The sequence below is a fragment of the Curtobacterium sp. TC1 genome (genome assembly GCF_019844075.1).
GTDB lineage: Bacteria > Actinomycetota > Actinomycetes > Actinomycetales > Microbacteriaceae > Curtobacterium.
In genome coordinates this window covers 2,450,811-3,366,581 of sequence record NZ_CP081964.1, presented here as the reverse complement: position 1 = coordinate 3,366,581, position 915,771 = coordinate 2,450,811, and the positions used below count along the sequence as shown (strand labels likewise).

The 915,771-nt window shown below is 70.8% G+C and carries 875 protein-coding genes, 15 tRNA genes, 3 rRNA genes, 2 other RNA genes, 4 pseudogenes and 1 riboswitch (1 of these 900 cut by a window edge); of the genes and pseudogenes, 526 read left to right on the top strand and 373 right to left on the bottom strand.

Annotation, left to right across the window (positions count from 1 at the left end; all coding sequences use genetic code 11):
• Positions 1–199, bottom strand: partial view of an SDR family NAD(P)-dependent oxidoreductase gene (locus tag KZI27_RS17135; protein WP_222658567.1) — the beginning only. The gene continues 548 nt to the left of window position 1, outside the view; only the first 199 of its 747 coding nucleotides appear in the window; its start codon is at positions 197–199; its stop codon lies off the left edge, out of view.
• A gap of 91 nt (positions 200–290) precedes the next feature.
• On the opposite strand from KZI27_RS17135, the gene KZI27_RS17130 reads away from it, so the two are divergent.
• On the top strand, positions 291–920 hold the full coding sequence (locus KZI27_RS17130) for a TetR/AcrR family transcriptional regulator (protein ID WP_222658566.1): 630 nt from the start codon (positions 291–293) through the stop codon (positions 918–920).
• Between the two features lie 264 nt (positions 921–1,184).
• On the opposite strand, the gene KZI27_RS17125 is transcribed toward KZI27_RS17130, so the two are convergent.
• Positions 1,185–1,871, bottom strand: a complete 687-nt coding sequence (locus KZI27_RS17125; RefSeq protein ID WP_222658565.1) for a FadR/GntR family transcriptional regulator — start codon at positions 1,869–1,871, stop codon at positions 1,185–1,187.
• Positions 1,872–2,031: 160 nt separating this feature from the next.
• Here KZI27_RS17125 and KZI27_RS17120 point away from each other — a divergent pair, with 160 nt between their 5' ends.
• The 4 genes from KZI27_RS17120 (at position 2,032) to KZI27_RS17105 (ending at position 6,490) form a co-directional block, all read left to right on the top strand.
• Positions 2,032–3,276 carry an aminotransferase class V-fold PLP-dependent enzyme gene (locus KZI27_RS17120; protein ID WP_222658564.1) on the top strand — a complete coding sequence of 415 codons (1,245 nt, stop codon included), beginning with the start codon at positions 2,032–2,034 and terminating at the stop codon, positions 3,274–3,276.
• A gap of 66 nt (positions 3,277–3,342) precedes the next feature.
• Positions 3,343–4,641, top strand: a complete 1,299-nt coding sequence (locus KZI27_RS17115) for an ABC transporter substrate-binding protein (protein WP_259362713.1) — start codon at positions 3,343–3,345, stop codon at positions 4,639–4,641.
• Between the two features lie 170 nt (positions 4,642–4,811).
• Entirely contained in the window at positions 4,812–5,657 is an 846-nt protein-coding gene (locus KZI27_RS17110) for a carbohydrate ABC transporter permease (protein ID WP_222658563.1), read from the top strand.
• Complete coding sequence (locus KZI27_RS17105; protein WP_071262777.1) at positions 5,654–6,490, top strand: carbohydrate ABC transporter permease; 837 nt, start codon at positions 5,654–5,656, stop codon at positions 6,488–6,490. The genes KZI27_RS17110 and KZI27_RS17105 overlap by 4 nt, the downstream gene beginning before the upstream one ends.
• A 75-nt stretch (positions 6,491–6,565) precedes the next feature.
• Here the strand turns inward: KZI27_RS17105 and KZI27_RS17100 are convergent, their stop codons facing one another.
• Positions 6,566–6,991: a hypothetical protein gene (locus KZI27_RS17100; RefSeq protein ID WP_222658562.1), complete on the bottom strand. Its 426-nt coding sequence runs from the start codon at positions 6,989–6,991 to the stop codon at positions 6,566–6,568.
• A gap of 122 nt (positions 6,992–7,113) precedes the next feature.
• Between KZI27_RS17100 and KZI27_RS17095 the strand changes: the two genes are divergently transcribed.
• A complete protein-coding gene (locus KZI27_RS17095) occupies positions 7,114–7,611 on the top strand; it encodes a hypothetical protein (protein ID WP_222658561.1) in 498 nt (165 codons plus the stop codon).
• Between the two features lie 129 nt (positions 7,612–7,740).
• Here KZI27_RS17095 and KZI27_RS17090 read toward each other — a convergent pair.
• A pseudogene (locus KZI27_RS17090) lies at positions 7,741–8,281 on the bottom strand (methionine synthase); the annotation flags it as partial.
• Between the two features lie 155 nt (positions 8,282–8,436).
• On the opposite strand from KZI27_RS17090, the gene KZI27_RS17085 reads away from it, so the two are divergent.
• The 4 genes from KZI27_RS17085 to KZI27_RS20485 are packed head-to-tail and all read left to right on the top strand — an operon-like array spanning position 8,437 to position 10,781.
• Positions 8,437–9,186, top strand: a complete 750-nt coding sequence (locus KZI27_RS17085; RefSeq protein ID WP_222658560.1) for a hypothetical protein — start codon at positions 8,437–8,439, stop codon at positions 9,184–9,186.
• A 31-nt stretch (positions 9,187–9,217) separates the two neighbouring features.
• Positions 9,218–9,457: a PLD nuclease N-terminal domain-containing protein gene (locus KZI27_RS17080; protein ID WP_222658559.1), complete on the top strand. Its 240-nt coding sequence runs from the start codon at positions 9,218–9,220 to the stop codon at positions 9,455–9,457.
• Complete coding sequence (locus KZI27_RS17075) at positions 9,349–10,320, top strand: serine hydrolase domain-containing protein (RefSeq protein WP_261783952.1); 972 nt, start codon at positions 9,349–9,351, stop codon at positions 10,318–10,320. The genes KZI27_RS17080 and KZI27_RS17075 overlap by 109 nt, the downstream gene beginning before the upstream one ends.
• Positions 10,305–10,781, top strand: a complete 477-nt coding sequence (locus KZI27_RS20485) for a DUF1648 domain-containing protein (protein ID WP_410004009.1) — start codon at positions 10,305–10,307, stop codon at positions 10,779–10,781. Before KZI27_RS17075 ends, KZI27_RS20485 begins: the two co-directional genes overlap by 16 nt.
• 164 nt (positions 10,782–10,945) lie before the next feature.
• Here KZI27_RS20485 and KZI27_RS17065 read toward each other — a convergent pair whose 3' ends face one another.
• Together KZI27_RS17065 and KZI27_RS17060 are read right to left on the bottom strand one after the other, a co-directional pair.
• Positions 10,946–11,995 carry a methionine synthase gene (locus KZI27_RS17065; RefSeq protein ID WP_222658556.1) on the bottom strand — a complete coding sequence of 350 codons (1,050 nt, stop codon included), beginning with the start codon at positions 11,993–11,995 and terminating at the stop codon, positions 10,946–10,948.
• A 20-nt stretch (positions 11,996–12,015) separates the two neighbouring features.
• Entirely contained in the window at positions 12,016–12,975 is a 960-nt protein-coding gene (locus KZI27_RS17060; protein ID WP_222658555.1) for a putative oxygenase MesX, read from the bottom strand.
• 120 nt (positions 12,976–13,095) lie between these two features.
• On the opposite strand from KZI27_RS17060, the gene KZI27_RS17055 reads away from it, so the two are divergent.
• A complete protein-coding gene (locus KZI27_RS17055) occupies positions 13,096–14,037 on the top strand; it encodes a LysR family transcriptional regulator (RefSeq protein ID WP_222658554.1) in 942 nt (313 codons plus the stop codon).
• Between the two features lie 91 nt (positions 14,038–14,128).
• On the opposite strand, the gene KZI27_RS17050 is transcribed toward KZI27_RS17055, so the two are convergent.
• Positions 14,129–15,460: a family 20 glycosylhydrolase gene (locus KZI27_RS17050; RefSeq protein ID WP_222658553.1), complete on the bottom strand. Its 1,332-nt coding sequence runs from the start codon at positions 15,458–15,460 to the stop codon at positions 14,129–14,131.
• A gap of 346 nt (positions 15,461–15,806) precedes the next feature.
• Between KZI27_RS17050 and KZI27_RS17045 the strand changes: the two genes are divergently transcribed.
• From KZI27_RS17045 to KZI27_RS17025, 5 genes are all read left to right on the top strand, one after another.
• Positions 15,807–16,868: a LacI family DNA-binding transcriptional regulator gene (locus tag KZI27_RS17045; protein ID WP_222658552.1), complete on the top strand. Its 1,062-nt coding sequence runs from the start codon at positions 15,807–15,809 to the stop codon at positions 16,866–16,868.
• 149 nt (positions 16,869–17,017) lie between these two features.
• Positions 17,018–18,361: an ABC transporter substrate-binding protein gene (locus KZI27_RS17040; protein WP_222658551.1), complete on the top strand. Its 1,344-nt coding sequence runs from the start codon at positions 17,018–17,020 to the stop codon at positions 18,359–18,361.
• 12 nt (positions 18,362–18,373) lie between these two features.
• Positions 18,374–19,321 carry a carbohydrate ABC transporter permease gene (locus KZI27_RS17035; RefSeq protein ID WP_110892195.1) on the top strand — a complete coding sequence of 316 codons (948 nt, stop codon included), beginning with the start codon at positions 18,374–18,376 and terminating at the stop codon, positions 19,319–19,321.
• Positions 19,318–20,226 (top strand): carbohydrate ABC transporter permease, encoded by a 909-nt coding sequence (locus KZI27_RS17030; protein WP_222658550.1) that lies wholly within the window; start codon positions 19,318–19,320, stop codon positions 20,224–20,226. The genes KZI27_RS17035 and KZI27_RS17030 overlap by 4 nt, the downstream gene beginning before the upstream one ends.
• Positions 20,223–22,376, top strand: coding sequence for a beta-galactosidase (locus KZI27_RS17025; RefSeq protein ID WP_261783951.1), 2,154 nt, complete (start codon positions 20,223–20,225; stop codon positions 22,374–22,376). Before KZI27_RS17030 ends, KZI27_RS17025 begins: the two co-directional genes overlap by 4 nt.
• 60 nt (positions 22,377–22,436) lie before the next feature.
• On the opposite strand, the gene KZI27_RS17020 is transcribed toward KZI27_RS17025, so the two are convergent.
• From KZI27_RS17020 to KZI27_RS17010, 3 genes are all read right to left on the bottom strand, one after another.
• Entirely contained in the window at positions 22,437–22,697 is a 261-nt protein-coding gene (locus tag KZI27_RS17020) for a hypothetical protein (protein ID WP_222658549.1), read from the bottom strand.
• 14 nt (positions 22,698–22,711) lie between these two features.
• Positions 22,712–23,140 carry an Hsp20/alpha crystallin family protein gene (locus KZI27_RS17015; RefSeq protein WP_222661462.1) on the bottom strand — a complete coding sequence of 143 codons (429 nt, stop codon included), beginning with the start codon at positions 23,138–23,140 and terminating at the stop codon, positions 22,712–22,714.
• Between the two features lie 192 nt (positions 23,141–23,332).
• On the bottom strand, positions 23,333–24,079 hold the full coding sequence (locus tag KZI27_RS17010) for an SDR family NAD(P)-dependent oxidoreductase (protein WP_222658548.1): 747 nt from the start codon (positions 24,077–24,079) through the stop codon (positions 23,333–23,335).
• Between the two features lie 86 nt (positions 24,080–24,165).
• On the opposite strand from KZI27_RS17010, the gene KZI27_RS17005 reads away from it, so the two are divergent.
• The gene (locus tag KZI27_RS17005) at positions 24,166–24,795 is read left to right on the top strand and encodes a TetR/AcrR family transcriptional regulator (RefSeq protein WP_222658547.1); all 630 of its coding nucleotides are present in this window, start codon (positions 24,166–24,168) and stop codon (positions 24,793–24,795) included.
• A gap of 106 nt (positions 24,796–24,901) precedes the next feature.
• Here KZI27_RS17005 and KZI27_RS17000 read toward each other — a convergent pair.
• The 4 genes and pseudogenes from KZI27_RS17000 to KZI27_RS16985 all read right to left on the bottom strand — a co-directional run.
• Positions 24,902–25,342 (bottom strand): annotated as a pseudogene (locus tag KZI27_RS17000) (alpha/beta fold hydrolase); the annotation flags it as partial.
• 49 nt (positions 25,343–25,391) lie between these two features.
• On the bottom strand, positions 25,392–25,898 hold the full coding sequence (locus KZI27_RS16995) for a hypothetical protein (RefSeq protein WP_222658546.1): 507 nt from the start codon (positions 25,896–25,898) through the stop codon (positions 25,392–25,394).
• Complete coding sequence (locus KZI27_RS16990; protein ID WP_222658545.1) at positions 25,895–27,856, bottom strand: alpha/beta hydrolase; 1,962 nt, start codon at positions 27,854–27,856, stop codon at positions 25,895–25,897. Before KZI27_RS16990 ends, KZI27_RS16995 begins: the two co-directional genes overlap by 4 nt.
• A gap of 145 nt (positions 27,857–28,001) precedes the next feature.
• Positions 28,002–29,468 (bottom strand): SDR family NAD(P)-dependent oxidoreductase, encoded by a 1,467-nt coding sequence (locus tag KZI27_RS16985; protein WP_222658544.1) that lies wholly within the window; start codon positions 29,466–29,468, stop codon positions 28,002–28,004.
• Between the two features lie 144 nt (positions 29,469–29,612).
• Between KZI27_RS16985 and KZI27_RS16980 the strand changes: the two genes are divergently transcribed.
• Both KZI27_RS16980 and KZI27_RS16975 read left to right on the top strand, forming a co-directional pair.
• The gene (locus KZI27_RS16980) at positions 29,613–30,128 is read left to right on the top strand and encodes a hypothetical protein (RefSeq protein ID WP_222658543.1); all 516 of its coding nucleotides are present in this window, start codon (positions 29,613–29,615) and stop codon (positions 30,126–30,128) included.
• Positions 30,129–30,184: 56 nt separating this feature from the next.
• Positions 30,185–30,628: a barstar family protein gene (locus tag KZI27_RS16975; RefSeq protein ID WP_222658542.1), complete on the top strand. Its 444-nt coding sequence runs from the start codon at positions 30,185–30,187 to the stop codon at positions 30,626–30,628.
• Between the two features lie 14 nt (positions 30,629–30,642).
• Here KZI27_RS16975 and KZI27_RS16970 read toward each other — a convergent pair whose 3' ends face one another.
• The 4 genes from KZI27_RS16970 to KZI27_RS16955 all read right to left on the bottom strand — a co-directional run bounded on the left by KZI27_RS16970 (position 30,643) and on the right by KZI27_RS16955 (position 34,228).
• Complete coding sequence (locus KZI27_RS16970) at positions 30,643–31,716, bottom strand: threonine aldolase family protein (protein ID WP_222658541.1); 1,074 nt, start codon at positions 31,714–31,716, stop codon at positions 30,643–30,645.
• A 4-nt stretch (positions 31,717–31,720) separates the two neighbouring features.
• Positions 31,721–32,392, bottom strand: coding sequence for an SDR family oxidoreductase (locus tag KZI27_RS16965; protein ID WP_261783950.1), 672 nt, complete (start codon positions 32,390–32,392; stop codon positions 31,721–31,723).
• Positions 32,389–33,870 carry a DUF6421 family protein gene (locus tag KZI27_RS16960; RefSeq protein ID WP_222658540.1) on the bottom strand — a complete coding sequence of 494 codons (1,482 nt, stop codon included), beginning with the start codon at positions 33,868–33,870 and terminating at the stop codon, positions 32,389–32,391. Before KZI27_RS16960 ends, KZI27_RS16965 begins: the two co-directional genes overlap by 4 nt.
• Positions 33,871–34,036: 166 nt before the next feature.
• Positions 34,037–34,228, bottom strand: a complete 192-nt coding sequence (locus KZI27_RS16955; protein WP_222658539.1) for a hypothetical protein — start codon at positions 34,226–34,228, stop codon at positions 34,037–34,039.
• Between KZI27_RS16955 and KZI27_RS16950 the strand changes: the two genes are divergently transcribed.
• The 3 genes from KZI27_RS16950 to KZI27_RS16940 all read left to right on the top strand — a co-directional run bounded on the left by KZI27_RS16950 (position 34,227) and on the right by KZI27_RS16940 (position 35,738).
• Positions 34,227–34,847 carry a hypothetical protein gene (locus KZI27_RS16950; RefSeq protein WP_222658538.1) on the top strand — a complete coding sequence of 207 codons (621 nt, stop codon included), beginning with the start codon at positions 34,227–34,229 and terminating at the stop codon, positions 34,845–34,847. The two genes, KZI27_RS16955 and KZI27_RS16950, sit on opposite strands and share 2 nt — an antisense overlap.
• A 61-nt stretch (positions 34,848–34,908) precedes the next feature.
• A complete protein-coding gene (locus KZI27_RS16945; RefSeq protein WP_222658537.1) occupies positions 34,909–35,484 on the top strand; it encodes a TetR family transcriptional regulator in 576 nt (191 codons plus the stop codon).
• Positions 35,485–35,516: 32 nt separating this feature from the next.
• Positions 35,517–35,738 carry a hypothetical protein gene (locus tag KZI27_RS16940; protein WP_222658536.1) on the top strand — a complete coding sequence of 74 codons (222 nt, stop codon included), beginning with the start codon at positions 35,517–35,519 and terminating at the stop codon, positions 35,736–35,738.
• 46 nt (positions 35,739–35,784) lie between these two features.
• Here the strand turns inward: KZI27_RS16940 and KZI27_RS16935 are convergent, their stop codons facing one another.
• Positions 35,785–36,429, bottom strand: a complete 645-nt coding sequence (locus tag KZI27_RS16935) for a GntR family transcriptional regulator (RefSeq protein WP_222658535.1) — start codon at positions 36,427–36,429, stop codon at positions 35,785–35,787.
• 120 nt (positions 36,430–36,549) lie between these two features.
• Here KZI27_RS16935 and KZI27_RS16930 point away from each other — a divergent pair, with 120 nt between their 5' ends.
• From KZI27_RS16930 to KZI27_RS16910, 5 genes are all read left to right on the top strand, one after another.
• Positions 36,550–37,257, top strand: a complete 708-nt coding sequence (locus tag KZI27_RS16930) for a DUF969 domain-containing protein (RefSeq protein ID WP_123291728.1) — start codon at positions 36,550–36,552, stop codon at positions 37,255–37,257.
• Positions 37,254–38,324: a DUF979 domain-containing protein gene (locus KZI27_RS16925; RefSeq protein ID WP_222658534.1), complete on the top strand. Its 1,071-nt coding sequence runs from the start codon at positions 37,254–37,256 to the stop codon at positions 38,322–38,324. Before KZI27_RS16930 ends, KZI27_RS16925 begins: the two co-directional genes overlap by 4 nt.
• The gene (locus KZI27_RS16920) at positions 38,311–39,210 is read left to right on the top strand and encodes a DUF2891 family protein (RefSeq protein ID WP_222658533.1); all 900 of its coding nucleotides are present in this window, start codon (positions 38,311–38,313) and stop codon (positions 39,208–39,210) included. The genes KZI27_RS16925 and KZI27_RS16920 overlap by 14 nt, the downstream gene beginning before the upstream one ends.
• Positions 39,137–39,370, top strand: a complete 234-nt coding sequence (locus KZI27_RS16915; RefSeq protein WP_222658532.1) for a DUF2891 family protein — start codon at positions 39,137–39,139, stop codon at positions 39,368–39,370. Before KZI27_RS16920 ends, KZI27_RS16915 begins: the two co-directional genes overlap by 74 nt.
• 150 nt (positions 39,371–39,520) lie before the next feature.
• Positions 39,521–40,279, top strand: a complete 759-nt coding sequence (locus KZI27_RS16910; RefSeq protein ID WP_222658531.1) for a glycoside hydrolase family 16 protein — start codon at positions 39,521–39,523, stop codon at positions 40,277–40,279.
• Between the two features lie 11 nt (positions 40,280–40,290).
• Here KZI27_RS16910 and KZI27_RS16905 read toward each other — a convergent pair whose 3' ends face one another.
• The 4 genes from KZI27_RS16905 to KZI27_RS16890 form a co-directional block, all read right to left on the bottom strand.
• Positions 40,291–40,593, bottom strand: a complete 303-nt coding sequence (locus tag KZI27_RS16905) for a putative quinol monooxygenase (protein WP_222658530.1) — start codon at positions 40,591–40,593, stop codon at positions 40,291–40,293.
• Between the two features lie 101 nt (positions 40,594–40,694).
• Positions 40,695–41,579 carry a biotin-dependent carboxyltransferase family protein gene (locus KZI27_RS16900; protein WP_222658529.1) on the bottom strand — a complete coding sequence of 295 codons (885 nt, stop codon included), beginning with the start codon at positions 41,577–41,579 and terminating at the stop codon, positions 40,695–40,697.
• Positions 41,576–42,199, bottom strand: a complete 624-nt coding sequence (locus KZI27_RS16895) for a 5-oxoprolinase subunit B family protein (RefSeq protein WP_261783949.1) — start codon at positions 42,197–42,199, stop codon at positions 41,576–41,578. The genes KZI27_RS16900 and KZI27_RS16895 overlap by 4 nt, the downstream gene beginning before the upstream one ends.
• 5 nt (positions 42,200–42,204) lie before the next feature.
• A complete protein-coding gene (locus KZI27_RS16890; protein ID WP_222658527.1) occupies positions 42,205–42,975 on the bottom strand; it encodes a LamB/YcsF family protein in 771 nt (256 codons plus the stop codon).
• Between the two features lie 147 nt (positions 42,976–43,122).
• On the opposite strand from KZI27_RS16890, the gene KZI27_RS16885 reads away from it, so the two are divergent.
• Entirely contained in the window at positions 43,123–43,305 is a 183-nt protein-coding gene (locus KZI27_RS16885) for a hypothetical protein (RefSeq protein ID WP_222658526.1), read from the top strand.
• A gap of 110 nt (positions 43,306–43,415) precedes the next feature.
• Here the strand turns inward: KZI27_RS16885 and KZI27_RS16880 are convergent, their stop codons facing one another.
• Entirely contained in the window at positions 43,416–43,760 is a 345-nt protein-coding gene (locus tag KZI27_RS16880; RefSeq protein ID WP_222658525.1) for a hypothetical protein, read from the bottom strand.
• Between the two features lie 146 nt (positions 43,761–43,906).
• Complete coding sequence (locus KZI27_RS16875; protein ID WP_222658524.1) at positions 43,907–44,722, bottom strand: alpha/beta hydrolase; 816 nt, start codon at positions 44,720–44,722, stop codon at positions 43,907–43,909.
• Between the two features lie 64 nt (positions 44,723–44,786).
• Here KZI27_RS16875 and KZI27_RS16870 point away from each other — a divergent pair, with 64 nt between their 5' ends.
• The gene (locus KZI27_RS16870) at positions 44,787–45,398 is read left to right on the top strand and encodes an LppP/LprE family lipoprotein (protein WP_222658523.1); all 612 of its coding nucleotides are present in this window, start codon (positions 44,787–44,789) and stop codon (positions 45,396–45,398) included.
• On the opposite strand, the gene KZI27_RS16865 is transcribed toward KZI27_RS16870, so the two are convergent.
• Positions 45,389–45,634, bottom strand: a complete 246-nt coding sequence (locus KZI27_RS16865) for a hypothetical protein (RefSeq protein ID WP_222658522.1) — start codon at positions 45,632–45,634, stop codon at positions 45,389–45,391. The genes KZI27_RS16870 and KZI27_RS16865 overlap by 10 nt on opposite strands.
• A gap of 127 nt (positions 45,635–45,761) precedes the next feature.
• Between KZI27_RS16865 and KZI27_RS16860 the strand changes: the two genes are divergently transcribed.
• Together KZI27_RS16860 and KZI27_RS16855 are read left to right on the top strand one after the other, a co-directional pair.
• Positions 45,762–46,793: a YeiH family protein gene (locus KZI27_RS16860; RefSeq protein WP_222658521.1), complete on the top strand. Its 1,032-nt coding sequence runs from the start codon at positions 45,762–45,764 to the stop codon at positions 46,791–46,793.
• Between the two features lie 43 nt (positions 46,794–46,836).
• Entirely contained in the window at positions 46,837–47,016 is a 180-nt protein-coding gene (locus KZI27_RS16855; protein ID WP_222661458.1) for a helix-turn-helix domain-containing protein, read from the top strand.
• Positions 47,017–47,094: 78 nt separating this feature from the next.
• Here the strand turns inward: KZI27_RS16855 and KZI27_RS16850 are convergent, their stop codons facing one another.
• The 6 genes from KZI27_RS16850 to KZI27_RS16825 all read right to left on the bottom strand — a co-directional run bounded on the left by KZI27_RS16850 (position 47,095) and on the right by KZI27_RS16825 (position 52,106).
• Positions 47,095–48,171, bottom strand: a complete 1,077-nt coding sequence (locus KZI27_RS16850) for an ABC transporter permease (RefSeq protein WP_222658520.1) — start codon at positions 48,169–48,171, stop codon at positions 47,095–47,097.
• Positions 48,168–49,049: an ABC transporter ATP-binding protein gene (locus KZI27_RS16845; RefSeq protein WP_222658519.1), complete on the bottom strand. Its 882-nt coding sequence runs from the start codon at positions 49,047–49,049 to the stop codon at positions 48,168–48,170. Before KZI27_RS16845 ends, KZI27_RS16850 begins: the two co-directional genes overlap by 4 nt.
• 321 nt (positions 49,050–49,370) lie before the next feature.
• Complete coding sequence (locus tag KZI27_RS16840) at positions 49,371–50,078, bottom strand: response regulator (RefSeq protein WP_222658518.1); 708 nt, start codon at positions 50,076–50,078, stop codon at positions 49,371–49,373.
• Positions 50,060–51,334, bottom strand: coding sequence for a sensor histidine kinase (locus tag KZI27_RS16835; RefSeq protein ID WP_222658517.1), 1,275 nt, complete (start codon positions 51,332–51,334; stop codon positions 50,060–50,062). The genes KZI27_RS16840 and KZI27_RS16835 overlap by 19 nt, the downstream gene beginning before the upstream one ends.
• A gap of 56 nt (positions 51,335–51,390) precedes the next feature.
• Positions 51,391–51,699 (bottom strand): transcriptional regulator, encoded by a 309-nt coding sequence (locus tag KZI27_RS16830; protein WP_222658516.1) that lies wholly within the window; start codon positions 51,697–51,699, stop codon positions 51,391–51,393.
• Positions 51,696–52,106 (bottom strand): hypothetical protein, encoded by a 411-nt coding sequence (locus KZI27_RS16825; protein WP_222658515.1) that lies wholly within the window; start codon positions 52,104–52,106, stop codon positions 51,696–51,698. Before KZI27_RS16825 ends, KZI27_RS16830 begins: the two co-directional genes overlap by 4 nt.
• A gap of 130 nt (positions 52,107–52,236) precedes the next feature.
• On the opposite strand from KZI27_RS16825, the gene KZI27_RS16820 reads away from it, so the two are divergent.
• A complete protein-coding gene (locus KZI27_RS16820; RefSeq protein WP_222658514.1) occupies positions 52,237–52,575 on the top strand; it encodes a YciI family protein in 339 nt (112 codons plus the stop codon).
• Here the strand turns inward: KZI27_RS16820 and KZI27_RS16815 are convergent.
• A complete protein-coding gene (locus KZI27_RS16815) occupies positions 52,481–53,707 on the bottom strand; it encodes an MFS transporter (protein ID WP_222658513.1) in 1,227 nt (408 codons plus the stop codon). The two genes, KZI27_RS16820 and KZI27_RS16815, sit on opposite strands and share 95 nt — an antisense overlap.
• 53 nt (positions 53,708–53,760) lie before the next feature.
• Here KZI27_RS16815 and KZI27_RS16810 point away from each other — a divergent pair, with 53 nt between their 5' ends.
• A complete protein-coding gene (locus KZI27_RS16810) occupies positions 53,761–54,321 on the top strand; it encodes a TetR/AcrR family transcriptional regulator (protein WP_222658512.1) in 561 nt (186 codons plus the stop codon).
• A gap of 117 nt (positions 54,322–54,438) precedes the next feature.
• Positions 54,439–55,332, top strand: a complete 894-nt coding sequence (locus KZI27_RS16805) for an alpha/beta hydrolase (protein WP_222658511.1) — start codon at positions 54,439–54,441, stop codon at positions 55,330–55,332.
• 118 nt (positions 55,333–55,450) lie between these two features.
• Here KZI27_RS16805 and KZI27_RS16800 read toward each other — a convergent pair whose 3' ends face one another.
• Positions 55,451–55,933, bottom strand: a complete 483-nt coding sequence (locus KZI27_RS16800; protein WP_123314290.1) for an ATP-dependent zinc protease — start codon at positions 55,931–55,933, stop codon at positions 55,451–55,453.
• A gap of 87 nt (positions 55,934–56,020) precedes the next feature.
• On the opposite strand from KZI27_RS16800, the gene rimK reads away from it, so the two are divergent.
• The 4 genes from rimK to KZI27_RS16780 are packed head-to-tail and all read left to right on the top strand — an operon-like array spanning position 56,021 to position 62,128.
• Positions 56,021–57,199: a 30S ribosomal protein S6--L-glutamate ligase gene (rimK, locus tag KZI27_RS16795; RefSeq protein ID WP_222658510.1), complete on the top strand. Its 1,179-nt coding sequence runs from the start codon at positions 56,021–56,023 to the stop codon at positions 57,197–57,199.
• Positions 57,200–57,252: 53 nt separating this feature from the next.
• Positions 57,253–58,359: a 3-oxoacyl-ACP synthase III gene (locus tag KZI27_RS16790; RefSeq protein ID WP_123314289.1), complete on the top strand. Its 1,107-nt coding sequence runs from the start codon at positions 57,253–57,255 to the stop codon at positions 58,357–58,359.
• A gap of 8 nt (positions 58,360–58,367) precedes the next feature.
• Positions 58,368–61,145: an alpha/beta fold hydrolase gene (locus tag KZI27_RS16785; RefSeq protein ID WP_410004036.1), complete on the top strand. Its 2,778-nt coding sequence runs from the start codon at positions 58,368–58,370 to the stop codon at positions 61,143–61,145.
• Complete coding sequence (locus KZI27_RS16780; RefSeq protein WP_222658509.1) at positions 61,142–62,128, top strand: NAD-dependent epimerase/dehydratase family protein; 987 nt, start codon at positions 61,142–61,144, stop codon at positions 62,126–62,128. Before KZI27_RS16785 ends, KZI27_RS16780 begins: the two co-directional genes overlap by 4 nt.
• Here KZI27_RS16780 and KZI27_RS20310 read toward each other — a convergent pair.
• The 11 genes from KZI27_RS20310 to KZI27_RS16725 all read right to left on the bottom strand — a co-directional run bounded on the left by KZI27_RS20310 (position 62,104) and on the right by KZI27_RS16725 (position 68,312).
• On the bottom strand, positions 62,104–62,679 hold the full coding sequence (locus KZI27_RS20310) for a gamma-glutamylcyclotransferase family protein (RefSeq protein ID WP_261783947.1): 576 nt from the start codon (positions 62,677–62,679) through the stop codon (positions 62,104–62,106). The two genes, KZI27_RS16780 and KZI27_RS20310, sit on opposite strands and share 25 nt — an antisense overlap.
• A gap of 73 nt (positions 62,680–62,752) precedes the next feature.
• The gene (locus tag KZI27_RS16770) at positions 62,753–62,944 is read right to left on the bottom strand and encodes a hypothetical protein (protein WP_123314286.1); all 192 of its coding nucleotides are present in this window, start codon (positions 62,942–62,944) and stop codon (positions 62,753–62,755) included.
• Positions 62,945–62,982: 38 nt separating this feature from the next.
• Entirely contained in the window at positions 62,983–63,399 is a 417-nt protein-coding gene (locus KZI27_RS16765; RefSeq protein WP_222658508.1) for an MFS transporter permease, read from the bottom strand.
• Positions 63,396–64,481: an Asp23/Gls24 family envelope stress response protein gene (locus tag KZI27_RS16760; protein ID WP_222658507.1), complete on the bottom strand. Its 1,086-nt coding sequence runs from the start codon at positions 64,479–64,481 to the stop codon at positions 63,396–63,398. Before KZI27_RS16760 ends, KZI27_RS16765 begins: the two co-directional genes overlap by 4 nt.
• Before the next feature lie 76 nt (positions 64,482–64,557).
• Positions 64,558–64,731 (bottom strand): CsbD family protein, encoded by a 174-nt coding sequence (locus KZI27_RS16755; RefSeq protein ID WP_123291762.1) that lies wholly within the window; start codon positions 64,729–64,731, stop codon positions 64,558–64,560.
• A 98-nt stretch (positions 64,732–64,829) separates the two neighbouring features.
• On the bottom strand, positions 64,830–65,393 hold the full coding sequence (locus KZI27_RS16750; RefSeq protein ID WP_111084758.1) for a hypothetical protein: 564 nt from the start codon (positions 65,391–65,393) through the stop codon (positions 64,830–64,832).
• A complete protein-coding gene (locus KZI27_RS16745; protein ID WP_111084757.1) occupies positions 65,390–65,965 on the bottom strand; it encodes a DUF6286 domain-containing protein in 576 nt (191 codons plus the stop codon). Before KZI27_RS16745 ends, KZI27_RS16750 begins: the two co-directional genes overlap by 4 nt.
• A 9-nt stretch (positions 65,966–65,974) precedes the next feature.
• Positions 65,975–66,292: a hypothetical protein gene (locus tag KZI27_RS16740; protein WP_123291765.1), complete on the bottom strand. Its 318-nt coding sequence runs from the start codon at positions 66,290–66,292 to the stop codon at positions 65,975–65,977.
• Positions 66,289–66,480, bottom strand: a complete 192-nt coding sequence (locus KZI27_RS16735) for a DUF2273 domain-containing protein (RefSeq protein ID WP_123291766.1) — start codon at positions 66,478–66,480, stop codon at positions 66,289–66,291. The genes KZI27_RS16740 and KZI27_RS16735 overlap by 4 nt, the downstream gene beginning before the upstream one ends.
• Positions 66,477–66,941, bottom strand: a complete 465-nt coding sequence (locus KZI27_RS16730; protein WP_222658506.1) for an Asp23/Gls24 family envelope stress response protein — start codon at positions 66,939–66,941, stop codon at positions 66,477–66,479. Before KZI27_RS16730 ends, KZI27_RS16735 begins: the two co-directional genes overlap by 4 nt.
• 162 nt (positions 66,942–67,103) lie before the next feature.
• Positions 67,104–68,312, bottom strand: a complete 1,209-nt coding sequence (locus KZI27_RS16725) for an AraC family transcriptional regulator (RefSeq protein WP_222658505.1) — start codon at positions 68,310–68,312, stop codon at positions 67,104–67,106.
• A 115-nt stretch (positions 68,313–68,427) separates the two neighbouring features.
• On the opposite strand from KZI27_RS16725, the gene KZI27_RS16720 reads away from it, so the two are divergent.
• The 4 genes from KZI27_RS16720 to pgi all read left to right on the top strand — a co-directional run bounded on the left by KZI27_RS16720 (position 68,428) and on the right by pgi (position 73,098).
• Positions 68,428–68,718 carry a metal-sensitive transcriptional regulator gene (locus KZI27_RS16720; RefSeq protein WP_111084793.1) on the top strand — a complete coding sequence of 97 codons (291 nt, stop codon included), beginning with the start codon at positions 68,428–68,430 and terminating at the stop codon, positions 68,716–68,718.
• Between the two features lie 35 nt (positions 68,719–68,753).
• Positions 68,754–68,972: a heavy-metal-associated domain-containing protein gene (locus tag KZI27_RS16715; protein ID WP_260233163.1), complete on the top strand. Its 219-nt coding sequence runs from the start codon at positions 68,754–68,756 to the stop codon at positions 68,970–68,972.
• Entirely contained in the window at positions 68,969–71,209 is a 2,241-nt protein-coding gene (locus KZI27_RS16710; RefSeq protein WP_222658504.1) for a heavy metal translocating P-type ATPase, read from the top strand. The genes KZI27_RS16715 and KZI27_RS16710 overlap by 4 nt, the downstream gene beginning before the upstream one ends.
• 167 nt (positions 71,210–71,376) lie before the next feature.
• The gene (pgi, locus tag KZI27_RS16705; RefSeq protein ID WP_222658503.1) at positions 71,377–73,098 is read left to right on the top strand and encodes a glucose-6-phosphate isomerase; all 1,722 of its coding nucleotides are present in this window, start codon (positions 71,377–71,379) and stop codon (positions 73,096–73,098) included.
• A gap of 189 nt (positions 73,099–73,287) precedes the next feature.
• Here pgi and KZI27_RS16700 read toward each other — a convergent pair whose 3' ends face one another.
• Positions 73,288–74,187 carry a LysM peptidoglycan-binding domain-containing protein gene (locus KZI27_RS16700; protein ID WP_222658502.1) on the bottom strand — a complete coding sequence of 300 codons (900 nt, stop codon included), beginning with the start codon at positions 74,185–74,187 and terminating at the stop codon, positions 73,288–73,290.
• Positions 74,188–74,267: 80 nt separating this feature from the next.
• On the opposite strand from KZI27_RS16700, the gene KZI27_RS16695 reads away from it, so the two are divergent.
• Together KZI27_RS16695 and KZI27_RS16690 are read left to right on the top strand one after the other, a co-directional pair.
• Positions 74,268–74,801 carry a hypothetical protein gene (locus KZI27_RS16695; protein WP_222658501.1) on the top strand — a complete coding sequence of 178 codons (534 nt, stop codon included), beginning with the start codon at positions 74,268–74,270 and terminating at the stop codon, positions 74,799–74,801.
• Between the two features lie 158 nt (positions 74,802–74,959).
• Positions 74,960–76,417 carry a sugar porter family MFS transporter gene (locus tag KZI27_RS16690; protein WP_222658500.1) on the top strand — a complete coding sequence of 486 codons (1,458 nt, stop codon included), beginning with the start codon at positions 74,960–74,962 and terminating at the stop codon, positions 76,415–76,417.
• Positions 76,418–76,487: 70 nt separating this feature from the next.
• Here KZI27_RS16690 and KZI27_RS16685 read toward each other — a convergent pair whose 3' ends face one another.
• From KZI27_RS16685 to KZI27_RS16675, 3 genes are read right to left on the bottom strand one after another with little or no spacing between them, the layout of a single operon-like run.
• Positions 76,488–77,462, bottom strand: coding sequence for a zinc-binding dehydrogenase (locus KZI27_RS16685; protein WP_222661452.1), 975 nt, complete (start codon positions 77,460–77,462; stop codon positions 76,488–76,490).
• 24 nt (positions 77,463–77,486) lie between these two features.
• Positions 77,487–77,909, bottom strand: coding sequence for an organic hydroperoxide resistance protein (locus KZI27_RS16680; protein ID WP_071406102.1), 423 nt, complete (start codon positions 77,907–77,909; stop codon positions 77,487–77,489).
• A gap of 21 nt (positions 77,910–77,930) precedes the next feature.
• The gene (locus tag KZI27_RS16675; protein WP_222658499.1) at positions 77,931–78,389 is read right to left on the bottom strand and encodes a MarR family winged helix-turn-helix transcriptional regulator; all 459 of its coding nucleotides are present in this window, start codon (positions 78,387–78,389) and stop codon (positions 77,931–77,933) included.
• Between the two features lie 107 nt (positions 78,390–78,496).
• On the opposite strand from KZI27_RS16675, the gene mvk reads away from it, so the two are divergent.
• The 5 genes from mvk to KZI27_RS16650 are packed head-to-tail and all read left to right on the top strand — an operon-like array spanning position 78,497 to position 83,840.
• Positions 78,497–79,492: a mevalonate kinase gene (gene mvk / locus KZI27_RS16670; RefSeq protein WP_222658498.1), complete on the top strand. Its 996-nt coding sequence runs from the start codon at positions 78,497–78,499 to the stop codon at positions 79,490–79,492.
• The gene (gene mvaD, locus KZI27_RS16665; protein WP_261783946.1) at positions 79,492–80,532 is read left to right on the top strand and encodes a diphosphomevalonate decarboxylase; all 1,041 of its coding nucleotides are present in this window, start codon (positions 79,492–79,494) and stop codon (positions 80,530–80,532) included. Before mvk ends, mvaD begins: the two co-directional genes overlap by 1 nt.
• A complete protein-coding gene (locus tag KZI27_RS16660) occupies positions 80,529–81,611 on the top strand; it encodes a phosphomevalonate kinase (protein WP_222658496.1) in 1,083 nt (360 codons plus the stop codon). The genes mvaD and KZI27_RS16660 overlap by 4 nt, the downstream gene beginning before the upstream one ends.
• Positions 81,604–82,668 carry a hydroxymethylglutaryl-CoA reductase gene (locus tag KZI27_RS16655; RefSeq protein WP_222658495.1) on the top strand — a complete coding sequence of 355 codons (1,065 nt, stop codon included), beginning with the start codon at positions 81,604–81,606 and terminating at the stop codon, positions 82,666–82,668. Before KZI27_RS16660 ends, KZI27_RS16655 begins: the two co-directional genes overlap by 8 nt.
• The gene (locus tag KZI27_RS16650) at positions 82,665–83,840 is read left to right on the top strand and encodes a hydroxymethylglutaryl-CoA synthase (RefSeq protein ID WP_222658494.1); all 1,176 of its coding nucleotides are present in this window, start codon (positions 82,665–82,667) and stop codon (positions 83,838–83,840) included. The genes KZI27_RS16655 and KZI27_RS16650 overlap by 4 nt, the downstream gene beginning before the upstream one ends.
• Positions 83,841–83,963: 123 nt before the next feature.
• Here the strand turns inward: KZI27_RS16650 and KZI27_RS16645 are convergent, their stop codons facing one another.
• A complete protein-coding gene (locus KZI27_RS16645) occupies positions 83,964–84,947 on the bottom strand; it encodes an SRPBCC family protein (protein WP_222658493.1) in 984 nt (327 codons plus the stop codon).
• 126 nt (positions 84,948–85,073) lie between these two features.
• Here KZI27_RS16645 and KZI27_RS16640 point away from each other — a divergent pair, with 126 nt between their 5' ends.
• From KZI27_RS16640 to KZI27_RS16625, 4 genes are read left to right on the top strand one after another with little or no spacing between them, the layout of a single operon-like run.
• Entirely contained in the window at positions 85,074–85,535 is a 462-nt protein-coding gene (locus tag KZI27_RS16640) for a hypothetical protein (protein WP_123314268.1), read from the top strand.
• Complete coding sequence (locus KZI27_RS16635; protein ID WP_222658492.1) at positions 85,535–86,440, top strand: hypothetical protein; 906 nt, start codon at positions 85,535–85,537, stop codon at positions 86,438–86,440. The genes KZI27_RS16640 and KZI27_RS16635 overlap by 1 nt, the downstream gene beginning before the upstream one ends.
• Positions 86,441–86,444: 4 nt before the next feature.
• Entirely contained in the window at positions 86,445–87,635 is a 1,191-nt protein-coding gene (locus KZI27_RS16630) for an alpha/beta hydrolase family protein (protein ID WP_222658491.1), read from the top strand.
• A gap of 8 nt (positions 87,636–87,643) precedes the next feature.
• Complete coding sequence (locus KZI27_RS16625) at positions 87,644–88,039, top strand: ATP-dependent DNA ligase (RefSeq protein ID WP_111084738.1); 396 nt, start codon at positions 87,644–87,646, stop codon at positions 88,037–88,039.
• 405 nt (positions 88,040–88,444) lie between these two features.
• Here the strand turns inward: KZI27_RS16625 and KZI27_RS16620 are convergent, their stop codons facing one another.
• The 3 genes from KZI27_RS16620 to KZI27_RS16610 all read right to left on the bottom strand — a co-directional run bounded on the left by KZI27_RS16620 (position 88,445) and on the right by KZI27_RS16610 (position 97,422).
• A complete protein-coding gene (locus KZI27_RS16620) occupies positions 88,445–90,235 on the bottom strand; it encodes a sulfite reductase subunit alpha (RefSeq protein ID WP_222658490.1) in 1,791 nt (596 codons plus the stop codon).
• Complete coding sequence (locus tag KZI27_RS16615; RefSeq protein WP_222658489.1) at positions 90,232–95,799, bottom strand: glutamate synthase-related protein; 5,568 nt, start codon at positions 95,797–95,799, stop codon at positions 90,232–90,234. Before KZI27_RS16615 ends, KZI27_RS16620 begins: the two co-directional genes overlap by 4 nt.
• A gap of 327 nt (positions 95,800–96,126) precedes the next feature.
• A complete protein-coding gene (locus tag KZI27_RS16610; protein ID WP_222658488.1) occupies positions 96,127–97,422 on the bottom strand; it encodes a bifunctional glycosyltransferase family 2/GtrA family protein in 1,296 nt (431 codons plus the stop codon).
• A gap of 113 nt (positions 97,423–97,535) precedes the next feature.
• On the opposite strand from KZI27_RS16610, the gene KZI27_RS16605 reads away from it, so the two are divergent.
• The gene (locus KZI27_RS16605) at positions 97,536–98,351 is read left to right on the top strand and encodes a helix-turn-helix transcriptional regulator (protein WP_222658487.1); all 816 of its coding nucleotides are present in this window, start codon (positions 97,536–97,538) and stop codon (positions 98,349–98,351) included.
• A gap of 39 nt (positions 98,352–98,390) precedes the next feature.
• Here KZI27_RS16605 and KZI27_RS16600 read toward each other — a convergent pair whose 3' ends face one another.
• The 8 genes from KZI27_RS16600 to KZI27_RS16565 form a co-directional block, all read right to left on the bottom strand.
• Complete coding sequence (locus tag KZI27_RS16600) at positions 98,391–98,879, bottom strand: hypothetical protein (protein WP_194646936.1); 489 nt, start codon at positions 98,877–98,879, stop codon at positions 98,391–98,393.
• Positions 98,880–99,099: 220 nt separating this feature from the next.
• A complete protein-coding gene (locus tag KZI27_RS16595) occupies positions 99,100–100,680 on the bottom strand; it encodes a sensor histidine kinase (RefSeq protein WP_222658486.1) in 1,581 nt (526 codons plus the stop codon).
• Positions 100,677–101,399 (bottom strand): response regulator transcription factor, encoded by a 723-nt coding sequence (locus KZI27_RS16590; protein WP_315971200.1) that lies wholly within the window; start codon positions 101,397–101,399, stop codon positions 100,677–100,679. The genes KZI27_RS16595 and KZI27_RS16590 overlap by 4 nt, the downstream gene beginning before the upstream one ends.
• Before the next feature lie 35 nt (positions 101,400–101,434).
• A complete protein-coding gene (locus KZI27_RS16585; protein WP_261783944.1) occupies positions 101,435–103,594 on the bottom strand; it encodes an ArnT family glycosyltransferase in 2,160 nt (719 codons plus the stop codon).
• Positions 103,595–103,902: 308 nt separating this feature from the next.
• Positions 103,903–104,715, bottom strand: a complete 813-nt coding sequence (locus tag KZI27_RS16580) for a fructosamine kinase family protein (protein WP_222658484.1) — start codon at positions 104,713–104,715, stop codon at positions 103,903–103,905.
• A 45-nt stretch (positions 104,716–104,760) separates the two neighbouring features.
• Positions 104,761–105,327, bottom strand: coding sequence for a putative toxin-antitoxin system toxin component, PIN family (locus KZI27_RS16575; protein WP_261783943.1), 567 nt, complete (start codon positions 105,325–105,327; stop codon positions 104,761–104,763).
• Positions 105,328–105,355: 28 nt separating this feature from the next.
• Positions 105,356–105,790, bottom strand: a complete 435-nt coding sequence (locus tag KZI27_RS16570) for an excisionase family DNA-binding protein (RefSeq protein WP_222658482.1) — start codon at positions 105,788–105,790, stop codon at positions 105,356–105,358.
• A 74-nt stretch (positions 105,791–105,864) separates the two neighbouring features.
• Complete coding sequence (locus tag KZI27_RS16565; protein ID WP_222658481.1) at positions 105,865–106,713, bottom strand: LysR family transcriptional regulator; 849 nt, start codon at positions 106,711–106,713, stop codon at positions 105,865–105,867.
• Between the two features lie 71 nt (positions 106,714–106,784).
• Between KZI27_RS16565 and KZI27_RS16560 the strand changes: the two genes are divergently transcribed.
• Complete coding sequence (locus tag KZI27_RS16560) at positions 106,785–107,708, top strand: DMT family transporter (protein ID WP_222658480.1); 924 nt, start codon at positions 106,785–106,787, stop codon at positions 107,706–107,708.
• On the top strand, positions 107,705–108,574 hold the full coding sequence (locus KZI27_RS16555) for a UbiA family prenyltransferase (protein ID WP_261783942.1): 870 nt from the start codon (positions 107,705–107,707) through the stop codon (positions 108,572–108,574). Before KZI27_RS16560 ends, KZI27_RS16555 begins: the two co-directional genes overlap by 4 nt.
• 111 nt (positions 108,575–108,685) lie before the next feature.
• Here the strand turns inward: KZI27_RS16555 and KZI27_RS16550 are convergent, their stop codons facing one another.
• The 3 genes from KZI27_RS16550 to KZI27_RS16540 all read right to left on the bottom strand — a co-directional run bounded on the left by KZI27_RS16550 (position 108,686) and on the right by KZI27_RS16540 (position 111,757).
• Positions 108,686–109,867: an FAD-dependent oxidoreductase gene (locus KZI27_RS16550; RefSeq protein WP_222658479.1), complete on the bottom strand. Its 1,182-nt coding sequence runs from the start codon at positions 109,865–109,867 to the stop codon at positions 108,686–108,688.
• Positions 109,868–109,877: 10 nt separating this feature from the next.
• The gene (locus KZI27_RS16545; protein ID WP_222658478.1) at positions 109,878–111,095 is read right to left on the bottom strand and encodes an acyltransferase family protein; all 1,218 of its coding nucleotides are present in this window, start codon (positions 111,093–111,095) and stop codon (positions 109,878–109,880) included.
• An 89-nt stretch (positions 111,096–111,184) separates the two neighbouring features.
• Positions 111,185–111,757: a TetR/AcrR family transcriptional regulator gene (locus tag KZI27_RS16540; protein ID WP_222658477.1), complete on the bottom strand. Its 573-nt coding sequence runs from the start codon at positions 111,755–111,757 to the stop codon at positions 111,185–111,187.
• 109 nt (positions 111,758–111,866) lie between these two features.
• On the opposite strand from KZI27_RS16540, the gene KZI27_RS16535 reads away from it, so the two are divergent.
• Positions 111,867–112,772, top strand: coding sequence for an SDR family oxidoreductase (locus KZI27_RS16535; RefSeq protein ID WP_222658476.1), 906 nt, complete (start codon positions 111,867–111,869; stop codon positions 112,770–112,772).
• Between the two features lie 78 nt (positions 112,773–112,850).
• Here KZI27_RS16535 and KZI27_RS16530 read toward each other — a convergent pair whose 3' ends face one another.
• The 3 genes from KZI27_RS16530 to KZI27_RS16520 all read right to left on the bottom strand — a co-directional run bounded on the left by KZI27_RS16530 (position 112,851) and on the right by KZI27_RS16520 (position 115,351).
• The gene (locus KZI27_RS16530) at positions 112,851–114,149 is read right to left on the bottom strand and encodes an NAD(P)/FAD-dependent oxidoreductase (protein ID WP_222658475.1); all 1,299 of its coding nucleotides are present in this window, start codon (positions 114,147–114,149) and stop codon (positions 112,851–112,853) included.
• A gap of 103 nt (positions 114,150–114,252) precedes the next feature.
• A complete protein-coding gene (locus KZI27_RS16525; RefSeq protein ID WP_222658474.1) occupies positions 114,253–114,801 on the bottom strand; it encodes a dihydrofolate reductase family protein in 549 nt (182 codons plus the stop codon).
• 19 nt (positions 114,802–114,820) lie between these two features.
• Complete coding sequence (locus KZI27_RS16520) at positions 114,821–115,351, bottom strand: hypothetical protein (RefSeq protein ID WP_222658473.1); 531 nt, start codon at positions 115,349–115,351, stop codon at positions 114,821–114,823.
• 83 nt (positions 115,352–115,434) lie between these two features.
• Between KZI27_RS16520 and KZI27_RS16515 the strand changes: the two genes are divergently transcribed.
• A complete protein-coding gene (locus tag KZI27_RS16515; protein WP_222658472.1) occupies positions 115,435–116,208 on the top strand; it encodes an alpha/beta fold hydrolase in 774 nt (257 codons plus the stop codon).
• Entirely contained in the window at positions 116,205–116,936 is a 732-nt protein-coding gene (locus KZI27_RS16510; RefSeq protein WP_315971199.1) for an alpha/beta hydrolase, read from the top strand. The genes KZI27_RS16515 and KZI27_RS16510 overlap by 4 nt, the downstream gene beginning before the upstream one ends.
• A gap of 175 nt (positions 116,937–117,111) precedes the next feature.
• On the opposite strand, the gene KZI27_RS16505 is transcribed toward KZI27_RS16510, so the two are convergent.
• Together KZI27_RS16505 and KZI27_RS16500 are read right to left on the bottom strand one after the other, a co-directional pair.
• Positions 117,112–117,498 (bottom strand): VOC family protein, encoded by a 387-nt coding sequence (locus KZI27_RS16505; protein WP_261783940.1) that lies wholly within the window; start codon positions 117,496–117,498, stop codon positions 117,112–117,114.
• Positions 117,499–117,551: 53 nt separating this feature from the next.
• Positions 117,552–118,559 carry a LacI family DNA-binding transcriptional regulator gene (locus KZI27_RS16500; RefSeq protein WP_222658471.1) on the bottom strand — a complete coding sequence of 336 codons (1,008 nt, stop codon included), beginning with the start codon at positions 118,557–118,559 and terminating at the stop codon, positions 117,552–117,554.
• 164 nt (positions 118,560–118,723) lie between these two features.
• Here KZI27_RS16500 and KZI27_RS16495 point away from each other — a divergent pair, with 164 nt between their 5' ends.
• The 3 genes from KZI27_RS16495 to KZI27_RS16485 are packed head-to-tail and all read left to right on the top strand — an operon-like array spanning position 118,724 to position 122,275.
• Positions 118,724–119,713 carry an ABC transporter permease gene (locus KZI27_RS16495; protein ID WP_261783939.1) on the top strand — a complete coding sequence of 330 codons (990 nt, stop codon included), beginning with the start codon at positions 118,724–118,726 and terminating at the stop codon, positions 119,711–119,713.
• A complete protein-coding gene (locus KZI27_RS16490) occupies positions 119,710–120,636 on the top strand; it encodes a carbohydrate ABC transporter permease (protein ID WP_111084721.1) in 927 nt (308 codons plus the stop codon). The genes KZI27_RS16495 and KZI27_RS16490 overlap by 4 nt, the downstream gene beginning before the upstream one ends.
• A 4-nt stretch (positions 120,637–120,640) precedes the next feature.
• Positions 120,641–122,275, top strand: coding sequence for an extracellular solute-binding protein (locus KZI27_RS16485; protein WP_222658470.1), 1,635 nt, complete (start codon positions 120,641–120,643; stop codon positions 122,273–122,275).
• A gap of 84 nt (positions 122,276–122,359) precedes the next feature.
• Here KZI27_RS16485 and KZI27_RS16480 read toward each other — a convergent pair whose 3' ends face one another.
• Entirely contained in the window at positions 122,360–123,013 is a 654-nt protein-coding gene (locus tag KZI27_RS16480; RefSeq protein WP_222658469.1) for a CatA-like O-acetyltransferase, read from the bottom strand.
• Between the two features lie 42 nt (positions 123,014–123,055).
• Here KZI27_RS16480 and KZI27_RS16475 point away from each other — a divergent pair, with 42 nt between their 5' ends.
• Positions 123,056–123,595, top strand: a complete 540-nt coding sequence (locus KZI27_RS16475; RefSeq protein ID WP_222658468.1) for a YbaK/EbsC family protein — start codon at positions 123,056–123,058, stop codon at positions 123,593–123,595.
• Here the strand turns inward: KZI27_RS16475 and KZI27_RS16470 are convergent, their stop codons facing one another.
• From KZI27_RS16470 to KZI27_RS16440, 7 genes are all read right to left on the bottom strand, one after another.
• The gene (locus KZI27_RS16470) at positions 123,596–123,964 is read right to left on the bottom strand and encodes a VOC family protein (RefSeq protein ID WP_123314247.1); all 369 of its coding nucleotides are present in this window, start codon (positions 123,962–123,964) and stop codon (positions 123,596–123,598) included. It abuts the gene before it with no gap.
• 19 nt (positions 123,965–123,983) lie between these two features.
• Positions 123,984–127,841, bottom strand: a complete 3,858-nt coding sequence (gene hrpA, locus KZI27_RS16465; RefSeq protein WP_222658467.1) for an ATP-dependent RNA helicase HrpA — start codon at positions 127,839–127,841, stop codon at positions 123,984–123,986.
• Positions 127,842–127,859: 18 nt separating this feature from the next.
• Positions 127,860–129,704 (bottom strand): thioredoxin domain-containing protein, encoded by a 1,845-nt coding sequence (locus KZI27_RS16460; protein WP_222658466.1) that lies wholly within the window; start codon positions 129,702–129,704, stop codon positions 127,860–127,862.
• Positions 129,705–129,795: 91 nt separating this feature from the next.
• Complete coding sequence (locus tag KZI27_RS16455; RefSeq protein ID WP_222658465.1) at positions 129,796–130,326, bottom strand: ATPase; 531 nt, start codon at positions 130,324–130,326, stop codon at positions 129,796–129,798.
• 11 nt (positions 130,327–130,337) lie between these two features.
• Positions 130,338–131,405: an NAD-dependent epimerase/dehydratase family protein gene (locus KZI27_RS16450; RefSeq protein WP_222658464.1), complete on the bottom strand. Its 1,068-nt coding sequence runs from the start codon at positions 131,403–131,405 to the stop codon at positions 130,338–130,340.
• A gap of 31 nt (positions 131,406–131,436) precedes the next feature.
• Positions 131,437–132,309, bottom strand: coding sequence for a sulfurtransferase (locus KZI27_RS16445; protein ID WP_222658463.1), 873 nt, complete (start codon positions 132,307–132,309; stop codon positions 131,437–131,439).
• A gap of 161 nt (positions 132,310–132,470) precedes the next feature.
• Complete coding sequence (locus KZI27_RS16440) at positions 132,471–134,012, bottom strand: MFS transporter (protein ID WP_222658462.1); 1,542 nt, start codon at positions 134,010–134,012, stop codon at positions 132,471–132,473.
• 169 nt (positions 134,013–134,181) lie between these two features.
• Here KZI27_RS16440 and KZI27_RS16435 point away from each other — a divergent pair, with 169 nt between their 5' ends.
• Positions 134,182–134,850: a TetR/AcrR family transcriptional regulator gene (locus KZI27_RS16435; RefSeq protein WP_222658461.1), complete on the top strand. Its 669-nt coding sequence runs from the start codon at positions 134,182–134,184 to the stop codon at positions 134,848–134,850.
• 132 nt (positions 134,851–134,982) lie between these two features.
• Here the strand turns inward: KZI27_RS16435 and KZI27_RS16430 are convergent, their stop codons facing one another.
• Positions 134,983–136,614, bottom strand: a complete 1,632-nt coding sequence (locus tag KZI27_RS16430; RefSeq protein ID WP_222658460.1) for a dolichyl-phosphate-mannose--protein mannosyltransferase — start codon at positions 136,612–136,614, stop codon at positions 134,983–134,985.
• Between the two features lie 65 nt (positions 136,615–136,679).
• Here KZI27_RS16430 and rsmI point away from each other — a divergent pair, with 65 nt between their 5' ends.
• From rsmI to KZI27_RS16405, 5 genes are all read left to right on the top strand, one after another.
• Entirely contained in the window at positions 136,680–137,501 is an 822-nt protein-coding gene (rsmI, locus tag KZI27_RS16425) for a 16S rRNA (cytidine(1402)-2'-O)-methyltransferase (RefSeq protein ID WP_222658459.1), read from the top strand.
• Between the two features lie 122 nt (positions 137,502–137,623).
• Positions 137,624–139,201, top strand: coding sequence for a methionine--tRNA ligase (gene metG / locus KZI27_RS16420; protein WP_222658458.1), 1,578 nt, complete (start codon positions 137,624–137,626; stop codon positions 139,199–139,201).
• Positions 139,198–140,106 carry a TatD family hydrolase gene (locus KZI27_RS16415; RefSeq protein ID WP_222658457.1) on the top strand — a complete coding sequence of 303 codons (909 nt, stop codon included), beginning with the start codon at positions 139,198–139,200 and terminating at the stop codon, positions 140,104–140,106. The genes metG and KZI27_RS16415 overlap by 4 nt, the downstream gene beginning before the upstream one ends.
• On the top strand, positions 140,106–140,957 hold the full coding sequence (gene rsmA / locus KZI27_RS16410) for a 16S rRNA (adenine(1518)-N(6)/adenine(1519)-N(6))-dimethyltransferase RsmA (protein ID WP_222658456.1): 852 nt from the start codon (positions 140,106–140,108) through the stop codon (positions 140,955–140,957). The genes KZI27_RS16415 and rsmA overlap by 1 nt, the downstream gene beginning before the upstream one ends.
• A gap of 111 nt (positions 140,958–141,068) precedes the next feature.
• Positions 141,069–141,500 carry a hypothetical protein gene (locus KZI27_RS16405; protein ID WP_222658455.1) on the top strand — a complete coding sequence of 144 codons (432 nt, stop codon included), beginning with the start codon at positions 141,069–141,071 and terminating at the stop codon, positions 141,498–141,500.
• Positions 141,501–141,534: 34 nt separating this feature from the next.
• Here the strand turns inward: KZI27_RS16405 and KZI27_RS16400 are convergent, their stop codons facing one another.
• Positions 141,535–142,275: an SDR family oxidoreductase gene (locus tag KZI27_RS16400; protein WP_222658454.1), complete on the bottom strand. Its 741-nt coding sequence runs from the start codon at positions 142,273–142,275 to the stop codon at positions 141,535–141,537.
• Positions 142,276–142,377: 102 nt separating this feature from the next.
• Here KZI27_RS16400 and KZI27_RS16395 point away from each other — a divergent pair, with 102 nt between their 5' ends.
• From KZI27_RS16395 to KZI27_RS16375, 5 genes are all read left to right on the top strand, one after another.
• On the top strand, positions 142,378–143,220 hold the full coding sequence (locus KZI27_RS16395; RefSeq protein WP_222658453.1) for a helix-turn-helix transcriptional regulator: 843 nt from the start codon (positions 142,378–142,380) through the stop codon (positions 143,218–143,220).
• Between the two features lie 234 nt (positions 143,221–143,454).
• Positions 143,455–144,444 carry a RimK family alpha-L-glutamate ligase gene (locus KZI27_RS16390; RefSeq protein WP_222658452.1) on the top strand — a complete coding sequence of 330 codons (990 nt, stop codon included), beginning with the start codon at positions 143,455–143,457 and terminating at the stop codon, positions 144,442–144,444.
• Between the two features lie 90 nt (positions 144,445–144,534).
• Positions 144,535–145,587 carry an LLM class flavin-dependent oxidoreductase gene (locus KZI27_RS16385; protein WP_222658451.1) on the top strand — a complete coding sequence of 351 codons (1,053 nt, stop codon included), beginning with the start codon at positions 144,535–144,537 and terminating at the stop codon, positions 145,585–145,587.
• Positions 145,587–146,906, top strand: coding sequence for an O-acetylhomoserine aminocarboxypropyltransferase/cysteine synthase family protein (locus KZI27_RS16380; RefSeq protein ID WP_222658450.1), 1,320 nt, complete (start codon positions 145,587–145,589; stop codon positions 146,904–146,906). Before KZI27_RS16385 ends, KZI27_RS16380 begins: the two co-directional genes overlap by 1 nt.
• 10 nt (positions 146,907–146,916) lie before the next feature.
• Complete coding sequence (locus tag KZI27_RS16375; protein ID WP_123314233.1) at positions 146,917–147,849, top strand: 4-(cytidine 5'-diphospho)-2-C-methyl-D-erythritol kinase; 933 nt, start codon at positions 146,917–146,919, stop codon at positions 147,847–147,849.
• Between the two features lie 12 nt (positions 147,850–147,861).
• Here KZI27_RS16375 and KZI27_RS16370 read toward each other — a convergent pair whose 3' ends face one another.
• Entirely contained in the window at positions 147,862–149,514 is a 1,653-nt protein-coding gene (locus KZI27_RS16370) for a glycosyltransferase family 39 protein (RefSeq protein ID WP_222658449.1), read from the bottom strand.
• A gap of 95 nt (positions 149,515–149,609) precedes the next feature.
• Here KZI27_RS16370 and KZI27_RS16365 point away from each other — a divergent pair, with 95 nt between their 5' ends.
• The 6 genes from KZI27_RS16365 to KZI27_RS16340 are packed head-to-tail and all read left to right on the top strand — an operon-like array spanning position 149,610 to position 154,895.
• Positions 149,610–150,680: a HesA/MoeB/ThiF family protein gene (locus tag KZI27_RS16365; protein ID WP_222658448.1), complete on the top strand. Its 1,071-nt coding sequence runs from the start codon at positions 149,610–149,612 to the stop codon at positions 150,678–150,680.
• A 53-nt stretch (positions 150,681–150,733) separates the two neighbouring features.
• Positions 150,734–151,150 (top strand): molybdopterin-binding protein, encoded by a 417-nt coding sequence (locus tag KZI27_RS16360; protein ID WP_222658447.1) that lies wholly within the window; start codon positions 150,734–150,736, stop codon positions 151,148–151,150.
• Entirely contained in the window at positions 151,147–151,956 is an 810-nt protein-coding gene (gene modA, locus KZI27_RS16355; protein ID WP_222658446.1) for a molybdate ABC transporter substrate-binding protein, read from the top strand. Before KZI27_RS16360 ends, modA begins: the two co-directional genes overlap by 4 nt.
• Before the next feature lie 3 nt (positions 151,957–151,959).
• On the top strand, positions 151,960–152,760 hold the full coding sequence (locus KZI27_RS16350; protein WP_222658445.1) for an ABC transporter permease: 801 nt from the start codon (positions 151,960–151,962) through the stop codon (positions 152,758–152,760).
• Complete coding sequence (locus KZI27_RS16345) at positions 152,757–153,782, top strand: sulfate/molybdate ABC transporter ATP-binding protein (protein ID WP_222658444.1); 1,026 nt, start codon at positions 152,757–152,759, stop codon at positions 153,780–153,782. Before KZI27_RS16350 ends, KZI27_RS16345 begins: the two co-directional genes overlap by 4 nt.
• A 12-nt stretch (positions 153,783–153,794) precedes the next feature.
• Complete coding sequence (locus KZI27_RS16340; RefSeq protein ID WP_222658443.1) at positions 153,795–154,895, top strand: calcium:proton antiporter; 1,101 nt, start codon at positions 153,795–153,797, stop codon at positions 154,893–154,895.
• A 133-nt stretch (positions 154,896–155,028) separates the two neighbouring features.
• On the opposite strand, the gene KZI27_RS16335 is transcribed toward KZI27_RS16340, so the two are convergent.
• The 3 genes from KZI27_RS16335 to KZI27_RS16325 are packed head-to-tail and all read right to left on the bottom strand — an operon-like array spanning position 155,029 to position 157,763.
• Positions 155,029–155,268, bottom strand: coding sequence for a MoaD/ThiS family protein (locus KZI27_RS16335; protein ID WP_222658442.1), 240 nt, complete (start codon positions 155,266–155,268; stop codon positions 155,029–155,031).
• 3 nt (positions 155,269–155,271) lie between these two features.
• Positions 155,272–156,318: a GTP 3',8-cyclase MoaA gene (gene moaA / locus KZI27_RS16330; protein ID WP_222658441.1), complete on the bottom strand. Its 1,047-nt coding sequence runs from the start codon at positions 156,316–156,318 to the stop codon at positions 155,272–155,274.
• 5 nt (positions 156,319–156,323) lie between these two features.
• Complete coding sequence (locus KZI27_RS16325) at positions 156,324–157,763, bottom strand: glycosyltransferase family 87 protein (RefSeq protein WP_222658440.1); 1,440 nt, start codon at positions 157,761–157,763, stop codon at positions 156,324–156,326.
• A 21-nt stretch (positions 157,764–157,784) separates the two neighbouring features.
• On the opposite strand from KZI27_RS16325, the gene KZI27_RS16320 reads away from it, so the two are divergent.
• The 4 genes from KZI27_RS16320 (at position 157,785) to pheA (ending at position 161,220) form a co-directional block, all read left to right on the top strand.
• Positions 157,785–159,158 (top strand): molybdopterin-dependent oxidoreductase, encoded by a 1,374-nt coding sequence (locus KZI27_RS16320; protein ID WP_222658439.1) that lies wholly within the window; start codon positions 157,785–157,787, stop codon positions 159,156–159,158.
• Positions 159,155–159,604: a hypothetical protein gene (locus tag KZI27_RS16315; protein ID WP_222658438.1), complete on the top strand. Its 450-nt coding sequence runs from the start codon at positions 159,155–159,157 to the stop codon at positions 159,602–159,604. The genes KZI27_RS16320 and KZI27_RS16315 overlap by 4 nt, the downstream gene beginning before the upstream one ends.
• A 28-nt stretch (positions 159,605–159,632) precedes the next feature.
• A complete protein-coding gene (locus KZI27_RS16310; RefSeq protein WP_222658437.1) occupies positions 159,633–160,178 on the top strand; it encodes a MarR family winged helix-turn-helix transcriptional regulator in 546 nt (181 codons plus the stop codon).
• An 85-nt stretch (positions 160,179–160,263) separates the two neighbouring features.
• Complete coding sequence (gene pheA, locus KZI27_RS16305; protein WP_222658436.1) at positions 160,264–161,220, top strand: prephenate dehydratase; 957 nt, start codon at positions 160,264–160,266, stop codon at positions 161,218–161,220.
• Between the two features lie 255 nt (positions 161,221–161,475).
• Here pheA and KZI27_RS16300 read toward each other — a convergent pair whose 3' ends face one another.
• Positions 161,476–162,552 carry a diacylglycerol/lipid kinase family protein gene (locus KZI27_RS16300; protein ID WP_222658435.1) on the bottom strand — a complete coding sequence of 359 codons (1,077 nt, stop codon included), beginning with the start codon at positions 162,550–162,552 and terminating at the stop codon, positions 161,476–161,478.
• Positions 162,553–162,638: 86 nt separating this feature from the next.
• On the opposite strand from KZI27_RS16300, the gene serS reads away from it, so the two are divergent.
• The 3 genes from serS (at position 162,639) to KZI27_RS16285 (ending at position 164,937) form a co-directional block, all read left to right on the top strand.
• Positions 162,639–163,901, top strand: a complete 1,263-nt coding sequence (gene serS / locus KZI27_RS16295; RefSeq protein WP_111084682.1) for a serine--tRNA ligase — start codon at positions 162,639–162,641, stop codon at positions 163,899–163,901.
• Complete coding sequence (locus KZI27_RS16290) at positions 163,898–164,761, top strand: HAD-IIB family hydrolase (RefSeq protein WP_222658434.1); 864 nt, start codon at positions 163,898–163,900, stop codon at positions 164,759–164,761. Before serS ends, KZI27_RS16290 begins: the two co-directional genes overlap by 4 nt.
• An 88-nt stretch (positions 164,762–164,849) precedes the next feature.
• Positions 164,850–164,937 (top strand) — tRNA-Ser (locus KZI27_RS16285).
• Between the two features lie 156 nt (positions 164,938–165,093).
• Here KZI27_RS16285 and KZI27_RS20305 read toward each other — a convergent pair.
• Both KZI27_RS20305 and KZI27_RS20300 read right to left on the bottom strand, forming a co-directional pair.
• Positions 165,094–165,489 carry a tyrosine-type recombinase/integrase gene (locus KZI27_RS20305; RefSeq protein ID WP_261784249.1) on the bottom strand — a complete coding sequence of 132 codons (396 nt, stop codon included), beginning with the start codon at positions 165,487–165,489 and terminating at the stop codon, positions 165,094–165,096.
• A 47-nt stretch (positions 165,490–165,536) separates the two neighbouring features.
• A complete protein-coding gene (locus KZI27_RS20300) occupies positions 165,537–165,800 on the bottom strand; it encodes a hypothetical protein (protein ID WP_261784265.1) in 264 nt (87 codons plus the stop codon).
• A 13-nt stretch (positions 165,801–165,813) separates the two neighbouring features.
• Between KZI27_RS20300 and KZI27_RS20295 the strand changes: the two genes are divergently transcribed.
• Both KZI27_RS20295 and KZI27_RS16275 read left to right on the top strand, forming a co-directional pair.
• Positions 165,814–165,948 carry a hypothetical protein gene (locus tag KZI27_RS20295; RefSeq protein WP_261783936.1) on the top strand — a complete coding sequence of 45 codons (135 nt, stop codon included), beginning with the start codon at positions 165,814–165,816 and terminating at the stop codon, positions 165,946–165,948.
• Positions 165,949–165,967: 19 nt separating this feature from the next.
• On the top strand, positions 165,968–166,195 hold the full coding sequence (locus tag KZI27_RS16275; protein ID WP_222658433.1) for a hypothetical protein: 228 nt from the start codon (positions 165,968–165,970) through the stop codon (positions 166,193–166,195).
• Between the two features lie 63 nt (positions 166,196–166,258).
• Here the strand turns inward: KZI27_RS16275 and KZI27_RS16270 are convergent, their stop codons facing one another.
• Positions 166,259–166,648, bottom strand: coding sequence for a hypothetical protein (locus tag KZI27_RS16270; protein WP_222658432.1), 390 nt, complete (start codon positions 166,646–166,648; stop codon positions 166,259–166,261).
• A gap of 905 nt (positions 166,649–167,553) precedes the next feature.
• Between KZI27_RS16270 and KZI27_RS16265 the strand changes: the two genes are divergently transcribed.
• The gene (locus KZI27_RS16265) at positions 167,554–168,054 is read left to right on the top strand and encodes a DUF6932 family protein (RefSeq protein WP_410004008.1); all 501 of its coding nucleotides are present in this window, start codon (positions 167,554–167,556) and stop codon (positions 168,052–168,054) included.
• A gap of 1,070 nt (positions 168,055–169,124) precedes the next feature.
• On the opposite strand, the gene KZI27_RS16260 is transcribed toward KZI27_RS16265, so the two are convergent.
• Entirely contained in the window at positions 169,125–169,391 is a 267-nt protein-coding gene (locus KZI27_RS16260; RefSeq protein ID WP_222658430.1) for a hypothetical protein, read from the bottom strand.
• Between the two features lie 165 nt (positions 169,392–169,556).
• Here KZI27_RS16260 and KZI27_RS16255 point away from each other — a divergent pair, with 165 nt between their 5' ends.
• Both KZI27_RS16255 and KZI27_RS16250 read left to right on the top strand, forming a co-directional pair.
• Positions 169,557–170,099 carry a GNAT family N-acetyltransferase gene (locus KZI27_RS16255; RefSeq protein ID WP_222658429.1) on the top strand — a complete coding sequence of 181 codons (543 nt, stop codon included), beginning with the start codon at positions 169,557–169,559 and terminating at the stop codon, positions 170,097–170,099.
• The gene (locus tag KZI27_RS16250) at positions 170,096–170,659 is read left to right on the top strand and encodes a GrpB family protein (RefSeq protein WP_222658428.1); all 564 of its coding nucleotides are present in this window, start codon (positions 170,096–170,098) and stop codon (positions 170,657–170,659) included. The genes KZI27_RS16255 and KZI27_RS16250 overlap by 4 nt, the downstream gene beginning before the upstream one ends.
• A gap of 10 nt (positions 170,660–170,669) precedes the next feature.
• Here the strand turns inward: KZI27_RS16250 and KZI27_RS16245 are convergent, their stop codons facing one another.
• Both KZI27_RS16245 and KZI27_RS16240 read right to left on the bottom strand, forming a co-directional pair.
• Positions 170,670–171,071 carry a hypothetical protein gene (locus KZI27_RS16245; RefSeq protein WP_222658427.1) on the bottom strand — a complete coding sequence of 134 codons (402 nt, stop codon included), beginning with the start codon at positions 171,069–171,071 and terminating at the stop codon, positions 170,670–170,672.
• A gap of 43 nt (positions 171,072–171,114) precedes the next feature.
• Positions 171,115–171,810: an SDR family oxidoreductase gene (locus tag KZI27_RS16240; RefSeq protein ID WP_222658426.1), complete on the bottom strand. Its 696-nt coding sequence runs from the start codon at positions 171,808–171,810 to the stop codon at positions 171,115–171,117.
• 84 nt (positions 171,811–171,894) lie between these two features.
• On the opposite strand from KZI27_RS16240, the gene KZI27_RS16235 reads away from it, so the two are divergent.
• Positions 171,895–172,350 (top strand): winged helix-turn-helix transcriptional regulator, encoded by a 456-nt coding sequence (locus tag KZI27_RS16235; RefSeq protein WP_222658425.1) that lies wholly within the window; start codon positions 171,895–171,897, stop codon positions 172,348–172,350.
• Positions 172,351–172,407: 57 nt separating this feature from the next.
• On the opposite strand, the gene KZI27_RS16230 is transcribed toward KZI27_RS16235, so the two are convergent.
• Entirely contained in the window at positions 172,408–173,421 is a 1,014-nt protein-coding gene (locus KZI27_RS16230) for a LacI family DNA-binding transcriptional regulator (protein WP_261783934.1), read from the bottom strand.
• A gap of 74 nt (positions 173,422–173,495) precedes the next feature.
• A complete protein-coding gene (locus KZI27_RS16225; protein WP_410004007.1) occupies positions 173,496–174,728 on the bottom strand; it encodes a Gfo/Idh/MocA family protein in 1,233 nt (410 codons plus the stop codon).
• A 231-nt stretch (positions 174,729–174,959) separates the two neighbouring features.
• Between KZI27_RS16225 and KZI27_RS16220 the strand changes: the two genes are divergently transcribed.
• The 4 genes from KZI27_RS16220 to KZI27_RS16205 all read left to right on the top strand — a co-directional run bounded on the left by KZI27_RS16220 (position 174,960) and on the right by KZI27_RS16205 (position 178,994).
• Complete coding sequence (locus KZI27_RS16220; protein WP_123314369.1) at positions 174,960–175,907, top strand: carbohydrate ABC transporter permease; 948 nt, start codon at positions 174,960–174,962, stop codon at positions 175,905–175,907.
• A gap of 15 nt (positions 175,908–175,922) precedes the next feature.
• Entirely contained in the window at positions 175,923–176,864 is a 942-nt protein-coding gene (locus KZI27_RS16215; RefSeq protein ID WP_222658424.1) for a carbohydrate ABC transporter permease, read from the top strand.
• 27 nt (positions 176,865–176,891) lie between these two features.
• On the top strand, positions 176,892–178,265 hold the full coding sequence (locus tag KZI27_RS16210) for an ABC transporter substrate-binding protein (RefSeq protein WP_222658423.1): 1,374 nt from the start codon (positions 176,892–176,894) through the stop codon (positions 178,263–178,265).
• 96 nt (positions 178,266–178,361) lie between these two features.
• Positions 178,362–178,994, top strand: a complete 633-nt coding sequence (locus KZI27_RS16205) for a ScbR family autoregulator-binding transcription factor (RefSeq protein ID WP_222658422.1) — start codon at positions 178,362–178,364, stop codon at positions 178,992–178,994.
• On the opposite strand, the gene KZI27_RS16200 is transcribed toward KZI27_RS16205, so the two are convergent.
• From KZI27_RS16200 to KZI27_RS16185, 4 genes are all read right to left on the bottom strand, one after another.
• Positions 178,957–179,385, bottom strand: a complete 429-nt coding sequence (locus KZI27_RS16200) for a BLUF domain-containing protein (protein WP_222658421.1) — start codon at positions 179,383–179,385, stop codon at positions 178,957–178,959. The genes KZI27_RS16205 and KZI27_RS16200 overlap by 38 nt on opposite strands.
• A gap of 63 nt (positions 179,386–179,448) precedes the next feature.
• Positions 179,449–180,594 carry an AI-2E family transporter gene (locus KZI27_RS16195; protein WP_222658420.1) on the bottom strand — a complete coding sequence of 382 codons (1,146 nt, stop codon included), beginning with the start codon at positions 180,592–180,594 and terminating at the stop codon, positions 179,449–179,451.
• A 71-nt stretch (positions 180,595–180,665) separates the two neighbouring features.
• Positions 180,666–181,871 (bottom strand): MFS transporter, encoded by a 1,206-nt coding sequence (locus KZI27_RS16190; RefSeq protein WP_222658419.1) that lies wholly within the window; start codon positions 181,869–181,871, stop codon positions 180,666–180,668.
• A gap of 107 nt (positions 181,872–181,978) precedes the next feature.
• On the bottom strand, positions 181,979–182,932 hold the full coding sequence (locus KZI27_RS16185; protein ID WP_222658418.1) for a nuclear transport factor 2 family protein: 954 nt from the start codon (positions 182,930–182,932) through the stop codon (positions 181,979–181,981).
• Positions 182,933–183,026: 94 nt separating this feature from the next.
• Here KZI27_RS16185 and KZI27_RS16180 point away from each other — a divergent pair, with 94 nt between their 5' ends.
• The 4 genes from KZI27_RS16180 to KZI27_RS16165 are packed head-to-tail and all read left to right on the top strand — an operon-like array spanning position 183,027 to position 185,492.
• The gene (locus KZI27_RS16180; RefSeq protein ID WP_222658417.1) at positions 183,027–183,407 is read left to right on the top strand and encodes a winged helix-turn-helix transcriptional regulator; all 381 of its coding nucleotides are present in this window, start codon (positions 183,027–183,029) and stop codon (positions 183,405–183,407) included.
• Positions 183,408–183,453: 46 nt separating this feature from the next.
• Entirely contained in the window at positions 183,454–184,176 is a 723-nt protein-coding gene (locus KZI27_RS16175; protein ID WP_222658416.1) for a histidine phosphatase family protein, read from the top strand.
• A 33-nt stretch (positions 184,177–184,209) separates the two neighbouring features.
• Positions 184,210–184,737, top strand: coding sequence for a DUF3090 domain-containing protein (locus tag KZI27_RS16170; protein ID WP_123314178.1), 528 nt, complete (start codon positions 184,210–184,212; stop codon positions 184,735–184,737).
• Entirely contained in the window at positions 184,734–185,492 is a 759-nt protein-coding gene (locus KZI27_RS16165) for an SCO1664 family protein (RefSeq protein WP_222658415.1), read from the top strand. Before KZI27_RS16170 ends, KZI27_RS16165 begins: the two co-directional genes overlap by 4 nt.
• A 323-nt stretch (positions 185,493–185,815) precedes the next feature.
• On the opposite strand, the gene KZI27_RS16160 is transcribed toward KZI27_RS16165, so the two are convergent.
• Together KZI27_RS16160 and KZI27_RS16155 are read right to left on the bottom strand one after the other, a co-directional pair.
• Positions 185,816–187,816, bottom strand: a complete 2,001-nt coding sequence (locus KZI27_RS16160) for a vWA domain-containing protein (RefSeq protein ID WP_222658414.1) — start codon at positions 187,814–187,816, stop codon at positions 185,816–185,818.
• On the bottom strand, positions 187,809–189,194 hold the full coding sequence (locus KZI27_RS16155; RefSeq protein WP_222658413.1) for an AAA family ATPase: 1,386 nt from the start codon (positions 189,192–189,194) through the stop codon (positions 187,809–187,811). Before KZI27_RS16155 ends, KZI27_RS16160 begins: the two co-directional genes overlap by 8 nt.
• A 203-nt stretch (positions 189,195–189,397) precedes the next feature.
• Here KZI27_RS16155 and KZI27_RS16150 point away from each other — a divergent pair, with 203 nt between their 5' ends.
• The 6 genes from KZI27_RS16150 to KZI27_RS16125 all read left to right on the top strand — a co-directional run bounded on the left by KZI27_RS16150 (position 189,398) and on the right by KZI27_RS16125 (position 195,719).
• A complete protein-coding gene (locus KZI27_RS16150) occupies positions 189,398–190,852 on the top strand; it encodes an MFS transporter (RefSeq protein WP_315971198.1) in 1,455 nt (484 codons plus the stop codon).
• Positions 190,853–191,022: 170 nt separating this feature from the next.
• Positions 191,023–191,703, top strand: a complete 681-nt coding sequence (locus KZI27_RS16145; RefSeq protein ID WP_222658412.1) for a GntR family transcriptional regulator — start codon at positions 191,023–191,025, stop codon at positions 191,701–191,703.
• Positions 191,704–191,996: 293 nt separating this feature from the next.
• The gene (locus tag KZI27_RS16140) at positions 191,997–193,211 is read left to right on the top strand and encodes an LCP family protein (RefSeq protein ID WP_261783932.1); all 1,215 of its coding nucleotides are present in this window, start codon (positions 191,997–191,999) and stop codon (positions 193,209–193,211) included.
• Positions 193,212–193,697: 486 nt separating this feature from the next.
• Positions 193,698–193,786 (top strand) — tRNA-Ser (locus KZI27_RS16135).
• A gap of 138 nt (positions 193,787–193,924) precedes the next feature.
• Positions 193,925–194,914: a type IV toxin-antitoxin system AbiEi family antitoxin gene (locus tag KZI27_RS16130; RefSeq protein WP_222658410.1), complete on the top strand. Its 990-nt coding sequence runs from the start codon at positions 193,925–193,927 to the stop codon at positions 194,912–194,914.
• Positions 194,907–195,719 (top strand): hypothetical protein, encoded by an 813-nt coding sequence (locus tag KZI27_RS16125; RefSeq protein ID WP_222658409.1) that lies wholly within the window; start codon positions 194,907–194,909, stop codon positions 195,717–195,719. Before KZI27_RS16130 ends, KZI27_RS16125 begins: the two co-directional genes overlap by 8 nt.
• Before the next feature lie 15 nt (positions 195,720–195,734).
• Here the strand turns inward: KZI27_RS16125 and KZI27_RS16120 are convergent, their stop codons facing one another.
• A complete protein-coding gene (locus tag KZI27_RS16120; protein ID WP_222658408.1) occupies positions 195,735–196,931 on the bottom strand; it encodes an MFS transporter in 1,197 nt (398 codons plus the stop codon).
• A gap of 157 nt (positions 196,932–197,088) precedes the next feature.
• On the opposite strand from KZI27_RS16120, the gene KZI27_RS16115 reads away from it, so the two are divergent.
• On the top strand, positions 197,089–197,538 hold the full coding sequence (locus KZI27_RS16115; RefSeq protein WP_222658407.1) for a MarR family winged helix-turn-helix transcriptional regulator: 450 nt from the start codon (positions 197,089–197,091) through the stop codon (positions 197,536–197,538).
• Between the two features lie 73 nt (positions 197,539–197,611).
• Here KZI27_RS16115 and KZI27_RS16110 read toward each other — a convergent pair whose 3' ends face one another.
• A complete protein-coding gene (locus KZI27_RS16110; protein ID WP_222658406.1) occupies positions 197,612–198,613 on the bottom strand; it encodes a LacI family DNA-binding transcriptional regulator in 1,002 nt (333 codons plus the stop codon).
• Positions 198,614–198,710: 97 nt separating this feature from the next.
• Here KZI27_RS16110 and KZI27_RS16105 point away from each other — a divergent pair, with 97 nt between their 5' ends.
• The 5 genes from KZI27_RS16105 (at position 198,711) to KZI27_RS16085 (ending at position 205,669) form a co-directional block, all read left to right on the top strand.
• Positions 198,711–199,931, top strand: coding sequence for a Gfo/Idh/MocA family protein (locus KZI27_RS16105; protein WP_222658405.1), 1,221 nt, complete (start codon positions 198,711–198,713; stop codon positions 199,929–199,931).
• Positions 199,928–200,932, top strand: coding sequence for a sugar phosphate isomerase/epimerase family protein (locus tag KZI27_RS16100; protein WP_222658404.1), 1,005 nt, complete (start codon positions 199,928–199,930; stop codon positions 200,930–200,932). The genes KZI27_RS16105 and KZI27_RS16100 overlap by 4 nt, the downstream gene beginning before the upstream one ends.
• Positions 200,933–201,003: 71 nt before the next feature.
• Positions 201,004–201,996: an AAA family ATPase gene (locus tag KZI27_RS16095; protein ID WP_261783931.1), complete on the top strand. Its 993-nt coding sequence runs from the start codon at positions 201,004–201,006 to the stop codon at positions 201,994–201,996.
• Positions 201,996–203,327: a DUF58 domain-containing protein gene (locus tag KZI27_RS16090; RefSeq protein WP_222658403.1), complete on the top strand. Its 1,332-nt coding sequence runs from the start codon at positions 201,996–201,998 to the stop codon at positions 203,325–203,327. The genes KZI27_RS16095 and KZI27_RS16090 overlap by 1 nt, the downstream gene beginning before the upstream one ends.
• Positions 203,324–205,669 (top strand): transglutaminaseTgpA domain-containing protein, encoded by a 2,346-nt coding sequence (locus KZI27_RS16085; protein WP_222658402.1) that lies wholly within the window; start codon positions 203,324–203,326, stop codon positions 205,667–205,669. Before KZI27_RS16090 ends, KZI27_RS16085 begins: the two co-directional genes overlap by 4 nt.
• 263 nt (positions 205,670–205,932) lie before the next feature.
• Here KZI27_RS16085 and KZI27_RS16080 read toward each other — a convergent pair whose 3' ends face one another.
• The gene (locus tag KZI27_RS16080; protein WP_222658401.1) at positions 205,933–206,538 is read right to left on the bottom strand and encodes a TetR/AcrR family transcriptional regulator; all 606 of its coding nucleotides are present in this window, start codon (positions 206,536–206,538) and stop codon (positions 205,933–205,935) included.
• 231 nt (positions 206,539–206,769) lie between these two features.
• On the bottom strand, positions 206,770–207,555 hold the full coding sequence (locus KZI27_RS16075) for a trimeric intracellular cation channel family protein (protein ID WP_222658400.1): 786 nt from the start codon (positions 207,553–207,555) through the stop codon (positions 206,770–206,772).
• Positions 207,556–207,624: 69 nt separating this feature from the next.
• On the opposite strand from KZI27_RS16075, the gene efeU reads away from it, so the two are divergent.
• The 3 genes from efeU to efeB are packed head-to-tail and all read left to right on the top strand — an operon-like array spanning position 207,625 to position 211,728.
• The gene (gene efeU, locus KZI27_RS16070; protein ID WP_222658399.1) at positions 207,625–209,220 is read left to right on the top strand and encodes an iron uptake transporter permease EfeU; all 1,596 of its coding nucleotides are present in this window, start codon (positions 207,625–207,627) and stop codon (positions 209,218–209,220) included.
• Positions 209,207–210,430 carry an iron uptake system protein EfeO gene (gene efeO, locus KZI27_RS16065; RefSeq protein WP_222658398.1) on the top strand — a complete coding sequence of 408 codons (1,224 nt, stop codon included), beginning with the start codon at positions 209,207–209,209 and terminating at the stop codon, positions 210,428–210,430. Before efeU ends, efeO begins: the two co-directional genes overlap by 14 nt.
• A complete protein-coding gene (efeB, locus tag KZI27_RS16060; RefSeq protein WP_222658397.1) occupies positions 210,427–211,728 on the top strand; it encodes an iron uptake transporter deferrochelatase/peroxidase subunit in 1,302 nt (433 codons plus the stop codon). Before efeO ends, efeB begins: the two co-directional genes overlap by 4 nt.
• Positions 211,729–212,057: 329 nt before the next feature.
• On the opposite strand, the gene KZI27_RS16055 is transcribed toward efeB, so the two are convergent.
• From KZI27_RS16055 to KZI27_RS16045, 3 genes are all read right to left on the bottom strand, one after another.
• The gene (locus KZI27_RS16055; protein WP_222658396.1) at positions 212,058–214,400 is read right to left on the bottom strand and encodes a bifunctional metallophosphatase/5'-nucleotidase; all 2,343 of its coding nucleotides are present in this window, start codon (positions 214,398–214,400) and stop codon (positions 212,058–212,060) included.
• Between the two features lie 66 nt (positions 214,401–214,466).
• Entirely contained in the window at positions 214,467–215,402 is a 936-nt protein-coding gene (locus KZI27_RS16050; RefSeq protein ID WP_222658395.1) for a sugar phosphate isomerase/epimerase family protein, read from the bottom strand.
• Positions 215,399–216,556 carry a Gfo/Idh/MocA family protein gene (locus KZI27_RS16045; protein WP_261783930.1) on the bottom strand — a complete coding sequence of 386 codons (1,158 nt, stop codon included), beginning with the start codon at positions 216,554–216,556 and terminating at the stop codon, positions 215,399–215,401. Before KZI27_RS16045 ends, KZI27_RS16050 begins: the two co-directional genes overlap by 4 nt.
• A 76-nt stretch (positions 216,557–216,632) precedes the next feature.
• On the opposite strand from KZI27_RS16045, the gene KZI27_RS16040 reads away from it, so the two are divergent.
• The 3 genes from KZI27_RS16040 (at position 216,633) to KZI27_RS16030 (ending at position 219,051) form a co-directional block, all read left to right on the top strand.
• The gene (locus KZI27_RS16040; protein WP_222658394.1) at positions 216,633–218,054 is read left to right on the top strand and encodes a glucose-6-phosphate dehydrogenase; all 1,422 of its coding nucleotides are present in this window, start codon (positions 216,633–216,635) and stop codon (positions 218,052–218,054) included.
• 28 nt (positions 218,055–218,082) lie between these two features.
• Positions 218,083–218,868 carry a dienelactone hydrolase family protein gene (locus tag KZI27_RS16035; protein WP_222658393.1) on the top strand — a complete coding sequence of 262 codons (786 nt, stop codon included), beginning with the start codon at positions 218,083–218,085 and terminating at the stop codon, positions 218,866–218,868.
• Between the two features lie 110 nt (positions 218,869–218,978).
• Positions 218,979–219,051 (top strand) — tRNA-Arg (locus KZI27_RS16030).
• A gap of 65 nt (positions 219,052–219,116) precedes the next feature.
• Here KZI27_RS16030 and KZI27_RS16025 read toward each other — a convergent pair.
• Positions 219,117–219,560 (bottom strand): hypothetical protein, encoded by a 444-nt coding sequence (locus KZI27_RS16025; protein ID WP_222658392.1) that lies wholly within the window; start codon positions 219,558–219,560, stop codon positions 219,117–219,119.
• Positions 219,561–219,624: 64 nt separating this feature from the next.
• On the opposite strand from KZI27_RS16025, the gene KZI27_RS16020 reads away from it, so the two are divergent.
• Positions 219,625–220,056: a hypothetical protein gene (locus KZI27_RS16020; protein WP_123314151.1), complete on the top strand. Its 432-nt coding sequence runs from the start codon at positions 219,625–219,627 to the stop codon at positions 220,054–220,056.
• A gap of 11 nt (positions 220,057–220,067) precedes the next feature.
• On the opposite strand, the gene KZI27_RS16015 is transcribed toward KZI27_RS16020, so the two are convergent.
• The gene (locus KZI27_RS16015; protein WP_222658391.1) at positions 220,068–220,226 is read right to left on the bottom strand and encodes a hypothetical protein; all 159 of its coding nucleotides are present in this window, start codon (positions 220,224–220,226) and stop codon (positions 220,068–220,070) included.
• A gap of 36 nt (positions 220,227–220,262) precedes the next feature.
• Between KZI27_RS16015 and KZI27_RS16010 the strand changes: the two genes are divergently transcribed.
• A complete protein-coding gene (locus tag KZI27_RS16010) occupies positions 220,263–220,637 on the top strand; it encodes an HIT family protein (RefSeq protein ID WP_261783929.1) in 375 nt (124 codons plus the stop codon).
• 47 nt (positions 220,638–220,684) lie between these two features.
• On the opposite strand, the gene KZI27_RS16005 is transcribed toward KZI27_RS16010, so the two are convergent.
• The 8 genes from KZI27_RS16005 to KZI27_RS15970 form a co-directional block, all read right to left on the bottom strand.
• On the bottom strand, positions 220,685–221,008 hold the full coding sequence (locus KZI27_RS16005) for a DUF4190 domain-containing protein (RefSeq protein WP_222658389.1): 324 nt from the start codon (positions 221,006–221,008) through the stop codon (positions 220,685–220,687).
• Between the two features lie 105 nt (positions 221,009–221,113).
• A complete protein-coding gene (locus tag KZI27_RS16000; RefSeq protein WP_222658388.1) occupies positions 221,114–221,374 on the bottom strand; it encodes a hypothetical protein in 261 nt (86 codons plus the stop codon).
• 22 nt (positions 221,375–221,396) lie between these two features.
• On the bottom strand, positions 221,397–223,523 hold the full coding sequence (locus tag KZI27_RS15995) for an acyltransferase family protein (RefSeq protein ID WP_222658387.1): 2,127 nt from the start codon (positions 223,521–223,523) through the stop codon (positions 221,397–221,399).
• 252 nt (positions 223,524–223,775) lie between these two features.
• Positions 223,776–224,867 carry an alkene reductase gene (locus KZI27_RS15990; RefSeq protein WP_222658386.1) on the bottom strand — a complete coding sequence of 364 codons (1,092 nt, stop codon included), beginning with the start codon at positions 224,865–224,867 and terminating at the stop codon, positions 223,776–223,778.
• Between the two features lie 40 nt (positions 224,868–224,907).
• Entirely contained in the window at positions 224,908–225,120 is a 213-nt protein-coding gene (locus tag KZI27_RS15985; protein WP_173169183.1) for a hypothetical protein, read from the bottom strand.
• A gap of 51 nt (positions 225,121–225,171) precedes the next feature.
• Positions 225,172–225,612 (bottom strand): MarR family winged helix-turn-helix transcriptional regulator, encoded by a 441-nt coding sequence (locus KZI27_RS15980; RefSeq protein WP_222658385.1) that lies wholly within the window; start codon positions 225,610–225,612, stop codon positions 225,172–225,174.
• A 284-nt stretch (positions 225,613–225,896) separates the two neighbouring features.
• Positions 225,897–228,611 carry an MMPL family transporter gene (locus KZI27_RS15975; protein ID WP_222658384.1) on the bottom strand — a complete coding sequence of 905 codons (2,715 nt, stop codon included), beginning with the start codon at positions 228,609–228,611 and terminating at the stop codon, positions 225,897–225,899.
• Between the two features lie 75 nt (positions 228,612–228,686).
• A complete protein-coding gene (locus KZI27_RS15970) occupies positions 228,687–229,325 on the bottom strand; it encodes a TetR/AcrR family transcriptional regulator (RefSeq protein ID WP_222658383.1) in 639 nt (212 codons plus the stop codon).
• Between the two features lie 184 nt (positions 229,326–229,509).
• On the opposite strand from KZI27_RS15970, the gene KZI27_RS15965 reads away from it, so the two are divergent.
• The 4 genes from KZI27_RS15965 (at position 229,510) to KZI27_RS15950 (ending at position 232,759) form a co-directional block, all read left to right on the top strand.
• Positions 229,510–230,991 (top strand): mannitol dehydrogenase family protein, encoded by a 1,482-nt coding sequence (locus tag KZI27_RS15965; protein ID WP_222661433.1) that lies wholly within the window; start codon positions 229,510–229,512, stop codon positions 230,989–230,991.
• A 96-nt stretch (positions 230,992–231,087) separates the two neighbouring features.
• The gene (locus KZI27_RS15960) at positions 231,088–231,588 is read left to right on the top strand and encodes an AAA family ATPase (RefSeq protein ID WP_222658382.1); all 501 of its coding nucleotides are present in this window, start codon (positions 231,088–231,090) and stop codon (positions 231,586–231,588) included.
• Entirely contained in the window at positions 231,585–232,280 is a 696-nt protein-coding gene (locus KZI27_RS15955; protein WP_222658381.1) for a helix-turn-helix transcriptional regulator, read from the top strand. The genes KZI27_RS15960 and KZI27_RS15955 overlap by 4 nt, the downstream gene beginning before the upstream one ends.
• Positions 232,281–232,387: 107 nt before the next feature.
• Positions 232,388–232,759 (top strand): VOC family protein, encoded by a 372-nt coding sequence (locus tag KZI27_RS15950; protein WP_222658380.1) that lies wholly within the window; start codon positions 232,388–232,390, stop codon positions 232,757–232,759.
• A gap of 177 nt (positions 232,760–232,936) precedes the next feature.
• Here KZI27_RS15950 and KZI27_RS15945 read toward each other — a convergent pair whose 3' ends face one another.
• Positions 232,937–233,503 carry a GNAT family N-acetyltransferase gene (locus tag KZI27_RS15945; protein WP_222658379.1) on the bottom strand — a complete coding sequence of 189 codons (567 nt, stop codon included), beginning with the start codon at positions 233,501–233,503 and terminating at the stop codon, positions 232,937–232,939.
• A 9-nt stretch (positions 233,504–233,512) separates the two neighbouring features.
• Positions 233,513–234,508 (bottom strand): alpha/beta hydrolase, encoded by a 996-nt coding sequence (locus KZI27_RS15940; protein WP_222658378.1) that lies wholly within the window; start codon positions 234,506–234,508, stop codon positions 233,513–233,515.
• Between the two features lie 113 nt (positions 234,509–234,621).
• Here KZI27_RS15940 and KZI27_RS15935 point away from each other — a divergent pair, with 113 nt between their 5' ends.
• Genes KZI27_RS15935 through KZI27_RS15920 form a run of 4 tightly spaced genes read left to right on the top strand, consistent with a single transcriptional unit; the run spans position 234,622 to position 238,350 of the window.
• Positions 234,622–235,533 carry an ABC transporter ATP-binding protein gene (locus tag KZI27_RS15935; protein ID WP_222658377.1) on the top strand — a complete coding sequence of 304 codons (912 nt, stop codon included), beginning with the start codon at positions 234,622–234,624 and terminating at the stop codon, positions 235,531–235,533.
• The gene (locus KZI27_RS15930) at positions 235,530–236,411 is read left to right on the top strand and encodes an ABC transporter permease subunit (RefSeq protein WP_222658376.1); all 882 of its coding nucleotides are present in this window, start codon (positions 235,530–235,532) and stop codon (positions 236,409–236,411) included. Before KZI27_RS15935 ends, KZI27_RS15930 begins: the two co-directional genes overlap by 4 nt.
• Complete coding sequence (locus KZI27_RS15925; RefSeq protein ID WP_222658375.1) at positions 236,408–237,697, top strand: sensor histidine kinase; 1,290 nt, start codon at positions 236,408–236,410, stop codon at positions 237,695–237,697. Before KZI27_RS15930 ends, KZI27_RS15925 begins: the two co-directional genes overlap by 4 nt.
• Positions 237,694–238,350, top strand: coding sequence for a response regulator (locus KZI27_RS15920; protein WP_111086225.1), 657 nt, complete (start codon positions 237,694–237,696; stop codon positions 238,348–238,350). Before KZI27_RS15925 ends, KZI27_RS15920 begins: the two co-directional genes overlap by 4 nt.
• Before the next feature lie 27 nt (positions 238,351–238,377).
• On the opposite strand, the gene KZI27_RS15915 is transcribed toward KZI27_RS15920, so the two are convergent.
• Entirely contained in the window at positions 238,378–238,569 is a 192-nt protein-coding gene (locus tag KZI27_RS15915) for a hypothetical protein (RefSeq protein WP_146249808.1), read from the bottom strand.
• A 56-nt stretch (positions 238,570–238,625) separates the two neighbouring features.
• The gene (locus KZI27_RS15910) at positions 238,626–239,996 is read right to left on the bottom strand and encodes an NtaA/DmoA family FMN-dependent monooxygenase (RefSeq protein ID WP_222658374.1); all 1,371 of its coding nucleotides are present in this window, start codon (positions 239,994–239,996) and stop codon (positions 238,626–238,628) included.
• A 174-nt stretch (positions 239,997–240,170) separates the two neighbouring features.
• On the opposite strand from KZI27_RS15910, the gene KZI27_RS15905 reads away from it, so the two are divergent.
• The 6 genes from KZI27_RS15905 (at position 240,171) to KZI27_RS15880 (ending at position 247,664) form a co-directional block, all read left to right on the top strand.
• Positions 240,171–241,832, top strand: coding sequence for an ABC transporter substrate-binding protein (locus tag KZI27_RS15905; protein WP_222658373.1), 1,662 nt, complete (start codon positions 240,171–240,173; stop codon positions 241,830–241,832).
• Positions 241,832–242,770, top strand: a complete 939-nt coding sequence (locus tag KZI27_RS15900; protein ID WP_111086228.1) for an ABC transporter permease — start codon at positions 241,832–241,834, stop codon at positions 242,768–242,770. Before KZI27_RS15905 ends, KZI27_RS15900 begins: the two co-directional genes overlap by 1 nt.
• A complete protein-coding gene (locus KZI27_RS15895; RefSeq protein WP_222658372.1) occupies positions 242,767–243,675 on the top strand; it encodes an ABC transporter permease in 909 nt (302 codons plus the stop codon). The genes KZI27_RS15900 and KZI27_RS15895 overlap by 4 nt, the downstream gene beginning before the upstream one ends.
• Entirely contained in the window at positions 243,672–245,390 is a 1,719-nt protein-coding gene (locus tag KZI27_RS15890; protein ID WP_222658371.1) for a dipeptide ABC transporter ATP-binding protein, read from the top strand. Before KZI27_RS15895 ends, KZI27_RS15890 begins: the two co-directional genes overlap by 4 nt.
• Positions 245,387–246,592 carry an acyl-CoA dehydrogenase family protein gene (locus KZI27_RS15885; RefSeq protein ID WP_222658370.1) on the top strand — a complete coding sequence of 402 codons (1,206 nt, stop codon included), beginning with the start codon at positions 245,387–245,389 and terminating at the stop codon, positions 246,590–246,592. Before KZI27_RS15890 ends, KZI27_RS15885 begins: the two co-directional genes overlap by 4 nt.
• A 202-nt stretch (positions 246,593–246,794) precedes the next feature.
• Entirely contained in the window at positions 246,795–247,664 is an 870-nt protein-coding gene (locus tag KZI27_RS15880; RefSeq protein WP_222658369.1) for a pentapeptide repeat-containing protein, read from the top strand.
• 14 nt (positions 247,665–247,678) lie between these two features.
• Here KZI27_RS15880 and KZI27_RS15875 read toward each other — a convergent pair whose 3' ends face one another.
• Positions 247,679–248,608, bottom strand: coding sequence for an NADP-dependent oxidoreductase (locus tag KZI27_RS15875; RefSeq protein WP_222658368.1), 930 nt, complete (start codon positions 248,606–248,608; stop codon positions 247,679–247,681).
• A 92-nt stretch (positions 248,609–248,700) separates the two neighbouring features.
• Between KZI27_RS15875 and KZI27_RS15870 the strand changes: the two genes are divergently transcribed.
• The 4 genes from KZI27_RS15870 (at position 248,701) to KZI27_RS15855 (ending at position 250,915) form a co-directional block, all read left to right on the top strand.
• The gene (locus KZI27_RS15870) at positions 248,701–249,207 is read left to right on the top strand and encodes a MarR family winged helix-turn-helix transcriptional regulator (protein WP_222658367.1); all 507 of its coding nucleotides are present in this window, start codon (positions 248,701–248,703) and stop codon (positions 249,205–249,207) included.
• Positions 249,204–249,452, top strand: a complete 249-nt coding sequence (locus tag KZI27_RS15865) for a hypothetical protein (protein WP_222658366.1) — start codon at positions 249,204–249,206, stop codon at positions 249,450–249,452. Before KZI27_RS15870 ends, KZI27_RS15865 begins: the two co-directional genes overlap by 4 nt.
• 97 nt (positions 249,453–249,549) lie before the next feature.
• The gene (locus KZI27_RS15860) at positions 249,550–250,506 is read left to right on the top strand and encodes a phosphotransferase (protein WP_222658365.1); all 957 of its coding nucleotides are present in this window, start codon (positions 249,550–249,552) and stop codon (positions 250,504–250,506) included.
• Positions 250,507–250,774: 268 nt separating this feature from the next.
• Positions 250,775–250,915, top strand: coding sequence for a hypothetical protein (locus tag KZI27_RS15855; protein WP_222658364.1), 141 nt, complete (start codon positions 250,775–250,777; stop codon positions 250,913–250,915).
• 150 nt (positions 250,916–251,065) lie between these two features.
• Here KZI27_RS15855 and KZI27_RS15850 read toward each other — a convergent pair whose 3' ends face one another.
• From KZI27_RS15850 to KZI27_RS15820, 7 genes are all read right to left on the bottom strand, one after another.
• The gene (locus KZI27_RS15850) at positions 251,066–251,236 is read right to left on the bottom strand and encodes a CsbD family protein (protein WP_111085188.1); all 171 of its coding nucleotides are present in this window, start codon (positions 251,234–251,236) and stop codon (positions 251,066–251,068) included.
• Positions 251,237–251,409: 173 nt separating this feature from the next.
• On the bottom strand, positions 251,410–252,249 hold the full coding sequence (locus KZI27_RS15845; RefSeq protein ID WP_222658363.1) for a DUF2382 domain-containing protein: 840 nt from the start codon (positions 252,247–252,249) through the stop codon (positions 251,410–251,412).
• 51 nt (positions 252,250–252,300) lie between these two features.
• A complete protein-coding gene (locus KZI27_RS15840; protein WP_222658362.1) occupies positions 252,301–253,014 on the bottom strand; it encodes a hypothetical protein in 714 nt (237 codons plus the stop codon).
• Between the two features lie 231 nt (positions 253,015–253,245).
• Positions 253,246–253,812, bottom strand: a complete 567-nt coding sequence (locus tag KZI27_RS20480) for a recombinase family protein (RefSeq protein WP_222658361.1) — start codon at positions 253,810–253,812, stop codon at positions 253,246–253,248.
• Positions 253,813–254,097: 285 nt separating this feature from the next.
• Entirely contained in the window at positions 254,098–254,631 is a 534-nt protein-coding gene (locus KZI27_RS15830; protein ID WP_222658360.1) for a helix-turn-helix domain-containing protein, read from the bottom strand.
• 37 nt (positions 254,632–254,668) lie between these two features.
• Complete coding sequence (locus tag KZI27_RS15825; RefSeq protein ID WP_222658359.1) at positions 254,669–255,400, bottom strand: GAF and ANTAR domain-containing protein; 732 nt, start codon at positions 255,398–255,400, stop codon at positions 254,669–254,671.
• A gap of 14 nt (positions 255,401–255,414) precedes the next feature.
• Entirely contained in the window at positions 255,415–256,119 is a 705-nt protein-coding gene (locus tag KZI27_RS15820; RefSeq protein ID WP_222658358.1) for an ANTAR domain-containing protein, read from the bottom strand.
• Between the two features lie 544 nt (positions 256,120–256,663).
• Between KZI27_RS15820 and KZI27_RS15815 the strand changes: the two genes are divergently transcribed.
• A complete protein-coding gene (locus KZI27_RS15815; protein WP_222658357.1) occupies positions 256,664–257,041 on the top strand; it encodes a helix-turn-helix domain-containing protein in 378 nt (125 codons plus the stop codon).
• Between the two features lie 664 nt (positions 257,042–257,705).
• Positions 257,706–258,656 carry a helix-turn-helix transcriptional regulator gene (locus KZI27_RS15810; protein ID WP_222658356.1) on the top strand — a complete coding sequence of 317 codons (951 nt, stop codon included), beginning with the start codon at positions 257,706–257,708 and terminating at the stop codon, positions 258,654–258,656.
• A 91-nt stretch (positions 258,657–258,747) separates the two neighbouring features.
• Here KZI27_RS15810 and KZI27_RS15805 read toward each other — a convergent pair whose 3' ends face one another.
• The 4 genes from KZI27_RS15805 to KZI27_RS15790 all read right to left on the bottom strand — a co-directional run bounded on the left by KZI27_RS15805 (position 258,748) and on the right by KZI27_RS15790 (position 260,085).
• Positions 258,748–259,014 carry a hypothetical protein gene (locus KZI27_RS15805; RefSeq protein ID WP_222658355.1) on the bottom strand — a complete coding sequence of 89 codons (267 nt, stop codon included), beginning with the start codon at positions 259,012–259,014 and terminating at the stop codon, positions 258,748–258,750.
• Complete coding sequence (locus KZI27_RS15800; RefSeq protein WP_111085174.1) at positions 259,011–259,289, bottom strand: hypothetical protein; 279 nt, start codon at positions 259,287–259,289, stop codon at positions 259,011–259,013. The genes KZI27_RS15805 and KZI27_RS15800 overlap by 4 nt, the downstream gene beginning before the upstream one ends.
• Positions 259,286–259,498 (bottom strand): hypothetical protein, encoded by a 213-nt coding sequence (locus KZI27_RS15795; protein WP_222658354.1) that lies wholly within the window; start codon positions 259,496–259,498, stop codon positions 259,286–259,288. Before KZI27_RS15795 ends, KZI27_RS15800 begins: the two co-directional genes overlap by 4 nt.
• 179 nt (positions 259,499–259,677) lie before the next feature.
• Positions 259,678–260,085 (bottom strand): MarR family winged helix-turn-helix transcriptional regulator, encoded by a 408-nt coding sequence (locus KZI27_RS15790; protein WP_186322139.1) that lies wholly within the window; start codon positions 260,083–260,085, stop codon positions 259,678–259,680.
• Positions 260,086–260,593: 508 nt separating this feature from the next.
• On the opposite strand from KZI27_RS15790, the gene KZI27_RS15785 reads away from it, so the two are divergent.
• Positions 260,594–261,073 carry a MarR family winged helix-turn-helix transcriptional regulator gene (locus KZI27_RS15785; protein ID WP_222658353.1) on the top strand — a complete coding sequence of 160 codons (480 nt, stop codon included), beginning with the start codon at positions 260,594–260,596 and terminating at the stop codon, positions 261,071–261,073.
• Positions 261,070–261,282, top strand: coding sequence for a hypothetical protein (locus KZI27_RS15780; protein WP_144757316.1), 213 nt, complete (start codon positions 261,070–261,072; stop codon positions 261,280–261,282). Before KZI27_RS15785 ends, KZI27_RS15780 begins: the two co-directional genes overlap by 4 nt.
• Positions 261,283–261,710: 428 nt before the next feature.
• Here the strand turns inward: KZI27_RS15780 and KZI27_RS15775 are convergent, their stop codons facing one another.
• Positions 261,711–262,802: a BLUF domain-containing protein gene (locus tag KZI27_RS15775; protein WP_131847353.1), complete on the bottom strand. Its 1,092-nt coding sequence runs from the start codon at positions 262,800–262,802 to the stop codon at positions 261,711–261,713.
• Between the two features lie 317 nt (positions 262,803–263,119).
• Here KZI27_RS15775 and KZI27_RS15770 point away from each other — a divergent pair, with 317 nt between their 5' ends.
• From KZI27_RS15770 to KZI27_RS15760, 3 genes are all read left to right on the top strand, one after another.
• A complete protein-coding gene (locus KZI27_RS15770) occupies positions 263,120–263,920 on the top strand; it encodes a PP2C family protein-serine/threonine phosphatase (protein ID WP_222658352.1) in 801 nt (266 codons plus the stop codon).
• A gap of 223 nt (positions 263,921–264,143) precedes the next feature.
• A complete protein-coding gene (locus KZI27_RS15765) occupies positions 264,144–264,674 on the top strand; it encodes a sigma-70 family RNA polymerase sigma factor (protein WP_222658351.1) in 531 nt (176 codons plus the stop codon).
• Between the two features lie 47 nt (positions 264,675–264,721).
• Complete coding sequence (locus KZI27_RS15760; protein ID WP_222658350.1) at positions 264,722–265,183, top strand: DUF4383 domain-containing protein; 462 nt, start codon at positions 264,722–264,724, stop codon at positions 265,181–265,183.
• A 459-nt stretch (positions 265,184–265,642) separates the two neighbouring features.
• Here KZI27_RS15760 and KZI27_RS15755 read toward each other — a convergent pair whose 3' ends face one another.
• On the bottom strand, positions 265,643–265,873 hold the full coding sequence (locus KZI27_RS15755) for a hypothetical protein (protein WP_222658349.1): 231 nt from the start codon (positions 265,871–265,873) through the stop codon (positions 265,643–265,645).
• 197 nt (positions 265,874–266,070) lie between these two features.
• Here KZI27_RS15755 and KZI27_RS15750 point away from each other — a divergent pair, with 197 nt between their 5' ends.
• Positions 266,071–268,125 carry a transglycosylase domain-containing protein gene (locus KZI27_RS15750; protein ID WP_261783928.1) on the top strand — a complete coding sequence of 685 codons (2,055 nt, stop codon included), beginning with the start codon at positions 266,071–266,073 and terminating at the stop codon, positions 268,123–268,125.
• A 99-nt stretch (positions 268,126–268,224) separates the two neighbouring features.
• Here the strand turns inward: KZI27_RS15750 and KZI27_RS15745 are convergent, their stop codons facing one another.
• From KZI27_RS15745 to KZI27_RS15730, 4 genes are read right to left on the bottom strand one after another with little or no spacing between them, the layout of a single operon-like run.
• Positions 268,225–269,235 (bottom strand): ABC transporter substrate-binding protein, encoded by a 1,011-nt coding sequence (locus tag KZI27_RS15745; protein ID WP_222658348.1) that lies wholly within the window; start codon positions 269,233–269,235, stop codon positions 268,225–268,227.
• A gap of 11 nt (positions 269,236–269,246) precedes the next feature.
• Positions 269,247–270,107, bottom strand: coding sequence for an ABC transporter ATP-binding protein (locus KZI27_RS15740; protein ID WP_222658347.1), 861 nt, complete (start codon positions 270,105–270,107; stop codon positions 269,247–269,249).
• Positions 270,104–271,180: a FecCD family ABC transporter permease gene (locus tag KZI27_RS15735; RefSeq protein WP_261783927.1), complete on the bottom strand. Its 1,077-nt coding sequence runs from the start codon at positions 271,178–271,180 to the stop codon at positions 270,104–270,106. The genes KZI27_RS15740 and KZI27_RS15735 overlap by 4 nt, the downstream gene beginning before the upstream one ends.
• Entirely contained in the window at positions 271,177–272,256 is a 1,080-nt protein-coding gene (locus KZI27_RS15730) for a FecCD family ABC transporter permease (protein ID WP_261783926.1), read from the bottom strand. The genes KZI27_RS15735 and KZI27_RS15730 overlap by 4 nt, the downstream gene beginning before the upstream one ends.
• Positions 272,257–272,284: 28 nt before the next feature.
• On the opposite strand from KZI27_RS15730, the gene KZI27_RS15725 reads away from it, so the two are divergent.
• Positions 272,285–273,124 carry a siderophore-interacting protein gene (locus KZI27_RS15725; protein WP_222658345.1) on the top strand — a complete coding sequence of 280 codons (840 nt, stop codon included), beginning with the start codon at positions 272,285–272,287 and terminating at the stop codon, positions 273,122–273,124.
• Between the two features lie 183 nt (positions 273,125–273,307).
• On the opposite strand, the gene KZI27_RS15720 is transcribed toward KZI27_RS15725, so the two are convergent.
• The 3 genes from KZI27_RS15720 to KZI27_RS15710 form a co-directional block, all read right to left on the bottom strand.
• The gene (locus tag KZI27_RS15720; RefSeq protein WP_123314121.1) at positions 273,308–274,222 is read right to left on the bottom strand and encodes a carbohydrate ABC transporter permease; all 915 of its coding nucleotides are present in this window, start codon (positions 274,220–274,222) and stop codon (positions 273,308–273,310) included.
• 1 nt (position 274,223) lies between these two features.
• Entirely contained in the window at positions 274,224–275,195 is a 972-nt protein-coding gene (locus tag KZI27_RS15715) for a carbohydrate ABC transporter permease (RefSeq protein WP_222658344.1), read from the bottom strand.
• 75 nt (positions 275,196–275,270) lie between these two features.
• The gene (locus tag KZI27_RS15710) at positions 275,271–276,626 is read right to left on the bottom strand and encodes an extracellular solute-binding protein (RefSeq protein WP_222658343.1); all 1,356 of its coding nucleotides are present in this window, start codon (positions 276,624–276,626) and stop codon (positions 275,271–275,273) included.
• A gap of 284 nt (positions 276,627–276,910) precedes the next feature.
• On the opposite strand from KZI27_RS15710, the gene KZI27_RS15705 reads away from it, so the two are divergent.
• The gene (locus KZI27_RS15705) at positions 276,911–278,416 is read left to right on the top strand and encodes an alpha-N-arabinofuranosidase (RefSeq protein WP_222658342.1); all 1,506 of its coding nucleotides are present in this window, start codon (positions 276,911–276,913) and stop codon (positions 278,414–278,416) included.
• Positions 278,417–278,778: 362 nt separating this feature from the next.
• On the opposite strand, the gene KZI27_RS15700 is transcribed toward KZI27_RS15705, so the two are convergent.
• On the bottom strand, positions 278,779–279,810 hold the full coding sequence (locus KZI27_RS15700; RefSeq protein WP_222658341.1) for a LacI family DNA-binding transcriptional regulator: 1,032 nt from the start codon (positions 279,808–279,810) through the stop codon (positions 278,779–278,781).
• Between the two features lie 188 nt (positions 279,811–279,998).
• On the opposite strand from KZI27_RS15700, the gene KZI27_RS15695 reads away from it, so the two are divergent.
• The 4 genes from KZI27_RS15695 (at position 279,999) to KZI27_RS15680 (ending at position 285,214) form a co-directional block, all read left to right on the top strand.
• Complete coding sequence (locus KZI27_RS15695) at positions 279,999–280,946, top strand: carbohydrate ABC transporter permease (protein WP_123314116.1); 948 nt, start codon at positions 279,999–280,001, stop codon at positions 280,944–280,946.
• Positions 280,943–281,914 (top strand): carbohydrate ABC transporter permease, encoded by a 972-nt coding sequence (locus KZI27_RS15690; protein WP_222658340.1) that lies wholly within the window; start codon positions 280,943–280,945, stop codon positions 281,912–281,914. Before KZI27_RS15695 ends, KZI27_RS15690 begins: the two co-directional genes overlap by 4 nt.
• Positions 281,915–281,963: 49 nt before the next feature.
• A complete protein-coding gene (locus KZI27_RS15685) occupies positions 281,964–283,298 on the top strand; it encodes an ABC transporter substrate-binding protein (protein WP_185021482.1) in 1,335 nt (444 codons plus the stop codon).
• An 86-nt stretch (positions 283,299–283,384) separates the two neighbouring features.
• On the top strand, positions 283,385–285,214 hold the full coding sequence (locus KZI27_RS15680) for a glycoside hydrolase family 35 protein (RefSeq protein WP_222658339.1): 1,830 nt from the start codon (positions 283,385–283,387) through the stop codon (positions 285,212–285,214).
• A gap of 81 nt (positions 285,215–285,295) precedes the next feature.
• Here the strand turns inward: KZI27_RS15680 and KZI27_RS15675 are convergent, their stop codons facing one another.
• Positions 285,296–285,760 carry a hypothetical protein gene (locus KZI27_RS15675; protein ID WP_222658338.1) on the bottom strand — a complete coding sequence of 155 codons (465 nt, stop codon included), beginning with the start codon at positions 285,758–285,760 and terminating at the stop codon, positions 285,296–285,298.
• Positions 285,757–286,056 (bottom strand): biopolymer transporter Tol, encoded by a 300-nt coding sequence (locus KZI27_RS15670; RefSeq protein ID WP_222658337.1) that lies wholly within the window; start codon positions 286,054–286,056, stop codon positions 285,757–285,759. Before KZI27_RS15670 ends, KZI27_RS15675 begins: the two co-directional genes overlap by 4 nt.
• A 44-nt stretch (positions 286,057–286,100) precedes the next feature.
• Between KZI27_RS15670 and KZI27_RS15665 the strand changes: the two genes are divergently transcribed.
• Positions 286,101–287,174 (top strand): spore photoproduct lyase family protein, encoded by a 1,074-nt coding sequence (locus KZI27_RS15665; RefSeq protein ID WP_222658336.1) that lies wholly within the window; start codon positions 286,101–286,103, stop codon positions 287,172–287,174.
• A 60-nt stretch (positions 287,175–287,234) separates the two neighbouring features.
• Here KZI27_RS15665 and KZI27_RS15660 read toward each other — a convergent pair whose 3' ends face one another.
• The 3 genes from KZI27_RS15660 to KZI27_RS15650 form a co-directional block, all read right to left on the bottom strand.
• Positions 287,235–287,411, bottom strand: coding sequence for a CsbD family protein (locus tag KZI27_RS15660; RefSeq protein ID WP_123314111.1), 177 nt, complete (start codon positions 287,409–287,411; stop codon positions 287,235–287,237).
• 106 nt (positions 287,412–287,517) lie between these two features.
• On the bottom strand, positions 287,518–288,618 hold the full coding sequence (locus KZI27_RS15655) for an SDR family oxidoreductase (protein ID WP_222658335.1): 1,101 nt from the start codon (positions 288,616–288,618) through the stop codon (positions 287,518–287,520).
• Between the two features lie 37 nt (positions 288,619–288,655).
• Positions 288,656–289,054, bottom strand: a complete 399-nt coding sequence (locus KZI27_RS15650) for a DUF3253 domain-containing protein (protein ID WP_222658334.1) — start codon at positions 289,052–289,054, stop codon at positions 288,656–288,658.
• 81 nt (positions 289,055–289,135) lie between these two features.
• Here KZI27_RS15650 and KZI27_RS15645 point away from each other — a divergent pair, with 81 nt between their 5' ends.
• Positions 289,136–290,473 carry an alpha-amylase family glycosyl hydrolase gene (locus tag KZI27_RS15645; RefSeq protein WP_261783925.1) on the top strand — a complete coding sequence of 446 codons (1,338 nt, stop codon included), beginning with the start codon at positions 289,136–289,138 and terminating at the stop codon, positions 290,471–290,473.
• A 90-nt stretch (positions 290,474–290,563) separates the two neighbouring features.
• Here KZI27_RS15645 and mmsB read toward each other — a convergent pair whose 3' ends face one another.
• The 3 genes from mmsB to chvE form a co-directional block, all read right to left on the bottom strand.
• Positions 290,564–291,745, bottom strand: coding sequence for a multiple monosaccharide ABC transporter permease (mmsB, locus tag KZI27_RS15640; RefSeq protein WP_111086259.1), 1,182 nt, complete (start codon positions 291,743–291,745; stop codon positions 290,564–290,566).
• Positions 291,732–293,282: a multiple monosaccharide ABC transporter ATP-binding protein gene (gene mmsA, locus KZI27_RS15635; protein ID WP_222658333.1), complete on the bottom strand. Its 1,551-nt coding sequence runs from the start codon at positions 293,280–293,282 to the stop codon at positions 291,732–291,734. Before mmsA ends, mmsB begins: the two co-directional genes overlap by 14 nt.
• A 102-nt stretch (positions 293,283–293,384) precedes the next feature.
• Positions 293,385–294,512, bottom strand: a complete 1,128-nt coding sequence (chvE, locus tag KZI27_RS15630; RefSeq protein WP_222658332.1) for a multiple monosaccharide ABC transporter substrate-binding protein — start codon at positions 294,510–294,512, stop codon at positions 293,385–293,387.
• Between the two features lie 181 nt (positions 294,513–294,693).
• Here chvE and KZI27_RS15625 point away from each other — a divergent pair, with 181 nt between their 5' ends.
• Positions 294,694–295,743, top strand: coding sequence for a substrate-binding domain-containing protein (locus KZI27_RS15625; protein ID WP_222658331.1), 1,050 nt, complete (start codon positions 294,694–294,696; stop codon positions 295,741–295,743).
• A gap of 131 nt (positions 295,744–295,874) precedes the next feature.
• Here the strand turns inward: KZI27_RS15625 and KZI27_RS15620 are convergent, their stop codons facing one another.
• From KZI27_RS15620 to KZI27_RS15605, 4 genes are all read right to left on the bottom strand, one after another.
• Positions 295,875–296,828: a carbohydrate ABC transporter permease gene (locus KZI27_RS15620; protein ID WP_222658330.1), complete on the bottom strand. Its 954-nt coding sequence runs from the start codon at positions 296,826–296,828 to the stop codon at positions 295,875–295,877.
• A 3-nt stretch (positions 296,829–296,831) separates the two neighbouring features.
• Complete coding sequence (locus KZI27_RS15615; protein WP_222658329.1) at positions 296,832–297,791, bottom strand: carbohydrate ABC transporter permease; 960 nt, start codon at positions 297,789–297,791, stop codon at positions 296,832–296,834.
• 75 nt (positions 297,792–297,866) lie between these two features.
• The gene (locus tag KZI27_RS15610) at positions 297,867–299,174 is read right to left on the bottom strand and encodes an ABC transporter substrate-binding protein (protein WP_222658328.1); all 1,308 of its coding nucleotides are present in this window, start codon (positions 299,172–299,174) and stop codon (positions 297,867–297,869) included.
• Positions 299,175–299,178: 4 nt separating this feature from the next.
• Positions 299,179–301,176 carry a glycoside hydrolase family 127 protein gene (locus KZI27_RS15605; protein WP_222658327.1) on the bottom strand — a complete coding sequence of 666 codons (1,998 nt, stop codon included), beginning with the start codon at positions 301,174–301,176 and terminating at the stop codon, positions 299,179–299,181.
• 171 nt (positions 301,177–301,347) lie between these two features.
• On the opposite strand from KZI27_RS15605, the gene KZI27_RS15600 reads away from it, so the two are divergent.
• The 10 genes from KZI27_RS15600 to KZI27_RS15555 all read left to right on the top strand — a co-directional run bounded on the left by KZI27_RS15600 (position 301,348) and on the right by KZI27_RS15555 (position 314,758).
• Positions 301,348–302,361: a LacI family DNA-binding transcriptional regulator gene (locus tag KZI27_RS15600; protein ID WP_222658326.1), complete on the top strand. Its 1,014-nt coding sequence runs from the start codon at positions 301,348–301,350 to the stop codon at positions 302,359–302,361.
• Between the two features lie 491 nt (positions 302,362–302,852).
• Positions 302,853–304,583, top strand: coding sequence for a xylulokinase (locus KZI27_RS15595; RefSeq protein WP_222658325.1), 1,731 nt, complete (start codon positions 302,853–302,855; stop codon positions 304,581–304,583).
• Positions 304,580–305,290 (top strand): L-ribulose-5-phosphate 4-epimerase, encoded by a 711-nt coding sequence (locus KZI27_RS15590; protein WP_222658324.1) that lies wholly within the window; start codon positions 304,580–304,582, stop codon positions 305,288–305,290. The genes KZI27_RS15595 and KZI27_RS15590 overlap by 4 nt, the downstream gene beginning before the upstream one ends.
• Positions 305,287–306,897, top strand: coding sequence for an L-arabinose isomerase (araA, locus tag KZI27_RS15585; RefSeq protein WP_261783924.1), 1,611 nt, complete (start codon positions 305,287–305,289; stop codon positions 306,895–306,897). The genes KZI27_RS15590 and araA overlap by 4 nt, the downstream gene beginning before the upstream one ends.
• Before the next feature lie 17 nt (positions 306,898–306,914).
• Positions 306,915–308,189, top strand: a complete 1,275-nt coding sequence (locus KZI27_RS15580; protein ID WP_222658323.1) for an FAD-binding protein — start codon at positions 306,915–306,917, stop codon at positions 308,187–308,189.
• A gap of 103 nt (positions 308,190–308,292) precedes the next feature.
• Positions 308,293–309,207: a cation-transporting ATPase gene (locus KZI27_RS15575; RefSeq protein WP_222658322.1), complete on the top strand. Its 915-nt coding sequence runs from the start codon at positions 308,293–308,295 to the stop codon at positions 309,205–309,207.
• A gap of 217 nt (positions 309,208–309,424) precedes the next feature.
• The gene (locus KZI27_RS15570) at positions 309,425–311,092 is read left to right on the top strand and encodes an ABC transporter substrate-binding protein (protein ID WP_222658321.1); all 1,668 of its coding nucleotides are present in this window, start codon (positions 309,425–309,427) and stop codon (positions 311,090–311,092) included.
• Positions 311,089–312,831: a dipeptide ABC transporter ATP-binding protein gene (locus KZI27_RS15565; protein WP_222658320.1), complete on the top strand. Its 1,743-nt coding sequence runs from the start codon at positions 311,089–311,091 to the stop codon at positions 312,829–312,831. The genes KZI27_RS15570 and KZI27_RS15565 overlap by 4 nt, the downstream gene beginning before the upstream one ends.
• Positions 312,828–313,763, top strand: coding sequence for an ABC transporter permease (locus KZI27_RS15560; protein WP_123314051.1), 936 nt, complete (start codon positions 312,828–312,830; stop codon positions 313,761–313,763). Before KZI27_RS15565 ends, KZI27_RS15560 begins: the two co-directional genes overlap by 4 nt.
• Positions 313,760–314,758, top strand: coding sequence for an ABC transporter permease (locus KZI27_RS15555; RefSeq protein ID WP_123314050.1), 999 nt, complete (start codon positions 313,760–313,762; stop codon positions 314,756–314,758). Before KZI27_RS15560 ends, KZI27_RS15555 begins: the two co-directional genes overlap by 4 nt.
• A 1-nt stretch (position 314,759) precedes the next feature.
• On the opposite strand, the gene KZI27_RS15550 is transcribed toward KZI27_RS15555, so the two are convergent.
• From KZI27_RS15550 to KZI27_RS15515, 8 genes are all read right to left on the bottom strand, one after another.
• A complete protein-coding gene (locus KZI27_RS15550) occupies positions 314,760–315,737 on the bottom strand; it encodes a squalene cyclase (RefSeq protein ID WP_222658319.1) in 978 nt (325 codons plus the stop codon).
• A gap of 10 nt (positions 315,738–315,747) precedes the next feature.
• On the bottom strand, positions 315,748–316,113 hold the full coding sequence (locus KZI27_RS15545) for a DUF2087 domain-containing protein (protein ID WP_222658318.1): 366 nt from the start codon (positions 316,111–316,113) through the stop codon (positions 315,748–315,750).
• Between the two features lie 107 nt (positions 316,114–316,220).
• Complete coding sequence (locus KZI27_RS15540) at positions 316,221–316,547, bottom strand: MazG nucleotide pyrophosphohydrolase domain-containing protein (RefSeq protein ID WP_131845820.1); 327 nt, start codon at positions 316,545–316,547, stop codon at positions 316,221–316,223.
• Positions 316,547–317,866: a GNAT family N-acetyltransferase gene (locus KZI27_RS15535; RefSeq protein WP_222658317.1), complete on the bottom strand. Its 1,320-nt coding sequence runs from the start codon at positions 317,864–317,866 to the stop codon at positions 316,547–316,549. Before KZI27_RS15535 ends, KZI27_RS15540 begins: the two co-directional genes overlap by 1 nt.
• Positions 317,867–317,895: 29 nt before the next feature.
• Entirely contained in the window at positions 317,896–319,371 is a 1,476-nt protein-coding gene (locus KZI27_RS15530; protein WP_222658316.1) for a cryptochrome/photolyase family protein, read from the bottom strand.
• 61 nt (positions 319,372–319,432) lie between these two features.
• Complete coding sequence (locus tag KZI27_RS15525) at positions 319,433–319,795, bottom strand: hypothetical protein (protein ID WP_222658315.1); 363 nt, start codon at positions 319,793–319,795, stop codon at positions 319,433–319,435.
• Positions 319,796–319,897: 102 nt separating this feature from the next.
• Positions 319,898–320,437 carry a hypothetical protein gene (locus KZI27_RS15520; protein WP_222658314.1) on the bottom strand — a complete coding sequence of 180 codons (540 nt, stop codon included), beginning with the start codon at positions 320,435–320,437 and terminating at the stop codon, positions 319,898–319,900.
• 389 nt (positions 320,438–320,826) lie between these two features.
• Positions 320,827–321,786, bottom strand: coding sequence for an NAD-dependent epimerase/dehydratase family protein (locus tag KZI27_RS15515; RefSeq protein ID WP_222658313.1), 960 nt, complete (start codon positions 321,784–321,786; stop codon positions 320,827–320,829).
• A 201-nt stretch (positions 321,787–321,987) separates the two neighbouring features.
• Between KZI27_RS15515 and KZI27_RS15510 the strand changes: the two genes are divergently transcribed.
• Positions 321,988–322,503 (top strand): GNAT family N-acetyltransferase, encoded by a 516-nt coding sequence (locus KZI27_RS15510; protein ID WP_222658312.1) that lies wholly within the window; start codon positions 321,988–321,990, stop codon positions 322,501–322,503.
• Positions 322,504–322,566: 63 nt separating this feature from the next.
• Positions 322,567–323,208, top strand: coding sequence for a GNAT family N-acetyltransferase (locus KZI27_RS15505; RefSeq protein WP_222658311.1), 642 nt, complete (start codon positions 322,567–322,569; stop codon positions 323,206–323,208).
• 434 nt (positions 323,209–323,642) lie between these two features.
• Here the strand turns inward: KZI27_RS15505 and KZI27_RS15500 are convergent, their stop codons facing one another.
• Positions 323,643–323,894, bottom strand: coding sequence for a hypothetical protein (locus tag KZI27_RS15500; protein ID WP_222658310.1), 252 nt, complete (start codon positions 323,892–323,894; stop codon positions 323,643–323,645).
• Positions 323,895–324,071: 177 nt separating this feature from the next.
• Here KZI27_RS15500 and KZI27_RS20290 point away from each other — a divergent pair, with 177 nt between their 5' ends.
• Positions 324,072–324,197: a hypothetical protein gene (locus KZI27_RS20290; RefSeq protein WP_261783923.1), complete on the top strand. Its 126-nt coding sequence runs from the start codon at positions 324,072–324,074 to the stop codon at positions 324,195–324,197.
• Between the two features lie 448 nt (positions 324,198–324,645).
• Entirely contained in the window at positions 324,646–325,173 is a 528-nt protein-coding gene (locus tag KZI27_RS15495) for a hypothetical protein (RefSeq protein ID WP_222658309.1), read from the top strand.
• Positions 325,174–325,332: 159 nt separating this feature from the next.
• On the opposite strand, the gene KZI27_RS15490 is transcribed toward KZI27_RS15495, so the two are convergent.
• The gene (locus KZI27_RS15490; RefSeq protein ID WP_261783922.1) at positions 325,333–326,007 is read right to left on the bottom strand and encodes a flavin reductase family protein; all 675 of its coding nucleotides are present in this window, start codon (positions 326,005–326,007) and stop codon (positions 325,333–325,335) included.
• On the opposite strand from KZI27_RS15490, the pseudogene KZI27_RS20475 reads away from it, so the two are divergent.
• From KZI27_RS20475 to KZI27_RS15470, 4 genes and pseudogenes are all read left to right on the top strand, one after another.
• Positions 325,952–326,491, top strand: a pseudogene (locus KZI27_RS20475) (NAD-dependent epimerase/dehydratase family protein); the annotation flags it as partial. The gene KZI27_RS15490 and the pseudogene KZI27_RS20475 sit on opposite strands and share 56 nt — an antisense overlap.
• 56 nt (positions 326,492–326,547) lie before the next feature.
• Complete coding sequence (locus KZI27_RS20285) at positions 326,548–326,955, top strand: hypothetical protein (protein WP_261783921.1); 408 nt, start codon at positions 326,548–326,550, stop codon at positions 326,953–326,955.
• Positions 326,956–327,026: 71 nt separating this feature from the next.
• Positions 327,027–327,560: a GNAT family N-acetyltransferase gene (locus KZI27_RS15475; RefSeq protein ID WP_222658305.1), complete on the top strand. Its 534-nt coding sequence runs from the start codon at positions 327,027–327,029 to the stop codon at positions 327,558–327,560.
• A gap of 16 nt (positions 327,561–327,576) precedes the next feature.
• Positions 327,577–328,356, top strand: coding sequence for an alpha/beta fold hydrolase (locus KZI27_RS15470; protein ID WP_222658304.1), 780 nt, complete (start codon positions 327,577–327,579; stop codon positions 328,354–328,356).
• 221 nt (positions 328,357–328,577) lie between these two features.
• Here the strand turns inward: KZI27_RS15470 and KZI27_RS15465 are convergent, their stop codons facing one another.
• The 3 genes from KZI27_RS15465 to KZI27_RS15455 all read right to left on the bottom strand — a co-directional run bounded on the left by KZI27_RS15465 (position 328,578) and on the right by KZI27_RS15455 (position 330,528).
• On the bottom strand, positions 328,578–328,796 hold the full coding sequence (locus KZI27_RS15465; RefSeq protein ID WP_222658303.1) for a hypothetical protein: 219 nt from the start codon (positions 328,794–328,796) through the stop codon (positions 328,578–328,580).
• A 124-nt stretch (positions 328,797–328,920) separates the two neighbouring features.
• Positions 328,921–329,433 (bottom strand): hypothetical protein, encoded by a 513-nt coding sequence (locus KZI27_RS15460; protein WP_222658302.1) that lies wholly within the window; start codon positions 329,431–329,433, stop codon positions 328,921–328,923.
• A gap of 441 nt (positions 329,434–329,874) precedes the next feature.
• Positions 329,875–330,528, bottom strand: coding sequence for a hypothetical protein (locus tag KZI27_RS15455; RefSeq protein WP_222658301.1), 654 nt, complete (start codon positions 330,526–330,528; stop codon positions 329,875–329,877).
• 134 nt (positions 330,529–330,662) lie between these two features.
• Here KZI27_RS15455 and KZI27_RS15450 point away from each other — a divergent pair, with 134 nt between their 5' ends.
• Complete coding sequence (locus tag KZI27_RS15450; protein ID WP_222658300.1) at positions 330,663–330,887, top strand: hypothetical protein; 225 nt, start codon at positions 330,663–330,665, stop codon at positions 330,885–330,887.
• On the opposite strand, the gene KZI27_RS15445 is transcribed toward KZI27_RS15450, so the two are convergent.
• The 6 genes from KZI27_RS15445 to KZI27_RS15420 all read right to left on the bottom strand — a co-directional run bounded on the left by KZI27_RS15445 (position 330,881) and on the right by KZI27_RS15420 (position 334,379).
• Complete coding sequence (locus KZI27_RS15445; RefSeq protein WP_165901085.1) at positions 330,881–331,021, bottom strand: hypothetical protein; 141 nt, start codon at positions 331,019–331,021, stop codon at positions 330,881–330,883. The two genes, KZI27_RS15450 and KZI27_RS15445, sit on opposite strands and share 7 nt — an antisense overlap.
• 17 nt (positions 331,022–331,038) lie before the next feature.
• Positions 331,039–331,566: a hypothetical protein gene (locus KZI27_RS15440; protein ID WP_222658299.1), complete on the bottom strand. Its 528-nt coding sequence runs from the start codon at positions 331,564–331,566 to the stop codon at positions 331,039–331,041.
• An 11-nt stretch (positions 331,567–331,577) separates the two neighbouring features.
• Positions 331,578–332,246 (bottom strand): signal peptidase I, encoded by a 669-nt coding sequence (locus tag KZI27_RS15435; RefSeq protein ID WP_222658298.1) that lies wholly within the window; start codon positions 332,244–332,246, stop codon positions 331,578–331,580.
• Positions 332,243–333,139 (bottom strand): hypothetical protein, encoded by an 897-nt coding sequence (locus tag KZI27_RS15430; protein ID WP_222658297.1) that lies wholly within the window; start codon positions 333,137–333,139, stop codon positions 332,243–332,245. Before KZI27_RS15430 ends, KZI27_RS15435 begins: the two co-directional genes overlap by 4 nt.
• Positions 333,136–333,732, bottom strand: a complete 597-nt coding sequence (locus tag KZI27_RS15425) for a TasA family protein (protein WP_222658296.1) — start codon at positions 333,730–333,732, stop codon at positions 333,136–333,138. The genes KZI27_RS15430 and KZI27_RS15425 overlap by 4 nt, the downstream gene beginning before the upstream one ends.
• 92 nt (positions 333,733–333,824) lie before the next feature.
• Positions 333,825–334,379, bottom strand: coding sequence for an alternate-type signal peptide domain-containing protein (locus KZI27_RS15420; RefSeq protein WP_111084438.1), 555 nt, complete (start codon positions 334,377–334,379; stop codon positions 333,825–333,827).
• 356 nt (positions 334,380–334,735) lie between these two features.
• Here KZI27_RS15420 and pnuC point away from each other — a divergent pair, with 356 nt between their 5' ends.
• On the top strand, positions 334,736–335,401 hold the full coding sequence (pnuC, locus tag KZI27_RS15415; protein WP_222658295.1) for a nicotinamide riboside transporter PnuC: 666 nt from the start codon (positions 334,736–334,738) through the stop codon (positions 335,399–335,401).
• A 103-nt stretch (positions 335,402–335,504) separates the two neighbouring features.
• Positions 335,505–336,215, top strand: a complete 711-nt coding sequence (locus KZI27_RS15410; RefSeq protein WP_222658294.1) for a hypothetical protein — start codon at positions 335,505–335,507, stop codon at positions 336,213–336,215.
• On the opposite strand, the gene KZI27_RS15405 is transcribed toward KZI27_RS15410, so the two are convergent.
• The 6 genes from KZI27_RS15405 to KZI27_RS15380 all read right to left on the bottom strand — a co-directional run bounded on the left by KZI27_RS15405 (position 336,212) and on the right by KZI27_RS15380 (position 343,439).
• Complete coding sequence (locus KZI27_RS15405) at positions 336,212–337,435, bottom strand: ABC transporter permease (RefSeq protein ID WP_222658293.1); 1,224 nt, start codon at positions 337,433–337,435, stop codon at positions 336,212–336,214. The two genes, KZI27_RS15410 and KZI27_RS15405, sit on opposite strands and share 4 nt — an antisense overlap.
• Positions 337,432–338,358 carry an ABC transporter ATP-binding protein gene (locus tag KZI27_RS15400; protein ID WP_123338726.1) on the bottom strand — a complete coding sequence of 309 codons (927 nt, stop codon included), beginning with the start codon at positions 338,356–338,358 and terminating at the stop codon, positions 337,432–337,434. Before KZI27_RS15400 ends, KZI27_RS15405 begins: the two co-directional genes overlap by 4 nt.
• Positions 338,359–338,564: 206 nt before the next feature.
• Positions 338,565–340,226 carry a glycoside hydrolase family 13 protein gene (locus KZI27_RS15395; RefSeq protein ID WP_222658292.1) on the bottom strand — a complete coding sequence of 554 codons (1,662 nt, stop codon included), beginning with the start codon at positions 340,224–340,226 and terminating at the stop codon, positions 338,565–338,567.
• A gap of 50 nt (positions 340,227–340,276) precedes the next feature.
• A complete protein-coding gene (locus KZI27_RS15390) occupies positions 340,277–341,182 on the bottom strand; it encodes a carbohydrate ABC transporter permease (protein ID WP_222658291.1) in 906 nt (301 codons plus the stop codon).
• Positions 341,182–342,129, bottom strand: a complete 948-nt coding sequence (locus KZI27_RS15385) for a carbohydrate ABC transporter permease (protein WP_222658290.1) — start codon at positions 342,127–342,129, stop codon at positions 341,182–341,184. Before KZI27_RS15385 ends, KZI27_RS15390 begins: the two co-directional genes overlap by 1 nt.
• Positions 342,130–342,140: 11 nt before the next feature.
• The gene (locus tag KZI27_RS15380; RefSeq protein ID WP_222658289.1) at positions 342,141–343,439 is read right to left on the bottom strand and encodes an ABC transporter substrate-binding protein; all 1,299 of its coding nucleotides are present in this window, start codon (positions 343,437–343,439) and stop codon (positions 342,141–342,143) included.
• A gap of 132 nt (positions 343,440–343,571) precedes the next feature.
• Between KZI27_RS15380 and KZI27_RS15375 the strand changes: the two genes are divergently transcribed.
• Positions 343,572–344,828: an ROK family protein gene (locus tag KZI27_RS15375; protein ID WP_222658288.1), complete on the top strand. Its 1,257-nt coding sequence runs from the start codon at positions 343,572–343,574 to the stop codon at positions 344,826–344,828.
• On the opposite strand, the gene KZI27_RS15370 is transcribed toward KZI27_RS15375, so the two are convergent.
• Positions 344,734–345,447 (bottom strand): NUDIX hydrolase, encoded by a 714-nt coding sequence (locus tag KZI27_RS15370; RefSeq protein WP_222658287.1) that lies wholly within the window; start codon positions 345,445–345,447, stop codon positions 344,734–344,736. The genes KZI27_RS15375 and KZI27_RS15370 overlap by 95 nt on opposite strands.
• Positions 345,448–345,504: 57 nt before the next feature.
• Between KZI27_RS15370 and KZI27_RS15365 the strand changes: the two genes are divergently transcribed.
• From KZI27_RS15365 to KZI27_RS15350, 4 genes are all read left to right on the top strand, one after another.
• Complete coding sequence (locus KZI27_RS15365; protein ID WP_222658286.1) at positions 345,505–346,038, top strand: hypothetical protein; 534 nt, start codon at positions 345,505–345,507, stop codon at positions 346,036–346,038.
• Between the two features lie 67 nt (positions 346,039–346,105).
• Complete coding sequence (locus tag KZI27_RS15360) at positions 346,106–346,591, top strand: hypothetical protein (RefSeq protein ID WP_222658285.1); 486 nt, start codon at positions 346,106–346,108, stop codon at positions 346,589–346,591.
• A gap of 690 nt (positions 346,592–347,281) precedes the next feature.
• A complete protein-coding gene (locus KZI27_RS15355; RefSeq protein ID WP_222658284.1) occupies positions 347,282–347,836 on the top strand; it encodes a hypothetical protein in 555 nt (184 codons plus the stop codon).
• Positions 347,837–347,853: 17 nt separating this feature from the next.
• Entirely contained in the window at positions 347,854–348,054 is a 201-nt protein-coding gene (locus tag KZI27_RS15350) for a hypothetical protein (RefSeq protein ID WP_222658283.1), read from the top strand.
• A 246-nt stretch (positions 348,055–348,300) separates the two neighbouring features.
• Here KZI27_RS15350 and KZI27_RS15345 read toward each other — a convergent pair whose 3' ends face one another.
• The 11 genes from KZI27_RS15345 to KZI27_RS15295 form a co-directional block, all read right to left on the bottom strand.
• A complete protein-coding gene (locus tag KZI27_RS15345; protein WP_222658282.1) occupies positions 348,301–349,290 on the bottom strand; it encodes a glycoside hydrolase family 16 protein in 990 nt (329 codons plus the stop codon).
• 284 nt (positions 349,291–349,574) lie between these two features.
• On the bottom strand, positions 349,575–350,768 hold the full coding sequence (locus KZI27_RS15340; RefSeq protein ID WP_261784246.1) for an alpha-hydroxy acid oxidase: 1,194 nt from the start codon (positions 350,766–350,768) through the stop codon (positions 349,575–349,577).
• 128 nt (positions 350,769–350,896) lie between these two features.
• Positions 350,897–352,372, bottom strand: a complete 1,476-nt coding sequence (locus KZI27_RS15335) for a rhamnulokinase (RefSeq protein ID WP_222658280.1) — start codon at positions 352,370–352,372, stop codon at positions 350,897–350,899.
• 4 nt (positions 352,373–352,376) lie between these two features.
• Complete coding sequence (locus tag KZI27_RS15330; RefSeq protein ID WP_222658279.1) at positions 352,377–354,461, bottom strand: bifunctional aldolase/short-chain dehydrogenase; 2,085 nt, start codon at positions 354,459–354,461, stop codon at positions 352,377–352,379.
• 4 nt (positions 354,462–354,465) lie between these two features.
• Positions 354,466–355,638: an L-rhamnose isomerase gene (rhaI, locus tag KZI27_RS15325; protein ID WP_222658278.1), complete on the bottom strand. Its 1,173-nt coding sequence runs from the start codon at positions 355,636–355,638 to the stop codon at positions 354,466–354,468.
• Positions 355,639–355,992: 354 nt separating this feature from the next.
• On the bottom strand, positions 355,993–358,299 hold the full coding sequence (locus tag KZI27_RS15320) for an alpha-L-rhamnosidase (protein WP_222658277.1): 2,307 nt from the start codon (positions 358,297–358,299) through the stop codon (positions 355,993–355,995).
• Between the two features lie 54 nt (positions 358,300–358,353).
• On the bottom strand, positions 358,354–359,226 hold the full coding sequence (locus tag KZI27_RS15315) for a carbohydrate ABC transporter permease (RefSeq protein WP_261784244.1): 873 nt from the start codon (positions 359,224–359,226) through the stop codon (positions 358,354–358,356).
• A gap of 5 nt (positions 359,227–359,231) precedes the next feature.
• Entirely contained in the window at positions 359,232–360,167 is a 936-nt protein-coding gene (locus tag KZI27_RS15310; protein ID WP_261783920.1) for a carbohydrate ABC transporter permease, read from the bottom strand.
• A gap of 4 nt (positions 360,168–360,171) precedes the next feature.
• On the bottom strand, positions 360,172–361,506 hold the full coding sequence (locus tag KZI27_RS15305; RefSeq protein ID WP_222658276.1) for an ABC transporter substrate-binding protein: 1,335 nt from the start codon (positions 361,504–361,506) through the stop codon (positions 360,172–360,174).
• A gap of 279 nt (positions 361,507–361,785) precedes the next feature.
• Positions 361,786–362,871 carry a LacI family DNA-binding transcriptional regulator gene (locus tag KZI27_RS15300; protein WP_222658275.1) on the bottom strand — a complete coding sequence of 362 codons (1,086 nt, stop codon included), beginning with the start codon at positions 362,869–362,871 and terminating at the stop codon, positions 361,786–361,788.
• A 46-nt stretch (positions 362,872–362,917) separates the two neighbouring features.
• Positions 362,918–363,928: a LacI family DNA-binding transcriptional regulator gene (locus tag KZI27_RS15295; RefSeq protein WP_222658274.1), complete on the bottom strand. Its 1,011-nt coding sequence runs from the start codon at positions 363,926–363,928 to the stop codon at positions 362,918–362,920.
• Between the two features lie 390 nt (positions 363,929–364,318).
• On the opposite strand from KZI27_RS15295, the gene KZI27_RS15290 reads away from it, so the two are divergent.
• The 4 genes from KZI27_RS15290 to KZI27_RS15275 all read left to right on the top strand — a co-directional run bounded on the left by KZI27_RS15290 (position 364,319) and on the right by KZI27_RS15275 (position 368,395).
• The gene (locus KZI27_RS15290; protein ID WP_222658273.1) at positions 364,319–365,674 is read left to right on the top strand and encodes an MFS transporter; all 1,356 of its coding nucleotides are present in this window, start codon (positions 364,319–364,321) and stop codon (positions 365,672–365,674) included.
• A complete protein-coding gene (locus tag KZI27_RS15285) occupies positions 365,671–366,012 on the top strand; it encodes an L-rhamnose mutarotase (protein WP_222658272.1) in 342 nt (113 codons plus the stop codon). The genes KZI27_RS15290 and KZI27_RS15285 overlap by 4 nt, the downstream gene beginning before the upstream one ends.
• 222 nt (positions 366,013–366,234) lie before the next feature.
• The gene (locus tag KZI27_RS15280) at positions 366,235–367,149 is read left to right on the top strand and encodes a metallophosphoesterase (RefSeq protein ID WP_222658271.1); all 915 of its coding nucleotides are present in this window, start codon (positions 366,235–366,237) and stop codon (positions 367,147–367,149) included.
• Positions 367,150–367,333: 184 nt separating this feature from the next.
• Entirely contained in the window at positions 367,334–368,395 is a 1,062-nt protein-coding gene (locus KZI27_RS15275) for an NADP-dependent oxidoreductase (protein WP_222658270.1), read from the top strand.
• A gap of 64 nt (positions 368,396–368,459) precedes the next feature.
• Here the strand turns inward: KZI27_RS15275 and KZI27_RS15270 are convergent, their stop codons facing one another.
• Genes KZI27_RS15270 through KZI27_RS15260 form a run of 3 tightly spaced genes read right to left on the bottom strand, consistent with a single transcriptional unit; the run spans position 368,460 to position 371,417 of the window.
• Positions 368,460–369,353, bottom strand: a complete 894-nt coding sequence (locus KZI27_RS15270) for an ABC transporter permease (protein ID WP_261783919.1) — start codon at positions 369,351–369,353, stop codon at positions 368,460–368,462.
• The gene (locus tag KZI27_RS15265; RefSeq protein ID WP_222658269.1) at positions 369,340–370,302 is read right to left on the bottom strand and encodes an ABC transporter ATP-binding protein; all 963 of its coding nucleotides are present in this window, start codon (positions 370,300–370,302) and stop codon (positions 369,340–369,342) included. The genes KZI27_RS15270 and KZI27_RS15265 overlap by 14 nt, the downstream gene beginning before the upstream one ends.
• 38 nt (positions 370,303–370,340) lie before the next feature.
• A complete protein-coding gene (locus KZI27_RS15260; RefSeq protein WP_222658268.1) occupies positions 370,341–371,417 on the bottom strand; it encodes a LolA family protein in 1,077 nt (358 codons plus the stop codon).
• A 204-nt stretch (positions 371,418–371,621) separates the two neighbouring features.
• Here KZI27_RS15260 and KZI27_RS15255 point away from each other — a divergent pair, with 204 nt between their 5' ends.
• Together KZI27_RS15255 and KZI27_RS15250 are read left to right on the top strand one after the other, a co-directional pair.
• On the top strand, positions 371,622–372,155 hold the full coding sequence (locus tag KZI27_RS15255; protein ID WP_222658267.1) for a hypothetical protein: 534 nt from the start codon (positions 371,622–371,624) through the stop codon (positions 372,153–372,155).
• 80 nt (positions 372,156–372,235) lie between these two features.
• Positions 372,236–373,705 carry an FGGY-family carbohydrate kinase gene (locus tag KZI27_RS15250; protein WP_222658266.1) on the top strand — a complete coding sequence of 490 codons (1,470 nt, stop codon included), beginning with the start codon at positions 372,236–372,238 and terminating at the stop codon, positions 373,703–373,705.
• 95 nt (positions 373,706–373,800) lie between these two features.
• Here the strand turns inward: KZI27_RS15250 and KZI27_RS15245 are convergent, their stop codons facing one another.
• From KZI27_RS15245 to KZI27_RS15230, 4 genes are read right to left on the bottom strand one after another with little or no spacing between them, the layout of a single operon-like run.
• Entirely contained in the window at positions 373,801–374,283 is a 483-nt protein-coding gene (locus KZI27_RS15245; RefSeq protein WP_222658265.1) for a ribose-5-phosphate isomerase, read from the bottom strand.
• On the bottom strand, positions 374,280–376,019 hold the full coding sequence (locus KZI27_RS15240; protein ID WP_222658264.1) for a dihydroxyacetone kinase family protein: 1,740 nt from the start codon (positions 376,017–376,019) through the stop codon (positions 374,280–374,282). The genes KZI27_RS15245 and KZI27_RS15240 overlap by 4 nt, the downstream gene beginning before the upstream one ends.
• An 11-nt stretch (positions 376,020–376,030) precedes the next feature.
• Positions 376,031–377,347 (bottom strand): MFS transporter, encoded by a 1,317-nt coding sequence (locus KZI27_RS15235; RefSeq protein WP_222658263.1) that lies wholly within the window; start codon positions 377,345–377,347, stop codon positions 376,031–376,033.
• A gap of 27 nt (positions 377,348–377,374) precedes the next feature.
• Positions 377,375–378,505 (bottom strand): zinc-binding dehydrogenase, encoded by a 1,131-nt coding sequence (locus KZI27_RS15230; RefSeq protein WP_222658262.1) that lies wholly within the window; start codon positions 378,503–378,505, stop codon positions 377,375–377,377.
• A 106-nt stretch (positions 378,506–378,611) separates the two neighbouring features.
• Here KZI27_RS15230 and KZI27_RS15225 point away from each other — a divergent pair, with 106 nt between their 5' ends.
• Positions 378,612–379,466, top strand: a complete 855-nt coding sequence (locus tag KZI27_RS15225) for a GolD/DthD family dehydrogenase (RefSeq protein ID WP_222658261.1) — start codon at positions 378,612–378,614, stop codon at positions 379,464–379,466.
• Positions 379,467–379,491: 25 nt separating this feature from the next.
• The gene (locus KZI27_RS15220) at positions 379,492–380,454 is read left to right on the top strand and encodes a sugar-binding transcriptional regulator (RefSeq protein WP_222658260.1); all 963 of its coding nucleotides are present in this window, start codon (positions 379,492–379,494) and stop codon (positions 380,452–380,454) included.
• A gap of 78 nt (positions 380,455–380,532) precedes the next feature.
• Here the strand turns inward: KZI27_RS15220 and KZI27_RS15215 are convergent, their stop codons facing one another.
• Positions 380,533–381,057: a DinB family protein gene (locus KZI27_RS15215; RefSeq protein WP_222658259.1), complete on the bottom strand. Its 525-nt coding sequence runs from the start codon at positions 381,055–381,057 to the stop codon at positions 380,533–380,535.
• Positions 381,058–381,248: 191 nt separating this feature from the next.
• Between KZI27_RS15215 and KZI27_RS15210 the strand changes: the two genes are divergently transcribed.
• Entirely contained in the window at positions 381,249–382,772 is a 1,524-nt protein-coding gene (locus tag KZI27_RS15210; RefSeq protein WP_222658258.1) for an MFS transporter, read from the top strand.
• A 166-nt stretch (positions 382,773–382,938) separates the two neighbouring features.
• Here the strand turns inward: KZI27_RS15210 and KZI27_RS15205 are convergent, their stop codons facing one another.
• Positions 382,939–383,967, bottom strand: coding sequence for a GTP-binding protein (locus KZI27_RS15205; RefSeq protein WP_222658257.1), 1,029 nt, complete (start codon positions 383,965–383,967; stop codon positions 382,939–382,941).
• 57 nt (positions 383,968–384,024) lie between these two features.
• Here KZI27_RS15205 and ykgO point away from each other — a divergent pair, with 57 nt between their 5' ends.
• The gene (gene ykgO / locus KZI27_RS15200; RefSeq protein ID WP_222658256.1) at positions 384,025–384,147 is read left to right on the top strand and encodes a type B 50S ribosomal protein L36; all 123 of its coding nucleotides are present in this window, start codon (positions 384,025–384,027) and stop codon (positions 384,145–384,147) included.
• A 28-nt stretch (positions 384,148–384,175) separates the two neighbouring features.
• Positions 384,176–384,832, top strand: a complete 657-nt coding sequence (locus KZI27_RS15195; RefSeq protein WP_222658255.1) for a histidine phosphatase family protein — start codon at positions 384,176–384,178, stop codon at positions 384,830–384,832.
• A 134-nt stretch (positions 384,833–384,966) separates the two neighbouring features.
• Here KZI27_RS15195 and KZI27_RS15190 read toward each other — a convergent pair whose 3' ends face one another.
• Positions 384,967–386,709 carry a glycerol-3-phosphate dehydrogenase/oxidase gene (locus KZI27_RS15190; RefSeq protein WP_222658254.1) on the bottom strand — a complete coding sequence of 581 codons (1,743 nt, stop codon included), beginning with the start codon at positions 386,707–386,709 and terminating at the stop codon, positions 384,967–384,969.
• Between the two features lie 191 nt (positions 386,710–386,900).
• On the opposite strand from KZI27_RS15190, the gene KZI27_RS15185 reads away from it, so the two are divergent.
• The 4 genes from KZI27_RS15185 (at position 386,901) to ald (ending at position 391,542) form a co-directional block, all read left to right on the top strand.
• Positions 386,901–387,863 carry a sugar-binding transcriptional regulator gene (locus KZI27_RS15185; RefSeq protein ID WP_165901120.1) on the top strand — a complete coding sequence of 321 codons (963 nt, stop codon included), beginning with the start codon at positions 386,901–386,903 and terminating at the stop codon, positions 387,861–387,863.
• Between the two features lie 49 nt (positions 387,864–387,912).
• Positions 387,913–388,872 carry an AraC family transcriptional regulator gene (locus KZI27_RS15180; protein ID WP_222658253.1) on the top strand — a complete coding sequence of 320 codons (960 nt, stop codon included), beginning with the start codon at positions 387,913–387,915 and terminating at the stop codon, positions 388,870–388,872.
• Positions 388,873–388,925: 53 nt separating this feature from the next.
• Positions 388,926–390,314, top strand: a complete 1,389-nt coding sequence (locus KZI27_RS15175; protein WP_222658252.1) for an FAD-binding oxidoreductase — start codon at positions 388,926–388,928, stop codon at positions 390,312–390,314.
• Positions 390,315–390,441: 127 nt separating this feature from the next.
• A complete protein-coding gene (gene ald / locus KZI27_RS15170) occupies positions 390,442–391,542 on the top strand; it encodes an alanine dehydrogenase (RefSeq protein WP_222658251.1) in 1,101 nt (366 codons plus the stop codon).
• 64 nt (positions 391,543–391,606) lie between these two features.
• Here the strand turns inward: ald and KZI27_RS15165 are convergent, their stop codons facing one another.
• The gene (locus KZI27_RS15165; protein ID WP_222658250.1) at positions 391,607–392,407 is read right to left on the bottom strand and encodes a tryptophan-rich sensory protein; all 801 of its coding nucleotides are present in this window, start codon (positions 392,405–392,407) and stop codon (positions 391,607–391,609) included.
• A 124-nt stretch (positions 392,408–392,531) separates the two neighbouring features.
• Here KZI27_RS15165 and KZI27_RS15160 point away from each other — a divergent pair, with 124 nt between their 5' ends.
• From KZI27_RS15160 to KZI27_RS15130, 7 genes are all read left to right on the top strand, one after another.
• Positions 392,532–392,882, top strand: coding sequence for a hypothetical protein (locus tag KZI27_RS15160; protein WP_222658249.1), 351 nt, complete (start codon positions 392,532–392,534; stop codon positions 392,880–392,882).
• 16 nt (positions 392,883–392,898) lie between these two features.
• Complete coding sequence (locus KZI27_RS15155; RefSeq protein ID WP_260233135.1) at positions 392,899–393,882, top strand: magnesium and cobalt transport protein CorA; 984 nt, start codon at positions 392,899–392,901, stop codon at positions 393,880–393,882.
• A 60-nt stretch (positions 393,883–393,942) separates the two neighbouring features.
• Positions 393,943–395,226, top strand: a complete 1,284-nt coding sequence (locus KZI27_RS15150) for a chloride channel protein (protein ID WP_222658248.1) — start codon at positions 393,943–393,945, stop codon at positions 395,224–395,226.
• A gap of 54 nt (positions 395,227–395,280) precedes the next feature.
• Positions 395,281–395,535: an antitoxin gene (locus KZI27_RS15145; RefSeq protein ID WP_410004006.1), complete on the top strand. Its 255-nt coding sequence runs from the start codon at positions 395,281–395,283 to the stop codon at positions 395,533–395,535.
• Between the two features lie 135 nt (positions 395,536–395,670).
• Positions 395,671–396,963: an aminotransferase class V-fold PLP-dependent enzyme gene (locus KZI27_RS15140; protein ID WP_222661418.1), complete on the top strand. Its 1,293-nt coding sequence runs from the start codon at positions 395,671–395,673 to the stop codon at positions 396,961–396,963.
• Entirely contained in the window at positions 396,960–397,409 is a 450-nt protein-coding gene (gene sufU, locus KZI27_RS15135; protein ID WP_222658247.1) for a Fe-S cluster assembly sulfur transfer protein SufU, read from the top strand. The genes KZI27_RS15140 and sufU overlap by 4 nt, the downstream gene beginning before the upstream one ends.
• A 140-nt stretch (positions 397,410–397,549) precedes the next feature.
• The gene (locus tag KZI27_RS15130) at positions 397,550–398,020 is read left to right on the top strand and encodes a GNAT family N-acetyltransferase (RefSeq protein ID WP_222658246.1); all 471 of its coding nucleotides are present in this window, start codon (positions 397,550–397,552) and stop codon (positions 398,018–398,020) included.
• On the opposite strand, the gene KZI27_RS15125 is transcribed toward KZI27_RS15130, so the two are convergent.
• Both KZI27_RS15125 and KZI27_RS15120 read right to left on the bottom strand, forming a co-directional pair.
• Positions 398,013–398,828 (bottom strand): hypothetical protein, encoded by an 816-nt coding sequence (locus KZI27_RS15125; RefSeq protein WP_222658245.1) that lies wholly within the window; start codon positions 398,826–398,828, stop codon positions 398,013–398,015. The genes KZI27_RS15130 and KZI27_RS15125 overlap by 8 nt on opposite strands.
• An 18-nt stretch (positions 398,829–398,846) precedes the next feature.
• Positions 398,847–399,899 (bottom strand): zinc-binding alcohol dehydrogenase family protein, encoded by a 1,053-nt coding sequence (locus KZI27_RS15120; protein WP_222658244.1) that lies wholly within the window; start codon positions 399,897–399,899, stop codon positions 398,847–398,849.
• Between the two features lie 95 nt (positions 399,900–399,994).
• Here KZI27_RS15120 and KZI27_RS15115 point away from each other — a divergent pair, with 95 nt between their 5' ends.
• Positions 399,995–400,570, top strand: a complete 576-nt coding sequence (locus KZI27_RS15115; RefSeq protein WP_222658243.1) for a TetR family transcriptional regulator — start codon at positions 399,995–399,997, stop codon at positions 400,568–400,570.
• Here the strand turns inward: KZI27_RS15115 and KZI27_RS15110 are convergent.
• From KZI27_RS15110 to KZI27_RS15100, 3 genes are read right to left on the bottom strand one after another with little or no spacing between them, the layout of a single operon-like run.
• The gene (locus KZI27_RS15110) at positions 400,524–400,979 is read right to left on the bottom strand and encodes a GNAT family N-acetyltransferase (RefSeq protein ID WP_222658242.1); all 456 of its coding nucleotides are present in this window, start codon (positions 400,977–400,979) and stop codon (positions 400,524–400,526) included. The genes KZI27_RS15115 and KZI27_RS15110 overlap by 47 nt on opposite strands.
• A gap of 23 nt (positions 400,980–401,002) precedes the next feature.
• Positions 401,003–401,578: an HdeD family acid-resistance protein gene (locus tag KZI27_RS15105; RefSeq protein ID WP_222658241.1), complete on the bottom strand. Its 576-nt coding sequence runs from the start codon at positions 401,576–401,578 to the stop codon at positions 401,003–401,005.
• A gap of 52 nt (positions 401,579–401,630) precedes the next feature.
• Positions 401,631–402,188, bottom strand: a complete 558-nt coding sequence (locus KZI27_RS15100) for a MarR family winged helix-turn-helix transcriptional regulator (protein ID WP_222658240.1) — start codon at positions 402,186–402,188, stop codon at positions 401,631–401,633.
• Between the two features lie 62 nt (positions 402,189–402,250).
• Here KZI27_RS15100 and KZI27_RS15095 point away from each other — a divergent pair, with 62 nt between their 5' ends.
• The 3 genes from KZI27_RS15095 to KZI27_RS15085 all read left to right on the top strand — a co-directional run bounded on the left by KZI27_RS15095 (position 402,251) and on the right by KZI27_RS15085 (position 404,734).
• On the top strand, positions 402,251–402,619 hold the full coding sequence (locus KZI27_RS15095; protein WP_222658239.1) for a VOC family protein: 369 nt from the start codon (positions 402,251–402,253) through the stop codon (positions 402,617–402,619).
• A gap of 203 nt (positions 402,620–402,822) precedes the next feature.
• Complete coding sequence (locus tag KZI27_RS15090) at positions 402,823–404,226, top strand: LLM class flavin-dependent oxidoreductase (protein WP_222658238.1); 1,404 nt, start codon at positions 402,823–402,825, stop codon at positions 404,224–404,226.
• A gap of 4 nt (positions 404,227–404,230) precedes the next feature.
• Positions 404,231–404,734 carry a GNAT family N-acetyltransferase gene (locus tag KZI27_RS15085; RefSeq protein WP_222658237.1) on the top strand — a complete coding sequence of 168 codons (504 nt, stop codon included), beginning with the start codon at positions 404,231–404,233 and terminating at the stop codon, positions 404,732–404,734.
• A 3-nt stretch (positions 404,735–404,737) separates the two neighbouring features.
• Here KZI27_RS15085 and KZI27_RS15080 read toward each other — a convergent pair whose 3' ends face one another.
• On the bottom strand, positions 404,738–405,325 hold the full coding sequence (locus KZI27_RS15080) for a VOC family protein (RefSeq protein WP_123313958.1): 588 nt from the start codon (positions 405,323–405,325) through the stop codon (positions 404,738–404,740).
• 116 nt (positions 405,326–405,441) lie between these two features.
• Entirely contained in the window at positions 405,442–406,197 is a 756-nt protein-coding gene (locus KZI27_RS15075) for an SGNH/GDSL hydrolase family protein (RefSeq protein ID WP_261783918.1), read from the bottom strand.
• Positions 406,198–406,370: 173 nt separating this feature from the next.
• On the opposite strand from KZI27_RS15075, the gene KZI27_RS15070 reads away from it, so the two are divergent.
• From KZI27_RS15070 to KZI27_RS15045, 6 genes are read left to right on the top strand one after another with little or no spacing between them, the layout of a single operon-like run.
• Positions 406,371–407,930 (top strand): NCS1 family nucleobase:cation symporter-1, encoded by a 1,560-nt coding sequence (locus KZI27_RS15070; protein ID WP_123313957.1) that lies wholly within the window; start codon positions 406,371–406,373, stop codon positions 407,928–407,930.
• 55 nt (positions 407,931–407,985) lie between these two features.
• Positions 407,986–408,750, top strand: coding sequence for an aspartate/glutamate racemase family protein (locus tag KZI27_RS15065; RefSeq protein ID WP_222658236.1), 765 nt, complete (start codon positions 407,986–407,988; stop codon positions 408,748–408,750).
• Positions 408,747–410,201, top strand: coding sequence for an allantoinase AllB (allB, locus tag KZI27_RS15060; RefSeq protein WP_261783917.1), 1,455 nt, complete (start codon positions 408,747–408,749; stop codon positions 410,199–410,201). The genes KZI27_RS15065 and allB overlap by 4 nt, the downstream gene beginning before the upstream one ends.
• Positions 410,202–410,244: 43 nt before the next feature.
• On the top strand, positions 410,245–411,492 hold the full coding sequence (locus tag KZI27_RS15055) for a pyridoxal-phosphate-dependent aminotransferase family protein (RefSeq protein WP_222658235.1): 1,248 nt from the start codon (positions 410,245–410,247) through the stop codon (positions 411,490–411,492).
• The gene (locus KZI27_RS15050) at positions 411,489–412,748 is read left to right on the top strand and encodes an allantoate amidohydrolase (protein ID WP_222658234.1); all 1,260 of its coding nucleotides are present in this window, start codon (positions 411,489–411,491) and stop codon (positions 412,746–412,748) included. The genes KZI27_RS15055 and KZI27_RS15050 overlap by 4 nt, the downstream gene beginning before the upstream one ends.
• Positions 412,745–413,578 (top strand): MurR/RpiR family transcriptional regulator, encoded by an 834-nt coding sequence (locus KZI27_RS15045; RefSeq protein WP_111084374.1) that lies wholly within the window; start codon positions 412,745–412,747, stop codon positions 413,576–413,578. The genes KZI27_RS15050 and KZI27_RS15045 overlap by 4 nt, the downstream gene beginning before the upstream one ends.
• Here KZI27_RS15045 and KZI27_RS15040 read toward each other — a convergent pair.
• Entirely contained in the window at positions 413,545–414,042 is a 498-nt protein-coding gene (locus tag KZI27_RS15040; RefSeq protein ID WP_222658233.1) for an SRPBCC family protein, read from the bottom strand. The two genes, KZI27_RS15045 and KZI27_RS15040, sit on opposite strands and share 34 nt — an antisense overlap.
• Positions 414,039–414,614 carry a GNAT family N-acetyltransferase gene (locus KZI27_RS15035; RefSeq protein WP_222658232.1) on the bottom strand — a complete coding sequence of 192 codons (576 nt, stop codon included), beginning with the start codon at positions 414,612–414,614 and terminating at the stop codon, positions 414,039–414,041. The genes KZI27_RS15040 and KZI27_RS15035 overlap by 4 nt, the downstream gene beginning before the upstream one ends.
• Positions 414,615–414,658: 44 nt before the next feature.
• Between KZI27_RS15035 and KZI27_RS15030 the strand changes: the two genes are divergently transcribed.
• From KZI27_RS15030 to epsC, 3 genes are all read left to right on the top strand, one after another.
• A complete protein-coding gene (locus KZI27_RS15030; protein ID WP_222658231.1) occupies positions 414,659–415,696 on the top strand; it encodes a dipeptidase in 1,038 nt (345 codons plus the stop codon).
• A gap of 238 nt (positions 415,697–415,934) precedes the next feature.
• Entirely contained in the window at positions 415,935–416,873 is a 939-nt protein-coding gene (gene cysK / locus KZI27_RS15025) for a cysteine synthase A (protein WP_222658230.1), read from the top strand.
• Entirely contained in the window at positions 416,870–417,454 is a 585-nt protein-coding gene (gene epsC / locus KZI27_RS15020) for a serine O-acetyltransferase EpsC (RefSeq protein WP_261783916.1), read from the top strand. The genes cysK and epsC overlap by 4 nt, the downstream gene beginning before the upstream one ends.
• A gap of 56 nt (positions 417,455–417,510) precedes the next feature.
• On the opposite strand, the gene KZI27_RS15015 is transcribed toward epsC, so the two are convergent.
• Positions 417,511–417,810 (bottom strand): excalibur calcium-binding domain-containing protein, encoded by a 300-nt coding sequence (locus KZI27_RS15015; RefSeq protein WP_235035941.1) that lies wholly within the window; start codon positions 417,808–417,810, stop codon positions 417,511–417,513.
• A 155-nt stretch (positions 417,811–417,965) separates the two neighbouring features.
• Here KZI27_RS15015 and KZI27_RS15010 point away from each other — a divergent pair, with 155 nt between their 5' ends.
• Complete coding sequence (locus KZI27_RS15010; protein WP_222658229.1) at positions 417,966–418,340, top strand: MmcQ/YjbR family DNA-binding protein; 375 nt, start codon at positions 417,966–417,968, stop codon at positions 418,338–418,340.
• A 16-nt stretch (positions 418,341–418,356) separates the two neighbouring features.
• Here the strand turns inward: KZI27_RS15010 and KZI27_RS15005 are convergent, their stop codons facing one another.
• Positions 418,357–418,986 carry an MOSC domain-containing protein gene (locus KZI27_RS15005; protein WP_222658228.1) on the bottom strand — a complete coding sequence of 210 codons (630 nt, stop codon included), beginning with the start codon at positions 418,984–418,986 and terminating at the stop codon, positions 418,357–418,359.
• 154 nt (positions 418,987–419,140) lie between these two features.
• Between KZI27_RS15005 and KZI27_RS15000 the strand changes: the two genes are divergently transcribed.
• From KZI27_RS15000 to KZI27_RS14990, 3 genes are read left to right on the top strand one after another with little or no spacing between them, the layout of a single operon-like run.
• Positions 419,141–419,695 carry an RNA polymerase sigma factor gene (locus KZI27_RS15000; protein WP_222658227.1) on the top strand — a complete coding sequence of 185 codons (555 nt, stop codon included), beginning with the start codon at positions 419,141–419,143 and terminating at the stop codon, positions 419,693–419,695.
• Entirely contained in the window at positions 419,692–420,333 is a 642-nt protein-coding gene (locus tag KZI27_RS14995; RefSeq protein ID WP_222658226.1) for a hypothetical protein, read from the top strand. Before KZI27_RS15000 ends, KZI27_RS14995 begins: the two co-directional genes overlap by 4 nt.
• Complete coding sequence (locus tag KZI27_RS14990) at positions 420,330–420,638, top strand: hypothetical protein (RefSeq protein ID WP_222658225.1); 309 nt, start codon at positions 420,330–420,332, stop codon at positions 420,636–420,638. The genes KZI27_RS14995 and KZI27_RS14990 overlap by 4 nt, the downstream gene beginning before the upstream one ends.
• A gap of 74 nt (positions 420,639–420,712) precedes the next feature.
• On the opposite strand, the gene KZI27_RS14985 is transcribed toward KZI27_RS14990, so the two are convergent.
• The 8 genes from KZI27_RS14985 to KZI27_RS14950 form a co-directional block, all read right to left on the bottom strand.
• Positions 420,713–421,879 carry a low temperature requirement protein A gene (locus KZI27_RS14985; protein WP_261783915.1) on the bottom strand — a complete coding sequence of 389 codons (1,167 nt, stop codon included), beginning with the start codon at positions 421,877–421,879 and terminating at the stop codon, positions 420,713–420,715.
• 74 nt (positions 421,880–421,953) lie between these two features.
• Positions 421,954–422,844, bottom strand: coding sequence for a phospholipase (locus KZI27_RS14980; protein WP_222658224.1), 891 nt, complete (start codon positions 422,842–422,844; stop codon positions 421,954–421,956).
• 291 nt (positions 422,845–423,135) lie between these two features.
• Entirely contained in the window at positions 423,136–423,591 is a 456-nt protein-coding gene (locus tag KZI27_RS14975) for a MarR family winged helix-turn-helix transcriptional regulator (protein WP_123314088.1), read from the bottom strand.
• A 186-nt stretch (positions 423,592–423,777) separates the two neighbouring features.
• Entirely contained in the window at positions 423,778–424,428 is a 651-nt protein-coding gene (locus tag KZI27_RS14970) for a GntR family transcriptional regulator (protein WP_123313926.1), read from the bottom strand.
• Positions 424,429–424,508: 80 nt separating this feature from the next.
• A complete protein-coding gene (locus KZI27_RS14965; RefSeq protein ID WP_261783914.1) occupies positions 424,509–424,982 on the bottom strand; it encodes a DUF1810 domain-containing protein in 474 nt (157 codons plus the stop codon).
• Entirely contained in the window at positions 424,979–425,770 is a 792-nt protein-coding gene (locus KZI27_RS14960) for a YqjF family protein (RefSeq protein ID WP_222658223.1), read from the bottom strand. Before KZI27_RS14960 ends, KZI27_RS14965 begins: the two co-directional genes overlap by 4 nt.
• A complete protein-coding gene (locus KZI27_RS14955) occupies positions 425,767–426,165 on the bottom strand; it encodes a hypothetical protein (RefSeq protein ID WP_123313923.1) in 399 nt (132 codons plus the stop codon). Before KZI27_RS14955 ends, KZI27_RS14960 begins: the two co-directional genes overlap by 4 nt.
• A 29-nt stretch (positions 426,166–426,194) precedes the next feature.
• Positions 426,195–427,463: a bifunctional phosphopantothenoylcysteine decarboxylase/phosphopantothenate synthase gene (locus KZI27_RS14950; RefSeq protein WP_222661407.1), complete on the bottom strand. Its 1,269-nt coding sequence runs from the start codon at positions 427,461–427,463 to the stop codon at positions 426,195–426,197.
• A gap of 64 nt (positions 427,464–427,527) precedes the next feature.
• On the opposite strand from KZI27_RS14950, the gene KZI27_RS14945 reads away from it, so the two are divergent.
• Positions 427,528–428,319, top strand: coding sequence for an NRDE family protein (locus KZI27_RS14945; RefSeq protein ID WP_222658222.1), 792 nt, complete (start codon positions 427,528–427,530; stop codon positions 428,317–428,319).
• A gap of 78 nt (positions 428,320–428,397) precedes the next feature.
• Here the strand turns inward: KZI27_RS14945 and KZI27_RS14940 are convergent, their stop codons facing one another.
• The gene (locus tag KZI27_RS14940) at positions 428,398–429,306 is read right to left on the bottom strand and encodes an SDR family oxidoreductase (protein WP_222658221.1); all 909 of its coding nucleotides are present in this window, start codon (positions 429,304–429,306) and stop codon (positions 428,398–428,400) included.
• A 124-nt stretch (positions 429,307–429,430) separates the two neighbouring features.
• Between KZI27_RS14940 and KZI27_RS14935 the strand changes: the two genes are divergently transcribed.
• From KZI27_RS14935 to KZI27_RS14925, 3 genes are all read left to right on the top strand, one after another.
• A complete protein-coding gene (locus tag KZI27_RS14935; protein WP_123313920.1) occupies positions 429,431–430,540 on the top strand; it encodes an LLM class flavin-dependent oxidoreductase in 1,110 nt (369 codons plus the stop codon).
• A gap of 79 nt (positions 430,541–430,619) precedes the next feature.
• Positions 430,620–431,249: a hypothetical protein gene (locus tag KZI27_RS14930; RefSeq protein WP_222658220.1), complete on the top strand. Its 630-nt coding sequence runs from the start codon at positions 430,620–430,622 to the stop codon at positions 431,247–431,249.
• A gap of 360 nt (positions 431,250–431,609) precedes the next feature.
• Entirely contained in the window at positions 431,610–432,101 is a 492-nt protein-coding gene (locus tag KZI27_RS14925) for a pyridoxamine 5'-phosphate oxidase family protein (protein WP_123313918.1), read from the top strand.
• A 126-nt stretch (positions 432,102–432,227) separates the two neighbouring features.
• Here KZI27_RS14925 and KZI27_RS14920 read toward each other — a convergent pair whose 3' ends face one another.
• Positions 432,228–433,469, bottom strand: a complete 1,242-nt coding sequence (locus KZI27_RS14920) for a hypothetical protein (RefSeq protein ID WP_222658219.1) — start codon at positions 433,467–433,469, stop codon at positions 432,228–432,230.
• A 206-nt stretch (positions 433,470–433,675) separates the two neighbouring features.
• On the opposite strand from KZI27_RS14920, the gene KZI27_RS14915 reads away from it, so the two are divergent.
• Positions 433,676–434,077: a RidA family protein gene (locus tag KZI27_RS14915; RefSeq protein ID WP_123313916.1), complete on the top strand. Its 402-nt coding sequence runs from the start codon at positions 433,676–433,678 to the stop codon at positions 434,075–434,077.
• Positions 434,078–434,101: 24 nt separating this feature from the next.
• On the opposite strand, the gene KZI27_RS14910 is transcribed toward KZI27_RS14915, so the two are convergent.
• From KZI27_RS14910 to KZI27_RS14890, 5 genes are read right to left on the bottom strand one after another with little or no spacing between them, the layout of a single operon-like run.
• On the bottom strand, positions 434,102–435,736 hold the full coding sequence (locus tag KZI27_RS14910) for an N-acyl-D-amino-acid deacylase family protein (protein WP_222658218.1): 1,635 nt from the start codon (positions 435,734–435,736) through the stop codon (positions 434,102–434,104).
• Entirely contained in the window at positions 435,733–436,392 is a 660-nt protein-coding gene (locus tag KZI27_RS14905; RefSeq protein ID WP_222658217.1) for a bifunctional 4-hydroxy-2-oxoglutarate aldolase/2-dehydro-3-deoxy-phosphogluconate aldolase, read from the bottom strand. The genes KZI27_RS14910 and KZI27_RS14905 overlap by 4 nt, the downstream gene beginning before the upstream one ends.
• Before the next feature lie 40 nt (positions 436,393–436,432).
• Positions 436,433–437,416: a sugar kinase gene (locus tag KZI27_RS14900; RefSeq protein WP_222658216.1), complete on the bottom strand. Its 984-nt coding sequence runs from the start codon at positions 437,414–437,416 to the stop codon at positions 436,433–436,435.
• The gene (locus KZI27_RS14895) at positions 437,413–438,258 is read right to left on the bottom strand and encodes an IclR family transcriptional regulator (protein WP_222658215.1); all 846 of its coding nucleotides are present in this window, start codon (positions 438,256–438,258) and stop codon (positions 437,413–437,415) included. The genes KZI27_RS14900 and KZI27_RS14895 overlap by 4 nt, the downstream gene beginning before the upstream one ends.
• Entirely contained in the window at positions 438,258–439,469 is a 1,212-nt protein-coding gene (locus KZI27_RS14890) for an alanine racemase (protein ID WP_222658214.1), read from the bottom strand. The genes KZI27_RS14895 and KZI27_RS14890 overlap by 1 nt, the downstream gene beginning before the upstream one ends.
• Positions 439,470–439,629: 160 nt before the next feature.
• On the opposite strand from KZI27_RS14890, the gene KZI27_RS14885 reads away from it, so the two are divergent.
• A complete protein-coding gene (locus tag KZI27_RS14885) occupies positions 439,630–441,039 on the top strand; it encodes an MFS transporter (protein WP_222658213.1) in 1,410 nt (469 codons plus the stop codon).
• A gap of 185 nt (positions 441,040–441,224) precedes the next feature.
• Positions 441,225–442,001, top strand: coding sequence for an endonuclease/exonuclease/phosphatase family protein (locus KZI27_RS14880; RefSeq protein ID WP_123313909.1), 777 nt, complete (start codon positions 441,225–441,227; stop codon positions 441,999–442,001).
• Between the two features lie 598 nt (positions 442,002–442,599).
• On the opposite strand, the gene KZI27_RS14875 is transcribed toward KZI27_RS14880, so the two are convergent.
• Genes KZI27_RS14875 through KZI27_RS14865 form a run of 3 tightly spaced genes read right to left on the bottom strand, consistent with a single transcriptional unit; the run spans position 442,600 to position 445,285 of the window.
• Complete coding sequence (locus KZI27_RS14875) at positions 442,600–443,217, bottom strand: methionine ABC transporter permease (protein ID WP_222661405.1); 618 nt, start codon at positions 443,215–443,217, stop codon at positions 442,600–442,602.
• A 50-nt stretch (positions 443,218–443,267) separates the two neighbouring features.
• Positions 443,268–444,332: a methionine ABC transporter ATP-binding protein gene (locus KZI27_RS14870; protein WP_222658212.1), complete on the bottom strand. Its 1,065-nt coding sequence runs from the start codon at positions 444,330–444,332 to the stop codon at positions 443,268–443,270.
• Complete coding sequence (locus tag KZI27_RS14865) at positions 444,332–445,285, bottom strand: MetQ/NlpA family ABC transporter substrate-binding protein (RefSeq protein WP_222658211.1); 954 nt, start codon at positions 445,283–445,285, stop codon at positions 444,332–444,334. The genes KZI27_RS14870 and KZI27_RS14865 overlap by 1 nt, the downstream gene beginning before the upstream one ends.
• Before the next feature lie 146 nt (positions 445,286–445,431).
• Here KZI27_RS14865 and KZI27_RS14860 point away from each other — a divergent pair, with 146 nt between their 5' ends.
• On the top strand, positions 445,432–445,926 hold the full coding sequence (locus tag KZI27_RS14860) for a 2'-5' RNA ligase family protein (RefSeq protein ID WP_222658210.1): 495 nt from the start codon (positions 445,432–445,434) through the stop codon (positions 445,924–445,926).
• A gap of 85 nt (positions 445,927–446,011) precedes the next feature.
• On the opposite strand, the gene KZI27_RS14855 is transcribed toward KZI27_RS14860, so the two are convergent.
• From KZI27_RS14855 to KZI27_RS14845, 3 genes are all read right to left on the bottom strand, one after another.
• Positions 446,012–447,259 (bottom strand): FAD-binding protein, encoded by a 1,248-nt coding sequence (locus KZI27_RS14855; protein ID WP_222658209.1) that lies wholly within the window; start codon positions 447,257–447,259, stop codon positions 446,012–446,014.
• Positions 447,260–447,300: 41 nt separating this feature from the next.
• A complete protein-coding gene (locus KZI27_RS14850; protein ID WP_222658208.1) occupies positions 447,301–448,782 on the bottom strand; it encodes an MDR family MFS transporter in 1,482 nt (493 codons plus the stop codon).
• A gap of 132 nt (positions 448,783–448,914) precedes the next feature.
• Positions 448,915–449,196 (bottom strand): acylphosphatase, encoded by a 282-nt coding sequence (locus tag KZI27_RS14845; RefSeq protein WP_261783913.1) that lies wholly within the window; start codon positions 449,194–449,196, stop codon positions 448,915–448,917.
• A 166-nt stretch (positions 449,197–449,362) separates the two neighbouring features.
• On the opposite strand from KZI27_RS14845, the gene KZI27_RS14840 reads away from it, so the two are divergent.
• The 7 genes from KZI27_RS14840 to KZI27_RS14810 all read left to right on the top strand — a co-directional run bounded on the left by KZI27_RS14840 (position 449,363) and on the right by KZI27_RS14810 (position 455,832).
• Positions 449,363–450,097: an NUDIX hydrolase gene (locus KZI27_RS14840; protein ID WP_222658207.1), complete on the top strand. Its 735-nt coding sequence runs from the start codon at positions 449,363–449,365 to the stop codon at positions 450,095–450,097.
• Positions 450,070–451,341 carry a quinolinate synthase NadA gene (gene nadA / locus KZI27_RS14835; protein WP_222658206.1) on the top strand — a complete coding sequence of 424 codons (1,272 nt, stop codon included), beginning with the start codon at positions 450,070–450,072 and terminating at the stop codon, positions 451,339–451,341. Before KZI27_RS14840 ends, nadA begins: the two co-directional genes overlap by 28 nt.
• A gap of 45 nt (positions 451,342–451,386) precedes the next feature.
• Positions 451,387–453,018, top strand: a complete 1,632-nt coding sequence (nadB, locus tag KZI27_RS14830; protein WP_222658205.1) for an L-aspartate oxidase — start codon at positions 451,387–451,389, stop codon at positions 453,016–453,018.
• On the top strand, positions 453,015–453,893 hold the full coding sequence (gene nadC / locus KZI27_RS14825; protein ID WP_222658204.1) for a carboxylating nicotinate-nucleotide diphosphorylase: 879 nt from the start codon (positions 453,015–453,017) through the stop codon (positions 453,891–453,893). Before nadB ends, nadC begins: the two co-directional genes overlap by 4 nt.
• Positions 453,894–453,895: 2 nt before the next feature.
• The gene (locus KZI27_RS14820) at positions 453,896–455,071 is read left to right on the top strand and encodes a cysteine desulfurase family protein (protein ID WP_222658203.1); all 1,176 of its coding nucleotides are present in this window, start codon (positions 453,896–453,898) and stop codon (positions 455,069–455,071) included.
• A gap of 92 nt (positions 455,072–455,163) precedes the next feature.
• Positions 455,164–455,427 carry a hypothetical protein gene (locus KZI27_RS14815; RefSeq protein WP_222658202.1) on the top strand — a complete coding sequence of 88 codons (264 nt, stop codon included), beginning with the start codon at positions 455,164–455,166 and terminating at the stop codon, positions 455,425–455,427.
• Between the two features lie 323 nt (positions 455,428–455,750).
• A tRNA-Ser gene (locus tag KZI27_RS14810) sits at positions 455,751–455,832 on the top strand.
• A 69-nt stretch (positions 455,833–455,901) separates the two neighbouring features.
• Here the strand turns inward: KZI27_RS14810 and KZI27_RS14805 are convergent.
• On the bottom strand, positions 455,902–456,474 hold the full coding sequence (locus tag KZI27_RS14805; protein WP_261783912.1) for an MSMEG_6728 family protein: 573 nt from the start codon (positions 456,472–456,474) through the stop codon (positions 455,902–455,904).
• Between the two features lie 88 nt (positions 456,475–456,562).
• On the opposite strand from KZI27_RS14805, the gene KZI27_RS14800 reads away from it, so the two are divergent.
• Positions 456,563–457,159 (top strand): NAD(P)H-dependent oxidoreductase, encoded by a 597-nt coding sequence (locus KZI27_RS14800; protein ID WP_261783911.1) that lies wholly within the window; start codon positions 456,563–456,565, stop codon positions 457,157–457,159.
• 370 nt (positions 457,160–457,529) lie between these two features.
• Here KZI27_RS14800 and aroQ read toward each other — a convergent pair whose 3' ends face one another.
• Positions 457,530–457,973 (bottom strand): type II 3-dehydroquinate dehydratase, encoded by a 444-nt coding sequence (aroQ, locus tag KZI27_RS14795; protein ID WP_123313893.1) that lies wholly within the window; start codon positions 457,971–457,973, stop codon positions 457,530–457,532.
• Positions 457,974–458,115: 142 nt separating this feature from the next.
• On the opposite strand from aroQ, the gene KZI27_RS14790 reads away from it, so the two are divergent.
• Both KZI27_RS14790 and KZI27_RS14785 read left to right on the top strand, forming a co-directional pair.
• The gene (locus KZI27_RS14790) at positions 458,116–459,786 is read left to right on the top strand and encodes a sodium:solute symporter family protein (protein WP_222658200.1); all 1,671 of its coding nucleotides are present in this window, start codon (positions 458,116–458,118) and stop codon (positions 459,784–459,786) included.
• A gap of 30 nt (positions 459,787–459,816) precedes the next feature.
• The gene (locus KZI27_RS14785) at positions 459,817–460,146 is read left to right on the top strand and encodes a hypothetical protein (protein WP_222658199.1); all 330 of its coding nucleotides are present in this window, start codon (positions 459,817–459,819) and stop codon (positions 460,144–460,146) included.
• 217 nt (positions 460,147–460,363) lie between these two features.
• Here the strand turns inward: KZI27_RS14785 and KZI27_RS14780 are convergent, their stop codons facing one another.
• Positions 460,364–460,888: a DUF3800 domain-containing protein gene (locus KZI27_RS14780; protein ID WP_222658198.1), complete on the bottom strand. Its 525-nt coding sequence runs from the start codon at positions 460,886–460,888 to the stop codon at positions 460,364–460,366.
• A gap of 105 nt (positions 460,889–460,993) precedes the next feature.
• On the opposite strand from KZI27_RS14780, the gene KZI27_RS14775 reads away from it, so the two are divergent.
• The 3 genes from KZI27_RS14775 to KZI27_RS14765 all read left to right on the top strand — a co-directional run bounded on the left by KZI27_RS14775 (position 460,994) and on the right by KZI27_RS14765 (position 462,964).
• Positions 460,994–461,401, top strand: coding sequence for a VOC family protein (locus KZI27_RS14775; protein ID WP_315971216.1), 408 nt, complete (start codon positions 460,994–460,996; stop codon positions 461,399–461,401).
• Positions 461,402–461,450: 49 nt separating this feature from the next.
• Entirely contained in the window at positions 461,451–462,068 is a 618-nt protein-coding gene (locus tag KZI27_RS14770; protein ID WP_222658196.1) for a DNA-3-methyladenine glycosylase I, read from the top strand.
• A gap of 71 nt (positions 462,069–462,139) precedes the next feature.
• The gene (locus tag KZI27_RS14765; protein ID WP_222658195.1) at positions 462,140–462,964 is read left to right on the top strand and encodes a DJ-1/PfpI family protein; all 825 of its coding nucleotides are present in this window, start codon (positions 462,140–462,142) and stop codon (positions 462,962–462,964) included.
• 50 nt (positions 462,965–463,014) lie between these two features.
• On the opposite strand, the gene KZI27_RS14760 is transcribed toward KZI27_RS14765, so the two are convergent.
• Positions 463,015–463,485, bottom strand: coding sequence for a GNAT family N-acetyltransferase (locus KZI27_RS14760; protein WP_222658194.1), 471 nt, complete (start codon positions 463,483–463,485; stop codon positions 463,015–463,017).
• Positions 463,482–464,276, bottom strand: a complete 795-nt coding sequence (locus KZI27_RS14755) for a LysR family transcriptional regulator substrate-binding protein (protein WP_222658193.1) — start codon at positions 464,274–464,276, stop codon at positions 463,482–463,484. The genes KZI27_RS14760 and KZI27_RS14755 overlap by 4 nt, the downstream gene beginning before the upstream one ends.
• Before the next feature lie 33 nt (positions 464,277–464,309).
• On the opposite strand from KZI27_RS14755, the gene KZI27_RS14750 reads away from it, so the two are divergent.
• Together KZI27_RS14750 and KZI27_RS14745 are read left to right on the top strand one after the other, a co-directional pair.
• Entirely contained in the window at positions 464,310–464,699 is a 390-nt protein-coding gene (locus KZI27_RS14750; RefSeq protein ID WP_123313886.1) for a DUF5997 family protein, read from the top strand.
• Between the two features lie 39 nt (positions 464,700–464,738).
• Positions 464,739–465,245, top strand: a complete 507-nt coding sequence (locus KZI27_RS14745; RefSeq protein ID WP_222658192.1) for a hypothetical protein — start codon at positions 464,739–464,741, stop codon at positions 465,243–465,245.
• 20 nt (positions 465,246–465,265) lie between these two features.
• Here KZI27_RS14745 and KZI27_RS14740 read toward each other — a convergent pair whose 3' ends face one another.
• Entirely contained in the window at positions 465,266–465,706 is a 441-nt protein-coding gene (locus KZI27_RS14740) for a phage holin family protein (RefSeq protein ID WP_222658191.1), read from the bottom strand.
• A gap of 195 nt (positions 465,707–465,901) precedes the next feature.
• On the bottom strand, positions 465,902–467,377 hold the full coding sequence (locus tag KZI27_RS14735) for an MFS transporter (RefSeq protein ID WP_222658190.1): 1,476 nt from the start codon (positions 467,375–467,377) through the stop codon (positions 465,902–465,904).
• A 111-nt stretch (positions 467,378–467,488) separates the two neighbouring features.
• On the opposite strand from KZI27_RS14735, the gene KZI27_RS14730 reads away from it, so the two are divergent.
• Both KZI27_RS14730 and KZI27_RS14725 read left to right on the top strand, forming a co-directional pair.
• Positions 467,489–468,055 (top strand): TetR/AcrR family transcriptional regulator, encoded by a 567-nt coding sequence (locus KZI27_RS14730; protein WP_222658189.1) that lies wholly within the window; start codon positions 467,489–467,491, stop codon positions 468,053–468,055.
• Between the two features lie 9 nt (positions 468,056–468,064).
• On the top strand, positions 468,065–468,592 hold the full coding sequence (locus KZI27_RS14725; protein WP_222658188.1) for an Lrp/AsnC family transcriptional regulator: 528 nt from the start codon (positions 468,065–468,067) through the stop codon (positions 468,590–468,592).
• Positions 468,593–468,627: 35 nt separating this feature from the next.
• On the opposite strand, the gene KZI27_RS14720 is transcribed toward KZI27_RS14725, so the two are convergent.
• On the bottom strand, positions 468,628–469,059 hold the full coding sequence (locus tag KZI27_RS14720; RefSeq protein ID WP_222658187.1) for a GNAT family N-acetyltransferase: 432 nt from the start codon (positions 469,057–469,059) through the stop codon (positions 468,628–468,630).
• A gap of 111 nt (positions 469,060–469,170) precedes the next feature.
• On the opposite strand from KZI27_RS14720, the gene KZI27_RS14715 reads away from it, so the two are divergent.
• From KZI27_RS14715 to ribH, 6 genes are all read left to right on the top strand, one after another.
• The gene (locus KZI27_RS14715) at positions 469,171–470,424 is read left to right on the top strand and encodes a hypothetical protein (RefSeq protein WP_222658186.1); all 1,254 of its coding nucleotides are present in this window, start codon (positions 469,171–469,173) and stop codon (positions 470,422–470,424) included.
• A gap of 88 nt (positions 470,425–470,512) precedes the next feature.
• The gene (locus KZI27_RS14710) at positions 470,513–472,114 is read left to right on the top strand and encodes a hypothetical protein (RefSeq protein ID WP_222658185.1); all 1,602 of its coding nucleotides are present in this window, start codon (positions 470,513–470,515) and stop codon (positions 472,112–472,114) included.
• 91 nt (positions 472,115–472,205) lie between these two features.
• Entirely contained in the window at positions 472,206–474,599 is a 2,394-nt protein-coding gene (locus KZI27_RS14705; RefSeq protein ID WP_222658184.1) for a bifunctional lysylphosphatidylglycerol flippase/synthetase MprF, read from the top strand.
• Positions 474,600–474,667: 68 nt separating this feature from the next.
• Positions 474,668–474,802, top strand: a riboswitch (FMN riboswitch).
• Positions 474,803–474,892: 90 nt separating this feature from the next.
• Positions 474,893–475,546, top strand: a complete 654-nt coding sequence (locus KZI27_RS14700; protein ID WP_222658183.1) for a riboflavin synthase — start codon at positions 474,893–474,895, stop codon at positions 475,544–475,546.
• Positions 475,547–475,557: 11 nt separating this feature from the next.
• Positions 475,558–476,226 (top strand): 3,4-dihydroxy-2-butanone-4-phosphate synthase, encoded by a 669-nt coding sequence (gene ribB / locus KZI27_RS14695; RefSeq protein WP_410004005.1) that lies wholly within the window; start codon positions 475,558–475,560, stop codon positions 476,224–476,226.
• Positions 476,223–476,702 (top strand): 6,7-dimethyl-8-ribityllumazine synthase, encoded by a 480-nt coding sequence (gene ribH, locus KZI27_RS14690; protein ID WP_222658181.1) that lies wholly within the window; start codon positions 476,223–476,225, stop codon positions 476,700–476,702. Before ribB ends, ribH begins: the two co-directional genes overlap by 4 nt.
• A 149-nt stretch (positions 476,703–476,851) precedes the next feature.
• Here the strand turns inward: ribH and KZI27_RS14685 are convergent, their stop codons facing one another.
• On the bottom strand, positions 476,852–477,022 hold the full coding sequence (locus KZI27_RS14685; RefSeq protein WP_185021456.1) for a hypothetical protein: 171 nt from the start codon (positions 477,020–477,022) through the stop codon (positions 476,852–476,854).
• A 66-nt stretch (positions 477,023–477,088) separates the two neighbouring features.
• Complete coding sequence (locus tag KZI27_RS14680) at positions 477,089–477,637, bottom strand: TetR/AcrR family transcriptional regulator (protein WP_123313875.1); 549 nt, start codon at positions 477,635–477,637, stop codon at positions 477,089–477,091.
• Between the two features lie 191 nt (positions 477,638–477,828).
• On the opposite strand from KZI27_RS14680, the gene KZI27_RS14675 reads away from it, so the two are divergent.
• The 5 genes from KZI27_RS14675 to KZI27_RS14655 all read left to right on the top strand — a co-directional run bounded on the left by KZI27_RS14675 (position 477,829) and on the right by KZI27_RS14655 (position 484,315).
• Positions 477,829–479,865, top strand: a complete 2,037-nt coding sequence (locus KZI27_RS14675; RefSeq protein WP_222658180.1) for an aldo/keto reductase — start codon at positions 477,829–477,831, stop codon at positions 479,863–479,865.
• Entirely contained in the window at positions 479,844–480,875 is a 1,032-nt protein-coding gene (locus KZI27_RS14670) for a LacI family DNA-binding transcriptional regulator (protein ID WP_222658179.1), read from the top strand. The genes KZI27_RS14675 and KZI27_RS14670 overlap by 22 nt, the downstream gene beginning before the upstream one ends.
• A gap of 510 nt (positions 480,876–481,385) precedes the next feature.
• Entirely contained in the window at positions 481,386–482,909 is a 1,524-nt protein-coding gene (locus KZI27_RS14665) for an MFS transporter (protein WP_222658178.1), read from the top strand.
• Between the two features lie 237 nt (positions 482,910–483,146).
• A complete protein-coding gene (locus tag KZI27_RS14660) occupies positions 483,147–483,656 on the top strand; it encodes a flavin reductase family protein (protein ID WP_222658177.1) in 510 nt (169 codons plus the stop codon).
• 44 nt (positions 483,657–483,700) lie between these two features.
• Positions 483,701–484,315: a superoxide dismutase gene (locus KZI27_RS14655; protein ID WP_111084300.1), complete on the top strand. Its 615-nt coding sequence runs from the start codon at positions 483,701–483,703 to the stop codon at positions 484,313–484,315.
• A gap of 84 nt (positions 484,316–484,399) precedes the next feature.
• On the opposite strand, the gene KZI27_RS14650 is transcribed toward KZI27_RS14655, so the two are convergent.
• Positions 484,400–484,975, bottom strand: coding sequence for a hypothetical protein (locus KZI27_RS14650; RefSeq protein WP_222658176.1), 576 nt, complete (start codon positions 484,973–484,975; stop codon positions 484,400–484,402).
• A 153-nt stretch (positions 484,976–485,128) separates the two neighbouring features.
• Here KZI27_RS14650 and KZI27_RS14645 point away from each other — a divergent pair, with 153 nt between their 5' ends.
• On the top strand, positions 485,129–486,100 hold the full coding sequence (locus KZI27_RS14645; RefSeq protein ID WP_222658175.1) for a carbohydrate kinase family protein: 972 nt from the start codon (positions 485,129–485,131) through the stop codon (positions 486,098–486,100).
• 55 nt (positions 486,101–486,155) lie between these two features.
• Here KZI27_RS14645 and KZI27_RS14640 read toward each other — a convergent pair whose 3' ends face one another.
• The 5 genes from KZI27_RS14640 to upp all read right to left on the bottom strand — a co-directional run bounded on the left by KZI27_RS14640 (position 486,156) and on the right by upp (position 491,675).
• On the bottom strand, positions 486,156–487,622 hold the full coding sequence (locus KZI27_RS14640) for a serine hydrolase domain-containing protein (RefSeq protein ID WP_222658174.1): 1,467 nt from the start codon (positions 487,620–487,622) through the stop codon (positions 486,156–486,158).
• Positions 487,619–488,968: a cryptochrome/photolyase family protein gene (locus KZI27_RS14635; protein ID WP_222658173.1), complete on the bottom strand. Its 1,350-nt coding sequence runs from the start codon at positions 488,966–488,968 to the stop codon at positions 487,619–487,621. Before KZI27_RS14635 ends, KZI27_RS14640 begins: the two co-directional genes overlap by 4 nt.
• Positions 488,965–489,477: a MarR family winged helix-turn-helix transcriptional regulator gene (locus tag KZI27_RS14630; RefSeq protein WP_261783909.1), complete on the bottom strand. Its 513-nt coding sequence runs from the start codon at positions 489,475–489,477 to the stop codon at positions 488,965–488,967. Before KZI27_RS14630 ends, KZI27_RS14635 begins: the two co-directional genes overlap by 4 nt.
• Positions 489,478–489,771: 294 nt before the next feature.
• Positions 489,772–490,542 (bottom strand): winged helix-turn-helix domain-containing protein, encoded by a 771-nt coding sequence (locus KZI27_RS14625; RefSeq protein ID WP_222658172.1) that lies wholly within the window; start codon positions 490,540–490,542, stop codon positions 489,772–489,774.
• Between the two features lie 497 nt (positions 490,543–491,039).
• Positions 491,040–491,675 (bottom strand): uracil phosphoribosyltransferase, encoded by a 636-nt coding sequence (upp, locus tag KZI27_RS14620; RefSeq protein WP_071290729.1) that lies wholly within the window; start codon positions 491,673–491,675, stop codon positions 491,040–491,042.
• A 76-nt stretch (positions 491,676–491,751) separates the two neighbouring features.
• Here upp and KZI27_RS14615 point away from each other — a divergent pair, with 76 nt between their 5' ends.
• Positions 491,752–492,186 (top strand): nucleoside deaminase, encoded by a 435-nt coding sequence (locus tag KZI27_RS14615; RefSeq protein ID WP_123314085.1) that lies wholly within the window; start codon positions 491,752–491,754, stop codon positions 492,184–492,186.
• Here the strand turns inward: KZI27_RS14615 and KZI27_RS14610 are convergent.
• Positions 492,167–493,123 carry a cation diffusion facilitator family transporter gene (locus tag KZI27_RS14610; protein ID WP_222658171.1) on the bottom strand — a complete coding sequence of 319 codons (957 nt, stop codon included), beginning with the start codon at positions 493,121–493,123 and terminating at the stop codon, positions 492,167–492,169. The two genes, KZI27_RS14615 and KZI27_RS14610, sit on opposite strands and share 20 nt — an antisense overlap.
• A 64-nt stretch (positions 493,124–493,187) precedes the next feature.
• Here KZI27_RS14610 and proC point away from each other — a divergent pair, with 64 nt between their 5' ends.
• Positions 493,188–494,018, top strand: a complete 831-nt coding sequence (proC, locus tag KZI27_RS14605) for a pyrroline-5-carboxylate reductase (protein WP_222658170.1) — start codon at positions 493,188–493,190, stop codon at positions 494,016–494,018.
• 14 nt (positions 494,019–494,032) lie between these two features.
• Here proC and KZI27_RS14600 read toward each other — a convergent pair whose 3' ends face one another.
• Positions 494,033–494,698, bottom strand: coding sequence for a potassium channel family protein (locus KZI27_RS14600; protein ID WP_123313863.1), 666 nt, complete (start codon positions 494,696–494,698; stop codon positions 494,033–494,035).
• Positions 494,699–494,720: 22 nt separating this feature from the next.
• Positions 494,721–496,154 (bottom strand): TrkH family potassium uptake protein, encoded by a 1,434-nt coding sequence (locus KZI27_RS14595; protein WP_222658169.1) that lies wholly within the window; start codon positions 496,152–496,154, stop codon positions 494,721–494,723.
• 74 nt (positions 496,155–496,228) lie between these two features.
• On the opposite strand from KZI27_RS14595, the gene KZI27_RS14590 reads away from it, so the two are divergent.
• The 5 genes from KZI27_RS14590 (at position 496,229) to KZI27_RS14570 (ending at position 497,895) form a co-directional block, all read left to right on the top strand.
• A complete protein-coding gene (locus tag KZI27_RS14590; protein ID WP_123313861.1) occupies positions 496,229–496,744 on the top strand; it encodes an ArsR/SmtB family transcription factor in 516 nt (171 codons plus the stop codon).
• 100 nt (positions 496,745–496,844) lie between these two features.
• Positions 496,845–497,039 (top strand): helix-turn-helix domain-containing protein, encoded by a 195-nt coding sequence (locus KZI27_RS14585; RefSeq protein WP_022902482.1) that lies wholly within the window; start codon positions 496,845–496,847, stop codon positions 497,037–497,039.
• 128 nt (positions 497,040–497,167) lie between these two features.
• Positions 497,168–497,266: a 30S ribosomal protein bS22 gene (locus KZI27_RS14580; RefSeq protein WP_003792170.1), complete on the top strand. Its 99-nt coding sequence runs from the start codon at positions 497,168–497,170 to the stop codon at positions 497,264–497,266.
• An 84-nt stretch (positions 497,267–497,350) separates the two neighbouring features.
• Positions 497,351–497,605: a glutaredoxin family protein gene (locus tag KZI27_RS14575; protein WP_111084287.1), complete on the top strand. Its 255-nt coding sequence runs from the start codon at positions 497,351–497,353 to the stop codon at positions 497,603–497,605.
• Positions 497,602–497,895, top strand: a complete 294-nt coding sequence (locus tag KZI27_RS14570; protein ID WP_123313860.1) for a Dabb family protein — start codon at positions 497,602–497,604, stop codon at positions 497,893–497,895. The genes KZI27_RS14575 and KZI27_RS14570 overlap by 4 nt, the downstream gene beginning before the upstream one ends.
• A gap of 98 nt (positions 497,896–497,993) precedes the next feature.
• Here KZI27_RS14570 and aspS read toward each other — a convergent pair whose 3' ends face one another.
• Positions 497,994–499,334, bottom strand: coding sequence for an aspartate--tRNA(Asn) ligase (aspS, locus tag KZI27_RS14565; protein ID WP_123313859.1), 1,341 nt, complete (start codon positions 499,332–499,334; stop codon positions 497,994–497,996).
• A gap of 184 nt (positions 499,335–499,518) precedes the next feature.
• On the opposite strand from aspS, the gene KZI27_RS14560 reads away from it, so the two are divergent.
• Both KZI27_RS14560 and KZI27_RS14555 read left to right on the top strand, forming a co-directional pair.
• Entirely contained in the window at positions 499,519–499,860 is a 342-nt protein-coding gene (locus KZI27_RS14560) for a hypothetical protein (RefSeq protein ID WP_222658168.1), read from the top strand.
• Positions 499,850–500,053 carry a hypothetical protein gene (locus tag KZI27_RS14555; protein WP_027466339.1) on the top strand — a complete coding sequence of 68 codons (204 nt, stop codon included), beginning with the start codon at positions 499,850–499,852 and terminating at the stop codon, positions 500,051–500,053. Before KZI27_RS14560 ends, KZI27_RS14555 begins: the two co-directional genes overlap by 11 nt.
• On the opposite strand, the gene KZI27_RS14550 is transcribed toward KZI27_RS14555, so the two are convergent.
• On the bottom strand, positions 500,030–500,404 hold the full coding sequence (locus KZI27_RS14550) for a MerR family transcriptional regulator (RefSeq protein ID WP_111084475.1): 375 nt from the start codon (positions 500,402–500,404) through the stop codon (positions 500,030–500,032). The genes KZI27_RS14555 and KZI27_RS14550 overlap by 24 nt on opposite strands.
• A gap of 69 nt (positions 500,405–500,473) precedes the next feature.
• Here KZI27_RS14550 and KZI27_RS14545 point away from each other — a divergent pair, with 69 nt between their 5' ends.
• From KZI27_RS14545 to ccsB, 6 genes are all read left to right on the top strand, one after another.
• Entirely contained in the window at positions 500,474–501,964 is a 1,491-nt protein-coding gene (locus tag KZI27_RS14545) for a SulP family inorganic anion transporter (RefSeq protein WP_222658167.1), read from the top strand.
• A 68-nt stretch (positions 501,965–502,032) separates the two neighbouring features.
• Positions 502,033–502,689: a histidine phosphatase family protein gene (locus tag KZI27_RS14540; RefSeq protein ID WP_222658166.1), complete on the top strand. Its 657-nt coding sequence runs from the start codon at positions 502,033–502,035 to the stop codon at positions 502,687–502,689.
• On the top strand, positions 502,686–503,306 hold the full coding sequence (locus KZI27_RS14535; protein WP_123313854.1) for a TlpA family protein disulfide reductase: 621 nt from the start codon (positions 502,686–502,688) through the stop codon (positions 503,304–503,306). The genes KZI27_RS14540 and KZI27_RS14535 overlap by 4 nt, the downstream gene beginning before the upstream one ends.
• Before the next feature lie 45 nt (positions 503,307–503,351).
• Positions 503,352–504,050: a cytochrome c biogenesis CcdA family protein gene (locus KZI27_RS14530; protein WP_123314083.1), complete on the top strand. Its 699-nt coding sequence runs from the start codon at positions 503,352–503,354 to the stop codon at positions 504,048–504,050.
• Positions 504,034–505,743 carry a cytochrome c biogenesis protein ResB gene (locus tag KZI27_RS14525; RefSeq protein WP_261783908.1) on the top strand — a complete coding sequence of 570 codons (1,710 nt, stop codon included), beginning with the start codon at positions 504,034–504,036 and terminating at the stop codon, positions 505,741–505,743. Before KZI27_RS14530 ends, KZI27_RS14525 begins: the two co-directional genes overlap by 17 nt.
• Before the next feature lie 5 nt (positions 505,744–505,748).
• A complete protein-coding gene (gene ccsB / locus KZI27_RS14520; protein WP_222661398.1) occupies positions 505,749–506,777 on the top strand; it encodes a c-type cytochrome biogenesis protein CcsB in 1,029 nt (342 codons plus the stop codon).
• Positions 506,778–506,872: 95 nt separating this feature from the next.
• On the opposite strand, the gene KZI27_RS14515 is transcribed toward ccsB, so the two are convergent.
• On the bottom strand, positions 506,873–507,862 hold the full coding sequence (locus KZI27_RS14515; protein ID WP_222658165.1) for an o-succinylbenzoate synthase: 990 nt from the start codon (positions 507,860–507,862) through the stop codon (positions 506,873–506,875).
• 133 nt (positions 507,863–507,995) lie between these two features.
• Between KZI27_RS14515 and KZI27_RS14510 the strand changes: the two genes are divergently transcribed.
• The 4 genes from KZI27_RS14510 to KZI27_RS14495 are packed head-to-tail and all read left to right on the top strand — an operon-like array spanning position 507,996 to position 511,585.
• The gene (locus KZI27_RS14510) at positions 507,996–508,409 is read left to right on the top strand and encodes a hypothetical protein (RefSeq protein WP_222658164.1); all 414 of its coding nucleotides are present in this window, start codon (positions 507,996–507,998) and stop codon (positions 508,407–508,409) included.
• Positions 508,410–508,430: 21 nt separating this feature from the next.
• Entirely contained in the window at positions 508,431–509,360 is a 930-nt protein-coding gene (locus KZI27_RS14505) for a 1,4-dihydroxy-2-naphthoyl-CoA synthase (protein ID WP_111084280.1), read from the top strand.
• A 52-nt stretch (positions 509,361–509,412) separates the two neighbouring features.
• Positions 509,413–510,543, top strand: a complete 1,131-nt coding sequence (locus KZI27_RS14500; protein WP_222658163.1) for an AMP-binding protein — start codon at positions 509,413–509,415, stop codon at positions 510,541–510,543.
• A 40-nt stretch (positions 510,544–510,583) separates the two neighbouring features.
• On the top strand, positions 510,584–511,585 hold the full coding sequence (locus KZI27_RS14495; RefSeq protein ID WP_222658162.1) for a 1,4-dihydroxy-2-naphthoate polyprenyltransferase: 1,002 nt from the start codon (positions 510,584–510,586) through the stop codon (positions 511,583–511,585).
• A gap of 2 nt (positions 511,586–511,587) precedes the next feature.
• On the opposite strand, the gene KZI27_RS14490 is transcribed toward KZI27_RS14495, so the two are convergent.
• Positions 511,588–511,923, bottom strand: coding sequence for a DUF4229 domain-containing protein (locus KZI27_RS14490; RefSeq protein ID WP_222658161.1), 336 nt, complete (start codon positions 511,921–511,923; stop codon positions 511,588–511,590).
• Positions 511,924–511,987: 64 nt separating this feature from the next.
• Here KZI27_RS14490 and KZI27_RS14485 point away from each other — a divergent pair, with 64 nt between their 5' ends.
• Positions 511,988–512,344, top strand: coding sequence for a PLD nuclease N-terminal domain-containing protein (locus KZI27_RS14485; RefSeq protein ID WP_123313848.1), 357 nt, complete (start codon positions 511,988–511,990; stop codon positions 512,342–512,344).
• Positions 512,337–514,142: a 2-succinyl-5-enolpyruvyl-6-hydroxy-3-cyclohexene-1-carboxylic-acid synthase gene (gene menD, locus KZI27_RS14480; RefSeq protein ID WP_222661396.1), complete on the top strand. Its 1,806-nt coding sequence runs from the start codon at positions 512,337–512,339 to the stop codon at positions 514,140–514,142. Before KZI27_RS14485 ends, menD begins: the two co-directional genes overlap by 8 nt.
• Before the next feature lie 50 nt (positions 514,143–514,192).
• On the opposite strand, the gene KZI27_RS14475 is transcribed toward menD, so the two are convergent.
• Positions 514,193–515,452 (bottom strand): isochorismate synthase MenF, encoded by a 1,260-nt coding sequence (locus KZI27_RS14475; RefSeq protein ID WP_222658160.1) that lies wholly within the window; start codon positions 515,450–515,452, stop codon positions 514,193–514,195.
• Between the two features lie 108 nt (positions 515,453–515,560).
• Between KZI27_RS14475 and KZI27_RS14470 the strand changes: the two genes are divergently transcribed.
• The 4 genes from KZI27_RS14470 to KZI27_RS14455 all read left to right on the top strand — a co-directional run bounded on the left by KZI27_RS14470 (position 515,561) and on the right by KZI27_RS14455 (position 520,102).
• Entirely contained in the window at positions 515,561–516,352 is a 792-nt protein-coding gene (locus tag KZI27_RS14470) for a demethylmenaquinone methyltransferase (protein WP_123313846.1), read from the top strand.
• Between the two features lie 32 nt (positions 516,353–516,384).
• Complete coding sequence (locus tag KZI27_RS14465; RefSeq protein ID WP_123313845.1) at positions 516,385–517,461, top strand: polyprenyl synthetase family protein; 1,077 nt, start codon at positions 516,385–516,387, stop codon at positions 517,459–517,461.
• A gap of 86 nt (positions 517,462–517,547) precedes the next feature.
• Entirely contained in the window at positions 517,548–518,921 is a 1,374-nt protein-coding gene (locus tag KZI27_RS14460; protein WP_222658159.1) for an FAD-dependent oxidoreductase, read from the top strand.
• A gap of 5 nt (positions 518,922–518,926) precedes the next feature.
• Positions 518,927–520,102, top strand: a complete 1,176-nt coding sequence (locus tag KZI27_RS14455) for a heparan-alpha-glucosaminide N-acetyltransferase domain-containing protein (protein WP_222658158.1) — start codon at positions 518,927–518,929, stop codon at positions 520,100–520,102.
• Between the two features lie 276 nt (positions 520,103–520,378).
• Here KZI27_RS14455 and cls read toward each other — a convergent pair whose 3' ends face one another.
• A complete protein-coding gene (gene cls / locus KZI27_RS14450) occupies positions 520,379–521,839 on the bottom strand; it encodes a cardiolipin synthase (RefSeq protein WP_222658157.1) in 1,461 nt (486 codons plus the stop codon).
• Positions 521,840–521,881: 42 nt separating this feature from the next.
• A complete protein-coding gene (locus tag KZI27_RS14445) occupies positions 521,882–522,370 on the bottom strand; it encodes a YajQ family cyclic di-GMP-binding protein (RefSeq protein WP_123313841.1) in 489 nt (162 codons plus the stop codon).
• Between the two features lie 137 nt (positions 522,371–522,507).
• On the opposite strand from KZI27_RS14445, the gene KZI27_RS14440 reads away from it, so the two are divergent.
• The 5 genes from KZI27_RS14440 to KZI27_RS14420 all read left to right on the top strand — a co-directional run bounded on the left by KZI27_RS14440 (position 522,508) and on the right by KZI27_RS14420 (position 525,109).
• A tRNA-Tyr gene (locus KZI27_RS14440) sits at positions 522,508–522,592 on the top strand.
• A gap of 57 nt (positions 522,593–522,649) precedes the next feature.
• Positions 522,650–523,471, top strand: coding sequence for an inositol monophosphatase family protein (locus KZI27_RS14435; protein ID WP_222658156.1), 822 nt, complete (start codon positions 522,650–522,652; stop codon positions 523,469–523,471).
• 149 nt (positions 523,472–523,620) lie between these two features.
• On the top strand, positions 523,621–524,838 hold the full coding sequence (locus KZI27_RS14430) for a M23 family metallopeptidase (RefSeq protein ID WP_222658155.1): 1,218 nt from the start codon (positions 523,621–523,623) through the stop codon (positions 524,836–524,838).
• A 93-nt stretch (positions 524,839–524,931) separates the two neighbouring features.
• Positions 524,932–525,003 (top strand) — tRNA-Thr (locus KZI27_RS14425).
• A gap of 32 nt (positions 525,004–525,035) precedes the next feature.
• Positions 525,036–525,109, top strand: a tRNA-Met gene (locus KZI27_RS14420).
• Positions 525,110–525,179: 70 nt separating this feature from the next.
• Here KZI27_RS14420 and KZI27_RS14415 read toward each other — a convergent pair.
• Positions 525,180–525,578, bottom strand: a complete 399-nt coding sequence (locus tag KZI27_RS14415) for a hypothetical protein (protein WP_222658154.1) — start codon at positions 525,576–525,578, stop codon at positions 525,180–525,182.
• 130 nt (positions 525,579–525,708) lie between these two features.
• Between KZI27_RS14415 and KZI27_RS14410 the strand changes: the two genes are divergently transcribed.
• The 3 genes from KZI27_RS14410 to KZI27_RS14400 are packed head-to-tail and all read left to right on the top strand — an operon-like array spanning position 525,709 to position 527,611.
• A complete protein-coding gene (locus KZI27_RS14410; RefSeq protein WP_111084265.1) occupies positions 525,709–526,158 on the top strand; it encodes a MaoC family dehydratase N-terminal domain-containing protein in 450 nt (149 codons plus the stop codon).
• Positions 526,155–526,580 carry a MaoC/PaaZ C-terminal domain-containing protein gene (locus tag KZI27_RS14405; protein ID WP_222658153.1) on the top strand — a complete coding sequence of 142 codons (426 nt, stop codon included), beginning with the start codon at positions 526,155–526,157 and terminating at the stop codon, positions 526,578–526,580. Before KZI27_RS14410 ends, KZI27_RS14405 begins: the two co-directional genes overlap by 4 nt.
• Before the next feature lie 14 nt (positions 526,581–526,594).
• Positions 526,595–527,611 (top strand): UDP-N-acetylmuramate dehydrogenase, encoded by a 1,017-nt coding sequence (locus KZI27_RS14400; protein ID WP_261783907.1) that lies wholly within the window; start codon positions 526,595–526,597, stop codon positions 527,609–527,611.
• Positions 527,612–527,696: 85 nt separating this feature from the next.
• Here the strand turns inward: KZI27_RS14400 and KZI27_RS14395 are convergent, their stop codons facing one another.
• Positions 527,697–528,878 carry a pyridoxal phosphate-dependent aminotransferase gene (locus KZI27_RS14395; protein WP_222661394.1) on the bottom strand — a complete coding sequence of 394 codons (1,182 nt, stop codon included), beginning with the start codon at positions 528,876–528,878 and terminating at the stop codon, positions 527,697–527,699.
• A gap of 180 nt (positions 528,879–529,058) precedes the next feature.
• Between KZI27_RS14395 and KZI27_RS14390 the strand changes: the two genes are divergently transcribed.
• The 6 genes from KZI27_RS14390 to KZI27_RS14365 all read left to right on the top strand — a co-directional run bounded on the left by KZI27_RS14390 (position 529,059) and on the right by KZI27_RS14365 (position 532,627).
• Positions 529,059–529,131: transfer RNA gene (locus tag KZI27_RS14390), tRNA-Trp, on the top strand.
• Positions 529,132–529,166: 35 nt separating this feature from the next.
• Entirely contained in the window at positions 529,167–529,430 is a 264-nt protein-coding gene (secE, locus tag KZI27_RS14385; protein ID WP_228504884.1) for a preprotein translocase subunit SecE, read from the top strand.
• Positions 529,431–529,549: 119 nt separating this feature from the next.
• Positions 529,550–530,563: a transcription termination/antitermination protein NusG gene (gene nusG / locus KZI27_RS14380; protein WP_222658151.1), complete on the top strand. Its 1,014-nt coding sequence runs from the start codon at positions 529,550–529,552 to the stop codon at positions 530,561–530,563.
• A gap of 144 nt (positions 530,564–530,707) precedes the next feature.
• Positions 530,708–531,139, top strand: a complete 432-nt coding sequence (gene rplK, locus KZI27_RS14375) for a 50S ribosomal protein L11 (RefSeq protein ID WP_022906459.1) — start codon at positions 530,708–530,710, stop codon at positions 531,137–531,139.
• 90 nt (positions 531,140–531,229) lie between these two features.
• Positions 531,230–531,919: a 50S ribosomal protein L1 gene (gene rplA / locus KZI27_RS14370; protein ID WP_111084260.1), complete on the top strand. Its 690-nt coding sequence runs from the start codon at positions 531,230–531,232 to the stop codon at positions 531,917–531,919.
• Positions 531,920–532,018: 99 nt separating this feature from the next.
• Complete coding sequence (locus tag KZI27_RS14365; protein WP_222658150.1) at positions 532,019–532,627, top strand: Pr6Pr family membrane protein; 609 nt, start codon at positions 532,019–532,021, stop codon at positions 532,625–532,627.
• Positions 532,628–532,636: 9 nt separating this feature from the next.
• Here the strand turns inward: KZI27_RS14365 and KZI27_RS14360 are convergent, their stop codons facing one another.
• Entirely contained in the window at positions 532,637–533,320 is a 684-nt protein-coding gene (locus KZI27_RS14360) for a YqaJ viral recombinase family protein (protein WP_131845696.1), read from the bottom strand.
• A gap of 66 nt (positions 533,321–533,386) precedes the next feature.
• Entirely contained in the window at positions 533,387–534,598 is a 1,212-nt protein-coding gene (locus KZI27_RS14355) for an ROK family protein (protein WP_222658149.1), read from the bottom strand.
• Positions 534,599–534,742: 144 nt separating this feature from the next.
• Here KZI27_RS14355 and KZI27_RS14350 point away from each other — a divergent pair, with 144 nt between their 5' ends.
• The 6 genes from KZI27_RS14350 to KZI27_RS14325 all read left to right on the top strand — a co-directional run bounded on the left by KZI27_RS14350 (position 534,743) and on the right by KZI27_RS14325 (position 541,135).
• Positions 534,743–535,489 carry a sugar phosphate isomerase/epimerase family protein gene (locus KZI27_RS14350; RefSeq protein WP_222658148.1) on the top strand — a complete coding sequence of 249 codons (747 nt, stop codon included), beginning with the start codon at positions 534,743–534,745 and terminating at the stop codon, positions 535,487–535,489.
• Positions 535,486–536,631: a Gfo/Idh/MocA family protein gene (locus tag KZI27_RS14345; protein ID WP_123313832.1), complete on the top strand. Its 1,146-nt coding sequence runs from the start codon at positions 535,486–535,488 to the stop codon at positions 536,629–536,631. The genes KZI27_RS14350 and KZI27_RS14345 overlap by 4 nt, the downstream gene beginning before the upstream one ends.
• 93 nt (positions 536,632–536,724) lie before the next feature.
• The gene (locus KZI27_RS14340) at positions 536,725–538,026 is read left to right on the top strand and encodes an ABC transporter substrate-binding protein (protein ID WP_222658147.1); all 1,302 of its coding nucleotides are present in this window, start codon (positions 536,725–536,727) and stop codon (positions 538,024–538,026) included.
• Between the two features lie 224 nt (positions 538,027–538,250).
• Positions 538,251–539,246 (top strand): carbohydrate ABC transporter permease, encoded by a 996-nt coding sequence (locus KZI27_RS14335; protein ID WP_222658146.1) that lies wholly within the window; start codon positions 538,251–538,253, stop codon positions 539,244–539,246.
• Entirely contained in the window at positions 539,239–540,078 is an 840-nt protein-coding gene (locus KZI27_RS14330) for a carbohydrate ABC transporter permease (RefSeq protein ID WP_222658145.1), read from the top strand. The genes KZI27_RS14335 and KZI27_RS14330 overlap by 8 nt, the downstream gene beginning before the upstream one ends.
• 109 nt (positions 540,079–540,187) lie before the next feature.
• Positions 540,188–541,135, top strand: coding sequence for a TolB family protein (locus KZI27_RS14325; RefSeq protein WP_222658144.1), 948 nt, complete (start codon positions 540,188–540,190; stop codon positions 541,133–541,135).
• 60 nt (positions 541,136–541,195) lie between these two features.
• Here the strand turns inward: KZI27_RS14325 and KZI27_RS14320 are convergent, their stop codons facing one another.
• Together KZI27_RS14320 and KZI27_RS14315 are read right to left on the bottom strand one after the other, a co-directional pair.
• Positions 541,196–541,873, bottom strand: a complete 678-nt coding sequence (locus tag KZI27_RS14320) for an ABC transporter ATP-binding protein (protein ID WP_123314077.1) — start codon at positions 541,871–541,873, stop codon at positions 541,196–541,198.
• A 146-nt stretch (positions 541,874–542,019) separates the two neighbouring features.
• Positions 542,020–543,579, bottom strand: coding sequence for an ABC transporter permease (locus KZI27_RS14315; RefSeq protein ID WP_222658143.1), 1,560 nt, complete (start codon positions 543,577–543,579; stop codon positions 542,020–542,022).
• A 161-nt stretch (positions 543,580–543,740) separates the two neighbouring features.
• On the opposite strand from KZI27_RS14315, the gene KZI27_RS14310 reads away from it, so the two are divergent.
• Entirely contained in the window at positions 543,741–545,177 is a 1,437-nt protein-coding gene (locus KZI27_RS14310; RefSeq protein ID WP_222658142.1) for an oligosaccharide flippase family protein, read from the top strand.
• Positions 545,174–546,061, top strand: coding sequence for a glycosyltransferase (locus tag KZI27_RS14305; protein WP_222658141.1), 888 nt, complete (start codon positions 545,174–545,176; stop codon positions 546,059–546,061). Before KZI27_RS14310 ends, KZI27_RS14305 begins: the two co-directional genes overlap by 4 nt.
• A gap of 9 nt (positions 546,062–546,070) precedes the next feature.
• Here KZI27_RS14305 and KZI27_RS14300 read toward each other — a convergent pair whose 3' ends face one another.
• From KZI27_RS14300 to KZI27_RS14290, 3 genes are read right to left on the bottom strand one after another with little or no spacing between them, the layout of a single operon-like run.
• Entirely contained in the window at positions 546,071–546,775 is a 705-nt protein-coding gene (locus tag KZI27_RS14300; protein ID WP_222658140.1) for a glycosyltransferase, read from the bottom strand.
• On the bottom strand, positions 546,772–548,127 hold the full coding sequence (locus KZI27_RS14295; RefSeq protein WP_261783906.1) for a bifunctional PIG-L family deacetylase/class I SAM-dependent methyltransferase: 1,356 nt from the start codon (positions 548,125–548,127) through the stop codon (positions 546,772–546,774). Before KZI27_RS14295 ends, KZI27_RS14300 begins: the two co-directional genes overlap by 4 nt.
• A complete protein-coding gene (locus KZI27_RS14290; RefSeq protein WP_261783905.1) occupies positions 548,124–549,083 on the bottom strand; it encodes an acyl-CoA dehydrogenase in 960 nt (319 codons plus the stop codon). Before KZI27_RS14290 ends, KZI27_RS14295 begins: the two co-directional genes overlap by 4 nt.
• A 180-nt stretch (positions 549,084–549,263) precedes the next feature.
• Here KZI27_RS14290 and KZI27_RS14285 point away from each other — a divergent pair, with 180 nt between their 5' ends.
• The 6 genes from KZI27_RS14285 (at position 549,264) to KZI27_RS14260 (ending at position 555,438) form a co-directional block, all read left to right on the top strand.
• Positions 549,264–550,709, top strand: coding sequence for an oligosaccharide flippase family protein (locus KZI27_RS14285; RefSeq protein ID WP_261783904.1), 1,446 nt, complete (start codon positions 549,264–549,266; stop codon positions 550,707–550,709).
• Positions 550,710–550,778: 69 nt separating this feature from the next.
• Positions 550,779–551,519: a response regulator transcription factor gene (locus KZI27_RS14280; protein WP_017888661.1), complete on the top strand. Its 741-nt coding sequence runs from the start codon at positions 550,779–550,781 to the stop codon at positions 551,517–551,519.
• Complete coding sequence (locus KZI27_RS14275) at positions 551,516–553,009, top strand: sensor histidine kinase (RefSeq protein WP_222658136.1); 1,494 nt, start codon at positions 551,516–551,518, stop codon at positions 553,007–553,009. The genes KZI27_RS14280 and KZI27_RS14275 overlap by 4 nt, the downstream gene beginning before the upstream one ends.
• A gap of 283 nt (positions 553,010–553,292) precedes the next feature.
• A complete protein-coding gene (gene rplJ / locus KZI27_RS14270) occupies positions 553,293–553,808 on the top strand; it encodes a 50S ribosomal protein L10 (RefSeq protein WP_111084245.1) in 516 nt (171 codons plus the stop codon).
• Positions 553,809–553,859: 51 nt separating this feature from the next.
• On the top strand, positions 553,860–554,240 hold the full coding sequence (rplL, locus tag KZI27_RS14265) for a 50S ribosomal protein L7/L12 (RefSeq protein ID WP_222658135.1): 381 nt from the start codon (positions 553,860–553,862) through the stop codon (positions 554,238–554,240).
• Between the two features lie 280 nt (positions 554,241–554,520).
• On the top strand, positions 554,521–555,438 hold the full coding sequence (locus KZI27_RS14260) for a type IV toxin-antitoxin system AbiEi family antitoxin domain-containing protein (protein WP_222658134.1): 918 nt from the start codon (positions 554,521–554,523) through the stop codon (positions 555,436–555,438).
• A gap of 168 nt (positions 555,439–555,606) precedes the next feature.
• Here KZI27_RS14260 and KZI27_RS14255 read toward each other — a convergent pair whose 3' ends face one another.
• The gene (locus tag KZI27_RS14255; protein ID WP_222658133.1) at positions 555,607–557,031 is read right to left on the bottom strand and encodes an amino acid permease; all 1,425 of its coding nucleotides are present in this window, start codon (positions 557,029–557,031) and stop codon (positions 555,607–555,609) included.
• A gap of 141 nt (positions 557,032–557,172) precedes the next feature.
• Here KZI27_RS14255 and KZI27_RS14250 point away from each other — a divergent pair, with 141 nt between their 5' ends.
• The 5 genes from KZI27_RS14250 (at position 557,173) to KZI27_RS14230 (ending at position 563,890) form a co-directional block, all read left to right on the top strand.
• On the top strand, positions 557,173–559,056 hold the full coding sequence (locus KZI27_RS14250) for an ABC transporter ATP-binding protein (RefSeq protein WP_261783903.1): 1,884 nt from the start codon (positions 557,173–557,175) through the stop codon (positions 559,054–559,056).
• A gap of 181 nt (positions 559,057–559,237) precedes the next feature.
• Complete coding sequence (locus KZI27_RS14245; RefSeq protein WP_222658132.1) at positions 559,238–560,602, top strand: cystathionine beta-synthase; 1,365 nt, start codon at positions 559,238–559,240, stop codon at positions 560,600–560,602.
• 14 nt (positions 560,603–560,616) lie between these two features.
• Positions 560,617–561,762 (top strand): cystathionine gamma-synthase, encoded by a 1,146-nt coding sequence (locus tag KZI27_RS14240; RefSeq protein ID WP_222658131.1) that lies wholly within the window; start codon positions 560,617–560,619, stop codon positions 561,760–561,762.
• Between the two features lie 123 nt (positions 561,763–561,885).
• A complete protein-coding gene (locus KZI27_RS14235; protein ID WP_222658130.1) occupies positions 561,886–563,286 on the top strand; it encodes an MFS transporter in 1,401 nt (466 codons plus the stop codon).
• A 1-nt stretch (position 563,287) separates the two neighbouring features.
• The gene (locus KZI27_RS14230; protein WP_222658129.1) at positions 563,288–563,890 is read left to right on the top strand and encodes a substrate-binding domain-containing protein; all 603 of its coding nucleotides are present in this window, start codon (positions 563,288–563,290) and stop codon (positions 563,888–563,890) included.
• 61 nt (positions 563,891–563,951) lie between these two features.
• On the opposite strand, the gene KZI27_RS14225 is transcribed toward KZI27_RS14230, so the two are convergent.
• Positions 563,952–564,533, bottom strand: a complete 582-nt coding sequence (locus KZI27_RS14225; RefSeq protein WP_222658128.1) for a TetR/AcrR family transcriptional regulator — start codon at positions 564,531–564,533, stop codon at positions 563,952–563,954.
• A gap of 226 nt (positions 564,534–564,759) precedes the next feature.
• Here KZI27_RS14225 and KZI27_RS14220 point away from each other — a divergent pair, with 226 nt between their 5' ends.
• Together KZI27_RS14220 and KZI27_RS14215 are read left to right on the top strand one after the other, a co-directional pair.
• Entirely contained in the window at positions 564,760–566,016 is a 1,257-nt protein-coding gene (locus KZI27_RS14220; protein ID WP_123313816.1) for a multidrug effflux MFS transporter, read from the top strand.
• 119 nt (positions 566,017–566,135) lie between these two features.
• Positions 566,136–568,142 carry a helicase HerA-like domain-containing protein gene (locus tag KZI27_RS14215; RefSeq protein ID WP_222658127.1) on the top strand — a complete coding sequence of 669 codons (2,007 nt, stop codon included), beginning with the start codon at positions 566,136–566,138 and terminating at the stop codon, positions 568,140–568,142.
• Positions 568,143–568,161: 19 nt separating this feature from the next.
• On the opposite strand, the gene KZI27_RS14210 is transcribed toward KZI27_RS14215, so the two are convergent.
• Complete coding sequence (locus KZI27_RS14210) at positions 568,162–568,806, bottom strand: hypothetical protein (protein WP_222658126.1); 645 nt, start codon at positions 568,804–568,806, stop codon at positions 568,162–568,164.
• 753 nt (positions 568,807–569,559) lie between these two features.
• On the opposite strand from KZI27_RS14210, the gene KZI27_RS14205 reads away from it, so the two are divergent.
• Positions 569,560–571,341 carry an AIPR family protein gene (locus KZI27_RS14205; RefSeq protein WP_222658125.1) on the top strand — a complete coding sequence of 594 codons (1,782 nt, stop codon included), beginning with the start codon at positions 569,560–569,562 and terminating at the stop codon, positions 571,339–571,341.
• 49 nt (positions 571,342–571,390) lie between these two features.
• Positions 571,391–572,038, top strand: coding sequence for a hypothetical protein (locus tag KZI27_RS14200; protein WP_222658124.1), 648 nt, complete (start codon positions 571,391–571,393; stop codon positions 572,036–572,038).
• 41 nt (positions 572,039–572,079) lie between these two features.
• Here KZI27_RS14200 and KZI27_RS14195 read toward each other — a convergent pair whose 3' ends face one another.
• Positions 572,080–573,231 (bottom strand): hypothetical protein, encoded by a 1,152-nt coding sequence (locus tag KZI27_RS14195; protein ID WP_222658123.1) that lies wholly within the window; start codon positions 573,229–573,231, stop codon positions 572,080–572,082.
• Positions 573,232–573,311: 80 nt separating this feature from the next.
• Between KZI27_RS14195 and KZI27_RS14190 the strand changes: the two genes are divergently transcribed.
• Positions 573,312–574,661 carry a ParB N-terminal domain-containing protein gene (locus KZI27_RS14190; protein ID WP_222658122.1) on the top strand — a complete coding sequence of 450 codons (1,350 nt, stop codon included), beginning with the start codon at positions 573,312–573,314 and terminating at the stop codon, positions 574,659–574,661.
• A gap of 19 nt (positions 574,662–574,680) precedes the next feature.
• Here KZI27_RS14190 and KZI27_RS14185 read toward each other — a convergent pair whose 3' ends face one another.
• From KZI27_RS14185 to KZI27_RS14160, 6 genes are all read right to left on the bottom strand, one after another.
• Positions 574,681–574,845 carry a hypothetical protein gene (locus KZI27_RS14185; protein WP_222658121.1) on the bottom strand — a complete coding sequence of 55 codons (165 nt, stop codon included), beginning with the start codon at positions 574,843–574,845 and terminating at the stop codon, positions 574,681–574,683.
• 68 nt (positions 574,846–574,913) lie between these two features.
• Entirely contained in the window at positions 574,914–575,165 is a 252-nt protein-coding gene (locus KZI27_RS14180) for a hypothetical protein (protein WP_222658120.1), read from the bottom strand.
• Positions 575,166–575,790: 625 nt separating this feature from the next.
• Positions 575,791–576,243 (bottom strand): prepilin-type N-terminal cleavage/methylation domain-containing protein, encoded by a 453-nt coding sequence (locus KZI27_RS20375; protein WP_222658119.1) that lies wholly within the window; start codon positions 576,241–576,243, stop codon positions 575,791–575,793.
• Positions 576,236–576,808 (bottom strand): prepilin-type N-terminal cleavage/methylation domain-containing protein, encoded by a 573-nt coding sequence (locus KZI27_RS14170; protein ID WP_222658118.1) that lies wholly within the window; start codon positions 576,806–576,808, stop codon positions 576,236–576,238. The genes KZI27_RS20375 and KZI27_RS14170 overlap by 8 nt, the downstream gene beginning before the upstream one ends.
• A 53-nt stretch (positions 576,809–576,861) precedes the next feature.
• Positions 576,862–577,236 (bottom strand): signal peptidase I, encoded by a 375-nt coding sequence (locus KZI27_RS14165; RefSeq protein ID WP_222658117.1) that lies wholly within the window; start codon positions 577,234–577,236, stop codon positions 576,862–576,864.
• Positions 577,237–577,244: 8 nt separating this feature from the next.
• A complete protein-coding gene (locus KZI27_RS14160) occupies positions 577,245–577,946 on the bottom strand; it encodes a recombinase family protein (protein ID WP_222658116.1) in 702 nt (233 codons plus the stop codon).
• A gap of 238 nt (positions 577,947–578,184) precedes the next feature.
• On the opposite strand from KZI27_RS14160, the gene KZI27_RS14155 reads away from it, so the two are divergent.
• Positions 578,185–578,733, top strand: a complete 549-nt coding sequence (locus KZI27_RS14155; protein WP_222658115.1) for a hypothetical protein — start codon at positions 578,185–578,187, stop codon at positions 578,731–578,733.
• Positions 578,734–579,555: 822 nt separating this feature from the next.
• Here the strand turns inward: KZI27_RS14155 and KZI27_RS14150 are convergent.
• Complete coding sequence (locus KZI27_RS14150) at positions 579,556–579,795, bottom strand: hypothetical protein (RefSeq protein ID WP_222658114.1); 240 nt, start codon at positions 579,793–579,795, stop codon at positions 579,556–579,558.
• 125 nt (positions 579,796–579,920) lie between these two features.
• Here KZI27_RS14150 and KZI27_RS14145 point away from each other — a divergent pair, with 125 nt between their 5' ends.
• From KZI27_RS14145 to KZI27_RS14130, 4 genes are all read left to right on the top strand, one after another.
• On the top strand, positions 579,921–581,852 hold the full coding sequence (locus KZI27_RS14145) for an AAA family ATPase (protein WP_222658113.1): 1,932 nt from the start codon (positions 579,921–579,923) through the stop codon (positions 581,850–581,852).
• Positions 581,807–583,222, top strand: coding sequence for a hypothetical protein (locus tag KZI27_RS14140; protein ID WP_222658112.1), 1,416 nt, complete (start codon positions 581,807–581,809; stop codon positions 583,220–583,222). Before KZI27_RS14145 ends, KZI27_RS14140 begins: the two co-directional genes overlap by 46 nt.
• A 662-nt stretch (positions 583,223–583,884) precedes the next feature.
• On the top strand, positions 583,885–585,183 hold the full coding sequence (locus KZI27_RS14135; protein WP_222658111.1) for a hypothetical protein: 1,299 nt from the start codon (positions 583,885–583,887) through the stop codon (positions 585,181–585,183).
• 22 nt (positions 585,184–585,205) lie between these two features.
• Positions 585,206–585,571, top strand: coding sequence for a hypothetical protein (locus KZI27_RS14130; RefSeq protein WP_222658110.1), 366 nt, complete (start codon positions 585,206–585,208; stop codon positions 585,569–585,571).
• Positions 585,572–585,675: 104 nt separating this feature from the next.
• On the opposite strand, the gene KZI27_RS14125 is transcribed toward KZI27_RS14130, so the two are convergent.
• The 3 genes from KZI27_RS14125 to KZI27_RS14115 form a co-directional block, all read right to left on the bottom strand.
• A complete protein-coding gene (locus KZI27_RS14125) occupies positions 585,676–586,173 on the bottom strand; it encodes a hypothetical protein (protein ID WP_222658109.1) in 498 nt (165 codons plus the stop codon).
• A gap of 267 nt (positions 586,174–586,440) precedes the next feature.
• The gene (locus tag KZI27_RS14120) at positions 586,441–588,036 is read right to left on the bottom strand and encodes a tyrosine-type recombinase/integrase (protein ID WP_222658108.1); all 1,596 of its coding nucleotides are present in this window, start codon (positions 588,034–588,036) and stop codon (positions 586,441–586,443) included.
• A 132-nt stretch (positions 588,037–588,168) separates the two neighbouring features.
• Positions 588,169–588,253 (bottom strand) — tRNA-Ser (locus KZI27_RS14115).
• 121 nt (positions 588,254–588,374) lie between these two features.
• Between KZI27_RS14115 and pta the strand changes: the two genes are divergently transcribed.
• Both pta and KZI27_RS14105 read left to right on the top strand, forming a co-directional pair.
• Positions 588,375–590,483 (top strand): phosphate acetyltransferase, encoded by a 2,109-nt coding sequence (gene pta / locus KZI27_RS14110; protein ID WP_222658107.1) that lies wholly within the window; start codon positions 588,375–588,377, stop codon positions 590,481–590,483.
• 52 nt (positions 590,484–590,535) lie between these two features.
• Entirely contained in the window at positions 590,536–591,732 is a 1,197-nt protein-coding gene (locus KZI27_RS14105; protein WP_123313812.1) for an acetate/propionate family kinase, read from the top strand.
• A gap of 306 nt (positions 591,733–592,038) precedes the next feature.
• Here KZI27_RS14105 and KZI27_RS14100 read toward each other — a convergent pair whose 3' ends face one another.
• Positions 592,039–592,713 carry an SDR family oxidoreductase gene (locus KZI27_RS14100; RefSeq protein ID WP_222658106.1) on the bottom strand — a complete coding sequence of 225 codons (675 nt, stop codon included), beginning with the start codon at positions 592,711–592,713 and terminating at the stop codon, positions 592,039–592,041.
• A 37-nt stretch (positions 592,714–592,750) separates the two neighbouring features.
• Between KZI27_RS14100 and ffs the strand changes: the two genes are divergently transcribed.
• The 12 genes from ffs to KZI27_RS14040 all read left to right on the top strand — a co-directional run bounded on the left by ffs (position 592,751) and on the right by KZI27_RS14040 (position 607,008).
• An RNA gene (gene ffs / locus KZI27_RS14095) (signal recognition particle sRNA small type) lies at positions 592,751–592,847 on the top strand.
• A 521-nt stretch (positions 592,848–593,368) separates the two neighbouring features.
• Positions 593,369–596,119, top strand: a complete 2,751-nt coding sequence (locus KZI27_RS14090; RefSeq protein WP_222658105.1) for a DNA polymerase III subunit gamma and tau — start codon at positions 593,369–593,371, stop codon at positions 596,117–596,119.
• Complete coding sequence (recR, locus tag KZI27_RS14085; RefSeq protein WP_111084231.1) at positions 596,119–596,718, top strand: recombination mediator RecR; 600 nt, start codon at positions 596,119–596,121, stop codon at positions 596,716–596,718. Before KZI27_RS14090 ends, recR begins: the two co-directional genes overlap by 1 nt.
• Before the next feature lie 116 nt (positions 596,719–596,834).
• Entirely contained in the window at positions 596,835–598,100 is a 1,266-nt protein-coding gene (locus tag KZI27_RS14080) for an aspartate kinase (RefSeq protein WP_222658104.1), read from the top strand.
• 34 nt (positions 598,101–598,134) lie between these two features.
• Positions 598,135–599,187, top strand: coding sequence for an aspartate-semialdehyde dehydrogenase (locus tag KZI27_RS14075; RefSeq protein ID WP_222658103.1), 1,053 nt, complete (start codon positions 598,135–598,137; stop codon positions 599,185–599,187).
• A gap of 77 nt (positions 599,188–599,264) precedes the next feature.
• Positions 599,265–600,752, top strand: a complete 1,488-nt coding sequence (locus KZI27_RS14070; RefSeq protein ID WP_222658102.1) for a malate:quinone oxidoreductase — start codon at positions 599,265–599,267, stop codon at positions 600,750–600,752.
• A 47-nt stretch (positions 600,753–600,799) separates the two neighbouring features.
• Positions 600,800–601,906, top strand: coding sequence for an Rv2578c family radical SAM protein (locus KZI27_RS14065; RefSeq protein ID WP_222658101.1), 1,107 nt, complete (start codon positions 600,800–600,802; stop codon positions 601,904–601,906).
• A gap of 153 nt (positions 601,907–602,059) precedes the next feature.
• Positions 602,060–603,310 carry a sensor histidine kinase gene (locus KZI27_RS14060; protein ID WP_222658100.1) on the top strand — a complete coding sequence of 417 codons (1,251 nt, stop codon included), beginning with the start codon at positions 602,060–602,062 and terminating at the stop codon, positions 603,308–603,310.
• Positions 603,307–604,497: a hypothetical protein gene (locus KZI27_RS14055; protein WP_222658099.1), complete on the top strand. Its 1,191-nt coding sequence runs from the start codon at positions 603,307–603,309 to the stop codon at positions 604,495–604,497. Before KZI27_RS14060 ends, KZI27_RS14055 begins: the two co-directional genes overlap by 4 nt.
• Positions 604,484–605,185, top strand: a complete 702-nt coding sequence (locus KZI27_RS14050; protein ID WP_261783902.1) for a response regulator transcription factor — start codon at positions 604,484–604,486, stop codon at positions 605,183–605,185. Before KZI27_RS14055 ends, KZI27_RS14050 begins: the two co-directional genes overlap by 14 nt.
• Positions 605,185–605,811 (top strand): thymidine kinase, encoded by a 627-nt coding sequence (locus KZI27_RS14045; RefSeq protein WP_222658098.1) that lies wholly within the window; start codon positions 605,185–605,187, stop codon positions 605,809–605,811. Before KZI27_RS14050 ends, KZI27_RS14045 begins: the two co-directional genes overlap by 1 nt.
• A gap of 147 nt (positions 605,812–605,958) precedes the next feature.
• Positions 605,959–607,008, top strand: a complete 1,050-nt coding sequence (locus KZI27_RS14040; protein ID WP_222658097.1) for an LLM class flavin-dependent oxidoreductase — start codon at positions 605,959–605,961, stop codon at positions 607,006–607,008.
• A gap of 95 nt (positions 607,009–607,103) precedes the next feature.
• Here the strand turns inward: KZI27_RS14040 and KZI27_RS14035 are convergent, their stop codons facing one another.
• The 7 genes from KZI27_RS14035 to KZI27_RS14005 all read right to left on the bottom strand — a co-directional run bounded on the left by KZI27_RS14035 (position 607,104) and on the right by KZI27_RS14005 (position 613,759).
• On the bottom strand, positions 607,104–607,721 hold the full coding sequence (locus tag KZI27_RS14035; protein WP_222658096.1) for a response regulator: 618 nt from the start codon (positions 607,719–607,721) through the stop codon (positions 607,104–607,106).
• Entirely contained in the window at positions 607,718–608,803 is a 1,086-nt protein-coding gene (locus KZI27_RS14030) for a sensor histidine kinase (RefSeq protein ID WP_222658095.1), read from the bottom strand. Before KZI27_RS14030 ends, KZI27_RS14035 begins: the two co-directional genes overlap by 4 nt.
• 58 nt (positions 608,804–608,861) lie before the next feature.
• Positions 608,862–609,392 carry a hypothetical protein gene (locus KZI27_RS14025; RefSeq protein ID WP_222658094.1) on the bottom strand — a complete coding sequence of 177 codons (531 nt, stop codon included), beginning with the start codon at positions 609,390–609,392 and terminating at the stop codon, positions 608,862–608,864.
• Between the two features lie 95 nt (positions 609,393–609,487).
• Positions 609,488–609,991 carry a hypothetical protein gene (locus tag KZI27_RS14020; RefSeq protein WP_222658093.1) on the bottom strand — a complete coding sequence of 168 codons (504 nt, stop codon included), beginning with the start codon at positions 609,989–609,991 and terminating at the stop codon, positions 609,488–609,490.
• Between the two features lie 82 nt (positions 609,992–610,073).
• Positions 610,074–610,147: transfer RNA gene (locus KZI27_RS14015), tRNA-Pro, on the bottom strand.
• A 91-nt stretch (positions 610,148–610,238) separates the two neighbouring features.
• Positions 610,239–611,195 carry a metallophosphoesterase gene (locus KZI27_RS14010; RefSeq protein ID WP_123313800.1) on the bottom strand — a complete coding sequence of 319 codons (957 nt, stop codon included), beginning with the start codon at positions 611,193–611,195 and terminating at the stop codon, positions 610,239–610,241.
• Positions 611,192–613,759, bottom strand: coding sequence for a transglycosylase domain-containing protein (locus tag KZI27_RS14005; RefSeq protein WP_222658092.1), 2,568 nt, complete (start codon positions 613,757–613,759; stop codon positions 611,192–611,194). Before KZI27_RS14005 ends, KZI27_RS14010 begins: the two co-directional genes overlap by 4 nt.
• 50 nt (positions 613,760–613,809) lie before the next feature.
• Here KZI27_RS14005 and KZI27_RS14000 point away from each other — a divergent pair, with 50 nt between their 5' ends.
• Together KZI27_RS14000 and KZI27_RS13995 are read left to right on the top strand one after the other, a co-directional pair.
• Positions 613,810–613,968: a DUF4177 domain-containing protein gene (locus KZI27_RS14000; protein WP_017888699.1), complete on the top strand. Its 159-nt coding sequence runs from the start codon at positions 613,810–613,812 to the stop codon at positions 613,966–613,968.
• A complete protein-coding gene (locus KZI27_RS13995) occupies positions 613,965–614,426 on the top strand; it encodes a RidA family protein (RefSeq protein WP_222658091.1) in 462 nt (153 codons plus the stop codon). The genes KZI27_RS14000 and KZI27_RS13995 overlap by 4 nt, the downstream gene beginning before the upstream one ends.
• A gap of 78 nt (positions 614,427–614,504) precedes the next feature.
• On the opposite strand, the gene acs is transcribed toward KZI27_RS13995, so the two are convergent.
• The gene (gene acs / locus KZI27_RS13990) at positions 614,505–616,457 is read right to left on the bottom strand and encodes an acetate--CoA ligase (RefSeq protein WP_222658090.1); all 1,953 of its coding nucleotides are present in this window, start codon (positions 616,455–616,457) and stop codon (positions 614,505–614,507) included.
• A gap of 623 nt (positions 616,458–617,080) precedes the next feature.
• Here acs and KZI27_RS13985 point away from each other — a divergent pair.
• From KZI27_RS13985 to KZI27_RS13930, 12 genes are all read left to right on the top strand, one after another.
• Entirely contained in the window at positions 617,081–618,097 is a 1,017-nt protein-coding gene (locus tag KZI27_RS13985) for a TadA family conjugal transfer-associated ATPase (protein ID WP_222658089.1), read from the top strand.
• Positions 618,098–618,159: 62 nt separating this feature from the next.
• The gene (locus KZI27_RS13980) at positions 618,160–618,960 is read left to right on the top strand and encodes a type II secretion system F family protein (protein ID WP_222658088.1); all 801 of its coding nucleotides are present in this window, start codon (positions 618,160–618,162) and stop codon (positions 618,958–618,960) included.
• 85 nt (positions 618,961–619,045) lie between these two features.
• Entirely contained in the window at positions 619,046–619,258 is a 213-nt protein-coding gene (locus KZI27_RS13975; protein ID WP_222658087.1) for a DUF4244 domain-containing protein, read from the top strand.
• Entirely contained in the window at positions 619,242–619,592 is a 351-nt protein-coding gene (locus KZI27_RS13970; RefSeq protein WP_222658086.1) for a TadE family type IV pilus minor pilin, read from the top strand. The genes KZI27_RS13975 and KZI27_RS13970 overlap by 17 nt, the downstream gene beginning before the upstream one ends.
• A gap of 16 nt (positions 619,593–619,608) precedes the next feature.
• Positions 619,609–620,058, top strand: coding sequence for a hypothetical protein (locus tag KZI27_RS13965; protein WP_222658085.1), 450 nt, complete (start codon positions 619,609–619,611; stop codon positions 620,056–620,058).
• Positions 620,034–622,838: a type I DNA topoisomerase gene (topA, locus tag KZI27_RS13960; RefSeq protein ID WP_222658084.1), complete on the top strand. Its 2,805-nt coding sequence runs from the start codon at positions 620,034–620,036 to the stop codon at positions 622,836–622,838. Before KZI27_RS13965 ends, topA begins: the two co-directional genes overlap by 25 nt.
• Positions 622,835–623,470, top strand: a complete 636-nt coding sequence (gene tmk / locus KZI27_RS13955) for a dTMP kinase (protein WP_222658083.1) — start codon at positions 622,835–622,837, stop codon at positions 623,468–623,470. The genes topA and tmk overlap by 4 nt, the downstream gene beginning before the upstream one ends.
• Positions 623,471–623,531: 61 nt before the next feature.
• Positions 623,532–624,674 (top strand): DNA polymerase III subunit delta', encoded by a 1,143-nt coding sequence (locus KZI27_RS13950; protein WP_222658082.1) that lies wholly within the window; start codon positions 623,532–623,534, stop codon positions 624,672–624,674.
• Positions 624,675–624,722: 48 nt separating this feature from the next.
• Entirely contained in the window at positions 624,723–625,358 is a 636-nt protein-coding gene (locus KZI27_RS13945) for a TetR/AcrR family transcriptional regulator (RefSeq protein WP_222658081.1), read from the top strand.
• A 46-nt stretch (positions 625,359–625,404) separates the two neighbouring features.
• A tRNA-Thr gene (locus KZI27_RS13940) sits at positions 625,405–625,477 on the top strand.
• 195 nt (positions 625,478–625,672) lie between these two features.
• On the top strand, positions 625,673–626,476 hold the full coding sequence (locus tag KZI27_RS13935) for a glycoside hydrolase family 16 protein (protein WP_222658080.1): 804 nt from the start codon (positions 625,673–625,675) through the stop codon (positions 626,474–626,476).
• 44 nt (positions 626,477–626,520) lie between these two features.
• Positions 626,521–627,009 (top strand): BLUF domain-containing protein, encoded by a 489-nt coding sequence (locus KZI27_RS13930; RefSeq protein ID WP_261783901.1) that lies wholly within the window; start codon positions 626,521–626,523, stop codon positions 627,007–627,009.
• 78 nt (positions 627,010–627,087) lie between these two features.
• Here KZI27_RS13930 and KZI27_RS13925 read toward each other — a convergent pair whose 3' ends face one another.
• The gene (locus tag KZI27_RS13925) at positions 627,088–628,767 is read right to left on the bottom strand and encodes an HAD family acid phosphatase (RefSeq protein ID WP_222658079.1); all 1,680 of its coding nucleotides are present in this window, start codon (positions 628,765–628,767) and stop codon (positions 627,088–627,090) included.
• A 129-nt stretch (positions 628,768–628,896) separates the two neighbouring features.
• On the opposite strand from KZI27_RS13925, the gene KZI27_RS13920 reads away from it, so the two are divergent.
• The 4 genes from KZI27_RS13920 (at position 628,897) to KZI27_RS13905 (ending at position 633,641) form a co-directional block, all read left to right on the top strand.
• A complete protein-coding gene (locus tag KZI27_RS13920; RefSeq protein WP_222658078.1) occupies positions 628,897–629,892 on the top strand; it encodes a Gfo/Idh/MocA family protein in 996 nt (331 codons plus the stop codon).
• 73 nt (positions 629,893–629,965) lie between these two features.
• Positions 629,966–631,474 carry a D-alanyl-D-alanine carboxypeptidase/D-alanyl-D-alanine-endopeptidase gene (gene dacB, locus KZI27_RS13915; RefSeq protein ID WP_222658077.1) on the top strand — a complete coding sequence of 503 codons (1,509 nt, stop codon included), beginning with the start codon at positions 629,966–629,968 and terminating at the stop codon, positions 631,472–631,474.
• 23 nt (positions 631,475–631,497) lie between these two features.
• Positions 631,498–632,118 carry an isochorismatase family protein gene (locus KZI27_RS13910; RefSeq protein WP_222658076.1) on the top strand — a complete coding sequence of 207 codons (621 nt, stop codon included), beginning with the start codon at positions 631,498–631,500 and terminating at the stop codon, positions 632,116–632,118.
• A 53-nt stretch (positions 632,119–632,171) separates the two neighbouring features.
• Complete coding sequence (locus KZI27_RS13905) at positions 632,172–633,641, top strand: NAD-dependent succinate-semialdehyde dehydrogenase (RefSeq protein ID WP_261784242.1); 1,470 nt, start codon at positions 632,172–632,174, stop codon at positions 633,639–633,641.
• A gap of 19 nt (positions 633,642–633,660) precedes the next feature.
• On the opposite strand, the gene KZI27_RS13900 is transcribed toward KZI27_RS13905, so the two are convergent.
• The 10 genes and pseudogenes from KZI27_RS13900 to KZI27_RS13855 all read right to left on the bottom strand — a co-directional run bounded on the left by KZI27_RS13900 (position 633,661) and on the right by KZI27_RS13855 (position 643,181).
• Positions 633,661–635,514 (bottom strand): ABC transporter ATP-binding protein, encoded by a 1,854-nt coding sequence (locus tag KZI27_RS13900; RefSeq protein WP_222658074.1) that lies wholly within the window; start codon positions 635,512–635,514, stop codon positions 633,661–633,663.
• A 7-nt stretch (positions 635,515–635,521) separates the two neighbouring features.
• Complete coding sequence (locus KZI27_RS13895) at positions 635,522–635,737, bottom strand: hypothetical protein (protein ID WP_111084200.1); 216 nt, start codon at positions 635,735–635,737, stop codon at positions 635,522–635,524.
• A 159-nt stretch (positions 635,738–635,896) separates the two neighbouring features.
• A complete protein-coding gene (locus tag KZI27_RS13890) occupies positions 635,897–637,276 on the bottom strand; it encodes an MFS transporter (RefSeq protein ID WP_222658073.1) in 1,380 nt (459 codons plus the stop codon).
• 188 nt (positions 637,277–637,464) lie between these two features.
• Positions 637,465–638,088: pseudogene (gene ribA, locus KZI27_RS13885) on the bottom strand (GTP cyclohydrolase II); the annotation flags it as partial.
• Between the two features lie 29 nt (positions 638,089–638,117).
• Positions 638,118–639,209 carry a bifunctional diaminohydroxyphosphoribosylaminopyrimidine deaminase/5-amino-6-(5-phosphoribosylamino)uracil reductase RibD gene (gene ribD / locus KZI27_RS13880; protein WP_261784241.1) on the bottom strand — a complete coding sequence of 364 codons (1,092 nt, stop codon included), beginning with the start codon at positions 639,207–639,209 and terminating at the stop codon, positions 638,118–638,120.
• Positions 639,210–639,329: 120 nt separating this feature from the next.
• Positions 639,330–639,887, bottom strand: coding sequence for a GNAT family N-acetyltransferase (locus KZI27_RS13875; protein ID WP_222658070.1), 558 nt, complete (start codon positions 639,885–639,887; stop codon positions 639,330–639,332).
• 2 nt (positions 639,888–639,889) lie between these two features.
• Positions 639,890–640,900: a tryptophan--tRNA ligase gene (gene trpS, locus KZI27_RS13870; protein WP_123313778.1), complete on the bottom strand. Its 1,011-nt coding sequence runs from the start codon at positions 640,898–640,900 to the stop codon at positions 639,890–639,892.
• 42 nt (positions 640,901–640,942) lie between these two features.
• Positions 640,943–641,785 carry an exodeoxyribonuclease III gene (locus KZI27_RS13865; RefSeq protein ID WP_222658069.1) on the bottom strand — a complete coding sequence of 281 codons (843 nt, stop codon included), beginning with the start codon at positions 641,783–641,785 and terminating at the stop codon, positions 640,943–640,945.
• Between the two features lie 283 nt (positions 641,786–642,068).
• Positions 642,069–642,341, bottom strand: coding sequence for an HPr family phosphocarrier protein (locus tag KZI27_RS13860; protein WP_222658068.1), 273 nt, complete (start codon positions 642,339–642,341; stop codon positions 642,069–642,071).
• Between the two features lie 69 nt (positions 642,342–642,410).
• A complete protein-coding gene (locus tag KZI27_RS13855; protein WP_222658067.1) occupies positions 642,411–643,181 on the bottom strand; it encodes a DeoR/GlpR family DNA-binding transcription regulator in 771 nt (256 codons plus the stop codon).
• Between the two features lie 252 nt (positions 643,182–643,433).
• Here KZI27_RS13855 and ptsP point away from each other — a divergent pair, with 252 nt between their 5' ends.
• The 4 genes from ptsP to KZI27_RS13835 all read left to right on the top strand — a co-directional run bounded on the left by ptsP (position 643,434) and on the right by KZI27_RS13835 (position 648,386).
• Positions 643,434–645,089 (top strand): phosphoenolpyruvate--protein phosphotransferase, encoded by a 1,656-nt coding sequence (ptsP, locus tag KZI27_RS13850; RefSeq protein ID WP_123313774.1) that lies wholly within the window; start codon positions 643,434–643,436, stop codon positions 645,087–645,089.
• A 68-nt stretch (positions 645,090–645,157) separates the two neighbouring features.
• Positions 645,158–646,696 carry a PTS mannitol transporter subunit IICB gene (locus KZI27_RS13845; protein WP_222658066.1) on the top strand — a complete coding sequence of 513 codons (1,539 nt, stop codon included), beginning with the start codon at positions 645,158–645,160 and terminating at the stop codon, positions 646,694–646,696.
• Between the two features lie 89 nt (positions 646,697–646,785).
• Complete coding sequence (locus KZI27_RS13840) at positions 646,786–647,223, top strand: PTS sugar transporter subunit IIA (RefSeq protein ID WP_222658065.1); 438 nt, start codon at positions 646,786–646,788, stop codon at positions 647,221–647,223.
• Complete coding sequence (locus KZI27_RS13835; RefSeq protein ID WP_222658064.1) at positions 647,220–648,386, top strand: mannitol-1-phosphate 5-dehydrogenase; 1,167 nt, start codon at positions 647,220–647,222, stop codon at positions 648,384–648,386. The genes KZI27_RS13840 and KZI27_RS13835 overlap by 4 nt, the downstream gene beginning before the upstream one ends.
• Positions 648,387–648,458: 72 nt before the next feature.
• Here the strand turns inward: KZI27_RS13835 and KZI27_RS13830 are convergent, their stop codons facing one another.
• On the bottom strand, positions 648,459–649,418 hold the full coding sequence (locus KZI27_RS13830) for a diacylglycerol/lipid kinase family protein (RefSeq protein WP_222658063.1): 960 nt from the start codon (positions 649,416–649,418) through the stop codon (positions 648,459–648,461).
• A gap of 186 nt (positions 649,419–649,604) precedes the next feature.
• On the opposite strand from KZI27_RS13830, the gene KZI27_RS13825 reads away from it, so the two are divergent.
• The 5 genes from KZI27_RS13825 to KZI27_RS13805 all read left to right on the top strand — a co-directional run bounded on the left by KZI27_RS13825 (position 649,605) and on the right by KZI27_RS13805 (position 653,872).
• A complete protein-coding gene (locus KZI27_RS13825; protein ID WP_222658062.1) occupies positions 649,605–650,891 on the top strand; it encodes an ice-binding family protein in 1,287 nt (428 codons plus the stop codon).
• A 73-nt stretch (positions 650,892–650,964) separates the two neighbouring features.
• On the top strand, positions 650,965–651,897 hold the full coding sequence (locus tag KZI27_RS13820) for an NADP-dependent oxidoreductase (protein WP_222658061.1): 933 nt from the start codon (positions 650,965–650,967) through the stop codon (positions 651,895–651,897).
• 109 nt (positions 651,898–652,006) lie between these two features.
• The gene (locus KZI27_RS13815) at positions 652,007–652,531 is read left to right on the top strand and encodes a DUF805 domain-containing protein (protein ID WP_222658060.1); all 525 of its coding nucleotides are present in this window, start codon (positions 652,007–652,009) and stop codon (positions 652,529–652,531) included.
• A 70-nt stretch (positions 652,532–652,601) separates the two neighbouring features.
• On the top strand, positions 652,602–653,180 hold the full coding sequence (locus KZI27_RS13810) for a DUF805 domain-containing protein (RefSeq protein ID WP_222658059.1): 579 nt from the start codon (positions 652,602–652,604) through the stop codon (positions 653,178–653,180).
• On the top strand, positions 653,177–653,872 hold the full coding sequence (locus KZI27_RS13805; protein ID WP_222658058.1) for a DUF805 domain-containing protein: 696 nt from the start codon (positions 653,177–653,179) through the stop codon (positions 653,870–653,872). Before KZI27_RS13810 ends, KZI27_RS13805 begins: the two co-directional genes overlap by 4 nt.
• 70 nt (positions 653,873–653,942) lie before the next feature.
• Here KZI27_RS13805 and KZI27_RS13800 read toward each other — a convergent pair whose 3' ends face one another.
• From KZI27_RS13800 to KZI27_RS13775, 6 genes are all read right to left on the bottom strand, one after another.
• Complete coding sequence (locus KZI27_RS13800; RefSeq protein ID WP_222658057.1) at positions 653,943–654,587, bottom strand: TNT domain-containing protein; 645 nt, start codon at positions 654,585–654,587, stop codon at positions 653,943–653,945.
• A 52-nt stretch (positions 654,588–654,639) separates the two neighbouring features.
• Positions 654,640–655,410 (bottom strand): succinate dehydrogenase iron-sulfur subunit, encoded by a 771-nt coding sequence (locus KZI27_RS13795; protein WP_222658056.1) that lies wholly within the window; start codon positions 655,408–655,410, stop codon positions 654,640–654,642.
• Between the two features lies 1 nt (position 655,411).
• The gene (gene sdhA / locus KZI27_RS13790; RefSeq protein ID WP_111086629.1) at positions 655,412–657,205 is read right to left on the bottom strand and encodes a succinate dehydrogenase flavoprotein subunit; all 1,794 of its coding nucleotides are present in this window, start codon (positions 657,203–657,205) and stop codon (positions 655,412–655,414) included.
• A 49-nt stretch (positions 657,206–657,254) separates the two neighbouring features.
• On the bottom strand, positions 657,255–657,701 hold the full coding sequence (sdhD, locus tag KZI27_RS13785; RefSeq protein ID WP_111086628.1) for a succinate dehydrogenase, hydrophobic membrane anchor protein: 447 nt from the start codon (positions 657,699–657,701) through the stop codon (positions 657,255–657,257).
• 11 nt (positions 657,702–657,712) lie between these two features.
• Positions 657,713–658,162: a succinate dehydrogenase, cytochrome b556 subunit gene (gene sdhC, locus KZI27_RS13780; protein ID WP_222658055.1), complete on the bottom strand. Its 450-nt coding sequence runs from the start codon at positions 658,160–658,162 to the stop codon at positions 657,713–657,715.
• A 78-nt stretch (positions 658,163–658,240) separates the two neighbouring features.
• The gene (locus KZI27_RS13775) at positions 658,241–659,476 is read right to left on the bottom strand and encodes a glycosyltransferase family 4 protein (RefSeq protein ID WP_261783900.1); all 1,236 of its coding nucleotides are present in this window, start codon (positions 659,474–659,476) and stop codon (positions 658,241–658,243) included.
• A 188-nt stretch (positions 659,477–659,664) separates the two neighbouring features.
• On the opposite strand from KZI27_RS13775, the gene KZI27_RS13770 reads away from it, so the two are divergent.
• The 13 genes from KZI27_RS13770 to KZI27_RS13710 all read left to right on the top strand — a co-directional run bounded on the left by KZI27_RS13770 (position 659,665) and on the right by KZI27_RS13710 (position 673,754).
• The gene (locus KZI27_RS13770; protein WP_123313761.1) at positions 659,665–660,780 is read left to right on the top strand and encodes a mannose-1-phosphate guanylyltransferase; all 1,116 of its coding nucleotides are present in this window, start codon (positions 659,665–659,667) and stop codon (positions 660,778–660,780) included.
• Between the two features lie 198 nt (positions 660,781–660,978).
• Complete coding sequence (locus KZI27_RS13765) at positions 660,979–662,043, top strand: BMP family protein (RefSeq protein WP_222658053.1); 1,065 nt, start codon at positions 660,979–660,981, stop codon at positions 662,041–662,043.
• 113 nt (positions 662,044–662,156) lie between these two features.
• Positions 662,157–663,677, top strand: coding sequence for an ABC transporter ATP-binding protein (locus KZI27_RS13760; protein ID WP_123313759.1), 1,521 nt, complete (start codon positions 662,157–662,159; stop codon positions 663,675–663,677).
• Between the two features lie 55 nt (positions 663,678–663,732).
• Positions 663,733–665,094, top strand: a complete 1,362-nt coding sequence (locus tag KZI27_RS13755) for an ABC transporter permease (protein WP_222658052.1) — start codon at positions 663,733–663,735, stop codon at positions 665,092–665,094.
• Complete coding sequence (locus tag KZI27_RS13750; protein WP_222658051.1) at positions 665,091–666,380, top strand: ABC transporter permease; 1,290 nt, start codon at positions 665,091–665,093, stop codon at positions 666,378–666,380. The genes KZI27_RS13755 and KZI27_RS13750 overlap by 4 nt, the downstream gene beginning before the upstream one ends.
• Positions 666,381–666,399: 19 nt before the next feature.
• The gene (locus tag KZI27_RS13745) at positions 666,400–666,882 is read left to right on the top strand and encodes a cytidine deaminase (RefSeq protein WP_222658050.1); all 483 of its coding nucleotides are present in this window, start codon (positions 666,400–666,402) and stop codon (positions 666,880–666,882) included.
• A 4-nt stretch (positions 666,883–666,886) separates the two neighbouring features.
• Positions 666,887–668,185: a thymidine phosphorylase gene (locus KZI27_RS13740; protein ID WP_123313757.1), complete on the top strand. Its 1,299-nt coding sequence runs from the start codon at positions 666,887–666,889 to the stop codon at positions 668,183–668,185.
• 121 nt (positions 668,186–668,306) lie between these two features.
• The gene (locus KZI27_RS13735; protein WP_222658049.1) at positions 668,307–669,419 is read left to right on the top strand and encodes an adenosine deaminase; all 1,113 of its coding nucleotides are present in this window, start codon (positions 668,307–668,309) and stop codon (positions 669,417–669,419) included.
• 3 nt (positions 669,420–669,422) lie between these two features.
• On the top strand, positions 669,423–669,869 hold the full coding sequence (locus KZI27_RS13730) for a PTS sugar transporter subunit IIA (RefSeq protein WP_222658048.1): 447 nt from the start codon (positions 669,423–669,425) through the stop codon (positions 669,867–669,869).
• Positions 669,866–670,144 (top strand): PTS sugar transporter subunit IIB, encoded by a 279-nt coding sequence (locus KZI27_RS13725; RefSeq protein WP_222658047.1) that lies wholly within the window; start codon positions 669,866–669,868, stop codon positions 670,142–670,144. The genes KZI27_RS13730 and KZI27_RS13725 overlap by 4 nt, the downstream gene beginning before the upstream one ends.
• A 52-nt stretch (positions 670,145–670,196) precedes the next feature.
• Entirely contained in the window at positions 670,197–671,039 is an 843-nt protein-coding gene (locus KZI27_RS13720; RefSeq protein ID WP_222658046.1) for a purine-nucleoside phosphorylase, read from the top strand.
• Positions 671,036–672,700, top strand: coding sequence for a phospho-sugar mutase (locus KZI27_RS13715; protein WP_222658045.1), 1,665 nt, complete (start codon positions 671,036–671,038; stop codon positions 672,698–672,700). Before KZI27_RS13720 ends, KZI27_RS13715 begins: the two co-directional genes overlap by 4 nt.
• A gap of 100 nt (positions 672,701–672,800) precedes the next feature.
• On the top strand, positions 672,801–673,754 hold the full coding sequence (locus tag KZI27_RS13710; RefSeq protein WP_222658044.1) for a hypothetical protein: 954 nt from the start codon (positions 672,801–672,803) through the stop codon (positions 673,752–673,754).
• A 100-nt stretch (positions 673,755–673,854) separates the two neighbouring features.
• Here KZI27_RS13710 and KZI27_RS13705 read toward each other — a convergent pair whose 3' ends face one another.
• A complete protein-coding gene (locus tag KZI27_RS13705) occupies positions 673,855–675,633 on the bottom strand; it encodes an acetyl/propionyl/methylcrotonyl-CoA carboxylase subunit alpha (RefSeq protein WP_222658043.1) in 1,779 nt (592 codons plus the stop codon).
• Between the two features lie 79 nt (positions 675,634–675,712).
• On the bottom strand, positions 675,713–676,492 hold the full coding sequence (locus KZI27_RS13700) for a Maf family protein (RefSeq protein WP_222658042.1): 780 nt from the start codon (positions 676,490–676,492) through the stop codon (positions 675,713–675,715).
• 14 nt (positions 676,493–676,506) lie between these two features.
• Between KZI27_RS13700 and KZI27_RS13695 the strand changes: the two genes are divergently transcribed.
• The 4 genes from KZI27_RS13695 (at position 676,507) to KZI27_RS13680 (ending at position 681,021) form a co-directional block, all read left to right on the top strand.
• Positions 676,507–677,766: a class I SAM-dependent RNA methyltransferase gene (locus KZI27_RS13695; RefSeq protein WP_222658041.1), complete on the top strand. Its 1,260-nt coding sequence runs from the start codon at positions 676,507–676,509 to the stop codon at positions 677,764–677,766.
• Positions 677,767–677,897: 131 nt separating this feature from the next.
• Positions 677,898–678,614, top strand: coding sequence for a response regulator transcription factor (locus tag KZI27_RS13690; RefSeq protein ID WP_123313748.1), 717 nt, complete (start codon positions 677,898–677,900; stop codon positions 678,612–678,614).
• 5 nt (positions 678,615–678,619) lie between these two features.
• Positions 678,620–679,975, top strand: coding sequence for a sensor histidine kinase (locus KZI27_RS13685; protein ID WP_222658040.1), 1,356 nt, complete (start codon positions 678,620–678,622; stop codon positions 679,973–679,975).
• Positions 679,972–681,021, top strand: a complete 1,050-nt coding sequence (locus KZI27_RS13680) for a hypothetical protein (protein ID WP_222658039.1) — start codon at positions 679,972–679,974, stop codon at positions 681,019–681,021. The genes KZI27_RS13685 and KZI27_RS13680 overlap by 4 nt, the downstream gene beginning before the upstream one ends.
• Positions 681,022–681,805: 784 nt before the next feature.
• Here KZI27_RS13680 and KZI27_RS13675 read toward each other — a convergent pair.
• Both KZI27_RS13675 and KZI27_RS13670 read right to left on the bottom strand, forming a co-directional pair.
• Complete coding sequence (locus tag KZI27_RS13675; RefSeq protein WP_222658038.1) at positions 681,806–682,060, bottom strand: acyl-CoA carboxylase subunit epsilon; 255 nt, start codon at positions 682,058–682,060, stop codon at positions 681,806–681,808.
• On the bottom strand, positions 682,060–683,655 hold the full coding sequence (locus tag KZI27_RS13670; protein ID WP_123313744.1) for an acyl-CoA carboxylase subunit beta: 1,596 nt from the start codon (positions 683,653–683,655) through the stop codon (positions 682,060–682,062). Before KZI27_RS13670 ends, KZI27_RS13675 begins: the two co-directional genes overlap by 1 nt.
• 74 nt (positions 683,656–683,729) lie before the next feature.
• Between KZI27_RS13670 and KZI27_RS13665 the strand changes: the two genes are divergently transcribed.
• From KZI27_RS13665 to KZI27_RS13650, 4 genes are all read left to right on the top strand, one after another.
• Positions 683,730–684,530: a biotin--[acetyl-CoA-carboxylase] ligase gene (locus KZI27_RS13665; protein ID WP_222658037.1), complete on the top strand. Its 801-nt coding sequence runs from the start codon at positions 683,730–683,732 to the stop codon at positions 684,528–684,530.
• A 4-nt stretch (positions 684,531–684,534) separates the two neighbouring features.
• A complete protein-coding gene (locus KZI27_RS13660; protein ID WP_222658036.1) occupies positions 684,535–685,083 on the top strand; it encodes a PH domain-containing protein in 549 nt (182 codons plus the stop codon).
• A 66-nt stretch (positions 685,084–685,149) separates the two neighbouring features.
• The gene (locus KZI27_RS13655) at positions 685,150–686,457 is read left to right on the top strand and encodes a UDP-glucose dehydrogenase family protein (RefSeq protein ID WP_222658035.1); all 1,308 of its coding nucleotides are present in this window, start codon (positions 685,150–685,152) and stop codon (positions 686,455–686,457) included.
• Positions 686,458–686,468: 11 nt separating this feature from the next.
• Positions 686,469–687,884 carry a hypothetical protein gene (locus tag KZI27_RS13650; RefSeq protein ID WP_222658034.1) on the top strand — a complete coding sequence of 472 codons (1,416 nt, stop codon included), beginning with the start codon at positions 686,469–686,471 and terminating at the stop codon, positions 687,882–687,884.
• Here KZI27_RS13650 and KZI27_RS13645 read toward each other — a convergent pair.
• The gene (locus KZI27_RS13645; RefSeq protein ID WP_222658033.1) at positions 687,851–689,038 is read right to left on the bottom strand and encodes a glycosyltransferase; all 1,188 of its coding nucleotides are present in this window, start codon (positions 689,036–689,038) and stop codon (positions 687,851–687,853) included. The genes KZI27_RS13650 and KZI27_RS13645 overlap by 34 nt on opposite strands.
• Before the next feature lie 48 nt (positions 689,039–689,086).
• On the opposite strand from KZI27_RS13645, the gene KZI27_RS13640 reads away from it, so the two are divergent.
• Entirely contained in the window at positions 689,087–690,310 is a 1,224-nt protein-coding gene (locus tag KZI27_RS13640) for a polysaccharide pyruvyl transferase family protein (RefSeq protein ID WP_222658032.1), read from the top strand.
• A gap of 435 nt (positions 690,311–690,745) precedes the next feature.
• Here the strand turns inward: KZI27_RS13640 and KZI27_RS13635 are convergent, their stop codons facing one another.
• Positions 690,746–691,720 carry a GH25 family lysozyme gene (locus KZI27_RS13635; protein ID WP_222658031.1) on the bottom strand — a complete coding sequence of 325 codons (975 nt, stop codon included), beginning with the start codon at positions 691,718–691,720 and terminating at the stop codon, positions 690,746–690,748.
• Between the two features lie 146 nt (positions 691,721–691,866).
• Complete coding sequence (locus KZI27_RS13630) at positions 691,867–693,159, bottom strand: acyltransferase family protein (RefSeq protein ID WP_222658030.1); 1,293 nt, start codon at positions 693,157–693,159, stop codon at positions 691,867–691,869.
• A gap of 116 nt (positions 693,160–693,275) precedes the next feature.
• Between KZI27_RS13630 and KZI27_RS13625 the strand changes: the two genes are divergently transcribed.
• Entirely contained in the window at positions 693,276–695,144 is a 1,869-nt protein-coding gene (locus KZI27_RS13625; protein WP_222658029.1) for a hypothetical protein, read from the top strand.
• Positions 695,145–695,216: 72 nt separating this feature from the next.
• On the top strand, positions 695,217–696,248 hold the full coding sequence (locus KZI27_RS13620) for a lysylphosphatidylglycerol synthase domain-containing protein (protein WP_222658028.1): 1,032 nt from the start codon (positions 695,217–695,219) through the stop codon (positions 696,246–696,248).
• A gap of 91 nt (positions 696,249–696,339) precedes the next feature.
• Here KZI27_RS13620 and KZI27_RS13615 read toward each other — a convergent pair whose 3' ends face one another.
• Both KZI27_RS13615 and KZI27_RS13610 read right to left on the bottom strand, forming a co-directional pair.
• The gene (locus KZI27_RS13615) at positions 696,340–697,893 is read right to left on the bottom strand and encodes a DUF2142 domain-containing protein (protein ID WP_222658027.1); all 1,554 of its coding nucleotides are present in this window, start codon (positions 697,891–697,893) and stop codon (positions 696,340–696,342) included.
• Complete coding sequence (locus KZI27_RS13610) at positions 697,890–698,375, bottom strand: GtrA family protein (protein WP_222658026.1); 486 nt, start codon at positions 698,373–698,375, stop codon at positions 697,890–697,892. The genes KZI27_RS13615 and KZI27_RS13610 overlap by 4 nt, the downstream gene beginning before the upstream one ends.
• Before the next feature lie 113 nt (positions 698,376–698,488).
• Between KZI27_RS13610 and KZI27_RS13605 the strand changes: the two genes are divergently transcribed.
• From KZI27_RS13605 to KZI27_RS13580, 6 genes are all read left to right on the top strand, one after another.
• Entirely contained in the window at positions 698,489–699,625 is a 1,137-nt protein-coding gene (locus KZI27_RS13605; protein WP_222658025.1) for a 5-(carboxyamino)imidazole ribonucleotide synthase, read from the top strand.
• Positions 699,626–699,841: 216 nt separating this feature from the next.
• Entirely contained in the window at positions 699,842–701,512 is a 1,671-nt protein-coding gene (locus KZI27_RS13600) for a glycoside hydrolase family 6 protein (RefSeq protein ID WP_222658024.1), read from the top strand.
• Between the two features lie 212 nt (positions 701,513–701,724).
• Entirely contained in the window at positions 701,725–702,822 is a 1,098-nt protein-coding gene (locus KZI27_RS13595; protein ID WP_222658023.1) for a hypothetical protein, read from the top strand.
• A 54-nt stretch (positions 702,823–702,876) separates the two neighbouring features.
• On the top strand, positions 702,877–703,344 hold the full coding sequence (gene purE / locus KZI27_RS13590) for a 5-(carboxyamino)imidazole ribonucleotide mutase (RefSeq protein ID WP_222661385.1): 468 nt from the start codon (positions 702,877–702,879) through the stop codon (positions 703,342–703,344).
• 8 nt (positions 703,345–703,352) lie between these two features.
• Positions 703,353–703,646: a hypothetical protein gene (locus tag KZI27_RS13585; RefSeq protein ID WP_222658022.1), complete on the top strand. Its 294-nt coding sequence runs from the start codon at positions 703,353–703,355 to the stop codon at positions 703,644–703,646.
• A 250-nt stretch (positions 703,647–703,896) separates the two neighbouring features.
• Positions 703,897–704,652, top strand: a complete 756-nt coding sequence (locus KZI27_RS13580; RefSeq protein ID WP_222658021.1) for a glycoside hydrolase family 16 protein — start codon at positions 703,897–703,899, stop codon at positions 704,650–704,652.
• A gap of 12 nt (positions 704,653–704,664) precedes the next feature.
• Here KZI27_RS13580 and KZI27_RS13575 read toward each other — a convergent pair whose 3' ends face one another.
• The 6 genes from KZI27_RS13575 to KZI27_RS13550 form a co-directional block, all read right to left on the bottom strand.
• On the bottom strand, positions 704,665–705,807 hold the full coding sequence (locus KZI27_RS13575; protein WP_222658020.1) for a glycosyltransferase family 4 protein: 1,143 nt from the start codon (positions 705,805–705,807) through the stop codon (positions 704,665–704,667).
• 179 nt (positions 705,808–705,986) lie between these two features.
• Complete coding sequence (rfbD, locus tag KZI27_RS13570) at positions 705,987–706,838, bottom strand: dTDP-4-dehydrorhamnose reductase (RefSeq protein ID WP_222658019.1); 852 nt, start codon at positions 706,836–706,838, stop codon at positions 705,987–705,989.
• A gap of 10 nt (positions 706,839–706,848) precedes the next feature.
• Positions 706,849–707,835: a dTDP-glucose 4,6-dehydratase gene (gene rfbB / locus KZI27_RS13565; protein ID WP_123681455.1), complete on the bottom strand. Its 987-nt coding sequence runs from the start codon at positions 707,833–707,835 to the stop codon at positions 706,849–706,851.
• Positions 707,832–709,481: a glycosyltransferase family 39 protein gene (locus tag KZI27_RS13560; RefSeq protein ID WP_222658018.1), complete on the bottom strand. Its 1,650-nt coding sequence runs from the start codon at positions 709,479–709,481 to the stop codon at positions 707,832–707,834. Before KZI27_RS13560 ends, rfbB begins: the two co-directional genes overlap by 4 nt.
• Positions 709,478–711,037 carry a glycosyltransferase family 39 protein gene (locus KZI27_RS13555; RefSeq protein ID WP_222658017.1) on the bottom strand — a complete coding sequence of 520 codons (1,560 nt, stop codon included), beginning with the start codon at positions 711,035–711,037 and terminating at the stop codon, positions 709,478–709,480. The genes KZI27_RS13560 and KZI27_RS13555 overlap by 4 nt, the downstream gene beginning before the upstream one ends.
• On the bottom strand, positions 711,027–711,968 hold the full coding sequence (locus tag KZI27_RS13550; protein WP_222658016.1) for a glycosyltransferase family 2 protein: 942 nt from the start codon (positions 711,966–711,968) through the stop codon (positions 711,027–711,029). The genes KZI27_RS13555 and KZI27_RS13550 overlap by 11 nt, the downstream gene beginning before the upstream one ends.
• Before the next feature lie 98 nt (positions 711,969–712,066).
• Between KZI27_RS13550 and KZI27_RS13545 the strand changes: the two genes are divergently transcribed.
• Genes KZI27_RS13545 through KZI27_RS13535 form a run of 3 tightly spaced genes read left to right on the top strand, consistent with a single transcriptional unit; the run spans position 712,067 to position 715,416 of the window.
• Positions 712,067–712,675, top strand: coding sequence for a dTDP-4-dehydrorhamnose 3,5-epimerase family protein (locus tag KZI27_RS13545; protein WP_222658015.1), 609 nt, complete (start codon positions 712,067–712,069; stop codon positions 712,673–712,675).
• A gap of 21 nt (positions 712,676–712,696) precedes the next feature.
• Positions 712,697–713,560 carry a glucose-1-phosphate thymidylyltransferase RfbA gene (rfbA, locus tag KZI27_RS13540; protein WP_111085998.1) on the top strand — a complete coding sequence of 288 codons (864 nt, stop codon included), beginning with the start codon at positions 712,697–712,699 and terminating at the stop codon, positions 713,558–713,560.
• Between the two features lie 8 nt (positions 713,561–713,568).
• On the top strand, positions 713,569–715,416 hold the full coding sequence (locus tag KZI27_RS13535) for a glycosyltransferase (RefSeq protein ID WP_222658014.1): 1,848 nt from the start codon (positions 713,569–713,571) through the stop codon (positions 715,414–715,416).
• 121 nt (positions 715,417–715,537) lie between these two features.
• Here the strand turns inward: KZI27_RS13535 and KZI27_RS13530 are convergent, their stop codons facing one another.
• The 6 genes from KZI27_RS13530 to KZI27_RS13505 form a co-directional block, all read right to left on the bottom strand.
• A complete protein-coding gene (locus KZI27_RS13530) occupies positions 715,538–716,083 on the bottom strand; it encodes a DUF805 domain-containing protein (RefSeq protein ID WP_222658013.1) in 546 nt (181 codons plus the stop codon).
• A gap of 50 nt (positions 716,084–716,133) precedes the next feature.
• Positions 716,134–716,988, bottom strand: coding sequence for a glycosyltransferase family 2 protein (locus tag KZI27_RS13525; protein ID WP_222658012.1), 855 nt, complete (start codon positions 716,986–716,988; stop codon positions 716,134–716,136).
• Positions 716,985–718,136: a glycosyltransferase family 4 protein gene (locus KZI27_RS13520; RefSeq protein WP_222658011.1), complete on the bottom strand. Its 1,152-nt coding sequence runs from the start codon at positions 718,134–718,136 to the stop codon at positions 716,985–716,987. The genes KZI27_RS13525 and KZI27_RS13520 overlap by 4 nt, the downstream gene beginning before the upstream one ends.
• Positions 718,137–718,222: 86 nt before the next feature.
• Positions 718,223–719,338 (bottom strand): glycosyltransferase family 2 protein, encoded by a 1,116-nt coding sequence (locus KZI27_RS13515; RefSeq protein WP_222658010.1) that lies wholly within the window; start codon positions 719,336–719,338, stop codon positions 718,223–718,225.
• Positions 719,257–720,486: an ABC transporter ATP-binding protein gene (locus tag KZI27_RS13510; protein ID WP_222658009.1), complete on the bottom strand. Its 1,230-nt coding sequence runs from the start codon at positions 720,484–720,486 to the stop codon at positions 719,257–719,259. The genes KZI27_RS13515 and KZI27_RS13510 overlap by 82 nt, the downstream gene beginning before the upstream one ends.
• A gap of 3 nt (positions 720,487–720,489) precedes the next feature.
• Positions 720,490–721,392 carry an ABC transporter permease gene (locus KZI27_RS13505; protein ID WP_222658008.1) on the bottom strand — a complete coding sequence of 301 codons (903 nt, stop codon included), beginning with the start codon at positions 721,390–721,392 and terminating at the stop codon, positions 720,490–720,492.
• 190 nt (positions 721,393–721,582) lie between these two features.
• Here KZI27_RS13505 and KZI27_RS13500 point away from each other — a divergent pair, with 190 nt between their 5' ends.
• Both KZI27_RS13500 and KZI27_RS13495 read left to right on the top strand, forming a co-directional pair.
• Positions 721,583–722,176, top strand: a complete 594-nt coding sequence (locus KZI27_RS13500; RefSeq protein WP_222658007.1) for a hypothetical protein — start codon at positions 721,583–721,585, stop codon at positions 722,174–722,176.
• Positions 722,176–724,725 carry a hypothetical protein gene (locus KZI27_RS13495; protein WP_222658006.1) on the top strand — a complete coding sequence of 850 codons (2,550 nt, stop codon included), beginning with the start codon at positions 722,176–722,178 and terminating at the stop codon, positions 724,723–724,725. Before KZI27_RS13500 ends, KZI27_RS13495 begins: the two co-directional genes overlap by 1 nt.
• Before the next feature lie 91 nt (positions 724,726–724,816).
• Here the strand turns inward: KZI27_RS13495 and KZI27_RS13490 are convergent, their stop codons facing one another.
• Entirely contained in the window at positions 724,817–726,133 is a 1,317-nt protein-coding gene (locus tag KZI27_RS13490; protein ID WP_222658005.1) for a glycosyltransferase, read from the bottom strand.
• A 138-nt stretch (positions 726,134–726,271) separates the two neighbouring features.
• On the opposite strand from KZI27_RS13490, the gene KZI27_RS13485 reads away from it, so the two are divergent.
• Both KZI27_RS13485 and KZI27_RS13480 read left to right on the top strand, forming a co-directional pair.
• Positions 726,272–728,761 carry a glycosyltransferase gene (locus KZI27_RS13485; protein ID WP_222658004.1) on the top strand — a complete coding sequence of 830 codons (2,490 nt, stop codon included), beginning with the start codon at positions 726,272–726,274 and terminating at the stop codon, positions 728,759–728,761.
• The gene (locus KZI27_RS13480; protein ID WP_222658003.1) at positions 728,758–729,504 is read left to right on the top strand and encodes a polyprenol monophosphomannose synthase; all 747 of its coding nucleotides are present in this window, start codon (positions 728,758–728,760) and stop codon (positions 729,502–729,504) included. The genes KZI27_RS13485 and KZI27_RS13480 overlap by 4 nt, the downstream gene beginning before the upstream one ends.
• A gap of 414 nt (positions 729,505–729,918) precedes the next feature.
• On the opposite strand, the gene KZI27_RS13475 is transcribed toward KZI27_RS13480, so the two are convergent.
• Positions 729,919–731,205, bottom strand: coding sequence for an O-antigen ligase family protein (locus tag KZI27_RS13475; protein WP_148061793.1), 1,287 nt, complete (start codon positions 731,203–731,205; stop codon positions 729,919–729,921).
• 131 nt (positions 731,206–731,336) lie between these two features.
• Between KZI27_RS13475 and KZI27_RS13470 the strand changes: the two genes are divergently transcribed.
• A complete protein-coding gene (locus KZI27_RS13470; protein ID WP_222658002.1) occupies positions 731,337–732,695 on the top strand; it encodes a hypothetical protein in 1,359 nt (452 codons plus the stop codon).
• A gap of 53 nt (positions 732,696–732,748) precedes the next feature.
• Here KZI27_RS13470 and KZI27_RS13465 read toward each other — a convergent pair whose 3' ends face one another.
• Complete coding sequence (locus tag KZI27_RS13465) at positions 732,749–734,128, bottom strand: O-antigen ligase family protein (RefSeq protein ID WP_222658001.1); 1,380 nt, start codon at positions 734,126–734,128, stop codon at positions 732,749–732,751.
• 64 nt (positions 734,129–734,192) lie between these two features.
• Here KZI27_RS13465 and manA point away from each other — a divergent pair, with 64 nt between their 5' ends.
• From manA to KZI27_RS13440, 5 genes are all read left to right on the top strand, one after another.
• On the top strand, positions 734,193–735,401 hold the full coding sequence (gene manA / locus KZI27_RS13460; protein ID WP_222658000.1) for a mannose-6-phosphate isomerase, class I: 1,209 nt from the start codon (positions 734,193–734,195) through the stop codon (positions 735,399–735,401).
• Between the two features lie 95 nt (positions 735,402–735,496).
• Positions 735,497–736,459 carry a UDP-glucose 4-epimerase GalE gene (galE, locus tag KZI27_RS13455; RefSeq protein ID WP_222657999.1) on the top strand — a complete coding sequence of 321 codons (963 nt, stop codon included), beginning with the start codon at positions 735,497–735,499 and terminating at the stop codon, positions 736,457–736,459.
• Between the two features lie 188 nt (positions 736,460–736,647).
• Complete coding sequence (locus tag KZI27_RS13450; protein WP_374114433.1) at positions 736,648–736,980, top strand: WhiB family transcriptional regulator; 333 nt, start codon at positions 736,648–736,650, stop codon at positions 736,978–736,980.
• A gap of 177 nt (positions 736,981–737,157) precedes the next feature.
• Positions 737,158–739,995: a glycosyltransferase gene (locus KZI27_RS13445; protein ID WP_222657998.1), complete on the top strand. Its 2,838-nt coding sequence runs from the start codon at positions 737,158–737,160 to the stop codon at positions 739,993–739,995.
• Positions 739,992–741,395: a DUF5719 family protein gene (locus tag KZI27_RS13440; protein WP_222657997.1), complete on the top strand. Its 1,404-nt coding sequence runs from the start codon at positions 739,992–739,994 to the stop codon at positions 741,393–741,395. Before KZI27_RS13445 ends, KZI27_RS13440 begins: the two co-directional genes overlap by 4 nt.
• Before the next feature lie 37 nt (positions 741,396–741,432).
• Here the strand turns inward: KZI27_RS13440 and KZI27_RS13435 are convergent, their stop codons facing one another.
• Entirely contained in the window at positions 741,433–741,873 is a 441-nt protein-coding gene (locus KZI27_RS13435) for a metallopeptidase family protein (RefSeq protein ID WP_111085978.1), read from the bottom strand.
• 78 nt (positions 741,874–741,951) lie between these two features.
• Here KZI27_RS13435 and KZI27_RS13430 point away from each other — a divergent pair, with 78 nt between their 5' ends.
• Together KZI27_RS13430 and ahcY are read left to right on the top strand one after the other, a co-directional pair.
• Positions 741,952–742,167, top strand: a complete 216-nt coding sequence (locus KZI27_RS13430) for a DUF3499 family protein (RefSeq protein WP_123313702.1) — start codon at positions 741,952–741,954, stop codon at positions 742,165–742,167.
• 106 nt (positions 742,168–742,273) lie between these two features.
• A complete protein-coding gene (gene ahcY, locus KZI27_RS13425; protein WP_222657996.1) occupies positions 742,274–743,752 on the top strand; it encodes an adenosylhomocysteinase in 1,479 nt (492 codons plus the stop codon).
• 28 nt (positions 743,753–743,780) lie between these two features.
• On the opposite strand, the gene KZI27_RS13420 is transcribed toward ahcY, so the two are convergent.
• Positions 743,781–744,650 carry an RDD family protein gene (locus tag KZI27_RS13420; protein WP_222657995.1) on the bottom strand — a complete coding sequence of 290 codons (870 nt, stop codon included), beginning with the start codon at positions 744,648–744,650 and terminating at the stop codon, positions 743,781–743,783.
• 42 nt (positions 744,651–744,692) lie between these two features.
• Between KZI27_RS13420 and KZI27_RS13415 the strand changes: the two genes are divergently transcribed.
• Positions 744,693–745,691, top strand: coding sequence for a stage II sporulation protein M (locus KZI27_RS13415; protein ID WP_222657994.1), 999 nt, complete (start codon positions 744,693–744,695; stop codon positions 745,689–745,691).
• 12 nt (positions 745,692–745,703) lie between these two features.
• On the opposite strand, the gene KZI27_RS13410 is transcribed toward KZI27_RS13415, so the two are convergent.
• The 5 genes from KZI27_RS13410 to KZI27_RS13390 are packed head-to-tail and all read right to left on the bottom strand — an operon-like array spanning position 745,704 to position 751,210.
• Positions 745,704–747,125 carry a DUF58 domain-containing protein gene (locus KZI27_RS13410; protein WP_222657993.1) on the bottom strand — a complete coding sequence of 474 codons (1,422 nt, stop codon included), beginning with the start codon at positions 747,123–747,125 and terminating at the stop codon, positions 745,704–745,706.
• On the bottom strand, positions 747,125–748,129 hold the full coding sequence (locus KZI27_RS13405; RefSeq protein ID WP_410004035.1) for an AAA family ATPase: 1,005 nt from the start codon (positions 748,127–748,129) through the stop codon (positions 747,125–747,127). Before KZI27_RS13405 ends, KZI27_RS13410 begins: the two co-directional genes overlap by 1 nt.
• A gap of 5 nt (positions 748,130–748,134) precedes the next feature.
• Positions 748,135–749,370, bottom strand: a complete 1,236-nt coding sequence (locus KZI27_RS13400) for a DUF4350 domain-containing protein (RefSeq protein WP_222657992.1) — start codon at positions 749,368–749,370, stop codon at positions 748,135–748,137.
• Positions 749,367–750,008, bottom strand: coding sequence for a DUF4129 domain-containing protein (locus tag KZI27_RS13395; protein ID WP_222657991.1), 642 nt, complete (start codon positions 750,006–750,008; stop codon positions 749,367–749,369). Before KZI27_RS13395 ends, KZI27_RS13400 begins: the two co-directional genes overlap by 4 nt.
• Positions 750,005–751,210: a glycerophosphoryl diester phosphodiesterase membrane domain-containing protein gene (locus KZI27_RS13390; RefSeq protein ID WP_222657990.1), complete on the bottom strand. Its 1,206-nt coding sequence runs from the start codon at positions 751,208–751,210 to the stop codon at positions 750,005–750,007. Before KZI27_RS13390 ends, KZI27_RS13395 begins: the two co-directional genes overlap by 4 nt.
• A 319-nt stretch (positions 751,211–751,529) precedes the next feature.
• Between KZI27_RS13390 and mtrA the strand changes: the two genes are divergently transcribed.
• The 6 genes from mtrA to secA all read left to right on the top strand — a co-directional run bounded on the left by mtrA (position 751,530) and on the right by secA (position 760,273).
• Positions 751,530–752,204, top strand: a complete 675-nt coding sequence (mtrA, locus tag KZI27_RS13385; RefSeq protein ID WP_123292246.1) for an MtrAB system response regulator MtrA — start codon at positions 751,530–751,532, stop codon at positions 752,202–752,204.
• Positions 752,205–752,209: 5 nt separating this feature from the next.
• Positions 752,210–753,931 carry an MtrAB system histidine kinase MtrB gene (gene mtrB / locus KZI27_RS13380; RefSeq protein ID WP_260233125.1) on the top strand — a complete coding sequence of 574 codons (1,722 nt, stop codon included), beginning with the start codon at positions 752,210–752,212 and terminating at the stop codon, positions 753,929–753,931.
• Entirely contained in the window at positions 753,931–755,625 is a 1,695-nt protein-coding gene (locus KZI27_RS13375) for a GerMN domain-containing protein (protein ID WP_222657989.1), read from the top strand. Before mtrB ends, KZI27_RS13375 begins: the two co-directional genes overlap by 1 nt.
• A gap of 100 nt (positions 755,626–755,725) precedes the next feature.
• Positions 755,726–756,454 (top strand): ComF family protein, encoded by a 729-nt coding sequence (locus tag KZI27_RS13370; RefSeq protein ID WP_222657988.1) that lies wholly within the window; start codon positions 755,726–755,728, stop codon positions 756,452–756,454.
• 160 nt (positions 756,455–756,614) lie between these two features.
• The gene (gene hpf / locus KZI27_RS13365; protein WP_222657987.1) at positions 756,615–757,316 is read left to right on the top strand and encodes a ribosome hibernation-promoting factor, HPF/YfiA family; all 702 of its coding nucleotides are present in this window, start codon (positions 756,615–756,617) and stop codon (positions 757,314–757,316) included.
• Positions 757,317–757,486: 170 nt separating this feature from the next.
• Positions 757,487–760,273 carry a preprotein translocase subunit SecA gene (gene secA / locus KZI27_RS13360; RefSeq protein ID WP_222657986.1) on the top strand — a complete coding sequence of 929 codons (2,787 nt, stop codon included), beginning with the start codon at positions 757,487–757,489 and terminating at the stop codon, positions 760,271–760,273.
• A 69-nt stretch (positions 760,274–760,342) separates the two neighbouring features.
• Here secA and KZI27_RS13355 read toward each other — a convergent pair whose 3' ends face one another.
• The gene (locus KZI27_RS13355) at positions 760,343–760,780 is read right to left on the bottom strand and encodes an Rv3235 family protein (RefSeq protein ID WP_222657985.1); all 438 of its coding nucleotides are present in this window, start codon (positions 760,778–760,780) and stop codon (positions 760,343–760,345) included.
• Positions 760,781–760,898: 118 nt separating this feature from the next.
• Between KZI27_RS13355 and KZI27_RS13350 the strand changes: the two genes are divergently transcribed.
• Positions 760,899–762,398 carry a sensor histidine kinase gene (locus tag KZI27_RS13350; RefSeq protein WP_123313690.1) on the top strand — a complete coding sequence of 500 codons (1,500 nt, stop codon included), beginning with the start codon at positions 760,899–760,901 and terminating at the stop codon, positions 762,396–762,398.
• 423 nt (positions 762,399–762,821) lie between these two features.
• Here KZI27_RS13350 and KZI27_RS13345 read toward each other — a convergent pair whose 3' ends face one another.
• A complete protein-coding gene (locus KZI27_RS13345) occupies positions 762,822–763,070 on the bottom strand; it encodes a WhiB family transcriptional regulator (protein ID WP_017888820.1) in 249 nt (82 codons plus the stop codon).
• A gap of 260 nt (positions 763,071–763,330) precedes the next feature.
• Here KZI27_RS13345 and KZI27_RS13340 point away from each other — a divergent pair, with 260 nt between their 5' ends.
• Positions 763,331–763,753: a hypothetical protein gene (locus tag KZI27_RS13340; RefSeq protein WP_123313689.1), complete on the top strand. Its 423-nt coding sequence runs from the start codon at positions 763,331–763,333 to the stop codon at positions 763,751–763,753.
• Between the two features lie 202 nt (positions 763,754–763,955).
• Here KZI27_RS13340 and bcp read toward each other — a convergent pair whose 3' ends face one another.
• Complete coding sequence (gene bcp, locus KZI27_RS13335) at positions 763,956–764,426, bottom strand: thioredoxin-dependent thiol peroxidase (RefSeq protein WP_111085961.1); 471 nt, start codon at positions 764,424–764,426, stop codon at positions 763,956–763,958.
• A 93-nt stretch (positions 764,427–764,519) separates the two neighbouring features.
• Between bcp and KZI27_RS13330 the strand changes: the two genes are divergently transcribed.
• Positions 764,520–764,592 (top strand) — tRNA-Lys (locus tag KZI27_RS13330).
• A 106-nt stretch (positions 764,593–764,698) separates the two neighbouring features.
• Here KZI27_RS13330 and KZI27_RS13325 read toward each other — a convergent pair.
• Positions 764,699–765,349, bottom strand: coding sequence for a YigZ family protein (locus tag KZI27_RS13325; protein ID WP_222657984.1), 651 nt, complete (start codon positions 765,347–765,349; stop codon positions 764,699–764,701).
• A gap of 75 nt (positions 765,350–765,424) precedes the next feature.
• On the opposite strand from KZI27_RS13325, the gene KZI27_RS13320 reads away from it, so the two are divergent.
• The 7 genes from KZI27_RS13320 to KZI27_RS13290 all read left to right on the top strand — a co-directional run bounded on the left by KZI27_RS13320 (position 765,425) and on the right by KZI27_RS13290 (position 770,383).
• Positions 765,425–765,865, top strand: a complete 441-nt coding sequence (locus tag KZI27_RS13320) for a hypothetical protein (protein WP_222657983.1) — start codon at positions 765,425–765,427, stop codon at positions 765,863–765,865.
• A complete protein-coding gene (locus tag KZI27_RS13315; RefSeq protein WP_123313686.1) occupies positions 765,862–766,323 on the top strand; it encodes an ImmA/IrrE family metallo-endopeptidase in 462 nt (153 codons plus the stop codon). The genes KZI27_RS13320 and KZI27_RS13315 overlap by 4 nt, the downstream gene beginning before the upstream one ends.
• A complete protein-coding gene (locus tag KZI27_RS13310; protein WP_123313685.1) occupies positions 766,320–767,246 on the top strand; it encodes a hypothetical protein in 927 nt (308 codons plus the stop codon). The genes KZI27_RS13315 and KZI27_RS13310 overlap by 4 nt, the downstream gene beginning before the upstream one ends.
• A gap of 141 nt (positions 767,247–767,387) precedes the next feature.
• Positions 767,388–767,600 carry an SCO4848 family membrane protein gene (locus tag KZI27_RS13305; protein WP_111085956.1) on the top strand — a complete coding sequence of 71 codons (213 nt, stop codon included), beginning with the start codon at positions 767,388–767,390 and terminating at the stop codon, positions 767,598–767,600.
• A gap of 61 nt (positions 767,601–767,661) precedes the next feature.
• A complete protein-coding gene (locus KZI27_RS13300) occupies positions 767,662–768,339 on the top strand; it encodes a response regulator transcription factor (RefSeq protein WP_123313684.1) in 678 nt (225 codons plus the stop codon).
• The gene (locus KZI27_RS13295; RefSeq protein ID WP_222657982.1) at positions 768,332–769,690 is read left to right on the top strand and encodes a sensor histidine kinase; all 1,359 of its coding nucleotides are present in this window, start codon (positions 768,332–768,334) and stop codon (positions 769,688–769,690) included. Before KZI27_RS13300 ends, KZI27_RS13295 begins: the two co-directional genes overlap by 8 nt.
• 48 nt (positions 769,691–769,738) lie before the next feature.
• Complete coding sequence (locus tag KZI27_RS13290) at positions 769,739–770,383, top strand: PepSY domain-containing protein (RefSeq protein ID WP_222657981.1); 645 nt, start codon at positions 769,739–769,741, stop codon at positions 770,381–770,383.
• 8 nt (positions 770,384–770,391) lie between these two features.
• Here KZI27_RS13290 and KZI27_RS13285 read toward each other — a convergent pair whose 3' ends face one another.
• Together KZI27_RS13285 and KZI27_RS13280 are read right to left on the bottom strand one after the other, a co-directional pair.
• Complete coding sequence (locus KZI27_RS13285; RefSeq protein WP_222657980.1) at positions 770,392–770,706, bottom strand: hypothetical protein; 315 nt, start codon at positions 770,704–770,706, stop codon at positions 770,392–770,394.
• Positions 770,707–770,776: 70 nt separating this feature from the next.
• The gene (locus KZI27_RS13280; RefSeq protein WP_222657979.1) at positions 770,777–772,330 is read right to left on the bottom strand and encodes an amino acid permease; all 1,554 of its coding nucleotides are present in this window, start codon (positions 772,328–772,330) and stop codon (positions 770,777–770,779) included.
• Between the two features lie 432 nt (positions 772,331–772,762).
• Between KZI27_RS13280 and KZI27_RS13275 the strand changes: the two genes are divergently transcribed.
• The 4 genes from KZI27_RS13275 (at position 772,763) to KZI27_RS13260 (ending at position 777,316) form a co-directional block, all read left to right on the top strand.
• Complete coding sequence (locus KZI27_RS13275) at positions 772,763–774,145, top strand: glycine betaine/L-proline ABC transporter ATP-binding protein (protein ID WP_410004004.1); 1,383 nt, start codon at positions 772,763–772,765, stop codon at positions 774,143–774,145.
• Complete coding sequence (locus KZI27_RS13270; protein ID WP_222657978.1) at positions 774,142–775,116, top strand: ABC transporter permease; 975 nt, start codon at positions 774,142–774,144, stop codon at positions 775,114–775,116. Before KZI27_RS13275 ends, KZI27_RS13270 begins: the two co-directional genes overlap by 4 nt.
• Positions 775,117–775,130: 14 nt before the next feature.
• Positions 775,131–776,045, top strand: coding sequence for a glycine betaine ABC transporter substrate-binding protein (locus tag KZI27_RS13265; RefSeq protein WP_222657977.1), 915 nt, complete (start codon positions 775,131–775,133; stop codon positions 776,043–776,045).
• A gap of 107 nt (positions 776,046–776,152) precedes the next feature.
• Positions 776,153–777,316 (top strand): mechanosensitive ion channel family protein, encoded by a 1,164-nt coding sequence (locus KZI27_RS13260; protein ID WP_123313677.1) that lies wholly within the window; start codon positions 776,153–776,155, stop codon positions 777,314–777,316.
• A gap of 108 nt (positions 777,317–777,424) precedes the next feature.
• Here KZI27_RS13260 and KZI27_RS13255 read toward each other — a convergent pair whose 3' ends face one another.
• Complete coding sequence (locus KZI27_RS13255) at positions 777,425–777,616, bottom strand: hypothetical protein (protein WP_111085947.1); 192 nt, start codon at positions 777,614–777,616, stop codon at positions 777,425–777,427.
• Positions 777,617–777,709: 93 nt separating this feature from the next.
• On the opposite strand from KZI27_RS13255, the gene KZI27_RS13250 reads away from it, so the two are divergent.
• Positions 777,710–778,861 carry an SLC13 family permease gene (locus tag KZI27_RS13250; protein WP_222657976.1) on the top strand — a complete coding sequence of 384 codons (1,152 nt, stop codon included), beginning with the start codon at positions 777,710–777,712 and terminating at the stop codon, positions 778,859–778,861.
• Between the two features lie 230 nt (positions 778,862–779,091).
• On the opposite strand, the gene KZI27_RS13245 is transcribed toward KZI27_RS13250, so the two are convergent.
• Together KZI27_RS13245 and KZI27_RS13240 are read right to left on the bottom strand one after the other, a co-directional pair.
• Complete coding sequence (locus KZI27_RS13245) at positions 779,092–780,060, bottom strand: magnesium transporter CorA family protein (RefSeq protein WP_222657975.1); 969 nt, start codon at positions 780,058–780,060, stop codon at positions 779,092–779,094.
• Between the two features lie 62 nt (positions 780,061–780,122).
• Positions 780,123–782,771 (bottom strand): hypothetical protein, encoded by a 2,649-nt coding sequence (locus KZI27_RS13240; protein WP_222661528.1) that lies wholly within the window; start codon positions 782,769–782,771, stop codon positions 780,123–780,125.
• Positions 782,772–782,906: 135 nt separating this feature from the next.
• Between KZI27_RS13240 and otsA the strand changes: the two genes are divergently transcribed.
• The 25 genes from otsA to KZI27_RS13115 all read left to right on the top strand — a co-directional run bounded on the left by otsA (position 782,907) and on the right by KZI27_RS13115 (position 818,068).
• Complete coding sequence (gene otsA / locus KZI27_RS13235; RefSeq protein ID WP_222657974.1) at positions 782,907–784,499, top strand: alpha,alpha-trehalose-phosphate synthase (UDP-forming); 1,593 nt, start codon at positions 782,907–782,909, stop codon at positions 784,497–784,499.
• A complete protein-coding gene (gene otsB / locus KZI27_RS13230; RefSeq protein ID WP_222657973.1) occupies positions 784,492–785,289 on the top strand; it encodes a trehalose-phosphatase in 798 nt (265 codons plus the stop codon). The genes otsA and otsB overlap by 8 nt, the downstream gene beginning before the upstream one ends.
• 161 nt (positions 785,290–785,450) lie before the next feature.
• A complete protein-coding gene (gene ilvD, locus KZI27_RS13225) occupies positions 785,451–787,145 on the top strand; it encodes a dihydroxy-acid dehydratase (RefSeq protein ID WP_222657972.1) in 1,695 nt (564 codons plus the stop codon).
• Positions 787,146–787,192: 47 nt separating this feature from the next.
• The gene (locus KZI27_RS13220) at positions 787,193–789,016 is read left to right on the top strand and encodes an acetolactate synthase large subunit (RefSeq protein ID WP_222657971.1); all 1,824 of its coding nucleotides are present in this window, start codon (positions 787,193–787,195) and stop codon (positions 789,014–789,016) included.
• Complete coding sequence (gene ilvN / locus KZI27_RS13215; RefSeq protein WP_022907763.1) at positions 789,013–789,513, top strand: acetolactate synthase small subunit; 501 nt, start codon at positions 789,013–789,015, stop codon at positions 789,511–789,513. Before KZI27_RS13220 ends, ilvN begins: the two co-directional genes overlap by 4 nt.
• A 51-nt stretch (positions 789,514–789,564) precedes the next feature.
• Positions 789,565–790,590, top strand: a complete 1,026-nt coding sequence (gene ilvC / locus KZI27_RS13210) for a ketol-acid reductoisomerase (protein WP_123313670.1) — start codon at positions 789,565–789,567, stop codon at positions 790,588–790,590.
• A gap of 212 nt (positions 790,591–790,802) precedes the next feature.
• Positions 790,803–791,993 (top strand): mannitol-1-phosphate 5-dehydrogenase, encoded by a 1,191-nt coding sequence (locus KZI27_RS13205; RefSeq protein ID WP_123313669.1) that lies wholly within the window; start codon positions 790,803–790,805, stop codon positions 791,991–791,993.
• 61 nt (positions 791,994–792,054) lie between these two features.
• Positions 792,055–792,519 carry a hypothetical protein gene (locus KZI27_RS13200; protein WP_111085937.1) on the top strand — a complete coding sequence of 155 codons (465 nt, stop codon included), beginning with the start codon at positions 792,055–792,057 and terminating at the stop codon, positions 792,517–792,519.
• Complete coding sequence (locus tag KZI27_RS13195) at positions 792,516–792,896, top strand: hypothetical protein (protein WP_222657970.1); 381 nt, start codon at positions 792,516–792,518, stop codon at positions 792,894–792,896. Before KZI27_RS13200 ends, KZI27_RS13195 begins: the two co-directional genes overlap by 4 nt.
• Before the next feature lie 78 nt (positions 792,897–792,974).
• Complete coding sequence (serA, locus tag KZI27_RS13190; RefSeq protein WP_222657969.1) at positions 792,975–794,564, top strand: phosphoglycerate dehydrogenase; 1,590 nt, start codon at positions 792,975–792,977, stop codon at positions 794,562–794,564.
• On the top strand, positions 794,564–795,634 hold the full coding sequence (locus KZI27_RS13185) for a 3-isopropylmalate dehydrogenase (RefSeq protein WP_222657968.1): 1,071 nt from the start codon (positions 794,564–794,566) through the stop codon (positions 795,632–795,634). The genes serA and KZI27_RS13185 overlap by 1 nt, the downstream gene beginning before the upstream one ends.
• Before the next feature lie 15 nt (positions 795,635–795,649).
• Entirely contained in the window at positions 795,650–796,759 is a 1,110-nt protein-coding gene (locus tag KZI27_RS13180; RefSeq protein WP_222657967.1) for a branched-chain amino acid aminotransferase, read from the top strand.
• Positions 796,760–796,789: 30 nt separating this feature from the next.
• Positions 796,790–797,560, top strand: a complete 771-nt coding sequence (locus tag KZI27_RS13175) for a fumarylacetoacetate hydrolase family protein (protein WP_222657966.1) — start codon at positions 796,790–796,792, stop codon at positions 797,558–797,560.
• Between the two features lie 463 nt (positions 797,561–798,023).
• A 16S ribosomal RNA gene (locus KZI27_RS13170) occupies positions 798,024–799,545 on the top strand.
• 452 nt (positions 799,546–799,997) lie between these two features.
• Positions 799,998–803,126 (top strand): 23S ribosomal RNA (locus KZI27_RS13165).
• 136 nt (positions 803,127–803,262) lie between these two features.
• Positions 803,263–803,379, top strand: a 5S ribosomal RNA gene (rrf, locus tag KZI27_RS13160).
• Together the 16S, 23S and 5S rRNA genes form the textbook arrangement of a ribosomal RNA operon.
• Positions 803,380–803,481: 102 nt before the next feature.
• On the top strand, positions 803,482–804,969 hold the full coding sequence (gene gltX, locus KZI27_RS13155) for a glutamate--tRNA ligase (RefSeq protein WP_222657965.1): 1,488 nt from the start codon (positions 803,482–803,484) through the stop codon (positions 804,967–804,969).
• A gap of 10 nt (positions 804,970–804,979) precedes the next feature.
• Positions 804,980–806,008 carry an NAD(P)/FAD-dependent oxidoreductase gene (locus KZI27_RS13150; RefSeq protein WP_222657964.1) on the top strand — a complete coding sequence of 343 codons (1,029 nt, stop codon included), beginning with the start codon at positions 804,980–804,982 and terminating at the stop codon, positions 806,006–806,008.
• Between the two features lie 45 nt (positions 806,009–806,053).
• A tRNA-Gln gene (locus tag KZI27_RS13145) sits at positions 806,054–806,125 on the top strand.
• Positions 806,126–806,439: 314 nt separating this feature from the next.
• A complete protein-coding gene (locus KZI27_RS13140; protein WP_222657963.1) occupies positions 806,440–809,307 on the top strand; it encodes a non-ribosomal peptide synthetase in 2,868 nt (955 codons plus the stop codon).
• Positions 809,308–809,676: 369 nt separating this feature from the next.
• On the top strand, positions 809,677–810,606 hold the full coding sequence (locus tag KZI27_RS13135) for a glycosyltransferase family 2 protein (RefSeq protein WP_222657962.1): 930 nt from the start codon (positions 809,677–809,679) through the stop codon (positions 810,604–810,606).
• Positions 810,603–811,565 carry a glycosyltransferase family 2 protein gene (locus tag KZI27_RS13130; RefSeq protein WP_123312247.1) on the top strand — a complete coding sequence of 321 codons (963 nt, stop codon included), beginning with the start codon at positions 810,603–810,605 and terminating at the stop codon, positions 811,563–811,565. Before KZI27_RS13135 ends, KZI27_RS13130 begins: the two co-directional genes overlap by 4 nt.
• The gene (locus tag KZI27_RS13125; protein ID WP_222657961.1) at positions 811,562–815,116 is read left to right on the top strand and encodes a glycosyltransferase; all 3,555 of its coding nucleotides are present in this window, start codon (positions 811,562–811,564) and stop codon (positions 815,114–815,116) included. The genes KZI27_RS13130 and KZI27_RS13125 overlap by 4 nt, the downstream gene beginning before the upstream one ends.
• Positions 815,103–817,064, top strand: coding sequence for a PIG-L family deacetylase (locus KZI27_RS13120; RefSeq protein ID WP_222657960.1), 1,962 nt, complete (start codon positions 815,103–815,105; stop codon positions 817,062–817,064). Before KZI27_RS13125 ends, KZI27_RS13120 begins: the two co-directional genes overlap by 14 nt.
• Positions 817,049–818,068, top strand: coding sequence for a glycoside hydrolase family 16 protein (locus tag KZI27_RS13115; protein WP_222657959.1), 1,020 nt, complete (start codon positions 817,049–817,051; stop codon positions 818,066–818,068). The genes KZI27_RS13120 and KZI27_RS13115 overlap by 16 nt, the downstream gene beginning before the upstream one ends.
• 63 nt (positions 818,069–818,131) lie before the next feature.
• On the opposite strand, the gene KZI27_RS13110 is transcribed toward KZI27_RS13115, so the two are convergent.
• The 4 genes from KZI27_RS13110 to KZI27_RS13095 all read right to left on the bottom strand — a co-directional run bounded on the left by KZI27_RS13110 (position 818,132) and on the right by KZI27_RS13095 (position 822,095).
• Positions 818,132–819,313 (bottom strand): glycosyltransferase family 4 protein, encoded by a 1,182-nt coding sequence (locus KZI27_RS13110; protein WP_222657958.1) that lies wholly within the window; start codon positions 819,311–819,313, stop codon positions 818,132–818,134.
• Positions 819,310–820,854: a lipopolysaccharide biosynthesis protein gene (locus KZI27_RS13105; RefSeq protein ID WP_182067069.1), complete on the bottom strand. Its 1,545-nt coding sequence runs from the start codon at positions 820,852–820,854 to the stop codon at positions 819,310–819,312. The genes KZI27_RS13110 and KZI27_RS13105 overlap by 4 nt, the downstream gene beginning before the upstream one ends.
• Positions 820,851–821,765 carry a beta-1,6-N-acetylglucosaminyltransferase gene (locus tag KZI27_RS13100; RefSeq protein ID WP_222657957.1) on the bottom strand — a complete coding sequence of 305 codons (915 nt, stop codon included), beginning with the start codon at positions 821,763–821,765 and terminating at the stop codon, positions 820,851–820,853. Before KZI27_RS13100 ends, KZI27_RS13105 begins: the two co-directional genes overlap by 4 nt.
• Before the next feature lie 105 nt (positions 821,766–821,870).
• Positions 821,871–822,095 (bottom strand): hypothetical protein, encoded by a 225-nt coding sequence (locus tag KZI27_RS13095; RefSeq protein WP_159572594.1) that lies wholly within the window; start codon positions 822,093–822,095, stop codon positions 821,871–821,873.
• 182 nt (positions 822,096–822,277) lie between these two features.
• Between KZI27_RS13095 and KZI27_RS13090 the strand changes: the two genes are divergently transcribed.
• Complete coding sequence (locus KZI27_RS13090) at positions 822,278–823,570, top strand: glycosyltransferase family 2 protein (protein ID WP_222657956.1); 1,293 nt, start codon at positions 822,278–822,280, stop codon at positions 823,568–823,570.
• Positions 823,571–823,808: 238 nt separating this feature from the next.
• On the opposite strand, the gene KZI27_RS13085 is transcribed toward KZI27_RS13090, so the two are convergent.
• Positions 823,809–825,128: a glycosyltransferase gene (locus tag KZI27_RS13085; RefSeq protein WP_222657955.1), complete on the bottom strand. Its 1,320-nt coding sequence runs from the start codon at positions 825,126–825,128 to the stop codon at positions 823,809–823,811.
• A gap of 295 nt (positions 825,129–825,423) precedes the next feature.
• Between KZI27_RS13085 and KZI27_RS13080 the strand changes: the two genes are divergently transcribed.
• From KZI27_RS13080 to KZI27_RS13025, 12 genes are all read left to right on the top strand, one after another.
• Positions 825,424–826,707 (top strand): ABC transporter substrate-binding protein, encoded by a 1,284-nt coding sequence (locus KZI27_RS13080; RefSeq protein WP_222657954.1) that lies wholly within the window; start codon positions 825,424–825,426, stop codon positions 826,705–826,707.
• A gap of 108 nt (positions 826,708–826,815) precedes the next feature.
• Positions 826,816–827,841 carry a carbohydrate ABC transporter permease gene (locus tag KZI27_RS13075; RefSeq protein ID WP_222657953.1) on the top strand — a complete coding sequence of 342 codons (1,026 nt, stop codon included), beginning with the start codon at positions 826,816–826,818 and terminating at the stop codon, positions 827,839–827,841.
• Positions 827,838–828,749 (top strand): carbohydrate ABC transporter permease, encoded by a 912-nt coding sequence (locus tag KZI27_RS13070; protein ID WP_222657952.1) that lies wholly within the window; start codon positions 827,838–827,840, stop codon positions 828,747–828,749. The genes KZI27_RS13075 and KZI27_RS13070 overlap by 4 nt, the downstream gene beginning before the upstream one ends.
• A 5-nt stretch (positions 828,750–828,754) precedes the next feature.
• Entirely contained in the window at positions 828,755–829,213 is a 459-nt protein-coding gene (locus KZI27_RS13065; RefSeq protein ID WP_222657951.1) for a hypothetical protein, read from the top strand.
• Between the two features lie 21 nt (positions 829,214–829,234).
• Positions 829,235–830,266, top strand: coding sequence for a LacI family DNA-binding transcriptional regulator (locus KZI27_RS13060; protein ID WP_222657950.1), 1,032 nt, complete (start codon positions 829,235–829,237; stop codon positions 830,264–830,266).
• Positions 830,267–830,400: 134 nt separating this feature from the next.
• Entirely contained in the window at positions 830,401–831,036 is a 636-nt protein-coding gene (locus KZI27_RS13055; RefSeq protein WP_222657949.1) for an MBL fold metallo-hydrolase, read from the top strand.
• A gap of 231 nt (positions 831,037–831,267) precedes the next feature.
• Positions 831,268–831,343 (top strand) — tRNA-Glu (locus tag KZI27_RS13050).
• Between the two features lie 33 nt (positions 831,344–831,376).
• A tRNA-Glu gene (locus tag KZI27_RS13045) sits at positions 831,377–831,452 on the top strand.
• 66 nt (positions 831,453–831,518) lie between these two features.
• On the top strand, positions 831,519–831,926 hold the full coding sequence (locus KZI27_RS13040; protein ID WP_222657948.1) for a RidA family protein: 408 nt from the start codon (positions 831,519–831,521) through the stop codon (positions 831,924–831,926).
• Positions 831,927–832,062: 136 nt separating this feature from the next.
• Complete coding sequence (locus tag KZI27_RS13035) at positions 832,063–832,506, top strand: fluoride efflux transporter FluC (RefSeq protein ID WP_222657947.1); 444 nt, start codon at positions 832,063–832,065, stop codon at positions 832,504–832,506.
• The gene (crcB, locus tag KZI27_RS13030) at positions 832,503–832,892 is read left to right on the top strand and encodes a fluoride efflux transporter CrcB (protein WP_222657946.1); all 390 of its coding nucleotides are present in this window, start codon (positions 832,503–832,505) and stop codon (positions 832,890–832,892) included. Before KZI27_RS13035 ends, crcB begins: the two co-directional genes overlap by 4 nt.
• On the top strand, positions 832,889–833,494 hold the full coding sequence (locus KZI27_RS13025; RefSeq protein WP_123312265.1) for a histidine phosphatase family protein: 606 nt from the start codon (positions 832,889–832,891) through the stop codon (positions 833,492–833,494). The genes crcB and KZI27_RS13025 overlap by 4 nt, the downstream gene beginning before the upstream one ends.
• Before the next feature lie 112 nt (positions 833,495–833,606).
• Here KZI27_RS13025 and KZI27_RS13020 read toward each other — a convergent pair whose 3' ends face one another.
• Entirely contained in the window at positions 833,607–834,674 is a 1,068-nt protein-coding gene (locus tag KZI27_RS13020) for an FUSC family protein (RefSeq protein ID WP_222657945.1), read from the bottom strand.
• 193 nt (positions 834,675–834,867) lie between these two features.
• Here KZI27_RS13020 and leuC point away from each other — a divergent pair, with 193 nt between their 5' ends.
• The 6 genes from leuC (at position 834,868) to KZI27_RS12990 (ending at position 841,449) form a co-directional block, all read left to right on the top strand.
• Entirely contained in the window at positions 834,868–836,337 is a 1,470-nt protein-coding gene (leuC, locus tag KZI27_RS13015) for a 3-isopropylmalate dehydratase large subunit (RefSeq protein WP_123312267.1), read from the top strand.
• Positions 836,337–836,933, top strand: coding sequence for a 3-isopropylmalate dehydratase small subunit (leuD, locus tag KZI27_RS13010; protein WP_123312268.1), 597 nt, complete (start codon positions 836,337–836,339; stop codon positions 836,931–836,933). Before leuC ends, leuD begins: the two co-directional genes overlap by 1 nt.
• Positions 836,933–838,300, top strand: coding sequence for a UDP-N-acetylglucosamine 1-carboxyvinyltransferase (gene murA / locus KZI27_RS13005; RefSeq protein WP_123312269.1), 1,368 nt, complete (start codon positions 836,933–836,935; stop codon positions 838,298–838,300). The genes leuD and murA overlap by 1 nt, the downstream gene beginning before the upstream one ends.
• Positions 838,301–838,305: 5 nt before the next feature.
• The gene (locus KZI27_RS13000; RefSeq protein ID WP_261783898.1) at positions 838,306–839,214 is read left to right on the top strand and encodes a lysophospholipid acyltransferase family protein; all 909 of its coding nucleotides are present in this window, start codon (positions 838,306–838,308) and stop codon (positions 839,212–839,214) included.
• A gap of 79 nt (positions 839,215–839,293) precedes the next feature.
• Complete coding sequence (locus KZI27_RS12995) at positions 839,294–840,307, top strand: NAD(P)H-dependent glycerol-3-phosphate dehydrogenase (protein WP_111086095.1); 1,014 nt, start codon at positions 839,294–839,296, stop codon at positions 840,305–840,307.
• Positions 840,308–840,339: 32 nt separating this feature from the next.
• Positions 840,340–841,449: a D-alanine--D-alanine ligase family protein gene (locus tag KZI27_RS12990; RefSeq protein WP_315971197.1), complete on the top strand. Its 1,110-nt coding sequence runs from the start codon at positions 840,340–840,342 to the stop codon at positions 841,447–841,449.
• A 13-nt stretch (positions 841,450–841,462) separates the two neighbouring features.
• Here the strand turns inward: KZI27_RS12990 and KZI27_RS12985 are convergent, their stop codons facing one another.
• Positions 841,463–841,948: a DUF3515 family protein gene (locus tag KZI27_RS12985; protein ID WP_222657944.1), complete on the bottom strand. Its 486-nt coding sequence runs from the start codon at positions 841,946–841,948 to the stop codon at positions 841,463–841,465.
• A gap of 24 nt (positions 841,949–841,972) precedes the next feature.
• Here KZI27_RS12985 and thiL point away from each other — a divergent pair, with 24 nt between their 5' ends.
• Positions 841,973–842,962: a thiamine-phosphate kinase gene (gene thiL, locus KZI27_RS12980; RefSeq protein ID WP_222657943.1), complete on the top strand. Its 990-nt coding sequence runs from the start codon at positions 841,973–841,975 to the stop codon at positions 842,960–842,962.
• Positions 842,963–843,037: 75 nt separating this feature from the next.
• Here thiL and KZI27_RS12975 read toward each other — a convergent pair whose 3' ends face one another.
• A complete protein-coding gene (locus KZI27_RS12975) occupies positions 843,038–843,601 on the bottom strand; it encodes an RsmD family RNA methyltransferase (RefSeq protein ID WP_222657942.1) in 564 nt (187 codons plus the stop codon).
• Positions 843,602–843,687: 86 nt separating this feature from the next.
• Here KZI27_RS12975 and KZI27_RS12970 point away from each other — a divergent pair, with 86 nt between their 5' ends.
• The 7 genes from KZI27_RS12970 to KZI27_RS12940 all read left to right on the top strand — a co-directional run bounded on the left by KZI27_RS12970 (position 843,688) and on the right by KZI27_RS12940 (position 852,984).
• The gene (locus KZI27_RS12970) at positions 843,688–845,916 is read left to right on the top strand and encodes an ATP-dependent DNA helicase RecG (protein WP_222657941.1); all 2,229 of its coding nucleotides are present in this window, start codon (positions 843,688–843,690) and stop codon (positions 845,914–845,916) included.
• Between the two features lie 43 nt (positions 845,917–845,959).
• Positions 845,960–846,445, top strand: a complete 486-nt coding sequence (coaD, locus tag KZI27_RS12965; RefSeq protein WP_222657940.1) for a pantetheine-phosphate adenylyltransferase — start codon at positions 845,960–845,962, stop codon at positions 846,443–846,445.
• A 126-nt stretch (positions 846,446–846,571) separates the two neighbouring features.
• The gene (locus KZI27_RS12960) at positions 846,572–847,153 is read left to right on the top strand and encodes a YceD family protein (protein ID WP_222661379.1); all 582 of its coding nucleotides are present in this window, start codon (positions 846,572–846,574) and stop codon (positions 847,151–847,153) included.
• 55 nt (positions 847,154–847,208) lie between these two features.
• Entirely contained in the window at positions 847,209–847,412 is a 204-nt protein-coding gene (rpmF, locus tag KZI27_RS12955) for a 50S ribosomal protein L32 (protein WP_017888273.1), read from the top strand.
• 13 nt (positions 847,413–847,425) lie between these two features.
• Positions 847,426–848,151 (top strand): ribonuclease III, encoded by a 726-nt coding sequence (gene rnc, locus KZI27_RS12950; RefSeq protein ID WP_260233002.1) that lies wholly within the window; start codon positions 847,426–847,428, stop codon positions 848,149–848,151.
• Positions 848,152–848,155: 4 nt separating this feature from the next.
• Positions 848,156–849,127 (top strand): bifunctional DNA-formamidopyrimidine glycosylase/DNA-(apurinic or apyrimidinic site) lyase, encoded by a 972-nt coding sequence (gene mutM, locus KZI27_RS12945; RefSeq protein WP_222657939.1) that lies wholly within the window; start codon positions 848,156–848,158, stop codon positions 849,125–849,127.
• A 68-nt stretch (positions 849,128–849,195) separates the two neighbouring features.
• Positions 849,196–852,984 carry an AAA family ATPase gene (locus KZI27_RS12940; protein ID WP_222657938.1) on the top strand — a complete coding sequence of 1,263 codons (3,789 nt, stop codon included), beginning with the start codon at positions 849,196–849,198 and terminating at the stop codon, positions 852,982–852,984.
• Positions 852,985–853,087: 103 nt separating this feature from the next.
• Here KZI27_RS12940 and KZI27_RS12935 read toward each other — a convergent pair whose 3' ends face one another.
• Complete coding sequence (locus tag KZI27_RS12935) at positions 853,088–854,116, bottom strand: TerC family protein (RefSeq protein ID WP_222657937.1); 1,029 nt, start codon at positions 854,114–854,116, stop codon at positions 853,088–853,090.
• Positions 854,117–854,333: 217 nt separating this feature from the next.
• On the opposite strand from KZI27_RS12935, the gene ftsY reads away from it, so the two are divergent.
• Positions 854,334–855,203 carry a signal recognition particle-docking protein FtsY gene (ftsY, locus tag KZI27_RS12930; RefSeq protein WP_222657936.1) on the top strand — a complete coding sequence of 290 codons (870 nt, stop codon included), beginning with the start codon at positions 854,334–854,336 and terminating at the stop codon, positions 855,201–855,203.
• Positions 855,204–855,262: 59 nt separating this feature from the next.
• Complete coding sequence (locus KZI27_RS12925; RefSeq protein WP_139199230.1) at positions 855,263–855,421, top strand: DUF4175 domain-containing protein; 159 nt, start codon at positions 855,263–855,265, stop codon at positions 855,419–855,421.
• A 99-nt stretch (positions 855,422–855,520) separates the two neighbouring features.
• Here the strand turns inward: KZI27_RS12925 and lipA are convergent, their stop codons facing one another.
• Positions 855,521–856,504, bottom strand: a complete 984-nt coding sequence (gene lipA / locus KZI27_RS12920) for a lipoyl synthase (RefSeq protein ID WP_222657935.1) — start codon at positions 856,502–856,504, stop codon at positions 855,521–855,523.
• Complete coding sequence (gene lipB, locus KZI27_RS12915) at positions 856,501–857,175, bottom strand: lipoyl(octanoyl) transferase LipB (RefSeq protein ID WP_222657934.1); 675 nt, start codon at positions 857,173–857,175, stop codon at positions 856,501–856,503. Before lipB ends, lipA begins: the two co-directional genes overlap by 4 nt.
• A gap of 89 nt (positions 857,176–857,264) precedes the next feature.
• On the opposite strand from lipB, the gene KZI27_RS12910 reads away from it, so the two are divergent.
• Together KZI27_RS12910 and ffh are read left to right on the top strand one after the other, a co-directional pair.
• Positions 857,265–857,915 carry a hypothetical protein gene (locus KZI27_RS12910; RefSeq protein ID WP_222657933.1) on the top strand — a complete coding sequence of 217 codons (651 nt, stop codon included), beginning with the start codon at positions 857,265–857,267 and terminating at the stop codon, positions 857,913–857,915.
• Between the two features lie 43 nt (positions 857,916–857,958).
• Positions 857,959–859,512 carry a signal recognition particle protein gene (gene ffh, locus KZI27_RS12905; RefSeq protein WP_222657932.1) on the top strand — a complete coding sequence of 518 codons (1,554 nt, stop codon included), beginning with the start codon at positions 857,959–857,961 and terminating at the stop codon, positions 859,510–859,512.
• Positions 859,513–859,620: 108 nt separating this feature from the next.
• On the opposite strand, the gene KZI27_RS12900 is transcribed toward ffh, so the two are convergent.
• Complete coding sequence (locus KZI27_RS12900) at positions 859,621–860,760, bottom strand: glutamate--cysteine ligase (protein WP_185021391.1); 1,140 nt, start codon at positions 860,758–860,760, stop codon at positions 859,621–859,623.
• 118 nt (positions 860,761–860,878) lie between these two features.
• On the opposite strand from KZI27_RS12900, the gene aroA reads away from it, so the two are divergent.
• The 8 genes from aroA to trmD all read left to right on the top strand — a co-directional run bounded on the left by aroA (position 860,879) and on the right by trmD (position 870,428).
• Positions 860,879–864,103: a 3-phosphoshikimate 1-carboxyvinyltransferase gene (gene aroA / locus KZI27_RS12895; RefSeq protein WP_222657931.1), complete on the top strand. Its 3,225-nt coding sequence runs from the start codon at positions 860,879–860,881 to the stop codon at positions 864,101–864,103.
• Positions 864,100–865,278, top strand: a complete 1,179-nt coding sequence (locus KZI27_RS12890) for an acyl-CoA dehydrogenase family protein (RefSeq protein ID WP_222657930.1) — start codon at positions 864,100–864,102, stop codon at positions 865,276–865,278. Before aroA ends, KZI27_RS12890 begins: the two co-directional genes overlap by 4 nt.
• A gap of 83 nt (positions 865,279–865,361) precedes the next feature.
• Positions 865,362–866,207 (top strand): SDR family oxidoreductase, encoded by an 846-nt coding sequence (locus KZI27_RS12885; protein ID WP_123312285.1) that lies wholly within the window; start codon positions 865,362–865,364, stop codon positions 866,205–866,207.
• A gap of 4 nt (positions 866,208–866,211) precedes the next feature.
• The gene (locus tag KZI27_RS12880) at positions 866,212–868,347 is read left to right on the top strand and encodes an FAD-dependent oxidoreductase (protein WP_222657929.1); all 2,136 of its coding nucleotides are present in this window, start codon (positions 866,212–866,214) and stop codon (positions 868,345–868,347) included.
• A 164-nt stretch (positions 868,348–868,511) separates the two neighbouring features.
• Complete coding sequence (gene rpsP / locus KZI27_RS12875) at positions 868,512–868,925, top strand: 30S ribosomal protein S16 (protein ID WP_222657928.1); 414 nt, start codon at positions 868,512–868,514, stop codon at positions 868,923–868,925.
• Between the two features lie 3 nt (positions 868,926–868,928).
• Positions 868,929–869,165: an RNA-binding protein gene (locus KZI27_RS12870; protein WP_111086067.1), complete on the top strand. Its 237-nt coding sequence runs from the start codon at positions 868,929–868,931 to the stop codon at positions 869,163–869,165.
• A 19-nt stretch (positions 869,166–869,184) separates the two neighbouring features.
• Positions 869,185–869,730 (top strand): ribosome maturation factor RimM, encoded by a 546-nt coding sequence (gene rimM / locus KZI27_RS12865; protein ID WP_311316880.1) that lies wholly within the window; start codon positions 869,185–869,187, stop codon positions 869,728–869,730.
• A gap of 5 nt (positions 869,731–869,735) precedes the next feature.
• Positions 869,736–870,428: a tRNA (guanosine(37)-N1)-methyltransferase TrmD gene (trmD, locus tag KZI27_RS12860; RefSeq protein ID WP_222657927.1), complete on the top strand. Its 693-nt coding sequence runs from the start codon at positions 869,736–869,738 to the stop codon at positions 870,426–870,428.
• 145 nt (positions 870,429–870,573) lie between these two features.
• On the opposite strand, the gene map is transcribed toward trmD, so the two are convergent.
• The gene (map, locus tag KZI27_RS12855; protein WP_222657926.1) at positions 870,574–871,365 is read right to left on the bottom strand and encodes a type I methionyl aminopeptidase; all 792 of its coding nucleotides are present in this window, start codon (positions 871,363–871,365) and stop codon (positions 870,574–870,576) included.
• Positions 871,366–871,532: 167 nt separating this feature from the next.
• On the opposite strand from map, the gene rplS reads away from it, so the two are divergent.
• The 9 genes from rplS to KZI27_RS12810 all read left to right on the top strand — a co-directional run bounded on the left by rplS (position 871,533) and on the right by KZI27_RS12810 (position 878,724).
• Entirely contained in the window at positions 871,533–871,889 is a 357-nt protein-coding gene (gene rplS / locus KZI27_RS12850) for a 50S ribosomal protein L19 (RefSeq protein ID WP_123312290.1), read from the top strand.
• 133 nt (positions 871,890–872,022) lie between these two features.
• The gene (lepB, locus tag KZI27_RS12845) at positions 872,023–872,766 is read left to right on the top strand and encodes a signal peptidase I (protein ID WP_123312291.1); all 744 of its coding nucleotides are present in this window, start codon (positions 872,023–872,025) and stop codon (positions 872,764–872,766) included.
• Positions 872,763–873,461, top strand: coding sequence for a ribonuclease HII (locus KZI27_RS12840; protein ID WP_222657925.1), 699 nt, complete (start codon positions 872,763–872,765; stop codon positions 873,459–873,461). The genes lepB and KZI27_RS12840 overlap by 4 nt, the downstream gene beginning before the upstream one ends.
• Before the next feature lie 216 nt (positions 873,462–873,677).
• Complete coding sequence (locus KZI27_RS12835; RefSeq protein ID WP_111086072.1) at positions 873,678–874,001, top strand: DUF2469 family protein; 324 nt, start codon at positions 873,678–873,680, stop codon at positions 873,999–874,001.
• Between the two features lie 105 nt (positions 874,002–874,106).
• A complete protein-coding gene (locus KZI27_RS12830; protein ID WP_123312293.1) occupies positions 874,107–874,454 on the top strand; it encodes a histone-like nucleoid-structuring protein Lsr2 in 348 nt (115 codons plus the stop codon).
• 107 nt (positions 874,455–874,561) lie between these two features.
• Positions 874,562–874,996 carry a YraN family protein gene (locus KZI27_RS12825; RefSeq protein WP_261783895.1) on the top strand — a complete coding sequence of 145 codons (435 nt, stop codon included), beginning with the start codon at positions 874,562–874,564 and terminating at the stop codon, positions 874,994–874,996.
• On the top strand, positions 874,993–876,516 hold the full coding sequence (locus KZI27_RS12820) for a YifB family Mg chelatase-like AAA ATPase (protein ID WP_222657924.1): 1,524 nt from the start codon (positions 874,993–874,995) through the stop codon (positions 876,514–876,516). Before KZI27_RS12825 ends, KZI27_RS12820 begins: the two co-directional genes overlap by 4 nt.
• Positions 876,513–877,760, top strand: a complete 1,248-nt coding sequence (gene dprA, locus KZI27_RS12815; protein WP_261783894.1) for a DNA-processing protein DprA — start codon at positions 876,513–876,515, stop codon at positions 877,758–877,760. The genes KZI27_RS12820 and dprA overlap by 4 nt, the downstream gene beginning before the upstream one ends.
• A gap of 25 nt (positions 877,761–877,785) precedes the next feature.
• Positions 877,786–878,724, top strand: a complete 939-nt coding sequence (locus KZI27_RS12810) for a tyrosine recombinase XerC (RefSeq protein ID WP_410004003.1) — start codon at positions 877,786–877,788, stop codon at positions 878,722–878,724.
• A gap of 239 nt (positions 878,725–878,963) precedes the next feature.
• Here the strand turns inward: KZI27_RS12810 and KZI27_RS12805 are convergent, their stop codons facing one another.
• A complete protein-coding gene (locus KZI27_RS12805) occupies positions 878,964–879,593 on the bottom strand; it encodes a murein hydrolase activator EnvC family protein (RefSeq protein WP_222657922.1) in 630 nt (209 codons plus the stop codon).
• A gap of 367 nt (positions 879,594–879,960) precedes the next feature.
• Here KZI27_RS12805 and KZI27_RS12800 point away from each other — a divergent pair, with 367 nt between their 5' ends.
• The 10 genes from KZI27_RS12800 to KZI27_RS12755 all read left to right on the top strand — a co-directional run bounded on the left by KZI27_RS12800 (position 879,961) and on the right by KZI27_RS12755 (position 888,737).
• Positions 879,961–881,403 (top strand): sugar porter family MFS transporter, encoded by a 1,443-nt coding sequence (locus KZI27_RS12800; protein ID WP_222657921.1) that lies wholly within the window; start codon positions 879,961–879,963, stop codon positions 881,401–881,403.
• A 311-nt stretch (positions 881,404–881,714) separates the two neighbouring features.
• Positions 881,715–882,641 (top strand): 30S ribosomal protein S2, encoded by a 927-nt coding sequence (rpsB, locus tag KZI27_RS12795; RefSeq protein WP_111086086.1) that lies wholly within the window; start codon positions 881,715–881,717, stop codon positions 882,639–882,641.
• An 85-nt stretch (positions 882,642–882,726) separates the two neighbouring features.
• Positions 882,727–883,554 (top strand): translation elongation factor Ts, encoded by an 828-nt coding sequence (tsf, locus tag KZI27_RS12790; RefSeq protein WP_123312301.1) that lies wholly within the window; start codon positions 882,727–882,729, stop codon positions 883,552–883,554.
• Between the two features lie 126 nt (positions 883,555–883,680).
• Positions 883,681–884,400: a UMP kinase gene (pyrH, locus tag KZI27_RS12785; protein ID WP_071406376.1), complete on the top strand. Its 720-nt coding sequence runs from the start codon at positions 883,681–883,683 to the stop codon at positions 884,398–884,400.
• Positions 884,401–884,447: 47 nt separating this feature from the next.
• The gene (gene frr, locus KZI27_RS12780; protein WP_123312302.1) at positions 884,448–885,002 is read left to right on the top strand and encodes a ribosome recycling factor; all 555 of its coding nucleotides are present in this window, start codon (positions 884,448–884,450) and stop codon (positions 885,000–885,002) included.
• Positions 885,003–885,067: 65 nt separating this feature from the next.
• Positions 885,068–886,012 carry a phosphatidate cytidylyltransferase gene (locus tag KZI27_RS12775; protein ID WP_222657920.1) on the top strand — a complete coding sequence of 315 codons (945 nt, stop codon included), beginning with the start codon at positions 885,068–885,070 and terminating at the stop codon, positions 886,010–886,012.
• 89 nt (positions 886,013–886,101) lie between these two features.
• Positions 886,102–886,650: a DivIVA domain-containing protein gene (locus tag KZI27_RS12770; protein WP_123312303.1), complete on the top strand. Its 549-nt coding sequence runs from the start codon at positions 886,102–886,104 to the stop codon at positions 886,648–886,650.
• Positions 886,651–886,710: 60 nt separating this feature from the next.
• On the top strand, positions 886,711–887,688 hold the full coding sequence (locus KZI27_RS12765; protein ID WP_410004002.1) for a transglycosylase SLT domain-containing protein: 978 nt from the start codon (positions 886,711–886,713) through the stop codon (positions 887,686–887,688).
• A 12-nt stretch (positions 887,689–887,700) separates the two neighbouring features.
• Positions 887,701–888,003 (top strand): hypothetical protein, encoded by a 303-nt coding sequence (locus KZI27_RS12760; RefSeq protein WP_261783893.1) that lies wholly within the window; start codon positions 887,701–887,703, stop codon positions 888,001–888,003.
• On the top strand, positions 888,000–888,737 hold the full coding sequence (locus KZI27_RS12755) for an alpha/beta hydrolase (RefSeq protein ID WP_222657919.1): 738 nt from the start codon (positions 888,000–888,002) through the stop codon (positions 888,735–888,737). Before KZI27_RS12760 ends, KZI27_RS12755 begins: the two co-directional genes overlap by 4 nt.
• Before the next feature lie 4 nt (positions 888,738–888,741).
• Here the strand turns inward: KZI27_RS12755 and KZI27_RS12750 are convergent, their stop codons facing one another.
• Positions 888,742–890,577, bottom strand: a complete 1,836-nt coding sequence (locus KZI27_RS12750) for a hypothetical protein (protein WP_222657918.1) — start codon at positions 890,575–890,577, stop codon at positions 888,742–888,744.
• A gap of 184 nt (positions 890,578–890,761) precedes the next feature.
• On the opposite strand from KZI27_RS12750, the gene KZI27_RS12745 reads away from it, so the two are divergent.
• Positions 890,762–892,504 (top strand): hypothetical protein, encoded by a 1,743-nt coding sequence (locus KZI27_RS12745; RefSeq protein ID WP_222657917.1) that lies wholly within the window; start codon positions 890,762–890,764, stop codon positions 892,502–892,504.
• On the top strand, positions 892,501–893,508 hold the full coding sequence (locus tag KZI27_RS12740) for a tetratricopeptide repeat protein (protein WP_222657916.1): 1,008 nt from the start codon (positions 892,501–892,503) through the stop codon (positions 893,506–893,508). Before KZI27_RS12745 ends, KZI27_RS12740 begins: the two co-directional genes overlap by 4 nt.
• An 89-nt stretch (positions 893,509–893,597) precedes the next feature.
• Here the strand turns inward: KZI27_RS12740 and glgB are convergent, their stop codons facing one another.
• From glgB to KZI27_RS12725, 3 genes are all read right to left on the bottom strand, one after another.
• On the bottom strand, positions 893,598–896,135 hold the full coding sequence (gene glgB / locus KZI27_RS12735; protein WP_222657915.1) for a 1,4-alpha-glucan branching protein GlgB: 2,538 nt from the start codon (positions 896,133–896,135) through the stop codon (positions 893,598–893,600).
• Positions 896,132–898,132 carry a maltotransferase domain-containing protein gene (locus KZI27_RS12730; RefSeq protein ID WP_222657914.1) on the bottom strand — a complete coding sequence of 667 codons (2,001 nt, stop codon included), beginning with the start codon at positions 898,130–898,132 and terminating at the stop codon, positions 896,132–896,134. Before KZI27_RS12730 ends, glgB begins: the two co-directional genes overlap by 4 nt.
• A 249-nt stretch (positions 898,133–898,381) precedes the next feature.
• Positions 898,382–900,502 (bottom strand): glycogen debranching protein, encoded by a 2,121-nt coding sequence (locus KZI27_RS12725; RefSeq protein WP_222657913.1) that lies wholly within the window; start codon positions 900,500–900,502, stop codon positions 898,382–898,384.
• A 59-nt stretch (positions 900,503–900,561) separates the two neighbouring features.
• On the opposite strand from KZI27_RS12725, the gene KZI27_RS12720 reads away from it, so the two are divergent.
• The 7 genes from KZI27_RS12720 (at position 900,562) to KZI27_RS12690 (ending at position 906,677) form a co-directional block, all read left to right on the top strand.
• Positions 900,562–901,743: a cysteine desulfurase family protein gene (locus tag KZI27_RS12720; RefSeq protein WP_222657912.1), complete on the top strand. Its 1,182-nt coding sequence runs from the start codon at positions 900,562–900,564 to the stop codon at positions 901,741–901,743.
• A 59-nt stretch (positions 901,744–901,802) separates the two neighbouring features.
• Positions 901,803–902,912, top strand: coding sequence for a peptide chain release factor 2 (gene prfB, locus KZI27_RS12715; protein WP_111086442.1), 1,110 nt, complete (start codon positions 901,803–901,805; stop codon positions 902,910–902,912).
• 61 nt (positions 902,913–902,973) lie between these two features.
• A complete protein-coding gene (gene ftsE, locus KZI27_RS12710; RefSeq protein WP_111086441.1) occupies positions 902,974–903,729 on the top strand; it encodes a cell division ATP-binding protein FtsE in 756 nt (251 codons plus the stop codon).
• Positions 903,726–904,640, top strand: a complete 915-nt coding sequence (ftsX, locus tag KZI27_RS12705; protein WP_222657911.1) for a permease-like cell division protein FtsX — start codon at positions 903,726–903,728, stop codon at positions 904,638–904,640. Before ftsE ends, ftsX begins: the two co-directional genes overlap by 4 nt.
• Before the next feature lie 89 nt (positions 904,641–904,729).
• Complete coding sequence (gene smpB, locus KZI27_RS12700) at positions 904,730–905,206, top strand: SsrA-binding protein SmpB (protein ID WP_123312316.1); 477 nt, start codon at positions 904,730–904,732, stop codon at positions 905,204–905,206.
• A gap of 101 nt (positions 905,207–905,307) precedes the next feature.
• Positions 905,308–905,684, top strand: a transfer-messenger RNA (tmRNA) gene (gene ssrA / locus KZI27_RS12695).
• 156 nt (positions 905,685–905,840) lie between these two features.
• Entirely contained in the window at positions 905,841–906,677 is an 837-nt protein-coding gene (locus tag KZI27_RS12690; RefSeq protein ID WP_222657910.1) for a hypothetical protein, read from the top strand.
• Positions 906,678–906,697: 20 nt separating this feature from the next.
• Here KZI27_RS12690 and KZI27_RS12685 read toward each other — a convergent pair whose 3' ends face one another.
• From KZI27_RS12685 to KZI27_RS12665, 6 genes are all read right to left on the bottom strand, one after another.
• Positions 906,698–908,005: an LLM class flavin-dependent oxidoreductase gene (locus KZI27_RS12685; RefSeq protein WP_222657909.1), complete on the bottom strand. Its 1,308-nt coding sequence runs from the start codon at positions 908,003–908,005 to the stop codon at positions 906,698–906,700.
• Positions 908,006–908,008: 3 nt separating this feature from the next.
• The gene (locus KZI27_RS12680; protein ID WP_222657908.1) at positions 908,009–909,406 is read right to left on the bottom strand and encodes an O-acetylhomoserine aminocarboxypropyltransferase/cysteine synthase family protein; all 1,398 of its coding nucleotides are present in this window, start codon (positions 909,404–909,406) and stop codon (positions 908,009–908,011) included.
• 192 nt (positions 909,407–909,598) lie between these two features.
• Positions 909,599–910,312, bottom strand: coding sequence for a M50 family metallopeptidase (locus KZI27_RS12675; protein ID WP_165900965.1), 714 nt, complete (start codon positions 910,310–910,312; stop codon positions 909,599–909,601).
• Positions 910,313–910,461: 149 nt separating this feature from the next.
• Positions 910,462–910,575, bottom strand: a complete 114-nt coding sequence (locus KZI27_RS20275; RefSeq protein ID WP_261783892.1) for a Rax2 family protein — start codon at positions 910,573–910,575, stop codon at positions 910,462–910,464.
• The gene (gene glmS / locus KZI27_RS12670; protein WP_222657907.1) at positions 910,575–912,389 is read right to left on the bottom strand and encodes a glutamine--fructose-6-phosphate transaminase (isomerizing); all 1,815 of its coding nucleotides are present in this window, start codon (positions 912,387–912,389) and stop codon (positions 910,575–910,577) included. The genes KZI27_RS20275 and glmS overlap by 1 nt, the downstream gene beginning before the upstream one ends.
• Positions 912,390–912,814: 425 nt before the next feature.
• Complete coding sequence (locus tag KZI27_RS12665) at positions 912,815–915,511, bottom strand: helix-turn-helix transcriptional regulator (protein WP_222657906.1); 2,697 nt, start codon at positions 915,509–915,511, stop codon at positions 912,815–912,817.
• Between the last annotated feature and the right edge of the window lie 260 nt (positions 915,512–915,771).

Sequence of the window (915,771 nt, the reverse complement as noted above, 5' to 3'; positions counted from 1 at the left end):
CCTCCGCTCGGGCGGCATCGGCGCGGATCGTCGTGACCGCGTCGCCGAGCTCGTCGCGCACGGCGTCGAGCGCCTCCTGCCGTCGCCCGGTGACGAAGACGTGTGCCCCCTCGGCGACGAAGCGGCGCACGACGGCGAGCCCGATACCCGAGGTACCGCCCGTGACGAGTGCGGTCTTGTCCTGCAGTGCTCCGACCATGAAGTCCTCCTGGAGTTGTTGTTGACTGCTTGGTCCAGAACAGTACGTCGTGCTTGACTGATCAGTCAACAATGACTTCCGAGGAGCCCACATGCCCCGACCGCGCAAGTTCGACGAGGCCGACGTCGTCGAGCGCGCCCGGCGCACGTTCGCGGAGTCCGGGTTCGACGGCACCTCCCTCGACGACCTGCTCGCGGCGACGGGACTCGGGCGGCAGAGCCTCTACAACACGTTCGGCGGCAAGAAGGAGCTCTTCATGCGCGCGTTCCTCAGCGACACCGCCGAGGCCGTCGAGGTCGTGCAGGCGGTTCTGCGGAGTGCGGAGTCGCCGATCGCACGGATCCGGACGCAGTTGGTGTCCGTGGCCGTGGAGCACGGTGCAGCGCAGGGGGCACCCTCGCTGCTGCTCCGCGCGGCGGTGGAGCTGTCGGCCCGTGACCCGGAGGTCGCCGCGACCGTCACGGAGACCTTCGACACCATCCGCGCCGGCTACACGGCTTGCATCGTCGACGCGCAGGCGGCCGGCGAGGTCGAGGCCGATGCCGACGCGGAGGCGCTCGGCACCTACTTCTGCGCGGTGATCGAGGGGATGGGGGCGATCGGGCGCGTCGGGACCTCGCGAGCGGCGCTCCTGCAAGTGGGGATCGCGAGCCTCGCGGCCCTGCCGATCACGTCGCTCGGCAAGGAACACCTCGGCACCGCGGACGGTCCCTGGGACTGAAGGTCGGCGCGTGTCAGGGTGACGTCACGGCGACGTGACCGGCGGGGCGGGGCGTTGCCGCGCCTCCTGCCCGGGTCTGGAGGCGCGCATCCAGCGGGCGCGACGGCGCGGGTTCCAGAAGCGCTCACCCAGGTGGCGTCGTCCGCGCACCCTCGGTGTCGTCTGCGCCCGCCGGGCCGGTGCCGACCTGGTCGAGGTCCTCGTTCGTGCCGCCCACCTCCCGGCCGCTCCGCTGGTTGCAGACAAGCCGTTCCGCCGTGCGTGTCAGCCCGTCGGGTCGGGACGGTAGTGCCGCAGCCACTGCTCCGTCTGTGCGACGTGGCTCGCCGCCGCCGTGGCTGCGGCGACCGGATCGCGCTGCCGGATGGCCCGTGCGATGGCCCGGTGCGCCTGGTCGCTGGTGTGCTTGATGGTCTGCCCGTCCGGCATGTCGAACATCTGGTACGCGCGACTGCGGCTCCGGAACACGCCGAGCAGCGCGACCATGGTCGGGTTGCCTCCGGCCCGGGCGATCGCCTCGTGGAAGTCGGAGTCGAGCTGCGCGGACTCCTCGACGTCCGTGGTGGCCTCGAGTGCGTCGAGCACGCCGTCGAGCTCGTCGAGCAGGTCGGTGCTGGCGCGCGCGGCGGCCTGGGCCGCGGCGTGGCTCTCGAGCACCCGGCGCAACTCGTACACGTCGAGGAGTCCGGACAGTGGCAGCAGGCCGACGGTGAGGGCGAGGCTGCCGATGATGTCCTCGGGGCGGAGCGCCGACACGTAGACGCCGGATCCGTGGCGGGACTCGACGGCACCGAGGGCGGAGAGCATGCGGACAGCCTCGCGCAACGACCCGCGCGAGACCCCGAGCTCCTGACAGAGGTCCGCCTCGGGCGGGAACCGCTGCCCGGCGCCGAGGCGCCCTGAGCTGATCATGTGACGCAGGCCGTGGAAGGCATCGTCGACCGCGGACATCGCGCCCCTCTCGTCGGGGCGAGCCTACCGGCACGAAGTCGGGCCATCAACATGCTTCGACGGGTGACTCATCGGATGTCCTTGCAGTTGATCGGGCTTTTGACACGTTCGTAACGCAGTCGAAACCGTAGTCATCTGATGACTTCCTAGTGTTGCCGGCATGGCATTCGCGACCACCACCGACGCCGCTCGAACTGATCCCGCGGTCGGCCCCGAGCCGCTGACGCTCCAGGACGGGCGGCCGGCGGCTGCTGCGTTCACGCTCGACCCGCACCTCGGCCACCTCAACCACGGCTCGTTCGGCGCTGTGCCCCGCGCCACGCAGGCCGAGCAGCAGCGCCTCCGTGACGTGATGGAAGCAGCCCCGGTCGCCTGGTTCCCGCCGCTGCCCGGGCTCGTCGCGCAGGCTCGCGGCCGCGTCGCCGAGTTCCTCGGCACCGACGTCCGGGACACGGCGTTCGTCGCGAACGCGAGTGCCGGCGCGAGCGTCGTCTACTCGAGCCTGCCGGTGGGCCGCCGTGTCGAGATCCTCGTCACCGACCACGGCTACGGAGCGGTCACGATGGGTGCCGAGCGACTTGCCCGGCGCTGGAACGGCCGCGTCCGCACCGTCTCGGTCCCGCTCGACGCCGACCACGACACGGCAGCCCAGATCATCACGGACAGCATCACCGACGCGACGTCCCTCGTCGTCATCGACCAAGTGACGTCCCCCACGGCGCGGCGCCTCCCGGCCGGGGCGGTGGCACGGCACGCCGCGCAGCTCGGAGTGCCCGTCCTCGTCGACGGTGCGCACGCGCCCGGACTGCTCGCCGATCCGCTCGCCGACCTCGAGTGCGACTTCTGGGTCGGCAACCTGCACAAGTTCACCTGTGCGCCCCGCGGGACCGGCGTCCTGGTCGCCCGCGGCCCCCTCGTCCAGGAGCTCAACCCGTCGATCGACTCCTGGGGTGCGACCGACCCCTTCCCGGAGCGCTTCGACACCCAGGGCACCCTCGACCTCACCGGTTGGCTCGCGGCATCGACGTCGCTCGACCTGATCGGCGACACGTGGGGATGGGACACAGCTCGCCGCTACATGTCCGACTTGGCCGACCACGCCGTCGACGTCGTGGCGGGAGCCTTCTCGGCGATCACCGGCGAGGACCACCGCGTCGACGTCGGCATGCCCGTCGGCGCGCTCCGCCTCGTGCGGCTGCCCGGAGCGCTCGCCGCCGGACACGGCGAGGGCAACGCGCTCCGCGACCGCGTCCTGGACGAGCTCGGCGTCGAGTGCGCGTTCACGGCCTTCGCGGGCGTGGGCTACCTGCGGCTGTCGACCCACGTCTACAACACCGCTGCCGACTACGAGTCGTTCGCCGAACGCTGCGTGCCCGTCCTCGCGGACTGGGCCCGCACCGCCTGAGGACCTCCGACCGCACCACCCGTCCGACCCTGACGACACGTGCTCCACCTGACACGAAGGACAACCGTGAAAAGCACCAAGATGATCGCGGCGCTCAGCCTGGGCCTCGCCACCGCGCTGCTGGCAGGAGGCTGCTCCGCCCCGAGCAGCAGCGACGGCACCGTCACCCTGCAGATGGTCGAGAGCCTGACGAACCCGACGCGCACGACGCTCCTCAAGGAGCTCCTCGCCGACTTCGAGGACGAGAACCCCGACATCCGGGTCGAGCTCATCTCGCCGCCGACCGACCAGGCCGACCAGAAGATCCAGCAGATGCTGCAGTCCGGCAACGGTGTCGACGTGCTCGAGGTCCGTGACACGACGGTCGGGCCCTTCAGCGCGAACGGCTGGATCAGCGACATGTCGACCGAACTCGACGACTGGTCCGGCTGGGACGACCTGACCGAGAACGCCGTCGACTACGCCAAGAACGACGACGGCACCGTCTACTACATCCCCTACGGCTTCTACGGCCTGAGCCTGTTCTACCGCACGGACCTCACGAAGGACGCCGGGTTCGACGCCCCGCCCGCCTCGTGGGACGACCTGCTCGAGCAGGCCACGGCGGTGCAGGAGTCGGGCGACGGCGACTACGGCTACGCCTTCCGCGGTGGCATGAACGGCAACTCCAACCTCGTCACCGCCATCGAGGCCTACGTGGCCGACGACCTCGACACCGAGAACGCGTTCCGACTGGAGAACGGCGACACGATCTTCTCGGCACCGGAAGCCCAGGACGCCGCCGACATGTACTTCGACCTCTTCGAGAAGGCCTCGCCGCCGTCGAGCGTCGCGTGGGGCTACCCGGAGATGGTCGAGGGCTTCTCGAACGGCTCGACCGCGTTCCTCCTGCAGGACCCCGAGGTCATCAGCGCGATCGGGACCTCGACGGCCATCGAGGCCGACCAGTGGACCACGGCACCCCTGCTGACCGGGCCGACCGGGAAAGCCGCCCAGGCCGTCGCCACGTCGGGCTGGGGCACCGCTGAGTCGAGTGAGCACAAGGCCGAGGCAGCGAAGCTGATCGAGTTCCTGTCGTCGGGCGACGCCTCCACGCGCTTCACCAAGGAGAACAGCCTCGTCCCGATCCTGACCAGCGCCACCGAGGACCCGTTCTACAGCGAGGGCGCCTGGGCGAGCTACGTCACGATGACCGACGCACCGGAGACCTACATCCCCGTCGTGCAGCCGCGCACCGTCGCATGGTGGACCGAGTGGACCCAGAAGGCCGACTCTGAGCTGCAGCGGGTCCTCGTCGGCGACATGACGAGCAAGCAACTGCTCGCCAGCTGGGACGAGTACTGGACCGAGAAGGACGCGAAGTGACGGTCCAGGACGCGTCCACCGCGCCGTCCGCGGTGTCGGGGGCCGGCGCCGGCACCACTCCTCCGGCCCCGGGTGGTCGAAGCGGTGGCAACGACCCGAGGAGGCGCGGCTCCTCACCCGCAGGTCGCCGCACCTTCACGAAGCGGAAGGGACTCAGTCTCCTCGGGTTCATGGCACCCGCACTCGTCTTCGTGGCGGTGTTCGTCTACTACCCGTTGTTCGCGGGCGGCCAGATGGCGTTCCGCAACTGGAACCTCAACAACCTCAGCGACACGTCGTGGGTGGGACTCGGCAACTTCCGCGACATCCTCACCGACCCCGTCTTCTACACGGTGCTCCGGAACTCGGTCGTCTGGGTCGTCGCCTCGCTCGTGCCGCAGTTCGTGATCGGCTTCGCACTCGCCCTGTGGCTGCGACGCAGGTTCCGGTTCCGCGGGTTGTACCAGGCGCTCGTGTTCTTCCCGTGGGCGGTGTCCGGGTTCCTCATCGGGATCCTGTTCCGCTGGATGTTCAACAGCGAGTTCGGCGTCGTCAACGACCTGCTCGCCAAGGTCGGACTGATCGACGAGCCGATCAACTGGCTCGCCGACCCGGCGACCGCCATGGTCGCCGTGCTCATCGCGAACATCTGGTACGGGGTCACGTTCTTCGCGATCATGATCCTCGCGGCGTTGCAGTCGGTGCCCGACGAGATGCTCGAAGCCGCCGCGCTCGACGGGGCCGGCAAGGTCCGCACGCTCTTCTCGATCGTGATCCCGTACATCCGCGTCACGCTCGCCCTCACGGTGCTCCTGCGGGTCATCTGGATCTTCAACTTCCCCGACATCATCTACGGCATGACGGGCGGCGGCCCCGCCGACCGCACCCACATCATCACCACGTGGATGATCCAGACCACCCAGCGCGGCGACTACGGCCGGGCCTCGGCGCTCGGGCTCATCGTCATCGCCGTGCTGCTCGTGTTCTCCGTGTTCTACCTGCTCGCGATGCGGGAGAAGGGACCCAAGACCCGATGATCGACCACGAGACCCGCTCAGCCCGGTTCGTCCGTTTCGGATTCCTCGGGCTGTGGCTCCTCATCACGCTGTTCCCGCTGTACTGGATCACCATCACGTCCCTGAAGGCGCCCGGCTCGATTTTCAGCCGGCCGCTCACGTACTGGCCGACGGAGTTCTCGCTGCAGAACTACATCGGGTTGTTCGCCAAGTCGCAGTTCGGCGTCTACGTGGTCAACAGCCTGGTCGTCAGCCTGGCGGCCGCGGTCACCGCGACGGTGATCTCGTTGCTGTCCGGCTACGTGCTCTCCCGCTTCGAGTTCCGGACGAAGGGCGCGCTGCTGACGGCGTTCTTCGTGACCCAGATGATCCCGTCGTTCATCGCGCTGGGGCCGTTGTACCTGCTCATGACGCGCCTCGAGCTGGTCGACAACCGGGTCGGGCTCGTCCTCATCTACATCGCCGTGTGCATCCCGTTCAGCACGGTCATGCTCCGCGGGTTCTTCGCGAACGTGCCCGCCGCACTCGAGGAAGCGGCCATGATCGACGGCTGCTCGCGGTTCGGCGCGCTCTTCCGCGTGATCGTACCCGTGATGAAGCCGGGGATCGTCGCAGCGTTCATCTTCAACTTCGTCAACTGCTGGAACGAGCTGTTCCTGTCGACGACCCTGATGAACAGCGACGCGAACAAGACCCTGCCGACCGCGATCAACGGCTTCATCAGCAGCTTCAACATCGACTGGGGACCCATGTCGGCGGCCGCGGTCCTGACCGTCATCCCGACGATGGTGCTGTTCGCGTTCGCGAGTCGGTGGATCGTGCAGGGGCTCACGGCGGGCGCGGTCAAGGGCTGACGCGGCGGGGCACCTCGGCCTGTCGTCCACCCCGAGGTGCCCCGTCCAGCGTGAGAGCGTCCGCGCTCCGCACGATCACGCCGGCGGGGTCGTCCCTGCGCCCTCGGTGTCGTCCGCGCCAGCGGGACCGGTGCCTGCTTGATCGAGGTTCTCGTGCGGGTCGCCCATGTCGCCGGTCGCCTTGCCAGCGGGGGACAGCCCGAAGTGCTTGCGGGCGGCGTTCGCCTCAGCAAGGGACAAGGTGCTCCCGGCTCCGGCGGACGGCGCGCCCTTGATCGCGCTCTTCGCGTACCCGACGCGCAGGTCCGTGCCGTCGAAGGTGGCGTCCTCGACTGGGACGAGCGCGTGGTGACTCCCGAGCAGCCCGGTCGCGACGCTGACGAACGCGGCGCTGCCGTCCTCGTCGGAGGGAAACACTTGTGCCACTTTGCCGACCGTCGCGCCGTCGCGGTCCCGGACGGTTGCGCTCTCGACCTCGTGGATCTTGCTCTTGACAATCATGGGCGTAGTCAACGCCCCTGGCCTGACCCGCTTGTGTCAGTGCACGCGCGACAAGCCCGACAGCTTCACGAGATGATCGTGGAGATGCTGCTGAAGCCCAGCGGTCTGGAAGGAGTCTCCGCATGAAGCCCGCTCGGCGGAAAGTCGTCTCCGTTCTCCGATCGATAGGAGCAGTCCTGCTCGCCGTCGCCGTCCTCGCCGGCTGCAGCGAAGGGTCTGGCATGAACACGAAAGAAGCGAAGCAGTCGATCGTCACGTTCGTCGAGGGTTCAACGGACGTTGTCGGTGACGGTTGGGAACCCAACGACGGTCCACGGCTGGGGAAGTGCGGACTCGGCCTCGGGACGGGCGGCGTCCAGTACGTCTACGCCAAGGTCCGCGCTGCCAGCGCTGACCCGAAGGCCGACGTCGAGGCGGTGGAACAGCACTGGAAGGAGCTCGGGGTCACGACCGAGCGGTACCAGACCGGCGGTGAGGACCCGATCCTCGGCGTCCGGGGCAGGGGTGGCCCGGTGAGCTCCTCTGACTTCCGCGCGGATCCCCGCGGGTACACGATCGATGGCAGCTCACAGTGCATCGCGGGGGACTTCGAGAAGATGAGCCTCGACAGCCAGGAATGACGACCGCGACCTGATCGCCGGAACCGAGCCGCGCCTCCAGACCGGCCCGGGACGCGAGCCCCTGCCGGACGTGACATGGAAGACGGCCCGCCCCGTTGCCGAGGCGAGCCGTCCGGGCGGATCGGGGCGCTAGCGCGCAGCCGGCACCGCGACGCGAGCGAGCTCGGCCCGCACGATGTCTGCGCCAGCGGACAGCGCACCGAGCTTGTCGAGCGCTGCCCACGCGCAAGCGGAGCCATCCCGCAGTTCGAGCTCGGGATGAGCTTGGCCGCATTGACGAACTCGAGCGCCCGACGCAGCACCTCGGCGACCTCCTCCGGGGTCTCGACGGTCTCGGTCGCGACGTCGATCGCGCCGAGCATGACCTTCTTGCCACGGATCAGCTCCACGAGGTCGAGCGGCACGTGCGAGTGGATGCACTCGAGCGAGACGATGTCGATGGACGACTGCTGCAGGAGCGGGAAGGACTGCTCGTACTGCCGCCACTCGGCTCCGAGCGTTTCCTTCCACTTGTCGTTGGCCTCGATGCCGTAGCCGTAACAGCCGTAACAGCCGTGGCGACGCCCCAGTCCTGCACCTCGTCTTGGAAGACGGTCAAGGCGAGTTCGTCGAACTGGACGACGTCCACCCCGGCAGCTTCGAGCTCGCGCGCTTCGTGATTGCAGATCGTCCACCTCCGCCGCCCCTTCCCTGAGTCCGGAGACGACACGCCCGGGTCGCCTCTGAAGTTGCGTATCTGATGTATTAGTGAGTTGACTACTCATTGTCGGCAACGATGCCGACGACGAGACCCGGCGTTGGGGCCGGAGAGCGAGGGGAAGTTTCATGAAGCAGTCGACCTACGGACGGATCGTCTCGATCGGCGCAGTGTGCGCCGTCGTCACCACCTCCGTCATTGGTGCCGCGCCAGCCAACGCCGCGGCCGCACCGCCCGCCGCCGGTGACGTTGCCGCTCCGCGAACGCCGTCTGCAGTGTTGTCGGCTATCCGCGCCGACCTCGTTGCTTCCGGAGCCTCGTCTGACGTCGCGGCCTTCGACCACCTCAACGCTGAACAGCGACACGAGCTCGCCTCGTACTTCTTGGATCCGGCTGTTGCGTCTGCCGCAACTGCCGCCTCCGACGAGAGAGTGCTCGGCCCGGAGACCGTTCGCACGAGCGGGGACTTTGAGTGGGGTGAGGTGGAACCGTCGGGGGCCGAGCGAAACGAAGATGGCGTCGTGGTGGGGACCAGGGCGGCATCGCGGTCGTCCTGGGGCACACAGTGGTTCGCCTTCGCTGGAATCAGGCTCACCGAGACGAAGGTCTCGATGTCGTACGAGTACAGCGGTACTACGGCGAGGAAGATGCTCGGATACTCGTGCACGGTCGTCAGGAACGTGCAGCCGTTCACTCAGGTGACGACCTCCAAGAGCAGCGGCTACATCAGCGGCGGACAGGCCACCGCGAAGTGCAAGGTCGTCGTGAAGCGTGGCGTGCCGACCCCATGGGGAACGATTGCGTGGAGCACGTACTCCGCGGTCCAGCGGCTCAGCGCCAAGGGCAACGGCGCGATCACCTACAACCGCTGGGAGTGAACGAATGACGTCTTGGACGGAGGAATCGACCATGAACCCGCTCGTTCCGACAGCGCTCGACGGAGTGCTGATGACCGTGTCACTCGTCGCTCTGTTCCTCGCACTCGCAGCGCTCCTCTCGTTGATGCGATCCGGGTCGACCTCCGGCCGTCGCTTGGTCGCATGGACCCTCGTCGTCCTCTTCATCCCGATCATCGGACCGGCAACGTGGTTCGTAGCACGGCGCCGCGAGCGGTCGACCGAAGCCAACGGTGCTGGGTTCGGCTCGTAGTGGTCGGAGCCGTCGCGCGAGATTCACGGACGCCATCTGGACACTGGCGCGCGAGTCTTCGCGGGGCTGACGGCTGGCGAACGGTCCGTGAGTCCCGAGGGCCGTACGCCACCGCCTCGATGCTCGAGTGGGGGAGCATCACGAAGGGACTTGTGGGCACGACGGCCTGGCTCACACTCGAGGTCGAGCGGCCGGTCGTGCACTACCTCCCCGGTGTGCCCGATCCCGAGATGACCGTTGCTGACCTCGTCCACCACACCTCCGGTCTGCCCCGGCTTCCGGCCATGATGCGCGACCGCCTGTTCGGTGACCCGTACCGAGAGGCCGTCGGCGTCCCTCTCGATCACGCATTTGCGGTCCCGGTCACTCCCCGAGGCCAGTTCGAGTACTCGAACCTGGGGTACGCGCTCCTCGGCGCAGTACTCGACGAGGTGCACGGCGACTGGTTCGCCGCCGTGCGCCAGCACGTCCTCGAGCCGGCGGGGATCAGCTCGGCGGCCCTCGTGCCTGCTCAGGCGGATCGCGTGGTGCCGAAGCTCTTCGGTCGCGCAATCCGGCCGTGGGCGCTCGGGGAGTCGTCGTTCGCGGCGGCAGGCGGCGTCTGGTCCACGTTCGACGATCTCTGTCGCTACGCCGACTGGGCGCTCGAACGCGGAGCCGGGCGCTCCCGCACGGTGAGCTGGCAGCGGGAAGGGGCATCGACCTGGATCAACGGAGAGGTGCGAGCGGCAGGAGCGATCATCGCCAACGCGGCAGGGTTCACCGCGGTGGTGCACACGCTCGCGAAGGCCCCACGCGCGACCGACGCGATCGCCACGGCGCTCATCGAGCGGCAAGTGCGGGAGACATGCGACGGCCGATGAACGTACCGACGGCCAGCGCCCGCGGCCGACGCAGGCGAGAGGTGGCCTTCGCAGCCACCGCTGCTGCGTTCCCTGTCGTCGTCGAGGTTGCGGTCACCAGCGTCTGGTGGGATCGGTTACCCGAACGGATCGCGACGTCGTTCGGTCCGGACGGAAGTCCGAGCGGGTACGGAACACCGTTGAGAACCGCGATCCTGCTCGCGGCGATACAGGCGCTGTTCCTCGTGGCGGCTGTCGGGTCCGCCTTCGCTCGAGACCGGCGCAGAGGTCGCATCTCGTGTGCGGTCACCGCGGGGTTCGTCGCGGCTCTCGCGATGAGCTGGCTGATCATCGTGGGTTTGGCGTCTTCGACGTTGAGTCCTACTGCTTGGTGGCTTCTCGCGGCAGCGCCCGCGTGGGCCGTTGTTCCGTGGTGGCTGCTTCCCCCGCGAGGGACTGAAAGCGGATCGCTGAGGCCGTGACCGGGGTCGAGGGGCAGTAGGGGGCGCGGGTGTTGTCAACGCAACCTGTCAGACGGACGGAAGCCGCGCCTCCAGGCCGGATCGAGAGCCGCGCACGCGGCGGACGCAACACGAACGGCGGCCCTCCTCCTTCTCGAAGAGAGCCGCCGTGCGGCTGCCAGCGCCTAGCGTCCTGAAGGGACGGCCGCGCCGACGAGCTCTGCCCGCACCAAGTCCGCACCAGCGGACAGTGCACTGAGCTTCGCGAGCGCGGCGTTCCGCGCCAACGGCGCCATCCCGCAGTTCGAACTCGGGATGAGCTTGTCCGCATCGACGAACTCGAGCGCCCGCCGCAGCACCTCCGCGACCTCCTCCGGCGTCTCCACGGTCTCGGTCGCGACGTCGATCGCCCCGAGCATCACCTTCTTGCCACGGATGAGTTCGACGAGCTCGAGGGGCACGTGCGAGTGGATGCACTCCAGTGAGACGATGTCGATGGACGACTGCTGTAGCAGCGGGAAGGACTGCTCGTACTGCCGCCACTCGGCGCCGAGTGTCTCCTTCCACTTGTTGTTGGCCTCGATGCCGTAGCCGTAACAGATGTGCACGGCGGTCTCGGCGCGGAGTCCCTCGGTGGCGCGTTCGAGCGCGGCGACGCCCCAGTCCTGCACCTCGTCGTGGAAGACGGTGAAGGCGGGCTCGTCGAACTGGATGATGTCGACGCCCGCGGCCTCGAGCTCGCGGGCTTCCTGGTTGAGGATCGTGGCGAACTCCCACGCCAGCTTCTCGCGGCTCTTGTAGTGCTGGTCGGAGAGGGTGTCGATCATGGTCATCGGGCCGGGGAGCGCCCACTTGATCGGCCGGTCGGTCTGCGCGCGGAGGAACCTGGCGTCGTCGACGAACACCGGGGCGGGGCGACTCACGGCGCCGACCACCGTGGGAACGGCAGCGTCGTAGCGGTCGCGGATCCGGACGGTCTCCTTGCGCTCCTGGTCGATGCCGTCGAGGTGCTCGATGAACGTCGTGACGAAGTGCTGGCGGGTCTGCTCGCCATCGCTGACGATGTCGATCCCGCGGTGCTCCTGCTCGTGCACGGCGGATCGGAGGGCGTCCTGCTTGCCCTCGGTCAGGGCGGCGCCGTCGAGCTGCCAGGGTGACCAGAGGCGCTCGGGCTCGGCGAGCCAGGACGGCTTCGGCAGGCTGCCGACGATCGCGGTGGGGAGGAGAGAGCTCATGGGAGTGGCGGTCCAGACGGTCAGCGGGCGGGGACGGGTTCGGCAGCGAAACGGGACATGAGCGCACCGTGCGGCGTCACGAGGTGTTCCTCGGTCCACCGGCCCTGGGTGATCCCGAGGCGGCTGCGCTCCTCGCGGTCGTAGGTGACCGGGGTGGGCGTGAAGTCGGTGTGGTCGAGCGTGGGGCGGTAGGTGCTGCCGGCCGGGGTGTTCGCGGCGTATATCTCCGGGCGGTAGATCTTCTGGAACGTCTCCATGGTGGCGATCGTGCCGATGAGCTGGAGGTCCGTGTAGTCCCCGGTCAGGTCGCCGCGCGTGTAGAAGGCGAGCGGGGCCGACGCTCCGGCGGGCTGGAAGTACCGGACCCGCATGCCCATCCGACCGAAGTAGTCGTCGGTGAGCGAGGAGTGCTCGTGCTCGTACTCGGCGCCGAGGACCGGGTGGACGTACCCGGTCCGGCGGTAGGTCTGGCTTGTCGAGACGCTGATGCAGACGACGGGCTCGGCACCGAACCCGTCGTGGAACGCCGGCGACGAAAGGAACCGCTGGAAGAGGGCCCCGTGCAGCGCCCCGAAGTCAGACGGCAGCGACGGCAGCGACGGCAGCAGCACGGAGAAGTCGTAGTCGCGCAGGTACGACGAGAAGTTGTTCCCGAGGATGCCGTGGTGGTGCTCGCCGGTGAGCTGGTCGACGATGGTGACGTCGAGCATCTCGAGCAGCGGGAACTCCGCGTCCGATCCACCGTCGGAGAACGCCAGTGCGACCGAGACGATGTCGAGCTGCAAGCGGTAGCGATCACTGGCAGCCAAGAGCTCGTTCGCGCGCCCGTCGATCATCGCCAGCGCAGCACGGAGGTTCTCCTGCCGGCGCTCGCCGCGCGCCAGGTTGGCGAAGTTCGTGGTCAACCGGGAGCTGTCGGCGGGGGAGTAGTCCTCGTCGAACCGGGTGCGGGTGATGCTGAAGGTGAGGTCGTTCGCCATGGTCGGCAATCTGTTCGTCGAGCGGCCCGTGGGCACGGTGGGAAGGATGCATCGATCATGGCGGGATTCGCGAGCCATCAGGTAATACCGAGACGCTATGCACCGGTATAGCCTCGGCCTATGGCCCGGGTTTCGAACGACATCACCCTCCAGCAGCTCCGGTACTTCATCGAGGTCGCGACGGAGGGCTCGATCAGCGCCGCGGCCGATCTGCTCTACGTGTCGCAGCCGACGATGTCCGCCGCGATGAAGGACCTCGAGACGCGGATCGGACGCCCGCTCTTCACTCGATCGGCCCGGGGAGTCGTACTCACCGTCGACGGCGTCGAGTTCCTCGGGTACGCCCGGCAGGTCATCGAGCAGGTCTCCCTGCTCGAGCAGCGGTACGTCGGTGGGCAGCGGTCGCGTCGGCTGCTCGGGGTGTCCGCGCAGCACTACTCGTTCGCCGTGGAGGCCTTCGTCCGGATGGTCGAGGCAGCGGCTGCGGACGAGTACGAGTTCTCGCTCCGAGAGACGCGCACGTGGGACATCATCGAGGACGTCCGCACGCTGCGCAGCGAGGTGGGCATCCTCTACCGCAACGACTTCAACACGCAGGTCCTCGGCAAGCTGCTGCGGGACGCCGGCGTCGTGTTCACGCCGCTGTTCGTCGCGCAGCCGCACATCTTCGTGGCCCGTCGGAACCCCATCGCGTCACGGGAGCGCGCGACCCTCGACGACCTCGCCGACCTGCCGCGGCTGACGTTCGACCAGGGCGCGAACAACTCCTTCTACCTGGCGGAGGAGATCCTGTCGACGATGTCGAGCAAGCGGGAGATCCGCGTCTCGGACCGGGCGACGATCTTCAACCTCATGATCGGCCTGGGCGGGTACACGATCTCGACCGGGCTCATCAGCGACGACCTCGACCCCGAGATCGTCGCCATCCCCCTCGACGTCGACGAACGCATCGAGATCGGCTGGATCGCGCACGCCTCCGTGCCCCTCACCGTGCAGGCGCAGGCCTACCTGGACGAGTTGCGCGCGGTGGTCGCCGCTTACGGCGTCGAGCCGCTCGGGTAGCCAGGCGGGGATTCGGCGGATCCGGCGGACCCAGCGGATCAGGCGGCTCAGGCGGTTCCAGCGATCGGCCTGGAGGCACGACACGCGTCCGTCAGGAGGCTGCGGTCTCCAGCATCGCCGTCACGTGCGGCGCGCTCCACCGCAGGAGCGCGTCAGCGGGTGGACTGTCGAGGTCCTCGCCCCAGATCGCGACGGCGGCGCCCGACATCGGAGCTGCGAGCAGCGAACCGGAGTCGCCGTCCCACGCCCGAAGTGACCAGTTCTCGCGGAGGTCGGCGACCGTGTACTCGCTGTCGGCCGGGTCGAGGTCGGTCGGCACCTCGTACAGGTAGTACGAGTTGTAGTTGAGCAGGTCGATCCCGGCCTGCTGCAGGTCGACCGCACTCGCCCGCCGCGCTCGGCGTTCGCGGCGCTCGGCTGCGTCCTCGGTGTCGCCGTCGAAGCTCCAGTACGTGACGCGGATGCGCGGATCCAGCCGCCCGACCGCAGCGCGATCGATCCCGTCGTTCCACGCCCAGACCTCGCGGTTGCCGAGAGCTGCCGCCATCGCGTTCATCCACGCGACGCGTTGGGTGGCGGTGACGTCGTCGCCCCATTCATCGCCGCCGATGTGCACGGCGCGGCTGGACGGGAACGTCGACTGCAGCTCCGCGTAGAGCTTGGTCGCCAGCGCGAGGCTCCCGGGCGCAGACGGGTCGAGCTCACTCTCACCCGAGCGGATGCGATCGACCCACTTCTTGCCGTGTTCCGCCTCGAGCAGGGCGAAGGCAGCAGCCATGTGCCCAGGGGTGTCGATCTCCGGCACGACCGCGATTCCCCGCTTCGACGCGTAGGTGGTGATCGTGCGTGCCTGCGCGGCACTCAGGAACGGGCGATGGGTCACACGGCTCGTGTAGACACCGTGGTCGAGCTCGGCGTTCGCGAGGGTCTGGCCGAGGACAGTGCTCTCGATCCCGACGTTCTGGTCGTCGGTGAGGTGCAGGTGCAGGAAGCGCCCGCCGTTGTCGTCGAGCAGGTCGATGTACCGCTTGATCAGCGCCACGGGGTAGTAGGCACGAGCGACGTCGAGCATCACGCCCGTCTCGGGATGCGCGCGCTTCGTGGGTTTCGTGCTGACGGTCGCGGTCGACGTGCGGCACTGTTTTGCGGAGTACGCACCGGCGCAGGCGAGGACCGAGTACTTCCCGGCTGCGGCACGCGAGGGCGTCCCGCGGACTGCGGTGACCGTCGTGCTCGATCCCGGGCCGAGTTCCTTCACCGCGATCCGGCCGAGCGTGTACTTCTTGGTGCCGGCGGACAGGTAGAGCCACGCGGAGGAAGCGGGCTTCCGCACCGAGGCGGTGTTCTTGACCTTCAGGGTCGTGCGCACGGCGGTGCCGGTCGAGGTGACGGTGGTGGACGCGGTGACCTTCGTGACCGTCACCGTCGAGGCTGCCGTGTCCGCTGATCCTGCCGTTGCACGGATGCCGACCAGAGCTGCGGCCGACACGGCGATCGCCAGACCAACTGCCAGCGTGCGTCTGGCCAGCGGTCCGGAGACCAGGTTCCTCTGCTGACGCACCACGACGTTCTCCCCCTCGAACACCCCGTCGCCCTCGCTGGATCAGGATGCGCGCACGATCGTATCCGCCCGCGTGGCACGCGACCCGCACGACCTCGCAGTTGCAAGATCACCGCGAAATCGGCCTTGACTACGTAGACAATCCCGTGGTTGTCTTGCTCCCACACCCGGTTCCCACCGGTCCCACGGAGCAGCGAAGGAGCTGACGATGAGCGGCAACGCCTCGGTTCACCGCCTCCGTCCGGCCTCCATGACCGACGTCGCGGCCCTCGCCGGGGTGTCCCAGAAGACCGTCTCCCGCGTCGTCAACGACGAGCCGCACGTCACCGCGGCCGTCCGTGCCAAGGTCGAAGCGGCGATCGCGGAGCTGGGCTTCCGTCCGAACGCCGCTGCCCGCTCCCTCAAGTCCCAGCGCTCCCGCCGCGTCGGCCTCATCACGATCGGCACGAACCTGTACGGCCCGACTGCCATGCTCACGGGCGTCGAGCAGGCCTGTCGCACGAACGGCTACAGCCTGGCGATCGTCCGCACCGTGGCCGCGACGGCGTCCGAGCTCCAGCCGGCGGTCGACTCGCTCGTCGGCCAGGACGTCGAGGCGATCGTCTTCTCCGAGCCGGTCGAGAACCAGATGGACCAGCTCCGCCTGCCGCAGGGCGTGACGGTGTTGACGCTCGGGCCGCCGGACGTCGCCGACCGCGAGAACACCCTGGCGGTCGGCCTCGACGAGAGCGGTGCCGCCTTCGCGGCCACCGATCACCTGCTCGCCCTCGGGCACGAGACCGTGTGGCACATCGCGGGTCCCGCGGACTGGACCTCGAGCTCACGCCGTCTGGCGGGCTGGCGCGCTGCACTGCAGGACGCTGGCGTCGCCGAGCACGCGCCGGTCGAGGGGGACTGGTCGCCGCAGAGCGGCTACGAGGCCATGCGCTCACTGCTCGGCCGCCCGGACCTGACGGCGGTCTTCGTCGCGAACGACCAGATGGCGATCGGCGCGATGTCCGCCATCCAGCAGCACGGGTTGTCCGTGCCGGCTGACGTCAGCATCGTCGGCTTCGACGACATGCCGATCTCCGCCTACCTGCCGACACCACTCACGACCATCCGCCAGGACTTCGACGAGGCCACCCGCCTCGCGATGCACCGCCTCTTCCGCACACTCGACGGCCACCCGCCCGCCGAGCGCCACCGGATGCTGCCCGGCCAGCTGATCACGCGCGCCACCAGCGCGCCGCCGTCGCCTGCGCGGCGTCACCTCCGCCCCGCCGACTGAACCCCCGGACGGGAGGCGCGGCTTGCGTCCGTCCCGTGAGTGAGCGCTCACATGCGCGCACCGCCAATTCCTCGATCACCTCGACGACGACGTCAGGAGACCTGAACGTGACCCCAGTACCCAGGCGACTCTCCGTACCTGCGCCACCCGTGCCTCCCGGCAGAGACCGCGGACCGAGCCGACGCGACCTGCTCCGGTGGGGCGCCGCCGCGGGCGGCAGCATCGCCCTCGGCGCGCTGCTCGCGGGCTGCTCTCCACAGTCCACCGCCGCCGTGCGTTCCGGACGCGCCGACCTGTCCTTCTGGACGCACGACCCCGGCTACGAGAAGTTCTTCACCGAGGCGCTGCCGGTCGCCGACCGGAAGTCGGACTTCGACTTCGCGCTCGACATCACCACCATCGCCGCGGCCGACATCCCGACCAAGCTCATCGCGCAGGCCGTCGCCGGCACGGGCACGCCGGACGTCGCCGGGCTCGAGATCGGGGCGTTCTGCCGGATGCTCCGCGGTGACATCGCATCCGAGCTGCTGAGCGACCTGTCGCCGTCGGTGGCGTCGCGCAAGGACGACCTGATCGCCGCGCGACTCACGCCGTTCTCGAAGGACGGGCACCTGTACGCGCTCGACTCGGACACCCCCTTGTGCGTCTACTACCACCGCGCCGACCAGTTCGAGGCCCTCGGCATCCCCGACGACCTGACGACGTGGGAGGAGTACATGGACGTCGGCGCGAAGCTCAACAAGCGCAAGGGTGTCTCGCTGCACGCCGTGGCGGTCACCGACCCGGGCGGCACGCTGCAGAGCTACCAGATCCTGCTGCTCCAGCGCGGCGGCGACCTCTACGACGAGGACGGCGGCATCGACATCCAGACGCCGGAGGCCGAGCGCACCCTGCAGTTCCTGGTCGACGGCGTGCAGTCCGGTGCGATCGCGACGGTCGCCGACATGTACGGACCGAGCCTGCAGTCCGGGCTGAAGGGCGGCACCATCCTGGCCGTCGACATGCCGTCCTGGTACGCCAGCTACGGCATCAAGCCGAACGTGCCCGAGCAGCAGGGCAAGTGGAAGGTGCGGAACCTGCCCCGGTTCGCCGGCGGTGGCAGCACCACGAGCGTCGGTGGTGGCACCGGGTTCTCGGTGCTCCGTGACAAGCCGCTCACGAAGGCCGGTATCGACCTGGTGCTCGCCGCGTACCTCGACCCGGACCAGCAGGTGAAGCGCTACCAGGACCTCGGGTACCTGCCGACGCTCCGATCGGTCTACGACGACCCGCGGCTCGCGGCGCTGAGCGACCCGTACTTCGGCGGGCAGCAGCTGTTCGGCGTCTACAAGTCGGTCGTCGACGACGTGCCCTCGCAGCACCAGAGCGCCGATGCCTCGATCCTGCAGACCGTCCTGAGCGGCTACCTCATCAAGGCCTACAAGGGCCAGATCTCCCCGAAGCAGGCGCTCGACGCCGCTGCGGCCGACTTCCGCGGCCAGACCCGCGCCTGAGGAGGACCCTCGATGTCCACGTCAACCGCCACCGGCATCCCGGTCTCCGCCACCACCACGGCCGATCCGCCCGTTCGGCGCCGACGCCTGAACACGAACGGGGGCAGTGCGCCCTACCTGTTCATCGCACCGTTCTACGTGCTGTACGGGCTGTTCATGATCGTGCCGGTGCTCGCCGCCGTGTACCTGTCACTCACCGAGTGGGTCGGCCTCGGCACACCGAACTGGATCGGCCTGTCCAACTACGCGAACCTGTTCCGGGACACCAGCTTCGGTACCGCTCTGGTCAACTCGCTGATCTACACGCTCATCGCCGTGTTCGTCATCGTGCCGTGCTCGCTGCTGGTCGCGCAGGCACTCAACGCCAAGGGGCTCCGCGCCCGCGACCTGTTCCGGGTGACGTTCTTCATCCCGATGGTGCTGTCACCGATCGTCATCGCGCTCATCTACAGCCTGGTGTTCGACACGAACTACGGCCTGCTCAACGCCACGCTCAAGGCGCTGTTCGGGGTGCCGAACACCGACTGGCTCGGTGACCCGACGCTCGCGAAGGTCGCCATCGGCTTCGTGCTCCTGTGGCGGACGGTCGGGTACCTGACGATCTTCTTCCTGGCGGCACTGCAGAACGTGTCGCCCGAGCAGTACGAGGCCGCGTCGCTCGACGGGGCCGGCACGTTCCGGAAGTTCACCAACGTGACGCTCCCGGCGATCCGTCCGGTCACGGCGTTCGTCGTGGTCACGAGCTTCATCAGTGCCGCGCAGCTGTTCGACGAGCCCTACCTGCTCACCAAGGGCGGACCGGGCGAGGCCACCCTCTCCGTCGCCATGTTCATCTACCGCGCCGCCTTCGAACGGCAGCAGTTCGGGTACGCGGCAGCCGCCGGTGTCGTGCTGTTCGTCATCGTGTTCGGCGTCAGCCAGATCCTCAACCGCGCACTCGCCATCGGGAGGGACGCATGACCGCCACCACCGACCGCCCGGACACCCGGGCCGTCACGACCGCCGGCAGCCGGGCACCGCGATCCGGCCCGCCACGCACCAAGGGGTGGGTCGCTCGTCGCGGTCTGCTCTACGCCACACTCGTGGCCCTGCTGCTGGTGTTCGTGTTCCCGCTGCTCTGGGCGCTGTCCGGCTCGTTCAAGCAGCGTGGCGACATCTTCGCGACGCCGCCCACGCTCATCCCGAGTCCGGCGACGGGGGAGAACTACACGAACCTGCTCGCGACGCAGCCGTTCTGGGCCTGGTTCGGCATCAGCGTCGGCACCGCCCTGATCGCGACCGTCGTGTCCGTGTTCGTCTGCGCGATGGCCGGGTACGGGTTCGCGAAGTTCCGGTTCCGGGGCAAGCGGATCCTGTTCGCGGTGATGTTCTCGTCGCTCTCGGTGCCGTTCGCGGTGATCCTCGTGCCGCTCTTCATCCTGGTGGTGAAGTCGGGACTCACGAACCCGTGGTTCTCACTCGTCGTGCCCTGGGTGGCGCCGGCGTTCGGCATCTTCATGATGCAGCAGTTCATCGTGCAGGCGATCCCCGACGAACTCATCGAGGCGGCCCGCATCGACGGCAACTCCGAGTTCGGCACGTTCCGCCGGGTCGTGCTCCCGCTGCTGCGGCCCTCGCTCGGCGCCCTCGCTGTGTGGAGCTTCCTGCAGAGCTACAACTCGTTCCAGTGGCCGCTGGTCCTGCTGTCCGACTCGAGCCAGTACACGCTGCCCCTCGGACTCAACGCGATCTTCGCGTCGGAGAACCGGTCGTACGACCTGGTGCTCGCCGGCGCCGTGCTGGCGAGCGTGCCGACGATCCTCGTGTTCCTGCTCCTCCGCAAGCAGCTGCTCGACGGCCTGACCGCGGGGGCGGTCAAGGGATGACCGGCGCGCCCGCCCACCACCACACCTTCTCGAACGGAGCACCCAGCACCATGCAGCACGACCGCGTCCTCTTCGGCGCCGCCTACTACCACGAGTACCAGCCGACCCCTCGGCTCGACGAGGACATGCGCCTGATGCAGGAGGCCGGGTTCTCGGTCATCCGCGTCGGCGAATCCGTGTGGAGCACCTGGGAACCGGAGAACGGCCGCTTCGACCTCGAGTGGCTCGCGCCCGTGCTCGACGCCGCCCACGAACACGGCATCCGGGTGATCCTCGGCACGCCCACGTACGCCGTGCCCATGTGGCTCGCCCGCATCGTGCCGGAGATCAACGTCCGCCGCCGCACCGACGGCGAGGCGATGGGCTGGGGTGCTCGGCAGGAGATCGACTACGCCCACCCGGCGTTCCTGTTCCACGCCGAGCGGGTCATCCGGAAGATCGTCGCCCGGTACGCCGAGCACCCCGCCGTGATCGGGTACCAGGTCGACAACGAACCGGGCAACGAGCTCATCGCGAACCCCGAGGTGTTCCAGCGCTTCGTCGACCACCTGCGCCACACCTACGGCAGCGTCGAGCGGCTCAACGAGGAGTGGGGACTGACGTACTGGTCCCACCGACTTTCCACCTGGGCCGACCTGTGGACGCCGGACGGCAACGCGCAGCCGCAGTACGACCTGGCGTGGCGGCGGTTCCAGGCTTCGATCACGACGGACTTCATCGCCTGGCAGGCGTCGGTCGTGCGGGAGTACTCGCGTCCGGACCAGTTCGTGACCACGTGCATCGCGTACGAGCGGCCGACCGTCGAGGACGAGGTGCTCACCCGCACCCTCGACGTCACCGCCGGCAACCCGTACTACCGGATGCAGGACGCCCTCGAGCTGCCCAGCACCGAGGAGCCCGCACAGTTCTGGACCTCGTCCGGCGCCTGGTCGATCGTCGCCTCGGGCGACCGCATGTACGGGTCGAAGCAAGCGCCGTTCCTGGTCACCGAGACGAACGCGCAGGCCATCGGCTTCTCGTGGATGAACGAACCGGCCTACGAGGGGCAGTGGCGCCAGGCCGCCTGGGCCCTCGTGTCCCGCGGTGCCTCGATGATCGAGTACTGGCACTGGCACACGCTGCACTACGGCGTCGAGACGTACTGGGGTGGCGTGCTGCCGCACTCGCAGCAGCCCGGTCGCACCTACGAGGAGATCGCCCGGATCGGCGCTGAGTTCGCGCACGCGGGGGACCGGGTCGCCGGACTCCGCCCGCACGCCGACGTCGCCCTGCTGTTCTCGAACGAGTCGAAGTGGGCGCTCAACGAGCACCCGGCGCTCGGCGACGGCATGGAGCCCGACCGGCGCTCGTGGCAGACCGTCCACGACGCCTTCGCCCGTGGGGTGTTCGACGCCGGACTGCAGGCGAACACGGTGCACCCGTCGCAGGTCTTCGACCGTGACCCGGCGTCCTTCGCCGCCGAGCGCCCCGTGCTCGTCGCCGCTGCGTTCACCATCGCGACGGACGCCCAGCTGCAGTGGCTCGCCGCCTACGCCGAGGCCGGCGGGCACCTGGTCGTCGGCGTCCGCACCGGGTACGAGGACGAGGAAGCCCGAGCTCGGCTCGAGCGGAAGCCCGCCTTCCTCGACGTCGCCGCGGGCGTGCACTACGACGAGTTCAGCAACCTCGGACGGCGCATCCCGGTGTCCGCCGGAGCCGATGCCGCAGCGCACGGGTTCGACGTGCCGGCCGGAGCGACGGCCACGCGGTGGGCGGACGGACTGCTGGTCGACGACGCCGACGTGCTCGTCGGGTACGACCACCCGCACCACGGACGGTTCTCCGCCGTGACCACACGGTCGCACGGTGCCGGTCGTGTCACCTACGTCGGGACGGTTCCGGATCCGGCGCTCGCCGCAGCCATCGCCGGGTGGGCGGTCGCGCAGGGCAGCGGGTCGACGAGCTGGCAGCCGCAGGTCGACACACAGTCGGTCGCGAGCTCGGTCAACGGCCGCGGTGAGACGGTGCACGTCGTCCACAACTGGTCGTGGACGCCGAGCACGTTCACGGTGCCGGTGGCGGCGGACGACGTGCTCGACGGTACCCCGCTGGCGGCCGGTGCCGTGCTCGAGCTCGGGCCGTGGGACGTCCGGGTGGTCGCCGTCGGGTGACCACCTGACGCGTGCAGAGAGCCCCGCTGCCCATCGGCAGCGGGGCTCTCGTCCTGCAGTTCAGCGGGTCCGACTCGGCCGCATCGGAGGCGATCGGGCCCACGGGGTAACCGACGACCGATCACGCCCGGCCATCGGCCTGGCAGCCTCGATGTTCCCGGCTCCTCCCGGTCGACCGTGGTGCGGCCCGACCGCGGTCGAGACTTCGACCCTGGTGCCCACCCGGACGCGGACGAACGCGTCGTGCACGATCGTCTCGGCTTCGCGGACCAGCGCGTCGGCGTCGGTGTCCGAGAAGACGAGTTCCTCGACCAGCTGCATCGCCGCCTCCGGGTTCAGCTCGCGATCGCGGTCTGCTGGCCGGCGGGGGTGCCGCTCACGACCTCGATCTTGCGCGGCTTCGCGCGCTCGCTGACCGGGATCACGAGGGAGAGCACGCCGTTGTCGTAGTGGGCGGAGATGTTCGCCGAGTCGATGCCCTCGCCGAGACTGAACTGGCGCAGGTACGACCCGTGCGGGCGCTCTTGGATGATCCACGAGCCGACGGACTGGGCAGCGGAGCGCTCGGCCCGGATGGTGAGCAGCTGCCCGTCCACGTCGATGTCGACGGAACCCGGGTCGATGCCGGGCAGGTCGGCGTTCAGCACGTAGCGGTCCCCGTCGCGGTGCAGGTCGACCGGCATCGGCTTCGGTCCCTGTCGCGAGCCGAGGAGGGCGCCCGCCAGGCGGTCCATCTCGGAGAAAGGATCAAACGTCACAGCCATCTTGAAGAGTCCCCTTCCTGGTGTCGAGTTGTCGTCGATCCGGCTGTTCACCGGAGACGAGATCATCGTAGATCCGGGCTGAGGCGAGATCCTCAAAAGGGTCTGGAAAGCGGCTTGGACTTCGCTTGGCGGGGCGGACGGGAGGCGCGGTGTCAGCTGGCACCGCGCCTCCCGTCCGCCGTGTGGCCCGGTTCAGGCGATGGTGCTGCCACCGTCGACCAGGAGTTCGCTTCCGGTCATGCCGGAGCTCTGGTCGGACACGAGGAAGAGGACTGCGGCGGCGACCTCCTCCGGACGCAGGAGTCGACCGAGGGGCATCCCGTCGGCCATCTGTTCCAACAGCGCGTCGCCGTTGTCCGGAGCGAGACCCTTCAGCCCGGGCGTCTCGGTGGGCCCGGGGACGACCGTGTTGATCCGGATGCGTCGCGGTGCGAGCTCCGCGACCCAGGTGCGGGTCAGGGTCGCGATCGCGGCCTTCGACGCGCCGTACAGCCCGAACGACGGTTCCGTGCCGGAGGCTGCCGTCGACCCGGTGACGACGATCGCGGATCCTTCGCGCAGGAACGGCAGTGCGCCCTGCACGGTGAGGGTGGTGCCGCGGACGTTCGTACCGAAGGTCGCCTCGAAGTCCTCCGCGGTGACGTCGGCGAGGGGCTTGAGCTCGCCGATCCCGGCGTTGACGTGCACGGCGTCGATGCCCGACCCCCGTTCGGCGACGGCGCGGAAGACGGTCGCGATGTCGTCCGGATCAGTGGTGTCCGCGCGGATCGGCGTGACGGCGTCGCCCAGTTCCTCGCGGATGGTGTCGAGTGCTTCCTGGCGTCGTCCGGTGACGAAGACGTGCGCTCCCTCGTCGACGAAGCGGTGGACGACGGCGAGGCCGATCCCCGACGTGCCGCCCGAGACGAGCGCGGTCTTGCCCTGCAGTGCACCGGTCATGGTGTCCTCCTTGTTCTTGACTGAATGATCCAGAACGGTACGTCATAATGGACGGATCAGTCAACAACCGACCTGCAGGAGTTCCGATGCCGCGACCACGCAAGTTCGACGAGGCCGACGTGATCGAACGCGCCCGACGCACCTTCGCCGAGAGCGGGTTCGAGGGGACGTCGCTCGACGACCTGCTCGAGGCGACCGGACTCGGGCGTCAGAGCCTGTACAACGCGTTCGGTGGCAAGAAGGAACTCTTCATGCGGGCCTTCCTCAGCGACACCGCGGAGGCCGTCGACGCGGTGAAGACCGTCCTGCAGGGGGCCGAGCACCCGATCGCCCGGATCCGGACGCAGCTCGTGTCCTCGGCGGTCGAGCATGGTGAAGCCCAAGGTCCACCATCACTGCTGCTCCGCGCGGCGGTCGAGCTCTCCGCTCGTGATCCGGAGGTCGCGGCGACCGTCACCGAGGCCTTCGACGCCATCCGTGCCGACTACACCGCGTGCATCGTCGACGCGCAGGAGGCCGGCGAGATCGAGGCCGACACCGACGCGGAGGCGCTCGGTACCTACTTCTGCGCCGTCATCGAGGGGATGGGTGCGATCGGCCGCGTCGGGACGTCCCGCGCCGCGCTCCTGCAAGTCGGTCTCACCAGTCTGGGCGTCGTGCCGATCACGCCCCTGGGGCACGAGCACCTCGGCACCGCTGACGGCCCCTGGACCTGACCGGCGCACGGTGGGCAACGGACTGGAGGCCCGCTGCAGGTGAGTCGATCGACCCACCTGCACCGGGCCTCCAGTCAGGATCGCTGCGAACGCAGCGTCAGCGGCGTCAGCCGCGGATGAACGCGAGGATGTCGGGGTTGATCACGTCCGCGTGGGTCGTCAGCATGCCGTGCGGGTGGCCCTCGTAGATCTTGAGCGTCGAGTCACTGAGCAGTTCGGCCTGCTTCAGCGCGGCGTCCTGGTACGGCACGACCTGGTCGTCGTCGCCCTGCAGGACGAGGACGGGCACGGTGATGGCGCGGAGGTCCTCGGTCTGGTCCGTCTCCGAGAACGCCTTGATTCCCTCGTAGTGGGCGATGGCACTGCCCGTCATGCCCTGACGTCACCAGTTGGCGATGACCGGCTCCGACGGGGTCACGCCGTCACGGTTGAAGCCGTAGAACGGACCGGAGGCGACGGCCTGGAAGAACTCGGCACGGTTGGCGGCGAGCGCCTGGCGGAACCCGTCGAAGACCGAGATGTCGGTACCCTCCCGGCGGCTGCGACTCGTGCCGATCCGGCGCACCTTCGTCTGGGCAGTGGCTTCCGGGCGTCGATCAGTTTTCCGACCGTAGCTTGTCGGGCACACCGTCGGAGCATGCGGAGGTAGCAGAGATCTGGTAATTGCCGGGGTAGGCGTTGAAGCTCGCCGAGGTCACCGGACCGCCTCGACCGCGGACGCCGGGTACTGGATTCGCGCCTCCGCTCTGGTACTCCTCGACCTGGATGCCGAGGCCCTGCCAGTGCTTGCTCACCGACTGGACGTCGGTCTTCGCGTCGGCGCCCGTTGTGTCCGCTCGCTTCATGACGTACACGAACGTCGTCCCCGTCGCACCACTCGGCTGCTCGCACTCCCGAACGCCCGGACCGCTCAGGTGCTCCCAGCTCCCGCCGGCTGCTGACGAGGACTGTTCCACGAAGTCGACAACGGACTGCTTCGCTTCTGACGGTTGCACGGTGGGTTCTCCTGGATCGTTGCTGCAGCCGGACAGGAAGAGGGCGGAACATCCGAGGACCACCGCGGTCGCGATCGACCTGTTGAGCGGGGAGCGCTTCGTCGTCACGGTTGCCCCTGCATCTGATCGATCACGGTCTTCTCGTACCACGTCATTCCTTTGGGCTCCTGCTCCGTCATCGCCTCAGGGTGTCCCGTTGTGGCCTGCCCGATGTTGTACAGCGATTCTGTGTCGGCGTCGAGGTAGCCGCGGTGGTCATCCGTCAGAACGTTGTGATCGTCGACGGAGTGCTTCTCGCGGTCTCCGGGAACGCCGTCGGTGCCGAACGCGGTCGCACCGAACGCAGGAGCGGTGGGATCCTGACCGTGCGTCGGACTCAGCCTTCCCGTCTGCGCCCAGCGATCCCCGCGCCCGGGTTCGAGGACCCAGATGTTCTGGGCCTGACCCGCGTACACGTGCTCCGCGTGCAGGGAGTTGACGTTCTTGACGGAGTCTGGGATGCCTGCGGACCCGATCGTCGTGAACGTGTCCACGTGCACCCCGGTCTTCGTGAGCGCGTAGGCGGCGGTCGTCGAGCCGTAGGAATGTGCGACAACGTTGTTCGAGAAGGAGCCGTCCTGGCGCGCGGCGTCCAACCCCCGGAGGGCAGCAGTCAGCTTCTCGCTGCCGTCCTTCGCATACTTCGAACCGAGGACTCCGAAGTCCAGTTGCCCTTGGATCACCGGCTGGGGCGGCGTGGTGTAGCCGATCCAGGAGACGACGGCGCGCTCGGTGGGGCCGGTGAGACCCTGCTGGGTGTAGAGGTTCTGTGCCGCGTCAGACCAACCGGTCATGCCGGTGGTGTCGGTAGCCATTCCCGGAATGGCCCAGGTGACGTTCTTCGCGGTGTCCAGATCACCGATCGAGATCGCCGCCAACGGTGGAACGACGTCATCGTGGAGCGAGATCAGGAATCGCTCGCCCTCGTTGGTCGCGTCGTTGCTCGCAGTTCGGATTTTCTCGAGTGCGGTCAGGTTCTCGAACTCGGTCGCGAAGGTCGACCCGCCCGGGTCGTAGGTTGCCGAGTGACCAAGGTCTTTCAAGCGCTGTTCCGCCTGGTCGATCAACTCGTCGAGGACCACCCGGTTCGCTGCGTCGCGAGCCCAGTACGCCACGCCTTCAAGGTTGCCGAGTTGGCGAAGCACGGCAACTGGAAGAGCCTCGAGCTCATGTCGGTCTGCCTGTGCGAGGCCGACCTTCGCCCACAGGGCGGCGACTTGGGTGGCCGTGAGATCTGGGTCGAACAGCGCCGCCATGCTGTGGGGCAGCTCGGCCGCAGCGCAGATGTCCAGGGTTGCGTTGGACAGCGTCCCCTGACCTCCTGCGCGGTCGAAAGCGTCGGCGATGCGGTCGAGCCAGGCGGCGTCCTCCCCGTTCTCGTCAAGGAGGTGATCAAAACCGCTTAGGAATGACGCGCTGCCGACGCGTACCCAGCTGCACGTCGATGTGAAGTTCGTCCAAGCATTCCGGAGTGCAGTGCGCTCGGATCCCGCGGCGAGATCGAGTCCGCGGGCGTCCGACGCGAATCCTCGGAGCGCCGCGGGGTCGGCTGCGGTCCGACCGGCCCCGGTTCCGGTCCCGGTGCGGGTTCTGGCCCTCGGAGCGAACGAGGCAGAGACTTCGGGCCGCGCTACCGGTTGCTCGGACGGCTTCAGGTCGAGCTGCTGACTGCCGGGGACGCCGAACACGCCGAGAGGTGATGATGCGGCGGCTTCGTCACGTGCCGCCTGACGATGCTGCCAGGCCGCAAGATCAGCCTGTCGCAGACTTTCCTGTTCGGCGGCTGCAGTTGCCTGCTCGACCTGGTCGCTGAGTTGGTCGAGGACATGGACGAGTCTCGGACGATCTTCAGCCTCGATCTGCGCTGACTCGTCGAACCGCTTGGCGTACACGCCTTCGAAGTCTTCCCGGGCTGACTCCGCAGCCGCGCGTCGTGCAGCCGCCTGGCCGCGTAGCCGCTGCGCCGCCGTCGTCGCCGCTCGTGAGAGTCGACCGGCTGCTTCATCGTCGTAGTGGATGGTCCCCATGAGCCCCCCTGCTCGTCCTGGAATCTACACGAGCCTCGAGCGGCTTGAAACATCAATGGTGTGGGGCAGAGGTGGTCGGCCACACGTCCGGCTGGTCTCGAACGTCGGGCCGGTCGGGCGACGCACTGTCACGGCAGCACCGAGCTCACCAGGAACTCGGCTTGTAGTCCTTCAGGAACACGCCGAACACGTCCTCGCCCGCCTCGCCCCGAACGATCGGGTCGTACACGCGAGCCGCCCCGTCGACGAGGTCGAGCGGCGCGTGGAAGCCCTCTTCGGCCAGCCGGACCTTCGTGGGGTGCGGCCGCTCGTCAGTGATCCACCCGGTGTCGACGCTCGTCATCAGGATCTGATCGGTCTCGAACATCTCCTGCGCGCTCGTGCGGGTGAGCATGTTGACGGCGGCCTTCGCCATGTTCGTGTGCGGGTGCCCCGGTCCCTTGTAGGCGCGGCCGAACACACCTTCCATCGCGCTGACGTTCACCACGTAGGTGCGGTGCGCCTCGCTCGCGGCCATCGCGGGACGGAGCTTTGAGATGAGGATGAACGGCGCCGTGGTGTTGGCCAACTGGACCTCGAGCATCTCGAGCGGGTCGACCTCGTCGACGGCTTGCGTCCACGAGTTCACGTCGTGCAGGTCGGGCACGAGGCCACCGGCGTCGATGGCGGTGCCCATGGCCAGGCGCTCGAGCGAGCTCGATCCCGGAGCCATCGCCTGCTCGGTGAGTTCGTCGGCCCGGGCTGCGGCGGCCGCGAGGATCGGGTGCGCCGTCACTGAGCGGGCGAGCGCCTGCGGGTGCTGGTCGTTCGTGTGCCCGAAGGTCACCAGCTCGGGCAGCGGGCCGTCCGGCAGCGGCGCGAGTTCGGCGTCGACGAGGGGCTGGTACGCCCCGGGCGACCTGCGGACCGTCTGCGTGGCGTTGTTGATCAGGATGTCGAGGGGGCCGGCCGCGGCGACGTCCTCAGCGAGCCCGATGACCTGGGCAGGGTCGCGCAGGTCGATGCCGACGACCTTGAGGCGCGAGATCCAGTCGGCCGAGTCGGGCAGGCTCGTGAACCGACGGACGGCGTCGCGGGGGAACCGCGTCGTGATGGTCGTGTGGGCGCCGTCACGCAGCAGGCGGAGCGCGATGTACATGCCGATCTTCGCGCGGCCACCGGTCAGCAGGGCCCGCTTGCCCGTCAGGTCGGTCCGGGCATCGCGCTTCGCGTGGCTCATCGCCGCGCACGAGGGGCACAGCTGGTGGTAGAACGCGTCGACGACGGTGTACTGCTGCTTGCACATGTAGCAGGGGCGTGACTTCAGCAGGGTGCCGGCGGTGGACGCCGTCGTCGAGGTGCTGATCGGGACGCCGCGGGTCTCGTCGTCGATCCGGTCGGCTGCTCCGGTCGCGGTGGCGGCGATCACGAGGCGGTCGGCCTCGGCGATGACCGCGCGCTTCTCGAGCCGGTGCGCTCGCTTCACGGCCTTGAACATCTTCGCCGTGGCCTGACGCACCCGTACGAAGTCGGGGTGCGTCTCGTCGATCTCGGTCATCTGCCCGAGCACCCGGAGCGTGGCGTCGAGGTCCTCGGGGAGGATGCCGCTGGGTTCGGGGTGCTCGGAGATCACACGGGATTCTACGTTGGATCAGGCCGAGCCCGGCTCGACGGTTTCGAGCGCATGCCCCTTCTCCGTAGTATCGACGGGTATCTGTGAGGAGAAATCATGATGTTGCGACTTGGAACTGGTGCGGCGGTCATCAGCCTCGCCCTCGTGCTCACGGGCTGCTCTGGGTCGGACGGTGCGGCGCATCCCGACGGGACCAGTCCCGCGGGTTCATCGACAGCCGCTTCGGCGACGGCGACGCCGACGCCGACGCCGACGCCGACACTCGAGAAGGACCTCTCCGCGAACGCGATCGCTGCCGCGGTGCGTACGAAGGTCGCGACCATCACCGACGTCGTCGCGCTGACCGCCGAGACAGATTCGAACCAGCTGCTCGGGCGGCCGAACGGCTACACGCAGGCGACGGTCTTGTCCGATTCGCACGGTGCTTGCCCTCCGGACGGCCCCGGGACCGATTGCGGCGCAACGATCGAAGTGTGGGGAAGTCAGTCAGACGCGCAGGCGCGCTCGGACTACATCCAATCGATCCTGAAGCAGTCACCGGAACTCGGGAGCGAGTACGACACGGTCGGCGGCAACGTGCTCCTCCGGGTGACGGGGAAGCTCACTCCGGATCAGGCGAAGCCGTACCAGGAAGCCTTCGCCGCCTACGTCGGCTCCTAGGTACGCCTCCGCGGAGCAGCTTTCGCGTGCTCACAGCACTGGGTTACCGTGATGCCGTGGCGGTGTGGAAGACACACGACATCATCGCGGGGCACGTCGACTTCGACATGGCCCGCGATGGGTTCGTGGGACGAGCTGACGATTCGGAGCGTCGGGCCGAGACCGTCGGTTGGCTTGAGGCAGCGGGATACCGGGTGCTCCGCTTCGACGCGGCGAACTGGGACGGCAAGCGGGAGATGCTGCGCGAGATCGGGCAGGCTCTGACGTTTCCCGACTCCTTCGGCATGAACCTCGACGCCCTCGACGACTGCCTCGGTGATGTCGCGGAGGGAGAGTACGGCTGGACGGGTGGGGAGACCGGCATCGTCCTGCTGTTCACGTCCTTCAGCGCTTTCCGGAGTGTCGACGACACCGCAGCCACCGCGCTCATGGACATCGTCAGCAGTCGTAGCCGCTACGCAGCCCTGTTCGGGAACCGGATCCTGACCATCGTCTCGTGACGAACGGCCCCAGGTCAGGCCGCGTCGAGCTCCCGCGTCAATGCCGTCACGAAGTCGTCGATGTCCTGCTCGGATGTGTCGTACGCGCACATCCACCGCACCTCGTTGCGGCTGGCGTCCCAGTCGTAGAACCGGAAGTGCTTGCGCAGCCGCTCGGCCACCCCGGCGGGCAGCGTCGCGAAGACGCCGTTCGCCTGGGTCTCCTGGCTGAACCCGACGCCCTGGATGCTGCCGTCGGCGATCCGGGCCTCGAGTGCTCCGCGGAGTCGAGCGGCCATGGCGTTGGCGTGCCCGGCGGAGCGCAGGTACAGGTCGTCGGACAGCAGCGCGATGAGCTGCGCCGAGACGAACCGCATCTTCGACGACAGCTGCATGTTCATCTTGCGCAGGTAGTGCAGCCCCTCTGACGCGTCGGGGTTGAGCACGACGATCGCCTCGCCGTAGAGCATGCCGTTCTTCGTGCCGCCGAAGCTCAGCACGTCCACACCGGCGTCGGTCGTGAAGTCACGCAGGGGGAGCCCGAGGGTCGCGGCGGCGTTGGAGATCCGAGCACCGTCCATGTGCAGCGTCATGCCGAGCGGGTGGATGTGGTCCGCGATCGCCCGGATCTCGTCGACCGTGTAGGCGGTGCCGAGCTCGGTGGTCTGCGTGATGGACACCACGAGCGGCTGGGCACGGTGCTCGTCACCCCAGCCCCAGGCCTCCTTGTCGATGAGCTCGGGGGTGAGCTTGCCGTCCGGGGTCTCGACCGGCAGCAGCTTGATCCCGCCGATGCGCTCGGGAGCGCCCGCTTCGTCGGTGTGGATGTGCGCGGTGCTCGTGCACACGACGGCACCCCATCGCGGCAGCATCGACTGCAGCCCGACGACGTTGGCGCCGGTCCCGTTGAACACCGGGAACGCCTGCGCCTGCGAACCGAAGTGGTCGGCGATCACCTCGTTGAGACGGGCCGTGTAGACGTCCTCGCCGTACGCGATCTGGTGGCCCTCGTTGGCCGCGGCGATCGCGTCGAGGACCTCGGGGTGGACGCCGGCGTAGTTGTCCGAGGCGAAGCCCCGCAGGTCCAGGTCGTGGAGTCGAAGGGTCACTGGTTCATCCTAAGGAAAGGGAGAGCGGGAGGCGGGCGCCGTTCACGTCGGCCGGCGGTGCCGTCCAGAGCCGCACGACCTCGTCGCCGAGGCGCTCTTCGAGACCGGCCAGCGCGCCGACGACGAACACGGCGGCTGCCGCCGAGTCCGGTGCGTCCTTCCGGAAGCCCTGTGCGACGGCACGGACCCAAGTATCGGAAGCGGCCTTGGCGGCGGCGTAGTTCGCGGCACCCGCGGTGGGGGAGTCGACCGCGGTGGAGGAGACGAACGCGAGCCGTCCGGCCGGCGACGCCACCAGGTCGTCGTAGAACACCCGCGTGGTGTTCCGGAGGGTGCGGAACGCTCGGTCGAAGAAGTCCCAGTCCTCGTCTGACTGGCCGGCGATGCCGCCGCCCCCGCGCCACCCACCGACCAGGTGGACCAGCCCGTCGACCGGTCCCGACGCCTCGCGGACCGCAGCCGCGAGCGCGGTGACCGCCCCGAGGTCTGCGAGGTCGCACGTGTGGGTCGTGACGCCCGGGACGGAGGCGTGCAGGGCCTCCAGTGCGTCGGGTCTGGTGCCGACCGCGACGACGGCCGCCCCGGCGGAGGTGAGTGCGCGCGCGACCGCCGCGCCGCTGGTGCTGGTCGCGCCCGCGACCAGCACCGTGCGACCGGACAGGGGCCGAGCGCTCACGCGGCGACGTCCGGAACGGACGGATCAGCGGACGGAGCATCCGACGACGAACCGGTGATGCCGGCGGTCGAAGCGATGACCGCAGCCATCTTCTTGTTCAGCGCTTCGTAGAACATCGACAGCGGGAATTCGTCGTCCATCACTGCGTCGGTGTACCCCTTGGGCGTTCCGGCGAGCGTTTCCTCCGGCAGTCCCCGCGCCCATCTCGATGCCGGGTGCGGCGTGAGCGTCCGGGTGAGCATCTCGTAGGCAGCGAGCCAGTGCGCCGATTTCGGTCGGTCGATCGACCGCCGGTACAGCTCGTTGATCTGATCGCTGAGCGCGATGATCACGTCCGGCACCGCATCCCAGTCGATGGTGAGCTGCGTGTCCGTCCAGTGCAGGACATCGTGCTGGTGCATCCACGCGAACAACAACTGCCCGCCGAGTCCGTCGTAGTTCCGGACACGGCTGCCGGTGATCGCGAACCGGAAGATGCGGTCGAAGACGACGGCGTACTGCACCAGGCGGGCGTGGTCGCGGATCGCGCGTTGCGCTTCGTCGAGATCTGCATCCGGCAATGCAGAGAGTGCACGTTCGAGCCGTACGGACTCCCGGAACGCCGTCAGGTCGCAACGCAGTTCTTCCAGCGAGTAGAGGAAGAACGGCATCCGCTGCTTGATCATGAACGGATCGAACGGCAGGTCCCCGCGCATGTGCGATCGGTCGTGGATGAGGTCCCACATCACGAACACCTGTTCCGTCAGCTCCTGGTCGTCGAGCATCGCTGCAGCGTCGTCAGGCAGTGCCAGTTTCGTGATCTCCGCAGCGGCACGGACGACTCTGCGGTAGCGAGCGGCTTCGCGGTCCTGGAAGATCGCACCCCACGTGAACGTCGGGATCTCGCGCATCGCGACCGTCTCGGGGAACAGCACCGCCGAGTTCGTGTCGTACCCGGGCGTGAAGTCGACGAACCGCAGTGCGACGAAGAGTTTGTTGCTGTAGTCGCCCGCTTCGAGTTCCGCGATGAACTCCGGCCAGATGACCTCGACCAGGACGGCTTCGACGAGCCGCGAGGAACTGCCGTTCTGCGTCACCATCGGGAAGACGACCAGATGGCCGAGTCCGTCGACGCGGTGCTGTTGCGGCTGGAATTCGTTCAGTGCGTCGAGGAAGTCGGGAACGCCGAAACCGTCGCGTTCCCAGCGTGCGAAGTCGCGCTGCAGTGCAGCGAGGTACGCCGCATCGTGCGGGAAGAACGGGGCCAGTTCGGCAATGGCCGGGAGGATCGTGGCCAGGTGCTCGGAAGCGGTCGTGTGGTCCGCGTGGTCGGGTATCGAGCCGTCGGCCGTCTGCAACGCACGGAACGACACGACAGCGGCTTTCAGCCGCGTCCACGCGGGGTGCTCGGCGACCTCGCGCACCGACGTGCTGTCCTCGACGACCTCGGGTTCTCCGACGATGGCGCCCTGCGTGAACTCCTGGACGAACTGTGACATGTCGAACCTCCCGTCATTGGGTCAGCCGCGGATCTGCGGCGTGGTGGTGCGCTTGTCATGAGCCTAGGGAGGATCGCGGGACGCATTCTTGCCCATTTGCGGGGGATTCGTGCGCGGCGCCGTTCTCCGCGCGGGAAAGTCGATCCCCTGCGCAACGCATCACCGCTCAGGCGCGGATCTGGTGGAGGAGCAGCGCCAGGCCGATCGCTGCGACGCACATCAAGAAGGCGGCCGGGGCGGCCTTGCTCTTCGGGTCGACTGTGCCCGCGAACCCCGAAGCGGAAAGTCCGGCCGCTCCGGCTGCGACTGCAAGTGGCCAGCCACCAGCGACGAGTACGACGCAGGTTGTGGCGAGCATGGACACGGGGCCTCCCTCGCTCACTACAGTACTGATGTTTCACACACCGAAGGGTCGGATTCGGCGGTATGTTCGTCGGGTGGAACGGAAGGAATCGCGCGACCGCACGATCTCTGAAACGTGGGTGCCACCCGCGTGCCTCGGTGCCCTCGGCCTCGGAGTCACGATCGTCGGCGGCCCGGACCTTGCTTCGTGGGACGTCGGCTCGACGTTGCTCGTCCTGGGGGCGTTCGGTCTGCTCACCCTCCTGCTCGCGTCGGGCAGGAGGGGCGCTCCACCGACCCTCAGCGTGCGCCGGGTGAACTGGGTGCGTGCGGCGATCGGGCTCGGCGCGGGCGCCCTCGTGGGAACCGCGGTGTTCGGAGGATCGACTGCACTCGCCGCGCTGCTCCCCGTCCCGCTCGTGGCGATCGATGCCGTCGTCAGTCGTTCCGGCGGGGGGCTGCGAGACCGGTCGATCGTGCTCGGCCTGGCCGCAGCTCTGATCGCTGTGGTCCTCTTCTGGAACGCCGACGTGCGCCAGGGCTTCTCCGACCTGGTCCAGGGATCGGTGGTCGCGGGCGTCCTGCTGGCGGTGGGGCTCGTCCTGAGGGGGGTCGTTCAGGGAAAGCGCGCCTGATCGGCACAGCATCGCGGCCGTCCGACTCCGCGGTGCCGACTCGGTCGATACGGTTGTCTGCATGGCACGCTTCACGCCCCCACCCGCCGACGCGATGCGCGCACGACTCCTGCTCGCAGCACGCGACGAGTTCGCAGCGGCTGGGCTCGTCGGCGCCAAGATCGAACGGATCGCCGCGGCGGCGTCGAGCAACAAGGCGCAGATCTTCCACTACTTCGGCAGCAAGGAGGGGCTGTTCGACTCCCTCGTCGCACAGACCGTCGCAGAGACGTTCGACGAGGTCCCCGTCGACACCGACGACCTCGCCGAGTGGGCGGCACGGTTGCACGATTCGTACGTCCGGCGGCCCTGGGCAGAGCGGCTCGCGACGTGGCACCGCCTCGAGCGGGGGAGCGGCGGTGCGCTCGAAGCCGTCATCGCCAGCAACGCCGAGGCCGTCGCCGCGGTCGAGCACGCCCAGCGCGCCGGGGCCCTGCCGCGCAGCTACCGGCCGGCGGTGCTGCTGGGCCTGGTGATGCACCTCGCCGCGTTCTGGAGCTCGACCTCCCCCGAGTACGGCTCGTTGGTCGCGGCGGTCGCACCTGCGCGACGCCGGCAGATCGTGATCGACGCGGTGAAGGCGCTCGTCGGGGGCTGATTCATCGCACGACCGGGCGTAGGGTTCAGCCCATGAGCAGCGACAACCGGTTCCTCCGCGCGACCTTCGGGCGGCCGCCCGTCTGGGTCGGCGTCGTGTGGATCGCGGTCGGGGTGCTCTGGAGCGTCTTGGCGGTCATCGATCCGAGTGTCTTCCGCACGATCATGGCTGTCCTGTGGCTCGTGCTCGGCGGCAGCATGCTCGCCGTCGCGCTCCGCGACAAGAAGCGCGGCCTCGGCCGGTACCAGCGCTAGTCGCGGCGGCGCGAGCCCGCAGGAACGACCCGCACCGGGCCTCCCGTCAGCCTGCCGCGCCCGCGGCGACCCGCAGCGTCCGCTCCGCATCGTCGAGGTAGTCCGCCAGCAGTGCTGAGGCCCTGGACTGGTCGCCGGCGCGCAGCGCCACGACGATCGCCTCGTTCCGCTCCACGAACTCGGCGTGGAACGACGCCGGGTCGTCGGCCGTCAGGAACGCCAGCCGCATCTCGGCGAGGAGTCCGTCCATCAGCCCGTGGATCCGTGTGCTCGGAACCGCGCGCACGAGCTCGGCGTGGAACCGGATGTCTGCGGTGCCGACGGTGCCCCAGTCGCCCGCGGCGGCGGCGTCCCGCGCAGTCGTGACGGCGGCGGCCGCAGCGTCGAGCGCCGGTGACGTCGGCGTGCACGCCCGCACCGCGGCTTCCTCCAGTACCCGCCGGGCGGCGTAGAGGTCGGTGACGTCCTCGGCGGAGAGGCGTCGCACGAAGACCCCGCGGTTGAAGACGTGCTCGACGAGCCGGTCGCGCGCGAGCAGCCGGAACGCCTCGCGCAGCGTGTTCCGCGACACCCCGAGCTGGTCGCTCAGCCGCTCCTCGGACAGCTGCGCCCCGGGGGAGAACTCGCCCGACGCGATCATGGTGCGCAGCCGATCGGCCGTCGAGTCGGCACCACTGACGGTTCGGGTCATGTCCCGATCCTGACACGGCCTCGGGCGTCGCAGGTGCGAACCTCGCACCGTGTGACCGTCGTGTTACAGAGCAGAACAGCCTCTTGCGATTGTTGAACAATGCGGGCCAGACTGTCCCGCATGTTCGTCCTCATCGGCGTCGCCGTCGTCATCATCGGGTTCGCGTTGCGCATCAACGCGCTGCTCGTCGTGACCGTCGCGGGCATCGTCACCGCGGCCATCGGCGGGATCGGTCCCGTCGGCATCCTCACTGCGTTCGGCGACGGTTTCGCGTCGAGCCGGTCCGTCACGACCTTCGCGCTCGTCCTGCCCGTCATCGGCCTGATCGAGCGCTACGGGCTGCAGGACCAGGCCAAGCGCCTGATCGCGAAGCTCGACAAGCTCACGACGGGTCGTCTGCTGGCGGGCTACCTGGCCATCCGGCAGGTCACGGCCGCGGTCGGCCTGACCAGCATCGGCGGGCCGGCGCAGACCGTGCGGCCCCTCGTGCACCCGATGGCCGAAGGTGCGGCGATCAAGAAGTACGGCCGGATCGACGAGCGGATGCGCGAGAAGATCAAGGGCTACTCGGCGTCGTCCGACACCGTCGGGGTCTTCTTCGGCGAGGACGTGTTCGTCGCCGTCGGCTCGATCCTGCTCATCACGACCTTCGTCGATGCCACCTACGGTCTGTCGCTCGAGCCCATCGACCTGGCGCTGTGGGCGATCCCGACGGGCATCGCCGCGCTCCTGGTCCACGGCACGCGACTGCTGCTGTTCGACCGCACGCTCGACAAGATGGCCGCCGACGCCCGCGTCGACGCCCCGACGCAGGGAGCTGCAGCGTGATCACCAGCGAATGGCTCTACTGGCTCATCGGCGCGTTCTTCATCGCGGTGGCCGTCCTCATCGTCACGGACACGTCGCACGCCAAGCGACTCGGCAACGCGGCGTTCTGGGGGATCCTCGGGGTCTCGTTCTTCTACGGCACGTTCGTCGCCGCGAAGACCGCGCCGTCGTGGGTGCTCGGCGTCGCCGTCCTGGTGATGGTCGCGCTCGCCGGACTCGGGTTCACCGGGACGACCAGCCGCACACGGGTCGCCAGCATCCCCGGTGCCGGCACAGGGGCGGAGACCGGCCCGGCCGAACCCACCGCCGCCGCCACGAAGCCGTCCGCCAGCACGAGCGTCCTCGCCACCACGACCCCCGACGAACGCGCGGCGTTCGCCACCCGGTTCAGCAACAAGCTCTTCATCCCGGCCCTGGTCGTGCCCGTGGTCGCCGTGCTCGTCGCGACGCTCGGGCCGCTCGTCTCGATCGGCGGTGCGCCCCTGCTCGCCGAGGGCAGTGCGACGCTGACCGGCCTGGGCATCGGTTCGGTGCTCGCCGTCGTCGTCGCGGTGTTCGTCCTGCGTCCGCCGAGGATCGCGACGCCCATCCGGGAGGGCGGTCGACTGCTGCAGGCCATCGGGTGGGCAGCGCTGCTGCCGCAGATGCTCTCCACCCTCGGCATCGTCTTCACCCAGGCCGGGGTCGGCGATGCCGTCGGCACCATCATCAAGTCGATCCTGCCCGGCGGCTCGCTGATCGCCGCGGTGGTCGTCTACTGCCTCGGCATGGCGCTCTTCACGATCATCATGGGCAACGCGTTCGCCGCCTTCCCGATCATGACGGCCGCGATCGGATGGCCCGTCCTGGTGCAGGGCTTCGACGGCAACCCCGCCGCGATCTTCGCCATCGGCATGCTCGCCGGCTTCTGCGGCACGCTGGTGACGCCGATGGCCGCGAACTTCAACCTGGTTCCGGCTGCCCTGCTCGAGATGCGGGACAAGTACGGCCCGATCAAGGCGCAGATCCCGACCGCCGCCATCCTGCTCGTCGTCAACATGGGAGTCATGTACCTTGTCGCTTTCTGATGCTGCCCCGCTCGACCTGACCCGGGCCGCCTGGGCCGACCGCTTCGCGGCCGTCGCTGCCGAGAACACCACGCGCGAGTACCCGTACGCGGCGCACCACACGACGTCCGGACCGGACGACCGGGCACTGCCGGTCGAGCTGCACCCCGCCTTCGCGACGTCCTACGACTGGCACTCGTCCGTGCACATGCACTGGCTCGCAGCGCGTCTGGTCGCGCACGGCCTGTCGGCCGACCTGGAGGCCCGGCTCACCACGATCCTGCGGGCCCACCTGAGCGCGGATCACCTGGCGACGGAAGCCGCCTACTTCCACACGACGCCGCACTACGAGCGCCCCTACGGGTGGGCCTGGCTCGCGAAGCTCGCCGCCGAGGTCTCCGCGTCGGACGTCCCGGCGATCCGGGAGCTCGCCCCGGGGTTCGTGCCCGTCGTCGACGTGCTCGAGGACCTCGTCACCCGCTGGGTCGACGGCGCCGCCCACCCCGTCCGGCACGGCGTGCACTCGAACTCGGCCTTCGGGCTGCTGCTCGTGCTCGAGGCCGCACGGTCGCTCGGGCGCGACGAGCTCGCCGCGACGGTGGAGCGTGCCGCGCGCGAGTGGTTCGGCGAGGACGCCGGCTGGCCGTTCGCCTGGGAGCGCAGCGGACACGACTTCCTGTCGGCCGGGCTGGCCGAGGCCGACCTGATGCGGGCAGTGCTGACCCCGGCCGAGTTCGCGACGTGGTCGGACGGCTTCTTCGCCCAGGTGCGGTCGGGCGATGCGATCCTGCAGTCGACCGTGGTCCGCGACGAGAACGACCCGCAGCAGGTAGGTGCACCTGTTCGGGCTCGACCTGTCGCGAGCGGGATCGGCCCGGCGCATCGCGGACGCCCTGCGCGCCGGTGAGCTCGACGATGACGGGCTCGCGAGCCTGCTCGACGAGGCGGCGGACCGGCTGCTGGCCTCGGGTCTGGCCGCCAGTGTCGGCGAGGAGTACTACTCCACGCACTGGCTCGCGAGCTTCGCCTGGGACGCCATGGAAGCACGCGAGCACGCCGCACGCTGACCCTCGAACGAGGCGCATGGTCGCCGGTTCGGCGTGCTGCTGTCAACCCCCTGCATCGGTTGCAGAACGCACCTAGCCTCGGTGCGCAGCCGAGATCCGGCTGGGTACCCGAGGGGAACGGGTGCCACCAGTCACAGCAGGGAGTGACACATGCAGCACCGCAGGATCAGGCGGACAGCACTCATCGCCGCACTCATCGGAGCCGTCGTCGTGGCGGCACCGCTCGGAGCGGGAACCGTTGCCTACGCGGGGGTCACCGCCCCGGTCGGCAACGTCGGCAAGTTCAAGCAGACCTTCGTCGAGAACTTCAGCAAGGCGGCGTCGGCGAACGGACCGTTCGCGAAGACCTACGCGAACTCGTGGCAGCCCTACCCGGACGGGACCGGCGGCACGTACTACTCGGGCTCGCAGGTCAGCGCCCGCGACGGCTCCATGGACGTCACGCTCGACGGCAAGCACGGCGCCGCCGGGACCTTCGGGACCCCGAACGGCGCGTGGTCGCACGTGGGCGGCAAGTTCAGCGTCCGCGCGAAGGCCACCGGCGGCGACGGGAACGGTGCGGCGTTCATGCTGTGGCCGTCGTCCGACGTCTGGTCGGACGGCGAGATCGACTACCCGGAGGCGAACTTCGAGGGCTCGCCGATGCTCCACCACCACTCGATGGTCGCCGGGCAGGAGGCGAACTCGACGAGCATGAGCACCGGGGTGACCTGGCGCAGCTGGCACGTCTACTCGGTCGAGTGGATCCCCGGTAAGTCGGTGCAGTACCTGCTCGACGGCAAGGTGATCAAGACGGTCACGTCGAACGTGCCGAAGACCGCGCACCGGTACATGTTCCAGGTCGGCAACTGGGGTGCAGCCGGGCACCTGAACATCGACTGGGTCAGCACGTACGAGTACACGGGCTGACCCACACCCGGTCAGCCGAGCGCGATCGTCCGCTCGAACGTCCGCGCGACGGGCGGAGCGGCGACGATCGGCCCGATCGCTGCGGCACCGTCCGGGGTCGCCCGCCACGCCTCGTAGGCGTCGTGGGCGGCCCCGCTCGTCCAGGACTCGACGACGACCATGCGCGTCGGGTCGGCGTCGTCGACCAGGACCTCGAGGGACTCGCAGCCGTCGAAGGCGCGGGTCTGCGCGAGCGTCTCGCGGATCGCCGCCTCGACGGTGTCGGTGGGGACGTCGCTCCGGAACTGGACATCGAGCAGGACGGTGATCGACATGTGGTGCACCTTTCGTCGGCAGTCCGACGCAACTGGTCGGCAGTGTCCGACTCAACCCGCGGCGGCGCCGACCTGTTCCGGATCGGTGTGCAGGCCCGCCGTCACCCGACGAGCCGGAAGCGGATGGTGTCGCCCGGACGGAGCTGCGCCGCACGGTCGACCGACTCCGCTGTGAGGACCGCCACGACGGGGTAGCCGCCCGTCACCGGGTGGTCGGCGAGGAACAGCACCGGGAAGCCCTCCGGCGGGACCTGCAGTGATCCGGTCTCGACCCCTTCGCTCGGCAACTCGACCGTCACGGCGCGGACGAGTGGCTGCGGGGCCGTGGTGCGGACACCCACGCGGTCGCTGTCCGACCCGACGGTGAAGTCCTGGCCGGTCAGGGTGTCGCGCCACCCCGGTGCGAACCAGTCGTCGCGGGGTCCGGCGGTCGCTTCGAGCACCACGGGGTCGTCCGGCCAGCGCTCGTCGGGTTGCGGGACGGCGTCGACGATCGGCCACGAGGCGCGGGCATCGCCGATCGGCAGGACGTCGCCCGACGACAACGGGGGCGGCCCGAGGCGTGCGAGTGCGTCCCACGAGCGGCTGCCGAGCACGGGCTCGACCGCGAACCCGCCGAGCACCGCGATGTACGAGCGCAGCCCGGTGGTGGCGGTACCGATCCGGAGCGTGTCGCCCGGGGTGAGCATCAGGACCTCGTGCGAGGCCGCTCCGCGGACCCGGCCGTCTGCCCGCTCGATCTCGACCGGGCAGGCGGCCCCGGCGGTGGCGGCGACCACGTACGCGTCGGCGCGCAGCGTGACGGAGCCGAGCAGGGCCTCCAGGACAGCCGCATCCGGACGGTTGCCGACCAGCCGGTTGGCCAGTGCTGCGGACCCCCGGTCGGCGGCGCCCGCTGCACCGAGCCCCATGTCGCTGAAGCCCGGCCGTCCCAGGTCCTGCGTCGCCACGCCGAAGCCGACCTGCAGGACGGTCAGCGCACTCATGCCGCACCCGCGTCGACGAACCGAACCCGTGTGCCGGCCGGTGCCCGTGCCGGCGGTTCGTGGTCGAGCGACCACATCGGCACGTCGGTGCGGCCGATGAGCTGCCAGCCGCCGGGGGAGACGCGAGGGTAGACGGCGCTGAACTCGCCCGCGAGGGCCACGGCGCCGCTCGGCACAGCGGTGCGCGACGCGCTCCGGCGTGGCAGGTCGAGCGACGGTTCGGTGCCGGTGAGGTAGCTGAAGCCCGGGGCGAAGCCACAGAACGCGCTCGTCCAGAGCTGGCCGGTGTGCCACGCGATCAACCGGTCGCGGTCCATGCCCGTCAGGGCGGTGACCTGGTCGAGGTCCTCGCCGTCGTAGACCACCGGGATGACGAGGGGGTCCGCGGCGCTCGCCGCATCGGCGTCGGTGGCGGGTGCGACCCGTTCGAGTGCGCTGCGGAGCCGTGTGGCGTCGGTCGTCGCCGGGTCGAAGCGGAGCAGCAGCGTCCGTGCGCCCGACACGACCTCGGTCAGGCCCCGCAGCCGAGCCTCGGCCAGCCCCGTACGGAACGCGACGACCTGCTGCAGGGAGTCGAAGGTGGCGAGCAGGGCGGCGCGGCCGGCGGGCCGGAAGTCCACGCCGGTCACGGTGCGGCGGGTGCGAACGGCGCGATCGTGACACCGTGCTCGGTCAGGGTCGCTCGGATCGCACGGGCCATCGCGACGGCACCGGGGGAGTCGCCGTGGACGCAGACGGAGTCGGCGCGGACCCGCAGCTCGGAGCCGTCGACGGCGGTCGCGACGCCCTCGGTGACCATGCGGAGGACCCGGGCGGCGACCTCGTCCGGGTCGTGGAGCACGGAGCCCGGCTTGCTGCGGGACACCAGGGAGCCGTCGGGTTCGTACGCGCGGTCGGCGAAAGACTCCGCCACCGCACGGAGCCCGTGGCGTTCGGCGGCGAGCAGGAGTTCGGAACCCGGCAGCGCGAGCACCGCCAGCGAGCCGTCCACGTCGGCGATCGCCCGGACCACGGCCTCGGCCTGGACCGGGTCGGCGCACGCGGTGTTGTACAGGGCGCCGTGGGGCTTGACGTAGGTGACCGCTGTTCCGGCGACCCGTGCCGTGGCGGCCATCGCGCCGAGCTGGTGCACGACGTCGGCGTGGAGTTCGTCCGCGGTGACGTGCACCGGTCGGCGACCGAAGCCGGCGAGGTCGCGGTAGGCGACGTGCGCCCCGATGGCGACACCGCGCTCGGCGGCGGCGCGGGCGGTGGCGAGCATGATCGTCGGGTCGCCGGCGTGGAATCCGCAAGCGATGTTCGCGCTCGACACGACGTCGAGCATCGCGGCGTCGTCGCCCATGGTCCAGGCGCCGAAGCCCTCGCCGAGGTCGCTGTTCAGGTCGATCGTCGTCACGGGGACTCCCTGTCGTCACGGGTTGTTGAACAATCTACCGAGCGCGCGGCGCCGTGTCACCTGATTCCGAGCAGCGACACGTAGCGTCCGAGGTCAGCACCTGCCGGGGGCGTCGCCCTCGGTTCGACCACTGCACTGGAGCAGACCATGACCGACAGCAGCAACACGCACGACGACGACACCAAGGCCCCCGTGAACGACTCCGAGGGCACCGAGAAGCCGGGCGGGCTCGGCGACGACAACACCATCCCCAACGACCCGGACGGCCTGGCCGCTGGGCACGTCGGGGACGACTCGCACTTCAACCCGGAAGAGGACGGGGAGCAGTAGGGGGCGCTCGTCGACTCGGAACGACGTCCTCGTCGTCGCACGACATCGAGGACGTCGTTCCGCGTCGACACCGCGCCGACACCGACGCCAGCGCCAGCAGCGCTCGGGGGTCAGGGCTGCGGCAGCCGGCGACCGAACACTGCGCTCAGGAACCGCGCGAAGCGGGACTCCGGCACCTCCGCGGTCTGCACCGCCCGCGTCGGCGACCGGTACGCCAGGTCGTGCAGCATGTTCCGCTTCGAGCCGTCCCAGTTCGCGAACAGGTAGGTGCCGCCGATGAACGACATGCTCCGGACCGGTGTCCGCTTCCACGAGTCGGCGGCGACGTAGTAGCCGGTGTGGCCCGAGCTGATGTGCTGGATCACGGTGTCGACGTCGATGACGCTGGTGGTCGTCACGACGGCGGTGATGCCCGTGCGGTCACGGGCGACGTACTCGATCAGGTGTTCGGTCACGGTGGGACTCTTCGTCGCAGAGGCGGGACGCCACGACGGTGAACGTGGCGAAGGGTGTTCGGAACCGCCGTTGCTTCCGACAGCAGGATACGTCCGCTTCGTCGTGCCGTCACCGGAATGTCCAGCGGTCGCATCCGCTTCCGTGGTCAGCCGGGTCGTCGGACCATCCAGGACGCGATCCGGTCGACGGCGGCCGCGAAGTCGCTGCTGGCCGGACGGTTCAGGAAGGCGTGCCGGCTGTCGGGCAACACCTCGCGCTCGAGGTCGACCCCGGCTGCGCACAGCTGCCCGGCGAACAGGTCGCCGGATGCGCGCATCGTGTCCCGCTCGGCGTCGAGCACCAGCGTGCGCGGGAACGCGTCGAGCTCCTGTGGTGCCGGGAACGCTCCGGCTCCGAGCGGCCCGGCGTAGGTGCGGTTCGCGGCGTCGAGCAGCAGCGGAGCGTGCGTGATGCGCCGGTGCCCGCGCACGAGCCGCTGCACTGCTCGGTCGCGGGGTGTCCGCGCGTGGAAGAACCCGTAGGCGAGCACCGCACCGGCGAGCGGGGGCGCGGCCGGGATCGCCGTGGCCGCCAGACACGCTCCAGCGCTCGCGCCGCCCAGCAGCAGACCGGCGGGACACTCCGTCGCGAGTCCGCGGAGCACCGCCACGACCTCGTCACGTGCATGCGGCGCACGGCGGCGCGCTCGGGTGCCCGTCCGACCGATCCAGGGCATGCCCGGCAGTGGACCGAGCCGGTAGTCGACGGTGACGACCGGGACGCCGCGGGCACCGAGCGCTCGAGCCACGGCGTCCGACTCGGGCAGGTCCAGGTCGCCGCGGAAGAACCCGCCGCCGTGCAACCAGACCAGCGTCGGCGCGGTCCGGGCGTCCGCAGCCCGGTACCGCCGGATCGGCACCGGGCCGTGGGGACCCGCGAGCACGTCGTCCACGACGTCGACCATCCCCGCTGTTCCCCCCATGCCAGCAGACTACGGGCCGGTAACGATGCGAGCGAGGCAGCTGTCGACGGTCCACGGTGGAGGGGTGCGTGGATCGAAGAGTGCCCTGTTCCTGACCGGCGCCGCCCTGGTGGCCCTGCTGACCGGGTGCTCGGGCGGTGGAGGCGGCGGCGAGGGCGGTGACGCGACCCCGACCGTCACCGAGACCGTGACCGCGGCACCGACGGAAACAGCGGCCGCCCCGACGCCGGCGACCACGCCGACCCCCACGCCCACCCCCACGTGTGGACCCGCGAGCGGCGCCGAGGCAGCGGCATCGGGGATCGCCGCGCTGCCGTCGCCCGCCGGCCTCGAGGGCACGAAGTGGGACGCCGCGAACGCCGACTCCTCCGGCTACGACGCCTGCGCGGCGCTCTCCTGGTCGGTGGTCTCGCCCGAGATGGCCACGGCCGGCTCGCCGTACGCGATCCTGCTCTTCCACCAGGGCCGGTACCTCGGCACCGCGACGTCCGAGCAGTACGCGTTCGAGCCGGCGGTCGAGCGGTTGTCCGACGCCTCGATCTCCGTGACCTACACCTACGCGAAGGCGAACGAGGCGAACGCGGACGCATCCGGTCGCACCACGGCGACCTACATCTGGAACGACGGCACCGAACGCGTCGACATGACCGGCGAGGTCCCGCCCGCTCAGGGCTGATCGGCGGCAGCACCCCGACAGCCGAGTTCGCGCTGCAGGGCGCGGAGGACTCGAACGATCGTCGCGAGCTTGTCCGGGCCGCCTTCGAACCCGCGTCCGAGCGCTGGTCGCGGCTCCACCACGACGTCCTCGCCGACCGTCGTGCTGATCCAGACGCCGAAGTCGACCCGTTGTCCGCGTGCGTCCTTCGTGGCGACGGAGAACTTCCGGATGTGGGTCCAGGGCAGGTCGAACACCGGCTCCGCCCGGGACGGTGCCCTCGCCGTCGCGCAGCCGCTGCACCCACCGCTCGCCCGCGTACTCCACCGCACCATCCTGCCCCGCTGCACCGCACGACGGCCGCGGGCACGAGATGCTGGTCCCATGCAGTTCGCCCGCACCGCCGCACCAGGTGTCGCCGTCGCCGTCGCGATCGGCCTCGTCGCCACCCTGGTCGGCACGGTCGTCCCGGTCGTGGGCGGCCCCGTCCCCGCCGTCCTGCTCGGCGCGGTGCTCGGTTGGCTCGTCCGTCGGCGCACCGGTGGCAGCCTCGCCGTGCTCGCTCCTGGCGTCAAGTTCTCGTCGAGCCGTGTGCTGCAGTTCGCGGTGGTCCTGCTCGGCGCGCAGCTGTCGATCGGCGAGGTCCTGCGCATCGGCGGCGCGACCCTGCCGGTCATGCTGACGACCCTTGTGGTGTGCCTCGGTGCCGCCTGGGGGATCGGCCGTCTGCTGCGGGTGTCGAGCGCCCTCCGCACCCTGATCGGCGTGGGGACCGGGATCTGCGGTGCGTCCGCGATCGCGGCGGTCACGCCCGTCATCGGTGCGGTCAGCGCGGACGTCGCCTACGCGATGTCGACGATCTTCCTCTGCAACATCGCCGCGGTGTTCGCCTTCCCCCTGCTCGGCCACGCCCTCGGGCTCAGCCAGCACGCCTTCGGCGTCTTCGCGGGGACGGCGGTGAACGACACGTCGTCCGTCGTCGCCGCCGCGACGGTCTACGGTCGCCAGGCGACCGACACCGCGGTCGTCGTGAAGCTGGTGCGGACCCTGATGATCATCCCGATCGTCATCGGGCTGGCCGGCCTGGAGGCCCGACGCGCCTCCCGTGAGCAGCTCACGCCCGACACGGGGTCGCGCAGCGGGTTCCGCGTGTTCCGGTTGGTCCCGTGGTTCCTGATCGGGTTCCTCGTGGTGGTGCTGCTCCGGACGGTCGGGGTGCTGCCGGCTGGGGCTGCCCCGGGGTTCTCGACCGCGGCGTCGTTCCTCATCACGGTGGCGCTCGCCGCGATCGGCTGCTCGACGGACTTCGCGGCACTGCGCCGTGCCGGGTTCCGTCCGATGCTGCTCGGCATCGCGCTCTGGGTGTTGGTGGCGGGCACGAGCCTCGGGGCGCAGGCGGTGTTCGGCCTGCTGTAGGTCGGGGCGGGCAGGGTCTGCGGTCGTCTGTCACCTCGACGAGCTGCTCGCCGCTCGCGGCATGACGCTGACCGAGCTCGCCGACCGGGTCGGGGTGACCGTGATGAACCTGTCGGTGCTGAAGAACAACCGGGCACGCGCGATCCGCTTCTCCACGCTCACCCGGCTCTGCCAGGAGCTCGGGTGCCAGCCGGGCGACGTCTTCTCGGTGCGCGCGGACTGATGACAGGAGGCCCGGATCACGTGAGCCGACCTGCTCACGTGATCCGGGCCTCCCGTCCGATCTGCGGGGTCGGCGGCGTCAGCCGCGCAGCGCCTCCGTCAGCTTCACGCGACTGCCCGTCCGCAGCAGCGCGTTCTCGTAGACGCGGGCGCCCACCAGGACGACCAAGACCACCGCGGCGACCACGATCAGGAGCGACAGGATCGGCTCCCACCACTCGGCCGTACCCAGGAAGATCCGCATCGGCATGCCGATCGGAGCGCTGAACGGGACGTACGACATGATGCCGAGCACCGTCGGGTTGTTGTACGCGACGATGATCAGGATGTACGGGATCATCACGAGCATCATCACCGGGGTGGTGACGCTGCCGACGTCCTCCTGACGCGACACGAGCACGGCCGCCGCGGCGAACAGCGACGCGATGAGCACGAAGCCGACGGCGAAGAACCCGACGAACCACAGGATGCTCGGGCCGAGCATCGAGAACATGTTGTCCTGCCCGGTGACCGCCAGGGCGACGACCGCGGCGACGGCCACGGCGACGATCTGCGCGAACGCCATGACGCTGTTGCCGAGGACCTTGCCGGCGAGCAGCGCCCTGGCCGAGATTGCGGACATCAGGATCTCGACGACCCTGGTCGACTTCTCCTCGACCACGCTCTGCGCGATGGACTGACCGAACGTCACGGCCGAGGCGAAGTACACGACGCCGAACGCGATGGCGATGAGGTAGACGAGTCCGCCGGGCAGCGCGTCCGGGTCGAGCAGCTCGATCCGCGGCGTGACGCTCAACGCGGAGACGACGTCGGTCGGTGCCTCGTCGAGGCCGACGACCTTGTACCCGAGCGGGTCGTCGGACGGCACGATCGCGGCGTCCACGTCGCCGTTCTGCACGAGCCGTTCGGCGTCCGCCACCGAGGTGGAGTCCGTGACGTCGAGGCCCGTGGTGGTCGGCAGCGAGACGCCGTCGACGACCGCGACCGGCGTGGTGTCGTCGGCGGTGGCCTTCCCGACGATGCCGCCGACCACGATGGACGCGACGACCATGCCGATCAGGATGAGGGCGGAGACCACGAAGGCCTTGCTGCGGATGCGTGCCTGGATCTCGCGTGCGGAGACGAGCCGCACGGCCTGCACGAAGGAGTCGTTCATCGGATGACCTCCCGGAAGACCTCGCTGAGCCGCGGGACCCGCGGGGCGAACGAGCCGACGGTGCCGTGCTGCACGGCCCGCTGCAGGACGTGTTGGGCGGTGGCCGGGTCGGCCTCGAAGACGGCGTAGCCGCCGTCGAACTCGCGGACCGTCACACCGGGCTCGTCGCGGAGCCAGGCGACGTCGCCGTCGACCAGCAGCTCCCAGGCGGCGGGGCCGGCCTGCTTGCGGAGTTCGTCCTGCGGGCCGGCGGCGCGGATGGTGCCGCCCGCGATCACGACGACGTCGTCGCAGAGCCGTTCGACGACGTCCAGCTGGTGGCTCGAGAACAGCACCGGGACCCCGCGCGCCGCGGTCTCGCGCAGGACTCCGAGCACCGTGTCGACCGCCATCGGGTCGAGGCCGGAGAACGGTTCGTCGAGCACCAGCACCTCGGGGTCGTGCGCGAGGGCCGCGGCGATCTGCACCCGCTGCTGGTTGCCGAGCGAAAGCTTCTCGACGGCGTCGTCGGCGTGACCGGTCAGTTCGAGCCGTTCGAGCAGCTCGGTGGTGCGCGTGGTCGCTGCGCGCTGGTCCACGCCGTGCAACCGGGCCAGGTAGGTGATCTGCTCGGCCACGGGCATCTTCGGGTAGAGGCCGCGTTCCTCGGGCATGTAGCCGAACCGGCGGCGGTCGGCGGGCCGGACCTCGGTGCCGTCGATCGAGACGGATCCAGCGTCGGCCTGCAGCACGCCGAGCATGATGCGCATGGTGGTCGTCTTGCCGGCGCCGTTGCCGCCGACGAACCCGGTGAGGCGGCCGTCGCCGACCGTGAACCCCACGTCGTCGAGCACCCGGTGGCCGCCGAAGTGCTTCGTCACCCCTTCGATGGTGAGCATGTCGTACCCCTCTCGCGACGGCCTGCGCCGCCTGCGTCGACGCTACCGACCGGGAGGCACGGGTCGCCTCCGCCGTCCGGCGGGACTTCGGCGGATGGTCGGCTCCACCGCACGGGGGAGGGGGCGGGTCGGTCCGGTGGGCCGGGTCGGCACGGTGCTGGGTTGTTCGGCCCGTGGGGCTCCGGTTGCTCGGTGCGTCGTCGTGGCGGGGCACGGTGCGGTCAAGGCTGCACGGGGTGAGCGAGGGTGCACGGTGCGGGCGTAGTGCGAGCGCGGCACCGTGCGGACTTGTCCGGCCGGTGCCGGATCGATCGGCCTCGGTCAGCCGGCGACGCCGTGCTCGAACGCCCAGACGACCGCCTGGATGCGATCCCGCAGCGCGAGCTTCTGCAGCACGTTCGACACGTGCGTCTTCACGGTGGCGTCCCCGACGTACAGCTCGGCGGCGATCTCCGCATTGCTCAGGCCCCGGGCGAGGAGCCGCAGCACCTCCGTCTCCCGCTCGGTGAGCCCGGCGGATGCGAGGGCGGCGTCGCCGGACCGGTCGGGGGCGCGACCGCTCGCCACCGGCGCCGCCGTCGCCCGGCTGATCACCCGCCGCGTGACGTCGGGCGCGAGCAGGGCGTCCCCGGCGGCGACGGTCCGGACGGCGTCGATCAGCCGTTCGGGGGAGGCGTTCTTCAGCAGGAAGCCACTGGCACCCGCCTCGAGCGCTTGGAACAGCGCGTCGTCGCTGTCGAACGTCGTCAGGATGAGCACCGCCGGCGGGTCCGGCAACGCTGCGATCCGCCGCGCCGCCTCGAGCCCGTCGACGCCGGGCATCTGCACGTCGAGGCACACCACGTCCGGCTGCAGGGCCCGGACGGCCTCGACCGCACGGGCACCGTCGGGCGCCTCGCCGACCACCCGGAACCCCGGCTCGGACTCCAGGATCACGCGGAACCCGGCCCGCACCAGCTCCTGGTCGTCGGCGAGCACGATCGTCAGGTCGGTCGTGTCGACCGCGTCGTTCACGTCGTCGGCAGCCATGCCCGCACCAGGTAGCCTCCCCGGGCGCGTGGCCCGATCTCGATCCGTCCGTCCACGGCGGCGACCCGCTCCCGCATGCCGACGTGCCCGAGGCCGCTGCCCGACGGGTTCCGCGCCGCGCGTTCGCCGTGGCCGTCGTCGGTGACCTCGACCTCGACACCGTCGTCCAGGTACCGCAACCGGACGTCGGCGCGGGCGGTGGGGCCGGCGTGCTTGAGGACGTTCGTCACGGCCTCCTGCACGATTCGGTACGCGACGGCGGCGACCGTCGGCGGCACCGGACGCTCGTCGCCCACGACCACGTACTCGGTCGGGTGACCGGCGACCCGGGCCGACTCGGCGAGCTCACCGATGCGCGCGATGCCCTCGGTGCTCGGACCGTCCCCGACACCGGGGTCCCCGGCCCTCGGTTCGTCGACCGACCGCAGGGTGCCGAGCATCCGCCGCAGCTCTTCGACTGCGGTGCGCGCACTCTCCTCGACCACGCCGAGCGACGCCGTCGCCTGTGCCGGATCGCGGTCGATGACGCGTCGGGCGGCACCGGCCTGCACGCCCATCAGGGACACGTGGTGCGCGACGACGTCGTGCAGTTCGCGGGCGATCCGGACCCGTTCGATGGTGACGGCCTGGGCTGCGCTGCGCTCCCGTTCGGCCGCGAGCTCCGCGGTGCGTTCGTCGAGCTGGTGCCGCGCCACGGCCGAGGCCCACGCCCGGTTGCCGGCGTACCAGGCGGCACCGAAGTAGATGACGTTGATCACGATGTTCAGCAGCGAGTACGCGATGTACGGCGGGATGAGGGCGCCCTCGTCGTTCGGTAGCGCGTTCGGCACCGCCCACCCGAACGAGATCGCGATGAACAGCCACGCGAACATCCCACCGATGACGACCCACCGGACCGCCTCGGCCCGCACCCGGTCGGAGCACCACGCACCGACCGAGTACAGCGAGATGAACAGGGTGAAGTTGACCAGGAACACCTCGGGCACGTGCAACAGCTGCGTGGCCGCGAACGCCAGCGCGGACACCACGGCGGCCGACATCGGGAACCGACGGCGGAACGCGATCGGGACCGCGTTCGCGACGATCATCAGGGCGGACACCCACCAGGCAGCCTGGTCGTCGCCGTAGGTCCCGGCCGACCCGTACAGGACCGTGGTGACGGCCAGACCGGCGGCGAGCACCAGTGCGAGCACGGTGTCCTGCCGGTACTCGCGGCGCCCCACGGGCAGCCGTGACCACTCCGCCGTCGTCCCCATCCGCGAAACGCTAGCGGAATCCCGGTCCGTCGTGCATCGGCTTCGTGGCGCTCAGGTCAACTGTCGGGTTCAGCGATCGTGCGGATCACGGCGAGGTGCCGCTCGAACGCATCCCGTCCTGAGTCGGTGACGGCAAGCCAGCTCCTCGTGCTCCTCCCCACACGGAGTCTGCGGATGCGGAGGAAACCGGCCTCTCCCAGGATGGCCGCCGCTTGGGACAGCGTTGAATCGCTGACCTCGAGTGCGTCCCGAACGACACCGAACTCCGCTTCGTCCACCGTCCTGAGCAGGGCGAGCAGCGAGAAGCGCACCGGCGAGTGGACGCGGTCGTCGAGTTGGTGCCGGGGATGGGTGCCGCCCGTCATCGACGGTGGGGCCGAGCCGCGGTCGCCGCCACGACGAGCGGAGCCGCGACGAGGAGCGAGATCGCTCCCCAGGCCACCAGCGACGCCGACTCGTCGAGTCCTCGGAGCAGCGCGGCGTCGAGCGGAGCGACAGCGAGGAGGTAGAGGACGCCCGTCGCAACCCAGGCGACGGTCATCAGTCGGTTGCCTCCGCGGGGGACGACCCGCCGGGTACTCGCGACGAGCCACAGCGCGATGACGAGGACCGCGACGACCGCGAGGACGGGCAGTCGAGGGGCGTTCAGTCCCTCCACCAAGAAGACGAAGGACGCGACCACGGCGGCACTGCAGAGGAACACCGGTGTCTGCCAGCCGCGCCCTTGCCTGAGCCGGGTCCCGACCTCGATTCCTCGGATGGAAGTGTTCATGTTCACAGATTGTAAACGTCACGCCGCCGTGTCGCAGATGTCCCAGCGGAACATCAGCTTCGCGGCGAACGCGTCGATCGCCGCTCCGCCGGGCGGGAGTAGCCTCCGGCCAACGAGCAGGGGAGACGTCATGCAGTTCCTCGTCAACGTCATCGACGACGGGCAGGCCGAGGCTGCCGGGCGCACGGAGTCCGCCACCCAGGCCGAGGCCGCTGCGGTCGACGCGCTGAACCAACGCCTGGGCGACGCCGTCGTGTTCGCCGCCGGGGTGTCGGCTCCGGCTGACGGCACCGTCGTCGACGCCCGTGGCGGTGACTCGGACACGACGCCCGGGCTGGTGGCCGACGCCCCCGGGTTCGTCGCGGGCTTCTGGGTCATGGAGCTGCCGGATGCCGAGACGGCGCTCCGTGTGGCGCACGAGGCGTCGCAGGCGTGCAACCGGAAGATCGAGCTGCGTCCACTCCTGTGACGGCGGCGTCACCGTGCGGGGGGCCTCCGCGCCTGCTGACCACGGCGGGTACGGCGCTCGCCGCCGTGACGAGCGCCCCGACCACGAACGTCGTCGCGTAGCCCGCGGTGCCGACGAGTGCCCCGGCTGCTGCCGCTCCGACGGCCTGCCCGAGCACGAGTGCGACGAAGAGCATCGACGTCCCTGCCGACGACCGCGCAGCGTCGAGTTCGGTCGTCCAAGCGATCAGCGCCCCGGTCGCGGCCGTGTAGCCCCAGCCGAACACGGCGCAGGCCAGCATCGCCACCACCGTGGCCTGCGGCGCGAGCCCGAGTGTGACGACGGCCACTGCCACGGCGCCCGCGGTCGCCGCCCAGAGCACCCGCGCGGGGAGTCCGCTCGTCCACCGTGCCGTCACGGCGACCGCGGCGCCGCCGACGCCGAGCGCGGTCCACGCCGACACGGACACCACGGCTGGCGCGCCGGCGTCGACCAGCGCCGATCGGCCGTACGTCCACACGACCGCAGACCCGGCGCCGAAGAGCAGTGCGAGCGTCAGGACCCGACGGTGCGCCGCGAGCCACGCGGTCCCCGGTGCGGCGGCCCGGTCGGCGCCGGACCCGCTCCCGCGCGACACAAGCAGCAGCACGACGCCGACGACGAGGGCGAACAGCCCGGACCACGCCCAGGTCGTCCGCCAGTCCGGCAGCAGCACGAGTGCGAGCACGCCGGCGGCGACCAGCCCCGGCCCGGTCCCCGAGTTGACGACCGCCTGCGCCGTTCCCTGCACGGACTCCGGCACCGTGCGCGACACGAGCTGCACGAGGGCCGGTGACGCGAGTCCGGCTCCGGTCGAGGCGAGCACCGCGGCGACCCCAAAGGTCCACGGCCCCGGTGCCGTCGCCATCGCGAGCGCGCCGACCCCGGCGAACCCAGACGCCGCGGCGACGAGCACACGGGGGGCCCGTGCGGCGACCAGGAACCCGACCACCGCGCCGACGCAGTACATCGCCGAGGCACCCGAGGAGACCCACCCGGCGGCGTCCGGACGCAGCCCGAGGTCACGTTCGACGTCGGGCAGGAAGAGACCGAACGCCAGGCGGACCAGCCCGTACGTCGCGGCGATCAGGGCCACCCCGCTGCCGAGGAACACCCACTGTCGTAACGAAAACGATCGTTTCACTTTTGAGAGCCTAGGGTGCATCCATGGCGATGCGTCCAGGAACCGAGCAGAAGCTGCTCGACGCGGCCGAGGAACTCTTCTTCACGCAGGGCATCGCCGCGACCCCGATCGACGCCGTGCTCGATCGCGCCGGGATCTCGAGCGCCACGCTCTACCGCGGGTACGCGAGCAAGGAAGCCCTGGTCGCTGCAGCACTCGAGCGCCGGCACGAGGACTGGCTCGCGACGTGGGACCGTGCGGTCGAAGCCGCTCCGGACGACCGTGGCCGCCTGCTCGCGGTGTTCGACGCGCTCGACGACTACCGGACCACCGCCGCCGGCTCACGCTGGTGCGCCTTCCTCGGGACCGCTGCCGAGTACGCGGACGCCCCTGCCGAGGTGCACGCGGTGCTCGACCGCGAGACCGGCGCGCTCCGCACCCGGCTGACGGCGCGGGCCGCGCCCGTCGTCGGCGATCGTGCCGGTGCCCTCGCCGACCAGCTGCTGCTCGTCGTCTCGGGGTACCTCGCGATGCGCCTGCGCGACCCGTCGGTCGGGACGTCGACGGCGCGCGCGGTCGCCGCAGCGCTCGTCCGAGCCGCCTGACCGCTCGTCAGCCCCGGGGTTCTCCGACACCACGCTCGGTACCCTGCCCGGTGTGCAGCGACTCTCCTCGACCCTCGCGATGCAGCGCGTGACCTCTGACGGAACAGTGCCCCTCGGATGACCCGTTCGCGTGCGGCGACGATCACCCGTCGCTCGCTGCTGATCGGTGGCATCGGCGTCGTCGCCGCTGGTGCAACCGCGGAGGCGGTCAACCTCGACCTGCTCCCGGGTCGGTCGACGATGTACCGCGTGCTCGGGCTGAACGGTGCCGACGGCACGATCCCCGATGTCGATCCGGTCCCCTCGGTCTCCGGCACCTTCGTGTCGGCGTCCAGGAAGGGGCGCACGGTCGGCTGGACCATCGCCGCCCCGGCGTCGGACACCCCGTTGCCCGTCGCCGTCGCGCTGCACGGCTACGGCGACGACCACGCGTCGTTCTTCGGGCGGGAGCTCGGCTGGGACCGGTTCCTCGCGGCGCACATCGCGGACGGTGGGGCGCCCTTCGCGATCGCCTCGATCGACGGCGGCAACCGGTACTGGCACCACCGCTCGGACGGGGACGACCCTGCAGCGATGGTCGTCGATGAGTTCCTGCCCCGGATCGCACGGCGCGGGTTCGACACCGACCGGCTCGCGCTGACCGGGTACTCGATGGGCGGGTTCGGTGCCCTCCGGCTCGGCGGGGTGCTCGGTGCATCCCGCGTCCGCGCGGTGTCGGCGATCAGCCCCGCACTCTGGACGTCAGCGGCGGACACCGCGCGCGGCGCCTTCGACGACGCGGCCGACTTCCGCGCGAACACCGTCCTGCGTCGGCGGCGCGCGCTCGACGGGGTCGCGGTGCGCGTCGACTGCGGCAACGGCGACGGGTTCGCACCGGCGGTCCACACCTACTTCGACGGGTTCGACGCGCCACCGGCAGGGGGCTTCGAACCCGGCGCGCACACCCACGGCTACTGGCGGCGCCTTGCGCCGCAGCAGCTCGCGTTCCTCGCTCGCCACCTCGGTCGCTGACCCGAGTCGCGCCCTGGACGCGCGCCGAGACGGACGGGAGGCCCGTGGCGGGCCCGCACCGGGCCTCCCGTCCGTCGACCGGTCGCGATCACGGCACGCGGAACGTGACGAGGAGCGCTCAGGCGCGCCCGCGGTTCCGGCGCCGGATCTCCTTCGGAGCCCGTCCGGCCATGAAGGACCTCGCAGGGTCGACGAGGAACCCCTGTCGCAGGGCCTCTCGGCCGACGAGCATCCGGAACCCCATCTGGTCGCGGTTGCTCAGGGTGACCTCGGACTCGACGGCGCGCCCCGCCAGGGTGATCGTGGTGAGCACGACGATGCGTTCCTGGGTGTGCCCGGTCGAGCTGCGGATGACGCGCCGGTCGTGTACAGCGCACTCGATCGTGACCGCATCGGCATCGGTGTCCTGCCAGGGGTGCACCGAGAACCGCACCCGGTCACCGGGCAGTTCCTCGAGGTCGAACGCGTGCAGTGCCGAGCTGCGCGCACCGGTGTCGAGCTTGACCTTGATCCACGGCAGCCCGAGGTCCGGCAGGCCGGCCCACTCGCGCCAGCCGGCGACGACGAGCCCGCCGTCGGGGGACTTCGGAGCACGCGCCATGGCCCCATCTTGTCGTACGCCCGACGGCAGTGTCCGCGTGCTTTGATGGACCGTCGCCGTCGATCCGACCCCGCGGAGAACCCCTCGATGAAACTCGCCATCCTGTCGCGCGCCCCGCAGGCGTACTCCACCCAACGCCTCCGTGCGGCAGCGCTGGACCGCGGTCACGAGGTCAAGGTGCTGAACACCCTGCGCTTCGCGATCGACCTGTCCGGCGAAGACCCGGACCTGCTCTACCGCGGCAAGCTCCTGTCCGACTACGACGCCGTCCTGCCCCGGATCGGCAACTCGATCACCTACTACGGCACCGCGGTCGTGCGGCAGTTCGAGCAGATGGACGTCTACACGCCGAACACCGCGACGGGCATCACGAACTCACGGGACAAGCTCCGGGCGAACCAGATCCTGTCCCGGCACCACATCGGCATGCCCGCGACGACGTTCGTGAACAGCCGGGCCGACGTCCGCGGCGCGATCGAGCGGGTCGGCGGCGCTCCGGTCGTCATCAAACTGCTCGAGGGCACGCAGGGCATCGGGGTGATCCTGGCACCGGAGGAGAAGGTCGCCGAGTCCATCGTCGAGACCCTGCACTCGACGAAGCAGAACGTCCTGATCCAGTCGTTCATCTCGGAGAGCCGTGGCCGCGACATCCGTGCGCTCGTCGTCGGCGACCGGGTCGTGGCCGCGATGCGCAGGACGGCGTCAGGGGACGAGTTCCGGTCCAACGTGCACCGCGGCGGCACGGTCGAGAAGGTCACGCTGTCGCCCGAGTACGAAGCGGTGGCTGTCCGGTCGGCGCAGATCATGGGCCTCAAGGTCGCCGGCGTCGACATGTTCGAGGGCAACGACGGCCCACTGGTGATGGAGGTCAACTCGTCACCGGGGCTCGAGGGCGTCGAGCGTGCGACGGGCCTCGACGTCGCCGGCGCGATCATCGACTTCATCGGCAACCAGGTCGCCTTCCCGGAGATCGACGTGCGCCAGCGGCTCAGCGTCTCGACGGGCTACGGCGTCGCCGAGCTGCTCGTGCACACCAACGCCGACCTGGTCGGGAAGACGATCAAGGAGTCCGGGCTCTGGGACCGGGACATCACCGTGCTGACCCTGCACCGGGGCGCGACCGTCATCCCGAACCCGCGCAGTGGGGTGACGCTGCAGGCAAGTGACCGGCTGCTCTGCTTCGGCAAGCTCGAGGAGATGCGCTCGATGGTGCCGGACCGTCGACGCCGTCGGAGCACGATCCGGAAGCTCCCGAAGGACGCCTGACACCGCGCGTCCAGCCGAGCCGGACTGCACACACAGGCGAAATGAGGAAGTATGTGTCGGTGACGATCATGACGGAACGGCCGGTCGACCAGGCAGCGAACGGGCAGCGGGCGGCGAGCAGTGAACCCGAGCAGCCCGGCAACGCCACGGCGAAGCACCACAACGTCTCGCTGCTGTCCGTGGCGACGACCACCGCCGAACGCGTGACGACCTCTGCTGACATCGAGGCCCGGCTCCGCGGCGTGCTCCGTCGACTCCGTCTGCCGATGGGCCTGCTCGAGCGCGTCGCCGGTGTGATCGAGCGTCGCAACTGGGGCGAGGGCCAGACCTTCCAGGACGCCGCCATCGACGCCGGTCGTCGCGCCATGGCCGAGGCGGGTGTGCGTCCCGACGAGATCGGGCTGCTCATCAACACCTCGGTGACCCGTCCGCACCTCGAGCCGTCGGTCGCCGTGCGCCTGCACCACGGGCTCGGCCTGCCGTCGTCGGCGATCAACTTCGACATCGCGAACGCGTGCCTGGGCTTCGTCAACGCCATGAGCGTCGCGGCGGGCATGATCGACTCCGGTCAGATCAAGTACGCGCTCGTCGTCGACGGCGAGGACGCCGACCAGGTGCAGCTCAACACCATCGACCGTCTGAACCAGGGCGGCCGGAACCGCAAGGACTTCATGAGCGAGTTCGCCAGCCTGACCCTCGGGTCCGGCGCCGCGGCCGCCGTGCTCGGCCCGGCGGACCTGCACCCCGAGGGCCACCGGATCGTCGGCGGCGTCACCCGCGCGGCGACCCAGTGGTACGACCTGTGCGTCGGCAGCGTGGACGGCATGTTCACGGACGCCAAGATGCTGCTCAAGGGCGGCATGGAGCTCGTCGTCGCCGCGTGGACCGAGGCCCGCGCCCACTTCGACTGGGCGAACATGGACCGCTACGTCCTGCACCAGGTCTCCGACGTGCACACCAACGCGTTCGTCGAGGCCATCGGCATCCCGCGCGACAAGGTCCCCACCACCTACCAGCGGTTCGGCAACGTCGGTCCGGCGTCCATCCCGATCACCCTGGCCGACGAGGTCGAGTCCGGCGGCATCCGCCGCGGCGACCGCGTGTTCCTGGGTGGCGTGGGCTCCGGCATCAACACGGCGATGATGGAACTGCACTGGTGAGGTCCCGGCTGCCCCGCGTCGCCGCGAGCACGGCTCCGGCGACGCAGCCGCCCTCCCTGCCCGGTCTCGACCCGGCGTGGTCACGCCTGGTGACGGTTCCGGAGTGGTCCGAGAGCCGCTCGGGAGGTGGGCCCACGCGGGCCGGTTCCGGGGCGTCGCGGAGCTTGCGGAGCGACGTTCCGGCCGAGCCCGTGGGGACGGATCGCGCCGCGCGCACCTGGCACCTCCTCGACACGGCCGGGTCCCTGGCCGCGCTCGGCGTGGAACCGGTCGGCACCATCCTGTGCGTGCACGGCAACCCGACGTGGTCGTACCTGTGGCGGTCGGTGCTCCGCACCTCGCTCGAGGTCGCCCGCGCCGGTGGTCCGGCGTGGCGCGTGGTCGCCGTCGACCAGCTCGACATGGGCTTCTCGGAGCGCACCGGCGTCGAACGGGGGCTGCCGCAGCGCGTCGCGGACCTCGGCGCCCTGACCGACGAACTCGGACTGACCGGCCCGGTCGTCACCCTCGGCCACGACTGGGGCGGCGTGGTGTCGCTCGGCTGGGCCGTCGACCACCCCGACGTCCTCGCCGCGGTGATGACGTGCAACACCGCCGTGCACCAGCCCGACGACGCCCCGATCCCCGCGCCGCTGCGGCTCGCCCTGGGCCCGGGGCTGCTCGGCCGAGCGACCGTGGTGACGCCGGCGTTCCTCGAGACGACGCTCGGCATCGCGCACCCGAGGCTCGAGCGTGCCGTGGCCGACGGCTACCGTGCGCCCTACCGCGGTGCCGCCCGACGCGGCGGCATCGGGGGCTTCGTCGCGGACATCCCCGTCGACGCCCGGCACCGGAGCGCGCCCGAACTCGACCGCATCGCCGCCGGGGTCGCGGCGCTCGAGGTCCCGGCGCTGCTGCTCTGGGGTCCCCGCGACCCGGTGTTCCTGGAGCGCTACCTCGACGACCTGTCCGAGCGGCTGCCGCACGCCGACGTGCACCGCTTCGAGGGCGCGGGCCACCTGTTGCCGGACGACGCCGACGTGGCGGGCGCGGTGTTCGACTGGATCGGCGACCGCCTGCCGGACGGACACGTGCCCGAGACGGTCCCCACGGGCCTCCCGGTCGACGACCACCAGTCGACCGACGTGAGCCGCCCGCTCGGCGCCGCGCTCGAGGACCTGCGCGACAGCGACGAACCCGCCCTGGTCGAGATGGCTGCTGCCGGCGGTCCCCGCACGATCACGTGGCGCCTGCTCGCACGTCGGGTGGACGAGATCGCCGCCGGGCTGGACGACCTCGGTGTCCGGAGCGGCGACCGGGTCTCGCTCCTCGTCACCCCCGGAGCCGACCTGACGGCCGTCCTGTACGCCTGCGTGCGGATCGGCGCGGTCGTGGTCGTGGCGGATGCCGGGCTGGGCCTGCGCGGCCTGACCCGTGCGGTGCGCGGAGCCCGGCCCGACTGGATCATCGGCGCGTTGCCCGGACTCGGAGCCGCCCGTGCGCTCGGCTGGCCGGGTCGCCGCATCGCGACCGTCCCGCTGCCCGCCCCCGCTCGGCGTGCCCTGCGCGTGGAGCACACGCTGGTCGACGTCGCCCGGCGCGGCGCCCGTCGACTCGCCCACGGCTCCGCGCTCCCCACGGTGCCGACGTCCGACGCTCCGGCAGCGATCCTGTTCACCTCCGGGTCGACCGGTCCGGCGAAGGGCGTCGTGTACACGCACGGACAGCTCGGAGCCGTCCGCGACGTCCTGGCGACCCAGTACGACATCGGGGTCGGCACCGGGCTCGTCGCGGGCTTCGCACCCTTCGCCCTGCTCGGTCCCGCCCTCGGGGCGCGGTCGGTGGCCCCGGACATGGACGTCACCGCGCCCCGCACCCTGACGGCCCGTGCCGTGGCGGCCTCGGTGGCCGCGGCGGACGCGACCGTGGTGTTCCTGTCGCCGGCGGCGCTGGCGAACGTCGTGGCGACGGCGACGGCGTCGGCGCTGGACGGTGCCGACCGTGCGGCGCTCGCACGCGTCCGGCTGTTCCTGTCGGCGGGTGCCCCGGTGTCCGCCGCGCTGCTCACCGCGGCGACGGAGCTGATGCCGAACGCGAGCGCGCACACCCCCTACGGCATGACCGAGGGACTGCTCATGACCGACGTCGACCTGGACGGCGTCCGTTCCGCTGCGGCCTCGGACGACGAGGGCATCTGCGTCGGCGCTCCGGCGGCGAACGTCCGGGTGCGGATCGCGCCGCTCGACGCCTCGGGCGCCGCGACCGGGGCGCTGACCGACACGGCGGGCGTCACCGGCGAGATCGTCGTCGCAGCACCGCACGTGCGCGACCACTACGACCGACTGTGGCGGACGAACCGGGTCGCGCGACTCGGCGTCGAGGACCCGCGCGGACACCGCACCGGCGACGTCGGACACCTGGACGCCTCCGGGCGCCTCTGGGTCGAGGGGCGGATGCAGCACGTGCTCACCACCCCCGACGGCGTCGTCACCCCGGTCGGACCGGAACAGCGCATCGAGGGCGTCCCCGGGGTCGGTCGTGCCGGTGTCGCGGGGATCGGCCCGCGCGGGACGCAGCAGGTCGTCGCGGTGGTCGAGACCACGAGCGGACGACGTGCCCGGCGTCCCGCCCTGGCGTCGCCGGCGTTGGCCGCGTCGGTCCGGGCGGCTGCCGGGGTCCCGATCGCCGCCGTGCTGACCGTGCCGGTGCTGCCGACGGACATCCGGCACAACTCGAAGGTCGACCGCACCCGGCTGTCCCGCTGGGCGACCGCGGTGCTGTCCGGCGGACGGATGACCCGGCCGTGACGGTCCTGGTGACCGGGGCCAGCGGGTTCCTCGGGCAGGCCACCGCCGCAGCCGTGCGCGACGCCGGGCACGAGGTCCGCACGTTCCAGCGGCGGCCCTCGGGGGTCGCGGGCGTGCAGGACGTCGCCGGCACGATGACCGACGACGCCGCAGTGGTACGCGCGGTCGACGGGGTCGACGCCGTCGTGCACCTCGCCGCGAAGGTCTCCCTGGCGGGTGACCCTGCCGACTTCGCTCGCGTGAACGTCGACGGCACCCGAGCGCTCGTCGACGCCGCACGTCGTGCCGGTGCCCGGCGCTTCGTGTTCGTGTCGTCGCCGTCGGTCGCGCACACCGGATCGTCGCTGGTCGGCGCCGGAGCGGGCGTCGCCGAACCGCAGCACGCTCGTGGTGACTACGCCCGCACGAAGGCCGCGGCCGAACTGCTCGCGCTCGACGCCGATGCTCCGGGGTTCGCCGTCGTCGCCGTCCGGCCGCACCTGGTGTGGGGACCGGGGGACACCCAGCTGATCGGCCGCATCGTCGAGCGGGCACGGGCCGGACGGCTCCCGCTGCTCGACTCCGGGGCCGCCCTGATCGACACCCTCTACGTCGACAACGCCGCCTCGGCCATGGTCGCGGCGCTCGAGCACGCGGCGGACGACGACGTGCACGGCAACGCCTACGTCGTCACGAACGGCGAGCCCCGGCCCGTCGCGGACCTGCTCACCGGGATCTGCGCGGCCTCGGGCGTCGCAGCACCCCGGTGGCACGTGCCGGCGTCTGTGGCACGGGTTGCGGGGTCCCTGGTCGAGGCCGTGTGGCGGGTGCGTCCGGGGCAGGACGAGCCACCGATGACCCGGTTCCTCGCCGAGCAGCTCTCGACGGCGCACTGGTTCGACCAGCGCCGCACCCGGGCCGACCTGCAGTGGGCGCCCTCGGTGTCGATCGACGAGGGCCTCGCGCGCTTGGCGGCGGCTCAGACCTCGTCGGCCGCCACGTAGACCCAGGCCGACAGACCCGAGGCGAGTTCGACCCGGATGCGCTGGTAGTCCGCGACCTCGTAGTCGTCGACCGCGCGGAGCTGCCACTCGTAGCCGAGGGTCAGGGTCGACCCCTCGACGACGTCGTCCGCAGAGCCGCGGCGGAGGATCGGGTGCAGGTCCGAGCCGCTGGTCCGGACCACCTCGGGGTCGGTTATCGCCACCCAGTCGAGCCGCCACCCGGGCAGCGTGTCCGGTGTGGTCGGGACGTGGTCGCCGAACAGCGACTCCTGCACGAGCGGCTGCCGCAGCGTGCCGTACGAGAACACCCGGTGCGTCTCACCCGGACGCGGCGTCGGGCGCTTGACGGGCCGGGGAGCGATCGTCGGGGTCGAGGTCCAGACGAGTGCGCCCGCGACCCCGGTCAGTCCGAGGTGGAGCAGTCCGACGACGACGAGGAGGATCCCCCAACCGACGCCGACGGCGATCGCGATGATGCCGACGACGAGACAGACGAGCGCGAACGCGCCGAGACCGATGACCCAGCGCTGGCCGTGGGAGAGACGCTTCACGTCGAGAGGCTAGCGGACCGGAGGCCCGGAGCACGCGCGCCGGTCGGCGGACGTGATCCGGGCCTCCCGGTCGTCAGCTGTGCCGTTTGGCGGCCTTGGCGATCTTCTTGCCCAGCTTCTTGCGGGCCTTGCGGGCGTGCGGATCGTTCCACGCCTTGCGGACGGTCTCGCCCTTGGACGTCTTGATCACCGGACGGTTCGCGCGCGAGCCGAACCAGAACCCGACGAGGACGATCAGGCCGATGACGATGATGCGGTTGCGCATTGTGGGACTCCTTGGTCGGTGGTGCAGGTGCCGGCGGTTCAGCCGGTGAAGCGTTGCCAGAGCTCGGTGACGATGGGCCACACGTCGCCGGCGCGGTCAGCGGAGCCGACGGCGACCAGGACCACGGGGACGATCGTGACGGCGATGCTCACCAGCACAGCGAGCACGACGGCGATCGTCGCCGTGGTGGTGTGCCGCCGGGTGAGCGCGAGCGCGAGGAGCGCCAACACGACGACCAGGCCGAGCACCGCGATCACCGTGACCCGGATGAACGGGAACGGGACGAGGCCCGCGGTGGTGGCCGTGACGCCGCCGAGGAAGCCGACCAGGGGCAGGAACGCCCCGAGCAGGACCCCGGCGACCAGGACCACGCCGATGCCACCCGCGATCCACACGCCGCGTGGCCGGGGCCGTCGGTCGCGGGGCCGACGACCGCCGGACCAGGCGGTGGTCACGGGCGGTCCGCGGCCGGCGTCGTCGGCTGGTCGGCGTCGCGGGCGGCTGCCCGCGCTGCCTCGCTGGCGTCGGCCGCAGCGTCGGCAGCGTCCTGCGCGGCGTCCTCGGCGGAGTCTGCGGCACGCACCGCTGCGTCGGCGGCGGTCTCACCGGCCGGGCCGGAGGTCGCAGCGGTGTCGTCGGCCGCAGCGGCCGTCCGTGCGCGGTCGGCTGCGTCGCGGGCGGTGTCCGCGGCGTCCCGGGCGTCCTCCGACGCCCGGTCGAGTGCGTCCGATGCGGCGTCGTGCACACGGCCTGCCGTGTCGGTCGTCGCGTCGACGGCCCGCTCCGCTGCGTCCGCGGTCGCGTCGGCGGCACGCTTCGTGGCGTCGGCGCTCGCGGCAGCGGCACGCTTCGTCGTGTCCGCGGTGGCGTCGGCTGCGCGTCGAGCGGTGTCGACCGTCGCGTCGGCGGCACGCTTGGTCGCGTCCGCGGTGGCCTCCGCAGCCTGCTTGGTCACGTCGGCCGTGGCGTCCGCGGCGCGCTTCGTCGCCTCGGCGGTGGCGTCCGCTGCCTGCTTCGTGGCATCGACGGTGGCGGATGCCACGCGCTTGGTGGTGTCGCTGGTCGCCTTCGCGGCGTCCTGCATCGCGTCGCCGACGGCAGAGGCGGCACGCTCGACGGGCGAGGGTTCGTCGTCGAACGGTCCGTGCACGTCGAGGACGCGGACGTCCACCGTCGTCGGCTTGGTCGAGACCTGACCGGCGGCAGCGGCCACCTGTCGGCGGACCTCGTCGGCGACCTCGCGGACGTTCCGCGGGTAGGTGACGATCACGGAGACGTGCACCGCGAAGGTGCCGTCCTCGTCGTCGACCTGGACACCGGCGGTGCCGGCGGAGCGGCCGAGCCGCTTCCGCAGTTCGTCGGCGGCTCGGGAGACGGTCCCGCCGAGGTGGTGCACGCCGGGCACACCGAGCGCCGTCTCCGCCGCGGTCCGCGCGATCAGCATCGCGGGGGTCGCGTCGTCGGGCAGCGGCTCCGTCAGTTCTGCGGGCAGGGCCACCTCGGTGACCTGCGTGTGCGCATGGGGGTCGTGCTGCATGGTTCCTCCTCGTTCGGGTCCGCGGAACGCATCGGGGCACTCGACGTCGCGAGTGCCCCGAGGCGCATCGAGCGTCCTAGTTCTTGAAGACGTCCTTGACGTCCTCGCCGGTCTTCTTGACGCTCGCGGAGGCCTGGTCCTTCTGGCCCTCGGCGACCTTGGAGTCGTCGTTCTGGGCCTTGCCCACGGCCTCCTTCGCCTTGCCGGCGAGGTCCTGTGCAGCGTTCTTGATCTTGTCGTCGAGTCCCATGACGGGTCCTTTCATCGGTCGGGCGTGCGCCCGATGGTGGGTGTTGCGTCGGTCTTCGGTGGGCCGGGAGGCCCGGGGTCGCGTCCGGCTGACGGGTGTCAGTGGACGCGGGTCGACTTCGCGAGCGCCGAACGGGTTCCACCGGTGAGGTGGACCAGGACGGGCACCTGGCGGCCGAGCGTGCGGTCGAGGACCGCGACGGCGCGGTCGACGGCGTCGAGCACCGAGACGGCGTCCCCGCCGCGGCGGACCGCGACGCGGATGCGAGCGGCACGCTGCTTGCGCACCAGGTAGGTGTCGACGCGGGAGCCGACGACGTCGCGGACCCCGGCGAGCTCGTGCTCGACGACGTCGCGGACGAGGGCGACGTTCACCGTGACGGCGTCCTCACCCGAGCGTTCGCGGACGGCGACGGACGTGCCGCCCCCACCGCGGGTGAACACCCAGACGAGGGCGAGCACGATCACGACGGCGCAGGCGACGGCGACGATCCAGAGCGAGGACGCGGGGACGTCCAGGTTGCTCGGCAGGTCGACGTAGGGCTTGATCGCGTCCTGCACGGCGGGCAGCACACCCGCGCCGATGGTGAGGCCGACGACGACGGCGACGAGGCCGAGGACGAAGAGGATGATCCGGTTCATGGTCCGGTTGCTCTTGGTCATGCGAGGGTCCCCTTCTCGTCGATGCGGACGCGGATGTTCTGGCCGAAGCGTTCGTCGAGACCACTGAGGCGGTCGCGGACGGCCGCCTGCACGGCCTGCTCGTCGACCGGGATGCCGGTGACGGGCACGATCCGGACGTCGGTGCGGCGACCGCGTGCGGTTGCCGAGGCGTTGCCCTCGGGGACCCCCGCTGCCGTCCCGGCGGCGTTGGCCGCGGTCGAGGCGACGATGCGGGTGTCGATGACGACGGCGCCGCGGTCGTGCTGGACGACGGAGCGGTGCTGGCGGCCCGGCTTGAGGGCCAGGACGATCAGCACGATGCCGAGGACCACGAGCACGACGGCGATGACCTCGGCGATCGTGACGAACGCGGCGTCGGGCTGCAGCGCGGCGTCGACGGCGGTCTGCGGGTCGGCGAGGAGCGGAGGCCGCCCGATCGCCCGCAGGACCGACTCCGTGCCGATCCACGCGGCGACCAGTGCGAGGACCACCAGCGCCACCGCCACTGCGGTCGAGCGGGAGCGGTGCACGCTCCGACGACGGATGCGTCGTTCGACGGAACCGTTGCTCATGATGGTCTCCTACCGGGTTCGGGACTCGCGCTCGCGCACGATCCCGGTGAGTTCGATGTGGGCACTGCCGACGCGGCGGCCGGTGAGTTCGCTCACGCGGCGCTTGACCTCGTCGGCGACCTGGGCCGAACGGGCGACGAGGTCGTCGCCCGCGGCGATGGGGCCGGTGACGTCGAGGGCCATCGCACCGGCCGCGTCTCCGAGACCGACCCTGACCCGCTTGGCGGGCGCGCCGAGCCGTTCGGCTGCGACGGCCCGCGCCAGCGAGGTCAGTGCACGAGCGGTGATCTCGACGCGGCCCGGGACGACGTCCGGGCCGGCGTTCACCGGGAGCTCCGGCGCCCGGTGAGCACGTCGGTCAGGGCGCCACGGTCGATCTTGCCGGTGGCGAGGGCGGCCACGAGGGCCCCGATCGCACCGAAGACGATGACGAGGACGAAGCCCCAGAACCCGAACTGCAGTGCGACGACTGCGAGGACGGCACCGATGAGGGCACCGATCAGTGTGTTGCTCATGCGACTCGCGCTTCCTTCTTCTCGTCGTTGTCGTTGTCGTCGTCGTCGCCCGGGATGAAGACGTCCTGGACGGTCACGTTGACCTCGGCGACCTCCATGCCGACGATCTGCTCGAGGGCACGTGCGACGCTGCTGCGGACGCCGTCGGCGACCTGCTGGAGCGACACCGGGTACTCGGCGACGATGACGATGTCCGCGGCGACCTGCTTCTCGCCGACCTCGACCTTGACGCCCTGACCGAAGTCGCGCTGGCCGATCGCGTCGCGGAGCGCACCGATCGCACGGGCGGCGCCGCCACCGAGCGAGTGCACGCCGTTGACCTCGCGGGCGGCGATGCCGGCGACCTTCGACACGACGGTGTCGTCGATGACGGTCTTGCCGGTGACGCCGCTGTTCGAGCCGGCGTGCGAGGTGGTCCGGGCCGCGGCGGTGGTGGCCGGGGTGGTGGTGGTGTCAGCCATGGTTCGTTCCTTCCGATTGACCCGCCGGGCGTTCCCAGCGGTTGCTGTTCACGGATGAGACGGGCTGCACCAGAGATTCGTCACACATGACTTTCCGGATTCGGCAGAAATCCAGGAATCCGCGGGGACACGGGGATGTGGCTGTACCCCCTGGCCGTCCACTCAGGCGGTTTCGCGCGTTCCGTCCACCGCGTTGCGTTCTGCAGCGGCGCGGATCGCCCGGGCGCACGCCATCGGGGACTCGCCTCGCTCGGCCCGGAAGAGCTGCTGCAGCCGTCGCGGCAGGACCCCGGCGGCGTCGGCGATCTCCTGCAGGGAGAGGTCCTCGGTGGCGTGCTGCTCGATGAAGGAGACGGCGCGGCGGACGCGCCACGAGGACCGGCCGCTGTCCGGTCGTGCGGACAGGGAGGCGCGGCGGGTGGCGGCAGAGTCCTCGCCGAACCGCTCGCGGTAGGCGGTGGCGAACCGACCAGGGTTGGTGAAGCCCCACCGGCGCGCGACCACGGCGACGCTGTCGGCGTTGGGGGATCGGTCGTCGCCGGCACGCAGGAGCTCGCTCCGGACCCGGTCGAGCCGGTGCTCGCGCAGGAACTGGTGCGGCGTCGAGTCCAGCGTGCGGGCGAACACGTCCTGCAGGCCGCGCTGGCTGAGTCCGCACGCCGCGGCGATCTCCGACACCGCCGGACGCTCGGCCGCGTGCCGCTCGACGTACCGGATCGCGTCGCGCAGGCGGTTCGCGACGGGGACGTCGTCACCGCGGTTGCGGATCGGGAAGGTGTCGAGCACGACGATCGCCAACCGGCGGTTCAGCGCGGTCCGCATCGGACCGACCACGCGGTCGTCGACGAGTGCCGGGCCGAGCTCCCCGATCAGGTGGCGCAGCGGTTCGCGGCGGGCGATGACCTCGTCCTGCTGCTCGAAGAGGAGCGGGCCGTCCGGCAGCCGGTAGCCGAGGTCGCGCCCCACGGTCCGCAGGAACGAGTCCGCGATGTGCACCCCGTTGTAGACCGTGCCGTCCGACTCGAAGCGGTACGCCTCGGACGCGCTGGCGATGTAGGGGCTGCCCGGCTCGACCACCCGCGTGCGGTCGGGGAAGTGCATCTCGAGCCGGCCCTTGGTGAGCCAGAAGACCACGTGGTCCTCCCGCGCCCCGATGACCCCGCCGCGGCGCCCGCCCTCGGCACGCATGGTCCGTAGCGTGAGGTCGTCGTCGCCGACCACCGTGTACTCGTAGCGGGTGTCGTGGGTCGCGTACGTCTCGGAGGCGAAGCCGGACCCGTGGTACTCCGCCTCGAAGATGTCGGAGTAGTCCGAGCCGTCGCCGTCGGCGAACCGCAGCTTGCGGAAGCCGTTCGTCGTCGGATCGGTCATGGTCGAAATCATGACACCGACCGCGCGGCGAGGTGAATACCCGCGTTCGCGCACCGTCCGTCGCTCCGAGGGAATACCCTAGGGGGGTACCGTATTGAGGACCGTGGAGGCCACCATGCACGAACACGTCGGGTACATCGGCGACAAGGACGACCTGCTCAAGCGGCTCCGTCGCGCCGAGGGGCAGGTGCGCGGCATCGCCCGGATGGTCGAGGACGAGACGTACTGCATCGACGTCCTCACCCAGATCTCGGCGGCGAACCGGGCGCTCGAACGTGTGGCGCTCTCGCTGCTGGAGGACCACCTCAAGCACTGCGTCGCCGAGGCCGTGGCCGAGGGCGGCGACGCCGCGGACGAGAAGGTCCGCGAAGCGAGCCAGGCCATCGCCCGGCTCGTGCGCTCGTGACCCCCGCCCACACCGGAACCACAGGAGGAGACACCGTGACCACCGAACTGCTGCTCGTCGAGGGCATGACCTGCGAACACTGCGTGATGAGCGTGACCGAGGAACTCACCGGACTCGAGGGGGTGTCCGACGTCGCCGTGGCGCTCGTCCCCGGCGGTGCCTCATCGGTGACCGTGACCTCGGACGCACCCGTCGACCCCGAGGCGCTCCGCGGCGCGGTCGCCGAGGCGGGGTACGAGGTCGTGCCGTCGTGACGGAGGGCATCGTCGAACTCGACATCACGGGCATGACCTGCGCCTCGTGCGCGAACCGCATCGAACGGAAGCTGGGCAAGCTGCCCGGGGTCACCGCCACCGTCAACTACGCCACCGAGAAGGCGCAGGTGCAGGTCGCGGCCGACGGCACCGCCGACCCCGCGACCCTCATCGCCGCCGTCGAGTCCGCCGGGTACGGCGCGACCGTGCCCACCCCGCCGGCCGACACCACGGCCGACGCGGACACCGACGCCGACGACCCGGCTGCCGCGCTGCGCCGTCGACTCGTCGTGTCCGCGGTCCTGGCCGTCCCGGTCGTCCTACTCTCCATGGTGCCGGTCCTGCAGTTCCCGAACTGGCAGTGGCTCGCCCTGACGCTGGCGGCCCCCGTCGCGGTGTGGGGCGCGCTCCCGATCCACCGTGCGGCCTGGGTGAACGCCCGACACGGCGCGGCGACCATGGACACCCTGGTGAGCGTGGGCGTGCTCGCGGCCTTCGGCTGGTCCCTGTACGCCCTCTTCTTCGGCGACGCCGGCACGACCGGCATGCACATGACCTTCTCGTGGATCGCGACCGACCCCGAGGCGACCGACCTGTACCTCGAGGTCGCCGCGGCCGTGACGGTGTTCATCCTGGCCGGCCGGTACATGGAGGCCCGCGCCAAGCGGCAGTCCGGAGCAGCCCTCCGCGCCCTGCTCGAACTCGGCGCGAAGGAGGCCACGGTGCTGCGGGACGGCGTCGAGCAGCGCGTCCCGACGTCGGCCCTCGTCGTCGGGGACGTCGTCGTCGTGCGGCCGGGGGAGCGGATCCCGAGCGACGGCCTCGTGCAGGACGGGTCGTCGGCCGTCGACCGCAGCATGGTCACCGGCGAGTCCGTCCCCGTCGAGGTCGGACCGGGCGACCGGGTGACCGGTGCGACGATCAACGTCGGCGGCCGGCTCGTGGTCGACGTCACCCGCGTCGGCGCCGACACCGAACTCGCCCGGATGGGGCGACTCATCGAGGACGCGCAGACCGGCAAGGCCGACGTGCAACGCTTGGCCGACCGGGTGTCCGGCGTCTTCGTGCCGATCGTCATCGCGCTCGCCGTGCTGGCGTTCGTCGGCTGGCTCGTGCTCGGCGGTTCGGTCACGGCGGCGTTCACCGCAGCCGTCGCCACGCTCATCATCGCCTGCCCGTGCGCCCTCGGGCTCGCGACCCCGACCGCGCTGCTCGTCGGCACCGGCCGTGGATCGCAGCTCGGCATCCTGATCGGCGGCCCGCAGGTGCTCGAGCAGACCCGTGGCGTCGACACGATCGTGCTCGACAAGACCGGCACCGTCACCACCGGCGAGATGACCATGCGCGCGGTGACCTCCGCCGACGCCGCCCTCGACGAGGACGCCGTGCTCCGCCTCGCTGCGGCCGTCGAACACGGGTCCGAGCACCCGGTGGCCCGTGCGGTCGTCCGTGCGGCAGTGGCCCGGCACCTCGACGTCCCGACCGCCGAGCAGTTCGAGTCGACCCCCGGCGCCGGCGTGCAGGCCGTCGTGGACGGCGACGTCGTCCTCGTCGGCGGTACCCGCTGGCTGACCTCGTCGTGGGCGATCCCCGTCCCCGACGCGGTGACCGCGGCGATCACCGCCGCCGAGACCGACGGCGGGACCGCGGTCGTCGTGGCCCGGAACGGCAGTGTGCTGGGCGTCGTGGTCGTCGGTGACACCGTGAAGCCCGAGGCGGCCGACGCCGTCGCGCGGTTCGTGGCCCTCGGCCTCCACCCCGTCCTGCTCACCGGCGACAACGACGGAGCAGCCCGAGCCGTCGCCGCGCAGGTCGGCATCGACGAGGTGCACGCCCGCGCGACCCCGGCCGGCAAGCTCGACACCGTCCGGGGCATGCAGGCCCGGGGACGGAGCGTCGCCATGGTCGGCGACGGTGTCAACGACGCCGCGGCGCTCGCCGCGGCCGACCTCGGCATCGCGATGGGCGCCGGCACCGACGCGGCGATCGCGGCCAGCGACATCACGGTCGTGAGCGGTCGGCTCACCGTCGTCGCCGACGCCGTTCGGCTGTCGCGGGCCACGCTCGGCATCATCAAGGGCAACCTGTTCTGGGCGTTCGCGTACAACGTGGCGGCGATCCCGCTCGCGATGGCGGGGCTGCTCAACCCGGTGCTCGCCGGCGCCGCCATGGCGTTCTCGTCGGTCTTCGTCGTGACGAACAGCCTGCGGCTGCGTCGTTTCGCACCCCGGCCCTGAGGCCGACCACCCGCCGGACGTGACGCGCGCAGCGAACGCAGCCCGCGCCTCCCGTCCGGCGGTGCGCACCACGGTGCCGACGGCACTACGCTCGAAGACGGTCCGCGACGCACTGGTGCGGTGACCTGCGGGCTGTACGTCTCGAACGTGATCCCAGGAGGACCGAAGTGACCGAATCCGCTCCCGTCGACCCCACATCGACCGAAGGCTGGAAGAAGCTCGACGGCATCGCCGCCGACTTCACCCCTGACCTGCGCGGGTGGTTCGACAGCGACCCCGGCCGTGCCGAGCAGTACACGTTCCAGGCAGCAGACCTGACCGTGGACCTGTCGAAGGGCCTCGTCACCGACGAGATCCTCGCCGCCCTGCTGCAGGTGGCGAAGGACACCGGCGTCGCCGAGCGCTTCCAGGCGATGATCGCCGGTGAGCGCATCAACGTCACCGAGGACCGCGCCGTCCTGCACACCGCGCTCCGCCGTCCGAAGGCGACCGAGGGCCTCGTCCCGGCGGCCCCGCTGACCGTCGACGGCCAGGACGTCGACGCCGACGTGCACGCCACGCTCGACAAGGTCTACGGCTTCGCGTCGCAGGTGCGCGACGGCTCGTGGACCGGTGTCACCGGCAAGCGCATCGAGACCGTCGTCAACATCGGCATCGGCGGATCGGACCTCGGCCCGGTCATGGTCTACGAGGCGCTCAAGCCCTACGTCCAGCCCGGCCTCGAAGCCCGCTTCGTGTCGAACATCGACCCGGCGGACATCTACGAGAAGACCGCGGACCTCGACCCCGAGACCACGCTGTTCATCGTCGCGTCGAAGACCTTCGGCACGCTCGAGACCCTGACCAACGCGCGGCTCGCCCGCCAGTGGCTGTGGGAGGAGCTCGGCCTGACCGACGCCGCCGACGACGAGAAGAAGAACGCCGTCGCCAAGCACTTCGTCGCCGTCTCCACCGCCCTCGACAAGGTGGAGGCCTTCGGCATCGACCCCGAGAACGCCTTCGGGTTCTGGGACTGGGTGGGCGGCCGCTACTCGGTCGACTCGGCCATCGGCACGAGCGTCATCGTCGCGATCGGTCAGGAGAACTGGGAGCAGTTCCTCGCCGGCTTCCACGCCATCGACGAGCACGTCCGCACCACGCCGCTCGAGCAGAACGTCCCCGTCCTGATGGGCCTGCTCAACGTCTGGTACACGAACTTCCTCGGCGCCCAGAGCCACGCGGTCCTGCCGTACACGCAGTACCTGCACCGCTTCGCTGCGTACCTGCAGCAGCTCACCATGGAGTCGAACGGCAAGCGCGTCCGCTGGGACGGCTCGCCCGTCACCACCGAGACCGGCGAGGTCTTCTGGGGAGAGCCCGGCACGAACGGCCAGCACGCGTTCTACCAGCTCATCCACCAGGGCACCCGCCTGATCCCGGCCGACTTCATCACGGTCGCGAACCCGGCCCGTCCGCTCAAGGACGAGACCGGTGACGGCAAGGGCGTCGCGCCCGGTACCGACGTGCACACGCTGTTCCTGGCGAACTTCTTCGCGCAGACGAAGGCGCTGGCGTTCGGCAAGAGCGCCGACGAGGTCCGCGCCGAGGGCACCACCGACGAGGGCATCGTCGCGGCGCGCACCTTCCCGGGCAACAAGCCGACGACGTCGATCCTGGCGCCGGAGCTCACCCCGAGCGTGCTCGGCCAGCTCATCGCGCTCTACGAGCACATCGTGTTCACCGAGGGCACCATCTGGGGCATCGACTCGTTCGACCAGTGGGGTGTGGAGCTCGGCAAGCAGCTGGCGCTGCAGGTCACGCCGGCCGTCGAGGGCGACCAGGCCGCGCTCGACGCGCAGGACGCCTCGACCAAGGCGCTCATCGCGAAGTACCTGGAGCTGCGCAAGTAGCGCACGTCCCCACCTGCGAGACGGGAGGCCCGTGGCGGATCCGCCACGGGCCTCCCGTCCGTCTGCCGGTCGCGCTGGCCGCGGGGCGGACGCGGCCCGAGACTCGGGGTGAGCGACAGTTCACGGAACGCGCGCGCCGAGAACTGTCGCTGAGCGCGAGTCTCGGGCCCAGCGCTCCGAGACTCGCGGTCAGCGGCCGAGCGGGTCGAGGTTGAGCGTCGTGCCCTCGTACAGGTGCTGGACCTGCCCGAAGACCTGCACGCCCTCGTTCAGCCACACGAGGTCCCGGACGGTGATGCCGAACCGCGCGGCGACGTCACCGATGAGGTCGTCCGGTGCGACGGTGTACGCCGCCGGAGCCCCGGCGGCGGTCGTCCCCGCGACGGCCCCGGCCGCGTTCGCCCGGGTTCCGGCGTCCTTCGGGTGCACGTTCGTCTGCCGTGCGGGCACCGACCACCGCACGGTCGACACCGCGAGGACCTTGCCGGCCGCGATCTCCACGGGGACGTCCTGTCCCGGTGCTGCCGCCGAGGACACGACGAGGGTGCCGAGGTGCGACGGGTCGACCCCGGAGCCGCTCAGGGGGACGTCCACCGCGGTCGCCGCACTGGTCGGCCCGCCGAGGACCCGGTCGCCGACACCGGGGTAGGTCAGGCCGTCGCCGACCGCGCGAGGCAGGTCGAACAGCCCGACGCCGACCGGCACCGGCAGCGTCGAGGTGAAGCCGGAGTACTGCGCGGTGAAGGTGTCGTCGCCGTTCGCGACCACCCGGAAGTGGAAGTGGATGCTGCCCTTCGGCGATGCGACGTCGCCCTGCGCGAGGACGGTGCCCGCCGGGATCGGCGTGAGTGTCGGCGCGGGCGCGGCGGACTCGGTCGGCTCCGGGGTCGGCGTGCGCGGGTTCGCCGAGGCCTCGAGCAGGTCGGATGCGGACTCGCCGTCGGGTGTCGCGGACGGGGTGTCGCTCGGGGTCGTGGTCGCCGACGGCGTCGAGGGGGCCGGCAGAGCATCCGGCCCGCGCAGCAGGGAGCACCCCGACACCGCCACCGTCGCGGCCAGGACGACAGCGACGGCGCTGATCCGGTTCATGATTCCCCCTCAGGTCGATGCTAACCCGGTGGCAACCCGGTGGCAGCTCGGTGTCGGTCGGAGCGGCTACGGTCGAGGCCATGGAGCGTTCGGAGATCCTCGCCGCGGCTGCCGCCGCGCACGCCGCCCGCATCGCCGAAGAAGGCGGTGACGACGGCGCCGCTCGTGAACGGGCGGAGAGTGTCCGGCGCCGGGCCGACGGCCTCACCGACCGGTACGACACGGTCGAGGGCGCGAGCGAGTCCGACGCGCGCGACGCCGCACGTCGGCGTGCGGCCGAGGCCGACCGTGCGGCCTCCCGGACCGAGGGCGTGCTGTCCGACTGGCACCGGATGGGCACGCGACGCGGTGTGACGCCCGACGCCCAGGTGCGCACGGCGTGGACCGTGACCGGGGTGCCCGAGCGCGGCGACGCCCGGGCGCTGGCGAACGTCCTGCTCTCGACCGCGGGGCACGCGGGTCGCGTCGCCGATGCCGCGCGACGCAACCCGGCGCTCTCCGGTGCCGCCAGCGCAGCGGCCCGGCGGACGGTCCGGCGGTACACGGACCACGGTGCGGACATGGCCTCGCTCGGCGACGTGCTGGGGGACAGCCCGGAGCCCGACGAGTCCTGACGCCCGCTCGGAGTGCGTTGGAGCGCTCCCGTTCTGATCAGGTGTTATGTGGACCGATCCAATCGTCCTGACGACAGAATGTCCAATTGACAGGACATGGATTCGGGTTACCATCGGTGCACGCACTGAAGCGCGATCACCGACGAAGGAGTCACCGAATGGTCGACATCAAGCCGACAGCCCCGACTGTCGCACTGCCCCCGATCGGGACCGGACCGCACCGCCGACGCCTCGGCGTGCTGGCCCTGGTCGCCACGTTCGGCGGACTGCTCTTCGGGTACGACACCGGTGTCATCAACGGCGCCCTGAACCCGATGAAGGCCGAGCTCGGACTCACGAACTTCACCGAGGGCGTCGTCACCAGCTCCCTGTTGTTCGGTGCCGCGATCGGCGCCATGCTCGGCGGCCGCATCGCCGACGGGTGGGGGCGCCGCAAGACGATCATCGCCCTCGCCGTGACGTTCTTCCTCGGCACGCTCATCTGCGTCGTCGCCCCGACGTTCGGTGTGATCGTCGTCGGCCGCGTGCTCCTCGGCCTCGCGGTGGGTGGTGCATCGACCGTCGTCCCGGTGTTCCTCGCCGAACTCGCGCCGTACGAGATCCGCGGTTCGTTGTCCGGCCGCAACGAGCTCATGATCGTGATCGGGCAGCTCGCCGCGTTCGTGGTCAACGCCGTCATCGGCAACCTCTGGGGTGAGGGCGACGGTGTCTGGCGCGTCATGCTCGCCGTCTGCGCGCTCCCCGCCATCGCACTCTTCGTCGGCATGCTCCGGGTGCCGGAGTCGCCGCGTTGGCTCGCGTCGAAGGGGCGGTACGACGAAGCGCTGTCCGTCCTCCAGCAGGTCCGGACCACGGAGCGTGCGACCGCCGAGCTCGACGACATCAAGCGGAGCAACGACCTCGAGGCGAAGGAAGACCGCGTCAGCGGATGGCAGACGCTGCGCGGGAACAAGTGGCTCATCCGCATCGTGCTCATCGGTGCCGGGCTGGGCGTGGCCCAGCAGCTCACCGGCATCAACTCGATCATGTACTACGGCCAGACCGTCCTCATCGAGTCCGGGTTCCAGGCGTCGGCGGCCCTCATCGCGAACATCGCGCCCGGCGTGATCGCCGTGGTCGGTGGCGTCATCGCGCTGTACAACATGGAGAAGATCAACCGCCGGACGACCCTGATCATCGGGTTCTCGCTCACGACGGTCTGCCACTTCCTGATCGGCATCGCCTCGGTCGCGCTGCCCGAGGGCAACCCGGCCCGCCCGTGGGTGATCCTGTTCCTCGTCGTCGCGTTCGTCGGCTCGATGCAGACCTTCCTCAACATCGCCGTGTGGGTGGTGCTGTCGGAGATCTTCCCGACGCAGATCCGCGCGCTCGGCATGGGCATCTCGGTGTTCTGCCTCTGGATCGCGAACGCGTTCCTCGGGCTGTACTTCCCGACGATCGTCGCCGCGACCGGCATCACCGGCACGTTCTTCGGGTTCGGCATCGTCGGTCTGCTCGCGCTGCTCTTCATCTGGAAGTTCGTGCCGGAGAGCCGCGGTCGCACCCTCGAGGAAGTGGAAGAGGGCGTCACCACCGGCAACATCTTCACCGTCCCCGACAAGGCGTCGCGCCGCTAGACACGACGACGGACGGACGGGAGGCCCGGTGCCAGCTGGCACCGGGCCTCCCGTCCGTCCTGTGGTCGCGTCACGGGCGCAGGAGCACCTTGCCGACGCGGCCGGCGGTGTCCGAGGCGCGGACGGCGTCGCGGACCTGCTCGAAGGTGAAGGTCTCGGCGACGGGGAGCGTCAGCGAGCCGTCGAGCACGCGGGTGATGAGCTCACCGAAGAGCTGCCCCTTCGTCTCGGCCGGCATCGTCTTGCTGACGACGGAGCCCCAGAAGCCCTTCACGGTGAGCTGGCCGAAGATGACCTTGCCCGACGGGATCTCGAGCGTGGGCGACGCCATCGCGCCGAAGACGACGAGGGTGGCGTCCTCGCCGAGCACCGATGCGATGTCGCCGGCGGCCTTGCCGCCCACGGACTCGACGCCGGCGACGATCGGAGCGCCTCCGGTGATCGCGGCGACCTGGTCCTTCCAGTCGTCCGCGTCGGTGGCGACGATGCGCTCGATGCCCTGCTCGCGCAGCTCCTCGACACCGGCGGCGCGACGCACCAGGCCGATGACGTTGATGCCGCGGGCTGCGCCGAGCTGGGCGACCATGCGGCCGACCGCGCCGTTCGCGGCGTTCTGGATCAGCCAGTCCCCCTCGTGCAGGTCGAGCGAGTGCAGCAGGCTGATCGCGCTGAACGGCATCGAGACGAGCTGTGCGGCGGCCTCGTCGGACATCGCGTCCGGGACCGGGACGAGTCCGGCGGCGTTCGCGGTGTAGTACTCGGCCCAGACGCCGAAGGCGCCGCCGGCGACGCGCTGGCCGACCGTCAGGTTCGTGACGCCCTCGCCCAGGGCCTCGACGACACCGAGCGCCTCGGTGCCGGATGCTGCGGGCAGCTCGGGCTTGAAGCCGTAGGTGCCGCGGACGGTCCACAGGTCGTGGTTGTGGATGGGGGAGAGGACCGTGCGGACGAGGACCTCGCCGGCGCCGGGTGTCGGCACGGGGCGCTCCTGCACCTCGAGGACGTCGGCGGGCTCGGCGAAGGTCTCGTGGACGACGGCGCGCATGGTGGTGGGGGTGGTGCTCATGGGTCAGTCCTCCGAGACGACGATGGTGACGTCGATGTTGCCGCGGGTCGCGTTCGAGTACGGGCAGACCTGGTGGGCTGCGTCGGCGAGGGCCTGGGCCTGGTCGTGCTCCAGGCCGGGGATGACGACCTCGAGCATGACGGCGAGCTGGTAGCCGCCGTTGCCGTTCGGGCCGATCGACACGCGACCGCCGACGGACGAGTCGGTGATCTTCACCTTCTGGCTGCGGGCGACGCCCTGCAGTGCGGAGTGGAAGCAGGCGGCGTAGCCGGCGGCGAACAGCTGCTCGGGGTTGGCGCCGTTGCCGGAGCCACCCATCTCCTTCGGGATGGCGAGGTCGAACTCGACCGTGCCGTCGCTCGTGGCGACGTGGCCGTTGCGGCCTTCGCCGGTGGCCAGGGCCTCGGCGGTGTAGAGGGTTTCCATGGTGTTCCTTCCTTCGTGGGGTCAGTGGTCCGTGACGGCGCGATCGGGCGCGTCCGCCGCGGCGTGCATCGTCTCGGTCAGCCGGTGCAGGGTCGCGATGAGTTCGGCGGCGGCCCGCTCGTCGGCCAGGCCCATGCCGGCGGCGATGCGTGCGGGGATGCCGCTCAGCTCGGACCGGAGTTCGCGCCCGCGGTCACCCACGGTCACGGTGACGACGCGCTCGTCGGTGCTGCGGCGCTCACGGCGGACCAGGTCGCTCTGCTCCATGCGGCGGAGCAGTGGCGAGAGGGTGCCGGAGTCGAGCTGCAGGTGTTCCCCGAGGCTCGAGACGGTCTGGTCGCCCTCGACCCACAGGGTGACGAGCACCAGGTACTGCGGGTAGGTCAGGCCCCAGGGCTCGAGCATCGTGCGGTACGCCTGCGTGGTCGCGCGGCTCGCTGCGTAGAGGGAGAAGCACACCATCTCGTCGGTCACGGGCATGGCTTCAGCCTGTCACGCAACCCGGTTGTGCACAACTCATCGCAGTGGATGCTCAGGTCACGACGAACACGCCGACGGCCCGGACGGTTAGGCTGACGTGACCCACGATGACCAGCACCCACCTCGACACCACCACGACCCCCGGCAACGGATCGGCGTCGTCCCACGGCAAGACGATCCTGATCGGTGAGCACGCCGTGGTCTACGGCGCACCCGCTCTCGTCCTGCCGGTGCTCGACGCACGGGTCGTCGCGACGGTGAGCCCGGTCACCGCCGGGGCGGACGAAGCCGCCGGCACGACCGTCGGGCACACCCTCGAGTCCACGGTGCACACCGGCCCGCTCGACCTCGCACCCGCGGCCGTGATGCCGACAGTCACCGCCGACACGGCGACACTGCGGCACTTCGGCGTGGCCGATCGGCACTTCCACGTCCGGGTCGACAGCGAGGTCCCCACGGCCCGCGGCATGGGCTCGAGCGCAGCGGTCGCCGCGGCCGTCACGGCAGCCGTCGCGGACGCGCTGGGCGAGACCCTCGACGCCGAGACCCACCACGACCTCATCCAGGAGTGCGAGCGCGTCGCCCACGGCCGACCGTCGGGCCTCGACGCCCGCGGGGTCGTCGCCGCGGTGCCGGTCTGGTTCGAGGGGGGCCGCATCGAGCCCGTCGCGCTCGGGGCGCGCTTCACCTTCGTCGTCGCCGACACCGGCGTCCCCGGCCACACCCGGCAGGCCGTCGCGGCCGTGCGGGAACGGCGCGACCAGGACCCGGCGGCGGTCGACGGCGTCATCGACCGGATCGGCGAACTCGCACGGCAGGCGCGGGGGACACTCGAGGCTGGCGACGCACAGGGGCTCGGTGTCACCATGGACGCCGCGCACGACCTGCTCAGCGCACTCGACGTGTCGAGTGCTGACCTGGACCGGCTCGTCGTCGCCGCACGTGCTGCGGACGCCCTCGGCGCGAAGCTGACCGGCGGCGGGCAGGGCGGGTGCGTGCTCGCACTCGCCGCGGACGACGACCACGCGGACCGCATCGCGGCCGCACTCCGCGGCGCAGGTGCCGCAGCCACCTGGACCACCACGATCGGAGCCCGCGCTTGATGACCGCCACCGCCGTCGCGCACCCCAACATCGCCCTCGTCAAGTACTGGGGCAAGGCGGACGCGCAGCTGGCGTTGCCCGCCACGGGCAGCGTCTCCATGGGCCTCGACGTGTTCCCGACGACGACGACCGTCACGCTGGATGGTGGTGCCGGTGCCGGTGCCGGTGCCGGTGCGGAGGGCCGGGACGCCTTCACGCTGAACGGCCACGTCGTCGAGGACGGTGCCCTGGTGCGCGTGCAGCAGTTCCTCGACCTCGTGCGGGAGCTCGCCGGCAGCGACACCCGCGCGTCCGTCGTGTCCGAGAACACCGTGCCGACCGGTGCCGGGCTGGCGTCGAGCGCCTCGGGGTTCGCGGCGCTCGCGACCGCCGCGTCGGCGGCGTACGGTCTCGACGTGTCCGCGCGCGACCTCTCCCGCCTCGCTCGCCGCGGCTCGGGGTCGGCCACCCGGTCGATCCCCGGGGGCGTCGCCGTCTGGCACGCCGGCGACGACCAGGGGTCCTTCGCCGAGCCGATCCCGGCACCGCCGATGGCCATGGTGGTCGTGACGATCGACGCCGGCCCGAAGCCCATCGGTTCGCGCGAGGCGATGCGCCGCACCATCGCGACCTCGCCGTTCTACCCGGCGTGGGTCACCTCGACCACCGAGACCGTCGGCGACATGCTCGACGCCTGCGCAGCCGGCGACTTCACCCGCATCGGCGAGATCACCGAGAGCAACGCGCTGCGCATGCACGCCACGATCGAGGGCGCCTTCCCGCCGATCCGCTACCTCAACGCGCGCAGCGTCGCCGTGTTCGACGCCGTGGGCGAACTCCGCGCCGCGGGGCTCGAGGCCTACGCCACGGCCGACGCCGGCCCGAACGTGGTGGTGCTCTGCCAGCCCGCGGACCGCTCCGCCGTGGCCACCGCGCTGGCGTCGTTCGGCGACGTGATCGAGTCCGGCACCGGACCTGCCGCTCGGGTGCTCCGCTCCGAAGAGATCGGGGTCGCCGCTCCAGCGAGCGACAGCCCCGACCAGAAGGAGTCCGTGCAGTGATCGAGTTCCGCGCCCACGGCAAGCTGTTCGTCGCCGGCGAGTACGCCGTCGTCGAGCCCGGCCAGCCGTCCGTCCTCATCGCCCTCGACCGCGCCATCACGGCGCGTGTGTCCGAGGCGCACGGTGCGGGCAGCGTGCACTCGGAGGAGTACGGCCACCTGCCGCTCACGTGGACGCGGGACGAGGACGGCCTCGCCCTCGACCGCGAGCACCACCCCTACGACTACGTGATGGCGACGATCGACCTCGTCGAGAAGCTCCGCGCCGAACGGGGCATCGCGCCGCGGTTCCACGACCTGCGCATCGAGAGCCAGCTCGACGACGCCAGCGGCCGGAAGTTCGGGCTCGGGTCCTCAGCGGCGGTGACCGTCGCCACGGTCGGTGCCCTGGACCGCTTCTACGGGATCGGCCTGACCCAGCGGCAGCGCTTCCAGGTCGCCCTGCTCGCCACCATCCGGGTGAACCCGCGGGCATCCGGCGGCGACCTGGCCGCCAGCACCTTCGGCGGCTGGCTGCGCTACAGCGCCCCGGACCGCGACCACCTCGCCTCGTTCGTCGACGAGCGCCGGGTGTCCGACATCCTCACCGACGCCGAGGCGTGGGCGGGGTTCGACGTCCAGCGGCTCCCGGCCCCCGAGAACCTGCAGCTCCTGGTCGGTTGGACCGGCTCGCCGGCCTCGACCACGAAGCTCGTCGGGGTGGTGCGTCGACACCGCAACGGCGGGTACCAGGCGTTCCTCGACGAGAGCCGGAGCTGCGTCGACGACCTGACCACGGGCCTCCAGACCGGCGACGCGGAGCAGACGCTCGATGCGCTCCGACGTGCCCGGGTGCTCATGCAGCGCCTCGGCGACTCGGTCGGGTCGAAGATCGAGACCGAACGCCTCGCGATCCTGTGCGACGTCGTCGAAGCGGCCGGCGGGGCGGCGAAGCCGTCCGGTGCCGGTGGCGGCGACTGCGGCATCGCGCTCGTCCCGGCGGACACCGACCCCGCCGGCATCCACCGCGCCTGGGAGGCGCACGACATCAGACACCTCAGCGTCGCGGTGCGAGCACCAGAAGGAGCCCTCGATGAGTGACCTGCTCACGCCGATCCCGACCAAGTGGGTCGGACCGATCCGCATCAGCGGCAACGCGGTCCAGGGCGAGCACGAGGTCCCGCTCGCCACGTACGAGTCGCCGCTCTGGCCGTCCGTCGGCCGTGGCGCCCGGATCTCGCGCATGGTCGACGACGGCATCGTCGCGACCGTCGTCGACGAGCGCATGACCCGATCGGTCGTCGTCCGCGCGGCCAGTGCCGCCGCGGCGCACGTCGCTGCGGGGCAGATCCTGGCGCGACAGGACGAACTCGAGGCGCTGGTCGCCGGGCAGAGCCGGTTCGCGAAGCTCATCGAGGTGCACCCGGAGATCGTCGGCGACCTGCTGTTCCTGCGGTTCGCGTTCACCACGGGCGACGCCTCCGGCCACAACATGGTCACGCAGGCGGCGGACAAGCTCCTGCCGGCGATCCTGGCGTGGCAGCCGGGCCTGCGGTACGTCTCCGTGTCCGGCAACTTCTGCACCGACAAGAAGGCCACCGCCGTGAACGGCATCCGTGGCCGTGGCCGCAACACCATCGCCGAGATCGTGATCCCCGGCGAGGTCGTCGAGAAGCGCCTGCGGTCGAGCACCGAGCGCATCGTCGAACTGAACATCGCGAAGAACCTGATCGGGTCGACCATCGCCGGCGCCCTGCGCTCCGCGAACGCCCACTACGCGAACATGCTGCTCGGTTTCTACCTGGCCACCGGGCAGGACGCCGCCAACATCGTCGAGGGCTCGCAGGGCATCACGAGTGCCGAGAACCGCGACGGCGACCTGTACTTCGCCACCTCGCTGCCGCACTTGATCGTCGGCACCGTCGGCAACGGCAAGGGTGGGGACCTGCCCGTCGTCGAGGACGCCCTGGTGCGGCTCGGCTGTCGTGAGGACCGCGAGCCCGGTGCGAACGCCCGTCGTCTCGCCGCACTCTGCGCCGCCACGGTGCTGTGCGGGGAGCTCTCGCTCCTCGCCGCCCAGACGAACCCGGGTGAGCTGATGGCCGCCCACGTCGCCATGGAGCGACGCGGCGCGAAGCCCGCCGGAGGTGCAGCATGACGGCGAACGGCGCACTGCGCATCGGCATCCACGACATCGCCATCGCGACCGGGCACCACGTGCTCGAACTCGACGACCTGGCCGAGCGCCTCGGCGTCGACCCGGCGAAGTACCACGTCGGCATCGGCCAGGACGCCTTCAGCGTGCCCGCCCCGGACGAGGACATCGTCACGATGGGCGCCGCCGCGGCCAAGGAGGTCATCGACCGCCACGGCGTCGAGGGCATCCGCACCGTGCTGTTCGCCACCGAGTCCGGCGTCGACCAGTCCAAGGCCGCCGGCGTCTTCGTGCACGGCCTGCTCGGCCTGCCGAAGAACGTCCGCGTCGTCGAGCTGAAGCAGGCCTGCTACGGCGGGATGGCCGCCGTCCAGCTCGCCCTCGGCATCATCGCCCGGGCGCCGGGCGAGCGGGTCCTCGTGATCGCCGCCGACGTCGCGCGCTACGACGTCGACACCGCCGCCGAGCCCACGCAGGGTGCCGGCGCCGCCGCGATCCTGGTGTCCGCCGACCCCGACCTGATCGAGATCGAGCCGGCCGCCGGTGTCTTCACCGCGGACGTCGACGACTTCTGGCGCCCGAACGACCGGTCGACGGCGCTGGTCGACGGCCGCCTGTCCGTGAGCGCCTACGTCGACGCGTTCGTCGGCGCGTGGGACGACCTGGCGGACCAGGGCGGCCCCGCGTACGAGGACATCGTGCGCTTCGTCCACCACCAGCCGTTCACGAAGATGGCGCTCAAGGCCCACCGGAAGCTGACGCAGCACGTGGGTGTGCCCTTCGACGAGTCGGAGCTGTTCGTCGGCTTCACGTACAACAAGCAGACCGGCAACACGTACACGGCGTCGCTCTGGATCGGGCTCGCAGCACTGCTCGACCTCGACGAGGACCTGGCGGGGGAGCGCATCGCCCTGTTCAGTTACGGTTCCGGCAGCGTCGGCGAGCTCCTCACCGGCATCGTGCAGCCGTCGTACCGCGACCACCGTCGCGTCGGCCGGGTCCGACAGCTGTTGTCCGCCCGCGTCCCGCTGACCGTGGACGCCTACCGCGAGCTGCACGCGACCGGCGCCGCGACGAGCGACGACGTCGAGCGTCCGCGCGTCACCGCAGGGCCGTACCGGTTCGCCGGTGTGCGCGGCGGCGCGCGCCACTACGAGGCGACCACGCCCGCCTGACCGGTCCGACCCACCCGCGAACGCGACAGATCCCCGCGGAACGTTCGCGGGGATCTGTCGCTTCCGCGTGACGGACGGGAGGCCCGGTGCCAGCTGGAACCGGGCCTCCCGTCCGTCCTGGGGTCACGTGGCGGACAGGACCTCGCGTTCCAGACGCTGGTAACTGGTCTCCATGCCGTCGGTCATGCCGGTGGCGAGGACCACGTCCCGCTGCGCCCGGTCGGGGTAGGTGACGAGCAGCGTCACCAGGGTGACGCCGTCGGCCTCGTCGAACTGCAGGTCGTTCGTGTTCGGCGGGAACGGGGCACCCGTCATCCGCTCGGTCGACACGATCCGGCGCTCCGACTCCACGACGAGGTTCTCGCCCTCGAACCCGAACGGTTCCCCCTCGGTGCCACCCGTCGGCGCCCACGCCTGCCGGAACGTGCCACCCGGCGTCAGGTCGTTCTCGTACACCGTCATCTCCCACCCGTCCGGACCGAGCAGCCACCGCCGGACGAGCTCGGGTTCGGTGTGCGCCCGCCACAGCAGGTGGCGCGGCGCCGCGAAGGCCCGCGTGATGCGGACGTGGGTGTCGTCGACCAGCTCGGTGACGGTGCCCGTGCCGAGGGCGTCCTCGCGCAGGTCGGCGAGGACGGTGTCCAGCTGTCCGAAGGCCTGCTCGTACCCGTCGACCATGCCCATGTCGATCATGGTCTCGAGGTCGGCGGTGGACCCGAACGACGACCGGACGGTCACGCGCGACCCGGAGCCGACGGCCTCGAAGGACAGGACCGTCTCGCCGGCTGGCAGGGAGTCGTCGACCGTGCCGTCGGCGTCGGTGAAGAGGTCGCGGACGGTGATGCGGTGCGGCTCGTCGACCTCGGTGACCTGCCAGACGGCGTGGAACCGCTCGCCCTGCGGCGACGTCATCCGGTAGTCCGCGCGGCCACCGGGCCGCAGGTCGAACGAGGTGAAGGTGGCGGGGAAGCCGGGCGGGCCCCAGAAGCGTTCGAGCTGACGGGGATCGGCGAAGGCGCCCCAGAGGCGCTCGACCGGCACCGTGGACTCGGCGACGAGGGTCATCGCGAGTGCCTCGGGATCGGTGTGGACGGACGTGGTGGGCATCGTCGCTCCTGGTCGTCGGGTTCGGTCGTCGGGGTCGGTCCTGGTCCCAGGCTCCGTCCGAGCGACCTCGTGCGCAAGGGGATCGTGCAGGTAGTCTGTCCGCGGAGATCGAAAGGGGCGATGTCAGTGGGCAGGAGTGCGTCGGACACCGTCGGAGCCCTCGTCGCGACCCTTCCCCCGTCGCCGAGGCTCCCCGACGTCGTCGCCGGGGTCGGGCGGTTCGTCGGCAAGACGACCCGCGTGGTCGACGTCGACGGTCCGAGCTGGGGCCCGCTCACCGCGCTGGTGTCGCAGTTCGAGCACGAGAACCTCGTCCTGGTGCCGGCCGGCGCTCCCGAGCTGTACCGGATGCACTGTGTCCTGCACGAGCTCGGCCACCTGGTGCACGGCGACGTCGGGGCGCCCTCGGCCACGTCCATCGCCGAGTTCGCCTCGGGCGGCCACGTGTGCCGCCGCGCCCTCGACGGCGACACCGGACTGGTGAGCATCTCGGACGACGACGAGCACTTCGCCGAGCGGTTCGCGTACGAGCTCGCGACCGTGCTGCTCGCCGGCAGCGCCGGCGCGGACGAGCGGGCCTACGGCTGATGGTCGTCCTGCACGCCGCCGCCTTCTGGTGCGCGGCGCTGATCTACCTCGCCCGCACGCCCTACGTGCTCCGGAACCCGCGCGGCCGTGCCGCCTGGGGTGCCACCGGGGTCGGCGCGCTCGGGTTGCTGACGCTCGGCAGCGTCGTGCCGCAGACCGTGCTCGACGGCGCCCTCGGGGGCACGAACCTCATCAACCTCGTGCAGAACGTGTGCGCCACCGTGGCCTTCTGGCTGATGCTCCGGGCGAGCACCTCCGACCTGCCGAAGCGCCCGCTGCTCGCGAGTCCGCTGGCACTGCTCGTGGTGGTCGTGGCCTTCGCCGTGCCGTTCTTCGCCGTGCGCGACCGGGGCGGCACCGACTTCCACTTCATCGTGCGGGAGATCCACCAGCCGGCGATGTGGCTGTACAGCTCGATCTACATGGTGGGTGTCGGCGCGATCGCGGCCGCCACGCTCCGGCACGGTGTGCTGCGGAACCCCGTCGCGCTCGTGGTCTTCCGGGTCGGGCAGTCGCTGGTGGTCATCGCGAGCATCGACGAGCTGCTGTCGCTCACCGCCGACCACTTCGGGTGGTTCCCCGCAGCGGTGCGTGACGGACTCCGCCTGGGCTTCGACCCGCCGTTCTACCTGGGCATCGTCCTCATCGTCGTCGCGATGGCGTCCCTGACCTTCCGGCGGTGGGGGCGCGACGTGACGTGCCGCCGGCACCACCGACGACTCCGGCGCATCGCCCGCCGCCACGCGGTGCGGGCCGTCGAACGGGACGGCGACGTGCAGGCACGGACCTACGACCTCGTCATCGCGATCCGTGACGCCGAGGTGCAGGGCCGCACCCTCGACGAATCCGAGCTCGCCCAGGTGCGCTCGGCGGAACTGACCCTGACCCGCAGTCTCGGAGGCTGATGCGATGACGATCCTCTGGTGGGTGCTCGGCGTGCTCGTCGTGCTGGCGGCGGCGTTCCTGCTCGTCCTGCGGAAGGTCGTCGGCAAGATCGTGCTGCCCGGCGGCGACCGCTGGACCCCGGTGCTCGAGGCGACCGACGACTCGATCCAGCTCCCGATCACCGACGACACCGTTCGCCCGGGGGAGTACGGCCTGTGGCACGACGGCACCGGGCACACCACGGTGGGACCGGTGCTCGAGGTCGACCAGGCTGCCGGCACCGTCCGCCGTGCGGTGGTCCGGACGAGCGGCGACGTGTCGGCGCGGGTGCGGTGGAGCGGGCACGTGCACCCGGACCCCGCCGCGATGGACGTCGACTGGGCGGAGCTCGACCTGCCGACGCCCGTGGGGCCGGCGCCGGCGTGGGTCATCCGGCCCGGCGGCCCCGCACCCGCCGCACCCGCCGCGGCCGCACCCGCCGCGGCCGCACCCGCCGCGGCCGCGGCCGCCACGACGTGGGCCGTCCACGTGCACGGCATCCGCACCACCCGCGTGACGGCACTCCGGACGGTCCCAGCTGCGCTCGAGGCCGGCTGGACCTCGATCGTCCCGTCGTTCCGCGGCGACGGCGAAGCGCCCTGGCAGGGTCGTGCCTCGCACCTCGGTGCTCGCGAGTGGCCCGACGTCGAGGCCGCACTCGACCACGCCGTCGCGAACGGGGCCGAACGGCTCGTCATCGTGGGGTGGTCGATGGGCGCGACGATCACCCACGAACTGCTCGCTCGGTCCGCCCACCGCGACCGGGTCGCCGGCATCGTCCTCGTGTCCCCGGCGCTCGACTGGGAGACGACGGTGCGGTCCCAGGCGGGTCGTGCCGGACTCCCCGGGTTCGTCGTCGGTGCCGCGCTCCGGGCGATGGCGATACCGCTCGTGTGCCACGTCGTCGGGCTCCGCTCGCCGGTGGACGTCCGCGCGCTGTCCTGGTTGCACGCGCCGCGGAACCTGCCGCCGACCCTGCTCATCCACTCGTCGGGGGACACCACCGTGCCGTTCGCCGTCAGCCAGGAGTTCGCCGACGCGCACCCCGGCACGGTGACGTTGGCGGTCAGCGAGCCGGCCGAGCACGCCTGGGAGCGGAACGTCGACGCCGTCTGGTTCGACACCACGATCACCACCTGGGCGAGATCGCTCGAGCACACCGGCACCGTGGAGTAGAAGGGGCCATGGGTCAGCTCATCTACGACGGCCAGCCGCTCGACCTCCGCATCGACGACCGCGCCATGACACACCTGCAGATCGTGATCGTGAACATGCTCCGACGTGAGCACCGGTTCGCGTTCTCGTGGAAGGACGACGTCATCCACGGCAACGGCCGCAGCACGATCTGGCTGAACCCGAACGTCAGCCTGCACTTCAAGTTCTCCGGCAGCCGGGTGCCCTCGATCAACCGCAGCTGGCTCGAGGACCTCTACGCCTCGGCCACGTCCGGCTCGGGGCTCGTCCTGACCCCGGAACCGCCGGACACGAGCACCGCGGCCGACTCGGCGTGGTCACGAGCCGTGGCCCCGGGGGACGCCGATGACGCTTCGGGGACACCGAGCGGTAGCACGGCTGAGTGATTCCCGTCAACGGGTTCCGAAGACCACATCATCGTCGTACGGTTTCGGTACCGCGGATCAACGTCGTCCCTTCGGGCCGGCATCCAGGGAGCCGGTGACGGCGACGACCCGCGGCAGGAGGGGGACCCGAATGACCGTGACGCAGTGCGCGCCCGTCGCCGACCAACCATCGGCCACTGAGCGGCGTGCACGACGGGAGTCCCGGATCAGGAGACTCGTCGTCCAGGAGGCCGGGTCATCGCACCCGGGTCCTTGCGTCACGCCTCTGGGCTCGTCGGTCAGGCCTCACTGACCGGCACCCTCCACAGGACGCCCCGGCTGTCGGATTCGGGTTCCGCTGCCGGGGTGTTCTGCTGCCCAGGTCGGGTGCGCGCAGCGGGCCCGCGCGCTCCGCGTGCTGTGGGCTCAGTAGACGTCGCGGACGTACCGCTTCGTGCGGCGCAGGTCGGCCAGGTACGACAGCGCGTCGTCCTCGTCCCGTCCGCGACCGGTCCGGATGACGTCGAGCAGCGCCGCCTCGACGTCCTTCGCCATCCGCGAGGCGTCACCGCACACGTACACGTGGCCGCCGTCCTCGAGCCAGGCGAACAGTTCGGCGGACTGCTCCCGCATCCGGGTCTGCACGTAGACCTTCTCGGCCTGGTCGCGCGAGAACGCCAGGTCGAGGCGGTTCAGCACGCCCTGCTCCTGCAGCTCGGCGAGCTCGTCCTGGTACACGAAGTCGGTGTCGCGGTGCTGGTCGCCGAAGAAGAGCCAGTTGCGCCCCGTCGCTCCCGCCGCGGCCCGCTCGTGCAGGAACCCGCGGAACGGCGCGATGCCGGTGCCCGGACCGATCATGATCATCGGGGCCGACTCGTCCGCCGGCACCCCGAACGACGCGTTCGGCTGCAGGTAGACGTCGACGGTACCGTCGGGGTCGACCCGGTCGGCGAGGAACGTCGACGCGACCCCTGCGTACATCCGGTGCGGGTCGCCGTAGCGGACGGACGCGATGGTCAGGTGGATGCGGTCCGGGTGCGCCAGCGGGCTCGACGAGATCGAGTACTGGCGTGCCTGCAGCGGGCGCAGGTTCGGGAGCAGTTCGTCGAGCCCGGGAGCGGCCGGTCCGGCGTCGCGCAGCAGATCCAGGACGTCGCGGCCCCACAGCCAACGGTCCAGCTCGTGCTTGTCGCCGTGCGAGACGACCGCGGCGAGTTCACTTGCCGGGGCGCGTTGCACGAGGTCGGCGATGAGGTCCTTCGAGGGCGTGCGGATCTCGCGGTCGCTCCGCAGGACCTCGGTGATCGGGCGGCCGTCGAACGACTCGCCGCCGTTCGCGCCGACCTGCTCGAGCAGCTCCGCGACGAAGACCTCGTCGTTCACCGGCACGACCGCCAGGGCGTCGCCTGCGGCGTACTCGATGCCGGAGTCGCCGAGGTCGAACTCGTAGTGCCGGATCTCCTTCGCGCTGCGCGGCGAGGAGAGCAGCCGGTTCTCGACCAGACGCGACGGGTACGGGTTGCGCTTGTTCCACTGCGACCCCGGCCGGGAGGCACGACCAGCGCCCGCCCCGCCGGTCGCGGTGACACCGTCGCCGGCACCACTGCCCGTGGTCGCGCCGGGTGCGACCGTCGCGCCGGCCTCGGCAGCCAGCCGGTCGAGCACGGCGGCGCTCCACAGCGCGGCCGCGTCCTCGAAGTCCACGTCGCAGTCGACGCGGTCGTGCACCCGGGTCGCGCCGAGCTGCTCGAAGCGGGTGTCGAGGAGCTTGCCGGCCTGGCAGAACTCGTCGTAGCTGGTGTCCCCGAGACCGAGGACGGCGTACTGCAGTCCCTCGAGTCGTGGGACGGTGGTCGCCTGGATCGCGTCCCAGAACAGTCCGGCGTTGTCGGGCATCTCGCCCTCGCCGTACGTCGAGGTGACGACGAGCACGTGGGTCATCTCGGCGAGCTGCTCCGGGGTGACGGCGTCGAGCGCGGCGGCACGGCCACCGAGCCCGCGGGCCTTCGCACCGGCGACGAGCTCGTCGGCCAGGAACTCCGCGTTGCCGGTCTGCGTGCCGAACAGCACGTCGATCGTCGTCGTCGGGGCGGCAGCGGACGCCTTCTTGCCGGCGGCGGCGATGCCCGCGATGAACCCGGCGAGCCAGGACTCCTGGGCCGCCGAGAACGGTGCGTCGACCGGGATCAGCGACCCGGTCGGGGGGAGCAGGCTCACGCGGACACCGCCTCGGTCGGCGCCTGCGGTGCACGGCGCGCGATGTCCTCGAGCGCCGCGGTCGCGAGCAGCTCGTCGAAGCGCGCCTCGCGGACGCGACCGTCGTTCTTGGCGTTCTGGTGCATGATCCACCCCGTGGTGCCCGGCGCGTCCATGCTGCGGTTGTTCCGCTGCGTGAGCGCACGCTTGTAGTCGTCGAGTCGCTTGATCGCGATGAGCGTCGCGAGCTGGTCGTCGGCGAACCGGTCGAGCGTGCCACGCAGGTACTTCACGACGCGCTGCTTGACCGAGAAGTCCTCGGTCAGGACGAGGTTCTTCACTGCCTCGGCGACCCGGGGATCGTTCGGGCCAGCACCGGGGACGCGCTCGAGGGCGACGTCCTGGGCGACGCCGAGCACCGTGTACGACGACAGCAGCGAGAACATGTCGTCGCCCTGGTCGCCGAGCGCCGGGGCACGACCACCGAGGACGGTGCGCTGGTCACGGTAGTCGACCTTGAACGCACGGAGCTTGTCCGTGGCGATCGAGGTCGCGAGCTCGTCGAGCAGTTCGGGGCGGGTGGCCGCCGCGAGGATCTCACCGGCGTCCTGCGTGAGCAGCAGCGCACGTGGCATGCCGACGTACACGTGCTGACGGGTGGTCTCCCAGTCGGCCAGCAGCCGCTCGGCCAACGCCGACCCGGTCGCCTCGAGGTGCCACTCGAGCAGCAGTCGCGCCCCGGCCTCGTGGAACGCCCCGCGCTCGGTGTCGGTGACGGGGAAGACGAGGAGCGAGTCGGTGCTGGCACGCTGGGCGACCTGACCGGACGGGTCGTACTGGTACAGGAACCCGCCGGACATGCCGTTGCCGAGGCCCTTGCCGAACGCGCCGAGGTTGAACACGGCGCCGCCGGTCATGTACTCGCACCCGAAGTCGCCGACGCCCTCGACCACGGCCGTGGCGCCGGAGTTCCGCACGGCGAACCGGTCGCCGGCTTCGCCCTCGACGAACGTGCGGCCGCCGGTGGCCCCGAACAGCGCGAAGTTGCCGATCAGGACGTTGCCGCCCTGGTCGGCGCTGCCGCCGCCGGGCGCACGGACGATGATCCGCCCGCCGCTCTGGCTCTTGCCGACGCCGTCGTTCGCGGTGCCGGTGTGCTCGAGCACGATGCCGTCGTTGTTGAACACGCCGTACGACTGACCGGCCGAACCCTGGGTGCGGATCGTGACGGCACCGTCGACCAGCCGGCGGCGCCCGCGGTCGTCGGTCGCCACGGCGGGCAGGCCCTGGACGTCCTCGGCGCCGAGCTCGTGGTTGAGCAGGCGCTCGACGTCGATGCCGAGCTGGCCGCCGACGGACTTGTCGCTGTTGCCGAGCAGGACGCCGTGCACGAGTACGTGCTCCTGGGCGTGGTCGACCAGTGCCGTGCGGATGCGCTCGAGCAGCGCGTCGTCGGTGTGGAAGTCCTTCTCCAGGTACTCCGGGTCCGTCACGACCTTCTCCGGCACCTGCGCGAGCAGGGCGCGGGCGTCGAGACGACCGACGCTCGCCGGGTGGTCGAGGAGCTGCAGCAGGTCGGTGCGGCCCCGTGCCTCGCGCAGCGAGCGCAGGCCGAGGCGGGCGAGGATCTGCCGCACGTCGTGCGCGATGTTGAGCAGGTACTGCGCGAGTGCACGCGGGTCGCCCTCGAACGCCTCGGCGTTCGTGGTGAGGCCGGCCGGGCACTTCACGTTGCAGTTCTTCGCCATGACGCAGCCGAGCATCATGAGCGCGGTGGTGCCGAACTCGAAGCTGTCGCCGCCGAGCAGCGCGCTCGTGACGACGTCGGAGCCGGTCTGGTGCGCGCCCGAGCAGCGGAGCGTGACCTTCGAGCGCAGGCCGTTCGCGACGAGGGCCTGGTGGACCTCGGCGACGCCGATCTCCGCCGAGCGGCCCGCGTACTTCAGGCTCGTGACGGCCGCGGCCCCGGTGCCACCGGTGTTGCCCGCGACGTTGATGACGTCCGCGCCGGCCTTGGCGACGCCCACCGCGATGGTGCCGATGCCCTCGGAGGACACGAGCTTCACGATCACCCGGACGCGGGCGGCCTTGCAGTCGTGGATGAGCTGCGCCAGGTCCTCGATCGAGTACGTGTCGTGGTGCGGCGGCGGCGAGATGAGCTCGACGCCGGGCGTGCCACCACGGGCCGCGGCGATGTCCACCGTGACCTTCGGCGCGGGCAGCTGGCCGCCCTCGCCGGGCTTCGCGCCCTGCCCGATCTTGATCTCGAGTTCCTCGAGCATGGGGTCGGCGAGGTAGCCCGCCCAGATCCCGAAACGGCCCGAGGCGAACTGCTTGATCCGCGAGCCGCGGATGGTGCCGTAGCGGGAGTGGTGCTCGCCGCCCTCACCGCTGTTCGACATGCCGCCGACCATGTTCGTGCCGTGCGCGACGGCCTCGTGGGCGGTGGCGACGAGCGCACCGTGGCTCATCGCGCCGGACGCCAGGGTCCGGGTGATCTCGTGCGCCGGCTGCACCTCGTCGAGCTCGACGCTGTCGGGAGCGCTCTCGAGCAGGGCGAGCAGACCCACTGCCGCGCCGGTGGCGCGGAGCGTCACCCGGGTGTCGTCGACGGCGTCGACGTCGACCTGGCCCGGGTACAGCAGCGCGAGGCCGTCTGCGAGGGCCTGGTGGCGCAGTGCACCCGTGGTGCCCGTCGACGCGAGCTCCAGGCGGAACCGCTCCGTGCCTCCCGGCAGGTCCTGGTCGTCCGCCGGACGCGAGCCGGACAGCCCGCGCACCGTGACGCTGGCGTTGCCGCTCGTCGAGAAGCGACCGAGCTCGCGGGCGAAGTCCTCCGCCGTGTCGATGCCCGTGACGTCCGCGGGCAGCGCGAGCACGTCGCGGAGCGCAGCGGGACGGCGCGACCGCTCGTCGTGCGTGGTCTGCAGGAACGTGACGTAGCCCGGCGTGATCCGGTGCTGGTCGATCTCGACGTCGCTGAGGCGGTCGTAGCCGGTGTTGCGGTACGCGGCGTCGGTGATGCCGAACGAGTCGTCGAGCTGACCGAGCGTGAGCAGGCGCAGCGCGTCCGAGTCGCCGGAGCGCTCGAAGGCCGGACGCTCCTCGGTCATGCCGCCGAACCCGCGCACGCTCGCGACGCCGAACGAGTGGCCGGCGCCGTCGGAGCGTTCCTTGAACAGGCCGAGCAGCGGGACCTGGCCCTCGGACGCCACCGAGCGGGCACGCTCGTGCCAGTCCGTCGCCGCCTGGGCGATGCGCGAGAAGCCGACGCCGCCGACCGGGGCCTGCATGTGCGGGAAGATCCGGGCGAGCACGTCGTCGCCGGTGTCGAGGTAGTTCGGCTCGAAGAACTCGCCGCCGATGTAGCTCTCGGCGGTGCACAGACCGACGCGGCCCATGGTCTTCGCCAGGGCCTTCTCGGCCGCCTTGCGGAACTGCTTGAGCGCCAGGTCGGTCGCGGTCAGCTCGCCGGCGGGTGCGGGCGCCGCGGGGTACTTCTCCTCCGCACGCAGCCGAGCGCTCAAGCTGTACACAGCGGCGGCACCGAAGCCCAGCGCGGTCGCGACGTGGTGTGACGATGGCAGCTGACCGCTCTCCGCCACGACGGACACCCGCAGGCGCAGACCGGTCTCGATGAGCCGCTGGTTCACGGCGGCCACGGCCAGGATCACGGGGAGGGGTGCACGGGTCGACGACACCTCGCGGTCGGTCACGACCGCGATTCCGCCACCGCGCGCCGCGAACGCCTCGATCGCGTCGCACAGGGCGTCCAGCGCGCCGCGCATCGCGTCGGCGTTCGCCTGCTCGTCGGCGGGCACCGGCACGTAGAGCATGTCGAAGCGCTCGAGCGGCACGATGTCCTGCTCCCGCAGCCGCACCATGTCGAGGTGCCCCAGGATCGGCGACTGCACGACGAGCTGACGGCCCGTGGTGCCCGTGCCGTCGGGCTTCGCGCCGAGCGCGACGCGCATCGACATGCCGTCGGCCTCGCGGATCGAGTCGAGCGGCGGGTTCGTCACCTGGGCGAAGCGCTGCGAGAAGTACTTCGCCATCCCGCCCTCGGTGTCGCTCAGCGCGTTGATGGCGTTGCCGTAGCCCATCGCCGAGATCCGCTCCGAGCCGTTCTGCAGCATCGGGTCGAGCATGAACCGGAAGCTCTCCTGGTTCAGCGAGTACGCGACGTAGCGGCCGGCGAGCGACAGGTCGCCCGCGTAGCCCAGGGTGTTCCTGGTGCGGTCGTACGCGGGCGCGGGCAGGTCGTCGAGGTTGACGCGGGCGGCCTCGAGCAGGGTGCCGTAGTCACGGCGAGCCGCGAGCATGCGCAGCACCTCGCCGGTCCGCATCCGGGTCCCGGTGCGGTGGTCGACGACGAGCATGCCGCCGGCCTCGATGCGGCCGCGGTGCACGACCTCGTCAGCGTCGAAGGTGACCTGGCCGGCCTCGGACGACACCATCAGGTACTCGGTCGTCTCGACGGTGCGCAGCGGGCGCAGCCCGAGGCGGTCCAGTCGCGCGCCGACGACGTCGCCGTCGCTGAAGATCACGGCGGCAGGGCCGTCGTTCTTCTCCTCGTACAGCGAGAAGTACTCGAGCATGTCCCGCACGTCGGCGGTGAGCGTGCGGTCGTTCTCCCACGCCGGCGGCATGAGCGACACCACGGCCTCGACGATCTCGAGCCCGTCGTCGAACACGCGGCTCTGCAGGGTCTGGTCGAGGCGGCTCGAGTCGGACTGGCCGGGCGGGCGGACGATGCTGCGGGTGCGGGCACGGGCCAGCGCCTCGTCCGACAGGCGGTTCTTCCGGTCGGTGTTCAGCTCGCCGTTGTGCGCCATCAGACGGAACGGCTGCGCCATCGTCGGGTGCGGCTCGGTGTTCGTCGAGAAGCGCGTGTGGAAGTAGAGCGTCCGCACCGAGTGACGCGGGTCGCGCAGGTCCGTGAAGTACCCGATGACCTCGCCCGAGTTCAGGCGCCCCTTCAGGATCTGGGTCCGGGCGCTGAGCGACAGCGGGTACAGGGCGGCGTGCTCGGCTCGCTGCTCGGCGGCCTCGCCGTAGGACACGGACTCGATCGCGAGCAGGGCACGGTTCGCTGCCGCGTCGACCTCGGCGCGGTCCCACTGCTCGGGCGCACGGAAGACCCACTGCACGATCGGCAGCTGGTACTGCTCGGCCTCGGGCCGCGCGACGGAGTGGTCCACCGGGACGTCGCGGACGACGAGCAGCTCGAAGCCCTCGGCCGTGATGGCGTCCGTGACGGTCTGCTCGGCGCGGGCGCGCTCGTCGGCGCCGTGCGCTCCGTCGCTGCTCGGGACGAAGCAGTTCGCGACGCCGAAGTGGCCGGCGCGCAGCTCCTGTCCGGTGATGGCGCTGAAGAACTCCACCGACAGGTCGATGCTGACACCCGCGCCGTCCCCGACACCCTCGGCGGACTTGCCGCCGCGGTGGGGGATGGCGCACAGTGCTTCGTCGCCCTTGCGGATGACGTCGTGGCTCGGCGTCCCGTCGAGTCGGGTGATGAAACCGACGCCGCAGTCGCTCGATTCGCGGGCAGGGTCGTAGAGACCGAAAGAGGTGGGGTTCACGTGCGGGTCCAGTGGGGCGTTGCCGGCAGTGGACGGCGCGGGCTGCATCGATGGAGCGCTCGCCGCGGGCAGACCGATGGTGGCAGTCGGGCCCTGTGGGGTGGTGGTGCGGTACCGCGATGCTACGGCTTGGTATACCGCCCACGCAACACCGCGCCGTGCGCCGCACCGCGTGCGTCTGTTCGGCTGGTGCGAGGTTGCCCGCCCGGTGCGAGGTCGTTGCGCTACACGGAGCGTGGAAGCTCGCACGGGATGGTCCACAGCGCACGGTGCGGCGGCCCGCGCGTGCCGAACAACCGCGCACCGGGTGGACAGCCCGGCACGGTGTCAGGCTGCGCGCTCGCCGGTCCGCTCGTCGACGGCGATCGGCTCGGTCGCCGCGGTGCTGGCGTCGGCGGCGGGGGTCGTCCCCGGGCGGATGAGCTCGGGACGACGACGACCGCTGCGGAACACCCACGCCTTGAACAGCACGAACCGGACGCACGTCGCGAACAGGTTGGCGGCCGTCAGCACCAGGATCTCGGCACCGTGCGAGGCTCCCGGCACGCTGCTGTGCAGCACGACCAGCGATCCAGAGGTGATCGCCCACGCGATGCCGAAGACGACCAACCCCTGCACGTGGTGCCGACCAGCACCGGCACGTCCGCGCACCCCGAAGGTGAAGCGACGGTTCAGCGCGGTGTTGCCGATCGCCGTCAGCAGCAGGGCGAGGAAGTCCGCCGTCTGTGCCCCGATCGCCGGACGGAACAGGGCGTACAGCACCGCGAACGCCACGGTCGACAGCACCCCGATGGCGCCGAAGCGCAGCACCTGCCCGAGGAACCCGACGTGCGGCGGCGTGAACGGTCGACGGCCGATCGCGTCGTACACGGTGCCCACCGGCACCCGCCCGGTGGCGATGCCCCGCGAGACGCGCCACATGCCCTTCAGGTCCTCCGTGGCGGTCGAGGCGATCTGCACCGACGAGTTCACGTCGTCGACCCAGTCCACCGGCACCTCGTGGATGCGCAGCCCCGCGTGCTCGGCCAGCACGAGCATCTCGGTGTCGAAGAACCACGCGTCGTCCTCGCACAACGGCAGCAGCCGTTCCGCCGCCCGCTTCGTGACGGCCTTGAACCCGCACTGCGCGTCCGAGAACGACACCCCCATCGTCGTGCGGAGCAGCAGGTTGTACGAGCGGGAGATGAACTCGCGCTTGCTGCCCCGGACGACACGCGACGAGTCCGCCAGCCGTGTGCCGATCGCCAGGTCGGAGTGCCCGGAGAGCAGCGGTGCGACGAGCGGCTCGAGGGCGGCGAGGTCGGTGGACAGGTCCTCGTCCACGTACACGAGCACGGTTGCCGGGGAAGCACCCCACACGGCCTTCAGCGCCCGGCCACGGCCCTTCTCGGCCAGGTGGACCGCGTGCACGCCGGGCAGCATGGCAGCCAGGTCGTCGGCGATGCGCGCGGTGTCGTCGGTCGAGGCGTTGTCGGCGATCGTGATCCGCCAGGTGTGGTGCAACGACGTCCGGCAGAAGGTGTGCAGGCGTCGGACGTGGGCCGCGAGCGTGTCCTGCTCGTTGTAGCAGGGGACGACGATGTCGATGTCGAGGGTCTGGTTCGTCTCCGTCATGCCGCTCATGCTCGGCAGCGGGGCTACGGGGGCCGAGGCAGGGCGCTGTGGCCCGGGTAAGAACGAACACCACGTGAACGCAGCGGACACGACACCTGTTGTCCGGATACGGTCGACGGACGATGACGACCGAGCGCGACGACGCACGACGGACGGCCGTGCTGCTCCCGGGGGAGCGGCTGGGCCTGGCGCTCGACGAACGGTGTCCGGAGTTCGAGGAACTGCTGCTCGCGCCACCGTTGCACGGCATCCGACCCGACGGGCACGACTGGCTCCGGCGTCGCTACGAGCAGATCGTCCCGCTCGTGCTCCCCGCGGCGCTGCGGGCCGTCGAGCACGGTGAGCCGCTCGATCCCGATTGCCTCGTCCGGCTGCGCGAGGTCGCAGCCGCCAGCGCCGGAGACCCGCAGGTCGACGTCTCGGTCGTGCTCCGCGGCGCCCTGCCCGCCATCCGTGTCTTCGCCCTCGTCATGCACACGGCCACCCGCGAGCACGCGACGACGATCGACCACGCCGGCCGGACGATGCTCGCGATGAGCCGAGCCTCACTCGTCGCCCACGAACTCGGCTCGTGCTGGGCCGAGGCCTGGGCGCAGCACCGGGGAGGCGCGTCGGGAGACGCGACGACAGCGCTCGGCACCGACGACATCGACCTGGTGGCGTCGGCGCCCGGCCTGGACGAGACCGAGGAACGGATGCTGGCGCTCGCCGCCCGCGGGCTCTCGAACGACGCCATCGCGAAGGAGACCGCGTACAGCCGGCAGGCCGTGGCCTGGCACCTCGGGCGGCTGATGAAGTCGTGGAACGCGCCGAACCGGACGGCGCTGGTGTCGGTCGCCTTCGTCCGGGGCTGGATCCGGTCTCGGCGGGACCTCCGGCTGGCTGCGCGCAAGCCGCCGTCGGCGATCGAAGCGCCGACGCACGACGACGCCCCCTGAGACCGAGGTCCCCGGGGGCGTCGCTGCAGCGCCGGTGGATCAGCCGCCGTTCACGTGGATGACGTTGTCGATGCGCTCGATGTTGCCGAACGCACCCCAGTTCAGCCAGCCGCCGTCACCGTTGTTCGTGATCGATCCGGGGCCCTTGAACCAGTAGATGACGTAGTTGCCGCCCTTGATGTCGATCGACTGTGCGTCCGCGACGTCGCCGGACACCGTGATGTCCTGGTTCTTGTTGACCACCGCGACGGTGAGGCGGTCGGGGTTGCCGGCGTTCCAGTAGCCGACGTCGAGCGCTGCCTGCACGGCGCCGCCGCGGTCGCTCTGGTCGTTCACGGCGTCCTTGATCGCGTTGACGATCGCGACCGGGTCGAGGTTGACGTTGACGTTGCCGCCGACGGAGGCCGAGGTGCTCGGTGCGGGCTCGGCGGCCTGTGCCGGTGCGGCGACGAACGCCCCGGCGATGACGGCGCCGCCGAGGGCGGTACCGGCGAGGAGCTTGACGGACGTGCGCTTGAACGAGTTCATGATCGTGTTCCCATCTCTGCAGTGGTGACCCGGTCGGGTCGTCTTGCTCGGACAGGACCCAGCCTGCGTCGCTGGTTGTCCGGCTGCACGCGTTCGGCCCGGACGTTGGACGATCGTCTGACGATCCGTCCAGCGCCGCGATGGTGTGCCATCCTCCGGCCCGGCCGCATCGGGTGAGCAGAAGACGTCGAATCGGGTCGCGGGACTCGACGTCTTCTGCTCACTCGGCGAGTGGGACGAGCTCGGCGAGCACGTCGGGCGGCCCCGGAAGGTCCACGGTGAACGCGGTCCGGCCCGGCTCGGACGCGACCCGCACGCTGCCGCCGTGCGCCACGACCACGGCCCGCACGATCGCGAGCCCGAGGCCGCTCGTCCCGTGCTCCCGCGAGCGTGAGGCCTCACCCCGGGTGAACCGGTCGAACAGGGTCGGCAGGGACTCGGCGGGGATCGGGGGCCCGTCGTTCGCCACGACGAAGCGGACGACGGCACCGTCCGACGCAGACGCAGACGCGGACGCAGACGCAGACGCAGACGCAGACCTGGGCACCGACTGCAACGACACCACGACGACAGTCCCCGGCGGCGTGTGCGTCCGGGCGTTGGTCAACAGGTTCGTGACCACCCGTCGGAGCTGCACCTCGTCGCCGGCCACGAGCAGCGGCTCGTCGTCCACGATCTGCAGCGTCCACCGGTGCCCGGGTGCGGTGGCTCGGGCGTCCATCGTCGCTTCGACCACGAGCGACGTCAGGTCGACCGGCTCGCGCACGAGCGGGGAGACGGGAGCCCCCGACGCCAGGGCCGAGGCGTCGAGCCGTGCGAGCAGGAGCAGCTCGTCGACGAGGTCGCCCATCCGGACTGCCTCGCGTCCGATCCGTTCGACGTTGCGGTGTACGGCGTCCAGGTCGGAGGTCCGCTCCGACAGCTCGGCGTACGCGCGGACAGTGGCGATCGGGGTCCGCAGCTCGTGCGAGGCGTCGGCGACGAAGGTCCGCATGCCGGCCTCGGCGTCGCGGCGCACCGTGAGTGCGCGGGCGACGTGCCCGAGCAGCCGGTTCAGTGCGGTGCCGACCTGTCCGACCTCGCGGTTCGCGGTCAGGTCGGCGTCGGCGACCCGCGCCGGGATGTCGGTGTCGCCGCGTTCCAGGTCGAGGGCGGTCACCCCGGAGGCGACCGCGGCGACGTGTTCGAGTGGCCGGAGCGAGCGCCGCACGAGCAGTGCGAGCGCCCACGCGGCGGCGACGAGGCCGAGCACCGTGACGATCCCGATGACGAGCAGCAGGCGTGCGATGGCGGCGTCCAGGTCGCCGAGGGGCAGCGCGGTGACGAACACGTCGCCGTCGTCCCCGACCGCCTGCACCCGGTAGGTGCCGAGCGAGCCGAGGTCGATCGTCGCGGGCTCGGCGCCGCTGTCGACCGCGGTGAGCGTCTTCCGTTGCGCCGACGACAGCCCGTGCTGGTCGCCGTCGTTGTCGGTGTACCCGCCGAGCACGACGACGCCGTCGCGGACGATCGCGACGACGGTGCCGGCGGACTGTCCGGGCGCTCCGATGAAGGCGTTGTCCGGATCCGGACGATCCGACGACGACGACCCGGGCGGCGGTCCGGTGGGCGCCTCCGCACCGTCCCGGCCGCCGGGGGTCCGGTTCGCCGCCGTCGACAGCTCCGCGTCGAGACGGTCGACGAGGTACCCCCGGAACGCGACGACGGTCACCGCCCCCACGACGACGTTCGTCGCGACGAGCAGCAGCGCCACGGCGGCGACGACCCGCCACCGCAACGACGGCACCCGTCCGCGGCTCACGTGGTCGGCCGCAGCACGTACCCCGCCCCACGGACGGTCTGCAGCATCGGCTCACGTCCGGCGTCGAGCTTCTTCCGCAGGTACGACACGTACATGTCGACCAGGTTCGACGACGATCCGAAGTCCATCCCCCAGACGTTGGCGAGCAGCTGCTCCCGCGAGAGCACCCGGTTGGCGTTCCGCGCCAGGTGCCGCAGGAGTTCGTACTCGGTCGGCGTGAGTTCGATCGGGTCGCCGCCACGGCTGACGGCGCGGGCATCCTCGTCGAGGCGGAGGTCACCGACCACCACCGCCACGCTCCCGTCGACCGATGCGACCCGCGCGGAGGTCCGTGCCAGGATCCGAGCGCGGACGAGCAGCTCCTCGATGCCGAAGGGCTTCGTCAGGTAGTCGTCCCCGCCACCGGTGAGTCCGGCGAGGCGGTCCTCGGGGGCGTCGCGCGCGGTGAGGAACAGCACACGGACGGTGTCGCGGGAGTCCCGGAGCCGGTCGAGGACCTCGAAGCCGTCGATGTCGGGCAGCATCACGTCGAGGACGATGACGTCGGGTTGGAACTCCCGTGCGGCGAACAGGACGTCGCGGCCTCGGTGCACGGTCCGCACGGCCCAGCCGTCTCCCTCGAACGCGAGGGCGACGGCGTCGGCCAGGGCGTGCTCGTCGTCGACGACGAGGGCGCGGACGGGGGTGCCGTCGGTGCGCAGCAGCGGTTGGCCGGTCACGTCCGCGAGCCTATCCACCGCGCCCTCGTCGACGGTCACTTCGCGCTGCTCAGGTCGTACACGGTCTGGCCGCCGACGGTCGTCGACTCGTAGTTCGCCGCGACCCACTCCTGGATCGCCGAGGCGGTGGACGAGCCGCCGCCCATCCCGCCGCCGGACCCGGACGACACGTAGTACCCGATGTCACCGTCGGCGACGTACGCCTTGAACTGCGCGAGCGTCGGTGCCGGGTCGCTCGACCAGCCGCCGATCGCCATCACGGCGGTGTCGGTGTCGAGTTCGAGCTGCGCGGCCGACTGCGATCCGTTCACCGCGGCCGCCCACTTCGCGTCGGACGCCTCGAGCAGCTCCTGCAGGGCGGAGGAGGTCGACGCACCCTCGCCACCACCCCCGGCCTGGAGGCCCGTCCCTGGCCCGCCCTCGGAGGTCGCGTCGTCCGTGTCGTCCTGACCACTGCCCGGTGCCGTGCCGGACGTGCCGTCCGGCATCTCCGGCGCCTCGCCGGAGGCACCCTCCGGCGGGGTCCCGCCGGGACCCTGCTGGGAGCCGTCGTCGATGGTGGAGTCGTCGCTGTCGGAACCGGCGGCCGATCCACCGGGTCCACCCGTGCCTCCCGGCATGCCGCCGGTGCCACCGCCGCCCATGCCGCCGGAGCTGCTGCCCGCCGGACCGACGCTCGGGATCGAACCGGAGTGCGCGACGGTCGTCGTGGCGAGGGCGTAGGCGGTGGTGCCGGACAGTCCGAACAGGGTGCCGGCGAGGACGCCGATCGTGACGAGCCTGCGCAGCGACGGCACGCTGCCGATGACGATCAGTGCTGCGGACAGCAGGCCGCCGGCGAGCATCACCCAGCGCAGCCACGGCAGCCACGTCGGGTTCTCGTTCAGCAGGCACCAGCCCCAGAACGCCGTGACGCCGATCATCGCGGCCAAGCCGATCCGGCCGACGAACCGCGTTCGTGCGTGCCAGAGCAGGGCGCCGCCGGTGCCGACGAGTCCGGCGATCGCCGGGGCCAACGCGACCGTGTAGTACGGGTGGATCGTGCCGGACATGTACGAGAACACGAGGCCGGTGACCAGGAGCCAGCCACCCCACAGGACGAGGCCGGCGCGGGCCGGGTCGGCGAGGTGGCGGCGGCCGACGACGACCAGGCCGACGACCAGCGCGATGAGCGCCGCGGGCAGGAGCCACGAGATCTCGAGCCCCATCTCGGACGAGAACAGTCGGTTCAGGCCCGTCGAGCCACCGAACGAGCCGCCCGCGGTGCCACCGGTCATGCCGCCGCCCCCACCTCCGCCGCCGTTGCCCGAGCCGCCGAAGATCCGACCGAGGCCGTTGTAGCCGAACACCAGGTCGAGGACGGTGTTGTCCGTCGAACCGCCGATGTAGGGGCGGGACTCCGCGGGCCACAGCCACACGGCGACGACCCACCAGCCGGCGGCGACCACGAGGGAACCCGCGGCGATGAGCAGACCGACCACGCGCCGGACCCATCCGGTGCGGGCGGCGAAGAGGTAGACCAGGCCGAAGGCCGGCAGGACGAGCAGGCCCTGCAGCATCTTCGTCAGGAACGCGAAGCCGAGGGCGACCCCGGCCAGGGCGATCCACTTCCAGCTGCCCCGGGGCAGAGCGCGAACGGTGCAGTACGCGCCGGCGGTCATCAGGAACACGAGCAACGCGTCCGGGTTGTCGAACCGGAACATCAGGGCCGCCGCCGGGGTCGCCGCGACGACGAAGCCGGCGAGCAGCGCACCGACGTTCGCGGTCGTGGTGCCGACGCGGGCGAGCGTGCGGCGGACCGTGCCCCAGACCAGGGCGACGGAACCGACGGCCATGAGCGCCTGGGGGAGCAGCAGGCTGAAGCTCGAGAAGCCGAGCAGCCGGGCGGACAACACCATCGCCCAGAGCGACGCCGGGGGCTTGTCGACCGTGATGAAGTTCGACGAGTCGAGGGAGCCGAAGAAGAACGCCTCCCACGACTTCGTGCCGGCCTGCACGGCGGCGGCGTAGAAGCTGTTGGCGTACCCCGAGACGCTGAGGTCCCAGAGGTACACCACGGCGGTCACTGCGAGGAGTGCCCAGAACGCCGGCCGGAGCCAGCGGGCGTCCTCGCGCTCGCCGAGGAACAGGCGGGCGACGGGCTTGCGGCGCCGATCCTGCGCGTCGGTCTGCGCGGAGCCCGTTCGGTCGGTCAAGGGTATCGGGTACGTGGTCATGTCGATGAGCATCCGGGGCGTTCCCCGAACGCGGCACTGCGCCGGCTGTGCGCTGGCTAAGGACGCACGGTGCGCGGTTGGCTGGGGTGGCGCACGCGGGGCTGGCGGGGCTGGGGTGGCGCACGGTGCTCTGTCGTCCGTCCCGTGCCGGGTTGCCTGCTCGGTGCGCGGTTGTAGCGCTGCACGGAGCGAGCAACCTCGCACGGAGTGAGCGAGCGCGCACGGTGCGGCGCCGGTCCCCGGGCGAGCAACCTCGCACGGGCCGAGCGAGCCCGCACGGTGCGCGGTCAGGCGTACCGCTGCGCCGCCTGCAGAGCCGCCCCCGTGTACGAGCCGCCGAACAGGAACACGTGCAGCAGCAGCGGCGCGAGTTGGTGCAACTCGACGCGCTCCTGCCAGCCGTCGGCGAGCCGCGACTCGCGGTCGTAGGCGGCGAGCACCGTCTCCAGCCTCGGCAGCCCGAACAGTCCGAGCAGTGCCAGGTCGGTCTCGGCGTGCCCGCCGTGCGCGATCGGGTCGATGAGCACCGCCCCGGTCGGTTCGGACGAGTCCGTCGGCCAGAGCACGTTGCCCGCCCACAGGTCGCCGTGCAGCCGGGCCGGACGATCCCCGACCAGCGCCGGCTGCGGGGACCCGAGCGTGCCGTCCTGCACCCGGTCGGCGACCCGGTCGAACACCGCGGCCTGGGCGTGGTCGAGCCCGCCGGCGTCGACGATGCGACGGACGAAGTCGCGGATCCGGTACTGCGCGAAGAACTCGCCCCACGTCGCCGGTGCGTGTGCGGCGTCGACGAACGGGGTGCGGGACCGTCCCATCCGCAGTGCGGCCCCCTTCGTCCAGCCGGCGGGCGGCGCACCCCAGTGGTCGGCGCCCGCGGCGTGGGTGTGCGCGAGGGAGCGGCCGAATCGCTCGGCCTGCGCAGCGGTGGGGGAGCCGTCGGAGATCAGCTCGAGGTCGAGCACGGTCGGGCTCGGTCGGCTCAGCACCCGCGCGGTCCTGGTGCCGCCCGCGTCCTCGGCGTCGGCGAGCCACCGGAGTCCGGCGGCTTCGGCTGCCGCTTCGTCCGGGGTGGTGAAGGTCTTCACGTGCGTCTCGGCCATCGGTCCATCCTGCCGAGGGGTCCTCGTCGTCCGTTCAGCGCACGGTCATCCGGCGAGGAACCGCAGATGTCGTTCCACCCGCCCGGCGAACGTCGGGCAATCGGCGTCACGGAGCGCTCCGGGCAGACTCTTCCGTGCGCCGCGGGGACGGCTGGACCAGTACCGCGCCTGCTCGCGTACGACGTCGCGGACGATCCACGGCGCCGAGTCGTCGACCAGGCTGAAGAACTCGTCACAGCGGTACACCTCGTACATCGCTGCATCCGTCGCGCGGAGACCACGGTCCTGCGTGAGGAGGACGTGCGCCCCGCAGGCGATCGCGGCGGCGTGCACGTGCCGGTCGTCGGGATCGGTTCCGTGGTACTCGACCGTGGCGTCGAAGTCGTCGACGAGCTCGTCGACGGAGGCGAGGATCGCTGCTCGCAGCCGGGAGACGGCCGACCCGGGTCGGTCGGGGTGCAGCCGACGGAGGGTGTGCGTGGTCTCGGCCAGCACGTCCTCGGTCGTGTGGAGCTGGAACATCCCGTCGGTGTGGAGTCGGAGCAGGCACGTCCAGTCTCGCAACGTCCGGCTACAGAAGACGTTCGCATCGACGAAGACCCGCTGAAGCATCACATATCAAGCCGAGTGCGGCCGGGCGTCAGTCGAAGGCATCACCGGACTCGAGCAGTTCGCGAGCTGCCGCAGCGCGGGCGACCCGTCGTGCGTCTCGGGCTGCGAGGACGTCCGCGCGCCGGAGCCGGTGGTGGGTCCCGACGGTGTGTGCAGCGATCTCACCGCGGCCGATGGCCTTCATCAAGGTGGGTCGGGAGATGCCGATGACGTCGGCGGCGACGGTCGTCGTCATCTCGTCCGGAAGGATGCTCGTCGAGATGCCTGCCCCGTCGGCCATGCTGCGGACGAGGTTCACGACGAAGCCCCCGAGTCGCTCCGGGAGCACGAGTTCCGTGCCGTCGTCGAGGTGGAGCTCGACGGTCGCGACCTGTCGATCGCCAGCGCGGTCGACGATGTCGACGGCCTCGGCGCGAGCGACCTCATCGACGCGGACGGGCCGTGGCGTCGTCGTCTGGTGCATCGGGTCTCCTTCTCGCGTTCGTTGGTGGGCAACTGGCTCAACGGTACCGGTGTTGCACTTGCAAGTGCAACTCGTCAGACCGCGTCGACCAACGCCTTCGCCAACGGGTGCCAGTCCCGCGACGACGGCCCGCTCAGCACCAGGGTCCGCTCGAGCCGCCTGGCCATCGGGATCATCACGAGGTCCGGCGGCAGCATCACCCGGCCGAGCGTCGGGACGATCGACACCCCCTCGCCCCGCTCGATCATCCCGAACATGGTGCTCATCTCCCGCACCCGGTGGGCGTACCGGAAGGGGCGTCCGTCGAGCTCGTGCAGCTTCTGGATCTGGTACTCGCACCCGCCGCCTCCCGCGACCAGACCGTCCTCGTGCAGGTCGTCGAGCGTGAGGGCGGGCAGCTCGGCGAGCGGGTGGTCGCGCCGGACGACCGCGGCCATCTCGTCCCGGGCGACGACCACGCCGCCAGCGGGCAGCGGGGAGGGGTCGACGAGCACGGCGGCGTCCACGGTCCCGCTCTCCAGCCACTCGGGCATCTCGTCGTCGTCGCCCTCGTAGACCTGCACGTCGACGTCGGGCAGCGTCACCGCCCACAGCTCGCGGAGCCGCGGCAGCAGGCCCTGGCAGACGGTGGGGACGGCCGCGAGGCGCACGGTGCCGCGCGCCGTGGCGGGCCGGACCACCGCCTCCAGGGCGTCGACCGAGGCGAGCACGCTGCGGGCGTGGGCCAGCAGGCGGTCACCGAGGGGGGTCGGGACCGCGACCGCACCGCGACGGACGACCGGCCCGCCGACCTCGCGCTCGAGCCCGGCGACGGCGTGCGAGACGGCGGACTGCCCCACGCCGAGCACGGAGGCTGCGGAGGTGAACGACCCGGCGTCGAGCGTCGCGACGAACGCTCGGAGCTGGGGGACCGAGACGGGCATGCGTGCTCCTCATGGAGGTATGAACCACATGCGTTTGCCGCATGTGCGGGAGTGGTTCGACACTAGGCCACATGAACGCCCTCCTCTACGGTCTCGTCGCCCTCACCTGGGGCTCGAGCTTCCTGTTCGCGAAGATCGGCCTCGACGGGCTCGCACCGCAGCAGGTCGCCACCGTGCGGACCGTGCTCGGGGGCGTGACGCTCGTCGTCCTGCTGCTCGCCACCCGTCGGCGCTGGCCGCGGGAGCTGCGCGTGTGGGCACACCTGGCGGTCGTCGCGTTCTTCCTCAACGCCCTGCCGTCGTCGCTGATGGCGTGGGCCGAGCAGACCGTGCCGTCCGGACTCGCGAGCATCTACAACGCGACGACCCCGATCATGACGCTGGCCGCACTCGCGGTGCTCGTCCCGTCCGAACGGCTGCGGGGCCGGCAGGTAGCGGGCGTCGTCGTCGGGATCGTCGGTGTGCTCGTGCTCGTCGGCCCGTGGGACCTGCTCGGCGACCCCGCGGTCCTGGCGAGCGTCCCGGGACAGGTGGCGCTGCTCGGCATGACCGCGTCCTACGGCATCGGACTCGCCTACCTCCGGCGCGTGGCGGTGGGCAGCGCCCACGACCCGGTCACGATCGCGACGGTGCAGCTCACGCTGGCATCGGGCATGCTCCTGCTGGTCGCGCCCGTCATCGCCACCGGCCCGATCCAGCTGGACGGGAGGATCGTGGCCGCGATGGTCGCGCTCGGTTGCGTCGGTACGGGGCTGGCCTACGCCTGGAACACGCGGCTGGTGCAGGCGTGGGGCGCCGGTCGGGCGTCGACGGTCACCTACCTGACACCGGTGGTCGGGGTCGCGCTCGGCGTGCTCGTCCTCGGCGAGCGGGTGCGGTGGAACGAGCCCGTCGGCGGGCTGGTCGTGCTGCTCGGCATCGCGCTGGCCTCGGGGGTGCTCGGCCGCCGGAGTCTGCGCCGTCGCGCACGCCCCGCCCGTACGCTGGCTGGGTGACCTCCGGCCAGGACCCCCACGTGGTGCGACTGCTGTTCGCCTCGTCCCACCCCGGCCCGACGGTCACGGTCACGGTGCTGGCCGCCGTGATCGCCGCCGCCGTCGGGCACCCGGTCTGGCTCGTGGCGCTGGTCGCGCTGACGGTGATCGCCGGGCAACTGTCGATCGGCCTGGCCAACGACTGGATCGACGCCGACCGCGACCGTGCCGTGGGCCGGAGCGACAAGCCCGTCGCCCGCGGACTCATCGCCGTCGGGACGGTCCGCACGGCGGCGTTCGTGACGGCCGGAGCCGCCGTGGTCCTCTCGCTGTTCCTCGGCCCCGTCGCCGCCGTGGCACACCTCGTGCTCGTCGCCGCCGGGTGGGCCTACGACGCCGGGCTGAAGCGCACCGTGTGGTCCGTCGTGCCCTTCGTCGTCGCCTTCGGACTGCTGCCCGTGGTCGCGGTGTCCGCCGGCCCCGAGCAGCTGTGGCCGGCGTGGTGGGCGATCGCCACCGGCGCGGTGTTCGGTGTCGCGATCCACTGCACGAACGTCCTGCCCGACCTGGTCGACGACGCCGCCACCGGGGTCCGGGGGTTCCCGCACCGCCTCGGGCTCCGGGGCGCCGGGATCACGGCGTTCGGGTCGCTCGTGGTCGCAGCAGCCCTCGTGCTCGGCGGCCAGGTGCTCGGTGACGACCCCGTCCGTGGCGTCGGTGTCGTGCTCGCCGTGGTCGGGGCGGTCGTCGTGCTGGCGCTCGCCGTGGTGGGGGTCCGACTGGTGCTGGCGGGGCGGGCGTCGCGGACCCTGTTCCGGCTCGTGATCGCGTCGTCCCTGGTGCTCGTCGTCGAGCTCGGCTTCGCCGGGGCGCGACTCGTCGCCTGACGCACTCCTGCCCGGGACGCACCGCGCGGCTCGCCTGACGCGCTTCCGCGCGCCTCACCTGACGCGCTTCCGCGCGGCTCGCACCGCGGTGCCCGGCGCCGACGCGAGCCGTCAGGCCCAGCGCATGGCGTAGAGCCGGGCCAGGCCGTGCGCGGTCGGCAGCGACAGGACGGCCCGGAGCAGCGCCTCCCGTCCGATGGTGGCGACGGTGCCGAGCGGACGACCGAGCCCCATGTTCGCCTCGGCCTGTCGAGCCGCGCGGCGGGCGGCTGCCTGCCGGCGGGCGGCGTACCCCGGCCACGGTCCGGCCACGCCGGTCCGGACGGCGCCGGCGAGCAACGGCGCGAGTTCGGCCGCGTCGAGCCAGCCGAGGTTCATGCCCTGCCCGCCGATCGGGCTGATCTCGTGGGCGGCGTCGCCGACGAGCACCACCCGGCCGACCCCGACGCGGTCGGCGGCGCGACGCCGGACCCGGAACCCGCTGAGCATCGTGCAGGTGGACGGATCCGGCGTGACGCCGGTGCGTGCCGTGACGATCGCGGCCAGTCGTGCGGCCGTCGCCGGGTCGGGCGCGATGCCGCTCGGGGCGAACGCGAGCGAGTCCGGGACGAGTGCGACGTACCGGCGTCGCCCGTGCGGCAGGGGGAAGGACTCGACGACGCCACCGGGTCCGACGTCCACCAGGGCGGCGGTCCGCGCGTCGGCGTCCTCGGGGTCGGCGAAGTCGCCCATCACGTAGCGGTCCGGGTAGTCGCGTCCGGTGGTGCCGATGCCGAGCAGGTCACGGACGACGCTCCTCGCGCCGTCGGCCCCGACCACGAAGGCCGCGCGCACGGCGACCGCTGTGCCGTCCGGGCCGCTGCCGACCGCGTCGACGTGGTCGCGGTGGCGGGTCAGGCCCGTCACCGTCGTCCCGGTGCGCAGCGCGGTCGGGTCCAGTTCGGCGAGCCGGTCCCGCAGCAGGGACTCGGTGCGGTGCTGGTCGAGCGTCGCGACGTACGGGTGGGTGTCCGAGGCGCGGTCGAACGTCAGCGTGCCGAGCGTCCGCCCACGGCTCCGGGCGACGCCGGTGCGCACGAGGGTGGCCTCGGCGAGCACCGGGGCGTCGAGCCCGACCTCGGCGAAGGCGTCCAGGGACGGCGCGTGGATGCCGATGGCGCGGGATCCCTCGGGCGGGCCGGGGCGACGCTCCCACACCTGCACGGTGGCACCGCGCGCAGCCAGCAGCGCGGCGAGGAAGAGGCCGACGGGACCGCCGCCGACGACGAGGACGTCGGTGCGCTCCGTGGTCACGGGCCCGAGCCTACGGTCGGACGGCCGAGCCGCGTCCAGCTGCACTGCTCGAGCGCAGCCGGTGCCGGAGACGCTCGACCGGGACCTCGACCGCGGAGGCGGCACCGATCGACACGAGCAGCACGACGCCGATCAGCCCGACCGTGCCCCACGCTCCGATCGCGAACGTGCCGAACAGCGCGATGACGAGCGGGTGCCACAGGTAGGCCGAGTACGACACCCTTCGTCCGAACCACGCCACCGGGGTCCAGCTCAGCGCGGTGGCGACGGGCGAGCGCACCGACACCAGCCCACCGATGAGCACCGCCGAGATCAATCCGGTGACCGGCAGGACGACACCGAAGGTCCAGGCGTGCTGCGTCCAGTCGTCGTCGATCCGGAGCAGCACACCCACCAGGAGACCGAGGCCGAGCCAGGTCGCGACGTGTCCGGCGATCCCGGCTGCCCGGACCCGTGCCCGTTCGTCGTCGAGCAGCAGCGCGAGCGCGCACCCGATCGCGAGTGGCACGACGCCGAGCACCGGCGAGAAGTACACGTCCGGGGTGGCACCGCCGCTCGGGGTCTGGTAGCTCGCCCACGACGCCGCCGACGCCCCGACCACCACGACCCCGAGCCCGGCCAGGAGCCAGTGCCGTCGGGTCCGCAGCGCCCCGACCAGCACGAGCACGGGTGGCCAGACCAGGTAGAACTGCTCCTCCATGGACAGGCTCCACGTGTGTGCGAACACGCCCTGCGTGGTGTCCCAGAACGCGCGGAAGAGGTTGCCGGTGTAGGTCAGGGCGATGACCCCGGCCTCGCCGGCCGAGAACGACGCGCCCTTGTAGTCACCGACCCAGTTCCACAGCAGCAGGCCCACCGAGACGAACACGAGCAGCGCGGGGTAGAGCCGGAGCAGGCGCTTGAGCCAGAACGACCCCAGCCGGACACGACCGGTGCGCCGACGTTCTCCGAGCAGCAGCGTGGTGATCAGGAAGCCGGACAGCACGAAGAACACCGTCACGCCGATGAAGCCGCCCTCGAACTGCGGGACGTGCAGGTGGTACAGGATCACGGCGAGGATCGCGATGGTCCGCAGGCCGTCGAGGGCGGGTGCGCGTTGGGTGAGCGGTGGCGGTGGCGGGGGAGTCCGGCCCGTCCGCTCGCCGTCGGTCTGGCTCGTCGCCGTCCGCGCGTGGCCCCGTGTGGTCGTCGTGCGGACCTGCTCGGGCGAGAGCGTGCTGGTCGTCACGGGCACCTCCTGCGCGATCGGGAGGCCACGACAGCGGGACGCGTCGTGACCGGATCGTCACATGATGCGCGCGGCAGGTAAGAGCCGACTCAACGACCGGGGTGCACCAGCGTCGCCAGGGCGTCGAGCCGTTCGTGCACGATCGCCGCGAACGGGCGCTCCTCACCCGGGGCGATCCACTGTGCGAAGGAGAGGTGGAACACCGTCACGGCGGTCTCGGCGGCCATGGTCGCCGCCGGTTCGGGGACGCCGCGCTCGCGCATGACCTCGCCCAGGCGTGCCTTCAGGGTGGCGAGCTTGCCGAGCTCCCGTTCGCCGAGGGCAGCGTTCGCGTCGATGATCGTCTGACGGGCCCGTGACCACGACCGGCGGTCCTCGGGGAAGAACCCCGCGGCGGCGTCGAGGGCGCGGCCGACCAGGTCGAAGGGCGCCGCGTCGGCCGGGGCAGCCGTGATCGGGTCGACGAACATCGCGAGGAAGTCGTCCTGTCCGGCGAACAGGACCTCGCGCTTGTCGGCGAAGTGCCGGAAGAAGGTGCGTTCGGTGACCTGGGCCTCGGCGGCGATCCGCGCGACCGTTGTGCCGTCGTAGCCCTCGGACGCGAAGAGCTGCAGCGCGACCGCCTGCAGTCGTTCACGCGTTCCGGGTTGCCATCGAGCCATGCGGAGAGTCTACTGATCAGGACGATTCGATGACAGCGGCTGACATCGAGTGCTACGGTGATGTCAGTTCATGACATCACCGCCGTGGACACCTGCGAAAGGACCACTCATGCACGTGTTCGTCACCGGGGCCTCCGGCTGGATCGGCTCCCACACCGTCGACGACCTGCTCGCCGCCGGACACACCGTCACCGGCCTCGCCCGGTCCGACGCCTCGGCCGCAGCGCTCGAGGCGAAGGGCGTCACCGTCCTGCGCGGTGACCTCGACGACCTCGACGTCATCCGCCAGGGCGCTTCCGAGGCCGAGGGTGTGCTGCACCTCGCCAACAAGCACGACTGGGCGAACCCTGCCGCCACGAACGCCAGTGAGCGGGCCGCCGTCGAGACCATCGGCGCAGCGCTCGTCGGCACCGACCGCCCGTTCGTCCTCGCGTCGGGCGTCGCCGGGCTCGCACAGGGCCGCCCCTCGAACGAGACCGACGCCAACCCCTTCGTCGGTCCGGACAGCATGCGCGGCGGCAGCGAGAACCGCGGCTTCGACTTCGTCGACCAGGGCGTGCGCACGATCGCGGCCCGGTTCGCCCCCACCACCCACGGCACCGGTGACCACGGCTTCATCGCCGCGATCGTCGGCGCAGCCCGGCAGCGCGGCGTCTCCGGCTACATCGGCGAGGGCACGAACAGCTGGGCCGCCGTGCACGTCACCGACGCCGCCCGGCTCGTCCGCCTCGGTCTGGAGCAGGCCCCCGCCGGCACGCGGCTGCACGCCGTCGCCGAGACCGCGATCCCGACCCGCGCCATCGCCGAGGCCATCGGCGAGGTCCTCGCGCTGCCGGTGACCTCGATCGACCCGGCCGACGCGGACGCGCACTTCGGGTTCATCGGGCGGTTCTTCGGCATGGAGATGTCCGCCACGTCCGACGCCACCCGCGAGCTCCTCGGGTGGGAGCCGACCGGCCCCGGGCTGCTCGAGGACATCGCCGCCGGCGCCTACTCCGGCGTGCGGGTCGCGTAGGCGGCTGGTTCTCGCCGACCCGGAACGACATGGTCGACGTCGCACGACGTCGACCATGTCGTTCCGGGTCGGCGCCGGCTACTCCGCCTTCTGCATCTGCCACGGGTCGGGCTCGCGGTCGCCGTTCGGGCGCACGGGGCGGACGTCACCGACGATCGGGATGGCACGCTTCCGCATGAACCACAGGTAGCGGACGAAGAAGTGCGACAAGGTCGAGAGCCGGTTGCCGTTGCCGAGCAGCGACGCGATGTGCACGACGACCCATGCGGCCCAGGCGATCGGCCCGACCATGGTGATCCCGCCGCGCAGCTGGGCCACTGCGGCGTTCGTGCCGATCGTCGCCATCGTGCCCTTGTCGAAGTACTTGAAGTGCTCGGTGGGCTTGCCCTCGAGCAGGCGCTTGATCTGCTTCGCGACGTGCCGTCCACCCTGCAGTGCCGGCTGCGCCAGCTGGGCGAGGGCCTCGGACTGCGCCGCGATGTCGCCGGCCGAGAAGATCCGCTCGACGCCGTTGACGCGCAGGTCGTCGCCCACCTGGATGCGTCCGCCGCTCGTCTGCGGCAGGCCCCAGCCGGAGACCTCCTTGTGGGCGGCGACGCCGGTTGCCCAGATGACCTGCGAGGCAGGGATGAACTCGCCGTCGGCCGTCATCACGCCGTCGGTCTTGACCTCGGAGACGCCGGTGTTCAGCCGGAGCACGACACCGCGCTTCCGCAGGACCTTGGCTGCGTACCGGCGCAGGCGCGGCGCGAAGGGCTTGAGCAGCTCGCCGCTCCGGTGTACGAGGGTGATCGTGATGGCGCCCTTGTCGAGCTCGGGGTAGGCGCCCTCGAGGGCCTGGTCGCGGAGTTCCGCGAGCGCTCCGGCCATCTCGACGCCGGTCGCGCCGCCGCCGACGATGACGATCTTGATCTCGTCGGGACCCTGGTTCGCCGCAGCCTCTTCCAGCCGGGTGAACAGCTCGTCGCGGATCCGCAGAGCCTGCGAACGGGAGTACATCGAGTACGCGTACTCGTAGGCGCCCGGGGTGCCGAAGTAGCTCGTGTTCACACCGTTCGCCAGCACGAGGTAGTCGTAGTGCAGGTGCTCACCGTCGGACATCTCGGCGACGCGCTCGTCGGTCCGGATGCCGGTGAGCAGGCCGTGCCGGAACTCGGCGTTGTCCTGCTTCGCACGCAGACTGCGCAGGAAGTAGGTCACGTCGCCCGCGTTCAGCCCGCCCGTCGCCACCTGGTACATGAGGGGCTGGAACATGTTGTAGACGTGCCGGTCGACGAGCGTCACCCGGACCGGGGCGTCCGCCAGCTCGCGCATGGCAGCGACACCGGCGAATCCACCGCCGACGATGACGACGTGCGGGCGGGTGTCCTGGGGCATGCTGATCCGGCTTTCTTCGGTTCGTGAGGTGGTCACCCACGAGGGTACGCGCGCTGTGGACCGCTCCCGTCCACTGCCGACCGGGAGGCACGGGTCGGCTCCGTCAGGCGTCGAGCCGTGCGTAGGTGCTCACGACGTTCCCCTTGCTCGTCACGGTGCTGTCGACCAGCCGCAGGCGCGTGGCCGGGTCCGTCGGCTCGAAGAGCTTCCGACCGGCGCCGGCGATCGCCGGGTGCACCATCAGCTGGAGCTCGTCCAGGAGCCCGGCGAACAGCAGGTGCCGGACGGCGCTCACGCTGCCGCACACCGCGATGTCGGCGCCGTCGCGCTCCTGCAGCTCGCGGACGAACGTGTCGAGGTCGCCCCGGATCCGCGTGGTGTTCTGCCACGTCAGGTCGTCGCCCAGCGTCGTGGAGGCCACGTACTTCTCGATCGGGTTGATCCACTGCCCGAAGCCGTCGTCCGGGTGCGCCGGCCACCACTCGGACCACTCGAGGTAGCTGTTCCTGCCGAGCAGGATGGTGTCGGTGCGGGCCATGAACGCGCCCATCCCGGCCCCGAGCTCGTCGTCGAAGCTGTCGTACTGGAACTCGTACGGGTCCTGCACGACGCCGTCGACCGACGTGAACAGCCCTGCTGTCACCTTGCGCATGGCCGGAGCGTACTGCGGATCAGCTGCCGGTGCCGCTGCCGGTGCCGGTGCCGGTGCCGCTGTCGCTGCTGCTGCCGTCCGTGCCGCTGCCGGATCCGTACCCGGGGAGCTGCCCGGTGCCGTTGCCCGGGAACTGATTCGTCCCGCCGTTCGTGCCGGGGACCTGCGTGGTCGACTGGGACTGGTTCCCACCGATCGCATGCCCGATGGCGAAGCCGATGCCACCGCCGACGAGCAGTGCTGCGAGTCCGACGATCGCAGCCAGGACGGGCCAGAACCACGGCGGCTTCGGTGCGCTCTTCCGGCTCGTCGGGGCCGAGGCGCCGTACCACGGGGTGGTGCCGTTCGGTTCGCCGGCGTTCCACGATCCGGCGTCGGAGCGGTAGGGCTGCTGGGCGTACTGGTTCGGTGCGGGTGCGGGTGCTGGCGCGTCGAGGGTGGCGGTCGAGGTCGGCGTCGGGGCTGAACCCCAGCCGGCCGGTGCCGCTGCCGAGGGCGTGCGGGCGGCGTCGCCCGGCTCGTGGCCGTTCAGGGGAGTGGTGTCGCTCATGGGAGGCAGTGCACACCCCGTGTCTGTGGGTGGCCGATGACGACGCTGATCCGGTGCTGCGAACCGCCGCGTAGCCTCGGATCGTGCGCGCCAAGGTGGAGACGATCCGGATCGACGGCCTGCCGGTGCGCCTCCACACCGCGGCGCCCGCAGGCCGGGTGCGGAGCGACCTCGACCCCACGGTCGTGCTCGTCCACGGCATCGGGATGTCGCACCGGTCGTTCGCCCGGTCACAGCGAGCACTCGCTGCGACCCACCGCACGGTCAGCGTCGACCTGCCCGGCTTCGGCGGGCTCCCCGCTGCCGGCCGCACGCTGTCGATGGCCGAGCTCGGCGACCTGGTGGTCCGGGCCGTCCGTGCGCGGGGAGCGGACGACCTCGTGCTCGTCGGACAGTCGATGGGCGCGCAGGTCGTGACCGAAGCAGCCCGGCAGCACCCCGGGGCCGTCGGCTCCGTCGTCCTGGTCAGCCCGGTGATCCCGGTGGAGCGGCGGTCCCTGCCGTTGGTGGCGTCCGACCTGTTCCGTGACGGGTCCGGCGAAGGACTCCGGATGAACGGGGTGCTCGTCACCGACTACCTGCGGAGCGTCCGGCAGTACGTCCGCGAACTGCGCCCGATGCTCCGGTACCGGCTGGAGGAGACGATCGCCGACGTGCACGGACCCGTCCTCGTCGTCCGGGGCAGCGACGACCCGATCGTGCGCCGCGACTGGGCGGTCGGCGTGGCGACGCGCGCGCAGCGAGGGTCGTTCGTCGAACTCCCGGGGCCGCACCACCTGCAGGAGCGGCACCCCGTCGCGTTCGCCCGGCTCGTCGGCGAGTTCCGCCGGGCACAGACGCTGGAGGGCCTCCGATGACCGAGCCGACCACGTCCTCGACGGAAGCAACGGGCACGAGCCGACCCGTGCCTCCCGGCATCCCGCTGGTGCGACGCGCGACGTGGGCCGCACTCGACTGGTGGTACGCGATCACGTGGCAGGTGCGGAGCCTCGGACCCACCACCGCTGACGACTACCGGACCGGCGACGGTCAACCCGTCGTCGTGATCCCCGGTGTCTACGAGACCTGGCACTTCATGCGGCCGCTCATGGACGCCCTGCACGACCGCGGCCATCCCGTGCACGTGCTGCCGGTGCTGCGCCACAACCTGCGGCCGGTGCCGGTCTCGGCGCGCGATGTGTTCGCGTACCTCGAGGAGCACGACCTGCGGAGCGTCCTCGTGCTCGCGCACAGCAAGGGCGGGCTCATCGGGAAGTACGCGATGACCCAGCTGGACGACCACGGCCGCATCGACCGCATGGTCGCGGTGTCGACGCCGTTCGCCGGGTCCGGCTACGCGCGCCTCGCTCCGGTGCGGCACCTCCGGGTGTTCCGCGCCGCCGACCCCGTGCTGGCGGGACTGGCGCGGGAACTCGACGCGAACGCCCGCATCACCTCGGTCTACGGGGTGTTCGACACGCTCATCCCCGAGGGCAGCGAGCTGTCGGGGGCGACGAACGTGCGGCTGCCGGTCGGCGGGCACTTCCGGATCCTCGGTGACGCCCGCACGCGCGTCGCGGTGCTCGCCGCGGCCGACCCGCGCTGAAGCGCCCCGTCCCGTCCCCGTCCCGTCCCGTCTCGTCCCCGTCCCGTCCCGTCCCGTCCCGTCTGGTCCTGAGGTTCCGAAATCTCGGCATGTCGGCGCTCGGATCGCCGCAGTTCGGAACCTCGGCGGCGATCATCCGGCGTGTTGTGGAACCTCGGGACGTGGCCAGCCTGTGTCAGGCGCCGGGCAGGAACAGGCAGAACGGGTGCCCGTCGGGGTCGAGCAGCACCCGGACGTCGTCCTGCGGTTGGAACGCGGCCTGCGTGGCACCGAGTTCCTCGGCACGGGCGACGGCAGCCGACAGGTCCTCCACCTGGAAGTCGAGGTGCAGCTGCATGCCGGGGGCGTCCGCGGTGCCGGGCCAGGTCGGGGCGACGTACTCGGGTTCGAACTGCACGGACAGGCCGGGGCCGTCGGCAGGACGGATCCGGGCCCAGGTCGGGCCGTCCTCGTACACGGTCCACCCGGTCAGGGCGCCGTAGAACCGGGCGAGCGCGATCGGCTCCGGGGACTGCAGGACGGTGGCGGCGAGCGTCGGCATCGAGGCGTCTTCGCTGGTCATGCCGCGCAGCGTACGCCGAGCAGCGGTCGGAGCTGTTCAGCGGCCGGAGCAGTTCATCGATCGGCGACGCTCGCGCGCTCGACGATGCGGTGCGGCACCACGACCGTCTCCGGCGGCAGGTCCCGGTCTCCGATCCGCCGGGTGAGCAGGTCGAGCGCCGCCGTCGCGAACGCCCGCCGGTCGAACGACACCGTGCTGAGCGCGGGGATCGCGTACGCCGCTCCGTCGATGTCGTCGAACCCCATGACGCTGACGTCCTCGGGGACGCGGACACCCCGGGCCGCCAGGACGTGCAGCACGCCGAAGGCGATCGAGTCCGTGAACGCGAAGACGGCGTCGGGCAACGGGTGCTCGTCGAGCCAGGTCGCGAAGGCCGTCGCCGCCGAACTCGTCGTCCAGGACGGCAGTGGTACCCGCAGCGCGGGGTCCGGTTCGATCCCGGCGCTCGCGAGCGCGGCGAGGTACCCGCGCTCCCGCAACTCGCTCGTGGCGGTGGCCTCGGACGCGCGGGCGGCACCGACGATCGCGATCCTGCGGTGGCCGCGGGACACCAGGTGGGCGGTGACCTGCTCGGCGGCGGCCCGGCTGTCGATGTGCACCTGGTCGACGTGCTCGGGTTCGACCTCGCCGATCACGACGGTCGGCGGCAGCCCCTCGGTCGACGCCAGGACGCTCGCGCTGAGCGACACCGGGTTGAGCACGAGCCCGTCGACGAGGTGGGCGCGTGCCCGTGAGACCAGCTCGCGCTCGCGGGCCGGGTCGCTGCCGGTCTGGTCGAGCTGGACGACCCACCCGCGCTCGCGCGCGAGTTCGACGAACCACTGCGCGAGCTCGGCGGAGTAGGCGCTGCCCATCTCCGGCAGCGTGAGGGCGATCGCCCCGGACCGGCCGTTCCGCAGCCCGCGGGCGGACAGGTTCGGCACGTAGTCGAGCTGGGCGACGGCACGCTCGACCCGCTCGCGGGTCTCCGGGCGCACCACCACGCCGCCGTTGATGACGTTGGAGACGGTCTTCGGCGACACCCCGGCGAGGGCGGCCACGTCCCGCACGGTTGCGCGCATCGGGATGAGCGTAGCGCGGGCGGTCGCCGGTGGCGTCGCGTCGTCGAGCTGCGGGTGTGCGCTCACTGGAGCGTTACAACGATGGAAACGTTTGGCAACGGATTGCCACCGTGTTGCCCCGCACGCCAGGGTCGCTGCAGGAATCCAACGGAGGAGGCCACCGAGTGACGAAGCTCGACGACCGCGCGACGACGACCGCGCACACCGCACCGCCGCCGCACCCCGGGCTCCGACGGCGCACGACCTGGCAGCGGATCCGGCGCGATCGAGTGCTGTTGCTGATGGGCCTGCCGGGCGTCGCCCTGTTGCTCGGGTTCCACTACCTGCCCCTGCTCGGCAACCTCATCGCCTTCCAGGAGTACCTGCCCTTCGTCCCGCTCGGGCGCAGCCCGTGGGTCGGGGTCGAGAACTTCGCGGTGGTCTTCGACGGCGATCCGGAGTTCCTCGGAGCGCTCCGGAACACCCTCGTGATCACCCTCGTGCAGGTCGTGTTCGTGTTCCCGGCGCCGATCATCCTGGCGCTCATGCTCAACTCGCTGCTGTCCGAGCGGATCAAGCAGGTCGTGCAGTCGATCCTGTACCTGCCGCACTTCCTGTCGTGGGTGATCGTCGTCGCGGTGTTCCAGCAGATCCTCGGCGGCTCCGGGCTCGTGAACAACGCGATCCGGGCGGCGGGTGGGGACGCGATCGACTTCCTCGGCAACCCGAACGGCTTCATCGCGCTGCTCACCAGCCAGGTGATCTGGAAGGACACCGGCTGGGCGACGATCCTGTTCCTCGCCGTGCTCTCCCAGATCGACTCGAGCCTGTACGAGGCGGCGAAGATGGACGGCGCCTCGCGCTGGCGGCAGCTCTGGCACGTCACCCTGCCCGGCATGCGCGGCATCATCATCCTGCTGCTCATCCTCCGGCTCGGCGACTCGCTCACCGTCGGGTTCGAGCAGATCCTCCTGCAGCAGGCCGCGGTCGGTCGAGCGGCCAGCGAGGTCCTCGACACCTACGTCTACAACAACGGCGTGCTCGGCGGACAGTGGGGCGTCGCCGCGGCCGTCGGACTCGTCAAGGGCGTCGTCGGAGTCCTGCTCGTCCTCGGCGCCAACAAGCTCGCGCACGTCTTCGGCGAAGCGGGCGTCTACCAGAAGGAGTCGCGATGAGCGCCACCCGGAGCGTGACCGTGCCCGCGGGGACCACCCGGAAGCACCGCCCGCTGGACGCCCCGCCGCTGCCCGGACGGCTGCTGACCGGGTTCGTCCTGCTCGTGATCTGCCTCGTCGTCCTGCTGCCGTTCCTCGGCATCGTCTCGACGAGCGTCGCGCCGTCCAGCCAGGTCAACGGTGCCGGGGGCTTCGTGATGTGGCCGACCGGGCTCGACTTCAGTGCCTACGAGAGCATCTTCGCCGGCGGCGTCGTCACCCGGGCACTGCTCGTGAGCGTCGGCATCACCACGGTCGGCACCCTGATCAGCCTGTTCGTCACCGCGATGCTCGCGTACGCGCTGAGCCGGCCGGGGTCCTACGGACACGGGGTGGTGCTGAGCCTCGTGCTCGTCAGCCTGTTGTTCGCGCCGGGGCTCATCCCGAACTACCTCGTCGTGAAGCAGTTCGGGCTGCTCGACTCGTACTGGGCGCTCATCCTGCCCACGGCGCTCAGCGCGTTCAACGTGATCGTGATGCGCTCGTTCTTCATGGCGATCCCGCGCGAGCTCATCGAGAGCGCCCGCATCGACGGCGCCGGCGACTTCGGCGTCTTCCTGCGGATCGTGCTCCCGCTGTCGAAGGCCGTCCTGGCGGTCATCGGCCTGTTCTACGCGGTCGGGTACTGGAACGCCTTCTTCAACGCCCTGCTCTACATCAACGACACCGCGAAGTGGCCCCTGCAACTCGTGCTGCGCACCTACGTCATCAACAACGCGCAGCTCGGCGGCGCCGACCTCGGCACGAGCTCCGACGCGCTGCCCCCGCAGGCGTCGATCCAGATGGCGATCCTCGTCGTCTCCATCGTCCCCATCCTGATCCTCTACCCGTTCCTGCAGCGGCACTTCGCCAAGGGTGTCCTGACCGGCGCCGTGAAGGGCTGACACCATGACGACCAACGCACCACGGGGCATCACCCGCCGCGGCCTGATCGCTGGCGGTCTCGGGATCGCGGCCACGGGCCTCCTGGCCGGTTGTGACACCGTCACCCGCTCCACCGACGTGAAGGCGATCAACCGGGCCGTGACCCTGCCGGACTACGTGCCGTGGGCCGGCGGACCGGACCCGGTGCTCCCGAAGACCAGCGCGCTCATGCCGTCCGCGTTCCGACGCATCCCGTCGGACCTGGTGCCGACCGACCGGGTGCCCGGCGACGGGTCGACGCTGCACGGCAGCGTCCCGACGAACTCGCCCGTCCCACCGTCGAAGGGCAGCAACCCGTACTGGCAGGGACTCGACGAGCGGATGGGCGTCGACCTCGACCTGACCATCACCCCGAACGCCGACTGGGGCAACAAGTTCGCCACGCAGGTCGCGGGCGACACCCTCGGCGACGTGTTCACGGTGTTCGGCACGTTCTCGTACCTGCCGCAGTTCCTCGAGGCCAAGGCGGCGAACCTCACCGAGATCCTCTCCGGCAGCGGCGTCCGCGACTACCCGTACCTGGCCAACCTGCCCACCGCGTCCTGGCGCGGCACCGTGTTCTCGGGCGGCATCTACGGCGTCCCCGTGCCCCGCGGGCCCCTGACCACCGGTGTGCTGCACCGACGGCAGGACCTGTTCGAGCAGCTCGGCGTGGACCCGTCCTTCCGTGACCTCGACGAGTTCGAGGCGCTCTGCCGCGAGGTCTCCGATCCGCAGCGCAACCGCTGGGCGCTCGGTTCCGTGCCGACCAACATCCTGGCGTCGATGTTCGGTGTGCCCAACCAGTGGGACGAGCAGGGCGGCCGCCTGACCCACATGTACGAGGTCGACGCGTACCAGGACATGCTCGAGGCCTCGCGGAAGCTCCTCGCCGACGGCCTCGTCCACCCGGACAGCGTGACCGCCTACAACGGCAAGGTGTGGTTCGTGCAGGGCTCGGCGCTGATGCTCCAGGACAGCTACAGCGCGATCCCCGGACTGCTGCAGCAGGCCGAGCCCGGCAGCGGGTTCCGCATGACCATGGCCCCGTTCGTCGGACCGGGCGGCGCGAAGCCGAAACCGTGGCTCGGGGACCCGAACAACGCGATCACCGCACTCGCGGCCGGGCCCGAGGAGCGCATCCGCATGCTGCTCGGCGTCCTGAACTGGTGTGCGTCGCCGTTCGGGACCGAGGCCTGGATGTACCGGAAGTTCGGCATCGAGGGCCGGGACTTCGACTTCCGCGACGGCGCCCCCGTCCTCACCAAGACGGGCAACAGCGAGACCGCGCTCGGTGAGTTCCCGCTGCAGTACTTCACGGAGTGCCCGCTGCCGCTCTTCTACTCGGGAGCGCCGGAGATGACGGACGTCGTCTACGAGTCGCTGTCCTCGTGGTTGGACGACGGGATCACGAACCCCACCTACGGGCTGTACTCGCCGACGAACTCCACCAAGGGACCGGCCATCGGGACCTCCGCCACGAGTGCGATCAACGACGTGCTGCTCGGCCGAGCACCGGTGTCGGGGTGGAAGGCCGTCGTGCGCGACTGGCGCCGCCGGGGCGGCGACGCGATGCGGCGCGAGTTCGAGCAGGCGTTGGAGGCGCGCGCGGGCGCGTGACGGGCGGGGCACCGCCCCGGACAGGGGAAGGACGGACGGGAGGCCCGTGGCGGGTCCGCCACGGGCCTCCCGTCCGCTCCGCGGTCACGCCAACCACGACGGGCGAGCGAACAGGTCCTCGAGCTCCTGGACCAACCGCGAGGTGTGGAAACCATCGGCCGCCGCGTGGTTGATCTGCAGCGCCACCGGCATCAGCGTGCGGTCGCCCTCGGTCCGGTAACGCCCGAGCGTGACGATCGGCAACAGGTGGTCGTACCCGTCGCGGACGTGCAGCGCGAACCCCGTGAACGACGTGCGGGGGAAGGTCGACACGTCGAACACGTTCGTGGGCCGGTCGTCCTGCGGGAACATCCGGACGTCGTCTCGGTACCGCTCCATCGTCTCGACCGCGGCGGCGTGGAACCGTCCGAAGTCCTCGTCGTGGGGCACGACCAAGGCCGAGAAGGTCTCCGTCTCCGGGTGGAACACCGTGAACATCGGGTGCACGACGTCCCAGACGCCGGGGGAGCCGTCGTCGAGCAGCTGCATCCGGAACTCGGCGTGACGGTTGACCACGGTCGCGATCGCCCAGATCTGCGACGCGTAGGTCTTCGCCGCGCTCGTGCGGACCGCGGCGACGAACGCCGTCACGTCGACGTCGACGGTCACCTCGTACGAGCACTGCACGCGCTGCCGGTAGTGCTCGAAGTGCTCGCGGCGGGGCCAGGTGTCCAGGTCGATCGGTCGGAGTTCCGTCATGGGGTCAGTCTCGTGCTACCGGGCGGTGCCTAAGGTGGAGCCATGCCGACGCTCGAACGGGCTCCCGCCCTGACCGCCCCGGAACTGCTGGCCGCACCCGTCGCCGCAGCGCTCGCCGCGTTGCCCGCCGACGTCGCAGCACGCATCGAGGCAGCTCCGATCGACCCGGACCTGGCAGACACCGCCGCGTTCTCGGAGGCCTACGGCTTCCCACTCGACGGCGGGGCGAACTGCATCGTCGTCGCGGGCAAGCGCGGCGAGGACGTCCGGTTCGCCGCGTGCGTCGTGCTCGCCCACACCCGCCTCGACGTGAACCGTGTCGTCCGGAAGCTGCTCGACGTGCGGAAAGCGAGCTTCGCGCCGATGGACCAGGCCGTGGAGCTGACGGGCATGGAGTACGGCGGGATCACGCCGATCGGGCTGCCGTCTTCGTGGCCGGTGTACGTCGATTCCCGCGTGCTCGATGCCCCGGACGCTGTGATCGGTGCAGGCCGCCGCGGTGCGAAGGTGTTCCTGCCCGGCTCCGTCCTCGGAACGTTGGCGGGTGTGCAGGTCGTCGAGGGCCTGGCGACCGAAGCCTGATCAGTCGTTCGGGCGGATGAGGCAGAACGGGTGGCCAGCCGGGTCGAGGTACACGCGGAACGTCTCGGTCGCCGATCCCGTCGCGGTCGCACCGATGGCCAGGACCGCGGCCTCGCCGTCGTCGAGGTCCTCGACCTTCACGTCGAGGTGGCTCTGCTGCGGGACGAGCTGCCCGGGCCACTCCGGGGCGCGGTAGTCCTCGACCTGCTGGAACGCCAGGAGCGGCCGCTGGTCGGTGAAGGGGAGCGCGACCTCGGCCCAGTCCTCGTCGAAGCCGACGATCTCGCCACCGAGCAGCTCCGCGTAGAAGCGGGCCAGGCCGCGGGGGTCTGCGCAGTCCAGGACGACCATGTCGAGTGTGCCGATCATGGCCGTCAGGGTAGACCGATCAGCGCGCTGCGGTCAGGGCCTTCGTGATCCGCTGCAACGACACCGTCTCGGCGGTGCCGAGTTCCTGCGCGAACAGGCTGAGGCGGAACTCCTCGAGCATCCACCGCGCGTGCACGAGCTCGGGGTGTGCGCCGACCGGCGGCGGGAACGCACCGCCCGCGTCGACGTACCGATCGGTGGCGACGGTGACCTCGCGCATCCACGTGGCATCGCGCCCCGGGTTCTGCAGCAGCTTCTGTACGCGTGCCTCGATGCCCTGCAGGTAGACCCGGATGCGTCGGAGCCGGTCGAGCCCGGCCACGGAGACGAACCCCGGGTAGACGAGCCGCTCCATCTGCTGGCGCATGTCCGTCAACGCACCGAGCAGGGACATCGAGTTCGCCTGCTTGAGTGCTCGCTCGGCGGAGCGCTGGGCGGCGAGCACCGCGGCGAGCTCGGAGACCGCCGTGAACATCGTGTCGACGACGGTCGCCGACACGGCGTCACGGACCGCCTCGAACTCGGCCTTGGTGAACACGAGACCGTCCGGGTGGGCGCGACGGATCACCGCGTCGACGACGGCCGCGAGCACGTCGTCGAACAACGCGTTCGTGGAGGCGTAGGGGCTCGCGGCGAGTGCGAGCTTCTCCTGCGCCGTCAGGTGCGACTGGATGTACGACACCGGGGACGGCACCGCGAGCATCACCAGGCGACGGACCCCGGCGGGCATGCGGACCTGCCGGTCGGACGGCGTCGCGAGCAGCTGCACCCCGACGGTCGCCTTCGGGCCGGAACCTTCTTCCAGCAGGGACGGGTACGCGCGGATGACACCACCGGCCTGCTTGGTGTCGAGGGTCTGCGGCAGGTCCTGGGCCGGCCACGTGGTGAGGCCGGACTGCTCCGCCCCGGCACCGCCACCGGCGGCGGCGACGCGAGCCGCGCCTCCTGGTCGTCCCGCAGCCCGCACCGTGGCGGAGGCGACGCTCTGCTGTGTGCGGTCCTTGAGCTTCGTCTGCAGGACCGACAGGTCCTTGCCGGCCTCGACACGCCGACCGCGTTCATCTACGACTGCCCACGTCGGCAGCAGGTGCGACGGCACCCGGGACAGGTCGAAGTCGGACTCCGACACCGGCACGTACGTCATGCGCTGGATCGCCTTGGCCAGGGTCGCGCGGAACGACTCGGTGGGCTCGGTCGGGGCGTCGTCCGGCAGTTCGGCGACGATCTTCTCGGCCCAGTCGGCAGCAGGTACGACGTTCTTGCGGATCTGCTTCGGCAGCGACTTGATGAGGGCGGTCACGAGCTCCTTGCGCAGGCCGCGGACCTGCCAGTCGAAGCCCTCCTCGCGCATACGGGGGAGCAGCGCGAGCGGCACCTGCACGCTCACGCCGTCGTCCTGCGCGCCCGGCTCGAAGCGGTACTGGATCGCGAGTCGCTGGTCGCCGCTGCGCCACTGGGTCGGGTACTCGGCGTCGTCCTCCGCCGCCTCGGCAGCGGATTCGTCCAGCAGGTCCGCCCGGCGCATCGTGAGCAGGTCCGGTTGGTCGCGGCGCGTCGTCCGCCACCACCCCTCGAAGTCACGGGTCGTCGCGATGTCCGCGGGGATGCGCGCGTCGTAGAACTCGTAGACGTTCTCGTCATCGAGCAGGATGTCGCGCCGGCGCGTGCGCTCCTCGAGCTGCTCGAGTTCCTTGCGGAGCTTCCGGTTGGCGCGGTCGAACGCCTGCTGCGACTCCCACTCGGCCTCGACCAGGGCGTGGCGGATGAAGAGCTCACGCGAGTGCTCCGGGTCGATCCGGGCGTACTGCACCCGGCGGCGCTGCACGATCGGGACGCCGAACAGGGTCACCCGCTCGTACGCGACGACGGCGCCCTGCTTCTTCTCCCAGTGTGGTTCGCCGTAGGTGCGCTTCAGCAGGTCACCGGCGAGGGGCTCGACCCACGCGGGATCGATCCGGCCGACGGTCCGTGCGAACAGCCGGCTGGTCTCGACGAGTTCGGCCGCCATCACCGCGTCGGGCTGCTTCTTCGCGAGCACACTGCCCGGGAACACGACGAACCGGGTGTTCCGCGAGCCGAGGTAGTCACGCTTCTCGCGGTCGCGCAGCCCGATCTGGCTGAGCAGACCGGCGAGCAGGGACCGGTGCACGGCATCGCCGTCGTCGGAGCGGGACTGCCCGACCCGGACGTCGACCTGCTTCGCGGCGCGGGAGAGCTGGCGGTACAGGTCCTGCCACTCGCGGATGCGCAGGTAGTTGAGGAACTCGGCCTTGCAGAGCCGGCGGAAGGCGCTCGACGACAGCTCCTCCTGCTTGTCCTCGATGTAGTTCCACAGGGCGAGCAGGGTCAGGAAGTCGCTCGTCGGGTCGGCGAAGCGGGCGTGCATCTGGTCGGCGTGGGCGCGCTTCTCGAGCGGGCGTTCACGGGGGTCCTGGATGCTCAGGGCGCTGACGACGGCGACGACCTCGCGCCCGACGCCCTGGCGACCGGCCTCGAGCACCATGCGGCCGAGCCGGGGGTCGATCGGCAGTCGGGTGAGCTGTCGTCCGGACTTCGTGATCCGGCCGTCCTTGTCGACGGCGCGGAGCTCACGCAGCAGGTCGAGGCCGTCCTTCACGCCCCGGGAGTCCGGCGGCTGCAGGAAGGGGAACGACTCGATGTCGCCGAACCCGAGCGAGATCATCTGCAGGATCACCGCCGCGAGGTTCGTCCGCAGGATCTCGGGATCGGTGAACTCGTCCCGACGCTCGAAGTCGTCCTCCGAGTAGAGCCGGATCGCGATGCCGGCACTGGTGCGGCCCGCTCGACCCGAACGCTGGTTCGCGCTGGCCTGCGAGATCGCTTCGATCGGCAGCCGCTGCACCTTGGCACGCGGGGAGTACCGCGAGATGCGGGCGGTCCCGGTGTCGATGACGTACTTGATGCCCGGCACCGTCAGCGAGGTCTCGGCGACGTTCGTGGCGAGCACCACGCGCCGGCGCACCCCCGGGGTGGTGCGCCGATCGAAGACACGGTGTTGATCGGCGGCGGAGAGCCGGCCGTACAGGGGCAGGACCTCGGTGCCCTGGTACCGCTTGCCCTCGATGGCGTCCTGCGCGTCACGGATCTCGTTCTCGCCGGACAGGAACACGAGCACGTCGCCGGGTTCTTCGCGCGCGAGTTCGTCGAGGGCGTCGGTGATCCCCTGCAGGGTGTCGCGGTCGTCGGCGCCGTTCGACCCGCCACGGTCGGCCGTGCGCGAGTCGGTCTCGTCGTCCTCGTCGGTGTCTTCGGAGTCCTCGGACACGAGCGGTCGGTACCGGATCTCGACGGGGTAGGTCCGGCCGGAGACCTCGATGATCGGAGCGTCGCCGAAGTGCTTCGAGAAGGACTCGGGGTCGATCGTCGCGCTCGTGATGATGAGCTTGAGGTCGGGGCGCCGGACCAGGAGCCGCTTGAGGTACCCGAGCAGGAAGTCGATCGTGAGCGAGCGCTCGTGCGCCTCGTCGATGATGATCGTGTCGTACCGCTTCAGGTCGCGGTCGAAGTGGATCTCGTTCAGCAGGATGCCGTCGGTCATCAGCTTGATGCGGGTGTTCGACGACACCTTGTCGGTGAAGCGCACCTGGTAGCCGACCAGGTCGCCGAGGTCGCTGCCGAGTTCTTCGGACACGCGTTCCGCGATCGTGCGGGCAGCGATCCGGCGGGGCTGGGTGTGCCCGATGTGCTCGCGTCCCAGCTCGAGGCAGATCTTCGGCAGCTGTGTGGTCTTGCCCGAGCCGGTGGCACCCGCGACGATGACGACCTGGTTGTCACGGATGGCGGCCGCGATGTCGTCCCGCCGCTGCGAGACCGGCAGTTCGGGCGGGTAGGTGATGACTGGCGGCGTGGGAGACATGAGCATTCCAGGATACCGTCACGCCGCCGGTGCTGCGAGCCCGGCGGCGAGGTCGGCGACGGACCGAGCGGGCAGGGCGCACACGCGGTCGTGACAGACGTACGCGGCCGGTTCGAGCGCATCCCGCGCCTCGAACAGCTCGAACCCCGCGGCTGCCCACTCCGTGGCCTGCGTCGGGGTCACGCGAGCGATGATCGTGCCGGGTCGGCGCGCGGCGCGGACGGCGTCCCGCAGCGGGTCGTGCGGGTCCGACGTCACGACCACGATCTCGCGCGAGGGCCGTTGCAGCCCGAGTGCGAGACCGAGGGCGTCCGCGTGCCCGAGCGGCCGCTCGGTCCCCGTCGTCGCCCGGTCCGCCACCAACCGCTCGGCGGCAGTTCGGTACGCGGAGTCGCCGGTCAACGCCGCGAGCTCGGCCGCCGCTGCGGCCAGGGCCACCGTCCCGGAGCGCATCGCGGTCTGTGGTTGTTCCCCGGTCGCCGTGCCCGCCCCGGCGAGCACCGGATCGACGTCGAACCGGCCGGCCAAGCCGTCGTCGACCAGGGAACGGGCGGTCACGGCGTAGGCGGCCTCGCCCGTCACCAGGGCGAGCTCGAGCAGCCCCTCGGCCAGCAGCCCGACGTCCTCGATCGTCGCCGGGGCCGCCGACGGTCCGCGCGGCGTGCTCGAGCGGACCGCGACGTGCCCGTCGTGCACGTGCGACCGCAGCAGCGCATCGGCTGCCGACCGGGCGAGGTCGATCATCTCGGGGTCGTCGTGGCGTTCACCGGCGATCGCGAGCCCGCGGATCGCCAGGCCGTTCCACCCGGTCAGGACCTGGTCGTCGAGTGGTGGCGGGTCCAGGAGGGCGCGCTCCGACAGTGGCCGTCGGTACCACTCGCCCTCCACCCGCCGGCCGTCGATCGTGGACTCGCTGTCCTGCGCGGCGACGAACGCGCCGTCGTCCTGCTGCAGGGTGTCCCGCAGGAAGTCAGCGATGCCGCGTGCCTGTTCGGCCCCGGCGACCGCGAGCAGGCCAGCGTTGTCGTAGAGCATCCGTTCGTAGTGCGGCACGCTCCAGTCGCGCTTGGTGGCGTACCGGAACACACCGCCGTCGGCATCGGTCAGCTCGGAGGCCCGGATCGCGTGCAGCGACCGATCGAGCAGACCGTCGGCCTCGGCATCGCCGTCGCGTGCTGCGTCGGCGAGGAACTCCAGCAACGGCGTGCTCGGGAACTTCGGGGCGCCGCCGAAACCCCCGTAGGTGGTGTCCTCTGCCTGCGACAGCTGACCGGTGACGGCCCGGATGCGGTCGACGGACGGGAGGCGCGGGTCGGCTCCGCCAGGACCGTCGCCGGCGCGGACGGTCGCGTCCGCCTCGGCTCCCTGCCGGATCGCCGTCGCGATGGCCGCCGCGTTCGCGTCGACCTCGTGCCGCCGCTCGGTCCACGCGTCGAGCACCGCGGCCAGGATCTGCCGGAACGCGGGCACCTGACCCACGGGGGTCGGCGGGAAGTACGTGCCGGCGAAGAACACGTGGCCCTCGGGCGTCAGGAACGTCGTCAGGGGCCATCCGAGCTGCTGCGTGAACGCGCTCGCCGAAGCCATCAGGCTGGCATCGACGTCGGGACGCTCTTCGCGGTCGACCTTGACGGCGACGAAGTCCTGGCGGAGCAGCGAACCGATCTCCGGGTCGGCGAAGCTCTCACGGGCCATGACGTGGCACCAGTGGCACGTGGCGTAGCCGACCGACACCAGGACCGGCACGCCGCGCTCACGTGCCTCGGCGAAGGCCTCGCGGCCCCACTCGCGCCAGTCAACGGGGTTGTCGGCGTGCAGACGGAGGTACGGGCTGACCGAGGTGCTGAGTCGGTTGTCGTTCATGCCTCCAGCGTGCCCCGTGGCGACTGGACGGACCAACGATCGCCGCGATCTGTGGACGGATCGTCGATCTCCACAGCCCTCGTCCGAGCGGTCAGCGGGGGAGCCACCCCGTCAACGCGGCGAGACGCTGCGCGACCTGGGCGGGGGTGAGATCGTCCGTGTCCAGCCGGGCGACCGTGTCCCCGGAAGCCGCGTCGAGCCTCCCGGCCGTCCGCGTGCTGTGCGCGAACTGCGCCTCAGGGACCTCGCCACCTGCCCGCCGAGCGAGGCGCTCGGCGGTGGGACCGTCTGCCGCGCGCAGCAGGACCGTCGTGACCACGGGGTCGTCGCCCATGGCGGCGGCCAGACGCTCGTGCTCGAGGACGGACACCGTGTTCGTGTAGACCAGCCGGTGGTGGCCGAGCTCGCGGTAGGCCTGCCACATCGCGGCGAGGTTCCGCTCGGCCAGGTGCGCCTCGGGGTGCTCGACGTGCGGCGCCGGGTGCGCGAGGTCCAGCAGGTCGCCCTCGATCACCGCGTGACGGACGTCTGCCGCGACGAGCAGGTCGTGCAGCGCCTCGGCGGCCGTGGACTTGCCCACGCCGGACCGCCCGCCGACGAACAGGACCTCGGAGCGGGGCACGCTCGGCACCGTCACCCGAGGCCGAGCGACAGGAGCGCGAGGGCGGCGTCCTCGGGGCCGTAGTCGAACAAGCGCTCCCAGAACGGATCGTCGGCCCACGGCACGTCGCCGTCGGCCGGTGTGCTCTGCGCGGTCTCCACCAACCAGTCGAGTTCGGGCAGGACCGCCGTGGCGAAGGTCGGCGGCTGCCACCCGAGCGTCCGCGCTGCCGTCGTGTCGAGGACGAACGGTGACGGCGACGACCACGGGGTGGTCCCGACGAAGGCGGGGGCCTCCGCGTCGAGCAGGACCTCGTCGAACCGGTGGTCGAGGTGCCCGGCGATGGTCCGCACGATCTCGAGCGCCGTCGGAGCGGTGTCGTCGGCGACGTTGAGGATGCGCCGGTCAGGAGCATCGGCGACCAGGCGGACGAGTGAGCCGATCCCGCTCGCCGCCGTCGTGTGGTCGACGCCGCGTCCGTGGTCGGCGAGCAGGATCCGTTCGCGCCCGTCGAGCACCCGTCGCACCACGAACCACTCGCGCGGACGGCCGATGCCGACGCCGTACACCTTCGACGGTCGCAGGACCGTGACCGGGGCGCCGTGGTCGAGCAGGACCTGCTCCGACGCCACCTTCGCGGCGCCGTAGCCGTCGCGGCTGGTCGGGTCGCCGTCGCCCGCGGTGACGGTCGGCTGGATCTCGGTCACCGCGCCGCCGAAGACCGGCTTGTCGGTCGAGTTCGCGTGCCGCCCCTGCTCGTCGGCGTAGACCGCGCGCGAGGAGACGAAGACGGTGGAACCGACGTCGTCGAGGAACGGCAGGAGCTGCGTCGCGTCGTCACGGGTCAGCCCCACGGTGTCGACGAGCAGGTCCGCGCCGGGGCGGAGGAGGTCACGCAGGGTGCTCGTGTCGCGGCGGTCACCGGCGGTGAAGCTCGCGCCCGATGCGCTCAGGGCGTCGGCCGCCGGGCCCCCACGACGGGCCAGGACGTCGACCTGCCAGTCGTCGCCGCCTCGGCCGGAGGCGTCGAGCAGCTCACGTGCGACGGCCGAACCGATCCCGCCGGTGCCGCCGAGGATGACCGCGCGTCTGGAGCTCATGCGCCAACGCTAGCCGGGACGCGTGTCGTCGTCAGGACGCCAGCGCCTCGGGCTCGTGTCGCCACCAGTCCAGCAGCGAGCCGTCGTACACGGTGACCTTGTCGTGGCCGAGCACGGTCAGTGCCAGAGCGTCGACGCACGCGGCGCTGCCCACCCCGCAGTACGTCACGATCTCGTCCTCGCCGACGACGGCGGCGAACGCCTCGGCGAGCTTCGACCCCCGCAGGTAGGCGTTCGTCTCCGGGTCCACCAGGGTGTCCGCCGTGATCGGGGTGCTGCCCGGGATGATCGGCGGGTGGTCGTCGCCGAGGGCCGCGTCGGGCGCCGCGAACACCAGCGCCGCGGGCTGCTCACCCGTCACGGCTCGGCGCACACGGGCGTGGTCGGCCCAGAGCGGGCGCTCTTCACCGGCGAGGAAGGCGCGGTCGTCGTCGGGCGACTTCGCCGACGAAGGGGCGTGGCGGAGGGCTCCGACGCGGACCGGACGGCCCTCGTCGCGCCACTTCGTGAAGCCGCCGTCGAGGACCGCGACCGAGTCGAACCCGAACGACCGGAAGATCCACCACAGTCGTGCCGACCACTCGCCGACGCTGTCGTCGTAGACCACGACCGTCGAGGTGTTCGTGACACCCAGGTCGCCGGCCGCGGCCTCGAACCGTTCGGCGCTCGGGCGGGTGAAGGGGACCGCGGCGCCCGGCGTCGAGAACGCGTCGACGAGGTCAGCGAAGCGGGCGCCGGGGACGTGCCCGCGCTGCTCGTAGGAGTCGACCGCGGAACGCCACGTGGTCTCGAGGCCGGTCCCCACCGTGTGCACCGAGGCGTCGAGGACGACGAGCTCGTCACCACCGAGGTGGTCTGCGAGCCACTGCGTCGACACGAGCGGCGAGGTCAGGACGGGGGCCATGCCGCACACGATAATGCGGACCACTGACGGGCGACAGGGAAACCGACACACTGCGCAACCACGGGCGCGCGTGGTGGTTGGTGCGTCGACTCGGAACGACAAGGCGGTTGTCGTACGACATCGCGATCGTCGTTCCGAGTCAGCACTGCCCCGCTGCGACGTCAGTGCGCCGCGGCGGGGATGCTCCCGGTCGTGGCGGACCCGGCACGTGCGAGCCGCTCGACCCGCACCGACTGCCGGTTGATGAGCAGACCTCCCGCGAGGGCGACGAGCACGAGCACGCCGGCCGAGATGCCGAACGCCACGTGGTAGCCGTCGAGCGTGGCCTGCGCCTGCTGCAGCTTCGTCGGGGCGGCGGACAGTCCGGACAGGCTGTTCGACACCACGTCGGCGAAGATCGTCGACAGCAGCGCCGTGCCGATCGAACCACCGATCTGCTGCATCGTGTTGACCGTCGCCGAGGCCACACCGGCGTCGGCGCGGGCGACCCCGGTCGTCGCGGTGTTCATCGCGGACGAGAAGATCGTGCCCATGCCGAGGCCGATGACGACCAGCGCCGGCAGGACGGTGCCCGCGTAGGAGCTGTCCAGGTCGGTGCGCAGCAGCAGGAGCAGGCCGGTCGCGGCGACGAGGCCACCGGCGAAGATCAGGATCTTCGGGCCGACGCGGGGCAGGAGGCGCCCACCGATCTGCGTCGCCGAGATCATGATCGACAGTGGCATCGGCAGGAAGGCCAGACCGGTCTGCAGCGAGCTGAACCCGAGGGTCTGCTCGAGGTAGTAGGTCAGGAACAGGAAGATGCCGAACATGCCGATCGCCACCAGGCCGATCGCGATGAACGACCCACCGCGGTCGCGGTCGAGCACCACGCGCAGGGGCAGCAGCGGGTGCGCCACACGGGTCTCGATGAACACGAACGCGGCGATCAGCACCACGCCCGCGGCGAGCATCGCGATGGTGACGGGGGAGTCCCAGCCGTTGGTCTCGGCGTTCGAGAAGCCGTAGACGACGCCGACCAGGCCGGCGGTGATGGTGATGACCCCGAGGACGTCGATGCGCGGGCGGTCGACCTTCGGCGGCTTCTCCATGAAGACGAGCGCGCCGATCACGCCGAGCACGGCGAAGACCACGTTGACGTAGAGGCACCAGCGCCACGACGCGTACTCGGTCAGCACGCCACCGAGGAGCAGGCCGATGGCCGCACCGGAACCGGCGATGGACCCGAAGATGCCGAACGCACGACCGCGCTCCTTCGGGTCGCGGAAGGTCGTGGTCAGCATGCCGAGGGCGGACGGGGCGAGCAGCGCGCCGAACACACCCTGCAGGGCGCGGGCGGCGACCAGCAGGCCGAACGAGTCGGCGAGGCCACCGAGGACCGATGCGACCGCGAAGCCGACCAGGCCGATGATGAAGGTGTTCTTGCGGCCGAACAGGTCGCCGAGGCGGCCGCCGAGCAGCAGGAGCGAACCGAACGCCAGCGAGTACGCGGTGACGATCCACTGGCGCTGGTCGGTGCCGAACCCCAGGTCGGCCTGGGCCGAGGGCAGTGCGATGTTCACGATGGTGGCGTCGAGCACGACCATCAGCTGGGCGAGGGCGATGACCGCCAGGGCGATCCAGCGGTGGTTGCTCTTGGCGGGGGTGGAGCCAGAGGTCGTGGGTGCTGCCCCGGTGGGGGTCGGCACGGTGTGTTCTGCCGTCACGGCAGCCTCCTTCGAGAAGGTTGGAGGGGGAGCACGAAGCGCGCACCGTCGGGCGTTTCGAAGAGGGGAGGTGTCAAACGGATGCGCGGCATCCGTTTGTCGACAGTGTAGACCGAAACGGAAGCTCCGCATCCACTTATTCCCAGAAAGTTCAACTAGGTTCGGCACCGTGAGCACCACCGAGTCCGCGCCCGACCTCGAGCGCCCGCTGCGCGCCGATGCGGCACGCAACCGCGAGCTGATCCTGCAGACCGCTCGCAAGTGCTTCGCAGAGCGTGGTCTGTCGGTCACCCTGAACGACATCGCGCACGAAGCGGGCGTCGGCGTCGGCACCGTGTACCGACGCTTCGCCGACAAGGACTCCCTGATCGAGGCGCTGCTCGCCACCAAGTTCGAGGCTCTGAACGACGCAGCGGCCCGCGCCGCCGACGTCGTCGACCCGCGCGAGGCCCTCCGGGTCTACCTGACCGGCGTGTTCGAGTTCCGCGCCCGCGACCGTGCGCTCGCCGACGCCATCGTGCGCGCCGGCAAGGCACGTCCGTCGATCGTGCAGGAGCGTGACCGGCTGGAACGCCAGGTCTCCGCGATCATCGGCCGGGCCGAGACCGCCGGGGTCGTCCGTGCCGGGTTCGACTACCGCGACCTGCCGATGCTCACCGCGATGGTGGGCGCGGTGGCCGACGCGACCCGAGAGCGCGACCCGAACGCGTGGCGCCGGTACGCCGAGCTCCTCATCGAGGGCGTCCTGCCGCAGACCGCGAGCGAGACCGCCACGACGATGGTCGGCGACCCGCTCGACCGCGAGTCGATCGAGCGAGCGCTGCACGCGCAGTCCTGACGCGTCCCCGCGGACGGCGCGCGGCTCCGGTGCCAGCCGACTCCGGACAGGAGGCCCGTGGCGGAGTCGACCCGTGCCTCCCGTCCGGCGGCCTGGTCGCGACCAGTGCGCCGGGCCGGCACCCGACGCGCGCTACAGCCAGCTCGGCAGCCAGTAGTGCGACCGGATGAAGTCCCACGGCACCTGGATCGCGGTCCACATCGGGTACCAGTACGCCGACGCGAGCACGACCACGACCAGGTACACGCCGACCCAGACGATCGCCCGGGTCCGTCGGGGCCGCGGATCGGTCCGTGACCCGAGCACCAACCCGATCGCCGCAGCCAGCGCCATCACCATGAAGGGCTCGAATGCGATCGTGTAGAACTGGAAGACCGTCCGGTTGACGTACATCAGCCACGGCAGGTAGCCCGCGGCGACGCCGAGCAGGACGAACCCGTACTGCCACCGTCGGCGCAGGATCCAGAGCACGAGCAGGGCCACGGTCGCGATGACCGCCGCGTACCAGATGAACGGGTTCGCGACCCCGGTGATGGCCTCGCCGCAGCGGCTGGCCGAGCAGCCGTCCTGGCCGGCGTCGGTGCCGACGTAGAACATCGACGTGGGGCGCTGCATGACGAGCCAGAGCAGCGGGTTCGCCTGGTACGAGTGCGGCGTGTGCAGCCCGATGTTGAAGTTGTAGATCTCCGACTGGTAGTGCCACCAGTTCTGCAGGCTGTCCGGCACCCACCGGAGTACCCCGGTCCAGCGTTCCCCGCCGGAGGCCAGCCAGTTGCGGTCCCAGCCGTCCTTCGACACGAACCAGCCGGTCCACGACGCGACGTAGGTGACGGCGGCGATCGGCACGGTGAGCAGGAACGACACGGGTGCCTGCTGCAGCAGCGCGCTCGACGACCAGAACTCGACCCCGGCTCGGCGACGCATCATCATGTCGCTCAGCACGGAGTAGACGGCGAAGAACGCCAGGAAGTACATCCCCGACCACTTCGTCGCGGTGGCCAGCCCCATCGTCAGCCCCATCGCGACCAGCCACGGACGCCACCAGAGCACGGGCCCCCACAGGGTGTCCCGGCCGGCCGCGACGCGCTCGGCGACCCAGTCGTCGAGCCGCCGCTGACTCCGGCGCCGGTCGAGCAGGAGCGCCCCGAACCCGAGCACGACGAAGAACGTCAGGATCCCGTCGAGCAGCGTCACGCGGGACATCACGATGGCCTGGCCGTCGATCGCGAGCAGGCCGCCGGCGAGCGTGCCGACCAGGGTGGAGCGGAACAGCGACCGGGCGATCACGGCGGTGAGGAACACCGTCGCGATGCCGAGCACGGCCACCGCGAACCGCCAGCCGAACGAGTTGTCCGCCCCGAACAGGAGCATGCCGAGCCCGATCAGGTACTTGCCGAGCGGCGGGTGCGCGATGAACTCCGCGGCGCTGGTGAAGATGTCCGTCTCACCGCTCGAGAACCGGTCGTCGGTCGTCGGGGCCGAGTCGCTGCTCGGGTTCGCCGGCCAGGTGCCCTCGTACCCGAGGTGGACGATCGACCAGCCGTCCTTGACGTAGTAGGTCTCGTCGAAGACCAGGGAGTGCGGGTTCCCGAGGTTGGCCAGGCGCAGCACGGCGGCGAGCAGCGTCACCGCGATCGGTCCCGCCCAGCGCCACACCGCCACGCGCTGGGCGGTGGAGAGCATCCGCCCCCACCAGTCGTCGAGGCGCGAGCCGACCGGCCCGTCGGGCACGGCCGTGCGGTCGTCGGTCAGCGCGCTGGTCATCGCTGAGCATCCTACGGAGAGACCACATGTCCGCGCTGCGTCGGTGCTGCGACGACAATGGGTGCGTGATCGTCCTCGCAGCAACGCCCATCGGCAACCTCGGGGACGCCTCGCGCCGTCTCGTCGAGACCCTCTCCAACGCCACGGTGGTCGCGGCGGAGGACACCAGGACCGCCATCCACCTCATGCGTGCCCTCGGCATCGACAACCGTCCGCGGCTCATCGCCCTGCACGAGCACAACGAACGGGCGAAGGCGTCCGAGGTCGTCGAGCTCGCCCGTGACGAGGACGTCGTGGTCCTCACCGACGCCGGCATGCCCGCCATCAGCGACCCCGGCTTCCCGCTCGTCGAGGCGGCGGCCGCGGCCGGCGTCACCGTCACGGCGCTGCCCGGCCCGTCGGCGGTGCTCATGGCGCTCGCCGTCTCGGGCCTGCCGACGGACCGCTTCACGTTCGAGGGCTTCCCGACGCGCAAGGGCGGGGAACGCCGCCGTGCGTTCCAGGCGCTCGCGGGGGAGCAGCGCACGATGGTCTTCTTCGAGTCGCCGCACCGGTTGGCCGAGACGCTCGCCGACATGGCCGTCGGGTTCGGCGGCGATCGTCGTGCCGCGGTCTGCCGCGAGCTCACGAAGCTCTACGAAGAGGTCAGGCGCGGTCCGCTCGACGAGCTCGTCACGTGGGCGTCCGAGGGGGTCCGGGGCGAGATCTGCATCGTCGTCGCAGGAGCCGCCGAGGCCACCGAGGAAGCGACGCTCGACGACGGGGTCCGACTGGTGCTCGAGCGGGTGGCCGCCGGCATGCGCATGAAGGAGGCCGCAGCGGCGGTCGCGGACGCGACCGGGCTGTCCAAACGGGACCTCTACGAAGGCGCGCTCGCGGCGCGGTAGACGGCTGGGGACTCCGGTCTGGAGGCGCGGGGCGGGCCCGCCACGGGCCTCCCGGATCCGGTTTTCCACAGACCACCGCCGCGCGCGTCATGCGGGTTCCGCGCGCCCGTAGGATGGTCCGCATGTCCGACGGGTCCTCGTTCAGCATCACCACGCCGATCTTCTACGTGAACGACGTGCCCCACATCGGGCACGCCTACACCGAGGTCGCCGCGGACGTCCTCGCGCGCTGGCACCGGCAGCGGGGTGACGACACCTGGCTGCTCACCGGCACCGACGAGCACGGGCAGAAGATCCTGCGCACCGCCTCGGCGAACGAGGTCACGCCCAAGGAATGGGCCGACCGCCTCGTCACCGAGGCCTGGAAGCCGCTGCTCGACACCGTCGACGTGGCCAACGACGACTTCATCCGCACCACCGACGAGCGCCACGAGCGCGGGGTGACGGCGTTCCTGCAGAAGCTCTACGACGACGGCTACATCTACGCCGGCGAGTTCGAGGGCTTCTACTGCGTGGGCTGCGAGGAGTACAAGCAGCCGAGCGACCTGGTTCCCGGAACCGGTGCGTACGAGGGCCAGCAGGTCTGCGCCATCCACTCGATCCCGGTCGAGGTGCTGGCCGAGCGCAACTACTTCTTCCGCATGTCGGACTTCGAGCAGCGCCTGCTCGACCTGTACGAGTCGAACCCGCTGTTCATCCAGCCGGAGAGCGTGCGCAACGAGATCATCTCGTTCGTGAAGCAGGGTCTCCGCGACCTGTCGATCTCGCGGTCCAGCTTCGACTGGGGCATCACGATCCCGTGGGACAGCGACCACGTCCTGTACGTGTGGTTCGACGCCCTGCTCAACTACGTCACGGCGCTGGGCTACGGCACCGAGGACGACGAGGCCTTCAAGCGCCTCTGGCCGAGCGTGCACATCGTCGGCAAGGACATCGCCCGCTTCCACGCCGTCATCTGGCCGGCGATGCTCATGGCTGCCGGCCTGCCGGTGCCGGAACGCGTGTTCGGCCACGGCTGGCTGCTCGTCGGCGGCGAGAAGATGTCCAAGTCGAAGCTGACCGGCATCGCACCGTCGGAGATCACCGACACGTTCGGGTCCGACGCCTTCCGCTACTACTTCCTCCGCGCGATCACCTTCGGGCAGGACGGCAACTTCAGCTGGGAGGACATCTCGGCGCGGTACCAGGCCGAACTCGCGAACGGCTTCGGCAACCTCGCCTCGCGCCTGGTCGCGATGCTGCAGAAGTACTTCGACGGCGCCGTGCCGTCACGCGGATCCCTGACCGAGTCGGACGAAGCCGTCGACGCCCTGGCCGTGTCGGTCACCGAGCGTGCCGACGCAGCCATCGCCGCATTCGCCCCGCACGAGGCGATCGCCGCCGTCTGGGAGCTCGTCGACGCCCTGAACGGGTACATCACCGAGCAGCAGCCGTGGGCCCTGGCGAAGGACGACGCGAACCGCGAGCGGCTCGGCACCGTCCTGACCACGGCACTCCGTGGGCTCGGCACGGTCGCGGTGCTGCTCTCCCCGGTGATGCCGAAGGCCACCGAGAAGCTGTGGGCGTCGATCGGTGCCGGCGGCTCGATCGCCGAGCAGCGGGTTGATCGTGCCTTCGAGTGGCAGGGGGCTTCGCACGTCGTGGCGCTCGAGAGCGGACTCTTCCCGCGGATCGAGCAGGCGGAGCAGGGCGCCGCGTGACCGACGCCCACCTCCGCTCCCGCGGCGACGGGGACGGCTCCAAGCGCGACCTGACCTACCCGCCGTTGCCCGAGGCGCTCGTGGTACCGGTCTACGACAACCACACGCACATGGAGATCGCCGACGGTGGCGACGGGGCGCTCGACTACCGCGAGCACCTCGGCCGTGCCTCCAGCGTCGGTGTCCGCGGTGTCGTGCAGGTCGGTACCGACCTCGCCACTTCGCAGTGGTCCGCGTCGATCGCCGCCCGTGAACCCCGCGTGCTCGCGGCGGTCGCACTGCACCCGAACGAGGCGCCGTCGCTGCAGGAGCAGGGGCTGCTCGACGAGCACCTCGCCGGCATCGAGCGGCTGGCGGCGTTGCCCCGCGTCCGGGCGATCGGTGAGACCGGACTCGACTTCTTCCGCACCGGTGAGGACGGGCGCGACGCCCAGATCCGCTCGTTCGAGGAGCACATCCGCATCGCGAAGGAGCACGGCCTCGCGCTGACGATCCACGACCGCGACGCGCACGACGCCGTGGTCGAGGTGCTCGACCGCGTCGGGGCTCCGGAGCGCACGGTGTTCCACTGCTTCTCCGGCGGCCCCGACTTGGCTCGGCTCTGCGCCGAGCGCGGCTGGTACATGTCGTTCGCCGGCACCGTGACGTTCAAGAACGCGGCCCCGCTCCGCGAAGCCCTGCTCGTCGCGCCGCGGCACCTGATCATGGTCGAGACGGACGCGCCGTTCCTGACCCCGACGCCGTACCGCGGCCGGCCGAACGCCCCGTACCTGATCCCGATCACCCTGCGGTCGATGGCAGAGACCCTCGGCACCGACGCCTCGATGCTCGCCGCGCAGATCGCCTCGAACACCGAACTCGTCTACGGCGCGTGGGACGCCGAACCCGTGACGGTGGACGAGTAGTGGGCGCGCTGCTCGGCCCCGCCGAGATCCGGGAGCTCGCTGCTGAACTCGATGTGACCCCGACGAAGAAGCTCGGGCAGAACTTCGTGCACGACGCCAACACCGTCCGGCGCATCGTGTCGGTCGCCGGTGTGACGCCCTCGTCCCAGGTGCTCGAGATCGGGCCCGGCCTCGGCTCCCTGACGCTCGGGCTCACCGAGACCGGGGCGCCCGTCACCGCGGTCGAGATCGACAAGCGGCTCGCGGCGAAGTTGCCGTCGACGGTCAGTGCGCTGCAGCCGGCGGCGTCGCTGACGGTCGTGCAGCAGGACGCGATGACCGTCGCCGCATCGGACCTCGACACCGAGCCGACCCACCTCGTCGCGAACCTGCCCTACAACATCTCGGTGCCCGTGCTGCTGCACCTGCTCGCGACCTTCCCCTCGATCGAGCGGTCGCTCGTGATGGTGCAGGCCGAGGTCGGGTACCGGCTCGCGGCCGGCCCGGGCAGCAAGGTCTACGGTTCGCCGAGCGTCAAGGCCGCGTGGTACGGCTCGTGGAGCACCGCCGGGCTCGTCAGCCGTCAGGTCTTCTGGCCCGTGCCGAACGTCGACAGCGTGCTGGTGGCGTTCGACCGGCACGAGCCCCCGGGCGACGATCGGCTGCGGTCGCGGGTGTTCACCCTGGTGGACGCGGCGTTCCAGCAGCGGCGGAAGATGCTGCGGCAGAGCCTGTCGGGTGTGCTCGGCGGCAGCGCCCACGCCTCCGAGGTCCTGACGGCGGCGGGCATCGACCCGACGGCACGGGGCGAGGCGATCGGTGTCGACGACTTCGTGCGGCTCGGTCGGACGGTCCTCGCGGCTGCGGAGTAGCCGACACACCGCGGGGCCGGAGGCGGCTGATCGCCACGACGCGGCGCGGCGGCCTCCGACGCCGCGAACGGGGGACCGCGCGCACGGTCGTCTCACCCATACGATCAACGGGTGCGTCGCATCACCCTCTCCCAGTGGCTCGCGATCGTCGCCGTGCTCGGCGGGCTCGTCATCGAGTTCTTCGCCGTGCCCGCTGTCGTGCGAGACCTGCAGAACGACGCGGCATGGGCGGGAGTGCTGCTCGGGGTCGCGTTCCCCGTGTTCGGGGTCGCGGTCTCGGCCTTCCGCGACGATCCGGGCGATCGCGATGACGACGACGACTTCCGCCCGCCGCCGCGCCTCGACCGTTCGGGTCGAGTGGCCGAGGGAGCACTGGCCGTGACCGCGTTCACCGCAGCCTGGGCGGTGACACGCCTGCACCACAAGCCCCTCGACTCGGCGTTGTACAGCGCGGTGATCGCCTCGGCGCTGCCGCTCGCGCGCCGTGCCCTCGACCGGCTCGCCCGTCGCCGTGGCGAGCAGGCCGACGGCACTGACGACTGACGCGCCCCTCGTACCGTTCCAGGTGTCGCCCGGGTCAGTGCTCGCGGGACGCCATCATCTCGAGGATCTGCTGGTGGTTGCCGTTGCGTTCGGCGAAGCGCAGCGGGTGCACGTTCTGCACCAGGATCTCCGGGGCGGCGCCGGACTCGATGAGGGCCATGACCTCGTCGGCGAAGGCGTCGAGCGGCATCCCACCGAAGTCGGCGCCGCCCATCAGGTCGGTCATCACGGCCGGCGGGGCGAGTTCGAGCACCTCGAGCGACGAACCGACCAGCTGCTGACGGAGGGCCTGCGTGTAGGCGTGCACGGCTGCCTTCGTCGCGCTGTAGGTCGGCGACGCGGTGAGCGGGACGAACGCGAGCCCGGACGTGACCGTCATCAGGGTGGCCGAGGGCTGTGCGAGCAGGTGCGGCAGGAACGCGTCGACGAGCCGGATCGTGCCGACCAGGTTCGTCTGGACGAGCTCGAGGGCGTCGTGGATGTGCGCGGGGTCGCGGAGGTCTTCGTCGCGCATGATCCCGGACATGGTGATGAGGGCATCGAGCGACGGGTACGCCTCGAGCACCGAGGCGGCGGCGGTCTCGATCGACGACGCGTCGGCGACGTCGATCTGCACGGTGCCGAAGCCGTGCTCGGCGGCGAGGGAGTCGAGGAGCGACTGGCGACGGCCGCCGATGACGACGGTGCTGCCGGCGGCCTGCAGGCGCTGGGCCAGGGCGAGGCCGATGCCCGAGGTCGCGCCGGGGATGAAGACGGTGGAGTTCGTGATGTCCATGTCCACCACCATGCGCCGTCGTCGCCGAACCATCCAGACCTCGGTCATCGGGGGATCGGCGATCCCTGGCACGGCGGCGGGAACCGGACGACAATCGGGATCATGGACCGCGCTGCACTCGCCGACTTCCTCCGCCGTCGCCGCGAACTGCTGCGCCCCGAGGACGTCGGCCTCGGGCAGGGGCCGCGACGCCGGACGCCTGGTCTCCGGCGCGAAGAAGTCGCTGCGCTCGCGGGCATGTCGGTCGACTACTACACGCGTCTGGAACAGCAGCGCGGCCCGCAGCCGTCGGAGCAGATGATCGCCGCGATCGCCCGGGCGCTGCGCTGCAGTCTCGACGAGCGCGACCACCTGTTCCACCTCGCGGGGCAGAACGCCCCGACCCGGATGCACCGCGCCGACCACGTCGACCCCGCGATCCTGCGGGTGCTCGACCGGCTCGAGGACACCCCCGCGATCGTGGTCAGTCACCTGGGCGAGACGCTGGTCGAGAACCGGCTCGCCGCGGCACTGCTCGGGTCGTCCGTCAGCCTGCCCGGCAACGAGCGCTACCAGGCGTGGCGGTGGTTCGTGACCGGGGACGAGCTCGCGAAGTACGCGCCGGAGCAACACGAACGACTGGCCCGGGTCGTGGTGGCGTCGCTGCGGGCGGCGGTGGGGCTCGCTGGACCGGGGGACCGCCGGGCCACCGAACTGATCGCCGAGCTGCAGACCCGCAGCCCCGAGTTCCGCGAGCTCTGGGCGAAGCACGAGGTGGCCACTCGCTGGTCCGACAACAAGACGATCGTGCAGCCCCAGCTCGGCCGGATCACCGTCGACTGCCAGGTGCTGCACACCGACGACCAGGCGCAGGCACTGCTGTTGTTCACCGCGCCCGCAGGTTCCGAGGACGCGCAGAAGCTCGAGCTGCTCGGCGTCGTCGGACAGCAGACCTTCGCCGGCTGACGCGGCGCACGGTGCGGGTCCGTTCAGCTCGTGCGAGGTTGGTCGAGCCCGCACGGTGCGAGGCTGATGATCTCGTGCGCCGTTGACCGCTCGGTGCCGCGCTTCATCCCGCCACCGAGCGATCAACCTCGCACCTGCCGGACAAGCGCGCACCGTGCGACCCGCACCCTCCCGCGAAGCAACCCCGCGTCACACACTTGGCCGCGTGCGGTATACCGTGCCTAGGGTGGGCCTGTGAGCACTCCCCGCGTGTACGTCATCCACGAGAACCCCGAGTGGTTCCCGCCGCTCGCCGCCGCCTTCGAGGCCGAGGGTGTCCCGGTGCAGGAGATCCTGCTGACCGAGGGACAGATCGACCTCGGTGCCGAGCCGGAGCCGGGCGTCTACTGGTCACGGATGTCGGCGTCGAGCCACACCCGCGGCCACGAGCACAGCAAGGAGTACACCCGCGCGGTCCTCGGCTGGCTCGAGCGGGCGGGCCGCCAGGTCGTCGGCGGCAGCCACGTGCTCGAGCTCGAGGTCTCCAAGGTGGCCCAGCACGGGCTCCTGCAGCAGGCCGGGTTCGACGTGCCCCGCACCACCGCCGTGTTCGGCACGACGACGCTCAAACAGGCCGCCCGCACCTTCACGAACGGCCAGGACGTCCCGTTCATCACGAAGCACAACCAGGGCGGCAAGGGCCTGGGCGTCCGGCGGTTCGACTCGCTCGCCGAGTTCGACGCCTACGTCGACAGCCCCGAGTTCGAGGCCCCGGTCGACGGCATCACGCTGCTGCAGGAGTTCTTGACCGCCCGTGAGCCCTTCATCACCCGCGTCGAGTTCGTCGGCGGCGAGTTCGTCTACGCCGTCCGCGTCGACACCAGCGCCGGCAGCTTCGAGCTCTGCCCCGCCGACGCGTGCGAGGTCCCGCAGGTCATCGCGGGTGCCGTCTGCGACGTACCGGGAGCCGACCAGCCGAGCGCGTTCAGCGTCCGCACGGAGGTCACCGCCGAGCACCCGCTCGTCCAGCAGCTCCGCGGGTTCCTCGCCGAGCAGCGGATCCAGATCGCGGGCGTCGAGTTCATGGAGACGACGGACGGTCGCACGGTCGTCTACGACATCAACACGAACACGAACTACAACCCCGCCGTCGAGGAGACCGCGCCGGCCTCCGGCCCGCGCTCCATCGCGCGGTACCTCGGTGGCCTGCTGGAGACGCAGTACGCGGCGCAGCTCACGGCCTGAGAACGCAAGATCCACCGGACTGGAGGCGCGGTGCGGGCCCGCCCCGCGCCTCCAGTCCGACCCTCCCCACCTCCCCAAGGAACTCACCCCGTGCGATTCGGATACTGGACCCCGCTCTTCGGCGGCTGGCTGCGCAACGTCGACAACGAGAACATGCCGGTCACCTTCGACTACGTGAAGCGCCTGGCGCAGCGCGCCGAGCGGATCGGCTTCGACCTGACGCTCGTGCCGGAGCTCAACCTCAACGACATCAAGGGCACGGCCGCGCCGTCGCTCGAGGCCTGGTCGCTCGCGGCGGCCATCGCGGCGACGACCGAGCGCCTCGAGATCATGGCGGCCATGCGTCCCGGCTACCACCTGCCGGCGGTGACTGCCAAGCAGGCGGCGACGATCGACGACATCTCGTGCGGCCGCTTCACGTTCAACGTGGTGAGCGCGTGGTGGGCGGAAGAGGCCAAGCAGTACGGCGGCATCTTCTCGGAGCACGACGACCGGTACAAGCGGACCGCGGAGTTCGTCGAGGTCATGAAGGGGATGTGGCGGGAGACCCCGTACTCGTTCTCGGGTGAGTACTACGACGTCCAGAACGCCCACCTCGAGCCGAAGCCCCGCGTGACGCCGCGTATCTACGCCGGTGGCGAGAGCGAGGCGGGCAAGGCCGCGATCACCGGGTACGCCGACGCCTACGTCACCCACGGCGGCACGGTCGAAGAACTCCGCACGAAGATTGCCGAGATGAAACAGCGCCGCGTCGACGCCGGGCTGCCGCCGTTCGAGGCGTTCGGCATGGCCGCCTACGTCATCGTCCGCGAGACCGAGGAGGAGGCACAGGCCGAGCTCGCGCGGATCACCGACGTGCAGCACGGCAACGCGTACGAGTCGTACCAGGACTTCATCTCGAAGTCGCAGCTCGAGCACGTCCCCTCGCTCGAGGACTACTCGGTGTCGAACCGCGGTCTGCGCCCCGGGTTCGTCGGCACGCCTGCGCAGGTCGCTGCCCGGATCAAGGAGTTCGAGGACGCCGGGGTGGACACACTGCTGCTGCAGTTCTCGCCGCAGCTCGAGGAGATGGACCGCTTCGGCGAACAGGTCATCCCGCTCGTCCGCCCGTCGGTGGCCGCGCCGTCCGAGGCGGTCGTCTGATGGGCAGCGCCGCGAGCAGCACCGAGGACGGCTGGGCGTTCGAGACCCGGCAGATCCGCGCCGGCTTCAAGGCCGACCCGGGGTTCGGTGGCAACGTCCCGCCGATCGCCCAGACCGCGGCCTTCGTCTACCCGTCCGGTGAGGACGCGGCGGACCGGTTCATGCTCAACGCCCCGGGGCACACGTACTCGCGGGTGAACAACCCGTCGGCGGCCGCGCTCGAGCGTCGGATCACCGACCTCGAGGGTGGCGTCGGTGCGTTGGCGCTGGCGTCCGGACAGGCGGCGACGTCACTCGCCGTGCTCGGCGTCGCCCGCGCGGGCGACCACGTCGTGTCGAGCGCCTCGCTGTACGGCGCGACGTACACGCTGTTCGCGTCGACGCTGCGTGACCTCGGGATCGCGTTCACCTTCGTGCAGGACCCCACCGACCTGGACGAGTGGGCGGCGGCGGTGCGACCGGAGACGAAGGCGTTCTTCGGCGAGTCCATCCCGAACCCGCGCGGCGACGTCCTGGACTTCGCCGGGGTCGCCGGGGTCGCGCACGAGGCCGGTGTCCCGCTCATCGTCGACAACACCATCGCGACGCCGTACCTGGTCCGACCGATCGAGCACGGTGCGGACATCGTCGTGCACTCGGCGACGAAGTACCTGGCCGGGCACGGCAGCGCCATCGCCGGGCTCATCGTCGACAGCGGCAACTTCGACTGGGCGGCTTTTCCGGAGCGGTTCCCGCAGCTCGCGACTGCCGAACAGTCCGGCTTCGCGAACACGAACTTCGCGTCGAAGTTCGGGCGGCGCGCATTCATCCAGCGCACCCGGTCGAAGCTGTCCGCCGACCTCGGTCCGGCGATCGCCCCCTTCAACGCCTTCCTCGTGCTGCAGGGCATCCAGACCCTGTCCCTGCGCATGGAGCGGCACGTGTCGAACGCGGCCGCCGTCGCGTCGTGGCTGGACGCGCACGACCAGGTGCTCGGCGTGCACTACGCGGGACTGCCGTCGTCGCCGTGGCACCACCTGCAGCAGCGGTACGTGCCGAAGGGCCCGTCGGCAGTCCTGGCGTTCGACCTGGACGGTGGGGTCGACGCCGGACGGCGGTTCGTGGCCGCCCTCGAGCTGTTCGACCACGTGTCGAACATCGGTGACGTCCGGTCGCTCGTCGTGCACCCGGCATCGACGACGCACGTGCAGATGACGTCGTCGGAGCGGGCCGCTGCGGGTGTCGGCGACGGGCTCATCCGCCTGTCGATCGGCCTCGAGCACATCGACGACGTCCTCGCCGACCTGGCGCGGGGCTTCGCGGCAGCCGCAGCGGGATAGGTTGGGGGGCATGACCACGTTGGCCGCCCCGACCCGCGTGCGGACGCGCGCCCCCGGCAAGATCAACGTGTTCCTGTCCGTCGGTGCACTGCAGGACGACGGCTACCACGACGTGGCCACGGCCTACCAGGCGGTGTCGCTGTACGAGGACGTCACGGCCGAGCCCGCCGACGACTTCTCGGTGACGTTCACGGGGCCGATCGACACGTCGAACGTGCCGGTCGACGAGTCGAACCTGGCGATCCGTGCAGCCCGGCTCGTGGCCGACGCAGCGGGACACCAGGGCGGGGTCCGGCTGACGATCGACAAGCAGGTGCCGGTGGCCGGCGGCATGGGCGGGGGCTCGGCGGACGCCGCGGCCACGCTGCTCGCCGTCGACACGCTCTGGGGCACCGCCCTCGGTCGCGAGGAACTGCTCCGCCTGGCCGCGCAGCTCGGCGCGGACGTGCCGTTCGCCTTCGCGGGCGGGACGGCCGTGGGCACCGGGCGCGGCGACGAACTCAGCCCGGCGCTGGCGAAGGGCGAGTTCCACTGGGTCCTCGCGCTGAGCGACGACGGGTTGTCGACCCCGGCTGTCTACCGTGCGCTCGACGAGCACCGCGAGCGCTACCGCGCCGACATCGCACCGGCGCCGTCCCACCCCGTGGTGGAGTCGAACGTGCTGCAGGCGCTGCGTGCCGGCGACCCCGACCTGCTCGCCGACTGCGTCCACAACGACCTGCAGGCCCCGGCGATGCGGCTGCAGCCCGGACTCGCGTCGACGCTCGAACTCGGCGAGAAGGCCGGGGCGCTCGCGGGACTGGTGTCGGGCAGCGGCCCGACGGTGGCGTTCCTGGTCGGGGACCGTGACGCCGCGCTCGAACTGCAGGTCGAGCTCAGCGCAGCCGGCCTCGTCGCACTCCGAGCCACCGGACCAGTGCACGGCGCCCGCGTCGTGCACTGACGGCGACGACCGTCAGCGGCTGTACTTCCACAGGATGACCGTGTCCGTGTGCCAGTACCGCACCACGTGGAAGCCCTGGTCCTTGAGCGTCTCGGAGACCTGGGGGCGGATGTTCCGCGACGTGGCGCCGACGAACCACACGGTGTCGATGTCGGTCAGGCGTGCCGGCACGGTCGTGGCGATGTCGCCGTTCACGTTCCACAGCTGACCGCGCTCCGCGCCCGTGCTCGCCACCGCCAGGTCCCGCATGCCGCTGAAGGCCTCCGGGTAGGCGTCGGCGATGACCTGCGCGGTCGCGGTCGGGTGCCCCCAGACGCTGCCGTAGACCACCCCTTCGTCGGCGTCGGTGGTCACGTCCCGTTCGCGTTCGATGATCGCCGCCGCGTTCGCCCAGTGCGAGGACTGCTTGGCGTGCGGCAGTCGCACGATCGTGCTCGTCGGCACGGACAGCAGGACCATCGCGGCGACCGCGACGGCGACCCAGCGCCGCGGACGGAGCGCCGTGATCGCGAGTCCGATCAGGAGCGCGACGAACGGCAGGCTCAGGCTGGCGTACTTGGGGGAGTACAGGTGTTCGCCGGCGGCGGTCGCGGCGACGAGCAGCGCGGTGGGCACGACCGTCAGGGGCAGGGCGACACGGACGGCCTGCATGCGGAGCACGTCGCGGGCTCCGGATGACGGGCGTCGGGCCGCGCGGACCGTCAGCACGACCGCGACGATCATGAGCAGCCACGCGACGGCGGCGTACGGGTAGACGACCCCGAACCACGCGGTCGCGAACACCTGGCGCAGCGTGGCCCACCCGAGGCCGGTGATCCAGCCGACCTGCTTGGCCTGCCCCGCAGCGAGGCCGATGAACGGCAGGACGACCACGGCTGCGGCCACGGCGGCGACGGCCCAGCGGACGGCGACGGCACCGTCCACCATCGCCGAGGGCACCGCACCGCTGCGGTCGGTGACCGACGCCTGCCGGCGGGCCGCCCGGTCGGCGACGCCGGTCCACACGAGCACGACGCCGTGCGCCACGACGGCGAGGGCGAGGTAGACGTTGAAGAGGACGGCCACCGCTGCGAGCACCCCGTAGACGACCCACCACCGCGTCGCGTGGTGCCGGGCCCGGGTGCGACGTACGGCCGTCAGCCCGACGAGGGTGAGCAGCGCGGCGAGGGTGGTGACGGTCGCGTAGGGGCGGCCCTCGGTCCCGGCCCAGGCGACGCGGGGCAGCAGCAGGAAGACCACGCCGGAGACGACCCCGAGCCGGACGCCGCCGAGCCGCCGGCCGAGCGCCACCACGAGTGCGGCGGCGATCCCGATCGCCAGGGCGCTGGGGAAGCGGAGCGTGAACGGGGAGTAGCCGACCAGTGCGAGCCAGACGTGCATGAGCGCGTAGTACAGGCCGTGCACGGCGTCGACGTTCTGCAGCTCCGCCCAGAGCGTCGGCCAACTGCGCTGCGCGCTCGTCAGGGTGGCGGCTTCGTCGTACCAGACCGACGGCACCCAGGTGAAGGCCGCGGCGACGACCACACCGACCACACCGACGGTGATCTCGGGCGCACGCACCAGGGCCCGCACGGTCGACAGGGCGAGTGCCCGGAGCCGTGCGCGCGACGACGTGTCCGACGTCGTGCGTCGGACCGTGACGGTGCCGGTGCGGGGAGAACTCACGCCCGCGACCGTACCGAGCGGCACTGAGCATCCGCCGCGTCCACCCGCTGAGCATTCACATGCAGGGATTCGGTGCGACCGGCCAGAATGACGGGATGGACCCCCTCGTCGCCCCCGTCGCAGCGCTCTCCCCGTGGCGGACACGGCTCGGCTCGCGGACCGCTGCCCTGTCCGACGTCGGCGCCGACGGGCTCGGTCGTCTGGCCGCTTCACGCGTCCTCGTGGTCGGCGCCGGTGGCCTCGGCGCGCCCGTCGTCGCGTACCTCGCCGGTGTCGGACGGCTCACGGTCGTCGACCCGGACGTGGTCGACGCGACGAACCTGGCGCGCCAGACGCTCTTCACGGCGGCGGACGTCGGCTCGTCGAAGGCCGAGGTCGCCGTGGCCCGCGCCCGCGCCGTCGACCCGGAACTCGACGCCGTCGCCGTGGTCGGGTCCTTCACCCCGGAACTCGTCGCCGGGCACGACGTGGTCGTCGACGCGGCGGACTCCGTCCTGGTGACCCGAGCGGTCTCGGACGCCTGCGCCGACGCCGGCGTGCCGTTCGTGTGGGGCACGGTCCTCGGCCAGGACGGGCAGGTCAGCGTGTTCCGCGACGCCGGGGCGGACGGCGTCGACTTCCACGACCTGCACCCGGAGGCGCTGCCCGACGAGGGATCCTGCGCCCTGGACGGCGTCGTTCCCGCACTGTGCGGCGCCGTCGGAGCGGTGATGGCCGGACAGGTGCTCGCCCTGGTCACCGGCACCGGGGAACCGTTGCTCGGACGGGTCCTGACCGTCGACGCCCGCCGGTGGCGGTGGAGCGAGAGCGTCGTCCGGCGTGGCCCGGCTTCACGACGACCCGTCGTGGTCGCTCCCGCCGGTGCCGACCGCATCGCCCCGTCGGCGCTCGCCGCACGTCTGGCCGACCCAACGGACCGGGTGGTCGTCGTCGACGTGCGCACCGACGCCGAACGCGCGGAGGGCGTGGTCGCCGGTGCCGTCACGGGTGACGTGGTCGCCGGCGACGCCGACGCGGCGGACGTGGTCGTCTACTGCGCCCGTGGCCCGCGTGCGGACGCATGGGCTGCCGCACAACCGGCCTGGAGGCACGTGGCGGTCCTCGACGGCGGGTTCGAGGCCTGGCGTCGCGAGGGGTTGCCCGTGGCGATCGAGCGCACCGCCTGATCCGACACGGATCGGGTCCAGGGCGCCGCTTCCGCGGATAGGATCGCCGCATCATGACGCAACTGCGGATCCGCGATGCTGCAAGCTTCCTCGGGGTGAGTGACGACACCGTGCGCCGACTCGTCGACGGCGGCACCTTCCACCGGGCCACCGACGACGCCGGTCGCGCCGTCGTCGACGGTCGGCAGGTGGCCGAGTACGCCCGGACGCGGAGCACCGAGCTCGCCGACCCGGCGTCGGGCGTGAAGAGCTCGGCGCGGAACCGGTTCGTCGGCATCGTCACCGACCTGGTCGTCGACACCGTGATGGCGCAGGTCGAGCTGCAGTGCGGCCCGCACCGCGTCGTCTCGCTCATGAGCGCCGAGGCGGTGCGCGACCTCGGGCTCGAGGTCGGGTCCGTCGCCGTCGCGTCGGTCAAGGCCACGATGGTCGCCGTCGAGGCGCCCGCACTCCAGGAGGACCTCCGATGACCCGTCGTTCCCGTTCGCTGCTCGTGCCCCTCGTCGTCGTGGCGGCGCTCGGCCTGTCGGCGTGCTCGACCGCCGACGCCCCGGCGGGGTCGTCCTCGTCGGGGTCGACGACCGCGACGGACCGCGGTGCGACCGGCTCGATCACGGTCTTCGCGGCGGCGTCGCTCCAGCAGACGTTCACCACGCTCGGCAAGGACTTCGAGCTCGCGAACCCCGGGGCCTCGATCCGGTTCTCGTTCGCGGGGTCGAGCGACCTGGTCACCCAGATCCAGAACGGTGCACCCGCCGACGTGTTCGCCTCCGCCGACGAGGCGAACATGGCGAAGCTGTCCTCGACCGACCTGGCGAGCGGGTCCCCGCGGGACTTCGCGACGAACGTCCTCGAGATCGCCGTCGCGCCGGGCAACCCGAAGGGCATCACGGGCCTCGACGACCTGACCGGCTCCGACGTCCAGCTCGTCACGTGCGCCGCCCCGGTGCCGTGCGGTGCCGCGACGGCGAAGGTCGAGGCCGCCTCGGGCGTCGACCTGCAGCCCGTCAGCGAGGAGCAGTCCGTCACCGACGTGCTCGGCAAGGTCGAGTCCGGTCAGGCCGACGCCGGGCTGGTCTACGTGACCGACGTGCAGGGCGCCGACGGCAAGGTCGACGGTGTCCCGTTCGACGAGTCGAGCAAGGCCGTCAACACGTACCCGATCGGCGTGCTGAAGGAGTCCGAGGACCCGGAGCTCGCGCAGGCGTTCTCCGACTACGTCCGGTCCGCCACCGGCCAGAAGGTGCTCACCGCCGCCGGATTCGGGAAGCCGTGACCCGTGGCCTCGCGGGCTGAGGGACGGCCACCGGTCGCCTGGTGGCTCCCGCTGCCCGCAGTGCTGGGCGGTCTGTTCGTCATCGTCCCCGTGCTCGCGATGCTCGGTCGGGTCGACTGGTCGTCGTTCGTCGCCCTCGTGACCTCGACGGCGTCGCTCACGGCCCTCGGGCTCAGCCTCGGCACCGCGCTGACCGCCACGGCCGTCGCGTTCCTGCTCGGCTACCCGCTCGCCGTGCTGTTCGCCCGGTCCCGCTCACGGTGGGTCGGGGTCGCCCGCGCCGTGGTGCTCCTGCCCCTCGTGCTGCCGCCCGTCGTCGGCGGACTCGCACTGCTCGCGGCGTTCGGCCGCCTCGGGGTGGTCGGGGCGTTCCTCGACGACCACGGACTGCACATCGCGTTCACCACCACGGCGGTCGTCATCGCGCAGACGTTCGTGGCCATGCCGTTCCTGGTGTCCGCGATCGAGGGGGCGCTCCGCGTCGAGGGGGACCGGTACGAGCGGGTCGCCGCGACCCTCGGCGCCGGTCCCACCCGCACGTTCCTGACCGTCACCACCCCGCGGGTACTGCCCGGCATCGTCTCCGGACTGGTGCTCTGCTTCGCGCGTGCGCTCGGCGAGTTCGGCGCGACCCTGACCTTCGCGGGCAGCCTGCAGGGGGTCACCCGGACCCTGCCCCTGGAGATCTACCTGCAGCGCGAGGTCGACCCCGACACCGCCGTGGCCCTGGCGGTCGTGCTCGTCGTGGTCGCGGTCGTGGTCATCGGTGCCTCGTCGCTCCGCACCCGGGGCGTGGCCGCGTGACCGGGGTCGCGGCGCGGCTCGTCGTCGAGCGGCGGGACGTCGACGTCGCCCTCGAGGTCGGCGCGGAGGAGTGCGTTGCCGTCATCGGGCCGAACGGCGCGGGCAAGTCCACCGTGGTCGAGGCCCTGGCCGGTCTGCTGCCGATCGACGCCGGGCAGGTGGTCCTCGGCAGCACCGTCGTGTCGGACCACAGCCGGACGGTGCCCGCCCACCGCCGCCGCATCGGGCTCGTCGCCCAGCGGCCCGACCTGTTCCCGTTCCTCGACGTGATCGGCAACGTGGCGTTCGGCCCGCGGGCAGCCGGGGTCCGACGGGCCGCCGCCCGGACCCGCGCGCTCCGTGCGCTGGCGGCCGTCGGCGCCGACGGCCTGGCAGACCGGGCCCCGGACACGCTGTCCGGCGGGCAGGCCCAACGCGTCGCGATCGCCCGGGCGCTGGCCACCGACCCGGCGGTGCTGCTGCTCGACGAACCGACGTCGGCGCTCGACGTCGCCGCACGTGACGAGGTCCGTGCAGCGCTCCGGACCGCGATCGCGGGGCGCCCGAGCCTCCTGGTCACGCACGACCCGGTGGAGGTCGTCGCCCTGGCCGACCGGCTCGTCGTCGTCGAGCACGGCCGGATCGTCGAGGAGGGCACCCCCGCCGCCGTGCTCGGACGGCCCACGAGTGCGTTCGCGGCGGCGTTCTCCGGGCTCGCGCTGGTGCGCGGGACCGCCACCGCGGGTGGGATCGCGGCCGACGGCGGCGGCGAGCTGGTGTCGGGGACGCACGCCGTGCCTCCCGGTCGGCCCGCCCTGGGCGCCTTCCACCCGACGGCCGCCCGGCTGACGCGGGACGGCGCCGGGCCGGTGCGCACCGTCACGTCGCTCGAACCGCGGGACGGACTGGTGCGGGTGCGCGCCGGGGACCTCGTCGCGGACCTGACCCTGGCGCGGGTCACCGCGCTCGGGATCGGACCCGGTGACGCGGTCCACGTGGACGTTCCCGCGTCCGAACTGGCGGTCTACGCGCCGCGCGGTTGAGACAATGGTCGGATGACCTCCTGGTTCCCCAAGGCGTGGCCTGTGGCCATCCCGATCCTGGCGGCCGTCGTGCTCGCGTTCTCGTACGGCCGCTACGGACTCGGCACCGTGGTCGTGGCGATCGTCGCGGTCGTGCTCGCCGCCACCGTGCTCGCGGCGGTGCACCACGCCGAGGTCGTCGCCCACCGGGTCGGTGAACCCTTCGGGTCACTCGTGCTCGCCGTCGCGGTCACGATCATCGAGGTCGCGCTGATCATCTCGCTGTCGAGCTCCGGAGGTGCCCAGGCCGAGACCCTGGCGCGCGACACGGTGTTCTCGGCCGTGATGATCACGATGAACGGGCTGGTCGGCCTCGCGATCCTGATCGGGACGCTCCGGCACAACACCGTGCGGTTCAACCAGGAGGGCGCCAGCGCCGCGACGATGACGGTCGCCGCACTCGCCGTGCTGACCCTGGTGCTGCCGACGTTCACCACCGGCACCGACGACGCGTCCTTCACCGGGACGCAGCTGGTCTTCGTGGCCGTGGCGTCGCTCGTGCTCTACGGACTGTTCGTCGTGACGCAGACGGTGGCCCACCGTGACTTCTTCCTGCCGGTCAACCGGGCCGGCGGGGTGCTCGTCGAGTCCGAGGACGCCCACGCCGCACGCCCGTCCGGTCGCACCACGATGGTGTCGCTCGGACTGCTGGTCGTCGCGCTCGTCGCCGTGGTCGGGCTCGCCAAGGTGGAGTCGCCCGCGATCGAGGCCGGCGTCGCCGCGGTCGGCTTCCCGCCGTCGTTCGTCGGCGTCGTGATCGCCCTGCTCATCCTGCTGCCCGAGGGCATCGCCGCGTCGAAGGCCGCCGCCCGGAACCGCATCCAGACCAGCCTGAACCTGGCGATGGGGTCGGCCATGGCGTCGATCGGTCTGACGATCCCGTCGATCGCGGTCGCGTCGCTGTTCATGCCGGGTACGCTGCTGCTGGGGCTCGGGTCGTCGCAGATCGTGCTGCTCGCCCTGACGATCGTCGCCGCGGTGCTCACGGTGTTGCCGGGCCGTGCGACGCGACTGCAGGGTGGGGTGCACCTGGTGATCTTCGCCGCGTTCATCGTGCTGTCCGTCTCGCCGTAGCGCGGTCGGGCGGGGCGGGGCGGCGGCGTGGCGGCGTACCTGGTCGATTCGGGCGTACCCGGTCGGAAGTTTCGACCCGGTACGCCCGGAAGCACCGGGCATCGCGTGCGTTCTGGGAACGAACGAGCGCCGATCAGCCGCCGGCGAAGGGGGGCATGACGTCGACGACCGCGACCCCGGACAGCACGGTGCTGCGATCGCGGGTGGTCACGCCGTCGACCAGGAACGAGCAACGCTCCTGCAACGCACCCCAACGCGACGGGTCGGTGGCCGTGACCTCGCGCAGGGCCTCGTCGATCGTGGCAGCCGTCGTGGACAGGTCGTCGACGCCGACCGCCGCCCGGGCAGCGGCGAAGAACCGGATCGTGGTCATCGCTCAGCCGCCGATCGCGCTCATGCCGCGCGTCGGGTGCACGAGCTCGTCGCTGTCGTCGCCGTGGTCGCGCGGCTTCGCCCACATCGCCCGGCGCCACAGCTCGGCCACGTCGTCGTCGGAGGCCCCTGCGCGCATCGGTCCGAGCACGTCGGTCTCCGCGTCGGAGAACAGGCAGCTCCGGACGTTGCCGTCGGCCGTCAACCGGGTGCGGGTGCAGTCGGCGCAGAACGACTCGGTGATGCTCGCGATGATCCCGACGGTGCCGAGTGGCGCACCGGAGCGCGCGTCCTGCACCCGGTACCGCTCGGCCGGGGCGCCGTCGCGCGGGGCATCGTCCGGTGTCAGCACGAACGACGACGCCAGCAGCGCACGGGTCTCGGTCGCGGTCACCATCTCGGTGCGGTCCCACGCGTGGTCGGGGTCGAGCGGCATCTGCTCGATGAACCGCAGTTCGTAGCCGCGGTCGAGGCACCAGCGCAGCAACTCCGGCGCGGCCTCGTCGTTGATCCCGCGCAGCAGCACCGCGTTCACCTTGATGTCGAGGCCGGCGTCGTGTGCGGCCGACAGTCCGGCGATGACCTTGTCGAGGAACGGGCGGCGGGTCACGGTGGTGAACACGTCGGGGTCGACGGTGTCGAGCGACACGTTCACGCGCCGCAGTCCGGCGTCGTACAGGGCCTGGGCGCGGTGGGCGAGGCCGATGGCGTTCGTGGTGAGGGACAGTTCCGGGGCGTCGGGCAGTGCCGCGCACCGGGCGATCACGTCGACCAGGTCGTGCCGGAGCATCGGCTCGCCGCCGGTGAACCGCACCTTGCGCACGCCGAACCGCGACGACCCGATGCGGACCAGTCGCTCGATCTCCGTAGCGGTCATCAGGGCGTCGTCGGGGGCGAACGGCAGCCCGGCGGCCGGCATGCAGTAGGTACAGCGCAGGTTGCAGCGTTCGGTCAGGGACACCCGCAGGTCGATCGCGCGACGCCCGAAGCGGTCGACGAGTCCGGCGGACGCCGGGTCCACGGTCGTGCCGAGCAGGGTCGCGGGTGCCATGCGGCTCAGCGTACGTGCTCGACGCGCCGGAACGACAGCCGTTCCCACCAGCGCCGCCAGTCGGACCGGCTCGTGCGCAGGAGCGTGACCACCACGATGACGGCCACCGCGGCGAGCAGCCACCACCGGTAGGCGTCCGTCGACGGCCACACCCCGCGCAGCGCGATCGCGAGTCCGATCGACAGCCACTCCCACCGCCCGGACAGCACCACGAACGGGATGAGCAGCAGCGCGTACCAGGGGTAGCGCGGGGTCACGGCGAGGAACGTCACGCCGATCACCAGGACCTCGCCGGACCACGGCCTGGACGGGTCCGACAGCCGCCACGCGACGAACGCGGCGAGCAGCACGGCGAGCCCGACCACCACGGTCGCCGCGTCGCCCCGGAAGACCATCGACACCAGCGCGAACCGGGATCCGTCCTCGTAGCCCTCCTCGCTCAGGTAACCGGGCAGGTACCCGAGCACGTCGAGCCCCGTCGTCAGCACGTACGGCACGTACAGCAGCCCGAACACGGCGATGCCGACCGGGATCGCCCACCAGGACCGCCACCGGCCGAGCAACGGCGGGTACACGATCGCCGGGATGAGCTTGGTGGCCGTGGCCGCTCCCAGCGCGATCCCGCCCCAGATCGGTCGGCCGAACGCGACGAGCACGGCACCCGCGGTCGCGAGCGCCGCGCCCAGGGCGTCGACGTGCGAGTTCGTCACGGCCTCGGACGCCACCAGCGGCGACCAGGCCCAGAGCGCGGCCCACCACGTCGGGCGACCGGTCTTCCGCAGCACCACCACGAGGGCGACGGTCACCACGAGGGACAGCAGCAGGCCCGCCACCTGGAACGGCATGTACTGCGCGGTGGCCGGCACGAAGGCGCGGACGGCGGCGAACCAGAGCTGCGCCATGGGCGGGTAGATCGTCGTCACGTCCGGCCGGTTGATCGCGGTGCAGTGGCCGTCCGCGCCGTCGCCGAGGCCGCGGAACCGGGGCTTGAGGTCGTCGCACGTGCCGTTCACCTTGTCCGGGAACAGCCAGTCGGGCCGCAGACCGGACAGTGCCGTGGACTGGGGTGTGTGCGCGTACGGTGAGACACCGGCATGCTGGACGATGCCGTCCCACGCGTACCGTGCCGAGTCGGTGCTCGTGCTCGGGGGACCGGCCAACGCCGCGATCCCGACCACCACCGCCCCGACCACGACCACGGCGGTCGTCCACCGGGCGGGAACGAAGCGCAGTGCGAGCACGGCGATCACGAACACCGTCCAAGCGATCAGCGTCCACGCAACGAATGACGAACGAGTGTCGGAACGGAGGAACCCCAGATGCGTGACGCCGAAGGCGATGACGCCCGCGAGGGCCAGGACTCCGACGACCGCTCCCACGACGGCGAGACGGGCACCCGGACCGGCGGCGGAGGACGGTCGGACGGCACGCAGTCGGTCGCTCATGGTCCGTCGAGGCTAGCGGGCGTGCGACACCTGCTGTTCGAGGCGCGGGCCGCACTGGCCTCGCCGAACCGGAACGCGCGCTCCGCGGTGGTGCTCGGACGACTGCTCGGCCTGGCGTTCGTGGTCTGCTTCGGGACCGGCATCTACAGCCACCTGCTGCAGGAGCCCCTCGGCTGGATGCGGTTCCCGACCCGGCCGACGCAGCTCTACCAGTTCACGCAGGGCCTGCACATCACCACCGGCATCGCGATCATCCCGCTGCTGCTGGCGAAGCTCAACACGGTCATGCCCGCGCTGGTGCAGGTGCCGCCGGTGCGCGGCGTGCTGCACCTGTTCGAGCGGCTGTCGATCGCCGTGCTCGTGTCGGCGTCGATCATCCAGGTCACGACCGGTCTGCTCAACACGTACCAGTGGTACCCGTGGCCGTTCCCGTTCCGCCAGGTGCACAACGCGATGGCGTACGTGATCATCGGGTCGCTGATCATCCACATCGCGTCGAAGCTGCCGGTGATCGCCCGCTACTGGCGGAAGCGCGACTCGTACGACGAGCTGGGCCGGTTCATCGCGGACCCTGCGTCCGGCAGCGAGCTCCTCCCGCCGACCCGGGAGGCCCGGCCCGCGTCCGCCCCGCACGCTGCGGTCTCCGAGACCGTCGGGTCCACGGCACCCGGCCTGCTGGGCCGCGTGTTCCGCTGGATCGACGGGGTGGACGAGGTCGCCGCGCAACCGGCGGCCGACACGGCGGAGCCGACCCGGGCCTCCCGGTCGGTCGACGAGCGTGCACAGGGCCGACGTCAGCGGATCGCGCGACGCGGGTTCTTCGGCGGCGTGACGGCCGCGGTCGTGGGCGTCGTCGCCCTGACGGCGGGGCAGTCCTCGAAGCTCGCTGAACCGTTCAACGTGTTCGGAGCGCGCCAGCGCGGTCTCGGTGCGAACGGCCTGCCGGTCAACCGCACCGCCCGCGCGGCGGGCGTGCTCGCCAGTGCGACCGCCGCGGACTGGACCTTGACGGTCGTCGGACCCGACGTGACCCGCACCTTCGTCCGTGCGGAACTCGTCGCCCTCGGCACCACCGAGGTCGACCTGCCGATCTCGTGCGTCGAGGGGTGGAGCCAGATGGCGACGTGGAAGGGCATCCGGATGCGCGACCTGCTCGGTGCCGTGCAGGCCGAACCCGGATCGCACGTGCGGGTCACGAGCCTGGAGCGGCACGGCGGCTACCGGATCATGGACATGGGGCCGGAGTACGCCGAGGACCCGACGACCCTGGTGGCGCTCGAACTGAACGGTTCGACGCTCGACCTGGACCACGGGTTCCCGGCGCGGGTCATCGCTCCCGGACGACCCGGCGTGCTCCAGACCAAGTGGATCGAGAAGATCGAGGTGCTGCGGTGAAGGCCGCGCGGATCGTGCTCGTCGTGGTCGGCGTGCTGGTGATCGCGTTCGGGGCGTCCGTCCTCGTGACCTCCGTGTCGCCGAAGCGCATCGGTGGGTTGGCCGCCTGGCTGCTCGGTGCGGTCATCCTGCACGACGCGATCCTGTCGCCGTTCGTCGTCGGTGCCGGGCTGCTGCTCCGGCGGGCCGGTCGGTCGCTGCGCGCCTGGGTGCTCGTGGTCGTGCAGGCGGCGATCGTGCTCGGCAGCGTGCTCGCGCTCGTGGTGCTGCCCGAGATCGCGGCGAAGCGGCACGGGCAGAAGAACCCCACGGTCCTGCCGTTCGACTACGGCACGCGGTTGCTGATCGTCGAGGGGGTGCTGCTGCTCGTGGTGGTGGCGGTGCTCGCCATCGGGGTGGTGCGGGCGCGGCGGTCTGTCGTGCGTGGCTCGCAGATCACTGGTTAAAGCGACAACCTTTCGGTAGGATGCCGACATGACCGACGAGACCCCTTGGCTCACCCGCGAGCAGCTGCGCGCGTGGATGAAGCTCGTGGCCGTCATGGAACTCCTGCCGGCCGCGCTCGACCAACAGCTGCAGCGCGACGCCGACCTGACGCACTTCGACTACATGGTCATCGCGATGCTCTCCGAGACCGACAGCCGTACGCTGCGGATGTCGGCGCTCGCCTCGGCCACGAACGCCTCGCTGCCGCGGCTGTCGCACGTGGTGTCCCGGCTCGAGAAGCGCGGGCTCGTGACGCGCTGCCCCTCGACCTCGGACCGCCGGGCGACCGACGTCCGGCTCACCGACGCCGGGTTCGCCACGATCGTCGAGGCCGCTCCGGACCACGTCCGCACCGCACGCCACGTCGTGATCGACGCGCTGAGCGACGAGCAGGTCGTCCAGCTCGACGGCATCGCGGCCGCACTGCTGACGCGGCTCGACCCCGAGGGGCGGTTCGCGGCGCTGACGTACCCGCGGGACGACGACGACACCGCGATCTGCGAGCAGCGGCTGACGGGTGCGGCGACGGACTGACGCCTACTCCGTATGGGGTCCCGGTGTCTCCGAATGGGCGCTTTTCGCGGCCGTTCGGAGTCCTTCCCTGCAATAGGCTCGGCCCATGACCGACCCCGCCGCGCCGTCCGACACGTACTCCTACCTCGGACCCGCCGGCACCTTCACCGAGGCGGCCCTCAAGCTCGTCGACGCCGCGGCCGGCAAGCCGTGGCGGAGCGTCAACAACGTCGGTGAAGCGCTCGACGACGTCATGTCCGGCCGTTCGGTCGGCGCGGTCATCGCGATCGAGAACAGCGTCGACGGCGGGGTCAGCGCCACGCAGGACGCCCTCGCGCGGATCCCCGGCGTGCGGATCGTGGGGGAGTACCTGGTGCCGGTCGACTTCGTGCTCGTCGCACGCCCCGGCACCACGCTCGCCGACGTCCGCACCGTGAACGCCCACCCGGTGGCGTACGCGCAGACCCACAACTGGCTCGAGGCGAACCTGCCCGGCCACGGTCACATCCCGGCGTCGTCGAACGTCGCGGCCGCACTCGCCCTGCTCGAGGCGAACCCCACCGCCGACGCCGCCGTCGCCCCGCCGGGCATCACCGACCACCACGACGTCGTCGTGCTCGCGTCGTCGATCGGCGACAACGCCTCGGCCGTCACCCGCTTCGTGCTCGTGTCGAAGACGCTCGCGCTGCCCGAGCCGACCGGCGCCGACAAGACCAGCGTCATCGTCGAGCTGCCCGCCGACCACCCCGGCGCCCTGGTCGACATGCTCGAGCAGTTCGCGACCCGCGGCATCAACATGGGGCTGCTGTCGTCGCGCCCGATCGGCGACGAGCTCGGCCGCTACCGGTTCGTCATCGACCTGGACGGCCACGTGCGGGACGAGCGCGTGGCCGACGCCCTGCTCGGGCTGCGCCGGTTCAGCCCGCGCGTGACGTTCCTCGGGTCGTACCCGCGGGCCGACGGCGTCCAGCCCGAGGTACCGACGCGGTACTCCGACGCGGCGTTCGTCGAGGCGCGGGACTGGCTGCGCGCGATCGTGTCCGGCGAGCCCGACGCGGGCTGACGCGCGGCGCTGCTGTCTGCCGCACGGTGCGGCTCTTGTTGGCCGGTGCGAGGTTGCCCGCTCCGTGCGCCGTTACAACCTCGCACCGAGCGCGCAACCGCGCACCAGTCGAACGACCCCGCACGGTGCGTGATAACCCCGGTCCGCACAACCGCGCACGTGCTGAACAAACCCGCACGGTGCGTGATCGCCCGGCCCGCGCAACCGCGCACAGGCCGAACAACCCCGCACGGTGCAGCGCGGGCACCTCCCGGCTCAGCGCTTGCGGCCGCGCACCCAGCTCGGCTTCGGCTCGACCGTCGGCACCTTGACGGTCAGCGAACCGGGGTCGATCCGGGCGCGGAACGCCGTGATCTCGCCCACCGGGTCGCCGTCGATCTCGAACTCGTCGGGCTTCTCGAGCCGCAGCGTGAACTCCTCGCCGCGCATGTAGCGCAGCGGGCGTTCCTGCTTCGCCGCCGTGGTGATGCGGCGGCCGATCAGGGTGTCGGACAGTGCCGAGCGTCGGAACCAACGCAGGATGCCGTTCTCCCAGAACACCCGCGCGCCGATCCGGACCCAGCCGAAGAACCCGCGGGGCCGCATCACGACGATGTCGAACACCCCGTCGTCGATCTCGGCGTCGGGCAGGAGCATCGCGTTGGCCTGCAGCATGCCGCAGTTGCCGACGATCACCGAGTGCGCGCGCACCGACCCGTTGCGGGCCGAGTCGTCGAGCCGGTACTTGAACTCGAAGCCGTCGGTGTCCCGCACGGAGCGCAGCAGCGAGTCGAGGTAGGCGAGCCAGCCGACGCGCTTCTTCAGCTCGGGGCGGGTGTTCGCGATCATCCGGGCGTCGAGCCCGAGCCCCGCCATCACGACGAAGCCGAACTGCTCGCGGGCGCCGTCGGGTCGCTCGACGCCGAGCAGTCCGAAGTCGATGGAGCGGTCGTGTCCGGAGAAGATCGTGTGGGCGCTGCTCGCCAGGTCGTCGAGGGGGAGCTTCATGTTGCGGGCGAGCAGGTTGCCCGTCCCGCTGGGCAGCAGTGCGAGCGCGGCGCCGGAGCCGTGCACGACCTCGGCGACAGCGCGCACGGTGCCGTCGCCACCCGCGGCGGCGACGACGTCGGCCCCGGCATCGAGCGCTGCGCGGGCCATGCCGCCACCCGGGTCTTCCTCGGTGGTCTCGAACCACAGGGTCTCGGCCCAGCCGGCTTCCTGCTGGTGCTGTTCAACGGTGGCCTTGAGGGTGGGCAGGTGGACCTTGACCGGGTTGTAGACCACGGCTGCCGTCCGGTGCTCGGTGGGGAGGGCGTCCTGGTCCGCGGGCGCGGTCTCCGAAGGGGTCGACATGGGACCAACGGTACCGATCGGATGCTGCGCGTGGACAGCCCCGCGCGGACGGTCGACGTGGATGTCGCCGCCTCTAGGATGGAGCGGTGATCGATCCCCAGCTGCTTCGTGACAACCCGGACGTCATCAAGGCCTCGCAGGAGTCCCGCCGTGCCTCCGTCGCCGTCGTCGACGAGGCCGTCGCCGCCGATGCCGCCCGCCGCAGCGCGATCACCGCGTTCGAGTCGCTCCGCGCCGAGCAGAACGCCTTCGGCAAGACCGTCGCCAAGGCCCCGAAGGACGAGAAGGCCGCGCTCGTGCAGCAGGCCCAGGCGCTCTCGGCGCAGGTGAAGGAGGCCCAGGCCACCGTCACCGCGGCCGAGGACACCTTCAACTCGGTCGTCCGCGCCATCCCGAACGTCGTCCTGCCGGGCGTCCCGGCCGGTGGCGAAGAGGACTTCGTCACCCTCCGCACGGTCGGCACGAAGCCCGAGTTCGACTTCGAGCCGAAGGACCACGCCGACCTCGGCGAGCACCTCGGCATCATCGACATCCCCCGCGGTGTGAAGGTCTCCGGCTCGCGCTTCTACTTCCTGCGCGGCCTCGGTGCCCGGCTCGAGATCGCGCTCATGTCGCTCGGCCTCGACCGTGCCATCGCCGCCGGCTTCGAGCCGCTCATCACCCCGACGCTCGTCCGCCCCGAGACCATGGCGGGCACCGGCTTCCTCGGTGAGCACGCGGCCGAGGTCTACCGGCTCGAGGCCGACGACCTGTACCTGACCGGCACGAGCGAGGTCGCACTCGCCGGCTTCCACGCCGACGAGATCCTCGACATCGAGAACACCGCGCACCGCTACGCCGGCTGGTCGACCTGCTACCGGCGCGAGGCCGGGTCGGCGGGCAAGGACAACCGCGGCATCCTGCGCGTGCACCAGTTCAACAAGCTCGAGATGTTCGCGTACGTCCACCCGGACCAGGCCGAGGCCGAGCACGAGAAGCTGGTGTCGTACCAGGAGCAGATGCTGCAGGACCTCGGACTGCACTACCGCGTGATCGACGTCGCCGCGGGTGACCTCGGCACGAGCGCGGCGAAGAAGTACGACATCGAGGCCTGGGTCCCGACGCAGGGCACGTTCCGCGAGCTCACCTCGACGTCGAACTGCACGACGTTCCAGGCCCGTCGCCTCGACATCCGCTACCGCACCGAGAGCGGCAAGACCGCTCCGGTCGCCACCCTGAACGGCACCCTCGCGACCACCCGCTGGATCGTCGCGATCCTCGAGACGCACCAGCAGGCCGACGGCTCCGTCGTCGTGCCCGAGGTGCTGCGCCCCTACCTCGGTGGCGTCGAGGTGATCGAACCCCGATGAGCGCGCAGGGGCGGTTCGTGGACGGTGCGGCGCAGGGCGCGGGTACCGGTGCTCCCGCCCGCACGAAGCGCTGGCTGGTGGCCCTCGACATCGACGGCACCACGATGCGCGAGGACGGCGTCATCACCGAGGCCGTGGTCGCCGCCGTGCGCGATGCCGAGGCCGCGGGACACGAGGTCATGCTGTCGACCGGTCGCAGCGAGGGCATGACGGTGCCGTTGCTCGAGACCCTCGGCATCGAGCCGAAGTACCTCGTCTGTGCCAACGGTGCGCTGACCCTGGCCCGCCGTCCGGACGGCTCCTACGAGCGCGTCCACGTCGAGCACTTCGACCCGAGCGACGTCCTGCAGACCATCCGCGGGGCCCTGGAGAGCGCGGCCTTCGGCGTCGAGGACGAGACCGGCCACTTCCGGTTGTCCGAGAACTTCCCCGCCGACACCATGACGAACGCCGGCGAGCTGGTGCCGTTCGACCAGCTGCTCTCCGTCGAGGCCACCCGCGTCGTCGTGATCTCGCCGGAGCACGGGCTCGAGGAGTTCCTGCAGATCGTCGAGGACATGGGCCTGCACAAGGTCTCGTACACCGTCGGCTGGACCGCGTGGCTCGACATCGCGCCAGAGGGCGTGACGAAGGCCACCGCGATGGAACGCGTGCGCGAGTGGCTCGACATCCCGCGCTCCCGCGTCTTCGCCGCGGGTGACGGCCGCAACGACATCGACATGCTCCGCTGGGCCTCGACCTCCGGTCGCGGCGTCGTCATGGGCCAGGCTCCGGACGACGTCGTCGACGCCGGAAACGAACTCACCGGTGGCGTGTCCGACGACGGCTTGGCAGCGGCGCTCGACTCCCTGCCGCGCTGACCCCGGCATGCGCTGACGCGCACGGCGGACGGGAGGCCCGTTAGACTTCCCGGGACGCGGTCACGTCTCGCCACGTGGTCGCGTCACTGGAGGGTTGTCCGAGCGGCCGATGGAGCCTGTCTTGAAAACAGGTGGGCAGAGATGTCTCGTGGGTTCGAATCCCACACCCTCCGCCACTACCGAGGTCCGTTGATCCGCAGCAACAAGCGGATCTAGCGGGCCTCGTCTTCGTTCCGGGCGGCCTCTGCCCACATCTTGCCCACAACCGTCTGCGCGAGCCCGTCATCGAGGCGGCCCGCAACGATGTCCAGGTCGTCTTCGAACAGGTCGGCCTACACGTCGAGTGTCAGCGCTGCGGAGGCGTGGCCGAGCATCCGCTGCACGGCCTTCACGTTCGCACCAGCACTGATCGCGGGGGAAGCCGCTGTGTGCCGGAGATCATGCGGGGTGAGGTCCGGTACACCGGACGTCCGAACTGCCACGGGGAACCAGCCGTGGTCGTTGTGCCACCGTCGCTCGTGCGTCCCGTGCTTCGACGCAAACACCAACGCGTCCGAGCTCTTGCCCTCGCACTGTCTCGCGAGCGGGATAGCGAGCGACGCTGGAAACGGCACGGAGCGGCGCTTGTGCGTCTTCGGCGTACCGACCTCGATCACCCCGCCGACATTCACCGCGTCCACCGCGACGTTGATGCGGCGGCGCAGCATGTCCAGGTCCTTCACGCGCAGACCCGTCGCTTCGCCCCATCGGAGCCCGCAGTACGCGAGTACCAGGATCAGCGTCGCGCGGTCCCCAGAAGCGGGAGCAAGGTCGACTCCGAGACCGCAGTCACGAGCGACACGACCGGCACCGTAAGCATCGGCAAGCTGACCATCAGCGCGGCGGCCGCGAGCACCAGCCACGTCCTGTCGATCACTGCCGTCGGTACCGGTGGGATTCTGTTCGTTGAGCCGTGGCTGTCAACGTCGAAGCGCATCCGCGTGTCGAACGCTGGCGCACCATCTACGAACAGCACCACGTGGGCGAACGGTGTGGGCATTTACAGTGCTGCGATGATCCAGGCGTACCAGCCTTCCGTCGTCATCTGCCTGCTCGGCGCGAACGACGCGGTGGGTGGTTACACAGCGAAGCAGGTCGTCACGAACCCCCAACGTCCTCGCCGCAGCCGCTGCGAGCGTCAACGCTGACTTCATCGACCTGTCATCCGTGCCATGCCAAAACCCCACCGAAGCAACTCTCCAGCAGCAGCAGCAGCAGCAGCACGCACTCCGCACCCGCTACGCCACTTCCTACGCGTTCATGGACCTGAACAAGGAAGCCGGCACGTGGGACAACTGGAACGCGCAAGGCTACATGAGTGACCTGCGCCACTCAAACGAGGCGGGCATGGAACGCATCGCCACACTCGTCGACGCCGGACTCGCTCTCGTCTAACACACTCGCCCCGCCCCTCACTTCGAGGGGCGGGGCGTTTCGTCGTGCGTGGGACGCTTGTTCCTAAGCCCCGGCGAAGAACGCAGTCCCGGAGCCGACGAGCGCCTGCACATTCCAGGTACCGCCCGCCACCGCCTCAGTTGGCACAACGGAACAGACGTAGCCCTTCTGCGAGGCGTTCGCGTACATGCGCCCGATCTCGTATACAGCTTTACCCGGGAGCACGCCGCAATCGCCGATGGCCGGATAGGTGTTGCCGTCCGAGCCGACGTAACTGATCGTGAAGCTCGCAACAGGGTCTCCGCCCTCCGCGCCAACTCCTGCGTCAGCCCCGACCGTGGTCGACGAGAGAACAAATGACTGCCCAGCAGCCGGCGCTTCGTTGTACTCGTTTGCCTTCTGGATCTCGGCCCAACCGTCGCCGTTTGTGGCATCCCAGGTGAAGGTCCACACGGAGTCCGACGAGTGCTTGCCTGGTGCGCCTACCGCGAACGGGTTCGCCCGAGTGCCGACCTTGGCCTCGGGAGTCGGAGTGGGCGTGGGTGTGCTCGTCGTGGCCTTCGCCGGGACTGCCGTGCCAGCGACTGGTCCGGACTCGTCTGAACATCCAGCGAGGGCGATTGCACCTGCAAGGACAGCGATGGTTGCGGCCGTTCGGGTAAGGGTCTTCATAGTGAGGATCACTCTATGGGCGAGGTGACGCGAACCGCTCACGCCCGTTCGGGGGCTCGAATGGCATCCCGCCCGAGCCACGCTGACTCTGCAGCCTGGCCAAAACCCCACTCAACGAGAACCGCCCGCTCCGTGTAGGCGATGACTCGTGCCTCAATCTCGAGGATCTGGTTAGGGAACTGCACCCATGCGAGGACCGGAGCGGGCGGTGTGACGTCGTAGTCGGGGCCTCCGCGCGCGATTTCGGGGAGGGAGTAAGCCGGCCCCAACGCCCACCTGTTGCGACGTCTACGGGCCATCAACGCGCCCGAGGGGCCAACGTGCGTCGCGTGACCATCTCGCGAGCAACGAGCACCTGCTGCAGCCGCCCCTGCCACGCCGTCTGAACGAGCACCGCGGACTCCGACTCAGCAGCGGCGAAGCACTTGAGGTGCAGCACAGCCCAATGCTCACGAACTCGATGTCAGCCCAGACCGGCGCGACAGGATCGAGGGTCCGCAGCTCGCCCGCGGCGTCGGCGTCCAGCATCACGGGCTGGTGAAGGGTGACGTCGGGATGCTCCGGGGGAGCCCACTTGTGCTCGAGCATGCTCCGATACTGCGGACGGCCCCCGACATCGCTACGTCGAGAGCACCGCGCTACCGCTCGCGCGATGAGGTAAGTTCACTCCTGGATACAGGAGGGGTATGCCAATCCCAAGCACTTCAGGCCCGTACGGCCTGCTTCCCCCAGGGAAGCACCCATGTTCGATGGACGAGATCCAACAGGTTTTCGTCCTCGGAGCACCGTTTTCGTCGGAGCGACAGGTCATCTTCGACGCGTTCAGCGTCTGGATGGACTCCGTCCGTTCGTTGTTTCCCGGTGCACGATGCTGGGTCGATGGAGGATTCGTCACGCACAAGAGCTGGGCAGCACCGACTGACATCGACGTGGCCTTCTTCGTTCGTCAGAGCGACCTGGATGCCCTTGACCCTTCGCAGCAGGCCATATTCGAGAGTCTGCAGACTGACAAGAACGCAGCGGGCGTCCGCGTGCAGCCGATGGGCGGCAAGGTAGACGGCTTCGTGGGGCTGCGCAGCGACCCGGACACCACCCTGTACTGGCGGCAGTTTTGGGGCCAGGTCAAGGGTCCTGACGGTGCCCAGGTGCAGAATACAGAGAAGGGCTTCCTGGAGGTGATCGCATGAGTTTGACCGACGGGGGTGCATCCGTGCCGAGTCTCGAGGATTCGCTCCGTGCTGCGTGGGCAGTGCTCCCCAACCCTGACTCGTTCGCCGGCCGAGTGGCAAGGCGATCGCTCGAACTGTCGGCTGGCCAAGACCCGAAACTCGCCTCCGTACTTCGCGAGCTTCAAGAAGCGTCGATGTCGACGGCTCTCGACCTTCACCTTGAGGGTGAAGGGGTTGACGGGCATGCCACGAACGCACTGCAGTTCGCAGAACTCGTCAGAGGCATCGCTGAGGCTGTCAAGGAAGTCACCAAGGCCGCGCTTGGGCGGGCGAGGATGGCGTCCACGCTGCAGATCTACGCACCCGCGCCAGGCTCGGTGAGGGTAGTTCTTCGGACTGCGCCGGAGACCGATGTGCGGTCAGCGGAGACGGCTGCTGTTGACTCATCTTCTCTCACGGCTGTTGCGGGCCTTTTGGCCACTGCGGGATCGTCGAGTAGTGCGGCTGAACTGGGTGACTGGGCCAGTCGGATTCCGATCGAAGCTCACGCCGGGCTCAGACGTGCTGCCAAGGCAGTAACGCGTGCAGGGTGGAGCGTCAGCGGTGCCCTGACGAAACCTGCAGCAGACGTCGTCACGCTGCAGTTGGACGCTCCGTCAGCGGGTCGCTTGATCGAGGAACTCGATGCGCGTACCGAGGAAGTGGAGACGGTCACACTTCAAGGGGTAGTGGACGGTCAGAGGCGGTCTGTGGGGAGAATGTGGTTTGCCCCTCGGGGCGCTGAGTCATTCGAGGCTGCCGTGACTGACGATGATCTGCTTCGCGACATTGCAACCTGGTCGGCGTCGTCCCAACCAATACTTGCGTCGTTCAAGCGGGTGACCCGCTCGAACTCAAGCTCGAGCGTGGGTGGGCGGCGGACCTACTCGTTGCTCAGCGCGAGCCCATTAGAGCGCGACGAGCGGTCCCTGTAGCGGTTGAGTGACGCCCTCGTTGGATGTTGTTCCGAAGAGTAGGAGTCAGTCAGCCCCAAGCGGTGCACCCAGCCTCGCGACCCTGCGGGGCAAGATCGTCTGATGGCGCTCCAGCTAGACGTTGGGTCTCTCGCTCGCGAGCGCCTCGAACCAGCGCTCGGCCTCTGCGACGCCGATCAGTGGCTTGCGTCTCAGGTACTGCGGTCGCAGTCTCCCAGCGGCGATGTCGTTCCTGATGTAGGAGACGCTCACTTCGTAAGCCTCGGACATGCTCTGTACGGTGTAGGCCCGCTTGCCCGTCGCCTGCTCCGCAGCCTCGCCACGGTTGCGCTCGAGCTCTTCGCGCACCACGCGGCGGATAATGGACTCGATGTCGCTCATCCGCTCACTGTGCCTGGCCTGCCCACGTTTTGCCCACGACTATGCGGTACCCGGGGGGATCAAAGTGGCTTGGCGTGACCGAACAGTACCGAAAACAAGCAGGGCGCGAAGGCGGTCACGTCAGTGTTGAGTAACGGGTTGGGTTCGAATCCCACACCCTCCGCCATGGACACCCGGTTGCGCCTGCTCCGCGTCGACGACGCGGCGACGCTCGCCGCCGTCATCACCGCGAGCGCCGAGCACCTGCGACCGTGGGAGCCGACCCGGGCACCGGCGTACTTCACCGAACAGGGCCAGCACGACGTCATCGTGCAGTCGCTCGCTGCGGAGCGCGCGGGCACCGCGGTCCCGTTCGTGATCGAATCGACGGACGGTGAGCTCCTCGGGCGCATCACGCTGAGCGGCATCACCCGCGGCGCCCTGCAGTCGTGCGCGATGGGCTACTGGATCCGCGCCGACCGACTCCGCCAGGGCCACGCCTCCCGTGCCGTCGCCGCTGCCGCCGGCCACGCGTTCGACGTGCTCCGACTCCACCGGGTGCAGGCGGAGACCCTTCCGGAGAACGTCGGGTCGCAGCGTGCCCTCGAGTCCGCCGGGTTCACCCGCTACGGGTTCGCGCCGGAGTACATCAAGATCGACGGGGCCTGGCGCGACCACGTCATGTTCCAGCTCCTCGCACCCCCGCCGGCCACGCGGCGGACCCGGTGATCGAGGTCGTCGAGTACCAGCCGTCCTGGCCCGAGCGGTTCGCGGTGTTGCGGGACGCCTACGCCGCAGCGCTCGACGCCGCCGGCGCTCGATACCGGAGCATCGAGCACGTCGGCAGCACCTCGGTACCCGGGCTCGCGGCGAAGCCCGTCATCGACGTCGACATCGTGGTCGATGCCGGCGACGTTGCGGCGGCGGTCGCAGCGCTGACCACGATCGGGTTCGAGCCACGCGGAGTCCTCGGTGTTCCCGACCGGCAGGCCTTCCGGACACCGGAGCACTTCGCCCCGACCAACACCTACGTCGTCGTGGCCGGGTCGCTCGCGCTCCGCAACCACCTGGCCGTCCGCGATGTCCTGCGCGCCGATCCGGAGCTCCGGGACGAGTACGCCGCGGTGAAGCGCCGAGCCGCTGCCGAGGCCCAGGACATTGACGACTACATCGAGCGCAAGAGCGAGGTGCTGGCCCGGATCCTGCTCGCCGGCGGCTTGTCGGACCGGGAACGCGCCGTCATCACGGCCACGAACCGCCGCATCACCGGCCGCGGCGCCGGCGGTTGACCGGTCCCGCTCACGGCACGAACGGCAGCGGGTACGGCATCAGGAGCTGGCCGTCGGTGAGCGGCATCAGCGCCGCCATCCCGACCAGGGAGCTCGTGACCAGCGCGACCGCGGCGAACCACCACGCCGATCGGCGGCCGCGGCGTGCCCTCCGGGCGGTCAGCAGCAGCAACCCGAAACCGATGACGTGCGCGACCACCACCACCGGGAGGCCGAGGGACAGCGCGCCCTCGTTCGGGTGCGAGAAGTCGTCAGCTGAACGTCGGTTGTCGACGTCGGACGCCAGGTACAGCCAGAACCACGTGGCGAAGCCCGCGACCGTCCCGAGCGCTGTCGTCACCCAGAACAGGGCCGCCCACCCCGCGGACGTCCACCCCGTGCGCCGATCCGACACTGCCCCCGCCGTCCCCATGCGGTCATGGTAGCGGCGGGGGCTGCTGGGTCGTCCACGAGTGTCAGGCGGTCGCGAGCGCCGGGTATAGCGCCGTCAGCGGCGCACTGAGACCGGCGCGGACGTCACGGCTGACCTGGTCGGCCAGCACCTCGTGCTCACCGGCCTCGACGGCGTCCCAGATGAGCCGGACGATGTCGGCCGGGTCGGCCTTCTCGACGTCGAGCCCCGCGGTCATGCCGGTGTCCGTGTAGCCGAGGTGCGCGCCGACGACCTGGGTGCCCTGGGGTGCCAGCTCGAGGCGGAGCGAGTTCGTGATGGACCAGAACGCCGCCTTCGACGCCGAGTACGCACCGGCGAGGGCGACCCAGCTCAGGGCCGAGTGCACGTCGATGAGGGCGCCGCCGCCGATCGAGGGGGCGAAGGCCTTGGCGACACGGAGCGCGCCGAAGACGTTCGTGGCGAAGATGCGCTCGACCTCCTCGACGGAGGTGTCGACGAGCGGGTCGGCGCCGGCGATGCCGGCGTTGTTCACGACGATCGTGGTGTCGGCTGCGGCGCGGGCTGCGGCGTCGACGCTCTCCTGGCTGGTGACGTCGAGGGCGAGCGGCACGATGCGCTCGTCGTCCCAGGTGCGCGGGGTGCGGGCGGTCGCGTAGACCTTGGCGGCGCCGCGCTCCAGGGCCTGCTGGACGAACTCGGCGCCGAGGCCGCCGTTCGCTCCGGTGACGAGGACGATCGCGTTGGTGAGGTCGGTCATGTGGTGCTCCAGACGAAGAAGTTGAGTACGGAAACCGAACCTAGCACGTTGTGTCCGGAAATCGAACCCAGCTAGGATGAACGCATGCTCGGCATCCTCGGCGGCGACGAGCGCTGCCCCATCGCACGGTCCCTCGACGTCCTCGGCGAGAAGTGGACGCTGATGATCGTGCGCGACGCGCTCGCCGGCTCGACGCGCTTCAGCCAGTTCCAGCAGAGCCTCGGCGTCCCGCGCGAGGTCCTCACGGCGCGACTCGCCTCCCTCGTGGACGGGGGAGTGCTCGAGCGCACGACCTACAAGCCGGAGGGTGCCCGGGCACGCGAGGAGTACGTCCTCACCGACGCCGGCCGCGACCTCTCGCTGGTGCTCCTGGCACTCGGCGGCTGGGCTGACCGGTACCGGCCGTCCGAGCGGACGTCGGATCTGCGGTTCGTCGACACCGAGTCGGGTGAGATGGTCGAAGCGGTCGCGGTGACGCAGGAGTCCCAGCAGCGTGTGCCGACCCAGCGGCTCACCGCCGTCATGGACCCGGCCAACTGACGGACGGGAGGCCCGTGGCGGCCCCGCCCCGCGCCTCCCGTCCGGCTGGTGGGCGCGTCAGCGACGCACGTCGCACCCGCAACTCGCGCCCAGGACCAACTCGGCGGGCACCAGGTCGCGGTGCCACTGGTTGTCCGCGTCGAGCCCGAGCACGCGGTCGACCGCGGCGGTCGCCATCGTCTCGATCGGCTGCCGGACCGTCGTGAGCTGCGGGTTCGTGTAGTCCGCTTCGGCACCGCCGTCGAACGACACGATCGCGACGTCCTCCGGTGCGCGCAGCCCGAGCTCCCACAGTGCCCGCAGGACGCCGACTGCCTGCATGTCCGAGCTGACGAAGACGGCGCGGGGTCCGGTGCCGTTCGTGAACATCCGGAGTCCGGCCTCGTAGCCGCCCCGTCGGGTGAAGTCGCACCGGACGATCGGGCCGTCGGGCAGCCCGGCGTCGCGCAGGGCGCGCATCCACCCCTGTTCACGGAGTTCCATCGACCCGGCGTGCCCCATCACCAGGCCGATCGACTCGTACCCGTGCTCGACCAGGTGCCGGGTGCCGTCGTACGCGCCGCGCAGGGCGTCGACGCCGATGCTGGCGTAGTCGGGGACCTCGAAGAAGGTGTTGAGCAGGACCAGCGGGATGCCCGGGTCGGAGACGTTGGACAGGTCCGGGTGCGTCATGATGCTCGTCAGGATGATGCCGTCGACCTGCCGGGCGGACAGGCTGCGGAGCCGCTCGCGCTCCTGGGTGGCGTCACCGTCGCTGTTGGCGAGCAGGACGTCGTAGCCGCGGGCGGCTGCGGCGTGGGTGACCTCGACGGCGAGCTCCGACCAGAACGGGTTGTCGAGCTCGGGGACGATGAGGCCGAGCATCTTCGACGACCCGGTGCGCAGGGCCTGGGCGCTGGCGTTCGGGCGGTAGCCGAGGACGCGGATGGCGTCGCGGACGCGGGCGGCGGTGGCGGCCGCGACGGGCCGGGGGCCGTCGTGCACGACGTAGCTGACGACGGAGGTGCTCACGCCGGCGTACCGGGCGACGTCGGCGCGGGTGACCGCCCTCGGGGTCGTCGGGACGGTCACGGGTGCCACCTTCGTCGGCTCGGGAGTCGCGTTCGGGTGCCGGTCCGTGCGGACCGGCACCCGAACACCACGTGCTACTCGCTGGCGATCCTAGACGAGGGCACCGCCTCGACGGTGTCCGGGGCGTCGCCGAAGTCCGGCACCTCGAGGCGGACACCGCCCTGCAGGGCCGACTGGTGGGCGATGATGCCGGGCAGCGTGAAGCGTGCGGCGGTCCAGGCGTTCACGGGCGGCAGGGTCCGGTCGACGACGGCGCGGACGAAGTCGTCGGCCAGGAACTGGTGCGAGCCTTCGTGGCCGGTCGGTACGCCGGCGTACTCGGCGGGCAGGCGGTCGGTGTCGTGCACCTCGGCGTACCCGGAGACGAACGCGTCGCGCAGCGCGGGGTCGACGCCGGCGAGACGCGGGTCGTCGAGGTCCATCGTCGCCTGCGTGTTGATCTTGTCGCTGATGTCGTGCGAGTCCTCCTTGTCCTGCCAGACGCTGACCTTGGCGAGCTGCTCGAAGCTCGCCTCGGTGCCGAAGTAGCGGAAGCGCGACTCGCGGATGTGCGACGGGTAGCCGACGCGGCGCATCTCGTTGATGCGCATGACGCCGCCGTTGTCGAGTTCGAACAGGGCGGTGGCGTTCGAGAAGTCGTTGTCGAACTGGCTGACGTCCTTGTCGAAGACGCCGTCGCCGCGGTCGTCCTTGACGCCGATGCAGCTGACGCTGACCGCGTGTCCGGGGATGGCGCCGAGGACGCCGCCGACCGAGTGGGTCGGGTAGAGCATGGGCGGGTAGCTGGCGGTGTGCTTCCAGTCCTCGCCACCGCTGAACTGGTACGCGGCGTAGAAACCGAGGTCCATGTCGTGCACGTAGTCGCCCTCGGAGTAGAAGACCCGGCCGAAGGCGCCGTCGGCGACCTGCTTGCGGGCGAACACCGTCGCGGGGTTGTAGTAGCTCGTCTCGCCCATCATGTAGGTGAGCCCGGTCTCGCGGACGGCCTCGATGATGTCGCGGATCTCGTCGACCGAGATCGCCATCGGCACCGCCGAGTACACGTGCTTGCCGGCGCGGAGTGCCTTGACGACCAGCGGCCCGTGCGTCCAGCGCTGGGTGAAGATCGCGACCGCGTCGACGTCCGAGGCGAGCACGGCGTCGAAGTCGGCGAACGTGCCGTCGAGGTGCTGCGACTCGACGAGTTCCGACGCGCGGTCGTCGACGAGGTCGGTCACGAAGACGCGGTCGACGTCCGGGTGGAGCTTGAACAGCTTGGCGAACTGGGGCGCGAACTGGCCCGCGCCGACCATTCCGACAGAGATCATCAGTGACCTTTCCAGGGGTGAGGGATGCGTCGCCGGGCAGGTCGCGCCGATGCGATCGACCGCCATCCTGACACGATCGTCTACACGTGACAACCCCTGGATCCAACAGCGGAAAAGCCCCTTGCCACCCTGTGTCCCCACGTGTAGATTCCCGGCTCACGGACTGCTGCACGTCAGTCCACCGCAGACGAAGGAGTCGCGATGGCCACCGAGAGCCCTGTGTCGTCACCCTTGACGACCGCCAGCACGAGACGGAGAAGTCGGGCAGCCGACCTCCCGCTCGCCAGCACCACCGTCCCCCGCCGCCGCCGTCCCCGGAACGACCTGTGGCTCGCGCTCGTCTTCATCGCGCCGGCCGCGATCGGCTTCGTGGTGTTCCTCGCCTGGCCGACCGTGCGGGGCATCTACCTGAGCTTCACGTCGTACAACCTGCTCACCGAACCGGAGTTCACCGGGCTGCAGAACTACGCGCGGCTCGTGCAGGACTCGATCTTCTGGCACTCGATGGTCGTCACCGTCGAGTACGTGCTCATCAACATCGTCATCCAGACGGTCGTCGCGCTGTTCATCGCGGTGATGATGCACCGCCTGACGAAGTCGACCTTCGTCCGCGGCATCGTCCTGGCGCCGTACCTGGTGTCGAACGTGGTCGCGGCGCTCGTCTGGCTGTGGATCCTCGACACCCAGCTCGGCATCGGCAACGAGATGCTCGCAGCCCTCGGACTCGACCGGATCCCGTTCCTGCAGAGCGACGTCTGGGGCATCCCGTCGATCGCGCTCATCAACGTGTGGCGGCACGTCGGCTACACGGCGCTCCTGATCTTCGCGGGCCTGCAGTCGCTGCCCGAGACCGTCTACGAGGCCGGCCGTATCGACGGGGCGAGCGAGTGGAAGATGTTCTGGCGCATCACGGTGCCGCTGCTCCGCCCGATCCTGTCCCTGGTGCTCATCATCACCGTGATCGGCTCGTTCCAGGTGTTCGACACCGTCGCCGTCACCACGCAGGGCGGCCCCGCGAACGCCACGAACGTCGTGCAGAACTACATCTACAACCTGGCGTTCGGCCGGTTCCAGTTCGGCTACGCGTCCGCGGTCTCGGTCGCGCTCCTCATCGTCCTCAGCATCATCACGATCATCCAGTACCGCCTCACCCGCTCGGGTGAGTCGGACCTGGACTGAACGGAGCGCCGCACCATGACCACGACCCTCACCCGTTCCGTCACCACCAAGCGTCCGCCCCGTCCCGGAGCCGGCCACCGTCGCCGGCCGTCGGTCGGCCGCGTCCTCGCCTGGGTCGCGATGATCCTCGTCATCGTCGTCACCCTGTTCCCGTTCTACTGGATCCTGCGCACCGCCCTGTCGTCGAACGGCGCGATCAACTCCGACCCGACGTCCCTGCTGCCCGTCGGCTTCAGCCTGGGCGGCTTCGAGCGGGTCCTCGGCCTGCAGTCCACTGAAGAGGCGCTGGCACAGGGCGGCTCCGGCGCCGCGCTGAACTTCTGGCGGTACCTGCTCAACTCCGTGATCGTGTCGACGCTCGTCACGGTCGGCCAGGTGTTCTTCTCGGCAGCCGCAGCGTACGCCTTCGCCCGACTGCGCTGGCCCGGACGCGACAAGGTCTTCGGGGTGTTCCTCGCCGGCCTGATGGTGCCCGCGATCTTCACGCTGCTGCCGAACTTCACGCTCATCAAGCAGCTCGGGCTCGTCGACAACCTGCTCGGCATCGCGCTGCCGACGATGTTCATGACCCCGTTCGCGGTGTTCTTCCTGCGGCAGTTCTTCCTCGGCATCTCGAAGGAGGTCGAGGAGGCCGCACTCATCGACGGTGCGGGCAAGGTCCGGGTGTTCTTCCGACTCGTCGTCCCGATGGCCGCCGCACCGATCGCCACGCTCGCCGTGCTGACGTACATCACGAGCTGGAACGACTACTTCTGGCCGCTCATGGTGTCGTACACCGACAGCTCGCGGGTGCTCACCGTCGCGCTCGGCGTCTTCAAGTCGCAGTCCCCGCAGTCCGGCACCGACTGGGCCGGGCTCATGTCCGCGACCCTCGTCGCGGCCCTCCCGATGATCGTGCTGTTCGGCGTCTTCGCCAAGCGGATCGTCAACTCCATCGGCTTCTCCGGGATCAAGTAGCCCCGGCTCGGACAGGACCACCACACCATGACGAACACCCTCTCCCGCCGCGCACTCTTCGCCGGTGGCGCCTCAGCCCTCGCCCTCGGTGCGCTCGCCGCCTGCTCGTCACCGAGCCGGGGGACCGCGTCGAAGCGCGGCCCCCGCACCGTGAGCTACTGGCTCTGGGACTCCAACCAGCTGCCCGCGTACCAGCAGGTCGCGAAGGCGTTCCACCGCGAGAACCCCGACATCACGGTGCAGATCACCCAGCTCGGGTGGGCCGACTACTGGACCAAGCTGACGGCCGGGTTCATCGCCGGCACCGCCCCGGACGTCTTCACCGACCACCTGACGAAGTTCCCGCAGTACTCGGACCTCGACGTGCTGTACAAGCTCGACGAGCTCGAGGCGACGAAGTCGATCCGCGATGACGACTACCAGTCCGGCCTCGCCGAGCTGTGGAAGGGCCAGGACGGGCACCGCTACGGCTCGCCGAAGGACTGGGACACCGTGGGGATGTTCTACGACCGCAGCGCGATGCAGCAGGCCGGCGTCTCCGACGACGAGCTCGCCACGCTCGAGTGGAACCCCGACGACGGCGGTTCGTTCGAGCGGATGCTCGCGCACCTGACGATCGACGCCAAGGGACGGCGGGGTGACGAGCCCGGGTTCGACAAGGAGAACGTCGAGGTCTACGGCATCTCGTCGAACGGCTCCGGCGGCGACGGCTTCGGCCAGACGCAGTGGTCGCCCTTCACCGGGTCGACCGACTGGTTCTACACGAACGAGAACCCGTGGGGCGACAGGTTCCGCTACGACGAAGAGACGGTGCAGGACACCCTCGCCTGGTACTACCGCCTGGCCGACAAGGGCTACATGGCGAAGTACGGCGTCTTCTCGACCACGACCGGTCCCGACGTGCAGCTCGGCGCGGGCAAGTGCGCGTTGTCGTTCAACGGCTCGTGGATGATCGGCACGTACCTGAACATGCAGGACCTCGACATCGCCGTCGCCCCGACGCCGATCGGGCCGACGGGCAAGCGGGCGTCGATGTTCAACGGGCTGGGTGACTCGATCACGAAGCAGGCGAAGGACCCGGAGGCCGCGGCGAAGTGGGTCGCGTTCCTCGGCAGCGACACCGCGCAGGAGATCGTCGGCCGCGCGGGCGTGGTGTTCCCGGCCCGTCCCGCCGGTACCGAGGCGGCGGTCGCGTCGTTCCGGAAGCGCGGGCTGGACGTGTCGGCCTTCACCCGGCAGGTGGAGGAGAAGACGACCTTCCTGTTCCCCGTCACCCGCAACCCGGCGGACGTGCAGGCGCTGCTGCAGCCGGCCTTCGACAACGTCTACGCGAACGGCAAGCCGATCTCGACGTTGACCGGCACCAACGAGCAGGTCAACAACCTGCTGGCACTCACCTGAGCGCGCGGGTCGCCTGACGCGGTCTGACGCGACCAGGATCGGACGGGAGGCGCGGTGCGGGCCCGCACCGCGCCTCCCGTCCGTGAGACTGGTCACGTGGAACGACGTGAGCAGATCCTGGTGGCCGCTGCGGAGGAGTTCGACCGCGTCGGCTTCGCCGCCGCGACGATCGCGGCCATCGCCCGCGGCGCGGGCGTCTCGCAGGGAGCGCTGCACTTCCACTTCCCGACCAAGCTGGCCCTGGCGCTCGGTGTGATCGACGAGCAGAACGTCCGCACCTTCGACGTCGTCAGCCACACCGAGCAGTCGCCCGCAGCCGCCCTGGTCGGCGCCTCACACGCCATCGCGGACCTGCTGCGGACCGACCCGATCGTGCGGGCGGGCATCCGGCTGTCGCTGGAGCGCGGCGAGTTCCACGCGGCGACGGTCAGCTTCTACGAGCAGTGGATCGGCGGGATCGTCGACGTGTTCCGGCTGGCGGTCGCGGCCGGTGAGCTCCGCACCGACCTGAGCGCGGAGCAGCTCGGCGCCACCGTCGTTCCGTACTTCACCGGGGTGCAACTCGTGTCCGACGTCCGCACCGGGCGTTCGGACCTGTTCCCGGCCGTCGCGACGATGTGGCGGGTCGTGCTGACGGCCACGGCGGACCCGGCGCACCGCGAGCGACTGCTCGGGGTGGTGGACGAGACGTTCAGCGGTCGTGGAGTTCGCGGTCGCGGAACCACTTGAGCAGCCACGCGGCGCTCGTGCGGTCGAACGACCGTGGGAAGTCCGTTGCGCCGGACAGGAACGGACTGAAGCCCGGCTCCGTGTGGACGTCCGCGTCGTCGAGCGAGCGGTAGGCCATCGACCATCCGTCGAAGCGCCGTCGCTCGATGTCCTCGCGGATGAGCGACTTCACCTCGCCGTGCCGCGGATCACGGCTGATGGCGGCGAACCGGTCGTCGACGCTCCACGCCGGACCCTCGAGCAACTGCATGAAGCGGCCGCCCTTCACCACGAGCAGTCCGGAGACGCCGAGCGCCTCGTTGCGGAGCCGTGAGCCGTCCAGCAGCGTCGCCAGGTCGCCGTCGTCGAAGGGGACGACGGCGCGACTCATGTAGACGATGGAGACGAGCACGGGTCCATCTTCGTGCGACGGTCCCGATTGCGCGAAACGGATGTCCGCAGAACGCCCCGGGACTCAGTCGGCGGGGAGCTCGTGGGCCGTGACGTCCTCGTTGCGCTTCTTGCGCCACGGACGCGCCGGGGTGTTCGGGCCGTCCCAGACCAGGATCGCGCCCCACGCCGCGGCCAGCAGCGGCACCGAGATGATGGCCCCGGTGATGCCGGCCAGGACGGTGCCCGCGGTCAGACCGATCAGGATGACCAGGCCGTGCAGCTTCAGCGTGCGACCCATCAGGACCGGCTGCAGGAAGTTGCCCTCGAGCTGGTTCACCAGGATCACGATGCCGACCACGATGAGCGCCTGGACCGGGCCGAGCGCGACGAGTGCGACCAGGGCGGCGAGGATGCCGGCCGCGGTCGCACCGACGATCGGGATGAAGGCGGTGATGAACACGACGACGGCCAGGGGGAGCGCGAGCGGGACGCCGACGATCGCGATGCCGACACCGATGCCGATGGCGTCGACGGCGGCGACCGTCGCCGTGCCGCGGACGTACCCGCCGAGGGTCGACACCACGCGGTCGCCGACCCGGCGTGCACGCGCGTACCGCTCACCCGTGAACGGACGGAGCAGGAACTCCCAGATGCTCGGGCCGTCCTTGAGGAAGAAGAACAGCACCACGATCATCAGCACCAGGCCGGTCAGGAAGTTCGCGGTGGCCGAGGCGCCGGCCAGGGCACCGGAGCCGAACTGCGCGCTCGTGACGAAGTCGGTGACGGACGCCACCGCGTCGTCGACCTGCTTGTCCGAGATCGAGATCGGCAGGTTCTTCGCGAAGTCCTGCAACTGCTGGAACCCGTCGACGGCCGACTTCTGCAGCTGCGACCACTGGTTCTCGACCGCGACGACGATCAGCCAGCCGACCAGGCTCAGCACCGCGAGGACGCCGATGAGCACCGCGAGGGTCGCCAGCACGGACGGCACCCGGTGCTTGCGGAGCCAGGACACGACCGGGTGCATGGCCGACGCGATGATGAGCGCGAGCAGCACCGGGATGGTGACGACGCTCAGGACGCCGCCGGCGTAGACGACGCCCGCGATGACCACCACGACGATGATCAGCTGCAGGCAGCGCGTCGCGAGGCGGCCCGCCGAGTCGGACCACGCCGCCTGGATCTTCGAGGGGGTGGTCGGCTGGGGGCTGTCGCGGAAGAACGGCATGGGAACGACCGTACCGATCCGCGGGGCGGCGCGCCCGGACCCGCGCACGGACGCGCGCCCGGCGTCGCGGATCAGGTGGGGACGGTCCGCCGGACGTCGGCGTCACGGGCGGCGGGCGCGACGACGAAGGCGGCGACGAGCAGCACGAGGGGCACCAGCATCGCCGCCTGCAGCCCGAGGTGCTCGCCGACGAAGCCGAGCAGGGGCGGCCCGACCAGGAACGCGATGTACCCGGCGGTGGCGACGACCGACACGCGGCGGTCGCCGTCGGTCGGGTGGTCACCCGCTGCCGAGATCGCGAGTGGGAACCCGAGGGCGATGCCGAGCCCCCACACGGCCGCGGCGATCGCCGTGACGACCGGACTCGGCGAGACCACCACGAGCAGAACCCCGATCCCGCCGACCGCGGCGCAGAGCCGGACGACCGGGCCTCGCCCGAGCCGCATGACGAGCGGGGTACCGGCCGACCGACCGATGAGCATCGCGAGCGCGAACCCGGTGAAGACCAGCGAGCCGACCGCTTCCGGGGCGTCGTGGTCGGTCGTCATCAGGAGCGGGAGCCAGTCGCTGGCGGCACCCTCGGCGAAGGCCATCGCGAGCGTGATCACCGCGATGAGGGCGAGCTGCACGGTGATGACGGATCGGCGGGTCGCCGTGGTGTCGCGGGACGCGGCGACGGTGTCCGCGGCGTCGGCTCCGTCCGTCGGTGCCGCGGTACGCGGGAGCGGCTGCAGGTTGAGCGCAGCGAACGCCGCGAGTGCCGCCATCACCGCGGCCCCCACCAGCAGGTGCACGGCCACCGGTGTCCGGGCAGCCGTCATCGCGATGCCGACGACCCCGCCGACGACGGTGCCCAGGCTGAAGCAGGCGTGCAGCACCGGCACCACTGGGCGGCCGATGTGCCGTTCGACCGCGGCGGCCTCGACGTTGAGGCCGATCTCGGCGACTCCGGACCCGAACCCGATCAGGAACAGCCCCGCCCAGACACCCGCCGGCACCTGCGCCGGGGCCAGCAGGGCGACGAGGACCATGCCGACCACGGGCAGCGCGCCACCGAGCAGGATCAACGGTCGCGTCCCGAGCCGTCGGACGAGCGCACCGGCACCGAGGATCCCGATCATCGACCCGATCGACAGCCCGAGCAGCACGAGCCCCATCGCCTCGATGGACGCCCCGAGTTCGTCGCGGATGGCGGGCGTCCTGGTCACCCACGTCGCGATGCCGAAGCCGGTCATCGTCGACGTGGCGAACAGGGCCCCTCGGGGGTGCCGGGTCATGAGACCATCTGATCGGTCCGCCGACGGCCAGTCAAGGGTGCGGTCGTCAGGCGCGCGGTCGACGGCGGAGCGCGCCCGCGGGACGGGCAGCGGTCGAGCTGATCGTGCTAGCTCGTGGGGACGACGTCCCAGTGCTCGCGGATGAGGCCGCCGTCGACGCGGAACAGGTCAGCAGCGAGCAGCGGATCGCCGGGCTTCGCGCCGACCGCCTGGGAGAAGGTCCAGACGATGTCGCCGTCGGAGAGCGAGATGACGGACTGCTGTGCCGGGAACTGCGCACCACTCCCGAACAGTTGCTTCAGGGCGGCCGTCCCGTTCGGAGCAACCGAGTTGTGCTGGAGGTACGCGGGGTCGAAGGCACGGTCGAGGATCGACGCGTCGTGGTCCCGGAACAGCGTGTTGTAGGCCGACACCGCGAAGACGCGGTTGCGTTCTTCCTGGCGCTCCGAGGGCGCGGCGGTCGGACGTGCCGGCCGGTACAGGTCGCTGAACATGGTGTTCGTGTTCCCGCTGGCAGGTGTGCCGGTCGGGATGGGCTGCTCGAGTGACCAGCGCTCGACGACCCGGCCGTGCTGGAGGCGGAACAGGTCGACGGCGGCGTCACCGCGGCGTTCGTCGCACGGGTCCGGTGCGATCTGCCAGTGCACGGCGACGAGGTCGCCGTCGGCTGCGGTGTGCTTGATCACTGCTCGCGCACCGGGAACCCGGGTGCGGTCGGCCGAGAACTGTGCGAGGAGGCCGTCCGGCCCGGCGGCGGTTCCCGCTCCGTGCGCGACTGCGCTCGGGGAGACGAGCCGAGCCGCGAGCTGCCGGGAGGACCTGCTGCCGGGATCAGCGAAGGTCTGGGTGATGAGCCGCCGGACGCTGCTGGCGTTGCGGTGTTCGGTGGCGGTGTCCCGTCGGTCCGCGGCGGCCGTCGCGCTCGACTGCTGCCGGGCCGCAGGAGCAGCGACTGCTGGCGTGGAGACGGCGAGTCCGGTGATGAGGGCGGCTCCGGCGGCGACGGCCGCGCCACGGGCGAGACGGCTGGAACGTGCGCGTGAGATCAGGTCGTCGGTCATGGTGTTCTCCTGTTCGTGTGGCGTCATCGGGTGATCGCAGCATCGCAAGAAACTCTCTCGAGCACAGGTACGCACCTTTTTGTAAGCTCCTGACATGGACGTCGGAATCGTGGAACCGCCTGCACCGCCCGCACGGGACGAGGACGCTTCCGCACGCTTCCCCTCGGCGTGTCCGTCGCGAGTCGTGCTCACACACGTCACGAGCCGGTGGGGCGTCCTCGTGCTCCTCGCACTCGAGCCGGGCAGCATGCGCTGGAGCGAACTGCGACGCACCATCGAGGGGATCAGCGAGAAGATGCTCGCCTCCACCCTGCGGACCCTGGAGCACGACGGGATCGTGACCAGGGTCGCCCAGCCCACGATCCCGCCCCGGGTGGACTACTCGCTCTCCGAGAGCGGCGCCGAACTGGCTGCGCGACTGGTCCCCCTGATGGACTGGATCGTCGAGCACGCCGACACCATCGTCGGTCGCTGACCGCCGTTGCGCTCAGCCACCTGGCCGTGATCGTAGGATCGGGCACATGGCGACCGTCCTCCTCGTCCGACACGGACGCACCACCGCGAACGCCACGGGCGTGCTCGCTGGACGCACCGCCGGCGTGCGACTCGACGCCGTCGGCCGGAAGCAGGCCGACCGCACCGCGGAGCGCATCGCGGCCGTCCCCCTCGCCGTGGTCGTCTCGAGCCCGCTCGAGCGGTGCCGGCAGACGGCCCGGGCGATCCTGGAGCGACAGTCGGGCGACCCCGCGTCGGCGGTCGAGCGGGCGATCACCGAGGCGGACTACGGCGAGTGGCAGGGGCGGAAGCTCGTCGACCTGGCGAAGGAGCCGCTGTGGCGGACCGTGCAGGCGAACCCGAGCGCCGTGGTGTTCCCCGGCGGTGAGTCCATGCAGACCATGCAGTCCCGGGCGGTGTCGGCGGTCCGCCGCATCGACGCCGAGGTCGAGGCGGCGCACGGTCCCGGCGCGGTCTGGGTCGCGGTGAGCCACGGCGACATCATCAAGTCCGTCCTCGCCGACGCGTTCGGCATGCACCTCGACCTGTTCCAGCGCATCGGTGTCGGACCGGCGTCGGTGTCCGTCGTCCGGTACGGCGAGCACCGCCCCGAGGTGGTCGCGACGAACACCGAGTCCGGCGATCTGTCGTGGCTCGCGACCGCTCCGGCGCCCAGCGGGGACGCGGCGGTCGGCGGCGGGGCCGGACACCCGGAGGCCCCGTCCGAGCCGGGTCCTGCCCGACCCTGAACGGGCGCAGGCCCGCACTCCTACAATGCGGGTATGCCCTCCATCGTCCACGGCTTCGACTGGCCGGACCGCCTCGTCGTCGGCACCATCGGCCGTCCGGGCGAGCGCTCGTTCTACCTGCAGGCCCGTTCCGGCAAGCGCGTCACCAGCGTCGCCCTCGAGAAGGAGCAGACCGCCGTGCTCGCCGAGAAGATCGACGAGCTGCTGGACGAGGTCGCCACGGTCGAGGCGAACCGCTTCAGCGTGCCGGACACCGCCCCTGTCGAGCTCCGTGACCCGGAGCCCCTCGACCAGCCCGTGGAACCGGAGTTCCGTGCCGGTGCCCTGAGCCTGGGCTTCGACCCGTCGACGGCGCAGGTGGTCATCGAGGCGTACCCGATCGACGACGACGTCGAGATCGTGTCCGAGGAGAGCGAGGACGGCATCGAGATCGAGGCGGTCGTCGAGATCCCCGAGCCCGACGAGCTCTTCCAGGTCAAGATCCCGGTCGGCACCGCCCGCGCGTTCGTCGAGCGCACGCGCGAGATCGTCGCCGCCGGCCGTCGGCCCGGCGACGCATGAGCGACGGCGCACTGACCATCACGGCGCGGATCCGCGAGGCCTCGAACGCGACGTTCCTGGCCGAACTGGACGGCGAGGCAGTCGTCTACAAGCCGATCGAGGGGGAGCGCCCGCTCTGGGACTTCCCGGACGGCACGCTCGCCGGCCGCGAGATCGGGGCGCACCTGGTGTCCGAGGCGTTCGGCTGGGGGATCGTCCCGCCGACCTGGCTCGGTGACGGCCCGTTCGGCCCCGGCATGGTGCAGCGCTGGCAGACGATCGACCCGGATCAGGACGCGGTCGACCTCGTCGCCCCCGAGGTCGCCGAGGCCGACGGGTCACCGTGGCTGCCCGTCCTCGAGGCGATCGACGAGCACGACCACCCGGTGACGCTCGTGCACGAGGACTCCGAGGCGTTGCGTCGCATGGCCGTCTTCGACGTCGTCGTGAACAACGCCGACCGCAAGGGCGGGCACGTGCTGGCCATGCCCGACGGTCACCGGTTCGGGGTCGACCACGGGCTGGCGTTCCACGTCGAGCACAAGCTCCGCACGGTGCTGTGGGGGTGGATCGGCGAGCCGCTCGGGCCGGACGAACTCGAGGGGCTCGACCGGGTGTCGGAAGCGCTCCGCGGTGCCCTGGCCGACGAACTCGCCGAGCACCTGACACCGGAAGAGGTCGACACGCTGCGTGCGCGGTGCGCGGCACTGCGGGCCGTCGGCATCTTCCCGCCACCGCCGGGGCACGGTCCCGCGGTGCCGTGGCCGTTGTTCTGATCCGCCCGTCGTGAGCCTGCGGTGCGGCCGCGGCGACTGCGGTCCGGGTCGGCGGGGCCCGTCGGGTCCGGACCCCACCGACCGGTCCGCGTCCGCGGACGCGGAAACCCGTGAGGTGGCGTGCGCCGTTGCACGCCGGGACCCCGCGGGGGTCGACCGGTCGAGAACGGATCAGGTGCACTCGGCCGACCGCTTCCGGCACACCGACGACGTCGGCGCGGGAAGAACGATCACGGCGGCCGGGGTCTGGGGCAACTGTGGTGCCGCTCAGCATACGACCGCGGAACCCCGCGCAACAGTCCCCGTTGCGATCGGGTCCGCGGCTAGTCGAACAACGACGGTCCGCCGCGGCGCGACCCCAGGTACGACCCCACGACGGCGACGCCGAGGTCGTCGTTCTCCGGAGCGACGACCGAGCCGTCCACCCGCTTCGCCATCGCGTCGATGAACCGTGCCAGCCCCGGGTCGTCGCCGAGGCGGAAGAACGTCGTCTGGGCGCCGAGACGACCGGCGTTCTCGAGCTCCCGCACGGTCAGCGCGATCGTCACCGGGTCCGGCGGGTAGTCGAACCACACCTGTCCGTTCGGCTCGAGGTGCGACGTCGGCTCGCCGTCGGTGACGATGAGCAGCACGGGTTGCGCCGTCGGGTGCTTCCGGAAGTGCCGGTTGGCGAGGAGCAGCGCGTGGTGCAGGTTCGTGCCCTTGTCCCACATGGCGTCGAGACCCACGAGCTGCTCGATGTCCACGACCTCGGCCTCGCGTCCGAACGCGATCAGTTGCAGGTCGTCGCCGCGGAACCGCGTCGAGACGAGCGTGTGCAACGCCAGGGCCGTGCGCTTCATCGGCACCCAGCGGTCCTCCATCGCCATCGAGAACGACGTGTCGACGAGCAGCGCCACGCAGGCCTGCGTGCGGGCCTCCGTCTCCTGCACCTCGACGTCGTCGATGGTCAGGCGGACGCCCGGGCCCACCCGCCCGTCGGCCGCGGACCGGGTCAGCGCGTTCGTGATCGAGCGGGTGACGTCCCACGGCTCGGTGTCGCCGTACGCCCACTGCCGGGTCGCGCCGGAGGGCTCGCCGGCCGCGCCGGACTGCCGGACGTCGCGGGCTCCCTGTCGGCCGGACATCCGCTCGGCGACGTCACGGAGCAGGCTCTTGCCGAGCTGCCGCATGGCCTTCGGCGTGAGCCGCAGCTGCCCGTCGGCACCGCGGCGCATCGCCCCGGAGTTCCGCAGCGCCTTCTCGAGCTGCTGCAGGGTCCTGGCGTCGACGGCGGCCTCGGCGCCGAGCTGCCGGGTCAGGGCGTCGAGGTCCAGGTCGTCGAGCTCGGAACCGGGGCCGGACTGGGCGAGTTGGTCCGCGAGGGCGTCGAGGTCGGCGATGTCCTGGAAGACCCCGGTGCCGTCGCCGAGTCCGAGGCCCTGCTCGCCGTCCATGCGCTCGGACCCGCCCCAGTCCTCGCCGGGGCGCAGGGACCGCAGGGTGCCGTCGAGCTGGGACAGCTGCCCCATCAGGTCGGGGGAGCCGAAGGCCTGCTGGGCGAGCGCGTCGAGTTCGTCGCGCTGCTCCTGCGTCATCGAGTTCCGCATCCGCTGGGCGGCTGCGGCCCGCGCGGCGAGGTCGTCGAGCAACTCCTCGACGTTCGCGGGGCCCGACGGGAAGTACTCGCCGTGCTTCGCCATGAACTCGTCGAACTGCTCCTGCGAGTCGGTACCGGCGCGGTGGTCCTCGAGCAGCTGGTTGAGGTCCTGCATCATCGCGCTGACGGCGGCGCGGTCCTCGTCCGTGGCACCCTCGAGCGCCTGCTTCATGCCCGCGAAGCGCTGGTCGAGCACCTCGCGTCCGAGCAGGTCCTTGATCTCGTCGTACTTCTGCCGGGCCTCGCGGCTCGTCCAGTCGTAGTCGCCGAGCTCCTGCACGGCGGCGGCCGGCGACGGGGACAGGCTGTCGAGCTGTATCTCCGCCAGGGCGCGGTCCCCGTCGTCCAGGTCGACGTTGCGGGCGAGTTCACCGCGTTCGGCACGGAGCGCCTGGTCGAGCAGTTCGCGGACCTGCTGGAGCGTGCCGTCGAGGTTGTTCTTCGCGGTGAGCTCCCGTCGCCGTTCCGCGACCTTGCGCGCGAGGTCGTCGAGCCCGCGCTGCGTCCGGCCGCCACGGCGCAGGAACTCCCGCATCGCGCGCTCGGGCGACGTGCCGGCCATCACGTCCTGCCCGATGGCGTCGAGCGCCTCGGCCAGGTCGGCGGGCGGCGCGAGCGGGTCCGGACCGTCGCTGTACGCGCCGTACCGGGTGTCCCGCGTCAGGCGACGGTTCTGCCTAGCCATAGACGGCTTCACCCCCGCCGGACTCCTTGCTGATGCGGCGGGCGAGGAAGAGCCCCTCGAGCGCGAGTTCGATCGCACCCGCGCGCTCGCCGTCGTTCGTGGCGCCGAGGCGTTCGCACACCTGGTCGTACAGGTCGGACTCGCCGATCGACGGCAGCCCCTCGAGGAACGCCCGTGCGCCGACCTGTTCGCCCGTCGTCACCATCGTCCCGCCGTCGAGGGCCTCGACGAGCACTCCGAAGTCCAGCCCGCGGAACCGGGCACGCACCGTCTCCGCCGTGGCGGTCCGCAGCAGGTGCTCGAGCACCTCGTCCGCGCGGTCCTCCTCGCCGTTCTCGAACTCGATCTTGCCGCCGAGCACGTCGACCGCCGTCTCGAGGTCGATCGGTCGCGCGACGGCGTCCGGCTCGCCCTGGCGTGCTGCGCGGTGCACGGCCGCCGCGGCGACGGTCTCGGCGCCGGCGATCGCGAACCGGGCGCTGACACCGCTGCGCTGGTCGACCGCGCTGGACCCGCGCAGCGCACGGGTGAAGCGGGCCAGGATCTCGACGATCGCGTCCGGCACCTCGGCGGTGAGCTGCGCCTCCTGCCGGATGACGGCGATCTCGTCCTCGAGCTCGATCGGGTAGTGGGTCCGGATCTCCGCGCCGAAGCGGTCCTTCAGCGGTGTGATGATCCGGCCGCGGTTCGTGTAGTCCTCCGGGTTCGCGCTGGCCACCACGAGCACGTCGAGGGGGAGCCGGAGCACGTAGCCACGGATCTGGACGTCGCGTTCCTCCATCACGTTGAGCATCGCGACCTGGATGCGCTCGGACAGGTCCGGCAGCTCGTTGATCGCGACGATGCCGCGGTGGCCGCGGGGGACGAGTCCGAAGTGGATCGTCTCGGGGTCGCCCAGGCTGCGTCCCTCGGCGACCTTCATCGGGTCGACGTCGCCGATCAGGTCGGCGACGCTCGTGTCCGGTGTCGCGAGCTTCTCGACGTAGCGGTCGTCACGGTGCCGCCACGAGATCGGCAGGGCGTCACCGAGGTCCTCGGCCCGGCGGGCGCTCGCGGTGGTGATGGGCTCGTACGGGTGTTCGCCGAGTTCGGAGCCGGTGATCACCGGGGTCCACTCGTCGAGCAGGCCCTGCAGCGTCCGCAGCAGGCGGGTCTTGCCCTGGCCGCGCTCGCCGAGCAGGACGACGTCGTGGCCGGCGATCAGGGCACGTTCGAGCTGTGGGATCACGGTCGTCTCGAACCCGTGCAGGCCGGGCCAGGGGTCGTCTCCCGCGCGCAGCGCGGTCAGCAGGTTGTCGCGGATCTCGGCGCGGACCGTCTTCTGGACGTGGCCAGAAGTGCGGAGCTCGCCGACCGTGTGGATGTCGGGTCGGGTCACGTCTTGGACGTTACGCCGTTGCGGACGGGAGGCACGGTGCCAGCTGGCACCGTGCCTCCCGTCCGCTTGTGGGTTTCCGGAGCGACCGCGATGATTGGGGCTCCGGCATCGGAGCCGGATTCGATAGGGGGATCCGGCTCCGAGCCGGCCCCGTCGTACCGAATGTGAACCATCTCGCCGATCTCGGCGTAGGTTCCCCTCTCGTGAGCAGCACGAACGGGGCGATCAAGAGCCTGGTCCCCGCCAGGATGGACAGACTGCCGTGGACGCGGTTCCACTGGAGTGTCGTCGTCGGACTCGGGGTCTCCTGGATCCTGGACGGCCTGGAGATCCAGATCGTCTCCAACGCGGGCTTCCAGGCCGACCTCAACCTGTCGACGCAACAGGTGACCTCCCTCGGCACGATCTACCTGGTCGGCCAGGTGGTCGGAGCGCTGGTGTTCGGACGCATGTCCGACCGACTCGGGCGCCGCAAGCTCTTCATCCTGACGCTCGCGATCTACCTGATCGGTTCCGGCATCGCCGGCCTCGCCCAGGACTTCTGGTTCCTGGCCGCGTTCCGGTTCGTCGCGGGCCTCGGCATCGGCGGCGAGTACGCGGCGATCAACTCGGCGATCGACGAACTCATCCCGGCCAAGTACCGCGGACACGTCGACATCGCCATCAACGGCACGTACTGGGGCGGCGCAGCGCTCGGCGCCTTCGCGAACATCTACCTGCTCGACACGGCGAACTTCTCCGAGAGCATCGGCTGGCGCATCGGGTTCTTCCTCGGCCCGGTACTCGGCATCGCGATCATCTTCCTGCGGCGGCACATCCCCGAGAGTCCGCGCTGGCTCATGACCCACGGTCGGGAGGAAGAGGCCGAAGCGACCGTCACCCAGATCGAGGCGGCGGTCGAGAAGTCCACGGGCAAGCGGCTGCCGGACGTCGACGAGTCGAAGGCGATGACCGTGACGCCGACCGACCGCGTCGGGTTCCTGACCATCGCGCGCGTGCTGCTCAAGCAGTACCCGACACGCACGCTGGTCGGGGCGTCGATGATGATCACGCAGGCGTTCCTCTACAACGCCATCTTCTTCACCTACGCGCTCGTCCTGACGAACTTCTTCGGCCTGAAGACCGCGCAGACGTCGATCTACTTCTTCCCCTTCGCGATCGGCAACCTGCTCGGGCCGATCATCCTCGGTCGGTTCTTCGACACCTGGGGCCGGCGGCAGATGATCTTCCTGACGTACCTGGTGTCCGGGCTCGTCCTGGCGACCTCGGCGTTCCTGTTCCGCGCCGACGCGATCTCGGCGACGGTGCAGGTGGCCTTCTGGTGCGTGTCGTTCTTCTTCGCCTCGGCCGGTGCCTCGAGCGCGTACCTGACGGTGAGCGAGATCTTCCCGCTCGAACTGCGGTCGCAGGCCATCTCGTACTTCTTCGCCCTCGCGCAGGTCTTCGGTGCGGTCGCGCCGCTGATCTACGGGGCGTTCATCGGGGACGGAACCTCGCGTGAGCCGCTCTTCTGGGGGTACCTGCTCGGGTCCGCGGTGATGATCGGCGGTGGGGTGATCGCCCTGGTCTTCGGGGTCGATGCCGCCCGGAAGGGGCTCGAGGACGTGACGCAACCGCTCTCGGTCCTGACCGGCGACGCGGAGGAGCAGCGGCGCTGACGTACGGCCTCGGCCATGCAACATTCTGTATGCGGAGTGTTTAGCGGCGTCGTCGACAGGGTGCCACTGTGCCCACATGGCACTCCTCCACAGCGCGACCCCGACGACGACGATCCACGATGGTGGCGGCGCCCCCGCCGAGGGCATCCGCCGTGCGTGAGGCTGGCCGCATGGAGCAGTCACCGTTGTGTGTCGGTCGGAGCGACCTCGACCTCCGCGGGCTGCGGCGCAGCCTGCTGCGCGACGCGGTGTTCCTCCGTCTGCTCGACAACGTCCTGCGTGGCGAGTACCGACGTGGGCAGCGACTCCGGCTCGACACCATCGCCGAGGACATGCAGGTCTCCCGCACCCCGGTGCGCGAAGCCCTCGTCTCCCTCGAGTCGCACCAGCTCGTCACGGTGCAGCGGTACGTCGGCGTGGTGATCACGCACTGGTCGGTCGACCAGATGACCGAGCGGCTGCGCATCGCACGCGCGATGATCGTCGACCCGGCGGCGAGCGGCGTGGGGCCCGACGATCGCTTCGACCACAGCTGGCTCCGCGAGTGCTGGACCGAAGCCGGGGCCTTCGTCGAACTCGCGGCGTGGTTCCTGCGCCGAAGCGGCGCCTCGGTGAGTGCCGACTGGATGCTGTCCCAGCGCACCGTCCTCGACATGTTCTTCACGGACGACATCGCCCTGGCCAACGGGATCGACGCCGTGGTCGACCGGGCGCGGCGACTCGACCTCGTCGACCAGGCCGTGCGGGCAGCGGAGCGCGACGCGGTCGACGACTGCGCGGCGGTGTTGCTCGAGCTCGCTGCAGCGCTCATCGCCCTGCCGGACCGGTTCCGGGTGTCCGTGGCCTCCTGAGCCGCTCCGTCTGCGGGTTCGCACAGGTCGGCATCGAACCCCGTGGATCCGGGGGTCGACGGCGGATGAGTGGGTTCGCTCCGACGTCGTACGCACTGGATCGCCAGGGATCTGCGTGGCAGCCTTGACCGGTTGCCACCCCGGCGCGTCCACCGACGACAGGAGAGCCCGTGCACGACGTCCGCGATCGCTCCCACCGCCTGAACCGAGTCGACGGGATCGCACGGCACGGACGTCTCCCACGGTCCGGACCCTTCCGGACCGTCGCTGCGCTGGTCGCGAGCGTAGCCGCAGTGGCGGTCGTCAGTACGGCCTCCGTAGCGGCCATCGCAGCGAAGCAGGTGACGGACGACCTCGGCGACGGCGTGCAGATCGAGGGGCAGCCCGCGCCGCGGTCGAACGGCACCAAGGCCCCGTCGCTCAGCGCGTACAAGGGCGGCTTCAACATGCTCGTCGTCGGGACGGACAACGACCCGGACCAGTCCGCGGAGTTCGGGGAGCGCGACGCCACCCTCAACGACGTCAACATCCTGCTCCACGTCTCGGCGGACCACACCAACGCGACCGCAGTGAGCATCCCCCGCGACCTCGTCACCCCGATCCCCGCGTGCAAGAAGACCGACGGCTCCGGGACGGCGTCGGCGATGGCCGCCCAACCCATCAACACCTCGTTCAGCGACGGTGGGCTCAACTGCGTGACCCAGACCGTGCAGGGGCTCACCGGCCTGGACATCCAGTACTCGGCGGCGGTCTCGTTCAACGGGGTCATCGAGATGTCGAACGCGATCGGTGGTGTGCCGGTCTGCGTGGCGCAGCCGATCGAGGACCCCTACACCGGGCTCGACCTGCCCGCCGGCACCTCGACCCTGCAGGGCGACGAGGCCCTCGCCTTCCTGCGGACCCGGCACGGCGTCGGTGACGGCTCCGACCTCGGCCGGATCTCGAGCCAGCAGGTGTTCCTGTCGTCGCTGCTCCGGACCGTGAAGTCGAACGACACCCTCACCTCGCCGACCACCCTGTACAAGCTGGCCCGCGCGGCGGCGTCGAACATGCAGCTGTCCGAGAGCCTGAACGACATCGGCACGATGGTGCAGATGGGACGGGCGCTGCAGGACCTCCCGCTGTCGCAGGTGAACTTCGTGCAGTACCCGGGCACGACCGGCGGCACCGGGGTCTACGAGGGCAAGGTGCAGCCGACGACGTACCTGGCCGACCGGTTGTTCGCGAAGATCAAGGCGGACCAGTCGTTCTCCCTGGGGGAGGACAGCACGGGCATCGGGTCCGAGACGAACGCGGCGCCGTCGGCGGCTGCCTCGCCGCCCGCTGCCGCTGCCGCGCCGTCGGCTCCGGCGTCCTCGCCCGCGGCTGCCGCGCCGTCGTCGCCGGCCGCCGCTGCTCCGTCCACACCCGCTGCTGCTCCGACGGCATCCGCGACGCCGGAGACCATCGACGGGCTCGAGGGACAGTCCGCCGACCAGGAGACCTGCTCCAAGGCCTTCGGCTACTGACCCGGGGCTCTGGCCCCCGCCCCGTGTCTCCCCGCGTCTCGCCGTGTCTCCCCGCGTCTCGCGAAAGCGACAGTCTGCCGCCGAACATCCACGGCACACTGTCGCGCTGACGGCACAGACCGCGGGCCGTGCCGGGACACTGTCGCTTTCGCGTACCGGTCGGCCGCCGTGCCCGGACGCAGAAACGGGGGCGCGGTGGTGGACCGCGCCCCCGGAAGCCGCTCCCCGAGCGGGCGCCAGACAACCGGGCGCGCCGGGCCCGGCTCGGAGAGCGACGTCGGTGCTGTGTCGCGACGACGGGGACGAGTCCCGGAACGTGATTGCCGCGTCTCGACGATGCTATGCACCGGGGTACGCGGCGACAAGGTCGAGCTGTCCCCAATTCGGGGGACCCGTGTCCCGTGACCGTGCCCCGCGCGGGGTGCGGTCGGGTCGAGAGTCGCCCGGTCCTCCTGTATGGTGGTCGGAGCGCTCGCGAGAGTGCTTGGAGACGTCGCATAGTCCGGCCGAGTGCACCACCCTGCTAAGGTGGAGTCCCCTTTAGGGGACCGAGGGTTCAAATCCCTCCGTCTCCGCGCTCCACGAAACCCCGGTCCGATCGGACCGGGGTTTCGTCGTTCCTGCGACAGACCGGATCAGCCGCTCGTCGTGGTGTTCACTTTCGGCGAGTGTTCAATTAAAGTGAACACGGCGGACTATTGAACGGGGTGTCCATGGACGAGGTCCTCGCAAGCATCGGAGAACGTCTCAGTGAGTACGGGTTGGGGTTGACCGCGCGCGGCCTTCCCGACGGTGCGGATCTGAGCGTGTGGGACGCCGAGTTGATACGACTCGACGGACAGTGGCGAAAGCCGATGACCGCCGCGCTCCTGCCTGCGATGACCCTGGGGTCGTACGACCGGGTGTCCTGGCCGTCGGACCACCTTCGAGATCGGCTGGTCCTCGGCCACCGCATGACTCCGCGGAGTGCTGCGCAGTTCCGTGCCCTGGGGGTCAGCTACGTCGACAGCGCAGGGAATGCCTTCGTCCAGGACCCGACGCTGCTGATCGACGTCCGAGGGAAGGTGCCGGTCGCGTCAGGCCGGGGAGACACCGAGGCGGTGGGCCTCGTCAACTTGTTCAGCACGAAGCGGGCGCAGGTGCTGTTCGCGCTCCTGAGCTGGCCGGCCCTGACGGAGATGTCGACGCGCACGGTGGCGAGGTGCGCGGGCGTGTCCGTCGGACTCGTCAGCGAGGTGCTCGAGCAGCTCAAGGCGACCGATCGGGCTCCCTCCGACCTCGTTCCCGGTGGACGCTCACGAGATGCACTGATCGACCAGTGGACGGCGGCGTTCCCCACGGGGTTGGGTGCCGAGCGCCGAACACGACGATTCGAGAGCGGAGACCTCGACGTCCGGCCGGTCCCCGGCGTCGAGATGATGGTGAGCGGTGAGGCGGCGACCTCGTGGGTGCGTCACCAGACGGTCTCCCTGTGGGTCCGCCCCTGGCAGCCCGCGATCGCATTCGCCAACAGGTGGCGAACCGGAGGGGGATCGAACGTCGCTGTCCGTGACATGTTCTGGCTTGCGCCCGTGCCGAGACCCGGCGGGATCCGGGCGGCACCGCCGCTGCTCGTCTACGCCGAGCTGATGGCTGCGGGCGATGGTCGCGCGCGTGAAGCCGCGGGGCGCTTGCGTCAGGAGACGGGCCTCGTTGATGCATGAGGCCGATCGGCTGGTGGTGGTCGACCACGTCGTCAGTGACCTCGTCGATCGTCGTGGCGTCGATCCGGATCGGTTGATGATCGTCGGTTCGGAAGCACGAGACCATCTGCACCACACCGTCTTCAGTCGGAATGATCCACTCCGGGGGACGCAAGACGTCGACGTCGCCATCGCAACGGATGATTGGGCGACGTACGAGACGGTCGTCGACGAGTACCCGGCGACCGGAGCCAACGGCGTGCGGTTCGTCGTCGCGAACGTCGAGGTGGACTTCATGCCGTTCGGCGGCGTCGAAGACCCGGACGGTGTCGTCGAGCCGGCGGCCCGCCGTGAGCACATGAGCGTGTACGGCATTGCGGACGTGTTCCGTTCGGCACCGTCGGTGGTGCTTCCGAGTGGTGTGGAGGTGCGGTTCCCGACGGCCGAGGGCTACACGCTGTTGAAGCTGCGCGCCTGGGTGGATCGGGCGCACTACAACGACAAGGACTCCGAAGACCTCGCGATCGCTGTCGATTGGTACTGCGGCGACGCGGCGATCCGCAACTCGCTCTGGGACGAGGTCGACGAGGCGGTGTTCGAGGCGCATTCCCACGACACCGACCTCATCGCGACCTGGTTGCTCGGAACGCGCGCCGCAGCCGTCGTCGGTCCGGAGCGGGCGCGAGAGCTCGCAGCGTTGCTCGAGCGGACCCCGGTCAGACCGCGTCGTTTCACGTTCTCACCACTCTCGTCGATGCAGAACGACGAACGGGTGCGTCGGATCGAGGCACTCACGGAGGGGTTCCGCCGCGGCGCCGACCGCTGACCCGACGGGTGACCGTCAGGCCGTCGCGACGCTCCCTGTCGAGGTCAACTCGCCGGCGCCGCGCGAACGCCCACGTCGCACCGCAGCCATCGCGACGAGCGTCAGGGCCACGGCGGCCAGGGTGATCCCGGCGCCAGCCCAGATCGGCGAGGTGTAGCCGAGCCCGGCGGCGATGGTGAGCCCACCGATCCAGGCGCCGAGCGCGTTCCCCAGGTTGAAGGCGGCGATGTTCGCCCCGCTCGCCAGGGTCGGCGCGTGGTCGGCGTACTGCATCACGCGCGTCTGCAGCGCCGGCACGGTCGCGAACCCGAAGGCACCCATGAGCACGAGTGCGATCACGGTGAGCACGGGCGACGTCGCGACGAGGGCGAACAGTCCGAGCACGACGGTGAGGGCGACGAGCACGACGAGCAGGGTCCGGTCGATCGAGCGTGCGGCGAGCTTGCCGCCGACGAAGTTCCCGACGAACAGCCCGACGCCGAACACCACGAGCAGCCACGGCACCGCCGAGGACGGGAAGCCGGACACCGAGGTCAACGTGTACGCGATGTAGGTGAACGCCCCGAACATCCCGCCGTAGCCGAGCACGGTCATCCCGAGTGAGAGCCACACCTGCCCGGAGCGGAAGGCGCCGAGCTCGCGTGCGAGTGACGGGGTCTCGGTCACGCGGACGGCGGGGACGAGCACGAGCACACCGACCAGGGCGACGACCCCGATCGCGACGATGGCCCAGAAGGTCGAGCGCCAGCCGAGCGCCTGCCCGAGGAACGTGCCGAACGGCACCCCGAGGACGTTCGACGCGGTGAGCCCCGTGAACATCAGGGCGACGGCGGAGGCGCGCTTCGACCGCTCGACCATGTTCGCGGCGACGACGGAGCCGATGCCGAAGAACGCACCGTGGCACAGCGCAGCGATGACGCGTCCGGACATCATCACCTCGTAGGTCGGCGCGATCGCGGACAGGGTGTTGCCGACGATGAACAGCACGAGCAGCCCGAGCAGGACGGGCTTGCGGGGGAGGCGGGTGGTGGCTGCGGTCAAGCCGAGCGCTCCGACGATGACGGCGAGTGCGTAGCCGGTGACGAGCCAGCCGGCCGTGGTCTCGGTGACGCCGTAGTCGGCCGCCACCTCGGGCAGCAGGCCGGTGATGACGAACTCGGTCAGTCCGATGCCGAATCCGCCGAGTGCGAGGGCGATGAGTCCCGCGGGCATGGGGGTTCCTTCCGTTGTGCGGTGCAGCTGTGCCGCGTACGCTGGTTGTTGCAGGCGCGGGACATCGATAGTTGCACACGCGGACTATCGGCGCAAGCAACTGCACGCGCCCGCAACGACCGCGGCACCGATCGCGCAGCCGACCAGAAGGAGCCCGATGTCCGTCGACGACACCTCCACCGCCGTCCGCGCCCACGGCTGGCGCACCCTGGCGGCGCTGCACGGTCTGATCGAGGCGCGGCTCGAGCGCGCGCTGCGGGACGTCGACCTGTCCGTCGTCGAGTTCACCGTCCTCGACGCGCTGCGCCGACAGGACGGCTTCCACATGCGCATGCAGCAGCTCGCCCGCGCCGCTGCCCTCAGCCCGAGTGCGACCACCCGCCTGGTCAACCGGCTCGAGGAGCGTGCCTTGCTGACCCGCGTCCTCTGCGCCGATGACCGCCGGGGGATGTACACGGAGCTCACTCACGCGGGTCAGGTGCTGCTCGAGCGCGCGACACCGATCCACGCCGCGGCGCTCGAAGGGGCGCTCGCCGAAGCGCGCGAGGTGCCGGAGCTCGAGGAGCTCGCCGTCGCGGTCGACCGGCTCGAGGGTGCCACCGTCTGACCCGTCTGACCCGTCGACCGGGAGGCTCGGAGCGCCGCCGCCTCGCGTGCCGGGGTCGGTGGGTGGTCGCGTCTCAGGCCCGCGGCGGCTCCGTCGTCGACCGCACGACGAGCGTCGGCGGCACGAGCGTCCGGATCGGCTCCGCCGACCCCGGCGCCGGCGAGCCGATGCGGTCGATCAACCGCGCGGCCGCGAGCCGGCCGACCTCGTCGTTGTGCGGGTCGACCGTGGTCAGTCGGAGCAGGGGTGAGGCGGCGAGCGGGGTCTCGTCGTTGCCCACCACCGAGACGTCCTCGGGTACCCGGAGTCCGGCTTCGTGGACGGCAGCGATCGCGCCCATCGCCATGACGTCGTTCGCGGCGAACACCGCGGTGAGGTCCGGGTGCTCCTGCAGGGCGCGGCGGGTGCCCTCGTAGCCGGTCGTCTCGGAAGTCGGACCGTCGCCGTACACCAGTGGCTCGATGCCGGACGCGACCAGCTGCGCGACGGTGCCCTCGCGGCGGACCGCAGCCGGGCCTCCCGAGCCGGTGACGTGGACGATGCGGCGGTGACCGAGTCCGATCAGGTGATCCGCTGCCAACCGGCCGCCGGCGGCCTCGTCCGAGGCGACGACGTCGAGTCCGCCGGGCACGTCGGCTCGTGCACCGGCGACGACGACGGGGGTGTCGGCCGGGACGACGAGGTCGGGGAAGCCCTCGGCAGCGAGCACGACGCCGTCGACCCGCAGGGAGACGAGGTCGTCGAACGGCGAGGAGTCGAGGTGGGCGTTCGCGCGGGTGTCCGCCAGGGTGAGTCGCAGGCCGTGCGGTGCGAGCGCGTCGCGGATGCCGTCGAGCAGGGGGACGAACCAGGGGTTGCGGAAGTCGTCGACGATGACCCCGATGGTGCGGGTCCGGGTGCCGGCGAGGATCGCGGCGGCGCGGTTGGGGCGGTAGCCGAGTTCGGCGGCCGCTGCGAGCACGGCCGAGCGGCGTGCGTCGGAGACCCCGGGGTCGTCGCGGAGCACCATCGAGACGAGCGACTTCGAGACGCCGGCACGGGTCGCGACGTCGATGATCGTCGGGGGTCGTGACACGCGGCTCCTTGACAGGACATGGGGTGGTCGGGCTACAGTCTACCGACGCGTTCTGGAACGTTCCAGAATCGCACCGTACTTCTCGAAGGAGAGAACCATGAGCGACAGCATCGGCGTCGCCGTCATCGGGGCGGGCATGGCGGGCAAGGCCCACATGGCCGCATGGCGGAACGCCCCCTCACTCTTCGCCCCGACGCTGCCGCCCGTGCGGCTCGTGTCGGTCGGCGACGTCTACGAGCCCCTCGCGGCCGAGGCCGCGCAGCGGTTCGGCTACGCACGGCACGACACGGACTGGCGAGCCATCGCCGAGGCCGACGACATCGACGTCGTGAGCGTCGTGGTCGCGAACACGCTGCACCGCGAGATCGTCGAGGGCCTGCTGGCCGCCGGCAAGCACGTCCTGTGCGAGAAGCCGCTGTCGGACTCGCTCGAGGACGCACGGGCGATGGCCACCGCGGCCGCCGAGGCATCGCAGCGCGGGCTCGTCGCCCGTGTCGGCTTCACCTACCGCCGCGCTCCCGGCCTCGCCGCGATCAAGCAGCTCGTCGAGGACGGCACGCTGGGTCGCGTCCTGCACGTCTCCGGTCGCTACTGGACCGACTACGGTTCCTCGCCCGACGTGCCCTTCTCGTGGCGCTTCGCGGGTGCTCCCGGCACCGGCGCCCTCGCCGACGTCGGCTCGCACCTGGCGTACGTGGCCGAGTTCCTGGCTGGCGAAGTGCAGAGCGTCAACGGCGGCATGTTCACGACCGCCATCACGAAGCGCCCGATCGCCGCCGGGTTCGCCCTGCGCGGCCAGGCCGTCCCGTTGACGGGGGAGTTCGCGGACGTCGAGAACGACGACTACGCCACCTGCAACGCGCGCTTCGGTGACGGCTCCGTGGTGGGCTCGCTCGAGGTGTCGCGGGTCGCCACGGCACACCCGAACGGTCTGGTCGTCGAGGTCTTCTGCGAGAACGGTGCTGCCCGGTGGGACCAGGAGCGTGCCTCCGAGATCGGGCTCGCCCTGCAGTCCGACGGCTCCCGCCTCGGCGGGTACCGCCAGGTCGTCCTCGGCCCGGACCACCCCTACGTCGCCGGCGGCATGGCGATGGACGCACCCGGAGTCGGTTGGGGACAGAACCAGATGTTCGAGTACCAGGCCCGCGCGTTCCTCGACGAGGTCGCCGGCGTCGCCGACCCGCTGCCGGCGAACGCCACGTTCGACGACGGCGTGCACAACATGGAGATCCTCGACGCGGTGGCACGGTCCGCCGCAGCCGGTGGGGCCTCCCTCGACGTGCCGCCCGTCCGCACCACCGAAGGAGCACACGCATGAAGCTCGGGCTGTACAACGCGATCTTCCACGACCGGCCGCTCGCCGACGCCCTGACGGCCATCGCGGGCAACGGCCTGACCGGCATCGAGCTGAACACCGGCGGCTTCCTGCCGCCGGTGCACGTGCCGGACATCGACGCGATCCTCGAGGACGACGCAGCACGTGACGCCTTCCTCGCCCGGTTCGAGGGCACCGGGGTCTCGATCGCCGGCCTGAACTGCAACGGCAACCCGCTGCACCCGGACCCCGCGATCGGGCCGCAGCACGCGGAGGACGTCCGGCGCAGCATCCGGCTCGCTGCCCGCCTCGGCCAGGACCGCGTCGTCACGATGTCGGGGCTGCCGGCGGGCGAGCCCGGCGGCACCCGGCCGAACTGGATCGTGAACGCCTGGAACTCCGCCGCGCTCGACGTCATCGAGTACCAGTGGAGCATCGCGGTGCCGTTCTGGCAGGAGATCGACGCCCTGGCCCGCGAGCACGGCGTGAAGGTCGCGCTCGAGCTGCACCCGCAGAACGTGGTGTTCAACCCGGCGACGATCCGCGAGCTCGTGCAGCGCGGCGGCCTGACGAACGTCGGCGTCGAACTCGACGCGAGTCACCTGTTCTGGCAGCAGATGGACCCGGTGGCGGTCGTCCGCGACCTCGGCGACCTGGTGTTCCACGCCGCCGCGAAGGACGTCCGGATCAACCCGCACGCGGCGATCAACGGCGTGCTCGACAACTCGTTCCGTCGGCTGTCGCCGGACGAGCCGCGCACGAACCTCGGTGGCGACGAGTGGGCCAACGAGTGGCCGAAGCCGTCCGCGTGGGACTTCGTCGCCCTCGGCAAGGGCCACGACGAGGCGTACTGGTCGGCGTTCCTCGAGGCCCTGCGCGAAGTGGACCCGGACATGTGGGTCAACATCGAGCACGAGGACACCGAGCTGGGTCGCGAAGAAGGGGTCGCGGTCGCCGCGGAGGTCCTGCGCGCAGCCGACGCGGCGTCCACTGCGCATCGGTGACACGCCCACCGGGCGCTGTCACCGGACCGAGGTAGCATGCACGACACCTGTCCCGAGACGAGGAGCCCTGCGTGCCGGAGCCGACCGACCCCGCCTTCCCCCTCGAGCGCATCCGAGCGGTCGGCGACGCGATCGTCGCGTCCGTGTCGACGGTCATCGACGGCAAGACGGAGGCGATCCGCACCGCGCTCACCGTGATGCTCGCCGAGGGGCACCTGCTCGTCGAGGACGTCCCCGGCGTCGGCAAGACAGTCCTCGCGAAGGCGCTCGGCGCCTCGGTGGGCGGCTCGGTGAACCGCATCCAGTTCACGTCGGACATGCTGCCGTCGGACGTCACCGGGGTGAACATCTTCGACCAGTCCTCGAGCACGTTCCGGTTCTCACCGGGGCCGGTGTTCGCGAACGTCGTCATCGGCGACGAGATCAACCGCACGAGCCCGAAGACCCAGTCCGCCCTGCTCGAGGCGATGGCCGAGTCGCAGGTGACCGTCGACGGGGTGACCCGACAGCTCGACCGGCCGTTCATGATCGTGGCGACGCAGAACCCGATCGACATGGAGGGCACGTACCCGTTGCCCGAGGCGCAGCGCGACCGCTTCATGGCACGCATCGCGATGGGGTACCCGAGCGTCGACGCCGAACGGCAGATGCTGGCGAACCGCGGCGGTGGCGATCCGCTGTCGCACCTGCGTCCGATCGTCGACGTCACCACCCTGCGTGCGATCATCGAGGCCGTCGCGAACGTCCACATCGCCCCCGACGTCGAGGCGTACGTCATCGCGATCGTCCGCTCCACCCGCACCCACCCCGACCTGGTGCTCGGCGCCAGCCCCCGCGCGACACTGCACCTGGCGCAGGCGGCTCGTGCCCACGCGGCGCTGCTCGGCCGGCCGTTCGTCACCCCGGACGACGTCGCCGCGCTGGCACCGATCGTGCTCGCACACCGGCTCGTGCCGGTGGCCCGCGGGCTCGGTGGCACGGGCGAGGACACCGTGCGCGAGATCGTCGTCCGCATCGTCTCCGACACCGCCGTGCCGTTCACGGCGACCCCCGTCCGCTCCTGATGCCCGGCCGATCGGCACCGTCGTCGCTGCTGCGGCGCACCGGTGCCGCGCGCTCGACGCTCGGGCGCTTCGGCCGCCGCGGGCTGTCGCTGCTCCGGCGGACGCCGTTCCCCCGCCCGACCGTGCGCGGCTGGACCGTCATCGCGATCGGCATCGGGCTGATCGGCGGCGGACTCGTGGGCACCACCAGCGTCGCCGTGTCGGCCGGTCTGCTGCTGCTCGTGCTCGTCGTGCTCGGCATCGTGATGGCGTTCGTGGTCGCCGCGCCGCTCCGGGGCAGCCGGAGCACGGCCCGCGCGATCGTGCAGGTCGGCGAGGTCTACCGCGAGCGCATCACCCTCGGCAGCACGAGCCTGCCGATCGGTCCGCGATCGACCCTGCTCGTCCGCGAACAGCTCGAGGACGCCTTCGCGAGCGTGTCCGAGGCCGAGACGTACGCCCAGGTCGGACCCGGGCTGCCGCCGGCGGTGCTCGACGTCGAGGCGCTCGCCATGCACCGCGGCCGCACGCTGGTCGGACCGGTCACCATCCGCGTCGAGGACCCCTTCGGCCTGCTCCGCATCGACCGCCCGGTGGTGCCGGCAGAAGAGGTCGTCGTCGTCCCCGCGAGCGCACCCCTCACCGCGATCGACACCGGCGCCCTGGCCGGTGCCGTCTCCGCCGACGAAGGGCGGGTGGGGCAGGGCGGGTCCGCCGACGACAGCGAACTCCGGCCGTACCGTCCCGGCGACCCGATCCGTCGGGTGCACTGGGCGCAGAGTGCTCGTCGCGGCGAACTGCACGTCCGGCAGACCACGCAGGCGCAACCGCCCGAGGCCGTCATCGCCCTCGACGTCCGGCGCGAGTCGTACCAGGGCCTCGGGCGCGAGGACCTGGCGGAGCTGTCCGACCTGGGCGGCGACCAGGCCTTCGAACACGCGGTCGTCGTCGCCGCCAGTGTGGCCCGCGCCCTCGCTGCCCGGACGTCGCGCGTCGTGCTCGTCAGCGACGGACCGTCGGGCAGCACCCGCCACGCCGGGGACGTCGGCGGCCTCACTGACGTGCTCGTCGGACTCGCCGACGTCCGGCTCCGCAGCGACGCCCGCCCGGTGACCGAGGTCCTGCCCGAGGTGCGCGGACGGGACGTGCACGGCATGACCGCCGTCGTCACCGGGAACTGCACCGCCGAGCAGGCGGCCGAACTCGTGGCGGCGACGAGCGGATCGAGCCGCGGGATCATGGCGACGATCGTGCCGCCCGACCCCGTCGTCCGGGGGATCCTCGACCGCGGCGGCTGGCGCACCCTGGTGGTGCCGGTCGTCGGGGCGACCGCGGCCGGAGTCGCCCGGTGAGCGGCACCGCGGCGCCGTCGCGACGACCCGTCGACGTGCGCGAGGTCCTGGACCGCGACGACGACACCCGCGACACCCCCAGCACCTGGGTCGTCGCACTCGCCCCCGTCCCGGTGCTCGTCGCCGCGCTCGCGATCCGTCCACTCGTGCAGGGCACCGCCTGGTGGGTGTCCGGCGTCGTGGTCGTCGCGGTGCTCGTGGCCGTCATGCTCGCGGTGCGCCGCCGACCCCCGGGCATCCGGTTCGTCGCGCTCGTCGCCACCCTCGTGCTGTGCTCGTGCGCCGCCGCCCTGGTCAACGACGTGCAACCCCTCGGCTGGTTGGACGCCGACGGGGCGTTGGGCGAGACGCTCGCCGCCATCCGCCTGAACCCCGCTCCCTTGCCGCAGACCGACGCGATCCGTCTGGTCGTGACCGTGTCGATCGCCTGGGTGGCGGGCGTCTCGCTCTTCCTCGCCGCCATCGCCCGGATCCCGTCGCTCGCGGCCGCGCCCGCGCTCGTGATCCTCATCGTCCCGGGCATCATCACCGGACAGCCGGCGGGCACCGCCCTCGTGGTCACCACGGCGGTCGCCTTCCTCGCCCTGCTGTGGCTGTCGGTCCGGCCCGTGCAACGTGCGGTGCCGGCCGCGGTCGTCGGCGCGATCGGACTCGTCGTGGCGATCGGCCTGCCCGCGATCGTGCCGCTCAACGCGAGCTGGCTGTCCGGCGTCACCGGGGCCGTCCAGTCGCCGATCCAGCCCGGTCGCCCCGGCACCCTGCTCGAGCTCGGCAACGACCTGCGCCAGCCGAGCGAACTCGAGGTGCTCCGCTACCGGTCGTCGGACGGTCAGCCCGAGTACCTCAAGCTCGCCGATCTCGACGAGTTCGGTACCGGGGACTGGGTACCGACGGTCACCAACGCCGCCGATGCCGACACCGCCGACCAGCAGCAGTGGGCCGAGGGCGTGAACCCCCGGCTGGCGACCCGCGGCGACGTCACGGTCCGGATCACCGGGTTGTCCAGCACCTACCTGCCGGTGCCGTCCGGCGCGGTGTCGATCGATTCGCGGTCCACCAACCTCGACCTGTCCCAGTGGCGCTGGATGGGTGCCTCGAGCACCGTGCGGTCGACCGGTCCGGCCACGCCACGCGGTGCCACGTACGAGGTCTACGGCGCCTCGACCTTCGCCAACGCGTACCTCGACGCCGTCGCGGCCTCGGGTGCCCTGTCCCGTGCCGACGGCCGGGGGTTCCGTGAGCCGAGCGGCGACCAGCTGCAGACCGACCTGACCCTGCCGGACGACCTGCCCGGGAACATCTCGTCGACGGCCGAACGGGTGGCCGGGGCCTCGTCCGACGACTACGCCCGGGCCCGCGCGCTCGAGCTGTGGTTCCGCAGCGACCTGTTCACCTACTCCGAGACCGCCCCTGTCGAGCAGGGCTACGACGGCGACAGCATGGACGTCGTCTCGACCTTCCTGCGGGTGCGCGAGGGGTACTGCGTGCACTTCTCGTCGGCGATGGCCGTGATGGCCCGCACACTCGGCATCCCGTCCCGCATCGCAGTGGGGTACCGGGCCGGGTCGGCGCAGCCCGACGGTGAGTACGCGGTGTCGAACCGGCAGCTGCACTCCTGGCCCGAGCTGTACATCCAGGGCGCCGGGTGGGTCGCGTTCGAGCCGACGCCGGACTCCGACGCGGCAGCGCAGCCGTCGACGGAACCGACGGCGACCCCGACCCCGGCGACCCCGGAGTCCCCGCTCCCCGCGCCCGAGCAGTCCGCTCCCGCCGAGTCCTCCGCGACGCCGACCCCCTCGGCATCGGCGCTGCCCGGTGCGTCCGGGGCCGCGGGCGGCAGCGGTCCGGCCGGCCTGCTCTTCGGCGCGGCACTCGTCCTCGCGTTGCTCGTCGCACCCGGTCTGGTCCGTCTGCTCCGGCGGCGATCGCGGTTGTCCGCCGTCGCTGCCGGGCGCTCCCCGGCGGTGAACGCCTGGCGCGAGGTCCTCGACGACGTCGCCGACCACGGGTACGCCCCGGGACTTGCACCACCGGGCGACGCAGCGGCTGCGGCCCGGACCGCCCGAGCCGTCCTCGGGCGACTCCGTCCGGTGCTGCCCGCCTCGGCGATCCCGCACCTCGACGCCGTGGTCGATGCGGTCGACCGTGAACGGTTCGCGGGCGCCGGGGTCGCCTCGGTCGACGGCGACGCGCTGGTGCGGCACGTCCGGCAGGCGCGGGACGCCCTCGACGCCGCGGTGTCCGGTGGGCGGGTGGTGCGGTCGCGCCTGCTGCCGCCGAGCCTGCTGCCGTCGTCGGCGTGGTCGCACGAGGGCCGTCGCCGCTCCCGTCGCCCCGCCTGACGCCGACTGGCCGCTCGTCGCACCGTGCGAGCGTTGCCGGCTGGTGCGAGGTCGACGGCTCTGTGCCGCGCTACAACCGCGCACCGAGCGGTCGACGCTGCACGGAATCGCTGCCGCCGCACCGTGCGCGACCGCACCACGTTGCCGCCGCACCGTGCGCGACCGCACCACGTTGCCGCCGCACCGTGCGCGACCGCACCACGTTGCCGCCGCACCGTGCGCGACCGCACGGAATCGCCGCCGCTGCACCGTGCGCCGCAGGATCAGCGGCGGACGACCGCCTCGACCAGAGCCGCGATGGTCTCACCGGGATCGACGCCCGGCAGCGCGGGGCCGTCGAACACGATGCCGACGTTCGCCCCGATCAGCACGGTGGCGAAGGTGTCGAGCGGCATGCCGGCGTCGACCTCCGGGTGCGCCCCGAACCACAGCCGTACCAGCTCGTGCACCCCGTCCTGCAGCACCCGTCGCTGCCGGACGAACTCCGGCAGGAAGTCCGGGTGCCGGATCGCGTAGGCGCGGAACTCCGACAGCAGGGCGAACTGTGCGCGCTGATCGTGCCGCCCGAAGGCCGCGCGGACGACGTCGCCGATGTCGGTCGCCGCGATGTCGGCGCGGACGAGTTCGCGCAAGGACTCGAGCACCAGGTTCGTCCCGCGCTGCATGACCTGCGCGAGCAGGTCCTCCTTCGACGAGAAGTTCGAGTAGACCGCGCCCTTGCTGAACCCGGCACGGGCGGCGACGTCGTCGAGCCGTGCACCGTGCACCCCCTGTTCGGCGAAGACGGCAGCGCCGGCGCTGAGCAGGCGCTCTCGGACCTCGGCGCGTGGTGTCCGCGGCGTGGGGGAGTCGGAGACGTCGTCGTTCATCGTTCCTGCAAGGGCGGGGCACCGGCATCGGAGGGCGCGGAGCGTTCGAGTCGGGGGCGGGAGACCTGCCGCGCCGCGCGTCTGAACCCGCGCGGCATCAGCGAAGCCCCCATCACCACGTCTGCGCGGAACCGCCGGGTTCGGGTCGCGTCGGTTCGGTGCGGACGACATGAGCCGGGTCGATACCCGACGGTAGGGATGCTACGCCGGAGCACTGACAGATGACACCCCTCAGTCGTCGAACGAGGAATCCGTTGCCGTGTCGTGTTCTTCGCGGACACTGCCCGCTCCCGTGCGCCGTCCGGGGCGTCGGAGCAGCCGGAGTGCGTCCGGTCGCAGGCTCCGCCCACGCCGCAGCAGCGAGCCGAGCGTCGACTTCGGCTGCCAGTCGCGGCCGTTGGGCAGTCCCCAGCCGCGGCGGACCGCGCCCCAGCGCAGCCCGAGCGACAGCGCGATCGCGGCCACGATCCCGATCGACGGCGACCCGAGGGCAGACGCGACGACCATCACCACCGACGCCGCGACGGCCACGGTGGCGTACAGCGCGTTCCCGCCGAACACCGCGGGCACCCGGCGCAGCAGCAGGTCGCGCATGGCGCCGCCGCCGACCGCGGTGATCGTCCCCATGATGATCGCGGCGGGCCACTCGAGGCCGGCGTCGTAGGTGCGCTGCACCCCGACCACCGCCCAGAAGCCGATCACGGCCGCGTCGAGCACGGTGAACAGCCGGTCCCAGGTGATCTCGGAGAACGACACGAAGAAGGCGATGAGCGCCCCGGCCAGGGCGACCGGCACGTAGAGCGGGTCGACGAGCGCGACGGGCGGCCCGTTCTGCAGCAGGGTGTCGCGCAGCATGCCGCCGCCCAGCCCCGACACGAACCCGACGACCAGGAAACCGAACAGGTCGAAGTCCATCGCCCGGGCGATCGATCCGCCGAGCAGGGCGGACGCGAACACCCCGGCGAGGTCGAGCACGTTCGTGACCGACGCCAGGCCCTCGACGGACAGCAGGTTCATGAGAACCATCAAACCCCACGCCGGACGACTGGCGGGCCGAACGGCGGTTAGGTTAGCCTCACCTACGTCATGCTCGCCACCCTCGTCATCGGCCTCCGTGAAGGCCTCGAAGCGACGCTCATCGTCGGCATCATCGCCGCGTTCCTGCGTCGCAACCGTGTCCCCCTCGCCCCCATGTGGTTCGGCGTCGGGGTCGCCGTCGTGCTCAGCATCGCCGTCGGGTTCGGCCTGCAGGTCGTCGAGCAGGCGCTGCCGCAAGCGCAGCAGGAGGGCATGGAGGCGGTCATCGGCATCGTCGCCGTGGTCTTCGTCACCGGCATGATCGTCTGGATGCGCACCCACGCGCGCACGCTCACGAAGGAACTCGAGGCGAGCGCGACCGAGGCGCTCGGCCGCGGCACCGCGTGGGCACTGGCCGGCATGGCCTTCCTCGCCGTCCTCAAGGAGGGCTTCGAGACCGCGGTCTTCCTCCTCGCCACCTTCCAGGCGTCGTCGGACACCGGCCTCGCCGCCCTCGGCGCCGTCATCGGCATCGCCGGCGCCGTCGCCGTCGGGTACGGCATCTACACCGGCGGCGTCCGGCTGAACCTGTCGAAGTTCTTCACCGGCACCGGCGTCTTCCTGGTGTTCGTCGCCGGCGGGCTCGTGCTGACGGTGCTCCGGCGCGCGCACGAGGCCGGGTGGATCGTCATCGGGCAGCAGCGGACCGTCGACCTGTCCTGGCTCGCCCCGAACGGTTCGGTGCAGGGTGCGCTCGTCACGGGCGTGCTCGGCATCCCGCCCGACCCTCGGGTCATCGAGGTGCTCGGCTGGGTCCTGTACGTCGTGCCCGTCCTGGCGTTGACGCTCTGGCCACGCGCCTGGCGTCCGTCACCGGCACGCGTCCCCGTGGCCCGCGCCGCCGTCGCCGGCGCGCTCGCCCTCGCGGCCGCAGCACTGGCGATCGCCGTGCCGACGGGCGGGGCCGACCTGCCGCGCACCGCTGCGGTCAGCGGCGACGCCACGTCCGTCTCGGCGGACGTCCACGGCGCGTCCGGCGTCCTCCGCGTCGCCGGCACCACCACCGGCCAGGAGGCGCGGCTGACGTTGCCGACATCGGCCCACCGCCGCGTGACCCGCGCGGGCGTGGCCGCCGACCGGTGGCGGATCCGCACGTCGGCCACCGCCGCGGACCGCCCCGCGACGCTGACGCTCGACGACCTCGTCGACCTGTTCGGCCGGATCCCGGTCGGCGTCTCGCCGTCGACGAACCCCGGTCCGTTCACCGCCCGGTGGGCGGTGCGCGACACCGTGACCCTCTGGACGGTCGGTGGTGGGGTCCTGGACGCCACCCGCGACGAACGCACGGTGCTGACGCTGAGCGACGGGGGCCTCCCGTCCGCGCGCACCACGACCCTGGACCGCTCCGTGTGGTCCGTCCCCGACTCCCGCGTCGAGCGGTCCGCCACTGCGGTGGCGACCGCGGACACGCGGGCCGCCGAGCTGCTGCTCTGGAAGGCCTGGCTGCCGATCGCCCTCGGCGTCGCGGCCGCCGCCCAGGCGCTGCTCGCACTCCGTGACCGCCGTCGTCGGACGGTACCCGTGACCCCCACCCCCGAAACCGTCCCGACACGCGGCCCACCCGCCGGGTACCCTGCAAGGAGCAACGACTATGCCGTTCGGTAAGCCCCCCGTTCGACCCCTGATCACCCTCGGCGCCCTCGGCGTCGCCACCGCCCTCGCGCTGACCGGCTGCGCGAGCTCCGACGGTGCCTCCGACAGCTCCTCCGACGCCGCGAAGGTCTCGCGCGTCACCATCACCCTGACGAACGACGGCTCGGACCAGTGCAAGGTCTCCGAGACGAAGGTGCCGGCCGGCCCCGTCACGTTCTCGGTGGAGAACGAGTCCTCGACCGCCATCACCGAGGTCGAACTCCTGCAGGACCAGCGGATCCTGGGCGAGAAGGAGAACCTCGCACCCGGGCTCGACGCCGTGCAGTTCACCGCGACCCTGACCGGTGGGGCGTACCAGGTGTACTGCCCCGGAGCCGACACCGAGCTCACCGACTTCACCGTCACCGGCAAGGTCGCCTCGACCGCGAACAGCAGCGCCGCCACCCTGCTCGACGAGGGCACGAAGGGCTACGCCGACTACGTCGACGGCCAGGTCACCGACATGGTCGCCGCGGTCGAGCTCCTGCAGAAGGACGTCGACGCGGGCGACCTCGACGCCGCGAAGACCGACTACGCCAACGCCCGCCCGTTCTACGAGCACGTCGAGAGCGACGTCGACGGCTTCGTGAAGAAGGGCTTCAAGGCGACCGACAACGCCGGCAACCTCGACTACCTGATCGACATGCGCGCGTCGAACCTCGACCCGGCCGTCGGCTGGAGCGGGTTCCACGCCGTCGAGAAGGACCTGTTCCAGGCGGGGGAGATCACCGCCTCGACGAAGAAGACCGCCGCCGACCTGACCGAGAACGTCCAGCTGCTCGCGAAGCTCGTCCCGACCCTGGACTACAAGCCGGAGGACCTGGCCAACGGCGCGGCCGGCCTGCTCGAAGAGGTCCAGTCGAACAAGGTCACCGGCGAGGAGGAGGCGTACAGCCACATCGACCTCGTCGACCTCGCCGCCAACGTCGAGGGCGCCCGCCAGGCCTTCGCCTACCTCAAGCCGGGCCTGACGAAGCTCGACCCGACGCTGACGAAGCAGATCGCGAAGCAGTTCGACGCGACGAACACGCTGATGGACGGCTACCGGAACGCCGACGACCTCGGCGGCTTCGACACGTGGGACGCCGCGACCAAGAAGTCCGACGCGAACGCGGTCTCGCAGCAGATCCAGGCGCTGCAGGACCCGCTGTCCCGCCTCGCCGAGAAGGTCGCCACGGCGTGACGCACCCCGACGACGACCGCGCAGCCCGTACCGGGGTCTCCCGGCGCGGGCTGTTCGGCGCGGGACTCGCCGCGGCCGGAGCCGGTGCAGGCGCCGCTGCCGGCATCGGCGGCGCGACGGCCGCGACGGGCGTCAACCCGTTCACGGCGGCCGCGAACGGCGACGAGTCCATCGACCTGTCGCAGAGCCACCCGTTCTACGCGACCGCCGCACGGCAGCCGCAGGGCGGTGTGCAGACCGCGCCCCAGCGGTACTGCGTGTTCATGACGTTCGACCTGTCCACGAGCGTCACGACCGAACTCCAGGTGCTCCTCGCCCGCTGGTCGGCGGCGATCGCCCAGCTGCAGGCCGGCAAGACCGTCGGCAGCGTCGAGCCCGCCCACGGTGACGGCGTCGGCGCGGACACCGGTGAGGCGCTCGACCTCGGCCCGGCGTCCCTGACCGTCACCGTCGGACTCGGCCCCGGCGTCTTCGACGAGCGGTTCGGGCTGGCCGACAAGCGACCGGCCGCGCTCGCCGACGTCCCACGCTTGCCGAGCGACAACCTGCAGGCCGGACTGACCGGCGGCGACCTGTCGTTGCAGGCCTGCGCCGACGACCCCCAGGTGGCGTACCACGCCGTCCGCGACTTGGCCCGGATGGCCCGCGGTACCGCGACCGTGCGCTGGACGGTGCTCGGCTTCGGCCGCGCGTCGGCCGGCCCGCACCAGTCGACGCCGCGCAACCTGATGGGCTTCAAGGACGGCACCCGGAACATCACCACGGACGAGGACCACGACCGCTTCGTCTGGGTCGACGAACCGGGCGACGGTGCGGCGTGGATGACCGGTGGCACGTACCAGGTGGTGCGGAAGATCCGGATGAACATCGAGATCTGGGACGCCGACGTCGTGAGCGACCAGCAGCGCGTGTTCGGCCGGACCAAGATCGAGGGCGCACCGCTGTCCGGTGGGACCGAGCACACGACGCCGGACTTCGCTGCCGCCGACCGCGACGGTGCCCCGAAGATCGACGCGACGTCGCACATCGCCCTGGCCGCCCACGAAGCGAACGGCGGGGTGAAGATCCTGCGCCGTCCGTACAACTACACGGACGGCCTCAACGAGTACGGCCAGCTCGACGCCGGGCTGCTGTTCCTGGCGTACATGAACGACCCGGAGCACTTCACGCAGCTGCAGCGCAAGCTCGGCGCCTCGGACCGACTGAACGAGTACATCTCGCACATCGGGTCCGCCGTGTTCGCGATCCCGCCGGCACCGCGCAAGGGGTCGTACATCGGCGAGCAGCTGTTCCGCTGAGCGTGCACGGCGCGCGCTGACGTCGCCGGGAGGGTGGGCACCCTCCGCCGTTTCCCTGGAGGCGGAGGGCGCCCGCGTCGCGGAGTCTCGTCGAACGGAACCACCGCCGACCTGAGAGGCGACCCGGCGCGACGCGTCGCGGTGCGACAGCGCCGAGAGTACTCCCCGGATCCCCGGATCCGCAGTGCCGGTGCTGCTATGGGACAGGGAGCGCGGCAGCGGATCCGCGCGCGGTGCGCGACGGACGCGGGCCGTGCCTCCCGGAACGCCGGAACGGACCGGCCCACGGTGGTGGGACGGCCCGTTCGGGTCGGACTGGAGGCTCGGCCTCAGTCCGTCCGGACGCTCGCGTCGGTCCGTGCGCGCTTCCGGTGCACGGCGACGAGCGCTGTGGTGCCCGCCAGGAGGAGCAGGCCCGCCGCGATCCCCGGCACGGTCAGGTCCGCACCCGTGTAGGCGAGGTCACCGCCGGCGTTCGTGGAGTCGGACGGGTCGCCCGCCAGGTCCGTGCCGGTCCCGGTGCCCGCTCCGGGGGCGCTGCCGGCACCCGGGCCGTCGCCGTTCCCCGCGCCCGGGTCGGCCGGCTCCGTGGGGTCGGTCGGGTCCGTGGGCTCGGTCGGGTCGGTCGGGTCGACGGCCGCGGCGAGCGGGATGGTCACGGCGAGCGTGATCGTCTGGCCGCCCGGCAGGGTGACGACGAGCGGCTCGTCCGTCGTGGCGGCGGCACGGGCAGCCGTCCGGACCCTCGCTGCGTCCGCGGACGACTCGGCGGTCGGCACGGCGAAGGTCAGCGTCGCACGACCCTGCTCGTCGTTCGTGTCGGTGATCGTCGGGTCGATCTCGGCGGTGGCGAGTTCGACGTCGCCGGCGCTGACCGACACGGTGCCGGCCGCGGCGGGGTCGTCGGTGCTGAACACGAGCGACGACAGGTCGACCGTGATCTCGTCTCCGGGCCGGAACCCACCCTCGGGGGTCGGCGTGACCGTGGCGCCGACGGCACGCTGGTCGGACGGCGGCGTGACCGTCGGGTTGGCCAGGAAGTAGTCGACCTGCGCCTGCAGGTCGACCTGGCCCGAGTCGGCGGTGTTCGTGCCGGTCGCGAAGGCGGCGAAGTTGTCGCCACCGGTCGACAGGAACGAGTTGACCGTCACCTTGAGGGTGTCGTCGAGGGCGATCGGCTCGCCGTCGAGGGTCATGCCGGTGATGCGCTCGCCACGTTCCTTCGCGGGGTCGTAGGTGTACGCGAAGCCGTCCGAGACGCCGAGCTTGAGGAACGGACGCGGCAGGCCGTCCGGCTGCCACTGCTGCTCGAGGGCGTCCTTGATCTGCTGGCCGGTCATGTCCTCGGTGACCAGCGTGTTCGCGAACGGCTGGACGAGCGCGGCTTCCTTGTAGGTCACCGTGCCGTCGGGGTCGCCCGCGCCGCTCGACGCGTAGAGCATGTCCGTGCGCAGGCCACCGGGGTTCATGAAGGCGACCTGTGAGCCGTTCCGCTCGGTCGCGGAGCGCTGCACCTCGGCGATGGAGTTGCCCAGGACGGATTCGCCACCGCGGTTCTCGGTCGTGCGGTCCGACTGCACCGCACGACGCAGGTCGCCGGTGATCTCGCCGAGCTTCTTGCTGCCCTCGACGTCGGCGACGGCCTTCGCAGCCGTCACGATGTCGGCAACCGCGTTCACGGAGGTGGGATCGGCCGGCACGCGGGTCGAACCGTTGACCGACTCGACCTCGGACGTGATGCCGGTGAGCTGCTTGTCGGCGTCCACCGTGAGCTGCAGGTGTCCGTAGTTCACGCCGTAGGAACCGGTCTGGATCACCGGACGCTTCGTGCCGTCGGGACCCGCGATCGAGTGGTTGTACGTCGCGTGGGTGTGCGCCGACACGATGGCCGACACCTTCGACGAGACGCCGGAGGTGATCGCACCGAACACGCCGGAGCCGGTCGCGTCGGCGAGCGCGTTCGTCGGCGCGCCCTCGTGCACGAGCAGGACGAGCACGTCGGCCTCGCCGTTGGTGTCGACACCGTCCGTGAGCTGCTCGGCGTACTTGTTGACCTGGCTGACGATCGGCGCCATCGCGAGGCCCTCGACTCCACCGGGGCTGACGAGCCCCGGGATGAGGTCCTCGGTGGTCGCGCCGATGAAGCCGACCTTCACGCCGCCCCTCTCCACGATGGAGTACGGCTCGAACGCGGGGTCGGTCGTGCCCTCCTCCACGATGTTCGCCGAGACGTACGGCCAGTCGGCCCGGTCCTCGATGCGGCCGGTCAGGTCGTCCTGGCCCTTGTCGAGCTCGTGGTTGCCGATCGCGCTGACGTCGAGGTCCATCGCGTTGAGTGCGTCGATCGTCGGGGTGTCCTGCTGGATCAGCGAGGTGAACGTCGAGGCACCGACGTTGTCGCCGACGCTGGCGAAGATCGTGTTCGGGTTGGCCTCGCGGTACGACTGCACGACGCCGGCGAGCTTCGCTGCGCCCGCGGCCTTGTCGGCGGCGGTGCCCTCGGACTCGATGCGGCCGTGGAAGTCGTTGACGTCGATGATGTCGATCGTCGTGTCGCCCTCGGCGGCGACGGCGGTGGAGGGGACGGACAGTGCGACGAGCACACCCGCGGTGGCGAAGGCCGCGCCGCTGGCGATGCGCCGTCGGCGGCGCGGAGAGGAGTGGAGGTTCATCGTCGGAGAACCTATGAGGACGCACAGCCGACCCGCCAGTGTCACCTCGAAGTCGTCACACGACGTTCACATGGACGGGGGTTCCTGCGCGATGAGGGGGCGGAGCGTGCGGTGGGCGATGCGCAGCCCCTCGAGGACCTTCTCGTCCGTGCCGCCCCAGAGCGGGTCCTCGTGCTCGACGGACAGGGTGCCGTCGAAGCCGGCCTCGTACAGACGGTCGACGACGTGTGGCCAGTCCACGACCCCGCGGCCCGGCACCCGGAAGCGCCACCACCCCATGTCCCACGGGTCGTCGCCCTTGTCGACCTTGCCGAAGAAGCCGTACTCGTTGCGCTTCGCGGGGAAGAGCTCGAGGTCCTTCGCCTGCGCGTGCACGATGTGCTCGGCGAACGGCAGGATCGTCTCGACCGGGTCGATGCCGATCCAGGTCAGGTGCGACGGGTCCCAGTTCAGCCCGAAGCCGAGTCCGGTGACCCAGCCCCAGAGCTCGGGGGAGTACGCGATGTTGCCGGGGTACCCGTCGGGGTGCCAGCCCTCCATGACGCAGTTCTCGATGATCAACCGTACGCCCCGCTCGCCGGCGTAGTCGACGAGTTCGGGCAGCACCCGGTCGCCCTCGGCCATGTTCTCGCGCACCGACTTCGTGGTGTCGCGGCCGATGAACGTGCCCACGTACGGCACACCGAGCACCTGCGCGGTGTCGATCGCGTGCATGAGGTGGGTGCGGACCTCCTCGCGCCGGGCGAGGTCGTGGTGCAGGTTGTTCTCGTAGTACGCGAGTGCCGAGATCTCGAGCCCGGTGCGCTCGAGCAGGTCTCGGGTCGCCGCAGCGTCCTCGTCGGTGAACGTCGCCACCGGCAGGTGCGCCGCCTCGAAGTCACGGCCACCGGTGCCCGGCCACACGCCGACCTCGAGGCGCTCGTAGCCCTGTCCAGCGGCGAACTCCGCGATGCGGTCGAGGGGCCAGGCCGGCAGACAGGCCGTCAGCATGCCGAGCTTCACCGGATCTCCCGCCAGGTGGTCTCGGCGGCGCTGCCGATCACGGCGTCGATGATGTCGGCGGAGCGAGCGCCGTCCGCGAAGGTCGGCAGGCCGTCCGGTGCCACACCGGTGCGGACCGCGGTGTAGGTGTCGGCGACGAAGGCGGCGAACGCGTCGAGGTACCCCTGCGGGTGGCCGGACGGCACGATGGCCAGACGCCGCTGGTCCGGGTACCCCTGCGACGGGTCGCGCACCACGATCTGCGCACCGCGCTCGTTGCCGAACCACGCGGACTCGGGCTGCTCCTGGTCGAAGGCGGCACTGCCGCGGGTGCCGTCGACCTCGAACCACAGGCGGTTCTTCCGGCCCGAGGCGACCTGCGAGATCACCACGTTGCCGATCCGACCGGTGCGGGTGCGGAACGTCGCGACCGCGGTGTCCTCGGTGGTGACCTCGGCCCGTTCGGCGGCATCGGCGACCGGGTCGGGATCCGGTGAGCCGGAGAACGAGGGGCCTGATGCCGCGGGCCGGGTCGGGTACACGATGTCGGTCGCCGCGGACACCGAGGTGAAGCGCTCGCCGGTGACGAACTCGACCAGGTCGCACCAGTGCGAGCCGATGTCGGCGAACGCGCGGGACGATCCGCTCGAGGTCGGGTCGACCCGCCAGCTCGAGGCGTCCTCGTCGAGCATCCAGTCCTGCAGGTAGTGACCGTGCACGGCGAGCAGCCGGCCGAGTTCCCCGTCGGCGATGCGCGCGCGGATCTCGCGGACCATGGGGTGGTAGCGGTAGACGAACGGCACCGTGGCGACCACGCCGGCCTCGGCAGCCGCCGCGACGAGTTCGGCGGCCTGCGCCGGGTCGATCGCGAGGGGCTTCTCGCACACCACGTTGATGCCGGCGGCGATGACCGCCATGGCCTGCGGGTGGTGCTGGTCGTTCGGCGTGCAGATGTGCACGACGTCCGGGGCGTCCGCGATCACGTCGTCGAGCGAGGCGTACCCGCGCGGCAGGTCGAGCTGCGCCGCGACCTGCTCGGAGCGTGACGCGTTCCGGCCGAGCACCCCGAGCACCTCGGCACCCGCAGCCCGGGCCGCGCGGGCGTGGACCCCCGCGATCATGCCGGTGCCGACCACGACGACGCGGAGGCGTCGTCCTTCGTACCCACTGCTCATGGTGCTCCCTCGCGCCGGACTGACACCACCGTAGCGGCCCGGCCATCCACCGGGGCCGATGAGTACCGTCGGGGGCATGTCGAGCCTCCAGACCAGCCTGCTCATCCTCGGAGCCAGCGGCGACCTGTCCAAGCGCCTGCTCCTGCCGGGTCTCGCGACCCTGCTCGAGGTCAAGGACGACTGGGACGTCCAGCTCATCGGGGCGGGTGTCGAAGACCTCTCCGACGCCGACTGGAAGGCGCAGGTGCGCGAGTCCTTCGAGAACGCGCAGGCGTCGAAGAACGAGGGCGACGAAGGCGCGGAAGGGGAGACGTCGCTGTCCGCGCGGCTGCAGGCAGTCATCGACGCGTCCTCGTACCGCAAGGCCGACGTCACGAGTCCCGACGACCTGCGCGCGCTGCTCGGGGCGTGCGACCACGACCCCGCGATCTACTTCGCCCTGCCCCCGGCCGTGACCGAGAAGAGCTGCGAACAGCTCGCCCACCTCGACCTGCCGAAACGGACCCGCCTGGCGCTCGAGAAGCCGTTCGGCACCGACGCCGCCAGCGCCGAACACCTGAACGACCTGCTGCACTCGTTCATCCCCGAGGAGCGCATCCACCGGGTCGACCACTTCCTCGGTCGTTCGACGGTGCTCAACCTGATCGGGCTGCGCTTCGCGAACCGCATCATCGAGCCGCTGCTGTCCTCGCAGCACGTCGAACGCGTCGACATCGTGTACGACGAGACCCTCGGCCTCGAAGGACGCGCCCGCTACTACGACAAGGCCGGCGCCCTCACCGACATGATCCAGAGCCACCTGCTCCAGGTCATGGCGGTCGTGGCGATGGAGGCACCGGCGTCGATCGACGCCGACGACCTGCGGACCCAGAAGGAGCTCGTGCTCCGCGCCGTCCGGCCGTGGGGTGGAGACGTCGTCGCCGCCGGCAAGCGCGCCCGGTACACCGCGGGCACGGTCGGCGACCGCAAGCTGCCGTCGTACGCCGACGAGGACGGCGTCGACCCGTCGCTCGGCACCGAGACCCTGGCCCAGCTGACCCTCGAGATCGCGAACTGGCGATGGGCCGGGGTGCCCTTCACGCTGCGGTCCGGCAAGGCGCTCGCGAAGCAGCGCCGCGAGATCGTCATCACGTTCAAGGACTCCCCGCAGGTGCCCGTCGGTCTGTCCGGCGCCGCGCAGCCGGACCGGCTCCGGATCTGGATCGCGCCGGACGAGATGCAGCTCGAGCTCAACGTCAACGGCCCCGGCGACCCGTACACGATCGACCGCACCAGCCTCGAGACGACGTTCAACCCCGGACGGCTCAGCGCCTACGGCGAGGTCCTGGCCGGTGTGCTCGAAGGTGACGCGACCCTGTCGGTCCGTGGCGACAGCGCCGTGCAGGGCTGGAAGGTCGTCGGACCGTTCCTCGACGCGTGGAAGGCCGGCACGACGCCCCTCGACGGGTACCCGGCCGGCTCGAGCGGTCCTGAGGACTGGGACAACATCGACGCCTGACCCGGACGGCGGCGTACCGTCGGACGACGTGACCACCATCGACGACGTCCTGCAGACCGTTCCCGAACCCGCCGGCGCCGACATCCGTGTCGAGCCCGTCCACTACGACCACGAGGGCACCGACCTGCTCGGCGTGCTCGCGAAGGACGCGGCCATCGCCGGACCCCGCCCCGCCGTCCTGGTGGTGCACGACTGGCACGGCGTGAACGAGCACGTCGAAGCGCGCGTGACGATGCTCGCCCGGCTCGGCTACGTGGCCTTCGGCGCGGACATCTACGGCGCCGGCGTCCGGCCCGGTGACGACACCGCCGGCCAGGTCGCCGGTTCGTACTACCAGGACCTGCCGCTGCTCCGGGCACGCGCCACCGCCGGACTCGAGCGGCTGCGGCAGGACCCCGACGTCGACTCCGCCCGCATCGTCGTCATCGGCTACTGCTTCGGCGGCTCCACCGCGATCGAGCTCGCACGCACCGGCGCCGACCTGGTCGGAGCGGTGTCGTTCCACGGCGGCCTCATCACGCACGACCCCGCCGACGCCTCGGCGATCCGGGCGAAGCTGCTCGTCCTGACCGGCGGAGCGGACCCCGTCGTGCCCGACGACGCCGTGCACGCCTGGCAGGACGAGATGCGGACCGAACCCGGCGTCGACTGGCAGGTCGTCACGTACGCCGGGGCCATGCACGCGTTCGCCGTTCCCGGCACCGATGCTCCCGACCACGGAGCCCAGTACCAGGAGCGTGCGGACCGTCGATCGTGGCAGGCCCTGCGCGTGTACCTGGCCGAGGTGTTCGGCGAGGAGGCCGCGGCGCTGTGACGTCGGGGGCTCGGCTGTCGCCTCGCGACACGCCGAGTGGAGCGGTCGGGCGGCCTCGATTGGCGCCCGGGCCGGAGCTGTTGTAGAGTCTTCCACGGCCGCAAGGCCACGCGCTCGTAGCTCAATGGATAGAGCATCTGACTACGGATCAGAAGGTTGGGGGTTCGAGTCCCTTCGAGCGCACAGTGCCGGTTGAACGGCATGACACCGAACAGATGAAGGGCCCCGGCGGATTCCGCCGGGGCCCTTCATCTTTGATGGTTCGTGCGCGAAGTCAAATGTTGCATTCGGATTCCTTGAGGATCAGGTGCGATCGGGTCTAGCTTCCTGGCATGGTTCGTCGAGGTCAGCAACCACGGCGAGACGTGCGCCGCGCGCGTCTCGCCGCGGAACGTGCCGCCGCGGATCAAGAACGGGGCCGTTTCCGCCTGCCCGATCGACGAGACTGCGTCGAACGGAGCTGGTACCAGAGCCTCGACGACACGGACACGATGCGGCTGGACCTCCGGCTCTACCGGGCAGACGGTCGACTCGTCGACTTCGCGTTGATCGTGATCGCTCTGCAGCTCGACGGAGCGTGGCGGGAGGTCGCGCGCGTGGACTGCTGCCACGGACACGTGCACCTTCACCACGAGGACGGCACCGTCAGCTCGATCGGACCGCTGCACCACGTCGCGGACGTCGCTGAGCACTTGGACGCTGCGCTGGTCCGTCTGACCGCGGACGCCGTTACAATCCGGGACATGAGAGGCAGTGATGACTGAACTGGCCGAACTCGACATCTTCCGTGTCGAGGTCGATCGCGCCCTCGCGGTCGGCCCCTTCGCAGAACTCGTACTCGAGGTGGTCGACGTCGACGGACACTGTCCTGTCGTCGTCGCACTCGAGCACGAACGCCTGCCGGTGCTCCTGCGTCGGATCGAGAACGTCGGCGGGTACGCCAACGTTTTCGTGCGAGCGCGGCGAGGCATCCGTCGGATCGCCGTCATGGACGTCGACGGTGCGCTCGACGTGCGTGCAGCAGAGGACATGCGCGAACCCGGCGAGCAGCCCAGCTCGTCGAGCACCGTCGGAGCGTTCCTCGACTACCTGGCGCACTGCGCTGGGGGCATCGTGCTCCCGGCACGCTTGGCGACCGCGTCGCACGGCGCTCTTCCCGCGCGGCAGGTGGAGATCGTCAGCGTCTGACCCGCTTCAGATCACCGGCGCTGACGCCCGAGCAGCGCGATCCCCAGGGCGACCAGCGCCACGACGACGAGCACGACGACGACGAGCAGGGGGAGCAGGTCGACCGAGGCGGTGTCGTGGCACTCGACGTTCCCGACGGCACAGGATGCGAGGACGGTCGTCGCGGTCATGGTCCGAGTGAAGCACGGCGAGGTTGAATGGGGAACATGACGACGACGTCCGTGTTCGAACGGATACCTCGCGCGCAGTGGGTTGCGGACGACGAGCTCGTCTTCGCGGTCCTCGATGCACACACGGTGTCACCTGGCCACACGCTCGTCATCCCGAAGCGGCGGATCACCAGCTGGTTCGATGCGACCGAGGGTGAGCTGTCCGCGATGACCCGGATGGTGGCGCTGCTGAAGGCCCGGCTCGACGAGCAACACCACCCTGACGGCTACAACGTCGGGTTCAACGACGGGTCCGCCGCCGGCCAGACCGTCTTCCACGCCCACCTACACGTCATCCCGCGTTTCGCCGGCGATGTGCTGGCGCCGGCAGGCGGGGTGCGGCACGCCGTCATCGGGCGCGGCCACTACTGAGCGCTGCGGCCGGCGTCCACCGGCTGGTGGAACGACGGCCCGACCAGTCAGCCCCAGGGCTGGATCGTCGAGTCGATGACGCCGGACAGCGCGAGGGCTCCGGGGACGAGCACGCCGAACAGCGTCAGCGTCGCGCCGATCAAGATGGCCGCGAACGCCAGGCCGTCCCCACGCTCGCCGCTCCGCCGGACCTCGTGCCGCGCGATGAACCCGACGACGACACCGCCGATCGGGGCGACGAAGGCGAGCGCGATCGCCACGACGGCGAGCAGGCTCAGCGGGGCGAGTCCGGGCGGTCCGTCCGTGCTCGGGGCGGAGGTGGCCGGTGCGGAGGTGTCCGGCGCGGAACGCTCGGAGGCGAGGTCGGTCACGGGTGTCTTCCGTTCAGTCGGCGCACGTGCTGAACTGCGGGCGTGCGAGGTCCGGCCCAAGAGTAGAGGGACGGCGCCCGCAGCGGAGGCCCGCGTTCGGGTGGGTCAGCGCTCCCGCGCGGCCTGCTGCCGGTCCTTGTGGTGCTCCTTCACGACGGCGCTCACTGCGAGCCACAGCAGCAGCGACCCGAACCAGCCGGCGGTCACCGCTTCTGCGGCTTGCTCCAGGATGGGCACGAGCGGCAGTAGGTCCACCCCGCTCGCGCCCTTGCTGATGATGACGGCCATGGAGACCCACAGGGCGATCGACACGAGCAGGGACACGAGCCAGACGACCAGGATGCCGTCACGCCAACCGTTGTTCACGTCGTCGAGAGTATCGCCCAGCTCAGCGCCCGAGCGCCGTGAGCTGCTTCTGCAGCCCGCGCTCGAGGTACGGCTCCAACGACGTCGCCCACGTCGCCGTGATGTGCGTCGTGTCCCGGTAGACCAGCACGCCGCCGATCACCGCGGGGCACGTCGTCTCGGTGCAGTAGTAGTCGGTCAGGTCGATGACCCCGGCTCGTCCTCCGGCCGCCTTGAACGCCCGCACGGCCTCGATCGACGAGTCGGTCTGGGCGAGGGCCTCGGAGCGGGGCCGGTCGCACGACGCGTTCGTCGGCCCGGACATCTTGCTCACGCACGCGATGACATCGGGTCGGGGGACCGGGTTGTCGCGGAGGGCGATGACGGGGAGCTCGTCGCCGGCGGCCTGCTCCCAGGCGTCGACGAGGCCGTTGCGGGTCGCGATGTCGCGGGAAGCTCCGGCCGGCAGGCTGACGGGCATCTGCGTGGCGGAGTGGGTGACGACCAGGGCGTCCGCGTCGCGGTGGGCGCGGACGTAGTCGATGGCCGCGTGCTTCCAGGCGTTGCAGCCGCGCAGCGAGCCGGCGTTCACCGAGTTCTGCTGCGCCGTGGTGAGGTAGCACCCGCCGATGCCGGCCAGGTCGATGCGCCACCCGTTGTCGTCGGCGATCTTCTCGTAGGCGCCGAGCAGGGCGTTGCTGTGCGAGTCGCCGATGACGATCAGGTGCTTCGACCAGCCGCTCGCCTTGCCGAGCACGCAGGTGCGGAAGGTGCCGCTCCAGCACTCGGGGCGGTTCGCGTCGTCGTCCTCGGCAGCGGCGGGGTCGGGGACGCGCGTGTCGGCCAGCGCCGGGTCGACGCAGGGGTCGGCGGAGCTGATCCGTGCCGCGGCGCCGATGCAGGACTCGTCGTGCTGCGCCCGTTCGGTCGCGAGCTGCTTCGTGAGTTGCTTGGTGGCGCCTTCCGCGTGGACCTCCTGCACGTAGACCGCGGTCAGGGTCGAGGCGCCGAGGGTCACGACCGTGAAGGTGCAGATGACGCCGAGGGCGACGACCCCGCGGGGCCGCAGGTCACGCAACCAGCTCGAGAACCGGACGGGTTCCTCGAACCAGATGGTCGTGGCTGTGGCGAGCCCGACCGACACCAGGAGCACCGAGGTGCTGGTCGCCCAGTCGAGCGGGCGCCCGAGCATGATCGGCAGGATCACGACGAGCGGCCAGTGCCACAGGTACAGGGCGTACGAGATCCGTCCGGTGAACGCGACCGGGCCGAGCGCTCCGATCGACTCGAACACGGTGCGTCCGCCGAACAGCACCACGAGGGTCGCGCCGGCGACGGGGAGCAGCGCGGCGATCCCGGGGAACGGCGTCTCCGCCCCGATGACGAACAGCGACAGGACGAGGGCCACGGCGCCGATGCTCGTCAGGATCATGCGCACTCGTCGGGCGACCTCGGTGCGCACCTCAGGCAGGTGCACGGTCGCGGCGAGGCCGCCGAGCGCGAACTCCCACGCCCGGGTGCCGGTGGAGAAGTACGCGACGCCGGGGTTCGTGCTGCTCTGCACGATGCTCCACACCAGGGACAGCACGACGACCGCGCCGAGCAACAGTCGTGCGGTGGTCAGCGTCGAGAGGCGGCCGCGGACGGCCACCGCCAGCCCGATCAGCAGCAGGGGCAGGACGATGTAGAACTGCTCCTCGACCGACAGCGACCAGAAGTGCTGGAACGGCGAGGGGTCGTCGGCCGAGGCCAGGTAGTCGACCGAGTTCGCCGCCAGCTCCCAGTTCTGCAGGTAGACGGTCGACGCGATGAGCTCGCGGCCGTACTGCCCCCACAGCGCGCTCGGTACGGCGACGAGCACTGCGGCGCCGGTGGTGAGGATGGTGAGGAGCGCGGCCGGCAGCAGGCGTTTCGCCCGCCGTGACCAGAACCGACCGAGGTGGATCGTGCCGGTGGCGAGCTGTTCGCGCAGCAGGAGTCCCGTGATGAGGAACCCGGAGATCACGAAGAAGACGTCGACGCCGACGAAGCCGCCCCGCAGGGCGTGCGGCCACAGGTGGTACACGACGACGGCCAGCACCGCGAAGGCGCGGAGACCCTGGATGTCCCACCGCGTCGTGTCGCGCGCGCGGTGCGCGGGGCCCCGCTCGCCCGGCGTTGCAGTGTTCACTGCGACGATCCTACGAGAAGCGCGTCACGCCCTGGGACGGCACGCGAGAAGACGGGAGGCCCGTGGCGGTCCCGCCACGGGCCTCCCGTCCGTCGTTCGCTCGCCCCCACCCCGCGAGGTTCCGAGATCTCGGAACCTCGCGGGCACGCACCGTCCTGATCGGAACCTCGACGGAACGCGCGCGGGGTGTCGTGGAACCTCGGCAGCACGCACGCGGGGTGTCGCGGCACCCCGGCGGAACCGCGCGCAGCGTCAGACGGTCGCGCGCACCTCGGCCAGCGACGGGTAGTCGGTGTAGCCCTCGGCGCCCGCGCCGTAGAAGAGCTCGGGGCGGGGCTCGTTCAGCTCAGCGTCTTGCTCCCAGCGGTGGGCGAGGTCCGGGTTCGCGATGGCGGGACGGCCGACGGCGATCGCGTCGGCGATGTCCTGGTCGTGGACGACGGTGATCGCTTCCTCACGTGTCGTCATCGCGCTGAAGCCCGAGTTGACGATGAACGGTGCGCCCGCGGTGCGACGGACGTGCTGCACGAGGTCGCCGGTCGGCTCGGCGTGCAGGACGTCGATGAACGCGAGTCCGAGCGGGGCGAGGCCCTCGGTGATCGCCGTGTAGGTCGCGTGGACGTCGGCCGCGTCGTCCTCGATGACGCCCTGGATGCCGTGCTCGGGCGACAGGCGGATGCCGGTGCGCTCCGCGCCGACGGCTTCGGCGACGGCGGTCGTGACCTCGATCGCGAAGCGGGCGCGGTTCTCGGGGGAGCCGCCGTACTGGTCGGTGCGGGTGTTCGACACCGGGGACATGAACTCGTGCACGAGGTAGCCGTTGGCGCCGTGGACCTCGACGCCGTCGAGTCCGGCGGCGATCGCGTTGCGGGCGGCCTGCGCGAAGCCCTGCACGGCGTCCTGCACCTCGGCGGTGGTCAGCTCGTGGGGGACGGGCATGTCGGCCTTGCCGGTGGCGGTGTGGGTCTGTCCGGGGGCAGCGATGGCGCTCGGGGCGACGATGCGCGGCGTCTGCGAGATGTCCGGGTGGGAGACGCGGCCACCGTGCATGAGCTGCATCACGATGGTGCCGCCCTCGGCGTGCACGGCGTCGGCGACGCGACGCCAGCCGGCGATCTGTTCGTCGGTCTCGATGCCGGGCTGCCCGGGGTAGGAGCGGCCCTCCTGCACGGGCCAGGTGCCCTCGGTGATGATCATGCCGAGACCCGCACGCTGACGGTAGTGCTCGACGAGCAGGTCGTTCGGGATCCCGTGCTCGCCGGCGCGGGTGCGCGTGAGCGGGGCCATGACGACGCGGTTCGACAGGCGCAGGGCGCCGAAGGAGGTGGGTTCGAAGAGCTTCACGAGGGGAGGAACGTCGCGTTGCTCGGTGCAATTCCCGCCGTCAGTCGCGCGGGCACACCAGGGTCGAGGAGCGGACCTGGCCCTCGGGGCGGATCACCTGGTGCAGCGAGAGGGGCTTGCCGCAGATGGGGCAGCCGCGGTCCACCGACCGGTCGTCGACGCCCTCGGGGTGCCCGGCGCCGATCTGTGACGGACCCATCTTGTTGATGAGCGTCGTGTTCCACCGTTCGTACCACTTGCCGAAGCGTCCCACGGTGCATCCTTTCGTTCGTGCACGAACCATTATGGCACCATCGGCCGCGAATCACACCTGGTCGACACGATCCAGCAGCTCGGTCAGGTCGTCCTTGAGTGCCTCGAGGCGTTCGAGTGGCCAGCCGAGCCGGTCGGCGACGGCCAGCGGGACCGCCCGGGCCCGGTCGCGCAGTGCCCGCCCGGCCGTGGTGAGCGAGACCTCGAGCTGTCGTTCGTCCGCTGCGCTGCGGGTCCGGCGGACGTAGCCCGATGCCTCGAGCCGCTTGAGCAAGGGGCTGAGGGTCGCCGAGTCGAGCCGGAGTTCGCCCGCGATCTCGCGCACCGACCGTGGGTCCCGTTCCCAGAGCGCGAGCATCACGAGGTACTGCGGATGCGTCAGTCCCATCGGTTCGAGCAGGTCGCGGTACAGCCCGATGACGCTCCGGCTCGTCGCCGCGAGAGCGAAGCAGAGCTGCCGGTCGAGCGCGAGCGGGTCGGGATCGGTGCTCATGCGCCCACGATACCGTTCGCCCACGAAGTGTTCTCGGGCGCGGTGGGCGCGTTCATGCAGGGACAGGCATCGACAGAACATCAGCCGATCGACGCGTGTTCTGTCGCATGGTGCAGACGCATCAGATGCATGTGTACGTTCCGACGTTCCACGCGTCGATCAACGGGTGGAACGTCGGAAGGTGCGGACGCATGCAGTCGGTCGCGGGGCGCGGGGTGGCGCACGCACGGGAGGCCCGGTGCGGGTCTCGTGGACCGGCCCCGGGCCTCCCGTGGGTGCGACGACTACGCGCGGTGCGCGGGCGGGTGCCCCGAGTCGTGCGCGTTGGCGTCCGGCGCAACGGGGAGGGCGTGCGACCCCGTGTAGGTGTCCTCGTGGCCGGGCTGGCCGGGCTGGCCGGGCTGGCCGGGCTGGCCGGGCTGGCCGGGCTGACCGGGCTGACCGGCGACCGGGTGCGACCGCTCGAGCTTCGCGCCCTCGACGTCGACGTCCGGCACGATCCGGTCGAGCCACTTCGGGAACCACCACGCGCTCTGGCCGAGCAGGTGCATCGCAGCCGGGATGAGCAGCATGCGGACGACGAACGCGTCGATGAGCACGCCGAACGCCAGCCCGAAGCCGATCGGCTTGATGGTGGAGGAGTCCGAGAAGATGAAGCCCGCGAACACCGAGATCATGATGATCGCCGCTGCCGTGACCACCGCGCGACCGGCGTGCAGCCCGCGCTGGACCGCGACCTTCGCCGAGGCGCCGTGGGCGTAGGCCTCCCGCATGCCGGACACCAGGAACAGCTGGTAGTCCATCGCCAGGCCGAACAGGATGCCGATCTCGATGATGGGCAGGAAGCTCAGGATCGGTGCCGGGTCGTGCACGCCGAACACGGAGCCGAGCCAGCCCCACTGGTAGATCGCGGTCAGGCCACCGAAGGACGCCATCACCGACAGGATGAAGCCCGCCGTCGCCGTGATCGGGACCAGGAAGGACCGGAACACGATGATCAGGATGATGAGCGACAGGCCGACGACCACCACGAGGTAGAGCGGCAGGACGTTCGACAGCTTCTCGGACACGTCGATGTTGGCGGACGCGTTGCCCGCGACACCGAGCGTGACCGTGCCGTCGTCGGTCGTGACGGTCTGGTCGCGCAGGTCCTTGACCAGGTTCTCGGTGGAGATGCTGTCGGGACCGCCGCCGGGCTTCACCTGGAACGCGATGATGTCGCGGTCCGACGAGGTGCCGATCGGCAGGACGGCCTTGACGTCGTCGTTCTCCGCCAGGGCCTCGCCGATGGTGACCTCGGTCGCGGTGACGTCGGACTTGCTGATCGACTCGGGCAGCGTCGCGACGACGAGCAGCGGGCCGTTCTGGCCGGCGCCGAACTCCTCGTCGAGGGCCTTGTACGCCTTGTACTGGCTCGAGTCGACGGACTCGGACGCGCCGGTCGGCAGGCCGAGGCGCATCTGTGTCGCGGGGAGCGCGATGGTGCCGAGCACGGCAACGCCGGCGACGAGCGTGACGATCGCGCGCCAGGTCTTCATCGGCTTGTTCGGCACCCGGGTCGAGCCGGTGTTGCCGATCTTCGCGCGCTCCTTCTTCCGCAGGATCCGCATCCCGATCAGGGACAGCAGTGCCGGCGTGAAGGACGTGGCGATGAGGATCGCGAAGAACACCGCGACCGCACCGACGGTGCCCATGAGGCCGAGGAACGGGATCCCGGTGATGTTCAGCGCGAGCAGGGCGACGATGACGGTCGCGCCGGCGAACACCACGGCGTTGCCCGAGGTGCCGTTCGCGAGGCCGATGGACTCGTGCACCTGCATGCCCTGCTTCAGCTGGGTGCGGTGTCGGTTCAGGATGAAGAGCGAGTAGTCGATGCCGACCGCCAGGCCCAGCATCACCCCCAGCACGGGCGTGACCGAGATGAACTCGACCAGGCCGGAGAACGACAGCGAGGCGAGTGAGGCCACACCGACACCGAGCACGGCGCTGACGAGCGGGATCGCCGCACCGATGATCGTGCGGAGCATCAGGAAGAGCACGAGCGCGGCGATGATGACACCGACGATCTCGCCCGGGCCGAGGATCGACGGCACACCCTGGGCGATGTCGTTCGACACGTACACGTTGACACCGCTGATGTCGGCCGAGTCGGCGTCGTCCGCGATCGCCGTCTTCGTGTCGGCGGGGACCTCGTAGGTCGACTTCGTGAACTGGACGGTGCCGATGACCGCGCTGCCGTTCGACGACACGAAGCGGACGTCCTTCGACAGGTCGAGGAGCTTCGAGCCCTGCTCCAGCTCCTCGGCGCTGTCGTCGAGCTTCTTCGTGTTCGCGTCGATCGTCTTCTGCGCGTCGGCGATCTGCTGCTCGCCAGCGTCGATCTGCGCCTGCTGGGCGTCGATCTGGGCCTGCGCCTGCTGGAGCTGCGCCGCCGCGGCCTGCGCCTGCGCTGCCGGGACCGCTGCGGAGCCGGCTGCCTGCGCCTGGGCCTTCTGCGCGTCCAGCTGCGCCTGCGCATCGGCGATCTGCTGCTTGCCGGACGTCAGCTGCGCCTTCTGGGCGTCGAGCTGGTCCTGTCCGGTCTCGAGCTTCGCGCGGCCGTCGGTGATCTCCTTGCGGCCGTCGACGATCTTCTGGCGCTGCTCGTCGAGCTGGTCCTGGGTGTCGAACCCGCTCGTCGCACCCTTGACGCCGTCGAGCTTCTCGACCTCGGTCAGGAAGTCCGCGATCTCCGACTTCTGCGCGTCGGTGAACGCCTTGCCGTTCTTCGTCTCGAAGACGATCGTGCCGTTGCCGCCGTTCGCGGACGGGAACTTGTCGGCGAGCTCGTCCTGCACCTGACTGGTCTTGGTGTTGGGGATCGAGATCGCCGACGAGATCGTGCCCGAGAACAGGCTGTAGGTGACGCCGGCGACGGCCATGATCACCACCCAGGTGATGATCACGAGCCAGTGGCGTCGTGCGGAGAACCGTCCGAGACGGTAGAGGAGACCGGCCATGCGGTTGCCCCGTTCCTTTCGTTGCAGGTGCTGTGTGGAGCGGGGTGCGCCGGTGGACCCCTGGGGAGGGAAGTGTCAGTCGGTGGGCATGTAGCCGCTGCGGACGCTGTGCACGAGTCGTGCGAGCAGGGCGTCCCAGTCGGCGACGGACTGCTCGTCGACCGCGGGGCCGGAGGTGGCCAGCCAGTGTTCCGCGATCACGACGATGCCGCTCATGAGCGACTCGACGAGCAGGGCCGCGTCGAGGGGATCGGCCGCCGGGTAGCGGCGTGCGACCTCGTCGCGGAGTCGTTCGGTGACCCGCGAGAACGCCGTCTGGGTGAGGACCGCGGCCTTCGGGTCGTCCTTGCCCGGGTCGCCGAGGATCCGGTACATGCTCGAGATCGCGGCCGCCAGGTCGGCACCGCGTGCGGCGGACTCGAGCTCGTCGAACATCGAGGCCCGGCTGCCGTCGCCGATCGGGGTGCGCGCCATGTCGGCGAGGAACCGGTCGATGATCACGGACAGTTCCTGCTCGCACACGGCCAGCAGGACCTCGTCCAGCGAGGCGAAGTGGTTGAACACCGTGCGCCGGGCGATGTCGGCCCGCGCCGCCAGGTCGTCGACGCTGAACTCACGGCCGCCGCGTTCGTCGATCAGGTCACGAGCGGCCTGCAGGATCGCCGCACGGTGCTTCGCCTTGAGGGCGGCGCGGCGGTCGGTCGTGAGGGTCACAGATGAGAACACTAGGTGCATCGATGCACTCGGTGCAACGAGCAGGAGGACATCTTCAGGTTCGTACCCCGCGGTGGAAACACGGTTCTGAACAGATGTGCACGTGATTGACTGCACCCAGCACGACCGCCGGTGCGACCGGTGGCGCGACCGCCAGCACGCCCGCCGTACGAAGGAGTACCCGATGCCCGTCCGCCTGTCCCCGGAGACCCTCGACGAGATCGCCGCGAGCGGCGTCGCCGTCCCGACCTACGACCGCAGCGGGATCACCGCCGGCATCGTGCACTTCGGCGTCGGCGGCTTCCACCGCGCGCACCAGGCGATGGTGGTCGACCGACTGCTCCAGCAGGGCGAAGCGCGTGAGTACGGCATCTGCGGCGTCGGTGTCCTCGAACAGGACCGCCGGATGGCCACCGCGATGGCGGAGCAGGGCGGGCTGTACACGCTCGTCCTCAAGCACCCGGACGGCACCCGCGAATCCCGCGTCGTCGGCAGCATCGTCGACTACCTGCTCGCAGTCGACGACCCGGACGCCGTGGTCGAGAAGATGGCGCACCCGGACACCAGGATCGTCAGCCTGACCATCACCGAGGGCGGCTACAACTTCGACCACGTCACCGGCGAGTTCGTCGCAGACGAACCCGGCGTCGCGGCCGACCTGCGCGGCGACGGACCACCCCGCACGGTGTTCGGCCTCGTCGTCGAAGCCCTGCGTCGGCGGCGTGACCGCGGCGAGCAGCCGTTCACCGTGATGTCGTGCGACAACATCCAGGGCAACGGCCACGTCGCCCGTGACGTGTTCACCGCCTACGCCCGCCTGCAGGACTCGGCGTTCGCGGACTGGATGGACGAGCACGTGTCGTTCCCGAACTCGATGGTCGACCGCATCACGCCGGTCACCGCCGACGAGGACCGCGCCTGGGTCCGCGACGAGCTCGGCATCGAGGACGCCTGGCCCGTCGTCGCCGAACCCTTCTTCCAGTGGGTGCTCGAGGATGACCACCCCGCGGGGCGCCCGCCGTACCAGGACGCCGACGTGCAGATCGTCGAGGACGTCGAGCCGTACGAACTCATGAAGCTCCGGCTGCTCAACGCCTCGCACCAGGGCCTGTGCTACTTCGGGTACCTGTCCGGCTACCGGTACGCGCACGAGGCCACGCAGGACCCGGCGATCGCCACCTTCCTGCGCCGGTACATGGACGAAGAGGGCTCGCCGACCCTGCACCCCGTGCCCGGCATCGACCTCGAGGACTACAAGTCCACCCTCATCGAGCGCTTCCAGAACCCCGAGGTCCGCGACACCCTGGCCCGGCTCTGCGCCGAGTCGAGCGACCGGATCCCGAAGTGGCTGCTGCCCGTCGTGCACGAGAACCTCGCCGCCGACCGCCCCGTCACGTTGTCGGCGGGCATCGTCGCGTCGTGGGCGCGCTACGACGAGGGCACGGACGAGTCCGGCGAGCCGATCGAGATCGTCGACCGGCTGGCCGAATCGCTGCACCGCATCGCGCTCACCCAGCGCGACGACCGGCTCGCCTTCATCGCGAACCGCCAGGTCTTCGGCGACCTGATCGACGACGAACGGTTCGTCGCGGCGTACCGCGACGCCCTCGACGGGCTCATCGCCGACGGCGCGCACGCCACGGTCGAACGCTTGTCGCGTTCCTGACGCGGGTCGCGCCCTGCGCGTGACCGGACGGCGGACGGGAGGCCCGGTGCCAGCTGGCACCGCGCCTCCCGTCCGATGCCCGGTAGCGTCGAGACCATGGCGACGATCGCGCTCATCAGCGGCGCTCCCGGGAGCGGCAAGACGACGCTCGCTTCGGCACTCGCCGCCGAACTCGGCTGGCCGCGCGTCGACCGCGACCAGCTGTACGCCGGGTTGATGGCCGGCGCCGACCTCGGTCGCGACGAGGTCGTGCCGCACGGCGTCCGGTTGTTCTGGACTGCGACGGCGCACCTCGCGGCAGCCGGGTGCAGCGTCATCGCCGACGCGACGCTGTACTGCGGTCAGTCCGAGGCTGACGTGCGCTCTGCCCTGGTGTCGGCCGGGGACGTGCGGAACGTGCACTGCCGATCCCCGCTGGCGTTCGACCGGTTCGTCGCCCGCGGTCACCGACAGGAGCTGAACGACCGGGTCGCGCGCAACGCGCCGGTCGTCGCCGAGCCGCTCGATCTCGGCGTCCCGCGGCTGGAGGTCGACACGACCGACGGATACGACCCGCTGCTCCCGCAGATCGTCGACTGGTTGCGCGGTTCGTCGTGAACCGGACCGACCGCCTGTACGCGCTCGTCGAGGAGCTCCGTGCCGCGGCGCCCGCCCTGCGGAGCGCACGCCGACTCGCCGAGCGGTTCGGGGTGAGCGTGCGCACGGTGGAGCGGGACCTGCTGACCCTCCAGCAGGCCGGCGTGCCGATCTGGGCCGAGCCCGGCAGGACCGGCGGGTACACGATCGACGCCCGTGCGACGCTCCCGCCGCTCGGGCTGACCGTCGACGAGGCGCTCGCGGTGGCGATCGGCCTCGGCACGCTCGGCTCCAGTCCCTTCCGTGACGCGGCTCGCAGCGCCGCCCGCAAGGTCACCGCGGTGCTGGCCGAGGACGACGCCCGACGGGCAGCGCGGCTCGCGAGCCGGGTGCACCTGCTCGAGTCGGGGGAGCGCACACCTGCTCCCACGGCGCTCGCCGGAGCACTGACCGGCGGGCGCGTCGTCCGGATGCGGTACCGCGATGCAGCGGGCGCGGAGACCGATCGCGTCGTCGAACCGCTCGGGTACATCGGGAAGGGCGAGGACTGGTACCTCGTCGCGTGGTGCCGGTTGCGTGACGGTGTCCGGGCCTTCCGCGGTGACCGGGTGCTGGCGGTCACGGAGACCGACGAGCCGGCACCGCCACGGGTGGTCCACCTCGACGAACTCGACATCCCGCACGGCGTGCTGCGTCCGGTGCTCGGCGACTGAGCCGCCCGATCCGCGTGCTGATCCGCCGAAACACCGACAGGACGCTGTCGCGGGGGCCCCGCATGCTCGACGAGTCCGGTCACGGTGGCCGGCCAGGAGGGCATCCCATGCAGTTCGCATCCATCCGGATCATCACCGACGACCTCGACGGGATGGTGCGGTTCTACGAACGCGTCACCGGCACCGAGGCTCGGCGGCCCGCCCCGGTCTTCGCCGAGATCGTGACCGGAGGCGCCGTGCTCGCACTCGCGACCCCGGCGACGGTGGCGATGCTCGGAGCGGCTGCGCCGGAGCCCCGCACGAACGGCGGCGTGTTCCTCGAGTTCGTGGTGGCCGACGTCGACGCCGTGTTCGAGGAGTTGCGCGCCGAGCTCGACGACGTCGTGCTGCAGCCGACGACGATGTCGTGGGGCAACCGGTCGGCGCTGTTCCGCGACCCCGACGGCAACCTCGTGAACCTCTTCAGTCGCCCCGCCTGAGCGAAGCCGCTCAGCGCGGCGTTCCGGCGCACGTGCAGCGCGCTCCGGACGGCCACCGGCGGCTGATCGCGCGCGTCACGCACTGGACGCAGCCACCCGCCCCGGCGGACGGGCCGTGGCGGGCGTCACCCGGGCCTCCCGTCCGCTCTGGATCGCGACCCGGATCGCGCCGCACCGTCAGTCGTCCGGGAGCACGTCGTCGTCCCACGGCACCGGCGTCGTCTCGCCCGTCTCCCAGTCGTGGCGCAGGATCCCGTAGCCGACCGACGCGACCGCGCGGCCGCCCTCGATCGGCCACCCCTCGCGGTAGTGCGCCTCCTTGACCCACCCAGCTCGCCCGAAGACCCGGCGCATCGCCGTGTTGTCCTCGCGGGTCTGCCCCTCGAACCGGGTCACCGACGGCATGGTGCCGAACACGTGGTCGGTGACCGCGCGCAGTGTCGGGACGCCGAGTCCGCGGCCGCGGAACGCACCGGCGATGCGCAGGTCGAACAGCGGGACCGGGTCTTCCAGGTCCTCGAGCCGGACGAACCCGACGCGACCGTGTTCCGCGTGGTCGATCCAGTACGAGTCGTGCTCGTCGTCGCGGTAGGACCCGGAGTCCACTGCCTCGACGGCGTCCGCCCGGCTCCACGACCGCCGCACGTGGAAGGGAAAGTCCTCGGTCGACAGGAAGTCGACGAGGGCATCGTGGTCGATCCCGATCGGGTCGAGCCGGATCAGCCGGACGGAGCGGTCGGTCATCCCGCCACGCTAGCGGGGCTGCAGCGTGGTGGCCCAGCGTCCGATCGCGTCGTACGCCTGCTCCCGCACGTCGGGCGCGGACAGCACCACGTCGTGCACGGCTCCCGGCAGTCGGCGGACCGTCACCTCGTTGCCGAGTGACAGGGCTCGGTGGGCCACCGTGTCGACGTTCAGCGCGACGTCGGCGTGTGCCATGCCGGGGTCCCACCGGGGTTGCAACATGCTCTTGTCGCTGAGCATGACCAGGACGGGGACCTGGATGTCGAGCCCGTGCTCGACCGTCTCCTGCCCCGCGAAGACCGCCGCGAGCCACCCGGGGTGCAGGGGGAACCCGCGTTCCGGCCGCCACTGCTGGTCGTACGTCCACGAGCCCTCGCCCGCGGCCGACACGGTGCGCGTGTAGAAGCCGGGATCGACGGCGGGCATCGGGGCGAGGGGGTTCCGCTTCGCGCCGAGCTTGATGACGGGCGCGACGATCGCCCGGCCCACGGCGGTCGCCTGGAACTCGAGCCAGGGACTGTTCAGGATGATCCCGTCGACGAGTTCCGGGTGCCGCGCAGCCCACAGCGACAGCGTCAGACCGCCGGTGGAGTGCCCCATCAGCACGAGTCGCCGCTCACCGGGGCCGGGATGCTCGGCGGACACCGCGTCGAGCGCTGCGGCGATGTCCTCGTCGTACACCGCCAGGTCGTCGACGTTCCCCGGGGTCTGCTGGGGGCGGAGGCTCCGGCCGTACTTCCGCAGGTCCAGTGCGTGGAAGCGGGCACCGAGCCGTTCGAGCCGCTCGGCGAGCTCCGTCTGGAAGAAGTAGTCCGACCACCCGTGCACGTACAGCACGTCAGCGCCGTGCAGCGGTCCGCGCCCGTGCAGCAACAGGTCGGTCGGGGTGTGGCGACGACGGACCAGGGTGGCGACGACGGGCCCCTCGGAGTCGGTGCCGAGCGGGAGTTCGAGTCGCTCGTAGGGCGCCCCGAGGACGTCCTCGTGCCAGCGCTGGACGACCATGTCCCCACCGTATCCGGCACCGCTGCGGGTGGTACCGGGGTACCACGACCGCCCCGCGGAGATCGTCTGCGACGGCGATGTGGCGGACCCGGCCGTCTCCGTACCGTTGCCGCATGATCGAGATCCAGAACCTCACCAAGCGCTACGGCGAGAAGGTCGCCGTCGACGACGTGTCCTTCACGGTGCGTCCCGGCGTCGTCACCGGCTTCCTCGGTCCGAACGGCGCCGGCAAGTCCACCACGATGCGCGCCGTCGTCGGGCTGGACCGGCCCACCTCGGGTACCGCCCACGTCGACGGGCGCCCCTACCGTGAACTACGCGACCCGCTCCGTCGCGTCGGCGCGCTGCTCGAGGCGAAGGCCGTCCACAAGGGCCGCAGCGCCTTCGAGCACCTGTCGGCGCTCGCCGCGACGCACCGGATCCCGGCGGCCCGCGTGCACGAGGTCATCGGGATGACCGGCCTCGAGAACGTCGCGAAGAAGCGCGTCGGCGGGTTCTCGCTCGGCATGGGGCAGCGGCTCGGGATCGCGGCGGCCCTGCTCGGCGACCCGCAGACGCTGATCCTCGACGAGCCGGTCAACGGCCTCGACCCCGAGGGCGTCGTGTGGGTGCGTCGGCTCGCCCGCAGCCTGGCCGCCGAGGGGCGTGCGGTGTTCATCTCGAGCCACCTGATGAGCGAGATGGCCCTGACCGCCGACCGCATCGTCGTGATGGGCCGCGGCCGCGTGCTCGCGGACACGGACATCGCGGACCTGGTCGCCGCCGCCACGGAGCGGTCCGTCACCGTCCGGACGCCGGAACCCGAGCGGCTCCTCGACGCGATCGCCGGACCGGACGTCACCATCGGCTACGAGGGCGACGGGGCGCTGCAGGTCCGTGGCCTCGGCGCCGAGCAGATCGGTGAGGCAGCGGGTGCTGCCGGCATCGTCCTGCACCAGCTCGCCACCACCGAGGCGAGCCTGGAGCAGGCCTACCTCGAACTCACGCACGACCAGGTCGAGTACCGATCGGAGGTGGCCCGGTGAGCGCGGTCACGAGCAACACCCTGCCGCGGCACGACGGAGCCGGCAGCCACTCGTCCGGCAGCTACTCGTCCGGCATCCACTTCTCCGGCGTCCTGCGCTCGGAGTGGATCAAGCTCCGCTCGCTGCGGTCGACGGCGTGGAGCTTCCTGCTGCTGCTCGTCCTGCCGATCGGCATCGGCGTGCTGTTGGCGGCCTTCGCGGACACCGACAGGCAGGGGCTCTCCGGCGACGCGGCGCGGAACGCCCTGGTGCAGTACAGCACGAGCGGCACGATGCTCTCGGTCCTGATCGTCGCGGTGATCGGCGCCCTCGTCGTCACCGGCGAGTACGGCACCGGTATGATCCGCTCGTCGTTCGCGGCGGTCCCGCGGCGGTCGGTCGCGCTGGCGGCGAAGGCGATCGTCCTCGCCGTGGTCGTCTTCGTCACGAGTGCCGTCAGCGTGTGGGCCACCGCGTTCATCACCCTGCCGATCGCGGCGGGCCGGAACGTCGAGGCGTCGCTGGACGCGAGCGTCGCGATGCCGCTGCTCGGCGCCTCGGTCTACCTGACGCTCATCGCGCTGCTCGCCTTCGCGGTCGGGGTGGTCCTGCGTTCCACCGCCGGGGCGATCGCGTGTGTGCTCGGGCTGATGCTCGTCGCCCCGGTCGTCGTGCAGTTGGTGCAGTCGTTCACCGGAGCGGACTGGCTCGGCACGCTCACCAACCTGCTGCCGCAGAACGCTGGGCAACCGCTCATGCAGTTCGGCACCGAGGTCACCTCGGGATGGCACGACGGCGTCCTAGCCTTGGGGGGATGGAGCGGATTCGCGGTACTGCTGGCCTGGGTGGTCGTCGCTTCGGTGACGGCGCTCGCCCTGGTCGAGAAGCGGGACGCGTGACCTCTGCCGACCTCGCCCCCGGTGCCGTCCAGGACGGCGCCGGGGGCATCGCCCTGCCCGACGCACCCGGCCGACTCCGGCGGTTCTGGGCGCGCCACCCGGTCCTGACCGATGCGCTGCTCATGGTCTTCTGGGGCGCGATCGAGGTCGTCGTGGCGTTCCGGAGTGCGTGGCAGGTCGACGGGAGCCCCGCCGCGCGGCTCACGGTCGTCGTCCTCGTGGTCATCGCCGTCTCCGGCATCCCGCTCCGGCGCACGCACCCCGCGGCGACGGCGGTGCTCGGGCTGGCGTCGGTCGTCGCGATGACGTGGACGGAAGCGGGGTACTCCCCGGTGCTCTTCACGGTCTACGCCGCGACCGTGTGGTGGTCGCGCGCCGCCGGCTGGTGGACGGCCGCGGTCGCCACGGTGCTGGCTGCCGGAGCCACGGCCCTGCGCGTCTGGGTGATCGCACCCGGATCCGGCGGGCTCGCCGACGTCCTGTACCCGCAGCCCACGGCCTTCCTGCTCGCATCGGTGCTGATCGGGATCAACGTCGCCAACCGCCGTCGCTACACGCAGGCCCTGATCGACCGCGCGCACCAGCTGGCACGGGAGCGCGACCAGCAGGCGCAGCTCGCCACCGCCGCGGAACGGGCCCGGATCGCGCGCGAGATGCACGACATCGTGTCCCACTCGCTGACCGTCATGGTGCGGCTGGCCGAGGGTGCGGCGGCCGGGGCCTCCTCCGGGCCGTCGTCCGGCGCGGCCGAGTCCGCAGCGACGACGGCCATGCGCGGAGTCGCCGACGTCGGCCGCGGCGCGATGGGGGACATGCGCCGCATGCTCGGGGTGCTCGGCGGCGACGGTGAACCCGCGCTCGCGCCGCAACCGGGCGTCCACGACGTCCCGCAACTCGTCGACCGGTTCCGTGCGCTGGGCACGCCCGTCGCCCTCGAACTCGTCGGCGTCGTCCCCGAGGACGACGCCCTGCAGCTCGCCGTGTACCGGGTCGTGCAGGAGGGCCTCACCAACACCGCCCGGCACGCGCAGCACGTCCGATCGGTGGACGTCCAGGTGGCCGCGTCCGCCACCGAGGTCACCGTGGTCGTCACCGACGACGGTCGGACGGGAGGCCCGGCTCGGCCCGACGGGTCGGCGCACGCCACGACGGGGTCGGGTCGAGGGCTCATCGGGATCGACGAGCGCATCCGCGCGCTGGGTGGGCAGGTGCGCGCGGGCTCCCGCGACGGCACCGACGGTTGGCAGATCCGGGCGACCATCCCGGTCAGGACGGAGGACCGATGATCCGCGTCGCGATCGTCGACGACCAGCAACTCATCCGGACCGGGTTCCGGCTGCTGCTCGAGGCACAACCCGACATCGAGGTCGTCGGTGAGGCCGGCGACGGCGGTGCGGGCGTGCGGCTCGTCCGTGCCCTGCGTCCGGACGTCGTGCTGATGGACGTCCGGATGCCCCACGTCGACGGCGTCACGGCGACGGCCGCGATCGTCGAGCAGGTCCCCGAGACCCGGGTGCTCGTGCTGACGACCTTCGACCTGGACGAGTACGCGTTCGGTGGCCTGCGTGCCGGGGCGAGCGGGTTCCTGCTGAAGGACGTGAGCGCCGCGCAGCTCCTCGACGCCGTCCGGTCCGTGGCAGCGGGCGAGGCCGCCGTCTCACCGCGGGTGACGCGCCGGATGCTCGAGCTCTTCGGCTCGGTGCTGCCGGACGACCGGCCGGCGGGTCCGGACCCGCTGGAGCCCCTGACCCCGCGCGAGCGCGACGTGCTGCTCGCGATGGCCCGCGGGCTGTCGAACCCCGAGATCGCCGCGCACCTGGTGACGAGCGAGTCCACGGTCAAGACCCACGTCGGGCGGGTGCTCGGCAAGCTCGGGCTGCGCGACCGGGTGCAAGCGGTGATCTTCGCCTACGAGCACGGACTGGTGCCGCGGTCCTGACGGGGCGCCGATCGCGTGGCGGCGCGCTCAGCTGCGGGGTGCGCGCGAGAAGAACAGGGTGATCGCGCCGAGGGCGATGGACGCCACGATGAGCACCCAGGCGAGCACGGGGATCAGCCCGTCCCACGGGGTGAACAGGAGCACGATGCCGATCACCAGCACGACGGCGGCGGCGATCAGCACGAGGCGATGCGGTCTTGCCGGATGGGTTCTGGTCACATGGGTACCGTACGCGTCCGGACCGCGGACGGGCGGAACGCCGATGCGCCCGGCGATCAGCCCCGGGCGTCGACTCCGCGGCGGTGCCGTGCCGCAGGGTGGCGGCTCGGCAGTCGTGACGGCCCGCCGCCCTGAACGCGCTGGCGAAGCGTCTCGCCGTCGGTGTACCGCTCGGGCAGCCGGCCGCGTTCCCGCAGCAGTGGGGTGACGTGGGTCGCGAAGTCGCGCACGGTGTCGAACGAGTGGTACTGCCGCAGGTTGATGCCGTCGATCCCGTCGTCGTCCAGCCAGCCTTCGATCTGTTCGGTGACGGCCTCGGGGACACCGGCAGCCCAGAAGGCGCCGTGCCATGCCTCGTTCACCCGGTCCAGGAGCTCTCCCACGGTCTGGTCCAGGGCAACGCGGCCGACCAGCCGCTCGCCGCCCTCCACCCCTTCGGCATCGAGTGCGTCCCGGACGGAGCGGGTGCGCGGGTGCGCGAGGGCGTCGAAGGGCACGCTCCCGTGGATGAGGGGGCCTTCCTCGCTCTGGAACGCGCGGTACTGGGCGACCTTGTCGTCCACGTCGCGCTGCGTCGGCGCGGTGATCACGGCGGCCTGCGTCACGAACTTGACGTCGTCACGGTCACGGCCCGCCGACTCGGCGGCGGCCCGGACGGCGTCAGCGGTGCGCTCGACGCCGTGCCCGCCGGTGAAGACGACCTCGGCGTGCCGGCCCGCGCGGGCGATGCCGGCCGGCGAACCGGTCGCCAGGAACAGGGTCGGGGTGCGCTGCGGCGACGGCTCGGACAGGTGCGGGCCGGCGACCCGGAAGTGATCACCGACGTGGTCGATCGGGTGGACCTTCGCGGGGTCGGTGTAGATCCCGCGTTCGGCGTCCCGAAGGACGGCGCCGTCCTCCCAGGAGCCCTCCCACAGCTGGTACAGCACCTCGAGGTACTCGTCAGCGATCTCGTACCGGGTGTCGTGCGGGATCTCGGTCGCCAGGCCGAAGTTGCGGGCTGCGTTCGGGAGGTAGCTCGTGACGACGTTCCAGCCGACGCGGCCGTTCGTCAGGTGATCGAGCGTCGACATCCGTCGCGCGAACGCGAACGGGGGCTCGTAGCTGGTCGAGAAGGTGATGCCGAAGCCGAGGTGCTCCGTCACGGCCGCCATCGCCGGGACCACGAGCATCGGGTCGTTGTTCGGGATCTGCAACCCCTCGCGCAGCGCCGGTGCAGCGGAGCCGCCGTACACGTCGTAGGCCCCGAGGACGTCGGCGATGAACACCGCGTCGAACTGCCCGGCCTCGGCGGTGCGCGCCAGCTCGGTCCAGTACCGGATGTCCGTGTAGCGGTGCCGGTTGTTGCCGGGCAGGCGCCACAACCCGTGGGTGATGTGGCCGACGCAGTTCATCTCGAACACGTTGAGCAGCAGGCGTTTCGGCATCCCCCGAGCGTAGGAACCGACGCCGGATCCCCGGTGTTCGTGACGGAGTGCTACGTGCGTGGCGACGTCATCCGACGGCACAGAGCGGACCAGGTGTGACGCCGGATGTCCGTCCGTTGCGGAGTGTTGCCCGGCGCTCGCGGCCGACGGACCCCGGCCGTACCGTCCTTCCCCATGGTTCGTCTCTCACTCCGACCGTTCGTGGTCGCGGCCTCGGTGGTCGCCGTCGTGACGCTGCTCGCGGGCTGCGCCGACGGGTCGACCGCCGCGGGCCGCGACCGGGGCCCGGTCCGCGGCGGCACGCTCGTGTACGCCACCGACCGCGAACCGACCTGCCTCGACCCGCACAACTCCGGGGACATGCCGCAGACGTACATCGCCAGGCAGTACCTGGACTCGCTCGTGTCGCTGCAGGAGGACGGCAGCGTGCGGCCGTGGCTCGCGTCCAGTTGGACGATCTCGGACGACGGCAAGCAGTACGACTTCACACTGAAGCAGGGCGTGCGGTTCACTGACGGCACCCCGTTCGACGCTCAGGCCGTGGTGGACAACTTCACGCAGATCCTCGACCCAGCGACGCAGTCCTCGACCGATCTGCTGTACTTGACGGGGTACTTCGACAAGGCCACCGCGATCAGTGACCACGTCGTCCGGGTCTCCCTGAAGCGGCCGTACTCCCCGCTCCTCGCCGCGCTGTCGCAGGCGTTCTTCGGCATGGAGTCGCCGAAGGCCATGGCACGGGGACTCGCCGCGAACTGCGAGTCGCCGGTCGGCACCGGGCCGTTCGAGGTCACGAAGTGGAACCACGAGCGGGACGTCGAACTGGTCCGGAACGACACGTACAACAGCGCGCCGGACGACGCGAAGCACCAGGGTCCCGCGTACCTGGACGGCATCACGTGGAAGTTCCTGAAGGACAACACCACCCGGTACGGCGCACTCAGCTCGGGCGAGGCGGACGTCATCTTCAACGTGCCGCCGGAGAGCGAGGGCCTGGCGAAGTCGGATCCGTCGATCGAGCTGCAGTCGTTCGTGCACTCGGGATCGCCGTTCAGCCTGGACATCAACACGCAGAGCGCGGTCTTCAGCGACATCCGCGTCCGCAAGGCGTTCGTGCACGCCTCGGACGCGAAGGAGGCCGTCGAGAGCGCCTACAACGGCGTGTTCCCGTACGAGGGCAACAACGTCTCCTCGGGCACACCGCACTACGACGCCGCGCACCACGAGCCCTTCCCGTACGACCCGGCAGCGGCGAAGGAACTCCTCGACGACGCCGGCTGGAACGGCCGTGACGCCGACGGCTACCGGACGAAGGACGGACGGACGCTCACGGTGAAGCTGCCGTACAACGCGGACTCCGCCGAGACCCCACCGGCGGACGTCACGATCCTGCAGGACATCCAGGCGATGGAGAAACGCGTCGGGATCAAGGTCGTGCTGCAGGCGCTCGACTCCTCCTCGATGAACGCCGTGTGGGGCGACCCGAAGGCCTACGACCTGCTCGGGAACTACTGGAACAGCCCGACCCCGCACGTCATGTACATCAAGTACTCGAAGGCGACCTACGACGTCGACAACGGGCAGAACTCGGCGTTCGCCTACGACGACGAACTCGACCGGCTGCTCATCGAGGGCACGGCGACGACCGACCCGGCGAAGCAGGCGACCGCGTACTCGAAGGCGCAGGCACTGCTGTCGTCCAAGGCCTGGTCGCTGCCGCTCTACCCGATCCAGACCCGCCTCGGGATCTCCGAGCGCGTCAGCGGCGTGTGGATCGAGCCGAGTGAGGGCGAGCCCGTCCTCTCCGACGCCTACTTGATCGACGGAGGCAAGTGATGGTCGTCCGAGTCACACGGCGCCTCGTCGAGGCGGTGGTCCTGCTCCTCGCCGTCGGCACCATCGTGTTCTTCCTCGAACACGCGGTGCCCGGTGACCCGGCGGTCGCGATCCTCGGTGGTGCCGCTGCTCACCCCACGAAGGAAGCCGTCGCCGCCGTCACGGAGCAGTACGGTTTCGACCGGCCGCTCATCGTGCAGTACGGCGACTTCCTCGGCGGGCTGTTCCGGCTCGACTTCGGGGAGTCCTACACACTGAAGCAGTCCGTCACGACCGTCATCGCGGGACAGATCGGCCCGACCCTGGCGCTGACGGTGTCCGCGCTCGTCATCGCGTGGTTGCTCTCCATCGCCTCGACGCTCCTCACTGCCGGACGTCCCGGAATCGTCGGACGCCTCGGCTCGGTGCTCGAGACGGTCGCGGCCGGACTCCCGCAGTTCTGGCTCGGCCTCGTACTGCTGCTCGTCTTCGCGGTCCAGTTGCACTGGTTCCCGGTCATCGGGTCGGGCGTGCTCGGCATCGTCCTGCCGGCGCTGACCCTGGCCATCCCGCTCGCCGGGTTCCTCGGGCAGGTCACCCGCGACGAGTTCGAGGACAAGCAGCAGCAGCCGTTCGTCCTCTCCGCCCGCAGCCGTGGTCTGTCCGACCGTGCGATCCGCGGGAAGTACGTACTCCGGCACGCGGCGCTCCCCGGAGTCACGCTGTCCGGCTGGGGGCTCGGATCGTTGGTCTCGGGAGCCGTCATCGCCGAGGTCGTGTTCGCCCGCCAGGGCATCGGGCAGGTCCTGGTCACGGCCGTGAGCGCGCAGGACCTGCCGCTCGTCATCGGCATCACCTTCGTCGTGGCACTCGTCTACGTCGTGGCGAACATCCTGACCGACATCGCGTACGTCCTGGTGGACCCGAGACTGCGCCACACGAGCGGAGCCGCAGCATGACCACCGCAACGATCGCACCCAGCGAACCCCGTGCCCTGCAACCAGACCCGGCACCGGCCGAGGCCGGTGTCCGCACGGTGCGTCGAGCCTCCCATCCGTTGCGCCGCGTCTCGTTCTGGGTGGCCGCCGCCTTCATCGCGCTCGTCGCGATGGCGGCCCTCTGGCCATCCCTGCTCGCACCACAGGACCCGCTCGCCATCGACCTGGGCAAGAGCTTCGACGCACCCAGTGCGCAGCACGTCTTCGGGACCGACCAGTCCGGCCGGGACGTCTACTCGCGTGTCGTGCACGGGGCCGGCCAGTCGGTCCTGATCGGGGTCGGCGCGACCGCGCTCGGCCTCGCCGGGGCCGTCCTCCTCGGCGTCCTCGGCGGACTCGGCGGCCGAGCGGTCGACGCCGTGGTGACGCGTGTCATCGAGGTGCTCTACGCGTTCCCGGGCATCCTGCTCGCGCTCATCCTGATCGCCGTCTTCGGGTCGAGCGCCGGGACACAGATCCTGGCCGTCGGCATCGCGACGATCCCGGGGTACGCCCGGATGGTGCGTGGGCAGGTGCTCGCGGTCCGCGGGGCCGCGTACGTGCAGGCCGAACGCGCGCTCGGGCACTCCTCGGCGCACGTGCTGTTCCGGACGCTGCTGCCCAACGCCTTCCGACCGCTCACCGTGCTCGTCACGCTCGGCATCGGGCAGGCGATCGTCTGGGCGTCCGCGCTCGGGTTCCTCGGCATGGGCGTGCAGCCGCCCGCCCCGGAGTGGGGCGCGATGCTCAACGCCGGCCGGAACTACCTGCAGCAGGCGTGGTGGCTCGACTTCTGGCCGGGCGTCGTGATCGTCCTGCTCGCGCTGTCACTGACCGCCGTCGGTCGCGCCCTGCAGACCCTGACCCAGCCTGGAGGCCCCCGGTGACCACCGCATCGCAGCTCACGTCCGCCACGGCGTCCGTCCCGTTCCGTGGTGGCGACGATCCCGTCGTCGACGTCCGGAGTCTCTCCGTCGCCTTCGGCGGCCGCACCGTCGTGCAGGACGTCTCCTTCACGCTCGAGGCCGGACGCTGCGTGGCGATCGTCGGTGAATCCGGCTCCGGCAAGAGCGTCACGGCCCGGTCGCTGCTCGGGCTGAACGGTCCGACGTCGACGACCACGGCCTCGACGCTGTCGCTCGGCGGACGCGACCTGCGCGACCTGTCCGACGGCTCGTGGCGGAAGGTGCGCGGGAAGGAGGCCGGGTACGTGCTGCAGGACGCCCTCGTCTCGCTCGATCCGCTCCGGAAGATCGGGGCGTCCGTCGCCGACGCGCTCCGGGTGCACGGCGTCGGACCGCGGGCGGAGCGCGAACGGCAGGTGCTCTCGCTGCTCGAGCGCGTCGGGATCCCGTCGCCGTCGTTGCGTGCGCGGCAGCTGCCGTCGGAACTGTCCGGCGGGCTCCGGCAGCGCGCGCTCATCGCCGCGGCGATCGCCCTCGACCCCGCGGTGCTCATCGCCGACGAGCCGACGACGGCGCTCGACACCACCGTGCAGGCGCAGATCCTCGCGCTCCTCGACGAGCTCCGCGCAGGCGGGACCGGGCTCGTGCTCATCAGCCACGACCTCGGCGTCGTCGAACGGCTCGCGGACGACGTCGTGGTGATGCAGCACGGTGTCGTCGTCGAGCAGGGGCCGGTCGGCGCCGTCCTCGGCGACCCGCAGGACCCGTACACGAAGCGGCTGCTCTCGGCGATCCCCGCAGCGCACGCGCCGGGCACACGGTTGTCCGACGCTCCCCGTGCCACCCTCGCGCCGCGGCCGGCCTCGCGGCCGGTGCCCGTCGCCGGATCGGTGGTGCTCTCCGTCTCGCACGTCAGCAAGCGCTACCGCGGCCCCGACCGGGTCGTCCGGACCGTGGTCGACGACGTGTCGTTCGACCTGCGCGCAGGGGAGACGCTCGGGATCGTGGGGGAGTCCGGCTCCGGGAAGTCCACGACGGCTGCCATCGCCCTCGCGCTGACCCCGCCGTCCTCGGGCTCCGTCACGTTGGAGGGACGGCCCTGGTCGGCACTGTCGGAGCGTGCTCGTCGCGGTGATCGACCGCGGATCGCAACGGTGTCGCAGGACCCCCTGTCGTCGTTCGACCCGCGCCGCAGCGTGGGAGAGCTGATCCGTTCGGCGCTCACCGGGGCGCGAGCCGCCCGTGGCACACCCGAGGACGGTCGTTCCGACACCGCTCGCACGGAGGAGCTGCTCACGGGCGTCGGACTCGACCTGTCCATCGCACGCCGGCACCCGTCGACGCTGTCCGGCGGCCAGCGACAGCGCGTCGCCATCGCCCGCGCGCTCGCCACCGATCCAGACGTGCTCGTCCTGGACGAGGCCGTCAGCGCGCTCGACGTGTCCGTCCAGGCGCAGGTGCTCGACCTGCTCGCCGACATCCGACAGGAGTACGGAACCGCTGCGCTCTTCATCTCGCACGACCTCGGTGTGATCCACCACGTCAGCGATCGCGTGCTCGTGCTGCGCGACGGTCGTGTCGTCGAGGAGGGAACGGCCGACCAGGTGTTCCGCTCGCCGCGCGACCCGTACACGCAGGGGCTGCTCGACGCGATCCCGGGCGTCAGCGCCCACCGGAACCTCCAGGAGGAATCATGACCACCACGACACTGCCCACCCCCACCTCCCTGCTGGAGCGCTTCGCGCCGGTGTTCGAGCGGATCGCGGCCGGGGCGGTGGAGCGCGAGCAGAGCCGTTCCCTGCCGCACGAACCGGTCAGGTGGCTGGCGGATTCGGGCTTCACAGCCGTGACGGTGCCGACGTCCTCCGGCGGTGCGGGTGCGTCGGCGACCGACCTCTTCGCGCTGCTCATCCGTCTCGCGGAGGCCGACTCGAACATCCCGCAGCTCCTCCGCGCGCACTTCGCCTTCGTCGAGGAACTGCTGCTCGAACCCGACGTCGTCCGCCGTGACGAGTGGTTCACCCGCATCGCCGCGGGCGAGGTCTTCGGCAACGCCAGCCACGAGCGCTCGACCGCAGCGGTCGGATCCCTGTCGACGCACATCGTGCCCGACGGCGACGGCTGGCGCCTGCACGGTGAGAAGCACTACAGCACCGGCACGATCTTCGCCGACTGGACGACCGTCTCCGCGCGCACACCGGACGGGCACACCGTCGGGGTCACCGTGCGGGTCGACGACCCCGGTGTGGAGGTCCGCGACGACTGGAACGGCTTCGGGCAGCGGCTGACCGGCAGCGGCACGACGAAGTTCGACGGCGTCCGCGTGGAGCTCTGGCAACTCCGACCCGAGCGTTCGGAGCGGCGAACCGTGCTGCCGGCGTTCCTGCAGACCGTGCTGCTGGCGTCGCTCGCCGGGGTCGGCGCCGCGGCCGCCCGCGACGCCGCATCGTTCGTACGGTCACGGACCCGGCACTACCAGCACGGAGTCGGGGCGACCGCGGCCACGGACCCGCTCGTGCAGTCCGTCGTCGGCCGCATCGCATCGGACGCGATCGCCGCCGAGGCCCTCGTCCTGGACGCCGCCGCGGCCATCGACGCTGCGCACGGCGCGATCGAGTCCGGTGATGACGGAGCCGACGCGCTGATCGATGCGGCCGAACTCCGGACGATCGCCCTCCAGGGAGTGGTGGTCGAGATCGTGCTGCGGGCGGCGACCACGCTCTTCGAGGTCGGCGGGGCCAGCGCCACCGACCGTGACCGTTCCCTCGACCGGCACTGGCGGAACGCGCGGACCCTGTCGTCGCACAACCCGGTGGTGTTCCAGCAACGGGTGATCGGCGACCACCTGGTCAACGGCTCCCCGCTGACCTACTTCTGGGCCACGGGTGAGACCGGGTGATCACGCCGGCTGACCTCGTGCGGAGCTACGCTGGCGGACAGTGACACGTCCTCCCGCTCTGTGACCCAGAGCACACCCAGCGGCACCGGTTCGCTCCTCGGACGAGGGGCGGTGGTCTCGTGCGCCCGGAACGGGGACTCCCGACGGAGTTCCCCAGCACCCCGGCGCCCTGTCGAGTCCACTCCAGAGAGACCGTTCGTCCATGTCATCGTCTTCTTCTTCTTTTCCTCCTCTTTCTCCTTCTTCTCCCGCCGACCGCTCGGCCCTCCGCGCTTCGTGCGGTGACTGCTTCGCGCTCTGCTGCACCGCCTTCGGGTTCCAGCGGTCCAGCGACTTCCCGATCGACAAGGCCGCGGGGACCCCGTGCCGCAACCTGGCCGACGACTTCTCCTGCACGATCCACCAGGCCCTCCGTCCACGGGGCTTCACCGGATGCACCACCTTCGACTGCTTCGGGGCCGGCCAGTACGTCTCGCAGGTCCTGTTCGACGGCACGAGCTGGGTCGACGAACCCGACTCGAAGCCCGAGATGTTCCGGGCCTTCGCCGTCGCCCGGCAGCTCCACGAGATGCTCTGGTACCTGGCCGAGGCGGTGTCCCGATCGACCGTTCTGGGGTCTGCGGAAGCACCGACCGTGCTCGGGCGCCGCATTCAGCAGGTCCTCGACGGCGAGCTGGCCGACGTCATCGCGGTGGACGTCGAGTCGCTCCGGTTCGACGTTCGTTCCGTCCTGATCGACGTCAGCGCCGAGGCTCGAGGTGGGTACCCCGCCGCCGGTGAGGCGGTCGGTGACCTGCACCCGTCGGCTGACCTGGCCGGCCGCGACCTGCGATCTCGTGTCCTGGTCGGCGCCGATCTGCGCGGTGCGGTCCTGATCGCCGCGGACCTGCGGGGAGGCGACCTGTCTGGCGTGGACCTGCTCGGGGCGGACCTGCGCGATGCCCGGCTCGGGGGAGCGGACCTGTCGAACGCGCTGTTCCTCACCCAGCCGCAGGTGAACGCCGCCCAGGGTGACGCATCCACGGTGCTGCCCGACGACCTGGACCGCCCGTCACACTGGTCGCTCCGGTGATCCGGTGATCCGGGTCAGGGCAGAACGATGACCTTGCCGGCGATCCTCCCGGCTGCGCCCTCGGTGTGCAGTGCGGGGAGCTCGGCGAGCGGGATGCGCCGCGTGACCTCGACCGTCAGTGCACCGTCGTCGACCAACGCGACGAGCTCCGTCAGGCGTTCGCGGTTCGGCAGGACGAACACGGTCGCTGCGCGCACGGCTCGGGACTCGTCACCCGGGGTGGCCATGAACGCCGTCGTGCTCACGACGACCCCGCCGTCGCGGACCGCTGCGACGTCCGCCGCGAACTGCTCGGGCTCGATCGGCGCCAGGTTGAGCAGCACGTCGACCTGACCGTCGAGGGCGTCGAGCAGGTCGACGTCGGTGTGGTCGATGACCTGGTCGGCACCGGCCGCGCGCACGGCATCGGCACTGCGGGGGCTGGCGGTCGCGATGACGTGTGCTCCGGCGCGCTTGGCGAGCTGGACGGCGTACTTGCCGACGACCCCGCCGGCACCCACGACGAGCAGCCGCTGTCCGGCGGTGAGCCGGCCGTCGTCGAACAGGGCCTGCCAGGCGGTCAGCGCGACGGACGGCAGCGCGGCCGCGTCGGCCAGTGGGATGCTCGTCGGCGCTGCGACCACGGCGTCCGCCGGTGCGATGACGTACTCGGCTGCCCCGCCGTCGCGGTCCATCGGCAGGAACGCGATGCCCGCGTCGCCCACGGTCAACCCGGTCACCCCCTCGCCGATCGCGTCGACCGTGCCGGAGACGTCGTAGCCGGGGACGTGCGGCAGCTGGATCGGGATCGGCAGGAAGCCGGCCCGCATGCCGTTGTCTGCGGCGTTGTACGCGGACGCCGCGACGCGGAGCCGCACCTGACCCGCTGCCGGGGTCGGCTGCTCGACCTCGCCGTACTGGAGGACCTCGGGTCCGCCGACTTCGTGGAACTGCACTGCCTTCATGATGATGCCCTTTCGTAATTGCTTCGAATTCGAAGCGCTTGTCGGAGACGCTAGCACTGCTTCGAACTCGAAGCAACAGGTAGGATGGCTGTATGAGCGACACCCCCACCGCACTGACCCCGACACAGCTCGGCGCCTACTTCGCGCTGACCGAGGTGAGTGCACTCCTGCGCCCCGCGGTCGAGAAGCAGCTCCGCGACGTCGGCGGGTTGAGCACTGTGCAGTTCCAGCTCCTGGCGCGGCTGGGGGATGCTCCGGACGGGCATCTGCGCATGACGGACCTGGCCGACGGTGTCGTGTACAGCCGAAGCGGTCTGACCTACCAGGCGCAACTGCTCGAACAGCGCGGGCTCGTCACGAGGTCCCCGTCGCCGGACGACGAGCGCAGCACCGTCGTCGCGATCACCGACGCGGGGCGCGAGGTCCTGGAGCAGGTGTTCCCCGGGCACATCGGTACGGTCCACTCGCTGCTGTTCGCCGCCATCTCGGACGACGACGCCAGCGACCTCGCACGGGTCCTCGGGCGCATCAGCGAACACCTGCGATCAAACCCGCCGCGGTCAGCGTCGCGACGATCCGCGAAGGGGGCGTCCGCGTGACCGTCGGAGCGCGCGCCGCTCGGTGGATCATCGTCGTCTCGGTCGTCGTCGGAGTGGCGCTGACCGTCTACGCGACGTCCTACTGGCTGTTCCCGACAGCGTTCCAGTTGCAGGAACGGTTGCCCGACGGGTCGATCAACCCGCGTGCATGGGCCGATCTGCTCGTCTCGTACGCCCTCGCGCTCGGGTGCTTCGCGGTCGCCGGATGGGTGGGCGTGCAGCGGCTCCGCGCCCGCCGCCGCTGAGGCGTCAGCTGCGCGTGCGTGACCGTCGCCGCGACACGGTGTCGCTTCCGTCGGGGGACCGGTACCGGATGCCAGCGCGACCTGCGAGGGTGGAGCGATGACCCTCGAGATGCTCTGGGAACGTGCCGATCCCGCCCAGGTGCTGCGGAGCCGCTTCGGGTTCACGGACGTCGCCGCTGCCGAGGACTGGGTCATCCGGACGCTCGACCGGTGGTGGAACGTGCACGTCGTCGTGTGCGAGCGCATCGTGATGAGTGACCACAACGCGCTCGCCTGGGTGTCGACCGCTGACGGCCGGATGCTCCTGAAGTGGTCCATCGCACCGGAGGGGTTCGAGCGCTTGGCGTTCGCGGCGGACCTCACGACGTGGCTCGCGGAGCGCGGCCTGCCCGTTTCCGCCCCGGTGCCGACGCCCGACGGACGGGTGCAGGTCGAGGACGACGGGGTCTCGATGGGGCTCCAGCGCGTCATCGACGGAACACTGCTGGACGTCCGTGAACCGGCAGAGGTCCGCGCCGCCGGTGCGACGCTCGCCCGCTTCCACGACGCCCTGCGCGACAGCCCCGATCGGGAGCGCGCAGCCGGTGTGCGCCCGCCGCCGGCCCCGCTCCTGCAGCAGGTCGAGGACTGGCTCGACGGTGCGACGACGAACGTGCCGGACCGTGCCCGGGTGGCGCTGCGACGGTTGCTGACGGCCGCGCCGTCCGACGACCTGCCGGTCCAGATCGTGCACGGGGACTACCGGGCGGCGAACGTCCTGTGCGCTGACGCGGACGTCGTCGCCGTCATCGACTTCGAGGACCTGCGCCGCGACCACCGCATCGTCGAACTGGCGCGGTCGGCCGTCCTGCTCGGGACGCTCTTCCACGACTGGGGGCCGGTCCCCGAAGCGGTCCACCGGCAGTTGCTCGACGGCTACCGCTCGGTGAGCGCGCTCACTGCCGACGAGCTCGCGTGGTGGGACGTCCTGGTGCTCTGGAACACGATGCTGTTCATCCCGCCGGGGGACGACCCCACCGGGTGGGGTGCTGCTGCCGAGGCGCTCGCCGGTTAGCGGCCGAAGCGCTTCGCCGCCCGGGCGACGGCCACGAGCGCGGCGACCCCGAGTGCGATCCCGGCGATACCGACGACCATGCGCCCATGTACATGAAACCCGCGGCGAAGTTCACGCCGGTGCCGTCCGGGGTGAGGGTCGTCCAGACCGAACCACCGGCTGTGAGCAGGAAGCCCAGACCGAGGAAGACGACCGCGAGGGTGACGATGGAGCGGATGTGTTGCACGGTCTGAACCTACCGAACCCGCACCGGTGGCAGAGTGGCGTGATGGGCAGCATCCGGAACATCTCGGTCGGGCTGCCGACCAAGGACGGCCACGTGCTGCTGTCCGTGCGCAGCGCGGTGTCGTCAACGGTATCGGCGCGGAGTTCTCGCAACCGGCAACGGACGCCGATCGGCTCTGCCTGATCTTGCTTGTCGGCGCATGTCGCGGCAGCGGACGCGTGGATCCCTACACGGCTGCCCGAGACATCGCGACCGGTCCGCTGAGAGGTGATCGCGCCTTCGCATGCTGATGGCCCGCCACCTGTCGCGAGCCATCAGCCTGTTCGACGCTGCTTACTTGAAGGCGTCCTTGACGTCTTCGCCAGCCTTCTTCGCCGACGCTGAGGCCTGGTCCTTCTGGCCGTCGGCCTGGAGGCTGTCGTCACCCTTGTGCTCACCGACGGTCTCCTTCGCCTTTCCGGCGAGGTCCTGCCCGGCGTTCTTGATCTTGTCGTCGAGTCCCATGTGTTCCTCCGATCCATTGCGCACGACGTGCGCGATGTCGCTGACCGTACGCGGCCGCCGCCGATGGCCGTGCCAGCCAGGAAGCGGCGTTCCTCAGACGTCAGATCGGCAGGCACAAGACGAACGCCGCCCGCTCCGGAGTGGAGCGGACCGGCTTCGTGCAACTGGTCAGGTCAGCTTCGTGCGCGGTCGGTGCCGTCCTCGTCGAGGTCGATCTCCTCGTGCGCGACGTCCTCGGACACCTGCTGTTGTTCGGTGACGGTCTCCTTCCCGACACGGACGCGCTCGACCGGGACGGTCTCCTTGTCGACCACGACACGCTCCGCGCTGAGGGTTACTTCGTGCTCTTCCTCGGACAGGGCCGGGCCGTCGAGCGTGTCGCCGACGTTGGAGTCTGTGATCGGCTCCGACTCGACGCGAAGCTCCTCGTGCTGCACTGGAACCGTGACGTTCTGCTGCTCGGTGACGATGTGCTTCCGAAGGCGCGCACGTCCGGTCTGCACGTTCTGCGTGCCGACGTTGAGGCGCTCCTCGGACCGGGTCATCGCGTCGTCGGTGTTCGGGCCCGACGTGTCCTGCCCGGCAGCTTCCGTGGTCTCGGTGCCGGTGTAGTCGGCCGCGGTGTCCGTGGCGTCGGTGCCGTAGCGACCGTCGACGGCTCCGGTGGTCCCGTGACCAGTGTCTGTCCTGTCCGTGCCGCGGGTGCCGAGGCCGTAGTAGTCGAAGATGCGGTCTTGTTCCTGCTCAGACAGTTCGCCGTCCGCTTCGACGCGGGGTGCGTCCTTGATCTTGTCCTTGTCGTAGCCGACGCGGAGCTCGTCGCCGGTGAACGTTGCGTCCTGCAGCGGCACGAATGACTCCGACGTTCCGAACAGACCCGTCGAGACGGAGGCGAACAGGGGCTGGCCGGTGGCGTTCTCGAGGTACACCTGCTTGACGGTGCCGACCTTGTTTCCGGACTCGTCGACGACCTTGGTGTCGAAGATGGCGTTGACGGTGTCGTTGTCGATCATGATGTCTCCTTCAGTTCGGGCATGTCTGCTGTGCTGATGGTGAAGCTGGTGTCACCGGCCGAGGCCGACACGGTCGACCTTCCGGTGATATCGCATCCCGCCCAAGCCGCCGAGGATCGCGCCGACGAGGCTGATGACGGCAACGATGGCGACCGTCACGATGCCGGTTACGGTCAACGTGCCCTCGTCGATGGGGATCCTGGGGAAACTGTTGAGCTGACCGAGGATGTTGAACTGCGATCCTGCAATCGCTGCAACGATCGCGACCACGATCGCGATGACGACCGCCCAGATCCACACGCCGAGGCCCTGCTTGACGCCGGCGAAGCGTGCCATGCGGCCCGCAACGTACCCGCCGCAGTAGTACGCGACGAACAGGATCACGGCAAGGGCGATCGCGCCGACGATGCCGACGACGTCACCGTTCTTCGTCACGTTCTCCGCAGCGTCGTTGACGTCACCGTTGTTCGTGCCGAGCCCGACACCGGCGCCGACGGCGCTGAGAATCGCGGTCAGCAGCACGGCGGTACCGGTGGCGGTGAGCCAACCGAAAAACGCCGATCCCCACTTGAAGCCGCTGAACTCTTCCTTCTCCCGGCCAACGACGACTTCGCGGTCCGTCGGCGTGTGGTCCTTCCCCGTGGAGCGCGCGTGGTCGTCATCTGGACGCGGCACTGGGACGGCACGATCGGCGGGCACCGAATTGTCTACTCGATCGCCGTCGCTGCCTGGAACTGGCTGGCGGGGGTCGGTGGTGTCGCTCATGAGACTCTCCCTGTTCTGTGGCGTCACGGACCTGTGACACCGGCAGCCGCAACCCAACCCCCTCGAATGAGGGACCTCATCCAGACAGCGAAAGGCTCGTGCCCCGCGGTCGGACCGTCGTCGTGCAAGAGCCGGCCAACCGGCAGGGATCTGTCGGGGACGGGACGCCACAGCTGCTCCGAATGGGGCTGCGTAGCGTGGACATTTGCGACGGACGTGGACCCGGAACCCTCACCGCCTTGCCCTCGTCGCCGCTGCCGCTGAGGCACTGATCGGGAACGGCGAGTCGCGCCGCCACCACCGGCCGACCACGGCAGCACCGATCGTTGTAGCAGCACTACGGTGCAGCCCGCGGACCGTGAGGAACTCCATGCCGCCGGCGATGCGTCGTGTTGTGATCGCGGTGTGCGTGAGTCCGGGGCGTTGAACGCTACACGCCGGCGACGTCGCCGACGGCTGCGTTCGGAGCGGTAGGGGAGAGGGGCGTGGCCAGCATCCGGTACAGGGTGGTTCTGTCGACACCAAGTCCTCGAGCGACTGTGGGCTTCGGGACGCCGGTGCTGATGAATCACAGATGAGGGTGCGTTCGAATTCGGCGAACGCGCCGAGGAGGTTGAGCATGAGCCGGCCGATCGCGTCGTCAGTGTCGCGGCTGTAGGTCTGCTGCTCCTTCCCGAACTCAACCGATGCGCCCTTCGCGGTGAAGTCGGCGACGATGTCCCGAAGGCCGCCGAGGGAACGGGCGAGCCTGTCCGTCGATGCGACCCGGACGTATCCGATGCAGTCGGCCGGGGCCAAGCGGTGGTGCGTGCGCCGCCGGAGATCTTCTCCTCGAACACTCGATCAACGTCGCCGATGGTCTCAACCTGCAGCAGTCCCAGCTGTTTTTGTCAGGCGTTGGCCGACTTGACTCGGTGCATGGGAGTGGGCGAGTCGGAAGAGGGGTGAACTCGATTCCGACTCGCCGGATCGCAGCGGTACTGCGTTCCTCCCGCGTCACCGTCTTGACCCGAACAGTCCGGTCACCCGGTGAACGAGACTCTTCTCGACGCCTGGTGGGTGTCGATTCAGCTGCCACCCGACTCATCGGTTCAGTTCGAGCGAATCCGGGGCTTCCCCGAAGTGATGGATGTACGTGTCGGTGAACCGGCCGAGATGCGCGAACCCCCACCTCCGGGCGATGGCCCCCACATCGTTCCTCGCGGGGACGGCACTGAGTTCAGCGCGGACCCCTTCGAGTCGGAGCTGCCGGACGTACTGCATCGGTGCGACGCCGAAGTGGGCGAGGAACTGCAGTTGCGAGTCCCGGATGCTCAGGTCGGCGGCGGAGGCGATCGTCCCAGCGGACAGGGTTTCGGCAGCGTGGGTTTCGATGAACGCGACGGCGACCGCCAGGCGCGCCGGCATTGGCGTGTTGATCGGGGTGGTGAGACCGGTCGGGTACTCGTTCGGGTCGGCACCCGACCGGTGGCTCGGGGTACCCGATACCGGAACGTCGAGGGAACAACGCTGCGATGTCACGATGTCCTCTCGGTCGTCATCGGAATGGGGTGGTGTTCCGGCGACCAAGGGCTGGGGCAGCTGAGACGCAACCGTAGGTGGTCGGTTCCCGCTCACGCAAGACCAGCGTCGTGATCTGGAGAACCGCGCAGTGTCACGCGTCCTCGTTGACGGTGGGGATGACCGTCTCGCGGCGCACGACCGAACGCGCGAGGTCGGCGAGCCGGATCTGGTGCGAACGGGCGTAGCCGCGGAGCAGCTGGAACGCTGTGTCCATGTCGACGTGGTGCGTGTGGGAGACGAACCCCTTGGCCTGTTCGATGACGACGCGGCTGTTCAGTGCCTGCTGCAGTTGCGCCTGCGCCAAGGTGGCGTGGTCGACGTTGCGCTGTTGCAGGATGCTGATCGTTGCGACGTCGGTGAGTGCCCGCGCCGCGATCGCGTCGTCTTCGTTGAGTGCGCCGGGTGTCTCGCGGAACAGGTTCATCGATCCGAGGACGGTGTCGCGCAGCCGCAGCGGGATGGAGTGCACGGAGGTGTAGCCGGCTTCCTGCGACGCTGCCGCGAACTGTGGCCACCGTCGACGCATCTCGTCGGCGTCCTGTACGGACACCGGTGACCCCGTCGTGAACGCCTCCACACACGGCCCCTCCCCGGCTTCGAGCTGCAGCAACCCGACGAGCGCGCTGCGCTCACTGGTGGAGACCACCACTTCCAGGTCCTGCGACTGGTTGACGAGCAAGATCCCGGCCGCAGTTGCGTCGAACAGCTCGGTGGCGTTGTCGACGAGGGACTGCAACAGTTCGACGATGTCGTAGTCGGCGACGAGTGTGTCGGTGAGGGTGACGAACGTTTCGACGAGTTGCTGTTCTCGGGTTCTGACCATGGCTGCTTCCTTCCTCAGAAGCCGGAGCCGTCGCGGTCGGTGAAGTCGACCGTGCGGTGGATCACGTCGTTTGCGAGGTCACGGACGGTGCGGCCGGCGGTGTACGCGGACGCGCGGAGGAGCAGCAGGGCGTCGTTCACGTCCGCGCCGGTCTGCGCGGCGACCATGCCCGAGGCCTGGTAGATCTCGCGCCGGGAGTAACGGCTGACATCGTGGGCGCCGGCACCGGTGTCTTCGCGGCGGGCGAGAGCACGATGCAGCACCTGCCGGCTGACGGCTTCAGTGAGCGCGGCCGCATCTGCGACGACGTCTCCGGCAAGGGCAGTAGCGGCTCGGTTGTACAGGTCAACAGTGCCGATGTTGAGCGTGCCGACATGCATCGGGAACGCGAACACCGCGCCGAGGTGAATGACCTGGAGCGCCATCAACGTGACCGGCCACTGCTCAGACGTCGATGCCTGCAGATCCGGCTCGAGCACCGGCAGCCGAGACCGCATCGCGTCCCAGGACGGACCTTCCCCCAGGTCGAACTGGATCTCATCCAACCGGACTGCCGTCGAGTCGCTCGCACACACGGTCTCAGGCCCGAAGGGCTCACCAAGCGTCGAGATAGCAACGCCGGTCACCGGCAACGCCGACAGGAACGGTGCGCACAGGTCATCCTGATCGCCGGCGCCGTACAGCGCAGCGACCGCGTCGATGAACCCCTCGTCGCTCATCGCCCGAACCCGCAGCCGCAGCCGCAGGCCGCGCTCCAACCGGACGGTGACACAGCCATCACGAACCTCCCCTGCTCAGAGCGCAGTGCTAGGTCCGGGCAAACGACTCAATACGCACGCTATCTCGGACGTCACCTTTCGCGGCACGATCCGCCCGAGGCCGCGCACGGCGGCTCAACCGACACTCAAACTCCGGGGCGAGCTTTGTCGAGATAGCCGCAGACCTCAGCCGCGACCACAGCACCGGGAGAGCGACGTGCTGCCGTCCGAGCTCAAGTTGTCTCGTTGGACGATCTGGGAGGTGCGGTGTGCTTGGCATCATTGCCGGCTCCCGGGAGTGGTTGCGGTTTCGTTTCGTCCGCACGCGGTGGGGCCGTCGGGGTGGGCGTTGACGGTGTGTGAGCATCATGCTGTTCCGGTTCCCGAGAGCGCGGCCGGGCAGGGATGGGGTGTTGGTGTGAACGCCCGAGCAAAGCGTGCCGGCCGCGGCGGCTGTCCTCGGGGACGCTTTTTCGATCCGTGACCGTGGGTCTACGGTCGGTTCATGTCGACGTTGTCGGACGAGCTTGCAGCGGTGGGGATCGATGTTGGCGCGCAGAAGCCGGCGGTGGCTCGAGCGTTGGTCTGTATCGGGTCGCGGTATCGGGGGCGGCTGACGGCGCCGGAGATCGCGGCGGCGAGCGGCTACAGCAAACGGGGCCTGCAGGAAGCGTTCCAGCGGGATCTGGGGATGCCGCCCTCCCTCGTGGTCCGGGTGCTGCGGTTGCATCGGGCACGACAGATGATCCTCGCGAACCCGTATCAGCCGGTCGGAACGGCTGCGGCGGCGAGTGGGATTGCGCACTTCGGCCGGTTCTCCGCCTACTACCGGGCCCAGTACGGTGAGACACCGTCCGAGACCGCACACGCCGCCCGCGCCTAACTGCTGGCTTGAGGGCTCCAGCGAGTGCCCTGGAGTTGGGGCTGCCAGGGCAGATGCGCAGACCAGTGTCGCGTCGAGTCCGGTGCGAGAGAACGGCCGTTCCCCCTGTTTTGGGGATGGATCCGCGTGGTGAGGGCTGTTTGACTCTGTTCATGAGCAGGTTCGGGTATCTGCTTCGCAGCTGAAGCCGCGTTTGTGTGGTGTCGCTCCGGGATGTCTGGCCGCCTTCGGGTGGCGGCCAGACCTGCCCCGTTCGGTCCCGGTCCGTCGCCGAAGCGGGGTCCTCTGTAGTGCCGACTTGTCAGGACATGCGCGTGGTCGCATCGTTGATGGTGCGCCCCCTGTTCGGGTCAGGATGTGGCGCGTGCGGGATGTCGGTGGCGTGTGGTGCGTGGCCGACATCCCGAACCTCTTCCGGGGAACTGGACAGAGGGTTCCGCCGGTGGACGGTCGGTTCTATGCTGCGTGGAGCGCTCCGTGGCAGTGATGCTTGCGTGACACTCGTTTCCCGTTCGAGAGGCTTGCCTTTCCTGCCTTGAGGCTGGTGGGGGAGTGCGCTATCCCGGGGGTGGCGGGATGACCCGAACGTTGCGTCGCTCCCGGGAACCCACTTTCGCTGGTAGTCCGGCGACGTCGTGGTGGCGGCTTCGGCAGAATCGTTGGTGTGAATGAATCAACGGTGGAGCGGACCCGTCTGGCCGTGCGAACGCATGAGGTGGCGGCGGCGCGCGAGGCGGTGGCGCGAACGCATCTGACCCACGGTTTGCAAGTAAGCGTTCTGGACGGGGCAGCGTTTGCGTTCGAGGAGACGTTGACTGGGACGCAGCTGCTGGCGCTGGAGTCGACGCGATGCTCTGGAATCGTTCGCGGGGAGGTTGAGTCCGGTGGCGATGTGTTCGTGGTGTGGTTGAAATCCGGCTGTGGCGCCGTGGATGGGAAGGTGCTGCTGCGGGGTCGGCCGGTGCTGTATCGGGAGGGCCGGCAGTCGTTTCGGTGGGCGGGGTTCCAGAAGGATGTGGTGCGCATCGACCGGGAAACCGTCGAGCAGGTCGCCGCGGAACGGGGCGGGTGGAACCCTGCACCGTTGGAGTTCAAGCCCCATCACGTGCCGGAAGGGGCGCCGCTCGCGGCGTGGTGGCTGGTTGTGCGTGCGATCGCTCCCGAGATCCTGGGCAGCACCGGACCGGTGTCGCTGGAGCGGGAGCGGGAGCTTGTCCGATTCGCGGCCGCGGGCTTGTTGACCGCGGTCCCGCACTGGCCGGTCGGGCAGGGCCGTGAGGCACCGGCGCGCACCCGGTTGACGAAAGCCGAAGCGTTCCTGCTGGACCACATCGCGGAGCGGATCACCGTCGACGACGTCGCACAGGCCGCGGGCATGAGCGTGCGGGGACTGCAGGGCGCGTTCCGACGCATCCACGGGGTGTCGCCGCTGTTCTATTTGAAGGGCATCCGGCTGCTGCTGGCGCGGGAGCAGCTCGAGTCCGGCGAAGCCGAGTCGGTGGCAGCGGTGGCCCGGTCCGTCGGGCTGACGCACCTCGGCCGGTTCGCGGCGTCCTACAAGGCAGAATTCGGCCAGCTTCCGGGCGACGCGCTGCGGGCCGCCGCCGAGGGTTGACCGCCGAGCGGTTGCTGCCGGAGCGCGGTATCCAGTTCGACAAGTCGGTAGAACACGGTTCGGTGCGCGTCTGTGAGCCCGCCGGGGTTGGTCAGCATGGCGGCTCGATTGGGGCGGTCTGGACGTGGCGGTCGAGTGCGGTCTGCGCGTCTGGCAGGGTGCGGTAGTCGCCGAGGTACTCGCCGAAGCCATTGCGGACGAAGAAGTGCTGGCCGTGCTGGTCGATGGTGCCGGCGAACGCGCCGCCGCTGTCGGCAACCCAGAAGCCCGCGTCGGCGGCAGCCCACCGCAGCATGGTGGATGGGACGGTGACGGTGAGGGCGGGAGAGGTTTTGGGGTGGTGCAGCAGGATGCTCATGCGCGGGGCTTTCTGAGGAAGTCGCCATAGGTCGGCTCGGTCGGGGAGATCAACTCGTCGCTTCTTGCCGGGGTGGTTGTGACGATGGTGGGGAGGTCGTTGATGCGGGCGACGACGATCGCGTGGACCTCAGCCGGCGTCAGCAGACCGCGGCGATGCCACTGTTGCGGATCCGCCCGGGGGCCTGCTTCCATGAGCGGTGCCGTCGTGGGTTCTTGCAGGAGCGGCCCCATGTCGATCGGCTCAGTCGGCGTCGCCGCCGCCCCGGCGCTCACCAGGCACTCGCGACGACGATGGCTACCGTCGCGACAGTCACCGACACAAGCCCGGTCGTGACCGCGACGACGGCGAGGCGCCGGGTCCAGCGTGCGTGCTGCACTTCGGTCAGCGGTGATCGCTGTGCGCCGTAGTGGGCGGTGAAGATGAGGTCCGCGCGGGGCGCGGGCGCAGGTGTAGCAGTGGGAGGAACGAGGGTGTGCGTCATGCCGAGCGGCCTTCCCCGTGGCAAGGTTGGCCACGGTGACTGGTCAGGCACCACCTCCGTCGTGCTGCTGGCGAGAAGCGCCGGCGTCGTCGCGACCGGGGCGCGGGAGTCCTGACAGCAATCAGGGTACGAACCCGGACCGTTGACGTCTAACTTCCTTAACTAGAAGCGTTATTTGGTTACTGCGCCGAGGTGCTGGTGTGTGTCGCGGTGCGGTCGACAACCTGCTGCACGGCGGCAGCGAGCTCAGCGATCCGCTGGGCTTCCGCGGCCGGCACCGCGTCGAGCAGCTCCTGCACGGCTGCGGGTAGCCCTTCGTACGCCTCGACGAGGCTGCGTTGTCCGTCCGGGGTGAGCCGCACGATGCGGGATCGACGGTCGTCTGGGTCGGGTTCACGCACTGCGAAGTCACGTGCAGCGAGCCGGTCGATCGTCATCGTCGCCGCCGCACTGCTGACACCGAGCGCCTCCGCGAGGTCTGCTGCGCGCGCGGGGAAGCCGCCGGCTTCTCGCGCGGCGAGGAACTGCACCGTCTGGAAATCATTTGCCTTCAGGCCCATCCGAGCGCGTGCACGGTTCTGGAGCATCGTCTCCGCGACGCGAAGCCGGTTCACTGATTCCAGTAGCAGCACCCCTGCAGGAACGTGCACACCGTCCTCACCCATCAGGCCCTCCAACCCGCAGCTGCCGGCCGCATAGCGGCGGCCCATTCGCATGCCAGTGTGCCAGCCGAGGCCCGGACAGACCTCCGGGCTTCCCGCGCCCTGCAGGGAGCACGCGCCACGACGACGTATCCGGACTGCGCAAGAACCGTGACCGTGTGAGGTTTGCTCGGCGTAGGACGTGAGGTGTGGGCGCCTGCCCGTGGTTCGGGTCAGGGGGCAGGCGCCCTCGCGCTACGACGTCCGCTGGTGCGCGTGACGATTCCAACCCGAGCAGCAGCTCGGACGGCCAGCGGCTAGGGTTCCGCGGCGCAGCCCCGTAAACGGCACCGAGCACCACCCGGGTTCGGCCAGGTAGTTTGTGAGGTGCGGGATGGCTGTTGTAATCCATCGCCCGAGCGCCGCGGAACGGCCGAGTTTGTACGGTGGGGGCATGTCGGAGACGCCTGTTGTACCCGTGGCCGCGTTGCTCGATGCGGTCGAGCGGTGCCGGTATGCGGCTGCGCGGCTTGAGCGCACTCGGGCGGCCGCAGGACACACGTCGATCACGGAGCGGGAGGCGCTCCGGTACCTCCGGGCTGCGTCGGCGGGGCATGAGCCGTGCACGCCGAAGCAGCTCGGCGAGCACCTCGGCATCACCACGCCGTCGATGACGAGCCTGCTAGACCGGTTGGAGGCGTCCGGATTTCTCACGCGAGTGCCAAACCCCACCGATCGACGCTCCAGCTACGTGCAGCTGACTCTGGCTACACCGGATCGAGACGACACCGACCCACTTGCCGCGCACATCGCCGCCCTCTGTGCCGCCATTCCCCTAGCGGACGCGGAGATCATCACCCGGTTCCTCAACGACCTCGCAGCCCTCCACCCCACCACAACCAGCAGAACCGGAACAGTGCAGGAGACACAATGAGCAACATCACCCCACCCTCCGTCCCAAACGATGACGGTGCCCTCGAGGGGCCCGACGTGGAAGTGCCCACCACCGACTCGGATGGCACGGTGAAGCCCGCTGGTCTCGGTGACGACAGCACCATCCCGAACCACCCGGACGGGCTCGCCGCCGGTTACTCCGATACCGACTCGCACTTCAACCCCGAAGAAGACACCCCCACGCAGTAACCCGGTTCTGATGGGTCCGCGATGGTGCGGACTGGTCACAGACCCACAACTGTCGGATAGTGGAAGGTCCGCCGGGCAGTTCGGGTCCGCACGACGCACCGGGGGTACCGCCGAGCTTCAAGGAATCGGCCGGTACCCCGCACCCCTGGAGATTGACCCCGCTCAGGTCCATGCAGACGGTGCGCTCCGCGGCATCGACGCCCCGGATCTCTCATCGTCGTCTCGGTTCGCGTTCTCCGCGGAGGGGAGTTGAGCAGTGTGCACTTTCCCGGGGACGTGCGGGATGACCCGAACTGTCCGCACACCTCCGCAAGCACGAGCCGGGGGTGGGTGCAAACTGTGGAGCAGCAGCGGGGTGGTTCCCGTTGCGAGCGGGGCGGCTGCCACCTATCCGGTGGCCGCCCCGCGCCTCCAACGGGAGCGCGAACCTACTGGGAGCCGAACAGGTCGGGGCGTGCAGTGTGTTCGCGGGTGCGGTCGAGTGGGATCTCGAAGAGGTCAGTACGGCGGTAGTCCTCGGACCAGCCTCGGCGCATGCGTGATGCTGCGCGGTCGAAGGCTTCGATGATGTCGAATCCGGGCACGAGGAGCGACTGCACGCGGAGGCCGTCGTAGAGGGCGAGGAGCTGTTCCGTGGCGCGGGCGGGCTCCATCGTGTTCGGTTCTCGGCCAGTACGGATGTCGTGCTCGAGGGCGGTGCGGATGGTCTGCCGGAACCGGAGGTACAGGGTGCGGTAGTAGTCCGCACCCTCGTTTGCTGGGTCGGAGCTTGCTGCAAGGGTTGATGCGAGCAGCCGCATCAGTGCGGGTTCTTCCGAGTACGCGACGATGAGCGCGTGCAGGTATGCGACCGCGCCGTACTGCTCGGCGATGGGCAGCAAGGGCCGTGACAGGGTGCTGGACCACCGGTCGACGGTGGCGGTCAGCAGGCTCTGCCGGGTCGGGAAGTGTTGTCGGAGTGCGTCGACGCTGATCCCTGCGGTGTCGGCGATCTGGTCCATGTCGGCCCGTTCCACGCCGACATCGTGCAGCACCATGATCGCGGCGCTGATGATCTGCAGACGCGGCTCGATCGCATCGCCGACGCCCTGGTCGGTCAATGGTGCGAGGGGGTGCTTCCGGAACCACTCCAGGAGTGCTTTCGCCCGCGATGTGTTGCCGCCGCCCGGGACGGGGTCCGGATGGTCGGTGAACAGGTCGAGAAATCCCGGGATGTCCTTGATGAGAGGGTCGGCGGATTGGAACGCCATCGACCATTCTGGGAATGCCCGCGCACTGATGTGATCGACGGCCACTTCACGGACGTTGATGTGGCGTGGGTCCTGCCGGATCCCGGCGAACCGCTCCCGGACGACGTCGTCGTCGCCTTCGATGATCCCGAGACAGTTGCTGCCCTGATGGGCCAGGATCCCGGTGATGCCCAGCTGCAGGTTCTTCTCCCGGGCGATCACGAGGATCTCCGCGAGCTCCTCGTCCGTGACCGGGCGAGCCATCGTGCTCACGTACACCAGTGACAACATCTGGGACCCCTGTTTCCTTCACGCGTGTCTTACTCGCCCAGACTGGGCCACGCTTCCCGGAAACAGCAACCCGCGACTGGTTGCTGCGTCAGATGGATCACGGACAGTACCGGTGCAGGAGCAGACAGTGGTCGGTGAAAATGCCGACATCGCGGTCGCATCAATCGGAGTTAGTGTCTCCGGCAACCCGGTTTGAGCATGCTCCTGGGTCAACAGGGCGCCTGTTGCTGCACGCAACGGCGTCCAGCCGGGATGGTGTCGCAGGGGCACCATCCCGGACCCCTGCGGGCTGTGCGCCGCTCACAGCGGGTCGGGAGTTGCATACCATCGAGCAGGGGGAAGCAGATGAGACGACGCATCGCGTGGGTGAGATGACGACCGCCACGCGCGCCCCACGCGAGGACGGTGACGACGAACTCGACAGCGCTGACTCCTACTGGATCGACGCGGTCCAGCGAGCGATGCGTCCTGCACCCGCCGTGCTCGACGAGTACACGATCGCGACCACGGCACGGTCTGCGCGAGGGATCTCCGGAGACCTGTCTGATGTCACTGTGGACAGCCAGCGCGGGTACGCCACGGTCACGGTGGGCGACGTCATGGGCAAAGGCCTCGCCTCAGGGGTGCTCGCTGCGAACCTCCTCGGCAGCCTTGAGGTGTTCCGCCAGGAACCACCCGGCGAAGCCGTCGACGCTGCGGAGACCGCGACCCGAGACCACTTCGAACGCGCATCCGCGTTCGCGACCTTGTTCCACGCCCGGCTGCGATTCCGGGATGGACGGATCGAGTTCGTCGACGCGGGCCACGGCCTCACCGCGCACGCCCACACAACCGGTGCCGTTGAACGGATCCCATCGGCGGACTTCCCGATCGGCCTGCAACCCGCCGGGATACCTCGCCTGCCCCGTATCCTCCATCTCGCCCCCGGGGAGCTGCTCCTGATCGTCAGCGATGGCCTGTTCGAGCTCCCCGACGCGTCCATGCACACACTCACGCAACTCGCCATCGAACTGCGAACAGCGACGCACCTGCAGCTTGCGCTCACCGCCTTCCTCGAAGCCGCGGGCCCAGACCTCGACGACGACACCACCCTCACCGCGATCCGCCGCCACCCCTGACACAGTGTTGTGGCCATGCGGCGCGTGATGCCATCGCCTCGCTGAGAGATCGATCGGTGCAGGGCAGTGCGCGAACGGCAGGTGCATGAAGAGGCGTCGGGCTCCAGTTCGACCGCGGAGTACCCGGACGACGTGCGACGCGGTCCCCGGACTGGGGGAAACCGGTCGTGATCCGAACGCCTACGGTGAACCCATCACCAGTAGAAAGATCGGTACGCCCCACATGCCCGGCACCCAACCAACAGCTATCGACCCGTTCACGGCCGCCTACCGGCAGCACGCGTCCGGGTTGCGCGGTTTCGTGGGAACGATCATCATCGACCGGCACCTCGCTGAAGACGTCGTGCATGACGCGTTCCTCGAGTGGTGGCAGCACCCGGCCCGGTACGACCCGACTCGCGCCACGCTCGAGTCATGGCTGCGCACAATCGCCCATCGACGAGCCATCGATCGGATCCGTAGCCGTGAAGCGTCCCGCCGCCGGGACTTGCGCCTCGGGATCCGCGATCACCACAGCACCGACCACAGCCTCGACCAGTTCGACGCTCACTTCTCACGGGCACGACTCCGTGGAGCGCTGGCAGAGCTGACCGAAAAGCAACGTGAGGCCGTCATCCTCCGCTACCTGGGTGAGCGCAGCACCGCGGAAGTTGCCAGCGACCTCCACACCACGCTCGGCACGGCGAAAACCCGCGTCCGAGACGGGCTCATCGCGCTCCGTCAACGCCTGCAGGCCGACCCAGCAGCCGCCTGAGCCCCCACGCACTCCGGCACCACCCCCTCCACCGAAAGGCACGTTCCATGACCAGCAACGCAGCAGCTCCGCGCACCGGCTTCGCCGCCACCCTCACGCAGAAGGGCGCCCTTCTGTTCGGCGTGGTCTTCCTGATCGTCGGCATCGCCGGCTTCATCCCCGGACTCACGATGGACATGGGGTCCATGTCCATCGCCGGTCACGGATCCACGGCCCTGCTCCTGGGCCTGTTCCAGGTATCCGTCTTGCACAACATCGTCCACTTGCTCTTCGGCATCGTCGGCGTCGCCGCAGCCCGTTCTGCCGGCGGCGCACGGCTCTACCTGCTGGTCGGCGGCATCATCTACGCGGTGCTGTTCATCTACGGCCTCTTCACCGCCAGCATGACCGGCGCGGCGAACTTCGTTCCGCTCAACAGCGCCGACAACGTGCTCCACGCCTTCCTCGCCGTCGCGATGATCATCCTCGGCATCGTCCTGCCCCGAGTCAGCGCACGCGAACGAGCTTGACTTACAAGCGATGATGCGAAGGGCACCGATCACACGATCAGTGCCCTTCACGGTCCCTGGCATGAGACACGAGGCATCTGGTCAACCCGTCTCGCTGAAATCAAGATCGGCCATCGAGACACCGCCGTGCGCTCTGGTCATTTCTCTGCGTGGCGTCCTCGACGACATCGGCACAACGCGGCCGAAGGGCGAGCTCAACTGGTTGCAGAAGCTGCTTGACCGACACCGCGGCGTCGGATCGCGGTCATCATCGGCGGCATGCCTGAACACCGGAGGGCGGCGCCCCTCCACCCTGATCCACCCGAGGACCAGCCGCTCGGCATCGACACCCCGACAGCGTCGGCGCGAGTGGCCGGCTCCCCGGCGGTGTGGGGGCGGGTCGAGTCCACCCGGTCGGGCGCGCAGACGCGTCCCGGGTCATGACCATGTCGGTCTCAAACCCGCGGACGCGCTCGCGGGCTAGCGGATGACGCGTTTCGCCGCCCGGGCGACGGTCACGAGCGCGGCGATCCCGAGCGCGATCCTGGCGACGCCGACGGCCATGCCGCCCATGTACATGAACCCCGCGGCGAAGTTCACGCCGGTGCCGTCCGGGGTGAGGATCGTCCAGACCGAACCACCGGTGGAGAGCAGGAAGCCCAGACCGAGGAAGACGATCGCGAGGGTGACGATCGAGCGGATGTCGCGCATGGTCCGAACCCACCGAGTGAGCCCGCCGGGGTGACCGACGGCCCGCTGACGTCACGATCCCGTCACGACGGGCGCATTCCCAGCGGACACGGCGGTGTTCCGCGGCGAAGTCCCGGCGACCGCCCGAGATCGGCTGGGACGCTCCCGAACTACCGCGCCAGATCGGTGCGGTGATGCACCACGGGGGATCCAGAGCGATGACGATGAGACGTGCAGGGGGAGCCGCGCTCGGCTTCGTGGGCGGCAGTGTGCTCGCCGGGTTGATGGTCGGGGTCGGCGTGACGCCGATGATCGCGGTCGCCGGAGTGAGCACGACGTCGGCGATCGGGGTGTTCGAGTCGCTGCCGGAGCACATCGAGATCGGGGACCTGCCGCAGCGCAACCAGGTCTGGGCGTACCGCGGTGGCGAACCGGTGCACCTGGCGAACGTGTGGGCGCAGGACCGGCAGGAGCTGTCGTTCGACCAGATCAGCGACCAGCTGAAGCACGCTGCGGTCGACGGCGAGGACAAGCGGTTCTACGAGACCGGTGGTGTGGACGCGACATCGATGGTCCGCTCCCTGGTGAGCGTCGCCGCGTCGCAGGGCGAGGGCGGATCGGGTGGCTCGACGCTCACGATGCAGCTCGTGCGCAACATCAAGATCCAGCGGGCGAGCGAGCTGCCGACGCTCGAGGAGCAGAGGGCCGGCTACAAGGAGGCGACGAAGCGGTCGCCGCAGCGGAAGCTCGCCGAGATGAAGCTCGCGATCGGCCTGGCGAAGAAGTACACCAAGGAGCAGATCCTGACGGCGTACCTGAACATCGCGTACTTCGGCGACCAGACCTACGGCGTGCAGTCGGCCGCGCAGCACTACTACGGCAAGTCCGCCACCGACCTGACCCCGGCCGAGGCGGCGTCGCTCATCGCGATCGTGCAGTGGCCGGAGCGCCGCGACCTGTCCACGCCGGACCACTACCGCGACAACGCCGCGCGGCGGAACGTGATCCTCCGCTCGATGCACGAGCAGGGGCACCTGACGACCGACGAGTACCGCACGGCGCGACTGTCGCGGCTGGCCGACTCCGTCCGGATCACCGCGCCGCAGCAGGGGTGCGAGGCCGTCGAGACCGGGGCGGAGTTCTTCTGCGACTACGCCAAGCGCGTCGCCGCACGTCTGCCGCAGCTCGGCGCGACGAAGCAGCAGCGCGCCGATGCTTGGCGGACGGGCGGGTACCGCATCCAGACGACGCTCGACCTCGACCTGAACGCGAAGCAGAAGGAACTGCTCGACCGGTACGACCCGAAGACCGAGACGCGTCTCGCGCTGGGCGCGACGCTGAACACCGTCGAGGCGGGCACCGGCCGGGTGCTCACGATGGCGCAGAACACCGACTACGACCGGTCGGAGCAGGCGCCACCGACGGCGACGTCGCTGAACTACGCCGTCGACCAGGCCGACGGAGATTCGACGGGCTTCCAGACCGGCTCGACGTACAAGATGTTCACGCTGCTGGCGTGGCTCGAGGCCGGCCGCAGCCCGGACACGGTCGTGAACGGCACCCCGCACCCGCAGAGCACGTGGACGGCGTGCGGCGAGCAGACGACGGCCTTCTGGCAGCCGAAGAACGATTCGCCGGGCCAGAAGGGGCCGTACTCGGTCCGCTCGGCCACGGCCCAGTCCGTGAACGCCGCCTACCAGTCGATGGCCGCGCAGCTCGACCTGTGCGACATCCGCGACGTCGCGAAGCGCCTCGGTGTGCACCTGGCCGCCGGCGGCGAGCTGCCGTGGAACCCCGCGTCGCTGCTCGGTACCGAGAGCATCGCGCCGCTGACGATGGCGGCGGCGTACGCGGGCGTCGCGAACGGTGGTCGGTACTGCGCGCCGGTCGTCATCGACCAGGTGACCGCACCGGACGGCACGGAGCTCGGCGGGCAGCCGCGCACCTGCTCGCAGGCCGTCTCGCCGCAGACTGCGGCGACGGCGTTCGAGGTCATGCAGGGCGCGTTCCGAGGCGGAACGGCGAGCGGCGGCCAGACCCCGGACGGCGCGACGCTCTTCGGCAAGACCGGGACGGCCGACGCCGCCGACCAGGTGTGGTTGGTCGGCGGGAGCTCGCGTGCTGTGACCGCGTACTGGCAGGGCAACACCGACGGCGGGAAGCACAACCTGCGGTACTACTCGAACGGTCAGGGCGGCACCTACGCGGGGTCCCGCGCAGCGGTCTGGCGCGATGCGCAGACCGCTGTGAACGCCGCCTTGCCGGTGGGCTGACGACACCAGGCGGGGCACGTGCCCGAGAACGCACCACCGACAGACGGGAGGCCCGTTGCCAGCTGGCAACGGGCCTCCCGTCTGCTTTCTGGTTGCGTCCTAGGACAGCTTCTTGCTGTCCTCGAGCCAGCCCGCCAGCTCCGTCATGTAGCCGGCCTGCGAGGCGTAGTCGAGCGCCGGGAAGGTGAAGCTGTGCACCTGGCCGGCCTCGAGCGCCGCGTTGTCGGCGAAGGTCGGCTGCTTCTCGAGGTCCGCGACCTGGTAGCCCTGCTGCGACAGCAGCAGGACGTCGGCCTTGATCTGGCCCGCGTTCTCCCACGAGTAGATGCCCCAGTAGAAGCCCTTCGGCTTCGGGTTCACGAAGTCGACACCGAACGACGAGTACATCTGCAGCAGCGGCTCGTCGGTCGGGCGCGTGACGTAGGCGCCGTCACCGTCGGCGTACATGGAGACGACCGACAGGTCCTGCTCCTTCGCGACCTTCTCGAGCTCGTCGCCGGCGGTGTCGAAGCGCTTCTCGGCGGCCTCGATCGTCGACTCCTCCGCACCGAGGGACTCGCTCAGGTCGGCGATCTTCTCGATGACGTCCTCGCCCTTGCCGCCCCACTTGACCTGGACGACCGGCGCGATGGCCTCGATCTGCTTCTCCTGCTCGTTGTCCTTGAAGCCGTAGCCGGGCTGCGTGTCGTCGAGCGTGCCCTTCTCGTCGGTCGGGTAGACCGAGGTCACGACCAGGTCGGGCTTCAGCGCGGCGAGCTTCTCGAGGTCGATGTCGCCGTACCCGGTGCCGAGCTGCGTGATGCCGTCGGTGTCCAGGTCGTCGAAGCGGGCGTCCTTCGCCATGGTCAGCTGGCCGAAGGTGCCGACCGGCTTCAGGCCGTACTCGATGAACGAGATCGCGATGTCGTTCAGCACGACGACGCGCTTCGGCGTGTGGTCGACCTTGACGGTCGTGCCGGTGGCGTCCTCGTAGGACCAGGCCTTCGACGCCGCGGTGTCACCGTCGGAGTCGTTCGATTCGGTGCTCGAGCAGCCGGCGAGGAGGAGGGCCGAGACGGCCACGGAGGTCAGGAGGGTGGCTCGGAGGGAGCCGCGTCGGGAGAGCTTCACGTTAGGAGAGGCTAACCTAAGTCTGCCGCGCCCGCCAGCACGGTGTCGCGTTCACGGTGCGCCGAGGGGTCGTGCTCGTCGGCCTCGGGCACGATCATCGGGGCGCCGGTCACGGGGTCCGGGAACACGCGCGCGTGCAGCCCGAAGGCGCGCTCGAGCAACGCGGGGGTCAGCACTTCGTGCGGTGCGCCGTCGGCAGCGACGCCGCCGTCGTGCAGGACGACGAGCCGGTCGGAGAACCGGGCCGCGAGCGACAGGTCGTGCAGGACCATCACGATGGTGGAGCCCTGCTCGCGGTTGAGTCGGCGCACCAGGCGCAGGACCTCGAGCTGGTGCGCGAGGTCCAGGTAGGTCGTCGGTTCGTCGAGCAGCAACGTGTCGGCCTGCTGCGCCACCACCAGGGCGATCCATGCACGCTGGCGCTGCCCGCCCGACAGGCTCGCGACGTCGCGGTGCGCGACGTCGGTCAGTCCGGTCGCCGCGATGGCCTGCTCGGCCACGTCGGCGTCGTCCGCGGTCCAGGGCTTCGCCCAGGACTGGTGTGGGTTGCGCCCGCGCATCACCAGGTCGAGCACGCTCGTGCCGGCGGGCGCGACGGGGGACTGCGGCAGGATCCCGAGCTTCCGGGCGACCTGGCGGTTCGGCTCCTTGCGGATCGGGGCGCCGTCGAGCAGGACCTCGCCGGACTGCGGCTTCAGCACCCGGCCGAAGGCCTTGAGCAGGGTCGACTTGCCGCAGCCGTTCGCGCCGAGGAACGTCGTCACGGTGCCCCGCTCGACCCGCAGGTCCAGGTCGGTCAGCACCGGGTGCCGGTCGTAGCCGACGGACAGGCCGCGGGCCTCGAGGACCGGGGTGGACGGGGGTGTCGTCATCGGGACATCTCCTTGCGGTGACGGATGAGGAGCCAGATCAGGTACGGCGCGCCGATCACGGTCGTGATGATGCCGACGGGCACCTGCCACGGGAACGCGGCGCGCGACAGCAGGTCCGCGGCGAGGACGAGTGCGGCGCCGAGCAGCCCGGCGAGCAGCAGGGGCGGGCGGTTCGTCCCGGCCAGCCGGAGCCCCACCTGCGGGACCACGAACGCCACGAAGCCGACCGGTCCCGCGGCGGCGACGGCAGCCGCGGTGAGCACGACGGCCAGTGCGATCACGAGCAGGCGGTGCCGCTGCACGGCGAGCCCCACCCCGGTGGCGACCTCGTCACCGAGCTGTCCGATGCCGAGCGCCGCGCTCGTCGCCAGTGCGATCGGCACCGCGACCGCGGCGACGATGAGCAGCGGCCAGACGCTGGACCACGAGGTGCTCGACAGGCTGCCGACGAGCCACTGCGACGCGGCGGTGGCGAGGGTGATCTTGGCGCGGACGAGCAGGTAGCTCGTCACCGCGTCGAGGGTCGCGCTGACGCCGATGCCGACCAGGATGAGCCGGTAGCTCTGCACCCCACCGCGCCAGCCGAGCCCGTACACGACGGCGGCGGCGATCAACGCACCGATCGTCGCGGCCACCGGGATCCCGCCGCTGAGCACGAACGAGGACACCGAGTACGTGCCACCGCCGAGCACGATGGCCGCCACGGCGCCGACGCTCGCCCCCGACGTCACGCCGATGATGTCCGGGGTGCCCAGGGGGTTCCGGGTGAAGGTCTGGGTCAGCGCCCCTGCGACGCCGAGCGTGAGACCGACGAGCGCCCCGGTGAGGACGCGCGGCAGTCGGAGTGTGGTGATGATGAAGGCGTCCGGGCCGGTCTCGAGCCCGACCAGGGAGCGGACGACGATGCCCGGGGCGATCCAGGTGGAGCCGATCGCGACGCCGAGGACGACGAGCACCAGGACGGCACCGAGCGACGCGACCGTGTACCAGAACACCCGGGGGCGCCAGGCGAGGCCGATCGGCCCGATGCGGACGCCGGCGCGGCCGGGCGCACGGACCGCTGCGCCCGTCACAGGGACACCAGCGATCGGCGACGGGCGACGGCGACGAACACGGGACCGCCGATGACGGCGAGGACGATGCCCACCTCGACCTCCGAGAACCCGCCGATGAGCCGCCCCACGACGTCGGCGAGCAGGACGAGCGCGGCGCCGACGAGTCCCGACACCGGCAGCGTCCACCGGTGCCCGGTCCCGACGAGTGCACGGGCGACGTGCGGCACGGTCAGGCCGACGAAGCCGATCGGGCCCGCGGCGGCGGTCGCGCCGGCAGCGAGCAGGGTGATGCCGCCGAGCCCGACGAGCCGCGCGACGAGCACGTTCTCGCCCAGGCCCTTCGCCAGGTCCGACCCGAGCCCGAGTGCGTCGAGGGCCCGGACGTTCACGACCGCGAGCACCAGCCCGGCGACCAGGAACGGCCACACCGCGCCGAGGACGTCGAGCTGCCGTGCGGCGAGGGAACCGACGACCCACAGTCGGTAGGCGTCGAGCGAGTCCTGGTCGGTCAGCACGACGAACGAGGTCAGCGCGCCCAGCAGGGCCGAGACCGCGGCGCCGGCGAGGGCGAGGGGGACCGGGCTGGCGGTGCCGCTGCCCGCGACGGTCACGGAGAACACCACGACGCTCGCGACCAGTGCGCCGCCGAGGGCGAACCACACCGTCGCGCCGGTGCTGGTCACCCCGAACACGTAGACGCCGAGGACGACGGCCAGCCCGGCCCCCGACGAGACCCCGAACAGTCCGGGGTCGGCGAGCGGGTTGCGGGTGTGCCCCTGCATCAGGAGCCCCGCGATCCCCAGGGCCGCACCGACGGCGGCACCGATGAGCGTGCGCGGGATCCGGGAGCCCCAGACGATCGCCTCGTCGGTGGTCGACCCGGTCCGCAACAGGCCGTCCAGCACCCGGTCGACGCCGATCCGGTTGCTGCCGAGGAGCATGCTCGCGACCGCCACCAGGACCAGCACGACGACCAGTGCGGCGATCACCAGGACGTGTCGGCGGACGGCGGTGCGGTGGACGCCGAGGGCGGTGGTCGCATCGGTGACGCGGGCCTCCGGGACGGAAGCCAGAGTGGGAGAGGGGGCTGGCACGGAGAACATCTTAGGTTAGCCTTGCCTCATGGCGAAGACCCCGCGGCTCCTGCCCGAGAATCCCCGGCTCTTCCGCGCCCGGGTCCTGCGGACCGAGCGCACCACGCCGTCGATGCACCGCGTCACCGTCACCGGCGACGACCTGCACGAGTTCCCGTTCCTGGGCTTCGACCACTGGTTCCGCCTGTTCACCGGGCGCCCGGACCAGGACGCGTTCCGGATGCCGGAGCTGGACGGCAAGAAGTGGTGGCCGACGTTCCTGGCCATCCCCGAGGACGTCCGCCCGCACTGCGCGAACTACACCGTCGCCGCGTTCCGCCCGATGCCCGACGGTACCGCGGAGATGGACATCGACTTCGTCGTGCACACCGACGCCGACGGCGAGCCCGAGGGCCGCGCCGCCATCTGGGCGTGTGCGGCCCGACCGGGCGACCAGCTGGCGATGCTCGACCAGGGCTGCATCTTCGACTGCCCGGACGACACCAGCGAGGTCGTCATCGCGGCCGAGGAGACCGGCCTGCCCGGCGTGCTCGGCATCGCCGCGTCGCTGCCGCGGGACACCGTCGGCCGCATCATCCAAGAGGTCCCCACCGCCGGCGACGTCCGCGAGATCGACGCACCCAGCGGGGTGACCGTCACGTGGATCGTCCGCGACGAGGTCGACCACCACGCCGTGCCGGGTCGCGCCGCGCTCGCCGAGCTGCAGCGGCTCGTGCCCGTCGATGACCGGGGCTACGCGTTCGTGGTCGGCGAGTCGACCCTGGCGACCGAAGGGCGCCGGCACCTGCACCGTGCGGGTCTGCCGAAGTCACGCATCACGTTCTCGGGCTTCTGGAAGCACGAGGCCAAGGAGTCCGTCTCCGCCTGAGCGGTGCCCGTTCCTTCCCATGGCGTGTGCGATGCCTGGTGCTATCGGGCCTACCGTCACAGAACTTCTCACCAGGTACGCCCGTTCTCGCCAGGTACGCCCGTTTCCGCCACGCGACCAAGACGACGGACGGGAGGCCCGGTGCCAGCTGGCACCGGGCCTCCCGTCCGTCGTGGGGTGGCGTCAGCCCTTGAGGCCGGAACCCGTCACGCCCTCCACGATCTGCCGCTGGAAGATCAGATACAGGATGATCAGCGGCAACGCCGCCAGGATCGCTCCGGCCTGGATGTCCGCGTAGCGCTGACCGAAGCTGCCCTGGACCGTGGCGAGCCCGACCGGGATCGTCATGAGGTCCGGGTTCGACAGCACGAACAGCGGCAGCAGCAGGTTGTTCCAGACACCGACGAACGTCAGGATCGTCACCGCGGCGATCACCGGACGCGACAGCGGCAGGATGACCGACCAGTAGATCTTCCAGATGTTCGCGCCGTCGATGCGTGCCGCCTCCTCCAGCTCCTTCGGGATCCCGTCGAAGAACTGCTTGAAGATGAACACCGCGATCACGGCCGGCACCTGCGGGAAGATGACCGACCAGTAGGTGTTCAGCAGGCCGACGGCGTTGAGCTCCTGGAAGATCGGGATGATCAGGACCTGCGTCGGGATCATGATCCCGAGGATGATGAGCAGGAACGCGATGTTCCGACCGCGGAACACCAGGCGGGACAGCGCGAACGCCGCCATCGAGGCGAACATGACGGTCAGGACGGCCGTCACGACGCTCGTGATGGCGCTGGCGAGGTACCAGTTCCAGATGTCGCCGGCCTGGAACAGTGCCGCGTAGGAGTGCAGCGTCGGGTTCCAGTTCGACAGGATCGAGTTCGCGCCGAGGGCGGCGACGCCGTTGTCGGACAGCGACGTCTTCAGGGCGAACAGGCTGGGGATGAGCCAGATGATCGCGAAGACGATCAGGATGATGCCGGCGACCAGGTTGAAGCCCTTGCCGGAGACGCCGATCTTGGCGGCGTTCGCGGGCGCGGCGGCCGAGACGCCGGTGCGGAGCTTGGCGCGGCCGGTGGTGATGCTCTCGGTGGCGGTCATGTCAGGCCCCGATCTCTCGCTTGGCGGCAGCGCGCTCGACGAGCTGCCGGATGACCGCGATCGCGACGATCACGATGAACAGGAGCACCGACGCTGCCGAGGCGGCGCCGAGTCGGTTGTCGGTGAAGCCGACGCCCGTGATGAGCTGCAGCGAGACCTGGGTGGAGATGCCCGGTCCGCCGTTCGTCATCAGGTACACCTGGTCGAAGATCTTCAGGCTCGCGATGATCTGCAGCAGGATGACCAGCGTCGTGGTGCGGCCGAGCAGCGGCAGCGTGATCGACTTGATCTGCTGCCAGTTCGACGCACCGTCGACGGCGGCCGCTTCGTACAGTTCGCGCGGGATCTCCTGCAGGCCGGCCAGGTAGAGCACGAAGTTGAAGCCGAGGGTCCACCAGACGGTGGCGATCGCGACACCGATCATCGCCGTGTTCGGGCTGGACAGCATGCCGGAGCCCGGGGTGAGGCCGATGGCCGACTGCATGCTGGCCCACAGGCCGGTCGCCGGCGTGAAGATGAACACCCAGATCAGCGAGATCGTCGCCGACGGCAGGATGAACGGCAGGAAGAACGCCAGTCGGAAGAACCACTGGCCGCGGTTCATCCGGTTCGTCAGGACGGCGAAGACGAACGCCAGGATGACGAGCGGCGGCGTCGTGTAGAGCGTGAACTGCAGGGTGTGCCAGAGCGACGACCAGAAGTCGGAGCGTCCGAGCATCTCCGCGTAGTTCGCGAACCCGGCGAAGCTGCCGAGGCCGGTGCGGACGGTCGAGGTGTTGAAGAAGCTCGAGACGATCATCCAGACCGTCGGGCCGAGCAGGAAGGCCACGTAGAACAGGCCGAACGGGGCGAGGAAGAGCCAGCCGCTGCGGCCCTGGCCACGGGTCAGGCTGGTGCCGTAGGTGCGGCTCCGGCGCGGGCGCGACGCGGTTGCGGCGTCGGTGGGCCGGTCGAGGACAGGTGCTGTGGTCACGTCATCGTGCCTTTCGCGCGGTGTTCACGGCGTTCACGTGCCGGGCAGGTGCACGCCCGGTGGTCGCGGGCCCGGTCACAGTGGGCTCGGGGTGTTCAGGTAGGTCGCGAGCTGCGACTTGATGGCACGGAGCGCCTGCGCGGGCGACGAGCTGCCCTGCTGCACGAGTGCCAGCTGGGCGCCGACGGTGCCCTCGAAGGTCGAGCCGGAGCCGCCGTACCAGGCGGGGTCGTCGAACACGGCGGTCTCGGCTGCGGCGGCGTAGTTCGACTGGGGCTTGAGCTCCTTGTAGGCGCTGCTGTCGAACGTCGGGATGTAGGCGGGCACGTGCCCGCCCTCGGCCCAGGTCAGGCTCTGCTCGAGCATCTGCTTGATGAAGAGCATGTGCTGCTTGCGCTGCTCCGGGGTGCGGTCCTTCTTCGGCAGCACGAACGTGTGCGAGTCCGCCTGCGTCGCGGGCTTGTCGTACAGCTGCGGGATCGGGGCCATGCCGAACTTCAGTCCCTTGATGGACTGCGCGGTGCTGATCTCCCACTCGCCCTGCATGAAGAAGCCGGCCTTGCCGTCGAACATCAGGGACTGCGCCGTGGCGTAGTCGAGCGCCTTGTTCATCCAGCCCTGCTTGACCCACTTCTGGGTGCGGCTGGTGACCTCGTTGTAGGCGTCCTCGTTGACCGTGAGCTTCGCGCCGCCGTCGCTGATGAAGGGGGTCGCGTCGTTGATCTGGTTGTACATCGTCCAGAAGAAGCGCCACGGGGTGGCGGTCTCCGGCACGACGTTGGCGACGTTGAGGGCCGTGCCGCCGGTGACCTTCGCGACCGCGGCGAGGGCGCTCTCGAACGTGTCCATGCCGGACAGGTCCTTGAGGTTGCCGTCGGCGTCCAGCAGGCCCGCCTTCTTGCACACGTCGACGTTGTAGAAGAGCACGAAGGGGTGCGTGTCGAGCGGGATGGCGACGTTGTTGCCGTCGGTCTTCTGTGCCGTCCACGCCTTCTGGTTGAAGTCGGCGGCGCTGAGGCCGACGCTCGCCAGGTCCTCGGACGTGATCGGGTCGAGCAGGTCGCCGTCCCACAGCGGCTTCGCCCGGGTCAGGTGGGCGACCGCGACGTCCGGCGGCTTGTTCCCGACGGTGGCCAGTGTCAGCTTCGAGTAGTACGGGTTGCCCCACGCGAACGTGGTGGCCTGCAGCGAGCTCGATCCGCCGTGCTGCTTCGCGTAGCCGTCCTCCATCGCCTGCATGCGGAGGCCGTCACCTCCGCCGAAGAGGTTCCAGAAGACGAGCGTCTCGGGGTTGAGCGCACTGCCGGCCAGGCCGGCTGCGATCGGGCTCGAGCACGCGGCGAGCGGCAGGACCGTCGCGGCCGCCGCTCCTGCGGCGAGGAAGCCGCGGCGCGAGAGGCGCGACGCGGGTGTTGCTGGGCGGTTCGGCATGGCATCACTCCATCGGGATGGGCCGGGCTCGGGAACAGGGTCGGTGCTCCCGCCGGAGCATCGCTGTTCCGGACACGGAGCAGTGGGTCCCTGTTCCGTGAGCGCTCACATTAGCCCTCGCGTTCGCTGTCCGCCACCCCTTTCGCGTCGGCGTGGAACCCGGTAGCGTTTCGGTCAGGTGAGCGCTCACTTTCGTGACGGTCCGCTTCGCTTCCCGAACGCCGGACCGTGCCCGCCCACCGCATGACCCGCAGTACCCGCTCTCGCACGATCGAAGGAGATCCATGCCCCGCACACACCTCGTCCTCGACGCCGCGTTCACCGTGGGGCCGGTGCGACGTCGCCTGTTCGGCGGGTTCGTCGAGCACCTCGGCCGCCACGTCTACGACGGCATCCACGAGCCCGCGCACGAGACCGCCGACGAGCACGGCTTCCGCAAGGACGTCGTCGAGCTCGTCAAGGAACTCGGCGTCTCCGCCATCCGCTACCCGGGCGGCAACTTCGTCTCCGGCTACAAGTGGGAGGACGGCGTCGGCCCCGTCGAGCAGCGCCCGAAGCGCCTCGACCTGGCCTGGCACTCGACCGAGACGAACGAGGTCGGCCTGCACGAGTTCCAGCACTGGCTCGACCAGGTCGGCTCCGAACTCATGCTCGCCGTCAACCTCGGCACGCGCGGCACCGCCGAGGCGATCGAGCTCCTCGAGTACGCGAACATCGACGCCGGCACCGCACTGTCCCAGTACCGCAAGTCGAACGGCCGTCAGGAGCCCTTCGCCATCAAGATGTGGTGCCTCGGCAACGAGATGGACGGCCCGTGGCAGCTCGGCCACAAGAACGCCGAGGACTACGGCAAGCTCGCCGCCATGACCGCCAAGGCCATGCGGCAGATCCAGCCAGACCTCGAGCTGGTCGCCTGCGGTTCCTCCGGAGCGTCGATGCCGACGTTCGGCGAGTGGGAGCGCACCGTCCTCGAGCACACCTACGACGACGTGGACTACATCTCGGCGCACGCCTACTACGAAGAGGGCGACGACCTGGCGTCGTTCCTCGCCGCCGGCGTCAACATGGACCACTTCATCAAGACGGTCACCACCGCCGCCGACCACGTGCAGGCGCAGAAGAAGTCCGACAAGCGCATCGACATCTCGTTCGACGAGTGGAACGTCTGGTCGATCTCGAAGTGGAACGAGCAGCAGAAGACCTTCGGGCCGCAGGACTGGCCGGTCGCCCCGCGCCTGCTCGAGGACGTCTACACCGTCGCCGACGCCGTCGTCGTGGGTGGGCTCCTCATCTCGCTGCTCCGCCACGCGGACCGCGTCGCCTCGGCCTCGCTCGCGCAGCTCGTCAACGTGATCGGCCCGATCATGACCGAGCCCGGCGGCCCGGCCTGGCGCCAGACGACGTTCTTCCCGTTCTCGCTGACGTCGCGCCTGGCGAACGGCACGTCGCTGCAGGTCAAGGCCTCGGGTGACACCGTCGACGGCGGCAAGTACGGCGAGGTGCCGGTCGTGGACTCGGCCGCCACCGTGACCGAGGACGGCAAGGCAGCGGTCTTCCTGGTCAACCGCCACCCGTCCGAGTCGACCACCGTCACGATCGACCTCGCGGGCCTGGCGGCCTCGGGTGACGTCCGTGCCGAGGGCATCTGGGACGACGACATCCACGCCGTGAACGACCTGTCGTCCACCGAGCGCGTCGGGCTCCGCACGAACGAGACGGTCAGCCGCGACGGCGACACCATCACGATCGAGCTGCCGCCCGTGTCCTGGACCGCCGTGTCGATCGGCTGAGACGCCTCGGCGTGCGCTGCGGCGGGCGTCGAGTGAGCACAGAGGACGTCGGGCGCTCGCGCCCGACGTCCTCTGCTCGTTCCCGCGCGCTGGCGCGCGGCGGGGCCGAGTCTCGGCCTGGGCGACACTTCTCGCGCCCGCGGCCGCGAGATCGGTCGCTCACCGCGAGTCTCGGCGTGGCGTGCCCGAGACTCGGCCGTCCGCCGGACGGGAGGCCCGTGGCGGGCTGGCACCGTGCCTCCCGTCCGGTGGGTCCAGGCATTGCGGGCCGAGTCTCGGCCTGGGCGACACTTCTCGCGCCCGCGGCCGCGAAATCGGTCGCTCACCGCGAGTCTCGCGGCGCGGCCGGCGGCCGGGCCGCGTCAGCGCGCGGGCGGGGGCGCGGTGCTCGACCGCTCCACCAGGCGCACGGGCACCAGGTCGGGGGCGGAGGACACGGACTCGCCGTCGATCTGGCCGAGCAGGTTCGCGACCGCTCGGCGCCCGACCTCGTCGAACGACTGGTGCACGGTGGTGAGCGGCGGCCAGAAGGAGTCGGACTCGGGGGAGTCGTCGAACCCCACGACGCTGAGCGACGACGGCACGGACCGCCCGGACTCGTGTGCGGCGCGGAGCACCCCGAGGGCGGTCTGGTCGTTCGCGGCGAACACCGCGGTGATGTCCGGGCGTGCGGCGATCTCGAGCCCTGCCGAGTAGCCGTGCTCGGTCGTCCAGCCGCCGTGGAAGACCGGCGGGACGACCCGTCCGGCGCGCGACAGGGTGTCCTGCCACGCGGCCAACCGGCGTGCGGCGGAGTACGACGAGGTCGGTCCGGCGACGTGCCAGACGGTCTCGTGGCCCAGGTCGAGCAGGTGCTGTGTTGCCTGGCGGGCACCGTCGGTCTGATCGGTGTCGATCGCCGGGTGCTCGGTGCTGCCGGTGGAGTCGACGATGACCATCGGCACGCCGTCGGGCAGGACGACCTCGGCCGTGTCGATGATGTGCGACTCGATGATGATCACGACGCCGTCGACGGCCTGCTCGTGCAGGCGGGAGAACGCGGAGCGGACGCCTTCCTCGGTGCGCGAGGCCATCGGCAGCAGCGTGATCGTGAAGTCGGCGGCACCGGCGGCGTCGGCGATCGCCTCGAGCGTGCGCATGTTGCCGAAGGACGCGAGCGTGAACATGATCACGCCGATGGTGCGGAAGCGCCCTGATCGCAGGGCGCGGGCTGCGCGGTTCGGGCGGTAGCCGAGGGCGTCCATCGCGCGCTGGACCCGGTCGCGGGTGTCCGGGCTGACGTTGTCGAACCCTCGGGCGACACGGGAGACCGTCTGCATGGAGACCCCGGCTGCGTCGGCGACGGCGGCCATCGAGGGCGAGCGGCGGGTGCCGGCGGGGGACTCGGTCGTCATCGGCTCGCTCCTTCCGTTGCGGGTTCGCGCAGTCTGCCTCCCCGGACGGTAGTGCATGTTGACGTTGCCATGCTATCGTCCTGACGTTCGATGTTGACGTCAACATCGATGTTCACCCCGGACCTCTGATCCGTCCGGGGCTGCGACGTCGACATCGACCACCCGAACGCAGCAGACGAAGGAGTCACATGAGCACGCTCGCAGCGCGGCCCGGCGAAGCAGCCGCAGCGCAGCCGGCAGCACCCCGCCCGGCCGGTCGTCGGACCAAGGCGCGCGGACGCTGGACCGGCTGGCTCTTCGTCGGCCCCTTCGTGGTCGTCCTCGTCGCCATGCTCATCGTCCCGATCGGCTACGCCCTCTGGCTCAGCCTGTTCCGCGACCAGCTCATCGGCGGCAACCAGTTCGTCTGGTTCGCCAACTACGTGCAGCTCTTCCAGGACGCCAAGTTCTGGTCCGGCTTCGGCCGCGTCGCGATCTTCCTGGTCGTCCAGGTGCCGATCATGCTCGGGCTCGCACTCGTCGCCGCCCTCGCGCTCGACAGCGCGCGACTCTGGGGCACGTCGTTCTTCCGCATCGCGGTCTTCCTGCCCTACGCCGTCCCCGGTGTCGTCGCGGCCCTGATCTGGGGCTTCATCTACGGCAACCAGTTCGGTCTCACCGGCGCCGCGAACGATGCCCTCGGCATCGACCTGCTGCAGCCCTTCAGCCCCACCTGGGTCCTGACGAGCATCGGCAACGTGGTCACGTGGGAGTTCCTCGGCTACAACATGCTGATCTTCTACGCCGCACTCCGCACGGTGCCCGGTGAGCTGTACGAGGCCGCCGAGCTCGACGGCGCCGGCCCCCTGCGCACGGTGTTCTCGATCAAGCTCCCGGCGCTCCGCGGCCCGATGGTCATCGCCACGATCTTCTCCATCATCGGCAGCTTCCAGCTCTTCAACGAGCCGAACCTGCTCAAGACGCTCGCACCGAACGTCATCGGCAGCGCCTTCACCCCGAACATGTACGCCTACTCGCTGTCCTTCAGCGGTCAGCAGTTCAACTACTCCGCCACGGTCGCGATCGTGATGGGCGTGATCACCGCGGTGATCGCCTACGTCGTCCAGGTCCGCGGCACCCGCGAGGAGAACCGATGAGCACCATCCAGCACCCCGCCGGGCCCGCAGCGGCCACGGTGACCGAGGCGACCACGACGCAACGTGCGCCGCGCACCCGCTCGATCCGCGCCTCCAAGAAGGCCGAGGAGCACGTCGACGGACGCAAGCCGAAGCGTTCCGGCCTGCTGACCGCGGTCATGGTCGTCTTCGTCGTGTACTCGTTCGCGCCGCTGTTCTACCTGCTCGTGAACAGCACGAAGACGCAGGCGTCGCTGCTGTCGACCTTCGGCCTCTGGTTCGGCGGGGACTTCAACCTCTGGCAGAACATCGTCGACACCGTCACGTACAACGACGGCATCTTCCTGCAGTGGTTCGGCAACACGCTGCTCTACGTGGTCGTCGGTGCGGGTGGCGCCACGCTGCTCGCGACCGTCGCCGGCTACGGTATGGCGAAGTTCCAGTTCCCCGGACGCCGCGCGGTGTTCGCCATCGTGCTCGGTGCCATCGCGGTCCCCGGCACGGCGCTGGCGGTCCCGACCTTCCTGCTCTTCTCGCAGGTCGGCCTGACCAACACCCCGTGGTCGATCATCCTGCCGTCGCTCATCAGCCCGTTCGGCATGTACCTGATCTGGACCTACGCGGTCGACGCGATCCCCGCCGAGCTCCTCGAAGCCGCCCGCATGGACGGCGCCGGTGAGTTCCGGATCTTCTTCACCATCGCGCTCCGCCTGCTCGCTCCAGGTGTCGTCACCGTCCTGCTCTTCGCGGTCGTCGCCACCTGGAACAACTACTTCCTGCCGCTCATCATGCTGAGCGACCCGAAGTGGTACCCCCTGACGGTCGGCCTGAACCAGTGGAACGCCCAGGCCACCGGGTCCGGCGCGCAGCCGATCTACAACCTCGTCGTCACGGGATCGCTCCTCACGATCATCCCGATCGTGGTCGCGTTCCTCTTCCTCCAGCGCTTCTGGCAGTCCGGCCTCGCGGCCGGGTCGGTCAAGGCCTGACACAGCACGCTCCACCCCCCCTCTCCACGAAGAAGTGAAAGGCACCCCCATGAACAAGCGTCTCCGGCGCGGGCTCAGCGCCCTCGCCATCGGCGTCACCGCCGCGATCGCCCTCGCTGCCTGCGCGTCCGGCGGCTCGTCCTCCGGCGGTTCGTCGGACGACATCGACAAGGCCCTGAAGGACGGTGGCACCCTGACCTACTGGTCCTGGACCCCCTCCGCCAAGGCCCAGGTCGCCGCGTTCGAGAAGCAGTACCCCAAGGTGAAGGTCAAGCTGGTCAACGCCGGCACCGGTGCCGACCAGTACACCAAGCTGCAGAACACCGTGAAGGCCGGCTCCGGCGCCCCCGACGTCGCCCAGGTCGAGTACTTCGCGCTGCCGCAGTTCGCCCTGTCCGACTCGCTCCTCGACCTGTCCGGCTACGGCTTCGACTCGCTCGAGGACAAGTTCGCCAAGAGCACCTGGAGCTCGGTCTCGATCGACGGCAAGGTCTACGGCCTGCCGCAGGACTCCGGCCCCATGGCGCTGTTCTACAACAAGACGGTCTTCGACAAGCACGACATCGCCGTGCCGAAGACGTGGGACGAGTACGTCACCGCCGCGAAGAAGCTGCACGAGGCCGACCCGAACGCGTACATCGCGGCCGACTCCGGCGACGCCGGCTTCACCACGAGCATGATCGCCCAGGCCGGTGGCACCCCGTTCACCACCGACGGCGACAAGGTCACGATCAACCTGCAGGACGCGGGCACCAAGAAGTGGACGAGCACCTGGAACGAGCTCGTCGAGCAGGGCCTGCTGTCGAAGACCGTCGGCTGGACCGACGACTGGTACAAGCAGCTCGGCAACGGTGAGATCGCCACGATGATCACCGGCGCCTGGATGCCCGGCAACCTGGAGTCCGGCGTCGCCCAGGCCTCGGGTGACTGGCGCGTCGCCCCGATGCCGACCTACGACGGCGGCACCGCCCAGACCGCGAACAACGGCGGCAGCGCCGAGGTCGTCATGAAGCAGTCGAAGAACCCGGCCCTCGCCGCGGGCTTCCTGAAGTGGCTGAACTCGTCGAAGGCGTCGACCGACGTCTTCATGAAGTCCGGTGGGTTCCCCTCGACCACCGCTGACCTCGACTCGTCGGCCTTCCTCGACGAGAAGCCGGAGTACTTCGGCGGCCAGCAGATCAACAAGGTGCTCGTCGACGCGTCGAAGTCCTCGGACAACGACTTCACCTACCTGCCGTACCAGGTGTACGCGAACAGCGTCTACGCCGACACCGTCGGTCAGGCGTACGAGAACGGCACCTCGCTCGACGCCGGCCTCGAGGCCTGGCAGAAGGCCCTCGCCAAGTACGGCAAGGACCAGGGCTTCACGGTCTCGACCAAGTAGCACCGCACCCTCGGCGGGGCCGTGCGGACACGTCCGCACGGCCCCGCTCCACGCCCGGCTCCGGCCGGCCATGAGAAAGTCACACCATGCGATTCGCCATCGGCGACACCGACTTCCTGCTCGACGGCGAGCCGCACCGGGTCCTGTCCGGCGCGATCCACTACTTCCGCGTGCACCCCGACCTGTGGGCCGACCGCATCCGCAAGGCCAAGCTGATGGGGCTCAACACCATCGAGACCTACGTCGCCTGGAACGCGCACGCCCCGGCGCCCGACGTCTTCGACCTGACCGGCGGGCTCGACCTGGGCCGGTTCCTCGACCTGGTCGCCGCCGAGGGCATGCACGCCATCGTCCGTCCCGGCCCCTACATCTGCGCGGAGTGGACCAACGGCGGCCTGCCGTACTGGCTCTTCGCCGACGGCACCGTCGGCGTCCGACGCGACGAGCCGGGGTTCCTCGCCGCCGTTTCCTCGTACCTGCACGCGTTGGCGCCGGTGCTGGTCCCGCGGCAGATCGACAACGGCGGACCCATCGTCCTGGTGCAGGTCGAGAACGAGTACGGCGCCTACGGTTCCGACCCCGTCTACCTGTCGAAGCTCGAGCAGATGCACCGGGCGATCGGGCTCACCGTCCCCTTCACGAGCGTCGACCAGCCGATGGGCACGATGCTCGAGGACGGCTCGCTGCCGTCGCTGCACAAGACCGGCTCGTTCGGCTCGCGGTCCGTCGCCCGCCTCGAGCGCCTGCGGCAGGCCCAGCCCACCGGCCCCCTGATGTGCTCCGAGTTCTGGGACGGCTGGTTCGACAGCTGGGGCGAGCACCACCACACCACGCCGGCGGCCGCCTCGGCAACGGACCTGGACGACCTGCTCGCCGCCGGCGGCTCGGTCAACATCTACATGTTCCACGGCGGCACGAACTTCGGCTTCACGAACGGCGCGAACGACAAGGGCGTCTACCGTCCGATCGCGACGTCCTACGACTACGACGCCCCGCTCGACGAGGCCGGTCGGCCGACCCCGAAGTTCCACGCCTTCCGCGCGGTCATCGAGCGCTACGCGCCCGTGCCGCCGCTACCGGCATCGATGGAGCCGGGTGGATCGGGTCGGCTCGCGTCCGATGCTGCGGACGGAGCCGACCGGGAGGCCCGGGTCGTCCCCGCCACGGACCTCGCCGTCCGCCTGGACCGCGTCGCGTCGCTGCGCTCCCTGCTGCCCACGCTCACGACGTGGTCGGCGCACGACGAGCCGCCGACGTTCGACGCCCTCGGTGCGGCCAGCGGCTTCGTCCTGTACCGGGCCGAGGTGGACCTGCCGTCCGGCGGCGTGCTGACCGTCGGCACCGAGGTCCGCGACCGCGCGATCGTGTCCGTCGACGGTGTGGTCGTGGGCGTCCTGGAGCGCGAGCACCACGACCGTGCGATCGCCCTGCCGCCGGTGACCGGGACGCTCGAACTGCTCGTCGAGGAACAGGGGCGGGTCGACTACGGCATCCGGATCGGCGAGCCGAAGGGCCTGATCGGCGGGGTCGCCGTCGACGGGGTCCCGCTCTCGCGCTGGACCGCGTCGCCGTTGGCGCTCGACCCGATCGCCCCGTCCGCCCTCGATGCGCTGTCCGCCGTGGAACCGGCCGACGGCGAGGTGCTCGCCGGGCCGACGTTCGCCACGGGGTCGTTCGACCTCGACGCGGTGGACGACCGCTCCCTGTCGCTCGACGGCTTCCGCAAGGGTGTCGCCTGGGTCAACGGGTTCTGCCTCGGCCGGTACTGGTCGCGCGGCCCGCAGCAGACCCTGGCGATCCCGGGGCCGGTGCTCCGCCACGGTCGCAACGAGCTCGTCGTGTTCGAGTTGCACGCGTCGGCGTCCCGGACGGCCCACTTGCTCGTGCAGCCCGACCTGGGGCACACCGAGGCGTAGCCGCGCGTACTTGGTCGAATCGGGCGTACCTTGTCGGAACTTCCGACCAGGTACGCCCGATTCCGCTTTCCACCGCGGGTGTCATGGGACGTTTCGGACTTCGTGAGTCGCTGCCCACGCCCGCACCTCGAGGAGCGCCTCGCGTCGCCAGCGCCAGAGCGGGGCGAACCTCGTGCCGTCGTCCTCCCATGCTCGGGTCAGCAGCCAGATCTGCCGTCGGCGGTCGACCCCGCGATCGTCGCGCCACTCGACGTACGCGTCGTCGAGCACCGCGGTGACGCCCGCACGCGGTGCGGTCCACGACGACAGGAAGCCGGAGTACCGGAGGGTCTTGTCGGACAGGTGCACGGCGACACGTCGGAGCCTGGCCGTGGCCCAGGTCCCGCCGGCGATGAAGGCGACGCCGAGGACGAAGACGAACACCCGCGCCGATGCTCCGGGCACGAAGGCCACGCTCGCAAGTGCGACTCCTGTCCCGATCATCACCGGGCCGAACACGATGAGGTTCAGGATGCGCTCCAGGCGCGGCGGACGGATCGTCGTCACGGCAGAGCGTCCAGGTCGGCCAGGGCCTGCTCGGCGTCGGCGATCCGATCGGCCTCGGGCCGCGTCCACCACTCCGGTCCCCGTTCGCCCAGGCCGTGCTTGGCCAGCCCGTTCCGGTGCCGCGCCGCAGCTAGTGCTCCGTCGTCGTCCGCACGCTTGGCCTGCTTGACGGCGTTCCGCCCGCGGCCGAGGTGGCTCCGGAGCGCCGCAGCGATGTCCTCGGGCAGCGCGGGGTCGGTGCGGCGCCAGCGTCGGCCGTCCACGACGAAGAAGTGGTCGTCGGGCTCGGCGGTCATGGTCCGAGTCTGCACCGTCGGTGGTGTCGGGTAGACAGGAGCCGATGAGCAACGACCGCGTCCGCCCGATGCTCGACGTCCGACGCATCTACGCCGAGCCGGCCGCGCTCGAACTGCAGCGCGGGCAGGAGATCCTCGGGCGCTGGCCGGACGCCGAGATCGTCCCGGTCGAGTCGCACTGGAACATCCCCGAGGTGCACGGCGACGAACGGAACGTCCAGCGCTGGGTCCGGATCAAGACCGAGGCGCTCGTGCTCGGCGTGAAGAAGTCGCTGGTCACCCGGCCGAACGGTCGCTCCGCCGACTTCATCGCGCCCTCGACGGCGAACGGCTGCGCGATGGCGTGCGCGTACTGCTACGTGCCGCGGCGCAAGGGCTACAGCAACCCGGTGACGGTGTTCGCGAACATCGACCAGATCACGAAGCACGTCGCACGGAACATCGCGAAGCAGGGGCCGAAGACCGAACCGAACCAGTGCGACCCGGAAGCCTGGGTCTACGACATCGGCGAGAACAGCGACTGCTCGGTCGACGCGATGCTCAGCGACAACGTCCGCGACCTGTGCGACCTGTTCCGGATGACCCCGACGGCCAAGGCCTCGTTCGCGACGAAGTACGTCAACCGCGACCTGCTCGACTGGGACCCGGTGGGCCGGACCCGCATCCGGTTCTCGCTCATGCCGCACGAGACCGCGAAGGTCACCGACATCCGCACGAGCCCGATCGCCGAGCGGATCGCAGCCGTGAACGACTTCGTCGACGCCGGGTACGAGGTCCACCTGAACTTCTCGCCGGTCATCGTCACCCCGACCTGGGAAGCCGACTGGGCCGAACTGCTGCGGCAGGTCGACGACGTGCTGTCCCCGGCCGCCAAGGCGCAGCTCGCGGCCGAGGTCATCTTCCTGACGCACAACCAACCCCTGCACGAAGTCAACCTCGGATGGCACCCCAAAGCCGAGGACCTGCTGTGGCGCCCCGACCTGCAGGAACAGAAGGTGTCGCAGAACGGCGCGGTGAACGTCCGCTACCGGTCCGGCATGAAGGGGCAGCTCGTCGAGCGCTTCCGCGAACTCGTCGCCGAGCACCTGCCGTCCTGCCGCATCCGCTACGCGTTCTGAACGCACCAACGGCCCGACGTCAGCAGACGTCGGGCCGTCGGTGCGTTCACGAGCTGGTGCTCACGCGTCGTCGACGGCGTCCTTCGCCTTCTCCGTCTGCATGCGCGCCTCGCCCATGTGCTGGTCCTTCTTGCCCTGGGCGTGCAGCTCCTGGTCGTCGGTGTGCTCGCCGACCTTCTCCTCGACCTTGCCGACGATCTTCTGCGTGGCGTCCTTGGCCTTGTCTCCGAGCGACATGGTGGTTCCTTCCGGTGGGGCATCACCGGCGGTCCCGGCGGTGTGTCACCGACAGTACGGACGCGCCTGTACCCCGTTCACTGCGGCGGGACAGGCGCGTCGCTGATCACGGGATGAGGCGGTCGGCCCGGTACCGGGCGAACAGGTCGGCGAACGCCCGTTCGGTCCGGCGGAACGCCGTGAACCCGGCGTCGCGGCTCTTCCCCATGTCGGTGACGACCTCCATCGCACGACCGAGATCGGCGTCGGTGTGCCACCACGAGGCGAGGCGGGTGATGTCTGCCTCTGCCAGACCGTGTCGGTCGGCGATGCCGGCCCACTCGGACTCGTAGGGCGCCATCTGCTGCTCGAGCGGACGCGGCTCGTCCTCGTAGCCGATCACGCGCGCCGGGTCGACGCCGAGGTGCGCCGCGAGCCGCGGCCACATCCAGCGCCACCGGAAGACGTCGCCGTTCACGATGTTGAAGGCCTCGTCAGCACCCTCGGGTGCGGTCGCTGCCCACACCATCTGCTCGGCGAGGATCCCGGCCTCGGTCATGTCGGTCAGGCCGTTCCACTGCGCCTCGCTGCCCGGGAACACGAAGTCCAGGTCGAGCTCCTTCGCCAGCGTCGCCTGCACCGCGATCGTCAATCCCATGTTCATCGCGTTGCCGACGGCGTGCCCGATCACGGTGTGCGAGCGGTGCACCGACCACGTGAAGCCCTGGCGCTCGGCGGCGGCGAACAGCTCGTCCTCCTGCGCGTAGTAGAAGTTCGGGGTGTCGAGACGGGGCTCTTCCTCGTGGAACGGGGTGTCGGGCATCTCGCCCGCGGCGTAGGCCTCGAACGGGCCGAGGTAGTGCTTCAGCCCGGTCACCAGCGCGACGTGCGCCAGCGGGGCGTGTGCGAGTGCGGCGAGCAGGTCGCGGACCATGCCGCCGTTCACGCGGATGTTCTCCGCTTCGGTCTCCTGCCGCTGCCACGCGGTGAAGAACACGTGAGTCGGCTGCTCGTCGGCGAGCGCGGTCGCCAGGCTCTCGGGGTCGCGCAGGTCCGCGGCGACGGTCCGGATGCCCTGCGCGGCGAGCGGCCGGCGGGACAACGCGGTCACGTCCCAGTCGAGGTCGAGCAGGTGCCTCACCAGGGCGGAGCCGGTGATGCCGCTCGCTCCCACGACGAGGGCTCGGGGCGGGGTGGAGGTCGGTTCGGTCGATCCGGTTGCAGTCATCCCTGCATGCAACCGACGATGGACGACACGTGTTCCCTCAGCGCGGGCGACGGATGCGGATCGGGCCCTTCGCCGTCGAGGGGTCGACGACGGAACCGCCCTGGGTGATCTCGACCTCGCCGCGGGCCGTCATCCGTCGAGCCGCTCGACGGGCGGGCTCCATGAGCGGCCGCCAGTCGTCGGGGTCGAGCGACCGGGCGACCCCGGACGGGCAGATGCTCGAGGTCCGGGCCCGCGCGGCGAGGAGCTCGTCGATGCGCTGCTCGAGGGCCCGGTCAGTGGCGTCGACTCCGTGCTTCCGGCACGCTGCGGAGCAGTACCGCGCTTCCGACGCGGCCGACGCGGGCATCGTGCGACCGCACGACGCGCACGTGCGCTCGGCGTGCTCCGCCTCGTTCGCCGCGGCGTCCGCTTCCGACCTGATCGCGCGTCCCATGCCCTCATCTTCGTCCTGCTGCTCCTGTCCGTTCCCAGCACGAGCGCACCCGGCGCGGGTCCGGCTGGCAGCATCGGACCGGTGAGCACCGACACCGCACCCACCCGTCACCCCGAACCCACGTGGGTCCCGCACGTCATGTGGTGGCACGTCTACCCGCTCGGGTTCGTCGGGTCGGACGTCCGACCCGGGTCCGCTGTCGAGGAACGCGCCGTCGAGCACCGCCTCGGCCGCATCGAGCCCTGGCTCGACCACGTGGTGGACCTCGGCCTGAACGGCCTGGTGCTCGGACCGGTGTTCGCGAGTTCGACGCACGGCTACGACACGGTGGACCACTTCCGGATCGATCCGCGGCTCGGCGACGACGCCGACTTCGACCACCTGGTGTCCGCTGCGCGGCAGCGGGGGATCCGTGTCCTGCTCGACGGCGTCTTCAACCACGTCGGCCGCGAGCACCCGGCGTTCCGGACGCTCGAGGAGCAGGGGCCGGACGCAGCGACCGCTGACCTCTTCGCGATCGACTGGTCCGGGTGGACGCCGGGGCAGCCGGTGCCCGTCGGGTTGTTCGAGGGGCACGACATCCTCGTGGCGCTCGACCACGACAGCGCAGCGACCGAGGACCTCGTCGTCCAGGTGATGACGCACTGGCTGGAGCGGGGGATCGACGGCTGGCGCCTCGATGCTGCGTACGCGGTGCCGCCGGCGTTCTGGGCCAGGGTCTTGCCGCGGGTGCGGGAGCGGTTCCCGGACGCGTGGTTCAGCGGCGAGGTGATCCACGGCGACGCGGCGGCGATCGCCCGGGAGTCGACCATGGACTCGTTGACGCAGTACGAGCTGTGGCAGGGGATCTGGCACGGCATCGCGGACGGCAACGGCCACGAGCTGGCGCACGCGATCGAGCGCCACGACGCCCTGCTCGAGACGTTCGCCCCGACGACCTTCATCGGCAACCACGACGTGACCCGCATCGCGAGCGCCGTGGGGGAGGAGTTCGCCGGGCACGCGGCCGCAGTGCTGTTCACCGTCGCCGGCACGCCGATCGTCTACGCGGGCGACGAGTACGGCTGGACCGGGGTGAAGGAGGAACGCGAGGGCGGCGACGACGCCGTCCGGCCGGAGTTCCCGCCCACACCACCCGCACCGGGCGAGCTGACGCACGCGTACGAGGCGCTCATCGCCCTGCGCCGCCGCAACCCGTGGCTGCACCGGGCGCACACCGACGTCGTCCACCTGACGAACACCGCGGTCGTCCTGCGCACCGCGACGTCGGAGGCGGCCGTGGTGACCGCCCTGAACCTGTCGGCCGATCCCGTCGAGGTTCCCGCAGCCGACGCGACGCAGGTGGAGGCGGGCGGTGCCGATCTCGGGGACGGGACCCTGCGCCTCCCGGCCCGGGGTTGGGCCGTCCTGTCCCGCTGACGCAACGAGACTCGGGCTGGGCGACAGTCCTCGCGCCTGGTGACGCGAGTCGTGTCGCTCAGCCCGAGTCTCGGGGGAGTGGTGGACGCCCTACTTGCGCGCGGCAGCCGCCCGACGCTTGTTGAACACGTCGAACGCGACGGCGGCGAGCAGGACCAGGCCCTTGATCAGGGACTGGTACTCGGTGCCGACGCCGAGGATCGACATGCCGTTGTTGAGCAGGCCGATGATGAGACCACCGACGATGGCACCCGGGACCGTGCCGATGCCGCCCGTGACCGCCGCGCCACCGATGAACACCGCGGCGATGGCGTCGAGCTCGAAGCCGTTGCCCGCACCGGGGGCCGCCAGGTTGAGCTGACCGGTGAAGACCACACCGGCCAGGGCCGAGATGACACCCATGTTGACGAAGAGCATGAACGTGACGCGCTTGGTCTTCACGCCGGACAGCTGCGCGGCAAGGGCGTTGCCGCCGATGGCGTAGACGTGTCGGCCGAACACCGCGCTCCGCATGATGACCGAGTAGATCACCACGAGGGCACCGAGGATGACGAGCACGATCGGGGTGCCGTTGTAGCTCGCGAGCAGCAGGGCAACGTAGACGACCAGCACGACGCCGAAGACGAGCTTCACGATGAACCAGGCGAACGGTTCGCTCTCGAGCTGGTACTTGCGGCGGGTGGCGCGGCCGCGGAACGCGGTGACGGCCATGACGGCCGCGGCGGCGAAGCCGAGGATCATCGTGAGCGGCTCGTAGCCGGTGGTGCCGAACGACGGCAGGAAGCCGGACCCGAGGGCACGGAACCCGTCCGGGAACGGCGAGATCTGCTGGTTGTGCAGCACGATCTGCGCCGCACCGCGGAAGGCGAGCATGCCGGCCAGGGTGACGATGAAGGCCGGGATCCCGAAGTAGGCGATCCAGAACCCCTGCCAGGCGCCGACGAGCGCACCGACGACCAGGCAGAGCACGACGGCGATCGGCCACGGGATGTGCCACTGCGTGATCATCACGCCGGCCATCGCGCCGGTGAAGGCGACGACCGACCCGACCGACAGGTCGATGTGCCCGGCGATGATGACCATCACCATGCCGATGGCGAGGATGAGGATGTAGCTGTTCTGGACGATCAGGTTCGAGACGTTGATCGGGGCCAGGGTGATGCCGTTGGTCGTCACCTGGAAGAAGACGACGATGACGATCAGCGCGATGAACAGGCCGATCTGTCGGAGCTGCCCGGTGAGGTAGCCGGCGGCGGACTTAAGCGCGTTCATTGACAGGGGTCTCCCGTTCCTGGGTCATGTACTGCATGAGGACCTCCGGGGTGGCCTCGGAGCGGGGCACATCAGCGGTGATGGTGCCCTCGGAGAGCGTGTAGATGCGGTCGCAGATGCCGAGGAGCTCCGGGAGCTCCGAGGAGATCACGATGACCCCCTTGCCCTGGTCCGCCAGGCTGTTGATGATCGTGTAGATCTCGTACTTCGCACCGACGTCGATGCCACGGGTCGGCTCGTCGAGGATGAGCACGTCAGGATCGGTGTACATCCACTTCGACAGGACGACCTTCTGCTGGTTGCCGCCGGAGAGCTTGCCCGTGACGACGTCGACGTTCGGTGCCTTGATGTTGAGGTTCTTCAGGAACTGCCCGGCGACCGTGGTCTCCTCGGACGCGTTGACGAAGCCCCAGTTCGCGAGCTTCCCGAGCGCCGACCCGGAGATGTTCCGCTTGATGTCGTCGATCAGGTTCAGGCCGTACCGCTTGCGGTCCTCGGTGACGTACGCGATGCCGTGGTCGATCGCCTGTGACACCGTGTGGGTCTTGATCGGCTCGCCGCGCTTGTAGACGGTCCCGCTGATGCCGGATCCGTACGACCTCCCGAACACGCTCATCGCGAGTTCGGTCCGCCCGGCGCCCATCAGTCCGGCGATGCCGACGATCTCGCCGGCGCGCACGTTCAGGTTGACCTGGTGGATGATCTCGCGCGACCCGTCGAGCGGGTGGTGGACCGTCCAGTCCTCGATCCGCAGGAGTTCCTCGCCGATCTGGGGATCGTGCTCGGGGTACCGGTTCGACAGGTCGCGGCCGACCATGCCGCGGATGATGCGGTCCTCGGACACGTCGTCGGCGTGCATGTCGAGCGTCTCGATGGTCTTGCCGTCGCGGATGATCGTGACCTTGTCGGCGATCGCCTTGATCTCGTTGAGCTTGTGGCTGATGATGATCGCCGTCATGCCCTCGGCCTGCAACGAGCGGATGAGCTCGAGCAGGTGCGCGGAGTCGTCGTCGTTCAGGGCGGCGGTGGGCTCGTCGAGGATGAGGAGCTTGACCTTCTTCGACAGTGCCTTCGCGATCTCGACGAGCTGCTGCTTGCCGACACCGATGTCCACGATCTTCGTGACCGGGTTGTCCTTGAGGCCGACGCGCTGCAGGAGCTCGGCGGCGGCCAGGTTCGTCTTGTTCCAGTCGATGAAGCCGCCCTTGGACCGCTCGTTGCCGAGGAAGATGTTCTCGGCGATCGACAGGAACGGGCTCAGCGCGAGCTCCTGGTGGATGATGACGACGCCAGAGGCCTCGGAGTCGTTGATGTCCGCGAACGAGACCGGTGCGCCGTCGAGCAGGATCTGCCCCTCGAAGGAGCCGTGCGGGTAGACGCCCGACAACACCTTCATCAGGGTCGACTTGCCGGCGCCGTTCTCGCCGCAGATGGCGTGGACCTGGCCACGCTCGACCTCGATCGAGACGCCCTGCAGGGCCTTCACGCCGGGGAACGTCTTGGTGATGTCACGCATCTCGAGGATCGTGTCCGTCACGTCGACCGCCTTCCGTGGTGCGCGCCGTGGCGCGCGGATGGGGCGGACGGGAGGCACGGGGCGGGGTCGACCCGTGCCTCCTGTCCGACAGGTGGGTTGCGACTACTTCAGGTCGGCTTCGGTGTAGTAGCCCGAGTCGACGAGGACTTCCTTGTAGTTGTCCTTCGTGACGACCGTGGGCTGGAAGAGGAAGGTCGGGACGACCTTGACCTTGTTGTCGTAGCTCTTCGTGTCGTTGACCTCGGGCTTCTTGCCGGTGAGCAGGTCCTCGGCCATGGTGACCGACTGCTTGGCGAGCTTGCGCGTGTCCTTGTAGATGGTCGAGTACTGCTGACCGGCGATGATCGACTTGACCGAGGCCGCCTCGGCGTCCTGGCCCGTGACGATCGGCAGCGGACGGTCGCTGGTGCCGTAGCCGGCACCCTGCAGCGCCGAGATGATGCCGATCGAGATGCCGTCGTACGGCGAGAGCACGCCGTCGAGCGTGGTGCCGCCCGAGTAGGACTTCGCGACCAGGTTCTGCATGCGGGCCTTGGCGGTCGCCGGGTCCCACTGCTGCGTGGCGGCCTGCGAGAGCTGGTCCTGACCCGACTGGATCTTCAGCGTGCCGTCCTCGAGGTACGGCTTGAGCGTCTTCATGGCGCCGTTGAAGAAGAAGCTGGCGTTGTTGTCGTCGAGCGAGCCGGCGAAGACCTCGATGTTGAACGGGCCCTTCTCGCCGGTCTTCTCGCCCTTGTCGTCGAGGACGCCGAGGCCGGTGAGCAGGCTCGTCGCCTGGTCGACGCCGACCTTCTCGTTGTCGAACGACACGTAGTAGTCGACGTTCTTGTTGCCCGTCAGCAGTCGGTCGTAGGAGATCACCTTGATGCCGGCCTTGGCGGCGGCGTCGAGCTGGTCGGAGAGGGCTCCGCCGTCGATCGACGCGATGATGAGGACCTTCGCGCCCTTCGTGATCATGTTGCTGACCTGCTGGGCCTGCTGCTGGACCTTGTTGTCGCCGTACTCGAGGTCGACCTTGTAGCCGGCCTTCTCGAGGTCGCTCTTGACGGCGTCGCCGTCCTTGATCCAGCGTTCCGACACCTTGGTCGGCATGGCGACGCCGACCAGGGCGCCCTTGTTGTCGGTGCTGCCGCCGCCGTCGGTGGACGCACGGCCACCGGCCGAGCAGCCGGCGAGTGCGATCGCGATGCCGAGGGCTGCAACGCCCGCGATGATCCTGCGCTTCGTCATCGAAGTACCTCTGTTCCTCTCGCGTCGTCCTCGACGCGCTCAGGTGCCGGGGCTGCTGTGCCCCGAGGGATGTGCTCGTGTGAGCGCTCACATCTTGTGGGTTCCGTGACGGGGTGTCAACTCGACGTGACCGTTTCGCGATCTTGCCGCGCGCGTCGGACTGCGCGGTACGGTTGGCCTCGTGACGACCACGACCGCCCCAGGGGGCACGGGCGGCAAACGCCGGAAGGCGCCGACGATCTTCGACGTCGCCGAGCGCGCGGGCGTCTCCCACCAGACAGTCTCGCGCGTCATCAACGGCGATCCGACGGTCCGCGACGCGTTCCGCACGCAGGTCACCGACGCCGTCCACGAACTCGGTTACCGGCCCCGCGCCGCCGCCCGGGCACTCGCCGGCGGCCGGAGCCGCGCGCTCGGCATCATCACCGCGGGCGACGCCCTGTACGGTCCGTCGAGCACCGCGATCGGGTTCGAACGCGCGGCCCGGTCGGCCGGGTACCACGTGCTGCTCTCGACCCTGCCCGAGGACCCGACGCCGTCCGACCTGTCCGGTGCACTGACCACGCTGCTCGCGCAGGACGTCGCCGCGATCGTGCTCGTCGCCGCCGACAACCGCGTGCTCGACGCCCTCGGGTCGCTCACCGTGCCGGTCACCGTGCCGGTCGTCGTCTCCAACGCCGTGCAGCGCGACGCCGTCCGGACCCCGGCGGCGTCGACCGTCGCCGCGGTCGCGATCGACCAGGCAGCGGGGACGTCGCTCGTGATGGAGCACCTGTTCGCGCGCGGACACCGGCGGATCGTGCACATCGCCGGACCACCGGTGTCGCAGGAGTCCGAGGTGCGCCGTGCCACGTACGTCCGGATCATGGAAGCGGCCGGCCTCGAGCCCGTCGTGCTCGACGGCGACTGGACCCCGGGGAGCGGGTTCGCGGCCGCACGCCACATCGACGTGACGGCCGTCGACGCCGTGTTCGCCGGCAACGACCAGATGGCGCTCGGGGTGCTCCACGCCTTCGCCGACGAGGGCCTGCGTGTGCCGGACGACATCGCGGTGGTCGGGTTCGACGACGTGCCCGAGGCCGCGCACTTCACGCCGCCGCTGACCACCGTGCGGCAGGACTTCCGGGCGATGGGCGAACGGGTGCTCGACACCGTGCGGGCCCTCGTCGAGGGCGAGCCGCGCGACGAGACACTGCTGGCGCCCGAGCTCGTGGTGCGGCGGAGCGCGTAGCGCCCCTCGCACCGTGCGGTGTTGTGCAGCCGGTGCGAGGTTGCCCGCTCGGTGCGGCGCTACAACCCCGCATCGAGCGGGCAACCCTGCACCGGCCGAGGGGCGGCGCACGGTGCGAGCCGACCCGACCGTCAGCCCTTCAGTGCACCGGACGACAGGCCTGCGACGTAGAACCGCTGCAGCCCGACGTAGAGCGCGATGCACGGGATCATCGCCACGACCGACCCGGCGACGAGGTTGCCGTACGACACCTGCCCGTACGCCCCGGTCTGCAGGTTGAGCAGCGCCACCGGCAACGTGTAGAGCGAGTCCTTCGTCAGGAACGTCAGCGCCCCGAGGAACTCGGTCCACGACGCCAGGAACGCGTACAGCGCGGCGGTCGCGGCCCCGGGCAGCAGGAGCGGGCGGAGCACCGACACGACGACCCGGAAGCGGGAGGCCCCGTCGACGAACGCCGAGTCCTCGAGTTCGGTCGGGATCGACTCGAACGCGTTCCGCATCACGAACACCCCGAACGGCAGGTTCACCGTCGTGTAGAACAGCACGAGCCCGAGCAGCGAGTTCGTGAGCTTCATGGCGTTCATCTCGAGGTACAGCGGAGTGAGGATCGCCTGGAACGGCACCATCATCGTCAGCAGCACCAGGCCGAACACGATGCCGGAGCCGCGGAACCGGAAGCGGGCGAACCCGTACCCGGCCATCGTCGCGATCACCGCGGTGAGCACGGCGGTGGCGATCGACACGATCAGCGAGTTGAACACGCCGGTCAGCAGGTGCGACGACGAGCTGAACACCGCCGCGAAGTTCTGCCATCCGAGCTGGAAGAACGTCGCGGGGTCGGCCGCCTGCGTGATGACGGCCTCGGACTGGAACGCCCGCAGGATCGACCACAGCAGCGGGACGCCGAAGACGAGCGCCGACCCGACGCCGGCGATCACGTAGAGGGTGCGCTTGACGGCGGTGTCGCGTGGATGCCGGACGCTGCCCTGGTGGTGGCGCCGTCGGTGTCCGTCGCCGGTGGTGGTCAGCGTGCGGGTGGACAGGTCCGGTGCTGCGAGGCCGGCGCGGGAGGTCGTGGTGCTCATGGCTCAGTCCTTCTCTCGCAGTGCCCAGAACTGGAACACCGTGACGGCGGCGATGACGACGACGAGGGCGATCGACTCGGCGGTCGCGGCGCCGAGCTGCAGGTTGACGAAGCCACGGTTGTAGATCGCGTTCACGATCGTGGTCGTCTCGGTCCCCGGTCCGCCCTGGGTCAGGATGTAGAACTGGTTGAACGCGAGCAGCGACCCGATCACCGAGATGATGGCGCTGAGCGCGATGGTCGACCGGATCATCGGCAGGGTGATGAGCCGTTCGGTCTGCCACCACGAGGCCCCTTCGAGCTGCGCGGACTCGTACACCTCGTCGGGGATGCCCTGCATCGCCGACATCAGGAGCACCATCGTCAGCCCGGACACCGCCCAGACCACGAGCACGCAGATGAGCAGCGTGGCGAGGGGGCCGTTGACGAGCCAGGCCGTGCTGCCGTCGGTGATGCCGAGCCAGCGGAGCACCATGTTGACGGCTCCGGAGTTCGGCTGCGCCTCGAGCACGAGCATGAACGACAGCGTGGTCAGGCCGACGACGTACGGCAGGAAGAACACCGTCCGCAGCAGGGTGCTGCCCCGTCGCCGTGCCCGGATGAGCACCGCCAGGAAGTAGCCGAGCACCAGGATCGGCACCGTCACGATCGCGGTGTACAGCAGCGTGTACCCGATGGCGTGCACGAACGTCGGGTCCTGGAACAGCGTCAGGTAGTTCTGCAGCCCGATGAACCGGTACGGCCCGATCAGGGGCCAGTTCGTGAACGAGATGTAGAGCGCGAACACGAGCGGGGCGAGGACGAACACCGCGACGAAGACGATCGCCGGGGTGACGAGCACGGCGCCAGCGCGCGGCGGGTGTGTGAGCGAACCGCGGGACGGACCCGAGCGGCCCGGGCGGCCGGCGTCGCGGCCGACGGTCGGGCGGCCGGCGCCGGTCCGTCGGGTGGAGATGGTGGTCATGTCTGCACCTCTCTGTGCAACAAACGAACGAGCGAGCGAGCGAACGAACGAACGGGCGAGCGGACGGACGGACGGTCAGGCCTGGACCTGGTCGAGGATGCGGGTGTAGTCCGCCTGCGCCGTCCGCATCGCGGCAGCGGTGCCCGAACCGAACACGGCCTCGCGGAACATCGCGAAGTACGGCGACGACGGCTGGTTGACGAGCAGGTTGTAGGCCAGGGTCTGCGGCGCGTAGCCCTTCTCGATGGCGTCGAGCGGGCCGAACGCCAGCGGGAACCGCTTCCGGTACTCGGGCGTCGCGGCGTCGGATCGGGTGGGGAAGTACCCGCCGTCGGGCAGGGCCTGCTGCTGCTGCAGGCCGTTCGCGTACTGCATGAACGCCCAGCCGCCGGACGGGTTCGCCGCCCCGTTCGGGATGCACATGTTGTCGCCGCCGTCGAAGAACGACCGCTGGCCGTCCCACGACGGGATGAGCACCGTCTGCATCCTCGCCCGCATCGCCTTGGTGGCCGCGGGCACGGTCGCGCCGTACGAGGTCGGGAAGATCCCCACCTTGCCGGCCCGGAAGTCGGCGCCCCACGTGGTGCCGGCGTCGGCGTACGTCGCCTTCGACAGCACGCCGTCCTTCCAGAGCTGCCGGTAGAACTCGAGCATCCGCTCCAGCGCTTCGTTGCCGGTGATGTTCGCGGTCTGCTTGCCCACCTCGCCCGACATCATGTCGACGCCCGTCGCCCACACGTGCGGCTGCGTGACGAAGCCGATGATGCCGGCGGCGTTGCCGGAGATCGACCACCCGTAGACGTCGTCGTCGAGCTTCCGGATGGCCTTCGCCGCGTCGAGCAGCGTGGAGAGGTCCGTCGTCGACTCCTCGACGTCGAGCCCGGCCCGGTCGAACAGCTCCGTGTTGACGAACAGCTGCGAGTTGTCCGCCAGGTAGGGCAGTCCGTAGTACCGGTCGCGGTACTCGAGCAGCCGCAGGTGCCCCGGCGAGATCGCGTCGAAGTAGTCGAGGCCCTTGACGACGTCGGTCAGGTCGGCGAACGCCTCGCGGAAGATGAACAGCTGCGAGTTGATGTCGTCGATGTCCACCACGTCCGGCGGCTCACCACCGCGGATGGCCGTCGCGAGCTTCGTCACGTACTGCCCGTCCGGCACCGGGGTCAGCTCGACCTGCAGCTTCGGGTTCGCCTTGTTGAACCCGGCCACCGCCGAGGTCAGCCCGGCCTGGGTCGCGGACCGGCACCAGACGTGCACGGTGCCGGTCGCGTCCTTCCCGAAGCTCGCGGCCTTCGCGTCGACCTTCGGCAGGGTGCCGGAGCACCCCGCCAGGGCGAGTGCTGCGCCGCCGGCGACACCGCCGACCAGGAACGCTCTGCGGTCCACGACGTCACCGCGCCAGCGGGAGCCACACGCGCATCGGCGCCGCGCCCCGGTTCGCCCACGCGTAGTAGGGAACCGCTGTCGCGGTGACCGACGGGAGGCCCGTGGTGGCGCCCTGCGAGCCGGCCGCGTCGCCGACGCTGGTCGCGTCCACGGCGCGATCCGCGCCTCCAGACCGGGTCGCGTCCAGCCGCTGGTACGGCCACGATGCCTGCTCGTGTGCGGCAGGCGCGTGTCCGGGAACGCGCAGCGTGACGATGCCGTCGAGCAGGTCGTCGCGACGTTCCTCGGTGATCGAGGCGACCGCGTCGACCGTCAGGTCGTCGACCGTGAAGCCCTGCTGGTCCGCCTGCTCCACGGCGTACACGAGGGGGCCACGCTCGATGGCGACCTGACCGCGGGCGGCGTCGATGCGGGGGTCGGCGACGTACCGGTGCGGCGTCGTGTCGAAGACGAGCTCGACCGTGTCACCGGCGGTCCAGTGCCGGTCGACGACGTGCAGCGTTCCCGGCTCCGGGTGCGCGGTGCCGTCCGGACCCTGCACCGTCGTCGTGTCCGACCAGACCGGGATCCGCAGGCCGAGGGCGAGCGGGCCGTCCTCGGTGACGGTGACGACCACGCGGCCGTCGTGCGGGTAGCCGGTCTCGACCGACACCGGGCCGAGGTCCGCGGTCGCGTACTGGTGGATCTGCAGGCCGCCGTCGGTCGCCGTCGCCAGGTAGCCGTCCAGGCTCGCGAAGGTGCGCATGATGTTCGGCGGGCAGCAGGCGCAGTCGAACCAGCCGCGGCGCCCGTGTGCGGGGGAGCGGTTCTCGTCCTGGTGCGCGTGGTCCCGCTGCTGCAGGGGGTTCACGTAGAAGTACTCGGTGCCCGCCAGGCTCACCCCGGCCAGGAACGCGTTGTACAGCAGGCGCTCGATCGCGTCGGCGTAGACCGGCTTGCCGGTGGCGAGCAGCAGGCGCCAGGCCCACTGGACACCGCCGATGGCCGCACAGGTCTCGGCGTAGCCGCGGTCGGTGGGCAGCTCGTAGGGGTCGCCGAACGCCTCCCAGTCCCAGCGCGCACCGAGGCCGCCGGTGATGAAGGCCTTCGTCGCCATCATGTCCGCGAACTGCGTCTCGCTCGCGGCCAGGAGCTCGGTGTCACCGGTCTCGATCGCGACGTCCACCGCACCCGCGGCCAGGTACACGGCGCGGACGGCGTGGCCTTCGACGGTCATGGCCTGCCGGCTCGGCACCCGGTCGGAGAAGTACGTCGGCTCGCCACCGGCGCGCTCGATGATGCCGGTGCCACGAGCGTCGACGAACCAGTGCGCCAGGTCGAGGTAGTCGCGGTTGCCGGTCTCGCGGTACAGCTCGACCAGGCCCATCTCGACGACGGGGTGGCCGTCGACGTCGCGGGTCTTCGGCGTGCCGTCGGGTGCGGTGCCGTCGCCGAACGTTCGGACCAGGTGGTCGGCGTTCTTGATCGCGACCTCGAGCAGTCCGGTGTCGCCCGTCGCACGGTGCTGGGCCACGGCCGCCTGGTACAGGTGCCCGGCGCAGTACATCTCGTGGCTCCACTTGAGGTCCGTGTACCGCTCGCCCTTCCCACGGATCTGCTGCACCGAGTCGAGGTAGCCGTCGTCGGCCTGCGCCTGGGCGTACAGGGCGGTGACCTCGCGCTGCAGGTCGAGGAGGTCCTCGGACGGGGCCCGGCCGTACTCCCACGCCACCGCCTCGAGCCACTTCGTCACGTCGGAGTCCATGAAGATCGGGCCGGTGGCCTCGCCCTCCTCGAGCCCCGCGGCGATGCGCAGGTTCCGGAAGTTTCCGGCGGTCTCGAGCAGGGCGTACCCGCCGCGGACCGCGTCACGGCCGTTGCGCTCCTGCCGGAGTGCCCAGAACCCGCCGGTGATCCGGGCGTCGCCCGTGGGCAGTGGCCGGAGCGTCAGGTGCGCGTCAGCGGTGGGGAGGACCGGGGTCGCGGTGTGCGCACGGCTGTCGGTCGCGAGCGTGGTGGTCATGTCGCCTCCTTGCGATGTGACTGGTACCGTCCCGACGCCGCCGGCGGGGCAGCATTCGGAAAACGGTTTCTGCGAGGGACGTTACGACACGGATCTGCACCGCGCAAGGGGCGTGCTGGGTTTTCTGCGTATGCTCATCGTCACGTCCCGCGATCCGGAAAGGACCTTGCCGTGACCCTCGAGCGCACCGGTGTCGACCGCGGCGCGCAGCCCGTCCGCATCACCGACGTCGCCGCGCTCGCCGGGGTGTCGATCGGCACGGCGTCGAAGGCGCTCAACGGCACCGGGCAGCTCCGCGACTCCACGCGGGCACGGGTCAAGGACGCCGCCGAGAAGCTCGGGTTCGTCGGCGACGCCCGGGCCCGCGCTCTGTCGTCGGGCCGCACCTACACGGTCGGCATGATCACCACCGACTCCTTCGGTCGGTTCTCGATCCCGGTGCTGCTCGGCGCCGAGGACGCCCTGTCCGCCGGGCAGATGGCCGTCCTGCTGTGCGACACCCGCGACGACCACGTCCGTGAGACCCACTACCTGCGCTCACTCGCGGCCCGAGGGGTCGACGGCATCATCGTCACCGGTCGGTCGGCCGACGCCCGGCCGCCGATCGACGTGTCCATCCCCGTGGTCTACGCCTTCACCCCGTCGACCTCGGCCGACGACGTCTCGATCACCCTCGACGACGAGGCCGGCAGCGCGGCCGTCGCCGCCCACGTGCTCACCCTCGGCCGGTCACGCGTCGCCGTCGTCACCGGGCCCTCGCGGCACCGTTCCGCCGAACGCCGGGTGGCGGGAGCGGCCTCCGTGCTCGGGTCGCGGCTCGTCACGCCGCCGCTGTTCGGCGAGTGGTCGGAACGGTGGGGGCGCCAGGCCGTCGACGTGCTGGCCCGGCAGTCGCCCGACGTCGACGCGATCGTGTGCGGCAGTGACCAGATCGCCCGCGGTGTGTGCGATCGACTGCGGGAGCTCGGACGATCGGTGCCCGGCGACGTCGCCGTCACGGGCTTCGACGACTGGGACGTGATGGCGCTCGCCTCGCGGCCGCCGCTGACGACGGTGGACCTGCGGCTCGAGGAGCTCGGGCGTGTGGCGGGGCAGGCGTTGCTCGGCCTGATCGACGGCGGTGCGGCGGCCTCGGCATCGGTCGCCCCGGCCCTCGTCATCCGCGAGAGCACCGCCGGCCCGTAGCCGGCGGCGCCCGCGCGCCCGTGCCCGCGCCCGCGCCCCCGCCCCCGCCCCCGCCCCCGCCCCCGAGGTTCCGAAATCTCGGCATCCGGGCTCGGATCCGAGTCGTCCGTGGAACCTCGGCGCACTGTCGGCGGCGTGTTGTGGAACCTCGGCGGGAGGGGGCGGGCGCGTCTTCGGCGCGCAGGAGTTCGACGGGCCGCGCCCAAGGCCGCCGCCCGTGGTTGCCGCTCGGCGCCCGGGGTTCCGAGATTTCGGCATCTGGGTGGGGGAGCGAGCCGATCGTGGAACCTGGGCGGTGCGCGGGCGGCGTGTTGTGGAACCTCGGCGGGAGGGGGCCGGGCGAGTCCTCTCCACGAATGGGTTCACCGGGCGGCGTGTTGTGGAACTCCAACGGGCGTGAGCGGGGCGGCGCGCCCGGGCATTGCGAGAGTGAGCGCTCACGTGCCAGGATGTGAGCGCTCACGGAGGACGACGGAGTTCTGGAGGAACGCATGGGCGACGACCCCACCCAGCAGGTCGCGAACGGCCGCACGACACTCGGGATCGAGCTCGGCTCCACCCGCATCAAGGCGTGTCTGGTGGACGAGGACCTCGTGCCCATCGCCGCAGGGTCCCACGAGTGGGAGAACGAGTTCGTCGACGGCCGCTGGACCTACTCGCTCGACGCCGTCGAGACCGGGCTCCGGGCCGCGTACGCCGCGCTCGTCGCCGACGTCGAAGCACAGTTCGGCGTGCGTCCGACCACCTTCCGCGCCGTCGGTGTGAGCGCGATGATGCACGGTTACCTGGCGTTCGACGCCGCGGGTGAGTTGCTCGTGCCGTTCCGGACCTGGCGCAACACCTCGACCGGACCCGCCGCCGAACGGCTCAGCGAGGCCCTGTCCTTCAACGTCCCGCTCCGCTGGTCGATCGCACACCTGTACCAGGCGGTGCTCGACGACGAGCCGCACGTGGCCGAGGTCGCGGGCATCACGACCCTCGCGGGCTACGTCCACCGACGACTCACCGGTCGGAACGTGCTCGGGGTCGGGGACGCCTCCGGTGTCTTCCCGATCGAGAGCGGCCCCGTCGACAGCGGCCCGGGCGAGCCCGGCTCCCGCGACTGGGACGGGCACATGCTCGCCACGACGCAGGAACTGCTCGGCGAGCACGTCCCCGACCTCCGTGCGGTCCTGCCCGAGGTGCTCGTCGCGGGCGAGGAAGCCGGAGCCCTGACCCCCGAGGGCGCCGCGTGGCTCGACCCCACCGGCTCGCTCAGCCCCGGTGCGCCCCTGTGCCCGCCCGAGGGCGATGCCGGCACCGGCATGGTCGCGACGAACGCCGTCGCCCCCCGCACCGGCAACGTCAGCGTCGGCACGAGCATCTTCGCGATGGTGGTCCTCGAGCACCCGCTCAGCACCCCGCACGAGGAACTCGACGTCGTGACCACCCCGTCCGGCGACGCCGTCGCGATGGTGCACTGCAACAACGGCGCGAGCGAGATCGCCAGCTGGGCGCGGGTGTTCGGACGCTTCGCCGAGGCATCGGGCAGTCCGATGCCGACGGATGACGTGTTCCGGGTCCTCCTGGACGAAGCCGAACAGGCCGACCCCGACGCCGGCGGCCTGCTCTCCTTCAACTACCTGGCCGGCGAACCCGTCACCCACGTCGAGGACGGCCGGCCCCTGCTGCTCCGTACTCCCGACGCCCGCTTCACCCTGGGCAACCTGGTCCGCTCCGAGGTGCACGGCGCGTTCGCCACCCTGGCGATCGGCATGGACGTGCTGCACGGCGAACGGGTGCAGGTCGACCGGATGACCGCGCACGGCGGACTCTTCCGCACGCCCGGTGCCCCGCAGCGACTGCTCGCCGCCGCACTGCGGGTTCCGATCGCCCTCGAGGAGACCGCGGGCGAGGGCGGGGCGTGGGGCATCGCCGTCCTGGCCACCTACCTCGAGCACACCGACCAGCAGCTCGCCGACTACCTGTCGGACACCGTGTTCGGCGGGGACGCCGTGCACGTGGCCGAGCCAGAGCCGCGCGACGTCGAGGGCTTCCAGACGTACCTCGGCCGGTACCGCGCTGCCCTGCCCGTCCAGGCCGTGGCGGCAGCGGCGACCCGACCAGACGCGACCGGAACCGGTGCGGCAGCCGCCCCCGGCGCCGGCGCGACCACGACCCGGGGCGAGGGGACGGCGGGAGCCGAGCCGCGCCTCCCGGCAGAGCAGGAAGTGACCAGATGACCAGCGCAACCGACCACGACACCCAGCGGGCCGTCGCGGCCACCCGCGAGCGCGTCGCCCGCCTGCACGGCGAACTCGTCCGCTACGGCCTGGTGATCTGGACCGGCGGCAACGTCTCCGAGCGCGTGCCCGGCACGGACCTGTTCGTCATCAAGCCGAGCGGCGTCTCGAGCGACGACCTGACCCCGGAGAACCAGGTCGTCTGCACCCTCGACGGCCAGCCGGCCGACGGCTGGGGCAACGAGCACGGCCCGTCCTCCGACACCGCCGCGCACGCCCACGTGTACCGGAACATGCCCGAGGTCGGCGGCGTCGTGCACACCCACTCGACGTACGCGACGGCGTGGGCCGCACGAGCGGAACCCATCCCGTGCGTGATCACCGCGATGGCCGACGAGTTCGGCGGCCCGATCCCCGTCGGCCCGTTCGCGATCATCGGCGACGACTCGATCGGCCACGGCATCGTGGAGACCCTCAGCGGACACCGGAGCCGCGCGGTCCTGATGCAGAACCACGGCGTCTTCACCATCGGCAAGGACGCGAAGGACGCCGTGAAGGCGGCCGTGATGTGCGAGGACGTCGCCCGGACGGTGCACATCGCGAAGCAGGGCGGAGACGTCGTCCCGATCGCCGAAGCAGACATCGATCGACTCTTCGATCGCTACCAGAACGTCTACGGACAGAACCCCGAAGGAGCCATGCGATGACGCAGGACACCCCGACGTACGACACCCCGACGTACGACACCCCGACGCACGACACCCCGACGCCGGACACCACGACGCCGGACACCACCGTCGACCCCCAGGCCACGCTCGACGGCTACGAGGTCTGGTTCCTCACCGGCTCCCAGGGGCTGTACGGCGAGGAGACCCTGCGCCAGGTCGAGGACCAGAGCAAGGCGGTGCACGCGGAACTCGCCGGGCACCTGCCGGTGAAGCTCGTCTGGAAGCCCGTCCTGAAGGACGCCGACGGCATCCGCCGCGCCCTGATCGAGGCGAGCGCCGACGACAAGGTCATCGGTGTCACCACCTGGATGCACACGTTCAGTCCCGCGAAGATGTGGATCGGCGGCCTGCAGGCGCTGACGAAGCCGCTGCTGCACCTGCACACGCAGGCGAACGTCACACTGCCCTGGGCGGACATCGACTTCGACTTCATGAACCTCAACCAGGCCGCGCACGGCGACCGTGAGTTCGGCTACGCCCTGGCGCGCCTCGGCGTCCGGCACGCCACCGCCGTCGGGCACGTCTCGGACCCGCGCGTGCAGCAGCGCGTGTCGAACTGGACCCGTGCCGCAGCCGGCGCCGCGGCCGTCCGCGAGCTGAAGCTGACCCGATTCGGCGACAACATGCGCTACGTCGCCGTCACCGAGGGCGACAAGACCGAGGCGGAGATCGAGCTCGGCGTGCAGGTGAACACCTGGGCCGTCAACGAGCTCGCGGCAGCGGTGGACGCTGCTGCAGCAGACACGGCAGCGGTGGACGCGCTCGTGGCGCAGTACGAAGCGGCCTACGACGTCGACCCGTCACTCCGCAGCGACGGCGGCGAACGGCACGCCGCGCTCCGCGACGGCGCCGCCATCGAGATCGGCCTCCGCACGCTCCTGCAGCAGAACGGGTCCGCCGCCTTCACCACGAACTTCGAGGACCTCGGCACGCTCAAGCAGCTCCCCGGCCTCGCCGTGCAGCGCCTGATGGCCGACGGCTACGGTTTCGGCGCCGAGGGTGACTGGAAGACGGCCGTCCTGGTCCGCGCGATGAACGTCGCCGGCGCCGGTCTGCCCGGCGGTGCGAGCCTGATGGAGGACTACACCTACGACCTCACCCCGGGTGCCGAGAAGATCCTCGGGGCGCACATGCTCGAGGTCTCCCCGACGCTCACCACCACGAAGCCGACGCTCGAGATCCACCCGCTCGGCATCGGCGGCAAGGACGACCCGGTGCGCCTGGTCTTCACCGCCGACTCCGGCGAGGCCGTCGTCGTGGCGCTCTCCGACACCCGCGACGGCTTCCGCCTGACCGCGAACGTCGTCGACGTGGTGCCCCCGACTTCGGCGTTGCCGAAGTTGCCGGTCGGCCGTGCCGTCTGGGAGCCGCGCCCGTCGTTCCCCGTCGCCGCCGAGGCCTGGCTCACCGCCGGCGCCGCCCACCACACCGTCATGACGACGGCCGTCGGTCTGCAGGTCGTCGAGGACCTCGCCACCATGGTCGGCACCGAGTTCCTGGTCATCGACGAGCACACCACCGCCCGCGGGTTCCGCGACGAGCTGCGTCTCCAGCAGACGTGGCACCGTCTCGACCGCGGCTTCTGAGGAGTCAGGACCCCACGATGGACGACGTGATCGCGGCCGAGCGCACGCGGACGAACTGGGCGGGCAACGTCACCTACCGTGCCTCGGCGCTGGCGCGCCCGACGTCGACGGACGAGCTCCAGCGGCTCGTCGCGTCGACGCCGCGCCTGACGGCGCTCGGCTCGCGACACTCGTTCAACACCATCGCCGACACCGACGCCGTCCAGGTGTCGCTGCAGGACCTGCCGCCGGTGCTCGACATCGACACGTCGCGGCGCGTTGTCCGCGTCGCCGCCGGCATGACGCACAGTCAGGTCGCGGCCGGTCTGGAGGCCCGTGGCTGGGCACTCGGGAACCTCGCGTCCCTGCCGCACATCTCCACGGCCGGGGCCGTCGCCACGGGCACGCACGGCTCCGGCGTCCGCAACCCGTCGCTCGCGCAAGCGGTGGTCGGACTCGACGTGGTGCGTGCCTCCGGCGAGCTCGCGCACGTCGATGCGTCCTCACCGGACGGCGCCCTCGACGCCCACCGGGTGGCCATCGGCGCGCTCGGCCTCGTCACCGCCGTGGAGCTCGTCATCGAGCCGACGTTCCAGGTCGCCACGACGGTGCACCTCGACCTGCCGTGGGACGCCGTCGCCGCGCAGTTCGACCAGGTGATGTCCGACGCGTACTCGGTGTCGATGTTCACGTCGTTCGACGACCGCGGCGCCCGGCAGGTCTGGGTGAAGCACCGCACCGACGAACCCGCACCGACCGTCGACCTCGTCGCCCTCGGCGCACGGCCGGCCACCGGCCCCGTGCACCCGGGGGAGAACGACCCGGCCGGCGTCACCGAGCAGGGCGGCGTCCCCGGGCCGTGGGCCGAGCGGCTGCCGCACTTCCGGTCCACGTTCACCCCGTCGACGGGCGCCGAGATCCAGGCCGAGTACCTGATCCCCGCGGCCTCGGCCGTGGCGGCGCTCGAGGCGCTCCGTCCGCTCGAACCGGTGTTCGCGCCGATCCTCATCGCCGCCGAGATCCGCACGATCGCGCCCGACACCGCGTGGCTCGCGCCGTCGTCCGGCCGGCAGTCGATCGGCATCCACTTCACGTTCCGCCGGGACGCCGCTGCCGTGGCGGCCGCGGTGTCGCGGATCGAGGAGGCGCTCACCCCCTTCGACCCACGGCCGCACTGGGGGAAGGTGTCCGGCGTGAGCGTCGAGCGTCTGCACGAGGCGTACCCGCGGCTGTCGGACTTCGCCGCGGTCGCCCGTGACGTCGACCCCACGGGTCGGTTCCGCAACGCGTACCTGGCGCGCGTCCTGTCCTGACGGAGCGTGATCGGCGCAGCTCACAGGGGATGTCCACCGGATGCGCGGGCGACCCGCCGGTTCGTCGCTGGGAGCGCACATGTGCATCCACAAAGGTCGGGGCATGGCGAACTTCAACCGCATCCTCGGCATGGCCTCGAAGGTCATCGACAAGCAGCTCCAGAAGCGTGGGCAAGGGGACGGTGTGCCCGGCAACGGAGCGCAGCGCGGTGGTGGGACCGACTGGCGTGACGTCGTCCGCGGCGCCGCGGACCGGCTGACTGGCGACGACCGGAGCCAGCAGCAGCAGCGACCGCAGCAGCCGTACGGGCAGCAGCAGTACGGCCAGCAGCAGTACGGGCAGGCACCACAGCCGCAGTACGGTCAGCCGCCGCAGCAGTACGGCCAGCAGCAGCAGGGCCCGGCCGACTCCGACAAGGTCGCCCTGGCGAAGTACGACTACCTGCTCCGCACCTCGTCGCCGGACCAGCTCGAGCAGGTCCACCACGACGCGTTCGCCCGGCTGACCCCGGCGCAGCGGCAGCAGGTGCGCAACCGCCTGAACTCCGAACTGCCGCCGCACGAGCACCTGCGCGACGACTCGGCGGGCGGCATGGCGCGCGCGATGACGCGCGGTGAGATGTCGCGTCCGGGTCTGATCCGACGCGTCCTCGGCGGCTCGAACAACGGCAGTGCCCGCGGTCGTGGTGGCGCCTTCGCCGGTGGTGCCGCTGTCGGCGCCGGCGCGATGGCGCTCGGCGGCCTCGGCGTCGCCGTCGCCGGGGGAGCGGTGCTGAGCGCCGCCGCCGGCCCCGTGTTGGCGGAAGCCGCGAACCTCGGCGTCGACTTCGACGGCATCGCCTCGGGCATCGGCGACCTCGGGCTCGGAGACCTCGGCGCCGACCTCGGCGGTGGCTTCGAGGGGATCGCGGGCGAGGGCGAACAGCTCCTCGGGGGCCTCGGCGAGCAGGCATCCGGCCTCGGCGAGCAGGCGTCGAACCTCGGCAACGACTTCCTCGGGGGCTTGTTCGACCGCTGACCCTCGCCCTCGGGGTGGACTCGGTGCAGATCCATCGGGAATAGACGGACGTCGCACGGCACTTGGATTGTTTCGTCGTGCGACGTCTGTCGCACGCGGGATTCGGACGGGCGACCGCCGCGGTGTCAGGATGGACGCCGCCCGGCGACCCGGTCCGTGCAACCGCAGCGGCTGCAACACGGTCGCCACCACCCTTCCCACGAGGAGCACCACCGTCATGAGACGTCCGAACCGCCTGACGATCACCGCGGCCGTCGCCGCAGCAGCAGCCCTGGTCCTGACCGGCTGCTCGGGTGGCAGCTCCTCGGACGACGCGACGAGTGGCACGGCCAAGGGCGGCACGCTCAACATCCTGACGCCCCAGACCGCGTTCCACCTCGACCCGGCGACGAGCCAGAGCCTGGGCATCACGTCCCTCGGCCTCGTCGCACGGCGTCTGACCACGTGGGACGTCGAGCCGGGCAAGACCGCGAAGGTCGTCCCGGACCTGGCGACGGACACCGGGAAGTCCAGCGACGGCGGCAAGACGTGGACCTACACGCTGAAGGACGGAGTGGAGTTCCAGGACGGCACGCCGATCACCACGAAGGACATCAAGTGGGGCATCGAGCGCTCGTTCGCGCCCACGCTCTCCGGCGGCCTGAGCTACCACAAGTCGCTCCTGGTCGGCGGTGACAGCTACAAGGGCCCGTTCGACGGCAAGTCCCTCGACAGCATCGAGACCCCGGACGACAAGACCATCGTCTTCAAGTTGAACGACGCGTACGGCGACTGGCCGTGGCTCGCCTCGATGCCCGCGTTCACGCCGGTCCCCGAGGGCGACGGCAAGGACACCGGCGCCTACGACCTGAAGCCGGTCGCGTCCGGCCCCTACCAGGTGCAGTCGAACACGCAGGGCACGCAGGTCACCCTCGTGCGCAACAAGGCCTGGAGCGCCAAGACCGACGAGGTCCGCACCGCCGGTCCCTCGAAGATCGTGTTCAAGGAGAGCCAGGACGCCTCCACGATCACGCAGACGCTCATCGCCGACAACGGCGACGCGAAGGACTCCTTCGGCGCCATCTACCTCGGTGCGGCCGAACTGAACCAGGTGCGCAGCAACCCCGCAGCGCAGGACCGCCTCGCCACGTCCAAGGCCGGTCCGATCTCGTACATGGCGATCAACACCCAGAAGGGCGCACTCAAGGACCTCAAGGTCCGCCAGGCGCTGCAGTACGCCGTCGACAAGAAGTCGTTCCGGATCGCGGCCGGTGGCGCGATCGCCGGGTCGTACGCGTCGACGCTGATCACCCCGGGCATCGCCGGGCGCGAGGACTACGACCTGTACAAGACGGGCGCCACGGGCGACGTCGACAAGGCGAAGTCGCTGCTGAAGGACGCCGGTGTCAGCAACCTCAAGCTCACCCTGGTGACGCAGAACGACCCCACCTACCTCGCACAGGCGCAGGCGCTGCAGTCCGGCCTGAAGCGTGCCGGCATCACGGTGACGCTGAAGCCGCTCGACTACGACTCCTTCACGCAGGCCACCACGAACGGGACGGACTTCGACCTGTCGCTCTCGAGCTGGCAGCCGGACTTCCCGAGCGCGAACGCCAACCTGCAGCCGCTGTACGACTCGTCGCAGATCGGTGGCGGCGGCTACAACGTGTCGAAGTACAGCAACCCGGAGGTCGACGCGCTGATCAAGAAGGCCAGCGCGACGGTCGACCAGCAGGAAGCACAGAAGCTCTGGGCCGAGGCCGACCAGAAGATCATGGCCGACTCCCCGTCGGTGCCGCTGATCTACGCGAAGCAGTCGTTCCTCGCCGGCTCGAACGTGCAGAACTTCCAGATCGCGGACTTCCCGGCGTACCCGAACTACCTCAAGGTCTCGCTCGCGAAGTGAGTTCGCCGCTGCTCGAGGTCGAGGGGCTCCGCGTCGCGTTCGGCGACGCGGAGCCCGTCGTCCGTGACGTCTCCTTCACCCTGACCCCCGGACGCGTGCTCGCGCTCGTGGGGGAGTCCGGCTCCGGCAAGTCCGTCAGCGCCATGAGCGTGCTCGGCCTGCTCCCGCCCGAGGCACGGGTCTCCGGCAGTGTCCGGTTCCGCGGCGAGGAGCTCGTCGGCGCCTCCGACGACACGCTCCGTGCCGTCCGCGGCGCCGGCATCGGCGTCGTGTTCCAGGAACCGATGAACTCGTTCACGCCGGTGCTGTCCATCGGCACGCAGGTCGCCGAGGCGATCCGGGCGCACCCGACGGATCTCGACCGTGCGGCGGTGTCCGCGCGCATCGACGAACTGCTGCGTGCCGCCGGCCTCACCGACCCCGAGCGCATCCGCAGGGCCTACCCGCACGAACTGTCCGGCGGGCAGCTGCAGCGCGCCATGATCGCGATGGCCCTGGCCGGGGACCCGGTCGCGCTGATCGCCGACGAGCCGACGACCGCGCTGGACGTCACGGTGCAGGCCGGGATCCTCGACCTGCTCCGCCGGCTCGGTCGCGAGCGCTCCCTCGCCGTCCTGCTCATCACGCACGACATGGGCGTGGTGGCGGACGTCGCGGACGAACTCCTGGTGATGCGGCGCGGCGACCCCGTCGAGCACGGGACGGTCGCCGAGGTCTTCGCGCACCCGTCCGCCGACTACACGCGCGAACTCCTGGCCGCAGTCCCCAGCCTGGAGGCCCGTCCCGCGCCCGCCAGGCCGGCTGCGGACCCCGAGACTCGGCCTGGACGACAGGACGCGGCCCCCGGGACCCGAGCCGTGTCGTCAGACGCGAGTCTCGGACCGGCGGAAGCGAGTCTCGCGGAGGCGAGCCACGCCTCCCGTCCGCTCGTCGCGCGCCTGCGCGACGTCGCCGTGCGGTACGCGCGCCGCGGCGGGCCGACCGTCTCGGGCATCGAACTGGACCTGCGGGCCGGCGAGACCGTCGGCCTGGTGGGGGAGTCCGGGTCGGGCAAGTCGACCATCGGACGCGCCCTGGCGGGGCTGGTGCCCGTCGTCGCCGGCTCGGTCGAGGTCGACGGCAGCGACCTGCGGACCGCCAGGGGCCGACGGCTCCGCGAGCTCCGCAGCCGCGTCGGCATCGTCTTCCAGGACCCGGCGTCGTCGCTCAACCCGCGCCAGACCATCGGCTGGAGCATCGCCGAACCGCTCCTCGTGCACGGGACGGCTTCGGCTGCCGACCGTGCGGAACGCGTCCGTGACCTGCTGACCGCCGTGCAGCTCGACCCCTCGTGGGCCGAGCGGTTCCCGCACCAGCTCTCCGGCGGACAGCGCCAGCGGGTCGCCGTCGCGCGGGCCCTGGCGCTCCGTCCGGCGCTCGTCATCGCCGACGAGCCCACCTCGGCGCTCGACGTGACCGTGCAGGCGGCCGTGCTCGACCTGCTCGCGCAGCTGCAGGACGAGTTCGGGTTCGGCATGCTCCTCATCAGCCACGACCTGGCCGTCGTCCGACAGCTCGCCGACGAAGTCGTCGTCCTGCACGACGGTCGCGTGGTCGAACGGGGGACCACGGACGCCGTCCTCGACGACCCGCAGCAGGACTACACGCGCATGCTGCTCGCAGCGGCGCCCGTCGCCGATCCCGTGCGACAGGCGGCGCGCCGCGAAGCGTGGCGCGCCTGGGAAGGAGCGGCCTCGTGACCGCCAACGTCGTCGAGCGCCCCGTGGCGTCGTCCGGACGCGCGACCGGCTTCCGCGCCGTGGTGCGCCGGGTCCGGCAGGACCGCTGGGCCGTGACGTCGGCCGTCGTCATCGTGGTGTTCCTCGTGGTCGCCGTCGCGGCGCCGCTCATCAGTGCCGTCACCGGGCAGGACCCGTACGGGTACGACATCGACGCGCTCAACTCGTTCGGCGCGCCCAAGGGCTTCGGCGGCGGGATCAGCGGCGAGCACTGGTTCGGCGTCGAGCCGCTGACCGGACGCGACCTGTTCGCGATCGTGACCTACGGCGCGCGGACGTCGCTCGGCATCGGGCTCGCCGCGACCCTTGTGTCGATCGTGATCGGCGTGCTCGTCGGCGTCACCACCGGCTTCTTCGGCGGCTGGTACGACCGCGTGCTCTCCCGCGTGGTCGACGTGATCTTCGGCTTCCCGTCGCTCGTCTTCATGATCGCCCTGACCGCGATCGTGCCGACGTCGTTCCCGAAGCCCGTCCTGGTCGTGCTGGTCATCGGCTTCTTCGGCTGGCCGTCCGTGGCCCGCGTGGTCCGCGGTCAGACGCTGTCACTCGTGAGCCGGAACTACGTCGTCGCCTCCACGGCGATGGGCGCGGGCCGGTGGCACGTCATCCGCACGCAGCTGCTGCCGAACCTGGCGGCGACGATCACCGTCTACGCGACGATCTCGATCCCGTCGATGATCGGCGCCGAGGCCGCCCTGTCGTTCCTGGCCGTCGGTGTGACCCCGCCGACGCCGTCGTGGGGCCGCAGCATCGGCGACGCCGTCGGTTGGGTGCAGACCGACCCCATGTACCTCGTGTTCCCCGGAGTGGCCCTGTTCCTCATCACCCTCGCGTTCAACGTGCTCGGCGACGCCCTGCGGGACGCACTCGACCCGAGGGGAGCACGCCGATGAGCACCTTCCGCTTCATCGCGATCCGCATCCTGGGTGCTGCCGTCGTGCTGCTCGTCGTCGCGGCGATCACCTACGCGCTGTTCATGCTGCTGCCGACGAACCCCGCGCGCGCGATCTGCGACAAGCCCTGCACGCCGGACCGGCTCCGCGAGGTCCAGGCGTTCCTGGGGACGGACAAGCCCTGGCTGGCGCAGTTCGGCGCCTACCTGGCGGGGATCTTCACCGGCCGCACGTTCGGCAGCGGAGCGTCCGTGATCACCTGCGCCGCACCGTGCTTCGGGTACTCGTTCCAGCTGCACGAGAGCGTCACCGAACTGATCCTGTCCCGCCTGCCCGTCACCGCGTCGATCGCCGTCGGTGCCGCCGTGCTCTGGCTCGTCGCCGGGGTGTTCGGTGGCACGGTCTCAGCGCTCCGCCGTGGCACCTTCGTCGACCGGGCCGTGATGACCGTCGCCGTCGCCGGGGTCTCGTCGCCCGCGTACCTGATCGGGCTGCTCGGCATCCTGCTGTTCGGGTTCGTGCTCGGCATCCTGCCGACGAGCGGGTACGTCGCGTTCGCCGACGACCCCGTCGGCTGGTTCACGCACCTGATCCTGCCGTGGTGCGTGCTCGCGTTCATCAGCGCCGCGATCTACGCCCGACTGACCCGTGGCGAGATGCTCGAGTCGATGTCGCAGGACTTCGTACGGACCGCTCGGGCCAAGGGCCTGCGGGAGCGCCAGGTCGTCGTGCGGCACGGACTCCGCACCGCGATCCTGCCGGTGGTGACGCTGTTCGGGCTCGACCTCGGGTCGCTGCTCGGCGGTGCGGTCATCACCGAGAAGGTGTTCTCGATGCAGGGCCTGGGCGCGCTGCTCATCGATGCCGTGCACACGCTCGACCTGCAGGTCGTCGTCGGCTTCACGCTGTTCTCGGCGCTGTTGATCGTCACCGCGAACGTGATCGTCGACGTGGTCTACGCGTTCGTCGACCCGCGGGTGCGGCGCCGGGCGTAGCTCAGGCGGCGTCCCACCAGCGCAGCACGCGGGTGCCGTACAGCGTGAGCCACTTCGACGGCTCGCCCTCGGGGACGTCGACCTCGAACCACTGCGGACCCGGCGGCCGAGCGCCCTGCGTCCACCGCCCGTCGGCGTTCCTGGCGGCGCGGACGACCTCGACCGCCTCGGCTGCCCGGGGGTCCGGCGCGGTGCCGTCCTGCAGCGCGGCAGCCCGCAGGTGATCGGTCACCCGCAGCGCCGAGTAGATCCAGCGCAGCGGGTACGCGAACCGGGTCGCCCACGGCCCGACGAGTTCGCCGTCGTGCTTCCGGAACAGCAGTCGACGCTCGAGCAGGTACTCGGCGCCGCGGTGTCGAGCCGCACGGAGCTCCGTCGCGCGGGGGTGGGTGCCACGGGTCAGCTGCTCGTGCTGCAGCAGCCCGTCGATGACGTTGAGGGTCGAGTGGAACGACGACACGGTCGACCCCTCGATCCACTCGCAGTTCCACCCGCCGTCGTCGAGCTGGTGATCGAGGAACCACGCCGCCAGCTGACCGACGTCGGCACCGAGCCACGCACCGTTCGCCAGGGTGAACGCGTTGATGCAGCAGTCGACCTCGCCGCTCCAGTAGGGCAGGTCCTCGTACTCCCAACGGCTGTTCGTCGCGAGGCGTGCAGCCGTGTCCCCGAGGACCGCCGGATCGAGCCCCCAGTCGCGCAGGGCGTTCAGCGACCAGGTCGTCGCCGTGTAGGGCTGTCCGGGCTCGTCCGCCTCGGGACCGTCGAAGTCGAAGTCCGCCGGGAAGTACGCGCCACCGGCCCACTGCCCGTCGGAGTCCTGGTGCGCGAGCATCGCCGCCCCGAGGCCCTCGGTCGCGACCCGGCCCCGGGTCTGCTGCCACACCGACGGCGGCGCACCTGCCAGGTCCCGCTCGACCTGCCACCGGACCGCCGGGTCCGAGTCGAGCAGCCACTCGACCACCGCGTCGTCGCTCATGGCGCGGAGGCTACGCCGTGCGGAAGCCCGCCGCCACGTACCGGTAGGACGAGCCGTCGTCGGTCCGATCGACCACACCGAGGTCGACGGCGTCACGTCGGACGATCGCGACGTCCTCGCAGAACATCGCGATGGCGGCGTTCAGCACCGCCTCGCTGACGGGGCGTGACGATCCGAGTCGCTCGAACACCAACTCGACGATGCGCGTCGACAGCGGGAGCCGCTCGTCGTCCTTCACGGGCATCCGGTGGATCCGGTCGAACTCCAGGAGCGCGGCCGGCGCCTGCAGACGCTGCAGATCCTGCGCTGTACGGCCGAGCAGCGCCACATCGGGTCCGTCCACATCCAGCCAGTCGAACGCGCTGACCGCGGACATGGTCCGCTCGTCGAGCTGAACGCGATCTACGAGCGCTGGGCGCAGTGTCCGGCTCGCCACCGCCGACACCACCTGCCGTGCGCGTGCCAGCGGCTCCGTGGCCCTGCTCAACCTTCCGCCGCCAGCCGATCGGGGTGCCACTTCGCCCACTTCTCACGAACAGCGGCATCGAGCGGGACGTCGAAGTGCCGCGCGATGAGCAGGACCTGCGCGAGGACGTCCGCGATCTCGTCCCGGAAACCCTGCTCGATCTCGTCGTCCGTGCGGCCCTTGCGCCGAGCCTGACCCGAGCGCGCGAGGAACGCCTGCGTGAGTTCACCCACCTCTTCGCCGAGCTTCAGGACGAACCACTCGTCGGTGCGGTCGATGCCGTGCCGCTCGGCGTAGAACGCGGAGACGGCCTCGACCTCGTCGCTCAGGTCCTGGACGTCCATCAGAAGTAGGTGATGCCGTGCGGGGTCCGGGGCGGGAGCAGCATCGCGCGCAGCAGCTCGACCGACGCAGGATCCGCAGCGCGGACCAGGCCGGCGGCCGCCAGGGTGACGGGCGAGACCGACCCGATGAGCAGCGCACCGAGCTCTGCCACGTCGAGCTGGACGTCGGAACCGGCCGCGTCGGCGTCGTCGGCGATGCGCGTGACGCTGCCACGGGCCTCCTGGACGTCCAGCCGGTACGTGCCGGTCGTGTGGCCGAGCGCATCGGTGACCGCGAGTGTCAGCGAGCCGTCGACGGCGAACGGCCGCGACTCGAGCACCGCGGCCACGTCGAGGACGCGCAGCCAGACGTGGTCCTCTTCGTGGTCGACGTCGTAGGCACGGTTGTCGCCGAGGGCCGCGACGATCGGGTCGTCGAGCCGCGAGCGGTTGTACTTCACGACGTCGTTCAGGTCGATCGACAGCAGGAACTCCCACAGCGCCGTGTACGCCTGGTCGTTCGCGTAGACCAGGTCGACGATCTCGAGTGCGGTGTCGGAACCCCGGTCCTCCTTGACACGCCAGGTGACGTAGCCGTCGACCTCGTCGGAGCCGTCGGCACGGTGCACCGCCGCACGGACGTCCTTCGCCTTCTGGCCGTCGTTGCCGAGCAGCCCGAAGACGATCGGCCAGGTGCCGGCGTTGCGGACCATCGAGCCGGGCGTGCGGGTGTGGAAGCGCTCGAAGACCGCCTTGCCGGGGCCGTCGGCGAGCCACTGCGGCGTGACGACGGACACCGAGCCCGACGTCGGGGCGAGGAGGGGGAGCGCGCGTTCGCGACGCACGCGCACCGCGCGCTCGCGGATCGCGCTGCCGAAGCCGAAGCGGCGGTAGATCGTGCCCTCGGACGCGGTCAGGGACGCCACGGCGTAGCCCTCGGCGACACCGCGCTCGAGCGCGTGCGTCATCATGCGGCGCAGGATGCCGCGGCGACGCTCGGTGGGCCGGACCGTGACCGCGGAGATGGCCTGCGTGTCGACGGACGACCCGTCGCCCCAGCTCAGCGCCTTGCGGAACCACGTGAAGGTGCCTGCGGGCCAGGTCTCGTCGACGGAACCGGGGAAGGGGTTCCGGACGTAGACGCCCAGGAAGGTCTCTTCGTCGGCGATGAAGTGGGACGCCATGCGCGCTGCGCCCTCGGCGTCGGGATCGGCTTCGTGGAAGCCGAGGCCGACGGCCTGCATCCACGCAGCCGTCTCGGCGTTCGGCGCCCCCTCGTCATCCGTCCCGGGCGCGAACTCGCGCAGCTCGTAGCGGTCGTCGAATGCCTCGTTGCTCACGCTCACGACCCTATCGGGACCGGGTGACGTCACGGCGTGGTGCGACGAGCCTCCTGCGCGACGACCTCGTCGAGGTCTGCCAGCGACCGCATCTGCTGCAGCGGACGGGCCATCCGGTGGTTGTCGCGGAGCGCCGGTTCGACGCGCGACAGGAACGCCCAGTACCCGGCCGTGAACGGGCACGCGTCGTCGCCGACCCGCTTCGTCGGGTCGAACCGGCAGCCCCCGCAGTGGTCCGACATCCGGTCGATGTAGCGGCCGCCCGACGTGTACGGCTTGGTGGCGACCATCCCGCCGTCGGCGTGCTGGGACATGCCGATGATGTTCGCGGGCATCACCCAGTCGGTGCCGTCGACGAACACGTCGGTGAACCACTCCGTCAGGTGCACCGGGTCGTAGCCGCGCTGCAGTGCCCAGTTGCCGAGCACCATGAGGCGCTGGATGTGGTGCAGCCAGCCGTGGTCGTGCAGGCCCTCGATCGCGGTCCGCACGCAGACTGCCTCGACCTCGGACGCGTCGAGGTCCTGCCACCAGCCGGGCAGCCGTCCGTGCGCGCCGAGGGCGTTCTCCGATGCGCCGTAGTCGTCGCCGAACCACCAGTAGAGGTGCCAGACGTAGTCGCGCCAGCCGGCGACCTGACGGACGAAGCCCTCGACGCTGGCGAGCGGTGCGGCCTCGGTGCGGTGCGCTTCGAGGGCGGCGTCGATCGCCTGACGTGGATCGAGCACCCCGAGGTTCATCGGCACGCTGAGGAGCGAGTGCGCCATCGTCCAGTCGTTCGTCAACGTGGCGTCCTCGAACGGACCGAAGTCGCCGAGGCGCACCGCGACGAAGTCGTCGAGCGCACGCTGTGCCTCGTCCGCCGTCACCGCGAAGCGACGGGTGTCGTCGCGGCCGACGAACCGCGCCGTGCCGTCCCGCTCCCACCGGTCCAGGTCGTGCCGGACCTGCTCGTCGATGTCGTCCTCGTCCGGCCACCACGGCTCGGGCAGCCCGAGGGTCGTCGCACCCTTCGGCGGCGGCTCGCGGTTCTGGTCGTCGAGGCTGAACTTCCCGCCGATCGGCTTGCCGTCGCGCAGCAACCAGCCCTCGCGGCGCCGGACACGCTCGTAGTGGTCCTCCATGCGGAACCGACCCGTGCCCTGGGCCGCCCACTCCGCGAACTCGTCCTCGTCGGTGACGAACCCGCGGCTGGGCAGGATCACGGTGTCCCGGCCCCAGTGCCGGACCTGCGCGCGGAGGGTGCGGGACGGCGGGTCGATCGCCTCGAGGTCGTCGCGGCCGGTCAACGCTTCGCGGAGGGTGTCGACCTGGACGTGCTCGGCACGGTCACCGAGTTCGTGGACGCGGTGGCGCAGGGCACTCAGCCAGAGGTGGGCCTTCGCCCGGTGGACGGGGCGGGCGGTGAAGAACTCGCGTGCCTCGACGACGAGGGCCGGGCCGCCGTCGTCGAACGCAGGACCGTACTGGCCGGGCAGGACCAGGCGACGACGTTCGGTGGGCATGGGTGGACCGTACCCAGTGGGCGCGGTGGGGTTGTCAGTCAGGGGCGCTCGAAGCGCTCGGTCACGGGCGCTCGTCGACGAGGGCGATGAACCGGCTGCCGATGCCCTCGACCTCTCGTCGGGTGAGCCCGGCGGTCGGTTCCGGCGCCTGGTACGGCTCGTGGTAGTCGCACATCAGGTAGTCCCACGCGGGCCACCACTTCTTCGGCCGCGCTTCTTCGGCGAACGCACAGACGACGCACTCGAGGTGGACCCAGACCTTCTTGGCACCCGTGCGGTTCGCTCGCGACTGCACGAGCCACGCGGGCGGATCCTGTTCGATCGCGTCGAGTTCGGCTTCGCTGAGACGCGAGGGGATTCCGTGGTGGGTCGCCATCTCGAGGGTGATGTCGAGTCGAACGGCGGCGTCGCGTCGGGAGAGCATCCGACCAGATTAGGTTCTGTCGGGGCGCAGTGCCCGTCGGACCGCGCAGTGCCCGTTGGATCGCGCAGCGCCCGTCGGACCGCGCAGCGCCCGTTGGATCGCTCAGTGCCCGTCGAGGGCGTGGCATCCGCCGTCGAGGACCCACCCAGCCGTCGTGACCTCGGCCGTGCCGTCCCGCTGGACCTCGCCGATCAGGCAACCGGACATCTCGACCTGCGCCTCGAACAGCACCTTCTCACCGCTCTGCGTCGTCACGATCCAGCGGTCCGGCGCCCCGACGCCGTCGAGGATCTCCTCGACCGCCGGCTGCAGGACCGGGGTCGACTGCGCGGCGAGCTCCCGCTCCACCTGAGCACGTGCGACGTCGAGCGCTGCCGCCGACTCCGCGCTCAGGTCGGTGCGGTCGTGGTGCCGTTTGTTGAGCCCGTACTGCGGCGGGCTGTCGCCGCCCGGGCCGGCGCCGTCCCCGGATGCGGCGTTCGTCCCCGCGGCGTCCGTCGGTGCTCCGGTCGCGGTGCCGGCCTGTGCGCTGCTCGTCGACGGGCCGCTCGAGGCCGTGCTGCTCTCGGCGGCGCAGCCCGTCAGCACGATCAGCGCGAGCAGCGCCCCGGTCACCGATGCAGTCGTTCTGTGGTCCCCCATGAGCGGCATCCTGACAGAGCGCGGGGGAGAGCACGGGGCTCGTCACCGGATCGTGATGCAGGGTGCGACCGTCGCGTCCTTCCGAACTCCAACCAGGTCAGGTGGGTCTGGTCGGCGACGAGGGCCCGACCGTCGCGGCTCGTCCCGAGTGGGCCGCGGTCGGCCTCCTGCAGAACGACGCGGGGCACAGGCCGGTGCGATGCGCTGGAGCGGCGGTGGCCAGATGGCGGGCGAATGCGATCCGTTCGACAAGGGGCTTGATCTGTAGCGATTGAGGCACTTCATCGAGCATTTTTGCGGGACAGGCGTACGGGGATCCGCCGATCAGCGCGGACGTGGCGGCCCATCGGTCGCGTTGCGATGGTCAGGCTGAAGCGGTGAGCGACCGGCTACCGGACGCTCTGCATGACGCTGCGTTCTTCGGTTGCCGTGAGCCCAGAACGGCGGGATCGGTCCAGTCCCCGTGATCGTTCGTCCTCGAGGACGTCAGCAACGGTCGATTCGAGCGGTCGAACGCGTCCACCCATCTGCTGGAAGGCCAGCGCTGAACGCTGGGCGAGGGCCGCGTCGGACAGTGGCAACCACAGCGGCAGTGATCGGGGTCCCGCCCAGTGCCGAACGTCGTGCGCGAGCAGCACCTCGTCCTCGACCTGCTCGAAGGAGCCGTCGAAGTGGGCGACCGCCGAGACGCGGGCAAAGAACGTACTCATCGGGAGGACATCCCCGACAGCATTGGCGACCCCGACGTGGCGGTCCCGTGCTGCCCGGCTGAGCCATGCCGAGAGGTCGGCGACGTCGATCACCTGAACGAACCGACCGGCCGTCGTCGGAACGAGCACCGGACCGCTCCTGCTCAACCGCGCGGGCCAGTACCCGAACCGGTCGCTCGGATCGCCGGGGCCGACGATGAGGCCAGGCCGGGCAACGAGCAGCCGGGAGCCCAGCCGGGCGGTGCTGCTGTGCTCGGCCGCAACCTTGGCGTCCGCGTACTCCGAGAGGTTCCTCGGTTCCACCAGCGTTGCCGACTCGTCTGCTCCCGGCTCATCGTTCCGGGCGTACACGGACACGGTCGACACGAGGGTCCAGTGCGCCGCAGTGTCAGCAAGTTCGGCGAGGGCTGGCTCGACGAGCTCTGGCTCACTGGACAGCTCGATCACTTCATCCCAGTCGCCCCGCACCAGCTTGTACGCATCGTCTGCTCGCCGGTCCGCGCGCACGAGCCGTGCACCGTCCGGCAGGGCTCCGGACTCACCTCGAGCAAGGCACGTGGCCTCGACTCCCTCCGCGACGAGATTGCGCACGATCGCTTGCCCCAGCCAGCCAGTCCCACCCAAGACAAGTGTCTTCATGACCCCAGCTAATCGAAATGGCCCCGCTCACCGGGTGCAGGTCCGCTCACAGCGCACCGGATTCGCCGCTGCGACGGACCGTCACGGCGTGGCTCTCGCGTCATGCGCCTGGCTGAGACGTCCGGTAGCCGATTGGCTATCGGACGATCAGCTACCCCGCTTGCGTCCGTGTGGGGTTAGGTCACCCCTTAGCGTCGTCCCATGGATCAAGACGCGCTGACAGCCGAAACGGCCACCGCCGCCGATGTGCCTGCCGCTCAGGCGCTCATCGAGGGTGCGAGGCAGTGGCTTCGATCGCGGGGGATCGATCAGTGGCAGGATCCGGTGCCGGACGCCGTTCTGGTTCGCGACGCAGAGCAGGGCAGTCTCTTCCTCGTACGTCAGGACGAGGTGGTCGTGGCCATGGTCACGGTGGCCGACTCGGATTCCGAGACGTGGGACGTGGCGAGCAGTCCCGCTGTGTACGTGCATCGGTTGGCCGTCGCTCAGACGCATCGTGGCAGTCGGCTCGGGCAACGACTGCTGGCGTGGGTGGAGCAAAGGGCTGCTGACCGCGGGGCGGCCTTCGTGCGACTTGATTGCGCGACGGACAACCCCGGGCTACGGAGCTTCTACGAGCGGCAAGGGTTTCGGCACGTTAGCGACGTCATGGTCACTGCCCTCGACGGTGGGCGGCAACTGGCTTCCAGCCTCTACGAGCGCGAGCTGGTCCGGTAGCCGATCGTCCAACGTGACATCGCCGGCCCGTAACGTTCGACGCCGCGCTCGTATCGTTGGCCGATGGATCTCGATCACGTTTGGCCCTTGTTTGGGCTGCGCCTCATGACTCCTCGGCTGGAACTGCGACCCTTGCGCGACGAGGATCTTCCTGGGCTCGTCGAGGTGGCCCTGTCCGGCGTCCACGATCCCGCTCGAATGCCGTTCGGTGTCCCATGGACGGACGCAGAACCGACAACGTTGACTCGTTCTCTGGCGCAGTACCACTGGAAGCTCCGGTCCGGCGTGAGCCGTGACTCGTGGGGTGTGAGCTTCACCGTGCTTCACCAGGGGACACCGGTCGGGGTCCAGGAGCTGCACGCTCGCCGCTTCGCCGCCCGCAAGACCGTCGAGAGCGGCTCATGGCTTGCCCTCGGACATCAGGGCCACGGGCTCGGAACCGAGATGCGGGCGGCGCTGCTGCTGTTCTCGTTCGACCATTTGGGAGCTGAGTGGGCGGAGTCGAGCGCAGTCGCTTGGAACGAGCCATCCCTTCGGGTGTCCGCGAAGCTCGGTTACGAGCTCAACGGTGTCACTCGTGCCCAGACCCGCGCCGATGAGGTCGTTGACGAGGTCAGGGTGCGCTTGAGGCGGGAGGGCTTCGCTCGGCCGAGTTGGAGCCTGATCACTGAAGGGGTCGAAGCAGCGACCGAGTTCTTGATGTAGTCGAACAGGCGAGCGCTCGGCGGTCCGGTAGCCGATCGTCTACCGGACGTCGGTGTCCTCTGGCGCATCTCTGCGACGGCGGATAGCGCGGAGAACCGCTCTCCAGCTGGCGAGGTACACCACGAGGCCGATTGCTATGGCGATCGTTTGCGGGGCGCCGACGAGCACGAGTACCACCGCTGCGAGGAGCGCTCCCAGAAGAGCGCCGACGAGAAGTAGGGTCTGGAAGTTGCGCAGCCGCCGCTCAGCTCTGGTCGCTCGCATGTTTCGAATCTAACGAAAGCGTACGTCAGCCAATCCCTTACCGGGCGCCTCCATCGTTCAGGAGAGAGGGCTAAGCGCAACGCAGCCGGTCCCAGCGTCGACGCGCAAGACCGCTAGGTCGTTTCGACGTCCCTCGGCTCGAACGACGACATCCTTGCCCACCGCTGAACTCACCAGCCGAAACAAGCGAACAAGCTCGTGACGGCCTCGTCGTCGATCATCTCCCGAAGGTCGAAGTCGAACTCGATGGGGGCTCCCCAGGCGAAGAAGAAATTGACCTGGACGCCGTCAGTCGGCCAAACGGAATAGCTTTCTCCTTCGTCACCTCCGCGGCGCTCGTCAACGCGGATCCAAGGCGCTCTCCTGAGGGCGTCGCGCAGCGTGGTCCATGTCAGCCTCGAGGGACCCGAGTACTTCAGCATCAGGAAGCATCAGCGGCACCAGACCATCAGCTTCACAGAACGCCTGCCGGAGAGCCGCTGCCGTGATCTCATCATCCACAGCTTGAACCTCTCAGCTCAGCCCGCTGGGCGCGACGTCCCTTGAAGGATCCGCCATCGAACGTCCCCCACACCTAGTATCCGGTGCACAGTGGGGTCATGAGCGAGGAAGAACGCCGGGCTGACCGGTTGGCGGCAATCATCGGCGGTGTGGCCGCCTTCGTCGCCCTCATCGTTGTGATCGCGTGGGCTCTCGCGACCCAGTCCTCCGCCATCGTGACCTGACCAGGCCAGACCCGCGTGGTTTTGCCCGGTACAGGATCGGCCACCGAACAGCTACGCCTCACTGCCATCACGTCGACCTGGTTGGGTGAAGTCCATGTGGATTCCCGGACTCATCGCTGGGCCGGCAATCATTGCGGTAGCGGTCACTGCGTTCGTGCGTCCGGCGCCGATCGCGCAGTACTTCGTCGACGCCCAGCAGGGGAGCCGCGGTCCGCAGAGTGCGATGACCCCGGGACTCGTCCGTGTGCTCGCTGTAGGGCTGGCAATGATCGGCATCGTCTGGACACTCCTGTCCATCTTCGGTCACCCCGAGTGACCGGCGAGTGGAAGGCGCGACCAAACGGAGTCCGGTAGCCGATCGGCTGCCGGAGTTGTCGATTCGACCGCGGCGACGGAGTGGCCGATACGCTCCGACCATGAGCATCATGACTTCGTGGCCTGTGCGACGGTGAGCATCGAGTCTTTCGACGTTGAGCCGATCGACCATCGCACGGTGGTTCGATGGCTGCTCGGTCTGTTGGCTGCCTTCACTGGTGCTCTTGCGATCATCGGGTGGCCGCTACCGGCGGCCCCGGGGAGATACGTGCGGGCCGACGCGTGGGAGCGCACGGCCGCCTTGATTGAAGCATGGTGGTCCCACGACGGTTGGCGAATGTCTGGGGCGTCGTGGTTCTGGGGTGGGGTCGCGATAGGCGCGACAACTGGTGTGATCATGATCGGTGCCGCAAAGGAGCGACCATCGCGCAGAACATGGCTCCTGACCGTGTTACCGGGGGGCGTCATCGCAGCGCTGGGCCCGTTGGTTCAGGTCCTGTTGGGAATCCGGTGGTCGAACTACTCAAACAACCACGACAGCCGGTCCACGATCATCGTGTACGCGATCGGTTTGGCCGTAGCAGTAGGTCTTCCGTTTCTGCGCGAATGGGTGGTGCGTGGCCGCGAGAAGAGCGACGGCGACGGCGCTCTTCGACCTTGATGCACCGAAACCCCCGGTTCAAGACGAGTCGCCGAGGCGAATCGTTGTTGTCGGACGACGGACGCAAGTCGACCCGCCCGTCCTCTAGCTCTCGTCGCGGGTGCGTCCGCTAGCCGATCGGCTATCGAGCCGCGAGTCTGAGGACGGCGGTATCCCGGGTCATCGATACCACTCCTCGTCGATCGTGGCGAGCTTCGACGGCCGCAGCTCGTCGGTCAGGCCGTAGAAGCGCTGGAAGGCCATGATGAGCGGCCGCCACCGGTCGGGGTCGATGCGGTTCGTCGTCCCCGCCGCACGGATGTCCTCGTGCACGTGGACGCGGGAGACCGCGGCTTCGAACAGGAAGGTCGCGCCGTCGCCCGACTCCTCGCCCGTGAGGGTGTGCGCGTTGACGACACGCGCCTCGAGGTTCACGGGGCACTCGTCGATCCGCTCGGCACTGACGGTTTCCCCGGGGCGTCCGTGCAGTCCGGCTGCGGTGAGCTTGTCCGGGACGTGGCGGTAACCGACCCGTTCCTTGCCGTCCGGCACGGGGTCGCGTCCGGTCGTGAGCGCGAGGGCGTCCACCGCGGAGACCAGCCGGGCCGAGGGCAGGTTGATGACGCACTCGCCGGTGGACAACAGGTTCTTGGCGGTCTGGGACCGGCCGCCCATGCCGAGCACGGCGGTGTGTCCGAGCCAGAACACCGACGACATCGGGGCGGTGTTCGCCACGCCGTCCGCGTTGATGGTGCTCAGGAGGACGACGGGCGTGCCGAAGTAGAGGATCGCGGGATCGATGCGGGTGTGCTGCACGGGCTGCTCTCTGTCGAAGCCCGCGTCGGTCGCGAGCACCGCTGAGTCTCGCGATCCGCGCACGCGGTGGCTGGCGGGTTCCGGACGTCGCATCCGGGCGCCCCTTCCGGCGGCCGGCCCGTCCCGCCAACCCTGCCACCATGGAGCGGTGCGCATCTTCGTGGCCGGTGGTTCCGGTGTCCTCGCTCGATCGGTCGTCCCGCTGCTCCTCGCAGCGGGACACGAGGTGACCGTGACGTCCCGGTCGGTTGAGAAGGCGCGGCTGCTCGAACGTCCGGGTGTGACCGCCGCGGTGCTCGACGCGCTGGACCGTGACGGCACGATCGCCACGGTCGCGCGTGCGCAACCGGACGCCGTCCTGCACCTCATGACGGACCTCGGCACCGGGAACTCGGCCAGCAACGCGCTGCTCCGGTCGACGGGGACCCGGAACCTGGTCGACGCGGCACGAGGCGCCGGCGTCGACCGGATCGTCGCCCAGAGCATCTCGTGGATCTACCCGTCCGGCACGGAACCGGCCACCGAGACGGACCCGTTGGACCTCGACGCAGTGGGGCCCGACGGACGACGATCACCGCCGTGCGGGAGCTCGAGGCCGCCGTGCAGGAGGTCGGCGCCGGCGTCGTGCTGCGGTTCGGGCAGCTGTACGGACCCGGCACCTGGTACACGTCAGACGGTCGGTTCGGGGAGGCGGCACGTGCAGGTCGGCTCCCCGCGACGGAGACGGTGACCTCGTTCCTGCACGTCGACGACGCAGCAGCGGCCGTCGTCGCGGCGCTCGGCTGGCCTGCCGGTGTCCGGAACGTCGTGGACGACGAACCAGCACCCGGAACAGCGTGGGTCCCCATCTTCGCTGCCGCTGTCGGCGGGCCGGTGCCGGGCGCCGAGCAGAGCGACGACCCCGGGCGCCCGGTGTCCAACCGTCGTGTCCGCGAACTGGGCTTCGCACCGCGGTGGTCGACCTGGCGGACGGGCTTCGCCCTCTGACCGTGTCCGGTGGCCCGTCGGTACCCGAGACGCCCGCCACGCCTCGCACGATCACCCGACAAGCTGTTGCAATGGCAAACATCCGCCGAGCCGCAGTCGGTGACGCTGAAGCGATCGGACTGTTCCAGATGCGTGCATGGGAGCAGACCTACCGCGGCGTCGTCCCGGACTCGTTCCTCGACGCCAGGGCCCTCCAGCCGGGAACCGGACGCTGGGCGGAGCGCATCCGTGCCGGAAGCCGGCACGTGTTCGTGGCCGAGTCGGCCAGCGGCCGGCTCCTCGGCGTCGCCAGCACGACGCACACATCCGGAGCACGGGACGGCCTTCCCGCACTCGAATTGTCGACCCTGTACGTCGATCAGGGCTCACACGGAACAGGGTTGGCGTCGAATCTCCTCCACGCCGCGATCGGCGGAGACGACGCGCACCTGCTCGTGTTCTCGTTCAATCTGCGCGCCCAGCGCTTCTACGCGAAGCACGGATTCGAGCGCATCGGCAGACGGCAGCTCGACCCAGGAACCGGACTCGACGAAGAACGATGGATCCGTCGGCTCCCCGACCCTGACAAGCCGACTCGTGAGCCGATCCTGTATCGGTACGGGTGACTCGTAGGCTTACCGGGTGATTGCGCGCGTTCTCGGTTCTGGTCGTCCGCTTGTCGCCCTCCACGGGTTCGGTGTGGATCACCGGATCATGCTGCCGCTGGCGGACGCCGTGCAGGACCTGCCTTGGCGGATGGTGTTCCTCGACCTGCCGTGGGCCGAGGCTGCTGCCGGGACCTCGACTGCAACGAGCGCGGTCGAGGTGGCAGACGAAGTACTCGCTGAGATCGACGACCACCTCCGCGACGAACCGTTCGCCGTCATCGGGAACTCGTTCGGCGGCATGATCGCCCGTCATGTCGCGCACGAACGTCGGGACCGCGTGCTCGGCATCGCGACCCTGGCGGGTGTCGTGCAGCCTGCCCACGCAGACCGTGACGTCCCCGAGCGCACCGTGCTGCACACCGCACCGTCCGTCCTCGAAGCCGCTGGCGACGCGCGAGCAGCGTTCGAGGAGGTCAGCGTCATCCAGGACGCCGCCGCGTTCGCAGCGTTCGAGGGGTACGTGCTGCCCGGGCTCCGTGGCGCCGACCCTGCTGTGATGGACCGCATTGCCGCCGACTACGCACTGGACGCCGTGCCGGAGGAGCGCCACTCGGATCCGTTCACTGCTCCGGCCCTGCACCTGTTCGGTCGGCAGGACGACGTCGTCGGCTACGAGGACGGGCTCGCACTCCGAGACCACTACCCGCGAGGGAGCTTCGTCGTCCTCGACGGTGCTGGACACAACGTGCACCTCGAGCAACCAGAAGTCACTACCGCCCTGGTCCGCGACTGGCTCGCACGCATCGACCGGTAGCCCATCCTTCACTGGGGCAAGAGCGGGCTGACCCCGTGCCGTCGCCCCTGCGAGTGCGCGATGGGTGTGGCTGGTGCTTGCATCGTCAGGTCTCGTCGGCTCTCGTGTCGTCGTGCGCATCAGCGCGCGTTCGGTCCGCGGTGCGCCGCCGCACTCCTGGACGTCACTGACCGTCCGTCGCCGTCCGCTTGCGGATCCGGTACGGAGCGATCCTCCGGCCATCAGCCCCTGAGGAACTCGGCGACCAGCGTCGCAGCTGCGATGACGCCTCCGAGAACAAATCCACAGCCGGCGAATCGTGTGAGTTCCGGAGTGAACTGCCCTCCCCAGAACTCCCCTTGCACTTTCCGCGCGAAGCGGGCGATCGGCTTCGGGAAGATGATGAGCACACAGCCCCATGCGACGGCGATGACTGCCAGCCCGACCAAGAACGTACCCACCTCGCTGAGCGTAGTGCGGTCGCGCAGCGCGGGCGATGGGAGCAGTCCCACAAGCTGATCTGTGCGTGAGGCTGTGCTCGGTGGTGTCGACGGGAGGCGCTTGCCGGCGGCTACGAAGCGAGCGTCACTGATCAGATCCGCGCGCGACGATGAACGCATCGAACAAGGCTCGCTCGGAAGTGTCGTTGGTGGTCGCGTCGAGCATGATGCCGTCGCAGCCCTTCGGCACGTCGATGGGGATGCGGGCCGTCGCCCCGCAATGGATGTTCGCTTCGCCGACGAGCGAGTTGGTGTCGAACGAGTCGCCGTACTTGTCGTGCTTGGTCGTGATGTCCTGGATGGCGAGGTGCACCGTCTTCGTGGATCGGCAGACGGCGAGCACGTCGTACGGGCCCACGAGCTCGGTCTGCAGTGTGATCTCTGCGCGCGCCTGCTTCGTGTTCTCGTCATCGACGAGGAGTTGTCCGCCACCGCGCGCGTGGTTGCCAGCGAGCTGGGACGACATCTGGCCGAGCCAGTCCTGCCCGTAGTCCTTGGGGAGGCCGTTCCCGGTGGTGTGACTCGTGCAGCCGGCGAGGAAGAGCGTCGAGCCGATGGTCAGAACTTCCACGGTCAGTCGGTGGGGGGTGTTCAGCACCTGTTGATCATGCCTGCAGGACAACGGCGCGGCCAACCCCGTCATCGCGGAGTCCTGGTCGCACTGTGATGAGTGATTGCGCCCTGTCGACCTTCGGCAACACCCTCGACGTCTGGCGCTGGCTAGCGTGGTCTCTTGAAGACGGCAAGGTTCTGGCGCCTTCTCTTCAGCGGCGTGGGCCTGTGGGCCGATGTACTGAACTGCCAAACCGTCGGCTCCCGGTACCCCTTCGCTCCGCGAACGGCGAGCAAGCTCCGCGAGGTCGTCGGCGAGCCAGGAGCGGACGGACGCGCGTTTCCCTCGCGGCCGGAGTGAACGTTGGTGCCGGTGCGGCCGCTGCGTGGCCGCACCAAGTCACTCTTCTCGGGTCGTTCGAACAGCCAATCCGATGCGCACTTCACCGGGCTCCATCGAGCCATCGGCTCCCGGACGGTGGCCAACTCAGTCGAATTCGTCGACCCGGTACGGCGCGGACGCGCCAGCGTAGAAGACGACCTGGGCGCGAGGTCCGACGTCGCCCTGCAGGCGCCCGGCTGTTCGGAGTCCGAGGGCGCGGGTCTCGGCGTCGCCGAACGGGGTCCCGGCTCGTTCGGTGAGGGCACGCCAGTGGACGATTGCTTTGGCTGTTCCCTCACGTGCGCCCGCAGCACGCGCCGATCTGACGTCGCGTTTCCCGTCACGCAGGAACTCGACATCGGTGCCCGGTCGTCCGTTCGGCAGCACGACGGCCGTCCCCGACTCGGTCACCATGTCGATGCCACTGCCTGCGCCGCACCAGACGTGGACGCCGTCACCGAGTTCGAGCTGGACGCGACTTGCGAGGGTGAAGGACTCGACTCGGTGGGCTTCCACCACCTCGGGGGACGCCGAGGTCGACGGGACTGCGCTCGACTCGTCACGATCGTCGAACACCTCTTGCCTCACCTGCTCGAAGACGTCGTTCCAGGCCTGCAGGTCGTGCCGGAGTGACGCGCTCAGCCCGAGGTCCGTGGCCTCGGCAACCCCGAAGTGCTCTCTGGACCGCGATCCGCGGTACCACAGCGGCGAATCGTCGACCATGTACTCGGCCATCACGAGGATGATCACGTTCACCACCCGCACAGCGTACGACGGCGTCCGGCAGGGCTCTCGGGCGATCAGCCCGGTGGTGTCGCGGACGCGACCCGCCGTGCGCCGCCCGTTGACGGGGGAAGCGCACCTGACGACGGACTGGAGGCCGTGCTCACCACGTGAGCAGGGCCTCCAGTCCGTCGTGTGGTCGCGTCAGGACCGCTGGCGGCTCCGGCGGACATGGTGCGGACGGCGAAGCCGAGCAGGGCGGCGAGCAGCGCGGCGTCGCCGTGATGACGCGCGGCGAGGCGTGCTGGAACATGACCGTGTCGCCGTGGATCTCGCCCGAGGCGACGCTGCAGTACTCACTGCACGCGTCCTCCCGTCCGGGGGCCGGTCAGTAGTCGGGGTCCTGGCGATCCTGGTCCTGCCAGGGCAGCATCCGGCCGGCGACCAGCGACAGCACGCCCCCGAACATGAAGACGAGCAGCACCGCCCACCAGGGGTTGCGGCGTTCGCGCGGCTGCTGTCCGTCCATGCCGTCACGATAGCGGGTCAGTCGGTCGCACCTCGGGGCGGTTCGACGAGCAACCCGACGCGATCGGCCAGGTAGTCGGCGAGCGGGACGGCGGAACCCGCGGCCGGTGACCAGCGGACGAGCGGCACGCCGTCCTCGACGAAGAGCACCGCGGTCGAGCCGACGAGCGTCCCGTCCAACGCGATCGCCGTGGCGCCGTGGTTCACGGTGTCGCCGGCCGCGAAGTGCCCCTTCGCTGCAGCCGCGCGGTAGGCCCGTCGGACCTCGGCGGAGACCGACTGGAACTGCGCCCGGCCCGGGTCGGTCACGCGGGTGATCGCCCCGGTGGCCCAGACCCGACCGCCGGACTCGAGCGACGAGCCGATGAGCAGCGCACCGACCCGCCACACACGGCCGAGGGGCCGCATGGTCGCTTCGCGGCGGATGCCGAGCACCGCCTTCGGCTGCACGTACTCGCCGAGCGCTTCGTCCGGCACCCCGGCGGCACGGAGCCGACGTGCGGCATCGTCGAGCAGTTCGCGCGCTCGTTGCGCTCCGTCGGTCACGTCCACCGAGCCTAGACCGGGGCCTGCCCCGAGCCCCGGTGCGCTGCGCTGCGGCGCCCGTGACCGGACGTCGTACTTCGCCCGTGACCGGTCGTCGCACGTCGCCCGTGCCCGGCCGTCGACCGTCGGCGGCGCGCAGCGGTCACGGTGCCGATCGCGATCATCACGCCGCCGTACGCCAGCAGGACCCCGGCGACGGTCGGGATGAGCCAGGTCCGCGACCCGTTGACGAGCTGGTTGACGACACCGAGCTCGGGGATGCTGTACCAGACCACGCCCCGGATCTGCGCGGCGGAGACGGGGTGCGGGTCGGCCTCCGCGTTGTTGTCGCCCTTGAGGACGAAGGTGCGTTCGCCGTTCGACGCCGAGGACACCGAGACCACGCGGTGGCTGATGACGGCCGGCTGGCCGGAGACGATCTGGTAGGTGACGACGTCGCCTACCTCGATGTCGTCGACGGCGGTGGGACGGACGACGAGCAGGGTGCCCGGGGGCAGCGTCGGCTCCATCGACTGGGTCAAGACCGTCAGCGGCATCGAGCCGGTGGCCTTGGGCACCACGATGAGCACGACGGCGAGGGCCGCGACGAGCAGGAGCAGTCCGGTGCTCACGCCGAGGACGACGGCGTGCACGACGGCGCGCGCGCCGGAGCGCTCAGCACGGGCGGTCGCGCGGGTCATGCGCCACACCGGATTGCCGCGCCGTTGTTCTGGGTGAAGAGCGTGACCGGGCCGCTGCCGGCGACGGTCGAGGTCGGGTTGCCGGCGCTGTCGAGGACCTTGACGGTCACGGTGAGCGTCCCGGAGGTGCCGGCGCTCGCCGGGACGTCGTTCGGGGCGATGGTGATGAACGCCGAGTAGTCCTGCGCCTTCTGGCCGATCGCGGTGGTGCCGACGAAGGCGCCGTACCAGGTGTCCTTCGGTCGGTTCGCGGCGTCCCAGCGCACCTCGACGTACCAGCCGTCGTGGTCCGTGCAGACCAGTGCGGGACCGGTGTCCGCGGCCGTCGCCGGGGTGGTCAGGGTGAAGCCACCCTGCACGACGCCCGAGGTCCAGCTGCCGCTCGCCACGGTGAGGTTGACGTTCACGGTGGCCGTGGCGGATGCCGGGGCCGAGGACTTGAGCGTGCTGCGGGTGCACCAGATGGCCGAAGCGCCGGCGGCGAGCTTGGACGTCATGCTCGGCAGTGACGCCCAGGTGCCGGTGACCGATCCGCTGCCCACCGCGGCGTTCGTCGTGCACGCCGCGGTCGCGGCGACGGGCCACGCGACGACGGTGACGGCCTGGGCGAGCGCCGTCGAGCTGCCGGAGACGACGGACACGGTGGTCGTCGCGGTGCCGGCGATCGTGCCCGAGTCGGTGAGCGTGATCGGCTTCGTGACCGTCGTCACCGTGGACGAGAAGGTGGTGGTCAGCGCGCTCGTGCCGGCGATCGAGGCGGAGAGCTTGCCGATGGTGACGCTCGAGGCCGTGGTGCCGGACGCGCTCCACAGTGCCCAGGCGGCGCTCGATCCGCCGCCGACGAACACGGCGATGAGCAGCACGGCGACGACGAGTCGGAGTCGGCGGTTCATGCGGAGACCTGTGTTCCCGTGACGGTGAGGGTGAAGTCGGTGACGGCGCCGGAGACGCTCTGCGGCGCGTCAGCGTCGAGGACCAGCTCGACACAGCCGACGGAGCTCGCACCGGGCTGCAGCGTGAACGAGCTGCTGCCGGTGTCGAAGGCTGCGAGACGGCCGCTCGCGCCGGACAGCCCGGCGGTGCAGGCCGCAGCTGATGACACGTTGGTCAACCGGAGCGTCAGTTCGCCGAGCACGGCTGCCGACGAGGCGTTCGTCGCGGAGGCGACCTTGGTGGACGTCGTGGCGACGCGCATCGACAGCGGGATCGAACCGGTGTTCTTCACGGCGAAGGAGCCGGTGACGCCGGTCCCCGGTCCGAGGACGGTCGTGTTCATCGTCGACAGGGTGCCGACGGTGATCGTCGCCGTCGCGGACTTGACGGTGGTGGCAGCGGTGCTGGCGGTGCCGTTCCAGAGGGCGTAGGTCCCGCCGACGCCGAGGAGCGCCGTGGCGACCGCGACGACCAGGGCGAGCGCGACGGGCAGGACCCACCGGTGGCGTCGTGCCGCGCGGTGGCGGCCCGTCGTCCTCGGCGTCCTGGTCATGTGCGTCCCCTGGTGCTCGTCGAACGTGCGGGAGCGGGCCGCGACCGGCGGATCAGGGGCCGGTCGTGGCCCGCGTCAGTGCGATCGGTGGATCAGGAACCGATCGCGGTCTGGGTGAGGGTGAAGGCCAGGGCGCCGACGTTGATCGACCCGTTCTGCCCGGTCGTCGCCGAGGACGGCAGCGTGATCGTGAAGACGACCTTGACGGTCGAGGTGGACGCTGACGGCGAGACGACGAAGGTGTTCGCGTTCGACGTGGACTGCACGACGGTGGCGCTCGAGGACGTCACGGCGAGGGTCTTCTGCGTCGCGGCGAGGAGTGCGGAGTCGCCGGTGATGGACTGGCTGGCGTAGGTCAGGTTCGCCTTGAGGTCCTGGCCGGTCGCGCCGATGTTCAGCGTCTGCGTGAACTGGAACGTGTTGCCCGGCACCATCAGGGCGGTGCTGGGGTTGATCGCGGTCGAGCGGCCGTTGGTGATGTCCGTCCAGGCGCCGTCGTTGTTCGCGCTGAGGGTCAGCGTGCCGGAGCTCACCGAGGACGCGGCGCTCGAGGCGCTGGCGTTCCAGAGGGCGAACGTGCCTGCACCGCCGAGGAGGAGGGCGATACCGGCTGCGCCGGCGATGGTGCCGGTGACGATCTTGTGCATGGGGGGTGGTCCGTTCTGCGCTTCGGGGCGCGCTGAGCACCACCGGCTCGTGATTCGGGTCGTCGTGCCGGTGGGACGGTGTCATCGACCTCGCGGGTGAGGGGTCGCGGCTGACCGGTGCCGAGAGTGGTCGCCGGGCTCCGGAGCGCAGATCTGCTGCTCGGGCGGGCTGGACTCGCTCTGGTGACGACGCTACTCGTCCCCCATAGTGCGGACAAGCCACAAGATGCTTTTGCATGCACCCAGAACGGGGGTGATTTTTGTCCTCCCTGTGGAGGACATGTTTGTACCCCGATCGCGATCGGAATGTCGGGCGTTCCCCGACCGTTGCACCGACCGGAAACGAGGAGGGACCCATGGGCATCGTGCGCTGGCTGTTCGACGCGCAGATCGTCATCGGCGACCAGACGGTGCTCTGGCGCGAGGTGATCGGCAACGTCTTCGGGCTGCTCAGCGCGCTCGGCGGGATGCGCCGCAAGGTCTGGGCGTGGCCGGTCGGGCTGGTCGGCAACGCGCTCCTGTTCACCGTCTTCATGGGGGCCCTGTTCGACACCCCGAACCCTGTCAACCTGCTCGGCCAGGCCGGCCGCCAGGTCATGTTCATCATCGTGAGCATCTACGGCTGGTACCGCTGGACGCACCGCCCCGACGACACCGCCACCGTGATTGAACCGCACTGGGCCTCGTGGCGGACCCGGGTCCTGCTGGTCGTCGGCATGGTCGGTGGGACCGCGCTGCTCACCCCGGTGTTCCGCGCCCTCGGGTCGTACGAACCGGTGTGGAGCGACGCGTGGATCTTCGTCGGTTCGCTGCTCGCGACCTACGGCATGGCGAAGGGCTGGGTGGAGTTCTGGCTCATCTGGGTCGCGGTCGACCTGGTCGGCGTCCCGCTCCTGTTCTCGGCCGGCTACTACGCGTCGGGTCTCATGTACGTCTTCTACGGCGTCTTCACGCTGACCGGCTTCTTCGTGTGGATGAACCAGCGGGTCAAGCCCCCGGCAGTCCCCGTCACGGTCGGCTGAACGGCCCGCCCACACCGAACTGGTCCACGACGACCCGGCGCGGATGTGACGGCCCCCGGTCTGGGACGAGACAATGGGGTACCGCACACGATGGGATGGTCCGATGGAACCCCTGCACGGCGAACGCGTCGAGGATGATCAGTCCCTCGCCGAGCGCACCGTCCGCGGAGCGATCCGCGCCTACCGGCTCCACCCCTTCGACGCGGTCGACGCCTCGGTGGTGGCCGAGGTCGCGGGCATCCCGCTCGAGACCGTGGAGCGGTTGTTCCCCGCGTGGGAAGCGTTGTTGCTGGTGACGTACGACCGCTGGACGCAGCTGCGGGGCACTCGTCGGAAGACGCCGCCGGCGTGCACGATCGACCACGTCCGGTTGACCCTGGCCGAGGACGTCGCCGACCCGGGCCTCGTCCGGGTCCTGGCGGGCGTGATCACGGTCGCGAGCTCGGAGTCCGGGTTCGCCGAGCTGTTCCGCAAGCGCTTCGACGAGTACGTCGAGCAGCTCAGCAACGGTCTGCAACGCGACTTCGACAGCGGCGTCGAGGAATCGGCGATCCCGGCGTACCAGGCGGCGACGCAGCTGCTCGCGGTGTACGAGGGGCTGCAGATCCAGATGCTCGTCCGGCCGCACATCGACGTCATGGTCGAGTTCGACCGCTCGGTCCGGACGCTCCGACAGGGCTGGAAGCAGCACGAGCTGCCGTCGTGGGACCTCGACGCCGACGTCCCCGAGCGCGAGACGTCACAGCGCCAGCGACCGGCCGACCAACAGCAGACCGCACGCGAACCCGAGCGGGAACCCCAGAGTCGTCCCTAGCGGGCGGCCGACCGCCGCCGCCACGACGCGATCTGCCGCAGCGTCACCTTCGACCCGTACTGCGCGACCGAATGCCGGAACAGGTACTCGGCGAACCACAGCAGCAGCCCGGCGGCGACGAACACCTCGACGATGCAGACCACCGACTCGGTGACGCTCAGTGAGCCGACGGCGTTCCGGACCATGGCGGTGACGGGCGTGAACGTCGGGAAGTACGTGAAGAACGCGGCGACGGGCGACGACGGGGTGGTCATCACGAAGAACGCCGCGTAGAGCGGGATGATCAGGGCGAAGATCGCCGCCGACTGCAGCGCCGAGGCGTCCTTGATCGACGGCACCGCGGCACCGACGGCGACGAACAACCCGGACGCCAGCAGGACGCCGCCGACGAGCAGCAGGGCACCGACGAGCATCCGCCACGGGTCGATCGTCAGGCCGCCCAGCTGCGAGGCGACGAGCGGCAGGACGGCGAGCATCCCCACCAGCCCGGGGACGACGAACACCCCGACCTGCACGAACCCGACGAGCAGCATCGCGATCACCTTGCCGCGGATCAGGTCGCCGGCGGTGACGGCCGTCAGGATCATCTCGGAGATGCGGTTCTCCTTCTCCTCGACCACGACGGTCACCATGCGTGCGGCGAGCAGGATGACGAGCCCGAAGAAGGCGGCGACGTACAGGAACGGCGGCACGATCGACAGCCAGCCCGGGGCGACCCGCCCCTCGGCGTAGGTGGTGACGTCGGTGGCTGGCGGGGATCGCAGGAGCTCGACCGTCTCGGGGTCGTCGACGGTCGCGGCGACACTCTGCTCGAGCACCCGTTCGGCGAGCGACGAGTAGCCGCCGTTCGCGAACAGCCCGCGGTCTGCGGCGTCGACCCGGATCGCGGTGGTCGACGGCGACGCGGGGAACTCGATGAACGCGTCGAGGGCGCCGGAGCGCACGGCGGCGCGGTCGGCACCGGCGTCGGTGGACGGCGATCCGCCCCACTTCGCGGCCACGGACTCGGACACCAGCCCGGAGTGGTCGACGTAGCGGAACGGGGTCTTCGTGGCCGACGAGCCCGAGACGACCGAGTCGGTGCCGGCTGCCTGTCCGATGCCGACGAGCAGGGACACGATGACGATGACGACCGGCAGCGCGAGCGTGCCGATCCAGAACGCGGGCTTCTTGACCGCGCGGACGAACTCGAACCGGACGACGGTGCCGAGGCGGCTCACGCTGCTGCCCCCGCGGCCGCGAGCGCGTCGTGGCCGTAGACCTGCACGAAGATCTCGTCGAGCGGGATCCGACGCATCTCGAACGCGGTGACGCGGACGCCGTCCGCCACGAGCGCGGCGAGGATGTCGGCACCGTCCGGCGCGGCGGCGGACGTCGGCACGAGGTAGGCGACGTGCCCCTCGTGCCGCGCGAGCTTGTACAGCGGCGAGCGGGGGACCGGTCCATCGAGGCCGACCCGGGCGACGGCGCCGCCGAAGGCGTCCTGCACGTCGGGGATGGACCCGTAGGCCGCGGCCGTGCCGTCCTTGAGCAGCAGGATCCGGTCGCAGAGTCGCTCGACCTCGTCCATGTGGTGGGTCACGAGGATGACGGTCGCGCCGTCGGCCTTGCGCTCGTCGACCAGGTCGAGCAGCAGTCGTCGGTTGACGGGGTCGAGGCCCTTCGTGGGTTCGTCGAGGATGAGCAGCCGCGGCCGGTCCATGATCGTGATGCCGAGCTGCACCTTCTGCTGCTGCCCACCGGAGAGCTTGTCGACACGGAGCTTGGCGCGGTCGGCCAGGCCCACGCGGGCCAGGTAGTCCATGCTCCAGGCGGTCGCCTCGGGGCCGCGCAGCCCGCGGAGCCGTCCGAAGTAGGACATCACGTCGATGACGGATTCCTTCCGGTAGAGCCCGCGTTCCTCGGGCAGGTACCCGATGCCGCCGGTGGCGGGCCGGTACGGCTGGCCGTCGATGGTCAGGGTGCCGGCGGTCGGGGTGGTGATGCCGAGCAGGGCGCGGATCGTGGTGGTCTTGCCGGAGCCGTTGCTGCCGAGCAGGCCGAACGTCTCACCCGCGGCGACGTCGAACGACAGTCCGTCGACCACGTTCCGGTCCCCGAACCGCATGACGAAGTCCTGCACGCTGATGGTCGCCCCGCTCATGCCGCGACCCTACCGGGACCGGCTGACGTCCCGGCTGCCGGTCGCGGCCCGAGACGGTGACCGCACGACGGACGGGAGGCACGGTGCCTGCCCGCACCGTCCTCCCTCGCAAGCTCGGTCGGCGCGCCCCGCGCAATGCTTCGCATTGCCGCCGAGCGGGGCGCGCCCGTCCGTCACCTGGTCGCGTCCACGACGCGCACCCTGCGTCAGGAACGCAACCAGGCCGTCCCCACGCCCGTCAGGGCGCCGTCTGCCACCGGCGCCGAGGCGAGCAGCAGCTCGCCGGCGGGGAGTTCGTAGGGCTCGTCGCCGAACACCGTCACGCTCGTCCAGCCGTTCGGGCGTCGGAACGCGAGCACGTCGTCGCGGCCGGTCGCGAGCCACTCCAGGTGCTCCTCGGACTGCAGCTGGCCGCGCAGCCCGAGGGCCTTCCGGTACAGGTTCAGGGTCGAGTCGGGGTCGGTGTCCTCGGCCTCGACGCTGGCGTCCGCGAACCACGTCGGCTGCGGCAGGTGCGCGGTGCCGGAGCCGAAGCCGAACGACGGGCCGGACCGGGTCCACGGGATCGGCACACGGCAGCCGTCACGGCCGACGTCGACACCCGGGTTGCGGAAGAACGCGGGGTCCTGACGGTCGGCGTCGGGGATGTCACCGACCTCGTGCAGGCCGAGTTCCTCGCCCTGGTACAGGTAGGCGGAGCCGGGCAGCGCGAGCTCGAGCAGGGTCGCGGCCTGCGCTCGGCGCAGCCCCAGCGGTCGGTCGAGGTCGTCCTGCGAACCGCCGGCGAGCAGCCACGCGCCACCCTGCTTGTCGGTGGAGCCGTTCCGCGCCGGCAGCGCGTACCGGGTGGCGTGGCGGACGACGTCGTGGTTCGAGAAGACCCACGTGGTGGAGGAGCCGGACTGCTCGGCCAGACCGAGGTTGAACTCGATGATCGTGCGGAACTGGCCGGCGTCGAAGTCGGCCTCGAGCAGGTCGAAGTTGAACGCCTGTCCGAGTCCGTCGGCGCTGGCGTACCGAGCGCGGCGGTCGGCGGCGACCCAGGCCTCGGCGACCGCGGTCCGGGCGGGGGTGTACTCGTTGAACACGGTCCGCCACTCGGCGTAGATCTCGTGCACGTCGTCGCGGTCCCACAGTGGGTGCGAGCCGTCCTTCGGGATCTCGGCGAGCTCCGCCCAGGTCGGCAGGGTGCCGGTGGGCAGGTCCTTCGCGAGCCCGTGGGCGACGTCGATGCGGAAGCCGTCGACGCCGCGGTCCGACCAGAACCGCAGGGTGTGCAGGAAGTCGTCGCGGACCTCGCGGTTCGCCCAGTTCAGGTCAGGCTGCTCCTTGGCGAAGGAGTGCAGGTACCACTGGCCGTCGCCGACGGCGGTCCAGGCCGGGCCGCCGAAGATCGAGATCCAGTCGGCGGGCGCCTGTTCGCCGGAGGGCCCGGTACCGTCGCGGAACACGTACCGGTCGCGGGCAGGGGAGCCCTTCGGCGCGGCGAGCGCCTCGCGGAACCACTCGTGCCGGTCGCTCGTGTGGTTCGGGACCACGTCCACGATCACCCGGATGCCGGCGGCGTGCAGTGCCTCGACCATCCGGTCGAAGTCGTCGAGCGTGCCGAGCTTCGGGTCGACGTCGCGGTAGTCGTCGACGTCGTAGCCGCCGTCGGCCAGCGCGGACGGGTAGAAGGGGCTGAGCCAGACGGCCTCGACACCGAGCGAGGCCAGGTACGGCACGCGCTCGGTGATGCCGGGCAGGTCGCCGATGCCGTCGCCGTTCGCGTCCGCGAAGGAGCGCGGGTAGATCTGGTAGACGCTGGCCTGGCGCCACCAGGTCTCGTCGGTCGTGGTGGTGGTGTGCTGGGCGAGGGTGTCGGTCACGGGGTTCCTCTCGAGGTGGCTGGTCGGGGTGGCCGTCTCGGCCGGGTCGCTCACTTGATGGCGCCCTGGGTCACACCGGCCATCACCCATCGCTGGGTGACGAGGTAGACGATGATCGCCGGCGCCATCGCCATCAGGTACGAGGCGAACGACACGTTGTAGTTGTTGCTGAACTGCGTCTGGAACATCTGCTGCAGCACCGGCAGGGTCTGCAGCGCCGGGTCCGAGGTGATCAGCGACGGCATCACGAAGTCGTTCCACGACGCCAGGAACGCGAAGATGCCGACGGTGGCGCTCATCGGTGCGAGCAGTGGGAACACGAGTCGCCAGAACACCTGGCCGGTGCTCGCACCGTCGATGCGGGCGCTCTCCTCGAGCTCGGCCGGGATTGACCGCAGGAAGGCGGTGAAGAGCAGCACGCTGAACGACAGCTGGAACATGACGTGCAGCAGCGCGACGCCGAACGGGTTGTCCAGGTGCGCGAGGCCGGTGAGCTTCACCTGCGACAGCGCGAGCACCGGGAACGGCAGGAACATGGCGGCGAGCAGGTAGAAGAACGACCAGCGGAACAGCCGACGGTCCCAGTTCCGGGCGATCGCGTAGGCCGTGAACGACGCGAGCAGGATCGTGCCGACGACGGTGATCGCGGCGACGAGCACCGAGACGCCGAACGCCCGCGGGAAGTCGGTGAGCTCCCACGCCTGCACGAAGCCGTCGACGCTGAAGGGCGCGGGCAGCGAGAACGCGTTGCCGTCCACCGCCTGGCTCGTCGTCTTGAACGCCATCGTCAGCGTGACGTACAGCGGCACCAGGATCGAGAGCGCGCAGAGCACGAGGACGACGGTGACGGGCCAGTTGGCGGTACCGCCGCGGCGGCCCGCGGTCCGGTCGGCGTCGACCGATCGGATGCTGCCCGTCTTCGTCGTTCCCGGACGGAGGGGTGTCTGGATGGTCATCAGAGCGCTGCCTTCCCGCGGGTCGCCCGCAGCTGGATCACGGCGATGACGACCGCGATGACGAAGAAGATCGTGGCGTTGGCCATCTGGTACGCGTAGTCGCCGCCGTTGAAGCCCTTGAAGATCGACATCGCGACGCTCGTGGTCGAGGTGCCGGGGCCACCGTCGGTCAGGCCGACGATGATGTCGTACGAGTTCAGGAAGTTCTTGAACCCGATCACCAGGTTGATCAGGATGTAGCCGGCCGTCAGCGGCGCGGTGATCGAGATCAGCTGCCGCCAGGCGCTCGCGCCGTCGAGGGCCGCTGCCTCGTAGACCTCGCCGGGGATGGACAGCACCCCGGCGATGTAGATGAGGAGCGTCGACGGGATCGCCTGCCACGCGGTGACGATCACGATGGCGACCCATGCCAGGTCGGGGTTCGCCAGGATGCTCTGCTCGAGCGGACCGAACCCGATCGCGGTGGCGAACGCCGGCAGGCTGTTCGCGAACAGGAACGAGAACACGTACGCGATGACGATGCCGGAGATCACCATCGGCAGCACGAACACCGCGCGGAGGGCGACCTTGCCGCGGATCTTCGAGGTCAGGGCGATGGCGAGCAGGAACGCGACCGCGTTCACGACGATCACGGTGACGAGCGAGAACCCGAGGGTGAACAGGTACGCCTGCAGGATCGCCGGGTCGGAGAACACCGCGACGTAGTTCGTGAGCCCGATGAAGCGGAACTCACCGAACCCGACGGAGTTCGTGAAGCTCAGCACGATGCCCATCACGGCCGGCAGCGTGATGGCGAGCGTGAAGAGCAGCAGGGTGGGGAGCAGGAAGGCGAGGAAGAGCGGTTCGATCCGCTTCCGCCTGTGGGTGACGGACTGGAGGCCCGGGGCGGCTCCGCCCCGTCGGCGGCGGTCCGCCGTCGTGATGGCTTCGGTGGTCGTGGTTGCCATGGGACGTCTCCTTACGCGGCCGTGCGGAGCGCGAGACGCGCCCAGTCGGCGTCGAGGGTGCGGAGCTGGCGCTGCGGGTCGCCGCCGAAGGCGATCGACTGCGCGTAGTTCGCGACCGGGATCTCGGCGGGGATGAGCTGCGACGCACCGAGGTAGAAGGCGGCGTCGTCGTAGTACGACTGCATGCCGATCAGCGCCGGGTTCGACGCCGGGGGAGCGTCCTTCCGGACACCGAAGCCGTTGTTGTCGGCGTTGTACTCGTCATTGACCTTCGACTGCATCAGGAACGACAGGAACTCGCGAGCCGCCTCCTGCTTGCGCGACGCCTCCGGGATCCAGAGCGCCAGGTCCACGTTCACCCGCACCTTGTTGTCCGCGGCGTCGTCGGTGACGGGCAGCGGGAAGGTGCCGAGGTCCATGTCCTTGTTCGTCTTCGCGATCTCGCCCAGAACCCACGGTCCCTGCAGGTACATCGCGGCCTTGCCCTGCGCGAAGGCGAGGTTGCCGTCGCCGTACCCGCGGCTGGCCGCGCCGTCCTGGTGCCACTCGCGCAGCTGGACCATGCGTTCCATCGGCGTCCGGAGGTCCTTCTCGAAGGACACCGACGAGTCCTTGCCGACCTTCGTGCCCTCGCGTCGCAGCGCGTCGAACGTCTTCGGGGTGTCGATCGCGCCGCCGATCGTGTAGTCGAACATGCCCTGCGCGATCGTCCAGTTGTCCTTGAACGTGCCGTAGATCGGGGCGATCCCGGCCTTCGTCAGGCGCTCGCAGAGGTCGGCGAACTCGCTCCAGGTCGTCGGGACCTCGAGCCCCTGCTCGGCGAACAGCGCCTTGTTGTAGATCACCGAGGCGGCGGTCACGGAGTACGGCAGGGCGCTCTTGCGGCCCGGGTAGTCGGCGGTCTGCTCCATGAGCGGCCACAGGTCGGGGTTGATCGTGTCGGTCTGGGGCAGGTCGGACAGGTCCGTCAGGGCCCCGTGCTCGACGAACGGCACGACCGAGGAGTTGTAGTTCCAGCACCCGAGGTCCGGCGGGCGGTTCCGGACGAAGTTCGCGGACATGCTCGAGGTCGAGTCGCGCACGACCCGGACCTTCGACTGGCTGTCGTGGAACTGCGCGATGACGCCGTCGAAGTAGCCGATGACCTCGGGCTTCGACACGTAGAACGTGATGGTCTCCGGCTTGGCGCTCGCGGACCCGATCGGGGCGCACCCCGCGAGCGCGAGCCCGCTGGCGATGCCGCCGGCTCCGAGCAGGAACGAGCGTCGGCTCACCGATGCTGCCGTCCTGGTCGTGGCGTGTGGTTGCACGTCGTCTCCGTCCGTCCGGACCCGGCAGCCCTGCCGTTCCGTCCTGCGATCGGCTCCGATGTCGACCGCGAGACTAAATCTAGCGACAAAATCTAATTACGCAAGGAACTCCTTGCGCGATAAGGTCACGGCATGCCGCCACCCCGCCGAACGAGCGCCGAGACACTGCTCGCGCACGCCTTCGACGCCGGCGCCTTCACCGCGACCGAGGCCATCGACGCCACCGGCCTGACCCGCTCGACCGTGCTGGCCGCGTGCGAGGAACTCGTCCGGCTCGGCTGGCTCCGCGAGCTCGACGACGCCCGCGCCGCCGGGGAGTACCGGATCGGCCGGCCCGCCCGCCGCTACGAACTCGACACCGCCGCCGGGGTCGTCGTCGGCGTGGACGCCGGACAGCACCGGGTCACCGCCTTCGTCGCCGACCTGCGCGGCACCGTGCTCGGTCGCGCCGAGGGGGCGCTCGGTGAATCGGGGCTCGAGGTCCCCGTCCGGCTCGCGGTCCTCGCCGACACCGTGGAGGACGCGCTCGCCGCCGCCGGTGCCGACCGCTCCCGCGTCCTGGTCACCGTCGTCGGCATCCCCGCGCCGGTCGACGCCGGTGGGGCGTCGCCGGGCGACGGTGGTTTCTGGGACCGGATGAACCCCGGGTTCGCCGACGCCGTCCCGCACGGCCGCGTCGTCGTCGAGAACGACGCGAACCTCGCCGCACTCGCCGAGCGGCCGTCCTCGGGAGACGCCTCGTTCGCCGCGCTGCTCTCCGGCGAGCGGTTCGGCAGCGGGCTCGTGGTCGACGGCGTGCTGCTCCGAGGTGCCCACGGCGGCGCGGGGGAGATGCGCGTGCTCGACATCGTCCAGGGCGTGGGGTCGTCGGACGGCATCGGCGCGACGGCGCGGACGCTGGTCGCCGAGGCCCTCGCCGCCGGCGAGATCGAGCCGGGCAGCCCACTCACGGTGGACGCCGGCGCCTCCGCCGTGTTCCGTGCGGCGCAGGACGGCGACACCCTGGCGCTGACGATCGTCGACCGGCTCGGCGACCGGCTCGCCCGCGTCTGCGTCCTGCTCGCCAGCCTGCTCGACATCGACCGCGTGGTCGTCGCCGGTGCGATCGCCCAGCCTGCGGTCGCCGTCATCGACCGGGCCCGTGCGCTGCTCGACGGCTGGCACTTCGACCCCGTGCCCGAGCTGGTGGCGTCCACGCTTGGTGGCGACGTCGTCGTCATCGGGGCCGTCGCCCACGCGGTGGACGCCGTCCGTGCTGATCCGCTGTCGTTCCCGCTGGTCGACCCTGCTGTCGTCAGTGCCGACGGTCGAGGGGAAGCTCCCGCGTCCGGTCCCAGTCCTCGGTCCACCCGAGCCGGTCGAACAGCGCATCCAGCAGCATCGCGGTGAACCCCCACACCAGGTGGCCGCCGTCGTCGGGGTGCTCGTTGCCCTCCGCATCGACCGTGAAGCCCGGTCCGCGCCACTCCTGACCACCGCGTCGGATCACCGTGACCCCGCGGTTCGCCGGGTCGAGCAGGTCCGCCACCGGCACCCGGAAGACCGAAGCCGACTCGCGCTCGTCGACGACCCGGATCGGGGACGGCTCGCGCCACCAGCCCAGCACCGGGCGCACGAGGTGGTTCGAGAACGCCAGCGGCACCGCGGGCAGCGTGCCGAGGACCTCGACGCCGGCGGGGTCGAGGCCGGTCTCCTCACGCGCCTCGCGCAGGGCCGCGGCGACGGCGTCGGCATCGCCCGGGTCGATCCGCCCGCCGGGGAACGCGACCTCGCCCGGGTGCGCGCGCAGGGTCGTGGCGCGAGCGAGCAACAGGACGTCGAGGTCGCGGGGCACGTCGGCGGCGACGGCGGGGCGATCGCTCGGCGTGCGGTCGAGCGCGCCGAAGAGCATGAGGACGGCAGCGTGCCGCGGGGTGGTCGTGCCGCCGGGTTCGGCGAGCGGCTCGGCGTCGCCCCACCCGGTCGCGGCGACCCTCGCCAGTGCCGCCCGTGCGCGCCCGTCGTCCATCACCCGCCCACCCTAGGCGTTGGTCACGAGCCGTCCGGCAATCGGTAGGTTCGACCCATGGCAACCGAACGAGTCGACGAGAGACCCGCCGACGAGCACGATCCCTACGCCCGCCGTCCCGGCTACGTGACGGGCGTCGACGGTCGAACCGACCGGACCACCACGGCGATGGTCGTCGGCATCGTGGCCGGCTTCCTCGCGCGGGTCGTCCTCGGTTTCCTCGGCCTGGCCGAGTGGGCCGCGCTCCTCGGTGGCATCGTGATCGGCCTCGTCGTGTGGCTCGTCCTCCGAGCGCTGCGGCGCCGTGCAGACCGGATCGCGGGTCGGTCGCCGGACGCCGTCCCGCAGGCTCGCGACCGTGCCATCGCCGAGGCGAACGGCGGCCGCCGGTTCTTCATCGCCCCGAACCCGGTCGTGGTCATCGTGATGGGCGGGATCTTCGTCGCCGTGGGCGTCGCGCCCCTCGTGTTCGACGGTGCGACGGTTGCCGGGCTCCTGACAGCGGTGCTGGTCATCGCGAGCGGCCTGTTCTTCGTCGTGCAGGGCATCGGCACGCTCGTGGTCCGCCGTCGGGAGCGCAGCGGCCAGTAGCAGCCCGAGTACCCGGCGGACTCCCGGGTGCCGTCGGCATCGTGGAAGAACCGAGGACCTGCTGTTCGTGGTGCTGTGGTCGGTGTGGTTCGCGATGGGCCTCCTCACCGGCCCCGGTGACTTCGTGCCCGTCGAGCGAGCGATCGGAGCCATCGCGTACGCAACGATCGCGACCGCGGGGTTCGGCATCATGATCGCGATCCGTCGCCGTCAGGCAGGCGGAACCGAGGGTGCTGCCGCGATCCAGCGAGCGGTCCGCACCGGGGAACTGCCGGACGACGTGGACCACGTCGTGTGGACCCGCGAGCTCGAGTCCACCCGCAAGCGGTACCGCAACAACCGGGTCATCGTGCCGATCATGGTCGTCATCTTCGCGGCGTTCTCGGTCTGGGCCGCCCTGACGGTCAGTCCGTTCTGGTGGGCGATCCTGGTGCTGTTCGTCGGCCTCTGCGCGTACTCCGTCTGGGAGACCCGACGGGCACTGCGGAACATCGACCACTTGCTGACCAACCTGCGCGGAACCTGGACCGTGCCGCAGTCCAGTAGCCCGTGACCCAGGACGTCCCGAGACCGGAGCGGCGCCGGAACCACAGCACGCACTTCCACGCCCGGGTGCTCGATGCCGTGCGGGGCGAACACCGCCCTGGACGTCGGGACCGGCAACGGTCTGCTCGCCGGTGACCTGTACGACGCGAGGCTCAACGTCACCGCGATCGACCTGGATGCGGACGTCCTCTCCACTGCCCGCAGACCTCACGGCACCAGGTGGCGCCCTGGTGGTCGTCGGACTCGCGACGCCCACCCGGCTGCGTGATCACGTGCTCGAGTTGGCGGGTGTCGCGCAGCACCGTTGGTTCTCATGGCGGCGCGGCTACTAGGAGCACTCCGCGCCGACGTGCTGGCCACCACCGCACTCGTACGCGGAGGTCCAGCACATCGCGCGTGCAGTCCTGATGGGTTCCGAGTACCGCCGACACCCGTTGTGGCGGTACGTGATCACGTGGCGCCGCCCGCGCTGACGCAACGAATGACGGGACGGAGTCGGAGCCCGCTCGGGCCGGGCGCATTGCCTGAACCAGGGCACGGCACCCACCCGCCATTCGCGACTGGAGGAGTTCCGCAGACCGGTTCTGATCCTGCAGCATGGTATTTCTCATGTTGACGGTAACCGTATGGGGGGCTATCGTCCTGGTCACCGGGAGGCAATGCGGCCACCGGGAACGCATCACAAGGGGTTGAACGAATGTCGAAGTTCCGCACGTCTCTGGTTGGAATTGCTGCCGCTGGCGCACTCGTCGCAGGGAGCCTGATCCTGGCTCCCGCTGCGAACGCCGCTGACGCGGCGACTGCTGCGCCCACCGTGGTCAATGTCTCTCAGACGCACCCCGAGATCACGCCAGAGATGGTCAACGAAGCTATCGCTGAGGCCCGCGCCGCCGGGGCCGTCACCAAGGAGACGGTCCACGCCGATGGTTCTCGGGGCATCACCATCGACAGCGGCAACGGTTTCACGATGGAGCTCAACGAAACCAACCCGGATGCCCGTCTCTCGGCCGGGTCCGACAGCTACGGTGGCGTCTACGTCGGGTTCAACGCGTTCGACCAGAATCTCATCATCAGTGGTGCCGCTGCGGGCCTGACCGCTGGCATCTGCGTCCTCGGTCCCGTTGTGTGCGCGGTCGCCTCGGTGGCGATCACCATCGCGACCGTGGCTGTCACGACGAGCGGCGGCGTGCGATGCGGCATGAAGTCACTCCGGGTCTACCCCGTCACGAACAAGAAGCCACGCTGCGCGTAGAACGGAGGGGACAGCTCATGTCGAAGATCCTGAGTAGTGTCACGCTCGCCACCGTCGTCACCATCGGTCTCGTCACCGCTGGGTCCGCGATCGCCGCGGCCACGATCGGCACCCCGAACCAGATCGCGGGTGCGTTCGCGGTCGCCCTCGCCGCGTCCGCAGGTGGCTGCTACCTCGGCACCACGATCCGGCACCGCCGCCGCGCACGCCAGCACTGATTCCCCACGACGAACGCCCCGCACCAGCCCGGTGCGGGGTACTGCGTCTGATCACGTCGATCCAGCACCCGTCTCGGCAGGAACTCCGCCACGGAACCGGTTCGACGTGGATCCGTGCCGAGTCCGAGTTCAGCATCGACCATGACGGGTCAGCGACCCGGTGAGCAGAAGACGTCGGGTACCCGCGAGGGACCCGACGTCTTCTGCGCACTCAGTGGCCGAACGCTCACTCTGTGGGCCGAGCGCTCACTCCGTGGTGGAGACCCAGTCGATGAGCAGGTTGCCCTGGTCGCCCCAGTTGCCGACCTGGAACATGAAGCGGTGCGGCGTCGTCGGCACGTCGTGGGTGACGGTGTCCAGGACCTTGCCGTCGACGCTGTAGGTGACCGACTCGCCGGGCACCCAGTCCACCGTGTAGGTGTGCCAGTCGCGCCACGAGACGCCGGTACCGATCTGGACGCGGTCGGCTTCCTTGCCCGGGGTCATCGAGTGGTGGAACGCCGAGGGGCTGTCCTCGAAGTTGCCCTCGGGGAAGTCGATCTCACCGTCGGACCAGGTGCCCGACGTCGGCCACAGCATGAACGCCGCGCCGTTGCCGTCGCCACCGGTCGCCTTGGCACGGACGGAGAACGAGCCGCCGACGTGGTCCCAGGCTCCGGCGGAGGAACCGAACGTGCCGGCTGCTCCGGCGCCGGTGCCGAGGGCGACGTCCATGACGCCGTCGTGCACCGAGACGGTCTTGCTCGGCGCGTAGATGCCGGAGGTGCCGTCGGGGTAGGGCTGCCACGACTGCGGGTAGAGCCGCGAGACGAGGCCGGTGACGGCGTCGGTGGTGAAGTCCTCGACGAACGAGGCGTCCGGCGCGGCGGCTGCGTCAGGAGTCTCGGCGACCTCGTCCTGCGGTTCAGTCGAGCCCTCGGCCTCTCCGTCGGACGACGGCTCGTCCGACGGATCTGCTGCCTCGGGTTCCGCGGTCGGGGTGGTGTCCTCGATCGGCGCGGCCTCGGCGGTCGGCGCGGGCGTCTCCGTCGGCGTCGCGTCCGACTCGTCGTCGTCCGACGGGGCCGGGGTCGCAGTGTCCGAGGGGGTGGGAGTGGGGGTCACCGGGGCGTGCTGCCCGTGGCGGTGTCCGCCCCAACCCCACCAGCTGTCAGCGGAGGCGGCGGAGGCGGTGGGGACTCCGAGTGCCAGGCAACCGGCGGTCGCTGCCGCCAGGATCGCGCGACGGCGGCTCATCGGATGTGCCGCTCGGTCGTGGAGGTGGTGGAGGTGATGGGCGTGGTGGTCGCGGGGGTCGTGCCGCGCATGGGCGTGCACGTGCTTCGGGTCGAGATGTCGGGCTCCTCGTGGTGCTCGGGCGCAGGATGCGGGGAGGGGACGGCGCGCCAGGGGGCAGGATGCCGAGGGGTTCGGTGACGCGTCCACGGACATCTTGCATCATTTGTGCCCTGTTCGGGGGTAATCGCCCGAATCAGCAGTCGAACGCGCGGTGAACGGCGGGCAGCCCGCAGCCCGCAGCCTCAGCCGCGCCGTACCGGCTGCAACCGCTGCAGCTGCGTCACGTGCCCGGGCTCGAGCTCGTCGAGCGACGTGACCCCGAGCAGCCGCATCGTCCGCTCGATCTGCTCCGACAGGATCTGGATCATCCGGTCGACGCCGGCCTCGCCGCCCGCCATCAGCCCGTACAGGTAGGCCCGGCCGACCATGGTGAACTTCGCCCCGAGCGCCACGGCGGCGACGATGTCCGCGCCGGACATGATGCCGGTGTCGAGGTGCACCTCGGTGTCCGTGCCGACCTCCTTGACCACGGAGGGCAGCAGGTGGAACGGTACGGGTGCCCGGTCGAGCTGGCGACCGCCGTGGTTCGACAGTGTGATCCCGTCGACGCCCATCTCGGCCAAGCGCTTCGCGTCCGCCAGGGACTGCACGCCCTTGACGACGACCTTGCCCTTCCACTGGTCGCGGATCCAGGCGAGGTCCTCGTAGGTGACGGTGGGGTCGAACATGTGGTCGAGGAGCTCCCCGACGGTGCCGGACCACCGGTCGAGCGACGCGAAGGCCAGCGGCTCGGTGGTCAGGAAGTCGAACCACCACCACGGTCGCGGGATGGCGTTCAGCACGGTCCGGGCGCTCAGCTGCGGCGGGATCGAGAACCCGTTCCGCTTGTCCCGGAGGCGCGCGCCGGCGACGGGCACGTCCACGGTGACGAGGAGGGTGTCGAACCCGGCCTTCTCGGCGCGGGAGACCAGCGCCATCGACTTCTCGCGGTCCTTCCACATGTACAGCTGGAACCAGTTGCGGCCGTTCGGGTTGGCGTCGCGGACGTCCTCGATGGCGGTGGTGCCCATGGTGGAGAGCGAGAACGGGATGCCCGCGCGTCCGGCTGCCCGGGCGCCGGCCCGCTCGCCCTCGGTCTGCATCATGCGCGTGAACCCGGTGGGGGCGATGCCGAACGGGTACGCGACCGGCGCACCCAACACCGAGCGCGAGGTGTCCACGGACGACACGTCGCGCAGGATCGCGGGCGTGAACTCGATGTCCTCGAATGCCTGGCGGGCGCGGGCGAGCGAGATCTCGGCCTCGGCGGCGCCCTCGGTGTAGTCGAACGCGGCTTTCGGTGTGCGTCGAGCGGCGATGTCGCGCAGGTCCCAGATCGTCAGGGCCGACTCGAGCCGCTGTCGCCGACCCGGCAGTGAGGGCTTCTTGAACTGCATGAGCGGCGCGAGGTCGCGCACCGTCGGCAGCTGCCGCTTGATCGGTGTCCGCCGGGTCGACGGTGCCCCGGGGGTCGCTGCCGGAGCCCCGGTCGCGGGGTCGACTCGGTGCTGGTCGTCGATCGAGGTCATACAGACATCCTACGTCTCGGAGTGGATTGTGGGGAGGTGTGATCGGCCCGAGGGGTGTACCGGACGGGCTCGACGGTGCGGGCGATCGTCGCGCGCAGGGCCTCGAGCGACGCGCCACCCAGGCCTCCGAGTCCGGCGGCCCGCGCCTGCACGAGGATGTTGCCGAGTGCTGTCGCCTCGACAGGTCCGGCCAGGACGGGCAATCCGGTGCGGTCAGCCGTCAGCTGGCAGAGCAGCCGGTTCTGCGATCCGCCACCGACGATGTGCACCTGTCGGACGTCTTTGCCCGTGATGGCACCGATCGTCGTGAGGGTGTCCGCGTACGCGGTGGCCAGCGACTCGAGGATCGACCGCACGAACTCCGCCCGCGACGCGGGCGCGCTCAGCCCGTGCGCGCCGCACCACGCGGCGATGCGCGCCGGCATGTCGCCAGGGGCCGTGAACGACTCGTCGGCGGGGTCGAAGACGGGGACCGGGGCGGTGACGGCCGCGGCGGAGGCGAGCAGGGCCTCCAGGTCGAGCGAAGCGCCACCACGCTCCCAGGTCCGGACGCTCTCGGACAGCAACCACAGTCCGGACACGTTCTTGAGGAAGCGGACGCGGCCGTCGACCCCGCCCTCGTTGGTGCAGTTCGCGTCGCGCGCCGCGTCCGACAGGACGGGTGCGTCGAGCTCGACGCCGACGAGCGACCAGGTGCCCGACGAGATGTACGCGAAGTCCGGTTCGGTCGCGGGGACCGCGACGACGGCCGAAGCGGTGTCGTGCGAGCCGACGAGCGTGACGGGCGCGGTGCCGCCGACCAGGTCGGCGACGGCGGGCAGCAGGGGCCCGAGTCGGTCGCCCGGGTCGCGCAGGGTGGGCAGGAGGCCGGCCGGGAGGCCCGCAGCAGCCCGCAGCGCCGGATCCCACCCGCGGGTGGTCGCGTTCAGTGCCCCGGTCGTCGATGCGTTGGTGCGCTCGGCCGCCTCGACACCGGTGAGCCAGTAGCCGAGCAGGTCGGGGATGAGCAGCGCGCGCTGCGCGAGCTGCAGGGACGGGTCGGCGGCGAACTGGAACACCGTGTTGAAGGGCAGGTGCTGCAGACCGTTCCGGGCGTACAGCTCGGCTGCGTCGAGCCGCTCGTGCACTCCCTCGACGCCGCCCTCGTGCCGCTCGTCGCGGTAGTGGGAGGGCAGTCCCAGCAGTCGGCCGTCGCGGAGCAGTCCGTAGTCGACCGCCCACGAGTCGATGCCGATGCTGACGATCTCGGGGTGCGCGGCGAACGCCTGACGGAGGCCGTCGGTCACCTGCCGGTACAGCTCCACGACGTCCCAGTGCAGGGCCTCGCGGTCGTGCTCGTGCAGGGTGACGGGACCGTTCGGGAACCGGGCGACGTGCTCCATCCGGACGCCGTCGGTGTCGACGTGCCCGAGGATCACCCGGCCGCTCGTCGCGCCGAGGTCGACCGCGGCCACGGTGCCGCTGTGCGTCATGTGACTACCTCAGGAACGCCGCGGCGACGCCGGCGTCGACGGGCACGTGCAGTCCGGTCGTGTGCGAGAAGTCGTCCGTGCAGATGGCGTAGACGGCGTTCGCGACGTTCTCGGGCACGACCTCGCGCTTGAGGATCGTGCGCTGGGCGTAGAACGCACCGAGGTCCTGTTCCTCGATGCCGTAGGTCTTCGCGCGGTTCGCACCCCAGCCGCTCGCGAAGATCCCCGAGCCGCGGACGACGCCGTCGGGGTTGATCCCGTTGACGCGGACGCCGTGCTCACCGAGCTCCGCTGCCAACAACCGGACCTGGTGCGCCTGGTCGGCCTTCGTCGCCGAGTACGCGATGTTGTTCGGGCCGGCGAACACCGAGTTCTTCGACGAGATGTAGACGATGTCGCCGCCGAGGCCCTGTTCGATGAGGACCTTCGCCGCCGCCTTGGACACCAGGAACGAGCCCTTGGCCATGACGTCGTGCTGCAGGTCCCAGTCCTGTTCGGTGGTGTCGAGCAGGCTCTTGCTCAGCGACAGCCCGGCGTTGTTGACGACGAGGTCGAGGCCGCCGAAGTGCAGCAGCGTCTGCTGGACCGCCTGGTCGATCGCGGCGGCGTCGGTGACGTTCGCCGCGAGGCCGATCGCCTGGTCGGTGTTCCCGATCTCGGCGGCGGCTGCCTGCGCCTTCCCCAGGTCGAGGTCGGCGATGACGACCGCGGCGCCCTCGGCGGCCAGGCGCTTCGCGATCGCCTTGCCGATGCCGCTCGCGGCGCCGGTGACCAGGGCGATGCGGGTGGCGAGCTTCTTCGCAGGCGGCATCCGCTGCAGCTTCGCCTCTTCGAGGGCCCAGTACTCGATCCGGAACTTCTCGGCCTCGTCGATGGGGGCGTAGGTGCTGAGTGACTCGGCGCCGCGCATGACGTTGATCGCGTTGACGTAGAACTCGCCGGCGACGCGGGCGGTCTGGGCGTCCTTGCCGTACGAGAACATCCCGACACCGGGGACCAGCACGATGAGCGGGTCGGCACCGCGGATGGCGGGGCTCGTCGCGTCGGCGTGGCGGTCGTAGTACGCCTGGTAGTCCGCGCGGTACTGCTCGTGGAGTTCGTGCAGGCGGGCGCTCTGCTCCTCGACGGTGGCCGTGGCCGGCAGGTCGAGGATGAGCGGCTTGACCTTGGTGCGCAGGAAGTGGTCCGGGCAGCTGGTGCCGAGCGCGGCGAGCTCCTCGGCGCGCGAGGCCGCCAGGAAGTCGAGGACGACGTCGCTGTCGGTGAAGTGGCCCACCACCGGCTTGTCGTGGCCGGCGATGCCCCGGATGGTCGGGGCGAGGGCGGCGGCGCGTGCGTGGCGTTCGTCGGTCGGCAGCGCCTCGAAGCCTGCTCGGGGCTCTCCGAACGGGTCGGCCTTCCCGTGCTCCGCGATGTACTGCTCGGCGGTGTCGATGATCCAGCGGGAGTTCGCTTCGGCTTCGTCGCTCGTGTCGCCCCAGGCCGTGATGCCGTGGCCGCCCAGGACCGTCCCGATCGCTTGCGGGTGCTCCCGCTTGACGGCCGCGATGTCGAGCCCGAGCTGGAACCCCGGGCGGCGCCACGGCACCCACACCACCTTGTCGCCGAAGATCGTCCCCGTCAGGGCCGGACCGTCCGCCGCCGTGGCGATCGCGATGCCGGCGTCCGGGTGCAGGTGGTCGACGTGCGCGGCGTCCACCAGGGCGTGCATCGCCGTGTCGATGGACGGGGCGGCACCACCCTTGCCGTGCAGCGTGTAGTCGAACGCGGCGACCATCTCGTCCTCGCGCTCGACTCCGGGGTAGACCGCCTGGAGCGCACGGACGCGGTCGACGCGCAGGACTGCGAGGCCCGCCGGGGTGAGGGTGCCGAGGTCGCCCCCGGAGCCCTTCACCCAGAGCAGCTCGACCGGTTCGCCGGTCACCGGGTCGGTCGCGGTGCCCTTCGCCGAGGTGTTGCCGCCCGCGTAGTTCGTGATCCGCGGATCCGAGCCGAGCGCGTTCGAACGCGCGATGAGCGCCCTGATCGTCGCGTCTGCATCGGTGCGCTGCGTTGCGGGATCCACCCGTGCCTCCAGTGTGTGTGTCATGTGTCTACGCACCCCAGCCGGCCTGGACGCCGCCGACGCGGTCCTCGGCGATCGACTGCTGGTAGCCCGACTCCAGGTACGCGCGCATCGGGTTCGCCGGCAGGCCGCGGGACTCGCGCCAGGCCGCGAGGTCTGCTCGGACGTCGGTCTGGTACGCGTCCATGAAGACCTCGTTCGCGCCGAGGACGTCGTGCGCCTCCTGCGCGGCCGTCAGGGCGACGCGGTCGAGGAGCAGCGCCCGGGCCGTCATCTCCTGCACGTTGAGCACGGAGCGGATCTGCCCGGGGATCTTGTCCTCGATGTTGTGGCACTGGTCGAGCATGAACGCGACGTCGGGGTTGTCGTAGCCGCCGCCGCGGATGACCTCGACCAGGATGCGGAACAGCTGGAACGGGTCAGCGGCACCCACGATCAGGTCGTCGTCGGCGTAGAAGCGCGAGTTGAAGTCGAAGCTGCCGAGCTTGCCGAGGCGCAGGAGCTGCATCACGATGAACTCGATGTTCGTGCCGGGAGCGTGGTGGCCGGTGTCGAGGCAGACCATCGCCTTGTCGCCGAGCGCCGACGTCTGCACGTAGCTCGTGCCCCAGTCCGGCACGTCGGTGTGGTAGAACGACGGCTCGAAGAACTTGTACTCGAGCACCAGCCGCTGGTCGGTACCGAGGCGGTCGTAGATCGTGCTGAGCGACTCGTGCAGACGGTCCTGGCGTTCACGCATGTCGGCCTGGCCGGGGTAGTTCGAGCCCTCGGCGAGCCAGATCTTCAGGTCGCGGCTGCCGGTGGCGTCCATCACGTCGATGCAGCGCAGGTGGTGGTCGATCGCCTTCTGCCGGATGCTCGCGTCCGTGTGGGTGAGGGCGCCGAATTTGTAGTCGTCGTCCTGGAACGTGTTCGAGTTGATCGTCCCGAGCGCGACGCCGTGCTCTTCCGCGTGGCGCTTGAGGTCGGCGAAGTCGTCGACGAGGTCCCAGGGGATGTGCAGTGCCACGGTCGGGGCGAGGCCCGTGTACTCGTGCACCTTGGCGGCGTCGGCGATCTTCTCGTAGGGGTCGCGCGGGGTGCCGGGCGTGCTGAACACCTTGAAGCGGGTGCCGGAGTTGCCGAAGGCCCAGCTGGGCAGCTCGATCTGCTGTCGTGCGAGCTGGTCGGCGATGCCGGTGAAGGTCGGGGTCGATGTCATCGTGTCACTTCCTCGTGTGCGATTGAATCGTTTCATACAGTACGGGTTGCTGCGGAGTGCCGCAACCGTGTGGGGTGGTGCTGCGTCGCGCACCCCGTTGCGGTCTTCGCGCCCCGGAGAGTCGGGGCGCGATGCGCGCACCGGGGCGCGATACGGGACGGGCGCCGGGCGGGCGCGGGACGGGCGCCGGCTGCGCGGGACGGGCGCGCGCTGCGCGCCCCGTTGCGGTCTTCGCGCCCCGAAGAGTCGGGGCGCGAAGACTGCCCGGGGGCGCGACGCCGGGCGAGCGCCGTCAGGCGTCCCGCGCGCCCACCGTGACCGGCCCATCTTCCGCCCCGCAGCCCCGCAGGCCCGCTACGCCGCGGGGACCGCGGCCGGGGCGCGCAGCTCGTGCGTCCCCGCGCCGAGCCGCTGCTCCGCAGCACCAGGGAGGCGCACCACCGCGGAGACCCCCTCGGGCACCTCGGCCCGCACCAGGAGCTCGCCGTCGACGAGCTCCCACCGCACCGCGATGTGCCCGTGCACGGAGTCGAGCGACGTCGATGCCCACGTCAGCCCACCGCCCGGCTGCGGCGCGATCAACACGGAGGAGTACCCCGGCTCGAGCGCCGACAGACCGCCCACCACCCGGTGCATCCAGTCCGCCACCGCCCCGAGCGCGTAGTGGTTGAACGAGGTCATCTCGCCCGGGTTGATGGTGCCGTCCGGCAGCATCGCGTCCCAGCGCTCCCACACCGTCGTCGCACCCATCGTCACCGGGTACAGCCACGACGGGCACTCCGTCTGCAGCAGCAGCCGGTACGCGTCGTCGAGGTGCCCGGTCTGCGTCAGCGCGTCGGTGATGAACGGCGTTCCCGCGAAGCCCGTCGAGATCCGGTACCCGGACTGCTCGGCCAGCTCCGCCAGGCGGTCGCCCGCCCGGCGTTGGTCGTCCTCGTCGAGGATGCCGAACACGATCGCGAGCGCGTAGACGGTGGTGCAGTCGCTCCGGATGCGGCCGTCGGTCACGTAGTGCTGCCGGAACGCGGCCTGGAGGCCCGTGGCGAGCTCCTCGGCTTCCCGCGCCTCCGCCTCGTGCCCCGTCAACCGCGCCGCCTGCGCCACGAGGGTCGCGCTGCGGTACGCGCACGCCGTCGCGACGACGCCCGGGTCGGCCTTCGCCTTGGCGGCGTCCTCCGGCGGGGCGTCCGGGTCGAGCCAGTCGCCGAACTGGAAGACGGTGTCCCACAGGCCCTCGGGTGACAGGTGGCCCTTGATTCGGCGGAGGTGCGCCGTCATCGAGTCGAGCTGCTCCTCGAGCACCGCGGTGTCGCCGTACGCCTGGTACAGGGTCCAGGGCACCCACACGCCGGCGTCCGACCAGATGGCGGTGGCGTCCGGGGTGCCGAAGTCCTCGGCGGGGGAGTACTTCAGCACGTCCGGCACCACGAACGGGATGACACCGTCGGCGTGCTGCTGCTCGAGCCACACGTCGCGCAGCCAGTCGCCCAGGAACGCGCGGGTGTCGAACAGGTACGACGCCGTCGGTGCGAACGCGGCGATGTCGCCCGTCCACCCGAGGCGCTCGTCGCGCTGCGGGCAGTCGGTCGGGACGCTCAGGAAGTTGCCCTGCATGCCGCGGACGACGTTGTCGTGGAACGTGTTGAGCAGTTCGTGGCTGGACGCGAACGTGCCCGTGCGGGTCAGGTCGGAGCCGACCTGCACCGCGGTGACCGCTGTGCGGAGTTCGTCGAGCGTGCCGGTCCACCCGTCGACCTGGGCGTACCGGAAGCCGTGGAAGGTGAAGCGGGGCTCGAAGCGGTCCTCGCCGCCGCTCAGGGTGAAGTGGTCCGTGGCCTTCGCGGTGCGCAGCGGGCGGGTGCCGAGCTCGTCGTGTTCGAGCACCTCGGCGTGCTTGAGGGTCAGCACCGTGCCGGCGGGACCGGAAGCGACGACACGGAGCCAGCCGACCAGGTTCACGCCGAAGTCGATCAGCGTCGCGCCGGACGGGCTCGTCCAGACGTCGACGGGGGCGATCTCGGCGAGCGGCCGGACCGGCGGCACGGTGTCGGCGACGAGTTCGCGCTCGCCGATGTCGACGGTGCGCACGGTGCTCGTCCGTCCTCCGTGTCCGTCGACGCTCGGTGTCGTGACCTCGCCGGGCGTCAGGAACGACCCGTCACGCAGCCGGGCGTCGATGTCCTCGCCGTCGTAGAGCTGGTCGGCGGTGATCGCGCTGGACAGGGCCTGCCAGTCGGTGTCGGTGGCGACGAGCTGTTCGTGGCCGTCGGCGAAGGTGATGCGGAGTTCGGCGAACCCGGCGGGCTCGTCGGCGTACCAGCCGCCGCCACCACCCCAGGCGAGCCGACCGGCGGCCCAGCCCTTGCCGAGCACGAGCGCGAGCACGGCGGCGCTGCCCGCGGCCGTGTCGGTCAGGTGGGCCGTGACGTCGTGCGAGACGACGCGGATGCGCCACTCGTAGCTCGTCCACCCCGGTTCGAGCAGGTGGTCGGAGACGCGTTCGCCACCGAGCCACGCCTCGACGACGCCGAGGGCGCTGACGTCGAGGGTCGCCCCGGTGACGGCGCCGTGGCCGTCGTCGAGGGTGAACTCCCGGCGCAGGATCGGCGCGCTCCCGAGGTCGGCGTCGCTCGTGATGAACGGAGCTGTCCAGGCGGTCATGTGGTGTGTCCTTTCACGCGACCGGTCGTCGTCGACCGGTGCGGGGTCGTGTGGTCAGCCCTTGACGGCGCCGCTGGTCATGCCGGCGACGATCTGGCGGTTGAAGAAGATGTAGAGGATCAGCGGCGGGATCGTGATGAGCAGGACGTCGGTGAACAGCAGGTTGAGCTGGCTGACCGACTGGCTCTGGAACGCGTAGAGCGTCTGTTGCACCGTGGCGTTCTCGGATCCCGGCAGGAAGTACAGCGGGTTCGTGAAGTCGTTGAACACCGTGACGGACTGCACGAGCACGACCGTGATGATCACCGGCTTGAGCAGCGGCAGCACGACGCCGAAGAACAGCCGGACCGGGCCGGCACCGTCGAGGACGGCTGCCTCGTCGAGCTCCTTCGGGATCGTCGCGACGAACGCCCGGAACAGCAGGATGCAGAACGACAGGCCGAAGGTCGCCTCGATGAGGATCATCCCGCCCATGGTCTTGAACAGGTTCAGCCCCTGCAGCACCCAGATCGTCGGCACGATCGCCGGCGGCACGATGAGGCCCGCCAGGACGAAGAAGTTGATCACGCCGTTCCACTTGCTCGGACGGCGCTGCAGCACGTAGCCGACCATCGCGGAGAACACGACCATCACGACCACGCTGCCGACGGTCAGGACCGCGCTGTTCAGGAACGCGCGGACGATCACGCCGTCGCCGGAGCCGAACACGGCCTGCAGGTTCTGCCAGAGCTGCCACTCGGTCGGCAGACTGAAGCCGAGCTGGTTCGCTTCGGCCGGGTTCTTCGCGGCCTGCAGCAGGACGAAGACGAACGGCACCAGGAAGACCACGAAGCTCACGACGATGGCGATCGTGCCGATGATCCACCGGCGGGCGCGCCCGGGGTGGCGTCCGCGCGGAGCGGCCGGGGTCAGCCGCTGGTTGACGATGGCGGTCACAGGTCCGCCTCCTTGCGGTTCAGGAGCCACGAGATCGGGACCATGATCGCTGTCACGACCACGAACAGGACCACGTTGCCGGCGGTCGACAGGCCGTAGAACCCGGCCTGGTACTGCTTGTAGATGACGCTCGCGATGACGTCACTGGTGAACCCTGGTCCACCGCCGGTCATCGCCCAGATCAGGTCGAAGGACCGCAGCCCGCCGATCAGCGACAGGATGATGACGGTGCCCATCGCGGGACGCGACAGCGGCAGCGTGATGTTCCGGAAGATCGACCACGCGCTCGCGCCGTCGACCTGTGCGGCCTCGAAGTACTCCTGCGGGATCGCCACGATGCCGGCGATGAAGATGAGCGTCGCGATGCCGACGCCCTTCCAGACGTCCACCGCGGCGACGCTCCACAGGGCGAGGGCCGGGTCGGTCAGCCACCCCGGAGTGGGGAGGCCGACCGAACCGAGCACGCCGTTGATGATCCCGTGGAACGGGTCCATCAGTGCCTTGAACGTGATGCCGATGCCGATCGTCGACACGAGCACCGGGAAGAACACGACCGCCCGCAGGTAGCCGCGCCCCAGCACGGGCGACGTGAGGAGCAGGGCGAGGGCGAGTCCGATGACCACCTTCGCCGCGCTCGTCACGAAGCCGTACTGGAACGTGTGCACGAACCCGGAGACGAGCTGCGGGTCCTGGAAGAAGCGGACGAAGTTGTCGAACCCGATGAAGGTCTGGTCGAACAGCGTCCAGCGGGTGAGGGAGAAGTAGAACCCGGCGAAGGTGGGGACCGCGAAGAACACGACGTACAGCGCGATCGCGGGGATGAAGAACCACGCGGGGTAGAACGAGCGCATCCGCTTGCGCGCGGGTCCGGCCCCGCCGGAGCCCGCTCGGGTCTTCGCCGGCTCGAGTGCCGTCGTGAGGGTCGCGGTCACCGTGTCACCAGCCCTTGATGCCGAGCTGCTGTGCCTGCTGGACGACGTCGTCGTCGTACTGGTCAGCACCCTTGGCGGCGTTCGTGATCCCGGAGCCGACCTGCACGCAGATCTTCTCGAGGTTCGGGCCCTTGATCGGCGACAGGAACTCGAGCGCCGGGCTCGCCTTGCCGTCGTCGAGGTACTTCTGCAGGTCGTCGATCATCGGGGGCACGTCGTCCGGCAGTGAGCAGGTCGAGATGACGTACGGGCCACCGGGGGTGCCGGTGTCGTTCTGCACCTTGCAGCCGTCGGCCGAGTTCGCGAAGGCGATGAACTTCTTCGCGGCGGCGAGCTTGTCACCCTCGCTCGTCTTCGGGATGTACAGGCCGTTCGGCTCCCAGATGGTCAGGTTCGTGTCGTCGGCGTCCTCGGCCGGCAGCGCGAACGCACCGATGTCGTCGACCGCGTCCGGGTTGTCCTGCTGCAGGGCCGAGATCGCGTTCGTCAGCATCGGGTACTGCGCCCCGGTGCCGTCGGCGAGCATCTTCAGACCGTTCGCCTGTGTGGCCGAGGCGTAGTCCTCGTTGTAGAGGTCCTTGTCCTTGCCCTCGGCCAGGTGGTCGAAGCCGGCGAGAGCGGGCTCGTCGGCGTAGGACTCCTTGTTGGCGGTGTAGTTGTCCGCCCAGTCCTCGTCCTGTGCCGTGATGTTCGCGAAGTCGCCGAGCACGAACAGCTGGCTGGTCCAGGTGTCGCCGTACGTCTGGATGATCGGGGCGACCTTGCCGGCGTCCTTGATCTTCTCGCTGTTGCTGATGAACTCGTCCCAGGTCGTGGGGACGCTGAGTCCGAGGTCGGCGTAGACCTTCTTGTTGTACATGACGCCGCCACCGAAGCTCGTGCCGAACGGCGCACCGTAGAGGCCCTTGTCGGTGCTGACGACCTTGGTGAACTGCTCGTCGACGTCCTTCGTCCAGCTCTCGTCGGACAGGTCCACCAGGGTGTTGTCCGGGTTGAGGGCCTGCATGAGCGAACCGGAGTTGTAGTTGAAGACGTCGGCCATCTCGCCGGTCGACAGCTGGGTCTTCACCAGGTTGTCGCCGTCGGTGCCCTGCGGTCGGGTGTCGAACTTGACGGTGATGTCGGGGTTGGCCTTCTCGAACGCCTCGATGAGCGGCTTCGCGGTGGCGGCCGTCGCGGGCGAGTTGTCGGCCTGGTAGGTGATCTGGACCTTGCCGCCGCCTTCGTCGGCGGAGCCGCCGGACGAACACGCCGCGAGCCCGCCGATCAGGACCGTCGCGCCGCCGATGGCGATCAGGCGCTTGGTGAGCGTCCTCGTGGTCAGGGAACGAGCTGACATTCCTTACCTCCTCGTAAGGCCCGGGGCGGGGTACCCCGGGTGAAACGGACCCGGATCCCGCGTCGTCGTGGGCTCCGGTTGCTGCTGCTTAGAACGTTTCAATCGGATGGAACCACGTCGATTGAAGCGTGTCAATCGCTGCGCCGATTTCGTTACGGGAACGCGCACGCCGCGTGCGCCTGGTCCGAGACTCGGCCCTGACGACAGTTCTCGCGCGCAGCGGCCCACGAGGTGTCGCTCACCGCGAGACTCGGCGTCCCCACCGCGAGACTCGGGCGCTCAGGCCTCGGTGCGGCGGGGGTCGCTCGGGGGCACCGTGCGCGCGGCTGCTGCACCGGCGCGGCCGAGCGTGCTCTCGCGGGGGACGAGCTCACTGCCGAGCACGACCGCGCGGTGGACGTGCATCGGGTCGGTGAGCTCCTCGAGCAGGAGCTCGACGGCCGCCGCGCCCATCTCCGCACCGTGCATCGTCACCGAGGTCAGCGGCACGGCGCCGCCCCACGCCACCGAGTTGTGGTCGCACCCCGACACCGGGATGTCCTCCGGCACGCGGATGCCGGCAGCTCGGAGCTCCGAGACGACCGCCATCGCGAGCAGGTCCGTGACACCCAGAACGCCGTCGGGACGTTCGTCCGCGGGCATCGCCGCGATCCGGGACCCGGCGTGCGTGCCGCCGGGTGGGTCGATGTCACCGGCGTCGATGTCGACGAGTTCCACCCCGGGGTGGCCCGCGATCGCCCGGAGCACGCCGGCGCGGCGGAGCGCGACCGGTTGCAGCTCGGCGCGGGCGCTCACGAAGCCGATGCGTCGGCACCCGCGGGCGATCAGGTGCTCGGCGGCGAGGAACCCCGCCTGTTCGTTGTCGACGACGACGGAGCAGGCATCGACCGTCGTCGGCGCGAAGTTGACGTAGACGACCGGACGACCGTGCCGGCGGGTGAGTTCGACCTGGTCGCGCGACTCGGTCATCGAGGCGAGCAGGATGCCGGACACCCGAGCGCTCTCGAGGTACGCGAGGTGTTCGCCCTGCGCCTGCAGGTCGTCCTCGCTGCTCGCGATCAGGAGCGTGAACCCCCGCTTCCGGGCCGCGAGCTGCGCCCCGTTCACCATGTCGCTGAACAGCGAGTTCCGGAGCGACATCACGACGAGCCCGATCGAACGGCTGCTGCCGGATGCGAGCACCCGGGCGTTGCGGTTCGGCGTGTACCCGAGTTCGGCGATCGCGTCGTGCACGCGAGCGGCGGTGGCGTCGGCCACCCGCTCGGGGTGGTTCAGGACGTTCGAGACCGTCGCGAGCGAGACGCCCGCGCGAGCGGCGACGTGGTGCACGCTCGGCGGGCCGTCACGCCGGGGGACATGCACCATGCTCTGATCGTAGGCCGCAGCGGCGGTCGCTCCGCGCCGGACCCGGCTACGCGTCGACGACGGAGGACTGCCGGACCACGAGCTCCGGCGTGAACTCGACGTGCTCGAGGTCGATGTCCTGCCCGAGCTCGACCTGCTTCGTCAGCAGCTCGATCGCCTGACGCCCGAGGTCCTGTGCCGGCTGGCGCACCGAGGTCAGCGGGACGACGGCCGCTTCGGCGAAGGCGATGTCGTCGTAGCCCACGATCGCGATCTCCTCCGGCACCGCGATCGTGCCCCGCATGATGAACGCCTGTTCGAGGCCCACCGCCAGGAGGTCGTTCGCCGCGAAGACCGCGTCCGGCCGTTCGGCGCGCGGCCGTGCCTGGAGCGCTTCGCCGACACGACGCCCTTCGAGCACCGACAGCGACGCGGTCGGCAGGACCTCGAGCTCGATGCCAGCTGCCTGAGCCGCCGACAGTGCCCCGGTGTGCCGGTCAGCCACCTGGCGGATGCTGGACGGGCCGCCGACGAACGCGATGCGCGTCCGCCCGGTGACAGCGAGGTGCTCGACCGCGATGCGGCCGCCCGCGACGTCGTCGACGGAGACCGACGCGAAGTGCTCGTCGTCGGCGCGGCGGTCGACGAGCACGACCGCGGTGCCCTGGTCGCGCAGACGGGCGAGTCGGGACAGGTCGTCACCGGCTGGGGAGATGAGCAGACCCGCGACCCGGCGTTCCTCGAACAGGTCGACGTAGGTGCGCTCGCGGTCGGGGGACTCGTCGGAGTTGCCGATGAGGACCGCCAACCCCTTGTCCATCGCAGCGTCTTCGGCACCGCGGGCGACGTCGGTGAAGAACGGGTTGCCGCCGTCGAGCACGATCAGGCCGACGGTGGAGCTGCGGCCGGCCCGGAGTTGCCGCGCAGAGTCGTTGCGGACGAACCCGAGTGTGGCGATGGCCGACTGCACCCGGTCCACGGTGGTCGGGGCGACCTTGTCGGGGCGGTTCAGGACGTTCGACACCGTCCCCAGGGACACGCCGGCGAGCGCTGCCACCTCTCGCACACTGACCGCCATGTGGCCATCCTGGCATCGGGGCGGTCCGCGCGGTCGGCCCGCGCCGTGATCTGTGGAAAACGGCGGACGGGAGGCGCGGTGCGGGCTGAACCCGGGCCTCCCGTCCGGTGGGTGGTCGCGTCCACCGCACGGTGCTGGGTTAAGGGGCGCGGGCGCACCCCGCGCGTGCTCCGCCCCGGCGTGCACGGTGCGTGCTACGTCGCCACGTGCGAGGTTGCCCGCTCGGTGCGCGCTTGCAGCGCAGCACGGAGCGATCAACCTCGCACCGAGTGAGCGACCTCGCACGGTGCGCATGCGCGAAACGGGGACTTGCCAGCGCGCGCACCGGAGCGCTATCGTCTCGCTGTCCCGTTGAAACGATTCACTGACGAACACGCGAACGGAGGACCAATGGCGGTCCGCATCGGAGCCCGGAGCACCACGGGCTGGAAGGCGACCGTCTCGGTCGCCATGTCGAACTACATCGAGTCGGGGTCGATCATCGCGATCGCCACGAGCCTCAGCCTGTGGCAGGAGCAGTTCCACGTCGGCGACCTCGAGGTCGGCCTCCTGGCGAGCCTGTCCGCCAACGCGTTCGGCGCCGCCGCCGGCGCCATCATCGGCGGGCCCCTGTGCGACCGCTACGGCCGGAAGTTCATCTACACCTACGACCTGCTGCTCTACATGCTCGGCATCCTGCTCGCGGTGTTCGCCGGCAGCTACGGCATGCTGCTGGTCGGCTTCATCCTGACCGGCATCGCGGTCGGCGCCGGCGTCCCCGCGAGCTGGACCTACATCGCCGAGCAGGCACCAGCGGACAAGCGGGCCGCCCACGTCGGCACCGCGCAGCTCGCCTGGTCGATCGGCCCGATGGTCGGGTTCGCGCTGGCCATCGCCGCCGCACCACTCGGACTGCTCGGCAGCCGGCTCATCTTCGCGCACCTCTTCGTCGTCGCCGCCGTCGTCTGGTGGCTCCGCCGCGGGCTGCCGGAGTCGGCGATCTGGAAGGACGAACGCGCCGCGACCGGCACGGCGAACTTCTTCCACGGGATCACCCAGCTGTTCAGTCGGCGCAGGAACCTGACCGCGATGCTGTTCCTGTTCGGCGTCTACGCGCTCTGGAACACCGTCGCCGGGCAGGCCGGCATCTTCCAGCCGCGGGTGTACTCGGCCACCGGGGTCACGAGCGTCACCGAGCAGTACGGCCTGCAGATCCTGGTGTGGGGGTGCACCGTGGCCGCGACGTACTTCGGCTTCATGCGCTACGGCGACCGGGTCAGTCGACGGCTGCTGTTCGCCCTCGGCGCGGTGCTCGCGATCGTCGCCTGGGCCGTCCTGATCTACGCACCGGCGAACCTCGGGACGCTGCTGTTCTTCGCGATCACGTGGGGTGTGTCGTCGGGCATCGGTGCGCAGGCGTTCTACGGCCTCTGGACGAGCGAGCTCTTCGCCACCCGGTACCGGGCCAGTGCGCAGGGGGTGCTCTTCCTCGCCGCGCGGGTCATGGTGGGGCTGCTGAGCATCTGGTTCCCGCTGCTCCTGTCGGACATCGGGCTCCGCGCACTCGGTGGGCTCATCCTCGGGCTGCTCGCCATGTCGTTCCTGGTCGGCACGATCTGGGCGCCGCGCACGCAGGGCAGGACGCTCGAAGCCATCGAGGCCGAGCGGTACGGCACCGTGACCACCGTCACCGGCACCGTGCGCGCCGCCGACGAACGAGCCGTCCGGGAGGCCGAGCAGCGTCGGCGCGCCGGGGCCGACCGGTGACGCGGGTCTGCTTCCGACTGCAGGTGCAGGCCGAGCACCTGGACGCCTACCGCGAGCGGCACGCCGCGGTCTGGCCGGCGATGCTCCGGGCGATCGAGGCGGCCGGACGGCGGAACTACTCCCTGTTCCTCGACGACGACGGACTGCTGATCGGCTACTACGAGACCGACTCGGTGACCGATGCCGACGCGTCGCTCGCGGCGTCCGAGGTCGCAGCCGCGTGGGAGTCGCACATGCAAGACCTGTTCGACGGTGCCACGGGTCGGGCGGACCAGACCGCGCGGGTGCTGCCCGAGGTGTTCAACCTGGAGGACCAGCTGGCGGCCGCCGCCGAGTGAGGAGCGCTGGACACCTCGAACGGGGAGTCGTGCGCCGGGGAGCGTCGCGCGTTTCGACCACCGGTGCGTGCCCGGGTGACTTCGTGAGCAGAATTGGTCGAGTCTGAGGCCCCGACCCGACCATTTCTGCTCACGAAGCGCCCACGAAGCGCTCACGAAGCGCCCCCGGCCTTCCCCCGAACCGCCCAGCCCGTCCATCGCCCGCGTGGCTAGCGTGGAGCCATGCAGCCGCCCGCAGCCGGGACCCTCCGCGTCCTCCACCTCTCCGACACCCACCTGACCGGCGACGGCGCCCTGCACCAGGGCTCCGTCGACACCACCGCCGCCCTCGAGCGCGTGCTCGCCCGCGTCGACGGGGTGCCCGGCATCGGTCTCGTCGTCGTCTCGGGCGACGTGTCCGAGGACGGCAGCCCCGAGTCCTACGCCGCCGTCCTCGAGCGGGTCGGCGGATGGGCGGAGCGGCACGGAGCCGCCCTCGTCGCGGTCCCGGGCAACCACGACCTGCGGGAGGGCTTCCGCCAGGTCCTGTCCAACGGCCACGTCCTCGGTGAGGGCGGCCGCCCGGTGGTGCACACGATGGAGTACCACCCGCCGACCGTGCCGGTGTGGGGGCAGTCCCTCGTCGCGGGCCGCCGGATCGTCACGGTCGACACGAGCGTGCCGGGTGCGGGCTACGGCGAGGTCAGCGGAGCGAGCCTGGAACGGCTCCGCACCGCGCTCGCCGGCGACCACGCCCCGCACGGAACGATCGTCGTCCTGCACCACCCGCCCCTGCCGGCCCCGACCGCGCTGCACGAGGCGCTGCGCCTGCAGAACCCCGAGGCGCTCGCCGACGTGGTCCGGGGCTCCGACGTGCGCGTCGTCCTGGGCGGGCACTACCACCACCACTTCGCTGGTTTGCTGGCCGGCGTCCCGGTCCTGGTCGCCCCCGGGGTCGCGAACGACACGGACGTCACCGGCGACTACGACGAGGAATCGGCGTTCGTCGACAGCGGCGCCCTCGTCGTCGACGTCGCCGAGGACGGCTCCGTCTGGTCGACGCCGCTGCGCGTCCCGCGCCCCGACGCCGACCTGCTCGCCTTCCACCTCGACGCAGAGACGGTCGCATCCGTCATCGCGGCTGCCGGCAAGCACTGAGCGCAACCTGGCTGCGCGCGACGCGCACTGAACGTGCGTGGCTGCCGGACGGGAGGCCCGTGGCGACGCCGCCACGGGCCTCCCGTCCGCTCGTCGGAACCGTCCACTGCCGGTACCCCGCCTGCTCGGGCTGCACGCGGGGAAACCGAGTAGGCCGGACGCACACGCCAGCGAAGGAGCACCCATGCGGAACGGCAAGGCAGTCCAGTACGACCGGTACGGCGACTTCAGCGTCGTCGAGCTCGTCCCCCAGGACAAGCCGACGGCCGGCCCCGGCGAGATCGTCGTCGAGATCGTCGCCGCCGGGCTGAACCACATCGAGCGGTTCCTGCGTGAGGGGAAGCTCCGGGACCACATCGAGCTCGAGTTCCCGGCACGGCAGGGCGTCGACTTCGCCGGCATCGTGCGGGCGCGTGGCGACGGCGTGAAGGACCTGCGGGTCGGCGACGAGGTCATGGGGCACGCGCCGCAGGGCGGATCGCACGCGAACTGGATCGCGGTGCCGCGCGGCGCGGTCATCAAGAAGCCGGAGTACGTCGGGTGGGAGGTCGCCGGTGGTCTGTACCTCGCCGGGTGCACGGCGGTGTCGGTGGTGCGATCGTTGCGCCTCGGCCCGGAGGACACCGTCGTCATCACCGCGGCGGCGGGCGGTGTCGGGCACATCGAGAGTCAGCTGGCGCACGACGCCGGTGCGACCGTGATCACCCTCGGCAGCGCGCGCAACCACGACTACCTGCGGCAGATCGGGACGCTGCCGGTCGTGTACGGGGAGGGTGAGGAAGAGCGCATCCGCGCGATCGCGGACGGCCGACCGATCACCGCCTTCATCGACAACCACGGGGAGAGCAACGCCGAGCTCCTGGCGGATCGCCTCGGCGTCGGGGCGGAGCGTTTCGTGTCGTCGGACGACCGCCGCGACATCGAGCTCCGGTTCCTGCGCGCCCCGGCTGAGGACGAGGAGACCCGTGAACTCCTGACCACGTTGGCGAAGGCCCTGCAGGAACGCCGCTTCCAGGTGCTCATCTCGGGGTTCTACCCGTTCGAGTACATCGTCGAGGCGTACGAGGACCTCGCCGAGATGAAGTCGCGCGGCAAGGTCGTCATCGGCATGCAGACCGTCGAGACCGGAGCGCGGCTCGACTGGTACCGCTCCGAGAAGGCCCGCGACCTGCGGGACCGCTACGCGGATGCGCGTGGCTCCGAGACGGAGACGATGGCGGGCGGATCGGCGACGCCCACGAGGTGACCGCGGTCGGGCCCGGCGGTCGGGCCCGGCGGTCGGGCCCGACGGTCGGGCCCGACGGTCGAGCTCAGCTCAGGATGTCCTTCGAGGCGAACCGGCTGTACGCCAGCGCACCGAACACGTCGACGTAGCCGAGCTGCAGCACCGCGTTCGACCCGAACGAGTCGAACGAGATCGGGTCGCGGAGCAGGTCACCGAATCCCAGCCACTGGTGCGAGAACAGGTACGGGTGCAGCCAGTCGAGCTGGGGGAGTTGGTCGAGGACCTGCGAGGCCCCGGCGAGCACGACCGTCGCGGCCATCGCGCCGACCGGCACGTTCGTCAGCGTCGAGGCGAACATGCCGATCGCCACCAGCCCGAGCATCGACATCGCCACGTACAGGGCGAGCAGGAGCGCCCGTCCGGCGTAGGACGCTCCGCCGACCTGGGTGCCGGACAGCAGCGTGACCGGGCCGATCGGGAACAGCACGGCACCGATCGCGGCACCGACGAGCACCACCAGCAGCGTGGCCGCCAGGCAGAACGCCACCGCCCCGGCGAACTTCACCAGGATGAAGCGCACCCGGCCGGTGGGCGCGACGAGCAGGTAGCGGATGGTGCCGTGGCTGGCTTCCCCAGCGACGGTGTCGCCCGCGACCACGCCGACGGTGAGCGGCAGGAAGAGCGGGATCGACACCGTCAGCGCGGTGAACGCCACGAACAGGCCGTTGTTGGTGATGTCGCCGAGGAACGCCGGGCCACCGTCGTCACCGTCGGTCGTCAGCTTCACGGCGACCGCGATGAGGATCGGCACCAGGGCGAGCGCACCGAGCATCGCCCAGGCGCGGCGACGCCGGAACACCAGCGCGAGTTCGGAGCCGAGCAGGGCGAAGGAGCGCTGCCGGCGCCGAGCCGGCGCGGCGGTGTCCACCGGCGGACGTGCGGTCTCGGGCAGCGAGCCTGCAGTGTCAGGCAGCGACATCGAAGCCCTCTCCGGTGAGTGCGACGAACAGGTCCTCGAGCGTGCCGCCGCCGACCGTCAGCCCACGGACGCGGACGTCGGCGCGGACGAGCTCGGCGGTGATGGTCTCCGGCAGGAGCTCGTGCGGCAGGTCCGCCACCAGCACGTCGGCGCCGCCGTCGTGCCGGGGCGCGAGCCCGAGCCGCGTCAGCACGCTGCCCGCCTGCCCGACGTCGGGTGTGCGGACGGTCACGGTGCGGGCTCCGGCGGAGCGCAGTTCGTCGAGCTCGCCCTGCGCGACGAGCTTGCCGGTGCGCATCACCGCTGCGTGGGTGCAGACCTGTTCGATCTCGGCGAGGAGGTGGCTCGACACGAACACGGTGGTGCCGTCGTCCGCCAGGGAACGGATGAGGTTGCGGACCTCGCGGGTGCCCTGCGGGTCGAGGCCGTTGGTCGGCTCGTCGAGCACCAGCAGGTCCCGCGGGGAGAGCAGGGCGTTCGCCAGGCCCAGCCGCTGCTTCATGCCGAGCGAGTACGCATGCGCCTTCTTGTCGGCGGCGTGGGACAGGCCGACACGGTCGAGGGCGTACGCGACGCGGTCCTTCCGGGTGCGCGGGTCCGACGTGGGGTCCGCCGCGTCGAAGCGCTGCAGGTTCGCCCGTCCGGACAGGTACGGGTAGAAGGCCGGCCCCTCGACCAGGGCGCCGACGCGCGGCAGCACCTGGTGCAGCGCCTTCGGCATCGACTGGCCGAGCACCTCGATCGTGCCACCCGTCGCGCTCGACAGTCCGAGGAGCATCCGGATCGTGGTCGTCTTGCCGGAGCCGTTCGGTCCGAGGAACCCGAACACCGCGCCGCGCGGCACCGACAGGTCGATGCCGTCGACGGCGCGCTGCTTGCGGAAGACCTTCTGGAGGCCCGTGGTGCGGATCGCGAGGTCGGTGTCCGGGGTCGGGCGGGTCGCGTCCACGGCGGTGGGGTCCGTCGTGCGCGCGGGTTCCGGTGCGCTCACTTCGCGGCGGCGACCAGCGACGACACCGGCACGGCGCCGGCGAGGACCCGGCCGTCGTCGGTCAGGTACACCGACACGAGCGAGGTCTGGACGGCACGGCCGCCGTCGACCGCCTTCGTGAGCTGGCCGAGCAGACCCGAGGCCTCGTCGCCGAGGGACGACTGGTCCACGGTCCCGGCGGGGAGCTCGGCGATCGTGCCCCAGCCCTCGCCGGTGAACGTCGGCTCGTCGCCGTCGTGCGCACCGCGAGCGTGGTCGCCTTCCGCGTGGGCGTCGTGCTCGGCGTCGGACAGGTCCTTCTCGGTGACCTTCGCGTTCGACGGCGGCGTGAAGTCGAAGAGCCGCGCGGCCGGGGCGCCGTAGTCGAGGCTGGTGAACCCGACCTGCACCGCGGGTTCGTCCTGCCCGGCGGCCTGGATCGTCGCACGGAGCGGGAGCCCGGTCTGCTGGTCGACCGCCAGTCGGACGGTGCCGACCAGGGTGTCGGAGGACTTCGGCGTCAGGGTGATCTGCCAGGCGTCGTGCCCTGCGACGCTGACCTCGGTCGGCTTCGAGACCGTGGTGGTCGGGGTGATGGCGTCGACGGCCTGCTCCGCGATGTCGGTCGGCGTGGTGGTGCCGTCCTGCGGGGCCTTCGCCGAGTCGGAGGGGAGCGTCACGTGCGTGGCGGTGCGCTCCTTCGAGTCCCAGGTCCAGACCTCGGACCCGTTGCGGACCAGGTCCTGCTCGGCGAGCTGCTGCGTCAGCTGGATGCGCTGCTTGCTGGCACCGTCGACGTACACACGGGCGGTGTGCGACGAGGTGAGCAGGCCGAGCACGTCCGAGGCGTCGCCCTCGAGCGAGGATCCGCCGGAGCCGGTCGGCAGCTCGGGGAGCCCGAGGTCGCTCGATTGCGTGAGCTTGCCGGAGTACTGCGCGTCCGACGACTTCGCGATGCTGGCGATGACGTCCGCCGCGGTCGGGTTCGTCCCCGCGATCGGGTCGTTCGCGGCGTTCGCGATCATCGGAGCGGCGACGGCGCCGGCGACGACCACCGGCGCGATGACTGCTGGCAGCCAGGCTGACTTCTTCATCGGGTTCCCCTCGTGGTGCATCGGAGTCGTGAGTACGGTACGTCCGGCCCCCGACAGGCAGCTGGGCGTCTCGGCCGGGGAGAACATGTTGTCCACACTCGTTCATCGGACCCCACCGCGTCGTCAGCCTCGGGTATGATCGATGCATCACGATCAGCCCGTCGCCATTCGGCCCGGGCTGATTTTCGTTCTATTGGGGGTCAAGTGCGCAAAGCACTCGTCTGGGTGAGTGCGCTATTGGGCGCCCTCGGCCTAGTCATAACCGTTGTCGGGCTGACCGCCGACCGGTCCGTACTTGCGACCGGAACAACGCTGTCTGGTGCCTCACTCGTCGCGCTTACCGCCGCCATCGGGCTCAAGACATGGGCCGATGAGCGGCGGATGGCTCGAGATGCAGCTGCGAGGCAGGCCTACACCGAACTTGTCGAGAGCATCATGAAGCGCTTCGCAGGTCACACGTTCGACGCCACAGGGGAGGCGAAGATGCGGGCGCAGATAGCTGTTTGGGCACATGCCGATGTCGTGAAAAAAGTTCAGGTCTGGAACCGGGCCTACGATCGGAATGTGGGTTCGGCCGCCGGTAGCGTGACCCTCTCCGACAGAGGACGAGATGAGCTCGTCAACGCGTTCGCGGAGATTGTTGCAGCGGTGCGACGCGAAATCGGAGGACCACGAGTGTCAATCCAGGAGATCCGCGGCGTCTTGTTTAACGAGCCGCACTCCTCGCCCGCGCCGTAGACGCGTCGCTTCGCAGCTGCGGATCGTTCGTAGACTCGGGACGCGACCGACGGCGGTCGTGTGGCGGCGAAGGAGGCGGCATGCGGGCGGTGCTCGGTCTGGACATCGGGACGTCGAGCACGAAGGCGCTACTGGCCCGGTTCGACGGCACCGTGATCGCCGAGGTGGGTCGCAAGCACGACGTCGACCGCCCTGCCCAGGGGCTGGTCGAGATGGACGCGGCCGTGTGGTGGGACGAGTTCACGACGTTGACGCACGAGCTCCTCGCACTCGCCCCCGAGGCCGACGTGCAGGCGGTCGGGGTGAGCGGCATCGGTCCGTGCGTGCTGCTCACCGACGCGGTCGGCAAGCCGTTGCGCCCGGCGGTCCTGTACGGCGTCGACACTCGGACTGCCGACCTGTTGGACGAGCTGACCGCGGAACTCGGTGGCGAGGACGCGGTCCGCGCGCGCTGCGGCTCCGGGCTGAGCACGCAGGCCGCCGGGGCGAAGCTCGCGTGGGTCGCCCGGCGAGAGCCCGAGGTGTGGGCGCGTGCCGTCCGCTTCACGATGCCGGCGTCACGCGTGGTGGAGCTGCTCACCGGGGAGTACGTCCTCGACCACCACTCGGCCAGCCAGACCACGCCGCTCTACGACGTGCGCGAGAACGTGTGGATCCCCGAGTGGTGCGAGCGGCTCGCGCCCGGCCTGCCCATGCCGCGGCTGCTGTGGTCCGGTGACCAGGCGGGCGTGGTGACGCGCGAGGCCGCCGCGGCCACGTGCCTCCCGGTCGGCATCCCCGTGACGGCCGGCACCATCGACGCGTGGGCGGAGGGCGTGAGCGTCGGCGAGTCCGTGCCGGGCCGGATGTTCCTGCAGTACGGCACCACGATGTTCATGATCGTGCCGACCACCGAGCCGACGCCGGTGCCGGGGATGTGGACGACGGTCGGGACGCACCCGGGGCAGCCGAGCGTGTCGGGAGGGATGGCGACCTCCGGGGCGATCACCGACTGGCTGCGACGGCTGGTCGACGGCGAGTGGGCGACCATGCTCGAGGAGGCGCGGTGTGCCGGGATCGGCGCGAACGGGCTGTTGATGCTGCCGTACTTCGCGGGGGAGCGGACGCCCATCGCCGATCCGGACGCGCGCGGGGTGATCGCCGGGCTGACCGTGCGGCACACCCGTGGCGACGTCTACCGGGCGACGCTCGAGGCGACGGCCTACGCGGTCCGGCACAACATCGAGGTGCTTCGTGCCGCCGGGGTCGAGGTCCGCGAGCTCGTCGGGGCCGGGGGCGGGCTGCTCGGACGGCTCTGGCCGACGATCGTGAGCGACGTGACCGGGCTGCGGCAGACGGTGCCGTCGGTGACCGTGGGAGCGTCGTACGGGTCGGCGTTCCTGGCGGCAGCGCTCGTGGCCGACGTCGACATCCGGCAGTGGAACCCGCCGTCGACGATCATCGAGCCGGACCCCGTCGCGACGGCTGCGTACGAGCCCGGCTACCACGACTACCGCGAGCTGTACGAGGCGACGAAGGCCGTCGTGCACCGCTTGGCCGCGCGCAGCTGAGGTGGCGCGAAAGCGGCGCGCACAACCGAAGTGAGCCCGAACCACGCGATCACGTGGTTCGGGCTCACTTCGGTTGTGCGTCAACGGCGTCGCGCCTACGCCGGGGCGTCGACGCCGGCGGGCGCGCTGCCGTCGTACTCGCAGATCGCCTGGACCTTCGAAGCACTGGCACTGGAGCGGTCGAACTCGTAGCCGAGCCATTCCTTCGCCAGCCGGCGGGCGAGCTCGACGCCGACGACGCGCTGGCCCATGCAGAGGACCTGGGCGTCGTTCGACAGGATCGAGCGCTCCACGCTGTACGAGTCGTGCGCGGTGACGGCACGGATGCCCGGCACCTTGTTGGCGCTGATCGCCACCCCGAGTCCAGTGCCGCAGATCAGGATCGCGCGGTCGGCCTCGCCGTTCGCGACCAGGCGTGCGGCGTCGACGGCGACGTGCGGGTACGCCGTGTGGCCGTCCGCGTCGACGCCGACGTCGGTGACGTCCGACACCCGGTCGTCGGCGAGCAGGTCGGCCTTGATGATCTCCTTGTAGTCGAACCCGGCGTCGTCGGACCCGATCACGAGACGGTACGTCATGCGTGTGTTCCTTCCTTGTCAGCACGGGCGGCGAGGACCTCGCCGATCCGCGTGAGGATCATCCCCATCGAGGTGGCACCCGCGTCGGGTGTCTCCAGGCTCTTCTCCGCCAGCGGTCGGGCACGCCCGACCTTCGGTGTGAGGTCTGCGGTCGCAGCGGCTTCCGTCACCGCGACCTGGGCGGCAGCCTGCCACGCCACGGTGAGTGGACGGCCAGCGTCGACGCCGCTCCGCAGCTCGTCCACGAACGGCAGCAGTGCGTCGAGCAGCGTCTTGTCCCCGCGGGACGCCCCACCCAGGTGCACGATCGAGTCGGCGAAGGCCTGCGCGGCCTCGACGACGTCGGACGCCTCGTACGCGGGGCGGTCGTCGCGCAGCGACCGACCGAAGGCCTCGAGTGCCGCACCCCACAGGACTCCCGAGGTGCCGCCCGCGAACTCGGCCCACGCGTCACCGGCGCGTCCGAGGACGAAGGCGATCCCCGCCTCCTGGCCGACCCTGCCGACGGCCGTGCGGGCCGCACCGATCCCCTTCACCATGCCGCGTCCGTGGTCGCCGTCGCCGGCGACCGCGTCGATGCGGCCGAGTTCTTCCTCGTGCTCCCGCAGGAGCGCGTCGACCGCGTCGATCGCGTCGCGCGCCGTCTGCGCGGCCTGTCGGGAGGCACTGCTCGCGTCCGGCACGACCGTCGCCTCGTCCTCGGCGTCGTCCACTGCGTCGGCCGGCAGCAACGCCGCGATCGGCGCCGCCGCCTTGCGGTACGCGGGCGTGTAGGTGTCCGCACGCCACAGGGGTTCGAGCTCGTCGTCGAGCCACTGCAGGGTCAGCGAGCAGCCACCCATGTCGAGGCTCGTGACGAGTTCTCCGACCTCGGGCTCGACGACCTCGAGGCCGGCCTCCTGCAGCAGCGGGAGCACGCGGCCCCAGAGCAGGAAGAGCTCCTCGTACTTCGTGTCGCCGAGGCCGTTGAGGATCGGGGCGACCCGGGTCCGCGCACCGGCCGGTCGGTCGGCGAGGAGTCGTGACACGAGCAGGTCGGCGAGTTCGGTCGCACGCAGGAGTGGGACGTCCTCGATGCCTGGCTCCCCGTGGATGCCGAGCCCGAGGCCGAGGTGGCCGTCGGGCACGGTGAAGAGCGGTTCGGTCGCACCGGGCATGGTGCACCCGGAGAACGCGACGCCGATGGTGCGGGTCGCCGCGTTGCTCCGGTTGCCCAGCCGCTCGACCTCGTCGAGGGACGCACCTCCGGCAGCGGCCGCGCCCATCGCCTTGAAGACCGAGAAGTCCCCGGCGATGCCGCGACGCTCCGACTCCTCGTCGGCGCTCGCGATGTCGTCGGTGACGACGACGATCCGGGTGTCGATGCCCTCGGCGCGCAGCCGCTCGGCGGCGAGCCCGAAGTTCATGGTGTCGCCGGCGTAGTTGCCGAAGGACAGCACGACACCCTTCCCCTGGTCCGCCGCCTTGGCGACCGAGTAGACCTGCGCGGTCGACGGCGAGGTGAAGACGTTGCCGACGACGGCGCCGGTGGCGAACCCGGGGCCGACGATCCCGCAGAACGCCGGGTAGTGCCCGGAGCCGCCGCCGACGACCACCGCGACCTGGGGTTCTACGCCCTCGGTGGGCAGGGTGACGACGCCGCCGTGGACGCCGCGGACGCGGTCGGCGTAGAGCGCGAGCCAGCCGGCGAGCTGGTCCTCGGCGAACTCGTCGGGGGCGTCGTGGATCGTGGTCATGCTGGAGCCCTTCAGTGGGAGGTACGGGCGCCCTGGGGCACCTTGAGGAAGTGGATCATCACGAACGCGCAGGCGTACAGGCCGACGAAGGTCCAGGTCGCGGCCTCACCGCCACCGCCGAGCGCGAACACCGCCGCGACCACACCGGTGCCGAGGAACGCCGCGCCACCGGCCGCCGTCGTGTACATCGCCATCGCGGCGCCCTTGTGCTCGGGGGCGAGCGCCGGCATGATCGCGCCCATCGGGACGAAGCCTGCGAGCAGGCAGCCGAACACGCAGCCGGCGACGACGGAGAGCACGTAGCCCCATTCGGACCCGGCGGGGACGAGCTGCGGGACGTACCACCAGGCGATGAGGCCGAGGGCGGACCCGACGATGCCGAACCACTTGACGGTGCGCTGCCAGCCGATCTTGTCGCCGACCCAGCCGAACAGGGCGTTCACGAGGATGTTCGTGGCGTAGACGCAGACCGTCATGAGCAGCCAGCGGCTCTGGCCCCACCCGCGTTCGTTCGCGATGACGGCGGGCAGGACGACGAACATGCCGAACTCGGGCGCGGTGTTGATCAGGCGGACCAGGAAGCCCATCAGGATCTTCGGCCGGGTGACGGTCAGGCGGATGCCGCTCGTCAGTACCTGCCAGGCGCTCTCGCCGGTCGGGGCGATGCGGGAGAACCCGTTCGGCAGGCGCACGCCGAACAGCATGATGAGGAAGCCGATCACGACGAGGCCGATCGAGGCGACCATCGCGCCCGTCTCGCCGATCGTGGCGCCGCCGAACACCGGGATGGCGCCGATCGCGAAGAGCGAGCCGAGCGTCGGCAGGCCGCCCGTGAACGCGACGTAGAACCAGCCGACGGCCGAACCGTTCCGCTCGACCGGGGTGGTGATGTTCACCCAGACCAGGAACGCGAACGCGAAGAGCGGGTAGCCGAAGCCCCGGACGGCGTAGGCGACGGCCGCGAACGGCACGCTGCCGATGTTCAGCGCGAGGAGGAACAGCACCTCGAAGACGACCCAGACGGCGAACCCGAGGATCATCACCCGGCGCGGTCCGATCAGGTCGGACAGGGCGCCGGAGACGTAGCTGCCGATCAACGCGGCGAGGCTGTAGAAGGTGACGATCGTCGCGACGGTGGCCTCGGGGCTGCCGAGGACCGCGACCATGTGCGGGGTGATGAAGTTCGACTCGACGCCGTTCCCGGTCATGAAGACCAGGACGGCGACGAACCCGAGGGCGAGGGGACGGGGGATGCCCATCCGGTCGAGGCGACCCTCTGCGCGAGGGGTGGTGGGCGCACCGGTGGCGCGCTGTGTCGTCGTTGACATGCTTGCTGACTCCAGGGGTGGGCGGGCTCAGGCCTGCAGGGACGGGATGATCGAGACCTTGACGCTCGCGCCGGCGGAGTCGCCGACCAGGTCGAGCGCCTCCTGGAACCGCTCGAGCGGGAACTGGTGCGTGCAGATCTCCGACATCGGCAGGGTCTCGGCCTCGAGCAGCTTGATCGCCGCCGGCCAGGTGTGCGGGCCGAGGTGGGCACCGCGGACGTCGAGCTCCTTGTCGTCCGAGATGATCGACCAGTCGACGGAGACGTCGTCCTTGAACACCGAGTACTCGACGAAGGTGCCGAGCTTCCGCAGCAGGTTGAGCCCCTGCGGGACCGCGGACGGGTGGCCGGTCGCCTCGATGTAGACGTCGGCACCGTAGCCGTCGGTGAGCTCCTTGACCCGGGCGACCGCGTCCTCCTCGGCGATGTTGATCGTCAGGTCCGCGCCGACCTTGCGGGCCAGTTCGAGCTTCGCGTCGACCACGTCGAGGGCGATGATCCGGAGCGGGTTCTTCTGCCGCGCACCGGCGATGGCGGAGAGGCCGATCGGTCCGGCGCCGGCGATCACGACGGTGTCGCCGAACTCGATGTCTCCGCGCTCGACGGCGTGGAACGCGCAGGACAGCGGCTCGGCGAACGCGGCGACCTGACCGGGCAGGGCACTCGACACCGGGTGGGTCAGTGCCTTGGCGGGGACGAGGACGTACTCGGCCATCGCGCCGTCGTGGCCCTTGAACCCGAACATGTCGTGGACGTTGCACATCCAGTACGCGCCCTCGAGGCAGTACCGGCACTCCCAGCACGGCACGATCTGTTCGCACGCGATGCGGTCCCCGAGCGAGACCTTCCGTTTCGCCAGGGTGTCGTCGTCGCCGGAGACGATCGTCCCGACGAACTCGTGCCCGGGGATGCGATCGGTCTCGGCCCAGGCGGCGCGGTTCTCGTCGCCCCAGAACTTCGCGGCGCCGTGGTAGCACTTCAGGTCGCTCGCGCAGATGCCGACGGCGTCGGTGCGGAGCAGGAGTTCGCCGGGGCCGGGCGTCGGCACGGGGCGTTCCTCGAGCCGGTAGTCGCCGGGCCCGTGGACGACGACGGCTCGCATCGTCGTGGGGATGGTCGTGGTGGCGGTCGTGGCCGCGTGCTCGGTCGTCGTCGACATGGGCTGCTCCTTCGTTGGACGGCTTCGGCGATGACTGTACACCTCGCAGAACGTTTGTCCAGAACACAATTTCTGGTAGGTTCCGACCGAACGCAAAGGAGCGCCCATGACCACCAGCACCCCGACCGACTTCGCCGCAGCCCTCCGACCGGGGCCGGACACGATCGACTTCACCAACGACTTCGCCGGACGGACGGCGGTGGTGACGGGCGGCGCCTCCGGCATCGGCAACGCCATCGCCCGGGCGCTCGCCGCACGGGGTGCGCGGGTCGCGATCGTCGACGTCCGTGCGGACGGCGCCACGGCGGCGGCAGCCGACCTGCCGGGTGCGGCCGGTGCACCGGGCTCGGCCGACGCGCCGGGCGCGGCCACGGGCCTCCATGCCGGGTTCGGCTGCGACGTGACGGACGAGACCTCCGTGGCGCGCACCGTCGCCGAGGTCGTCGCACGCTTCGGACGCATCGACGTCCTCGTCAACTCCGCCGGGATCGCCGCACTCGCTCCGGCGGACGAACTGTCCGCCGAGACCTGGTCGAGGACGATCGACGTCAACCTGACCGGGACGTTCCGCGTCGCCCAGGCCGTCGGTCGGCACATGCTCGCCGCCGGGTACGGCCGCGTCGTCAACATCGCCTCGCAGGCCGCGCACGTCGGCATCGACGGGCACGCCGCCTACTGCGCCTCGAAGGCCGGCGTCATCGGACTCACCCGCGTGCTCGCGCTCGAGTGGGGCGGCCGGGGCGTCACCGTGAACACCGTGTCGCCCACCGTCGTCCTCACCGACCTCGGCCGGGCCGCGTGGGCGAACGAGAACGGGATCCGGCACCAGGACGAGATCCCCACCGGCCGGTTCGCCACCCCGGACGAGATCGCCGCCGCCGTGCTGTTCCTGGCGGGGGAGTCGAGCGCCATGGTGAACGGGACCGACCTCCGGGTGGACGGCGGGTTCACGATCCGCTGACGCGCGCCAGGGATACGATCGCCCCATGTCCGCCGAGATCCCCGCCGCCGAGGGTGCCCGGACCCGTTTCCCGCTCGACACCGTCTACCAGGCGGCGCGGATGTACTACCTCGAGGACGCCACCCAGGTCGAGATCGCCTCGCGCCTCGGGGTCTCACGGCCCACGGTCAGCCGGCTCGTCGCCGAGGCGCGCAAGGCCGGACTCGTCCGCATCGAGGTCGTCGACCCGTTCCAGGACGAGACCGTCGCGCTCGCCGAACGGCTGCAGGTGGTGCTCGGGATCCGAGCCGTGCACCTGGCCGCGGTCACCCACACCGCCACGCTCGGTGCCGACCTCGCAGCACCCCTCGCCGCTGCGGTCGAGGGCATGGGGCTCGTCCCCGGCGACGCCGTCCTGATGTCGTCGGGCCGCACCGTGTACGACGTCGCACACGCGGGCATGCCGAGCCTGCCCGGTGTGCAGCTCGTCCCGACGGTGGGCGGCCAGGCCGACCCGATGCCGTGGTTCCAGACGAACGAGATCACCCGGACCGCCGCCGAGCGCTCCGGGGCGATCCCCGCGTTCCTGTTCGCGCAGGCCCTGCCGTCGCCCGCGATGCGCTCCTCGCTCGACGAGGATCCAGCGTTCCAGCACGTCGTCGGGCTCTGGGGGCGGGCGAAGGGCGCGATCCTCGGCATCGGTGCGCCGACGCCGACACGTGACGCCCTGGCACGGGGCGTCCCCGTCGAGGACGCCGCGTTCGACCACGCCGCAGGCGACGTCTGCCTCAACTTCTACGCGGCCGACGGATCGCCCATCGAGTTCCCCGGCAGCGACCGGATGGTGCGGACATCGCGCGAGGTCCTGTCCGGTGTGCCGCACGCCGTCGGCGTCGCCGTCGGCGGCGCCAAGGTCGGCAGCATCGTCGGCGCGGTGCGCGGGGGACTCGTCAACGAGCTGGTGTCGGACGCCGCGACGGCGCGCGCCCTGCTCGACGCGCTCGCCTGAGCGGTCTGCCGCGACCAGGGGCGGACGGGAGGCGCGGGGCGGGGCCGCACCGCGCCTCCCGGCCGGTGGATCCCGCGTCTAGTGCGTGCGCCGCACGTCCCACAGGTGGTGGACGGGGTCGTGCGCGTAGTAGGTGGCGAGCGTCGCGACGGTGAAGGCACTGCCGTCGGACCGCAGGCCCGTGCGCTCGAGCTGGTCGTCGCGGACCTCGTCGAACGCCCGGGCTGCCCGGTGTGCTGCCTCGCCGAGTTCGCGGGCGACCACGGCCGGGTCCTGCTCGCCGTAGTGCTCCTCGACCGCCGTGGCGTCCTGGTCCCAGTTCGGGAACGTCGGGGCGTCCTCGGCGAGCATCAGTGCGAGCCGCTCGGTCATCTTCCGGTGCACGTCGCGCACGTGGGCGCCGTACTCGAGTGCCGACCAAGTGCGGTCGTCGGGACGCTCGCGCACGTCGTCCCGGCCGAGTTCGGTCGGCCACGCGGTCGTGTTCGCGTCGATGATCCCCGGCACGTCGCGGATCGACACCGTGGTGCCGTCGTAGCCGCACTCGGGGCAGGTGCCCTCGATGACCCAGGTCCAGCTCTTCGTCTCGGGTGCGATCGCCATGCGCCGATGGTACGTCCTCGGTACTCAGCTTCGCGGATCCGCAGAGACATGCGGATCAGGCCCCACCCCCGTTCGGGTGACACGCCGTCGCCTGGGAATCACCGGCCAATGACATTTCGGTTGCTCGGTAACGTCGCTCGCTGTTCTGGGCCGGTACCCCTCGGCCCACCGATCCCCCCGAGGAGCGATGCATGGGTTCCGACCCCAGCAGTACCCACACCCGGCCGCGCCGACGCCTGCGCGAGAGCGACGTCACCGTGGTCGACAAGAGCATGATGCGCCGCGCGGTCAGCGGCATGGTCGTCGGCAACACGATGGAGTGGTACGACGTCGGTGTCTACGGCTACCTGGCGGTCACGATGGGGAAGGTCTTCCTGCCGACCGCCGAGCCCGCCGTGCAGATCCTGTTCAGCCTCGGTGTCTTCGCGGCGACCTACATCGCCCGTCCGCTCGGCGGCATCGTCTTCGGTCGTCTCGGCGACCGGATCGGTCGGCAGAAGGTGCTCGCGACGACGCTCATCACGATGGCGGCGTCGACGTTCCTCATCGGCGCGCTGCCCGCCTACGCGACGATCGGCGTGTTCGCCCCCGTCGTGCTGGTCGTGCTGAAGCTGGCGCAGGGCTTCTCGACCGGTGGTGAGTACGCCGGTGCGACGACCTTCGTGACCGAGTACGCACCGGACCGGCGCCGCGGGTTCTTCGCGAGCATCCTGGACTTCGGCAGCTACCTGGGCTTCGCGCTCGGTGCGACCGTCGTCTCGGTGCTGCAGATCACCCTCGGCGAGGACGCGATGGTCGCCTACGGCTGGCGGTTCCCGTTCCTGGCGGCCGGCGTGATCGGCGTCGTGGCGATCTGGTTCCGCCTGCGCATCGAGGAGTCGCCGGTGTTCCAGGCGACCCAGGCGGCGCAGGAGGCCGCGTCCGAGACCCGTGCGTCCTTCGACGGCGAGCGTCCGGCGAACGTGCTCGTGATGGTGCGCGACCACTGGCGCCCGATCGTCATCGCGATCATGCTCGTCGCGGCCTCGAACACCGTCGGGTACGCCCTGACCTCGTACATGCCGACGTACCTGACCGACTCGCTCGGGTACTCCGCCCTCGACGGCACGCTGCTGACGATCCCGGTCCTCCTGCTGCTCGCGGTGATGCTGCCGCTGACGGGCAAGCTGTCCGACAAGCTCGGCCGACGCGTCGTGATGTGGATCGGTGCCGCCACCACCGTCGTGCTCGTCGTGCCGGCGTTCATGCTGATCGGCCACGGCGCGCAGTGGTCGACGCTCGCCGGGCTCGGGCTGCTCGCGCTGATGACGGCGCTGTGGGTGTCGAACCAGGCGGCCTCACTGCCGGCGCTGTTCCCCACCTCGACGCGGTACGGCGGCATGGGCTTCGCGTACAACATCGCCATCGCGGTGTTCGGCGGGACGACGCCCCTGATCGTGCAGGCGCTGCTGACCGTGACCGGCGACGAACTCGCCCCGGCGTACTTCCTGATGGCGATGAGCGTCGTCGGTGCGATCGGTGTCTTCTGCATGAAGGAGTCCTCGCGTCGCCCGCTGCCCGGCTCGATGCCCGCGGTCGAGACCGAGGCCGAGGCGAAGGAGCTGGTGCTCACGCAGGACACCAACCCGCACCTGGACCTGGGGGATCTGCCGTTCGCCGCGCAGGACGCCGCCGCCCGGGCCGCCCGCGACGCCGAGGCCGTGCCGGCGCGCTGACGCCGGGGGCGCTCGCGACGCGACCACGGGCGGGAGGCGCGGTGCAGGTCCGACCTGCACCGCGCCTCCCGTCTGTGCGTGCGCATGCTGCGACGATCCACGCGTCGATCGACTCGTGTTCTGTCGGAAGATGCGCACGCACGCACGCGCCCAGCCGCTCCCGCCCTCACTCGTGCCGGTGCTCGGATGCCGGGTCCACCGCCGGCCACACGGGGAACGGGTCGGCCCACCCGCGCCAGAGCTCCGGCCCGGCGAGCAGCTCCGGCGGCGTGAGGAGCGCGCCGTCGAGGGCCCGTTCGATCGCGTGGACGTCGAGCCGCTCGCCGACGAACCACAGCGCCTGCCCGATCGGGGCGTCGGCGTCCCACGACGGGTTCGCGGTGGGGTCGAGCGCGAGCATGGCCCCGAAGCTCGACCACGAGCCGACGTGGTCCGGCCGGGACGCCAGGCGGAAGAACCCGCGCGACCGCAGCACGCGGCCGTTCACCCCGGCGGACAGGTCCTCGGCGATGACGGACGCAAGTCGTCCGGGGTGGAACGGCAGCGGCTCCCGGTAGCGCATCGCGACCAGGTCGTCGCGGGCGTCCCGTCCGGCGTCCGCGCCGCTCGACAGTGCCCGCATCCACCCGGCGCCGGAGGCCAGGACCCGTGCGGCCGCGCCGTTCGAGGCGGGCAGGTCGCGCGCGGTCCGCAGTGCGGGCAGCGCCACGATGACGGCCTGCGGCGCGAGGCGGTGCAGCAGCGCGACCAGGGCGCGACGGCGGCGGAGGGGCAGCGGCGCGAGGCGGTCGAGCGCGATGACGGTCGCGTACTCGATGAGCGACGCGACCCGGTCGGCGGCCACGAACGCGTCGTCGACGTCGGACCACAGCAGGTGCGTGACGTCGTCGGCGCGCAGCACCCCGACGACGTGTCGGAGTACCCGGTCGTCACCGGTCTCCGAGCGTGCGGCGTTCGCGAGCAGCATGCCCACGGCGCGGGCGTCGGACCCGGGCTGCAGGGTGACGACGAGGCCGTGGTCGGCGTCGGGGCCGCACACGCGGTCGAGGTGGTCGGCCCGCTCGGCGACCGCGCGGGCCGCGGCGAACGCGCTCCCCTCGACGTGCATCCGGTGCCCCGTGGCGATCCGGGCGGCGACGCGGTCGGCGTCGACCTCGTGGAGGGCGGTGACGAGGGTGATGGCAGCAACACGCATGTCGGGTACCCTACCTGAAAACCGTTCTCAACAAGAGAGCGCCGACGGAGGAGAACCATGCAGGTCCGCAACTCGCTCAAGGCACTGAAGAAGGTCCCCGGCTCGCAGGTCGTCCGGCGCCGGGGTCGCGTCTACGTCATCAACAAGCAGAACCCGCGGTGGAACACCCGGCAGGGCTGACGTCGTCGGTGGTCCGTAGGGTGGATCCATGCGACTGCTGCTCATCCGCCACGGCCAGACCCCCGCGAACGTGAACGGCGTGCTCGACGCCGTAGTGCCGGGGCCGGGCCTGACCGAGCTCGGCCAGCAGCAGGCGGACGCCCTGCCCGCGGCCCTGGCCGACCGGGGGATCGAGCGGCTCTTCGCCTCGACCATGGTCCGGACGCAGATCACCGCGGCACCCCTGGCGGCATCGCTCGGGCTCGAGCCCGTCGTGCTCCCCGGCCTGCGTGAGATCGAGGCCGGCGACACCCAGGGCAAGAGGGACACGGTGTCCGTGCAGACCTACATCTCCACCGTGCACGGTTGGTCCGGCGGAGACCGCACGACCCGGATGCCCGGCGCGGAGAGCGGGATCGAGTTCTTCGAGCGGTACGACGACGCCGTGCGGCAGATCGAGGCCACCGGCGTCGGCGTGGCGGCGGCGGTGAGTCACGGCGCGGCGATCCGCACCTGGGCGAGCGCGGCCGCCGACAACACCCCGGACCACTTCGGCACGAAGCGCCACCTGGAGAACACCGGCATCGTCGAGCTCGAGGGGTCCTTCGCCGACGGCTGGCACCTGGTCGACTGGGAGGGCGAACCGGTCGGCGGCGACCAGCTCATCGACCGCACCGCGCTCGACCCCACCGGCGAGCGCTACTGACGCGACCGACAGACGGACGGGAGGTGGGCCCCACCCGCCGGTACCGGCGCACCGCGCCAGCGGGGTGACGGCCGAGACGGGAGGGACGGTACCAGCTGGTACCGGGCCTCCCGTCCGTCTCGTGGTCGCGTGTACTACGCGAGCTGCGAGGCCGACGTCAGCGGCACGATCACGCGGTGCGCCTCGCGCAGCACGTCGAGCGTGCGCTGGACCTCGTCCGCGCGCTCCTCGGGCGTCCAGTCGAGCGCCCCGGCGAGCACGTCGGCCAGCTCGTCGAGCAGGTCGATCGTGACGCCGCCGACGAACGCCAGGTTCGTGCGGCGCAGGACGACGTCGACCAGGTGGACGGCCTGCTCGTGCTCGGCGAAGTACGCGACCTCGGCGCGGGTGAGCGACGGGTCGGACTCGAGCGCCTCGACGGGGCCGTCGGTCAGCACGTCCACGACCTCGGCGGCACGGGTGCCGTACCGCTCGAGCAGGCCCTCGACCAGGGACTCGTCCAGGCCGTCACGGTGCGAGGTGATCCACAGGGCGCGCTGCGCGTCGGTGGTCGGGAACTCCTTGCCACCGCCGATCGGCATGCCGGTGGTGTCGACCGTGCGGGTCATGCCGAGCTTCGTGGTGGCCTCGGTCGACAGGTGTGCGGCGAGGGCGCGGAACGTCGTCCACTTGCCACCGACGAGCGACAGCACGGTCGACTTCGGCAGTCCGGCGATCTGCGTGTCCACGATCCGGTAGTCACGCGACACGAAGCCGGGGGCGGTGTCCTCGTGGCGGGGGAGCGGGCGGATGCCGGAGTAGCTGTAGACGATGTGGTCGCGGGTGACGTCGATCTGCGGGAACACGTGCTTCACGAGCCCGAAGAAGTAGTCGATCTCCTCGTCGGTCGTCGTGACCGGCTTCGACGGGTCGGCGTCGATGTCGGTCGTGCCGATGAGGACCCGGCCCTTGAGCGGGTAGATGAGGACGATGCGTCCGTCGTCGTTCTCGAAGAACAGCTCGCGGCCCTTGGTGGCCTCGAGCAGTTCGTCGTTCTGGACGACGATGTGCGAGCCCTTCGTGCCGCCCATGAACTTCGTCTCGCCGCCGAACGCCTCGTTCGTCAGGTCGGTCCAGGGGCCGGAGGCGTTGATGACGACGTCGGCGGTGAACACGAACTCCTCGCCGGTCTCGCGGTCGCGCAGCAGCACGCCGCCGTCGCGGGTGCCGGCGGCCTCGACGTAGTTCGTCGCGCGGGCGGTCGCGGCGGAGCCGGTCCCGGTGCCCGCGGCGATGCCGTCCTTCAGGACGTCGAGGGCCAGGCGCTCGGGCTCGTGCACGCTCGCGTCGTAGTAGGTGCCCGTGTACTTCAGGTCCTTGTTGAGGGCGGGCATGTCCTCGAGCGCGGCCTTCTTGGTGCGGAAGACGTGCTTCGGGACGGAGCCGCCGTCGCGCGAGAAGGAGTCGTAGATCGTCATGCCGATCTTGATGAGCATCGCGCCGCGCTCCTTGGTGGAGCGCTGCTTGTGCGTCAGCATGCGCAGCGGGGCGTTCATGATCCCCGAGAACGTCGAGAAGATCGGCATCGTCGTCTGCAGCGGCTTGACGTAGTGCGGGGCGATGCGGATCAGGCCGTTGCGCTCCTGCACGCTCTCGCGCACCAGGCGGAACTCGCCGTTCTCCAGGTAGCGGATGCCGCCGTGGATCATGTGGCTCGACGCCGCGGACGCACCGGAGGCGTAGTCACCGCGCTCGACGAGGGCGACGTCGACGCCCTGCAGCGCGAGGTCGCGGAACGTGGCGATGCCGTTGATGCCGCCGCCGACGACGAGGACCTGCGCGTTCGGGCGCTCGGTGAGGGCGGTCACCGTGTTCCGGGGCTGTGTCTTCTTCGACATGGTTCGTCGCTTCCTTCGTCTGTTCTCGTGGTCAGGCTCGATCGTGCGCCGGTTTGGGAGGTCGGGCAACTCACGTGCACGAACGTGCAGCACACGTGTCGTCCGCCCCGATCGGGGGACCGGGAGGCGCGACAGGGGTTGCAGAGGCCGTGCACGTCCGTGCATGGTTGCGTTCGACAGATCGGAGCACCATGAGCGATGCGGCTCAGCCCATGCGCACGCAGCAGGCGCTGCGCGCTGCACACCTGTACTACCTGCAGGACCTGACGATGGACGCCATCGCCGACGAGCTCGCGACCTCGCGCTCCTCGGTGTCGCGCCTGCTGAAGTACGCCAGGGACACCGGACTCGTCGACATCCAGATCCGCTCGCCCCTGGACCAGGCCGCTGCCCTGAGCCGCAGCATCCGCTCGCGGTTCGGCGTGCACGCGCACGTGGTCCCGGTGCCGGACCACACCAGCGACGTCGACCGTCTGGAGCGGGTCGCCCTCTCTGCCGCCCGGATCCTGACGCAGTACGTCGAGTCGAACATGGTCATCGGGATCTCGTGGGGCTCGACGGTGAGCGCCGTCAGCCGGTACCTGGTGCCGAAGACAACGCACGGGTCGACCATCGTGCAGATCAACGGCGCCGCGAACACCCGGACCACGGGCATCGTCTACGCCTCGGAGATCCTGCGGCGGTTCGGCGAGGCGTACGGCGCGTTCGTCCAGCAGTTCCCGGTGCCGGCGTTCTTCGACGACCCCGCCACGAAGGAGGCGCTGTTCCGCGAGCGCTCGATCCGCCGTGTGCTCGACCTGCACGAGCGGATGGACCTGGTCGTGTTCGGTGTCGGCGCCCCGCAGGCCCCGGTGCCGTCGCACGTGTACTCCGGCGGCTACCTCGACCCCGCGGACCGCGACGAGCTCACGAAGGCCCAGGTCGTCGGCGACGTCTCGACCGTGTTCTACCGGGCCGACGGGTCGTGGCGGGACATCGGGGTGAACGCGCGCGCGGGCGGCCCGGACCTCGACACCATCAAGCGCGCTCCGCGTCGGGTGTGCGTCGTCGCGGGCCGGTCGAAGGCGGCGTCGTTGCGGGGCGCACTGGCCTCCGGGCTGGTCACGGACCTGATCCTGGACGAGAGCGTCGGGCAGGCGATCCTGCAACCCTGAGTCAGCATCTGACGCGGGTTTGTCGGTGGTCGCCCCTAGGTTCTCGGACATGGTGCTTTCCATCGAACGACCGAGCAGCCGGTACTCCCGTCGGGTGGTCGGCAGCGACGTCGACCAGGCGCTCGCGTTCTTCGGCCGCGACTACGACTTCCGGGCGCCCGCGGTCCGGCGCACCCGCCCCACCGCGCACTGGGACTTCGCAGGTGTCGGCGACGACCGGATGTCGCTGCGCTCGTCACGGTTCATGGTCGACCTGCGCAGTGAGAGCCAGGTGGACGACGAGTTCCTGGTGGCCTGGATGCGGAGCGGCTCGAGCCAGATCACCCGAGGTGGCGAGACCTGGGCACTCGAAGCGGGCGTTCCCGTCGTGTTGCCGTTCGCCGAGGCGTACTCCTTGCACCACCGCGACATCGCGTTGAACCTCGTGCACCTGGACCGCGACTTCGTCCGGGCCCTGGTCGGCGACGACGACTTGGCGTTCGAGTCGATGCAGCGCCCGACGGCTGCGGGCATGGCCGTCTGGCGGGACGCGGTCCGGACGCACTCGTCGACGTGGCTCGACGTCGACCACGACCTCGACCCCATCGCGCAGCGCGACATCGCCGAGGCGTTCGCGACCGCCGCCGTCCGCGCCTTCCCGCGGCGCGACCGGTGGCGGTCGACCGTGTCCGGCTGCGGCCCGGAGCACGGCCGACTCCGCCGGGCGCTCGACTTCGTGCACGATCACGCCCGCGAGCCGATCGGAACGCCGGAGATCGCCGCGGCCGCGGGACTCAGCCCACGCGGGCTGCAGCAGTCGCTGCGACGGCACCTCGACCAGACCCCCGGCGACCTGCTGCGCGGGGTGCGACTCGACGGTGCGCGGGCGGACCTGCTCGGGGGTGCGCGCGACGAGACCACGGTCGCCGACATCGCCCGGTCATGGGGCTTCGGGCACCTCGGGCGGTTCTCGGCGACGTACCGCACCCGTTTCGGCGAGCTGCCGAGCGAGTCGCTTCGCGCACGCTGACCGCCGTGGGTGCCGAGCCGAGGGAGTCGAACCCGCGGCGGTAGCGTGGCGACATGGACACCGTCGTCACCGCGCTCCGCGCCGCCCTGCACGACCCGGACGGCGCCGTCGTCCGGACCGACCCGGGCGTGCTCGACGCCGCGCGGACCGACAAGTCCGGCTGGATCGCACCGGGCGGGCCGGTCGCCGTCGTCGAGGCCCGGGCCGTCGAGCACGTGCAGGCGACGCTCCGGACCTGCTCGGCGCTGGGCGTGCCCGTCGTCCCGCGCGGAGCCGGCACCGGACTGGCCGGCGGCGCGAACGGCACCGAGGGCACGGTGGTGCTCAGCGTCGCGCGGATGGACCGCATCGTCGAGGTGTCGGTGGAGGACGAGCTCGCCGTCGTCGAACCCGGGGTGCTGAACGGAGCGCTGAACGCCGCTGTCGTCGAGCACGGGCTGCGCTTCGCGCCGGACCCGGCGAGTGCGGCGATCGCGAGCATCGGCGGCAACATCGCCACGAACGCCGGCGGTCTGCGGTGCGTGAAGTACGGCGTCACGCGCGAGGCCGTGCTCGGACTCGACGTCGTGCTCGCCGACGGTCGGCTCGTGTCGACCGGCCACCGCACCGTGAAGGGGGTGACCGGTCTCGACCTGACGGCGTTGCTCGTCGGGTCCGAGGGCACGCTCGGTGTCATCGTCGGCGCGACCGTCCGACTCGTGCCGGTCCCGGCGGGGGAGCCGGCGACGCTCGCGGCCGTCTACCCGACGGTGCAGCAGGCCGCGGCAGCGGCGGCGGCCGTCGTGGCGGGACCGGAGCGGCCGTCGACGGTCGAGCTGCTGGACGCGCTCGCCCTCGAGGGGATCGCGGCGTACCTCGGGCCGGAGGTACTGTCCGAGACGGTGGGGAGCAGTTCGGCGGGCGGGGTCTTCCTGCTCGTGGAGTTCGACGGCGCGGGCGCGACCGAGGCGGCGCTGGGAGCCGTGCCGTGCCTCCAGGCCGAGGGTGGGACCGTGCACCTGGCCGGGTCGGCGGCGGAACGCGAGCGCCTGCTCACCATCCGTCGGTCGTTCCACGCCGCGATGGAGGCGCGCGGTCGGGTGCTCATCGAGGACGTCGCGGTGCCGCGCAGCCGGCTCGCCGAGATGTTCGCACGCGTCGAGGCGATCGGTCGGCAGTACGGTCTCGCGATCCCCACCGTGGCGCACGCCGGCGACGGCAACCTGCACCCGAACTTCGTCTTCGACGGCGACGAGGTGCCTGCCCACGTCTGGGACGCCGCCGACGCGGTGTTCCGTGCGGCGATCGAGCTGGGCGGGACCCTGACCGGCGAGCACGGGGTGGGGGTGCTGAAGCGTCGGTGGATCGGTGACGAGCTCGGCGACGACGTGCTCGACCTGCAGCGGGGGATCCGGCGGGTGTTCGACCCGGCGGGCATCCTCAACCCGGGGAAGGTCTTCTGAGCACTGCGCTCCGAATTCCATCGCACGGATCAGCGGTGGTTCATCCGGATGTTCGGCTGTAACCTCGCCGCAACGAATCCGGCGCTGAATGGTGGGGACGAGAGCACCACCCACGAAGGAGTCTGCGATGCGCATCGGCGTCCCCGCTGAGATCAAGAACAACGAGTACCGCGTGGCGGCCACCCCGGCAGGTGTCGCCGAGCTGGCGCTGCACGGCCACCAGGTCCTGGTGCAGGCGGGGGCCGGCACCGGATCGGCCTTCCCCGACGACGAGTACCGGACCGCCGGCGCCGAGATCGTCGACACCGCGGACGAGGTCTGGGCACGCGCGGACCTGATCCTCAAGGTGAAGGAGCCGGTGGCGTCCGAGTACCCGCTCATCCGGCCGGGTCAGGTGCTCTTCACCTACCTGCACCTGGCGGCCGACCGCCCCCTGACCGATGCGCTCATCGGCTCCGGAGCCACTGCGATCGCCTACGAGACCGTGCAGCTGCCGGACCGTTCCCTGCCGCTGCTGTCGCCGATGTCCGAGGTCGCCGGACGGCTCTCCGCCCAGGTCGGCGCGTACCACCTGATGCGCACGAACGGCGGCCGCGGACTGCTGCTCGGTGGGGTGCCCGGCACGCCGAAGGGTCGCGTCGTCGTGATCGGCGGAGGCGTCGCGGGCGAGCACGCCGCCACGATGGCACTCGGCATGGGGGCCGACGTCACCGTGTTCGACATCAGCCTGCCCCGACTGCGCGCGCTCGACGCCCGGTTCGACGGCCGCATCACCACCCTGCGGTCCTCCGCGCACGCCATCGCCTCGGAGCTCCGGGACGCGGACCTGGTGATCGGCTCCGTGCTCATCCCCGGGGCGTCCGCGCCGAAGCTCGTCACCGACGCCATGGTCGCGGACATGCGGCCGGGCTCGGTGCTCGTCGACATCGCGATCGACCAGGGCGGCTGCTTCGAGGGCTCGCACCCGACCACCCACGACGACCCGACGTTCGCGGTGCACGACACCGTGTACTACTGCGTGGCGAACATGCCCGGTGCCGTGCCGCGCACCTCGACGATCTCGCTGACGAACGCGACGCTGCCGTACGCCGTGGCGATCGCCGACCGCGGGTGGGAGGCCGCGCTGGCCGCCGATCCGTCGCTCGCCCTCGGCCTGAACGTGCACGCCGGCCAGGTCACGAACGAGGCCGTGGCGGCTGCGCACGGGCTCGTGGCGTCCGCGCGGTAGAGCCCGAGCCCCGAGACTCGGGTTGGGCGACAGTTCTCGCAGCCGAGCGCCCGAGAAGTGTCGCTCAGGCCGAGACTCGGGCCAGCCCACGCGCGCCGGACCAGCCCGCACGCGCCCGCACGGCGACCGTCACCACCACGACCGCGGCGGCTGCGACCACCGCGGCGACGGCGGTCGGCGTCGACACCAGCGGGCCGTCGAGCCGCGCGACCGCGACCCACGCCAGACCCCAGGCCAGCGAGAGCATCGGCGCCAGGCGGCCCCGACCCCACACCGCCAGCAGCAGCCCGACGAGCCCGGCCACCGCGGCGACCAGCACGCCCCAGACGTCCTGCCCGAGGTCGAAGCCCCGGAAGCCCGCTGCCGTCAGCACCGCAGCCGTGTTCGCCGCCGTCGCGACGCACACCCAGCCGAGGTAGAGCCCGAACGTGCCGTCGGTGACGATCGCCTCGACGATCCCCGAGGGCTTCGTCCGCCGCAGGATCGTGAAGGTCCAGACCAGCACCGCGAGCAGGGCGACGATGATCGGCTCGCTCGCCCACAGGAACCCGAACTGCACCGACAGGATCCACGCCGCGTTGAGCAGCAGCGACAGGATCGCCGGTACCGCCAGTGTCGCGTGCCGGGCATCGTCCGTCGTGCGGAAGAGCTGGCGGATCGCGTAGGCGATGAGGCCGACGTAGACGACGCTCCAGATCGAGAACGCGGGGCCGTCCGGCGCGATCGCCGTCGACGAGGCCGACAGTGCCCCACCGGCGGCGTCCTGGATCGGCGTCCCACCGGCCGCGCCGGACCCGACGAACGCCCCGACCACCGCGACGACGGCACTCACGGCGACTGCGATGCGCTTCCAGATCCTCTTCATGACCGTTCCCTTCGTCAGCATGCTGATGACCTGAACCGTAAGCGGGTGGTCCGACCGGGTCCGCAGGCTGCGTTCAGCCGACGGGGGACGGCGGGCACGCGCGGCGCGGCGTAGACAGGCGGGCATGGACTCCCTCGCCGAAGCGGTCGTCGCCATCGCCACTCCGCAGCACGCCGGACGGATCGACGGACTCCTCACCCGCGGGCGCCACGACAAGGCAGAGCAGCGGCTCTCGAAGGCGGGCTGGTGGCGACCCGAACGCGTCGAGGACGTCTCGAACCACGCGGCAGAGGCGCTTCGCGAGTCGGCGTCCGGCGACGTGGTCTGGTCCCTCGGGCGGTCGGGCTGGCGCGAGCTCGCGCTGGACGACGCGGCGGATCGGATCGTGGACGGGTACTTCGCACTCTTCGTCACGGCCGACGGCACCGTCCTGTTCGCCCCCGAAGGGACGGCGCGCTACCGCTCGCTCCGCTGAGCCGTACGGTTGTCGCGTGAGCGTCGAGATGAACACCGTGTACGTCGACCGGATCGCCCCGATGGCGAGTCCGTCGCTGGACGACACCTTCCGGATGCTCGACGAACAGGGCGCGAGCGCGTGCATCGTGCTGTACCAACCGGATGCGCAGGAGCTCGGCGACGTCGCGGTCGCCCTGGGCCTGCACGAGCTCGCGGTCGAGGATTCGGCCGAGGGACACCAGCGGCCGAAGCTCGAGCGGTACGGTTCGACGCTCTTCGTGGTCCTCAAGCCCGCGCTCTACAACGACGGGCAGGAAGAGGTGGCGTTCGGCGAGGTGCACGCGTTCGTCGGCGAGGACTTCTTCCTCGTCGTGGTGAAGGCCGACCCCCGTGGCAGGTCGACCGTGCCGCGTGCGTTGCAGCGGATGAGCGGCAAGCCCGGCCTGGTGACGGTCGGGCCGCAGGCGCAGCTCTGGGCGCTGATGGACACGATCGTCGACGGCTACGTGCCGGTGATCGACGGGCTGGAAGAGGACATCAACCAGATCGAGGACCAGCTGTTCGCGGGCGAGGCCGGGGTCTCCCGCCGCGTCTACGAGCTGTTCGGCGAGGTCGTCGACTTCCAGCGTGCGGCCCGCCCGCTCATCCACATCATCGAGAACCTGCACCGCGGCGCCGAGAAGTACCACCTGCCGATCGAGATGCAGCGCCGGTTCCGCGACGTCCTCGACCACGCCATCCGCACGGTGGAACGGCTGGACACGTTCAGGCAGCTGCTGCAGAACGCGCTGACCGTCGACTCCACCCTGGCGGCGCAGAAGCAGAACGACGACACGAAGCGGATCTCCGGCTGGGCGGCGATCCTGTTCGCCCCGACCCTCATCGCGGCGATCTACGGCATGAACTTCACCCACATGCCGGAGCTGACGTGGACGTGGGGGTACCCGCTGTCGATCGTCGGGATGATCCTGTTCGCTGCGATCCTGTGGGTGGTGTTCAAGGTCAAGCGCTGGTTCTGACGGCAGGCAGGACGACCGGGAGGCCCGGTGTCGGCGATCGGAGCCGCTAGGGTTCTCGACATGCCGCGCTCCGGACACGCGACCCCCGTCTGGGCGCTCAAGCTCGCAGTCGTCACCGCCCTGGTGGGCGTCTCCGGGGGCATCGCCGGCATCGCCGTGTGGCTCGCCCTGCAGCTCATCCAGTTCGTGGCCTTCGGCTACGGTTTCGGCGGGCACCTCGAGGCGGCGGACGCGCCCTCGGCGCTGAACCGGTTCCTCGCGCTCGTGGCCGCCGGTGTCCTGACGGGCTTCGCCTGGTGGGCGCTCCGGCGCTGGGGGCGCCCGATCGTGTCGGTCACCGCCGCGGTCAACGGCAAGCGGATGCCCGCGCTCGCGACCCTGGCGAACGCCGGCGTGCAGATCCTGGCGGTCGGTCTCGGCGCCTCGATCGGCAAGGAGGTCGCCCCGCGCGAGGTCGGCGCCTGGCTCTCCCAGCTCGTCACCCGCCGTGCGGGGCTCACCCCGCGCGAGACGAAGATCCTGGTCGCCTGCGGAGCGGCGGCGGGTCTCGCCGCGGTGTACGACGTCCCGCTCGGTGGGGCGCTGTTCGCCGTCGAGGTCCTGCTCGGCGAGATCAGCTTCGCCACGGCCCTGCCCGCGTTCGCCACGAGTGCCGTCGCCGCGTTCGTCGCCCGGCTCGTGATCCCGGACGAGGTGCTCTACCACGTGCCGGCCATGCACATGTCGCCGTCGCTGCTCGTCTGGGCGATCATCGTCGGGCCCGTCCTCGGCCTGGCCGGCGTCGGGTTCGTGAAGCTCACCAACCGGCTGCAGGGCATCGCTCCCAAGGGATGGCACCTGCTCGTCGTGCTGCCGGTGGTGTTCGCGATGGTCGGGCTCATCGCCGTGCCGTTCCCCGAGATCCTCGGCAACGGGCGGGCACTGGGCCTCGTCGCGATGAACGCCTCGCTGGACGACGGCACCGTCGCCGGACTGGCTCCCATCGTGCTGCTCCTGCTGCTCGGCATCGTCCGCACCATCACCACCTCGGCCACCATCGGTGCCGGCGCGGTCGGTGGCGCCCTGACGCCCTCGATCGCGATCGGTTCGGCGATCGGCGGCGGCCTCGGCGGCGCGTGGCTCCTGCTCTGGCCGGCCGACGGTCCGGGCCTGGCAGCGTTCGCCTTCGTCGGCGCCGCGGCGTTCCTGGCGACCACGATGCGGGCCCCGTTCACCGCGCTCGTCCTGGTGGTCGAGTTCACGCAGGAGGGCACCGACATCCTCATCCCGTCACTCCTCGCGGTGTCCGGGGCGGTCGCGGTCGGCTACGTCCTGGCACGTCGACGCAGCGCCCAGATGGTGTGAACACTCCGTCACGTTCCGGGGCGGACGACGGCTGCGCGGCCTACCATCTGCGGCATGACGGAGCGACGGGCTCCGCACCGAGCTGAGGAGCAGGCCATGGCGGGGTTCGACGACATCACGAAGAAGGCCCAGGACTTCCTGAAGGACAACAAGGTCCAGGACGCCCTGAAGAGCGAGAAGGCCGAGGACATCAGCGACAAGGTCCTCGGTGGCGTCGCCGACGCGGTCAAGAAGGCCACCGGCGGCAAGTACGACGACAAGATCGACGGCGCCCGCGACGCTGCGGACGAGAAGATCGGCAACGAGTAGCCCGTACGGTACGACGGCCCAGGACCCGGCGTGGTCCTGGGCCGTTCCCGTGCCGACTGGACGCCGTCGGGAACAACGGCCACCATTGACGGGTTGCTCCGGACAGCAACACCAGGAGGACGAGACGTGACAGTCGTGGCGCCGAACCAGCCGCTCACCGAGGCCGAGGTCGAGACGATCAAGTCGGACTTCCCGATCCTCGCGCAGGACGTGAACGGGCAACCGCTGGCGTACCTGGACTCCGGGGCGACGGCCGAACGGCCGACCCAGGTCCTCGACGCCGAACGCCGGTTCCTCGAGCACGACAACGCCGCCGTCCACCGCGGGGCGCACACGCTCGCGGCGCTGAGCACCGACGCCTACGAGGACGCCCGCGCCACCGTCGCCGACTTCATCGGCGCTGCCGGGCCGAGCGAGGTCGTGTGGACCGCGAACGCCACCGACGCCCTCAACCTCGTCGCGTACGGCATCGCGAACGCCAGCCGGGGCCGTGGCGGAGTCGACGCCGCTCGCTTCCGCATCGGACCCGGTGACGAGATCCTGGTGACCGAGGCCGAGCACCACGCGAACCTCGTGCCCTGGCAGGAGCTCGCCGCCCTGACCGGTGCGACGCTCCGCTGGGTCCCGGTCGCCGACGACGGCACCTGGACCGCGGAGGACGCCGCCGCCCTGATCACCGACCGCACGAAGGTCGTCGCGTTCGCCCACGTCTCGAACGTCACGGGCATGGTCGCCCCGGTCGAGCAGATCGTCGGTCTCGCCCACGCCCGCGGTGCCCTGGTCGTCCTCGACGCCTGCCAGTCCGCGCCGCACCGGCCGCTCGACGTGCAACAGCTCGGCGTCGACTTCGCCGCGTTCTCCGGCCACAAGATGCTCGGTCCGAACGGCATCGGCGTGCTCTGGGGGCGCAGCGAACTGCTGAACGCGCTGCCGCCGTTCCGCACCGGCGGTTCCATGATCACCACCGTGACCATGGAGGCGTCGGAGTTCATGCCGGCACCCGAGCGGTTCGAGGCCGGTACGCAGCCCGTGTCGCAGGCCGTCGCCCTGGCCGAGGCGGTCCGCTACCTGCAGGGCATCGGCATGGAGCGGGTCCGCGCACACGAGGAGCACCTCGCCCGCCGCATGCTCGACGGTCTGGCCGCCGTACCGGGCATCCGCGTGGTCGGTCCGCCGGTCGGCGTCCCGCGATCGGGCCTGGTGTCGTTCGACGTCGACGGGGTGCACGCCCACGACGTGTCGCAGTACCTCGACGCGCAGGGCATCGCCGTCCGCTCGGGGCACCACTGCGCGCAGCCGCTGCACCGCCGCCTCGGCCTGGTCGCCACCAGCCGTGCCAGCACGTACGTGTACACGACCGAGCACGACGTCGACCGGTTCCTCGCAGCCGTCGCCGAGATCCGCGACTACTTCGGAGCGACCGCGTGAACGCCCTCGACAGCCTGTACCAGCAGGTCATCCTCGACCACGCCAAGGCGCGGCACGGCGACGGTGCGATGCCGGACGCGGACGCCTCGCACTTCGACCGGAACCCCACGTGCGGCGACGAGATCACGGTCAGCCTGCGGCTCGATCCCGGCACCGACCGCATCGCCGGGCTCGCCTGGCAGGGTGACGGCTGCTCGATCTCGATGGCCTCGGCATCGGTCCTCACCGACATGGCCGTCGGCCGCACGGTGCCCGAGTTCCTGGCACTGACCGAGGAGTTCCGCACCATGATGCGTTCACGTGGCGTCGGTGAGCCCGACGAGGACGTCCTCGAGGACCTCGTCGCCTTCCACGGCGTCTCCAAGTTCGTCATGCGCGTCAAGTGCGGCATGCTCGCCTGGGTCGCGGCGGAAGCCGCCGCGCGCGAGGCGACCGCGTCCCGCTGAGCCGGGTGCGGCTCGCGATCGCGACCACCGACCGACCGGGAGGCCCGGTGCGGGCCCGCCCCGCGCCTCCCGTCCGCAGCTGGTCGCCGACCGGGCCCGGGAAGGCTTGAACGGTGTGCCGATCGAAGGGGGGGGGCGCGGTGATCTTCGAGACGGAGCGACCCGGCGCAGGCCGGGCCGACGCGATCGTGCGGGCCTACCTGACCGAGGTCGCGTCGCGGTGGTACGGGCGGTCGGCGACGTCGGCCGAGGTCGACCGCGCGGTGCTCGACGAGCCGTTCGACGACCTGCAGGGGGACTCCGGGCTGTTCGTCGTCGCCGTCGACGGGGGAGCGGCGATCGCCTGCGCCGGCGTGCGCTTCGTGCGCGACGTCGGCGAGCTGACGAAGGTCTTCACGCTGCCGGAGTACCGCGGCCGAGGTGTCGGTTCGGCGCTGCTGCGCCACGTCGAGGGCCGCTGCCGGGCACGCGGGATCACGTCGTTGCGCCTGGACACCCGCGCCGATCTCGCCGAGGCCTGTGCGCTCTACGAACGGCTCGGGTTCGTCCGGGTCGCCCCGTTCAACGCGGACCCGTACTCGGACCGCTGGTACGCGAAGCCGCTCAGCTGACCGCGCCGATCTCGCGGAGCGCGTCGCCGACCGTGATGCGCTCGTCGCCTTCCTGCGCTCGTGCCCAGCGGGCCTTCGCGAGCGCGACGGCCCGGTCGTCGAGACCGAGGAGCTCCCAGAGACCGTCCAGTTCTCGGGGAACGAGGTCGGCGAGCGGCAGGGGGAACTTCCGCTCGGGGCTGGCGTAGCTCTGCTGGGCGAGCTGTTCGAGCACGTCTGGGTCGGTCTCTCGCTGTTCCATGAGCAGGACGACGGTTCGTGACCGGGTGGTTCCGGACAGGAACGCGGACCGCACGTTCTCGTCCGGGTCGGTCGCCAGAGTGATCTCGACGGCGAGGGGGATGTCCTCTTCGCACGCGAGCTCCCAGCGCTGCGAGGTGTCCCCGTGGATCGCCGTGAGCATGTCCGGGTGGACGCCGAAGGCGCGCTCGCCGAGTTCCGGTCGCAGTGCGGGCGGGCGGGAGCCGTCCCCGATGCGCGCCGTGGGGAAGCCGACGCCCGTGTACACGGTGTGGGCGATCGGGAGGAACTGGAGTGCCTCGTGGAGTGCGGTCGCGGCGTCCTGCACCGCCGGGGCAGTCACGTCGCCGTCGGCGGCATCGAGTGCCGCAGCGTACGCCGTCAGCGCCGTGTGCTGCTGGTCCATCGCCCGGGTGAACATCTCCTTGCCCCGGGCCGCGTCGCCGATGCGCCGCGGATCGAGGTGCAGGGTCACGGAGCTCGGATCCTGCAGGTGGCCCCGTGGCGTGCCGCCGCCCGACATCGTGAAGCGGAAGGTCTCGTCGTCGGGCACGTCGGCATCGGTCACGTCGCTGACGCTACCGGGTCAGGGGAGCGTGACGACGAGCTTCCGGGCGGAGACACCGGCGCGGAGCTCGGCGAGGGCCTCCGGGATCGCGGCGAGTCCGGATCCGACGACGGATGCGGTCGGCGTCGCCTGGTACCGACCGGTGCGGAGTGCTTCGGGCAGGAGGTCGCGGTAGATCGCGGGGCCGACCTCCGATTCGGTCGGGCGGCCGCCCCAGATCGCGGTGACGTGGACGCCGTGTCGACGCTCGAGCCGCGCACGGATCGTCGTCACCTGCGTCGGGTACGCCGAAGCGAGTCGGCCGGACCCGGTGGCTGCCCGGACGATCGGGAGCGTGCGGGTCAGCGAGCCCTGGCCGAAGGCGAGGGTACCGGCGAGCTCGCGGTCGGCGAGTGCGTCGAGGACGCGACGTGCGGCACCGTCGTCGCGGTAGTCGAACACGGCCTCGGCACCGAGGGACTGCACGAACCCGTGGTTCTTCGGCGACGCGGTGCCGATCACGGCGTACCCGGCGGCCCGGGCGAGCTGGACGGCGTTGGCGCCGACACTCGTCGACGCGCCCCACACCAGGACGACCCCCGAGCGCTCGGATGCGTCGGCCGTCGGGAGTGACAGCGCGAGCTGGTCCGGTTCGAAGAGCCCGGCCGCTGCGGTCGAGACGGCGAGCGGCAGGACCGCTGCCTGCTCGACGGGCAGGTCGTCCGGCACCGAGGTCGTCACACGTTCGAGCAGGAGGACCTGGTGCTGGAAGGCTCCTTCGGCGGAGCTGTTCCGGTGCTGCTCCTGCCCCGCTGCGTGCCCGACGACCCGGTCGCCCACGCGGAAACGCTCGACGCCGGCGCCGGTCGCGACGACGATGCCGGCGACGTCCGACCCGAGCACCGCCGGGAACCGGAGCTTCGGGAACACCAGGTGTCGGAAGAGTCCGCCGACGGCGTCGACCGGGTTCACGGCGACGGCTTCGGCCCGGACGACGAGTTCGCCGGGGCCGAGCTGGGGGACCGGCGCGGGGCCGACGGTGAACCGCCCGGTCGACGTGGTCCAGAGTGCTGCGTTGTCCGTTGACGACATGGTGTCCGGATCCCTTGCTCGAAGTGGGTCATGACACGACGTGTCATCGACCATTCAATCATGACACGGCGTGTCATCACCACTACTGTTGACCCATGCGTTGGTCTCCGGATGCCCGAGGGCGACTCGAGCGAGCTGCCTTCGAGCTCTTCGCCGAGCAGGGCTACTCGGCGACGACCGTGCCGCAGATCACGGCACGTGCGGGGCTCACCACCCGGACCTTCTTCCGGTACTTCGCCGACAAGCGCGAGGTGATCTTCGCCGGCGACGAGATCCCCGACCTCGCCCGAGCCGCCATCGAGGCCGCGCCGGCCGGGATCGACCCGCTCGACATCGTCGTGCACGGTCTCCGCCAGGTCGCCGACGGGCGGTTCGAGGGGCATCACGACCAGGTCGGTGCGGTGCGGCGACTGGTGTTGGCCGAGCCCTCACTGCGGGAGCGCGACGCCCGGAAGCGCGCTGACCTCACCGACGCGGTCCGTGCGGCGTTCGTCGCCCGGGGCCTCGACCGGCCCGGATCCGCTGTGATCGCGGAGACGACCGTGATGCTCTTCCACCTGGCACTCGAAGCATGGCTCACGGGCCCCGCCGACCGCCGGATGGCCGACGTGGTCGACGAGCAGCTCAGGATGCTCCGTACCGTGCTCGGTCCGGACCGCGCAGGGTCATGAAGACGTCGACGTCGTCTTCGGTGTCGACGACGAACCCGTGCCGCTCGTAGAGTCGTCGCGCGGCGCTGCCCTGCAGGACGTTCAGTCGCGTCGCACCCGGGTGGGCCTCGGACAGGATGCTCCGGAGCACGGTCGATCCGACGCCACGCCCCTGTACCTCGGGAGCGAGGTAGAAGTGCTCGACCCAGCGGGTGTGGTCGTCGATCCGCGTGGCGATCGAGCCGACATCGCGGCCGTCCACCACGACGACACGGGTGTGCTCGGGCGCGAAGGCATCCCGCATCCGTTGCCGGACCCGGACCGCGTCGAAGCGGCCGAGACGCTCCAGGTCGGCGCGGAGGACCTGCGCACGCAGTTCCACGAGCCACTCGATGTCCTCGGAGATGCTGTCCCGCAGTGCGACGTCCACCCGTCGAGCCTAGGAGTCAGTGGTCAGGCTGCTCTACCGGCGGGCGGCTCGGACCGGTCAGCGCGTCCGAGGGTGATCCCGAGTGCGATCTGCACGATGCCGAACAGGATCAGGAAGCCCGCGATCGCGACGACGGCGAGCGCTGCTCCGATGGACGGCAGGTTGATCACGAGCACGCCGATGACGATGCTGAGTACCGCGGCACCGATGGTCAGCGCACGGTTCGTCGGTGTCGGGGCGTAGAGCAGCGTGATGCCCTCGAGCAACCATGCGAAGCCGATCACGAACGCGATCCACCGCACCCCGACAGGCGGCGCGACGAGCGCGACGATGCCGCCGGCCAGGATCAGTGCACCGAGGACGACCAGGCCGATGCGGTGGCCGGTACCGATCCCGCGGGCGAATGCACGGACGATCATCGACAGTCCGGACACCAGCAGGTAGACGCCGAACACCCATGCGACCGCGAACAGTGTCGCGTGTGGGAGCACGAGCGATGCGACGCCGACGAGGACCGCCACGATGCCGACGATCAGCAGTGCGGTCCGCAGTCGTCGGTCTCCGCCGACGTCGGTGGCGTCGTCGTCCTGCAGCGCCATGGCGTCCGCCCTTCCCTGAGAGGATCTGGTCCTTCGCGCTCCTGTGTCAGGGCTACTCCTCGGAACCGCCGGTGTCCGGTGTCCGTTCGGATGCATCGGTCCGCGCGGGGACGGTGCGTCCGGGCGAGCCGGCCTCGTCGTCAGCGGTTCCACGAAGGGCCCGCACCATGCTGCGCAATGCGCCCCGCGCCGCCGCCTGCTGTTCGTCGGACAGCCCGCCGAGCATGCGGACCTCGACACCGCGGACGGCTGCACTCGCCCGCTCGAGGCTCGTGCGGCCGCTCGCCGTCAGTCGTGTCGGGAGCGCCTTGCCGACCGGCGCCTCGGTGGCCCGCGTCACGAAGCCGTCCCGTTCCAGCGCCTGCAGCAGCACGTTCATCGACTGCCGGGTGACGAACGCGCCGCGCGCGAGCTCGGAGTTCGACAGCCCGGGCCGCTGCGCCAGGAGTTCGAGGCACGAGTAGTGCGTCATCGTCATGCCGAGCGGGCGCAGCACCCCCTCCATCGCGGTGCGGAGCGCGCTCGCGGCCTCCTTCAGCAGGTACCCGAGGGACGTCTCGAGGTCGATGACGTCGCTGGCGTCGCTGTTGTCGCTGCCGTCTTGACTCATGTCAGTAGTCTGACATAGATTGTCCCGTGTCAGAAGACTGACACAACAAGAAGGAGCACCGCATGCCCGTCACCGGCCCCGACTTCATCTCCCTGCAGACCCGCGACCTGGCGGCGTCGCAGGCGTTCTACGAGCAGTACCTCGGTCTCGTCCGCTCGCAGGCCGGCCCGCCGCACGCCGTCGTCTTCGAGACGACGCCCATCGCCTTCGCGCTGCGGGACGTCGTCCCCGGCACCGACCTCGACGCGGTCGCGCAACCGGGCATCGGGGCGGCGATCTGGCTCCACGCCACCGACGTGCAGGCCGTCCACGACGCACTCGCGGCCGATGGTCACACGATCGTCTCGGCGCCGATCGACGGCCCCTTCGGCCGGACGTTCACGTTCGCCGACCCGGACGGCTACCAGATCACGCTGCACGACCGCGCCTGAATCGCGGCCGGCGCACCGCCGCACAACCGAAGTGCATCCGCGCCGCGCGATCCGCCGGTTCGGGACGACCTCGGTTGTGCGGGCCGGACCTGCACCGGCCATCGCACACCAGTGCGCCGACAGCCGGCCGTCGACAGCTGCGGGCCGTCACGCTTCGTCACGATGCATGACGGAAGCAGGAGCCGCACGTAGCGTCGCCAGGCGTGACCAGCAGCAGCGAGCCCCGGCAGATCCGCTTCAACGCGTTCGACATGAACTGCGTCGCGCACCAGTCCTCCGGACTGTGGCGGCACCCGCGTGACCGATCGCGGGACTACCGCGACCTGACCTACTGGACCGACCTCGCGAAGACGCTCGAGGGCGGCGCGTTCGACGGCATCTTCATCGCCGACGTCCTGGGGACGTACGACGTCTACGGCGACTCGAACGAGGCCGCGCTCCGCACCGGGTCGCAGGTGCCCGTGAACGACCCGATCCTGCTGGTGTCGGCGATGGCCTCGGTGACCGAGCACCTGGGCTTCGGCATCACGGCGGGGACGGCGTACGAGCACCCGTACCCGTTCGCCCGGCGCATCTCCACCCTCGACCACCTGACCAAGGGGCGGGTCGGCTGGAACGTCGTCACCGGCTACCTGCCGAGTGCCGCGCGGAACATGGGGCAGACCGACCAGCTGTCGCACGACGACCGGTACGACGTGGCCGACGAGTACCTCGAGGTCCTCTACAAGCTGTGGGAGGGCTCGTGGGAGGACGACGCGGTCGTCGCCGACCGCGAGTCCGGCGTCTTCACCGACCCGGCGAAGGTGCACCCGATCGATCACCACGGCACGCACTTCGACGTGCCGGGCATCCACCTGTCCGAGCCGTCGGTGCAGCGGTCGCCCGTCATCTACCAGGCGGGCGCGTCGCCGCGCGGCATCCGCTTCGCAGCGGAGAACGCCGAGGCGGTCTTCGTGGGCGCCCCGACCGTCGAGCAGCTCGCGTCGACCGTCGCGAAGGTCCGTGACGCCCTGGAGGCAGCTGGTCGCGACCGGTACGCCGCCCGCGTCTACACACTGCTCACCGTGATCACGGACGCCACCGACGAGCTGGCCCAGGCGAAGTACGAGGACTACCTGTCGTACGCGTCGGAGCTCGGCGCGCTGGTGCTCAACTCCGGGTGGATGGGTGTCGACCTGTCGCAGTGGGACCTCGACGAGCCCCTCGGTGACGTCGAGTCGAACGCGATCCAGTCGGCGGCGGCGAACATCGCGGCGGCGACGGGTGAGGACGGCAGTTCGTGGACGATCCGCGACCTCGCCCGGCACACGGCGATCGGTGGACTCGGTCCGGTCGCGGTCGGCGGGGGAGCGACCATCGCCGACCGGCTGCAGGAGATCCAGGAGCTGACCGACGTCGACGGGTTCAACCTGGCGTACGCGGTGACGCCGGGCACGTGGGAGGACGTCATCGAGTTCGTCATCCCGGAACTCCGGGCCCGCGGCGCGTACCCGACCGGCTACGAGCCCGGGTCGCTGCGGCACAAGCTGCACGGCCGCGGGGACCGGCTGCCCGACGAGCACCGTGGGGCGTCGTTCAGGATCGGCAGCAGCGCGGTCGTAGGCTGATCGGGTGATCGAACCGTCCGTGTCCGTGCGTCCAGCGGCCCCGGACGAGGTGTCGGCCTGCGTCGACCTGTGGGTCGCAGCGGTCGCGGCGCGGGACGGCTTGCCGGAGTCCGGTGCCGTGCGAGCCCGCGCGGCGTCGAAGTTCGCCGTGCCGCGGGTCGCCTTGGTCGTCGCTGCGGCAGCGGCCGGCGCGATCGACGGGTTCGCGCTCGTGACGGCTCCGGGGACCGGCCGGTCGACCGACCCGTCCGACGCCGCGTACCTCTCCCTGCTCGCCGTCCGTCCGGACGTGCAGGCGCGGGGTGTCGGCCGCGCGCTCCTGGCTGCGTCGGTCGACGCGGCGTCGGCTGCGGGACACCCCGCGGTGGTCCTGCACGCGCTCGCCGGCAACGAGCGGGCGTTGCGGCTCTACGAAGCCGGCGGGTTCCGGGCGGACGGGGTCGAGTTCCCGCACGCCCTCACCGGCAAGCCGACGCGGACGTACATCGCGACGGGCTCGGTGCGCTGACCCTCAGACGCGCCACTTGCGTCGCGGGGCGTGGTCCTCGTACGACTGCCTGCTCGGGTAGGTGATCAGCTCGATCGTCGATCCCCACGGGGTCCCGACGTAGACGAACCGGTTGCCGTACCCACCCTCGTTGCCGCCCAGGTCCCGTGGGTCGGCGTAGCGCTGACCCCCGGCGGTCTCGAGGTGCGACAGCGCGTGGTCGATGTCGTCGACGTAGAACGCGACGTGCTGCCAGCCGATGTCGCTCGCCCGGGCAGCCGGGCGTTGATCGGGACCGTGGTACTCGAAGAGCTCGAGGCCCGGGCCGTTGGGCAGCGCGAGCATCCGCAGCGCACCCTGGGCCATCGTCTTCGGGATGCCGAGCCGGCGCTGCACGTCCGGTTCGCCGCGGAGCGGTTCGCTCCGGAGGAACCGGTCGTAGAGCGGGACCGCGTCGAGTCCGAGGACGAAGAAGTCGGTCGCCTGGTCGATGTCGGGCACGGTGAGGCCGATGTGGTCGATGCCGTGCGCGGTGCTGGGGGTGCCCGTCGGGGTGCTGACGGTCGGGGTACGTGTCGCGGTGGTGCCGGATGGGCGTGGCGCAGTGGTCATGGTGCCGTCTCCCCTGAGTTCGGCTCGGACGTGATCCATCCGAGTAGAACCGGTGCGCCGGGTGACGACAAGCGGACCACGGCGAGCGTGCGGAGAACCGCCGTGATCCTGCGTGATCAGCCGACCGCGGTCCACTCCGGGTAGGTTGCCGACCGACCGTCGCCCGACGACCGCCGGGTGACGCGGCGCTGCACCCAGGGCAGGACGTGCTCGCGGTAGTAGCGGAGTTCCTCGGCCAGCCGTGCCCGGCCGGTCGGCTCCGACACCGGCTCGGCGGGCAGGGGGCCGTCCCCGATCGCGTGCAGGGCGAGGTCGGCGACGCGCTGGTGGCCGGTGTCGTTCATGTGCAGCCGGTCCTCGGACCAGAACTCCGCGCGGCGCAGGTGCGGATCGCGGGACACGTCGACGAAGGGCAGGTCGTACCGGCGGGCGAGGTCGGCGAGGGCATCGGCCCAGGCGTCGCCGCGCGCGTTGATGAGATGTCCCAGGGGGAGCCGGGCGCTCGGGTCGGCCGGGCTGAGCAGCGTCAGGTGGACGCCGCGGTCGAGGACCGTCCTGACCGCTTCCTCGAGCGGGGCGACGAGGGCACGGGCGTCGAACCGCGGCCGCAGCAGGTCGTTGCCGCCGGCGCAGAACGTGATGAGCGTCGGCGTGGGGTCGAGCGCCAGCGCGGCGTCGAGCTGGTCCTCGAGGACCCCGGCGAGCAGGCGCCCGCGGACGGCGAGGTTGGCGTACCGGACGTCCGCGTCGTGCGCTCGGGCCATGCCGCTCGCGAGTCGGCCGGTCCAGCCGGGGAACGGTACGACACCGGCGTCGCCGAGGCCCTCCGAGAAGCTGTCGCCGATCGCGACGTAGCGGATGGTGTCAGGCATGCGCCCATCATCGTGCACACACCTGTGCACGTTCTGGTCCGGAACGAGCGTTTCAGGACCGTGTCCCCGACACACGACCGTTACACGAGGGAAACGGCGGGCGCGAAGAGGCTCCCTAGCTTCTGTGGTGGAGGCGATCACCGCCTCCGCATCCCACTCCCTCGGAGGACGCCATGGCTACCGATCTCGCGACACCCGTCGCAGCGCCCCACGCCCCCACCACGACCGCTGCACCCGCAGGTGCCGGCGTCGTCAAGCCCGGGTACGACCCGGCGCTCACGAACGAGGACCTCGCCCCGCTGCGCAAGCAGAGCTGGACGAGCTACAACTTCTTCGCGTTCTGGATGTCCGACGTGCACTCGGTCGGCGGCTACGTCACCGCCGGCTCGCTCTTCGCGCTGGGCATCGCGAGCTGGCAGGTGCTCATCGCCCTGGTGGTCGGCATCCTGATCGTCCAGGTCTTCGCCAACCTCGTCGCCAAGCCCTCCCAGCGCACCGGGGTGCCGTACCCGGTGATCAACCGAGCGGTGTTCGGGGTGCTCGGCGCGAACGTCCCGGCGATCATCCGTGGCCTCATCGCGATGGCCTGGTACGGCGTGCAGACGTTCCTGGCCGCGCAGTCGCTCAACATCATCTTCCTGAAGTTCATCCCCGCCTCGGCCGGACTGCTCGAGCACTCGTTCCTGGGGCTGTCGGCGCTCGGCTGGATCTCGTACGCGATCCTGTGGGTCGCGCAGGGCGCCCTGTTCTGGATGGGCATGGAGGCCATCAAGAAGTTCATCGACTGGGCGGGCCCGGCGGTGTACGTCGTGATGATCGCGCTGGCGATCTACCTCGTCAGCCAGGCCGGCATCGGCAACATCTCGTTCACGCTGTCGGTGGGGGAGCCGCTGTCCTTCGGGGCGTCCATCCCGGTCATGCTGTCCGCGGTCGCCCTGGTGGTCAGCTACTTCTCCGGCCCGATGCTCAACTTCGGTGACTTCTCGCGCTACGGCAGGTCGTTCCGGTCGGTCAAGCGCGGCAACTTCTGGGGCCTGCCGATCAACTTCCTGTTCTTCTCGGTGCTCACCGTGCTGTGCGCGAGTGCGACGGTGCCGGTGTTCGGCAAGCTCATCACCGACCCGATCGAGACGGTGCAGGCGATCGGCGCCCCGTTCGCGATCCTGCTCGGCGGTCTGACCTTCGTCACCGCGACGGTCGGCATCAACATCGTCGCGAACTTCATCAGCCCCGCGTTCGACTTCTCGAACGTCGCGCCGCGCAAGATCTCGTGGCGAGCCGGTGGCATGATCGCGGCGGTCGGCTCCGTGCTGCTGACCCCGTGGAACTGGTACGGCAACGACCAGGCCATCCTGTACACGCTCGGGGTGCTCGGTGCCCTGATCGGACCGCTGTTCGGCATCCTGATCGCCGGGTACTACATCGTCGGGAAGCAGCGGATCGCCGTCGACGACATGTACACGAAGGACACCTCGGCCCGGTACTGGTACCGCGGCGGCTTCAACCCCAACGCCATCGGCACCCTCGTCGTCACCGGTGTGGTCTCGGTCGCCAGCGCGGTCCTGCCGCCGGCCCTCGGGATCCTGCCCGGGCTGAACAACTACAGCTGGTTCATCGGCTGCGGCCTGGGACTCGTGGTCTTCTGGGCCCTCGAGCGGGTCCGGCCGAGCATGCCGGAACTCGCTGCGGACGACCCGACGGTCGACGACGGCGCCGCCGTCGGACGAGCCTGAGACGCCCCAGCGACAGCGACCCACCAGCGACACCCGCACCACCGGAAGGACCCCGATGCGCATCCGCGTCGTCAACCCGAACACCACCGCCTCGATGACCCGCTCGATCGGCGTCGCCGCCACCGCGGTCGCCGGCCCGGGCACGATCGTCGAGGCCGTGAACCCCACGATGGGCCCGGCATCGATCGAGAGCCACTACGAAGAGGCGCTCGCGGTGCCGGGGCTCCTCGAGCAGATCGCGCTCGGGGAGCAGGACGGCGTGGACGCCTACGTCGTCGCCTGCTTCGGCGACCCCGGGCTCGACGCGGCGCGGGAACTCGCCACCGGGCCGGTCATCGGGATCGCCGAGGCGGGCTTCCACGCGGCGGCGATGCTCGGGCGCCGGTTCGGCGTCGTGACGACCCTGGCCCGGACGACGGGACGGGCCCACGAGCTCGCCGAGCGCTACGGCTTCGCCCCGCTCGTCACCGAGATCCGGGCGTGCGAGGTCGCGGTGCTCGAACTCGACGACCCCGCCTCCGGTGCGCGCGCCCTGGTGATCGAGGAGTGCCGGGCCGTCATCGCCGGCGGAGCCGACGCGGTCGTGCTCGGCTGCGCGGGGATGGCGGACTTCTGTGCCGAGGTCTCGCGGGCGATCGGCGCGCCGGTCGTCGACGGCGTCGCCGCGGCGACCGTGCTCGCCGAGTCGCTCGTGCGGCTCGGGCTCGCGACGGGGAAGCACGGCGAGTACGCCACCCCGCCGACGAAGGCGATGTCGGGTCTGCTGGCGGGCTTCGAACGCCAGCCGGTGGCGGGCGCGACGGTCGGGGCGGGCGCATGACGGGCCTCCCGGTCGACGCCCGGACCGACGTCGACGCCCGGACCGACGTCGACACCCGCACCGACGTCGACACCGACACCGTCGCGGACCTCGTCCTGCGCGCGGACCGCGCGTGGATCGACGGAGCGTTCCGACCCGCGGCGGTCGTCGTGCGCGACGGTCGCGTCGACGGCGTCCTGCCAGCCGACGCCGTGGTCCGCACGCGCGACGACCGCACCGTACCGGACGGCCAGGTCCTGCTGCCCGGCCTCGTCGACACGCACGTGCACGTCAACGAACCCGGCCGCACCGAGTGGGAGGGGTTCGCGTCCGCGACGCGGGCCGCTGCGCTCGGCGGGGTCACGACGATCATCGACATGCCGCTCAACTCGATCCCCGCGACGACGACGGTCGAGGCGCTCGCCGTGAAGCGCGCGAGTGCCGAGGGCCGGGTCGCCGTCGACGTCGGGTTCTGGGGCGGGGCCGTGCCGGACAACGCCGGCGCGCTCGGCGCTCTGCACGACGCCGGCGTCTTCGGGTTCAAGTGCTTCACCGCGCCGTCCGGGGTCGACGAGTTCCCGCACCTCGACGCCGACCAGCTGCGCGCCGCGATCGAGGAGGTCGCCCGGATCGACGCGCTGCTCATCGTGCACGCCGAGGACCCCGATTTCCTGGTCGACCACGCCGCGCTCGGCGGTCACTACGAGGACTTCCTCGCCACCCGCCCCGTCGACGCGGAGCGGTCCGCGATCGCCCGGGTCATCGACGGCGCGCGGGCCACCGGCGCCCGGGTCCACGTCCTGCACCTGTCCGACGCCGGCGCGATCCCGATGATCCGTGCCGCGAAGGACGACGGCGTCCGGATCACGGTCGAGACCTGCCCGCACTACCTGTCGTTCGAGTCCGGGACGATCCCGGACGGCGCGACGGAGTACAAGTGCTGCCCGCCGATCCGCGACGACGCGAACCGCGACGCCCTGTGGGCGGGCGTACTCGACGGCACGATCGACATGGTCGTGTCGGACCACTCGCCGTCGACCGCCGACCTCAAGGTCGACGACTGGGGCCTCGCCTGGGGCGGGATCGCCGGCCTGCAGGTCGGGTTCCGTGCCGTCTGGACCGAGGCCCTCCGTCGCGGCGTCCCGCTCGAGGCGCTGCTGCCGCTGTTCACCACCGGTCCGGCAGCGCTCGTCGGCTTCGCCGACCGCGGGGTCATCGCCCCCGGTGCGCTCGCCCACTTCGCCGTGTTCGACCCGTCCGCAACGGCGGTCATCGACGTGGCCGGCCTCGCCCACCGCAACCCGGTGTCCGCGTTCGCCGGCCTGGAGGCCCGGGGGCGCGTCACCGAGACCTGGTTGCGCGGGCGCGTGGTGGCGTCCACCGCGTCCGGCGTCACGGCCGTCGAGGGGCAGCTCGTCGACCGTCCGGGCCGCGTCCCCGCGACCGCTGCCGTCACCGAAACACGTCTGTAACGATCGTTCCGGTACGCTCGTTTCCGGAACAGAAGGACCCGCCATGCACCCCGTGAACCCGCCAGCCCGCCTCCTGATGGGCCCCGGGCCGATCACCGCCGACCCGCGCGTGCTCCGCGCCCTGTCGACCCCGCTCGTCGGGCAGTACGACCCGTGGATGACCTCCGCCATGAACGACACCCAAGAGCTGTACCGCGGTGTGTTCGGCACCGCGAACGAGGCCACCGTGCTCGTCGACGGCACCTCGCGCGCCGGGATCGAGGCGGTGCTCGTGTCGCTCCTCGCGCCGGGTGACCGCGTGCTCGTGCCGGTGTTCGGCCGGTTCGGGCACCTGCTCGCCGAGATCGCCGGCCGTGCCGGGGCCGAGGTCCACACCATCGAGACCGCGTGGGGTCAGGTGTTCACGCCGACCGCGATCGAGGACGCCATCGTCCGCGTCCGGCCGAAGGTGCTGGCGATCGTGCAGGGCGACACGTCCACGACGATGAACCAGCCGCTCGACGAACTGGGCGCGATCTGCGAGCGGCACGGCGTGCTCTTCTACACCGACGCGACGGCGACCGTCGGCGGCAACCCGCTCGAGGTCGACGCCTGGGGCATCGACGCCGTCAGCGCCGGACTGCAGAAGTGCCTCGGCGGCCCCTCCGGCAGCGCGCCGGTCACCGTCTCGCCGCGGGCGACCGCGGTGCTCGACGACCGCCGCAGCGTCGAGGCCGGCATCCGCGAACCCGGTGACGACGTCGCCGACGAGCCGATCCGCTCGAACTACCTGGACCTCGCGATGATCCTGGACTACTGGGGTCCGCGGCGGCTGAACCACCACACCGAGGCCGCCTCGATGCTCTACGCCGCCAACGAGTGCGCCCGCATCCTGCTCGACGAAGGGGTCGAGCAGGCGATCGCACGCCACGAGCTCGCGGGGCGCGCGATGCTGCAGGGCGTGCAGGCGCTCGGCCTCGAGGTGTTCGGTGACGTCGCGCACAAGATGCACAACGTCGTCGCGGTGGAGATCCCGTCCGACGTCGTCGGCGACCAGGTGCGGGCATCGATGCTCGACGACCACGGCATCGAGATCGGAACCTCGTTCGGACCGTTGCACGGCAAGGTCTGGCGCATCGGCACCATGGGCTACAACGCCCGCAAGGACACCGTGGTGACGACGCTCGCCGCCCTCGAGCACGCACTCCGCCGGGCCGGCCACGCCGTCCCACACGGTGGTGGGGTCGACGCCGCCCTGGACCTCTACCGTGACAGCACCGTCCCCGGTGCGCCGGTCGGGGTGCCGGCGTGAGCGCGGCCCCAGTCGTGAGCGCCACCGCGCTCGGCACCGCGGACGCCGAGCTCGTGGCGCGGTGGTGCGACGAGCTCGCCCTGGTCACCGAGGAGACCGGCCGGATCACCCGCGTGTACCTGTCACCCGAGCACGCGCGCGTCAACGCGATCGTCGCCGGGTGGATGCAGGACGCCGGACTCAGCACCTGGCAGGACGCCGCCGGCAACCTGCACGGACGGGTCGACGGCGCGACGCCCGACGCCCCCGTGCTGCTGCTCGGCTCGCACCTGGACACCGTGGTGGACGCCGGCCGGTACGACGGCATCGTCGGGGTCCTGATGGCCGTCCGCACCGCCGCTCGGCTGACGGCTGCGGGACCGCTGCCCGTCGCGCTCGAGGTGATCGCGTTCTCCGACGAAGAGGGGACCCGGTTCGGCAAGGCCCTGCTCGGGTCGTCCGCCGTCGCCGGGGTGTGGGACGAGTCCTGGTGGGACCTGGCGGACGGCGACGGCGTCACCCTGCGCGAGGCCTTCACCCGGTTCGGGCTCGACCCGGCCCGCGTCGGTGACGCCGCGGCGGACCCGACGACGCTCGCCGGGTACCTCGAGGCGCACATCGAGCAGGGCCCGTACCTCGAGCAGGCCGGTCAGGCGCTCGGCGTCGTCACGAGCATCGCGAGCGCCCGGCGCTTCTCCGTCGAGGCCGTCGGTGAGGCACGGCACGCCGGCGGCACCCCGTACGAGCGTCGCCACGACGCCCTGCTCGCCGCGGCCGAGGCGGCCCTCGCCGTCGAGCGGATCTGCCGCGCGTCGCACCACGTCGGCACCGTCGGCACGATGACCGTCGAACCCGGCGCGGTGAACGTGGTCCCCGGGCTCGCGCGGTTCTCGGTGGACCTGCGCGGCGAGTTCGACGACGGCCGCGACGCGGTGTGGGACGAGCTCACGAAGGCGTTCTCGCTGATCGGCGAACGGCGCGGGGTCAGTGTCACGCCGACCGAGGTGCACCGGGCGCCGGCGGTGTTCTGCGCGCCGCGGCTGATGGACGCCGTCCGCGCCGGCATCGAGTCCACGGGCGAGACCGCCCCGATGGAGTTGTTCTCGCGGGCCGGACACGACGCCATGTCGCTCGGGCTCGTCACCGACGTCGCGATGTTGTTCCTCCGCAACCCGGACGGCATCAGCCACCACCCGGACGAGTTCGTCTCGACGCCCGACATCGCGCTCGGGCTCGACGCGCTGGCCGTCGCGGTGGACCGGGTGGCCCGGGCATGAGCACCGCCGGACCCGACGTCCGCGCCCGCATCGACTCCGTCTGGGAGCAGCTCTCGCCCGCCGAACGACGCGTCGCCGCGATGGTCCGGCACGACCCGGAACTCCTGCTCGTCGGCACCTCGGCCGAGCTCGCCGCCGAGTCGGGCACGTCGAAGGCCACGGTGTCCCGGCTCGTCCGGTCGCTCGGGTTCCAGGACGCGGCCGAGGTCCGGCAGAACCTGATGTCCGCACGCGGCTCCGGCCTGCCGTGGGTGGCGGAGGACGCCGCCCACGTCGACCAGCGCGCGGTCGAGGCGCGCAACCTCGACGCCGCGTTCGCCTCGCTGGCCCGTGCCGATCGTCCGCGGCTCGCGCGGCGCATCGTCCGTGCCCGCCGTGTGCTCGTGTTCGGGGAGCGTGGCGCCTACCCGGTGGCGCTGCAGCTCCGCGCGCAGCTCGCCCAGGTCCGCTCCGACGTCCGGGTCGGTCCGGCGCCTGGGCAGCGGCTCGGAGAAGAGGTCGCCGACCTCGACCGTCGTGACCTCGTCGTCCTGGTGACCGTGCGCCGCCACACCGCCGGGGTCGACCGGATCGTGCGGCACTGCGTGTCGACCGGCGCCGACGTCGTCGTGCTGGGCGACCCGACCGCCGCCGTCATCGCGGCACCGGCGAACACCGCGATCCTGTGCCCGGTCGACTCACCGGCAGCGTTCGACTCCATGGCGGCCCTGTTCGCGGTCGTCGCGGCCATCGCGAACGACGTGTACGAAGCCTCGGGGCCGGCTGGCCGCGCGCGGGTCGACGCGGTGGCGAGTGCCTACGACGCGCTGGGGGAGCTCGCGGCGCCCTGACCGTCGTTGCCGTCGGCCTGCAGTTCGGCGGCGAGCGACGCGTTCCGCTCCCGGATGAGCCGCGGCAGGTAGCGCTCGAGCGCGACGACCTCGGCCAGCCGACCGAGGGGACCGAACGGCGCCCGGAAGGTGATGGTGTCGACCATGCGCGTGCCGCCGGCCGACGGCTCGAACCGGTGCTCGTGGTGGAACCGGGCGAACGGCCCACGTACCTGTTCGTCGACGAACCGGTGCGCGGCCTCCAGAGCGGTGATCTCACTCGTCATCCGCCAGACGATCCCGAAGTGCCGCGCGCGCCAGGTGACGGACTCGCCCAGGCCGATCGTGCCGGAGGTCGTGCCGGCGACGGCGCGTTCGTCGGTCGCGGCCATCGACCGCTCGTGCGCGCCGATGTCGAGCGACAGCGCGAACGCGCGCTCGGGCGGGGCAGCGAGTTCGGTGACGACCCGGAACGACACCGTCACGTCGCGGGCCAGACCGTCGGCGTCGAGCGGTCGTCGTCGCGCAGAGCGGCCGCGATGAGCTGGTCGTGGCGTCGCCCGCGGTGGGACACACCGGACCGGAGTCGCCCCTCGTAGCGGAGCCCGAGCCGCTGCGCGGTCGCCGCGGACGGGGTGTTCGTCGCGATCGCCCGCCACTGCACGCGGACGAGCCCGAGTCCGTCGGGAGACGGCGCGAACGCCCACTCCAGGACGGCGGCTGCGGCCTCGGTCACGAAGCCGTGGCCACGACCGTCCGAGTGCACGGCGTAGCCGACCTCCGCCGCGCCGTCGACGAACCCGAACAGCCCGATCGTCCCGAGCAGTCGGAGGTCGTCGACCCGCCGGATGCCGAACTCGTAGCGGGAGTCCGTGGACCAGCCCGCGCGCACGACGTCGGTGATCCAGTGGTGTGCCTCGGCGTGGCCGTAGGGCACCGGTACCGGTGTGTACGCGACGACGTCGGGGTCGTTCGCGTACGCGATGACGTCCTCGGTGTCGGCGGGCAGCGGCACGGACAGCACCAGGCGATCGGTCCGGAGGGTCACGGGGTCCACGTGCCGAGCCTAGCCACGGGTGGGTGCGCGGTAGCGTCGGGGACATGACGTTCGACGCGATCCCGTTCCCGGTCATCGACGGCCACAACGACCTGCCGTGGGAGCGCCGCGAGACGCACGACTCCGGGGTCGAGGGCATCGACACCGAGGTCGACTCGCTGCACACCGACCTGCCGAAGCTCCGCGCCGGTGGGGTCGTCGGGCAGTTCTGGTCGGTCTTCGTCCCCGCCGACGAGCCGGACCCGGTGCGGACCACGCTGCAGCAGATCGACCTCGCGCACCGGATCATCGAGCGGTACTCGGACTCGCTCGCCCTGGCGCGGACGGCGACCGAGGTGCTGGCAGCCGTCGAGTCGGGACGGATCGCGTCGCTGCTCGGCGCCGAGGGCGGGCACTCCATCGGGGATGACCTGGCGGTGCTGCGCGACTTCGCCCGGCTCGGCGTCCGCTACATGACCCTCACGCACAACGACGACACCCCGTGGGCCGACTCGGCGACGGGTTCGCGTCCGCACGGCGGGCTGACCGACCGCGGCCGCCAGGTGGTCGCCGAGATGGAGCGCATCGGCATGCTCGTCGACCTGTCGCACACCGCCCCCGCGACCATGCGGGACACCCTCGACGTCGCCACGCAGCCCGTCGTCTTCAGCCACTCGTCCACCGTCGCCGTCGACGACCACCCGCGGAACGTGCCGGACGACGTGCTGGCCCGGCTGTCGGACAACGGTGGCATCGTGATGATCACGTTCGTGCCGAAGTTCGTCTCGCGCGCCTGGGCGGACTGGGAGGACGCCGGCTCGGTGGGGGAGCCACCGCTCGTGACCGTGTCGGACGTGGCGGACCACGTCGAGCACGCCCGTGACGTCGCCGGTGCGGCGCACATCGGCCTCGGTGGCGACTACGACGGCACTCCGGTGCTGCCACCGGACCTGCGCGACGTGTCGCGGTACCCGGTGCTCGCGGCCGAGCTCGCCCGGCGCGGCTGGGGAGCGGGCGACCTGCGAGCGCTCGCCGGGGGCAACGTGCTGCGGGTCCTCGAGGCGACCGACGAGCGGTTCGCGCGGACGGCGTTCGTGCGCTGACCCTGTCCGTGCCGCCGACGTGATGCTTCCGAGCCCCAGCCTCCTGTCTGTCCCGGGGAAGCGACTCATCCCCGCGAACAGTCGGCGGCACGATGTCGCTTTGGCGGGGCAAGCTGCGGCGGACGTCCGGCGAGAGCACGGCGGTGGACAGGACCGCCTGGGGTCCGGTCGCTAGGATCGGGCGCACACCGCGCCTCCAGGATGTGGGACGCGACCTGACCCGAAGAGGACGGACCAGATGAGCGGCACCATCTACGACAACATCTCGCAGGCGTTCGGCAACACCCCGCTCGTCAAGCTGAACCGGCTGCCGAAGGCGGGCGGCGCCGAGGTGCTCGCGAAGCTCGAGTTCTACAACCCCGGCGCCAGCGTGAAGGACCGCCTCGGCGTCGCGATCATCGACGCGGCCGAGCAGTCCGGCGACCTGAAGCCAGGCGGCACCATCGTCGAGGGGTCGTCGGGCAACACCGGCATCGCCCTCGCGCTCGTCGGCGCGGCCCGCGGCTACAAGGTGGTCATCACGATGCCGGAGACGATGAGCGTCGAGCGTCGTGCGGTGATGCGCGCCTACGGGGCGGAGATCGTGCTCACCCCGGGTCCCGAGGGCATGAAGGGCGCGGTCGAGCGAGCTGCCGCGATCGTCGACGAGACCCCCGGCGCGATCCTCGCCCACCAGTTCGAGACCGCCGCGAACGCCGCGATCCACCGGAAGACCACGGCGGAGGAGATCCTGCGCGACACCGAGGAGCACGTCGACGTGTTCGTCGCGGGTGTCGGGACCGGTGGCACGATCACCGGTGTCGGTCAGGTGCTCAAGGAGCGCGTGCCCGGCGTGCAGATCGTCGCGGTCGAGCCGAAGGACTCCCCGCTCCTGACCGAGGGCAAGGCCGGACCGCACAAGATCGCGGGCATCGGCGCGAACTTCATCCCCGAGGTCCTCGACCAGTCCGTCATCGACGAGGTGTTCGACGTCGAGCTCGACGACGCCCTGCGCGTGGCGCGGGCGCTCGCGACCGACGAGGGCATCCTCGCCGGCATCTCCTCCGGTGCGATCATCCACGCCGCGATCGAGATCGCCGCCCGGCCCGAGAACGCCGGCAAGCGCGTCGTCGCGATCGTCTGCGACACCGGGGAGCGCTACCTGTCGACGGTGCTCTTCGAGGGACTCACTGCGTGAGTCGTCCCGTCCGACGAGGCGTGCTGCGGACGGTCCGGGAGGACCTGGCCGCAGCACGCCGCGGCGACCCCGCCGCCCGTGGTGACCTCGAGAACGCGATCGTCTACTCCGGGCTGCACGCCATCTGGACCTACCGCCTGACGCACCGGCTCTGGACGGCCACCGGGCTGCCCGGATCGCGGTTCGTCGCACGGGTCATCGGTCAGGCGGCACGGTCCGTGACCGGCATCGAGATCCACCCGGGCGCCCGCATCGGTCGGCGGTTCTTCATCGACCACGGCATGGGCGTCGTGATCGGGGCGACCGCGGTGATCGGGGACGACGTCGTGCTGTTCCACGGGGTGACCCTCGGCGGACGCGGCGGGGACCACGGCCCGGGGGCCCGACGGCACCCGGTGGTGGGCGACCGCGTCGTGCTCGGCGCGGGATCCTCGCTGATCGGGGCGATCACCATCGGGCAGGACTCCGTCGTGGGCGCGAACACCGTGGTGACGAAGGACGTCCCCGCCGGCTCGGTCGTCACCGGGGTCGCCGGGACCGCCCGTCCGAGGTCCGGGCACGAGGGCGTGCCGACGCTCTGAACGCCCCGCCGGATCGACGGGGCGTCCGAGGGTCAGTGCTTCGGCGCGTCAGCGCGTCAGCTCTTCTCGCAGGCGATGCCGTCCTTGTCGCGGTCGAGCTTCGCGTTCGCCTTGTACAGGGCGTCGTCCTTCTTCACCGTGCCCTTGAGCGCACGGGTCGTGGTCTTGCCGCCGGAGACGACCTTGTTCTTCGTGACGGACTTCTTCGCGATGCCGCCCGAGTACACCTTGTGCACCGCGGTGCAGTTGGCGTAGGTCTTCGGTGCCGCCTGCGCGGTGGAGGCCCCACCGACGACGACGGTGGTGGCGAGGACGGCGGTGGCGGCGGCGATGCCGAGGGTACGGATGATGCGCACGGGTTCCCCCTGGAAGGAGTGGGTGATCGCCGGAGCGACCGCCGCGTCGGGTACGCGGCGAGCTGATCCTACGATGTGAACGACGCTCAGGACATGCCCCCGAACAGGTCCGGTCCGCGAGACGCGGTGTCGGGCGTCTCGGGCATGCTGGGTGCATGGACGGCGCGCAGCTGCACGAGATCGCGAGTCGTACGGCGATGGGCCTGCCCGCGGCGTTCGAGACCGAGCCCTTCGGCGAGGGCGCCGTCGTCTACAAGGTCGTCGACAAGATGTTCGTGATGACGAGCGAGCTCCGGGGTGTGCCGATCGTCAACCTGAAGTGCGCACCACCGCACGGCGCCGCCCTCGTCCGCGACCACGCCGAGATCACACCGGGGTGGCACATGAACAAGCGGCACTGGATCACGCTCGCACCCGGTGACGGCATCGACGAGACCCTGGTCGAGGACCTCGTCGCGAACGCCTACGACCTGGTCGTCGCCGGGCTGCCCCGAGCGAAGCGTCCCCTCGACCCGACACGTGGCGGGTGACCGAGCGAGCGGCTGATCAGGAGCGGGCGAGCACCTTCGATACGTCGCGGACGACCTTCGGTGCGAGTCGCTCCCCGGACTCGAGTACGGCACGGGCACGCTCGGGGGTGAGCCCCGCGAAGACCTCGCCGATGGTCACCCCGTGCGCTGGCCGGTGGGTCACGACGACCGGGTCGCCCGCTGCCACCGGGCCGGACTTCACGACCCGCAGGTACGCGCCCGGACGGCCTTCTTCGGTGAAGCGCCGCACCCACTTGTCGACGCCCATCCGGCGCGCGAAGGTGCCGCACGGGATCCGCGGGATCGTGACCTCGAGCTCCAGCGTCTCGCCGATGCGCCACCGCTCGCCCGTGACGGCCCCGGTGACGTCGACGCCCGTGGTCCGCAGGTTCTCGCCGAAGAGGCCCGGCGGGATCTCGCGCCCCAGCGACGCAGCGAAGTACGCGGCGTCCTCGTCGGCGTAGGCGTACACGGCCTGGTCCTCACCGCCGTGGTGCTTCCGGTCGGCCTGGACGTCGGCGTAGAGCCCCAGCGGCCGGACCCGGACCTTCCCCGCGACCGGACGCTTGTCGATGGCGGTGACGCCGATCGTGCCGGAGTCGGGCAGCAGACGGTCGACGCGGCAGACGGCGGTGACGAGCGACATGCCACAACTCTGGCGCAAGTCCGTCGGCACGTGTGACGAACCGCCGGTCCGGTGCGTCACACCGGTGAGCGCCCGACCGGTCGGGCCGCTGCGCGTCGTCCCCGTGCGCAAGCGCGTCCAGCGGAACTCCAACCACCACCAGTAGAAGGAAAGCGTGCACCACCAGTCCCTCGCCGAGCTCGACGACGCGGTCCTCGCCGGCCGGTCGTCCGATGGCGACGTCCGGGCCTTCGAGGTCCTGATCCGCCGCTACACACCGCTCCTGCGCGCCTACGCCCGTCGGACCCTGGGGTCGACCGACGAACTCGACGACGTCGTGCAGGACACCTTCATCACCGCCTGGGACCGCCTGGACCGTCTCGACGACCACGCCAAGGTGAAGTCGTGGCTGATGCGGATCCTCAGCCGGAAGTGCCTGGACCGCATCCGGGCCCGACGGTTCCACGACGACGTCACCGAACTCGAGGTCGCCGCACCCGCCGACGACGCTCCCGACCGGGTCGCCGAGGCCCGCTCACGCGAGGAAGCGGCGGAGACGGCGCTCGCCGAACTGCCCGAAGCCCAACGACGCTGCTGGATCATGAAGGAGGTGCTCGAGTACAGCTACGACGACATCGCCGCCGAACTCGACCTGCCTCCGTCGACGGTCCGCGGACTCCTGTCCCGAGCGAGGAAGAACATGATCCGACTCATGGAGGGATGGCGATGAGCGACCTCGATGCACTCGAACCCGACGACCTCGACGGCCACTCCATCGACGAGCTCGCCGACTACCTGGACGCCGGGATGCAGCCGCCGGACCCGAGCATCGACGGCTCACCCGCGAGCCAGAACGCCCTCGCGGCGATCCTGCGGGTGCGGCACGCGTCGCTCGGATCGCTCGAGGCCGCGGCCCGCGACGAGGCCCCGGCCGACGAGTCCTGGATCGGCGGCGTGCTCGCCAACATCTCGCTGGAGTCCCGCTCCGGACGCGACGTGCCCCTCCGCCCGCAGTCCGAGTCGGAGCGCCCGGTGATGACCGAGGGCGCGATCCGATCGCTGATCCGCCGGACCGGCGACGGTGTTCCGGGCGTGCTCGTCGCTCGGTGCCGGCTCGACGGCGACGTCACCGAACTCGCCGCACCGATCCGCGTGGTCGTCGAGGTCGCGATCGTCTCCGGCCCGTCGATCGTCGCGACGGCGGACCTGGTCCGGACCGGTGTCGCCCAGGCGCTGGCCGAGCAGACCGACCTGCTCGTCGAGGCCGTCGACGTGGTGGTCCGCGACCTGCTCGAACCGGATCCCGACACCGATACCGACACGGACACCGACACCGATACCGACACCGACACCGAGGAGACCCGATGAGCTCCGACGACGACACCCTCGCCGCGGTCGAACAGGCCGTGATCGGCGTCCCCGGCGTCACCGACCTCTACCGTGCGCGCCCGACCGTGGCGAGCACCGTCAGCGCCGTCCGGGGCATCGCGTCCAGCGCGACCCCCGCACGCGTCGTCGTGGACGACGGCGTCCTGCGCGTCGTCATCGGCACCGACGGGTACCGGCCCGCGCCGGAGGTGGCCCGTGCCGTGCACGACGTCGCCCTCGCGGCGGCGTCTGCGCACGGCCTGGCGCTCACGCGGGTCGACGTGCGGGTCGCGCGGGTGGGGTGAACCCGGCTCACTGACGGACGGGAGGCCCGTAGCGGCACCGTGACGGACCTCCCGTCCGACACGCGGTCGCGTCCTCAGCGCACGCGGCGCGTGCCCGGACGCCGCTCGGCGACCTCGAGCACCACGACGATCCCCGCGACGAGCACCGCGGTGGCGACGAGTGAGACGTCCGGCACCGTGATCGTCGCGAGGACCGCGACGGCCAGCACGACGACCGTCGCGTTCCACCCGGCGGACAGCGTTGGCCGGAGTGCGAGCGCCCAGATCGCGAGCACGAACAGCGCGACCGGGACGGCCACGGTCGCCGCGACCGTGGCGTGCGACAGCTCGGCCTCGCCGGCGTCCGCGCTGACCGCGACCTCGATCCCGGCCGGCAGCGCCCCGGCGGCGGCGAACACGACGTAGTGGCCGTAGCCGAACACGAGGGCGCTCGGCAGGTTCCGGATGTGGTCGTGCTGCTCGCGAGAGAAGTAGATCCACCACAGTCCCGCGACGATGACGAGCCCGGCGGCCGCCAGCACGAGCAGCGACGCGAGGTGGTCGGCCTCGGCGATGCCGTCGATGACCGCGTTGGCCGAGGCGACGAGTCCCTCGCCGAGCACGATGAGGGTGAACAGCGCGTACCGCTCGGCGATGTGGTGCGTGTGCCACGGCGTCGTCTCGCCCGTGCCCTCGGCGATCGGCGGGACGAGCACCTCGAGCAGGACGAGGACGGGGAACGCCCACGCCGTCGATCCCTCCGGCAGTGCGAGCATCCCGACCCAGAGCACCTGCACGACGACGATGCCCACCGCGTACCGGAGTGCGGTGCGGCGGTACCGCGGGGACGACACGGCGACGCGGAGCCACTGCGCCACCATCGCCAGGCGCATCACCACGTAGCCGATCACCGGGACCGTGAAGTCGCCCTCGGTCATGGCGGCGTGCACCCCGGCGGCGAGCACGAGCACGCCGGCCATCTGCACGAACGTCGTGACGCGGTACAGCCAGTCGTCGGTGTCGAACGACGTCGCGAACCAGCTGAAGTTCAGCCACGCCCACCAGATGGCGAAGAACACCATCGCGTAGGCCACCACCGCGGAGCTGACGCGCCCCTCGGCCTCGATCTCGTGCAGGTTGGTGGCCGCGAACCCGACCGCGACGACGAACACCAGGTCGAACAGCAGTTCCAGGGGGCTCGCGGCGCGGTGGCGCTCGGCGGGGTCGCGGGGCGCCATCCGGCGCAGTCCGATCGTCGTCACCCGGTATGCCCACAGGACGGACGGCCCCGGGCGGAACCCGGGGCCGTCCAGCGACGATCAGGTGCAGTCGACGCTCAGTAGAAGTTGTTCGCCTGCGAGTGCGCCCACGCCGAGCACGGGGTGCCGTACGCGGCGCTGATGTACTGCAGACCCCACTTGATCTGGGTCGTGGCGTTGGTCCGCCAGTCCGAGCCGACGGTCGCCATCTTCGAACCGGGCAGTGCCTGCGGGATGCCGGTCGCCCCGCCGTCGGCGTTCACGGCCTGGTAGTCCCAGCCGGACTCCTTGGTCCACAGGTTGTCGAGGCACTGGAACTGGTCGGCGCCCCAGCCGTACTCGGAGGACGCCAGCGAGGTGGCCGTCGCCTTGGCGCCGGCGACGGTGTTGCCGGCCGCGAGGGCACGGGCGGCTTCGGCGGCGGCTGCTGCGGCCCGCTGCTCGGCGGCGGCCTTCGCGGCTGCTGCTGCCTTCGCGTCCACGTCCCGCTTGTCCTGCGTCGCGCTGGCCTGGGCGACGTGCGCGGTCGACTCGACGGTCGACGAGATGCGCGTCGTGAGCGCGGCGCCGGACAGCTCCGGGTAGTCGCTCAGTGCATCGACGTGCTGCTCGAGCGACGCCGTGTCGGTCTTGTCGTTCGCGGTGGCCAGCACGGTCTTCGCGGTCGAGATGGTCGCCGCCGCCTGGGCACGGTCGAGGGCGGTGCCGCGCAGGGCCGGCTGGGCCGTCGCGGACGCGCTCGCGGTGCCGGTCGCCATGCCGAGGGCTTCGCCGATGGCGGGCTGCGTGCCGATCGTGAGGGCGCCGCCGGCGACGGCGAGCACCGCGGCGCCGCCGACGACGAGGGTCGCACGGTGGCGGAGCGCCCGGTGGCGCAGGGCTCGGCGCACGCGCCGGCTGGGGGAGTCCAGGGCCTCACGTCGGGTCGAGGCGGTGGTGGTGGGGAGGTCGGGGGTGCGTCCTGGCATCGGTTCCGGTGGTCGGGCGGTTCGTGGTGCGGGACTCCGGGCACCCGGACGCGCGGGTGGCGGTCTGGGGGCGTGACGCTCGTCGGGACGAGCGTCGGTGGGGGAGTCCGGCGAACCGGGGAGGACCGGACGGTGGTGTGGGGCCCGTCCGTCCGCCGCGACCGGCCCTGGGGAGGCCGTCGTCGGGCGAAGCCGACACGATGACCCGCCCGACTGGGTGACGCGTCCAGGATCGCTGGCAGAACCGTCCGTCCACCCGTTGGTAACGGTTCGGTAACGGCCCGCTCGGGCCTAGAACGTGTGAGGTTCCTGAACCCGGTCGCCCTGGGCGACGCGTTCGAGGGCGTCGAGGGCCCCGGCGATCGCCGCGACGTCGGACTCGCCGAGCTCCGCGATGAGCTCGGCCACGATGCCGGTGCGGTCGGACCGCGCACGTTCGACCGCCTCGATGCCCTCGGCGGTGGCCGAGACCATGAAGGCGCGGCCGTCTCGGGGATCGGCTTCGCGCTCGATGAACCCGCGCTGTTCGAGCTCGGTCAGGATGCGGGTCATCGTGGGCTTCGTGACCACCTCGATCCGCGACAGGTCGCCCGGACGCAGGGGTCCTTCGCGCTGGATGGTGGCGAGTGCGGACACGATCCCGTACCCGAGCGAGGCCGAGTCCGTCCGTGCTCGCCGGTTGATCCGTCCGACCGCCGCAGCCAGACGCGCGGCGACCTCGGTACGGTCCGTCGATCGAGGACTCATGTGCTGCTCCGGGTGGGCGATCGGGTGGTCGCCAGCGATGCTATCGGCTCGCCGGACGCCCAGTCTGGGAGCGTCGTGCGCGTCGGTCACGGGCCTGGACGGGGTGTCCGGGAGGCCCGGAGAACGTCCTCCGCCCGCCTCGCGCCGGCGAGACGGGCGGGTTCCTGTGCGTCGGTACAGTCGGACTCAGCGCTTCTCGCCCGGCAGCTGGTGGATCGCCTCGGTCGCGAGCTCGGCGGCGACGTTGTCGCCGGACTCGGTCGCGGCGCGCAGCCGGCGGAAGTCCTCGGTCATGCGGTCCCAGTCGACGAGCTCGTCGAGGTTCGGCAGGCGCAGGCGGAAGGCCAGGCCGTCCATGGTGTCGCGGCACACACGCTGCAGGTTCTCGTTCCCGCACTCGGCGACGTAGAGCGCGAACACGTCGAGCGCGTCGTGGTTGACGGCCGGCACGTCGTGCGACTCGAGCTCGGCGATCGTCTTGTCGAGCTGCGCCAGGATCTTCTTGCGCGCACCGGCGCCGAGACGCGGCACCGCGAGGCGGACGACACCGCCGAACAGCACCCCGAGGGTCTGCATCGCCTCGATGACCTCGGCGGGGTCCGGCGTCGTGACGCGCGTGTACCGGTTCGGCGCCATCTCGATGAGGCCGGCGCGGGAGAGCTGGCTCAGCGCCTCGCGGATCGGGGTGCGGGAGACGCCGAGCCAGGCGATCAGCTCGTCGTCGTTGAGCCGCTCGCCGGGGACGAGGGTGCCGTCCATGATCGCGTCGTGGATCTTGTGGCGGACGGTGTCGCGGAGCAGCTGGTGCTCGGTCGGGGCGCTGCGGGGGACCGGCATGCGTTCTCCTTCGATCGGGGCGCGGTCGGTGCACGCGCACCGATCACCGTACCTGATATGAGACCGGCGTTCCGCTCGGTTCAGCGCGTGTCCCCGGGGGGTCGGTCGCCGGCGTCCAGCATGCCGACGGTGACCGGGTCCTCCTCGCCGTCGAACCAGCGGTCGAGCACCGCTGCGAAGGGCTCGGCACCGGTGGCCGCCCGGCCGAACAGCGTCATCGAGGACCGGAGCTTCAGGGCGTCCGTCCCGCCCAGGAGTGCCTCTGCCGAGGGCGCCGGCGCGTCCGTGACGACGGTGGCGGCGGTCCGCAGCCGTTCGCCGAGCACCGGGTGCGCCAGGTACGCACGCGCCTCGGCGAGTCCACGAACGCCGAAGTGCTCCGCGGTGGCGCTCCGCCCGAGGCCGGCGAGTTGCGGGAAGACGAACCACATCCAGTGGGAGGTCTTCCGCCCGCGCCGCAGTTCGGCGAGGGCGTCGTCGAGCACGCCGTCCTGCGCGCGCAGGAAGCGGTCGAGGTCGTACCGGACGGGGTCGCCGGTCGTGTGGTCGATCACCGGACGACCCCGCCCCAGGCGTACCGCACCGTGGTGCCGTCGACGACGAGCAGGGAGTCCGGTGCCCGGTCGAACAGCCCCGGCATGCCGACCGCGTCCGGCAGGTCGCCCTCGAGTCGGTCGAGGCGCGCCGACCGGACCGTCAGCGGTGGGTGCTGTCGCTGCCAGAACAGCGTCTGCGCCAGGTACCGGGCGTGGATCCCGGCCCGGGTGGTGAGCTCGGCGGCGAGCGGCGTGTCGACGACGTCGCCGGCGGTCACCCGGATCGAGGCCGCGTGCCGGGGCCTGGTCGTGCCCGATGGCCGTTCCTGCCGCAGCGACCGTGCCCAGCGCACCGGGTGCAGGGCACGTGCCGGGTGCCGGACCGACCGGTGTGCGACGACCTCGCCTCGGCGGCGGGACCGGGCGTGCGCGAAGGTGTACGGCACCCCGAGCAGCGCGTGTGCGGCGACGATCGCCGGCACGTTCGCGGTGTCCACGGTGCGGTAGGCGACGCCGCGACGGCCCTGGTCGTCCACGGTCAGGACCTCGACGGTGACCTCGGTCATGCGGCCGAGGCGACCGGCGGAGGGGAACGGCGGCACCCGGGTCTCGCGGAAGACGTACGCCGTCAGCCCGACCCAGGCGCTGCCGTCGACCACGTCGGGACGCGTTCCCCGTGGGACGAGTCGCGTCAGGGCGTCGGGGTCGTGGCGCCAGTGCGCGAAGACGATGTCGTCCCACGCGTGCTGGGTCACCGGGCGGTGCAGCAGCGGCACGGCCGCACGCGTCCAGGACGGCTGGCTCACCGCTTCGGCGCGTGCCGGCCGACGCGGACGGCCCACAGGACGAGCGGGGCCTGCAGCGGGAGTCGCAGCACCGAGACGAGCCGCATCGCCCGGGTCGATCGCGGGCTGTCGAGCAGGTCGTTCGCCATCTTCACGTTGGCCGGGAAGACGGCCGCGAACAGGGCGGCCGCGGCCCACCCCGAGGCCCGACGTGTCGCCGGGAACGCGAGCCCCGCGGCGATCCCGAGCTCGGCCACGCCCGACACGACCGTCGTCAGCCGGGGCGGCAGGGCGTCCGGCACGATCCGGTCGTAGTGCCGCGGCCGTGCGAAGTGGGTGACGCCGGCTCCGCCGAGGAGCACGGCGAGGAGGCCGGCGGTCCGGGTGGCACGTCTGATCCGCTCACGTCGTCGCATCGCCCCATCGTGCTCGCCGGTCCTCGGAATCAGGTCAGTGCGGTCGCGACGAGGTCGAGGACCGCCGCCGCCACCTCGGCCTTCGTGCCCGAGGTCTCGCGGACGACCTCGCCGCCCGGCACCAGGACCTCGATGGCGTTCTCCTCGCGCTCGAACCCGGCCGACCAGCCGACGTGGTTCACGACGAGCAGGTCGGCGGGCTTGCGGGCGATCTTCGCCCGTCCGAGCTCGATGCGGGCGGCGCGGTCGGGCTCGGTCTCGGCGGCGAACCCGACGATGACCTGCCCGGTGCGCCGCGCGGCCACCAGGTCGGCGAGCACGTCGGGGTTGCGCACGAGTTCGAGCGTCATCCGCTCGCCCTGTGCGTCCTTCTTCAGCTTCTCGGCGAGCACCTCGGCCGGCCGGTAGTCGGCGACGGCTGCCGTCATCACGACGACGTCTGCCTCGGCCGCCGCAGCGTGCACGGCCTCGGCGAGTTCGAGCGCGGACCCGACCGGCACGACGGTCGCGTCGATGCCTGCGGTCAGGCCGGCCTCGACGTTCGCGGCGACGACGGTGACGACGGCGCCCCGGGCTGCTGCGTCGGCGGCGATCGCCAGGCCCTGGCGACCGCTGGACCGGTTGCCGACGAAGCGCACCGGGTCGAACGGTTCGCGGGTGCCGCCCGCGCTGACGACCACCCGGACGCCGGACAGGTCGCCCTGGTCACCACGTGCCCGGGCGCCGGACGTCGGCACCCGGTCGCTGCCGGTGCGTCGACCCGCCGCGTCCGGTCCGTCCAGCACGGCGAGCGCTGCCGTGACGATGTCCTCGGGGTCCGCCATCCGGCCGATGCCCGCGTCGTCGCCCGTCAGTGCGCCCACCACCGGTCCGACCAGGTGCACGCCGCGCTCACGCAGGACGGCGACGTTGGCCCGGGTCGCGGGGTGCTCCCACATCTGCGGGTGCATCGCCGGTGCGACGACGACGGGCGCGTCGGTGGCGAGCAGCGTCGTGCCGAGCAGGTCGCTCGCCAGGCCGTTCGCCATCCGCGCCAGGGAGTCCGCGGTCGCCGGGGCCACCACGACCAGGTCCGCGCGACGGCCGAGGGCGACGTGGCGGACCTCGGAGACGTCGTCCCAGACACTCGTGGTGACGGGGTTGCGGCTGAGCGCCTCGAGCGTCGGCAGGCCCACGAAGCGCAGCGCCCCCTCGGTCGGGACCACGTGCACCTCGTGCCCGCGCTTGACGAGGTCGCGGACCACGCCGACGGCCTTGTAGGCGGCGATGCCCCCGGTGATCCCCACGATGACGGTCAGGGCGCGCTCTGCTGCTGCGTTCACGTCGCTCACGCTACCGGGGGCACGTGCGAGGATCGACGGCATGTGCACCGTCGTCGTCCGCGTCGACCCCGGGTCCGTGTGGCCCGTCACCGTGCTCGCCCTGCGGGACGAGTCGCCCGAGCGGCCCTGGGACCCGCCGGCGGCGTGGTGGCCGGACCGCGACCCCGGGGTCCGCGGTGTCCGCGACCGTGCTGCCGGCGGTGCGTGGCTCGCGGCCTCGGACCGCGCCGGACTCGCGGTCGTGCTGAGCCGCGGCGAGCCGGTGCCGACCGCCGACGGGACGTGGACGACCCGGGGCGTGGTGCCGGTCGACGCCGTCGCCGACGACCTGTTGCCCGGACACGACGGCACCCTGCCGACCACCCGCGCGTTCAACCTGGTGCGGGCGACCGCCGACGGCGCAGCGGTCCTGACCTGGGACGGCACGCGGGTCCGCACGACCGAGCTCGGCCCGGGTGTGCACATGGTGACGCACGGTGAACCGGACGACCCGTCGTCGCCGCGCATCGGCCGCTGGCTGGAGGCCTTCCGCGCGGTCGACGCCCCGGTCGGTCCGCCGGTGCTCGGGCCGTTCGACGAACTCCGCTCGGTGGACGCCGGCGACGACGCCGGGGACGGGTGGGGCGGGTGGTTCGGCGTCCTGGCCGAGTCCGCTGCGCTGCCGAGTAACCACCCCGACGCGATCCTCCGCGACGCCCACGAGGCCGAGGGGCACATGACCACGCTGTCGATCGTCGCCGCGGCGATCGGCGCGGACCGCACGGTCCTCCAGCACGCCCGCCTGACCGAACCCGGTCGGCTGGACGGGTCCGTGGAGCTGCACCGCGTCTGACGTGGGCGGCGCGCCGGATGCGCCACGGGCCTCCCGGCCGCGCCCCGCGCCCCGCGCGAGTCCCGCCCCGCCCCGCGCTCAGAGCGGCGGACGCGTCCCGGTGAGGTCCTCGGCGACGGCCCAGAGCGAGCGGGCGAGGTCCGCGCTCCGCGCCGAGCCGGGGATCGAGACGGCGGTCGTCGGTCCGGTCAGGCCGAAGGGGCCGGCCGGCCCGTAGTACGCGCCGCCGACCGCGTTCGGGCCGACCGCGGCGTAGAGCAGCGGCTCCGTGCCCTGCTCGACCGCCTGCGTGAAGGGGAGCGCACGGTTGCTCGACCGCACCGGCTTCGCACGGCCGAGCGAGCGGCCCGCCGACTGCAGGTTGGTGCGCGTGTAGCCGGGGTGCGCCGCGGTGCTGACCAGGGTGCGGTCCGCCTCGACGGTCAGCCGGTGCAGGTGCAGCGCGAGGAGCAGGTCGGCGAGCTTCGACTGGCCGTAGGCGCGCCAGCCGTTGTAGCCGCGTTCCCACTGCAGGTCGCCGAAGCGGATCCGACCGGGGATCGCGGCGAGGCTCGACATCGTCGTGACCCGCGGTGCCTCGGCGCGGAGCAGCGACGGCAGCAGCAGGTTCGTCAGCGCGAACGGGCCGAGGAAGTTCGTGCCGAACTGGAGCTCGAAGCCGTCGACGGTCTCGAACCGCTGCGGTGGCGCCATGACGCCGGCATTGTTGACCAGGACGTCGATCGGTCGGTCCTCGTCGACGATGCCCGCGGCGAAGCGGCGCACGCTTGCCAGGTCCGCCAGGTCGAGTTCGCGCACCTCGACGTCGGCCTGCGGGTGGGCGGCGCGGATCTCGGCCGCGGCGGCGTTGCCCTTCTCCGTGCTGCGGACGGCGACCACGACACTGGCGCCGGCGGCGGCGAGGCGGGTCGCGGCTTCCTTCCCGGTGCCGCTGTTGGAGCCGGTGACGACGATCCTGCGTCCGGTCTGGTCAGGGAGCTTCGGCATGCGGGCGACCGTACACGCGGGCGCTGGCCGTGCCAGCCTGGCCGCGCTGGCCGTGGCGGCTGGCCGGACTGCCCCGGTCGTGGTAGGTTGATGCAAACGCATGGAAATGCGATCAGGAGGAACCATGAGCAACGCATTCGGCACCGACCGCCCCTCGGACGTGCCGCCGCCCGCACCCGAGCGGATCGGCCCCGTGCAGCTCGGCATCGACACCTTCGGCGACGTCACCGAACTCGCCGACGGCACGCTGCAGTCCGACGCGCAGAGCATCCGCGACGTCGTCGACCAGGCCGTTCTCGCCGACCAGGTCGGCATCGACTTCATCGGCGTCGGCGAGCACCACCGCGCCGACTTCGTGGTGAGCGCGCCCGAGGTCGTCCTCGCCGCGATCGCCGCACGCACCGAGCGCATCCGGATCGGCTCGGCCGTGACCGTGCTGTCCTCCGACGACCCGGTCCGCGTGTACGAGCGGTTCGCCACCGTCGACGCGATCTCGAACGGTCGTGCCGAGGTCATCCTCGGCCGCGGCTCGTTCACCGAGTCGTTCCCCCTGTTCGGCTACGAGCTGAGCGACTACGAGGTCCTGTTCGAGGAGAAGCTGCAGCTCTGGGCGGCCCTGCGCGGCGGCGACGCCGTCACGTGGTCCGGCACGAAGCGCGCCGGCCTGGTCGACCAGGACGTCTTCCCGAAGCTCGAGCACGGCGCCATCCCCACCTGGATCGGCGTCGGCGGCTCGCCGCAGTCGGTCATCCGCGCGGCGTCGTACGGCCTGCCGCTGTTCCTCGCCATCATCGGCGGGCAGCCCGCGCAGTTCGCCCCGTTCTCACGGCTGTACCGGCAGGCGCTCACGCAGCTCGACCTGCCGCAGCAGCCCATCGCAATGCACTCGCCGGGGTTCATCGCCGCGACCGACGAGGAAGCCGCCGAGCGCTACTGGCCGTACCACAAGGCCGTCACCGACCAGCTCGGTCGGGAGCGCGGCTGGCCGCCCCTCGACGTCGCGGGCTACCGTGCCGGCCTGTCCGCCGGGGGCTCGCTCTACGTCGGGTCGCCCGAGACGGTGGCGCGGAAGGTCGCCCGGAACATGCGGATCCTCGGCGCCTCGCGGTTCGACATGCGGTACGCGACCGGTCGTCTGCCGCACGAGGACATGCTGCGGTCGATCGAGCTCTACGGCACGCAGGTCGCGCCCCGCGTGCGCGAGCTGCTCGCCGAGCCCGTCCCCGTCCCGTAGGCGGTCGGCGCGGTCGGCCGGGAGGCCCGGGTCGACTCCGTCGGTCCGGCTCACGGGGGCGCCGGGTACGGTCCACGGCATGCCGTCACGTCCCAGCACCCCTCCCGTCGAGCGCCGGTTCCGCGGTCGGATCATGGGCGCCGGGACCACCTCCGGCGTCCGGATCGTCGTCGGGATGTGGGACCGCTCGCCCTTCGGCGCGTTCACCGACGTGTTCCTGGAACTCCCCGACGGCACCAGCGTGCTGCTCGCGCCGGACGAGATCGTCGCCGCGTACGTCTCCGGCACCTACCGCTTCGACACCGTCTCCGTGGTCGACGTCCGGGCGCGACGGACGGCCCGCGGGCTGGAGCTCGACGCCGGCGCCCTGCAGGTCTCGGTCGACGTCGGCACGATCTCGCCGCTCGGACGTCTGCTCCGCATCGTGCCGAAGCCCGTCGCCCGTGATCCCCGTTGGCTCGCCGCCATCGACCCGATCGCCCGGCTCGTCGCACCCGGGTCCGGCACCGCCGGTTCGGCGGGGAACGGCCGGCGCGAGTACTACGGCGTGACCGGGGCGCACGACGTCACCGGCGTGCGCGGGACCTGGGCGGGGGAGCCCCTCGGAACGCTCGCGCCGCTCGACCCGCCCGTCGCGTTCGGCTTCGCCTCGATGCCGCGGGTCCCGCAGGTCGTCGATGTCGAGACCACCATCCGTGAGCCCGCCTGACCCGTTCCGTGCGGGTGCATCTTCCGTCGATCCACCACCGGATCGACTCGTGGAGTGTCGCTCGTTGCGCATGCATCCAGTGCGTGTGCATGTTCCGACGATGCACGCGGTGATCGTCTGGTGGCGTGTCGATGTGTACGGACGCATGATCCGCACCGGACGGGGCGCGGGCCCTGCGAGCCGGCCACCCGCACGTCCGGACGTGCCCGCGGGCGCCGACGCGGGCCTCCCGGTCGGGGTGGTGCCGTCGCGTGCCGGACGCGCCCAGCGTGGAGGGGCACACTGGCGGGAACGGTACGGCCCCGCCGGACCCGCGGTCGAACGTCGGGACGGGTGGGGCGCACGACGCAAAGGAGCATCATGACCGACACGCAGACGGACCAGCGCGCCGCCATCTCGGACATCGTCCACGGCGCCCACACGGCACTGCTCACCACGGTGAGCGAGGACGGGAGCCTGCACGCCCGGCCCCTCGCCGTGCAGGACAAGACGTTCCACGGGACCCTGCGGTTCCTGGTGCAGGACGGCAGCGAGAAGGTCGAGGACATCGCCCGGAACCCGCACGTCAACGTCGCCATCGAGTCGCAGGGCGGGTACCTGTCCATCGCCGGGACCGCGACCGTGACGCAGGACGACTCGGTCGTCGACGAGCTGTGGTCCCCGTTCGCCGAGGCCTGGTTCCCCGAGGGGCGTCAGGACCCGTCGATCCGGCTCCTCACCGTCGAGGGGGTCTCGGTCGAGTACTGGACCCAGGACACCGGCCCCGTCGGCAGCCTGGTGCAGATGTTCAAGGCCGCGCTCGGCAAGCAGAGCCAGCCGGACACCGGCGACCACGGGACCGTCGAGCTGTAGCGGCGCACGTCGGGGCCGGTCGGGGTCCGGGTCCGGGGCCGACGCGGAACGACGAACCCGTTGTCGTACGACAGCGGATTCGTCGTTCCGCGTCGGACCCGCCGCCGGAACCGCCGTCGGCGACCGCTACGGGGGCCCGAGCAGCCAGAGCACCGCGACGAGCACCGGCTGCCCGGCCAGTGCCGCGGTGACGAACGTCCACCGCATCCAGGGCTTCGCGACGAGCTCCGGCGACCCGAACAACGGCGCCAGGGGCATCAGCAGCCGCGGGGTGGAGGCCATCGGCAGCGACACCGCGAAGATGTACAGCGCGTAGGCGGCCGAGTACAGCACGGTCGTCGACCCGAGCCGCTTCGTCGACCGGCGGAGCAGCCAGATCGGGAACCCGACCAGCAGGAACACCACGATGAGGATCCCGCCGACGCCGAGCCAGCGCCCCGCGATGAGGAACCACGGCGACAGCGGCACGAAGTCCACGCGGCCGATGAAGTTCACCCACCAGGACATCTCGGTCTCGAGGTAGGCGTTCGGCGTCCCGGTCACGTGCGACGCGATGACGGGCCACGCGAGTCCCGCCGCCACCATCACGACACCAGCGGCGACGACCTGCACCTGTTCACGGAGCGGGAACGTGTCGAGCACACGCCCGGTCCCACGGCGCGCCCGGACCCACCGCACCAGGGCGATGACCCCGAGCACGAGCGGTACGGCCAACGCACCCGGACGCGTGAAGGCGGCGGCGACCCCGAGCACGGTGAGCAGCCCGTACCGCCGACGCTCCAGGGCCAGCAGTGCGCCGAACGTGAGCGCGAGGAACATGCTCTCCGCGTAGCCCACCTGCAGCAGGAACGACAGCGGGCCGCACGTGAAGAAGAAGACCGCCCACATCGCCGCGGCGTTGCCCGCGCGGTCACGGACGAGGCGGTGCAGCAGGTAGGTCGCCAGCAGGCCGGCGAGGACGGAGATGAGCGGTGCGCCGACGGTGAACGGCAGCCCGGTCGAGGCCGTGAGCATCCGGATCGTGAACGGGAAGGCCGGCAGGAAGGCCCAGGCGTTCTGGGCCACGTTGCCGAGGGCGTCGACCGGCAGCACGTCGGGGTAGCCGTGCAACGAGATCTGCTCGTAGTACTGTCCGTCCCAGGCGGTGAGGAACGCCGTGAAGCCGTGCTCGTTGCCCCAGATGGCGTTGTCCGGCATCGCCCTGCCGATGAGCGGGTACGCGAGCGCCAGCCAGAGCGTCGACACGATCCGGCCGCCGGTCCAGACGAGCAGCACGGCCGCCCACGCCGACAGGGAGGTGACGGTGTCGAGTGCGCGGCGCCGTCCGCTCGCGGCGGTCCCGGTGACCGCGCCGTCCAGCCGGCTCACGCGCGCGCTCGGCGGCGTTTGGGCAGGGAGGACGGCACCCGGCCAGGGTAGTCGCCCTCCACCTGGGTGGTCGGTGCGGCACCCCGGACGGGAGGCACGCCCCGCGTTCTGCAGTGCGGAAAGCGTCGGTCGTGTGGTCGGCGCCACCGCACGGCCTCCGCCTAGCCTGGAGTCTCCGCCGACGACCGACGAACCCAGGAGCAACCGTGCCGAACCCCACCGCGCCGAAGACCGCCATCGTGACCGACGACGCCCCGAAGCCCGCCGGACCCTACAGCCAGGGCATCGTCGCCAACGGTTTCATCTACACCGCCGGGTTCGGCCCGCAGGACCCCGCCACCGGCGCGATCGCCGACGACGTGGCCGGACAGACCGCCCAGGTGCTGGCCAACGTCGCAGCGGTCCTCGCCGAGCACGGTGCCACCCTCGACGACGTCGTGAAGTCCACGGTGCACCTCGAGCACTCCGACCGTGACTTCCCGGCCTTCAACGAGGAGTACGCGAAGCACTTCTCGCAGCCGTACCCGGTCCGCACGACCGTGCAGTCGCACCTGGCGAACATCCTGGTCGAGATCGACGTCGTCGCGGTGCTGCCCAGCGCCTCGTGACGACCGGGCAGGCTGTGTGAAGCCTCACCGGCCCCCGGTGCCTGCTGCTCCCTGCTCGTGGTCGATCCGACCCGGACGGCGACGCAGCCCGGCGCCGGGGGTCGCGTGCGTCAGGGCACCGTCGACGAGCACGGGGACGCCGGCGACGAGGACGTCGTCGATGCCCTCGGCCAGGCGCATCGGTTCGTCGTAGCTCGACTGCGCCGCCACCCGATCGGGATCGACGACCACCAGGTCCGCGACCGCCCCGACCGCCACCGAGCCGCGTCGGCCGAGCCCGAGTCGCTCGACGGCGGTCGTCGACAGGTGCCGGGAGGCCTCGCACCACGTCAGGAGCCCGGTGCGCGCGAAGTCCTGCAGGTAGCGCGCGAACGTGCCGTACGCCCGGGGGTGCGGGTGCGTGCCCACGAAGATGCCGTCGGACCCGGCCGTGTGCCCGGGCAGCCGGAAGAGCGGCGCGAGGTCGTCGGCGGTCCGGGGTCGGGGCACGCGCATCACGGCGGTGACCTGCAGCGCCGAGTCGACCAGGACGTCGAGCGCCAGGTCCACCGGATCCGTCCCGGTCGCCTCGGCGGCGTCGGCGAGGGTCCGTCCCTGCAGCGCGTGGAACTCGGCGGCGGGCACGTGCGACAGCGTGATCTGCTCGGCCCACCCGGTGCCGAGGTCAGCGCGGGACAGCACGCGGTCGAGCACGGCGGCACGGACCGCGGCGCGACCCCCGTCGTCGGCGATCGCGTGGGCGAGGTCCTCGGTGCCGGGCCGGGCGAGGGCCGCGGGCAGGAGGAGCATCGACAGGATCGTGCAGCCGCGCGAGTACGGGTAGGCGTCGAACGACATCGGGGCGCCCTCGGCCTCGAGCGCGGCGAGTGCGGTCACCGCGAGGTCGACGGGGGCGTGCAGGTGGGAGACGTGCGCCCGGACACCCGACCCACGCACGATGGCGGCGATCTCGTCGAGGCCGGCGCGGGCGTTGCCCTCGTAGCCACCGCGCATGTGCGAGACGTACAGGCCGTCGACGGCGGCGACCTCGGTGCAGAGCGCCGCGAGCTCGGCGGTGTCGGCGAACAGGCCGGGGACGTAGTCGAGCCCCGTCGCCAGACCGACCGCTCCGTCCGCGAGGCCGTCCCGCACGAGCTCGCGCATCGCCGCCAGCTGTGCGCTGTCCGCCGGCCCCGGGTCGTCGCCCATGACCTGGTGACGGACCGTGCCGGCGGGGACGAGCGTCGCGACGTTGATCGGGGTGGTGCCGTCGTAGGTCGTCAGCAGCCCGTCGACCCCGCCACCCCGGTACGCCGGGTGGGGGCCGTCGATGGCGGCGAAGTACGTGGCGGCGTACGAACCGTCGCCCGGGGCCGGCCCGACGCCGTCCTGTCCGGTCACGATCGTGGTCACGCCCTGCCGCAGGAGCGCGAGCTGCACCCCCTCGTCGAACACGAGCGAACCGGCGTGCGAGTGCGCGTCGACGAAGCCCGGCAGCACCAGGCGACCGTCGCAGTCGATCACGTGCGCGCCGACGGGGGCGTCGAGGTCCGGGCCGAGGGCGCGGATCACGGCGTCGGCGACGAGGACGTCGGCGCGCACCGGAGCGCCGTCCACGCCGAGCACGGACCCGCCGCGCAGCAGGACCGGACCGCCGGTCGTGCTCCCCGGGACGGTCATCGGTCGAGCGCCGCGACGAGGCGGCCGGCCCGCGCACGCAGGGCGTCGAGGTCGCCCGAGGTCAGCGCGTCGCCGACGAGCGGGGAACCGAGCCCGACGGCGACCGCCCCGGCGGCCAGGTAGTCCGCGGCGTCGTCGACCCCGATGCCACCGGTCGGGATCACGTCGACGAAGTCGAGCGGTGCCATGACCTGCCGCAGGAACGCGGGTCCGCCGAGCTGCGCCGCCGGGAACACCTTCACCGCACGGGCACCGAGCCGCCACGCGCGGACGATCTCGGTCGGGGTCGCGGCACCGGGGTACCAGCCGAGGCCACGCTCGTGTGCGCGCTCGCCGAGTTCGGCGTCGAGGTGCGGGCTCACCGCGAACGATGCTCCGGCCGCGGCGGCCTCGTCGAGCTGGCGGACGTCGAGCACGGTGCCGACGCCGATCGACGCCGCGGAACCGTACCGCTCGACCGCCCACGCGATGCCCTCGCGCCACCGCGGGGTGTTCGTGGTGATCTCGATCGCGGTCACGCCGGACTCGACCAGGGTGGCGACGACGGCCTCGACGTGGTCGCCGGTGCCGCCGCGGAGGATCGCGATCGCCGGTCCGGCCTGGTGGCGGTGCCGCGCACCGGCGTGCTGCTCGGTGCTCGTGGTGTCGTTCGTCATGGTGCGCTTCCTCGAGTGGTGGTGTTCGGCAGGCACGGCGTCAGCGGTCGACGCGGTCGTGCACGGCGTGGTCGGTGTCCGACGGGTCCGGAGCGTGGTGCAGGGCCTCGGGGTCCGGGCGGCGCCAGTCGCTCTCGACGGTGCAGGCGAGTGCGCCGGCGTCGGCGGCTCGGTCGAGCGCCTCGGCAGGGTCCGCTCCGCCCAGGCTCGCTGCGAGCCACCCCGCGACGAAGGCGTCACCGGCACCGACCGGGTCGACGACGCGCACCGGGGTCGCGGGTCGCCGGAGGAACACGCCGTCGATCGACGCCACGGCACCGCGGGAGCCGAGCTTCACGACCGCGCGGCCCCGTCCCAGTGCGGCGAGCTCGTGCGCGAGCGATTCCTCGTCGGCGTCGGCGTCGTGCTCGTCACGGCCGAGCACGAGCCGTGCCTCGTCGTCCCCGGCGAAGACCACCGCGGAGCGGGCGGCGACGGCCCGGTACCGGTCACGTGCGGTGTCGGCGCTGATGAGCTTCGGCCGGTGGTTGACGTCGAAGGACACCGGCACGCCGGCGGCGGACGCCCGGTCGAGGGCCGCGGTCACGGTGTCCCGCGCGGACTCGGAGAGCGCGAGGGTGATGCCCGTGACGTGCACGAGCGCCGCCGTCTCGACGATGCTGCCGGGCAGGTCGGTCGCCGTCAGCGCCGACCCGGCCGAACCCCGGCGGTGGTAGGTGACCCGCGTGCGGCCGTCGAGCAGCCGCTCCTTCATCATGATGCCGGTGGAGCGTTCGGCGTCCGGGACGGCGAGCACGTCGACGCCTTCCTTCCCGATGTCGGCGGTGACCCGGTCGCCGGCGGGGTCCGTGCCGACCCGACCGAGCCACGTGGCCGGCACCCCGGCGCGGACCAGACCGATCGCGACGTTGCTCTCGGCTCCGCCGGTGTCGACCCGCATGTGCTCCAGGTCCGGCACCGCACCGACGTCGCGCCCGGTCAGGAGCAGCATCGTCTCGCCGAACGTCAGCACCGAGCCGGTCACCGGGCACCCCGCGCGAGTGCGAGCTGCGCCGACGAGGACCCCAGCGCGACCGAGATCTCGTGCGCGGTCCGCACGACGCCGTCGCCGAGTTCGCGGACCGCGGCTGCGGGGAACCGCGACGCGAGCCCCGAGATGCTCATCGCGCCGACCACCTGGTTCGCGTGGTCGAACACCGGGGCGGCGACGCACCGGATGTCCGGTTCGTTCTCGCGGTCGTCGATGCCGTACCCGCGACCGTGCGTGCGGTCGACCTCGTGCCGCCAGCGGTCGTCGTCGGTGATGGTGTGCTCCGTCATGACCTGGGCCGGTTCGGCGAGCACGCGGTCGAGCAGTTCCGGTTCGCCGAACGCGACGATCGCCTTGCCGGAGGCGGTGTTCCGCATGGGCAGGCGGTTGCCGATGCGCGACCCCATCCGCACCGTGCCGCGGGTCTCGACCTTGTCGACGTAGACGATGTCGGTGCCGTCCGGCACCACGAGGTGGCACGTCAGCCCGGTCTGCTCCGCGGTCCGGCGCAGGAACGGTGCGGCGGCGGAGCGCAGGTCGATGCCCTCGAGGTAGCTCTGCCCGAGCAGCAGGGCGCCGAGCCCGAGCGTGAACCCGGCGTCCGGGGTGCGGCGCAGCAGGTCGTTCTCGAGCATCGGGGCGGTCAGCCGGAGCACCGTCGACTTCGACGTGCCGAGCTCGGTGGCCAGCACGGACAGGCTCACGGACACCGCGCCGCTGCGGGTGCGGTCGGCGATGCAGTCGAGCAGGCGGAGCCCGCGGCGCAGCGACAGCGCAGCGTTGCGCGCGGGTCCGTCGCCGTCGGTCGGCACCGGGACAGCGGTGGTCGCGCGCATCAGAACCACGTCGCGATCGTCCGGAGCACGGTGTCGTCGTCGGCGAGCACGTGCACCTGCCGCCACTTGTCGAACACCGTGCAGGGGTGCGAGATGCCGAACACGACGACGTCGCCGGGCGTGAGCTCGGGGGCCCCGTCCGCCAGCGCCAGGTAGCAGTGCTGGTCGTCGAGGCGGGTGACGGTGACCGCCCCGGGTGGTGGGACGACCTGCGCGGCGCCCGCCGTGCCTCCTGGCCGGACCGCCCGCACGACCGGCAGCCCTTCGTCGAAGGAGATGTCGCGCTTCCCGACCGCGACGAGGGCGAGCCCGGGCTCGGGGCAGGACGTGACGCGTCCCCACACCTCGATCGCGGCGACGAGCGATCCCTCGGCCGGGTGCCGGCCGAACGGCGTGCGATCGGCGTAGAACCCGTCGTCGTGGGTCAGGTACGCACCCGAACGCAGCAGCACGTCGAGGTCGTCGGTGCGTCGCGCCACGGCGTCGACGACGGCGTCGAACCAGGCGCTGCCGCCCATGCTGAGCAGCCCGCGACCGTCGACGAGCCCGCGGACGTCCTCGGCGACGTCGAGCACGCCGTCGACGTACCCGCGTGCAGCGTCGACGCCGGGCAGACCGCCCTCGTACCCGGAGACACCGCGGAGCGCGAGTCCGGCGTCGTGGGCGAGGCGCGCGAGGGCACGCGCGTCGTCAGGGGAGCGGACCCCGGTGCGGCCGCCCGGGAACCCGAGTTCGACCAGGACGTGCAGCTCGCCGCCGACGGCCCCCTGTGCGGCGACCGCGGCGGTGACACCCGCGGCGGAGTCGACGTAGCAGAGGACGTCGGCGTCCGGGTCGACCGTGCGCCGGGACGCGAGCCAGGCGAGGCCGGCGGGGTCGAGGACCTCGTTCGCGACGAGGATGCGGTGCACGCCGTGCTCCCACGCGACCATCGCCTGCTGGACGGATGCGACCGTGACGCCCCAGGCCCCGGCGTCGATCTGCCGCGCGGCGAGGTCCGGCGCCATGTGGGTCTTCATGTGCGGCGCGAACAGCAGGCCGTGCCGGTCGACGTAGGCCTGCATGACGGCGGTGTTGTTCGCCAGGGCGGACTCGCGCAGGGTCATCACGGGCAGGTGGGCGTGGTCGAGGACGTGGTGCGGCGTGCTCGCTGCCGGATCCCAGGCGCCCTTCGTGGTCACGGTCCCGGTCGTCGTGTCGGCGTCGGTCATCGGTGGGCCTCCTGTCGTCGCGCTGCCCCCACGCTCCCGCTCGGCGGACCGCCAGGGCAACGCGCTGGTGCGCATCATTCTGCAATGCACAACAAGGCGGCGGAAGCTTGCGACGCGGATCGTCGCGTGACGCCGCGGTGGGCATAGCCTTTGACGCGACATGGCGACGATGACGACGACACCCAGACGACGGACGGGCAGCACGGCGGTCGCCGTGCTCGTGGCGGGCACCTTCTTCATGGAGCTCCTCGACGGCACGATCCTGGCGACCGCAGCACCGGCGATGGGACGCGACCTCGGCGTCGACTCCGCCGCCGTCGGCGTCGCGATCACCGCCTACCTGGTCACGCTGGCGGTCTTCATCCCCGTCTCGGGCTGGCTCACCGACCGGATCGGGTCCCGCACGGTCTTCGCGGGCGCGATCGCCCTCTTCACGATCGCGTCCGCGCTGTGCGCGATGTCGACCGGCCTCGTCGACCTGACGCTCTGGCGCATCCTGCAGGGGCTCGGCGGTGCGCTCATGGTGCCCGTCGGCCGGCTCGTCGTGCTGCGGAGCGCCGGCCGCGAGCAGCTCGTCACGGCCATCGCGATCCTGACCTGGCCGGCGCTGGCCGCGCCGATCATCGCCCCGTTCATCGGCGGCGTGCTCGTCGACACCCTCACGTGGCACTGGATCTTCCTGATCAACATCCCGCTCGGCGTCATCGCGTTCGTCGCCGCGCTCGTGCTCGTCCCGCAGGAGCGCGCGGCGCAGCGCGTGCCGTTCGACTGGTTCGGGTCGTTGCTGGCGTGCTTCGGCCTCGGGTCGCTCGTCGTGATGGCGTCCCTGCTCGCGCTCGACGTCATCCCGGTCCTGGCCGTCATCGTGTCCGGCGTCGTCGGAGCCGTCTGCTGCTGGTTCGCGATCCGGCACTTCCGCCGGGCACCGCACCCGATCATGGGACTCGAGGCGTTCCGGCTCGAGACCTTCCGGGTGTCGCACGCCGGCGGCAGCCTGTTCCGGCTGGCGGTCTCCGCGGTGCCGTTCGTGCTCCCGCTGCTGTTCCAGGACGCCTGGGGCTGGAGTGCCGTGCTCGCCGGGTCCGCCGTGCTGTGGGTCTTCGTCGGCAACCTCGGTATCAAGCCGATGACGACCCCGTTCCTGCGCTGGTTCGGGTACCGCCCGGTGATCATCGTGTCGAGTGCGATCGCGGCGCTGACCGTCGTCGCGATGGCCTTCATGACCGAGGACACCCCGTTCTGGCTGCTGGCCGTGCTGCTCGTCGTCAGCGGAGCCGCCCGTTCCGTCGGGTTCACGGCGTACAACACCATCGCCTTCGCCGACGTCGAGCAGGCCGACATGACCCCCGCGAACACCCTCTCGTCGACGCTGCAGCAGACCGCCGCCGGCTTCGGCGTCGCCGTCGCCGCGGTCGTCATCCGTGCGGCCGGTGGGCTCGGTGGCGACGGCCCGTACACCGTTGCGTTCTGGGTCATCGCGGCGCTGCTCGCCGTCGCGTGCGTCGAGGGCATCCTGATGAGCCGCACAGCGGGGGACACCGTCCGCCCCGCCCGCCGGGTCCGCGCCTGATCCGTCCCGTACTGCGCAGCGCTGCCGGTTCCGTGCGGCCGCGCGCACGCCCCGCGGGGCTGTCCGTTTCCGTCACGGTCACACGCGTGAAACCCGACAGGCGTTACAGTCTCAGCATCCGTTTGCGAACGCCGAGTACGGTTGCCGCGGCAGGGTGACCCGGACCACCCGGACAGGAAGGCAGCATGGCCGCGCCAGAACAGCAGAGCACGATCGCCACCGACGCAGGCGTGCCGCCCACTGCCCTCCGGGTCGTCAGCTACAACCTCCGCGAGCACACCGCGAACGGTGAACTCGCCGCCCTGGCAGAGGCCTCCGACGCCGACGTCATCTGCGTGCAGGAGTGCGACAGCAACGACCTGGCGCCGTCGATCGGTGGACTCTCGCTCGCCGCGTCGACCCGCACGAACCGCCTCGGACTCGCCATCTACAAGCGCGACGACCGCTTCGAGGTGCAGGACTTCAGCATCCACTCGCTGCAGAAGTCCCTGCACGACCGGGTCCTCGCGCCCGCGCACGAGCGGCTCATCGCCATGCACCTGCGCGACAACGAGGCCGACGCCGAGGTCGTCGTCGCCTCGTTCCACGCCTCACCGCTGACCGCGACGAACTCGCTGCGCCGCAAGCAGATCGAGGCGGCGCACCAGTTCCTGCGCGAGCTGGCGAAGGACGTCCCCGCCGTCATGGTCGGCGACTTCAACTACCCCTGGTTCCAGACGAACCTGCGTCGCAAGATCGAACAGCACGGCTTCGCGCTGTCGCTCTCCGACCAGCCGACCTACCTGCGCTACCGCAAGTTCACGGGGCACTTCGACTTCGCGACGAGCGTCGGGCTGCACATCGCCGGGGTCGAGACCCTGCCGGCGGGCATCTCCGACCACCGTCCGATCCTGGTGCGCGCGCACTACGAGCACCCCGGAGCGACCGGCACCGTCGAGACCGTCGAGTCCCCGGCCGCCTGACCCGCCCCGCGCCGCCCCGCCCCGCTGCTCCCGAGGTTCCAAAATCTCGGAATCTCGGCGCTCGCAGCGCGCGTTCGTGGAACCTCGGCGGATCGCGTGCGGCGAGTCGTGGAACCTCGGCGACCGGGGCCGGGCGGGGACGGCGGCGTCCCAGACCGGTCCCGTCGAGGGCGCATTCCGTCCCGCCAGCTCGTATCCCGAGCTTCCGAGATTTCGGAACCTCGGTCGCTGAAGCGCGCGTCCATGGAACCTCGGCGGACGTGAGCGGCGCGTCGTGGAACCTCGGCGGATCGTGTGCGGCGAGTCGTGGAACCTCGGCGGATCGTGTGCGGCGAGTCGTGGAATCTCGGCGGATCGTGTGCGGCGAGTCGTGGAACCTCGGCGGATCGTGTGCGGCGAGTCGTGGAACCCCGGCGGACGTGAGCGGCGCGTCGTGGAAGCCCGTGACCGCTCGGCGGACGACGCGGGGCGCGCCCGCGACACGGCACCGCACTGGAGGCCCGGTGCCGGTTCCAGGAACCGGCACCGGGCCTCCAGGCAGTCACGTCCACGGCACGTGCCGAGCACGCAGCACACGCCGCCCGCGCCCGCGCCCGCGTCAGCGACGCAGGGTCGCGCGCGCCAACCGGTTGCCGACGAACTGGCCGAGCTGCACGATGACGACGATCGCCGCCACCGACACGTAGACGATCCACCAGTCGTACCGCTGCGAGCCGTAGGTGATCGCGTACTCGCCGAGTCCTCCGCCACCGATCAACGCACCCTGCGCCGTCATGTCGACGATGCCGATGTAGATGAAGGTGTAGCCGAGGATGAGCGGCCCGAGGCCCTCCGGGATGAGGACGGTCAGCAGGATCGAGACCGGGTGCGCGCCCGACGCCCGCGCCGCCTCGACGACGCCGGGGTCCACCGCGAGCAGGTTCTGCTCGACGATGCGCGACACCGCGAAGGCCGCTGCCAGCGAGATCGCGAACGTCACCGCGGGGACGCCGATCGTGGTCTGCACCACGATGCGGGACAGCGGGGCGATGGCGGCGAGGAAGATCACGAACGGGATCGGCCGGACCAGGTTCACGACGACGTTGATGATCGTGTACGCGGTGCGGTTGCCGAGCAGGTTGCCCGGTCGGGTCGCGTAGAGCAGCAGTCCGAGGGCGAGCCCGATGATCCCGGCGATGACGAGCGACACGAGCGACATCACGATGGTGTCGCGCATGGCGGCCAGGAAGACGTCGAACGTGTCGATCACGCTCTGGAACGAGTTGTTCACGCGGCGGCCTCCTCGTCGGTCGTGACCCCGTCGGCGCGCAGCGCGGCGACGGCGCGGTCGACGGCGTCCGGTGCACCAGCACCGTCGGCGGCGACCCCGCCCGCGGTCAGCTCGTAGGTGAGCGACCCGATCCGCCGCTCGCGGATCTCGCCGACCCCGCCGTAGACGAGCTCGGCGGTGACCCCGGCGGACCGGAACACCGCGTCGATCCGGTTCTGCAGCCCGGCCTCGTCGGTGATCTGCACGGTCACCAGGCGCCCGGGGTGCCGTTCGCGCAGGCGAGCGAGCGTGTCCGGAGACGGGCGGTCGTGCAGCGCGGTGCGGACGAACCGCTGCGCTGCACCCGTCTTCGGCGTGGAGAACACGTCGTAGACGTCCCCGACCTCGACGACGCGTCCCTGCTCCATCACGGCGACGCGGTCGGCGATCTGGCGGACGGCGTCCATCTCGTGCGTGATGACGATGATGGTGACGCCGAGTTCCTTGTTCACGCGGCGGAGCAGCCCGAGCACCTCGGAGGTGGTCTCCGGGTCCAGAGCGCTGGTGGCCTCGTCGGCGAGCAGCAGGTCGGGCGACGCCGCGAGGGCCCGGGCGATGCCGACGCGCTGCTTCTGCCCACCGGACAGCTGCTCCGGGTAGGCGTGGGCGCGTTCGAGGAGCCCGACGAAGTCGAGCAGCTCGGCCACGCGACGGTCCCGTTCGTCCTTCGGCACACCGGCGACCTTGAGCGGGTACGCGACGTTGCCGGCGATGGTGCGGGACCGGAACAGGTTGAACTGCTGGAAGATCATCCCGATGTTGCGACGCGCCAGACGGCGGTCCCGCTCGGGGATCGCCGTCAGTTCCCTGCCGGCCACGGTGACGGTCCCGGAGCTGGGGAGCTCGAGTGCGTTCACCAGACGGACCAGGGTGGACTTGCCGGCACCGGAGTACCCGATGACGCCGAGGACCTCTCCCTGGTGCACGTCCAGGGAGACGTCCTCGACGGCCACCACGGTCTCGCCGGTGTCGGCGCGGCGGTAGTGCTTCGAGACGCCGCGGAGTTCGACGAGGACCGGCACTACTCCGCTGCCGCCTTCGCGTCCGACTCGACCGTCGCGAGCTCCTTCTGCAGCGAGGCAGCGCTCTCGTCGCTCGGGACGGCGTCCGGGTAGTCCTTCGCGAAGACCTTCTGCACGGCGTCGTCCTGGAACAGCTCCGCCAGGTCGAGGTACGTCTTGTTGTCCTTGTCGGCGTCGCGGACGGCGAAGACGTTCACGTACGGGGCGGCCGAGGCGCTCTTGGGGTCGTCCTGGAAGATCGCGTCCTTGGTGTCGAGCCCGGCCGAGGTGGCGTAGTTCACGTTGACGATCGCACCCTCGACGGAACCCTGCTGCAGGGCGTTGGCGGTCTGCGAGGCGTCGAGCGTCTGCACGTCGACCTTGTGCGAGGTGATGTCGGCCGTCGTCGAGAAGGCGTTGCCGCCGTCCTTGAGCTCGAGCAGGTCAGCGGCCTGCAGGACCAGGAGTGCACGCGCCTCGTTGATGGCGTCGTTCGGGATCGCGACCTTCGCGCCGTCCTCGAAGTCGGCGACGTCGGAGACCTTCGTCGAGTACAGCGGCAGCGGGTAGACGGCCGTCGCGCCGATCGGCTGCAGGTCGTCGTCCGAGGTGACGTTGTAGTTCGCCAGGTACTGGATGTGCTGGAACTGGTTGATGTCGATCTGCTTGTCCTTGAGCGCAGGGTTCGGCAGCGAGTAGTCCGAGAAGTTCTGGAGCTTCACGGTGACGTTGAGCTGCTCCTTGGCGGCCTGCACGTACGTGTTCCAGTAGGGCAGCGACTTGTCCGAGACGCCGATGGTGACGGTCTTCGGCGCAGCGTCACCGGCGGCAGCGCCACCGCTGTCGCCACCGGAGCGCACGACTCCGACGATGACGGCGACGACGATCGCCACGACGACGATGACGGCGGCGATGATCCAGCCGATCGGGCGCTTGCCCTTCGGCTTCTCGGGCAGTGCAGGGGCTGCGGACATGCTGGTGCTCCTCGTGGGCCGTGCTGTGCGGGGGAGCCGCGGTGGTCCGCGGCGTGGAGTCGAGTGTGACGGGAGCGAGTCCACGGTGCGAGTTCCGTTCCGCCGTGTTACATCGCCGTCACGGGGTCCCTTGGTTCACTCGGTACGTGCGCAGCATCGAACTCGTCCTCGACGGCCCCTCGGACGCAGTGGTCCGGGCGCTCTGGCAGACCCTCGTCGCCGCGGAGCTGCCGAGCCTCGGCCACTCGGGCACGAACGACCCGCACGTCACGCTCGTGGCCGGCGAGGCCCTCCCCGTCCCGCCGGACCTCGACGTCGCGGTGCCCGAGACCGTGCGAGTCGCCGGCGTCCTGCTCTTCCCTGCCGGCCCCGGTCGACACGTGCTCGGCCTCGGTGTGGTCGTCGACGAGCCACTCGCCCGCTTCCACCGCGCGCTCGACGCCGCCGCTCCGGGATCGCTCGGCTCGTCGCGACCCGGCCACTGGGCGCCGCACGTCACCCTCGCTCGGCGCATCCGCGACGTCGACCTGCCCGCGGCACTCCGCGTCCTGGCCGCGGACGAACCCCTGCCCGAGGTGCTCACCGTGGGCGGTCTCCGCCACTGGGACGGGGACGCGAAGGTGGTCACCCGCCTGCGGTGAGGGCCGTGGCGGGCCGGCACCGTGCCTCCCGGTCGGCCGGTCGGCCGGTCGGCCGCGCGCAGGGGCGTCGGACGGGAGGCCCGGGTCAGGCCCGCAGGACCCGCTCGCCGAACGCGGATGCGAACGTCCGGTCCGGGTCGGCTCGTGCGATCAGGTCGCGGACGTCCGCCACCCGTGGATACAGCTCCGCGATCGCGTCGCCGTCGAGCGAGCTCATCTTCCCCCAGTGCGGTCGCCCGTCGAACGGCGCCAGCCGCGCCTCGAGGTCGGGCAGCAGCGCGGCGACCGCCGCCGGGTGCTTCTGCCAGGTGAACGCGATGCAGAGCACGTCCTCGCCCTGGGTCGGGCTCAACCAGAGCTCGTCGGCGGCCATCGTCCGGAGCTCGCACACGTGCAGGTGCGGTTGGATGCGGTCGGCGAGTCCTCGCAGCGCGTCGAGTGCCGCCGCCGCGTGCCGGAGCGGGACGAAGTGCTCGCTCTGCACCTCGGACCCGTGGCTCGGTACGGACTCGATCGGGAAGTGCGGCAGACGGTCCCACCACGGTCCCACCGAGCCGTCACGCGCCGTGTGGTGGCCGTCGCCGGGGGAGCCGGGCAGCCGGGGTGCGCCGAACAGGTCGTCCGGCACGGGGACGTCGTCCGCACCGGCGGGCACCCGGGACTTCACGAGTGCCTCGCTGACCTCGTCGCCGAACACCGTGTAGGCGCACACCGAGTACCCGGCGGCGTGGACCTCGGCGACGTGGTCGGTGAACGTGCTCCACGGGAACGGCCCGTACGAGTCCTGTCGCATCCGGTACGCGGGCTCGAGGTCGAGCGTGACGCGGGTCACGATGCCGAACAACCCGAGGTGCAGGACGGTGCCGGGGAACGCCGGGTCCGAGCGGTCGACGGTCCGCAGCGAACCGTCGGGTCCGAGCAGGTCGAGGGACCGGACCGCGGTGGTGAGCGAGCCGAGGGTGGTGCCGGAGCCGTGGGTGCCGGTGGCGACCGCGCCGCCGACGGAGATGTGCGGGAGCGACCCCATGTTGTGCAGCGCGAACCCGGCGCGGTCGAGGTCGGGGGCGACGACACCGTAGCGGGTGCCGGCGCCGAGCGTCGCGGTCCGACGGTCGGGGTCGACGACCAGGTCGGTCGGGACGGCGGTCAGGTCGAGCAGGACCCCCGGGGCGTCGGCGGAGTCGTTGAACGAGTGCCGCGTGCCGAGTCCGTGCACCCGGGGGGAGCGGGCGACGACCTCGGCGGCCTCGTCGATCGAGGCCGGACGCACGACCCGCTCGGCCGTGTAGGTGACCGTGCCGGACCAGTTCAGTTCGCTCGCCGTCGACCGCATGCCGCCCACGATGCCACGAGGACCCGTGGGCGGCACCGCGGTCAGTGCACGGGCGGGGGTGTCGGCGCGCCCTCGGGCACCGCCGGGCGGGTGACGAAGACCGACGCCAGGATGCCGAACAACGAGATCACCGCGCCGACCAGGAACGCGGTCTTCACGCCCGAGGCGGTCGCAGCGGCCACGGCGTCCGCACCTGCACCGGTCGCTGCGGTGGCGGCGCCGATCGTGAGCAGGGTGACGAACAGGGCGGTGCCGGCGGCTCCGGCGAGCTGCTGCGCCGTGCCGAGGACGGCGCTGCCGTGCGAGTAGAGCTTCGGGGGGAGCCCACCGAGTGCCGCCGTGAACAGCGGGGTGAAGGTGAGTGCCAGGCCGATGCTCAGCACGGCGTGCGCCCCGAGGACGAACCACACGCTGGTGTCCACGCCGACCGTCGAGAGCGCCCAGAGCACCGCGCTGACGATGATCGAGCCGGGGATGAGCAGCACGCGCGGGCCGCGACGGTCGTAGATGCGCCCGACGACGGGGGAGAGGAGCCCCATGAGCAGCCCGCCGGGGAGCAGCAGCAGTCCGACGTTCAGGACCTCGAGCCCGAGGACGCGCTCCAGGTAGATCGGCAGCAGGATGAGCGTGCCGAACATCGCCATGAAGCTCAGCGCCATCGCGACGATCGGGACGGTGAAGCCGCGGGTCTGGAAGGTGCGCAGGTCGAGGAGGGCGCTGTCGGTGCGCTGCAGGCGGGTCTGCCGGACGATGAACAGCGCCAGGGCGACGGCGCCGACGACGAGCGCGGTGACCGGGACGAACAGGCCGGTGGTACCGGCTTCGCCGATGCTGGACAGGCCGTAGACGATCCCACCGAACGCGAACGCGGACAGGATCACCGAGAACACGTCGAGCGGTGCCCTGCGGGGCGTCGAGACGTTGCGGACCTTCACCATGCCGAGGACGAGCGCGGCGATCGCGATCGGCAGGACGAAGCCGAACAGCCAGCGCCAGTCGAACGCGTTGAGGATGAGCCCGGAGATCGTCGGGCCGATGGCCGGCGCGACCGAGATGACGATCGAGATGTTGCCCATGATGCGGCCGCGGTGGGCCGGGTCGACGAGGGTGAGCACGGTCGTCATCAGGAGCGGCATCATGATCGCGGTGCCGCTCGCCTGGACGATGCGGCCGACGAGCAGCAGCGTGAACCCGGGCGCGAGCAGGGCGATCAGAGTGCCGGCCGAGAACAGGCCCATCGCCCAGACGAACACCGGCCGGGTGTTGAACCGCTGCAGCAGGAACCCGGTGATCGGGATGACGACCGCCATCGTGAGCAGGAAGCCGGTGGTCAGCCACTGCCCCGTCGCCGCACTGATGCCGAGGTCGTCCATCAGCCGCGGCAGGGCCACACCCATGATCGTCTCGTTGAGGATGACGACGAACGCGGAGACGAGCAGCAGCCCGATCACGAGTCGGGTCTCGGCAGCGGTCGGTTGCGAGACGCTTCCCGTGCGGGGGGCGGAATCGACGGCCTGGGTCATGCGGGAGCTCCTGGTGGATCACGACTGGTGGAACGAGGTGGCGCGGAACGCGCAGACAGGGCAACCGCCTGAGTGGATTCGATTATTCCGCTTCGCGCCGACATCCGCAGGTGGACGGTCGGCGCGACCGGGTCAGTGCAGGATCGCGAACCCTTCGGCGTCGCCGTGCGGCACGACCGGCCGGAGCTCGACGTCGGTCACGGTGGCCGACGGCGGTCCGCTCCGCAGGCACTCCATCAGGGTCTCCACGGCGACCGACGGTCCCTCCGCCTCGACCTCGACGGTGCCGTCCCAGAGGTTCCTGGCGTACCCGACGAGGTCGAGCCCGTCGGCCTTCCGTGCGGTCCAGTACCGGAAGCCGACCCCCTGGACGGTCCCCGACACCACGGCATGCATCCTCGTCACCGTCGTCATGAGCCTCACCGTATCCAGGCAGGGCGTCCCGGAGTTTTCGGCCGCGTGACGATCTGTTTCCGGTTCGTGACGACCGGCGGCCCTCAAGGGGCGCGGCGCGGCGCGCTGCAGTGATAGTGTCATCGCAACCCGAACACTTCGGGTCAACATGACACGAAGGTCCTCCATGGACGAAGCAGGCATCCGCGTCGCGGTCTCGACCGTGATCGTCGCGCTGCGCCCGCACCCCGACACCGGGGCGCCGGCGCTGTGGATGCCGCTGGTGCGCCGGATCGCCGAGCCGTTCGAGGGGTCGTGGGCGCTGCCCGGCGGCTGGGTCGGTGTCGACGAGGGCCTCGAGGACTCCGCCGCCGCCCGCCTGCGCGAGACGACGAACGTCCAGCCGCGGTACCTCGAACAGCTCTACGCGTTCGGCGACGTCGGACGCTCCCCGAGCCGGGTCGTGTCGATCGTGTACTGGGCGCTCGTGCACCCGGACGAGGCGAACGTGGTGCCGGACGACTGGAACGTCCGCTGGTTCCTCGCCGACGAGCACCCGCCGCTCGCCTTCGACCACGACCGCATCGTGGAGTACGCGCTCTGGCGGCTCCGCACCAAGATGTCGTACTCCCGCATCGCCCAGGCCTTCCTGGGGGACCGGTTCACCCTCGCCGAGCTGCGCGGGGTGTACGAGGCGGTGCTCGGGCGCGCGCTCGACCCCGCGAACTTCCGTCGGCAGGTCGAGAAGACCGACGCGATCCTGCCGACCGACGAGACCACGAGCGGGGGCCGGCACCGTCCGGCCCGGCTGTACCGCTCGAACCCACACCTGGCCTACGCGGACAACGGCCCGCTGCAGCAGGGCACACCACCGCAGAACCGACAGGAACCACCGTGTCCATCGCGACGACCATCGAACTGATCTCGAACGGCAAGGCCGCCGGCAGCACCTGCACGCCCGACCTCGCCGTGCCCACGTGGGACTTCGACTCCCGGCCCGGGTACGGCCCCGGCTCGTCGATGACCGACGTCATCCCGACGAGCGCACCGCGGCAGGGCGTGCTGCCGGACGAGTACAAGACCGCGCCGACCGACGAGCTGCACGAGCGCATCGAGCGGGCGAAGGCCACGCTCGGCGACCGGGTCGTCGTCCTCGGACACTTCTACCAGCGCGACGAGGTCGTCCGGCACGCGGACTTCCTCGGCGACTCGTTCCAGCTCGCCAACGCGGCGCTGACGAAGCCCGACGCCGAGGCCATCGTGTTCTGCGGCGTGCACTTCATGGCCGAGACCGCCGACATCCTCGCCCGCGACGACCAGCGCGTCATCCTGCCGAACCTGGCAGCGGGCTGCTCGATGGCGGACATGGCCGACATCGACAGCGTCGAGGCCGCCTGGGCCGAGCTCACCGCGGTCTACGGCACGGAACCCGACGTCGACGGCCGGGTCCCCGTCATCCCCGTCACCTACATGAACTCCGCCGCCGACCTCAAGGCCTTCTGCGGGCGCAACGGCGGCATCGTCTGCACCAGCTCGAACGCCGCGACGGTGCTCGAGTGGGCGTTCGAGCGCGGCCAGCGCGTGCTCTTCTTCCCGGACCAGCACCTCGGCCGCAACACCGCCAAGGCCATGGGGATCAGCACCGACCTGATGCCGATGTGGAACCCCAGGAAGCCCCTCGGCGGCAACGAGGCGAGCGACCTCGAAGCGGCGAAGGTCATCCTCTGGCACGGCTTCTGCTCGGTGCACCGTCGCTTCACCGTGGACCAGATCGAGCAGGCCCGACGCGAGCACCCCGGCGTGCAGGTCATCGTGCACCCGGAGTGCCCGATGGCCGTCGTCGACGCCGCCGACCACGCCGGCAGCACGGACCTGATCCGGAAGACCGTCGCCGCGGCCACCGAGCCGACCACGTTCGCGATCGGCACCGAGATCAACATGGTCAACCGGCTCGCCGCCGAGTACCCGCAGCACACGATCTTCTGCCTCGACCCGGTCGTCTGCCCGTGCTCGACGATGTACCGGATCCACCCGGGCTACCTCGCCTGGGTCCTCGAGGCACTGGTCCGCGGCGAGGTCCTCAACGAGATCGTCGTGCCCGCCGACGTCCAGGCCGACGCGAAGGTCGCGCTCGAGCGCATGCTCGCGGCCAAGCCCCGCGGCTGAGCCCCGAGCCCCGAGCCCCGACCCGAACGACCGAGGGAGACCACCGTGCACGTCGTCATCGTCGGCTCCGGCATCGCCGGGCTGACCGCAGCGATCCGTGCCAGCGCCGTCCACGACGTCACGCTGGTGACGAAGGGCGCGCTCGCCGACAGCGCCACCGCGTACGCCCAGGGCGGCGTCGCGGTGGCACTCGGCGCCGACGACTCTGCGGCACTGCACCAGGCCGACACCCACGTCGCGGCCGCCGGCAGCGCCGATGCCCGCGCCGTCGAGGTGCTCTGCACCGACGGCCCCGCCAGGGTCCGTGACCTGCTCGCCCTCGGCGTGCCGTTCGACCGCTCGACCGACCCGTCGTCCCTCGACCGGTACGGCGACGACCTGGCCCGCGGGCGCGAGGCCGCGCACGGCCGCTGGCGCGTCGTGCACGCCGACGGTGACGCGACCGGTGCGGCGATCGAGCGCACCCTCATCGACGCCCTGCACCGTCGACACGTCACGATCCTCGAGCGCACCTGCCTCACCGACCTGGTCGTCCGGGACGGCGCCGTCGTCGGGGTCGACGTCCTCGACCTGCTCGGTGAACCCCGACGGATCGACGCCGACGCCGTCGTGATCGCCTCCGGGGGAGCGGGACACCTGTACCGCGAGACGACCAACCCGCTGGTCGCGACGGGGGACGGCGTGGCCGCAGCGTGGCGTGCCGGGGCGGTCGTCGCGGACCTGGAGTTCGTCCAGTTCCACCCGACCCGGCTCGCGGTGCCGGACGGCGGGCTCGTCTCCGAGGCCGTCCGCGGCGAGGGGGCCGTCCTCCGCGACGCGCGCGGACGCCGTTTCATGACGGCGGTGCACCCCGACGCCGAGCTCGCCCCGCGGGACGTCGTCGCCCGCGGCATCGCCGCCGCCGTCCGCGACCAGGGCGGCGCGCCCGTGCTCCTCGACGCCACCGGACTCGGCGCGGACTTCCTGACCGGACGCTTCCCCGGACTGACCCGGGCCACCCGCGCGGCCGGCTTCGACTGGACCCGACAGGGCGTCCCGGTGTCCCCGGCGGCCCACTACTCGATGGGCGGCATCGCCACCGACGCCGAGGGGCGTACGAGCCTCCCGGGGCTCCTGGCGATCGGCGAGGCCGCCTGCACCGGGGTCCACGGCGCGAACCGACTGGCCTCGAACTCCCTGCTCGAGGGACTCGTCTTCGCGGTCCGCGCAGCGGACGCGGTCGCCGCACCGCGACCCGGCCTGCTCCGCCTGCGCGGGGACGCCGGTCTCCACGTGACCAGCGTGCCCCGAGCGGCCGACGCGATCCGCGCCTCCCGTCCGACCCTGCCTGGAGGCGCGACCCACCTCGACGACGTCGGTGCCGTCCGAGAGGCGGTCCAGGCCGTCATGACGGAGCGCGTCGGTCTGCTGCGTGACGCGACCGGACTGGCGAGCGCCCGGCGCGACCTCGACGCGCTCACCGCGACCGCCACCGGCGGTGTGCGCGAGCACGAAGACCGCGCCCTGCTCGACCTGGCGCGGCTGGTCGCGCTCGCCGCCGAGACCCGCAACGAGTCCCGCGGTGCCCACGCCCGTACCGACCACACCGACACCGATCCCGCAGCCCCGGCCTCGTACGCCTGGGTCGCCGAACCCGTCGCCGAACGCGCCGCCGTCCCCCAGGAGGTCCCCGCATGACCATCGACCCCGGCACCATCCCGCCGCACGCCCTGCGCCGTGTCATCGAGACCGCGCTCGAGGAGGACGCGCCCTGGGGCGACGTCACCAGCGAGACCCTCATCCCGGCCGAGGCGACCGCGACGGCGACGCTCGCCGCGCGCGAACCCGGCGTGCTGAGCGGTGGGACGGTCTTCGTGGCGGTCATGCACGCGGTCGACCCGTCGATCCGCGCGACCCTGCACGCCGCCGAGGGGTCCGCGTTCGCCGCGGGTGACACCCTCGCCACCGTGACGGGATCGGCCCGTGCCGTCCTCCGTGCCGAGCGGGTGGCGCTCAACCTCTTGCAGCGCATGTCCGGCATCGCCACCGTCACGGCGGCGCACGTCGCCGCTGTCGCGGGCACCACGGCGCGGATCGTCGACACCCGGAAGACCACGCCGGGGCTCCGCGCGCTCGAGCGGTACGCCGTGCGCTGCGGCGGCGGGCACAACCACCGCACCTCGTTGTCCGACGCCGTGCTCGCGAAGGACAACCACCTGGCCGTGCTGCTCGCCGGCGGGATCGGCATCGGCGACGCGATCGCCGCAGCGCGGCAGCGCCTCGGGCACACCGTGCACGTCGAGGTCGAGGTGGACCGCATCGACCAGATCGAGCCCGTCGTCGCGGCGGGGGTCGACACGATCATGCTCGACAACTTCACGCCGGACGAGCTCGAGACGGGTGTCGGCATCGTCGCGGGTCGTGCCCTCGTCGAGGCCTCGGGCGGGGTGTCCCTCGACACCGTCGCGGCCATCGCGGCGACCGGGGTCGACGTCATCTCGGTCGGGGCGCTCACGCACTCGGCCCGAGCACTCGACCTCGGGCTCGACATCGCGGTGACAGCCGGGAACTGATCGTGTTCTACCTGGACCGGGCGGCCACCACCCCCGTCCGCCGCGAGGTCCTCGAGGCGATGTGGCCGTACCTGACCGGGGTGTTCGGCAACCCGTCGTCGACACACGGCGTCGGGGACGACGCCGCGCGCGGGCTCGCGGCCGCACGGGCGACCGTCGCGGGCGTGCTCGGCTGCCGGCCGGCCGAGGTCGTCTTCACCACGGGCGGGACGGAGGGCGCGAACACCGCGATCAAGGGGATCGCTCTCGCCGCCCCGCGCGGACGCCACGTCGTCACGAGTGCGATCGAGCACGAGGCCGTGCTCGAGAGCTGCGCGTACCTGGCGCGGTTCCACGACTTCGAGGTCACGGTCCTCCCGGTCGCGCCGGACGGCCTCGTCGACCCGTCGGTGCTGCGGGCGGCGCTCCGGCCGGACACGACGCTCGTGTCGATCGCGCACGCCGACAACGAGGTCGGCACCGTGCAGGACGTCTCCGCGCTCGCCGCGGTCGCCCACACGGTCGGCGCCCGGTTCCACACCGACGCCGTGCAGTCCGCTCCGTGGCTGCCGGTCGGGCTCGACGTGCTCGGGGTCGACGCGCTGTCACTGTCCGGGCACAAGCTCGGGGCTCCGAAGGGGACCGGGGTGCTCCTGGTCCGCTCGGGGGTCCCGGTCGAACCCCTGTTGCACGGCGGCGGACAGGAGCGGGGCCGACGTTCCGGCACCGAGGACGTCGCCGGGGCGGTGGCGGTCGCGACGGCGCTCGGGTTTGTGGCCGCCGGCGGAGCTGCTGCCGCCGGTGGTGCTGCTGCCTCTGCTGCTGCTGCTGCCTCCGCCGCCGCGACGACCGTCCGTGACGCCGTGCTCGACGGGGTGCTCGCCGCCGTCCCCGGGGCGTTCGTGACCGGCTCGCGTGAGCACCGGCTGCCCGGGCACGCGTCGTTCTGCTTCCCCGGGGTCAACGGCGAGACGGTGCTGCTCGAACTGGAGCAGCGCGACGTCGTGTCGTCGTCCGGCAGCGCCTGCGCCGCCGGCAGCACGGAGGCGTCGCACGTGCTCACCGCGCTCGGGATCCCGGACGAGGTCGCTCGGACCGCACTGCGACTCACCTTCGACGGTTCCCTCGGCGTCGAGGACGTGCCGGTCGTCGTCGGCGCGGTCGCGGACGCCGTGGCGACGGTCCGCGCACTCGGCTGAGGGGTCGCCCCGGGGTGTACTAGACGTTCTACTCCATGAGTGGGGTCGTGTCCCCCCTTCTGCGGACACGGAATCTGCGCCAGAGTGTCCCCATGGCAAACGTGACGATGACCCGGACACGACAGGACGACCGCTTCCGAGCGGTGCAGCTCCTGCCCGCGCCGGCGACCCTCGTCGCGCTCGCCCTGGCCGCGCAGCACGACCTCGGCACCGCCCCCCTCGGGCTGATCGCCGCCGTCGGAGCCCTCGCGACGGTCGGGAGTGCCCTGCTCCCCATGATCCGACCCGCTGCCGCTCGATCGATGCCCGCACCGATCGAGACGGACCGGTACCGAGAGGACACCGAACACCCTTGAGGTCCGACACCGCCCGGCTCCTCCAGTGACCCGGACGGTGCTCCAGACCGGATGTCGATACCCCTGATCGACATCCGGAGCGGGGCGCGACGTTCCCCCTGTCGTCGCGTCCCGCCACACACCGCGACCCGCCGTGGGCCGACGTCGACCCCCTGTGACGACGTCAGTTCCCCTGCAGCCCACGGCGGGCTCCCGGTGTCTCCCACTCCCGATACCGTCGGGGCATGCCCTCGTACCGCGTGACCCTGGCGATCGGCGCGCTCGCCGTCGGCACCACCCCCGACGCCGTCCTGCCCGCAGCGGCCCGGCTGGTCGCCGAGCACGCCGTGGTCGAGGCCCAGGACGTCCGCCTGCTGCGCGGTGTGCCGTGCGCGGTCGTCCGGTTCGAGTCCGACGACGACGCCACGGCCGCGGTCGTGCGTGACGCGACCGTGCACGGCCTCCGCGACCTCGTCGAGATCCGGTCCGACGTCGTCACGCGCCGCGACGGTGCGCGGTGGATCCCGGTGGCCTGACGGCCGCCGCGCTGGCCGGTGTGCTCGGGCCGTCCGGTGTGCCTGGGCCGTCCGGCGTGCTCGGGCCGTCCGGTGTGCCCGGGCCGTCCGGTGTGCCCGGCCAGACGTAGTCCAGGTCGTCGGGTGCGTCCGGGAACAGCTCGCGGTAGTGCTCCGGTGCCTTCTGCACCAGCTTCGAGCGGTGCGACTCGTGCAGGGCCTCGTCGTCGTTCCACGGCGGGATCGGCACCTCGCCACGCTCGTACGCCGCCAGGTCCTCCGGCACCCGCCCGAGGTCCAGCAACGTCTTCTCCAGACACGTGTCCACGTGCCCGCGCTCGAGCCAGACGCGGCACGTCGCTTCCTGGTACGCCATCAGTGCCGGACGGTACCCGCGCCACATCGCGGTGACCGGGTGGTGCTGCCAGCCGTACCCCGGCAGCGTGAGGGCCCGCATCACCTGCAGGGTCTCGACGCGCTGCTTGCCGAGACGTCGGTCGTCGAGGACCTCGGCAGAGGCCCGGAAGTCGGCGTACGGCAAGAACGTCTGCATGCCGCGGACGGTACCCGCGGGCTCTGGCACCCGACACATGTCGTCACACGCCGACCGCCCCGGTGGCAGGCGTGTGAGCATCGACCGCATGAGTGGAGAACTGGTCGTCGGTGTCAGCGGTAGCCCATCGGACCCCTCGCGGACGTCCACCCTGGTCGCCGCCACGGTGGCCCGGCTCGGGCAGGAGATCGAGGGTGCCCGCACCGAGACCGTCGAGATCGGCCCGCTGCTGGCCGACCTCGGTGCCGCGTCGTCGCGCGAGGCGATGTCCGACCGCACCCGGGCGGCACTCGAGATCGTCGAGGCCGCGGACGTGCTCGTCGTCGGCAGTCCGGCGTTCCGCGCCGCCTACTCGGGCGCGTTCAAGCTGTTCTTCGACTGGATCGGGCAGTACGACCTCGTCGACACCCCGGTCCTGCTGACCGCCACGGGTGGCAGTGACCGCCACGCCCTGCTCGTCGAGCACCAGATGCGGCCGCTGTTCGGCTTCTTCCAGTCCACGACGCTGCCGATCGGGGTGTTCGGCAACGAGCGCGACTTCACGAAGCGCGAGGGCGGCTACGACATCGGCAACGTCGACCTCGAGCTCCGCATCGACCAGGCCGTGCGCCGGGCGATCCCGATCATCCGCGGCGGCTTCGCCACGGCGGGCCTGACCGACGTGCGGCGCCCCGCCGACTTCTGAGCCGGGGCGCTCGGGCCTGGCGCACCCGGGCGTGCCTGGCGTACCTGGCGTTTCCAGGCGTACCTGGCGTTTCAGGGCGTACTTGGCGTTTCCGGGCGTACCTGGTCGGGGCTTCTCATCAGGCACGCCCGACTCGACCTTGCATCGCAGATGTCGTGGGAAGGAACGCCTACGGAGTGGGGACGGTCACCGCACGGTCTCCGTCGTGAGGGACGCGACGTGCACGACCGCCAGGTTCCACGACTTGCCGTCCGCGTGACGCCGAGGTTCCACTCCGGGACGGCAGCGGCGCCGAGGTTCCGAGATCTCGGAACCTCGGCGGGTCGAGAACCGCTCGTGCCGTGCCGTGCCGTGCCGTACGCGCGACGGGTCAGGCGATCAGGGACGCGACGTGCGCGACCGCCAGGCGGTACCCGTCCGCACCCGCGCCGGCGATGACCGCGGTCGCGGCAGTGGCGACGTGGTCGACGTGGCGGAAGGGCTCACGCTTCCACGTGTTCGACAGGTGCACCTCGACGACCGGGACGGAGAGCGCCTCGACCGCGTCGTGCAGCGCGACCGAGGTGTGGGCGTAGGCCGCGGGGTTGATCACCACGGCGGCGAAGTCGTCGAGCGCTTCGTGCAGCCACTCGACGAGCTCGCCCTCGCGGTTCGTCTGGCGGAAGTCGGCGTCCAGCTCGTGCACGGCCGCTTCGGTGTGCACGATCGCCTCGAGCTCGGCGAGCGTCACGGTGCCGTACTGCTCCGGGTCGCGCCGACCGAGGATGTCGAGGTTCGGTCCGTTGAGGACGAGGATGCGCGCCTGGTCGGTCATGGGGCGAGCCTAGCGATCGCGGACGAAGGGGCGCCGTCGGCAGACACATGCCCCGGCTATGTGAACGGTCACAATCCGGTGTAACGTCTCCGTCCGGGTCGGCGGAGTTGTCGACTGCAACACACTGACGTGGAGATGTTGAATGGTTCTCGCTGCAGCGAACGAAGGGATCCGGCTCGACTTGGGCTGGGTCGACTACCTGATGATCATCGTGTACTTCGCGGTCGTCATCGGGATCGGGTTCACCGCCCGCAAACAGGTCCGGACGAGCATGGACTTCTTCCTGTCCGGGCGCTCGATGCCGGCGTGGATCACGGGCCTGGCCTTCGTGTCCGCGAACCTCGGCGCCACCGAGATCCTCGGCATGGCCGCCAACGGTGCCCAGATCGGCATGGCGACCCTGCACTACTACCTGGTCGGCGCGGTGCCGGCCATGGTGTTCCTCGGGCTCGTGATGATGCCCTTCTACTACGGGTCGAAGGTCCGATCGGTGCCGGAGTTCATGCTCCGCCGCTTCGGCAAGGCCCCCCACCTGGTGAACTCGATCGCGTTCGCCGTGTCGAACGTGCTCATCGCGGGCATCAACCTCTACGCCATGGCCATCGTCATCGAGGCGATGCTCGGCTGGCCGGAGTGGCTGGCCATCGTCGTGTCCGCCGGCTTCGTGCTCGTCTACATCACCCTCGGTGGGCTCTCCAGCGCGATCTACAACGAGGTCATGCAGTTCTTCGTGATCATCGCCGGGCTCATCCCGCTGACGATCGTCGGCCTGCACCGCGTCGGCGGCTGGGACGGCCTCAGCAAGGCGATCACCGAGACCCAGGGCGTGCAGCACCTGCAGGCCTGGGCCGGCACCGGCTTCGGCGACGTGACCAACCCGATCGGCGCCAACTGGCTCGCGATCGTCCTCGGCCTGGGCTTCGTCCTCGGCTTCGGCTACTGGACCACCAACTTCACCGAGGTGCAGCGCGCGTTCTCGGCGAAGAACATGTCTGCCGCTCGTCGCACCCCGCTCATCGCCGCGATCCCGAAGCTGTTCATCCCGGCCATCGTCGTGATCCCCGGTCTCATCGCCGCGGCCGTCGTCGGCAATCAGTTCGCCGACGGCTCGCTCACCTACAACGACGCGATCCCGAAGCTCATCCAGATGTACCTGCCGACCGGTGTGCTCGGCGTCGCGGTGACCGGCCTGCTCGCGTCGTTCATGGCCGGCATGGCGGCCAACGTCTCGTCGTTCAACACCGTCTTCACGTACGACATCTGGCAGCGCTACATCAAGCCGAACATGCCGGACGTCCACTACCTGAAGACCGGTCGCTGGGTCACCGTCGTCGGCGTCCTGGTCGGTATCGCGACGGCATTCATCGCCGCCCAGGCGTCGAACATCATGACGTACATGCAGACGCTGTTCTCCTTCTTCAACGCGCCGCTGTTCGCCGTCTTCATCCTCGGTCTGCTCTGGAAGCGGATGACCACCGCCGGTGCGCTGTGGGGCTACGTCCTCGGCATCGTCACGCCGACCATCACCTGGATCGCGTACCTCGTGAACCCGGACCTGTTCGCCACCGCGACCGCCGAGACCCTCTACGGCGCGATCATCTCGTTCGTCACCGTGCTCGTCGTGGGGTTCATCGTCTCGATGTTCACCACACCGAAGGACGAGAAGGAGCTCGGCGGGCTGGTCTACGGCATCGGCAAGATCGACCTGCACAGCGACTCCGTGGCGACCGACACCGCCTGGTACCGCTCGCCCGCCCTGCTCGGCACCGTCGCACTGATCCTGTGTGTCGTCCTGTACCTCCCGTTCCTCTAGGCCCGCGAAGACCCGCGAAGGAGATCTCCCATGAGCGACACCAACACCGCCATGACCGAGGAGCAGAAGGCCGCCCTCGTCCGCTCAACCCGCCGACTCGACCTGCGCCGCATCCTCGGTGGCCTGTTCGTCCTGTACGGCGTCATCGTGACCATCGTCGGCATCGTGCACTGGAACACCGACCCCGAGAAGACCGGTGGCATCCACATCAACCTGTGGGTCGGGCTGTCGATGCTCGTCGGCGGGCTGCTCTTCTTCCTCTGGGACCGGCTGAACCCCGTGCCGGCGGAGGACATCATCGGCCAGGCCGAGGCCGAGGAGCACCAGAAGGCGGCCGGCGAAGGCCGCGACCTCGCGTGACCAGCTGAACTGACCGACGGACGGGAGGCGCGGTGCCGGCTGGCACCGCGACTCCCGTCCGTCCCCGTGCCTGTTGACGGCCGTTCGGCGCTGGTCCTAGTATTGATATGTCGACCGGGTGCTCTCGGTCGGAAGTGATCCCCGGATGTCCTGCAGCCAGCGCGGGCCCGGGGATTTGCGCTGTCCGGACCCGTGCCGCGGGGGTTCCGCGCCGTGATCAGGCCACGATCACCGGCGGCGGGATCTGTCCCGCGCCGTCACCGTGCGCCCCGCAGGCGATGTCGGCGAGCGCGAGCAGCGGCTCGTCCGACGGTCGCACGTGTGCCCAGCGCAGTCGCAGCCCGACGCCTCGGTCGCGGAGTGTCGTGAACATGGAGCGGTCGTCACGATCCCTCGCCGGACCGCGAGACTCCAGCACGAGTGTTCCGACACCGCGCTGCTCGAGTTCCCACACCAGACGTTCCAGGCACCGCCGGCGACGCCGTTCCGCTCGTGCGACCGCGCCGTCGTAGCGGACGACCACCACCTCGACCGCGTGCCGCAGGAGATCGAGCCACGAGATGCGTTGCGCGGGCAGGCCTTCGTACCAGTGCAGCTTCCGCATGCGCCGGGGCGTGCTCCGACGCACGGCGGCTCTCGCATTGTCGGCTCCGGCATCCGCCACGATGACGGCAGCGAGCACGTAGACCGTGTGATCGAGTCCGCCGCCGGGCTCGGACTCGTCGACGTACGCCGTCTGCATCGAGCCAGTATATTGCGTACCGGTTGCTTCGCGGATGAAACGGTTGCGCTTCGTCCTCGGGCGCGCCAGGTTGAGCGTGACGAAAGGAACCTCCCCGTGGACACGATGGTCTTCATCAACCTGCCCGTCACCGACCTCGCCCGTTCGAAGGCGTTCTACGAGGCCCTCGGCTACTCGATCAACCCGATGTTCAGCGACGACACCGCTGCGTGCATCGTGATCAGCGACACGATCTCCGTCATGGCGCTCACCCACGCGAAGTTCGCCGACTTCACCGACAAGACGATCGCCGATGCCGGCACCGTCGAGGTGATCAACTCGCTCACCGCCGGGTCGAAGGACGAGGTGCACCGCATCGTCGACGCCGCCGTCGCGGCCGGCGCGAGCGAGGACCGCGCGCCGATGGACCTCGGCTTCATGTTCCAGCGGAGCTTCACCGACCCGGACGGCCACCGGTGGGAGTACGTGTGGATGGACCCGCAGGCAGCGCAGGACGGCCCGCCGACCGAGTGACCACACGGCGGGAAACGACGGTGTCGGCGGCGCGCGCCAGGATGGTGCCATGAGCTCCGAGCCCGCCGCAGCGCCCCACTCCGACCTGGTGATCGGCGACGACGGCCTCGCCCGGCCCGTGTGGGCATCCACGGACGAGCTGCTCCGCGACTACTACGACACCGAGTGGGGCATGCCTGTGCGGGACGAGCGCGGGGTGTTCGAACGCCTGTCGCTCGAGGCGTTCCAGTCCGGCCTGTCCTGGCGAACGATCCTGGCGAAGCGCCCGGCGTTCCGCGCGGCGTTCGCGGACTTCGACCCCGACACCGTCGCGGGCTTCGGCGAGGATGACGTCGCTCGGCTGATGGCCGACGCCGGCATCGTGCGGAACCGGGCGAAGATTCTCGCGACCATCACCAACGCGAACGCGACGGTCGCTCTGCGGCAGGACGGCGGGCTGTCCGACTTCGTCTGGTCGTTCCGTCCGGCGACGACGCCCGAGCCGGAGTCGTACGCCCAGGTCCCGACGACCTCCGATGAGTCCGTCGCACTGTCGAAGGCACTGCGGAAGCGTGGCTTCGCGTTCGTCGGTCCGACCACGATGCACGCCCTGATGGAGGCGCTCGGCATCGTCGACACGCACCTGCTCGGCAGTCACCGGCGCGGGACCTCGGGCGTCTGGAACTGACCAGGACGCCGACCCCACCGACCGAGGACCCGACCCCACCGTCAGCGACCGCACCGGGCTAGGGTCGCGGCATGAGCACCGATCAGCCGAACCCGCGCGTGCGTCCCGTCCACCCGGTCGATGCCGACGTCGTCGACGTGCCGGCCGACGTGCCCACCCCCGTGCCGGACCCGGACACGGACACTGCCGGGGACTCGGCGACCGAGCCGGGCCACGACCCCGCCGAGGTCCGGATCGCCTTCCTGCTCTTCCCGGACCTGACCCAGCTCGACCTCACCGGCCCGGCGCAGGTGCTCTCCCGGGTGCCCGGCGCACGCGTCGAGTACGTGGCGGCGACGCTCGACCCGGTGCCGACCGACTGCGGGTTCGCGCTGGTCCCGACGACGACCATCGCCGACGCGGGTCCGGCGGACGTCCTCGTGGTCCCAGGCGGTGACGGCGCCTTCGACGCGATGCTCGACCCCGAGGTGATCGGGTTCGTCCGGCGCGAGGCGGAGCGTGCCACCTGGGTGACCTCGGTGTGCACGGGTGCGTTCGTGTTGGGTGCCGCTGGGCTCCTCGCCGGCAAGCGTGCGACGACGCACTGGGCGTCGAAGCCCATGCTCGAGGCGTTCGGGGCGCAGCCGGTCGACGACCGCATCGTCGACGACGGCGCGGTGGTCACCGCGGCCGGCGTGAGCGCGGGCATCGACATGGCGCTGTGGCTGGCGGCCGAGCTCGCGGGGCAGCCGGCGGCCGAGGCGATCCAGCTGCAGATCGAGTACGACCCGCAGCCGCCGTTCGACGCGGGCTCCGCGGAACGCGCCGACGCCGTCGTGGTCACCCGTGCACGGGCTGCGGCCGAGGCAGCGCGCGGCGACCGGGTCACCCGCGCAGCGGCTGCCGTCCTGCTGTGACGACACAGCTGTCGTGACGACGCACCTGCTGCGACGAAGCGGCAGCGCGCTCAGACCAGCGGCTTCTGCATCTGCGTCGCGGTGACGTGGTACCCGAGCGCGGCGTACAGCTCCTGCGCGCCCGTGTTGTAGCCGAACACGTTGAGGCCGATGCTCGTCGCGCCGTGCTCCGCCGCAGCCCGGTGGCCGAGTTCGAGGGCCCGGCGGGCGTGTCCGCGGCGGCGGTGCGGTTCGTCGATCTCGACGTCGAACACCCACCAGTCGGTCCCGCCGGGCGCGAACGGCCCGATCCACAGGTACCCGACCGCGGTGCCGTCCTGGTCGAGGACGTCCCACACCAGGTGGCCGTCGGCGGGGGACCCGTCCGGGAACCACTGGTCGAGCGACTTCTGCTTGTTCGCCTCGGCCTGCTCGCGGGTCTCGCCCGCCTGCATCCGCGATGCCACGTACTCGGCCATGGTCCGGTCGAGCCAGGCCGGGAGGCGCGTGGCCGGCATCACCTGCAGGCGCGTGTCCGTCATCGGTTGCCCTTGGAACCCCGGCTCGGCTTGCCGCGCATCTTCCCGCGTCCGGGGGTGGGCCCCTTGCCGGTGTTGGACTTCTTGCCGCTGCCGGACTTGCCGCTGCCGGGCGACTTGGCCTTCGCCTTGCCACCAGCGCCGGCGCCCGCTCCGCCCTTGCCCGCCCCGCCCTTGCCGGACCCGCCACCTGTCTTGGAGTCGGCGCGCGCCGCACGCAACGCCTCCTCGACGTCGCGATCGGTACCGGTCGGCTGGTTCCGCGAACTGTTGGCGGTCCGTCCGCGCACCACGCCGATGAACTCCTCGGTGGTCTCGGTGGCGTCCTCGTCGCGCCAGACCAGCGCGATCTGGGTGCCGGGCGCGCCGAAGAGCGGGCGAGCGACGAGGTCCTTGCGGCTCGCCGCGCGGAAGAGCGACTGGGGGAGCACGACGACACCGACGTTCGCCTCGACCAGGTCGAGCGCGGCGGCGACGTCGGCCGGCACCGGGCCGGCGTCGACGACGTGCACCTCGGCGTCGGTGAGGTCCACCTCGGCCAGGTCGGCGAGGGGGGAGTCCTTCGGCATCGCGACCACGGCCGTCTCGGTCCAGAGCGGGATGGCGTTGTGCTGCTCGGAGACGGGCATGCGAGCGAAGACCATGTCGACCTCGCCGGCGAGCGTGTCGTCGACGTCGTCGGACCCGATCGGCCGCAGCCGCAGCTCGATCGAGGGGTGTCGATCCCGCCAGACACGGGCCCACTTGGCCGGGGAGACCCCGGGCACGAATGCGATGGTGAGTGCCGCGGTCATGCAGACGAGCATAGGGGCCGTACTCTAGGGGGCATGGCGCAGGAACAGACCATGAAGCCCGAAACGGCTGCGAAGAAGCTCGGCATCTTGCTGGCGGCCGCTCCGGAGTCCTTCCAGGGCGCTCCCGTCACACGGACCGCCTTCGACGAGCTCCGGACCGAACCCCCGACGTGGCTCGAGGACCTCCGTCGCGACGGCCCGCACCCGCGACCCGTCGTGGCGCAGAAGCTCGGCATCTCCATCTCGGGGCTGACCCGTGCGGGGATCGACGACGCCCTCACCACGGCGGAGATCAAGTCGCTGCTCGAGCAGAAGCCCGAGTGGCTCGTCCGCGAGCGCGAGACGCAGGCCGCCGTGCACGCCGAGAACGCCCGCGTGAAGCAGGAGCGCGCCGCCAAGGCCGCTGCCCGCGCCGAGGACTGACCCGCCCGGCACCACGCCGCCGCACCCGAGGACCCGCACGTGCACGAGACCGTCGCCGACGCCATGCTCGTCGTGCCGCAGTTCGCGTCGGTGTGCTGCATCGTCGGTGACCGCTACCGCCCGCGCCCCGGCGTGATCGTGCCGGCCACGGTGATGCTCGTCGCGATGCTCATGCCCGTGGTGCACGCGGGTGCGGTGTGGACGCTGTTCGCCGCGACGTTGCTGCTGCTGCTCGCACCCCTGCCCGTGATGCGACGCCGCCGTGCGGACGGCCGCCGCGCCGAGCCGATGGACGTGCACCGCGCGCTGTCCGCGGTCGTGATGGCCGGCATGCTCCTGATGGGCCACGCGACCGGTGTCGCCGACGGCCACGCCGGCCACGGCATCGCGCTGTCCGCGGTGCTCGGCGCCGGAGTGATCGGCTACTGCGCCTTCAGCGGGTGGCTGCTGCGGCACGAGTGGGCGCAGGAGGACCGTCGCGCGGTCCGGAGCGGCGAGGTCTTCGCGATGACGGTCGCCGTCGTCGGCATGACCCTCGCGATGTAGCGCTGGAGCGCCGTCGGAGGTCAGCCGGCCGCGGTCGTCGCGTCGCCCGTGTGCGTGACGCGGTCCTTCGCAGCGCGGATGGTGTCCTTCGGCACCGGCGGCACACCCCGTCGGATGCCACGGAGCCCGACCACGAACAGGATCGCGGTGACGACGGCGAACACGACGAAGGTGATCCCGATCGCGGCCCAGACCGGCAGCGCCAGGGCGAGGAGCGCCACCACGAGGCCGGCCAGCAGCACGAGGGTGGTCAGCGCGAAGGCCACCGCGGCGCCCGTGAGCACGAGCCCGGTCTTCGCCCCGTTCGCCCGCTCGCTGATCTCGCGCCGAGCCGAGGCGACCTCGTCGCGGACGGCGCGGAGCACGGGTTCCAGGGCCTTCTGCACCAGGCCAGCGGTGACCGTGTCGCGGAAGGACGGCTTGCTGCTGGTCGTGGTGTCGTCGTGGTCCGTGGTGCTCATGGGTCTCCTGTCCGGGCGCGGTGATCGCGTCCACCTGCTGTGACGCGTCCGGTCCGATGATCGTCACGTTCGTGGCGGCGTGCTCGGTCGCTTCCCAGCTTGTGGAGCCGCCGGTGGCGGTGGGCGCGACCGCCGGGAGGCCCGCCCCGCGTCGACGACGCAGGGCGGGCCTCCCGGGTGGTCGGGCCGAGCGCCCTACTCGGCGATCTCCTCGAGGTCGTCGATGCCACGTGCCGCCGCCGCTGCGCGGCGCGCGCGCATCGACGGGGCCGCGAGCGCGGCGAGGACGGCGAGGACGGCGACGCCGGTGCACGCCCAGAACCCGATGGTGAAGGCGTCGTCGGTCGGCAGGCCCTGCGGGGTGCTGTGCGAGGTGATGAGCGCCGCGATGACGGCGGTACCGACGCTCGAACCGATCGTGCGGACGACGGTGTTGGCGCTGATCGCCTCGCCGGTCTGGTTCGCGGGGACGCTCTCGATGATGGCGTTCGAGCACGCGGCGAGGGCCAGGCCGATGCCGATCCCGGTCAGGATGCCGGAGACGACGACCTGCCAGAGCTCGCCGTGCGCGATCGCGGGCAGCAGGAACGCGGCGACGATGGCGATCCCGCCCAGCAGCATGGGCGGCTTCGGGCCGACCTTGCGGACGAGGATGCCGGCGATCGGTCCGGCGACGATCATCATCAGGACGGTCGGCAGCAGGAAGAGCCCGGCCTGGGTGACGTCCTTGCCGAAGCCGTAGCCGAGCGCGCTCGGCAGCTGCAGCAGGGTCGGCACGAGGACGAAGGTGCCGAACATCGCGAAGCCGAAGACGAGCGCGACGACGTGGGCCGTCCAGACGCCGCGGACGGCGAACAGGCGGACGTCGATGAGCGGTTCGGCGACGCGGAGCTCGACCAGGACGAACACGACCAGTGCGACGGCGCCGAGGACCAGCAGGCCGATGGTCTTGCCGTCGCCCCAGCCCCAGGTCTCGCCCTCGCTGACCGCCAGCAGGATCGACACGAGCGAGACGGCGAGGACGAAGGTGCCGACCATGTCGAGGCGGCCGGGCTTGCGGACCGGCGACTCCGGCATGCCGAAGACCGCGCCGAGCAGTGCGATGACGACGAGCACGGCGGGCAGCCAGAACAGCCAGTGCCACGACAGGTGCTCGACGATCGGTCCGGCGGCGACGATGCCGACACCGGCACCGATGCCGAAGATCGCGGAGAGCAGACCGATCGTGACGCTGACCTTCTCCTTGGGCAGCTCGTCACGGACGATGCCGATGGACAGCGGCATCACCGCACCGGCGGCGCCCTGCAGCGCACGGCCGACGATGAGGACGCCGAGGTTCGGTGCCAGCGCGGCGAGCACGGCGCCGACGAGCAGGATCGAGAGCACGACGATCAGGACCTTGCGCTTGCCGATCATGTCGCCGAGACGCCCGAGGATCGGCGTGAGCACCGAGGCGGACAGCAGGTAGGCGGTGAGCACCCAGCTCGTCGCGCTCGTCGAGGCGCCGAGGTCCTGTCCGATGGTCGACAGCGCCGGGGCGACGAGCGACTGCAGGACCGCGAACGACAGACCACCGAGGGACAGGTAGACGATGATCGCCGTGCTGTTCGGCCGGTGCCCGGTGGTGGTGGGGTGCGAGCCCGTGCGGGGGCTCTGCATGGTGTCGGTCATCGTGCTCCGTGTCTGGGTGATGTAAACAACTGCTGACTTGATGAGGGTACGCAGTTCTCGCAGGATGTCAACACTTGCTTACATCCCGGTCCGGGCCGCTACGCTTCGACCATGAGCAAGGACGCCGCCGCCACCCGACTGCTGCTCGTGCGGGCGGCGCGACACCGGTTCGCGTTCGACGGGTACAAGGCGACGACGGTGCGGGACATCGCCTCGGACGCGGGGGTCAACGTCGCGCTGATCAACCGCTACTTCGGGTCGAAGGAGGGGCTGTTCCGTGCCTGTCTCGACCGGGTGGTGCAGGACCTCGGGGTCGAGCAGCCCGTCGAGCGGGGCCTCGAGCGCGCGCTGGCCGGCCTGGTGTCGCACGTCGTCCGTGCGCCGACCGACGACGACTCCCTCCAGCTCATGCTGCTGCTCCGGTCCTCCGGCGACGACGGCGCCGACGCCATCCGCCGCGAGACCCTGCGCCGGTACGCCGAGCGGCTTGCCACGGCCGTCGGCGGCGAGGTCACCGAGGAGCTGCTCGTCCGGGCCGAGATCGCGCTGTCGGTGGTGCTCGGGATGACGATGCTCCGGCGCTCCACCGCGGTGGAGCCGCTCGCGTCGGCGGACGACGACCTCGTGGCCCGGGCCCTCGACGACGCGCTCCGCGCCCTGCTCGCCCCGTCGCGGTAGCGTCGAGCCGTGTCCCACCGACCCGCTCGCCGTCCCGACCCCGCTCCGCGCCTCGACGAGGTCGACGAGCGCATCCTCTGGACGCTCGCCGGCGACGCCCGGATCCCGAACAACCGCCTCGCGGCCGCCGTGGGCATCGCGCCGTCGACGTGCCTGACCCGGGTCCGGGCCCTCGAGGACGCCGGGGTGATCCGCGGCTACCGGGCCGAGGTCGACATCGCCCGCCTCGGGTTCTCGATCGAGGCGATGGTCTCCGTCCGGGTCCACGCAGCGGCCCGCCACGAACTCCGCGAGTTCGCGAAGCGACTGCTCCGCGTGCCCGTCGTGCAGGACGTCTCGTTCCTGGCCGGTGACAAGGACTTCCTGGTGCACATCGCGTGCGAGTCGACCGAGCAGCTGCGGGACTTCGTCGCCGACGAGCTCAGCGGGGACCCCTCCGTGGCGACGACGCAGACGAACATCGTGTTCGAGCGGCTCGTCGCCGACCGGTCCACGCAGGGCCGCTCGTTCGACGAGCTCCGGCGCTGGCGCGCCTGACGGGAGTTCCCCGCCGGTGCGCCTGGCCGGTTCCGTCAGCGCTGCCGGGTCATCGGGACGTGCGGGATCCGGTCCTCGAGGTACTCGTCCCCGGAGCGGACGAACCCGAAGCGGGCGTACCACTGCTCGAGGTGCGACTGGGCGCCGAGGGCGATGCTCGGCGAGCGGGACTCGGCGATCGCAGCCTCGATCAGCTGTCCGGCGAGTCCCTGCCCGCGGGCGTGCGCCGCGGTGACGACCCGGCCGATGCGCTCGGTGCCGTCGGGTTCGCGCAGGAGGCGGAGCGTGGCGTCCACCGAGCCCTGGCCCGCCCAGAACTGCACGGTGCCGGGCTCGAGGTCACGCCCGTCGATGTCGCCGTACGCGGCCCCCTGCTCGACGACGAAGACGTCCTGTCGCAGGCGGAGGATCTCGTGCAGCGTGACGATGTCCAGGTTGCGGGTCGGGGCGGAGAAGATCGAGACCACGGACGGCCTTTCCTGAGAATTTCTTCCAGAACGGGGTGCGTTCCGGAACGGACCGGCGTACATTGCCGGTCAACCACTCTACGTGCGCAGCCGAGTTCAGGAGGTGAGCGCATGGACACGACGTCGCGCGCACCCTGGCTCGCGGTGCTCCGGATCGCCCTGCTGGGCGTCGGGACCCTCGCTGCCCTCGTGCTGCTGTCCCTGGCGTTCGGGGCCCGTCCGGCCTCGGCTGCCGAGGCAGCGTCCACTCCGCCCGCCCAGACGCAGCAGCGCGGGCTCGTCAGTGGTGTGGTCGACGGCCTCGGCGAGACCGTGCACGACGTGTCCGGCGGTGCCGGACGGGTCGTCGGCGGCGCCGTGGACCCCGTCCGCACGGCGGTCGCGCCCGCGCCCGCGCCGAAGCCCGTACCCGCTGCACCGGCCCCCGCGGCCTCGAACCCCGTGACCCCGACCCCTGCCGCTCCGACGACCGCGCCCGCACCCGCGGCGCCAGCCACGACCGCCCCCGCGGCCGAGCCGGCCACGCACCCGGTACAGGGCGTCGTCGAGCAGGTGGGCACCGCCTCCCGGCCCGTCACCGACACCGTCGCGACGGCGCTGCGTCCCGTGACCGGGACCGTCCAGACGGTCACCGGAGCACGGCCGGTGACCACCGTCGTCGACACGGTCGACCACGTGGTCGGCAGCGTCCCGGTCGTCGGTGCGGTCGTCGGTGGCGACACCCTCGGCACGGTCACCGGGCCGGTGACCGGGCTGGTGGACGACACGCTCGGCGGTGTCGGGACGACCGTCGGGCAGGTCCCCGACGTCGTCGCGGGCGTCGTCCCGTCGGTCGGTGCCGTCCTGCCAGGAGGCACGGATCCCGTCGTCGACGTCCCCGCACCTCCGGTCGTCACCGGCCCCACCCCGTCCGGCGCGCCCGGTACGACGGTCCCGTCCGCGCGTCCGCCGCAGGCCACCGCGCCGGCGACGACTCCGTCCGCGACCACGGTCCCGACGACCGACGACCCCGCCGCTCCCGGAACGAGTGCCGAGCGCCGTCCCGGTGCGACCGTGCCGTCCGCGCTCGTGACCGGGCCGCTCGTCGTGCCCGTCGCCGTCGGCGGCGTGCAGGACGCGACCCTCGGCGGGACCGCTCTGCTCCTGCCCGAGCCGGGCGACGGCCACTCCTCGCCGTCCGACGGCCATCGCGGCGCGGGTGTCCTCGGTGGCACTGCCACCTCGACCTCCGGTGGCGTCGCAGCCGTCGGCATCGTCGGCTCGACCGACGACATCGTCTCCCTCGCCGCGGGGTCTCGCGGCACGCTCGCCGACGACGCGGTCCCCGCATCGGTCGTCGGCGAGCACGACGTCGCCCCTGACTGAGATCGGTGCGCCTGTCCGGCACGGCAGGTACTCACACACACCGACCGCGACCGCGGTCGGGCAACGATCTCGATCAGGGAGTACGACCATGAACAAGTACGTCTCGAGAGGGCTCTGGTTCGCCCTCTTCGTCGGCGGCCTCACGCTCGGAGGGACGGCCGCGGCGAACGCGGCCACGACCTCCGGAGCGGACGGCGCCCTGTCCGGAACCCAGTTGGTTCCCTCGGTGGACGCTCCGGTGTCCCTCACCGGCAACGCCCTCGGGGTGCTCGGCGACGCGGTGTCGTCGGTGACCTCGCCCGCTGCCGCTCCTGCAGCCCCGGCTCCTGCTCCGGCGTCCGCGCCGACGACCTCGGGAGCCGACGGCACCGCCTCCGGCACCCAGGTGGCGCCGGCCGTGACCGCCCCGGTCTCCGTCGGCGGCAACGCGGTCGCCGTCGGCGGTGACGCGGTGTCGACCACGACGCCGGCCACCCCGGCTGCGCCCACCCCGCCCACCCCGGCTGAACCCGCCGCTCCGGCACCGGTGACCTCGGGCGAGGACGGCACGGGCTCGGGGACCCAGGTCGCCCCGGTCGTGTCGGTCCCGGTGACGCTGTCCGGCAACGGCATCGGCGTCCTCGGGGACGGTACCGCTGCGGCGTCCGGCCCGGCGACGGCCCCGGCCCCCGCCGCTCCGGCCCCCGCCGCTCCGGCCACGTCCGCTCCGAGCACGTCGGGCGACGACGGGCTGCTCTCGGGCACCCAGGTCGGCGGACTGGTCGACGTACCGGTCACGATCGGCGGCAACGGCAACGGCATCGGGCTGCTCGGTGACGGCACCTCGGCGGGTACGACGCCCGCCGCCGGCACCGGCACGACCGCCGGTCCGGCTCCGGCTTTAGGTGGCACGACGGACGGTTCCGACGGCACCGCCTCGGGCACCCAGGTGTCCCCGGTCGTCTCGGTCCCGATCACGGTGTCGGGGAACGGCATCGGTGTCGTCGGCGACGGCACCAGCACCGGCGCGGCGGCCCCGACGGGGACCACCCCGGGCAGCACGACCCCGTCGACCGGGGGAGCGACCTCCGGGGGCGGCGGCCTGCTCTCCGGCACCCAGGTGGCCCCGGTGATCAGCCTGCCGATCACGATCGGCGGGAACGGCATCGGTGTCGTCGGCGACGGCACCGCCACCACCCCCGGCACCGGCACCACGCCGGGTGACGGGACGGACCCCGGTACCGACCCCGGGACGGACCCCGGGACGGACCCCGGTACCGACCCGGGTACTGACCCGGGTACTGACCCGGGTACCGACCCGGGTACCGACCCGGGCACGGACCCCGGTACGAACCCCGGTGACGGGACGGACCCGGGCACGAGCCCCGGCGACGGGACGGACGTCGGCGACGGCACCGCGCCCGGAACCGTGACCACCCCGGCCGGTGCCACCGGCACGGACGGGCCGACCCGGGCCTCCACGGCGGGTGTGGTGACCACCACGGTCGCCGCGACCACCGGGCTCCCGGCCGTCGCACGCACGGTGGCCGACACGGTCGCCGACGGTGACGGCGCGACCGAGCTCGCCTACACGGGAGCGACCTCGCCAGTCGTCCCCGTCGGGTTCGCGCTCCTGCTGCTGCTCGCCGGGGCGGGCACGCTCGTGCTCCGTCGTCGGCACTCCGGAGTCGGCACTGACGGGCAGCGCTGACAGCAGGTGACCGAGGGGCGTCGCACCGCCGACGCCCCTCGTCACCGTGCCCGGAGTTGTCCGAACGGCCGGCCGGCACCACCATGAGGGGGTGCGCTCCGCCCTCGTCCGGCATCCGGTGACGGCCGCGATCACGTTCCTCGTGGTCGCGACCGCGGTCTTCGGCATCGCCGTCCGGGTCCTGCACGGCGCCGACCCGGCCTCGTACGGGCCCTTCCGGATCTTCGCGGCGTCCACGGGCGCGGTCGCGTTGCTCACCACGATCGCCGGCGTCGTCGTCCTCGTCGGCGCAGCCGAACGGCTGATGGGGTCGTGGCGGACCGCCCTGGCGTTCGTCGTCACCACCGTCGTCGGCACCGCGGCCGGCGCGCTCACCGCGTTCGTCGACGCCGACGGTCGCGACCTCACCGGCCTGCTGCTCGGACGGGCGACGGCCTTCGACCCCTGGACCGCGATCGTCGGCACGATCGTCACCGCGAGCGCGTTCGCCGGACCGCTCTGGCGACGGCGCATCCGGGTGAACGCGCTCGCCGTCGTGGCCGCGCTCCTGCTCTACGCCGGACACGCCTCCGACCTGTACGCGGTGCTCGCCGCCGGGGCGGGATGGGTGCTCGGCGAGCTGCTCCGCCGCACCCCGGAGCGCGGCGGGTGGGTGCGCAGCTCGCACCGCGAGACCCGGGTGCTGCTCGGGACGGTCGTGCTGGTCTCGGCGATCGGTCCCGTGGTGGCGCTCGTCTCCCGCGCACGGGTCGGACTGCTCGCCCCGATCGCCGCGGTGCTCGGCACCGGGCCGGTGACGACCGTGAGCGGCTGCGGCACGGACGGGGCCTCGGCGGCGTGCCTCCGCGCGCTGCTGGCGTACCGGGCGACGGACCCGTGGACGCTGTTGCTCGCCGTCGCGCCCCTGCTCGTCCTGGTCGTCGGCGGCCTCGGGCTCTTCCGGGGCAGCCGGTTCGCCGTCTGGCTCGTGGTGGCGGTCGACCTGGTGACGGCGGTGGCGGCCGCGGTCACCTACGGGGTGCTGCCCGCGCGGGCCGGCGGCCTGCAGGGCACCGCCGACGAGTTCGTCACGGCGCTGTCGGTCGGTGCGTCGATCGTGGTTCCGCTCGCGACCGCGGCCGTCCTCGTGCTCCGGCGCCGGTCGTTCACGGTGATGCCCTCGCGTCGGCGTGTGATCGCCTTCGCGGTGACCGTGGTCGCGGCGGTCGCCGTCGTGGTCGGCACGGTCGCGGTGTTCGCGGCGTCGGCACCGCAGCACGTCGAGGACCCGCTCCGGCTCGCCGTGGCAGCGCTCGGCCCGCTGTCGCCGTCGGCCGCCTGGGAGCGACTGCCGTCGCTCGGCACCGCGCTCCGCATCGTGGTCGGGCTCGCCGGACCGGTGCTCTGGTTCGTCGTCGCGCTCGCCGCGGTCCGACCGACCGGCGCGGTGGAACCGGACACCGACGCGGACGGCTCCCGCAGCGACCGGGAGCGCGCCCGGGCGCTCGTGACCGCCGGCGGGGGCGACACGTTCGGGTGGATGACGACCTGGCGCGGCAACGCGTACTGGTTCGCCGCCGACGGGCGCGCCGGGGTGGCGTTCCGACGCAGCGGTGGCGTGGCCGTCACCGTCGGTGGTCCGTTCGGCTACCCGGACGCCCGCGACGCCGCGATGACGGACTTCGCCCGGTACTGCGACGACAACGGGTGGACGACCGTCTTCTACGGCGTCGACGCCCGGAACGCCGAGCTGCTGACGACGCTGGGGTGGTCGACGCTGCCGGTGGCCGAGGACGCCGACCTCGACCCGCGCACCTGGACGACGACGGGCAAGCGCAAGCAGGACGTCCGCACGGCCGTGAACCGGGCTCGTCGCGAGGGCATCACCGCCACGTGGTCGTCCTGGCAGGACCTGCCGCCGTCGACGGTGCGGCAGATCGAGGCGATCTCGGAGGAGTGGGTGTCCGAGCGCGAGCTCCCCGAGATGGGCTTCACGCTCGGCGGGGTGGACGAGATGCGCGACCCCGCCGTCCGGACGCTCGTCGCGCAGGACGCCACCGGGCGGGTGCTCGCCGTGACGAGCTGGTTGCCGAGTCACCGCGAGGGCCGGGTCGTCGGGTGGACGCTCGACGTGATGCGCCGGACCGAGGCCGCGCCGAACGGCGTGATGGAGTTCCTCGTCGCGAGCGCCGCCGAACGGATGCGGGACGACGGTGACGAACGGCTCAGCTTGTCGGCGGCGCCGCTCGCACAGGCGGGCGAGGCCGCTGCGCCGAACGACGGGGTGCAGAGCCTGCTCGAGCTCGTCGGGGGAGTCCTCGAACCGGTCTACGGCTTCCGGTCGCTGCTGCGGTTCAAGCAGAAGTTCGGACCCGACCTGCACCCGCTCGTCCTCGCCTACCCCGACCCGGTCGCGCTGCCGTCGATCGGACTCGCGGTCGTCCGGGCGTACCTGCCCGACCTGTCGCTGCGGCAGGCGGTCGCGCTCGCGCGCGGACGCGGCTGACCGCGCGTTACACGGTGCGTCCCGGCTCGACGCGTCCGTCACCGGTCTGGGGTATCGTTCCGACTACGCAAGCGCTCCGGGGTCGGTGCAAGTCCGAACCGGTGGTGACAGTCCACGAACTGATGACGGGTGCGAACCCGGCAGAGGTTGACTCGGTGAAACTCCGGGACCGACGGTGAGAGTCCGGATGGGAGGCGCGCTGGCGGACGAGACGACCCACCCTGCGTGGGGCGACCCGTCCGTCGATGCCGACGATCGTCGAACACCCCCGGAGTCCCGTTGAGAGGACACCAGTGTTCACCGGCATCATCGAGGAACTCGGCACCGTCACCGCCGTCGAGCAGCACGGCGACTCCGTCGCGCTCACCGTGCGCGGGCCGATCGTGGTCGCGGACGCGAGCCACGGCGACTCCATCGCCACCAGCGGCGTGTGCCTGACCGTCGTCGAGCAGACCTCCGACTCCTTCACCGCGTTCGTCATGAAGCAGACCCTCGACATGAGCGCGCACGGAGCGCTGCGGGTGGGCGACCGCCTGAACCTCGAACGTGCGGCGTCGGTCGGCGATCGGCTCGGCGGCCACATCGTGCAGGGTCACATCGACGGCACGGCCACCGTGCTGGAGACCGCCGACGGCGACGGCTGGCGCCGGGTGCGGTTCTCGCTCGCGCCGGCGCTCAGCCCGCTCGTCGTCGACAAGGGATCCATCGCACTCGACGGCGTCTCGCTCACCGTCAGTGCCGTCTCGCCGGAGGACACCGCGCCCGACGCCGCCTGGTTCGAGGTCAGCCTGATCCCCGAGACGCTCGAGGCCACGACGCTCGGGCTGCGCGTGCCGGGGGACCGGGTGAACGTCGAGACCGACGTGCTGGCACGGCACGTGCGCCGGATGCTGCGGCTCGACGCCGCGGTCAGCTCGCTCGAGACCGTCGGCTCGGAGGCCCGGTGATGGTCGCGTCCGTGCCGCAGACGCTCGGCCTGGCGAGCGTCGAGGCCGCGATCGCGTCGGTGGCGGCCGGTCGCCCGGTCATCGTCGTCGACGACGAGGACCGCGAGAACGAGGGCGACGTCATCCTGTCCGCCGAACTCGCGACGCCCGAGTGGATCGCCTGGACCGTGGCGCACTCGTCCGGGTTCATCTGCGCGCCCGTCAGCACCGGGATCGCCAACGCCCTCGACCTGCCGCCGATGGTCCAGCACAACGAGGACGTCCGCGGCACCGCGTACACCGTCACCGTCGACGCCGCCGTCGGGGTCACCACCGGCATCAGTGCCCACGACCGTGCGCGCACGCTGCGGGTACTCGCCGACCCGACGTCCGTGCGCGACGACCTGCACCGTCCCGGTCACGTCGTCCCCCTGCGTGCGAGGCCGGGCGGGGTCCGCGAACGTGCGGGGCACACCGAAGCAGCGATCGAGCTCGTCACGGCTGCCGGGCTGCGGCCCGCCGCGGCGATCTGCGAGATCGTCGACGAGGACGGCGGCATGATGCGGCTGCCGGCGCTCGTCGCACTCGGGGCGCGCGAGGGCGTGCCCGTCATCACCATCGCCGCGCTCGTCGAGTGGCTGGACGCGGCAGACCGGACGGCGGCAGCAGCTGCCCCGTCCACGGAAGGGACAGCACGATGAGCGGAGCAGGCGCGGCGGACCGCGACCACGTCGACGGCACCGGGATCCGGGTGGCCATCGTCGCCGGGCAGTGGCACGACACGATCGCGGCGGGCCTCCTCGCCGGGGCGCAGCGCGAGGTCGAACGACTCGGCGCCACCGCGTCGGTGTTCCCGGTCCCGGGGAGCTTCGAGCTGCCCGTCGTCGCGAAGACCGCCCTCGAGGCCGGGTTCGACGCCGCGGTCGCGCTCGGCGTGATCATCCGGGGTGGCACCCCGCACTTCGAGTACGTGTCCGACGCCGCCACGAGCGGGCTCACCCGCGTGGCGATCGACACCGGCAAGCCCGTGGGCTTCGGTGTGCTGACGCTGGACGACGAGCAGCAGGGCATCGACCGGGCCGGGCTGCCCGGGTCGAAGGAGGACAAGGGCGCCGAGGCCGTCCACGCCGCGGTCGCGACCGCGGTGACGCTGCGCTCGCTGCGCGTCCTCGTGTAGCGGCGGAGCGCTCGCGAAACCAGGTTCCGGACACCACACCACGCTGATCCGCGGTGCTGTGTCCGGAACCTGGTTCCCCACACGGCGCCGGCACGCAGAACGGCCCCGCGCCTCGAGAGGTGCGGGGCCGTTCTGCGTCAGCGGGGTGGTTACCGCTTGCCGAACACGTGGATCGGCAGGAAGAAGGAGAGGGTCATCAGGATCAGTCCGCCCATGAAGACGAACGCCTGACCCGAGTCGACCTGGAATGCGAACCCGAACAGGTACATCGACACCAGCAGCAGCAGGATCGAGAAAACAGCGGCGATGACGCGGCCCACGGGATACCTCCGGGTGTCGACGAGTGGAACGTCGCCAAGTCTATCCCCAGGAACGGGGATGGTCGTTCACGCGCCGGGCTTCGTCGCGATCAGACGGTCCACGACGGCGAGCAGTGCCTCCATGTCGACGGTGCTGCGCTTCGGGCGACCGTCGCTCGCCGCCCCCAGTGAGGCCTGGTGGTACAGGCCGTCACCGAGGAGCTTGACGGCCTGGGCGGTCGGTTCGTCGTGGAGTGCGTCGACGAGGGTCGCGAGCCACGCGTTCTCGGTGTCGTCGAGGGTGCGACCCGCTTCTTCGTAGCCGGCCTGCTGCAGGCGGCTCGCGGCGAGGAGCGCGAGGTCGAGCTCGCTGCCGACGAACAGGCAGTTGCGGACGAAGTAGCGGGCGGCGCCGTCCTCGGCCTCGGCCATGCGCTCGACGTCGATGGCGGACAGGTCGGACAGCCGCTCGCACAGCCCCTCGACCAGGGCCGCCTTGGAGCCGAAGTGGTACAGCAACCCGCCCTTGGAGACACCGGCGCGCGCGGCGACGGCGTCGAGCGTCGCGGGACGTTCGCCGTCCTCGCACACGATGGCGACGAAGCTGTCGAGGACGCGGTCGCGGGCACTGGCCATGCGCACGAGTCTAGGAGGAGTTGCGCACGCTGCGGGCACCACTCGTCAGCGTCGGGCCGTGAACGCTCACGAAGCGGTTCGGAGCGTGCTCCGTGGGACACGCCGTGTGGAGCACGCGCGCATTGATCCACCGCGCGTGTGGCACTAGCGTCGTCGTGACCGTGAAGGTTCACGAGACGACAAGGATCCGCATGTCAGCGCAGACCGCGAACACCGCCAGCACCACGACTCCGACGGTCGCCGACCGCCCCGGCTGGGCCGTCCTCGGCCCCGGGGGCATCGCCCGCCGCTTCCTCTCCCAGCTGCCCGCGAGCGGTGGTGCCCTGGTCGCCGCCGGCAGCTCGTCCACCGAACGGGCGCAGACCTTCGCCGACGAAGCCGCGCAGCTCGGGTTCGCCGACGTCTCCGCCGCGACCTACGACGAGGTCCTCGCCGACCCGCGCGTCGACGCCGTCTACGTGTCGACGGTGCACACCGGTCACGCCCGGCTCGTCCTCGCCGCGCTCGAAGCCGGCAAGGCCGTGCTGTGCGAGAAGCCCCTCGCCCCGAACCACGGCACCGCCATGGCGCTCGCCGACGCTGCGCGCCAGGCCGGCCTGCCGCTGGTCGAGGCGTTCATGTACCGCTTCCACCCGCAGACCGCCGCACTGCTCGACCTCGTGCGCGACGGCGTCGTCGGCGAGGTCACGCACATCGACGCCTCGTTCGCGTTCCGCACCGGCGAGCGGACCGGCCGGTTGTTCGACGTCGACACCGCCGGCGGCGGGATCCTCGACGTCGGCGGGTACCCGGTGACGATGGCCGCCGCGATCGTGCAGGCCGCGACCGGTGTCGCCGTCGCCGAGCCGACGGAGCTCACCGCCACCGGGACCCTCGGGCCGACCGGCGTCGACGAGTGGACCGTCGCGCAGCTCACCTACAGGGGCGGGATCACGGCGTCGGTCCGCACCGGCGTCTTCGTGCAGGACGACAACGCCGTGACGGTGTACGGCTCGCGCGGTCGCATCGTGCTCACCGACCCGTGGACCCTCGGCGACGACCCCACCATCGAGATCCGCACCGTCGACGAGGACGCGCGCTCGCTGTCGTTCGCGGGCGAGCACCCCTACGCCCGCGAGGCAGACGCCACCACCGACGCACTGCGTGCCGGTGCGGTCGAGGCGTCGCAGATGACGATCGACGAGTCGCTCGCCACCGCCCGCACCCTCGACAAGTGGCGCGCCGCCATCGGCCTGCGGTACCCCTTCGAGGCCGAGACCGCGGACATCCCCACCGTGAGCGGTCGGCCGCTCCGGGTCCAGGACGGCAACCCCATGCAGTACGGCGAGATCCCGGGTGTCGGCAAGCGGCTGTCCCGCCTGGTCATGGGCGTCGACAACCAGCCCGACCTGGCGCACGCCAGCGCGATCTTCGACCTGTTCGTCGAGCAGGGCGGCAACGTCTTCGACACCGGCTACATCTACGGCGGCGGCGTGCTCGAGGGCCGGCTCGGCAAGTGGATCCAGAACCGCGGTGTCCGTGAGGACGTGGTGGTCATCACGAAGGGCGCGCACACGCCGTTCTGCGACCCGGAGTCCCTGACGAAGCAGCTGCTCGAGAGCCTGGAACGCCAGGGCACCGACTACGCGGACATCTACATGATGCACCGCGACAACCCGGACATCCCGGTGGGGGAGTTCGTCGACGTCCTCGACGAGCACCGCCGCGCCGGCCGCATCCGCGTGTACGGCGGCTCGAACTGGACCCCTGCCCGCTTCGACGAGGCGAACGCCTACGCCCGGGCGAACGGCAAGCACGAGTTCGAGGTCCTCAGCAACCACTTCGGCCTGGCCGAGGCGTACGACGTGCCGTGGGACGGCTGCGAGCACGCGACCGACGCCGCGTCGAAGGCGTGGCTCGAGGAGCGTCAGGTCCCGCTGCTGCCGTGGTCGTCGCAGGCCCGCGGCTTCTTCACCGGCCGCGCGACGCCCGAGGACACCAGCGACGCCGAGCTCGTCCGCTGCTACTACAGCGACGAGAACTTCGAGCGGCTCCGTCGCGCCCGGGAGCTCGGCGACCGGTTCGGCGTCCCCGCCACGGCGATCGCCCTGGCGTACGTGCTGAACCAGCCGTTCCCGACGTTCCCGCTCTTCGGACCCCGTACGATCGCGGAAGCCCGATCGTCCATGACGGGCCTCTCCGTCGACCTCACCCCGGAACAGGTGGCATGGCTGGACCTCCGCGACTGACCCAGTCGCCACCGGACGGACCGCACCCCGGCGGCCGCGCGACGATCATCGACGTCGCCGCGGCTGCCGGGGTGTCCCGGCAGACCGTCACGCGTGCGATGAACGGCATGTCCGGCATCAGCGCGACCACGAAGGAACGGGTGCTCGCCGTCGCGGCGGCGCTCGACTACCGGCCGTCGCGGTTCGGCCGTGGGTTGGTCACCGGCGGCGACCACCAACTCGGGCTCGTCGTGAACGACCTGCGGAACCCCTACACGCCCCAGCTCGCCTCCGCGGTGTTCCGGCTCGCCGCCGAGCAGGGGTGGAACGTCATGCTCGCCGACGTCGACCTGGCGAGCGACGCGGACCGGATGGTCCAGGCGCTCGGCGCGCAGACCGACGTGGTCATCGGCTACCTCGGCTCGCGTCGGCACCGGTGGAGCGAGGTCCTCGGCAACGTGCCGATGGTCGAGCTCGACCCGTCCTCCGACCCGCCGACGGCGGCCGTGTGGATCGACCCCGCCGACGCGATCGAGGCCCTCGCCGACCACCTGGTGGCGACCGGGGTGCGGCACCCGGTCGTGCTCGACAACTCGTCGCCGGACCACACGAGCGCACGCGGCGGGCTCATGCTGGACGCCCTCCGCCGCCGCGGTTACCTGCCGGACCTCGTGCACGCGCCGCACGCCACGGCCGAGTGCGGTGCCGAGGAGACCGTGCGGATCCTCGCCCGGAAGCGCCGGCTCGACGCGATCCTCGCGTTCAACGACGTGATGGCGCTCGGCGTGCTGCAGGCGTGTCGGCGTGCGGGCGTCGACGTCCCCGGTGACGTCCGGGTCGTCGGCGTCGACGGCCTGCCGCTCGGCGCGCTGGTGTCACCGACGCTCACCACCCTGGCGGTCGACCTCGACGCCGTCGCGCGCGAGGCGCTTAGCCTCGCCCTCGGCATGCTCGCCGGCGAGCTGCCACGGCACGGCCCCGGAGTGCAGCGCACCGTGCGCCACAGCCTGCTGGTCCGCGACTCGGCCTGACGACGGCCGCAAGCCCCGCCGCACCCGCCCCGCCCACCTCGCCGCGCCCCGCCCACCCCGCCGCGCCCTGCCGCGTGGCCGCGTGGCCGCACCCTGCCCCCGAGGTTCCGAAATCTCGGCATGTCGGCGCTCGTGCCGCCCGACATCGGAACCCGGGCGGAGTCCACGCGGCGTGTTGTGGAACCCCGGCACCAGCACCCGGGCACCGGAACCCCGGCACCAGTACCCCGCCACCGGAATCCCGGGCACCGGAACCCCGACACCGCACGCGGGTCGACCCGCAGCTCCAGCCTCCCGCCCTGGGCGGGACCAGTCGCCGGACTGGAGGCGCGTGGCGGGCCCGCCACGGGCCTCCCGTCAGCCTGTTGGTTGCATTTGCAACCATAACCGTCCAGACGGTACACTGGTGGAGTCCTGACGGGGCGCGTGTCCATCCCGCGTCCCGTCTCGTCTGCCCCACGCACCGCCCCGCCGTCGACCAGGTCCGGCTCGAAGTCCCAGGAGTCCGCCGTGTCCGCACTGCTCACCAGCCCCGTCGCCACCCGTGTCACCGGGAGCCGTGCCCGACGGTTCCTCGCGCTCGCCGTGCTCATGCTGCCGGTCCTGCTCATCTCGGTGGACAACACCGTGCTGAGCTTCGCGCTGCCGTCGATCAGCCGCGCGCTCAACCCGGACGCCACCACGCAGCTCTGGATCGTCGACGCGTACCCGCTCGTCCTGGCCGGCCTGCTCGTGGTGATGGGCAGCATCGGTGACCGCATCGGGCGACGTCGGATACTGGTGGTCGGGGCCACCGGCTTCGCGCTGTTCTCCGTCGCCGCGGGGTTCGCGACCGACGCCTGGATGCTCGTCGCCGCCCGGATCGCGATGGGCGTGTTCGGCGCGATGCTCATGCCCGCGACGCTCTCGATCATCCGCAACGTCTTCGTCGACGCGGGGGAGCGGCGGATGGCGCTGGCCGTCTGGTCGACCATGTTCGCCGCCGGCAACGCCCTCGGCCCGCTCGTCGGCGGCACGCTGCTCGCGCACTTCCACTGGGGCAGCGTCTTCCTGATCGCGGTGCCGATCCTCGTGCTCATGCTCGTCGGCGTCCCGTTCTGCGTGCCCGAATCGCGTGACCCGATGCCCGGGCCGGTGGACGTGCCGAGCATGTTCCTGTCCCTCGGCGCGCTGGCGCCGACCGCGTGGGCGATCAAGTCGGTCGTGCACCCGGAGGAGCGCGGGTTCGCCGTCGCCATGCTCGCCGTCGGGGTCGTGTGCGGCATCGCGTTCGTCCGCCGGCAGCTGCGCTCCCGCACGCCGATGCTCGACCTGCGGCTGTTCCGCAGCACGGCGTTCACCGGCAGCGTGCTCATGAACCTGATGGCGATGTTCTCGCTCACCGGCTTCCTGTTCTTCATCGCGCAGCACCTGCAGCTCGTCGCGGGCCTGGACCCGTTCACCTCGGGCGTCGTGCTCATCCCCGGATCGGTGCTCACGATCGTCGCCGGTCTGGCGGTCGTGCCGGTCGTCGCCCGCGTGGCACCGCGCTGGGTCGTGTCGGTCTCGCTGCTCTTCTCGGCGGCCGCCTACGCCCTCGTGGCGGTCCTCGGGCACCATGCGTCGATCGCCGCACTGGCGTTCGCGTTCGTGCTGCTCGGCATCGGGATCGGCGCGTCCGAGACCGTCACGAACGACCTGATCATCTCGACCGCTCCGGCGGACAAGGCCGGTGCCGCGTCGGCGATGTCCGAGACGGCGTACGAGATCGGCGCGGTGCTCGGTACGGCCGTCCTCGGCACGATCCTGGCGACCACCTACCGGGCGCACGTCGTGGTGCCGGGCGGGCTGAGCTCGACCGCCCACACCGCTGCGCAGGAGACGCTCGGCGGTGCGGTGTCCGCCGCGTCGTCCCTCGGTGGACCGACCGGGCAGGCGCTGCTCGAATCGGCGCGGGCCGCGTTCGACTCCGGCGTGACGATCACGGCGGGAGTCGCCGCGGTGCTCATGGTGATCGCCGCCGCGGGCGCCGTCGTCCTGCTCAAGCGCCGCTGAGCGCGGGCCGCGCGCGCTTCGTGAGCGGAAATGGTCGGGTCGTCGCGAGCGACTCGACCATTTCTGCGCACGAAGCTGCATCCGCGGGGCCGCGCGACGCGTCATGCGGCGTCATCCGGCACGCCCGGGAGCGGTCGAACCTGTGAATCGTTGACCTCAACCATGGTTCAGGTCATACGTTGGGACATGGCCGCCCAGTGACGGCTCACCCCGCGCGAAGGAACGACGACGAACACCATGCCCGACGAAGCCCCGGCGAACATCGCCGATGCGTACAAGTCCGCGTTCCGCGGGCACCCGGCCGGCGTCGCCGTCATCACCGCCGAGGGGCCCGACGGTCCGACCGGACTCACCGCCTCGAGCGTCGCGAGCGTGGCGGTCGACCCGCCGGTGCTCGTGTTCTCGCTCTCCACGAACTCCGGGTCCGCCGGGGTCGTGCTCGGCGCACCGGTCTTCGTCGTCCACCTGGTCGACTCGCTGAGCGTCGCCCTCGCGCGACGCTTCGCCTCCACCGGCAGCCCGACCGCGGACGACCCGATCTGGGGCACGCTGCCCTCGGGCGACCGCTACCTGCCCAGCGCCGCCAGCGCGCTCCGGTGCCGTCCGCTCTCCACGACCCTGATCGGCAGTTCGACCGTCGTCGTGGCCGAGGTCCTCGACATCGTCGTCGGCCTCGAGCACGGCGAGCCGCTGGTCTACCACAACCGGGAATTCCACTCCCTCACCGATCGTTCCCGGCTCTCGTGAGCCGCGGAATCCCATCCGCAACCCACTGATCGAAAGGACCTCACATGGCTGAGTACACCCTGCCGGAGCTGCCGTACGACTACGCCGCACTCGAGCCGCACATCAGCGGCAAGATCATGCAGCTGCACCACGACAAGCACCACCAGGCCTACGTCACCGGAGCGAACACCGCGCTGCAGCAGCTCGGTGAAGCGCGCGAGTCGGGCAACTTCGGTGCGATCAACAAGCTCGAGAAGGACCTGGCGTTCCACCTCGGTGGGCACGTCAACCACTCGATCTTCTGGACCAACCTCGGCCCGGACACCAAGGTCCCCGAGGGTGAGCTCGCCGCGGCGATCGACGAGTTCTTCGGCTCGTTCGACACCTTCAAGGCGCAGTTCGCCGCCGTCGCGAACGGCATCCAGGGCTCCGGCTGGGCCGTCCTCGCCTGGGACACCGTCGGCCAGAAGCTGACCACGTTCCAGCTGTTCGACCAGCAGGCCAACGTGCCGTTCGGTCTCGTGCCGATCTTCCTGCTCGACATGTGGGAGCACGCCTTCTACCTCGACTACCTCAACGTCAAGGCGGACTACGTCAAGGCCGTCTGGAACATCGTCGACTGGGAGAACGTCGCGGCGCGCTTCGCCAACGCGAAGTCGCAGTCGTTCGTGACGCTCTGATCCACCGACCGCGGGTCGCGTGACGCGACCGACGGACGAACGGGAGGCACGGTGCCAGCTGGCACCGTGCCTCCCGTTCGTGGATCAGGCCGCGGGAACGGATGCGCCCGCGGCGAGCCGGTCGGCGATGGCGCGGAGTGCGGCGTCGGCGTCGGTGCGCTCCCGGTCGACGATCGTGCTCCACTGCGCACCGCGGGCGGCCATGACCGCGTCGTGTGCGGCGCGGTCGGCTGCCGCGGCGTCGTAGCCGTGCGCGAGGCACCACGCGGTGACCGCGGCGACGCGGTCTCGGTGCAGACCGCGGTGTCGGGTGCGGCCGTCCAGCGCCTCGACCGACCCGAGCTCGAAGGTGAGCCGCGCGGCGAGGGCACGGTGTGGATCGCCGAGCCCGCCGAAGGTGGTCACGAGGTACTCGCCGAGCGCAGCGCGGTCCGCGCCGGGATCGAGTGCGGCGTGGCAGACCGTGTCGGCCAGGTGCTCGACGACCGAGTCGATGAGCGCGTCGCGTGAGCCGAAGTGGTAGACGATCGGGTAGGCGCTCGTGCCCAGGACGCGACCGAGGCTGCGCACCGAGACGTCCTCGAGCTTGGTGTCGAGCAGGTGCAGGGTGACCTTCTCGAGGATCGCCGGCTTGAGCGTCGGGTCAGGCTTCCGGGGCATGGCATCTCCGTCGGATCGGCGGCGGCGGTCACGCGATCGACCGCCGGTGTCATGGAGTATGTTACCGGTCGCTCGGTCCGGCGGTCACCGTGCGGAATCGGCTCCTGGGGTGCAAAAACGGAGCATTACTCGGTTCCGCGTAGACTGAGGCAGATGTCCATGCCGCAAGAGGCCTCCGTGCCCGTGTCGCAGCCCGAGGGGACCCGTGCCGGACGGGTGGTCGCGGGGCGCCGTCGGGGCGCCGGAAAACGCTTCCTGGTGGTCGGCGACGTCCTGGACGGCGTGCTCGTGCAGACCACCGCGCACGCCATCGGGGTCCACGATCCCGCAGCCGTGATCCGCCACCGCCCGACCGGCGCCGCCGGCAACACCGCTGCCTGGCTCGGTTGGCTCGGCGCCGAGGTGGACCTCGTCGCCCGGGTCGGCGTCGACGACGTCTACCGGCACGAACGGTCGTTGGAGGACGCCGGCGTCCGACCGCACCTGCGCTACGACGCGATGACCTCCACCGGGGTCGTGGTGTCGGTGCGCAACGACAGCGGCCGCACGGCGATGTCCGACCCGGCCGCGAGCGGGAAGCTCACGGCCGCCGACGTCCCCGACGCCGTGGCCCGACGTGCGGACATCGTGCACCTGACCGGGCACGCGATGCTCGGGGGCGGCGCTGACCGCATCGCCGCCCTGGTCGCCCGCGCCCGGACAGGACCGGCCCGGGTGTCGCTCGATCCGTCCTCGGCGGCCATCGTCCGGTCGGTCGGTGCTCCCGCCTTCCTCGACGCCCTCGCCGGTGTCGACGTCCTCTTCCCCGGCCGGCAGGAGGCCCTCGAACTGACAGGGTCGACCGACCTCGACGACGCGGTGCGGCGACTGACCGAGCACGTCCCGCTGGTGGTGGTCACGGTGGGCGCCGACGGTGTGCTGGTGGGGCGGCGCGGTCGGAGCGTGCACCGCGTCGCCGCGACACCGGCGACGGTCGTCGACACGGTCGGTGCCGGCGACGCGTTCGCCGCGGGGTTCGTGCGGGCGTGGGCGACGGATCCCGTGCGGGTCGGAGCGGCGGCGCGCGAGGGAACCCGGGTCGCCGCCCGGGCGCTCGGGTTCGTCGGCGGCCGACCGCCGGTGTGACGGCCGGGACCGGGGCTCGAGCCGGCCGCGGTCACGACCGGCACGCTCCGCCCGGTCAGCCCTCTGCGGGCTCCGCCACGACGGTGAGGGTCTGGACGCGGCCGGTCGACGACGGGGCGAGCCGTATCTCGACGCGCAGGCGCCCGCAGGTGCCGGGCAGCCACCAGCGCAGGTGCGACGGCGTCGACGACTGCTCGGCGACGGGAGCAGCGGTCAGGTCCGCCCCCACCTCGGCGACCGCGGCGGCGATCGCGCGTCGGCGGCGATCGTAGGGGACGTCCATCGCCACGTTCGGCGTGCAGATCGCGTCCGCCACGTCGTCGCGCCAGTCGGCCAGGAGGCCCGTCACGGCGGACTGCGCGCCTCGCGTCGCCCGGATGGTCGGGTCGGCGCCGGGGCGGCGCGCGGGTCCGGTGCCCGCACCGGCGAGTGCCGGGGACGCCGTCGGACGCGCGGTCTCCAGGAGCAGGTCGTGTGCCTGCTGCGCCGCGGCCGAGACCTTCGCCTGCGTGGCGTTCTCGAACGCGACGACACCGAGGCCGGTCTGCGCGGACCACCGCATGTGCGCCGAGAACCCGGGGTAGCCGCCGGAGTGCGAGACGAGTTCGCCGAACCGGTCGTCCTGCTCGACGAACAGCCCGAAGCCGTACGCCGTGGCGCGCGACGAGCCGGGGACCACGGACGACGGCACGACCCGCATCGCCTGCTGCATGAGCCGGCGATCGGCGGGGGAGACCGGTCCGGGCTCCGGGGTGTCGGACGACGCCGATGCCAGGTGCGTCGCCCAGCGTGCGAGGTCGCGGACGGTGGAGAACAGGCCACCGATGGACGAGAACGCCCCCGGGCCGGTCATCGGCAGGGGCTCCCAGTCGCCGTCGTGCGGACGGAACCCGGTGACGACCGGCCCCGGTGACTCGGCCGCGCTGAACACCGTGTGGTCGAGACCGAGCGGCCGGAGCACCGTGTCGCGTGCAACCTCGGTGAACGGGCGGCCGGAGACGACGGCGACGACCCGACCGAGCAGGGCGTAGCCGAGGTTTGAGTACGCGAACCGGGTGCCGGGCACGGAGTCGAACAACAGCCCGCCGCGCAGGACGTCGTCGAGCTCGGCGTCGCTGATCGACTCCTGCCGGTCCGCCCAGGGGTCGTCGGTGGGGAACCCGGCCGACATGGTCAGCAGCATCCGTACGGTCGGCACGGGGGAGTCCGGTGTGGGCAGGTGCACGGCGCCGAACGCCGGCACGAAGGCGGTGACCGGTGCGTCGAGGTCCAGGTGGCCGTCGGAGACCAGCGTCAGCAGCGTCGCCGCGGTGACGCTCTTGGTGCACGACGCGATCCGGTAGACGCTGTCGGCATCGGGTCGCTGCCCGTCGCCCCCGTCGCCCCGGTCGCCGTGGCCCCCGGAGGCGACGAGGCCCGTCCGGTCGAACACACCCCACGCGTTGCTCGGTGCGACGCCGCGGTCGACACGGTCACGGAAGAGCGCGTCGACCTGCGCGACGGCGGCGTCCCACGGGTTCACGACCGACGCATCTCTGCGTAGGCGTCGAGCGCGCGCTGCCGCGTCGCCTTGAGGTCGACCATCGGCTCGGGCCGGAGCTCGTCCGAGGGGACCCATCGGTGCACGTACTCGCGGTGCGGGTCGAACCGCTCGAGCTGCCGGTCGGGGTTGAACACGCGGAAGTACGGCGCCGCGTCGAAGCCCGAACCGGCGACCCACTGCCAGTTCCCGGCGTTGTTGGCCGAGTCGGCGTCGACGAGGGTGTCCCAGAACCACTGCTCGCCCACGCGCCAGTCGACGAGCAGGTTCTTGACGAGGAAGCTCGCGGTCGCCAACCGGACGCGGTTGTGCATGGCGCCGGAGTGCCACAGCTCCCGCATGCCGGCGTCGACGAGGTCGAACCCGGTCGTGCCGGTGCGCCATCGGTCGACCTCGGCCGCCGGGGCGTCCCGCCACGGGAACGCGTCGAACTCCCGACGCACGTTCACCGTCGTGATGTCCTCGCAGTGGAAGTGCTCGTTCCAGTTGAACTCGCGCCACGCCAGCTGCCGCAGGAAGGCCGAGGCGTTCTTGCGCTGCTCCGGCTCGAGCGCTCCGTGCAACCGGTGCCACACCTGGTACGGGCTGACCTCGCCCCAGCGCAGGTGCGGGGACAGGTCGCTCGTGGCTGCCATGGCGGGTTCGTCCCGCTGGTCGTAGTCCTCGAGCGCGTGGGTGACGAAGTGCTCGAGCCGCTGGTGGGCGCCGTGCTCGCCGGGCTCCCAGGCGTCGCGGAGTCCGCCGGCCCAGTCGGGACGGGTCGGCAGCAGGTCCCACTGGTCCAGGTCGTCGCTCGTGACCCGGGCAGGTGCGGGCAGGTCCCGGGGCTTCGGGAGCGGGTGCCGCGGTTCGGGCATCGCCTGGGCGGCGCGCCAGAACGGGGTGAACACCTTGTACGGTTCGCCCTGACCCGTGAGCACGGTCCACGGTTCCCAGAGCAGGTTCGCCGCGAAGCTGTGCGCTTCGATGCCGCGGTCGTGCAGCGCGCTCTTGATGCCGGCGTCGACCTCACGTTCGGCGGGACCGTACCGACGGTTCCAGAACACGGCGTCCGCTCCGGACTCGGCGACGAGGGTGTCGATCACCGCGGCGGCCGCGCCCCGTCGCAGCACCAGGCGCGAGTCACGGTCGCGCAGTTCGCCGTCGAGGGCGGTGAGCGAGTGGTGGAGCCACCAGCGGCTGGCGGCGCCGGCGGGACGGATGCCGGGGGACTCGTCGTCGAGGACGTAGACCACCGTGACGTCGCCGCCGTGGTCGATCGCAGCGCGCAGTGCGGGGTTGTCGGCCAGTCGCAGGTCGTCGCGGAGCCAGACCAGTGCGCCGGTCACACCGGTGCCGGATCCGACTCGGAGACCGTCCGCGTGACGGGTCGTCGACCCGGGGCGGTGCCGACCGCGAGCCGCAGCTTCGTGCACAGCTCGGTGAGGGTGCGGAGTTCGGCGTCGGAGAGCCCGGCGCCGACCTGCTGCGCGATGCTCGCCGCGTGCTGCACGGCCACCTGGCGGTAGACGTCGAACCCGTGCGGGGTGAGCGCCACGATGACGCCGCGGGCGTCGGACGGATCCGGCTGCTTCTCGACGATCCCGCGGGCGAGCAGGCGATCGACCAGGCGGCTCACGCTCGGCTGGGTGAGGAGCAGGTGACCGGTGAGGTCACGCATGCGGCAGCGCCGGCCGGGCTGCGTCGACAGGTTGAAGCAGACGTCGTACTCGTTGAAGGAGATCTCGCCGCCGGGGAAGTCCGCGTTGAGGCTCCGCATCACGGTGACCTGGGCGCGGAACAGTGATTCCCAGGCAGCGACGGCGGTCGCCTTCTCGCTGCGGCGTGAGTCGCTCACGATCGCGCTCCCCTCTGGTCGGACGGTCCGTCCACACTACCGACGGCCCCCGACAGGAGCGGGTTCGACATGCACGAGGGTGCGACATGCACCAGCCCGACGTGCACGAGGGCCGGCCGCTCTTCCGAGCGACCGGCCCTCTCCCTTGCACCAAGAGTTTCCTGCAATCACATTCCGCAGCCGGTGCCACAGCAAACACCGTCTGCGCGTCCGACTGTATAACGAAGCGGTAACGGCGCGCTAGCCTCTCCGTGGGTCGTTCGCTGCGAGTTCACCAAGAGCGACCGATCAGGATCAGAAGAGGTCGGGCGACGGCGTCGAGGCGTAGCGGACGGCCACGTCGGCGTGCCGGTCGAACCGGTACCCGACGCCGCGCACGGTGCGGACGATCTCCTCGAACGCGCCGAGCTTGGAGCGGAGTCGGCGCACGTGCACGTCGATGGTGCGCTCGTTCGGGGTCTCGTCCTCGCCGTCCGACCACAGGCCGTCGATGATCGCCGAGCGGTCCACCGTCTGTCCCTCGCGGAGCACCAGGAACTGCAGGAGTTCGAACTCCTTGTACGTCAGGGGTGCTGCTGCACCGTCGAGGGTGACGCGCTTCCGGGAGATGTCGATGACGACCCCGGTCTCCTCCGGCTCGGGCTTCTCGGCCTGCTTGCGCGCGGCGACGGCGGAGCGGTCCTGCAACGCCAGCCGGACGACGTCGACGTCGCGGCCGCCGGACTGCTCCGCGGCGACGGCGACGGCCGCGTACGTCTCCGAGTTCGGGACGAGCTGCGCGGTCAGCGCCTTCAGCTGCTCGACGACGGCCGCGAGCGTGGTGCCGGCTGCTGCCGCCTTCGCCTCGTCGATCCCGACGTACAGCGCGAAGCCACGGGCCTCGGTGCCCTCCGGCAGGGAGCGGTTCCGCTGCGGTGCGACGACCGGGCTGGTCGGCACGGCGGTCTGGCCGGTCGTGGCCGGGGTCGCGGGACGGGGCCGGATCGGGGTGACGGTCCCGAGGTCGGTCGGCGCCGGAGCGGCGGTGCGGAGCGCGGTGCGGGGCTGGGCGATGGTGAGCGACATGGTGGTTCTCCGGGCGATGTGGCCGGTGCGCGTGTGGCGCGTGCGGCGGTGTCGAATGCGTCGACCCGGGTACGGCTGGATGCCGTCGTGCCCTGCGGTCCTGCTGGGGACCGGGGCGGACCCGGGGGAACGGGAGACAGACCTCGTGACGTGGTGCGCGTCGTCGACGGTGTCCGTCACCCGGGGATCACACGCTCGCGACCGGGGTGGTGTCGCGGGGGATCCGGCTGGAACGGGTGCCGATCAGGCACACATTCGACAACGCATGACGGCGACCGGCATCATCATGCCGGCAGTCCCCTGGACCTCGGAGAGGACGCGGGTGGACACGGTTGCAGTCATGGGACGAGTATCGGCGGTATACCAAGGCGGTGTCAACCGTCCGGGTGGACGGTGCGTTCCGCGCACCGGCGGCGGTGGACCGTGCTGACGGGCGACGGGAGGCCCGTGGCGGTGTCGCCACGGGCCTCCCGTCGATCGTGGGTGACGTCGACTGCCTACTCGGCCAGTCCGTAGAGGCGGTCGCCGGCGTCGCCGAGACCGGGGACGATGTACCCGTTCTCGTCGAGCTTCTCGTCGAGGGCGCCGAGCACGATCGAGACGTTGCGGTCGCCGACGGCCTGCTCGACCATCGCGAGCCCCTCCGGGGCACCGAGGATGCACACGCAGGTGACCTCTTCGGCGCCGCGGGCGAACAGGAAGTCGATGGCGGCGGCGAGGGTGCCGCCGGTGGCCAGCATCGGGTCGAGCACGAAGCACTGCCGGCCGGACAGGTCGTCGGGCAGGCGCTCGGCGTAGGTCTGCGGCTCGAGGGTCTCCTCGTTGCGGGCCATGCCGAGGAACCCGACCTCGGCCGTCGGCACGAGCTTGACCATGCCCTCGAGCATGCCGAGACCGGCACGCAGGATCGGGACGACGAGCGGACGCGGCTTGGCGATCGAGACGCCCATGGTGTGCGCCACGGGGGTGTCGATGGGCGTCGCGGTGACCCGGACGTTGCGCGTGGCCTCGTACGCGAGGAGCGTGACGAGCTCTTCGGTCAGGGCGCGGAACGTGGGGGAGGGTGTGGTCCGGTCGCGGAGCACCGAGAGCTTGTGGGTGATGAGCGGGTGGTCGGCGACGTGGACTCGCATAGGGTCGAGCCTACCGTGCTGCCGACCGCCAGGAGGTCCTGTGGAAGCGCCCGCTGCCCGTCCGTTCGTCCCGGCGATGGAACGCGCGCTCGACGAGGCCCGCGCGTGCCTGGCGACCGGCGACGTCCCCGTGGGGGCGGTGGTGCTCGACCGCGACGGCGTGGTCGTCGCCGTCGGCCGGAACGAGCGCGAGGCACTGCAGGACCCGACCGCGCACGCCGAGGTGCTCGCGCTCCGTGCGGCGGCCGCGGTGACGGGGGACTGGCACCTCGACGGGCACACGCTCGTCGTGACGCTCGAGCCGTGCCCGATGTGCGCCGGGGCGATCCTGGCAGCGCGCGTGCCGCGGGTCGTGTTCGGTGCCTGGGACCCCAAGGCGGGCGCGACCGGCAGCGTCTACGACATCGCCAGGGACCGCCGGCTGCCGCACCGCTCCGAGGTCGTCGGCGGCGTGCTCGAGCGCGAGTGCGCCGCGTTGCTCGACGCCTTCTTCAGTCAGCGGCGAGGATGACGATCGCCTCGGTCGGCGGACGCGGACCGGTGCGGAGCACATCGGGCTCGACGTAGATGACCCGGGCGATCGGCACCGCGGTGCGCACGCGGTGCTCGACCGTGTCGATGCCTGCGGCGACGTCCCCCAGGCGGCGGTCGCCGTCGACGGCGACCTTCACGCCGACCATGAGCTCGTCCGGGCCCAGGTACAGGGTCTTGATGTGGATGATCGCGTCGACCTCCGGGCCGTCGAGCACCGCGTGCTTGATCCGCTCGACGTCGGCGGCGGTCGCGCCCTCGCCGACGAGCAGGCTCTTCGTCTCGATGCCCAGGACGACCGCGACGGCGATGAGCAGGGCGGCGATGAAGATCGTGCCGATCGCGTCGAACACCCCGTTGCCGGTGATCGCGGTCAGCCCGACGCCGAACAGGGCGAAGACCAGGCCGAGCAGTGCCGCGGTGTCCTCGAGCATGACGACGGGCAGCTCCGGGGCCTTGGCGCGGCGGACGAACTGGACCCAGCTGAGCGTGCCCTTCTGCGGCCGGGCCTCCTTCAGTGCGGTGCGGAGCGAGAAGCCCTCGAGCCCGATCGCGATGACGAGCACGACGAGCGGCAGCCACCAGTTCTCGAGCGGGTGCGGGTGGGTGAGCTTCTCGATGCCCTCGTAGAGCGAGAACACGCCACCGACGGAGAACAGGATGATCGAGACGACGAAGGCGTACACGTAGCGTTCGCGCCCGTAGCCGAAGGGGTGCTCCTCGTCGGCGGCGCGACGGGCACGGCGTCCGCCGAGCAGCAGGAGGAGCTGGTTCGCGGAGTCGGCCAGGGAGTGCACGCCCTCGGCCAGCATCGACGCGGACCCGCTGATCGCGGCCGCGATGAACTTCACGATCGCGATGCCGACGTTCGCACCGAGTGCGGCGAGGATCGCCTTCGTGCCTCCAGAAGCGCTCACAGCTGTCCCCTTCTCCCGATCTGGAAGACGATCCTAGGCGAGGCCGGTCGGTAGGGTCGGGAGCATGACGATCGACCTGCCCCGTACCGCCCTGCTCGGCGTCGGCTCCATGTCCGGCTCGGTCCTCGACGGTCTGCTCGCCGCCGGGCTCGACCCGGCGACGGTGACCCTCACGACGAAGTCCGAGGGGTCCGCCGCCGCCCACCGGGAGCGCGGGCTCGACGCCACCGCGAGCGACACCGACCCCGATGCGAACCGCCGTGCTGTCCGTGGCGCGGCGCTCGTCGTCGTCGGCGTGAAGCCGTACGTGATCGCGGACCTGCTCGACGAGGTCGCCGCGGACCTGGAGCCCGGTGCGGTGCTGGTCAGCGTGGCGGTCGGTACCACCACCGCGAGCATGGAGTCGCGGGTACCGGCCGGTGTGCGCGTCGTCCGTGCGCTCCCGAACACGCCCATCGGCGTCGGCCACGGTGTCACCGGGGTCAGCGCCGGCGCGTCTGCGGACTCCGACGCCGTCGCGCTCGCGTCGTCGGTGTTCACCGCCTCGGGGCAGGTGATCGAGTTGCCCGAGACGCAGCTCGACGCCCTGTCCGCGGTCTCCGGCTCGGGTCCGGCCTACGTCTTCCTGCTGGTCGAGGAGTGGCAGCGAGCCGCCGAGGCGCTCGGCTTCACCCCGGACCAGGCGGCCTTGATGGTGCAGGGCACGCTGCGCGGCGCCGTGGAGCTGCTCGACCGGTCGGATCGCGAGCCAGCCGACCTGCGGCGTGCCGTCACTAGCCCGAAGGGCACCACCGAGCGGGCCGTCGCGGTGCTGCAGGATGCCGACCTGGCCGACACCTTCCTGCGCGCGTCGCGCGCCGCGATCGCGCGCGCGGAGGAGATCGCCGCGTCGTAGGGGCGCGGACGGACCTACTCGAACGCCGCGAAGCGCTCCAGGTCGGTCTCGGAACCCGAGACGATGATCACGTCGTCCTCGCCGATGATGCTCTCCGGCGTCGCCGGCACGAACGGGCTCCCGGGCGGCTTGATGCCGAGCACCGTCAGACCGAACCGGGTGCGGATCACCGTGGTGGCGAGGTCCTTCCCGCGCACGGCCCGTGGCGGGAACATCTTGACAACGGCGAAGTCGTCGTCGAACTCGATGAAGTCGAGCATGCGCCCAGACACCAGGTGTGCGGTGCGCTCCCCGGCTTCACGCTCCGGGTAGACGACGTGGTTCGCGCCGATGCGGGACAGGATCGTGCCGTGCGAGCGGCTGATGGCCTTCGCCCAGATCTGCGGGATGCCGAGGTCGACGAGGTTCGCCGTGATCAGCACGCTCGACTCGAGGTCGCTGCCCGTCCCGACGACCGCGATCGCGAAGTCCTGCGCACCGATCTGCCGCAGCGCGTCGATGTCGGTCGCATCGGCCTGCACGGCGTGCGTGACGCGGTCGGACCACTTCTGCACCAGGCCGGCGTCGGTGTCGACGACGAGGACCTCGCGGTCCTGCCGCTCGAGCTGACCGGCGGTGGCGGCGCCGAAGCGGCCGAGGCCGATGACGAGCACGGGTGCGTCGTGACTGATCGCACCCATCGGGTGCGGGGGACGGGTTCGGTCAGCCAACGATCGGCCTCTCCTCGGGACGGCGGAACAACTGCCGGCTCTGACTCGCGGCCAGGGCTGCGGCGATGGTCACTGTACCGACCCGGCCGAGGAACATGGTGGCGGCCAGGACGTACTTGCCGGACTCGGGCAGGTCCGCGGACACGCCGGACGACAGACCACTGGTCGAGAACGCCGAGATCACCTCGAACAGCACGCGGTCGAGCGAGTCGTCCGTGATCTGCAGCAGCACCACGGTCGCGACCGCCACGATCGTCGCTCCCCAGAGCACGATGGCGACCGCGACCCGCAGCACGTCACTGGGGATGCGGCGCCCGAACGCCTCCATGCTCTGCCGACCGCGGGCCTCGGCCACCGCGGCGAGGAACAGCACCGCGAGGGTCGTGACCTTGATGCCGCCGGCGGTCGACGCGGAGCCGCCACCGATGAACATGAGCATGTCGGTGACGAGCAGGCTCGATCCGTTCAGCTGGTCGAAGTCGACGAGTGAGAAGCCGCCGGAGCGGGTCATCGTCGACAGGAAGAGCGCCTGGAACGCCGTCCGCCCGGCACCCTCCTCGCCGAAGGTCGTCGGGTTCGAGGCCTCGAGCGCGGTGTAGACGATCGCACCGCCGACGAGCAGGACCGCGCTCGTGGCCAGGGTCAGCTTGACGTGGATCGGCCAGCGGCGCGGCGTGCGGAGCTGCTTCGTCAGGGCACGGATGACGGGGAACCCGATCGACCCCGCCACGACGCCGATCATCAGGAGCGTCAGGAACCAGTAGTCGTGGGCGAACGGGTCGAGGCCGTCCGCGTTGGGCGAGAAGCCGGTGTTCGTGAACGCCATCGCCGCGTAGTAGAAGGAGTCGCCGACCGCGGTCCAGAACGGGATGCCCGCGATCAGCACCGACGGCAGGAGCAGCAGGCCGAGGACGATCTCGATCGACAGGGTGCTCACGGCCACCGTGGCGAGCAGGGTGCCGACCTCACCGAGGCGGACGGCCTGCCCCTCGGGCACGGCACCGTGGTGGGTGCGGAGCGGGTTCGAGTCACCCGCGGCCATCAGCTTCGCGCGGAGCCCGAGCTTGCGCGTCACGAACAGCCCGAGGATCGACGCGAAGGTCAGCACGCCCACCGCGCCGATCTGCGTGCCGATCACCACGAGGACCTTGCCGAACACCGACCAGTGGGTCGCCATGTCGACGGTCGCGAGGCCGGTGACGCACACCACCGAGGCCGCCGTGAACAGCGCGTCCGAGAAGGGCGTGCCGGTCCGGTCCGCGACGGCCCACGGCGTCATGAACAGCGCCGTGAACACGAAGATGAGGGCGATGAACACCACGATCGCCAATCGCGACGGCGACGATCGCAGGACCGTCACGATCCGTCCGCCCCGTCGTCGGGTGACGGTCACGTGCCGCGGGAGCGGCTCGGTGCGGTCGAGCATCGTATGCCTCCGAGGACATGGGCCGGGACGGTTCGTCATGGTACATCCGAGGTGCCCCGGCTAGCCTTGCCCGCATGGCCGACATCTTCTCCGTCGTGGCGGACCCCACCAGGCGTGAGCTGCTCGGGACCCTCCTCGCCGCGTACGGATCGGACGTCACCGGCGGGGAACTCAGCGTCGGGCAGCTCGTCGAACGACTGGGCGTCAGCCAGCCGACGGTGTCGAAGCACCTCCGCGTCCTGCGTGACATCGGCCTCGTCACCAGCCGCGAGGAAGGACAGCACCGCTTCTACCGGCTCGACCCGGAACCGCTCGTGTCCCTGGAGGACTGGGTCCTGCCGTTCACCGGCGCGGTCGACGCCGACGGCATGCCCGCGACCACGGCGTGGACCCCCGATGGTCAACCCGTGTCGGTGCGCCGGAACGGTGCGGCCGGCAAGGCCACCGTCGAGGTCGGCACCGAGCTCGGGCGTGTCATGGCCGAGGCGTCCTACCGGGCCACCGCGGCGATCTCCGGCGCGCAGCAGGGCTGGGAGCGCGTCGTCGACCGCAGCCGCAAGCGCTTCACCCGTCGCGGGGACGAAGACTGAGCCTGGACACTGGGTCGCACGCGCCTCTACAGTTGCCAGTGACCACACAGGTCACACCAAACCCGTGCGCGGATCGCGTGCGAGCCACCGAAGGCGGATCATGACCGGCAGTTTCGACGACGTGCGCTTCCTCACCGTCGCTGAGGTCGCCGAGATGATGCGTGTCTCGAAGATGACCGTGTACCGGATGGTCCACGCCGGTGAGCTCCCCGCCATCCGTTTCGGCCGGTCCTTCCGTGTCCCCGAGTCAGCCGTCGCCGACGTGCTGCGCGGTGGCATCGCAGACGTCGGCTGAGCGCACGCACGTCCGTTCCGGGCGCGTTCGACATCGCGTCAGCCCTCCGGTAGACTCGGCCGGGTTGATTTTCCGCGGTCTCGACGGCCCGGTGTCCGATACATCAGCACAGTCCGAGCGAGGTCCACATGGGTTCTGTCATCAAGAAGCGTCGCAAGCGCATGGCGAAGAAGAAGCACCGCAAGCTGCTTCGCAAGACGCGCCACCAGCGTCGCAACAAGAAGTAGGCCCCGAGCCTGCAGCGTCAAGCCCCGGTTCGCCGGGGCTTTCGCATTCCCCAGGGGACGCGGGCCGCGGGCTACGCTGGAGCCATGCCCGCAGTGACGTTCCTGACGAAGCCCGGATGCCACCTCTGCGACGACGCCCGACCCGTGGTCGAGCGCGTCGTCGCCGAACACCCCGGCGTGACCCTGCAGGAACGCTCGATCCTCGACGACGACGCCCTCCGCCAGGAGTACGCGGAGGACATCCCCGTCGTGCTGGTCGACGGGCGCGTCCACAGCAACTGGCACGTCGACGCCGATCGGCTCGCACGTGCCCTCGAGAAGGCCGGTGCCTCCGCATGATCTCCCACGTCGTCGCCTGGACCCTGCGCGAGGACCTCGACCGCGCCGCGTCCATCGCCCGGATCCGCGAACTCCTGACCGGCCTGACCGGCACCATCGGGTCGATCCGCTCGCTCGAGGTCGTCGAGAACGTCGCCTACCCGGACAAGAACAGCGACGTCGCCGTCGTCGCGTCGTTCGACGACCTCGCGGGGCTCGACGAGTACCAGGTGCACCCGGACCACCAGGCCGCCGCAGCCGAGATCCGTGGACTGGTCACGGGGCGGGCCGCCATCGACTGGGAGCGCTGAGCCGGGCCTCCCGTCCCGCCCCCGGCGCTCGCGCCCACCGTGCAGAAGACGCCGCCTCCCGAACTCGGAGGCGGCGTCTTCTGCACGGTCGACGGTGACTACGGGGTCAGACGCGTCGGGCCACGGAAGAGGTACGTGACCTCGCGGATGGACGGCTCGCCCAGCATGAGCATGAGCACGCGCGCGAGGCCCATGCCGAACCCGCCGTGCGGCGGCACGCCGTAGCGGAAGAAGTCGAGGTACCAGCCGAGCTCCTCGGGGTCGAGGCCCTTCTCGACGGCCTGCGCCTCGAGCACGTCGACGCGGTGCTCGCGCTGCGCGCCCGTGGAGATCTCCGCACCGTTGAAGATGAGGTCGTAGCTGTTCGTGAGCGTCGGGTCACCCGGCTTCCGCATGTGGTAGTACGGCCGGATCGAGGCGTCGTACTCGGTGACGAAGACGAACTCCGACCCGTGGTGCTCCTTCGCCCAGGCGGCGACGCGGCGCTCGCCCTCGGGGTCCAGGTCGCCGTCGGCGCGGACGACGTCGTGTCCGCTGTCCGCGACGATCTTCCGGGCCTCGGCCAGGGTCACACGGGGGAACGGCGTCGCGGGGACCTGCAGCTCGAAGCCGAAGACCTCCTCGATGTCCTTGCCGTACTTCTCCTTGACCGCGGTGATGCCGGCGACCAGGACCTCTTCGTGCATCGCCATGACGTCCTCGTGGGACTCGATCCACGAGAACTCGGCGTCGACGCTCGTGAACTCCGTCGCGTGCCGGCTCGTGAACGAGGGGTCGGCGCGGAACGCGTCGGCGATCTCGAACACGGCGCCGAAGCCGGCGGGCTGTGCCATCTGCTTGAAGTTCTGCGGCGACTGCGCCAGGTAGGCGGTCGTCTCGAAGTACTCGAGCTGGAACAGCTCGGCGCGCGACTCGGACGCCGACGCCATCAGCTTCGGGGTGTGGATCTCGATGTAGTCGCGGTCCACCCAGTAGGTGCGGAACGCGTGCTCCAGCGTCGTCTGGATGCGGAAGATCAGGTTCTGCTTGCGGTTGCGCAGGTCGAGGAAGCGCCAGTCGAGCCGCTTGTCGAGCGACGAGTCGTCGGCGATCGGGGTCTCCGGGATCGCGGCGCTCACCACCTCGAGCGCGCCGACCTTGACCTCGAGGCCGCCGAGCTTGACGCGCTCGTCGTGCTTCAGGGTGCCGGTGGCGTGGATGAAGGTGCCGTGGGCGAGGCCCGAGATCTCGTTGGTGGTGGCGAGGGCGGCCTGGGCTGCGTCGTCACCGTCCTCGGCCTCGCGCGTGGCGGGGTTCACGAGCTGGACGGCGCCGGACTCGTCGCGGAGGACGACGAACTGCACCTTCTTCTGGTCTCGGACGGTCTCGACCCATCCGGCCACGGAGACGGGGCCGTCGGGGAGGGCAGCGAGGTCGGCGATGCGGGTGCGTTCGATCACGGTGGTCGAGTCTAACCGTCTGCGTCCGGCGGCGTCGGTCCGCAGGCTGCTCCCCTCCACAGGGCGGCCTGCGTCCGGCGTCGTCCACAGGTCTGACCGGGAGGCCCGTGGTGCGTCGAGTGGGTCCGTAGCGTTCTCGACGTGGCCGGGTCGCGGGACGAGAGGGGACCGGGTGGGGACGGGGATGGGGGAGCTCGCGACCTGGCCGCCTGCGGCGGTCGCGACGATCGTCGCGTCGTTGCTCGCGCTCGGAGGCACCACGACGGCGACGGTCTGGTCGTTCATGCGGTGGCGGCGAGAGCAGCGGGCGATCGAACGGGCGTACGTGTGGCAACAGGTCGTCTGGGCAGCCGAGATGGTGTCGTCCGACGACGTCGGCAAGGTCGAGATCGGACGATTGGTCGCCGGCGCGATGTACGACATGCAGATTCATGGACGGGTCGACGATCCGGGTGTGAGTGTCCTGGTACGAACACTCGGGAAAGAGGAACGTGATGCAACGGATGTTCATGCACATGACCGGTGAGGAACGCCGACGTGCTCAGGTACGTCTCAACCAGGTCATCCTCGACGCGTACCCGAAGCGGAAGGCGCGGAAGATGATCGCCATGTTCGAGCGGGTGGAAGCACGTCTGGAGTACACCCCCGAAGAAGCTGCTGAGGCTGAACGGCGATGGCTCGCGCGGTACGAGCGTTCAGGGGAGCGAAGCGCGGAGTGACCCCAGGGTCCCGATGAACTCCTCGGCCATGCCGGCGCGCTCGACGAGCTTGGCGTGCCGGGCCCGCGCGTCGTCGAGGTACTCGTCGAGGCGTGCAGCCAGCGCGGGCTCGTCATCGGGGTCCTTCGCCGCCAGTGCGTCGACGACCCGCAGCAGGTCCGCCATCTCGTCGAGCGTGAACCCGAGCGGCTTCATGCGGCGGATCACGAGCAGCCGGTCCAGGTCCTGCGCGGTGTAGACGCGGAACCCGCCGGTCGTGCGGCCACTCGGCACGAGCAGACCGACCTCGTCGTAGTGGCGGATCGTCCGCAGGGACATGCCGGCGCGGTCCGCCAGCTCGCCGATGTGCATCGTGTCCGGGGCGTCGGTGGTGCTCACGGTGCACAACTCTACCCTCACGTGAGGGTAGAGTTCCCGTCGATGTCCGTGATCACACACGCGCCGGCTGCCCCGAGCGTCCTCACCGCCCTCCGCTCACCCCGCACGCTGACCCGAGAGGTCCTGGCCGGAATCGTCACCGCGCTCGCCCTCATCCCCGAGGCGATCTCGTTCTCCGTCGTCGCCGGTGTCGACCCGGCGGTCGGTCTCTTCTCGAGCGTGATCATCGCGATCGTGATCTCGATCGTGGGCGGGCGCCCGGCGATGGTGTCCGCCGCAGCCGGGTCGGTGGCGCTGGTCATCGCGCCGCTCGTCCGCGAACACGGCATCGAGTACCTCGTGCCCGCGATCGTGCTCGGCGGCGTGTTCCAGCTCGTCCTCGGGTTCCTCGGGGTCGCGCGACTGATGCGCTTCATCCCGCGCAGTGTCAACGTGGCCTTCGTGAACGCGCTGGCGATCCTCATCTTCACCGCGCAGCTGCCCAACCTGCTCGGCGACGACGTCCCGTTCGTCGTCTGGCCGCTGACCGCCCTCGGCATCGCGATCATCGTCGGCTTCCCGTTCCTGACCAAGGCGGTCCCGGCGCCGCTCGTCGCGGTCGTCGTGATCACCGGCATCACCATGCTCTTCAGCGTCGTCGTCCCCACGGTCGGTGACGAGGGCGAACTGCCCACCGCACTGCCGGGGTTCAACGGCATCGTGACGCCGTTCTCGTTCGAGACGCTGCAGATCGTCGCGCCGTACGCGTTCGGCGTCGCGATCGTCGGCCTCATCGAGACCCTGCTGACCGCGCAGCTCGTCGACTCGATCACCGAGACCGGCTCGAGCAAGTGGCGGGAGTCCTGGGGGCAGGGCGTCGCGAACATCGCATCGGCGTTCTTCGGTGGCACGGGTGGCTGCGCGATGATCGGCCAGACGGTCATCAACGTGAAGACCGCGGGCGCGCGGACCCGGATCTCGACCTTCGTCGCCGGTGCGTCCGTGCTCGTGCTGACGATCGTGCTGCACGACCTCGTCGCGCAGATCCCGATGGCGGCGCTGACCGCCGTGATGCTCATGGTGTGCGTGGCGACCTTCGACTGGCACAGCATCCGCCCGCGCACCCTGCGACGGATGCCGTTCGGTGAGACCGCGGTCATGCTGATCACGGTCGTGGTGGTCGTCGTGACCGAGAACCTCGCGACCGGGGTGCTCGTCGGGGTCGTCGTCGCGGCGCTCGTCTTCGCGCGCCGGGCGGCCCACGTCGTGACGGTCGTGCGCGAGCCGGTCGACGAGCGCACCGTGCGCTACCGGGTCCGCGGAGCGTTGTTCTTCGCGTCGTCGAACGACCTCGTCACCCGGTTCTCCTACGCCGAGGACCCGGAGCACGTGGTCATCGACATGTCCGACGCGCACGTCTTCGACGCCTCGACGGTCGCGGCGCTGGACGGCGTCGAGCAACGGTTCGCCAAGCACGGGTCCACGGTCGAGGTCGTGGGCCTCAACACCGGTTCGGTGGCCATCCACGGGCGGCTGTCGGGCGAACTCGGCTGAGCGCTTCCGCATCCGGTGAATCGGCTGTGGGGCCGGTGAGCACCGACGGGCGACCTACACTGGAACCCATGCCCGCCACCCGACTCCACCTCGTCCGGCACGGTGAGGTGCACAACCCCGACCGCGTCCTGTACGGCCGGCTCCCGGGCTTCGGACTGAGCGACCTCGGCAAGCAGATGGCCCTCGCCTCGGCGACCGCGTGGAAGGACGCCGGTGTCGACGTGCGCCGGATCGTCGCCTCGCCGCTGCAGCGCACGCAGGAGTCCGCGGCGCCGTGGACGGCCGCGTACGGGCTCGACGTCACGCTGGACGAGCGGCTCATCGAGCCGACGAACCGGTACGAGGGGCAGCCCCCGGGCTTCACGAAGCGTTCGCTCGGCCGCCCGGCGGAGTGGCCCTGGATCGCGAACCCGTTCCGACCGAGCTGGGGCGAGGCGTACGAGTCGATCGCCAACCGCATGCTCGCGGCGATGACCACGGCATGGGAGAGCGGCGACGGCGGCGACGTCGTCCTCGTCAGCCACCAGCTGCCGATCTGGATGGTCCACCGGAAGCTCGCGGGGGAGTCGCTCTGGCACGACCCGCGCAAGCGCCGTTGCGACCTGTCGAGCATCACCACCGTCGAACGGGTGCCCGCCTCGTCGACCGGTCGGTTCACCGAGGTCGGGTACACGGATCCCGCGCAGGAGCTGCGCGCGACCGCCATCGACGAAGGAGCAGTGTGAGCGTCATCAGCAAGCGGTTCGCGGTCCTCGCAGCGACGGCGGTCGCCGCGGCGCTCGTCCTGTCGGGGTGCTCGTCGGACAACGGCGGCCTGGCGAAGCAGTACGGCAACGGCACCACCCAGAACTACATCTCCGGCGACGGCGCGGTGACCGAGGTCAGCGCCGACAAGCGGTCCGACGCGGTCGACTTCGAGGCGAAGGACTCCGACGGTGACACCGTCTCGTCGAAGGACCTCAAGGGCAAGGTCGTCGTCCTGAACTTCTGGTACGCGAGCTGCCCGCCGTGCCGCGCCGAGGCGAAGTACCTCAACAAGGTGCACGCGTCCTACGCCGGTGCCGACGACGTCGCGTTCATCGGCGTCAACGTCCGCGACGAGGCAGCGACCGCGGCTGCCTTCGAGCGCACCTTCGGGGTCGACTACCCGACCGTGCTCGACCAGAAGACCGGCACGATGCAGCTCGCGCTGTCCGGTCAGATCGCTCCGAACGCCGTGCCGGCGACGATCGTCCTCGACACCAAGGGCCGCGTGGCTGCCCGGGTGCTCGGTGCCGTCGACGGCACGAGCATCCTGAAGACCCTGATCAGCGACGAACTCGACGCCGGCAAGGCCTCCTGACCCGTGGCCTCCAACCCCTTCGCCGACGCGATCCTGAGCGGCCAGATGGCCGTTGCGCTGCCCGTGGCGGCGCTCGCGGGGCTCGTCTCGTTCCTGTCGCCGTGCGTGCTCCCGCTCGTGCCCGGCTACCTCGGGTACGTCGGCGGGATCGCCGAGGGCGGGCAACGCCGGGGTCGGGTCGTGCTCGGGGTGCTCCTGTTCATCCTGGGGTTCACCGCGGTCTTCGTCGCGTACACGACGGTGTTCGGGGCGCTCGGGTTCTGGCTCGTGCGCTGGCGGGACCTCATCACGCAGGTCCTCGGCGTCGTCGTCATCGCGATGGGCCTGGTCTTCGTCGGGCGGTTCACGTTCATGCAGCGCACCATCAAGCCGAGCTGGACGCCCGCGACCGGACTCGTCGGCGCCCCGCTGCTCGGCATCGTGTTCGGCCTCGGGTGGACCCCGTGCCTCGGACCGACCCTCGCCGCCATCAACCTGCTCAGCGTGCAGTCGGGGAGTGCCTGGCAGGGCATGTGGCTCGGCGTCGCGTACTGCCTGGGTCTGGGCGTCCCGTTCGTCCTGGTCGCCGTCGGGGCCGGCTGGGCCACCGGTGCGATCCGCGCCGTGAAGCGCCACATGCGCACCGTCAACATCATCGGAGGAGCGATCCTGATCGTCATCGGTCTGCTCATGGTCACCGGAATCTGGTCGGCCGTCATGTCGAGCGTCGGGGCGGTGATCCAGAGCTTTGTCCCCGCGATCTGACCCCGAAACCGAAGCGACGGGCGCCGACACCGCGTCGGACCCGCAGCGACCGTCCGACCACGTCGACGGCTCCGGCCCCGGCGACCCCGGCATCAACCAGCCGAAGCTCGGGTTCATCGGCACCCTCCGGTTCTTCTGGCGGCAGCTCACGAGCATGCGCACCGCGCTGTTCCTGCTCATGCTGCTCGCCCTCGCGGCGATCCCGGGCTCGCTCGTGCCGCAGCGCACCGCCGACCCGAACGGCGTCGTCCAGTACAAGGCCGACCACGCGACGCTCTACCCGATCCTCGACAAGCTGCAGGTCTTCGACACCTACACCTCGGTGTGGTTCTCGGCGATCTACCTCCTGCTGTTCGTCTCGCTGATCGGCTGCATCGTGCCGCGCACGAAGCACCACTGGCAGGCGCTGCGGACCCGTCCGCCCCGGACTCCCGCGCGCCTGACGCGACTGGCGGGCTTCCGCACCGTGGCGGTGCAGCCCGACGCGATGATCGACGGCACCACCGGGATCGACGCGACCACGGGCCTCCCGTCCACCGAGCACGCGGTGACGCGTGCGATGGCGATCCTCAAGCGCTCCGGGTACCGCGTCGAGCGCTTCGGCGACTCGGTGAGCGCGGAGCGCGGCTACCTGCGCGAGACCGGCAACCTGGTGTTCCACGCGGCGCTCGTCGGCGTCCTGCTGGCCGTCGGCGTCGGCGGCGGGTTCGGGTTCACCGGGCAGCGGCTGCTGGTCGAGGGGCAGACGTTCTCGAACGTCCTCGGCTCCTACGACTCGTTCAACCCCGGTCGCTGGTTCCAGCAGACCGACCTCAAGGGCTACAACCTGACGCTCGACAAGTTCGTCACGAAGTACGAGGAGCGCAACCTCGACGCCCTCGGCCAGGCGCTCGACTACTCGGCGACCGTCACGAGCAAGGAGAAGGGCGGCGAGTCGACGACCAGCCGCCTCGGCGTGAACGACCCGCTGCACGTCGGCGGGACCAACGTCTACCTGCTCGGCAACGGCTACGCGATGAACGTCACGGTGCGCGACGGCGAGGGCAACGTCGCGTTCCAGGACGTCGTGCCGTTCCTGCCCGAAGACGCCAACTACACGTCCACCGGCGTCATCAAGGTGCCGGACGCGCTGCCGGACCAGCTCGGCATGGTCGGTTTCTTCTACCCGACGGCGTCGAAGCTCGCCTCCGGCGCGTACACGAGCGCCTACCCGGACACGCAGAACCCGCTGCTGACGCTGCAGGTCTACACCGGCGACCTCGGGCTCGACAGCGGGGTGCCGCAGAGCGTCTACACGCTCGACACCAAGGGCCTGCAGCAGATAGCCGGCCGTCAGTCCGACACGGCGAGCATCGCGCTCGAGCCGGGTCAGACCAAGCAGCTGCCGGACGGCGCCGGGTCGATCACCTTCGACGGCGTCAAGCGCTACGTGTCGCTCGACGTGCACCACGACCCGTCGCAGGCGTGGGTCGCCGGGTTCGCGCTGCTCTCCACGCTCGGGCTGCTGACGTCGCTCTTCGTCCCGCGCCGACGCGTGTGGGTGAAGGTCGTCCCCCGCAAGGGCGCTGAGCGCGGCGAGTACGACCTGGAGTACGCCGGTCTCGCCCGTGGCGAGGACCCCAACCTCGAACGGGCCGTCGGGGACATCGCACACCGCCACACGTCGGACCTCGGAGTTAGGATGCCCCAGTGAACGACATGACCACGAACCTCGCGACCTACTCGGTCGTGCTGACGTACTCCGCGATGGCGGTCTACGTCATCGCGTTCATCTCGTTCGCGCTGGACATGGCGAAACGCTCCGGCGAGGTGACGGCAGCGGCGAAGAACACGGGCACGGACTCGGACGACGCAGCCGCGACCGCCTCGGTGGGTGCGGCCCGCTCGGTGAAGACCGTCGCCACCGTCCGGGGCGGCACCGTCGTGCTCGAACCGGTCGCCGCACCCCCGGCGAACGCCGGTGGCTCGACCGGGCGCGGCACGAAGTTCGAACGCGTCGGCATGGCCATGACGATCCTCGCGCTCGTCCTGCACGTCGCATCGGTGGTCCTCCGCGGCATCGCGGCCGACCGTGTGCCGTGGGGCAACATGTTCGAGTTCTCGCTCACCGGCACGGCGCTGATCACGCTCATCTTCCTGCTGGTGCAGTTCTGGCAGAACCTGAAGTTCCTCGGTGTCTTCATCACCGGGCTGACGATCATCCTGCTCGGCATCGCCACGGTGAACTACTGGGTGCCCGTCGTCCCGCTGCAGCCCGCCCTGCAGTCCTACTGGCTGGTCATCCACGTCTTCGTGGCGATCGCCGGCACCGGGTTCTTCGCGCTCGGCGCGGGGCTCGCGGTGGCGCAGCTCGTGCAGACGTACCGCCAGGGCCGCACCGCGTCGGGCAAGCTCCGCTTCATGGCGACCCTGCCGGACGCCGACCGCCTCGAGGTCCTCACCTACCGCGTCCTGCTCGTCGGTTTCGTCCTCTGGACCTTCACCCTGATCGCCGGTGCGGTCTGGGCGGAGCGCGCCTGGGGCCGGTACTGGGGTTGGGACACCAAGGAGGTCTGGACCTTCATCATCTGGGTCGTCTACGCCGGGTACATCCACGCGCGTGCGACCCGCGGCTGGCGTGGTGCGCGGTCGTCCTGGCTGGCGCTCATCGGCTTCGCCGCCGTGATGTTCAACTTCTCGGTCGTGAACGTGTTCTTCAAGGGCCTGCACAGCTACTCGGGTCTGTGAGCGACGTGCGTCGCTGACGCGGCTCTGGTCGCGACCGCGATCGGACAGGAGGCGCGGTGCCAGCTGGCACCGCGCCTCCTGTCGTGCGACGCGATCTACGCGGCGGCGAGCACGGTGTGCACGCGCTCGAGCCGGGCGAGCCACCACGCCGTGCGCTCCGGCGACGCGGCGTTCCGGTCCAGCAGGTCCGACGACACCGTGGCCCGGCGCACCGGCACCCGGCCCCCGACGGGCAGCAGGGGGTCCGCGGTGACGTCGGACGCGAACATCGCGGCCGTCCCGAGCCCCGCGGCGTACCCCGGGGACATCGCGGCCGCGGCGAGGAACGCCCCCATGCCGAGCCCCACCGAGGTGTCGAGCGCGCTGGAGACCACGCACGGCAACCCGGCCTCGGCGATGACGGCGCGTGCAGCCGTGACGCCGCCGAGCGGTTGGGCCTTGACGACGAGGACGTCGGCCGCCCCGGCCCGTGCGACGGCGAGCGGGTCCGCTGCCTTGCGGACGCTCTCGTCCGCGGCGATCCGGATGCCGAGGCCGGCGGTCCGCGACCGGAGTGCCGCCAGTTCGGGCACGGTCCGGCAGGGCTGCTCGGCGTACTGCAGGTCGAAGGGGGCGAGGCGTTCGAGGGCCGCGGCGGCCTGGTCGACGCTCCAGAGACCGTTGGCGTCCACGCGGACGGCAGCCGAGGGGCCCATCACGCGGCGGACCTCGGCGACCCGGGCGACGTCGTCGTCGACGGTGGTGCCGGGTTCGGCGACCTTGACCTTGGCGGTGGTGCACCCGGGGTAGCGCGCGAGCAGTGCGGCGACCGCATCGGGCGAGATCGCCGGCACGGTGGCGTTCACGAGCACCGAGTCGGCGGCGGGCTCGTGCTCCGTCCACCCGAAGTCGATCGCGCCCCGGAGCCACGCGGCGGCCTCGGCGTCGTCGTACTCGACGAAGGGCGAGAACTCCGTCCACCCCGAGGGGCCCCGGAGGACGACCGCCTCGCGCGTGGTGATGCCGCGGAACCGCACCCGCATGGGCAGGGCGACCACGTGCGCGTCGGCGGTGAGTTCGGCGAGGTCGGGGAGCACGTCCGCCATCCTCCCACCGCACCCAGGGCACCTGCCGGTTCCTCGGAGGGGACCGCCAGGGCAGGGCATTAGCATGCATCGGTCGGCCCCGGTCGGCACAGGTCACGACCCGGATCGAAGCGTCCGGAACGAGGGAGGCGCGGTGGCGCGGGAACCGCAGCAGCACGCGTCGCAGCGCCCCGGTCGCGACACCGACGAGTTCGCCCGGCTCATGCAGCAGGGCACCGTCGACGTGCGGCAGACGACGGCACGGAAGCGCCGCAGCCCGATCGTCGGCAAGATCGCCCTCGGCCTCGCGGTGGTGTCCGCAGCGGTCGACGCCAGCGCCTTCGCGGTCTTCATGGGCGGCGACTCCGAGTTCGCGTTCGGGATCTGCTTCGTCGTGGTCTTCCTGACCCTCATCGCCGCCGTGCTCGGCTTCGTCGCCGCGGTCGGTGGCCTCGGCCGGTGGTACGGCGCGATCGGTGTCGTGGTGGCGTTCTTCGCCAACCCCGTCATCCTCATCGTGATCCTGGTGTTCGTCGCACCCGAGGTCCTGACCGGCATGGGCGCCTGACCGCAGCGGTACGTTGGGAGCATGGCTGCTCCCGTCTCCGACCTGTTCGACCCCGACGTCTGGACCGCGGCTCCGATCGCGGAGCAGTTCACGGACATCACCTACCACAAGCACGTCTCGAAGGGCATCGTCCGGGTCGCCTTCGACCGGCCCGAGGTGCGGAACGCCTTCCGTCCGCGCACGGTCGACGAGCTGTACCGCGCACTCGACGACGCCCGTCAGGACCCCCGCGTCGGCGTCGTCCTGCTGACCGGCAACGGCCCGAGCCCGAAGGACGGCGGCTGGGCGTTCTGCTCAGGCGGCGACCAGCGCATCCGCGGGCGCAGCGGCTACCAGTACGTCGGCGACGAGGGAGCCCCGCCCGAGGGAGTCGACCCGGCCGCCGCGCAGGCCTCGATGGGGCGGCTGCACATCCTCGAGGTGCAGCGCCTGATCCGCATGATGCCCAAGGTCGTCATCGCCGTGGTCCCCGGGTGGGCGGCCGGCGGCGGGCACTCGCTGCACGCGATCTGCGACCTGACCATCGCGAGCGCCGAGCACGGCCGGTTCAAGCAGACCGACGCCGACGTCGGGTCGTTCGACGGCGGCTACGGCAGCGCGTACTACGCCAAGCAGATCGGCCAGAAGTTCGCGCGCGAGGTCTTCTTCCTGGCACAGGAGTACTCGGCGCAGCGCGCGTACGAGATGGGTGCCGTGAACGCCGTCGTCCCGCACGAGGACCTCGAGCGCGAGGCGATCCGCTGGGGTGAGATCGTCCTCGGCAAGTCCCCGACCGCGATCCGGATGCTGAAGTACGCGTTCAACGCCGTCGACGACGGCATGGTCGGCCAGCAGGTCTTCGCGGGCGAGGCGACGCGGCTCGCCTACGGCACCGACGAGGCCGTCGAGGGCCGCGACTCGTTCCTCGAGAAGCGCGCCCCCGAGTGGACGTCGTTCCCGTGGCACTACTGAGCCCGGTGCTCCGCGTGCGTCAGGTGGTCCGCACGCGCCCGGTGGGCGTGGCATGAGCCGTCCGCTGGTCGCGCTCGGCACGTCGGACCCGCTGGCCGTGCTCCGCGGCCTGGAGGCAGCGCTCGCCGGCGGCCCCGCGCTGCTCCCCGTCGCCGAGGGAACGCCCGCCCTGCCGACCCCGCCACCGGCCGACGTCCGGCAACGGGTCGCCCTGGTGGTCGAGACGAGCGGGTCCACCGGCACCGGCAAGCGCGTGGCGCTCTCGTCCGAGGCACTGCTCGCGGGGGCGGCAGCCGCCGACGCCGCACTCGGAGGCCCCGGTGGCTGGGTCCTCGCGCTGCCCACGCACTACATCGCTGGCCTCAACGTCCTGACCCGCTCGATCGCCGCGGGGACGACGCCGGTCGTCGTGGCACCGGGCCACTTCGACGCGGCGGCGTTCGCGGACGCCGCAGACCGGCTCGTCACCGGCCCTGCCGCCCCACGGCGCTACACGTCCCTGGTCCCCGTGCAGCTCGCCCGCGTGCTCGACGACGGCCGTGCGACCGCTGCGCTGGCCCGGTTCGACGCCGTCCTCGTCGGCGGCCAGGCGACCCCGGCGGCACTGCGCGATCGAGCGGTCGCGGCGGGCGTGCGGATCGTGACGACGTACGGCGCCAGTGAGACGAGCGGTGGCTGCGTGTACGACGGCGTCCCGTTCGGCACCGTCCGCACCGAGGTCGTGGACGGCGAGCTGCAGCTGTCGGGTCCGATGCTCGCCGAGGGGTACCTCGGAGACGACGACCGGACGGCCGCGACGTTCGTCGAGCGCGACGGTCTGCGCTGGTACCGCACGGGCGACGCCGCAACGGTGTCCGACGGGGTGGTCCGGGTGCTCGGACGGCTCGACGACGTGGTGGTCTCCGGCGGTGAGAAGGTCCGCCTCGGCGCGGTGGAGCGGCTCGTGCGCGACCTGCCCGACCAGCACGGGGCGGTCGTCACCCGACGGGCCTCGGGGGAGTGGGGCGAGGTGCCGGTCGTCGTCACCGAACAGCCGCTCGACCTCGACACCGTCCGGTCCCACGTGGGCGACGCACTCGGCCGTGCGGCACGTCCGGCCGCGGTGGTGGTCGTCGACCGGCTGCCGATGCTCCCGTCCGGCAAGCCCGACCGGCGGGCGATCCAGGACTTGGCGTCCTCGTAGGTCCACGCGACGGCACCGCGACGCGTCGCGGATAGGATCGGTGGTCGTGGCACGAACGAAGAACACGACGCACAAGCAGGGCCGCTCGGGCAACCCGGCGAAGGCCGCGGCCCCGGTCCGCTCGAAGCGCCGGGCGACCGCGCGGGACTGGATCGGCGGGGCACGGCTCCGCACCCTGACGCTGGGCGTCGTCCCCGTGGTGCTCGGCACCACCGTGGGCTTCGTCGACAGTCGCACCACGGGTGACTTCGGTGCGTTCCTGGCGCAGGACGCGCACCTCGCCATCGCGCTGCTCGCCCTCGCGGTGGCCCTGTTCCTGCAGATCGGCGTGAACTACAGCAACGACTACTCGGACGGCGTCCGCGGCACCGACGAGTACCGCGTCGGCCCGGCTCGACTGACGGGCGCGGGCCTCGCGAAGCCCCGGACGGTGCTGACCGTCGCGCTGACGTTCTTCGGGCTGGCAGCGGTCGCCGGGATCGTCATCGTGGTGCTCACCCAGCTGTGGTGGCTGCTGCTCGTGGGCGCCGCCGCCATCGTCGCCGCGTGGTTCTACACCGGCGGCAAGAAGCCGTACGGCTACAACGCGCTCGGTGAGGTCTTCGTCTTCGTGTTCTTCGGACTCGTCGCCGTGCTCGGCACCCAGTACGTGCTCATCGGCCAGGCCACCGCGAGCGGATGGGCCGCCGCGGTCGCCGCCGGGTTCTTCGCCTGCGCGGTCTTGATGGTCAACAACATCCGCGACATCGACGAGGACCGTCTGGCCGGCAAGCGCACCCTCGCGGTCGTCGTCGGCCGACCGGTGGCACGCGTGCTGTACGGCCTGTTCCTGCTGCTGCCGTACGTCGTGCTGCTCTGGTTCGTCCTGCTCTACTTCCGCACCGGCTTCACGTACTTCTCGCTGCTGCTGGCCCTGCCGGCGCTCGCGATCGGGGTGTCGTCGCGCAAGCCGCGTGAGCTCATCACGGCGTTGCAGCTGTCGTCGTTCGCGTCGCTGGTGTTCGGCGTGGTGCTCGGGATCACGCTCGCCGTCCAGCCGTAGGACTACTCCGCGTCGGTGTCCCGGCGCGCGGCGTGCCGGTCGGCGTCCGACACCGGGTGCACGGTCGGGGTGTCCGCGGCGTCGGTGTCCGCAGCGTTGACGAAGTCGTCCTCGAAGTCGGTGTCCGCGTCGCGCTCCGGGCCCCCGCGGCGGTTGGCGAGGCTCAGGGCGACCGTGGTGCGGAGCTTCGCGAGCGCGATGTAGGACACCAGGAGCCCGACGAGGGCAGCGACGATGGTCGCCCAGTACCAGGGCATCGGCGTCAGGAGCCGGAGGAGCACGAGCGCCGCCGCGAAGATGCCGAGCCGGGCGAGGGTGTAGAGGAGCCACGCTTTCACCCTGCGAGTCTACGGACGGCCGACCGGCAGGGTCGTCACAGGCTCGCGACCTACACTCCTGGGCATGGTCCGCTTGTGGTTGATCGTCGTCGTCGCCGCTGTCGCCTTCACGGTGTACGCGGCCATCGACTGCGCGACGATGCCCCGCGAACGTGTCCGATCCCTCAGGCGCGGTGTCTGGATCCTCCTGGTGATCGTCCTCCCCGTCCTCGGCGGGGTGCTCTGGTTCCTGCTCGGCCGGTCGCCGGCGTCCCCGGGCACGACCGCCCGGTACCGTGGACCCGAAGACGACCCGGACTTCCTCGGCACCACGCCCGCGCCGGGGGACACCCTCACGGACAAGGACCAGGACGACGCGACCCTCCGAGACCTCGAAGACCAGTTCCACGACCGAGACGACGACGGCCGCACCGATCGCTGACGGGCCCGCGGGATCGGGCAGCCCGGCGACGGACGCGGCCCTGACCCTGCTGCAGGAACTCGTGCGCGCCGGCGTCACCGACGTCGTCGTCAGCCCCGGCTCGCGGTCGCAGGCCCTCGCGCTCGCGGCCGTCGCCCTCGAGCGTGCCGGCGGACTGACCGTGCACGTCCGACTCGACGAGCGCACCGCCGGGTTCTTCGCCCTCGGGCTCGCGGTGGAGTCCGGCCGACCGGCCGCGGTCGTGACGACCTCGGGCACCGCCGTCGCCAACCTGCACCCCGCGGTCCTCGAAGCGCACCACTCCGGCGTCCCGATGATCGTCCTGAGCGCCGACCGGCCGGACGAACTCCGCGGCATCGGCAGCAACCAGACCACGGTCCAGCCGGGCATGTTCGGCGACGCGGTCGCCTTCGTCCGCGATGTCGAGGCGCCGTCGGCACACGGGGCCGACGCGTCGGTGCGTGCCGTGCTGCGCGACCTCGCCCGCCAGGCCGTCGCCGCGGCCGCCGGGCACACCGGGCAGCCCGGACCGGCGCAGCTCAACGTCGCGTTCCGCGAACCCCTCTCCGCCGGCCTCGACGCCGAGGACGTGCAGGGCGTCCCCGACGACGAGGTCGACACCGCGTTCGCCACCCGTCGCGCGAACGGGGGCCTGCCGGTCGCGGAGCTGTCGCCGGACGACGAGCCGAGCACGGTCGTCATCGCCGGGCACGACGCCGGTGCGGACGCCGAGCGCATCGCCTGGGAGCTCGGGGCACCTCTGCTCGCCGAGGTCTCCAGCGGCGCACGGTTCGGCCGGAACCTCGTCGTCGCCTACCGCGACCTCCTGCGCGACCCGGACTTCGGCGGGGCGGTCCGCCGCGCCGTCGTGCTCGGCCACCCGACCCTCAGTCGGGAGGTCCCGGCGCTGCTGCAGCGGCAGGGGGTCGAGACGATCGTGGTCCGCGGACCCGCGGCCGATCCCTTCGACCCGGCCCGCGCCTCTCCCCACCGGCACGGCCCGGACGCCGCTGGCGCGTCGTCCGGGAACCGGCGGCGTGGGCCCAGCGAATCGTTGACCACCTTCGTGGCCGACGTCCGCGTGACCGGCCGCACTCGGCCGGAGCACCGTGCGTGGGTCGGTCGCTGGGTCGGCGCGAGCCGTCAGCTGCTCGGCGACGGCGACGCCGGACCCGACCTCGGCGCCAAGCGGTCCCCGGACCGCGCCGAACGCAACAAGTTCCTGCGCGACGAGGTCGCGCTCCGCCGCCGACCGGTCGACCGCGCGATGCTCGCCGACGCCGTGTGGGGCGTGACGTGGCCGCACGACCGGCTCGTGTTCGGGGCCTCGCAGATCATCCGCGTCGCCGACGGACGGGTGCTCGGCAAGAAGATCCGGGTGCACGCGAACCGCGGCCTCGCCGGCATCGACGGCACCGTGTCGACCGCGTTGGGCATCGCCGCGGCGCTCGAGCAGTCGTCGGCGTCGGTCGGCACCACGCGCGTGCTGCTCGGCGACCTGACCCTGCTGCACGACCTCGGGGCGTTCGTCACCGGCACCGAGGAACGGACGCACCGGGTGCAGGTCGTCGTCGGCAACGACCACGGCGGCGCGATCTTCCGCGGGCTCGAGGTGGCACGCACCACCCCACCGGAGGACATGCGGCGGATGATGTCGACCCCGCAGCACGTCGACGTCGAACGGGTCGTGACCGGCCTCGGCTGGGAGTACCGCCGCGCCGAGACGTGGGGCGACCTCGAACGCGTGCTCACCGACCCGGCCGAGCGGGTCGTCATCGAGGTCCCGCTGGCGGACTGACGCGGCGGGGCGGTGCAGCGCGACCGCGGGGCCGCGTGGCGCCGCGCCGCTCAGGCCAGCGCGTCGGTGACCGGTCGGAACTTCAGGGCGGTCTCGGCGACCTCGCGCGCCGGCTCCGACCCCGCCACGACACCGGCGCCGGCCCAGGCCCGGACGGTGCCGTCGTCGTCGATCCGGGCGCTCCGCAGCGCGAGCATCCACTCGCCGTCGCCCGTCGCGCCCATCCAGCCCACCGGACCGGCGTAGCGTCCGCGGTCGACGCCCTCGAGCTCGGCGACGAGCCGGACGGCCACGTCGGTGGGAGTCCCCGCGACCGCGGCGGTCGGGTGCAGGGCGTCGGCGACGTCGAGCGAGGTGGTGTCCGGCGGCAGCGTCGCCTGCACGTCGGTCGCAAGGTGCCACAGGTTCGGCAGCTGCAGTCGGAACGGCTCCGGGTCGGCACGCAGCTCGGTGACGAGCGGGCGGAGCGAGGCGAGCAGGCTGTCGATCGCGAACGCGTGCTCCTCGACGTCCTTCGCGCTGGCGGCGAGGGCCTCGGCGGCCGCACGGTCGGACACCTCGTCGGTCCCGCGTGCGGCGCTGCCGGCCAGCACCCGTGCCGTCAGCCGCGTGCCGTCCGTGCGGGCGAGCGTCTCCGGGGTCGCACCCACCAGGCCGTCGACCGCGAACGTGACGCACTGCGGGTAGGCGGCGGCGAGGTCGAGCAGCACGGCGCGTCGATCGGCTCCCGGCGGCAGCGTGCCGACGAGGTCGCGGGCGAGGACGACCTTCTGCGCGCCCCCGGCGACGATGCGCCGCACGGCCTCGGCGACGTTCGCGGCGTAGGCGGCCTCGTCGATCCGGCCCGGGCGCAGCGTGACGGAGACGTGCGGTCCGACGTGGGGGACCGGCACCGAGGTCCGTGTGAAGGCGAGCGGCTCGGCGCCGACGGTCGTGTCGATCGCCGTGAGCCAGGCTTTCCCGCGCCGACGACCGATGACCACGCGCGGGACGATCAGCACGCTCTCGTCGGCGGAGTCGTCGGCGAAGGCGAAGGAGCCGAACGCCACCAGACCCGACCCGCGCAGCTGCACCGGGTCGTCGACGGTGGCGGCTTCCACGACGGAACGCCACACGGCGGCCGCGTCGCGCATCCGGTCGCGCCCGGTGAACGTGAACCGCAGCGCTTCCCCGATGCCGACGATGCCGTCGCCGTTCCGGACGAAGGCCAGGGGACGGTCGCGGAGGGTGTGGCGGAGGACGGTGCCCGGGTCGTCGAGGATCCGGGTGGAGACCGTCAGCGGGGGCGCCGCCGTGGTGGTTCGGGTCACGGCTCCGATGCTACGCGCGGTCGGTCGGACGCCCGGCCGTCCGCCGGTCGCGCGAGCCGTCGCTGCGAGTCCGGTGAACGTACGGTCGAGACCTCTAGGATTGGTCGGGTGAGCAGAGCGGACCTGAACAAGCGGCCGGACGAGGTGGCGGCGATGTTCGACGACGTCGCGGCCAAGTACGACCTCACGAACGACATCCTGTCGGCGGGCAACGCACCGCTGTGGCGTGTCGCCACGGTGCGGGCGGTCGACCCGCAGCCCGGCGAGAAGGTCCTCGACATCGCCGCCGGCACCGGCACGAGCGCCGCGGCGTTCGCGAAGAAGGGTGCTGAGGTCAGCGCGCTCGACCTCTCCGCCGGCATGATCGCCGTCGGCCGCGAGCGACACCCCGAGATCACCTTCGTCGAGGGTGACGCCGAACACCTGCCCTTCGACGACGACACGTTCGACGCGGTCACGATCTCGTTCGGGCTCCGCAACGTGAACGACCCGAAGCAGGCGCTCGCCGAGATGCTGCGGGTGCTGAAGCCCGGCGGCCGCGTCGTCATCTGCGAGTTCTCGACCCCGCCCCGTGCGCTGCTGCGCCTCGGCTACGGCACCTACCTGAAGCGCGTGCTCCCGGGCATCGCGAAGCTCTCCAGCAGCAACCCCGCTGCCTACCGCTACCTCGCCGAGTCGATCGACGCGTGGCCGGACCAGCAGGTCCTGACCCAGTGGCTGCGCGGCGTCGGGTTCTCCGTGGTCGCCTACCGCAACCTCACGGCCGGTATCGTCGCACTGCACCGTGGCCGCAAGCCCGTCGCCGACACGGTGCGCGAGTCCGCGGCCCGTCGTGCGAAGGCACGCCGCGACCACCAGGCAACCGGCGAGCAGCCGCGCGTCGACCCGGCCGACGACTGACCGGTCACCATCCCCCGAAGACGGAGCAGCACTTGAATCCGAGCGTCCCGGTCGCACGTCGCGCGCCGAGCCTCCGCGCCTCGCTGGGCATCGGCGAGCGGCTGTTCGCCACGCCCGCCGACCGCCGCTTCATCACCGCCGTCGACGACGGGCTCGAGCTCGTCGAGCAGGGGCTCGAGGACGCCATGCGTTCCACGGACACCCTGGCCGACACCACGAGCCGCTACCTGCTCTCCGCGGGTGGCAAGCGGATCCGTCCGACGCTCACGCTGCTCATCGCGCAGCTCGGCGACGGGGTGACCGACGCCGTGGTCAAGGCGGCCGTGAGCATCGAGACGACCCACCTGGCGTCGCTCTACCACGACGACGTCATGGACGAAGCGCCCGTGCGCCGCGGGGTCCCCGCGGCGCAGATCACCTACGGCAACAACGTGGCGATCCTGACCGGCGACCTGCTCTTCGCCCGTGCCAGCCTCATCACCGCCGACCTCGGCACCGAGGGCATCCGGATGCAGGCCGAGACCTTCCAGCGGCTCTGCATGGGGCAGCTGCACGAGACCACGGGCCCGCAGCCCGACGACGACCCGGTCGAGCACTACATCCAGGTCCTCAGCGACAAGACCGGTTCGCTCATCGCGACCGCCGCCCGCGCCGGCGTCATGTTCTCGGGCGCCGACCGGACGTACCTCGACGCCGTCGGGACCTTCGGCGAGAAGGTGGGTGTCGCCTTCCAGCTCGTCGACGACGTCATCGACCTGGCACCCGCGACGGACAAGACCGGCAAGATCGCCGGCAACGACCTCCGCGCCGGCGTCGACACGCTGCCGATGCTGCACCTGCGGCGGCACGCGGCGACCGACCCGGCGGCGCAGGACCTCGTCCAGCGCATCGAGCGCGACGTGAACGGCGCCCCGGACGACGCGGTCGGCTCCGTGCCGTACCAGTCGGCCGTCGCCGCCCTGCGTGAACACGAGGCGACGGCGTCGACGCGCACGGTCGCGGTCCGCTGGGCCCGCGAAGCCGTGGACGCCCTCGCCCCGCTGCCCGACGGCACCGTGAAGCGGGCGCTCACCCGCTTCGCGGACTCCGTCGTCGACCGCAGCCGCTGAACACCGCCCGCGACCGGACGGCCCCACGGCCGCCGCGCGGGACGCACCACCGGGAGCACCCCACCCGAACGAACTGGAGACGATCAGTGCCCACCCTCCGAATCGCCATCGTCGGCGCCGGACCCGCCGGCATCTACGCCGCGGACATCCTGCTGCGCGAGGCCCACGGACACGACGTGTCGATCGACCTGTTCGAGCAGCTCCCCGCGCCGTACGGGTTGGTCCGCTACGGCGTCGCCCCCGACCACCCGCGCATCAAGGGCATCGTCAACGCGCTGCGCGACGTGCTCGACCGCGGTGTCGTCCGGCTGTTCGGCAACGTCCGCTTCGGCGAGGACATCACCCTCGAGGACCTGAAGAAGCACTACAACGCCGTCGTCTTCTCGACGGGCGCGATCAAGGACGCCGACCTCGACATCCCCGGTGTCGACCTCGAGGGCTCCTTCGGCGCCGCCGAGTTCGTCAGCTGGTTCGACGGCCACCCCGACGTGCCGCGCACCTGGCCGCTCGACGCCTCGAGCGTCGCGGTGATCGGGGTCGGCAACGTGGCCCTCGACGTCTCCCGCATCCTGGCGAAGCACGCCGACGACCTGCTGCCGACCGAGATCCCGGCGAACGTGTACGAGGGTCTGAAGGCGTCACCCGTCACGGACGTCCACGTCTTCGGCCGCCGTGGTCCCGCCCAGGTGAAGTTCACGCCGCTCGAGCTCCGCGAACTCGGCGAGGTCCGCGACGTCGACATGATCGTCTACGACGAGGACTTCGACCACGACGAGGCCTCGAAGACCGCGATCGCCACGAACAAGCAGATCATGGTCATCAACCGGGTGCTCGAGCAGTGGCGCACGCGCGAGACCGGCCAGGCGAGCCGGCGGCTGCACCTGCACTTCTACGCGAAGCCGACCGAGTTCGTCGGCGACGAGCACGGCAACCTCACCGCGATCCGGTACGAGCGCACCCGGCCGAACGGCGAGGGCGGCGTCGAGGGCACGGGCGAGATCCGCGAGATCCCGGTCCAGGCGGCGTACCGAGCCGTGGGCTACTTCGGTTCCCCGTTGCCCGGCCTGCCGTTCGACGAGCGCCACGGCGTCATCCCGAACCACGAGGGCCAGGTCCTCGACGACGACAACCAGCAGATCCCGGGTGTCTACGCCACCGGCTGGATCAAGCGCGGCCCGGTCGGCCTGATCGGCCACACGAAGTCCGACGCGATGGAGACCGTGCAGCACATCGTGAACGACCAGGCGAGCTGGTGGACGCCGGAGGACCCGTCCGAGGGTGCGATCCCGGCCCTGCTCCGCGAGCGGGGTGTCCAGTACACCGACCTCGACGGCTGGCACAACCTGGACACCCACGAGCTCGCGCTCGGTGCTGCCGAGGGGCGTGAGCGCATCAAGGTCGTGCCCCGCGACGAGATGATCGACGTGTCGCTCGGCCGCGTCGACGCGCCCACGAACTGACGGCGATGACCGACACGCGCCCCGTCCCGCCCACGGCGGTGCGGGGCGCGTCCGCTTCCGGCGCGCGGCTGCAGGGCGTCGACGTCGCACGGGCGCTCGCGTTGCTCGGCATGATGGCCGCGCACATCGGCGGCATCGCGGACCAGCTCGACTGGTCCGACCCCTCGACGTGGTCGGCCGTGGCGCACGGGCGCCCGTCCACGCTGTTCGCCGTCCTCGCCGGGGTGTCGATCGGGCTGACGAGCGGTCGGACGAGCCCGCCGGGACCACCGACGATCGGCCGGGTCCGGGCACGCCTGGCGATCCGTGCCGTGGCCGTCGTCGCCGTCGGGTTCGTGCTCATCGCGTTGGACACCCCCGTCTACGTCATCCTGCCGACGTACGGCGTGCTCTTCCTGCTGGTCATCCCGGTGCTCCGGGTCCGCCCGGCGTGGCTCCTCGCCATCGCGGGTGCCTGCGCCGTCCTGTCGCCGATCGCCGCGGTCGCGATCGCACCGGCCTACGCGGACGCGGGCATGGTCGGCGTGCAGCTCGGCCTGGTCTACCCCGTGGTCACCTTCCTGGCGTACGTCTTGGTCGGTCTCGCGATCGCCAGGTCCGGTCTGGGCCCACGCCGCCGGTTCCCGGACGACGCGCCAGCGGCGTCCGGGCCGTACCGGTGGGGAGAGGCCCGGGGCTTGCAGATCGTGCTCCTCGCGTCCGGCGCACTGGTCGCCGCCACCGCGTACATCGTCGGCACCGTCCTCGCGCCGCTGCCGCCAGGGGCTGCGTTCGCGTTCCCGGGCGTTCCGTACGCCGCCGACGACACCACTCCGGGCCAGGCCCTCGCCCAGCTCTTCCTGTCACCGCGTGACCACTCGTCGTCGGTCGTCGACGTGGTGGGCACAGCGGGGGTGGCGGTGGCGGTCATCGCGCTGTGCATCCTGGTGTTCGACGGGCGAGGCCGGGTCGCCGAGCGGATCGCGTTCCCGCTCGCCGCCGTCGGGTCGATGCCGCTCACGGTCTACTCGGGACACCTCGTGGTGATCGCGCTGCTGCCCGAGTACCCGGAGTCGGCCGAGGCGTGGGGCTGGTTCGCCCTCGGCTCGGTCGTGTTCGCGATGGTCTGGCGCCGGTTCCTCGGCCGTGGCCCGCTCGAGCGGGCCGTCGCGGCCCTGGCATCCCTCGTCCCGCTGCGCTGAGCGCACCTGCCGGGGGCGACCCGGCCGCGGAGCGCTGCTGCACGGTGCAGGGTTGTCCGCTCGCCGCGGGCTTGCTCGCACGGTGCCTCGCTGTCGCGACGCACCGTGCGGCCAAGGTCGCACCGACTGGAGGACGACGCACCGTGCGTGGCGGTGGCGAGCCGCGCCTCCCGTCCGCACCGTGCGACCAGGGTCGCACCGAGTGGAGGACGACGCACCGTGCGCCAGCGCGCCAGCGCGCCAGGCGCGCCAGGCGCGCCAGCGCGCCAGCGCTCGCTACTGCAGCGCTGCCGTGAGCCGCGCGACGTTGTCGAGCACCTTGGACCGGCGCGGACGGTCGACCCACTCGTCGAGCGTGAGCTCGAAGCTGTGCTCCTTGTAGGCATCCTGCACGCCGCGCAACGCATCGACGAAGCGGTGGCCGCGCACCATCACGGAGACCTCGAGGTTCAGGCTGAACGAGCGCATGTCCATGTTGCTCGACCCGATCACCGACACCTCGTCGTCGATGGTGAAGTGCTTGGCGTGCAGGATCACCGGTGCCCGGTACAGCCAGATCTTGACGCCGGCGCGGAGCAGTCCCTCGTAGTACGAGCGTTGCGCGTGCCATGTCATCGCGTGGTCGCCCATCTCGCCGACGAAGAGCTCGACCTCGACGCCGCGCTGGGCGGTCGTCGTGATGGCGTACAGCATCGAGTCGTCCGGGACGAAGTACGGCGAGGTGATCGACACCTTCTTCTGCGCCGAGTAGAGCAGCGCGTTGAACAGGCGCAGGTTGTTCTCACCGTCGAACCCCGGCCCGGACGGCACCACCTGGCAGTCGAGGGCGTCACCGCGGTCGGCTCGTTGCACCGGGTCGCTCTCGCGCAGGAGCAGTTCGTCGGTCTCGCTGTACCAGTCGGTGACGAACAGGGCGTTCAACCCCGCGACGACCGGTCCTTCGAACCGGGCGAACAGGTCCTTGTAGACCATGCCCTTCTCGATGTGGGACTTGATGTCGTACGACGCGTCGATCAGGTTCTGCGACCCGGTGAACGCGACCGAGCCGTCGATGACCATGATCTTCCGGTGGTTGCGCAGGTCGGGGCGCTGGAACTTCCCCTGCAGTGGCAGCAGCGGGAGCATGAGGTGCCACTCGATGCCGGCGCGGTCCATGAACGCCAGTGTGTCCTTGTAGCCGGGGTACCCGCGGCTCGCCCAGTGGTCGAGCAGGAAGCGGACGGTGACGCCGCGGGCCTGCGCGCGGGCGAGCGCGTCGAAGAACGGACGGGTCGTGTCGTCGAGTGTCGCGATGTAGAACTCGACGTGCACGAACCGACGCGACTGGTCGATCGCCCGGGTCATCTCGGCGATCGACTCCTCCGAGTCGGGGTAGAGCTCGGCCGAGTTGCCGCCGACCAGCGGCATGGCACCGAGTTCGCGGTTCAGCGTGGTGATGCTCTCGAGCCAGAGCGGCCACGGGTGGTCACGGCGCACGCGTTCGATGCCCTCGGTCTGCTCGAGGATGTACGCGTTGATCTCGGTCTGCTTCTCACGCCGGGCGCGCGGCAGCTTCGTCGATCCGATGACCAGGAAGACGATGAAGCCGATGTAGGGGATGAGGAAGATCGCCAGCAACCAGGCCGTCGCGGTCTGCGGCTTCCGGTTGATCGGGACGTAGATGATCGAGAAGGCGCGGATCGCCAGGTCCAGCAGGACGGCCAGGACGGTGATCGCGACGGTGAGCCAGTGCTCCACGGGGTGCCGGTGTCGGGTTCGGGTGTCGTTCGACGCTGCGCGTCAGCGGAAGTTGATGTACTGCAACGGGACGTCGAACTCTTCACCCTTGAGGAGCTGGATGGTGTTCTGCAGGTCGTCACGACTCTTCGAGGAGACCCGCAGTTCGTCGCCCTGGATCTGGCTCTTCACGGTCTTCGGGGCGTTCGCCCGCAGGAACGCGCCGATCTTCTTGGCGACGTCCTGCTCGATGCCGTTCTTGAACTTCACCTCGATGCGGTACTCCTTGCCCGAGGGGTACGGGTCACCGGCGTCGAGGCTCTTCAGGCTGATGTTGCGCTTGATCGCCTTGCTCTGCAGGACGTCGAGGACGGCCTTGGCGCGCTCTTCCGAGTTCGCCTTGATGAGGACGTCGTCACCGCTGAAGGCGACCGACGCGTCCGCGCCCTTGAAGTCGTACCGCTGCTCGATCTCCTTGGCCGCCTGGTTGAGGGCGTTCTCCGCCTCCATCTTGTCGACCTTGCTGACCACGTCGAAGGAACTGTCTGCCATGCCGGACAGCCTAACGGCGGACAGGAGGCCCGGTTCTGGTCGCGCGGATCGGCTCACGGTGGTCACGACCACCGTTCCGGATCCGCTATGCTTTTGTGCGCGCCTTCGGTTGGTGATCACACCGGCTGGGTGCGCATGGCAAGTTACCCAAGCGGCCAAAGGGATCTGACTGTAAATCAGCCGGCGTAGCCTTCGGGGGTTCGAATCCCTCACTTGCCACCACCTGGAAGCCCCGTCCGATCCGGACGGGGCTTTCGTCGTCACTGGCAGGATCGGTGCATGGCATCCGACCGCACACCGTCCCAGTTCGCCGACCTCGCCGAGACGATCGCGCGCGAAGCGGCCACGCTCGCCGCGCGACGACGTGCCGAGGGGGTCGAGGTCGCCGACCGCAAGTCGAGCATCGTCGACGTGGTCACCGCGGCGGATCGCGAGGTCGAGGCGCTCATCCGCACCCGGATCGCCGAGGCCCGGCCGGAGGACGCGTTCCACGGTGAGGAGTCGGGCTCGGCGTCGGGGGAGTCGGGCATCACGTGGGTCGTCGACCCGATCGACGGCACCGTCAACTACCTGTACGGCAGCGCCGACTACGGCGTGAGCATCGGGGTCGTGCGCGGCTCCGCCGACCCGACGACGTGGGAGCCCGTCGCGGGTGTCGTGGTCGCCCCGGCCACCGGGGTCGTGTTCCGCGCAGCGGCCGGACAGGGCGCCACCCGTGACGGCGTCCCCCTGTCCGTCAGCGCTCCCGCCTCGCTCGCCGAGACGCTCGTGGCGACGGGCTTCGGGTACACGGCCGACCGACGGCGTGAGCAGGTGGCCGTGCTCGCCGGGCTCATCGGCGAGGTACGGGACATCCGACGCGGGGGAGCGGCGTCGCTCGACTGCTGCGCGGTCGGTGCCGGGGTCGTCGACGCCTACTACGAGCGCGGGATCAACCCGTGGGACATGGCCGGCGGCTCCGTCGTCGCGCACGAGGCCGGAGCGTCGGTCCGCATCTGGGAAGCGGGTGGCACCCGTTCCTTCCTGTTCGCGAGCCCCGCGGTCGCCGACGACCTCGAGGCCCTGCTGCGCGGACTGGAAGCGGAGGTACTCGACGCCTGAGCCCCGGACGGTCCCTCGGTCTGGGGGTCCCCGGTGGACATGACCACGACTGGCGACGTGCGACGACGTTTGCTACCGTGCTCAGGTCCCGTTATCTGCTCGTTACCAACGAGCACCCTCCTTCCCCGATCAGGATCGCCACCGCACGCATGCCCCACTCCCCACTGACGTCCGTCCCCACCGGTCCCGTCGACGCCGCCACCCCGGTCGTCCACCTGACCCGACGAGCACGGATCGAGGCGGAGCGAGCGGCTGCGAAGGGTGCTCCCGTCACGCAGGACCACACGCAGGACGTCGCACCCGACAGCGCCGCGCGCCCGTCGTTCGACGAGGTCGTCGGGCTGACCACGCCGTCGTCCGCCGCTGCTCCCGTGTCCCCGGTCGACCTCGCGCCGGCGTCGCCCGCGCTGCCGGAGTCGGCGGTCCGACCTGCATCGCGCATCACGACGCCGCCGGCCCCCACGTCGCCGGACGTCCACGCCACCGCACCGCGCACCGTGCCCGCTGCCGCTCCGTCCTCCGCTGCACCGCAGCCCCGTCGGGTCATGGGCCAGGTCCCGGCGTCCCGTCGGCGCACCGGCCGTGCGGCGTCCGCCGTGCAGGTCGACCGGGCCACCCGGCACATCGCAACGAGCCGCACCACCGCGCCGGCCCCCACCGCTCGCAAGCAGGGCGCCTCGTTCCGCCGTGCCGCGTCACGCGTGACGGCCGTCGGTGCGCTCCTCTTCGTCGCCGGGCTCGTCGTCTCGACGTCGTTGCCCGCCCAGGCGCTCTACGTGCCGGAGACCGGCTCCACCGCGGTCCGGTCGACGGCGAACGGTGCGACCCAGTCGATGAGCGTCAGCGCAGCAGCCGACGGTTCGACGACCCGTGACCAGTACACGGTGTCCGACGCCACGCAGTACAAGAACGTCGACGCCTCGAGCTTCACCAACGACCCGACCGGCACGATCCAGTGGCCGTTCCTCACCGGGGTCCCGATCACGTCGGGCTTCGGCGGTCGCCAGGTCGCCGGCTGCTCGTTCTGCTCGACGAACCACATGGGCGTCGACTTCGCCCCCGGCGAAGGCACCCCGATCCGTGTCATCGCCGCCGGCACCGTCATCAAGGTGCAGGCGAACGACGGCGGTTTCGGCAACGACGTCTGGGTCGAGCACGACGTCGACGGCAAGCAGTTCGTCAGCGTGTACGGCCACATGGAGGACAACTCCTTCAAGGTGGTCACCGGCCAGCAGATCGAGGTCGGTGACGAGCTCGGCCTCGTGGGCAGCACGGGCAACTCCACGGGCCCGCACCTGCACCTCGAGGTGCACGTCGACGGCGTCCCGGTGGACCCGCTGGCGTGGCTCCAGACCAACGCGAACTAGCGGTCACCGGCGCGGCACGCCCGGGCGTCTCGCCCGGTTCCGGAGCAGCGTCGGAGGTCTGCTATCCTCGTGTGGTGCCGTTCGCGGCACATCGCCCCGATAGCTCAGTGGTAGAGCACCTCCATGGTAAGGAGGGGGTCGTCAGTTCAATCCTGACTCGGGGCTCCGACCCGGTGCGCGTGTCGCTCCGGATCTCTGGCGGGGTAGCTCAGTTGGTTAGAGCACACGACTCATAATCGTGGGGTCGCGGGTTCAAGTCCCGCCCTCGCTACAGCAAGCCCGGCGATCTGTTCGCCGGGCTTTCGTCGTTCCCGGGCCTCCCGTCCGCCCCGTGACCGGGCCTACAGCGCGGAGTGCGACCCGGTGCCGGTCCGCGCCTGCAACACGCCGGCGGACCGCAGCGCACGCTCGACCGACGCGCTCACCTCGTGCCAAGCCGCTCGTCGCCGGCTCGCGCCGATGCTGCCGCCGGAGACGGCCGTCCCGTGTCCGCTGTGCCGGAGCGTGATCGTGGTGGACGTTCCCGTGACGGTCGTCGACAGCTCGTAGCGCCGGAACTCGCTGGCCGGGTGCACGAGCGCGCCGAGCAGGATCGTCAGCAGCCGGTTGCCGGTCGTCGCGGTGAGGGTCCCACCGGTCGACTCGACGTGGTGTCCCGTGGTGCGGAGCGCCGCGCCGGCGACCTCCATCGCGGTGCAGCGGTCTCCCGTGTGCACGGCGAACTCGGTCCTGCTGTCCATCGTTGCTCCCCCCGTTCCCCGATCCGGTGTCGACACCGGACCGCCGGTTCCCCCGAACCGACGAGGCAAGCCTAGCCGATGCATCCTCAGCATCGACAGGCCCCAGGACGGGCGTCGGTAGACTGCCGACGTGTCAGTGAACCCCGAGCTCGTCGGCAGGACGTTCCCGCCGGCCCAGCCCTACCTGGTCGGTCGCGAGAAGGTGCGCGAGTTCTCGCGCGCGGTGTTCGCGACCAACCCCGTCCACCACGAACCCGACGCGGCCCGTGCCGCCGGGTACGCCGACGTCGTCGCCCCGCCGACCTTCGCCGTCGTCGTGCAGGAAGCCACGCTCGCGCAGCTCCTGGCCGAGCCGGACGCCGGCATCGACTTCTCCCGCGTCGTGCACGGCGAGCAGTCCTTCACCTACGACCGGCCCATCGTGGCCGGCGACGAGCTCACCGCGACCCTGACCGTCACGAGCGTGAAGACGCTCGGCGGCAACGCGATGGTCACGGCCCAGAGCACCATGAACGACGCCGCGGGGGAGCACGTCGTCACGGCGACGTCGACCCTCGTGGTCCGAGGAGACGACGCATGACCGCCGCACCCGCCACCGCGATCGAGGTCGGCACGGTGGTCGCCGAGCGCGAGGTGCACGTCACCCGCGACTCGCTCGTCCGCTACGCCGGCGCCTCCGGTGACTTCAACCCGATCCACTACCGCGACGACGTCGTCGCCTCGGTCGGCCTGCCCGGCGTCCTCGCGCACGGCATGCTCACGATGGGCCTCGCCGTGCAGCCGGTCTCCGAGTGGCTCGGCGACAGCGGCTGGATCGCGGGCTACGGCGTCCGCTTCACCCGCCCCGTCGTCGTGGACCCCGAGCAGGGCGCGACCATCGGCATCGTCGCCAAGGTCGGGACCGTCGACGACGACGGCCGGCCGAAGCGCATCGACCTCACCGTGACCGCCGGCGGGCAGACCGTGCTCGGCAAGGCGCAGGTCACGGTGGCGTTCCGCTGACCGTGCACGAGCCGGTGCTCGCCGACCTCACGACGCTCGGCGTCGGCGGTCCGGCCACGCGGCTGCTGACGGCCACGACGACCGACGAGCTCGTCGCCCACACGCGCGCGGCGTGGGACGACCACGAGTGGCTGGTCCTCGGCGGCGGCAGCAACCTGCTGGTCGCCGACTCCGGCTTCGACGGCACCGTCGTCCTGGTCCGCACCTCGGGCGTGGAGGCCGACGCCGACGCCGACGGCGTCACCGTCCGCGTCGCGGCCGGTGAACCCTGGGACGCGTTCGTCGCCACCACCGTCGCGAACGGCTGGACCGGTCTGGAGGCCCTCAGCGGCATCCCGGGCACCGTCGGCGCCGCCCCCGTGCAGAACATCGGCGCCTACGGGGTCGAGCTCTCCGACGTGCTCACCCGGGTCGAGTTCCTCGATGCGGCCACGGGGGAGCGCACGTGGGTCCCCGCGGCCGAGCTGGCGCTCGGCTACCGCACGTCGACCCTCAAGCACGGACGCCGCGGTGTCGTGCTGACGGTCGAGTTCCGGCTCGGCACTGCGGGCGAGCACGGCGTGCCGGTGCGGTACGCCCAGCTCGCCGGTTCGCTCGGGGTCGACCTCGGTGCCCTCGTGGAACCGACCACGGTGCGCGACGAGGTCCTGCGGCTCCGCGCCTCGAAGGGCATGGTGCTCGACGCCGACGACCGGGACACCTGGAGCGCCGGGTCGTTCTTCACGAACCCGATCGTGTCCGCGGCCTTCGCCGAGACGCTGCCCGCCGATGCGCCACGGTGGCCGGCTGGTGACGACGTCAAGCTCAGCGCCGCCTGGCTCATCGAGCACGCCGGGGTGCACCGCGGCTACGCCGTGCCGGGGTCGCGGGCGGCGATCTCGTCGAAGCACACCCTCGCGCTGACGAACCGCGGCGGAGCGACGGCCGCCCAGGTGGCGGAGCTCGCACGGTACGTGCAGGTGACCGTCCTGAACCGCTTCGGGGTCTCGCTCGTGCCGGAGCCCGTCGTGGTGGGCGACCTGCTCGACTGAGGACGCCCGCGCGACGCCCCACGGGCCTCCCGGACGTGCGAACGGGCCACCTCGACGAGGTGGCCCGTTCTGTGGTGCGTGGGGTCTACGCGAAGAACCGCGCCAGGCGGACCACGCCCTCGGCGATGTCGTCGTCGCCGAGCGCGTACGACAGCCGCAGGTAGCCCGAGGGTCCGAAGGCCTCGCCCGGGACGACCGCGACCTCGGCGTGCTCGAGGATCAGGTCGGCCAGCTCGAGGGTCGTCGTCGGGGTCGAGCCCGCCCACTCGCGACCGAGCAGTGCGGTGACGTCCGGGTAGACGTAGAAGGCACCCTGCGGGGTCGGCGTGACGACGCCCGGGATCGCGTTGAGCCCGGCGACGATGGCCTGGCGACGGCGGTCGAAGGCCTCGCGCATGGCCGCCACCGGCTCCTGTGGCCCGGTGAGGGCGGCGATCGCGGCGCGCTGGGACACGTTCGACACGTTCGACGACAGGTGCGACTGCAGGTTCGACGCGGCCTTGACGGCGTCGGCCGGGCCGATGAACCAGCCGACGCGCCAGCCGGTCATCGCGTAGGTCTTGGCGACGCCGTTGACCAGGATGGTGGTGTCGGCGAGGGCCGGCACGGCGTCGAGGATGCCGGTGAAGCGCAGCCCGTCGTAGACGAGGTCCTGGTAGATCTCGTCGCTGATGACCCAGATGCCGTGCTCGAGCGCCCACTCGCCGATCGCCGCGGTCTGCTCGGCGGTGTACACGGCACCGGTCGGGTTCGACGGCGAGCAGAACAGCAGCGCCTTCGTCTTCGGGGTGCGCGCGGCCTCGAGCTGCTCGACGGTCACGAGGTACCCCTGGTCGCTGCCGGCGAAGACCTCGACCGGCTCGCCACCGGCCAGGCGGATGGCCTCGGGGTAGGTGGTCCAGTACGGGGCGGGGAGCAGGACCTCGTCCCCGGCGTCGACGATCGTCTGGAACGCCTGGTAGACGGCCTGCTTGCCGCCGTTGGTGACGATCACCTGCGACGGGTCGACGGTGATGCCGGACTCGCGTGCGGTCTTGTCGGCGATGGCCTGCTTCAGCTCCGGCAGGCCGGTCGCGGGCGTGTAGCGGTGGTTCTTCGGGTCCTGTGCGGCCTCGACCGCGGCGACGACCACGTGGTCGGGCGTCGCGAAGTCGGGCTCGCCGGCGGCGAAGGAGATGACGGGGCGACCCGCGGCCTTCAGGGCCTTGGCCTTCGCGTCGACCTTGAGCGTCGCGGACTCGGCGATCGCCGCGATGCGGGACGCGATGCGCGGCCGATCGGTCGGCGCGGCGGCGGGGGTTGCGGTGGACTCGGGGCCGGGGGCTGCGGTGCTCACGGGTCCCAGCCTATCGGCGCGGCACGCCGTGGAGGGGGCCAAGTGGACACCGTGTGACGGACTCCCGTACACTCGACCACCGGAACACGATCGGTGACGGACGTGCTCTGAAGGGCGGTGGCTCAATTGGTAGAGCAGCGGTCTCCAAAACCGCAGGTTGCAGGTTCGAGTCCTGTCCGCCCTGCAACTCTGGAAGGGTAGAAGTTGGCGAGCAAAGACATGGAGACGACGGCGGACGACGTCGTCGCCAAGGCGAAGCAGGACCGGGCCGAGCGCCGGGGTCCGATCGCTGCCATCGTGCTCTTCATCCGCCAGGTGATCGGCGAGCTGCGCAAGGTCGTGACGCCGACCCGCAAGGAGCTCTTCAGCTACACGCTGGTCGTGCTCGTCTTCGTCGTCGTGATGATGATCCTGGTGTCGATCCTCGACTTCGTGTTCGGTCTCGGCGTCGGGTACGTCTTCGGCAACGGGCCCACGGCCTGACCCGGACGTCGACTGCCCTGTGCGGCAGTCGCGTGGAGTACGGTCGCCCGAGACGGAGCCGATCGTGACCAGGACCGTCCGCCATCCCGACCCGCACCACCGAACGGAAAGAATCGACTGTGTCTGACTACTCCCGCGACGACATCGACCTCGCGACGGCTGCCGAGCAGTCCTCCGAGGTCGAGGAGAACCAGGAAGGCGACGTCGAGACCGGCGAGGAGCGCTCCGCCGAGTCCGCCGAGGAGCGCGCGATCTCCGTCGAGTCCGAGGACGACGAGTCCCTCGGCATCGACGAGGAGCTGACCGCGCTGCAGGAGTCCAAGGACCCCGAGGCCGACGCCGTCGTCGAGGACGCCCTCGAGATCGACTCCGCCGACGAGGCCGAGGCTGCGGTGGAGGCCGTCGAGGACGAGGAAGAGATCGAACTCGAGTCCGAGACCGCCGAAGCGGCGAACGAGGCCCTCGCCGCCGACGAAGCCATCGACGCCGAGGACGACGACGCCGAAGAGGCCGAGGTCGACCCGTACGAGGCCTTCAAGGTCGAGCTGCGGATGAAGCCGGGCAAGTGGTACGTCATCCACTCCTACGCGGGCTTCGAGCGCCGCGTGAAGTCGAACATCGAGAACCGCATGGTGTCGATGTCGATGGAGGACTCGATCTACCAGGTCGAGGTCCCGATGGAGGACGTCGTCGAGATCAAGAACGGGCAGCGCAAGCTGGTCACCCGCGTCCGGATCCCCTCGTACGTGCTCGTCCGCATGGACCTCAACGAGGACTCGTGGTCGGTCGTCCGGCACACTCCCGGCGTCACCGGCTTCGTCGGCAACGCGCACAACCCGACGCCGCTCCGTTTCGACGAGGCGTTCGGCATGCTCAAGTCCCTCGTGCAGGTCGCCGAGGCCGCCCCGACCAAGGGTGGCTCGAAGTCCGGCGGTTCCCTGCAGGCGCAGCCCGCGGCCGAGGTCGACTTCGAGGTCGGCGAGACGATCACCATCAAGGAGGGCTCGTTCGCGGGCCTTCCCGGTTCGATCTCCGAGATCAAGCCGGAGAGCGGCAAGCTCACCGTCCTCGTCTCGCTGTTCGAGCGCGAGACCCCGGTCGAGCTCAGCTTCGACCAGGTCACGAAGCTCTAGTCCAGGTCTGCCCGTTCGGGTAGACTCATCGAGTTTGGGCCCGCACGCCTCGTGCGTGTGGGCCTTCACCGCGGTCCGGAACGGCCGGACCAGCGGGAGAGTGCACGGATCCCCGTGCGTTCGATTCCAGGAGGAAGACAAGTCATGGCACCGAAGAAGAAGGTCACGGGCCTGATCAAGCTGCAGATCAACGCGGGGGCCGCCAACCCGGCCCCGCCGATCGGTCCGGCACTCGGTCAGCACGGCGTCAACATCATGGAGTTCTGCAAGGCGTACAACGCGGCGACCGAGTCGCAGCGTGGCAACGTCGTGCCGGTCGAGATCACCGTCTACGAGGACCGTTCGTTCACGTTCGTCCTCAAGACTCCGCCGGCCGCTGAACTCATCAAGAAGGCTGCTGGTGTGCAGAAGGGGTCCGCGACCCCGCACACGGTCAAGGTCGCGAAGATCTCGATGGACCAGGTCCGTCAGATCGCCGAGACCAAGCAGGCCGACCTGAACGCCAACGACATCGAGCAGGCCGCGAAGATCATCGCTGGCACCGCACGCTCGATGGGCATCACGGTCGAGGCCTAAGCACCGATCGGGCTCCGGCCCACACCCAGACACCTTTCCGTGGGAGAGCCGCGCCGGCTCGTCAACCACGTATCTCGCAAGGAGACCACCATGGCGAAGAAGTCCAAGGCCTACGAAGCCGCGGCCGCGAAGATCGAGGCCGACAAGTTCTACACCCCGACCGAGGCAGTCGCCCTGGCCAAGGAGACCGGCTCTGCGAAGACCGACTCCACGGTCGAGGTCGCACTGAAGCTCGGCGTCGACCCGCGCAAGGCGGACCAGATGGTCCGTGGCACGGTCATCCTGCCGCACGGCACGGGCAAGACCGCCCGCGTCATCGTGTTCGCGACGGGTGCGGCGGCCGAGGCCGCGATCGCAGCCGGCGCCGACGAGGTCGGTGGCGACGAGCTCATCGCGAAGGTCGCCGAGGGCTACACCGCCTTCGACTCCGCCGTCGCGACGCCCGAGCTCATGGGCAAGGTCGGTCGTCTCGGCAAGGTGCTCGGCCCGCGTGGCCTCATGCCCAACCCGAAGACCGGCACCGTGACCCCGAACGTGGCGCAGGCCGTCAACGACATCAAGGGCGGCAAGATCGAGTTCCGCGTCGACAAGCACGCCAACGTGCACTTCGTCGTCGGCAAGGCCTCGTTCACGCCGGAGCAGCTCGACGAGAACATCTCGACCGCGCTCGAGGAGATCAACCGCCTCAAGCCGAGCTCCTCGAAGGGCCGTTACGTCATGAAGGGCGCCGTCTCGACGACCTTCGGCCCCGGCATCCCGCTGGACGTCAACAGCATCTGAGTCCACTGACTCCGGGTCACTGACCCGCAGGAAGGCCCGCACCGGAAACGGTGCGGGCCTTTCCGCATCTGCGGGACCGCACCCCGGTAGCGTGGTGGCGTGCGCACCCTCGTCAACTCGCTCCGGTTGATCGCCGTCATCGCCGTGGTCGTGGCGATCGTCGCCCAGTGGCTCGTCAGCTCCGAGACGGCCGCCTACAACCCGTGGAACTTCTTCGGGTACTTCACCATCCAGTCGAACGGCATCATCGCGGTGGCCCTGGCGGTGACCCTCGTCGCGTCGGCTCGGCGGAAGCGCGGTGACCTGCGGGTGAGCCTGCTGCGAGGCGCGGGGACGGTGTACACCGCGACGACGGGCATCGTCTACAACACGCTGCTCACGAACGTCGACGTGTCGGCGAACGTCCAGTGGTCGAACGACGTGCTGCACAAGGTCATCCCCGCGTACGCAGTGCTCGACTGGTTGTTGTTCTCGGACCGGTCGAAGCTGCTCCTCCGCCACGTGTGGTGGTTCTTGATCTACCCGGCGGTGTGGACGATCGTCATCCTGATCCGCGGCGCGACCGACGGCTGGGTACCGTACCCGTTCCTCGACCCGGCGCAGGGCTACGGCGTCGTGGCGATCTACTGCGTCGGCGTGGGCGTCTCGATCGGGTTGCTCGGCGTGCTGGTCGTGGGGATGAGCCGGCTCCGCCTGGTCAAGGTCTGAGCGGACGGGCTACGAGCGGAAGTCGCGCAGCTTGTCGAGCACCAGGTCGGCGAGCTGGACGAGCCCGCGGATCTGGTCGTCGTCGCGGTCGACCCACCGGCACTCGGGTTCGTCGGCGACGGGGACGAAGCCGTCGTGGCGCTCCCAGACGAACAGGGTGCGGTCGGCGCCGAGCACGTACTGCTGCCACCAGATCTGCCGCAGGTAGTGCCGGGGGATGCTCCGCCAGCCCTTCGCGGTCGTCTTGATCTCGGCGAGCACGACGCGTGAGCCCTGGACACCGACGCCGTCGGGGGTGGCGAGGTGCGCCCGGTTCGCAGCCGCGTGGAACAGGTGCGCCGAGGGCTGGATGCCGTGGGTGGCCGCGACCCAGGCGGCGATGTGCGGTTCGCGGTCCTTGCCGTGCTCGGTGAACGCGTTGCCGGAGAACCGTGAGCCGTAGCGCTTCTCGGTGACGACGGCTTCGACCGCGTGCAGCGAGGCGAGCCGCGCGACGTCGGTCGCGGTGATGCCCGCGGCGCGGGCGCGGAGCCAGGCGAAGCGGTCCGAGGAGTGCGCGACGATCCGTTCGGTGTGGCCGCGCAGGGCGGTGAACGCGTCGCGCCCCGGGACCGCAGCCGGCGTGGCGGAGGCGGAAGGCGCCTCCAGGCCGGGGTCCAGGTCGCCCCACAGGGTGGGCTGCACGATCGTCACCCGACGATTCTCCCCCCGACCACCGGCAGGACCGAATCCGACGCGCTCACGAGTGTGGCGTGTGCATCAGGAGACCAGCTCGCGCCCCTCGGCGTACGCGACCAGCTCGTCGACCCCGGCGGGGGAGAGCGCGTAGCCGATCGCCAGTGCCGCTGCTCCCTGCAGCGCGGCGAGTGACCCCGCACGCGACTGGGCGATGACGAGGTGCTCGGTGGCGAGCGGCATCGAGCGCGAGTAGACGACCTCGCGGACGCCGGCGAGCAGGTGCTCCCCGGCCTGCGTGATCGAGCCGCCCAGCACGATCACCGACGGGTTCATGAGCGAGACGCACGTGGCGAGGACCTCGCCGATGTCGCGGCCGGCCTGACGGACGGCGTAGATCGCGTCGAGGTCGGACCGGTTCACCAGGTCCAGGACGTCGGCGCCGGTGTGGGCGTCGTGCCCCTTCGCACGCAGGGCGCGGGCGATCGCCGGACCGGAGGCCACCGCCTCGAGGCACCCGGTGTTGCCGCAGTGGCAGGGGACGTCGCCGGCACGGGAGACCCGGACGTGGCCGATGTCGCCAGCGGTGCCCTGGGCGCCCCGTCGCAGCGCGCCGTCCGACACGATGCCGGACCCGATGCCGGTGGCGACCTTGACGAACAGCAGGTGGTCGACGTCGGGCCAGCCGTGCTCCCGTTCACCGAGGGCCGCGATGTTCACGTCGTTGTCGAGCAGGACGTGCGCCGCGATGTGCTGGCGGAGCCACGACGGCACGTCGAAGCCGTCCCACCCGGGCATGATCGGCGGGTTCGCCGGGCGTCCGGTGGAGAACTCGACCGGACCGGGCACGCCGATGCCGATGGCGATGACGTCCTGTCGGGCGCGGCCGACCTCGTCGAGCAGCTCGTCGATGGTGGCGACCAGCCACGAGAGCGTCTCCACCGGGCCGGCAGCGATGTCGATGCGCGCTTCGCGGGTGGCGAGCGGGGCGGCGACCAGGTCGGTGACGGCGACGCGGCCGTGCGAGGCGCCGAGGTCGGCGGCGATCACGAGTCGGGCGCGGGGCTTCAGCGCCACCTGTGCCGGCGGCCGTCCTCCGGTGGAGACGGCGGTGTCGACGGGGCCGACGAGACCGACCTCGATGAGGGAGTCCAGGCGCACGCCGATGGTGGAGCGTGCGAGTCCCGTCAGTGCGGCGAGCTCGGCCCGGGTCCGCGGCACGCCGTCGCGGAGGATCTGGAAGAGCTCGCTCGTCCCGACCGGAGGCGACGCTGCCGTCCGAGTCAAGTCGACCATGGGGGGAGTGAAGCACACATCGAACGCGCCACGCAACGAAGTTCGTCGACCTTCCACGAACTTCTGCTTGACCGCCGACAGAAGTGGTCATAGTGTGACGCTCGGTCAGTGACGACCGCACCATCTCGACGAGGAGAACCCCTGGTGACCCAACCGATCTCGGTTCAGCTCTACACCGTCCGCGACGCCCTCTCGGCCGACCTGCCCGGCACGCTCCGGCGCATCGCCGACATCGGCTACACGAACGTCGAGGCCTTCGGCTTCGTCGACAACGCCGACGAACTCGCCGCCGCGCTGCGCGACGCCGGCCTCGCCGCCCCGAGCGGACACGCACGGCTGCTGGACGCCGGCGAGCAGGACCTGGAGCGCATCTTCCACGCGAGCGTCACCGTCGGACTCGGCACCTTGATCGACCCGCACATCGACGAGGCCCGCTGGACCACCCGCGAGGACGTCGAGGCGATCGCCCGCGAACTGAGCGCCCTCGCCCCGCGTGCGGCCGACCACGGCCTCGTCCTCGGCTACCACAACCACGCGTTCGAGTTCTCGAACCGCATCGACGGCGTCAGCGCCTACGAGGTCTTCGCCGACGCCCTGTCCGACGACGTCGTGCTCGAGCTCGACACCTACTGGGTCACGGTCGGCGGTGACGACCCGGTGGCGATCATCGGCAAGTACGGCGACAAGATCGAGTTCCTGCACGTCAAGGACGGCGACGGCTCGCACGACGACGACAAGCAGGTCGCCGTGGGCAACGGCATCATGCCGGTCCGCGAGATCCTCGCCGCCGCACCGGACGCACTGCACGTCGTCGAGCTCGACGGCCACGAGGGCGACGTGTTCCAGGCCGTCGCCGACTCCTACACGTTCCTCGAGGGGGCACGCGCATGACCGACACCACCACGACCGCAGCGGTCGACAGCAGCACCCGCACCGGCCGCGTCGGCGTGGGCGTCATCGGCGCCGGGGTCATCTCCGACCAGTACCTGTCGAACCTCACCGTCTTCCCCGACGTCGAGGTCCGCTTCATCGCCGACATCGACCTGCCGCGCGCCGCCGCCCAGGCCGAGAAGTGGGGCGTCCCCGGATCGGGCACCGTCGAGGAGCTCCTGGCCGACGACGACATCGAGATCGTCGTCAACCTGACGATCCCCGCCGCCCACGTCGAGGTCGCGCTGCAGGCCCTCGCCGCCGGCAAGCACGTGTGGGGCGAGAAGCCCTACGCCCTCGACCGTTCGAGCGCTGCCGAGCTCCGCGACGCCGCCCGTGCCGCCGGCAAGACCGTCAGCGTCGCACCGGACACCTTCCTCGGTGCCGGCCTGCAGACCGCGCTCCGCACCATCCGCGACGGCCGCATCGGCAAGCCGCTCAACGGCCTGACGCTCTTCCAGAGCCCCGGCCCGGAGTCGTGGCACCCGAGTCCCGAGTTCCTCTTCGCCTACGGCGCGGGCCCGCTGTTCGACATCGGCCCGTACTACATCACCACCCTGGTGCAGACGTTCGGTCCGGTGAAGAAGGTCACGGCGACGGCGTCGAAGTCCCGCGCGACGCGCACGATCGGCTCCGGCCCGAAGGCGGGCACCGAGTTCCCCGTCGACGTCCCGACGAACCACTCCGCGCTGATCGAGTTCGAGGACGGCGGGAGCGCGCAGAGCGTCTTCTCGTTCGAGTCGGACCGCGGTCGCACGGGCGTCGTCGAGATCGCCGGCGAGACCGGCACCGTCGTGTTCCCGGACCCGAACAACTTCGACGGCGACACCGAGCTGTACGCGCTCGGCGCCGAGGAGCCCGAGACGATCCCCGCGGTCGGCTCCACGTACTCGCGCGGCACCGGCGTGGTCGACCTCGCCCGCTCGCTCCGCGCCGGCGACGAGAACCGGGTCCCCGGTGCGCTCGCCTTCCACGTCCTCGACGTGATGGTCTCCATCGCCGAGGCGGCAGAACGTGGCGAGGCGGTGCTCGTCGAGAGCACCGTGTCGCCCTCCCAGACCCTCCCCGAGGGCTGGGACCCCGCGGAGCAGACCCTGGCCTGACCGGCCCGGGCCCGCCCCGCACACCACAGCAGCACCCGACGTTCCATCCCGCACCACCCCTGCACCATCTCAACGACGAGAAAGTAGAGAGTCATGCGCACTGCCATCCGCGCACTGGCCATCACCGCGGCCGCCGCGCTCACCGTGACCGGCCTCGCAGCCTGCTCCTCCGGATCGTCCGGTTCCTCCGGCGACTCCAAGACGCTCACCTACTGGGCGTCCAACCAGGGCACGTCGCTCCAGAACGACAAGGAGGTGCTGACCCCCGTCCTCAAGAAGTTCACGAAGGAGACCGGGATCAAGGTCGACCTCCAGGTCATCGGCTGGAACGACCTGCAGACGAAGATCCAGACCGCCGTCACCTCGGGCCAGGGCCCGGACGTCGTCAACATCGGCAACACCTGGGCCACCTCGCTCCAGGCGACCGGTGCGTTCCAGGAGTACGGCGACTCCGAGATGAAGGCGATCGGCGGTGCCGACAAGTTCGGCAAGGTCGCGCTCTCCACCGGTGGCGCCCCCGGCAAGACCGTCACGAGCGTCCCGCTCTACGGCCTCGCGTACGGCCTGTACTACAACAAGTCCATGTTCAAGGACGCCGGCCTCGAGGCACCGACCACGTGGGAAGACCTCACGGCGGACGCCAAGAAGCTCACGACCGGTGGCAAGTACGGCTTCACCATCGCCGGCGGTTCGTACACCGAGAACTCGCACTTCGCGTTCATCACCTCGGCGCAGAACGGCGGCGAGTGGTTCGACAAGGACGGCAAGCCGACCTTCACCGACAAGGCGAACGTCGACGGCATCAAGCGCTACCTCGACCTGATGCAGTCCGACAAGGTCGTCAACACCTCGAACGCGCAGTACGACAACGGCACGCAGGCCGTCTCGGACTTCGCGAACGGCAAGGCCGCGATGATGCTGACGCAGAACAACGCGAATGCGACGATCACCTCGCAGGGCATGACGACGGACGAGTTCGGCGTCGTGCCGTTCCCGACCACCGCTGACGGCGAGGACATCGCGTCGTTCCCGGCCGGCATCAACCTGTCGATCTTCAAGAACACGAAGAACAAGGACGGCGCGCTCAAGTTCGTCAAGTACATGACGAGCGCGGACACGCAGACCACGCTCGACAAGCCGTACTCGGCCCTCCCGGTGCTCGCCGCCGCGGCCGACTCGGTCACCGACGAGCAGACGAAGACGTTCCTCGACATCTACAACAACAAGGCCAAGCCCCTCCCGCTGGTCCCCGCCGAGGACCAGTTCGAGTCCACCGTCGGCAAGGCGATGAACGACATGTTCGCCAAGATCGCCACCGGCGGCACCGTGTCCGACAGCGACATCAAGACCGCGCTGCAGACCGCCCAGGACCAGGTGTCCCAGGCGAACGGCTGATCCAGCCTGGAGGCCCGGGGCGCGTCCGCAAGGACGCCCCGGGCCTCCACCCCCAGCGTCCACAGCCGGACGCGCCGGGGCAGGTCGTCACCGGCCCCACAGCCCCAGAGCCGGCCACGCGCCGGCAGTGAGCGTCCCGTCTCACGCACGCCGTGCCTCCCGTCCGCTGCCACGGACCGGGGTGCGAAGCACCCGAACCCCCTCCTGCCGAAAGGCCCCCGCCCATGTCCACGACGGTCCTGCCCGATGCGGAGCGCATCGACCTGACGCACACGAAGGGCTCGACGCTGTCGGGCCGTCCGCCAGGTCGCAAGCGCAAGACCAACTGGCTGCCCTACGCGCTCGTCGCGCCGGCCATCCTGTTCGAGCTGCTCATCCACATCGTCCCGATGCTCACCGGCATCTGGATCTCGTTCATCCAGCTCACCAAGTACTTCATCGCCAACTGGGGCGCTGCGCCCTTCGCGGGACTGCACAACTACTCGGTCGTCGTCGACTTCGACCAGGCGATCGGCAAGGGCGTCCTGCACTCCTTCCTGATCACCTGCGGCTTCACGGTGCTGGTCGTCGGCCTCTCCTGGACCTTCGGGATGGCCGCCGCGGTCGCACTGCAGAAGCCGTTCAGGGGCCGCGGTCTGTTCCGCACCCTGTTCCTGGTGCCGTACGCGCTGCCGATGTACGCCGGCATCATCACCTGGAAGTTCATGTTCCAGCGTGACTCCGGCGCGGTGAACCACGTCCTGGTCGACCAGTTGCACCTGTTCAACGGCACCGGCCCGTTCTGGCTGATCGGCTCGAACGCCTTCGTCTCCGTCGTCGTCGTGGCGATCTGGAAGACCTGGCCCTTCGCGTTCCTGATGCTGATGGCCGGCCTGCAGTCCGTCCCGAACGACGTCTACGAGGCTGCCTCGGTGGACGGCGCGAAGCCGTTCCGCCAGTGGCGCTCGATCACGCTGCCGATGGTCCGCCCGGTCAACGTGACGCTCGTGCTCGTGATGTTCCTCTGGACCTTCAACGACTTCAACACGCCGTTCGTGCTGTTCGGCTCGACCGCGCAGCCCCCGGCCGCGGACCTGCTGAGCTTCCACATCTACAACGCGTCGTTCATCACCTGGAACTTCGGCTCCGGTGCCGCGATGAGCGTCTTGCTCCTCGTCTTCCTGCTCATCGTCACCGGCATCTACCTCGCCGTGACCAACCGGAGGTCCGTCCGTGCGTGAGACATTCGGCGCCAAGTCCTTCAGGGTCGTGACCCTGGTCATCCTGACCCTGTTCACGGTCGTGCCCCTCTACGTGATGATCACCACGGCCATCAAGCCACTCGGTGACGTGCAGAACGACTTCACGTGGATCCCGACCAACATCACCATCCAGCCGTTCATCGACATGTGGTCGACGGTGCCGCTCGGCAAGTACTTCGTGAACTCGCTCGTGGTCTGCACGGTCGCCACGGTGTTCTCGCTGATCATCGCGACGTTCGCCGCCTACGGTGTCTCGCGCTGGAACTTCAAGGGCAAGAGCACCTTCACCACCGCGGTGCTCTCCACCCAGATGTTCCCCGGTGTGCTGTTCCTGCTCCCGCTGTTCCTCATCTTCACGAACCTCGGGAACTCGCTCGGCATCCAGCTGGTCGGCAGCTGGACCGGCCTGATCATCACGTACCTGACGTTCACGCTCCCGTTCTCGATCTGGATGCTCGCCGGCTACTTCGAGACCATCCCGCGTGAGCTCGACGAGGCCGCGATGGTCGACGGTTCCGGCCCGATGGGTGCCCTGTTCCGGGTCATCCTGCCCTCGGCCCGCCCGGGTCTGGTGGCGGTCGGCATCTACTCGTTCATGACGGCCTGGGGTGAGGTGCTCTTCGCCTCGGTCATGACCAACGGTGACGGGCAGACCCTGGCGGTCGGTCTGCAGCAGTACTCCACGCAGACGAACGTGTACTGGAACCAGATCATGGCCGCGTCCCTGGTCGTGTCCATCCCCGTGGTGATCGCGTTCCTCATCGTGCAGCGACAGTTCGTGGCCGGACTGACGGCCGGCGCGGTGAAGTAGCCGGTCGCACCCCGGCCCCGAGACTCGGGCTGGGCGACAGTCCTCGTGCCATCGAGCACGAGCGATGTCGCTCAGCCCGAGTCTCGTCGTTCCGGGCAGGATAGGGCGCATGAGTGGAGCGCGCGGGCGGCACCTGCTGCCGGGACAGACCAGCCGGGTGCACGTGTACGACATCGCGTCGCGGACATCGCGGCTGGTGTTCGAGTCGAGGACGGTGCTCGTCGAGGCGCCGAACGTCCTCGATGCCGACACGCTCGTGCTCAACGGTGACGGCGACCTCTGGCTGCTGCCGCTGCCCGCTCCCGACTCCGACACCGTGCTCGACGAGACCGCCCTGGTCCGGGTGTCGATGCCCGGCGTCCCCGAGATCAACAACGACCACGTGCTCGACCCGTCGGGCACCTCGGTCGTGGTGAGCGGGCGCGACGGGGACCTCTACCGGGTCCCGGTGCCCGCCGGGGGAGCGGCGGCGACGCTCACCGACGTGACCACCGTCCTGCCGACCCTCCGGAAGTTCTACCTGCACGGCATCGCACCCGACGGGGAGACCCTCGCGGCGATCGTCGGGGAGCGGACCACGGACGGCGTCTGGACGACCGACGTCGCACTCGTCGACCCGGCGACCGGCGAGCCGACGTTCCTGACGAGGGACGAACACGCCGACGACGGGGTGTCGTTCGCGGGCGAGGTGCTCGTGTGGAACTCGGAGCGCTTCACGCCCGGCACCGCACAGCTCGTCTCCCTCCGGCCGGGGTCGATCGATCCGGTGCGGCTGACGAACGACGACCGGGTGAACTGGTTCCCGCACGTCTCGCCGGACGGGGAACACCTGCTCTACCTGTCGTACGAGCCGGGCGTGCAGGGCCACCCGGCCGACCACCGCGTGGAACTGCGGCTGCTGCCCGGGGTGCTGGTCCGCGGAGCCCGGATGATGCCGGTGCCGGAGACCCTCGTCGTGCTCGACGGCGGTCAGGGCACCGTCAACGTGCCACCGTGGTCGCCGGACTCGCGGTGGTTCGCGTACTGCGACTACCCGGTGGGACGAGACTCGGTCTGAGCGACAGTCCTCGGGCTCGTGGCCACGAGGACCGTCGCCCACCGCGAGACCCGGGTCGCCTCAGACCTCGCGCACCTGCCCCTGCTTGAGGTGCAGGCGACGCTCGGCCCGCTTCGCCACCCACGAGTCGTGCGTGACGATGACGACCGTCAGCCCGCGTTCCTTCCACTGCTTCTCGATGAGCCCCATGATCTCGTCGCGGGTGCCCTCGTCGAGCGCACCCGTCGGCTCGTCCGCCAGCAGCACGCTGGGGTTCTTCACCAGGGCGCGGGCGATCGCGACGCGCTGCTGCTGCCCACCGGAGAGCTCGGCCGGCAGGTGCTCCATCCGCTCGCCGAGCCCGACCTCCCGGAGCGCAGCCGTGGCCCGCTCGCGGATCTCGGAGCGCGCACGGTTCGCCAGGGAGCCCGCGAACGCCGTCTCGACGTTCTCGAGCGCCGTCAGCGTGGGGATGAGGTTGAAGCTCTGGAACACGAAGCCGATCTCGGTCGCCCGCAGGTCGGTCAGCGCACCGTCGCCGAGCTTCGCCACGTCGCGGTCGCCACCGAGGTGGATCGACCCCGCCGTCGGTCGGTCGAGCGCCCCGAGCATCTGCAGCAGCGTCGACTTGCCGCCGCCGGTCGGACCCTGGATCGCCACGAGCTGTCCCTGCGGGATCGTCAGGTCCACGTTCGTCAGGGCGGTGACGGTCCGGTTCTTCTGCTTGTACGTCTTGCTGACGTTCGTCAGCCGGTACATCGGACTGGAGGCGCGGCTCGCCTCCGCCTGGCCGGCTGCGGTGTCGGTGCTGGTCACGGTCGCTCCTTCTGGTCGCGTGCTCGGGATCGGTGTGGGCCCGGCGTGCGGGCCGGTGGTCGGTGTCGTGTCGGTGGCGGGCCCGGACATCAGGCCACGCTCCGCAGGGCCTCGGCCGGCCGGAGCCTGCTCGCGCGCCAACCGCCGAGGGCGCCGGCGATGAGGCCACCGAGGATCGCCAGTCCGATCGCCAGCAGGATGACCTCGACCGTCACCGGGGCGTGCAGGACCACGTCGGTCGTCGACGCGGAGCTCGCGTCGCCGCCGAAGCCGCCAGCCGGAGCGCCGCCTGTGGTGCCGCTGCCCGCGGCCGCGGTCGCCGCGCCACCGGGCATGCCGCCGCCACCTGCGCCGCCACCGCCCGTCGTGGTCGAGGCGCTCGCCGAGATGGTCGGGCTGATGACGTTCACCACGAGGATGCCGATCAGGCCGGCTGCTGCGCCGAGGACACCCCCGATGAGGCCCTGCACGAGCGATTCCCCGGCGACCTGCCGGGTGATGCGGCCGTTCGACCAGCCGATGGCCTTGAGGGTGCCGAACTCGCGGGTGCGCCTCGTGACGCCGGAGATCGTGAAGAGGATCGCGATGAGGAACGCCGCCGCCAGCACGACGATCGACAGCCAGGTGCCGAGGTTCGAGACGAGGCTCGACGCGGTGCTCAGCGAACCGGAGACGCTCGACGCCAGGTCGGACTCGGTCGAGACCGTAGCGGTCGTGAGCTTCTGCTGCAGGGCCGTCTTGATCGCGCTGACGTCCGACGAGGACTCGGCGGACACGTAGATCGAGGTGACCTTGCCGTCGAGGTCCGCCAGCGCCTGTGCGGTGTCGAGGGGGATGTAGGTGTTCGAGCCAGTCGTGGACGACGAGCCCGTCGAGGTGACGATGCCGATGACCTCGAAGTCGGTGCCGCCGATGTCGACGGTGTCGCCGACGGCCTTCGACTCGCTCTTCGCGTACGACGCGTCCAGCACGACGACGTCCTTGCCGGCGTCCTTCGCGGTGAAGGTCCGGCCCTTGGTGAGCTCGGTGCTGGTCAGGGGGCCGACGGCGTCGCCGGAGACGGGGATGCCGGTCACGGTGAACGAGTCGACGTCGAACGAGCCGCCGCCGAAGCCGCCGCCACCCTGGCCGGAGTCGCCACTCGGCGGACCCTGCTGGGTGGAGCTGTCCGTGCTGCTGCCGTCGGAGCTGCTGCTGTCCGTGCTGCTGCCGTCGGTCGACTGCTGGACCTGACCCGAGAACGTGCTGTTCTCGAGGGTCAGGACACCGGTCGCCGCCTTGACGCCGTCGGTGCTCGTCACGGTCGTGAGGTTGGCGGCGCTGAGCGTGCTCGTACCGCGCGCGACGGCGAGCCGCGACTGCGACAGGTCGGTGGACCCACTGCTGTCGCTGTCGCCGCCGCTCTGACTGCCGAAGTCGAAGCTCGGCCGACCGGAGCCCGACGCGCTCGGCGTCGTCGTCTTCGTGACGGTGATGTCGGTGCCGACGCCGTACACGGACTGCAGCACGCTCGACTGCGCGGCCTTCACGCCGCCGGCGATCGAGGACACGATGACCACGAGGGCGATGGCCAACGCCATGCCGATCGCGATGATGACGGTCTGCTTCTTGCGGTTCGTGAGTTCGCGCCTGAGGTAGGTCAGGAACATGGTTCTCCTCGGTGGTGGCCGGCTGGGGTCACCGGCCGTGCAGAGCGCACGGCGGGGCCGACGGAGAAGAACCTAGGCAGCCGCTCAATGGCCGACCCATCGGCGGCCTGTGAGCCGTCTAAGCCATCGGTCGTTCCTTTGTCGTGTGATATTTTGGATGCGTGACAATCGTGCGGAGCGGACTGATCAGCCTGGCCGGCACGGCCGCGCGGGCCGCGGTGCAGATCGCGGCCAACGTCATCGTGGCCCGCATCCTCGGGCCGGGGGCGTACGGTGTCGCGGCGGTCGTGCTCGGGCTCGCGGTCGTCCTCGAACTGGTCCGCTCCAGCGGTCTCGCCGCGGTCGTTCTGCGGTCGGGGTCGCTCGCCGAACCGGTGGTGGTCGCCCTGCACCGTGCGAGCATCTGCGTCGGGGTCGTCCTCGGAGCCGTCGTCGCCCTCGCAGGAGCCGTGCTCCTGTCGGGGGCGTCGACCCGACCGTACGGTGGCCTGCTGCTCGTCATCGCCGTGGCGTTCCCCATGGCTGGAACGGTCGCGGTACCCATCGCTCGGATGGCCCGGCAGCACGAGATGGGCCGCGTCGTCGTCGTGGAGTCGGCGGCCGTGGTGCTCGCGGCGGGCGTGGCCGTCGGGGCGGCGTCGGCAGGAGCCGGCCCGATCGCCGTCGTCGTCCAGGTCGTCGTCCTCTGGGCGGTCGTCGCGCTGGGCGTGGCCGTGCAGGGTCGGATGCCGCGCGGAGTGCGGGCGCCGTGGCCGACGGTTCGGCCGCTCGTCCGGACCGCGCGGCACCTCTCGTCGGTGCAGCTGATCTCTGTCGTCGCCCGTGCAGGGGACCGCTCCCTCGTGGCGGTGCTCTTCGGGTCAGCAGCGTCCGGCATGTGGGCGCAGGCCGTGCAGCTCGTCGCCCTGCCGCTCGAGCAGATCGGCGCGGGCGTGCAGCGCGTCGCCGTGCCCGCGCTCGCCGGGGCCGACGGCGCGGATCTCCGGCGACGGTTCCGCCGTCTCGTCGGGACGACGACGCTGCTCGTCTGGCCGGTGCTCGCGGTCCTCGGTGTCCTCGCCGGGCCGGTCGTCGCACTGCTCTTCGGCCCGCAGTGGCTCGGTTCCGGCGTGCTGCTCCCGTTCCTCGTCGTCGCCGGAGCCGCACAGGCGATGAGCTACTCCGCGGTCTGGTACTTCGTGGCGAGCGGGCGATCGGACGTCCAACTGCGATGGGCGCTGGTGACGCAGCCGGTGATCGTGATCGCCCTCGTCGTCGGCTCGGTCGGCGGCGTCGTCCCGATGGCCGCCGCCTACGCGTCCGCCTGCCTGGTGCTCGTCGTCCCCTCGTTCACGGTCGCCACCCGCGGTTCGGGGATCCGGCTGGTCGACCTCCTCGGGGCCGTCGTGCCCGCAGCGGTCGCGGCCACCGCGGCGGCCGCGACCGCCTGGGTCGTCCATCGGGCCGTGCCGCAGGACGCGGTTCTCGGGGTGCTCGTGCCCGGTGTGTGCGCCGCCGTGGTCGCCCTCACCGTGGCCGTCGCGTTCCCCGCCGTCCGCGCTGCCCGGCCGGCGCGCTCCGCTCCGCTCCCGTCGATCAGGAGAGGTGCCACACGATGACCACCGGGCCGTCCCTCGGACTCGCCACCACGGTCGGCGTCGTCGTCCCCGTCGGACCCGGAGCGTCCGGCGAACTCCGTGCGCAGCTGGCTGCACTCGGTCGGCAGACGTGGCCCGGCCCGGTCACCGTCGTGCTGAGCTGCAACGGCGAACCCGTGGACCGCGTCGTCCGGGTCGCCGCTGCGGTCGGCTGGCCGCCGACGTGGACCGTCACGGTCGTCGACTCCTCCGCGGTCCGCGGTCCGGGGGCGGCACGGAACGCTGGCTGGCGCGCGGTCCACGCCGACCTCGTCCTGTTCTGCGACGCGGACGACGTCGTGTCCGACACCTGGGTCGCCGGGATGGTGCGCGGTCTCGCGGCAGCCGGTGTCTGCACCGGGCCGATCCTGCACGACGCCCTGAACGAGCCGTGGATGGTCGAGACGGCGCAGCAGGCCTGGCCCGTCGTCCGTTTCGGACACCTGCCGCACACTTCGTCGGCCAACCTCGGCGTGCGGCGTGCGGTGCTCGAGACGATCGGTGGTTTCGACGTCGGACTCGCCGCCGCCGAGGACATCGACCTCGCGTGGCGCGCGACCCACGCCGGCTTCCCGACGCACTTCGAGACCGCCGCTGCCGTGCAGTACCGTCTTCGGCCGGGCCTGCTCGCGCTGTTCCGGAACCAGCGTCTGTACGCCCGGTGGGATCACACACTGGTGGCGAAGCACCGTGCTGCGGGTGCACGGTGGGAACGCCGAGCGGTCGTCCGCCACGTCGTGTCCACCGCGCTCGCCGTGGTCCGAGCACCGTCCGGACGACGTCGGCGTCGCGTCGCGGCGAACCGGCTCGGCACGCTCGTCGGGTGGCTCGACGGTTGGGTCGAGCATCGTCTGCTGCGGCGCTGACCCGCTCTGTCAGCTCGCGTCGCCGTACTGCAGCCGCAGGTGCTCCGCGTACCCGCCCGGGGTACGTCCGGCGAACCGGCCGCTCGTGACGACCGGCAGGTCGATCGTGGCGTCGACCCGCAGGCCGAGGGCTTGCGCACGGCCGACCAACCGCACGTCCTCGTGTTCGGGGACCGGGTCGAACCCGCCGACGGCCAAGTAGGCGGCTGCGAGTACGCCGAGGTTGGCGCCGTGCACGTGCCCGAGGGCCGCGCCCGGCGGGTGCGCCGCGATCCACCGCTCGAGCACGACCGGGTCGAGGTCGTCGGGATCGGGCACCACGGCACCCACCAGGAGGTGCGCGCCGGAGGTGAAGGCATCCGCCTGCTGCACGAGCCAACCGTCCGGCACCCTCGAGTCAGCGTCGGTGTGCGCGAGCCAGCGCCGTGACGGGGCTGCCGGGTGGGTTCGCAACGCGTGCGCGGTCCCGACCGTTCGTGCCCGACCGACACCGAGGTGCTCGGTTCGCAGGGCAGCGACGGGATACCGCTCGACGACGGCAGCGGTGCCGTCGGTGCAGCCGTCGAGCACGACCGTGACGGCCACGTCGAACTCCGGGCGCTCCGCTCCGAGCCGGTCGGCTGCCCGCGACAGCGCGCCGAGGCAGGCACCGATGCGGTCCTCCTCGTCGTGCGCGGGGACGACGACGTCGATCCGTGGTCGCTCGCTGGTCATCGGACCAGCCGTTCGGCACGGGCGACGGAGGGGACCGCTGCGCCCGGCAGCACCGTGAGCACGAAGTCCTCCTCGATGTGCCGGACGAGTGCCGGACGCGGCCACCGCGCCGTCAGTCGAGCGTCGACGGCGTCACCGCCCGACACCGCCTCGTCGTCCGGGTGGCGCCAGTGGCAGGCGACCAGGACCCCGTCGTCGTCGAGCGAGCCGAGGACTCGGTCGATCGTCGCGTCCAGGTCAGCGGGGGACAGGTAGTAGCCGACCTCCGACATCACCACGAGGTCCCACCGGCCCACCGGCCACTCCTCGGGGAGTGCGGCCTGCGCGAACCGGGCGCCCGGTGCACGACGGGCAGCACGTTCCAGCGGGGCCGCCGAGATGTCCGTGCCCAGGACGGCGTCCGCTCGTTCGGTCAGCGCCGCAGTGAGGACCCCGGTCGCGCAGCCGAGTTCGAGCGCCGATCGGTACCGCGCACGGGGCAGCGAGGCAAGGGTCACCGCACGCTTGCGTCGCTCGTACCAGGATCCTTCGAAGTCCCATCCCTCGGGCTTCCGCTCGTAGTGGGCGTCGAACGACTCCCGCGATCGCGACGTCGCGGCGGCCGGGACGAGGAACCACTCGGTCGTGCGCAGGTGGTGTGCGGCGTGCCGACCGTCGACGATCGCCTCGTCGCCGACCGCCGGTGACAGTGGTGTGGTCTGCGACGGGTAGGACTCGAGTGCGGCCCGCTTCCGGGCGAGCGCGTCCTCGGTGAGCGTGAAGGCCCGGGCCGCGTCCCAGGGTGCCGCCGATGCCGCCGGGTCGTCCCAGTGCCACGTCCAGATCGGGTACGCGAGCAGCGACGCGTCGGCCCGACGCGCCGCGAGCTCTTCTGCGACCTCACCGGCGATGCGGTGGTCGCGGTGTCCGTCGCCGGACCACGGCGCGACGACCAGCGTCGGACCGACGGCGGTGTCGACGGCGCGCTCGAGGGCGGCGGCTACCTCGGAGCGGTGCTCCCGCGTCGCGCCGTCGGGGATGCCGAGCGAGGTCGATCCCGCTCCGGGAGCGAGGACGCGGAGTGCCGCGGTGAACTCGTCGTCGCGGACGGCGGCAAGCTCGTCCGGGGTCGTGGTGGGGGAGTCCGGGTGCGAGTGCTCGCCACGGGTGAGCAGCAGTACCTGCACGGGGATGCCTCGGGCCGCTGCGCTCGCGATGAGGCCGCCGGCGCCGAGGGTCTCGTCGTCCGGGTGCGGAGCGACGACGACCACGGTTCCGATGTCGTCCAGGTCGACCGGTTCCGCCCGACGGTCGTCGAGGAACGCGGTCCACGCTGCCGGGTCGGTGCCCGGCTCGCGGTGATCGAAGCTCACCACGCCACACCGCCGCGCTCGACGACGATCCGGCCGATGCGCGCGAGGTCGCGGGTGCCGTGGTCCTGTAGGACGTACAGCTCGAGGTCGGCCACCCGTGCGGCGACCGTCGGATCCGTGGTCAGGGGCGCTGGCCCCACGGTGGTGACGACCCGCTCACGCACGGCGGCCGCGGCGCGTCGAACCCGGGACCGCACGGTCTGCGCGAGCAGGGACCAGTCCGGACCGGTGGCGGCTCCGTCGACCGCCGTGGCGTCGATCTCCGCTGCTGCTCCGGCGAGGGCGTCCTCGGCGTCGGCGAGGTCGAGCACAGTGGCGCCGAGGGCGGCCTGCAGCAATTCGGAGTCGGGGTGGTCGCCGGCCAGGTCGCGGAGGACCCTGCCGAGGCCGACGGCGCCGCCCCACCAGCACGCGGCCACACCGATCCCGCCCCAGGCGAACCCGGGGCGGGTGAGGTACCAGCCCGGAGCACCGACCGGTTCGGCGCGGACACCGCGGAAGTCGACCGGGCTGCTCGGTACGTCGGGCATCCCACGGGCCACCCAGGTCTCGTCGTGCGTCGTGACCCCGTCCTGGCGCAGGTCCACGGTGACCAGGACCCGATCGTCGCCGACGTGCGCGGTGACCAGGGCGTGGGACAGCGACGACGCGAGCGAGCACCACGGCTTCGTGCCCTCGAGGATGACGCTCCCGTCGGCCTGCGGCGCGGCGTCGAGCCGGAGACCCGGGCCCTCGGCGGCGAACACACCCCACGTCGAGCCGCGGGGTGCGTCGATCCCGGCCTGGGCGAGGATGCCGAGCGCATCGAGGTGGGGTTCGACGGTGCGGGCGAGGGCGACGTCCGCGGCCGCGACGGCAGCAAGGGCCGCGAAGAAGCCACCGGCGGTCCCGGCCGCGAGCGCGGGGAGGTCAGACGCGAGGGTCCGGGCGAACGCGAGCCGCTCGTCGGGAGACACGCCGAGCCTCCTGGCAGAACGCTCGATCGTCGGGAGGTCCGCATCCATCGCGGACGGTGGCCAGGTCGTGGCACGCAGCATGCCGGCCACGCTACGGCGATGCGACCGGGTGCGTTCACGGGCGAGCGGAAGGAGGAGAGCCGAGTCAGTATGCTGAACATGTGATATTTTGAATGCGTGATGTTCTTGCGGAGTGGGGTACTGAGTCTCAGTGGCACGTTGCTCCGCGCCGGGGTCCAGATCGCCGCCAACCTCGTTGTCGCTCGGATCCTCGGGCCGGAACACTACGGGCAAGCCGCCGTCGTCCTCGGTCTCTCCGTCGTCCTCGAGCTGGTGCGCAGCGGCGGGTTCGCGTCCGTCGTGCTGCGCTCAGGCGACCAGCCCGTGGCGGTACTCGCAGCTCTCCACCGCATGAGCGCGCTCGCCGGGCTCGCACTCGGCCTCGTCGTCGCGTCGGTGGGGATCGCGTTCCTCACCCTCGCCCCGGAAGATCCCTACGGCGTGCTGCTGCTCACGATCGCGGTGGCGTTCCCCATCTCCGGTACGGCAGCCGTCCCCATCGCGACGATGGTGCAGCGATCGGAGATGGGACGGGTGGTCGCCGTCGAGTCGACCGCCGCCGTCGTCGGTGCGGTCATCGCAGTGGCATTGGCCGTGGCCGGCGCAGGCCCCCTTGCCGTCATCGCGCAGGTCGTCGTGATGTGGATCATCGTCGGGGTCGGCATCACCATGCTGCGCCGCGTCCCGTGGGTACCCCGCGACGACGTCGCGCCTTGGTCGACCGTCCGGCCGATGGTGGGTCTGGCCGTGGACGTCTCCCTCGTGCAGGTCATCTCCATGGTGTCGCGGACGGGGGACCGGGTCCTGGCGATCGCGCTCTTCGGGCCGGCTGCGTCCGGGTTCTGGACGCAGGCGAACCAACTGGTCTCCATGCCCCTCGACCAGGTCGGCGCAGCCGTGCAGCGCATCGCCGTCCCGGCCCTCGCCGCTGCCGGGTCGGCGAAGTTGCTCGATCGCAGCCGTCAGTTCGTCGCGGCGACGACTCTCCTCGTCTGGCCGGTCCTCGCGCTGCTCGGGGTGCTCGCCGAGGACGTCGTCGGGTTGCTCTTCGGTCCGACCTGGCGATCGACGGCAGACCTCGTCCCCTTCATCGCCGTGGCGGGCGCCGCGCAGGCCCTCGGGTGCGTGCCGGTTTGGTTCTTCGTGTCCAGCGGCCGAGTCCGTGCGCAAGTGCGATGGGTCCTGGTCGCGCAGCCGGTCACGGTCCTCGCACTGGTCGTCGGGTCGGTGTGGGGTGTCCGCGGCATGGCGATCGGTTCCGCTGCTGCCGCGGTGTCACTCGTCCTGCCGTCGTTCGCCGTCGCGTTGCGCGGGAGTGGTCTCAGCACGTGGCGCGTGGTCTCGGCTGCCGGCCCGGCCGCGCTCGTCGCGTCCGTCGCGGGTGGGAGCGCCTGGCTGGCGCAGTCCGTGGCACCGACCGACGCGTTCTCCGCGGTGCTCGTCCCCGCCGTGAGTGGACTGCTGACCGGCTGCCTGGCCGCTGTTGCCTTCCCGTCCTCTCGCGGATGGTTGCGGACGCGCTCCCGGTTGCGCACACCGGAGTCCGAGGCGGCGGCGACCCGTTGATCGCAGACCCACAGTCGGATGACGGCCGACCCACAGAGTGCTCATAGGAATTCCTCGATACTCGAAGACGTGACCATCTCCCAGCCTGCAGCAGCCCCGCGCCTCACGCGTGCCGACGGAACCCCGTTGCGCATCCTGGTCGTCGACGACGAAGCCAGCCTCACCGACCTGTTGTCCATGGCGCTCCGCTACGAGGGCTGGGACGTCAAGAGCGCGAACGGCGGGCAGGACGCCCTGACGACGGCGCGGGAGTTCAAGCCCGACGCGATGGTCCTCGACGTCATGATGCCGGACCTCGACGGTCTGCAGGTGCTCAGCCGACTGCGGCAGAACAACGACGACACCCCGGTGCTGTTCCTCACCGCGAAGGACTCCGTCGAGGACCGCGTGACCGGTCTGACGGCAGGCGGCGACGACTACGTCACGAAGCCGTTCTCCCTCGAGGAGGTCGTCGCGCGGCTGCGTGGCCTCATCCGCCGCTCGCAGATCTCGATCTCCGAGGCGGGCGACTCCCGCATCGTCGTCGGCGACCTGGTGCTCGACGAGGAATCGTACGAGGTGCACCGTGCCGGCCGGCCGATCGAGCTGACCGCCACCGAGTTCGAGCTCCTCCGCTTCCTGATGCGCAACCCCCGTCGCGTGCTGTCGAAGGCGCAGATCCTGGACCGTGTGTGGTCGTACGACTTCGGCGGGAAGTCCTCGGTCGTCGAGATCTACATCTCCTACCTGCGCAAGAAGATCGACGCCGGCGAGACCCCGATGATCCACACGGTCCGCGGCGTCGGGTACGTCATCAAGCCCACCTCGTGACCCTCCGGCGTCGGCTCGTCCTGAGCATCGTCGCGCTCGTCGTCGCCGTCAGCGCGGTGATCGGGGCGGTGAGCATCATCGCGCTCTCCTCGATCCAGACCAACGCGATCGACCAGCAGATCACGGGCGCCACGCACCGCGCGCAGCGGTACCTGCAGCAGAACGAGTCGGGGCAGCCGGGCATCGACCTCACGCGGCTGTCCGGGCAGGCCGCCGGGACCCTGACTGCTTACTTCGTCGACGGGCAGGTCGTCATCGCGAACGTGCTCGACGAGTACGGGCGCCCGGGCGGGATCACCCAGTCGAGCGTGGCGGCACTCGGCACGGTGCGCGTCGGTGCCGATCCGACCACGGTCGACCTCGGTTCCGGCATCGGCCGCTACCGGATCACGGCAGTGGACGTCGGTCCTGCCGTGCTGGTCGTCGGACTGCCGATGGCGTCGGTCTACGACAGCGTCTGGAAACTGTTCTGGGTGGTCGTCATCGTCGTCGCCGCCGCGCTGCTCGCCGCGTCGATCGTCGCCGCCGTGGTGGTCCGGCGTTCGCTGCGGCCACTCGAACGCGTCGCCGAGACCGCGTCGACCGTTGCCCGGATGCCGCTCGACCGCAGCGACGCCCTGGACGGCGTCCGAGTGCCGGACACCGACCCGCGCACCGAGGTGGGCCGGGTCGGCAGCGCCTTCAACCGGATGCTCGGGCACATCGCAGGCGCCATGCAGGCGCGGGAACGGTCCGAACAGAAGGTCCGGCAGTTCGTCGCGGACGCCTCGCACGAGCTCCGCACCCCGCTCGCGTCGGTCCGCGGGTACGCCGAACTCACCCGGCGGATGGGCGGTGACCTGCCGAAGGACGTCGTCTACGCGATGAGCCGCATCGAGTCCGAGTCCATCCGGATGACGTCGATGGTCGAGGACCTGCTGCTCCTCGCCCGCCTCGACGAGGGTCGCGAGATCCAGTTCGACGAGGTCGACCTGACCGGACTGGTGCTCGACGCCGTGAACGACGCGCACGCCGCCTCGCCGGAGCACGTCATCGAGATCGACGTGCCGTCGTCGCCCGTCGTGGTCGTGGGGGACGCCGCGCGCCTGCACCAGGTCATCGTGAACCTCGTCACCAACGCCAGGACCCACACCCCCGAGGGCACGCGCATCACCGTGGGCCTCGCGCCTTCACCATCGGGCCCCGGTGTCGACCTGACCGTCCGGGACACCGGGCAGGGCATCGACCCGGAGTTCCTGCCGAAGCTGTTCGAGCGGTTCGCCCGCGCCGACAGCTCCCGGTCGCGCACCGTGGGGTCGACGGGGCTCGGCCTCGCGATCGTGGACGCGGTCGTGCAGGCGCACGGCGGCAGCGTCGAGGTGGCGAGCGTGCCCGGCGACACGGTGTTCACGGTCCACCTGCCGGTGGATCCCGCCGCGGCGGCGGCATCCGCGTCGGACGCGTCTGCTGACTGGTCGGGGACGCCCGCTGCGGTGGACGCGACCCACTGACGACCGGGAGGCGCGGTGCGGGCCCGCACCGTGCCTCCAGGCCGCCGTTTGGTGTCGTCCACCGCATCTGGTACTGTTCTCGAAGCCAAAGACCGCCGGATGTCGTGCTGCTTGCAAAGTGTTTGTGAACATCACGACCGAAGGTCCTCACTCGTGAGGCATCCCGCGCAGGTGTTCCGAACCACTCCCGCCGTCAGGTGAGAGCAGCTCCGAGCCTCTGCGCCGGAGCTTTTTTCATGTGTGGAGACCTGGGGCTAGCCGGCAAGAAACCCCAAGGAGAACCATGGCGAACAAGGAAGCTGCGGTCGCCGAGCTCACGGAGTCCTTCCGTAGCTCGAACGCCGTTCTGCTCACCGAGTACCGCGGTCTCACGGTCGCGCAGCTCAAGGAGCTCCGTAACTCGATCCGTGAGCACGCCACGTACGCCGTGGTGAAGAACACGCTGACCAAGATCGCGGCGAACAACGCCGGCATCTCCTCGTTCGACGAGGAACTCGCCGGTCCGTCCGCTCTCGCCTTCGTCCACGGTGACACCGTCGCCGTCGCGAAGTCGCTGCGTGCATTCGCCAAGGCGAACCCCGAGCTCGTGGTGAAGGGTGGTTACTTCGACGGTAACCCGCTCTCCGCGACCGAGGTGGACAAGCTCGCCGACCTCGAGTCCCGTGAAGTTCTGCTCGGCAAGCTCGCCGGCGCCTTCAAGGCCTCGCTGTTCGGTGCTGCGTACCTGTTCCAGGCCCCGCTCTCGCAGGCCGTCCGCACCGTGGACGCCCTTCGCGAGAAGCAGGAGTCCGCGGCCTGATCAGGCTCGCGTTCCACAACCACACGTATTAGCTAGTAGTAGGAGAAAATCATGGCGAAGCTTTCGCAGGACGAGCTCATCGAGGCCTTCAAGGAGCTCACGCTCATCGAGCTCTCGGACTTCGTGAAGAAGTTCGAAGAGGTCTTCGAGGTCACCGCTGCTGCCCCGGCCGCTGCTGCCGCTCCGGCCGCCGCTGCCCCGGTCGAGGCCGCTGAGGAGAAGACCGAGTTCGACGTCATCCTCAAGTCCGCTGGTGACAAGAAGATCCAGGTCATCAAGGAGGTCCGTGGCCTGACGTCGCTCGGCCTCGGTGAGGCCAAGGCGCTCGTCGAGACCGCCGACGCCAAGATCCTCGAGGGTGCGAACAAGGAGACCGCCGACAAGGCGAAGGCGACCCTCGAGGCCGCTGGCGCCACGATCGAGCTCGCGTAGTCTCGACCGTTCGGTTCACGAAGGCCGCTACCCCTCGGGGTGGCGGCCTTCGTCGTGCGCGGGTGTGTGCGTGCGTGCGTGCCCGAGAGGCGCTTCCGCCAAAGCGACAGAGTGCCGCCAACTGTTCGCGGGATTCTGTCGCGATGGCAACAGATTCAGCCGCTCATCGCTGAGATCTGTCGCTGTGGCAGGACACCGTTGACGCCGGGGAGGCGCGGCGGTTGTCCACAGATCGGCTCCGGACCCTGAGACCGGTCGTTCCGAGCGACAGTGTGCTGTCATGCACCCTGCCAACGCGATCGAGATCTTCCGCACGAACGACCTCGACCGGGCTGGTGCGCGCCATCTCCAGCGACGGCAGCGGATCGATGAGCTCGTGCGCGTCCGGCACGGCGTCTACGTCGAACGTGCGCCGTGGGAGGGACTGGACGGCCGCGGTCGACACCTCGTCCGGATGCGGGCCGTCATCCCGTTGCTCCGGTCCGGCACGGTCTTCGCGCTCGACTCGGCCGCCGCGGTGTTCGGTGTGCCACGACTCGATCCGTGGCCCGAGCGTGTCCACGCCGTGGACGCCGGGATAGCGCACGATCGGCACCGTGTGGGACTGACCGTCCACGCCGGAGCGCCCGAGCCGTCCGGGAAGCTGTTCCACGGTGCCCCGTTCACCGCGCTGGCCCAGACCACCGTGGAGAACGCCCGCCGTGGCACCCTCGCGGATGCGGTCGTCGGGCTCGATCACGCGTTGCGGAGCGGTGTCGGCCGCGGGGAACTCCAGCGTCTGTGTGCCGCCGCTGGTCCGTGGGGATCGGCACGACTCGAGCAGGCCCTGATGATCTGCGACGAGCGCCACGAGTCGGTCGGGGAGTCGTTCCTGGCGGCCCGCGCCGCCGAGCTGCACTGTCCGGACTGGGAACCGCAGCACGAGTTCCGCGCACCGGACGGCCGTGTCGACCGTGTCGACTTCTGGCTCCCACGTCAGGGAATCGTCGTGGAGTTCGACGGTCGACAGAAGTACGAGGACCCCGGGATGCTGGGAGGGAGGACCGGCGCCGAGGCTGTGTGGGCCGAGAAGCAGCGTGAGGACCGCGTCCGGGGACGATCAGAGGTGAACGGCTTCGTCCGCGTCTACTGGGAACACGTCGTGGCACCGGAACGACTTCGGTCGCTGTTCCGACAGCACGGCGTGCCGTGCCGCTGATGGTGAAACCCATCCGTGCTGCCAGGGCGACACTTCTTGCCGGAGCCAGGCCGAGCCTCCCGTCAAAGCGACAGATGTCAGCAAACAGTTGGCGGAACCTTGTCGCTTTGCCGGATGCGGCTCAGGGGTACCGCGGGGTCGCTCAGCGCGAGCCTCGGCCGGCGCGGGTCAGCGCAGGGTGCTGTGGCGGCGGCCGTAGGCCAGGTAGAGCACGGCGCCGACGACCATCCAGATGCCGAATGCGATCCACGTCGTGGCGCCGAGGAAGACCGCGAGGAGCACGCAGCTGAGGGCACCGAGGACCGGCACGACGGGGAACAGCGGGACGCGGTACGAGCGCTCGAGGTCGGGCTGCGAGCGGCGGAGCACGATGACCGACACGTTCACGAGCGCGAACGCCACCAGGGTGCCGATGCTCGTCGCGTCGGCGAGTTCGCCCAGCGGCACGAGGGCGGCGACGATCGTCACCGCGATGCCGATGATCAGCGTGTTCGCGATCGGGGTGCCGGTGCGGCGCGAGACCCGACCGAAGACCTTCGGGACGAGGCCGTCGCGAGCCATGGTGAGCAGGATCCGGGTCTGTCCGTAGAGCACGGTCAGCACGACGCTCGCGATCGCGACGACCGCACCGATCGAGAAGACCAGCGCGACGAGGGGCTGGCCCGTGACGTCGACCACGATGCGGACGAGCGAGGCCTCGGACGACGAGAACTCCGTCCACGAACGGGCACCGATCGCGGCGATGGCGACGAGGATGTACAGCGCCGTGATGAGCGCGATCGAACCGATGATCGCCCGGGGGAGGTCGCGGCGGGGGTTCTTCGCCTCCTCGCCTGCGGTGGACGCGGCATCGAAACCGATGTACGAGAAGAAGAGCCGGGACGCCGCGGCGGTCACCCCGGCGGCACCCATCGGTGCGAGCGGTTCGAAGTTCTGCGCCTGGAAGGCCGTGAAGGCGACGACCACGAAGAACACGAGCAGTGCGATCTTCACGACGACCATGACGGTGTTCACCCAGGCGCTCTCGCGGGCTCCGGGGATCAGGACCACGGTGGCGAGCAGGACCAGGACGGCCGCCGGAAGGTTCACGACGCCGCCGTCCACCGGGGGCGCGGACAGCGCCGTCGGCAGGTGCAGCCCGAACACGCGCAGGGTCTCGTCGACGTACTCGCTCGCGCCGACCGCGACCGCTGCCACCGACACGGCGTACTCGAGGACGAGGCACCACCCGCACACCCAGGCGATGCCCTCGCCCATGGTGGCGTAGGTGTACGAGTAGCTCGACCCCGAGGTCGGGACTGCTCCGGCCATCTCGGCGTAGGACAGCGCCGAGAGCAGGGCGGCGATCCCGGCTACCACGAAGGAGATCCACACGGCCGGCCCCGCGAGCGGCACGGCCGTGCCGAGCACGACCAGGATGCCGGTGCCGAGGGTCGCGCCGACGCTGATCATCGTCAGGTGCCAGACGCCGAGGGACCGGCGGAGCGGTTCACCGTTGACGCCGACGGCCGCCTCGGACTGCAGCTGCTCGATCGGCTTGCGGCGGGCGAGCTGCCGGCGGAGGGACGTGGGACGGGACGGCGCGGACGTCATGGGACCTCGGTGGTGCGGGGGCGGGGACGGCACATGCTCGCACGCCCCCTGAACGGGGTCAAATACACCCGCCGGACCGCACGGCGGAACGGTGACCGACGAGCGCGCGCCGATGTCCGACCGCGAGGATACGGTTGCTCCATGAGCATGGGCGGCGGGATGCGCGGTGGCGGTGGTCCGCGCGGCGGCGGCCGGATCTCGAGCGGTGACTTCCGTGCGCAGAAGGCCGCCAACGCCGAGGCGCCGAAGATCCCGCACCTGGTGAAACGGATCGCGGGGCTGTTCGTCCCGCACCGCAGGGCCATCATCCTGACGGTCGTCCTGGTCCTGATCGGCGCCGCCATCTCGGTGATCCCGCCGCTGTTGACGCAGCAGGCCTTCGACCGAGGCCTCTTCCCGCCGTCCGGCAGACCCGACGTCCCGGTGCTGGTCGAGCTCGTGTCGGCGATGGTGCTCCTCTGGATCGCGAGCGCCGGGGTGGGCGTCTGGCAGACCTACCTGACGGCGACGGTCGGCAACAAGGTGATGGGCGCCTTGCGGATGCGCCTGTTCGGGCACCTGCAGCGGATGGAGCTCGCGTTCTTCACCCGCACCAAGACCGGCGTGATCCAGTCCCGCCTGCAGAACGACGTCGGCGGCGTCGCGAGCGTCCTGAACAACACGATCTCGTCGGTGCTCGGCAACACCGTCACGGTCATCGCCGCCATCGTCGCGATGCTCCTGCTGAGCTGGCAGATGACCCTGGTCGCGGTCGTGCTGCTGCCGCTCCTGGTCATCGCGCAACGTCGGGTCGGCCAGGTCCGTGCGCGCATCGCCGGGCAGACGCAGGAGTCACTGTCCGACATGACGGCGATCACGCAAGAGGCCCTGAGCGTCTCCGGCATCCTGCTGGCCAAGAGCTTCAACCAGCAGCGCAGTGAGACCCGCCGCTACGGTGACGAGAACCGCAACCAGATCCAGCTGCAGGTCCGCCAGCAGATGTCCGGACAGTGGTTCTTCGCCATCGTGCAGATCTTCCTGTCGATCATCCCGGCGGTCATCTACCTCGTCGCTGCCTGGCTGATCATCGGCGACGTCCCGATCACCGCCGGCACCATCGTCGCGTTCACGACGGTGCAGTCGCGCCTGCTGTTCCCGACGGTCGGACTGCTCCGGGTGGTGCTCGACCTGCAGACCTCCGGAGCGCTGTTCGCCCGTATCTTCGAGTACTTCGACCTGCAGCCCGCGATCACGGACTCGCCCACCGCGAAGCCCGTCGACGACACCATGGTCGGTCACGTCGCCTTCGACGACGTGACGTTCACGTACCCGGACGGCGAGCCCGACAAGCCGACGCTCCGCGGGGTGTCTTTCGCGCTCCGGCCCGGCCAGTTCGCCGCCTTCGTCGGTCCGTCGGGCGCGGGCAAGACCACCGTGTCGTACCTGGTGCCGCGGTTGTACGAGGCGACCGCGGGCTCCGTGCGGTTCGCCGGGCAGGACGTCCGCGACCTCGTGCACGAGGACCTCATGCGCCACGTGGGGATCGTCAGCCAGGAGACCTACCTGTTCCACGCGACGATCGGCGACAACCTGCGCTACGCCAAACCGGACGCCACCGACGACGAGGTCGAACGGGCGGCGCGGGCAGCGAACATCCACGACACGATCGCCTCGTTCCCGGACGGCTACGACACCGTCGTGGGGGAGCGCGGGTACCGCCTGTCCGGCGGTGAGAAGCAGCGGATCGCCATCGCCCGGGTGCTCCTCAAGGACCCGCCGGTGCTGGTGCTCGACGAGGCCACGAGCGCGCTGGACTCGATCTCGGAACGCGTGGTGCAGACCGCGCTCGACACCGCTGCTGCCGGGCGCACCACGATCTCGATCGCGCACCGATTGTCGACGATCCGCGACGCCGACGTCATCTTCGTGCTCGACCACGGTCGGATCGTCGAGCAGGGCACGCACGACGAACTCCTCGCGCTCGACGGCACCTACGCGCTCCTGCACCGGCAGCAGAACACGCCGGCCGACGCCGTCGGCCGCTGACCCCACCGATCACGGCCACCGACGCAAGGACGGGTGCGCTGATCGGACACGCACCCCCAGACCGGACGGGAGGCCCGTGGCGGCCCCGCCACGGGCCTCCCGTCCGGTGCGGCGCACGACCAGGGCGAGGCGCGCGTCACGACCCAGCAGAACGCGGTGTCCGCGTCCTAGACTCGGCCTCGTGCGTTACGCGAACTCCGTGGTCGACCTCGTCGGCGACACCCCGCTCGTCAAGCTCAACCGCGTCACCGAGGGGGTGCGCGCGACCGTCCTGGTGAAGGTCGAGTACCTGAACCCCGGCGGATCGTCGAAGGACCGCATCGCGACGCGGATCATCGACGCGGCCGAGGCCTCCGGTGACCTGGGACCCGGCGGCACGATCGTCGAACCCACCTCGGGCAACACCGGGGTCGGACTCGCGCTCGTCGCTCAGCAGCGCGGCTACCGGTGCGTGTTCGTGCTGCCGGACAAGGTCGGCGAGGACAAGCGCAACGTCCTGACGGCGTACGGCGCCGAGATCGTCGTCACGCCGACGGCGGTTCCGCCGGAGCACCCGGAGTCGTACTACTCGGTGTCCGACCGGCTCGTCCGCGAGATCCCGGGCGCCTACAAGCCGAACCAGTACGCGAACCCGAACGGGCCCCGCAGCCACTACGAGACCACCGGTCCGGAGATCTGGCGCGACACCGAGCAGCAGATCACCCACTTCGTCGCGGGCGTCGGGACGGGTGGCACGATCTCGGGGACCGGGCGCTTCCTGAAGGAGGCGTCCGACGGCCGTGTCCGCATCGTCGGGGCCGACCCCGAGGGCTCGGTCTACTCCGGCGGCACCGGCCGTCCGTACCTGGTCGAGGGCGTCGGCGAGGACTTCTGGCCGACCGCGTACGACCCCGAGGTGCCGGACGAGATCATCGCGGTTTCGGACGCCGACTCATTCGCGATGACCCGACGCCTGGCGCGGGAAGAGGGCCTGCTCGTGGGTGGGTCCAGCGGCATGGCGGTCGTCGCGGCGTTGCGGGCCGCCCGTGACCTGACCGAGGACGACGTCGTCGTGGTGCTGCTGCCCGACGGTGGCCGCGGCTACCTCGGCAAGATCTTCAACGACCGGTGGATGCGCTCGTACGGCTTCGCCGAGACCGACGAGGCGCGGACCGTCGGCTCGCTCATCGCCGGCAAGGACGGCCGCCTGCCCGACCTGGTGCACGCGCACCCGGCGGACACCGTGCGCGACGTCGTCGACATCATGACCAAGTACGGGGTGTCCCAGATGCCCGTGCTCAGCGCGGAGCCGCCGGTCGTCATCGGCGAGGTCATCGGGGCCGTCGCCGAGAAGGACCTGCTCGAACAGGTCTTCACCGGCGCCGCGAAGATGGCGGACGCCCTGACCGGCTTCGTGGGCGAGCCGCTCCCGCTGATCGGTGTGGGCGAGTCCGTGTCCGCAGCGCGCCGGGCCCTCGAGACGGTGGACGCCCTGCTCGTCGTCGAGGACGGCAAGCCGGTCACGGTCCTGACCCGCCACGACCTCCTGACCTACCTCTCCGAGTAAGGAACGCAGCCAGCATGACCGAGTTCAGCACCCGCGCCATCCACGCCGGCCAGGAGCCCGACGGCCCCACCGGCGCGGTCATCCCGCCGATCCACCTGACGTCCACCTACGTGCAGGACGGCATCAGCGGCATGCGGAACGGCTACGAGTACTCCCGCGCCGGCAACCCGACGCGGGACTCCCTGCAGACGCTGCTCGCCGACCTCGACGGGGGCGTGGCCGCGTACTCGTTCGCCTCCGGCCTCGCCGCCGAGGACGCCCTGCTCCGGGCCGCGCTCCGCCCCGGCGCCCGCGTGGTGATGGGGAACGACGTGTACGGCGGGACCCACCGCCTGGTCAGCCGGCTGCACGTGCCGTGGGGTGTCGAGCTCGTCGTCGTCGACATGAGCGACCTCGACCAGGTCCGTGCCGCGCTGCAGGGTGCGCCGGAGGAGACGGTGCTCTGGGTCGAGACGCCGACCAACCCGCTCATGAAGATCGCCGACATCGCCGGACTCGCCACCCTCGGGCGCGAGGCGGGTGCGCTCGTCGTCGTGGACAACACCTTCGCCTCGCCGTACCTGCAGCAGCCGCTGTCGCTCGGCGCCGACGTCGTCGTGTACTCGACGACGAAGTACCTGGGCGGCCACTCCGACGTCGTCGGCGGCGCCGTGGTGCTCGCCGACCAGGAGCTCGCGGCGAAGGTGCAGTTCCTGCAGTTCGGCGCCGGTGCGATCTCGTCGCCGTTCGACGCCTTCCTGACCACCCGTGGCATCAAGACCCTCGCGGTGCGGATGGAGCGGCACTCCGCGAACGCGCAGGCCGTCGCCGAGGCGCTCGTCGCCGCGCCGGGCGTCGAGCGTGTCTACTACCCGGGACTCACCGACCACCCGGGGCACGACGTCGCGGCCCGCCAGATGCGCGGGTTCGGCGGGATGCTGTCCGTCGCACTGTCCGGCGGACCGGACGCGGCCCGGCGCTTCGCGGAGTCCACGGAGCTGTTCGCACTGGCCGAGTCCCTCGGGGGTGTGGAGTCGCTCATCGGGTACCCGAGCGAGATGACGCACGCCTCGGTGAAGGGCACGGAGCTGGCGGTGCCGGAGAACGTGGTGCGGTTGTCCGTCGGCATCGAGGACGCCGGCGACCTGGTCGCGGACCTGCAGCAGGCGCTCGCGCGCTGACGCGCTGACGCGCTCCCGCGGGACCGCGGCCTGCGGCGCGCTCGCGGCGGGTCCGCGGGACCGCGGTCTGCGGCGCCCTCCCGGCGGGTCCGTGGTGTCGCCCCTCGCCCCTACGATGAGCGGGTGAGCACCACGGCGACGAGGACGGGCCTGCTGAGCGGGCGCTACGCCCTCGCGACGATCGGGATGGTCGCGATCGTGGGCGTCGCGGCGTTCCAGAACCTCGCGATGACGACGATCATGCCGGTGATCAGTCGCGACCTGGACGGCGAGGCGCTCTACGCGCTGGCGTTCGCCGCGCCGCTCGCCGCCGGGGTGCCCGGCATGGTGCTCGCCGGCAACTGGACCGACCGCGCCGGCGGCCGGGTGGTCGCCTGGGTCTCCGCCCTGCTCTTCGCCGTGGGGACCGCCGTGGTCATGCTCGCGCCGACGATGGAGGTCTTCCTCGTCGGGCGCCTGGTCGAGGGCTTCGGCGCCGGCGCGATCGACGTCGTGCTCTACGTGCTCGTCGCACGGATCTTCCCCGCCGAACTGCACGGACCGGTCTTCGCCGGGTTCGCCGCCGCCTGGGTGGTGCCGGCGCTCATCGGCCCGGCGATCGCCGGCATCGTCACCGACACGTGGAACTGGCACTGGGTCTTCGCGGGGGCGCTCGTGATCGCCGTCGGTGCGTTCACCGTGCTCGTGCCGACACTCGGACGGCTGCAGGCACCGGCGGTCGAGCTGCGACCGCCGTGGCAGCGGGTACGGATCGGGTGGTCGGTCGCCGCGGCCGTGTCGATCCTGCTGCTCAACGTGGCGCCGGACCTGACCCCGTGGGGGATGGTGGCCGCGGTCCTGGTCGGCCTGGTCGGCACGTGGTTCGCCCTGCGGCCGCTGCTGCCGGCGGGCACCTTCCGCGCCGCCGCCGGGCTGCCCTCGGTGGTGCTGCTGCGCGGGCTCGTGGCGGCGTCGTTCTTCGGCAGCGAGGCGTACGTGCCGTTCCTGCTGCAGGCACAGCACGGCCTGTCCGCATCGGCCGCGGGGCTCGCGCTGACGGTCGCGGCGCTGAGCTGGGCGGCCTCGAGCTGGGTGCACGGCCGGCTGGGGGAGCAGCGACTGACCGCACGCCGGACCTTCGGCGTCGGACTCGCGCTGGTGCTCGTGAGCCTGCTGGCAGCGCTCGCGGTGGCGACGCTCGACCTGTCGTGGTGGGTGCTCGTCGCCGGGTGGTTCGTCGGCGGCGCGGGCATGGGCGCGATCTACCCGCGCACGTCGATGCTCACCCTGCGGTTCTCGGGCGAGGGCGACGACGGGTTCGCGAGCTCGGCGCTCACCATCGCCGACGCCGCGGGCAGCGTCATCGGCCTGGCGGTCACCGGACTGCTCTTCACCGCGACCGGCGGCGCCGACGGCACGGTGTCGTTCCCGCTCGTCTTCGCGGCGATGATCTGCTTCGCCGCACTGGCGGTCGCCGCGGTCCGGCGGCTCGGACCGGTCCCCGCGCCGGTGTCGTCGGCGTCGGCGGACCGCGCAGCCGGGTAGCGTGGCAAACCGGACCGAGAAGGAGACCCCCGTGGTGCGCATCGTCGCTGCAGCCGTCGTCCTGACGGCCGCCCTCGCGCTGGCCGGCTGCCAGGGCACGACGTCCGCTGCGCCCACGCCGGTGCAGAGCACGGACCTCACGAGCTCCGACGGCGGGTTCGACAAGCAGGCCGTGATCGGCGTCGTGCTGGTCCACGACGACACGGCCCTGGGCGAAGACCTGCGCACCGGCCTGTCCGACGCCGGCTTCCGTCCCGACGTCCGGGTCGCACCCGCGTCGGGTGCGGCGGCGTCCCAGCGGACCGCGGTCGCCCAGCTCGTCCGCAAGGGTGCCAAAGCACTGCTCGTGCACGCGGCTCGGCCGTCGGCGCTGACCGGGGTGATCCAGACGGCGCACGACGCCGGCGTCGTCGTGGTGTCGCTCGGTGACCCGCTGCCGGCGAGCGGCACGGGAGGCGACGGCGTGTCCGCCGACTACCGGGTGCCAGCAGGTGCCGACGACGCGGACCTGTCGGCCACCGCCGTCGAGGTCGTGCAGTCGTTGCAGCGCGGCGAGAAGCCGGAGACCGAACCGAGCGACGGCGACTCGACCGACGCCGAGTGACCGGTGCGGCTCAGCGCGGCGACACCAGGCCGGTCAGCGAGGTGCCACCAGACGGCTCAGTTCAGCTCCACCAGGCCGGGAACGACAGCGTGATCGTCTCGACCAGCGCCTTCCTCGAACGTCGGGGCCCGGCGAGCCAGGCCTCGATCGCGCCGACGAAGCCCTGCGCGACGTACCCGGCGGCCACGTCGTCGAGCAGTTCCGGCCGGCGTTCCGCGTCGAGCTCGCGGATGTGCAGGGCGCTCGACTCGGTGAAGTGGCCGACGAGCAGCCGGTGCAGTGACGCGTCGTTCGGGTCCGGCAGCGCCTTGGCGTAGATGTCGCGGTGCATGGTCACGTGCTCGACGACCGCGTTGATGCCCCGCCGCGTGATGGCCGCGAGTTCGGCCGCGTCGGCACCGCGCGCGGCGGCTGCCCGGCGGTCGTCGGCGTCGTCCTGACGGATGCGGTCGAGTTCCGGCGTCAGCACGTCGGCGAGCAGCGATCCGGGGGAGACCGCGTGCGAGTAGAACGTCGCGCGGTTGATGCCGGCGGCGCGGGTGACGTCGGCGACGGTGATCTCGGAGACGGGGCGGTCCGCCGCCAGCCGCAGGATCGCTTCGCGCAGGGCGGCGGTCGTGTGCAGGATCCGGGCATCCACCATGACGCCCACCCCCTTCTGATCCGGTTCACCCGGAGGCCCCCGAGCAGTCCGACGGTACCGCATGGCGCGGGATCGGTACGCGGACGAGCGACGGCAACACGCGGGCAATTCCGTGCCGAGCGCGTCGGGAGCGTTCGTTCGGCCCGTAAGATGGTTCCGCGGACGAATCGATTCGATCGACGCCGCGATCACCTCCTCACCCCTCACCGCCGAAGGACTCCTGCTCGTGACCGCGCCCGCCACCACCGGTTCGCTCCGGGTCGTCCTGCACCCCGGAGACTCGCTCTCCCGCGGGCAGCGACTCGTCTACGTCTTCGTCCTGGGCGCCCTGACGGCGCTCGGGCCGTTCACGATCGACCTGTACCTGCCGGCGTTCCCGGCCATCAAGGAGCAGTTCGGCGTCACCGACGGTGCCGTGCAGCTCACGCTCACGGCGACGACGCTCGGGTTCGCGTTCGGGCAGCTGCTCGTCGGTCCGTGGAGCGACAAGGTCGGGCGCCGACTGCCGCTCATCATCGCGACGACCGTGCACATCGCCGCGTCGATCGGTGCGGCGACCGCCCCCGACATCGAGCTCCTCGCGGTGTTCCGCGTGCTCCAGGGCATGGGTGCGGCCGCCGGCGGTGTCGTCGCGATGGCCACCGTCCGCGACCTGTTCGGCGGCAAGCCGCTGGTCCGGATGCTGTCCCGACTGGCGATGGTGAACGGGTTGGCGCCGATCCTCGCACCGCTCATCGGCTCGCAGATGCTCCAGTTCACCAGCTGGCGCGGCATCTTCGTGTTCCTCGCCTGCTACGGCTTGGCCGTGGTGATCGCGTCGATCCTGCTCATCGTCGAGACCCTGCCACCGGCCCGTCGCCGCGAAGCCGGGCACTCCACGATCGGCCAGCGGTACAAGGCGCTGTTCTCCGACCGGATCTTCGTCGGCGTCGCACTCATCGGGGCGATGGTGTTCAGCGGGCTGTTCTCGTACCTCAGCTCGTCGCCGTTCCTGTTCCAGGGCGTCTACGGACTCGACGCCCAGCAGTACGGCCTGCTCTTCGCCGTGAACTCGGTGGGCGTCGTGCTCGGTGTGCAGATATCCGCGCGGTTGGCGCAGCGCGTCGGTCCGCAGTGGATCCTGGCGTGCTCGACGGCGACCCTGTTCCTGGCGTCGATCGCGATCATCGTGCTCGACCAGGTCGGCGCGGGCCTCGTGGGCGTGCTCGTGCCCCTGTGGTTCTTCATCGCGGCCTGCGGGTTCTCGTTCCCGCTGGTCCAGGTCATCGGGCTCGCCGCCCACGGCAAGGAGGCCGGCACGGCAGCGTCCCTGCTCGGCGCCCTGAACTTCGGCGTCGCCGGCCTGATCTCGCCGATCGTGGGCTGGCTCGGCATCACGACCGCGACCCCGATGGCGATGGTGATGGCTTCGACCTCGGTGATGGCCATCCTGATCCTGTGGTTCGTGGTGCGGCCCCGGACGGTCCCAGAGCTCACACACTGACGGTTCGCACGCGACTCGGAACGACGAGATCGACGTCGTCCGACAACGGTCTCGTCGTTCGGCATCGAGCTTGCGGGACCGGCCGGACAGCGGCCCCCGCGCGTCCATAGGCTGTGCCCATGAGCGACGCGGTGGAGCAGGCACGGGCAGCGGCCGAGGCCGCCAAGCGGGCAGCGGACGAGGCACGTCGGCTGGCCGACGAAGCCGTGCAGCGGGCCGAGGAGCTCGCGGCCGCGCTCGCGGCACAAGCGCCGGTACTCACGCCGGACGCCGAACCGGCTGTCGCCGGGTCCCCGGCACCATCCGGACAGGAGGCCCGGCTCGCCCCCGACGCGGAGCCCGCCTCCGCCGTCCCGTCGTCTCCAGAGCCCGCCCCGGCTGCCGGCACCGTGCCTCCCGTCAGCGGCGGAGCGGGCCCGCTGGGACCGGACGCCGTCGCCGCGATCCGCACCGGCTACACCGTCGAGGGGCCGGCGCTCGAACTCGGCGCCCTGGTGAACGGCGAGGCGCAGCCGGATGTCCAGGTCCGCATCCCGCTCGGCATGCTGAACCGGCACGGGCTGGTCGCCGGCGCGACCGGCACCGGCAAGACCCGCACGTTGCAGGTCCTGGCCGAGCAGATCGCGGCGAACGGCGTGCCGGTGTTCGCGGCCGACATCAAGGGCGACCTGTCCGGTCTCGCGGTGGTCGGGCAGGGGAACGAGAAGCTGCTCGCGCGCACCGAGGACATCGGCCAGCAGTGGCAGGGCGTCGCGAGCCAGGCGGAGCTCTTCTCGCTCGGCGGGCAGGGCACCGGTGTGCCGATCCGTGCGACCGTGTCCGGGTTCGGGCCGTTGCTGTTGTCCAAGGTGCTCGGACTGAACGACACCCAGGAGTCCTCGCTCGGGCTCGTCTTCCACTACGCCGTGCAGGCCGGGTTGCCGCTCGTCGACCTGGCCGACCTGCGGAGCGTGCTGACGTTCCTGGTGGGCGACGAGGGCAAGGGTGAACTCGCCGAGCTCGGTGGTCTGTCGAAGCAAACCGCCGGGGTGATCCTGCGTGAGCTCATCACGTTCGCCGACAAGGGTGCCGACCAGTTCTTCGGCGAGCCCGAGATCGACACGCAGGTGTTCCTGCGCAGGGCGGCGGACGGGCGGGGGATCGTGAGCCTGCTCGAGGTCCCGGGCGTGCAGGACCAGCCCGAGGTCTTCTCGACGTTCCTGATGTGGCTGCTCGCCGACCTGTTCAACGAACTGCCGGAGGTCGGCGACCAGGACAAGCCGAAGCTCGTGTTCTTCTTCGACGAGGCGCACCTGCTGTTCAGCGGGGCGTCGAAGGACTTCACGGACCAGATCGTGCGGACCGTGCGGCTGATCCGGTCGAAGGGCGTCGGGATCTTCTTCGTGACCCAGACCCCGAAGGACGTGCCGAACGACGTGCTGGCGCAGCTCGGTTCGCGCATCCAGCACCAGCTGCGGGCGCACACCCCCGACGATGCGAAGGCGCTCCGGGCGACGGTGTCGACCTACCCGTCGAGCGACTACGACCTGGGCGAGGTACTGACCTCGCTTGCGACCGGCGAAGCGATCGTCACCATCATGAACGAGAAGGGGGCGCCGACGCCGGTCGCGTGGACCCGGTTGCGCGCGCCGCAGGGCTCGATGGACACGATGCCCGCCGCCGAGATGCAGTCGCGGGTGCAGGCATCGCCGTTGCTCGCGACGTACGGCACCCGGGTCGACCCGGACTCGGCGCACGAGATGCTCGCGCGCCGCATGGAGGCAGCAGCTGCCGAGGCCGCCGCGGTCGACGCGCAGAAGGATGCAGCCCTCGCGGCTGCCGAGGCCGAGAAGGAAGCGGCGCGAGCTGCGGCGACCGCGGCCAGGGAAGCCGCCGCGCAGGCCAAGCAGGAGGAACGCGAGCGGGCTGCCGCGCAGAAGGAGTACGAACGGACGCAGCGCGAGTTCGAGAAGGCCGAGCGGGCTGCGGCGTCGCGGCGTTCGGGCCGGTCGGGGCGGAGCACACGGACGACGGCCTCGCGGAAGGCGGACGACCCGCTGTCGGACCTGCTCGGGTCAGGACTCGGGAGCACGATCGCGAAGGAGGTCGTGCAGGGGATCTTCTCGACGCTGCGCCGACGTCGGTGACGTCCAACGGCTCCGCGCGTCAGCGACCGAGCAGCCCCGTGAACTCGACGACGAGCAGACCCACGACGACGAGTGCCGCCACGCCGCCGACGAGCAGGTAGGCCGGCCGCTGTTCGTACCAGGCGCGGCTCGACGGGTAGCGCTTCGCGAAGACCCGGGCCGAGACCGGACGCGCCTCTTCCGTCAGCTGGACGCCCAGGACGTCGACGACCTGGGCGAGCCCGTCGTCGCCCCACACGTCGGCGCGGATGCGGAACAGGTGCGCGCCCGTCGCGTCGAAGGCCACGAGCTCGCGCATGGTGCGGTCGACCGAGCTGCCGTAGGTGGTGGCGAGCACCAGACTGTGCACGCGGTCGCGGGGGATCCGACGGTGCGCGGTGACCACGCCCCGGATCGTCAGGCCGTCGGGGTCGATGCCGATGTACGCGGTGCTCAGTCGGACGAACACGATGCCGACGAGGACCGCGAGCGCCACGACCACGGTCGCGACCAGCGCCCACGTCCGGAACGGGAACGACACCCAGACCAGGGCGACGGCGAGCGGCACTGCCGAGAACACGATGCTCAGCGCGGTCGAGCGGACCAGGGACCGGCGGGGACGGAGGACGACGTCGTACACGCTGGCGCGCAGGTGTGGCGTCGCTGGCACCGTCATGTCCCCCATGCGCGTCTCCTGAACCCTCGGGCCTCACGGGCACGCCGAATCGGCCGCCCTGCGAGCGACGCCCCTGCCGCTCGATGCACCGCGGTCGGCTCGTCCCGGAGCCGTCCGCTCCTGCAAGCATAAGTGACCGACACGGACCGGGGACAGCCCGTTCCACCCCGTATCGGCGTTTGACGGCCAGTCCTTGGCGAACAGGGGACAGCTGGGTCCGCCGCGCGGGGGACAGCGACGACGAACGCCGCGAACGAAGAAGGCCCCGCACCGGAGTGCGGGGCCTTGCTGGCGGAGGACGGGGGATTCGAACCCCGCAGTTGGGTGCTGCGCGCGCACCCAACTGCTGCTGGCGGAGAATGGGGGATTCGAACCCATACCCATGCATCCCCCATTTTGCGCAGGACGACACCCAAAACACTCGGCGTTGTGCCCAGCTTTGTGCCCATTCTCGATAAAAGGCGCTATGTGGCAGTGTGAGGGTCGAGGAGGCAATCACACGTGATCGGGTCGATGCGGCGCGTTCGTCCGTTAGACGGCGTTCTACGGCGCGTGGAGGGCGTGCCTGTCGCAGCGAACGCGGGCTCGTCGCTGCGTCATTGGCCTACCAGTCTGGTGGCAAACGTCGCCTTGCCGTGACGATTCCTCGTCTGGCACACTACGCAAGGACGGCGTTTCGGCGCGGCTCGTAGTGGGGGACGAAGACCATGCGCGCTGCTGCTTCATGCGCAAAGTACTTCTGACCACTCAAGGAAGAGCTAGATGCACACCCTCACCAGCAAGCGCGTTCAGAAGTTCGCGCGGGACTTCGGTTTTGACGGCTCGGAGTCCGAGAAGTTCGAGCGCTATGTCGCCGCCAACTATCTCTACCAGTGGGTGGGTAACAGTGTAGAACTCATCGAGGCGTCAGTGCTCGGGGGTGGGAGCGATGAAGGTATCGACATCGCGGCGGTAATGGTGAATGGTAAGGTTGTTTCGGAGCCAAAAGAAATTGATGACCTCATCGCAGATCAGGCCACGAACACCTCAAAGGTAGTCTTCATTCAGGCGAAGACTAGCGAGTCTTACGACTCCAAAATGATCGCCAAGTTCTTGCACGGCGTTGAATCCGTGACGACATATGCTATGAAGCCGGGGAGTGTGCAGCTACCCCCTCGTCTGGTGGATCTCGCGAGTCTCATCGACAGGATCGCGGAAAGCGGAGACAAGTTCCAGGAAAGCCGGATTCCCTGTGAGCTCTTTTATGTAACCACGAGTTCCAATGACGGAAAGAGTGCGCAGTCCGAGTTGCAAGTGACTCAGGCGATGGATCGCATCCGTGCGATCGGGGCATACCCTGAAAATCTGAGGCTGCGAACGCACGGCCACGAAGAGCTCACTGCGAAGCAGAAGGAGCGTCACGGCCCGCAGAACGTTCAATTCTCTTTTGAGAAGCGTCAGACCATCCCTGCAACCACCCGAGTCAGCGAAGCTCACATTGGGTTAGTGTCCGCGGTCGAGCTTCTGAAGCTTCTCAAGGACGAGGCGGGCGAAGTGCGAGCGGGGATCTTTGATGACAACGTTCGCCTCGACCTCGGAGCGAGTAATCCCGTCAACTCTCGGATCATGGCGACGCTACTCAGCGAAGAGCGTGAACATTTCCCATTCTTGAACAACGGCCTCACAATCATCGCGACGGAACTGCGGGGTTTGGGTGACCGGTTCACGATCTCGGGGTACCAGGTCGTAAACGGAGGGCAGACGAGCAATCAGCTGATTCGTTGGTCGGAGTCCGCGCAAGTGACAGGGAATCCGAAGCTTCTCGATGAGCTGTGGGTGCCGGTCAAAATAGTGAGCTCGCGGGACGCCGATGTCCGGACGAGCGTTTCGGTTGCAACGAATCTGCAAACTGCGATTGGTTCGTCTGACATTCAAGCGAGCTCGAAAGTTGCGAAGGATGTCGAAGAGTACTTCACGCAAACCGGCGTGGAGGGCTTGCGCTACGAGCGTCAAAACCGTGGCACCGCACTCGATTTTGCTCGAACTCGCGTCGTCACAACCCCCGAGCTGAATCGAGCAGTCGCGGCGACCCTGTTTGGAGAGTCCGCTAGGGCGATTGCTGCGCCAAAGGAACTCGAAGCTGCAGATTCGTTCGTATGGGGTGAATATCCGGAGGAAGCATATTATTACGCAGCATGGATCATCTACCGCCTCGATCGATACTTTGCCCGTACGGCCGATTCAACGACGCTAAAGGCGGCTAAATACCACATGGCGATGATGGTCTCCGCCTCCGTGAATCCGGAACTGGTTGGCATCTTCGAGAAGGGGGATGTGGAGGCCGCGGCGCTCCGACTTTCGAAGCCTAAGAAGTTCAATTTCCGTGTCTCGGACAAGAAGCTCTCTGATGCAATCGAGGCGGCAATCGCAACAGTGATGGACCTGACGAGGGATCACTTCCAGACAGTGCTGAGCGAAGGGCGAAGCCTTCGCAAGGATGATGTACGCAGTCGACGGAGCCAAGAGGCTTTGTTGCAGCGAGTGCGTGCTTCTACGACTTCTTAGTCGCGTCGCAGAAGTAAGTACTCCAGTCGACAAAAGAGCAGGGGATGAGATGAGTTTGACAGAGGGTGGGGTCACCTATCTGGTGCAAGAAAGTACCGGTAAGCAGGTACAGGACGAAACCGGTGAGTACAATTGGGAGGTCGAGACATATCCCGTTGACGACCTCACGGCCTTGTTCGAGAGGCACCGGGGCTTGTACCGCGGCAGCCAGGATGCGTGGGTCGCAGAGGTGCTGAAGGGGGAGTTCCTCGCGCAGCACATCGGGGTGCTGATTCGCGAGGCCACTGCGGAAGACATGGAGAAGTACGCAACGATCTTCCAGCGGCGCAAGTGGGCGGACGACTGGCGCAACGCGGACGCTATTGCGGCCGAAATGAAGGCTGACCGGACGGCGCGGCTCGTGGCTGACTTCAACGAGAACGTTCAGAACGAAAAGCAGGCAGCACGATTCTTCGCAAACACGGGCGTCACCACACGTGACTTTCTCGCCTGGCTGAAGACCGCACACCAGTCCGAAAACGCAACGGTGAAGCTCAACGACTCGGCTCTTCGAGCATTTGAGGAGTTCCGCACTTCTAGATCGCCGCTTGCCGCCAAGCGGTTGAAGGGGGCTGCGGCCTTGTCATCAATCAAAGAGACGCTCGGCAAGAAGCGTGCGGCACCGAAGCGGAAGGTAAAGGCCGAAGCGGCGGGTTAACACCGACCATCCCGTACCGTCACCGAGTGCTCGCTGGCCTCCTAGCAGGACTCCAGCACTTGACCCACGACGCGCTGTGAAGTTCCGTGCCTGAAGGTACCTTCGTGATGAATGCGATGGTACCTATAAGCGATCTTGGTGTGCGCCGGTTGCGCACGGCAGAGCACCCGGCCCTTGTCAGCTGTACCTAGGGTCTGGTAGAGAATGGCTTGCCCCCCGGTACCGATCTGCGTCGGTTCCGAGTTGTATCGCACACCTTGATGAAGCAGGTTGACGAGACCGTTTTTGGTCAGCTCAAGAGAGGTGATCACATCGTTGTTTTGCCGCCCGTAATGTGTGACCTGTGTCTCGTTGTTGGTGAGGTAGTACGAGTACACGCGCGTACCGGTGCGCCACATCACAGGGGTGGTCCAGACAGCGCCGAACTTCTCCAGACCGACGAAGCCAGGGTTGCGGATCGACAGCATCACCTCTTCGATGCGCTGCATGAAGTCCTTGAAGTCGAAGCCCAGATCCTCGGTGAGGCGTGAAACGCGGTGGTACTTCGACTTTTCGTAGGGCTCGGTGCTAGTGAAAGTGCAGTCGTTGCGGCGGGTCTTGACCGCGAGGTTCAGGATGTCGTCGTCCATGAACCAGAAGTGACTCTCGCCCATGCTTCGGGACAAAGCGAGCGTGAAGTTACACAACGGCGCGTGACCTGCCATCGTAATCGGCAGTTTCATCCCGCTTGTGGCGTCCAGCATGTCCGGGTCACGGAAGCTGATGTCACGGACAACGAGCCGTTCGAGTGGGTAGACGGTGCTGTACTTTGCGAACTGCGCTGGGTCGATGCAGATGTAGTAGTTGGTCACATCGAAGCCATCTAGCATCTTCATCGTGCCGGCGGTACCAGCGCGCTCGTATGACGGGATGTAGACGTTGTAGCGCATCCCGTGCTTCTCGAAGAAGCCCGCGCTGCATGACGGCTCGAAGCTCGGGTGCACCCAGGCTTCTTTCTCAACGGAACGACCGTCGATGGTCTTCACGAAGAGCGGATAGCAGACGAATCCAGCGTCTCGCACGGCATCGAGCGCGTCGGCGTTCTTGCGACGCTCGGTGTTGCTCCGCTCCGTAATCTCGTCCTCGGTGAAGAGCGCTCCTGAGCCTTCGTAGAAGTAGCCAGCGTGGGTCTTCTCCAGCATTACCTTCGCCATCGCTCCCCCTGCTCGACCCGCCGCCTGAGCTGCGGCAGCTTGCAACAGGCTACTAGAATCGCGGAGATCAAGGGGGCGGCATGGGCGATGTCATCGACGTGGTGGAGTACGCAGAGGCAGCACCGCGCGGGTTGGTGCCCTACTTTGCTGGAAAGCAACGAGGCAGGCACGAGCGGCGAGTTAGTGACACGCTGCACGTATCCGGTGTCGTTGCTCCGGTGATCGTTGATCAGGACAACCGCATCATCGACGGCGAGGCGAGAGTACGAGCCGCAGTTCGTGCTGAGTGGGCGTCCGTACCTACCGTGCGTGTGCGAGCCACCGAGACGCAAGCACGACTCTTACGCTTCCTCTTGAACAAAGCAGCGGAGTTCCAGCGTTGGGACTTCGCGCAGGTTGATGACTTCTTGGCAGCGCCGCAAAACGCCTTCAACTACCTCGCATCGCTCGAACCACTTGGCTTCTTCGGTGAGCGGGTTATTCCAGAAAGCTTCATGGCCGACTCGATGCGCGCGTACACGCTCGACGGCACTCCGGGACAGGCGCGTTACCGGCAGGAGCCTGCCTACGCGGAGTGGGCTGAGCGGAGGCGCGAAGCAGGAGTGTTGCAGGCGCGCGCAAGAGCGAAGAGGGTGAGGCAACGGCTGTCATCGATGCGTCTCGATGGGGCCGTGCCGCTCAACGCGATCCGCGATGGTGGCGGCTACAAGCGACCGCAGTGGGAGAAAAGGACCGCACTTAAGCGGGCCGTTGCCATCACCGGTTTCGTCGCACCGCTGATCCTTGATCAAGACCTGACGGTGATCGACGGAATGACTCGCCTCGAGGTGATCCGGGAGCTTCACGCGGAAGGTTGGTGGCCGCGGGGTAGTGTGCCTGCGCTGATCGTGAAGCGAAGCGCGGAACAGTCGAGCTATCTGCGTATGGTCCTAAATCGCACGAGCGAATTTCAAGCGTGGGATTGGGCTGCGCTGTACAGCTTCGCGGACACTCACCCACAACTGCGGCCGGTCTATGAGCCGTACGGGCTTTACACGGCCGCCGTGCTGCCGGACATCGCCTGGACGGAGACGGCGCTGCCTCTTCCAGAAAGAACTGCGGCACCCACGTTTGACTCAACGAAGCAGAGCCTCGGGGAGTGGGCGAGGGTGCAGCGAGCGCGAGCAGCCGCCAAGGATGAAGAAGCCGGTGTGTCACCAGTGAAGCCGGGGCCGCGCGAGTTGTACGCAACACTTGTTGACCTGTCCTGGGAGCCTGACGAGCTGCTGCCGATCCACGACGCTCCGAAGGTGATGCAAAACTTCATCGATCAGCTCGACGTCGAGCTCGGCGGGTACACCGCGAAGCAGGACGCACAAGCAGATACACGAGACACGGCGGCTCTCGCGGCACGTGGTGAGCTACCCCTTCCGCTGCGCTGGCAGTCGTAATGGCGGTGCCGCGGTTGCGTTAGACCCGGTCGCGCACCGAGTAGATGATCGGCACGCCGTTCGTCACGATCACGGAGTAAACCTCCTGCCCGTCGCGGTTGGCGTTTGCGAGTGCTTGCTTGAAGCTGTCCATCATCTCGGGCTTCACGTGCTTGTGAGTCTCGGTAGCGTCGTAGGTCGGCAAGGGTTCCTCTCATGCTGAAAGCCCCGGTTCGGGTCCGAGGCCTTCAGCGGTCCGTGGGGTTGCGAGGGTCAGGACTTCTTGATCGAGTCGAGCTGGTTGCTGAACTCCGTCAGGACCTTGAGGGCGGAGTTGAGCTTGGCGGTAGCCTCCGCCTTGCCGGTCGCGAAGTAGGGAGTACGACGACGTGCGTCGGCGTAGAGGTCGCTGATTGACAGCTTCAGGATGTTGAGCGTGCGGGTGATCTCCGAACGCTCGGGGAGTGCGACCTCGGCGGCGTCTGCGGTAGGCGTGTTCTTCGTGGTGTTCGCGGTGTTCGTCATGATGCCATCTTGATGGGCCACTACTAGTCCACAACCCCACCAGCGAAACTCCTTCGCGCAGTTTCCTAGAACCTCAGTTGAGCTCAAAACAGCGCTATGCTCGGCGGTTAAAAGTCCCGCGCTAGTCCGGGGGAGTAGAGGGTCTGTAGACGCAGCTATCAAGGCTCTTACAGCACAAACCCCCGTTCCGATGGGTTATACGGAAGTGGGGTTTGCGCGCGAGAGACTGCGACTATGAGCCGAACGGTTTTGGACAGGAAGCGTGTGTTTGCAAACAGGTGAGGTCCCCGCCTCAGCCTTCCGATCACGTGTCCTCCCGTGTCCGGTCCTCCTTCACTCGTTGCCGGGTAGGGAAGGTGTGCACCGCTAGCGGTGTAGACGCGCACCTTCTGCTTGTGGGACGTGACGGTGAAGGTTCCCGACTCAGCGTCGATCGGGCTGATGGTCGCGACGACGCGTTCCCCGTTCTCCCACCGAGCCTCCTTGCCTCCGTTCGGGAGAGCGGCTATGCCGGCACGCCCAATGACGTGTGGCCCGTCTCCCACGGGGCAGTCCGTCACACCGCGACCTGCGCGTACCTCGGCGCGACAGCGCATCCACGTCCCGTCGGAGGTTAGGTGGTACTTCATGACACAGTCCCAGCCCAGGTGTCCGTCTTCCACAGTTGCTTGCAGATTGGGTCACCGACGACGACAGTCTCCCGCACCGACTTGTCGGCGTTGTAGGTCGTGGTCCCCGCGCATGGCACCCACTTGTTGTAGGTCGCGAGGCCGTAGACGTTGAACGTCACAGCGTAGGAGTGCAGGGTCTTCCCGTTGCTGTCGTAGTCCGGCAGGTACAGGTACCGATCGTCCGAGCTGACGTACGACCCGTCTCCGCCAGCAAGCTCTGCCTTCTGACGAAGTTGCGAGAGGGATGCTGTCGCGCGTTGCTTAGCGACCGATCGCAAAGCTTGATCCTGAATCGCTGTGTAGGACGGAATCGCGATGGCTGTGAGGATGCCGACGACGCCCAGGACGATCACTAGCTCGATCAGTGTGAAGCCGTCGTCTCGATCACGTCTAATGCGCTCAAACATCGGGCTGATCTTCCGACGGTTCCTCTGGGAGTGTGGCAGGGTCGATTCCAGCTCCATACCCAATGTCCCAGCCTCCGCTATCGCCCCCATAGGCGCGTGCGCAAATGGGGTCTCCACCAATGCGGCCCACCTTGTTCTGCCCGAAGCCTTCGCCGTCACGCTTCACTTCGGAGTACGAGCATAGAATAGGGGCTTCTTTGTTCCATCCCTCCGGCTCGATCGGGTCTGTGACTCCGTCCCATTCGGGTTGTGGGTCACCGATGTCTGCTCTGTAGTCGCCATAAGACATACCCCACGTCATCGTACGAACCTCACCGTCCTCGATGTTGCCGTGGTCGTCCATCTTCGCTTTACCAACATCGTCACCGTTGGCCGCCAGGGTCGCCATTCGAGCGGTGTATGCCTGCTGATTCGCGGAGGCAAGCGCGTTGAGGGTGGCGGTGCGCTGGATCGCGCCGTAGGAGGGGATTGCGATGGCGGTGAGGATGCCGATGACGACTACGACGATGACTAGCTCGATGAGAGTGAAGCCGTCTTCGAGGACCTTTCTGGGTCTGATGTGCATGATGGTGCTCCTTTGTGTTGAGTAGAACGAATATCAGTGCGTACAAGGACTGACTAGTTGCCGAACGGCAGCGAGAAGTGCCACACGACGACAGCGAATAGGTCTTCATCAGTGATCAGTTCGGGATCAGCCACAGGGTTTGCGTCACCTTTCGTGAAGGCTTTATCCCCAACGACACCGATAATCCGATGGGTGATGAACTCGTGGCCCATTGCCTTTTCGTGGCCCGTGTACGTGACGATGTTTCCGAGCTTCATGTCTTCGGCGGACGCCTTGTGCTGGATGATCCAGTCACCGGTTTTGATTGTCGGGTCCATCGATCCGCTCATGATGTGCCCAACCGAGTACCCGCCGACGGTGAACGCGAGGGCGAATGAGAGGATCGCTGCGGCGTAAATCAGCGTGAGTGTCCGCTTGATGATGGTCATGGTCGGACTCACTTGTCTAAAGAGTTGAGTAGGTTGAGGCGTGCCGCTTGATTGCGGCGCTCCCAGACTTCCCTCGTCACGTAAGTGCCGTTCAACACCCGACGAACCTCTCGCGGGGCGGTATCAAACATCCGCCCGCCAACGCGAGTCGTCTGAACGACTCGTCCAATGGCCGTAGCTCCAAGGCCGCGGCGACGAAGCTCCTTGATCTTCGCGGCATCCTTCTCGGACAAAGAAGGACGACGCCCGAGCTTCACACCGATCTTGTGAAGCTCCCCGAGCGCACGAGCCGTCTTCTTTTCAACATCAACTCGGTAGTTCTCGTTGGCGTATGCGGTAAAAATCAACTCCACTGATTGCGAGGCCTCCTCCACATCATCGAAGGTTTTATTCTCCCGAACGATGTATAGCGTTCCGCCTCCGTCGATTATGTCCTCGACGGCTGAAATCACTTTTCCCTTCTTTCTCCCCAGACGGTCGAAGCTGTAGAGAACGACCTCTGCCGTCGGTGTTTCGAGCAGAGCTGGAAGAAGTTCTGAGCGCCACGCTGATTTCGGGTCAGTGAGATTCGATTCTCCGCTAACCCCTTCATCCACGAACAGTCGCATGGACGGGTCGTAGGCGAGAAGTGCCTTCTTTTGGTTCGCGATGCTGTGTGATGGCCTGTCATCGCGGGACAGTCGAATGTATCCGAATCGTACGGTTTTCATGTGGTTCTCCTTGTCTGACGTTCTTGTCGCTGTACTAATATCAACAACGTGGTGACAAGATCGTGGGGACAAGAACGGGGATTCTTGTCGCAGTGCGCGGAGAGTCCCGCCGCGCCGCGAAGCTTGTGGCGGGACCACAGATTTCGGCCTACCCTGTCAATCAGGTTTGACAGAGAGCGGGGACAGGTTGACCGATTTGCTTGAGTGGTTCGACAAGCACGGCGGAGGCGTGTCGGCGATGACCGCGATCCTGACTGCCATCGTTGCAATAGTGACAATCGTGCGAACGGGGATGGACAGTCGTCGTCGGAGTCAGCCGAGTGTGATCGCCGAGCTCCGCCCGGCACAGGACTCGGACACTGTTATTGACTTCATAGTAAGGAATGTCGGTCCGACCGTGGCGCGCGACCTTACTGTCTCGTTTGATCCTGCCATCACCCTCCCTGAGGCGCGTCGACTCGAAAGCTTGGCGACGACCACCCTGATTCGTCGCTACAGTCGGCCTATCCCCAATCTTGCCCCTGGCCAGGAAATGTCGAACACCTATTGGATCGGAGTGGACGGGGGATCGAATAAGCGTGTGAACGGCGAACCGACACCCGAGCGTGTGACAGTGACTGTTCGATACCGCGGTTTGGGGCGTCGGTGGTTGCGCGACTCGTTCATGCTGGATCTGGACATCGTGACGTTGACCACGTGGGCTGTCGCATCCGACTCAATCAGAGGACGCATCAACGAGATTGCCGCCTCGCTCAAAGACATTGCCTCGGCCGCGAAAAGGAAGTAGCCGCCCCTAGTCGAGTGCAGCAGCAGTGGCTTTAGGCTCGTTGTTCAAGACCCCCACCGGGAAAGAGTGAAGGAGTGATGATCCTGTGGGACGAGCTCCCGCCTAAACGCCCCGCGCGGAGGATTGTCAACCTGCGCACCATGTGACCGATAACGTGCACCGATCAGCCCAGCAGCTTCGATCGTCCCAACGTGTCACACCAACGCCGATCATCTTTGCGTTGCGTAGGGATAGTGGCCTTCGCCTGACTCGCCAACCTGCTCCGAAGAGCGCGCGGAGTCGGCCCCTCACACGATGCGCTCTCAACGCATCCCATGCCGATCCTGTATTGCGCGTGTGCCGGGAGCGCGTGGTAGATAGATGCGACTCGCTCACGCATCCACAGCTTCTCGAAGCTCCGACAGCATTAACTCAGGTCAACGTGACCAACTCCCTTTTCCGGTCGCTTCCGACGGCGACAGAATAGATATCGGCATCTCTAACGACGCCGCTCCGCCACCAGTGAGCGAGACTGTGGCGGAGCGGCGGATCACGGGGCAAATGTCGGAATCAACCCGTGATCAGGAGGGCGGAAAAAAGGAAAGCGCCCCATGGGTACTTCTATCAACTTGCACCAGATTTCGATGACCGACGCGAGGGTTAGACCGGCTGTGTCTGCGTACAAGGACTGACAGAACCGGCGATTAGGCGCGGGTACGTTTCACGCGCTCAGAGAGAGCGCTACGCGGCAGTCTGAGCCTCCCGACGCCGTACCCACGCGATCCCGCGGAGACGGGTAGATCGTCTGCGAGCCGGACAGCTAAGCCGAGTGGGGCCGCGGAGCTACTGGGTGCGGAGCCAGCGCCGCTCGAACCAGACACCAGAAGGTGTGACACGCTCGCTGGTCGGTGTGACACCTTCGCGCGGCGCGAGCGCTGCCGCCGTGTCCTTGAAGGCGTGCCACGCCGGATCGCCCCACCCTGCGGTGTACAGCGCCCACCATGTGCTCTCGTCCGCGACGCTGAGGTCTACGAGGTCCTGAGGAGTCATCGTGCGCCAGTCGGGGAGGGTCTTCGTCGTCATGAGCGGGGTCCTGTGGTCAGTGGTCCAGAGGTGTGCACCTAGTGGAGGAGATATCACTGGAGCTCTCTAACGAGCTTCCGCGAGAACGGCTCGGTTTTGCCAGGGCGAAGCCCTAGGCTGAGCGTGTGAAGCTCAGCGAGGCGCGCGTCCGTATGTTCCGCAATGTGATCGACAGCGGAACCATCCGCTTTCAAGACGATGTCACCGCCCTCGTCGGCAAGAACGAATCCGGCAAGACAGCACTGCTGATGGCCCTCCATCGTCTCAACCCTGCTAACGGCAGCGCAGAGTTCTCCTTGCAGAAGGACTACCCCCGCTGGCGGCTCACGCGCGACCGCAAGAGCGGCGAGGCCGAGGATGTGGAACCGATCCGCGCCACTTTCACGCTTGACGACGAGGACGTTGCCGAGGCCGAAGCTCTCTACGGCGTCGGAGTTCTGCCAGAGCGGATCTTCACGTACTACAAGACCTACAGCAACAAGGCCTGGCGCGTACTCGACGTGAGCGAGCGGGCCGCGCTCGATCACATCTTCGGGTTCCTTGGCACCCCAACAGACCTCCGCGCCAAGATCGACGCGCCTTCTCTGAAGGAAGCGCGGGGCCTCGCTGAAGCACTTGCCGAAGAGCTTGAGGACTCGGAAGGCGAGGCAGCCGCGGCCACGAAGGGTCTTTGCGATGAGTTCGTCGAGAAGATCGACGAGACCATCCCGAAGGACACAACACTGCGAGCGCTGGTGGGCAATCTGCTCGGGAAGCGACTCCCCAAGTTCTTCTACTTCAGCGACTACCAGACCCTTCCCTCGCGAATCGACCTTCAGTCCATCGGGTCGGAAGAGGAAACGCCCGGAGCCTCCGCCAATCAGACCGCGCGCGCTTTGATCCGGCTCGCCGGCGCAGACACGGCGAACGTTCAGGCAGAGGACTTTGACGAGCGCAAGAGCGAGTTGGAGGCCGCGAGCAACGAGCTGACGCGGCAGGTATTCGAGTACTGGACCCAGAACTCGAACCTGTCAGTGGAGATCGATGCGGACAAGAAGGTCGTCGGCAACAGCTACAACCAGTCGACCGTCGTTCGCTTCCTCGAGGTGCGTGTGAAGGATAGCCGCCACGGGTTCACGGGGAGCTTCGACCAGCGTTCCAAGGGGTTCCAGTGGTTCTTCTCGTTCTTCGCTGCGTTCTCGGAGTTCGAAGACCGCGGCAACGAAGTGATCGTCCTCCTGGATGAGCCAGCCATGTCCCTGCACGGCAAGGCTCAGGCCGACTTCCTGCGGTTCATCAACGAACGGCTTGGAGCACGGTCGCAGGTCGTCTACACGACCCACTCTCCCTTCATGGTGGAGCCGAACCGCGTAGAGCGAGTACGGATCGTGGAGGACAAGGGACCCGACTCCGGTTCCGTTGTGACCGAGGATGTACACACGGTCGGTGGAGACGCGACGTTCCCCCTGCAGGCGGCTCTCGGGTACGACATAGCTCAGAACCTCTTGATCGGTCCTGACAACCTCTTGCTCGAAGGGGGCAGCGACGACACGTACCTGCGGATCATGTCCGACCACCTCCGGTCCCTCGGTCGCGAGGGTCTGGACCCGCGCTGGCGCATCGTCAGCACGCACGGCGCGACGAACATGCCTGCTTTCGTCTCGCTGTTCGCAGAACTCGACGTGACCCTCCTCATCGACGGGACTTCGAAGTCCACCGGCAAGCTCGACACCCTCGTTCGCGCGAAGGCCCTGCCGCAGAAGCGGGTGATCAGCACCAACGACTTCGCGGCGATGGAGCCGAGCGACATCGAGGACCTGTTCACGCCCGGGGAGTACCTGAAGCTCTACAACCCAGCATTCGGTTCAAACCTCAAGGTGAGCGACCTCAACGGGACCGACCGCATCATCGCCCGCATCGGCCGGGCCAACGGCGAGACGTTCAAGGAGCACGGGAAGCCCGCCGAGTACCTGATGCGATCCGCTGACCGGGAGAAGTTCCTAGGTGCACTCAGCGAGGGCACGATCGACCGGTGGGCAAGCCTATTCGAGGCGATCAACAAGACCCTTTCGGCATAACGACCGACATGACGAGTACGAGGCTCGACGGCGACTGGTGGAGCCCGACCGAACCCGGACGTCGCTACAGCGGCTACGTGAAGGTGCGGTCTTCCGGTCGCTCGTCCCTCCACTGGTCATCGGCGTTCGACGACCAAGCCGTCTACAAGATGGATGTTCCCGCGCTACACGGCAAGCTCAGCGACGGCAGGGAAGTGACTCTTTGGTCGCTGGGGTGGAGCCCCATCGAGCCCCGCCAGGGTGGCACTGACACTCAACAACGATGGCACAGAGCAATCAGCGTGGTCGCTGTTGGCGCTCACCTCGGGGCGATGGACGAGGTGCGCGTAACGGAAAGCCGGCTGCAGTTTCAACACCTAGGCATGTGGAGCAGGCACCCCGACCCTGTTGCGGAAGGCGCACCTGAGCCGCAGCATGAAGCCGCTACTTTTGCCCCGTACGGCTCACAGCACGAGGTGACGGTCGAAGTGGCGCAGCCCCAGGTAGTGCGCCGCCGAGCGTCAAACGGAAGCCTCTTCATCCCGCAGGGCTCGGGGGATACTGCAGCCATTGTTATCAACACTGCGCCAGCGGCCCCGTTCGCCTTTCACGAGCGGCTTACGATGGACGCACGGAACTGCCTTACCTTCGCATACCAGCGACCTGCGCATCTGGTTCGGCAGGAAGCATCAATCGATGGCAGGCGCGTGCGAATATACCGCCATCGATCAGTACAGCGGGATGCTCATAAGCACTCTGGGTTTCAGATGCTCTTCACAGCCAACGATTCGAACCCTAGCGTTGTTCTAGCCGGATGGTGGCGTGCAACGACGGACCTGTACCCGCTGCCGCAAATCCTCTCCGGCGGATATTACGCGAAGCTTCCTTTCATCGAGAGTCAGGTGGCTAGTGCGGTCGCAGCGTTGGAGTCCACCTACGAACACTTGGACCATCTACCGCGACATCGAATGGATGCGACAGTATTTGCGGAACGGCAACGGTGGCACCTAGAGCATGAGGACGACGATGACTTCAAGAGACTCCTGGACGGCCTTTCGAACAGACCCACTTTGCGTCAGAAGCTCAAGGCAGTCGGTAGAGACCTCTCTAAGCCCTTACTGGAGCAAGCAGCGGTAGATCTGCGCGCTTGGGAGCAAGACGTGATGCACGTTCGGGACCGCATTGCCCACACCGGCTCCCACGTGACAGCTGTGGGAACCGGGGAGCAGGATGTCCTCGCCAGGGTCGATAGGGACACCCGTGCGGTGCTCTCGCTAGTGCTGTGTAGGGCGATCGGTTTGAATACCGAACAACTGATGCGGGCAGGGAGTGTGGTGTCGCAAACCGGTCCAAAGGTTCGAGGAGATAGCTCGCCGATCGACTTCGGTTGATCGTCAAAAAAAGAAAAAGACTGACTGCGCGGGTCCTCTGCCGTCCGCTCGCTCGTCCCCTAGGCACGGAGGTTTGGAGGGTGTGCCGTCGCCCCTCCATCCGGATCGTGTTCCGTAGTAGCCGATCCCTCGGTACAGAGACGCCGACGCAACCCAGTGGTCCGGGGGAAGTCTTCGAGAAGGTGTCACACCTTCTGGAACGTGTCGCACACTCCCGTTGGTGTCGCACACTCCCGTTGGTGTCGCACACTCCCGACTGTGATCTGACGGGAACGTGTCGCACGTTCAGAGTGACAGCGGGAAGGTGTCGCACACTCAGCGGCACGCGGTGGGAAGGTGTCACACCTTCCTGCTTTTGGATGTTCTTGAAGGTGCGCACACTCCTTCATGCCCTGGCGTGGCGGGTATCTGAGCGATGGTCTCTAGCGTTGGTTCCGGTCCGAATGACTGGTCTCTGAATGGGAAGAGCGATTACCGATCCCCCCTTATGCGACTAGCGGAAAGCCGCGTAGAGACCACCCGTAACGTACTAGGCGCGTACCAGTCCCATACGGTGACGAGTACGGGTTCCCTGATACACGGGTTTGTGGGCTTAGTACGACCTCTGTATGGGTAAACCGATATTACTCCTGACTGCCGCAAAATGGCAAAGGAGTACTGACATGACCAATCTTGACATCGCGCCAAACCCGTTCTTCGAAGACGACGAAGACGACTACCCAGAGCCTCACTTTGACAGCGAGCCGATGACCGGGCACTCAAGGGCCCGAGCCTCGCACGCCAACCCCTACGCTCCGGTGCGTTCAGTAGCCGAACAAGAGGAAGTAGACCGTCGCAAAGCGTCGGGGGAAGTTCCCGACGGACGGAAGAAGAACGTTCCGAACCCGGTGTATCGACGCCGCACCCTGACCCAGAAGGACATGAACCTCCTTGTCCCTCTAGCCAAGTTCCAGTTCGCTACTGCTGACCTACTGCGTCCCTTGCAGGTCATCCAGAATCCGGATAATGCCCGTCTTCACAGATTTGTAAAGTCAGACACCGTGACCCATCGCCTGCGTGGCTTGGAAGAAGCAGGCTTAGTCCGGTCGCACTCCATCGTCGGAACCGATACCCTCTGGGCAGCAACGGACAAAGGCCATGCGGCGGCAGATCTCGCGTACCAATTCCGCACGGCCGAGGCCCACCCTCTCACGAAGTTCAACCCGTCAGAAGCGGCTCACCAGCTTGGCGCTGTGCAGATCGCGATGCAGGCAATGAGTCCAACGATCTTCGATTGGCAGCGGAAGCTCCGTGTGCCAACACTTACATACGACCAGATTCTGAGCGAGCACGAGATACGGCATCACTGGGCGGTCCGTCGCAATCTCCTTGAAGAGGAAGGGAAGGACCTCCCTGACGACATGACTCCAAAGAACTTTGGAGCCTGGCGCGAGCGAGACCTCATGTCCATGATTCGTCAGGACGCAGCAGAATCTGATTTCGAGTGGAAAGACATCACGCGCTGGTACCCCGAACTCTGGACGATTGGTTCGAACGAGTACGGCACCAAGCGCTACGACGTTCGGAATCATCACCATCCAGACCTCGTGTTCAATCTTGAAGAGCAGCGAAAAGGTAGATCACCTGTCAGTGTCGCGGTTGAGGTGGAGCTAAACCCCAAGGACGCGAGTACCTACCGCAAGCACCTAGCGACCTGGAACTTTTGCGAACTCGCGCCAGAACGTAAGGGCACCATGCGAGACGGCGCGGAAGTGCAAGTACAACCACCGCGCTGGCAAACCTCTCCAACCGTTTACAAACAGCTTGTGTACTTCACGAACAGCAAGGAAGCCGTTCGTAACCTCAGACTGGCCGACAAAGGCTTCGGGTTAGAGGATGCAGGGAAACTCGTCATCCTGCCATTGCTAAACAACGACAACAAGACACCGATGAAGCTCGCCCGCAGCTGGGCAAGAAACTAACCCATCAGAAGGAGAAAGGATCGTGAATCAAGAACTGAGTGAGGAACAGGCGACTGCTGGCTTCGCAATCATCAACGGCCAACTCGTCTACACACCTACCGGCGAACCCTGCGACGACTTCGAACAAGGACCCAATCCGGACGGGAGCCCCTACATCCAATGGGCTGTGCGTCGGAATCTCGAAGCGATTGTCGGCGATGACCCTTCGAGATTCCCACCTGCTGGCTGGTTGGGCACCATCGAAGACCTCGCTGTCTACATGGGTATCAGTGCAGAGGAAGCCGCCTCTGCCTACAAGCACTCACCCGAAGCCATGTTGGCAGCGCGCTGCATCATCGGCTGGAGTGCGCCTCCTACCAGAGGAGATATGCGCCGCTTGATACGCTGACGCTGCTCAGACACAAAGAACCCCCGCTTGGCCTCTGTTCCAAGCGGGGGTTCTTGTTCTGGCGGGTTCCCCTACCCTTCAACACGAGCTATATCGCCTGAGGCTCAGAACGGGCGGAGCTCCCACGGGAGGGAGTCGTCATCCACGAAATCGTCGTCACCTTCTTGTACCGATGAGTCGTGGTAGCCCGAGACAGACGTGTCGGGGTTCGCGTCGTGGTGTGCATCCCCGTTGCGCTGAGCATCTGAGGCCTGCTTTGCGCGCCAGTCACCACGCTCAACCGGAGGTGCGGAAGCCTCAGGGGAAGTGCGGAAGCGTTGGAAGTTCGCGTTGAGGTTCTCGAAGTCGCGTTCGAGTGCCCTCTCCTGCTCAGCGATTGCCTGGGCTTGGCGGAGACGTAGTGCCTGCGCCCCGGCCGGTTCAGCCCGCTTCTGCGGAGTGTGACGCCGAGTGTGCGACACCATCGGGCGGAACTCGGCGTCGGCGATCTCCTCGTAGTGAGCACGCGCAGTGCTCACGTCTTCGTAGTGGGCAGGTATTGAGCAGTCGAGTGACCGGCACTGCATCACGTCGCCGGTGCTCATGATGATGTGGAATCGCATGGGGCCTCCTGAGGTCCCTGCGAATATCGCCCGACCCTCGGTGAGCACTCGCGCGTGAGCACCCGTAGCGAAGCCCTCGGTGAGCAGCTATCCCGCCGAGGGCTTCTCACCCGTCCACACATTTCGGGGCAGTGCATCTATCGACTTACCTACCCTGAGCATTTAGGGGACCGAACTGTGAGCGACGGTCTAAGAGTGCTCATCGCCGGAGGGTGTCATCGTGTGACCGGCGACCGGTTCGTCTGTTAGATGCGGAGCTACCGCGTCCTAGATCACATCGAAACCGGGTGTGGACGTAATGATCGCGTTCACCAAGGCTTCCGTCACTTGAGCATCCTTGAGTGCTCGCGTCCGCTTGTCAGGATCTGCTCGCACTGCGTCGGGGATCGCCCGCATCCTCTTATCGGTGAGCGTAAACGAGACGAGGTCCGCGTCCATGCCGGCCTGCAGCAGGTCACTGATCCTGCTCATCTCCTGCTCAGTGACACGGCGGCGATCCTGCAGGCGAGCACCGATGCTGTCCATGCCGTCTTGAAGGATGGCTGCGGTGGGGTGCGCGTACAGCCTGATCATCTCGTGAGCATGACGAACACTCCACCCGAAGATGCGAGCGATCTTGTCCGGGGATACCCCTTCGTTCACAGCGATGGTCGCGGCAAGGTGTCGAGCATCGTGCACTCGAAGGGGATGGCTAACCCCTGTCTTCTTTAAAACCCTCGCCCACGCTGCACGATCATCCTGCGGCCGTATTGGATGCCCGTTGGACTTCACGAACACGAGGCTATCCATCTTGTCCCCGCTGAGAGGACTAAACCCGTCACCTGCTCGGACCTTGCGAAGCCAGTCGTAGTGTCGAAGCACCGCGTCACGAAGATCGTTCGTCAACGGGAGCTCGCGGTCACCGGACTCGCTCTTTGCTTCGTACCGGATGAACTGGTGACCACCCCCGTTTCGCTTCGGGCATCGATCCGCTTGCTTCCCACAGGACCATCGGCGGCTAGCGGCGTCGTAGTCCCCACATCCGTGCTGAACGGTGATGCGATCCAGCTGTTGCTGAATGGTGATCTTGGTGGGCATCGTGCCGTACCAGTGGATGCAGTCATCCGTGAGACCCAACACCTCTGCCTGACGCAGACCGTGAAATGCGAGCAACCACCGCAACTCTGCCGGAGGGTCCTCACCTACGGCGTGCACGACCTGCGCTGGAACGGTGTCGGCAAGGTCGCGCAGGATACGAATGTCTTCCTTGGTTCGCTTCGCCTTCTGGGGCGCGCGCACTGCCGCGATGGGGCTGTAGTCGATGTACTGCCGCTTCACCGCAAACGCGAGGATCAGTTGGAGCACACCGAACACGCCTCTGTGAGCGGTCTGTCCGAGTACCGGAGTCCCCTCGGCAGTCGTGATGTTCGGAAGCGTGTCCCATACGAACGAACGAATCTGGTCGTGGTCGATCATGCGGACAGGTGTGCTTCCGAGATGGGGAAGCACGTAGTTGCGCACCTTCGCCTCGTAGCCCTTGAAGGAGTTGCGTCGCAGCTTCGGGTCAACCTCTCGATCCCTCAGCCATTCGTCGGCCACGTCGGAGAGGAGACGCTTCTTCGAGCGTTCAGGGAGGTCCAGCGCATCGCGACCGATTAGCCCGTAGGTGACGCGTTCCTCGAGGATGCGTTGGTGCAGCTTCTCCTGTGCGGCTGCGGCAGTTGTACCGGTGCCGACGAGACGTTTCGGCTTCCCTTCTGGAGGTGTGAAGTAACCGGTCGCCCGCCAACGCAGGTACTCACGTCCGCCCACGGTGTGTCGGAACTGGTGGAGCGACCCCGACCGGTTCGGGCGCTTCGGTCGAGGATTTGTCGTGTCGGCCATCGGGCTCACGCTAACGGGCGGGGTTCGAATCACGCAACGAGGTTGTACCTAGTGATGTGCCCAACCGGTGGCGTGTCGAACACAAAAAAATCCCCGGAAACCGTTGAGTTTCCGGGGATTTTCGTGCTTCGGCGGAGAATGGGGGATTCGAACCCCCGAGGGCTTGCACCCAACACGCTTTCCAAGCGTGCGCCATAGGCCACTAGGCGAATTCTCCTTGCGCTGTCTCGCGACGGCGACACCCAATGGTACAGGTTCCCGAGGGTGCTCACGACCGTGTGTCGTCGACGCCCGTGCTCCCAGTTGTCGTGACATGTCCGGCGACTACCCTGGGGCGCGTGTCGACCCGCATCTACATCACGTCAGCAGAAGGGCACACGGGCAAGAGCACCGTCGCCCTCGGTGTCCTAGAGACCCTCGCGCGCTCCGTCGGCCGCGTCGGCGTGTTCCGCCCCGTCGCCCGCTCGGTCGCCGAGCCCGACTACGTGCTCGAGCTGTTGCTGCAGCACACCGCGGTCGGCATCTCGTACGACGACGCCGTCGGGGTCACCTACGACGACGTCCACGCCGACCCCGACGCCGCCCTCGGCACGATCGTGAACCGCTTCGCCCAGGTGGAGCGGCAGTGCGACGCCGTCGTCGTGCTCGGGTCCGACTACACCGACGTCGGCAGCCCCACCGAGCTCTCCTTCAACGCGAAGGTCGCCGCGAACCTCGGTGCCCCGGTACTCCTCGTCCTCGGTGGTCGTGACGCGGCCGAGCGCGGTGCCCGCACGCCCGAGGGCATGGCGCAGGTCGCGGACGTCACGACGAGCGAACTGCGGGCCGCGCACGCGCAGCTGTTCGGCGTCGTCGTGAACCGCGCCGACCCGGACGCGCTCGCCGCGATCGTGGCGAGCGTCGAGCGGGCCGTGCACGACGACCACCCGGACGTGCCGGTGTGGGCGATCCCCGAGGACCGCGTCCTCGTCGCCCCGACCGTCCGCGCGCTGCTGCAGGCGACCGACGCGACCCTGGTGCGCGGGGACGACGCCCTGCTCGACCGCGAGGCGCTCGGCACCGTCGTCGCCGGGATGAGCATGGAGAACGTCCTGCCCCGCCTGATCGAGGGCGGCATCGTCGTGGTCCCGGGCGACCGCAGCGACGTGCTCATCGCGACCCTGCTGGCGAACCAGTCGGACACGTTCCCGAGCCTGGCCGGCGTCATCCTCAACGGCGGGTTCGAGACCGCGCCGCAGATCTCCCGGCTGCTCGAGGGGCTGTCGAGCTCACTGCCGATCGCCCAGAACGACCTGGGCACCTACGACACCGCGCTCCGCATCACCCAGACCCGCGGGCGCCTGGCAGCGGACTCGCCGCGCAAGGCCGACCTCGCACTCGCCCTGTTCGAGCAGCACGTCGACGCCGAGTCCCTGCGCGACCGTCTGCAGCTCACGCCGTCCGGCGTCGTCACGCCGCTCATGTTCGAGCACAGCCTGCTCGACCGGGCGCGCGGCTACGGCAAGCGCATCGTGCTCCCCGAGGGCGAGGACGACCGCATCCTCCGCGCGGCCTCGACGCTGCTCGCCCGGCAGGTCTGCGAGCTGACCATCCTCGGCGACCCCGCCGCGATCCGCACCCGCGCGACCGAGCTCGGCCTCGACCTCGAGGCCGCGCAGCTCGTGTCCCCGTTCGACCCCGAGCTGCGCGAACGCTTCGCCGAGGAGTACACCCGTCTCCGGGCGCACAAGGGCATGTCGATCGAGCTCGCCCGCGACACCGTGACCGATGTGTCCTACTTCGGCACGATGATGGTGCAGCTCGGGCTCGCCGACGGCATGGTCTCCGGCGCGAAGCACACGACGGCGCACACCATCCGGCCGTCCTTCGAGATCATCAAGACCCGTCCCGACACCTCGATCGTGTCGAGCGTCTTCCTGATGGCGCTCGCCGACCGTGTCCTGGTCTACGGCGACTGCGCGGTGATCCCGGACCCGACGAGCGAGCAGCTCGCGGACATCGCGATCTCGTCCGCCGAGACCGCGACCCAGTTCGGCATCGACCCCCGCGTCGCGATGCTCAGCTACTCGACCGGCGACAGCGGCTCCGGGGCCGACGTCGACAAGGTCCGCGCCGGGACCGCCTTCGTCCGCGAACGCCGGCCGGACCTGCTCGTCGAGGGCCCGATCCAGTACGACGCCGCAGCGGACCCGACGGTCGCGAGCACGAAGATGCCGGACTCCCCGGTGGCCGGCAAGGCGACCGTGTTCATCTTCCCGGACCTGAACACCGGCAACAACACCTACAAGGCCGTGCAGCGCTCCGCCGGAGCGGTCGCGATCGGGCCGGTCCTGCAGGGACTGCGCAAGCCGATCAACGACCTCTCGCGCGGTGCTCTCGTCAGCGACATCGTGAACACCGTCGCGATCACCGCGATCCAGGCCGGCACCGCGTCCGACGCGGCCTGACCTGCGCGACCCGCGCCGTGCCTCCCGTCCGACAGAGAAAGTGACCCATCCCGTGACCGCAGCCCTCGTCGTGAACTCCGGATCGAGTTCGTTCAAGTACCAGCTCATCGAACTCGAGGGGGAGCGCACGCTCGCCTCCGGCCTCGTCGAGCGCATCGGTGAGTCGGCCGGCGCGTGGAAGCACACCAACGCGCTGACGGGGGAGTCGTCGTCGAACGACGCCGCGTCCGTGCCCGACCACGCCGCCGGGTTCCAGGCGATGATCGACGCGTTCGCCAAGGTCGGCCCCTCGTTCGACGAACACCCGCCGGCCGTCGTCGGGCACCGGGTCGTGCACGGCGGCACCACCTTCGACCGCGCGACCGTGGTCACCGACGACGTCGAACGGCAGATCGAGGCACTGAACAGCCTCGCGCCGCTGCACAACCCGGCGAACCTCGAGGGGATCCGGGCCGCGAAGCAGGTCTTCTCCGACGTCCCGCACGTCGCCGTGTTCGACACCGCCTTCCACCAGACGATGCCGCCGCACGCGTACACCTACGCGATCCCGGCCGACTTGGCGGCGAAGTACGCCATCCGCCGCTACGGCATGCACGGCACGAGCCACAAGTACGTCTCGGAGCAGGCAGCCGTGTTCCTCGACCGCCCGCTGTCCGAGCTGAAGACCATCGTGCTGCACCTGGGCAACGGCGCGTCGGCCGCAGCGATCGACGGCGGGAAGTCGATCGAGACGTCGATGGGGCTCACGCCGCTCGAGGGCCTCGTCATGGGCACCCGCTCCGGCGACCTCGACCCCGCCGTCCTGCTGCACCTGCACCGCGAGGCCGGGCTGTCCTTCGACGAGCTCGACACCATGCTCAACAAGCAGTCCGGGCTGCTCGGCCTGACCGGCAACGGCGACATGCGCGACGTCCAGGACGCCGCCCTGAACGGCGACGAGGTGGCCGAGGCGGCGCTCGCCGTGTACCGGCACCGCATCCGCCGCTACGTGGGCGCCTACACGGCGCAGCTCGGCGGGCTCGACGCGGTCGTGTTCACCGCTGGCGTCGGCGAGAACAACGCGCTGCTGCGCCGGCGCGTGCTCGCCGGGCTCGAGCACCTCGGCATCGAGATCGATGCGGACCGCAACGAGCTGGGATCCCGGGAGGCGCGGGTCATCTCCACGGACACGTCACGTGTCGCGGTGCTCGTGATCCCGACGAACGAGGAACTGGAGATCGCCCGGCAGTCGGCTGCGGTCGCGCTCTGACGGCGCGGCTGCACGCTGTCAGCACGGTGCGGCTTTCGTCGGCTGGTGCGCGGTTGGTGGCTGGGTGCGCGCTTGCAGCGCGGCACCGAGCGTGGAAGCTCGCACGGGGTGACGAGGTGCGGACGGGAGGCGCGGGGCGGGCTGGCGCCGTGCCTCCTGTCCGGCACTCGGGCGCGTTCACTGCACGGTGCGGCTTTCGTCGGCTGGTGCGGGCTTGGTGGCTGGGTGCGCGCTTGCAGCGCGGCACCGAGCGTGGAAGCTGGCACGGGGTGACGAGGTGCGCACGGTGCGGACGGGGCGCGCGCCTCAGGACAGGGCGTCGAGCGCCGCGGGGATCGGCGTGTTGCCGCTCGTGACCTCGAACTGGACCCCGACGGCCGCTTCGTCGAGCAGCGCGTGCAGCACCACCGTGGCGACGTCGGCCCGGGGGATCGACCCGCGCGGCACCGTGCGCCCGACGTCGACCGTGCCCTGCGGCGGGGTGTCGAGCAGGGCGCCCGGACGCACGATCGTCCAGCGCAGTCGACGGGCGCGCAGGTTGGCGTCGGCCTCGGCCTTCGCGCGGAGGTAGACCTGGAACACGGCGGCGTCGTCCTTCGCCGGGACCACCGCAGCCTCCGGGTCGTAGGCGTCCGCCGCCATCGCCGACACCATCACGTACCGGTCGATGCCCGCGCGCTCAGCGGCGTCGGCCAGCAGGATCGCGCCGTCCCGGTCGACGGTGAGCTTGCGCTCCGCACCGCTGTTCGGGCCGGCACCCGCGGCGAACACCACGGCATCGACGCCGCGCAGGCGCAGTGCCAGGTCGTCGTCCCCGAGCTGTTCGAGGTCGGCGACGATCGCCGAGGCACCCTGCTGCTCCACGTCGGCGACGTGGGCGGGGTTGCGGACGATCGCGACGGCGTCGTGTCCGGCGTCGGTGATCTGGCGGGCGAGGAGCAGTGCGATCTGGCCGTGTCCTCCGGCGATGGCGATCTTCATGTGTCAATCCTGCCCGGTCGCATCCGGTAGAGTTGTCGGCGGCTCCTCACGTGACGCCATCCAGGTGAACTCCCCCAGGGCGGAAACGCAGCAAGGGTAGCCGGGCTCTGGCGGGTGCGTGAGGAGTCTTCTTCGTCTCAGCAGGGGAGCCGGGGCTGTGTCGGTCTCGGGCGCGGGTGCGTGAGGAGTCTTCTTCGTCTCAGCAGGGGAGCCGGGGCTGTGTCGGTCTCGGGCGCGGGTGCGTGAGGAGTCTTCTTCGTCTCAGCAGGGGAGCCGGGGCTGTGTCCGTCTCCGGCGCGGGTGCGTGAGGAGTCTTCTTCGTCCCAGCAGGGGAGCCGGGGCTGTGTCCGTCTCGGGTGCGGGTACGTGAGGAGTCTTCTTCGTCTCAGCAGGGCAGCCGGGGCTGTGTCCGTCTCGGGTGCGGGTACGTGAGGAGTCTTCTTCGTCTCAGCAGGGCAGCCGGGGCTGTGTCCGTCTCCGGCGCGGGTGCGTGAGGAGTCTTCTTCGTCCCAGCAGGAACATCCGCGACCTCGTGTCGACCGGGAGGCGCGGTGCGGTCCGGACGCTCGGCCCGCCTGCGCGGGTGGTCCGGTCCAGTGCCCGTGCACCTGTGGAGGGGCACGCGGGTGTCGGTCGTCCCGGCTACCCTGGTCGCGTGGTCACCGCCCTGTATCGCCGTTACCGGCCCGAGAACTTCGCCGAGCTGATCGGGCAGTCGCAGGTCACCGACCCGCTCCGCACGGCGCTCCGCACCAACCGCGTCAACCACGCCTACCTGTTCAGCGGCCCGCGCGGCTGCGGCAAGACGACCTCGGCCCGCATCCTCGCGCGGTGCCTCAACTGCGCCGAGGGACCGACCGACACCCCGTGCGGCGTCTGCCCGAGCTGTGTCGAGCTCGCACGCGACGGCAGCGGTTCGCTCGACGTCATCGAGATCGACGCAGCCAGCCACAACGGCGTCGACGACGCGCGTGACCTCCGCGACCGCGCGGTCTTCGCCCCCGCACGCGACCGCTACAAGATCTTCATCCTCGACGAAGCGCACATGGTCACCCCGCAGGGGTTCAACGCGCTGCTCAAGCTGGTCGAGGAGCCCCCGGAGCACGTCAAGTTCATCTTCGCGACGACCGAGCCGGAGAAGGTCATCGGCACCATCCGGTCGCGCACCCACCACTACCCGTTCCGGCTCGTGCCGCCCGCGGTCATGCTCGAGTACATCGAGCAGCTCTGCACGCAGGAATCGGTGACGGTCGCACCCGGCGTCCTGCCCCTGGTCGTGCGCGCCGGCGGCGGCTCCGTCCGCGACACCCTGTCCCTGCTCGACCAGCTCATCGCGGGCAGCGAGGACGGCGCGATCGCGTACGAGCGTGCGGTCGCCCTGCTCGGGTACACCGACGCTGCGCTGCTCGACGACGTCGTCGACGCCCTCGCCGTGGCCGACCCGGCGTCCGCCTTCGCCGCGATCGACCGTGTCGTGCAGACCGGTCAGGACCCGCGTCGGTTCGTCGAGGACCTGCTCGAGCGGTTGCGCGACCTGATCGTCGTCGCTGCGACGAACGAGAGCGCCGCCGCGGTCCTGCGCGGTGTCTCGCCGGACGAGCTCGACACGATGACCCGGCAGGCCGGGGTCTTCGGCGCCACCGGGCTGTCCCGCGGCGCGGACATCGCGAACAAGGCGCTGACCGACATGACCGGAGCGACCTCGCCCCGGTTGCACCTCGAGCTCATGACGGCGCGCATGCTCGTGCCCGAGGCGGACGACACCCAGCGCGGTGCCCTGGCCCGGGTGGAGCGGCTCGAGCGTCGCGTCGGTGTCGGGGACGCCGGGGGACACCAGGCACCGGCCGGCGCGTCCGCGGCACCGGCGTCGATCCAGACCACCGCGGCGCCCGCACCGGCCCCGGCGCAGGCTGCGGCACCGCGTCGTCAGGAGCCCGTCGCGCAGCAGGCACCGGCGGCGCAGCAGGCCCCAGCTGCGCAGCAGACCCCCGCCGCGTCGTCCTCGAGCCCGGCTCCGGCGGCGCAGCCCGACGCCGGCAGTGCTGCACGTGACGCTGCAGCGTCGTGGGCCGCGGCCGTCCCGAGCGCTCCCGAGCCCGCTGCTCCGGCGGCCCCGACGACCCCTGACCCGGTCAGTGCTTCCTCCACGGGGCAGGGCACGACGATCGGCGACGAGCCGGCGGTCCGGACGGTCGGCGCCGTGGGCTTCCAGCAGATGCGCGACGCATGGCCCCAGATCGTCGAGCACGTGGAGCACGCCAAACGGTCGGCCTGGTCGGTCGTCGTCACCGCGCAGGTGACCGCACTGCGCGACGACGTACTGACGCTGACCTTCCCGAGCCAGCAGGACGTCGCCTCGTTCAAGGAGATGTCCGACCCCTCGGCGAGTGTGAGCGAACTGCTCCGCGCCGCGATCATGGACGTCATCGGGCTCCGCGTGAAGTTCGTCGCCCGCGGCCCCGGTGGCCCCGGACAGCAGCGGCCGCCGGCTCCCACGCAGCAGCCGTCCGCCCCTGCCGGCCGGCCGGCGTCGGCGAACCAGCCCGCATCGCAGCCGTCGTCGGCACCGCAGTCCGCCGCGGCCGCTCACGCGTCGGCCCCGACCGCCGAGGCTGCTGCGGCCACGGGGTCCGGTTCGGTCGCCGCGGCCGAGCCCGAGCCGCGTCCGGCGCAGGCACCTGCTCCCGAGCAGGCACCTGCTCCCGCGCAGGCACCTGCTCCCGCCCCCGCGCCCGCACCTGCCGCCGAGCAGACACGGGCTCCCGCGCAGGAACCCGCTCGCGCGCAGCCGGCAGCGCCGGAACCGTCCGGTGCTCCGGTGACCGACTGGGCGGTCGCGACGATCCCCGCCAGCGACCCGACCGCCGACGCCGTGCCCGAGTCCGTCGAACCCGGCTGGGCCGCCCCGTTCGGCACCGCGCCGGCCGCTGCGCCCGTCGCCCCGGCCGAGTCCGTCGACCCGCAGCAGTCCGGCTCCGGAGCACCCGCGCAACCCGCCGGTGCCACCGCGCCGCGTGGGGTGCAGCCGACCGACGGGGGACCGCCGGCGGCGTCGACGACGGTCGCCGCGCCTCCCGGAGGACCCGTCGCGCCGGGCGGTCCCGCCGTCCCGGTCGACGACTACCCGCTGGACGACGAACCGTACGACGACGGCGCGCCGTTCCCGGACCCCGGCCACGGCCGATCGGCCGCGGCCCCCGCGCAGGCACCGACTGCCCCGCGCCAACAGGCGGCGCCGCAGGCCGCTGCACCGCAGCAGGCCGCTGCACCGCAGCAGGCAGCAGCGCGCACCGCGCCGCCGGCACGCCGTGCACCGGTGGCCGGTCGCTACGGCGAGGCCGTCGTGCGTGAGATCCTCAACGCCCGGTTCATCGAGGAGACCGCGCTCCACCAGGACGGTGCCTGATGTACGACGGGATCGTCCAGGACCTCATCGACGAGTTCGGTCGCCTGCCGGGCATCGGCCCGAAGTCGGCGCAGCGCATCGCCTTCCACATCCTGCAGACCGAGTCGTTCGACCCGTCGCGGCTGTCCGAGCTGCTGGCGGACGTCAAGGAGCGCGTGCGCTTCTGCGAGATCTGCGGCAACGTCACCGAGAACGTCCAGTGCAGCATCTGCCGCGACCCGCGTCGGTCACCGGCCACGATCTGCGTGGTGGAAGAGGCCAAGGACGTCGCGGCGATCGAGCGCACCCGTGAGTTCCGCGGGCTGTACCACGTGCTCGGCGGCGCGATCAGCCCGATCGACGGCATCGGTCCGGACGACCTGCGGATCCAGCAGCTCATGACCCGTCTGGCCGACGGCACGGTCGAAGAGGTCATCATCGCGACCGACCCCAACCTCGAGGGCGAAGCGACGGCGACCTACCTGAGCCGGCTGCTCGTCCCGATGGGCATCCGGACGACCCGGCTGGCCTCGGGCCTGCCGGTCGGCGGCGACCTCGAGTACGCCGACGAGGTCACGCTCGGTCGTGCGTTCGAGGGCCGTCGCGTCGTCGGCGGCTGAGCCCCACGCAGGATCGTTGCGTGTGGGGCGGCCCGCACGCAACATCCTCGAAACACCGACTACCATTGTGAGACCGCGTGACCTCGCGGTGTCGCCGTCTCCGGGAGTACCAGCCAGTGGCCTTGATCGTGCAGAAGTTCGGTGGATCCTCCGTCGCGGACGCCGAGAGCATCAAGCGCGTGGCGAAGCGGATCGTCGAGACGAAGAAGGCCGGCAACGACGTCGTCGTGGCCGTTTCGGCCATGGGCGACACCACCGACGAACTCGTCGACCTGGCGCACTCGGTCACCCCGATCCCCGCCGGCCGTGAGCTCGACATGCTCCTCACCGCGGGGGAGCGCATCTCGATGGCGCTGCTCGCGATGGCGATCAAGAGCCTCGGCGTCGAAGCCTCGTCGTACACCGGCAGCCAGGCGGGCATGCTCACCGACGCCCAGCACGGCAAGGCGCGCATCGTCGACGTCACCCCGAAGCGCGTCCGCGAAGCGCTCGACTCCGGTCACGTCGCCATCGTCGCGGGGTTCCAGGGGTTCAACCGCACGACCGGTGAGATCACGACGCTCGGCCGCGGCGGTTCGGACACCACCGCAGTCGCCCTCGCCGCCGCCCTCGACGCCGACGTCTGCGAGATCTACACCGACGTCGACGGCATCTTCACCGCCGACCCCCGTGTCGTCCCGAAGGCCCGCAAGGTCGACCGCATCACCAGCGAGGAGATGCTCGAGCTCGCCGCGTCCGGCGCCAAGGTCCTGTACATCCGTGCCGTCGAGTACGCCCGCCGGCACGGCGTCACCCTGCACGTCCGGTCCTCGTTCAACAACACCGAGGGCACCATCGTCTACAACCCTGCCGAGGGGGAAACCGTGGAAGAACCGATCATCACCGGGATCGCCGGAGACCTCTCCGAGGGGAAGATCACCGTCGTGGGCGTCCCGGACCAGCCGGGCAAGGCCGCCGAGATCTTCACCAACGTCGCGCGCGCCGGAGCGAACATCGACATGATCGTCCAGAACGTGTCGGCCGCGTCGACCGGGCGGACGGACATCTCGTTCACGCTGCCGAAGGACCAGGGCCAGACCGTGCTGACGGCGCTCGAGGTCGCGAAGTCCGACATCGGCTACGAGAGCATCCAGTACGACGACCAGATCGGCAAGCTCGCCCTGGTCGGTGCCGGCATGCGCACGAACGCCGGCGTCTCGGCGAAGCTCTTCCGCGCGCTGCACGACGCGTCGATCAACATCGAGATGATCTCCACCTCGGAGATCCGCATCTCGGTCGTCACCCGCGCCGACACCCTCAACGAGGCGATGCGGGTCGTGCACAGCGCGTTCGACCTCGACGCCGACTCCGAAGCCGTCGTCTACGCCGGCACCGGCCGCTGAACCACGCTGACCCGCTGAACACCAGGAGCACCGCATGAGCACCCTCACCGTCGCCGTCGTCGGCGCCACCGGACAGGTCGGCGCCGTGATGCGTCGTCTGCTCGAGGAGCGCGCGTTCCCGGCCGACCAGGTCCGGTTCTTCGCGAGCGCCCGGTCCGCCGGCACGACGCTGCCGTTCCGTGGCGAGCAGATCGTGGTCGAGGACTCCGAGCTGGCCGACCCGTCGGGCATCGACATCGCCCTGTTCTCCGCCGGAGCCACGGCCTCGCGGGCCCTCGCGCCGAAGTTCGCCGCCGCCGGGGCGCTCGTCGTCGACAACTCGAGCGCCTGGCGCATGGACCCCGAGGTCCCGCTCGTCGTGAGCGAGGTCAACCCGCACGCGATCGACCATGCCCCGAAGGGCATCATCGCGAACCCGAACTGCACCACCATGGCGATCATGCCGGTGCTCAAGGTGCTGGACACCGAGGCCGGGCTCCGCCGTCTGGTCGCCACGACCTACCAGGCCGTCTCCGGCTCCGGGCTCGCCGGCGTCGAGGAGCTGCTCGGTCAGGCGCGTGCCGCCCTCGAACAGGACACCGCAGCGCTCACCCACGACGGTTCCGCCGTGACGTTCCCGGAGCCGGTCAAGTACGTCCGCCCGATCGCCTTCGACGTCGTGCCGCTCGCCGGCAGCATCGTCGAGGACGGCCTCGGCGAGACCGACGAGGAGAAGAAGCTCCGCAACGAGAGCCGCAAGATCCTCGAGCTGCCCGACCTGCTCGTCGCCGGTACCTGTGTGCGGGTGCCGGTGTTCACCGGTCACTCCATCTCGGTGCACGCCGAGTTCGAGCGTCCGCTGTCGCCCGAGCGTGCGACCGAGATCCTGTCGAGCGCACCCGGCGTGGAGCTCTCCGACGTGCCGACGCCGCTGCAGGCCGCCGGCCAGGACCCCGCGTTCGTCGGTCGGATCCGTGCCGACCAGTCCGCGCCCGAGGGTCGTGGGCTCGCGCTGTTCGTCAGCAACGACAACCTGCGCAAGGGGGCCGCGCTGAACGCCGTGCAGATCGCCGAGGCGATCGTCGCGCGCCGCACCGTCGCCGCGTAGCGGCACGGCTGCGCGCAGCGACTCGGTCACCGCGCGCTGCTGACCGGCCTGTCGGTCGACGCCGGTAGGATCGACGGGTGGCAGTGAAGCAGGTGGATCCGATCGATGTCGTCCTCGTCGGGGGAGGCATCATGAGCGCCACCCTCGGCGCCATCATCCACCGGCTCGAGCCGTCGTGGAAGATCCGGGTGTACGAGCGCCTCGGCACCGTCGCGCAGGAGTCCTCGAACCCGTGGAACAACGCCGGCACCGGGCACTCCGCGCTCTGCGAGCTGAACTACACGCCCGAGCTCGCCGACGGTCGCGTCGACATCGCGAAGGCCGTCACGGTCAACGAGCAGTTCCAGGTCTCGCGGCAGTTCTGGTCGCACCTGGTCGAGACCGGCACGCTGCCTGATCCGTCCAGCTTCATCAACCCGACCCCGCACATCTCGTTCGTGTGGGGCGCCGACAACGTCGAGTACATGCGCAAGCGGTACGAGGCGATGCAGGGGCACCCGCTGTTCGCCGGGATCGAGTTCTCCGACGACCCCGCGCAGATCCGCAAGTGGGCGCCGGCACTGATCCCCGGCCGCAAGAAGGACCAGCCGATCGCGGCGACCTACTCGGCGGCCGGCTCCGACGTCGACTTCGGATCGCTCACCCGGCAGCTGTTCGACCAGCTCGAGCTCGACGGGCTCGAGTTCGAACCGAACCACCAGGTCAAGAACATCACGCGGGGCAAGGAATTCGACGGCTGGGCGCTCGACGTCCTGAACGAGGTCGGTCGATCGACCCAGAAGATCGCCGCGAAGTTCGTCTTCGTCGGTGCCGGTGGCGGGGCCCTGCAGCTGCTGCAGAAGTCGGGCATCCCGGAGATCCGCGGCTACGGCGGCTTCCCGGTCTCCGGTGAGTTCCTGCGCACCGACGACCCCGAGGTCGTGCAGAAGCACGCGGCCAAGGTCTACGGCAAGGCGAGCGTCGGAGCGCCGCCGATGTCGGTGCCGCACCTGGACACCCGCATCGTCGACGGCAGCGCATCGCTCATGTTCGGCCCGTACGCCGGGTTCAGCCCGAAGTTCCTGAAGCAGGGATCGCTGCTCGACCTCTTCAAGTCGATCCGGCCGCACAACCTGCGCCCGATGCTGAGCGTCGCGTTCTCGAACTTCGACCTGGTGCGCTACCTGATCGGCCAGCTGCTCGCCTCGAAGCAGGCCAAGTTCGACGCCCTGCGCGACTTCATGCCGAACGCCGAGCCCGAGAACTGGCACAAGATCATCGCCGGCCAGCGGGTGCAGGTCATCAAGCCGGACAAGGGCAAGGGCGGGGTGCTGCAGTTCGGCACCGAGGTCATCACCGCTGCCGACGGTTCGATCGCCGGGCTCCTCGGCGCCTCGCCGGGCGCGTCGACCGCGGTGCCGATCATGCTCGGCCTGCTCGGGAAGTGCTTCCCCGATCGTTGGGACGGCTGGCAGGACGCGGTCCACGAGATGGTCCCGACCTACGGGCAGGACCTCGGCGACGACGCCGCCCTTGCTGACGCCACGCTCGAGCGCACGGCGAAGGTGCTCGGCCTGCACCACTGACCGCCACCCCGCTTGCGACGCGTTCGAACATGTGTTCGAATGGCGGCATGCGGTGGAGTGGACAGGCGATCGATGCCGAGCAGAGCGATGCGCTGCCGGGCATGGAGTCGAACAGCGGCTTCGTCCGGAGTGTTACCACGCCGGAGTTCGCGGGCGTCACGTTCCACGAGGTCCTGGCGAAGAGCGCGCTGAACCGCGTGCCGAGCGCCGACGGCTCCGGCACCTACGGCTGGACCATCAACCCGTACCGCGGGTGCAGCCACGCGTGCGTGTACTGCTTCGCGCGGCCGACGCACACCTACCTCGAGTTCGACGGCGGAGCCGACTTCGACCAGCAGATCGTCGTGAAGACGAACGTCGCCGACGTCCTGCGGCGTGAGCTCGGCAAGCCGACGTGGGACCGGCACCCGATCGCGCTCGGCACGAACACCGACCCGTACCAGCGTGCCGAGGGCCGCTACCGCCTGATGCCCGGGGTGATCCAGGCGCTGGCGGACAGCCGGACGCCGTTCAGCATCCTGACGAAGGGCACACTGCTCCGGCGCGACCTGCCGCTCCTGGCCGAGGCCGCCAAGGTGGTGCCGGTCGACCTGGCGATGTCGATCGCCGTGTACGACGACGACCTGCAGCAGTCGGTGGAGCCCGGTACGCCCACGACGGCGGCGCGGCTCGCCACCGTCCGGGCGATCCGTGACGCGGGCCTCGACTGTGCGGTGTTCCTCATGCCCGTGCTGCCGTACATCACCGACACCCGTGCCCAGCTCGACGACGCCGTCGGTCGGGCTGCGGCTGCCGGGGCAACGAGCGTCATGTACTCCGCGCTGCACCTGCGGCCGGGCGTGAAGCCGTGGTGGTTCGAGTGGCTCGGACGGGAACGGCCCGACCTGGTCGCGCGCTACCGGGCGATGTACCTCGACAACACCTACGCGCCGAAGGACTACCGCCGCTGGCTGTCGGAGCGCATCCGGCCGATCCTGGCGGCGCACGGCGTCGGCCTCGGGCGGGTGGACCCGGCGACGGGGTCGATGGGCTTCTCGGATCCTTCAACGGTGCCGCAGGAGCAGTCGATCCCCACGGCGTCGCCGCTCAAGCGCGCGGATCCGGGGTTCGACCGACGACTGCTCCGACCGGTCGCCACGCAGACGTTGTTCTGAGCACCAGGCGCTCCGCGTTCGGGGGACAGTGGTACTCGGCGGGGGCCGGTATCATCGAGCGGGTCGCCGAACTGCCCAGGTTTCGGGGTACACGGTCAGCGCTGCGGTGTTGGATCGTGGGCGGCTATCCCGCCACCCGGAAGGACCCACCTCGTGCTCGGTATCCCCACGCACCTCGCACCGCGAGTGAACGCGTGGTCGACGGTGCGGGCGTTCCACGCCGGTGCGATCGGATCGCTGGTGGCGGCTGCGATCGCGTTGCTGCTGTACCGGCTGTCCGAGCCCGACGTGCAGGTGATCAGTGCGGTCCTGGCGCTCGTCCCGATGCTCGGCATGATCGGTGTGCACGTGCAGTTCGGCACCTGGCGCTCCGCGGTCGCGTTCCTGGTCGTCGGCGGCGTCTGTGCGTGGTGGTTCGCGATGGTCGTGCAGCAACAGGTCCCGTTGGGCTGGGTCACCTCGTACCTGCTGTCGTTGGCGGTCATCCCGCTCATCCTGGTCGGCGGAGCCGGCGCCGTGCCGAGCCGCGTCGTGCTGTGGTCCTTCCTCGGGTTCCTGACCGGTCGGGCGGCGACGTGGATCGCGGTCGTCCAGGCTGACGGCCCACCGCGTCCGCTCGTGCTCGCCTGGGTGACGCTCGGGTTCGTGGTCGTGCTGGTGCTGTTCACGAGTCGGAGCACCGGTCGGTCGGAGCGGGTGCAACCGGAGTTGCTGCGGTCGGCGCGTGAAGAGCACGTCTCCGCGTACCGTGCCGGCGTCGAGGCCGAGGCGGCTGCGATCCTGCACGACACCGTCCTGAACCACCTCAACGCGATCGCCCTGGCACCCGACGGTCCGATGGACCCCCACCTGGCCCGGACCGTCGAGGCCGACGTCGCCGTCCTGACCGGCAAGGGCTGGCTCGCACCACCCGCGCGGCAACGGCCCGGCGCCGCGGTCGACGCGTTCGCCGTCATGGTCGACGAGCACCGCGCGGCCGGTCTCGACGTCACGGTGTCCGGCGATCCGGCCGCCCTCGACCGGCTCGACCAGCGTGCGGTCACCGCGCTCGTCCGTGCCGTGGGGCAGTGCCTGGCCAACGTCCGCAAGCACGCCGGCACCGACGCGGCCGAGGTCAGCGTCTTCGACGACGGCACGTCGTGCACCGTGATGGTGGTCGACGACGGTCGCGGCTTCGACGAGGACACCACGGGCGCCGACCGCATGGGACTGCGCGGCTCCGTGCGCGACCGCATCGCCCGGGTGGGCGGGGACGTGCAGATCTGGTCGTCGCCCGGCTCGGGCACGAGCGTGATGATGACGGTGCCGTTCGGGCCGGTCACCGACACGGTCGACACCGTCGCCCCCGGCCACGTCGACGCCGTGGTCCCCGGTGAGGTCGGCGGGCGGGGGACCGACCGGTGAGCGCCACGACCGGGGCCCGCCGGACCGCGCAGCAGTACGACCCGCTCGGCGCGATGGGATCACGTCCGCTCGCGATCGGGCTCGGTGCCTTCAGCATCGTCTGGGCGCTCCTGGTGTCCGTGTTCGACCGCGACGTCGTGGGCAGCCCCACCCTCAGCGCGCTCACCGTCATCCTGGTCGCGGCGTCGGCAGCGGTCGTGTTCACCGCCTCGAGTCCGTTCCGCGCACCGTTCCCGCGGTGGGCGTTCGTCGCGCACGTCGGGCTGCTCGGCCTTGCGTCGGTGACGAGCGTCGCCGCGCAGTGGGGCCCCGACCGCAGTGCCCTGAACGACTTCATGTCGCTCATCACGGCGACCGGCATCGTGATGGTCGCGCCCTACCGGCCGTGGACGGACCTCACCATCGGCGGGGCCCTGCTCGCCGTGGTGAACGCCGTCACGTGGGGCGTGGGCGCAGCGACGTTCCCCCACGAGATCCCCGTCGCCGTCGCGGCCTTCCTGGCGGCGGCCCCGACCCTGGTGCTGACCGCGGCGTCTGCAGTCTTCGCCTGGACGTTCGCCGGCCTGGCCGAGCGGGTGCAGATCCGGGCCGGTTCCTACTCCGTCGAGCGCGCGGAGCGGGACGGCATCGCGGCGAGCGTGCAGCAGGACCGGTCGACGATCCTGGCCCGCGACGTCGCGCCGTTCTTCGCCGAGCTCCGCACGCGCGAGGTCATCACCGACGCCGACCGCGCACGGGCCCGACTGATCGCCGACGGCATCCGCCGGGCGATGGTCGCCGATGCGGACCGCACGTGGTTCGAGCAGGCCGTGCGGGTCGAGGGTGGGGACGCTCCGGTGGTCGACGACCCGGACGGCCTCGCCGCCGCGCTCGACGCCGACCAGCGCTCCGTGGTGCGGACGTTCCTGCGGGCGGCGTTCCGTGCGTCGACCTTCGACCCCGCCGGGTTCCGGGCAACGCTCCGGCGCGCGGACGAGCAGGACGACGCGGCCACCCGCGCCGATCACGCCCGCACCGGAGCCGGCCGCGTGCTGCTCGAGCTCGACCTCGCCGTGGCCGACTCCGACATCGGGATCCACCGCACCTTCGACCCCTACTTCGCCGTCCTCCGTGTGACGTTCCCCGACCTCGACGTCGCGGTTCGTCCGTCCGCCCTCGCACTAAGGTTCTCCTATGACCAGCACTGACCCGAACAGGCTCTCGGAGGGGTCCCCGTCCCTCCCGAACCCGGGGGCACGACGTGTGCGGTTGGCCATCCTCGACGACCACGAGGTGCTGCTGGACAGCCTGTCGAGCTGGATCGCGGTGAACGCGTTCGACTTCGACCTGGCCCTGACCGCGCACACCTGGCTCGAGATGGTCCACAGCGACAGCTTCCCGACCGACCTGGTGTTCCTCGACTTCCAGCTCAAGGAACCCGTGTCGATCGAGGCCCGTGTCCGCACCTGCCGTGCCGCCGGCGCGAAGGTCATCGTGCTCTCGAGCGTCGACAGCCGCGAGTCCCGCGACCGTGCCCTGGCAGCAGGTGCCGCTGCGTTCCTGTCGAAGTCCCTGCCGATGCGCGAGGTCATGGACGTCGCCCGCGAGATCATGGGCGTCGCACGGGAGACCCCGCAGCCACGCGAATGGCGTCCGCTGCCCACCGGGGCGGCCGCGCACCAGCGTCCGAAGCTCAGTGCCGGCGAGGAAGAGGCGTTGCGGTTGTACGTGTCCGGCTACTCGACCAACGAGGTCGCCGGGCAGATGAACGTGCAGTACGAGACGGCGAAGACCTACCTGCGCCGGGTGCGCGAGAAGTACAGCAAGGTCGGCCGTCCCGCCTCGAAGAAGTCCGACCTGATCCGGCGGGCGGCCGAGGACGGGTTCCTCGCGTAGTGGCGAAGCTCTACTTCCGCTACGGCGCGATGAACAGCGGCAAGAGCACGGGGCTCCTGCAGGCTGCCTACAACTACGAGGAGCGCGGGCACCGGGTCCTGCTCGCCAAGCCCGCGGTGGACACCAAGGGCGACCGTGAGATCGTGTCTCGCCTCGGTGTGACCCGGACCGTCGACCTGGTCTTCGCACCCGACGCCGACGTCCGGTCCGCGGTCGCCGCCGCCAGTGCGGTCGACCCCGAGTCGGCCCGTCTCGACGGCATGGTCCGCGCGGTCAGCTGCGTCCTGGTCGACGAGGCGCAGTTCCTCACCCCGCAGCAGGTCGATGACCTGCTGCGCATCGCGGTCCTCGACGAGATCCCGGTGATCACGTACGGCATCCGCACGGACTTCCGCACCGAGGCGTTCCCCGGCAGTGCGCGCCTGCTCGAGGTCGCGCACTCGCTCGAAGAGCTCAAGACGATCTGCCGCTGCGGTCGCAAGGCCGTCTTCAACGCCCGCACCGTCGACGGCCGGTTCGTGTTCGACGGCTCGCAGGTGGCCATCGACGGCGTCGACGTCGCGTACGAGTCGCTCTGCGCCGACTGCTACCTGACGGAGTCCGGCGGCCGCCTCGACGGCGCCTGACACGTCCTGCCGGGTCGCGTCCTGCAGGTGAGCGGAGGACGGCCGGGAGGCGCGGGGCGGCCCCGCCACGGGCCTCCCGTCCGTCCGTCCGTCAGATGCGGCCAGGGCACGCGGAATGCGTGCGACGCGGCGCGCGTTGGCAACCACATGAGCGACGACACCCTGCACCTGTCCGTCCTGGACCTGGCGACGCGCGAGTACGGCCAGTCCAACACCGAGGCCCTGCAGGGCTCGATCGACATGGCGGTCCGCGCCGAGAAGCTCGGCTACGAGCGGTTCTGGGTCGCCGAGCACCACGGCATGCCCGGTATCACCTCGTCGGCCCCCGCGGTCCTGCTGAGCGCCGTCGGCGCGGCCACCTCGACCATCCGCATCGGCTCCGGCGGCGTCATGCTGCCGAACCACGCGCCACTCGTGATCGCCGAGCAGTTCGGCACGCTCCGTGCGCTGTACGGCGACCGCATCGACCTCGGGCTCGGCCGTGCGCCGGGCACCGACGGGGCGACCGCGATGGCGCTGCGCCGTACCGACCGGCTCGACGTCGACGACTTCCCGGACCGTCTCGCTGACCTGATCGGGTTCTTCACCGGCATGGACGAGTCGAACCCGCTGTCCCGCATCCGTGCGGTCCCCGGGTACGGCGACGTGCCGGAGTTCTGGCTGCTCGGGTCCTCCGGGTACAGCGCGCAGGTCGCCGGGGCGCTCGGCGTCTCGTTCGCCTTCGCCCACCACTTCGCGTCGGACAACACCGAGGCGGCGCTCGCCCTGTACCGGGACTCGTTCCGGCCCTCGCGGTTCCGCCAGACGCCGAACGCCCTCATCGGCGTGCAGGTCGTCACCGACGAGGACCCGGCCGTCGTCGACGAGCAGAGTGCTCCCGGGATGATCTCGTTCATCCGGATGCGGCAGGGGGCGAAGCCCGAGCCGGTCTCGATGGACGAGGCCCGTGCGTACGAGTTCACCGACCTCGAGCGTCGGTTCATCGCCGCCCGCACCGAGCGCCAGGCGTACGGCACCGCCGACCAGGTGGCGGACAAGATCAACGCGCTCGTGGCGTCCACCGGGGCGAACGGCGTGATCGTCGCTCCGGGTGCGGCGCAGGCACGGTACCGGCACCAGGCGCTCGATGTCGTGGCGGGGCTGCACGCCGCGGGGCAGCTCGTGCCCGCGGGCGCGGCGGCGTCCGCGTCGGTCTAGTTCGCTCGTTCGCTCGTTCGTTCGCTTGGTGAGCAGAAATGGTCGGGTCGCCCTCGGGCACCCGACCATTTCTGCTCACCAAGTGGGGCGGCGCCTCAGGCGAGCAGGCCCAGGCGCGTCGCCGCAGCCACGGCGCCGACCCGCGAACCGACGTCGAGCTTCCGGAACACGTTGTAGACGTGCCGCTTGACCGTGCCGATCGCGAGCTGCAGGTCCGCCGCGATCTCGGCGTTGGTGCGCGCGGCCGCGAGGAGCCGCAGGACCTCGAGTTCGCGGTCGCTGAGCGGCGACCCCGCGCGGGCCTCGGTGACCAGGTCCACCGGGAACGTCACCGGCGCGGCGTCGGCGTGCGCGGCGCGGGCGATGCGGTCGACGAGTTCGCGGCTCGGGGTGTCCTTCGTCACGAAGTCGACCGCGCCGGCGTCGAGCAGGGTCCGACGCAGGACGGCGTCGCGGTGCATCGTGAGCACCACCACGCGGATGTCCGGACGGGTACGGCGGACCGTGGCGATCGTGGTGCGCGCCGGCGGACCGTCGAGCTCGACGTCGAGGAGCAGGACGTCGATGGCGGCCGCCTCGGGGGAGTCGAGCACGTCGGACGGACGCTCGCCGTGTGCGACCACCCGGATCGTGGGGACGGCGGCGAGGATCGTGGCCAGTCCTTCGCGGAACAGCTGGTGGTCGTCGACGATGGCGACGTGCGTGACGGTCACAGCGTGCCCCGCGGGATCGTCAGGCGGACGGTGGTGCCGCTGGCGGTGCCGGGACCAGGTCCGCTCTCGACGCTCTCGACGTTCTCGACGTTCTCGACGCTCTCGACGCTCTCGACGTCGAGTCGCGCGCCGATGACCGCGGCCCGCTCGCGCATCGTCTGCTGCCCGAGGCGTCCGTCCGCGTCGGCATCAGGGTCGAAACCCGGACCGTCGTCGGCGACCGTCACGACGAGGGCGGCCGGCGTCCAGGCGAAGTGCACCTCGGCGGTGGAGTCCGGAGCGTGCTTCCGCCGGTTGGTGAGCGCCTCGAGCAGGATCGTCAGTGCTTCCTCGGCCTGCCAGTTCGGCAGCTGCTCGGGCGTGCCCGTGGCACGGAACGACAAGCGGTCGTCGTCGGGGAAGAGGTCCCGGGCGTGCCGGGCGAGCGCATCGTCGAGCATGGCGTCGCCGACGCGGGCGTGCAGGCTGACCGCCAGGTTCTGCACGTCGCCGAGTGCTCCGCGCAGCAGCCGTGCGGCGTCGTCGAGCTGATCGGCCCGTTCGTCGGCCGGGGGATCGGTCAGCAGCACCAGGTCGAGCCGCTGGAGCCCGGCGAGGATGCCGTGCGCCACGCGGTCGTGCAGGTCTCGCGCGATCTGCGTGCGGGAGTCCAGGTGCGCCGTCGTGACGCGCTGGCGCAGCGCCTCGGTGTAGGCGACGGCTCCGGCGGGGAACCGGCTCCAGATGCCCGCGTGCAGGGCTCTGGTGGCGCGCAGGACGTCGGCGGTGGACTCCGCGCCGACTTCCTCCACGAAGAGCGGCAGGTAGGCGTCGAACAGCATCTCCGCCGCGAGCATCGCGCCGGCGGGGTGCTGCGCGTGTTCGGCGTGCAGGGAGCCGGTGGCCAGGTGCTCCGGATCGAGGTATGTGTTGCTCACGACGCTGTCCGGGGCGCCGGCGGCGTAGCGCGCGTGTGCCTCGGCGATCATCGACGTCACGTTGTCGACGAGGTTCTGCGTCAGGACCGGGTCGTCGGCGAGCTCGGGGAACTGTTCTCGGATCTGCTCGGCTATCGCTGTGAGGTGCGCGCTCGGATACTGCATGACACGCTCAGGCTACCGCAGCGTCAAATTCGCCAGCGAGCAGCGTGCTGCTCGCCGATCAGGGCACCAGCAACACCCGCGCGATCGCGAGGAGGACCGGCACAGCGGAGACCACGACGAGGCCACTGCAACGCGCCCAACACGGCATCTGACGGCCGAGAGCTGTCGTGTACACGAGCACCGCCGAAGCCGCGATGGCCGGGCTGCTCGCGGACACGACCGAACCCGCAGGGTGCGGGTCCGTCGCCGTTCCGAGCACCGCGAAGAGCGTCAGGAAGCCGAACAGCGCGGCGATCGGGATCACTGCGCAGAGCGACCCGACCGTGGCCCATCGTCGCCGATCGCCCATCGTCTGCCTGGTCATCACCAGTCCGTAGATCAGTGACAGGACCGCGTGGAGGACCACTGACAGGAACAGGTGCGGCAGCAGTCCTGTCCGGCCCGAAGAATGCGCGATGAACTGCGCAGCGCTGTGCGCATTCACCGCACTCAGCACGAGTGCGGTGAGGAACGCGAGGACATGGGCGGCCCAGGACCGCATGGTCAGTGCACTCCTGCTCGTCGGGAACCACCGGATGAACATCGCCATGACGGTCGCGAGCGTATCGCCCGTGTCGCAGCGCGATGGCGCCGCACGCCGAACGATGGGTCACTGGACACATCGAGTCACGACGCCTGCCCCGATCAAGGCCGGAGTCGGACCTCGACCCAGGGATCCACGAAGACTGCTCGTACGGTGTCGCCGCACTGCACGCCCGTCGCGGTGGCGTTGCGACCAGGTCGGGCGGTCAGGCGGGCGCACCCGACTGCGTTCACGGACTCGTCCCCGAACCAGCCGGCACTGGACGAGCCCTGCCCGGTCGTGTACATCTCGACGTCGACGCGCTCGCCGTCACGTCGAACGGCGGTGATCACGGTCGACGGGAACGGCTTCGTCGTCCGGATCTCCTGCGGCGTCGCGTCGAGCAGGAGCAGCGTGTAGCTCTCCCCGTCGACGATCCGGCGTTCGAGGTCCGCTGCGCTCCGGCTCGCGCGAGCCACGGTCTCGAGACGATCGCGCACCGAGCGGACGGAGTCGTCCATCGCTGGCGTGACCTTGGCCGTACCGCTGCACGCGGTGGCGATCAGCATGGTCGCGACAGCGATCGCACCGATGGCTGCTGGGCGCCGGGACCTCGAGTGTTCCATCGTGGTCGAGGCTATCCGTCGAAAAGCAGAAGGCCCCGGTTCCGGAGAACCAGGGCCTTCTTCGTACTGTCTCAACACAGTGTCGGGGTGACAGGATTTGAACCTGCGACCTCCTCGTCCCGAACGAGGCGCGCTACCAAGCTGCGCCACACCCCGCGGTGTGATCACTCCGTACCGGAGCAACCCGACAAGTCTATCCGATGATCGGGGGTGCTCACGACCATCCGGCCAACTCCCGGGCGCGTCGTCAGGCGGTGCGGGCGGTGAGGGTCACGACGACCGCTTCGGGGCGGCACGCGAACCGCACCGGGGCGTAGATCGAGGTGCCTAGACCGGCCGAGACCTCGAGCCACGACCAGTGGTTCCGGTGCTCCCATTTGTGCAGCCCGCTGACGTACCGGCGGGGGAGGTCGCTGTTCGTGACGAGCGCACCGACTCCGGGCACCTGCACCTGACCGCCATGGGTGTGCCCGGCGAAGATGACGTCGGCTCCCTGGGTGACGAACGCATCGAGTACGCGGCGGTAGGGCGCGTGCGTCACGCCGATCGCGACGGGGGCGGGGCCGTCCTCGTCCTCGGACCAGGGGACCTCTCCGCGCATCTCGTCGACGTTCGTGGGGAGCAGGTCGAGCCGGTCCCAGTCGCGGTGCGCGTCCGAGGTGCCGAACAGCTCGAACCGGGAGCCGCGGAGCTCGATGGCGTGGGCGTGGTCGTTCAGGTCGAGCCACCCGAGGGACTCGAAGAACGCCGTTTGCCGGTCGATGTCGAGCTCGACGGGCTTCGCCTCGCTGTGCATCCGGCTCGGACCGGAGAAGTACTTCAGCGGGTTGCGCGGCGACGGCCCGAAGAAGTCGTTCGACCCGTACGCGAACACGCCGGGGACACCCCGGAACGGCTCCAGTGCGTACTCCACGGCGGCGTTCGCCGTGGGGTGCCCGAGGTTGTCGCCGGTGTTGACGATGAAGTCCGGCTCGACCAGGGACAGGTCGCGCAGCCACTGCTGCTTGTCGGCCTGCCACGGGGCCATGTGGATGTCGGACAGGTGCAGGACGGTGACGTCACGGGACCCCGGAGGGAGGACCGGAACTGTCTCCCACCGGATGCCGAAGCGTCGACGCTCGACCAGGGAACCCCAGGCGAACGAAGCGGCGCCGACGGCCGCGCCGGCTGCGAGGACCCCGAGCGCGGCGCGACCGCGGGTCACTTGCAGTCCTTGGGCGCCTTGCCGTTCTTGTCTCCGTACAGCTGGATCGTGACGCCGGCGTTCTTGTCAGCGGCATCACCGATCGCCGGGGCGACGGCGGCCACCTTGCAGGTCTTGTTGCCACCGCCCTTCGCGAAGTCATCCGCCACAGTGACGTTGCCGAAGCCGGCGTCGTTCAGTGCCGAGCGGGCATCACCGAGCGAGTCTCCGCCGATCTCGGGCACGTTGGCCTGCGACCCGTCCGAGGTGTAGACCGTCACGCTCGAGCCGGAGGACAGGAGTGCACCGGCGGACGGCGAGGTCGACGACACCGAACCGGGGTTGCCGGTGCCGGGGCGGGTGCCACCGTCGACGTAGTTGAAGCCGGCGCCCGAGATCGCCGCGCGGGCCTCGTCTGCCGTCTTGCCCTGCAGGTTCGGCAGTGCCTTGGCGTTGCCGCGGAGTGCCGAGCTGTTCGGGTCGGTGAACGGACCGGCGGGGTAGATCGCGTTGACCGGCGTCTGCGCCTGCCGCCACACGTCCGCACGGCTGGCGGCGTACGTGCCGCTCACCCCGTTGCTGAAGTTGCGGAGGTTGGTGAGCTTGCCGTCCGTGTTGCCCTGCCAGTAGGCGGTGGCGACACGCGAGCTCGAACCGACCAGCCAGATCTGGTTGCCATCGTCGGTCGTACCCGTCTTGCCGAAGAGCTGCATGCCATCCGGGGTCTGGGCGCCGCGAGCGGTACCGCCAGCGATCGTGCCCTTCATGGCGTAGACGGCTGCGTGGGCGACCTCGGGATCGATCGCCTGCTTGCAGTCCTTGGTCTGTCCGCCGAGCTTCTTGCCGGAGGGTGAGGTGATCTGGTCGATCGCGATCGGCTTGCAGTAGATACCGTTGTTCGCGACGGCCGCGTACGCGGCAGCCATCGTCATGGGCGCGATCTCGTTGATACCGAGGACCGACGAGGGGTTGGAGAGGAGTTCTCCTCCGTCTGCACGGTGGACCCCCAGTGACTCGGCGACCTTCTTGATGTCACACAGGTCGAGCTTCTGCGCCATGTTGAGGAACGCCAGGTTGATGGACTGCGCGGTCGCTGCAGCGACGGTGTAGTTGCCGCTCTCGCCAGCGCTATCGTTCTTCGGCCGGTATCCACCTCCGACGTAGTACGGCTGACCACACTGGGTCCAGCCCGTCGACATGTCACGCGGCGCGCCACTGACGACCTCGTTCAGCCCGTGGCCGGCCTGCAGCCACGCGAGCAGTGTGAAGAGCTTGTACGTCGAGCCGGTCTGGAACCCCTTAGCGCTGCCGTACTTCTCGTCGACGCTGTAGTTCAGCGATGTCGACGTCGGCGCCGACTTCAGCGACTCATCGAAGTCCTTGTTCTGCGCCATCGTCACGATGCGGCCGGACCCAGCCTCGATCGAGTTGAGCGTCGCACCCAGGGCCAGGCTCGTCTCGGCCTTGTTGTCGTACGTGTTGAGGAGCTGCTTCTGCTCGGCGTTCAGGTCGATGTTCAGCGTCGTCTGGATCTTGTAGCCGCCGTTCCGCCACGCGGTGTCGCGCGCCTTCTGCGACGAGCCGAGCTGCGACATCTCGAGCACGACCTTCTTGGCGTAGTCGCAGAAGAACTGCGAGCCGTCACCGACGGATGCCCGGCAGCCCTGCGAGGGCTGCGTCAGGTGCACGTAGTCCGCCGGCTTCGACAGGCGGGCCGTGCGGTACTCGGCTTCGGTCAGGTTCTTCTGGTCGTACATCGAGCGCAGGATGACGTTGCGCCGGGCGACGTTGGCGTCGTACTTCTTCGGGGTCGACAGGTTACGTGCCTCGGGGTACTGCACGATGGCCATCAGCGACGCGGCCTCGGCTGGCGTCAGCTTCGTCGCGCTCTTGTTGTAGTAGTGCTGCGCCGCGGCCTGCACGCCGTAGGTCTGGTCGCCGAAGTAGGCGATGTTCAGGTAGGCGGTGAGGATCTCCTTCTTGGAGTACTTCTTCGCCAGCCCGATCGCGAGCTTCATCTCCTCGAGCTTGCGGGGGATGGTCTGCTCGACGGCCTCGTTGTAGGCCTTCTCCTGCTCCTTCTTGGTCGGCAGGTTCAGGGCCTCGTTCATCTTGATGTTGCGGACGAGCTGCATGGTCAACGTCGACCCACCGCCCGAGTCGCCGAGCCCGCCGGCGATGCTGCCCACGCCGGCACGGATGAGCGAGGTCATGTCGACGCCGCCGTGGCTGTAGAAGCGCTTGTCCTCGCCGTCGATGGCGGCGTTCTTCAGCTGGTCGCTGATCTGGTCGTACTTCAGTTCCTGCCGGTTCTGGTCGTACAGCGTCGCGAAGTGCACCGACTTGCCGCCCGAGTACGCGTACAGCTCGTTGCGCTGCGGCAGGTCACCGATCTCGATGTACTCCGGCAGCGACTCGAACACACCGATCGTCGACGTCGTCGTGACACCGGCGACCGCGATGGCCGGGGTGACCCCGATCGTGACGAGCAGGCCGGCAAGGGCACTGAACCCGACGAATCCGATGAAGGCGCCGACTGCTGAGACGGGCTTGGTCCGCGAGGCAGACGTCTTCTGGGCAGACATAGGATGCAGCCTAAACGACACCCACGACTGAAAGGCTGGCAAGGAACCGCATGACTCGCTGGGAGTACTTCACCACGCCCCTGATGATCCACAACACCACCGCCATCCTCAACAACTACGGGGACGAGGGCTGGGAGCTGGTCCAGATCGTCACCGGCCCCGAGGGTGGGCTCGTCGCGTACCTCAAGCGCCCGAAGGCCGACGCATGACCGTCGCGGACCGCCTCGCCGAGCTGGGGCTGACGCTCCCGCCGGTCGCCGCACCCGTCGCCGCCTACGTCCCTGCGGTCGTCACCGGCCAGTACGTCTACACGGCCGGCCAGTTGCCGTTCGTCGACGGCGCACTGCCCGTCACCGGCAAGGTCGGGGCGTCGGTCGACGCCGAGACCGCCACCGCGCAGGCCCGCGTGGCCGCGCTCAACGCCCTGGCCGCCGTCGAGTCGGTCGCCGGCTCGCTCGACCGCGTCGCCCGGGTCGTCAAGGTCACCGTGTTCGTCGCCTCGGAGCCGTCCTTCACGGGCCAGCCCGGGGTCGCGAACGGCGCCTCCACCCTCGTCGGCGAGGTCTTCGGCGACGCCGGCGTCCACGCGCGCAGCGCGGTGGGCGTGGCGGTGCTGCCGCTGGACGCTCCTGTCGAGGTCGAGCTGGTGGTGGAGCTCACCGCCTGACGGCGGCGACCGACGGAACGAACGTGAGCAGGGCCTCCAGTCCGGATCTGACTGGAGGCCCTGCTTTCGTTCCCAGGACTACATGAGTTCCGCGATGGTCGCCATGATCGTCGGGTCGGCCAGCGTCGTCGTGTCGCCGATGCGGCGGCCCTCGGCTGCGTCGCGCAGCAGGCGCCGCATGATCTTGCCGGAGCGCGTCTTGGGTAGTTCGGGGACGATGACCACCTGGCGGGGCTTCGCGATCGCACCGATGCGCTTGCCCACCCAGTTGCGGAGTTCGGTCGATGCGGATTCGCGGTCGACGTCCGCCGCTGCCTCCGCCGTCAGGATGACGTACGCGACGACCGCCTGTCCGGTGGTCTCGTCGGCGGCTCCGACGACGGCGGCCTCGGCGACGCCCTCGTGCCCGACCAGGGCGGACTCGATCTCGGCCGTCGACAGGCGGTGTCCGGAGACGTTCATGACGTCGTCGACGCGGCCCTGGATCCAGATGTCGCCCTGACCGTCGAGCCGTGCACCGTCGCCGGCGAAGTACCGGCCGGGGAACCTCGACCAGTACGTCTCGACGAAGCGGTCCGGGTCGCCCCAGATACCGCGCGCCATCGACGGCCACGGCTCGGTGATGGTGAGGTAGCCGCTCTCGCCGGGGTCGGCACGGTTGCCGTCGTCGTCGACGATCTCCGCGACGATGCCGGGCAGCGGCGTCTGCGCGGCGCCGGGCTTGAGCTTCGTGACGCCGGGCAGGGCGGAGATCATGATCGCGCCGGTCTCGGTCTGCCACCACGTGTCGACGATGGGCGTGCGGTCGTGGCCGATGACCTGGCGGTACCAGTTCCACGCCTCGGGGTTGATGGGTTCGCCGACACTGCCGAGCAGCCGGAGGCTCTCGAGGCTGCGGGCCTCGGGGATCTCGCGGCCGGCCTTCATCGCCGCACGCACGGCGGTCGGCGCGGTGTACAGGACGGTGACGCCGTAGGAGTCGACGATGTCCCACCAGCGGCCGGGCTTCGGCTCGTCCGGTGTGCCCTCGTACAGCACCTGCGTCACGCCGTTCGCCAGGGGGCCGTAGACGACGTACGAGTGCCCGGTGATCCAGCCGATGTCGGCGGTGCACCAGTAGACGTCCTTCTCCGGGTGCATGTCGAACACGTTCTTGTGCGTGTACGCGGCCTGGGTCAGGTACCCGCCGGAGGTGTGCACGATGCCCTTCGGCTTCCCGGTCGTGCCCGAGGTGTACAGGATGAACAGCGGGGTCTCGGCGGGGAAGGCCTCTGGCGTGTGCTCCGGGGCGGCCTTCGCGACCTCGTCGTGCCACCACAGGTCGCGGTCGTTCCAGGCGATCTCGTTGCCGCCGCGCTTGACGACCAGGACGTGCTCGACGCTGTCGGTGCCCTCGCCCTCGAGCGCCTCGTCGACCGCGGGCTTGAGCGCTGACACCGCGCCGCGGCGCCAGCCGCCGTCGGCCGTGACGACGAGCTTCGCGCCGGCGTCCTCGATGCGGGCGCGGAGGCTCTCGGCGCTGAACCCGCCGAAGACCACGGAGTGCACGGCACCGATGCGGGCGACGGCGAGCATCGTCACGACGGCCTCGGGGATGAGCGGCAGGTAGACGACGACGCGGTCGCCCTGCCCGACGCCGAGGTCGGTGAGCATGTTCGCGGCGCGCTGCACGTCGGCGGTCAGTTCGGCGTAGGTGATCCGGCGGGTGTCGCCGGGTGCGCCCTCGAAGTGGATCGCCACCCGGTCCCCGTTGCCCGCACGGACGTGCCGGTCGAGGCAGTTCTCGGCAACGTTGAGCGCGCCGTCGGCGAACCACTTCGCGAACGGGGCGCCGGACCAGTCCAGGGTCTGCGTGAACGGGGTGCGCCAGTCGAGCAGGCTGCGGGACTGCTCGGCCCAGAAGGCCTCGCGGTCGGCGGCGGCGGCCTCGTGCAGGTCCTCGTGCGCGACGGCGTCGGCGACGAACTCGGGTGTCGGCGGGAAGGTGGCGCCGTCGTCCTCGCGGTGGTCGGTCTGGGTCGGAGTGGACATCGATGTCCTTTCGCGTCGTTGCGTCCTCAGGGTGCGCCACGGAGACTACCCCTCGGCCCGTGCGCTGCGCGGTTCCGTGACGAGCGGCGGCTCGACGGCGGGTCCGAGTGCGTCCTGGTCGCGGCGGCACGCCCGGCGGTCGTGTCGGGGGTTGCCACGAGGGGCGGATCGTGGGGTACAGTAGTTCCTGCTGGACTCGTTTCCGGCGGCATCGAATCGGATTCCCCCCAATCCTTCGATGTCCAGGCGGCACCAGTTCCCCCCAACCGGTGCCGCCTCTTCTTTTGCCCGGAGTCCGGCTCGAGCGATCGACGCTCGTCGGCCTCCGGCGATCGGCGGCGATCCGCGCAGGCATGCCGGTCGAGTGGACAGACCGGTACATGCTCACGCATGGAGCGTGCAGCTCCGTCGTAGCAATTGCTACTCCCGTTCGGCAGCCCTGCGTCCGGGGTCCTGTTGCGATCAGCGGTTGCGAGGCTCGCCGACTGTCGCGCCGTGGAGTGGGGTACGACTTTCTGTTTCGGGGGACAAACCGGTCCGTTGGTCGCTCGCGTCTCTACCGCTCCACAGGCTGCTTGTGGCACCAGATGCCGAAAGCGGCTCGCCTCGTACGCTCTGGCGTCATGCACCGTCACCGTGCCGCGCCCTTCCTGCCCGGGGCCGGGCCTTCGCTTCCCGCGACCGCCACCGTCCTCCGACGTCGAACGCACGGTGTCGTCGAGTTCGAGGAACTCGCCGGACTCGTCTCCGATGCCGGGGTCACCGACGTCCTGGTCGTCGGCGGTGTCGGCACCTGGACCGACCGTGGCGGCGGACTCGAAGCCGCCGCGCCGCGCCTGACCGAGTCGCGCACTCGCGAGCTCGCCACGCGCCTGGTGGCGCTCGGCGGACGCCACGTCGACGAGACCACGCCGTGCGCCGACGTCCGGCACGGCGACGGCATCCGGGTGCACGTCGTACTCGCCCCGGTCGCGGTCGGCGGCACCGCGGTCTCGATCCGACTCCCGCACCCCGAGCGTCCGACCCTTGCCGCGCTCGAACGCGCCGGCACCTTCGAGCAGGTGCCACGCTCCGTCGTCGAGGACGCCGTCGCCGCGCGCCGCAACGTCCTGGTCACCGGTGCGACCGGCAGCGGCAAGACCACCCTGCTCGCCGCGCTGCTCGGCGCCGTCCCTGCCGACGAGCGGATCGTCACGGTCGAGGACGTCGCCGAGCTGCGCATCGCCCACCCGCACGTGGTCGCGCTCGAGGCACGACAGGCGAACGCCGAGGGCGTCGGAGCGCTCGGCCTGGACCGCCTCGTGCGCGAGGCGCTGCGGATGCGACCCGACCGGATCGTCGTGGGGGAGTGCCGGGGTGCCGAGGTCCGCGAGCTGATGTCCGCGCTGAACACCGGCCACGACGGCGGTGCCGGCACCGTGCACGCGAACGGTGTCGCGGACGTCGCCGCTCGGCTCGAGGCGCTCGGTGCCCTCGCCGGGCTCGGGGTCGAGGCGCTGGCCCGACAGGCGGTCAGTGCGTTCGACCTGGTGCTCCACGTCGAGCGCCGGGCAGGCGGGCGACGGCTCGCCGCGGTCGGCGCGTTCCACGTCGGGTCGGACGGGAGGCTCGGGGTCCGCCCGGTGGACGGCGCTCCGTGAGCAGGTGGCTGCTCCGCCGAGGGCGGCGCGATCGGCGTCCGGCGCCGTTCGACCCGGCGCGCGTGGCCGGCACCCTGGACCGGGTGGCGACGCTCGTCGCGGCCGGGGTCCCTCCGGCGCGGGCCTGGGAGCTCGTCGGCAGGCTCCCGGCCGGGAACGCCCCGGCGTCCGCGGACATCGCCGTCGTCCTCCGGGTCGCGGAACGGACCGGCGCGCCCGTCGCGGAGACGCTCGGCGCCCTCGCCGGCGCGCTCCGTCGATCGGCGGCATCGGACCGGGCGATCCGGGTCGCCCTCGCCGGCCCGCGCACCAGTGCCCGCGTGGTCCTGGCACTGCCGCTCTTCGGGCTCGGACTCGGGGCGTCGTGGGGATCCGGAGCCGTGCAGGTCCTCACCGGATCGCCGCTCGGCTGGGGGTGCTCGGCGGTCGCGGCGCTGCTCGTGCTGCTCGGGCGGGCGTGGACCGCGCGGCTCGTCCGGTCGGCGACGCCGGACGGGCGCGTGCCCGGGGTCGTCCTCGACGCCTGGGCGGTCGCCGTGTCCGGTGGCGGCTCGTGGATCGCGGCCGGAGAGGCGGTCCGTCGCGCCACCGGCGGGAACGTCCCTCCGGCCGCTGACGCGGTCCGCCTGCGCGAGGTGCTCGACCTGGCCCAGCGCGCGGGCGTCCCCGCCGCGGGACTGCTGCGTCGTGCCGCGGAGGACGTCCGTGACGACGCCGCTGCCGCCGGACTCGCCGCGGCCGAGCGCCTGGCGGTCCGACTGGTGCTGCCGCTCGGCACCTGCGTCCTGCCCGCGTTCGTGCTCGTCGGGGTGGTGCCCGTCGTGGTCGGCGTCCTCTCCTCCACCGTCGTCGGTGCGCGGTGACCTCTCCACAGATGCCGATCGAGGTCCCGACCGGGCGGTGACCGCGCGCCACGCTGGAAACCACGCAACAGAAGGGACGAAACCCATGAGCACCACACCGAACCGCATCCGTCGCACCCGCCGCGTCGCCGACCGGCTCCACGCCGCCGTCCAGGACGACCAGGGGTCCGCGACCGCCGAGTACGCGGTCGTCATCCTCGCCGCCGTGGCGTTCGCCGGCGTGCTCGTCGCCGTCATGCGCTCGGGCGAGGTCCAGACCATCCTCACCGAGCTCGTCCGCGGTGCCCTCGCGCTGTGACCGTGCGGGATCCGGTGACCGGGGCTCGGTCACGGTCGAGTTCGCGGTCGTGCTGCCCGTCGTCGCACTCGTCCTCACACTGCTCGTCGCGGCCGTCCTCGTCGTCGACGGACAGGGACGCCTGCAGTCGGCCGCGGCGGTGGCTGCGCGGGGTGTCGGACGCGGGGACGACGCCGTCGGACTCGCTGCCGCCGAGCGGATCGCGCCGGGATCCTCCGTCACCGTCCGGCGCACGGCCGACCTGGTGTGCGTCGACGCCACGCGCGGCGGCACCGGTCCGTTCGCAGTGCTGCCGCTCCGGGCGACGGCCTGTGCCGCGGCACGAGGACGCTGACCCCGAGCGCGGTTCGGTGACCGTGCTCGTCGCCGCGGTCCTGGGCATCGGGGTGCTCGTCGCGTCGGCGGCGCTCGCCGCCGCCGGACACCGCACGCAGGTGGTCCGGGCCGGGGACGCCGCCGACGCCGCCGCGACCTCGGCCGCCGCGACGTCGATCGGGCTCCTCACCGGGCAGCCGTGTGACGTCGCCGAGCGGGTCGCGCGGGCGAACGGCTCGGCGCTCGCGAGCTGCGACCTCACCGCCACGACGGCCCGGGTGCGCGTGGTCGTCGGCTCCGGACCGTTCGCCGTCGGCGCATCCGCGGTCGCCGGTCCGGCGGACTGCCAGCCCGAGCACTGTGTGTATGGTGTGCCTGTCGGCCACCGGTCACCGATGTCCCGGGCGACCCGGACACGTTCGTGTCCAGGGCCGACCAGCACCACGGATCAAGGAGACACGTGCCAGGCACGAAGAAGCTCGTGATCGTCGAGAGCCCTGCGAAGGCGAAGACGATCGCGCAATACCTCGGTGACGGATACGAAGTCCAGGCCTCGGTCGGACACATCCGCGACCTCGTCGAGCCGAAGAACCTGCCGGCCGAGCTCAAGAAGGGCTCCCTCGGCAAGTTCTCGGTGGACGTCGACAACGGCTTCGAGCCGTACTACGTCGTGTCCGATGCCAAGAAGAAGACGGTCGCCGAGCTCAAGCGTGCGCTCAAGGACGCCGACGAGCTCTACCTCGCAACAGATGAAGACCGCGAGGGTGAAGCGATCGCCTGGCACCTGCTCCAGGTCCTCAAGCCGAAGGTCCCCGTCAAGCGGATGGTCTTCCACGAGATCACGAAGGAGGCGATCCAGCGGGCGCAGGAGGCCACCCGTGAGCTCGACACCGCCCTCGTCGACGCGCAGGAGACCCGCCGCATCCTCGACCGTCTCTACGGGTACGAGGTCTCGCCGGTCCTGTGGCGCAAGGTCGCCCCCGGCCTCTCGGCCGGTCGTGTGCAGTCCGCCGCGACCCGGCTCGTGGTCGACCGTGAGCGCGAACGCCTCGCCTTCGTCTCCGCGAACTACTGGGACCTCTCCGCGCGCTTCGAGAAGGCGGGGGAGTCCTCCTTCTCGGCGCGACTCGCCCGGATCCAGGGAACCCGCGTCGCCTCGGGGCGCGACTTCGACGACCGCGGTGCGCTCAGTGGCGACGTCGTGCGCCTCGACGAGGCCGCAGCCGCCTCGCTGACCGCCGTGCTCGAGCGCGCCGGGGACGCCACCGTCCGCAGCGTCGATTCGAAGCCGTACACCCGGCGTCCGGCGGCACCGTTCACCACGTCGACCCTGCAGCAGGAGGCAGCGCGCAAGCTGCGCCTGTCGCCGCGGCAGACGGCGCGTGCAGCCCAGACCCTGTACGAGAACGGCTACATCACCTACATCCGTACCGACTCGGTCTCGCTCTCGAAGCAGGCGATCGACGCCGCACGCAAGCAGGCGGCCGACCTGTACGGCGCCGCGACGGTGCCGGACAAGCCCCGCCTGTACGCGAGCAAGAGCAAGAACGCGCAGGAGGCGCACGAGGCGATCCGCCCGTCGGGTGACTCCTTCCGCACCCCGCAGGAGCTCCAGGGCACGCTGACCGGCGTCGAGTGGCGGCTCTACGACCTCATCTGGAAGCGCACCATCGCGTCCCAGATGGCGGACGCCAAGGGTTCGACCGCGTCGATCGTGCTCGGCATCGCGTCGACCGAGTCGGTCGAGGGCATCACGTCGACCGCGAACGGCACCGACGCCGAGTTCACCGCGTCCGGCACCGTCATCACCTTCCGCGGCTTCCTCAGCGCCTACGAAGAGGGCCGCGACGAGGACCGTCACGAGTCGAGCGAGCGTGCCGGGCAGGACGTCGCCCTGCCCGACGTCAAGCAGGGCGAGCACCTCGAGGTGCACGACGTGCTGGCGAAGGGCCACGACACCACGCCGCCGCCGCGCTTCACCGAGGCCAGCCTCATCAAGACGCTGGAAGAGCTGGGGATCGGGCGTCCGTCGACGTACCCGACGATCAGCCCGACGATCATCGACCGCGGCTACGTGTCGCTGCGCGGCACCCAGCTCGTGCCGAACTGGATCGCGTTCAGCGTGGTCCGGCTGTTGGAGGAGTACTTCGGCGAACTGGTCGAGTACGACTTCACCGCCGAGATGGAAGAGGACCTCGACCGGATCGCCCGCGGCGACGCCGACCGGGTCGACTGGCTCAAGGGCTTCTACTTCGGTGGGGGCGACGACGACCAGCGCGGCCTGCGGACCGTCATCGACAACCTCGGTGAGATCGACGCGCGTGAGATCAACTCGGTCGAGCTCGCACCGGGCCTCACCCTGCGGATCGGTCGGTACGGCCCCTACATCGAGGTGCCGAGCGACGACCCGGAGAAGCCGCGTCGCGTCAACGTCCCCGAGGACCTGGCCCCCGACGAGCTGACCGTCGAGAAGGCGAAGGAACTCGTCGACGCCCCCGTCATCGGCGACCGCGTCGTGGGCATCAACCCGGACACCGGCAAGGAGGTCCTGGCGAAGGACGGCCGCTTCGGTCCCTACGTCACGGAGCGCACCCCGGAGCCCGAGCCCACCGTCGACCCGAAGACCGGCGAGGTCGTCGAGACCGCGGCTGTGCCCGAGCCCGCAGCGGCCGAGGCCCCCGCCGAGACCACGACCGGCAAGAAGGCACCGGCGAAGAAGGCCCCGGCGAAGAGGACGACGAAGAAGGCCGCGGCACCCAAGGAACGGACGGCCTCGCTGTTCAAGTCGATGGACCCGGCGACCGTCGACCTCGAGACCGCGCTGAAGCTCCTCGACCTGCCCCGCGTCGTCGGCCAGGACCCGGAGACCGGCAACGACATCACCGCGCAGAACGGTCGCTACGGCCCCTACCTGAAGAAGGGGACGGACACCCGGACCCTGCCCGGCGAGGACGCGATCTTCGACATCGACCTCGCCGGTGCGCTCGAGATCTTTTCGCAGCCGAAGTACGGCGGCAACCGTGCCGCGAGCTCCGCGCTGAAGGAGTTCGAGGCGGACCCCGTGTCCGGCAAGCCGATCAAGATGAAGGACGGCCGCTTCGGCCCCTACGTCACCGACGGCGAGACGAACGCGACGATCCCGAAGGGCGAGGACGTCGAGGCCGTCGACCACGCCCGTGCCGTCCAGCTCATCGCGGACAAGCGCGCCAAGGGCCCGGTCAAGAAGAAGACGCCGGCCCGACGGGCGCCGGCCAAGAAGAAGTGACCGGACGGTTCATCACGCTCGAGGGCGGCGACGGCGCGGGCAAGACGACCCAGGCCGAGCTGCTCTCGGCGTGGCTCGTCGAGCACGGCCGCACCGTCCTGCGGACCCGCGAGCCCGGTGGCACCGAGCTGGGCCTGCGGATCCGCGAGATCGTCCTGCACGAGCGCGGGCACGTGTCGCCCCGAGCCGAGGCGCTGTTGTACGCGGCGGACCGCGCCCACCACGTCGAGACGGTCGTCCGTCCGGCGATCGCCCGCGACGAGGTCGTGCTGCAGGACCGGTACATCGACTCGTCGGTCGCCTACCAGGGGGTCGCGCGCGGTCTGGGCGCCGAGCACATCCGCTCGGTGTCGGCGTGGGCGGCGGACGGCCTGGTGCCGGACCTGACGATCCTGCTCGACCTCGACGTGACGGTCGGCCGTGCGCGGGTCGCCGCGGCCCGCGGGGACACGTTCGACCGCCTGGAGTCCGAGGCCGAGGCGTTCCACGAGTCGGTGCGACGGGCGTTCCTCGACATGGCGGCGGCCGAGCCCGACCGGTTCCTGGTGGTCGACGCCGGCGGCTCCACCGAGGACGTCCAGCGCGCCATCCGCGCCGCGGTCGCCCCGCTCGTCGCGATCGACCCGGCATGACCGTGGCCACACGGACGACGATGGTCGGCCGCCTGACGGTGGTCGCTGACAGGATGGTCCCGTGAGCGTGTGGGACGGCCTGACCGGGCAGGAAGAGGCAGTCGCCTCCCTCCGGAACGCCGCGGAGTCGACCGACGGCACCGGCGGCATGACGCACTCGTGGCTGATCACGGGCCCTCCCGGATCCGGCCGGTCGAACGTGGCGACGGCGTTCGCGGCGGCCCTCGTGGGCAACGGTCCCGACGACGACCACACCCTGCAGCAGATCACCGCCAAGACGCACCCCGACGTGTCGGTGCTCACGACGCAACGCGTGATCATCACCATCGACGAGATCCGGCAGCTCGTCACGTCGTCGTACTACTCGCCGTCGGTCGGGCGGTACCGCATCGTGATCATCGAGGACGCCGACCGCATGACGGAACGCACCTCGAACCTGCTGCTCAAGGCGCTCGAGGAGCCACCGGAGCGCACGGTGTGGATCCTCTGCGCCCCGAGTGAAGCGGACCTGCTGCCCACGATCCGGTCGCGCGTGCGCTCCGTGCGACTCCGGGTCCCCGGCATCGAGTCCGTCGCCGACCTGCTCGTCGCGCGCACCGGCATCGACCGCACCCTCGCGATGGACGCAGCACGGCAGGCGCAGAGCCACATCGGGATGGCGCAGCGTCTCGCGACGAGCGAGGAGGCCCGCGATCGCCGTCGCCGCACCCTGACGACCGTGCTCGGCGTCCGGAGCGTCGGCGACGCGGTGATGGCCGCCGCCGACCTGCTCGCCGTCGCGGACGAGGACGCCAAGGCCATCACGCAGCAGCGCGACTCCGAGGAACGCGACGCCGCCCTGCGGTCGCTCGGCATCGAGCCCGGCGGCACGATCCCGCCAGCCCTCCGCTCGCAGCTCCGCCTGCTGGAAGAGGACCAGAAGCGCCGTGCGACCCGCAGCCTGCGCGACGGCCTCGACCGCATCCTGGTCGACGTGTCCTCGCTCTACCGCGACCTGCTCCTGCTCGGTCTCGGTGCGCCTGCCGAGCCGGTCAACCTGGCGATGCGCGACCACCTCGACCACGCCCTGCAGTCGGTCACGCCGGCCGCGGCGCTCGAGGTGCTCGACGCGATCGCCCTCGCCCGGCAGCGGATCGCCGCGAACGTGGCGGCATTGCTCGCGCTCGAGGCGCTGCTCGTCACGATCGCCCGCGTCCGGCACTGACCGCCGCCGACGCTCCCCGCGCCGATCGGGGCGTGGGACAATCACGGCATGCCCGACGCTGAACCCGGCCTGCGCGAACGGAAACGCCGCGCCACCCGCCGCGCCATCCAGGCCGCCGCGCTCCGCATCGCGATCGAGGACGGCCTCGGCGCGGTCACCGTGGACGAGATCTCGCGTCGGGCGGATGTCTCACCCCGCACGTTCTTCAACTACTTCCCGAGCAAGGAACAGGCGATCCTCGGGGACGACCCGGAACTGCCCGACGACGCCGCGCTGCAGGAGTTCGTCGACGGCGGACCCGGGGGCGACCTGCTGTCGGACCTCGGCGCGCTGCTCGTCCACTCGACGCAGGAGCTCATCGAGGAGCGTGGACTGATCGAGGAGCGACAGCAGGTGCTCCGAGCGAACCCCGAGCTCTTCAGCCGTCGCATGGAGTCGATGAAGGAGTTCCAGGCCGAGATCCAGGCCGCGGTCACCCGGCGGCTCGAACGCGAGGACCCCGAGCTCGCTGCAGACCCCGATGCGCTCCGTCGGCGGGCGCGCCTGGCGTCGATCGTCGCCCTCGGCGCACTGCGGCACGCGTGGTGGGAGTGGTCCGGGTCCGAGGGCGGTTCGCACCTGGTCGACGAGCTCCGCCGGTCCTTCGCCGAGCTCGGCGTGCTCGTTTCGCGTTCACTCGTCTGAACCTGTATAGTCATTGCTCGTGCCGCTCCGGAATCGGAGCGAGCGCGCCGCCTTAGCTCAGTCGGTAGAGCGATTCACTCGTAATGAATAGGTCGTCGGTTCGATTCCGACAGGCGGCTCGGAACACGTCCCCGGTCACGGATCTGCATCAGGTCCTGACCGGGGATTTCTGCGTCTGCGGGAAACCGCACCCCTTGGCTCCGGACCAGACAGCGGGGGAGGACGCGGGTTAGCCTCGTCAGGACGCGGGGATCCCCGCGACCGACCACCTGCACCGCCCCGTACCCCCTCGGCGGACGACCGACGGAGGTACCGTGTTCAAGCGTGCGACGACCGTCGTCCTGGTGGCTGCTGCGGCTGCTGCGCTGGCCATCACGGCCGCCGCGGTGCCGGAGTCGCGGGCGACATCATCGGCGGCCCCGGCCGGCGCATCGAGCAGCAGCGCGACCCCGACCCCGCACCCGACCACGGTGGCCACCGATCCGACCATCGGGCGCACGCCGACCTTCTCGGTCGACTTCGACACCCCGGCTGCGGCGAACGGCCCGTTCGCGGCGACGTACGCGCAGTCGTGGCAGCCGTACCCGGACGCTACCGGCGGCAAGTACTGGTCGAGCAAGATGGTCAGCGCGCACGACGGGTACATGGACATCGCCCTCGACGGCGAGCACGGTTCGGCCGGCGCGTTCGGGACCCCCGAGGACGCCTGGTCGCACGTCGGCGGGTCGTTCAGCATCCGCGCCCGTGCCACCGGCGGCGACAAGAACGGCGCAGCGATCATGCTCTGGCCGACGTCGAACGACTGGGCGGACGGCGAACTCAACTACCCCGAGGGCAACTTCGACGGCTCGCCGCGGGTGTTCCACCACTCGATGCTGCCCGGGGACGAGAAGGCGTCGGACAACTACAACACCCGGGTGTCCTGGCGGGACTGGCACACCTACACGACCGAGTGGATCCCCGGGCGGGCGATCCACTACTACCTCGACGGCAAGCTCGTCTTCACGGTCGCGCGGAACGTCCCGACGACCCCGCACCGCTACATGGTGCAGGTCGGCAACTGGGGCAAGGCCGGCCATCTGCAGATCGACTGGGTCCGCACGTACGACGCGCAGTGACGCCGACGCGCTCCCCGTTCTGGGGCTGCGCGGAAAGCGCCGACGTGCGCGACGATCGAACCGAAGCCGCGTTCTCCGTTCGAAAGGTCGTCATGCTCCTGTCACTCGTCTACATGAGCGCCGCCGACGAACCGTTCGACCAGGATCGCCTCGATGCGCTGCTCGAACACGCCAGGGCCCGGAACGCCGCATCCGGCCTGTCGGGCCTGCTCGTGTACAAGGACGGCCGGTTCATGCAGCTGCTCGAGGGCCCGGAGGCCGCCGTCCTCGAGACGTACCAGCGCATCATCGAGGACCCCCGGCACACCGACGTCGGCCTGCTCGTCGAGGAGCGGATCCACACCCCACGGTTCGGGGAGTGGACGATGGCGTTCGACCGCGGGCACGAGGCCGCGCTCCCCGACGGCTTCGACACGTTCCTGACCGACGGCGACCGGAGCGCGGACACCAGCAAGGCGCGAGCGCTGCTGCGCTGGTTCCGCACGCACCCGATGGCCGCCCCCGACGCCGCACTCGGCAAGCACCGACGCTGAGCGTACGCATCGACGCGCACGCACCGACGCGCACGCACCGACGCGAGCGCGCCGACGCGAGCGCGCCGGCGCGGCCGCTCAGGGCAGGTAGTACGTCGGGTTCGGCAGCTTGACGCTGCGGTCCGCCGAGCCCCCGAGCAGGTCGCTGTACTGGTCACCGAAGTTCGCGACCACGTCGTACCGGCCACCCGCTCGTGATTCGATGTGCGCCCGGGTCTGCGACTTGTACTCGACGGTGGTGCACTTCGCCGTGGCGCAGGTGATGTACGACGGCTGCTGCGACGCCCCGACCCCGGTCCACTTCGTGTAGTACGTCTCGGTGCCGCGCTTCGTGGCCGAGAACTGCGGGTAGCCGACGCGGTGCAGGTTGTCGATGGTGGCGGTCTCCTGATCGGCGTTCCGGCCGGTCAGCCCGATGATCGTGCAGCCGGAACGCTGGGCGATCGACACGAGCGAGGTCATCGACGGAGTTGCCGGGAACCGTTCGTCCTGCACCCACTCGTCCTGCAGCGCGGGGTCGAAGACGAAGTGCATGTCCGCGACCTCCATGTCGTAGGTCCAGAGCGTGGTGTCGTCGGCGTCGAGCACGATCGCGGGGTTGCGATGCAGCTTCCGGCCGACGGCGCACTGGGCGGCGACGACGGGGGCCTGTCGCTGCACGATGGACCGCATCTCGCGGATGTACGGGGAGTCCGTGCGGTTCGCGAGTCCGGTGCCGGGGTCGCCGTAGTACGTGGCGATGGTCTTCTTGACCGAGTCGATGTTCGGGATGCCCTCACCGGACTGGGTCGCGCCGGAGGAGCCGTCGGCCGCCATCGTGAACTGTGTGCGGGGCGCGAGCCGCGGCTCGGAGACCCCGGGCAGGTCGGCCGAGGGCAGGGAGTAGGTGGGGTTCGGCAGCTTGAGGGACCGGTCGGCGTACCCGCCCTGCAGGTCGCTCCACTGGTCGCCGATGTTCAGCGTGATGTCGTAGCCGAGGTCCTGTTCGATGTGCTTGCGGGTGAGTGCCTTGTACTCGACGGTGGTGCACTTCGCCGTGGCGCAGGTGATGTACGACGGCTGCTGCGAGGCGCCCGTGCCGGTCCACTTCGTGAAGAAGCGGTCCTCGGCGAAGGCCGTGTAGCCGACCTTCGACAGGTTCTGCACGGTCGCGGTCTTCTGGTCGTCGTTCCGTCCGGTCAGTCCGAACACCGTGAAGCCCATCGCGGCGGCGCGGTTGACGAAGCCGACCATGGACGGGGTAGCGGCGAAGCGCTCGTCCTGCACCCATTCGTCCTGCCGCGCGGGGTCGAAGACGAAGTGCATGTCCGCGACCTCCATGTCGTACGTCCACAGGGTGGTGTCGTCGGCGTCGAGGACGATCGCGGGCTTCTCGCCGTGGCGGACGGCTCGGTCGTGGATGCGCTGCAGGGACGCACCCTGGCGGGCGACGATGGACCGCATCTCACGGATGTAGGGGGAGTCGGTCCGGTTCGCGAGTCCGGTACCGGGGTCGCCGTAGTACGTGGCGATGGTCTTCTTGACGGAGTCGATGTTCGGGATGCCCTCGCCGCCCTGCGTCGCACCGGACGTGCCGTCGGCGGCCATCGTGAAGTGCGTCCGCGGCGTCAGGCCGGCGTCGGCGGAGTGCCCTGGCGAGTGCCCTGGTCCGTGTCCTGGTCCTCCCCACCCGTGTGCGCTGGCCGGACCGCCGACGAGGGTGGACGTGAGGACGATCGCCGCGCTGGTGGCGACGACGGTGAGGACGGAACGGCGCATGGAGGACCTGCACACCTTCGACTCGGGGAGGAGTGACCCCCGGATGGGGGATCTCGCAGCACGTTAGCTGGCAATCGCCCGTGGAGTCCATACCAAAGTGCTGCAGCCAGTCCTGGTAGACATGGCCGCATGACGGTTCGCTGGGGAGTCATCGGCACGGGCGGCATCGCCCGGTCCTTCGTGGGCGACTGCGTCGCCGCGGGCATCGAGTTCACGGCGGTCGGCAGCCGCACCCGCGAGGGCGCGGAGACGTTCGCGGCGGAGTTCGGCATCGCACGGGCGCACGGCTCTTACGACGACCTCGTCGCCGACGACGCGGTCGACGCGGTGTACGTCGCGACCCCGCACGTCCGGCACGCCGAGGACGCCCTGCTCGCGATCCGCGCCGGCAAGCACGTCCTCGTCGAGAAGGCCTTCACGATGACCGCGGCCGAGGCACGCACGGTGGTCGACGCTGCCCGTCGGGCCGGCGTCGCGGTGACCGAGGCGATGTGGACCCGCTTCCTGCCGCAGATGGCGATGATCCGCGAGGTCCTGGCCGAGGGGCGCATCGGGCGGCCGGTGCTCGTCGAGGCGACGCACCACCAGGCCCTGCCCACCGATCCGTCGCACCGGCTGCGCGACCCCGCCCTCGGAGGTGGGGCCCTGCTGGACCTGGGCGTGTACCCGGTGTCCTTCGCCGTCGACGTGCTGGGGGTGCCCACCTCGCTCGTCGCGGCCGGCACACTGAGCGAGCAGGGCGTCGACACGCAGATGGGCGTCGTCCTCACGCACGACGGCGGGGCGCAGTCGATGATCCACTTCGGGATGGACCTGCGCAGTCCGAACACCGCGTCGGTCATCGGCGAATCGGGGCGCATCGACCTCGACTCGACCTGGTACACGCCGACGACCTGGCGGATCCGGGACCGCGACGGTGTCGTGGTCGAGGAGTTCGACGCGCGCGAGGAACTCGCCGGCTACGGGCACGAGGCCCGTGCGTTCGAGGCGATGATCAGGTCGGGTGTGCACGAAGGCGGTCCGATGGACGCCGAGCAGTCGGTCGCGATCATGGCCGTCATGGACGAGGCCCGCCGACAGGTCGGCGTGCGCTACCCCGCGGACGACGACCCCACAGCACCCTGATCCGGGTCGCGTCGTCCACACGGCGACGATCCGGCCTGGAGGCTCCTGCCGCAGTTCCGTAGGATCGGTCGCGATGTCCGAGCAGCAGCCCACCCCGCCTTCCGTACCGGAGCGTCTCCGCGCCGCCGTCGCAGCAGCGCGCGCCTCCGCCGTGCGACGTCCGGTGCCCTGGATCGCCGGTGGGCTCGCCGCCTTGCTCGTGGTCGGTTCGGGCGGCGCCGTCGCGGTCGCCGCGGCGATGACACCGGACACCCGCACGTCCGCGGCACCGCCGACGACCTCGAGCGCGACGTCGACGCCGAGTCGCTCGACCGCCGCGACGAAGCGACCGACGAGCACGCCGACACCGACCCCGGACGCCCGCGCCGTGCCGAAGGACCCGGCCGGCCCGTCCGCGCTGCGCACCTGCTCGATCGCGGGCGCGGCGTCGGCGAGCGGTCTCGGCGCGTTCGAGGGCTACGTCATGGACGCGAAGACGGGCGAGGTCCTGTTCTCGAAGGACGGGGACACGCCAGCCCAGACCGGCAGTGTCATGAAGACCCTGACGACGGCGACGGCACTCGCGGTGCTCGGGGGCGACCACCGCATCCCGACCACGGTCACGCAGGAGTCCGGCGGGACCATCGCACTGGTCGGACACGGCGACGCGACCCTGTCGGCGGGCAACGGCACGGTCTACCCGGGCGCCCCGACGCTCGCGCAGCTCGCTCAGCAGGTGAAGGCGAAGGTCGGCGACGCCGCCGTCACCACGATCGTGACCGACGACACGTACTGGAGCGACGCCGACGCGTGGGACCCCACGTGGCCGGTGTCCGAGCGCACCATCGGCTACCAGCCGAAGGTCACCGCGTTGATGGTCGACGGTGACCGGGCGAACCCGGCCGCGGCGACCTCGCCCCGGTCCGAGGACCCGGTCGGTCGGGCCGGTGCGGCGTTCCGGACGGCACTGGCGAACGCCGGGGTGGCGGGCGCCGCGAACGCGCAGATCGTCAAGCGTGCCACGACCAGCACGAACACCATCGCGACGGTGTCGTCGCAGCCGGTGTCGACGCTCGTCGGGCAGATGATCCCCAACTCGGACAACACCCTCGCCGAGATGCTCGCCCGGGTGTCGTCGAAGGAGTCCGGCTCGAACGGCTCGGCGGCGTCGCTCACCTCGGTGTACCAGTCGGCGCTCGGCTCCTACGGCGTCGACCCGGCCGGCATCGTCATCAAGGACGGGTCGGGCGAGAGCGCTGCGAACGCGGTGTCGCCGAACTTCGTCGCCAACCTCATGGTGCAGGTCGCCGCGGGTGCGAAGGGCCTCGGGACCCTCGCGAACGCCCTGCCCGTGTCGGGCCAGTCCGGCACCCTCGCCAGCCGCTTCACCGGCGCGAACGCCGTCGCGCGCGGCAAGGTGCACGCGAAGACCGGGTGGATCGACAGCGCGAACACGCTCGGCGGGTACATCGACGCCGCGGACGGATCACGCTTGACCTTCGCGTTCTACGCCATCGGGTCGTCGCGAGCGGCCGCCCTGCCGGCGCTCGACGCGGTGACCGCGGCGACGTACTCCTGCGGGAGCAAGCTCACCGACTCCTGAGTCACCGGGTGTTGGATGGGCCCATGGCACGGGCTCTCCTCATCGTCGACGTCCAGAACGACTTCACCGAGGGCGGTGCGCTCGGGGTGACCGGTGGCGCGGCCCTCGCGGAACGGATCAGCGCGTTCCTCGGCCGGCACGCCGAGGAGTACGACCTGATCGTCGGCTCCCGCGACTGGCACCACGGCGACGACGACAACGGCGGACACTTCGCCGGACCGGAGGGCCCCGACTTCGTCGACACGTGGCCCGTGCACTGCGTCGCCGGCACGCCGGGCGCCGAGTACCACCCGGAGCTCGACACCGATCCGATCGACGTCGACGTCTTCAAGGGCCAGGGCACGCCGGACTACTCGGCGTTCCAGGCGAGGACCGAAGACGGCGTGCCGTTGCCGGAGATCCTGACGGAGCACCGGGTGCACTCCGTCGACATCGTCGGCATCGCCACCGACCACTGCGTCCGGGCCTCGGCCCTCGACGCGCGCGCCGCCGGCATCGACGTCGCCGTCTACGAGGACCTGGTGGCCGGCGTCGACCCCGAGCGCAGCGACCGCGCGCTCGACGAGATCCGAGCGGCCGGCGGGCACGTCGACCGCAGCGACATGGACGAGGGGCTCGCGAACCCCGGAGGAGCACAGCTGTGACCGACACCACGAGCACCGACACCGACACCACGACCGGCGACCTCGTCACGACCGTGGGCGACGACCACGTCACCGTGCGGGGCGTCCCGACCGGCCTGTTCATCGGCGGGGCGTGGCGGTCGTCGACGAGCGGCGCCACGTTCGCCGTCCGCGACCCCTCGACCGGCGACGTCCTGGCCGAGGTCGCCGACGCCACCCCCGAGGACGGCATCGCCGCACTCGACGCCGCGGTCGCCGCGCAGCAGGAGTGGGCCGCCACCGCACCGAGGCAGCGCTCCGACGTGCTGCGCCGCGCGTTCGACCTGGTCCGCGCGCGCGAGGACGACCTGGCCGCCCTGATGAAGCTCGAGATGGGCAAGCCCCTGGCCGAAGCCCGCGGCGAGGTCGTCTACGGCGGCGAGTTCCTCCGCTGGTTCTCGGAGGAGGCCGTCCGCATCGGCGGCGACTACCGCACCACCCCCGAGGGCACCGGACGCGCCATCGTCCTGAAGCGTCCGGTCGGTCCGGTGTACGCGATCACCCCGTGGAACTTCCCGCTCGCGATGGCCACCCGGAAGATCGGTCCCGCGCTGGCGGCCGGTTGCACGGTCGTCGTGAAGCCCGCCGAGCTCACCCCCCTGACCACGCTGTTCCTGGTCGAGCTGTTCCGCCGCGCCGGGCTGCCGGACGGCGTCCTCAACGTGGTGCCGTCCCTCGACGCCAAGGGGCTGTCCGAGCCGATCATCGCGGACCGTCGACTCCGCAAGCTCACGTTCACCGGGTCGACGCCGGTGGGGTCCGCGCTCCTCAAGCAGGCGGCGGACAACGTGCTGAAGACGAGCATGGAGCTCGGCGGCAACGCGCCCCTGTTGGTCTTCGACGACGCCGACCTCGACGCCGCGGTGGACGCCGCGATGCTCGCGAAGTTCCGGAACGTCGGCGAAGCCTGCACCGCCGCGAACCGGTTCTTCGTGCAGGAGGGCATCGCCGACGCGTTCGTCGCCGCCCTCACCGCGAAGGTCGACGCGCTCCGCATCGGCCGTGGCACCGAGGACGGTACGACGATGGGTCCGCTCATCGACGACCGCGCAGTCGACAAGGCCGCCGGGCTCGTCGACGACGCCGTCGCCCGCGGCGCCCGGCTCGTCACCGGTGGACACCGCGTCGAGCGGCCCGGCACCTACTTCGCGCCGACCGTGCTCGACGAGGTGCAGCCGGGGTCGGAGATCCTGACGACCGAGATCTTCGGACCGGTCGTGTCGATCACCCGCTTCGCGACCGAGGACGAGGGCATCCGGCTCGCCAACGACACCGAGTTCGGGCTCATCGCCTACGCCTTCACGACGGACTTCCCGCGTGGGCAGCGGCTCGCCGAGCGCCTGGAGACCGGGATGCTCGGGCTGAACACGGGCGTGGTGTCGAACGCGGCGTTCCCCTTCGGCGGGGTGAAGTCGTCCGGCCTCGGCCGTGAGGGCTCGCACGAGGGCATCGAGGAGTACCTCGAGACCGTGTACGTGCTCACCCCGGACCCGTTCGCCGCCTGAACGCGCCCGGCGGCGGGTCTCAGACCAGCAGCTGGTGCTTCGCCAGGTCGCGGTAGAGCGGCGTCGACTCGACGAGCTCGGAGTGTGTGCCGGCACCGACGACCCGGCCGTGCTCGAGCACGACGATGACGTCCGAGTCCACGACGGTGGACAGCCGGTGCGCGATGACGAGCAGGGTGCGGTCCTCGGCGACGGCGTCGATGGCGAGCCGCATCTTCTGCTCGTTCACGCCGTCGAGCGAGGACGTCGACTCGTCGAGCAGCAGGATCGGGGGAGCGGCGAGCAGCGCGCGGGCGATCGCGAGGCGCTGCCGTTCTCCGCCGGAGAGCATCACCCCGTCCTCGCCGACCTGGGCGTCCAGCCCGCGCGGATCGCGGTGCAGCACCTCGCCGAGGTTGACGGCCTCGAGCACCCGGACGCAGTCGTCCTCGGTGGCGTCGGGCGACCCGAGCAGCAGGTTGGCGCGGATGGTGCCGGCGAGCACCGGGGCATCCTGCTCGACGTAGCCGATCTGGGCACGGAGCTCCTGGCGGTCCATGCCCCGGACGTCGATGCCACCGAGCCGGATGACGCCCTCGGTGGGGTCGTAGAACCGCTCGATCAGGGCCAGGGTCGTCGACTTGCCGGCACCCGACGGACCCACGAGTGCCACACGCGAGCCGCGGGGAACGCGGAACGACACGTCATGGAGCACCACGTCGTCGGCCGGACGTTCGTCGGCGAGGCGATCCGGGCCTCCTGGACGGTCCGCGGGGTCGGACGCGACCGCGCCGTCGGCCCCCGATGCATCCGCGGCGGCGGCGTAGCGGAAGGTGACGTGCTCGAACGTGATGGCGTCGTCGGAGGCGACGGCGGCGGCGGGGCGCGCAGCAGCGTCGTCCTGCGCCTCGGTCGGCAGGTGCAGGATCTCCTCGATGCGGCCGAGCGCACCGAGCGCCTGGGCGACCGCGACCGCGGCGCCCATCGCCTGACCGAGCGGCATGATCATCATGAAGAGCAGCAGGATGAACGTGATGAGCGTGGCGATGGTGATGGTGCCCGCGGCGACCTGCGCGCCGCCGACGCCGAGCACGGCGATGAACGCCACCTGCATGACGATGCTCGCGACCGGCACGACGAACGCGGACATCTTCGCGATGTCGAGGCCGCGCTGGTAGGCCTCGGTCGCGTGTCCGTCGACCTCGTGCACCTCGCGCTCGGTCGCGCCCGCGGCACGGATGGTGCGGACGGCGCCGATGCCGCGCTCGACGGCCGCGGTCAGGTCACCGACCTTCTCCTGCGCGCGCTTCGACGCGACCCGGATGCGACGGCTCAGCCCGCCGACGACGACGATCGCGACCAGGACGATGACGACCACGATCACGAGGAGCAGCGGGTCGATGACCGCCATCGCGATGATCGCGCCGATGAAGGTGAGGGCGCCGCCGATCGACTCGATCAGGCCCTGGGTGAGGACGGCGCGCAGGAGCGTGGTGTCGCTGCCGACGCGGGACACCAGGTCGCCGGTGCGACGGGTGTCGAACTCCGAGATCGGCAGGTTGAGGATGCGTGCGATGAGCTTGCGGCGCGTGGAGAGCACGACGCCCTCACCCGCACGCTGGAGCAGGAAGTGCTGCACACCGTTCAGGATGCCGGCGACCAGGACGAGCCCGACGAGCAGCCACACGAGCGTGCTGAGCGTGTTGCCCTGCTGCACCGCCGTGACGACCTGGTTGACGAGCAACGGCTGCGCGAGGGACGCCCCGGCGCCGAGGATGCTGAGCACGATGATGACGACCATCGCCGGCTTGTTCTCGAACAGGTAGGACAACAGGCGGCCGAAGGTGGCGCGGGGGCCGTCGGTCTTCTTGGGGCGCGCGAAGGGGAGGCTCATCGTGTTCCTAGTTTCTGCCGTACTTCTTGTGCACTGCCTGTCGGCTGACACCGAGCAGGGTCGCGATCTCCTGCCACGACGCCCCGGCGTTGCGGGCGGCGCGGGCAGCGAGTTCCTCGGTCCGGTCGAGTTCACGGCGGAGCTCGCGCACGCTGGCGAGGGCGGAGAACGGGTCGTCCCCGGAGGCGCCGGCCGCGAGGCTCGTGATGGTCGGTCGGTCCATGGGTGTCAACCTACATTGACGCACCGACATCTGTCAACCTGAGTTGACGGACAGGCTGGTACGTCGGCATCGCGCGCCGGGCGGTCGAGGCGCGGACACGACGGACGGGAGGCCCGGTGCCAGCTGGCACCGGGCCTCCCGTCCGTCGGTGGTGACGTCTCAGGCGTCGGCGAACTCCTTGCTCTTCGTCTCACGGACGAAGAGCAGCGCGACGAGCGTCACGACGGCGGCGATCGTCAGGTACAGCCCGACCAGGAAGATGTTGCCGTCGGGCTGCCAGAGCGCCAGGGCGATGGTCGGAGCGAGCGAGGCGCCGAGGATCGACGCGACGTTGTACGCGATCGCCGAGCCGGTGTACCGGACGTTCGTCGGGAACAGCTCCGGCAGGAGCGCGCCCATCGGCCCGAAGGTCAGACCCATCAGGGACAGCCCGACGATCAGGAACGTCACGACCGTGATCGGACCCTGCGACGCCGCGAACCAGAACTGGAACGTCAGACCGAACAGCGCGATGCCGATCGTGGTCGGGATGAGGGTCTTCCGGCGACCGAACCGGTCGGCCAGCATGCCGGCGATCGGGGTGAAGATGCCGAAGAAGACGACGCCGATCATGAGCAGCGTCAGGAACTCGCCACGGCTGTAGCCGAGGCCGACCTTCGGCACGAGCGGGCTGGCCTCGGCGCCGGTGGTGCCGTAGGACAGCGTGAACGTCGTCATGAAGTAGAAGAGCACGTAGGTCGCGACCATGCCGAGCGTGCCGACGATGAGCGCCTTCCACGAGGTGCGGAACACCCGGCCCAGCGGGATCTTCGCGACCGTGCCGGACTCCTGGACGCCGCGGAACACCGGCGACTCGACGAGCTTGAAGCGCACGTAGAGCCCGACGATGACCAGCACCGCCGAGAGCAGGAACGGGATGCGCCAGCCCCACGCCTGGAAGTCGGCGTTCGGCGTGCCGTCGGCGCCGGCGGGCATCGCGGCGTTGATCGCGATGAACAGGCCGTTCGCGAGCAGGAAGCCGATCGGCGCGCCGAGCTGCGGCATCGAACCGAAGACGCCGCGCTTGCCCTTCGGGGCGTTCTCGGTCGCGAGCAGGGCCGCACCGGACCACTCACCACCGAGGCCGACACCCTGGGCGAAGCGCATCACGGCGAGCAGGACCGGAGCCCAGACACCGATGCTGCTGAACGTCGGCAGGCAGCCGATCAGGAACGTCGCGGTACCCATGACGAGCAGCGAGGCCACGAGGGTGGTCTTGCGGCCGACCCGGTCACCGAAGTGCCCGAAGATGATCGACCCGATCGGCCGCGCGAAGAAGGCGAGGGCGAACGTCACGAACGACGACAGCTGCGATGCCGTGGGGTCCTCGTTCGGGAAGAACAGCGTCGGGAAGACGAGGACCGCCGCCGTCGCGTAGACGTAGAAGTCGTAGAACTCGATCGAGGTGCCGACGAGGCTGGCGATGACGACGCGCGAGCGCGGGTTGCCTGCTGGTGCCGGAGCTGAGGTCGGGGTTGCTGGTGCCGGTGCGGCGGTCATGGGTGTCGTGTGGTCTTCCGTGGTGCGCGCTCCTGGCAGGGAGCACGGGTACCCGAAGCGGCGGACACCGATCGGTTCGCGCGGGGTGGCGCGGGCACCGATCGGGTGCGTTCGGTTGGTGGGGGACCGCTTGTGACGGAAGCCACCATCGTACGACAGATGTCGCCCACCTGCGAATCAGCCCAGAGTCAGCTGGCCGCGCCCGCTTCGATGTGTGCAGGCAGCTGGTGCCCCATCCGGTCGCGCTTGGTGTCGAGGTACCCCGCGTTCTGCGTGGAGACGCCGACGACCAGGGGCACGAGCGACTCGACGGTGATGCCGTGCTCCTCGAGCTGCCGACGCTTCTCGGGGTTGTTCGACAGCAGTCGCACCCGGGTGATGCCGAGGTCGGCGAGGATGCCGGCGGCCCCGCCGTACGCGCGTGAGTCGGCCGGCAGCCCGAGCGCCAGGTTGGCGTCGAGCGTGTCGAGGCCGTCTTCTTGCAGGCGGTAGGCCTTGAGCTTGTTGATGAGTCCGATGCCGCGCCCTTCCTGCCCGCGCAGGTAGACCACCACCCCGCCCTCGGCGGCGATGGTGTCGAGGGCGGCGTCGAGCTGGGGTCCGCACTCGCACTTCAGCGACCCGAACGCCTCGCCGGTCAAGCACTCGGAGTGCACACGGACCAGGGCGCCGTCCGACGGTGCGGACCCGTCGGGCAGTGCACCGATGATCGCGACGTGCTCCGCACCGGTGACGAGGTCGCGGTAGGCGCGCATCTGGAACGTGCCGTGGGTGGTCGGGACGTTCGTCGAGACCTCGAACTGGACGGGGCTGCCCGGGGTGGAGGAGGTCAGCGCGTCGGTCATGGGGTGCTCCGGTCGTTCGTGGGCCCGTCGTCTCCGAACCCGGGTGCTGCATCGTGCTGCTGCTGCTGCTGCTGCTGCTGCTGCGGCTGCGTCGTGTCGGTGCGCTGCGGTCGGGCTCGGACCAGCAGATCGGGGCCGAGGCTGGTGGTCGATAGTACGTCCAACCGCCGACGCTCGGACATGCTTCCCACTCCGAGGTCGTCGAGGGCGACGCGGGGTCCGCCGAGCAGGACGGGGGCGACGTACACGAGGTACTCGTCGACGAGTCCGGCGGCGATGAGTGCGGACGCGACGGTGGGGCCGCCCTCGACGAACACCGAGTGCACGCCGTGTCCGCGCAGGGCGGCGAGCGAGGCCGCGAGGTCGCGCCCCGGCAGGGTCACGAGCCCGCGCGGGTGTCGTCGGACCGCGGCGTCGTCGGGCACGGCGCGGTCGCCGAGCACGACCGCGAGCGGCTGGTCGGCGAGCAGTTCGCCGGCGTCGCCCCGAGCGGTGAGACTCGGGTCGTCGGCCAGCACGGTGCCGGTGCCGACGAGGATCGCATCGTGCGCGGCACGCTGCTCGTGGACGTGCTGCCGGGCGGCGGCGCCGGTGATCCACTTGCTCGTGCCGTCGGCAGCGGCGGCGCGGCCATCCAGGCTCGAGGCCCACTTCACGGTGACCCAGGGGCGGCCGAGGCGGACCGACAGGAGCCACCGTTCGAGGAACGCCTCGGCCTCGTCCGCGAGCACGCCGGACACGACGTCGACCCCGGCGGCCCGGAGCCGGTCGGCACCGCCGTGCACGTCCGCGCCCGGGTCGTCGATCGCGTACACGACGCGGGCGACCCCGGCCTCGATCAGGGCGACCGCGCAGGGGCCGGTCCGTCCGGTGTGGTTGCAGGGTTCGAGGGTGACGACGGCCGTGGCGCCGCGCAGCTGTGCCGGGTCGACCTTCGCCATCGCGTCGACCTCGGCGTGCGGGGTGCCGGCACCCTTGTGCCACCCCTCGGCGAGGACGTCGCCGTCGGGGGAGAGGATCACCGCGCCGACCCGTGCGTGGTCGCCCACGACCGGGCCCAGGGCCGCGAGTTCGAGTCCGCGGCGCATCGCCCGGACCTCGGTGGGTCGTGCCGTGTCGCTCACGGATCGAGCCTACCGGCGGTGGATCGGTGACGCGTCATCGTCGGGAGCGTGGCGTCATGCGGGACCGGGTCACGGGGCGCTGCGTCACGGAGCGTCGGGCCACGGGAGGTCCGATGCGGGCGCACTGTCGGCCCGGCGCAGGGCGGTCCACGCGGTCGTCGGTCCGCCGTCGCGTCCGGGGATCCGTGCGGGCCCGACGCCGGTGAACGAGAACCCGGCGCTCCGGGCGACCGCGGCCGACGCCGTGTTGCCCTCGTAGCACTCCCAGTAGACGTCCGGGGCTCCGTCGGCGAACGCCCACTCCACGACGAGCTCGACCGCGTCGTGCATCAAGCCGGCACCGCGGGCCGAGGGCGCCAGCCAGAAGCCGAGGTCACGGCCCGCCGTGCGGTAGCCGATGATCCCCTCGAGCCAGGTCGATCCGCGGCGACGGATCGCCCAGGTGTACTCGCGGTCCGATGCCCACCCCGGACCGACGAGGGCGTCGACGAACGTCCGTGCGTCCTGCTCGCGGTACGGCGTCGGGATCGTCGTCCAGCGGACGATGTCCGGGTCCTGGCAGGCATCGGTGATGGCCGCGGTGTCCGCCCGGGTCGGGACGTCGAGTCGGACCCCGGCGGACTCCAGCGTGACCGGCAGCACGGTCAGCCGCGCGAGCGCGGGACGAACCCGATCCGGTCGTACACGCGCGCCAGGGTCTCCTGCGCGATGGACTCGGCACGGTCCGCGCCGACGGCCAGCAGACGGTCGAGCTCCGCCGGGTCGTCGAGCAGCTCGAGCGTGCGGGCGCGCACCGGTTCGAGCTCGGCGACGACGGCCTCGGCCACCGCGCCCTTGAGGTCCCCGTAGCCCTTGCCCGCGAACGAGGCCTCGAGCTCGGCGACGGGGGTCCGGCTGAACGCCGACAGGATCGCGAGCAGGTTCGTCACGCCCGGCTTGGCCTGGCGGTCCGAGCGGATCTCGCGCTCGTCGTCCGTGACGGCCGACTTGATCTTCTTCGCGGTGCGCTTCGGGTCGTCGAGCAGACGGATCAGGCCACTGTCGGACGCCGCCGACTTGCTCATCTTGCTCGTCGGGTCCTGCAGGTCGTAGATGCGCGCCGTCTCGGTGCCGATCCGGGCCTCGGGCACGACGAACGTGTCGCCGAACCGCGAGTTGAAGCGTCCGGCCAGGTCGCGGGTCAGCTCGACGTGCTGCCGCTGGTCGTCGCCGACCGGCACGACCTTGGTGTCGTACAGCAGGATGTCGGCCGCCATCAGGACCGGGTACGTGAAGAGCCCGACCGAGGCCGCCTCGGAACCCTGCCGCGCCGACTTGTCCTTGAACTGGGTCATGCGGCTCGCCTCACCGAACCCGGTGAGGGTGTTGAGCACCCAGGCGAGCTCGGCGTGTGCGGGCACGTGGGACTGCACGAACAGCGTCGACTTCGTCGGGTCGATGCCCGACGCGATGTACTGCGCTGCCGTCGCCCGGGTGCTCGCGCGGAGCTCTGCCGGGTCCTGCGGCGAGGTGATCGCGTGCATGTCGACGACGCAGTAGATGGCGTCGAAGTCGTCCTGCAGGTCGCGCCACTGCATGAGCGCCCCGACGTAGTTGCCGAGGTGCAGTGAGCCGGCGGACGGCTGGATGCCCGAGAAGATGCGGGTCTTGGTCATGGTGGTGTTCCTGTGGGTCAGGTGGAGCGCAAGCAGAGGGGGTCAGAGTTCGTAGTCGACGACCACGGGGGCGTGGTCGGACCATCGCTGGTCGTACGCCGAAGCCCGGTCGACCGTGTACTCCGTGACCTTCGCCGCGAGGTCGGGCGTGGCCATCTGGTAGTCGATGCGCCAGCCGGTGTCGTTGTCGAACGCCTGTCCGCGCCAGGACCACCACGTGTAGGGCCCCTCGACGTCGCCGGCCTGCGCGCGCCCGACGTCCACCCAACCGAGGCCGGGCCCCGTCGAGCCGTCCGCGCCCTCGACCGGTTCGCCGTCGGCACCGAAGAAGCGCGAGAAGTAGGCACGCTCGCGCGGCAGGAAGCCCGCACGCTTGACGTTGCCCTTCCAGTTCTTGATGTCGCGCTGGTCGTGCCCGACGTTCAGGTCACCGACGACGACGGCGAGCGGGTTGTGCGCTCGGAGTGCGGGCAGCCGCTCGGTCATGGCGTCGAGGAACTTCCACTTCTCGTCCTGCTTGGGGGTGTCGACCTCGCCCGAGTGGACGTAGGTGGACACGACCGTGACCGTGGTGCCGCCGATCTCGTAGTCGGCCTCGAGCCACCGGCCGGCGGAGTCGAAGTCGTCGGGTCCGAGCGCGACGCGGTGGATGTGCGCGGAGTGCCGCGAGGCGATCGCGACCCCCGCCCGGCCCTTCGCGGTGGCCGGGTCGTGCACGATGTCCCACCCGTCGCCGAGCAGACCTTCGAGGTCCTCGGTCGAGGCACGGACCTCCTGCAGGGCCAGCACGTCGACGTCGCGGGTGGCGAGCCAGTCGCCCATGCCCTTGCGGAAGGCGGCGCGGACGCCGTTCACGTTGACGGATGCGAGGCGCAGGCGTGTCATGCAGACCACCTTATCGGCGGGTGCCGACAGCCCTGGGCCGCACCGGTTCGAGGCTCCACGACTCGCCGTGCGCCCGTCGCCGAGGTTCCACGACTCGCCGTGTGCGCGTCGCCGAGGTTCCGCAGATCGCCCGGAGGGACACCGAGGTTCCGAGATTTCGGAACCCCCGGGGCGGGGCGGTGGGCGGGACAGCGGGGCGGGGCGGGGCGGTGGGGGCGAGCACGGACGGACGGGACGCACGGTGCCAGCTGGCACCGTGCCTCCCGTCCGTCGAACCGCGCGATCAGGCCGCGTCGTGGTCCGTCTGCAGGAACTCGACCAGGCTGTCGGCGGTCGTCTCGGCGTTGTCGCCGGTCACGGTGAGGGCGACCTCGTCGCCGTTCTCGATGCCCAGGCCGAGCAGGGCGAGGATGCTGCCGGCGTTGCCGGACTTGTCGCCCTTGGCGATCGTGACCTGGTGGCCCGAGGCCGTCACGGTCTGGACGAAGAGGGACGCGGGGCGCGCGTGCAGTCCGGACGCGCTGGCGACGGTCACGGTGCGGGTGGCTTCGGACATCGATGTACTCCTGTCGATGGGTGGTGCGCTCATGCTAGCGAGCGCCGGATGGGCGGGTCGGGCGAGCGGTCAGGGTCGACCGGGCCAGAACACCTCGGTGCCGGCGGCCTCGACCTCGCGGACCAGGTCGAGGTTGACGGCGGGGTCGGTGATGATCGTGTCGATGGCGGCGAGGGGTGCGACGCGGCCGAACTCCTCGCGACCGAACTTGGTGTGGTCGGCGAGCAGGATGCTCCGTCGGGCGGACTTGATCATCGCCGACTTCACCGCCGCCTCGGCCATGTTGTGGGTCGTCAGGCCGCGCTCCGGGGTGATGCCGTTGATGCTCACGAAGGCGACGTCGACGCTGACCATGCCGATGAGCTGGTGCGTCCACGTGCCGACGCCGGCCAGGGAGTCGCTGCGGATGTTGCCGCCGAGCAGGTGGAGGTCGATGCCCGGACGGTTCGCGACGGCCATCGCCACGGGGAGCGAGTGCGTGACGACGGTGAGTCCGCGGTCGGTCGGCAGCATCTCGGCCAGGCAGATGGTGGAGGTGCCGGCGTCGATCATGACCGAGCCGTTCTCCGGCAGCTCCTCGAGCGCGGCCTCGGCGATGACCATCTTCTCGGCCTGGTTGATGCCGCCGCGGTCGCCGACGCCGGGGTGGATCGTGATGCGCTCGACGGGGATCGCGCCGCCGTGGGCACGTCGGACCAGCCCGCGGCGTTCGAGGCTCGTCAGGTCGCGACGGATGGTCTCCGGCGTGACCTCGAGCAGTTCGGCGAGGTCCTTGACGTCGACCCGCCCCTGCGCGCGCGCCTGCTCGACGATGCGCTGGTGGCGTTCTGGTGCGTACATCGGACCTCGTCGTCTCCTGGTCGGAACGGAACGGACATGTCCGGGCACGAACCTGACGGAACCGAACCGGAGCGGCTGGCCGCCAGACGCAAACGGGCATCTGTTTCTGCATTTTTATCCCCGGATGTGTTTGTTTGTCAACGCGGATCGGGGTAGTGTGCTGCTCAGCCGCACCGGCGAGGTCCCGTCTCAGCCGTGCGCGCACCGAACGAACACCCCACCGCAAGCGCGTGTGAGATGAAGGAGTCTCGAATGTCCGAACTGCTCGGCACCGGCGTCGGCCGTGGCGTCGCCCACGGCCCCGTGCTCCGCATGGCGGACCCGCTCGGCGAACCGTCGAAGGACGCCCTGACCGGTTCGGCGGACGACGCGAAGCAGGCCGTGCACGACGCACTGGCCGCCGTGGCCGAGGACCTCAACAAGCGCGGACAGCTCGCCGGCGGCGACGCCCAGGCCGTGCTCGAGGCGCAGGCGCTCATGGCGCAGGACCCGACGCTCCTCGACGACGTGCACACGCGCATCGACGGCGGCACCAACGCCGAGCGCGCCGTGTACGAGGCGTTCGCCCAGTTCCGCGACCTGCTCGTCGGCATGGGCGGCTACATGGGGGAGCGCGCAGCCGACCTCGACGACGTCGCCCAGCGCATCATCGCGAAGCTCCGCGGCGTGCACGCCCCCGGGGTCCCCGAGTCGGACACCCCCTTCGTCCTCGTCGCCCGTGACCTCGCCCCGGCCGACACCGCGCTGCTGGACCTCGACAAGGTCCTCGCGCTGGTCACCCGCGACGGCGGTCCGACTTCGCACACCGCGATCCTCGCCCGCGCCAAGGGCATCACCGCGATCGTCGGCGTCACCGGCGCCGACGACCTCGTCGACGGTCAGGCGATCGTGGTCGACGCCGTCGCCGGCACCGTCGTCACCGAGCCGTCCGAGTCGCTCGTGTCCGAGGTCGAGCAGCGCATCGCCGACCGGCTCGCCGCAGCCGCCGCACCGCTCACCGCCGGTGCCCTCGCCGACGGTCACGTCGTGCCCCTGCTCGCGAACCTCGGCAGCCCCGCCGACGCCGCGGGTGCCGTTGCTCTCGGTGCGGAGGGCGTGGGGCTCTTCCGCACCGAGTTCCTCTTCCTCGACTCGCCGAAGGCGCCGACCGTCGACGAGCAGACCGAGTCGTACCGCCAGCTCCTCGCCGCGTTCCCGGGCAAGAAGGTCGTCGTCCGCGCGCTCGACGCCGGTGCCGACAAGCCGCTGCCGTTCCTCACCGACAAGGACGAGGAGAACCCCGCGCTCGGCCGCCGTGGCCTCCGTGCGCTGCGGAACCACCCCGAGGTCCTGCGCGACCAGCTCGTCGCCCTGGCCCAGGCCGACGCCGCGACCGAGGCGGACCTCTGGGTCATGGCCCCGATGGTCGCCGACGCCGAGGAGACCGAGTACTTCGTCACCCTGGCCCGCGAGCTCGGCATCCGCACCGCCGGCGTGATGGCCGAGGTACCGTCGCTCGCCCTGATGGCCGAACAGGTCTTCCAGAACGCGGACTTCGTGTCGATCGGCACGAACGACCTGACCCAGTACACGATGGCCGCCGACCGCATGCTCGGCACCGTCGCGTCGTACCAGGACCCGTGGCACCCCGCCGTCCTGCGCCTCGTCGCGCAGCTCGGAGCGGCCGGTGCCGACGCGGGCAAGGCCGTCGGCATCTGCGGTGAGGCCGCGGCCGACCCGCTGCTCGCCGTGGTGCTCGTCGGCCTCGGCGCCACCACCCTCTCCATGACTCCCGCGGCCCTGGCCGACGTGCGCGCCGAACTCGGTCAGCACACGCTCGAGCAGGCCCGTGAGATGGCCCAGGCGGCACTCGCCGCGAGCACGGCGGCGGCCGCGAAGTCCGCCGCGGCCGCAGCGCACGCCGCCTGAGCACGCACCACCGGCACCACCCCTCCCCGCACCACGCAGCAGCTCCACCACACAGAAAGTCACCGCACATGACAACGTCGTCCGTTGCAGCGCCCGACGCACCCGCGAAGTCGCGGGGCGGCGCACGCGTCGCCGTTCAGAAGTTCGGCACGTTCCTCTCCGGCATGGTCATGCCCAACATCGCGATCTTCATCGCGTGGGGCATCATCACCGCCTTCTTCATCGAGACCGGCTGGACGCCCGTGGGCATCCTCGGTGGTTTCGGTGAGACGGGCGGCGTCGCCAACGTCGGCCTGGTCGGGCCGATCCTGACCTACCTCATCCCGCTCGCGATCGCGATCCAGGGCGGCCGGATGGTCTACGAGACCCGCGGCGCCGTCGTCGGGTCGATCATGACCATGGGCGTCATCATCGGTGCGAACGGCACCACGATGATCCTCGGTGCGATGATCTGCGGACCGCTCGGTGCGTACCTCATCAAGCAGATCGACAAGATCTGGGACGGCAAGATCAAGCCGGGCTTCGAGATGCTCGTCAACAACTACGCGGCCGGCATCCTCGGCTTCGGTCTGGCGATGGCCGGGTTCTTCTGGCTCGCCCCGCTGTTCAAGCTCATCGCCGAGGGCCTCGGCGACGCGGTCAACTTCCTCGTCCAGCACTCGCTGCTGCCGCTCGCCAGCGTCATCATCGAGCCGGCCAAGGTGTTCTTCCTCAACAACGCGATCAACCACGGTGTGCTCGACCAGCTCGGCGCGCAGCAGGTCCAGGAGTCGGGCAAGTCGATCCTGTTCCTGCTCGAGGCGAACCCCGGCCCCGGCCTCGGTCTGCTCCTCGCCTTCACCTTCTTCGGTGTCGGCATCGCGCGCTCGACCGCTCCCGGCGCGATCATCATCCAGTTCTTCGGTGGCATCCACGAGATCTACTTCCCGTACGTGCTGCAGAAGCCGGTCCTGTTCATCGCCGTCATCCTCGGTGGTGCCACGGGCGTCGCGACGAACGTCGCGTTCCAGTCCGGCCTCGTCGCTCCGGCGTCGCCCGGGTCGATCTTCGCCGTGCTCGGTGCCACGGAGCGCAACAGCTTCCTCGGCGTCATCCTGTCGGTCGTCCTGTCCGCCGCGGTGTCCTTCGCGGTCTCGTCGTTCTTCCTGCTCGCCAGCCGCAAGCGCGACCTGGCCAACGGCGGCGGCGACATGAGTGCCGCGATGGCGAAGCTCCAGGCGAACAAGGGCCGCGACGTCAACTCGGCGACGGCGGGTCTGCTCGGCACCAACGCCCCGGCGAACACCGAAGAGGCCGCCGCGTCGGGCACCACCGCCACCGCGACGAAGGTCCAGAACCTGGTCTTCGCCTGCGACGCGGGCATGGGCTCGAGCGCCATGGGCGCCAGCGTCCTGCGCAACAAGATCAAGAAGGCGGGCATCGAAGGGGTCACGGTGTCCAACAAGGCGATCGCGAACCTGACCGGTGACGAGGACCTGATCATCACGCAGGAGGAACTGACGGACCGCGCCAAGCAGAAGAACCCGAACGCACAGCACGTGTCGGTCGGCAACTTCATGAACGCGCCGCAGTACGACCAGGTCGTCGAGCAGCTCAAGAACCAGTAACGCCACCACCAGTAACGAAGTGCAGTATCGGAGGGGACGGGGCTGACCCGTCCCCTCCGACACGCCCTCGAACACCAAGGAGAACCACGATGCCCGTCCTGCAGGAGAGCCAGATCCGGATCCACACCGAGGACACCGCGCCGACCAAGTCGGAGGCGATGAAGGAGGCGGCCGAGATCCTCGAGGCTGCGGGCGCGGTCACCGCTGACTACTACCCGGCGATGCTCGAGCGCGAGAAGAGCGTGTCCACGTACATGGGCAACTTCCTCGCCATCCCGCACGGCACCAACGACGCGAAGGACGCCATCAATTCGTCCGCACTGTCGTTCATCCGCTACGCCAGCCCGATCGACTGGGACGGCAACCCCGTGCGCTTCGTCGTCGGCATCGCCGGCGTGAACAACGAGCACCTCGACATCCTGTCCAAGATCGCGATCGTGTTCTCCGACGAGGACGAGGTCCAGAAGCTCACCGACGCGGCCGACACCAGCGCGATCCTGTCGATCCTCGGCGAGGTCAACGAGTGAGCACCACCGACCGGGGCACCGCCGTCCACTTCGGAGCCGGCAACATCGGCCGCGGCTTCGTCGGGCTGCTCCTGCACGAAGCGGGCTACGAGGTCGTCTTCGCCGACGTCGCCGCGCCGTTGATCGACGCCCTGGCCGCCGCCGACTCGTACACCGTCCACGAGGTCGGCGCCGGCGCGCAGGACCACGAGGTCACGAACTTCCGTGCGCTGAACAGCGCGCAGGACGAGGACGGTGTCGTCGCCGAGATCGCCGCCGCCGCCGTCGTCACCTGCGCCGTGGGCCCGAACGTCCTGAAGTTCATCGCCCCGGTCATCGCGCGTGCGCTCGTCGCCCGCGACGCCTCGGCCGCTCCGATCGCCGTGATGGCGTGCGAGAACGCGCTGAACGCCACGGACCGCCTGCGCGAGTTCATCGTCGACGCGCTCCCGGCCGAGGGCCGCGACGCGGCGCTGGCGAAGGCCGTCTTCGCGAACACCGCCGTCGACCGCATCGTGCCGGCCCAGCCCGAGGGTGCCGGCCTGGACGTCACCGTCGAGACCTACTTCGAGTGGGCCATCGACCGCACGCCGTTCGGCGGGAACGAGCCGGAGATCCCCGGTGCGCACTACGTCGACGGCCTCGCCGCCTCGATCGAGCGCAAGCTCTTCACGGTCAACACCGGGCACGCCACCGTCGCGTACCACGGCTTCGTCGCCGGTGCGGACAAGATCTCCGACGCCGTCGCGATCCCGGCCGTGCGCTCCGAGCTCGAGTCCGTGCTCGCCGAGACGAGCGACCTGCTCGTGCGGCGTCACGAACTCGACCCCGAGGTGCACCGTGCCTACGTCCAGGCGATCATCGCGCGGTTCGAGAACCCGCACCTGCCCGACACGGTGACGCGCGTCGGCCGTCAGCCCCTCCGCAAGCTGTCGCGCGACGAGCGCTTCGTCTCGCCGGCCGCGTCGTTGGCCGAGGACGGCACCGAGCCGACCGCGCTGCTCGACGCGATGGGCGCGGCGCTCCGCTTCGACGTCGCGGACGACGAGCAGAGCGTCGAGCTGCAGGCACTCCTGGCCTCGGACACGTCCGATGCCGACGTGGTGACGCAGATCACCGGCCTGGCCGCGGAGCACCCGCTGCACGCGGCGTTCGCGGACCGGGTGCGTGTCGCGCGCGGCTGACGCTCTCGACGTGGCCCGATGACGACGGGAGGCCCGGTGCCAGCTGGCACCGGGCCTCCCGTCGTCACGTGGTCACCGCGACGGCCCCACCCGGATCGTGAGCCCGCCGTGGTCGACCGTCAGCCGCACCGCGACCACGGTGCCGAACGGGTCACCGTCGAGCTGGATCTGCTCGGGGTGATCGAGCGCGAGGTCGAGGACCCGCGCGCTCGTGTACCGCAGCGTCCGCGTGGCCGGGATGAGCCACGACAGGAAGCGCCCGAACCCGGTCCGGTGGAAGAACCGGTTCAGGGACAGCCCGTAGCCGACCCCGGCCCACCCGACCGTCCGACCCGGTCGGAACGCGACCGCGTCGAGGACCCCGTCGTCCGGTTCCGCCTCGGGCAGCAGGAGGACGCCGGCGGTCAGCGTCCCGCAGTTCCCGACGATGACCGTGTGCGCCCGCATCGTCCGGGTGTCGCCGTCGTCGAGTGCGTACCGCAGGTCGATCTGCCGGTTGCCGATGACGGACCGCATGATCGGGTCGGAGTAGGCGAGCCACCCGAACCGTTTCTTCAGGCGTGCGTTGGTGTTGGCCGCCATGTTCGCATCGAGTCCGATGCCGGCCATCACCAGGAACGCGTGGCGTGTCGTCGTGCCCTGCGGGTCGGTGAGGTCGGCGAACGCGAGGTCGACCGGCCGATCGGTCCCGCTGAAGGCGGCTCGGACCGAGCCGGCGACGTCGTTCAGCGGGATGCGCAGGTTCCGGGCGTACAGGTTCCCGGTCCCGACGGGGAGCAGGGCGAGCGGCACGCCGGATCCGTGCAGTGCCTCGGCTGCGACGCGCAGCGTGCCGTCGCCACCGACGACCAGGACGACGTCCGGCGCGGCGGCCAGCGCCTCGCGTGCGGCGGCGAGGCCGTCGTCGGACGCCGCCGTCTCGAACCAGGTCGTGGGCGCCCAGCCGTTCCGCTGCTCTTCGGCGGCCACGGTGTTGCGGAGGACCCGCAGGTCGACCTTGACGGGATTGACGACGATCGCGGCGCGCGGCATGAGAGGACGATACCGAACAGTCGTCGTCGACCAGAACGGGCGGGTTCTATCCGGTATCGGCTGATCCGGGCGAACCTGGGAGTCAGGGCCGCGGAACACATGCGATACGGACAGACTCGGGACACGGTGAACGCCGGGTGTCTCCGACGCTCTTTCCGCACTTCGCCATCACAGGCAGGGGCCGTCGTGGCCAGAAACCCCATCTTCCGTCCGTTCGTTGTCGTCAGCACCGGGATCGGGTTGGCCGCCGTGCTCGCCGTCGGCGCCTCCTCAACTGCGTCTGCCGCCACCATCATCGACGGCCCCGTGGGCCTCGGGACCGCCGCGAGCTACGGGGTCCTCGGCGCCCAGAGCGTCACCAACACGGGGCCGAGCGTGGTCAACGGCGACCTCGGCGTCTCGCCCGGTACGTCGATCACCGGCTTCGGTGGTCCCGGCAACGGGATCGTGAACGGCACCGTCCACCAGACCGACGCCGCCGCGGCCCAGGCGCAGGCCGACACCACGACCGCGTACGGCGTCGCGGCGTCGTTGACCCCCACGCGCGGTGGACTCGAGGAGCTCAACGGGCTGAGCCTGACCCCGGGCGTCTACAACGGCAGCACGCTCCAGCTGGCGAACAACGGCCAGCTGACGCTCGCCGGCAGCGCGGACTCCGTCTGGGTGTTCCAGGCCGCATCGACCCTGACCATCGGGTCCGGTACGAGGATCGTCATCACCGGCGGGGCGAGCTCGTGCAACGTGTTCTGGCAGGTCGGCAGTTCCGCGACCATCGGGACCGCCGCCCAGTTCCAGGGCACTGTCCTCGCCGACCAGTCCGTGACCGCCACGACGGGTGCGACCGTCGTGGGCCGACTGCTCGCCCGGAACGCATCGGTGACGCTCGACAACAACACCATCACCCGGCCGACGAACTGCCCGGCTGCCGGAACACCGTCGGAGAGCGTCGCACCGACGATCACGTCCGGCACCCCGACCGACGCGACCGCCGGGACGCCGTACTCGTTCCCCGTCACCGCGACGGGCAACCCCGCACCCACGTACTCCGACGGCGGGACCCTGCCGCCGGGACTCACGATCAACCCGGACACGGGCGTCATCTCCGGCACGCCGACCACACCCGGTACCACCACGGTGACGATCACGGTCGACAACGGCACCGCACCGCCGGACACCGAGACGTACGTCGTGACCGTCCGCGCGCCCGCGCCCACCGCGACGCCGACACCGACACCGACACCGACCGCTCCGGCACCGGTTCCCACCACACCCGCCTCGACCGCTCCCGCCGTGCCGGTCGTGGGTGGGAACGGCAGTGGTGGTGGCGGCACCACCGAGCTCGCCTTCACGGGGAGCGACCCGACGATCCCGCTCACCGCGGCGGGCGCGATGCTGCTCGCCGGCATCGCCGTGATGGTGCTCCGTGGACGGACGCTCCGTGCACGACGCCGGATCCTGTCCGAGGACCACTGACGGGTGACGGAGCCGGCGCCGTCGGTCGTCCCGGCACTGACGGTGTCGGTGGCCCCGGCGTAGCGTCGGCCGCATGACGAAGCACTGGGTGGCACCGCGGTTCGGCGGCAGCGAGGTCCTCGAGTTCGTGGACACCGAGGTCGCCGCACCCGGGCCCGGCGAGGTCACGATCGCCGTCCGAGCCGCTGGCATGAACCCTGCCGACACCAAGCACACGCGGCAAGGGGACCCGGCCGACCTGCCCGTCCTCGTCGGCTACGAGGTCGCCGGGGTGCTCACCGCCGTCGGACCCGACACGACCATCGCGTCGGGTGGGGGAGCGGTCGGCGACGAGGTCCTGGCGTTCCGGGTCGCCGGTGGATGGGCCTCGGAACTGACGGTGCCGGCGGCCGACGTGTTCGCCAAGCCCGCGGTGCTCGGGTTCCCCGAGGCAGCCAACCTGCTCCTCGCGGGCACGACCGCCGCTGACATGCTGCGCGTCACGCGCGCCGCCGGGCGCGACACCGTGCTCGTGCACGGCGCGTCGGGGGCGGTCGGCGTGAGCCTGCTGCAGCAGCTCCGCCTGCTCGGCGCGCGGGTGATCGGCACGACCTCCGAGCGTGGTGCGGACGTCGTCGGACGCTTCGGCGGCGAGTGGGTCGCGTACGGTGACGGCCTGGAGGCGCGGGTCCGGTCGATCGCGCCCTCCGGCATCGACGTGGCACTGGACTGCGTCGGGACCGACGAGGCCGTCGACGTCTCGCTCGCGGTGGTCGCCGACCGCGACCGCATCGTCACCATCGCCGCGCCGGCGCGCGCCGCCGAGGCGGGGTTCGCGGCGATCGGCGGAGCCCAGCCCGAGAGCAAGGCGTTCCGTGACTCGGTGCGCCAGCGACTGATCGACCTGGCTGCGGCCGGCGAGCTCGAGGTCCCGGTTGCGCGCACGTTCCCACTCGCCGAGGCGAAGGCGGCCGCGGAGCTGCTGGAGTCCGGGCACCCCGGCGGCAAGCTGGCACTGCTGCCCTGAGCCGGTCGGAGCCCTGTCGCCGTGCTGTCCTCCGCTGGGGGGACGCGTCCGGCCGCTGCCGCTGCCAGAATCGACGGTGATCGCAGCCGGCCCCGGAAGGAACGAACCAGTGAGTGACCAGTACCCGCCGCAGAACCCGTACGGCCAGCAGCCCGGACCGTACGGCCAGCAGCCCGGGCCGTACGGCCAGCAGCCCGGACCGTACGGCCAGCAGCCGTCCGGTCAGCGCCAGCCCCCGATGTGGGCGCCCTGGTACGGGATCCCGTTCGTGCAAGCGTTCCCGCGGTTCTGGAAGAAGTACGTCCGGTTCGACGGCCGCGCGAGCCAGTCGGAGTTCTGGTTCTGGGCCCTCTGGTACGTCATCGGCTCGGCGGCCACGGGCATCGTCGGCGGGTTCTTCGACGTCCTGCCGTTCGTCGACGACGCATCGAACGGGTTGAGCGGGCTGTGGTCCCTGGCCTGCGCCCTCGGCTTCATCGCCTTGACGGTGCGACGACTGCACGACGTGAACCTCAGTGGGTACTTCGCCTTCTTCTTCATCATCCCGCCGCTCGGTGTCCTGTTCTCGCTGATCGTCGGTCTGATGGGCTCGAACCCGCAGGGGCAGCGCTACGACGAACCCCACCGCGGGTAGCGAGCGACGGCCGCGCGACGGTTCTGGTTGACTCGGACCCGACTACCAGCCAACGATCGAGGGGGACACCGTGAGTGACCAGTACCCGCAGAACCCGTCCGGCCAGCAGCCGGGCGGCCAGCCGAAGCCGTACAACGGAACGCCGCAGTACGGCCAGCAGCCGGCGGCCGGCCCGAACGGCGAGCCGCCGATCTGGGCACCCTGGTACGGGATCTCCTTCGGCAAGGCCGTCGGACGCTTCTTCAAGAAGTACGCGACCTTCAGCGGCCGCGCGAGCCGCAGCGAGTTCTGGTGGTGGTACCTGGCGAACACGATCGTCGGGATCGTCCTCGGCATCCTGTACGGCATCGGCTTCGCCACGTCGGAGCGCTCGACGGTGTCGATGTCCACCGCGACCTCGGCGAGCGTGCAGTCGACCGTCACCAGCCCGTCCGCGCTCTTCGTGATCGCCGGCATCCTCGCGCTGCTCTGGGGTCTCGCGATCATCGTCCCGACGCTCGCCCTCGGCTGGCGTCGCCTGCACGACGCGAACCTGCCCGGTGCCCTGTGGATCATCGCGATCTTCGTCGGCATCGTCGGCATCGTGTTCGGCCTGCTGCCCTCGAACCCGCAGGGCGAGCGCTACGACCGACCCACCGGCGCTCGATGAGCAACGACACACCGCAGTGGGGCCAGCCCGGTGGCGACCAGCCGTCGGGGCAGCCTGACCCTGGCCAGCAGCCGGGGTACGGGCAGCAGCCGGGGCCGTACGGCCAGCAGCCCGGGTACGGGCAGCAGCCCGGGTACGGGCAGCAGCCCGGGTACGGGCAGCAGCCCGGGTACGGCCAGCAGTACGCCGACCCCTACCCGCAGGCCGGTCCGCCGATCCCGGTCGGGCCTGACGGTGCCCCGCCGCTGTGGGCACCCTTCTACGGTGCCGGGTTCCTCGACGCCTTCACGCGGTTCTTCAAGAAGTACGCCCGGTTCGACGGGCGCGCCAGCCGGAGTGAGTACTGGTACTGGATCCTGGCGAACGCGATCGTCACCGTCGTGTTGTTCGGCGGGTTCTACGCGATCTTGTTCTCGTCCATCGCCGCGAACACCCGGATCGACGAGTACGGCAACACGGTCGGCTCGTCGGCGCCGTCGCCGTTCGCGTTCGTCCTGCTCGCGCTCTACGGGCTGTGGTGGCTCGCGACGCTCGTGCCGAACCTCGCGCTCGGGTGGCGTCGGGTCCACGACGCGAACCTGCCCGGTGCGCTCTGGATCATCGGCCTGTTCGTGAGCGTCGCCGCGATCGTGTTCGGCTGCTTGCCGCCGAACCCGGCCGGTGCGCAGTACGACCGTCCCGACCGGGCGTAGCGCCGCTCAACGGCAATCGGCCCGCACTGCGCGAATGCGCGGTGCGGGCCGATCTGCGTCGGGCGAGGTGTCAGACCACGCGGAGTCGAGCCAGTGCACCGTCGACGACGAGGTCACGCACGGTGACCGTGGGGTCGGCGATCTGGAAGCGGAGCGCACCGCCCGGCTGGTCGAACCACGGCTGCACGAAGCGGACGATCACCATGAACGGGCGCTCGACCAGGTAGCGGTGGGTCTCCGGCACCCCGGCCACGTGCGGCGGGAGCGACCGGCTCGGCAGCGGGGTGTCGAGGGGGTGCAGCAGGTAGCCGTCCGGACCACCGATGCGGTCGACGGGGACGCCGGCGGGGATCTGGATGGTCAGACCCTGCTCGCCGGCCTGCGATACCTGCTGCGCCAGCTGCGGGTACGTCGACGCCGCACGGTCGCGGAGCCCGTCGAGCTCATGCCGGGCGATGTCGCGCGGGGCCGGGAACGGTCGGTTCAGGAACCGACGGAGCATCTCGACCGCGTCTTCCTCGCCCCGCGCGGTGGCGAGGCGACGGGCCGTGCCGTAGTCGACGACCTCGAGCGCGAACTCGTCGGACGCCTCGGCCGGGACCACGCGGAGCGCGCCCTCGACCGGCGGCTCGTGCAGGGTCTCTCCGGGGAGCTGCACGTACCGGATCGTGTAGCCGAGCTGGTCGAGGATGGGGCGGGTGGCCGCGAACGTCATGGAGCGGAGCCTATCGGTGGAGTCGATGTCGAGTCTTGGACGACCCCGAGTGTCAGGCGCGGCCCCGCATGACGGCCTGCTTGACCTCGGAGATCGCCTTCGTCACCTGGATCCCACGGGGGCACGCGTCGGTGCAGTTGAAGGTCGTGCGGCAGCGCCAGACACCTTCCTTGTCGTTGAGGATGTCGAGGCGGACGTTCGCGGCGTCGTCTCGGGAGTCGAAGATGAACCGGTGCGCGTTCACGATCGCGGCCGGCCCGAAGTACTGCCCGTCGGTCCAGAACACCGGGCAGGACGAGGTGCACGCGGCGCACAGGATGCACTTCGTGGTGTCGTCGAACCGAGCACGGTCGGCCACCGACTGGATGCGCTCCTTGCCCGGGGTGGGGGCGGTCGCGGGCTGCAGGAACGGCTGGACCTCGCGGAAGGACTTGAAGAAGGGCTCCATGTCGACGACGAGGTCCTTCTCGAGCGGCAGGCCCTTGATCGCCTCGACGTAGATCGGCTTCGAGACGTCGAGGTCCTTGATCAGGGTCTTGCACGCCAGACGGTTCCGGCCGTTGATGCGCATCGCATCCGAGCCGCAGACGCCGTGTGCGCAGGACCGACGGAACGTCAGGGAACCGTCCTGGTCCCACTTGATCTTGTGCAGGGCGTCGAGGATGCGGTCGGTCGGCAGCATCATGACGTCGAAGTCCTGCCACCGCGGCTCGTCGTCGACGTCCGGGTCGAAGCGCCGGATGATGAGCGTGACGGAGAAGGACCCGGGAGGCGCCGCGGTGGTGTCGGTCCGGGGTGCGTCGGAGACCAGGGTGTCGGTCATCTCAGTACTTCCTCTCCATCGGCTGGTACCGCGTCACGACGACCGGCTTCCAGTCCAGCGTGATGTGGTCGTCGGCGAGTGACGAGTGCGGGTCGCCCGTCAGGTACGCCATCGTGTGCTGCATGTAGTTCTCGTCGTCGCGCTTCGGGTAGTCGTCGCGCATGTGGCCGCCGCGGCTCTCCTTGCGGTTGCGGGCCGAGTAGACGACCACCTCGGCCAGGTCCAGCAGGAAGCCGAGTTCGACGGCTTCGAGCAGGTCGGTGTTGAATCGCTTGCCCTTGTCCTGCACGGAGACCTGCATGAAACGGTTCCGGAGCGTGTGGATCGTCTCGGTGACCCGGGCGAGCGACTCGTCGGTACGGAACACCTGGGCGTTCTTGTCCATCTCGTCCTGCAGTTCCTTGCGCAGGACGGCGATGCGCTCGGTGCCGGTCGACGCGCGCAGCTGGTCGAGCATGGCTCGGACACCGGCGGCGGGGTCCTCCGGGAGCGGGAGGAACTCGGCGGTCTTGACCCACTCGGCGGCGTTGTTGCCCGAGCGCTTGCCGAAGACGTTGATGTCGAGGAGCGAGTTCGTGCCGAGGCGGTTCGAGCCGTGCACGGACACGCAGGCGCACTCACCGGCCGCGTACAGCCCGGGGACGACGGTGGTGTTGTCGTAGAGCACCTGTGCGTCGGTGTTCGTCGGGATGCCGCCCATCGCGTAGTGCGCGGTCGGCATCACCGGCACCGGCTCGACGACGGGGTCGACGCCGAGGTAGGTGCGGGCGAACTCCGTGATGTCCGGGAGCTTGGTCTCGAGGACCTCGGCGCCGAGGTGTGTGCAGTCGAGCAGGACGTAGTCCTTGTTCGGACCGGCGCCGCGGCCCTCGGCGACCTCCTGCACCATGCACCGGGCGACGATGTCGCGGGGCGCGAGGTCCTTGATGGTGGGGGCGTAGCGCTCCATGAAGCGTTCACCCGAGGCGTTGCGGAGGATCGCGCCCTCGCCACGAGCGCCCTCGGTCAACAGGATGCCGAGGCCCGCGAGCCCGGTCGGGTGGAACTGGAAGAACTCCATGTCCTCGAGCGGCAGACCGGTGCGCCACACGATGCCGACGCCGTCGCCGGTCAGGGTGTGTGCGTTCGAGGTCGTCTTGTACATCTTGCCGAAGCCGCCGGTGGCGAAGATCATCGCCTTGGCGTGGAAGACGTGCAGCTCACCCGTGGCGAGTTCGAACGCGACGACCCCGGCCGGCTGCTTGCGCGTGACGCCGTCCTCGCCCACGACGTCGACCATGATGAGGTCGAGCGCGTAGAACTCGTTGTAGAACTCGACGCCGAGCTTGACGCAGTTCTGGAACAGCGTCTGCAGGATCATGTGGCCCGTGCGGTCGGCCGCGTAGCAGGCCCGGCGGACGGGCGACTTGCCGTGGTCGCGGGTGTGACCGCCGAAGCGACGCTGGTCGATCTTGCCCTCGGGCGTGCGGTTGAACGGCAGGCCCATGTTCTCGAGGTCGATGACTGCGTCGATCGCCTCCTTCGCCAGGATCTCGGCGGCGTCCTGGTCGACCAGGTAGTCACCGCCCTTGATCGTGTCGAAGGTGTGCCACTCCCACGAGTCCTCTTCGACGTTCGCGAGGGCCGCGGCCATCCCGCCCTGCGCCGCACCGGTGTGCGAGCGGGTCGGGTAGAGCTTCGAGATGACGGCCGTCTTCGCCTTCGGGCCGGCCTCGATCGCGGCACGCATGCCCGCGCCTCCTGCGCCGATGATGACGATGTCGAACTGGTGGTGGTGCACGGTGGTCTCGGTCACAGGGGTCTTTCCGTAGACGGTGGGAAGGCGGTCGGCAGCGGGGATGGTGCTACTGCGCCGGGCAGAAGGAGGGCAGGTCCGCGGCGGCGGCGCCGGCGGGGCACGGGTCGAACGTCCAGCAGACGAGCAGGCCGAGGACGATCAGTACCACGCACGCGATGAGGATCGCGGCGAGGAGCGTCTTCCGGATGCCCGGCTTCGACACGTAGTCGTTGACGATCGTGCGCATGCCGTTCGAGCCGTGGATGAGCGCCAGGACGAGCATGAGGGAGTCCCACACCTGCCAGAACGGGTTGGCCCACTTGCCGGCGACGAAGGCGAAGTCGATCTGCTTGACGCCCTCGCCCGCCACCATGTTGACGAAGAGGTGGCCGAAGATCAGCACGACGAGCAGGACGCCCGAGCCGCGCATGTAGATCCAGCCCCACTTCTCCCAGTTGGTGGAGCGGCGGGCGGCCGAGGCGGAACGGGGAGGTTCGACGATCTGCGTGGTCATCAGGTGCCCCTCTAGTTGAAGTCCGCGAAGAGGTTCATGAGCTGGCGGGGCAGGAAGCCCGCGATCGCGATCGCCCACAGGACGATGACGATCCAGAACATGGCCCGCTGGTACTTCGGCCCCTTGGACCAGAAGTCGACGAGGATGATCCGGAGCCCGTTGAACGCGTGGAACACGATGGCCATCACCAGGGCGATCTCGCCGAGGTTCATGATCGGCGTCTTGTACGTGCCGATGACCGCGTTGTACGCCTCGGGGGAGAGCCGCACAAGCGCCGTGTCGAGGATGTGCACGAGCAGGAAGAAGTAGATCGCGACACCGGTGATCCGGTGCAGGACCCACGACCACATGCCGGTCGATCCGCGGTACAGCGTGCCCTCGAGCTTCCGAGAGGCGCGAGGCGCCTCGATCGTGACGTCGGGGACGGCGGTCGCCGTACCGCCGCCGGTGGGCTCAGCCATGAGCTCGTCCTTCCGTAGGACGGGCTCGCCCGATCGGCGAGCCCTTGCCGTTCGCGTTCGTGTGGAACACGACCCATCCTATGCTCGGGCGCTGACCTTCTCGTCCCGACCGGCCCGCAGGCCCCGACCGACGGGCGGCGCGCCGATGGTGCGAGCCGTGTCGTGGTGCCCGAGGAGCTGGTCGCCGACGGCCTCCCACGTGGTGCCCTCGACCCGGAGACGGCCCGCGGAACCCATCCGATCCGCGAGTGCGCGGTCGTGGTGCAGCCGCAGGACCGCCTGCCGCAGTGCCTGCGGTGCGTCGGGATCGTAGAGCTCGCCGTCGAGTCCGGGGGCGACGAGGTCGAGCGGACCACCCGACGCCGGCGCGATCACGGGCAGCCCCGAGGCGTGCGCTTCCTGGAGGGTCTGCCCGAAGGTCTCGGCCGGACCCGTGTGCACGAAGAGGTCGAGCGAGGCGTACGCGTCGGCGAGGGCGTCGCCGCGCAACGGTCCGGTGAAGGTGACGTCGAGGTGCCGCAGTCGTCGCTCGAGCAGCGTCCGGGACGGCCCACCGCCGGCCACGACGACGCGGATGCCGGGGATCCCGCCGAGCTCGGCGAGCCGTTCGACCTCCTTCTCCGGGGCCAGCCGCCCGACGTAGCCGACGATCGTCTCGCCGTCCGGCGCGATACGGCGTCGGAGCGCCCGGACGTGGGCGGACTCCCGCCGGGCCGGGTGGAAGAGCTCGGTGTCGACGCCGCGACCCCAGCGGGCGACGCGGGGCACGCCGTCCTCGGCGAGCATCGCGGCGGTCGCGCTCGACGGCGCGAGCGTCAGCGAGGCGCCGGCGTGGATGCGTCCGAGGATCCTCCGCACCAACGGGACGGTCGCGGTCAAGCCGTTGCGGCGGGCGAACCCGGCCACGTCGGTCTGGAAGACGGCGACGGAGGGGATGCCGAGCCTCCCGGCCGCCGTGATCGCGCGCCCGCCCAGCAGGAACGGACTCGCGGCGTGGAGCACGTCGGCGCCGGAGGCGGCGAGGATCGTGTCGAGCACCGGGTGGGGGAGTGCGACCGGGAACTGCCGGTACGCGACGGCGGGGACCCGGTGGACGTCGAAGGAGCGGTAGCGCTCGACGCTGGTGCGCGAGCGGAACTGTGCGAGTCCCGGGGTGTCCGGTGCGATCACGACCGCGCGGTGGCCACGGCGCTCCAGGTGGTCGAGGACCGCGAGGACGCTGGTGGTCACGCCGTTGAGGGTGGGCAGGAAGCTCTCGGTCACGACGGCGACGGTCCGGGGGGACGTGCCGCGCTCCACGCTGCGTGCGCTCATGGTGCTGCCCATGCTCCGGGCGCCACGTGACCCCGCGGGGCCGACGACGTGAACGGGGCGGAGGCGACGGGTGAACAACGCGACGCCGTCGCCGCGCGCACGCTCGACACTGCCCTGCGGGAGCCCGCATGCGGGAATCGTGCGGGGACCACCCAGGATCCACGCCGTGGGACCGGTACGGTGAGCGCGTGGCTGACGCTCTCGAAGACTTCTACGCGATCATCCCCGCAGGGGGCATCGGATCGCGCCTGTGGCCGCTTTCGCGTGCGGACGCACCCAAGTTCCTGCACGACCTGACGGGCTCCGGTGCCTCGCTGCTCCGGCAGACCTGGGACCGGCTCGCCCCGCTGGCGGGCGAGCAGCGGATCATGGTCGTGACCGGACGGGCGCACCGCGTCGCCGTCGAGTCGCAGCTGCCCGGGGTCGAGGACCACAACGTGGTGCTCGAGAGCGAGCCGAAGGACTCCACGGCGGCCATCGGCCTCGCCGCGGCGATCCTCGTCCGCCGCGAACCCGACGTCGTCATCGGGTCCTTCGCCGCCGACCACGTGATCGGTGACGCCCGCGGTTTCCGCCGTTCCGTGCGCGAGGCCGTCGCGGTGGCCCGCGCCGGCTACATCACGACCATCGGCATCACGCCGACCGAGCCCGCCATCGGCTTCGGCTACATCCACGCGCACGGCGACACCCTTGACATCGACGGTGCACCGACCGCGCACGCCGTCCGGTCGTTCGTCGAGAAGCCCGACCTGGACACCGCACGCTCCTACGTCGAACAGGGCACGTACCTGTGGAACGCGGGCATGTTCATCGCCCGCGCCGACGTGCTGCTCGAGGAGATCGGCCGGAACAACCCGACGCTGCTCGCCGGCATCAACGAACTCGCGGACGCCTGGGACACCTCGGCCCGCGGCGCGGTCGTCGACGCGGTGTGGCCCACGCTCGAGAAGATCGCGATCGACTACACCGTCGCCGAGCCCGCTGCCGCTGCCGGACGCATGGCCGTCGTCCCCGGCGACTTCGACTGGGACGACGTCGGCGACTTCGCCTCGCTCGCCAAGCTGCAGTCCGGTGGCCGCCCGAACAACCTCGCCGTGCTCGGTGACGGCGCCCGGATCCTCGCCGACTCGTCGAGCGGCATCGTGATCTCGCACAGCCAGCGGCTCATCTCGCTCATCGGGGTCGAGGACATCGTCGTCGTGGACACCCCCGACGCGCTGCTCGTCACGACCAGTGCGAACGCCCAGCGGGTCAAGGGCGTGGTGGACGCGCTCAAGATCAGCGGCCGCGGCGACGTCCTGTAGCGCTCCACCGACAAACCCCTCGAACTGGGGGTCTGCGGGTGACCTCGCGTTACGGGCGCGTTTCGGCGCGGTCGCGATCCCGTAACCGATCCACCGGACCGGGGCAACGGGTCCTGTACCGGCCGGGCGGTCGTGTACTGTCGCCACGATCGCCCGGAACGCACGTGGTCCGGGCACGCTCCCCGGAGGAACCCACCCGTGACATCTCGTACCCGACGCGTCGTCCTCAGCGGCTTCGCGCTCCTCGGCACCGCCGCCGTCCTCGCCGGTTGTGCCTCGGCGCCGTCCGACACGACGACCGCCAAGAAGACCGACTTCCGCCCCTGCATGGTCTCCGACGCCGGTGGCTTCGACGACAAGTCGTTCAACCAGCTCGGCTACGAGGGCATGAAGGACGCCGCCAAGGAACTCGGTGCCACCTACAAGGAGGCCGAGTCGAAGGACGCCACCGTCTACGACTCGAACATCGAGCAGCTCATCGGCCAGAACTGCAACCTCGTCGTGACCGTCGGCTTCAACCTCGCCGACGCCACGAAGAAGCAGGCCGCCGCGAACCCCGACACCGACTTCGCCATCATCGACGACAGCTCGATCGACGCGGAGAACGTCAAGCCGATCACGTTCGACACCTCGCAGGCCGCGTTCCTCGCCGGCTACGCCGCGGCGTCGTACTCGAAGACCGGCGTCGTCGGCACCTTCGGTGGCATGCAGATCCCGACCGTCACCATCTTCATGGACGGCTTCGCGGACGGCGTGAAGTACTACAACGAGCAGAAGGACAAGGACGTCAAGGTCGTCGGCTGGAACGTCGACACCGGCAAGGGTTCCTTCACCGGTGGCTTCGAGGCCGGCACGCAGGCCAAGTCGGTCGCGCAGACGCTCCTCGACCAGGACGCCGACGTGATCCTGCCCGTCGGTGGCCCGATCTACCAGTCGGCTGCCGAGGCCATCAAGGACGCCGACAACGGCTCCGTCCTGATCGGTGCGGACAGCGACCTCTACGAGGCCGACCCGCGCTACAAGGACATCGCCTTCACCTCGGTCGAGAAGGGCATGCGCCCGGCCGTGAAGGACGTCGTCGAGCAGGCGGCGGACGACAAGTTCTCCAAGACCCCGTACGTGGGGACGCTGAAGAACGAGGGCGTCGGCATCGCGCCGTTCCACGACTTCGAGTCGAAGGTCGACAAGAGCCTGCAGGGCGAGCTCGACGACGTGAAGGCCGGCATCATCGACGGCTCGATCAAGGTCAAGACCCAGTCCTGACCCGACGGACGCGGGCGAGGGGCTTCCCTCGCCCGCGTTCTCGTGCGCCCGAGTGGTGCACGCGAGACCGTGCGCCCGCGTGGCGCACTCGAGACAGAAATAGACTCCCGAACATGAAGCTCGAACTCCGCGGCATCACCAAGCGGTTCGGCGCCCTGGTCGCCAACGACCACATCTCGCTCACCGTCGAGCCGGGTGAGGTCCACTGCCTCCTGGGTGAGAACGGCGCCGGCAAGTCCACCCTGATGAACGTGCTCTACGGCCTGTACGACGCCGACGAGGGCGAGATCCTGCTCGACGACGTGGTCCAGGACTTCGACGGCCCGGGCGACGCCATGCGCGCCGGGATCGGCATGGTGCACCAGCACTTCATGCTCGTGCCCGTGTTCACCGTCGCCGAGAACGTCATGCTCGGGCAGGAGCAGACCACCTTCGGCGGCCGACTCGACCTGGCCGGTGCCCGCAAGCGCGTCAAGGAGATCTCGGACCGGTTCGGGTTCGACGTCGACCCCGACGCCAAGATCGAGGACCTGCCCGTCGGCGTGCAGCAGCGCGTCGAGATCATCAAGGCACTGTCCCGTGACGCCTCCGTGCTGGTGTTCGACGAGCCGACGGCCGTGCTCACCCCGCAGGAGACCGACGAGCTGATGGGCATCATGCGCCAGCTCCGCGAGGCCGGCACCGCGATCGTCTTCATCACCCACAAGCTCCGCGAGGTCCGCGAGGTCGCCGACCGCATCACGGTGATCCGGCTCGGCAAGGTCGTCGGTGAGGCATCGCCCACCGCGACGAACAACGAGCTCGCCGCCCTGATGGTCGGCCGCGCCGTCTCGCTCGTCGTCGACAAGACGCCGTCGACCGGTGGCGAGGACGCCCTCGTCGTCGAGGGCCTCACCGTCACCGACCCGTCGGGCATCGTGCTCGTCGACGACGTGTCGTTCTCGGTCCGTCGCGGCGAGGTGTTGGCGATCGCCGGGGTGCAGGGCAACGGCCAGACCGAGCTCACCGAGGCGATCCTCGGCCTCGAGCCCGTCCACGCCGGCCGCATCACGCTGGACGGCAAGGAGCTGACCGGCCGCAGCGTCAAGCAGGTGCTCGACGCCGGCGTCGGCTTCGTCCCCGAGGACCGCAAGGAGGACGGCCTGGTCGGCGAGTTCACCATCGCGGAGAACCTCATGCTCGACCGGTCCGACCACGACGCGTTCGTCCGTGCCGGCACCATCCGCGCCGCCGAGCGCGACGCCTTCGCCGACGAGAAGATCGCCGAGTTCGACATCCGCACGCCGGGCCGCGCGACCGCTGCCGGCCGGCTGTCCGGTGGCAACCAGCAGAAGATCGTCCTCGCCCGCGAGCTCAGCCGCGAACTCCGGCTCTTCGTCGCCGCGCAGCCCACGCGCGGTATCGACGTCGGGTCGATCGAGTTCGTGCACAAGCGCATCGTCGCCACCCGCGACACCGGTGTGCCCGTCATCGTCGTCTCCACCGAGCTCGACGAGGTCGTGGCACTGGCCGACCGCATCGCCGTCATGTACCGCGGCGGCATCGTCGGGATCGTGCCGGCGACCACCCCGCGGGACGTCCTCGGCCTCATGATGGCCGGCGAGATCCCAGAAGGAACGGAGCTGGCCGCATGACCGGTTCGGCCGGCGAGATCCAAGCCACATCCACGACCGGAACGGAGCTGGCAGCGTGACCGCGCAGGACCCAGACAACACGCAGCCCACCGCCGGCGCCGAGGCCGATGCCCCGCTCACCGACGACCGCCTGCAGGAGGCGCCGGAGACCCCGCACCTGATGACGGACTCGGCCGAGGACACCGAACGCCGCAACGGCGCCCCCGGCACCGACCGCTGGCACGCCGCCCTGCAGAGCATCCTGAACGGGTCCGTGCTCGTCACGGTCCTCGCCGTCGTCCTCGCGCTGGTGGCCTGCGGCATCCTCATCGCGCTGACGGACGAGAACGTCCGCGCCACCGCGGGCTACTTCTTCGCCCGCCCGGCCGACATGCTCCAGGCCATCGGCACCGCGGTCGGCGGCGCCTACGCCTCGCTGTTCCAGGGTTCGGTGTTCAACTTCGGCGCCGACAGCTTCCAGCAGGCCATCGGGCCGCTCACCCGCTCGATCGACTACGCGGTGCCGCTCGTCGTCGCCGGGCTCGGGATCGCGCTGTCGTTCCGCGCCGGGCTGTTCAACATCGGCGGCCAGGGTCAGATCCTGATGGGTGCCGCGGCGGCCGGGTGGGTCGGCTTCTCGTTCGACATGCCCGCCGCGATCCACATCCCCCTCACCATCGTCGCCGGCATCGTCGGCGGTGCGGTCTGGGGCGGGATCGTCGGTGTCCTCAAGGCCCGCACGGGCGCGAACGAGGTGGTCGTCACGATCATGCTCAACTACGTCGCGCTCTACCTGGTCAGCTACCTGCTCCGCACCCCGGGCCTGCTGCAGGCCCCGGGCAGCAGCAACCCGATCTCGCCCGCCACGAAGGACAGCGCCCTGCTGCCGCAGCTCTTCGGTGTGCGGTACGGGGTGGACGCCGGGTTCATCGTCGCGATCCTCGCGGTCGTCGTGGTCTGGTGGCTCGTCAACAAGTCCTCGCTCGGCTTCCGGTTCCGCACCATCGGTGAGAACCCCCGGGCCGCCCGCGTCGCCGGCATGAGCGTTCCGGCGCTGACGATCTGGGTGATGGTCATCTCCGGTGCCCTGGTCGGCATCGCCGGTGCCTACCAGGTGCAGGGCGCCGTCACGACGGGCTTCACCTCGGGCATCGACGCCGGCATCGGCTTCGACGCGATCACCGTCGCGCTGCTCGGCCGCTCGAAGCCGTGGGGCGTGTTCTGGGCCGCGATCCTGTTCGGTGTGCTGAAGAACGGTGGCTACGCGATGCAGGCCGCCAACGGCATCCCGATCGACATCGTCGGCGTCATCCAGGCCCTCATCGTCCTGTTCATCGCGGCGCCGCCGCTCGTCCGCGCGATCTTCCGGATCCCGCAGCCGGGAGCCCGCCAGCGCACGAAGACGAGCAAGAACAGCAAGAAGGCGGTCGCCGCGTGAGCACCCTCAGCCCCACCGCGGCGCCCGCGTCGCCCCTGTCCGACCGTCCGGTCGAGACGACCCGCAGCTGGAAGCTCCCGATCGGGTACGGCGTGTTCACGCTGCTCGCGGTCGTGTTCTTCGTCCTGCTCAGCCGCACCGGCACGACGACCTTCCGGCTCGCGAACGCCGGCGACTTCATCGCCCTGCCGAACGTGCCGCTGTCCGCGGCACCGACCGGCTACGTGGTCGTCGTGCTCCTGGCGATCGCCACGGTCTACGCCGTCGTCGAGGTCCGCGCGTACCGGCACGTCCCGCTCTGGGTCACGTCGGTCTTCGCGATCGTCTTCGTCGTCGGGTTCCTGACGTGGGCGGCTGCCGGCGCCACGATCCCGCTGCCCGGCCTGCTGGTCGGTGCGCTCGGCCTGAGCGTCCCGCTCGTGTTCGGTGCCCTCGGCGGCGTCATCTCCGAGCGGGTCGGCGTGGTCAACATCGCCATCGAGGGCCAGTTCCTCGCCGGTGCGTTCACCTCGGCGCTCATCGCGTCGATCACCGGCTCCGCGTGGGTCGGACTCGTCGGCGCGCTCGTCGCCGGTGTGCTCGTGTCGTTCATCCTCGCCGCGTTCAGCATCAAGTACCTCGTCGACCAGGTGATCGTCGGTGTCGTCATCAACGCCCTCATCTCCGGGCTGACCGGGTTCCTGTACTCGCAGGTGCTGTCGCCGAACGAGACCACGCTGAACATCGGCATCCGGTTCCCGAAGTTCGAGATCCCGCTGCTCCACCAGATCCCGGTCATCGGCCCGGTGTTCTTCGAGCAGAGCGTCATCGTCTACCTGGCCTACGTCGCCGTCGCGGTGGTCACCTTCGGCCTGTTCAAGACCCGCTGGGGCCTGCGCCTCCGCGCGGTCGGCGAGCACCCGCAGGCGGCCGACACGGTGGGCATCAACGTCACGAGCACCCGGTTCTGGAACGTGTCGCTCGCCGGCGCGATCGCGGGCCTCGGTGGCGCGTACTTCACGCTCGACGCGGTCGGGCCGTTCACGAAGGACATGACCGCGGGCGCCGGCTACATCGCCCTGGCCGCCGTCATCTTCGGTCGCTGGGACCCGATCAAGGCCACGCTCGCCGCCCTGCTGTTCGGCTTCGCGTCGAACCTGCAGAACACGCTCGGGGCGATCGACTCGCCCGTGCCGAGCGAGTTCCTGCTCATGCTGCCGTACGTGGTGACGATCTTCGCCGTGGCCGGCCTGGTCGGCCAGTCACGCGGCCCCGCCGCGTCCGGCAAGCCCTACATCAAGAGCTGACGGCCTGGAGGCACGGCACATGACCGACACGCACGAACCAGGTGACCAGGCGGTCACCGCCACCGCCCCTGCGGACGCAGCCACGGGCCTCCCGGTCGACGACGTGGACTGGACCGCCCTGCGGACGGCAGCGACCGCCGCGATGCGGCGCGCCTACGCGCCGTACTCGTCGTTCCCGGTGGGCGCCGCGGCGCTCACCGACGACGGACGGATCGTCTCCGGCTGCAACGTCGAGAACGCGTCGTACGGGGTGACGCTCTGCGCAGAGTGCTCGCTCGTGTCGCAGCTGCACATGACCGGTGGCGGCAAGCTCGTCGCGTTCACGTGCGTCGACGGCGACGGCGCCACCCTGATGCCGTGCGGCCGCTGCCGCCAGCTGCTGTTCGAGCACTCGACCGAGGGCATGCTCCTCGAGACGGTCTCGGGCATCCGCACCATCGACGAGGTCCTGCCCGACGCGTTCGGGCCGCGCACCCTCGCCACCTACCAGCAGGAGCACTGATCACATGGCCGTCGAGCCGTTCGACACCGTCGACCTCATCCGCACGAAGCGATCCGGTGGCGCTCTGAGCACCGCCGAGGTGGACTGGCTCGTGGACGCCTACACGCGCGGCTACGTCGAGGACCCGCAGATGGCGGCGATGGCGATGGCCATCTTCCTGAACGGGATGGAGCGGCGCGAGATCAAGGACCTCACGCTCGCGATGATCGCGTCGGGGGAGCGGATGTCGTTCGGCTCGCTCGGCAAGACGACCGTCGACAAGCACTCCACCGGCGGCGTCGGCGACAAGATCACGCTGCCGCTCGCGCCGCTGGTGGCGTCGTTCGGCGTCGCGGTGCCGCAGCTGTCCGGTCGTGGCCTGGGGCACACCGGCGGGACGCTCGACAAGCTCGAGTCGATCCCCGGGTGGCAGGCCGCGCTGTCGAACGACCGGATGATGGAGATCCTGTCCGACGTCGGCGCGGTCATCTGCGCCGCTGGCTCGGGCCTGGCACCCGCCGACAAGAAGCTCTACGCGCTCCGCGACACCACCGGCACCGTCGAGTGCATCCCGCTCATCGCGTCGAGCATCATGTCGAAGAAGATCGCCGAGGGCACCGGTGCGCTCGTGCTCGACGTGAAGTTCGGGTCCGGGGCGTTCATGCCCACGTACGAGGCATCGCGCGAGCTCGCGCAGACGATGGTGGACCTCGGCAACGACGCCGGGGTGAAGACCTCGGCGCTGCTGACCGACATGGAGGTCCCGCTCGGTCTGACCATCGGCAACGCGCTCGAGGTGCGGGAGTCGGTCGAGGTCCTGGCTGGCGGTGGTCCGGCCGACGTCGTGGAGCTGACGGTCGCGCTCGCGACCGAGATGCTCACGCTCGCCGGGCTGCCGGACGCCGACCCGGCCGCGGCGCTGGCCGACGGCCGCGCGATGGACACCTGGCGCCGGATGATCCAGGCGCAGGGCGGGGACCCCTCCGCCGCGTTGCCGGTCGCCCGGGAGCAGCACGTCGTGACCGCGCCGTCGTCCGGTGTGCTCGCGCAGCAGGACGCCCTGCCGTTCGGTGTCTCGGCCTGGCGCCTCGGTGCCGGCCGCGCCCGAGCACAGGACCCGGTGCAGGCGGGTGCGGGCATCGAGCTGCACGTCAAGCCCGGTGACACCGTGACCGAGGGACAGCCGCTCTGGACGCTGCACACCGACGACGCGTCACGGATCCCGCGGGCGCTCGAGTCGCTCGAGGGTGCGTGGTCGATCGGCTCGTCCGACGCTGCGGTCGCTGCCCGCGGGCCGATCGTGCGGGAGCGCATCGGGTCCTGAACCCGGCCACCTGACGAACCGTCGGGCTCCCTGCACTGCTGTGGGGAGCCTCCAGTCTGTTCCGGTGAGTGTTGTGCACAGGTGCCTGCGCGCGGTCGGTGACCACCGATAGCCTGGTCGCATGAGCGCCGATGCCCCGACCTACCGCCTGCCCGACGCCGGAGCGGTCATCAACGACCTGCCGAAGGTCTCGCTGCACGACCACCTCGACGGCGGTCTGCGCCCCACGACGATCGTCGAGCTCGCCGGTGCCGCGGGCGTCACGCTGCCGACCACCGACCCGTCCGAGCTCGGGCAGTGGTTCGCCGACCAGTCGAACTCGGGCTCGCTCGTCGAGTACCTGAAGACGTTCGACGTCACCATCTCGGTCATGCAGACGGCTCCGCAGCTGCACCGCGTCGCGAAGGAGTTCGTCGAGGACCTGGTCGCCGACGGCGTCGTCTACGGCGAGGTCCGGTGGGCCCCGGAACAGCACCTGCAGGGCGGGCTGACGCTCGACGAGACGGTCGAGGCCGTGCAGGCCGGCATCGAGGAAGCGGTCGACGCCGCCGGTGGCCGCATCCGAGTCGGCCAGCTCGTCACCGCGATGCGGCACGCCGACCGCTCGCTCGAGATCGCCGAACTCGCCGTGCGGCACCGCGACGCCGGTGTCGTCGGCTTCGACATCGCCGGTGCCGAGGCCGGGTTCCCCGCTTCGAACCACCGCGCCGCGTTCGACCACCTCGCGTCCGAGCTCTTCCCCGTCACCGTGCACGCGGGCGAGGCCGACGGGCTCGCCTCCATCCGGTCCGCGCTCGTCGACGGCCGCGCGCTGCGCCTCGGGCACGGTGTCCGGATCTTCGAGGACGTCACGCTCTCCGACGCCGGTGACGGCTCGACGCTGGCCTCCCTCGGCGAGGTCGCATCGTGGGTCCGCGACCGCGAGATCCCACTCGAGGTGTCGCCGTCCTCCAACCTGCAGACGGGTGCGATCGCCGCCTGGGGCGACGATCTCGCCGACCACCCCTTCGACGTGCTCTACCAGCTCGGGTTCCGGGTCACGGTGAACACCGACAACCGCCTGATGAGCGGGACGTCGCTGTCGAAGGAGCTGGCACTGCTCGCGGGCACGTTCGGCTACGACCTCGACGACCTGGCAGCGTTCCAGATCAACGCCGCACTGGGCTCGTTCCTGCCGCTCGAGGACCGCGAGGAGATCATCGCCACCATCACCTCCGGGTACTCGGAGGCCTGACGCATGGGACTGCCGCCGCTGCCGGACGCCGCCGTGCTCCTCGGGGCCACCGCGCCCACCTGGCGTGACGCGATGCGCCTGGCCGGCGGCGCGCTCGTCGCGTCCGGAGCCGCGACCGACGAGTACACCGACGCCATGGTCGGCATGGTCGAGGAACACGGGCCGTACATCGTGATCTCCCCAGGACTGGCCTTCGCCCACGCCCGGCCGGGTGGCGCGGTCCTGCGCGACGGGCTCGCCGTCGTGACCCTGGCGTCGCCGGTGGCGTTCGGCCACCCGCACAACGACCCCGTCCGCGTCGTCCTGGGGCTCGCGGTCGCCGGGGTGGGGACGCACCTCGAGTCCATCGGCGAGATCGCGAACCTGTTCAACGACCAGGCCGTCACGGGGCGGATCGCCGACGCGACGACGGCGGACGAGGTCCGCACGATCATGGGGGTGTCCGCGTGAAGATCGTGACCATCTGCGGTGCCGGCATCGGGTCGAGCGGCATCCTCAAGGTGAACGCCGAGAAGGCGCTGTCCGCACTCGGCCTGCGGGCGTCGGTCGTCGCGGCCGACGTGGCCTCGGTGCGGGACGTGTCCGACGACGCCAACGTGATCCTCACCAGCCAGGAGTTCGTCGAGGCGATCGGTGACACCTACGCCGAGGTCATCGTCATCCGGAACCACTTCGACCAGGGCGAGATCACGGCGGCGGTGGACCGGGCGCTCGGCGAGCACTGAGCCGGGTGCGGCCACGGCCGCTGCGTGGGCATCGGCCCTTTAGAGTTGGGGCATGAGCACCGAGAACCCGCTGAACGACCCCGCTGCCGACCCGTTCGAGGTGGCGCGCGACGCCGCTGCCGTCATCGCCGCGAAGTCCGGCATCGAGCGGCACGACATCGCCCTGACCCTCGGCTCGGGCTGGGGCAAGGCCGCCGACATCATCGGTGAGACCGTGTCCGAGATCCCGGCGGACCAGGTCCCCGGCTTCAGCGCCTCGGCCGTGCCCGGACACTCCGGCACGATCCGGTCGATCCGCCTCGCCGACGGCCGCCACGCGCTGGTCATCGGGGCCCGCACGCACTACTACGAGGGCCACGGCGTCCGCCGGGTCGTGCACAGCGTCCGCACCGCTGCGGCGACGGGTGCTTCGATCATGGTGCTGACGAACGGTGCCGGTGGCATCAAGGAGCACTGGACGCCCGGCACCCCCGTGCTCATCAGCGACCACATCAACCTGACCGCCGACAGCCCGCTCGAGGGTGCGACGTTCATCGACCTGACCGACCTGTACTCGGCCCGTCTGCGTGACGTCGCGCGGTCGGTCGACCCGTCCCTGGACGAGGGCGTCTACACGCAGTTCCGCGGGCCGCACTACGAGACCCCGGCCGAGGTGCAGATGGCGAAGACCATCGGCGGGCACATCGTCGGCATGTCCACCGCGCTCGAGGCCATCGCCGCCCGGCAGGCCGGCATGGAGGTCCTCGGGTTCTCGCTCATCACGAACCTGGCGGCCGGCATCCAGAAGACGCCGCTGTCGCACACCGAGGTGCTCGAGGCCGGCAAGCAGGCCGAACCGGTGATCGCGGACCTCCTCGCCCGTGTGGTGACGGCGCTCGGGCAGACGGCCTCGTGAAGATCGATCTCGACCACGTGCTCGGGACCGCACGGTCCTGGCTCGCGCAGGACCCCGATCCGGAGACCCGCGACGAGCTCGCAGCCGCGATCGACGCCGCCGCCGACGGTTCCGGTCCGGCCGTGCAGGCCCTCGCCGCACGGTTCGGGGGACGGCTGCAGTTCGGCACCGCCGGACTCCGCGCCGAGCTCGGCTACGGTCCCCTCCGCATGAACCGGGTCGTCGTGACCCAGGCGGCCGCAGGGCTCGCACGCTTCCTGATCGACACCGGCCGGTCGCGTAGTGTCGTCATCGGCTACGACGGCCGCGTGAACTCCGACGTCTTCGCCCGCGACTCGGCCGAGGTGATGCGCGGTCTCGGGCTCGAGGTCACGCTGCTGCCGAGTGCCCTCCCCACACCGGTGCTCGCGTTCGCCGTCCGGCACCTCGACGTCGGCGCCGGGGTGATGGTCACCGCGAGCCACAACCCGCCCCGCGACAACGGCTACAAGGTCTACCTCGGGCAGGACGACGACGGGTCGCAGATCGTGCCGCCCGTCGACGGCGAGATCGCGGACGCCATCGACGCCGTCGCCGCAGGGTCGATCACGGACCTGCTCCGGGGCACCGACTACACCGTCGCCTCGTCCGCGTTGCTCGACGCCTACGTGGCCGCCACGGCCGCGACCGTCGCCCCGCCGGCACTCGGACCCGAAGCGCAGCCGAAGGTCGTCTACACGGCGATGCACGGTGTCGGGTGGGAGACCGCCCGTGCGGTGTTCGCCGCGGCCGGGTTCGCGTCGCCGACGGTGGTGCCGGAGCAGATCGACCCGGACGGCGCGTTCCCGACCGTGTCGTTCCCGAACCCCGAAGAGCCCGGCGCGATGGACCTGGCGATCGCCCGCGGTGTCGCCGTAGGCGCCGACCTCGTCATCGCGAACGACCCCGACGCCGACCGGCTCGCGCTCGCGATCCCGCACGGGTCCGGCTCCTTCCGGAGGCTCTCGGGCAACGAGGTCGGCTGGTTGCTCGGGTGGCGGGCTGCCGCTCGGGCGTCCGAGGCGGGGACGACCGGCACGCTCGCTGCGTCGATCGTCTCGTCGCCGGCGCTGGCCCGTGTCGCCGCCCGCCACGGCCTGGAGTACCGGGACACCCTGACCGGCTTCAAGTGGGTCTCGCGGGTCCCCGGGCTGCTCTTCGGGTACGAGGAAGCGCTCGGCTACCTCGTGGACCCCGAGGTCGTGCGCGACAAGGACGGCATCTCCGCGGCGCTGTCGCTACTGTCGCTGGCGTCGGACCTCGCCGCTGCCGGCTCGTCGATCGCCGGGCAGCTCGACGCCTTCGCCGCCGAGTTCGGGGCGTTCGCGTCGGGGCAGGTCGCGACCCGTGTGGACGACCTGTCGCGCATCGGGGAGATCATGGCGTCGCTCCGATCCACGCCGCCGACGTCGCTCGGCGGGCTGGAGGTCCTCACCGTGACGGACTACGTCGACGGGGTGGAGGGCTTCCCGCCGTCGGACATCCTGCGTTACGACCTGACCGGCGACGCACGGGTGATCGTCCGGCCGAGCGGGACCGAGCCCAAGGTCAAGGTCTACATCGACACGGTCGCGGAGACCCCCGCCGAGGCGCAGCGCCTCGTCGACGCCCTGGCGAGCTCGGTCCGCCCCTTGGTCTCCTAGCCCCGGGGCCGGTTCCGCTCGTTCGTGCGCTGCTCCATGGCCTGTCCACAGATTGCGCAGACCTCGCTCCCGATGGGCCGTGCGTCGCGATCATCGGAGCGTGGAACACGAACTCATCTCGACCGTCGGCCTCGCGCAGGACCCCGGTCGTGCATCGGCGATCCGTCGCGCGGCGGATGCCGGCTCCCTCGTCCGGGTGCACCGTGGCACGTACGTCGGGTCGGGCGAGTGGGCGTCCATGACGGGACGCGAACGACATCGCACGCTCGTGCGGAGTGTGGTCGACGGCGGGAGGGGCTCCGTCGTGGTGTCCCACCGGTCCGCGGTCGCCATGCTCGGACTTCCGTGGATCGGGGCGTTCGGCGGACGTGTCACGGTGACCGACCCGTCCCGCGACCGTGGACAGGTCAAACAGAGCATCCAGCGCATCGGCAGCGCCGGCCGGCGACCGTCCTCCGTCGAGGTCGACGGTGTGCCCGTCACGACGTTGACCGAGACCGCGGTCGACGTCGCCCTTCGCGAACACCCGTGGCGTGCCATCGTCGTGCTCGACGCAGTCTTGCGGCGCGGCGTCGAGCGGGCGACGATCCTCGAAGCGCTCGGCAGTCGCCGTGCTCGCGGGCATCGGCGCGCGCGGGAACTGGTCGAGCACGCGGATCCGCTCGCCGAGTCACCGGGGGAGAGCATCACACGGTGGGGTGCGCACGTGCTCGGCGCTCCGGACCCGGTCCTGCAGCAGGAGTTCCGGCACGACGGCCTGCTCCGCGACCGGGTGGACCTGTGGTTCGCGGAAGCCGGAGTGATCGTCGAGTTCGACGGCCGGGTGAAGTACGACGACCCGCGGCGAGGGCGGACAGCGGCGGACGCCCTGGTCGACGAGAAGCGCCGGGAGGACCGTCTCCGCCGTCGTCGTGAGGTCAACGGCTTCGCACGGGTGATGTGGTCGGATGCGATGCCCGCGGGGCAGCTCCCGCGGATCCTGCACGATGCCGGGGTGCCGCTTGGTCCGAACTGGGGCACGGCTTGGCGTCATGCTGCGATCCGCGCCCTCTGACGGTCATCGCGCCCCGAAGAGTCGGGGCGCGATGACCACAGCGGGGCGCAACCCGACGACCGCGGAGCGGAGCGGCGACCGCGCGCGAACGCGCCCCGGGCTACGCCAGCTCGAGCAGCACGTGGCCGGACGAGACCGTCTGACCGACCGGGGCGTTCAAGCCGGTGACGACGCCGTCCTTGTGGGCCTGCACGGGCTGCTCCATCTTCATGGCCTCGAGCACGACGAGCAGGTCGCCCTTCACCACGGTGTCACCCTCGGCGACCGCGAGCTTCACCACGGTGGCCTGCATCGGCGACGCGACGGACCCACCGGACTTCGCGATGCCGCCCTTGACCGCCGACGAGCGACGCTTCGGGGGAGCGGTGGGGCCGGCCGGACGACGACCGGCAACACCGGCAGCGGCACCGACGATCGACGGCATGGTGACCTCGATGCGCTTGCCCTGCACCTCGACGACGACCGAGTCGCGCGAAGCCGGTGCCGGGAGCTCTTCGGGAGAGCCGCTCCATGCTGGGATCTCGTTGACGAAGTCGGTCTCGATCCACTGCGTGTACACGGAGAACGGCGAGGAGTCGTCCGTGGCGAACGCCGGGTCCGACACGACCGCACGGTGGAAGGGGAGCACGGTCGGCAGGCCGGTCACCTCGAACTCGGCGAGTGCTCGCCGGGAACGCTCGAGCGCCTCGGCACGGGTGGCGCCGGTGACGACGAGCTTCGCGAGCATCGAGTCGAACGAACCGGAGACGACGTCGCCGGACACGACGCCCGAATCGACACGGACACCGGGGCCGGACGGCGCGTTGAACGCGTGCACGGGGCCGGGCGCCGGGAAGAAGTTGCGGCCCGGGTCCTCGCCGTTGATGCGGAACTCGAACGAGTGGCCGCGCGCGACGGGGTCGGAGTAGTCGAGCACGCCGCCCTCGGCGATGCGGAACTGCTCACGCACGAGGTCGATGCCGGTGACCTCTTCGGAGACGCAGTGCTCGACCTGCAGGCGGGTGTTGACCTCGAGGAACGACACGGTGCCGTCGGCCCCGATGAGGAACTCGCAGGTGCCGGCGCCGACGTAGCCGACCTCGCGCAGGATCGCCTTCGACGACTCGTACAGTCGCTCCTGCTGCGCGTCCGTCAGGTAGGGCGCGGGCGCCTCCTCGACGAGCTTCTGGTGCCGGCGCTGCAGCGAGCAGTCACGCGTCGACACGACGACGACGTTGCCGTGCTCGTCCGCCAGGCACTGGGTCTCGACGTGGCGCGGCTTGTCGAGGTACTTCTCGACGAAGCACTCGCCCCGACCGAACGCCGCGATGGCTTCACGCGTCGCCGACTCGAACTGCGAGGCGACCTCCTCGCGCGTCCGTGCGACCTTCAGACCGCGGCCACCGCCACCGAAGGCCGCCTTGATGGCGACCGGCAGGCCGACCTCGTCCGCGAACGCGATGACCTCGGAGGCGTCCTTGACGGGCTCGATGGTGCCGGGGGCGAGCGGCGCCCCGACCTTCTCGGCGACGTGGCGCGCGGAGACCTTGTCGCCGAGGCGCTCGATCGACTCCGGCGACGGGCCGATCCAGGTCAGCCCGGCGTCGATGACGGCGCGGGCGAAGTCGGCGTTCTCGGCCAGGAACCCGTAGCCCGGGTGCACGGCGTCCGCGCCGGAGCGGCGGGCCACCGAGATGATCTTGTCGATGACGAGGTAGGTGTCGGCGCTCGTGGTGCCGTTCAGCGCGTAGGCCTCGTCGGCGAGGCGTGCGTGGAGGGCGTCACGGTCCTGGTCGGCGTAGACCGCGACGGATGCCTTGCCTGCGTCGCGGGCCGCGCGGATGATGCGGACGGCGATCTCGCCGCGGTTCGCGATGAGGACCTTGCTGATACGGGGCATGAGACATCAGCGTATTCGTGCGACGGGGGGACGAATTGACTGGCACCCACAAAGAACCACCCCGAAGAGGTGCGGATGTCTACAGTGACCAGAGGTCGTGCCAGGCGATCCCGAAGCCCCGGAGCAGCATCGAGCGCAGCACCGGCAAGGACATCCCGATCACCGCGGACGGCGCCCCGTCGATCCGTGTGATGTACGCCGCCGCCCGCCCGTCGATGGTGAACGCCCCCGCGACCTCGAGCGGCTCGCCCGTCGCCACGTACGCGTCGATCTCGTCGGCGGACACGTCGTCGGCGAACGTCAGCACCGCGCTGTCCACGGCGACCACGCGGTCCCCGCCGGCGGCCAGGGCCGACCCGCCGGGCGCGACGTCCCCCAGCTCCGGCACGCCGGCAGGAGACGTCACCAGGCTGCGGACGGGAGGCACGGGGCGGGCCGCATCCGGGCCTCCCGTCCGCCCCGTTGCCGGGTCCAGGTCGCGGCGCCGGTCGACGACGCAGTGCCCACTCCACAGCGTCCCGCCGCCGGCGGCGAGCATCTGCCGCCAGCGCTCCCGGGCCACGGCCGGGTCGTGCGGCTTGCCGTACAGGCGCCCGTCGACCTCGAAGGCGGAGTCGCCGCCGAACACGAAGCCGTCGACCGGCGAGCCGGCGACGTCGGCGTCCGCGACGGCCGACGCCTTGGCGACGGCGAGCAGCGACACGAGTTCCGGACCGGTCAGGTCGCGGCCGAGCGCTGCGGCCGCTGCCGCTGCTGCGGCGTCCTCGTCGACCCCGGGGGACACGAGCACGGGCTCGATCCCGGACTGGGCGAGGAGTGCTCGGCGGGCGGGGGATGTACTCGCGAGGTACAGACGCATGGGACCATCTCACCATGGGTGAATCGGTCGGAACGCTGCTCGAACTCGACGTCACCGGGATCGCCCACGGCGGCATCTCGGTGGCACGGCACGAGGGCCGGGTGGTCTTCGTCTCGGACGCGATCCCCGGGGAGCGCGTCGTCGCCCGGGTGACCGAGGACCGGAAGAAGTCGTTCTGGCGCGCCGACACGGTCAGCGTCGTCACGCCGAGCGAGCACCGCGTCGACCACGTCTGGGCCGAAGCCGCACTCGACCGCGACCCCGAGACGCGCCCGGGTGGTGCCGAGTTCGGCCACATCGCCCTCGCCCACCAGCGCACGCTGAAGCACGACGTGCTCGTCGACTCGTTCTCGCGGTTCGCGCACACGGACCTGGCGTCGGTGCTCGGCTCGGACGTCGTCGTCGAGGCCGCGCCCGGTGACGACGCGGCGAACGGCCTCGGGTGGCGCACCCGGGTCCGTCTGCACGTCGACGAGCACGGCACCGCTGGTCCGTTCGGGGCCCGTTCGCACTCCGTCATCCCCGTCACCAGCCTGCCGCTCGCGAACGCCGCCGTGCAGCAGAGCGCACCGCTCGGTCGTGGGGTGATGCCCGGTTCGTCGGTCATCGACGTGCTCGCGCCGAGCGGTTCAGAGGGCGCCCGGCTCGTCATCGACGAGCAGAAGCCCACCGTGGTGACCGAGGTCGTGGGGGAGCGCACCTTCGAGGTCGACGACAACGGCTTCTGGCAGGTGCACCGTGCCGCGGCGTCGGTGCTCACCGAGGCCGTGCAGGACCTGGTCGACCGCGACCGGCTCGACCCCGAGGGCACCCACCTGGACCTGTACGGCGGCGTCGGCCTGCTGGCCGCCGCACTCGGCGACCTCGTCGGACCGAAGGCGCGCATCACGAGCGTCGAGAGCGCCGCGCGCGCGACCGAGCACGCGCAGGAGAACCTCGCCGAGTGGCTCGGCGCCCGTGCCGAGACCGGGCGGGTCGACCGCTGGCTCGCGAACACGGTGGCGAACGCCTCGCGCGCCGAGAAGGACCGGTTCGCCGCCGGCACGATCGTCCTCGACCCGCCGCGCGCCGGAGCCGGTCGGCAGGTCGTCGAGCAGATCGCGGCCCTGCAGCCGTCGCAGGTCGTGTACGTCGCCTGCGACCCCGTCGCGCTCGCCCGGGACGTCGCCACGTTCGCCGACCTGGGGTACAAGCTCGAGGCGCTGCGGGCGTTCGACCTGTTCCCCCACACCCACCACATGGAGGCCGTGGCGCGCCTGACGCCCGCGCGCTGACGGGGATCCACGGGGTTTCGTCCGCGTGGCGCGCCTCGTTTCCCCGGACCTGAGTCCAGCCTGGGTATCCTGGGCGCTGATGGCGAACCGGTTTCAGGGGCCGGGGACGCGCATCGGAACGAGAGGCCACAGTGGGAGCAGGAACGACAACCGCAGCCGAGACGACGGGCGCGGCCACCAGGCCGGTCCGGGTCGCGATCGTGGACGACCACGAGTCCGTGCGACTCGGGATCCAGGCGGCGTGCCAGAACGAGGGCTTCGAGGTGGTGCTCACCGCCGCGAGCGTGCCCGAGTACGTCCAGAACCTCGACGGGCGTGAGGTCGACGTCGTCGTCCTCGACCTGTCCCTCGGTGACGGCTCGACCGTGACCGAGAACGTCAAGGGTGTGCAGGGGACCGGTTCCGCCGTCCTCGTGCACTCCATCGCGGACCGCGTCGCCAACGTCCGCGAGGCACTCGCAGCAGGGGCTGCCGGTGTCATCCCGAAGTCGTCCGCCACGAAGACGGTGATGGCCGCGGTCGCTACCGTCGCCCGCGGGGACGTGCTGAACAACCTCGAGTGGGCGAGCGCCATCGACGCCGACCGCGACTTCGCGAAGGCCCAGCTCGGCCGGCGCGAGCGCGAGATCCTGCACCTGTACGCCTCGGGCCTGCCGCTCAAGCTGGCGGCGCAGCAGCTCGGCATCGGGTACTCCACGGCGCGCGAGTACCTCGACCGCATCCGCGTGAAGTACGTCGAGGTCGGTCGCCCGGCCCCGACGAAGGTCGACCTGCTGCGACGGGCGGTCGAGGACGGCATCCTCCCCGGTCTCGACTCGGGCATCGACCCCGACGGCGACGGTCGCTGAACCCGATGGTGAGCGCGGCTGAGCCGGCGTCGCGCCGGGGGACCGGCAGGCGCTCCGGCCGCGGGTCGGGCGGCGCTGGTGCGGCGTCGAGCCAAGCCGGTGGCGACCCGGTCGGCGTCGGGGACGGAGCGCCCTTCGGCGCCGACCCGTCGCGCAGCGTCCGCGCGTCGATCACGCAGGCTTCGGTGGAGCGTGCCTTCGCGATCCTGCTGGCGATGGCCGCCGTCGGCCTCGGCATCGTCGACACCCCGGCCGTCCTCGCCCAGTTGCCGTACCTCGACCCGTTCTGGGGTCCGCTCGTCGCGATCGCACTCGGGGCGTCGTTCGTCCTGGTCGGGGTGTCGGCGTTCGTGCCGCGGATCGCCCAGCTCGCGCAGATCCTGTGCGCGCTCCTCTTCCTGGTCGCGCTGACGACGTGGCCGCTCACAGTGCAGGAGTCGATCCCGTCCACGCAGCAGCCGTGGCCGTGGTGGTTCTGCACCGTCGGCTCGACCGCTGCGGCGATGGGCTTCGCCACGTGGCGGGCCACGATCTACACCGCGCTCGTGCCGGCGGTCTACGTGGTCCTCCGGCTCACCCCGGTCGGCGGTGACGCCGGGCTCGTCCGCGCACTGCTCGACGGCGTGTACACCGCGCTGCTCAGCGGTGCGGTGCTCGTCATCGCGGTGGTCCTGCGCCGGGCCGCCTCGTCCGTCGACACGGCGCAGTCCACCGCGGTCCGCCGCTACTCGCTCGCGATCCGTGACCACGCGGTCGAGGTCGAACGCGTGCAGGTCGACGCGATCGTGCACGACAGCGTGCTGACGACGCTGCTCTCCGCTGCCCGGGCCGACACGCTCGAGGCGAAGACCCTCGCCGCGCGCATGGCGCGGAACGCCATCGACCACCTCGAGGCCGCGGCGGCCGACGGCCCGGACGACGACACCCCGGTCCCGCTCGCCGACCTCCGCGCCCGCATCGGCGAGGCGATCGGTGCCCTCGCGGCGCCCGTCCGGCTCGTGCCCGCCCCGACCGGCCCGGTCCGGCTGCCGGCCTCGGTCGCCGACGCCCTGGCCTCGGCGGCGCTGCAGGCCGCCGTGAACAGCGTCCAGCACGCCGGTGGGCCCGAGGTCGCCCGATGGGTGCGCGTCGAGCAGCACGACGACGGCGTGCACGTCGAGGTCGGTGACGACGGCCGCGGGTTCGACGTCGCGACGATCCCGTCCGAACGACTCGGGGTGCGGCGTTCGATCATCGAGCGGGTCGCGGCCGTCGACGGCCGCGCCGAGGTGCACACCGCCCCGGGCGAGGGCACGCGCATCGAGCTGACCTGGTCGCCTCCCACGCCGTCCGCGCCCTCGACGACCGGAGCCGCCGCATGAAGGTCTCCCTCCCCGCGAGCATCGCGATCGGCCTGGCGTCGCTGTTCTCCGTGTACCACCTGGTCCTCGCCGTCGCGTCACTGCAGCGCGTGCACGACGTCGGACCCGTCATCGCCTGCATGGTCCTCTACGCGGCGGCCACCGGCGCCGCGCTCTTCGTGCCCGGCAAGGTGCTGCCGGTCTGGACGGCGTGCTTCTCGCTCGCCACCGCGGTCGTGATGCCGCTCGTCGCGGCCCCGGTCGTCGACCTGGCGAACGGTCCCGGGAACGCCACGTGGTGGATCGCCGCCGTCGGCACGCTGATGGTCGTCCTGGTCGTCCGCGGCCGTGGCCCGTTCGCGTGGGCCGGGGTGCTCTTCCTGGCGGTGTACACCGTGGCGTGGGCCGGTCTCGACGCGCTCGGAGCGCTCGGTGTGCTCGGCAGCGTGGCCTGGGTCGCGATCGCCACGGTGTTCGCCGTGGCGATGAACCGAGCCATCCGGAACACCCGCGAGCTCGTCCGTGCGGAGCAGGAGACCGCCGACTGGCAGGCGGCGCAGGACGCCCACGTCTTCGAGCGGCAGTTCCGTCTGAGCCAGACCACACGGATGGCCCTGCCGATGCTGCAGCGGATCATCGACTCGTGCGGCGACCTGGACGACGCCGACCGGGCCGAGTGCCTGCACCTCGAGCAGGCCATCCGTGACGAGATCCGCGGCCGCTCCCTGCTGTCCGAGGACGTCCGCGACGAGGTCATGCGCCTGCGCCGTCGGGGTGCGACGGTGCAGCTGCACGACGACGGCGGCCTCGACGAGCTCGAGGTCGACGACGTGCGCCGTATCCACGCCCGCATCGCCGAGGCCCTCCGACAGGCCCGCGAGGCCGACAACGTCATCGTCCGCACCGTCAGCGAGGGGTCCGACTCCGCGGTGACCGTCGTCGGGCTCAAGCTCGACACGGCGGCGAGCGAGTCCGCCGCCCTCGGAGCCGGCATGGAGGACGACGACGGCGACGAGGACGACTCCGTGGCCCTCTGGCTCGAGATCCCGCGGCACGAGCCCGCCTGAGGCGCGTTGCGCCTGCACGCGTGGTCGCGTGCGGCGTCGTGCGCGGCCGGACGGAAGCGACAAGGTCGATGTCGTACGACGTCGAGGGTGTCGCTCGTGCGCGCGCGCAACTGTTGTGTCCGCGTGCGGACGACACCCTAGACGTCGTACGACGTCGAGGACGTCGTTCCGGGTCCGTGGGACGCGCCCGCGGCGGTGGACGGGACACGTGCCGGCCGGGAGGCCCGTGGCGGCGCCGCCACGCGCCTCCCGGCCGCACCAAGGTCGCGCCGGGCTGGCGCCGACGGCTGACGCGACAACACGGACGTCGTACGACGTCGGGGGTGTCGCTCGTGCGCGCGTGCAACCGTTGCAGGCGCCGGGGGACGACACTGTGGACGTCGTACGACGTCGAGGATGTCGTTCCGCGTCGACGACCGACGACCAGAGCGACGCGAACGCCCCGGAAACGGGGAACGGGCCGGTCGTATCCGACCGGCCCGTTCACGACCCGAGGCTGAGCGACAACCCGAATGTCGCCCTGCCTCGCAGCGGGCGGTGGCGTCGTACCCTAGTCGGCCACCGACCTGCGATGTTCTTCGTTGAAGGACACCGAACACCAGTAACTATGCCAACCCACAACCCTCGTGTCAGTCGTCATTATGGGGGACAAAATCGGCATTTCCGGTCCCCTTGAGCGATTCGTGTCCCCCGTGTGAGGGGATACCGACCGGGAAGTGCAGCCTGCAACGGCAACCGACACGGTGACACCAGGGGTACAGCGAGGTCAGACGGTCAGCGGAGGTCAGCGGAGCGATCGGCTCCAGGCACCGGGACCGTGGTCGAGCGGACGACGCAGACCGCGGGCCGACGCCTGCCACCCGGTCCGGGGCTCGTCGACGACCTCGGCCCGGCCGGCCGCCGCGGCCTCGTCGGCCTGGCGCTGCAGCACGGCCACGACCGCTGCGAGCTCCTCGGGGGTGGGTTCGCCGGAGACCACCCGGACGTCGGCGACCGATGCCGGCTCGTCCGTGGGGACCGGAGCTGCGTGACGGCCCATCAGAGCGGGATGTTCCCGTGCTTCTTGGGCGGCAGCGTGGCGCGCTTGCCGCGCAGTGCGCGCAGGGCCTTGATGACCGAGACGCGGGTCGCGTGCGGCTGGATGATCCCGTCGAGCTCACCGCGCTCGGCCGCCAGGTACGGCGACGCGACGTTGTAGGTGTACTCGTTCGCGAGCTTCGTGCGGACTGCTGCGACGTCCTCGCCGGACTCCTCGGCGCGCTTGATCTCGGCGCGGTACAGGATGTTGACGGCGCCCTGTCCGCCCATGACGGCGATCTCGGCGGTCGGCCAGGCCAGGTTGATGTCGGCGCCGAGCTGCTTCGACCCCATCACGATGTACGCGCCGCCGTAGGCCTTGCGCGTGATCACGGTGACGAGCGGCACGGTGGCCTCGGCGTAGGCGTACAGGAGCTTCGCGCCGCGGCGGATGACCCCGGTCCACTCCTGGTCGGTGCCGGGCAGGTAGCCGGGGACGTCGACCAGGGTCAGGATCGGGATGCCGAACGCGTCGCAGAACCGCACGAAGCGGGCCGCCTTCTCGCCGGCGTCGATGTTCAGCGTGCCGGCCATGGCCTGCGGCTGGTTCGCGATGATGCCGACGGTCCGGCCCTCGACCCGGCCGAAGCCGATCAGGATGTTCGGCGCGAACAGCGGCTGGACCTCGAGGAACTCGCCGTCGTCGACGATGTGCTCGATGATCGTGGTGACGTCGTACGGCTGGTTCGTCGAGTCGGGGATGACGACGTCGAGCTCGTGGTCGGCGTCGGTGGTCTCGAGCTCCGGGGCGACGTCGTAGGCGGGGGCGTCGGACAGGTTGTTGTCCGGCAGGAACCCGATGAGCGAGCGGGCGTAGTCGAGCGCGTCGGTCTCGTCCTCGGCCAGGTAGTGGGCGACGCCGGAGACCGCGTTGTGGGTCTGCGCGCCACCGAGCTCCTCGAAGCCGACGTCCTCGCCCGTGACGGTCTTGATGACGTCGGGGCCGGTGACGAACATGTGGCTGGTCTTGTCGACCATGATCACGAAGTCGGTCAGGGCGGGGGAGTACACCGCACCGCCGGCTGCCGGGCCCATCACGATGGACAGCTGCGGGATGACACCCGACGCCTGGGTGTTGAGGCGGAAGATCTCGCCGTACTTGCCGAGCGCGACCACGCCCTCCTGGATCCGGGCGCCGCCGGAGTCGAGGATTCCGATGATCGGCACGCCGGTCTTCAGCGCGTGCTGCATGACCTTGATGATCTTCTCGCCGGCGACCTCGCCGAGCGACCCGCCGAAGACGGTGAAGTCCTGGGCGTACACGGCGACGTTGCGGCCGTGGATCGTGCCGACGCCGGTGACGACCGCGTCGCCGTAGGGGCGCTTGGCGTCCATGCCGAACGAGGTGGTGCGGTGGCGGACGAACTCGTCGAACTCCACGAAGGAGTTCTCGTCGAGCAGCTGCTCGATGCGTTCGCGCGCGGTGCCCTTGCCCTTGGCGTGCTGCTTGGCGATCGCGGACTCGCCCGCGGCGGTCACGGCCTCGTGGTACCGCTCACGGAGGTCGGCCAGCCGGCCGGCCGTCGTCGAGAGATCGGGGGTGTCTCCTGAAGTCACCCGCTCACCCTACCGGCGGCGGGGTCGGGGCCGGTTGGAGGACCCCCACGGTTCCTGCCCGTACATTTGCGTGCATGTCCACATCCCCGTCGCCGTCGTTCCCCGTCACCAGCGAGGCGGTCCGGTCGGCGGGCGCGACCCTCGCCGTCCCCGACGAGACCGGCTCCACGAACGCCGACCTGCTCGCCGCGGCACCCGCGCGGCAGCACGGCAGCGTGGTCGCGACGCTCCACCAGACCTCGGGTCGCGGGCGCCTGGACCGCACGTGGAGTGCTCCCGCCGGCGAAGCGTTGGCCGCGAGCCTGCTCGTGCGCGCCGACCTCGCGGACCACGACCGCGGCTGGCTGCCCCTGGTCGCCGGCGCCGCCATGCGCGATGCGATCGCCCGGGTGCTGCCCGCCGGCGCCGACGTCGCCGTCAAGTGGCCGAACGACGTGCAGGTCGCCGGCGACAAGGTGTGCGGCATCCTCTGCCAGGTCGCGTCCGACGGCAGCGTCGTGGTCGGCGCCGGCGTGAACCTCACGATCCCCGCCGACCGCCTGCCCACCCCGACGTCGACGTCGCTGCGCGTCGCCGGCGCGGTCGACGACGCTCCCGCCCTGGCCGACGCGGTCCTGTCCGCCTTCCGTGCCGCCGTCCTGGAGGCCGTGGCCGCCCTGGTCACGGGTGGTCCCGCCGCCGAGACGGTCCGGTCCCACGTCCGTGCCGCGTGCGGCACGATCGGTCGCCGCATCCGCCTCGAGCTGCCCGACGGCACCGTCGAGGAAGCGGACGCCACCGGCATCGACGACGAGGGCCGCATCACGATCCGGGATCGAGCGGGCGCCTCCAGGGGCGTCGCCGTGGGGGACATCACCCACCTGCGGTATGCATGACGGCATGACCGCCGAGCCGCCGCCCGAACGCGTCGTCGCTCGCCTGCGACCACACGCTCGTCGACTGGTGCGCCCAGCGGTGTTCGTCGTGCTGGTCATGGTCGCCGGCGGGTTCGGGTTCGGCGTGTTCCAGGCGCAGCTGGCGTGGCTGAACGTCGTCGTCGCCGCACTCGTCGTGGTGCTCGTGGTGTTCGGTGGTGCCGTACCGCTGTTCCGGTGGATGTCCGAGCGGTACGTCGTCACCACCCGTCGGCTCGTGGTCGTGCACGGGCTCGGTACACGGACCCGGCGCGAGCTCCTGCACTCCCGCGGGTACGACGTGACGGTGCGCCGGCGCGGGCTCCAGGGGGTGTTCCGCTCCGGTGACGTCCTGGTGTTCCCGGGCGACGACCCCGCGGTGGTGCTCGCCGACGTGCCGCACGCCGACCTGGTGGTGGCCGTCCTGCACGACCTGGTCGAGGCCCACGAGGCCCGGCGGCGCCACCGCGAGCCGGACTGGGACGAGATCGTCGGCGGCCCGGACCGACCGCCGTGGGGCGACGTCCGAGCCTGACGCCGCCGCGACACCCTGGCCGCTGCGGTGCTGGACCTCCCACGAGAAACCGGTACCGTCTTCGTCGTGCGTATCTCTGTCATCGGCTGCGGGTACCTCGGTGCCGTGCACGCCGCCTCCATGGCCAAGCTCGGACACGAGGTCGTCGCGGTCGACGTCGACCCGACGAAGATCGAGCGGCTCGCCGCCGGCGAGGCCCCCTTCTTCGAGCCCGGACTCCCGGAGATCCTGACCGAGGCGCTCGCCTCCGGCCGGATCCGCTTCACCACCGACATGGCCGAGGTCGCCGGTGCCCGCGTGCACTTCCTCGCCGTCGGGACGCCGCAGAGCCCGACGGGAGCCGCGGACCTGACGTACGTGAACGCCGCTGTCGCCGCGCTCACCCCGTACCTGTCCGCCGGCGAGTTCGTCGTCGGCAAGTCGACCGTCCCGGTCGGCACCGCTGCGCGCCTCGCCGACGAGGTGTCCGAGGCCGTGCCCGGGGCGACGCTCGTCTGGAACCCCGAGTTCCTCCGCGAGGGCTTCGCCGTGCAGGACACCATCAGCCCGGACCGCTTCGTCTACGGCGTCCCGGACGGTGACGCCGGACAGGCCGCCGTCGACGCCCTCGACGAGGTCTACGCCGAGGCGCTCTCCACCGGCACGCCCCGACTCGTCGTCAACCTGCCCACCGCCGAGCTCGTCAAGATCAGCGCGAACGCGTTCCTCGCCACGAAGATCTCCTTCATCAACTCGATGGCCGAGATCGCCGAGGTCGCCGGTGCCGACGTCACCGCGCTCGCCGACGCCATCGGCCACGACGCCCGCATCGGCCGCAAGTTCCTGAACGCCGGCCTCGGCTTCGGTGGCGGCTGCCTGCCGAAGGACATCCGCGCGTTCCAGGCCCGGGCGAACGAGCTCGGCGTCGGGGAGTCCCTCGCGTTCCTGGCCGACGTCGACGCCACGAACCTGCGTCGTCGTGCGCACGTCGTCGAGCTCGCGCAGGAGCTGCTCGGCGGGGTCGTCACCGGCAAGCGCGTCGCGGTGCTCGGTCTGGCCTTCAAGCCGAACTCGGACGACGTCCGTGACTCGCCGGCCCTCGACATCGCCGCACGCCTGCACGAGCTCGGCGCCACGGTGTCCGCCTACGACCCCGAGGCCGTCGTCACCGCCCGTCGCGTGCACCCGGAGCTCGACTTCGTCGAGACCGCGGCGGACGCGCTGTCCGGCGCCGACCTGGTCCTCGTGCTGACCGAGTGGACGGAGTTCCGCGAGCTCGACGCGACCACGGCGGCGTCCCTGGTGTCGAGCCCGGTCGTCATCGACGGCCGCAACTGCCTCGACCGCGACGCCTGGACCGCAGCGGGCTTCACGTACCGCGGCATGGGGCGCTGACGCCGATCGTCGTGGGCCGGATCCAGCGTCTGGCCGCCGGACGTCTGCGTCGACCCGGACGACTCAGCCAGGCCGACTGGGTGACACCGGTCGTGCTCGCGGCGACGCTGCTCGCCCTGACGGCGTCGGTGGCGCGGACGTTCTCGTCGATGCCGCTCGCGAGCGTGGACGAGTCGGCGCACGTCGACTACGTGCTGCGGGTCTGGCACGGGCAGCTGCCGGTCCTGTCCGACGGCATCCGGTTCCGTCCGGGGTTCGGCGGGACCCCGCCCGTGCAGTGGGTCGCGCAGCACCCGCCGCTCTTCTACCTGCTGCTCGCACCGGTGGTGGGGCCGCTCGTCGACGCCGGGCACCCGGTGCAGGCCGTGGTGCTCGGTCGTCTGGTGAACGCCGTGTTCGTGGCGGCGATCGTGCCGGTCGCCGCGTGGGCCGCTGGCCGCTGCTTCCCCGGGGTCGTCCGGCTGCCGGCCACCGTGGCCGTCGTCACCGCGTCGACGAGCGTCCTCGTGGTGCAGGGCGGCGTCGTGTACAACGACTCGCTCGCAGCGTTGACCTGCGCGCTGGCGTGCGGCGTCGCGGGCGCAGCGCTCCGGTCCGGCGTCGGCCCGGGGCTCGCCGTCGGTGGTGCCTTCGTGGCCGCGGCCGGGGCGACGACCCGCCTGTCGTTCGCCCTCTGGCTCGTGGCGATCGTCGTCGCGTTCGCGCTGGCCCGCACGGTCCGGTTCGGCCGGCTCCGCGGTGCCTGGGCCCGCGTCGCCGTCACGGCGCTCCCGGTGTTGGCGGCCGCAGCCGCCTCCGGGTGGTTCTGGCTGCGGAACGAGGCACTGACCGGGTCGTTCAGCGGCCGACCGACCGCCTGGCCCGGGTACACGCCGCGACCGCACTACTCCGAGGCCGAGGTCGTCTCGATGCTCGGTTTCTGGCGGCAGCTCTTCGCGCTGTACCGCGGGTCGTTGCCGATCGCGAGCCCGCTGCCGTGGGTGCTCCTGCTCGTCCCGGTGCTGCTGTTCGTCGCGGCCCTCGTGCTGCGGCGCCTGCGACCCTGGGCGCCCGCCGACGACGACCGGTGGCCGCGCCGTCTCGTGGTCGCGATGCTCGTCGTCGTCACGCTGCTGTTCGTCGTCGTCGAGATCCGCTACACCGCCGGGGGTGGGGCACCGCTCAACCGGTACACGCTCACGGTGCTGCTGCCGATCGTGTTCGCGATGGCGGCCGGCTTCCTCGCCTGGCGTCGCGCGGCAACGGTGCTCGTGCTGGTCTGGGGCGCCCTCGCGTTCGTGCCGACGTGGTCGCTCCTGCGGTTCGGGGGCTCGGACCTCGTCGAGCACTCCGGCACCGTCGTCGTGCTCGCGTTCGCGGCGGCGGTCGTCTGCGCCGCCGCGATGCTGGTGACCTACGCGATGGCCGCGCGCAGCACCGCCCGGTAGCGCTCGCCGATCCGCTCGGTGGAGAACTCCGCCGCCGAGACGACGGCCTGCTCCTGGTAGCGCGCCCGTGCGGCATCGTCGGTGAGGACGCGCTGCAGGGCTGCCCGGAGCGCAGGGACGTCGCCAGGGGGCACGAGGACGCCGGACACGTCGTCCCGCACGACGTCGCGGATGCCGGGCAGGTCACTCGCGACGATCGCTGCACCGACGGCAGCAGCCTCGAGCAGGGTGACCGGCAGTCCCTCTTGATCGCCGTTCGCCGCCGGGATCGACGGCACCGCCACGACGGTGGCCGATGCGAGGGTCTCGAGCACCTCGGTGCGTCCGCGCTGACCGAGGAACGTCACGGGCAGTCCGGCGGCCTGCTGCTCGAGCTGGGCCCGGTAGGGACCGTCACCGACCACGGTGAGCCGCCACGGCACGTCGTAGCCGAGCCCGCGGAGGGCCTCGATCAGGTTGCCGAAGCCCTTCTTCTCGACCAGCCGGCCGACCGCCACGACGTGGTGCTCCTGGGCGGGGACGCGGGCGCGGGTGTCGCGGGCCGGGCCGAGGTCGACGCCCATCGGGATCACGGTGGACCGGGCCTCGGGTACGCCCCACTCGGTCAACCGTTCCCGCATCTCGGAGTTCACGGTCGTGACGTGCGCCGAACGGCCGAACACCCAGCGCTTGAGGCGGACCAGGGGAGCGGCACGGAGCGCGTAGATGTCGCCGCCGTGGGTCGTCACGACGACGGGCACGCCCGGGGCTGCCAGCGTCGCGACCAGGGCCTGCGGGATGGCCCAGTGCGCGTGGATGACGTCGGGCTTCGCGGAGCGGACCACGCGGCGGATCGCGAACCACTGCGCGAGCACCAGGGCCGGCACCTGCACGATGCGTGACCGGCGCTCCTTGAGGTTGTCGAGGATCGCGCCGTCGGCCAGGTCCTCGAACGCCTTCGGGAAGTACGGGAAGCGCCGGACGCCGACGTCGCCGATGCGTTCGGTGGTGGCACCGCCGGGCACGCGCGGGGTGAGCACCATCGTGTCGAACTCGAGGGCCTCCTGGTGGGCGAGGTCGAGCACGAACGCCGGCACGCCGTCGTCCGGACGGGCCGGGAACGTCGAGCCGAGGACGAGCAGGCGGGGACGGGCGGAGGAGGTGGGGCGGGACATCGTGCCTTTCCGGGGGTCGCGGGGGACGGTCCGGTAGGCTCTCCACCCGTGCGCGTTCTGATCCACAATAGCGATTCGCCCCACAACCGCGGGGACCGGGCGATCCTCGCCGGCAACGTCGAGCTGGTCCGCCGGCGGTGGCCCGACGCCGAGATCGTCTCCCTGTCGCAGTACCCCGAGCGGGACGCCGCGTGGTTCGGGATCCGGTTCCTGCCGGTCTCGCCGTACAGCACCGGCATCGGCGACCTGTTCGCCCTCCTGCGTGCCGCACGCAGTGCCGACGTCGTCCTGTGGGGTGGCGGGGAGATCCTCAAGGACTACACGAACAAGCTCGGCCTCGTGTACTGGTTCGGCAAGATGCTGCTGGTCCGTGCGGTCAACAAGAACCTGGTCGGGGCCTTCCAGGGCATCGGCCCGACGACCGCCGGCGTGAGCAAGCGCCTGATCCGCGCCACCGTCGACCTGTGCCGCTCGTTCGCCGTGCGCGACGACGAGTCCCGCGAGAAGCTCCTGTCGTGGGGCGTCCGCACACCGATCGTGTCGTCGTTCGACCCTGCCGTCGTCGGGACCGTCACCACGCCCGACGCCGACGTCCTCGAGCGCCTCGAACGCACCACCGGCCTGACCGCCGAGCGCCTCGAGGGCTCGATCGGCTTCGGGGTCCGCCGCTGGTTCCACTACAAGCGCAGCGGCTGGATCCCGTTCCGCTTCCTGCCGAAGCGCTTCCGGCAGACCGGCGTCGACAGCGACAAGCTCGTCACGTACCGCCAGGCCGTCGCGGACCTGGCCGACCGCGTCATCGACCGCTGGGACGCCGACGTCGTGTTCTACCCGATGCACATGGAGGCCTCCGAGGGCGACGCCGCCTTCGCCCGCGAGGTCATCGCCCTCATGCGGCACGCCGACCGCACCCACGTCGTCGAGGCCGACGAGTTCTCGCCGTCCGAGTACGCGGGGCTGATGTCGCGCAGCCGGCTGTTCCTGGCGAGCCGCCTGCACTCCGCGATCGTCGCGACCATCGCCGGCGTCCCCGCCGCGGTGCTCTACTACGTCGACAAGGGCCGGCTGTTCTTCGAGCAGATGGGTCAGCAGGAGTTCTCGAAGCCGATCGAGGCGGCGCTCGAGCCGAGCTTCGTCGACGACGTGACGGCGCAGCTCGAGCGGCTCGACGCGGACCGCGACGCGGTCCGCGCGCAGCTCGCCGAGGGCGTGGCCCGGATGGCGACCGCGCTCGACGCCGACTTCGCCGAAGCGACCCGCGACGTCCGCTGACACCTGCGGCTCGCGATCGTGAGCCGACGACGGACGGGAGGCCCGTGGCGACGCCGCCACGGGCCTCCCGTCCGTCCGGGCGAAGCTCGCCGGCGCGTGGTGCGTCGGCTGCGCACCGTGCGTGCGTCGTCGTCTGGTGCGGGCGTGCCCGTTTGGTGCGCGGTTGCGTGGCGGCACGGGGCGTGCAACGGCGCACCGGGTGTCGGAGTCCGCACCGTGCGGCGGACGGGGGGCGCGTGGGTGCGTGGGCTGCGCACCGTGCGTGCGTCGTCGTCTGGTGCGGGCGTGCCCGTTTGGTGCGCGGTTGTGTGGTGGCACGGGGCGTGCAACGGCGCACCGGGTGTCGGAGTCCGCACCGTGTGGCGGACGGAAGGCGCGTGGCGACGCCGCCACCGGCTTCCCGTCCGCCTCCGCACCGGCTCAGGGCGTGACGCGTCACTCCGTCTTGGCCGCGAAGCGCTTCAGGTACGTGATGTTGTTGCGGTAGACGTCCTGGTCGCCGGGGAGCACCCCGCTGGACGCCCACTGCCAGAAGGTCCACTTCGACCAGCTGCGTCCGAGGGTGCCCGGCGTGGTGAAGTTCTTCACGGGGTAGATCGCGACGAACAGCGGGTTCTTCGAGAACTGGTTGCTGTTGTTCGTGCAGCGCTTCCACCAGTCCGTCGTCGTGTAGATCGCCGGGTAGCGGTGGATCTTCTTGTAGACGGTGTTCGAGAAGTCCTTGATCCAGCTGCGCATCTGGCCCCAGGTCTTGCCGTAGCAGGTGCCCTGTGCCGCACTGCCGTACTCGATGTCGAGCAGGGGCGGCAGCGTCTTGCCGTCCTTGCTCCACTGCCCGCCGTGCGCGAAGAAGTAGTTCGCCGTCGCGGCGCCGCTCGCCTGGCTCGGCTGCGCGTACACGTAGCCACCGCGGTACAGGTTCCGCTGCTTGGCGGTGGCGTACTGCTGCTTGTAGGTCGAGCTGACGTAGGAGGTACCCTCGGTCGCCTTGACGTAGGCGAAGCGGGCGCCGTTGCGGTACGCCTGCAGGAAGTTGACGCTCGGCTGCCAGGCGCTGATGTCGAAGCCCTGGATGCGTCCCGGGGGCGGGCCGGACGCGGTGGCGGCGGCGGAGGTGCTCAGCGACTGGGCGCTCACGCCGCCGGCGGCGCTGTCCGGCGCGGTGACCGTGACGTGCGACTCGCCGGCGTGGGCGGCGATGCCGGCGCCCATGGTGTGGTTCCCGGTGCGGTCCATCTCGGCGATGGAGAGCTGCTCGGCCGCGGGGGCGGGGGCCGCCGACGCGGTGGCCGTCGGAGCCGGCGTGGTCGCGGCGGTCTCGGCGACCGCCGTCCCGCTGCCGAAGGTGATGGCCCCGGCGACGGCGGCAGCGGTGCCGAGTCCGAGGATCCTGGTGATCGGTGCGCGCATGTGGTCTCGTCTCGTCTTCCCTGTCGAGATGCCGTGGGCCTGATCACCCACGCCGCGGTCCGAGCGATGCTACCTGCCGCCCGCCCGTGCTGTCCGCGACGCGCAGCACGACGGCGTCCGCGGCCGCGAGCGACGTGGTGCGGTCGTCAGCGCTCGCTGCGGCTGCCCGCGTCGGGGGAGGCGCTGTCGGTCTCGACCTCGGGCAGGCGTCCGCGGTGCGACACCTCGGCCGTCGCGTGCTTCTGTCGGCGGTTCATGAAGTTGCGCTCGACGAGCCACCAGAAGCCGATGCAGATGCCGATCACGACCGGGATCACGACGAAGACCATCATCAGGAACTGGTACTTCGGGTACAGGCCGAGGGGCAGCAGGAGCAGGTTGCCGAGGCCCAGCAGCGGGCTGTGGAACAGGTAGATCGAGTACGACACCAGACCAGCGAGCACGAAGGGCTTCCAGGCGAAGAAGCGGGCGAGCCACGTGTGGTTGCCGGTAACCGCCTGGCGGCCCATCCAGGTGAGCAGGATGCCGGCCAGGATGCCGGTGACGACCTCGGACGGCCAGGTCTGGTGCTGCCAGTAGTCGCGGTTGCGGAAGAACACCAGCAGCGTCCCGAGCACCATCGCGCCGACGAAGGCGCCGCTCGCCCACCGCGGCCCGCCGAGCTTCGAGTGTTCGCGGACCACGCCGGACAGGTGCTCGTCGCGGGCCTTCACGGTCAGCTCGGCGGCGAGCATCCCCACCGCGAACAGGCCGACGAACCACGGGTGCATGAACGAGTAGCGGCTCTCGGCGCCCATCCACATGCCGATCAGCACCAGGCTCGAGGCCGTCGCCCAGCCGCCGAACACCCGCCACAGCGGCAGGATCAGGAGCGGCATCAGGAAGTAGATCTGCCACTCGACCGCGACCGTCCACATCGGGCCGTTGATCTTGCCGATGTACTGCGGGAAGAAGTCGTGCACCAGGAAGAAGTGCGTCAGGAACGTGCCCCAGCCCATCGGCAGCTTCGTGTCCCACTGCGTGCCACCGGGCTGACCGAGCACGGGGACGAACAGGATGAGGAGCGCGAACAGCACGAGCGACGCCCAGTACGGCGGGATGATCCGTCGGGCGCGTCGCCAGACGAACTTCCAGAAGCCGCCGGGCAGGCGGTACCGGTCGAACCGGGTCAGCACCGGCAGCATGAGCACGTAGCCGGAGAGCACGATGAAGAGCGGGACGCCGAGGTAGCCCCAGCCGATGATCGGGCGCAGCCAGGGCAGCTCGGTCGGGCCGGTCCCGGTCGTCCCGGTGAAGAGGTACGCGTGGTAGAAGACCACCGCGAGTGCGGCGAGGCCGCGGAGCCCGTCCAGGTAGGGGAACTCGAGCCGGCCGCCGGCGCGGGGCGCGGCGGCAACGGGATCGGCTGCGGATTCTGCTGCGCGGGTCTCGGTGGCCAACGATCGTCCTCGGTGTGGTCGGAGCGGGGTCGCAGGCAGTCTCCCACACGCCGAGCGGGTGTCGCGATGCTGCGCCCTGTGCCTGGTGTTTCGGTTCGGATGTCATGATGAAGCACGTGACCTCGACGAGCGCAGCCGCAACGCAGATCACCCACGAGCCGGATCGTCGGCGTTCGGGGGCCGCTCCGCGTCGCTTCGCGCGCGTCGTCGCACCGCTCGTCCTGGCACTCCTCGTCGTCGTGGGGGTCGCGCTCAGCGCGGCGGTCGCGTACCACAACCGCCTCGGCGTGACGAACGTCGACGGCATCTCCTACATGGGCATCGCCCGCGAGTACGCGAACGGCTGGCTGCCCGACGCCATCAACGCCTACTGGTCGCCGATGGTGTCCTGGATGATGGCGCCGTTCATCGCAGCCGGCCTCGGCATGCAGACGGCGTTCGCGGTCGTGAACTGCTTCGCGGTCGCCGTCGTGCTCGGCATCGGCGGCTGGCTGGTCTGGTCGCAGAACCACCGCATCGTCCCGGCGGTCCTCTTCATGGTCACCGCGATCCCGGCGCTGATGAGCGCGGTGTCGGTGCAGACCCCCGACCTGCTCGTCGTCGCGTGGGTCGTCGGCTACCTCTGGGCACTCCGGTGGGCGGACCAGGCGCTGCACGGGTCGACGCGGGCCCGGCTGGTCTCCGGCGGCGTGCTCGGCGCCGTCGCGGCCATCGGGTACTTCGTCAAGCTGTTCCTGCTGCCCGTGGCGGTCGGCGCGGTGATCCTCTGGCTGCTGCTGCGGGTGTGGTCCGCTCGACGCCGCCGCGAGCCGGTGCGGCACTGGTGGACGTCGCCCGTGGCCACGATCGTGGTCTTCGCCGTCGTCATCGCGCCGTGGGTGGGCGCCCTCACCATGAAGTACGGTTCGCCGACCCTGGGCTCGTCGCTCTCGGTGAACATCGGCTCGAAGTTCGACGACGGCGGGCGCGCGACCGACTGGCCGTTCCTGCCCGTGCCGCCGAACTCGCACGCGTTCTCGCCGAACGAGGACTTCACCCCGTCGGTCTACAAGCAGGGCCCGATGGACAACCCGGACCCCGCCGTGGTGCCGCCGACCGACGACGCCGCCACCACGACCGAGGACACCGCGCCGAAGGTGACGAAGGACTCCGGCATCGCGGCCCGCGCCGGCTACTACCTGCACGAGCGGATGCTCGCGCTGCCCTACTACCTGCAGAAGATCAGCACGTTCGCGCCGTTCGCCGCACCGATCGCCCTGCTCTTCGCCGCGGCCCTGGTGATCGGCGTGGTCCGGTTCCGCCGGTACGCCTTCACCTGCATCGTGGCGGCGACGACCCTGGTCTACTTCGTCGGCTACGGGATGATCACGTCGTCGTCGAGCGGCGGCGGGAACGCGCGGTACTACTGGCCGCTGTTCTACCTGACGGCGATGATCGGCGCGCTCATGCTGCCGGCCGTCTGGCGGCTGGTCCGCCGACGCGGCGTGGTCCGGACGATCGTCGCGTGCGTCGCGATCGCCGTCGTCCCCGTGGCGTCGTTCACGCAGAACTGGATCGGGTCGCCGGCACCCTTCTACCCGTCGGTGAACCGTACCGAGGCCCTGCGCGTCACCGGACCGACGGACGTGCCCGAGATCGTCCGGCTCGCCGACCAGATCCGGGCGAGCGGTGTCCTGCCGGAGGACGCGACCGTCATCGGCTCGAACTACCGCTCGCTGTCGTCGCTCGCGTTCCTGACCGACACGCGTGTGTACGGTCGCTCAGGTCAGGGCTACACGTACCACTCGGACGCGATGCGCAAGCTCTTCATCGACCAGGGCGTGCAGTACTTCGTGCAGTTCGACCCCGCCACCGCACCAGCACGCGACTACTCGATGGCCGGGAAGCTCGTCGGGACGTACAACGCGACGATCTCGTGCAGCGCCGACCGGTCGACCGATCCCGAGATCCCCTGCCGCATCCAGATCGTCAAGTTCGCGAAGTAGTCGCCGCTCCAGGGAGCGAGCCACACCAGCGTCTACGATGACCTGGTCCCGAAGCCCGGCAGGAGACCACGTTTGTCAGGAACCACCAGCGACACCCCCGCACCCGAGGGGAAGCGTCCGCCGAAGTGGCGGCGGTTCCTCGGCAAGGCGATCCCGATCGTCTTCTACGTCCTGCTCGCGGTGTTCCTCGTGCTGTACCTGCGCGGCGTCGACTGGGGACAGCTCGCCGAGGCCGACTGGCAGTGGGGGTGGGTGGTCGTCGCGACGCTGATCAGCCTCGGGTTCCGCTACTGGGGTGTCGGCATCTGGTTCTACCTGCTGCGGCGGCTCGGTGCGACCGGCCTCAAGGGCAGCGGTGTCACCCTGACCTACGTGTACGCGAAGTCCTGGATGGGTCGCTACATCCCCGGGGCGGCCACCTGGATCATCGGCAAGGTCTACTTCGCCTCGAAGCACGGCGTCTCGAAGGCCCGACTCGGCGTGAGCGGCCTGCTCGAGGGCGCCCTGCAGATCGCCGCCACGCTGGCCCTGGCGCTCGTGCTGCTGCTCATCGACCCGCGCACGCACGACCTCGACCCGTGGCTCATCGCCCTGATGATCGCGGCGTTCGTCGGCTGCGTCGTCTGCCTGATCCCGCGGGTGTTCGTGTTCCTGATCGGCATCGCGCTGAAGATCCTGCGCCGCAAGCCGCTCGAGGCGGACGTGCGCCCGAACCTCGGCACGGTGCTCGGCGGGGCCGGACTGTACATCGCCGGCGCAGTGCTGTCGGGTACCGCGTACTACTTCATCACGCTGGCGGTGTACCCCTCGCTGAAGCTCTCCGACGCGGCGTTCGTCATCGGTGCCGCGAGCATGGCCTCGGCGATCAGCATGTTGGCGGTCTTCGCCCCCGGCGGGCTCGGTGTCCGAGAGGGCGTCCAGGCCCTCCTGCTCGCGCTGGTGATGCCGGTGCCGGTCGCCCTCGTGGTGGTCGTCGTCACCCGCATCTGGAGCCTCGCGGTCGACGGACTCTTCCTGCTCTGCGCCGCAGCCCCGACGTGGTTCCGTCGTGGTCGCCCGACCGACGACCCCTCCGCTGTCGAGGGCAGCGCACCCGCCGCCTGACGCGCACGACGCGAGCACGCACGCCGCGAGCACGCACGCCGCGAGCGCGCACGCCGCGAGCGCGCACGCCGCGAGCGCGCACGACGGGAGGTCACGACGCGGGGGCGACCACCCGACGGTCGGCTCGGGCGACCTGCACGACGGACGCGACGAGTCCCACCGCGACCAACGCCACGACGACCACGAGCACCGCGGGCGGCACGGGCCCGATCTCGGAGTAGCGCAGCAGCCCGCGGCCCGTCACCGGGAACAGCGCCGCGTTCCAGAACCACGCCGACGCCACCGCGAACCCGTACACGCCCACCGCGGGCAGCAGCACGGCCAGCGACACGGCGACCCGGGAACGTGCGCGCCCGGCGGGCACCAGGCGACGCCATGCGATGGCGCTCAGCACGATCAGGCAGACGATGGCGGGGAAGTAGTAGCGACCCTGGGTCGCGGCGACCTCGGTGGTGGTCAGGTACGAGTGCGCGCTCGTCCGGTTCTGGATGCCGATGAGCAGCGCCGGGAACACCGCCAGGCACAGCGCCACCCGCAGGTCGGGGCCGCGCCGGAACGCCCAGCCGACGAGCACGACGAGCGCGATGACCGTCAGGACGGCGGTGAGCAGGTCGCCCATGCTGACCTGTGCCCGACCGCCGAAGCTGCCCCAGAACGTGCGGGCGAGCGTTCCCCAGCTGACGTCGAGGAAGTGCCCGAGCGTCGGGTGCTCGCCGGGTGGGAAGTCCTTCGGTGGGCGCATCGCCGTGTACCCGTTCGGCTGGATCCGGCCGTAGGCGAACCAGTTGTGGATCCACCACCACGCGCCGATGCCACCGGACACCGCCATCGTCACCACGGTGCGGACCACCCGTTGCCGCAGCGACAGCACCCCGGCGCCGGCGAAGAGCACGACGACCGCCACGAACGGCACCGCGGGCAGTCCGGTGCCCTTGATCCAGACCAGGGCACCGAGCACCACCGCGAGCGCGATGGTGGTGCGCCACCGGGTGTCCCCGGTGAGCAGCCGGGAGGCGAGCCACACGACGATCCCGGCGACGAGCAGCACGGGGGCGTCGTTCGAGAACGAGGAGCCGATGGACGCGAGCTCGGGCGTCGCGAACACCGCGAGTCCACCGACGAGCGCGGCCCGCGGCGACCGGGTCACCCGGCGGACGGACGCCCACGCCAGCAGCGGCAGGGCGGTGACGGCGAGGACGTCGGCGAGCCGCAGCGCGGTGAACGCCCGGTCCCACCGCAGGTCGCCGAAGTCGACGGCACGGAGCACGGCAGCACCGGCGAGGTAGGCGGTCGGCGGGTGCTGCGTCATCTGGTTGACGGTCGAGGACACCCCGGGGGCGTCCTGCAGCAGCTCGCTGACGGTCGACCACTCGCTCGACGGCTTCGTCGCCTGCTCGACCTTCGCGGCCTGCACGGCGTTGGTGACGAACAGCTCGCCGGGAGCGGCCCACGCGTCACCGAGCGCGACGTGCACGGCGGCGTCGACGTGCGCCGTCTCGTCCGGGGCCTCGAAGACCGGGACGATCAGCGCCCAGGCGACGAGCCACAGGCCGAAGGTCGCCGTGACGACGGCGATCGCCACACGCTCCCAGCGGGCGGTGCGGGGTGGTGCGGTGGTGCTGGTGGTGGTCTCGTGGGCCGTCACCCGGTCGAGTCTAGGGCGCGCCCCTCGTGTGCGACGTCGGTGGCGACGGGCTCGGAACCGGTCCGCTCGGGGTGGTACACCCACACCTTGTAGAGCCAGAAGCGGAACACCGTGCCGAGCACCAGGCCGACGATGTTCGCGACGTTGTCGGCGAGGACCGAGGTCAGCCCCATCACGTAGTGGGACACCCCGAGGCAGGCGAGGGCGATGACCATGCCGCCGAGCGAGACGACGACGAACTCGATGCCCTCGCGGGTGGCGACCGCACGGCGCTGCTCGCGGAACGTCCAGTACCGGTTGCCCATCCAGTTGACGAAGATCGCCACGACCGTGGAGATCACCTTCGCCCAGAACGGCCCGGAGTGGACCTCGTCCGGGTCGAGGACGGTGATGCGCAACACGTTGAACACCGTGGTGTCCACGACGAAGCCGACGGCGCCGACCACGCCGAAGCGTGCCAGCTGGGCAATGAGGCGCCGCACGTGCCCTCCAGGATCCGTAGAGTTGTCGCGGGCCGTGCACAACGCGACCCGAACAGCGATTGTAGACAACGCGTTCACCCCGGATGGTGTGAACGCCGGAAGGATCACACAGCATGGCGTTGCGCGTCGGGGTCATCGGTGGGGGACAGCTGGCACGGATGATGGTGCCGGCGGCCGTCGAGCTGGGGATCGACATCCGGGTCCTCGCCGAGGGGCCGGGCATGTCGGCCGCCATCGCCGCCACGGCCGAGGGCGACTACCACGACGCCGCGACGGTCCTGGCGTTCGCCCGCGACGTCGACGTCATCACGTTCGACCACGAGCACGTGCCGCAGGACGTCCTCCGCGCCCTGGTCGACGCCGGGGTGGCCGTCCGCCCCGGACCCGGCCCGCTCGCCGTCGCACAGGACAAGATCACGATGCGGACGAAGCTCACCGAGCTCGGCCTGCCGGTGCCCGACTGGGCCGCGGTGCACGACCCGGACGAGCTCCGCGCCTTCCTCGACGACCACGGTGGCCGCGCGGTGGTCAAGACGCCCCGCGGTGGCTACGACGGCAAGGGCGTGCGGGTCGTTTCGGACCCCTCGGACGTCGACGACTGGTTCATCGCCGTCGCCGAGGCCGGTGGCGGGCAGGCCCTGCTCGCCGAGGAGCTCGTCCCGTTCACCCGCGAACTCGCGCAGTCCGTCGCCCGCCGTCCGTCCGGCCAGGTGGTCGCGTGGCCGCTGGTCGAGACCGTGCAGCGCGACGGCGTCTGCGCCGAGGTCATCGCGCCCGCGCCCGACAGCGCCGGCCGCATCGCCGACGTGACGGAGTCGATCGCGGTCCGCATCGCCGAGGAGCTCGGGGTCACCGGGGTCCTGGCCGTCGAGCTGTTCCAGACCGCCGACGAGCGCATCCTCATCAACGAACTCGCGATGCGACCGCACAACACCGGGCACTGGACCATCGACGGTGCGACGACGAGTCAGTTCGAGCAGCACCTGCGTGCCGTGCTCGACCTGCCGCTCGGCGGAACCGGGTGCTTCGCCCCGGCTGCCGTGATGATCAACGTGCTCGGCGGGCCGGCGGACGGCGACCTCGCGGCCCGGTACCCGGCCGCGCTCGAGGCGTTCCCCGAGGCGAAGTACCACTTCTACGGCAAGGCCCCCCGCCCCGGTCGGAAGATCGGGCACGTCACCGTGATCGGAGACGACGTCGACGACGTCGTCTACCGCGCACGGGCGGCCGCGGCGCACTTCGACGACTGACGACGGGCCCGTCGACGCGACGGAAGGGCGGACGGGAGGCCCGTGGCGACGCCGCCACGGGCCTCCCGTCCGCCCGCGGGTCGCGTCCAGGGCGGCCGACACGTCCCCAGGACTGCCGACACCCGCTCGGGTGGCACCCGCACTGGCGGGTGGTGGCGCGCGGAGGCCCGTGTTCCCATGGACCGGTCAGGGGTCGACCGTCCGAGGAGTGTGTCCATGCGCCGCCGTCCGCGCCGTGCTGTCTTCTGCGCCGCCGCCGTCGCACTCACCGCTCTCGTCGGCGGGGTGCTGCCCGTCTCGTTCGCGTCGAGCGCCACCGCAGCGACGTCCGCGACGACCATCCGGTCCGCGTCCGCCGCCTCGCTCTACGGGGCCGGGCCGTACCGGTCGCCGACCAGCGAGGCAGCGAAGGCGGCCACCGCGCTCGCCGCCTCCGATCCCGCCGGTGCCACCGCGGCGTCGACCATCGCCCGCTACCCCGTGGCGACCTGGCTCGGCGAGTGGACGCAGGGGACCCAGCTGACCAGGACGATCAGCACGGCGGTCGCGGGCGCCGAGCAGTCCGGCACCACCCCGGTGTTCGTGCTGTACGCGATCCCGGACCGGGACTGCGGCGGGTACTCCGCCGGCGGCTTCTCCGAAGACTCCTACGACGCGTGGGTCGACCAGGTCACCGCCGCACTCGCCGGACACCGTGCCGCCGTCATCGTCGAGCCGGACTCGCTCGCGATGCTCAGCAACGCGAAGTGCAGCACCACGCTCGACGACCAGCGCTACCGGATCCTGTCCCGCACGGTCGCCGGACTCACCGCCGCCGGGGTCCCCGCCTACCTCGACGCCGGCAACTCGAACTGGGTGCCGCCCGCGACGATGGCCGCACGGCTGAACAGCGCCGGCGTGCAGCGGGCCCGCGGGTTCTTCACGAACGTCGCGAACTACTACCCGACCGCGCAGGAACAGGCCTACGCGCAGAAGGTCTCCGCCTCCACCGGCGGCTCCCACTACGTGATCGACACCTCGCGGAACGGGCAGGGCTGGCGCGGGACCTGGTGCAACGGCCCCGGCGCCGGACTGGGCACCTCGCCGCGGGTCGTCGCCGACGGCACCGCGCTCGACGCCCTGCTGTGGGTGAAGACCCCCGGCGCGAGCGACGGCACCTGCAACGGTGCCCCCGCCGCGGGCAAGTGGTGGTCGTCCTACGCCCAGGCCCTGGTCGCGAACGCCCGGCTCGGGGTCCCGGCAGCCGACCTCGCACCACAGGGCTCGCTCGAGGTCGTCGCCGGCACCGGCGGTGGCGTCCGGGTCCGGGGATGGGCCTTCGACGAGGACGACCCCACGCAGCCCGTCCGGGTCCGCGCCACCGTCGACGGCGTCGCCGCGGGAGCCGTGACCGCCGGACTCCGCCGGACCGACGTGGATGCCGCTGCGGGCGTCGGGGCGACCCACGGCTTCGAGGCCGTGGTGCCCGCGTCCGCCGGCGCTCGCCGGGTCTGCGTGACCGCCGTCAACATCGGCGCCGGGTCGGACACCACGCTCGGGTGCGCCACCGTCCGCGCCTTCCGGCACGACCCCTACGTCGCGCTCGAGTCCGTGACGGGCAAGCGGGGCGGCATCAGCGTGCGCGGCTGGGCCTTCGACGGCGACGCCGTGACGTCCGCCAGCACCGTCGCCATCACGGTCGACGGCAGGCGGGTGACGTCGCTGTCGGCGGGACGCGTGCGCGCCGACGTCGATCGGACGTGGGGTTCCGGCGCGCAGCACGGCTTCGCCGGCACCGTCGCCCTCAAGGCCGGCAAGCGGACCGTCTGTGCGGTCGCGCGGAACACCGGCACCGGGAAGGACCGGAAGGCGAGCCCCTGCCGGACGGTGACGGTCACGCGGCGCTGACGGTTCGGTCGGTCCGCGATCCCGCACCGTGCGGGTTGTGGGTGCTGCGGTCGCACGGTGCGACACTGCTCACTCGGTGCGAGGTTGATCGCTGGGTGCGGCCGTGCAGGTTCGCACGGAGCGGTCAACGGTCTCCCCGGCGACGAACTCCGCACGGTGCGCGTCCGACCAGTGCGTGCGAGCCCGGTCGCCCGGTGCGAGAGGATGGGCGCATGCCGCGTGATCTCGTCCGCCGAGCCGCTCGTCGACTCCGTCGGGCCGTCGTCGGGACGCCTCCCGTGCCCGCTCCGCTGCCGATCCTGGGCTACGTCGTCGCGGGCGCCGACGGAGCGCACCCGGCGTCCGCCCACGTGCGGGTCGTCCGGCGCACCGAGCACCTGGCGGCGAGCGGCACGGCCGAGGTCCGCCAGGTCGACCCGGTCGCCTTCGTCGACGGGACCGACACGACACCGTACGCCGCGGTCCTGGTGCAGCGCGACATCCTGCCGCGCGACGCCGTGCAGCCCTTCCTCGCCGCTGCTGCCGCCCGCGGGGTCCGTGTCGTCGGCGAGGTCGACGACGACTTCTTCACCGAGTCCGGCCGCCAGCGCCTCGCCCGCGCCGAGTACGACCCGGACCGCCTCGCCTCGATCGACGCGTTGGTGCGCGGCGCCGACACCGTCGTCGTGAGCACGCCGGAGCTCGCCGACGTCGTGCGCCCGGTTGCCCGCGACGTCACGGTCGTGCCGAACGCCCTCGATCCCGGGCTCTGGACACCCGGTGCGACCGAGGACGACGACGACCGCCCCGAGGGCGAACACCGGGTGCTCTACATGGGCACGCTCACCCACGCGGCCGACCTCGAACTGCTGCGCGACGTCTTCACCGACCTGACGACCTCCGACGGCACGCCGATCCGGCTCGAGGTCATCGGCGTGACCGACGAGGGCGGCGCCGACTGGTTCCGCCGCATCGAGGTGCCGGACGGCCACTACCCGGCGTTCTCCCGCTGGCTCGTGGCGCACCGGGAGCGCTGGCGCGCCGGTGTCGCACCCCTCCGCGACGAGGAGTTCAACCGGGCGAAGAGCGACCTGAAGTTCCTGGAGTACACCGCGCTCGGGATGCCCGCGGTGGTCTCGGACCGGCCCTCGTACGCCGTGGCGCGAACGCACGGTGCGGTCACAGTGCCCGACGACGTGGTGGCCTGGTGCGATGCGGTGCGCGCCGCCGTCGAGCGCGGGACGGCCGACGAACGGGCCGTCCAGTGGGTCGCGGGGGAGCGCACGATCGGCCGTGACGACGACGTCTGGCGCCGCGTGCTGCTCGGCTAGGCTCGTCGCGTGACCGACACCGACGCACCCGTCCAGCCGCTCGTCTCGATCATCATGGGGTCGGACTCCGACTGGCCGACGATGCGTGCTGCGGCCGACATCCTGGCCGAGCTCGGCATCCCGTTCGAGGCGGACGTCGTGTCGGCGCACCGCACGCCCGACAAGATGTCCCGGTTCGCCCGCGGCGCCGCCGAGCGTGGCATCCGCGTCGTGATCGCCGGTGCCGGTGGCGCCGCGCACCTGCCGGGCATGGTGGCGTCGATGACGACGCTGCCCGTGATCGGCGTGCCCGTGCAGCTCGCACGCCTCGACGGCCTCGACTCGCTGCTGTCGATCGTGCAGATGCCGGCCGGCATCCCGGTGGCGACGATGGCGATCAACGGCGCCGCGAACGCCGGCCTGCTCGCCGCGCGGATCATCGGGTCGTCGGAGCCGGCCGTCGCCGCCCGCCTGACCGAGTACGCCGACGGCCTCGAGAAGCTGGTCGAGGAGAAGGCCGCGCGCTTGCGCGACTCCCTCTGAGCGCCGCCGTGTCCGCTCGTCTCCGTCTCCGTCGCCACGCCGCGACGCTCGTCCTCATCGCTGTCGCGGTCGTCGCAGCCCTGGTGTGCGCCGTCGCCGCACGGCGTGCCGGCCCGGTCAACCCCGCGGCCCGGTGGTTCCGTGGTGCGGACGAGCACGTCGTCGCCACGAAGTCGCAGTTCGACTCGTGGCTCCTGGCGCTGCACGTGGCCGAGGTCGCCGCGGTGGTCGTGGTCGTCGCCGTCCTGGCCGCGGTCGTCACCGCCGTCGTGTCGTCACGCCGCCGTCGCGCGCGGGTCTGAACGCCACCATCCGCCGGAGTCCACGAGCGACCGGCAGCCCCAGAACGGGGGGCGCAACACGGCGCTGATCAGCACTTCTTCGACGTAGACGGAACGTTCTGCAACCCCCGCGTATTGGGGATGAAGCGGTTCTGTCAACCCCGCGCGCGGGCTGCATTTCGCAACTACGGTGAACGGCGGGTGGTCGAGATCCGGCCTCCCGGCACCCACGGGAACGGGTGCGAACCGTCACGTCAGGGAGTGACAGCTCATGCAGAAACGCGCAACCAAGCGGGCCGCACTCACCGTCGTGCTCCTCAGTGCCGCACTCGTCGCAGGACCGCTCGGAACCGGAACCGCAGCGTCCGCCAGTTCGGCACCGATCGGGAACGTCGGGAACTTCAAGCAGACCTTCCGCGAGAACTTCAGCACCGCCGCGGCCGCCAAGGGCACGTTCGCCAAGACCTACGCGAAGTCGTGGCAGCCCTACCCGGACGGCACCGGCGGCATGTACTACTCGGGCGCCCAGATCAGCTCGCACAACGGGTACATGGACGTCAAGCTCGACGGCAAGCACGGCGCCGCTGGCACGTTCGGTACCCCGTCGGGCGCGTGGGGGCACAAGGGCGGCAAGTTCATCGTCCGTGCCAAGGCGACCGGCGGTGACGGGAACGGCGCCGCGTTCATGCTGTGGCCGTCGTCCGACAAGTGGTCGGACGGTGAGATCGACTACCCCGAGGCGAACTTCGACCAGCAGCCGATGCTGCACCACCACTCGATGACCCCCGGCCAGGAGGTCAACGCGACGAGCCTGAGCACCGGCGTCTCGTGGCGTGCATGGCACACGTACTCGATCGAGTGGATCCCCGGGAAGTCCGTGCGCTACCGCCTCGACGGCAAGGTGATCAAGACGATCACGAAGCACGTGCCGAAGACCGCGCACCGGTACATGTTCCAGGTGGGCAACTGGGGCGCCACCGGCCACCTGTACATCGACTGGGTCAGCACCTACACGTACAAGAAGTGACGTGCCGCCGGCTCAGAGGTCGGCGTGCAGCTGCCAGGTCTCGGCGGCGGAGTCGCTCCAGTCGTACATGCGGGCGCGGTCCGGTCCGGCGACGGCGAGCTGACCGGCGAGCAACGGGTCGTTGACCACCTGGTATACCGCCTGTGCGATCCGCTCCGGGTAGGACTCTCGCGGGTTCCGGGCGACGGTGACTCCGGCGTCCGACGCGACCTCGGCCACCGCAGGGTCGTCGGAGTGGATGACCGGGGTGCCGAAGCTCATCGCCTCGATCACGGGCAGGCCGAAGCCCTCGGCGAAGCTCGGGAACACGAACACCGTGGCCCGGTCGTAGACCACGGCGAGGTCGGCGTCGTCGATCCGGCCGAGCACCTTCACGCGGTCGCGGGCGAGCCCGGCGCGCTCGGCCGTGCCGTACACGTCGACGTCGCCCCAACCGTCCGGGCCGGAGATCACGAGCGGGATGTCCGTCGGTGCGTCGGGGTGCGCGAGTGCTTCGATGAGGGACCCGAGCGCCTTGCGCGGTTCGAGCGTGCCGACGGCCAGCACGTAGCGGTCCGGCAGGCCGAGGCGTTCGGCGCGCAGGTCGGCGTCGACGGGCAGCCGCAGCCGACCGCTGGGGGCGCCGCCGATGACGCGCAGCCGGTCGTCGAAGCGGTGGATCTCGTTCAGGGCACTCGCCACCGCGTGGGTGGGCACCACGACGGCGTCGGCGTGCTTCCATGCCCGCTTCACCATCGCCTTGTGGAAGTGGACACCGCGGGGCGTCAGGGTCTCGGGGTTCGTCCACGGCACCGTGTCGTGCACCGTGACGACGGTCTGCCGACCCGGGTCCTGGAACCGGTCGTGCTTGACCAGGGGCGCGAGGACGCTCGGTGCGTGCACCATGCCCTTCGCGATGCCACCGACGAACCCGCCCTGCCACGCCAGCGACAGCTCGCGACGGGGCAACGGGAGGCGCTGCAGATCGGACAGGCCGGGCAGCAACGTGCGCAGGTGGGCCATCTCGTCGGAGCTGACCGCCGACACGACCCCGGCAACGTCGCACCCGCTCGGCGCGTTCGCGACGAGGTGACGGGTGAGCTCTTCGGCGTACCGCCCGATGCCACCCGGGACGGGCGCGACGACCTGGTCGACGAGGACGTGGAGGGTGGTCATGGTGCTGCTCTCCTCGTCGTGGTGATGGGGCCGAGGACCGGCCCGGCGCCCGGCTGCCCGACCCTACCAGGGCAGGTGGGCCGCCCCCTGGAAGCCGCGGCAGGAGACCGGGACGGGAGGCCCGGATCACGTCCGCGACGCAGCGGACGTGATCCGGGCCTCCCGGTCGACGGCCGTGCCTACTTCGTCAACGCTCCTGCGGCCACCGCGGCGCGCAGCGCCTCGCGCCAGTCGCGCATCGGCGCCAGGCCGGCGCGCGACCAGCCGTCGTGGCCGAGCACGCTGTACGCCGGGCGCGGCGCCGGCCGGACGAACGCGGCGCTGTCCGTCGGCAGGACGCGCTCGGGGTCGAGCCCGAGCTCGGTGTAGATGGCACGCGTGAAGTCGAACCACGACCCCTGCCCGGCGTTCGTGCCGTGGTAGACGCCCGCGGGGGCGTCGCCGTCGACGAGCTCGACGATCCGCGCGGCGAGGTCGCCGGTCCACGTCGGCTGACCGACCTGGTCGGTGACGACGCTCACGGTGTCGTGCGAGCCGGCCAGCCGGAGCATCGTCGCGGCGAAGTTCGGTCCGTGCGCGCCGTAGATCCAGGCGGTGCGGACGACGTACGACGTGTCCGGGGCGATCTCGCGCACGAACGCCTCGCCCGCGGCCTTGGTGCGGCCGTAGGCGTTGATCGGGTCCGTCGGGGCGTCCTCGGCGTACGGGGCGGTGCCGTTGCCGTCGAAGACGTAGTCCGTCGACACCGTGACGAGTTTCGCGCCGTGGCGGACCGCGGCCTCGGCCAGGAGCTTCGGGCCCATCGCGTTGACGGCGTGGGCGTCGTCCTCGTGCTCCTCTGCCTCGTCGACCTTCGTGTACGCGGCCGAGTTGACCACGACGTCGTGCCCGGCGACGGCGGCGTCCACCGCGGCCGGGTCGGTGATGTCGAGCTCGGCACGGGACAGCGCCGTCACGTCGCGGCCCGCGAGCGCGGCCTGCAGGTCACGACCGAGCATGCCGGCGGCGCCGGTGATGAGGTACTTGGTCACGGTCGACCGCTCAGCTCAGGGCCGCGCGCTGCTTGAGCGGCTCCCACCACGAACGGTTGTCGCGGTACCACTGCACGACGTCGGCCAGGCCCTGCTCGAACGGGACCTGCGGCTCGTAGCCGAGCTCGGCCCGGATCTTCGAGATGTCGACCGAGTAGCGCAGGTCGTGGCCGAGCCGGTCGGCGACCCGGTCGACGTACGACCAGTCCTTGCCGGTGGCGTCGAGGAGCAGCTGCGTGAGCTCCTTGTTGGTGAGCTCGGTGCCGCCGCCGATGTTGTAGATCTCGCCGGCGCGGCCGCGGGTCAGGACCATCGCGATGCCGCGGGTGTGGTCGTCGACGTGCAGCCAGTCGCGGATGTTGTTGCCCTCGCCGTACAGCGGGACGTGCACGTCGTCGATCAGGTTCGTGACGAACAGCGGGATGACCTTCTCGGGGAAGTGGTACGGCCCGTAGTTGTTCGAGCAGCGCGTGATCGAGAGGTTCAGCCCGTGGGTGCGGTGGTAGCTGCGGGCGAGCAGGTCGCTGCCGGCCTTCGACGCCGAGTACGGCGAGTTCGGCTCGAGCGGGCGCTCCTCGTCCCACGAGCCCTCGCTGATGGAGCCGTAGACCTCGTCGGTGGAGACGTGCACGAAGCGCTCGGTGCCGTGGCGGAGCGCGGCGTCGAGCAGGCGCTGGGTGCCGACGACGTTCGTCTCGACGAAGATGCCGGAGTCGCGGACCGACCGGTCGACGTGGGACTCGGCGGCGAAGTGCACGATCGCGTCGACCGTCGGGACGACCTCGTCGAGCTTCGCGGCGTCGCGGATGTCGCCGTGCACGAAGGTGTAGCGGGGGGAGTCGGCGACCGGGGCGAGGTTCGCTTCGTTGCCGGAGTAGGTCAGCGCGTCGTAGACGACGACCTCGGCTCCCTCGAGGCCGGGGTACGCGTCCTCCAGGGTGCGGCGGACGAAGTTCGAGCCGATGAAGCCGGCCCCTCCGGTGACGAGGATCTTCACGAGGTCTCTTTCCTGACGGTCGGTTCGTGGGTCGGCGGCGATTCTAGCGGGAGGCCGGTGACGGGGGTGGTCGTGGTGCTCGGCACGGTGGTCGTGGTGCCGGGGACGTCGGTCGTGGTGCTCGGCACGGCAGTCGCGCGCCAGACGAGTGCGACGCTCGCGACGCCCGCGACGAGGAACAGCGCGCCGGCCAGCGCGATCGGGAGCGGCCCGGCGAGCGAGCCACCGGCCATCGCCGACAGGCCGCCGGGGGTCACCCGGAACTGGACGTTCTCCCACGCGCCGCGGTACGCGATGCCGATGCCGTACAGCGCGATGGCGAACGTGCCGACGGCGGCGATCCGGGCGAGCCGACGGCGCAGTTCCGGACGGACGACCAGGGCACGCCACGCCACGGCCTGCGACAGCACGAGCGCGAGAGCGGCCACGAACAGGAACCGGCCCTGCAGGCCGTTGCCCTGGTGCGTGCCGAGGTAGTTGCGCCAGTTGTAGGCCAGGGTCGCGACGACGACGAGCGCCGGCCAGACCAGGGCGATCGTCATCACCCGGCGTCCGGCGCCGCGGCGGGCGTACGACCAGCCGAGGGCGACGAGACCGACGATCGCCAGGGCGTCGACGACCATGGGCGGCAGCGGCCACTGGTTCGCGCCGAAGTCCCCGAAGAACGAGGCGGTCAGGCCGTCCCACTGCCGACCGGCGAACGCGCCCGGGTTCGCACCACCGGACGGGTACGGCTGCACCGTGGTCACGCCGCGCAGGGCGTCGGGCAGCAGGGTCCCGCTGACGAGCAGGGTGCGGACCCACCACCAGCCGGACACCGCGGCGGCAGCGACGACGACGACACCGGCGTGCAGGGCGGGGCGGCGCCACGGGCGCTGGTCGTGCGGGTCAGTCGCGGCGTGCTGGTCGCTCGCGGTGCGCTGGTCGCGGGCCAGCACGAACACGAGCACGACGAACGGCACTGCCAGCAGGCCGAGGGCGCTGATCGCCGCCAGCCCGGTCACCGCCACGGCCAGACCGGCCGTCGTCCACCACGACCGGTCGCCGGTGAGCACGCGCACGCTCAGCCACACGAGCACGGCACCGAGCAGGATCATCGGCGCCCACGACGTCACGCCGGCGGCGACCTGTGCGAGCTGCGGCACCGCGAAGAGCAGCAGCGGCGCGACCAGGGCGGTCCGCGGCGACCGGGTCACCCGGCGGACGGTCGCCCACACGAGGACGGGCAGCGCGGTCACGAGCGCGACGTCGAACAGGCGCAGGACGAGCACCGAGGTGGCCCAGTCGTGCGCGCCGAAGCGGATCAGGCGCAGGATGCCCGCGGCGACGAGCCAGTACGTCGGCGGGTTCTGCGACATCGGGTCGATCGCGGGGGAGTCGCCGGGCACCGCCGCCAGGAGCGCGTCGACCGTGGGGCGGTCGACGGCGGGCACCGGGTGCTCCACGATCTGACGGACCGCTGCGAGGTAGTGCATCTCCCCGCCGTGCGGCCATCCGAGGCCGAGTGCCAGCCGGAACGCGGCGTCGACGTGGGCGGGCTCGTCGGGGGCGCCGAACGCGGGGGTCAGCAGGGCGAAGCTGAGCAGCAGGCCCAGCCACGCGACGGTGGTCGTCCCGAGGACGATCCACTCGCGGCGGGCGGTCACGCGGTCACCTCCGGCCGGCGCACGAACCGCACGAGCAGGACCGCCGTGGCGATCAGCGCCACCGCGGCCACCGCGGCGAGCGTGACGTTCCCGCCGGCGGCGAGCATGCCGTACTGGTCGAACTTGACGATCGAGAACTCGTCGATCCAGAACGCGGCGTCGCGGCCGAACGCCCGGAGCGCGTAGACGACCCCGTACAGGGCGATGGCGGTCGCCGCGACGGACATGCCGACGGCCAGCCGTGTGGCGCCGGCCGCCGTGACGGTCACGCGGCGCCAGGCCAGGGCGCTCAGGGCGATGAGGGCGATGAGGGTGGGGTAGTAGTACCGGCCCTGGGTGCCGGCGACGATGGTGTTCCGCACGTAGCCGCCCCACCCGCTCTGCATGTGCAGGGCGATCAGGATGACGGGGTACGACGCCAGCACGATCGCGGGTCGCAGCGACGGGCCGCGGCGGAACGCCCAGATGACGATGCCGGCGACCGAGACGATGGTCAGGCCGTCGACCAGGAACTGGGCGAACTGGAACTGCGTGAGGCCGCCGACGCTGCCCCAGAACGTGCGGGTCACACCGTTCCAGTAGTCGCGCAGGAAGACCTCCGGGCTGGCGGCCGTGTCGTCCGGGAACGGCATCGACGGACGGGCGTACGCCATGCCGTCGGGCTGGATCGCGTGGTACACGAGGATGTTCCGCAGCCACCACCACCCACCGACGACGCCGGCGATGCCCAGCGTCCAGAGCGTCCGGAGCACGTTGCGCCACACGGTCGCTCGGGTACAGCCCGCCGCCATCACGGCGATGCCGACGAACGGGACGGCGGGCAGCGCGGTGCCCTTCGTCAGCAGCATCGCGCCGAGCAGCAGGCCGATCCACACCGTGGTCCGCACCCGCTGGTCGCCGGTGAGCAGCCGGACGACGAAGTACACCAGGGCGCCCGCGAGGGGCAGCATGAGGGCGTCGTTCGTGACCGATGTCCCGATCGACGCGACCTCGGGGACCGCGAGGATCGCGGCCCCTCCGACCAGCGCCGCCCTGGGCGAGCCGGTCAACCGACGCACGGTGGCCCACGCCAGGAACGGCAGGGGCAGCACGAGCAGGGCGTCGAACAGCCGAAGGGCCATCACGGCGTGGTCCCACCGCAGGTCCTCGAAGTGCACCAGGTGGAGCACCCCGGCGGCCAGCGCGTAGTACGTCGGCGGGTGCTGCGACATCTGGTCGATGCTCGTGGGGTGCACGCCCGGGAACTCGCGCAGCAGCTCGCCCCACGTCGCGTTGTCGGCAGCCGGCTGGCGCAGGTTGCTGATCTGGGTGTCGTGCGTGGCGTTCAGGTAGTGCATCGCGCCCGGTTCCGGCCAAGCGTCACCGATCGCCAGGTGCAGGACGGCGTCGACGTGGGTCGGCTCGTCCGGCGCCTTGTAGGTGGTCGTCACGATCGCCCAGACCCCCAGGACGGCGGCGAACGCGATCGTCAGGGCGATGACGACGACGCGCTCGGCACGGCCGACCCGCGGGCGGGCGACGGTACCCGACACGGCCGGTGCCGTGTCAGTCGCCATACCGCTGCAGTTTCTGCAGGTCGAGCTGCTCCTCGGCCAGCGTGCGGTTGAGGCGGGTGAGGTCGGCGACGACGCCGATCACGATGGAGAGCAGCGCCGTGATGAGCAGCACCACACCGAGGATGATCGACTGCAGGTGGTTGCCGGGGGTCTGCATCGCGAGCAGCACCAGGTAGCGGACGAGCGGCCACAGCCCGAGCCCGCCCAGGACCACGCTGACCCAGGCGAACAGCGCCATCGGCCGGTACATCAGGTAGACGCGGGCGATCGCCGAACCGGACTCGAACATGTGCTGGAAGATGTTGCTGAACAGCCGGGACTCGCGCGTCTTCGGGTTCGTCGTGATCGGCACCGATGCGATCGCCAGGCGCTTGTAGCCGGCCTGCACGATGGTCTCCATGCAGTAGCTGAAGCGCGTCACGATGTTCAGGCGGATCAGCGAGTACTTCGAGTAGGCGCGGAAGCCGCTCGCGGCGTCGGGCAGGTCGAGTCCTGCGGCGCGGCTGGCGACCCACGACCCGAAGCGCTGCATGAGCTTCTTGAAGCCGGAGAAGTGCTCGATCGTGCGGGTCTGCCGGTCGCCGATGACGATCTCGGCCTCCTTGCGCAGGATCGGCTGGACGAGCTCGGCGATCTGCGCCTGCGGGTACTGGTTGTCGCCGTCGGTGTTGACGACGATGTCGGCACCGTGCAGCAGGGCGTAGTCGACGCCGTCGCGGAACGACCGGGCGAGCCCCATGTTGGTGGTGTGGTGCACGAAGTGCTTGACGCCGTGTTCCTTGGCGACCTCGACGGTGCGGTCGGTGCTGCCGTCGTTGATGACCAGGATCTCGATCTCGTCGATGCCGTCGATCTCACGCGGGATCGAGTCGATGACGCTGGCGAGGGTGTTCTCCTCGTTGAGGCAGGGGATCTGGACGAATAGCTTCACGGGCTCGCTTGGTCTCGTTTCGGGAGTCGCAGCGCGCGGGGCGCGGGGCACAGAACCAGGACAGCCTATGCGATGCGCCACCTTGCTAGGCTTCCCCGGTGCAGATCCGCGAACTGAAGATCCCCGGCGCGTGGGAGTTCACGCCCGTCCAGCACGGCGACGCACGAGGAGCATTCCTCGAGGCGTACCGGGCCGACGTCCTCGAGGAGACGGTCGGTCACCCGCTGGACCTCCGCCAGGTGAACATGTCGATCTCGTCGGCCGGCGTCGCGCGGGGCATCCACTACGCCCTCGTCGCCCCGAGCCAGGCGAAGTACGTCACCGCTGTCCGTGGCGCCTTCATCGACTACATCGTCGACATCCGCGTCGGTTCGCCGACCTTCGGGCAGTGGGACTCGGTCCGCATCGACGACGTCGACCGCAAGGCCGTGTACCTGTCCGAGGGCCTCGGCCACGCGATCGTCGCGCTCGAGGACCAGTCCACCGTGAACTACCTGGTCAGCGCGCACTACAACCCGGAGCGCGAGAAGGGGATCACGATCCTCGACCCGACCGTCGGGCTGGAACTGCCGGACGGCATCGGTGAGCCGGTGCTCTCCGAGAAGGACACGAGCGCCCCGACGCTCGAAGAGGCCGCGGCCGCCGGTCTGCTGCCGACGTACGAGGAGTGCGTGGCCTACACCGAGTCCCTCCGCACGACGAAGTAACGAAGTAAGGAAGCGATCCCGATGAAGGGCATCATCCTCGCCGGCGGTTCCGGCACGCGCCTCTGGCCGATCACCAAGGGCATCAGCAAGCAGCTCATGCCGATCTACGACAAGCCGATGGTCTACTACCCCCTGTCGACCCTGATGATGGCCGGCATCCGCGAAGTGCTCGTCATCACGACGCCGGAGTACAACGAGCAGTTCAAGGCCCTGCTCGGCGACGGCTCCGCCTTCGGCATGGAGATCCAGTACGCCGTCCAGCCGTCCCCGGACGGACTCGCGCAGGCCTTCGTCATCGGCGAGGACTTCATCGGCGACGACAGCGTCGCACTCGTCCTCGGCGACAACATCTTCCACGGCACCGGCCTCGGCACGAACCTGCGGAAGAACACCGAGGTCGACGGCGCGACGATCTTCGCGTACCACGTGGCCGACCCGAAGGCGTACGGCGTCGTGGAGTTCGACGACGACTTCACCGCCGTCTCCATCGAGGAGAAGCCGGCCGAGCCGAAGTCGAACTACGCCGTCCCCGGCCTGTACTTCTACGACAACAAGGTCATCGAGATCGCGAAGACGATCGAGCCGAGCGCACGCGGCGAGCTCGAGATCTCGACGGTCAACGAGCGCTACCTCGAGGCCGGCGAGCTCGGCGTCCAGGTCCTCGACCGTGGCACGGCCTGGCTCGACACCGGCACGTTCGAGTCGATGATGCAGGCGTCCGAGTACGTGAAGGTCATCGAGGACCGCCAGGGCTTCAAGATCGGCTGCATCGAGGAGATCGCCTGGCGCAACGGCTGGATCGACGACGCGCAGCTCGCCGAGCTCGCCGCACCGCTCGTCAAGGGCGGGTACGGCGTCTACCTCCAGCGGCTCCTCGGCGCCTAGCACCGCCCGTGGCGTCCGGTTCTGGGTGGTTCGGTCGGCGTCGTCGCGACATGACGGCGACCGGCCACCCCGACCGGGAGGCCCGTCCCGCGTCCGCGACGACGACCGACGTCGTCCGCGTGGCCGGCTTCGACGACCCCCTGCCGCACCTGGACCAGGACGTCACGGTCCTCGTCACGACCCGCTCGGACCGGCACGCCGAGGTCGCGCGCCTGGTCGCCGTCGCCCGCGAGGCCTTCGGACGCGCGGCTGACGTCCGCGCCGTGAGCTACGTCGCCGACGCCTCGCCGCGCGATCCGTTCGGTCGTCGGCTGCCGTGGGTGCGGACCGTGCCGGTCGACGGCCTCGGCTCGGCGATCAACGCCGGTCTCGCCGCCGGGGTCGGACGGGTCCTCGTGCTCGTCGACACCTCGGTGACGATCGACGCTGCCGGCCTCCGCGCGCTCGCCGAGACTGGAGTCCACCGCCTGGTGCAGGCCTCGGTGCGCACGGCGGACGGTTCGGCGCGGAACGGTGCACTGCTCATCCGTCCCGGCGCACTCCCGTGGTCGGACGACCGTCCGTTCGGCACGGGGGGCTCGGTGTTCGGTGCCGATCAACCCGTGCTCGCTGTGCCCCGGGCCGCGATCGTCCCTGCGCCCGTGCTCACGGACGAGCAGACGACGCTCGTCGGGTGGACGCACGCGTGCGCTGTGCGCCAGCGACCGCAGTCGGGTCCCACGATCCTGGTGGAGGACGTCGGTGAGACCGTCCGACTCGCTGAGCCCGGGCGGACGATCGACGCTGCCACCGTGGACGTGTTCTCGTCGTGGCGGGACGCGAGACGGGACTCGGTCGACGGCCGGGGCGCTGCGGTCTCCGCCGGGCCGCCGTTGCCGCCGTGGGGAGCACGACCCGTGACACCGGTCCGCCGGACGACCAGCAGCGCCACCGACCCGCTCACCTGGTCGCTGAAGATCGCCGCTCCCGCCGGGCCCGAGGGTGACGGCTGGGGCGACGTGCACTTCGCGGCGGAGCTGGCCGGGGCACTCGAACGGCTCGGGCAGCGCGTCCGGATCGACCGGCGTGACGCCCACGTGCGGGACGACGACGCCTCCGATGACGTGACGCTCGTGATCCGCGGGCTCGACCGGGTGCCGCCGAACCCGGCGTCCGTCAACCTGCTCTGGGTGATCAGCCACCCCGACGACGTCTCCGACACCGAGCTGCGGTCGTTCGACGCGGCCTTCGCTGCCGGTCCGGTCTGGGGTGCGACGGCTGCTGCGCGGTCGGGCGTGCCGGTGCGCACGCTCCTGCAGGCGACCGACCCGTCGGTGTTCCGTCCCGCAGCCCGTTCGGCGACGAGTCCGGACGCCGATCGCGTGGTGTTCGTCGGCTCGACCCGCGGCGCCGCGCGCCCGGTGGTCTCCGACGCGGTGGCGCTTCGAACGGACCTCCGCGTGCACGGGCCCGGCTGGGGAGCACTCGTCCCCGCGGAGTCACTCGGGGAAGCATCCCTGACCCGAGCCGAGGTCGCGACGGCCTACGCCTCGGCGCGCGTGGTGCTCAACGACCACTGGGCGGACATGGCGGCAGGTGGCTTCGTGTCGAACCGGGTGTTCGACGTGCTGGCGTCCGGGGGAGTCGTCGTCACCGACGAGGTCGCCGGGCTGCCCGAGGTGCTCGACGTCCCGACGCTCGCGGCCGCGCGTTCCCGTGACGAGCTCGCCGCGCTCCTCGACCCGGCGCGGGTGTGGCCGTCCGCTGCCGAACGGGCGGCGGTCGCGTCGCGCATCGCCGCGGAGCACTCCTTCGACGCCCGAGCTGCCGTGCTGCTCGAGGCCGCCCGTACCGAGCGCGCCCGCCTCCGCGCCTGACCCGTCGCTCCGCGTCGACGAGCCCCGTCCCGAGCTGCGCCCCGCCGTGGTCATCGCGCCCCGAAGAGTTGGGGCGCGATGACCGTGCCGGGGCGCGCCCGGCGTCGACTGGCCGTGCCCCCTACGCGGCGCGGTGGGCGACGGGGACTTCGGCGTCGGAAGCCTCCGGATCCGGGTCCGACCGGAGCGTCGGGAGCCAACTGCGGCGCAGGGCACCGAGCAGCAGGAACAGGTCCATGAGCGGGAAGCCGCCGAACAGCGCGATCCACGCCGGCGACCCGATGTCGCGGAGTCGTCGCGCGCCGAGTGCCAGGTTCGGGATGGCCGTCAGCACGCACCACACGAACAGCACCCACTGCGACGGCGGACCCTGGGCGACGACGTGCCAGCCGTCGGGGCTGCCGTTGAGGCTGAGGACGGACTGCCCGATCCCGAGGAACCCGGGGGTGTTCTGGAAGGTCGACATCGAGTCGTCGGCGTCCGGGATCCCGGTGGCCATCGGCACGAACGTCACGACGAGCCAGACCACGAGCACGTCGACGGCGCGCGCCCACCAGAACTCGGCCCGGCTCGCACGGGCACGGCGGAACGTGAACGCCCCCGACCAGTAGCGACGGGCGGCGTCGATCGGGCCGCAGCCGAGCCAGGGTTCCGGGTCGCGGTGCACGGCGCCGAGCCTAGCGGGGTCCCGCACCGCCCCGCAGGCCCCCGACCGGGCTACTTGCGTGTGACCCAGCGGGCGCGGGCGGAGAGGCCCGCGTGCAGGGCGACCCGCAGCGGCCAGAGCCACCACGCCCGGTACTTCCGCGACAGGAACCGGTACGCGCTGCGGTGGTGCTCGATCTCCATCCGGCGCCGGTTGGACGACGTCGAGTGCGCCCCGGTGTGGGTGACCACGGCCGTCGGCACGTACACGTTCGCCCGACCCGAGCGACCGACGCGCTGGCCCAGGTCGACGTCCTCGAAGTACATGAAGTACGACTCGTCGAAGCCGCCGAGTTCACGGAACAACGACGTGCGGATGAGGAAGCACGCTCCGGACAGCCAGCCGGCCTCGCGCTCGACGACCTGCGTGGTGGACCAGTACCGCTGGCTCCACGGGTTGGCCGGCCAGAACCGCGAGAACGCCGCGTGACCGAGGCCGGTCCGGAGTGACGGCAGCTGGCGTGCGGACGGGTAGGTCTCGCCCTGCTCGTCGAGGATCCGCGGGCCGAACGAGCCGCCGGACGGCAGCCGGTCGGCGGCACGCACGAGTTCGTCGATCGAACCCTCGCCGAGCACGACGTCGGGGTTCGTGACGAGCAGGAACTCGGGCCGGACGTCGGGCAGCACGTCGTCGAGGGCGCTCAGCGCGGCATCGATGCCCCCGCCGTAGCCGCGGTTGCCCCCGGAGGACACCACGACGGCGCCGTAGGACTCCCCGATGGCCCGGAGTGCGTCGATGTCGGTCGAGCCGTTGTCGGCGATCACGACGGCGACCGGCTCCGACGAGGCCCCGGCGACGCTCGCCAGGAACGGCCGGATGGTCTCGCCGGTGTTGTAGGTGACCGTCAGCACCGCGACGCGGATCACCGTGTGCCCCCGGCGACGGACTCGTAGGCACCGACGTGCACGGCTGCCGTGGCCTCCCACGTGAACGAAGCGGCCCGGGCCAGCGCGGCCGCCCGGTGCGACGCGACGAGCGACGGGTCGTCGAGCAGCCTCGTCATCGCGGACGCCAGCGCGTCGGCGGACGGCTCGGTGTAGACGGCTGCATCGCCGCCGACCTCGGGCAGCGACAACCGCCTCGTGGTCAGGACGCACGCGCCGGAGGCCATCGCCTCGACCACCGGCAGGCCGAAGCCCTCGCCGAGTGACGGGTACACCACGAACTCCGCTCCGCCGAGGTAGCCGGCCAGGTCCTCGAGGGGCAGGTAGCCGGCCTCGATCACGTGCTCGTCGGGCTGCAGGGCGTCGAGGCGAGCGATCGCGGACTCGTCCCACCCCCGGGCGCCCGACAGGACCAGCCACGGCGTGTCCGCGCCGGCGGCCGCACGCGACGTCCGCACCGTGGCGTAGGCGTCCAGCAGCGCGGTGACGTTCTTCCGCGGTTCGATGGTGCCGAGGAACGCGATCCAGGGCGCCCCCTCGGGCAGGGTCGCGGCGATCCGGGCGTCTTCGACCGCGGCGGTGGACGGCTCGTGGAACACGGCCCGGTCGACGCCGAGGGGTGCGACCCGGACGTCGGCGCGGATGCCGGTCACGACCCGGGCGGCCTCGGTCGCGGTGGCCGCGCTCGGCACGATGACGACCGGGCGGGAGCGCAGGGACCGACGGCTCCACCAGGTGAAGAACGTGCGCTTCAGGCGCGAGTGCCACTCGGGGTTCGAGAAGAAGGTGGCGTCGTGCAGCGTGACGACGGATCCGCCGCGCCAGCCGAACGGGAACGTGTAGTGCGGGGAGTGCAGCACCTGCGCGCCGAGGCGGCGGCCGAGTGCCGGCAGCCCCGTCTGCTCCCACAGGAACCGGAGCGGCACGGAGTCGGTCCAGCCCGGCGCGGTGTGCACGGTCGCGTGCGGCGCGACGGCGGCGAAGTGCGGAGCGTGCACGGGGCGGACCACCAGGTGGACGTCGAGCGCCGGGTCGGTCAGGTGCGACACGACCCCCTCGACGTAGCGACCCACACCGCCGAGTTCACGCGGTACCGCGGTCCCGTCGACGAGGACGGTGAGCTGCGGCACGCGTGGGTCCTTCCGAACGGGGGCGCGGCGGTCGGGACCGTCGGCGGGGGAGCGAGCAGGGGAGTGACCAGGATAGCCCTCCGCGCTCATGCGCCCGGGTCCACGCTGCGGCGGGGGACGGAGGCGCGCCGCGACTCGCGGAGCCGCCGCGCGAGGTGCGACGGGAGCGCCCCGACGACGTCCGCGAACGCTGCCAGGACGAGCCGGGCCTCCCGTCGGCTGGTGCCGGACAGCATCCCGCGCAGGCCGCGGAAGAGGGTGCGGGCGCTCGCCCGCAGGACGGTCGGCCACGGAGCATGCCAGAGCGCGACGACCATCCGGTTGCGGGCGTTGCGGAAGCGGAACAGGTCGCTCTGGACGCCGGACGACGCCGAGTGGTCGTGCTCGACGACGGCGTCGGCGGCGTGTTCCACGCGCCAGCCGCGTCGGCGGAGCCGCCACGCGAGCTCGGTGTCCTCGTAGTACATGAAGAGCGACTCGTCGAGCAGGCCGACGTCGTCGAGGGCGCTCCGCCGGAGCGCGGCGGCGCCGCCGGAGAAGCCGAAGACGTCGACGTCGGCGACCCGGTCGACGGGTGCGAACCAGTCGCGGTCCATGCCGTTGCCGTCGCGGTCGACGCGCACGCCGGTCGAGTTGAGGCGCACCTCGCCGTCGCCCGATGGCGTCCACAGGCGGCCGTCGTGGCCCTGCAGCACGCGCTGGCCGGGTGCGGGCGTCGCACCGACCGGGAGGCCCGTCCAGCGTCCGGCGAGCACGATGCGGCCCGTCACGGCCGCGACCTCGGGCCCCGCCTGCGCCAGGTGGTCGCGGAGCGCCGCGACGAAGCCCGGCGCGGGGACCGCGTCGTTGTTGAGGAGCACGACGACGTCGGCGTCCGTGTGCCGGATGCCGGTGTTCGCGCCGGCCGCGAACCCGTCGTTGTGCTCCCGCGCGACGACGGTGACGTCGGGCAGGTCCCGGCGGAGCACGGCGACGGAGTCGTCCGACGAGCCGTTGTCGACGACGACCACCTGGTCGGCCGCACCACCGGCGAGCACGGCGCGGACGGCGGCGGTCGTCAGGTCGGCGCGTTCCCAGTTGACGACGACGACCGCGGTGCGGAGCGTGTCGTCGGTGGGGCTCAGTCCAGCTCCTCGATCGAGGGCTGCGCGTAGACCGTGCCGACGGCGTTGTCGAAGGCGGGCACCTCGAACGAGTCGCACTCCGGCATGTCGTGCAGGTGACGGCCGGCCGAGTCCATCATCGACACGTTGATGAAGTACTTGCCGGTGCCGAACGCGGTGTCGGCGATCCGCAGGCGGAGCTTCCGGCGACCGTGCAGCGGCTGCAGCTCGAGGCCCATGATGCCGGTGGTGGTGCCGTAGACGACCTGGCCGCCGGCGTTGTTGATCTGCACCGCGGCCTCCCAGTCGGCGATGCCGTCCAGGTGCTCGAACTCCATGTCCACGACGAGGTCGTCGCCGGGCACGACCTCGGCGCGCGGCTCCTTGCCGTCGACGTGCACGCTCGCGCCGATGACCTTGCCCCGGCCGACGGCGACGTCGGTGCTGAGCTCGCCCTGGCGGCGTTCCTCGAGGACCTCGCGGAACATGCTCACGGCCTGGACGGGATCGCCGTCGTGCAGCACCTTGCCCTTGTTGAGCAGCACCACCCGGTCGCACATCTCCTGCACCTGGCTGAGCGAGTGCGTGACGATGATGATCGTCTTGCCGGCCTCCTGGAAGGTGCGGATGCGGTCGAGGCACTTGCGCTGGAACGCCTCGTCGCCGACGGCCAGCACTTCGTCGACGAGCAGGACGTCGGGGTCGGTGTGCACGGCGACGGCGAACGCGAGTCGCACGTACATGCCCGATGAGTAGAACTTCACCTGGGTGTCGATGAAGTCGCCGATCCCCGAGAACGCCAGGATGTCGTCGAACTTCTCGTCGGTCTGCTTGCGGCTCAGGCCGAGCAGCGACGCGTTGAGGTAGACGTTCTCGCGCCCGGACAGGTCGGGGTGGAAGCCGGCGCCGAGCTCGAGCAGCGCGGCGAGGCGACCGCGGCGGGACACCGTGCCGGAGGTCGGCTGGATGATGCCGCCGATCGCCTTGAGCAGGGTCGACTTGCCGGAGCCGTTCTGGCCGATCAGCCCGACGGTGGAGCCGGCCTGGATCGACACGGTGACGTCGTCGAGGGCCCAGAAATCCTGGCGGTGCTTCCGGCCGGCACGACCGAGCGTGACGATGCGCTCGCGCAGGGTGTTGTCCTTGCGGACCGTGAAGCGCTTGCGGACGTGGTCGATGACGATCACGTCCGGGCGCTCGGCAGTACCCTCGGTGGGCGTCGGTGCGACGGGGGTGCTGATGGCCATGGTCTACAGCTCCTGCGCGAAGTTGCCCTGCAGACGGGAGAACACCCGCTGCGCGCCGAGGAGGCAGAGGACACCGATGACGAACGCGATGCCGAGGCGCAGCATCAGGTGGTCCGGGTACGTGACGTCGGCCGGGTCGTGCAGCCAGATCGCGTTCTGCATGCCGAGCACGGACAGCGTCAGCGGGTTGTTCGTGTAGGCCGTGATGAGCCAGTCGGTGTTCACGGTGGCGACCACCCGCGAGTACGAGTACACGATCGGCGAGGCCCAGAGCAGGACCATCAGGCCGACGTCGATGACGAACTGGACGTCGCGCAGGTAGACGTTGAGCGCGGACAGCACCAGACCGATGGCCGCGCCGTAGACGAGGATCACGGCGAGCGAGGGGATCAGGTAGACCAGACCCTCGTGGAACGGGAAGACGCCGATGACCACCGTCGCGGCGAGCAGGATCGCGAACTGGATCGTGAAGTTCACCAGGGCCGCGCCCACGCTGGCGAGCGGGAAGACCTCGCGGGGGACGTAGACCTTCTTGATCAGTCCGGAGTTGCCGACGATCGAGCCGGTCGACCCGGCGACGATCTCGCTGAAGAGCGTGTAAGCGGTCAGGCCGGTGAAGACGTAGATCGCGAAGTTGTCGATGCCGTTGGCGGCACCGAGGACCTTGCCGATGACGAAGTAGTAGATGAGCAGCTGGGTCAGCGGGCGCACGAGCGTCCACACGAACCCGAGTGCCGAGTCCTTGTACCGCGCCTTCAGGTCGCGTCGGACGAGCATCCCGAGCATCTCGCGCTGCCGGAAGACGTCGCGCAGCTCCCGCCAGGTTCCGCGGAAGGCGCTCGTCGGAGCGCCGATCACGACGAGGGGTTCCTTCGCGAGCGCCGTCATGCGGGCTTGATCGACCATACGTCTCTTCGTTCGTGGGGGCAGGACCGGAACAGCATACTCACCGGGCCCGCGCGGCAGGGATGGGCGACGGCCGTCGTGCACCCCGAGCGGGGGTGATTCCGGACCGATCCAACCCTCAACCTTCACTTTCGGGTTACCGTTGTCGCAACCCGGACCCTTGTCAACATCCACAGGACGGCCCGTCAGCATGCTCCTCGCATCCAGGCCGATCGCTGCGTTCGCGGTGGTCGGTGCCCTCAGTCTCCTCGTGGCCGGTTGTTCCGGAGGTGGCGACGACGCCACCCCGACGCCGTCCGCATCGCCGACCCGCACCGCGAGTCCGACCCCCACCGCCGACGACTCGGCGACCGCGGAGCCCACCGGCACCGCGTCGTCGCCCGCGTCCGAAGCCACCGACGACCCCACCGCCTCGGACGACGACACCCCCGGTGCCTTCCCGGGGAGCGGCTCGACCAACGAGCCGGACACCGACCCGTCGGACTTCCCGGCCACCGCCGTCGTCACGTACAGCGGCTGGGACACGGCTTCGAAGACGCTGCAGGCTGGCGGACTCGTCTCGGGCACCACCGACACCAGCGGGACCTGCACGTTCACCGCGAAGAAGGGGAGCGTCACGCGCACCGCCACGAGCGCGGCGCAGGCCAGCGCGTCCTCGGTCAACTGCGCGCAGGTCGCGTTCCCCGCGGCCCAGGTCCCCAGCGGCACCTGGTCCGTCACCCTGACCTACGCCGTCGGCTCCGCGTCGACGACGTCCGACCCGATGCCGGCGGAGGTGCCGTGATGCGTTCCATCCAGACCGAGTCGGACGGACGCCGTCGCCGACCCTTCCGAGCGTCCCTCGCGCTCGTCGCTGCGCTCGCCGTCGCCGTCAGCGGGCTGACCTTCGGCACGATCCTGTCCGAGCAGACCACGACCGAGTCCGCCTCGGCCGCCGTCGCCGGCGACTTCGACCCGGGCAACATCATCAGCGACGCCAACTTCTACAACGGCTCGGCGATGAACGCCGCGGCCGTGCAGTCGTTCCTGACGAGCGTCGCCCCGAACTGCAAGAAGGCCTCCGGCGGCCCCGCCTGCCTGAAGGACTTCTCGCAGAAGATGAGTGCGATCGGTGCCGTCTCCGGCCGGTGCAGCGCCATCGCCGGCGGCACCAAGTCGGCCGCGACGATGATCGCCCAGGTCGGCGCCGCGTGCGGCATCAGCCAGAAGGTGCTCCTCGTGCTCCTGCAGAAGGAGCAGGGCATCGTCACGACGTCCTCGCCGACGTCCTACATGTACCTGCACGCCACCGGCTTCGCATGCCCGGACACCGCGCCCTGCGACCCGGCGTACTTCGGCTTCGGCCAGCAGGTCTACGCCGCCGCCCTGCAGTTCAAGCGCTACCAGGCGTCGCCGACCTCGTGGGCGTACCAGGCGGGCCGGACCAACTCGATCCTCCTCAACCCGAACGCGGCCTGCGGTCGGAAGTCCGTCTACATCCAGAACCAGGCGACCGCGGGGCTGTACATCTACACCCCGTACACGCCGAACACCGCCGCGATGTCGAACCTCTACGGCACCGGCGACAGCTGCTCGGCGTACGGCAACCGCAACTTCTGGCGCATGTACACCGACTGGTTCGGCTCGGCGACCGGCGGCGGCAACCCGTACGGCAACGTCGACGCCGTCACGCCGAGCTCGACCTCGTCGATCACCGTGAGCGGCTGGGCCGTGGACCCGGACACCACGAACGCGCTCCGCGTCGCGTTCTACGTCGACGGCGCGGGGGCGAAGACCGTCACCGCGAACGTGAACCGGCCCGACCTGTCCGCCACCCTCGGCGCGAACAACCTCAAGCACGGCTTCTCGACCGAGCTGACCGGGCTGAGCGTCGGCAAGCACTCGGTGTGCACCTACGCCATCAACCAGGGCAAGGGCAGCAACACGTTGCTCGGCTGCTACACCCGCACCGTCGTGAGCGCAGCCCCGAAGGGTGCACTCGACACCGTCACCGGCAGCGCGGGCACGATCACCGCGAGCGGCTGGGTCCTCGACCCCGACTCGGCGAAGCCCGCCCCGTGGAAGATCCTGGTCGACGGCGTCAGCAAGGCGACCGGCACGGCCGACCGCACCCGCACCGACGTCGCCAAGGTCTACAAGGGCGTCGGCAGCACCCTCGGGTTCTCGAAGACGATCGGCGGCATCACGCCGGGCACCCGCAGCGTGGTGCTCTACACGCAGGACAAGCCCGGCACCGACTACGTGAAGGTCGCGTCGAAGTCCGTCACCGTCAGCGCCCCCACCACCGGCAAGACCGGCAAGACCGGAGCACTCCGCGGCTCGTACGAGTCCGTCACCGGCGGTGCGGGCACGGCCACGGTGCGCGGGTGGGCGATCGACCCGGACGTCTGGGACCCGGTGAAGTACAAGGTCCACGTCGACGGCGTCAGCACGGACAGCGGTACCGCGAACGCCACCCGCACCGACGTCGAGGCGAAGCACCCGTCCTGGGGTTCGGACGTCGGCCTGGCGCTCCGCCTGACCGGCCTGAGCGCCGGCAACCACACCGTGCGGGTCTACTTCCAGGACCTGCCGAGCGGCACCTACAAGAGCTTCGGCACGAAGACCGTGAAGGTGACGTCGGCCACGGCCCCGTCGTCCGGCACCACCGGCAAGACCGGCAAGACCGGCTCGGTGACGGGCTCGTACGAGTCGGTCACCGGTGGCGTCTACAGCGCGACGGTCAAGGGCTGGGCGATCGACCCCGACGTGTGGGACCCGGTCAAGTACAAGATGCACCTGGACGGCGTCGCGATCGCCCCCGGCACGGTCAACGCCAAGCGCACCGACGTCGAGGCGGTCCACCCGGGCTGGGGATCCGACGTCGGGCTGTCCGTGCAGCTCACCGGCCTGAGCGCGGGCACGCACACCGTCCGCGTGTACCTCCAGGACCTGCCGAGCGGCACGTACAAGAGCTTCGGTACGAAGTCCTTCACGGTCATCGACCCGCCCGCGACGGGCACGACCGGCAACGGCGGCGTGGTGAAGGGCTCGTTCGACTCCGTCACCGGCGGCAAGGGGACCGTCACCGTCCGGGGCTGGGCGATCGACCCCGACGTCTGGGACCCGGTCAAGTACAAGATGCACCTGGACGGCGTCGCGATCGCACCGGGCACGGCGAACGCGACCCGGACGGACGTGCAGAAGAACTACCCGAACTGGGGTTCCGACGTCGGGCTGTCGCGCGTGCTCACCGGGCTGAAGCCCGGCACGCACACCGTGCGCGTCTACTACCAGGACCTGCCGAGCGGGACGTACAAGAGCTTCGGCACGAAGACGGTGACCGTGCAGTAGACGGTCACCCGTGACGGACGGGAGGCCCGTGGCGGATCCGCCACGGGCCTCCCGTCCGTTCCGTGGTCGCGACGTCAGTGCTGTCTGGACGTCAGCGACGCACACGCCGGGCCATCAGGCCCACGCCGTGCAGCAGCCGGTACTCGGGGGACCGGGTGAGGCCCGCGAACCGCGCCGCGATCTGGTCGCGCTCCGCCTCGGCCTGACGGCGGGCCGTGTCGTACGCGCCGACCTGCTGCTCCGACGCGACCAGTCGCCGGTTGATGTCCTGCACCCCGGCCAGGTGGACGTCGCGGTCCTGCTCGGCCTGGCGCAGGACCTCGCGCTGCGCGGTCGCCCAGCGCAGGAACGCGTTCCGCTCGCCGGACCGACCCGAGGCGATCGTCACGGCAGCGTCCAGGACCGGACCGACCTGCTCGGCGCGCGCCCGGAACGAGTGCCGCTCGACGACCACGGCACGGAGTCGGGCCGTCAGCGCCGTGCGCTCGGCGCGGGGCATCGCGAGCACCCGCTCGAGCGACGCGGCGTCGTCGAAGACCGGCACGTCGGACAGGCCGAGCTCGTCGAGGCCGAGCGCGCAGTCGGTCACGGGCAGCGCCCCGGACGCGAGTGCTTCGTACAGGCGGGAGTTCAGGGTGCCGTACTCGGCGGCCGGGGCGATCACGTCGTCGACGACGAAGCCGGCGGCGCGGTACACCTCGGGCAGCGCGAAGTAGGACACCGCGGGACGCAGCTCGACGCCGGCCGTGGCCTCGACGTGGTCGACGTTCGCGGCGAACCACACGATCGGCTCGGGCGGCGCGACCTCGGCGAGCACGTCCTGCACGCGGCGGCGGACACCCCAGAAGTTGACGGTCGCGACGGCACGGTCGGTGCGCTCGGGCGCGGTCGACGCCGCGGGGGTGCCGGCGCCGTGCGGACGCTCGTCGGTGAACAGGTCCAGGTCGACGCCGATCGGGACCACCTCGACGGGTCCGTCGTACTGCGCGGCGACGGCGTCGCGGGCGATGCCGGACGACGTCCACACCGCATCGAACTCGTCGAGGTAGGGCAGCGCCGCCCACTTCGCCGTCCAGTTCCGCACCCACGCGACCAGCGCGGTGCCGGCGGGGACGTACCCGGGGACGAACGACTCGATCATGCTGACCACGACGGCGGTGTCGGCGGGGACCGCCTCACCCCAGCGCTCGAGCGGCCACATCGCGACGCCCCAGCCCTCGGCACGGAGCGCCCGCGCGAGCCCGAGCGCGACGAACAGGTCGCCCTTGCCCTCGGCCGGGTCAGCCGTCGAGACCGCGAACCGGACGGTGCCGCGCGGCCCCTCGGCGTGCGCACCGGCCGCGATGGCCGCGTACTCCTGCGCGAGGGGCGAGAACAGGGGAGTGTTCGGGATCACTGCGGCAGTCACGCGGCCCATTCTGCACGAATCGGCGGCGGCCACAGGGGAGTGGCGGGGCGCGCCTTGTAGGGTGTCATCGGCTCGCGGCACCCCGTGGGCCGAGCCACCGATCCGCGCCCGTGCGCGGCAGCTGCTGGAGGAACTCGCGTGACAGAGCGCAAGCCGGGAGTCGTGTCCGTCATCCTCGTGAACTACAAGGGCACGGACGACACCCTGACGAGCATCGCGGAACTCCGCAAGCAGGACTGGCCGCAGGACAAGCTCGAGGTGATCGTCGTCGAGAACGGCTCCGGTCCGGAGCACCTGGGTCGCCTGCAGGCGTCCGACCTCGACTTCACCCTGGTCGACGCCGGCGCCAACCTCGGCTTCACCGGCGGCTGCAACCTCGGCGTCGAGAAGTCCTCCGGCGAGGTCGTGGCGTTCCTCAACAACGACGCCCGCCCGGACACCGGCTGGGTGCGTGAGGCGATGGCGACGTTCGCGTCCGGCGCCGACATCGGTGCCGTGGCGTCGAAGGTCCTCGACTGGGAGGGCGTCAACATCGACTTCACCGAGGCCGCGATGACCTGGTACGGCATGGGCTACAAGCCGTTCGCCGGGTCGCCGGACACCGGTCGCTGGGAGAGCGAGACCGACGTCCTGTTCGGCACCGGCGCCGCGATGTTCATCCGCGCCGAGCTCTTCGAACAGCTCGACGGCTTCGACGACCGCTACTTCATGTTCTACGAGGACGTCGACCTGGGCTGGCGGCTCAACCTGCTCGGCTGGCGCTTCCGGTACCAGCCGAAGTCGGTCGCGTTCCACAAGCACCACGCGTCCATGAACAAGTTCGGCGACTTCCGCGAGACCTACCTGCTCGAGCGGAACGCCCTCTTCACGCTGTACAAGAACCTCGGTGACGAGCAGCTCGCCGCCGCCCTGCCCGGCTCCCTGGCGCTCGCCGTCCGCCGTGCCGTGGGTCGCGGGGAGCTCGACTCCACCGAGCTCGACCTGCGGAACCCCGGCGACGACAGCGTCCCCACCATCCCGGTGCCGAAGACGAGCATGGCCGGCATCTACGGCGTCGACCAGTTCGTCGAGCAGCTGCCGTCGATGACCGAGTCGCGCCGCGCGATCCAGGCCACGCGGGTCCGCAGCGACCGCGAGCTCCTGCGCCTGTTCGGCAACCGCGACGAACCCGCGTACCCGATCGAGGACTACCTGGCCGGCTACGACAAGATCGTGCACTCGCTCGGCGTGCTCGAGGTCGGCACCCGTCGTCGCATCCTCATCATCACGGGCGACTCGATCGGCGCGAAGATGGCCGGTCCGGCGATCCGCGCCACCCAGATGGCGAAGCAGCTCGCGTCCGAGCACGACGTGCGCGTGGTCAGCCTGACCCGCTCGTCGCAGATCGACCCGTCGTACGAGGTCGTCACCGTGCCGCACCGCCACCCGCGCCAGATGGTCGAGCACGAGGGCTGGGCCGACGTCATCATCGTGCAGGGCCACGCGCTCCGGCTGTTCCCCGTGCTCGAGTCGACGAGCAAGATCCTCGTCGTCGACGTGTACGACCCGCTGCACCTCGAGCAGCTCGAGCAGGGCCGCAGCGACGACGTCGACCAGTGGAACCGCCAGATCCTCGACGCCTCGGACACGCTCAACCACCAGCTCGAGCTCGGCGACTACTTCATCTGCGCGTCGGAGCGGCAGCGCATGTTCTGGCTCGGCCAGCTCGCCGGCTCCGGCCGGGTGAACGCGCGGACGTACTCGCGCGACGCCGACCTCCGCTCGCTCATCGGCGTCGTGCCGTTCGGGCTGTCCTCCACCCCGCCGGTGCACGACCAGCCGCGGGTCAAGGGCGTCGTGCCGGGCATCGGCAAGAACGACAAGCTCGTCGTCTGGGGCGGTGGCATCTACGACTGGTTCGACCCGATCACCCTGGTCCGTTCGATCGCGCAGCTCGCCGCACGCCGACCGTCCGTGAAGCTCTTCTTCATGGGCGTGCAGCACCCGAACCCCGACGTCCCCGAGATGGACATCGTCGCGAAGGTCCGTGCCGAGGCCGACGCCCTCGGTCTGACCGGCAAGCACGTGTTCTTCAACGACTCGTGGATCCCGTACGAGGAGCGCGGCGCGTACCTGCTCGAGGCCGACGCCGGCGTCTCGACGCACTACGAGCACCTCGAGACCACGTTCTCGTTCCGCACCCGCATCCTCGACTACCTGTGGGCACGCCTGCCGATCGTGACGACGGCCGGCGACTCGTTCGGTGACCTCGTCGCCGAGGAGCAGCTCGGCGTCGCGGTGCACGAGCAGGACGTCGACGGCCTGGCCACGGCGCTCGAGACGGCGCTCTTCGACAAGAAGGCCCGGGCCCGGTTCATCGCCAACGTCGACCGTGTGCGCGAGCAGTTCACGTGGGAGAACGTCCTGGCGCCGCTCGTCGAGTTCTGCCGCAACCCGATCCGCGCGGCGGACAAGTCGGTGCGCGACACCAGCACGAAGCTCGCGCCCCACACGATGCGCGTGCGCGTGCCGGACCGCAAGAAGCTCTCCGGCGTCCGGTACGACGTCGGCCGCGCGGTGCACTACTTCCGCACCGAGGGCCCGCGCAGCGTCGCGGGGAAGATCAAGCGACGCCTCGGCAACCGGTGAACCCAGCCGAGACGACGGCCCTCGTCGTCGTCCCGACGTACGACGAGGCCGAGAACATCCGCGCCATCGCCGACGCGATCCTGACGGCGGCGCCCGGTGTCCACGTGCTGGTCGTCGACGACGGCAGCCCGGACGGAACCGGCGACATCGTGCGGTCCCTGGCGGCCGCCGACGACCGGGTGCACCTGCTGCAGCGCGCCGGCAAGCTCGGGCTCGGCACGGCCTACGTCGCCGGGTTCCGGTGGGGGCTCGAGCGCGGCTACCCGCTGCTCGTCGAGATGGACGCGGACGGCTCGCACCCGGCCGACCGGTTGCCCGCGCTCATCGACGCGGTCACCGCCTCGGACGACGTCCTGCTCGCGATCGGGTCGCGCTGGGTGCCCGGGGGATCGGTCGTCGACTGGCCGCTCCGCCGTCAGGCCCTGAGCCGCGGTGCGAACACGTACGCGCGGCTGGTGCTCGGGATCCACGTGCGGGACATCACCGCCGGGTACCGCGTCTACCGCTCCGACGCGATCGCGCGGATGGACCTCGGGTCGATCGACTCGAAGGGGTACTGCTTCCAGGTCGACATGACGCTGCGCGTGGACGCCCTGGGCGGCCGCATCGTCGAGGTGCCGATCCGGTTCCGTGACCGCGTGCACGGGGTCTCGAAGATGAGCCGCTCCATCGTGGTCGAGGCCATGCTCCGCGTCACGCAGTGGGGCCTGCAGCGCCGCCTGGGTCGCCCCACCCGCCCGTAGCGCGCGCGCCACCGCCCCCGCCCCGCCCCGAGGAAGTCGTCCGCCCCGCGGTTCCGAGATCTTGGAACCTCGGCGCTCCCACCGTCGTTTCGTGGAACCTCGGCGACACACGGGCGGCGTGTTCTGGAACCTCGGCGGTTCGCGCACGAGCAGGCATGGCGTCGGCGGTGGCTGGCGCATCGTGAGCAGAAACGGTCGGGTCGCTGTGCCGGACTCGACCGATCCTGCTCACGATGTGCGGCTCCGGACCGCGTGGCGTGCCGGACGGGAGGCCCGGGTCGGGCCCGCCACGGGCCTCCCGTCCGGCGCCCTGCCCGTTCACCCCCCGCTCGGTGAGCAGGAATGGTCGGTTCGCCGCGGCGGACTCGACCATTCCTGCTCACGAAGCGCGCCGCGCCCCGCGCCCCCCGCGCGCTACGCCCGCGGCAGGTGCCGGCGCCACGAGCGCCGCCGCGCCGCGATGACGAGCACCGTCACGAAGAACATCAGGCCCGCTCCGTGCAGCAGGTAGCTCTCCGCCGCGCTCGTCACCGCGAGGAGCACCAGCACCGCGGCCGGCCACACGTAGGCGACCCCGGGGAACGTCGTCGCCGTCACCCACGCCCGCGCGAAGGCCAGCAGCGCGGCGATGCCGAGGATGATCGTGCCCGCCACCCCGAGCTGCAGCCAGGCGTCGACGAACGCGTTGAGGCCCGAGGTGAACCGTGCGCCGGCCGGGTCGATGAGCGTGACGTAGGGCACGACGGGCTCGGTCGGCCACGTCCCGACCCACCCCCAGCCCTGGATCGGGTAGCGCTCGGTCAGGACCCGGATCTGCGACCACAGGTCGATGCGCGTCGCGGTGCCCCCGGCCGCGCCGATCTCGGCGAGCAGCCGGTGCCGGGCGAACACCGCCACCACCAGCGTGAGCAGGACGGCGGAGCCGAGGACGCCGTTGACCACCGGTCTGGTGGCGGGCCGCGCGTGCCGGAGCGACCAGAGGGCCAGGGCGGTGACGGCGAGGGCGATCATCGCGAGGCCCGTGATGGGGGACTGCACGAGCATGAGGGCGATGACGGCGAGGGCGGTCGAGCCGATCGCGCGCCACATGGTCACGGAGCGGGTGAGGAACTCGACGACGAAGGTGACCAGAGCCATCGCGGCGATGAAGCCCATGAAGTTGCGCGTCCCGCCGATGCCCTGGATCGGGCCGCCGTACGCGATGTCTCCACGGATCCCGAAGGCCGGCAGCGGGACGTCGAGCACCAGTCCGGACAGCACCTCGAGCCCGAGGGCGACGACGAGCAAGATCCGGAACGCGTCACCGGACGCCCGGATCACCTGCACCAGGTCCCGCCCGAGGGCGAGGTACAGCCCGAGCCCGATGAAGCAGACGGTCTGCACGAGCCCGCGCAGGGCGACCCAGGAGTACTCGCTCCAGAGCACGCTCAACGCGCAGTACCCGACGAACGCCAGCAGCGAGAGGGGGAGCACGCCGTGCCACTCGATCCGGTACCGCTGCCCGAGCAGGCTCAGCCCGGCGAGCACGAACAGCGTGACGAGCACGGCCCACGTGCCGGACCGGCCGACCAGTGCCTGCACGGTCGGCTGCCCGAACCCGAACAGCACGATGACCGTCGCGAGCGCCTGGCTGAACCGTCCACCGGCCGAGAAGCCGATCCAGGCGGAGAGGTACCGGCGCCCGAGCACGTGTCTGCTCACCCGGCCGTCCGTCACGCGTCCATCTTGGCGTACGACCTTGTGACGAGCCGCCCGCATCGCGGAAACGCGGTATCGACGATCCGCGGTGTGGCGTCATCGACGATGCGCAATGCTCACCTAGCTTCACTGCAATGGACCCCCTGCGGAGGGCCGCCGGCCTGCCGCTGGTCGCGGTCGTCATCGGCTTCGCCACCGCCGCGCTCGCCTGGTACCGGCTCGGTCCCGTGCCGCGGAACACCGTCTGGGCCGAGGACGGCGGGGTCTTCCTGCGGGAACGCATCGCCCTCGGCCCGGTGGACACCCTGCTGCACCCGTACGCCGGGTACGTCCACCTGCTGCCCCGGATGGTGGTCGACCTCGGCTACGCGCTGCCCACCGCCCGGTACGCCCAGGTCGTCTCGCTGTCGTCCTGCCTGGTCGTCGGCGCCGTGTGCGCGCTGGTCTTCGTCCTGTCCCGCGACGTGGTCCGACCGTGGCCGTTCCGCCTGGTCCTCGCCGCCGTACCCGTCGTGCTGCCGCTCGCGCCCTACGAGATCAGCGGGAACGCCGCGAACCTGCACTGGTACGTGCTCGTGCTGGTGCCGTGGGTGTTCGCCCACCGCAGCCGGACCTGGTGGGGCGCAGCCGCGCTCGCCGTGGTGGCCGGACTCGCGGTGCTCACCGAGCCGCAGGCGATCCTGTTCACGCCGCTGCTCCTGCTCGCGTGGCCCCGGCGGCGCGCTGCGTCGGGAGGGGTCCGTCACGCGCGCCTGCTGCCGCTGCCCGTCACGGTCGTGGCGCTCGCCGCGGCCGTCGTCCAGGTCGTCACGACCCTCACCCACCCGCGCGACCTGACACCCGGTGCTCCGGCGTTCCGCGACGTGCTCGCCGGGTTCCTGCTCCGGCCCGTCGCCGGCGCGTGGGACCCGCACCTCGGCGTGGTGGTCGCCACGGTCGTGGAGCACGGCTGGGCGCCGGTCCTGGTGCCGGCCGGCGCACTGGTGCTGGTCCTGGCCGCGGGCGTCGTCGTCGGTCCGCCCCGCAGCCGGTGGATGGTCGTCGCGCTGGCGGTGGCGTCCGGTGCCGTGTGGTGGGCGGCCCTGCTCGCGAACGACGGTGCCGGGCAGCCGTGGGCGGACCCCACCTCCGCCATGGCGGCGATCCCGCCGCAGCGCTACGCCGCGGCGTCCGGCCTGCTGCTCGTCAGTGCCGCGGTGGTCGCCGCCGCCGCGCTGGTGGACGCCGACCGGTGGTCGCGTGTCGCGCAGCGGACGGGAGGCACGGGTCGCCTCGTCGGGGCGCTGGCCGCCTGGTGCGTGGCCGCCGCCGTCGTCACGGCCGCCGTCCTGCACGTCGCGCCCGCGGACACGCGGCGCAGTGACGGGCCGGTGTGGGCGGAGCAGCTGCCCGCCGCCGCCGAGGCGTGTCGCGCCGACCCGACGCTCGAGGTCGTGCGGGTGCGGTCGAACCCGTGGTCGTCACCGGTCGCGTGCGCCTGGCTGTTCCGCTGACACCGGACCGCTGACACCGGACCGCTGACCATTGACCGCTGGCCGTTCGCCGCTCAGCGCGTGGTGGCCCAGCGGAACTCGCGCTTCGCCGGCGGGGTGCGCGGGCCGTCGCCGGTCGAGGTCGGTTCCTCGCCGGTCAGGACGATCCGGGTCTTGATCGCGATGAGCGCGAAGAGCACCCAGTTCCCCTGGTAGAGCAGCCGGGACTCGGCGACGGACTGCACGAGCAGTGCGACGACGACGAGCAGCGGCAGGAGCGACACCGGGTCGAACGTGCGCGGACGGAGCGCGGCGTCGTAGCCGATCCGGGTCGCGCACGCCCACGAGCGCGACAGCGTCGTGACGACGTACAGCAGGAACAGGACGAGCCCGATGATGCCGGTCTGCATCCAGACGTCCAGGTAGGCGTCGTGCGCCTGCAGGTACGTGACGCCCTTGCGGTGGGCCAGGTCGGCCAGGGTCGGGATGCCGGGCCACCAGTAGCCGATCCATCCCCAGCCGACGACCGCGTGCTGGTCGATGAGGCCGAGGACCTTCGCCCAGATCTCACCGCGTCCGGTCGCGTCGGACCCCTTGCCGAGCAGTTCGGAGACCGGCCCCCGGAGCACGAACGCCGCGACGGCGACGACGAGTGCGCCGAGCGCGAGCAGCAGGTACCGCGGGGTGCGTCGCTCCGTCGGGACCCGGCGCATCCACACGGCGACCAGGGCGACGACGGCGACGACCAGCGCGGCCGCGATGACCGTCGACGAGCGGGTGAGCACGAACCCGAGAGCGGCGACCACGAGCCAGCCGGTGGCCCGCTGCCGACGCATACGGCCCTCGGCGAGCTGCAGCACGACGACGATCGCGACGAGCAGCGCGACCATTGCCAGCAGGTTCGCGTTGCCCGGCAGCCCCTGGATGCGGCCGCCGGTGAAGAGCTCGGCGCGTGAGAAGTAGAAGGCGTCCGGGATGTCGGCGTCGCCGTAGTCGGTCCAGATCGGCGCGATGGGGTGCCGCACGAACACGGCGACGACGGCCTCGAACAGGATCGAGAGCAGCAGCACCCAGCGGAGCGCGAGGCTGAGCGCGTCGAGGATGCGGCGCCAGGTCAGGGTGGAGGCGATCGTGAAGGCCACGGCGGCGCAGATCACCTGCACGGTCAGGCTCGAGATCGTCGCGAAGCGCCAGTGCGACCAGACGACCGACAGCATGCACCACGCCAGGAAGGCCCAGAGCGGCCAGGGGGAGCGCACGAGCGGCGGCTTCGCCCGGACCAGGATCGTGATGCCCCAGGCAGCCACGAGCGCCCACAGGATGCCAGCGCCGACCCAGGTGAGGGTGTTCGGGACCGCGTCGCCGGCGAAGAGCACGAAGATCGTGGTCGCACCGAAGGCGAACGCCTCGCGCTCGGGTACGGTCCCGCGTGCCAGCGGCCAGGTGTTCGTCACGACGTCAGGCTACCGGCGGCGGGCGGCCACGGAGTCCCCGGATCCCGCCGGTAGGCTCTCGCCCATGTTCCTCGGCATCACGAACACCCCCCGCGACTACGCCTGGGGTTCGGTCACGGCGATCCCCGAGCTCCTCGGTCGCACCGTCACCGGCGCCCCGCAGGCAGAGCTCTGGCTCGGTGCGCACCCGGGCAGCCCGAGCGTGGTCGTCAACCCGGCGATGGTCGGCGGTGCCGACACCCTGCTCGACTGGATCGCCGCCGAGCCGCAGGACGCCCTGGGTGACGACCGCACCGGTCTGCCGTTCCTGCTGAAGGTGCTCGCAGCGGCCGCGCCCCTGTCGTTGCAGGCGCACCCGACCCCGGAGCAGGCCGAGGCCGGCTTCGCGCGTGAGGAACGCGAGGGCATCGCGATCGACGACCCGGCGCGCAACTACAAGGACCCGTTCCCGAAGCCCGAGCTCGTCGTCGCCCTGAGCGAGCGGTTCGAGGCACTGAGCGGCTTCCGTCCGGTCGAGGAGACCCTGGCCGAGGTCCGCGTGCTCGACGCCGGCAGCGGTCGGCTCGGTCCGCTCGAGGTGCACCTGGTGCACGGGCTCGAGGACACCGTCCGCTGGCTCGAGACCGCCGACGACTCCGCGCTCGCCGTGGTGCAGGCGGCGAGCGACCTCGCCGTCGCCCTCGACGACGACCTCCTCACCCCGAACACGGCCACGGTCCGCGACCTGGCGACCAGCTGGCCCGGCGACCCCGGCATCGTCGTCTCCCTGCTCATGCACCGGGTGACCCTCACCGCGGGGCAGGCCATGTACCTGCCTGCCGGCAACATCCACGCCTACCTCGACGGACTCGGCATCGAGCTGATGGCACCGTCCGACAACGTGCTGCGCGGCGGGCTGACGCCGAAGCACGTCGACGTGCCCGAGCTCCTGCAGGTGCTCGACTTCACGGCGTACCCGGCACCGGTCCTCGAGCCCGAGCGACTGGCCCCCGGCGTGGACCGCTTCGCCCCCGAGGGTGTCGGCTTCGCGCTCCTGCGCGTCGACGGGGACGGACGACCGGTCGGGCTGAGCACCGGCGGGGTCGCTCCGCTGTCCGGCCCGTCGATCGCCATCTGCACCGAGGGCGTCGTGACGCTCGTCGGCGCGACGTCCGCGACGCTGCTCCGCAAGGGCGAGTCCTGCTTCATCACGCCGGACGAGGGCGACGTCACGGTGGAGGCCGACTCGTCGAACGGCGTCACGTCGACGGTGTTCATCGCGACCGGCCACTAGGGGCACGGGCCGGGGCCCGGCGTGGAGCCGCACGCCCTGGCGCGGTCCCGCACACCGGCCCCGGGGCGTCTCGTTCGTCCGCTAGCGTGGCGACCATGAGTTGGCTGGTCACCGGCGGTGCCGGGTACATCGGGTCCCACGTCGTCCGAGCACTGCGCTCGGCCGGCATCGACACGGTCGCGTTCGACGACCTCTCGAGCGGCTTCCGCGCGTTCGTGCCGGACGACGTGCCGTTCGTCGAGGGCACGATCCTGGACGGCGACCTCGTCGTCCGCACCCTGCGGGAGCACGACGTCACCGGTGTGGTGCACGTCGCGGGCTTCAAGTACGCCGGCGTCTCGGTCGAGCGCCCGCTGCACACCTACGAGCAGAACGTCACCGGCATGGCGACGCTGCTCCGCGCGATGGCCGAGAACGGCGTCACGAAGGCCGTCTTCTCGTCGAGTGCCGCGGTGTACGGCACCCCGGACGTCGACGTCGTCGTCGAGTCCACCCCGAAGGCGCCGGAGTCCCCGTACGGCGAGTCGAAGCTCATCGGCGAGTGGCTGCTGCGCGACATGGAGGTCGCCGCCGGCTTCACCACGACCTCGCTCCGGTACTTCAACGTCGTCGGGTCCGGCGAGCCCGACCTGTACGACGCCAGCCCGCACAACCTGTTCCCGCTCGTGTTCGACGCGCTGCTGGCCGGTCGCACCCCGCGGATCAACGGCGACGACTACGCGACCCCGGACGGCACCTGCGTCCGCGACTACATCCACGTCGCGGACCTCGCACACTCGCACGCCGTCGCGGCGCAGAAGCTCGAGGCGGGGGAGCCGCTCGAGCAGGCCTACAACCTCGGCAGCGGCGACGGTGTGAGCGTCCGGCAGATCATGGACGCCATGGCGAAGGGCACCGGGATCGCCTTCGAGCCCGAGATCGCGCCGCGCCGCCCCGGCGACCCGGCGCGCATCGTGGCGACCGGCGAGGCCGCGACGCGGGACCTGGACTGGGCGATGCGACACACGCTGGACGAGATGGTCACGAGCGCGTGGGAGGCCCGCCGCAGCGCCTCGTAGCGGCTGAGGACGTGTCAGTTGTCCCCCGGAACCCCGACAGAACGGGCGCGACACGCCCAAACGGGGGACATGACACGCCGAAGCGGTCACTGCCTTCTATGATCCGCGACTTGACTCAGGCGAATGACACCGCTGTAATTACAGGCAACGACTTCAATCGTTGTGGTCCCGTTATCGAGACGTCAGGGGTGATCAGGGTGAACGGTTCCGACTTCCACGCCGGAGTTCCGGAGGACTGGCACGTCGACCCCGTGGCGCTCGGCGTCCCGGGTGTTCGACGGCCGGAGACGGACGACGAGGAGAACCCGCTCGCGTGGCAGGTCGACTCGCTGTGCGCACAGACCGACCCGGAGGCGTTCTTCCCCGAGAAGGGCGGCTCCACGCGCGAAGCGAAGAAGATCTGCACGTCGTGCGAGGTCCGGGCGCAGTGCCTCGAGTACGCGCTCGAGAACGACGAGCGCTTCGGCATCTGGGGCGGTCTGTCCGAGCGCGAGCGTCGCAAGCTGCGCAAGCGGGCGTAATCGCGGTCACGGCGCGCCAGCGCCGTGCGACTGCGCCCCTGAGGAGCCTGCGACGAAGGCGCCGGAAGCCGGCCACGTCGAGTCGTCCTCCACACAGCACTGACGTTCCCACAGGTTCACGGCGCGCCGCCGTCCGCAGCGGGCGCCGTGCCTCCAGACCGTAGAGTGACGCCCGTCATGCAGCCCAGAGTCACCGCGATCCTCGTCGCCGCCAACGGAGCGGCCCACCTCGACCGGACCCTGGACGCACTCGCGGCCCAGACCCGCCACCCCGAGAACCTGGTGGTCGTCGACGTCGGGTCGATCGACGGCTCCACTGCCGGGCTCTCCTTCGGCGGGTCCGCCGAGCTGCTGCGTCTGCCGGCCGGACGCCCCTTCGGCGAGGCCGTCGCGCGCGGCGAACGCGAGGCGCCGCCCGCCGTCGTCGACGAGCCCGTCGACGAATGGCTGTGGCTGCTCGGGCACGACAACGCACCGTCCCCGACCGCGCTCGCGGACCTGCTCTCCGCCGTCGAGATCGCGCCGTCCGTCGTCGTGGCGGGTCCGAAGCTCGTGTCCGACGACGACCCCTCGCTGATCCGCGCGTTCGGCGAGAGCATGACGCGCTTCGGCCGCTCGATCGGTCTCGTGCAGGACGAGCTCGACCAGGGCCAGCACGACCGGCACACGGACGTGCTCGCGGTCGCCGCCGGCGGCATGCTCGTGCGCCGTTCGGTGTGGACCGAGCTGTCCGGCTTCGACCCGGCGCTGCCGGACGTCGACGCCGCCCTCGACTTCTGCGTCCGCGTCCGCCTGGCCGGGCACCGCGTGGCCGTCGTCCCCGGCGCGAAGGTCGCCACGGCCGGTCCGATCGAGGAGTTCGGTCGCAAGCGCGTCTCCGAGGCCCGCCGCGTCCGCATGCACCGGCAGGCACAGCTCCACCGCCGGATGACCTACGCGCCGGGCGGGCTGCTCTGGCTGCACTGGCTCACCCTCGTCCCGTTCGCCGTCGGCCGGGCGATCGGCCACCTCGTCGCCAAGCACCCCGCGGCGGTCGTCCCGGAGCTCGCCGCGGCGTTCGCGGTGGCGTTCGGCGGCGGCACCGGTCGGGCGCGCAAGAACCTCGCCCGCACGAAGAAGCTCGGCTGGGCCGCCGTCGAACCGCTCCGGGTCAGCTGGCGTCGGGTGCACGAGCACCGGACCACCTCGCGCGACGTCGAACTCGCCCGCGTCGAGGACGCCCCGATCGCGCGGGCGTCGTTCCTCGGCGACGGCGGGATCTGGGTCGTGCTGGCCGCGGCGGTCCTGAGCGTCGTGACGCTGTACCCCCTGCTCGGCTCGCCGGCGCTCACCGGCGGCGGCCTGCTGCCCCTCAGCACGACCGTCGGCCAGCTCTGGCAGAACGTCGGCTACGGCTGGCACTCCCTCGGCACCGGCTTCACCGGTCCGTCGGACCCCTTCGCCGCCGTGCTGGCGGTGCTCGGTTCGATCGTGTTCTGGTCACCGTCCACGTCGGTCGTGCTCGTGATGCTCGTCGCGTTCCCGCTGTCCGCCCTCGGTGCCTGGTTCGCGGTCCGCAAGGTGACGACGCGCAAGTGGGTGCCGGTCATCGGCGCCGCGCTCTACGCCATCGCCCCGGCCCTCGTCGGCGCGGTCACCACCGGACACCTCGGTGCCGTCATCGCCCACCTGGTACTGCCGTGGTTGTTCGTCGCCGTGCTCGAGGCGCACCGCTCGTGGGCATGGGCGTCCGGCGCCTCGCTGCTGTTCGCGGTCGTGGCGGCCTCGGCGCCGTCCCTGCTGCCGGTCCTGCTGATCGGGTGGCTGGTCGCGCTCGTCGTCGGGTGGCGCCGAGCCCACCGTCGGGCCTTCATCCCGGTGCCGACCGCAGTGCTCTTCCTGCCGCTCGTCCTCGCGCAGGTCGCGCGCGGCAACGTCCTCGCGGTCTTCGCCGACCCCGGCGTGCCGTCGGCCACCCGTGCGCCGTCCGCGCTGCAGTTGGCGATCGGTCAGCCGCTGCCGGACTGGAGTGGGTGGCTGCCCGCCACGTCCGGGCTCGCCGCCGTCGGCACGTGGCTGCCGATCGTGATGGCCGTCCTGGCCGTGCCGATCGCCGCTGCCGCGATCGGCGCGATGCTCGGACACCGCTGGGCCGTCGCCGGCTCGGCGCTCGTCGTCGCACTGCTCGGCTTCGGCACCGCGTTCGCCGCCACCCACGTGACCGTCACCGGCGTCGGGTCGACCACCACCATCGTGTGGCCCGGCAGCGGGCTGTCGGTGTACTGGCTCGCGATCGTCGTCGCGGCCTGCATCGGCATCGACGTGCTGCCGAAGGCCGCTCCGGTGACGGGACTCGTCGCGACGGTGCTCGCCGGCGTCGCGGTGGCCCCGGCCTTCGCCGCGTTCTACCTCGGCAACGCCGCGATCCAGCCGACCACCGGCCGGGTGCTCAGCGCCTACGTGAACGCCGAGGCGCAGGCGAACCCCGACGTCGGCACGCTCGTCGTGGTGCCGCAGGACGACGGTTCGCTCGCCGTCGCACTCGAGCGCGGTCAGGGTGCCACCCTCGACGACCAGTCGACCCTCGACGCCACCGCACTCCGGCTGAGCGAGTCCGGCGCCCGCCTCGCGACGCTCGCCGGCAACCTGGCGAGCCGCAGCGGCTACGACCCCCGGCCGGCGCTGCAGGAACTCGGCATCAGCTTCGTCCTGCTCGACGACGCCGGCGACGACCCCGAGGCGCAGAGCGTGCACGACCGGGCCGCGGGTGCGATCGGGCAGAACGCGCTCTTCACGAGCATCGGCGAGACCACGAACGGGCAGCTGTTCCACTACGAGGGCGACGTCGACCGGACCACCACCGGGTCCGCCGCCGCCCGTGCCACGCACGTGCTGTACCTGGTCGTGCTCGGCGTCGTGTTCGGCGCCGCCGCCCTGCTCGCCGTGCCGACGGCCCCGCGTCGCCGCCGGGCCACCTCGAACGTCATCGAGGCCGAGGAACCCGCGACCACCTTCGACGAGGAGCGCGACGAATGAGCACCACCACCGGTTCCGTCCGACGCTGGGTCGTCCGCGGTACCGCGACCGCGATCGCCGTGGTCGTCGCCGCCGGCGCGGTCACCGCTGCGCACGCCTACGGCACCGCGGCCGAACCGGGTCGCCCGGCCGGCCGGACCGTCACGCCGGTCCCCGCCGACGCCGAGCGCGTCTGTGCCGGCAGCGCCCTGCGACTGTCCGACGACTCCGGCAACGACGCCACCCAGGCGAGCACGGTCGGGTCCGCCACCGTCGCCACGGCGACGACCGGCTCGACCGTCGAGCGGTCCTCGCTCGACCCGTCGTCCACCGGCGGCAGCGACCCGCGGCTGCTCACGGCCCCCGCGGGCGACTCCACACCGCAGGTCGCGGGCAGCAGCTACCAGAGCGTCTCCAGCGGCGACCTGGTCGGTGCCGGGGCGGCGTCGTGCGACGACCCCACGCAGTCGACCTGGCTCGTCGGCGGCTCGACCGAGACCGGGCGCACCAGCCTCGTCACGCTGTCGAACCCCACCGACGTGAACGCGACCGTCGACCTGGCGATCTACGACGGCACCGGCACGGTCAGCGCCCCCGGCACGACCGGCATCGTCGTCGCCCCGAACACCCAGAAGGTCGTCCCGCTGTCCGGCTTCGTGTCCGACCAGGGATCCACCGTCGTGCACGTGTCGTCCTCCGGCGGGCAGATCGTCGCCCACATGCAGGAGACCGTCGTCCGCACGCTCACCCCCGGCGGCTACGACATCGTCTCCGGCGGCGCCGCGCCGTCACGCTCGCAGGTCATCCCCGGCGTCGTGCTCGCCGGTGCGGAGGAGGCACAGCGCGGCGACGACACCGCGGACGCCGCCCCCGTGGTCCGGCTGTTCGTCCCGGGCACGGAGTCGGCACGCGTCACGCTCGGCATCACCACGGCGGACGGCGGCGGTACGACCGTGAACGCCACCGCCGAGCCCGGGGTGGTGACCGACGTCGCGCTCGACGACTTCCCGGACGGCCGGTACTCGTTCACCGTCACGTCGACGCAGCCCGTCGTCGCCGGTGCCCGCACGACCTCACCGACGGCCGACGGCAACAGCGACCTCGGATGGTTCGCCTCGGCCGAGCCCCTGGGTGACGAGGTCATCACCGCGGTGGCTCCGGGGGAGGGCGTCCGCATGAACTTCGTGAACCCCACACGCGAGGACCGTGCGATCACGATCCGCTCCGGCGACGAGAAGCGCACCATCCAGGTGCTGTCGGGCGCGACGGCGACCCTGCCGGTGCAGACCGCGAAGCAGCTCTCGATCTCCGGGGCCGAGGGCGTCGTGGCCGGCGTCACCTACCGTGGGGACGACGGCATCGCCGGGTTCCCGGTCCGTCCGTCCACCCAGGTGTCCACGCCGGTGCGGGTCTACCCCTGACGGTGACGACGGGCCGGCGCCGCCGTGCGCCGGGTCGTCACCAGTGGCGGTAGCGGTCCGGCGCCAGGTCCCACGGGTCCTTGCCGATCAGCTCACCGACGGCACGGAACACGGCCGTCTCGATGATGATCCGCCGGTCGGCGTCGTCCTTCTCGGGGCTGCGGTTCACGCGCTCGACGGGGATCCGGAACACGGTGACCCTGCGGGTGTCGCGGTCGATCCGCCACCGGGGCATCGCATCGGGCAGCGTCGCGTCGGTCGGCATGTCGGCCACCTGGAACACCACGCCCGCCAGTTCGTCCGGCCACAGGCCGATCAGGTAGTGGGCGCTGTCGCCGACGATGCGGTCGAACGCCTCGGCGCGGGTGGTGATCGGCGCGAGCTCGGGACCGGTCACGCTCGACCGCCCGCCGCGTCCGTGCCGGGACCGTCCTCGACCGCGGTCGACCGGGGTGACGAGGCGGGGCTTGCGACGCATCCCCACATCGTACGCGTGCCGCCGTCGCTCCCGGTCGCTCCGGTGGCCCGTGCGCGCTCCGCTAGGCTCCCTGACGACATGGACGTGAGGATCTGCAGCAAGGTCGCGTGCGCCGCGAGCGCTTCGGCGACCCTGACGTACGACTACGGCGACTCCATGGTCGTGGTCGGGCCGCTCTCGACGCGGGTCGAACCGCACGGCTACGACCTCTGCGCCCGGCACGCCGCCGGTCTGCGCGTCCCGCGTGGCTGGCAGGTGGTGCGGCGCGAGCCGCTGCAGCGCGAGGCCGACTGACGGCTCGCCCTGCGCGACGCATCGGCGGTGGTGGCAGGGGAGGCCCGTGGGACGTGACCGACGTCGGCTGGGGACCCGTGCCTCCCGGCATGGAAGACTGATGGGCATGCCCACCGAAGCCCAGACCGCAGCACCGTACCGCGTCGCCGACCTCTCGCTCGCCGAGGCGGGCCGCCACCAGATCCGCCTCGCCGAGAACGAGATGCCGGGCCTGATGGCCCTGCGCGAGGAGTTCGGTGCGTCGCAGCCGTTGGCCGGCGCGCGCATCGCCGGATCGCTGCACATGACGGTGCAGACCGCCGTCCTGATCGAGACGCTCGTCGCCCTCGGCGCGCAGGTGCGCTGGGCGAGCTGCAACATCTTCTCCACGCAGGACGAAGCCGCCGCGGCCGTCGCGGTCGGGCCGACCGGCACGCCGGACACACCAGCAGGCGTCCCCGTGTTCGCGTGGAAGGGCGAGACGCTCGAGGAGTACTGGTGGTGCACCAGCCGCATCTTCGACTGGACCGCCGAGGCCGCCGCCGTCGGAGCGGACTGGGCCGGTCCGAACCTGATCCTGGACGACGGCGGTGACGCCACCATGCTCGTGCACACCGGTGCCGACGCCGAAGCCGCTGGTGCTGCTCCCGTCGCCGGTGCCGACGCGAGCGCCGAGTGGAAGATCGTCCTCGACACCGTCGACGCGTCGCTCGAGACGTCGTCGGACCGCTGGACCCGCATCGCCGCGGACATCGAGGGCGTCACCGAGGAGACCACCACGGGCGTGCACCGCCTGTACGAGCTGTCGCGGAACGGGCAGCTGCGGTTCCCGGCGATCAACGTCAACGACTCCGTCACGAAGTCGAAGTTCGACAACAAGTACGGCATCCGCCACTCGCTGCCCGACGGCCTGAACCGGGCGACCGACGTCCTGATGGGCGGCAAGGTCGCGTTCGTCGTCGGCTACGGCGACGTCGGCAAGGGGGCGGCCGAGGCGCTGCGCGGCCAGGGCGCCCGCGTCATCGTCAGCGAGGTCGACCCGATCTGCGCGCTGCAGGCCGCGATGGACGGCTACCAGGTGGCGCGACTGGCCGACGTCGTCGACACCGTCGACATGGTCATCACCTGCACGGGCAACCTCGGCGTCGTGGGCGTCGACGAGATGCTCGGGCTGAAGCACCTGGCCATCGTCGCCAACGTCGGGCACTTCGACAACGAGATCGACATGGCCGGCCTCGAGTCCCTGCCCGGTGCGGAGAAGGTCGAGATCAAGCCGCAGGTGCACGAGTGGCGCCTGCCGACCGGTCGGTCGATCCTGGTGCTGTCCGAAGGGCGGCTCATGAACCTCGGCAACGCCACCGGGCACCCGTCGTTCGTGATGAGCAACTCGTTCACGAACCAGGTCCTGGCGCAGATCGAGCTGCACACCCGTCGTGACGAGTACCCGACCGGGGTCTACGTGCTGCCGAAGCACCTGGACGAGAAGGTCGCGCGCCTGCACCTGGGCGCCCTCGGGGTGGAGCTGACGGAGCTGCGTCCCGAGCAGGCGGCGTACATCGGCGTCCCGGTCGAGGGACCGTTCAAGCCGGAGCACTACCGCTACTGAGCGGTCGCGCCAGCGCCAGCGCCGCGCCTCAGCGCGGGAAGCCCGGCGGCCGCGCCGACGCCGACGCCCCCGCCGCGGTGAGCACCGCGACGCGGGAGCGCAGCGCCTGCACGTCCCGCCCGCGCCGCAGCACGACGACACCGGCGAGGAACACCTCGGCGGGGACCGGCGGCACCGGGTGGGCGAAGGCCGCGACGTCCGCGGCCAGCGCGCGGGCGGCGGACTCCCGGAGCTCGGGGCGCATGACGGCGGCTCCGCGGAAGAACGCACCGAGCCGGTTCTCGAGCCGCTGCGGCAGCGCCGAGACGTCAGCGACCGTCGCCCAGGCCGCGAGCTCCGGCGGCAGCACCACCTGGGGGTCGCGCTGCTTCGGCAGCCGCTCGTGCTGCACGACGGTGCCGGCGAGCAGGTCCCCGAGTCGCCGTGGACGACTGCCGAACAGTGCGACGAGCAGCGCCACCGACCCGAACGTCATCCACAGTTCGAACAGTCCGACGAGTGCGCGGGTGAACGCGTGCCGGAACCCGATGGCACCGCCGTCGACGCGGACGACCCGGGTGCCGACCGCGTACCGCCCGACGCTGCGGCCCCGGGTCACCGTCTCGACGGCGGCCGGCACGAGCACGAGCACGGCGACGAACAGGGTGATGCTCAGCGCGGCGCCCCACGCGTCGTCGACGCCGCTCGGCCAGAGCCGGGACACCCCGAACGCCAGGAGCAGGTACAGGACGAGCAGGCACACCCCGTCGAGGAGGGCCGACGCCAACCGCAGCACGAGTCCGGCGGGCTGCACGTCGAGCGCGACCGCCTCGCCGACCACGAGCTCGTCGGCGGTCTCGTCGAGGGCGAGCGAGAACCGGGCATCGGCGAGGTCGCGCGGCGTGCGGGGCTTCGACATGGGATCATTCTGTCGGAAGTCGGCCGACACGAGGGGGAACACGTGGACCTGGACGCCTACGCCGAGGTGCACCGCGACCGGTGGCAGGAACTCGACCGCCTCGCGCGCGCCCGGCACACCACCGGTGCCGACGTCGACGAGCTCGTCTCCGGCTACCAGGCCGCCGCGACGGACCTGGCCCGCATCCGCGGTGCGGCGCCCCGCACGGCGACCGGGGACCGGTTGTCCCTCACGCTGTACCGCGCCCGTCTGCGCTTCACCGGCACCCCGGTCGACCCGCTCACCGCGGTCGCCCTGTTCTTCACGCGGCAACTGCCCGCTGCGCTGTACCGGATCCGCTGGGTGACGATCTGGGTGGCGCTGGCGACGGTGGCGATCGGCGCGATCGTGGCCGTGTGGATCACGACGACGCCGGGGGCGACGGCGACCTTCGGCACGCCGGAGGCGCTCCGCCGGTACGCCACGCAGGACTTCGTCGACTACTACTCCGACCACGGCCTCGGCGCGTTCACGGCGCAGGTGTGGACGAACAACGCGTACATCGCGGCGACCATGGTCGCGTTCGGGATCACGGGCGTCTTCGTGCCGTTCTCGATCATGCAGAACGCCGTCGGGCTCGGGGTGTCCGCCGCGATCATGCACTCGCAGGGTCGCCTGGCCGACTTCTTCCTCTACATCGCCCCGCACGGTCAGCTCGAGCTGTACTCGGTCTTCCTCGCCGGCGGGGCGGGCCTGATGATCTTCTGGTCCTGGGTGGCGCCGGGTCCGCACCGCACCCGCGCGCAGGCCCTCGCCGAGGACGGCCGAGCGCTGATCACGATCGCGGTCGGCTTGACGCTGACCCTGCTGCTCTCCGGCCTGGTCGAGGGCGTCGTCACCCGCCAGGACTGGCCGTGGCCGTTCAAGATCGGCATCGGGACGGTCGCGCTCGCCGCGGTCCTCGCGTACCAGTGGGTGCTCGGCGGTCGTGCGTACCGCGCCGGGGAGCGAGGCGACCTCGACGAGTTCGAGCGGGGCACGTCCGCGCTGGTCGCCGGGTAGCGGCGGGTCGGGTCAGAGCCGGCCCGTGGCCTTCGCGCGCAGGTAGGCGTCCGCCACGAGCGGCGGGACGTCCTCCGGTGCGCCGCGGACCACCTCGGCGCCGGCCCGTCGTGCGACGTCGGCGACGCCGTCGGCATCGAGCAGCGTGCGTTCGGCGGCGGCCCGTCGGTACACGTCGCGCTCCGCGCCGGTGTGGGCCCACGCTGGCCGGTACCCGGAGCCCGCGGAGCCTGCGGAGCGGGGTTCGGGCCGAGCCCGCGGGGAGAGGCCCGGCACGCGTCCGCCCCGCGCCGTGCGGATCGTCGTGGCCGGGTCCACCCCGCCGCGTGCGGTCCGCTGCACCGCCGGGTCCTCGATGCTCGTCACCACGACGGCGTGCCGCCGGGTGAGCCGGGGCAGCACCGCCAGCAGGTCACCGGAGGCACCGACCGAGTCGAGGCTCGACGCCAGGACGACGAGCGCTCGCGACGTCGTGATCGAGTCGACGAGCGCCGGCACCGCGGACCAGTCGGTCGCGGCGAGTCCGGGTTCCGCCATCGCGAGGGCCTCGCCGAACCGCTGGACGACGTCGGTGCGCGTGGCACCGTGCACGCGGTCGTGGACGCTGTCGTCGAGGACCGCCAGGTCGACCCGGTCGCCGGCGGCCGCAGCCAGGGCGCCGAGGAGCAGTGCGGACTCGATGAAGGTGTCGAGGCGTGGTTCGTCCGCGACCCTGCCGGCTCCGGCACGTCCGGCGTCGACGACGACCACGACCCGGCGGTCGCGCTCGGGGCGCCAGGTGCGGACCACGAGGTCCTGCCGTCGGGCGGTCGCCCGCCAGTCGATCGAGCGGACGTCGTCGCCCCGGACGTAGTCGCGCAGTGAGTCGAACTCGGTGCCGTGGCCGCGGAGCTGCAGGGTGGTCTCGCCGTCGAGCTCGCGCAACCGGGCCAACCGCGACGGCAGGTGCCGTCGCGAGCGGAACGGCGGGGTCACGACCAGTTCACCCGGAGCCGCCACCACCCGCTGTCGAGCGGCGAGACCGAGCGGACCGAAGGCCCGGACCGCGACGCCGGCGGTGCGTCGGCGTCCGCGGCGGAACGGGGTGAACCGCATCCGTGCCGTCCGTCGTTCACCCGCGGGGACCGTCATCCGGATCCGGCGCGGCCGGTGCCCGGCGGAGGGTTCCCACATGTCGCGGACGATGCCCCGGAGCACGCGCCCGCCGTCGTTCGCGAGGACGAGCGTGCCGTCGGCGGTGCTGTCGCGCCGGGCCAGTCGCGGCATGCGCCGTTCGACGCGCACGCGTGTCAGGTCGGCGGCGAGCAGGACGTCGAGGGCGGCGGCGATCAGCACGACCACGACCCACGCCAGACCGGCCCACCCGCTGGCGAGCAGCACGGTGGGCACGATCGCGACGGCGAGCAGCGCGACGAACCGGCCGGAGACCGCCACTAGATCGGCACCCGCACCTGCTCGAGCACCTGCTGGAGCACCCCGTCGGCGCCGACGCCCTCGAGCTCGGCGTCGGCGGCCACCCGGAGCCGGTGCCGCCAGACCGGCAGGGTCATCGCCTGCACGTGGTCGGGCGTGATGGCGTCGTAGCCGGTGAGCCACGCCCAGGCCTTCGCCGCGGCGAGCAGGGCCGTCGCACCGCGCGGGCTGACCCCGACCCGGACGGACGGTGCCTGGCGGGTGGCGCGGGCGAGGTCGACGATGTACGCCAGCACGTCGTCGCGGGCACCGACGGCACGGACGGCGCGCTGCGCGGCGAGGACCTCGTCGACGCCGACCACGGGGGTGATGCCGGCCGACCGGACGTCTCGCGGCACGAAGCCGTCGGCGTGCCGGCGGAGGACCTGCCACTCCACGTCGCGCGGCGGGATGTCGAGCGTCAGCTTCATCAGGAAGCGGTCGAGCTGCGCTTCGGGGAGCGTGTACGTGCCCTCGAACTCGATCGGGTTCATCGTCGCGGCCACGAAGAACGGGTCGGGCAGCAGCCGGGCGTCGCCGTCCACGCTGACCTGGCGCTCCTCCATGGCCTCGAGCAGGGCGGACTGGGTCTTCGGGGGCGTGCGGTTCACCTCGTCGGCGAGCAGCACGTTGGTGAAGACGGGGCCCTCGCGGAACGGGAACGTCCCGGTGGAGGCGTCGTACACGAGCGATCCGGTGACGTCGCCGGGCATCAGGTCCGGCGTGAACTGGATCCGCTTGGTGTCGAGGGACATCGCGGCGGCCAGGCTGCGGACGAGCAGGGTCTTGGCGACACCGGGAACGCCCTCGAGCAGCACGTGCCCCTGCGCCAGGAGTCCGACGATCATGCCGGACACCGCGCCCTCCTGTCCGACGACGGCCTTGGCGACCTCGGCCCGGACGCGCCCGAAGGCGTCGCGCAGGCCGGCGTCGCCCGGGACGGGGTCCTGCCGGGGTCGGTCGTGCTGGTCGGGGGCTGCTGGCAGGTCGGTCACGGTCGTGCTCCTGGTCGGTCGTGGTCGGTGCTGGGACGGTCGCCCGAGGCGGATCGTCGGACGGCCCGTTCGAGGTCGTCGAGTGCCCTCGTGCCCTCGACGAGGGTGCTGTCGTCGGTGGTCGGACCGCCGACGAGGACGGCGCCGACGCGGTCGTGGGGGATGCCGGTCGCGCGGGCTGCGGCGCGGACGACGTCGTCGACGTGCGCGGAGCGGGGGAGTCCGAGCAGCCGACCGATCCGGCGCACCGCGGCGACGCGGAGGGTGTCCAGCGCATGGGTGCGGTCGTGGGTGCGGGCGTACATCCGGGCGCGGCCCTCGGTGGTCTCGGCGGCGCGGACCACGACGGGCATCCGTTCGACGACGAGCGGCCCGAGGCGGCGGCCGCGCCACACCGCGGCGGCGACGGCGACCAGGGCGAGCAGCGCGATGCCGCTCGGCACCCACGGCGGCGCGAGCTCGCCGAGCGTCGGGGCCGCGTCGGGTGCGCCGACGGTCGGCGTGTACCAGGTGAGGCGGTCGTCAGCGCCGAGCAGCCCGAGGGCGAGCGCGGCGTTCCCGGCGGTCGTGATCGTGTCGTTGCGGAGGGCCGACGTGGTGCCGACCAGGGTGACGTCACCGCCGGGCGTCGCCGCGCGGACGAGTCCCCAGGCCCGGTCGTCGCCGTTGCCGGTCGGCGCACACCGGTCCGCGTCGGGGTCGTCCACCGTGTAGCCGTACCCGTCGGTGGACACCCGCGCTGCCGAGGCCGCGGCCGGGATCGCACAGGACTCGGTCGACACGGTGCCGCCGACCCCGGGCACCGTCGCCGTCGTGACGTCGAGCCCGAAGGACGTGAACGGCGTGGAGTCGACACCCACCAGGACCACGTGCTCCGCGGTCCGGGCGATGCGCTCGGCGACCGCGGGGTCGAGGACCCCGTCGGAGTCGTCGACGAACACCGTGCCGCCGTCGATCCCGTCCGCACGGTCGGTGACCCGGACGGAGGTGCCCCGCTGCTCCAGGACACGGACCAGCGCAGCCGATCCGCTCGCCGTGGTGGACGTCGGGTCGAGCGGCCGGCGGTCCGGGCCCTCGGCACCCTGCACCACGGCGGTGAGCACGGCGAGCACGAGTCCGACGACCACGATCGCGGCCCAGAAGCCGAACCGGAACCGGCGACCCTCGGGCTGCTCCGGTGCCGGTGCGCCCGAGCGCGGCGTGGCGGTGGCGGTGGCGGTGCTGGTGCTCATGCCGGCACCACCGGCCCCGCGGACCTGGCCGGACGGGCCTGGCGCACGGCGTGCTCGGTGTCGAGGACCCGCCGGGCGGTGGCCTCGTCGGCGTCGAGCCCGAGGTAGCGGACGGCGTCGAAGGCCGTGGCGGCGCCGTCGAGCGCGGCGGCTTCGGCGGGGAACGGGACGGCTGCGCGGGCGGCGATGGTCCGGGCGGTGGCACCGGGGACGTCGGGGACGAGATCGCGCTCGCCGAGGCCGCGGGCGGTCGCACGGAAGCCGTCGAGGACCGCGGCCGACCAGTCGCCCCGGCGGATCGCGGACCGGGCGGCGTCGAGCAGTTCCCGGGCGGACCGGAGGTCGTCGTCGTCGAACACCCCGCCGGTGTCGTCCGTGCCGCTGCGTGCGCGACGTCGGGGGAGTCCGCGGGCGACGACCACGAGCACCACGACGGCGACGAGCACCACGACCGCGATCACCAGGGCGGTGCGGGCTGCGACGGGGGAGTCGAGTCCGTCGGCGCGGAGCGACCCGAGCCAGTCCAGGAACGTCCGTGACGCGCGGTCCCACCAGGTCACGTGGGCGCCGTCGTAGGCGGGCCGATCGAGTTCGCGTTCGAGCAGGCGGCGGGCCTCGTCGGGGTCGACCGCGGTCATGCGGTCCCGTCCGGCGGACGGTGCTGTCCCTGCTGCTGCTGCTGCGGGTGGTGCGGCCACGGTTGCTGTTGTCCGGGCCAGGGCTGCTGCGCCTGCTGTTGTCCGGGCCACTGCTGCGGCTGCTGCTGGGCCCACGGCTGCTGCTGGGCCCAGGGCTGCTGCTGCCCGGCCCACTGCTGCTGCGGCCACGGCGGTCGGACGACCGGTGCCGACGGCGCGAACGGGTCGGCCGGCTGCCCGGTGTCCAGGTGCGACGCGATGCGCTGGTCGAGGGCCTCGGTCCGGATCCTGCGGTCGATGGTCAGGAAGGTGACGACCGCCGCGCTCAGCACGTCGGTGATGCACTGCACGGCGATCGCGAGCAGGCTGCCGATGACGATCAGGACGAGGGCGCCGCCACCGATCCCCGATGACGCGTCGGTCTGCCCGAGCGGGTCGAACACCCCGCCGACGAGCACGGCCCCGATGGTGAGCGGCGCCGAGGCGATCGACGCCGCGACGCCGAACATGACCTGCACGAGCAGGAGGATGCCGAAGGTCCGCCAGAACGCACCGCGGGTCAGCCGCCACGACTGCGCGGCGGCGGCGAACACCGGTCGGCCCTCGAGCGCGATGGTCGGCACCGTGAAGGCGAAGCGGATGCCGAGCCAGGTCAGGACCACGCCGAGGCCGAGGACCATCAGGAAGACGGCGAGCACGAACCACCCGGCGCTGGCGTCCCCGGCGCCGAGCGCCGCGAAGAACGCGACGAAGACCACCACGACGACGATGCCGACGACGAGACCCGCGCCGATCTGCACGAACATCCACCCGACGACCGGCCACCGCCGCCCGGCGAGCAACGCCCAGAGGCCCCGGAACGTCGCACGGCGGCCGAGCACGCGCTGTCCGGTGTCCGCGGCGACGGGGGCGACGAGGAACCCGCGCCCGAGGTACGCCAGGAACGGCAGGCCGATCGTCAGCAGGATCCACAGCGTCACCGAGCCCGCGACGATCGTGTCGCCACCACCGTTGCCGTCGAACGCGGTCATCATCCGCGACTGCAGCGCCTGCTGGCCGAAGGTGCTGACGAGGGTGGAGAGCAGCCCGAGCACGCCGCTGAGCAGCACGCTCCAGAGCAGCAGGACGCGGGCGTTCCTGCGGAAGACCGTGAACGCGCCGCTGAGGACGTCACCCAGCCCGAGCGGGCGGAGGGGGATCACCGGACGCGAGCCGGACGGCTGTCGGTCGCCGGGCGGTCGACCCGGCCCCGGGGCGGGCGGTCGTGGCGCGGAGGAGTGGGGCGGGCCTCCCGGCTGCTCGTACCCCTGCCACGGACCCTGCTGTCCCGCACCCTGCCGTCCACCGCCCGGCGTCTGCCAATCGGACATGACCTCGGCCCCCTTCGTCGTGTCGGTCCGCGCTGCGACGCGCGGTCCACGTCCATCCTGGCGGAAAACGCCGCGTGACGGGGCCTCGGCTATCGTGTGGGGACACGTGCCGACCCGGCACCACCCGCACGCCACACGGAGTCCACATCACATGACACCGCGCATCCTCGTCGTCGACGACGACCAGGCCCTCGCCGAGATGATCGGCATCGTCCTCCGCTCGGAGGGCTACGAACCCGAGTTCAGCGCCGACGGCAACGACGCCGTCGACGCGTTCCACAGCACGAAGCCCGACCTCGTCCTGCTCGACGTGATGCTCCCGGGCATCGACGGCATCGAGGTCTGCAAGCGCATCCGCGCCGAGAGCGGCACGCCGATCATCATGCTCACCGCCAAGAGCGACACCGCCGACGTCGTCCTCGGCCTCGAGAACGGTGCCGACGACTACGTCGTCAAGCCGTTCAACCCCAAGGAGCTCGTCGCCCGCATCCGCACCCGGCTCCGACCGAGCGCCACCGACGCCACGGTGCTGCACGTCGGCGACGTGACCGTCGACGTCGCCGGGCACGAGGTGCGCCGCGGCGACACGGTCATCGCGCTCACCCCGCTCGAGTTCGACCTGCTCCGCGCGCTCGCCGAGAAGCCGAACCAGGTCTTCACCCGCGAGATGCTCCTCGAGCAGGTCTGGGGCTACCACTACAAGGCCGACACCCGCCTGGTGAACGTGCACGTGCAGCGCCTGCGCGCGAAGATCGAGCACGACCCCGACAACCCGAAGACCGTCACCACGGTCCGCGGCGTCGGGTACCGCGCCGGAGGAGCCTGACCACCGTGCCGCCCGCCCCGCCCGCCGGCACCGGTCCCGGCACGGCATCCGGTGCCGCCCCCGGCGCGGCCACCGTGTCGATCGGCGTGGTCGGCCGCGGTCGGCGACGGATGCGGCGCTGGGTCCGTCGTGGCTGGCGGCCCGTCGCGTACGTGTGGCGACGGTCCCTGATGTTCCGCTCGGTCGCCATCACCGTGATGACGACCGGACTGGCCGTCGGGATCATCGGCACCGCCGTCATGGTGAGCATCTCGACGAACGTCTACTCGCAGCGCCGCGACCAGATCGAGTCGGAGTCGGCCCGGGCGACCATCGTCGCGCAGGGGATCTTCGACGCCGCCACCGCTGCCGAGGACAACAACCAGTCCGAGCTCGAGACGCTGCAGAACGAGGCGCAGCAGGCGATCCTGTCGAACACGACCAGCCCCGGCGGCACGAGCATCGCGATCGAGCGGAGCCCGGACCAGTCCACGCCGCAGACGCTGCAGACCATCGCGAGCCAGGACTTCCCGGACGCCGTGATCACCGACGCCCTGCGCAAGGAGGTCGGCGCGAACACCGGCAAGCTCAGTCTGCAGCCCGTGCAGCTCGACGACGACGGCCGCCGCGTCCCCGGGCTGGCCGTCGGCTCCACGCTGCAGATCCCGAGCGCCGGCCAGTACGAGCTGTACCTGGTCTACGACCTGTCCGACGCGCAGCAGACCCTGGACTTCGTGTCGCAGACGCTCTCGATCGGCGGCGTCGCGCTCATGGTGCTCATCGCCCTGGTGACCTCGCTCGTCGTCCGGCTGGTCGTGGTCCCGATCCGCGAGGCAGCGGAGACGAGCCGCAAGATCGCCGCCGGCCGTCTGGACGAACGCATCCCGGTGCGCGGCCAGGACGACCTGGCGACCCTCGCGCGCAGCTTCAACGGCATGGCTGAGGCGGTCAGCCGACAGATCACACAGCTCGCCGAGCTCTCCCGCGTGCAGCAGCGCTTCGTGTCCGACGTGTCCCACGAGCTGCGCACCCCGCTCACCACGATCCGGCTCGCCGGCGACATGCTCTTCGACTCGCGGCACGCGTTCGAGCCGTCGGTCGGTCGCTCGGCCGAACTCCTGCACGCGCAGGTGGAACGGTTCGAGTTGCTGCTCGCCGACCTGCTCGAGATCTCCCGCTACGACGCCCAGGCCGTCCAGCTCGACACCGAGCCGTCGGTGCCCGCGGCGCTCGCCGCGGACATCGTCGAGGAGTTCCGCCCCCTCGCCGAACGGGCCGGCATCGACCTGCAGCTCGCCACCCCGGGCGGCCACACCACGATGCGACTCGACGCCAAGCGGGTCCGCCGCATCCTGCGCAACCTGGTCGGCAACGCGATCGAGCACGGTGACGCCAAGCCCGTCCAGGTCGTCGTCGACAGCGACGCCCGCACGGTCGCCATCGCCGTGCGCGACCAGGGCGTCGGCATGCCGCCGGAGGACGCCGCCCGGGTGTTCGACCGGTTCTGGCGGGCCGACCCGAGCCGCAAGCGCACCATCGGCGGCACCGGTCTCGGGCTCGCGATCAGCCTGGGCGACGCGAAGCTGCACGGTGGTCGGATCGACGTGTGGTCCCGCCCCGGCCACGGGTCGACGTTCGTGCTCACCCTGCCCCGCAACGAACAGGGCACCGCCGCGACGTCGGCGATCCCGCTGCCCGAGCTCGACGAGTCGTACGACGGCCCCCGCGCCGTGCGAGAGGAGTCCTGATGCGCCCCCGTCTCCGTCCCCGCCTCCGGCACGTCGTCGCCGCGGCACTGGCCGCCGTCGGCGTGCTGGCGCTCACCGCCTGCGCCGCCATCCCCGTCGACGGCGCCGTCCGCACCGGGCAGACGATCAAGGACGAGTCGCTCTCCGGCGTCGACTTCCGGCCGGACAAGCCGATCACCGGCTCCGACCAGACGGCGATCCTGCGCGGGTTCATCGCGGCGGCGACCGGCGCGCAGGACAACTACGCGATCGCCCGGCAGTTCCTGGCCTCGGACTTCTCGCAGCAGTGGAACCCGCGTCAGGGCGTCACGATCCGCGACGGCAGCGGCACCGTCGAACGCGCCGACGACCGCGAGCTGACGTACACGCTCACCGCGAGCGCCACCGTCGACTCCGAGGGGGAGTACACGCAGGCGGTCCGCCCGACCTCGTCCACGCTGACGTTCCAGTTCACCCGCGAGGACGGCGAGTGGCGCATCGCCTACGCGCCGGACGGCATCATCCTGTCCCCGGTCAGCTTCGACTCGGTCTTCCAGCAGCACGCCCTGTACTTCTACGACCCGACGTTCCGGTTCCTCGTGCCCGACGAGCGCTGGTTCCTCGCCCGTTCCTCCACGAGCACCCGCATCGCCAGCGCGCTGCTCGCCGGCCCCGCCGACTGGCTGAAGGGCGCCGTGGTCTCGTCGTTCCCGGAGGGCACCCAGCTCTCCCTGAACGCCGTCACGATCGACAGCGGCACCGCGCTCGTCGACCTGTCCAGCGATGCCCTGGGCGCCAGTACCGTCGACCGCGTCCGGATGCGCGAGCAGCTGAGCAAGTCGCTCGCCTCCGTCGCCACGATCTCGTCGGTGTCGATGACCATCGAGGGCGCGAGCCTGTCCGTCCCCGACTCGAGCGGGGCGAACGCGCAGCAGAACCCGGACGTCGACCCCCGGCCCCTCGTCGACGAGGACGGCGTCGTCGGCTACGCGGCCACGGGCACCGGCAAGGTCGCGAAGCTCGGCGGCGGCGTCGGCGACACCGTGGCCGACCTCGACCCGACGTCGATCGCGTTGTCCGCCTCCGGCACCACGGCCGCCGTCGGCAACCGTGACGGCGTCGTCGTCGTGCGCGGCGACGACCACCTGCGCGTCGACGCGCGCGAGGACCTGGTCGCCCCCTCGATCGACGACCTCGGGTTCGTCTGGGTCGGCCAGTCGTCGAACACCCGCCGGATCACCGCGTACGGCCTCGGCGGCGACCCGCACCAGGTCGCGACGTCGTTGCCGCGCGGCGAGCTCGTGTCGTTCCAGGTGTCCCGCGACTCCACCCGGGCACTCGCCCTGATCCAGACCGCCGACGGCCCCGGCCTGTACGTCATGGCGGTCATCCGCGGGTCCGACCGGTCCCCGACGTCGTTCGGTGCAGCCGTCCGCGTGCAGGCGGCCACCGGCGACGCGGTGGGGGCGACGTGGGTGAACGACACCGACGTGGCCTCGGTCGGGCAGACCACGGCCGGGCCGAACGTGGTGCGGACCACCATCGGCGGACAGTCGAGCACCCTGCCGAAGCCGGACGGCCGCGCGACGTCGATCAGCGGTGGGAGCGGCGGTGCACTGCTCCTCCGGATGTCGAGCGGGTCGGTGCTGCAGTCCACCGGCGGCGGCTGGGACACGACCGGCGTCACCGCCGACGTGCTCGGCGTCCAGCGCTGACGACGCGGTCTCCCCTCCACACCCACCCCGGCCGGGAGGCCCGTCCACCGTCCGCACCGCCGGCCCGCGCCCGCCGTCCGGTCGCCATCACACTCGTCGCATGCGCACCGAGGACCAGCCCGCCGCGGATCCGCCCGCCGCGGATCCGCCCGCCGCGGACCCGCCCGCCGCGGACCGGCTCACGCCGTGGCGTGACGCGGCGCTCGCGGTGCTCGGCCTGTTCCTGCCCGTGGAGTGCCTGGGCTGCGGACGCCCGGACCGTGCGCTCTGCCGGGCCTGCCGTGCCGTCCTGGCCGCACGCCCGCGACGGGTGCGCCTCGTCGCGGGGGTCCGGCTCGACGCCGCGTTCGAGTACGAGGGGCTCGTCCGCACGCTGCTCCTCGAGCTGAAGCTCCGGAGCCGGGTCGACGTGGCACGTCCACTCGGCGGTCGGTTCGGCACGCTCGTCCGCGCGGCGCTCGCCGAGGCCCCTGCCGGCACGGTGGTGCTGCGGGTGCCGCCGTCGCGGGCCGGGGCACGGCGGCGCGGGTTCGACCCCGTGGTGCTGCTGCTCGCCCGCGGCGGCGTCCGCGGCACCGGGCGACTCCGGCGGGTGCGGGGACGGGGCGGACCTGCGGACGGTGGCCCGGGCCAGAAGGAACGGACGGCGATCGAGCGGGTCGCGGCGACCGTCGGCACGCTGCGGGCCCACGGGGTCGAGGGGCGGGACGTCGTGCTGGTGGACGACGTCGTGACGACCGGCGTCACGATGGCCGAGGGCGTCCGCGCGGTGCGAGCCGCGGGGGGTCGGGTCGTCCGGTGCGTCGCCGTCGCGAGCGTCGAGGACTGACGCCTCGGTGAACACCGGGTGACCACTGTGCGTCCGGTGAGTGTCCGGCGGACTCGCCACCGCACCGTGACGCCGGACCAGCCGCGGGTCTAGCCTCACGACAAGGCGTTCGGGTTCGCCGGATGGAGGCGACGCGCCGAAGCTCGATGGGAGCCGCGACATGGACGTGACGATCACAGGCCGGAACGTCGGGGTCACCGACCGATTCCGCACCTACGTCGAACAGAAGTCCGAGAAGATCGACGTGCTCGCTGACCGTGCGCTCGCCTTCGAGGTGCGCATCAGCCGCCACCACGAGAAGTCCGGCGGCAGCCAGGGCGAGGACCGCATCGAGCTCACGCTCATCGGTCCCGGGCCCCTCGTACGGGCGGAGTCCGCGGCGTCCGACAAGTACGCCGCCTTCGACCTCGCCTTCGCCCGCATCATGGAACGCCTGCGCCGTGCCCGCGACCGGCGCAAGGTGCACCGCGGTCGTCACCGCCCGACGTCGGTGGCCGAGGCCGCCGGCACCGCCTTCGACGGCATGGGGGTGGTCCCCGCCGACGGCCGACTCATCGAGGACGTCGCCACCGGCGCGGTCCCCGTCGTCGACGAGCAGACGACGGAGGAGGACGACACCGAGGTCTACAGCCCCGTGGTCATCCGGCACAAGGTGTTCGAGGCCGCCCCGATGACGGTCGACGACGCCCTGTACTTCATGGAGCTCGTCGGGCACGACTTCTACCTGTTCGTCGACGCCGAGACCCACCGCCCGAGCGTCGTCTACCGGCGCAAGGGCTGGGACTACGGCGTGATCGGCATCGACGACCAGACCGGCGCCACGGCGTCGGCGGACGCCGAGCCGGCCGCCGCGCTCGCCTGACGCGATCGCCGCGGACCTCGTCCGACCCGGTGTGCGCGGCCCGTTCGCGGGCCGCGCACACCGCTGTTCCCACACCGACGTCCCTCACAGCGCACGGCACCGGTGGGTTGCTAGCATGACTGGTCGATCGGGCGCGCAGGTCGCGCACGACGACCCCGTAAGGAGCTCACGTGGCAAACGTGCTGGAGAAGGTCCTCCGCATCGGCGAAGGACGCACCGTCCGCCGGCTGAAGGCGTACGCCTCGGCGATCAACGACCTCGAGGACGACTTCTCGAGCCTCACCGACGAGGAACTCCAGGACGAGACGAAGGAGCTGCGCGAGCGGTACGCCAACGGCGAGACCCTCGACGACCTGCTGCCCGAGGCGTTCGCCGCCGTGCGGGAAGCAGCGAAGCGCACCCTCGGCATGCGGCACTTCGACGTGCAGCTCATGGGCGGCGCGGCCCTGCACCTCGGCAACATCGCCGAGATGAAGACCGGTGAGGGCAAGACCCTCGTCGCGACCACGGCGGCCTACCTCAACGCCATCCCGTCGCGCGGCGTGCACGTCATCACGGTCAACGACTACCTGGCGTCGTACCAGTCCGAGATCATGGGCCGCGTCTTCCGCGCCCTCGGCATGACGACCGGCTGCATCATCGCCAACCAGACGCCGGCCGAGCGCCGCGAGCAGTACGCCGCGGACATCACCTACGGCACGAACAACGAGTTCGGCTTCGACTACCTGCGCGACAACATGGCGTGGCAGGCCTCCGACATGGTGCAGCGTGGCCACTTCTTCGCCGTCGTGGACGAGGTCGACTCGATCCTCATCGACGAGGCCCGCACCCCGCTCATCATCTCCGGCCCGTCCTCGGGCGAGGCCAACCGGTGGTTCACCGAGTTCGCCTCGATCGCGAAGCGCCTGACCCCGGGCGAGGACTACGAGGTCGACGAGAAGAAGCGCACCGTCGGTGTGCTCGAGCCCGGCATCGAGAAGGTCGAGGACTACCTCGGCATCGACAACCTGTACGAGTCGGCGAACACCCCGCTCATCTCGTTCCTGAACAACTCCATCAAGGCCGTCGCCCTGTTCAAGCGCGACAAGGACTACGTCGTGATGAACGGCGAGGTGCTCATCGTCGACGAGCACACCGGCCGCATCCTGATGGGCCGTCGCTACAACGAGGGCATCCACCAGGCGATCGAGGCGAAGGAGGGCGTCGAGGTCAAGGCGGAGAACCAGACCCTCGCCACGGTCACGCTGCAGAACTACTTCCGGCTCTACCAGAAGCTCTCCGGCATGACCGGTACCGCCGAGACCGAAGCGGCCGAGTTCATGTCGACCTACAAGCTCGGCGTGGTCCCGATCCCGACGAACAAGCCGATGCAGCGCATCGACCAGACCGACCTGGTCTACAAGAACGAGAAGTCGAAGTTCGAGCAGGTCGCCGAGGACATCGCCGAGCGCCACGAGCAGGGCCAGCCCGTCCTCGTCGGCACCACGAGCGTCGAGAAGTCCGAGTACCTGTCGAAGCTCCTCGCCAAGAAGGGCGTGAAGCACGAGGTCCTCAACGCGAAGAACCACGCGCGTGAAGCGGCGATCGTCGCCCAGGCCGGTCGCCTCGGCGCCGTGACCGTCGCGACGAACATGGCCGGTCGCGGCACCGACATCATGCTCGGCGGCAACTCCGAGTTCCTCGCCGTGCAGGAGATGCACGCGAAGGGCCTGTCGCCGACCGAGACCCCCGACGAGTACGAGGCCGCGTGGGACGAGGTCTTCGCGCGCGTCAAGGCCGAGGTCGAGGTCGAGGGTGACAAGGTCCGCGAGGCCGGTGGGCTCTACGTCCTCGGCACCGAGCGTCACGAGTCCCGCCGCATCGACAACCAGTTGCGTGGTCGTTCCGGCCGTCAGGGCGACCCGGGCGAGAGCCGTTTCTACCTGTCACTGACCGACGACCTGATGCGCCTGTTCAACTCCGGTGCCGCCGAGAGCCTGATGGGCCGCTCGAACGTCCCGGACGACCTGGCGATCGAGAACAAGCTCGTCGGCCGTGCGATCCGTTCCGCCCAGGCGCAGGTCGAGGGCCGGAACGCCGAGATCCGCAAGAACGTCCTGAAGTACGACGACGTCCTGAACCGCCAGCGCGAGGCGATCTACAGCGACCGTCGTCACATCCTCGAGGGCGACGACCTGCACGACCGTGCGCAGTCGTTCCTCAAGGCCGTCATCGACGACGTGATCGACACCCACACCGGTGAGGGCTCGCCGGACGACTGGGACCTCGACGCCATGTGGACCGAGCTCGGGACGCTCTACCCGATCTCGATCTCCATCGACGAGGTCATCACCGAGGCCGGCTCGAAGGGCAAGGCGTCGCGTGACTTCCTCGGCCGCGAGATCCTGTCCGACGCCAAGCTCGCGTACCAGCAGCGTGAGGAACTCCTCGGCGACGAGGCCATGCGCGAGCTCGAGCGCCGCGTGGTCCTGTCGGTGATCGACCGCCGCTGGCGCGACCACCTGTACGAGATGGACTACCTCAAGGACGGCATCGGCCTCCGCGCGATGGCGCAGCGCGACCCCCTCGTCGAGTACCAGCGCGAGGGCTACGCCCTGTTCCAGACGATGATGGGGCAGATCCGCGAAGAGTCGGTCGGCTACCTGTTCAACCTCGAGGTCCAGGTGCAGTCCGACGGCGAGAACGCCGTGATCGAGGCCAAGGGTCTCGGTGAGGACGAGGTCTCCGGCCTCGAGTACTCGGCGCCCTCGATCGACGGCGAGGTCGAGGTCCGCGACGAGAAGGGCCGACTCGAGCAGGCCGCCACGGCGCGTGCGCAGCAGGCCCAGGCCGAGGCCGAGGCTGCTGCCGAGCCCGAGCAGGGCTCCGCGTTCGGCAACGCGGCCACGGCCTCCGGCCAGGCCGCCGCGGCGGCGGGCAACCGTGCCGAGCGTCGTCAGGCGTCGAAGAAGAACTAGCGTCCGCGCGAGACGGACAGGAGGCACGGTGCCAGCTGGCACCGTGCCTCCCGTCCGTTTCCGGTCCCGCTACAGGACGCCGATCGCGGTCGCCCGCCACTTGCCGTGCCGCGTCTCCAACCGCATCGCCACCGCGCGCGCGTGACTGCGCGTGTGCACGACGACGGTGGCCTCGGCGACCCCGTCGGCCGGTCGGCAGACGAGCACGCTGCCCACCCGCAGCACGGGGCGCGCCCGCGACCGACGGTGGACCGAACGCGCGTGCGCGGCCACCGCTGCGCGCTGCTGCAGGTGACGGTGGACGTCGTCGGTGATCCACCGGGCGATGCTGTCGACCTCGCGCGACCCGGTCAACACCTCCGCGACGCACAAGCCCAGCGCTCGGGCGGTCTCGGCGGGGTCCGGTGGGCTGCTCACCGGCTCCTCGGCCGGTGGCGGCCCGACGATCGTGAGTGGCGGCGCGTGCGCCGTCGTCGTGTGGTCGATCCGGCGTGCCTGCTCTGCCACCCCTGCCCCTTCCGTTGCTGGAGCGAGCGTATGGGGCGTGCAACATGCGAAATACCGAGCCTCTGTGCCTGTGGAGAGCGCGACCTTCTCCACAAGTCGGCGCACCTAGACTGGCGGGGTGTCGACCCTCAGTGACCTCGTCCTCGCGCAAGGCCGTTCCTCCGAAGCCGACGTGGAGTGGCTCCACCTGCTCGTGGGGGACTGGCAGCTCCTCGCCGACCTGTCCTTCGCCGACATGGTCCTGTGGGTGCCGACCGCCGAGGACGGCTCGTTCGTCGCCGTCGCGCACGCCCGTCCGAGTTCCGCGGCGACGCTGTTCTACCGCGACATCGTCGGGCAGGAGATCCGTGAGGAGTGGCGCGGCCAGGTGACCGAGAGCTTCGCCGGGTCCCGCGTCGTCGACTCCGCCGAGCCCGACTGGTACGAGGACACCCCCACCCGGGTCCGCGCGATCCCGGTGCTGCGGCGCCTCAGCGCGAAGAGCGCGCAGACCACCGAGCGGCCGATCGCCGTCGTCACCCGGCACTCCAACCAGGACGAGATGCGGACGCCGAGCCGCCAGGAACTCAACTTCACCGCGAGCGCGAACGACCTGTTCGGGATGATCGCGACGGGTGACTTCCCGGACCTCGGTGCACCGGCCGGCCCGCGCCGTGGTGCTCCCCGGGCCAGTGACGGTCTGCTGCGCCTCGACACCGCCGGCATCGTCACCTTCGCCAGCCCGAACGGCCTGAGCGCCTTCAACCGCATGGGCTTCGAGGGTGAGCTGGAGCGGAAGTCCCTCGCCGAGGTCACCACCGAACTCATCGGCGCGCAGCTCGACGTCGACGAGTCCCTGCCCCTCGTCGTCACCGGTCGTGCTCCGTGGCGGGCCGACATCGAGTCGAAGGGCGTGACGGTGTCGCTGCGGTCCATCCCGCTCCGCGACCACGGCGACCGCATCGGTGCGATCGTGCTCTGCCGCGACGTGTCCGAGCTCCGGCACCAGGAGCGCGAGCTCATCACCAAGGACGCGACGATCCGCGAGATCCACCACCGCGTCAAGAACAACCTGCAGACGGTGGCGTCCCTGTTGCGGATCCAGGCCCGTCGCACGCACTCCGACGAGGCGCGGACCTCGCTGCAGAACGCCATGCGCCGCGTGGCCGCCATCGCGGTCGTGCACGACACGCTGTCGAGCGGCCTGAGCCAGACGGTCGACTTCGACGACGTCTTCGACTCGGTGCTCAAGCTCGTCACCGAGGTCGCCGCGTCGCACAACACGACCGTGCACCCGAAGAAGACCGGCGAGTTCGGCGTGCTGCCGTCCGAGGCCGCCACACCGCTCGCGCTCGGGCTCACCGAGCTGGTCACGAACGCCGTCGAGCACGGGCTGGACGGCCGCGACGGCGAGGTCGAGATCGTCGCCCGCCGCTTCGACGACCACCTGGAGATCGAGGTCCGCGACAACGGCGTGGGCCTGCCCGAGGGGAAGGTCGGGTCGGGCCTCGGTACCCAGATCGTCCGCACGCTCATCCAGGGCGAGCTCGGCGGCACGATCGACTGGCACACCCTGACCGGCAGCGGCACCGAGGTGACGATCACCATCCCGTTCCGCTGGCTGACCGCCACCGCCTAGCCCCGGGGGCGCGCCCGCGGGAGTCGCGCGTCGGGTTCGCGCCCGCGCCGAGGTTCCGAAATCTGCGCACTTCGGCGCGCGATCGCGCGCGTTGTGGAACCTCGACGACCAGCGCACGGCGTGTTGTGGAACCCGTGCGGCTGTCGGACGGGAGGCCCGTGGGCGCGTTGCCACGGGCCTCCCGTCCGTCGTTCGGTCGGGTCTCGGGCCGCGCCGAGGTTCCAAGATCTGCGCATCTCGGCGCGCGATCGCGCGCGTTGTGGAACCTCGACGGTCAACGCACGGCATGTTGTGGAACCCCGAGGACCAGCGCACGGCGTGCCGCCGCGCCCCGCGCCCCGCGCCGCCCCGCCACCCACGCGCACGACGACGCCCGCCGTCCCCGAGGGGACGACGGGCGTCAGTGCGTCAGGCGGGACCGGGTCAGGAAGCGCGGCGGGCGCGGGCGGCGCGACGCTTCAGCGCACGACGCTCGTCCTCGCTGAGGCCACCCCAGACACCGGAGTCCTGGTTGTTCTCGAGTGCGTACTGCAGACACATCTCGGTGACCGTGCAGCGCGCACAGACCGACTTGGCCTTCTCGATCTGATCGACGGCGGGCCCGGTGTTCCCGACGGGGAAGAAGAGCTCGGGGTCCGCGGTGAGGCAAGCTGCCTTGTCACGCCAGTCCATGTGTGGTGCTCCTTGATGTCGATGCTCGAACGGCAGGCCGGGGCCGGGGTTCGGGGGATCGGAACGCTGACCATGCATGAGGCATGAGGGGACAACTGTGGGGAGGAGTCCGCTGGAAGCGAGTCTGACGCCCGCGTGACGCTCGGGGGAGGAGCGACGAACCACGGGAGACGCACACCACATCGTGCCGTCCAAACGACCTCCAATATCGTTCCATACTGGTAGGGGCAAATCAAGGGTTCCGATGCTGGAGGATCACTGTGCACGATGACGACCCGACCGCGGTCGACCGTCCTGAGCCACGTTCACGCGCCTTGATCGGCCTGCTGGTGGTGGTCGGCCTCGAGTTCGCGGCGCTCGTCGTGGTCACCGTCGTGCTCGTCGTCGAGCTGATCGTCGCGCCGGCGTCGAGCCTGGCCTCCGGGATCGCCCTGACGATCCTGTCGGCCGTCGCGGCACTCTGGCTCGGTGCGCTGCTGAACGGCCTGTGGAAGCGGCGCGCGTGGGTGCGGTCGGGGATCATCGTCTGGCAGGTGCTGCAGGGCGCCATCGCGATCGGCGCCTTCCAGGGCGTCTTCCGTGAACCGGCGGTCGGTTGGGTCCTGCTGATCCCCGCACTGCTCGGCATCACGTTCGTGCTGTCGCGGTCGGTGACGGCCGCGCTCGCGCGTCCGGTGGAGTAGCGCGCGCCCCGCACGGGGCGACGCGCCAGCGGCGCGCGGCGCCAGCGCCGGCCGAGCCTGCGAGGGCGGTCTGCAGACCAGCGGACGGGAGGCCCGTGGCGACGCCGCCACCCCTCCCTCGCTGGCTCGGTCGGCGCGCCCCGCGTGACGCTGGCGCGTCACCGCCGAGCGGGGCGCGCCCGTCCGCCTTGTGGTCCGGTCCTCAGACCAGGCCGAGCTTCTTCCGCAGGCTCGCCACGTGTCCGGTCGCCTTGACGTTGTACAGCGGCAGCTGCACGGTGCCGTCCTCGTCGACGACGATCGTGGAGCGGATCGTGCCGGTCACGATCTTGCCGTAGTTGTTCTTCTCGCCCCATGCGGCGTACGCCTTGTGCACGGCGAGGTCCGGGTCGCTCAGCAGCGGGAACGTGAGCGCTTGCTCGTGTTGGAAGGTCTTGAGCTTCGCCTGCTCGTCCTTCGAGACGCCGAGCACCTCGTAGCCGGCTGCCTGCAGCGACGACATGTTGTCGCGGAAGTCGCAGGCCTCGGTCGTGCACCCGGGGGTGGACGCCGCCGGGTAGAAGTACACGATGACCTTCTTGCCGCGCAGTGCGGCGAGCGAGTGCTCGACGCCGTCCTGGTCCGGCAGCGTGAAGTCGGGGGCGGTGTCGCCGGCGGCGAGACGGTCGGTCATGGTGCTCCTGTTCGCTCCGTGCCCACGAGTGGTCGTGAGCACGCAGAACCCATGCTATTGTTGATTCCCGTTGCGGCACGGAAGCCGGAACATGCACCTCTAGCTCAATTGGCAGAGCAACTGACTCTTAATCAGTGGGTTCTCGGTTCAAGTCCGAGGGGGTGCACCGCAATCACGAAGGCCCCGACTCATCGAGTCAGGGCCTTCGTGCGTTCCCGGGGTGTGGACGGGTTCCGAGCGGGACACGCCCGAGGTGCATCCGGCGGTCGGATTCAGTCGGCGGCCACGTCGACGATCCGTTCCTCGCCCACGACGAGGTCGACCGCACCGGCCGAGGCCGCTGCGAGGTCCGCGGACAGGGTCGGCAGCGCGTCGGCGGGCACCCAGACCTCGAACGTCGCCGCAGGTCCGTACACCGTCGCACCGAGGGACGCGTGGTGGTGCCGGACCCAGTCGCGCAGGACGTTGTCGAGCCGGCCGGCCTCGGCGTGTGGGACGTCGAAGTGCACCTGCGTGAGCGCCTCGCGTCGGACGAGTGCGGCGGTGTCCAGGGCCTCGGAGACCGAGCTCGAGTAGGCGCGGACGAGTCCGCCGGCGCCGAGCTTCACGCCGCCGAAGTACCGGGTGACGACCGCCACGACGTCGGTGAGGTCGCGGCGCCGGAGCACCTCGAGCATCGGCACGCCCGCCGTGCCGGAGGGTTCGCCGTCGTCCGACGACCGTGCCTGGTCGCCGAGCGTGCCGGTGACCATCGCGGTGCAGTTGTGCCGGGCGTCCCAGTACCGGCGCTTCACCTCGGCGATGACGCGCTCGGTGTCCGCCACGTCCGACACGGGAGCGACCGTGGTGACGAACCGCGACTTCGTGATGACGATCTCGTGCTCGACCGGCTCGGCGATCGTCGACGGGAAGCTGCGGGCCATGCCCCGAGGCTAACGGCGTGCACCGTGTCCGCCGCGCTACGATGTCGTGCACGCACGGCTGGGGAGGAGTCCGACATGGAGACCGGTGATCCGAGGGGCGGGGTCCTGGACGCCGCCGAACTCGCACGGCGCATCAACCTGCTGCTCGACTTCGAGGAGTCCCAGCGCGGGGCCCCGGTGCCGTTCGCCTCGATCGAGGAGTACGTCGCCACCCGGGGTGGTTCGCTCTCGCGGGCGAAGTGGACCTACATGCTCTCCGGTGACGGCCGACGGAACCGCGACACCGAGCTCCTGCGGCTCCTCGCCGGGTTCTTCGAGGTCGACGAGCGCTTCCTGCTCGAGGACAGCGACGTCCCCGAGCGCATCGGTGCGCAGCTCGCCCTCGTCCGCTCGCTGCGCTCGGCCCGCGTGAGCGGGTTCGCCGCACGCACCTTCCCCGGCGAGCTCTCACCCGAGGCGCTGCGGCGCATCGCCGAGGTGCTCGAGGAGGAATCACAGCGCGGGAGCGTGGCATGACCGACCCGCTGCTCGAGTCCTTCTGGGCGCGCGGTGCGGCCGAGGAGTGGTCCGACGTCGACCAGGCCGTCGCGGCCGCTGCGGTCGTCGTCGACAAGCCGATCGTCGTCCGCGAAGAGGCGTTCCTCGCGACGGAACCGGTCTGCGGCTTCGTCGCGACGCTCGAGCACGCGCACCTGATCATGATCTCGCCGACCGCGTCGCCCACCTTCCGGGCGTTCGTCATCGGGCACGAGCTCGGCCACGTCCTGCACCGGCACCAGGAGCACGCACCGCAGTCGGCGTACATCCGCGACGTCATCCCGGACCTGCCCGAGTACAAGGTCGAGCGGGCCCTGGCGCGGGGGATGTTCTCGAACACGTACGAGCACGAGGCCGAGGTCTTCGCCGACGAGCTCGCGACGCTCATCCGACGGCACCGGGGTCGTCCGAGCGCCTTCCGCGGGGTCTTCGGGTGATCGTCGCCGTCGTCCAGGCGGTGCTGCTCATCGCCGGGACGATCGCGCTCTTCGTCCTGCAACGCGGGCAGGACCGCACCCTGGCGGTGACGTTCCTGTTGTTCGCCGCCACCATCGTCACGAACGTCGATCCGCTGTACCGCGGGCTCGACCCGCTGCTCGGTGGGTTCAACGTCGTGACGGTGGTCAGCGACTGCCTGATGGTCGCCGGCACGAGCACGCTGCTGTGGGGCGTGGCCAAGGCGGTGGGGGCGGCCCGGCCGTGGCTCCGGAACGCGATCGTGGTGTCGTTCGCCGCGGTCGTCATCGTGGTCGTCGTCGCCTTCACGGTGCTGGACAAGCCCGCCACCACGACGACGTTCATGCTCGACGCCGGATCGCACCCGGCCGCGACGGTCTACTCGATCGCACAGACCCTGTACCTCGGGGTGGCGCTCGGCGCGACGGGGTTCATCTGCGTCCTCCGGTTGCGCGAGGCACGGACGACGACGGACCTGGTCGGGCTGTGGGTGCTGGTACTCGGCGGCGTGCTCGGGGTCGTCCGGATGGTGGTCGTCGTGGTCATGGACCTGGCGCACGTCCTGGGTGACCTGGACCGGATGCGGTCCCTCGCGCTGCCGTACGACGTGACCACGCCGGGCGCCGTGATCTGCGTCTCGACGGGCATGCTGCTGCTGGTGATCGGCCACCGGGTCTCGCGACGTCGCCGCACCCGGCGGGTCGACGCGGCGCTGCGCCGTCTCGCACCGCTGCACGAGCGGATCGGCGCGGACAACGCCTACCCGTCGACGGACGACCCCGCCACGCGGTTGAGCCGCGCGATCGTCGAGGTCAACGACGGGCTCCGGCGGTCGCGTGCGTCGTTGACCGATGCCGAGCGGGCCGCACTCGCCGAGGCCGAAGCGGCACTCGACGCCGCGTAGCCCGAACGGGTGGCTCGACGGTCCGCGGACGCCCGTGTAGGGTTTGTAGCAAGTGCTACAGATCCTGTGGCCCGTCGGGTGGGTCTCGGCCGCGTTGGGGGCGGCCGAGCACCACCGACACTCGTTGTCTAGACTCGGACGGTGCTCGTCTTCGCCGCAGTCGTCCTGTTCATCGGTGCCGTCTTCAACGTCGTCACCTGGCCGCGCTTCTTCCAGCGCGTCGCGAAGGACACCCGCGCACGTGACGCCGCGGGCAAGCCGACGACGTTCTACACGGTGCACCTCGTGCTGCTGCTCATCGCGCTCGCGATCGCCGTGGCCGCGGTCGTCGCCGGCATCCTGCTGCTCGTCTGAGCCGTCCGCCGTCGGGCGTCGCTTCAGCGCTGCTTCAGCGGCGCACGGCAGGATCGTCGCCATGCGCGTGCTGGTGGTCGATGACGAGGTACGGCTCGCCGACGGCGTCCGTCGTGGCCTCGAGGCCGAGGGGTGGGCCGTGGACGTCGCCCACGACGGGGTCGACGGTCTCTGGCACGCCCGCGAGTTCCGGTACGACGCGATCGTCCTCGACCTGATGATGCCGGGGATGAGCGGATGGGCGGTGTGCGCGCAGCTCCGGGCCGACCAGGACTGGACGCCGGTGCTCATGCTCACCGCCAAGGACGGCGAGTGGGACCAGGTCGACGCCCTCGACGCCGGTGCCGACGACTACGTCACGAAGCCCTTCTCGCACCCGGTCCTCGTCGCCCGCCTGCGTGCGCTCGTCCGCCGTGGTGCGCGGGAGCGTCCGACGGTGCTGACGGTCGGTGACCTCGTCGTCGATCCCGCCGCGCGGTCGGTGACGCGTGCCGGGACCGTCGTCGACCTGACCAGCCGGGAGTTCGCGGTGCTCGAGTACCTCGCCCGACGCGCCGGACAGGTGTGCTCGAAGCGCGAGGTGATCGAGAACGTCTGGGACGTCGACTTCGAGGGCGACCCGAACATCGTCGAGGTGTACGTCGGGCACCTCCGCCGCAAGCTCGACCGGCCGTTCGGCCGGACGTCGCTGGAGACCGTCCGCGGTGCGGGCTACCGACTGGGAGCCGACGGTGGCTGACCGCGGTCGCACCCGTCCCCGGCGGTTCCGGTCCGTCCGCGCACGAACGACGCTCGGCGCGGGCGTCGTGGTGCTCGCAGCGCTCGTCGTCGGTGCCGTGGGCTTCGTCGTCGTCCTCCGCCTGGTGCTGCTCGACGGCGTGCGGACCGCTGCCGAGGCCGGGCTCGAACAGGTGTCGTCCCGGGTCGAGTCCGACGGCGCCGGGGCGGTGACCGACTACGAGGACGTCCTGGTGCAGGTGATCGGTGACGGCGGCTCGGTCCTCGCGCACGGTGAGGACGCCGACGCCCCGGCGCTGTCCACGGCCGACGAGTCCCGGTGGTCGCACGACGGTGAACGCTGGCTGCTCGTCTCCGACGACGTCGACCTGCCCGGTGGGGGTGAGGCGACCCTGGTGTACGGCGTCTCCCTGGAGCAGACCGACACCGCGATCCGGACCGCCGTCGTGCTCCTCGCGGTCGGGGTGCCGGTCCTCGTCCTCGTGCTCGGGATGGTGACCTGGTCCGTGACCGGGCGGTCGTTGCGGCCGGTGGAACGGATGCGGACCGAGGTGGAGACGATCCGCGCTGCCCAGCCGGACGCCCGCGTCGTCGTGCCGGACACCGGAGACGAGATCGCCCGGCTCGCGACCACCATGAACGCCATGCTCGACCGTCTCGACCGGTCGGCTGCCGGGCAGCGGCGGTTCGTCTCCGACGCGTCGCACGAACTGCGGTCGCCCATCGCGTCCATCCGCCAGCACGCCGAGGTCGCCGCCGCACACCCGGACCGGACCGACGTCGGCGGGTTCTCCGACGTCGTGCGCGCCGAGGCCGTGCGGCTGCAGGACCTGGTGACCGGGCTGCTCGAGCTGTCGCGACTCGACGAGGGCGGCACCGGCACGCGACGCCCCGTGGACCTCGACGACCTCGCGCTCGACGCCGTCGCGCGGGCGCGGGCACGGGTGCCGGCCGGCGCGACCGGCGACAGCACGATCCGGGTCGACGGTTCGGGGATCTCCGCCGCGCGCGTGCTCGGCGACGAACGGCTGCTGACGGGGGTGGTCCGCAACCTCGTCGACAACGCCGTCCGGCACGCCGTGTCACGCGTCACGGTGGCGCTCGTCGAACAGGACGGCGCTGCGGTGCTGACGGTCGACGACGACGGTGCCGGGGTCCCCGCGGGCGAGCGCGACCGGGTGTTCGAGCGGTTCGTCCGGCTCGACGAAGCCCGCAGCCGTGACGCCGGTGGTGCCGGCCTCGGTCTGGCGATCGTGCGGGACGCCGTGCGGGCACACGGCGGCGAGGCGACGGTGACGGACTCCTCGCTCGGCGGGGCGCGCTTCGTGGTCCGCATCGCACTCGGCGGCTGAACAGGCGGCTTCAGGTCTGCTTCAGCACCCCGACGACATGCTCGTGCCATGACCTTCCGCACCCAGCTCCAGAAGCCCTCCGCCCGCCGCGTCGCCGCCCTCGCCGCCCTGCCGGTCGTGGCCGCACTCGCCCTCACCGGCTGCTCCTCCGACGACACGGCCGACGGCTCGTCCGGCTCCGCCGCCTCGTCGTCGAACGGGTCGTCGACCACCGGCGCCACCGGCGGGGGTTCCACGACCGCGGCCTCCGCCGCGTCGAACGACGCCCTGCTGGCCGCGGTCGCGACCGCGCGGAAGAGCGTCGGGTCCGGCACCGTGATCTCGGTCGAGCAGGAGCAGCGCGGCAGCGCCCACGAGGTCCTCGTCGTGACGAAGGACGGCACCGAGCACGAGGTGCACACCGACGCGGACGGCACCGGTGTGACGGGCACCCCGCAGACGGAGACCGCGGATGCCGACGACCGGGCCGAGCACGAGCGGTTCGTCGCAGCGGCCGACCTCGACGTCAGCAAGGCCGTCAGCGCCTTCGAGGACCTGCACGCCGGTTCGATCACCGAGCTCGGCCTCGACGACCACCTGGGCAAGGTGGTCTGGGAGGGTGACGTCGTCGACGGGTCCGGGACGAAGCACAGCGTCCGGATCGACGCCGGTTCGGGTGACGTCGTCACCGACCAGGTCGACACCGACGACTGACCCGACCGTCAGTCGGCCAGCGGTGGCCCGAGCACCTTCCGGATCGCCAGCGCGGCGAGCTGCTCGTCCGAGGTGTCGAGCAGCACGCGGAACGTCTCCGGTCCGGTGACGAACTCGACGCACACGGCGTCCTCGTCACACGGCCCGAGGCGCCACCCCGTCACCGCGTCCATCGGAACGGAGACCCGCGCCGCCCGCTGGTAGTCGGTCTCGGCCTCGAGGTGGTCGGGGAACACCCGCAGGCGTCCGTACGCGCCTCGCCAGCTCAGCTGGAGATCGAGGGTGGGTGGAACAGACGCAGGGGAGACAGAGCGGTCCGGCACCCGCCGATCGTACCGACGGGTGCCGGACCCACTGCATTCCGCGCGCGGCGTGCTGCGCTCCCGGGACAGATCAGGCGGTGCCGTTCGGCCCGTTCTGGTCGTCCCCGTCACGACGGACCTGGTTCGCCGGGTCGCGCACCCCGATCGGGTACGGACCCGTGACGCCCTGTCGGAGCGACGCGATGCGCAGGATGCGGTCGCGCTGCAGGAACCAGCCGACGACGAGCAGCGGGATCACGATCACCAGGGACGCGATCGTGTAGGTGCCCACCGGGTAGTCGATGGCCATCAGGACGATCACGGACGCCAGGAACGCCAGGGTGAGCCACGCGGTCACCGGGGCACCGGGCAGCTTGAAGGACGGCTCCTTCGCCAGCCCCTGCTTCGCCCACGACCGGAGCCGCATCTGGCAGAGGATGATCGTGCCCCACGCCGTGATGATGCCGAGGCTCGCGATGTTCAGCGCGATCTCGAACGCCTGGCTCGGGACGAAGTAGTTCAGGACGACGCCGGCGACGGTGAAGCCGGCCGTGAGCAGGATGCCGGCGTACGGCACACCGCCCTTCGACATCTTCGTGGTCCACTTCGGCGCCGAGCCGTTCATGCCCATCGAGTGCAGCGCACGACCGGTCGAGTACAGGCCGGCGTTGAGCGAGGACAGGGCCGCCGTGAGCACGACGAAGTTCATGATGCCGCCGACGATCGACCCGACCTGCGGGTTGCCGAGCGACGAGAAGAACGTCACGAACGGGCTCTCGCCCTCCTTGTACGCGGTGTACGGCAGGAGCAGGGACAGCAGGATGATCGACCCGACGTAGAAGACCGCGATGCGGAACACGACCGAGTTGATGGCGCGGGGGATGACCTTCTCGGTGTTCTGCGTCTCACCGGAGGCCGTGCCGACGAGCTCGATCGCCGCGTACGCGAAGACGACACCCTGGATCACGATGACCGCGGGGAGCAGCCCGTTCGGGAACAGCCCGCCGTTGTCACCCCAGATCGAGAAGCCCGTCCGGACGGCTTCGCCACCGGCCTCGACCGGGAACGCGAAGACGAGCCAGATGATCGCGACGACGAGGAACGCGACGAGCGCGGCGACCTTGATGAGGGCGAACCAGAACTCGAGTTCGCCGAACACCTTGACCGCGACCATGTTGGCGGCGAGCACGACGATCAGGGCGATCAACGCGAGGAGCCACTGGGGTGCAGCGGTGAACGCGGACCAGTACTGCAGGTAGATCGCGACGGCGGTGGTGTCGACGATCGAGGTCATCGCCCAGTTCAGGAAGTACATCCAGCCGGCGGCGTACGCGAACTTCTCGCCGTAGAACTCACGGGCGTACGAGATGAACGACCCCGACGACGGGCGGTGCAGCACGAGCTCGCCGAGGGCGCGGAGGATGAAGAACGCGAAGATGCCGCAGATCAGGTAGGTCAGCGCGAGCGCAGGGCCCGCGGTGTGGAGTCGTCCACCCGCACCGAGGAAGAGTCCGGTGCCGATGGCCCCACCGATCGCGATCATCTGCAACTGCCGGGGCTTCAGTCCGTGCTGGTAGCCCTCTTGCTCGTGCGAGAAGTCGTTCGCCGGGGCTCGGTTCACGCCCGTGTCGTTCTGCGCTGTCATGCGCGACAACCTACATGCGCGCGGAAGCGGGGCGGCACACAAACCTCCGAACGAGCTGATCTGTAACGAGACGGTCACGATCCCGATCCCCGTGTGAGTGGGCGACACGCCGGTGACGGGGTACAGCGGTGCCCGGATTCCGGCGGACGCCGATTGTGATCGGGGGACAGGACACCGGTAGGTTTGAACGTCCCCACAGGCCCGTTGGCCGGGGACACGACGACCAGGACGCGTCCACGGCCAGCAGCGCCGGGGCCGTACGGTCGGCCGGACCGGGACCGCCCCGAGCGTGGTCCCCGCGTGCGTGATCGCTCGCTCTGCGCCGTTGCGCGGGGCTCGACGTGGCCGCGCGCACCGTCCCGGGCGACCCGTTCGCAACCACACCGTCGCCGCACGCGCGCTCCGTCCGCCGTGGCGACGCGAGGAGATCAGTTGTCCATCGCACCACCCGAGAGCCGGCACACCCCGTCGCCGGACCCCACCAGCACGTCGCCGGACGCCACCGCGTCGCCGGCGGTCAGCGTCCGCGACGTCTACAAGGTGTTCGGCCGCCGACCCGCCGAGGCCGTCCGACGTCTCGCCGCCGGCGCCACCCGCGACGAGGTCCGCGAGCAGGGATCGGCCGCGGTCATCGACGCGTCCTTCGACGTCCGACCCGGCGAGATCTTCGTCGTCATGGGGCTGTCCGGCTCCGGCAAGTCGACCCTGATCCGGATGCTCAACGGCCTGCTCGAGCCCACCGCCGGCAGCGTCGAGATCGGCGGCCGGACGGTCACCGGCGCGACGCCGAAGGGGATCCGCGACATCCGCCGGTCCAGCGTGTCGATGGTGTTCCAGCACTTCGCCCTGCTGCCGCACCGCACCGTGCTCGAGAACGTCGCGTTCGGGCTCGAGGTGAACGGCGTCGACAAGGCCACCCGGCTCGCGAAGGCCCGCGAGGTCATCGACCTGGTCGGCCTGGACGTCTGGGCCGACGCGAAGCCCGACGAGCTGTCCGGCGGCATGCAGCAGCGCGTCGGCATCGCCCGCGCCCTCGCCGCCGAGACCGACGTCCTGCTCATGGACGAGGCGTTCAGCGCACTCGACCCGCTGATCCGCCGCGAGATGCAGGAGCAGCTCGTCGACCTGCAGCAGCGGCTCGGCAAGACCATCGTCTTCATCACGCACGACCTGAACGAGGCGATGTTCCTCGGTGACCGGATCGCCGTGATGCGCGACGGCCGGATCGTGCAGATCGGGACGCCGGAGGACATCCTGACCGACCCGGCGAACGACTACGTCGCCCAGTTCGTGCAGGACGTCGACCGCGCCCGCGTGCTGACGGCCGCCAGCGTCATGGAGCCGGCCCGCGCCACCGTCCCGCTCACCGTCGGTCCCCGTGGTGCGCTGCGCACCATGCGGGACCTGCAGACCGCCGCGCTCTTCGTCACCGGACGGGGCCGGAAGCTCGAGGGCTGGGTCCGGGACCGCCACGTGATGCGCCAGGTCAAGGCCGGCGACACGAACCTCGACGCGATCGTGAACACCGAGTACGCCCGGGTCGCTCCCGACACCGCGCTGACCGACCTGTTCGAGCTCGCCGTCGAGTCACCCCTGCCGATCGCCGTCGTCGACGACGAGGGGCGCCTGCTCGGCGTCGTGCCGCGCGTCACACTGCTGGCCGCGCTCGGCAACGTGCCGACGTCGACCATGCCGATCCCGGTGCTCGAGCCGGTCACCCGCATCTCCGACTCCGACATGGACTCGACCCTCGCCGCGACCGGCGAGACGCCCGCCGACGCCGGCGAGCCCGCCACCGAAGGAGACCACGCATGATCACCCCCGGTACCAACTCCTTCGGCGACTTCCACCTGCCCCTCGGCACCTGGGTCGCCGCGATCGTCGACTGGATCACCACCTACCTGTCCGGGTTCTTCGACGTCGTCCGCTACGTGTTCACGTGGATGGACGCGTGGATGGAGTACTTCCTGTCCACCCCGCCGTTCTGGGTCGTCGTCGCGGTGCTCGTCGTGCTGGCGTTCCTGGCGAAGGGCTGGAAGCTCGCGCTCGGCGCCGCGATCGGTCTGCTGTTCATCGTCAGTGTCGGGCAGTGGACGAACGCGATGAACACCCTCGCGCTCGTCGTCGTCGCAGCCGGCCTGGCCGTCGTCCTCAGCATCCCGCTCGGGGTGTGGGCCGCCCGGTCCGACGCCGCGAGCCGGATCATCCGCCCGGTGCTCGACTTCATGCAGACGACCCCGGCGTTCGTCTACCTGATCCCGGCTCTGTTGCTGTTCCGCGTCGGCGTCGTCCCCGGCATCGTCGCGACGATCGTGTTCGCGATGGCCCCCGGCGTCCGGCTCACCGAGCTCGGCATCCGCGGCGTCCCGAGCGAGGTCGTCGAGGCCGGTGCCGCCTTCGGGTCGAGCCCGTGGCGCATTCTGCGCCAGATCCAGCTGCCGTTGGCGAAGGCCAGCATCATGGCCGGCGTCAACCAGGTCATCATGCTGTCGCTCTCGATGGTCGTCATCGCCGGCATGGTCGGCGCCGGCGGGCTCGGTGAGCAGATCGTCGCTTCGCTGAACCGCATCGACGTCGGTCTCGGGGCGGAGGCCGGTCTGTCGGTCGTGGTCCTGGCGATCCTGCTGGACCGTCTGACCGCAGCGCTCGGCGGTGACGCGAGTGGTGCCTCCCGGCCCTGGAAGCGCAAGCGGAAGCCCACCGTGACCGCGACGCCGAACGCGGCGACCGCGCAGACCGCCGCCACCACCGAAGCGGTCAGCGACCGTCAGACCGTCGACGCGTGAGGAAGGAACAGATCATGAAGCGAACCAAGCGCACCCTCGCGGCGGCCGTCCTCGCCGTCGCCACCGCCGTCGGCCTGTCCGCCTGCATGCCGCCCGGGTACTACGGGGCCTCCGGCACCGTCGACAACGGCGACCAGAAGTCGATGCACGTCGTCGTCTTCAACGGCTGGGACGAGGACACCGCCGCCAGCTACCTCTGGAAGTACGTGCTCGAGCAGAAGGGCTACGACGTCCAGCTGACGAACTCCGACGTCGCGCCGGCCTACACGGGCCTGGCATCCGGCGACTACGACGTCGTGTTCGACACCTGGCTGCCGAACACGCACAAGGAGTACATGGACACGTACGGCAAGGACCTGACGGACCTCGGCGCCTGGAACGAACAGGCATCCCTGGAACTCGCCGTGCCGGAGTACTCGGACATCGACTCGATCGACGAACTCAAGGCGCACGCGTCCGACTTCGGCAACAAGATCGTCGGCATCGAGCCCGCCGCCGGTGAGACGAAGGTCGTGTCCGAGCAGGTCATCCCGCAGTACGGGCTGGACGGCATGGACTTCATCACGAGTTCGACGCCGGCGATGCTCGCCGACCTCAAGGCCTCGATCGCGAAGAAGGAGGACGTCGTCGTGACGCTGTGGCGTCCGCACTGGGCGTACGACGCCTTCCCGATCAAGGACCTGGAGGACCCGAAGGGTGCGCTCGGCAAGAACGAGGAGATCCACACGATCGCCAAGAAGGACTTCGCCGACGAGTTCCCGCAGGCGTCGAAGTGGATGGAGGACTTCTCGATGGACTCCGACACCCTCTACTCGCTCGAGAACGCGCTCGTGAACAGCGGCGCGAAGGCCGGCGAGTACCCCGCGATCACCGAGAAGTGGGCTTCCGAGCACCAGGACTTCGTGGATTCGCTCACGTCCGGCGAGTAGTCAGCAGGTCGGACAGGAGGCCCGGTGCGCGTCGTGCGCACCGGGCCTCGTCGCGTGCGTGGCCGGGTTCCTGAACGACGGCTGTCGTGCGTTGCTTCGATGGAGGGATGGACATCCTCCTCCGACTCCTCGTCGCGATCGGGTTCGCCCTCCTCATCACCGCCGCCGCCGCGGTCGTCCTGCACCTGGTGCTCCGGACGATCGCGCGTCGGGAACGGTGGGCCGGCGTGCTCTCGCGGCGGGCGAAGCACCCGTTCCGCACCACCCTGCTCGTGGTCCTGCTCTGGATCGCGTTCACCTCGAGCGTCCCGCGCGACGCCGACGCGTACCCGTGGCGCGACGAGGTCGTGCACGGGTTCCTCATCGTCACGATCGCGGTGGGCTGCTGGCTGGCGTGCCAGATCGCGATCTTCCTCGAGGACCTCGGCCTGCACCGGTTCCGCATCGACGTCCCCGACAACCGCCAGGCCCGCCGCATCCGTACGCAGGTCCTCATCATCCGGCGGCTGACCGTCGCCGTGCTCGTCATCATCGCCGTCGGCGCGATCCTGCTCACCTTCGACGGGGTCGAGGCGGCGGGCGCGAGCGTCCTCGCGAGCGCCGGACTCATCTCGGTCGTCGCCGGTCTGGCGGCGCAGTCGACGCTCGGCAACGTCTTCGCCGGCATGCAGCTCGCGTTCTCCGGGTCGATCCGCGTCGACGACGTCGTCGTGGTCGAGCAGCAGTGGGGGCGGATCGAGGAGATCACCCTGACCTACGTGGTCGTGCACCTGTGGGACGACCGGCGCTTCGTGCTGCCGTCGACGTACTTCACGAGCACGCCGTTCGAGAACTGGACGCGGACGAACAGCGAGCTGCTCGGTGCCGTCGAGATGGACCTGGACTGGCGGGTCCGCCCGGGGGAGATGCGCGAGGAGCTCGACCGCATCCTCGACCGCACCGAGCTGTGGGACCGCCGGGTCAAGGTGCTGCAGGTGACCGACGCCGTGCAGGGGTACGTGCGGGTGCGGGTCCTCGCGACGTCGCACGACGCCCCGTCGCTGTTCGACCTGCGCTGCTACATCCGTGAGGAGCTCGTCGAGTGGATCCAGCGCACCCACCCCGACGCCCTGCCGGTCCAACGCGTGCTCATGGTCGACGAGACGGCGCCGCGGCGGCGCACGGCGTCGACCGCTGCCGACTCGGCGCTGTTCGCGCCGGGCCAGGAGGACCGCGCGGCGCTCTTCACCGGCCCCATCCAGACGTCCGACATCCCGCCGTCGGAGCGCTGACGGGCGCGACCGGCGCTGCGGAACCAGGTGCCGTGGACGGGGCTGACGACGGACGGGAGGCCCGTGGCGGATCCGCCACGGGCCTCCCGTCCGTCAGATGGTCGCTATTTAGGGCTGGCGCGCCTTGACGGCGCGGTCGTCCTCGACCACCGTGCCGATCGCCACGATCGTGGTCGCGATCCAGGCGACCCACGTCAGGGCGAGCCGCCAGTCGCGGGGTCCCTGACGGGTGGTCTGGAGCACGCTGTAGCCGCTGATGAGCGAACTCCACACCGCACCGTTGAACATGAACTTGCGCACAGAGGCCTCCTGTCGTCGTGCTCCCAACGCTACCGGTCAGTACATTGGAGCGCCGCCGGACACCCTGCCCGGCGCACTCGTGGAGGAGCGCCCGTGCGTCAGGCCGTCATCGGAGCAGTGCTGCTCGTCATCGGCGCGGTCTGCGTCGCCCTCGGGCTGCTGCCGCTCGACGACCTCGGGGTCCTGGCCGAGCGGGTCCTGCCCGTCCTCGGGTTCGTCCTCGGGCTGACGATCGTCGCCGAGCTCGCCGCGGACGCCGGCGTGTTCGACCGACTCGCCGACGTCGCCGCGCGGGTCGGCGGCGGACGCACGATCGGGCTGTGGGGTGCGGTCGTCGTCCTCGCCGTGCTCTGCACCGTGTTCCTGTCCATCGACACCACCGCGGTGCTGCTCACCCCGATCGTGATCTCGCTGGCACGGCGGGTGGGTCTGCCGCCGATGCCGTTCGCGCTGACCACCGTCTGGCTCGCGAACACCGCGTCCCTGCTGCTGCCGGTGTCGAACCTGACGAACCTGCTCGCCGTCGACCGGATGGGTCTGGGCGGCCCGCTGCCCTTCGCCGGGCTGATGGCCTGGCCGGCGGTCGCCGGTGTCGTCGTGCCGTGCGTCGTCCTGCTCGTGGTGTTCCGCGGCGGGCTCTTCGGGCGCTACACGCCGGTCTCGGTGCGCCGTCCGTCCGACCCGGTGTCGTTCTGGGCGGCGTCCGCCGTGCTCGTCGCGCTCGTCGTGGCGCTGACCGCCGGGGTGACGGTGTGGATCGCTGCCGTCGCCGGTGCCCTCGTGCTCGTCGTCGTCGCGGCCTTCCGGTCGCCGGCCGAACTCCGGCCGTCGCGCGTGCCGTGGTCGACGCTGCTCTTCGCCGCCGGGCTGTTCGTGGTCGTCGAGACCCTGCACAGCACCGGGCTCACCGACCCGCTCGTGCAGGCGCTCGGCGACGGCACCGGGACCGGGCCCCTCCTGCTGCTGGGCGGCGGGGGAGCGGTGGCGGCGAACGCGATCGACAACCTGCCCGCGTACCTGGTGCTCGAGCCGGCCGCCGGGCACGAGGCCGTGCGGTACGCCGCGCTCCTCATCGGCGTGAACGCCGGGTGTCTCGTGACACCGTGGGCGTCGCTCGCGACCCTGCTGTGGCACGCACGGCTGTCGGCCGAGGGCGTGCACCTGTCGTGGGGGAAGTACATGGCGCTCGGGTGCGTCGCGGCGCCGCTCACCGTGGTCGCCGGGGTCCTCGCGCTCGCGATCTGAGGCGGGGTCGCCGGTCACCGATCGCACCGTGGGTACCGATCGCACGGTGCGTGTTCGGTCGTTCGGTGCGGTATCGGCTGCCTGGTGCGAGCTCGTGGTGGCGCACGGTGCGGTCAGTCGTGCACGGCGCAACGAAACCTGCACGGTGCCGTTCCTCCCCATCCGCAGCGGTCAACAGACCGAGCTCGCACCGGCCGAACAACCTCGCACCGTGCGACGGCTGTGGGCGGTCAGAGCCAGTCGCGGGCCTTGAAGACGCGGTACAGCACGAGCGACGACGCGACGATGAGCGCGAGCGATACGTACAACCCGCTCCAGGCACCCTCGCCCGGGAACGTCACGTTCTGCCCGAAGAAGCCGGTGATCGCGGTGGGGATCGCGATGATCGCGGCCCAGCTCGTCACCTTCTTCATCACGGTGTTCTGCCGGTTCGACGACAGGTTGAGGTTCGTGTCCAGGACGCTCGAGACGGCGTCGCGCAGCTGCTCGACGGAGTCCGAGATCGACACCAGGTGGTCCTCCACGTCACGGAAGTACGGTCGGATGCCGTCCGCGATCGTCTCCGCGTCGCCGTGCAGCAGCGAGGCGACACTGTCGCGGGTCGGGACGACGAGGCGCCGGAGCACGCCGAGGGCCTTGCGCAGACGGAACGACCTGCGTTGGATCTGCTGTTCGCGGGCGTTGCCCCGTTCGAACAGGTCGCCCTCGAGGTCGTCGATGCGCCGTTCGATGTCCTCGACGGTGTCGGTGGCGTGGTCGACGACGGCGTCGAGCAGTGCCCACACGAGCCACGGGACCCCGTGGCCGGCGATGTCGGCGTTCGCCGTGAGCCGGTGCTCCATCGCCGAGGTGTCCACGTCGGCGCCGTGGATGGTGACGAGGGCGTGCTCGGTGACGAACGCCTTGACCTCGTGCGTGACGAGTTCGCCGTCGTCGCCGAGCCCGCCGACGTCGTAGACGACCAGGAACAGGCTGTCCCGGTAGCGGTCGAGCTTGGCGCGCTGGCCGTGCTCGACGGCGTCCTCGACGGCCAGGGCGTGGATGCCGAGTTCCGCTTCGACCTGCTCGAGGTCGGCGTGCGTGGGGTCGGTGTAGTCGACCCAGACGATGCCCGAGTCGGCGATGACGTCCGAGATCCGGTCGACCGGGAAGTCCTGCTCCGTCGCGTCGCCGCCGCGCCACGCCCGTGTCCTGACCATGCGCGTCAGCCTAGTGAGACGGCCGGCCCGGGGATCCCAGGCCGGCCGTCGTGGTGCGTGCGTCAGTACGCGGAGACGAGCTTCCCGTCCTCCACCTTCAGGTACTGGTTCACGTCGAAGCTGTCCTCGCCGTGCTCCTTGTCCCCGAAGTACGAGGTGTAGTCGTACTCGACGACACCGTCCTTCGTGCTCTGCACCATGACCGTGCCCGAGGTGGAGGCCTCGACCTCGACCTCCGGCATCGTCGTGACGTCGTAGCGGACGGCACCGTCGGCGTCGTACGGGCCGTACCAGGGGCACCCGCTCAGCGCGCTGAGGTCGGTCTTCGTGGCGCAGTCGTCGATCAGGTCGGCCACGTACTGCTCGGCGTCCTGCTGCAGCGCCTTCGTCGCGGTCGGCGAGAAGTCGACGTACCCGGAGGACGTCGCGCCGACCGACACCTGCTCGGTGCCGCCGGTGAAGTACTTCGTCCCGCCGACCTCGACCTCGTACGTGCCGGGGTAGGCGAGCGAGGTGAACCGGCCGTCGCTGATCTCGCCGATCTCCTTGCCGCCGACCGTCACCGGGGCGCCCTCGAGCACCTCGGACGCGGTCAGGGTGACGGTCTGGGCGAGCGGCTCGGTGACGCGCCACTCGTCCTTCACCAGGAACGAGGTGCCGGTGCGCCGCAGGCTGACCTGGCCGGAGCGGTTCTTCCCGTCCTGGGTGTAGCTGACGGTGGCGAGGGCACTGTCGCCGCTCGTCGACACGCGGCCGACGCGGATGTCCGACGGGCGGTCCTTCGCGCTCTTCAGCACCGCGGTGTCGAGCATGGCGGCGTCGGACGGCACGTCGCTGAGTCGCGCGGCGGTGTCCGCGTCACCGCTCGCGATGGCCTGCACGTACGACTTCACGGTCGGGGCCGGACCCCACACGTTGGCGCGGAGCACCCCGGTGGTGACGGCACCCGCGATGACGACGACGACCACGGCGCCGCCGGCGATGAGCGAGCGTACCAGGATCTTCTTGGCGCGCGGCGACAGCGGGGCGGGTGCGGGCGCGCCACCGCCGACGAACGGCTGCGCGGGCTGGCCGGGGTGGTCGACACCGGGAGTCGCCGACCACGCGGCGCCGGTCGGGTCCGCGGTCGGGGCCGGGAACGCCCCCGGCGCAGCCGAACCGGCGGGCGGGTACGTGCCGGACGCGGGCGGACCGGCGGGCGGGTACGTGCCGGGCGCGGGCGGACCGGCGGGCAGGTGGGTGCCGGGTGCGGGCGATCCCGCCACCGGGGACGTGCCGGGGGCCGGCGATCCCGCTGCCGGGAACACCGGCGCGGCCGCCGGACGCGGGTCGGCACCGACGAGGCGCGACGTCCGCAGCACGACGCCACCGCCGAGGCGGGGGAGCAGCACGGGTGCGAGGTACCGTGCCACGGCTTCGATCGCGCCGCCCCAGAGCGCGAACACCAGCGGCGTCCACGGGGCGATCCCGACCGAACCACTGCCGCTGACCGCGCTGACGCCCGTCGCCTGGTACGACACCAGACCGGTGCCGAGCACGAAGAGCAGCAGCCCCAGGGCGAACCAGACGACCGGGGTCACGACCCAGTCCACCGTGGTGCGGAACCGGTCGTTGCGGCGGACGGCGAGCGCGAGGCCCGCGACGACCGAGGTCACGACGACGAGCAGGACCACGAGCCAGGTCCAGCCGCCGGCGCCGCCGAAGACCGACGCCGTGCTCCCGGCCGAGCCGAAGCCGGACAGCCCGACGCCGCCGAGGAACCCGAGGGCGGTGAGCGCGACCGCGACGTTGCCGACGAGCAGCGGCAGCGCCGCACCCCACGAGGGCTGCCCGATCAGTGCGACGACGATGACGACGACGGTCACCAGCACGACGAGCACCGTGAGCTGGGACGCCGCGACGCGCAGGGTGCCGAGGACACGACCGGCGAACACGTTCCGGCCGAGGAGCGCCGACGGACGTGCGAGCACCGCGGCGAGTGCGCCGATCACGAAGGCGCCGAGGATGCTGCCGAGGCCGACCGCGTGCACGGGGTCGATGGCGGCGCCCGGGACGGCGGGGAACCGGATGGCCAGGATGCCCGCGGCGGCGTTGGTCAGCACCGTGGCCACCAGCCCGGACAGGACGGCGGTCAGCACGATCGGGGCGCGCCCGAGGTCGCGGGTGCGGATCCGGCGGGTGAGGACGACGGCCAGCACGACCTGTGCCGCGAGCACGAGGACCGGGACGACGGCGAGCGCGCCGGACCCCGACCCGAGGAAGCCGATCGAGCCGGACAGGTGCAGACGGCCCAGGTCGGCGAGGGCGACCAGCTGGGCGGGCGTGCCGAGCAGGACGCTGACCCCGGAGAGCAGCGACTGGACGTCGGGCGTGCTCCCGGAGCCGAGGTCGGGCGTGCTGCCGGTCGATCCCGATCCGACGGAGGCGGATCCCGATCCGCCGGCTGCGAGCACGGCGACGGTGAGGAGCAACGAGATCGCGGCCACGACGTAGGCGGCGACCCAGCCGCCGACGGCGGCGAGCACGGACGCCAGCCAGTCACGGCCGGTCACCGACCGCAGGAGACGGCCGAACGCATCGGACGACTGCGGGGCGACCGGGGCGACCGGGGCGACCGGGGCGCCCGGCGCGCCCGGCGCGGTCTGGCCCGGCTGTCCCGGCTGTCCCGGCGGGAGGGGCGGAACGGGCGGGTTCGGTGGGTTCTCGCTCATGGCTGGTGGGTCCTCTCCGACCGGGAGGCCGATGCCGCACGCCAGCACCCGTGTCCCCCCGACACGCACCCGTAGCGTACCGGAACCGCCGATCCGCCGTGAATCCGCTGTCCGGGCGCTGGTAGATTCCGACCCGTGTCTGCAGCTTCTCCTTCGTCCACCAAGTACGCCTTCGTCGTCGCCTCGAACCGCCTCCCGGTGGACCGGGTCGTCGACCAGGACGGCAACGAGGGATGGCGGCACTCGCCGGGTGGCCTCGTCACCGCACTCGAACCCGTGATGCGCGCGAACGACGGCGCCTGGGTCGGCTGGGTCGGCCAGCCCGAGGTCGAGGTCGAGCCGTTCGACAACGAGGGCATCCACATCGTGCCGGTCCCGCTGTCCGACGAGGACGTCGAGGAGTACTACGAGGGCTTCAGCAACGACACGCTGTGGCCGCTCTACCACGACGTCATCGAGCACCCGAGCTACCACCGCGACTGGTGGAACGCGTACAAGCGGGTCAACGAGCGCTTCGCGACCCAGATCGCCGAGATCACCGAGCAGGACGGCATCGTCTGGGTGCAGGACTACCAACTGCAGCTCGTGCCGGCACTGCTCCGGGCCAAGCGTCCCGACCTGACGATCGGCTTCTTCAACCACATCCCGTTCCCGCCGGTCGGCATCTACGCCCAGCTGCCCTGGCGCGCGCAGATCCTCGACGGCCTGCTCGGCGCCGACGTCATCGGGTTCCAGCGCCACGACGACGCGAGCGACTTCCTCCGCGCGGTCCGCCACATCAAGGGCTACACGACGAAGGGGCAGACGATCGACGTGCCCGTCGACGACCCGGACGCCCCGCGCAGCCGCAAGGGCATCACGGTCCGCCACGTCGAGGCCCGCCACTTCCCGATCTCGATCGACGCCGAGAGCTTCGAGGCGATCGCCCGCCGACCCGAGGTGCAGGAGCGCGCCCGCGAGATCCGCGAGAGCCTCGGCAACCCGAAGACGGTCCTGCTCGGTGTCGACCGCCTCGACTACACCAAGGGCATCCGGCACCGCATCAAGGCCTTCGGCGAGCTCGTCGAGGACGGCCGCATCAAGGTCGAGGACGCTGCACTCATCCAGGTCGCCAGCCCGAGCCGCGAGCGCGTCGACACCTACGCCACGCTCCGCGACGAGATCGAGTTGAGCGTCGGCCGCATCAACGGCGACCTCGGGGTCATCGGCCACCAGCCGATCTCCTACCTGCACCACGGCTACCCGCGCGAGGAGATGGTGGCGCTCTACCTGGCGGCCGACATCATGCTCGTCACCGCGCTGCGGGACGGCATGAACCTCGTCGCCAAGGAGTACGTCGCAGCGCGGTTCGACAGCGACGGGGTGCTCATCCTGTCCGAGTTCGCCGGCGCCGCCGACGAACTGAAGCAGGCCGTCATCGTCAACCCGCACGACATCGGCGCGTTGAAGGACAGCATCGAGCGCGCGATCGAGATGCCGCGCCGCGAGCGCTCCACGCGGATGCGTGCGCTCCGCAAGCGGGTCCGGGACAACGACGTCGCGCGCTGGTCGCGCTCGTTCCTCGAGGCGCTCGACCGCCACGCCCCGCGGAACGCCCAGCTCGATCCGTCCGCCGTCGACCCGGCGGACCGACACCGTGAGGCGCAGACCGACAACATGTCGATCTTCGACCAGGACGCACAGTCCGCCAGGGCTGCCGAGGACACCCGGGAGGCACGTGATGACTGAGCAGACCGCACACGCCGACGAGATGACGGCTCCAGGGCTCGTCGCCGCACTGGACGCGCTGGCCCGCGCCGGGCGCGTGATCGTCGCCCTCGACTTCGACGGCACGCTCGCGCCCTTCGCCGACGAGCCGTCGCAGGTCGGCGCCCTGCCGGGGTCCTGGGCGGCGGTCCTCACGCTGCACCGCGCGAAGGACACCGAGGTCGTGCTCGTCTCGGGCCGTCCGCTCGGCAGCCTCGCGGCCGTGTCGCACGCGCCGCAGGACATGGCGCTCGTCGGGTCGCACGGCGTCGAGTGGCGCGTGGACGGCCACGACGAAGCGGCCCTCACCGACGACGAGGTCGCACGGGTCGCACGGATCGGTGCGGCGCTCGACGAGGTCGGCGCCCGCTACCCGGACGTGGTCATCGAGCACAAGCCGGCCGGCCACGGCGTGCACACCCGTCGGGTGAACGCCGAGGTCGCCGCGCGGGCGAACGCCGATGCGAGCCGAGCGGCGCACGAGGCCGACCCCGACGTGCTCGAACGCGGCGGCAAGGACATCGTCGAGTTCGCCGTCCGGCACGTCACCAAGGGCGACGCCATCGCGCGGCTGCGTGAGCTCCACGGTGCCGACGCGGTGTTCTTCGCCGGTGACGACGTCACCGACGAGGACGGCTTCCGCGTGCTCGGCGACGGCGACGTCGGCGTGAAGGTGGGTCCGGGGGAGACCCGTGCCGGGTACCGCATCGCGGACCCGGCGGCCCTGACCGGCGTCCTGAAGCAGCTCGCTCGCGCGCGGTTTGCTCAGTGAACCGCGCCAGCGGTTCGCGACGCGCGCCGAGGGAGCCTGCGACCGAGGTTGCGTGATGCGACGCGCTGACCAGGGTGATCCGGGCCTCCCGGTCGGGCTCCAGAATATGCGAACGCATGTTGATGTCCAACTGGTATCCCAAAGCGTCCTAGACTCGCTCCATGCCTGATATCGACGTCAAGCCGCGCAGCCGGGTCGTCACCGACGGGATCGAAGCAACCACCTCGCGTGGCATGCTGCGGGCCGTCGGTATGGGAGACGAGGACTGGAGCAAGCCGCAGATCGGCATCGCGTCCTCGTGGAACGAGATCACGCCGTGCAACCTCTCGCTCGACCGCCTCGCGCAGGGCGCCAAGGAAGGCGTCCACTCCGGTGGTGGCTACCCGCTGCAGTTCGGCACCATCTCGGTCTCGGACGGCATCTCGATGGGCCACGAGGGCATGCACTTCTCGCTCGTCTCGCGTGAGGTCATCGCCGACAGCGTCGAGACCGTCGTCAACGCCGAGCGCCTGGACGGCACCGTCCTGCTCGCCGGCTGCGACAAGTCCCTGCCGGGCATGCTCATGGCCGCCGCGCGCCTCGACCTCGCGAGCGTGTTCCTCTACGCGGGCTCGGTCATGCCGGGCTACGTGAAGCAGGCCGACGGCACGATGAAGGAAGTCACGATCATCGACTCCTTCGAGGGCGTCGGTGCCTGCAAGGCCGGCACCATGTCCGAGGAAGAGCTGAAGAAGATCGAGTGCGCCATCGTCCCGGGCGAGGGCGCCTGCGGTGGCATGTACACGGCCAACACCATGGCGAGCGTGGCCGAGGCCCTCGGCATGTCGCTGCCGGGCTCCGCCGCCCCGCCGAGCGCCGACCGCCGCCGTGACTACTACGCGCACCGCTCCGGCGAGGCCGTCGTCAACATGCTCGAGCACGGCATCACCGCTCGCCAGATCCTCACGAAGGACGCCTTCGAGAACGCGATCGCCGTCGCGATGGCGCTCGGTGGTTCGACGAACGTCATCCTGCACCTGCTCGCCATCGCCTACGAGGCCGAGGTCGAGCTCTCGCTGGACGACTTCAACCGCATCGGCTCGAAGGTCCCGCACCTGGCCGACATGAAGCCCTTCGGCAAGTACGTCATGGTCGACGTGGACCGCAACGGCGGCATCCCGGTGATCATGAAGGCGCTGCTCGACGCCGGCCTGCTGCACGGCGACTGCCTCACCGTGACGGGCAAGACCGTCGCCGAGAACCTGGCCGAGATCGACCCGCCGGCGCTCGACGGCGAGGTCTTCCGCACGCTCGACAACCCGATCCACGAGACCGGCGGCCTGACGGTCCTGCAGGGGACCTTCGCCCCCGAGGGTGCCGTGGTGAAGACCGCGGGCTTCGACGCCGAGGTGTTCGAGGGCCCCGCACGGGTCTTCGACCGCGAGCGCGCCGCGATGGACGCCCTCACCGAGGGGAAGATCCAGAAGGGCGACGTCGTCGTCATCCGCTACGAGGGCCCCAAGGGCGGCCCGGGCATGCGCGAGATGCTCGCCATCACCGCGGCCATCAAGGGCGCGGGCCTCGGCAAGGATGTACTACTCTTGACCGACGGACGATTCTCAGGCGGCACAACCGGCCTGTGCATCGGCCACATCGCACCCGAGGCAGTGGACGCAGGTCCAGTTGCCTTCGTGCGCGATGGCGACCGCATCCGTGTCGACATCGCGGCTCGCTCGCTCGACCTACTGGTCGAACCGACCGAGCTGGAGGCCCGCCGTGACGGCTGGGCCCCGCTGCCCCCGCGCTACACCCGCGGAGTCCTCGCGAAGTACGCCAAGCTCGTGAAGTCCGCCGCCCAGGGCGCGGTCACGGGCTAGCGTTCGACACACGCACCATCGCCACCTCTCCAGGCAAGGACCACCTCATGCCCACGGAAGCAACTCCGCTGTCCGCGGCCGCCGGTGCACGCCGGTCGCCGGAGATCCTGACCGGCTCGGGAGCCGTCCTCCGGACGCTTGAGCACCTCGGGATCACCGACGTCTTCGGCCTGCCCGGCGGTGCGATCATCCCGTTCTACGACGAGCTCATGGCGTCGAAGACGATCCGCCACATCCTCGTCCGCCACGAGCAGGGCGCCGGACACGCCGCCGAGGGCTACGCCTCGGCGTCCGGCAAGGTCGGCGTCGCCATCGCGACGTCGGGCCCCGGCGCGACGAACCTCGTCACGGCGATCGCCGACGCCTACATGGACTCGGTGCCGTTCATCGCGATCACCGGCCAGGTGTTCTCGACGCTGATGGGGACCGACGCGTTCCAGGAAGCCGACATCGTCGGCATCACGATGCCGATCACGAAGCACTCGTTCCTGGTCACCGACCCGGCCGACGTGCCCGCGACCCTGGCCGCGGCGCACCTCATCGCGACGACCGGTCGCCCCGGCCCCGTGCTGGTGGACATCACGAAGGACGCCCAGCAGAAGTCGGCGCCCTACGTCTGGCCGCCCAAGATCGACCTGCCGGGCTACCGGCCGGTCACCAAGGCGCACGGCAAGCAGATCACCGCGGCCGCGCAGCTCCTGGCCGAGGCCGAGCGCCCGGTGCTCTACGTCGGTGGTGGCGTCATCCGCTCCCGCGCGACCGCCGAGCTCCTCCGCTTCGCCGAGGCGACGGGGGCACCCGTCGTGACGACGCTGATGGCACGAGGAGCTTTCCCCGACTCGCACCCGCAGCACCTCGGCATGCCCGGCATGCACGGCACCGTCCCGGCGGTGCTCGGGCTGCAGGACAGCGACCTCATCATCGCGCTCGGCGCCCGGTTCGACGACCGCGTGACCGGCAAGGCCGACGAGTTCGCGCCGAACGCCAAGGTCGTCCACGTCGACATCGACCCCGCCGAGATCTCGAAGATCCGCTTCGCCGACGTCCCGATCGTGGGCGACGCGAAGGAGGTCCTGGTCGACCTGCTCGACGCCTGGGGCGGCATCGCCGTCGACGACCGCGCCTCGACGGCCGACTGGTGGGCGAAGCTCCACCAGCTCAAGGTCGACTTCCCGCTCGGGTACGCGGAGCCGACCGACGGTCTGCTCGCCCCGCAGGCCATCATCAAGCGCATCGGCGAGCTCTCCGGTCCCGAGGCGGTCTACGCCTCCGGTGTCGGGCAGCACCAGATGTGGTCGGCGCAGTTCATCCAGTACGAGCGCCCGAACGCGTGGCTGAACTCCGGCGGCGCGGGCACGATGGGCTACTCCGTCCCCGCGGCGATGGGTGCGAAGGTCGCCGAGCCGGACCGCGTGGTCTGGGCGATCGACGGCGACGGCTGCTTCCAGATGACGAACCAGGAACTCGCGACCTGCGTCATCAACGACATCCCGATCAAGGTCGCGATCATCAACAACTCGTCGCTCGGCATGGTGCGGCAGTGGCAGACGCTGTTCTACGACGGCCGCCATTCGTTCACCGATCTCGAGACCGGCCACGACTCGCGCCGTGTGCCCGACTTCGTGAAGCTGGCCGACGCGTACGGCGCCCTCGGCATCCGCGTCGAGAAGGCGGACGAGGTCGACGCGGCCATCCAGCTCGCGCTCGAGACGAACGACCGCCCCGTGGTGATCGACTTCGTCGTGAGCCGTGACTCGATGGTGTGGCCGATGGTCCCGCAGGGAGTCAGCAACTCGTCCATCGAGTACGCCCAGGCCCTCGCACCCACCTGGGACGACGAGGACGCCGACATGACGGGGGAAACCGCATGAGCCACGTCCTGTCCCTCCTCGTCGAGGACAAGCCCGGTCTGCTGACCCGCGTCGCCGGCCTGTTCGCCCGCCGCGGGTTCAACATCGAGTCGCTCGCCGTCGGCAACACCGAGGTCGACGGCCTCAGCCGGATCACCGTCGTCGTCGACGTCGAGGACCTCCCGCTCGAGCAGGTGACGAAGCAGCTCAACAAGCTCGTCAACGTCATCAAGATCGTCGAACTGGACTTCTCGCAGTCCGTCCAGCGCGAGCACATGCTCGTGAAGGTCCGCGTCGACAACCAGACGCGGTCGGCCGTGCTCGAGGCAGTGAACCTGTTCCGCGCACAGGTCGTCGACGTCGCGAACGACTCGCTCATCGTCGAGGTGACCGGAGACCCCGGCAAGATCCAGGCGATCCTCCGCGTCCTCGAGCCCTACGGCATCAAGGAGCTGGCTCGTGCGGGCCTGCTCGGCATGGGACGCGGACCGAAGAGCATCACCGACCGGGTGCGCTGACCAGCGGTCCGCCACCCCCACAGACCACCAGAACCAAGGAGACACACCCTCGTGACTGACATCGTGTACGACGCCGACGCCGACCTGACGCTCATCCAGGGCAAGAAGGTCGCCGTCATCGGCTACGGCTCGCAGGGCCACGCCCACGCCCTCAACCTCCGTGACTCGGGTGTCGAGGTCAAGATCGGCCTCAAGGAGGGCTCGAAGAGCCGCCAGAAGGCCGAAGAGGCCGGTTTCGAGGTCCTCACCCCGGCCGACGTCACCGCCTGGGCCGACGTCGTCGTCATCCTCGCGCCGGACCAGGTCCAGCGCATCGTCTACGCCGAGGACATCCGCCCGAACCTCAAGCCGGGTGCGACGCTCGTCTTCGGCCACGGCTTCAACATCCGCTTCGGCTACATCGAGGCGCCCGAGGGCGTCGACGTGTCGCTCGTCGCCCCGAAGGGCCCGGGTCACACCGTCCGTCGCGAGTACGAGGCCGGCCGTGGCGTCCCCGTCATCGTCGCCGTCGAGGTCGACGCGTCGGGTTCCGCCTGGGACCTCGCGTGGTCGTACTCCAAGGCCATCGGCGGTCTGCGCTCCGGCGGCATCAAGACGACCTTCACCGAGGAGACCGAGACCGACCTGTTCGGCGAGCAGGCCGTCCTGTGCGGTGGCACCTCGCAGCTCATCCAGTACGGCTTCGAGACCCTCGTCGAGGCGGGCTACCAGCCGCAGATCGCGTACTTCGAGGTCCTGCACGAGCTCAAGCTGATCGTCGACCTGATCTGGGAGGGCGGCCTCACCAAGCAGCGCTGGTCGATCTCGGACACCGCCGAGTTCGGTGACTACGTCTCGGGCCCGCGCGTGATCTCGCCCGACGTCAAGGAGAACATGAAGGCGGTGCTCGCGGACATCCAGAACGGTGCCTTCGCGAAGCGCTTCATCGACGACCAGGACGCCGGCGCCCCCGAGTTCAAGGCGCTCCGCGCCAAGGGCGAGGGTCACCCGATCGAGGCGACCGGCCGCGAGCTGCGCGCGCTCTTCGCGTGGAAGCAGAACGACGGCGACTACGTGGACGGCTCCGCAGCGCGGTAGTCTTCCGAGGAACACTCGATGACGAGGCGGCGGTGCAGCCCTTGCACCGCCGCCTCGCGACGTGACCCGAACGTTATGCAGCAGCTCTTCTCCAGCCCCGACGCCGTGGACCGGCGTCCCTTCGGCGCGCGCCCGGACGATGCGCGACAGCCGTCGGCCGCGATCCGCACGTGCGGTCAGGGGCGGACCGACCAGCATGGGATGATCATCGGATGGCGGTGACGAAACGAGCGGTCCACATCGGCGCCGGCAAGATCGGGCGCGGGTTCGTGGGCCAGTTCCTCGTGGCGAGCGGCTACGAGCTCACTTTCGTCGACGTCGACGACCGTGTGGTGTCCGCGTTGAACGAAGCCGGACGCTTCGTGGTGCACGAGGTCGGCGAGATGCCGGTCGAGCACCTCGTCTACGGCTTCCGGGCGCTCAGCAGCAAGACCGACCGCGACCGCGTGGTCCAGGCCATCGCCGAGGCGGACGTCGTGACGACCGCCGTTGGCGCCCGCACGCTCCCGCTCGTCGCACCGCTCATCGCCGAGGGGCTCGCGGCCCGGCCGCTCGAGCGTGGCGACGTGACGGTCGTGGCGTGCGAGAACGCGTTCAACGCCACCGACTCCCTGCACGCGAGCATCCGTCGTGCGCCGGTGCTCGAGGACCGCGACATCGCCGCCGTGTTCGCGAACTGTGCGATCGACCGCATCGTCCCCGACCAGTCCGGCGTGCTCGGCCAGTCCGGCGGCCTCGACGTCGTCCTCGAGCCCTTCTACGAGTGGGTCATCGAGCGCACGCCGTTCCTCGGCTCCGACGCCGAACCCCCGACGATCGAGGGCGTCACGTGGGTCGACGACCTGCAGCCCTTCGTCGAGCGCAAGCTCTACACGGTCAACACCGCGCACGCGACGGCCGCCTACCACGGCTACGTCCGCGGCATCCGGCTGATCCGCGAAGCCCTCGAGGACGACGCCGTCCGTGCCGAGGTCGACGGCGTCCTCGCCGAGACCACCGCACTGCTCGTGGCGAAGCACGGCTTCGACCCGGAGGAGCACGCACGCTACGTCGCGGCGAACCTGTCGCGCATCGCGAACCCGCACCTGCCCGACACCACCGTGCGCGTCGGACGGAACCCGCTCCGCAAGCTCGGCCGGCGCGAGCGGTTCGTCGGGCCGGCCGCACAGCTCGCCGAACGGGGCCTGCCCGTCGGTCACCTGCTCGGGGCCGTCCGCGTCGCGCTCGCGTTCGACGACGAGAACGACCCGGAGTCGATCGAGCTGCACGCGCTGCTCCGCTCCGGCGCGACGGCGCATGCGCTCACCGAGATCCTCACCGGACTGATGGAGAGCCACCCGCTGTTCCCCGCCGTGCGCGAGGTCGTCGCCGAGGTGCTCCAGACGCAGCCCGCCGACGCCTGAGCGGTCGTCCCACCGGGAACCCGTGGTCCCCCCGTGCGCTGGTCCCTCGTAGGATCGAGGCATGAACACGGCAGCATCCCCACCCGACGGGTCGGTCGACCCGGACGTGACGAACGCCGTCGACCACGACGACGAGGCGCTCAGCTGGGGTGACGCCGACGACGCCACCCACGTCGACGCCGCGCACAACCCGGTCGCCGTCAAGGACCGTGGCGACCGCGACCCCGAGGCACCGGAGACCTCCGGCGCACTCGTCGGGTTCGGCGTGTTCGGTGGGCTCTACCTGCTCTACACCGTCGCCTGGCTGCTGACGGCGTCCACGTCGTACGTCTCGGGTGTCGACACCGTCCTGACGGTCTTCGTCGAGGTGCTCCGGTTCCTCGCCATCCTCGCGCCGGCGCTGTGGTTCACGGTCGTGCTGTGGGCCGCCCGGGGCAGCCGGACCCGGACGCGACTGCTCTGGATGCTGCTCGGTGCCGTCGTGCTGTTCCCGTGGCCGTTCCTGCTGACGCGGAGCTTCGGGTGACCGCCGCGACGCCCGCCGCACGCCGGTCGCCCGGCCCGGTCGTCGGCCGCGTCGCCGTCTGGGTCGTGTTCGCGGTGCTGTTCGCCTACATGACGGTGCAGGCGGTGGGGAACCTCACGCAGATCTCGCAACGGGTGGACGAGTTCAACGCCTTCCTCGCGACGACCTCGGGCGGGGAATCGCTGCAGGCGAGCACGCCCTGGCTGTGGCTGGTCCTGGACATCCTGATCGCCCCCGTCGCGTTCGTGGCCGCCCTGGTGATCACGCGTCGTGCGCGGCTGACCGTGACCGTCGCCGTGTTCGTCCTCGCCTTCGCGGCGGCCGGCGCGCTGTGGCTCGACCTGCAGCTGTTCGTGCCGAGCCTGCTGCAGTTCTAGACGTGCGCGGTCGTAACGGACCGCGCACGTCGATAGCATGGTGGGATACCAACCGTCTCTCGTGAGGAAACAGCAGCTGTGTCGAAGCCGGTCGTCCTGATCGCCGAAGAACTCTCGCCCGCCACGGTCGACGCCCTCGGGCCCGACTTCGAGATCCGGAACGTGGACGGCACCGACCGGCCCGCGCTCCTGTCCGCCCTCGCCGACGCGGATGCCGTGCTGGTGCGTTCCGCCACCAAGATCGATGCCGAGGCGATCGCCGCGGCCCCGAACCTCAAGGTCGTCGCCCGTGCCGGTGTCGGCCTGGACAACGTCGACATCAAGGCGGCGACCACCGCCGGTGTGATGGTGGTGAACGCGCCGACCTCGAACATCATCTCCGCCGCCGAGCTCACCGTCGGGCACATCCTGTCGCTCGCCCGCCACATCCCGGCCGCGCACGCGTCGCTGGCCGCCGGCGCCTGGAAGCGCTCGTCCTACACGGGCGTCGAGCTCTACGAGAAGACCGTCGGGATCATCGGTCTCGGCCGCATCGGCGCGCTCATCACGCAGCGCCTGCAGGCCTTCGGCGTCCAGGTCATCGCCTACGACCCCTACGTCACGACGGCTCGCGCCCAGCAGCTCGGAGTCGAGCTCGTCTCCCTCGACGACCTGCTGCGGCGTGCCGACTTCGTCACGATCCACATGCCGCGCACCCCCGAGACCCTCGGCATGATCTCGGACGACCAGTTCGCGATCATGAAGCCGACGGCGTTCGTCGTCAACGTCGCCCGCGGCGGTCTGATCGACGAAGACGCCCTGCACCGCGCACTGACCGCGAACACCATCGCGGGCGCCGGCCTCGACGTCTTCGTGTCGGAGCCGCCGAAGGACTCCCCGCTCGTCTCGCTGCCCAACGTCGTCGTCACGCCGCACCTCGGTGCCTCGACCGACGAAGCGCAGGAGAAGGCCGGCGTCTCGGTCGCGAAGTCGGTGCGCCTCGCGCTCGGCGGCGAGCTCGTGCCGGACGCGGTCAACGTCGCCGGTGGCGTCATCGACCCGTACGTCCGTCCGGGCATCCCGCTGGTCGAGAAGCTCGGTCAGGTCTTCACGGCCCTCGCCACCTCGCCCGTGACGAGCATCGACGTCGAGGTCCACGGCGAGCTCGCCGAGTACGACGTCAGCGTGCTCAAGCTCGCAGCGCTCAAGGGCGTCTTCACCGACGTCGTCAGCGACCAGGTGTCGTACGTCAACGCCCCGCTCATCGCGGAGCAGCGCGGCGTCACCGTGCGGCTCATCACCGAGACCGACAGCCCCGAGTACCGCAACGTGCTGACGATCCGCGGCGCCCAGTCCGACGGCCCGGCGATCAGCGTCTCCGGCACGCTCACCGGCCCGAAGCAGGTCGAGAAGCTCGTGGAGATCAACGGCCACGACGTCGAGGTCCCGCTCGACCGGCACCACGTCGTCATGGAGTACGTCGACCGCCCCGGCATCGTCGCGGTCTACGGCAAGGAGTTCGGCGAGGCCGGCATCAACATCGCGGCGATGCAGATCTCGCGCGAAGCCGCCGGCGGACAGGCGCTCAGCGTCCTGACCGTCGACTCCCCGGTGCCCGCCGAGATCCTCGAGCACGTCGGCCGGGCCATCGACGCCTCCTCGCTCCGCGAGATCGACATCACACTCTGATGGACGTCCGGACGCTCAAGCTCGCGGTGATCCGCGGGGACGGCATCGGACCAGAGGTCGTCGACGAGGCGCTCAAGGTCCTGCACGCCGTGACCCCGGACGACCTCGTCGTCGAGGAGACCCCGTTCTCCCTCGGCGCGACGCGGTACCTCGAGACCGGTGACATCCTCACCGAGGACGACATGTCCGCCATCGCATCGCACGACGCGATCCTGCTCGGCGCGGTCGGTGGGGACCCCCGCGACCCCCGGCTGGCCGGCGGGATCATCGAGCGCGGACTCCTGCTGAAGCTGCGCTTCGCGTTCGACCACTACGTCAACCTGCGGCCGACCACGGTGTACGACGCCGTCGCGACGCCGCTCGCCGCACCGGGCGCGGTCGACTTCGTCGTCGTGCGCGAGGGCACCGAGGGGCCGTACGTCGGCAACGGCGGTGCGATCCGGACGGGGACGCCGCAGGAGATCGCGACCGAGGTCTCGCTGAACACCGCGTTCGGTGTCGAGCGGGTCGTGCGGTACGCCTTCGACCTGGCGGACCGTCGGGCCCGGAAGCACCTGACGCTCGTGCACAAGAGCAACGTCCTGGTGCACGCCGGCGCCCTGTGGCAGCGCACGGTCGCGGCCGTCGGGGCGGAGTTCCCGGACGTCACGGTGGACTACCAGCACGTCGACGCGGTGACGATCCACATGGTGAAGGAACCTGCTAGGTTCGACGTCATCGTCACCGACAACCTCTTCGGCGACATCATCACCGACCTGGCCGGCGCGATCAGCGGCGGCATCGGTCTGGCGGCCTCGGGCAACATCAACCCGGACGGCACCTTCCCCAGCATGTTCGAGCCGGTCCACGGCTCCGCGCCGGACATCGCAGGTCAGCAGAAGGCCGATCCGACGGCCGCCATCCTCTCCGTCGCCCTGCTGCTCGACCACATCGGCCGCAGTGACCTCGCGACGGCGGTGACGCGGGCCGTCGAGGCGGACCTGGCAGACCGGGGCACCACGCAGCGTCGCACGGCCGAGATCGGCGACGCCATCGCCGCCGCGGCCACGGCACGCACCACCACCGCCTGAGAAGGAGCCCTCCCCATGAGCACCGACACCGCCTTCGGACTCGAGTTCGCCACCACCCCGTCCGCGGACCGTCGCGCCGCAGCCGAGCGCGAGGAGATCCTCGCCGACCCGGGCTTCGGCAAGCACTTCACGGACCACATGGCCACCGTCGAGTGGACGCTCGACGACGGTTGGCACAGCGCCTCGATCCACCCGTACGGGCCGCTCACGCTCGACCCGAGCGCCAGCGTGCTGCACTACGCGCAGGAGATCTTCGAGGGGCTCAAGGCGTACCGGCACGCTGACGGTTCGGTGTGGTCGTTCCGCCCGGACGCCAACGCTCGCCGGTTCCAGCGGTCTGCCCGCCGGCTGGCGCTGCCGGAACTGCCGGTCGAGGCGTTCGTCGAGTCGATCCGGCAGCTCGTGCAGGCCGACGTCGACTGGGTGCCGTCCGCGCCCGAGACGAGCCTGTACCTGCGGCCCTTCATGATCGCGACCGAGTCGTTCCTGGGGGTGCGGGCGGCCCAGGCGGTGGCCTACCACTGCATCGCCAGCCCGGCAGGGGCGTACTTCACCTCCGGCCCGAAGCCGGTCTCGATCTGGCTGTCCACCCAGTACGCCCGCGCGGGCAAGGGCGGGACCGGTGCCGCGAAGACGGGCGGCAACTACGCGTCGTCGTTGCTGCCCCAGCAAGAGGCGTACGAGCACGGGTGCCAGCAGGTCATGTTCCTCGACTCGGTCGAGGGCAAGTACCTCGAAGAACTCGGCGGCATGAACGTCGTGCTCGTGAAGTCCGACGGCACGCTCGTCACGCCGGACTCCGACTCCATCCTCGAGGGCATCACGCGCGACTCGATCCTGCAGTTGGCAGAGGACCGCGGGCTCACGGTCGAGAAGCGCCGCGTGACCCTCGACGAATGGCGCGACGGTGTGGCCGACGGCTCCATCACCGAGGCGTTCGCGTGCGGGACGGCCGCCGTCGTGACCCCGATCGCGGAACTCCGCGGCGAGGGCTTCACGATCGGCTCGCCGACCGAGGGCGCCGGGGAACTCACCATGTCCCTGCGCGACGAGCTGACCGACATCCAGTACGGCCGTCGTCCCGACCCGCACGGGTGGATGACGAAGCTGACCGACGCGTCCTGATCGACGCTCGGGCGTGGGTAGGGTCGAACGGTGAAGATCGCACGGTTCAGCAGCAAGGGTGAAGACCCCCGGTACGGCATCCTCGACGAACGGCACCTGGTGGTGCTCGCCGGAGACCCCATGTACCAGGGGTTCGAGACCACGGGGGAGCGCGTCGCACTCGCCGACGCCAAGCTCCTCGCCCCCGTCATCCCGCGGTCGAAGGTCATCGGCGTGGGGCTCAACTACCTCGAGCACGCCTCGGAGATGGACGAGCGCGCCGGCGACGACCCGGTGGTGTTCCTCAAGCCGAACACCTCGGTGATCGGGCCGGACGAGCCCATCCGTCTGCCGGCCGACATCGGTCGCGTCGACCACGAGGGCGAACTCGCCATCGTGATCGGTTCGCTCGCCAAGAACGTCCGGCGCGAGGACTTCGCGAGCGTCGTCCTCGGGTACACGATCGCGAACGACGTGACGGCCCGCGACCTGCAGGCCCGGGACGGGCAGTGGACGCGGTCGAAGGGGTTCGACACGTTCTGCCCGCTCGGCCCGGTCATCGAGACCGAGATCGACCCGTCGGACATCCGCATCGAGACCCGGGTGGATGGCGACCTGCGTCAGGCGGGCTCGACGAACGAAATGGTCCACGACATCCCGTCGCTGGTCGAGTTCGTGTCGTCGATCTGGACCCTGCTGCCCGGAGACGTCATCCTGACCGGTACCCCGGCGGGCGTCGGTCAGATCCGCGACGGCGAGGTCGTCGAGGTGACGATCTCCGGAATCGGCACACTCAAGAACCCCGTGATCGCGCGCCGCTGACCCGGCTCGTCACGGCAACGGCCCGTTCCCCTCGGGGGAGCGGGCCGTTCCGCGTCCGCGGCCGGTCACGGCGACACGCCCGGGATGCCGCCTGGCTTGGCGCAGCCGTCCGCCCCTGCGTAAAGTAATCACTCGTTGCCACGGCGGCGGAGAACGGAACGGCTGAGACGGTCCCTGGGTTCACCTGGAGATCTTGTCCGCCACGGTTCTTCCCCGGGTAGCGGATTTCATAGCCTCTCTGGCGGAGCATCTTCGGGTGTCGAGTGGGGGAGTGCGTCTGGTCCTTGAGAACTCAACAGCGTGCACATTGTCAATGCCAATTTATTGATTGACCTCGTGCCTGGCCTTCCTTCGGGTTGGTTGGGTTTGAGACAATTCCTTTTGGATTGAAGATTGTCAGTAGACAGTCAACAGTCAGAATCAACTCGGTCTGGCACCTTTTGGGGTGTTGGGTCTGTATTTTTTTACGGAGAGTTTGATCCTGGCTCAGGACGAACGCTGGCGGCGTGCTTAACACATGCAAGTCGAACGATGATGCCCAGCTTGCTGGGTGGATTAGTGGCGAACGGGTGAGTAACACGTGAGTAACCTGCCCCTGACTCTGGGATAAGCGTTGGAAACGACGTCTAATACTGGATATGATCACTGGCCGCATGGTCTGGTGGTGGAAAGATTTTTTGGTTGGGGATGGACTCGCGGCCTATCAGCTTGTTGGTGAGGTAATGGCTCACCAAGGCGACGACGGGTAGCCGGCCTGAGAGGGTGACCGGCCACACTGGGACTGAGACACGGCCCAGACTCCTACGGGAGGCAGCAGTGGGGAATATTGCACAATGGGCGAAAGCCTGATGCAGCAACGCCGCGTGAGGGATGACGGCCTTCGGGTTGTAAACCTCTTTTAGTAGGGAAGAAGCGAAAGTGACGGTACCTGCAGAAAAAGCACCGGCTAACTACGTGCCAGCAGCCGCGGTAATACGTAGGGTGCAAGCGTTGTCCGGAATTATTGGGCGTAAAGAGCTCGTAGGCGGTTTGTCGCGTCTGCTGTGAAATCCCGAGGCTCAACCTCGGGCTTGCAGTGGGTACGGGCAGACTAGAGTGCGGTAGGGGAGATTGGAATTCCTGGTGTAGCGGTGGAATGCGCAGATATCAGGAGGAACACCGATGGCGAAGGCAGATCTCTGGGCCGTAACTGACGCTGAGGAGCGAAAGCATGGGGAGCGAACAGGATTAGATACCCTGGTAGTCCATGCCGTAAACGTTGGGCGCTAGATGTAGGGACCTTTCCACGGTTTCTGTGTCGTAGCTAACGCATTAAGCGCCCCGCCTGGGGAGTACGGCCGCAAGGCTAAAACTCAAAGGAATTGACGGGGGCCCGCACAAGCGGCGGAGCATGCGGATTAATTCGATGCAACGCGAAGAACCTTACCAAGGCTTGACATACACCGGAAACGGCCAGAGATGGTCGCCCCCTTGTGGTCGGTGTACAGGTGGTGCATGGTTGTCGTCAGCTCGTGTCGTGAGATGTTGGGTTAAGTCCCGCAACGAGCGCAACCCTCGTTCTATGTTGCCAGCGGGTTATGCCGGGGACTCATAGGAGACTGCCGGGGTCAACTCGGAGGAAGGTGGGGATGACGTCAAATCATCATGCCCCTTATGTCTTGGGCTTCACGCATGCTACAATGGCCGGTACAAAGGGCTGCGATACCGTAAGGTGGAGCGAATCCCAAAAAGCCGGTCTCAGTTCGGATTGAGGTCTGCAACTCGACCTCATGAAGTCGGAGTCGCTAGTAATCGCAGATCAGCAACGCTGCGGTGAATACGTTCCCGGGCCTTGTACACACCGCCCGTCAAGTCATGAAAGTCGGTAACACCCGAAGCCGGTGGCCTAACCCTTGTGGAAGGAGCCGTCGAAGGTGGGATCGGTGATTAGGACTAAGTCGTAACAAGGTAGCCGTACCGGAAGGTGCGGCTGGATCACCTCCTTTCTAAGGAGCATCTGGCCTCGTGTTGTCCCTCATCGGGGCATGCATGGTCCAGGCGCCTGATTCGGACCGAACGTGTCCGACGGGTAGCTCATGGGTGGAACATTGACAGTGCAGCTGGTACCGATGGTGCTGGCCTCAGTACGCTCCGCTTGCGGGGTTGGAACGGGTTGGTGTCGCACGGGTTGGCTGGTGCACGTTGTTGGGTCCTGAGGGACCAGGCTTCCTGATCTGCTGTGAGGTGGGTTGGGGGTTGGGCCGCATGGAGTGATCCGTGGTGTGTCCTTCGTTGGGCCGCATGAAGCACTGTCGTTGGATGGTGGGGAGTGTGGTGCCGATCGTATGTTGAGAACTACACAGTGGACGCGAGCATCTTTGATTCGCGTCATCCAATCGATCTGAGGTCTTCGGGCTGATGGTTGTGGGTGATGACGGATCGCAATTTTAATCTTTGTGGTCAAGTTTCTAAGAGCAAACGGTGGATGCCTTGGCATCTGGAGCCGAAGAAGGACGTAGAAATCTGCGATAAGCCTCGGGGAGCTGATAATCGAGCCCTGATCCGAGGATTTCCGAATGGGGAAACCCCGCTGGGCGCTTTTGTGACCTGGTGACTCCCGCCTGAATATATAGGGCGGGTAGAGGGAACGTGGGGAAGTGAAACATCTCAGTACCCACAGGAAGAGAAAACAACATGTGATTCCGTGAGTAGTGGCGAGCGAAAGCGGATGAGGCTAAACCGATCATGTGTGATAGCCGGCGGGCGTTGCATGGTCGGGGTTGTGGGACACGTCGCTCAGTTCTGCCGGACTGGGGCGGTTACAGCGCATCATAGTCGAACCGGTTTGAAAGCCGGGCCGTAGTGGGTGCCAGCCCCGTAGACGAAATGGTGTTATGGCCGGATGTGTATCCCAAGTAGCACGGGGCCCGAGAAATCCCGTGTGAATCTGTCAGGACCACCTGATAAGCCTAAATACTCCCAGATGACCGATAGCGGACAAGTACCGTGAGGGAAAGGTGAAAAGTACCCCGGGAGGGGAGTGAAATAGTACCTGAAACCGTTTGCTTACAAACCGTCGGAGCCTCCTTTGTAGGGGTGACGGCGTGCCTTTTGAAGAATGAGCCTGCGAGTTAGTGATATGTGGCGAGGTTAACCCGTGTGGGGCAGCCGTAGCGAAAGCGAGTCTGAATAGGGCGTTTGAGTCGCATGTTCTAGACCCGAAGCGAAGTGATCTATCCATGGCCAGGTTGAAGCGACGGTAAGACGTCGTGGAGGACCGAACCCACTTCAGTTGAAAATGGAGGGGATGAGCTGTGGATAGGGGTGAAAGGCCAATCAAACTTCGTGATAGCTGGTTCTCTCCGAAATGCATTTAGGTGCAGCGTTGCGTGTTTCTCGCCGGAGGTAGAGCTACTGGATGGCCGATGGGCCTCAACAGGTTACTGACGTCAGCCAAACTCCGAATGCCGGTGAGTGAGAGCGCAGCAGTGAGACGGTGGGGGATAAGCTTCATCGTCGAGAGGGAAACAACCCAGACTACCAACTAAGGTCCCTAAGCGTGTGCTAAGTGGGAAAGGATGTGGAGTTGCATAGACAACCAGGAGGTTGGCTTAGAAGCAGCCACCCTTGAAAGAGTGCGTAATAGCTCACTGGTCAAGTGATTCCGCGCCGACAATGTATCGGGGCTCAAGCACACCACCGAAGTTGTAGATTTCGCACATTGACAAGCCTTCGTGGTTCAGTCGTGCGGAGTGGTAGGAGAGCGTCGTGTGGCGAGTGAAGCGGCGGAGTGATCCAGCCGTGGACGCTACACGAGTGAGAATGCAGGCATGAGTAGCGAAAGACGGGTGAGAAACCCGTCCTCCGAAAGACCAAGGGTTCCAGGGCCAGGTTAATCCGCCCTGGGTAAGTCGGGACCTAAGGCGAGGCCGACAGGCGTAGTCGATGGACAACGGGTTGATATTCCCGTACCGGCGAACAACCGCCCAAGCTAATCCAGTGGTGCTAAGAGTCCTAACCCGGTTCAACCGGATCCCTTCGGGGTGATGGTGGCCGGTCTAACGCTCGACCCCATGCTGGTGCGGTTAGCGTATGAACAGGTGTGACGCAGGAAGGTAGCTGAGCCAGGCGATGGTATCCGTAAGGTGAACCTGGTGTAAGGATGTAGGGCTGACGATAGGCAAATCCGTCGTCTGTGTGCCTGAGATCCGAAGCGTACCCGTAAGGGGAAATCAGTGATCCTATGCTGCCGAGAAAAGCATCGACGCGAGGTTGCAGCCGCCCGTACCCGAAACCGACTCAGGTGGTCAGGTAGAGAATACCAAGGAGATCGAGAGAATCGTGGTTAAGGAACTCGGCAAAATGCCCCCGTAACTTCGGGAGAAGGGGGGCCGGACACGTGACCGGACTTAGCTCCGTGAGCGTTGAAGGCCGCAGAGACCAGTGGGAAGCGACTGTTTACTAAAAACACAGGTCCGTGCGAAGTCGCAAGACGATGTATACGGACTGACGCCTGCCCGGTGCTGGAAGGTTAAGAGGAAGGGTTAGCCTTTGGGCGAAGCTCTGAATTTAAGCCCCAGTAAACGGCGGTGGTAACTATAACCATCCTAAGGTAGCGAAATTCCTTGTCGGGTAAGTTCCGACCTGCACGAATGGCGTAACGACTTCCCAGCTGTCTCAACCGCGAACTCGGCGAAATTGCACTACGAGTAAAGATGCTCGTTACGCGCAGCAGGACGGAAAGACCCCGTGACCTTTACTACAGTTTGGTATTGGTGTTCGGTGTGGCTTGTGTAGGATAGGTGGGAGACTGTGAAGCGGGCACGCTAGTGTTCGTGGAGTCATTGTTGAAATACCACTCTGGTCACTCTGGATGTCTAACGTAGGACCCTGATCGGGTTCATGGACAGTGCCTGATGGGTAGTTTAACTGGGGCGGTTGCCTCCCAAAGAGTAACGGAGGCGCCCAAAGGTTCCCTCAACCTGGTTGGCAATCAGGTGGCGAGTGTAAGTGCACAAGGGAGCTTGACTGTGAGACTGACAGGTCGAGCAGGGACGAAAGTCGGGACTAGTGATCCGGCAGTGGCTTGTGGAAGCGCTGTCGCTCAACGGATAAAAGGTACCTCGGGGATAACAGGCTGATCTTGCCCAAGAGTCCATATCGACGGCATGGTTTGGCACCTCGATGTCGGCTCGTCGCATCCTGGGGCTGGAGTAGGTCCCAAGGGTTGGGCTGTTCGCCCATTAAAGCGGTACGCGAGCTGGGTTTAGAACGTCGTGAGACAGTTCGGTCCCTATCCGCTGCGCGCGTTGGAAATTTGAGAAGATCTATCCCTAGTACGAGAGGACCGGGATGGACGAACCTCTGGTGTGTCAGTTGTTCTGCCAAGGGCACCGCTGATTAGCTACGTTCGGACCGGATAACCGCTGAAAGCATCTAAGCGGGAAGCCGTCTTCGAGATGAGATTTCCATGCACCTTGAGTGTGAGAGGCTCCCAGCAGACTACTGGGTTGATAGGCCGGATGTGGAAGCGGGGACTAACGACCCGTGGAGCTGACCGGTACTAATAAGCCGAAGACTTGATAACACACTGATTTCCCGCACCTTCGTGTGCGGCGCTCGCGTCCACTTTGTGGTTCCCGACAGACGATCGGGAATCAAACTGAATAAATAGCTCAGCTACAGCTGGGACATGTTTGAGACCAGATCATGGTCGACAGTGTTCCGGTGGTCATAGCGAGAGGGAAACGCCCGGTCACATTCCGAACCCGGAAGCTAAGCCTCTCAGCGCCGATGGTACTGCAAGGGGGACCTTGTGGGAGAGTAGGACGCCGCCGGACTTAACCTCAGGAACACCAGGGAACCCCTGACCAGCACTGGTCAGGGGTTTTCTGCGTTCACGACCGCTCCGGAGCGGGGCGTGACGGTAGCATTGGCGGGTCATGACTGCGCCATTCACCACTGCTTCCGGGTCCGAGATCCGTGTCCGTTTCTGCCCGAGCCCGACGGGGACCCCGCACGTGGGGCTCATCCGCACGGCGCTCTTCAACTGGGCGTACGCGCGCCACACCGGCGGCAAGCTCGTGTTCCGCATCGAGGACACCGACGCCGCCCGTGACAGTGAGGAGTCGTACGCGCAGATCCTCGACGCGCTGCGGTGGCTCCGGCTCGACTGGGACGAGGGCGTCGACGCCGGCGGGGAGCACGGTCCGTACCGACAGTCGGAGCGCACGGCGATCTACGACGACGTCATCGCGAAGCTGCAGGTGTCCGGGCACGTCTACGAGTCCTTCGTCACCCCCGAGGAGATGGAAGCCCGCAACAAGGCCGCGGGACGCGATCCCAAGCAGGGGTACGACAACCACGAACGGGACCTCACCGAGGCCGAGCGCCAGGCCTTCCGCGACCAGGGCCGCGAGCCGGCGCTCCGGCTCCGGGTGCCGGACCGTGACCTGAGCTTCGACGACCTGGTGCGTGGGGAGATCACGTTCAAGCAGGGCACGTTCCCCGACTTCGTGGTCGTCCGGCCGAACGGCAAGCCGCTGTACACGTTCACGAACCCGGTGGACGACGCCCTGATGGGCATCACGCACGTGCTGCGCGGCGAGGACCTGCTGTCCTCGACCCCGCGGCAGATCGCCCTGTACGAGGCGCTGTACGAGATCGGGCTCGCTCCGTCGATCCCGGTGTTCGGTCACCTGCCCTACGTGATGGGCGAGGGCAACAAGAAGCTCTCCAAGCGTGACCCCGAGGCGAACCTGTTCCACCACCGGGACGCCGGCATGATCCCCGAGGGGCTCGTCAACTACCTGGCGCTGCTCGGCTGGTCGATCGGTGCCGACCGCGACGTCTTCTCGATCGACGAGATGGTGGCGGCGTTCGAGGTCACCGACGTCAACCCGAACCCCGCACGCTTCGACCACAAGAAGGCCGAGGCGATCAACGGCGACCACATCCGGCTGCTCGACGCCGCGGACTTCCGGTCCCGTCTGCTGCCCTACCTGAGCGACCTCGTCACCGATCCGCCCACCGCGGAGCAGCTCGAGGTCCTGACGAAGGCGGCTCCGCTCGTCCAGGAGCGCATGCAGCTGCTCGGCGAGGCGCCGGCGATGCTCGGGTTCCTGTTCACCGACGACGCCGACCTGGTGGTCGAGGACGACGCGCTGGCATCGCTCAAGGGCGACACCGCCGCGGTGCTCACGGCCGGCATCGCTGCGCTCGAGCAGCTCGACGACTGGCGCACCGAGGCGATCGAGGCCGCGCTCCGCACCGCGCTCATCGACGACCTCGGGCTGAAGCCCCGTGTCGCCTTCGGCCCGCTGCGCGTGGGGGTGTCCGGTCGCCGGATCAGCCCGCCGCTCTTCGAGTCGATGGAGATCCTCGGCAAGGAGTCCACCCTGACGCGGCTCCGCGCCCTCGCGGCCCGCTGAGCGGGGCACGATGAGCACCGCGGGAAGCGCTGCAGGGAGCCCGGACGAGCCGAACACGCCGGTCGTCCACGACGTCGCGGTCATCGGTGCCGGACCCGCCGGGTTGAGCGCTGCGCTCAACCTGGTGCGGGCGAAGCGGACGGTGCTCCTCGTGGACGCCAACCGGCCGCGCAACGCCGCGACCCTGCGCTCGCACGGCTTCCTGACGCGTGACGGGGTCTCGCCGCTCGAGCTCCGGAAGCTCGGCCGTGTCGAGGTCGAGGCGTACCCGGAGGCGACGGTCGTGCAGGCCGTGGTCGACCTCGTGACGCCCGACGCCGACGGCTGGCGGCTGCACGGGACCTGGCGCGGAACAGAGGTGGATGCGCGGGCGAGGACCGTCGTCGTCGCCACGGGGCTGCGCGAGGAGTTCCCGGCGCTGCCGATGCTCCGCGCGTTCTACGGCACCGCGGTGCACAGCTGCGTCGAGTGCGATGCGTACGACAAGGCGGGGCAGCCCCTCGCGTTCATCTGCGAGACCGACGACGTCGTGGACCGTGCGCTGCTCATCGCGGCGTGGACGGACGACCTGATCGTCTACACGAACGGTGTCGCGCCGCTCGACGACGCCGGGCGTGCGCGCCTGGCTCGTGCCGGTGTCGTGATCGACGAGCGGGTGGTCGAGGACCTCGAGGGGGACCGGACCGGGATGACCGGAGTCAGGCTCGTCGACGGCCACGTGGAGCCGCGGACGGGCGGTTTCGTCCGACCGACGTGGCACGCCGACCTCGACTGGCTGCACGTGACCGCAGGCACCGGTACCGGCCCGGACACCGACACGCCCGGCGCGCCGACCGCCCTCGAGCGCGATGCGCAGGGGCTCCTCGTCGTCGACCGGGTCGGCCGGACGACGGTCCCCGGGCTGTACGCCGTGGGGGACGTGACCCCTCCCGGGCCGGAGCAGCTCATCGTGGCGGCCGGGCACGGAGCCGCGACGGCCGCTGCGGTGCACCGTGACCTCGTGGGTGGTCTTGCGGACCTCCGGGATGCTGTACAGTAGTTGATCGTGCCCCGGACAACGGGGCCGAAAGGCCAGCAGGCCTTTTGGGGTATGGTGTAATTGGCAACACAGCGGTTTCTGGTACCGTCGTTCTTGGTTCGAGTCCAGGTACCCCAGCACTCGAAGAACAGCCCCCGGGACATCCCGGGGGCTGTTCTCGTTTCACCGGAGATCCGAAGGCTCCGGACAGCGCGTTCCGAGGTTGCGCGGAACCGCACGATGCGTCGTGTCCACGCGGCCCGCTCCGGGCCCTGGACCGTCCCGGTTCGCGGGCCGAGCGCGCCGACGGTGGCGAGCCGTGCCTCCTGGCCGGGTTGCGGGACCCCGCACCGCGCGTGACGCCGCTCGTGGGCGGCACCGCGCCGCACGTACGGTCGCAGGACCGACGCGGGACACGCGGCGGCCCGCCGACGATCATCCGAGGTGTCATCGTGACCTCCGCCGACCCGCTGACGACAGCCGACCACTGGACCCACCGCGCCGCGATCCCGCTGGCCGGCGACCACTCCGTCCTGGACCGCTGGGACCGCGTGGTCGCGCTCCACGGCGACGCAGCGGCACTCGCCGGCGACGGCCGCCCGTACACCTTCCGGCAGGCGGACGGTGCGTCGCGCTCCCTCGCTTCGGTGCTCGACGCCGAGCTCCGACCCGACGACCGCAGCGGCGCGGGAGTGGGCGCAGTCGCCGGCGGAGCGTCGAAGCCGGTCGGCGTCATGGCCGGCCAGACCACCGAGGCCGTCGTCGCGATCCTGGCGCTCGTCCGCGCGGGGCGCACCGTGGTGGTGCTCGACGAGCACCTGCCCGTGGTCCGGCTCGGACACGTCGCCCGGCTCGCCGGCGTCGACGAGATCGTGGCGGATCCCGCGCGCGCCGACCTCGCGGCCACCGTCGTCGCCGAGCGCGACGGACGCGTGCACGCACTCGCCGACCTGCTCGAACGACACGGCGAGTCGGCGAGCGACGAGCGGGCGACCGACGTGACGGCGGCGGACACGGCAGCGGACACGGCAGCGGACACCGCAGTCGACGCGCCCGCCGGCACCCGCGCCGCCGGCACCGGACCCGGCACCCAACCCGGCAGCCGACCCGGCACCCAACCCGGCAGCCGACCCGACACCCGACCCGGCGGCCGCGACCCGTTCGCGATCGTCTTCACCTCCGGCTCGACGGGCATGCCGAAGGGCGTCGTCCTGACGCACCGGCAGCAGCTCGCGAACGCCGAGCAGGACGCCGTCGCCCTCGGCACCGGTCCCGACGACCGGCTCGGCGTGGTCCTGCCACTGTCGTTCGCGGCCGGGCTGCTGTTCTCGTTCGACACGCTGCTGAACGGGGGCAGCGTCGTGCTCCTCGAACCCCGCGAACTCGGGGTCGAGCGCCTGCTCGCACGGTTCACCGACGACGGCGTGAACGTCCTCGTCTGCACCCCGCACCTGCTGCGCTCGATCGTCGGCTCGCAGACGGCACCCGGGGCGCAGGCGTCCGGCGCGGCGCCCGCGCTCGGCGGCCTGCGCTTCCTGATGACCACGGGCGAGGCGGTGACGGGGGCGGACATCGCCGCCGCCCGCCCGCACCTCGACCCGTCGACGCTGCTCCTCAACGCGTTCGGGTCGAGCGAGACCGGCTGCGTGGCGTACTGCCCCGTCGAGCCCGGGTCGCGGGTGCCCGAGGGCGTCGTCCCCGCCGGGTGGCCGTTGCCCGGCAAGCAGGTGCTCGTGCTGCGCGAGGACGGCAGCCGCGCCGACCCGGGGGAGACCGGCGAGCTCGTCATCGTCTCCGAGGGCCTGACCGCCGGGTACTGGGGTGCCCCGGAGAAGACCGCCGAACGGGCCGGACGAATCGACGACGGCACACCGACCTGGCGTCAGGGCGACCTCGCCCGGATCGAGCCGGACGGCCGGCTCGTGCTGCTCGGACGGTCCGACGACGCCGTGAAGGTCCGCGGGTACCTCGTCGAACCGAGCGAGGTCGAGGCGGCGCTCCGCGCGATCCCCGAGGTGCACGACGCCGTCGTCACGGCGCAGGTCGACCCGCCCGCAGTGACCCGCCTGGTCGCGTACGTCGTCGGCCGTCCGGGCCAGCGGACCCCCGCGCCCGCGGCCCTGCGGCTGGCCCTGCGCGACCGCCTGCCGGAGTACATGGTGCCGGCGTCGATCGTGCCGATGACGGAGCTGCCGCGGAACGAGCGCGGCAAGGTCGACCGTGCCGAGCTGCCGGGTGCGCCGAGCATCGAGACCGAGATGGTCGAGGGCGAGTATGACCAGTGGGAGCTCGTGGTCGGGCAGATCTGGGCCGAGGTGCTGGGGCTCCGGGGTGTGCACCTCGACGAGGACTTCTCCGCGCTCGGCGGCGACTCGCTCTCCGCCGAGGAGATGCTCGCCCTCGTGCAGAGTCGGCTCGGCATCGACCTGCGGTCCTCGGACGTCCTGCAGCACCCCACGCTCCGGGCGTTCGCCCGACGGGTGCGCAGCGGCACGACGGCGCTGCCGAGCCACCCCGACGTGGTCAAGGTGTCCGGCGCGCGCGAGTCCGGCCGTCCCCCCGTGTTCTGCTTCGCCGGCGGCGGAGCGCTCGCGCTGACGTTCCTGCCGTTGTCCCGCTACCTGCCCGAGCACGACGTGTACGCGTTCCAGCAGCACGGCCTCGAGCGTCGGGGGATGCCGGACTGGAGCATCCAGGCCAGCGCCCGCCGGTACGTCGCCCTGATGCGCATCGTGCAGCCACGCGGACCGTACCTGCTGGTCGGCCACTCGCTCGGCGGGCTGATCGCGCTCGAGATCGCCCGACTGCTCACCGAGAGCGGCGAGCAGGTCGAGCACGTCGCGCTGCTGGACACCTACCTGCCGCGGACGGGCGCCGAGGGGGTCCGGCAGCAGTTCGGCCGGCTCGAGCCGCGCGAGCACCGGAACCCCGCGGTCCGCGCCGCCGGCCAGCGCCTCGCCGGGGCCGTCCGGCGGGTCATGCCCACGGGCATGTCGTGGGGCGACCACGTCGCGAAGCGGATGCGCGCCTACAGCGCGGGTGTGCTGCGGCACGGCGGCCAGAAGGACTTCGACGCCTTCTTCGACCAGGCCGAGCTCGTCACCCGGCGGCACCACCCGACGCCGTTCCACGGGCGGGCGACGTACGTGCTCGCCGACGCGAACCCGGACGCCGCCGGCTGGTCCGCGCTGCTGCGCGGCCGGACCGAGACCGTGCGGATCGCCGCCGAGCACAGCTCGTTGCTGCGGGAACCGCACGTGGCCGACCTCGCGACGGCGCTGCGTGCGGCGTTCACGACGGAGGGCGCGGCCCGGAACTGAGCAGCTGCTCACCGGGTGCGGTGGACGCGACCAGGAAGCGGACGGGAGGCGCGGTGCCAGCTGGCACCGCGCCTCACGTCACGTCTGCTCCTGCGTCCACGGCACGTGGCCGCGCGGTGTTGCGGGTTTCCGTATCCGCAGCCGAGTGTCCGCAATGGACCGCACCGCGCATTGACCGCCTGCCACCCCGCGACGATGGTTGGACACGCGGGGGAGAGTACCCACTCACCTGCGAAGCCGGCGGCGTCGTACCCGCGTCCCGCTGCTCGACCGACGACGGTCACCGTCGTCGATGCGTCATCCGAGGACGCGCCGCTCGTCACACGAGCCACAACCCGACAGCAACCCTGACCCGACAGGACCGCGCCCATGCCCGCACGTACCGTTCGCCCTGCAGACCCGAGGGTCTCCGTCGTCATCCCGGCGCGGAACGAGGCCCGAAACCTCGAGATCATCCTGCCGAAGCTCCCGCCGGTGTACGAGGTGATCCTGGTCGACGGCAACTCCGTCGACGACACCATCGCCGCCGCACAGCGCGTGATGCCCGACATCCGCGTCGTCCACCAGACCCGCAAGGGCAAGGGCAACGCCCTCGCCTGCGGGTTCGAGGCCGTCACCGGCGACGTCGTCGTCATGTTCGACGCCGACTGCTCCGCCGACCCCGACGAGATCCCGCGCTTCGTGCAGGCACTCGTCGAGGGCGCCGACGTCGCGAAGGGCACCCGCTACTCGCTCGGCGGCGGCAGCGACGACATCACGATCGTCCGCAACCTCGGCAACCGCGGCCTCAACATGCTCTGCAACATCATCCTCGGCACCCGCTACAGCGACCTCTGCTACGGCTACAACGCCTTCTGGGCGGACGTCCTGCCGGAGATCGGCCTGCTGTCCTCCGAGCTGCCGAAGCCGACCGACGGCTCGATGCTGTGGGGCGACGGGTTCGAGATCGAGACCGTGCTCACCTGCCGCTGGTCGGCCGCCGAGCTCGCGATCACCGAGGTCCCCAGCCACGAGAAGCTCCGCGTGCACGGCTCCAGCAACCTCAACGCCGTGACCGACGGCATCCGTGTGCTGAAGTCGATCATGCACGAGCGTCGCCGCGCTGCGATCGGCCGCTCCGAGGTCCGCCGTGCCGCCATGAGCGTCGTGCCGCCGGCCGAGCAGCTGGCCGCCGCGCCGCACGCCGCGGCGCCGCACGCAGCCCCGGCTGCAGCGCACGCGACGGTCCACGCGGCCGGGCACGCCCCGGTCGGCGCACCCGTCGCCGCGGTCGCCAGCCTCGAGGAGGAAGTCGCGTGACGACCGTCGCGGTCGTCATCTGCGCGTACACCCAGCAGCGCTGGGGTGACCTGCAGGACAGCGTCGAGTCCGCCAAGCGCCAGCCCGAGGCCCCCGAGGTCGTCGTCGTGATCGACCACGAGCCCGAGCTCCTCGCCCGCGCCGCTGCACGCTGGCCCGAGCTCCGAGTCGTCCCGAACACCGAGGACCGCGGCCTGTCCGGCGCCCGCAACACCGGCGTCGCCCTCACCGACGCCGACGTCGTCGCGTTCCTGGACGACGACGCCACGGCCGACCCGGACTGGCTCGGCCACATGCTCACCGCACTCGAGGACCCCGACGTCGTCGGCGTCGGCGGTCGGGCCACCCCGTCCTGGCCCACCGCCACCGGTGCCGGCCCCTACGCGGACGAGCTCCTCTGGATCGTCGGCTGCTCGTACCGGGGCCTGCCGGAGACCCCCGGCGACGTGCGCAACGTCATCGGGTCGAGCATGGCCTTCCGCCGTGACGCGATCATGCTCGCCGGCGGCTTCCGCTCCGGCATCGGCCGCGTCGGCAACCAGCCGCTCGGCTGCGAGGAGACCGAACTCTGCATCCGCATCGCCCAGGCCCGTCCGGGTGCGCGCATCCGCCACGAACCCCGGTCGAACGTCTCGCACCGGGTGTCCCCGGACCGCGTGACGATGCGGTACCTGCGTCGTCGCAGCTACTACGAGGGCATCTCGAAGGCCGTCCTGAGCCGCCGCGTCGGCACGGGTGACTCGCTCGCCAGCGAGTCGACGTACCTGACCAAGGTCATCCCCGGAGCGGTGCTGCGCGAACTGCGGCACATCGGCCGCGGCGGCGCCCTGCGCGCCTTCGCGATCGTGCTCTCCGTCGCGTCGACCGTCACCGGCTACGCCGTCGGCCGTGTCCTCGGCGGCGTCGTCGTCCGCACCCCGGCCACCGTGCCGGTCGCACAGCCGGTGGGCACGAGGTGACCCGCGCGACCCTGGCGATGGTCATCTCGCCGATCGTGACCGGCCCGCTGTCGCCGACGTGGGACGGCGCCCTGTGGGTCGGTGAGGTCGACCGGGCCGACGTGCACGCGTCCAGCCACCGTGACGTGGTCGCACTCGAGGGCGCCGCGGGCTACCGGCGCGCTCGACTGCTCGTCCGCGACCGCGGCGAACCCCTCGGCTTCGTCGAGGCGGACATCACCGAACGTCGCCGCATCGGCGGGACCATCGACGTCCGGACCCTCCAGCGCGCGATCCGGCCGATGCCGGTGCCCGAGCGTCGGCCGGCAGCAGGTCTGGTGCTGCCGTCCGTCACCGTGGTGCTCTGCACGGACGGTGCCGCCGGCACCACCATGCGGTCGGTGCTCGCCAACGAGTACCCCGACTTCGACGTCGTCGTCGTCTCGCACGGCGCCGACGACAGCGGCGCCGCGACGGTCGCGATCGGCGGACGCCGCGTCACCACGATCGCCGCACCGGCCGGTGGCCTCGCCGCCGCCCGTAACGCCGGACTCCTCGCAGCGAGCGGCGACGTCGTCGCGTTCGTCGCCGAGGGTGCCGTCGTGGACGGCGACTGGGTCGCCGCGCTCGCCGGAGCGTTCGCCGCGGACCCCGACGTCGCCTGCGTCACCGGACTCGTCCCGAGCGCCGAACTCCGCACCCCCGCGCAGCGCTGGCACGACGACCGCACCGCGGCCGGCCGGACCGTCCGCCGTCGGGTGTTCCGCCTCGACGACACCGACGACGCACCCCCGCACCACCCCTTCGCCGCCGCTGCCTACGGCACCGGTGACAACCTCGCCGTGCACCGTGCGACCGCGCTCCGGATCGGCGGCTTCGACACCGCCTTCGGACCGGGGACCCGCGTCGGCGCCGGCGACGACCTCGACCTCTTCACACGACTGTTGTTCGCCGGATCCGCGATCGCCGTCGAACCGGCCGCCATCGCGTGGCAGCGATCGGCGGACGACGTCGCGTCGCTCCGCGCCGCCGCTGCCGCGCACGGCCACGGACTCGGAGCCTGGATGACCAAGAACGCCATCGACCGCGAGTCGCTCACCGCATCGGTGGACGCAGCGCCCGAGGCGCTCAGCGCCTTCGCACGACTCGGCCTCGAGCAGGGCGACCGTGTGACGGACATCGCCGGCGACCAGCCCGGCACCGGTGAGGACCGCGTCCCGGACGCGGTCGACACCGAGTTCGCCGCCACCCGGCGGCGACTGCGCGGGGTCGAGCGTCGCTCGGTCCTGGCGGCGCCGTTCCTCGCACTCACCGAACGGCTGCGCGGCGGCGGCACCATCGACCGGAACGCACGTGGTCGTCACGAGCTCCGGCACGGCCTGGCCTCGGCCGGTCCGGCCCGCCCGGTCGCGGTGGACGCCATGAGCCCGGTCGCGCGGCTCACCGCAGCGGCGATCGTCGTCCTGACGCTCCTCGTCGCCGGGGTCGCGGCGCTCGCTGGACTCCCGGTCCTGCGGGGGAGTGCGATCGGCGTGTACCTCTTCGCGCTGCTCGGCGTCGCCCCGCTGCTGCTCGTCCGCCCGATGCCGTTGGCCCGGTTCAGCGTCTTCGCGGTCACGGCGTCGCTCGTCGGGACGATCGGCATCGGCTACACGATGGCGACCTTCCAGCTCTGGAACCCCACCGCACCGTTCGTCGGTGTCGTCGTGCTCACCGCGGTCGCCCTCGCCGTCGCCGTGCCGCGGGACGTCGCCGAACTGCAGCGGGCACGCCTCGCGCCGGTCACCGAGGGGGCCACCGCCCGCCGCTGGACCACCACCCACACCGTCACGGCCGGCTCGGTCGTCGGGCTGCTCGTCATCGTCGTCGCCGCGCTCACGCACATCGGCGACCCGGTGCCGGACGGGCTGTTCGGCTCGCTCGGCCCCGGCCTGGTCGTCGGACTGGCGATCGTCGTCGCCGCTGCCGTCGTCGCCCTGGTGCGCGGCCGCGGACTCGCGATCCCGGTCGTCGTGCTCGGTGGGTCGATCCAGCTCGCGCAGGCCATCACCTACGGCATGCCCACCGTCATGGCGGCCGCCCGCCACATCGGTGTGCTCGAGTACATCCGACGCTGGGGCTCGACGAACCCGGCCGCCGACATCTTCCAGACGTGGTCCGGGCTGTTCGCCGGCGGCGCCTGGGTCGCGGACGTCGGCGGGATCGACAACGCGATGACCATCGCCGCGTGGGTCCCCGTCCTGCTGGCCTTCAGCACGACGATCGCCGTCGGGGTCCTCGCCGCCAACTGGCTGCCGGGCAACCGCCGCCCCTGGATCGCGGCGTTCCTGACCGCGATGACCGGCTCGCTCAACACGACGTACTTCTCGCCGCAGTCGGTGGGCATCCTGATGTCCCTGGTGATCCTCGTGCTGGCCGTCGGCCCGCTGCGACGCACCGCCGCGACCGCTGCCGACGGCGTCCGCTCGACCGTGCTGCGGGCACGCCGCGTGGGCCTGTCCCGGATCATCGCCATCACCCTGATCGGCATCGTGCTGGTCGTCACCCACCAGATCTCGCCGTACCTGACGGTCGCCGCACTCGTGACGCTCATCGTGTTCCGGCTGCTCCGACCCTGGTGGCTCCCGATCGTGGTGCTCGTGCCGGCCGTCGGCTTCGCCCTGCTGAACGACGACATCCTGGGGAAGTTCCTGTCCCTCGGGGCCGTCGGCAAGGTGCTCGACAACGTGCAGCCGCCGTCGCACGACATGACCGTCCTGCCGAAGCCGCTCGTCACCCGGCTCGCGTTCGACATCCCCGCAGCGGCGCTCGTGGTGCTCGGCCTCGTCGCCGTGATCACGGTGCTGATGCGCCGGGACCGCGTGCACTGGGGGCTGCTGGCCACGGCCGCGAGCCCGATCTCGCTGCTCGTCGCGACGAACTACGGCCAGGAGGGCATCTTCCGCGTCGTGCTGTTCGCCACACCGTGGATCGCGATCCTGGCTGCCGGGCTCCCGATGCCCAGCGGCCGGTTGGCGCCCGTCGGTCGCCTCCTCACCCGCACGATGCGGCCCACGGCCGTCCGGGTCGTCGTCGCCGCAGCAGCGGTGGCCGCGATGGTCGGGGTCGGCGCCTTCGGCCAGACCGCCCTGGACTGGAACCGCGTCCCGACGCGCAGCCAGTCGGCGGCGACGCAGTTCTACGACTCCACCGCGCCGAAGGGGTCGATGATGCTGCTCACCGGGTCGGCCAACGCCGTCCCGAGCAACACCGGCGCCCGCTACTTCGACGTCGGGGCACTGTCCCGCGAGGTCCTCGGGGCGTACCCGGAGCCGCAGGGCTACGACGCCGAAGCCGACGTGTCCACGATGACCCGCCAGTTCGTCCTCGACTGGCCGGCGACGAAGTACTACGCCCTGGTCGCCGAGCCGTTCGGCGCCTACGACGAGCGCTACGGCTACCAGACCGACGCCGACTACCAGGAGCTCGCGGCCGCGATGGCCGACTCGCCCTACTGGAAGCGCGTCTTCGGCTCCGGCACCACCGCCGTCTACGAACTGACCCCGGAAGGGCTGGCACATGCCACGAACTGAGCACGACACGGTCCGGACCTCCCGGCGGACGCGGCGCATCGGCGCCGCGTCCGCCGCGGCGGTGCTCGGCCTCGTGGCGTTCGTCGTCCCGACGCTCACCGCGACCGGTGGAGCGGCGCTCGCCGACACCACGACCGGACAGTCGTCGGCGTCGGGGGCCGCCGCCGGTGCGGACTGCAGCGCCGGCCGGGTGCTCACGATGGTGGCGCACGCCGACGACGACCTGCTCTTCTCTGGCACCGAACTGCGCGCCGACGTCGACGCGGGCAAGTGCGTCCGCTCCGTCGTCGTGACGGCGGGCGACGCCGGCAAGCCCGCCTGGTACTGGCAGGCCCGTGAGGACGGCCTGATGGCCTCGTACGCCGAGATCGCCGGCGTCGACGCGGACTGGACCACCGGTCAGGTCGTCGTGGCCGGGAAGACCCTGCGCACGGAGACCCTGGCGACGCATCCCGAGCTCAGCCTCGTGTTCCTCGAGCTGCCGGACGGGAACATCGACGGGTCGGGCTTCGCGGCCACCGACGACGAGAGCCTCGAGAAGCTCTACGAGGGCCACATCCCGACGATGCACACCGTGGACGGGGCGTCGCAGCCGACGTCGTACTCGCTGACGTCCCTGCGCGCAACCTTCGCCGGGCTCGTCACCGGGTACGCGCCCACCGAGATCCACACCCTCGACCACGGCGGCACGTACGGCGACGGCGACCACAGCGACCACCACACCGTCGCGTACCTCGCCGACGAGGCCCAGACGACGTACACCGCGGCCCACACCTTCACCGGGTACCTCGGGTACCCGATCGCGAACCGCCCCGCGAACCTCAGCGCCGCGCAGACCGCCGCGAAGGCGGCCGCGTTCTTCGCCTACGCCGCGTACGACGGTGAGACCTGCGGTTCCACGTCCGCCTGCGCGTCGCGCCCGGAGGGATCCTGGCTGAGCCGGCAGTACGCCGTCGGCTCGTCGTCCGAGCCGCCGACCGACCCGACCGAACCGCTGCCCGCACAGGGCACCGACATCACCGCCGGTGCGACCGTCACCGCGAGCGCCGAGAACCCGGCGGACGGCCAGACGGCCGTCAAGGCCGTCGACGGCGTGGTGAGCGGGTACCCCGACGCCCCGACCGCCGAGTGGGCGGCTCCGTGGGGCGGCGTCGGCACCTGGATCCAGCTGGGCTGGGCAGCCGGCACGACCCTGCACGAGATCGACCTCGCCGACCGTCCGAACGGCGACGACCAGGTCACCGGCGGCACGCTGACGTTCTCCGACGGTTCGAGCGTCGCGGTCCCGTCGCTCGACAACGGCGGCGCCGTGCAACGCGTCACGTTCAGCGCCCGGCAGGTCAGCTGGGTGCGGTTCACGGTCGGTTCGGTCAGCGGCACGACCCGGAACGTCGGCCTCGCCGAGATCCGGGCCTTCCGGCCGACGGACACGACGCCCACCCCGACGCCGACCCCCACGCCGACCCCCACGCCGACGCCCACGCCGACGCCCACGCCCACGCCGACCCCGACCCCGACCCCGACGCTGTCGGACGTCACCGGGTCGGCCACCCCGACCGCCGCGTGGGACGACCAGTCCACCGGGCAGACCGTCGCCAAGGCGGTGGACGGTGTGGTGTCGGGCTACCCCGACACCACGACGGCCGAGTGGGTCGCCCCGTGGGGCCGGACCGGGGTCTGGATCCAGCTCGACTGGGCCGCCTCGCAGCGGCTCGGCCGGATCGTGCTCCACGACCGCCCGAACAGCGCCGACCAGGTCACCGGCGGCACCCTGACGTTCTCGGACGGCAGCCAGGTCGCCGTCGGCACCCTGCCGAACGGCGGCGACGCCCTGACGGTCGACTTCACCCCGCGTGACGTCACCTGGGTGCGGTTCACGGTGACGGGCGTCTCGGACAGCACGGGCAACGTCGGACTCTCCGAGGTCCGCGCGTGGACGACCGGGTGACCGACGAGCAGGGCGACGGCCAGGAGGCCCGCCCCGTGTGGTCCGAACACGTCGCCGACGACGCGGCGTCGGCCCACGGCGCCCCACCGGCACACGGTCGTGGCCTGTCCCGGCACCGGCCGTCGCGGCGCGCCGGCACCCGCCGGACCGCGTTCGCGGCCGGCGCCCTGCTCGTGGCTGCCGGCATCGTCGCCGGCACCACGACGGCGACCACCACGGCGAACGGTGACGACGTGACCCTCGACGACCCGAGCGGCGTCTCGATGCCGAGCTCCGAGCCGGAAGGGTGGACCCGGGTGTTCGGCGAGGACTTCGCCGACGCCGCCACGAACCGGACCTTCGAGTCCCGGTACTCGGACCGGTTCGTCGCCTACCACGGGTTCGCCGACACCGCGGGCACGGGGCGCTACCAGGCGTCCACCCTGTCGACGCACGACGGCGTCCTCGACGTGCGGCTGCGCACCACGCGCGCCGGGGTGCCGCTGGCGGGCGGTGTCGTGCCGCTCGTTGACGGCCAGTGGGGCGGGCAGACCGCCGGCCGGTACAGCATCCGGATGCGGAGCGACGAGGTCGACGGCTACGGCGTGGCCGTGCTGCTCTGGAGCGACGAGAACCTGTGGTCCGACGGCGAGATCGACTTCCCCGAGGGAGCGCTCGGCGCGCCCGCGTGGCTCAACGTGCACTGCCTGGCGGACCCTGCCGAGAAGTGCATCCACCAGCAGACCGAGGCGTCGCTGAAGGACTGGCACACCTACACGATCGAGTGGACCGCCGACCGGATGTCGTTCCTGGTCGACGACGAGGTCGTCGGCACCACGACGGAGAACATCCCGACGGCTCGGATGCACCTGGTGGTGCAGGCCGGGTCGAACGCCGGGAACCCGCCGGCGGACGCCGCCGGGTCGCTCCTCATCGACTGGATGACGATCGACGTGCCGGCGGACGGTGCCGAGCCGAGCGCGTCGCTGCCGGACGACACCGCCACGACGGCCCCGGACGACTGAGCGGTCCCGAACGACCGAGCGGTGCCGACGTCGTCGTCGGCACCGCTCGGTCGTCGTCGTTCGTCAGTGCTTCGCGTGCGCCTCGAGCGCCCGGAGCAGCGCCGCGACGTGCCGCTCCCGGCCGTACCGGTCCCGCACCCAGGCGCGGCACCGGTCCGCCAGAGCGGGTTCCGTCCCGGCCGCGTCCAGCGCCTCGATGACCCTGTCGGCCAGCGCGCCGGTCTGGGTGGGGTCGACGGTGAACCGCGCCCACTCGCCGCTCAGGATCTCGGCGGTGCCGCCCGACGCCGCCGCGACGACGGGGCGTCCGGTGGACATCGCCTCGACGACCACGCGGCCGAACCCCTCGGGTTCGATGGAGGGTGCCACCACGACGTCGGCGGCGTGCAGCAGCGGGACGACGTCGTCCCGCTCGGGCACCACGACGACGGCACCGTCGGGCAGCGCGGCGATCGCGCGGTGCACGGCGGGGGCGTCCTCCGGGTACAGCGCACCGGCGAGGACGAGCACCGGAGCCGGGGTGGGCGGTGTGCCGGGCCCGACGAGGACGCGGGCCGACGCGTGGACGCGCCCCCATGCCTCCAGGAGGGCCAGCACGCCCTTCGAGCGCGTGAGCCGACCGTAGTACAGCACCACGGGGCGGTCCTGGTCGAGGCCGAGCGCAGCACGCGCGCGACGGGTACTCGCCGCGGTGGCGGCGGGGAACGCCGCGGTGTCGACGCCGTTCGGGACCACGTCGACCCGGTCCGGCGGGGCGCCGACGGCGGTCCATGCACGTGCCATCGCCGCGGAGACCGCGAGGTACCGGGTCCGGCCCGCCGCGAACGGGCCGAGCCGACGGTAGTTCGGGGCGTGGTGCAGGTGCACGGCCAGGGGGACGCCGGACACGAACGACACGACGCGGCCCCACGGCAGGAACTCCGGACGGTTCAGCCACAGGACGTCGGGACGCGACCGGCGGAGGCGCAGGCCCTCACGGACGAAGCGCAGCACGTCCGTCGGGGCGGAGCGGATGCCGAAGCGGTAGTCGCGGGCGTGCCGCAGTCGGACGCCGAGCCGGTCGAACACCGCGCGGCCCGCGTCCGGGGCGCCGTCCGCGCCGGCTCGGTGCCACACCTCGACGTCGTGGCCGGCTGCGACGAGCTCGCCGACGTCCTCGACGACGCAACGTTCGACACCGCCGGTGATGGCGAGACCGTTGGTGGCGACGACGACACGCAGCGGACGGGCGGTGGGGCGGGTCATGCGGATCCTCCGCGAGCGAGTTTCAGGCGACGGAAGAACCAGGGCAGGCACGCGGCGACGCCGACGACGCGGACGATGTTCCAGGCGAGGTCCTGCGGCGGGAGGAGCGAGGCCGCGGCGACGACGATCGCGATCGCGATGGCCAGCAGCACCCGGCGTCGGGGACCGCGCCACTCGCGGCGGTCCGGCAGGGAGGCCTGCTGCAGCGCGGCGAGGACGGCGTAGGCGATGACGGTGGCGATGCCCGCGCCGACGATGCCGGTCAGGGGCACCAGCACCAGGTTCGCCGCGATGTTCACGACGCCGGCGACGGCACCGATGACGCCGACCGTCACCCCGCGGCGCTCGACCAGCAGGAGCCGACCGGTCGCACCGCTCGCGACCACCGGGAACGCGGTCAGGGCGACCACGAAGACGACGACGGTGAGGGACTCGACCCGGTACGACGCCGGCGCCAGGATCGGCAGCGCCACCGGCGACACGAGCGTCACGGCGACGAGCACGGGGGCGAGCAGCATGTAGAGCTCGTCACGGGCGTGCATGGCGAGCCGGCGGCGTGCCACGGCGTCGCGGAGGGCGGCGAAGTGCGGCGCCCAGGCCTGGTTCGTGAAGGTCAGCAGCAGGATGACCGCGGAACCGACGACGTAGGCGATCTGGTAGCGGGCGACCTCGTCGGCACCGAGGAGGCGCTGCACGACGAGCCGGTCACCGGCGTTCAGGACGAAGTACGACAGGCTGCCGAGCGCGATCGGGACACCGAGCTTGAACGCCCGGACCGTGGTGCGGTGGTCGAACAGACCGCGGAACCGCGGCTTCGTGGCGACGATGCCGATGACCATCGCGGCGCCCTGTGCCACGACCCCGCCCCACGCGTACGTGGTGGCGTCGGCGTGCACGGCGGCGAGCAGCCCGAGGCCGATGATCGACCCGCCGACGGACGACAGCAGGCTCGTCACGGCGAACACGCGGATGCGGTCCTGGGCGACGAGCAGCGCGAGGGACAGCTGCACGATCGCGGCGGGCCCGGTCCAGAGCACGGCGACCAGCAGCAGCGGGTGCTGGTCGACGAAGCCCGCGGCGTCGCCCCAGAGCGGGATCGACACCAGGGCGAACACGGTGACGGTGACCGCGGTCACCATGCCGACGAACACCAGACCGCGGGCACGCCGGTCGTCGCCGTCCTCGGCGCGCTGCAGCACCGACGCCTGGTCGATGCCGCAGACGGCCACGACCACCAGGGCCTGGTACAGCGCGATCGCCGAGGCCAGCACGCCGAACTCGGCCGGCGGCATCAGGTGCGCGAGCACGGGGGAGATCAGCGAGCTCACGACGAGCTGCATCGACCAGACGACCACGTAGAGCAGGCCGCGGCCGAACAGCACCGACGAGCCGCGTGCGACGGCGATCGAGTCGGTGTCGGTGGACAGCGCGCCGGGGGCCGCCGGTTGCACGGACGCCTCGAGCTCGTCGTCGTCGGGCTGCGCCGCCAGCGCAGCCGCCTCGGCCGCACGGGCCTCGCGTCGGGTCTGGGGGACGGTCACTGCGCCACCACCACCGGCTGGTCGTCGGCGGACGTCCGGAGCCCGAACGTCGCGTCGACCACGTCGAGCAGGTCGGTGCTGCGCGACGTCGAGAACTTGCGGGCGAACACGTACGGGGTCGACTGGTCGGCCGACGTGCGACGCTCCAGCAACCGGCCGGCGTCCTCGATGCCGAGCCACGGCGGGCTCTTCTGCTTCGTGCCGTCCCACCCGATCCACCAGAGCGGCTGCGCCGCGTGGGCGTCCGGGAAGTCCGGGGTGAACTCCGGGGTCAGCAGGACCGACGGCACGAAGGTCTCGTCACCGATCCACACGCGCTCCCAGAACGCCACCAGGTCGGGGCGCTGGTCGAACACGTCGACGACGCCCTGCGCGTGGTGCCGGGCCAGGACCTTGAGCTGCGAGCCGCCGCCGAACACGACGTCACGCGGGACGCGTCGGGGGATCGGCAGGCGCAGCATGTGCTTCCGCCACGCCCAGTGCCGGAACCGCACCCGCGACCGACCGCCGTCCCGACCCCACGCGGGGTGCGGCAGCGGCTTCGCCTCGACGAACGACCGCCCGGGGTTCGCCGCCAGGAGCGCCGAGATCTCCTCGGCGTCGGCCAACGGGTAGTCGCTGCCGGTCAGCAGCGCCACGTGCGTGGCGTCGGTCTGCGCCAGGGCAGCACGGTAGCCGGCGACCTCGGCCGCGACGTTCTCCCACTTCGCCCACCCGGTGCGCATCCGCGGCAGCACGTGCACCCGTTCGGGCAAGCCGGCGGTCATCGCCTCGAACGCGTCGTCGTCGGTGCTCGCGTCGCAGTGCAGGAACACCGGGAACGGGTCGAGCGCCGCCACGAGCCGACGGACGTGCGTCGGGTCCTCGTGGGCGAGGACGATGCACGCGAGCGGCGTGGGAGTGATGGCCATGTCCGCGACGCTAAGCGGGCCCGCGAACACCGACAAGGGCGGTCGGGACCACCTGCGGGGGAACGGCGGTTTCCCGCAGGAGCCCCCCGATCGAGGGGGATCGCGTCAGCGGGCGCGGCGGAACTTCGGGCAGTCGCAGAGCGCGCAGTCCGTGCCCGGACGGTAGTGCTCGTGTGCCGCCTGGGCGTGCCCACACGTGCCGCACGCGGCGTCGTCGGCATCGAGGTGCACCACGACGAGGTCGGACGCGTCGGGGTCCGGAACCAGGTGCAACGTCGGGCGCGGACGCCTGGTCAGGCCGAGCCGGTCCATCGTGCGGGCCAGCGGCATGCGTCCTCCTCGTGTCCGGCGGGGACCGGGGTCGCACCGGCGGGTCGACCGGCGTCTCCCGCGAGTCTAGTGGCGGCAAACCGCAGCCTCCCCGCATCCTCCGAGCATCGCGGTTGACCCCCTGTCGACGCGCGCGGACCATTGCCACGTCCACCCGACCAGACCGGCCCGACGGGACGACCATGACCGACCACACCACGACCGCGGAACGAGCCCTCACACTCGACCCGGCGATGCCCTCGCCCGACGCCCCCACCTGGGCCGGAGCTGCATGGGTCGGCGCCGTCGACCGGTCCGCGGCGCTCGCCGCCGGCACCGTGCGCCTCGCCGGCGCCGACGGCTTCCGCCGCGCCCGCCTCATGGTGCGCGACGGCCGCGACGTCGCCGGGTTCGTCGACGTGCGCGTCGACGAGCGCGGGGCAGTGGACCCGGCCGAGCTGGGACCGGCCCTGCGTCGGTTGCCGGCCCCGGGCCTCCCGGTCGACGCCCCCGCGGACGGCGCACGCGTCTCCGTCGTCATCGGGACCCGCGAGCGTCCCGTGGCGCTCGCCCGCGCCGTGCGCTCCGTCCTCGACTCCGAGTACGACGACTTCGAGCTGTTCGTCGTCGACAACGCCCCCGTCGCCAGCGGCACGCGCGACGTCGTCGCGGCGATCGACGACCCGCGCCTGCACTACGTCCTCGAAGCACGCGCCGGCGTCTCCCGCGCCCGGAACGCCGGACTCGCCCTCGCCACCGGCGGCATCGTCGCCTTCATCGACGACGACGTCGTCGTCGACCGCCACTGGATGGCCGCCATCGCCGCCGCCTACGAGCGCGACGCCGACGTCTGGTGCGTCACCGGACTCGTCCCGAGCGGCGAGCTGCGGACCCCCACGCAGCGCTTCTTCGACGAGCGGGTGACCTGGGCGCGGAACCTCGAGCGCCGGGTGTACCGCACCGCAGCACCGCCCGTCGACGAGCCCCTGTTCCCGTTCACCGTCGGTGCGTTCGGCACCGGCGCGAACATGTCCGTGCGGCGCGACGCCGTCCGGCAGCTCGGTGGCTTCGACGTCGCACTCGGCCCCGGCACCCGTGCCCGCGCCGGTGAGGACCCGGACCTGTTCACCCGCGTGCTGCTCGCCGGCGGGGCGCTCGCCGTGGAACCCTCGGCCGTCGTCTGGCACGAGCACCGCAAGGACCGTGCCGCGTTGCGCTCGCAGGCGATCGGCTACGGCACCGGGCTCGGCGCCTGGGTCACGAAGCTCGTGCTGCGTCCGTCGACCGCCTTCGCGGTGCTGCGGCGTGCGGTCGGGGCGCTCCGGCGGCTCGGCGCGCTCGGGCAGGGCGCCGACGAGCGCCCCGTCGACGCGAGCGACGGCTGGCCCGTCGACGCCGAGTTCACCGCGGCGACGCGCGGGCTCAAGCGCGCCGAGCTGACGGCCGCGCTGGGCGGGCCGTGGCGGTACGTGGCCGGGCGGCTGACCGCGCGCTGAGGCGCGGGCGGGCGGGCTGGGCATGCGGGCGGGGGGCGCCGCACCCGGTTTGCGACAAGACGGTCGTCGTACGACACGTGTCTTGTCGCCTGTTGCGTGCGCAACGGTTGCGTGCGCGTGGGGGCGACATCCTCGACGTCGTACGACAACGCGGGTGTCGCCTGTTGCGTGCGCAACGCAACGGACGGGAGGCCCGTGGCGACGCTGCCACGGGCCTCCCGTCCGTCGGGTCGTGCGTCTACGGCCGGAAGCGGCCGGCCTCGACGTCGCGCCAGCGGCGGCGGCTGCGGAACCAGGCGGCCGGTCCGGCGGGGAACCCGCGCAGCTCGTGGTACGCCAGGGTCTTCGGGATGCGCGTGGTCGAGGCGTCGTTGGTGACCTCGGTCGCGGCGTCGCGGCGCCCGGCCAGGCGGGACAGCATCTGCTTCGACTTGACCTTCGCTGCGAGCGGCATCAGGCGGGCCAGGACGGCGACGTGCCGCTTGTCCTTCGCGGCGAGCGCGAACATCAGCGCGGTGAACCCGACGCCGTTGCCGTGCAGCTGCTTGTGCAGGTCCTCGACGGTCTGGCGGTGCCGGTGGTGCACGACCGCGCGCGGCTCGAAGCCGATCTTCCCGCCGCGCCACAGCGTCTCGATGAACATCGCCAGGTCCTCGCCGCCACGGGCGGGGGAGCCGGCGCCGAGGGTGTGGTCGAAGCCGCCGACGGCCTCGATCAGGGTGCGGCGGTAGGCCATGTTCGCGCCGGCGCCGTACGCACCGATGCCGTAGACGGCGAAGTGCTTGAGGACCTCGCCGGACGGGGTGACCGCGGTGACGCGGGCGTGCCGCATGGTGCCCTGGACGTCGTCGGGGACGATCGTGACGGGCGAGAAGGTGCGCTCGGCGCTGAACCCGCCGTAGTACGCCTCGTACCAGATCTGCGCCGGAGTGGTGAGTTCGCTCGGCAGGATGACGCCGGTGACGGCGTCGAGGCCGGGCTCGCTGACGAACCGGGACCCGATGGCGCGGAGCCACTGCGGGTCGACGCGCACGTCGTCGTCGGTGAAGGCGATCACGTCGCCGGTCGCGGCGGCGACGCCGGCGTTCCGGCCGGCGGACAGGCCGGGGCGGCGCTCCTCGACCAGGCGGACGTTCCGTCCGGCGAGCATCGCGGGCAGGGCGTCGCCGGCGGGGACGCGGACGCGGTTGTCGACGAGGATGACCTCGTGTCGCGGGTAGTCGAGGTGCTCGAGGACGTCGAGCAGCTTGCCGAGGTCCTCGACGCGGTCGACGACGGTGGACACGACGACGGAGATGGTCGGCAGGTCGTCGTCCGACACCGCGGGGACGTCGGCCAGGACGGTCTCCTGCAGCGCCTCGAGGGCACGGGCCGCGTCGGCCGGGTCGTCGGTGAGTAGTACGTCGAGGGTGCCGGTGGGGTGGCCGCCGCGGTAGCCGATCACCATGGCGGACTCGCCGGTCTCGTCGGCGACGAGGCGGGGGAGCGGGGCGTCGAGGTCGACGCCGATGACACGGCGCGGTGCGGGCACGGTGTCGGCGGTGTGGAGGGTGGCCATGTCGTGGACGCTACGTGGAGCCGTCGGCACGGACAACGGCGCGGGTCCCCAGTGGCGGGGTTCATGCGGAGTTCCGCAGTGGCGTGCAGGGGCCCCTCGAACGAGGGTGAGCGCTCACCCAGGAAGTCTCCGGGACTTCCAAGGTCACGCTCAGGTCACGGAACCGATGCAACCGGTTGCGGAACCCCGAGGGCGGGCGTAGCTTCCTCCACCAGCAGGCAGCGGCGCCTGCTCCAGGGCAGTGTCGTCGAACCCGATCGATGCCCCCTGGTGATCTCAACGAGGAGACAACGCTGTGAAGACAACACGCTCCAGGGTGCGGTTCGCATCCGTTGCCGGGGTCGCCGTCATCGGCCTCGTGCTCACCGGCTGCTCGAGCGGGAGCTCCGGCGCCGGCTCGGACGACGCCAAGAGCGGCCAGGACAGCCGCGGGCCCATCACCTACGTGCAGGGCAAGGACAACTCGAACGTGGTCCGCCCGCTGATCGCGAAGTGGAACAAGGCCCACCCCGACGAGAAGGTCACCTTCAAGGAGCAGTCCGACCAGGCCGATCAGCAGCACGACGACCTCGTGCAGCACTTCCAGGCCAAGGACGCGAACTACGACGTCGTCGACGTGGACGTCGTCTGGACCGCCGAGTTCGCCGCGAAGAGCTGGCTGACGCCGCTGACCGGTGACATGGAGATCGACACCTCGAACCTCCTGCCGGCCACGGTGAAGACCGCGACCTACAACGACACCCTCTACGCCGCCCCGCAGACCTCGGACGGCGCGCTCCTCTACTACCGCAAGGACCTCGTCAAGACGCCCCCGACGACGTGGAGCGACATGATGGACGACTGCCAGATCGCGAAGGACAAGGGCATCGGCTGCTACGCCGGGCAGTTCGCGAAGTACGAGGGCCTGACGGTGAACGCCTCCGAGGCCATCAACGGCTCCGGCGGTTCGGTGCTCGGCACGAGCGGGGACCCGGACGTCGACACCGCCGACGCCAAGGCCGGCCTGCAGAACCTGGTCGACGCGTTCAAGGACGGGAACATCCCGGCCGAGGCGATCACGTACCAGGAGGAGCAGGGCCGCACCGCGTTCGAAGCCGGCAAGCTGCTGTTCCTGCGCAACTGGCCGTACGTCTACAACCTGGCGAAGACCGACGGTTCGAGCAAGGTCAAGGACACCTTCGGCGTCGCCCCCATCCCGGGTGCGGACGGCGTCGGTGCCTCGACGCTCGGCGGGCACAACGCCGCGATCAGCGTGTACTCGAAGCACAAGGCGACGGCGCACGACTTCCTCGAGTTCCTCATCTCGAACGACACGCAGAAGTTCTTCGCGACGCAGGGGTCGCTCGCCCCGGTCGTCGGTGACCTCTACACCGACTCCGAGCTGACGGCGAAGCTGCCGTACCTGCCGACGCTGCTCAAGTCGATCGAGTCGGCGGAGCCGCGCCCGGTCACGCCGTTCTACCCGGCGGTGACGAAGGCGATCCAGGACAACACCTACGCGGCGCTCAAGGGATCGAAGTCGGTCGACGAAGCCCTGAAGGACATGCAGGACGCCCTCACGTCGGCGACCAGCAGCTAGCGACACGCGGCGTACGCCGCATCGGACTGGAGGCACGGTGCCATCCCGGCACGTGCCTCCAGTCCGCCCCTACTTGCGTTCCGACACCCCCGGCAAGGAGGCCGACACGTGTCAGCAGCAACCGAGATCCCCGCAGCCATCCCGGGCCCGACGGGCACGGAACCGAAGCGCCAACGGCGCAAGGGCGGACTCAACGCCGAGCACGGCCGATGGGCCGTGTACCTCATCGGCCCGACGATCCTGCTCCTCGCGATCGTCATCGGCTACCCGGTCGTCAGCGCGATCATCCAGTCGTTCCAGCTCGACCAGGGCCTCGACAAGGCAACCGGCCTGTTTGTGCAGGGCGGCTTCGCTGGCATCACGAACTACGCGCACTGGCTCGGCCAGCAGTGCGGCAACTTCACCTGCCCGCCCGGCAGCCTCGGCTCCCAGTTCTGGGTGTCGATGGGCAACACGTTCTTCTTCACGGTCGTCACCGTGGCGTTCGAGACGGCCATCGGCGTGTGGATGGCGATCATCATGAACCGCAACTTCACGGGCCGCGCGATCGTCCGTGCCGCGATCCTGGTGCCGTGGGCGATCCCGACGGCCGTCACCGCGAAGCTCTGGTACTTCATCTTCGACGCGAACGGCGTCCTGAACCACGTCCTCGGGCAGCAGATCCTGTGGACGAGCGGCGAGTGGGCGTCCCGGTGGGCGGTCATCATCGCCGACACCTGGAAGACCACGCCGTTCATGGCACTGCTCATCCTGGCCGGGCTGCAGCTGATCCCGGAGGAGGTCTACGAGGCCGGCAAGATGGACGGCGCGTCGACCTTCCAGCGCTTCGTGCTCATCACGCTCCCGCTGATCAAGCCCGCGCTGATGGTCGCGATCCTGTTCCGCGTCCTCGACGCACTGCGCATGTACGACCTGCCCGCGATCCTCACCGGCGGCGGCGGTGGTTCCGGCAACGCCACCACGACCCTGTCGATCCTCGTCGTCGAACAGATCCGGCAGGGCTTCAACTCCGCGTCGGCCCTGTCCACCATCACCTTCCTGGTGATCTTCATCGTGGCGTTCGTCTTCGTCCGGTTCCTCGGCGCCAACGTCGTGCAGACGCAGGCCGCCCAGCAGAAGGGTGAACTCAAGTGACCCTCGCAGCAGACCGCCCCCGGTCCACCGCAGCAGCACGCGACCGCGCCGTCGACCGCGCCGACGTCCGGGTCCGCCGTGACACCGGCCCCCGGATCCGCACGGCCGTGCAGGCGATCGTCATCGCCGTGTGGTGCCTCCTGCCGTTCTACTGGATGGTGGTGACGAGCTTCCGCGACGTCGGGTTCACGTTCGACGCCACCCCGTGGCCGACGCACGTCACGCTCGACAACTACGCGACGGCGTTCTCCACGTCGCTCGGCAACCACCTCGGGCGGGCGCTCGCCAACAGCCTGCTCATCGGCGGCGTCGTGACGATCATCGCCCTGCTCGTCGGCACCACGGCGGCGTACGCCCTCGCCCGACTCGAGTTCGGCGGCAAGTCCCTCATCGCCGGCGCGATCCTGGCGGCGTCGATGTTCCCGGGCGTCGCGCTCATCTCCCCGCTGTTCCAGCTCTTCACGGACATCGGGTGGATGGGGTCGTACCAGGCGCTCATCCTGCCGAGCATCTCGTTCGTGCTGCCGCTGACGGTCTACACGCTCGCGAGCTTCTTCCGCGAGATGCCGTGGGACCTCGAGGAAGCAGCGCGCATCGACGGGTGCACCCGGGTGCAGGCGTTCCGGCGGATCATCCTGCCCCTCGCCGCCCCCGCGGTGTTCACGACGGCGATCCTGGCGTTCATCTCGAGCTGGAACGAGTACCTGATCTCCTCGCAGCTCTCGAGCGACGCGACGCAGCCGGTGACCGTGGCGATCGCCTCGTTCGCCGGGACGCAGCCGCACCAGGAGCCGTACACGGCGGTCATGGCCGCAGGCACGATCGTCACGATCCCGCTCGTGGTCCTCGTGCTCATCTTCCAACGACGCATCGTGGCCGGCCTCACCGCCGGCGGCGTGAAGGGCTGACGACCATGGCGCAGCGCGGACCCACCCGGCCCACGGCCCGGATCGAAGAGGCGATCGGCTTCGTCGGCATGTTCGGCATCCTGTTCCTCGGCGCGACGGTGTTCTGCGAGGTCACCGGTCGTCCGGCACTCGGGTGGGCGCTCACCCTGCTGGTGTGCGTGCTCGGGGTCGTGGCGCTCGACCGGTGGCGGGTGCGGGTGCTCCGCCGGCACGCCGAGGTCGACGGTGTCGGTGCCACGCCCGCCATCGCCCCGGTCCGAGCTGCGCGCGGCGACGACACCCGTCGTCGGCCGCGGCCCTCCGCGGACGGCCGGGTGCACCAGCACAGCGGGTGGGACGAGCTCGCACCAGCCGGTCGTCGTGCACCGCACCGGGCGCGCCGGACCGCAGCAGCCGACGCGCACCGCCTCCCCGGCACTGCAGCCGACCGTCCGGCGGGCGTGACGCACCGTACGGACGGCTGACGGGCCTCCCGGGTCGCATCGATGGGGATCCAGGAGATCGCGACCGTCACGGGACTGTCGAAGTCCACGGTGTCGCGAGCGCTGCGCGGCATGGAGAACGTGGCGGAGACCACGATCGACGAGGTCCGTCGGGTCGCCGACGAGCTCGGGTACGTCCCGAGCTCGGCGGCGGCGGGCCTCGCCACCGGGCGGCAGCGCGCCGTCGGCGTCGTCGTCCCGGTGATCGACCGGTGGTTCTACGTCAAGGCACTCGGCGGGGTCGACGCAGAACTCCGGCGTGCCGGGTACGACCTCGTGCTCTACAACCTGGGCGGGCCGGGCGGTGACCGCGACCGGGCGTTCCGCCGGTCGATGCTGCGGCACCGCGTCGACGCCCTCGTCCTGCTGTCCCTGGTGCTCGACGCGACCGAGCGTGCCGAGCTCGAACTCACCCGGCACCCGATGATCGTCATCGGCGGACCCGCCCCGGGCCTGCGCAACATCGGGGTCGACGACCGAGCCGTCTCCCGGATCGCGGTCGACCACCTGTGCGGACTCGGACACCGCCGGGTCGCGTACGTCGGCGGGCAGGACGAGGCCGGCATGAACGTCGCGGTGCCGCACCTGCGGCGGGACGGGTTCGTCGACGCGATGCGGGCCGCCGGACACGCGGTGCCGGACCGGTGGCTGCTCGACGGACGGTTCTCGTTCGCCGGAGGGCTCGCGGCGGGTGTGGCACTGTTCGGCGTGGGTGTGCGCGGGGGCGCAGCCGCTGCCGGACCCGATCGCCCGACTGCCGTGGTGTGCGCCTCGGACGAGATGGCGCTCGGGGTGCTCCTCGCCGCGGCGCAGGCCGGACTCTCGGTGCCGGCCGACGTCTCCGTGATCGGGATCGACGGCCACGAGTACGGCGCGACCGTGGGGCTGACGACCGTGGCACAGGACCCGGAGGCGCAGGGGCGGGCAGCGGCGCGGGCGGTGCTCGCCGAGGTCGAGGGCGGCGCTGCCGGAGCGATCGCGGCGGCGCCGGCACACCTGGTGGTGCGGGCGACGACGGGGCCGCCGCCGGGGTGAGACGGGGCGCGGGCGTGGGGCGTGGGCGGGATCGACTCGGAACGACGATCGCGATGTCGCACGACAACGGAGACGTCGTTCCGAGTCGGCTCCGGCCCGAGCCCGCCGGACCCACCCCGCGTACCCTCGCCCGCATGGAGGTCACGAAGCTCGAACACGCCTGCCAGATCCTGTCGGACGGCGACGCCCGCCTGGTGCTCGACCCGGGCGACTTCACCCGCCCCGTCGACGCGACCGGGGTCGTCGCGGTCGTCGTCACCCACGAACACCCCGACCACGTCACGCCCGAGCAGCTGCACCGGATCCTCGACCGGAACCCCGACGCCGTCGTGTTCGGCCCCGAGGGTGTCCGCGCAGCGCTCGCCGGCTCCGGCATCGCCGTCGAGGTCGTCACCGACGGCGACCACCGCACCGTCGGTCCGTTCGCGCTCGACTTCCACGGCACGCGGCACCAGCTCATCCACTCCTCGGTGCCGGTCGTCGACAACACCGGCGTGCTCGTGAACGGCAGGCTCTTCCACCCCGGCGACTCGTACACCGACCCGGGCGTGACGGTCGAGGTCCTCGCCGCACCGGTCGGCGCCCCGTGGCTCAAGGTCGCCGAGATGATGGACTACGTCGCCGCGCTCGCCCCGGCCCGCGCCTACCCGATCCACGAGGCCACGCTCTCCGACATCGGCTACGGCATGCACACCGGGCGGCTGCGCGAGGCGCTCGCCCCCCACGGTTCGCTCGAGATCCTGCGGCCGGGGGAGTCGCTCACCATCTGACCGCGCCGGACGCGACGATTCCTGCGCACGGCGTGCGGCCCCGGACGTGCGGACGTGCGGGCGGTCGGACGGGAGGCCTGTGGCGGGCCCGCCCCGCGCCTCCCGTCCGATGGGCGGTCGCGTCCACGGCCGCGCGCCGTATGCCGGGTGCGGCATGGCGGCACACCCGGGCGACACGCCTCGTTTTGGTGCGGTGCGCGGCTTGTGCAATACTTGTCGAGTTGTCGGAACGGCCCCATCGTATAGCGGCCTAGTACGCTGCCCTCTCACGGCGGTAACGCGGGTTCGAATCCCGCTGGGGTCACCACAGGTGACATGCTCCGAGTCCGACAACAGCCGCGGCCCCATCGTATAGCGGCCTAGTACGCTGCCCTCTCACGGCGGTAACGCGGGTTCGAATCCCGCTGGGGTCACCAGCACACGAAACCCCCGACGAGCTCCGGCTCGCCGGGGGTTTCGTCGTCGTGTGCCAGGCTGAGGCCGTGTCCAGCGCCGTCCAGCTCATCCGGTCCGCAGCCCTCAGCGACGTCGCGGAGTACGCCTACGCCGCAACCGTCCCCGCCGGTACACGGTTGGTGTTCCTGGCGGGGGCGTGTCCACTCGACGAGGACGGCGCGACGGTCGCCGTCGGGGACGTCGCCGGGCAGGCCGCGCAGTGCGTCGCGAACCTGCGGACCGCGCTCGCGGCCGCCGGCGCGGGCATCGACGACCTCGTGCAGACGCGGGTGCTCGTCGCGACGACCGAGCAGCAGGACCTCGTCGCTGCCTGGGACGTCGTCCGTGCCGCGATGGGGGACCACGACGTGCCGAGCACGCTGCTCGGCGTGACCGTCCTCGGCTACGACGACCAGCTCGTCGAGGTCGAGGCGATCGCCGCCGTCGCCGACTGACGCGGTACGCTGACCGGGTCGTCAGACCCGGCAGTGGGGCCTGCCGGACCCAACCGCGCACCAGCCGCCAACGGTCCCTATCCCGAGAACACCGCACGCGCGGAGACGATCCGGCGTGCTCGGCGATAGGAGCACCATGACCGACGAACGACCACCGCACCTCCGCTGGGGCTTCCTCGGCCTCGTCGCGCTCGGTGGGGCGATCGGCACCGCCGTCCGGGCCGTGCTGGCTGACGTGTTCCCCGCGCACGACGGCATCAGCTGGGTGATCCTGGTCATCAACGTCGTCGGGGCGTTCTGTCTCGGGCTCCTGCTCGAGGCACTGGCGCACCGCGGCCCCGACGTCGGAGGCCGCCGCACGCTCCGGCTGTTCGTCGGCACCGGCGTCCTCGGCGGGTTCACGACGTACAGCACCCTCGCCGACGACACGGCGCAGCTGCTCGACGTCGGTCGGTGGGGTGCCGGCTCCGGCTACGCACTGCTGTCGGTCGTCCTCGGGCTCGCCGCCGTCGCGCTCGGCGTGTGGATCGCGGCGCGGTCCCGACCGCGGTCGACCGGCCTGGACGGGGGCGCCTCGTGAACCCGCTCGACCTGCTGCTCGTCGCCGTCGGCGGCGGAGTCGGTGCCGCGCTCCGGTTCCTGCTGGACGGACTCGTCAAGGCGCGCACGTCCGGCTCCCGGATCACCGGGTTCCCCCTCGGCACGGTCCTGATCAACGTCACCGGCTCGCTCGTCCTGGGCCTGCTCACCGGCCTCGGGCAGGCCGGCACGATCCCGCTCCCGGCGGTCGCGGTGCTCGGGACGGGCATGATGGGTGGGTACACGACGTTCTCGACGGCGAGCGTCGAGACCGTCCAGCTCCTCCGATCCGGCAAGCCCCGGCTCGCCGTCCTGCACGGCCTCGGGATGCTCGTCGTCTCGGTCGGCGCAGCCGCGCTCGGCCTCTGGATCGGAAGGAACTCATGACCTCGGAACGCCCCGGCGAACTCGTCCTCGTCCGTCACGGAGAGACGGAGTGGTCGAAGAGCGGGCAGCACACCGGTCGCACCGACATCCCGCTGACGGAGAACGGTGTCGAGCAGGCGAAGCGCGCGGGCCGGTACCTCGCCGACCGTTCGTTCGCGCTGGCCCTGTCGAGCCCGCTGCAGCGTGCGCGTGACACCGCGCACCTGATCGGCGTCGACCCCGAGCTCGACGAGGACCTGTACGAGTGGGACTACGGCGCCTACGAGGGACTCACCACCCCGCAGATCAAGGTGCTGCGCCACGGGCCGTGGGACCTCTGGACCGACGGGGTGCCCGCCGGTGACACCCCCGGTGAGAACGCCGCCGAGGTCCGGGTCCGCGTCGAGCGCATCCTGAACCGTGCCCGCCCGGTGCTCGCCGAGGGGCAGGACGCCGTGTTCATCGCCCACGGCCACGTGCTGCGGGCCCTCGGTGCCGCGTGGATCCGGCTCGCGCCGCAGGACGGTGCCGTGCTGAAGCTCGGGACCGCATCGGTCAGCGTCCTCGGCTACGAGCACGGCCGCCCGGTCATCGACGCCTGGAACATCCAGCCCCGCGACTGACCGCACGTTCTTTCCCCGAACGTGCGCGATGGTCGGTGGGATCGGGCGTACCTGGTCGGAAAGAACGACCAGGTACGCCCGGAACGACCGGGTACGCCCGGAACGACCCGCGTCAGACGGTCCGGATCGCGCTCGTCGCGCCGAGCGGACGCCCGCGCCGGCGCTCGACCTGCCGCCCCACGACCAGCAGCCCGACGCTGACGAGCGCGCCGAGGGTGGTCTGCGCGACGCGGTCGAGCGCGAGCAGCTCCGGCGCCTCGGGCAGGCTCAGCCACGACACGGCGAGGGCGAGCGGGGTCAGGAACAGCAGGCAGACGGCGTAGTTCCGGGCCACGAAGATCTCCGCGAAGAACTGCCCCACGACGGCGATGACGACGATCCACCACGCCGACGGCTCGAGCAGCAGGACCCCGACGGCGATGACGGTGCCGCCGATCGTGCCGATGAAGCGCTGGAACGCCCGGACCACGGTGTGCCGCTGGCGGAGCGCGGGCAGGGTCGACACCACGGCGATGACGGCCCAGTACGGGTGCCCGAGCCACGGGATGGTCGACGCCACCGCTCCGGCGACGAGCGACCCCACGACGTTGAGCGCCACGGTCTCCCACAGCGCAGCCGTGCGGAGGATGCCGAGGCTGCGCTCCTTGCGGGGCGCGAGCGGTCGGAACCGGTGCGGGGCGCGCGGGTGCAGGACCCGCCGCAGGACGAAACCGGACATCGCGACGAGCCACGCCCAGACGACCGAGCAGACGATGATCGTCGCCACGAGGGGGACGTCGGCGGGGCGCACCGGCACGAGTGCGGAGACCACGAACGCGAACACCGGGAAGATCGGCTGCGCGGGGATCGTCCGGAGCGTCGACAGGGTGCAGACCGCGACGACGATCACCACGACGAGCCCCGTCGCCTGCAACCAGAGCGGGGAGTCGTCCAGGGCGACGCCGATGCCGGCGAACATGCACAGCGTCTGCAGGGCACCCGCCACGCCGGTGGTCACGGCCCGTTGCCGGTACGGCTCGGTCGCTCCGAAGATCGCGGTGAAACCGGCGAACATCGCGAACGCGGCGTAGCCCGGCATCCCGAGGGCGATGAGCAGCGCCAAGGGGGCACCACCTGCGATCGCTGCGCGTGCTGCGCCCTCGAGGTTGATCGTCCGGGTCGAGTGCGCAGGTGTCGTCATGTCCCGACCATCTTCCCACCGCGACGGGTGTCGGGGCGTCGCCACGGGCCTCCCGGTCGCCCGCCGCACCACGTGACGACCGCGGCCCGCATTGGTATACCAACCTGGTAGAGTCGGCGGATCGCACCGCGTCAGCGGTGACCGCAGCGCCGCACCAGCGGTGCCGGACGACGAGAACGAGGGAGTCGAGCTCATGGGTAGGACGCTCGCCGAGAAGGTGTGGGACGACCACGTCGTGGTCAAGGGCGAGGACGGCAAGCCGGACCTCCTCTACATCGACCTCCACCTCGTGCACGAGGTCACGAGTCCGCAGGCGTTCGACGGTCTGCGCCAGGCCGGCCGCCCCGTGCGCCGCCTCGACCTGACGATCGCGACCGAGGACCACAACACCCCGACGCTCGCCATCGACCGCCCCATCGCGGACCCGACGAGCCGCACCCAGATCGAGACCCTGCGCCGCAACTGCGCGGAGTTCGGCGTCCGCCTGCACTCGCTCGGTGACAAGGAGCAGGGGATCGTGCACGTCGTCGGTCCGCAGCTCGGCCTGACGATGCCCGGCATCACCGTCGTCTGCGGCGACTCGCACACGAGCACCCACGGCGCGTTCGGGGCGATGGCGTTCGGCATCGGCACCTCCGAGGTCGAGCACGTGCTGGCGACGCAGACCCTGCCGCTGAAGCCGTTCAAGACGATGGCGATCACGGTCGAGGGCACGCTGCGTCCGGGCGTCACCGCGAAGGACATCATCCTGGCGGTCATCGCGAAGATCGGGACCGGCGGCGGACAGGGCTACGTGCTCGAGTACCGCGGCTCCGCGATCCGCGCGCTCTCGATGGAGGGCCGGATGACGATCTGCAACATGTCGATCGAGGCCGGTGCCCGCGCCGGCATGGTCGCCCCCGACCAGACCACCTACGACTACGTGCAGGGCCGCGACCACGCGCCGACCGGTCAGGACTGGGACGACGCCGTCGCGTACTGGGACACCCTGGCGACCGACGACGATGCCGTCTTCGACGCCGAGGTCTTCATCGACGCCGACGAGCTCGAGCCCTTCGTCACCTGGGGCACGAACCCCGGCCAGGGCGTCTCGCTGTCCGAGCGCGTGCCGGACCCCGCGAGCTACAGCGACCCGAACGACCAGGCCGCGGCGCAGCGGGCGCTGGAGTACATGGACATCGCCGCCGGCACCCCGATGAAGGACATCGCCGTCGACGCGGTGTTCATGGGCTCGTGCACGAACTCGCGCATCGAGGACCTGCGGGCCTTCGCGTCGATCATCCAGGGGCGCGAGAAGGCCCCCGGCGTCCGCGTCATGGTCGTGCCGGGGTCCGCACGCGTGCGGCTCGAGGCCGAGGCCGAGGGGCTCGACGTCGTGATCAAGGAGTTCGGGGCCGAGTGGCGGTTCGCCGGGTGCTCGATGTGCCTCGGCATGAACCCCGACCAGCTCGCGCCGGGGGAGCGCTGCGCCAGCACCTCGAACCGCAACTTCGAGGGGCGCCAGGGCAAGGGCGGCCGCACCCACCTGGTGTCGCCGCTCGTCGCCGCCGCCACCGCGATCCGCGGCACGCTGTCCAGCCCGTGGGACCTGGCGACCGACGACGAGATCGCCGCCGCGACGAGCGCCGCCGCGACCAGCACGACCACCGAGGGGACCTTCTGATGGACAAGATCACCACCGTCACCGGCATCGCCGCCCCGCTCAAGCGGTCGAACGTCGACACTGACCAGATCATCCCCGCGGTCTACCTCAAGCGCGTCACGAAGACCGGCTTCGAGGACGCCCTGTTCTCCGGCTGGCGGCAGGACCCCGCGTTCGTGCTGAACCAGCCCGAGTTCCAGGGCGCGAAGGTGCTCGTGGCGGGCCCGGACTTCGGCACCGGTTCGTCGCGTGAGCACGCGGTCTGGGCGCTCCGCGACTTCGGCTTCGCGGTCGTCGTCTCGCCCCGCTTCGCGGACATCTTCAAGGGCAACGCGGGCAAGCAGGGCCTGGTCACCGCGATCGTGACCGAATCGGAAGTCGAGCGCCTGTGGGCCGCCATCGAGGCGAACCCGGGGATCGAGGCGACGGTCGACCTGGTGGCGCAGCGCGTGTCGCTCGGGGATGTGGACGTCCCCTTCGAGATCGACGCTTACACTCGTTGGCGGTTGATGGAAGGGCTCGACGACATCGGGCTCACCCTCCGTGACGAGACCTCGATCACGGAGTTCGAATCCCGCCGCTCCAGTTGGCGGCCGAAGACATTGCCGGTGAAGTAGTGAACTCTCTCGTACAGGACGCAGCAGCCGCAGGGGCGCGCGTGGGCCTCAAGTCGGACGAGATCGTCATCCGCGGGGGCAAGCCGCTCGTGGGGCGCATCGAGGTCCGTGGGGCGAAGAACCTCGCGACCAAGGCCATGGTGGCGTCGCTGCTCGGTGACACCCCGTCGATCCTCAAGGACGTCCCGGACATCTCCGACGTCAAGGTCGTGCGCGGCCTGCTCGAGGTGCACGGCGTGCGCATCACCGATCCTGCACGAGGCGAACTCATCCTCGACCCGTCCAACGTCGAGTCGGCGCACTTCGCCGAGATCGACGCCCACGCCGGCTCGAGCCGCATCCCGATCCTGTTCTGCGGCCCGCTGCTGCACAAGCTCGGCGAGGCGTTCATCCCCGACCTCGGTGGCTGCCGCATCGGCGACCGCCCGATCGACTTCCACCTCGACGCACTGCGCGCGATGGGTGCGGTCGTCGACAAGCAGGTCAACGGCATACACCTGACGGCCCCGGACGGGCTGAAGGGCGCGTCCATCGAGCTGCCGTACCCGAGTGTCGGCGCGACCGAGCAGGTCCTGCTGTCGTCCGTCCTGGCGACCGGCGTCACGGAACTTCGGAACGCGGCGATCGAGCCCGAGATCATGGACCTCATCGCGATCCTGCAGAAGATGGGCGCGATCGTGTCCGTCGAGCCGAACCGCGTGATCTTCATCGAGGGCGTCGAGTCGCTCCGCGGGTACACGCACCGTGCGATCAACGACCGCAACGAGGCCGCCAGCTGGGCCTCCGCCGCGCTCGCCACCGACGGCGACATCTTCGTCGAGGGGGCGAACCAGCAGGAGCTCATGACGTTCCTCAACGTCTTCCGCAAGGTCGGCGGCGGCTTCGACGTGCAGGAGGACGGCATCCGGTTCTACCGGGAGCGCGACACCCTCAAGCCCGTCGTCATCGAGACCGACGTGCACCCCGGCTTCATGACCGACTGGCAGCAGCCGCTCGTCGTCGCACTGACCCAGGCCGAGGGGCAGAGCATCGTGCACGAGACCGTGTACGAGAACCGCTTCGGCTTCACCGACGCGCTGAACGAGATGGGCGCCGACATCGTCGTCCACAAGGAGGGGCTGCCCGGGCACGACCGCCGTGTCGCCCGTCGCCCGTTCGAGCAGGCCGCCGTCATCACCGGCCCCACCACGCTGCACGCGGCGAACGTCCGGGTCCCCGACCTGCGCGGTGGCTTCAGCCACCTCATCGCGGCGCTGACCGCCGACGGCGAGTCCCACATCACGAACGTCGGCATCATCAGCCGCGGCTACGAGCACTTCATCCCGAAGCTGCGGAAGCTGGGCGCCGACTTCGACTTCGCGGGTTAGTCGCGGTGTCGGTTCCGCAGCCGGGTGACGGTCCGTCGCGTCCGGGTGACGGCCCGTCGCGTCCGGGTGACGGCCCGTCGCGTCCGGGTGACGGCCCGTCGCGTCCGGCCGACGGCCTGGAGGCCCGGGGTGCGTCCGGTACGCAGGTCGCGACCGGCTTGCCGGTGCGTGGACGGCGGTGGAAGCGCGGGGAGCTCAACCCCGCGTTCCGCATCGTGGCCTCGATCGTGATCCCGACGTTCCGGTTCTCGTCGAACTACCACTGGTACGGCCCCAACCGTCTGCCGGCGGACGGTGCGTTCGTGCTCGCGCCGAACCACTTCACGAACATCGACCCGCTGGTCGTCGGCACCGCCGTGTACCTGAGCCGGCGTGCGCCGCGGTTCCTGGCCAAGGCGTCGTTGTTCAAGGTGCCCGTGTTCGGCAAGCTGATGTCCGGCATGGGGCAGATCCCGGTCGAGCGCTCCGGCCGCACCCGGTTGAGCGATCCGCTCGGCGGCGGTCGGTCGCTCATCGAACAGGGCGGGGCGATCATCGTCTACCCCGAGGGCACGCTCACCCGCGACCCCGACCTGTGGCCGATGCGCGGCAAGACCGGTGCCGTCCGCATCGCGCTCGAGAACGACGTGCCGCTGATCCCGATGGCCCACTGGGGCACGCAGGGCATCATGGCGCGGTACTCGAACAAGCTCCGCCTGTTCCCGCGTTCGCGCGTGGACGTCATCGTCGGCGACCCCGTCGACCTGTCCGCCTACCGCGGCCGGCCGATCGACCAGCAGATGCTCGTCGAGGCCACCGAGGTGCTCATGCAGCACATCACCGCCCTGCTCGAGCAGCTGCGCGGCGAGCAGGCCCCGACCACCCGCTGGGACCCGGCGGCGAACAACCAGAAGGAGACCGGCCGGTTTGAGTGACCTCCGCCCGCACGACGATCGTCCCGACCCCGTCGCAGCAGCGCCGGGGGCCTTCGACACCGCCGCGATCCGGGTGGTGATGCAGTCGACCGACAAGCCCCGTGTCGCCGTCATCGGCGCCGGCAGCTGGGGCACCACGTTCGCGAAGGTGCTCGCCGAGGGCGGTGCCTCCACCGTGGTGTGGGCCCGTCGGCCCGAAGTCGCCCGCGAGATCACCGAGACGAAGCGGAACTCCGACTACCTGCCCGGCATCAACCTGCCCCGCACCCTGACCGCGTCGACGTCGCTCGAGCAGGTCCTCGACGGCGCCACCCAGGTGTACGTGTCGGTGCCGTCGCAGACCCTGCGCTCGAACCTCGACGCGATCCGCGAGCTCCTGCCGGCCGGTGTGCCCGTGGTCAGCCTGATGAAGGGCGTCGAGAAGAGCACCGGCCTGCGGATGAGCGAGGTCCTGCTCCAGGGGCTCGGCATCGACCAGGACCGCATCGCCGTGGCGAGCGGGCCGAACCTGGCGCTCGAGATCGCCCGTCGGCAGCCGACCGCTGCCGTGGTGTCGTCGTCGAGCGTGGAGACCGCGACCGCCGTCGCCGCCGTCGCGACCAACCCGTACTTCCGGTCGTTCATCAACACCGACGTCATCGGCACCGAGTTCGGCGGCGTGCTGAAGAACCTCATCGCCGTGGCGATCGGCATCGTCGACGGCGTCGGCTACGGCGAGAACACCAAGGCGTCGATCATCACGCGCGGGCTCGCCGAGATGACCGAGTTCGCGGTGTCGCTCGGCGCGCAGCCGTCGACCCTCTCCGGCCTCGCGGGCCTCGGCGACCTCATCGCCACCTGTCAGTCGCCGCTGTCCCGGAACAACACCGCCGGGCGCCTGCTCGGGCAGGGGTACCGCTTCGACGAGGTCGTCCGGCAGATGAACCAGACCGCCGAGGGCCTGGCGTCCGTCGCGCCGATCCTCGAGCTCGCGGCCGCGAACGGCGTCGACATGCCCATCGTCAGCCAGGTCGGCGAGGTCCTCGCCGGTAGGCTCGATCCGCGCAACATCGCGCCGCACCTCACCGAGACCGACGAGCCCCAGGGCGAGTGACCGGTCCCGCACCGAGTCACGAAGGGACTCCCGTGCCCACGATCCCCGAGGGAACCGACGTTCCCACGACCACCGTCGCCGTCCTGTTCGGCGGACGCTCGAGCGAGCACGAGATCAGCTGCGTGACCGCCGGCGGCATCATGGACGTCGTCGACCGCACCGAGTACGAGATCGTGCCGATCGGCATCACGAAGGACGGCGCGTTCACGCTGCAGTCCGACGACCCCTCGCAGTGGGCGATCCGCGATGGCGCGCTGCCGACCGTGCCCGACAACGGCACGCGTGTGGCGTTCCCGACCTCGCCGGCGACGAACGAACTCGTCGTCTCGCACCCGGACGGCTCGGTCACGACCGTCGCCGTCGACGTGGTGTTCCCGATCCTGCACGGCCCGTTCGGCGAGGACGGCACGATCCAGGGCCTGCTCGAGATCGCCGGTCTGCCGTACGTCGGTGACGGCGTGCTCGCCAGCGCACTGGCGATGGACAAGCACGTCGCGAAGGCCGTCCTCGAGCACGCCGGTCTGCGGGTCGCTCCGTGGACCACCGTGCTCCGCCGTGAGTGGGCGGCCGACCCGGTCGACGTCGCCGAGGCGGTCGCGGCGCACGGCTGGCCGCTGTTCGTGAAGCCCGCTCGTGCCGGTTCGAGCATGGGCGTCTCGCGCGTCGACGGCCCCGAGGCGCTCGGTGCCGCGATGGACCTGGCGTTCGAGCACGACTCCAAGGTGATCGTCGAACCTCGCGTCGTCGGTCGCGAGGTCGAGGTCGCCGTGCTCGAGGGCCGCGACGGCGTGCCGCGCACGAGCCTGCCGGGCGAGATCGTCGTGGCCGAGGACGGCTTCTACGACTTCGCGTCGAAGTACCTCGGTGGCGACGAGTCGCTGCTGTGCCCGGCACCGCTCACCGAGGCGCAGACCGACGAGATCCGGTCGATCGGCGCCCGCGCATTCGAGGCCATCGGCGGATCCGGGCTCGCCCGCGTCGACTGCTTCCTGACCGACGACGGCTTCGTCGTCAACGAGGTCAACACCATGCCCGGGTTCACCCCGCTGTCGATGTACCCGCGCTGCTGGGCGGCGTCGGGCGTGTCCTACGGCGAGCTGGTCACCGAGCTCATCGAGCTGGGGCGCGCCGCCGTCCGGTGACCGTCGGTGGGCGTCAGCCCTGCACGTCGGACGGGTCCAGGCACTTGTGGCCGTCCTTCGGCAGCGTCGACACCGCCGTGGCGAGGTCCTGCAGCACCGCGCTGCCGGTCTTCGACGTGTCGACGACCACCTGCACGGCGGGGGACCGGCCGAACGTCGTGTAGACGATCTGCTTCCCGCGGTCGTCGCGGATCCAGTCGACCGAGCCGAGCGTGACGCAGGGCAGGTCGGACACCGTCGGGACGGCCACGCCGCAGTGGTACAGCGCGGCCTCGGGGTCGCCCCAGGCCGCGGTGGACTGCGCGTTGGTGTTCCGCAGGTCGTAGGTGGAGTCGACGGTCGCCGGCAACCGCACCTGCGCCGCCGCGCAGGCTGCTGCGTTCGCGGACGGTGCCGCGCGCATGCCGACGGCGTTCGTGCACCCGGTCAGACCGGCGGCGAGGGCGATCACGACCCCCGCGATCGCGAGGGTGCGAGGGGTGCGGCGCGCGGTGTCCATCGCGGTCCAGGCTACCGTTCTCGTGTGGACGCGACGTACGACGCCTGGGCCGGACCGACCGTGGGGGAGCTCGGCGAACTGGCCGTCCTCGACCGCATCACGAGCCGTCTGCCGACCGGGTCGCCGATCCTGGGGCCCGGCGACGACTGCGCGGTCGTGGCCGCTCCGGACGGCCGGTTCGTCGTGACGACGGACATGATGGTGCACGGCCCGGACTTCCGGTGGGCGTGGTCCTCGCCCGAGGACGTCGGCTGGAAGGCCGCCGCGACGAACCTCTCCGACGTCGCGGCGATGGGTGCGGCGCCGAGCGGTCTCGTGATCGCCCTCGCGGCGCCCCAGGAGATCCCGGTGGCGGTGCTCGAGGGCATCGCGGACGGCTTCCGCCTCGCCGTCGACGCCCTCGCACCCGGCTGCGGCGTGGTCGGTGGCGACCTGTCCACCTCGGCGACGTTCACGGTGGCGGTGACGGCGTTCGGTGACCTCGGTGGTCGCGCTCCGGTGCTCCGGTCGGGTGCCCGTGCGGGCGACGTGGTGGCGGTGTCCGGTGAGCTCGGTCGTGCCGCTCGCGGTCTCGCACGGCTCTTCCGCGACGGCGTCGACCCGCAGGGTGAGCCGGACCGTGCCGCGACGGTGGCGAGTGGTGCGGACGCCGATCCCGACGTCGACCGCCAGCGCCGTCCGGTGCCGCCGATCGCGGACGGACCCCGTGCCGCTGGGGCCGGGGCGACCGCGATGCTCGACCTGTCCGACGGCCTGGCGATCGACGCCGGACGACTCGCCCGCGCGAGCAGGGTGACCCTGTCGCTCGAGGTCGACCTCGACGAGGTCGCACTGCACGGCGGCGAGGACCACGGCCTGCTCGCGACCTTCCCCGCCGACGCTGCGCTGCCGGGTGGCTTCCGCCGCATCGGGGTCGTGCGGGACCGCGGCGACGCCGACCTGCTCCGCGCCGGGGCCCCGGTGCCGACGACCGGCTGGGACCCCTACGCGGACTGGGACGGCGCCGCCGGCTGACCCGCCCGGCCAGGCCGTCGACCCGGTACGACACCATCGACGTCGTACGACGTCGTTCTGAGTCGCCGGCGCGGCTCAGGACGCGGGGGTCACTGCCTCCCACGCCACGGTCTCGCCGTAGCTGCGCTTGCTGAAGGGCTCGAGCCCCGCGGGCCACGTCGGCTCGGGGGAGCGCTTGCTCCGCTCGACGACCACCACGGCACCGGCGGTCAACCGCGGCACCAGGGTCTCGAGCACCTCGGCGATCTCGTGCTCGGTCACGTCGTACGGCGGGTCGATGAACACCAGGTCGAACGTGCGCACCGTCCCACGCAGGTACCCGAGCACCGGCTGCGGCTGCACGTCGATCCGCACCCCGGGGATCCGCTGCTGCACGGCCTTCGCGTTCGCCCGGCACGCCTGCGCCGCCGCCGACGCGCGGTCGACCAGCACGACCTCGACCGCACCGCGCGACGCCGCCTCGAGCCCGAGGGCACCGGTGCCGGCGTAGAGGTCCGCGACGGACGTGTCGTCGACGAGCCCACGGGCCTCGAGCGACGAGAACAGTGCCTCGCGCACCCGGTCGCTCGTCGGCCGGGTGCCGGACTTCGGCACCCGGAGCGTCGTGTTGCCGGCGGCGCCGGCGATGATGCGGGTCATGCAGCCACCGTATCGGCCGGTGGCGCTGTCCACAGGCCGGACGGGAGGCACGTGGCACGTCGGTCGTGCCCGGTACCGTGGTGTCCGTGGTCACCACCGGAACCCCCGCTGCGCCGGCCGGGCCCGACCTCGGTCCGGCGCCCCTCGACGCGCGGCTCGCGAACGTGCTCGGTGGTCGGACCGCGTCCGCGATCGAGAAGGCCTTCGGCCACCGCACGGTGGGTGAGTTCCTCGAGCACGCACCCCGTCGCTACGCCGAGCGCGGGGCCCTGACGGCGCTCGACTCGCTGGCGATCGGCGAGCCGGTCACGATCGTCGCCGAGGTGGTCGACGTCCGCGAACGCACGATGCGTGCCCGGCGCGGATCGATCCTCGAAGCCAAGATCGGGGACGGCAAGGGGCTGCTCACCCTGACGTTCTTCAACCAGGGCTGGCGCACGAAGGACCTCGTGCCCGGCGCCCGCGGCATCTTCTCCGGCAAGGTCAGCGACTACCGCGGTGCCCGCCAGCTCGCCCACCCGGACTACGAGCTCTTCGACCCCGATGACCCCCGCGCCACGGCCGACCCCGGCTCGGACGAGGCGATCCGGTGGTCGCGCCAGCCGATCCCGATCTACCCGGCGACGGCGTCCCTCACCTCGTGGCAGATCGCGAAGTCGATGGGCATCGTCCTCGACACCCTGCCGGACCTGCCCGACCCGGTGCCGGCCTCGGCGCGCAGCCGGCTCGACCTCGTCCCGTTCCGCCGGGCGCTCGAGCTGCTCCACCGCCCCGAGAAGGTCGCCGACTTCAAGCGCGCGCAGGACGCCCTGCGCTACCGCGAGGCGTTCGTGCTGCAGACCGCCCTCGTGCAGCGCCGGATCCGCGCCCGACGCACCGCGGCGACCCCGCGGGTGGCGGCCCCAGGCGGTATCCTCGAGCGCTTCGACGCCACTCTGCCGTTCACCCTGACCGACGACCAGCGCGCCGTCGGTGCCGAGATCGACACCGACATCGCCCGCACGTGGCCGATGCACCGCCTGGTGCAGGGCGAGGTCGGCTCCGGCAAGACCCTCGTGGCCATCCGCGCGATGCTCACGGTGGCCGAGTCCGGTGGGCAGTCCGCCCTCATCGCCCCGACCGAGGTCCTGGCCGCGCAGCACCTCCGGTCCATCGTGAAGTTCCTCGGACCGGACCTCGCGGCCGAACTCCGTCCGGTGATCCTGACCGGGTCACAGTCCACCGACGAACGCCGGCGGGCCCTGCTCGCCGCCGCATCGGGCAGCTCGCGGCTCGTGGTCGGCACCCACGCGTTGCTCGGCGACCGCGTCGACTTCGCCGAGCTCGGGCTCGTGGTCGTCGACGAGCAGCACCGCTTCGGCGTCGAGCAGCGTGAAGCGCTCCGGACGAAGGGCGCCACCCCGCCGCACGTCCTGGTGCTCACCGCCACCCCGATCCCGCGCACCGTCGCGATGACGGTGTTCGGCGACCTCGACGTCTCGACGATCACGGGGCTGCCCTCCGGCCGTGCCGGCGTCGAGACCTTCACGGTCCCGCTCGCGGAGCACCCGGGGTGGGAGTCCCGCATCTGGTCGCGGATGGCCGAGGAACTCGACAAGGGGCGCCAGGCCTTCGTGGTCTGTCCCGCCATCGACGACGCCCATGCCGAGGACGACGGCGAGCCCGCGCCCGCCGAGTCCGAGGACGACGCCCCGAAGCGCGCCCCGGCGACCGTGCTCGCCACGGCCGAGCGGATGCGCACGATGCCCGTGCTCGAGGGCCGGCGGATCGCGGTGCTGCACGGCCGGATGACGGCGGAGGAGAAGGACCGTGTGATGACGTCCTTCGCCGCCGGCGACCTGGACGTCCTCGTCGCGACGACCGTCATCGAGGTCGGTGTCGACGTGCCGAACGCCGCGATGATGGCCGTCCTCGACGCCGATCGCTTCGGCGTCTCCCAGCTGCACCAGCTGCGCGGCCGCATCGGCCGTGGGCAGTGGGCGGGCGTCTGCCTGCTCGTCACCACCGCCGAGCTCGAGACGACCTCCCGCGAGCGCGTCGACGCGGTGTCCGCGTCCGACGACGGCTTCGAGCTGGCACGGGTGGACCTCGAGCTGCGGCGCGAGGGCGATGTGCTCGGTGAGCGACAGTCCGGTGGGCGGTCCTCGCTCAACCTGCTCCGGGTGGTCGAGCACGCCGACCTCATCGTGGACGCCCGGGGCGAAGCCGAACGGGTCCTCGAGCCCGATCCCGAGCTCGAGGGGGCCCCGGCCCTGCGCGAGGCCCTGGCGCGGCGTCTCGACGAGTCCGACGCGGCGTTCCTCGGCAAGAACTGACCCGGGCCCGGACGCCCCGGCCCGGACCGGTATCGTCGCTGCCATGTCACAGATCGCGGTGGTCCCCGGTTCCTTCGACCCCGTCACGCTCGGGCACCTCGACGTCATCGGCCGCGCTGCCGGGCTGTTCGACGAGGTGCACGTCCTCGTGGTGCACAACCCGGACAAGAAGCCCGCGATGTTCGAGGCGGTCGACCGCGTCCGCCTCATCGAGGAGTCACTGGTCGAGGTCGGCACGCCGGGCACCGTCCGTGTCGGGGAGTGGACCTCAGGGCTCCTCGTCGACTACTGCCGGCAGGTCGGGGCGAAGGTGCTCGTCAAGGGCGTGCGGTCCGGCGAGGACGTCGCGTACGAGACCCCGATGGCCATCATGAACCGGCACCTCGCCGACGTCGAGACCGTGTTCCTGCTGCCCGACGCCTCGCGCTCCCACGTGTCGAGCTCGCTCATCCGCCAGGTCTCGTCGCTCGGCGGCGACGTCACCCCCTACGTCCCGAAGGCCGTGGCCACGGCCCTCGCCGCTCGCTGAGCCGAGCCGGAACCGCCGGAGCTGCGCGCCGAGCCGGATGCCCGGTCGTCCGACGCGCGGACACACCCCCGCCCGCCTCGACTCTCGGCCCCGTTCACGCTAGGGTTGACGATCGTGTCTTCCCACGTGAACAGCCCCTACGCCCTGCGCGTGCGCGACCTGGCGCACCGTCCGGGCGAGATGCGCGAGCACTCGCTCGACATCGCGGTGCCGGACGCGCTGGGTGCCGGTGTCATCGCGGTGCGCGAAGGTGCTCCGCTGCACATCGACCTGCGGCTCGAGGGCCTGCACGAGGGTGTCCTCGTGTCCGGTCACGCTTCGGCCGACGCGACGGGGGAGTGCTCGCGCTGCCTCATCGACATCAGCGAGCCCGTCGAGGTCGATTTCGCCGAGCTGTTCGCGTATGATGCCTCGGAGGATTTCGACTTCTTCGTTCGTGATGACCACGTGGACTGCGAACAGGTCGTTCGAGATGCGGTGGTGCTGGCGCTGCCGTTCCAGCCGGTCTGCCGACCGGACTGCCCAGGCCTCGACCCGGTGACGGGCGAGCGACTGGCAGACCTCGATGAGCAGCCCGTTCACGAGACCCTGGACCCGCGCTGGGCAGCCCTGACCGGCATCCAGCTCGAGGCAGCCGAGCGTGCCGCCCACGGCGACACCACCGACACGAAGACCACCGAGGGCGAGGAGCGGGCCGAGGCCGAGTAGGCCCCGACACCGCCAGCCCCCGTTCCGACCACCGACCAACCGAAAGAGATTCACCATGGCCGTTCCCAAGCGCAAGCAGTCCCGTGCGAACACGCACGCCCGTCGTTCGCAGTGGAAGGCCACGCCGATCCAGCTCGTCAAGACGATCGAGAACGGTCAGGTCACCTACAGCCTCCCGCACCGCGCGAAGGTCGTCGAGGACTCGGCCGGCACCCCCCTGTACATGGAGTACAAGGGCCGCAAGGTCGCCGACGTCTGATCGGACCGAACGCATGACGACGACGTCCGGCGCCACGGGGTCCCGCCCCGTGGGGCCGGACGTCGTTCGTCTGCAGGGCCAGCTCGGGGTCGACATCGACCTCGAGCTGCTCCAGCTCGCCCTGACCCACCGCTCGTACGCCTACGAGCACGGGGGCATCAAGCACAACGAGCGCCTCGAGTTCCTCGGCGACTCGATCCTCGGCCAGGCCGTGACCGTGAAGCTCTACCGGTCCTTCCCCGACCTCGACGAGGGTGACCTCGCGAAGCGTCGCGCCAGCCTCGTGTCGACGGTCGCGCTGGCCGAGATCGCCCGCATGATCGGGCTCGGCCAGTACCTGCGCCTCGGCAAGGGCGAGGAGCAGACCGGCGGCCGCGACAAGTCGTCGATCCTCGCCGACACCGTCGAGGCCGTCATCGGCGCCACCTACCTGTCCGCGGGCCCCGACCCGGCGACCGACCTGGTGCTCCGCCTGGTCGAACCGCTGATGATCGACCCGGACCGCTTCGGTGCCGCCATGGACCCGAAGACGAGCCTGCAGGAGCTCGCGTCGAGCCTGTCGCTCGGCAACCCGGCGTACCGCGTCACCGAGACCGGCCCGGACCACGACAAGACCTTCAGCGCGACCGTCGTCCTGCAGGGCGAGGACATCGCCGTCGGGACCGGATCGAGCAAGAAGGCCGCGGAGATGTCCGCGGCACTCGACGCCTGGACCCGGCTGTCCGGCCGAGCGGCCTGACGACGTGCCCGAACTCCCCGAGGTCGAGGTCGTCCGCGCCGGCCTCGAACCCGCGGTCAGTGGCGCGCGGGTGCTGCACGTCGACGTCGTCGACGAGCGGGCACTCACCCGCCACGACGGCCCGGCCGAGGACTTCGCCGACCGCCTGACCGGTCGCACCATCGCCGCAGCGGTCCGTCGGGGCAAGTTCCTCTGGATGCCGTTGCAGCCGCAGCACGAGGGCGACCGGCCGGAGGCACTCGTCGCGCACCTCGGCATGAGCGGCCAGATCCTGCTCGGCCGCGGTCGACCGGCGGCGAAGCACCGACGGATCCGCATCGACGTGCAACCTGTCGGCACCGACCGCGACGGCACCGCCGAACCCGCGGTGGAGCTCGAGTTCGTCGACCAGCGCACCTTCGGCTCGATGGCGATCGACGCGATGGTGCCGACGGTGGACGGCGCCCCGGCCGGGTTCGCCGGACACGTCGACGCGTCCGACCCCGATGCGGTGTGGCGCCGGAGCGTGCCGCAGCAGGTGTCGCACATCGCCCGCGACCCGCTCGACCCCGCGTTCGACGACGACCGCTTCACGGCCATCGCCCGGAAGCGCTCGAGCGGCATCAAGCGGGTCCTGCTCGACCAGGGCGTCGTGAGCGGCATCGGGAACATCTACGCCGACGAGTCCCTCTGGGCCGCGAAGCTGCACTACGACCGGTCGGCCGAGCGGTTGACCCGTGCCGATCTCGCACGCCTGCTGCACGAGGTGCGCAGTGTCCTCCGGCGCGCGCTCGAGGACGGCGGGACGAGCTTCGACGCCCAGTACGTCAACGTCAACGGGCAGTCCGGGTACTTCTCGCAGCGGCTGAACGTGTACGGCCAACAGGGGAAGCCCTGCCCCCGCTGCGGCACGACGATCGTGCGCGAGGCCTTCATGAACCGGTCGAGCCACATCTGCCCCGTGTGCCAACCGCGCCCCCGTGCCCGGACGCGTTAGCCTGACGCCCAGCAGCACAGCCCAGCAGCGGCCCCGCCGCAGCACGCGTGAGCACACCCGGAGACCGCATGTACTTGAAGAGCCTGACCATCAAGGGGTTCAAGTCCTTCGCGCAGCCGACGACGTTCGCGTTCGAACCGGGCGTCACCTGCATCGTCGGCCCGAACGGCTCCGGCAAGTCCAACGTCGTCGACGCCCTCGCCTGGGTGATGGGGGAGCAGGGGGCGAAGACCCTGCGCGGCGGCAAGATGGAGGACGTCATCTTCGCGGGGACCTCGACCCGTGGGCCGCTCGGCCGTGCCCAGGTGTTGCTGACGATCGACAACAGCGACGGCCTGCTGCCGATCGAGTACTCCGAGGTGACGATCGCCCGCACGCTGTTCCGCAACGGCGGCAGTGAGTACGCGATCAACGGCGAGAACTGCCGCCTCCTCGACGTGCAGGAGCTGCTGAGCGACACGGGTCTCGGCCGCGAGATGCACGTGATCGTCGGGCAGGGGCAGCTCGACAAGGTCCTGCACGCCACCCCGGAGGACCGCCGGGGCTTCATCGAGGAAGCCGCCGGCATCCTGAAGCACCGTCGGCGCAAGGAGAAGACCCTTCGCAAGCTCGACGCGATGCAGACCAACCTGACCCGCCTGTCCGACCTCGCGGGCGAGATCCGTCGCCAGCTGAAGCCGCTCGGACGTCAGGCCGAGGTCGCCCGCAAGGCCCAGTCCGTCGCCGCCGTCGCGCGGGACGCCAAGGCCCGCATCCTGGCCGACGACGTGGTCCGGCTGCGCCGCGAACTGCACGACCACCAGGAGGTCGAGGCCGGTCGCAAGTCCGAGCGCATCGTCCTGACCGAACGGCTCGACCAGACCCGGGTCCGCCAGCAGCACGTCGAGCAGAGCATGGTCGGCGACGACGTCGACCGCGCCCGGACGGTGGTGCACCGCCTGGAGAGCGTGCAGGAGCGCCTGCGCGGGCTGTCCAGCCTGGCGAACCAGCGCCTGATGTTCCTCGCGCAGCAGGCCGATGCGCCGCAGCAGGGACCCTCGATCACCCCGGAGCGCGTGGCGGGTGTCCGCGCCGAGGCCGACCGGCTCGCCGCCCGCGCCGACGAGATGCAGGGCGGCTCCGCCGAGACCGCCCGCGCGGTGCAGGCCGCTCGTGACGCCCTCGACGCCCTCGACGAACGCATCGCCGCGCAGGCCGCCCGGGTCTCGCAGCACGACCTCGAGGCGCAGCGGCTCGCGAACGCCGTCGACGTCGCGCGGTCGAAGCGCGGATCCGCGGTGGCGGACCGCGAGCGTCGACAGCGAGCCCTCGCCGAGGCCGCCGAACGCGCCGAGCGGGCGACCGCAGCCCTCGCCGAGCTCGGCACCGATCCGTCCGAGGGCGTCGACGACGAAGCCCTCGCCACCACGCTCCAGGCGGCTCGTGAGCAACTGGAGGCCGCGCAGGCAGCCCGCGACGAGCAGCGCGACCGCTTGCACGCCCTCGAGCGGGAGCGGGACGCCCTCGACGCCCGGGTCGCGGCGCTCGGCATGTCGATCGACGTCCGCGACGGTTCCCAGGCGCTCATCGACGCCGGACGCGCGGGCATCGTCGGTCGCCTCGCGGATGCGCTGACGGTGACGCCCGGGTTCGAGGGTGCCGTCGCGATCGCCCTCGACGGCCTCGCCGATGCCGTCCTCGCCGACGACCGGACCGTCGCGCTCGACGCGGTCGCGCACGCCAGGTCCGCGGACATCGGCCGCATCGACGTCGTCGTCGCGGACGCGGAGGACGGTCCCTCCGACCTGCCGGAGCGGTTGCCCGCGGGCGTCCGTCGAGCGGTCGACGTCGTGCAGGGCCCGCCCGCCCTCGCCGCGATCCTGCGGAACACCCTGATCGCGGACACCGCCGAGCGCGCCGACGAGGACCGCGACGAGCACACGGACACGGTCGACCTGGAGGCCGTGCTCGCCGCCGCCCCGCAGGCGACGGTGGTCACCCGGTCCGGTGACCTCGTCCGCGCCGTCCGCGTCACCGGCGGTGGGGAGCGCGTGACCTCGCGGATCGAGCTCGTCGCGGAGCGCGACGACGCCGTGACGCGACGCGACGCCATCGCGACGGACGCCGAGGACGCAGCCACGGGCCTCCAGACCGCACGCACCGCCGTCGAGGACGCACGCCGCCGCGCGGACGAGGCCGACGCGGCGTCCCGCGCGCACGCCAGGGCGACGGCCGAGTACGACCGGGCCAGCGCCTCGACGCGGGCGAAGGCCGAGAACGCGGCGGCCGAGGTGGAGCGCCTGCGTGCCGCCCTCGCCGAGACCGACGGTGCGGTCGAGGCCGTCGACGCCGCCCTGGCGGAGGCCGAGGCGGCGCACCGGGCGTTCACCGAGCAGGAGCGGCCCGTCGTCGACGCCTCCGAGCGTCCGGGCCTGCAGGACGCGCTCGAGGCCGCACGTGCCGCCGAGGTCGAGCAGCGCATCCAGGTGCAGACCGTGCGCGAGCGCGTCCGCGCCGAACGACACCGTGCCGACCAGCTCGAACGCCAGCTCGAGGCCGAGCGCGCAGCGGCGGAGGAGGCAGCTCGTCGTGCGGTCATCCGTCGCGGGCAGATCGAGACCGCCGAAGCCGTGCTCGCCGACCTGCCGGGTGTGCTCGGTGCCGTCGACCGGTCCCTGGCCGAGGCGCGCGTGCAGCTCGCGACCGAGGAGTCCGAGCGGTCCAAGCGCAACACCGAGCTGCAGGCGATCCGGAACGAGGAGCGCGAGCTCCGCGACCGGTTGCAGACCATCACCGACGGCGTGCACTCGCTCGAGATGGAGATCTACGAGAAGAAGCTGCACGTGTCGGGTGTCCTCGACCGCGCCCTGAGCGACCTCGGGCTGACCGAGCCCGTGCTCGTCGCCGAGTACGGGCCGACCGTGCCGGTGCCGGTCGACGTGCTGGTGGACCCGCGGGTCCTCGCGCGGAAGCACCGCGACGCCGAGCGCGCAGCGGCCGCTGAAGCGTCCGAGCAGCCCCTCGACGCACCCGGAGCGGAAGTCGACGTCGACGTCGATGCCGACGCCGACCTCGACACCAGCCCCGGGGACGACACCGTCGCGCTCGTCGAGCCTGCGTCCACCCTGCCCGGCGGCCCCGCCCTGCCCGAGTTCGACGTCACCGACGAGGTCGACCCCGACGACGTCGAGACCGTGCCCTACGTCCGCGCCGAGCAGGAGCGCCGCCTGCAGGCCGCCGAGCGCGACCTCGGCCGGCTCGGCAAGGTGAACCCGCTCGCCCTCGAGGAGTTCCAGGCCCTGGAGCAGCGGCACGCCTTCCTCGCCGAGCAGCTCGAGGACCTGCAGAAGACCCGCACCGACCTGATGACGATCATCGACGAGCTCGACACGAAGATGCAGACGATCTTCGAGTCGGCCTTCAACGACACGAAGGACGCCTTCGACGTCATCTTCCCGATCCTGTTCCCGGGCGGCTCGGGCTCCATCAACCTGACCGACCCGACCGACCTGCTCGGCACCGGGATCGACGTGCAGGTGAAGCCCGCCGGCAAGAAGATCGACCGCCTGACGCTGCTGTCCGGCGGCGAGCGGTCCCTGGCGGCGGTGGCGCTGCTGGTCGCGATCTTCACCGCGCGGCCGTCGCCGTTCTACATCATGGACGAGGTCGAGGCCGCCCTCGACGACGCGAACCTCGGTCGGTTGCTGACGGTGTTCGAGCGGCTCCGCGAGTCGTCGCAGCTCATCGTCATCACGCACCAGAAGCGCACGATGGAGATCGCGGACGCCCTGTACGGGGTGTCGATGCGGCAGGACGGCGTGTCCGCCGTCGTCGGGCAGCGGGTGCAGAAGCGCGAGCCCGCCGACGCGGTCGCGTAGCGGGCCGGCTGGTTGCGGTCCCGCGGCTCTGGTCGCGACCACGGACGGACGGGAGGCCCGGTGCCAGCTGGCACCGGGCCTCCCGTCCGTCAGGTGGTGACGGCTACTCCGCGTCGGCCGCGACCGACTCCTTCGGCTCGCCCGTCGGGGTGAGCCCGCGCTCCTGGCGCTTCTTCGAGACGATCAGCGAGGCGGTCGTCGCGACCGCGATGGTCAGCATGATGAAGCCCAGCGAGAACCAGATCGGGATCTCGGGCGCCCACTCGATGTGCTCGCCGCCGTTGATGAAGGGGAGTTCGTTGACGTGCATGGCGTGGAACACGAGCTTCACACCGATGAACGCGAGGATGACCGCGAGGCCCTGGCCCAGGTAGATCAGACGCTCCAGCAGGCCGGCGATGAGGAAGTACAGCTGGCGCAGCCCGAGCAGCGAGAACGCGTTCGCGGTGAACACGATGAAGGCGTCCTGGGTGAGTCCGAAGATCGCGGGGATCGAGTCGAGTGCGAACAGCACGTCGGTCAGACCGATCGCGACCATGACGAGCAGCATCGGGGTGAACAGGCGCTTGCCGTCGACCTTGGTGGTCAGGCGGTCGCCGTCGTAGTGGTCCGAGGTCGGGATGATGCGCTTGAGGATGCGGATCAGGCGCGAGTCGCCCTCGTCGCCACCGTGGTCGTTGCCGCTGCGGGCCTGCGACCAGGCGAGCCAGAACAGCAGCGCGCCGAACAGGTAGAACACCCACGAGAAGTTCTCGATGATCGTGACACCGAGGGCGATGAAGATGCCGCGCGCGACGAGGGCGATGGCGACACCGACCAGCAGGACCTTCTGCTGGAACTCCTTCGGCACCGCGAAGCTCGTCATGATGATGAGGAAGACGAACAGGTTGTCGACCGACAGCGCCTTCTCGGTCAGCCACCCGGCGAAGTACTCACCGCCGGCCTGTCCGCCGCCGAAGACGAGGATGCCGAACCCGAACAGGATCGCGAGCCCGATGTAGAACACGGACCAGAACGCGGATTCGCGGATGTGCGGCACGTGCGGGGTGCGCACGTGCGAGTAGAAGTCGAACACCAGCAGGGCGAGGATGCCGGCGATGGTGAGGAGCCAGACGAAGAGTGGGACGTCCACGGTTTCCTTCGGGTAGGGCGTGCCGCTGATGTGCGGGTACGCCGAGGCCTGAAGGTCTCTTCCGCCGCACGGCACCGGAACCGGTGCTGCACGACCGGCGCCCCGGGTCCGGATCGTTCCGGGCCGTACTGACGGGGTCACCGAGGAGGAATACTCCCCTTCGTGTGTCAGATCGTACAGGGACGGACGGACGTGCGCCGCGCTCTAAGCTGGGAACATGGCGAGTTCCTGGTCACTGTCCACACGGCTGCGCGGCCTCTTCCAGCGCAAGACGATCGACGAGACCACGTGGGAGGACCTCGAGACCGCGCTCATCGGCGCCGACTTCGGCCCGGACATCTCCGAGGCGATCATCGAGGACCTGCACGCGCGCGTCGACCGTTACGGCACGACCGACCCGGCCGACCTGCAGCGCATGCTGCGCGAGGTGCTCGAGGAACGGCTGTCGAAGCTCGACACCACGCTCAAGCTCAGCGCCCGACCGGCCGTCGTGCTCGTCGTCGGCGTGAACGGGGTCGGCAAGACCACGACGATCGGCAAGTTCGCCAAGTTCCTGAAGACGTACGACCGCACGGTCCTCGTCGGTGCGGCCGACACCTTCCGCGCCGCGGCGGTCGAGCAGGTCGCCACCTGGGCCGAGCGCGCCGGTGTCGACGTCGTCCGCCCGTCGCAGCCCGGGCAGGACCCGGCCTCGGTGGCGTACCAGACCGTCGAGAAGGCGATCCGCGACAACACCGAGATCGTCGTCATCGACACCGCCGGCCGCCTGCACACGAAGGCGGGGCTGATGGACGAGCTGACGAAGATCAAGCGCGTCGTCGAGAAGCAGACCGAGATCAGCGAGGTGCTGCTCGTCCTCGACGCCACGACCGGGCAGAACGGCCTGGCCCAGGCACAGGCGTTCATCGAGGGCGCCGGGGTCACGGGCCTCGTCATCACCAAGCTCGACGGCTCCGCGAAGGCCGGGTTCGTCCTCAGCGTGCAGGAGAAGACGGGCATCCCGATCAAGCTCATCGGGCAGGGCGAGGGCATCAACGACCTGACCGGTTTCACCCCGCACGTGTTCGTGCAGAACCTCGTCGGCTGATTCCGGGTACTGTCTCCGCAGTACAGGGATCGTCCAGGTACACCGGAAGGAGCCCCTCAATGCCAGCACTCCTGATCATCGCGATCATCGTCGGCCTCGTCCTGCTCTTCAGCGGCATCTTCGTCGGTGCGCTGAAGTTCCTGCTGTGGGTCGGGATCGTCCTCATCATCCTGGCCGTCATCGGCTGGCTCCTCAGGAGCATCCGCGGGCGCGCATAGCGCACCGGACGCCCTGAACGGGCGGATGAACGGACGGGAGGCACGGTGCCAGCTGGCACCGTGCCTCCCGTCTGTCCGTGGTCGCGACCAGAGCCGGCTTCAGACCGCCTGGCGACCAGGGGACGCGTCCAGCAGGTGCGACAGGTTCTCCGGCACCGTGCCGCCGCGGGTGACCGTGGCACGCGCCCACAGGCGTCCGGCGCGGTACGACGACCGGACGAGCGGGCCGGCGAGCACCCCGGCGAAACCCATCTCCTCGGCGACCTCACGCAGCGCGACGAACTCCTCCGGCTTGACCCAGCGCGCCACCGGCAGATGCCGTGGCGACGGGCGGAGGTACTGCGTCAACGTGATGATGTCCGTGCCGGCGTCGAACAAGCGCTGCAGGGCGTCCTCGATCTCGATGCGCTCCTCGCCCATGCCGAGGATGAGGTTCGACTTCGTGACGAGTCCGGCGTCGCGGCCCTGCGTGATGACGTCGAGGGAGCGTTCGAACGTGAACGCCGGCCGGATCCGCTTGAAGATCCGCGGGACGGTCTCGACGTTGTGGGCGAAGACCTCGGGGCGGGCGTCGAACACCTGGCCGAGCTGGTCCGGGCGTCCGTTGAAGTCCGGCACGAGGATCTCGACGCCGGTGCCGGGGGAGTGCTCGTGGATCTGGCGGATGGTCTCGGCGTAGAGCCAGGCGCCCCCGTCGGGCAGGTCGTCCCGAGCGACGCCGGTCACGGTGGCGTACTTCAGGCCCATCGACACGACCGAGTCGGCGACTCGTCGGGGCTCGTCGCGGTCGAGCGGCTCGGGCTTGCCGGTGTCGATCTGGCAGAAGTCGCACCGGCGGGTGCACTGCGAGCCGCCGATCAGGAAGGTGGCCTCGCGGTCCTCCCAGCACTCGAAGATGTTCGGGCAGCCGGCCTCCTGGCAGACGGTGTGTAGCTGCTTGTCCTTGACCAGCGCGGACAGCTCGCGGAACTCCGGGCCCTGGGTGGCGCGGGTCTTGATCCACCCGGGCTTCGTCTCGATCGGGGTCTCGGCGTTGCGGGCCTCGACGCGGAGCATCCGGCGGCCTTCGGGGGCGAGGTTCATACGAGGGTCTCCTGTCGTGCGATGCGCTCGCCGCGGCGCATGCCGTCGACGGCGTCCTGGATGCGGCGTGCGACCACGGGGGCGAGTTCGTCGACGGTGACCGGTCGGCCCACGGCGGCGCTCAGCGTCGTCACGCCGGCATCGGCAATGCCGCACGGCACGATCGCGGCGTAGGCGTCGAGGGTGTTCGTGCAGTTGATCGCGATGCCGTGGGTCGTCACGCCCTCGGCGACGTGCAGCCCGATGGCGCCGACCTTGGCGGGTGGAGTGCCGTCCGCTCCGCGGACCCAGGCGCCGCTCCGGCCGTCGACCCGCTCGGCGTGCACTCCCGCGGAGGCCGCAGCGTCGACGATGACCTGCTCGAGGTCGCGCACCCACGCCACGACGTCGATCGGTGCGACCAAGCGGACGATCGGGTACGCCACGAGCTGCCCCGGGCCGTGCCAGGTGATGCGCCCGCCGCGGTCCACGTCGATCACCGGGGCACCGTTCGTCGGCAGGTCGGACGGCTCTGTGCGCCGGCCGGCGGTGTACACGGACGGGTGCTCGCACAGCACGAGGGCCCCGGGGGAGTGGCCGGCGACGACGTCGGCGTGGAGGTCCCGCTGCAGCGCGAGGCCCTCGGCGTAGTCGAGCAGCCCGGCAGGCCGCACGATCTCGAGTTCCGGCATGCGAGCGAGCCTACGACGGTTTCTGGACGGAGTACAACAACACGGTCGACCTTGATCTGAACCGTGGTTGAGGGCTTCGGATGGCGGACATGGACATCCGCCAGGCACAGCTCGCCACCCGCTCGCTCGACGACACCGCCAGGTTCTGGGAACGACTCGGTTGCCCGGTCGACCGCGCCGACGGAGTGGTCGAGGTGGTGGTGGGGTCGACGCGGCTCGTGTTCCGGGAACTGCTGGGGATGACCGGCGCGCTGCACCTCGCGATCACGATCCCGACGGGCACGTTCGACGTGGCTGCCGAGTGGATCGCCGGGATCGCGACGGTGCTGGTCGACGCCGACGGCCGTGACGAGTTCGAGGGCCCGCCGAACTGGAACTCGCGATCGGTGTACTTCGAGGGTCCGGACCAGCAGCTGCTCGAGCTGATCGAGCGGCGGGACCTCGCCGCGTCCACGCCCGCGTCCGACGTTCCGCTCGTCTCGGTCAGCGAGGTCGGCGTCACCGTGCCCGACGTCCTCGGTGCCGTCGAGACACTGCGCCGCGCCGGACTCGAGCCCTACGTGAACCCAGCAGGCGAGGGCTTCGCCGCGGTCGGTGACGTCGACGGCCTCGTCATCCTGGTGTCGCCGGAGCGGCGGTGGTTCCCGACCGCTGACCGCCTGCCGTCGACGGCGCCGGTGGTCCTCGACGTCGGGCTGGACACCCCGGTCGAGCTCACGCCCGGCGTGCTGCTGCGCTGACCGACCGGGACCCGCGCTCCGAGCCTTGTAGAATCGACGGATCATGGCGCAATTCGGTTCACTCTCCGATCGGCTGACCGAGACCTTCCGCAATCTGCGGAGCAAGGGTCGGCTGACTCCGTCCGACGTCGACGGCACCGTCCGCGAGATCCGGCGGGCGCTCCTCGACGCCGACGTCGCGCTCGAGGTCGTCAAGGCGTTCACCGCAGCAGTGCGCGAACGCGCCCTCTCCGACGAGGTCAACCGCGCGCTGAACCCGGCGCAGCAGGTCGTCCAGATCGTCAACGAGGAACTCGTCGGCATCCTGGGCGGTCAGCAGCGACGTCTCGAGTTCGCGAAGAAGCCGCCGACGGTCATCATGCTCGCGGGTCTGCAGGGTGCCGGTAAGACCACCCTCGCCGGCAAGCTCGGCAAGTGGCTCAAGAAGGACGGCCACACCCCGATGCTCGTCGCGGCGGACCTCCAGCGCCCGAACGCCGTGCAGCAGCTGCAGGTCGTCGGTGAACAGGCCGGCGTGCACGTCTTTGCTCCGGAGCCCGGCAACGGCGTCGGCGACCCGGTCAAGGTCGCCAAGAACGCCATCAAGGCCGCCGTCGACCAGCAGTACGACACCGTCATCGTGGACACCGCCGGTCGTCTCGGTGTCGATGCCGAGCTGATGAAGCAGGCCGCGAACATCCGCAAGGCCGTCGACCCCGACGAGGTCCTGTTCGTCATCGACGCGATGATCGGTCAGGACGCCGTCGTCACGGCGCGCGCGTTCCAGGAAGGCGTCGACTTCACCGGGGTCGTCCTGTCGAAGCTCGACGGCGACGCCCGCGGTGGTGCGGCCCTGTCGGTCGCCAGTGTCACCGGCCGTCCGATCATGTTCGCGTCCACCGGCGAAGGCCTCGACGACTTCGAGCCGTTCCACCCGGACCGCATGGCGAGCCGCATCCTCGACCTCGGCGACATCATGTCGCTCATCGAGCAGGCCCAGTCGGCGTTCGACGAAGAAGAAGCCCGCGCGGTCGCCGAGAAGATCGCGTCCGACTCGTTCACGCTGAACGACTTCCTGCAGCAGATGCAGCAGCTCCGCAAGGCCGGCTCGATCAAGGGCATGCTCGGCATGCTCCCCGGCGCCAAGGGCATGCGCGAGGCGCTCGACAACTTCGACGAGCGCGAGATCGTCCGTACCGAGGCGATCATCCAGTCGATGACACCGAAGGAGCGCGAACTGCCGAAGCTCCTGAACGGCTCGCGTCGCCTGCGGATCGCCAAGGGGGCCGGCTCCACGGTCACCGAGGTCAACGCACTCGTGAACCGCTTCGAGCAGGCCGCCAAGATGATGAAGACCGTCGCCCGCGGTGGTGTGCCGCAGATGCCGGGCATGGGTCCGATCCCGGGCATGCACGGCGGCAAGAAGCAGCAGCAGGGCGGCAAGAAGAAGTCGAAGGTCGGCAACCCGGCCAAGCGCGCAGCGATCGCCGCCGGTACCGCTGCCGCTCCGCAGCAGGCGCCGAAGGGCTCCGGCCTCGGCCTCGGCGGGGCCGCCAAGGGCGGCAAGGCGCCGACCGAGGAAGAGCTCGCGAGTCTGCAGAAGTTCCTGGGGCGCTAGTCGTTCCTTCCCATCGCACGCGCGATGGAAAACGGGATCGGGCGTACCTGGTCGAAAGAAACGACCAGGTACGCCCGATTCGATCAGGTACGCGGCGAGGCCTCGAGGTCAGAGTGACTCGCGGAACTCCGTCACCAGGTGTCGGACGACCTCGCGCAGGTCCCCGCCGTGCTCCTGCGCGACCCGGAGCTGCCGCTGGTACGACGCCCCGTTCGCGATCATCGTGTCGAGGTGGTGCAACTCCTGCTGGCAACCGAGCCGTTCGGCCACCGGGTCGAGCCGCTGCACCAGGTCGTGCACCTCGTCGGTCACGAGCCGCTCGTCGCCGGCGGCGTTCGTGATGATCTCGGCCTCCATGCCGTAGCGGGCGGCGCGCCACTTGTTCTCGCGGATGAACCAGGGCTGCATCGTCGGCAGGGTCTCACCGGCGTCGAGCCGGTCGGACATCGTGGTGACCAGGCACTGCACGAGTGCCGTCACGGCACCGACCTCGTGCAGGGTCGAGATGCCGTCCGACACCCGGTTCTCGAGCGTGCCCCACTTCGGCGACGGGCGGATGTCCCAGCGCAGGTCCTTCACGCTGTCGATGACGCCGGTGTGGGTGAGGTCGCTCACCACCTCTTCGAAGTTCGCCCAGGCCCCGAGCGCCGGCGGCAGTCCACCGGTGGGGAGTTGCTGGAACATCAGCGCGCGGTTCGAGGCGTAGCCGGTGTCGATGCCGGCCCAGAACGGGCTGGACGCCGTGAAGGCCTGCAGGTGCGGGACGTACGCGAGCATCGCGCCGAGGATCGGCAGGGCCTTGTCACGGTCGTCGATGCCGACGTGCACGTGGACGCCCCAGATGAGCATCTGCCGCCCCCACCAGCGCGTCCGGTCGATGAGGGTCGTGTAGTGCTCGCTGTCCGGGGTGATCTCCTGCTGGTCCCACACCGCGAACGGATGCGTCCCGGAGCACATGACCTGGGCGTCGAGCGGCTCGGCGGCGTCGATGACCTCGCCGATGATGCCCGACAGCTCGCTCGTGGCGTCGCCGACCCGGGAGTGCACGCTGGAGACGACCTCGACGGTGTTCGTCAGGAGTTCCTCGGTCACCCGCTCGCGGTCGCCGATCCGTTCGTGCACGGCCGCGATGACGGCAGGGGCACGGGGCGTGAGGTCGCCGGTCGACAGGTCGACCAGCGGGAGTTCCCACTCGACGCCGATGGTCGACGGAGGGGACTCGGTGAAGCGGATGTCCATGCTGTACATCCTGCCCGGAAGGTTGTCGGACACGCACAACGAAGCACCGTTCGGGTCGTGCGGATCCGATTCACAGTAGTTCCACACCGGGCGTACTTTGGAGGGGATCACCCAGGAAGAGGTACACATGCAGTTGGTCGTGCGCGGCACGTCCGCACCACTCGTCGGGGAGCTCGACGTCCCCGTCTCGAAGTACCGCGCGCACCGCGCCCTGGTGCTCGCGTCACTGGCGAAGGGCACGAGCATCGTCTCCGGCATCAGCGCCACCCGCCAGGTCGAGTGGACCGTCGGGACGCTCCGTGCCCTCGGCGTCGACGTCAAGCGTCGCGGGAACGAGTACCACGTCACCGGGCTCGGCGGCCGGTACGAGGCCACCGACGTCGTCGACCACGGGTCCCGCGGTGCCGACGGCATCCTGAACATGGGGTCGTCCGGCACCACGCTCTACTTCATGACGGGTCTGGCGTCACTCGCCGACAAGCCGATGACGCTCGCGGGCATGAAGTACTTCCAGCGGCGGCCCATCAAGGCGCTGCTGACGTCGCTGACCCAGATGGGTATCGAGCTCGAGGCGACGAACGACTGCCCGCCCGTCACCGTGCAGCCGAAGCGCCCCCGCGGCGGCGACGTCACGATCGCCGGCACCCTGTCGCAGTGGGTCTCCGGCCTGCTGCTGGTGGCCCCGTTCGCCGAGCAGGAGACCCGGATCCACATCACCGGCGGCCGGCTGAACGAGCAGCCCTACGTCGAGCTCACCGTGCGCATGATGCGGCAGTTCGGACTGACCGTCGAGGTCTCCGACGACTGGCTCGAGTACCGGATCCCGGCGAACCAGCAGGCCACCCCGCACGACTACGTCATCCCGCCGGACATCGGTTCCGCCGCGTTCGGCATCGCCGCTGCGGGCATCCGCGAGTCGAACCTCCTCCTGCGCGGCATGACGGCCTTCACCACCGCCGAGACCGACCACCCGGAGAGCGAGTTCCTCGACCTCGCGACGGCGATGGGCGTCCCGATGCGGATCGACGAGGAGACCGGGTTCGTGCGCATCGAGCACGACGGCTCTCCGCTCCGACCGCTCGACATCGACTGCCAGCCGATCCCCGACCTGCTGCCGGTCCTGTCGACGATGGCCACCTTCGCCGAGGGCACCACCCGGCTCTGGAACGTCGCCCACATCCGGTTGAAGGAGTCCGACCGCGTCGCGGCGATGCTGCAGCTCAACCGCATGGGTGGCCGGGCGGAGCAGGGTGCCGACGAGCTCCGCGTCACCGGGGTCGGCGCCGAGGGACTGCACGGCGCGCAGATGTCGTCGTTCAACGACCACCGCGTGCTCATGTCGCTGGCCGTCGCCGCCTCGAAGGCGCGCGGCACCTCGGGGCTGACCTACCCGCGGGCCTACCGGATCTCGTACCCGACGTTCCTCGAGGCGATGAACTCCGTCGGCCTCGACATGGAGGTCGGCGACGCCCTCGCTGCGCAGATCGCCCGCGACGACCGGGCCGACGCGGCCGAGGCCGCCGAGATGGCCGATGCGCGCACCGACCTCGGCGAGCGCACCGACGGCGTACGCGCCGACGGCGAGCGCACCGACCTCGGCGAGCAGCAGCCGGTCGCGCCCACGAGCCCGGAACCGCCCGAGCTCGCCGGCATCGACGCCGACCCCCTGGTGCTGAGCGAGAAGGTCCGTGCGCTTGCCACCAGTGACCCCGACGGCCTCGCCGTCATCGAGGTCGGGGGAGCAGCCCCCGTGAACACCACGTGGCGCGAGCTGCAGGACGAGGCCGACAAGGTCTCCGCGCTCCTGCTCGAACTCGGGGTCCGCACGGGCGAGTCGGTCGCCATGCAGCTGCCGAACTGGCGCGAGTTCGTGTCCATCACGCTCGGGGCGATCCAGATCGGCGCCGTCGCGACGCCGATCATGCCGGTGTTCGGCCCGCGCGAGACGACGATGACGCTCGCCCGGTCGCGTGCGCGGGTGGTGTTCCTGCCGAACGTCTTCCGCAAGCGCCGTCCGGCGCTCGAGCTCCTCGACGTCATCGACGAGGCGAAGGCCCAGCAGCGCCGGCTGTCGGTCGAGCACGTCATCGTGCTCCGGTCCGAGGCGCGCGGGCAGGTCGACGCCCCGACGAACCAGCCGCCGCTGCCCGCCGACGCCCTGGACCGGGTGGCGGCGAGCGACTGGCACTGGCGGTACTTCGACAACGCGCTCGACGCGGTGCACGTCGACGTCGACGAGATCACGTCGCGCGCGCCGGGCCCCGACGACGTGTGCCAGCTGCTCTTCACCTCGGGCACGACGGGGGAGCCGAAGGGCGTGCAGCACCCGCACCGCACCCTCGGTCTGGCCACGGCGATGCACGTCGCGCAGTCCGGCCTGACGAGCGCGGACCGGATCTACATCCCGTCGCCGCTCGCGCACCAGACCGGGTTCCTGTACGGCATGCTGCTGGCGTTCCGGCTCGGTGCGCCGCAGGTCATCCAGCCCGTGTGGGACGGCACGGTCGCGCTCGAGCAGGCGTTCGGCGCCGCGAAGGCGTCGTTCGTGCAGTGCGCGACCCCGTTCCTGACCGACCTCGTCGACCTGGTCGAGGCCGGTGCCGCCCAGCCCGAGTCGCTGCGGATCTTCGTGCCGACCGGTGCCGCCGTGCCGCGGGCGCTCGCCCAGCGGGCCGCGACGGTGCTCGGCACGGCGATCCTCGGCGCGTTCGGCACGAGCGAGACGTGCCTCGGCGCCCTGTCCAGCCCGAGCGACGACCCGGCTGCCGCGTACGGGCACGACGGCCGTGCGTTGCCGGGCATCCGGATCCGGATCGTCGACGACGAAGGCCACGAGCTGCCCACCGACACCGAGGGCAACTTCGAGCTGCACTCGCCGACCATGTTCGACGGGTACCTCGACCGCCAGGACCTGACCGACGACGTCTTCACCGAGGACGGCTGGTACCGGACCGGCGACCTGGCGAAGGTCGACGCGAACGGCTTCCTGTCGATCACCGGTCGGGTCAAGGACGTCATCAACCGCGGTGGCGAGAAGATCCCGGTCGTCGAGATCGAGAACCTGCTCTACCAGCACCCGCTGGTCACCGACGTGGCGATCGTCGCCATGCCGGACGCCCGACTCGGGGAGCGTGCCTGCGCGTTCGTCGTGCCGGCCGCCGGTGCCGACCAGCTCGACTTCCCGTCGATGCAGCAGGCACTCGACAAGGCGGGCGTGAGCAAGTACTACTGGCCGGAGCGGCTCGAGTACATCGACGAACTGCCGCGCAACGCGGTCGGCAAGGTCCAGAAGAACACCCTGCGCGAGCAGGCGGCCGCGCTCGTCGCGACGAAGGAGAACGAGACACGATGACGATCGTCGAGCAGACGAGCACCGGGTTCGACGAAGCCGCCTTCCAGCAGCTCAAGGCCGAGGTCACCGAGTGGGTCCGCGGCCGTGGCGAGCAGTGGGCCGAGGAGATCGAGCGCACCGGCCAGCTCGCCGCCGAGCTCTTCCAGGAGCTCAAGGACAAGGGCTGGCTGTCGCTCGCGGCGCCGACCGAGCTCGGCGGACGGGCCATCCCGTTCTCGCGCTACCTGGAGATCATGGAGATCGTGTCGCGTTCGCACGCGTCGATCCGCATGCTCGTCCACGTCATCAACGGGACGTGGCGCGCGATGGCCCCCTACGCGACGCCGGAGCAGATCGAGCAGGTCGTCAAGCCGTCCGTCGCCGGCGACCAGCTCGTCGCGTTCACCCTGACCGAGGCCACCGCGGGCACCGGCGCGGACATCCGGACCACCGTCCGCCGCGAGGGCGACACCTACGTGATGAACGGCGAGAAGCACCTCATCACGTTCGGCGTCAAGGCCGACTACTGGCTCATCGCCGCCCGCCTCGAGGGCACCACCGGTCAGGACGGCACGGTCGCGTTCCTCATGCCGAACAGCGGGCTGCCGGGTGCCGAGGTGATCGACGACTCCGACACCATGGGCATCCGCGGCACCGACCACGCGATCCTGCGCTTCACCGACGTGCCCGTGCCGGCCAGTGCGCTGCTCGGCGCCGAGGGCCAGGGGCTCGAGGTCGCGCTCGGCGGCTTCCTGCTGCCGAGCCGTGTGTCCGTCGCGATGAGCGCCGTCGGCCTCGCCGAGCGGGCGAACGAGCTCGCCGTCGAGTACGCCAACAAGCGCGAGACCTTCGGCAAGCAGCTCTCCAGCCGCCAGGCGATCCAGTTCTACCTGGCCGAGAACTACGCCGACATCGCCGCCGCCCGCGCCCTGGTGCTCGAGGCTGCCCGCGCCTACGAAGAGGACCGTCCCGACGCCGGCACGCTGTCCAGCGCCTCGAAGATGGTCGCCGTCGACATGCTCGCCCGCGTCACCGACAAGGCCCTGCAGGTGCACGGCGGCCAGGGCTACTGGAAGCGCAACGCGATCGAGCGCGTCTACCGCGACGCGCGCGCGCAGCGCTTCGAAGAGGGCACCAACGAGATCCAGAAGCTGGTCGTCGGCCGCGCCGTCGTGACCGGCCAGGCCGGGTTCTAGACCACCACCACCCACCGGACGGGAGGCCCGTGGCGGACCCGCCCCGCGCCTCCCGTCCTTCCCCACGCACGTAGAGGACCGCAGTGACCGACACCACCAACGCACCCATCGCACTGATCACGGGCGCTTCGCGCGGCATCGGCCGCCTGCTCGCGCAGAAGCTCGGCCAGCGCGGCGTCACCGTCGTGGTGACGTACAAGGGCAACGCCGACCTCGCCGAGGAATCGCTGGCCGACGTCAAGGCCGCCGGCGGCGACGGCATCACCGCGCAGGTCGACATCGAGCAGCCGGAGTCGATCGACGCCCTGTTCGACCTGGTGCGCGACACCTACGGCCGCCTCGACCACTTCGTCGCGAACGCTGCCGCCAGCGCGTTCAAGCCGGTCAAGGAGCTCAAGCTGCACCACCTGGACCGCAGCTACGCCACCAACGCCCGCTCGTTCGTGCTCGGGGCGCAACGCGCTGCCGAGCTGATGGACCGGGGTGGCCGCATCGTCGTCGTGACCTCGTACGGATCGCTCCGCGCCTTCCCGACCTACGCCGCACTCGGTGCCGCCAAGGCGATGAGCGAGTCCTACATGAAGTACATGGCGGTCGAGTTCGGGCCGCGTCAGATCACCGTCAACGCGGTGAACGGCGGCCTCATCGACACCGACTCGCTCGAGTACTTCTACACGAAGGTCCCCGGGCAGGCGCCGATCGACTCCGTGTTCGAGAAGCTCCCGCTGCAGCGCCCCGGTACCGCCGACGACATGGCGGACGCCGTCGACTTCCTGCTGTCGGACAAGGCCGGGTACATCACCGGGCAGGTGCTGTCGGTCGACGGCGGGCTGACCGTGATCGCGCCGCCGTTCTGGGCGGACACGACGTCGCCGCTCCGCGACGCGGTACTGCCGGCCGACGCCGCGGGCGCGGACACCGCAGAATAGGCGCATGAGCAGCGTCGCTTCCGCCCCCGTCGTGCCGGACTCCCTCCGGACCGTCGCGTCACCCTGGACCCTCGGCCCCCTGCACCTGGCCAACCGGGTGGTGATGGGGTCGATGCACACCGGCCTCGAGGTGCACGACGACGGCGGGGCCGGCATGGCGGCGTTCTACCGCGAACGGGCGGCCGGCGGCGCGGCGTGCATCATCACGGGCGGCATCGCGGTGAACGACGAGGCCCGGGGCGGCCCCGACTTCGCCGTGTTCGGCGTCGGGGGAGCGGACGAGCGGTTCCGTACGGCGGTCGACGCCGTGCACGAGGAGGGCTCGACGATCCTCGCTCAGCTCTTCCACGCCGGTCGCTACGCGCTCGCCGCGGGGATGGTCGACCGGCACGGGGAGCCCCAGCGGGTGGTGGCGCCGTCGGCCCTGCCGTGGGCGGCCGCCCGCGGCGTGGTGCCGACGGCCCTGACCGCTGCCGAGGTCGAGCGCACCATCGAGGACTTCGCCGCCGCGGCCCGGTCCGCACGCGACATCGGGTTCGACGGCGTCGAGATCATGGCCTCCGAGGGGTACCTGATCAACCAGTTCCAGTCGCCGCTGACGAACCTGCGCGACGACGAGTGGGGCGGTGACGCCGTTCGTCGCCGGCGGTTCACGATCGAGGTGGTCCGCGCGGTGCGTACCGCGGTGCCCGGGCTCGCCGTGACGATCCGGCTCTCCGGCGCCGACCTGATGCCCGGGTCCTCGACCGATGACGACGTCGACGCCCTCGTGCACGACCTGCTGCCGCTCGGGCTCGACGGCATCTCGGTGGGGATCGGCTGGCACGAGTCCCGCACCCCGACCGTGCAGGCCGCGGTGCCGCACGGCGCCTGGCTCGACCACGCCGCGCGCATCGCCGGGGTCGTGCGCGCGTCGTCGTACCCCGACGTCCGCGTGATCGCCTCGAACCGGATGACCGACCTGCGCGACGGTGAGACCGTCCTCGCCGACGGGACCATCGACGCCGTCGCCCTGGCCCGACCGTTCCTCGCCGACCCGGCCCTCGTGAACCGCTCGCTCGCGGGCCGGTTCGCCCTGGTGAACACCTGCATCGGCTGCAACCAGGCGTGCCTCGACCGCTCGATCATCGGCGCGCCGGTCTCCTGCCTGGTCAACCCGCGCGCCGCCCGCGAGGTCGCGTTCCCCGCGCGTCCGACCACCGACCCGAAGCGCGTCGACGTCGTCGGCGGAGGACCGGCCGGCCTCGCCGCCGCCGTCGACGCCGCCCGACGCGGCCACCGCGTCACCGTGTGGGAGGCCGCCGACCGGCTCGGCGGCCAGTTCGGCCTCGCCGCGCTCGTCCCCGGCAAGGAGGACTACGCCGCGACGGTCCGGGCCGCCCGCGCCGAGCTCGACGAGCGCGGTGCCACCGTGCACCTCGGACGCCCGGCGACGGCCGCCGACCTCGCCGGCAGCGACGCCGTCGTCCTCGCCGCCGGGGTGGTGCCGCGGGACGTCGACGTCCCCGGCAGCGACCTGCCGCACGTCCTGTCGTACGAGCGGGCACTCCGCGAGGGCGTGCCGGCCGGCACCGTCGCGATCATCGGCGGCGGTGGCATCGGCGTCGACACCGCGGCGTTCCTGACCGAGTCGCCCGACGAGGCCGTCCGGGCCACCGAGTTCGCGGCCCGCTGGGACCTCGACGTCTCCGGTGCACTCGTCGGCGACGTGCCCCAGCGACTGCCCGCAGCGTCACGCACGATCCGGCCGGGCTCCGACGTCACCGTGCTCCGCCGCTCGGGCAAGTTCGGCCAGGGCGTCGGGATCACCTCACGCTGGGTCGCCATCGGGCGCCTCCGCGACGCCGGGGTGCACATGGTGGGCGGCGTGCAGGAGTACCTGCGCATCGAGCCCGGCGCCCTCTGGATCCGCGACGAGCACGGCGAGGAGCGCGCGATCCCGGCGGACAGCGTCGTGGTCTGCGCCGGGCAGGAACGCGCGATCGACACCGATGGCGACGTGCCCGGCGGACTCGTGACGGGCCTCCAGGCCGCCGGTGTGCCGTTCGCCGTCGTCGGCGGCGCTCGCGACGCACGGAGCGTGGACGCGGTCCGCGCGACGTCCGAGGCCCTCGAAGCGGTCCGGCGACTCGCGCCGTAGCGCGTCGGCTCGCATCGCGGCCGGGAATCTGTAAGAATGAACGGTCGAATCGCCGCAGCTCGACCCTCTATCCAGCTGTGAGCGATCTCTCTCGAGCTTTCACCGTGTGTGCCCCCACGCCCGCGGTTCCGGTTCAACCACAACGTAAGCAAACAGGAGCAATTGTGGCTGTCAAGATCCGTCTGAAGCGTCTCGGTAAGATCCGTGCGCCCTACTACCGCATCGTCGTCGCCGACTCGCGCACCAAGCGCGATGGTCGTGTCCTCGAGGAGATCGGTCAGTACCACCCGACCGAGGAGCCCTCGGTCATCAAGATCGAGTCCGAGCGTGCGCTCTACTGGCTCGGCGTCGGCGCGCAGCCGACCGAGCAGGTCGCGGCCCTCCTCAAGCTGACCGGCGACTGGGCCAAGTTCAAGGGCGAGAAGGACACCGCGTCCAAGGTCAAGGTCGCCGAGCCGAAGCCGGCCTTCCAGGTCGACTCCTCGAAGAAGGCCGTCCTCAAGCCGAAGTCGGAGAAGACGGCTCCCGCCGCCAAGACCGACGACGCCGAGACCGCCGACGAGACGACCGAGGCGTAGTCCTTGCTCGAATCCGCGCTGACGCACCTCGTCAAGGGGATCGTCGATCACCCTGACGACGTGCGCGTCGCCAGCTCCACCTCCCCGCGGGGCGAGGTCCTCGAGGTGCGCGTGCACCCCGAGGACCTCGGCCGCGTGATCGGACGTGCCGGGCGGACCGCCAAGGCACTCCGCACCCTCGTCTCGGCCCTGGCCGACGGCAAGCGGGTGCGGGTCGACGTGGTCGACACCGATTCCTAGGGAGACGACCCAGCTCCGGGTGGGTCGCATCACGAAGGCACACGGGCTCAAGGGCGGCATCAAGCTCGAGCTCTACACCGACGACCCGGATCGTCGGTTCACCCCCGGTGCCACGTTCACGCTCCAGGTCCCCGACGACTCACCGTGGTCGGGCAAGACCCTCGAGCTGGACGAACTCCGCTGGTACAACGGTCACCCCGTCGCGTTCTTCGCCGGGATCGACGACCGCACCGCGGCCGAGTCCCTGGCGCGCATCATCCTCTGGGTCGAGCAGGACGCCGACGCCGAGACCGGTGAGGACGACGCCTGGTACGACCACCAGCTCGTCGGGCTGAAGGTCCTGCGCGACGGCGTCGAGGTCGGCACCGTCGCCCGCGTGGACCACATGCCGGCGCAGGACCTGCTCGCGATCGACACCCCGTCCCGCGGCGAGGTCCTCGTGCCGTTCGTCGCGGCGATCGTGCCGGCGGTCGACATCGCGGCGGGCACCGTCACGGTCACACCGCCGCAGGGCCTGTTCGAGGACCCCGAGGACACCTCCCGGCCCGAGACGGTCACGGACTAGCTGCCGTGCGGATCGACATCGTCACGATCTTCCCGGAGTTCTTCTCCGTGCTGGACGTGTCCCTGCTCGGCAAGGCCCGGCAGCAGAACATCCTCGACCTGCACGTGCACGACCTGCGCTCGTGGACGACCGACCGGCACCGCACCGTCGACGACACCCCGTACGGCGGCGGCGCGGGCATGGTGATGAAGCCGGAGCCGTGGGCGCAGGCACTGGACGCGCTGCTCCGGCCGGACGGCTCGTCGACCCTGGTGGTCCCGACCCCCGCCGGCACGCCCTTCACGCAGTCCATCGCGCGCTCGCTCGCGTCGACGTCCGACCACCTCGTGTTCGCCTGCGGGCGCTACGAGGGCATCGACGCCCGCGTCTTCGAGTGGGCGGCGTCGCGCTGCTCGGTCGTCGAGCTCTCGCTCGGTGACTACGTGCTCAACGGCGGCGAGGTCGCGGCGATGGCCATGATCGAGGCCGTCGGCCGACTCGTCCCCGGTGTCGTCGGCAACCCCGAGTCCCTGGTCGAGGAGTCCCACGAGGACGGCCTGCTCGAGTACCCCTCGTACACGAAGCCCGCGTCGTGGCGCGGCCACGACGTGCCCGAGGTGCTGCTCAGCGGGCACCACGGGAAGGTCGCCGCGTGGCGGCACGAGCAGCAGGTGGAGCGGACGCGTCGCGTCCGGCCCGACCTGCTGCCGGACGTTTAGCGTCTTACTGCCCCGGCCCGAGACTCGGCTCCGCCGTGACGGACTGGAGGCGCGGGGCGGGCTTGCACCGTCCTCCCTCGCAGGCTCGGTCGGCGCGGCCCGCGTGACGCTGGCGCGTCACCGCTGAGCGGGCCGCGCCAGTCCGTCAGGCGGTCGGGTCGGCGCGCTGGGCGCGACGCAGGGTCAGGACCTCGGGTCCGGCCTCGGTGACCGCCACCGTGTGCTCGACGTGCGCTGCCCGTGAGCCGTCGACGCTCCGGAGCGTCCAACCGTCGTCGTCCTGGTACAGCTCGTCGGTGCCCTGCATGAGCCACGGTTCGATCGCGACCACCAGGCCTGGCCGGAGCTTCAGGCCGCGGCCCGGACGTCCGTCGTTCGGCACGTGCGGGTCGCCGTGCATGGTGCGGCCGACACCGTGGCCGCCGAACTGCAGGTTGACGCCGTAGCCGGCCTCGTGCGCGACGTGTCCGATCGCGTGCGACACGTCGCCGAGCTTGTTGCCCGGCGCCGCCTGCGCGATGCCGGCGGCGAGTGCGCGCTCGACGGTGGCGATGAGTGTCTGGTCCTCGTCGCGCGCCGTGCCCACCTGCACCGAGACGGCGGAGTCCGCCACCCAGCCGTCGACGCTCGCGGCGAAGTCGAGGCTGACGAGGTCACCGTCCTGCAGCACGTGGTCGAAGGGCAGGCCGTGCAGCGCGGCGTCGTTCACCGAGGTGCAGAGGTTCTTGCCGAACGGCGACTTGCCGAACGACGGGTGGTAGTCGACGTAGCAGCTCTCGGCGCCCCGCTCGGCGATCATGCGCGCGGCGACGCGGTCGAGCTCGAGCAGGTTCACGCCGACGTCGACGGTGTCGAGCAGCTCGTCGAGGACGTCGGCCACGAACCGACCGGCGACACGCAGGCCGTCGAGTTCGGTGGGGGTGCGCAGTTCGATCATGGGTCCATCCTCGCTGTTTTGCCCCCGGCGTTCCGTGTGGCAGTATGGATCGCTGTGCCCTGGCTGGACTCTGCCACGGGGGAGTCGCCGACACCGGGCACGCACCACCACTTCATCAGACATCGATCCGCGGCGACCCGTGTGCGTCCGCAGAGAGTAGAACAGCCATGAGCCAGCTCCTCGACAACGTCGACGCAGCATCGCTGCGGACCGACGTCCCGGACTTCCGCGCCGGAGACACCATCAAGGTGCACGTGAACATCGTCGAAGGCACGCGCTCGCGTATCCAGGTCTTCCAGGGTGTCGTCATCGGCCGTCAGGGCCACGGCGTCGGCGAGACCTTCAAGGTCCGCAAGGTGAGCTTCCAGGTCGGCGTCGAGCGCTGGTTCCCGGTGCACTCGCCGATCATCGACCACATCGAGATCGTCACCAAGGGTGACGTCCGTCGCGCGAAGCTCTACTACCTGCGCGAGCTCCGCGGCAAGGCGGCCCGCCGCAAGATCAAGGAGAAGCGCGACGCCTGATCGCCTTCACAGTGAGCGTCCGCGAGCCGGACGCCGCTGCTGGCCCCTCGCCGATGTACGGTTGTGCATCGACGGGGGGCTTTCCCTTTGCGCCCGCTGAACCCGGGCGGACGCGGTGTGAACGAGAGCGGAAATGACGGACACGACAGAGGAATCCGGGCGCAGGCCCCGGCCCGAGAAACAGCGCAACGGGATCCTCACATTCCTCCGCGACCTCGTCATCATCTTCATCGCGGCACTGCTCGTGTCGTTCCTGGTCAAGACGTTCCTGATCCGTTCGTTCTACATCCCGTCGGCGTCGATGGAGAACACGCTGCAGATCAACGACCGCGTGATCGTCAACGAACTCGTCCCGGGTGCCGTGGCGCTCAAGCGCGGGGACGTCGTCGTGTTCAAGGACCCGGGCGGATGGCTCGCCGGGTCCGAGGTGCCGAGCGTGACGCCCGACACCCAGCCCGCCAAGGCCATCGACTGGGTGCTGACGCAGATCGGTCTCGGGACCGGTGACAGCGACGACCACCTCATCAAGCGCGTGATCGGCCTGCCGGGTGACAAGGTCTCCTGCTGCAACGACCTCGGGCAGATGTCCGTGAACGGCGTCCCCATCAAGGAGCCGTACCTCAAGCTGCCGGCCGGCGCTCCCGCATCGGCGACCGACTTCTCCGTCACCGTGCCGAAGGGCACCATCTGGGTGATGGGCGACAACCGCAACGACTCCAAGGACTCCCGCTACAACGGGGACACCCCGTCGAAGGGGTTCGTGCCGCTGTCCGACGTGACCGGCCGCGCCTTCGTGATCTCCTGGCCGACGAGCCGCTGGACGTGGCTCGACGACCACCCCGAGGTGTTCGCCGGGGTGGAGGAGCGCGACCAGTGACCGCCGTCCGTCCATCGCTCCGGGTCGAGAAGCGTCTGCTCGCCGAGGGCCGCGTCACGGTCATCGGGATGGACGAGGTCGGCCGTGGCGCCATCGCTGGTCCGGTCGGCGTCGGTGTGGCTGCGGTGACGCTCGACATCGGTCGTGTGCCCCAGGGGCTCGCGGACTCGAAGCTCCTGTCGGAAGCGCGCCGGACGGATCTGGTCCCCGTCGTGCAGCGCTGGGCGCGCACGGCGGTGGGTATGGCGTCCGCGGACTTCGTCGACCAGCAGGGGATCGTCCCGGCGCTCGGTGCCGCGGGAGCGCGGGCGCTCGAGTCGCTCGTCGCCGGTGGCCTGTCGCTCGACGGCGCCGTGGTCGTGCTGGACGGGTCCTTCGACTGGCTCACCCGAGCCGTCCCGGCGTCCCTCCGGCCACCCACGGACCCGCTCGAGGTCGTCGTGCAGGTCAAGGCCGACCGCGACTGCGCATCGGTCGCCGCGGCGTCGATCGTGGCGAAGGTCGCACGGGACGCCCTGATGATCGCGGCCCACGACGAGGCGCCCCACTACGCCTGGGCGTCGAACAAGGGCTACGGCTCGACCGCGCACTACGACGCCATCCGCACGGTCGGGGCGCACGCCTTGCACCGGAAGTCGTGGTTGCACCAGGCCTCGAGCGTCTCGCTGGACGGCTTCGACGCGCTCGTCGGCTGACGGCTGCTCCCTCCCGCCCCCCCCCGCCCCGCCCCGCCCCCGCCCCCGCCCCGCACCCGTGAGGTTCCGAAATCTCGGCATCTCGGCGCACCTCCAGCGCGGTCGTGGAACGTCGGTGGAACGCAGGCGGCGTGTTGTGGAACCTCGATGAGCTCAGGTGGGGGCACGTGTCGAGGGCGCGCGCTGCTGCTGCTGTCGCCGTAGACTGTGGGCGCAATGGATGAGGACGAATTCGACGACTACGACCGCGAGGTCGAGCTGGCCCTGTACCGCGAGTACCGCGACGTCGTGTCGCAGTTCCGCTACGTGGTCGAGACGGAGCGACGTTTCTACCTGGCGAACGAGGTCGAACTCGTGCGCCGGGACACCGAGCACGATTTCTACTTCGAACTGACGATGAACGACGTCTGGGTGTGGGACGTCTACCGTTCCGACCGGTTCGTGAAGGGCGTGCGCGTCCTCACGTTCAAGGACGTGAATGTCGAAGAACTGACGTCGCGAGAACTCGAACTCCCGAAGGAACTCGCACTCGACGAGTGATCTTCATTTCCGGTGCATTCGATGAATCGCCGGTGATCGGTGACGTGCGGCAATTCCACGCGGTATTCTGATCGGGATTTCCCGTCCAATGAACAGGAGCCGCGCATGGCACAGAAGGTCACCGTCCAGCTCGTCGACGACCTCGACGATTCCCCCATCACCACCGGTGAAGGACGCACGGTCGAATTCGGTTTCGACGGATCGTCGTACGAGATCGACCTGACGAACGACAACGTCGACAAGTTCCGCGAAGCGATCTCCGACTACATCGCAGCAGCGCGCAAGGTCTCCGGTCGTCGTACCGGTGGCACGGCTCCGAAGTCGGCCCCGAAGCGCGGGAACTCGGAAGAGCTCGGCAAGATCCGCGAATGGGCGAAGGAGAACGGCTACGAGGTCTCGACCCGTGGTCGTATCTCAACCCAGGTGCAGGAAGCGTACGCAGCCGCACACTGATCGGCTGCTGACGAAGGACCCGGGTGATCGCGATCACCCGGGTCCTTCGTCATTCCTCCCCAAAGCGGATCGTCCGCACCTGATTCCACAGATCCACCGTCTGCGCTGTGCGCCGCGGCCGGCCGCGCGATCGTTGTCGCGGAGGCAACGACATGGAACAGCAGGTGCAGGGTCCGCCCGGACGAACACTCCGCAACGGTCGCTTGGGGCGGTTCGGTGAAGACCGGGCCGTGGCATGGTTGCAAAGCCGAGGATTCCGGGTCCTCGAACGGAACTGGCGGTGTGCCCGCGGCGAGATCGACATCGTCGCGTGGGATTCCTGCACGCTCGCGTTCATCGAGGTGAAGACACGATCCGGGACGGCGACGGGACATCCGTTCGAGGCGATCACGGTGACGAAGCGCGCCCGGATGCGACGACTCGTCCCCGAGTGGTTCGACGCTCATCCCGAAGTGCATGCACGCGCCGTCCGCATCGACGTCGTCGCGGTGCACGTCGACGGGCACCGGACCGCCGTGGAACACCTGGCGGGTGTGCTGTGACGGGCATCGGTCGTGCTGCGGCCGTCGCCCTGCTCGGGGTGACCGGCCGCCGGATCGAGGTCGAGGCCCACCTGACCAGCCAGCTGCCCGCGTTCAGCATCATCGGACTGCCCGACACCTCGCTCGGCGAGGCGCGCGAGCGGGTCCGAGCCGCTGCTGCGAACGCCGGGTGTCCACTGCCGGCACGTCGGATCACGGTGAACCTGACGCCCGCGGCGATCCCGAAACGCGGTTCCGGGTTCGACCTGGCGATCGCCATGGCGGTGCTCGCCGGGGCCGGGCTCGCTCCTGACGTCAGCGAGCGCATCGTCTACATCGGTGAGCTCGGCCTGGACGGCCGGGTCCGACCGGTGGCGGGGGTCATCCCGATGCTGCTGGCCGCGCGAGACGCCGGAGCCGACCGGGTCGTGCTGCCGATCGGCAACCTGCCCGAAGCACGCGTGGTCGACGGCGTGCGCACCACCGGTGTCGACTCGCTCCGGGCGGCAGCGATCGACGCCGGAGCGCTGTTGCCGCCGGTCGAGGTCGACGCGGTGCTGCCGGTGCCGGTGCCGACGGTCGAACGCCCGGTGGCCGAGTTGTCGGACGTCGTCGGCAACCCGATCGGGGTGCGCGCCGTCATCGCCGCCGCGGCCGGCGGACACCACGCCCTCCTGCTCGGTCCGCCCGGTGCCGGCAAGACGATGCTCGCCGAGCGGCTCCCCGGACTCCTGCCCGACCTCGACGACGCGACCGCGCTGGAGGTCGCGGCCGTCCGGTCCGTCGCCGGACTCGGTTCGGCATCGTGGAGCACGAAGCCCCCGTGGGAGGCCCCGCACCACTCGGCATCGGCGATCTCGCTGATCGGGGGAGGATCCGGTGTGCTGCGACCGGGAGCGGTGTCGCGGGCGACCGGCGGCATCCTGTTCCTCGACGAAGCGCCGGAGTTCCCCCGGGCGGTGCTCGATGCGCTCCGGCAGCCGCTCGAGTCGGGGCGGATCACGATCCACCGCGCAGCGGGGGCGGCCGAGTTCCCGGCGCGGTGCCAGGTCGTACTCGCCGCCAACCCCTGCCCGTGCGGGAACGCCGGTGGTGCGCACGGACAGCCGTGCGAGTGCCCGCCGAGTGCGGTCCGGCGCTACCTCGGACGCATGTCCGGACCGCTGCTCGACCGGATGGACATCCGGGTGCTCGTCCCCCGGGTGACGACGGGGAAGATGCGCGGTGCGGACGGGAGCGCTCCGACGACGGCCGAGGCCCGCGCCGGGGTCGCTGCTGCCCGGGCACGGATGGCTGCACGCCTCCGAGGAACCGGATGGACGAAGAACGCCGAGGTCACCGGAGCGTGGCTGCGGGCGGACGGTCGGATCGAACCGGGTTCGACCACCGAGCTCGACCGGGCGCTCGACCTCGGCACCCTGACCATGCGGGGCTGGGACCGGGTGATGCGGCTCGCCTGGACGCTCGCCGACCTCGATGCGGTCGACCGTCCGACCAGGACCCACGTCCGGGGCGCGCTCGCCCTGCGGAGCGCACTGTGAACGGCGTTGGGTCCGGACGAGGCGGCGAACTCCTCGTCGCGATCCGGCGGATCCTCGGAGCCGACGACACGTCAGATCCGGTGGAGACCGCAGCCCGGGTCGCGTGGTCCGTGATCGTGGAGCCGGGGGACTCCGTCGCGGGCGAGCTGATGGCTGCCTTCGGTCCGCAGCGTGCACTGGGCTCGGTCCTGTCGGCGGCGGACGGTGCGGTCGACGAGCTGCTCGCCGACTGCGTCGACGCTGGTGTGCCCGGGGCGGAGGACGCCGACGCCTTCGACGGTGTCCTGCGCACGGCGATCGACCGATGGCGACCGCGGCTTGCCCGATCCGACGTGGCCGACGTCGTCGCCGCGGCCGAGAGCGTCGGTGCCCGACTGCTCGTTCCCGGTGCTCCTGGATGGCCGACGGCGCTCGACGATCTCGGCCCGCACGCCCCGCTCGTGCTCTGGACGCGCAGCGCCACCGCGAGCGTCGCTGACGGTGCACCCGCACTGGCCGTGGTCGGATCGCGGGCGAACACCGTCGCCGGGGCCGAGGCCGCCGCCGAGATCACCTCGACCGCAGCGGACGCCGGTTGCACGATCACCAGCGGTGGCGCCTACGGCATCGACGCCGTCGCACACCGCGTCGCGATCGCCGCCGGCGCGCCGACGGTTGCGGTCCTCGCCGGGGGCATCGACCAGCTCTACCCCGCCGGCAACGTCCAGCTGCTCCGCAACGTCGCTCGGCAGGGGGCGCTGCTGGCCGAGTCGGCGCCGGGGACACGGCCGACCCGGTGGCGCTTCCTGGCACGGAACCGGTTGATCGCCGCCCTCGCGGACGCCACGGTCGTCGTGGAGGCCGGCGCGCGATCCGGCGCGCTCAACACCGCGCACCATGCCGGCCAGCTCGGCCGCCCGGTGTTCGCCGTGCCGGGGGCGTTCGCGTCCTCGGCGTCGGTCGGGTGCCACCGGCTCGTGGCGCAGGGTCGTGCGCAACTCGTCGTGCACCCGGGGGACCCGATCACCGCGCTGCGCCCGGCGACCGCGTCCGGTGCATCCGCGGTGCCGGACCAGCCCCTCGTGTCGGTCCAGCGTGATCCGGAGGTCGTCCGCGTCCTCGACGCGCTCGGCCGTCGCGCCCTGCCAGAGGTCGAGATCGCTCGTCGGTCCGGGCTGTCCGGAGCCGAGGTGGCGGATGCCCTCGCGCTCGCGCAGCTGCAGGGGCTCGTGGCGCACAGCAGCGGCGGGTGGGGCCGCGCATGACGTCGGCCAGCCGTACGCTGACGACGTGGTGGACCGAGCAGAGCAGACGGACGGGCGACTCGTGGCAGCGGTCGACACGTTCCTCGGGCACGCTCGACACGCGAGGGGCCTCAGCGAACAGACGCTGCGCGCGTACGCGAACGACCTCGAGCAGTTCATCGAGTTCGCCGCGCGGCGTGGTGTCGTCGGTATCGACGGGGTCGACCTCGAACTCCTCCGTGACTGGTTGTGGGAAGCCGACCAGCGGGGGCTTGCCCGGTCGACGATCGCCCGCCGGTCGTCGTCGGTGCGGGCGTTCACCCGGTGGGCGAGCGAGACCGGGGTGACCGCGACCGACGCCGGGGTGCGGCTCCGTGCGCCGAAGGGTGGTTCGCATCTGCCGCGGGTGGTGTCGGCCGACCAGGTCCGCGGGATGCTCGACGGCCTCGCGGTCCGTGCGGCGACCGACGATCCGGGGGCGCTGCGGGACCTGGCGCTCGTGGAGTTGCTGTACGCCGCGGCGATCCGGGTGAGCGAACTCGTCGGCATCGACGTCGCGGACGTCGATCGCGGGCGGCTCACGGTCCGGGTGCTCGGGAAGGGCGGGAAGGAGCGGGTCGTCCCGTTCGGCGTCCCGGCTCGCGACGCGCTCGAGGCGTGGACGTCGCGAGGGCGTCCGACCCTCGCGGAGCGGGCCGGTGTTCCGAGCACCGCTCTGTTCCTCGGCGACCAGGGCGGTCGGCTCGGGGTGCGCAGCGCGTACCGCGTGGTCGCTCGACTGCTCGGCGACCTGCCCGGTGAGGGGCCGAGTGGACCACACACCTTCCGGCACACCGCGGCGACGCACCTGCTCGACGGGGGAGCGGACCTGCGTGCGGTGCAGGAACTGCTCGGACACGCGAGCCTCGGGACGACGCAGATCTACACGCACGTGTCCTCGGCGCGGTTGCGCGAGGTCTACCGGACGGCCCACCCGCGCGCCTGATGGCGCCGGGCGCGCCGCCGCAACCGGCGAGTTCGCGCAGCCGGTGTAGCCGGTGCGACCGATGCGTGTCCGCCTGACCGACGCGCCCGCCCGGCTGGAGCGGTGTGTGTCCGCGCGACCTGGCTGGCGCGTGTCCACGCGTCCTGGCCGGTGCGACCTCCGCGCCCGCGCGACCGGGCCGACGCACGTGAGCGAACGCTCCGAGCTGACGCACGCGAGCAAGCGCTCCGCAGCGACGCTCACCCGGGCCAGGCGGACTCCGGCAGCAGGACGGGCCACTCTGCCGGAGGCAGGTACGGCATCGGGTCCACGTACCGGCCGTCCACCCGCGCGCCGAGGTGCAGGCACGGGGCCGTGGCCGGGCAGTGCCCGACGGACACCCGCCCGACCGGATCGCCCTGTCGGACGTCGTCCCCGGCGGCGACGAGCGGCTGCACCGAGTCGAGGGTGCTGACGAGCCCACCGCCGTGGTCGATGGTCACGACGCTTCGGCCGCCGACAGGTCCGGCGAACGCCACCGTGCCGTCGTCGACCGCATCCGCCAGCGTGCCGATCGGCGCAGGGACGTCGATCCCGCGGTGACCAGCGGCGTAGTCGTCGGACGGGGGCTCCCACCCGCGCTCGACCACCCGTTTGCCGGTCGGCCAGACCCACGGTTCGGCAGCGCGAGTCGCCGCCGTACGATCCCGCTGGTCGAGCAGGCCGTCCGGCGCCGGCGTCGGTGTGGCCGACGAGACGGTGAGCACCCCGACCAGACCGAGCGCCCCGAGCACCCCGGCCAGACTGAGCGCCCCGAGCATCCCGAACGCCTTCGCCACGACGCCCGCGACCGCGGGGAGCCGAGTACCGGAGCCGGGGAACAGGAGCATGCCGCCACTCTGTCCGGCCCAGACCGGCCACACGACCGAGGTGGGCCTGCCCGTGGATGGTGGGGCGGGCCTCCCGGCCTGTGGAGGGACAGCGCGACCGCAACGGACGACGTCCTCGATGTCGCACGACGTCGAGGGTGTCGTTCCGAGTCGAGCCGCTACCACGACACCGCACCCGCACCCGCGCCCGCACCCGCACCCGCACACCCGCACCCGCACCCGCACCCGCACCCGGTTATGACCACATCCCCCACGAGGAGTACAGTCGGGGCCGCTCCGGACCACGCAACGCCGCACGGACGGCGAACGAGCCGACCGCCGGGGCACCGTGCCCACAGCAGCACGGCCGGCAGAACCCAGGAGCATCGTGTCCAACACAGCCACCGGGCACGGCGAGGACCGTGCGTTCAAGGGGAAGGTCACCGCGTTCGCCATCGCAGCAGCGGTGGGCGGTTTCCTCTTCGGTTTCGACTCGTCGGTCATCAACGGCGCCGTCGAGGCCATCAAGGGCGAGTTCGGCCTGTCCGAGGCGGCGAGTGGCTTCGCGGTCGCGTCCGCCCTCATCGGCTGTGCGTTCGGCGCCTACTTCGCCGGTCGCCTCGCGGACCGCTGGGGCCGCACCCGGGTGATGTTCTGGGCCGCTGTCCTGTTCCTGGTGAGCTCGATCGGCTCCGGCTTAGCGTTCGCCACGTGGGACTTCGTCCTGTGGCGCCTCGTCGGGGGACTCGGCATCGGGACCGCCTCGGTGATCGCGCCGGCGTACATCTCCGAGGTGTCGCCGAAGGCGATCCGCGGGCGTCTGGCCTCGTTCCAGCAGCTCGCGATCACGCTCGGTATCTTCGCCGCGCTGCTGTCCGACCAGTTCTTCGCCGTCACCGCCGGTGGCGCCTCCGAGGTCGTCCTCGGGTTGCCGGCCTGGCGCTGGATGTTCCTGGTCGGCGTGATCCCGTCGGTCGTGTACGGCATCCTGGCGATCACGCTGCCGGAGTCGCCGCGGTACCTGCTCGCCAAGGGCCGGACCGAGGACGCACGGGAGGTCATGACCAAGATCGTCCCGCGCGAGACCGTCAACACGAGCCTGGAGGAGATCCAGGACGGCATCAAGAAGGAAGCCAACGAGAAGAAGGGCTCCATCCGGGGCAACCGCTTCGGCCTGCAGCCCATCGTCTGGGTCGGCATCATCCTGGCCGTGCTGCAGCAGTTCGTCGGCATCAACGTGATCTTCTACTACTCGACGACGCTCTGGCAGGCCGTCGGGTTCAAGGAGAGCGACTCGTTCCTCATCTCGACGATCACCTCGGTGGTGAACGTCGCCGTGACCTTCATCGCGATCTTCCTGGTCGACAAGGTCGGGCGGAAGCCCCTCCTGGTGACCGGTTCCGCAGGCATGTTCATCTCGCTGGCGATGGTCGCGATCGCGTTCTCGCAGTCGACGATCGTGGACGGCAACCCGAGCCTGCCCGGCTCGTGGGGCGTCATCGCCCTCATCTTCGCGAACCTGTTCGTCGTGTCGTTCGGTGCGACGTGGGGTCCGCTCATGTGGGTGCTGCTCGGCGAGATGTTCCCGAACCGCATCCGCGCCACGGCGCTCGGCATCGGTTCGGCCGCCAACTGGGTCGCGAACTTCATCGTCACGATCACCTTCCCGGTGCTGTCCGGCTTCAACCTGACGGTCACGTACGGCATCTACGCGCTGTTCGCGCTGATCTCGTTCTTCTTCGTCATCGCGAAGATCCCCGAGACCAAGGGCCGCTCGCTCGAGGAGATGGGCATCTCGGCCGAGGGCGACACGGTGAACGCGAAGGCGTGATGAGTCGCGTCTGACACACCCAGAACACCGGACAGGAGGCCCGGATCACGTCAGCCGGTCGGCGCGCGTGATCCGGGCCTCCTGTCTGCTAGCATTTCTCCAGCAGTGCGCTGATGCGCGCTGACTTCGCGTGTCCACAGGGTCGACAACGGTTCGCCGTACCCGACCGGCACCCGACCACCGGTCCCGCTCTCACGAGCGGGCGGTCGCGTGCCAGGACACCAGGGATCACGACCTCCGGTCGTGCTCGACACAACCGCAACAGGGGCACAGCGCAGCTGTGCGCCGAGAACACAGAAGGAGGACGGCACATGGCCGTCGTCACCATCCGCCAGCTGCTCGACAGCGGCGTCCACTTCGGACACCAGACCCGTCGGTGGAACCCGAAGGTGAAGCGCTTCATCCTCGCCGAGCGCTCGGGCATCCACATCATCGACCTGCAGCAGTCGCTGGCCTTCATCGACCGCGCGTACGACTTCGTCAAGGAGACGGTCGCGCACGGTGGCACGATCCTCTTCGTGGGCACCAAGAAGCAGGCGCAGGGCTCCATCGCCGAGCAGGCGACCCGCGTCGGCCAGCCGTACGTCAACCAGCGTTGGCTCGGCGGTCTGCTCACGAACTTCCAGACGGTCTCCAAGCGCCTCGCGCGCATGAAGGAGCTCGAGGAGATCGACTTCGACGACACGACGAAGGGCTTCACCAAGAAGGAGCTCCTCATCAAGAAGCGTGAGCTGGACAAGCTCCACAAGACCCTCGGTGGTATCCGCAACCTCACGCGGACCCCGAGCGCGCTCTGGATCGTCGACACCAAGAAGGAGCACCTCGCCGTCGACGAGGCGCAGAAGCTCGGGATCCCGATCATCGGCATCCTCGACACCAACTGCGACCCCGACGAGATCACGTACCCGATCCCGGGCAACGACGACGCGATCCGCTCCGTCGGTCTCCTCACCCGCATCGTCGCCGACGCCGCGGCCGAGGGCCTGAAGACCCGCCACAACGGTGGCGACGACGAAGAGGCCGCAGAGCCCCTCGCCGAGTGGGAGCAGGAGCTCCTCGGTGGCGACGCCGCGACGCCGTCCGCCGACGCCGCTCCCGAGGGTGCGACCGTCGAGGAGAACAACGCCGACGCACAGGTCGCCGCGAAGGAGATCGGCGAGCCGATCGCCGACGACGCGAAGAACGCGGAGCCGACGGCCGAGGCCGAGGCAGCCGCGGAGACCACCCCCGCCGAGTGACCTGTCGCAGGCGCCGGGCCCGATCGGGTCCGGCGCCTGCGTCACCACTCTCCACACACGTACAGTCCAGAAAGGACTCCAGTCAATGGCAAACTTCACCGCTGCTGACGTGAAGAAGCTCCGCGAGGACCTCGGCGCCGGCATGATGGACGCGAAGAACGCGCTCGTCGAGGCCGACGGCGACTACGACAAGGCCGTCGAGCTGCTCCGCATCAAGGGTGCGAAGGCCGTCGCCAAGCGCGACGACCGTGCCACCTCCGAGGGCGTCGTCGTCGCGACCTCCGAGAACGGCGCCGCCACGGTCGTCGAGCTCGCGAGCGAGACCGACTTCGTCGCGAAGAACGAGAAGTTCACGACCCTCGCCGACAAGGTGCTCGGCGCCGTCGCGGCTGCCGGTGCAGCCGACGTCGCCGCCGCGAACGCCGCCCCGCTGGACGGCAAGACCGTCCTCGAGGTCGTCAACGAGTCGGCCGCCGCGCTGGGCGAGAAGCTCGAGGTCCGCACGGTCCGCCGTGTCGAGGGCTCGGCCTTCGAGATCTACCTGCACAAGACCAGCCAGGACCTGCCGCCGCAGATCGCCGTCGTCATCGCGTACGAGGGCGACAACGCTGCCGAGGCCCGCTCGATCGCCCAGCACGTCGCGTTCGCGAACCCGACGTACCTGACCCGCGACGAGGTCCCGGCCGACGAGATCGCCAAGGAGCGTGCGACCGTCGAGGCGATCACGCGCGAGGAGGGCAAGCCCGAGGCTGCGCTCCCGAAGATCGTCGAGGGCCGGGTGAACGCCTACATCAAGCAGGTGTCGCTCCTCGACCAGGACTACGCGAAGGACAACAAGATCTCCGTCGCGAAGGCCGCCGAGAACGCCGGCATCACGATCCAGGGCTTCGCCCGCGTCAAGGTCGGCGCGTAACGAACCCGTGACGGGGTCAGGAACCAACCAGGTTCCTGGCCCCGTTTTTCGCGCCTCCGGGCGCGACACACCCGCGACACATCCGCGAGTACATTTCCACGAGACCACGACGAAGGGTGCGACCAGATGACCGACGAGAAGACCGGACGACGCCGCGTACTGCTGAAGCTGTCAGGAGAGGCCTTCGGCGCCGGGTCGCTCGGCGTGAACCCCGACGTGATCGGGACCATCGCCAAGGAGATCGCCGTCGCCGCGCGCGAGGTCGAGATCGCGATCGTCGTCGGTGGCGGCAACTTCTTCCGCGGCGCCGAGCTCTCGCAGCGCGGGATGGACCGCGGCCGTGCCGACTACATGGGCATGCTCGGCACCGTGATGAACGCGCTCGCGCTGCAGGACTTCCTCGAGCAGGCCGGTGCCGCGACGCGCGTGCAGTCCGCCATCGCGATGACCCAGGTCGCCGAGCCGTACATCCCGCGGCGCGCCGAGCGGCACCTCGAGAAGGGCCGTGTCGTCATCTTCGGCGCCGGGGCGGGCCTGCCCTACTTCTCGACCGACACGGTCGCGGCGCAGCGGGCACTCGAGATCAAGGCCGACGAGGTCCTCGTCGCCAAGAACGGTGTCGACGGCGTCTACACGGCGGACCCGAAGAAGGACGCCACCGCCGAGAAGCTGCACCACGTGACGTACCAGGACGCGCTCCTGAAGGGCCTCAAGGTGGTCGACGCCACCGCGTTCTCCCTCTGCATGGACAACGGCATGCCCATGCACGTCTTCGGCATGGAGGGCGACGGCAACGTCCAGGCCGCCATCCGCGGGGAGCGCATCGGCACCGTGGTCAGCAACTGACCCGCACCGCTGACTAGACTCGACGCCAGTACCGAAGGAGTAACACCGTGATCAGTGATGTCCTGACCGAAGCCACCGAGAAGATGGCGAAGGCTGTCGAGGTCGCCAAGGACGACTTCTCGACCGTCCGCACCGGCCGCATCAACGCGGCGCTCTTCCAGAAGATCCCGGTCGAGTACTACGGCACGCCGACGCCGCTCGCGCAGCTCGCGTCGCTGCAGACGCCCGAGGCGCGCACGCTCATCGTGACGCCGTACGACAAGACGGCGCTCAAGGAGATCGAGCGCGCCATCGCGACGTTCCCGAACCTCGGCGCCAGCCCGACGAACGACGGTGACATCGTCCGCGTGACGATCCCGGAGCTCACCAAGGACCGCCGCAAGGAGTTCGTGAAGCTCGTGCGGACGAAGGGTGAGGACCACAAGGTCGTCATCCGCAACATCCGCCGCAAGGCCAAGGACGACCTCGACGCACTCAAGGGCGAGATCTCGGACGACGAGATCTCGCGCGGCGACAAGGACCTCGAGGTCCTGACGAAGAAGCACGTCGACCAGATCGACGACTCGCTGAAGAAGAAGGAAGCCGAACTCCTCGAGGTCTGATGCGCCGCCCGGAACAGGGCGGTGAACGCCCCACAGCAGAGCACGGACCCGAGCAGACCGGGCCCGTGAAGAAGGGGCTCCGCCAGGACTTCGATGCGCGTGCCCGAGCGGCCCGCACCGACTTCGAGGCGCAGCTCCGGCAGCGCAAGGCGGACTTCGGTGCGCGTAACGAGGCACTGACCGCACGGACCGGGCGCAACCTGCCGGCGGCGATCGGCATCGCGCTCGCGTTCGCCGTCGTCATGCTCGGCACGCTCCTCATCTGGACGCCGTCGTTCATGGTCGTGGCGGCGTTCCTGCTCGGCGTGGGCGTCTACGAGCTCACGAGCGCCATGCGCTTCGCGGGCCGTGACGTCCCACGGATCCCGAGCGTCGCCGTCGCGATCGCGATCGTGCCGGCGGCGTTCCTGCTCGGCCAGATCGCGGCACTCTTCACGCTGCTCGGCGGCATCGTGCTGATCAGCCTGTGGCGGTTGGTCGAGGTCGCGGTGTCGCGGCAGAAGCCGTCGGCCGGCAACGTCTTCCGCGACCTCACCAACGGGCTGTTCGTGCAGGCGTACATCTCGCTGCTCGGCGCGTGCGTGGTGCTGCTCTCCGCACAGCCGCAGGGCAACCTCTGGGTGATCGGTTTCATCCTGGTCGTCGTGGCCGTCGACACCGGTGCCTACGCGACCGGGCTCAACCTCGGCAAGCACCCGATGGCGCCACGGATCAGCCCGAAGAAGACCTGGGAGGGCTTCGCCGGGTCGGTCGCGGCGAGCATCGTCGTCGGCATCCTGGTCGCCTGGCTCATGCTCGGACTGCCCTGGTGGACCGGCGTCGTGCTCGGGGTCCTCATCTCCGGGTCGGCCACGTTGGGCGACCTCACCGAGTCGATGATCAAGCGCGACCTCGGCATCAAGGACATCTCGTCCTTCCTGCCCGGGCACGGCGGACTCCTCGACCGCATCGACAGCATCCTGCCGTCAGCTGCGGTCGCCTACGTGCTCTTCCTGATCGTCAACCACTGACCGACATCGATCGACCCCGTCGGCCAGCCTGAGCGCCGCCCTCAGCGCGTCCAGGTTGTGCAACGGGTCGGGACTGGCAGAATGACGCCGTGGCCACCACCTTCCCGACCGCAGCCCGCTCCGCCCTCGGATACGACGTCGATGAAGTCGAGCGTTTCCTCGAGGACGCCCGTCGCGCGTACTCCGCCGACGACAGCGCCCCCGGCATCGAGGCCGCGAAGATCCGCGCCACCGCGTTCTCGATGCGGAAGGGCGGGTACTCCACCTCGCACGTCGACGCAGCACTGGAGCGGCTCGAGGACGCCTTCGCCGCACGTGAACGCGAGCGGGAGATCGGCGACGCCGGCCAGAAGGCCTGGTACGCCGAGGCCCGCACGAAGGCCTCCGACGTCGTGGCCCGCCTCGAGCGTCCGGACGGTCAGCGGTTCAACCGGGTGAGCATCCTCGGCACCGGCTACCACCCGAAGGACGTCGACGCCTTCGCCGCCCGACTCGGCGGGTACTTCCGCGAGGGCAAGCCGCTGAGCCTCACCGAGGTGCGGTCCATCGTGTTCCGTCCGAAGCACGGCGGCTACCGCGAGGCCCAGGTCGACGCGCTGCTCGACGCCGTCGTCGAGGTCATGCTCGCCGTCCGCTGACGACGCGCTGTCCCCGGGTGCTTCGCTTTCCGTGATCGTTCCGTTACCCTGGTCCTACTCATGGGCAGGCACACGGCAGACCACAGCTCCGACCGCGATCTCCGCGAGCACCTGAGCCTCCAGGCTTCGGGTGAGCGCCGCGCGGCACTGAACCGAACCCGTACGGCGGACACGTCGTTGCTCCAGGCGAACCCGCAGGTCCTGCCGGAGACCGGCCCGGTCGCGACGCCGAAGTCGGTCGCAGCGAACCGTGTGTCCGACGAACGCATCGCCGCGTTCGCGCACGAGGCTCCCGCTGCCCGCGTCGAACCGCGTGCCGCGAAGCAGCGGACCGCGACCGCGCAGCAGTCGACCCAGGGCGCTGCCGCCGCGGTGAACGCCTTCGCGCGGAAGCGTTCGTCCGTCCCCGCCTTCTCCTTCGTCGGGGTCTTCCTCTTCGTGGGGGCGTCGCTGTTCAACCCGCTCCAGGCCGACGTCGCACAGGCCGCGGTCGACACCCCGGTGCTCGTCAAGACGCCGCAGGCCCCGCAGCAGTACACCGCGCACGGCACCTACGGCGAAGCCGCCGCAGACCGCGATGGCTACGGCGTGACCGTCTCGGCCCCCAAGGTCGTCAAGCCCGTCGTCGAGGAAGAAGCCGACGACGCCACCACCGACGAGACGACCGACGCCGCGGCGACCGAGACCGAGAGCGTCTCCGCTGCGAACACCCTCGCAGCCGTGGCCGCGACGCCCGACGCGGGCAGCGCGCAGGCCATCGCCCTGCAGCTGGTCACCGCCCGCGGCTGGGGGACCGACCAGTACAACTGCCTCGTCTCGCTGTGGAACAAGGAGTCCGGCTGGCGGGTGAACGCGTACAACCCCAGCGGTGCGTACGGCATCCCACAGGCGCTCCCGGGCAGCAAGATGGCCACAGCCGGCGCCGACTGGCAGACCAACCCTGCGACCCAGATCACGTGGGGTCTCAACTACATCTCCGGGGTCTACGGCACCCCGTGCGGCGCCTGGGGCCACAGCCAGGCGAACAACTGGTACTGATCGGCAACTGGGGTGCCGCGCAGCAACCGGCCGCGGCGTCCCCGCGGACGCGACGTCGATCCTGACGAGGACACCGGCCTCGACCGGCTGATGAGTGCGTGGAAGCGCACCGAGGTGCGTCGCGGGCGCGAGTACCTCGTCCAGCCGGTCTCCGCGGCGTCGGCGCAGAAGGAGTACGTCTGCCCCGGGTGCGGCGGCACCGTGCTGCCCGGCACCGCGCACGTGGTGGTCTGGCGCTCCGACGGGGTACTCGGCGACGCGGCCGACCTGGCATCACGACGACACTGGCACAACCACTGCTGGAGCATCGCATGACCGACGACGACGGCGAGATCCGTTCCGCCACGCAGCTGCCGACCAGGCGTACCGACGTCGAACTCGTCACCGACGACCACCTTACGCTGGTCGGTGAGCTGGCCGAGCCCGAGACCCGGCCGGCACGGGGCACCATCGTGACGCTGCACCCGCTGCCGACCGCGCACGGCTTCATGGACTCGCACGTGCTCAAGAAGGCCGCGGCACGCCTGCCGGCCCTGGCCGACATCGCGGTCCTGCGGTTCAACTTCCGGTCGGTGGCCTCGCCACGAGGCACGTCCGAGGGCGTGTTCGGCGAGGGTGTCTCCGAGGGGTTCGACCTGCGCGCCGCCGTCGCCGAGGTCGTCGACCGCGGCCTGCCGACACCGTGGCTGGTGGGGTGGTCGTTCGGCACCGAGGTGATCCTCAAGCACGCGCTGGAACACGTCGAGGCCGGAACGGTCGCAGGTGTCGTCCTGCTCTCCCCGCCGCTGCACCGCACCACGGACGACGAACTCGCACGATGGGCGGCCGTGGACGTCCCGGTGGTGGCCCTGGTACCCGAGCACGACGACTTCCTGCGGCCCGACCAGGCGGTCGCCCGGTTCGCCGTCGCCCCGAACGTCCGGGTCGTCCCGGTCGAGGGCGCGAAGCACCTGTGGGTGGGGGAGCGGTACGTCCGGATCGTGCTGGACGCGATCGCCGACCTCGTCGTCCCGGGCAGCGCGCCGTTGCCGACGCACTGGCCCGTCTGAGGGGTCAGCGGCGGGCGGCGTCCTCGTCGTCGGTGGTCTCGGACGCGCCACCCGGAGCGGTCCCGAGCAGCCCGGTCGCGTGCGTCAGCACGCCGCGCAGGTTCTCGAGGTACCCCGCCACCGCTTCGCGCTCGGTGCGGATCGCCGACAGGCGGTCCTCGGCCTCGGCGGTGATGGCGGCGGTGCGCTCCTCGGCGTCCGAGACCATCCGGTGCACGCGGTCCTGGGCGTCGGCGACGATGGTGCGGGCGTGCTCCTGCGCCTCGGCGGTGCTGGTGCGTTCGAGGTCGTCTGCTTCCTGCTGGAGCCGCTCGGCGCGCTCCCGGGCCTCGGTGGCACGGCGGGTGGCCTCGGCGAGCTGCAGGTTCGCCTCGTCGAGGTACTTCTGCGTCTCCGTGACGGTCTCGTGGTGCTTCTGCAGGTAGTCCTGCTCGGCGTCGTCCCGGCGCGAGGCGAGCTCGGACTCGAGGGTCGTGCGGGCCTCGTCGCGCTCGCGGGCGACCTCGGCGCGGGCCTCATCGCGTTCCTTCGCCAGGTCGGCGCGGGCCGTGTCGATCTCCTGACGGAGGGCGGTGCGCTCCGCCTCGAGCGCGTCGAGTTCGGCGGAGCGACGCTCGGCGATCTCGGTGTCGACCTCGGCGTGCTCGCGTTCGCGGCGGGCGGCGAGGGCGTTCTCGTGCTCGCGGTCCGCGCGCTCGGCGGCGGCCTCGGCCTCGGCACGCTCCCGGGCGATGCGGGTGTCGTGCTCCTCGAGCTCGCGGGCGATCCGGTCGGCGGTCTCCTGCACGAGCCGCTCGTTCTCGATGCGTGTCTGCTCCTCGTCGACACGCAACTGCGCTCGCACCGCCTCGGCTTCCTGCGCGAGGGCGGTGCGCGCCGAGGCGAGCTCCCGGTCCCACTCGGCGCGGGCGGCCGCGAGTTCCTCGTCCACGACGCGGCGGCGGTCTTCGAACTCGCCGTCGATCTCTGCGCGGCGGCGGTCGACCTCCGCCTGCAGCTCGGCGCGACCGGTCTCGATCGCCAGGGCGTGCGCCTGCTGCTGCTCGTCGCGCTCGCGGTGCCACGCGGCGCGCCCCTCGGTGACCTCGCGCTCGAGTGCCTCGCGGCGGGTGGCCTCTTCGTGGTCGAGGTCCGCGACGCGGCGGGCGTGGTCGGCCTCGAACACCGAGCGGCGGTGCTCGGTCTCGCGGTCGAGGTCGGCCGCTGCCGTACGGGAGTCGGCCGACTCGCGCTGGGCGATCTCGCGCAGCTCGGCGACCTCGTGCTCGACCTGGGCGCGCAGGGCGTTCGTCTCGCGGATGGCGACGGAGCGGACCTCTGCGGCCTCGGTCACGGCGGCGCCGCGGATGGCAGCGGCCTCGTTGCGGGCGTCCTGGGTGAGCAGACCGGCCTCGGCGCGGGCACGCTCGACGGTGTCGGCGGCCTCGGCACGCGCACGGGTGAGTTCGTTGGTGGAGCGGGTGCGGGCGTCCTCGAGGGTGTCGCGGGCTTCCTCCTGCGCCTCGCGCACGGTGCGGTCGGCCTCGGCGCGGCTCGACGCACGCAGGCGCTGCGCGTCGATGTCCGCCTGGCTGATCAGTCGGGTGGACTGCTCCTCTGCCACGCGCAGGGTGGACTCGAGCCGCGTGCCCAGCCCGCTGTAGGTGGGGGTACCGGCCTCGTCGAGCTCGCCCTGGAGCTCGGAGACGCGGGACTGCAGGAGGCGGATCTCCTTCGCCGCGTCGGCGCGGTCGGTGTTCGACTTGATGAGCTCGCGGCGCAGGTCGTTCAGTGCGCGGTCGACGTCGTCGCGGCGGTACCCGCGCAGCTCGGTCCCGAACTCGGCCTCGTCGTTCGCCACGTGTCGCTCCTGGGTGCTCGGCGGAGGGCCCGATCCGGCCCGCGGTCGATTGTAGTGGTGGCCCGACGGGGTCGTCTGAGTCCCGCGACAGCCCGGATGGATGCGCTGCTCAGCCATGATCGCTATCCTGAGTCGCTGATTCGCGCGCCGACATCCCCACCCCGGCGCGGTAGGGAGAGTGTTCGTGCGATTCGTCCTGGCGATCGTCAGTTTCGTCATCGGCCTGCTGCTCGTCGCGCTGGCGGTGGGACAGCGGACCGTGTTCGCTCCGCCGTCCTCGCTCGTCGCGGACAGCTCGACCACCAGCTCCGCTCCGGTCACGGTGATCCCCGGGTCGACGCTCAACGCGAACCCCGGCTACCAGCGCATCAACGTCTCCGGATCCGGCAAGGTCTTCGCGGCGTACGGCAAGACGGCCGACGTCGACGCGTGGGTCGGTGACGCCGAGCACACCACGCTCCGGTTCGACGCCGAGAGCGCGAAGCTCGTCGGCAAGACCACCGGCTCCGAGGCGTCCGTCCCGTCACCGAAGGGCAGCGACCTCTGGTACCAGGAGTACGACGGCTCCGGACAGTTCACCGTCCGTCTGCCGCAGGACGTCTCCGTGCTCATCGTCAGCGACGGCACCGCCGCGGCGCCGAGCGACGTCTCGGTGACCTGGCCGCAGGACACCGCGACCCCGTCCGTCGGGCCGCTGCTGGTCGCCGGTGGCGTCTTCGCCCTCGGCGGCATCGTCCTGCTGGTCCTCGCGTTCCTGCACCAGCGCCGCGGGCGTGGGCCCCGTCGTCGCAGTGGCGGCACCCGTCCGCCACGCGTCCGGGCCTCGCGCCGCGCCGCGGCTGCCGGTGCCCAGGTCCCGACCAGGGGCCGCCGCGGGTCGCGTGCGTTCATCGCGGTCCCCGTGGTGCTCGTCGGCACGCTCGCCCTGGCCGGCTGCTCGTCCGACTACTGGCCGCAGGGCGGAGACCCCTCGCTCGCGACCCCGACCCCGACGGCCAGCGCGACCGGCGCGGCCGAGACGACCGAGCCGACGGCGGCGACCAAGCAGCAGATCACCCGGGTCGTCGAGCGGATCGCCGAGGTGGCGAAGCAGTCCGACGGTGCCCGCGACCGCGACCTGGCGAAGACCCGCTTCACCGGGGCGGCGCTCGACCTGCGCCTGGCGAACTACTCGATCCGCGGCAAGGACTCCGAGGCCAAGGCGCCGCCGGCGATCTCGGCCGGTCAGGTCTGCGTCGCGTTGCCGCAGCAGACCGACACCTGGCCGCGCACGGTCTTCGCGATCGTCGCCGAGGACTGCGACGCCAAGTCGGCACCGCAGGCCCTGACGCTCGTGCAGGACACCGCGCGCGACCCGTACAAGGTCGCGTACGACGTCTCGCTCGAGGCCGACGCGAAGATCCCGAGCCTCGCCCCGACGTCCATCGGCGCCGCGCTGCTGGCCCCGCAGTCGAAGCTGCTCGCGATCGCCCCGGACCAGGTCGCGACCGCCTACGGCGACATCCTGTCCAAGGACTCGAAGAGCGAGTACGCCGACCTGTTCGCCACCGAGGGGGACGGTCTCCGTACCACCATCGGCAAGGCGTACAAGGACAAGAAGGCGAAGTCTCTGCCGGACACGGCGAAGATCGAGTACTCGTCCGAGGCCCCGGCGGACTCCGCCGTCGCGATCGCGACCGACGACGCCGGCGCGCTCGTCTCAGCCGACCTCAACGAGATCGAGAAGGTGACCCCGACCGCCTCCGGCGCCGAGGTCAACACCGAGGGCGCCGTCAAGGCGCTGTCCGGGGTGGACACGAGCAAGAAGGGCATCAGCGCCACGTACGGCGTCCAGTTGCTCTTCTACGTGCCGCCGGTCGCCTCGGATGACAAAGTGGTCCTGCTCGGGTTCACGCAGGGCCTGACCGCAGCGAGTGAGGTGCAATGAGCAACATCCCCCCGACCCCGTCCGGGCTCCGCGGAGCCGTGGACCTGTCGTCCCTCGTCGACCGCGCACAGCGGCCGCCCCAGCCGCCCGCCGGTGCTCCGGCGCAAGCGGGCAGCCCGACCGGCGCAGCAGCACCGGGCACCGAGACCGGCGCGGACCTGACGGTCCCGTCGCTCGTGTTCGACGTCACCGACGACACGTTCCAGGACGTCCTGCAGCTGTCGTCCGTGGTGCCGGTGATCGTCGACCTCTGGGCGGAGTGGTGCGGGCCGTGCAAGCAGCTCTCACCGATCCTCGAGCAGCTGACCGCCGAGTACGGCGGGCGCGTGCTGCTCGCCAAGGTCGACGCCGACACGAACCCGCAGCTCGTGCAGGCGTTCCAGGCACAGTCGATCCCGACCGTGGCCGCGCTGATCGGCGGGCGCCCGCTCGGGCTCTTCGTCGGGGCGCTGCCCGAGGCTCAGGTCCGCGACGTCTACGAGCAGGTCCTCCAGGCAGCCGAGCAGAACGGCGTCTCCGGTCGCGTCACCGTGGACGGTGCCGGCGCGCCCGAGGACACCGCCGAGCAGGGTGAGCCGGAGCCGGAAGCGCTCCCGCCGCACCACCAGGCGGCCTACGACGCGATCGAGCAGGGCGACTACGCCACGGCGATCGCCGAGTACAAGACCGCGATCCTGCAGGACCCGCACGACCAGATGGCCGTCGCGGGGCTCGCGCAGGTGTCGCTCCTGGATCGACTGAACGGCCACACGGCCGACGACATCCGTGCTGCTGCCGGTGCGGGTCCGCAGGACGTCCAGGCGCAACTCGCGGTCGCCGACCTCGACATCTCCGGTGGCCACGTCGAGGACGCCTTCGGTCGGCTGCTCGACCTGGTGCCGACGGTGTTCGGCGAGGAGCGCGAAGCGCTCCGCGTCCGGCTCGTCGAGTACTTCGAGCTCATCGGGACCGACGACCCGCGTGTGGTCGCGGCGCGGCGCCGTCTGGCGAGCGCCCTGTACTAGGCCCGGCACGAGACGGACGGGAGGCCCGGTGCCAGCTGGCACCGGGCCTCCCGTCCGTCTGGTGGTCGCGTCCAGGACGCGGGCCGCAGCTAGCGAGCGAGCTGCAGCCAGACCGCGCCGAGCGGCGGCACCACCAGGTGCGCCGAGGCGGGGCGGCCGGCCCACGGGGTGTCCTCGGCCGTGACGACACCGAGGTTGCCGACACCGGAGCCGCCGTACTCTGCGGCGTCGGTGTTGAGCACCTCGTGCCACGCACCGGCCTGCGGCAGCCCGAAGCGGCGCTCGACGGGCACGCCCGAGAAGTTCACGAACACCGCCACCCGGTCGTCGCCGTCCTTGCGCAGGAACCCGAGCGTCGAGTGCGGTGCGTCGCCACCCTCGATCCACTCGAAGCCGTCGGCGGTGCTGTCGTGCTTCCAGAGTGCGGGCGTGTCCTTGTAGACCCGGTTCAGCTCGGCGACGAGGTCCTGCACGCCGCGGTGCCCTGGCTGGTCGAGGAGCCACCAGTCGAGCCCCTTCGCCTCGGACCACTCCGCGGGCTGGGCGAACTCCTGGCCCATGAACAGCAGCTGCTTGCCGGGGTGTGCCCACATGAACGCCAGGTACGCGCGGACGTTCGCGAGCTTCTGCCACTCGTCGCCGGGCATCTTGCCGTACAGGGAGCCCTTGCCGTGCACGACCTCGTCGTGGCTGATCGGCAGGGTGAACTGCTCGCTGAAGGCGTACACGAGCGAGAAGGTGATCTCGTCGTGGTGGTAGCTGCGGTACGCCGGGTCACGTTGCACGTATTCGAGCGAGTCGTGCATCCAGCCCATGTTCCACTTCTGGCCGAACCCGAGCCCCCCGGCGCTGGTCGGCTGGGTCACGCCGGGCCACGAGGTGCTCTCCTCGGCGATCATGACGATGCCCGGGTAGCGCTTGTACGCGGTGGCGTTCGTCTCCTGCAGGAACGCGACGGCGTCGAGGTTCTCCCGCCCGCCGTGGATGTTCGGCAGCCAGTCGGTGCGGGAGTAGTCGAGGTACAGGATCGAGGCCACGGCGTCGACGCGCAGGCCGTCGATGTGGAACTCCTCGAGCCAGTACAGGGCGTTCGCGACCAGGAAGTTCCGGACCTGCGGCTGCCCGAAGTCGAACACGAAGGTGCCCCAGTCGAGCTGCTCGCCGCGACGGGGGTCCGGGTGCTCGAACAGCGCGTGGCCGTCGAAGCGTCCGAGGGCCCACTCGTCCTTCGGGAAGTGCCCGGGGACCCAGTCCATGATCACGCCGATGCCGGCGGAGTGCAGGCGGTCGATCAGGTACCGCAGGTCGTCGGGGGAGCCGTAGCGCGCGGTCGGCGCGTAGTAGCCGGTGACCTGGTAGCCCCACGAGCCGCCGAACGGGTGCTCGGCGAGCGGCAGGAACTCCACGTGCGTGAAGCCCGTGTACTGCACGTGCCCGATGAGCTGGTCGGCGACCTCGCGGTACGACAACCCGGGGCGCCACGAGCCGAGGTGCACCTCGTAGACGCTCATCGGCGCATCGTGCGTGGTCGTCTCCGCGCGCCGCTCCATCCAGGCGCGGTCGCCGTCGGACCACGTGTAGCTCGACTCGGTGATGACCGAGGCCGTCGCCGGCGCGATCTCGGCCTCGCGGGCGAACGGGTCCGCGCGCTCGACCCAGCCGGAGTCGGTGAGGATCTGGAACTTGTACCGCTGCCCGGCGACCGCGCCGGGCCAGAACAGCTCCCAGACGCCGAGGTCGCTCAGGCGGCGCATCGCGGTGGTGCGGCCCTCCCAGCCCTCGAAGTCGCCGATCACGCGGACGGCGGTGGCGCGGGGCGCCCACACGGCGAACGCGACGCCGTCGACCCCGTCGATGGTGCGGACGTGCGCGCCGAGGTGGTGCCAGAGCTGCTCGTCGCGGCCCTCGCCGAACAGGTGCAGGTCGAGTTCGCCGAGCGTCGGGGCGAACCGGTACGCGTCGTCCGTGGTCCAGGTGGCGTCGTCCTCTTCCGAGGACTCGTCGAAGTCGTAGTCGGCCTCGACGCGGTAGCGCCCGAGTTCCTCGGCGGTGGCGCCGGCCCAGAGACCGTCGCCCTCGTGCGTCAGTTCGACGTCGTCGCCGTCGAGTCGGACGAGTCGGACCGCCTGCGCCAGGTGGCGCACCACGCGGACGCTCGTGCCGCCGTCGACGGCGTGTGGGCCGAGCACGTCGTGCGGCTGGGACCAGCGACCCTCGGCGACCTGCTGTCGGAGCCACTGTTCGAGCGGTGCCGGACGGGGGCCGGTCCCGTCGGCCGGGGCGGGCTCCGCGGCCGGCGGCGACGGCAGGGCGCCCGACGGGGCGACGGTGGACGGGCCTCCCGGCTGCGGGGCGGCGTCGACGGACGGCACCCGCGGGTGCGTGGCGTCGGCGGGGTGTCCCGCCAGGGTGGCGGACTCGTCGACCCCGCGGTCGGGCGCCTCGCGCGGCGCGGCGGGCGCGCCGGGCAGGTCCTCGTCGGGGGCGGAGACCCGCGGCTCGTAGCGCGGCTCCGGCGACGCGTCGGACGGCGTCCGCGCCGGCACGGGTGGCGGTGGGGGCGGTACCGGCGGGACGGCGGGGCCACGGCGGGGCGGCGGCTGGGGTGCGGTCGGGTCGTTCGTCATCGGTGCAGTCCTTCCACGACGAGCAGGTGCACGGGTTCCTGGAACGCGTCCAGGCGGACGTAGTTCGACGAGCCCCAGACCCAGCGTTGCCCGGTCACGACGTCGCGGACGTCGAACCGGCTGTCGGCCGGCAGGCCGAGCGCAGCGAGGTCCAGGTGCACGGTGGTCTCGCGCGCCGAGTGCGGGTCGACGTTCGCGACGACGATCACGGTGTCGGCGTGCCCGGAGCGGATGAACTCGCCGGACAGGTGCTTGGAGTACACGACGGTGGCGGGGTCGTCCGCGGCGTGGACGTGCAGGTTCCGCAGCTGGCGGAGCGCGGGGTGCGCGGCACGGAGCCGGTTGAGCATCGTCACGTACGGGGCGAGGGACGCGCCCTCGGCCTCGGCGAGCGCGAAGTCACGCGGCTTGTACTCGTACTTCTCGTTGTCGATGTTCTCTTCCGAGCCCGGTCGGGCGACGTCCTCGAACAGCTCGTACCCGGAGTACATGCCCCACGTCGGGGCACCGGTCGCGGCGAGCGCTGCACGCACCTTGTAGCCGGCGCGGCCGCCGAACTGCAGGTACTCGGTGAGGATGTCCGGCGTGTTCACGAACAAGTTCGGACGCAGGTAGTCGCTCGTCTCGTGCGACAGCTCCTCGAAGTAGGACTCGATCTCCTCCTTCGTGTTCCGCCACGTGAAGTACGAGTACGACTGCTGGAACCCCACCTCGGCGAGCGCGCGCATCATCGCCGGACGGGTGAACGCCTCGGCCAGGAACACGGTGTCGGGGTGCTCGTCGCGGACCTCGCGGATGACGCGCTCCCAGAACCAGAGCGGCTTCGTGTGCGGGTTGTCGACGCGGAAGATCCGGATGCCGAAGTCGATCCAGTGCCGGAGCACGCGCAGGACCTCGGTGACCAGGCCCTCGGGGTCGGAGTCGAACTGGATCGGGTAGATGTCCTGGTAGCGCTTCGGCGGGTTCTCCGCCGTGGCGATCGAGCCGTCGGCGCGCTGCGTGAACCACTCCGGGTGCTCGGTGACCCAGGGGTGGTCGGGGGAGCACTGGAGCGCGAAGTCGAGCGCGACCTCCATGCCGGTGTTCTTCGCGGTCTCGACGAAGTCGCGGAAGTCGTCCTCGGTGCCGAGGTCGGGGTGGATCGCGTCGTGCCCGCCCTCCGGGGAGCCGATCGCCCAGGGGCTGCCGGGGTCGTTCGGGCCGGGGGTGAGCGTGTTGTTCGGGCCCTTGCGCGCGGTGGTGCCGATCGGGTGGATCGGCGGCAGGTAGACCACGTCGAAGCCCATCCGGGCGACGGCGGGCAGACGGCGGGCGGCGGTGCGGAAGTCGCCGCTCTTCCAGGAGCCGTCCGGGTTCTTCTTCGCGCCTTCGCTGCGGGGGAAGAACTCGTACCAGGCGCCGACGCCCGCGCGGGTGCGCTCGACGTCGAGCAGCTGCGTCGGGGAGTGCGTGCGGAGCGAGGTGAGCGGGGCCTCCTCGACCTCGGCCACGATGCGCGGGTCGTCGACGGCGGCCAGGCGCTCGGCCGGGTCGAGGTCGGTGTCGCGCACCGTCGCGGCTGCGCGGGTGGCGGCGGGGGAGTCGGTCTCGTCGGCCAGCCGGTCGAGCAGCAGGGCGCCGTCGAGCAGCGTTGCCTCGGTGTCCACACCGGCGGCGATCTTCAGCCGTGCGGCGTGCAGCCACGTCGCCCAGTCGTCGGAGTACGACTCGACGTGCCAGGTCCAGACGCCGACGTGGTCGACCTGGACGGTCGCCTCGTAGCGGTCGGTCCCGGGCGCGCCGAGGGCCAGTGGGACGGTCCTGGTGCCCCCGTCCGGGCGTTCGAGCACGAGGTCGGCGCCGATGATGCCGTGTCCTTCTCGGAAGACGGTCGCACCGAACGTGATCACCTCGCCGTCGAACGCCTTGCCGGGGAACCCGTTCGGCGTCCTCGGAGCGAGTTCGGTGATCGGGATGCGCCCGATCTTCGGTCGGCGGGGTCGGTCTGCGGTGGCCACGGAGCCGACGCTACCCGGAAGCCGCCCGGACGTTCCCCGGAACGCGTGTCGTGTGGACAGCTCGTCGGTCGCTCGTGCCGGTGGAGGGACGGACGGGAGGCGCGGGACGGGCCCGCCACGGGCCTCCCGTCCGACGGTCGATCGGGACCACGTTGCGCCCCGCCGTGGTCATCGCGCCCCGACTCTCCGGGGCGCGATGACGTTGACGGGGCGCAGCGCGCGAGCGCGCGAGCGCCCGAACGCGCGGCGCTACGCCACCTCGAACAGGTGGATGCCGGGGCCGTACGCGGTGAACACCTGACCGGCGGGGCGGAGCCGTTCGTGGTCGCGGTGCTTCTCGCTCGACCACGCGAGCCGGTAGCCGAGCACGTCCTCGCGGACCGGCAGCGTCAGGTCGCGCGTGCGCCCGCTGCCGTGCACGACGACCAGGACGCGGTCGTACGGCTCGTGTTCGGGCGTCGACTCCGCGAAGTACTGCAGGACGCGGTGCACCGGCTGGTCCCAGCCCTCGACGGTCATCGGGTGCCCGTCCGGTCCGTACCAGGACATCCGCGAGGCCCCCGGGGTCTCCTGGCCCTCGACGCCGAACCGTGTCGGCCGCAGCGCCGGGTGCGCGGCGCGGAACCGCGCGAGCGCGGCGACGGCCTCGGTCATCGTCTCGGCGTCCTCGTCGTCGGACCAGTCCACCGGGGTGAGGTCGGCGGAGACGACGTACGCGTTGTTGTTGCCGTGCTGCGTCCGGCTCCGTTCGTCGCCCGCGGTGAGCATCGGCACGCCGGCTGAGAGCAGCAGCGTCGCGGCGAGGTTCCGCATCGAACGGCCGCGCGCCGCCCGGACGCCGCGGTCGGCCGTGTCGCCCTCGATGCCGTGGTTGAACGAACGGTTGTCGTTCGAGCCGTCGCGGTTCTCCTCACCGTTCGCCGCGTTGTGCTTGCCGTCGTACGACACCAGGTCGAGCAGGGTGAACCCGTCGTGGGCCGTCACGAAGTTGACGCCCGCGAGCGGACCCCGGTCGGCGCCGAACAGGTGGCGGGAGCCCGTCAGGGCGCCGGCGAGCGCACCGATGCCCGTGTGGGGCATGCCGTTGCGGCGTTCCTCGGCGATGTCGGTGAGCCAGAACTGCCGCACGGTGTTCCGGAACCCGTCGTTCCACTCGCTGGTCCGGGCGCCCGCCGCGCCGAACGAGCCGGTCTTCCAGCCGTCGGGGCCGACGTCCCACGGTTCGGCGATGACCAGGGTGTCCTGCAGGTCGGGGTGGTTCCGGATCCGTTCGAGCAGTGGGTGCTGCGGGTCGAACACGTGGTGGGCGTCGCGGGCAAGAGCAGCCATGAGGTCGAAGCGGAAGCCGTCGACCTGCACCTCGCGGGCCCAGTACACCAGGCTGTCGACGATCAGGTCGGCAGTGGCCTCGACCGACGTGTCGAGGGTGTTCCCGCAGCCCGTGGTGTCGTAGTAGGTGTCCCGGAACGGCGGCTGCGCCTGGGTCCACCGGTACCGGCTCGCGCCGTCGATGCCGCGCAGGCTCGTGGTGGGTCCGCCGAGCCCTTCCTCCGCCGTGTGGTTGTAGACGACGTCGAGCACCACCTGGATGCCCGCCTCGTGCAGCAGCCGGACCATGCCCTTGAACTCGCGCAGGACCGCGGACGCGCCTTCGGACCGGGCCGGTGCCGAGGCGTGGGCGGCGTGCGGCGCGAAGAACCCGAGCGTGTTGTAGCCCCAGGCGTTCTCGCGGCCGGCGTCCCGCAGCCAGTTCTCGGTGTCGAAGGCCTGCACCGGCAGGAGCTCGAGCGTCGTGACACCGATCCGGTGCAGGTGCGCGATGGTGCTCTCGTGCGCCACCCCGGCGTACGTGCCGCGCAGGTGCTCCGGCAGGTGGGGGTTCGCGGCGGTCAGGGTGCGGACGTTCGCCTCGTAGACGACGGCACGGTCGAGCGGGACCACCGGCTTGACGACGCCGCCCCAGTCGAAGGCGTCGTCCACGACGACACTCGTCCAGCGGGACGTGCTGGTCCCGGTGACGGGTCCGGGTCCGGGCCCGGCCCCGGCGTCGGGTCCGCTCTCGTGCGCGGCGGTCGGGGCGATGCCGCGGGCGTACGGATCGAGCAGGGGCCGTGTCGGGTCGAACTCGTTCCGCGGGCCGACGGGGCCGTCGACGAGCAGGTGGTACCGGTCACCGGGGACGACGCCAGGCGTCTCGGCCGCCCACACGTCGGTCGCCGGCAGCCGCTCGAGCGGGTACCGGGTCGACTGCCCGTCCGCTCGCTCGACGACCACGACGACGGCCGTGGCGGTGGCGGACCGCAGGGAGAACCGCGGGACGTCGGCCCCGAGGTCGAACCCCGGGGTGTGGTCGATCGCTGTCTCGTGCACCCGACAAGGGTACGAGGACCGGCGCGTATCCTGGACATCGCTCGTTCCAGGGGGTGCACATGCCGGTCTACCTCGACCACGCCGCGACGACGCCGATCCTGCCGGAGGCGCTCGCCGCGTTCACCGACGCGCTCGGCACCGTCGGCAACCCGTCCTCGATCCACAGCGCCGGGCAGCGCGCGAAGATGCTGCTCGAGGACGGTCGCGCCGCCGTCGCCCGGTCGCTCGACGCCGACACCGTCGAGGTCGTGTTCACCTCCGGCGGCACCGAGAGCATCAACCTCGCCGTGAAGGGCCTGTTCTGGGCTCGTCAACGCGACCGTGCCCGCCCCCGCATCGTGGTGCCCGGTGGCGAGCACCACGCCACCGTCGACACCCTGACCTGGTTGGAGGCGCACGAGGGCGCCGTCGTCGACGTGGTCCCGTTGGACGCGCAGGGTCGCGTCGACCTCGCCGGACTGGAGGCACGACTCGCCTCCGCCGACGACGTCGCCCTGGTCACGTTCCTGTGGGCGAACAACGAGGTCGGCACCATCCAGCCCGTGTCACGGATCGTGGAGCTGGCGCACGCCGCCGGCGTGCCCGTGCACAGCGACGCCGTCGCCGCCTACGGCCAGGTGCCGGTGTCGTTCGCCGCGTCCGGCCTCGACGCCCTGAGCGTCTCCGCGCACAAGGTCGGCGGACCGGTCGGCATCGGTGCGCTGGTGCTCGGGCGCAAGGCCACCGTCGAGCCGCTCATCCACGGCGGCGGGCAGCAGCGGCAGGTGCGGAGCGGCACGCAGGACGCCCCCGCTGCCGCAGCGTTCGGGGTCGCTGCCACGATGGTCGCCGCCGAGCCGATGCCGCACTCGTCGCTCGTCGCCCTGCGCGACCGGCTCGTCGCCGGCGTCCGAGCAGCCGTGCCGTCCGCCGTGCTGATGGGGGACCCCGACGACCGGCTGCCCGGCAACGCGCACTTCACGTTCCCGGGGTGCGAGGGCGACTCGCTGCTGTTCCTGCTCGACGCTGCCGGGGTCGCCGTCTCGACCGGGTCGGCGTGCCAGGCCGGCGTGCCCGAGGCGTCGCACGTGCTGGTCGCGATGGGCCTGTCGGAGCAGGACGCCCGCGGCGCGCTCCGGATCACGCTCGGGCACACCTCGACCGATGCCGACGTCGACGCGTTCCTGGCGGCACTGCCCGACGCGGTGGCGCGGGCCGGGGCTGCGGGGATGGCGTCGCGGGAGCCGTTGCTCGGGCGGTAGGACGGCGTGGTCCCGGGTGCGACGCCGAGCAGCCGGCAGCGCCGGTAGGATCGGTGACCATGGTCGAACTGGACTTCACCGAGCAGCTCTCCGCCCTCCGAGAGACCTTCGGCAACATCCGCTCGGTGGTCGACGTCGACCGCCTGCAGCGCGAGATCGCCGACCTCAGCGAGCAGGCGGGCGCCCAGGACCTCTGGGACGACGTCGAGCACGCGCAGCAGGTGACGAGCGCGCTCTCGCACCGCCAGTCGGAGCTGAAGAAGATCACCGACACCGAGCGACGCATCGACGACCTCGAGGTGCTCGTCGAGATGGCGAACGAGGGCGACGACCAGGACTCCGCCGACGAAGCCGTCGCGGAACTCAAGGCGATCCAGAAGACGATGGGCGACCTCGAGGTGCAGACGCTCCTCGACGGTGAGTACGACGACCGTCCCGCCGTGATCACCATCCGTGCCGGGGCCGGCGGTGTCGACGCCGCGGACTTCGCCGAGATGCTCATGCGCATGTACCTCCGGTACGCCGAGCAGCACGGCTTCAAGACCACCGTCATGGAGACCTCCTACGCCGAGGAAGCGGGCATCAAGTCCGCCACCTTCGAGGTCGACGCGCCCCACGCGTTCGGCACCCTGTCGATCGAGGCCGGCACGCACCGCCTCGTCCGCATGTCGCCGTTCGGTGCTGCGGGCAAGCGCCAGACCTCGTTCGCCGCGGTCGAGGTCATCCCGCTCATGCCCGAGACGATGGTCATCGACATCCCCGAGAACGACATCCGTGTCGACGTCTTCCGCTCGTCGGGCCCCGGTGGGCAGTCCGTCAACACGACCGACTCCGCGGTGCGACTGACGCACATCCCGACCGGCACCGTCGTCTCGATGCAGAACGAGAAGTCGCAGATCCAGAACCGTGCGGCCGCCATGCGCGTGCTGCAGTCGCGCCTGCTCCTCCTGAAGAAGGAAGAGGAGAACGCGAAGAAGAAGGAGCTCGCCGGCAACATCACGGCGAGCTGGGGCGACCAGATCCGGTCCTACGTGCTGGCGCCGTACCAGATGGTCAAGGACCTGCGGAGCGAGCACGAGGTGAACAACCCCTCAGCCGTGTTCGACGGCGACCTGGACGGCTTCATCAACGCCGGCATCCGCTGGCGCAAGCAATCGGTCGACGCGTAGGGGTTCGTGAGCCGCGCGCCTCGCTTGTTTTCCGAGCGGGGCGACCTACCCTGATCCGGTCATGATCAAATTCGACCAGGTCACCAAGGTCTACTCGGGCAACCCGAGTCCGGCGCTCGACAACCTCACCCTCGAGATCCTCAAGGGCGAGTTCGTGTTCCTCGTGGGCGCCTCGGGTTCCGGCAAGTCCAGCTTCCTGCGCCTCGTGCTCAAGGAGGAGAAGCCCTCCCGCGGCCAGATCCACGTGCTCGGGCAGCGCCTCGGCTCGCTGGCGTCGCGGAAGGTCCCGTACTTCCGACGGAACCTCGGCGTCGTCTTCCAGGACTTCCGACTCCTGCCGAACAAGAACGTGTTCGACAACGTCGCGTTCTCGCTGCAGGTGATCGGCAAGAGCAAGGGCTTCATCAGCGAGGCCGTGACCGACGTGCTGAAGCTCGTCGGTCTCGCCGGCAAGGCGACCCGCATGCCGCACGAGCTCTCCGGTGGTGAGCAGCAGCGCGTCGCGATCGCCCGCGCCGTCGTCAACAAGCCGGCGATCCTGCTGGCGGACGAGCCCACCGGCAACCTGGACCCCACCACGTCCGCCGGCATCATGGCGCTCCTCGAACGCATCAACCAGGGAGGCACCACCGTGCTCATGGCGACGCACGACGCCAGCATCGTGAACCAGATGCAGCGTCGGGTCATCGAGCTGTCGAACGGCACCGTCCTGCGCGACGAGCAGTCCGGCGGCTACCAGACCCAGGCGGTCCCGATCCAGCGCGGCACCGTGTCGAACACCACCGGCATCCAGACCATCCCGGGGCTCATCCGATGAGGCTCGGACTCGTCATGTCCGAGGTCGGCTCGGGCCTGCGGCGCAACGCGTCGATGGTCGTCTCCGTCGTCCTCGTGACCTTCATCTCGCTCACCTTCGTGGGCACGGCGATCCTGCTGCAGATGCAGATCAACCAGATGAAGGGGTACTGGTACGACCGGGCCCAGGTCGCTGTCTACCTGTGCACCGACACCGACACCACCGGCAACTGCACGGGCGCGAAGGCGACCGAGGACCAGCGGAAGCAGGTCCAGGCCCAGCTCGACTCGTCGACCCTCAAGCCGTACATCGAGAAGACGTACTACGAGGACCAGGACCAGGCGTTCACCCGCTTCAAGGAGCAGTTCAAGGACTCCGCGGCGACGGAGTTCGTCAAGCCCGAGTACCTCAACGAGACCTTCTGGGTGAACCTGAAGAACCCGTCGCAGGCCGACGTCCTCGTCGAGAGCCTGTCGAAGGTCGCCGGTGTGCAGAGCGTCGTCGACCAACGCGGCTACCTGCAACCGATCTTCAACCTGCTGAACGCGTCGTCGTACACGGCGATCGGCATCGCGGCGCTCATGCTCGTCGCCGCCGTGCTCCTCATCGCGACCACGATCCGGTTGTCCGCGTTCAGTCGCAGGCGAGAGCTCGGCATCATGCGACTCGTCGGTGCGTCGAACCGGTTCATCCAGACGCCGTTCGTGCTCGAGGGCGTGATCGCCGCCGCCATCGGAGCCGTCCTCGCTGGTGGTGCCATCACCGCAGTGGTGTGGTTCTTCGTCCGGAACTTCCTGGCCGAGCGGTTCACCGGCACGGCGTTCATCGGCATGGGTGACGCGGCGATCGTGGTGCCGGCGGTGATCGTCATCGGGGTGCTGCTCGCCGCGGTGTCGGCGTCGATCGCCATCCGCCGCTACCTCAAGGTCTGATCCGGCGCGCCGGGAAGGTGCGTGGGACGTTCGCTGTTGGGTAGTCTGTAGGGCTGCGCAGTGCAGTGCCCGGTACGAGAGGAGTCGTCATGGCGAAGGAACGCGGTGAGAAGATCGTCGCGACGAACCGTCGCGCCCGACACGACTACCTCATCGAGGACACGTACGAGGCCGGCATGGTCCTGTCCGGCACCGAGGTGAAGTCCCTGCGCATGGGTCGTGCCTCGTTGGTCGACGGCTACGCCTACATCGACCGCGGGGAAGCCTGGATCGATGCCGTGCACATCCCCGAGTACACCGAGGGCACCTGGAACAACCACGCACCTCGGCGCAAGCGCAAGCTGCTCCTCCACAAGCAGCAGATCGTGAAGATCTCGCACAAGACCGCACAGGGTGGCTACACGCTGGTGCCGTTGCAGATCTACTTCCACGACGGCCGAGCGAAGATCGAGATCGCCGTCGCGAAGGGCAAGCGCGAGTTCGACAAGCGTCAGGCGCTGCGGGAGAAGACCGACAAGCGTGAGGCCGAGCGGGCCATGCGCACGAAGAACCGCGTCGGCGAGTAGCGGCCTCGCACCTCGGTCAGCTAGACTGGGGGACTGCTCCGATCGGAGCAGTGGCAACACAACTCAACAGCGTGACAGCGGCTCGCACGTCCGGCCCGCATGGGGATGATCGGTTTCGACATTGCCTGTGTGCCGACGGGAAGCGGGCCGAGGACCCACGGTTATCTCGTGAACGATCCGTGGAAAACAACAAGTGCCAATTCCAAGCGCACTGACTTCGCTCTCGCTGCGTAAGCAGCCCAGCACATGAAGTCCGTCGGCCAGGTGACCGTCCCCTAACCTGATCCCGGCGTCATCCAGAGGACTTGCTGCACGGTTGCGCCTCAGGGCCGTGCGGGACTTGCACTGAGACTGGGCCCGTCGTCCTAGAAGCCGGTAGCAAAGGACGGGGCCGAGCAGAACGAACTATCCGGATACGCCCGTAGAAGACGTCGAATTGCAGCGATGGACGGGGGTTCGATTCCCCCCATCTCCACCATTCGCCGGTCGTCGAGCCGCTGTCACCGTTGACCGAACGCCCCGTCACCGTCCCTGGACGATGCCGGGGCGTTCGCTGTTCGGCCACTTCGCGGGACTACGATCCGGTGCAGGCGCAGGGACACGCCCGCGTCGACCCCGAACGGAAGGCCCCCACGTGGTGCAGGAGATCGCGATCCGAGTCCGTCTGCGCGAGCAGGAGCGAGTGGTGCTCGCCGACTACGAGCGGATCGTCGGGTCCGTCGCCACGGTCGCGGCCCTCGCCGCCTGGCTGCCGACGCCCGACGCCCGCCTGGTCGTCCGTGGGCGGGGTGCCGAACCGGTCCGCCTCGAGACCGTGACGTACGGGTCGGTCGTCGAGATGCTCGTCGTGCTCGACCAGCGTTCGGCCGCCGTCGAGCGGGGTGCCGCCGCGATCGCCGCCCTGATCGAGTCGGTGCGGCACGAGCACGTGGCCGACGACGTCGCCGGAGTGGCCGGCGAGCTGGACCGCCTCGACCGCGCTGCACCGCGCGGCCGCTCGGTCGTCGAGCGCACCCTCCGCACGTTCCTCGAAGGGGCCCGAGCCGACGTGCTCGCCCGGAAGACGACGACGCGGGTCCGTACCGCACAGGCGCTGCTGCGGCTCGCCGAGGACGACGCGGTGCTCACCGTGGAGCGGGTGACCGACGCGCTCGCGCCGGTGCTCGAGGAGCACGCGGTCGACGTCGAGCTCGACACGGGGTCCGCCGTGGTCGTCGAGCCGATCGACGGGGTCGAGTCGCCGGAGCAGGCGCCGGTCCTGCCGTTGCCCTCGGCCCGGGTGCAGCCGGAGCAGCAGCAGCAGCAGGACGACGACAAGAAGCAGAAGAAGGACCAGAAGAAGCCGTCCGAGAAGAAGAACGACGGCAAGAAGCAGTCGAACAAGAAGAAGTCGGACAAGAAGAAGTCCGACAAGAAGAACTCCGACAAGGTCGACGGCAAGAAGAAGCCGAAGAAGAAGAAGAAGAAGTAGCCCGACCGGGGCCTGCGCCTCTAGAAGTCGAAGAGGTTCGCCCGGATGCCCCCGGCGCCGTACTCCCGCCGCAGGAGCCCACGGCGCCTGAGCACCGGCACCAGGTCTCCGAACATCCGGTGGATCTGCGCCGGGTGCAGGTCGCCCGAGAAGATGATGCCGTCGTTGTCGGCGTCCGACCCGAGCTCTTCGATGAAGTCCGCGAACTCGTCGGCGGTGCCCACGAAGCCCTCGCGCGAGGACACTCGCCCCTTGCGGGCCTTGCGCTCCAGGAGCGTTCGCAGGGGAGCGTCGGGGGTGTCGCCGAGCAGTCCGCGGATCGTGCCGGCGGACACGTGGTCGCCGAAGGTACGGTCCGGCACGGGCGCGTCGAGGTCGAGCGCGAGCAGGTCGGTCTCGGAGTCGCTCGACCACGCGATGGCAGCGGTCCGCAGGTCGTCGTCGGACGGGTGCCGGGACGCCTCGACGATGCGGTCGGCTTCGTCAGGCGACGAGACGATCTCGGGCTTGAGGACGAACAGGATGCGCAGGTCGGCGGCGGTGCGTCCGGCGGCCTGCGCTGCGCTGATCACGCGATCGCGGTAGTCCGACACTGCGGCGGCGGACAGCGGTGCGAGCGCGAGCTGCACGTCGGAGTGAGTGCCGGCGAACGCGAGGCCACGACCGGAGCCGCCGGGGGACACGACCACCGGGTCGGAGTCGAGCGGCAGCGCGTTGAGCGGGCCGTCGGCGGTGAAGTACGCGCCTTCGTGGTGGAACGCGTCGAGTTCGTCGCCGTCGGCGAAGTGCCAGTCCGACGGATCCCCGACGTACGCGGACGCCCCCCACGAGTGCCAGAGCCGGCGGAGCAGGGTGAGCCACTCCTCGGCACGGTCGTACGCCTGGTCGTGCGGCAGCGGCGGCAGCCCGGCGTGCCGAGCACTGCCGACGTCGGTCACGACGTTGATGCCGAGCCGCTCCGACGACAGGTGCGCCAGTGTGGCGAACTGTCGTGCAGCCAGGTACGGCGGTGTGAACCCGGCGTTGACGGTCGGCGCGATGCCGATGTGCGAGGTCGCCGCGAACAGGTACGGCGCGAGCAGCAGCGGGTCGTGCTTCGGGCCGCCGTACGCCTGGCGGATGCGCAGGTCGAGCGTCGACGGGTTGCCGAGGGAGATGGCGTCCTCGGCGATGACCAGGTCCATGCCGGCCTGCTCGAGCGTGCGGACGGACTGCTGGTACAGGTCGGGCTTGGTCCAGTCGTGGCCCCAGTCCCAGTCCGAGCGCCCCCAGGCCTGCGGGCCGAACCCGCGCGAGAAGAAGTAGCCGAAGTGCTGCGGTCGTGCCATCGTCTAGAGCTCCTCGGAGATCACGTGCGTGCCCGGGACCGCGTGTTCCAGGGACGCGCGCTCCGCGTCGGACGCGCCACGGGCCTCCAGGCCAACGCTGCCGTCTGCAGAACGCAACGCGGCGAACCCGCGTTCCAGGTCGCGGAGCAGGTCCGCGACGTCCTCGATGCCGACCGACAGTCGGATCAGGCCGTCGTCGATGCCCTGGTCGGCGCGCTCCGCGGCGGTCTTGCCGGCGTGCGTCGTCGTCGCGGGGTGCAGGATCAGCGAGCGGACGTCACCCAGGTGGGTCATCCGGCTGAACAGCTGGACGCTGTCGATGAAGGTGTGCGCGGCGGCTTCGCCGCCCGCCAGCGTGAAGGCGAAGACGGAGCCGGCACCGCGCGGCAGGTAGCGCTGGGCGAGGTCGTGGAACGGACTGGAGGCCAGACCCGCGTGGTCGACGCTCGTCACCTCCGGCTGTGCTTCCAACCACTGCGCCACCGCCAGCGCGTTCGCGCTGTGGCGTTCCACGCGCAGGCTCAGCGTCTCGATGCCCTGGCGGATCAGGAACGCGTTGAACGGCGACGGGGTGGGGCCGATGCGCGAGGCGACGACGTCGCGCGCGAAGACGACGAACGCGCGGTTGCCGTAGCGCTCGACGTAGCTCTCGCCGCCGAGCGACCGCTCCGGGCTGGTGAGGTGCTGCCAGCGCTCGGGGGAGGCGGACCAGTCGAACGTGCCGCCGTCGACGACCACGCCGCCGAGGCCGGCGCCGTGACCGGACAGGAACTTCGACGCCGAGTGGATGACGATGTCGGCGCCGTGCTCGACCGGCCGGACCAGGTACGGCGTCGCCAGAGTGTTGTCGACGATCAAGGGGACCCCGGCACGGTGGGCGGTGTCGGCGACGCCGGTGATGTCGAGGACGTCGTTCTTCGGGTTCGGGATCGTCTCGGCGAAGAACGCCTTCGTGTTCGGGCGGACCAGGCGCGCCCACTCGTCGAGGTCGCGCTGGTCGGCGACGAAGTCGACCTCGATGCCGAGGCGGCCGAGGTTCTGCACGAGGAGCCCCTTGGTGCCCTCGTAGATGCTGCGGGCGGCGACGACGTGGTCGCCCGCCTGCAGGAGCCCGAGGAACGCGATGGTGGCTGCCGCCTGCCCGCTGCTGACGAGGATCGCCTCGACGCCCCGCTCGAGCAGGGCGACACGGCGCTCGACGTCGGCGTTCGTCGGGTTGCCGAGGCGGGTGTAGGTGTACCCGTCCTCGGTGCCGGCGAAGCGGTCGCGCGCCTGGTCGAAGTCGTCGAAGAGGAAGCCGGAGGACATGTGGATGGCCGGGATCCGTGCGCCGTGCCCGGCATCGGGCACGAAGCCGCCGTGCACCTGCTCGGTCGAGAAACCGTGATCGTCGTTCGCCATGGGACACCTCCGGGAGTCGTCTGGCGGTAGCCTCGCAGCCTTCGCCCTGCGGACAGGCGATTGCGGCGTTCCGTTACGCGGGACCAGGGTGCGGTGGGCCGCGGCGGGGCTGCGCACCCGCTTCTCGACGGTCCACGAGTCGATCACCGTGTGGATCGTCGTGGACCTGGTGCGAGCACGATGCGCGAGCGGTCAGAAGAGTGCGCGCACGCCCGCGACCACGGTGTCCCAGACCTCGAGCAGTGGGACCCGTGCGAGCCACACCGCAAGGCCGTTCACCAGCACGAACAGCACGAACCAGACCCCGGCCGGCACGCGCATCTCGGCCGCGGCGATGTGGAAGTCCGTCTGCACGCGGGCGCCGGTGAGCAGCCACCGTGCGACCTGCACGACCGACCGCAGTCCGTCGACGACGAAGAACGCCCCGACGGCGGCGACCACGAGCACCGTGGTCTCGGACGGACGTAGTGCCACCCACAGTGCCAGGACGTCGAAGCCGAGCACGACGAGCAGCCCGAACCAGTTCCGTACGAACACCAGCGCCACGAGCCCGATCACACCGAGGACCGCGACGGGCAGCCACCGCGAGCCGTGCAGCACCCCGGTCACCAGGAGCACCCCGGCCCAGAGCGGCGCGCTGTACCCGGCGTAGAGGTTGAGGATCCGGACGAGCCAGCGGATGCCGCCGGGGACCCGGCCGAGCTGGACCCAGGCCTCACCGGAGCCGTCCGGGTGCAGGTCGATGCGCTGGATGCGGCCGCCGAACGGGACGACGACGATGCAGTGCCCGACCTCGTGGGCGATGGTCGCGGCGATCCGGGCGACGCGTCCGACGAGCGGCAGGAACGGCAGGAGCGCGCCGACGACGAGCGCGACGAACACGAGGGGCGGGGCTGCGGTGGTCAAGGGACCAGCATCGCAGCCGTGTCCCGCGAACTGCCCGAGACCCGGCGGCGAGGACGATGTGGAACGACACCCTCGACGTCGTACGACATCGAGGACGTCGTTCCGAGTCGGCGCCCGGCCCCCGCGCGCGCCCGCCCCGCACGCCGGGGTCAGCCCAGGACGCTCGGCCCCGCCACCACGACGACGAGCACCGTCGTCATGGCGATCGCGAACGCGGTGAGCACGACCAGGAACGTCGTCAGGTGGTTCATCCGACCGCGCATCACTCGACCGTCACCGACTTCGCCAGGTTGCGCGGCTTGTCGACGTCGCAGCCGAGCTGCAGCGCGAGTTCGCGGGCGAGCATCTGCAACGGCACGACGGCCTCGAGCGGGCCCCACGGCGCGGCCATGGCGCCCCAGGCGAGTCCGCCGGTGCCGCGGCTGCCGAGCGCCGGGATGTCCGACCCCTCGCCGCCGATGGTGATGACGAAGCCGCCGCGGGCACGGACCTCGGCGATCGCGGACTGGATCTTCGGCTCGCCGTGGTCGACCACGACGACTGGCGTGCCGTCGTCGACGAGCGCGAGCGGCCCGTGCTTCAGTTCCCCGGCGGGGTACGCCTCGGCCCAGCGGTAGCTGAGCTCCTTGAGCTTGAGCGCGCCCTCGGCGGCGTACGGCAGGCCGGCACCGCGGCCGAGGAACAGGAAGCCGGTCGCCTCCTTCACGCTCGACACCAGGAGCGGCATCCGGTCGGCGGACACCTGCGTGGCGTGCTCGATGCGTGCCGGCAGGTCGAGCAGTTCGTCGACGAGCGCGTGGGCGCGTGCGACCTCGATGCGGCCGGACGCGACGAGCGCGGAGATCACCGCGGCGACACCGACGACGACCTGCGCGGTGAACGTCTTCGTCGCGGCGACGCCGATCTCCGGGCCGGCGTGGCAGTCGAGCACGGCGTCGGCGCGACGGGCCAGCGAGGAGTGCACGTTGTTCGTCAACGCGAGCACCGGGTGGCGGTCCTCGAACCGGTCGAGCGCACGGAGGACGTCGGCGGTCTCGCCGGACTGGCTGATCGCGACGACCAGGGTCTCCGGGCCGAGGACGGCCTGGTCGGCTTCGCTGGCGACGACGATGTCGGTCGGGACGCCGCCGATGCCGCGCAGGGCGGTGGCGATCACCTGGCCGGCGTTGAGCGAGGTCCCGCAGGCGACGATCGCCAGGCGTTCGAAGGCGGGCAGCCCGAGGCCGACCCACATGCTGCCGTCCGCGGTGCGCCGGGCGATGCGGTCCAGGATCGTGCTGACGACGTCGGCCTGCTCGCCGATCTCCTTCGCCATGTGGTCCGGGTGGTCGCCGAGGTCCAGCGCCGTGGCGGCGAACGGCGACGGGGTGGGGAACGGCACGGGCACCGTGATCCCGTTCGACGACCAGGTCCAGGCCTCGCCGAGCTCGACGACGTCACCGTCGCGGAGCGCCACGAAGGTCTCGCACCACTCGGCGATCGCACCGATGTCGCTCGCCACGAAGTCGCCGCGGGCAGACCGGGCGACGACGAGCGGGGAACGGTCTGCCGCCGCGACCATCCGGCCGTCGCGGGCGTCGAGGACGACGATCGCCCACGACCCCTCGAGCTGCGCGGTCGCGATCTGCACGGCGAGCATCAGGTCCGGGTCGACGGCGAGGGCGCGCTCGACGAGGTGCGCGATGACCTCGGAGTCCACCTCGGAACGGAACCGGTGCCCCTGCGCCGTGAGCATGTCGCGCAGGCGGTCGGCGTTCTCGATGATGCCGTTGTGCACGATGCTGATCCGGCGCGAGCAGTCGGCGTGCGGGTGGGCGTTCGCCTCGCGCACGGCGCCGTGCGTCGCCCAGCGGGTGTGGCCGATGCCGACACCGGTCAGGGCGTCGCCGGACCGGGCGGCGACGAGCGTGCGCAGGTCGCCGACGCGGGACACCGAACGGATCGTCTCGGTGCTCCCGGTGGCGGTCCGGACGGCGATGCCGGCGGAGTCGTAGCCGCGGTACTCGAGTCGCTCGAGTCCGTCGAGCAGGTAGGGCGTCGCGTCGTCAGACACGCGGGCCGCGATGATGCCGCACATCGGCTGTCCCTTCGGGGGAACGGGGTGGGGGAGTGGAGCGGGGTTCGGCACCGACCGCCGTCGGGTCTGCCGCGCGTCCGGGTCCTCGCGGTCCTGACCGGCGCCCGTCCTCGGATCAGGCGAGGACGGACGACGGAGTGGGTGGGCCACGAGGTTCGGGTACCGGACGGGGTACCGCGGTCTGGCCCCTGGGGAGGGGCACGGCGGTCGGTGCATGAGAAGCCTCACCCGGCGACGCCGCCACGGCAACAGCCGTCGACTGCTCTTGCGGTTCCCCGCGTGCGGGGGACGCCGCGGTGCGGTCGCGTGCGGACTCCCGCAACGCACGCGCGCAACACACGCCGCGTCCTGGACAGGGAAAAGACGGACGGGAGGCCCGGTACCAGCTGGTACCGGGCCTCCCGTCCGTCTTGTGCTCGCGTCGACTACGTGAGCAGCGCGACCAGGTGAGAGCGCGACCGCGCGCCCACCTTGCGGTAGATCTGCGTGAGCCGCAGCTCCACCGTGCGCTGCGACATGAACAGCGACGACGCGATCTCGCGGTTGCGGTAGCCCTCCGTCACCTTCTGCACCACGGCGCGCTCCTCGGCCGTGAGCGAGGTGAGCACCGCAGAGGCGTCCGGAGCGCTCCGGGGCGTCCCCGGCATCGACGCGGACAGCACCGGTGCGGACCGGAGCGACGGCCCCGTGCCGAACGGCGGCATGGCCGCTGCCGGTGCGGGGGTGACGAGGGGACGGCGCATGCCGGCCGCCTCGTACGCTGCTGCTGCCGCCGCTCCGAGACGCGGACGCTCGGCGGGGTTGCCGACCGTCGCGAGGGCCGCGAACGTCCGTGCCCGCTCGAACTGCGAGTCGTGCGGCTGGAACAGCTCCAGCGCGCGGCGACGGGCCGTGTCCCTGGTGGTGTCGTCGGCGACGAGCGCGAGGCTCCTCGCCAGCACGAGCGCACCCCAGCGACCCGGTCGGGCGTGGTGGTCCGCAGCGAGCCGCGCGGTGATGGTGCGGGCGTCGTCGATCCGTCCGAGGCGCGCGTACGCCTCGACCAGGTCGCCGAGGTGCCGGAGCACGGCGGGGTTCCGCAGGGACCGGCCGATGGCGTCCGCCGCTTCGAGTGCGGCGGCTGCCTCCTCCAGTCTGCCGTCGAGCAGCAGGACCCGACCGCGGAGCGCGTGCAGCTTCGCCGTCGCACCCCACAGGCGGCTCGTCGAACGGTGCTCGAGGCACCGGTCCACGACCGCCAGGGCTTCGGCGGAACGCCCCTCGGCGAAGTGCCGCCAGGCGATCGCGATGGCCCGCGACGGCTCACGGAGTCGCTCGACCACCGAGGAACCGGCCTCCCACACGTCGATCGCGCGGAGCGCCTGCCGCAAGTTCCCGGAGCGCACCTCGTTCTCGGCGGTCAGGTAGCGAGCTGCCTCGGTCCACACCGGTGCCGTCTGCGGGCCCCGGGCGAGGACGAGTGCGAACACCCGACGCGCGCTCCGGTACCGCTCGGCGATGCTCAGCGCGTGGGCGAGGAGCAGCAGGGCGGGGTCGGACATCGCCAGCAGCACCGACGTCGCGAGTCCGTCGTGCAGGTCGGTGTCCGCCGGCAGGGTGCCGTCGATCGCGGCGATGAGCTCCCGCGCGGTCGTCGTGATCTCCAGCGTGTGCGGAGACGCCGACGCCTCGAGGGCCTCCACGCGGTGCAGGAGGTCCCTCGCCTGGTCGAGCTCCCACGCCTCGGCACGGAAGCACGCCACCATGGCCATCAGCCCGGCGATCGCGTCCACGTCGGCCGACTCGGTCGCGTCCACCGACACGAGGAGCTCGTCCGCGTGCACGGCATCGCCGCTGAGGTACTGCGCCGAGTACTGCAGGCGCAGCCGGCGGACCTCGTGCGCCGTCGTCCGGAACGGACGGAGCGCGGCGAGGTAGCGCGCGGCGTAACCGAGCAACCGGTTGCCGAGCAGGGCCTCGGCGACGCCGAGCAGTGCGACGAGCTCGTCCTCGGTGCCGCCACCGACGTGCAGGGCACGCTCGGTGAGGGCGATCGCGGCGTGCACGTTGCCGTCCACCACGTAGGACCGTGCGGCGCTGAGCAGCGCGACCACGTCGGGGACGTCGTCGACGAAGCTCCGGTGCCACGCGGCGGCCCGCGGGTCGGACTCGGCGCTCGCCGTGGCCAGCGCGGCGTGCGCCGCGCGGCGGTCACGGGCGGGCATCCGCCAGTACAGCGCGGACCGGACCAGGGGGTCGCGGACCGTCACGCTCTGACCCCGCACGGTGGCGAGGCCTGCTCCGACCAGGTCGTCCAGCTCGTCGCGGTCCCAGGCCGTGGTCTTCGCGACCGGCACCAGGGCGAGCTTCGCGAGGACGTCCAGATCTCGTCCCGCGGCGGACCCGAGTGCGAGCGCCGCGAGGGCCTCGGTCGTCGGAGTGGGTCGGAGCGGGAGCACGATCGGCTCCGCACCGGTGAGCTGCTCGCGGCTGAGCACCGCGAGCTGTTCGCGGAGTGCGCCGGGGTTGCCACCGGTCTCCGCGGCGAGGACGGCGAGGACGCCGTCGTTCGCCTCTTCCGGTGCCATCGACCGGGCGAGGATCAGTGCCTCGTCGGACGGTAGCGGCTCGATGCGGAGCGCCGGCAGGGCCGCGAGCGGACCGTCCGACGGCACCGAACGGACCGTCGCCACGACGCGCAGGGCGGTGCCCGCGAGTCGGCCGGCGAGGAACGCGATGAGCTCCTGGCTCTCGACGTCCATGCGGTCGAGGTCGTCGATCAGCACGAGCGTCGGCGGCAGGGTGAGCGCGTGCACGGCGTCGAGGAAGTCGTGCGCCGCCGCCAGTCCGGCGGTCACGGGGACCGCCGTCTCGCCCGTCTGCAGGAGATGGGCGATGTGGGCCGTCGCACGGGGGTCGTCGAGCGCGGTGAACAGGGAGGTCACGCCGGCCAGCGGCCAGCGGGATTCACTCCCGTTGACACCGACCCGCACGACGGGGAGGGAAACGCGGTTCGAAACCGCGTCGAGGACGCTGCTGCGTCCGGAACCAGGGTCGCCGACCACGACCATCGCGGACTCCCGAGGGAGTACAGCGAGGGTCGCGATCCGGTCGACCTCGAGACGTCGACCGGTGAGTGCCATGACTCACCGGCCTCCGGGCCCGGAAGCGGATCCTGCGGAGAGGTCGTCGGCGAACGCTGCGTTCGCTGCGACGGGGCGCCGTGAGGCGGACCGGACTGCTGCACGGTGGGTGGCCGTGTCGGAGTGCGGACGGGAGGCGGCGACTGCGCGCGCGCCGGAGCTGTCGTGGATTGGATGCGGTCGACGAGTGAGGGTGCACTCGGTTCCGCTCGGGAACGATGATGTCATCGTCTGTATCACCCCTCGGGTTAGGGTCTTCG

Coding starts and splice junctions, on each gene's coding strand:
- KZI27_RS14500 (WP_222658163.1), top strand. CDS start 509,413: ATGAGCCGTCCGCTGGTCGCGCTCGGCACGTCGGACCCGCTGGCCGTG.
- KZI27_RS13150 (WP_222657964.1), top strand. CDS start 804,980: ATGAGCACCGCGGGAAGCGCTGCAGGGAGCCCGGACGAGCCGAACACG.
- ftsE (WP_111086441.1), top strand. CDS start 902,974: ATGATCAAATTCGACCAGGTCACCAAGGTCTACTCGGGCAACCCGAGT.
- KZI27_RS16730 (WP_222658506.1), bottom strand. CDS start 66,941: ATGGCTGACACCACCACCACCCCGGCCACCACCGCCGCGGCCCGGACC.
- KZI27_RS13315 (WP_123313686.1), top strand. CDS start 765,862: ATGACCGACCCGCTGCTCGAGTCCTTCTGGGCGCGCGGTGCGGCCGAG.
- KZI27_RS16145 (WP_222658412.1), top strand. CDS start 191,023: ATGGAGCAGTCACCGTTGTGTGTCGGTCGGAGCGACCTCGACCTCCGC.
- KZI27_RS15220 (WP_222658260.1), top strand. CDS start 379,492: ATGTCCGCCGAGATCCCCGCCGCCGAGGGTGCCCGGACCCGTTTCCCG.
- KZI27_RS16825 (WP_222658515.1), bottom strand. CDS start 52,106: ATGAACACTTCCATCCGAGGAATCGAGGTCGGGACCCGGCTCAGGCAA.
- KZI27_RS14805 (WP_261783912.1), bottom strand. CDS start 456,474: ATGCAGACGTTCTTGCCGTACGCCGACTTCCGGGCCTCTGCCGAGGTC.
- KZI27_RS16680 (WP_071406102.1), bottom strand. CDS start 77,909: ATGGAAACCCTCTACACCGCCGAGGCCCTGGCCACCGGCGAAGGCCGC.
- KZI27_RS14170 (WP_222658118.1), bottom strand. CDS start 576,808: ATGCACATCAGACCCAGAAAGGTCCTCGAAGACGGCTTCACTCTCATC.
- KZI27_RS15700 (WP_222658341.1), bottom strand. CDS start 279,810: ATGACGACCGAGTCCCCCGCCGGCACCCGCCGCTCGCCCTCGATGGCC.
- leuD (WP_123312268.1), top strand. CDS start 836,337: ATGGACAAGATCACCACCGTCACCGGCATCGCCGCCCCGCTCAAGCGG.
- KZI27_RS16945 (WP_222658537.1), top strand. CDS start 34,909: ATGGCACGCTTCACGCCCCCACCCGCCGACGCGATGCGCGCACGACTC.
- KZI27_RS13470 (WP_222658002.1), top strand. CDS start 731,337: ATGGACCCCCTGCGGAGGGCCGCCGGCCTGCCGCTGGTCGCGGTCGTC.
- KZI27_RS15920 (WP_111086225.1), top strand. CDS start 237,694: ATGATCCGCGTCGCGATCGTCGACGACCAGCAACTCATCCGGACCGGG.
- KZI27_RS13830 (WP_222658063.1), bottom strand. CDS start 649,418: ATGCCGCGCGCCGCGATCGTCGTCAATCCCGTCAAGGTCGACCTGCGG.
- KZI27_RS14455 (WP_222658158.1), top strand. CDS start 518,927: ATGACCGACACGCGCCCCGTCCCGCCCACGGCGGTGCGGGGCGCGTCC.
- KZI27_RS16120 (WP_222658408.1), bottom strand. CDS start 196,931: ATGCCCGCGGGACTCATCGCCCTCGCACTCGGCGGATTCGGCATCGGA.
- KZI27_RS16930 (WP_123291728.1), top strand. CDS start 36,550: ATGTTCGTCCTCATCGGCGTCGCCGTCGTCATCATCGGGTTCGCGTTG.
- KZI27_RS15195 (WP_222658255.1), top strand. CDS start 384,176: ATGCGACTGCTGCTCATCCGCCACGGCCAGACCCCCGCGAACGTGAAC.
- KZI27_RS15075 (WP_261783918.1), bottom strand. CDS start 406,197: ATGCCTGACACCATCCGCTACGTCGCGATCGGCGACAGCTTCTCGGAG.
- KZI27_RS14990 (WP_222658225.1), top strand. CDS start 420,330: ATGAGCTCCGACGACGACACCCTCGCCGCGGTCGAACAGGCCGTGATC.
- smpB (WP_123312316.1), top strand. CDS start 904,730: ATGGCGAAGGAACGCGGTGAGAAGATCGTCGCGACGAACCGTCGCGCC.
- KZI27_RS12765 (WP_410004002.1), top strand. CDS start 886,711: ATGGGCAGGCACACGGCAGACCACAGCTCCGACCGCGATCTCCGCGAG.
- KZI27_RS16185 (WP_222658418.1), bottom strand. CDS start 182,932: ATGACCGACGACCTGATCTCACGCGCACGTTCCAGCCGTCTCGCCCGT.
- KZI27_RS16645 (WP_222658493.1), bottom strand. CDS start 84,947: ATGCCCACCACGTCCGTCCACACCGATCCCGAGGCACTCGCGATGACC.
- KZI27_RS13375 (WP_222657989.1), top strand. CDS start 753,931: ATGCGCCCCCGTCTCCGTCCCCGCCTCCGGCACGTCGTCGCCGCGGCA.
- KZI27_RS14760 (WP_222658194.1), bottom strand. CDS start 463,485: ATGACGGACACGCGCCTGCAGGTGATGCCGGCCACGCGCCTCCCGGCC.
- KZI27_RS13205 (WP_123313669.1), top strand. CDS start 790,803: ATGGCGGTGACGAAACGAGCGGTCCACATCGGCGCCGGCAAGATCGGG.
- KZI27_RS14585 (WP_022902482.1), top strand. CDS start 496,845: ATGACCGGCAGTTTCGACGACGTGCGCTTCCTCACCGTCGCTGAGGTC.
- KZI27_RS17005 (WP_222658547.1), top strand. CDS start 24,166: ATGCCGCGACCACGCAAGTTCGACGAGGCCGACGTGATCGAACGCGCC.
- galE (WP_222657999.1), top strand. CDS start 735,497: ATGAGTTGGCTGGTCACCGGCGGTGCCGGGTACATCGGGTCCCACGTC.
- KZI27_RS15680 (WP_222658339.1), top strand. CDS start 283,385: ATGCGATTCGCCATCGGCGACACCGACTTCCTGCTCGACGGCGAGCCG.
- KZI27_RS16655 (WP_222658495.1), top strand. CDS start 81,604: ATGAGTGACCTGCTCACGCCGATCCCGACCAAGTGGGTCGGACCGATC.
- KZI27_RS16260 (WP_222658430.1), bottom strand. CDS start 169,391: ATGAGCGACATCGAGTCCATTATCCGCCGCGTGGTGCGCGAAGAGCTC.
- KZI27_RS15520 (WP_222658314.1), bottom strand. CDS start 320,437: ATGGGGGACCACAGAACGACTGCATCGGTGACCGGGGCGCTGCTCGCG.
- KZI27_RS14200 (WP_222658124.1), top strand. CDS start 571,391: ATGAGTTTGACAGAGGGTGGGGTCACCTATCTGGTGCAAGAAAGTACC.
- KZI27_RS14320 (WP_123314077.1), bottom strand. CDS start 541,873: ATGTACCGGCTGACGAACGTCAGCAAGACGTACAAGCAGAAGAACCGG.
- KZI27_RS15250 (WP_222658266.1), top strand. CDS start 372,236: ATGCGGGCGGTGCTCGGTCTGGACATCGGGACGTCGAGCACGAAGGCG.
- KZI27_RS14335 (WP_222658146.1), top strand. CDS start 538,251: ATGTCCACGACGGTCCTGCCCGATGCGGAGCGCATCGACCTGACGCAC.
- KZI27_RS16105 (WP_222658405.1), top strand. CDS start 198,711: ATGAGCGACAGCATCGGCGTCGCCGTCATCGGGGCGGGCATGGCGGGC.
- KZI27_RS13720 (WP_222658046.1), top strand. CDS start 670,197: ATGAGCACCGAGAACCCGCTGAACGACCCCGCTGCCGACCCGTTCGAG.
- KZI27_RS14895 (WP_222658215.1), bottom strand. CDS start 438,258: ATGCGCGCGACCACCGCTGTCCCGGTGCCGACCGACGGCGACGGACCC.
- KZI27_RS15320 (WP_222658277.1), bottom strand. CDS start 358,299: ATGACCGCCTGGACAGCTCCGTTCATCACGAGCGACGCCGACCTCGGG.
- KZI27_RS16380 (WP_222658450.1), top strand. CDS start 145,587: ATGGGCAGCGCCGCGAGCAGCACCGAGGACGGCTGGGCGTTCGAGACC.
- KZI27_RS17030 (WP_222658550.1), top strand. CDS start 19,318: ATGACCGCCACCACCGACCGCCCGGACACCCGGGCCGTCACGACCGCC.
- KZI27_RS15045 (WP_111084374.1), top strand. CDS start 412,745: ATGAGCACCGCCGGACCCGACGTCCGCGCCCGCATCGACTCCGTCTGG.
- KZI27_RS15785 (WP_222658353.1), top strand. CDS start 260,594: ATGTCGGAGACGCCTGTTGTACCCGTGGCCGCGTTGCTCGATGCGGTC.
- KZI27_RS15580 (WP_222658323.1), top strand. CDS start 306,915: ATGGACGACGTGATCGCGGCCGAGCGCACGCGGACGAACTGGGCGGGC.
- KZI27_RS13245 (WP_222657975.1), bottom strand. CDS start 780,060: ATGGTCAGGACACGGGCGTGGCGCGGCGGCGACGCGACGGAGCAGGAC.
- KZI27_RS13605 (WP_222658025.1), top strand. CDS start 698,489: ATGGCGTTGCGCGTCGGGGTCATCGGTGGGGGACAGCTGGCACGGATG.
- KZI27_RS13805 (WP_222658058.1), top strand. CDS start 653,177: ATGAGCAACGACACACCGCAGTGGGGCCAGCCCGGTGGCGACCAGCCG.
- KZI27_RS13395 (WP_222657991.1), bottom strand. CDS start 750,008: ATGACCGCGGTCGACCCCGACGAGGCCCGCCGCCTGCTCGAACGCGAA.
- KZI27_RS15055 (WP_222658235.1), top strand. CDS start 410,245: ATGCACCCCGTGAACCCGCCAGCCCGCCTCCTGATGGGCCCCGGGCCG.
- KZI27_RS13820 (WP_222658061.1), top strand. CDS start 650,965: ATGACGAAGCACTGGGTGGCACCGCGGTTCGGCGGCAGCGAGGTCCTC.
- pnuC (WP_222658295.1), top strand. CDS start 334,736: ATGGGCATCGTGCGCTGGCTGTTCGACGCGCAGATCGTCATCGGCGAC.
- KZI27_RS15765 (WP_222658351.1), top strand. CDS start 264,144: ATGCCCGGCACCCAACCAACAGCTATCGACCCGTTCACGGCCGCCTAC.
- rpmF (WP_017888273.1), top strand. CDS start 847,209: ATGGCCGTTCCCAAGCGCAAGCAGTCCCGTGCGAACACGCACGCCCGT.
- KZI27_RS14000 (WP_017888699.1), top strand. CDS start 613,810: ATGACTCGCTGGGAGTACTTCACCACGCCCCTGATGATCCACAACACC.
- KZI27_RS14050 (WP_261783902.1), top strand. CDS start 604,484: ATGACCAGCACTGACCCGAACAGGCTCTCGGAGGGGTCCCCGTCCCTC.
- purE (WP_222661385.1), top strand. CDS start 702,877: ATGGGGTCGGACTCCGACTGGCCGACGATGCGTGCTGCGGCCGACATC.
- secE (WP_228504884.1), top strand. CDS start 529,167: ATGGAGACGACGGCGGACGACGTCGTCGCCAAGGCGAAGCAGGACCGG.
- KZI27_RS15295 (WP_222658274.1), bottom strand. CDS start 363,928: ATGGCGGTCAGTGTGCGAGAGGTGGCAGCGCTCGCCGGCGTGTCCCTG.
- KZI27_RS16170 (WP_123314178.1), top strand. CDS start 184,210: ATGCCCTCCATCGTCCACGGCTTCGACTGGCCGGACCGCCTCGTCGTC.
- KZI27_RS15525 (WP_222658315.1), bottom strand. CDS start 319,795: ATGCTCTCCCGACGCGACGCCGCCGTTCGACTCGACATCACCCTCGAG.
- cysK (WP_222658230.1), top strand. CDS start 415,935: ATGAGCGGCACCATCTACGACAACATCTCGCAGGCGTTCGGCAACACC.
- KZI27_RS13855 (WP_222658067.1), bottom strand. CDS start 643,181: ATGTACGCACCAGAACGCCACCAGCGCATCGTCGAGCAGGCGCGCGCG.
- ftsY (WP_222657936.1), top strand. CDS start 854,334: ATGGCGAGTTCCTGGTCACTGTCCACACGGCTGCGCGGCCTCTTCCAG.
- ahcY (WP_222657996.1), top strand. CDS start 742,274: ATGCCCACCGAAGCCCAGACCGCAGCACCGTACCGCGTCGCCGACCTC.
- KZI27_RS14625 (WP_222658172.1), bottom strand. CDS start 490,542: ATGTCGCTCACCATCGCCCAGCCCCGCACCGCGCTCCGCACCGCCGCT.
- KZI27_RS16245 (WP_222658427.1), bottom strand. CDS start 171,071: ATGGGGACGGCGGGGGCAGTGTCGGATCGGCGCACGGGGTGGACGTCC.
- KZI27_RS15335 (WP_222658280.1), bottom strand. CDS start 352,372: ATGACGCACAGCGGCACCGTGGCCGCGGTCGACCTCGGCGCGACGAGC.
- otsB (WP_222657973.1), top strand. CDS start 784,492: ATGACTGAGCAGACCGCACACGCCGACGAGATGACGGCTCCAGGGCTC.
- dacB (WP_222658077.1), top strand. CDS start 629,966: ATGTCCGAGCAGCAGCCCACCCCGCCTTCCGTACCGGAGCGTCTCCGC.
- KZI27_RS13345 (WP_017888820.1), bottom strand. CDS start 763,070: ATGGACTGGCGTGACAAGGCAGCTTGCCTCACCGCGGACCCCGAGCTC.
- KZI27_RS13730 (WP_222658048.1), top strand. CDS start 669,423: ATGGGACTGCCGCCGCTGCCGGACGCCGCCGTGCTCCTCGGGGCCACC.
- KZI27_RS16055 (WP_222658396.1), bottom strand. CDS start 214,400: ATGAACCTCCACTCCTCTCCGCGCCGCCGACGGCGCATCGCCAGCGGC.
- KZI27_RS16475 (WP_222658468.1), top strand. CDS start 123,056: ATGCCGACGCTCGAACGGGCTCCCGCCCTGACCGCCCCGGAACTGCTG.
- KZI27_RS12890 (WP_222657930.1), top strand. CDS start 864,100: ATGACGATCGTCGAGCAGACGAGCACCGGGTTCGACGAAGCCGCCTTC.
- ptsP (WP_123313774.1), top strand. CDS start 643,434: ATGTCCGAACTGCTCGGCACCGGCGTCGGCCGTGGCGTCGCCCACGGC.
- ykgO (WP_222658256.1), top strand. CDS start 384,025: ATGCAGGTCCGCAACTCGCTCAAGGCACTGAAGAAGGTCCCCGGCTCG.
- efeU (WP_222658399.1), top strand. CDS start 207,625: ATGCTCGCCACCCTCGTCATCGGCCTCCGTGAAGGCCTCGAAGCGACG.
- KZI27_RS14675 (WP_222658180.1), top strand. CDS start 477,829: ATGTCAGCGCAGACCGCGAACACCGCCAGCACCACGACTCCGACGGTC.
- KZI27_RS15945 (WP_222658379.1), bottom strand. CDS start 233,503: ATGACCGACCGCTCCGTCCGGCTGATCCGGCTCGACCCGATCGGGATC.
- KZI27_RS15530 (WP_222658316.1), bottom strand. CDS start 319,371: ATGCCCACCGAACGTCGTCGCCTGGTCCTGCCCGGCCAGTACGGTCCT.
- pyrH (WP_071406376.1), top strand. CDS start 883,681: ATGACCGACGAGAAGACCGGACGACGCCGCGTACTGCTGAAGCTGTCA.
- KZI27_RS14850 (WP_222658208.1), bottom strand. CDS start 448,782: ATGACCCAGGCCGTCGATTCCGCCCCCCGCACGGGAAGCGTCTCGCAA.
- KZI27_RS16935 (WP_222658535.1), bottom strand. CDS start 36,429: ATGACCCGAACCGTCAGTGGTGCCGACTCGACGGCCGATCGGCTGCGC.
- KZI27_RS15690 (WP_222658340.1), top strand. CDS start 280,943: ATGAGCACCATCCAGCACCCCGCCGGGCCCGCAGCGGCCACGGTGACC.
- KZI27_RS14645 (WP_222658175.1), top strand. CDS start 485,129: ATGTCCATGCCGCAAGAGGCCTCCGTGCCCGTGTCGCAGCCCGAGGGG.
- KZI27_RS13420 (WP_222657995.1), bottom strand. CDS start 744,650: ATGTCGAAGCCCCGCACGCCGCGCGACCTCGCCGATGCCCGGTTCTCG.
- KZI27_RS12925 (WP_139199230.1), top strand. CDS start 855,263: ATGCCAGCACTCCTGATCATCGCGATCATCGTCGGCCTCGTCCTGCTC.
- KZI27_RS15165 (WP_222658250.1), bottom strand. CDS start 392,407: ATGAAGAGGATCTGGAAGCGCATCGCAGTCGCCGTGAGTGCCGTCGTC.
- KZI27_RS16075 (WP_222658400.1), bottom strand. CDS start 207,555: ATGAACCTGCTGTCCGTCGAGGGCCTGGCGTCGGTCACGAACGTGCTC.
- KZI27_RS15230 (WP_222658262.1), bottom strand. CDS start 378,505: ATGTCGACGACGACCGAGCACGCGGCCACGACCGCCACCACGACCATC.
- KZI27_RS13085 (WP_222657955.1), bottom strand. CDS start 825,128: ATGGCCACCCTCCACACCGCCGACACCGTGCCCGCACCGCGCCGTGTC.
- KZI27_RS14590 (WP_123313861.1), top strand. CDS start 496,229: ATGGCCGACATCTTCTCCGTCGTGGCGGACCCCACCAGGCGTGAGCTG.
- KZI27_RS16830 (WP_222658516.1), bottom strand. CDS start 51,699: ATGACGGGCGGCACCCATCCCCGGCACCAACTCGACGACCGCGTCCAC.
- KZI27_RS15290 (WP_222658273.1), top strand. CDS start 364,319: ATGGCGGTCCGCATCGGAGCCCGGAGCACCACGGGCTGGAAGGCGACC.
- KZI27_RS16635 (WP_222658492.1), top strand. CDS start 85,535: ATGGTCGTCCTGCACGCCGCCGCCTTCTGGTGCGCGGCGCTGATCTAC.
- KZI27_RS15070 (WP_123313957.1), top strand. CDS start 406,371: ATGGCTACCGATCTCGCGACACCCGTCGCAGCGCCCCACGCCCCCACC.
- KZI27_RS16675 (WP_222658499.1), bottom strand. CDS start 78,389: ATGCCCGTGACCGACGAGATGGTGTGCTTCTCCCTCTACGCAGCGAGC.
- KZI27_RS15575 (WP_222658322.1), top strand. CDS start 308,293: ATGGCGAACTTCAACCGCATCCTCGGCATGGCCTCGAAGGTCATCGAC.
- hrpA (WP_222658467.1), bottom strand. CDS start 127,841: ATGTCTCCCACGCCGCCAGTCATCACCTACCCGCCCGAACTGCCGGTC.
- rplS (WP_123312290.1), top strand. CDS start 871,533: ATGAGCCAGCTCCTCGACAACGTCGACGCAGCATCGCTGCGGACCGAC.
- KZI27_RS16955 (WP_222658539.1), bottom strand. CDS start 34,228: ATGCTCGCCACAACCTGCGTCGTACTCGTCGCTGGTGGCTGGCCACTT.
- KZI27_RS15750 (WP_261783928.1), top strand. CDS start 266,071: ATGACGATGAGACGTGCAGGGGGAGCCGCGCTCGGCTTCGTGGGCGGC.
- KZI27_RS14785 (WP_222658199.1), top strand. CDS start 459,817: ATGAGCGACACCAACACCGCCATGACCGAGGAGCAGAAGGCCGCCCTC.
- KZI27_RS16090 (WP_222658403.1), top strand. CDS start 201,996: ATGCCCGGCCGATCGGCACCGTCGTCGCTGCTGCGGCGCACCGGTGCC.
- ilvN (WP_022907763.1), top strand. CDS start 789,013: ATGAGCCACGTCCTGTCCCTCCTCGTCGAGGACAAGCCCGGTCTGCTG.
- KZI27_RS17045 (WP_222658552.1), top strand. CDS start 15,807: ATGAGCGGCAACGCCTCGGTTCACCGCCTCCGTCCGGCCTCCATGACC.
- ffh (WP_222657932.1), top strand. CDS start 857,959: ATGGCGCAATTCGGTTCACTCTCCGATCGGCTGACCGAGACCTTCCGC.
- KZI27_RS17055 (WP_222658554.1), top strand. CDS start 13,096: ATGGCCCGGGTTTCGAACGACATCACCCTCCAGCAGCTCCGGTACTTC.
- KZI27_RS13995 (WP_222658091.1), top strand. CDS start 613,965: ATGACCGTCGCGGACCGCCTCGCCGAGCTGGGGCTGACGCTCCCGCCG.
- KZI27_RS13510 (WP_222658009.1), bottom strand. CDS start 720,486: ATGGCCATCAGCACCCCCGTCGCACCGACGCCCACCGAGGGTACTGCC.
- KZI27_RS15780 (WP_144757316.1), top strand. CDS start 261,070: ATGAGCAACATCACCCCACCCTCCGTCCCAAACGATGACGGTGCCCTC.
- upp (WP_071290729.1), bottom strand. CDS start 491,675: ATGCGAGTCCACGTCGCCGACCACCCGCTCATCACCCACAAGCTCTCG.
- KZI27_RS14765 (WP_222658195.1), top strand. CDS start 462,140: ATGAGCACCGATCAGCCGAACCCGCGCGTGCGTCCCGTCCACCCGGTC.
- ribH (WP_222658181.1), top strand. CDS start 476,223: ATGAGCGGAGCAGGCGCGGCGGACCGCGACCACGTCGACGGCACCGGG.
- KZI27_RS13760 (WP_123313759.1), top strand. CDS start 662,157: ATGAAGCTCGAACTCCGCGGCATCACCAAGCGGTTCGGCGCCCTGGTC.
- KZI27_RS20295 (WP_261783936.1), top strand. CDS start 165,814: ATGATCCAGGCGTACCAGCCTTCCGTCGTCATCTGCCTGCTCGGCGCG.
- KZI27_RS14885 (WP_222658213.1), top strand. CDS start 439,630: ATGGCGACGATGACGACGACACCCAGACGACGGACGGGCAGCACGGCG.
- KZI27_RS13090 (WP_222657956.1), top strand. CDS start 822,278: ATGACCGACCACACCACGACCGCGGAACGAGCCCTCACACTCGACCCG.
- KZI27_RS13060 (WP_222657950.1), top strand. CDS start 829,235: ATGGGGATCCAGGAGATCGCGACCGTCACGGGACTGTCGAAGTCCACG.
- KZI27_RS15300 (WP_222658275.1), bottom strand. CDS start 362,871: ATGGTGCATGTCCCCCGGCGTGACGGCCCGCCGAGCGTGCACCACGTC.
- KZI27_RS12740 (WP_222657916.1), top strand. CDS start 892,501: ATGAGCAACATCCCCCCGACCCCGTCCGGGCTCCGCGGAGCCGTGGAC.
- KZI27_RS16045 (WP_261783930.1), bottom strand. CDS start 216,556: ATGAGCAGTGGGTACGAAGGACGACGCCTCCGCGTCGTCGTGGTCGGC.
- KZI27_RS15705 (WP_222658342.1), top strand. CDS start 276,911: ATGCCCCGCACACACCTCGTCCTCGACGCCGCGTTCACCGTGGGGCCG.
- KZI27_RS15370 (WP_222658287.1), bottom strand. CDS start 345,447: ATGGACGACGGGCGCGCACGGGCGGCACTGGCGAGGGTCGCCGCGACC.
- KZI27_RS14150 (WP_222658114.1), bottom strand. CDS start 579,795: ATGACGACGAAGACCCTCCCCGACTGGCGCACGATGACTCCTCAGGAC.
- KZI27_RS17085 (WP_222658560.1), top strand. CDS start 8,437: ATGAAGCAGTCGACCTACGGACGGATCGTCTCGATCGGCGCAGTGTGC.
- KZI27_RS17130 (WP_222658566.1), top strand. CDS start 291: ATGCCCCGACCGCGCAAGTTCGACGAGGCCGACGTCGTCGAGCGCGCC.
- KZI27_RS13290 (WP_222657981.1), top strand. CDS start 769,739: ATGACCTTCCGCACCCAGCTCCAGAAGCCCTCCGCCCGCCGCGTCGCC.
- KZI27_RS16225 (WP_410004007.1), bottom strand. CDS start 174,728: ATGATCTCTGTCGGAATGGTCGGCGCGGGCCAGTTCGCGCCCCAGTTC.
- KZI27_RS14285 (WP_261783904.1), top strand. CDS start 549,264: ATGTTCTTGCGGAGTGGGGTACTGAGTCTCAGTGGCACGTTGCTCCGC.
- KZI27_RS14195 (WP_222658123.1), bottom strand. CDS start 573,231: ATGGCGAAGGTAATGCTGGAGAAGACCCACGCTGGCTACTTCTACGAA.
- KZI27_RS16850 (WP_222658520.1), bottom strand. CDS start 48,171: ATGAACGACTCCTTCGTGCAGGCCGTGCGGCTCGTCTCCGCACGCGAG.
- KZI27_RS16565 (WP_222658481.1), bottom strand. CDS start 106,713: ATGCCCGTCTCGGTCCCCCAGCTCCGAGCGTTCGTCGCGACGCTCGAC.
- KZI27_RS15160 (WP_222658249.1), top strand. CDS start 392,532: ATGGACTCCCTCGCCGAAGCGGTCGTCGCCATCGCCACTCCGCAGCAC.
- KZI27_RS15895 (WP_222658372.1), top strand. CDS start 242,767: ATGACCACCGCAACGATCGCACCCAGCGAACCCCGTGCCCTGCAACCA.
- KZI27_RS15550 (WP_222658319.1), bottom strand. CDS start 315,737: ATGAGCGACGACGCGGTGGTCGAGTGGCTGCTCGACTCGGACCCGGCG.
- KZI27_RS14005 (WP_222658092.1), bottom strand. CDS start 613,759: ATGTCTGCCCAGAAGACGTCTGCCTCGCGGACCAAGCCCGTCTCAGCA.
- KZI27_RS16340 (WP_222658443.1), top strand. CDS start 153,795: ATGACCTCCTGGTTCCCCAAGGCGTGGCCTGTGGCCATCCCGATCCTG.
- KZI27_RS14905 (WP_222658217.1), bottom strand. CDS start 436,392: ATGACGAACGACACCACGAGCACCGAGCAGCACGCCGGTGCGCGGCAC.
- KZI27_RS17105 (WP_071262777.1), top strand. CDS start 5,654: ATGATCGACCACGAGACCCGCTCAGCCCGGTTCGTCCGTTTCGGATTC.
- gltX (WP_222657965.1), top strand. CDS start 803,482: ATGACTGCGCCATTCACCACTGCTTCCGGGTCCGAGATCCGTGTCCGT.
- KZI27_RS16835 (WP_222658517.1), bottom strand. CDS start 51,334: ATGGGGACGACGGCGGAGTGGTCACGGCTGCCCGTGGGGCGCCGCGAG.
- KZI27_RS14445 (WP_123313841.1), bottom strand. CDS start 522,370: ATGGCAGACAGTTCCTTCGACGTGGTCAGCAAGGTCGACAAGATGGAG.
- KZI27_RS16990 (WP_222658545.1), bottom strand. CDS start 27,856: ATGGGGACCATCCACTACGACGATGAAGCAGCCGGTCGACTCTCACGA.
- rimK (WP_222658510.1), top strand. CDS start 56,021: ATGAAACTCGCCATCCTGTCGCGCGCCCCGCAGGCGTACTCCACCCAA.
- KZI27_RS15825 (WP_222658359.1), bottom strand. CDS start 255,400: ATGGTCAGAACCCGAGAACAGCAACTCGTCGAAACGTTCGTCACCCTC.
- KZI27_RS15080 (WP_123313958.1), bottom strand. CDS start 405,325: ATGACCACTGCGCCACGCCCATCCGGCACCACCGCGACACGTACCCCG.
- ccsB (WP_222661398.1), top strand. CDS start 505,749: ATGACCACGAACCTCGCGACCTACTCGGTCGTGCTGACGTACTCCGCG.
- KZI27_RS15400 (WP_123338726.1), bottom strand. CDS start 338,358: ATGAGCGGGGCGACCATCAGCGTGCAGGACTTCGTCATGCGGTTCGGG.
- KZI27_RS13270 (WP_222657978.1), top strand. CDS start 774,142: ATGATCACCCCCGGTACCAACTCCTTCGGCGACTTCCACCTGCCCCTC.
- KZI27_RS14215 (WP_222658127.1), top strand. CDS start 566,136: ATGAGCGACGCGGTGGAGCAGGCACGGGCAGCGGCCGAGGCCGCCAAG.
- KZI27_RS15375 (WP_222658288.1), top strand. CDS start 343,572: ATGCCGCCACCCCGCCGAACGAGCGCCGAGACACTGCTCGCGCACGCC.
- KZI27_RS13675 (WP_222658038.1), bottom strand. CDS start 682,060: ATGGGCCGTCACGCAGCTCCGGTCCCCACGGACGAGCCGGCATCGGTC.
- trpS (WP_123313778.1), bottom strand. CDS start 640,900: ATGACCAAGACCCGCATCTTCTCGGGCATCCAGCCGTCCGCCGGCTCA.
- KZI27_RS16335 (WP_222658442.1), bottom strand. CDS start 155,268: ATGACCACGATCCGGTTCTTCGCCGCTGCCCGGGCGGCGGTCGGCGTC.
- KZI27_RS15210 (WP_222658258.1), top strand. CDS start 381,249: ATGGGTTCCGACCCCAGCAGTACCCACACCCGGCCGCGCCGACGCCTG.
- KZI27_RS14925 (WP_123313918.1), top strand. CDS start 431,610: ATGACCGACACGCAGACGGACCAGCGCGCCGCCATCTCGGACATCGTC.
- KZI27_RS16510 (WP_315971199.1), top strand. CDS start 116,205: ATGACCGAGCCGACCACGTCCTCGACGGAAGCAACGGGCACGAGCCGA.
- KZI27_RS14530 (WP_123314083.1), top strand. CDS start 503,352: ATGGCCGTTGCGCTGCCCGTGGCGGCGCTCGCGGGGCTCGTCTCGTTC.
- KZI27_RS16450 (WP_222658464.1), bottom strand. CDS start 131,405: ATGAGCTCCAGACGCGCGGTCATCCTCGGCGGCACCGGCGGGATCGGT.
- KZI27_RS15280 (WP_222658271.1), top strand. CDS start 366,235: ATGCAGCCGCCCGCAGCCGGGACCCTCCGCGTCCTCCACCTCTCCGAC.
- KZI27_RS14435 (WP_222658156.1), top strand. CDS start 522,650: ATGGCATCCGACCGCACACCGTCCCAGTTCGCCGACCTCGCCGAGACG.
- KZI27_RS17095 (WP_222658561.1), top strand. CDS start 7,114: ATGAAGCCCGCTCGGCGGAAAGTCGTCTCCGTTCTCCGATCGATAGGA.
- KZI27_RS15305 (WP_222658276.1), bottom strand. CDS start 361,506: ATGTCAGCTCGTTCCCTGACCACGAGGACGCTCACCAAGCGCCTGATC.
- KZI27_RS13645 (WP_222658033.1), bottom strand. CDS start 689,038: ATGTCCCGCCCCACCTCCTCCGCCCGTCCCCGCCTGCTCGTCCTCGGC.
- KZI27_RS15665 (WP_222658336.1), top strand. CDS start 286,101: ATGAGCAACGACCGCGTCCGCCCGATGCTCGACGTCCGACGCATCTAC.
- KZI27_RS13910 (WP_222658076.1), top strand. CDS start 631,498: ATGGCACGGGCTCTCCTCATCGTCGACGTCCAGAACGACTTCACCGAG.
- KZI27_RS14780 (WP_222658198.1), bottom strand. CDS start 460,888: ATGCAGACGGCGTACGTCGACGAGTCCGAGCCCGGCGGCGGACTCGAT.
- KZI27_RS16540 (WP_222658477.1), bottom strand. CDS start 111,757: ATGGCTCGATGGCAACCCGGAACGCGTGAACGACTGCAGGCGGTCGCG.
- KZI27_RS14940 (WP_222658221.1), bottom strand. CDS start 429,306: ATGCCGAAGCTCCCTGACCAGACCGGACGCAGGATCGTCGTCACCGGC.
- KZI27_RS15555 (WP_123314050.1), top strand. CDS start 313,760: ATGAGCACCTTCCGCTTCATCGCGATCCGCATCCTGGGTGCTGCCGTC.
- KZI27_RS13705 (WP_222658043.1), bottom strand. CDS start 675,633: ATGCCCCGTATCAGCAAGGTCCTCATCGCGAACCGCGGCGAGATCGCC.
- KZI27_RS13435 (WP_111085978.1), bottom strand. CDS start 741,873: ATGCGTCGCAAGCCCCGCCTCGTCACCCCGGTCGACCGCGGTCGAGGA.
- KZI27_RS12830 (WP_123312293.1), top strand. CDS start 874,107: ATGGCACAGAAGGTCACCGTCCAGCTCGTCGACGACCTCGACGATTCC.
- KZI27_RS16695 (WP_222658501.1), top strand. CDS start 74,268: ATGGAGCGTTCGGAGATCCTCGCCGCGGCTGCCGCCGCGCACGCCGCC.
- KZI27_RS14180 (WP_222658120.1), bottom strand. CDS start 575,165: ATGACGAACACCGCGAACACCACGAAGAACACGCCTACCGCAGACGCC.
- map (WP_222657926.1), bottom strand. CDS start 871,365: ATGATCGAACTGCGCACCCCCACCGAACTCGACGGCCTGCGTGTCGCC.
- KZI27_RS14300 (WP_222658140.1), bottom strand. CDS start 546,775: ATGACCAGCGAGCGACCACGGATCGACGTCGTCGTCCCCGCGCACGAC.
- KZI27_RS13580 (WP_222658021.1), top strand. CDS start 703,897: ATGCAGAAACGCGCAACCAAGCGGGCCGCACTCACCGTCGTGCTCCTC.
- KZI27_RS13265 (WP_222657977.1), top strand. CDS start 775,131: ATGAAGCGAACCAAGCGCACCCTCGCGGCGGCCGTCCTCGCCGTCGCC.
- KZI27_RS16940 (WP_222658536.1), top strand. CDS start 35,517: ATGAGCAGCGACAACCGGTTCCTCCGCGCGACCTTCGGGCGGCCGCCC.
- KZI27_RS16840 (WP_222658518.1), bottom strand. CDS start 50,078: ATGGCTGCCGACGACGTGAACGACGCGGTCGACACGACCGACCTGACG.
- KZI27_RS16040 (WP_222658394.1), top strand. CDS start 216,633: ATGTCGAGCCTCCAGACCAGCCTGCTCATCCTCGGAGCCAGCGGCGAC.
- ald (WP_222658251.1), top strand. CDS start 390,442: ATGCGCATCGGCGTCCCCGCTGAGATCAAGAACAACGAGTACCGCGTG.
- KZI27_RS16875 (WP_222658524.1), bottom strand. CDS start 44,722: ATGGGGGGAACAGCGGGGATGGTCGACGTCGTGGACGACGTGCTCGCG.
- KZI27_RS17010 (WP_222658548.1), bottom strand. CDS start 24,079: ATGACCGGTGCACTGCAGGGCAAGACCGCGCTCGTCTCGGGCGGCACG.
- KZI27_RS15180 (WP_222658253.1), top strand. CDS start 387,913: ATGGTGCTTTCCATCGAACGACCGAGCAGCCGGTACTCCCGTCGGGTG.
- ilvD (WP_222657972.1), top strand. CDS start 785,451: ATGCCTGATATCGACGTCAAGCCGCGCAGCCGGGTCGTCACCGACGGG.
- KZI27_RS14305 (WP_222658141.1), top strand. CDS start 545,174: ATGACCACCGGGCCGTCCCTCGGACTCGCCACCACGGTCGGCGTCGTC.
- KZI27_RS14345 (WP_123313832.1), top strand. CDS start 535,486: ATGACCGACACCACCACGACCGCAGCGGTCGACAGCAGCACCCGCACC.
- KZI27_RS14995 (WP_222658226.1), top strand. CDS start 419,692: ATGAGCGACCTCGATGCACTCGAACCCGACGACCTCGACGGCCACTCC.
- KZI27_RS13795 (WP_222658056.1), bottom strand. CDS start 655,410: ATGACCGACACCCTGGTCTCCGACGCACCCCGGACCGACACCACCGCG.
- KZI27_RS14240 (WP_222658131.1), top strand. CDS start 560,617: ATGACCGAGTTCAGCACCCGCGCCATCCACGCCGGCCAGGAGCCCGAC.
- KZI27_RS13635 (WP_222658031.1), bottom strand. CDS start 691,720: ATGCGCGCACCGATCACCAGGATCCTCGGACTCGGCACCGCTGCCGCC.
- KZI27_RS15725 (WP_222658345.1), top strand. CDS start 272,285: ATGGCGAAGACCCCGCGGCTCCTGCCCGAGAATCCCCGGCTCTTCCGC.
- KZI27_RS15570 (WP_222658321.1), top strand. CDS start 309,425: ATGAGACGTCCGAACCGCCTGACGATCACCGCGGCCGTCGCCGCAGCA.
- KZI27_RS14570 (WP_123313860.1), top strand. CDS start 497,602: ATGATCTCCCACGTCGTCGCCTGGACCCTGCGCGAGGACCTCGACCGC.
- KZI27_RS14255 (WP_222658133.1), bottom strand. CDS start 557,031: ATGACGTCCGCGCCGTCCCGTCCCACGTCCCTCCGCCGGCAGCTCGCC.
- KZI27_RS14735 (WP_222658190.1), bottom strand. CDS start 467,377: ATGACCGACACCATGCAGAGCCCCCGCACGGGCTCGCACCCCACCACC.
- KZI27_RS15190 (WP_222658254.1), bottom strand. CDS start 386,709: ATGTCGAAGAAGACACAGCCCCGGAACACGGTGACCGCCCTCACCGAG.
- KZI27_RS15330 (WP_222658279.1), bottom strand. CDS start 354,461: ATGACACACACACTGGAGGCACGGGTGGATCCCGCAACGCAGCGCACC.
- KZI27_RS17100 (WP_222658562.1), bottom strand. CDS start 6,991: ATGATTGTCAAGAGCAAGATCCACGAGGTCGAGAGCGCAACCGTCCGG.
- KZI27_RS13300 (WP_123313684.1), top strand. CDS start 767,662: ATGCGCGTGCTGGTGGTCGATGACGAGGTACGGCTCGCCGACGGCGTC.
- moaA (WP_222658441.1), bottom strand. CDS start 156,318: ATGGCACCCGCGACCCTGCTCGGCACGACCGTGGACCCGGCGTCCGCC.
- KZI27_RS14790 (WP_222658200.1), top strand. CDS start 458,116: ATGGTTCTCGCTGCAGCGAACGAAGGGATCCGGCTCGACTTGGGCTGG.
- KZI27_RS14740 (WP_222658191.1), bottom strand. CDS start 465,706: ATGAGCACCACGGACCACGACGACACCACGACCAGCAGCAAGCCGTCC.
- KZI27_RS14875 (WP_222661405.1), bottom strand. CDS start 443,217: ATGCGCGACACCATCGTGATGTCGCTCGTGTCGCTCGTCATCGCCGGG.
- aroQ (WP_123313893.1), bottom strand. CDS start 457,973: ATGACCGACCAGGCGCGCATCCTCGTCCTCAACGGACCGAACCTCGAC.
- KZI27_RS14710 (WP_222658185.1), top strand. CDS start 470,513: ATGAACAAGTACGTCTCGAGAGGGCTCTGGTTCGCCCTCTTCGTCGGC.
- KZI27_RS16745 (WP_111084757.1), bottom strand. CDS start 65,965: ATGAGCAACGGTTCCGTCGAACGACGCATCCGTCGTCGGAGCGTGCAC.
- KZI27_RS15740 (WP_222658347.1), bottom strand. CDS start 270,107: ATGACGACACCCCCGTCCACCCCGGTCCTCGAGGCCCGCGGCCTGTCC.
- KZI27_RS16520 (WP_222658473.1), bottom strand. CDS start 115,351: ATGAGCGACACCACTCCCCTGAACGGCCACGAGCCGGGCGACGCCGCC.
- KZI27_RS13740 (WP_123313757.1), top strand. CDS start 666,887: ATGGCCGTCGAGCCGTTCGACACCGTCGACCTCATCCGCACGAAGCGA.
- KZI27_RS15840 (WP_222658362.1), bottom strand. CDS start 253,014: ATGAGCGACACCACCGACCCCCGCCAGCCAGTTCCAGGCAGCGACGGC.
- KZI27_RS13095 (WP_159572594.1), bottom strand. CDS start 822,095: ATGCCGCTGGCCCGCACGATGGACCGGCTCGGCCTGACCAGGCGTCCG.
- KZI27_RS13665 (WP_222658037.1), top strand. CDS start 683,730: ATGTCCACATCCCCGTCGCCGTCGTTCCCCGTCACCAGCGAGGCGGTC.
- KZI27_RS14210 (WP_222658126.1), bottom strand. CDS start 568,806: ATGGGGGACATGACGGTGCCAGCGACGCCACACCTGCGCGCCAGCGTG.
- KZI27_RS15425 (WP_222658296.1), bottom strand. CDS start 333,732: ATGACCAGGACGCCGAGGACGACGGGCCGCCACCGCGCGGCACGACGC.
- KZI27_RS15615 (WP_222658329.1), bottom strand. CDS start 297,791: ATGACCACCATCTCCACCCGACGGACCGGCGCCGGCCGCCCGACCGTC.
- KZI27_RS14550 (WP_111084475.1), bottom strand. CDS start 500,404: ATGCACATCGGCGAGCTGGCGGACCGCGCCGGCATGTCCCTGCGGACG.
- KZI27_RS14405 (WP_222658153.1), top strand. CDS start 526,155: ATGACCGCCGCACCCGCCACCGCGATCGAGGTCGGCACGGTGGTCGCC.
- glgB (WP_222657915.1), bottom strand. CDS start 896,135: ATGACGAACGACCCGACCGCACCCCAGCCGCCGCCCCGCCGTGGCCCC.
- allB (WP_261783917.1), top strand. CDS start 408,747: ATGACGGGCCTCCCGGTCGACGCCCGGACCGACGTCGACGCCCGGACC.
- KZI27_RS16255 (WP_222658429.1), top strand. CDS start 169,557: ATGGACACCCGGTTGCGCCTGCTCCGCGTCGACGACGCGGCGACGCTC.
- KZI27_RS13975 (WP_222658087.1), top strand. CDS start 619,046: ATGAGCACCACACCGAACCGCATCCGTCGCACCCGCCGCGTCGCCGAC.
- KZI27_RS15435 (WP_222658298.1), bottom strand. CDS start 332,246: ATGACCCGCGCGACCGCCCGTGCTGAGCGCTCCGGCGCGCGCGCCGTC.
- KZI27_RS16325 (WP_222658440.1), bottom strand. CDS start 157,763: ATGAGCGACCGACTGCGTGCCGTCCGACCGTCCTCCGCCGCCGGTCCG.
- KZI27_RS16395 (WP_222658453.1), top strand. CDS start 142,378: ATGGACCGCGCTGCACTCGCCGACTTCCTCCGCCGTCGCCGCGAACTG.
- KZI27_RS14595 (WP_222658169.1), bottom strand. CDS start 496,154: ATGCTCGACCGCACCGAGCCGCTCCCGCGGCACGTGACCGTCACCCGA.
- KZI27_RS14025 (WP_222658094.1), bottom strand. CDS start 609,392: ATGGCGATGTTCATCCGGTGGTTCCCGACGAGCAGGAGTGCACTGACC.
- KZI27_RS12910 (WP_222657933.1), top strand. CDS start 857,265: ATGGACATCCGCCAGGCACAGCTCGCCACCCGCTCGCTCGACGACACC.
- KZI27_RS12680 (WP_222657908.1), bottom strand. CDS start 909,406: ATGGCGAACGACGATCACGGTTTCTCGACCGAGCAGGTGCACGGCGGC.
- KZI27_RS14680 (WP_123313875.1), bottom strand. CDS start 477,637: ATGGCCAGTGCCCGCGACCGCGTCCTCGACAGCTTCGTCGCCATCGTG.
- KZI27_RS16630 (WP_222658491.1), top strand. CDS start 86,445: ATGACGATCCTCTGGTGGGTGCTCGGCGTGCTCGTCGTGCTGGCGGCG.
- KZI27_RS14715 (WP_222658186.1), top strand. CDS start 469,171: ATGGACACGACGTCGCGCGCACCCTGGCTCGCGGTGCTCCGGATCGCC.
- KZI27_RS14315 (WP_222658143.1), bottom strand. CDS start 543,579: ATGTTCCTGACCTACCTCAGGCGCGAACTCACGAACCGCAAGAAGCAG.
- KZI27_RS15805 (WP_222658355.1), bottom strand. CDS start 259,014: ATGAGCATCCTGCTGCACCACCCCAAAACCTCTCCCGCCCTCACCGTC.
- KZI27_RS13445 (WP_222657998.1), top strand. CDS start 737,158: ATGCAGCCCAGAGTCACCGCGATCCTCGTCGCCGCCAACGGAGCGGCC.
- KZI27_RS16130 (WP_222658410.1), top strand. CDS start 193,925: ATGGACGAGGTCCTCGCAAGCATCGGAGAACGTCTCAGTGAGTACGGG.
- KZI27_RS16860 (WP_222658521.1), top strand. CDS start 45,762: ATGCAGTTCGCCCGCACCGCCGCACCAGGTGTCGCCGTCGCCGTCGCG.
- KZI27_RS14575 (WP_111084287.1), top strand. CDS start 497,351: ATGCCCGCAGTGACGTTCCTGACGAAGCCCGGATGCCACCTCTGCGAC.
- KZI27_RS16910 (WP_222658531.1), top strand. CDS start 39,521: ATGCAGCACCGCAGGATCAGGCGGACAGCACTCATCGCCGCACTCATC.
- manA (WP_222658000.1), top strand. CDS start 734,193: ATGTTCCTCGGCATCACGAACACCCCCCGCGACTACGCCTGGGGTTCG.
- KZI27_RS16750 (WP_111084758.1), bottom strand. CDS start 65,393: ATGACCAAGAGCAACCGGACCATGAACCGGATCATCCTCTTCGTCCTC.
- KZI27_RS16905 (WP_222658530.1), bottom strand. CDS start 40,593: ATGTCGATCACCGTCCTGCTCGATGTCCAGTTCCGGAGCGACGTCCCC.
- KZI27_RS16820 (WP_222658514.1), top strand. CDS start 52,237: ATGCAGTTCCTCGTCAACGTCATCGACGACGGGCAGGCCGAGGCTGCC.
- nadC (WP_222658204.1), top strand. CDS start 453,015: ATGACCATCGACCCCGGCACCATCCCGCCGCACGCCCTGCGCCGTGTC.
- KZI27_RS15850 (WP_111085188.1), bottom strand. CDS start 251,236: ATGGGACTCGACGACAAGATCAAGAACGCCGGGCAGGACCTCGCCGGA.
- KZI27_RS14750 (WP_123313886.1), top strand. CDS start 464,310: ATGGCGCAGGAACAGACCATGAAGCCCGAAACGGCTGCGAAGAAGCTC.
- KZI27_RS15510 (WP_222658312.1), top strand. CDS start 321,988: ATGGATCAAGACGCGCTGACAGCCGAAACGGCCACCGCCGCCGATGTG.
- rnc (WP_260233002.1), top strand. CDS start 847,426: ATGACGACGACGTCCGGCGCCACGGGGTCCCGCCCCGTGGGGCCGGAC.
- KZI27_RS13985 (WP_222658089.1), top strand. CDS start 617,081: ATGCACCGTCACCGTGCCGCGCCCTTCCTGCCCGGGGCCGGGCCTTCG.
- KZI27_RS17020 (WP_222658549.1), bottom strand. CDS start 22,697: ATGCAGCTGGTCGAGGAACTCGTCTTCTCGGACACCGACGCCGACGCG.
- KZI27_RS15350 (WP_222658283.1), top strand. CDS start 347,854: ATGTCGAAGATCCTGAGTAGTGTCACGCTCGCCACCGTCGTCACCATC.
- KZI27_RS15965 (WP_222661433.1), top strand. CDS start 229,510: ATGCCCGTCCGCCTGTCCCCGGAGACCCTCGACGAGATCGCCGCGAGC.
- KZI27_RS13945 (WP_222658081.1), top strand. CDS start 624,723: ATGCCCGACGCTGAACCCGGCCTGCGCGAACGGAAACGCCGCGCCACC.
- KZI27_RS13500 (WP_222658007.1), top strand. CDS start 721,583: ATGCTCCTCGCATCCAGGCCGATCGCTGCGTTCGCGGTGGTCGGTGCC.
- KZI27_RS16610 (WP_222658488.1), bottom strand. CDS start 97,422: ATGAGCGGCATGACGGAGACGAACCAGACCCTCGACATCGACATCGTC.
- KZI27_RS15150 (WP_222658248.1), top strand. CDS start 393,943: ATGCCGCGCTCCGGACACGCGACCCCCGTCTGGGCGCTCAAGCTCGCA.
- KZI27_RS15065 (WP_222658236.1), top strand. CDS start 407,986: ATGCGCATCCGCGTCGTCAACCCGAACACCACCGCCTCGATGACCCGC.
- bcp (WP_111085961.1), bottom strand. CDS start 764,426: ATGACCGACCGTCTCGCCGCCGGCGACACCGCCCCCGACTTCACGCTG.
- KZI27_RS14890 (WP_222658214.1), bottom strand. CDS start 439,469: ATGACCGACGCCGACACGACGACCGGGACCGTGACCACGAAGGGCGCC.
- KZI27_RS13775 (WP_261783900.1), bottom strand. CDS start 659,476: ATGAGCGCACGCAGCGTGGAGCGCGGCACGTCCCCCCGGACCGTCGCC.
- KZI27_RS15185 (WP_165901120.1), top strand. CDS start 386,901: ATGAGCGATGCGGCTCAGCCCATGCGCACGCAGCAGGCGCTGCGCGCT.
- KZI27_RS15910 (WP_222658374.1), bottom strand. CDS start 239,996: ATGCCGAAACGCCTGCTGCTCAACGTGTTCGAGATGAACTGCGTCGGC.
- KZI27_RS14065 (WP_222658101.1), top strand. CDS start 600,800: ATGCGGTGGAGTGGACAGGCGATCGATGCCGAGCAGAGCGATGCGCTG.
- lipA (WP_222657935.1), bottom strand. CDS start 856,504: ATGAACCTCGCCCCCGAAGGCCGCCGGATGCTCCGCGTCGAGGCCCGC.
- mvk (WP_222658498.1), top strand. CDS start 78,497: ATGACCAGCACCCACCTCGACACCACCACGACCCCCGGCAACGGATCG.
- KZI27_RS15515 (WP_222658313.1), bottom strand. CDS start 321,786: ATGAAGACACTTGTCTTGGGTGGGACTGGCTGGCTGGGGCAAGCGATC.
- KZI27_RS14970 (WP_123313926.1), bottom strand. CDS start 424,428: ATGCCGGTCCCCCGCAGCGCCCCGACCGAGCACCAGCTGCTCCGCGAC.
- KZI27_RS14755 (WP_222658193.1), bottom strand. CDS start 464,276: ATGACCGCGGCACTCACCATCGCATTCGTGCCCGGGGTCTCCCCGGCC.
- KZI27_RS15790 (WP_186322139.1), bottom strand. CDS start 260,085: ATGCTCCAGAACCGTGCACGCGCTCGGATGGGCCTGAAGGCAAATGAT.
- KZI27_RS20290 (WP_261783923.1), top strand. CDS start 324,072: ATGAGCGAGGAAGAACGCCGGGCTGACCGGTTGGCGGCAATCATCGGC.
- KZI27_RS15115 (WP_222658243.1), top strand. CDS start 399,995: ATGCGTTGGTCTCCGGATGCCCGAGGGCGACTCGAGCGAGCTGCCTTC.
- KZI27_RS16290 (WP_222658434.1), top strand. CDS start 163,898: ATGAGCGCGCAGGGGCGGTTCGTGGACGGTGCGGCGCAGGGCGCGGGT.
- KZI27_RS16190 (WP_222658419.1), bottom strand. CDS start 181,871: ATGACCCGGCACCCCCGAGGGGCCCTGTTCGCCACGTCGACGATGACC.
- KZI27_RS16580 (WP_222658484.1), bottom strand. CDS start 104,715: ATGGCCGAGACGCACGTGAAGACCTTCACCACCCCGGACGAAGCGGCA.
- KZI27_RS14935 (WP_123313920.1), top strand. CDS start 429,431: ATGAGCAACGCATTCGGCACCGACCGCCCCTCGGACGTGCCGCCGCCC.
- KZI27_RS16755 (WP_123291762.1), bottom strand. CDS start 64,731: ATGGGACTCGACGACAAGATCAAGAACGCTGCACAGGACCTCGCCGGC.
- KZI27_RS15900 (WP_111086228.1), top strand. CDS start 241,832: ATGGTCGTCCGAGTCACACGGCGCCTCGTCGAGGCGGTGGTCCTGCTC.
- KZI27_RS15975 (WP_222658384.1), bottom strand. CDS start 228,611: ATGGCCGGTCTCCTCTACCGTCTCGGACGGTTCTCCGCACGACGCCAC.
- KZI27_RS15885 (WP_222658370.1), top strand. CDS start 245,387: ATGACCACCACGACACTGCCCACCCCCACCTCCCTGCTGGAGCGCTTC.
- KZI27_RS15095 (WP_222658239.1), top strand. CDS start 402,251: ATGCCCGTCACCGGCCCCGACTTCATCTCCCTGCAGACCCGCGACCTG.
- KZI27_RS17025 (WP_261783951.1), top strand. CDS start 20,223: ATGACCGGCGCGCCCGCCCACCACCACACCTTCTCGAACGGAGCACCC.
- KZI27_RS15760 (WP_222658350.1), top strand. CDS start 264,722: ATGACCAGCAACGCAGCAGCTCCGCGCACCGGCTTCGCCGCCACCCTC.
- KZI27_RS12665 (WP_222657906.1), bottom strand. CDS start 915,511: ATGGCACTCACCGGTCGACGTCTCGAGGTCGACCGGATCGCGACCCTC.
- KZI27_RS16100 (WP_222658404.1), top strand. CDS start 199,928: ATGAAGCTCGGGCTGTACAACGCGATCTTCCACGACCGGCCGCTCGCC.
- KZI27_RS13840 (WP_222658065.1), top strand. CDS start 646,786: ATGCCCGTCCTGCAGGAGAGCCAGATCCGGATCCACACCGAGGACACC.
- KZI27_RS13685 (WP_222658040.1), top strand. CDS start 678,620: ATGGTGAGCGCGGCTGAGCCGGCGTCGCGCCGGGGGACCGGCAGGCGC.
- KZI27_RS15870 (WP_222658367.1), top strand. CDS start 248,701: ATGAGCGACACCCCCACCGCACTGACCCCGACACAGCTCGGCGCCTAC.
- KZI27_RS16010 (WP_261783929.1), top strand. CDS start 220,263: ATGACGACGACGTCCGTGTTCGAACGGATACCTCGCGCGCAGTGGGTT.
- KZI27_RS16470 (WP_123314247.1), bottom strand. CDS start 123,964: ATGATCGGCACACTCGACATGGTCGTCCTGGACTGCGCAGACCCCCGC.
- KZI27_RS13240 (WP_222661528.1), bottom strand. CDS start 782,771: ATGAGCGAGAACCCACCGAACCCGCCCGTTCCGCCCCTCCCGCCGGGA.
- KZI27_RS15275 (WP_222658270.1), top strand. CDS start 367,334: ATGCGGAACGGCAAGGCAGTCCAGTACGACCGGTACGGCGACTTCAGC.
- KZI27_RS16525 (WP_222658474.1), bottom strand. CDS start 114,801: ATGCGCAAGGTGACAGCAGGGCTGTTCACGTCGGTCGACGGCGTCGTG.
- KZI27_RS15905 (WP_222658373.1), top strand. CDS start 240,171: ATGGTTCGTCTCTCACTCCGACCGTTCGTGGTCGCGGCCTCGGTGGTC.
- rplA (WP_111084260.1), top strand. CDS start 531,230: ATGGCGAAGAAGTCCAAGGCCTACGAAGCCGCGGCCGCGAAGATCGAG.
- KZI27_RS15500 (WP_222658310.1), bottom strand. CDS start 323,894: ATGCTGAAGTACTCGGGTCCCTCGAGGCTGACATGGACCACGCTGCGC.
- KZI27_RS16265 (WP_410004008.1), top strand. CDS start 167,554: ATGCCAATCCCAAGCACTTCAGGCCCGTACGGCCTGCTTCCCCCAGGG.
- KZI27_RS14615 (WP_123314085.1), top strand. CDS start 491,752: ATGGAACGCGCGCTCGACGAGGCCCGCGCGTGCCTGGCGACCGGCGAC.
- KZI27_RS15845 (WP_222658363.1), bottom strand. CDS start 252,249: ATGATCGACAACGACACCGTCAACGCCATCTTCGACACCAAGGTCGTC.
- KZI27_RS15605 (WP_222658327.1), bottom strand. CDS start 301,176: ATGACCACCACGCTCGCGACCGACAGCCGTGCGCACACCGCGACCCCG.
- KZI27_RS14650 (WP_222658176.1), bottom strand. CDS start 484,975: ATGCCCCGGAAGCCTGACCCGACGCTCAAGCCGGCGATCCTCGAGAAG.
- KZI27_RS12755 (WP_222657919.1), top strand. CDS start 888,000: ATGACCGACGACGACGGCGAGATCCGTTCCGCCACGCAGCTGCCGACC.
- KZI27_RS14775 (WP_315971216.1), top strand. CDS start 460,994: ATGGTCTTCATCAACCTGCCCGTCACCGACCTCGCCCGTTCGAAGGCG.
- KZI27_RS13735 (WP_222658049.1), top strand. CDS start 668,307: ATGAGCGCCGATGCCCCGACCTACCGCCTGCCCGACGCCGGAGCGGTC.
- KZI27_RS14075 (WP_222658103.1), top strand. CDS start 598,135: ATGAGCACCCTCACCGTCGCCGTCGTCGGCGCCACCGGACAGGTCGGC.
- proC (WP_222658170.1), top strand. CDS start 493,188: ATGACGATCGACCTGCCCCGTACCGCCCTGCTCGGCGTCGGCTCCATG.
- KZI27_RS16210 (WP_222658423.1), top strand. CDS start 176,892: ATGACGAACACCCTCTCCCGCCGCGCACTCTTCGCCGGTGGCGCCTCA.
- KZI27_RS16685 (WP_222661452.1), bottom strand. CDS start 77,462: ATGCGCGCCGTCGTCCACGAGACCTTCGCCGAGCCCGCCGACGTCCTC.
- KZI27_RS16125 (WP_222658409.1), top strand. CDS start 194,907: ATGCATGAGGCCGATCGGCTGGTGGTGGTCGACCACGTCGTCAGTGAC.
- KZI27_RS13280 (WP_222657979.1), bottom strand. CDS start 772,330: ATGACAGCGCAGAACGACACGGGCGTGAACCGAGCCCCGGCGAACGAC.
- KZI27_RS15595 (WP_222658325.1), top strand. CDS start 302,853: ATGGGCGACGACCCCACCCAGCAGGTCGCGAACGGCCGCACGACACTC.
- KZI27_RS13595 (WP_222658023.1), top strand. CDS start 701,725: ATGCCGCGTGATCTCGTCCGCCGAGCCGCTCGTCGACTCCGTCGGGCC.
- KZI27_RS14430 (WP_222658155.1), top strand. CDS start 523,621: ATGCCCCACTCCCCACTGACGTCCGTCCCCACCGGTCCCGTCGACGCC.
- KZI27_RS15260 (WP_222658268.1), bottom strand. CDS start 371,417: ATGAAGAAGTCAGCCTGGCTGCCAGCAGTCATCGCGCCGGTGGTCGTC.
- KZI27_RS16560 (WP_222658480.1), top strand. CDS start 106,785: ATGAACGCCCTCCTCTACGGTCTCGTCGCCCTCACCTGGGGCTCGAGC.
- KZI27_RS13925 (WP_222658079.1), bottom strand. CDS start 628,767: ATGCGCCGTTCCGTCCTCACCGTCGTCGCCACCAGCGCGGCGATCGTC.
- KZI27_RS13200 (WP_111085937.1), top strand. CDS start 792,055: ATGAACACGGCAGCATCCCCACCCGACGGGTCGGTCGACCCGGACGTG.
- KZI27_RS16535 (WP_222658476.1), top strand. CDS start 111,867: ATGCACGTGTTCGTCACCGGGGCCTCCGGCTGGATCGGCTCCCACACC.
- KZI27_RS15655 (WP_222658335.1), bottom strand. CDS start 288,618: ATGACTGCAACCGGATCGACCGAACCGACCTCCACCCCGCCCCGAGCC.
- mtrA (WP_123292246.1), top strand. CDS start 751,530: ATGACACCGCGCATCCTCGTCGTCGACGACGACCAGGCCCTCGCCGAG.
- KZI27_RS14135 (WP_222658111.1), top strand. CDS start 583,885: ATGACCAATCTTGACATCGCGCCAAACCCGTTCTTCGAAGACGACGAA.
- rplL (WP_222658135.1), top strand. CDS start 553,860: ATGGCGAAGCTTTCGCAGGACGAGCTCATCGAGGCCTTCAAGGAGCTC.
- KZI27_RS13220 (WP_222657971.1), top strand. CDS start 787,193: ATGCCCACGGAAGCAACTCCGCTGTCCGCGGCCGCCGGTGCACGCCGG.
- KZI27_RS13180 (WP_222657967.1), top strand. CDS start 795,650: ATGAGCACCGACACCGCCTTCGGACTCGAGTTCGCCACCACCCCGTCC.
- KZI27_RS15935 (WP_222658377.1), top strand. CDS start 234,622: ATGATCGAGATCCAGAACCTCACCAAGCGCTACGGCGAGAAGGTCGCC.
- KZI27_RS15205 (WP_222658257.1), bottom strand. CDS start 383,967: ATGCGTGTTGCTGCCATCACCCTCGTCACCGCCCTCCACGAGGTCGAC.
- KZI27_RS16480 (WP_222658469.1), bottom strand. CDS start 123,013: ATGACGGAACTCCGACCGATCGACCTGGACACCTGGCCCCGCCGCGAG.
- KZI27_RS13895 (WP_111084200.1), bottom strand. CDS start 635,737: ATGGACCGACCGACCATCACGAGCCTCGCGGCCGGCGCCTCCGGGGAC.
- KZI27_RS15795 (WP_222658354.1), bottom strand. CDS start 259,498: ATGACGCACACCCTCGTTCCTCCCACTGCTACACCTGCGCCCGCGCCC.
- KZI27_RS16725 (WP_222658505.1), bottom strand. CDS start 68,312: ATGACCGATCCGACGACGAACGGCTTCCGCAAGCTGCGGTTCGCCGAC.
- KZI27_RS16885 (WP_222658526.1), top strand. CDS start 43,123: ATGACCGACAGCAGCAACACGCACGACGACGACACCAAGGCCCCCGTG.
- KZI27_RS15880 (WP_222658369.1), top strand. CDS start 246,795: ATGTCATCGTCTTCTTCTTCTTTTCCTCCTCTTTCTCCTTCTTCTCCC.
- KZI27_RS14325 (WP_222658144.1), top strand. CDS start 540,188: ATGAGTGGAGCGCGCGGGCGGCACCTGCTGCCGGGACAGACCAGCCGG.
- KZI27_RS13370 (WP_222657988.1), top strand. CDS start 755,726: ATGCGCACCGAGGACCAGCCCGCCGCGGATCCGCCCGCCGCGGATCCG.
- KZI27_RS15340 (WP_261784246.1), bottom strand. CDS start 350,768: ATGCAGTTCAAGAAGCCCTCACTGCCGGGTCGGCGACAGCGGCTCGAG.
- KZI27_RS14545 (WP_222658167.1), top strand. CDS start 500,474: ATGTCCGTGATCACACACGCGCCGGCTGCCCCGAGCGTCCTCACCGCC.
- KZI27_RS14260 (WP_222658134.1), top strand. CDS start 554,521: ATGCACCCTGCCAACGCGATCGAGATCTTCCGCACGAACGACCTCGAC.
- KZI27_RS16900 (WP_222658529.1), bottom strand. CDS start 41,579: ATGAGTGCGCTGACCGTCCTGCAGGTCGGCTTCGGCGTGGCGACGCAG.
- KZI27_RS15270 (WP_261783919.1), bottom strand. CDS start 369,353: ATGTCGCTGCCTGACACTGCAGGCTCGCTGCCCGAGACCGCACGTCCG.
- KZI27_RS13025 (WP_123312265.1), top strand. CDS start 832,889: ATGACCTCGGAACGCCCCGGCGAACTCGTCCTCGTCCGTCACGGAGAG.
- KZI27_RS14845 (WP_261783913.1), bottom strand. CDS start 449,196: ATGACGACGGTGACGAGGATGCATGCCGTGGTGTCGGGGACCGTCCAG.
- KZI27_RS14955 (WP_123313923.1), bottom strand. CDS start 426,165: ATGCGACGACGTGAGCGGATCAGACGTGCCACCCGGACCGCCGGCCTC.
- KZI27_RS16015 (WP_222658391.1), bottom strand. CDS start 220,226: ATGACCGCGACGACCGTCCTCGCATCCTGTGCCGTCGGGAACGTCGAG.
- KZI27_RS15225 (WP_222658261.1), top strand. CDS start 378,612: ATGACCACCAGCACCCCGACCGACTTCGCCGCAGCCCTCCGACCGGGG.
- KZI27_RS13505 (WP_222658008.1), bottom strand. CDS start 721,392: ATGGTCGATCAAGCCCGCATGACGGCGCTCGCGAAGGAACCCCTCGTC.
- KZI27_RS13495 (WP_222658006.1), top strand. CDS start 722,176: ATGCGTTCCATCCAGACCGAGTCGGACGGACGCCGTCGCCGACCCTTC.
- KZI27_RS14250 (WP_261783903.1), top strand. CDS start 557,173: ATGAGCATGGGCGGCGGGATGCGCGGTGGCGGTGGTCCGCGCGGCGGC.
- KZI27_RS13430 (WP_123313702.1), top strand. CDS start 741,952: ATGGACGTGAGGATCTGCAGCAAGGTCGCGTGCGCCGCGAGCGCTTCG.
- KZI27_RS13700 (WP_222658042.1), bottom strand. CDS start 676,492: ATGCGTCTGTACCTCGCGAGTACATCCCCCGCCCGCCGAGCACTCCTC.
- KZI27_RS15980 (WP_222658385.1), bottom strand. CDS start 225,612: ATGAGCACCGATCCCGACCCGCTCGCGCTCGACCGGCAGCTCTGCTTC.
- KZI27_RS13860 (WP_222658068.1), bottom strand. CDS start 642,341: ATGTCCGAAGCCACCCGCACCGTGACCGTCGCCAGCGCGTCCGGACTG.
- KZI27_RS13695 (WP_222658041.1), top strand. CDS start 676,507: ATGGGTGAATCGGTCGGAACGCTGCTCGAACTCGACGTCACCGGGATC.
- KZI27_RS14190 (WP_222658122.1), top strand. CDS start 573,312: ATGGGCGATGTCATCGACGTGGTGGAGTACGCAGAGGCAGCACCGCGC.
- KZI27_RS16430 (WP_222658460.1), bottom strand. CDS start 136,614: ATGACCAGCGCGCTGACCGACGACCGCACGGCCGTGCCCGACGGGCCG.
- KZI27_RS20375 (WP_222658119.1), bottom strand. CDS start 576,243: ATGTTTGAGCGCATTAGACGTGATCGAGACGACGGCTTCACACTGATC.
- KZI27_RS15010 (WP_222658229.1), top strand. CDS start 417,966: ATGGACGGCGCGCAGCTGCACGAGATCGCGAGTCGTACGGCGATGGGC.
- KZI27_RS12880 (WP_222657929.1), top strand. CDS start 866,212: ATGAGCAGCGTCGCTTCCGCCCCCGTCGTGCCGGACTCCCTCCGGACC.
- KZI27_RS13800 (WP_222658057.1), bottom strand. CDS start 654,587: ATGACGTTCGCGGCCACCCGCCCCATCCTCGACCAGCTCGGCTACACG.
- KZI27_RS12985 (WP_222657944.1), bottom strand. CDS start 841,948: ATGGACACCGCGCGCCGCACCCCTCGCACCCTCGCGATCGCGGGGGTC.
- KZI27_RS14555 (WP_027466339.1), top strand. CDS start 499,850: ATGACCGGTGAGGAACGCCGACGTGCTCAGGTACGTCTCAACCAGGTC.
- KZI27_RS13135 (WP_222657962.1), top strand. CDS start 809,677: ATGCCCGCACGTACCGTTCGCCCTGCAGACCCGAGGGTCTCCGTCGTC.
- tsf (WP_123312301.1), top strand. CDS start 882,727: ATGGCAAACTTCACCGCTGCTGACGTGAAGAAGCTCCGCGAGGACCTC.
- modA (WP_222658446.1), top strand. CDS start 151,147: ATGACCCGTCGTTCCCGTTCGCTGCTCGTGCCCCTCGTCGTCGTGGCG.
- KZI27_RS14040 (WP_222658097.1), top strand. CDS start 605,959: ATGAGCGACGACACCCTGCACCTGTCCGTCCTGGACCTGGCGACGCGC.
- KZI27_RS12835 (WP_111086072.1), top strand. CDS start 873,678: ATGGATGAGGACGAATTCGACGACTACGACCGCGAGGTCGAGCTGGCC.
- KZI27_RS16690 (WP_222658500.1), top strand. CDS start 74,960: ATGGTCGACATCAAGCCGACAGCCCCGACTGTCGCACTGCCCCCGATC.
- lipB (WP_222657934.1), bottom strand. CDS start 857,175: ATGCCGGAACTCGAGATCGTGCGGCCTGCCGGGCTGCTCGACTACGCC.
- KZI27_RS20485 (WP_410004009.1), top strand. CDS start 10,305: ATGCGACGGCCGATGAACGTACCGACGGCCAGCGCCCGCGGCCGACGC.
- KZI27_RS15695 (WP_123314116.1), top strand. CDS start 279,999: ATGAGCACGCTCGCAGCGCGGCCCGGCGAAGCAGCCGCAGCGCAGCCG.
- acs (WP_222658090.1), bottom strand. CDS start 616,457: ATGTCCACTCCGACCCAGACCGACCACCGCGAGGACGACGGCGCCACC.
- KZI27_RS17125 (WP_222658565.1), bottom strand. CDS start 1,871: ATGTCCGCGGTCGACGATGCCTTCCACGGCCTGCGTCACATGATCAGC.
- KZI27_RS15620 (WP_222658330.1), bottom strand. CDS start 296,828: ATGAGCACCACGACCTCCCGCGCCGGCCTCGCAGCACCGGACCTGTCC.
- KZI27_RS20300 (WP_261784265.1), bottom strand. CDS start 165,800: ATGCCCACACCGTTCGCCCACGTGGTGCTGTTCGTAGATGGTGCGCCA.
- KZI27_RS13440 (WP_222657997.1), top strand. CDS start 739,992: ATGAGCACCACCACCGGTTCCGTCCGACGCTGGGTCGTCCGCGGTACC.
- KZI27_RS15105 (WP_222658241.1), bottom strand. CDS start 401,578: ATGGCGCTGCAGGACGACGACGCCACCGACGTCGGCGGAGACCGACGA.
- KZI27_RS15005 (WP_222658228.1), bottom strand. CDS start 418,986: ATGTCGCTCGTCACCGCCGTCTGCCGCGTCGACCGTCTGCTGCCCGAC.
- KZI27_RS15100 (WP_222658240.1), bottom strand. CDS start 402,188: ATGAGTCAAGACGGCAGCGACAACAGCGACGCCAGCGACGTCATCGAC.
- KZI27_RS16960 (WP_222658540.1), bottom strand. CDS start 33,870: ATGTCACAGTTCGTCCAGGAGTTCACGCAGGGCGCCATCGTCGGAGAA.
- KZI27_RS16735 (WP_123291766.1), bottom strand. CDS start 66,480: ATGAGCAACACACTGATCGGTGCCCTCATCGGTGCCGTCCTCGCAGTC.
- KZI27_RS14540 (WP_222658166.1), top strand. CDS start 502,033: ATGCCCGCCACCCGACTCCACCTCGTCCGGCACGGTGAGGTGCACAAC.
- KZI27_RS15445 (WP_165901085.1), bottom strand. CDS start 331,021: ATGGACGGACAGCAGCCGCGCGAACGCCGCAACCCCTGGTGGGCGGTG.
- chvE (WP_222658332.1), bottom strand. CDS start 294,512: ATGACGAAGCGCAGGATCATCGCGGGCGTTGCAGCCCTCGGCATCGCG.
- KZI27_RS16770 (WP_123314286.1), bottom strand. CDS start 62,944: ATGCGCAACCGCATCATCGTCATCGGCCTGATCGTCCTCGTCGGGTTC.
- KZI27_RS14600 (WP_123313863.1), bottom strand. CDS start 494,698: ATGGGTGCGATCAGTCACGACGCACCCGTGCTCGTCATCGGCCTCGGC.
- KZI27_RS14225 (WP_222658128.1), bottom strand. CDS start 564,533: ATGGTGGATGCCCGGATCCTGCACACGACCGCCGCCCTGCGCGAAGCG.
- ftsX (WP_222657911.1), top strand. CDS start 903,726: ATGAGGCTCGGACTCGTCATGTCCGAGGTCGGCTCGGGCCTGCGGCGC.
- KZI27_RS14975 (WP_123314088.1), bottom strand. CDS start 423,591: ATGAGTCCTCGATCGACGGACCGTACCGAGGTCGCCGCGCGTCTGGCT.
- rplK (WP_022906459.1), top strand. CDS start 530,708: ATGGCACCGAAGAAGAAGGTCACGGGCCTGATCAAGCTGCAGATCAAC.
- rfbA (WP_111085998.1), top strand. CDS start 712,697: ATGAAGGGCATCATCCTCGCCGGCGGTTCCGGCACGCGCCTCTGGCCG.
- KZI27_RS15540 (WP_131845820.1), bottom strand. CDS start 316,547: ATGGACGTCCAGGACCTGAGCGACGAGGTCGAGGCCGTCTCCGCGTTC.
- KZI27_RS16310 (WP_222658437.1), top strand. CDS start 159,633: ATGACCGACGAGACCCCTTGGCTCACCCGCGAGCAGCTGCGCGCGTGG.
- KZI27_RS17060 (WP_222658555.1), bottom strand. CDS start 12,975: ATGGCGAACGACCTCACCTTCAGCATCACCCGCACCCGGTTCGACGAG.
- KZI27_RS16950 (WP_222658538.1), top strand. CDS start 34,227: ATGGACACGGGGCCTCCCTCGCTCACTACAGTACTGATGTTTCACACA.
- KZI27_RS14815 (WP_222658202.1), top strand. CDS start 455,164: ATGGCAAACGTGACGATGACCCGGACACGACAGGACGACCGCTTCCGA.
- KZI27_RS16575 (WP_261783943.1), bottom strand. CDS start 105,327: ATGCTTCAGCGGGTCTTCGTCGATGCGAACGTCTTCTGTAGCCGGACG.
- KZI27_RS16805 (WP_222658511.1), top strand. CDS start 54,439: ATGACCCGTTCGCGTGCGGCGACGATCACCCGTCGCTCGCTGCTGATC.
- KZI27_RS15475 (WP_222658305.1), top strand. CDS start 327,027: ATGGCAAACATCCGCCGAGCCGCAGTCGGTGACGCTGAAGCGATCGGA.
- KZI27_RS15875 (WP_222658368.1), bottom strand. CDS start 248,608: ATGAAGGCAGTGCAGTTCCACGAAGTCGGCGGACCCGAGGTCCTCCAG.
- KZI27_RS16625 (WP_111084738.1), top strand. CDS start 87,644: ATGGGTCAGCTCATCTACGACGGCCAGCCGCTCGACCTCCGCATCGAC.
- KZI27_RS14910 (WP_222658218.1), bottom strand. CDS start 435,736: ATGACCGTCCCGGGGAGCACGACCGGCGGTCCGGTCCTGCTGCGCGGC.
- rhaI (WP_222658278.1), bottom strand. CDS start 355,638: ATGACATCGACCCCGACCTTCACCGGCATCGCCGACCAGCTCGCACGA.
- KZI27_RS15545 (WP_222658318.1), bottom strand. CDS start 316,113: ATGTCCGCGGTCAGCGCGTTCGACTGGCTGGATGTGGACGGACCCGAT.
- KZI27_RS15820 (WP_222658358.1), bottom strand. CDS start 256,119: ATGAGCGACGAGGGGTTCATCGACGCGGTCGCTGCGCTGTACGGCGCC.
- KZI27_RS16845 (WP_222658519.1), bottom strand. CDS start 49,049: ATGCTCACCATCGAAGGGGTGACGAAGCACTTCGGCGGCCACCGGGTG.
- KZI27_RS15175 (WP_222658252.1), top strand. CDS start 388,926: ATGGACACCGTCGTCACCGCGCTCCGCGCCGCCCTGCACGACCCGGAC.
- rpsB (WP_111086086.1), top strand. CDS start 881,715: ATGGCCGTCGTCACCATCCGCCAGCTGCTCGACAGCGGCGTCCACTTC.
- metG (WP_222658458.1), top strand. CDS start 137,624: ATGTCCGACGGGTCCTCGTTCAGCATCACCACGCCGATCTTCTACGTG.
- KZI27_RS15960 (WP_222658382.1), top strand. CDS start 231,088: ATGGCGACGATCGCGCTCATCAGCGGCGCTCCCGGGAGCGGCAAGACG.
- recR (WP_111084231.1), top strand. CDS start 596,119: ATGTACGACGGGATCGTCCAGGACCTCATCGACGAGTTCGGTCGCCTG.
- KZI27_RS14800 (WP_261783911.1), top strand. CDS start 456,563: ATGAGTGGAGAACTGGTCGTCGGTGTCAGCGGTAGCCCATCGGACCCC.
- KZI27_RS15120 (WP_222658244.1), bottom strand. CDS start 399,899: ATGTCGTCAACGGACAACGCAGCACTCTGGACCACGTCGACCGGGCGG.
- KZI27_RS15815 (WP_222658357.1), top strand. CDS start 256,664: ATGTCGACGTTGTCGGACGAGCTTGCAGCGGTGGGGATCGATGTTGGC.
- KZI27_RS16530 (WP_222658475.1), bottom strand. CDS start 114,149: ATGCCCCAGGACACCCGCCCGCACGTCGTCATCGTCGGCGGTGGATTC.
- KZI27_RS16195 (WP_222658420.1), bottom strand. CDS start 180,594: ATGCCGTTCTTCCGCGACAGCCCCCAGCCGACCACCCCCTCGAAGATC.
- KZI27_RS15430 (WP_222658297.1), bottom strand. CDS start 333,139: ATGAACCGCCGACTCCGACTCGTCGTCGCCGTGCTGCTCATCGCCGTG.
- KZI27_RS15660 (WP_123314111.1), bottom strand. CDS start 287,411: ATGTCGCTCGGAGACAAGGCCAAGGACGCCACGCAGAAGATCGTCGGC.
- KZI27_RS14515 (WP_222658165.1), bottom strand. CDS start 507,862: ATGGCGGACGTGCTCCCCGACCTCGCCGAACTCACCGCCGACGCGCAC.
- KZI27_RS14560 (WP_222658168.1), top strand. CDS start 499,519: ATGGGGGAGCTCGCGACCTGGCCGCCTGCGGCGGTCGCGACGATCGTC.
- KZI27_RS14855 (WP_222658209.1), bottom strand. CDS start 447,259: ATGCGGTCGACGGCGAGCGAACTGAACTGGTCCGGCACGGTCACCTAC.
- araA (WP_261783924.1), top strand. CDS start 305,287: ATGACGCAGGACACCCCGACGTACGACACCCCGACGTACGACACCCCG.
- KZI27_RS16570 (WP_222658482.1), bottom strand. CDS start 105,790: ATGCACCAGACGACGACGCCACGGCCCGTCCGCGTCGATGAGGTCGCT.
- ribD (WP_261784241.1), bottom strand. CDS start 639,209: ATGCGCCGCGGACTCGAACTCGCGGCCCTGGGCCCGGTCGTGGGCGAC.
- KZI27_RS13890 (WP_222658073.1), bottom strand. CDS start 637,276: ATGACCGCCGCACCGGCACCAGCAACCCCGACCTCAGCTCCGGCACCA.
- KZI27_RS12685 (WP_222657909.1), bottom strand. CDS start 908,005: ATGGCACGACCGCAGCACTTCGGCTACTTCTTCTCGCGCGGGTTCGGC.
- KZI27_RS14980 (WP_222658224.1), bottom strand. CDS start 422,844: ATGCCAGGACGCACCCCCGACCTCCCCACCACCACCGCCTCGACCCGA.
- KZI27_RS13185 (WP_222657968.1), top strand. CDS start 794,564: ATGGACGTCCGGACGCTCAAGCTCGCGGTGATCCGCGGGGACGGCATC.
- aroA (WP_222657931.1), top strand. CDS start 860,879: ATGCAGTTGGTCGTGCGCGGCACGTCCGCACCACTCGTCGGGGAGCTC.
- KZI27_RS12805 (WP_222657922.1), bottom strand. CDS start 879,593: ATGCTCCTGTTCCCCGGCTCCGGTACTCGGCTCCCCGCGGTCGCGGGC.
- KZI27_RS13260 (WP_123313677.1), top strand. CDS start 776,153: ATGGACATCCTCCTCCGACTCCTCGTCGCGATCGGGTTCGCCCTCCTC.
- efeO (WP_222658398.1), top strand. CDS start 209,207: ATGCCGTTCGGTAAGCCCCCCGTTCGACCCCTGATCACCCTCGGCGCC.
- KZI27_RS17080 (WP_222658559.1), top strand. CDS start 9,218: ATGAACCCGCTCGTTCCGACAGCGCTCGACGGAGTGCTGATGACCGTG.
- KZI27_RS13745 (WP_222658050.1), top strand. CDS start 666,400: ATGACCGACACGCACGAACCAGGTGACCAGGCGGTCACCGCCACCGCC.
- KZI27_RS16365 (WP_222658448.1), top strand. CDS start 149,610: ATGGACCCCCTCGTCGCCCCCGTCGCAGCGCTCTCCCCGTGGCGGACA.
- KZI27_RS13320 (WP_222657983.1), top strand. CDS start 765,425: ATGGAGACCGGTGATCCGAGGGGCGGGGTCCTGGACGCCGCCGAACTC.
- KZI27_RS15245 (WP_222658265.1), bottom strand. CDS start 374,283: ATGACGTACCGTCTCGTGATCGGGTCCGACGACGCCGGGTTCGACTAC.
- KZI27_RS14100 (WP_222658106.1), bottom strand. CDS start 592,713: ATGAAGATCGCCATCGCCGGAGGACACGGCCAGATCGCACTGCTCCTC.
- KZI27_RS12940 (WP_222657938.1), top strand. CDS start 849,196: ATGTACTTGAAGAGCCTGACCATCAAGGGGTTCAAGTCCTTCGCGCAG.
- KZI27_RS16215 (WP_222658424.1), top strand. CDS start 175,923: ATGACCACGACCCTCACCCGTTCCGTCACCACCAAGCGTCCGCCCCGT.
- KZI27_RS12900 (WP_185021391.1), bottom strand. CDS start 860,760: ATGTACAGCATGGACATCCGCTTCACCGAGTCCCCTCCGTCGACCATC.
- KZI27_RS15590 (WP_222658324.1), top strand. CDS start 304,580: ATGACCAGCGCAACCGACCACGACACCCAGCGGGCCGTCGCGGCCACC.
- mvaD (WP_261783946.1), top strand. CDS start 79,492: ATGACCGCCACCGCCGTCGCGCACCCCAACATCGCCCTCGTCAAGTAC.
- KZI27_RS13035 (WP_222657947.1), top strand. CDS start 832,063: ATGACCGACGAACGACCACCGCACCTCCGCTGGGGCTTCCTCGGCCTC.
- KZI27_RS13575 (WP_222658020.1), bottom strand. CDS start 705,807: ATGACCACCCTCCACGTCCTCGTCGACCAGGTCGTCGCGCCCGTCCCG.
- KZI27_RS16605 (WP_222658487.1), top strand. CDS start 97,536: ATGACGACCGAGCGCGACGACGCACGACGGACGGCCGTGCTGCTCCCG.
- KZI27_RS15950 (WP_222658380.1), top strand. CDS start 232,388: ATGCAGTTCGCATCCATCCGGATCATCACCGACGACCTCGACGGGATG.
- KZI27_RS15860 (WP_222658365.1), top strand. CDS start 249,550: ATGACCCTCGAGATGCTCTGGGAACGTGCCGATCCCGCCCAGGTGCTG.
- KZI27_RS16375 (WP_123314233.1), top strand. CDS start 146,917: ATGACCACGTTGGCCGCCCCGACCCGCGTGCGGACGCGCGCCCCCGGC.
- KZI27_RS15390 (WP_222658291.1), bottom strand. CDS start 341,182: ATGACCATCCAGACACCCCTCCGTCCGGGAACGACGAAGACGGGCAGC.
- KZI27_RS13555 (WP_222658017.1), bottom strand. CDS start 711,037: ATGGCGACTGACACGGCACCGGCCGTGTCGGGTACCGTCGCCCGCCCG.
- KZI27_RS15940 (WP_222658378.1), bottom strand. CDS start 234,508: ATGGTCGTCCAGCGCTGGCACGAGGACGTCCTCGGGGCGCCCTACGAG.
- KZI27_RS15775 (WP_131847353.1), bottom strand. CDS start 262,802: ATGTTGTCACTGGTGTACGTGAGCACGATGGCTCGCCCGGTCACGGAC.
- KZI27_RS16720 (WP_111084793.1), top strand. CDS start 68,428: ATGCACGAACACGTCGGGTACATCGGCGACAAGGACGACCTGCTCAAG.
- KZI27_RS16175 (WP_222658416.1), top strand. CDS start 183,454: ATGGCGACCGTCCTCCTCGTCCGACACGGACGCACCACCGCGAACGCC.
- KZI27_RS14730 (WP_222658189.1), top strand. CDS start 467,489: ATGAGCAAGGACGCCGCCGCCACCCGACTGCTGCTCGTGCGGGCGGCG.
- KZI27_RS16810 (WP_222658512.1), top strand. CDS start 53,761: ATGGCGATGCGTCCAGGAACCGAGCAGAAGCTGCTCGACGCGGCCGAG.
- KZI27_RS16460 (WP_222658466.1), bottom strand. CDS start 129,704: ATGAACGACAACCGACTCAGCACCTCGGTCAGCCCGTACCTCCGTCTG.
- KZI27_RS14945 (WP_222658222.1), top strand. CDS start 427,528: ATGTGCACCGTCGTCGTCCGCGTCGACCCCGGGTCCGTGTGGCCCGTC.
- KZI27_RS16180 (WP_222658417.1), top strand. CDS start 183,027: ATGGACGTCGGAATCGTGGAACCGCCTGCACCGCCCGCACGGGACGAG.
- KZI27_RS15670 (WP_222658337.1), bottom strand. CDS start 286,056: ATGACCGCCGAGCCCGACGACCACTTCTTCGTCGTGGACGGCCGACGC.
- lepB (WP_123312291.1), top strand. CDS start 872,023: ATGACGGACACGACAGAGGAATCCGGGCGCAGGCCCCGGCCCGAGAAA.
- KZI27_RS13325 (WP_222657984.1), bottom strand. CDS start 765,349: ATGGCCCGCAGCTTCCCGTCGACGATCGCCGAGCCGGTCGAGCACGAG.
- KZI27_RS12975 (WP_222657942.1), bottom strand. CDS start 843,601: ATGACCCGCATCATCGCCGGCGCCGCCGGCAACACGACGCTCCGGGTG.
- KZI27_RS15240 (WP_222658264.1), bottom strand. CDS start 376,019: ATGACCACGATCCACGACGCCCCCGACGAGTTCGCCGAGGACCAGCTC.
- KZI27_RS14660 (WP_222658177.1), top strand. CDS start 483,147: ATGCCCGACGAAGCCCCGGCGAACATCGCCGATGCGTACAAGTCCGCG.
- KZI27_RS14160 (WP_222658116.1), bottom strand. CDS start 577,946: ATGAAAACCGTACGATTCGGATACATTCGACTGTCCCGCGATGACAGG.
- KZI27_RS14340 (WP_222658147.1), top strand. CDS start 536,725: ATGCGCACTGCCATCCGCGCACTGGCCATCACCGCGGCCGCCGCGCTC.
- KZI27_RS14020 (WP_222658093.1), bottom strand. CDS start 609,991: ATGGAACACTCGAGGTCCCGGCGCCCAGCAGCCATCGGTGCGATCGCT.
- sdhC (WP_222658055.1), bottom strand. CDS start 658,162: ATGGCTGAGCCCACCGGCGGCGGTACGGCGACCGCCGTCCCCGACGTC.
- KZI27_RS14505 (WP_111084280.1), top strand. CDS start 508,431: ATGGCTGCTCCCGTCTCCGACCTGTTCGACCCCGACGTCTGGACCGCG.
- KZI27_RS17015 (WP_222661462.1), bottom strand. CDS start 23,140: ATGGCTGTGACGTTTGATCCTTTCTCCGAGATGGACCGCCTGGCGGGC.
- KZI27_RS16500 (WP_222658471.1), bottom strand. CDS start 118,559: ATGCGCGCAACCGTGCGGGACGTGGCCGCCCTCGCCGGGGTGTCGCCG.
- KZI27_RS13400 (WP_222657992.1), bottom strand. CDS start 749,370: ATGAGCACCAGCACCGCCACCGCCACCGCCACGCCGCGCTCGGGCGCA.
- KZI27_RS13900 (WP_222658074.1), bottom strand. CDS start 635,514: ATGAGCCTCCCCTTCGCGCGCCCCAAGAAGACCGACGGCCCCCGCGCC.
- KZI27_RS14030 (WP_222658095.1), bottom strand. CDS start 608,803: ATGCAGTATCCGAGCGCGCACCTCACAGCGATAGCCGAGCAGATCCGA.
- mmsB (WP_111086259.1), bottom strand. CDS start 291,745: ATGAACGCGCTTAAGTCCGCCGCCGGCTACCTCACCGGGCAGCTCCGA.
- KZI27_RS17075 (WP_261783952.1), top strand. CDS start 9,349: ATGGACCCTCGTCGTCCTCTTCATCCCGATCATCGGACCGGCAACGTG.
- KZI27_RS16240 (WP_222658426.1), bottom strand. CDS start 171,810: ATGACCGACCTCACCAACGCGATCGTCCTCGTCACCGGAGCGAACGGC.
- KZI27_RS14205 (WP_222658125.1), top strand. CDS start 569,560: ATGCACACCCTCACCAGCAAGCGCGTTCAGAAGTTCGCGCGGGACTTC.
- KZI27_RS14880 (WP_123313909.1), top strand. CDS start 441,225: ATGGCCGCGCCAGAACAGCAGAGCACGATCGCCACCGACGCAGGCGTG.
- pheA (WP_222658436.1), top strand. CDS start 160,264: ATGACCGACCCCGCCGCGCCGTCCGACACGTACTCCTACCTCGGACCC.
- KZI27_RS14165 (WP_222658117.1), bottom strand. CDS start 577,236: ATGACCATCATCAAGCGGACACTCACGCTGATTTACGCCGCAGCGATC.
- KZI27_RS16600 (WP_194646936.1), bottom strand. CDS start 98,879: ATGAACTCGTTCAAGCGCACGTCCGTCAAGCTCCTCGCCGGTACCGCC.
- KZI27_RS16800 (WP_123314290.1), bottom strand. CDS start 55,933: ATGGCGCGTGCTCCGAAGTCCCCCGACGGCGGGCTCGTCGTCGCCGGC.
- KZI27_RS13600 (WP_222658024.1), top strand. CDS start 699,842: ATGCGCCGCCGTCCGCGCCGTGCTGTCTTCTGCGCCGCCGCCGTCGCA.
- glmS (WP_222657907.1), bottom strand. CDS start 912,389: ATGTGCGGCATCATCGCGGCCCGCGTGTCTGACGACGCGACGCCCTAC.
- hpf (WP_222657987.1), top strand. CDS start 756,615: ATGGACGTGACGATCACAGGCCGGAACGTCGGGGTCACCGACCGATTC.
- KZI27_RS14865 (WP_222658211.1), bottom strand. CDS start 445,285: ATGTCCGCAGCCCCTGCACTGCCCGAGAAGCCGAAGGGCAAGCGCCCG.
- KZI27_RS15720 (WP_123314121.1), bottom strand. CDS start 274,222: ATGACCGCCACCGAGAGCATCACCACCGGCCGCGCCAAGCTCCGCACC.
- KZI27_RS16080 (WP_222658401.1), bottom strand. CDS start 206,538: ATGAACGACGACGTCTCCGACTCCCCCACGCCGCGGACACCACGCGCC.
- KZI27_RS15235 (WP_222658263.1), bottom strand. CDS start 377,347: ATGTCAACGACGACACAGCGCGCCACCGGTGCGCCCACCACCCCTCGC.
- KZI27_RS17110 (WP_222658563.1), top strand. CDS start 4,812: ATGGCACCCGCACTCGTCTTCGTGGCGGTGTTCGTCTACTACCCGTTG.
- KZI27_RS15410 (WP_222658294.1), top strand. CDS start 335,505: ATGGAACCCCTGCACGGCGAACGCGTCGAGGATGATCAGTCCCTCGCC.
- KZI27_RS13660 (WP_222658036.1), top strand. CDS start 684,535: ATGACCGCCGAGCCGCCGCCCGAACGCGTCGTCGCTCGCCTGCGACCA.
- KZI27_RS15505 (WP_222658311.1), top strand. CDS start 322,567: ATGGATCTCGATCACGTTTGGCCCTTGTTTGGGCTGCGCCTCATGACT.
- KZI27_RS15365 (WP_222658286.1), top strand. CDS start 345,505: ATGGCAACCGAACGAGTCGACGAGAGACCCGCCGACGAGCACGATCCC.
- KZI27_RS13065 (WP_222657951.1), top strand. CDS start 828,755: ATGGCGCAGCGCGGACCCACCCGGCCCACGGCCCGGATCGAAGAGGCG.
- KZI27_RS15385 (WP_222658290.1), bottom strand. CDS start 342,129: ATGGCAACCACGACCACCGAAGCCATCACGACGGCGGACCGCCGCCGA.
- KZI27_RS15355 (WP_222658284.1), top strand. CDS start 347,282: ATGTCGAAGTTCCGCACGTCTCTGGTTGGAATTGCTGCCGCTGGCGCA.
- KZI27_RS14580 (WP_003792170.1), top strand. CDS start 497,168: ATGGGTTCTGTCATCAAGAAGCGTCGCAAGCGCATGGCGAAGAAGAAG.
- KZI27_RS16700 (WP_222658502.1), bottom strand. CDS start 74,187: ATGAACCGGATCAGCGCCGTCGCTGTCGTCCTGGCCGCGACGGTGGCG.
- KZI27_RS16115 (WP_222658407.1), top strand. CDS start 197,089: ATGTCCGTCGACGACACCTCCACCGCCGTCCGCGCCCACGGCTGGCGC.
- KZI27_RS16300 (WP_222658435.1), bottom strand. CDS start 162,552: ATGTCGACCCCTTCGGAGACCGCGCCCGCGGACCAGGACGCCCTCCCC.
- KZI27_RS12995 (WP_111086095.1), top strand. CDS start 839,294: ATGCAGTCGACCGACAAGCCCCGTGTCGCCGTCATCGGCGCCGGCAGC.
- leuC (WP_123312267.1), top strand. CDS start 834,868: ATGGGTAGGACGCTCGCCGAGAAGGTGTGGGACGACCACGTCGTGGTC.
- KZI27_RS16485 (WP_222658470.1), top strand. CDS start 120,641: ATGACGACCAACGCACCACGGGGCATCACCCGCCGCGGCCTGATCGCT.
- rplJ (WP_111084245.1), top strand. CDS start 553,293: ATGGCGAACAAGGAAGCTGCGGTCGCCGAGCTCACGGAGTCCTTCCGT.
- KZI27_RS13110 (WP_222657958.1), bottom strand. CDS start 819,313: ATGACCCGCCCCACCGCCCGTCCGCTGCGTGTCGTCGTCGCCACCAAC.
- KZI27_RS14770 (WP_222658196.1), top strand. CDS start 461,451: ATGAGCTCCGAGCCCGCCGCAGCGCCCCACTCCGACCTGGTGATCGGC.
- KZI27_RS14355 (WP_222658149.1), bottom strand. CDS start 534,598: ATGGTCGACTTGACTCGGACGGCAGCGTCGCCTCCGGTCGGGACGAGC.
- KZI27_RS16445 (WP_222658463.1), bottom strand. CDS start 132,309: ATGGCCCCCGTCCTGACCTCGCCGCTCGTGTCGACGCAGTGGCTCGCA.
- KZI27_RS16505 (WP_261783940.1), bottom strand. CDS start 117,498: ATGACCAGCGAAGACGCCTCGATGCCGACGCTCGCCGCCACCGTCCTG.
- KZI27_RS13100 (WP_222657957.1), bottom strand. CDS start 821,765: ATGGCCATCACTCCCACGCCGCTCGCGTGCATCGTCCTCGCCCACGAG.
- KZI27_RS16160 (WP_222658414.1), bottom strand. CDS start 187,816: ATGGCTAGGCAGAACCGTCGCCTGACGCGGGACACCCGGTACGGCGCG.
- KZI27_RS14670 (WP_222658179.1), top strand. CDS start 479,844: ATGGCTGGACCTCCGCGACTGACCCAGTCGCCACCGGACGGACCGCAC.
- coaD (WP_222657940.1), top strand. CDS start 845,960: ATGTCACAGATCGCGGTGGTCCCCGGTTCCTTCGACCCCGTCACGCTC.
- KZI27_RS15710 (WP_222658343.1), bottom strand. CDS start 276,626: ATGCCGAACCGCCCAGCAACACCCGCGTCGCGCCTCTCGCGCCGCGGC.
- KZI27_RS15855 (WP_222658364.1), top strand. CDS start 250,775: ATGGGCAGCATCCGGAACATCTCGGTCGGGCTGCCGACCAAGGACGGC.
- KZI27_RS17065 (WP_222658556.1), bottom strand. CDS start 11,995: ATGAGCTCTCTCCTCCCCACCGCGATCGTCGGCAGCCTGCCGAAGCCG.
- KZI27_RS16650 (WP_222658494.1), top strand. CDS start 82,665: ATGACGGCGAACGGCGCACTGCGCATCGGCATCCACGACATCGCCATC.
- KZI27_RS17035 (WP_110892195.1), top strand. CDS start 18,374: ATGTCCACGTCAACCGCCACCGGCATCCCGGTCTCCGCCACCACCACG.
- KZI27_RS14930 (WP_222658220.1), top strand. CDS start 430,620: ATGCCGTCACGTCCCAGCACCCCTCCCGTCGAGCGCCGGTTCCGCGGT.
- KZI27_RS16235 (WP_222658425.1), top strand. CDS start 171,895: ATGCTCGGCATCCTCGGCGGCGACGAGCGCTGCCCCATCGCACGGTCC.
- KZI27_RS14155 (WP_222658115.1), top strand. CDS start 578,185: ATGACCGCGATCCTGACTGCCATCGTTGCAATAGTGACAATCGTGCGA.
- KZI27_RS16490 (WP_111084721.1), top strand. CDS start 119,710: ATGAGCGCCACCCGGAGCGTGACCGTGCCCGCGGGGACCACCCGGAAG.
- KZI27_RS16760 (WP_222658507.1), bottom strand. CDS start 64,481: ATGCAGCACGACCCCCATGCGCACACGCAGGTCACCGAGGTGGCCCTG.
- KZI27_RS14125 (WP_222658109.1), bottom strand. CDS start 586,173: ATGCGATTCCACATCATCATGAGCACCGGCGACGTGATGCAGTGCCGG.
- KZI27_RS17120 (WP_222658564.1), top strand. CDS start 2,032: ATGGCATTCGCGACCACCACCGACGCCGCTCGAACTGATCCCGCGGTC.
- KZI27_RS15345 (WP_222658282.1), bottom strand. CDS start 349,290: ATGAGCCGCCGTCGCGCGATCCTGGCGGCAGCGACCGCCGGTTGCCTG.
- KZI27_RS13020 (WP_222657945.1), bottom strand. CDS start 834,674: ATGACGACACCTGCGCACTCGACCCGGACGATCAACCTCGAGGGCGCA.
- KZI27_RS14485 (WP_123313848.1), top strand. CDS start 511,988: ATGGTCCGCTTGTGGTTGATCGTCGTCGTCGCCGCTGTCGCCTTCACG.
- KZI27_RS14120 (WP_222658108.1), bottom strand. CDS start 588,036: ATGGCCGACACGACAAATCCTCGACCGAAGCGCCCGAACCGGTCGGGG.
- KZI27_RS14655 (WP_111084300.1), top strand. CDS start 483,701: ATGGCTGAGTACACCCTGCCGGAGCTGCCGTACGACTACGCCGCACTC.
- KZI27_RS15420 (WP_111084438.1), bottom strand. CDS start 334,379: ATGCACAAGATCGTCACCGGCACCATCGCCGGCGCAGCCGGTATCGCC.
- KZI27_RS15215 (WP_222658259.1), bottom strand. CDS start 381,057: ATGGCGATCGCACCCGAGACGAAGAGCTGGACCTGGGTCATCGAGGGC.
- KZI27_RS14415 (WP_222658154.1), bottom strand. CDS start 525,578: ATGGACAGCAGGACCGAGTTCGCCGTGCACACGGGAGACCGCTGCACC.
- KZI27_RS15145 (WP_410004006.1), top strand. CDS start 395,281: ATGACGGAGCGACGGGCTCCGCACCGAGCTGAGGAGCAGGCCATGGCG.
- KZI27_RS16360 (WP_222658447.1), top strand. CDS start 150,734: ATGACGCAACTGCGGATCCGCGATGCTGCAAGCTTCCTCGGGGTGAGT.
- KZI27_RS15755 (WP_222658349.1), bottom strand. CDS start 265,873: ATGCGCGACATCCGCTCGATCGTCACCCTCGCGATCGTCTTCCTCGGT.
- KZI27_RS13680 (WP_222658039.1), top strand. CDS start 679,972: ATGAAGGTCTCCCTCCCCGCGAGCATCGCGATCGGCCTGGCGTCGCTG.
- KZI27_RS13865 (WP_222658069.1), bottom strand. CDS start 641,785: ATGACACGCCTGCGCCTCGCATCCGTCAACGTGAACGGCGTCCGCGCC.
- KZI27_RS16165 (WP_222658415.1), top strand. CDS start 184,734: ATGAGCGACGGCGCACTGACCATCACGGCGCGGATCCGCGAGGCCTCG.
- KZI27_RS20275 (WP_261783892.1), bottom strand. CDS start 910,575: ATGCGCGGTCGGATGAACCACCTGACGACGTTCCTGGTCGTGCTCACC.
- KZI27_RS12720 (WP_222657912.1), top strand. CDS start 900,562: ATGCCGGTCTACCTCGACCACGCCGCGACGACGCCGATCCTGCCGGAG.
- KZI27_RS16020 (WP_123314151.1), top strand. CDS start 219,625: ATGACTGAACTGGCCGAACTCGACATCTTCCGTGTCGAGGTCGATCGC.
- KZI27_RS15685 (WP_185021482.1), top strand. CDS start 281,964: ATGAACAAGCGTCTCCGGCGCGGGCTCAGCGCCCTCGCCATCGGCGTC.
- KZI27_RS13120 (WP_222657960.1), top strand. CDS start 815,103: ATGCCACGAACTGAGCACGACACGGTCCGGACCTCCCGGCGGACGCGG.
- KZI27_RS15650 (WP_222658334.1), bottom strand. CDS start 289,054: ATGGGACGCGCGATCAGGTCGGAAGCGGACGCCGCGGCGAACGAGGCG.
- KZI27_RS13920 (WP_222658078.1), top strand. CDS start 628,897: ATGACGGTTCGCTGGGGAGTCATCGGCACGGGCGGCATCGCCCGGTCC.
- KZI27_RS15030 (WP_222658231.1), top strand. CDS start 414,659: ATGACGTTCGACGCGATCCCGTTCCCGGTCATCGACGGCCACAACGAC.
- sdhD (WP_111086628.1), bottom strand. CDS start 657,701: ATGACCACGCAGATCGTCGAACCTCCCCGTTCCGCCTCGGCCGCCCGC.
- KZI27_RS13845 (WP_222658066.1), top strand. CDS start 645,158: ATGACAACGTCGTCCGTTGCAGCGCCCGACGCACCCGCGAAGTCGCGG.
- prfB (WP_111086442.1), top strand. CDS start 901,803: ATGGTCGAACTGGACTTCACCGAGCAGCTCTCCGCCCTCCGAGAGACC.
- KZI27_RS16400 (WP_222658454.1), bottom strand. CDS start 142,275: ATGGACATCACGAACTCCACCGTCTTCATCCCCGGCGCGACCTCGGGC.
- KZI27_RS14840 (WP_222658207.1), top strand. CDS start 449,363: ATGGACGAAGCAGGCATCCGCGTCGCGGTCTCGACCGTGATCGTCGCG.
- KZI27_RS13055 (WP_222657949.1), top strand. CDS start 830,401: ATGGAGGTCACGAAGCTCGAACACGCCTGCCAGATCCTGTCGGACGGC.